The organism is Pseudomonas sp. SK3(2021), assembly GCF_016772375.1.
In the GTDB taxonomy this organism is placed as follows: Bacteria; Pseudomonadota; Gammaproteobacteria; order Pseudomonadales; family Pseudomonadaceae; genus Aquipseudomonas; species Aquipseudomonas chlororaphis_I.
Genome location: NZ_CP061943.1, coordinates 3,229,579 through 4,152,324, shown reverse-complemented (window position 1 = coordinate 4,152,324; position 922,746 = coordinate 3,229,579). Strand labels below are relative to the sequence as shown.

Genomic DNA, 922,746 nt, shown 5'->3' with positions numbered 1-922,746 from the left:
CACCTTCAATGATCGGTCGCCGCGCTCCATCACCGCGAAGGCCTGCTTGAAGTCGGCCAGGGCGAAGGTGTGGGTGACCACGTCGCGCATGTCGATCTTGCGCTTGCCGATAAAGTCGATGGCCCGTGGGTACATGTAGGGCCCCAGGTGCGAGCCGAGCACATCCAGCTCCTTGCGGTCGCCAATGATCGACCAGTCCACCGTGGCTTCGTCGTTGAACACGCTGAACTCAACGAAGCGCCCGAGCTTGCGCAGCATCGCCAGGCCCTGGTTGACGGCCTTGTGATGACCGGTGGCTTCGATATAGATGTCGCAACCGTAGCCGTCGGTGATCGCGCGAATCTTCTCCAGCACGTTCTCCTGGGCCGGGTTCCAGACTTCATCGGCGCCCAGGCGCAGGGCCAGTTCGGCGCGCTCGGGCTTCATGTCGAGGACGATCAGGCGCTTGGGGTTGCGCATCCGGACCGCGCCGATGATGCCCAGCCCCAGGGTGCCGGCGCCGGCCACCACCACGGTGTCGTCGAAACCGACATCGGCACGCTCGGCGGCGTGCAGCGAGCAGGCCAAAGGTTCGATGAGGATGGCTTCGTCCGGCGGAATCTCGTCCGGCACTTTGTGCACGATGCCTTCCTTGGTGAAAATCATGTACTGCGCCATGGCGCCCTGGACATTGTTCTGGAAGCCGTACAGGTCGTGCTTCTGGCACATCCAGTACTGGCCGTGGTTGCAGAAGCGGCAGCCCCAGCACGGCACTATCTGTTCGGAGATCACCCGGTCGCCGACCCGCACCCCGCGTTTTTCCGCGCCCGGCCCCAGGGCCACCACGCGGCAGACGAACTCATGGCCGGGAATCATCGGCGGCTTGACGTAGCGCGGCTGCTCGGCGTCGCCCCAGAAGGAGGGGGCGCCACGGTAGGTCTTGATGTCGCCCATGCAAATGCCGCACAGCTCGACCTTGGTCAGGATTTCGTCCGGGCCGGGTGTCGGCACCGGCACCTGTTCCAGGCGGTAGTCTTCGGGGCCATGGCAGACCACGGCCTGCATGGTGCTGGGAATCTCGGGTGACAGGTGTTCGGCGGGCAAGGTGGACATAACGACGGGCCTCACTGCAAGAATGGGAGTAACGCTCGATTACTGGATGCTGTAGCCGCCATCGATCACCACGTTCTCCCCGGTGATCATCTGTGCGGCGTCGCTGAGCAGGTACAGCACCAACCCGGCGATTTCCTCGGGCTGGGCGAAACGGCCGACCGGGATCTGTAATTTGGCCCGCTCGCCCAGTTCGCCGGCCCAGGCCTTCTTGCCCAGGGCGGTCTCGACGATGGTCGGCGAGATAGCGTTGACGTTGATGCCGTGGGCGGCCCATTCCATGGCCAGGACCTTGGTCATGCCCACCACCGCGGCCTTGCTCGCGCAATAGGCCACGTGCCGGTCCAGGCCGATGACGGCGGCCTGTGAAGCGAGGTTGACGATGCGTCCGCTGCCTCGTTCGAGCATGTGCCGGGCGCAGGCCTGGGCAACGAAAAAGCTGGCCTTGAGGTTGATGTCCAGGGTGGTGTCCCAGGCGCTTTCACTGACTTCCAGGGCCTTGTCCAGCAGGGCGACGCCGGCGCTGTTGACCAGGAAATCCAGGCGCCCGAAGTACTCGGCGACCCGGTCCACGGCATGCTGCACCTGGTCCAGCTGGCGCAGGTCGAGGGCCAGCCCCAGGTGCCCGCCGCCGAGGCGCGCGGCGATCTCGACGACCTCCGGGTCGCGATCCAGCAGCGCGACCTTGGCGCCGCGCTCCACCAGCAGCGTGGCGCAGGCCAGGCCGATCCCGGCGGCGCCGCCGGTGATCACCGCGCAGCGGCCGCTGAGGTCGAAGGCCTGATCCCAGAATCCGGACATGATGTTGACTCCTGTATGGCGAATGAGTGGCTGTAGGAGCGAGGCTTGCCCGCGATGGCGGATTCATGGTCACGCATGCGTCGACTGGAAGGACGCCATCGCGGGGCAACCTCGCTCCCGCAGGGAAGTTATTTGCTGCCGGCGACCTGCTGGTACAGCGCATCGGCGTTGGCGTTGGTCACCGGCACCCACGGCAGGATGTACAGCTTGTCGGTGCCGTCGGCCCATTTCACGTCCTGGGCATAACGCTCCCAGATCACCGACTGCGGCTTGTAGTCCTTGCCGGCCAGGGTGCGCAGGGCCACGTCCAGGGCACCCTGGGCCTGGGCCTGGGCGTCTTGCAGGAAGGTGGTGATGTCGCCTTTTTTCGCCGCCTGGATCGCATCCGGCATGCCGTCGATGGAGGTCACCGGCACGTCGCTCGGCGACAGGCCGCGGGACTTCACGGCCTGCAGGGCGCCGAGGGCCATGTCGTCGTTCTGCGCGATGATCCCGGAGATGCCGCCGTTGGGGTGGGCATTGAGCCAGTCCTCGGTCAGCGACAAGGCCTCGGCGCGGGACCAGTTGGCGGTCTTCATTTCGATGACCTTGATCCCGGAGTTCTTCTTCAGCACTTCCATCTCGCCTTTCTCGCGGTCGATCTGTGCCGACTGGCCGATCGGGCCCTGGATGATTGCCACGTTGCCCTTGCCCTGGAGCTTGTCGACCATGGCCTGGGCCTGCAGGCGGCCGCCCTCGACGTCGTCGTTGCCGACATAGGGCACGCTGGCGCTGGCGACCTTGGTATTGGAGGCGATCACCGGAATGTCGTTTTCCTGGGCGCGGGCCACGGCGCCGACGCCGGCCTTGGTGTCGATCGGCACGAAGATGATCGCGTCGTAGCGCTGGGTGACCATGGTTTCGATCTGGTTGTTCTGGGTCAGGGCGTCGTAGTTGCCGTCGAACACGGTGATCTGCACCGTGCCGTCCTTGACCGCCGGATGCTGTTTCAACTCGCGTACCCAGTTCTGCATGAACTGGCCCTTGAGGCCGTAGACCGCGGCGCCGATCCTGTAGGTCTTGCCCTCGGCCAGGGCCATGCCGCTGGCGAGCAGGGAGGCCGTGGCCAGGGCGAACAGGGAGGTGCCAAAGGGGGTAGGGGAACGTTTCATGGGGAACTCCGTTATTGTTGTAGTCATGGCCATGGAAAGGACGGGGGGATTCAAGGTTTCTTCTTGCGCCAGACATCGATGAGCACCGCGAACACGATGATCAAACCCTTGGCGACTTGCTGGTAATAGGAGGACACCCCGAGCAGATTCAGGCCGTTGTTGATCACGCCGATCAACAGGGCGCCGAACAGGGTGCCGACGATGCTGCCGGTGCCGCCGGAGAGGCTGGTGCCGCCGATCACCACCGCGGCGATGGCGTCCAGTTCGTAGGACGTGCCGGCCTGGGGCAGGGCGGAGGTGGTGCGGGCCGAGAGCACCACGCCGGCCAGGCCCGCCAGCAGGCCCGAAACCACGTACACCGAGAACATCACCTTGCGTACGCCGATCCCCGAGGTGCGGGCGCTCTTTTCGTTGCCGCCCACGGCGTACACGTAGCGGCCGTAGGTGGTGTAGCGCAGGACCATCCAGAAGATCAGCGCGACCACGGCGAAGATCGCGACCGGCACGCCCACCGGGCCGATCTTGCCGATGCCCAGGGCCAGGTAGTTTTCCGGCAGGTCGGTGACCGGGCTGCCGTCGTTGAGAATGAAGGTCATGCCGCGGGCGATGCTGAGCATGCCGAGGGTGGCGACAAAGGGCGGGATCGACAGGTTGGCGACCATGAAACCGTTGACCATCCCGAGCATCGCCCCGGCGAACATCCCGGCGCTGACCGCGGCCAGCAGCCCGTAGCCCTGGGTGGCCACCAGGGCGCTGCACAGGCCGGCGAAGGCGAGGATCGAGCCCACCGAGAGGTCGATGCCCTTGGTCAGGATCACGTAGGTCATGCCCACCGCGAGAATGCCGTTGATCGAGGTCTGGCGCAGGATGTCCATCCAGTTGCGCCAGGTCATGAAGTACTCGCTGGCGAAGGCCATGACCACGCACAGCAGGATGAATACCAGCGGCAGGCCGAAGCGGTCGAGGGCCAGGCGCAGGCGGCTGCGGGGTGCCGGGCCGACGGCGGTGGAGGTGGGTGTGGCGGCGGGGGTGACAAGGGTCTTGGCATTCATGAGGCGAGACTCAGCAGGGCTTCCTGGGAAAGAGCGGTATCGGTGCTGATGGTGACCAGGCGGCCGCCCTTGAACACTGCGATGCGATCGCTCAGGTGGAGCAGTTCCGGGGCTTCGGAGGAGACCACTATGGCCGCGCCGCCAGCCCGCACAAACTCGTCCAGCAGGTGATAGATCTCCTGCTTGGCGCCTTCGTCGATGCCCCGGGTCGGTTCGTCGCACAGCAGGCACACCGGCTGGGTCGACAGGCACTTGGCGAGTACCACCTTCTGCTGGTTGCCGCCGCTCATGGAGGCCACCGGCAGGTCCAGGGAGGAGACCTTGATCTGCAGGCGCTTGACCATGTCCCGGGCCAGCGCCTGTTCCTTGCGGGCGTTGATCAGCGACCAGCTCGACAGCCGCGGGTAGGCCGACAGGGCAATGTTGGAAAGGATGCTGGCGCTGAGCACCAGGCCGCTGTCCTTGCGGTCTTCGGTGACCAGCGACAGGCCGGCGCGAATGGTCGCCGCCGGTGCGCCGACCGGCAGCGGCTGGCCTTGCAGGCTGACCGTGCCGGCGTCGGGCTCGGTGAGGCCATAGAGGCAGTTGAGGAATTCGCTGCGGCCCGAACCCATCAGGCCGTAGATGCCGAGAATCTCGCCCTGGCGCAGTTGCAGGCTGATGTCCTGGAACTCGCCGTCGCGGCTCAGGCCCTGGACTTCCAGGCAATTGTGCGCCGCGCATTCGCGCCCGACCTTGTGGTCGATGCGTTGCAGTTCCTGGCCGACGATGCCGCGCACCAGGTGGGCGCGATCGATGTCGGCCATGCGCCCGCTTTCGACGAAGGCGCCGTCGCGGAAGATGCTGTAGTCGTCGGCGATCTGCGCCAGCTCGCTCAAGCGGTGCGAGACATAGACGATCCCGGCGCCGCGGGCGGTGAGGCGGCGGATGGCCTTGAACAGGGTCTCGGCTTCGCGCTCGCCGATGGCCGAGGTCGGTTCGTCCATGATCATCACCTGGCAGTCATGGCTGAAGGCCTTGGCGATTTCCACCAGTTGCACCTGGGCCACGCTCAGGCGGTGCATGGGGCTGTCGGGGTCGACCTCGAACTCCAGGCTTTCGAGCAGCTCGCGGGTGCGCCGCTTGAGGGCCTTGCGGTCGACGATGCAGCCGGCGCGGCGTGGTTCGCGGCCGAGCCAGATGTTCTCGGCGACGCTCATGTAGGGAATGGGTTCCAGTTCCTGGGTGATCATCGCCACCCCGGCGGCCAGCGCCTCGCCGGGGCGGCTGAACTGCACCGGGCGGCCATTGAGCGCAATGCTGCCGGCGTCACGCTGGGTGATGCCCATCAGGATGCTGAGGAAGGTGGATTTGCCCGCGCCGTTGCCGCCGCACAGGGCGTGCACGCTGCCGGCGCGCAGGGCGAGGCGGCCATCGCGCAGGGCAGGGATCCCGGCATAGGCCTTGGCGACATGTTCAGCCTGGAGCAGTAATGGCGTGGCCATCGGCGTGTCCTCGTGCTGTGAATTCTTATTAGGTCGCAGAGTCATGTTTCGCTGTGATCATATGTGTATCAAATGAAATTCTGATCAGTCAATCTCTTTCAAGGTAAATCTGTATCGGCGGTCATTCATGCTTTCGTAACCCTTTGTGTAGGGCTTTGACTCGGCTGTCAGGTAAATCCTGCTTGACAGTAAGGGGGTGAATGCTTGAGAAATGACTGAACAAAGTTTCATACAGTGATCATATGATCAGTCTTGCTCTCACCCAGACAGCGGAGCGAAATGCCATGAACACAGCCTTTTCAGTGGCCATCGGATGTGATGAAGCGGGTTTCGAACTCAAGGAGTTGCTCAAGCGCCATATCGAGACCCTGGGCCATCCGGTGGAGGATTTCGGCACCCATTCCCTGGAGCCGGTGCTCTATCCGGACATTGCCCTGGCGGTGGCCACGGCCATCGGCGCCGGGCATCACCGTCTGGGGGTGCTGGTCTGCGGGACAGGCATCGGCATGGCCATCTCGGCCAACAAGGTGCCGGGCATCCGCGCGGCCCAGGCCCACGACACCTATTCGGCCGAGCGCGCACGCAAGAGCAACGATGCACAGATTCTCTCCATCGGCGCGCGGGTGGTGGGGGCCGAGCTGGCCAAGAGCATCGTCAAGTCGTTCCTCGAGTCGGAGTTCGAGTCCGCGCGCTCGGGGGTCAAGGTCGAGCGGATCAACGCCATCGAGCGCGATGGCCACCGGTAGGCGCCGGCTGCCGTGGAGCGCGCTGCCCATGGGTCGGAACCGGCTGTAGACGCGACCTGCATCGACTAGAGAGAATGCGCCTTTGATGCCCATACGGAAGCCAGTCCACATGAGTGACAGTACCCCGCGCGGAGCCAGCGACATCGATCTGATGACCGAGGTGGCGATGCTCTATTACCTTGAGAACGTCACTCAGGAGGCCATCGCCAAGCGCTTCGATCTGTCCCGGGCCAAGGTCAGCCGCCTGCTCAAGCGAGCGCGGGACGAAGGCATAGTCGAAGTCCGGGTGCTGCAGCATCCGGCGATGAACAACGAGCTGGAGCAGGCGCTGGTGGAGCGTTTCCAGCTGGATCGGGCGCTGATCGCGGTCGACCACAGCGACCCCGACACCCAGCGCTCGGCGGTGGCCAGCCTGGTGGCCAACTACCTGAACAAGACCCTGAGCGATGGCATGATCGTCGCCGTCGGCATGGGCCGCAATGTCGGCGCGGTGGCCGACAACGTGTTCCTGCCGGTGACCCGCAACTGCACCTTCGTCTGCGCCATCGGCGGCTCGTTGCGCGCCGGCGAGTACATGAACCCCGACCATATCTGCCGGCGCCTGGCCCTGCGTTTCGGCGCGGAGAGCGAAACCCTGTACGCCCCGGCGCTGGTGGCCAACCCGGAACTGCGCAGCGTGCTGATCAGCAACGACACCGTGCGCTCGACCCTGGACCGCGCCCGGCGCGCCGACATCGCGTTGATCGGCATCGGCGACATGAGCGAGAACAGCAACATGGTGCGCATGGGCTGGTTCTCGCCCCAGGAAATCGCCCAGGCGCGGCTGTCCGGTACCGTGGGCGACATGATGGGCTACGACTTCATCGACATTCATGGCCAGCCGGCGGTCAACGCCATCCAGGGCCGGGTGATCGGCCTGACCGTGCAGGAGCTGCTGCGCATTCCCGATGTGGTGGCCATCGCTAGTGAGAACACCAAGGCCGCCGCGACCCTCGGCGCCTTGCGCTCCGGGGTGATCAATACCCTGGCGACCACCGTGACCAATGCCCATACCATCCTTGCGCTGGACGATGCGACGCGTAAGGGCTGAGGTCGTCAGGGCGCATCATGAACCAGCCCGCTCTTGCAGAAAATCGCCTTTGCAGGAGCGGGCCGGCTCGCGATGGCGCGGGTCCGGGCAGCCCCCGATAAGATCTTGAAATGATTTCCTCATAGGAAATTTCCCTTGAGGTTGTAGGATTCAAGTCCGTTTTTCTTCACAGGACTTGCATGAACACCCTCTCGGAGCCTCCCAGTCGTCCTTGTTCCTGGACGTCTCATTCTTTCCCCGTTCGATCCGCCTCGCGGCGCCTTTCGCCAGTCATAAGGCGCGGCCGTTACCCCGAACCTGCTGTTTTTCGCTGCTCGCCGCCGGTTGTCGCAACCGTTGGGCGCTGGCCTGCGTTCGCTGTTCAAAGGCCTTGTGGCCTTGCCTTGCCGTGCCCGGCTGTCTGAATTCACTGGAGAGATAGAGTCGATTTTATGGAATGGATAATGGACCCCACGGCCTGGCTTGGCCTGTTGACCCTGATCGTGCTGGAGCTGGTGCTGGGTATCGACAACCTGGTGTTTATCGCGATCCTCGCGGACAAGTTGCCGCCCCACCAGCGTGACCGCGCGCGGATCATCGGCCTGTCCCTGGCGCTGATCATGCGCCTGGGCCTGCTGGCGAGCATTTCCTGGTTGGTGACCCTGACCGCGCCGCTGTTCGAGGTGTTCGGCAAGAGCTTCTCCGGCCGTGACCTGATCATGCTGTTCGGGGGTGTGTTCCTGTTGTTCAAGGCCACCATGGAATTGCATGAGCGCCTGGAAGGCCATGTCAGCCAGCGCACCGGCAACGCCGCTTACGCCCTGTTCTGGCCGATCGTCGCGCAGATCGTGGTGCTGGACGCGGTGTTCTCCCTGGACGCGGTGATCACCGCCGTGGGCATGGTCGACGAGCTGGCGGTGATGATGATCGCGGTGATCATTTCCATCGGCCTGATGATTGTCGCCAGCAAGCCGCTGACCCGCTTCGTCAACGCCCACCCGACGGTGATCATGCTGTGCCTGGGCTTCTTGATGATGATCGGTTTTGCCCTGACCGCCGAAGGCCTGGGCTTCCACATTCCCAAAGGCTACCTGTACGCGGCCATCGGTTTCTCGATCCTGATCGAGGGGTTCAACCAGATCGCCCGTGCCCGCCGCAAGAAATCCATGCAGGGCCTGCGGCCGATACGGGAACGCACGGCCCATGCGGTGATGCGTTTGCTGGGCGGTCGCCAGTTGGCGGCGGAGGAGGTGGGCGAGGAGATCGTCGACCTGCTGGACAATGGCCAGGCGCCGAGCGCCGAGCTGTTCGACCGCCGCGAGCGGGTGATGATCAGCGGCGTGCTGCAACTGGCCGAGCGACCGATCCGCAGCCTGATGACCGTGCGCGCCAACGTCGACTGCATCGACCTGGCCGACGATGCCGAAGCCATCCGCAACACCCTGATGCATTCGTCCTACTCGCGCCTGCCGCTGATTCGCGACGGCGCGGTGGAAGAGCCGCTGGGCTTCGTGCACAAGAAGGAACTGCTCAAGGAATACCTGGCCGGCAACGAGCCGAACCTGGAGCACCTGGCGCGCACGGCGATCAACCTGCTCGACAGCTTCTCGATCCTCAATGCCCTGGAACAGATGCGCAAGGCTTCGACCCACATCGCGTTCGTGATCAACGAATTCGGTGACTTCGTCGGCGTGCTGAGCATGACCGACATCCTCGAATCCATCGCCGGCGAGCTGCCCGACGCCAGCGAAATCGAAGGCCCGGACATTGTCGAGGAACAGGGTGGTTTCATGGTCAGCGGCGCCTTGAACCTGGCGCAGATCCGCCAGCGCACCGGCTTCAACGCCGAAGCCACCGAGGACTACCAGACCCTGGCCGGGCTGGTGATGAGCCTGCTGGACCGCTTGCCGGTGATTGGCGACCGGTTGCAATGGCAGGACTGGACGCTGCAGGTGGTGACGGTGGAGGAGCGGCGGGTGACCCGGGTGCTGATGCACAGGCCGGATGCCGCCTGAGCCATGAGCTGACAGAAAGCCGGACGCGAGTCCGGTTTTTTTTTGCCTGGAATATGACCGGCCACCCGAGCCCGAGGTGGCGTTGCGGTTGATTAAGTTTTGCTTAAAAGCTTTCAATCCTGCGGCTGATTATCATTCCCGCGCAGCTGCCGCAGACTGGTTTCGTATCTCCATGCACCCTTGTTCTTGCCGCGAGGGTCTTGAAACGAGCGATCTATGCCAGTCAATCCCGCAACACCCCCGCTGCCAGCCCCTGTCGAATGTCCCGCCATGGCGGAGCGCTCCGCCACGGCGGCCGTCCATTCGGCCCTGGCCTGTTGCCAACTGCTGCTGCAACTGACCCGGGAGCGTGCGCCACAGGCCGCCGAACCGGGAAACGAGCGTGACCTGCGTCGGGCAGTCAAGGACTACGCCCGGGACGCCGGCGTCGAACTGCGCCTCGAGCGTCTGGCGCTGGCCCGGCTGAGTCCGAAGATGCTGCCCCTGGTCTGGCGTGAGCGCGGTGGCGCTTTCGTCCTGCTGGCCCGGCTGTCCGACGCCCAGGCGCTGGTGCAACGACCTTCGGCGCCGACCCCGGAGGTGCTCGAGCGTGCGCAGTTGGCCGAGGCGTGGAGCGGCGAAGTGATCCGCCTGCGCCAGGGCGGCCTGCGCTTCGATCTGTCCTGGTTCGTTCCGGAGCTGCTGCGCCACCGGCGGATACTCGGTGAAGTGTTGTTGTGCTCGTTGCTGCTGCAAGTGTTGGCCCTGGCGACTCCGTTGTTCTTCCAGGCGGTGATGGACAAGGTCATGGTGCACCGGGCGCTGTCGACCCTCGACGTGCTGGTGATGACCCTGGTGGCGGTCGGCCTGTTCGAAGTGCTGCTCAAGGGCTTGCGCGAATACCTCTCGGCGCACACCGCCAATCGCATCGACATCGGCCTGGGGGTCAAGCTGTTCCGCCATCTGCTCGGCCTGCCGCTGCTGTACTTCAAGCAGCGTCAAGTAGGCGCGATCATCACCCGGGTCCAGGAGCTGGACAGCATCCGCGAGTTCCTCACCGGTTCCCTGCTGACCCTGTGCGTGGATGTGGCCTTCACCCTGGTGTTCTTCGCGGTCATGGCCTGGATCTCCTGGCCGTTGACGCTGCTGGTGCTGGCGACCCTGCCGCTGTATGGGCTGCTGGCCTGGGCCAGCAGCGGGCCGCTGGAGAAGCGCATCGAGCGGCAGTTCCACAGCGCCGCGCGCAACACGGCCTTTCTCAATGAAAGCGTCAGCAGCAGTGAAACCATCAAGAGCCTGGCGGTGGAGCCGCGCATGCAACGGCGCTGGGAGGCGCAGACGGCGCAGATGGTCGAGGCCGGTTTCGCCAGCCAGACCCTGGGCAGCGCGATCAGCCAGATGGTCACGCTGTTGCAGAAAGTCACCGCGGTGGCGGTGATCTGCTGGGGGGCGGGCAAGGTCATCGACCTGCAGATGACCATCGGCCAGTTGATCGCCTTCAACATGATGCTGTCCCACGTCAGCCAGCCCCTGGCCAAGCTGATCGAGGTCTGGCAGCAGTTCGTCCGGGTGCGGGTGTCGGTGGACAAGCTGGGGGACATGCTCAACCTGCCGGTGGAGCAGGCCGAGGGCGACCAGCACCCGGCGCAGGCCCTGCGCGGCGAAGTGCGCATCGAGCAACTGGCGTTCCGCTACCGCCCGGAACTGGACCTGGTGCTGCGCGGCCTGGACCTGCATATCGAAGCCGGCCAGACCCTGGGCATCGTCGGGCCGTCCGGGTCCGGCAAGAGCACGCTGACCCGCCTGCTGCAAAAGCTCTACACCCCCGATGCCGGGCGCATCCTGATCGACGGCGTGCCGCTTGCGCAGTTGCAGCCGGCCTGGTTGCGCAGCCAGATCGGCGTGGTGCTGCAGGAAAACTACCTGTTCAACCGCAGCGTGCGGCACAACATCGCCCTGCGCCATCCTACGGCTTCCCTGGAAAGCGTGATCGCCGCGGCGCGCCTGGCCGGCGCCCATGATTTCATCCTGCGCCTGCCGCTGGGCTACGACACCGTGCTGGCCGAGGCCGGCAGTTCGTTGTCCGGTGGCCAACGGCAACGCATCGCCATTGCCCGGGCGCTGATGGGCGATCCGCGGATCCTGATTTTCGACGAGGCCACCAGCGCCCTGGACGACGAATCCCAGGCGCTGATCCAGGACAACATGGCGCGCATCGCCGAGGGTCGCACGGTGATCGTCATCGCCCACCGCCTGTCCGCGGTCCGCCATTGCCAACGCATCATCGCCCTGGAGCAGGGGCGTATCAGCGAGTCGGGCAGCCACCACGCGCTGCTGGCCAACGGCGGTTGTTATTCACGCTTGTGGACGTTGCAACAGGCGCTGCGCAAGGAGGCCGAATGATGCGCAGCTCATTCCTGACCCCTTTGCGGCGCGCCTGGCACAACCTGCGCCAGGCACCGGCGCTGCGCGGGCGCAGCCGCGACGAGTACGAGTTCCAGCCCGGTTACCTGGAGATCGTCGAGCGCCCGCCCGCGCCCTGGGCGCGGGGCACGGCACTGGTATTGATCCTGTCGATCCTGCTGGCCCTGGGCTGGGCGATCCTCGGCTTCCTCGACATTCACGCCAGCGCCGCCGGGCGCCTGATGGTGTCCAGCTACACCAAGGTGATCCAGGCCCATGAGGCGGGGGAAGTGCGGGCCATCCATGTGCGCGACGGGCAGCGGGTCAAGGCCGGCGACGTGCTGGTGGCGCTGAACCCGATCGGCATCGACGCCGAATTGAGCGAGTTGCGCGCGCAACTGGCGTTCAAGCGCCTGGAGCTGGCCCGGGCCCGCGCGCTGCTGAGCCCGGACCCGCTGGGCAGTTACCAGGCGCCCCCCGGCCTGGACGCGGAACAGCTCGCGGCGGCGCGGGAACAGTTGGCGAGCACCTGGAAGGAGATCCGCGCCAACCTCGACAGTCTCAACGCCGAGATCGCCATCAACCAGGCCAGCCAGCAGGCCCGCAACAGCGAGATCGCCGCCCTGGGCAAGTTGGCCGGCAACGTGCGCCGTCGCCTCGATGCGCGCCGCGCAATGGCGGCCGAACAACTGATGCCACGGGTCGAACTGCTGGAACAGGAAAAGGAGCAGCTGGAGGTCGAGCGTTCCCTGGCCCAGCAACATGCCGAGCTGCAGGTGCTCAAGGCCCAGGCACAGAACCGCCGGGAGCAACGCGACAGCTTCCTGGCCAGGACCCAGCGCGAGCAGCATGAGCTGCTCAACCGCAGCCGCCAGGATGTCGCGGTGCTCGAACAGCAACTGATCCGCGGCCGCGACCGCCAGCGCCTGCAAACCCTGCTGGCGCCGGTGGATGGCGTGGTCCAGCAACTGGCGGTGCACACCCTGGGCGGCGCGGTGCAGCCGGCGCAGCAACTGCTGGTGATCGTGCCCGAGGGGGCCGAGCTGGATGCCGAGGTCATGGTGCTGAACAAGGACGTCGGTTTTGTCAGGGCCGGCCAGCCGGTGGAGATCAAGGTCGACGCCTTTCCCTACACCCGCTACGGCACCTTGCGTGGCACGGTCGACCATGTTTCCGGCGACGCCATCAAGGACGAACAGTTGGGCCTGGTGTTCCCCACCCGGATTCGCCTGGAGCGGGCCGCGATCGCCGCGGGGCAGGGCTGGATGCCCTTGCAGGCCGGGATGAGCGTGACCGGCGAGATCCGCACCGGCGAGCGGCGGGTGATCAATTACCTGCTGGGGCCGATCCGCGAGTATCAGTCCGAAGCGTTGCGGGAGCGTTGAGCATGACCACAGCCTTCACGCCCGCGGCCGAACAGTCGCCGACGGTGCTCGATACCGGCTTGCACGCGCTGGCCTGGGCCGCCCGGCGTTTCGACCTGAGCATCAGCGCCGAGCAACTGAACCATCGTCTGGGGCGGGTCGAGGGCCTGGCCGACAGCCTCGATCTGCGGCGCTGCGCCGGCTGGATCGGCCTGCGGGCGCGGGCCGTGCAAAGCCAGGTGCGGCGCTTGCAGCACCTGCCGCTGCCGGCCTTGCTGGAAACCACCCAGGGCTGGGCGGTGCTGGACGCGGTGGACGCTGATCAGGTGCGGTTGTTCTGGCCGCTGCTGGGGCAGTGCCAGAGCTTGTCTCGCGAGGAGCTTGAAACGCTCTGGCAAGGCCAGGTGCTGCTGCTCGCCGAGCAGCATGTCGAGCGCAAGGCGCCGGGTTTTGGTATTGGCTGGTTCCTGCCGTCGATCCTCAAGCACGGGCGGCAGTTTCGCAGCGTGCTGCTGGTGTCGCTGATGCTGCAAGGGGTGGCGCTGGTCACGCCGCTGCTGTTCGAGAACATCATCGACCGGGTCCTGGTCAGCCGCGGCCTGTCCAGCCTGCAGGTGCTGGGCATCGCCATGCTGGCCCTGGCGTTGTTCGAGCCCTTGTTCGGCTTCCTGCGTTCCTGGCTGTTCGGCAATGTGGCGAGCAAGATCAACGCCGAGTTGTCCGCGCGCCTCTACCAGCATCTGATCCAGCTGCCGCTGGGGTATTTCCAGGGCCGGCAGACCGGCGAAATCATCGCCCGGGTCGGCGAGATGCAACAGATCCGCCAGTTCCTCACCGGCTCGGCCCTGACCCTGGTGCTGGACCTGGCCTTCTGCGGGCTGTTCATCGCCGTGATGTATGCCTACGCGCCGTTACTGACGTGGGTGGTGGTCGGTTCCCTGGTCTTGTACTTCCTGTTCTGGCTGTGCGTCGGGCCCTTGTTGCGCAGCCGGGCGCTGCGCGAATACGAGGCGAATGCGGCGAACACGGCGTTTCTCACTGAGGCCGTGACCGGCATCGAGACCATCAAGACCGGGGCCATCGAAAGCGGCTTCCAGCAGCAGTGGCAACGGCAGTTGGCGGCTTATGTGCGCGCGGCGTTCCACACGCGCATCGTCGGCATCTGGGCCGGGCAGGGCATTGGCCTGATCCAGAAACTCACCGCGGCGCTGTTGCTGTGGTGGGGGGTGATGCTGGTGCTGGACGGCCAGTTGAGCCCCGGCCAACTGGTGGCCTTCAACATGCTGGCCGGGCATGTGGTGGAGCCGATCCTGCGCCTGGCCCAGGTCTGGCAGGACTTCCAGCACACCCTGATTTCCCTGCGCCGCCTGGGCGACATTCTCGACACCGAGTGCGAAAGCGGCAGCGGCGGCCTGGCCTCGGTGCCGGCGTTGCAGGGCGGGGTGAGTTTCCAGGGGGTGCGCTTTCGTTACGAGGAAGACGGCCAGGAGATCCTGCGCAACCTCGACCTGGAGATCCGGCCGGGGGAGTTCGTCGGCATCACCGGGCCTTCCGGCTCCGGCAAGTCGACCCTGACCCGCCTGCTCCAGCGGCTCTATGTGCCCCAGCACGGCCGGGTGCTGGTGGACGGCATCGACCTGGCCATCGCCGACCCGGTGGCCCTGCGCCGCAACATGAGCGTGGTGCTCCAGGAAAGCGTGCTGTTCGCCGGCAGCGTCGCGGAAAACATCCGCCTGTGCCGGCCCCAGGCCAGCGATGCCGAGGTGCGCCAGGCCGCCAGCCTGGCGGGGGCGGCGTCCTTTATCGAAGCCCTGGCCCAGGGCTACGAGACCCAGGTCGGCGAGCGCGGCGGCCAGCTGTCCGGCGGCCAGCGCCAGCGCATCGCCCTGGCCCGGGCCCTGCTCACCAACCCCGGGATCCTGTTGCTGGACGAGGCCACCAGCGCCCTGGACTACGAGTCGGAAGCGGCGGTGATGGCCAACCTGCAAGGCATCACCCGCGGCCGCACGGTGATCAGCGTCGCCCATCGCCTCAATACCCTGCGCCACGCCGACCGCATCCTGGTCATCGACCAGGGACGGGTGCTCGAACAGGGCTCCCACGAACAGCTGCTCGCCCTGGACGGGCTGTATGCCCGGCAGTGGGCTTTGCAGATGAAGGATTGAACCCACTGACCGCAGGAGTACCGACGAACCAGGCATGCCTCCCCACCCCCGGATACCTACCCCGGAAAACCACCCGGAGACTCATCCCGATAGGCAGCCTTTCGCCACGCGAAGGGCTTGGCTCAAAACAGACAAAGGATCACTGCAATGACTTCCATGTCCAAGGATTTCACGCGCCTGCTCAATACCCTGATCGATCGACAGGTCAAGGCGGCAGGCCGGCAAACCGAATGGTTCAACATGAGCGCCGCCGAGCGCGCCGAGTACGTCGCCCAGGTCGGCGAACGCCTGCAGCAAATGCAGCAGAGCACCCTCAGCGTGCTGGCCGCCCAGCACTATCAGATGCAGGACAACCCGGTCTCGGTCGGCGACCAGTTGCAGACGCTGCAGCAACGTCGCGAGCAGATGAACGCCATCGCCGACACCCCGGCGACCGTGGCCTACAAGCAGCAGCTGGACCGCGACATTCGGCTGTACAGCCGCCAGCAGACGGCCGTCACTCACTACGACAGCACCTGGAACAAGGCCCTGGGCGTGCTCAGCCCCGGTGGCGCCAAGCAGCTGGAAATCAAGGGCCTGAAGGCCGATGCCCTGGCCAAGCAGAACAAGCTCGCTGGGCGGATCAAACTGCTGGAGCAGAAGCTGGCGGTCCAGGTGGCCGACTCCACCTTCAGCCAGCCATACGTGACGCTGTTCTCCGAGTTGCAGGCCTACAAGGAGGTCAGTGCCCGCTACAACACCTTGCTCAAGGCCGCGCCCGAACAGCAAGGCGCGGCCCTCGGCGCCCTGGCCAAGGCGCCCCGGGCTTCCGACGATCTGCCGGTGAACATTTCCCTGCTGATGATGGAAGAGCGCCCCGGCTACATCCGCATGAACGTGGCGCTGGTCAATGCCAGTACCGACGGGCGCTTCAAGGACTTCTTCCTGGAGAACGGCCGGCTGGTGGTGCCCACCGACGGGGTGCTGAACTTTTCCTTCGGCACCGCGGCCCGTTCCCTGGCCTGGCAGCAACAGTACCGGCTGAAGAACGAGCCGCCGTCCTTCCGTTCGCCGACCTATGCGCCGATTCGCTCGGTGCTGGTCAAGACCGCCTTCGTCGAGCAGTACTTTGCCCACCATCTGGTGTCGGAAAGCTCCTTGCGTGAAGGCTTCAAGGCCCAGGTGCTGAGCAACGGCCGCAAGCTGCTGCTGACCAGCGTCGACCGCAAGGTGCCGAACCAGGTCGGCATCCAGGTTTCCGGGCAGTCGCCCACCACCACGGTCACCCGCGAGGTGCCACTGGCGGGCGCCCTGAGCGAGCTGATCAACCAGAACGCGGATATCGCCAGCTTCCAGACCATCGGCCTCGAAGGCTTTCGCCAGAACAGCTACCACCCGGACCGCGACGGGACTTTCGTCAACATTCATGAGCTGGAACGCTCGGTGGGTTTTGCCGAGCGCCAGTACCTGCTGGAAATGCCCCAGGACGGCGGCTACCGCGCCGCGACCCCGTTCGCGGTGATGACCGTCGAGGGCGACAAGGTCAGCAGCAGCCATTTGAGCAAGGCCCAGACCGACGCCCTGTATCAATACAACGCGGCCTTTTTCGACACACTGGAGCGGCTGCGCAACGACGGTATCAAGGCCAGCCGCCTGTTCGAAGGCAGCCGCGAGCGGACGCTGTTCGAGCAGCAATTGACGCGCCTGCTCGAGCGCAACCACATCACCCCGGCCGGGGTGCTGACGCCGGAACACACCCGCGCCAGCCTGCGCGATATCAAGGGCAACAACCTGAACAAGGTGTTGTGGGAACAGGCCTTCGCCGCGTCGGTCTGGCAGAGCCGGGACAACGATGCGTTGTTGTTCGGCCTGGCGCAGAACCTGGTGAAGAACCAGGCGCTGGCCAAGGTCCTGCAAGGCGGTTATGTGCAGAGCGACATTGCCCAGGCCAAGTTGCTGCTGGCGCCGTTGTACGAGCAATGGCGGGCCCGGGCGGTCGACGCGGAAAACCGCCGGGTCGCCGCGGCCAACGCCGAGCAGCATCCCAATAACCCGAAAGTGCAGGTCTTCGATCAGGTGGCGGTCGAGCGCTCGCTGGACAGCCAACTGCTGACCCTGTTGCTGCAAGGCCCCGGGGCCCTGGAGAGCGTCGATGCAGCCTTGCGCCCGACCGTCGAGGCGCTGTTGGCGGGCAACGAGGGCCGCAGCCTGCGCAAGCAGGCGCTGTTCCATGCCCTGCGCCCGGTGGCCGACGGCTTGTCCAAGGCGGCGGTGCCGGTCAACCCCCATGCCGCGCTGACGGCGCCGGGCGGCGCCGACAAGGTGGTGATCAACAACCGGCTGAACCAGCCCGACCCTTACCTGATCCTCAATACCGACCCGGAGCGGGCCCAGGCCGATGCCTCGTTCCTGATCGAGGACGACAAGTACCGCAGCTACAGCCAGTTCCGCCCCGACCCCGAGAATGCCGCCACACGCTATATGAACGACCTGGACACGCCGTTCGTGGGCGGGATTTCCGGGACCACCCAGACCGTCAGCAATGCCTTGCCGGAGTTGTTCGGCGTCGCCCTGAGCGTCAAGCAGTACTGGCAGTTCCAGATGGCCAATGCGGCCTTCATGATCCGCAACGGCTATCACTCGTTCTTCGAGACCCTGTATGTCGCCGCCCGTTATGAACCCAAGGGCGAGGGCAGTATCGGCCAGGACCTGCTGCAGATGTTCGACCGCTACCGTGCCGAAGGCAGCCAGCAGGCGTTGCAGGGGGAGCTGTACGACGGGGTGATGGCCCGCGTGCTGCCTATCGTCAACGAAGGCCTGCCGGCGGCCGAGGAGTTCCATCCGCCGCGCTTTACCAACATCGGCCCGCTGCCCGCGCTATTGGGACAGGCGGCGCAGGACCTGCAGCTCAAGACCGGCCTGGCCTCGCTCGGCGCCGGGTTCGAACCGCGCCAGGGCAGCGCCGATATCCATCGGTTCGCCGCCGACCCCGTGCAGTTCGCCAAGACCCACACCCTCAGCGCCGAGGCGCTGGTCAAGTCGGGGCGCTTGCCGGCCCAGGGCAATGTGCAACTGGTGAAGGTGGCGCCGAACCTGTATGAGCTCGAATACACCGAGCACAGCGCCAATGACGTTGCCGGCAGCGGCGTCGACAGCGTGCCGGCGTATTTCCTCGGCTACAACGGCCCGAACCAGGCCAATGCCGCGCCGGCCTATGTGGATATTCCCAAGCATGCGGCCGCGGGCAGCTTCCTCTTCACCGGGACCTTGTCGGGCTGCTCGCTGGTGGTGACCAGCCTGGACGCCAACACCTTCCGGGTCTACCACGATGGTCGGGTCAACAGCTCGCTGCTGTACGACAATGTGGTGATGGCGGTCGACTACAAGGACTATCAGGTGGCCGGCACCGCCGAGGGCCTGGCCGCGGCCTACATGCAGTACGTCGATGGCCAGTGGCAGCTGGTGTTCCAGCGCCAGGAGTACCAGCGCGAAGGGCAGAGGGTCTGGCCGAAGCTGCGCGACGGCGCCGAGCCCCTGGCGATCCAGGTCGCCGACGCTCAGGTGGTGGAACGCAACCGGGCCGAGTTCGCCGCCTACCGCGAGCAGGTGCACCAGAACCTGAAGAAGGTCGCGGCCCAGTTCGGGGTGCCGGTCGACGGGGTGGCCGACGGTGTCTACGAAGGGGGCGCCTTCTCTCCCGAGCATCCGGCGATCGCCGCCTGGAACCAGCTGCGCGAAGCGGTCCAGGCCAAGGTCAATGCCGATATCCAACAGCTGGCCGACAAGCGCTACCAGCTTCAGCAAGACCGGCGCACGGCCAGCGACAAGGGCCTGATCGACCAGCAGATCAAGCAGCTCAACCTCACCCAGGACTACTACCGGGCGCAGTACGACCCGGTCCTGCGCGAAGCCGGCTCGGTGGAGAAGACCTGGCTCTGGCAGCAGATCAAGGCCAAGGACGGTACCGCCGCGGTGGTGCGTACCGACGATACGGCGATCCAGGGCGCAGGCGAGGAGCGCGCCAGCAGCGTCGGCGAGCGTTACGCGATTGCCGAGGCCTATCAGCGGGGGGCGCGCGGCACCGCGTTCAGCGACGGCTTGCGGGATTTCCGGCAGATCAAGATTCCCGGGGTGGACGACAAGATGTCGGCCCTGGAGATGAAGCGGCTGTTTCTCGAGGGCACGCTCAGCCCACGCGAGCGTGGCGCCCTGAGCGGTCGCATCAGCGAAACCGCCCAGGCCGAGTACATCGACAAGGTGCTGCGCCAGACCGCGGTGCTCAGCGAAGACTTCCACAAGGCCGGCAGTGTCTTCGGCCAGCTGGCACCGCAGGACTTCTACCTGTCGCTGGTGGGTGACCGCTCCGGTGGCCGTTGCTACCCCCTGGTCCGGGCGATGGCCGTGGCCCTGGCCAGTGGTGGCGAGGCCGGCGTCAACAGCCTGGTGCAGAAGCTGTTCCTGGCTTCCGCCGACCCGCAAGCGGGTAGCTCGACGCTGCTCAAGAACAGCCTGATCCGGCTGCACTCCAATGTCGAAGCGGTCCAGGCGTCGAAGGCGCTGGGACAGTTCAAGCTGACCGAGGTGGTCTCGCGGCTGGCCGCCGGCAGTGGCACCTCGATGTTCGCTCTCAACACCCAGAACCACTCGATGATGGTGGGCAGCACGCAGACCGCCGAAGGCCGGCGCTACTACTTCTATGACCCGAACGTGGGGATCTTCGCCTTCGACTCCACCAAGGCCCTGACCAAGGCCATGCAGCAGCACCTGGTGGAGCGCAAACTGGCCGCGCACTATGGCTCGTTCGGCAGCCAGTCGCAGCCGGCCTTCAACCTGATCCAGATCGACACCGACAAGATGGCCGAGGTGCCGGTGGGCAACGGGCTGAATGTCGCCGACCTGTCCCGGCCCGAGGAACTGGCCGGGGTCATCGGCCAGCAACGCCAGGTCGAGCAGGCCGTGGACGCTGGCCAGCGGGTCAGCGAAGACCTGCGCCTGGGGGCGGCGCTGACTACCCTGGACGCCGAGCAGTGGGGCGCGCGCTTCGAGGCCGCCAGCAGCCGGCTGATCCGGGAACACCAGTTGGGCAGCCAGTGGATACCGATCATTGCCACCACCGAGGAGCAGAAGGAGGGCGGCTACCGGGTGCAGTTCATCAACCGTGACCAACCCGAGCAGACCCGCTGGCTGGCCACCGACGATCGCACCTTTGTCGAGTTCCGGCGTTTCGTCGATCAGCACATGCGCGTGTTCAACGAGCACTTCACCCTGGAGCATGGCCAGATACGGCCCCGCGCCGGCGTCGGCGAAGCGGCGCCGGTGGATGGCCTGAACGCCGGCTTCGCGGTACAGACGCTGATCCAGTGGTTTGCCGACAAGAGCCGTAAAGACGCCGGCCAGGGCGCGGTTTCGCCGGACCTGGCCACCGCGCTGAAGATCCACAGCTACCTGGGCCTGGCGCAGATCGGCCATGGCACCTTGCAGGATGTGGCCAAGGTCACCGAACTGGTGCAGACCGCGTTGCGCGGTGAAGTGGTGGCCGCGCAAACCTCGCTCAAGGACTTTGCCTCGACCCTGGGCCACACCGTCAACGAAGGCGCGGGCGTGCTGTTTGGCGGGGCCATGGTCGGCCTGGATGCCTATGAACTGGCCCATGCCGAGAACGATGTGCAGAAGGCGGTGTTCGGCACCCAGCTGGCCTTCGACTCGGCCAGCTTCGTCACCGGCGCGGCCGGGGTCGGTGCCGGTTTGCTGGGGGCCTCGACGGCGGGCGCGGTACTGGGTGGCGCGGGGGTGATCCTCGGCGGCCTGGCGGTGGGCTTCACCGCCCTGGCCCAGGCCTTTGGCGCGGTGGCCGAAGACGCCAAGGCGGTCGGGCGCTATTTCGATACGCTCGACAAGGCCTACAAGGGCAATGGCTACCGCTACGACGCGGACAAGAAGGTGCTGGTGCCGCTGCCCGGCGCGGTGGTCAAGCGCCTGGACCTGCGCGACAACCAGATCGGTTTCGACAGCCAGTACATTTACCGCACCCACCACGGCTCCACCGGTTCCGGGGCGATCAACTACTTCTTCTGGGCCGGGGATTTCCCACGGATGATCCACGACCGTGGCCAGGCGATCGAGGTGCGTAGCGGCATCGGCTACAAGGACGCCACGCGCACGCTGGAGCATGGCGACAGCACGGCGGTGATCCTGCCGGGTACGCCCAAGTCCTACATCAGCTACGAGTACATGATCCTGCCGGGGTCCACCACCCGGCATGACACCGGCTTCGACGTGATCCGCAGGCTCGAGGAGGACCGGCGCTTCGACTACGACTTCTACATCTTCCCGAGCGAGGAGACGATCCGGCGGATTCGCCAGGAATACGTCGACACCCCGATCGAGGTGCTGCTCGATTCGCGCGACCGGCAACTGGTGATCCCCGAACTGCCCAAGGAGCTGCACGGCTATCTGAACTACCAGATCAAGGGCGCGGGCGGGCGTTATCTGGTCGGCCTCAATGAAGGCACCCGGGTCGATCTGTCCAGCGAGGCAGGCACGCCGTCGCGCTGGATCATCGACAGCAGCCAGCTGGCGAGCGAGAGCATCAGCGTGTCGAAGGACCAGCTGGTGGTCGGCGGCGTGGTGGTCAAGCTCGACCCGGCCCGCAACGGCCAGGTGCTGGTGGTCAACGCCAAGGGCGAGATGCGCGAAGTCGATTTCGCCGGCCTGAGCACCCGGGTGGTGGAGGAAGACGCGAGCAAATGGCAGCTGCCTGGCCAGCGTATCGAACAGCACCTGAGCGAGCTGGCCAAGGCCCATCAACTGCACGGTCAGTACGTGGTCGTGGATAACTACAGCCACGAGGGGCGCAAGGTCGGCCGGGCGTTCTACGACGTGGCCAAGGACCGCATGCTGTTCACCGACACCCCGGTGGAACAGGCCAGGAACGCCCAGTTGGGGGCGGTGGTCGGCGAGCATGCCTACTTCGTCGACGCCGAGAACGCCGCAGCGTGGCGGGTCGAGATCGCCACCGGCAAGGTCGACGCGCAGTTCGCCCCGTCCTTCAACCAGAGCGCGGGCCGGATCAGCCGGTTCTGGCAAGAGGGCGACGCGGTCTACCTGGCCCGTCGTTATCAGCTCAAGGAGCGCGAGGCCGAGCTGAACTTCCGCATCATCGGTGACCGGATGGAGCTGGTCGGGGTGGTCGGCGATGACGCATTGCTGCAACTGTCGGCACGCACCGACCAGCATGGCGATGCGCTCAAGACCCTGCTCCAGGGCTACCAGAGCCAGGCCACGCAGCGCGCCACCCCGGTGTACAGCCTGGGCGCGCCGATGATGGAGCCGAGCGCCGCGGCGCTGGTGACGGTGTTTGGCCTGGATAACGCCAAAGTCGCGCACCGCTACTGGGTGCGCACCAGCGACGGCACGGTGATCAAGCCGAACCTGGCCCCCCCGGCGGGCCAGCCGCCGCTGGATGCCCAGGGCAAGCCCCAGAGCGCCTGGCCGATTCCGGCGGACCTGGTGTTCGCCGGCAGCCTGCCGCAGCCCGCCGGCCAGGAAGTGTTTTTCTTCTACAGCCAGAAGGAGAAGGTGCTGTTCCGCCAGGAAGGGCCGGGGCAGAAGGTCCTCGACGGCAGCCAGCCGAGCGCCTTGCGCCTGGCCACGCCGACCCTGGCCAATGTGCTCGAGCTCAACGGCCATCTGCTAGCCGTGACCGAGGACGGGCGTGTCGCGCGGATCGAGGCGAGCGGGCGCCTGAGCTATGAAGCGGTCAACGAGCATTGGCTCAAGGGGCGCAGCACCTGGTGGCAGGACCTGGCCAGTGTCAACGGCAGCAACGCCACCCTGGCGGTCTTCGGGGCCAAGGCCGCCGACGGCAAAAGTGCGCTGCCGGTGTGGTACCACAACGGCCTGGTGATCGTGGCGGCGCCGGCGCTGCAGGGCAAGCCGCTGCAGTTTCTCGGCTTCGACAGCGCCAGCGCGCGGCTGTTCGAACCGGAGAGCGGCAAGCTCTACCTCCAGGCACCGATGACGTCCGAGGCGTTGGCGGCGGCATTCGGCGGCGACGAGGTGCTTGAGGCCTCGGTGCAATTGCCCGCCGCCACGCTGCTGATGCCCCAGGTGCAGTTGCGTTCGGCGGTCCAGGTGGATGCCGGGTTGCGGTTGACGACGGTGCAGGGCGAAATCCTGCTGCGCACCAACAGCGGCGATGTGCAGCTGGTGGCGGTCGACAAGGGCTGGCAGCAGCAACACCTGGGTAATCTGCCCCAGGCGCTGGCCAAAGTGACAGGGCAGTGGGGAGCCAAAGGGGTGTTGACCTTGCAAGGCGCCGACAGCCAGGGCTGGTTCGATGTCGCCAGCGCTCAGATGTTCGCCAGCACCGGCATTCCCGCCGCGAGCGACCTGCGCTTTATCGGGGTAGCCGCCGAATCGCAGCGCTCGGCCTACGTCTACAGCCCCACGGAGCAGGCGCTGTACAAGGTCAAGCAGGGGGCTGCGCAGAAGCTCGGGCACTACGGCAATGTCGAGCGTATCGGCTCCTCGCTGCTGCTTCAGGGCGGCGGCGCCGACCGTCAGGACGAGCTGGCGCCACCCTTGATCGCCGGGGTCGACAGCGTGGTGCTGCATGGCGGCGGTGCCAACGACACCTACCGCTTCAGCCCGGCGATGTGGGCGCACTACCGCACGGTGGTGATCGACAACGATGACCCGGGCCAGGCCCTGGACCGCCTGCTCCTGCCGGTGGCCGATGGCAAGAACGTCCTCGTCAGCCGTCAGGGCGAGGACGTGCTGCTGACCGACACGGGCAGCGGCACCGCGCTGGTGCTGCGCCAGGTGCTGGGCAGCCAGGCCGCGGCGCATCGGCATCTGCAGATCGAGCTGCAAGGCGACTCGTCGGTGATCAGTGTCGATCATCTGGTGAAGGGCTTTGCCCAGGCGGGCTCGACCAGGGACGCTTTGTTCGAGCTGTCCTCGCGCGAGCGCCAGGGCGTGCCGACGGCGAATGACAGCGCCTCGGTGACGCAGGCCGAGGGGCCCAGCCTGGCCAAGTTGAGCGGGGCCATGGCGGCCTTCGCCGACACCGGCGGTGCTCGTGAACATCTGCCGCAAAACCGTCAGGCCGCCCAGGCGGTGCTGGTGCCTTCACTGACCTGACCGCGCAGGAGCAACCACGGGAGGGGCGCAAAGCCTCTCCTGTCTCCGGCCGAATCACTTCTTTATGTAGAACAGCAAACCATGATCAAACCCATGATTTCGCGGCAGCGAGCCCTTGCCGGCTGGTTGCTTGTCCCTCTGTTGCTTGCCGCATTGCCGGTCGCCTCCCTGGCGCAGGCGGCCGAATACCCGCGCCAGGCCATGCCCAGCGACCTCTGGCGGGTGTACCTGGATGCCCGGCAAAACAACAGCGAGCTGGCGGCGGCCCGTGCCGACCAGGCCGCCCGCGCCGAGGCGGTGCCCCAGGCCCGCGCCGGGCTGCTGCCCACGCTGTCGGCCAGTGCCGAGCTGAACGGCACCAGCACTTCCCTGCAACAGCCAAAGCAGGACACCCGGCGCAGTGGCACCAGCTACCAGGTGGTGCTGAACCAGCCGATCTTGCGCGCCGATCGCTGGTTCAGCCTCAAGGCCGCCGAAGCCGAGGACCAGCAGGCCCAGCTGGAGCTGGCGGCGGCCGAACAGAAGCTGATGCTCGACAGCGCCCAGGCCTATTTCGGCCTGCTCAAGGCCCAGGACGCCCTGGCGGCGGCCAAGGCTGAAGAAGCCGCGCTCAAGCGCCAGCTGGAACTGGCCGAGAAGGGCTTGCAGCTGGGCCTGTCGGACCGTACCGATGTGCTCCAGGCCGAGGCCGGGCATGACACCGCGCGGGCCAACCGGATCGTCGCGCAGAAGCGCACCGACGATGCCTTCGAGGCCCTGGACACCCTGACGCACCAGCAATACGCGGCGATCCAGGGCGTGCGGCATGACATGCCGATAGTGTTGCCGGAACCCAACGATGCCCGGCGCTGGGTCGACACTGCGGTGCAGCAGAACCTGACCCTGCTGGCCAGCCAGCACGCCCTGGACGCGACGCAGCAGACCCTGAGCGCGCGCAAGGCCGGGCACGCGCCGACCCTGGACGCGGTGCTGCGCTACCAGACCGGCGACAATGATAACCTGGGGTACGGCAACAGCGATATCCGCGGCAGCGGCTACGGTGGCAATGTCGAGCAGCGCTCCATCGGCCTGCAATTGAACATTCCGCTGTTCAGCGGCGGCCAGACCTCTTCCCAGGTACGCGAGGCCCACCAGCGGATGAATCAGCGCGAATACCTCAACGACAACCTGCGGCGCCAGGTGGTGGAGCAGACCCGCAACCTGCATCGCGGCCTCAACAGCGGGGTCGACCAGGTCAAGGCGCGGCGCCAGTCGATCATTTCCAACCAGGGCGCGGTGCTGGCCTCGCAGTTGGGCTTCCAGGTCGGCACGCGCAATATCGTCGATGTGCTGGAGGCCCAGCGCCAGCTCTACAACGCGGTGCGCCAGTACAACGACAGCCGCTATGACTACATTCTCGACACCCTGCGGCTCAAGCAGTCGGTGGGAACCTTGTCGCCCCAGGACCTCAAGGCGCTTGGTGATTACCTCAAGGCCGACTACGATCCCGACCGCGATTTCCTGCCGCCGGAGTTTCCACGCCGGCTGGCGGCGCGTTGAGGCTGTTTGTCAGGGCGGCAGGTACGGATTCATCAGGTAAAGGGGCGAGGTGTTGCGCAGGTTAACGAACTTCTTCGACAGCCACAGACGGTGTTGTTACGCCCTGGGCGTGGTGATCGCGGTCGGTGCCGCGGTGGCGCTGGGCAACTACTACCGCCTGCAGGTCGAGGACGTCTACCAGGCCAGTATCGAGATGCAGACCCAGGAGTACGCGGCGGATCTGCAGCAGTGGAAGTCCGACGGTTTTGCCATTGGCGCGCTGTCGATCCTGGGGCGCCACAACCCCTCGCTGAAACGGGTGATCCTCGAGCGCCATCCCTCCGCGGAATTGATGGAACAGGCGGCGATTCCGCTGAAGACGCTGTCCATGGTGGTGGGCGCCAATCATGCCTTTGTCCTCAACCGCGACGGGGTGGTGGTGGCGGCCCATGATCACCAGGGCCAGGCGCCGCTGGGGCTGAACGTGGCCTTCCGGCCCTATTTCAAGGTGGCGCTCAACGGCGGCAGCAGTGTCTATGGTGCGATCAGCGTCACCACCGGCACTCGCATGTTCTACATGGCGGTCCCGGTCTACGAGTCGCGCACGCGCCAGGACAAGGTGATCGGGGTACTGGTGGCGCGTTTCGACGGCAAGCTGCTCGATACCGACCTGAACAAGCAGTATGGCGACGACCTGAAAATGATCCTGTCGCCCAGCGGCGTGGTGCTGGCCGCCAGCACTCCGGAGTTTCTGCTCAAGGCCGACCGCGCCTGGCCGCCGCGCGAGTTCAGCGGCGAGGTCCGCCGCCAGTTCGGCGACCACCCGTTCGCCCAGGGGGGGCCCGAGCGCTTGCCGTTCGATACCCATCAGCCCCAGGTCAATCTGAACGGCCGGCGCTACAGCCTGTCCCGGGCCGACTTCGACTGGAACGACCCCAGCGGTCCCTGGACCCTGATCACCCTGGGCGACCTGGATGCGGTGCTGCCGGCCGAGCAGGTGCTGCTGATCAAGGGCTTGAGCGCCGTGGTGTTCCTGCTGTTGCTGTGGGGCGGCCTGCGGCGCCTGGCCGATGCCCGGCGGCACAAGGCCGACGTGGCGCGGATCGAGCAAAGCGAGCGACGCCTGGACATGGCCCTGCAAAGTGGGGCGCTGGGGTTGTGGGACTGGAACGTCAGCCTGGGGATCGTCATCAACAACGATGTCTGGCTGCGGATCCTTGGCTACAGCAAGGAGGAACTGGACCAGACCTTTGGCAATGGCCTGGACCGTTGGGCCTGCCTGGTCCATCCGCAGGACCATGAGCCGGTCATGGCCAGGCTCAGGGCGCACCTGAACAACGAAGTCGAGGAGTACCGCGCCGAGTACCGCATGCGCAGCAAAAGCGGGCGCTGGTTGTGGGTGCTGGACATCGGCCGGGTCATGCAGCGCGATGCCCAGGGCGCGCCGACGCGGGTCACCGGCGTGCTGCAGGACATCACGCAGGCAGTCGAGGTGCAGCAATCGATCGTCGACAGCCAGACCAAGCTGCAGTCGATGATCGCCAACATTCCCGGGGTGGTGTTTCGCAGCCTGCCGGACGGCGCGCGCACCATGGTGTTCGTCAGCGATGCCATTGAAGGCCTGAGCGGCTTTCCGGCGGCGCACTTCCTCGCCGGGCACAGCTATCGCGATCGGGTCCACCCCGACGACCTGGAGATTTTCGCAGGCTGCCTGAGCAGCGCCAGCTACATGCTCGAATACCGGATCATCACCGCCAGCGAGGAGGTGCGCTGGGTCTACGACAAGGGCCAGACCATTGTCGTGGACGGGGTGCCGCAGTACCTGGACGGGGTGATCTTCGACATCAGCGAGCGCAAGGCGGTGGAAGCGCAGATCCAGCAATCGCGGCGCGACGCCGAACTGGCGACCCAGGCCAAGTCGGAATTTCTCGACAGCATGTCCCATGAGATCCGCACGCCGCTGAACGCGATCATCGGCATGGCCCACCTGGTGCAGGACATGCCCCTGGAACGGGCGCAGCGCGACTACATCGAGAAGATCGACCGTGCGGCGAGGAACCTGGTGGGCACCATCAACGGCGTGCTTGATCTGTCGAAGATCGAAGCCGGCAAGCTGAGCATGGAGCAGGTCTGCTTCAACCTGCGCGAGCTGGTGGACGATGTGTTGCTGCTGGTGCGCCAGCGCGCGGAAGAAAAGGCGCTGCAGCTACGCCTGGACATTCCCGCCATGCTGCCGCGCAGCTATGTCGGCGACCCGCTGCGCCTGGCCCAGGTGCTGACCAACCTGGTGGACAACTCGATCAAGTTCACCGAGGCCGGTCATGTCTGCATCGGCGTGTGCCTGGTGCGGCAGTGGAACGACAAGGCCCTGCTGTGCTTCAGCGTCACCGACACCGGGGTGGGCATCAGCGAGGAGCAGCAGGCCCGGCTGTTCAATGCCTTTGTCCAGGCCGACCTGTCGATCAGCCGGCGTTACGGCGGCAGTGGCCTGGGGCTGACCATCTCGAAGAAAATCGTGCAGATGATGCAGGGCGACATCTGGGTGCACAGCAAGCCGGGGCAGGGCGCGGTGTTCAAGTTCAGCGTGCAGTTGAGCCTGCCGCAACAGCGTCCACAGGAGTTGATCGCGTCGAGTTGCAACACCCAGGCCACGCCATCGGTGGCGGGCGCGGCGGGGTTGTGCACGGTCAACGACTACGCGCGGTTGCTGGCGGGGACGCGGGTGCTGGTGGTCGAGGACAACCGGCTGAACCAGGATGTGTTGCAGGGCCTGCTGCAGCGCGCCGGGGTCCAGGTGGTCCTGGCCGCCAATGGTGCCGAGGCCTTGCAGCGGTTGCTCGGGGACGGTCGTTTCGACGGGGTGCTGATGGATTGCCAGATGCCGGTCATGGACGGCTACGACACCACGCGCAAGATCCGCGGTTACCCGCACCTGCGGTCGCTGCCGATCATCGCGGTGACCGCCAGCGGCCAGGCCGATGTCCAGGGGCGGGTGCTGGCCGCCGGCATGAGCGATCTGGTCAGCAAGCCGCTTGAGGTCACGGCTTTCTATCGGACCCTGGTGCGCTGGATCAAACACCTGGAACTGCCCGCGGGAGAGATGGCGGCAAGCCTGCCCGGCGGTGTCTCGACGCCAGCCTACGCGGGCATCGACTCGGCGCTCGGGCTGGCGGTGGTGAACCAGGACCTGGCGCTGCATCAGAAACTGCTGGCGGATTTTCGCGATGACCAGCAGCAGGTCATCGAGCGCCTGTGGCTGGCCCATGCCGCCGGGGACCTGCAGGCCATCGGCTTCCTGGCCCACAGCCTGCAGGGGGCGGCCGGCAATATCGGCGCCACGGCCGTCTGGCAGGCGGCCCGGCAACTGGAGGAGCAGTGTGCCGGGCAGGCCGACCTGGTGCCTTTGATCCGCCAGCTGGCGCAGTGCCTGGAGCCGCTGCTGGCCGGTCTGGTGTGTTTGCCAGCGGCGGGTGCCGGGCCCCAGGGCCGGGAGAGCGAGGCGCTGGGCAGTGAGCAGGTGTTAAAGCTGGAGCGCCTGGCCAAGCTGCTGCGCAACCACAATGCGCAGGCCCTGGCGCTGGTCGATGAGCTGTGCGAGCAGAACCCTTGCAGCGCCCTGCGGGCCATCCAGGAGCGGATCTACCGGCTGGAGTTCCAGCAGGCCTGTGAGCTGCTGGTCGATTTGCGCGCGGCCCAGGATTAGCGCGTCGCCCGGGTCAGCTCGAGGTAGCGCGCCATGCGGTCCGTGCAGTGCTCCACCAGGCACTGGTGCAAGGCCCGCAGCGACTCGGTGATTTGCGAGCGGTGGGATACCACCAGGCTCAGCGGCGCGGCGTCGGCTTGCCAGCCGGGGAGCAGGGGCAGCAGGCGCCCGGCGAGCAGGTCCTCGACCACGTTCAACAGCGGCAGATAAACCACGCCATGGCCGGCCACCGCCCAGCGCCGCGCGGCATCGCCATCGTCGCAGCAGAAGTGCCCCTGCACCCGCACGTCCTCGATCTGGCCCGGCGCATGGAAACGCCAGCGGCTCTCCGGCCGGCCAATGCTGTGGCAGATGATGCATTCGTGCTCGCTCAGCTGTTCCGGCGATTCGGGCGTGCCGTGTTCGGCCAGGTAGCCGGGCGCGGCGCAGGCGATGAAGTGGTGCTGCTTGAGCACCGGCAGCTCCACCAGGTCCAGGGCCAGGCTTTTGCCATAACGCAGCGCCGCATCGAACCGGCCCTTGAGCAGGTCCTCTTCCTTGTCGCTCAGGGCCAGCTTGATATACAGGCGCGGCCGTTCCTGCTTGAGCCGGGCGAGCAGGTCCAGCAGCAGGTTGCGGCCCAGGTCGGAAGACACCGTGAGTTCCAGCATGCCGTCGTCGTGGGTCAATGAGCGCTTGCCGTTGGCCAGGATCTTCAGGGCGTGCTGCGCGCTTTCCAGGTAACGCACGCCCTCGGGGGTGAGTTTCATGGTGCGGGTGGAGCGGGTGAACAGGCGCACGCCGAGACGGTTCTCCAGGCGCTTGAGTGCCAGGCTGGCGGCGGCCGGGGTGATCGACATGATCCGCGCGGCGGGCGACAGGCCCTGCAACTCGGCAATCAGCACGAACAGTTCCAGGTCGGCGAGGTTAGGCATGGGCAAGGCTCACTGTCCGTTCAAAGGCCGAAAAAGCTCTGTGACGAACTCAGCAAGGCCGCCGAGAGCGACTCCGGGCCGCAGGCGATGCATTGCTCGAACCCCGGCTGTTGATACATCCGCGCCATGGCCCGGGCATGCCGGCCGGCAAGGTCGCCGTCGGGTTGCAGCAGGCTCAGGTGGTAGTTCAGCGCCAGGGCGAACAGGCGGGCCGAGAACGGCAGATCGAGGCTTGCCGGGCTGGGGTCGCCCTGGAGCAGCGCCTCGGCATGGGTGATTTTCCAGGCGAGGTTGAGGATGCGGTCTTCCGGGTCGGCGTGGGCGAGGATCTCCTCGATCAGCACCCGGCTCTGGGCCAGGGCCTGGACGATGCCGCTGCCGGGCTGGTTGAGGCCCATCAGGGCCAGGCAGGCGGCGCCGCGAAACGCCGCGGGGTCGCTCTGGGTCACGCCGCTGTCGAGCAGGATCGACAGGGTGTCGAGCAGCGCTTCGAGACGGAGCTGCGGGTTGCCGGCCAGCTGCAAGGCCAGGGCGCCGATAAAACCGTCGCGCATGTCGCTGCCGGCCGAGGGTTCGGCCGCCGGTTGCGGGCTGTGCAGGGGTTTGTCGCGGTAACCCAGTTGCGTCGCCACCCGGGCCAGCACCACCGGCGGCGAAATCGGCTTGGCGATGTAGTCGGCGGCGCCGAGCAGCAGGCCCAGGCGTTCGTCTTCGACGCTGCTGCGCGAGGTCAGGAAAATCACCGGGATGGCGGCGGTCGCCGGGTGGCGCTTGAGTTCGCTGAGCACCTGGAAGCCGTCCATCTCGGGCATCAGGATGTCGAGGATGATCAGGTCCGGGCTGGCGCTGCGGGCCAGGGCCAGGCCGCGCTCGCTGTTCTTCGCCAGCAGCACTTCATATTCGGTGGTCAGGGTTTTCGAGAGCACGATCAACGACTGCGGGTCGTCGTCGATCGCCAGGAGGGTATAGGGCTTGGGGGCGTGCTCTGCGGGCATGACGGGGGCGCCTGATCAAGAGAGGGCGGCAGTTTATCTTATTTGCCCGGCGGGTCGCGCTGGCGCATTGCCGCAGCCGTCATGGGTGAAAGGTGTAACGATCCTTACCGGTTGGCGATCCGGTTGCGCGCTTGAGGGCGGCGCCGATGGGGGATGACCACTGTCGGCGCGCGCAAGCGTGGGCAGCCTGCCGGTCGGCATGCGCAGCAGCGCAGGCCTGGACCAGGCCACCATGCCTGGGTTCAGCCTGGCTGACGCTGTTTCAGCGCCGCATCCTGGGCATTGAAGGTGCGCGCCGCGGCGGCCACCTCCTTGCGCACGATGGTCTTGCCGATCGGCGCCAGGGCGATGCCCGCCAGCTTCAGGTGCTGGATGCCGAAGGGAATGCCGATGAGGGTGATAAAGCACAGCAGCGCCGACATCACATGCCCCAGCGCCAGCCAGATACCGCCAAACACGAACCAGAGCACATTACCGATCACCCCCAGGCCGCTGGTGCCGATATCGTCCCTGTTGTTCAGCTCGCGACGGCTGATCGCCTCCTTGCCGAACGGAAAGAACGAGAACGTACCGATGACGAAACAGGCCCGGCCCCAGGGGATGCCGACGATGCTGATAAAGGCCAGGATGCCCCACAGCCACCAGCACAGGCCCATGAAAATGCCGCCGAGGATAAACCAGAGAAAATTGCCGATGGCGCTCATGTAAAGCTTCCTTGTTTGAACCGTGAAGGGTATCGAGCAGGCCCCGTTCGAGGCCCGTGCAGGTATAGACGCTTATTCCTTGCGCCGAGTCAGCCCGGAGACGATCGCCACCAGCAACAGGCTGATGCCCCAGCCAATGAGGGTTTCGAGCCAGATCAGCAGACGGATGCCGTGGCCCCATTCCAGGTTCTTGAGTTCATCCCAATAGCTGGGGAAGGGCGTCGGGGTGATCGGGCCCCAGTCCTTTTCCTGCTGCAGATCGACCAGCGACAGCAGGATGTCCAGCGAGTAGGCGCCGGGGCTGAAGCCGGTGTATTCGCCGCGCAGGGCCTTGCAGGTGTACCAGTTGCCGATCTCGGCCGGGCGTTCGGCGGCGGGGTGCTGTCGTTGCCAGGCATCGCCATATTCAAGGGTGCAACTGGCGTAGGCCTCGTTCTGGAATACCAGTGGGTTGCTGGGGGCGAAGACCTTGTGTTCGACGGCGGCGTACCAGTAGACGCTGGTGAAGAACAGCCAGATGCCCAGGATCCAGGCCAGCAGCCGCATGGGGCGATAGCCGTAGCCGGTGAGGGCGCCATAGAGTACGTGGGGGACCTTGCCGAGCCAGCGGGTTCCCCATATCCAGTTGGCTGTGCGATGTCCCACCATGCCGACCTTGCGTAGACGCTGTTCGAAAGCAATGCCGACCTCTCGTGCCTCTTCGAAGTGGCCCATCTTTTCAAAGACGTGCTTCAGCTGGAGCCAGGGCTGTGGCAGGAATCCACTCTCGGAGCCTTTGAGGCCGTCGTCGCCTGTACTGGATGGCAGCTGTGAGTCGAGCCAGGCGATACGATCCTTGGCCCTCAAGGGAGAGTCGGTGGTTAGGAAGTCGTAGGTAAAACCGTTAAGGCCCAGCTCCTTGCCCCAGGTCTTTGAGTCGTCGTTCAAGGTTTTGACGTGAGAGCCGCTGAAAGCCGCATTCTGTAAAGGATGCTCCAGATGGGTGAGCATCAGTGTTCTACCGACGATCATGTTTTGCGCGAGCAAGGAAAAGCCGCCGTTGCCATCCAGATGATATGAACCTTTCAGGCTCAGTTGTCCGTCGATCTGCGCGGCGGTGAGGCGCACGGTACCTATGGAGTGGAAGCCGGTAGAGAGAAATACACTGCCACTCACGCGGGCTTTGTCAGCATTCAAGGCAATGCCGGTGGTGGCGGTAAAGGTGCAGTTCGAGCAATTCAAGCTTTTCATGGTTGCGCTGTTCAATCGCACTTCACCCAGAGACTTGAACCCTTCGTCAAAGATGATGTTTGCGTCGATTACACATCGGTCTGCCTCCAGAGCATTGCTCCCCAGACCATTGAGCTGAGCTGCGCTGAATATCAGCGACCCCGCGATTTTTGCTCCGATCAGGCAAATGGTTCCCTGGGAATGGAACGCTTTCATCTGGACCGATGAGCACACACGAAGATACTGGGCTGCAACGCCGGAAAACTGGCTGCCGTTCAAATCAAGCCAGCCGTCGATGACCGTGTTTTCAAGCCGCAGGTCCTTGTCACACAAACAATGGGTCAAGCTGACGTTGCTGGCGATCGTGGCGGAACTGAGATGCAGGGAGCCCTGGATGAATGCGCCTTCGAGGTGAACCCCGTTCAGATCTATTGGGTTCTTGTCATCGCCGCCCAGTATCAGGAACCTCAGGAAACTGGCGCGAATGGTGTTTTCCGCCGTGCCGGCTACAGGCCTTTGCTTGGCGATACTGAACCGCGCTCCTGTGGCACCGTAAGCCAGCAGTTTTTTTTCCACCGGGTTCAGGGGCAGGTAGTGCTGGAGTACCCGATCGGCGGTAAGCGTCATGCTTTTCACTTCTGGATAGCGCCGAGTTCGGCGGGAGTGGGCGCTTGTCTGAGACGGCAACCAGCGAGGAGGGGCAAAGCGCGAGGCACGAGCGGGGGACGCATAAAAACTTCCATGTAGGGTCGTCGGGCGGCAAAAGGCTGGCAGTATGCCACTGGCTTGCCGTCCCGACAAAAGCACAAGCCCCTGCTCCTGCAAGAGCTGTTGCGGTGCTTCAGGGATCGACCTGCGCCATCAGCTCCGGCACCGACTCGGGGCGTTTGGCGTAACGCTGGGCCAGCACCGCGCAGACCATCAGCTGGATCTGGTGGAACAGCATCAGCGGCAGGATCAGCACGCCCAGGGTGCTGCCGGCGAACAGCACCTGGGCCATGGGTACGCCGGTGGCCAGGCTTTTCTTCGAGCCGCAGAACAGGATGGTGATGCGGTCTTCCTGGTTGAAGCCGAAGAGCTTGCTCAGCAGGCTGGAGGCCAGCAGCGCCAACGCCAGCAGCACGCCGCAGGCCAGCACCAGCCCGGCCAGCTCCCACAACGGGATCTGCTGCCAGATACCTTCGTTCACCGCTTCGCTGAAGGCGCCGTAGACCACCAGCAGGATCGAACCCTGGTCGACGAACTTCAGCCAGTGCTTGTTGCGGCCCACCCAGGCGCCGATCCAGCGGCGGGCGATCTGCCCGGCGATAAAGGGCAGCAGCAGTTGCACGCTGATCTTCACAATGGCATCCAGGGTCGAGCCGGCATCGCCGTGCACATTCAGCAGCAGGGTCACCAGCAACGGCGTGAGGAAAATCCCGAACAGGCTGGACGCCGCCGCGCTACAGATCGCCGCCGGCACGTTGCCCCGCGCCAGGGAGGTGAAGGCAATCGCCGATTGCACGGTGGCGGGCAGGGCGCAGAGGTAGAGCATGCCCAGGTACAGCTCGTTGCCGATCAGCGGCGAGAGCAGCGGCTTGAGCGCCAGCCCGAGGATCGGGAACAGCACGAAGGTCAGGCTGAAGATCAGCAGGTGCAGGCGCCAGTGGCCGGCCCCGGCGATGATCGCCTCGCGCGACAGCTTGGCGCCGTGCAGGAAGAACAGCAGGGCGATGGCGGCGTTGGTCAGCCAGCCGAAGCCTAGCGCCACCTGGCCGCTGGCCGGCAGGAAGCTGGCCAGCAGCACCACGCCGATCAGGGTCAGGGTGAAATTGTCGGGCAAAAGACGTGAGCGACTCATAACGGGATCATCCAGGGGTTGCCAGGGCGGTGGGCCGACTCTAACGTGATGGCGGACTGCCGACTAACGCCAATGAGCCAGTAAATGCCGCCTAAAGGACATGCAAAGATCGTCCGCCGCAGTATTCCCGGGCTGCCGAGCCTGCCGCGGCCGGTGTACGGGCGCACCGAATCCCTGCCCAACCGGGCGCTGACCCGGCGCCACAGCCACCCCTGGGTGCAATTGTCCTACGCCATCCAGGGCGTGCTGGAAGTGCAGACCAGCGCCGGGCGTTTCATCGCCCCGCCGCAGCGGGCGGTGTGGATCCCGGCCGGCATGCCGCACAAGGTGTTCAGCTCGCCGCGCACCGAAATGCGCAGCCTGTACCTGGATTGCCGGGTCACCGCCTGGGCGGGCGCGACCTGCCAGGTACTGGCGGTGAGCAGCCTGCTGCGCGAATTGATCCGCGCCTTCAGCGAGCTGCCGGTGGAATACGCCGAAGACGGCGCCGACGGCCGCCTGGCCCTGGTCCTGCTGGACCAACTGGCCGCCGCGCCGCAACTGGACCTGATGCTGCCGCTGCCCCAGGATCCGCGCCTGCGGCAGATCTACCGCAGCCTGCAAGCGCACCCGGACCAGCCGACCACCCTGGGGCAGTGGAGCGAAAAGCTGGGCGTGACGGAGAAAACCCTCAGCCGCCTGTTCCTGCACGACACCGGCCTGACCTTCCGCGCCTGGCGCCAGCGTTTGCGCCTGCTGGGGGCCCTGACGCCCCTGGAGCAAGGCGAGCGAGTCACCGACGTGGCGCTGGCCTGCGGCTACGACTCGACCTCGGCCTTTATCGCGGCGTTCCGCCAGCAGTTCGACGCCACGCCGGGGGAGTTTTTTCGTTAGCGCTTTTTTCTGATGCTTCTCGTCTGCCCTCAAGGTACTTCTCTGCACAAAGGTGCTATTTTGAGTGCTCTTAACAGCACTCGTGAGAGCACTCCATGACCCATGTCCTTCTGTCCAACGTCGTCGCGAGCATTTCCGAGCTCAAGAAAAACCCCATGGGCACCGTTGCGGCCGGTGGCGGTTCCTCCGTGGCTATCCTCAATCGCAACGAACCGGCGTTTTACTGCGTTCCGGCCAAGGAATACGAAGCCATGATGGAGCGTCTGGAAGATATGGAGCTGCTCGCCTTGTGCCGTGAGCGAGAGAATGATCCGACCATCAAGGTTTCGCTCGATGACTTATGAGCTGGAGTTCTCCGAGAAAGCCTGGAAGGAATGGCAAAAGCTGGGCCCCACGCTGAAAGAGCAATTCAAGAAGAAGCTGCAGGAACGACTCGTCAACCCCCATGTCCCGGCCGATCGCCTGAGCGGTTTGGGCAATGCCTACAAAATCAAACTGCGCACGGCGGGCTACCGCCTGGTGTATCGGGTGGTGGATGAGGTGTTGGTGGTGACGGTCATTGCCGTGGGCAAGCGAGAGCGGGGGAGTGTTTATCGGCAAGCCAGCAAGCGTTAGCCGTCAAAAGAATTCCAGACTATTGGCAATGTAGCCGCTGCCGCAGGCTGCGATCGGGCGCTTGCGCCCGTCACGATCTGACTTCTGGAACGCGCTGACGCCGGCGACCGCCGCTCCCTCAACCCTGAACCTTGTACCCGTCATCCAGCGCGAACGGCCACCGCGTCATGCAAAAAACTAAGCCGGCGTCAGCCGCTCGATCCTGGCCGGCGCCGCCACAGCCAGTGGCGCGAAGCTGTGGGGCTGGGCCATGTTCCACATGCGCGCATAGAACTCCGAGCTGATCGGCCGCTGCAGCAGCTCACCCGGTTCGAGGAACACGTGGATCTGCGAGAACAGCCGCACCTCGGTGGTGGTCATGCACCGTACCAGGTGCTTGGCTTGCAGCTGCGCCGGGTGGTCGAGGCCGGCGGCGCTGAGCATCTCGCCGAGGGCGACCAGGGTGTTGCGATGGAAGTTGTGCACCCGCTCGGCCTTGTCCGTGACCTGCAGCGCTTTCTGGCGCAGCGGGTCCTGGGTGGCGACGCCGGTGGGGCACTTGTTAGTGTGGCAGCTTTGCGACTGGATACAGCCGATAGCGAACATGAAACCGCGCGCGGCGTTGACCCAGTCGGCGCCGATGGTCAGCACGCTGGCGATGTCGAAGGCGCTGATGACCTTGCCGCTGGCGCCGAGCTTGATCTGCGAGCGCAGGCCGGCGCCGACCAGGGTGTTATGCACGAACAGCAAGCCCTCGCGCATGGGCATGCCGATGTTGTCGGTGAACTCCCGGGGCGCGGCGCCGGTGCCGCCTTCCTTGCCGTCGACCACGATAAAGTCCGGCTGGATACCGGTCTCGAGCATGGCCTTGACGATGGCCATGAACTCCCAGGGATGACCCACGCAGAACTTGAAACCCACCGGCTTGCCACCGGACAGGTTGCGCAGCTTGACGATGAATTCCAGCAACTGGATGGGCGTGCCGAACTCTGAATGCCGCGCCGGCGACACGCAGTCATGGCCCATCGGCACGCCACGGGTCTTGGCGATTTCGGCGGTGACCTTGTGCTTGGGCAGGATGCCGCCATGGCCCGGCTTGGCGCCCTGGCTGAGCTTGATCTCGATCATCTTCACCTGTGGATGGCAGGCCTGCTCGGAGAAGCGCTGGGCATCGAAACGGCCGTCCAGGGTGCGGCAACCGAAGTAGCCGCTGCCGATTTCCCAGATCAGGTCGCCGGCGAACTCCTGGTGATAGGGGCTGATGCTGCCTTCCCCGGTGTCGTGGGCGAAGCCGCCGAGCCTGGCGCCTTTGTTCAGGGCGCGGATGGCGTTGGCGCTCAGCGCGCCGAAGCTCATGGCCGAGATGTTGAACACCGAGGCGCTGTAGGGCTGCAGGCAGTCCGGCCCGCCGACCACCACGCGGAACTGGCCGGGGTCACAGGCATCGCCCGGGACCATGGAGTGGCTGATGAATTCGAAGCCCGGCTGATAGACATCGGCCAGGGTGCCAAAGGCCTTTTCCGCGGACTGGTTCTTGGCGCGGGCGTAGACCATCGAGCGTTGCGCGCGGGAGAAGGGCAGTTTCTCGTCGTCGCCTTCGAGCAGGTACTGGCGGATTTCCGGGCGGATCGATTCGATCAGGTAGCGGATATTGCCGATGATCGGGTAGTTGCGGCGCACCGCATGGTGGCTTTGCCGCAGGTCGTTGAGGCCGATGAGGCTGAGCACCCCGGCCAGGACGATCAGCCCCTGGCCCCAGAGGCTGGCGGGCCAATACAAGAGGCCGGACAAGGTAAGGGCAAGGCAGAGGGTCAGGGTCGCGTAGCGACTGAGCAGTGATATTTTCATGATCTTTCCTTGGGTAAATCGCAAGACATGGGTTCAGGCGGGCAGGGCGGGCTCAGTCCGAGTTGCGGATCTGCCGATAACGCTCCTGCAACTCCTGGCGCTGCTGCTTGCGCAGCAGGCCCTGGGCGTAGCGGCGTTGTTCGGTGGCGGTTTCCGGCACGAAGGCGCGCACCGGGTGCGGGCGCCCGTCGGGGTCGACGGCGACCATGGTGAAGTAGCAGCTGTTGGTGTGGCGCACCGTGCGCTCGTGGATGTTCTCGGTCATCACCTTGACCCCGACTTCCATCGAGGTGCGCCCGGTGTAATTGACCGAAGCCAGGAAGGTCACCAGTTCGCCGACATGGATCGGCTCCTTGAAGATCACCTGATCCACCGACAGCGTGACCACATAGCGCCCGGCGTAGCGCTTGGCGCAGGCGAAGGCCACCTCGTCGAGCAGCTTGAGCAGGGCGCCGCCGTGCACGTTGCCGGAGAAATTGGCTTTGTCGGGGGTCATGAGCACGCTCATGCTCAGTTGATAACTGCCGGGTTCCATGGGTGACCTCATCGGGGGGGCGTCGAGGCTGTCCGTTGGCTTGTAATGGTTGGCCCAGGGCCTGCGGACAGCTTTTGGCTGGAGGTCGGAAGGGTAATCAGAAGTGTAGATAGTTAGCTAGCTATCATATGAAATGAGCTGTTGCGGGGATTGCAATAATGCGTGAGTCCGTTCGCGGGCCTTCTTCTGTAGGGGCGACCGGTCGATGCTTGATTGATCGCGATGGCCTCAGTGGCCATATTGGGTTTGGGGAGTTCACCCACATAGGTAACAGTTACGTTCAAGCACAGGGTTAACACGGACCTTTGTAGCCGCTGCCGCAGGCTGCGATCGGGCGCCTGCGGCCGCCAACCCGAATCCGCGATTTGGCTTTGCAGGCCGCGATCCGCTTCTGTAGGAGCGGCCGGTCGACGTTCGATTGCTCGCGATGGCGATGCTGGCGTCGCTGGTGATGTTGGACGGCGTACATATCCATTCCTGCGGTCACGGCCACTTATGGTTTCGCCCTGACGGCGAGTCACTTTTTTTCAAACGCCGGAATGCCGGCCCAGCAAAAAGTAACCAAAAAACGCTTGCCCCTGCGTACGGCCCTCGCTGCGCTCGGGTTCCCTCGTTCCGGCGTCCATCAGGGGGCATCGACTCCGGTCGGCTTCGCTTCGACCTCCATACGATGTCCTCGACTGCGTCGAGGGGCGCTGCGCGCCATCCCCCTGATGAACACCGGAACGAAGCCTGCCGATGGGGCGGGTGGATCAAAGGCCAAAGCCAAAGCACAGCAAGAGCAAAGGCCAAGGCGGTTCGGTTAAGGTTCTGGCAGCTCCATTGCGCGTTGCTCTGCCACATGCAACACATCGCATCCGTCCTGCAACAACAAGGTTGCCACGCTGGAGAAGCGCATCAGGTCGAGGTCGTCGGCATTGCGGCCGGTCATGCCGGACACGCTGTCCAGCATGTCGCGGGCGGCGCGGATGCGCAGGCCGGCGTAGGTCAGCAGGTCAAGCAAGGGGGCTTGGGGGTTGATGAAGGCGACGGGGTGGTCGGTGGTGTTGGAAGAGGTGAAAGGTTGGTAATCCATAACGATGAAGCTCCATGAAGGAATTTTAGGGTTTGCTCATGGAGATTCGGACGGCCAAATCCGGTCGCAGCGTTGGGAGCGACGAAACGGAATATAGGAGGCGTATAGCGGGATAACAAGCCTGGAGGGCATGTTTACACCAGATACAGAAACGCCTTACACGAGCCGTCATTAATGGCTGAGTAAATGGGGGTTAGCAGCATTTATTTCAGGCCTGTTTTCTATCTCCTTGGTTCCGGATGTGTTGCCTATCCTCTGTTATCCCTCTCTTTCCCATGGCACACTCTTCGTGAGTTTTCCGTTGTTGTATATTTTTGTCCGTTATAGCGGAATAAATGCCTCCTGAAATCACACGAAGCGCCTTTTTAGGAACGGCTTATTCTGCTCAACCTTCCCTTTACTTAGGAGAACACCCCATGAGCATCACTCGCTACGGCACCGGCAGCACCGCCGGTGGTGGTCAACCCCGGCCTTTCGCTCGTGCCGTTGAGGCCGATGGTTGGTTGTATGTGTCTGGCCAGGTGCCGGCACTGGAGGGCGAAATTATTCATGGCGGGATCGTTGAGCAGACGCATCAGACGATGCGCAATCTGGTGGCGATTCTGGAGGAGGCGGGGTACGGCCTGGAGGACGTGGTGCGGGTCGGGGTGTGGCTGGAGGATCCGCGGGATTTCTGGAGTTTCAACAAGGTGTTCGGTGAGTACTTCAAGCCGGAGCATGCGCCGGCGCGGGCCTGTGTGCAGGCCAGCATGATGGTGGATTGCAAGGTTGAGATCGATTGTGTGGCGTACAAGAAGAAGGGCTGATTTACGGCGTTTTTGTAGCCGCCTGTAGCCGCTGCCGAGCCCCAGCGAGGCTGCGATCGGCCCCGAAGGGGACGCGGCGACTTTGAGATCCTTGCGCCCGCGTTGCGGTCGATCGCAGCCTCGCCATGGCTCGGCAGCGGCTACAGGGATAGGGGCAATGCCGGGGTTTTGGGCGCGCCGGGAATTTCGTGATTTGTAGGAAGTGGCACTGATATGACCGAAGACAGCATCAAGCGCCGGGCCAGGGGGCTGGACCGGGCGTTCGATATTCTCGATTTCCTCAAGGAGGTCGGCCAGCCGTTGCGGCCCCACGATATCGCCAAGGGGGTCGGCAGCCCCAAGTCCACGGTGTACGAGCTGGTGGCGTCCTTGCTGGAGCGGCGGATTCTCGAGCCGGTGGGCCAGGATGGGCATGTGTACCTGGGCCGTCAGCTGTACTTCCTGGGGCAGGCCCATCTGCGCCATTTCGACCTGACCCGCGAGGCCGACTCGGCCTTGCAGGAGATCGTCAGCCAGACCCGCGAGACCGCGCAGATGTGCCTGCTCAACGGGCGCAAATACACGGTGGCGCTGATGAAGGAGGGCGAGCGGCATTTCCGCATTTCCTCGAATATCGGCGAGAACGCGCCGATTCCCTGGACCGCCTCAGGGCGCTTGCTGCTGGGGCATTTGAGCGATGAGCAGATCGTCGAGTTGATCGACGAGCGCGACTTCATGCTCCCCGACGGTGAGCACCTGCCTGTGGCGACGTTCTTGAAGGAAATCCGCCAGGCCACGGAGGAGGGGTTCTTTTCCTTCGACAGCGTGGCCGACACCTTTACCCATTGCTTCGCCGCCCCGGTGCGGGACGAGCGCGGGGTGTGCATCTGCACCCTGTGCATCGTCGCGCCACGGGCCGATGCGCAAAACCATTATGACCACTACCGCCGGGTGCTGATCGACAGCGCAAACCGCCTGGCCCGGCGCATCAACGACTAGCGTCAGCCCAATGGCTGCACTGTAAGGAGTTCGAATATGTCTTCTGCCTTGATCAATGCCGCGGTGGAAAAGGGCGCAGCCCAACCCGGCGTCAGCCTGGTGCGCGATGTCAGCCTGCCGGCCCTGGTGCTGCACCGCGCGGCGCTGGAGCACAACATCCGCTGGATGCAACGGTTCGTCAGCGACAGCGGCGCCGAGCTGGCGCCCCATGGCAAGACCAGCATGACCCCGGCGCTGTTCCGCCGGCAGCTGGAGGCGGGTGCCTGGGGCATCACCCTGGCCACCGCGGTGCAGACCCGCGCGGCCTACGCCCACGGCGTGCGCCGGGTGCTGATGGCCAACCAGCTGGTGGGCACGCCGAACATGGGGTTGATCGCCGAGCTGCTGGCCGACCCGGGCTTCGACTTCTATTGCATGGTCGACCACCCGGACAACGTCGCCGACCTCGGGCAGTTCTTCGCCGCGCGCGGGGTGCGCCTGAACGTGATGATCGAATACGGCGTGGTCGGCGGCCGTTGTGGCTGTCGCAGCGAGCAGCAAGTGCTGGCGCTGGCGCAGGCGATCCAGGCGCAACCGGCCTTGGCGCTGTGCGGCATGGAAGGCTACGAAGGGGTGATCCATGGCGACCATGCCGTAAATGGCATCCGTGAGTTTGCCGCGTCCCTGGTGCGCCTGGCGGTGCAGTTGCAGGACGCTGGGCTGTTCGCCATCGACCAGCCGATCATCACCGCCTCGGGTTCGGCCTGGTATGACCTGATCGCCGAGTCCTTCGAGGCGCAGAACGCCCAGGGGCGTTTCCTCAGCGTGCTGCGCCCCGGCAGTTATGTGGCGCATGACCATGGCATCTATAAAGAGGCGCAGTGCTGCGTGCTCGACCGGCGCAGCGACCTGCACGAAGGCCTGCGCCCGGCGCTGGAGGTCTGGGCCCATGTGCAGTCCCTGCCGGAGCCGGGGTTCGCGGTGGTCGCCCTGGGCAAGCGCGACGTGGCCTATGACGCCGGCTTACCGGTGCCGCTGCTGCGTTACAAGCCGGGCGTGCTGCCGGCCAAGGGCGATGATGTCAGCGCCTGCAAGGTCACGGCGGTGATGGACCAGCATGCGTTCATGACGGTGGCGCCGGGGGTCGAGTTGCGGGTGGGGGACATCATTGCCTTTGGTACTTCGCACCCGTGCCTGACCTTCGATAAGTGGCGCACCGGGTTGCTGGTGGATGAGCGGCTGGATGTGCTGGAGAGCATGGAGACCTGCTTTTAAGGCGAGCAGCGCCGCGTTGCGGCTATCGCGAGCAAGCTCGCTCCTGCAAGGGCAACGCTGTCCCTGTAGGAGCGAGCTTGCTCGCGATAGGGCCCGCCCAGACAACAGCTCCCATAGAGACCAACCGATGAGCATTGCCAAACGCATCGCCCTGATCGGCGAATGCATGATCGAACTGCAACACCGCGCCGACGGCAGCCTGCAACAGAGCTTCGGCGGCGACACCTTGAACACTGCCGTGTACCTGGCCCGTGAACTGGGCGAGGGCGCCCGGGTCGACTATGTCACTGCCCTGGGGGACGACAGTTTCAGCGATGCCATGTGCCAGCGCTGGGCCGAGGAAGGCATCGGCCTGGGCATGGTCCAGCGCCTGCCGGGGCGCTTGCCCGGGCTGTACTGCATCCAGACCGACGCCCAGGGCGAGCGGCGTTTTCTTTACTGGCGCAACGAAGCGGCGGTGCGCGACTGTTTCACCACCCCCGCGGCCGAGCCGATTTTGGCGGCGCTGCCGGCCTACGATGTGCTGTATTTCAGCGGCATCACCCTGGCGGTGCTGGGTGAGCAGGGGCGCAGGAAGCTGATCGAGACCTTGGTTGAAGCACGCAAGCGCGGGGCGCGGATCGTTTTCGACAATAACTACCGGCCACGGCTCTGGGCTTCGGTGGAGCAGGCGCGGGCGGCTTACCGCGAAGTGCTGGTTTATGTCGATCTGGCGTTGCTGACGGTGGATGACGAGCAGGCGTTGTTTGCTCATGGCGACAGTGCGGCGGTGTTCGCCGCTTACCCGGATACCCCGGAAGTGGTGCTCAAGCGGGGCGCCGAAGCGTGCCTGATCCGCTGTGGCGGCGAGTCGTTCGAGGTGCCGGCGCAGCGGGTGGAAAAGGTGGTGGACACCACGGCGGCGGGGGATTCGTTCAGCGCGGCGTACCTGGCGTGTCGCCTCAAGGGCGGGAGCCCGGAGCAGGCCGCCGAGGCCGGGCATCGCCTCGCAAGCCGGGTGATCCAGGTACCGGGTGCCCTGATCCCAAGAACCTGACGCAGCCCCTGTAGCCGCTGCCGAGCCCTGGCGAGGCTGCGATCGGCACCGCAGGGGCCGCAAAACCTGGCGACGCGGTCCACCTGAAAGATCGGCGATACCGTCCTTGCGCCGGCTGCGCCGTCGATCGCAGCCTCGCCAGGGCTCGGCAGCGGCTACAGGAACGCGTTGTGAGCGCTGCTGTCAGTCGCGGAAAAACACCTGCACCAGGTGATAACCGAACTTGCTCTTGATCGGCCCGTGCACGGTGCGCAGGGGCTTCTTGAAGATCACCTGGTCGATGGCCCCGACCATCTGCCCCGGCCGCACTTCACCCAGGTCGCCGCCGCGTTTGCCGGAGGGGCAGGTGGAGTATTTCTTCGCCAGCACGTCGAAGGCTTCGCCCTTGGCGATGCGCTGCTTGAGCTGTTCGGCCTCTTCGGCGGTTTTCACCAGGATATGGCGGGCTTGGGCTTTCATGGGGCGGTTACCTTGGCACGGTGCGGACGGCGGTCGCGGATTATGCCTGAAATCAGCCTTGCTGGCCGATCATCTGACGAACCTTCTGGGCCAGCGCCTCGATGGAAAACGGCTTGGCGATCAGGTCCATGCCGGCGTCGAGAAAGCCCTGGCGCTCGGCGGCCTTTTCCGCGTAGCCGGTCATGAACAGGACCTTGAGCTGCGGCCGCCGCTGGCGGGCGATTTCCGCCAATTGCCGGCCGTTCATACCGGGCAGGCCGACGTCGGTCACCAGCAGGTCGATGCGCCGCTCGGACTCCAGCAACGGCAGCGCGCTCTTGGCGTCCTCGGCCTCGAAGGCGGTGTAGCCCAGCTCGCCCAGTACGTTGAGCACCAGCATGCGCACCGCCGGGTCGTCTTCCACCAGCATCACCGATTCGCCGGCCACCGCGTAGGGCGCTTCGACGCTGGCCGGTGCCGGGCTGTCGGCCTGGACGCCGCTGTGCAGGCGCGGCAGGTACAGGCGCACGCAGGTGCCCTGGCCCGGCTCGCTGCTGATGGTCAGGTGGCCGCCGGATTGCTGGGCGAAGCCGTAGATCATCGACAGCCCCAGGCCCGTGCCCTGGCCGATGGGCTTGGTGGTGAAGAACGGGTCGAAGGCCTTGGCCAGCACCCGCGGGGTCATGCCGGCGCCGTTGTCGCTGACGCCGAGCATCACGTAGTCGCCGGCCTTGACCGGTTCCAGGGTGCTTAAGTCGCTGCCGTTGAGGTAGCTGTTGGCGGTCTCGATGGTCAGCACGCCGCCGTCGGGCATGGCGTCGCGGGCGTTGATCACCAGGTTGAGCAGGGCGTTTTCCAGCTGGCTGGCGTCGCTGTTGATCGACCAGACGTTGTCGCCCAGGTTCATCTTCAGCTCGATATGCTCGCCCTTGGTGTGGTTGAACAGGTCGTGCAGCGAGCGCACCAGCTGGTTCGGTTCCAGTGGCCGGCGGTCCAGCGACTGGCGCCGGGAGAACGCCAGCAGGCGATGGGTGAGGGCGGCCGCGCGCTTGGCCGAGGACATCGCGGCTTCGGTGAAGCGACCGATTTCGGCGCTGCGATTGTCATCGATGTAGCGCTGCATCAGCTCCAGGCTGCCGATGATGCCGGTGAGCATGTTGTTGAAGTCATGGGCGATACCGCCGGTGAGCTGGCCCACGGCTTCCATCTTCTGCGCATGGCGCAGGGCGTTTTCGGCGCGCTCGCGCTCGAACATCTCGCTCTGCAGGCGCTGGTTGGCGGCGGCCAGTGCCTGGGTGCGCTCGGCGACCCGTTCTTCCAGGGTCTCGTTGAGGTGGCGCAGGGCTTCCTCGGTCTGTTTACGCTCGGTCTCGTCGATCACGAAGATGTAGAAACCATTGATCGCACCGTCGGCGCCGTAGCGTGGCAGGTACTTCATCAGCGCATGCCGCGTGCGCCCGTCGCGGTGCGGCGTCTTGGCTTCGAAGCTGCAGGGCTTGCCGGCCAGGGCGGCGGCGATCTTGTCGGCGCGGGTGGCGTAGAGGGCGTCGCCGATCACCTCACGGATGGTCCGGCCGTACAGCTCCTGCGGGGTCAGGCCGTACCAGTCGAGGTAGGCGCTGTTGTTCAGGCGAAAGCGCTCTTCGTGGTCGACGTAGCCGATCAGCACCGGCATGGCGTTGATGATCAGTTGCAGCTCGGTCTGGCTCTGGCGTAGCGCCTGTTCCATCTGCTTGCGGTCGGTCAGGTCCAGGGCGGCGCCGAGGAAACGCACCGGTCGGCCGTGGTGATCCTTGTAGCAGCGCCCGCGGGCGAAGACCCAGCGGAGCTGGCCGTCGGCCTGTTGCAGGCGGTATTCCTCGGCATATTCGGTGCCGTGGGTGATGCAGTGCTTGATGCTGCGCGCCACCATGCCGCGGTCTTCCGGGTGCACGCCCTTGAGGTATTCGCTGATGGGCAGTTGCCCGGCCAGGGCCGGGTCGATGCTGTGCAGTTGGGCGAAGTGGGCGTCGGCGATAAAGCGGTCGTCGCCGATGTCCCAGTCCCAGGTGCCGACCGCGTCGGTCGCCGCCAGTGCCAGTTGCAGGCGCTCTTCGGTTTCGTGCTGGGCCTTGAGGCTGGCCGCCGAGCGCTGCTCCAGTTCCAGGGCGATGCGTCGGCGCTCGTTGGTTTCGATGCTGGTCACCAGGATCCCGGCGACTTCGCCGCTTTCGTCGCGGATCGGGCTGTAGGTCAGGTCCAGCCAGACCTCCGACTCACGGCCGTGGCGCTGCAGGGTGAAGGGTTTTTCGCTGAAGGTGCGCACCTGGCCTTGCAGCACGGCGCGGTAGATCGGCGCGCTGAAGTCCTGGAGTTCCGGCCAGGTCAGGTGGACCGGCTGGCCGAAGGCGCCGGGGTGCTTGTGGCCGGCCAGCAGGGCGAAGCCGTCGTTGTAGATCTGCGTCAGCTGCGCGCCCCACAACAGCAGCATCGGCATCGGCGAGTGGATCACGATGTCCACCGCGGTGCGCAGGCTCTGCGGCCAGTGGTCGACCGCGCCCAGCGGCGTGGCGGCCCAGTCCAGCCGGGCAATCAGGGTTTCGGCTTCGCTGCCGGAGGTGGGGGCGTTCATGTCGGGGCTGTCCTGAGCGTGCATCACGCCGGCATTGTAGCCGCTGCCGCCGGCTGCGATCGACGGCGTAGCCGGCGCAAGGGCGGTTTGCGCGATCCGGCAGGTGGACCGGGTTGCCCGGTTTTGCGGCCCCTGCGGTGCCGGGCGCAGCCTGCGGCAGCGGCTACAGGGACAATGATTTTCGCGGATGGCCCGTTTCGCGGGGGAGGTGGAGTTTGTGGCGGGCAGGTCCGGCCTCATCGCGGGCAATCGAACGTCGACCGGCCGCGATGGGATCTCAAGGCTCAGCTGCGCAATTCCGGGCGATCGCGAAACTGCTCCAGCGCCTCGGGGTTGGCCAGGGCATCGGTGTTTTTCACCGGCAGGCCGTGCACCACGTTGCGCACCGCCAGTTCGACGATCTTGCCGCTGATGGTCCGTGGAATGTCGCTGACCGCGAGGATCTTCGCCGGCACATGGCGGGGCGTGGTGTTGGCGCGGATCACCTGGCGGATCCGCTCCTGCAGGGCGTCGTCCAGTTGCACGCCGTCCTGCAGGCGCACGAACAGCACCACCCGCACGTCGTTGTCCCATTGCTGGCCGATGGCCAGGCTTTCCAGGACCTGTTCGAGTTTCTCCACCTGGCGGTAGATTTCCGCGGTGCCGATGCGCACGCCACCGGGGTTGAGCACGGCGTCCGAGCGGCCATGAATCAGCCAGCTGCCATGGGCCAGTTGTTCGGCGTAGTCGCCCTGGGCCCAGACCCCGGGGAACTGGCTGAAGTAGGAGGCGCGCAGCTTCTCGTGCCGCGGGTCGTGCCACAGGCCGATGGGCATGGCCGGGAAATGCCGGGTGCAGACCAGTTCGCCCTTTTCGCCGATCACCGCCCGGCCCTGGTCGTTCCACACCTCCACGGCCATGCCCAGGCCCTTGCCCTGCATTTCGCCGCGGTGCACCGGCAACAGCGGGTTGCCGATGATGAAGCAGGAAATGATATCGGTGCCGCCAGACATCGAGGCCAGGCACAGGTCCTGTTTGAACGCCCGGTACACGTAGTCGAAGCTCTGCGGCGACAGCGGCGAGCCGGTGCTGAGCAGGGTCTTGAGGCTGGCCAGGGAATGGCTGCTGCGCGGCTCGATGCCGGCCTTTTCCAGGGCCACCAGGTACTTGGGGCTGGTGCCGAAAACACTGATGCCTTCCTGGTCGATCAGGTCGATCAAGTGTTCGGGCGCCGGGTGGAACGGCGAGCCGTCGTACAGCAGCACCGTGGCTCCTACCGCCAGAGCGGAGACCAGCCAGTTCCACATCATCCAGCCGCAGGTGGTGTAGTAGAACAGCACCTCATCGCGGTGCAGGTCGGTGTGCAGGCCGTGTTCCTTGAGGTGTTGCAACAGCACGCCACCGGTGCTGTGGATGATGCACTTGGGCACGCCGGTGGTGCCGCTGGAATAGAGGATGTACAGCGGGTGGGCAAAGGGTACGGCGACGAACGCTGGCTCGCCGCCGGGGCGGTAGAAGTCGTCCCACAGCGCGACTTGTGCTTGCGTGTGGAAGTCTTCGACGCGGGCTTCGGGCCGCGCGTACGGCACGATAATGAGTTGTTGCAGGGACGGCAGGCGTTCGAGGATGTCGTTGACCTTGGCCGTCTGGTCGATCTGTTTGCCGGCGTAGCGGTAGCCGGCGCAGGTGATCAGCACCTTGGGTTCGATCTGGCCGAAACGGTCGATCACCCCCTGGGTGCCGAAGTCCGGCGAGGAGCTGGACCAGACGGCGCCGAGGCTGGTGGTGGCGAGCATGCCCACCAGGGTCTGCCAGGTGTTGGGCATGCAGGCGGCGACCCGGTCGCCGAGGCCGACACCGGCGGCCCGCAGGCTCTGTTGCAGGCCGGCGACGTGGGCCGCCAGTTGGTTCCAGGTCAGCTGTTCGCGCTGGCCGTTCTCGTTGATCGCCACCACCGCGACGCCGTCGTCACGGCGCTTGAGCAGGTGCTCGGCGAAGTTCAGGGTGGCGTCGGGAAACCACTGGGCGGCGGGCATGCTGCTGCCCTCGATCAGCACCGCGCTGGGGGGCGCCTGGAACTCGACGTCGAAGAAGTCGACGATGGCCTGCCAGAAGGCTTCGCGCTGCTCGATGCTCCATTGGTGCAGGGCGGGGTAGTCGTCGATGTCCAGGTCGTAACGGTGATTGATCAAGCGCCGGAAGGCTTCCATGCGGGTCTTGCTGATGCGCTCGGCACTGGGTTGCCAGAGTAATTCGGACATGGGTGGCCTCTTGTTTTTCTGCTGCACACACAAAGCTGTTCCAACTCTATACACCTTGCGACCGACCGGAATCGCGGCGGCGCCACCACTGACGCAGGAAGACCCTGCGGGTCTTATCGCAGGCTGCGCCAGCGGCTACAAGGTCTGTGTCGCCTGCCGGTACCACCTGCATACACATAACCCTGTAGCCGCTGCCGAAGGCTGCGATCGACCGGAACGGTCGTGGCGATATCACAGGTGCTGAAAGCCCCTTCGAGTCTTATCGCAGCCTGCGGCAGCGGCTACAACGGCTTATTGCGCCAGCCAGCCACCGTCGATATTCCATGCCGCGCCACGCACCTGGCTGCCGGCCTCACTGCACAAGAATAGGACCAACTCGCCCAGCTGCGAAGGTGTGACGAACTCCAGGGACGGCTGTTTTTCCGCCAGCAGGTCGTGCTGCGCCTGTTGCGGCTCGACACCGGCCGCGGCGCGGTCGTCGATCTGTTTCTGCACCAGCGGGGTCAGGACCCAGCCCGGGCAGATGGCGTTGCAGGTGACGTTGCTGGTGGCGGTCTCCAGGCCGACCACCTTGGTCAGGCCGATCACCCCGTGCTTGGCCGCCACGTAGGCGGCCTTGCCCACCGAGCCGACCTGGCCATGCACCGAGGCGATGTTGACGATCCGTCCCCAGCCCTTGGCGCGCATGCCCGGCAGGCTCAGGCGGGTGCTGTGGAACACCGACGACAGGTTGATGGCGATGATCGAGTCCCAGCGTTCCACCGGGAACGCCTCCACCGCCGCCACATGCTGGATGCCGGCGTTGTTGACCAGGATGTCGACGCCGCCGAACTCGCGCTCGGCGTAGGCGAGCATGTCGGCGATCTGCGCCGGGTCGCTGACGTCGGCCGGGTGGTGGCCGACCTTGCCGCCGTGGTCTTTATTCAGGCGCGCGACCTCGGCGATCACCGTCGAGGCATCGCCGAAGCCGTTGAGGATCAGGTTGGCGCCGGCCTTGGCCAGGCTCAGGGCGATCCCCAGGCCGATGCCGCTGGTGGAGCCGGTGACGAGGGCGGTCTTGCCCGCAAGATTGCTCATGAATACCTCACACAATGCCGGTGGCGTAGAAAGTGGCGATCACGACGAAGACGGCCAGGGTCTTGATCAGCGTAATGCAGAAAATGTCTTTGTAGGCTTGGCGGTGGGTCAGGCCGGTGACCGCCAGCAGGGTGATCACCGCGCCGTTGTGCGGCAGGGTGTCCATGCCGCCGCTGGCCATGGCGGCCACGCGGTGCAGCACTTCCAGGGGGATGTTGGCGGCGTGGGCGGCGCTGATGAAAGTCTCCGACATGGCCGCCAGGGCGATGCTCATCCCGCCCGAGGCGGAGCCGGTGATGCCGGCCAGCAGGGTCACGGTGATGGCTTCGTTGACCAGCGGGTTGGGGATGCTTTTCAGCCAGTCCGAGAGCACCAGGAAGCCCGGCAAGGAGGCGATCACCGCGCCGAAACCGTATTCCGAGGCGGTGTTCATCGCCGCCAGCAGGGCACCGCTGACCGCGCTTTTGCTGCCCTCGGCGAGCCTGCCGCGAATGGCCGAGAAGCCGAAGACCAGGACCATGACGATGCCCACCAGCAGGGCGGCCTGGACCGCCCAGATGGCGGTGAGCTTGGCGACGTCGGTCTGCACCGGGGCGGCCATGCCGGCCAGGGCCAGGCTGTGGGTCTTGCCGTACCACTGGGGAATCCAGTGGGTGAACAGCAGGTTCATCAGGCCCACCAGCAGCAGTGGCGACAGGGCGATCCAGGGATTGGGCAGCTGGAGGTCGGCGGCGGTTTCCGGCTCGTTGCGCAGGTCGCTGCCGTAGCCTTCACCGGCTTTGTGCGCCTTGTTGCGCTGGCGCTGGAGAAACAGCATGCCGGCGCAGAACACGAAAATGGTACCGATCACCCCCAGCCAGGGCGCGGCCCAGGCGGTGGTGTTGAAGAAGGTGCTGGGGATGATGTTCTGGATCTGCGGGGTGCCGGGCAGGGCGTCCATGGTGAAGGAGAATGCGCCGAGGGCGATGGTCGCCGGGATCAGGCGCTTGGGGATATTGCTCTGGCGGAACATCTCCGCGGCGAACGGATAGACCGCGAACACCACCACGAACAGCGAGACGCCACCATAGGTCAGCAGGGCGCAGACCAGCACGATCACCAGTATCGCCTGGCGGGTGCCGAGCAGGCGGATGGCCGCCGCGACGATGGAGCGGGAGAAGCCCGACAGCTCGATCAGCTTGCCGAACACCGCGCCGAGCAGGAACACCGGGAAGTAGAGCTTGATGAAACCGACCATCTTCTCCATGAACACGCCGGTGAAGGCGGGCGCCACGGCGGACGGGTCGGTGAGCAGGACGGCGCCGAGGGCGGCGATGGGGGCAAAGAGAATAACGCTGTAGCCACGGTAAGCAGCCAACATCAGCAGCGCGAGGGCTGCCAAGGCAATGATCACACTCATGGTGTGTCTCTCCAGGATTGTTATTTTTGTAGGGTGTTGCGGGTGTGGGAGGGGCTATAGCGAGTTTTGTGCCATTTGTATAACTGGTTGATTAATAAGATTATTTCTTGGTTTTTTGCAAGATGTTGACGATGTTTGTCTCTGATTCGAGACGTTTTGCCGGAGGGATTTTTATCGCGAGCACGCTCGCTCCTGCAGGGACGCTGCAAACCCTTGTAGGAGCGAGCTTGCTCGCGATGAGCGCGAAGCGCTCAAGGCTGTCTCTTTGTGGAGATTTAAGTCTCTTTATTGAGATTCTTCGATCCCCAGCGCCGCCATCTTCTTGTACAGGGTCGAGCGCCCCAGCCCCAGGCGCGCCGCGGCTTGCACCACCTTGCCGCCACAGCGCGCCAGGGCCGCCTCGATCACCTGGCGGTCGAAACGCTCGCGCGCCGCGGCGAAGGTTTCATGGGCTTGCACCTCGGCGGCCTGGGCGCTGGCCGCGCGCGGCACCGGGCTGAAGGTGCCGATGGCCGCGCGCAGGTCGCCGGCATTGAGCGTCAGGTCGTCGCTGAGCAGGGCGGCGCGTTCCAGCACGTTGCGCAACTCGCGGATATTGCCGGGCCAGGCATGCTGGCCGAGCAGGGCCAGGGCATCGGGAGTCAGTTCGTGCTGGCTGCGCAGTTCTTCGAGGATGGCTTCGCTGAGGGCCGGCAGGTCGTCCAGGCGTTCGCGCAGCGGCGGCACCTGGATCGGCAGCACATTGAGGCGGTAGTACAGGTCGGCGCGGAACTCGCCACGCTTGATCGCCGCTTCCAGGTCGGTGGAGGTGGCGGCGATCACCCGCACATCGCTCTGGATCACCTCGTTGGAGCCCACCGGCTCGAACTCTTTCTCTTGCAGCACCCGCAGCAGCTTGCTTTGCAGGGGCAGGGGCATGTCGCCGATCTCGTCGAGAAACAGCGTGCCGCCCTGGGCGATCTGCAGCTTGCCGGCGCGGCCCTTGCGATCGGCGCCGGTGAAGGCGCCGGGGGCGGTGCCGAAGAACTCGGCCTCCAGCAGGGTTTCGGGAATCGCCGCGCTGTTGATGCTGACAAAGGCCTTGTGCGCCCGTGGCGACGCGGCGTGGATGGCCTGGGCCAGCAGTTCCTTGCCGGTGCCGGTCTCGCCTTGCAGCAGCACCGGCGAGTCGGCGCTGGCGCTGCGCCGGGCGCGGCGCTTGACTTCCAGGCTGGCGGCGCTGGTGCCGATGAAGTGGGCGAAGTTGTATTTGGTCTGCCGCGCCCGTAGCAGCGAACGCGTGGAAGCAAGCTCTTGCTGCATGCTCAGGTAGCGTTTGAGCATCGGCGACAGGCTGCGCAGTTCGTCGAACAGGGCAAAGCCGATGGCGCCGATCACCGCCCCGGCATCGTCGTGGATCGGCAGGCGCATCACCACCAGCGGGTCCTTGGGGGTGTCCTGCATGTCCAGCAGGATCGGCCGCCCGGTGCGCACCACTTCGCGCAGCAGGCTGCCGGGGATCACGCTTTCGCAGGCCTTGCCGATGGCGAACGCCGCCGACTCCAGGCCAAAGCGCCGGGCGTAGCGCTTGTTCATCCAGACGATATTGGCGTCGCGGTCGACGATCACCGTGCCCTCGCTGGATTGCTCGATGATCTCGAACAGCGAACGGATCGCCAGTTGGCGAACCCGCTGGTAATCCTTGAGGCTTTCGGTGTCGTTCATGGGGAAGGTCCTGAAGGGAGCGCGGCGCCGATTATGCCGGGAATCTTCACGGCTGGCTCTTGCGTTGTAGCCGCTGCCGCAGGCTGCGATCGACCGGAACGGTCGTGGCGATATCACTGGCGCTGGAAGACCCTGCGGGTCTTTTCGCAGCCTGCGGCAGCGGCTACAGGGGTGTGCTTCTGTAGGAGCAGGGGGGATGCCCAGTCCTTGCCCGCGATAGGCTTGACGCGGTGGGCCTGCACTACCGCAGCGTCTTCATCGCGGGCAAGCCTCGCTACAGGGGAATGCCGGGTCAGGCCGGGTGAGCGGCGGCCAGCAGTTCCCGGGTGTAGGGATGCTGCGGCGCTTCGAACACGGCGTGGCTGGGGCCGCGTTCGACCACCTTGCCGTCCTTGATCACGATCATGTCGTGGGCCAGGGCACGGACCACCGCCAGGTCGTGGCTGATGAACAGGTAGGTCAGGCCATGCCGCTCCTGGAGCTGGCGCAGCAGCGCCACCACCTGCTTCTGCACCGTGCGGTCGAGGGCCGAGGTCGGCTCGTCCAGCAGGATTAGCGCCGGCTTGAGCACCAGGGCGCGGGCGATGGCGATGCGCTGGCGCTGGCCGCCGGAGAATTCGTGGGGGTAGCGATGGCGGCTGGCCGGGTCCAGGCCGACTTCTTCCAGCGCCTGGATCACCTGCTGCTCGCGCTGCTGGGCGGTGGACGGGCTGTGCACTTCCAGCCCTTCGCTGATGATCTGTTGCACCGACATCCGTGGGCTGAGGCTGCCGAAGGGGTCCTGGAACACCACCTGCATCTGCTTGCGCCACGGCCGCAGCTGCTTCTGGTTGAGGCCGTCGAGGGCCTCGCCCTGGAAGCGGATGCTGCCTTCGGACTCCAGCAGCCGCAGGATCGCCTGGCCGAGGGTCGACTTGCCGGAGCCGGACTCACCGACGATGCCCAGGGTCTTGCCCTGTTGCAGGCTCAGGCTGATGCCGTCCACCGCCCGCAGGTACTGCTTGCGCCGGAACAGCCCGCCGCCGATCTGGAACTGCACATTCAGGTCGTCCACCTGCAGCACCACTTCGCGCTCGTCCCGGGGCAGGGCTTCGCCTTCCGGCTCGGCGTTGAGCAGCACGCAGCTGTAGGGGTGCCTGGGTGCGGTGAACAGGGTTTCGCACGGCGCCTGCTCGACGATCTGCCCGGCCTTCATCACACACACGCGCTGGGCGATGCTGCGCACCAGGTTGAGGTCGTGGCTGATCAGCAGCAGCGACATGCCCAGGCGCCGTTGCAGGGATTTGAGCAGCAGCAGGATCTTGCGCTGCACCGTCACGTCGAGGGCGGTGGTCGGTTCGTCGGCGATCAGCAGCTCCGGTTCGCAGGCCAGGGCCATGGCGATCATCACCCGCTGGCGCTGGCCGCCGGAGAGCTGGTGCGGGTAGGCCTTCAGGCGCTCCTCGGGTTTCTGGATGCCCACCAGGCGCAGCAGTTCGAGGATCCGCGCCTGGGCCGCCTTGCCGCCCAGGCCCTTGTGCAGCAGCAGGGTTTCGCCGATCTGCTTTTCGATGCTGTGCAGCGGGTTCAGCGAGGTCATCGGCTCCTGGAAGATCATGGCGATGCGGTCGCCGCGCAGTTTCTGCAAGGTCCGCGTATCGGCGCCGAGCAGCTCCTGGCCGCGGTAGCGAATGCTGCCGCTGCTGTGGGTGTCGCAGTCGGGCAGCAGTTGCAGGATCGAATGGGCGGTCACCGACTTGCCCGACCCCGACTCGCCGACCAGGGCCAGGCACTCGCCGGGGCGGATATCCAGGCACAGGTCGCGCACCACCTTCTGGTCGCCGAAGGCGACGTTGAGGTTGCGGATTTCGATCAGGTTGTCAGTCATTTCAGGGGCCGCTTCATTCAAGAACGTGGATCGAAGGCATCGCGCAACGCCTCGCCGATAAACACCAGCAGCGAGAGAATCAGCGCCAGGGTGAAAAATGCCGTCAGGCCCAGCCAGGGCGCTTGCAGGTTCTGCTTGCCCTGGCCGATCAACTCGCCCAGGGACGCGCTGCCGGCCGGCATGCCGAAGCCGAGGAAGTCCAGGGCGGTGAGGGTGGAAATCGCCCCGGTGAGAATGAACGGCAGGTAGCTCAGGGTGGCATTCATCGCATTGGGCAGGATGTGCCGCACGATCACCTTGCGGTCGTTGAGGCCCAGGGCGCGAGCGGCCTTGACGTATTCCAGGTTGCGCCCACGCAGGAACTCGGCGCGCACCACGTCCACCAGGGCCAGCCAGGAGAACAGCGCCATGATCCCCAGCAGCCACCAGAAGTTCGGCTCGACGAAGCCGGAGAGGATGATCAGCAGGTAGAGCACCGGCAGCCCCGACCAGACCTCCAGCAGGCGCTGGCCCAGCAGGTCGACCCAGCCGCCGTAATAGCCTTGCAGGGCGCCGGCGGCGATGCCGATCAAGGCGCTGATAAAGGTCAGGGCCAGGGCAAACAGGATCGACACCCGGGCGCCGTAGATCACCCGGGCCAGCACGTCGCGGGCCTGGTCGTCGGTGCCCAGCCAGTTGACCGCGCTCGGCGGGCTCGGCGCCGGGCCGCTGAGGTCGTAGTTGGGCGTGTCTTCGCTGAACGGGATCGGCGGGAACAGCAGCCAGCCGCCGTCCTGGCGGATCAGCTTTTGTACGTAGTCGCTGCGGTAGTCGGCCTGGAACGGCAGCTGGCCGCCGAACGCCTGCTCGGTGTAGCGCTTGAACACCGGGAAATACAGCGAACCCTGGTAGCTGACCACCAAGGGTTTGTCGTTGGCGATCAGTTCGCCGCCAAGGGTGAGGAGGAACAGGCCGACGAACAGCCACAGCGACCACCAGCCACGGCGGTTTTTCTTGAAGCGCTCGAAGCGCCGGCGCGCCAGCGGGGAGAGCTTGAGCATCAGGCGTTCCTCGCGGCGAAGTCGATACGCGGGTCGACCAGGGTGTAGCAGAGGTCGCCGATGAGTTTTATCAGCAGGCCGAACAGGGTGAAGATGAACAGCGAGCCGAACACCACCGGATAGTCCCGCGACACCGCGGCCTCGTAGCTCATGCGCCCGAGGCCGTCGAGGGAGAAGATCACCTCGATCAACAGGGAGCCGGCGAAGAACACGCTGATAAACGCCTGGGGAATGCCCGAGACCACCAGCAGCATGGCGTTGCGAAACACATGGCCGTAGAGCACCCGGCGTTCGCTCAGGCCCTTGGCCCGGGCGGTGACCACGTACTGGCGGGTGATCTCGTTGAGGAACGAGTTCTTGGTGAGGATGGTCAGGGTGGCGAAGCCGCCGATCACCAGGGAGGTCACCGGCAGCACCAGGTGCCAGAAATAGTCGGCGATCTTGCCGAGGGTACTCAGTTGCTCGAAGTTCTCCGAGACCAGCCCGCGCACCGGGAACCAGTTCAGCGAGGTGCCGCCGGCGAACATCACGATCAGGAACATGGCGAACAGGAAGGCCGGCATGGCGTAGCCAATGATGATCGCGGTGCTGCTCCAGATATCGAAATGGCTGCCGTGGTGCACCGCCTTGCGGATCCCCAGGGGAATCGACACCAGGTAGGTGATCAGCGTCGCCCAGAGCCCTAGGGAGAGGGTCACCGGCATTTTCTGCAGGATCAGCTCGGTGACCGTGGCGCCGCGGAAGAAGCTCTTGCCGAAGTCCAGCTGCGCGTAGCTCTTGAGCATCAGCCACAGGCGCTCGTGGGCCGGTTTGTCGAAACCGTACTGTTTCTCGATGTCCTTGATCAGCTGCGGGTCGAGGCCACGGCTGGCTCGCGAGTTGCCGCCGACGCCGTCGCTCGAACCGCCGAGGTTGCCGCTACCGCCTATGCCTTGCAGGCGGGCGATGGCCTGTTCCACCGGGCCGCCGGGGGCCGCCTGGACGATGGCGAAGTTGACCAGCAGGATGATCAGCAGGGTCGGGATGATCAGCAGCAGGCGCCGCAGGGTATACGCCAGCATCAGTGCGGCCCTCCAGGCCTGCCGCGCTGGATGCGCTCGGCCGCCATTTGCTCGTTGGTCAGGGGCGTGCGGCTCATTTCCCACCAGCTTTCGATGGCTTCGTCATTGCTGGCGGGAATGGCCGGCATGCCGAAGCGGTTCCACCACACGGTGGAGGTGCCCGGCGGGTAGTAGTTGGGGATCCAGTAGTAATTCCATTGCAGCACCCGGTCCAGGGCATGGGCGTAGCGCAGCATCTGCGGCTGGCTGGTGGCCTTGACCAGGCCACTGATCAGGCTGTCCACCGCCGGGTTCTTCAGTACCATCAGGTTGCTGGAGCCGGGGTCGTTGGCCGCCGCCGAACCGAAGTAGTTGTACAGTTCCAGCCCCGGCGAGGTGGTCACCGGGTAGCCGGTGACGATCATGTCGTAGTCGCGGGCCATCAGCCGGTTGACGTACTGCGAGGCGTCGATGCGGCGGATCTCCAGGGTGATGCCGATCTGCGCCAGGTTGCGCTTGTACGGCAGCAGCAGGCGCTCGATGCCGTTCTGGCTGTTGAGGAAGGTGAAGCGCAGCGGCTCGCCGTCGGCGTTGACCAGCGTGTCGCCGTCGGGTTTCCAGCCGGCCGCTTCGAGCAGGGCCAGCGCTTGCAGTTGCTTGTCGCGGATCAGGCCGCTGCCATCGGTTTTCGGCGCCTCGAAGACCTGGCTGAAGACTTCGTCGGGAACCTGCCCGCGCAGCGGTTCGAGGATTTTCAGCTCTTCGGCGTCCGGTAGCGCCCGCGCGGCCAGGGCGCTGTTGGAGAAGAAGCTCTGCTGGCGGATGTACAGGTCGCGCATCATCTGCCGGTTGCTCCACTCGAAGTCCCAGAGCATGGCCAGGGCCTGGCGCACCCGGCGGTCCTGGAACATCGGTTTTTGCAGGTTGAACACAAAACCCTGGGCCGGTTGCGGCGCTTCCTTGGCCAGGTGGGCCTTTTGCAGGCGGCCGTCGTCCAGGGCCGGGCTGTCGTAGCCGATGGAGAAACCGGTGGCGGAGAACTCGCGGTTGTAGTCGTAGGCGCCGCCGCGCAACACCTGGCGGGCGACGTCGGTGTCGCCGAAGTACTCGATGCTGAAACGGTCGAAGTTGTACAGGCCGCGGCTGACCGGCAGGTCCTTGCCCCACCAGTCGGCATCGCGGGTGAAGGTGATGCTGTTGCCGTTATCGACCTTGCTCACCTTGTACGGGCCGCTGCCCAGGGGCGCTTCGTAACCCCCGCCACCGGCGAAGTCGCGACTCTTCCACCAGTGCTCGGGGAGCACCGGCAGGGTCGCGATATCCAGGGGCAGGGTGCGGTTTTCATTGCTCTTGAAGTCGAAACGGATCACCCGCGGCGACTCGACCTCGACGTCCTTGACGTCGGCGAACTGGGTGCGATAACGCAGGCTGCCCTGGGTCATCAGCAGGTTGTAGGTGTAGCGCACGTCTTCGGCGGTGATCGGTTTGCCATCGGCGAAGCGCGCCTTGGGGTTGAGGTAGAAGCGCAGCCACAGGCCATCGTCGGCACGCTCCATTTTTTCTGCCACCAGGCCGTAGACGGTGTAGGGCTCGTCCAGCGAGCGCTGGGCCAGGGGCGAGTAGATGTAGCCGTCGAGTTGCGAGACGCCGATGCCTTTGTCGATGTAGGGCAACACATGGTCGAAGCGGCCGATCTCGATGGCCGAGCGGCGCATGCTCCCGCCCTTGGGTGCTCGTGGGTTGGTGTAGGCGAAGTGGCTGAAGCCGGCGGGGTACTTGGCCGGTTCGCCATAGACGGTCAAGGCATGTTGCGGTGCGGCATCGGCACTCGCGGTCCCCAGCAGCAGGGCCAGGGCGGTGAAGATCATGGAGGGGAAAAGCAGGCGCATTGTCAGCCTTAAGAGCCGGGTGATCGATGACCACGATTTGTACGCTACCGGCGCGCTGCTGACCAGCGCGGGCCGTAACCCAAACACAACGGCCCACCAAAGGGCGGGCCGTCGTTCACGCAAAGCGCGGCAGGATCAGTCCTGGCGGCTGGTCACTTCCAGCAGGTGATAACCGAACTGGGTCTTCACCGGGCCTTGCACGACGTTGACCGGCGCGCTGAACACCACGGTGTCGAATTCCTTGACCATCTGGCCCGGGCCGAACGAGCCGAGGTTGCCGCCGTCACGGCTGGATGGGCAGGTGGAGTTCTTCTTGGCGACTTCGGCGAAGTCGGCGCCGGCTTCGATCTCGGCTTTCAGTTCGTTGCACTTGGCTTCGCTGGCAACGAGGATATGACGGGCGGTGGCTTTGGCCATGGGAATTGCTCCTTTCAAGAAAGTGGTGAGCCTACCGGATTGTGTAGCCTATTTCTCGTCAAAGTTCCGTCAAGGCATTGCCGCAAAGGATGGCCGGCAGCTCCACCTGTAGCCGCTGCCGAGCCCTGGCGAGGCTGCGATCGACCGCCCGGCGGTCGCCTGGCCGGACGAGCGCGCAGCCCAGGCATGTCGCATCGTCAGGTTTACGGGGCTGTGCCCCGATCGCAGCCTGCGGCAGCGGCTACAGGCCCAGCTCTTGCCCACGATAGAGGCGATGCGAAAGGTCAGGTACACCGCGTCATCGTTCATCGCGGGCAAGCCTCGCTACAGTCCCAGGATCAGGCGGAAGCCGGAATGTCTTGCCGGGCGTTACGCAACTGCCGGGCGGCCTTGCGCAGCAGTTGCTCGGTGGCGTCCCAGCCCAGGCAACCGTCGGTCACCGAAACCCCGTAGCGCAGGGTCGGGCTCAGGGGCTGGCAACCCTCGAACAGGTGGCTTTCCAGCATCACCCCGACCAGGGCCGAGTCGCCCTGCAGGCGCTGCTCCAAGACCTCGTCGAACACCGCTGGCTGGCGCAACGGGTCCTTGCCGCTGTTGGCATGGCTGCAATCGACCATGATCCGCGCCGGGATCTTCAGCTTCTGCAGGTCGTGCTGCACCTGGGCCACGCTCTGGCGATCGTAGTTCGGGCCGCGATGGCCGCCGCGCAGCACCAGGTGAGTGTCCGGGTTGCCCGGGGTCTGGATCACCGCCGGATGGCCCTGGCTGTCGACACCGAAGTGGCGGTGCGGGTGCGCCGCCGAACGCATGGCGTCGCAGGCGATGCCGACGCCGCCGTCGGTGCCGTTCTTGAAGCCCACGGGCATGCCCAGGCCGCTGGCCATTTCCCGGTGGATCTGCGATTCGGTGGTGCGCGCGCCAATGGCGACCCAGCTCAGCAGGTCGTCGAAGTAGCCGGCGGCCATGGGTTGCAGCAATTCGGTGGCGATCGGCAGGCCCAGGCGGAGCATTTCGCGCATCAGTTCACGGGACAGGGTCAGGCCGCCGGCCATGTCGTCGCTGCCGTCCAGGCGCGGGTCGTAGGCCAGGCCTTTCCAGCCGACGGTGGTGCGCGGTTTTTCGACGTAGGCGCGCATCACCAGCAGCAGCTCGTCGCTGACCTCGGCGGCCAGGCTGGCCAGGTTGCTGGCGTATTCCAGGGCGGACTGGGGATCGTGGATCGAGCAGGGGCCGACGACGACCAGCACACGGGCGTCTTCACCGTTGAGGATGGCGCGCACCGCCTGGCGATGGGCGGCGACTTGCTGGCTGAGGGCCGGGCTGAGCGGCAGTTGCTGCTTGAGCTCCAACGCGCTGGGCAGGCGCTGGGTCAGGGTTTCGTTGGCGCAGTTGCGGGTAGACAGCGGTAGAGCGGAGACGGACGAATTCATATTCAAGGCTTCCTGGGCAGGCGGCGGGTGGTGTCCCGCGCGCGGCCCTACTGGGGTGTTCGACAATTGGCCGGATTGGCTGTGCAGGTGTGTTTGCCACCAGTAGGTGACCGATCGGAGGCGGCAGGCTGTCCCGAACGGAGGCTGCTAAATCGCCAGGCGCAGCAGGTGTCGTAACGGTAATAAGTGGCGTAGTTCATGGTTTGAATCCTCAGTAAGTTCGGTGTGTCGCTGAAAGTCGTGGTTGAAAATCGTTGGCCCGGAAAAACAAAACCCCCGGTCGGGAGGCCGACCGGGGGTGAGATTTTCTCTGGTAGGCGACCCGTTCAAGTGGGCGCCGTTTGGGTATCAGGCGCGCCAGTGGCTAAACCAATACCCAAAATAAAAGCTCGCTGGAGCGCAGGCGTTTTTCACCCAGGCAGCCGCACCGACGCGCGAGGCGCTGGCAGTATGGCGATGCAGGGAAAGGGTGAGGGGCGACATGCTGTTTCTCCGTGAAGTGGGCCGAGCTTACTAGAGGCCGGGGGCGCGGTTCAATCAGAAATTCCTATTAGCTTGCCAGTCAGTGCCTATGAGTTAAGCGCCTTGAGGTTTTATGACACACTCGCCACGCCCTTATTTGTGCTTGTTCAGGACCCATCATGACCCCGCTGACCCTTGCCGCCGCCCAATCGATGTCCATCGCTGGCGACCTGCCGGGCAATATCGCCCGGCACCAGGCTTTTATCCGCATCGCCGCGGAGCAGGGCGTGCAACTGCTGGTGTTTCCGGAGCTGTCCCTGACCGGTTACGAACCGACGCTGGCGGCCGAGCGGGCGCTATTGCCGCAAAGCCCGCTGTTGCAGCCGTTGCGCGACCTGGCCCGGGAGCTGCGGGTGACGGCGGTGGTGGGCATGCCCATCCGCCTGTCGGCCGGGGGCCCGCTGTTGATCGGCGCCCTGGTACTGGCCGCCGACGGTTCGCTGGCGGTGTACAGCAAGCAGCATCTGCATGCTGGTGAGGAGCAGGTATTTAGCCCCGGCACGGGTGGCGCGAACCTCACTTTCGCCGAGGATCAAGTCGCACTGGCGGTGTGCGCCGATTTCTCCCAGGCCAGCCACGCGCGTGCGGCGGCGCGGTCCGGTGCCAGCATCTATGCCGCCGGCGTGCTGATCAGCGAAAAAGGCTACGCCGCAGACAGTGCCTTGTTGCAGGGCTATGCCGCGGAGCACGCCATGCTGGTGCTGATGGCCAACCACGGTGGGCCGACCGGAGGCTGGGTGTCGGCGGGGCGCAGCGCGATCTGGGGCCCGGATGGCGGGCTGATCGTGGCCGCGGCCGGCACGGGCGATGAGTTGCTGATCGCCCGGCGCATCGCCGGTCGCTGGAGTGGCCAGCAACTGAGGGTAGAAACGCCTTGAGCGGTTTCCATCTGCGCCCGGCCAGCACCCTGGAGGATCTGGTTTTCGCCCGCGACCTGACCCGCAGCAGCATGCTGGGGTATTACATCCGTCACGACCTGTTGTGGCTGGACGAAGCCTTCGATGTGGCCTGGGCCGGGCGGGAGAACCTGCTGATCTGCCAGGGTGCCAGGGTGCTGGGGTTCGTCAGCCTCAGTCGCGATTCCAGGGCTTTGTATATTCGCGAGTTGCATCTGCTCGAGGCGTTTCGCCGGCAAGGCGCAGGGGCCTGGGCTATCGAGCAGGTGCTGGCGATGGCGCGCGACGAACGGCGTGGGCTGTTGCGGCTGACGGTGTTCAAGGACAACCCGGCGCAGGCGCTCTATGGGCGCATGGGGCTGAAGGTGGTCGGGGAAGATGAGTGTTTTCTGCGGATGGAGCGAAGCAGCGCCACGGATGCGTAGCGGCTGGTTGCTGTACGGGGCGGTGGTCGTCCCGAGCGGTGGGCAGTCGAGGCTCAGGCAGGTTCCTGGCCAGGACCCTCGGGCTCGGCAAGGATGATGCCGTCTTTCATACCCAGCAATACGGCCACCTTGTGCGCCTCTCCGCGTCGTCCTTTCTTGCGACCGGCCAGTACCTGGTAGGTGGTGGCTGGGTCGACCCCGTGTTCACGGGCGAACTGTTGAACCGATTTACCTTGTTGATCAAGCCAGGCCTTGGCTTGTGCGGCAGTGCGGATACCGGGCATAGTTCAAAACCGTTCAAATTTGTTCAATGCTTGAAGGGTGTAACACCCCTAGGGGTGCATAAAAAAGGATCATACATCCAAATGAGTGGAATCGGTTCGCGGTTAAGACAGGAAAGGGAACGCCTGGGGTTGTCGCAGAAAAAGTTTGGTGAAGTTGGCGGCGTGGAAGCCAATGCCCAAGGCAGATATGAAAGTGGAGACCGTGTACCCAAGGCGGATTACTTGTCCCGGGTGGCGGCAAAAGGGGTCGATGTCCTTTATATAGTGACCGGCAGGCGGACCCCGACCAGGGTCGATAATCTCAGCCAGAGCGAAGAGAAAATCCTCGTCAGTTATCGGGCTTTGTACAAGGAAGATCAGGACGCGATCCGGCACCTGACCCATACCCTTGCCGAGCTTTCGGTTTCCAACCTCATGAAAAGAAAGGCGGACGCCCGAGAGCCTTAGGGCAGGGCGTTCGCAGCGCATTAACCAACCACCGGATACCCCTGGTGAACAGGTGCTTTTTATATGGTGCTTGTCATTAGGTCAGCACGCTGCTTTTTTGCTAAGGTGTTCGGCAACCTATAAGACCAAATCGCGAGGTGTCTGCTTGATTAGGGTGCTAGTAGTCGATGACCATGATCTCGTTCGTACAGGTATTACACGAATGCTGGCTGACATCGATGGCCTGCAAGTGGTCGGCCAGGCCGAGTCAGGGGAGGAATCCCTGATCAAGGCCCGGGAATTGAAACCCGATGTGGTCCTCATGGACGTCAAGATGCCCGGGATCGGCGGTCTTGAAGCCACGCGCAAATTGTTGCGCAGTCACCCGGATATCAAAGTCGTGGCCGTCACTGTGTGTGAAGAAGATCCGTTCCCGACCCGCTTGCTGCAGGCCGGTGCGGCGGGGTACCTGACCAAGGGCGCGGGCCTCAATGAAATGGTGCAGGCCATCCGCCTGGTGTTTGCCGGCCAGCGTTACATCAGCCCGCAGATTGCCCAGCAACTGGTGTTCAAGTCATTCCAGCCGTCCAGTGAATCGCCGTTCGACGCCTTGTCGGAGCGCGAGATCCAGATTGCGCTGATGATTGTCGGCTGCCAGAAAGTGCAGATCATCTCCGACAAGCTGTGCCTGTCACCGAAAACCGTGAATACCTACCGTTACCGTATCCTCGAGAAGCTCTCGATCAGCAGTGATGTCGAATTGACGTTGCTGGCGGTTCGCCACGGCATGGTCGATGCCAGCGCCTGACAATGACCGACCCGTTTGATCCCAGTGCTTTTCTTTCCACCTGCAGTGGCCGTCCTGGCGTGTATCGCATGTTCGACAGCGATGCACGCCTGCTCTACGTCGGTAAAGCCAAGAACCTGAAGAACCGCCTGGCCAGCTACTTTCGCAAGACCGGCCTGGCGCCGAAGACCGCCGCCCTGGTGGGGCGTATCGCGCAGATCGAAACCACCATCACCGCCAACGAAACCGAGGCCCTGCTGCTCGAGCAGACGCTGATCAAGGAATGGCGGCCGCCGTACAACATCCTGTTGCGCGACGATAAGTCCTATCCCTATGTGTTTCTCTCGGACGGCGAGTTTCCGCGTTTCAGCATCCATCGCGGGGCGAAAAAACAGAAGGGCAAGTACTTCGGTCCGTACCCCAGCGCCGGGGCCATCCGCGAGAGCCTGAGCCTGCTGCAAAAGACCTTCATGGTCCGCCAGTGCGAGGACAGCTACTACAAGAACCGCACCCGGCCGTGCCTGCAATATCAGATCAAGCGCTGCAAGGCACCGTGCGTCGGCCTGGTAGAGGCGCAGGTGTACGCCGAAGATGTGCGCCACTCGGTGATGTTCCTCGAGGGTCGCAGCAATGCCCTGACCGATGAGTTGTCGGCTGGCATGGAACAGGCGGCCAGTACCCTGGACTTCGAGAAAGCCGCCGAGCTGCGCGACCAGATTTCCCTGCTGCGGCGGGTGCAGGACCAGCAGAGCATGGAAGGCGGCAGTGGCGATGTCGACGTGGTGGCGGCCTTCGTCAACCCGGGCGGCGCCTGCGTGCACCTGATCAGCGTGCGTGGCGGCCGGGTGCTGGGCAGCAAGAATTTCTTTCCCCAGGTGGGTATCGAGGAGGACGTGGCCGAGGTCATGTCGGCGTTCCTCGGCCAGTACTTTCTCAGCAGCCCGGAGCGCGACCTGCCGAGCGAGCTGATCGTCAACGTGGTCCATGAAGACTTCCCGACCCTGATCACCGCGATCCAGGCCTTGCGCGGCCGTGAGCTGAGCATCAGCCACCGGGTGCGTGGCACGCGGGCGCGCTGGCAGCAACTGGCGGTGACCAACGCCGAACAGGCCCTGAGCGCACGCCTGGCCAACCGCCAGCATGTGGCGGCACGTTTCGAGGCCCTGGCCGAAGTGCTGAACCTGGACGAGCCGCCACAACGCCTGGAGTGCTATGACATCAGCCACTCCAGCGGCGAGGCAACCGTTGCGTCCTGCGTGGTGTTCGGCCCGGAAGGGCCGCTGAAGTCCGATTACCGGCGCTACAACATCGAGGGCGTCACCGCCGGCGACGACTATGCGGCGATGCACCAGGCCCTGACCCGGCGCTTCAGTAAACTCAAGGACGGCGAGGGCAAGCTGCCGGACATCCTGCTGGTGGATGGCGGCAAGGGCCAATTGTCCATGGCCCGCGACGTGCTCAACGAATTGGCGGTGCCCGACCTGATCCTGCTGGGGGTGGCCAAGGGCGCGACGCGCAAGGCCGGTTTCGAAACCCTCTACCTCAACGATGCCGCCCATGAGTTCACCCTCAAGGGCGATTCACCGGCGCTGCACCTGATCCAGCAGATCCGCGACGAAGCCCACCGTTTCGCGATCACCGGCCACCGCGCACGCCGCGGCAAGACCCGCCGCACCTCGACCCTCGAAGGCGTGGCCGGCGTCGGCCCCAAGCGCCGCCGCGAGCTGCTGAAACATTTTGGTGGATTGCAGGAGCTGTCTCGTGCAAGCATCGACGAGATCGCCAAAGCACCGGGGATCAGTAAAAAGCTCGCTGAGTTGATTTATGCAAACCTGCACAGCGAGTAGAATGCCCTTTCACCTCGTAGCCAGTTGTGCCGATGAATATCCCTAATCTGATCACCGTTCTACGCGTTCTGCTCATTCCGATCTTCATTTTGCTGTTTTACCTGCCTTACAACTGGAGCTACATGGCCGCCAGTTCCGTCTTCGCGTTCGCCGCGGCCACCGACTGGCTCGATGGCTACCTGGCGCGGCGTCTGGAGCAAAGTACGCCGTTCGGGGCCTTCCTCGATCCGGTGGCCGACAAGTTGATGGTGGCGGTGGCCCTGGTGTTGCTGGTGCAAGAGCACGGCAACCTGTGGCTGACCCTGCCGGCGGCGGTGATCATCGGACGTGAAATCGTCGTTTCCGCCCTCCGCGAGTGGATGGCCGAACTGGGTGCCCGTGCGCAAGTGGCGGTGTCCAACATGGGCAAATGGAAAACCGCCGCGCAGATGCTGGCGTTGGTGATCCTGCTGGCCAACCCGCCGGCCTTCACCTTCTGGGTGCTGCTCGGTTATGCCCTGTTGCTGATCGCGGGAGGGCTGACCCTGTGGTCCATGCTGCAGTACCTGCGCGCTGCCTGGCCGCATCTGAAGACCGATGTGGAAAAGAAATAAAACTTTTTTGAATCAAGGGGTTGACGCAGTTTCGAATTTCTATAGAATGCACACCACCAAGACGCGGGAATAGCTCAGTTGGTAGAGCACGACCTTGCCAAGGTCGGGGTCGCGAGTTCGAGTCTCGTTTCCCGCTCCAAACATAGCACTGCAGAGTTCCGCTGAATTCTGTAGGTGATTGAAATCAGGACCTTCGGGTCCTTTTTTCGTTCCGGCGGAAACCACCGTTACTACTGGACAGGCAAGCAGAAGCGTATGTCCTTGGGGCGTTACCCGCAAATCAGCCTCAAAGAAGCACGTACCCGACGTGATGAGGCGCGCGCCTTGGTTGCCCAAGTCATTAATCCCTATGAACACCATAAACAGCAGCGCCGTGCTGTTCGTTTTGCGATAGAGCATGCCTTCGAGGCTGTGTTCGATCAGTGGGTGGAGTTGTAGTGGTCTGATGAAATCTATGGTCACCCATTTAGGTGCAAGGCATAGGACTCGCTGCCTTGCAGGGCAAAAAGAAGCGGGGCAGGGTGAGCAGGCCTCCTTGGAGGCCGTTGGTAAATGCGCTTCATCGTCGTGGCAGGTGATGCTGATCTCTTGCCGCTTTGCCGATCTGGAACTCCAGTGACAAGGCTACTCCTTGATCGGTGACACCGTCAGCGGGCGGCGCCATGCCGCACCACCTCTATGCAAAACTCCTGTTCGAAGGGCGGCACGTTACATTCGACGATGTCAGTGGTAGCGACTTGCAGATGCACGCCGACAATGTCGGCGCGGATCGGTTGCTGGCAGGCATGCCGGTCGACCAATACGGCGGTGTAGACCCGACGAGCCCCCAGTTGCGCCAGATACGCGCAAGTACGCAGCAGCGAATAGCCTTCGAACAGCACGTCATCGACCACCAGCAAGGGGGTATTGGCGAGGTCCAGCTTGCTCAGCGCCGGGTTCTCCGTCAGTTGCGTGTAGGTATGCACCACTTGCAGGTCGTCGGCGTAGCGCTTGATCTGAAGAGGGTAGAGAGGGAGTTCCTGCTGACCGGTCTGGTGCGCAATGTACTGGCGCAACCGCTGAGCCAAAGGCTCACCCCGACGCTGGATGCCAATCAGTGCGGCGTGCGCCGGTGGCAGCAAGGTAGTGGCCTTGCGCGCCATCGTTTGCAGCACGTCATCGAGTTCATTGCTGTCATACAGGCGCAACCGCTGACTTGCCAGTAGGATCGTCATCGTCTTCTCCTGTCTGTGAACCACGGTTATATATTGCCGAGAATGGAGGCAGGTACGGGCCCCGAGATCCTTGTACGGCCGGCAGATCCTGGCGTCCTGAGCCATGTACCCTTTCGCGTGCCTTTTGGGTGAATGTAGGCCGTTTGGCACTGGCGCGATTGATATTGATCAATCTCGATCAAATCAAAGGTCGGCCTTCTCAACAAACATAAATCCCCGGGCGAATGTCTTGCTGCGCAGGTGTTAGATGTAAATCAACGCCGTCGGCCCTCGATAAATTGCGCCGAAGGGCAGCGCAGTGTCCTCACCGATGTAGTCGGCATCGTCGAAGCCGAGCTTGCGCTGTACAAGATCGTCCCAGCTCAGTGCCCTGCGGTTGGTTTTCTGCGGATCCAGCCTGAATTTTGGCTGTTTTTTCTCGGCGTCCCCGTTATCGCTGGAGGGGCCATTGCCAGCGTCGCCGGATCGGACTTCAAATATGCCTCATCGTCGGAGGCATTGGTCGGGTTAAAGCGATGCGCCCGTCAATGTCACAGATCGAGGAAGTATCCATCACCGATTGTGTAAAGCGTGCAATGGATATTGTCGCCAGTATCTGTCGTACCTTGGCTCTCGTCCCTCAAGGTCAATTCCATCAGAACAGTTTCTTGGGCGAGCCGGTTTTGGTGCAGGTGTCCAAGGACATCGACTATTCAGTGGGCATTGTTTCGCAAGGAATCGAAACTCGACCAGTGAGCGTTCGGCGTGTAAATCCCACCCGGCCATTTTATGCCTAGACTACCTTTTGTTCGCCGTGCCTATGTATTCCTGAGCATGGAGCCGGGACTGCAGGAAAAACAAAAACAAGAGGAGTACCCCCTAATGTTCAAGTCTATGTGGAACGCATTCGCCTGTGCTCTTGCTCTGAGCACCATGAGCCCGGTAATGGCTGCGGATCCGGTGGTCATCAAATTCTCCCATGTGGTTGCAGAGCAGACTCCCAAAGGCCAAGGCGCCCTGTTGTTCAAGAAACTGGTGGAAGAGCGTCTGCCCGGCAAGGTCAAGGTCGAGGTCTACCCCAACTCCTCATTGTTTGGCGATGGCAAGGAGATGGAAGCCCTGTTGCTCGGGGACGTACAGATGATTGCACCGTCGCTGGCCAAGTTCGAGCAGTACACCAAGACCGTCCAGTTGTTCGACCTGCCGTTCCTGTTTGATGACATCGCCGCCGTCGATCGCTTCCAGTTGAGTCCACAGGGCCAGGGCCTGCTCAAGTCCATGGAAAGCAAGAACATCACCGGCCTGGCCTATTGGCACAATGGAATGAAGCAGCTCTCCGCGAATAAGCCGCTGCGGGTTCCTGGCGACGCCCGTGGCCTGAAGTTCCGGGTGCAAGCCTCTGCGGTGCTTGAGGAGCAGTTCAAGGCCGTGCGTGCCAACCCACGCAAGATGAGCTTCGCCGAGGTGTATCAGGGATTGCAGACCGGTGTGGTCAACGGTGCGGAAAACCCCTACTCGAACATCTACAGCCAGAAGATGCATGAGGTGCAGAAATACATCACCGAATCCAATCACGGTGTACTTGATTACATGCTGATCACCAACACCAGGTTCTGGAACGGTTTGTCGCCGGAGATTCGCAGCGAGCTGGAAAAGATCCTCGTCGAAGTCACCGTCCAGGTGAACAAAGAAGCCGAGCAACTGAACCAGAACGCCAAGCAGAGCATTGTGGCGGCCAAGACCAGCGAGATCATCATCCTGACACCTGAGCAGCGGGAACAATGGCGAGTCGCGATGAAGCCGGTCTGGAAAAAATTCGAAGGCGATATCGGCCCCGAGCTGATCGACGCCGCGCAAGCAGCCAACCAGGCTCAATGACCGATCGGCAGGTGCTGTCACACACCTGCCTGTCATCACGCGACAGGAGCGGCTATCCATGAATGTCCTTCGGCGCATCTGGGAACACTTCGAGGAGGGCTTCATCGCCTTCCTTCTGGCGGCCATGACGTTGATCACCTTCGTCTACGTCATCCTCAACAATCTCTATACCCTGTTCTACCGCCTTGCCGAGAGCTGGCAAGGCGCCAGCGAAGCGCTGTTCGCCATGGGCGATCGGGTCATGACGATGGCTCAGGGCATGACCTGGAGTACCTCGCTAACCAAGGCCCTGTTTGGCTGGCTGATCTTCTTCGGATTGTCCTACGGTGTGCGCACAGCCGGCCATATCGGCGTTGATGCGCTGGTACGGCTTGCCAGCAGATCCGTCCAGAAACGCATTGGCATCATGGCCTGCCTTTGCTGCCTGGCCTATGCCGGACTGCTCAGTGTTGCCAGTTTCGAATGGATCCGGACCCTGATGATCGCCGGTATAGGTGCCGAGGACCTGGGCCACTTCGGCATCATGCAATGGCATGTAGGGCTGATTGTCCCTTTGGGCTTCGCGCTGGTATTTATCCGCTTCGCTGAAATTCTCGTGCGCATTCTGCAAAACCGCCAGACCGGCCTGGGCCTGGCCGATGAAGCCACTGATGCGATGAAACTGACCGAGCACGAGGATGACAAGTCATGACGATTGCCTTCCTGTTTGTGACCCTGTTCGTGCTGATGTTCATCGGCATTCCCATTGCGATTTCCCTGGGGTTGGCGGGCTCGCTGACCATCGTTTTTTTCAGCCAGGACTCCGTGCGCTCTCTGGCAATCAAGCTGTTCGAGACGTCCGAGCACTACACATTGCTGGCGATTCCGTTCTTCTTGCTCGCTGGCGCCTTTATGACGACGGGTGGCGTCGCGCGTCGCTTGATCGATTTCGCTAACGCCTGTGTCGGGCATATTCGTGGTGGCTTGGCCATTGCAGCGGTGCTGGCCTGCATGCTGTTCGCCGCTCTATCCGGCTCCAGCCCGGCGACAGTGGCGGCGGTGGGTTCCATTGCCATCGCCGGCATGGTCCGCTCCGGTTATCCGCAAGCCTTTGGCGCAGGAATCGTGTGTAACGCAGGAACCTTGGGCATCCTGATTCCGCCCTCGATCGTGATGGTGGTCTATGCCGCAGCAACCGAAACCTCCGTCGGCAAGTTGTTTATGGCTGGAGTGGTACCGGGTTTGTTGCTGGGGGGAGTGCTGATGATCGCAATCTACATCGTCGCCCTGAAGAGAAAACTGCCCGCCATGCCGCGCGCGACGTTCCGTGAATGGCTTGGCACGGCACGTAAGGCGATCTGGGGCCTGCTGCTGATGCTCATCATTCTTGGCGGCATCTACTCGGGAATGTTCACCCCGACCGAAGCGGCGGCGGTGGCGGCGGTGTATTCGGCTTTCATTGCCCTGTTCGTGTACAAAGACCTGACGTTGCGCGAAACACCCAAAGTACTGCTGGAGTCTGCCAAGTTGAGCATCATGCTGATGTTCATCATTGCCAACGCCATGCTCTTCGCCCACGTTCTGACCACCGAGCAGTTGCCTCAGCAAATCACCGCCTGGGTCATCGAAGCCGGGCTGACACCCGTGATGTTTCTGCTCGTGATGAACATTGTGCTCCTGGTTGCGGGCGCCTTCATGGAGCCCTCGGCCATCATCCTGATCCTGGCACCGATACTGTTCCCCATCGCCATGAAGTTGGGTATCGACCCGATTCATCTTGGCATCATCATGGTGGTGAACCTGGAGATCGGCCTGATCACGCCACCGGTGGGGCTGAACCTGTTCGTCACCTCCGCGGTGACAGGCATGACCCTGCCTGCAACCATAAGAGCCGCCATGCCGTGGCTAATGCTATTGCTGCTGTTCTTGATCCTGATTACTTACGTGCCCTGGATATCCTTGGTCCTACCGAACTGGCTGGGCATGAGTTGATGCCACCGCGACGTCAACCCTTGGATTAGCCAGGCTGGCTTGCCAGGGCATTTGCCGATGACAGGCGACAAAAAGCCCGCACATGGCGTAATGCCGATCAGTTTAGCGATTGACTCCACTGTAGGAGTAGCCGGTCGACGCTCGATTGCTCGCGAAAAACGTCAACGATAACGCGTACTGCCTGGTTTAACGCGTTGTGCTGGAGTTCTTCGCGAGCAAGCTCGCTCCTACAGGGATCTTCTTCTTAACTGATCGGTATTACGCACATGGCGGGCTTTTGCCGAGGGGGAACCAAGCCCTTTGGTCGCTGATCGTTGTGCCCGGCCAATCTTGAAGTATCAAGGTGAAACTAGCCTGATGGCTGCATTGGTCAGTCAAGCCAAGCGAGGCATTCCGTACATTTTCAGGTGGACTAAAAGGTGTTGGCCTGGGGGGAGTGAAGAGCCAGCCAGCACTCTCCATCTGCCTGATTAATATTTCCAGAATACCGGAGTTACAAGTACCAGCACGGTCAGGATTTCCAACCGCCCCAGAAGCATTCCAACGGTCAATAACCATTTCGCCGTATCAGGTAATGAGGTGAAGTTGCCCGCAGGACCAATGATTGTGCCAAGCCCAGGCCCAACGTTGCAGACCGCTGTCGCGGCACCACTCAAAGCAGTTGTCCAGTCCAATCCGTTAAGCGCCAACCCCAAAGCGATGACGGCAATGGTGATAGTGAAGAAAAATGAGAAGGTCAAAAGCGAACGCACGATTTCCTCGTCGATCGGATGCCCGTTGTACTTTTTCTGGATCACGGCTCGAGGATGGATCAGTTGCTTCAAGCTACTCACGAGCAGGGCGGCAGCAACCTGAAAACGGAAGACTTTAAGGCCTCCGGCAGTCGAGCCCGAACAGCCACCGACGAATGTCAGGTAGAAAAAGAACAGGACGGCGAAGCTACCCCACAGCGTGTAATCGCCAACCGCAATCCCAGTGGTTGTGACGACCGAGGTCACGTTAACGGCTACGATGCGAAACGCGTCCCACCAACCGTAGTCGCTGTGAAGGCATAGCCATGTCCCCACCGACAACCAGGTGACGATCAAGAACCCAATAAATCCGCGGACCTGGTGATCCTTGATCAACGCACGCCGGTGGCCACGCAATGTCGCGACATACAAGGTGAAAGGCAGACTTCCGAGGATCATGACGACCACCGCTATCCAGTGAATTGCTGGCTGCGGCCAATGCCCGAGTGACGCGTCAGAAGTTGAAAACCCTCCCGTCGAGATCAGCGACATCGCATGGTTCACCGCTTCGAAAGGCGTCATCCCGGCCAACCAGAGCGCTAGCGTCGCAGCCCCCGTGAGCCCCAGGTAAAGCCAGAGGATGTACTTGGCGGCAACATGAGAGCGCGGTGTCACCTTCTCCGACCAGTCTGAGGACTCTGTCTGGAAAAGCCGCATGCCACCCACCCGCAACAGTGGAAGGATCGCCACGGCCATGCCGATGAAGCCGATACCCCCCAGCCAGTGAAGCATCGAGCGCCAGATCAGTAGCCCTGGCGACGCGCTGTCCAGCCCAGTCAGGACAGTCGAGCCAGTGGTCGTGATGCCGGACATGGTTTCGAAGAAGGCGTCGGTGTAGCTGATGTGGCTGATGAACACCATGGGCAACGCCGCGAAGGCACATACCACGATCCAACTGCTGGTCGTCAGCAGGTACATATCCCTCGGACGCAGCTGGGCGATATCCGGGCGCCCGCGCGCGATCAACAACAGACCACAAACGAGGGTGATCAGGCTCGACCAGAGAAACGCCGACAGATCGTCACTGCGCTCATGGACCACGAGCGTAATCAGGGGGATCACCATGCTTGTGGCCAGCGTGATCAGAAAAATACCAAGGATAAAAGCGATAAGCCGTATTGCTGCGAGGGACATACACAGTCGCCTGTCAAAAAATACCGCGCAGTATCAAGTGCGCGAATGCCACTCCCCGTAAATTTTGCGTAAAAATTTCCAGGGGTATTAGTCAGCCACGGATTACCTGCCGTGCATTACAAAACAAGAAAATATTACGGCCTGCATCAGCCTTGGCCTTCTGTGATCCGACTAGAAAATGCCCGTATTACTGCTATTTCTCAACCTTGAGAAATACGGTGATCACCTGAGGAAGACCAGGGAATGCCAGGTTGCCAATGAACAGGCTCATGGTAAAGCCGATACCACAGAGGAGCGCGACCCCGTAGAGCTGCAGCCAGTTGCTCCCTTCCGGCAACCTGGCCAGCCCCGTGCGAATGGCTAGCGCAGCCAATAGGAAGCCCCCTGCCTGCTTACCCGGCAAAAGACCCAGCGCTACCCCTAGAGGGGCCGGATCGACCAGGTTTTCCATGGATGTACCGCAGCGGCCTCACAACCCTTGGGATGTGACCGCATCATTTTAGATTCACCTGGTAACGGTTCCTGGCAGGAGTCTTTCTGGGTTCCGTTGCCGCCAAGGTGATTAAGCTCTCCAGTATCCCAATCACCTTAGTCAAATACTGGATGCCGTACGTCCGCGTCACCCCCGGCCGAACGCCGCGGGTTCTCCCAACAATGCCTTTTGCCGCCAGGCGGGGGCGCTGGTGGGGAACAGCACTTCGGTCGGTCGCAAGCGAGCGATGCCGCAGGCCGCGACGATACGCTGGCGTTGCTGGCCCTGGACAAGCGCTTGCCGATAACTGCTTTCGCTCTGTCGCTGCCCCAGCACATAACCCACGCCTACCTGGAAATCGCCTGCATGGGCTTGCCACCAGGCTGTGACCAACGGCGGGTCGGGCCAGGGCAGGTTCTCATCGGGGTCCATGGCGACATTGGCATCTTCAGGGGCGTCGTTCGGGCCGGCATCGAAATCCGGCAGGTCCTGCAATTCCAGGTCGAGCAGCGCCAGGTCGGCGCCGGTCATCAGGCTGAAGGCTTCGCCAGCGACGCGGGCATGCGCCAGGTCGCTCATCTGCTGGATCAGCCAGGGCACGCTGACCGGATCGCCCAGTAGCCCAACCGCCTGGATGCCGAGGCGCCGCTGCGCGGGGTTCTGCATCAACTGGCGGATCCAGGCGATGCTGTGCTCGCGCTGTTGCCAGGCCAGCAATACGCAGAGCGCGCGGTACTGGAACTCGCCCGGTTGCTCGGCGAACTGGCGCAGCGGTTCCAAAGCTTCCTCGTCGCCCATCTGCGCGGTGGCCCAGTTGGCCCAGAAGCGTGGGGCTGCCTCCTGATGCTGGCGGTGGGCACGAATCGCCGGCATCAGGTCACGACGGCGCAGCTCGCCGGCAGTACGAGCGGCCCGCGCCAGCACGCCGGGGTCGGCATGGGACAGCCCGGCCAGCAGGGCGGGGCCAGGGTCGTGGCGATGCATGCCACAGGCGGCCAGGCCGAGTCGACGGAACAGGGGCTCGGGGGAGGCGAGCATACGCTCGATCCAGGGCGATACCCGCTCCCAGTCGAGCCAACCCAAGGCCGCGGCCATAAAGCGCTCGCTGCCTTCGCGGGTGCGCACATGTTCGGTCAAGGTGGCCATGGCGGCGATATTGCCGGTTTCGAATGCCGGCACCGTGGCGGCAAATACCTCGCCCTGTGCGTGGGGGCTCAGTTGCTGCAGCACGGCGTCCAGCCCGGGCAGGCCGGCGATGCGCAGACCATCCAGATGGGCTTCGATACGGTTGTCCAGGGTGGTCAAGTGTTTGAGGTCATAGTGGGGCGCTCGCACGGCGTAGTCGCGCAGGCCGGTGAGGAAGGAGGCTTCGTCGGCATGTTGATCTATAACCTGAGCGATAAACATATGATCGGTCAGCCTCTGAGGCTTGAGTAAGATGAGCAGAATTGGGTCGGTAGTCGAAGCATTAACTCATGACCGTTTGCCATCGATCATTCCGAATGAGCCCAACAGTGCGCTCGGCAAATGACCACACACCCCAGTCGCTGCTGCGCAGAACGGTGAATTGCAGCTTCTTGCTGTTCGGTATTTTCAGCGCGATGAGGTCTTCCCCCGATACCTTGTCAATCCCCGCAAGATGCGCCGCGTAAATAGAACCGGCGTGGGACGCTATACCCCAATAGTGTCGTTCATCATCGGCATGGTTGAGGACTTGCCACTGGTCGCCCGAGCCAATCAGAACCACGCCATCGCCACCTGAAATTGCATAGTTCTGGCCTGCAAGGAGGCAGATGCTCGTTAGGTCGGTATTAGTCGGAATATCCAGTGTTGCCCAGCGTTTGCCGTTGAAGTGTGCGGCATAGCCGTCGGATGTGACGGCAACGAAATCGTTTCTGCTGGTGCCGGCGATGTCTTCGATGGTGACGTAGTTACCCTCGACTCTGAGGGGCGGAAGCGTTTCGATTTTCTCATTGTTCAACCAGTAGACTTGCCCGACTGAGCCTGCGCAGATCACATCGCTGCCAACGATGCGTATCCGCCGTAACGGTCCTTTGTCGTATACCGGCAGGTTTGGAAACAGCGTTCGGGACGCGCCCAATTCATCCTTGGTGGCAGGGTGCTTCCAATTGAAACGGACAATGGTGCCGTTCTCCCCTAATACATAGGCGAGGCCATCGGCGCTCGCATCGATCGACAATATCGCTTCGCCGGCCAAGGAAAAGTCGAGCCAGAGGCCACCCTTCTTAACGCCCACTCGGTTCTTGGGGTCGTCATAGTCATCGCCAACGGTGCAAGCGAGGATGAAAACATCGGGTGTGGGGCTTACGCCTTCCTGGATAAAGGCATCTTGGATGAATTCAGAGTCTGAAATGTCATTCATGGGCGGCTTCCTTTATTAATAATCTGTCTCAAAGCTGCTGCGGTGGGGCGATCCTTTCTGCGCTTTCATCCTTGCCTCGCCTTGACGCGCGAGAGCCGAAACAGGTTCCGAGCATCAGGTTCGCATAGGCCGGCGTGGCTGTTTGGCTCGCGGCAGCGGGTCGTTGGGGCCTACGGTCAAACTCATCTTGGCGTGGCCTGTATCCAATTGTTTTTTCAGACACTTCTCATCACACCCTTCTGCTCCGCGTGGCACCTTCACTTTGCCTACCGCTGATTTGGCTCCCACAGCGCAGCCCACAGCCAAGGTGTAGGCTTTGTTTTGATTGGCAGGGTCGTTCAGCCAATTGTTTCGCTCGACGGTGTAGTTGCAGCCAACCTGGCCGTGTTCCGTGCGTTTTGAGTGGCTGGTTCCTTCCACGCACAGACAGGGCGCTTTGTTGGAAACGTAATTGGTTGCGGCATCCGGTGCGCCACGGCCTTCGTGAGCCACGAACTCTTTGGAGGGTAAGAGGTGATGCCCCGTCATTTGTTTTCCATCGGAACCGTTGCAACAGCGGTTCGGCTCCTTCGGCATGACCAAGCATTTGCGCGCCTTGCAGCATTTGGCGCTGTAGTCGGTGGCGCCCGTGCAGTCGCTTTTAATCTGTTTGGCCATTCCGCGGCAGGGGTGTCTGGCCTTATCCATGGCTATCGCGTCGGAGTAGGGCCAAGGCCCGGTGTTCGAGGTCGAGCCATGGTTATGGGTGGTCAGGTCGAGATTACGGACCACGTTTTCGCCCTCGAACTTCACATTCATCGACCAAGCGGTGAAGTACACTTTGCCCTTGATCTTGCTGGTGATCACCCCCTTCTTCGGCGCGCATCCGGCCTCGTCGCCGTAACTGGTCTTGAAGTAACTCTTGTCCTTGAGCATCACCTCTTTTCCGGTAATTTTTACTGTGCGCGTGCCATTGGTGGTGTCCTTGGCCATGCCTGTGTTGGGATAGGGAATGGGCACTCCCGTCGGAGTCGGCGGCGCCTGAGGCGGGGTAAAGCAGACATCGGGGAAACAGGCGATGGATTTCCCTGCCGCCGCCTTGCAGGAAACTTCCATATTGTTGGCATACACCTCGTTCGCCATCACGCAGCCCTCACAGTCTGATAACTGAGCAGCGCGGCCGCCCGTTGGCCGGCGTCGTTGCCGAGGTGGCAGAAGATATTCGGGCCTTCGCCATAGCCCTTGCGGCTGGCGGCCAGGGCCACGGCGAGCATCGCCGGGCCGATGGCGGCGCCGGTTTCGCCGATGCAGTCGGCGGGGTGCCAGAGGTGGAAGAACTCCTTGCGCACCCGCAGGGTGCGGCTCAGGGCCAGGGAGGCTTCCTTGAAGTAGTACTGCTCGCCGGAGATGTCGGTGAGCCGATAATCCATCTGCTCCAGCCCGCAGCCGGCTTCGCCCAGGGCCGCGCGCACGGCTTGGGTCAGGCCGTCGGCGCGCAGCGGAATGTCTTCGGCCTCCACCGTGGCCTTTTCCACGCCGAACCCCAGGCCGATGCACGCCAGCTGTGGCGTTGCGCTGGCGGTCGGGGCGTTGACCAGCACGGCGGCGGCGCCTTCGCCGGGGATAAAACCGTTGGAGTTCTGACTGGTGAGCAAGCGTTCGCGCTCTTCGAAGGCGGCCAGGGTCGGGCCGCTGAGGAAGGAGTCGACGCCGGCGATCAGCACGTGACGATGGCCTTGCTCATAAATCAGTTTGCGCGCATTGAGCAGGGCGACCGCGCCGCTGACCCGGCCACGGGGAATGACATTGGAGCTGCCATGAAAACGCACGCCCAGTTCATGCTCAATGTCGTGCAGCAGGCTGAGATCCAGGCCGTCGAGACGGCCGGGGCGGTCGGCCTCCGCCACCCCGAGCAGCAATGGGGTTTTCTCCGGGGCGACGCCCGGCGTGCCCTGCAGTGCCTCGGCGATGGCCCGCGCCGCCATCTTGATCAGCTTGCTGCGCCCACGCCAGGGTTGTTCCAGGGGGACGCTGGCAGCGATCAGCCATTCGCCGCCGCGGTCGATAAAGCGGGTCTCCTGGAAGTTGTCGATAGCGCAACGGATCGCCGCGCAGCTCGCGGGGGCGCTAAGGCCAACGGCGCTGACCATGCCGGAGCCGATGATGCAGAGTGCGGCCATCAGGGCGTCTCCTCGGGCGCGCGCTTGGCTTTCACCAGCGCCGACAGCGACGGGTAGTAATCCTTGCCCAGTTCGCGGGCGCGCCACCAGCCCGTGGACATCGTGCCGACCAGCACCTGGGCGATCTCGAACAGGTTGCGTCGTAGCGGACGGGAGACCCGCCAGGTCAGCTGCACCTGGAGCGCGTCAGTGTCGATCAGCAGCGTGTCGATCACCGCCTGCACAGTCTCATGGCCGCCTTTTTTCAGAAAGAAGGTCACCGGCACCTGCATGTCGGGAATGCGAAAGCCCGCGCGTTCCTGGGGCGTGAGGTTGAGCAGCAGCACATCCTCGCCACCGCGCAGGTAGTGGGTCTGCTGATCCTCAGGGGCTGCCTGAAAGTAGCGCTGGTCGAAATCCGCCGGCAGAAAGGGAAAGCAGTCGGCCAGCCAGGCCTCGTCGTAGGTGCCGGCGAAGCGGGCGCGTTGTGGCCAGCCGCGGCCGATGGGGCCGAGGGCCATGGGGCGGAAGTCGCCAGAGGGGCTGTCGATCGGTTTGCCCAACGCCTCGGTGCTCGGCATCGGCATGCCGACGATGTCGGCATTGTCGGCGCTGCGCGGGTACCAGCCGCAACCGATCGGATTGTCCAGGTAGCAGTGGCGCAATTCGGGGTTGTTGGTGATCGGATGGCTGCCGCCAAACGCCCGGGCATAGGAGATGTCCTGCTCGGTAAACGGCTGTGGCAAGCCGGGAGCAACGCCCAGAAGCCCCGCTTGCCATTGCCGTGGACCGAGGACGGAAAAAGCCTTGCTCATGCGCCCGACGCGAATGCCCGCGGTCAGCTGCGTCACGGGTCGCCCGCCTGGGGCGTAGGCCTTGCCGCGGACCAGGACATCGCAACATGGCTTGACCGGGGCGAAGTCCATTTCCTGCAGCGGGGCACTGAGGCCGGGCTCACCGAGGAAGGTGTCGGCCATCAGCAGCGGTTGCTGGGTGTCGGCGAGGGTGGCCGCGCGGCCGTCCAGGGGCAGGTTGAACGTGCCTTTGGCCACCACCACCAGGGATTCGCGGCCATCGGACCCCAGGCCCTGGGTATAGGCCGCACGCAGTTTGCTGGCGTTGAGCAGTTCCATAGGCCGGATACCTGTCTAGTTGATCTGCACCGAACCGCCCTTGATGCGGTTGACCCCGCTGGAGCGGCTGGACAGGTAGGCGCCCTGGATGATCACCTTGCCCGCGCGGGTCAGGGTGATGCTGGCCTTGCCGCAGCGCAGCACGATCTCGCGCTCGGCGCTCAGTTCCAGGCAATGCTCGTCCAGCCGCACGCTGGCGACTGGCTCGGGCGGGGCGTCCGCGCCGAGCAAGCGGCCGATCACCAAGGGGCAAGCCGGGTCGCCGCCTTCGAACATCAGCGCGACCTGGCCGCCGATATCCGCAGGCCCCAGCAGCGCGGTGCAGCGGGCAACGACGCCGCTGCCATCCGGGCACCCCGGGTAAACGACCCTGGGCGCACTGGCGTGCGGCAGCTCGAGCAGGGTGCCGATGACCACTGCGTCGATGCGGGCTTGCATGGGTAGCGGGTACTGGACCGTCATATACACACCTCCACTGTGCTGGCTCTGTACGAAAAGTGGCTGCGCGCTGGGCGCCTTCGGCGCTACGCGGGCCATGCTGCGTTAAAAACAGGCCCTAGTTCTGCAGGATCTTCTGGCCTTTGACCACAACGTTCCTGTTGGCCTTGATGTTGATGGCGCCGGAGCCGTCGATGGTGATGTCCTTGCCGCGAATCATGATGGTGCCGTCCTTCTTCATGGTGATGCTGGCCGCGCCCGTGGTCAGGGTGATGGAGTCGCCGGCGGTGAGGGAGAAGTTCTTGCCGACGTCCAGGCTGTCGTTCTGCTGGACGTTGGTGGTGCGGTTCTGACCGACGTCGCGGGATTCGTTCTTGCCGATCCGAGTGCTCTGGTTGCCGTTGATCTCGATACCTTCGTTGCCCTTGACCGTTTCGTTGCGGTTACCGGTGATGTCGATGGTCTCGTTGCCGCCCACGTCCTCGGTGCGGTTGCTGACGATGGTGATGGTTTCGTTGGCGCCGACCTTTTCCGTGCGATCCGCGCCTATGGTGATGGTCTCGTTGTTGCCCACGTCCTCGGTGCGATTGGCGCCGATGGTGATTTTCTCGTCGCTGCCGACATCCTCGGTGCGGTTCACGCCGATGGAGATGGTCTCGTTGTTGCCGACCTTTTCCTTGCGATCCACGCCGATGGTGATGGTTTCGTTGTTATCGACGGTTTCGGTGCGGTCGTGCTTGACGTGCACGGTCTCGTCGTTGTCGATGGTCTTGCTGCGGTCGTGGCCGACCCAGTGGGTTTCGTCGTTCTCGACCTCGATGTCCTGGTTCTTCTCGGCGTGGATGAACAGCTGCTCCGCGCCCTTCTTGTCCTCCATGCGGATTTCATTGAAGTTGGCGGGCGAGCCCTCCTTGCTCGAGCGGCTTTTCACCCCGCTCTGGGTGGCATTGGCCGGCAGCTCGTAGGGCACGGTCTGTTCGGCGTTATAGACGCGGCCGGTGATGATCGGGCGATCCGGGTCGCCTTCGAGGAAACTGACGATCACTTCCTGGCCGATCCGCGGGACCTGCACCGCCCCCCAGTTCTTGCCGGCCCAGGCCTGCGACACGCGCATCCAGCAGGAGCTGTTTTCGTTGGATTGGTCGTGGCGATCCCAATGGAAATGCACCTTGACCCGGCCATACTGGTCGGTCCAGATCTCCTCGCCGGCGGGGCCTACCACCCTGGCGGTCTGCGGCCCGCGGACAATGGGCAGGGGGGTCAGGGGCAGGGGGCGGAAGGCCTGGCCGGCATCCATGCAGTCCAGTTCGCTGATGAACTGCTCGGCCAGGTCCAGTTGCCCGCTTTCATACAGCTCCTGGCGGATCTGATAGCGGGCGACCACCACCAGGTATTCGCGATTCTGGTCGGCGCGGTCGTAGCCGGTCAGCTTGAACAGATGCCCGCAGCCCAGGCCACGCGCGCGACCGCGCAACTGCACGCGCTCGAACTGGCTGTGAATGGCCTGGATGCGGGTGCGTGCGTAATGCTCGCCATCCTTGCTCTGTACGTATTCGCCCGGGTAGTCGTAGAGCGGATGGTCGCCGTTGCTGTGGCTGCGCGACACGCTGGAGCGCACTTCGAGGCTGGCGCCGGGGCGCTGGAAGTCGTAGTCGTTCAACGCCAGCGAGCCTGGCTGGACTTCCCGCGCCAGTTGCCAGTCGTAGAAGTGGTCGCGCTCGCGCATCTGCTGATCGGGCGGGTAGAAGGGCACCGAGGCGTAGTCTGCCACCGTCGAGTGGGCGCCGTAGGCGTCGGCCAGCACCAATACATGACGCGCTTTCTCATGGCGGAAGTAGTAGTAGATGCCTTCCTGCTCCATCAGCCGGCTGATGAAATCGAAGCTGGTTTCGCGGTATTGCACGCAGTATTCCCACTCGCGGTAACTGCCGCTCAGGTTGTCTTCGAAATCGGAGAAGCCGAGGTCGCGGAACACCTGCTTGATGATGTCCGGCACCGTCTGGTTCTGGAAAATCCGGCAGTCCGAGGTGCGCGTGAGCAGCCAGAACCAGGGCCGCAGGCTGACCCGGTAACCGGCGAACTGGCCATGGCCGGTCAGTTGCCGGCAGCCGCAGGCAATGCCGTGGAAATAGCGTTTGCCGCCGCCGTGCAGCTCCAGGGTCAGGCCCATCGGCTTGCCCAGCAACTGGTCGAACTTGATCGCCCGGTCTTCGGACGTGAGGTCCAGTTCGTAATGGAACAATCGCCCCAGCTCCTCGCTGCCTTCCATGCCCTGCAGCAGCAGGACCTCGCCGCCGAGGGGGCTGTCGACCTGCACCAAGCGATTGCTTTGCGTGATTGCCATAAACGGCTTCCTCTGGCTCGCGTCCGGGCGTCAGTCGGCCGTCTCGAAAACAGGCGGGTCGAATGTGTAATGCAGCGCATTGTCCCGTTGGCTGATGCGCACGCCAGCCAGCGGCTTGCCCTCGAGCATGCGGGTGAGAAATTCCCGGCTCATGTCCGGCAACAGGGTGTTGGTCAGGATGGCGTCGATCATCCGTCCGCCGCTCTCGATCTCGCTGCAACGCGAGACGATCAGGTCGACCACGCTGTCGTCGTAGGCGAAGGGCACCTTGTGTCCGCTTTCCACGCGCCGCTTGATCCGCTCCAGTTGCAGGCGGGTGATGGCCTTGAGCATCTCGTCGTTCAGCGGGTAGTAGGGAATGGTCACCAGGCGCCCGAGCAGGGCCGGCGGGAATACCTGGAGCAATGGCTCGCGCAGGGCCTTGGCGATGGCATCGGGATCGGGCAGCCGTTGCGGGTCGCGGCACAGGCTGGCGATCATCTCGGTGCCGGCATTGGTGGTGAGCAGGATCAGGCAGTTCTTGAAGTCGATCAGGCGGCCTTCGCCGTCCTCCATCACGCCCTTGTCGAACACCTGGAAGAAGATTTCGTGCACGTCCGGGTGGGCCTTTTCCACCTCGTCCAGCAACACCACGCTGTAGGGTTTGCGCCGCACCGCCTCGGTCAGCACGCCGCCTTCGCCGTAGCCTACATAGCCGGGCGGGGCGCCCTTGAGGGTGGAGACGGTGTGCGCCTCCTGGAACTCGCTCATGTTGATGGTGATGATGTTCTGCTCGCCGCCGTACAGGGCCTCGGCCAGGGCCAGGGCGGTTTCGGTCTTGCCCACGCCCGAGGTGCCGGCGAGGAGGAAGACGCCAATCGGCTTGCTCGGGTTGTCCAGCCCGGCGCGCGAGGTCTGGATGCGCTTGGCGATCATCGCCAGGGCATGGTCCTGGCCGATGATGCGTTTTTTCATGTGCTCGTCGAGCCTGAGCACGGTGTCGATTTCGTTGCGCGCCATGCGCCCGACCGGGATGCCGGTCCAGTCGGCGACCACCGCGGCCACCGCCTGGTAATCCACGGTGGGCAGAATCAACGGGTTTTCGCCCTGCAAGGCCGCGAGGCGCCCCTGCAGGTCGCCGAGCTTGTCGCGCAAGGCCGTGCGTTCGGCTTCAGCCAGGCGCGGCGATGGAGTTCCGGCCTCGCCGCTGGTGTCGTCCAGCGGTTCGGCAGCGGCGCGCAGGGTGGCGCGGGTCGCCAGCAGTTCATCGACCAGGGCTTTCTCTTCGCTCCAGCGGCTTTCCAGGGTCGCCAGGCGTTGGCGTTCCTCATCGAGGGCCGCCTCGACATCCTGCTGGCGAGTACCGATGGCGATGCCAATGGCCTGCTCGCGGCCGATGATCGCCTGTTCGGTGCTCAGCGCTTCGATGCGGCGGCGGCTGTCGTCCACTTCGGCCGGTACCGCATGCAGGCTGATGGCCACCCGCGCGCAGGCGGTGTCGAGCAGGCTCACCGACTTGTCCGGCAGCTGCCGGGCCGGGATATAACGGTGCGACAGCTTGACCGCGGCCTCCAGCGCCTCGTCGAGGATCTGCACCTGGTGGTGCTGCTCCATGGTCGAGGCGACGCCGCGCATCATCAGGATCGCCTTGGCCTCGGACGGTTCGTCGACCTGCACCACCTGGAAGCGCCGGGTCAGGGCCGGGTCCTTCTCGATGTGCTTTTTGTATTCGGCCCAGGTGGTGGCCGCCACGGTGCGCAGGGTGCCGCGGGCCAAGGCCGGCTTGAGCAGGTTGGCGGCATCGCCGGTACCGGCCGCGCCGCCGGCGCCGACCAGGGTATGGGCCTCGTCGATGAACAGGATGATCGGCCTGGGCGAGGCCTGCACATCCTCGATGACCTGGCGCAGGCGCTGTTCGAACTCGCCCTTCATGCTCGCGCCGGCCTGCAACAGGCCGACGTCCAGGGTGCGCAGTTCGACGTCCTTGAGGCTCGGCGGCACGTCGCCGGCGGCGATACGCAGGGCGAAGCCCTCGACCACCGCCGTCTTGCCGACCCCGGCTTCGCCGGTGAGGATGGGGTTGTTCTGCCGCCGGCGCATCAGGATGTCGACCAGTTGGCGAATCTCCTCGTCGCGCCCGACTATGGGGTCGAGCTTGCCGCTGCGGGCCTGTTCGGTGAGGTCTACGGTAAAGCGCTTGAGCGCCTCCTGCTTGCCCAGCGCACTGGGCGCCATGGCGCCGCTGGCTTCGCCCGGCGTGGCGCCAGCGTTGAAACCGTCGCTGGCGGCCAGGCCGTTTTCCGGCGAGTCGCCGAGGTATTCGTCGAAGCGCTCGATCAGGTGCTCCACCTTGATCTTGTCGAACTCGCGGGAGAGGGCCGAGAGGGCGTGGCGCAGGCTCGGTGTCTTGAGCATGCCGACGATCAGGTGGGCGCTGCGTACCTGGCTCTCGCCGAACAGCAAGCTGCCATAGACCCAGCCGCGCTCCACGGCTTCCTCGACCTGCACGGACAGGTCGGTGATCGAGGTCGAGCCGCGCGGCAGGCGGTCCAGGGCGTCGGTGATGTCCCTGGACAGGCGCGCCGGGTCGAGGCTGAACTGGCGGACCAGGCGGTGCAGGTCAGAGTCCTGCAACTGCAGGAGCTGATGCAACCAATGCACCAGTTCCACATAGGGGTTGCCGCGCAGTTTGCAGAACACGGTGGCGGCTTCGATGGCCTTGTAGGCCAGGCTGTTCAATTTGCCGAACAGCGCGACGCGGCTGATCTCACTCATGAGCGCAACTCCTGGAGGGGGTGGTATGGCTGGCGTATTCGCGGGCCAGCAGCAGGTCGCCGGCATCGGTCGGCGGGCTGCCGAGCCAGGTGTCGAAGCCCAGGCGGGTCTGGCCGTCGAGATCGATGCGCGGAACTTCCTCGCGCCGTAGCAGCAGGTTGACTTCCCAATCCAGCTCCTCGCCCTGGTACTCGGCGACCCAGGCGGCCAGTTCGCCGAAGCTTTCCTGGCCGGGCAGCAGGCGTTGGTATTGCGCAAGGCTCAAGGGCCCCAGGCGGATGCGGAATTTATGCTGGCGATCCCAGACGTGGGTGCCCAGGCTCAGGTCGCTGCCGAGCGAGCAGAGCGCCACGCCCAGCTGGCTGCGTTGCGGCAGCTCCAGCCACTGGCCGACGTATTCCTCGATGCTTGCGGGCACGCCGAAGTAGTCTTCCAGGATCGCGCGCAAGCCGTCCGGGTAGCGGGTCTGCGCCGCCAGGTGGCCGGTGAAGTGGTAACGCGCCGAGTCGGCGATCGGGCCCTGGCCGAGCAAGCTGGTCATGCCCCGCCCGGACAGCGCGGCCAGGCGCATCGACCAGTAGTCGTGGTCGGGGCGGTCATGGCTGACGGTCGGCCGGGCCTCGGCCCAGGCGCGGTAGAACAGGCACAACAAGCGGTGATTGAACACGTCGAGAAAGCGCGTGAAGGTGGCGTCGTCGTGGTTGCGTTGACGATCGTGGGCGTATTCGGTCAGGTGCAGCGGCAGCGGGCCGTTGGGCCCGGTCAGGCCGAAGAAGAACTGCTCGATGCGCGGCGCGGCGCCCTCGGGGTCGGTCTCGATGCGGGCCAGGGTCGAGGGGGCGAAGCCGCAGTCGGGTTTCTGCCCCAGGCGCAGCGGGTCGTCGTGCAAACGCAGGGAATGACCGATGCGCGGCCGGTCGGCGGCCTCGCATTCGATGCGCCGTAGCGCCTGGAAGAAGTCGTAGGCCCAGGGCTCGTCGGCCATCCGGGCGACGCTTTGCAGCGGTTTCAGAGGTTCGGTCGACATCCGGGGTGCGCCTGCCATCGCATGATTTCGCCGCGCTCGGTGGTGCGCAGTACGGTTTCGGTGAAGCTGTTGATCGACACATAACGGGCCAGGAAGCGCTCGAACACCGCGCCCAGCAGGTACACCCCGGTGCCGCGGAAGGCGTTTTCGTCGAACTCCAGGCTGATCTCCAGGCCACGGCCAAAAACGATCGGTCCCGGCATCGGCAACCTGCGGGTGCAGGGCGTGCTGCGTACCTGGCGTAGGCCCTCGATTTGCAGCTGCAGCGCCGAATCGCCGGGGTCGCCGTACAGGCGCAGCAATTCGCGTAGCGCCGCGGCCCCCTGGCCCTGTTCGCTGAGCGACAGGTAGTTCAGCGATAGCTGGCTGATCAGCCGCCAGGCGCTGGCATCGTGCGCGCGGCTCGGCCGCGGCCGGCTTGGCCCGGCCAGGCAGCGCACGGCCAGCACCGGGGCGCTGTCTTCCAGGGTGAAATCGCTTTTGCCGGTACCCACTGGCATCAGCAGCGGCAGGTCGCGGTTGGTGCACAGGGCGCTGAGGCCGAGCTGGCGCAAGTCGTGGCGATAGGGCGCCTGGTTGACATCCACCAGCGAGATGAAGGTTTCGCTGCCGACATAGGTCGAGCGGGGCCCACGGCGCCGTTGCTGGCTGGACAAGCGACGCGGCTCGCGGTGGACGATGTAGTAGGCCTGCTCGCGGCCATAACGCAGCGGGTCGCGGATCGCATAGAACGGCTGGAACGGCTGCTCGGGGCCGCTGCCATGGCCGGTGACCTGGGTCAGGGAATGGATCTCGAAATCCAGCGGCCGGGTGCGGTCGGCGATCACCTGGTGTTCATGCACCCGCTCGCTCAGGTGAATGCGATCGGCACGGCGTGGAAACAGGTTCACCGCCGGCGTGCAGAAGGGCACGAACTGGGCCGCCGACACCGTGCCTTCCAGGGTGCTGTCGAGGCGATCGAACAGCACCACCAACTCCAGTTCCTGGCTGGTGCAGCGTTGTACGCCGGCGCTCAGCCCGGTGAAGTCGACGAACAGGAAGCGGTTGGGCAGGGCGAAATACTCTTGCAGCAGGCGGTACCCCTGGAAGGCCCGGGGCACCACCGGCAGCACCGCGTCCTGATCGTCGAAGCCGCGCGCTTTGAGGCTCTCCAGAGGCAAGCGCTCGACCCAGTCGCCGTCGACGCTCTTGATAAACACGGCGCAGGCATTGCCGAGCAACTGCTCGTACAGACGAAAAGGTTGCTCGTCGGCGCCGTTGAGGTAGAGCGGCAGGCTGTCCAGCGCCAGGGCGTTGAACGGCAACCCGGCGCCGCAGCGCAAGCGCAGGCGCAGCCCGGCCTTGGCCCTGGGTTCGCTGGCGGCCAGGCGGCCGAGGGTCGTTGCCGGGTTGCCGAAGTATTCGGCATGGCCGACCTGCAATGGCCACAGCGTCACCGCATGGGCGCTACGGTATTCACAGGCGGTCTGCTCGCCATGGCCCAGCTGGCCGCGCAGGGCGGCGTGGCGTTCGACCGTGAAGCCGCTGGTCAGTGAGCCCTCGTTGGGGTCGGCGACCAGTTGGACCACCACCACCGAAGGCGTTGGCGCCAGGTAATGGGGGTAGGCGATTTCCAGCAGGTTGTGGGTAAAGGTCGGGTATTCGGCGTCCAGTTTCAGGTGGACCCGGGCGCTCAGGTAGGCGAAGCCCTCCAGCAGGCGCTCGACATAGGGATCGGCGCAGTCGATGCCGGACAGGGTCAGGCGGCTGGCGATCTTGGGGAACTCCTGGGCGAACTCGGCGGCGCTCTCGCGGATATGCTGCAGCTCCTGGTTGTAATACTCGAGCATGCGCGGGTTCATCGGCGTCTCCTGGCGGGCTCGGCCGGCGTCACCTTGACGTGCCCGGTTTCCAGGTCGAGGGCGGTGCTGAGCAGCAAGCGCAGGGGCACCGGCTCGGCCCACAGATCGCCCTCGATCTCGAAGCTCAGGGCGTTGTGGCTCATGTCATTGCCGTCGAGTTGCGCGCGCACCTTCAACGAGCCTTTGAGGATGCGCGGTTCAAAAGCGGCGATGGTGTCGCTGAACAACGCTTCGATGGCCTGTACATCGACACTCGAGGCGGTATGTCCGGCCAGGGGCGGCAGGCCGAAATTCAGCACCGAGTTGCCCGCCGGCATCTGCGCGGCCTGCTCCGGATCGAACAGCACGCAGGTGTTGAACAGCCAGGCCAGATCACGCAGCACGGACGCCTTGAGCTGGCTCATCGACATGACGCGGTGCTCGGCGGCTTCTTTGGGGTTGTGCGCATCATTGTCGGTCAGGCGATCGAGCAACGAGGGTTGCAGGCGTTCTTGCAGGGTCAGCTCGGCCATCTTCAGTTATCCCTGTCGGCGCAGCCGAGGCCGCGCAGCTGATCCTGCGGGGCCAAGAGGGCCTTGCCCCATTTACCGGCGCGCATCGGCTCCTCGGCATTCATCGCTATCTCCTTGTGCGCAGGCTTCGAGCCGAGCCCTGGCGCGCGTTCAAACATCGGGTTCGAACAAGCCGATAAACACTTTCTCATCCCACTGGAAGGGCGGGCAGGCGGCCACCCGGCTCACCGCCGACGAGGCTTCCAGACCCTTCCCGGTGTCGCGTATCGCCTGGATCTCGGTGCGGCAATCCCGGCTGGGCGAGGGCAACGGCTCGCTGCTTTCCACCAGGATCACCTGGCGTGTACCCACCTGCCTGGTGCGCAGCGCGCCGCTGGCGTCCCGGTGGAACTGGCAGGGCCATTTCAGGCGCAGGTCGATGCCGGGTTGCTGCGGGACCAGCAAGCGACAGTTGCCGTTGTGCTCTTCCAGCAGCAGATTCTGGGCAAGGAAGTGAGCCTGGGTGGCGCTATCGGCCGGGTTCTGCGCGCAGGCCGGCAAAATCAGGCACGACAGGCCCGCGACGATGAGGGGAAGCAGGTGTCGACTCATGACAGCTCCCAGAACCACACCTGGGCGGAGTGGTTGGCCGGGTCGTCGTAGGTCTTGGTGAAGCCGCGGCTCCACAGATCGATATGGTCGCCGGCCGCGCGACTCTCGCCACTGCGGGTAAAGCAATCCTTGAAAAAAATGATCCCGTTCTTCTCATTGAGCTGCAGCTTGGCCTTGGCCGCGTCGGTAAAGATGCTCGGTCGGCCCAGGTGGTGGCGCCACAGCCAGTTCGCCAGCGACTCGGCGCCGCGGGCGTGGCCGTGGCTGCAGCGCGGTTCGGAATAGGTGTGATCATCCACCTGGATGCTTCTTTCGGCGTTGAGCGTAATGCTCATGCGGATCGCGCATTGATTGTCCCAACCGCCATCGCAAGGTTGGCTTTCGGTCGGATAGTTGTTCCACAGATTGATGAATGCGGGTCTGGCCATCATCGAACCTCCTGTTGCGCCCTGGCCCTGGTACAAGCCGAGCACCCTGCGGCATGGCAGCAGGGTGGCCGTCGTCACACCTTGACGTTCTGGCGGATATTCCAGCCGTACTTGACCGGGCCGCCGTCCTTGGAACCGTCCTGCTTCTGCGGCTGGTAATCGACCAGCACCTGGCCGAAGTTCAGCGCGATGTTTTCGGTCAGGCGATCCGCGCCGCCACTGCCACCGGTTCCGATCGAGGACACCAGGACCTCCTTGAGGGTGATGGTCAGGTACTCGACCGGATCGTCGCCGCCGGCCTTGCGGACCGTCAGCTTGGCCTCGTCGTAATGCTTGCCGCTGGAGCAGGCCATCATCAGGTTGGGGGAGGATTTATCCACCCACTTGGTCAACGTCAGGTCATGGATATTGACCTTGCCGGCACCGCCGCCACCGCCCACATGCATGTTGCCGGACTGGGCCATGGCCCAGCTCCAGGAGAGCACGTCGATCTCATCCTTGTGGTTCTTGTCCTGGGACTCGCCCTTGACGTCGCCGATCTTGATAAACATATCAACAGCCATCATGCCTCCTTAAGTGGTTTGCACCACTGTGTTCCAGCGATTCGCCACGCTGTGTTGTCGTGCACCCGCCACCATGGCGAATGCCACCTGAGATGAATCAAACCGCCTTGGCCGATGGCAGCTTGGATACCAGCCGCAGCGATACCGTGAGCCCTTCGAGCTGGTAGTGCGGGCGCAGGTAGAACTTCGAGTTGTAGTAACCGGGATTGCCCTCGACCTCCTCGACCACCACCTCCGCCGCGGCCAAGGGGTGTTGCGCCTTGGTGGTTTCGGTGGAGTGGGCCGGATCGCCGTCCACGTAATTGAGAATCCAGTTTTGCAGCCAGCGCTGCATGTCGTCCTTTTCCTTGAACGAGCCGATCTTGTCGCGAACGATGCACTTCAGGTAATGGGCGAAGCGGCAGGTGGCGAACAGGTAGGGCAGGCGTGCCGCCAGGTTGGCGTTGGCGGTGGCGTCGGGGTCGTCATACTCGGCCGGCTTCTGCAGCGATTGGGCGCCGATGAAGGCGGCGAGGTCAGTGTTCTTCTTGTGCAGCAACGGCATGAAACCGTTCTTCGCCAGCTCCGCCTCGCGCCGATCGGCGATGGCGATTTCGGTCGGGCACTTCATGTCCACCCCACCGTCATCGGTCGGGAAGGTGTGCGTCGGCAGGTTCGGCACCTCGCCGCCGGATTCCACGCCGCGAATCCGCGAGCACCAGCCATAGAGCTTGAACGAGCGGTTGATGTTCACCGCCATGGCATAGGCCGAGTTGGCCCAGGTGTACTTGGAACTGTCGGCGCCGGTGGTTTCCTCTTCGAAGGCGAAGGCATCCACCGGGTCGGTCTTGGCGCCGTAGGGCAGGCGGGCGAGGAAGCGCGGCATGGTCAGGCCGATGTAGCGTGAGTCCTCGGAGTCGCGCAGCGAACGCCAGGCCGCGTATTCAGGCGTGGTGAAGATCTTGGTCAGATCGCGCGGGTTGGACAGCTCCTGCCAGGAGCCCATGCCCATCACCGTCGGCGAGGCCGCGCTGATGAAGGGCGCATGCATCGCCGCGCAGACCTTGGCCAGCTCGCCGAGCAGCTCGACATCCGGCGACGACTGGTCGAAGTAGTAATCGCCCACCAGGCAGCCGAACGGTTCGCCACCGAACTGGCCGTATTCCTCTTCGTACATTTTCTTGAAGATCGGGCTCTGGTCCCAGGCGGTGCCCTTGAACTTTTTCAGGGTCTTGTGCAGGTCGCCCTTGGCAATGCTCATCACGCGGATCTTCAGCTGATCGTCGGTCTCCGTGTTGTTGACCAGGTAGTTCAGGCCGCGCCAGGCGCTTTCCAGTTGCTGGAAATCGGCGTGGTGCATGATCAGGTTGATCTGCGCGGTGAGCTTGGCATCGATCGCGGCGATGATCGACTCGATGGATTTGATCGCGTCGCTGGAGATCAGCTCGGTCTTGCTCAGGGCCTGTTCGGCCAGGGTCCGCACGGCGCTTTCCACCGCCTCGCGGGCGTGCTCGGTCTTGGGTTTGAACTCTTGCAGGAGCAAGGCGGCGAAGTCGCTCGGTTGTTCGGTCGCGGCGTCTGCCTGGGCCTGCGGGTCTTTCATCAATTCGGCCATGGTCTGCGTCCTCTGTCAGGCTTGCGGCTCGGGTTCGGTCGGTTTCGGTGCACTGGCCAGCGCCTGCAACAGCGCCGGGTCCTTGATCGCCTTCATGATCATGTCCTCGGCGCCGGTCTTGCCGTCCATGTAGGTCAGCAGATTGGCCAGCTGGGTGCGGGCCTCAAGCAGTTGGTTGAGGGCATCGACCTTGCGCGCCACCGCGGCGGGGCTGAAGTCGTCCATGCTCTCGAACGTGATGTCCAGGCTCAGGTTGCCTTCCCCGGTCAGGGCATTGGGTACGTTGAACGCCACCCGCGGTTTCATCGCCTTGAGCCGCGAGTCGAAGTTGTCGACATCGATCTCCAGGAACTTGCGGTCGGCCACCGCTGGCAGAGGCTCGGCGGGCTTGCCGACAAGGTCGGCCATCACCCCCATGACGAAGGGCAGTTGTACCTTCTTCTCCGCACCGTAAAGCTCTACGTCGTACTCGATCTGTACCCGGGGAGCCCGGTTACGGGCGATGAATTTCTGGCTGCTGGTGGTAGCCATTTTTCCTCCTGCGCTGCCTGTGCGGCTGTAGTGGATGGGCGTCGGTTAAGCGTTTTCACTCGGATTGTTGGCCCTCGGGCCCGCGCAATTTTTCGAACTGGGAAAAGCCGTCCGGAATCAGGTTGCTCACGATGGTGGCGAAATCCGCGCTGACCAGGCTCTTGGCGCGGTTCAAGAGCACCGGCACCGGGCTGGAGGGCTCGTGCCTGGTGTAATAACCGAGGATCCGGTCGAGGCTGCGCAGCACATCCTCACGGTTGCCGATCTCGCCATCGATGCGCGGCGGGGCGGCGCTGGGGGCCGTGGGCATGGCTGCACCGGCAGGCTCGCCGGCCTGCGCGACAGCGCTGGAAACCTCCGGCCGAGGGGCGTGCTCGGCGAGGATTTGCACGGCATGCCGAAGCAGTTGCTTGATCGTGCCCAGGTCCGCGCCGCGGGTGGAGCCGACCCGTTCGTTGACCTCGCGCTCTATGCTCAACAGCGTGCCATGGGCATCGTTCAGGGCGGCGCGGCAGGCCTCGAGCTGTTCGCCCGCGCAGTCCTGAAAGGCCGCGCCGAGCTGTTCCGAGCTGAGGCTTTCACTGGCGAAGCGCTGCAAGCCTGCGGCATTCAGGGCGGCCCGCAGGCCGACGCTGCCAAAGGCCCGCGAGCTGACCAGCGGCATGCCCCAGAGCAGGCGAATGACTGGCTCGGCGTTGAGGCCGGCGAGGGCGTTGATCCGGAAAGTCGGGTCATTGTCATCCTCTGCATCCAGCCTGGGATGCAGGTCGTCCCAATACTGCGCGAGCAGTTGTTGGATCAGCTGTAACCCTTGCACCAGGCCGGGCAACCCTTGCAGGGCAATGGCGCTTTGCAGGAAGTAGTTGGCGATGCGCAGGTCTTTGCTGCGCTTGAACAGCTCGACACAGAGGTCGCGTACCTGGCGCCACTCCGGCGGCGTGGCGGGCAGCACGGCATCGCCCATCTGCCGTTCGGGTTGGCCTTGCGCCGCACGTTCAAGCTCGAGAAAGGCGGCGTCGTACTCGAGGTCGCCGCCACAGGGGGAGTCAGGGGAAATCGTCTCCAACAATCGTTGTACATCCACCACAGACGTGATCTCCATATCGACTCGGCAATCGGTGCTCAGTCAGGGCGAGCGCACGACTCAATTCCTTTCTTGCGGATGAGTGTTCTATCCAGCGCCACATGTTGGCGTTATCTCTGGATTTAACAATTGAACTGAAGTTTTAGCGCAGTTCAATTGATGTCAAGAAACTCTCCGACCAATGGGGTGAACATTGACAGGTTTGAAGATAGGTGGTCGGAGGTCTTTTTTTTAGTTTCTTTTGCTATAGGGGTTATTTGAAAAAAGCAAATATAACCGCAGGAACTTTGACGACACCGAAACCTTTTAGGGGGCTATACTCGGTTTGCACTCGCTGGCATAGCCGAGTTGTTGTTATGAGCAATACCCTACAAGGAGTTCTCATGCCGCTGCGTTTGACAATCACCAGTTATCACAAGCTCACTCCCGGCCAACGCGCGGAGTTCGAGCTTGATCGCGGTGAGCTGAAAATCGGCCGCAACCCTGAGAACGACTGGATACTTCCAGACCCGGAACGCCTGGTGTCCGGCCAGCATTGCGTGATTCAACTGCGTGACGGCACCTACTACCTGACCGACACCAGCACCAATGGCGTACAGCTGGTGAATGCCGGCGTGCGCATGCACCGCGGCAACAGCGAACCCTTGCGCGACGGCGAACTGTTGCGCGTCGGCGAGTACGACATCCTGGTGCAGATCAACGGTGCCCCGCCGATCATCAACGACGCGCCTGGGACGAGCGATCCCTTTACCGGCTTCGATGCGCTGATCAAGCGCCAGGTGCCTGGCGAGACTCCCGGCGCAGCGGCGGCGCCCCCCAGCAGGGTACAGATCCAGGCGGGCGGTTCGCCCCTGGATACCAAGCCCGACCTGTTCGATTTTCTCGCGTCCCCGGCAGTGCCCCCTCCGGCCCTGGCCGACCACGTGCCGTCCGAACGCCATGATTTTCGCCCGCCCGAGCCCCAGCGCCCCAGCGCCCCCCTGGCCAGCGAAACCGGCGCGGCACCGGCGATTCCGCCGGATTGGGACCCCTTCGCCGAACTGGGCGCGGGCCCGGCGCCGGTGGTGCCGCCCCCTGTGCAAGCCCACCCGCAACCATTGCCAGCGGCGCCGGAGAACATGGCCGGCAGCCCACCCGGCCCGGCCGTGCAACGGGCCGCGGTTGCGCCTGCGACGCCTGCAACCGGGGGCGACAACGAGGAGGTGCTGGAAGCCTTTCTCAGGGGCGCGGGGCTCGAGCAATTGCGTATCGATAGAGGCGAAACCCGCGCGCAGATGGAGGCCATCGGCCGTAGCTACCGGCATATGGTCGAGGGGTTGATCGAGGTGCTGCGCGCCCGTGCCAGCCTCAAGGGTGAGTTCCGCATGGCCCAGACCATGATCCGCCCGGTGGAGAACAACCCCCTCAAGTTCGCCCCCAATGTCGATGAGGCGCTGCTGTCATTGCTGCGTTCCGGCAACCAGGCCTTCATGCCGGCCGACCAGGCGATCAAGGAAAGCTTCGACGACCTCAAAGCGCATCAACTGGCCGTCATGGCGGGCGTACAAGCCTCGATCAAACACCTGCTCAAGCGTTTTCAGCCAGCGGTCCTGGAAGCGCGTTTAAGTCAACCTTCGGGGCTTGGCGCTTTATTGCCGGGTAGGCGTCAAGCGCAATACTGGGAGTTGTTCACGGAACTCTATGCGAGCATTTCCAGAGAGGCTGAAGATGATTTCGAGGAATTGTTCGGGCGCGAATTCAGTCGTGCTTATGAAGAGCAAAGTATCAAGTTGAGTAAAGGCTAAGTGCCATTAGTTAGTTGAGTGAAGGCTAATGGCTATTAAATAGTGGGTTGATCTTGTTTGGCTATCGCTAGTTCCAGTTTGGAATAATAAATGTCATTGAGGACGACGACATGCCAAAGTTCTTATTGTTCGCGACGGTATTACTGCTGACTGCCTGTGCTTCGAGTCCGCCGTCCCTTACTCCTACTGTCGTTGTCATGCATATCCAGGCCGCTGCCGATCTGAATCTTTCGGCGGGTGGCCAGGCGACGCCCGTGCGGGTGCGTTTGTATGAGTTGAAGAGCGGTACCGCCTTCAGCCGCGCCGACTACTTCTCCTTGGTGGATGCCACCAGCGCGACCTTGTCCACGGACCTGGTGGCGCAGGACGAAGTGCTGGTCCAGCCGGGTCAACGGCTGACCCTGGAGCGCACGCTCGACGAGCAAAGCCGCTTGCTCGGCCTGGTGGTGTCCTACCGCGAACTGGACAGCGCCGTGTGGCGCCAGATGGTCAGTATCCCGAGCAATGAAACCACGCCATTGACGGTTTCCCTGACGGCCAGGGCGATCAGCGCGGCAGCCACGAAACCTGCGAATTAGCCCTGTCGAGGAAGCCAGTCCATGTCCTGGAATAACCGTGTGGTGTGGTCCGAAGGAATGTTTTTGCGGCCGCAGCATCTCCAGCAGCATGATCGCTACGTGGAAGCCCTGATCGATGGCCGTTGCCGCCCGTTGAGCGCCGGGGGCTGGGGGTTCTCCGAGCTGCGCATCGACGAGTCCCTGCTCAGCCAGGGCAAGGTGGCGATTGTCAGCGCGCGCGGGGTGCTACCCGATGGCACGCCTTTCGACATTCCCGGCGACGATGTCCCGCCGCCTCCGCTGAACGTGAACGACAACCTGCGCGATGCGCAGGTCTTCCTGGGCTTGCCGCTCAAGCGTGCCGGCAGCCGCGACACCGTGGGGGAGGGCGAGCTGCCTGGCGGTGCGCGCTATATCAGCCAGGTGCGCGAAGTGCGCGATGACAACGCTGCCTTCGAGAGCCGGGCGTCGCTGGCGATCGGCGGCAAGGCCCTGCGCCTGCTGACCGAGCGCGATGGCCTCGGCGAATATGCCAACCTCGGTTTGATCCGGGTCCTGGAAAAGCGCGCGGACAACGCCGTGCAAGTAGACGAGGACTATATCCCGCCGCTGCTCGATGTGGCCGCCTCCAACGTGCTGGCGGCCTTTCGCCAAGAGTTGCAAGGGTTGTTGCACCAGCGTGGCGAGGCCCTGGCAGGAAGGGTAGTGGCCTCGGGGGCCGGCGGCGCCTCGGAGATCGCCGACTTTTTGCTGCTGCAACTGGTCAATCGCGCCGAGCCCTTGCTCAGCCACCTTGTCCGGTTGAGCCCCCTGCACCCGCAGGATTTCTATCGCGAGGCGGTCTGCCTGGCGGGGGAGTTCGCCACCTTTTCCAGCGCCGGGCGCCGCCCCACCGACTACCCGGCCTATGCCCACGACGACCTGGCGAGCAGTTTCGCCCCGGTGATGCAGGATTTGCGGCAAGCGTTGTCGATGGTCATCGATACCCGCGCCACACCGATTCCCATCGTCGAGAAATCCTACGGCGTGCATGTGGCGATGCTGGCCGACAAGAGCCTGCTGGAAATGGCCAGCTTCGTCCTGGTGGTACGTGCCGAGGTGCCGGCCGAAACCCTGCGCGCGCATTTCCCCCAGCAGGCCAAGATCGGCTCGGTGGAACACATCCGCGACCTGGTCAATCTGCAGTTGCCGGGTATCGCCTTGCTATCGATGCCCGTGGCGCCGCGGCAGATTCCCTATCACGCCGGCTCGAGCTATTTCGAACTGGACCGTGGCAGCGAACACTGGAAGCAATTGGCCCACTCAGGGGGGTTCGCCTTTCACATCGCCGGCCAGTTCCCGGGCCTGAACCTGGCCTTCTGGGCCATCCGAGGATAGTTCGTCATGCACCCGATCGATGATCCCTTCGGCAGCTCTGGCGTAGGCGGCACTTCAGGCGGCGCCTCGGCGGGCGGCAACGACCGTACCCTGATCATGCCGCGGCCCGGCGGGCGCTCCGCCGATGCCTCCGCGCCAAGGACGGATGCCGCCAGCACCGCCGACTCGCCCAGGGCCATGCCGGGCGCGCCGGTCGCGAGCAGCCTGGCCCAGGGGCTCAACCCGCTGGAGCGGGCGGCAGGCCCGATACTGGCGTTGCTGGCCCGCTTGCGCAGCACCCTCGCTCACCCGCAACCGGCCAGCCTGCGCGCCCAGTTGCTGGCCTACCTGCGCCAGTTCGAGGAGCAGGCGCGCGCCGCCGGCGTAGCCCAGGATGAGGTGATGCTCAGCCGTTATGTACTCTGTACCGCGCTGGACGAGGCGGTACTCAGCACGCCCTGGGGCAGTACCAGCGACTGGGGCAAGCAGAGCCTGCTGATTACCCTGCACAACGAAGCCTGGGGCGGCGAAAAAGTCTTTCAACTGCTCGAACACTGTCTGCAGACCCCGCAACAGCGCCTGCACCTTCTCGAGCTGCTGTACCTCTGCATATGCCTGGGCTTCGAGGGCCGTTACCGGGTCATGAATGACGGCCGCAGCCAGCTGGAGGCCTTGCGCGAACGCACCAGCGCGACCATTCGCAGCGTGCGCGGCGAATTCGAGCGCGAGCTGTCGCCGCATTGGCGGGGGCTCAGCGTGGCGCGCGATCGCTTGTCGCAATTCCTGCCGCCCTGGGTCGGCGTGGCCATTTGCCTGGCCGTGCTGTTGCTGCTGCTGTTCGGCTTGCGCCTGAAGCTGGCGGCCGACGCCGAGCCGGTGTTTCGCAATATCCACGCCCTGGGCGAGATCCCGGTGCAAACCATCGACCGTCCACCGCAGCAGCCCAAGTTGGTCGAACGCCCGCGCCTGGCGCGTTTCCTCGCCGAGGACATCAAGGCCCAGCGCGTTGCCGTGGAGGATGCGCTGGATCGCTCGGTGGTGACCATCCGTGGCGACGAGTTGTTCGCCTCGGGCAGCGCGAGCATTTCCGAGCAGTTGCAGCCCTTGCTGCTGCGCGTCGCCGATGCCCTGCGCCAGGTCAAGGGCACGGTGCAGGTCACCGGGCACAGCGATAACCGGCCGATCGCCACCTTGCGCTACCCCTCGAACTGGAAGCTATCGCAGGATCGGGCGCAGCAAGTGATGGATATCCTCGTCGCCCGCAGCGGGCAACCCGAGCGCTTCACCGCCGAAGGGCGCAGCGACGCGGAACCGGTCGCCTCCAATGACAGCCCCGCCGGACGCGCCAGGAACCGGCGCGTAGAGATTACCGTGCTAGCGGAGGGCAACCAGTGAAGGCCTTTGTCAATTTCCTGGTGCGCTGGGTGGTGCCGCTGCTCGGCCTGCTCGCCCTGAGCCTGGTGATCTGGTTCCTCGGCCCGCTGATCATCGTCGCCGGCCATGAACCCCTGGCCCCGGCGGCCGTACGCTGGGCGCTGATCGCCCTGTTGTTCCTGGCCTGGATAGGTATGCGCGTATTGCGCATCGTCCAGGCCCGGCGCAACGCCGCCAAGGTCATGCAGGGCCTGGCGGCGGTGGCGCCGGATGCGGCCAGCGTCGCCACCGCCGAAGAGCTGGCGGCCCTCAAGCAACGGATGGACGAAGCGCTGCAATTGCTCAAGCGCAGCAAGCTCGGCGGTAACGAGCGGCGCACCCTTTACGAGCTGCCCTGGTACGTGATCATCGGCCCGCCGGGCTCGGGCAAGACCACCGCGCTGGTCAATTCCGGGCTGCACTTTCCGCTGGCCGAACAGATGGGGGGCGGGGCGATACGCGGCGTCGGCGGTACGCGCAACTGCGACTGGTGGTTCACCGACGAAGCGGTGCTGCTGGACACCGCCGGGCGCTATACCACCCAGGATAGCCATGCGGCGGTGGACAAGGCGGCCTGGCTGGGCTTTCTCGACCTGTTGAAGAACCAGCGCAAGCGCCGGCCGATCGATGGTGCCTTTGTCGCCATCAGTCTGTCCGACCTGCTATTGGGCAGCGAGGCCGAGCGCAGCGCCCATGCCCGAGCCATCCGCGCGCGGGTGCAGGAGTTGTATAGCCAGCTCGGTGTGCGTTTCCCGATCTACGTGATGCTCACCAAGTTCGACCTGGTGCCGGGGTTCATGGAGTTCTTCGACGCGCTGAGCAAGGAAGAACGCGCCCAGGTCTGGGGCGTCACCTTTGCCCTGGACGATGGCAAGAGTCCCCAGGGCCCGCTGGCCCGTTTCGAGGAGGAATTCACCGCCCTCGAGGCGCGTCTGACCGAGCGCTTGGTGGAACGCCTGCAACAGGAGCGCGACCCCAACCGACGCGATCTGATCTACGGCTTCATCCAGCAGTTCGCGGCCTTGCGGCACAACCTGTCGTCCTTCCTCGAGGGGGTGTTCAAGCCCAATCCCTATGAAGAGCGTGTGCTGTTGCGCGGGCTTTACTTCACCAGCGGCACCCAGGAAGGCAGCCCCATCGACCGTCTGATCGGCAGCATGGCGCAAAGCATGAACCTGGATCGCCAGCACCTGGCACGCCAGACCGGCACCGGTCGCAGTTACTTCATCACCCGCTTGTTCCGCGATGTCGCCTTCGGCGAGCGCGGCCTGGTCGGCAGCAACCCCAAGGTCGAGCGCCGGTATCGCTGGATCAACCGTGGCGTACTCGCCGCCAGTGCCTTGGTCCTGCTGACGGTGACGGCCATCTGGGTCGCCAGCTACCGCGCCAATCAGGCCTATATCGCCGAGGTGGACGCGCGCCTGGCGCCGCTCAAGGGGCAGGTCGAATCGCTCAGCCCGGCGCAGCGCGAGGTCATGGCCGTGCTGCCGCTGCTCAACGCCATTCGCCATGTCGCCGACAATTCGCTGTCCTGGGCCGAAGGCTATGGCCTGTTCCAGGGCGACATGCTCGGCGCCGAAGCCGCCAGCGTGTACCGCAAGCTGCTGATCGCGGTGCTCGCGCCGCGCCTGCTGACGCGCATCGAGGAACAGCTGCGCAACGGCGGCAACACGGAGTTTCTCTACGAAGGCCTCAAGGTCTACCTGATGCTGGCCAGCGCCGAGCACTATGACGCCGATGCCATCAAGACCTGGATCAACCTCGACTGGGACCGCAGCCTGCCGCGCGACCTGGCCCCGGAACAGCGGCTGGCCCTGGCAGAACATCTCAATGCGCTGTTCGCCCACAAGCCACCGCCGGCGAGGCTGGATGAAGCACTGCTGGCCGACCTGCGTCGACAGTTGCAACAGATGTCCGTGGCGCAGCGGGTCTACAGCCGGGTGAAACGCCAGAAGCTGCCCGAGGGCGTAGCGGACTTTCGCCTCAGCGAAGCGGCCGGGCGCGACGCCGCCCTGGTGTTCACGCGCAAGAGCGGCAAGCCGCTGAGCGATCCGTTATCCGGTTTCTATACCTACCGCGGCTACCGTCAGGCGTTCATGGTCGCCAGTCTCAGCCAGTCCGGCGCCCTGGCCGAGGAGCAATGGGTACTCGGCCGGCCACTGAACGACAACCAGGATGTCGCCAGTCTGGCCCTGGAGGTGCGTGCCCTGTACTTCCAGGATTTCCTCAACCAATGGGAAACATTGCTCGGCGATCTCGACTTCGTCTCGGTCAACAGCATCGCCCAGGCCGCCGATGTGCTGCGGGTGCTCTCCGGGCCGAACTCGCCGCTGAAGAAACTGCTCGCTGCGGTGGCCAAGGAAACCAACCTGCAACAAGAGGATCGCCTGCTGGCCGAGAAGCTCAAGGCCGCCGACGGCACCGTGGACAAACTCAAGCAGCAGCTTGGCTCGCTGGTCGGCCAATCGGCCCAGGAAGATTCGCCGGCCGCCTCGCAGGTCGATCCGATCACCGCGCGTTTCGCCGAGCTCAATAGCCTGCTGGCCACCAGCGGGGATGGGCCCGCGCCGATCGACGATCTGCTGGCCCAGCTCAATGAGCTCTATGTGCAGGTCAGCGCCATGAGCGGTGCCAGCGGCGAGGCCTTGCTGGGCGAGGCGAAGAACCAGGCGGTGGCCACGGCGTCACGGGTCAGGCTCGGCGCCGAACGTCAGCCGCCACTGGTGCAGAAGTTGGTCAACTCGGTGGTCAGCGCCACCACCAGCAGCATGATGGGCGGCATCCGCACCCAGCTGAACGCGGCCTGGGTCAGTGAGGTTGTGAATGTCTACCGCCAGTCCCTGGCTGGCCGTTACCCCATGGTCAACTCCAGTTCGCGGGAGGCCACCCTGGAGGATTTCGGCAACTTCTTCGGCGTGGGCGGGGTGATGGACAACTACTTTCGCAAGTACCTGCAACCCTACGTCAACACCTCGACCAGCAACTGGCGCTGGCAGCCGGGCGCAGCGGAAAAACTCGGCATAGGCTCGGGCGTGCTGCAAACCTTCCAGCGCGCCGCGGCCATCCGCGATGCCTATTTCCGCGCCGGAGGCACCCGGCCGACGGTTCGCTTCGAGCTCAAGCCGGTGGCCATGGACGCCTCCATCAGCCAGTTCCTGCTCGATCTGGACGGCCAGCAGCTCAGCTACGACCATGGCCCCAGCCGTCCGGTGGCGATGCAATGGCCCAGCCCCAACAGCCTGGGAGTGGTGCGCCTGTCCGTTACGCCGCCCACCAGCGCCGGTCGTTCGGGACTGACCCTGGAGGGGCCCTGGGCCTGGTTTCGCCTGCTGGAACAGTCCGACCTGACCCAGGGCAACGCTCCGGACCGCTTCACCCTGCGCATGCGCGTCGACAGCGCCAGTATCTCTTGCGAACTGCGCGCCAGCAGCGCGTTCAACCCGTTCAAGGGCCGGCTGCTGTCCGGCTTCAGCCTGCCGGAGCGTCTGTGAGCAGCCCCGGTTTCTACGGCAAGCTGGCCGGCCGCGGGGACTTCATCCACCGCGGCCTGTCGCCGACCTTTATCGAGCGCTGGGATGCCTGGCTCTCCGCGGGCATGGCCACGAGCCAGGCGGCGCTGGGGTCGGCCTGGCTGGATGCCTACCTGGTCAGCCCGCTGTGGCGCTTTGCCGTGGCGGCGGGCCTGCTCGGCAGCGAGGCGGCGGTGGGGGTGATGATGCCCAGCGTCGACCGGGTCGGGCGCTACTTCCCGTTGACCATAGCGCTGCTGCTGGAGGCCGAGACCGATCTTGGCGCGCTGGTGGCCGGCCCGGATGACTGGTTCGAGGCCGCCGAGGCCCTGTTGCTCTCGACCCTGGAGCCCGAGGCCGATGTCGAGGCCTTCGAGGCCGCGGTGCCGGCCCTCGGTCGTCCGGCCTGTAGCGCGCAGGCGCCGCGCATGCCGGCGCTGGAGGGGCAGATGCGTTTCGCCGCCACGACGGCGGCGGCGCGCGGGGCGGTGCTGATGCGGCACGCCTGCGAGGGGGCGAGCCTCTGGTGGGGCAAGGGCTCCGGACGGGTCGCCGCTGGCCTGCTGCGCTACCAGGGGTTGCCGGCGGCGCAGGATTTCAGCGGTTTTCTGCTGGGCGAGGGCGGCTACGCGTCGCTTGCGCAAACCGCGCAGTTCGATTTCGGGAGCTGATTTTGGGAACTGATTTTGGGAATCAGGGGCATTTCGGGAGCCAGGGCATGTCGTCAGCCGTAACGCATTACGAATCCGCCAGCCACAGCCATGTCGGCATGGTGCGTCAGGTCAACGAGGACGCGTGTCTGGATGCCGTGAACGCGGGCCTCTGGGTGGTGGCCGACGGCATGGGGGGGCATGCGGCGGGCGATTTCGTCAGCAGCCTGATCGTCGATACGCTGCGCGCCATCCCGCCCGAGCCCTCCTTGCCGGACTATGTCCAGGGGTTGCGGGCGGGGTTGGAGCAGGCCAACGCGGCGGTTCGCCAGGAAACCGCACAGCGCGGTGTCGGCATCATGGGCAGCACCCTGGTGCTGCTTGCCGCGCGAGGGGACAAGGCCACCTGCCTGTGGGCCGGCGACAGCCGCCTGTATCGCCTGCGCGAGGGCCAACTGGAGGTCATCAGCCACGATCACAGTTATGTCCAGGAGTTGCTGGACAGCAGCCTGCTCAGCGAAGCCGAGGCGCGGGAGCACCCCATGGCCAACATCGTCACCCGCGCCGTGGGCACCCAGGATCAATTGGAACTCTCGGCCGTGGACCTGGATGTGCGTCCCGGCGACAGCTTCCTGCTGTGCAGCGACGGGCTGAACAAGACCGTCGAGGACCATGAACTGCGCGAGGTGCTGGGCAACGCGAGCCCCTATGAGGTGGTCCGCAGCCTGGTGCACCTGGGGCTGACCCGGGGCGCTCCCGACAACATCACGGCGGTAGTCGTCAATGCCCACTGAAAACGCATCGGCTGAAGAACGCTCGAGTCTGGACATGGACATCCCCGGCTATGCGATCGAGCGCGAGCTGGGCGAGGGCGCCATGGCCACTGTCTACCTGGCGACCCAGCGCTCGCTGGAGCGCAAGGTGGCGCTCAAGGTCATGGCCGCCGCGCTGGCCGCCGACCGCAGCTTCTGTGAGCGCTTCCTGCGCGAGGGCAAGACCCTGGCGCGGCTCTCCCACCCGCACACCGTGACCATTTACGACATCGGCAATGTCGGCCACTTCTATTACATGGCCATGGAGTACCTGCCGAACGGGACGCTCAAGGAACGGATTGCCGAAGGGCTCAGCGCGGAGCAGGGCCTGGTCTACTTGCGCCAGATCGCCCTGGCCCTGGGTTATGCCCATGCCCAGGGGTTGGTGCACCGGGACGTCAAGCCGGCCAATATCCTGTTCCGCGCCAACGGTTCGGCGGTGCTCTCGGACTTCGGCATCGCCAAGTCCCTGGAGGACCACACCCAGTTCACCCAGGCCGGTTTCGCCGTGGGCACACCCAGCTACATGAGCCCCGAACAGGCCCGCGGCCAGCAGATCGACGGTCGCACCGACCTCTACGCCCTGGGGGTGGTGCTCTACGAGATACTCACCGGCAAGCTGCCCTATACCGGCAGCGACTCGCTGTCCACGGCCCTGGCCCACTTGACCGAGCCGCTGCCCGAACTGCCCATGACCCACGGCCGTTACCAGGGGATTTTGCGCAAGCTGCTGGCCAAGGACCCGGCGGAGCGCTTTGCCGATGCCGATGCCCTGATCGCCGCGCTGGACCATCTGCCGCCCGCCGGGTCGGCCGCTGCCGAGGCGACGCAGTTGCGCCCACTGCCGTTGTCGCCCGCCACGGCGGCCGCTGGCCCATCCGGGACGACCGACCTGGGCGGGTTGACGCCGGTTTCCCTGGACATGCCAGCGCTCGCTGCGCCAGGGCCCGAACCCGAGCCAGCCGCCACGGCCACCCTCACACGGACCGCAAGCCTCGGCGCGGCATCGCCGGCCGGGGCGCGCAGGCCGTCGTTGGCACTGCTCGGCGTGGCCGCGGTCGGCGCACTGGCCTTGGCTGGCGGGGGCTACTGGTGGCTGCGGCCGGCGCCGCCGGTAGAACCGCAAAACGGCCAGCTCGAGGCTGTAAAAACACCGGCTGGCGAGGTGCCGGACTCGTCCACCGAGACGGCTGGCGAACAGCGCCCGCCGCTGATGACGAACGCCGATGGCGGCGACCGTCCGCTGCTGATGCCTGGCAAGAAAACCCTGTTCCAGCGCGTGCTGAGCAAGCCCGATGCGCGCTTGTCCAGCCAGCCCGGGGCGGCGCCCGGCGGTACGGCGCTGCCGGCGTTCTCGGTGCTGTATGTCTATCAGCGCAAGGCGGTGGCGGGGGGCACCTGGCTGGAGGTCGGCGCCGCCAGCGATGGCCAGCGCGATGGCTGGTTGCTAGCCGAGCAGGCCAGCGACTGGAAGCAGAGCCTGGTGCTGAAGTTCACCGAGCGCTCCGGTCGTTCGCCGGTCATGTTCCTGCGCGAGGCGAGCAGCCTCGAGCGCTTTCTGGCTGACACGGCGCAGGCCCGCACGGCCCTGCACAAGGCGCTGAACGAAGGCAGCGTGGACCCGCAGATCGTTGCGCTGGAGCCTGTGGCCAGCGCCATTCCCCAGGACCAGTTCTACCTGCTGCCGATTTTCGAGGCCCGAGAAAGTTTCGATGCCGACGGCCAGCCGGTGCAACTGCTCAATGTGGCTTCCATCGACCCCGGCGACACGCCACTGGGCCAGGCCGAGGGGACGGCCAAGGCCGGCAGCGATGCCTTCCGCACGGCGATCGTGCTGGTGGTCGATACCTCGGTGTCGATGCAGCCCTACATCGACCGGGTGCGCCAGGTCGTGCAGGCGTTGCACCGGCAGATCGCCAGCCGTGGCGACCTGGACAGCGTCAGCTTCGGCCTGGTGGGGTTTCGCAGCAATGTCGAGAAGACCCCGGGCCTGGAGTATGTGGCGCAAACCCTGGTGAGCCTGGAGGAGGGCCGCGATCCGCAGCGCTTCCTCGAGCTGGCTGGCCAGGTCAAGGCCGCCCAGGTGTCCAGCCACGCCTTCAATGAGGATGCCTTCGCCGGCGTGATGGCGGCGGTCGAGGACATGGACTGGAGCCCCTATGCCGGGCGGCTGATCCTGCTGGTCACCGACGCTGGCGCCCTGCGCAAGAACGATCCGCTGGGGCGTACGCAGATGAACGAAGCCGAGGTGCGCGAGGCCGCCCTCAGCAAACGGATCAAGATCTATGCGCTGCACTTGCGCACCGAGGCGGGGCGCAAAAACCATGGCTTCGCCGAGCAGCAGTACCGCAGCCTGACGGCCGACGCCAACCCGCAGATCGGCGACCTGTACATTCCAGTGGCTGGCGGCGATGTCGGTCGCTTCGGCGACACGGTCGGCGAGATCGGCTCGGTATTCGCCGACCAGGTGCACCAGGCGCGCAACAACCAGCTGCCGAGCCTGCCGCCGCCACAGGGGACGCCGAGCGTCGCGAGCAAGGCCTCGGCCATTGGCTACGCCATGCAGATGGACTTTCTCGGCCGCCGGTCCGCCGTCCGCGCCCCGCAGCTGATCACCGCCTGGACCTCCGACCACGACCTGACCAACCCCTCGCTGCCGGCCTTCCAGGTCTGCGTGCTGCTGACCAAGCTGCAGCTCAACGACCTGCAGCAGTCGCTGAAACTGATCGTCGATGCGGCTCGCCGCACCCAGACCTCGCCCAAGGACTTTTTCCAGGAAATCGCCAGCGCCAGCGCCCACATGAGCCGCGACCCGACGCGGTTGAAGCAGGGCGGCAACCTGGTCGAAGGCGGCATCCTCGGCGAGTACCTGGAGGGCCTGCCGTATCGCAGCAAATCGCTGACCATGACCCAGGACCTCTGGCTGTCCCAGAGCGTGGCCGAGCAGCAGGACTTCATCGACGAACTGGAGTCGAAGATCCGCCTGTACGAGACCTTCCACAACGACGTTGCCAACTGGGTCCGCTTCGGCGAGGCCCAGCCGGGCGATGCGTTGTACCGCGTACCCCTGTCGACGCTGCCCTGATGCTCAAGCTCAGGGATATCCGCAAGACCCGCGGCGAGGGGCCACAGCGCTACAGCCTGGTGGTGCCCCGGCTCGACCTGCGACCGGGCCAGCGCCTGGCTCTGGTAGGCCCCAGCGGCAGCGGCAAGAGCACCCTGCTGGACCTGCTGGCGCTGGTGCTGTCCCCGGACCCGGGCGGGCTCTTCGAATGCCGCGCCGACGAGCGTACGCTCGATGTCGCCGGGCTCTGGCGCAGCGGCCGCCAGGATGTGCTGGCCGGGCTGCGCAGCCGGGTCATGGGCTATGTGCTGCAGACGGGCGGGTTGCTGGGTTTTCTCGACGTGCAGCGCAACATCGGGTTGTCGCGGGCGCTGCTCGGCCTGCCGGCCGATGCCACGGTCAGGCGCCTGGCCGAGCAGCTGGAAATCGCCGACCAGTTGCACAAGCTGCCGGCGGCACTGTCCGTGGGCCAGCGCCAGCGGGTCGGCATCGCCCGGGCCCTGGCCCACGGGCCGAGCATCGTGCTGGCGGACGAGCCCACCGCCTCGCTGGACCCGCTGAACGCCGAAAGGGTCATGCAACTGCTGGTGGCTCAGGCCGAGGAGCGCGGTGTGTGCATCCTGGTCGCCACCCATGACGAGGCACTGGCCCGGCGCGCCGGGCTGCAGCTGCATCCCTTGCAGGTGCAGCGCGGCGCGGATGGCGGGGTCACCGCGACGCTGGCGGGAGGTGGCTGATGCGGCTGGCACTGATGGCCCTGCTGGCCTGGCACGACTACCGCGCCGAGGTGCGCCTGTCGGTTTGCGCGGTCCTGGCCCTGGTCGCCGTGCTCGCGCCCTTGTTGGTGCTGTTCGGCCTCAAGTTCGGCCTGGTCACCACCCTGACCGAACGCCTGGAGCGCGACCCCGCCGTTCGCGAAGTCGTGCCCATGGGCGGCGGGCGCTTCAGTGCCCAGGCCATCGCCGAACTGGCCGCGCGTCCCGAGGTCGCCTTCGTCGTGCCGCGTACCCGGCAGATCGCCGCGACCGCCGACCTCTACACGGACTCGTCCGGCCAGGCCCTGACGGTAGAGATGATCCCCACCGCCGCGGGCGACCCGCTGGTGGCGCCCGCGCTGCTCCCCCATGCGCCGGACCAGGTACTGCTCAGCCAGCGTGCGGCGGAGAAACTCGGCGTGCGCGGCGGCGAAGTACTGAGCGCCGCGTTCGGCCGCCAGGTCGGCGGGCGGCAGCAATACCAGCGCGCCCGCCTGCGGGTGCAGGGGGTCTTGCCACTCGCGGCCTTCCAGCGCGATGCGCTGTTCGCGCCCCTGGCCCTGCTGGAAGCCGCCGAAGACTACCGCGACGGCCTGGCCTGGCCTGGGTACGAGCCACAGGTGAACACGGCGCGGGTGTATCCGGGGTTCCGTCTCTACGCCGCGGACCTGGACGGCGTGGAGCGCCTGCGCCGGTATTTCGCCGAGCGCCGGCTGGAGGTCGCGACCCAGGCCGACGCCATCGCCCAGGTGCGCTCCCTCAGCCACAACCTGACCCTGGTGTTCTGGATCATCGCCGGCCTGGCCCTGGCCGGGGCCTTCGCCGCCATGACCGCCAGCGCCCTGGCCGCCGTCGAGCGCAAGCGCAGGGCCTTGTCGGTGTTGCGCCTGCTAGGCTTTTCGACAGGCGCCCTGGTCGCCTTCGTCGTGCTGCAGGCGTTGTACACCGGTGTGTTCGGCCTGCTGCTGGCCTGGGGGTTGTACGGCATGGCCGAAACCGGGCTGAACCGGCTGTTCGAACCGGCGGCGGGGGAGTATGCCTGCCGGTTGCTGCCGGCCCACTACCTGCTGGCACTGCTGCTGACGCTGCTCTGCTGCCTGCTGGCGGCGGCCTCCGGTGGCTGGCGCGCGGCGCGGATCGAAGCCTCGGAAGGACTGCGCGATGTTTGACTGGCTGAGGGTTCTAGTCCTGTTGAGGGCTCTGCTCCTGCTGGCGCTGGCCGGCAGCGTGCAGGCGGAGAGCGCCACCCCTGCGGATAACCCGAAACCGCTGCCCGATGACCTCAGCCTGCCGCTGCCCTGCGAAGGCGAATTGGTGTTGCGCTACGTCTATGTCCTCGCCAAGGGCACCCTGGACGACCGTGAGGTCAATCTCGGCTATCCCTTCAGCGATGACGATCCGGGCTACCGGCAATCCTTCATCTCCGGTTACCGGCGCGACTACATCAACGGTCAGTTCGTCCTCGACGACCTGCCGGCCGACTGGCAAGCCAGAATCGCCCCGGCCCTGCCCAAGAGCGGGGCCGACAGCCTGCTCAAGCCGATGTTCTATTTCGTCGGCAAATACGAGGTCACCGAGCGCCAATACGCCCTGGTCATGGCCCAGGAGGCGGCATTGGCGGGGCAGGGCGAGGCACCGGCCTGTGTCCCCATGACCGACATGTCTGCGCGCCTGCCCAAGGTCAAGCTGTCGCGCCTGGAGGCCGAGCGCTTTGCCGCGGTGTACAGCGCCTGGTTGCTCAAGCACCACCGCGACCGGTTGCCGGTCAGCGGCCGCGGCAAAACGGTCGAGGAGGGCGGGATGGGCTTCGTCCGTCTGCCGACCGAAGTGGAGTGGGAATTCGCCGCCCGCGGTGGCCATGCGGTCAGCCGCCAGGAGTTGGAGGCGCGGTTATTTCCGCGCAAGGCGCAAGGCAGCGACGGCGATGGCCCGCTAGGGGACTGGGCGGTGTTCAGCCAGGTCGCCGGGGGCACCGGGCAAGGCGCGCGGCTGCTGCCAGTCGGGCTGAAGAAGCCCAATCCATTGGGACTGTTCGACGTGATCGGCAATGCTGCGGAGATGGTCCAGGAGTCCTTCCAGCTGGTCCACGCCGGTCGCCGCCAGGGTAGCTACGGCGGCTTCGTGGTCAAGGGTGGCAACTACCTGGAGGGCGAGCTGACGCTGTTCACCGGCATGCGCCGGGAATACCCGCTGTTCGCCGCCGACGGCAGCGAACAGCGCAACGCCACCACCGGTTTCCGGGTGGCCCTGGGCGCATTGTCGGCACCGCGCTCACGCTACGAGGAACTGTTCGAGCAATGGCAGAAGGAGGGCCGCCTGGCAGGCCTGACCGATGAGATCGACGCTGCCGAAGACCCGACCCAATTACTGGACAGTCTCATCGCCAGCAGCACCGACGCGAACCTGCAGGCCCGCCTGGCGCGGGTGAACGAAGAGCTCAAGCGCAATGTGTCGCTGATCGCCCGGCAGCGCGAGGAGGCCGCAGGCAACCTGATCCAGTCGGCGGCCCTGGTGGCCGAGACCGTCAACAACTACAACATTCGCCTGACCAACCTGAAGAAGGACCGCGATCAGGCGCGGGCGGCGCAGGATGAAGCCACCGCCAAAGTCTATGAAACGGCCATCGCCAATGGGCGCAGTGCGCTCGAGGGGGCCCTGGCGATCTACATTGACAACCTGGCGACCGGAACGCGCTACACCGACTCGGTGATCCAGGCGCAGTTCCAGCGGACCCGGGAAGAACTCAATCACAAACCGGTGCTGGGAAAAAGCCTGGTCGCCCGTGCCACGCTTTTCGTCAGGCACGTGGGCCAGTTTCGCCAGCAGCGCCGAGCCGATCCGGAGACGATCCTGAAGGAGCTTCTGGCACCCTGAGCAGGGTGCCGAAACTGTCGTCGATGGCAACGAAGACCAGCTAGGCTGGATGTAGCGCCAGCTGGCTTCGCTCATGTCGGACGGAGCTCGCTCTGCGCAGAAGCCGAACGGAATTGACCCACAAAAAAGGAGAGACCCGACCATGGATACTTCACTCAGGAACTGCACTTCGATCCTGGCTCGTACCCTGCCGTTGCCTACTGCGGTCTGCTGTGCCGTACTGCTGAGCGGATGCGCGGGCTTCGGGGGGCCAAGCTCGAAGGTCGCGGCCCAAACCAAGGTCGAGTATTACCCGCAATGCTATGAGCCGGTCAGCCAGCTGCGCAGTTCCGATAAGGCGATGACCAAGTCGGTGGCCACCGGCGCCATTACCGGTGGCCTGCTCGGCGGCCTGACCGGGGCCCTGGTCGGCAAAAGCGGCGATGCCGGCCGCAACGCACTGATAGGCGCCGCCGCCGGTGCCCTGGTCGGGGGCGCGACCGGCTACTACACCGAACGCCAGAAGCAGATCAGCGACGACCGTGCGCGCATTGCCTCCTACGCCAGCGACATCGACCACAGTACCGGCGAAATCGACCGCAGCATCAGCTACACCCGTACCGCGCAGAACTGCTACCAGCGTGAATTCACCTCACTGCTCAATGCCCGCAAGGCGAAGAAGATCAGCGACAGTGAAGGGCGCCTGCGTCTGGCCGAGATCGTCAGTGGCCTGAAGGAAACCAATGCGCTGATGGCCGCCGTGGACGGGCGTGCTGGCGAGAGCATTGACGTCTACACCCAAGCCTATGAGAAAGACCTGCAGACGGTCGGTGTGCAACGCCAGGACGTCGCTCAGGTGGCCGCCGTGAAGCCTCCGGCCGCCACCGATAAGAAGGCGTCGACCAACAAGAAGGCCAACGTCAAGCCGACGACGAAGAAGAATGTGCCCAAAGAAGCCGTCACCACCGAGCGCACCTTGCAGCAAGCCACGGCCAAGCGCGAGGAAGGCCAGAAACTCGCTGCCCGTGGCCAGACCATGGTCAACGACGTGTGCAGCAACCCCGACATGGGCGACTGGGCACCGCCTGCTTGCTCGAAAGCCTGATGCGAGAGGTTTCCGGGCAAGTATGCAGCCCAAGTCATCGTCGGCGCTGTACTTGGGCCCCCGGTGATTCGAGGTAGTTTCCAGAGGCTGTGGCGCGGGTTTTGCTTCGTGCTGGAACTTCACCCCACAGGAGTTCAGCGGCATGGATTCGAAGCGCTCGACACAACAACCTTCGGATGTTGCCCCAGGCGTAGCGGCGGGCAGCGTTATTGGCGTGCGGTCCATGCCGTCGCCAGGTTATCGCCCGCTGCAGGAGGGCGAGGTGATTCAGCCGACCGATGAGGCCGGCAACGACCCTCGGTCCTGGACGCCCGTGCCCAGCCATTGGGTCAGCCAGGTGCATTGCCTGGCGGTGTACGGTCAGGTACGTCGGCCGACGACCCGCCAGGGTTGTTGCTAGCCTGTTGCAGGTGGCGCTGGCCGCCGCCGGGATACTCTGCTGCAAGCCTTGCCTGGATCGTGTTTCGATGGAGGGTGGGGCTCGCCCAACTGCCATCGTTGTTGCCGAGCCGTCCTGGTCACGGCTTGGACTCCCCGTTTCAGAGCGTTTGTGCACTTTCCCATGGCCCGGGCGGCGGGGGGAGATTGCGCTGTCTTGAGGCATGGGCATCCACCTGCGCACGATTGCGAGTCCGGAGAAAACTGACGGGTCGCACAGTTTCCTTGACTGGTCAGACCTGTAAGACCTTGTTTTTTGATCGGTAAATATTAAATCCATGATTTTCCGTGGGAAGTGGCATGGGGACTGCTTTGCACCCTGCATTCTTCAAGTGACTCCGCTGTGGTTCGGCCACCCGATATTCACCCGGGCAGGCGTCGACCTGAGTCGCTGAAGAGAGGGGCAGTCCGCTGGTCGACGATGTTGTCGGCCAGCCAGGGACTCGGTTGATTCTTGACGGAGAAGCATCATGAACCACGACTCAAATGCTGTGAGCGCAGTCAAACCAACGGCCACGGCCTGGTATGGATCACTTTTTGCGCAGGTGTTGCTGGCCCTGCTGCTGGGGATTGTGCTCGGCGTACTGGTACCTGATTTCGCGGTAAGGCTGAAGGTGCTCAGCGACGGTTTTCTCAAGCTGATTTCGATGATCGTCGCGCCGATCGTCTTTTGTGTAGTGGTACACGGGATCGCCGGTACGGGCGACCTGAAAAACGTCGGGCGAGTAGGGGGCGTGGCGCTGATCTACTTCGAGATCATGACCACCATCGCCCTGGCTCTCGGGATCCTGCTGGCGTTCGTGTTCGGGCCCGGGCACGGCATGAACATCGACACCACGACCCTGGATGCCGGGGCGATGAGCAGTTATTCGGAGAACGCCCACAAGCTCCAGGGCAGTGGCATCGGTTCGTTCATCCTGAACATCATCCCCACGACCTCAATCGACGCATTGGCCCGCAACGATGTATTGCAGGTGCTGTTCTTTGCCTTGCTGTTCGGCATCAGCCTGGCATTGGTGGGGGGTAAAAGCGCGGAGCGCGTGACTTCGTTCATCGACGATATTTCCAAGGTGCTGTTCAAGGCCATGGGCCTGATCGTGCGGCTGGCGCCCTTGGGGGTGCTAGGGGCGGTGGCCTACACCGTTGGCAAGTACGGTGTCGGTTCGATGAAACAGCTGGTTTCCCTGGTCGTGCTGTTCTACGCCTCGATCTTGATCTTCGTGTTCGTGATCCTGGGGGCGGTGTTGCGTTATGCCGGGGTCAACGTGTTCAAGTTCATTGCCTACCTGCGTGAGGAGTTGACCATCGTTCTGGCCACCGCCTCCTCGGACTCGGTGTTACCGCAGATCATGCGCAAGCTGGAAGTCCTGGGCGTGAAAAAATCAGTGGTGGGGCTGGTGGTGCCCACCGGCTATTCGTTCAACCTCGATGCCTTCTCGATCTACCTGACCCTGGCGGTGGTGTTCATTGCCCAGGCCACCAACACCCCCTTGTCGATAGGTGACCTGCTGCTGGTGCTCGGGGTGTCGCTCGTGACCTCAAAGGGCGCGCACGGCGTGCCGGGCTCGGCCATCGTGATCCTGGCGGCGACCCTGAGCGCAGTCCCCAGCATTCCGGTGATCGGCCTGGTGCTGGTGCTGTCGATTGACTGGTTCATCGGCATGGCGCGCGCGGCGGGCAACCTGATTGGCAATTGCGTGGCCACCGTGGTGGTGGCCGACAGGGTCGGCGACCTGGACCGCGAACAGGCTGAGCGGGTACTGAACGACCGTCAGCACTACGAGTTGTCTTGAGGCGCTTGCGGTGGGGGGCGGTGCCTTGACGGCGCAGCCACCCGCAGGTCCGATCGCCATCGATTACTCGCTGGGCGCGCCGGGTTTCGGCCGCGCCCGGAGCCGGTTCGATGACCCCGGGAGCAGGGTCACCGGGATCGCCCCTTATGGATGAACGGGGTAATCGATGTAGCCGCGCTGGTCGCCGCCAAAGAAGGTGCTGGGGTCGGGGGCGTTCAGCGCCAGCCCGTCGCGGATCCGCCGGGGCAGGTCGGGGTTGGCCAGGAAGGGGCGGCCAAAGGCAATGAGGTCGGCGCGGTTGGCGGCCAGGGCCTGCTCCGCCGATTGCGGATCGTAGCCGCCGGCGAGCATCAGCACGCCTTTCCACTCCGCGCGCAGTTGCCCGATGATCGCGTCCCAGCGCGGGTCGAAGTTCTCGTCCTTGACGGTGCCGACCACGGCCGGTTCCACAAGGTGCAGGTAGGCCAGGGGCCAGCGGTTCAGGGCGCGGACGATGTGGCCGAAGGTGGCCTCGGGCGTCGCGTCGCCCATGCCCATGAAGCGCCCCATGGGGGTAAGGCGTACCGCCACCCGGTTGGCGCCCACCTCATCGGCGACGGCCTCCACGACCTCCAGCAACAGCCGGGCGCGATTTTCCACGCTGCCGCCGTACTGGTCCTCGCGCTGGTTGCTGTTGCTGTTGATGAACTGGTCGAGCAGATAACCGTTGCCCGCGTGGATTTCCACGCCGTCCATGCCGGCGTTCAGGGCGTTACGCGCCGCGCGCCGATAGTCGTCGACGATCTGCGCGATCTGTGCCACTTGCAGGGCGCGTGGCACCGGTACATCGCCCCAGACGCCATTACCGTTTTCGTCGACGATAAAGGTCTTGCCTGGAACCGGCAGTGCGCTGGGGGCCACCGGCAGGGCGTTGTCGGGCTGGAAGCTCGGGTGAGAGACGCGCCCCACATGCCACAGCTGCATGAAAATCAGCCCGCCGGCTTCGTGCACCTGGGTGCTCACCTGGCGCCAGGCCGCCACCTGGGCATCGCTGTAGATCCCCGGCGTCCAGGCGTAGCCCTGGCCCTGGCGGGAAATCTGCGTGGCCTCGGTAACGATCAGCGCGGCACTCGCGCGTTGCCGGTAATACTCGGCGTTCATGGCGGTGGGCAGGTCGCCCGGCTGACCGGCGCGGGAGCGGGTCAGGGGGGCCATGGCCACGCGGTGAGCGAGGGTGTAGGGGCCGACCGCAAGGGGCTGGAACAGGTGCTGGGTCATGGGTATTTCCTTATGAGGGCATCGATCGGGATGCCGTGGGTGCTCAGGCGGACGGTGCCTGGTTGAACAACAGGTGATTGCCGATTTGCCGACCTTTGTCGGGCACTAAGCTAATCCGCCGGGCCGTGGCTGATAATCCAGCCGCCGCTCTACGCTGCATTGCGTGAAACGCAACGCCCTGAAGGGCGGTGGATGCATTGCGCGGTGGGCAGTCGATGGCGAGCGCGGCGATTGGCCCGCCCGATCCTCGATGCCTTGGCCGCGCGCGAAAGGACCGCCGCCGATGCGGCGGCTGGATTCCAGGCTAGGCCGGCTGCTCGGAACGGGTCAGGGGCAGGTTCAGCCAGCGCCGGCCGGTGGCATTGGCCACGGCATTGCCGATGGCGGCGGCCATGGGGCCCTGGACGATCTCGGCAGCGCCGAGGAACGGCTGTCCCGGCTGATCGAGCAGATGCACCTCGACCTGCCTGGGCAACTGCGTAAACCGCAGGATCGGATAACCGCTCCAGTCGTAGCTGCGCACGCCGCCCGGGTCGTAGCCGACCTTTTCGAACAGGGTCCAGCTGGCGGACTGCACGATGCCGCCTTCCACCTGGTTGCGCAGGCCATCGGGGTTGACGATCTGGCCCACGTCCACCGCCGTGACCACGCGATCGAGCTGGACCTCGCCGGTCTGCGGATGCACCCGCAGCAGGACGGCGATGGCGCAGTAGCCCATGATGTTTTTGTAGCGGGCAAAGGCGAAGCCAATGCCTGAGCCTGGCTCACTGCCCTTGTGCGGCCAGCCGCTGGCGTCCCGCACCCGTTCGACCACTGCCCGTGCCCGCGGGTCGCTCAGGTGGGCGAGGCGCAGGGCCACCGGGTCGGCGCCGGCCCGGGCGGCCAGTTCATCGATGCAGGCCTCGATGGCGAAGATATTGATGTGGGCCCCCAGCGAGCGCATGGCGGAGGTACGAAACGGCATGCGGGTGACGAAGTTCATGTCGATGCGGGTGGACGCCAGGCTGTACAGCGGCACGGCGTTGCGATCGCCATCCCCTTCGGGCTGGGCGATGGGGATCGACGGCGCGGAGACGAACGGCCGGGCCAACAGCCGCGCGGGCATCAAGCGGCCGGCATTGACGATGCGTTCGTTGTGCGGCGTGGTCCACAGCTCATAGGCCCAGTCCTGCAATCGGCCCTGGGCGTCGAGGCTGGCCTGGACCTCGGTGAGCATGGCGCTGCTGTAGGGCTCCCAGAGGTTTTCCTGCTCGCGCATCCATTGCACCCGCACCGGCGTGCCGGCGAGCCGCATCGCGATCAACGCGGCATCGGCCGCCGCGTCGTCCGCGCCGTTGTGGCCGTAGCACCCGGAGCCCTCGGTATGGATGCAGCGCACCCGCTCCGGCGCCAGCCCGACCATCTCGGCGATCCCCGCGCGCAGCGGGTAGACCCCCTGGGTATGGGTCCAGACCGTGAGCACGCCGTCCTGGAGCCAGGCCACGGCGCAGGACGGGCCGATGGAACCGTGCATCAAGTACTGCTTGCTGAACCGCGCGCGATAGCGGGTGCTGGCACCGGGTGCCGGGTTGCCTTCATGGCTGATCGGGTAGCGGCGCGCGGGCAGGCGGGTCAGTAGCGCGTGGATGTCCCGCGCTTCGGGGATCGCCTCTCCAGCGCTCCAGCGGGCCTGCTCATAGCCGCTGCGCATCGCCTTGATGGCTTGCCACTCATCCCGGGCGACCACCGCCAGGTAGTTGCCGTCGCGCACCACTCGCACCACGCCGGGCAGGGCCTTGATCGCCTCGCCATCGAAGGCTTCCAGGGTGCAGCCAGGGCGGGGCGGGCGGATCACCCGGGCATGCAGCATGCCCGGCAGGCGCAGGTCCTGGATGAACGCGGCGCCGCCACTGACCTTGGCCGGGATGTCCAGGCGCGGCAGCGAATGGCCGATCAGCTTGAACGCGGACGGCGGCATCGAGGGCGATTGCGCCTGCGCATAGTGGTGCAGGTCCACGCCCTTGACGGCCTCGGCATAGGGCATGCGTTGCCCGGCCGGGCCCTGGATCAGGCCCTCGTGCGTCGTCAGCAGCGCGGCGTCGACGGCCCAGCTGCGCGCGGCCGACTCCAGCAGCAATTGCCGGACCTGGGCCGCGGCGTTGAACAGGGCCGTGCCGCTGTCGAAAATGCTGTGGCTGCCGGCGGTATAACCTTCGTTGGGCGTCAGCGCGGTGTCCGCGGTAAGCAGGGTGATCGCGCCGGGCGCGAGGTCCAGGCGTTCGGCGGCAATCTGCAACAGCGCGGTTTTCACCCCCGTCCCCAATTCGACCTTGCCGGTGTAGACGGTGACGCCTTCGGCGGCGACGCGGATCCAGGCATCGAGGTAGGGGTTGGTGCGCAGGCTGCCCGGGAGATCGGGCGCCAGCACCACGGTGCCGAGGGTATCGACTTCGCTGTCGGCCAGTGCCTGGCGCGCCGCCGGGACCAGGGTGAACGCCAGCACCAGCGCGCCACCCCGCAGGAACGCGCGGCGCCCCTGATCGACTTCATGGTGCCGGGTCATGGGGCGCTCCGTTCTTGCCTAGCCACGCGGCCGATGGCGTCGATGATTCGCAGGTGGGTGCCGCAACGGCACAGGTTGCTCGCCATATGCTCGCGAATGGTGGCTTCGTCCGGATGAGGGTCGCGCTCCAGCAAGGCCTGGGCGCGCATCAGCATGCCGGCGATGCAGTAGCCGCACTGGGCGGCCTGGGTCTCGATAAAGGCTTTTTGCAACGGCCCCGGACGCTCCGCCGTGCCCAGGCTCTCCACCGTGCGGATGGCCTTGCCTTCCAGGCCGCCGCAGGGCGTCAGGCAGGAGAAGACGGGCTGGTCATCCACCAGCACCGTGCAGGCCCCGCACTGTCCCAGGCCGCAACCGTACTTGGCGCCGTTGAGCCCCAGGTGATTGCGCAGGGCATACAGCAACGGCATGTCGGGCTCCAGCTCCAGCGCATGGGGCGCGCCGTTGACGTTGAGGGTCATGTGGGTCATTGCGCCTCCTGGCGTAACTCGTGAAGGGTGGAGGAAAGGTCGGCCCACGGCTGGCCCGGGCTGGCCTGCTCGCGCAGGAAGCTTGCCAGCGCCGCCAGCTGCCGGTTGTCCAGGCTGGCGGCGAAGGGCGGCATGACCGGGCCGGGCAGCCCCGGGGTGGCGGGCACGCCTTCGAGCACGGTCTTGAGAAAGTTGCGCGCGCTCGCCGCCTGCAGTGCCGATGTCCGCTCCAGGGCCGGGCGCCCATCGATCTGGCGCATCGGCGCGGCCGGGCCATGGCAACCGGCGCAGGTGCTCTGGAACAGCGGCTCGCCGGGCGCCTGCGCGACCACCTCGGTGGGGCGCGCGGTGGCTGAAGCGGGTGCGGCGGGAGCGGGGCCCTTGAGGCTCAGCAGGTAGTCGGCAATCGCCTCGGCGTCGCTGGCCGGCATGTTGCCCAGGCTGAGGCTGACCGGTCGCATCGGCCCGGCGGCGGTGCCATGGCCCTCGACCACTTCAGCCCGCAGGTAGCCCGCCAGTTGCTCGCGGCTCCATGGCGTGGCCCGGTCGGCCAGGCCCAGCAGGGACGGCGCCTGCCAACCGTCCACCCTGCCGCCGGCAAGATGCTGGGCGGACTGCTCGGCGCCCAGCGGGTTGAGCGGAGAATGGCAGCCGGCGCAGTGGCCGGGGCCTTCGACCAGATAGCGGCCACGGTTCCAGGTTGCAGGTTGCTGCGCCACGGGCGCCAAGGGTTGCGCGTGCAGGAACAGCAGGTTCCAGAACGACACCAGCGGCCGGATGTTCATCGGGAAATTCATCCGGTTGGGCAGCGCCGGCGAATGCACGGCGGGGCCGCTCATCAGATAGGCGTAGAGGTCCGCGATGTCGCCGTCCGTCATGCGCCGGTAGTAGGCGTAAGGGAAGGCCGGATACAGCCAGTGCCCGTCGCGGGCGACCCCTTCGCGCATCGCCCGCTCGAAGGCCGGCAATGACCATTGGCCAATCCCGGTCTCGGCGTCCGGGGTGATGTTGGTGCTGTAGAGCGTGCCGAAGGGCGTCACCAGCGCCAGCCCGCCGGCCAGGTAGCGGCCGCCGGGGCGGGTATGGCACACCGCGCAATCGCCGGCTTCGGCGACCCGCGCGCCGCGTTGTACCTGGGCGGCATCGAAGCGTTGTGGCGCCGTGGCCGGTGCGATCGCCGGGCGCCACATCGACAGCGCGGCGCCTATCGCGCCTGCCGTGGCGAGAACCACCGCACCCAGCCACCACTGCCTGGCGTTCATCGGGTCACCCTTCATTGGTCCGTGGAATCCGCGCGGGCGGACAGTGATGCAGTCGAGGTCATGGAAGTCTCCTTGAGCCGTTGAGGAGAGCGGTGACGGACCGCCCCGTGGCCAGTGCCCAAGGGTAGAGAAGGGCTAGGGACGGCGGTATCGGCAATCCGCGCAAAGACCTTTTGCGCCATCGGCAACGCCGGGATCGTTGCGTGATGCGCATCGCTCAATTGCCCCGGCGGTGGGTTCTCCCGATCGAGCGTCGCGCCTAGCCTTGGCGAAACTTTTCTCCACGCGAACGAGGTTTCATCATGCCTACCGGCAACTTTGCAACGACGGCCAACACGGCGGCGAAGGGCGAGCGGTCCGCCACCCTCTCTGGCGCCCTGGTGGCCTTGCTGGCCTTCTGTTGTGGCGCGGTCGTCGCCAACCTTTACTACGCCCAGCCGATCGTCGAGCTGATCGCTCCGCAGATCGGCCTGTCGAGCGCCCATGCCAGCCTGATTGTCTCGCTGACCCAGCTCGGCTACGCCGCGGGCCTGCTGCTGTTGGTGCCCCTGGCCGACCTGATGGAAAACCGCCGCCTGGTGGTGGGGTTCACGCTCGCCGTGAGCCTGTGCCTGATCGCCGCGGGTTTTACTGAGTCGCCTTCGCTGTTCCTGGCGCTGTCGCTGCTCATCGGCCTGACGTCGGTGGCGGTGCAGATTCTGGTGCCGTTGGCCGCGCACATGGCGCCCGAGGAAAGCCGCGGGCGGGTGGTCGGCAACATCATGAGCGGGCTGCTGCTGGGCATTCTGTTGTCGCGTCCGCTGTCGAGCCTGCTGGCCCAGGCGTTCGGCTGGCGCGGGGTGTTCTTCAGCGCCGCGGGCCTGATGGCGCTGATCGCCTGCGTGATGGCCGTTGCCCTGCCACGGCGCATGCCGACGCATCAGTCCTCCTATGGCGAGTTGATCGGCTCGGTCTTCGCCCTTGCGCGCCGTCATGCCGGCCTGCGTGAGCGCTCCTTGTACCAGGGCTTGTTGTTCGCCAGCTTCAGCCTGTTCTGGACCATCGTGCCGATCGAGCTGATTCGCCAGCACGGCTTCAGCCAGGCGCAGGTCGCGGTGTTCGCCCTGGTGGGCGCGGTGGGGGCGATCGCGGCGCCGATTGCCGGCCGGCTGGCCGACGCCGGGCACGGCCAGCGCGGCACTCTCGTGGCCTTGCTGCTGGCGCCGCTGTCCTTGTTGATAGGTGCGCTGCCGGGCAGTGGCTACCTGTGGCTGGTGGTGTGTGCGGTGCTGCTGGATTTTGCCGTGCAGTTGAACATGGTGCTGGGCCAGCGTGAGGTGTACGCCATCGACCCGCACAGCCGGGCGCGCCTGAACGCGGTGTACATGACCAGCATCTTCGTCGGCGGCGCCCTGGGTTCGCTGGTGGCCAGCCCGCTGTATGAACAGGTGGGGTGGAGCCTGTCGGCGACCTCGATTGCCGCGGTCCCTGGCTTGGCGCTGCTGCTGTTTCTGCTCCGTCACTACCGCCAGGGCTGAGGATCCGGGGCGAAGGTGCACGCGCAGGCCACGGTGCTTGAGCACAACCGTACAAGACACTCGGTGCGTGCTCAGGCATAGTCCCTGGCTTGATTTTTTCGCTCGCGGAATCGGCTTATGGACAAGTTGCTGGCGTTGAAGATGTTCGTTGAAACCGTGCGCTGTGGCGGCTATTCATCGGCGGCGCGCAAGCTCGGCCTGTCGACGTCTTCGGTGACGCGGCAGGTGGCGGGGCTGGAAAGCGAGCTGGGCGCCAGCCTGCTCAATCGCACCACGCGCAACACCAGTGTGACGCTCGCCGGGCAGGCCTATTTCGACAAGGCCGTGGCGATTCTCGAGGCCATCGACGAAGCCGACGCCAGCGTCGCCGACCGTGGCAGCGAGGCCCAGGGGCACCTGCGGGCCAGCGTTCCGGTGGAGTTCGGCCGGCGCATCATCGCCCCGCACCTGGGGCGCCTGCTCGAACGCCATCCTGGCCTGGAGATCAGCCTGTCGTTGAGCGACCGGGTCAGCGACCTGATCAGCGAGCGCATCGATGTCTCGGTGCGCCTCGGTTCCTCGGTGGTCAGCGATGACATCGTCAGCAAGAAGGTCGGCGGCTTCCAGCGTTGGGTCGTGGCCAGCCCCGACTACCTGGCACGCACCGGCCTGCCGCGCCAGCCGAGCGACCTGCTGCAACACCAGTGCCTGCGCTTCGACTATGGCGGCGTGCACCAGGACTGGACCTTCCAGGGCGACGAAGAGCCCCAGCGCCTGGGTGTGCAGGGGCGCTTGCAGAGCAACAACGCCGACATCCTGCGCGAGGCGGCGCTGGCCGGTGGCGGCGTGGCGCTGCTGGCCGACTGGCTGGTGCGCGACGATGTCGGCCAGGGTCGCCTGACCCGCGTGCTGGAGCAGTACGAGGTCAATCCCGGCACCGCCAGCACCTGCATCAACGCGCTGTACCTGCCCAACCACCGTGGCTCCAGCCGCATCAATGTGTTTATCGAGTTCCTCGAGGAAATCCTCGCCGCCTGAGCCTCGCTCGGGTCTTGAGCAAGACAGCGTTGCGCGCCCTGTGGCTACTCGTCCGGCAGGTGCGCGCCTAGAGTCTGGCCATCATGGGTAGAAGCAAGGTGGTCGCTATGGGTAACGTCATTCATCTGGCGTACGACTTCATCAATCCCTGGTGCTGGATCGGCGAGCTGAACCTGCGCCAGGCCATGGCGGCCGCGCACCGGCCATGGTCGATCGTCTATGTGCCGAGCCGCTGCGCGTTCGATCTTCCCGCCAGCGGCATCGAGCAGGGCGAGTATGCCCGGCGCCGGTTCGGCAGCCTGGCACGCAGCCGGTTGTTCGAAGCGCAGATCAGCCGGGCCGGCCGGGCGCTGGGGCTGCGTTTTGCCTTCGAGCGAATCGAGCGCCTGGTCGACAGCGACCCGGCGCACAGCCTGATGCTCGAGCGTGCTGCCCGCGCTGGCGATTGCGCCGCGCTGTTCGCGCGGATCTTCCGTGCCTATTTCTGCGAGGGCCGGGATATCGGCGATGCGCGGGTGCTCGCGGAACTGGGCGGGGACGGCAAGCGCGAGCAGGAGCGCTTGCTCGACTACCTGCGCAGTGGTGAAGGACTGGCCGCGTTGCAGCGCCACCAGCGCGATGCCGCGCACTGGTCGGGCGGGGTGTTGCCGGCCTTTCGCATCGGCGACACCCGGGTCTCGGGCGCCCAGCCCGGCGCCTTGCTGGCGCGGGTGTTGCGGGACGCGACGGTGCCTGAAACGCAGGTGGCCCGTGCCTTGGGTTAGCGGCGATTTGGCCGATGCCATCGGGCCACCCCGGCGCGGGGCGCGAGCAGGCCCGGCCCGCCGCGCAGGATCAGAACGGCCCGAGCTTGAGCGGGTACTGGATGACGATGTACAGCCTGTCGATGTCGTCGCCGGCCTGGGCGGTGTTGGCCCGGTGGCTGACGTGGGACAGTTGCAGCGACAGGTCCTTGGCCGGGCCCGATTGCACGATGTAGTGCAGGTCCAGGTCGCGTTCCCAGTGACGTCCGCCCCGACCCTGTTGCGGGCTGTAGGTGCCGCTGGCGCTGTCGAAGGGGTTGTAGGCGCCGCCCTGGGGCGCGTGGCTGCCGTCGATGCCGCGGCCGCTCACATAGCGGGCCATGAAGCTCAGGCCGGGGATGCCCAGGGCGCCCAGGTCGAGGTCGTAGCGCGCCTGCCAGGAGCGTTCGCCGGGGCCGTTGAAGTCGGCGTACTTGATCGAGTTGGCGAGGTAGATGGAGTCGCCGCCGACGAAGTCGAAGGGCGTGTCGCCGTGGATTTTCTGATAGGCCAGGGTGAACGCCTGGGCCTCGATCCGGTACTTGCCGCTGAGGCTGTAGGCCGTGGTGTCGATGGCGCCGGCCGCGGCCTGGCCCTGGTCGCGGGTACGGTACAGGTTGCCGTCGAGGAACAGCGGGCCAAGGCTGGCATGCAGGTTGGCGTAGTACTGGCGCCAGGTGTCGCTCAGCTGCGAGGCGTAGAGGGTGCCGCCCAGCGCCTGGCCGGCGAACAGGTCGGCGCCGATGAAGTCGATGCTGGCGTGGCGGGTGGTTGCCCCGTAGCCGGAAAAGTCGCCCTTGGCGGTCGAAGCGTCCTGGTTCTTGAAGGCGTTGAAGTGACCGGCCTGCAGGTCGAGCCCCTCGAGCTCACGGCTGGAGAGCAGCAGGCCGCTGGCGTATTCCGGTTGCAGGCGTTTGTCGGCGGTGTCGAACACCGGGGTCGCCACGGTCATTTCACCGAGCGCCAGGGTGGTCCGCGAAGCCTTGAACTTCAGCGCGCCGCCGGCGCTGGAGTAGCTGTCTTCGCTACGCCCGTCATGATCCAGCGGCAACAGGCCCGTCCCGGAATGCCCCTTGCCGCCGTCCAGTTTCAAACCGAGGAAGCCGTGGGCATCGACCCCCACGCCGAGGGTGCCGGGGGTGAAGCCGGACTCGAACGAGGCGATGAAGCCCTGGGCCCATTCCTGCTTGTAGCTCTTGCCGGCCGGGGTCGGGGAGCGATAGTCGTTGTTGAGGTAGAAGTTGCGGCTGAGCACTTCAAGGCTCGCCCCCTCAAGGAAACCGGGGCTGTCTTGCGTGCTCTGCGCCGCCAGCGCCGGGGCGCCGCCGCCGAGCAAGGCGAGCAGCCAGAGCGGCTTCAGGCGGATGCGCAGCGGCTCGGGGGCAGTGAGGTGTTTCGAGGCAAGCGGCATGCTTATTTCCCGGGTCAAGGTGGGTGGCCCAGGACGCGGCTGGCCGCGGTTCCGGCAGCTGCCGGCAGGCCTTCGGTCAACCCGCGTCCGCTCGGCGTGGCCATCGGATCGAGGCGAAGCATGGTTGCCTATTACAGGGCGCGGGGATTGTACGGCTGTGCTGCATTCGGTCGTTTGCGCGGGCAGGCGGGCGGCAGGTGCGGTTCGCGGTGGGCGCTGCGGCAGTTTTTGAATTGTCCCTGTTTTGGAATCAATGATTCTCTATTTTGCTGGATTGTCCCTTTTTGTTTTGACCCCTAAATTAGCCACCAAGCCGGCAACAAAGCCTCCCCAGCGGAACCCGCGCCGAGCTACCGAATTTTGTAAATCAACGTTTGAACCTACTCGACATCAAAAGGAACGCGCCATGTCTATCCGTGAACTGCTCAACCCAAGCAATGCCGCCCTGATCCTGATCGACCACCAGCCGCAGATGTCCTTCGGCGTGCAGTCGATCGACCGCCAGACCCTGAAGAACAACACCGTGGGCCTGGCCAAGGCGGCGAAGATCTTCAACGTGCCGACGATCTTTACCTCGGTGGAAACCGAGAGCTTCAGCGGCTACATCTGGCCGGAACTGCTCAGCGTGTTCCCGGACCACCAGCCGATCGAGCGCACCTCGATGAACTCCTGGGAAGACAAGAAGCTGGTGGAAGCGGTGAAGGCCACCGGGCGCAAGAAACTGATCATGGCCGCGCTGTGGACCGAGGTCTGCCTGAACTTCCCGGCCCTGGAAGCCCTGGCCGAAGGCTACGAGGTGTACATCGTCACCGACGCTTCCGGCGGCACCACCCAGGAAGCCCACGACATGTCGGTGCAACGCATGATCCAGGCCGGCGCGGTGCCGGTGACCTGGCAGCAAGTGCTGCTCGAATTCCAGCGCGACTGGGCGCACAAGGCAACCTACGACGCGGTGATGGACCTGGTGCGCGAGCACAGCGGCGCCTACGGCATGGGCGTGGACTACGCCTACACCATGGTGCACAAGGCGCCGCAGCGTCAGGTCAAGTAAGCCTGTCGCCAATGACCTCCGGTCGACGCAACCCGCTTGCGTCGGCCGGTGGTCGTTGGCAGCGCAAAAACGCCCGGACTGCACACCGTTCCCACGACTCAAGGACCGTCATGAAACAGACCCCCGATTCCTCCCGTAGCACGGCCGCCCTGTCGCCCTGGAGCCCGCTCAGGCATGGCCTGTTTCGCGGGCTGTGGCTGGCCAGCATCGCCTCGAACATCGGCACCTGGATGCATGAGGTGGGTGCCGGCTGGCTGATGACCTCGCTGTCGGCCAGCCCGATGACAGTGGCGCTGGTGCAGGTGACCGCCGCGGCGCCGATGTTTTTCCTCGCGCTGCCGGCCGGGGCGCTGGCCGATATCGTCGACAAGCGCCGCTACCTGTTGCTGGTGCAGGGCTGGATGGCCAGCGTCGCCATGCTCCTGGCGTTCCTGACCCTCAGTGGCCTGATGACGGTGCCCCTGTTGCTGCTGTTGACCCTGGCCATGGGCATTGGCACGGCGCTGATGATGCCGGCCTGGTCGGCCCTGACCCCGGAGCTGGTGCCCGCCGGCGAATTGCCCGCGGCCATCGCCTTGAGCAGCGTCGGGACCAACGTGGCGCGCGCCGTGGGCCCGGCCATCGCCGGGGTCCTGGTGAGCCTGGCCGGGCCCTGGGCGACCTTTGCGGTGAATGCGCTGTCGTTCTTTGCGGTGATCGCCGTGCTCGCCTGCTGGCGGCGCGAGCCGAAGGTCGCGGTGCTGCCGGCGGAACGGCTGTTCAGTGCGATCCGCGTGGGTTGGCGCTACGCCCGCGGTTCCCATCCGCTGCAACGGGTGCTGATTCGCACCCTGGCGTTCTTCTTTGGCGCCAGCGCCGGCATGTCCTTGCTGCCGTTGATCGTGCGTGGCGAGTTGCAGGGCAGCGCGACCCAGTTCGGCGTGTTGCTCGGCAGCGTCGGCCTCGGCGCGGTGCTGGGGGCGATGCTGTTGCCGCGGCTGCGCCAGCACCTGGCGGTGGATCGCCTGGTGGCGCTGGCCAGCGTGACCTACGCCCTGGTGCTGTTCGCCCTGGCCTGGCTGCGCGACTTCTATCTGTTGATCCCGGTGATGCTGATCAGCGGCGGTGCCTGGATCGCCGTGCTCTCGAGCTTCCAGGTGGCGGCCCAGACCTCGGTGCCGGCCTGGGTGCGGGCGCGAGCGCTGGCGGTATATATCCTGATGTTCTTCGGCAGCATGGCCCTGGGCGGGTTGCTCTGGGGCTGGGTGGCCAGCCTGTTGTCCATGAGCCTTGCCCTGAGCGCGGCGGCCGCGGTGCTGCTGGCCGGGGTCGGGCTGACCTGGCGGGTCGGCTTGCCCCAGCGCAGCGCCGAAGACCTGGCGCCGTCGCTGCACTGGCCGCAACCGCTGCTCAGCGCCGACCAGGACCTGGAGCGCGGCCCGGTGATGATCAGCCTGGAATACGACATCGCCCCCGAACACGCCCAGGCCTTCCAGCAGGCGATGAACCCGGTGCGACGCATGCGCCAGCGCAACGGTTCGTTTTCCTGGTGCCTGCTGCAGGACAGCGAAAACCCGCGGCTGTGGTGCGAGGTTTTCTTCGACGAATCCTGGGTCGGCCACCTGCGTCACCACGAGCGGGTGACCCGCGCCGAGCTGAAGATCGAGGCGGCCGCCCGCCGCTTCCAGAGCGACGGGGTGAAGATCCGGATCCGCCATTTCCTCAAGGGGCAGGGCTGAGGCCCGCAGCGTTGGCGGGTCGGCGCCAGTGCTCGCCAGGCTGCGTTGCCATTCCTCGCCGTAGCGGGCTACGACTGGTCATGGCGCCTTGCCTGGCAAGCCCTGGCACTCGAATTTGAGTCGCCGAATTAACCGTACAGGCCACTAACGCAGCAGATGCACGGCCAGGCCCGCCAGCGCACAGGCCATCAGCACCTGGATCACGCCGCGCTTGAAGCGGAACAGGGCCAGCGCCGCGGCCAGGGCGATCAGCGCCGAGGGCCAGTCGAGGGCGCCGCTGAAGCCATTCGGCCACAGCACGTGGTAGCCGAAGAAACACGCCAGGTTGAGGATGACCCCGACCACCGCGGCGGTGATCCCGGTGAGCGGCGCGGTGAATTTGAGTTCGTTGTGGGTCGATTCCACCAGCGGGCCGCCGACGAGGATGAACAGGAACGAAGGCAGGAAAGTGAACCAGGTGACCAGCGCCGCCGCGACCGCACCGGCCAGAAACACCTGGTCGGCGCCAAACACCTGGGAGACATAGGCGCCAACGAAGCCGACGAAGGCCACCACCATGATCAGCGGCCCGGGGGTGGTTTCCCCCAGGGCCAGGCCGTCGATCATCTGGGTCGGGGTCAGCCAGCCGTAGTGGCCCACCGCGCCCTGATAGACATACGGCAGCACGGCATAGGCACCGCCGAAGGTCAGCAAGGCGGCCTTGGTGAAGAACCAGCCCATCTGGGTCAAGGTGCCTTGCCAGCCGAAGAGCGCGGTCAGCGCAGCCATCGGCAAGGCCCACAACAGGGCGCCGATGAATGCCAGCAGCGCGAGTTTCAGCCAACTGAAGCGGGCATGCCCAGGGGCGGGGGTGTCGTCATCGATCAAGGCCGGGCCGAAGGATTTCCTGGCCGCGCCATGCCCTCCGGTCCTGAACTTCTCGGGTGCCAGGCGACCGCCGAGGTAACCGATCAAGGCGGCCCCCAGCACGATCAACGGAAACGGCACATTGAACGCAAAGATCGCGGTGAATGACGCCGCGGCTATCGCCCACAGCCAAGGGTTCTTCAGGGCCCGCGAGCCGATCCGGTGCGCCGCCTGTATGACGATCGCCGTCACCGCGGGCTTGATGCCATAGAACAACCCGGCCACCACCGGTACTTCGCCGAAGGCAATGTACAGCCAGGACAAGGCGATCAGGATGAACAGCGAGGGCAACACGAACAGCGCGCCGGCAATCACCCCGCCCCGGGTCCGATGCATCAGCCAGCCAATGTAGGTCGCCAACTGCTGGGCCTCGGGCCCGGGCAGCAACATGCAGTAGTTGAGGGCGTGCAGGAAGCGCCGTTCGGAAATCCAGCGCCGGCGCTCCACCAGTTCCTGGTGCATGATCGAAATCTGCCCCGCCGGCCCGCCAAAGCTGATGAAACCGAGCTTGAGCCAGAACCAGAAGGCCTCGCGCACACCGACCGGCCGGGGTCTCGGCAGATCCGCTTCAAGCGCCGACTCGCAAACCTTACTCATGGGGTTGCTCCTCTTTCACGAACTCGGCGAGCAGACCGTCGAAGATGGTGCTGGCAGCGGCCAGCAGGTGGTCGTCATGGCTGATGGTTTCGCGCAGCCCGGCCAGTACCCGTTCGATGCCGGCAGCCGCCACGGGCTGGATGCCGCCGATATCGAGGGCGTGCACCAGGGCCGCGAGACGATCCAGGCCGGGTTGCCGAAGGGCAAAACTGGCTTGCAGGGTTTCGAAGGTCACGCGCTGGCCCACATGGCTGGACGCCGCGTCATCGAAGTCAAAACCCAGGGCGTCGGCCGGGCAGTCCCGGGGCTGGTCCAGCCAGAGGATCTGGAGGCTTTCAGAGCCGGCCAGGCGCGCATGCGCTCCGTTGGGTTCGCGGTCGGCAATCCGAGGATCGGCGCTAGCCAGTTATTCATGGAGTGACAGATCTGAAAAATGTGGATGGCGCTACATTATTCTTGCCTGCAGGGATTACAAGGAGATTTCAACAGGCTTGCCGTGAGTGGCGAGGCCTGTCGGTCAAGTCCGGGTGCCCAATGCTGGGGGGGTGATAACGCTCGCCCATCGCCTCGGCGGTGGGCGAGCTGCGCTAGCGCAGCCGGCGGGCGGCGAGATCCAGCACGATGGCCAGCAACAACGCCAGGCTGGCGATCACGAACAGCGGCCGATGATGCCCGCCGCTGGCATTGAAGATCAGCGAGTAGGCGGCCCCGGCCAACGCCTGGAAGCTGGCGAAGGCCACGGTCGCGCGGCTCCAGGCGACCTGTTGGGCATGGGCGTGTTGCTTCAGTTCGTGGACCCGGGCCAGGGCCAGGGGCACGATGCCGGGTGGGAACGAACCGATCAGTATCGCCAGCCCGCACAGCAGCCACGGCTGGCGGGTGATGCTCAACGCACCCACCGCCAGCGCCTGCGCGATCAGCACCCAGCGGATGCCGCGGCGGGCGCCGAGGTGGTCGGCGAGCAGGCCGTAGACCATCGGCCCGACGATCGCGCCGATGCCATACATCACCCACACCAGCGCCGCCACATGGGGGCCGGCATCGAGGCCGCGGGCCACGTAGTCCACCAGGAACACCATGGCCGGCACCAGCCCGGTGGCCATCAAGGCGTACTGGGCGAACAGCAGGCGCAGGCCACGGCCGGAGGCCGGGCCCTCATGGCTGGCCGGTTCGCTGGCCTTCACCGCGACAGCAGGCGCGGGCGGGCTCTGCGGCCAGCAGAACCAGCTGGCGGCGGTCAGCACCGCGGCCACCAGCCCCAGGCCCAGCCAGGTGTCGCGCAGGCCCCATTGCAGCAGGGCCGGCACCAGGGTGCCGGAGCCGGCGATGCCCAGGCCGATGCCGAGGAAGATCGCGCCGCTGGCCGCGCCTCGGCGCGCCGCCGGTACGTGGGGCAGCACAGTGGACGCCACCAGCACCATGATGGCGCCGCCGGCGATCCCCGAGAGCAGGCGCCAGACGAAGAACCAGCTGAAGGACAGGGCCCAGGCACAGGCGAAGAACGACAAGGTGGCGATCACCAGCATCAGCCGCAGCACCAGCTGATTGGTCAGGCGCTTGCCCAGGGGATGGCCGAGCAGCGCGCCGATCAGGTAACCGGCGAGGTTGGCGGCGCCGAGATAGACCACGTCGGCCTGCACGAACCAGTGGGCCTGGATCAGCTGCGGGATCAGCGGGGTATAGGCAAAGCGCGCCAGCCCGATACTGACCAGGCTGGCACACAGGCCGGCGAAAATAGGCAACCAGACTGCATTGCGCAGGGGGCGTGTCGCGGTGGTAGGCGCTGACATGGGGGCGTCCTTGATGAGTGAGCGGTGGAAAGGGATGGGCTGGAGGGGATTCTGCAAGGCGCAGCCCGGGCGGCGGAAATCATCGCTATCGATAGCGGACATGCCCCCTCGATATTGCCCCAGGCGCTTGCGCGGCCTTGGCCGTTTGCCAGTCAGGCCCGGGGGCGAAAGCCCCCAGGCCGGTGCCGGTCAAGGCATCTCGGGCAGTTCCCGTGCCCGCAGATCGAACACCAGCACTTCGGCATCCGCGCCGTTGCTCAAGGTCAGCGCCTGTTCCTCGCGGACCCGCACGCCATCGCCTTCCTGCAAGAGCAGGCCGTTGAGTTCGACCGAGCCGCGGGCCACATGCACATAGGCGTAGCGGTTGGCGTCGAGCACCAGGGTGGCGCTTTCCTGGCCATCGATCAGCCCGGCATAGACCCGCGCATCCTGGCGCACCTGCAGCGAACCGTCGGCCCCCTCGGGGGAGATGATCAGTTGCAGGCGGCCGCGTTTTTGCGGCAATCCGAAATGCTCTTGCTGGTAACGCGGCTTGGCGCCGCTGACATCCGGCACTATCCAGATCTGCAGGAAGTGCACAGGCTGGGTGGCCGAGTGGTTGTACTCGCTGTGCGCCACGCCGCTGCCAGCGCTCATCAGTTGCACGTCGCCAGGGCGGATCACCGAGCCGGTGCCCAGGGTGTCCTTGTGTTCCAGGGCGCCTTCGAGCACATAGGAGAAAATCTCCATGTCCCGGTGCGGGTGCTGGCCGAAGCCCTTGCCGGCGGCGACCCGGTCGTCGTTGATCACCAGCAGGTCGGAAAAACCCTGTTCCCGCGGGTTGCGGTAGTTGGCGAAGGAAAAGGTGTGGAAGGACTTCAACCAACCGTGGTTGGCGGCGCCGCGATCAGAGGCTTTGCGAAGGGTCAGCATGGGGGAATCTCCTGTCGGGACGGGAATTCGTCCGGTTGAGGAGAAGGCTAATGTTTACCTTGTGATGCAATAAGTAGATGGAAACTGAAATACTGTCCCTTGCAGATTGACAATCTTGTGCGCTGAATCACGTATTCTTGTCCGATGATCGCGCGCCGTCCGGGCATAATCTCCAGGGTTGGCGTTACACTTTTAACCCTTTGATATCAGTGATCTTTACCCATGAAAACCGTGGCAATGGTGCTGTTTCCAGACTTTCTCCTGCTCGACATGGCCGGGCCCATGGAGGTGTTTTCCATCGCCAATCGTTATCTGCAGCCGAAGGACCATTACCAGCTCTCGACGATCGGCACCGAGCACGGCCCGTTGCGCGCTTCCAACGGCGTCAGTGTCCAGGCCGACGTGCATCTCGACCAGGCGCGCGACCGTTATGACCTGCTGCTGGTGCCCGGGGGGCCGGGGGCCTACAACGAAAAGCACCCACCCTTGCTCGGCTGGCTGGCGGGGGCGGTGCGCCGCTCGGCCGTCTATGGCTCGATCTGCACCGGGGCCTTCATCCTCGGGCATGCCGGGTTGCTCGACGGGTTTCGGGTGACGACCCACTGGCACTACACGGAGCGCCTGATCCGGGCCTTCCCCGAAGCGACGGTGGAGACCGACCAGATTTTCGTCGAGGACCGCAACCTGATCACCTCGGGCGGGGTCACCGCCGGCATCGACCTGGCACTGGCGGTGGTCGCCCGCGACCACGGCAAGAAAGTCGCCCAGGACGTGGCCAAGGTGTTGCTGGTAGTGATGAAGCGCCAGGGCGGGCAGGCGCAGTTCAGCCCGTTGATGGCCGCGGTGGCGCCGCAGGAAACCCCGGTGACCCGGGTGCAGAATCATGTGCTCGAACACCTGGACCAAGCCTTCAGCATCGAGCGCATGGCCAGCCTGGCGAACATGAGCACGCGCCATTTCGCCCGGGTGTTCGCCCGGGAAGTGAACATGACGCCCATGGAATTCCTGCAAAGCGCGCGCATCGACCGCGCCCGGAACCTGCTGGAGAGCAGCGACCTGCCGCTCAAGACCGTGGCCTACAAAAGCGGCTTCGGCAGCGTGCGCCACATGCGCTTTCTGTTCAGTGAAAAGCTCGGCCTGACCCCCACCCAGTACCGCGAACAGTTCAGCTAGCGGCCTGTACGGTTAATTCGGCTACTCAACTTCGAGTGCCAGGGCTTGCCAGGCAAGGCAGCCTGGCGAGTACTGGCGCCGAAGTTGAGTGCACGAATGAGCCACACAGGCCACTCGCGCCGGCTTGTCCGTCTGGCGCACCGCGATGGCCGTGACGCTCCCTCCATGACGGTTGTACCGTCATCGGTGCCTGCCAAGATACCGGGGAATGATTGGTAATGGAGGTGCGGGAGCCTGGTGCAGACCGGGTTTCCAGCATGTGGATGGGCATGAACAGCGTCAGAGACTTGAATAGCGATACGGTGCTGCGGTTCGGCCCCTACGCCTTCCACCTGCGGCAGCGCCTGGTCCTGGACGGCGATCGGCCGTTGCGCATGGGCGGGCGTGCCCTGGACATCCTGCGGGTGCTGGTCGAGCACGCCGGCCAGGTGGTGGGCAAGGACGAGTTGATTGCCCGCGTCTGGCCGAACTCGGTGGTCGAGGACATCAACCTGCGCGTGCACATCGCTGCCCTGCGGCGCGCCCTCGGCGAGGGCCAGGACGGGCAAGGCTACATCGTCAACATTGCGCAGCGCGGATATTGCTTCATCGCCCCGGTGCTGCGCGAGGCGCAACAAGCGCCGGTCGCGCTGGCGAGCCTGCACAAGCCCCAGCACAACCTGCCGGCCCGGCTGACCCCGGTCACCGGCCGCGACCCGGTGGTCGGCAGCCTGGTCCGGCAGTTGCCGGTACGCCGGTTCATGACCCTGGTCGGTCCGGCGGGGATCGGCAAGACCACGGTCGCGCTGCGGGTCGCCGAGCTGCTGTTGCAGCACTATCGCGATGGCGTGTGGTTCATCGACCTGGCGAGCATCGACGACCCGGCGCAACTGGTCGAGCACCTCAGGCACAGCCTCGAACTGGACGCCGGCCTGGAGGCGCTGACAGGGCGGCATGCCTTGTTGGTGCTGGACAATTGCGAGCACCTGCTCGAACGCTGCCGGGCGGTGGCGGAGCAACTGCTGGCCTCGGCGCCACGGCTGTCGATCCTGGCCACCAGCCGCGAACCGCTACAGGCTTCGGGGGAGACCGTGCATGGCCTGGCGGCCCTGTCGGTGCCGCCGGCTTCGGCGTTGCACAGCGTGGCCGAGGTCATGAGCCATTCGGCGGTGCAGCTGTTCGTCAGCCGCGCCCGGGCCCGCCAGCAAGGCTTTGCCTTGCGCGAGCAGGACCTGAAGGCGGTGCGCGAAATCTGCCGGCGGCTCGATGGCTTGCCATTGGCCATCGAACTGGCGGCGGCGCAGATCGACGCGCTGGCGCTGGTGGGGCTGCAAGCGCAGCTGGACAACTGCTTTCAACTGCTGACCCAGGGCCGGCGCACCGCCGTGGCGCGGCACCAGACGCTCAAGTCCGCCCTGGACTGGAGCTATCGGCGGCTGAGCCCGCTGGAGCAGACGGTGTTGCAGGGGCTGTCGGTGTTCAAGATGGCCTTCACGCTGGATGCCGCCATCGGCGTCATCAGTTGTGCGGTGTTGCAGCCCGCCAGCGTGGCGGCGGCGATGGAACGGCTGGTGTTGAAGTCACTGCTGTCGGTTGAGCAGGGCAATGGCCTGGTGCGTTACCGGCTTCTCAACACCACCCGCACTTACGCGCTGGAGAAGCTTGAACACAGCGGACTGCAGCGGGTGTTTGAAATGCGTCATGCCCACTACCTCGGCAAGACACGCTGGGTACTGGTCAAGAACGTGTCATTGCAGCTCATCGAGCAATTCACGGACGCGGGTTAGGTCCGGCGTGGCAAAACCTTCGGTGAACCGGGCGTAGAGCGGTTCGAGCAGCTCACGGGCGCGCCGGGCCTGGCCCTGGCGCTGCCAGAGCCGGGCCAGCGAGGTGGCGCTGCGCAACTCCCAGGTCAGCGCGCCCTGGGCCCTGGCCACCGCCAGCGCCTGGTGCAGCACCGCTTCGGCGGCGTCAGGCGCATTGTCGGTCAGCAGCGCCTCGGCCCTGGCGCGCAGGATCTCCGCCGTGCTCCAGCCGGCCGTGCCGCTTTCGGCCCGTTGCAGCAGGGCGTTGTCGATAAAGCCGCCGTCCAGGGTCACCATGATTTCGCCGATCAGCCCGACGCCGGATTGCGGCGGCGAGGACGCCGTGCCGCCCTCGATGACCTGCGCATAGTGCCGGCCCCAGGTGTAGAACAGCAGCACCGAATGCTTCTGCGCCTGCTCCAGCAGCAGGCGCAGGAGCTCGCGGGCGGTCGCGGTGTCGCCGTTGTAGTGGGCGATCAGGCAACCGGCCAGGGCCAGGGTGTAGCAGATGGACGTGCCGTGGTTGATCTGCAAGGCGATGTCCAGGGCCTGGCGCGCGGTGCGCCAGGCTTTTTCCGGATGGCCTTGCAGCCAGAGGATCCGCGCCAGGATCGTCAGGGCGGCGACGCTCTGGTCGTACTGCACGCCAAAGCCGCGGGTGAAGCGGCTCAGATTGCCGCTCTGGGCCATCAGCTGGATGACTTGCTCGGCCTGCTCCCGGGCCCGCGGCTGATCGCCGGCGAAGTGCAGGGCCAGCACCTGCAGGCGCTGGGTGCTGAGGGACATCGCGCTCGGGCCGGCGTCGCGTCGCGCCAGGTGGTCGAACTGCCGGCTTTGCTCCAGGGCCAGCTGGTAGTGACCGCAACTGAGGTTGACCGCCATGTGCCCGGACACCGCCTTGAGCTGGGCGGCCACATCGTCGCTGCCTTCGGCCAGGATCCTGGCCGCGACGAAGGCCTCGATGGCTTCGGCGCTGCTGCCCTGGGTGTGGTAGCAGGCGCTGCCGAGGGCCAGCTTGAGGGCCTGGGTCAGGCGCGGGCAGGGTTCGTTTGCCGCATGCAGTTGGGCCAGGGCCTTGCGTACATAACCGCCGTGTTCCTTGAGCAGCGACAGCTCCTGCCACAGCGGTGCGGAGACCGCGGCCAGGCGGATCGCCAGTTGCTGCGGGCCCTGGGCATTCAAGCCCCAGTCGAGCGCCGCCCGGATGTCTTCCAGGTTGCGGGCGTGACGCTCGATCCAGAGCGTCGAGGGGGTCTGTTCCCAGTCGTCCTGGGCCTGGTGCATCAAGGCCAGGCAACGTTCGGCGTGCCGCCTGCGGGTGTCCGCCAGTTCGGCGGCCTGTTCGAGTTTTTCCAGGGCATAGCTGCGGGTGGTGTCCAGCAGGCGATAGAACACGTCCTCGTCGCCGACCTCCACGTTCAGCAGGGACTTGGCCACCAGCTGGGTGATCGAGGTAAAGACCTCGCGGGCTTCGATGTGCTCGCCGACGATCACCGCCGCGGCCGATTGCAGGGTGAAGCCGCCCCGGAAGATGCCCAGCCGGCGCAGGCAGGCCTGCTCGCAGGCGCTGAGCAGTTCGAAGCTCCAGTCCAGGGTGGCGCGCAGGGTCTGATGACGCCCCGGGGTGATCTGGCCGCCCTGGGGCAGCAGGCGAAAACTGCCTTGCAACTGGCTGAGCAAGCCAGCAAGCCCCAGGTTGCCGACCTGGGCGGCGGCCAGTTCGATGGCCAGGGGAATGCCGTCCAGGCGCCGGCAGATATCGATCGCCAGGGGCAGCTCGTCCTGGTTCAGTTCGAAGGTGTCGTGGCTGGCCATCGCCCGTTCGACGAACAACTGCAGGGCCGAGAACGTCAGGGCCTGGGCGCGGTCCAGCACCGCGATGGGTGGTGGGCAATCCAGGGATTCCAGGCGTTGCACGAATTCGCCTTCGGCCCGCAGGCTCTCGCGGCTGGTGGCCAGGACATGCACCTGCGGCGCCGCGCGCAGGATGCTTTCGCAGAGCGGCGCAATGGCGTCGAGCAAGTGCTCGCAATTGTCGATCACCAGCAGCATCTGCCGCTCGCGCAGGAAGCTCGCCAGGCCGGCCACTGGTTCGCCGTCGTGCAGCGCCAGGTCGAGGAGGGTCGCCAGGTGGCTGGTGATCATCCGCGGGTCGTTGAGCGGCGCCAGGTCCAGCAGGCGGATGCCGTCCCGATACTGGCCGATCAACTGTTCGGCGACCCGCAGGGCCACGGTGGTCTTGCCGATGCCGCCGGGGCCGACCAGGGTGATGAAACGCTGGCGCGCCAGTTGTCTCATCACATTGTCCACCAGAGCCTGGCGCCCGATCAGGCGGGTGCGGCGCACCGGCAGGTTATGCCCGCTCGGCTCGGCGGCAGCGCCTGCGCGGTTTTGCTCGAAACGCTCGGGGGAGAACGGCTCCAGGGAGAAGGGCGCGACGAAGCTGTAGCCGCGCTGGGCCACGGTGACGATGTAGCGCTGGCCGGCCTGGCCGTCGCCCAGGGCCTTGCGCAGCGCCGCCATGTGCACCCGCAGGTTGGTGTCTTCGACCACGCTCCTGGGCCAGACCCGCGCGATCAGTTGCTGCTTGCTGACCACCTCGCCGGCGTGTTCCAGGAGGATCAGCAGGATGTCCATGGAGCGGCGGCCCAGGCGCAAGGGCCGCTCGGCTTCCAGGATCAGGCGTTGCCCGGGGTAGATCCGGTAGGGGCCGAAATGCACAGCCTGTTCGGGGGGTAGGGTCAACGGCTCACTCCTGCTGCTTTGCTCTTTTCCAGTCCTTCCCGTCGCACCTGTGCGGGAAGCGCGGATGAAGGTCACGACCTTCTATCTCGCGGTTTTCGAGCATGTTCCTCAGGTTTCCCGAACAACGCAACGCGGCGTGGACGGGCGTGCATCCTGCGCGCTGGCCGCAGCAATCTCCTTGCCAGCGAAGGGCCCCGTATTTATTGGCCGCGGCCTTGGCGACGAGCGGGCAGGGGGCTGTGCCCGCGCCATTGAAAATTAACAACGTTTAACTCGCCCTGCATCCGCCCTACGCCCAAAACTTGAGGTCTGCACATTCGCCGATCGAAGGGACGATCGTGCGTGCCGCGCGAAGAAAAAAGGGATGAACACGTCTGGAGGATGCCGGAATGAGCAAGGTGGTGGTGGTCTATCACAGTGGCTATGGCCATACCCGGGTCATGGCCGAAGCCGTGGCCCAGGGGGTGGAGAGTCACCTGAACAGCGCCTGCCGGCTGATTCCGGTCGAGGAGGTGCACGACCAGTGGGAGCGCCTGCACCAGGCCGACGCCATCATCTTCGGCGCGCCGACCTACATGGGCAGCGCCTCGGCGCCCTTCAAGGGCTTCATGGAGGCCACCGCGGCGTTCTACCTGGCCCAGCCCTGGCGCGACAAGCTCGCCGCCGGCTTCACCAATTCCGGTTGCCTGTGTGGCGACAAGCTCAACACCTTGTTGCAGATGGCGGTCTTCGCGGCCCAGCACTCGATGATCTGGGTCGGCCTCGACCTGCTGCCGGCGCGCTCGAGCAGCGGGGTGTTCGATGGCCAGTTGAATCGCCTCGGCAGTTCCCTGGGCGCCATGGCCCAGTCGAATGTCGAACAGTCCCCCGAACACGCGCCGCCGCTCGAAGACCGCCGCACCGCCGCGCACCTGGGCCAGCGGGTGGCGCGCCTGGCCGAGCGTATGGCCCATTCATCGATTTGAGTCACCCAACCCCTGAAGGAGCAAAACGCCATGAGTACATTCATCACCCGCGACGGTACCGAGATCTATTACAAGGACTGGGGCAGCGGCCAACCCATCGTCTTCAGCCATGGCTGGCCGCTGAATGCCGACAGCTGGGAGGCGCAGATGATCTTCCTGGCGTCCAGGGGCTACCGGGTCATCGCCCATGACCGCCGTGGGCATGGCCGCTCCAGCCAACCCTGGTCGGGCAACGAGATGGACACCTACGCCGACGACCTGGCGCAACTGATCGAACGCCTGGACCTGCGGAACGCGGTGCTGTTCGGCTTCTCCACCGGCGGTGGCGAAGTGGCGCGCTACATCGGTCGCCACGGCACGGCGCGGGTCGCCAAGGCCGGGCTGATTTCCGCGGTGCCGCCGCTGATGCTCAGGACCGCGGCCAACCCCGGCGGCCTGCCGATCGAAGTCTTCGACGGCCTGCGCGAGGCTTCCCTGACCGACCGTTCGCAGCTGTACAAGGACGTTGCCAGCGGGCCGTTCTTCGGTTTCAACCAGCCTGGCGCCAAGCCGTCCCAGGGCATGATCGACTGGTTCTGGATGCAGGGCATGATGGCGGGCCACAAGAACACCTATGACTGCATCAAGGCTTTCTCCGAAACCGACTTCACCGAAGACCTGAAGAAGTTCGACGTGCCGACCCTGGTGGTGCACGGCGACGCCGACCAGATCGTGCCGATCGAAGCCGCCGGCATCGCCTCGGCCAAGCTGGTCAAGGGCGCGAAGCTGCTGGTCTACCCGGGCGCGCCCCATGGCCTGACCGACACCCACAAGGATCAGCTCAACGCCGACCTGCTGGCGTTCATCGAGGCCTGAGTGGTTCGGCGACCTGCGCTTGACCCATGAAAAAACGCCGAGAGGTTTTGCCCCTCGGCGTTTTTTATTACCTGCCCTCAAGCGTGCCGCGACCTCATGCGCTCGCCGGGTCGCGGCAGGGGCGGGCGCGCAGGACCCGGCACCGCCAGGCGAACGGGTTGATGCCTTCGCTGTGGGTGAAGATGTGGCAGAAGTGCGCCTGGTCGCAGAAGCCGCATTCCAGGCTGATCTGCGTCAGGGTCAGGTCGGTGTCCCGGATCAGTTGCTTGGCCCGGGCGATGCGCTGGCAGCGAATCCATTCCTGGGGCGACAGGCCGGTGCTGCACTTGAAGGCGCGGGAGAAGTGGCTGCGGGACAGGGCGCAGGCGCGGGCGAGTTCGGTGACTTCCAGGGTGTTGCTCAGGCCGTCGAGGATCATTTGCTTGACCAGGCTTTCGCGCCAGGGAGAAAGGCCGCCGGGGGTGGTTTTTCGGGGTTGCGGGACGGACGCCCTGACGGCGTTGTGCTGAGCGTGGGCCATGACGAAATTCCGTGTCGGTGGGCATGCGCCGGCACACCGCCGGGTGGGCCGGGCGCTTCCCGATTTAGAAAACAGGTCTGCGCAGAGGGCTTCATTCTTGGTGCCAGGAAGGGGGCTTGCGAGTTAAACGTTGTTAATTCCGTTAACCCGCGTGCCGGGCATGGGCAGCAACTGAGCACATGGCTGCAATTTTTGCAGTGTGCTGCCGGTGCATGATCGACCGGGTGCGGCTGGCTCGGGAGTGGCCGTTTTTCTGACTCGATCAAAAGGTGAAGGCATGACCCATTCTCTGCTGTGCACGCTGCGCGGAGCAGCCCTGGCATTGGCCCTGACATCGCTGGGCGCCCAGGCGCAGGCGCCGGTCCAGGGCAGCCAGGTACCCGGTTACTACCGCCTGGCGGTGGGCGACTACGAAGTGACGGCGCTGTTCGATGGCTACAACGACCTGTCGCCGAAGCTGCTCCAGGGCATGACCCAGGGCCAGATCCGCGCCTTGCTGGCCCGTCGCTCGATCGAGACCCCGGGGGTACAGACCGCCTTCAACGCCTTTTTGGTCAACACCGGCAAGCAACTGATCCTGGTGGACACCGGCGCCGGCCAGTGCATCGGCGCCACCGCCGGCCTGCTCACGGCGAACATGCAGGCCGCCGGTTATCGCCCGGAGCAGGTCGACGCCATCCTGCTCACCCACCTGCACCTGGACCACGTGTGCGGGCTGGTGGACGGCCAGCAGCGACCGCTGTTCGCCAACGCCACGGTCTACGCCGCCCAGGCCGAAGCCGACTACTGGCTCGATCCGCAGGCGCTGGCCAAGGCGCCCGCCGGTGCCCGGGAGTTCTTCAAGATCGCCCAGGACTCCACCGCCCCGTACCGCGCCGCCGGACGCTTCAAGACCTTCGCCAGCGGCCAGTCGCCGGTGCCGGGCGTCGAGGCCCGGCTGGAGGCCGGGCACACCCCGGGCAGCACCACCTACCGCTTCACTTCCCAGGGCCAGAGCATCCTGTTCATGGGCGACCTGGTGCATAACCTGGCGGTGCAGTTCGAGCACCCCGAAGTGTCGATCCGTTTCGACGTCGACAACCAGCAGGCGATCAAGGCCCGGGCCCGGGTCTTCAGCGAGGCGGCCAGCAACAAGACCTGGGTGACCGCGGCACACTTGCCGTTCCCGGGCGTGGGCCATATAGCCGCGGTGGATGGGCATTTCCAGTGGGTGCCGGCCGAGTACGGGCCTTACCGGCGGGCGGCCAAGGTGCCGATGATCGAGTGACGCCTGGCTGAACACACAAGGGGACTGCCGCTATGAACCGTAACGATCTGCGCCGCATCGACATGAACCTGCTGGTGATATTCGAGGCCCTGATGTTCGAAAAGAACCTGACCCGGGTCGCGGAAAAACTGTTCATGGGCCAGCCGGCGGTGAGCGCCGCGCTCGGCCGCCTGCGCGACCTGTTCGACGATCCGCTGCTGTTGCGCAACGGTCGCGGGATGGAGCCGACGGCCCGGGCGCTGGTGATCCTCAAGGAACTGCAACCGGCGATGGACGCGATCTCGGGCGCAGTCAGCCGGGCCAAGGAATTCGACCCGGCGACCAGCTGCGACCTGTTCCGCATCGGCCTGTCGGACGATGCCGAGTTCGGCCTGTTCCCGCCGTTGTTGAGCCAGTTGCGCGAGGAGGCCCCGGGCATAGTCGTGGTGGTGCGCCGGGCCAACTACCTGTTGATGCCGGCCTTGCTGGCCTCGGGGGAGATCTCGGTCGGGGTCAGCTACACCACCGAGTTGCCGGCCAATGCCAAGCGCAAGAAGCTGCGGGACATCGGCTGCAAGGTGCTGCGCGGCGACAACCGGCCCGAGCCCTTGACCCTCGATGAGTACTGCCGGCGGCCCCACGCCATGGTGTCGTTCTCCGGCGACCTGAGCGGCAACATCGACCTCGACCTGGCCAAGGTCGGGCGCACCCGCCGGGTGGTCCTGGGCGTGCCGCAGTTCAGCGGTCTGCGGGCCTTGCTCGCCGGCACCGAGATGGTCGCCACCGTGCCCGACTACGCGGCCTGTGCCCTGGTCGAAGGCTGCGCCTTGCGCGCCGAGGACCCGCCGTTCGCCATCGAGGCGGCGCAGTTGTCCATGGCCTGGAGCGGGGTGCATGACAACGATCCGGCCGAGCGCTGGTTGCGTTCGCGGATCGCCCAGTTCATGTCCGAGCCCTTGAAGATCCACTCCGCCTAGGCGCGGGCGGCGCCGTCGGGCCCTGCGGCAAAGAGAGCACATATGTGCAATTTTTCCCGGCCGGGCAGCGGCACCATGCATGCTCGGCGTCGACGCCGGGGATTTTTCAAAATTGTGCGGGGACGCCAATGAACGCTTCACCATGGGATGACCGGGCCCGGGACCTCGGGCTGCTGTTTCTGCGGGTCAGCGCCGGGCTGTTTCTGCTGTGGGTGCACGGCCTGCCGAAACTGCTCGACTACGGCACGGAACTGCAACGCATCGAAGACCCGTTCCGGCTGGGCGCCCACCTGACGCTGATGCTGGCGATCTTCGCCGAAGTGCTGTGCCCGTTGCTGATTGTCGCCGGGGTGGCGGTGCGCCTGGCCTGCCTGCCGATCCTCGCGGTGCTGCTGGTGGCGCTGCTGGTGGTGCATCCGCACTGGAGCCTGGCCGAAGGCCAGTTCGCCTGGCTGCTGTTGATCCTGTTCAGCAGCATTCTTATCGCCGGTCCGGGACGACTGGCCCTCAATGATCGTTTCGCCGGAGCCTTGCGTTATGTCTGATTCCAATCGCCTCGAGGCCAGCATGCGGCCGGACTCCGATGAGGTCGTGACCCTGATCGTCAAGCACCGGGTCAAGGCTGGCCTGGAGGCACCCTATGAAGCCTGGTTGCGGCGCATTGTCGGGGTCGCCGGGCAGTACGAAGGGCACCTGGGCGTGGACGTGATTCGCGGCAAGAGCGGTGGCCTCGACCTGTTCACCTGCGTGCTGCGCTTTTGCTCCACCGAGGCGATGCAGCGCTGGCTCGACTCGCCGCAACGCCGGGCGCTGGTCGACGAAGCCGCGCCGATGCTGGCCGACGGCGACCGGACCGAAGTCCACCCGGTCCACGAGTTCTGGTTTTCCACCCAGGCCGATACCGCTTCGCCACCGCCACGGTGGAAACAGGCGCTGTTGACTATGCTGGTGATTCTGCCGCACACCCTGCTGGTGCCGCTGATCTGGGGGCCTGTGCTGCAACTGAATGCCTGGCTTGGCAATTACGTGGTCGCCACTTTCCTGATCACCCTGACCATTGTGCTCTCGGTGGTCTACCTGTTCATGCCCCTGGCGACCCGGCTGTTCGCCCCCTGGTTGCAAGCCTCTGTCGCCGATCAACAGCTGGAGCCCGGCCATGGCCAATAACGACGACCCGACCGATCCTCTGCGCCGCCAATTGCTCGCGGCCGGATCCTTGCTCAGCGCCGCGGCGGCTTTCTGGCCGCGCCTGTCCCTTGCCTCTTCCCATTCAGAAGGACACCCGATGAACGCCGATCTGATTCTGTTCAATGGTCAATTCCACACCGTCGACCGTGAGAAACCCCGTGCCAGCGCGGTCGCCATCAGCCAGGGGCGCTTCGTCGCGGTGGGCACCGATGCCGAGGCCATGGCCTTGCGCGGCAGCGCCACCCAGGTCATCGACCTCAAGGGCCGCACGGTGATCCCCGGCCTCAACGACTCGCACCTGCACCTGATCCGTGGCGGCCTGAACTACAACCTGGAGTTGCGTTGGGAAGGCGTGCCCTCGCTGGCCGACGCACTGCGCATGCTCAAGGACCAGGCCGACCGCACGCCGACCCCGCAGTGGGTGCGGGTAGTGGGTGGCTGGAACGAGTTCCAGTTCGCTGAAAAACGCATGCCGACCCTGGAAGAACTCAACCAGGCGGCGCCGGACACCCCGGTGTTCGTCCTGCACCTGTACGACCGCGCCTTGCTCAACCGCGCGGCGCTACGGGTCGCCGGCTACACCCGCAACACGCCGAACCCGCCGGGCGGCGAGATCGTGCGCGACAGCAACGGCGAACCCACCGGCATGCTGGTGGCCCGGCCCAACGCAATGATTCTCTATTCGACCCTGGCCAAGGGGCCGAAGCTGCCGCTGGAATACCAGGTCAACTCGACCCGCCAGTTCATGCGCGAACTCAATCGCCTGGGCTTGACCAGCGCCATCGATGCCGGCGGCGGTTTCCAGAACTACCCGGACGACTATGCGGTGATCGAGCAACTGGCCCGGGAGCAGCAGTTGACGGTGCGCATCGCCTACAACCTGTTCACCCAGAAGCCCAAGGAAGAACTCACCGACTTCAAGAACTGGACCGGCAGCGTCAAGTTGCACCAGGGCGACGACTTCCTGCGCCACAACGGCGCCGGGGAAATGCTGGTGTTCTCCGCCGCCGACTTCGAGGACTTCCTCGAACCGCGTCCGGACCTGCCGCAGACCATGGAGCAGGAACTGGAACCGGTGGTCCGCCATCTGGTGGAGCAGCGCTGGCCGTTCCGCCTGCACGCCACCTACGACGAATCGATCTCGCGCATGCTCGACGTGTTCGAGAAGGTCAACCGCGACATTCCGTTCAACGGCCTGCCGTGGTTCTTCGACCACGCCGAAACCATCACGCCGAAAAACATCGAGCGGGTTCGCGCCCTCGGTGGTGGCATCGCGATCCAGGACCGCATGGCGTTCCAGGGCGAATACTTCGTCGACCGCTACGGCGCCAAGGCCGCCGAACAGACCCCGCCGATCAAGCGCATGCTGGCCGAAGGCGTGCCGGTGGGCGCCGGTACCGACGCCACCCGGGTTTCCAGCTACAACCCCTGGACCTCGCTGTACTGGATGGTCAGCGGCAAGACCGTGGGCGGCATGGAGCTGCACGCCGAAGGCCTGCCACGGCAGACCGCGCTGGAACTGTTCACCCATGGCAGCGCCTGGTTCTCCTCGGAGCAGGGCAAGAAGGGCCAGATCAAGGTCGGCCAGCTGGCGGACCTGGCGGCCCTGTCCGCGGACTTCTTCAGTGTCGAGGAAGAGGCCATCAAGTGGATCGAGTCGGTGCTGACCGTGGTCGACGGCAAGGTGGTGTACGCCGCCGGCGACTTCTCCAGGCTCTCGCCACCGATGGTGCCGGTGCTGCCGGACTGGTCGCCGGTGGTCAAGGTGCCGGGGCACTGGCGTCCGGCCTCGCCGCTGGTGGCCCAGGTGCACCAGTGCAGCGGCCCGTGCGCGGTGCACTCCCACAGCCACGAGCGGGCGCGCCTGTCGAATGTGCCGGTCAGCGACTTCCAGGGGTTCTGGGGCGCCTTCGGCTGTTCGTGCTTTGCCTTCTGACGAATCAACAACAGTGCCGGCCGCAGTGGCCGGCGCTCATCGCGACATCCATCCACCTAGGAGTTTCACATGAGCAACGTACCCTACAAACGTCTGGACATTAATGACGCCGTTGTCCTGCTGGTCGACCACCAGACCGGCCTGATCTCGCTGGTCCAGGATTTCTCGCCGAACGAGTTCAAGAACAACGTGCTGGCCCTGGCCGACTGCGCCAAGTTCTTCAAGCTGCCGACCATCCTCACCACCAGCTTCGAATCCGGCCCGAACGGCCCACTGGTACCCGAGCTGAAAGAGATGTTCCCGGATGCGCCCTACATCGCCCGTCCAGGCCAGATCAATGCCTGGGACAACGAAGACTTCGTCAAGGCGATCAAGGCCACCGGCCGCAAGCAACTGATCATCGCCGGCGTCGTCACCGACGTCTGCGTGGCGTTCCCGACCCTGTGCGCACTGGAAGAAGGTTTTGACGTGTTCGTCGTGACCGACGCTTCCGGTACCTTCAACGAAGTGGTGCAGCAAGCTGCCTGGGCACGCATGGCCGCCGCCGGCGCGCAACTGGTCAACTGGTTCTCCGTGGCGTGCGAGCTGCAGCGTGACTGGCGCAACGACATGGAAGGCCTGGCCAACCTGCTGTCGCAGCGTATCCCGAACTATCGCAACCTGATGAACAGCTACTCGGCCTTCACCGCCAAATAAGCCCCGCGTCATCGCCGAGCTGAAAAAATGCCCGCCATTGTGCGGGCATTAATGAGATGGTCACCCCCACACCCTGCGAGGGCTACGCTTTCGCAGGGTGTTTTGTTTTCGGAGGCCATCCTCATGAGCGAGTCAGCGCTGATCGGAATCGATCTCGGCAAGCACAGTTTCCACCTGCACGGCCAGGACACTGCGGGCCGAGAGGTGTTTCACAAGAAGCTCTCGCGTCCACAGATGATGCAGTTCTTCGGCAATCTGCCGGCTTGCACCGTGGTGATGGAGGCATGTGCCGGCGCGCATTTTGTCGCTCGTCAGCTGATCGCCATGGGGCATCAGGCCAAACTGATTTCTCCGCAGTTCGTCCGGCCCTTCGTCAAGGGCAACAAAAACGACTTCGTCGACGCCGAGGCCATTTGCGAAGCGGCCTCGCGCCCATCGATGCGCTTTGTTACGCCTAAAACCGAGGCGCAGCAGACCCTTTCCGTTCTGCACCGCCTGCGCGAATCGCTGGTGCACGACCGCACCAAAGCCGCCAATCAGATGCACGGTTTCCTGCTGGAGTTTGGTATCAGCCTGCCCAAAGGTCTGGCGATCATGAAACGTTTGGCGAGTATCTTGGCCGAGCATGAGTTGCCGGTTCGGCTCACCGGGCAGTTGCAACGCCTGCACGATCACTTCGCTTACCTGGATGAGCAGGTCAAGGAACTGGATAAAGAGCTGGCAGGCCAGCTGGCCGCCGATGATCTGGGCAGTCGCCTGCTGAGCCTGCCGTGTGTCGGGCCGATCACCGCCAGCCTGCTGGCGGTGGAAATGGGCGACGGCCAGCAGTACAAGTGCAGTCGCGACTTCGCAGCATCTGTGGGTCTGGTGCCCAGACAGTACAGCACCGGTGGCAAGGCGAATTTGCTCGGCATCAGCAAGCGCGGTGACAAGCACCTGCGGCAATTACTGGTGCAGTGTGCGCGGGTCTACCTGCAAAGGCTGGACTACCAGCGCGGCCGTTTGGCCGACTGGGTACGCTCAATGCTGACGCGACGCCACTCGAACGTGGTGGCCTGTGCTTTGGCTAACAAGCTGGCGCGGATCGCGTGGGCGCTAGCGGCCCACCATACGCAGTATGAAGCAGGGCCAGGCGCGCTGAGCGCCTGACCCTGCGGTTGTTGCAGCACCACGAAGCACCCTTCAGGTTTTGCGATAGCTGAACAACGGATGACGTGAACGGCCCACCGGCCTGACGAAGAACCTGGCACAAAAATCGGCTTCAGAAGCCGAGGCATTTTTCAGGATCGTCAGGCGCGACTCTCATCGTGGCGCGGGGCATGCCCCCAAACAGACGCCGGATAGATTTAAGCAAGCCAACCACTTCACCCATTGATCAGTATTGCAAAAACGGGGGTGACCATAGATTTTTTGCCTCGCGGACACTGCGGTCCCTGTAGCCGCTGGCGTAGCCTGCGATCGGCGGCGCAGCCGTCGTAAAACCAGGCGATGTGGTTTTCCAGGCAGATCGCGGACTCAGGTTTTGCGGCAACTGCGTTGCCGTTCGCAGCCTCGCAAGCTCGGCAGCGGCTACACAGGCATCGCGGTCCCTGTAGCCGCTGGCGTAGCCTGCGATCGGCGGCGCAGCCGTCGTAAAACCAGGCGATGTGGTTTTCCAGGCAGATCGCGGACTCAGGTTTTGCGGCAACTGCGTTGCCGTTCGCAGCCTCGCAAGCTCGGCAGCGGCTACACAGGCATCGCGGTCCCTGTAGCCGCTGGCGTAGCCTGCGATCGGCGGCGCAGCCGTCGTAAAACCAGGCGATGTGGTTTTCCAGGCAGATCGCGGACTCAGGTTTTGCGGCAACTGCGTTGCCGTTCGCAGCCTCGCAAGCTCGGCAGCGGCTACACAGGCATCGCGGTCCCTGTAGCCGCTGGCGTAGCCTGCGATCGGCGGCGCAGCCGTCGTAAAACCAGGCGATGTGGTTTTCCAGGCAGATCGCGGACTCAGGTTTTGCGGCAACTGCGTTGCCGTTCGCAGCCTCGCAAGCTCGGCAGCGGCTACACAGGCATCGCGGTCCCTGTAGCCGCTGGCGTAGCCTGCGATCGGCGGCGCAGCCGTCGTAAAACCAGGCGATGTGGTTTTCCAGGCAGATCGCGGACTCAGGTTTTGCGGCAACTGCGTTGCCGTTCGCAGCCTCGCAAGCTCGGCAGCGGCTACACAGGCATCGCGGTCCCTGTAGCCGCTGGCGTAGCCTGCGATCGGCGGCGCAGCCGTCGTAAAACCAGGCGATGTGGTTTTCCAGGTAGATCGCGGACTCAGGTTTTGCGGCAACTGCGTTGCCGTTCGCAGCCTCGCAAGCTCGGCAGCGGCTACACAGGCATCGCGGTCCTTGTAGCCGCTGGCGTAGCCTGCGATCGGCGGCGCAGCCGTCGTAAAACCAGGCGATGTGGTTTTCCAGGCAGATCGCGGACTCAGGTTTTGCGGCAACTGCGTTGCCGTTCGCAGCCTCGCAAGCTCGGCAGCGGCTACACAGGCATCGCGGTCCCTGTAGCCGCTGGCGTAGCCTGCGATCGGCGGCGCAGCCGTCGTAAAACCAGGCGATGTGGTTTTCCAGGTGGAATGAGGTGCCGGAACGCGAAAAAGCGGCTATAAAGCGTTCAGCTGTCAACCAGAGAGTGACAATGAACCCGTTCGAAGACATGCGTATTTTTTGCCAGGTCATGGACTCCGGCAGCTTCACCGCGGCGGCGGACCAGTTGGGCCTGTCCAAGCAGTTCGTCAGCCGGCGCCTGATGCAACTGGAGGAGCGCCTGGGCGTGCGCCTGCTCAATCGCTCGACCCGGCGCCTGGACGTGACGCCCCTGGGGCAGAGCTACTACGAGTCGGCCCTGCGCCTGCTCAGCGAAGTCGAACAGGTGGAGCAGGGCATCGCCGGCCAGACCGTCGAACCCCGGGGCACCATTCGCCTGAGCGCGCCGCTGTCGTTCGCCATGGCCCATCTGGGGGAACTGTTGCCGCTGTTCCTGCGGCGCTATCGCGATGTCGCGGTCGAGGTCGATCTCAGCGACCGCCCGGTGGACCTGCTCGGCGAGGGCTACGACCTGGCCTTGCGCATCGGCGTGCTGGAGGACTCGACGCTGATCGCCCGCCGCATCGCCTCGATCCAGCGGGTGTATTGCGCCAGCCCGGCGTACCTCGCCGAGCGCGGCACCCCGCTCCGGCCCGAGGAACTGCAGGGCCACGACTGCCTGCCTTACGGCCACGGCCGCCAGGTGCAGTGGCGTTTCGCAGGGCAGGGCAACAAACCCTTGCTGGTCAACGTCACCGGCAGGATGCGGGTCAACAACGGCGAATTGCTCAAGGACGCGGCCATCGCCGGCATGGGCATTACCTACCTGCCGACCTTCATCGTCGAGGCCGCGCTCAAGGACGGGCGGCTGGTAACGGTGCTGGACGGCTTCGAGCCCGAGCCCCTGGCCTTGTCGGCTGTCTACCCGCAACACCGCCAGGGTTCGCGGCCGGTGCAGGTGTTCATCGAGTTCCTGCGCGAACAGCTGAATCGCGGCGTGGCGTCGGTAGCGCGATGAGGGATAGGGAGAATGCGCTGGCGTTGTTTGGCGTCATTCCTTTTTGCACTTGCTTCCCCAAAAAACAGATGCATTCCTGCTTAAGGAATTAAGGCGCCTCCCGACTCCGCGCTGCGCCCAGCAACACCGTCTCGACCCATGCCGCTTATCAACAGGCTGATCGGGTCCATATCCTCGGGCCATCGCATCGCCCGCGATGGGCCCAAGAGCCCGTGCCAGAGCCTCCAGGTCTCCAGGTCGCGGGGCTCTGGCACGCGCTTGCGCGCCGGGCCGCTGCCGGGGCCATTCCAGGTGCCCGAGGCGATCCGGCCAATGGCAGCACGCGGCTGTCCGGCATGATCTAAGCTCCACAAAGGCTGGCCTTTCGAGCAGAGGTCTCAATGCAAAGCACACCTGAAAACAGTCTGAAAAATGCGTTGAAGGTCTGTAGAGACAGCTTTGTTTCCGTCGGTTTTTTCAGTTTCTTCATCAACGCGCTGATGCTGGTCCCGACCTTCTACATGCTTCAGGTGTATGGGCGGGTGATGACCAGCGGCAGCCTGACCACCCTGGCCATGCTGACGCTGATCATGACCGGACTGGTGATCACCCTCGGCTCCCTGGAATGGGTTCGTTCGCGCATCATGGTCCGGGTCAGTACCCGGCTGGATGTATTGCTCGGTCGCCAGGTCTACAAGGCCAGTTTCAAACGGGCCCTGGACAGCGGCGGCATGGATGCCTCGGCCCAGTCGCTCAACGACCTGACGGGGCTGCGCCAGTTTCTCTCCAGCAACGGCCTGTTCGCCTTCTTCGATGCGCCCTGGTTGCCGATCTATATCGCGGTGATGTTCCTGTTCCATCCCTGGTTCGGCTGGGTCGCGACGGGCAGCGCGCTGTTGTTGCTGTTGCTCGCCTTCGTCAACGAGAAACTCACGGGGCCGGTACTGGCCGAGGCCAACAAGGAATACATCGGCGCGACCCTCCATACCACCAAGAACCTGCGCAACGCCGAAGTCATCGAGTCCATGGGCATGCTGGAGACCCTGATGGATCGCTGGGGGCGCCGGCAAAGAAACGTTCTGCTGCTGCAATCCCTGGCGAGCGACAGGGGCGGCATGGTCACCACGCTTTCGCGGACTTTCCGCCTGCTGGTGCAATCGCTGGTGCTGGGCCTGGGGGCGTACCTGGCGGTGGACCATCAGGTGGGCGCCGGCCTGGTGTTCGCCGGGGCCGTGCTGCTGGGGCGGGCACTGGCCCCCATCGACCTGATGATCGGCAGCTGGAAGGGGTTTATCGCGGCCCGTTCGCAGTACAACCGTCTGAACGACATCCTCGGCAAACAACAGGCGCAACCCGAGCGCCTGTCCTTGCCCGCGCCTGAGGGCAACGTGCAGGTCGAGAACCTGGTTGTCGCGGCGCCTGGCTCGAACACCCCGATCCTCAAGAACATCAGCTTCAGCGTACCGGCCGGTTGCGTAGTGGGCATCATAGGCCCGAGCGCCTCGGGCAAGTCGACCCTGGCCAGGGCGCTGATCGGCGTCTGGCCGCCGCAGCATGGGGTGGTCCGGCTGGATGGCGCGGACATCAGCACCTGGGACAAGCATGAGCTTGGCCCGTATATCGGTTACCTGCCTCAGGACATCGAGTTGTTCGAGGGCAGTGTCGGCGAGAACATTGCCCGCTTCGCCGAGATCGATTCGGCGAAGGTCATCCAGGCCGCCAAGACTGCTGGCGTCCACGAAATGATCCTGCTGTTGCCCGATGGCTACGACACCGTCATCGGCAGCGAGGGCGTCATGCTCTCGGCAGGGCAGCGCCAGCGCATCGGGCTGGCCCGCGCACTGTACGGCAACCCGCGGCTGATCATTCTCGACGAACCCAATTCCAACCTCGACGAGGTCGGCGATCGTGCCCTGGCGGCCGCCATCCAGCAGATCAAGCACACCGGCGCGACCCTGTTCGTGATTACCCACCGCACCAACATCGTGTCGCAACTCGACCGGCTGCTGGTGATGAAAGCCGGGATGGTCGGCCTCTACGGGCCGCGCGAGGAAGTGCTGGCCGAACTCAGCGGGCAGCAACCGCCGGTCCCGAAACATGCCGGGCCAGTACCGGTGGTGAGCAACGTGGCGTCGATCGATGCCCGCAAGGACGATGGCGGTGAATCCTATGCCTGATCGTCGAATCGAAAGCTTCTCCGAGCTGCCGGTGTCCGACCGCAAGGCCCACCGCCTGGGCATCGGCATTGTCGGCGTGACCTTCGGCCTGTTCGGCACCTGGGCGGCGCTCGCGCCCCTGGACGGCGCCGCTTACGCGCCGGGGGTGGTCACCGTGCAGACTTACCGCAAGACGGTCCAGCACCTGGAAGGCGGCATCGTCAAATCGGTGTTGGCCCACGATGGCGACATCGTCAAGCGGGATGATCCGCTGATCGTCCTTGACGATGCCCAGTTGCGCTCCGAGTACGAGGCGACCCAGAGCCTGCTGATCGCGGCCAGGGCCATGGAGTCGAGGTTGATTGCCGAGCGCGATGGCTTGCCGGCGATCGACTTCGGGCCGATGAGCGATCCGGCCAGCGTGCGGGGAGAGGAAGCGCGCCAGGGCGAGACCCAGGTGTTCAACGCCCGACGCGGCTCGCGATTGGGCCAGATCGCGGTCCTGCGCGAGCGCATCGGCCAATTGCACCAACAGATCAAGGGCCTGGAGTCGATGATCGCGGTCAAGGTGCGCCTGGAGAAATCCTACAGCGGCGAGATCGGTGAATTGTCCGAGCTGCTCCAGCAGGGGTTCGTCGACAAGCAACGCCTGCTCGAGCAGGACCGCAAGCTGGGGATGCTCCGGTCGGAGGTGGCCGATCACCGTTCCACCATCGACAAGACCCGTCTGCAGATCAACGAAACCCAGTTGCAGATCCTCCAGGTCGACAAGGATTTCGATTCCGACGTGGCCAAGCAGCTGGCCGAGGTGCAGACCAAGATCTACGACCTGCAAGAGAAGAACTCGGCCCTGGAAGACCGCCTCAGCCGCATTGTCATCCGCGCCCCCGACGCGGGCATGGTGATTGGCATGACCGTGCACACCATTGGCGGTGTCGTGCGTTCGGCGACGCCCTTGCTGGACATCGTGCCATCGGTCTCCGAACTGGTCATAGAGGCCCAGGTGGCGCCGGTGGACATCGACCGTATCGCCATTGGCAAGCGCGCCGATATCCGTTTCGGCGCGTTCAAGAGCTCGACCACGCCGGTGATCGAAGGCGAGGTCAGCAGCGTCTCGGCCGACCGGTTGACCAACGAAAAGACCGGGACCGCTTATTACCTGGCGCGGGTCCGGGTCACCGAGCACGGCGTGCGCACCCTGGGTGAGCGCAAGTTGTTGCCGGGGATGCCGGCGGATGTGCTGATCATCACCGGGCAACGCACGCTGTTGCAGTATCTGTTGCAGCCGGCCCGGGATGTGATGTCTCAATCAATGATCGAGGAGTGACCGTGGGAGCGCCGTCAGTTCTGCTAGGGAGTGCATTCATGCTGGCAGCGGGGGCCGCCTTGGCGCAAACCGCTGCGGTCACGTCGAGCGGGGTCAATGCCTCGACCTATTCCACCGACCTCATGCAGTTGTATCGCGAGGCGCGGCTGGAAGATCCACAGATCCTGGCCTCCTATGCACAAGCGCAAGCGGGCCAGGAACATCAACGCGAGGCCCTGGGGGCGCTGTTGCCGCAACTGTCGCTGAATGCCGGGACGAACCGGATCCACCAGGAAAACGACGTGATACAGGAGCGCAGTTTCGATAGCGAAAGCTACAGCCTGGTGCTGCGCCAGTACCTCTACAACAAGGCCGCATGGGAGAACTACCAGAAGTTCAAGAGCCTGGCCAAGCAGTCCGAATCCGAGGCGCTGGACATCCAGGCCGAGGCCACGGTGGAACTGGCGCGGCGCTACTTCACCGCGCTGGCGGCCGAGGATGAGCTGGAACTGGTGCGGGCGGAGCGTCGAACCACGCAAAAGAGCCTGGACCGGGTCAATGCGTTGTACGCAAAGCAGCTGGCATTGGTGACCGACCAGCTCGACCTCAAGGCCCGGGTGGACCTGCTCGCGGCCCAGGAACTGGACGCCCGCAACCAGGCCCGCATCAGTCGCGAGGCGCTGGCGGAGATCGTCGGCCGGCCGGTCAAGGAGAAGCTCAACCGGATTCGCAATGACGCGCAACTGCGGGTGTCGGCGCAGAGCCTGGAGTCCTGGGTGCGCGATGGCATGGAGTTGAACCCGACGCTCAAGGCCAGCGAGAGCGGCGCCGAAGCCGCCAACGCAGCGTTGCGCAGCGGCAAGGGCGGGCACTATCCGACGGTGAGCCTGAACCTCAGCGCGCAACAGACCAACGAGGGCTACAACAATACCCTGGCGCCACGCACCGACAGCTATGTCGCCGGCATCGGCGTCCAGGTGCCGCTGTACAGCGGCGGCTCGACCTCGGCGCGGGTTCGTGGGCTCTACCAGGACCAGCTGGTCGCCGAGCAGCAGCTGGAAGCGATCCGGCGCCGGGTGGTCAAGGAAATCACCAGCGCCTACCTGACCGCCAATTCGAACGGCGAAAAGATCGACGCCAGCCGTTCGGCCCTGGCCTCGGCCCAGCTGTCCCGGGTGGCGGCGGAGAAGGGGCTGAGCTACGGCATGGTCAATGCCGTCGATGTACTGACCAGCGTGCGCAACGAATTCCGCGCCCGGCGCGACTTGCTCAAGACGCAATACGAGTTCCTCAGTAACGTCTTCACCCTCAATCGCTGGGCCGGCAAACCGCCGGTGGAAAGTGTCGAGAATGTGAATGCCTGGCTCAGCCCCGGTAGCGCCGGCCAGGCCATGGGCGTGGGCATCGAGGACCAGGAGTAAGGCACCGGGGGCATTTCTGGCCCGGCTGGCGAATCGCTTGCGCAGGGGATCGGCGTTGAGCCGCTGATTTCATGGCACTGCCGGCTTCGTCAGTATATTGACGCGCTCGTTACGCACTGACTTATCCACGCGCCACTCGTCTGTTAATTGACGAGCCTGGTCGGACCCGACTCTGCCCGCAGGTCGCCCGCAGCGAGCCTAAGACCTTGATTTGCGGGGGGGCAGGGTGCCTCGGGGGAGCATCGACCAGGGCATCCGCCCCCGGCCTGGGTCGAAGACCGACGGATGGGTTGGCGGGCAGCACAGTGGGCTGGCCTAGACTCAATTGAGGGCTCGCGGACGCCCTGCGGTACATGCAAGCTATTGATAGTTATTCTTATTTATGCTGTTTCGATAGCGTTGCCAGCTTCGGGAAAACTCCGCAATTTCTGCCTGTACCCCGGCTCGCCAAGACCCGGGCGGGCACTTTCAGAGCCTGTCGGCGCTCGCATCCATCCTTCAAGAGCGAGTGGTCGATCAAGGAAGGCCAACGCGTATGAAGGTCATCGTTTTTCAAAGGGAGGCAGGAAGATCATGCCAGACCATAAAAAAACGATACGCGTGATGCTGATCGATTGCCGTCCCCTCGTGCTCATGGGGCTTCATGATTTGATCAATGCGAGGAAGCCCCGGATGGCGGTGAGTGGCGAGGCCACCACCTACACCACGGCGCTGGACCTTGCCGATCAGCTGCGTCCCAATGTGATTTTTTTCAGTTTCTTTCCGGATGCGCTGAACCCGCTGGAGGTCGTCGCAGGGCTGACCCGCCGCCCGGATATCAAACTGCTGGTGCTCAAGGGCCTGTACGAATCCGTCCCGGTTGCCCAGGCGATCGAGGCCGGCGCGCGCGGCATCGTGCTGGCGGAAGACCCGACGGAATCGATCGTCCGGGCCATCATCAAGGTCCACCATTACGACGTCGGCCTGGACAGGGCCTGGTCCGGTGGGCTTTCCGGCTATGCCGCGAGCAGGCATGTCCCCTTGCGATGCAACCTGGAGCAGGCGAAACAGGCGCGGCTGACGCTGCGCGAGCGGGAGCTGATTCGCGCCATCGTCGGCGACCCGTCCGCCAAATACATGAGTATCGCCGAGCGCCTGGGCATCAGTGAGCACACCGTGCACAACCACCTCAGCAACATCTATCAGAAGCTCAACCTGATCAACCGCATCGACTTGCTGATGTATGCGCTCAAGCACGGGCTCACCGACGACGAAGAGCCGCCCGACTCCGCGTGGGTGCAACTGAAATGAGTTGATCAAGGCAAGGCAGCCCTGTGGCTGACCTTGTCGGTGGCCAGGCTGTCCTGGTCGAGGCTGATGCCGTTCTCGTCGTTTCCTGCCCCCTGCATGAGCCTTGGCTGCCTGGGCGTTTGCCGCGGATGCGAGTGGGGGAATTCCGCGCGGTAGCGGCAAAAAAAGCGAGGGTGGTTTCCGGGCCACCCTCGCATCGGTTCGCATGCGCGAACGTTTCAGACGCTGCCCATCACAATGTCGGTATTGAGCAGATCGACCCCAAGCAGGGTGATGGTCGTCAGCTGTCCGCCGGTCTCGGCCACCGTCACGATGCTGTCGGCGCCGGTGTTGTCGATCGACTGCACGACGGCGCCCGGGTCGCCAATGAGCACCACTGCATCGCGCTGGCCTGCTCCGGCATCGAAGCCGCTGACCTGGTACTGGTTCTCGGCGACCGACAGGTCGATGTTGAAGGCATCCCGCTCACCCGTGGTGCCCACCAGACTGAAGTCGAACAGTGCGTCGGCCGGGTCGTTGGCGAACAGGTTGGCGTCGAACGCGCTGGTTGCGGTGTCGCCGTCCTTGTCCGTGATTGTGGCGTTGAACGCCAGTTGGATATCGTTGGCCAGGCTCTCGGTCTCGTGGGTGAACACGATCGTCGGGATCTTGATATCGCCCCGGGCCATGATCAGCTGAACCGCATCGATCAGCGATGTGGCCGACTTCTCGACGGTGAAGGACACCTGCCCACCGGCCTCCGGAGTCAGGGTGTTGACCTCGATCAGGTTGGAGAAGGTGCCATCTTCGTAGAAGACCCTGTAGTACAGGTCCTCGGTTGCCGTGTTGTAGCCGCCCACGGAGTTGTCGATAAACACCTTCATGCTCGTCAGCAGGCTCTCCGGATTGACCACGAAGCTTTCATCGGCCGCGCCGATCGCCGCCAGGTTGTCGCCCTGGAGCAGGTTGTTGGCGATGCCGATGCCGGCCGTGCTGACGTTCAAGGCCGCCGAGCCGATGTAGGACGGCAGCGGGTTGGTCTGCAACTGCGCTTCGGTAGGGTCGGGCGCTCCGAGCCCGATGCCGGTCTGGATACTGTTCGCGCCGCTTGGCGGAGCCAGCGGGTTGGCGCCGAAGAACACGATGTCCTCGCTACCGATGGTCAGCGTGCGCACCGGGTCCGGGCCACCGGCATCCAGCGCGCCATCGGCACTGCTGAGGACGACGATCGAACGGAAGCCTTCTTCCAGGTCCAGGGCATAGGTGCCGTTGGCGTAGGCGCTCAGGGTGTAGTGCACGGTGGTATCGGCGGTGGCCGCGTTGTTGTCGAAGTCACCGGTCAGGGTTCCGGCGAACTGGTAGGCGCCATTGCCATCCGGTGACGGCGACTGCTCGACCAGCGTACCGGTGCCGGTGGTGGTCGTGTCGTCCGGCCGGACCAGGGTGAACTGGCCGTTCACCAGCGAGATGTCCAGGCCGGCCGCTCCCAGCCCGTCGGCGCCAGGCCCCATGTTCCAGTAGCCTTGTTGCGCCAGCTGGGTGCCGGTGCCGATCAGGTTGCCGAAGGCGAGGGTCGGGGTGTCGTCATCGACGGTGATCACCAGTTTCTCGGCCGCGGCGGTGACTGTATCGCCGTCCTTGTCGGTGGCCTGCAGCAGGGTGCCCAGGTTGATCGTGAGATCGTTCTCGTCGTTGCCCGCCGCGTGATCCAGGGGCTGCAGCAGGGTGAAGGTGTAGGCACCCGCAACCGTCAGGCTCAGGGTGAACACGTCAGTCGCGCCAGCCTTGGCGGTCAGGGTGTTGCCCAGCACGCTGTAGACCAGTGCCACCCCACCGGAACTCAGGGCTGGCAAGCCGCTGGTGTTACTCGACAAGGAGTACGTCAGCGGTACGTCGGCCCCGGACTGGAAGATCCCGGTGACACTGCCGCTGGCCACGGTGGCTTCGCCGGCCACGTCGCCGACACCGCCGGCAATACCGTTGGCCAGGCCGTCTTCGTCGACGGTGCCGGTCACGGCGGTGCCATTCGCGGTGGGTGTGTCGTCATCGACGGTGATCACCAGTTTTTCGGGCGCAGCCGTGACTGTATCGCCGTCCTTGTCGGTGGCTTGCAGCAGGCTGCCCAGGTTAATGGTGATGTCGTTTTCATCGTTACCGGCAGCATGGTCCAGCGGTTGCAGCAAGGTGAAGCTGTAGGCACCGGCAGCGCTGAGGCTGAAGGTGAACACATCGACGGCGCCCGCCTTGGCGGTCAGGGTATCGCCCAGCACGCTGTAGACCAGCGCGACTCCGCCCGAACTCAGGACAGGCAGACCGCTGGTGTCGCTCGACAGGCTATAGCTCAGCGGTACGTCGGCGCCCGACTGGAAGATACCGGTCACATTGCCGCTGACGCTGGTGACCTCGCCAGGCACGTCGCCGACACCGCCAGCAATACCGTTGGCCAGACCATCCTCGTCGACGGTTCCGGCCTCAGCGGCTCCATTCGCGGTGGGGGTGTCGTCATCGACGGTGATCACCAGTTTTTCGGCGGCTGCGGTCACTGTGTCGCCATCTTTATCCGTGGCCTGCAACAGCGTGCCCAAGTTGATGGTGATGTCGTTTTCATCATTGCCGGCGGCATGGTCCAGGGGTTGCAGCAAGGTGAAGCTGTAGGCACCGGCAGCGCTAAGGCTGAAGGTGAATACATCGACGGCACCCGCCTTGGCGGTCAGGGTATCGCCCAGCACGCTGTAGACCAGCGCCACCCCACCGGAACTCAGGACAGGCAGACCGCTGGTATCGCTCGACAAGGAGTAGGTCAGCGGCACATCGGCTCCCGACTGGAAGATGCCGGTGACGTTGCCATTGGCCACGGTGGCTTCGCCGGGCACATCACCGACACCTCCGGCAATACCGTTGGCCAGGCCGTCCTCGTCGACGGTTCCAGTCGCGGCGGTCCCGGTTGCCGTTGGCGTGTCGTCATCGACGGTGATCACCAGTTTCTCGGGCGCAGCCGTGACCGTATCGCCGTCCTTGTCGGTGGCCTGCAGCAGGCTGCCCAGGTTGATCGTGATGTCGTTTTCATCGTTACCAGCTGGATGATCCAGCGGCTGGAGCAGGGTGAAGCTGTAGGCACCGGCAGCGCTAAGGCTGAAGGTGAATACATCGACTGCGCCGGCCTTGGCGGTCAGGGTATCGCCGGCAACGCTATAGACCAGCGCGACTCCGCCCGAACTCAGGGCAGGCAGGCCGCTGATATCGCTCGACAAGCTATAGCTCAGCGGCACATCGGCTCCGGACTGGAAGATGCCGGTGACGTTGCCATTGGCGGCGGTGGCTTCGCCGGGTACGTCGCCGACGCCACCGGCGATACCGTTGGCCAGGCCGTCCTCGTCGACGGTGCCAGCCTCGGCGGCTCCGGTTGCCGTCGGCGTGTCGTCATCGACCGTGATCACCAGTTTTTCTGCCGCAGCCGTCACCGTATCGCCGTCCTTGTCGGTGGCTTGCAGTAGGCTACCCAGATTAAGGGTGATGTCGTTTTCATCGTTACCGGCTGGATGATCCAGCGGTTGCAGCAAGGTGAAGCTATAGGCACCGGCAGCGCTGAGGCTGAAGGTGAACACATCGACGGCGCCCGCCTTGGCGGTCAGGGTATCGCCCAGCACGCTGTAGACCAGCGCCACCCCACCGGAACTCAGGACAGGCAGACCGCTGGTGTCGCTCGACAAGCTATAAGTCAGTGGCACGTCAGCCCCGGACTGGAAGATCCCGGTGACGCTGCCATTGGCGGTGGTGGTTTCGCCGGGTACGTCGCCGACGCCACCGGCGATGCCGTTGGCCAGGCCGTCTTCATCGACGGTGCCGGCCTCGGCGGCTCCGGTTGCCGTCGGCGTGTCGTCATCGACCGTGATCACCAGTTTTTCTGCCGCAGCCGTCACCGTGTCGCCGTCCTTGTCGGTGGCCTGGAGCAGGCTGCCCAGGTTGATCGTGATGTCGTTTTCATTGTTGCCCGCCGGATGATCCAGCGGCTGGAGCAAGGTGAAGCTGTAGGCCCCCGCGGCGCTAAGGCTGAAGGTGAATACATCGGTCGTGCCGGCCTTGGCGGTCAGGGTGTCACCCGCGACGCTGTAGACCAGCGCCACTCCACCGGAACTCAGGGCAGGCAGGCCGCTGGTATCGCTCGACAAGCTATAGCTCAGCGGCACGTCGGCCCCGGACTGGAAGATGCCGGTGACGTTGCCATTGGCGGCGGTGGCTTCGCCGGGTACGTCGCCGACACCGCCGGCGATGCCGTTGGCCAGGCCGTCTTCATCGACGGTGCCGGTCTCGGCGGCTCCGGTTGCCGTTGGTGTGTCGTCATCGACCGTGATCACCAGTTTTTCGGGCGCAGCCGTGACCGTGTCGCCATCCTTGTCGGTGGCTTGCAGCAGGCTGCCCAGGTTAATGGTGATGTCGTTTTCATCGTTACCGGCGGCATGGTCCAGGGGCTGCAGCAAGGTGAAGCTGTAGGCACCGGCAGCGCTGAGGCTGAAGGTGAACACATCGACGGCGCCAGCCTTGGCGGTCAGGGTATCGCCCAGCACGCTGTAGACCAGCGCCACCCCACCGGAACTCAGGACAGGCAGACCGCTGGTATCGCTCGACAAGGAGTAGGTCAGCGGCACATCGGCTCCCGACTGGAAGATGCCGGTGACGTTGCCATTGGCCACGGTGGCTTCGCCGGGCACATCACCGACACCTCCGGCAATACCGTTGGCCAGGCCGTCCTCGTCGACGGTTCCAGTCGCGGCGGTCCCGGTTGCCGTTGGCGTGTCGTCATCGACGGTGATCACCAGTTTTTCGGCCGCAGCCGTCACCGTATCGCCGTCTTTGTCGGTGGCCTTCAGCAAGGTACCGAGGTTAATAGCGATGTCGTTTTCATCGTTACCGGCTGGGTGATCCAGCGGTTGCAGCAGGGTGAAACTATAGGCCCCCGCGGCGCTAAGGCTGAAGGTAAACACATCGACGGCACCCGCCTTGGCGGTCAGGGTGTCGCCCAGCACGCTGTAGACCAGCGCGACTCCGCCCGAACTCAGGGCTGGCAGGCCGCTGGTGTCGCTCGACAAGGAGTAGGTCAGCGGCACATCGGCTCCCGACTGGAAGATGCCGGTGACGCTGCCATTGGCGGCGGTGGCTTCGCCGGGTACGTCGCCGACACCGCCGGCAATACCGTTGGCCAGACCATCTTCATCGACGGTTCCGGCCTCGGCGGTTCCGGCTGCGGCCGGTCCGTCGTCTTCGAAGATCATCTTCGAGCCGATTTCGGCGGTGCTGGTAGAGGCTTGGCGCAGGGTGAAACCACCGATATCGAAGTCGGCGTGGTTATCGCCCTTGGCGTCCAGGGCTGCGCCGTTCTCGATCAGCACGCGGTTGTGGTCCGCGGTGGTGGTGTATTCGATCTGATAGCCGGCCTTGACGCCAGTGATGGTGGCCACTGCGCCCGTAAAGCTGATGGTAATGCTCGGATCGTTCACCGATCCGTCGGAGTTCTCGATCACCAGCCCGGTGCTTTTGTTGATCACGCGGACATTGGAGATGGCCACCGACGCATCGTTCGCATAGCCGTTGATGAAATTCACCCCAGGTTCGGCCGCGGTGCTGAAGGCACTGATCTTGACCACCGCGCTCTTGCCGCCTTGCAGCTGCACGACATCGAAACTGGCCGACTTCGTATTAAAGACCGCGGTGAAGTCGATGTTGGATTCCACGTCCGCTTCGTTCTGGTCCAGGTTGGGCACGGTCACGTTTTGCCGGGCGCCGGTGACGAACGAAATGCGAATGCCTTCCTGCTCGACAATCATCTGGTTGTTGGTGCCCAGGGTAGTCGGGCCGCCGCCCTGGCTGGTATTGACCGTGTCGCCAGTGTTTATGTTCGCGCCGCTCGACTGGTCTGCCGGGTCTTTACCGGTGGCGATCAGCGTCGGATTGGTGATCCGCAGCACTCCCCCGTCGTCGACCACCGTCGGGTTGGCCGTGGTGAACATCAGGAACAGGTTCTGCCCGGAAGGCGCGTTGGCCAGGCTGAACGTCAGGTCCTGGCTGGCGCCGATAAACACCTTGTTCAGCAGGTTGAGGGCATCGTCCGGGTTGCTCGCGTCCGGGTGCTTGAGCGGTTGGTATTCCACGGTCCAGAGCTTGCCGCCGCTGACCGGCGACCCGGTTTCCTCGATATAGCCGGCGAACACGATCGCGCCGGCAGGGCCGCCGGCCCGGCCCAGAACGATGTTGTTATTGTCCGTATCCGTATAGAGAAGGATGCTGGTGCCGTCGAGGGTGTCCAGGCCGCTGTCCAGGCCGTCGAGCGGCGCGCCGAGGCTGTCGGTGAACTTGATATCGGTCACGTTGGTGCCGGGCGCCAGGGTGAAGGCATTGCTGCCGGTGTTGCCCACGGCACCGGTGTAGCCACTCAGGGCGGCATCCGTCGCGGTACCGGCGCCGAGGGCGGTCAGGCGGGTGGCGAAGGCCGAGGGCAGGGCGGCGAGCAGGATGTCATTGTCGTCGGCGTCGCCTGCAGGGCTCGGCGTGGCGGTGGCGTTTTGCAACCCGGTGGTTTCGTCCAGGGTCACGCTCGCGCCGTCGACCAGAATGAGCGGCGTGCTGCTGGCCTGGGCGGTGCTGACGGCCAGCGTGTCGTCGCTGGAGAAGACGGGGTAGAGAGCGGTACTGGTATCAGCGGTCAGGTCGTTCGTAGGGGGGGTGTTTTTTTTTGTGGTAGTCATGACGTTCTCCTGGGCCATTCCAGTCGTTGAGGCCGCAGCTGGGCCCCCTGTTGGCAGATACGACAACTATGGAGAGGCCACGCCGGTTGCGCATTGGCCGATACTCCCAGGCTGGATGGGAGTTTCAGCCTATGCGGCAGGGGACGCGGGACGAGGCGAAACAGCGATCGCGCAAAGGACCCAGAGGTCTGCTGGGAGCCGGCGACAGGCCGTCGCCGAGCGGTTCGACGGGCGGCTTGAGCGTCCGCCGCGGCGCTTGTATCGGCGCGCAAAAAAAAGCGAGGGTGGTTTCCAGGCCACCCTCGCTTGGGTTTGACGCGCCAGGTTTTAGACGCTGCCTATCACGATGTCGGTATTGAGCAGGTCGACCCCAAGCAGGGTGATGGTCGTCAGTTGCCCGCCGGTCTCGGCCACCGTCACGATGCTGTCGGCGCCGGTGTTGTCGATCGACTGCACGACGGCGCCCGGGTCACCAATAAGTACCACTGCATCGCGCTGGCCTGCTCCGGCATCGAAGCCACTGACCTGGTACTGGTTCTCGGCGACCGACAGGTCGATGTTGAAGGCATCCCGCTCACCCGTGGTGCCCACCAGACTGAAGTCGAACAGTGCGTCGGCCGGGTCGTTGGCGAACAGGTTGGCGTCGAACGCACTGGTTGCGGTGTCGCCGTCCTTGTCCGTGATCGTGGCGTTGAACGCCAGCTGGATATCGCTGGCCAGGCTCTGGGTTTCCTGGATGAACTGGATCACCGGGACCTTGATCGTACCCTTGCCCATGGTGAGCTGGACCGCGTCGATCAGGTGGCTGCCATCCCACTGGATGGTGAAGGATTTCTGGCCACCGGCCTCTGCGTGCAGGTCGGCGGCCTGCACCTTGATGGGCGCGCCCGAGGTTGTGCCGTCTTCGTAGTAGGCCGTGTAGTACAGCTCTTCCGTGGCCGGGTCGTAGCCTTGTACCGAGTTGTCGATAAAGATCTTCATGGCCGTCAACAGCGTTTCGGGGTTGACCACGAAGCTCTCGTCACCGGCATTGATGCCCGCCGTGTTGTTGCCCTCCAGGTTGTTGTTGGCGATACCGATGCCCGAGGTGCTGACGTTCATGGCCGCCGAGCCGATGAACGACGGCAGCGGGTTGGTCTGCAGTTGCGCCTCGGTGGGGTCGGGCGCTCCGAGCCCGATGCCGGTGAGGATGCTGTTCGGACCGGTCTGTGGCGCCAGCGGATCGGCGCCGAAGAACACCACCTCTTCGCTACCGATGGTCAGTGTGCGCACGGGGTCCGGGCCACCGGCATCCAGCGAGCCGTCGGCACTGCTGAGGACGACGATCGAACGGAAGCCTTCTTCCAGGTCCAGGGCATAGGTGCCGTTGGCATAGGCGCTCAGGGTGTAGTGGATGGTGGTATCGGCGGTGGCCGCGTTGTTGTCGAAGTCACCGGTCAGGGTTCCGGCGAACTGGTAGGCGCCATTGCCATCCGGTGACGGCGACTGCTCGACCAGCGTACCGGTGCCGGTGGTGGTCGTGTCGTCCGGCCGGACCAGGGTGAACTGGCCGTTCACCAGCGAGATGTCCAGGCCGGCCGCTCCCAGCCCGTCGGCGCCAGGCCCCATGTTCCAGTAGCCTTGTTGCGCCAGCTGGGTGCCGGTGCCGATCAGGTTGCCGAAGGCGAGGGTCGGGGTGTCGTCATCGACGGTGATCACCAGTTTCTCGGCCGCGGCGGTGACTGTATCGCCGTCCTTGTCGGTGGCCTGCAGCAGGGTGCCCAGGTTGATCGTGAGATCGTTCTCGTCGTTGCCCGCCGCGTGATCCAGGGGCTGCAGCAGGGTGAAGGTGTAGGCACCCGCTACCGTCAGGCTCAGGGTGAACACATCAGTCGCGCCGGCCTTGGCGGTCAGGGTGTTGCCCAGGACGCTGTAGGTCAGCGCCACCCCAGCGGAAGTCAGGGCTGGCAAGCCGCTGGTGTTACTCGACAAGCTATAAGTCAGCGGTACATCGGCCCCGGACTGGAAGATGCCGGTGACGTTGCCATTGGCGGTGGTGGCTTCGCCGGGTACGTCGCCGACGCCACCGGCAATACCGTTGGCCAGGCCGTCTTCGTCGACGGTGCCAGCCTCGGCGGCTCCATTCGCGGTGGGTGTGTCGTCATCGACCGTGATCACCAGTTTCTCGGGCGCAGCCGTGACCGTGTCGCCATCCTTGTCGGTGGCTTGCAGCAGGCTGCCCAGGTTAATGGTGATGTCGTTTTCATCGTTACCGGCAGCATGGTCCAGGGGTTGCAGCAGGGTGAAGCTGTAGGCACCCGCCGCACTGAGGCTGAAGGTGAATACATCGACCGCGCCGGCCTTGGCGGTGAGGGTGTCACCGGCAACGTTATAGACCAGCGCTACTCCGCCCGAACTCAAGGCCGGCAAGCCGCTGGTGTCACTCGACAAGGAATAATTCAGCAGCCCATCGGCCCCCGACTGGAAGATGCCGGTGACGCTGCCATTGGCCGTCGTTGCTTCGCCGGCCACGTCACCGACACCACCGGCAATACCGTTGGCCAGGCCATCCTCGTCGACGGTTCCAGTCGCGGCGGTCCCGGTTGCCGTTGGCGTGTCGTCATCGACGGTGATCACCAGTTTCTCGGGCGCAGCCGTGACCGTATCGCCGTCCTTGTCGGTGGCCTGGAGCAGGCTGCCCAGGTTGATCGCGATGTCGTTTTCATTGTTGCCCGCCGGATGATCCAGCGGCTGGAGCAAGGTGAAGCTGTAGGCCCCCGCGGCGCTAAGGCTGAAGGTGAATACATCGGTCGTGCCGGCCTTGGCAGTCAGAGTGTCACCCGCGACGCTGTAGACCAGCGCCACTCCACCGGAACTCAGGGCAGGCAGGCCGCTGGTATCGCTCGACAAGCTATAGCTCAGCGGCACGTCGACCCCGGACTGGAAGATGCCGGTGACGCTGCCATTGGCTGTCGTTGCTTCGCCGGCCACGTCGCCGATACCGCCGGCAATGCCATTGGCCAGGCCGTCTTCATCGACGGTGCCAGCCACGGGGGTTCCCGTCGCTGCCGGCCCATCGTCCTCGAAGATCATCTTCGAGCCGATCTCGGCGGTCGTGGTGGTGGCCTGGAGCAGGGTGAAGCCGCCGATGTCGAAGTCGGCGTGGTTATTGCCCTTGGCGTCCAGGGCTGCGCCGTTCTCGATCAGTACGCGGTTGTGGTCCGAGGTGGTGGTGTATTCGATCTGGTAGCCGGCCTTGACGCCGGTGACAGTCGCAACCCCGCTGGCAAAGCTGATGCTGATGGCCGGATCATTCACCGAGCCGTCCGAGTTCTCGAGCACTTGCCCGGTGGCGTTGTTGATCACGCGAACATTAGTGATTGCCACCGACGTATCGTTCGCATAGCCGTTGACGAAATCTGCGCCGCTTTCGACCGCAGTGTTGAAGGCACTGATCTTGACCACCGCACTCTTGCCGCTTTGCAGTTGCACCACATCGAAATTGGCGGCCTTGGCATTAAACATCGCGGTGAAGTCGATGTTGGCTTCGACGTCCGCTTCGTTCTGGTCCAGGTTGGGAATGGTCACGTCCTGCCGGGCGCCGGTGACGAAGGTAAAACGAATGCCTTCCTGTTCCGTGATCATCTGGTTGTTGGTGCCGAAGGTGGTCGGGCCACCTGCCTGGCTGGTGTTGATGGTGTCGCCGGTGTTGATGTTGACGCCCGCTGACTGGTCGGCGGGGTCCTTGCCGGTGGCGATGATCGTCGGATCGCTGATCCGCAAGACACCCGCGTCGTCCACCACTGTCGGGTTGGCCTTGGTGAACATCAGGAACAGGTTCTGCCCGGAAGGCGCGTTGGCCAGGCTGAATGTCAGGTCCTGGCTGGCACCGATGAACACCTTGTTCAGCAGGTTGAGGGCATCGTCCGGGTTGCTCGCGTCCGGGTGCTTGAGCGGCTGGTATTCCACGGTCCAGAGCTTGCCGCCCGACAGCGGCGATCCGGTTTCCTCGATATAGCCGGCGAACACGATTGCGCCGTCAGGGCCGCCGGCCCGGCCGAGGACGATGTTGTTGTTGGTATCGGTATAGAGAAGGATGTCGATGCCATCGAGGGTGTCCAGGCCGCTGTCCAGGCCGTCGAGCGGCGCGCCCAGGCTGTCGGTGAAGCTGACATCGGTAATGGTTCCGCCGGGTGCCGGGTTGAGGGTGAAGGCATTGCTGCCGGTGTTGCCCACGGCACCGGTGTAGCCACTCAGGGCGGCATCCGTCGCGGTACCGGCGCCAAGGGCGGTCAAGCGGGCAGCGAAGGCCGAGGGCAGGGCGGCCAGCAGGATGTCATTGTCGTCGGCGTCGCCTGCGGGGTTCGGCGTGGCGGTAGCGTTTTGCAACCCGGCGGTTTCGTCCAGCGCAACGTTGACGCCGGTCGCCACCACGAGCGGATCGCCATTCGCCAGGGTGGTGATGCTCAGTGTGTCGTCACTGGTGATGCTCAGTGTGTCGTCACTGGGGAAGACGGGGTACAGATCGGTAGAGGTATCAGCGGTCAGGTCGTTGGTGGGGGATTGGGGGGTGGTCATGACAGGCTCCTCGGCAGTTCTACTAGTTGTGGGGGCCGCACTTGGGCCCCTCTGCTGGCAGATGTCACAACTATGGGGAGGCCGCGCAGCTTGCGCATTGGCCGATACTCCCAGGCGGCCTGGGAGTTTCAGCCTATGCGGCGGGGGAAAACGGGAGAGCGCTGGCGCCTGTTGCCTTATCTGTCCTCGGCGAATGCTTCTTCGATGAAGGCCTCCAGTTCTGCCTCTTCAAGCAGCTCGATGGAAAAATGCCCGAAGCGCTTCGGTAGCCAGAGGATGCGTGTGCCGCTGGGGGACTGCAGATTGTCGCGCGACAGGGGGTTGCCGTTCTCGTCTTCCGGCTGCACACCCGCGGCCATCAACTCGTCGTAGGCGGCCTCGATGTCCGGGGTGCAATAGCAATGACGGTAGATCGTGCCTTCGCCGTTGCTGTCCATCAGCGCCTTGAGATTGCCGGCAAAGGGTTGCACCAGCATCAGGCGCTCCGTGCCAAACATGACGATCGCATAACGCACATGCAGACCGTCACGCTGCCAATCCAGGGTCCTGGAAATCCTTGCGCTGAAGACCCGGGCGTAATACGCACACGCTTGCTCGAGGTCTTTGACGAGCACATCCACATGGCTGAACGTTAATTTCAATGGCTTCTCCTTTTTCCCTGGGGCGATTCGTGTATCGCAGGTCTGGGTAGGCTACCCATTGGCTGCCTCGGGATGCACAAAAATCTATGGTCACCCCCGTTTTTGCAATACTGATCAATGGGTGAAGTGGTTGGCTTGCTTAAATCTATCCGGCGTCTGTTTGGGGGCATGCCCCGCGCCACGATGAGAGTCGCGCCTGACGATCCTGAAAAATGCCTCGGCTTCTGAAGCCGATTTTTGTGCCAGGTTCTTCGTCAGGCCGGTGGGCCGTTCACGTCATCCGTTGTTCAGCTATCGCAAAACCTGAAGGGTGCTTCGTGGTGCTGCAACAACCGCAGGGTCAGGCGCTCAGCGCGCCTGGCCCTGCTTCATACTGCGTATGGTGGGCCGCTAGCGCCCACGCGATCCGCGCCAGCTTGTTAGCCAAAGCACAGGCCACCACGTTCGAGTGGCGTCGCGTCAGCATTGAGCGTACCCAGTCGGCCAAACGGCCGCGCTGGTAGTCCAGCCTTTGCAGGTAGACCCGCGCACACTGCACCAGTAATTGCCGCAGGTGCTTGTCACCGCGCTTGCTGATGCCGAGCAAATTCGCCTTGCCACCGGTGCTGTACTGTCTGGGCACCAGACCCACAGATGCTGCGAAGTCGCGACTGCACTTGTACTGCTGGCCGTCGCCCATTTCCACCGCCAGCAGGCTGGCGGTGATCGGCCCGACACACGGCAGGCTCAGCAGGCGACTGCCCAGATCATCGGCGGCCAGCTGGCCTGCCAGCTCTTTATCCAGTTCCTTGACCTGCTCATCCAGGTAAGCGAAGTGATCGTGCAGGCGTTGCAACTGCCCGGTGAGCCGAACCGGCAACTCATGCTCGGCCAAGATACTCGCCAAACGTTTCATGATCGCCAGACCTTTGGGCAGGCTGATACCAAACTCCAGCAGGAAACCGTGCATCTGATTGGCGGCTTTGGTGCGGTCGTGCACCAGCGATTCGCGCAGGCGGTGCAGAACGGAAAGGGTCTGCTGCGCCTCGGTTTTAGGCGTAACAAAGCGCATCGATGGGCGCGAGGCCGCTTCGCAAATGGCCTCGGCGTCGACGAAGTCGTTTTTGTTGCCCTTGACGAAGGGCCGGACGAACTGCGGAGAAATCAGTTTGGCCTGATGCCCCATGGCGATCAGCTGACGAGCGACAAAATGCGCGCCGGCACATGCCTCCATCACCACGGTGCAAGCCGGCAGATTGCCGAAGAACTGCATCATCTGTGGACGCGAGAGCTTCTTGTGAAACACCTCTCGGCCCGCAGTGTCCTGGCCGTGCAGGTGGAAACTGTGCTTGCCGAGATCGATTCCGATCAGCGCTGACTCGCTCATGAGGATGGCCTCCGAAAACAAAACACCCTGCGAAAGCGTAGCCCTCGCAGGGTGTGGGGGTGACCATCTCATTAAAGCCACTCGTGAGAGTAATGCCGATCAGTTAAGCGATTGGCTCGACTGTAGGAGCGAGCTTGCTCGCGAAAAACGTCAACGATAACGCGTACTGCCTGGTTTAACGCGCTGTGCTGGAGTTCTTCGCGAGCAAGCTCGCTCCTACAAAAAGCCTTAACTGATCGGCATTAACTCGTGAGAGTGGCTTTTTTTGTGCTCAAGACCTGGCCCCGCAACCAGACAGCCTTGCCGCAGGATGCTCGAAGCCTCGGCTCAAGGTTTTGGCGGTGGGGTAAAAGTGCCTGGGCAATAGGCTGCTTTTCCGTAGTTCTGGGTTTTCTTGACGATTTCGCTCAGGTCCGCTGTGCTGTTGAAGTCATAAGCATAGATCCCCTGCTCGGGGTCGAAGAAGAACAGGTTGGTGGTGTTCTTGTAGATGCCCATCGCATGTCCGCCGCCGGCCACACTGTGGCCCTCGGCGGACACGAAGATGAAGTTCCCGGCCTTCAGGGCCTTCAGCGAATCCGCGGTGGTCGGCACCGGGTTGAACGGGTCGAAACTTGAAGTGGGCAGCAGCATGGGGGGCAGCAGGAAAACGAACGTCTCTCCATCTTCCACCTGATCCTGCAGATCATCGCATTGCTGTGGTGTCAGCTTCATGGCCTGGGCCAGGCCAGAGTTATCGATGGCCGCCAGCCACTTCATCACGGCCGCCTCGCAGACCCCGTGGGGGTGCCGGTCGGTTCTGTTGACCCATTTGACTAATAGTTTTCCGCTCATGACCGCTCCTTGGCGATGCCTCTGTCCAGTTGTCCGGTGCGTTGAATGCATGGCTCGCCGCAGGCGCGACGAAGTCCAGGTTGCTTCAGCCGTTGCCAACAGCCTGTTGAGGTATAGATCGGCTTTTTTGCCTTAACAAGAAGCGCACGACAGCGGTGCGATGACCGGTATCGTGGCTCGGTCCGCGCGCGGCTGTCAGGGCGTGTGTCGCGCCAACGCCGGGTTCGACTGCGCGTTCCAGGAGCCGCCCAGCGCCGTGTACAGGTTGACCTCGGCGATCAGTTGCGCCAGCCGGTCGTTGATCAACCCCTGTTGCGCGCTGAACAGCGAGCGTTGCGCGTCAAGGAATACCAGGTTGCTGTCGACGCCGGTGCGGTAGCGGTGTTCCGCCATCCGGTAATAGTCCTGGGTGGCCTCCACCAGGCTGCGCTGGGCGTCGAGCTGGTCGCTGTAGGTCTGGCGCGCGGCAAGGCCGTCGGCGACTTCCTGGAAGGCAGTCTGGATCGACTTTTGGTACTGCGCGACGCTGATGTCCTTCTGCAGCTTCGCGTAGTCGAGGCTGGCCCGCAGGCTGCCGGCATTGAAGATCGGCAGGTTGATCTGCGGCTGGAAGGCCCAGCTGCCGGAGCCGCCCTTGAACAGCCCGGCCAGTTCCAGGCTGGAGGTGCCGGCGCTGGCCGTCAGGCTGACGCTGGGGAAGAAGGCGGCGCGCGCCGCGCCGATATTGGCGTTGGCGGCCTTGAGCTGGTACTCGGCCTGGAGGATGTCCGGGCGGCGTTGCAACAGGTCCGAGGGCAACCCGGCCGGGACCTGGGCGATCAGGTCGCTGGCCAGCGGCCGGGCCGGCAACGAATCGGCGACCTGGCTGCCCACCAGCAGGGTCAGGTTGTTGAGGTCCTGGGCCACCTGGCGCTGGTAGCGGGCCAGGTTGGCGCGGGCGGTTTCGACGCTGGTCCGGGCCTGGCTCACATCCAGGGCCGAGACCTTGCCCGCATCAAAGCTGCGGCTGGTCAGGCGCAGGCTTTCTTCGTCGGCGACCAGGGTCTTGGCGGTCAGCGCCAGCAGTTCCTGGTCGGCGCGCCAGGTCAGGTAGGCACTGGCGACGTTCGCCACCAGGCTGAGCTGGGCGCTGCGCCGGGCTTGCTCGGTGGCCAGGTAGCTCATCATGGTCTGCTCCGTGAGGCTGCGCACCCGGCCGAAGAAGTCCAGTTCATAGGCGCTGACCCCCAGGGTCGCCGAGTAGGACGACTTGATCGCCGCCTTGCCGGTGCCGGTCATATCCCCCGGCACGCGCTGGCGCGAGCCGGCGGCGGTGGCGGACACCGCGGGAAACAGGTCGGCGCGCTGGATCCGGTACTGGGCCTGGAAGGCTTCGACGTTCAAGGCCGCGACGCGCAGGTCGCGGTTGTTGACCAGGGCACTGCGGATCAGCGTTTGCAGCTGCGGGTCGTGGAACAGGCTTTGCCAGTCCGCTCCCGGTTCTCCAGGTCGGCTGGCCTGGGTGGCCGCCGTTGCATAGCCCGGGCCTTGCGGGTACTGGGACCCAACCGGTGCCGCGGGCTGCCGGTAGTCCGGTATCAGCGAGCAGCCGCCCAGCACCAACGCCAGGCTCACCAGGGACAGCGGGGACTTACTCATTGAACAGCCTCATCTACAAAAGCCGCGGCGGCGTCGCCCGGGGCGGGTTGAAAAGCGTGCAGGGCGCAGCTCAGGCACCGACCATCCATTTCGCCAGGCCGTGCCGGCCGCTGACCCCGAGCTTGGCGGCGGCGCGCTTGAGGTAGGTTTCCACCGAGCTGTTCTTGACGCTGAGGCGCTCGGCCATTTCCGGCACCGTGCCGCCGGTCAGCAGGCCCAGGCAGACCTCTTTCTCCCGCGCCGACAAGGTGATGTCGCCCAGGCACAGCCGCTCGTTGAATTCCCGTTGCAGCGGCGATTGCTCGACGGCCGCCAGCGGGCGGTCGGGCGCGTGGCCAAGGTTTTTCTGGCAGGCCTGGCAGTTGATCTGGGCATGGCGCTCCACCAGCGGCAGCAGGGTTTGCGACAGGCTCTTGAGAAACGACAGCTCGGCCAGGGAAAAGGGCCGTTGCGCAGGCGGGCGCAGGAAGGTGATGACACAGCGACGATTGGCTTTGCGTGACACCAGATGGCACTGGTGGGAGAGGTAGCGCGGGTGTTTGCTGGTGGTCTGGGCGTTCATCTGGATCAGCAGCGAATCGTTCATTTCGATCATCTTTTCCAGCAGCGGATGATCGTCCTGGTCCCGCGCGGGTCGGGTGGGCGGCACTACCTCTTCGAGCCCGGCGCTGCCCAGCGGCCTGATCTCGAGAATGCTCGCCTGGCGCTCGTCGAGGTTCCATTCGGCGAGCTCGACCCGTTGTACAGGCACCAGCTTGTCCACCAGATGCAGCATCTTCGCTGTAAAGAGTCGATTGCCGGTGCTGGAAATCAGTTCCCCCAATTCGTTGTAGAAATGCGCACTGTCTATGTTTCGAATACTGCTGGTCAGACTCATATCCCTATCATCCCTGATGTAGACAGATCGTCGAACGGTTGGAGTGACGGCCACCACCCGTCCTTGCAACGAATGTCCCTGGCCGAGATTTTTCATTTAATCGCGCGGGTTTACCCAGCGTCTGTAGCTGAAAGCGGGGACACAACCTGCCATAAAAACCGCGCTGTCAATTTGCCGCATTTCGCCTCGAAGGGCGGTTTTGCCAGGGCTGCGGATGGCCTGGCTGTTAGGATAATTCTTTGATATTCATCAGATTTATCTGAGCGGGCGCTTGTTTTCACCTTCAGCGCCGTCCGGAACCTGTGGTGGATTTCCTACACGCTTTTAAGTCTTTGAATCGGGAATTTTTAGCTAGTACGTGCGCGCAGACCGCTCCCGGAGCTGACGGCAAGTCAATTCTCGACTACCCGTTCAGCCCGGCCCGAGCCGATGGGCGCGGGCATGGCTGTCCGGGTTTCAAGTGACATACAAGTCGCCAGGGCGATGGTTAAATCCGTGGATGCCTGCGATTACAGGCGCCGCCGGGCTCTGCTCAGGGCGTGGTTCAAGGTATGGACACCTCACATGAGAAGGATCTTATGAAGCTTTTTTTCGCAGCCGCCCCAGGCGCGTTTGTCGCGATCGAGAACCCATGCCGCCAGACCGGCCGTTCGACGGCCGCGTGTATCCGGGAGGGCCGGCCATGACCCCGTCCAAGGTTGCGCCGCCGGCCTTTGCCCTGACCGCCGCCCAGCGCGATATCTGGCTCGACCAGCTGAGCCGCGGCGATTCGCCGCTGTACAACATCGGCGGTTACGTCGAACTCTCCGGGCCTTTCAGCGCCGAGCTGGTCCGCCAGGCCATCGAGCTGCTGGTGGGCAAGCACGATGCCCTGCGCACTGTGCTGCTGCCCGACGCCGGTAGCGACGGCCTGCCTTTGCAGTGCTTCGCCCAGAGCATGCCGGTCGAGGTGCCGCTGGAGGACCTCAGTGCCCACCCCGAGCCGCTGGCGGCCGCCCAGGCCCTGATCCGGCAACGCATGGAGCAGCCGTACCGCTTCGATGGCGGCCCGCTGTTCCGGTTTTTCCTGGTGCGCCTGGATGCCCGCCATCACCTGCTGGGCACCCAGGCCCACCACCTGATTCTCGACGGCTGGGGCTTTGGCCAGATGCTGCAATCGCTGGGCGGGATCTACAGTGCGCTGCAGGCCGGGCGCCGCCCCGAGCTGTCGGCGCCGTCCTATGTCGAGTTCATTCGCGACGATGCGCGCTACCACGACTCGCCGCGTTACCTGCGCGACCGGGCGTACTGGCAGGACAAGTACCGCACGCTGCCCGAGCCGCTGCTGATGCCGCGTTATCGCGAGCGCTTCGCCAGGGAGGCCGCGGCGAGCGGCGACGCCCCGAGCAACCATCTGCTGCAGCCGTTCCCCACGCATCTGCATGAGCGCATGAAGCAGTGGGCGAGAACCTGCCAGGCTTCGGCGTTTCATGTGTTGCTGGCGGCGCTGTACGTGTATTTCACCCGCACCGCGCAGCGCGATGAGTGGGTGGTGGGGGTGCCGATCCTCAACCGCTCCAATGCCCGTTTCAAAAACACCCTGGGGCTGTTCACCCAGGTCAGCGCGGTGCGTTTCCGCTTCAGCCAGGACTTGCCGTTCGGCGAGCTGGTGCGGGCGGTGCGCGATGTGCTCAAGCAGGATTTCCGTCACCAGCGCTTCCCGCTGAGCGAGCTGAACCGCTCCCTCGGCCTGCTGCGCGAGGACCGCGGGCAGTTGTTCGACCTGTCGCTGTCCTACGAGCAGGACGACCACGATTACCGCTATGGCGAGGCGCTGGGGCATTCGGTCAAGGTCTGCAACGGGCACGAGCCGCAACCCCTGGCCATCCACCTGCGCAGCAACAGCTACAACGACAAGGCGTGGATGCATTACCTCTACAACGAGGCGTATTTCCAGGGCGGGGAAATCGAGGCCCTGGCCGAGCGCCTGATACAGGTGCTGGAGCAGGGGCTGGCCGACCCCTGCTTGCCGATCGCCGGGTTCTCGCTGCTCGGCGCCCGCGACACGGCCTTGTTGCAAGCGTGGAACGCCAGCGGCCCGGCGCCGGCCTGCAGCCAACCGTTGCATGCCCGTATCGAAGCCCAGGCGGCCGCGCGGCCCCAGGCATTGGCGGCGGTCTGCCTGGGGCAGTCGCTGACCTACGCCGAGTTGAACCGGCGGGCCAACGCCTTGGCCCATCACCTGCGGTCGCTGGGCGTGCAGCCCGATGACCGGGTGGCCGTCGTCGCCCGCCGTGGCCTCGACACCCTGGCCGGGTTGCTGGCGATCCTCAAGGCCGGGGCCGCCTATGTGCCGATCGACCCGGCCCATCCGGCCGAACGCCTGGACTATCTGCTGCAGGACAGCGCGCCGCTGGCGGTGCTGACCCAGGCTGAGTTGCTGGCGCGCCTGCCGGCCCTGGGCGTGCCGCTGATCGACCTCGATACCTTCGACTGGCAGGAGCAGCCAGAGACCAACCCGCAAGTGTCCGGGCTGACCCCGGCGCACCTGGCCTATGTGATCTACACCTCCGGCTCCACCGGCTTGCCCAAGGGGGTAATGGTCGAGCACCGGACCCTGGCCAACCTGGTGGACTGGCACTGTTCGGCCTTCGACCTGGGGCCGGGCGGCCAGGCCAGCAGCCTCGCCGGTTTCGGCTTCGACGCCATGGCCTGGGAAGTCTGGCCGGCCCTGTGCAGCGGCGCGACCCTGCACCTGGCGCCGGCCCACGACGGCAACGAAGACATCGAGGCGCTGCTCGACTGGTGGCGCGCCCAGCCGCTGGACGTGAGCTTTCTGCCAACCCCGGTGGCCGAGTACGCCTTCAACCAGCGCCGGGGCCATCCGACCCTGCGCACCTTGCTGATTGGCGGCGATCGCCTGCGCCAGTTCGCCGAGGAGCCGGGGTTTGCCGTGATCAACAACTACGGCCCGACCGAAGCCACGGTGGTCGCCACCTCCGGGCGAGTCGCGGTCGGCCAGGGCCTGCATATCGGCCGGCCCATCGACCACACCCGGGTCTATCTGCTGGACGAGCAGCGGCGCCCGGTGCCGGTGGGCGTGGCGGGCGAGCTGTATGTGGCGGGCGCCGGGGTGGCGCGAGGGTACCTGAACCGTCCCGAATTGACCGCCGAACGTTTCCTCGATGATCCGTTCAGCGATGAGCCGGTCATTGCAGGGCAACGCGCGCGCATGTACCGCACCGGCGACCTGGCGCGCTGGCAGGCGGACGGCACGCTCGAATACCTGGGGCGTAACGACGACCAGGTGAAGATCCGCGGCATGCGCATCGAACCGGGGGAGATCGAAAGTGCCCTGGCGGCCGTGAGCGGCGTGCAGGACGCCGTGGTCCAGGCCCGCGACGGGCGCCTGCTGGCGTATTTCACCGAGCGGTCCACCTCGACCTCGTCGCCGCCACTGGACATCAGCCAGCTGCACGCCCAGCTGCAAAGCCGCCTGCCGGACTACATGCTGCCCGCGGCCTATGTGCGGCTGGCGGCGCTGCCGCTGACCGCCAATGGCAAGCTCGACCGCCGGGCCTTGCCGGTGCCGGGGCAGGAGGCCTTTATCAGCCACGGCTACGAGGCGCCCCGGGACGCGCTGGAAACCCGGCTGGCAGCGATCTGGGCTTCACTGCTGCAGGTCGAGCGGGTCGGGCGCCAGGATCATTTCTTCGAGCTGGGCGGGCATTCGCTGCTGGCGGTGACCCTGGTGGAACGCATGCGCCAGGCCGGTTTGCAGGCCGATGTGCGGGTGCTGTTCGACCAGCCGACCCTGGCCAGCCTGGCGGCGGCGGTCGGCGGCACCCGGGAAGTCGAGGTGCCGGCCAACCGCATCGGCCCGGACTGCCCGCGCATCACCCCGGACAGGCTGGTGCTGGCGCGGCTGGATCAGGCGAGCATCGAGCACATTGTCGCCACGGTGCCCGGCGGCGTGGCCAATGTGCAGGAGATCTACCCCCTGGCGCCGTTGCAGGAAGGGCTGCTCTATCACCATCTGACCGAGGCGCGCGATCCCTACCAGCAGCACGCACTGTTCGCCTTCGACAGCCGGCAGCGCCTGGAGGCCTTTGCCCAGGCCCTGCAACAGGTGATCGCGCGGCACGACATCCTGCGCACCAGCCTGGTCTGGGACGGGCTGGAGCAACCCATGCAGGTGGTCTGGCGCCAGGCCCGGCTGCAACTCGAGGAAGTGCCGCTGGAGCCGCAGGCCGGCGATATCGCCGGGCAGTTGCGCGAACGCCTGGACCCACGCCTGCGTCCGCTGGACCTGGGCCGGGCGCCGATGATGGCCCTGGCCTACAGCGAAGACCCGCGGAACCGGCGCTGGGTCGGCATGCTGCGTTTTCATCATCTGGTCAACGATGCTACCTCCACCGGCGTGCTGCTGGAGGAAATCCACGCCCATCTGCTGGGGCGGGCAGGGCAGTTGCCGGAGGCGGTGCCTTATCGCCGTTATGTGGCACAGACCCGCCTGGGCAACCGCGACGAGGAACACCAAGCCTTCTTCCGCGAATGGCTGGCGGACGTCGACGAACCGAGCCTGGCCTTCGGCCGGCTGGAGCGCACGACCGCGGGTGACGCGCATGAAAAAGTCGAATGCCAGCTGACTCCGACCCTGGCCCGGCGCCTGCGCGGCCAGGCCCGGGCCCAGGGGGTGAGCGCGGCGAGCGTCTTCCACCTGGCCTGGGCCCAGGTCCTGGGGCGCTTGTGCGGGCGCGAGGATGTGGTGTTCGGCACGGTGCTGCTGGGGCGCTTGCAGGCCGGTGCCGGGGCGGATCGGGCCCTGGGCATGTTTATCAATACCTTGCCGCTGCGCCTCGACCTGGCCGGGCGGACGGCGGCGGATGCCGTCCGCGAAACCCACAAGCGCCTGAGCGCCTTGCTCGCCCACGAACACGCGCCGCTGGCGCTGGCCCAGCGCTGCAGTGGCGTGGCCGCGCCGACGCCGCTGTTCAACAGCCTGCTCAACTATCGCCATGGGCAGGCGGCGGATGGGCAGGACTTACTAGGCGATTTGCCGGGCATCCAGTGGCTCGGCAGCGAAGACATCCTCAGCTACCCGCTGATGCTGTCGGTGGACGACCTGGACGAGGGTTTCAAGCTGAGCGCCACGGCCCCTCGCAACCTCGGGCCGCAGCGCCTGCTGGACGCCCTGCAAACCGTGCTCGATGGCCTGGTGCAGACCCTGGAGCAAGCGCCCCGGATCGCGCTGCGCCAGCTGCCGGTATTGCCACCGGCCCAGTTGCAGCAGTTGCTGGTGGAGTTCAACGCCACCGAGGTCGATTACCTGCGCGAACAGACTTTGCACGGGCTGTTCGAGGCACAGGCGAGCCGCACGCCGGACGCCGTGGCCTTGCAGTTCGAGAACCGGCAATTGACCTATGCCCAGCTCAACCGGCGCGCCAATCGACTGGCCCATCACCTGCGCGAACTTGGCGTGCAACCCGATACCCGGGTCGGCATCTGTGTCGAGCGCAGCCTGGAGCTGGTGATCGGCCTGCTGGCGATTCTCAAGGCCGGCGGCGCCTATGTGCCGCTGGACCCGGGTTACCCGCAGGAGCGCCTCCACTACATGCTGCAAGACAGCGCGCCGCTGGCGGTGCTGGTGCACGGCGCGACCCGCGAGCGGCTGGCCGGGATACCGGCCGAGCTGATCGACTTCGAGCGCTGCGCCTGGCAGCAGCAACCCGCGGACGACCCGCAGGTGCCCGGGCTCAACGTCGGGCACCTGGCCTATGTGATCTACACCTCCGGCTCCACCGGCCTGCCCAAGGGCGTGATGATCGAGCACCGCGGCCTCGGCAACCTGATGCACTGGGGCTCGCTGATCTGCCCGGATGCGCGGCGCGGGGCGTTGTTGCAACGCGCGCCGTTCAGCTTCGACGCTTCGGTCTGGGAGCTGTTCTGGCCGCTGACCACGGGCATGCGCCTGGTGCTGGCGCGGCCCGACGGGCATCGCGAGCCGGCGTACCTGGCGCAGACCATTCGCGAGCAGGGCATCACGGTAATCCAGTTCGTCCCGGCGCTGCTCCAGCAGTTCCTCGAACTCGACGAGGTCAGCCAGTGCAGCAGCCTGACCGACGTGTTCAGCGGTGGCGGCGAGCTCACCGCGGCCATGGCCCGGCGCTTCCGGCAACTGTTGCCGCAGGCCCGGCTGCACAACGTCTACGGCCCCACCGAAGCCACGGTGAACAGCACCGCCTGGACCCTCGAACCCGGGGCGCCGGTGCCGGACATCCAGTTGCCGATCGGCCGGCCCATCGGCAATACCCGGCTCTACGTCCTGGACGATCACGACCAGCCGGTGCCCATGGGGGTCAGCGGCCACCTGTATATCGGCGGGGTGGGGGTGGCCCGGGGTTACCTGGGGTTGCCGCAGCTACAGGCCGAGCGTTTTATCGACAGCCCCTTCGTTGCCGGCGACCGCCTGTATCGCAGCGGCGACCTGGCGCGCTACCGCGCCGATGGCTGCCTGGAGTTCCTCGGGCGCAACGACTTCCAGGTCAAGCTGCGCGGCCTGCGGGTCGAGCTGGGGGAGATCGAGGCGCGCCTGGCCACGCATTCGGCGCTGCGCGAAGTGGTGGTGCTGATGCGCGACGAGCGCCTGGTGGCTTACTTCACCCTGCGCGACGCCGAGACGGCGCCGGGCATCGAAGGCCTGCGCGGGCATCTTCTGGCCCAGGTGCCGGAGTACATGGTGCCCTCGGCCTTCGTCCAGCTCGAGGCCCTGCCGCTGAGCCCCAACGGCAAGCTGGACCGCAAGGCCCTGCCTGTGCCCGGGCAAGACGCGGTGCTCAGCCGCAGCTTCGAGGCGCCCCAGGGCGAGGTGGAAACCGCCCTGGCGCAGATCTGGGCCGAGGTGCTGAAGATCGAGCGGGTGGGGCGCCATGACCACTTCTTCGAGCTCGGCGGGCATTCGTTGCTGGCGGTCAGCCTGGTGGCGCGCATGCGCCAGGCCGGGCTCAACGCCGACGCGCGGGTGCTGTTCAGCCAGCCGACCCTGGCGGAACTGGCGGCCAGGACCGTGGGCCATGTGCAGCGGTTGGCCATCCCGGCCACCACCATCCCGACCCTCAATCGCAAGCGCCGTCTCTGACCGCGAGACATTTCCCCAGACAACTGCCCCTACCGGAACGCGGCGGCCCGAGGGCCGCCGCTGTTGCTTGTGGCAAGCCCGGGGCCGCGGCCTCGGGCCTTGTCCCGGCTTCCTGTGTCAGACAGGCCCGAGCGGATGTTTTAGCTTTCCAGGCCTGCGGGGCAGCGCCGTCGGGCTCGCTGCTCCTGTCACTTCTTGAACATGCCGGCTGGGCCGTCGCAGCGCTGGGTCCCGGCTTGGGCCGGGCGCTGGCCACGGGGCGTAGCGGGTCGTCGTGCGGGCATCGGGTTGCAGCAGAAACCGGACTTCTCATCAACCGTTTCCGAATTTAAAAGCAGGTCACTTAAATGCAGTTCAGCGAATTGATGGCAATTATTTCCACCCAGCCGATCCGTCTCCAGCAGGAAGCAGGCGACCTGGTCGTGCTGGGTGACGACGAGGGGCTGGACGACGCGCTGTGGGACAGCCTGGTCAGGCACAAGTCGCGCCTGCTGGAACTGGTGGCCCGCCATGACGGCGACTGGCTGAGCCCGGCCTACCGCATCACCCCGGACATGCTGCCGCTGGTCAACCTCGACCAATCGGCCATCGAACGCATCGTCGCCAGCGTGCCGGGCGGCGCGGCCAACGTGCAGGACATCTACCCGCTGGCACCGCTGCAGGAAGGCATGCTCTACCACCACCTCTCGGCCCGGCAGGGTGACCCCTACGTGCTGCACGCGCAGTTCGCCTTCGCCAGCCGCGAGCGCCTGCAGGCCTTTGCCGAGGCCCTGCAATGGGTGATCGAACGCCATGACATCCTGCGCACCGCGATGTTCTGGGAGCGCCTGGACGAGCCGGTGCAGGTGGTCTGGCGCCAGGCCCGGCTGGACTGCGAAGAGCTGAGCCTCGATGCCGGCGGCGACGTGCTGGCGCAATTGCTGGCGCGCTTCGATGCGCGCCACTATCGCCTCGACCTGCGCCAGGCACCGCTGCTGCGCCTGGTCTTCGCCGAAGACCCGCAACAGCAGCGGGTGGTCGGCATGCTGCTGTTTCATCACACGGTCATGGACCACACGGCGCTGGACCGGGTGCGCGAGGAAATCCAGGCGCACCTGCTTGGCCAGGCCGAACAGGTGGCGCCGGCGGTGCCGTTTCGCGATTACCTGGCCCAGGCGCGGCTGGGGGCGAACGAGCAGGCGCACGAGGCGTTCTTCCGCCAGATGCTCGGCGATATCGACGAGCCGACCCTGCCGTTCGGCCTGCGGGATGTGCAGGGCGACGGCCGTGGCATCGAAGAGCTGCGCATCGACCTCGACCACGCCCTGAGCCTGGGTTTGCGCGGCCAGTCCCGGCTGCTGGGGGTGAGCGCCGCGAGCCTGATGCACCTGGCGCTGGCCCTGGTCCTGGGCAAGGCCTCGGGGCGCCGCGCGGTGGTGTTCGGCACCGTGTTGCTAGGGCGGATGGACGCCGGCGCAGGGGCCGAGCACGCCCTGGGCATGTTCATCAATACCTTGCCGCTGCGGGTGGATCTCGACGGGCACAGCGTGCGCGCCGCGGTGCAGGCCACCCACCAGCGCCTGACCGCGCTGCTCGGGCACGAACAGGCCTCGCTGGCCCTGGCCCAGCGTTGCAGCGCGGTGAGCGCGCCGACGCCGCTGTTCAGCGCCATGCTCAACTACCGGCACAGCGCCGCCGGCGACGCCGCGGCGGTGATCGACATCGCCGACGGCATCCAGGTGCTGGGCGCCGAGGAGCGCACCAACTACCCGCTGACGGTCAACGTCGACGACCTGGGGGAAGGTTTGCGCCTGACCCTGATGGTCGCCGTCGAGATCGGCGCCGCGCGCCTGGGCGGTTACCTGCAAACGGCTTTGGAAAGCCTGGTCGCGGCCCTGGAACACAGCCCGGACGCGCCACTGCAGGACTTGAATATTCTGCCGGCGGCCGAACGCCGGCAACTGCTGTTCGGCCTCAATCCGATTCGGCAATTCGCCGACAGTGCCTTGATCCACCAGCAGGTGGAGGCCCAGGCCGCGGCGCAACCCGACGCCACGGCGCTGATCCATGAGGGGCGGCAACTGAGCTACGGCGAACTGAACCGCCGCGCCAACCAGCTGGCGCACCGCCTGCTGGCCCTGGGCGTGCGCCCGGACGACCGGGTGGCGATCTGTGTCGAGCGTGGCCTGGAAATGATCGTCGGCCTGCTGGGCATCCTCAAGGCGGGCGCCGGTTATGTGCCCATCGATCCGGCCTACCCCCAGGAGCGCATCGCCTACACCCTGCGCGACAGCGAACCGCTGGCGCTGCTGGTACAGGCCGACACCCGGCAACGGCTGGGCGAACTGGCGGTGCCGCTGCTCGACCTCGACGACCCGGAGCTGAACCGGCAGCCCTCGGACAATCCCCAGGTGCCGGGGCTGAGCAGCTCGAACCTGGCCTATGTGATCTACACCTCCGGCTCCACCGGCCTGCCCAAGGGCGTGATGATCGAGCACCGCAACGTGGCGCGGCTGTTCGCGGCGACCCGGGACAGGTTCGCCTTCGACCGCCAGGATGTGTGGGCGCTGTTCCATTCCTTCGCCTTCGACTTCTCGGTCTGGGAAATCTGGGGCGCGCTGATCCACGGCGGCCAGTTGCTGGTGGTGCCGCAACGGGTCAGCCGCTCGCCTGACGATTGCTATGCCCTGCTGTGCCAGGCTTCGGTGAGCATTCTCAACCAGACCCCCAGCGCCTTCCGCCAGTTGATCGCCGCCCAGGAACGCAGCCCGCTCAAGCACGCCCTGCGCCAGGTGATCTTTGGTGGCGAAGCCCTGGAGCCGGGCATCCTCAAGCCCTGGTATGCCCGGGTGGAAAACGCCGGCACGCAGCTGGTGAACATGTACGGCATCACCGAGACCACGGTGCACGTGACCTACCGCGCGCTGCAGGCGGCGGATGCCCAGCGCCTGGGGGCCAGCCCGATTGGCGGGGCGATTCCCGACCTGCGCCTGTATGTGCTGGATGAGCGGCGCGAGCCGGTGCCGGTGGGAGTGGTGGGCGAGCTGTATGTCGGCGGCGCCGGGGTGGCGCGGGGTTACCTGAACCGCGAGGCCCTGACCGCCGAGCGCTTCATTGACGACCCGTTTCGCACGGACGGGCAGCGCCTGTACAAGACCGGCGACCTGGCGCGCTGGAACGGCCAGGGCGAGCTGGAGTACCTGGGGCGTAATGACGATCAGGTGAAGGTCCGCGGGTTCCGCATCGAGCTGGGGGAGATCGAGGCGCGGCTGGCGGCCTGCGCCGGCGTGCGCGAGGCGGTGGTGATCGCCCGCGAGGACGAGCCGGGCGATAAGCGCCTGGTGGCCTACCTGGTCGGCACCGAAGGGGCCGAACTGGACGCGGCGGCACTGCGCGAGCAGTTGCTGCGGTCCCTGGCCGACTACATGCTGCCCAGCGCCTTCGTGCAACTCGATGCCTTGCCGCTGACCACCAACGGCAAGCTCGACCGCAAGGCGCTGCCGGCGCCGGACAGCACGGCCCTGGCCCGGCGTGGTTTCGAGGCGCCGCAGGGCGAGGTGGAACAGCGCATCGCGGCGATCTGGCAGGAGCTGCTCAAGGTCGAGCGGGTCGGTCGTCACGACAACTTCTTCGAGCTGGGCGGGCATTCGCTGCTGGCGGTCAAGCTGATCGAACGCATGCGCCAGCTGGAACTGGGCGCCGATGTACAAGTGCTGTTCGGCCAGCCGACCCTGACGGCGCTGGCCGCCGAGGTCGACGGCCAGTGCCCGGTAGCGGTGCCGGCCAACCTTATTGGCGCCGACTGCCGGCACATCACCCCGGACCTGCTGCCGCTGGCGGACCTCGACCAGGCGGCCATCGACCAGCTCGTCGCCGGCATCCCCGGTGGCGTCGCCAATGTGCAGGACATCTATGGCCTGGCGCCGTTGCAGGCGGGCATCCTCTATCATCACCTGGCCAGCGCCGAGGGCGACCCCTATGTGCTGCAGGTGCAATGCGGCTTCAGCGACCTGTCGCGGGTCGAGGCCTTTATCCGTGCCCTCGACAGCCTGATCGCGCGCCACGACATCCTGCGCAGCAGCGTGCATTGGCAGGGCCTCGACGAGCCGGTGCAGGTGGTCTGGCGCCAGGCGCCGCTGAGCGTGGAGCAGGTGGACGACGTGGACGGCGATGTGCTGCAACACTTGCAGCGGCGCTTCGATCCGCGGCATTACCGGCTGGACCTGAACCGCGCCGCGCTGATGCGCTTTGCCTATGCCCGGGATGAACAGAACCAGCGCTGGCTGGGCATCCTGCTGCTGCACCATATCCTCCTGGACCACACCGCCCTGGCGACCCTGGTGGCGGAAATGAGCGCTAGCCTGGGCGGGCTTGCCCGCTCCCTGGATGCAGCCGGTCAGGACCAGCCTTTGGGCGAGGCCGTGCAGTACCGCAACTACGTGGCCCAGGCCCGGCTCGGGGTCAGCGACGAGGAACACCAAGCCTTCTTCCGCGAGATGCTCAGCGACATCGACGAGCCGACCCTGGCCTTCGGCCTGGGCGACGTCAACCGCGACGGCAGCGGCGTGGAAGAGGCGTGCCTGCCGCTGGACGCGGCCCTGGCCCGGCGCCTGCGCGAACAGGCCCGCCAGCTTGGGGTCAGCGCCGCCAGCCTGGCGCACCTGGCCTGGGCCCAGGTGCTGGGCCAGGTGTCGGGTCGCGAGGAGGTGGTGTTCGGCACCGTGCTGCTCGGGCGGATGCAGGGCGGCGAGGGCGCCGACCGCGCCCTGGGCATGTTTATCAATACCTTGCCGCTGCGGGTCAGCCTCGGCGCCATGGGCGTGCGCGACGCGGTGCGCGCCACCCACGGTCGGCTCTCGCAATTGCTCAGGCATGAACACGCCTCGTTGTCCCTGGCCCAGCGTTGCAGCAGCGTGCCGGCGTCGCTGCCGCTGTTCAGCAGCTTGCTCAACTACCGCCACAGCGCCGCCGAAGCAGTGGCCGCGGTGGACGGCGCGGCCTGGGACGGCATCCAGATCCTCAGCTCGCAAGAGCGCAGCAACTACCCGCTGGTGCTGAATGTCGACGACCGTGGCGAAGCCTTCGAACTGGTGGTGCAGACCCTGGCCGAGGTCGGTGGCCTGCGGGTCGCCGGTTATATGCAGAGCGCCTTGCGGGGCCTGGTGGAGGCCCTGGAACAGGCGCCGGACCGGCCGTTGCGCGAGCTGAGCATCCTGCCGGCGGAAGAACGCCAGCGCCTGCTGGTGACCTTCAACGCCACCCAGCGCGACTATCCGCGGGAAAAGACCCTGCACGCGCTGTTCGAGGCCCAGGCGCGGCAGCAGCCGCAGGCCACGGCGGCGGTGCAGGGCGGGCAAGGCCTGGGCTACGACGCCTTGAACCGCCGCGCCAACCAGCTGGCGCACTATCTGATCGGCCTTGGGGTCAAGCCGGGGGACCGCGTGGCGATCCTCATGGAGCGTTCCCTGGACCTGCTGGCCAGCCAGTTGGCGGTGAGCAAATGCGCGGCGGTCTATGTGCCGCTGGATATCAATGCGCCGGCCGAGCGCCAGGCGTTCATGCTCGAAGACAGCGCCGCGCGGCTGCTGCTCGGCGACAGTCGCCAGGCATCTGCTCATAGCGTGGCGCGGGTCGATCTGGACTGCCTGACCCTCGACGGCTTGCCGGAGCACGACCCGGAGCTGGCGCAGTCCTCTGAGGCAGTGGCGTACATCATGTACACCTCCGGGTCCACCGGTACGCCCAAGGGCGTGCTGGTGCCGCACCGGGCGATCACGCGGCTGGCGATCAACAACGGTTACGCCGATTTCAACCGCGACGACCGGGTGGCCTTTGCCTCCAACCCGGCGTTCGACGCCAGCACCCTGGAGGTCTGGGCGCCCTTGCTCAACGGCGGTTGCGTGGTGCTGGTCGAGCAGGACGTGCTGCTGTCCCGCGAGGCCTTCGGCCAGCTGTTGCAGGAACAGCAGGTCAGCGTGTTGTGGCTGACCGCCGGATTGTTCCACCAGTACGCCGACGGCCTGATGCCGGCGTTCAGCCGCTTGCGTTATCTGATCGTCGGCGGCGACGTGCTCGACCCGGCGGTGATCGGCCGGGTCCTGCAGCAGGGCGCGCCGCGGCACCTGCTCAACGGTTATGGCCCGACCGAGGCCACGACCTTTTCCACCACCTTCGAAATCACCGAGGTCGGCGAGGGCGCTATCCCCATCGGCCGGCCGATCGGCAACAGCCGGGCCTATGTGCTCGATGCCCGGCAGCGCCCGCTGCCGATCGGCGCGGTGGGCGAGCTGTACATCGGCGGCGCCGGGGTGGCCAAGGGGTACCTGAACCAGCCAGAGCTGACCGCCCAGGCGTTTATCGCCGATCCTTTCAGCGAGCAACCGCAAGCCTTGCTGTACCGCACCGGCGACCTGGCGTCCTGGCGCGCCGACGGCACCCTGCTGTACCGGGGCCGCAACGACCAGCAGGTGAAGTTGCGCGGCTTTCGTATCGAGCTGGGTGAGATCGAGACCCGGCTGGCGGCCTGCCCGGGCGTCCAGGACGCGGTGGTGCTGGCCCGCGAGGACGAGCCCGGCGACAAGCGCCTGGTGGCATATTTCACCGTGGTGGCCGATGAGCCGGCGCCGGAGATCGACCGCCTGCGCGCCCAGCTGCAAGGCCAGCTCCCGGACTACATGGTGCCGTCGGCCTATGTCCGGCTCGACCGCCTGCCGCTGACCGCCAATGGCAAGCTGGATCGCAAGGCCTTGCCGGCACCGGGCCGCGAGGCCTTGCTCAGCCGTGGTTTCGAGGCGCCCCAAGGGGCGGTGGAAATCGCCCTGGCGCAAATCTGGAGCGAGCTGCTCAAGGTCGGGCAGGTCGGCCGCCATGATCATTTCTTCGAGCTGGGCGGGCATTCGCTGCTGGCGGTGAGCCTGATCGAGCGCATGCGCCAGATCGGCCTGAGCGCCGACGTGCGGGCCCTGTTCAGCCAGCCAAGCCTGGCGGCCCTGGCCGCGGCGGTAGGCAGCGGCCGGGAAATCCCGGTACCGGCCAACCGCATTGGCGCGGGCTGCCAGCACATCACCCCGGACCTGTTGCCGTTGGTGGAACTGCAGCAGGCGGAGATCGACCGTATCGTCGCCCAGGTGCCCGGCGGCGCGGCCAATGTGCAGGACATCTACCCGCTGGCGCCCTTGCAGGAGGGCATCCTCTATCACCACCTGAGTGCCGGGCAGGGCGACCCCTACCTGCTGCAATCGCGCATGGCCTTCGACAGCCTGGAGCGGTTGCAGGCCTTTGCCGGCGCCTTGCAGCAGGTGATCGAACGCCACGACATCCTGCGCACTGCTGTGCTCTGGGAGGGCCTGAAACAACCGGTGCAGGTGGTGTGGCGCAAGGCTGAACTGCCCCTGCAGCAGGTGCCGCTGGACGCGGCCGGCGGCGAGGTGCTGGCGCAGTTGCATGGCTGCTTCGATGCCCGCCACTACCGCCTCGACCTGACCCAGGCGCCGCTGCTGCGCATGGTCTACGCCCAGGACCCGGCCAATCGGCGGGTGGTGGCGATCCTGCTGTTCCATCACCTGGCCCTGGACCATACGGCGATGGCCGTGGTCGGCGAGGAGATGCGCGCTGTCCTGTTCGGCGAGGCCGAGCGCCTGGGCATGCCTGTGCCTTATCGCAACTACGTGGCCCAGGCGCGCCTGGGGGCGGCGGAGCAGGAGCATGAGGCGTTCTTTCGCGAGATGCTCGGCGATATCGACGAGCCGACCCTGCCGTTCGGCTTGCAGGATGTGCAGGGCGACGGCCGGGATATCGAAGAGGCCGAGCTGGCCCTGGACGCCGCCCTGGGCCTGCGCCTGCGGGCCCTGGCCCGGCGCCTGGGGGTGAGCGCGGCGAGCCTGATGCACCTGGCCTGGGCCCAGGTGCTGGGCCAGCTGTCGAACCGGCGCGACGTGGTGTTCGGCACCGTGCTGATGGGCCGCATGCACGGCGGCGAGGGCGCCGACCGCGCCCTGGGCATGTTCATCAACACCTTGCCGCTGCGGGTCGATCGCGGCCTGGGGGTACAGGCCGCGGTCAAGGCCACCCACGCCCGGCTGAGCGCGCTGCTGGGGCACGAGCATGCCTCCCTGGCCCTGGCCCAGCGTTGCAGTGGCGTGGCCGCCGGTGCGCCGCTGTTCAGCGCCTTGCTCAACTATCGCCACAGCGCGCCGCAGGACATCGCCCAGTCCGGCCAGGGCATCTGGCAGGGCGTCGAACTGCTCGGCGGCGAAGAGCGCAGCAACTACCCGCTGACCTTGAGCGTCGACGACCTGGGCGAGGGCTTCGGCCTGAATGTGCTGACGCTGGCGAGCATCGGTGCGCAGCGCATCGGCCAGTACATGCAGCAGGCGCTGCAGCAGCTGGCCCAGGCCCTGGAGCAGGACCCCGAGCTGCCGCTGCAACGCCTGCCGATCCTGCCGCAGGCGGAGTGGCAACGCCTGCTGTCGGGCTTCAACGCCAGCGCCGCGAACTACCCGCGCGGGCAGACCGTCCACGGCCTGTTCGAAGCCCGCGCCGCGCGCACCCCGGACGCCTTCGCGCTGCTGCAGGGCGAGCAGCGCCTGACCTATCGCCAGCTCAACCAGCACGCCAACCAGCTGGCCTGGCATCTGCTGGCCCAGGGCGTGCAGCCCGACGACCGAGTGGCGATCTGCGTGCGCCGCGGCCCGCAGATGCTGATCGGGCTGTTGGCGATCCTCAAGGCCGGGGCCGGTTATGTGCCGATCGACCCGGCCTACCCGGCGCAACGCATCGCCTATCTGTTGCAGGACAGCGCGCCGGTGGCGGTGCTGGCGCAGCAGGAGACGCGCGCGCTGTTGGGCGACAGCCTGCCGGTGCTCGACCTGGCGGCCACGACCTGGCAATACCGCCCGGTGACCAACCCTGGCCCGGCCCGGCTGACCCCGGCGCACCTGGCCTATGTGATCTACACCTCCGGCTCCACCGGCTTGCCCAAGGGCGTGATGGTCGAACACCACAGTCTGGAAAACCTGGTGCACTGGCACTGCGCGGCCTTCGACCTGAAGCCGGGCAGCCACACCTCCAGCCTCGCCGGCTTCGGTTTCGACGCCATGGCCTGGGAGGTCTGGCCGGCGCTGTGCGGCGGCGCGACCCTGCACCTGCCGCCGGCGGAGGTCGGCAACGAACACATCGACGAACTGCTGCACTGGTGGCGCGGGCAACCGCTGGACGTCAGCTTCCTGCCGACCCCGGTGGCCGAGTACGCCTTCAGCCAGGACCTGGAGCATCCGACCCTGCGCACGCTGCTGATCGGTGGCGACCGCTTGCGCCATTTCAGCCGCAACCAGCGCTTCCAGGTAATCAACAACTACGGCCCGACCGAGGCCACGGTGGTTGCCACCTCGGGAAGGATCGAGGCCGGCCGGCCGCTGCATATCGGCAAGCCCATGGCCAACGCCCGCATCTACCTGCTGGACGAGCAACGGCAACCGGTGCCGGTCGGCGTGGCGGGCGAGCTGTACGTGGGCGGCGCCGGCGTGGCCCGGGGTTACCTGAACCGTGCGCAACTGACTGCCGAGCGGTTCCTCAAGGATCCGTTCAGTGCCGATTCGGTTGACGGCGGCCCGGCAGCACGGATGTACCGCACCGGCGACCTGGCGCGCTGGCTGGCCGACGGCACTATCGAGTACCTGGGGCGCAACGACGATCAGGTCAAGGTGCGCGGCATGCGTATCGAGCTGGGGGAAATCGAAGCCGCCCTGGCCCGCCACGAGGCGTTGCGCGAATGCGTGGTGCTGGTGCGCGACGGGCGCCTGCTGGCCTGGTTCAGCGAGCATCGGCCGGTGGCTATCGAGGAACTGCGGGCTTATCTGCAAGGGCGCTTGCCCGACTACATGCTGCCCGCGGCCTATGTGCGCCTGGACAGCCTGCCGCTGACCGCCAACGGCAAGCTGGACCGCCAGGCCTTGCCGGAGCCGGATCAGGCGGCCTTGCTCAGCCGCGGGTACGAGGCGCCCCAGGGCGAGGTCGAGGTGACCCTGGCCGGGATCTGGGCCGAGGTGCTCAAGGTCGAGCGGGTCGGCCGCCAGGATCATTTCTTCGAGCTGGGCGGCCATTCGCTGCTGGCGGTGAACCTGATCGAGCGCATGCGCCAGCTGGGCCTGAGCGCCGACGTGCGCATCCTGTTCAGCCAGCCGACCCTGGCGGCGCTGGCCGCGGCGGTCGGCAGCGGCCGCGAGGTCGAGGTGCCGGCCAACCGCATTTCCGCCGACTGCCGGCACATCACCCCGCAGTTGCTGCCCCTGGTCAGCCTGGACCAGGCCGCCATCGACCGGGTGCTGGCCAGCGTCCCCGGCGGCGCGGCCAATGTGCAGGACATCTACCCCCTGGCGCCGTTGCAGGAGGGCATCCTGTATCACCACATCATGGCGCAGCAGGGCGATCCCTATCTGCTGCAATCGCGCATGGCCTTCGACAGCCTGGAGCGTTTGCAGGCCTTCGCCGGTGCCTTGCAACAGGTGATCGAGCGCCATGACATCTTGCGCACCGCGGTGCTCTGGGAGGGGCTGCAACAGCCGGTGCAAGTGGTCTGGCGCGAGGCGCCGCTGGTGCTGCGCGAGGTGGCCTGCGATACGGCCGCCGGCGAGGTGCTGGCGCAGTTGCTGCAGCGTTTCGATGCCCGGCGTTACCGCCTGGAGCTGACCCAGGCGCCGCTGATCCGGCTGATGTACGCCGCCGACCCGGCGCACCAGCGCGTGGTGGCGGTGTTGCTGTTCCACCACCTGGCCATGGACCACAGCGCCCTGGACGTGGTGCGCCACGAACTCCAGGCCGTGCTGTCGGGCCAGGCCGGGCAGTTGGGGGCGGCGGTGCCGTTTCGCAACTATGTGGCCCAGGCGCGCCTGGGCACCGGCGAGCGGGAACATGAAGCCTTCTTCCGCGAGATGCTCGGCGATATCGACGAGCCGACCCTGGCCTTCGGCTTGCAGGATGTGCAGGGCGATGGGCGCGGGATCGAGGAACGGCAGTTGCGCCTGCCGGCGTCCCTCAACCAGCGCCTGAGAAGCCAGGCGCGGCAGTTGGGGGTAAGCGCCGCCAGCCTGTTCCACCTGGCCTGGGCCCAGGTGCTGGCGGCGGCTTCGGGCAAGCGCAGCGTGGTGTTCGGCACCGTGCTGGTAGGCAGGATGCAGGGCGGCGCCGGCGCCGACCGGGCGCTGGGGGTGTTTATCAATACCCTGCCGTTGCGGGTCGATATCGACGGGCAGGATGTGCGTGCCGGCGTGCGCGCCACCCATGCCCGGTTGACGGCGTTGCTGGGCCACGAACACGCGTCCCTGGCCCTGGCGCAACGTTGCAGCGGCGTCGCCGCCGGCGCGCCGCTGTTCAGCGCCATGCTCAACTACCGCCATAGCCTTACCCCGCACCAGGCGTTGCAACAGGCCTGGCAGGGGATCGAAACCCTGGCCAGCGAAGAGCGCACCAACTATCCGCTGACCCTCAATGTCGATGACCTGGGCGATGGCTACCAGCTCACCGCGCTGGTTGCCGCCGGCGTGGCGGCGCAACGGGTGTGCGACTTTATGCAGACCGCGCTGCACGGGCTGGTGGACGCCCTGGAGCAATCGCCGCAAACCGCCCTGAACCAGCTGCCGGTGATCACCGCCGAGGAGCGCCGGCAACTGCTGGTGGCGTTCAACGATACCGAGGTGCCGTACGACCTCGAGCAGAGCATCCATGGGCTGTTCGAGGCCCAGGTCGAGCGCACGCCCGAGGCGCTGGCGGTCAAGGCCGGCGAGCAGTCGCTGACGTATCGCGCCCTCAACGAGCAGGCCAACCAGTTGGCGCATTATCTGCGCGAGCAAGGGGTGGGCCCGGATGCGCGGGTGGCGATCTGTGTCGAGCGCGGGCTGGAAATGCTGGTGGGCCTGCTGGCGATCCTCAAGGCCGGCGGTGGGTATGTGCCGCTGGATCCGTCGTACCCGCTGGAGCGGATCGCCTACATGCTGGAGGACAGTGCGCCGGTGGTGGTCTTGGCTCAAGGCGCGACCCGGGAGCTGCTGGGGGATGTGCCGGTGATCGATCTGGACCAACCGGTCTGGCTGGACCAGCCGCTCGGTAATCCCGTTATCGCCGGGTTGACTCCGCGGCATCTGGTCTACGTGATCTACACCTCGGGCTCCACCGGCAAACCCAAGGGTGTGATGAATGAGCACCGCGCCGTGGTCAACCGCCTGCTGTGGATGCAGGACCAATACGGGCTGTCCGCCGAGGATGCGGTGCTGCAGAAAACCCCGTTCAGCTTCGACGTCTCGGTCTGGGAATTCTTCTGGCCGCTGATGACCGGCGCACGCTTGGTCATGGCCCGTCCCGAAGGCCATAAGGACCCGGCCTATTTGTGCGAGGTGATCCAGGCCGAACGCATCACCACCTTGCACTTCGTGCCGTCGATGCTCGACGTGTTCCTGGCCCATGGCGATATCAGCCGCAGTGCCGGTCTGGTGCGCGTGCTGTGCAGTGGCGAGGCGCTGCCGGGCAGCCTGGTGCGGCGTTTCAAGGCGCAATTGCCGGGTAGCGAACTGCACAACCTCTACGGCCCGACCGAGGCCGCGGTGGATGTGACTGCCTGGAACTGTGGCGGGCCGCTGGACCCGACACCGGACAACACCCCGATCGGCAAACCCATCGCCAACACCCGCCTGTACCTGCTGGATGAGCACTGGCAACCGGTGCCGCTGGGCGTGGTCGGCGAGCTGTATATCGGCGGGGTGCAGGTGGCGCGCGGCTATCTGCATCGTCCCGAACTGACCGCCGAACGTTTCCTCAAGGACCCGTTCAGCGATAAAGCTCAAGCCCGCATGTACCGCACCGGCGACCTCGGTCGCTACTTGCCGGACGGCAACATCGAATACCTGGGGCGCAATGACGACCAAGTGAAGATTCGCGGCCTGCGCATCGAGCTGGGAGAAATCCAGGCGCGTTTGACCCAGTTGCCGGAGGTGAAAGAGGCGGTGGTTTTGGCCCGGGAAGAGGTGCCGGGGGACAAGCGCCTGGTGGCCTATTACACCACCGAGCTTGCCAGCGAACGCCTGGAGACCGAGGCGCTGCGCAGCCACCTGCTGGAGCAACTGCCGGAGTACATGGTGCCGGCGCTGTTCGTGCACCTGCCGGCCTTGCCCCTGAGCCCCAACGGCAAGCTCGATCGCAAGGCGCTGCCTGCCCCGGACCTGGAGTCGCTGCGGGTGCGCGAGTACGAAGCGCCGATTGGCGACACCGAGATCCTCCTGGCGCGGATCTGGGCCGAGTTGCTGAACGTGGAACGGGTAGGGCGCCATGATCATTTCTTCGAGCTGGGCGGGCATTCTCTGCTGGCCGTCAGCCTGATCGGCCGCTTGCGTCAGGAAGGCCTGGAAGCCGATGTCAGGGCGCTGTTCGAACAGCCGACCCTGGCGGGCTATGCCGCAATTACCGAACGAATGGAGATCGTCCTGTGAGCATGATCGAAGTACTGGCGACACTGAAGGCCAAGGATATTCAACTGGCGCTCAAGGGTGATCAGCTCCTGGTACAAGGCAACAGGCAGGCGCTGAGCGAGCCGGCGACCCTGGCCCTGCTGCGCGAGCACAAGCCGGCGCTGATCGAGCTGATCCGCGCCGGGCACTACGACGCCAGCACGGCCGGGCGGGTCGAGGTGCCGGCCAACCTGATTCCCGCCGATGCCCGGCAGATCACCCCGGACCTGTTGCCCCTGGCCAGCCTGAGCCAGGAGGCGATCGACCGGATCGTCGCCAGCGTGCCCGGCGGCGCGGCCAATGTGCAGGACATCTACCCCCTGGCGCCGCTGCAGCAAGGCATCCTCTATCATCACGCCAGCGCTGCCCAGGGCGACCCCTATGTGCTGCAGGCGCAGTTCGCCTTTGCCGGCGCCGGGCGCCTGGCGGCCTTTGTCCAGGCCTTGCAGGGGGTGATCGACCGGCATGACATCCTGCGCACCGCGATGCACTGGGAAGGGTTGGAAGAGCCGGTGCAGGTGGTCTGGCGCCAGGCCACCCTGGAGCTGGAAGAAGTCGTCCTCGACCCGGCGGACGGCCCGGTAGCCGAGCAGTTGCGCGCGCGCTTCGACCCCCGGCATTACCGCCTGGACGTGACCCAGGCGCCGCTGCTGCGCCTGGCATACGCCCGCGACGAAGCCGGGCAGCGCCTGGTCGCCAGCCTGCTGTTCCACCATATGGCCATGGACCACAGCGCCCTGGACGTGGTCCGCCACGAATTGCAGGCCTTCCTGCTGGACCAGGCGGACGGCCTGGGACCGGCGGTGCCGTTTCGCAACTATGTGGCCCAGGCACGCTTGGGCATCAGCGAGCAGGAGCATGAGGCGTTCTTCCGCGAGATGCTCGGCGATATCGACGAGCCGACCCTGCCGTTCGGCTTGCAGGATGTGCAGGGCGATGGCGCCGCTATCGAAGAGTCCGGCCTGGGCATCGGGCCCGGCCTGAGCCAGCGCCTGCGCTTGCAGGCGCGGCAGGCGGGGGTGAGCGCCGCCTGCCTGTTCCATCTGGCCTGGGCCCAGGTGCTGGGGGTGCTGTCGGGCAAGCAGCAGGTGGTGTTCGGCACGGTGCTGATGGGCCGCCTGCAGGGCAGCGGGGACAACGACCGGGCCCTGGGCATGTTCATCAATACCTTGCCGCTGCGGGTGGATGTGGGCAGCCAGCCGGTGCTGGCCGGGGTCAAGGCCACCCACGCGCGGCTGACCACCTTGCTGCGCCATGAACACGCGCCCCTGGCCCTGGCGCAACGGTGCAGCGGGGTGCTCGCGCCGACGCCGCTGTTCAGTGCCTTGCTCAACTACCGGCACAGCGCCGCGCCCGGCAGCGACGAACCGAGCGCGGCCTGGCAGGGCATCAGCAACCTCAGTTCCCAGGAGCGCAGCAACTACCCGCTGACCCTGAGCGTCGACGACTTCGGCGCAAGCTTCAGACTGACCCTGCAGGCCAGCGCCGAGGTCGATGGCGCGCGTCTCTGCGGTTATATGCACTGTGCCCTGGAACACCTGGTCCAGGCCCTGGAGCAGGCCCCGCAGCAGGCCCTGGACCAGCTGTCGATCCTGGCCCCGGCCGAACGCGAGCAACTGTTGCGCGGCTTCAATGCCAGCCGGGTGGATTTCCCTCCGGCGCGGACGATCCACCGGCGCATCGAAGCCCAGGCCGCGGCGACGCCCCAGGCGTTGGCGGCGGTCTGCCTGGGGCAGTCGCTGACTTACGCCGGGCTGAACCAGCGGGCCAACGCCCTGGCCCATCACCTGAGTGCGCTGGGCGTGGGCCCGGACGAGCGGGTGGCCATAGTCGCGCGCCGCGGCCTGGACACCCTGGTCGGCCTGCTGGCGATCCTCAAGGCCGGTGGCGCCTATGTGCCGGTGGACCCGGCCCATCCCGCCGAGCGCCTGCGTTACCTGCTGGAAGACAGCGCGCCGCTGGCGGTGCTGAGCCAGGGCGAGCTGCTGGCGCGCCTGCCGGCCCTGAGCGTGCCGCTGATCGACCTCGATACCTTCGACTGGCTGGAGCAGCCCGAGACCAACCCGCAGGTATCCGGGCTGACCCCGGCGCACCTGGCCTATGTGATCTACACCTCCGGCTCCACCGGCCTGCCCAAGGGGGTGATGGTCGAGCACCGCACCCTGGGCAACCTGGTGGACTGGCACTGCGCGGCCTTCGACCTGTGCCAGGGCCGCCACACCTCGAGCCTCGCCGGTTTCGGTTTCGACGCCATGGCCTGGGAGGTCTGGCCGGCGCTGTGTGTCGGCGCGACCCTGCACCTGGCGCCAACCCACGACGGCAACGAGGACATCGACGGGCTGCTCGACTGGTGGCGCGCCCAGCCACTGGACGTGAGCTTTTTGCCGACCCCGGTGGCCGAGTACGCCTTCAGCCAGAACCTCGAACACCCGACCCTGCGCAAGCTGTTGATCGGTGGCGACCGGCTGCGCCAGTTCGCCCGCACCCAGCGCTTCGAGGTGATCAACAACTACGGCCCGACCGAAGCCACGGTGGTCGCCACCTCCGGGCGGATCGAGGCCGGCCGGCCACTGCATATCGGCAAGCCGGTGGCCAACGCCCGGGTCTACCTGCTGGACCCGCAGCGGCGCCCGGTGCCGCTGGGGGTGGCGGGCGAGCTGTATGTGGCGGGCGCCGGAGTGGCGCGGGGTTACCTGAACCGTGCGCAACTGACTGCCGAGCGCTTTCTCGAAGATCCGTTCAGCAACCAATCGGGGGCCCGCATGTACCGCACCGGCGACCTGGCGCGCTGGCTGGCCGACGGCAACCTCGAATACCTGGGGCGCAACGACGACCAGGTGAAGATCCGTGGCGTGCGCATCGAGCTGGGGGAAATCGAAACCCGCCTCAACCAGTTGCCGGGCATCCAGGACGCGGTGTTGCTGGCCCGCGAGGACGAGCCCGGGCATACCCGGCTGGTGGCCTATTTCACCGAGCAGGAACAGGTCGAACCGCTGGCAGTGGCTGAACTGCGGGCCTGCCTGCTGGCGCAGTTGCCCGACTACATGGTGCCGGTGGCCTATGTGAAGCTCGCCAGCCTGCCACTGACCGCCAACGGCAAGCTGGACCGCAAGGCGTTGCCCAAGCCGGACATGGCCGCGGTTTTCTCCCGCGCCTACGAGGCTCCGCAAGGTGAGCTGGAGCAGGCCCTGGCGCAGATCTGGGCCGATGTGCTGAAGATCGAGCGGGTCGGGCGCCAGGATCATTTCTTCGAGCTGGGCGGCCACTCGCTGCTGGCGATGCGCATGGTCTCGCAGGTCCGCCAGCGCCTGGGGGTGGAACTGGCCCTGGGCGAGCTGTTCGCCAACGCCGAACTGGCGGCCGTGGCCCGGGTCCTGGCCGAGGCCGGGCGCAGCACGCTGCCGGAGATCCTGCCGGTGCCGCGGGACGAGCCGCTGCCGCTGTCGTTCGCCCAGCAGCGCCTGTGGTTCCTGGCGCAGATGGAGGGCGCCAATGCCACCTACAACATTGCCCTGGGCCTGCGCCTGCGCGGGCGGCTCGACGTGGCGGCGCTGCACCGGGCGCTGGCGCGCATTGTCGAGCGCCATGACAGCCTGCGCAGCCGCTTTGCCGTGTTCGACGACGAACCGCGGGTGCTGCTGGCCGCCAGCGAACAGGCCTTCAGCCTGGGCACCGAGGACCTGCGCCAGCATCCCCAGGCGCAGCAGGCCTTGCAGGCGCTGGCGCGGCGTGAAGCCAGCGAGCCTTTCGATTTGCAGCAGGGGCCGTTGTTGCGCGGACGGCTGCTGTTCATGGCCGACGACGAGCATGTGTTGCTGCTGACCCTGCATCACATCGTCACCGATGGCTGGTCCATGGGCGTGCTGACCCGCGAGCTGATGGCGCTGTACCAGGCCTTCAGCCGCGGCGAACAAGACCCGCTGCCGCCGCTGGCGGTGCAGTACGGCGACTTTGCCGTCTGGCAGCGGCGCTGGCTTGGCGGCGAGCGGCTGCAACGCCAGGGCGCCTGGTGGCAGCAGGCCCTGGACGGCGCGCCGGCCTTGCTGATGCTGCCCACCGACCGGCCGCGCCCGCCGCAACAGGACCATGCCGGCCAGCGACTGGAGGTGCTGCTGGACGAATCGCTGAGCGCCGGGCTCAAGGCCTTGAGCCAGCGCCACGGCACCACCCTGTACATGACCCTGATGGCGGCCTGGGCCCAGTTGCTCAGTCGCCTGGCCGGGCAGGCCGAGGTGGTGATCGGCACGCCGGTGGCCAACCGCCGCTGCGTCGAGGTCGAGGGGCTGATCGGCCTGTTCGTCAACACCCTGGCGGTGCGCATCGACACCTCGGGCGCACCGAGCACCGCGGCGCTGCTGGCCCGGGTCAAGGAATGCACCCTGCAAGCCCAGGCCCACCAGGACCTGCCGTTCGAACAGGTGGTGGAACTGCTGCGGCCGGTGCGCAGCCTGTCCCACAGCCCACTGTTCCAGACCCTGCTGAGCTGGGAACAGCACGACGGCCCCGAGCTGGCCCTGGGCGACTTGCGCCTGCAAGGGCTGGCGCCGGTCAGCGAAGTGGCCAAGTTCGACCTGTCCCTGAGCCTGGGCGAGGTGCGGGGGCGCATCGGTGGCTCGCTGGAATACGCCACGGCGCTGTTCGACGAAACCACGATGCGGCGTTACCTCGGTTATTTCATCCGGTTGTTGCAGGCCATGGTCGGCAACGATCAGGCGGTGCTGGAGCAAGCTGTGCTGCTGGATGACGTGGAGCGCCAGCGGCTGCTGGTGGCGTTCAACGATACCGAGGTGCCGTACGACCTCGAGCAGAGCATCCATGGGCTATTCGAGGCCCAGGTCCAGCGCACGCCCGAGGCGCTGGCGGTCAAGGCCGGCGAGCAATCGCTGACGTATCGCGCGCTCAACGAGCGGGCCAACCAGCTGGCGCATTACCTGCGCGGGCAAGGGGTGGGCCCGGATGCGCGGGTGGCGATCTGTGTCGAGCGCGGGCTGGAGATGGTGGTGGGGTTGCTGGCGATCCTCAAGGCCGGCGGCGGGTATGTGCCGCTGGACCCGGCTTACCCGCTGGAGCGGATCGCCTACATGCTGGAGGACAGCGCGCCGGTGGTGGTCTTGGCTCAAGGCGCGACCCGGGAGCTGCTGGGGGATGTGCCGGTGATCGATCTGGACCAACCGGTCTGGCTGGACCAGCCGCTCGGTAATCCCGTTATCGCCGAGCTGACTCCGCGGCATCTGGTCTACGTGATCTACACCTCGGGCTCCACCGGCAAACCCAAGGGTGTGATGAATGAACACCGCGCCGTGGTCAACCGCCTGCTGTGGATGCAGGACCAATACGGGCTGTCCGCCGAGGATGCGGTGCTGCAGAAAACCCCGTTCAGTTTCGACGTCTCGGTCTGGGAATTCTTCTGGCCGCTGATGACTGGCGCACGCTTGGTCATGGCCCGTCCCGAAGGCCATAAAGACCCGGCCTATCTGTGCGAGGTGATCCAGGCCGAACGCATCACCACCTTGCACTTCGTGCCGTCGATGCTCGACGTGTTCCTGGCCCATGGCGATATCAGCCACAGTGCCGGTCTGGTGCGCGTGCTGTGCAGTGGCGAGGCGCTGCCGGGCAGCCTGGTGCGGCGTTTCAAGGCGCAACTGCCGGGCAGCGAACTGCACAACCTCTACGGCCCGACCGAAGCCGCGGTGGACGTGACCGCCTGGAACTGTGGCGGGCCGCTGGACCCGACACCGGACAACACCCCGATCGGCAAACCCATCGCCAACACCCGCCTGTACCTGCTGGACGAACAGTTGCAACCGGTGCCGTTGGGCGTGGTGGGCGAGCTGTATATCGGCGGGGTGCAGGTGGCACGCGGTTATCTGCATCGCCCCGAACTGACCGCGGAGCGTTTCCTCAAGGACCCGTTCAGCGCCGATTCTGTTAACGGCGGACCCCAGGCCCGTATGTACCGCACCGGCGACCTCGGTCGTTACCTGCCGGACGGCAGCATCGAATACCTGGGACGTAACGACGACCAAGTGAAGATTCGCGGCCTGCGCATCGAGCTGGGAGAAATCCAGGCGCGGTTGACCCAGTTGCCGGAGGTGAAAGAGGCGGTGGTTTTGGCCCGGGAAGAGGTGCCGGGGGACAAGCGCCTGGTGGCCTATTACACCACCGAGCTTGCCAGCGAACGCCTGGAGACCGAGGCACTGCGCAGCCACCTGTTGGAGCAACTGCCGGAGTACATGGTGCCGGCGCTGTTCGTGCACCTGCCGGCCTTGCCCTTGAGCCCTAATGGCAAGCTGGACCGCAAAGCCTTGCCGGCCCCGGACCTGGAGTCGCTGCGGGTGCGCGAGTACGAAGCGCCGATTGGCGACACCGAGATCCTCCTGGCGCGGATCTGGGCCGAGTTGCTGAACGTGGAACGGGTAGGGCGCTTTGATCATTTCTTCGAGTTGGGCGGACACTCGCTGCTGGCGGTGAACCTGATCGCGCGGATGCGTCGGGCCGGGCTGGCGGCGGATGTGCGGGTGCTGTTCGGCCAGCCGACCCTGGCCGCGCTGGCGGCGGCCGTGGGCGCTGGCCGGGAGGTCGCGGTGCCGGCCAATGCCATAGTCCCGGGCTGCGGGCGGATTACCCCGGCCCTGTTGCCCCTGGCCAACCTGAGCCAGGCGGCGATCGACCGGATCGTCGCCAGCGTGCCCGGCGGCTTGGCCAATGTGCAGGACATCTATGCCCTGGCGCCGTTGCAGGCCGGCATCCTCTATCACCATATCGCCGCCAGCCAGGGCGACCCCTATGTGCTGCAGGCGCAGTTCGCCTTTGTCGACCACGAGCGCCTGGCGGCCTTTGTCCTGGCCTTGCAGGCGGTGGTCGAGCGCCACGATATCCTGCGCAGCTCGGTGCATTGGCAAGGCCTGGAGGAGCCGGTGCAGGTGGTCTGGCGCCAGGCTTCGCTGGCCTGCGAAGCGGTGGCCGTGGACGGCGCGGACGGCGATGTGCTGGACCAGCTGCGGGCGCGCTTCGACCCGCGCCGGTATCGCCTGGACCTCGGCCAGGCGCCGCTGCTGCGCCTGGTGCATGCCCATGACCTGGCCAACGGGCGGGTGGTGGCGCTGTTGCTGTTCCATCACCTGGTGATGGACCACATCGCCCTGGACGTGCTGCAACAGGAGATGCAGGCCTGGCTGCTGGGCGAGGGCGAACAGCTGGGGGCGGCGGTGCCGTACCGCAATTATGTGGCCCAGACCCGCCTGGGCATCGGCGAGCAGGAGCACGAGGCGTTCTTCCGCGAACTGCTGGCGGACTTCGACGAGCCGACCCGGCCGTTCGCCCTGCCGGCCCGGGAGCAGGGTGGCGACACCGAAGAGGCGCGCCTGCCCCTCGATGCCGGCTTGAGCCGGCGCCTGCGGGTCCAGGCCCGGCAGTTGGGCATCAGCGCCGCGAGCCTGATGCACCTGGCCTGGGGCCAACTGTTGAGCCGGGTGTCCAGCCAGCCGTCGGTGGTGTTCGGCACCGTGCTGCTCGGGCGCATGCAGGGCGGCGAAGGCGCGGAGCGGGCGCCGGGGGTGTTCATCAATACCTTGCCGCTGCGGGTCGAGCTGGGCGGGCAGGCGGTGCGCACGGCGGCGCTGGCCACCCATGAACGCCTGAGCCAACTGCTCGGCCACGAACATGCGCCGCTGGCCCTGGTACAGCGTTGCAGCGCGGTGGCGCCGGCCACGCCCTTGTTCAGCACTTTGCTCAACTACCGTCACAGCGCCCCGGCGGCGCTGGAGTCCGGCCCGGCTTCCACGGCCTGGCAGGGCATGCAACTGCTCAAGGCCGAGGAGCGCACCAACTACCTGCTGACCCTCAGCGTCGACGACCTGGGCGAGGGCTTCAGCCTGGCCGCTCTGACCCTGCCGGGCATCGGTGCGCAGCGTATCTGCGGTTACATGCAGTGCGTCCTGGAAAACCTGGTGCAGGCCCTGGAGCAGGCGCCGCAGACGCCGGTCGAAGCCCTGGCGATCCTTTCCCGAGAGGAGCGGCAGCAGGTGCTGGAAGGCTTCAATGCCACGGCGCGGGAGTTCCCCGAGGAACAGACCGTGGATCGGCTGTTCGAGGCCCGGGCCCTGGCCCATCCCGAGGCGACCGCCGCGGTGCATGGCCAGCAGTCGCTGAGCTATGGCGAGCTGAATGCGCGGGCCAACCGCCTGGCCCATTACCTGCTGGGCCTGGGAGTGAAGCCGGGGGACAGCGTGGCGATCCTGCTGGAGCGTTCCCTGGAGCTGCTGGTCAGCCAACTGGCCATCTGCAAGTGCGCCGCCGTCTATGTGCCGCTGGACAGCCACGCGCCGGCCGAGCGCCAGGCGTTCATGCTCGAGGACAGCCAGGCGGTATTGCTGCTGACCCGCAGCGGCGAGTTACTGGCGCGCCCGGTGCGCCGGGTCGAGCTGGACCGGTTGAACCTTGCCGACCAGCCGGGGCACAACCCGCGGCTGGCGCAGTCCGCCGAGGCGGTGGCATACATCATGTACACCTCGGGCTCCACCGGCACCCCCAAGGGCGTGCTGGTACCACACCGGGGCATCACCCGGCTGGTGCTGAACAACGGCTATGCCGATTTCAACCCGCGGGACCGGGTGGCGTTCGCCTCCAACCCGGCATTCGACGCCAGCACCATGGACGTCTGGGGCGCCTTGCTCAATGGCGGCCAGGTGCAGGTGATCGACCATTACACCCTGCTCGATCCCGAGCGCTTCGGCGCGGCGCTCAAGGCTGGCGGCAGCACCGTGCTGTTCGTCACCACGGCGCTGTTCAACCAGTATGTGCAGCTGATTCCCGATGCCCTCAAGGGCCTGCGGATGCTCCTGTGCGGCGGCGAGCGCGCCGATCCGGCGGCGTTCCGGCGCTTGCTGGCCCAGGCCCCGGGGTTGCGCCTGGTGCATTGCTACGGCCCCACCGAAACCACCACCTACGCCACCACGTATGAGGTCAAGGCGCTGGCGGCGGACGCGGACAGCGTGCCGGTGGGAAGGCCGATCTCCAACACCCGGGTGTATGTGCTCGACGCCCGGCAGCAACCGGTGCCGGTGGGCGTGGTGGGGGAGATCTACATCGGCGGCCATGGCGTGGCCAAGGGTTACCTGAACCGCGCGCAACTGAGCGCCGAGAAGTTTCTCCCCGATCCTTTCAACCCGCGGCCGCAGCGCCTGATGTACCGCACCGGCGACCTCGGGCGCTGGAACGAGCAGGGCCTGCTGGAGTGCATCGGACGCAACGACGACCAGGTGAAGATCCGCGGCTACCGCATCGAGCTGGGGGAAATCGAAGCACGCCTGGCCACCTGCCCGGGGGTCAAGGAGGGGGTGGTGCTGGCCCGCGAGGACGCGCCGGGGGACAAGCGCCTGGTGGCCTACTTCACGGCCCGGGCCGCCGAGCCCGCGCTGGCCATCGAGCAGCTGCGGGGCTATCTGCAAGGCCAGTTGCCGGACTACATGGTGCCCTCGGCCTATGTATGGCTCGAGCAGCTGCCGCTGACCGCCAATGGCAAGGTCGACCGCAAGGCGCTGCCGGCGCCGCAGCTGGAGGCCCTGGTGCACGGCGAATACCAGGCGCCCGCCAGCGCGCTGGAGCAGACCCTGGCCCAGGCCTGGGCCGAGGTGCTGAAGCTGGAGCGGGTCGGGCGCCACGACAGTTTCTTCGAATTGGGCGGGCACTCGTTGCTGGCGATCAGGCTGCTCACCCTGCTGCAACAGGCCGACCTGCCTATCACCCTGGCCGAGCTGTTCGAACATGCCAGCGTCGCCGCCATCGCTGCCTTGCTCAGCCAGCGTGGCGTCGCCCCGCAACCGCAGCAGCCGGCGCTGATCCCGGTGCGCACCGGCGGCAGCCAGCCGCCGTTGTTCCTGGTCCATGAGTTCAGTGGCCTGGATATGTATTTCCCGGCGCTGGGCAAGCATATCGCCGGCGACTTCCCGATCTACGGCTTGCCGGGCGTGGCCCTCGGCCAACCGCAGCTGCACACCATGCAGTGCCTGGCCACGCGCCTGGTGGGGATCATCCGCGAGGTGCAGGCCGAAGGGCCTTATCGCCTGGCGGGCTGGTCGTTCGGCGGGGTGCTGGCCTATGAGATCGCCCAGCAGCTGATCGGCCAGGACCAGGTGGTGGAGTTCCTCGGCCTGATCGACAGCTACGTGCCGCGCCTGACCGACCAGGGCAAGGCGCGCTGGTCCGGCGACAACGCGCTGAAGCTGCACCTGTTGCTGCAATGCAGCTTGTACTGGAAAGCCCAGGGCGCGGCCGGTACCGCGGCCCTGGCCAGCCTCGACCTGTTGCACCAGGCATTGGACGGGCTGGACTTTGCCGCGTTGCTGCAACGCTGCCGCGACCAGCAGCTGTTGTACCCGGACATGGCCGCGGCGGCGGACGCCGACCTGCTGGGCTTCCTCGAGCGCGAGGTGGCCCACGGCCATGCCCTGGCGCATTACAGCCTGTTCGCGCTGGACCTGCCGGTGTACCTGTTCTGCGCCGAGGAGCGGCCGACCGAGCTGTCGCGGCGCAGCCAGTTGCTGGGTTGGGACAGGGTGCTGGCGGCGGACCGCCTGCGGGCGATCCCGGTGCCGGGGGATCACCAGAGCATGATGCAGGCGCCGCATATCCAGGTACTCGGCCAAGCCATCGGCCAGGCCATACAGGCCTCGGCGGCGGAGCGCGCGGCGGCGTCGCCGGCAGCGCTCTACCAGCCGCTGCTGACGATCCAGAGCGGTCGCCCCGGGCAAGTGCCGATCTTCTGCGTGCCGGGGGCCGGCGACAGCGTCACCGGCTTTATCGGCCTGACCGAAGCCCTGGGCCCGGACTGGCCGATCCTCGGCCTGCAACCCCGGGGCCTGGAAGGCAACGCGGTACCCCACAGCCGGGTCGAGAGCGCGGCCGCGCATTACCTCGACGCGCTGGAATCGTTGTACCCCGAGGGACCGCTGCACCTGGTCGGGCATTCCTTCGGCGGCTGGGTGGCGTACGAAATGGCCACGCTGTTGCAGGCCCAGGGGCGCGAGGTGGCGTCCCTGACCCTGATCGACAGCGAGTCCCCGGGCGGCAACGGCGTGGTCGGCCAGGCCTACACCACCTCGGCAGCCTTGCAGCGCCTGATCGAGAGCCTGCAACTGGCTTCGGGCAAATCCCTGGGCATCGACCCGCGGGCCTTCGCCATGCAGGACGACGCCAGCCAGCTGGAGCAGCTGCATGCCGGCATGGTCCGCGTCGGCCTGCTGTCGGCGCGTTCCACGCCCGAGGCGATCCTCGGCATGGTGCGCACCTTCGCCAGCGCCTTGCGCACCCTCTATCGACCGCGCCGGCGCTACCAGGGCCGGGCGCGCCTGGTGCTGGCCGATGACCCGAGCCTGGATGCCGCCGGCAACCAGCGGGAGCAGCAGGCGATGGCCGAGGGCTGGCGCCAGCGGGTGGATGAACTGCAGGTCTGGCACGGCCCGGGCAACCATTTCAGCCTGCTCAAGGCGCCGAATGTGGCGCACCTGGCGGCCTGGTGGCAGCAGGGCTTGGCGCTGGCGAGCGGGGCGCCGCGGTCATGAGGGGCGCGGGGCCGCCCGGGCCGCCGGGCAACGGGCTATGGATGGGTTCGGCCGCCGGTTCCACGGCTGGCTGAACCCGCTGGGTTTATCGGGAAGCACCGCTCATGACGGCAATAGGGTGCTTCGCACAGTGAGGCCCGGCAGCCGCCGGGTTCACCCTCAACGGATGTGTGGTCACCTATGGAAAAGTCGAAGTTTCGCAAAATCGCTATGGGGTTGGCGCTGGCCGTGGTCGCCGGTTTGATTTTCTACGCGGTGCGGGCGCCGGCGGAGCCCCCGCAATACCTGACCGCCGAGGTCGAGCGCGGCGATATCGAGAACGCGGTGCTGGCCTCGGGGCTGCTCGAAGGCATCAAGCAGGTGGATGTCGGCGCCCAGGTCTCCGGGCAGTTGAAGTCGCTCAAGGTCAAGCTCGGCGACAAGGTGAAGAAGGGCCAGTGGCTGGCGGAAATCGACCCGCTGGTGCTGCGCAACACCTTGCGCCAGGCCCAGGTCGACGAGGAAAACCTGCAGGCGCAGCGGCGCGCCACCCTTGCCCAGCTCAAGGAAACCCAGTCGATCTACGAGCGCTACCAGGGCTTGCAGGAAGACGCGGCGATTTCCAAGCAAGAGTTCGAGACCGCCACGGCCAACTATGAGGTGCAGCGCGCCAACCTGATGAGCCTCGATGCGCAGATCAAGAACGCGCATATCCAGATCGACACCGCCAAGGTCAACCTGGCCTATACGCGCATCGTCGCGCCCATCGACGGCGACGTGGTGGGCATCGTCACCCAGGAAGGCCAGACCGTGATCGCCAACCAGCTGGCGCCGGTGCTGCTCAAGCTGGCCGACCTCGACACCATGACCGTCAAGGCCCAGGTCTCGGAGGCCGACGTGATCCATATCAGCCCCGGCCAGGAGGTGTACTTCACCATTCTCGGCGAGGACCGGCGCTACTACGGCAAGTTGCGCGGCACCGAACCTGCGCCGCAGAACTTCCTCGACACCCAGCCCGCCGGCACGCCGAAACAGACCACCGCGGTGTTCTACAACGCGCTGTTCGATGTGCCCAACCCCGATCATCGCCTGCGGATCTCCATGACCGCCCAGGTGCGCATCGTGCTCGACACCGCCAAGGATGTGCTGACGGTGCCGGTGGCCGCGCTGGGCCCGCGCAACAACGACGGCAGCTTCCCGGTGCGGGTCCTCGATGCCAAGGGCCAGGCCCGGCAGCACAACGTGCAGACCGGCATCAACAACAACGTCAAGGTGCAGATCAAGGACGGCCTGGCCGAAGGCGACCGGGTGGTGATCGGCGATCCGCTGCCGGCCGTGGCGGGGGCCTGACCATGACTCAGTCTCAACCCCGGGCCTGGTCTCAAGCCCAGACCCGGCCCCTGTTGGAACTCAAAGGCATCAGCCGCAGTTTCATGGCCGGCGAGCGCGAGTTCATGGCCCTCAAGCACATCGACCTGAGGATTGACGCCGGCGAGATGGTGGCGATCACCGGCGCCTCGGGCTCCGGCAAGTCGACCCTGATGAACATCCTCGGCTGCCTCGACTACGCCACCGGCGGCAGCTACCGGGTCAACGGCCAGGAAACCCGCGACCTCGACGACCAGGCCCTGGCGGAACTGCGTCGTGACTACTTCGGTTTCATCTTCCAGCGTTATCACCTGTTGCCGCACCTGAGCGCCCTGCACAACGTCGAGATGCCGGCGATCTATGCCGGCACCGCCGAGGCCAGGCGCCACGGCCGGGCCCGCGAGTTGCTGGCGCGCCTGGGCCTGACCGGGCACCTGGGCCACCGGCCGAGCCAGTTGTCCGGCGGCCAGCAGCAGCGGGTGAGTATCGCCCGGGCCTTGATGAACGGCGGCGAAGTGATACTCGCCGACGAACCCACCGGCGCCCTGGACACCGCCAGCGGCAAGGAGGTGATGAATATCCTGCTGGAGCTGCATGCCCTCGGGCACACGGTGATCATCGTCACCCACGACCCCAAGGTCGCGGCCCATGCCGAGCGGATCATCGAGGTGCGCGACGGCGAGATCCTCAGCGACCAGGCCAATGTCCGTGAAGGCGCCCAGCCGCCCAGCGAGCCGCCGGTAGCCCTCGAGGGCAATGGCGCGCGGCGCCTGGTGGCCAGCCTGGGGCTGTTCCGCGAGGCCTTCAACATGGCCTGGGTGGCGCTGATTTCCCATCGCATGCGCACCTTGCTGACCATGCTCGGCATTGTCATCGGCATCACCTCGGTGGTGTCGATCTCGGCCATCGGCGAGGGCGCCAAGCGTTATGTGCTCAAGGACATCCAGGCCATCGGCAGCAACACCATCGATATCTATTCCGGCACCAGCTTCGGCGACAGCCGGGCGACGGCCATCGAGACCCTGGTGCCGGCCGATGTCGCGGCCCTCAACCAGCTGTATTACGTCGACAGCGCGACCCCGGTGGTGGGGCGCAACATGTTGCTGCGCTACCGCAACATCGACCTCGACGCCCAGGTCAACGGCGTCAGCAACCAGTACTTCCAGGTGCGCGGGCTGAAGCTGGCGGCCGGCATCGCCTTCAGCGAAAGCGACGCCCGGCGCCAGGCCCAGGTGGTGGTCATCGACCACAACGCCCGCCACCGCCTGTTCGGCCCCGGGGAGGATCCCCTGGGCCAGGTGATCCTGGTGGGCAACCTGCCGTGCACGGTGATCGGGGTGACCGCCGAGAACAAGAACATGTTCGCCGCGAGCAAGGCGCTGAATGTCTGGGTGCCTTATGAGACCGCGGCCGGGCGCCTGCTCGGCCAGCGCTACCTGGACAGCATCACGGTGCGGATCAAGGACGGCCAGCCGAGCAAGGTGGTGGAGGACAACGTCACCAGGCTGATGCTGCAACGCCACGGCACCAAGGACTTCTTCACCAACAACCTCGACAGCATCATGCAGACGGTGCAGAAGACCAGCCGCTCCCTGGCGCTGCTGCTGTCGCTGATCGCGGTGATTTCCCTGGTGGTCGGCGGCATCGGCGTGATGAACATCATGCTGGTGTCGGTCACCGAACGCACCCGCGAGATCGGCATCCGCATGGCGGTGGGGGCGCGCCAGTCGGACATCCGCCAGCAGTTCCTGGTGGAGGCGGTGATGGTCTGCCTGATCGGCGGGATGATCGGCATCTCCCTGTCCTACGCCATCGGCTACCTGTTCTCGCTGTTCGTCAAGGAATGGGAAATGGTCTTTTCCATGGGCTCGATCGTCACCGCGTTCGCCTGCTCGACCCTGATCGGCATCGTCTTCGGCTTCGTGCCGGCGCGCAACGCCGCGCGGCTGGACCCCATCGAGGCCCTGGCGCGGGACTGAAAGTACGGCGCCTGCCGGGCAGTCGCGGCAGGTCCGCTCGATGGGCGCGCCCCGCTCATGCACGACCGAGCGGGGCGACTCCTGGTTGTTGCACCGGCTGTTCCCCTGGCCTCTGTCCCAGTCCTGGACAACCGGCTCGGGCCTGGAGGATCAGAGGATGGTGCTAGTGGCCTGTACGGTTGATTCGGCTACTCAAATTCGAGTGCCAGGGCTTGCCAGGCAAGGCGCCATGACGAGTCGTAGCCCGCTACGGCGAGGAATGGCAACGCAGCCTGGCGAGCACTGGCGCCGAAGTTGAGTGCACGAATTAGCCACACAGGCCACTAGGGCCTGGGGTGGCCGTGGCCTCGTCCGGAGAGTACATCCAGCGCAGTAGCGAGTGGCGTCCGCTGATCCCCATCTTGATCGCTGCCCGCTTGAGGTAGCTCTCGACGGTGTGCACCTTGAGTTTCAATTGCCCGGCCAGTTCGGGGGCGGTGCGCCCGGCGAGCAGGCCGACGCAGACCTGCATTTCCCGGTTCGACAGCTTCAGCCCCGACTGCCGCAGGCGGGCGGCGAAGCGCAGGCGCAGGGTTTCCAGGCCCTGGTGTTCCAGGCTGGCGGCGGCTTCGGGGTCGTCCCCGGTGGCGTTGTGCGGCTGCAGCGCCGCCAGGTGTTTTTCCACCATGGGCAGCAGCAGCGGGGAAAAGTCCTGCAGGAGCGTGCGTTCCTGGTGCGAGAAGCTCTGTGACTGGCAGGAGCGGTACACCGAGATCACGTAGCGGTAATCGTCCTTGTGGCTGGTCAGGTGCAATTGCGCGGCGGTCTCGGCAGGGCGTGCCGTGAAGGCCTGGCCGGACGGGCCGAGCATGGAGCCGCTGTAGATCTCGTCGCGGGCGGTTCTGGGCTGCGATTGACCCTCTGAATACACACGCATCTGGGTGATATGCGTGGCGTCCACCGCCAGTTGGGTGCGTATCAGGTCATGCAGCATGCGCGGAAAACTGCGACTGCCGGTGCTGGCGATGACCTTGCCAATGTGTGGGAACAGTACTTGTGAGTTCATCATTTCATCCATGAGTTTCACGTTGCGCGACACTTGCCTTGGTAAGCGACGAGCGCGGCGAGACGATGTTTAGAGCGTCACGCTGGACCCGGCGCCGTTTCGTATCCTAGTACAGGGTTGCGGTGGCGGTTTGATGAACCGCGGCAAAAAAGCCCGAGGCAGAGTGCTTTCCCCCTCGCGGCGCGGGTGCCGATCCATCGCACGGCCGCCGGTTGCCGAGTTTATCCTGTTGATTAGTGTCAAAGTGCCACTTTTTGTGTGGCATGAGCGGATGGATCACCGAACGCCTGTCCGATTGCCTATCAGGTCGCGGGTGGGAAATCGAAGGCCGCCCATGACGGCGCGGCCCGATCGGCACGAGTGGACCCGCCGGGTCGGCGGGTCCGAAAGGGCTCAGAGTTTCGGCAGCTGGCCGATGCGGCCGAACATCTCGGTGACGATCTGCAGGTCTAGCTGGAACTGCTCGACGGTCTTGAACTCGTTGTCGTTGTGGCCGGTGTACTTGACCTCGGGACGGGCCAGGCCGAATTGCACGCCGTTGGGCAGCTCATGCACCGAGGTGGCGCCGGCGGAGGTGCCGAATTTGTGCTGCATGCCCAGGTTCTCGCTGGCCACCGCCAACAGCGCCTTGACCCATTCACCCTCGGGGTTGCGGTACATAGGCTCGGCGATCTTGTAGTCGAAGTTCACCGCGACCTGGTTTTTCTTGCTCCAGGCGGCCAGCTTGTCGGCGATCTGCTTCTTCAACACCTCCGGGGTCTTGCCCTTGGGCACGCGCAGGTTGACCGCCAGCTTGAAGGCCTTTTCGTCCTGGCCGACATAGGTCAGGGAGGTGGTCAGCGGGCCCATGAAGTCATCGGCGAAACCGACCCCCAGCGTGTTGCCCAGGTAGTCCAGGCCCCAGTTGTCGGCGGCATAGCGGGCCGCGTCGGTGATGTGGTTGTGCTTGAGCGCGACCTTGCCGTCGAGGCTGTTGATGAAGTCGAGCATGCGCGCCACCGGGTTGACCCCGGACTCGGGCTCGGAGGAGTGGGCGGACACGCCGGTGACCGTCAGCTTGACGTCCTTGCCTTCGACCTTGGCGTCCACGCTGAAGTCGCCGCCATGGGCCTTGGCGTACTCGCTGCCGGCTTTCTGCAGGCTGGCGGCCAGTTCGGCGGGCTGGTCGGTCACCAGGGTGGCGACCGAGGCGCCCGGGATCTGGTTGGTGGCCAGGCCGCCGGTCATCGAGACGATTTGTGCGCCTTTGCCTTCGGCGGTACGCCGCGGGAAGCTGGCCATGACCGTGCCGTAGCCCTTCTCGGCGATCACCACCGGGTAGCCGCCATCCAGCGCCAGGTTGTAGTTGGGCGTCGGGTTGCGTTCGAAGTAGTAGGGGATGGCGTCGCCGCTGGTTTCCTCGGTGGTGTCCACCAGCAGCTTGAAGTTGCGTGCCAGCGGCAACTGCTCTTCCTTGATGATCTTCATGGCGTACAGGGCCACGACTATGCCGTTCTTGTCGTCCTCGGTGCCGCGGCCATACATGCGGTCGCCGACCAGGGTGACCTTGAACGGGTCGAGCCTGGTGCCGTCCTCCAGCACCCAGTTCTCCGGCGTCACCGGCACCACGTCGGCGTGGGCGTGGATGCCCACCACTTCTTTGCCGCTGCCTTCCAGGGAGATCTCGTAGACGCGGTTGTCGATGTTGCGAAAGTTCAGGTCGAAGGCCTTGGCCAGGGCCTGGATCTTGTCGGCGATCCTGATGAACTCGGGGTTCTCGTGCTGGGGCACGCCGTCGACGCGCACGGTGGGGATGGCCACCAGTTCGCGCAGGGTCTCGGTGGCGGCCTTGCCGTACTTCACCCGCGCATAGAGACCGAGCAGGCGATGGATCTCGTTCTGCTGCTCGGCGGAAAGCGCCTTGTTGTCGAGGAAGGCCTTGATGGCCGGGCCGAGGTTGGCGCTCTGGGCCAGCTCGCTCTTGCCCAGGGTGCCGAGGAACTGGCGGAAGTCCTTGACCGATGCATCGGCGAAGCTCTTGAGGATTGCCGCGTTCTGCTGCGGGGTGATGTTGGCGTGGGCGGTGGTGGTGAAGGCTGACAGGCTGGCCAGCACCAGGGTGGCCGCGGCCAGTTGCTTGAGGGAGAAATCCATTGCGGGAGGCGTTCCTTGCAGATTGTTAGGAAATATCTGACCTCCCACGCTAACACCACGGAGGATTGCTACGGGAGCCCCCGAAGTGGGATCTGTCGCACAGAAATGCAAAAGCGGCGCAGAAACGAAAAAGCCCGGGAGGGGCAGTCCTGGGCGTTCCGCGCGGGCGGGGTGCTGTTACAGCCTGGGCAAGCGCGCCGCGGCGGCGGTCAACCAGGCTGATGTCCAGCTGGGGCAAGGGGTCAGGGTTTGGGGGCGGCCGGGTTCGCCGCTGCCAACCCGGGTTCGACCTGCGACGCCGGGCGGGCGATCACGCTGATGATGCTCAAGGCGGCAATCACCAGGCCCGGCGAGGTCGCCAGCAAGACCCCGCTGGTGCCGGCGCCCGCTGCGAGGATCTGCCCGGCGGCCAGGGGGCCGGCCACCGATCCCAGGCGGCCGATGGCCACCGCGGCACCGACGCCGGTGGCGCGCACCAGGGTCGGGTACGAGGGCGGGGCCAGGGCGTACAGCACCAGTTGCGCGGCCATCACGAACAGTCCCGCGGCGAACCCGGCGCAGGCCATCGGCAGCAGGCCCGCCGACAGGCCGACCCCGGCCAGCGCCGCGAGCAATCCTGTGTAGACCAACAGCACGACCTTGATGCCGTTGCAGCGATCCAGCAGCAGGCCGCCGAGCAGCGAGCCGAGGGCGCCGCCAATGTTGAACAGCATCTGCACCAGCCCGGCCTGGGGTTTGCTGAAGCCTTGCTCCAGCAGCAACGACGGCAGCCAGTTGAGCAGCATGTACATCACCGTCAGGGTGAAGAAATAGCTCAGCCACAAGGCCAGGGTGGTGCGTGCCCGACCTTCGCCGAACAGCGCTTGGCCGGTGGAGAGGCGGGGCAGGCCGGGGTTGGCCTGGTGTTGGCGAAAGGCGCTGGACTCGGGCAGCAGCAGGAGCATCAGCGGCACCACCAGCAGCGGCACCAGGCCGCCGACGACAAAGGTCGCCTGCCAATGGTCGGTGAACAGCATGGCCACCAGCGCCGCCAGGGCGCCACCCAGGGGCACCCCGGCGTACATGATGCTGATGGCGGTGCCACGGCGTTGCTCGCCCGCGGCCTCGGCGCACAGGGCGATCAGGTTGGGCAGGGCGGCGCCCAGGCCCAGGCCGGTCATGAAGCGCGCCAGCAGCAGGCCCGAGAGGCTGGCGACATAGGCGGTGGCGAGGGAGAACAGGCCGAACAGCAGCACGGCGCCGATAAGGATTTTCTTGCGGCCGATGCGATCGGCGATCCAGCCGCCGAAGAAGGCCCCGGGTAGCAGGCCGACGATCCCGGCGCTGAACACCCAGCCCAGCATTCTCGGGTCCAGGGCGAAGCTCTGGCGCAGGCCCGCGGCGGCGGTGCCGGCGGCTTGCAGGTCGAAGCCTTCGATCAGGGCAACGATAAAACACAGGGCGATGGTCAGCGTCGTGCGACGCGATGGAGTGTCCATGGCAAACCTCATTGTTGTTTTTGTTGGGGCGGACGCAGCGCAACCCGCCTGTTCGCTCATGCGTTGGCAGGCGAAATTAAGATTAACAAAGATAACTAAAAAATGAAGGGTGGCCGAATTGGCCTTAAAGATCGATTTAGTTTTATGTAAATCAATGACTTGTTGGTCTTATCCGGCGTTATTTAGAAAATAGATAAGAATATTAATGTTCGATTATCGGTCAATGTGGATTGACGCCAGCCCCTGGCTGTTTCCATTCTCTGGCCGTGGGCGCCTGCCATGGCCGGCGATCCCGATCCGCAAAACAACAACAATAAGTGGACTCGAACATGCCGAACCTCTCACGCAACGCCCTCGCGGCGACGCTGGCCCTACCTGTCCGTCTGTGCTGCCTGGCCTTCTCGGGGCTGGGCGTAGTGGCCGCCCCGGCGCAGGCCGCGGGCTTTATCGACGACAGCCACGGCACCCTGACCCTGCGCAATTACTACCTCGACCGCGACTACAAGGACGACGGCGCGAAAACCGCGGCCCGGGAATGGGCCCAGGGGGCGATCCTCAACCTGGAGTCGGGCTTTACCCCGGGGACCCTCGGCTTCGGCCTGGACGCCCGCGGGCTGATGGGCATCAAGCTCGACTCGGCGCCGCACCGCAGCGGCACCGAACTGCTGCCGGTGTCGGCCAGCGACAAGCGCGCGGCGGACGAATATTCGCGCCTGGCGCTGACCGCCAAGCTGCGCCTGGCCCAGACCAGCGTGAAGAGCGGCGATGTGTCGATCTTCCTGCCGTTCGCCTTTGCCAGCCCGTCGCGGCTGCTGCCGCAGACCTTTCGCGGCACCACCCTCAGCTCCAAGGACATCGACGGCCTGACCCTCAACACCGGTTATATAGACCGCATCAACAAGCGCGACTCCACCGACTATCAGGCGCTGAGCATCGCCTCGCCGAACCGGCGCTTCAACGGCGCGGCCACCTCGTCGCACATGGCTTACCTGGGGGGCGACTACCAGGTCGATCCGGACCTCAGCCTGCGCGCCTACCACGCCGAAGTGGCGGACCTCTACCAGCAGGACACCCTGGCCCTGCTGCATAACCTCAAGCTCGGGGACGGGGTGCTGAGCAGCGACCTGCGCAGTTTCTTCAGCCGCGAAGACGGCAGCGCCAAGGCCGGCCAGGTGGACAACCGCAACCTCTCGGCGCTGTTCGCCTATCGCTGGGGCGGGCATCGATTGAGCCTGGGCTACATGCATGCCAGTGGCGACACGGCGACGCCTTATCTGTCGGGCACCGAGTTGATGGGCATGAGCGAACTGACCATGAGTTCCGATTTTCTCAACGCCCGGGAACGCACCTGGCAGGCCATCTACGACTACGATTTCGCCGCCGCCGGGCTGCCCGGGCTGAAGAGCCGCCTGCGCTACGTGCGCGGCGACCATATCGAGCTGGCGGCGCTGAATGCCGAGGGCCGCAAGGAGCGGGAGTTCCAGATGGAGCTGGGGTACGTGATCCAGGGCGGGCCGCTGAAGAACCTCGGGCTGCTGGCGCGCAAGTCGATCTACCGCAACGATTTCCCCGCCGGCGCGGCGTTCCGCGATGAAAACCAGACCCGCTTCCTGGTGCTCTACACGCTGCCGATCTGGTGACGCCAGCCGCCGCGCCACCGGTCCTGTAGCCGCTGCCGAGCCCGCGAGGCCGCGATCGGCAACGCAGTTGCCGCAAAACCTGCCTCCGCGATCTGTCTGAATGAAGGCGTTCGCCGGGTTGCGACGGCTGCGTCGGAATGCCGCCCACGCCGATCGCAGCCTGCGGCAGCGGCTACAGGGATCGCATGGATCGCAGGCTGGCGGCTACTGCTGGTAGACCTTTTTCAGCAGCCTGAGCAGTTCTTCGCGTTCCTGGTCGTCGAGGGAGGCGGTGGCGTCCCGGTCGCTCTTGGCGGCGATCAGCTTCAGTTCCTTGAGCAGGGTCTCGCCGGTCTTGCTGAGGAAGATCCCGTAGGAGCGCTTGTCCGGTTTGCAGCGCACCCGCACTGCCAGCGCCCGCTCTTCCAGCTTGTTCAGCAACGGCACCACCTGCGGCGGCTCGATGGCCAGCGCCCGGGCCAGGTCGGCCTGCATCAGCCCGGGATGCTGCTCGATGATCGCCAGGGCCGAGAACTGCGCTGGCCGCAGGTCGTGGCTCGACAGGCGGCCAATCAGGTTCTGGAACAGTTTCAGTTGCGCCCGGCGCATGGCGTAACCGATCAGGTCGTCCAGGGCGGAGTCCAGGGGCGCCTGGGTTTCGCTGTCGGCGACGGGGGCCTCGGCGGCGGCTATCTTGTTGGACGACTTGGCCATTGCAGGGGAAATCCTCGGGCTGGCGGTTAAGAAGGCTATCTAGTTTGCCGGGGTTGGCCGTGGATAGCCATGGCCGCTGGCAGATGTCTTGGCGCTTGAAGCGCTCCGGGTGCCTGGCAAGTCTTGGTTAATTTTATTAATAGTTAATTGACATAACTAATTCGGCGGTTTAGTTTTTGCCCATCTCAAGCCAAGAACAAAGAGAGCAATCGCCATGAGCAACTACGAAGGTCGCTGGACAACCGTCAAGGTCGAGATCGCAGAGGGGATCGCCTGGGTCATCCTCAACCGCCCGGAAAAACGCAACGCCATGAGCCCGACCCTGAACCGCGAGATGGTCGACGTGCTGGAGACGCTGGAGCAGGACCCGGCCGCCGGCGTGCTGGTGTTGACTGGCGCGGGCGAAGCCTGGACCGCGGGCATGGACCTCAAGGAATACTTTCGCGAAGTGGACGCCGGCCCGGAGATCCTCCAGGAAAAAATCCGCCGCGAAGCCTCGCAATGGCAATGGAAACTGCTGCGCATGTACGCCAAGCCGACCATCGCCATGGTCAACGGCTGGTGCTTCGGCGGCGGCTTCAGCCCATTGGTGGCCTGCGACCTGGCGATCTGCGCCGATGAAGCGACCTTCGGCCTCTCGGAAATCAACTGGGGCATCCCGCCGGGCAACCTGGTGAGCAAGGCCATGGCCGACACCGTGGGCCATCGCCAGTCGCTGTACTACATCATGACCGGCAAGACCTTCGGCGGGCAGAAAGCCGCCGAGATGGGCCTGGTCAACGAGAGTGTGCCGCTTGCGCAACTGCGCGAAACCACCGTCGAGCTGGCGCGCAACCTGCTGGAGAAGAACCCGGTGGTGCTGCGGGCCGCCAAGCACGGCTTCAAGCGCTGCCGCGAGCTGACCTGGGAGCAGAACGAGGATTACCTGTACGCCAAGCTCGACCAGTCGCGCCTGCTGGACACCGAAGGCGGCCGCGAGCAGGGCATGAAGCAGTTCCTCGACGACAAGAGCATCAAGCCCGGCCTGCAGGCTTACAAGCGCTGATGGAAAACCGGCGGGCGGCAGCGTCCGCCAGCTGTTCGGCGCAGCGCCCGGGCGCCGGCGTGAACCGCCCCACTGTATTCCCGATAAAGACAATAAAGAGGAATCACCATGCTGGACGTGCCCCTGTTGATCGGCGGCCAGTCGTGCCCCGCCCGCGACGGTCGAACCTTCGAACGGCGTAACCCGGTGACCGGCGCAGTCGTCTCGCGCGTCGCCGCCGCCACCCTGGAAGACGCGGACGCCGCCGTGGCCGCGGCCCAGGCGGCATTCCCGGCCTGGGCGGCGCTGGCGCCCAATGAACGGCGCAGCCGCCTGCTGCGCGCGGCCGGGCTATTGCAGGCCCGCAGCGCGGAGTTCATCGCCGCGGCCGGCGAGACCGGGGCCATGGCCAACTGGTACGGCTTCAACGTGCAACTGGCGGCGAATATCCTGCGCGAGGCTGCGTCCATGACCACCCAGATCAATGGCGAGGTCATCCCCTCCGACGTGCCCGGCAGCTTCGCCATGGCCCTGCGCCAGCCGTGCGGCGTGGTGCTGGGCATCGCGCCATGGAACGCCCCGGTGATCCTCGCCACCCGTGCCATCGCCATGCCGCTGGCCTGCGGCAACAGCGTGGTGCTCAAGGCATCCGAGCTGAGCCCGGCGGTGCATCGGCTGATCGGCCAGGTGCTGCAGGAGGCCGGACTCGGTGACGGGGTGGTGAATGTCATCAGCAACGCCCCCGAGGATGCCCCGGCCATTGTCGAGCGGCTGATCGCCAACCCGGCGGTGCGCCGGGTCAACTTCACCGGCTCGACCCGGGTCGGGCGCATGGTCGGCGAGCTTGCGGCGCGGTACCTCAAGCCGGCGCTGCTGGAGCTGGGCGGCAAGGCGCCGCTGCTGGTGCTGGCGGATGCCGACCTGGATGCCGCGGTGCAGGCCGCGGCCTTTGGCGCCTACTTCAACCAGGGGCAGATCTGCATGTCCACCGAGCGCCTGATCGTCGATGCCCGGGTGGCCGAGGACTTTGTCGCCAGGCTGGCGGCGAAGATCGCCAGCTTGCCGGCGGGCGACCCGCAGGCCGCGGATTCGGTGCTCGGTTCGCTGGTGGACGCCAGTGCCGGCGCGCGCATCAAGGGGCTGATCGACGATGCCCTGGCCCAGGGTGCGACCCTGGTTGCCGGTGGCCAATTGGCGGGCAGCATTCTGCAGCCGACCTTGCTCGACGGCGTCACCGAGGCCATGCGCCTGTACCGCGAAGAGTCCTTCGGGCCGGTGGCGGTGGTGCTGCGTGGCGAGGGCGACGAAGCACTGCTGCGCCTGGCCAACGACTCCGAATTCGGCCTGTCGGCGGCGATCTTCAGCCGCGACACCGGGCGCGCCCTGGCCCTGGCGCAACGGCTCGAGTCGGGCATCTGCCATATCAATGGCCCGACCGTGCACGACGAGGCGCAGATGCCGTTTGGCGGGGTCAAGGCCAGCGGCTACGGCAGCTTTGGCGGCAAGGCGGCCATCGAGCAGTTCACCCAGTTGCGCTGGATTACCCTGCAGAACGGTCCACGGCATTACCCGATCTGAACGCCGGCATCCGGACCCAACAATCACCAGGCCCCAGCCCCTGGCTGCCAGGTCCCCGGCGAGTCCGCCGGCGATGGGCCTTGATGGAGGACAAACACGTGAATTCCGAATTCAGATCGCCAGCGCCGAATGCGACCGACGCGCTGCCTTATCGCCAGGTGACCATCGCGCAGCCCGCGGTCGAGGTCAGCGAAGAGCAGGGCATCCTGCACATGCGTTCCCTGGAACCCCTGGCCGAGCTGCCGAGGCGCTTGCTCGACCGCCTGGTGCATTGGGCCTGGGTGCGCCCGCAGCAGACCTTTGTCGCCGCGCGCCAGGACGGCGGCGACTGGCGCCGGGTGAGTTACGCCCAGATGCTGGCCAGCGTACGCGCCATCGCCCAGAGCCTGCTGGGTTATGGCCTGTCGGCCGAGAGGCCGCTGGTGCTGCTTTCCGGCAACGATATCGAGCACCTGCAACTGGCCCTGGGGGCGATGTACGCCGGCATTCCCTATTGCCCGGTATCGCCGGCCTATTCGCTGTTGTCCCAGGATTTCGCCAAGTTGCGGCATGTCTGCGACCTGATGCAGCCCGGGCTGGTGTTCGTCAGCGATGGCGCGGCTTTCCAGCGGGCGATCGATGCCGTGCTGCCGGGCGACACGCCGCTGATCGTGGTGCGTGGCACCGTGGCGGGTCGGCCGCAGCGCGATTTTGCCAGCCTGTTGCAACACCCCGGCGACGCCGAAGCCGAAGCGGCGTTCGCCGCCACCGGCCCGGACAGCATCGCCAAGTTTCTCTTCACCTCGGGCTCGACCAAGCTGCCCAAGGCGGTGGTCACCACCCAGCGCATGCTCTGCGCCAACCAGCAGATGCTGTTGCAGACCTTCCCGGTGTTCGGCGAGGAGCCCCCGGTACTGGTGGACTGGTTGCCGTGGAACCACACCTTCGGCGGCAGCCACAACCTCGGCATCGTGCTCTACAACGGCGGCACCTTTTACCTGGACGACGGCAAGCCGACGGCCCAGGGCTTTGCCGAGACCCTGCGCAACCTCAAGGAAATCGCCCCCACCGCCTACCTGACGGTGCCCAAGGGCTGGGAAGAACTGGTCAATGCCCTGGAGCAGGACGGCGAGTTGCGCGAGCGTTTCTTCTCACGCATGAAGCTGTTCTTTTTCGCAGCGGCCGGCCTGTCCCAGAGGGTCTGGGACCGCCTCGACCGGGTGGCCGAAGCCCATTGCGGCGAACGCATCCGCATGATGGTCGGGCTCGGCATGACCGAGGCTTCGCCGTCCTGCACCTTCACCACCGGGCCCTTGTCCATGGCCGGTTATATCGGCCTGCCAGCCCCGGGGTGCGAGGTGCGCCTGGTGCCGGTGGACGGCAAGCTGGAAGGGCGTTTTCGCGGGCCGCACATCATGCCGGGCTATTGGCGCGCACCGCAGCAGACCGCCGAAGCGTTCGACGAGCAGGGTTTCTACTGCTCCGGCGATGCGCTGAAGCTGGTCGACGCCGCCGATCCGCAACGGGGCCTGATGTTCGACGGGCGCATCGCCGAGGACTTCAAGCTCGGTTCCGGGGTGTTCGTCAGCGTCGGCCCGTTGCGCAATCGCGCGGTGCTCGAAGGCTCGCCCTATGTGCAGGACCTGGTGGTGACCGCGCCGGACCGCGAGTGCCTGGGGGCGCTGGTGTTTCCGCGGCTGTACGAATGCCGGCGGCTGGCCGGCTTGCCCGCGAATGCCAGCGACGCCGAGGTCCTGGCCAGCGCGCCGGTGCGGCGTTGGTTCGGCGATTGGCTGCAACGGCTCAACCGCGACGCCAGCGGCAATGCCAGCCGCCTGGAGTGGATCGCGCTGCTCGACGAACCGGCCTCCATCGACCGTGGGGAAATCACCGACAAGGGCTCGATCAACCAGCGCGCGGTGCTGCAGTGGCGGGCCGCCAAGGTCGAGGCGCTGTATCGCGGCGAGGAGCCTTCGATCTTGCGCGCCGAGCCTGGCTTGTGAGTGTCATGGCCACCTGAGGGGGTGCACTGTCGCCAGTGCCGTGGCCACGGCACTGGGCATCCCCCGCAAGCGCTTCGCCAGCGCCGCCGAGATCGCCGCCGTAGGCAAGAGTCCTTCGGCGGGCTCTGGCGCATCGTCATGCGGAACACGTTCACCTATGACCCGAGCATCCAGGTGACGCCACAGCGGGGCGCCACGGTTGCCGCGCTGAATGTGTGCTTTCCCGAGTCGCAATCCACGCCCCTGGCATTCAGCTGAACCGGCTTCTAGCCAGCGACTTTTTTCTATAGCCTACGGCACCGGTTCGCCCGAGCGGTGGTGGGGCGCGCGAGCAGGGATTTTTTTGGATGCCGGGATTCGACATACACTGAATCTGCGTTCGTTAAGTGAAGGGGCGAGGGCGTATGGCGGTTGAACGACGGGATTTCAGTGGCGGCATGAAGGGCAAGAACCTGCGCTATCTGGAAGAGCTGCGGCTGGCGCCCACGGCCCATACCCGGGCAGGTTTCCTGCTGCTCGAACACTTCTCGCTGCCGGCCTTCACCCAGGCCCTGGATACCATCGTCACCGCCAACCTGCTACGTCCCACCTTGTTCTCGACCACGACCTTTGGCTTGCAGGACGGCGAAGTCACCAGCGACCTCGGGCTGGTGATCCGCCCCGATGCGCGCCTGAGCGCTCCAGCGCTCAAGGCTCTCGACCTGCTGGTGATCTGCGGCGGCTACCGCACGGAGCTCAAGGCCGATCACGAGCTGATCAGCCTGCTCAAGACCGCCGCCGAGCTGGGCATCGCCCTGGCCGGGCTGTGGAACGGGGCCTGGTTCCTCGGCGTCTCGGGGTTGCTGGAGGGTTACCGCTGCGCGATCCACCCGGAACACCGCCCCGCGCTGGCGGAGATTTCCAAGGTCACCCATGTCACCAGCGAGGCCTTTGTGGTGGACCGCGACCGGCTCACGGCGTCCAGTCCCGCCGGCGCCTTCCATATGGCCCTGGAGTGGATCAAGGGGTTGTATGGCAAGGCGCTGGTCGAGGGCATCGAGGACATTCTGTCGTTCGAGGAATCCCGCTATCGGCGCATCAAGCCGACCCTGCATGTCTCGCTGAGCGCGCCCTTGCGCGAAGTGGTCAAGCTGATGGACGCCAACCTCGAAGAGCCGCTGCAAATGGAGCAACTGGCGGAGTATGCCGGGCGTTCCCGGCGGCAGATCGAGCGCCTGTTCAAGGAGCAGTTGGGCACCACCCCGCAACGCTATTACCTGGAGTTGCGCATCACCGAGGCGCGCCGGTTGCTGCAACACACCGAGCTGTCCCAGGTCGAGGTGCTGGTGGCCTGCGGCTTCGTGTCGCCGAGCCATTTCAGCAAGTGCTACAGCTCGTATTTCGGCTACCGCCCCTCGAAGGAAAAGCGCCTGGTGAAATGACCGCGGGCGATTCACTCGGCGGCCAAGTGGGTGGTTATATCGCCCCTCTCATGTTTCATCGGCTTTTCGCTGAATTATCGATTTTTTGAAATCACGCCACTCATATAGTGATTCAAGTCGCGCAGGTCCTTAATGCTCCAAGCGTGCGGCGGTATCTTTACACCATTCTCTTGCAACGTTCTTGGAATCAAGTCTCCATTTGGACGAAGTATGACCGATGAAACAATAACACCCGGATAATCATTGAGTCGTTTCTTGAAGGCAGGCGTCGTAAGGTCGGGCGTTGGCGGATTGCTTTTATCAGCCAATGGCCCGGTTCCCTTGATATCGGCTCCGTGACACACGGCACATCGCTGTGAATAGAGATTTTTCCCGTTGGCATTATCGGCGACGGACAGTGAGGTTTGAATCGAAGATAGAATGCCTAGCGACGCGATGAGTAATGTTTTGACTTTCACTTTCCATGTGGCCTTGTTGTATGAGTCAGATATGCAGCGAGGGCTAATCCTGGAGGCGCCACTGCAACATGACGGTTATTGGAAGCCCGTCATTCTCCTGCGGCCCCCCCTTGCTGGCAAGGATCGCCGAGGGGCTGATGGGCAATCTCGGCTAAAGTACGACAGCCCGCCTATTGCACTGGCTGGATACGGGCGACTGGGCTCGCCGGGCTTTCCCATCATGTACGGATCGCAGGACATCGATGTCTGCATTCATGAATGTCGAGCATCGACTGAGTCGCCCTTATTTTCTTAGACACACTGACCGACTGCTTTTGGCCGCTCTCTGCCTGTCTCCACCGACAACATGGGTATCAGCCTGTCGATCATGAGTCCAGCCTTGAATCCTTTTCTTGATGCAGGCACGCCGTGCGTTCAGTTGGCTGACGGTGAAAGCAGCGCGGCATTTGGCACGGGATCATGGATGCCAGTTCTGCCGCTCAACGGCCACCTCTAAACCCCGCCATGTCGATACACCGTCGCACTCCAATAGCGGCTGACGCCATTGGGCGTCTGGCGAGTCCATCCTTCTGCCTCCAGTTGCCTGGCGATCAGTCGATTCATGAAGCCATGGCCGAGCAGCAGAACCGGTCCGTCGCTGGCGAGGGCCTGAAGGCGTTGCGCGGCGGTGTTGGCGCGGGTCTTTGCAGTGGCGGCGGATTCGACGCTGGGTGAGTAGCCGCACAACCACAGGACCCGAAGAATGAATGCCCAGGTAAACGGCGACAGCCGTGGTCGTTTCCAGCGTCCGTAAGGCAGTTGTGCTTCAGTGAAAAGCGCGTCGACCAGGGCGGGTTTCAAACCAAGCGCCTGGACAGAGGTCAGCGCCCGCGGCGCGTTGCTTGAGACAATCACCCTGGCGGTTGCGGCGAGTTGCAGGCTGGCCTCCGGGACGGGTTGTTGGGTGATTTCGCTGCGGTTGTATTGTTCGATCCAGTCCTGCATATCGAGCGCGGACAGTTTGTCGGTGGCGGCCAGCTTTGGCTGGCCGTGACGCATCAGGATGATTTCCCTGCTCACAGTCTTTTACGTCCTTGGGGGCTTGCGGTGAAGGGGCGCGAAGCGCGGTTTCGGGCACTCGAGGCATCGTTCCGGTACCTGCGCGAAGCCGCAGCAGTGCGAGGCGAGAGCAGCGGCTTTGCAGGCTCGACGGTCACGCCACCTGCAACAAGTCAGTCTTCGGCCATGACGCGGGTGGGTCTTGCGCGCTGGGTTTTAAAGCGGTTGCGGTCACGGTACCACGCCACGGTGTCGGTAATCGTCAGCTCCAGTGCCCGGAAGTTCAGGCCCAGTTCTTCTTCGCTCTTGCAATGGTTGAAACGGGTGCGGTCCTTTTCCCGTATCAACAGGCGCAAGGTGGCCATGCTCAGCAGGATCGGCCTGCCGGTCAGGCGCGCGTAGACCTCCTGCACCGCCGCCAGGGTGTAGAGAAGGGGGAGCGGCACGTAGCGAGTTGGTGTCTTGACCCCGGCGATACGTCCGAGCACAGGCACCAGCTCGGCCATGGTCATATGCCGGCCCGCCGCCAGATAGCGTTCACCACTGCGCCCGTACCTGGCTGCGGCAATCTGCGCCAGGGCCACATCGCGGGCGTCGACGACGGAAAAGCTACCGGGGATCAGCCCGGGCAACTTGCCGTGCAGGACATCGTTGACCAACTGCCCCGAGGAGGTCGGGCCGAGGTCGCCAGGACCCCACATCCAGCCCGGCAAGACCATGCAGGCCTGCATCTCGGGATGGGCCTCGAGGAACGCCAGGATGGCACGGTCGGCGAGGATCTTGCTGCGGTAGTAGTCATCGGCGTTGGCGTCGGCGCGCAGGCAGGTTTCATCGATGGCGGTGCCAGGCGCGCCGTCGAGCACGGCAATCGAGGACGTATGGATGAAGCGGCGGATACCGGCGCGGTAGGCCTGGGCGATCAGCTCCTCTGTGCCGATAACGTTGATCTTCTCGAGTTCCTGCCAGTGGCTGCCGCCCTGGTAGTTGTCGCGAAAGAACGCCGCGGTGTGAAACAGCGTATCGCAGCCTTGCAGGGCCGCGGCGAAGGCCTCGACATCGCCCATGTCGCCGACGACCAGCTCCACGCCGGGCAGGTTCTTGAACTGCTGTTCACCCTTGGCCCTCGAGCGCACCAGGGCTTTGACCGCGCAGCCTCGCGCGAGCAATTCCCGCACCAGGTTGTTGCCCAGCAGACCGGTGGCACCGGTCACGAATGCACGACGCATGGCTCAACCCTCGCTCGGTTCGGCTGACGGCAGCAACACCGTACTGTCGAAGAAGACCTCTTCATGGATGGCCAAACCGTCCTTGAAGGTGAAGTGCGCGGCGTAGTACACGGCAATAAAGCGCCCATGGGCTGGAATCACCCGGCCCGGCAGCACCAGAGGCGCGGCGAAGGTGCCGCTGAGCATGGCCGTCAGCGCCAGGCGATCGACACCGACGGCGAACGGGCTGAGGATCACGTGGGCATCGGGGAAGGCTTCGAACAACGCGATTTCTCGTTGGCGCATGGCTTCGCGACCCACTTGTATCCCCGCGCCATCGAGGTAGGTGAAGTCTTCGCTCACCAGCGCCAGCATCGCCTCCACATCACGGCGATTGAAGGCATTGGCGGCGTGTTGCGCATAGTCGTTGGGGCCAATCGGCATACAGTCCATTCCATTCGTTTCCAGGGGCCTGTAGATATACCGTCGAGACTCCTCTCGAAAAACAGCGACTCCTGCATAATGGCTTTGCATATATGCAAGCCAGGGAGGAGATGAGGCATGGTGTCGGAAGCGAATTGGGACGATCTTCGCCTGCTGTTGGCGGTCTCGCGGCGTGGCAGTTTTTTGCAGGCGGGCCAGATGCTGGGGATCGCCGCGTCTACCGTGTCCCGCCGGTTGACCCAGCTTGAGAGGGCCCTGGGCGAGCCGCTCGTCGAGCGCGGCGTCGAGGGCTGCTGGTTGACCTCGCGGGGCCAGTCCCTGGTGGAAGTGGCCCTGGCGGCGGAAGCGGGCTTGAGGCGGCAAACCGTTGCCGGCCGCTCCGCGCTGGACACCGAGCTGTCGGGCAGTGTCCTGGTCAGTGCGGGGGAGGGCTTTGCGTCGTGCGTGCTGGAGGCGGCGAGCCGCTTCACCGCGCTTCACCCGCGTTGCACGGTGGAGTTGCTGGTGGCCGCCGACTTTCACAAGATCGTCCGTGGCGTGGCCGACATTGCAGTGCGTACCGCGCACCTGGGCGAGCCGTCGCTGATTTATCGACCCATAGGCCGGCTCGCCTACGGGGTCTTCGCCGATGCGGGTTATCTGCGGCGCTTTCCACAGGTGACGCCGGCCACGGCAGTCAATATCGGCCTGCTGCCACCGCTGGATATGTTGCCGCAGGTACGCGTAGCCAAGGCCGCCGGTCTGGAACGCGCGCAGATCAGCGTGAACTCGTTCGCCCTGCAGCTGGAGGCGGTGAGGCGGGGCCTGGGGGTAGCCGCACTGCCGCGTGTGCTGGCGCAGGAGCTGATTGAGTTGTTCCCGGAGCTCCAGCTTCCCGATATGGAGGTCTATCTGGTGACCCGGCCACAGGCCTTGAAGCAGGCTCACATCAAAGGGTTTTTTGCCATGCTCGAGCAGGTGTTGCTCGAAGCCCTGGCCCTGGAGAAGGTTGAAGCTGACGCCTTGGGAGGCGAGGGCTGAGGTATGAAGCGCCCCTGGTTTTCCTGTGTGTTATGCATGATCGGCAGAGAGCGCTAAGAAGCGCGCTCGGACACTCAACCCTGCACCAGGTAAGCTCCGGACGGAACCCGATCGCGCAGCTTCTTGCATTTGCCGGGCTTGGGCTGATGCCCCGGCGGGCGATCGGGAAACCAGATTCGACATTTACCCGGAGGCGGCCGATGGCCACGGGGAATCTCAATCTCGTCGTAGGTGGAGGCTGGTTCGGCGGACGTCATTCGTAGTTGCCCTTCGGGGCTTGGCCTGTCACCCGTTGGCCAGTTCGCTGCGCTTTCCGCCGTTTCGCGGGTGAGTGCCTCAGGGCGGCGTTCAGTGTCCGGCGTGGGCTGCTCGGCGGCGAGAGTTTCTGCTGCACGGCGCTTTTTGACCTCTTCTTCCAGGCCTTCCCGTACGGCAACCAGACGCTCGTCGGCGTTGGGTGGGTTGTTCGACGCCAGGGCCTTCTGCGCCGCCTGGATCAATTGCAGGTTGCGATTGCGTAACGCGAGGTTGCGACCGACCCGCATATTGGAGCGCGTCGCCAGCGCCTCAGCCTGCTGATACTGCCCCTGCTGAAGACGCAACACGCCGAGGTAGTGCAGGGTCGCGGGATTGTTCGGTTGGATATGCAGGGCACGCTCCAGCGTGGCGGCGGCCTGGTCCAACTGGCCATCTGCATACTGCTGCGAGGCGGATTCAATCAGGGTTGTTGATGCGGTGTTACTTTGCTGAGAGGCTTTGCGCTCGGCCGCAACCGGACAATGCGACGCGACTGCGCAGAGCGCAAGGACAAGACCCGGCAGAAAACGCTTGGTTGGCATCAGGGGGCAGACTCGGTTGATCATCGACGGCACGCTCGTAAAACAGGCCTTCAGCGCTGTTCGGTCGGGGTGTGTTCACTGTCCCGTCATGACCGATGAAGGGGCTGCTATCGACCTGGCCAGTAGCCTGAAGTTCCCGCAGGAATGGCCACCAGGTGGGCAAGTCCGTGCCGTTACCCATGAGAAAAAGGAGAGGTGTGCATGCCGTCGTTCAAAGTGCGCGAGCTAAGCCGTGCGGATACGCAAGCGCTGCTGGCGTTCGAAACCCGGAACCGTGAATGGTTCGAATCTCATATCGAGGCGCGCGACCCTGCTTTTTATTCGTTGCAGGGGGTAGCCGCGCATATCGAGGGCTACCTGGCCGGTTTCGCGGCTGGCACCTGGCACCCCCTGGTGATCGAGGATGGCAGCGGAACCATCATCGGTCGAGCCAACCTGAAAAATATCGATACCGCGCAGGGTTCTGCCGAAGTCGGCTATCGGATTGCCCAGAGCGCCTGCGGCCAGGGGCTTGCGACACAGGCGCTGCGGCACCTGATCCAGCAGGCGCGGACGCGCTGGCACCTGACGCAACTGGTGGCTTATGTCTACAAGGAAAATCTCGGTTCGACCAAGGTCGTGGAGCGGTGTGGGTTCTTGCGGGAGCCACCGGCAGCAGACGGCGGCGCCAGTGATGAATGCCGATTCGTTCTCCCGATCTAGATAAGGGTTCTAGCCGTTCACCGCACTCGCGACTCTGACTGCTGGCCTGCAACCGCTACGTCGCGCCAGCCAGTTGCAGGCCCTTACCCGCGCCGCTCGGCCACCAGCAGCAACGACTGCGGCACCGGGCTTTGCGGGTGCTGCGGCTCCTGCAGGCTGGCCAGTCGGAAGCCGGCCATGTCCAGGGCGTTGAGCCAGCTGGGCAGGGTGCGGAAATACCACGGCATGGGTTGCCACTGGCCCTTGAAACCAGTGAAGGTTTCTTCGCGCCAACCGTCCTGATAGTCGCCCGCCGCCGCGCTCCAGGGGTGCAGGGTCTGGATTGCCAGTGCGCCGCCGGGGGCGAGCAGTTCGTGCATGGCGGCCAGCAGCGGGATGATGTCCTGGTGCAGCAGGGCGAAGTTGGCGCAGATCAGGTCGTAGTCGCGGCCGATGTCCACCTGCGCGCCCACCAGCGCCGCATAGCTGGCCACATGCACCGTTGCCGAGCCCGCGGCGCGCGCGGCCTCGACCAGGGTCGCATCGCCATCCACCCCGACCGCCTCGATGCCCCGCTGAGCCAGGGCGCGCAACAGCCAGCCCTCGCCGCAGCCCAGGTCGAGCACACGTTCGGGCTGACGGCCCAGCACCGCCAGCAGGATTGCCTGGTCGGTGACTTCGACACGGCTTTCGATGGCGCCGCTACGGATGGCGTCGATCCAGGCCTGGGCGTTGTGCTGCCAGCTGTGCAGCAGGGTGGATTCGAGAGTGGGCATGTCGGTGTCCAGAGTGGCTGGTCGGGTCCGGAGTATGGCTAGCGCTGACGTTAGCAGGCAGGGCGCCTGCGTCCAATACGCCTCATCAGGTACGTCGCTGTATGTCGGGCCCTACGCCAACCTGGTGGAAGGCGCGGACCTGTGCTGGCTGGTGGTGAGCTGCCCGCTGCATTACTGCCTGGCAACCCGTAGTCGGGAGGAGTGACTGAAGGCGGCGCGCTGGGGATTTTTCGACTGATAGAGCGGTTGGGTGAAGCAGGGCGCCTGGAGTGAAGATCCAGGCATCTTGTTCATGGATACAACGTTTTGCGGGAGATGAAAAACGCCTCTACTTTTTGCCTCGTGCCGATTAGAGTTGCCGATTTTCGACAGATGGTGCGATAGCCCCGCCCGTTTCTCAAGGAGGAGAGTCATGCAGTGCTTCGATCGTAGTTCCGTACCACCGCCAAGTCTGTTGCAGAGCCGGGAGGCCAGCGCCGACAGGCAGGTACTGGTCGATTATTTCCTGGCTGACAAGACCAAGAGGGCACAGAGTCGGGTGCCGGAATCGCTTGTCGATCTGAATGAAGACTCCGTCCGTCTTGCTCTGAGCCGGCTGTTCCACGGCAAATGTGCGTTCTGCGAGCGGGCGGAGGTGCCCACCGCCATTTATCGATTTCGTCCGAGGACGCAGGCCAGCCCACTGCTGCGAACGCCGGATGCCCACCTGTATTACGTCTGGCTGAGCAGTGCCTGGGAAAATCTCTACGCTATCTGCAAGGGCTGCGAGCCCGAGCGAATGGACTACTTTCCTGTTTGGGGCCGCCGCTCGCCTTTGCCTTCGGCGCGGCAGATCGAAGCCTATGCCCAGGAGAACATGGGGCTATGGCGCGATTACCCGCTCAAGGAGCAGCAACTCCTGCTCGATCCCTGCGAACAAGTCGACCTGGCCCGCCATCTGTCGGTCGATCTCTCGGGCCAACTCTATGGGCTGAGCGAGCGTGCAGCTGTAACGATCGAGCATTTCAAGCTCAATCGTCTCCAGGTACTCAAGCTGCGTAAGATCAAGCTGAAGGATTACTTTGACGAGCTGATCGACAACTGGTTCTTCCGGTCGGAGGGCGAAAGCCCGAAGTTCATGCTCTTCGACTTCGCCGCGCTGGACTTTGGCGGCTGCTGGTACCTGCTGTGCCGGCGTATCGTCCTGGCGCTTGCAAAGTCCAAGGTGTCGCCGGCGGCACTGGCTCCTGAGCGTATCGAGGAGACATTGCGAGCACTCTCCAGTAGTGCTGATGTCTTCGACTGGTTTGGAGACCTTGAGTCCCAGTTGGCAGAGTCCGTGGTACAGCGATTTGCCCCGGCTTCGCAACGGGTGAAACCCTTGCCCCGTGAATACCCGCCGCTGGCATCGATTCGTTTCAACAATTTCAAGGGCATCGAGCAGCTCGAACTGCAGATGCCCGCCATACAGTCGACGCGGATTTCAGGTACGAAGCCACCTCAACCGGCCCTGCTGATCCTTGGTGAAAATGCCGCCGGTAAAAGCTCCATCCTGGAAGCCACGGCCCTGGTGCTCAGCGGCGACAAGGCCTGCAGCAAATTGCCGATCGACATTTCCTCGTTGCCCCTGGACCCCGAACTGCTGGGTGTCGCGCAAGCACCGCGATGCAGCTCAGCGTCAGTCGTCGCGACATTCCAGGATGGCAGCCAACGTGATCTGACCATTGAAAAGGATATGTTCTGGCACGACGGCACACACGTTGTGCCCCCGGTTTTCGCTTACGGCGCATTCCGGCAATACCAGAAACAGGTGCGGCGTTACAGCCCGAGCAAATCGATCATCAACCTTTTCGACTCGACGGCCTTGCTGTCCAACCCGGAAAAGTGGCTGCTGGGCCTCAAGCCGGACGAGTTCAACACTGTGGTGCAAGCCCTGCGGGGCATCCTGTCCATCGAAGGTAAGTTCGACGTCATGGAGCGCGACGAGCAGAACCAGCGATGCCTGATCGTTACTGCAGCAGGGGATGACCAGCTGTTGTGCCGGACACCGCTGAGCCTGGCTTCCTCCGGCTATCGTTCGGTACTGGCGATGGCCTGCGACATCATCCAGGGCTTGATGGATCGGCGTATCAACCCGTATTTCGAAAGCCTGGAGACGGCCCAGGCGGTAGTGCTGATCGACGAAGTGGAGGCGCATCTGCACCCGCGCTGGAAAATCCAGATCATGCGGGCGCTGCGCCAGGCACTGCCCCAGGTCACCTTTATTGCCACCACTCACGATCCGTTGTGCCTGCGCGGCATGCAGGACGGTGAGGTGATCGTCATGCAGCGGGTACCCAGCGAAAAACGCTCCGATATCCAGTGGCCGGTGATGGTCGAGCAACTGGTCCGCTTGCCGGAGGTCAGCCAACTGACTGTCGAGCAGTTGCTCACCTCGGACTTTTTCAGCCTGACCTCCACTGACCAGCCAGATACCGAGCGTGAATTGGCTCACCTGGCCGATCTGCTGAGTGCCCAGAGAAGAGGGGAATTGCTGGCGCCGTCACAACAGGAAAGGCTGCGTAGCCTCGAGCACAATATCAGCGCTGCCTTGCCGGTCGGTTCCACCGAGGTACAACGGCTGGTACAGGAGGCTGTTGTCGAGTACCTGGATAACCGGCGGCGGGTATCGACGCACAAGCTCGGGCAGCTGCGGGTCGAGGCCAAGCAACGCATCCTCGGCATTCTGGAGGGGCTCTGAATCATGCGCGCCGTCAGTCGTGAGCGCGTGGCCGTTCCCGATGTTATGTCGGGAGACGAGTCGCCGGCGAACAAGGAACTGCAGAAATTCCAGGACTACTTCGATGCGCCAGCGGGGGCGTTGCCAGCCTTTGCCGTCTACAGGTCAGACAGCGTCAAGAAGCAATTGCATGAGTTGTTCCATGGCAAATGTGCCTACTGCGAGAGCTTCTACTATGGCAGTGCACCGGTGGATATCGAACACTACCGACCCAAGGGGCGGGTATACGAGGAGCCGGACCATCCCGGCTACTGGTGGATCGCCATGGACTGGGAAAACCTGTTGCCTAGCTGTATCCATTGCAACCGACGCAGCGGGCAGGTGACGCCCAGGCTTTCCGCCAGCCTGGTCAGTCTGGTCAATGAAGGAAAGGCGTTCAGTCGTTCCAGCGTGATGCAGACTGGCAAGCAGGACAGCTTTCCGATCCTCGGCCAGCGGGCGGCGGTGGGAGCCCGGGACTTTAGCGCTGAACAGGCGTTGCTGCTGGATCCGTGTCGGGATCAGCCGCAGGAGCACCTGAGGTTTCATGTCGATAGCGGCAATCTGATCGGCTTGGTGCTACCCAGTTCCCATGACAGCGGTGGCCTGGCCTTGGCTGGCGGTGTGGCAGGAATCAGGCCGGAACTGCAATCGGTCATCGAACAGGCCCTGGCCGATGGGCTGAGCCTCAGGGGCGCGGTGTCGATCCATGTCTATGGCTTGAACCGGCTCGGGCTGGTGCAGGAACGCACGCGTGTGCTGCGTCAGTTGGAGTTCCTGGAAATGCTGACGGTGGAAATGGGTCTGATGGCCCAGGAGCTTGACCCAGCCCCGGATATCCCGATGGCCGACGGGCCTGATCGGGACAGCAGGTTGCGCGACAAGCGCATCGCCAAGCGCTTGCGCTTTCTTCAGGAGCAGATTCTGGGGCAGATGAAAGCGCTGGCCAGCCCGCAAGCGCCGTATTCGGCCATGGTCCGCGAGTGGATCGAGGGCTTCAAGGCGCGCCTGCTGGCCTGATCAGGGGGGCGTCGTGCAGGCGTTCCTACGGGGTTCGCATCCGATCCTCGTCGGGCGATTTGTTGCGACTCATGAACAGGCTCAACAACACCGAAGCCAGAATGATCCCGCCGACAACGGCCAGCGACCATTCCACCGGCATGTGCAGCCATGGCATCAGCATCATCTTGCCGCCGATGAATACCAGCACGATCGCCAGGCCGTACTTGAGCAGGTGGAAGCGGTCGGCCATGTCGGCCAGCAGGAAGTACAGGGCACGCAGGCCCATGATCGCGAAGATGTTCGAGGTGAACACAATGAACGGGTCGGTGGTGATGGCGAAGATCGCCGGGATGCTGTCGACCGCGAACATCAGGTCGCTGGCCTCGATCAGCACCAGCACCAGGAACATCGGCGTGGCCCAGCGCTGGCCGTCTTGCAGCACAAAAAAGCGCTCGCCATGAAACCTTTTGGTGATGCGCAGATGGCCTTGTACCCAGCGTAGCAAGGGGTTCCTGGAAAGGTCGGGCTGCTGATGGGCGAAGAGCAGCATCTTGATCCCGGTAATGATCAGGAACACCCCGAACGCATACAGCAGCCAGGTGAACTGCGACACCAGCCACACGCCGGCGAAAATCATCGCCCCACGCATCACGATCGCCCCGAGCACCCCGTACAGCAACACCCGGCGCTGCAACTCCGGCGGCACGGCAAAGTAGCCGAAAATCATCACGAAGATGAACATGTTGTCGATCGACAGCGACTGCTCGATCAGATAGCCGGTGAGGAATTCCAGGGTCTTGCGTCGCGCGATCTCAGGCCCGAACCCGGCCTCCAGGTACCACCAGAGCAATCCCGCGAAGACCATCGCCAGCGTGGACCAGGCAATCACCCAGCACGACGCCTCGCGCACCGACACGCGGTGCGCCTTGCGCCCGTCGAGGACAAACAGATCCACGGCCAGCATGGCAAGCACGAAGGCGATGAAGGCGAACCACATCCAGGGTTCGCCGATGTGCAGGGATTGCATGCCGTTCTCCCGGTGGGCTTTATTCTGGCGTCGACAGGTCATGCTAGTGGCGAGATTGCGGTAAAGAAAAATCGATTATTCCTGAGCAGTGATTCGTTATTTACGAAGTGTCGCCGAGGCTTGCCATCCAGGGGGCCGGGACCTTCGCTGCGGACAGCCAGGTCGCCAGGCTGTACTGACAGATGGTCCTACAGGCGAAGGAGGGCGTTGGCCTTCAACCGCGCTGCCTTGTTCCGGGGGAGGGCGCCTGTGCCATCGGGTAATCAAGGCCCACTCCGCGCTAGTCATCCGCGAGCCGCGCTCGTACCTGTCGATGATTGCCAAGGAGTTGCCGATCGACCTGTTTCGCCGGCGTTCGCTGGAGCAGTCCTACAGGAGGGCTCCGGTCATTCGGGAGGACTCGGGATGCCCTGTGTTGGGCAAGACCCGGGCAGGTGCCAGGGCCCCTGTACGCTGCGGCTATGCGGTCAAAAAGACCAGGCGATTTCGGGTGTATATGACTAGCGAATGGTCAATTTGACCCTCTCGTTGGAAGGCGATCCCCGGCACCGCGCCGGCCGCAGCCCCGGCCCGTCGGCTTATGGCCGCGCGAGGCTGCGACCGGACACCGGGGCACGTCCCTTGCACTGCTGGAAAGGACGGTGGGCACAACCGCCCGCCGCATCCCGGGCAAGCTTGATTTGCGATAACGGCGAGGGCGCGCCAGTGGCCGATGATGGCCGGGGATTTCATTCGCCGCGTGTCGACCGTCGCCGGGTCGGCCGCTGGGTAAAGGAGTGGGCTTGATGCAAGTACTTGACCGTCGTGCGGCGATGGCGATCGTGCCGCTGTTACGCCTGGCCTTCCGGCCGTTTTTTCTCGCCGGATGTGTCCTGGCGCTGCTGGTGGTGCCGCTGTGGCTGACAGCGCTACAGGGTGCCCTGGGCGACTGGCAACCGGCGGGGGGCTGGCTGGGCTGGCACCGCCACGAACTGCTGTTCGGTTTCGGCCTGGCGATCATCGCCGGCTTCCTGCTGACCGCGGTGCAGACCTGGACTGGCCAGCCGGGCCTGAGCGGCCAGCCGCTGGCGGCCCTGGCCCTGCTCTGGCTGGCCGCGCGCCTGGCCTGGCTGGGCAACGCGCCCTGGCCGCTGCTGGCGGCGCTGGAGCTGGGGTTTCCCCTGGCGCTGGCCGGATTGATGGGCCGCATGCTGTGGAAGGGGCGCCAGCGACGTAATTACCCGATTGTCCTGATGCTGCTGTTGCTCGCGGCGGCCGATGGCCTGTCGGTGGCCGGCCTGCTGCAGGGCCATGAAGGCTGGCAGCGCCAGGGCGTGCTGAGCGGCCTGTGGCTGGTGGCGGCGATGATGAGCCTGATCGGCGGGCGGGTGATTGCGTTTTTCACCCAGCGCGGCCTCGGTCGGGGCGCGGCCGTGGCGCCCTGGCCATGGCTCGATTATCTGCTGCTGGTGGGCTCGGCGCTGGTGGCGCTGCTGTATGCCACCGGGCCGGCGCTGGTGGCCAATACCCGGGTCGGCGCGTTGTTCCTGCTGTTGGCGGCCGGGCACCTGTTGCGGCTGTGGCGCTGGCAGGATCGCGGGTTGTGGCGGGTGCCGCTGCTGTGGTCGCTGCACCTGGCCTACGGTTGGCTGGCGCTGGCGTGCCTGGGCATGGCGCTGTGGCATTTCGGCGCGCCGCTCAACCCCAGCCTGGCGCTGCATGGCCTGACCATCGGCGCCATGGGCGGGATGATCCTGGCGATGATCGCCCGGGTCAGCCTGGGCCACACCGGGCGCCCGCTGGAACCACCGGTGGGCATGACCCTGGCGTTCATCCTGCTCAATCTGGCCTGCCTCAGCCGGGTGCTGCTGGTGCTCTGGCTGCCGCTGGCGGCGTTGTGGCTGGCGGGCCTGTGCTGGGCCCTGGCCTTTGCCCTGTACGTCTGGCGCTACGGGCCGATGCTGCTGCGGGCGCGAGTCGACGGGCGCCCGGGTTGAGCCCGGACGCAGAGCAAGGAGAAGGGCAATGATCTACCCCGGGTTAGTGGTCATCCACCTGCTGGCGGCCATCGCTTTTATCGGCACGCTGTTCTTCGAGGCGTGCATCTGGCACACGGCGCGCCGGCAACTGGCGAGCGACGCCCAGGTGACGGCGGACCAGGCCATCGCGGTGCGTTCGCGCAAGGTCCTGCATGGCGTGGTGGTGCTGTTGTACGGCGCCGGCATCGGCCTGGCCTGGCAGCATCGCGGGGCCTTGAGCCAACCCCTGGGCAGCAGTTTCGCCAGCCTGTTGAGCCTGAAGATCGTCCTGGCCCTGAGCATCATCGGCCATTACCTGCTGCTGGCGTACTGGCTCAAGACCGCGCGGCTGAGCGCCGGCCGCGCCTGCTGGATCCGCCGCAGCGTGCTGGGGCACATGCTGCTGATCGTGGTCCTGGCCAAGGCGATGTTCTATTGGCCCGGCTGAATGCAGGGGCCAACCACCGGGCTGGTACGCAGGGGCAGGGATCAAGCGTTCGGGGCATTGACGAACAGCACGTTGTTTTCCAGCTGGATGTGCTGCATCAGGTCGTCGCGAAACTCGCTCGGCCCGCGGTACAGCGCGCGCCAGGCGTTGCAGGCGTCGTCGGGCGAAGTGATGTGGTCGGTCAGCGCCAGCAGCCTCTCCAGGGCCTCGCCCTGTTGATCGTGGTCCAGGCGCAGCACATGGATCGGCGGCGCCTGGCATCCCCGCAGTTGGCCTCGCCGTGCGGCACGAGCAAATCGGCTTTGCTCGCCTGAGTTTCAGAAACCTCTCACATACATCCTCCACGCAAATTGCTAGCTTCGCTTGCAACAAAAAACCAGCAGGACTTCCCAAGACCGGCCAGGGGCACTGCTGTTCAGCTTGAGGAAAAGCAAAATGTTTGCGCCTGCCCATACTGCGCATTTCACGCTCTCGATCCCCTCCGTTCGCCATGACTTCAGGGTGTTGGCGTTCGACGGCACCGAAGCCCTCAGCACCCTCTATGGGATCCGCGTCGAACTGGTCAGCGAGCAGCCTGACTTCGACCTGGAGAGCCTGCTCGCCCAGCCGGCCTTTCTCCGGTTCGGCCTCAACGGCGAGGGCCTTCATGGGCAGATCGAGGACCTGTACGTGGGAGAGACGGGCAAGCGCCTGACGCGCTATCACCTGACCCTGGTGCCGGTGCTGCACTACCTGCAGTTCAGCTTCAACCAGCGGATCTTCCAGCACTTGACGGTGCCGCAAATTGTCGCCCGGGTGCTTGGCGGCCATGGCATCCAGCCCGACGTCTATACCTTCAATGTCAGTACCAGTGCGAAGCGTGAATACTGCACCCAGTACGGGGAAAGCGATTTCGAGTTCGTCCAGCGCCTGTGCGCCGAGGACGGCATCGCCTGGCATCACCAACACTCGGCCGATGGCCATCTGCTGGTGTTCACCGAGGACCAGACCTGTTTCCCCATGCTGGGGGATACCCCCTATCAGCAGGACACCGGCACGGTAGTGGACCATCCGGTGGTCAATCGCTTCTCGCAACGCTTCAGTACCCGTACCAGCACCGTGACGCGTCGCGACTATGACCTGAAACGCCCCAGTCTGCTGCTGGAAAGCCAGTTCACCGCGGAGTTTCAGCCGGCGCTCGAGGACTATCGCTACCCTGCGCCAATCACCACGCTGGAGCGCGGCAAGGTGTTGGCCAGGCGGGCCCTGGAGCGGCACCGTGTCGACTATCAGCTGGCCGAAGGCAAAAGCGATCAGCCGCTGCTGCGCAGCGGGCACTTCTTCAACCTGAGCGGACACCCGCGCAAGTGCTGCAATGATCTGTGGTTGCTGTTGAGCGTTACGCATTGCGGCCGACAACCGCAGTCACTCGAGGAGTCCGTCACCAGCGATACCCAGCCCGAAGATGGCTTCACCCAGGGTTATCGCAACAGCTTCACCGCGATTCCATGGGATGTGTTTTTTCGTCCTCCGCTGCTGGCGCGCAGGCCACTGCTGGGCTGCCAGACCGCCCGGGTCACCGGCCCCGTCGGCGAGGAAATATTCTGCGATGATTTTGGTCGGGTGAAGGTCGAGATGCACTGGGACCGCCTGGAGCTGGGTAGCGACAAGAGCAGCTGCTGGCTACGGGTTTCTTCAAGCTGGGCAGGGGAGAACTTTGGCGCGGTGACCATTCCGCGGGTCGGCATGGAAGTGGTGGTGAGCTTCCTCGAAGGCAACCCTGACAACCCGCTGATTACCGGCGTTGTGGCCAACAGGAGCACCCCCGTGCCGTACCCTCTGCCGGCGAACAAAAGCAGGACCGTATTGCGCAGTCGCAGTACGCCAGACAGCGGCGGCTACAACGAACTGTCGATCGAGGACCGCGCCGGGCAGGAAAAAATCTACCTGCGTGCGCAACGTGACATCGAGCACCTGATCCTCAACGACAGCGACACCGCGATCGGCAACGACCGGCACGAACAGATCACCCGGAACAGCCACAGCCTGATCGGCAACGACCGCTTTGCCCAGGTGGACAGCAATAGCGCCAGCCTGATCAGGGGGGACGAACTGCACACGACCCAAGGCATACGGAACACGCAGATCGGCGGCAACGAGCGGCTCTCCGTCTCGGGCAATGGCAGCATCACCGCAGGCGGAACCTGGGTCGTGCAGGCCGGGTCACAGGCCCGCGTCACGGCCACCAATGTGGTGGTCGATGCGAGTGCAAGCCTCACGCTCAAGGCGGGCGGCCAGCACATTGTCATTACCCCTGGGGGGATCTTCAGCAGTGTACCCATCATCCTGGGCGGAGCGCCTGTGACAGGCGTTGCACCACAGCAGGCCCTACAGGCACTGGCCGAGAAGTCGCAGACCATCGTTGCCACTTCGTTGGCGCTCGTTGCTGCCGCCAAGCAACGCGCTGCGCAATTCTGCCCCCTTTGCGAAGCCTGCCGCGATGGTCGATGCAGTGTGGGAGATGTGGCATGAGCACACCCGAACGATGGTTGCAGATGCAAGCCGACCTGGGCCGACGCCTGTACCTGGTACTGGACTCTGATGGCCAACTCGACGAACGCGATGCGTTGCTCAATGAACGCGAAGGTAGCCAGTACAGCAATCTGTACATCGGTACGCCCGCCAGCTCGCTGGCAGCAGTAGGCCCGTACCTGTTTCAACTCGATACGCTGGATCATCCGGTCATCCAGGCGCTGCTCAAAACGCCGGAACGTCACTGGGGCTGGCTGGCCAGCAGCGCAAGCGGCGACCTGGATCAACTGGCCCGCCATTGGCGCGCCCGCCTGGTGACGGGGGAGCGCCCGAACCAGGCGCTCTATCGCTTTCACGACAATCGCGTCCTGGGGCGTGCCTTGGCACATCTGCGCCCTGAGCAATGCAGCGAATTCCTCGGGCCGATAGCCAGCGTGTGCTACTGGCAGGATGGGCAATGGGCCGCCGCCTACAATCGCGCACCGGGCGAGTACGCGGTGCCGCCCGATCCAGCGTGGCTCGCTGTCCCCCCAGCCCCGGACACGGCGGCAGGCATACAAATCGATAATGCCCGGCGCTACCTGATGGTTGAGCAGACGGAGCAGTTGGCCGAGCTGGCCAGGCAACAGGATGCGGACGCCTGGCTACAGGCTCAGTTAGCGTTGGCCCGCACATGGGGCTGGCAGGCACCTGAACAAGTCCGGTTCCTGCTTGTTCAACGTTTGCAAGCACCAAACGATGCACTGCCCAAGTCCTGGTCACCTCAACTCGACGAAACACCCCTGGCGCATTTTCAGCGTGTGTATCAGGAAGTGCAGTTTTGGCAAGGAGACGCCACCGTATGAACCTAACCCTTCAAAGCCTGATCCTTGTCAGCAGCCTGGCGCTGGTACAGGGCTGCGCGGCCCTGGGCACGTCCAACAGCTTCACCCTCACGGCCGACCTGCCACCGGACTTCGCCTATGTCGCGTCGGTGTATTACGTGCCCGCCAAAGGGCAAGCCTGCACCGTGCCGAGGGCAGACAATCTGGCGCCGCAGTTCAACCGTGAGTGGCGCACCGAATACAAGCCGGATGCGCAAATCGAGATACGCCGAACCCGTAAGGGGTGCGAGCTGGTGGTTGATCGCGTTGAGCTGGAAATCAACGCGATCTATGGACCGGACTGGAGTGACTTTGGGCGTGAATATGCCCAGGTTTCGGTACGCGCAGAACTGCCGGAAGCGGTTAAAGCTACATTCGACGCCGCTGGGGAAAGTGAATTTTCCGGCCAGTGCCAGTGGCTGTTCCGCACGATTGGCCCCAATCGATATATCACCAAGATCCTCGACTGCAAAAAGACCGATGCATCCGGCGAACTGCTGAAAAGCCGTCCCTTTGCGGCCTATACCCTCGATGAGCTGCCGGGTAAAACCGTAAAGATGAAGATCAAGCTGGCCAATGAGGAAAGGCCATATATGAAGGACACCTGGGTCAAGGTGCCCGGTGGTTGGAAGCGCTGCATGGGCAAAGGATTCGAAGACCAATATGCATTCTGCTATGGCAACCACAAGGACTTCAGCACATTCAGGATGCCCGGCGGCCGTATCTGCACCATCTATCCAGGCTGCACCGAAGACAAGGAGGTGACCCGATGAGCCTTGAGCCGATGCAAGAGTGGGAACGGCCTTTCTTCGATACGCGCATGCATGCTTGCCCAGAGCGTACTTACTCCACCAGTTTTCAGGGGGCTGTGAAACGCGCCCTGCAAAGCTTGATGCTTGGCAGTTGTCTGGCACTGGCACAGGGCTGCGTCGTCAAGTCCAACAGCTTCACCCTCACGGCCGACCTGCCACCGGACTTCGCCTATGTCGCGTCGGTGTATTACATGCCCGCCAAAGGGCAAGCCTGCACCGTGCCGAGGGCAGACAATCTGGCGCCGCAGTTCAACCGTGAGTGGCGCACCGAATACAAGCCGGATGCACAAATCGAGATACGTCGAACCCGTAAGGGGTGCGAGTTGGTCGTCGACCATGTCGAGCTGGAAATCAACGCGATCTATGGTGAGGACTGGGGCGATTTGGGGCGCGAATATGCTCGGGTTTCGGTACGCGAAGAACTGCCAGAGGCGGTCAAAGGGACGTTCGACGCAGCCGGGAAAAGTGAGTTTTCCGGCCAGTGCCAATGGTTGTTCCGTACGTCCGGTGGATTGCGCCGTCTTGTGAAAATCCTCGATTGCAAGAAGATCGATGCGGACGGTGAAGTGCTGAAGAGCCGCCCCTTTGTGGCCTATACCCTCGACGAGCTGCCGGGTAAAACCGTGAAGATGAAGATCAAGCTGGCCGATGAGGAAAGGCCGTACATGAAGGACACCTGGGTCAAGGTTCCCGGTGGTTGGAAACGCTGCATGGGCAAAGGATTCGAAGACCAATATGCATTCTGCTATGGCAACCACAAGGACTTCAGCACCTTCAGAATGCCCGGCGGCCGTATCTGCACCATCTATCCAGGCTGCACCGAAGACAAGGAGGTGACCCCATGAGCCTTGAGCCGATGCAAGAGTGGGAGCGGCCTTTCTTCGATACGCGCATGCATGCTTGTCCGATGCGGACACATTCGACCAGTTTTCAGTTGGTGGATGAAGAAGGCGACGGTGCGCCCTATGCCGGTTTGGCGTATGAGGCTACCGATTACGAAGGGGCCATCTATTTGGGCATCCTGGACGAAACAGGCACAGGCAAGGTCAATCGACACTATTGCGGGCCGGTAGTACTCAAGGTCGATCAAGCCTATCAAGGACTTGAGGATATCTATACAGCTTTAAGCGGGAGAGAACACTACCCGCTGCCCATCACAGAATTGCAAGTGCGTGCCGAAAAGACCCGTTTTCTGAATTCAAACGGCACCCGTACCCAGTCCAACCCGGCGCAAGCCCAAGCTGGTTTCTTCTGCCAGGTCGAGGTGAGCGAGCTGGTGGCGCATCGTGCCCACCTGCCGCCGCTGGCACCCCGCAACTTTGCGCCCCAGCACTACGTGCACTCGCTGATGCGCCAGCCCTCGGAAGTGGCCGCCATGGCGGAATTGGGGTTTGGCCCCACGCCTTCCAAGGTGCAGGGCATTGCGCTATTGCCGAATAAACACCATGTGCTGGAGGTGCGTCCGCTGCGGGCCCTGAGTCCGGTCCTGTCCACGGGCAACGAGTTCTGCTCGCTCAACCTGTACCAGTTGGCGCTGATGGCAACCCTGAGCTATAGCCCGTTTGGCCAGGACCCCAATTCGCAACCTGTGGAAAGCAGCAGTGTGAGCTTCCCGGCGCAACCCAGCGTCGGGAACTGGTTTGGCGATGCCCTGGCCAAGTCTGATGAGCTCTGGCAAGTGGACGCTAGTCAGATTCCCGGGAAAACCTATTACCCCCTGTATGCGGATGTGGCGTATTCCAAACGTCTGGAAGTCGTCCCTTTCGACCCCAAGCTTTACCCTGATGTGAACAGCCCTGACCTGGGCACGAACCAGGAGCACCCGGCCAAGCTCCACTACCTTGATGATGCGGACATGCCGGGAGGTACCGACTCCCAGGCGTTCATCACCCATAACGATGAGCTGGTTTTGCTGGCGATACGGGGAACGGCCGGAGGGCCTGACATACTGCGCGATTTGGACGCGGCGCAAGTGCCTTTCGAGAATACCAGTGGCAAGGTGCACAACGGCTTTTATGGTTCTGCAAAAGTCGTTCGAGAGTTTGTCACAACCTATCTGGATAAATTCTATAGCGGGCAGAAGCTAGTGATTACCGGCCATAGCCTGGGTGGTGCGGTGGCACTCCTGGTCGCCGAAATGCTACGACGCAACAAAAAATATGCAGCCGATATTTTGCTCTACACCTACGGCAGCCCACGCGCAGGCGACAAGACCTTTGTGGAAAACGCCAAGGCTTTGGTGCACCACCGCATGGTCAACCAGAACGATCCGGTACCGAGTGTCCCCGCCGCCTGGATGGACACCTCTTGGGGCATGTCCGGCCTCGGTGTGGTTCTCACTTTTGTGAACGTCCCGGTGGGGTTGGCGACACTGATCCTGAGTCCAGTCAACATCCGCGGTGAACCCTATACCCACCACGGCAAATTACGCCACTTCATGCCGGTATCGTTCAGGGATGGCGACCGGTCTGCCATCCTCTGGGAGCCGGGCTGTGAAACCGTCACCGAGCATGCAGGGGCGGTATGTGCCAAAGCGCTGAAGGCGGAGGGCGGTTTACCAGATCGTGGTCGACTGCTACGCCAAATGCTGGATTACGTCGATCACAAAATGGTGGCCAGCTACATCCCACACTGCTGGGCCTTCTTGCGGCGATCACAAGAAGCGCTGGAGAGCCGGTGGCCATTGGTCACCTCGCGAGAGGTCGAGCAGATTGACCAGGCGCTGAACGCAATCACTGTGCAAATGCGAGAAGAGGCCGCTCAAGCAGATAACTCGGCGGGCCAATTCAAGGTATCTGCCCTGCAAGCCGAAATGGACAAGGTGAAAGAGACCCGGCTTCGGTTGAGGACGCTAAGCGACGGCTATGTCACTGATGCGCAGGTATACGGACTGCTCGTCAATCAGCCGGACGTATTGGCGATGAGCCTGGAACGCTGGTTGGCGCATTCCTTCAATAGAGTACGTGAACAACTTGCGATGGCGCCGTCTGATGCTGACAGCAACGATCATGCGATTGCTGCACTGGTGGGCGGCCATGTCCCAGGTGCCGCGTTCGATCTGAATGTTGATGGGATCATCTGACGCTGATGGTGCTTCTTGCTGGTGTACGGATAACCCAAACGATGAATTTCAAGTGCTACACAAGAAAGATAATTGCCCTGTCGGTGCTACCCATTTTTCTCACTGGATGTATCGGGGCGACGGTATCGTTGCCAGAGAAAGAACCGACGCCATCGGCTGACCCGCAGGCTGAGGCGGAGTCAAACACCACTCGAGAATGGTGCGGGGTCACGTTATGGGCGGTCATCGTGCCCATTCCGTTGAAGCTTCCCGTCTGCAAACTGGAGAAGGGAAAACACCTGACTTCAACCTTTCATGCATGCGGTCCGTTGATGGTCCTGGGGCCCATCGTTCATAGCTATGAAGGGAACGCGTTCTGCGGGCGCTTTCCGGGCTGACGCGAGAGTGAAGATATCCGCCTGCTCATCGACGGTGGCGGGCATGTCGCTGGCCGACGTGTTGGCCAGGAACATCGCCCCATGGGGCAAGCGGGGTACCCTTGGAATCAATCGGCCTCCTGGCCACCCGCGATGACGATCTTCTGGTCCCCCAGCCAGCGCCGGGCGCCGCAGCCGTTGCGCGAGTAGATGTCCTCGGGGTTGTTGAGCCCGCAGTGTTCCAGCGACATGCAGCCGCAGCCTATGCATTCCTCCAGGCTTATGTTCAGCCGTTCGAGTTCGGCGATGCGTTGCTGCACCCGGGTTTTCCAGGTGGCGGTCAGGCGCCGCCAGTCCGCGCCGGCCGGTGCGGTGTTGATGGGCAGGCCGGTCAGTTGCTGGATGATTTCGTCGAGGGAGAAACCAATGCGCTGGGCGAACACAATGTAGGCGATGCGCCTGAGGATCGAGCGCGGGTAGCGGCGGTGGCCGCTGCCCAAGCGGAACGAGTGGAGCAGCCCGCGGGACTCGTAGAAACGCAGCGCCGAGGCCATGACGCCGCTGCGTCGGGCGACTTCGGTGATGGTCAGCAACGGCTCGCTTGATTTGTTCATGGGCCCTCCGAAGGGGCTTTACTTAAAGTTAGCTTTAACTTTTATATTCCGTCTGCCTATAAATCAACACGTCTGGTGCAGCGGGAGTCCACTTTCATGAATCGAATTCGCCGAGTGTTCGGTCGATGCAGTTCTTCAACCCTTCGACTCGGAGCGCTGTGCCTCCTGTTGGCGCTGGGCGGCTGTAACGAGAAGGCCGAGCCGGTCGCCGCCGCGGCGCCGGTGGTCGAGGTGACGACCGTGAGCGTACAGGCGGTGCGTGAGTGGGACCTGTTCAATGGCCGCATCAGCGCGATCGATGCCGTCGACCTGCGGCCACGGGTCAGCGGTTATGTCGACCGGGTGGCGTTCCGCGAGGGCGACGAGGTGGAGAAGGGCCAGACCCTGTTCGTCATCGACCCGCGCCCTTACCGCGAGGCGCTGGCCAGTGCCCAGGCCCGGCTGGCCCGGGCTCGCGCCACGGTGCGCCTGGCCACCGAGCAGGACCGCCGCGGCCAGGCGCTGGTCAAGCAGTCGGCGCTGTCGCGGGAGGAGGGCGACATTCGCAGCGCCACGCTGGCCCAGGGCGTGGCGGATGTGAACGCAGCCGTCGCCGAGGTGGCCACGGCCCAGCTCAACCTCGACTTCACCCAGGTCCGCGCGCCGTTTTCCGGGCGCGTCGGGCGCGCCATGCTGACCCTCGGCAACCTGGCCCAGGCCGATCAGAGCGTGCTGACCAGCATCGTGTCCCAGGACCCGATGTACGTTTATTTCGACGCCGACGAGCAGAGCCTGCTGCGCTACACCGAGCTGCTGGGCAAGGGCCAGCGCCCGGGCGTGAGCAATACCGTGCGGGTCGGCCTGGCCAACGATGTCGGGACCTTTCCCCTGACCGGCACCGTGGACTTCCTGGATAACCAGGTCGACCCGGCCACCGGCACCATCCGCGTGCGCGCGGTGCTGCCCAACCCCGAGCGCCGGCTGACCGCGGGCCTGTTCGCCCGGGTGCGTCTTGAAGGCGCTAGCGAGACCCGCGCCGTGCTGATCGACGACCGCGCGGTGCAAACCGACCAGGACCGCAAATACGTGTACGTCATCGGCCCGCAAAACCAGGCCCTGCGCAAGGACGTCACCCTCGGGCGCCAGCTGGATGGCCTGCGGGTGATCAGCGCCGGGCTGGCGGCCGGCGACCGGGTGGTGTTGAACGGGGCGCAGAAGATCTTCTACCCGGGCATGGCGGTGGAGCCCAAGGAAATCGCCGCGCCGACGCAGCAGGCTTCGGCCGCCGCGCCCCAGACGCCATTGGCGAAATAAGGGAGAGCGGCCATGGATTTTTCCAAGTTCTTCATCGACCGACCGATCTTCGCCATCGTGCTGTCGATCATCATTTTCGCCCTTGGCCTGATCGCCATCCCGGTGCTGCCGTCGGGGGAATACCCCGAGGTGGTGCCGACCAGCGTGGTGGTGCGCGCCACCTACCCGGGGGCGAACCCCAAGGAGATCGCCGAGTCGGTCGCCGTGCCCCTGGAGGAGGCGATCAACGGTGTCGAAGGGATCATGTACATGAAGTCGGTCGCCGGCTCCAACGGCAGCCTGGCGGTGAGCATCACCTTCGTCCCCGGCGTCGATCCGGACACCGCCGCGGTGCGCGTGCAGAACCGCGTGAGCCAGGCGCTGTCGCGGCTGCCGGAGGAGGTGCGGCAGTATGGCGTGACCACCCAGAAACAATCGCCGACGCCGCTGATGTACGTCAGCCTGCTGTCCCCGGACAACAGCTACGACTCGCTGTACCTGCGCAACTACCTGACCCTGCACGTCAAGGACGAGCTGTCGCGGCTGTCCGGCATCGGCGATGTCGGGGTCTACGGTTCGGGCGACTACGCGATGCGCATCTGGATGGACCCCAACAGCCTGTCTGCCCGGGGACTGACCGCGGCCGACGTAGTGAACGCGATCCGCGAGCAGAATGTGCAGGTCTCGGCCGGCCAGCTGGGCGCCGAGCCTTCGCCGCAAGGCGCCGATTTCCTGGTGTCGATCAGCGTGCGCGGGCGCTTGCGCAGCGAGCAGGAGTTTGCCGATATCGTCCTCAAGAGCGGGGCGGACGGGCAGTTGGTGAAGCTGTCGGACGTGGCCCGGGTCGAGCTCGGCGCGGGCGACTACACCCTGCGCGCGCGCCTGGATGACCGTAACCAGGCGACGGTGGGGATTTTCCTCTCGCCGGGGGCCAACGCCTTGCAGGTCGCCGAGGCGGTCTACGGCAAGCTCGACGAACTGTCCCGACATTTCCCCGAGGGCGTGGCCTACAAGGCGGTGTGGGACCCGACGGTGTTCGTCCGCGAATCCATCAGCGCGGTGCAGCACACGCTGATGGAGGCGGTGGTGCTGGTGGTGCTGGTGGTGATCCTGTTCCTGCAGACCTGGCGCGCCTCGATCATCCCGCTGATCGCGGTGCCGGTGTCGGTGATCGGCACCTTCGCCTGGCTGTATTTGCTGGGGTATTCGATCAACACCCTGACCCTGTTCGGCCTGGTGCTGGCCATCGGCATCGTGGTCGACGACGCGATTGTGGTGGTGGAGAACGTCGAGCGTTTCATCGAACAGGGCTACGACCCGCGGGAGGCGGCGCACCGAGCGATGAAGGAGGTCTCCGGGCCGATCATCGCCATCGCCCTGGTGCTGTGCGCGGTGTTCATTCCCATGGCCTTTCTCTCCGGGGTCACCGGCCAGTTCTACAAGCAGTTCGCGGTGACCATCGCGATTTCCACGGTGATCTCGGCGATCAACTCCCTGACCCTGTCACCGGCCCTGGCGGCCAAGCTGTTCAGGCCCCAGGGCGCGCCACAGGACTGGCTGGAGCGGGGCATCCAGCGAGTATTCGGGGGCTTTTTCCGCGCCTTCAACCGGATGTTCAAACGCCGTTCCGATGGTTATCACGGCCTGGTGTCCTACTCCCTGGGGCGGCGCGGCTCGGTGTTCTTCCTCTACGCCTTGCTGCTGATCGGCACGGCCTGGCTGTTCAACCTGGTGCCGGGCGGCTTTATCCCGACCCAGGACAAACTCTACCTGTTCGCCGGCGCCAAGCTGCCGGAAGGCGCGTCCCTGGCCCGCACCGATGCGGTGACCAGCGAGCTGATCGAGACGGCACTCTCGGTGGAGGGAGTGGATACCGTGCCGGCCTTCAGCGGCCTGAATGCCTTGCAGTCGGTCAACACACCGAATGTCATGGCCGCCTACGTGATCCTCAAGCCGTTCGACCAGCGCGAGCGCAGCGCGCTGCAGATCAATGCCGAACTCAACGCCAAGCTGTCCCAGGTCCATGAAGGTTTTGCCTATGCGCTGTTGCCGCCGCCGATCCAGGGGCTGGGCAACGGTTCGGGCTATTCGCTGTACCTCGAAGACCGCGCCGGCCTGGGCTACGGCGCCTTGCAGAATGCCTTGAGCGCCTTCCAGGCCGCAGTGGCGCAGACCCCGGGCATGAGTTACCCGGTCAGCTCCTACCAGGCCAATATCCCGCAACTGGAGGTGCAGGTGGATCGGGTCAAGGTCAAGGCCCAAGGGGTGTCGTTGAGCGATGTGTTCAATACCTTGCAGACCTACCTGGGCTCGGTCTACGTCAATGACTTCAACCTGTTCGGCCGGGTCTACCGGGTCATGGCCCAGGCCGACAGTTCCTACCGGCAGACCGCCGAGGACATCGCCAACCTGCGGGTGCGCAACGGCCGGGGCGAGATGGTGCCGCTCGGGGCGATGATCACCGTGACGCCAAGCTATGGCCCCGATCCGGTGGTGCGCTACAACGGCTACCCGGCCGCCGACCTGATCGGCGACTCCGACCCCAAGCAGCTGTCGTCGGGCCAGGTGATCGCCAAGCTGGAAGAAATCGCCGCCCGGGTATTGCCCCGCGGCATCACCCTGGAATGGACCGACCTGAGCTACCAGCAGGTCACGCAGAGCCATGCCGCGGCGGTGGTGTTCCCGCTGGCGGTGATGCTGGTGTTCCTGGTCCTCGCGGCCCTGTACGAGAGCTGGACACTGCCCCTGGCGGTGATCCTGATCGTGCCGGTGTGCATGCTCGCGGCCTTGTCGGGGGTGTGGCTCAGCGGTGGCGACAACAACGTCTTCGTCCAGGTGGGGCTGGTGGTGCTGATGGGCCTGGCCTGCAAGAACGCGATCCTGATCGTCGAGTTCGCCCGGGAGCTGGAGCTCCAGGGCAAGGGCATCATCGAGGCGGCGCTGGAGGCTTGCCGCTTGCGCCTACGGCCGATCGTCATGACCTCGGTGGCGTTCATTGCTGGCTCCGTGCCATTGCTGATCGGCAGTGGCGCGGGCAGCGAGATTCGCCGCGCCACCGGGGTCGCGGTGTTTTCCGGCATGCTCGGGGTGACCCTGTTCGGCCTGTTCCTGACCCCGGTGTTCTACGTCGCCTTGCGCAAGCTGGCGGTGCGCTACGCGCCGGCGGTCACGGCGTAGCAGGCAGCCCGGGGCGTCGAGGTGGAAGATGAGCCTGGCGGACGCCAAGGCCATCCTCGCCGGCCCGCAGGATTCCGCCATCCGGTTCCTGAAACGCCAGGACGGCAGCAGACGGCGAGCCGGGAACTATCGGAAAAGTTCCCCGCTCTTATTAATTAGGTACCCGATCCGACGGGTGACATTCGGCCCGACAGGCCGGGGTTCTGCCCAGCCAGGCGCAGCGCGAAACGCCAGGACGGCGGCAGACGGCGGGTGGGGAACTATCGGAAAAGTTCCCCGCTCTTATTAATTTGAGACCCGATCCGACGGGTGACATCCGGCCCGGCACTATCGGCGATACCCCCAATCAGCGGCTGCGCAGGGATTCTTTCATGGACGAACGATTACCCGAGATACCCGGCTACAGCGTGCATAGCCGGCTTGGCCAAGGCGGGATGGCCGAAGTCTACCTGGCAACCCAGGAGTCGCTGCACCGCAAGGTGGCGGTGAAGGTATTGCTCAACGCCAATGACGAGGCGTTCAGCAAGCGCTTCATCCGCGAGGGGCATATCGTCGCCTCGTTGCACCACCCCACGATCATCACCATCCACGACATCAACAGACTGGCCGATGGCCGCTACTACCTGGCCATGGAGTTCGTCGGCGGCGGCGACCTGGCCCGGCACAAGGGCGAGGTGTTCGAGCCGAGGCGCGCCCTGGATATCGTCCGGCAGATCGCCACCGGCCTCGCCGTGGTGCATGAGCAGGGCCTGATCCACCGCGATATCAAGCCGGCGAACATCCTCTTCCGCAGCGACGGCACGGTGGTGATCACCGATTTCGGCATCGCCAAGGCGCTGGAGATGGACAGCGAGCTCACCGGGCTCGGCATCGCGGTCGGCAGCCCGGCCTACAGCAGCCCGGAACAGACGCAGTGCCAGCCGCTGGATATCCGCACCGACATCTACAGCCTGGGCGTGATCTTCCTGGAGATGCTCATCGGCACCAATCCGTTCCGCGGCGCCAGCTATACCCAGACCGTGATGAACCACGTGCAGATGCCGCCGCCGAGCTTGCCGGAGCACATCAGCCCGTACAAGGCGGTGCTCGAGCGGATGCTGGCGAAGGAGCCCAGCCAGCGTTTCGCCGACTGCCGGGCGCTGCTGCAGGCACTCGATGAGCTGGACCGGCCAGAGCAACCGGACGAACCGGACGAGCCCAGCGAGGTGGAGCTGGAAGCTACCCGCTTCGCGCCGGCCCTGATCGATCCAGCGCCGCCCCAGGCCGAGCCCGAAGCCGAAGCCGAAGCCGAAGCCGAGCCCGAGTCCGAGCCCGCCCGCCGGCGCAGCCCGAACAGGCGCCTGGCGCTGTGGGCACTCGGCAGCCTGCTGCTGCTCGGCGCTGCCAGCGGCGCCGGCCTGTACCTGCAGCAGCGGATCGAGCTCGCCGAGCTGCTGGCACGTGGCGAACAGCGCCTGGCGGCGGGCCAGCTGGTCGAGCCGGCGCAGGACAATGCCGAGTATTTCTTCAACCAGGCCTTGCAGCTCGACGAAGCCAGCGCGCAGGCCCGGCAAGGACTGCAACGGGTCGTCGCGGCGCGGATCGCCGGCTACCGGCAACTGGCCGAGCAGCGCATCGCCGAAGAACACCTGCTGGAGCCCGAGGATGACAGTGCGGTGTTCTACTACCGGCAGATGCTCGGCCTGGAGCCGAGGAACGCCGAGGCGCTGGCTGGATTGAACCAGGTGGCGCTGCTCTACGCCGAGATGAGCGAAAGCGCATATGCCAAGGGCGATCGCGACCTGGCGCGGGCCTATATCAAGCATGGCCTGGAAGCCCGTCCGGACAGCCCCGAACTACTCGCACTCCGGGACCAGTATGAGCAACGCAAACGCAGTGGCCAAGCGCCGCGCCCGTCCGCTGCGCCGCCTTCCCCGCCGCCCTCGGCACCTCAATCGACCGGCAAGCAGGCGGAACAGCCGAATGCGGTCAAGCGCCTGTGGAACAGGCTCTTTTGATGTGAACAGGGCACGCGGAGCCGATGCCGGGACATAGCCTCATAGATAGCGGCTTTTTCCCAGTACTCCTGGTCAAAGGTTTGACCGTACAGCGTCATGGCGCTGTCCTTGGTTGAACCTGTGAAGCGGTATTCATTTGCGCTGTTTGCAGCCGATGCGCGAGCCGCACCGGTGACCGCTATGACCCTCAATCCTTGATCAACCCCGGCGTCTGGGCCGGTACATCGCCGCGCAGGTCCGGATGGTCGCGTTCGCGGAAACGGCGCAGTCCTTCCTGGGTTTCCGGCTGGTGGATGGAGCGGTTGAAGCACTCGGCTTCGATGCGCAGGCCCTCGGCCAGGGGTTGGCCGTAGCCGCGGATGACGGCTTCCTTGTCCGAGCGCATGGCGGGCTGGGGCAGGGTGCAGAGCAGGTGCGCCAGTTCCAGCGCCCGTTCCAGCGAGCGACCCTTGGCGACGACCTCGTTGACCAGGCCGATCGCCAGCGCCTCGCTGGCGCAGATGACCTTGCCGGTGAGGATCAGCTCCAGCGCCCGGCCCATGCCGACGATGCGGGGCAGGCGCTGGGTGCCGCCATCGCCCAGGCCGATGTTCCAGCGGCGGCAGGTCACGCCGAAGGTGGCGTGTTCCTCGGCGATGCGCATATCGGCGAAGCAGGCCCACTCCAGGCCGCCGGCGTAGGCCACGCCGTTCACGGCGGCGATCACTGGTTTGTAGATATCCGTCCAGCGGCTCGGGCCGATGATCCCGGGGCGCTCGCCGCGGTTGTGCGCGGCGATCTCGTCCGGGGTGGTGGGCACCAGATCGAGCGCTGCCTTGAGGTCGCCGCCGGCACAGAAGGCCTGGTCGCCAGCGCCGGTGATGATGGCCACGAGGGCGTCCGGATCGTCGCGAAAGCGGCTCCAGGCCTCGATCAGTTCCAGGTGGGTGGTGGGGCCGATGCAATTGCGTTTCTGCGGTCGGTTGAAGCGGATGATCCTGATCGGTCCCTGGGGTTCGTAGTCGATTTCGCTGAAGGCCATGGCCGCCGCACCTCCTGTGGTTGGCGAGGGATATCCGGTACCCGGCCAGGCTCAAGGCGCAGGCAAGGCACAACCTGCGAGTGTAGCTCCTGGGTTTCTCCGACTCTCCCGGTCGGTCGATGGTTACCGATCGGAAGTCTGCAGCTTGCCTTTCGCCAGCGCGGATGGAACGGCCTCGATCCTGGCCAGGCGCCGGAGCAGCGGGGTGGTCATCAAGGTGGTGGCGATGGCCACCATCAGCAACAGGAAGAACGCGCTCTGGGAGATCAGCCCCATGTCCAGGCCCACGGAGAGCACGATGATTTCGATCAGGCCACGGGTGTTCATCAACACCGCGACGCTGCGCGAGACTTCCACGGACAGGCCTGACAGGCGGCCGGCGAGGTAGCAGCCGACGGTTTTACCCAGCACCGCGGCGGCGAAGAAGGCCAGCAGCCACAGCCAGCTGTCGAGGGGCGCCAGGGCGCCGAGGTCCATCTTCAGCCCGGTGGCGGCGAAGTAGAAGGGCACCAGGCCGATGTTGACGAAGCCTTCCATGTGGCGGTGCCAGTGCTGGCGCTGCTCGCGCAGCAGCCAGCCGGCGATCAGCCCGCCCAGGGCGCTGTGCAGGCCGATCAGGGTGGTGATCCAGCCACACAGCAGGGCGGCCGCCAGCATCAGGGCCATGCTCATATCGGCGGCGGGGCGCGCGCTGCGTGTCGCGAGCAGCCTCGTCAGGGCTGGCAGCAGCGGGCGCAAACCCCAGCGGGCGAGGACGAGGAACAGGACGATAAAGCTCAGCTGGCGCAACACCCCGAACAGCGAGCTGTCGCTGCTGGACAGGGCGACGATGAGCGTCAGCAGCACCCAGCCAATGATGTCGGTGATGGCGGCGGCCGCGATGCCCACCGTCCCGGCCAGTGAGTGCTCCAGCCCCAGGTCACTGATGATTCGCACCAGCACCGGCAGGGCGGTGATCGACAGCGCGATGCCGCAGAACAGCACGTAGCCAAGCCGGGGTTGGGCGGGAGCCAGGGCGCCGTGGGAGAGCAGCCCGACCAGGGCCCCGAGGGCAAAGGCCAGGATCACCCCGCCGCCGGCCACGGAGAGGGCGCTGAAGCCGATCTTGTGGCTGCTCAGGTGATGGGTGTCGAAGCGCAGGCCGATCTGGAACATCAGCAGGACCAGGCCGATATTGCCCAGGGTCTCGATGCCCAAGCGGATGGCCGCCGGGAAGACTACCGCATGCCACTGCGCGCCGAGGGCCAGCAGCAGGCAGGGACCGAGCAGGATGCCCACGCAGATTTCGCCGATTACCCGCGACTGCCCCCAGCGGGCCAGCAGCGTGCCACACAGCTGGCTGGCGACGATGATCACCGCCAGCTGGAAAAACGGCAGGGCCGAGAACAGGTGCTGTAGCGTCGACATGACGTCCTCCGCCTATTTCACCGCGAACGAGTCCGCGGCCGTGGTCAGGGCACCCAAGCGGCGCCGTGCCTCTTCGCCAAAGGGTTTCGAGCGCCGGCTCTGGGCATCGATCTGCACGATCACGGTGGTGGCCAGGGCCGCGCAGCGACCGCCCTGGAACAGTGCCTGCTCCAGGGTCATCGAGCTTTTGCCGAGGGTCGCGACCCGGGTGCCGATCTGCACCGTGCCGGGCCAGCGCAGTTCGGCGCGCAGGTCGAGCTCCAGGCGCGCGATGACAAATTCGCTGCCGGGTTCGGCGAGCGGCGCATGCGGGTCGTAGATGATTTCCACCCGCCCGGTTTCCAGGAAGGTGGCGAACACCGCGTTGTTCACATGGCCCTGGCGGTCGGTATCGGCATAGCGGATCTTGTCCGAGGAACGGACGGCGAAGTCGTGCAGGGCGGGATCATTGGACATGTCGTGCTCCAGTCTCGAGAGGGGTGGCCAGGGTCGCCGCGCGCGCCAGCCCGCCAAAGGCGTCCAGCAGGCGTTCGCGCCAGGCATGCAGGGCGTCGTTGGGTGGCAGCAGCTCTTCGCCACGGGTGCAGCGCGCCCACATGAACATGCCGAACACACAATAGTCGGCGTAGGCCGGGGCCTCGCCGGCCAGGAAGGGCTGGCCCTTGAGGGTCTGGCGAAGCGGCGTCAGGACTTGGCGCAACTGCTCCAGGTGCTTGGCTTGCGGGGCCACCAGCTGTTCCAGCGAGGTGCCGAAGTGCGCTTCGCGGGAGCTGCGGAAATACTCCCGGTCCTCGGCGGCCAGTTGTTCGTACACATCCAGCAGGATCACCCGGGCCATGGCGGGCAGCAGCATGCTGTCGGCCCAGCGGTTGACGAAACCCGACAGCGCGATGGCGTCGTGGCTGCCGAACAGGGAGGGGCGCTCGGGGTAACGCTGCTCCAGGTGCAGGGCGATGCGCCAGGAGTCGCTGATGTTCTGGTCGCCATCCACCAGCACCGGAACCGCGCCCTGTCGGGAAAAGGCGATGCGCGCCTTGTCGCTGAAGCGCCAGGCGATGCGCTGGCTTTCCAGGCCTTTGTGGGCCAGGGCCATGCGGGTTTTCCAGCAGTGCGGGCTGAAGCGCAGGTCTGGGTCGGCGCCGGCCAGTTCGTAGAGGGTCAGGGGTGCGCTGCTCATGCTTGGTTTTCCTTCGCTGTGGGCTGTGGTTGCGCTCCGCTCATGCAGGTCGCTCATGGTGTGGGCCCTGGTGGCCTGGGTGTCGGCTGGCCGATGGCGCCCGGCAGCGGGCGCGAGCGTTGCGGCAACAGGGTCAGGAGCATGCCGGCGGTCACCACCAGCAAGCCGGCGATGGCCGTGTTGTCCGCGCGCTCGCCGAGCAGCAGGGCGGCCAGCACCATGGCCGTGCCCGGCACCAGCGCGGCGAAGGTGGAGCCGAGCGAAGCGCCGAGCAACTGAACCGAGCGGCTGTAGAAGAACAACGCCACCGTCGACACCAGCAGGCCCTGGTAGACCACCTGGATGCCGATATCCCAGAGCGGCGCCTGGAGGATCCGCAGCCCGCGGCTGGCCAGGTAGACCGGCAGGTACAGGACCATCGAGCACACCGAGACGATCGCCGTGGCGTGCAGCGCGTCGCTGCCGGACCATTTCGACACCAGGGTGTAGATCGCCCACAGCAGGCCGCCGAGCAGGAACATCAGGTAGGCGTAGGGCGAGGCCTGGGCCCCGGCGAAACTGTGCCAGCCGGCCAGCAGCACACCGCCGATGATCAGCGCGGTGCCGGCGTTCGCCCGGGCGCCGAGGCGGGTGCCGAACAGCCGCGCGCCGATCAGGATCGACAACAGGATCATGCTGCCAGGGGTCACTACCGCGAACAGTTCCACCGGGGCCAGGGCCAGCCCCTGGGCCACCACCAGCATGTACGGCGCGCCGATGCCGACGACCATCAGGCCGATGGTTGTCCAGCCCAGGCCCCGGCGGCCATGGCGGAGCAGGTACGGCAGCAGGATCAGCCCGGAGACGCCGTAGCGGATGCAAGTGATGTCGTAGGCATCCAGCGGCGTGCGGGTCAGCCCCAACCGGGTGACCACCGGGAACGCGCCCCAGATCAAGGCCGCGGCGAGGCCGCACAGAATGCCGGCCCAACGCTGTTCGGGACTGACGGTAAGCGTCATGAGCGGGTCCTCGCTGCGGCTGTTCCGGGGCTAGCGGTGGCCGATCTTCACCGAGCCGCTGTTGCCGCGCTTGCGCAGGTAGGCGTACTCGATGTCGTTGAGCAGCATCTGCGCCCGGTTGATGTGGCGCGAGGCGTAGTTGACGCTGGTAAGGAAGTGCGCCAGCTCCTCGGTTTCGGCGAAGTTGCCGTTGTCATGGGCGACCTTGGAGAGGTCCAGGTTGCGGCGGTTCTCCAGCTTGCTCAGGTAGTCGATGTCGATCACCCGGAACGCCGCGCCGATGCTCAGGCCGCGGGCATTGAGCACCTTGTGCCATTCGAAGGGCGGGTTGATCAGCACGTCACCCGGCTCGACGTAGACGGTGTCGGCCTCGTAGTCGCCGCCTGGCGCTTCGCGGCCGCTGCTGGTTTCGAACATCAGGTCGTAGTCGCGGAACTGGTCGCCCAGCTGCGGTGGACGGGTGCTCCACTTCTTGGTGCCGGCGATCATCACGAAAATGTTCAGGGTCGGGAAAATGTGCCAGTCGCTGCCCACCGCGCCGCGGGCCGGCTCGCCGTATTCCTGGGTGCTGTAGCCGAGGAACATGTGGCCGGTGACTTTCCAGGCGTCGATGTTGAACCAGGGTTTGCTGAAAACCTGTTGCTTGACCAGGTTGAAAGCGTCCTTGCCCCATTCGTAGGGGTCGTTGTAGCTCGATGAGATCGTGCCCAGGTGCGAGTAGACGTCGAGGTGGTGGGTGAAGATGTCGTCGAGGAATTCCTGCCCGGTGCCGACGCGGCCGGTGACGTAGTTGTAGTCCGAGGCGCCGTTCTCGTCGCGCATCGACACCGGCTGGTCGCCGGACTTGACCCGCCATTGCAGGTTTTTCCCCGAGCCGACCTGGTCGAAGAACGATCGTTGCGAGAGTTCCTCGCCGATGGGCGCGAGTTTGTGTAGCAGGGCCGGTTTGGTGAACCCCTCGGTGAAGCGCTCGACCTTGTCGCGGGTGAGCTCGCCCTTGTGCTCGGCGGGCTCGATGACATTGATGTAGCCATACTGGATACGACTGTTCGAAACCATTTCGTAGACTCCTTTTTCCTGACGTAAAAAGAGAAAACCGCTCGCGCCCACGCCCGTTGTTGCCGGGCGTGACTGCGCAGTTGAAGCCGACTTCCTTCCGTGGCACGCAGCGGAAGTCGTGGACCAGTACATCAAGCATGCTTACCGCACAGCACCTATCGGCTATGATTGACAGGTGTGTCAAGGATCGCAGTGTTAGTATCTTTGACAAGGTTGTCAATAATTATGTGAGCAGTGATTTTTATGGCGGGTGTCAGGCAGTTTGACGAAGAAAAAGTGTTGTCGGCGGTCCTTGAGGTGTTCTGGCGCAAGGGCTGGCAGTCCACCTCCATGGCCGACCTGGCCGAGGCGGCCGAGGTCCAGCGCGGCTCGCTGTACCACGCCTACGGCGGCAAGGAAGCGTTGTTCCTGCTGGCGTTCGAAGCCTACGCCACGCGCTTTTTGGGTAACGCCGCCAAGGCCCTCGAGGCCGCGGACGCCGAGACCGCGCTGCGGCAGTTCTTCCAGGTGGCGATCAGTAACATGACCAGCGGCACACCGCCCAAAGGCTGCCTGACCACCAAGACGGCCACCGACGCCGACACCATCGGCCCGCGCATCCAGCAACGCTTGCGCGACCTGCTGGACGCCCTGCAACTGACCATCAGCAGCGCGTTGTCGGCCGAGCCGATCCAGGGCGACCTGGCCCTGGCGCCGGCAGAAGCGGCGCAGGTCATGGTCACCTTCACCCGCGGGCTGGCGGTGATGGAACGGATCTACCAGGAGCCGGAACGTTTGCGCACGACGGCCGATTCCCTGGTGCGGCTGCTGGTGCCGAGCGTCCGGGCGCGGGCCTAGGGCTTATCTCGGGGGCGTTTTACCGGGTGTCGCGCCCGAGCGACTGCTTCCAGTCCCGCAACACCTCGATCAGGGCGCGCAGCTTGGGGGGGACGTGCCGGCGGTTGGCGTAGTACAGCCACATGGCCGGCAGCGGCTGGCAGGTACCGGGCAGGACTTCCACCAACTGGCCGCTGTCGAGGTCGGCGGCGATCCGTTCGCGAATGAACACATGGGCAATGCCCACGCCGGCGCGGGCAGCCTCGATCACCGCCTGGGTATCGGTGCTGATGAAGCGCCCGGGCACATCCAGCTTCACCTCGTGCTGGCCGTCGTGCAGCTGCCATTTGTGCATCTGCCCGCTGCTGGGAAAACGAAAACGCACACAGGAATGCTGGTGCAGCTCGTCGATGCTGTGCGGCGCAGGATGGCGCGCCAGGTACTGCGGGCTGGCCACCAGGGCGCATTGCAGCGGCGGGGTGATCTGCACCGCGTGCATGCCCGGGTGCAGGGCGTCGGCCAGGCGGATGCCGGCGTCGAGCTGTTCCTTGACGATGTCCACCAGTTGATCTTCGTAGCGTATTTCCAGGGTGACCCTGGGGTAGCGCTGGAAGAAGTCTTCGAGCAGCGGGGCGACGATCAGGTGCTTGGCCATGTGCAAGGCACTGATGCGCAGGTGCCCCGACGGCTCGCCCTGGGTTTCCCCCAGCTCGTCCCGGGCCTGCAGCAGGCTGCGGTAACCGGCTTCGCTGCCTTCGTGAAATCGCTGGCCGCTTTCCGTCAGGCTGACGCCGCGGGTGGTGCGGTGGAACAGCCTGGTCTGCAGTTCGCTTTCCAGCTGGGTGATGGCCAGGCTCACGGCCGCCGGGGTCACGCCCAGCACGGCGGCGGCGCGGGTGAAGTTGCCGGTCTCGACCACCGCCATGAAGAGGTGCAGCCCGGCCAGTGGATCGCGTCGGCTCATTGTTAGAAATACTTAATAGTGTTGTAGGGAGAATGTGGATTCTCTTAAAGCTACGAGCTTCATAGACTCTTTTCAACCGCAAAGGAGTCCTGCCATGCACTGGCCCGTCACCCTCAAACCCACCCGGCAGATGCTCGACAAGGGCATCGCCAAAGCCATGCAGATGCAGCTTTCAGTGTGTATCGCGATCGTCGATTCGGGTGGCAACCTGCTGGCGTTCGTGCGCATGGACGACGCCGTGCCGGGGGCGATCGACCTGGCCCAGCGCAAGGCCCGGACTTCGGCGCTGTTCCGCACCGCCAGCGCCGAACTCGGCGCCTTGTCCGGCCCGGGGCAGTCGTTGTGGTCGATCGAGCAGAGCAACGGCGGCTTGACCAGCTTTGCCGGCGGCCTGCCCATCGTCGATCAGGCGGGGCGCTGCCTGGGCGCCATCGGCGTCTCCGGCGGCACCGCGGTTGAAGACGAAACCATCGCCCGGGCTTGCCTCTGAGCCCTGGCCAGCGACATTTTCCTGGAGAACCCACAATGTGCAAAAAACGTATTCTGGTCACCGGCGCCGGTTCGGGCCTTGGTCGCGCGGTGGCGCTGCGCCTGGCAGCCAACGGCCATGAAGTGATCGCTGGGGTGCAGATCACCCCGCAGGTCACCGAACTGCGCGAACTCGCCGCCAGCCTGGACCTCAAGCTGCGGGTGGAGAAGCTCGACATCACCTCGGCCCGCGACCGGGCCCATGCCTGGCAGTGGGAGATCGACGTGCTGCTGAACAACGCCGGCGACGCCGAGACCGGCGCCATCGCGGAAATCCCCGTGGATATCCTGCGCTCCCAGTTCGAGACCAACGTGTTCGCCAACCTGGAGCTGACCCAGGGTTTCGTGCGGCAGATGGTCGAGCGGCGCAAGGGCAAGATCGTCTTCGTGTCGTCGATCGCCGGCCTGCTCACCGGGCCTTTCACCGGTGCCTACTGCGCCTCCAAGCACGCCCTGGAGTCCATCGCCGAGGCCCTGCACATGGAGCTGGCGGAATTCGGCGTCCAGGTCGCGACCATCAACCCCGGGCCGTATTCCACTGGCTTCAACGACCGGATGATGGAGACCTGGAAAAGCTGGTACGACCCGCAGAAACACTTCACCGATCACTCCGGGCTGAAGTTCCCTTTCGAGCAATACGACCCCGAGGAAATGGTGGCGAAGATGGTCGAGGTGGTGGAGGGCGACGGCGGGCTTTTCCGCAACCTGCTGCCGGCGCACTTCGTCGACATCGTCAAGCAGGACCAGCAGGATGCCTGGACGCGCCAGCAGTCGTAGGTGCGCCCAGCGACCCTTTCATCGGTCCCCAGGTGCATCCGCTGGAAGTGCCTGAGGACATGCAGGGGGGCGAGGTCAGCGTAGAGGAGGGCAATGGCATCAAGGAACGGTATGTTGCGTTGGCGTGCTGTTCAACCGAACGTCACCTGCGGCGCGAATTCCGGGTAGTGGACGGTCATCTTTTCCAGGCATTGCCGCAGCAGCCGGGCATCCCTCGGCAAGCGCGTGGCCAGCTCGTCCCAGCCATGGAATTCCAGCTGCACGGGCATTTCCACCAGGCCGGTGATGGCGTCCCGGAAGGCGTCCCAGTTGGCGCCGTACCAGTCGGGAAAACCCAGGGCATCGCGCAGGGTGGCATGCAGTTCGACCGTGCTGGTCACCGCGTTCACGTCAATGTCCACCTGCTGTAGTCGGGTCATGTCGCGCACCTTTGAAGTTCCTGGCGGCGCAGGATACCCCGGCTTGTCGCAACCGCTCAGCCGGGCAGCGCGCCCAGTTCGAGTTTGTAACCCACGCCATACAACGACTGGATCGGGTCTTCCCCCGGGCAGGCCTGGGCCAGTTTGCGCCGCAGGTTGCGCACATGGCTGTCGACGGTGCGGTCGGTCACCACCCGGTGGTCGGAGTACAGGTGGTCGAGCAACTGGTCGCGGGAGAACACCCGGCCCGGAGCAGCTGCCAGGGTCTTGAGCAGGCGCAGTTCCACCGGGGTCAGGTCCAGGGCCACACCGTCGAACGAGGCGCAGTAGCGCTCTTCGTCGATCGACAGCCGGGCCTGGGCGGTCGCCGTCAGCTGCGGGCTGCGGCGCAGGATGGCCTTGACCCGGGCCACCACTTCGCGCGGGCTGAAGGGCTTGCAGATGTAGTCGTCGGCGCCCAGGTCCAGGCCCAGCAGGCGGTCCACTTCCTCGACCCGGGCGGTGATCATGATGATCGGCACTTCGCTGAAACGCCGCAGCTCCTGGCACACCTCCAGGCCGTCGCGCCCCGGCAGCATCAGGTCGAGCAGGATCAGCCGCGGGGGCTGGGCGCGCACCGCCGGCACCACGTCCAGGCCGTTGTCCAGGCACCGGCAGGGGTAGCCGGCGGCGTCCAGGTAGTCGCGCAGCAAGGCGGCGAGTTTCGGTTCGTCTTCGACGATCAGGATCGGCTGTTCGGTGCTCATGCTTCAAACCTTGCCGGGCAGGCGCAGGGTCAGCCACAGGCCGCCCAGGGGCGAGTGATCGGCGTCGAGGCTGCCGCCGTGGGCCAGGGCGATGCTGCGACAGATCGCCAGGCCCAGGCCGGCGCCACCGCTGGCGCGGTTGCGCGAGGCTTCGCCCCGGTAGAAGCGCTCGAACAGCCGCGGCAGTTGTTCGGCCTCGACCCCGGGGCCGGAGTCGATGAAATCGACCCGCAGGTTATCGCCCTCGGTACAGGCGCGGATGCGCAACTGGCCGTCGGCATCGGTGTAGCGCAGGGTGTTCTCCAGCAGGTTGGCGAACAGCTGTTGCAGGCGCTTGGGGTCGGCGTCCAGCTGCATCGGTCGCTCCGGCAGTTTCAGCTCGACCTGGAGCCGGGCGGCCTGGCAGCGTTCCTGGAACATCGCCACGCTGGCCTGCAGCAGCTCGTTGAGCGAGCACTCGCTCTTGCGGTAGGTGAGGGCGCCGACATCGGCCAGGGCCAGCTCGTACAGATCGTCCACCAGCTTGCTGAGCATGCTCACTTCGTTTTGCAACGATTGCATCGAGTGCCGGTCGAGCTTGCGCACGCCATCCTCGATGGCCTCCAGCTCACCACGCAACACCGACAACGGGGTGCGCAGCTCGTGGGAGACGTCGGCCATGAATTCGCGGCGCATCTGTTCGTTGCGCTCCAGGGTGCGGGCCAGTTGGTTGAAGTCGCGGGCCAGCTGGCCGACTTCATCGTTGGAGGCCTCGGCCACCCGGTTGCTGTATTCCCCGGCGGCCAGGCGGTGGGTGGCCGCGGCCACGCGCTTGACCGGGTCGAGCAGGGTGCGCGAGATCCACCAGGCGATCAGCATCGCCAGCAACAGCGAGGCCACGCCCACCGCCAGGCTGGTGCGCAGCTGGTACTGGAAGAAGCGTTCGCCGCCGGCTTCGCTGACGCTCTGGAACGGTGATACGGCCAGCCAGCCGACGGTGCTGCCGGCCACCTCGATCGGCCGCAGCAGGGCATCGTCGGCGATCGCCGCATAGCCGATCACCAGCTGCTTGTCGCGGTCCAGCAGGGCAATGCGAAACAGCGCACCGGTCAGGTCCGAGGTCAGCGGCAGTTTCAGCTTGCGGATCTGCGATTGTGCCTTGGGCCCCGGGCGCATGATGTCGAACCAGCGGTCGGGATTGTCGCGGATGAACTCCCAGTTGCCTTCGCGCTCATAGGCCTCTGCCAGGCGTGGCAGCACCGGTTCCATGCGTTGCAGCGCCTGTTCGTTGAGGTAGCCGAGGAAGCCGCGGCCGAAGCTCCAGCCGGTGGCCAGGCCCATGCTCAGGATGACGAACAGCACGCTGGCCAGGACGGCGCCGAACAGTTTGGTGGAGATGCTCAGTTTCATGGGCTCGCAGGCTGGAGGAATGGCCTGCTCATTTAGGCCCCGGCGCGGCCAAGATTCAAGGTCGCCGGGCAATCTTCAATTTTCCTGCACATTTGCCTCGCAGCATGGCCACGAGCACAAGCCATTCCGTCTTGCAGAGGCCGTTATGTCGAGCAAAATCTTTGCCAAATCCCTGGTGACCGCTGCGGTCATCGTTTCCCTGATGGTGCTGTTCGTGTTGAGCGGTTGCTCGCCGGCGGCGCCTGAGGCCACCGCCGACGTTCCCAAGGTCTCGGTGATCACCGTGCAGCCGCAAAGCCAGGCCTTGACCACCGAGCTGGCCGGGCGTACCCAGGCGTTCCTGGTGGCCGAGATCCGTCCCCAGGTGGGCGGCATCGTCCAGCAACGCTTGTTCGTCGAAGGCGCCGAGGTCAAGGCCGGAGAGAGCCTGTACCAGCTCGACGCCGCCAGCTACAAGGCGGCCCTGGCGGAAGCCCAGGCCACCCTGGCCAAGGCCCGCGCCACCCTGAAGTCGGCCCAGGCCACCGCCACTCGCGATGCCCGACTGGCGAAGATCGACGCCATCAGCCAGCAGGACAACGAAGACGCCCAGGCCAGCCTGCTGACCGCCCAGGCCGATCTGCAGGTGGCCCAGGCCGGCGTCGAGACGGCGCGCATCAACCTGGCCTATACGCGCATCAGCTCGCCCATCGGCGGGCGCATCGAGACCTCCACCGTGACCCCCGGCGCCCTGGTGGTGGCCAACCAGGACACGGCGCTGACCACGGTGCAGCAACTGGACCCGATCTATGTCGATGTCACCCAATCCACCACCGAGCTGCTGCGCCTCAAGCGCGACCTGGCCAGCGGTGCGCTGCAAGGCAATGCGACGGATGAAGTGCCTGTCAGCCTCAAGTTCGACGACGGCAGCATCTATGCCCATGAGGGGCGCCTTAAATTCAGTGGGGTCAGCGTCAGCCAGGGCACCGGCACCGTGACCCTGCGCGCCGAGTTTCCCAACCCGGAACGCCTGCTGCTGCCGGGCATGTACGTGCGGGCGGTGCTGGAACAGGCCCGGGACGAGCAGGCGATCCTGATTCCGCAGCGGGCGGTGAACCGCAGTGCCAGTGGCATGACCTCGGTGCTGGTGGTGGTCGAGGGCAAGGTCGAGCAACGCCAGGTGACCATCGACCGCGCAGTGGGCAACCAGTGGTGGGTGACAGCCGGCCTCAATGCCGGTGACCAGTTGATCGTCGAAGGCGGGCAGAAGGTCCGGGTCGGCGCCGCGGTGGTGGCGCAGAACAGCGGCACCGGTACCCGCGGCCGGGCGCCACAGGCAGCCTCCACCGCCCTGGCGCAGGAGGGTTGAGCATGGCGCGCTTCTTTATCGACCGGCCGATTTTCGCCTGGGTCATCGCCATCGTCATCATGCTCGCCGGGGCCTTGTCCATCAGCCAGTTGCCCCTGGAGCAGTACCCGGACATCGCGCCGCCGACGGTGCGGATCTCCGCCACCTACACCGGCGCCTCGGCCAAGACCGTGGAAGACTCGGTGACCCAGGTCATCGAACAGCAGCTGACCGGCCTGGACAACCTCACCTATATGTCGGCCACCAGCAGTTCGGCGGGCAGCGCCAGCATCAACCTGACCTTCGCCGCCGGCACCGACCCGGACGTGGCGCAGATGCAGGTGCAGAACAAGCTGCAACAGGCCGAGTCGCGCCTGCCGCAGTCGGTGCAGAGCGAAGGCCTGACGGTGACCAAGGGCGGTTCGGACTTCCTGATGATCGCGGCCCTGGCCTCGGACAACGAGAGCGTCACCGGCACCCAGGTCGGCGACTACATCTCCAGCACCTTGCTTGACCAGATCAGCCGTATCGACGGCGTTGGCGAGGTGCAGACCCTGGGCTCGGGCTACGCCATGCGCATCTGGCTGAACCCGGCCAAGCTGGAAAAGTACGCCCTGATGCCGTCCGACGTCAGCGCCGCCCTGGAGGCGCAGAACACCGAAGTCTCCGCCGGGCAACTGGGCGCGGTGCCGGCGGTGCCCGGGCAGCAACTGAACGCGACCATTACCGCGCGCAGCAAGCTGCAGACCGAGGACGAGTTCCGCAATGTGGTGGTCAAGTCGTCCAGTGACGGCGCTGTGGTGCTGCTGAGCGATGTGGGGCGGGTCGAGCTGGGCAGCGAAAGTTATGACATGAGCACGGCCCTCAATGGCCGGCCGGCTTCGGCCATGGGGATCAAGCTGGCGACCGGGGCCAACGCCCTGAGTGTCGGCGACGCGGTCAAGGCCAGGCTCAAGGAGTTGGAGCAATTCTACCCGGCAGAAATGCAACTGAAGAACGTCATCGCCTACGACACCACGCCCTTTGTCAGCCTGTCCATCGAGGAGGTGGTCAAGTCCCTCGGCGAAGCCATCGTCCTGGTGGTGCTGATCATGTTCCTGTTCCTGCAGAACTTTCGGGCCACGCTGATCCCGGCGATCACCGTGCCGGTGGTGCTGCTGGGTACCTTCGGTGTGCTGGCGCTGCTCGGCTATTCGATCAACACCCTGACCATGTTCGCCATGGTCCTGGCCATCGGCCTGCTGGTGGACGACGCCATAGTCGTCGTAGAGAACGTCGAGCGGGTGATGGGCGAGCAGGGGCTGTCGCCCCTGGAGGCCACGCGCCAGTCGATGGCGGAAATTACCAGTGCGTTGATCGGCATTGCCCTGGTGCTCAGCGCAGTATTCATTCCCATGGCGTTTTTCGGCGGTTCCACCGGGGTCATCTACCGGCAGTTCTCGGTGACCATTGTCTCGGCCATGCTGCTGTCGGTGCTGGTGGCCATGACCCTGACCCCGGCGCTGTGCGCGACCCTGCTCAAGCCTGCCGATGCCCACGGGCACGGCCATGGGCCGCAGCGCGGCTTCTTCGGCTGGTTCAACCGCCATTTCGAGCGCAGTGCCCAGGCCTATCAGCGGCTGGTCGGCGGCATCCTGCAACGCAGCCGCAGCAGCCTGCTGCTGTACGGGGTGTTCCTGCTGGTCATGGGCGTCGGCTATATCAACCTGCCGACCTCGTTTTTGCCGGACGAAGACCAGGGCACCCTGATGGCGCAGATCCAGTTGCCGGTGGGCGCCACCGACAGCCGCACCCAGGCGGTGATGAAACAGTTCGAGAACTACATGCTCGAACAGCCGGAGGTCGAGGCGTTGATCAGCATCAGCGGCCTGGGCATGGGCGGCAACAGCCAGAACACCGGCCGCGCCTTTATCAAGCTCAAGGACTGGAGCGAGCGCCTGGGCGCCGGCCAGGATGCGGCGTCGATTGCCCAGCGCGCAACCCAGGCGCTGGCGAGTATCGGCGATGCCAATGTGTTCGTCATGCAGCCGCCGGCGGTACGGGGCCTGGGGCAAAGCTCGGGTTTCGACCTGCAGCTCAAGGACCTCGCCGGCCTGGGCCACGACGCCCTGGTGGCGGCCCGCGAACAGTTCATTCAGCTGGCGCAGCAGGACCCGCGCCTGCTCGGGGTCCGCAGCAACGGCCTGGACGACACGCCGCAGCTCAAGGTCAGCATCGACGATCGCAAGGCCGGGGCCCTGAGCCTGAGCACCAGCGACATCAACAGCACCCTGTCCACGGCCCTCGGCGGCACCTACGTCAATGACTTCCTCAACCAGGGCCGGGTGAAGAAGGTCTACGTGCAGGGCGAGGCCGCGGCGCGAATGCAGGCGCAAGACCTGGACCATTGGTTCGTGCGCAACGCCAATGACGAGATGGTGCCGTTCTCGTCCTTCGCCAGCAGCGCCTGGAGCTACGGTTCGCCGCTGCTCGAGCGCTACAACGGCATCTCGTCGCTGGAGGTGGTGGGCGATCCGGCGCCGGGGGTGAGTTCCGGGGTGGCCATGGATGTGGTCGAATCCCTGGTCAAGCAACTGCCCGAGGGCATCGGCTATGAGTGGACCGGGCAGTCCTATCAACTGCGCCTGTCCGGCTCCCAGGCGCCGTTGCTCTACGGGATTTCGATTCTGTTTGTATTCCTCTGCCTGGCGGCCTTGTACGAAAGCTGGTCGGTGCCGTTCTCGGTGATGCTGGTGGTGCCCCTGGGCGTGATCGGGGCGGTGCTGGCGACCCGCTTCAGCGGCCTGAGCAACGACGTGTACTTCCAGGTGGGGCTGCTGACCACCGTGGGGCTGTCGGCGAAGAACGCAATTCTCATCGTCGAGTTCGCCAAGCACCTGCAAGAGCAGGGCGCGAGCCTGCTGGAGGCGACCCTGACCGCGGTGCGCCAGCGTCTGCGGCCGATCCTCATGACCTCCCTGGCCTTCATGTTCGGCGTGCTGCCCCTGGCCTTGAGCTCCGGCGCCGGTTCGGCCGGGCGCCGGGCCATCGGTACCGGCGTGCTGGGCGGCATGTTCAGCGCCACGGTGCTGGGGATCTTCTTCGTGCCGCTGTTCTTCGTGCTGATCCGTCGCCGCTTTACCCGTGTCTCCACGACTTCCACTCAACCCGCTGCCACAGGTGATGCATGATCAAGTTTCGTTGGGCCCTGGCGCCTGCCCTGGCGCTGCTCGGTGGTTGCATCAACCTGGCGCCCGAATACCAGCGCCCCGAGGCGCCGGTCGCCGAGCAATGGTTGCCGGGCAGCAAGGTATCCACTGGGGAAGCCGCTGCCGATATCCATTGGCAACAGTTTTTCACCGACAAGCGCCTGGCGCGCTTGCAGGCCCTGGCCCTGGCCAACAACCGCGACCTGCGCCTGGCCAGCCTGAACATCGAGAAGGCCCAGGCGCAGTACCGCATCCAGCGCGCAGCGTTGTTCCCGGCGATCGATGCCGGGATCAGCGGCACTCACGCCCGCACGCCGGCTTCTTCCTCCGGCAGCGGCGTGGCCGCCACCAGTCATGACTACAGCGCGCAGCTGGGCCTGAGCAGCTATGAGCTGGATGTGTTCGGACGGCTGCGCAACCTCAAGGACGAGGCGCTGGAAGCCTATCTGTCGCTGGCCGAGACCCGGCGCAGCACGCAGATCAGCCTGGTGGCCGAGGTGGCCACGGCCTGGCTGACCCTGGCGGCGGACAACGAGCTGTTGCGCCTGGCCCAGGACACCCTGCGCAGCCAGCAGGCGACCTACGAATTGACCCAGCGCAGCCATGCCCTGGGCGGTTCCTCCGGGCTGGCCCTGGCCCAGGCGCAGACCACCGTGGAGTCGGCCCGCGGCGACGCGGCGGTGTACGCCAGCCAGATTCTCCAGGACCGCAACGCGCTGCGCCTGCTGGTGGGCAGCGAGATCCCCGACGAGCTGCTGCCCGGCGCCAGCCTGCAATCGGCGGCGCTGCTGGTGCGGGTGCCGGACGAGTTGCCGTCCAGCCTGTTGCAGCGGCGTCCCGATGTACTGGCGGCGGAACATACGCTGAAGTCGGCGAACATCGATATCGGCGCGGCGCGGGCGGCGTTCTTTCCGAGCATCAGCCTGACCGCCAACGCCGGTTCGGCGAGTTCGGCGTTGTCCGGGCTGTTCAAGGCCGGCAGCGGTGCCTGGACCTTCGCCCCGAGCATCAGCCTGCCATTGTTCGACGCCGGCAGTAACCGCGCGACCCTGGACGCGGCCAAGGTCGAGCGCGAGATCCAGGTGCAGACCTACCAGCAGACCGTGCAGAGCGCCTTCAAGGAAGTCGCCGACGCCCTGGCCGAACGCAGCACCCTGGACGAACGCCTGGATGCCCAGCGGGCGCTGACCGACGCCAGCCGCAAAAGCTTCGAGCTGGCCGACGCGCTGTATCGCGGCGGCTCGCAAAGCTACCTCGAAGCCCTGGATGCCCAGCGTTCGCTGTACAGCGCCCAGCAGGACCTGATCAGCCTGCGCCTGGCCGAGCAGAGCAACCGGGTGAGCCTGTACAAGGTGCTGGGCGGGGGCTGGCAGTGAGTGTGCGGGGCCCCTACACCAGATGGGCGGCGAAGCCCTGGCGGTCGGGAGCGATGTCCGGGTGCAGGGTGAGTTCGGGGATCTGGTAGGCCCCGGCGTTCTGCGGGCGGAAGGCGATGGGCGCGGTGTGTTGCAACTGGTCGAGGCGTTGCCCGAGCTGGTCGCAGATTGTGGCGAAACGCGCCTCGTCGATGCGCCCGGTGCGGTAGACCACGAACGGCGGCAGCACGTCGAAGCCGGGGTAATAGAGGATGCCGTGGTGGATCGGGAACAGTAGGTCGTCCATCGGCCCGTTGATGCCCCGCGGGCCGTAGTGGGATTCCCAGCCGCCGGCGCTGACGATCAGCATCGCCCGCTTGCCCGCCAGGGTGCCTTCGCCGTAGCGATCGCCCCAGCGCGCGTCCGAATGCTCGCCCACGCCATAGGCGAAACCGTAGGCGTAGACCCGTTCCACCCAGCCTTTGAGAATCGCCGGCATGGAGAACCACCACAGGGGAAATTGCAGCAGCACGGTATCGGCCCAGAGCAGTTTTTCCTGCTCGCGGGCGATGTCCGCCGATTGCAGGCCCTCTTCGAACGCGCGCTTGGAATCCAGGGACGGATCGAAGCGGGTGTTGTCCGGCCGGCCGAGGCTGTCGTCGGCGTCCAGCGGCGCCTTCCAGTTCATCGCATACAGGTCCGAGACCTGGACCGCGTGGCCGGCGGCCTGCAGGCGCTTGATCGTGAAGTCCTTGAGCGAGCCGTTCAAGGAGCGGGGTTCGGGGTGGGCATAAACCAGCAGCACATTCATCACAGGGTCTCCAATGTCGGGAGACAGCAGGATCGACCGTTGCCAGGTATATTGGAAATGAATATCCAATATTACAGGTATTGTCATGAATAATTTAAGACGCTTGGACATCAACCTGCTGCTGACCCTGGATGTGCTGCTGGCGGAGCACAACGTGACCCGTGCGGCGCAACGCCTGAACCTGTCGCAACCCTCGGTCAGCGTGCATTTGGCCAAGCTGCGGGAGATCTTCGGCGATCCGTTGCTGCTGCCGGGGCCGCGGGGCATGCGGCCCACCGCCAGGGCCGACGAACTGCGCGAGCCGTTGCGCCGGGCGCTGGAGGCGTTGGAGCTGGCGGTGTCGCCGGCCAGCCCGTTCGACCCGGGCGCGGCGGTCAATACCTGGAACGTGTCGGCGTCCGACTATGGCGAGTCGACGGTGATCCTGCCGGCGCTGGCCGGCTTGCGGGCGGCGGCTCCCGGCACCCGGCTGGCGGTGCTCGAGCTGGAACCTGGACGTCTGGTGCGGCAGGCCGAGCAGGGCAGCATCGACCTGGCCCTGCATACCCGCGAGGATTCGCCGCCGGGGCTGCGCCGCCGCCTGCTGTTCAGCGAGCGCTATGTGCTGGTGGGCCGCGCGGGCCATCCACGCCTGCAACGGCGCCCGAGCCTGGCGCAGTTCGGCAAGCTGGAGCACGTTGTGGTGTCGCCCGATGGCGGCGGTTTTCACGGTGTCACCGACAGCGCGCTGGGGGAGGTGGGCCTGACCCGCCGGGTGGTGCTGTCGGTCCCGCACTTCCTGTTTGTCCTCTCGGCGCTGGCGAGCACCGACCTGGTGGCGATGCTGCCTTCGCGCCTGGTGCGCGACAACCCGGCGCTGAAGGTGGTCGAGCCGCCGCTGGCAGTCCCGGGTTATGAAATGGCCATGCTCTGGCACGAGCGCTGCCACCGCGACCCGGCCCACCAATGGCTGCGCGAGTTCATCGTCAGTTCGTTGTGAGCGCTGCTGCGGCTCGTCCCTTCGTCAAAGGAGCATTCAACGTGGCTGTGCAAGTAGATTCGAGTCCATGGTCCGGCTCTGGGACCATGGCGAGCTGATGGACAAGTTTCTCGACCTGGGGCCTGCGGCTGTTCATGTACGGCGAGCAGGATGCCCAGCTGTCCTATTTGCCGCACATCCAGGCCAAGGGCGTGTGGCGGGCGGAAATCCCGGCTAACGGGCACGTTCCCATGTATTCCAACCCCGGCGAGATGTGGCGGCATATCGCGGCCTTCCATGCCGGCACACCTCTTGCCTGAAAGGCAGCGGCGACGGCGACTAAGATGTTGAATTATTTCATCCCCGTTCTTGACATGCCCTGCGAACAAGTCCAGAATTGCGTCCATTCCTGATTCGGGAACGCGAAAAACCCCTTAGAATTCAAAGGGTTGGAAGGTGGATCAAGACTAAGGTCAAGATTGGCTTTCCGGCTTCGAGTTGTACCTTTGATGTGGTTGTAACGCATCGAAAGTTTGGCCGAGTAGCAAAATGGTTATGCAGCGGATTGCAAATCCGCCTACGCCGGTTCGATTCCGACCTCGGCCTCCAAACTGAAAACCCCGTAGATCAATGGTCTACGGGGTTTTTTATTGGTTGCAAGAAAGCACCCTCAAACCGTTCAGGTTTCTTCAGAATTGTCTTCGAGACATGAGCGACCGCTCTGGATAGAGTGGTCGCGCTTGCCCGGCCAGGTGTGTTTACGATGGATTGCTGAACGGCCAACAGCTGGTCAGGGTGGGCACCATTCAGATTGAAGCTGCCGCAGATGTTGCGTTCTCGGCCTGTCTCTTCGACTCTGCTGGCCCATGGGTTCAGCCATCTCCCGATCCCCCAAGTCAGTGGGGTTGCACCGTACGTCGTGCACGACGAACCCATTGAGACATTGCGCTCTCTACCGAGTACACCCCCCTGGAGAATCGGCCATGTACGATGACGCTAAGGTGCAGGCGTTTTCCGCCTTCCATGATTTGCTGACGAATCCCGAAGTCCGGATGAATGCTCAGGAGCAGTACGATGAACTGCTGCGGCTCGTCGACAACGTTCGGGCGAAGGGAATTATCGACGGGGAAGAACGCAAGACCCTGATAGAGGTGGCGACGGTGGCTTATGCGCGCGCTGTGGAGGGCGTTGGAGGCGGGACTTAGGCGGGGCCCGCGTCACCTGATCGGCAAGCTGCAAGCCTTTTAAAATCAGATGGTTACGCTGGTTTTGCTGTGGTAACCTGTTGAAATGTCTGGTTTTATCAGTGGAATGCAGTTCTATCTGCGCCGGTTCGGCTCTGGCAGTTGCTCCCCTTTATAAAAATAGCTCTGTAGATCGATGATTTATGGAGCCTTTTCATCTGTGGTCGCACTCGACATCCAGTCTTGAATTTGACGCCAACGAACTTGCTTCAAGGGTAGGGGATGTATATATTTCACCCCCTTGCCGCAAGGCGCTGAAACGGCTCAAGCAATTCGAGCCTTACAGATTGCAACACCGCGCTACCGCCCGAATGGCGAAACTGGTAGACGCATGGGACTTAAAATCCCCCGCTCGTAAGGGCGTGCCGGTTCGATTCCGGCTTCGGGCACCATCTAAAATCAAGGGTTTGCGGGCGAAAGCTGATGCAAACCCTTGTTTGTTTCTGGTCCGCTATTTTGGAGTTGGTCCGCAATTCGCGACCATCTGTCACTTAGTAGGGGTTACCTTCATGCCCTTTCGCATTCGGATGTACTGCTCTGTCATCCCGACGGTTGTATGTCCCAACTGGTCCCGAGCTTCGCGGATGCTCCCTGTTGACTCCTCTTTGTCCGTTGCCGCTTTTGCTCGTAAGTCCCGCATCTGAAATTCTGCTTTCGGGATCCCGGCTGCCTCTCTGGCGTCATCAAACCTTTTTCTGAGCATGCTCGTCGTCATCGGCTGTCCAGAATCGATTACCACCAGGCGTGTTGATTTGATTTTGTGTCCAGTCTTTCGCGCCATGATTCGATCGATTACGACTTTGAGCTCACCAATGATCTCGATCCTTCGTTTGGCAAGGGCGATGCTAAAAAAGTACATCGTAGATTCGCTAGCGTTGATTTAGAGCAAGCTCCATGCAGTGAAATTTCTACTTGTCGACACGGAAGGATGTTGTCACGCGTCGGCGGGCAGGCCAATCCATTTCTCGAAGCCGTCCAACAGGATCGCGATACCTGCGTCGTAGGCAGCCGGACTGTCGAGCGCCGCGAACGGAGCGGCAAGATAGCTTGCGCCTGGAAAGCTTTCCTCGGGGAATTTTGCGACATATCCACTGATGAAGTCGCCGTGGGTGTACGGCGATTGCCGGTTCTCTTTTTCGGCGGCGATGACCGAGACGAACAGCAGCAACAGGTGGTAAACCATGGCGGCCATTGGACCTGGCAGTCCCATGGTTTTGAGGATTCTGCCCATGTGGTCGAAATACGCCAGACCGTAATCCACTTCGCCTGGCTGTACCCGCTGGAACAGCCTGAATTTGTTTTCCGTGAGGATATAGGTTGCCAAGCCCGGCCAGCGTCCCATTGTTTCCAGCGAGGAAAGGGCGAACTGTTCAAGGTCCGTTCGCCACTGGCCGGTCGGCAAGGGCAGTCGCTCCAGACGTTCCTTGAAAGCGGCGTTGATAACTGAGCTGATCAGTTCATCCCGGCTGCCCAGATGATAGTGAACCATGCCCGCGGCCACCCCCAGTTCCTTGCCGATTCTGACCATACTGACCTCGGTCAGGGTTTCGGTCCGGGCAATGTTGATGGCGCACTGGATCATCGCGTCCCGGGAGACATCCTGACCGCTTTTGGGGCGACGTCCGACTCTCTTGGTCGGTGCCGCCTTGACTGTGGAAGCGGTTTTATTTTTCTCAGACATCCGAACTTTCCTTGGGCTTAATTGATACCGCCTCAGATTATCACCTGCAGTTGGGTTTTCTAAACCTAAAAACGCAGTCATCGGGTGAGTGCGAGCATCGATCCGAGCTGAACCCAAATGTTGAATCTGGTGAGGTTTATGCCATTGGGCACACCAGACATCGGCAGTTCATGTCGGGTTTGCCAGGTTCCTAAATATTTTCATGCGATTAATTGACACCCTCTCAGATTGTGACTTATCTTTGCTCCAGGTTAATTGAGGCTATCTCAAAAAAACGACTTGACGATCCCTTGGGATCCTGCAGGAGGGCACATGGCGCCTAATCCCAATAACAAGAAAGTCGCGGTAACGGCAGGTTTGCGCGGCGCATCCTGGCAAGCGGAGCGCATGACCACGCCTTTCAGCTCTATACCCACTCCACTCACGACGCAGGACGGGCAAGGGGCTTTGGGCGTGCTGTTTTCCAGAGGCGCTGAGCGCAAGGTTGTCTTTATCATGCATCCCCGGGAGCTGGTGGTGACCCACTACCTGGTTCCGGATGCTCTGGATGCGGGCTGGGCATGCTGGGTGCAAGGAGCCAGATCCATTGGCAACGATCTGCGACTTGAGCATGAGTTCGCGCTTTATGACGTAGCTGCCGGAATGCGCCACCTACGAGCGCTGGGCTTCGAGACTATCGTGCTGTTAGGCAATTCCGGTGGTGCCGGCCTGTTCGCTTTTTACAATCAGCAATCGGTGCTTACACCAGAAAAACGTCTCGGCAAAACACCTGCCGGGCGTGCGACTAAGTTCGAAGTGGCAGATTTTCCGGTGGCCGACGGTATCGCCTTGGTATCACCCCACCCTGGGCAGGGCGTTTTGCTGATGAATGCGCTTGATCCTTCAGTGGTTGACGAGCTCGATCCGTTCTCAGTCGACCCGGCATTGGACCCATTCAGTGTAGCGAACGGGTTTCGCCTGCCACCCGATTCGGCGAGCTACAACGCGGAGTTCATCGACCGCTACCGGGCAGCGCAGCGTCAGCGTGTTGCGCGCATCGATGCGCATGCCAGGGCACTGGTAGAGCGGCGCCAGGCTGCTCGCATTCGCTTGAAATCGACAGGAGCCAAAGACGATAGGGCTTTGGCAGGGCATAGCCCTATTTTTCAGGTGTGGCGTACGGATGCGGACCTTCGCTGCTGGGACACCTCACTCGATCCTTCCGACCGCTTCGTGGGTTCGCTGTGGGGTAGCGAACCTTTTGTGTCCAATCTGGGCAGTGTCGGCTTCGGACGAATTGTTACTCCAGAGTCGTGGCTGTCGACGTGGTCGGGCCTTTCATCGAACGCTTCGCTCGGCAAGTGTGCCCCTGCCATCGAGCAACCGACCTTGCTTATCGAATACACCGGGGACAACTGCGTGTTCCCGATGGATGCGGACACAATTTACGAGGCAATACCGGCCTCCCGCAAAGAGCGGCATCGCGTGCGCGGCAACCACCATGGCCAGGCACTGGACGACGGTGAGATATCAGGCCAGACCCTCGCCGGTAAGCACCTGGGACGTTGGCTTCAGGACAATTTTTAATACAAGAAGAGCGTTCAATCATGACAATTACAAAAAATGAAACCGCTGCCACTTTGAGCTCTGGTAATAACGAAAGAATGAATCACGTCGCGGCGCCGATCTCCGGGGTCGTCTATCCGAAGCAAAGCGAACTGGATCGTTACGTTGCGCAGGGTGCCCTTGGCTTCGAAACTCTCGTAGACGGGTTAGGTTCAGTTGTTCGTCAATACCCCGACAATGTCGCTCTGCTGGGGCCGGACCTACGAATTACTTATCGTGAACTCGACGGACTCTCCACTCGCCTCGCTGCGGCATTCATCAAGCAGGGCCTGAGGCCTCTGGACCGCGTCATTTTCCAGTTGCGCGATAGCGAACAACTGGTAATTGCCTTTTTTGCCTGCCTCAAGGCCGGGCTGATTCCAATCTGTACGATGGCTGCTCACCGTGAGCGCGAAATCGGCTACCTGGCCGAACTGGGCGAGGCCAAGCTGCACATCGTTCAAGGAGACGACCCGAAATTCGACAGCGTCGCTTTCGCCCGCAAGATGCAGGAGCTGAGCCCCTCTTTGAACCTGATCATGCAGGCTCGTGGTGAACCGCAAGACGGCATTCTGCAGCAGGATTCGCTAATTGCCGATATTGATCTGACCGAAGCCGAGTCCCTGTTGCAACACGTCCAGTTGGATCCTTTCCAGGTCGCCGTCTTCCAGTTGTCTGGTGGCACCACCGGCGTGCCGAAGATCATTCCGCGCTTCCACAACGAATACCTTTACAACATGCGCTGCGTGGCCAAATGGCTGGGCTTCAAGCCGGACGACACTTTGTTCATGCCGCAACCCATGGTCCATAACCTCAACATGGGATGCTGCTTCGGTCCGTTCTTGATGACCGGGGGTACGGTCACCGTCACTCCTGATCTTATGCCTGAGACACTCATCTCGCTGATTGCCACAACTAAGCCGACCTGGTTGATGCTGGGCGGGCCAATCATCGCGCGTCTCGAATCTGCGATCCACGAAGGACGCGTCAACCTGTCAAACGCTCGTGGCGTGATAGTGGCCAACAGTGCCGCCAAGTTGCAGAAGCTGTTGGGCGTACGTACGCACAACATCTTCGGTATCACCGAAGGCGTGATCACTCTCACTCACAAGGATGACGCCGACGAAGCGCACGACACCACCAACGGTCGTCCGGTATCGGAGTTCGACGAAATCCGCATTCTTGTTCCAGGTACCGAGCAGGACGCCAAGCCGGGGGAGATTGGAGAACCGGTGTTCAAGGGCCCCTACACCATCCACGGCTACTACAACGCCGAAGAGCGCAATCGCGAAACCTTCACCAGCGACGGGTACTACCGCTCCGGGGACCTCATGTACACCAAGGTTATCGACGGCAAGACTTACTACGTCTTCTGCGGTCGCCTCAAGGATCTGATCAGTCGCGGTGGCGAAAAGATCAACTGCGAAGAAGTTGAAATGGCCGTGTCTGGTCATCCAGCGGTCGCTGCCATTGCTGCCGTGGGTTATCCGGATCCGGTTTTCGACGAGCGCTTGTGCGTAGCGATTGTCTTGCGCGATGGCTTCATGGCTCCCACGGTCGCGCAGTTGGGCGAGTTTCTCCTGGACTACGGGCTGGCCAAGTTCAAGTGGCCGGAACGTATCGAGGTGCTTGCTTCATTCCCCCTGAGTGCTTCCGGAAAGCTGAGCAAAGAGAAGCTTCGCGAGATCGTTAAAGAAAACGTCGAGCGCGAACGGGCTCAACAAGCAAATTGAAACGCTGTTCAGAGGAGTAGTTCACATGACTGTAAAACAGCCCGTACTCAAAGGTGTTCACCATAGCGCCAGGCCAACCTGGAAGCTGCGTGAGACGGTGGAATTCTATCGGGACAAGCTGGGCCTGCCTCTGGTACATGCCATCTCGGCACGTGCCTGGGGGCCCGCCAATCATCCGGATTTCCTGCACTTCTTTTTCGACAGCGGCAATCACAGCACCATCGCGTTTTTCTACTACATCAACACCGAACAGCCCGACTTCACCCAGCCGGTAAACGACTACCGCTACGAGGCAACCCATACGGCTTGGCGTGTGGAAACTCGCGAGGAATTGCTTGAATGGCGTGATCGCCTTGAAAGCCAGGGCATCCCGCTGATCTTTCAGATTCGTCACGAGTTGATCGAGTCGATCTATTTCAATGACCCGAACGGTTACTACCTGGAAATCACCATTCAGGAACGACCGATGAACGCGCTTGATGCGGAAGATGCAACCCGCACCCTCGAAGCGGCTATGGCGATGGAAGATGTGGACCTTTCGGGTGGTACATCTTTCACCCAAATCGATCAGGTATGGCTCGACAAGGCGCGTGGTATTGCCCCGGACAATATGGACGAAGTCGTGCTATTCGTTCTCGATGCTCCTGAGTTTCAACCTCTGGTGGGCGCTGCCGAGCAGACACCGGAGTACCGCCTCGAGAATTTGAACAACGGCTATTGGAAGATCACCGCCAAAGATGCACTGGTGTTTGAACGCAAGAAGTTGGGTTTTGTCCCAGCGTTGTGGAACGCCGCGTTGACCGGTGGCTTCGTCGGCGAGGTCACCGAGTTTGATCGCTATCGGCTGCAGATCAGCCGGGGGGCGCAGCAATGAAAGTAGCGATCGTGGGTGGCGGTCCTTCAGGCCTTTACCTGGCTTTGTTGCTCAAACGTAGTGAGCCGCGATGGGATGTAGAGGTTATCGAGCAGAACCCCGAAGATGCAACGTTCGGCTTCGGCGTCGTGCTGGCGGACACGGGCCTGCAACAGCTGCGCGAGGCGGATGCCGGTTCTTATCAAGCACTTTGCGAGGCCACCAAGCAGCACCAGCATCAGATCATCGTGCAGGCAGAAACGCCGATCGGTTTTCGCTTGCCGGTCAAAGGCGGTGCAATTCCTCGACTCACGCTGTTGCAGATACTTGAGCAGCATGCAGAGCAGGTTGGCGTGGTAGTGCATTATCGCGAACGCATCGACAGCGTTGAGGATCTGGCCCGAGTGGGGCTGCAGGATGCCGACGTCGTGGTAGGCGCCGATGGGATCAACTCGGTGATCCGTCGAGAGTTCGAGCAGGATTTCGGGACCACGAGCAGCACATTGGGCAATCATTTTGCCTGGTACGGTACGAAAAAAGTCTTCGAGTCTTCGGCACTGGTGTTTCGAAAGTACGAAGATAGCCACTTCGTTGCGCATTACTACGCCTACAGCGATGAAATGAGCACGTTTGTCGCCGAGTGTGACGATGCAACCTGGAACCGCCTGAAGCTTGGCAGTCTGAGTGAAGAGCAGCGTCAGGCACTGATGGAGAGAATCTTCGCCCCCGAGCTCGAGGGTGCGCCGTTGATCAGCGGCAACGCTCGGGTCGTCTGGCGCCAGTTCCCTGTTATTCGTAACGCTCACTGGACCCATGGGCGATATGTACTGGTAGGCGATGCATTGGCCAGTGCGCATTTCTCCATTGGCTCGGGCACTCGAATTGCGATGAACGATTCCATTGCATTGGCCAACGCTCTTCTGGCGAGTAACGGCGATGCTCTGGCAGGGCTTGCCGCCTACGAAAGTACGCACCGACCCAGCAAGCAGAAGCTTATCAGCGCCTCCGAGCGTTCCTACCTCTGGTACGAGCGTATGGGGCAGTGGATGGATAATTACTCGCCTGAGGAATTCGTCTATCAGTTCATGACTCGCACTGGGCGGGTGAATGACGAGCGTCTGCGCGAGCAGTATCCCGAGCTCATGGTTCGCCTGGGGCGGACGGGAAGTGCGCAATGAACGAGAGCATCGAGTTCGTCGTCGCCCAACAACCGTTCACGGTACGGCGCACAGTGCGTTGGGTTGACTGTGATCCGGCCGGAGTTACTTACACCGGCCGCTTCACCGATTACCTGATTGGCGCAGTGATGCATTTCTATGGACGCATAGGCTGGGGGCCCGAAGCAAAACGCGAGGGCCAAGGCGGTCTGGCCTGCAAGCACATGTCTTTGACGTTTCACAAGAGTCTGCCCCCGGGCTCCATAGTGAACATTTGTATAGAAGTCGGAGAGATCCGCGAAAGGACCTTCGACCTGCACGCGGACGCATTCTTGCCTGATGGTCAAATAGCGTTCGAGGGCGTTTTTTCACCCATCTGCGTAGCGCCTCAGGAAATGCGTAGCTTGCCGCTACCCCAGGCATTGCGCGAGGTCCTGCTGGAACACCAGAGGGCAGTGACAGGAGGCGATCATGCGTGAAGCGATTATTGTTTCCACCGCGCGGACGCCTATTGGCAAGGCGACAAGAGGCTCACTCAACAACATAAAGTCGCCGACGTTGTTGGGGCACGCCCTGCGTCACGCGGTGGAGCGGGCGGGTATCGATCCGGCACTAATAGAAGATGTGGTGATCGGTACTGTTCTGGCCGCGGGCACTGCCGGATCGAATCTGGCCCGTAACGCCGCGTTCGCTGCGGGGCTGCCGCTCTCGGTAAGCGGGATGACGCTCGACCGCCAGTGCTCATCAGGGCTCATGGCGATCGCAACGGCAGCCAGGCAAATTGTCCACGATGGCATGCAGGTCGTTGCGGCGGGAGGGCAGGAAAACATCTCTGCCGTGCAGCAACAGTACTTCCGATGGGTCGCTGACGAACAGGACCCAGCGGTCTTGCAAGCGGTGCCTCATGCCTACATGCCCATGCTGCAAACGGCTGAATACGTGGCGCTCAAGTACGGTATTTCCCGTGAGGCGCAGGACCAATATGCCTTCACTTCGCAGCAGCGTACGGCCTTCGCTCAGGCGCAGGGTCGTATGCGCGAAGAGGTAGTGCCGATCAGTGCGTTGCAACGCATCGTCGACAAGGAGTCAGGGGCTTCCTACGTGCAGGCGGTTTTGCTGGAGCGAGATGAAGGCAACCGGCCTGATACCACGCTCGACAGTCTCGCGCGTCTTGCTCCGGTAATCGCCGGTGGCAGCGTCACGGCGGGCAATGCCAGTCAATTGTCGGATGGCGCCAGTGCCTGTGTGCTGATGGACGGCGTCAGTGCAGGGCAACGAGGCGTGACTCCCCTAGGGATTTTTCGAGGCATGGCGGTGGCCGGCCTTGCCCCGGAGGAGATGGGCATCGGCCCTCTTTTCGCTATCCCCCGGCTGCTCAAGCAACACGGGTTGCGAGTGCAGGACATCGATCTCTGGGAGCTTAACGAGGCATTCGCCTGCCAGGCCCTCTATTGCCAGCAACGGCTGGGCATTGATCCTGACATCTGCAACGTGAACGGTGGGGCCATTTCCATCGGGCACCCTTATGGCATGACGGGTGCGCGCCAGGTTGGACATCTGTTGATGGAAGGCAAGCGGCGAAAGGCGCGGTATGCCGTGGTGTCGATGTGCGTCGGCGGTGGGATGGGGGCTGCCGGACTGCTCGAAATCGTCTGACCTGTCGAGGTGGTGAGTTGTTTCAAAGCGGATTTTTGCGTGTGTGAAGGACACCTTTAAGCGGGTGAACCTGAAAACAATCTCTAACTACAAAGGTTGTATGTGTCATGGCCTCACAACAAAAAGAATACAAAGTGGAAACGCTGGCCAATGGTCTGTTCCACGGCAAAAGCACTCGTTGGAGAGCGGGTAAGTTGTACGTCTCCGACATGATTGGCAAGAGGGTCTACGCCATCGACGCGGCGGGTAACAAGACCGTTATAGCCGAGCAGCCGCACAAGCCCAATGGCATGGGGTTCCTGCCCAATGGCGACCTCATTCTCAGTTCGATGCACGAGAACAAACTGTATCGCTACCTGCCCGACGCGCCTGTTGGCAACAACCTTGAGCTGTATGCAGATCTTTCCAATCTGTTCACCGGTTACATCGGTGACATGGTGATCGATGACAACGGACGCATCTACGTCGACGATGTTGGCGCTCGTGTCTTCGAAGGCGAGGGGCTGAAACCCGGCCGCATCGTGGTCGTAGAGCCCGATCGTAGGATTTCGGTGGGGCTTGAAGATTGCCACTTCCCGAACGGCATCGCGATCACTCCGGACAAGAAGCGAATCGTGTTCGCCGAGACCTTCATTGAGCAACTCTCGACGGTCGACATCGTTGATGGGCAATTGGTGAATCGTCGGGTCTTGCTGGACATGACCAAAGTCTTCGCCAGCGAAGAGGAACGTGCACAAAAACGTGGTTGTGTGGAAGGCATCACCATCGACGCCGAAGGAGGCATCTGGCTGAGCGTTCTGCATGCTGAGCAGTACATGCGTATCGATAGCGAAGGAAATGTCACGGACCGCATTCATGTTCCAGGCCACAAAGTGGTGGCCTGCACCCTGGGCGGTGAGGACGGTAAAACCCTGTTCATGTCCGCCAGCAAGATCAAGGGCAATCACAAGAACATTTTCGAGGCCTTGGTCGCCCGGGATATCGAAGCCACGATCTTTACCACTCGCGTTGCGGTGGGCCGTGATGACGAGAACCCATAAACCACAGTTAATGCCGGTGCGTGTCATGTCATTCATCTAATGATCGAAATCCTCTGACCTGTAGGTCGTTGGATCGCTTCAATGTGGAATTTTGCGTGCATGAAAGACGCTATGCACATGCATGGCGAACCTGAAAGCAACCTCTAACAACAAAAGGTGGTATGCGACATGTCCTCACAACAAAAAGAATACAAAGTGGAAAAGCTGGCCAGCGGTTTTTTCTTCGGTGAAGGCACTCGCTGGAGAGGAGGTAAGTTGTACGTCTCCGACATGCTCGGCAAGAAGGTCTACACCATCGACGCGGCGGGCAACAAGACCGTAATCGCCGAGCAGCCGCATAAACCCAATGGCATGGGTTTCCTGCCCAATGGCGACCTCATTCTCAGTTCGATGCACGAGACCAAACTGTATCGCTACCTGCCCGACGCGCCTGTTGGCAATAACCTTGAGTTGTACGCAGACCTTTCCAGCCTGTTCACCGGCTACATCGGTGACATGGTGATCGATGACAACGGACGCATCTACGTCGACGACGTCGGCGCTCGTGTCTTCGACGGTGAGGCGTTGAAACCCGGCCGTATCGTGGTCGTAGAGCCTGATCGTACGATTTCGGTGGGGCTTGAGGACTGCCACTTTCCGAACGGCATCGTGATCACGCCGGACAAGAAGCGAATCGTGTTCGCCGAGACCTTCATCGAGCAGCTTACGACGGTCGATATTGTCGACGGAAAGCTGGTGAACCGTCGGGTCTTCCTGGACATGACCAAAATTTTCGCCAGTGAAGAGGATCGTGCCCAAAAACGTGGTTGCGTGGACGGCATTGCCATAGACGCCGAGGGAGGTATCTGGGTGAGCGCTTTGCGTTCTGGACAGTACGTGCGCGTCGATAGTGAAGGGAACGTCACGGACCGCGTTCATGTTCCGGGCCATGAAGTGGTGGCCTGCACCCTGGGCGGTGAGGACGGTAAAACTCTGTTCATGTCTGTCACCAAGCTCAAGGGCAATCACAAGAACATTTTCGAGGCCATGGTCGCCCTGGATGTTGAAACCACGATCTTTACCACTCGCGTTGCAGTGGGCCGTGGCGAAGGGCGTCCATAAACGTCCGTGTTTGCCCTTGCGAACTGCTTGCGCTAACTCCGGTGCGCCTCAGTTCGGACACCTGATGATAGAAGGCCATCCGCGAAAGACGCGGCATGCCGTGGTATCGATGCGTGTCGGTGGCGAAGGGGCAACAGGGGCTGGTCAAAATCGTCTGACCTGCAGGGTCGTTGGATCGCTTCAATGCGGGGTTGTGCGTGCATGAAAGACGGCGTGGACCTGCATGATGAGCCTGAAAAATCTCTAACAACAATGGGTGGTATGCGACATGTCCTCACAACAAAAAGAATACAAAGTGGAAAAGTTGGCCAGTGGTCTGTTTTACGGTGAAGGCACACACTGGAGAGCGGGCAAGTTGTACATCTCCGACATGATTGGTAAGAAGGTCTACACCATCGACGCGGCGGGTAACAAGACCGTTATAGCCGAGCAACCGCACAAGCCCAATGGCATGGGTTTCCTGCCCAATGGCGACCTCATTCTCAGTTCGATGCACGAGAACAAACTGTATCGCTACCTGCCCGACGCGCCTGTTGGCAACAACCTTGAGCTGTATGCAGATCTTTCCAGTCTGTTCACCGGTTACATCGGTGACATGGTGATCGATGACAACGGACGCATCTACGTCGACGACGTTGGCGCTCGTGTCTTCGAAGGCGAGGGGCTGAAACCCGGCCGCATCGTGGTCGTAGAGCCCGATCGTAGGATTTCGGTGGGGCTTGAAGATTGCCACTTCCCGAACGGCATCGCGATCACTCCGGACAAGAAGCGAATCGTGTTCGCCGAGACCTTCATTGAGCAACTCTCGACGGTCGACATCGTTGATGGGCAATTGGTGAATCGTCGGGTCTTGCTGGACATGACCAAAGTCTTCGCCAGCGAAGAGGACCGTGCCAACAAAAATGGTTGCCTGGACGGCATCACCATCGACGCCGAGGGAGGCATCTGGTTGAGCGTACTGCATGCTGGACAGTACGTGCGTATCGATAGTGAAGGAAACGTCACGGACCGCGTCCATATTCCGGGCCATAAAGTGGTGGCCTGCACCTTGGGCGGTGAGGACGGTAAAACTCTGTTCATGTCCGCCAGCAAGATCAAGGGCAATCACAAGAACATTTTCGAGGCCTTGGTCGCCCGGGACATCGAAACCACGATCTTCACCACTCGCGTTGCAGTGGGCCGCGGCGACGGGCACCCATAAACCACGGTGTTTGCCAGGGGCAGCGTTCCGAACTACCCCGTTCTAAAGCCTTAAATCGTGTCCAACGGCGCCCGCGCTCAAGCAGGTGTTGCGGGCTCGGCTTGTTCGACGCAAGGCCGTGGACACTGACCTGTTTAAAATAAATATAAGGAATCAGGGTCATGAAAAAGTTGTTTGGGCTCGTGCTTGCGGGTGCGTTGGTTCTATCGGCCAGGGTTGAGGCTTCCAATGGTAATCAGTACGCAGGTTATGGCGCTCAGGCCATGGGTATGGGGGGAGCGTCCATTGCCAACCCCACTGATTCGACGGTCGCTATCAATAATCCTGCCGGCATGGGTGCAGTTGGAACACGAGTCGACGGCAGCCTGATGGCGACGGCTGGGCAATTGCGCTCCAATGTGCACGGCTCGAAAAACAGTGACGATGTGTTGTTGTTCCTCCCCGGCTTCGGGGTGAATTATCAATACCTTCCAGACGTCACACTCGGGCTTGCAGTCTCCGGTTATGGCGCCGGGGTCGATTACGGAAAGCCTATTCCGGCCTTTGGTACATCGAACGTCAAATCAACGCTGGCTCAGATGCTGATCTCTCCGACAGCCACCTATGAGTTTGCGCCAGGTCACTACTTTGGGCTTTCGGTCAAGCTCGGTTATGAAAGCTTGATGCTGCATGGCCTGGAGAACTTTGGCGCGACCAATGACACGGGTCATGCATTCGGAGTGGGTGTGGGAGTCGGCTATCTGGGCACCATCGCGCCAGGACTCAGGTTAGGCGTTACCTACTCATCCCCCGTATGGTTCCAGAAAATGGAGGCGCACGAAGACATCATCCCCGACGGGCGTTTGAACGCGCCGCAACAGGCGGGTGCAGGACTGGCCTATGACATGGGTGACTGGACATTTGCCTTTGACTACGTCTGGATCAATTGGGCCAGCCAAAAGACGTTCTCCAACTCCCTGACGCAGGGTGGGGCGCCGGGTGCCGGTAATGGCCCGGGGTTTGGCTGGCGGGACCAGAATATTTTCAGGTTCGGGGTGAATTACAAAGTCAACGAGCGCCTGCAGGTTCGTACCGGTTTGTCTCTGGCCAACCACCAGGTGCCTGATGGAGAAGCGACGCTGATTGCCGTGGCACCCTGCAACCAACCCAAAAGCGCCCATCTGGGCCTGACGTACAAGGTCAATGATGAAATTGAGGTAACCGGGTCCTATATGTATGACTTCCGCCACATCACCAAAGGGACAGGGGCCAGCAAGGGAACCGAGGCCGGCGGGGAGTTGCACATGCTGGCTTTGGGGGTCGGGTATAAGTTCTGAGGTGTCGCCCGGCAATAATCGGTCGGCCCGACTATTCGTTTGCTCAAGTCGGAAATCACCATTCAATTTGCCCAGGGGAGGGCAGGACAATGTTTTCTCCCCTTGATCCATACTTACAGTCTTTATGAATTGTCGGGCGCATCGCTCGAGGCTTGAGAGTAGTCGCCGCCATGGTTTCGCGTCTGAGATGCAGGCTTTAAGCAAGGGAGGAAGGTAGGCGGCCGCCCACACGGGTGCGAAAAGCTTCCGCCGCTCACGGCGCCTGACGTGCTCTGAGTGATCGTCAGGTGCCAACGTGGGAAATTCATTGCCCTTCGAGCAAGTGTTCCAGGAACAATCTGCTAGCGACCGACAACGCGTCTCGGGACCTCACACACACGCTGAGTTCGCGGGAGGCCCACGTCTCATCCAGATTGATCACCTTCGCCCCATCCATTTTGTAAACCTCCGCACTCCCAGCAGGCATGATGCCAATGCCTAACCCGGCCTGAACCATCAGGCACAGTGCATCGTAACTGGAGACTTCCATGCGTATTTTTAGCGAGCGGCCCAAGTCGTTGGCAGCTTTGATCAGTTGAAAATTGAGATGGGTGCCGCTGCGCAAAGCGATGTATTCGTGCTCAAGGGTCTCGCTGAACCTGACAGATAGGTGCTCGGCCAGTGGATTGCCATAGGGCACCAGCAAGACCAGCCTATCCGTGCGAAAGGGGAAAACCTCAATGTCGGCTCCATGGGGCAGGCGCGTGAAGATGCCGATATCGGCCTGGTTTTCCGCCACGTTTTTTGTAACGGCCAGGCTTGGCTTTTCCTCGAGGCTGACGTTGATAAGTGGGTACAGCTCCATGAAGGACTTGATCAAACCGGGCAGGAATTGGGTGATAGCAGAGATGTTTGCCAAAACTTTCACCGAACCACGGCGCCCGTGAGAGTAGTCGCGCATCTGTACGACAATTTCATTGAGGTTATTGAGCACGCTGCGAGCCATGTACAACAGCGACAGGCCGGCGTCGGTCGGGGTAATGCCCTTGTTGGTGCGGTTAAGCAGTTTCGAATCGAGCAGCTCTTCCAACTCGCTGAGCCGCTTGCTGACCGCCGCCGCGGCGATATGTTCGCGCTTGGCGGCGGCCGCAATGGTGCCTTCTTCGACGACGCTGACGAAGAGGCGCAACGAAACCGGATCGAGTTTCATATGAGGTACCGGATGGCTGATCTGAATGGCCAGCATAGTACCTTCAGTTTCATCGGCTCAAAATTCCCCGGACAATAGATGGCCGGCGTTCGATACCCTGGCTTCCAGGCCGAGAGTTTTCAGCATCTGGTACACCGTCGCGACCGATGCCGACAGTACAGGTTTATCGAGACGATCCTGTACCACTTGAATCGCTGGCAGCGAAGGCATTTGCACACAACACGACAGTACCACACCGTCGACCTGGCCGATATTCAGCTTGTCAGCGTGGGCCACCAGATTCATCGGATCCAGACGACCTACCTCAAGGTTGTCGGACACCTCAAGGCTGATGGAGTCGACCACTTCGATGCCGGCGGCCTCGATGTAGTCGATGACCTGCTGGGTAAGCGATTTCATGTACGGCGTAATGATCGAGATTTTCTTATAGTGGAGCATGTTCAGGCTGTCGATCAGCGCGCCGGCGGAGCTGAGTACCGAAGCGTTCGACCGGTTAGCAGCAATGGTTTTGCTCAGGCGTTCTTGAGAGACTTTGTGATAGCCAGGGCCCTGACACATGATCGCCACCAGGCACGCATAGGCCATGACATCAACCCTTGCATCGCTCAGTTCCAGCGCGCACCGATCGCTATCGATGTCCATTTTTTTTAGCTCCTCTGGGCTGACATGCATCATGCGCATACGCGAAGAGTGGAAGGTGAAGCGCTCTTCTGGAAATAGTGAGAAACGCGAGGTGAGCATCGCCGGGACCTCGGTTTCCATTGTTGTGTTCGAGCTGGGTACGATTTGGCCGATTCGAAAGTTTTTCATGGGGCGCTCTCTGAAGTGTGATGTTTAGTTGTCGCTGGCGGTGTTGACTTAGAAAACGGAGGCTAGGGAAATGGAGGCGGTGAAGCCGATGAGCAGGATCAGGATTGGTACTAGCTTGATCTTGGCGATACCTCCGACACCCTAAAATGAAGCAAAAAACTGACGCGGGTGTTCGAGAGCAACTCTGAGTACCAGGCGCCGTAGCCGCTGAAACAACTGGTGAAGAGGTCCAGCTGCACTGCTGTGACCCGATAGAGATGACGCTCTGGGTGCTCAATACGAGTTTGTCATCCGTAAGTGGCATCAGAGTCGCGGAGTAGCCGAGCACCAGCAACGATGATCGCTATGCAGGCTGAGAAAACAGCAAGCGACGACTGATGTTTCGGCTTGGTAGCCATAAGCTAAGTAACCAACATTAGTGTCAACGCCGATGAAGATGGCAGTTATGTCTTCATGGTTATACCTCATAGGTCTTACATTACTTTTTAGAGGCTTGTGTGCCAGCGAAAGTGGTCTGCGTGCGAATGCTTTTATGCTATCGATTTTATGAACTGGGAAAGGCTGCGTATATCAAGCATTTACGAGCTTGCCATCGCGTATCGTGATGGCAGTGAGGCGGTACGAGTCGGCGTCAGAGGAGGGATGCGGAACTGGTTGGATATTTGGATAGTGGCGGGATGGTGCTGGCTTTTTGAAATTTTGTCGGCGCTTGCTTAAAAATTTTCTCTGAATGACTGCTTTTGGCCGATTCTGTTGAAAAAGTCGATTCACCCAAACTATCCGCATATTGACCGGTGAAATCGCATTTTTTGCACGCTATTACGTGAAGACGTTCGCCAATGACCCGTAACGTCATAGTGCGATGGTCCAGGTGAGCGCGTTGCTGCGTCCAAAGTTGACATTCGTTTGGACAATTCCGAAATGCTTGATGTGCATCCGGTTATCGCTGAATTGCCTTCAGCCACTGCGCTCCTCGCTCTTCATCGATCGATAAAGAAGAGTCGAGCCACCAAGGGGCGATGGTTCAAGGCCTGCGATCCGGTCCAGATTTGCTCTTTTGTCATGGGGTATTTCCACCCAAGCACCGGCAGTCAGCTGCTGGCTGATGCGCATTCGCCATTAGCACAACTGCCCTAATCGTCTGCTGCTGAGGCCAGGCATATAGTGCGGATGACCATCCTCATGGGGATGGCTCTCACAAGAAAGTGCCGACTCGAAAAAGGAGATTCACCATGTCATTCAAGAAAATCGTATACGCCAGCGCAGTGGTCCTGGCCCTCACCGCCTCGAACGCCCATGCATTCGCCAGAGACTGTAACGACTCGCTGTGGAAGTTCAGCGGCATCGAAGCACTGACCTGCATCTTCTCGGGCCAATGGTAATTCGCCATTTCCTGGGTTGAAGCTGTCCCAACGACAAGGCTGACTGTGAAGTGCTAATCCGGTCAGCCTTGTTGCTTTTCCATTCGTGCGCACATTGTGTTGCTCTCAATCCTCCATCCAGATTTTGTCGATGCTTGCCGATTGCGGAGAAGGTTGAAAAGAGAGGGAGCTGCTGGCTGGTAAAACGCAGCAACCTGCAAGGCATTCTGGATGCTTGATTTTCGATATGACGGTCAATGATTACTGTGAACTGGGTGACACCACCGTTCTACTTTCACCCCGCCAGGACCTACCACATCCTGCAATGTCGGGCGTCAAGTCTCGGTTTTGTCGCGTTTGTCAGGCGGGTTTTTTCTGTTGAAGCGCGCCGAGATGTCCTGGTAGGTCTCGTTATCGGTTGCAGCAAGCAGTGTCTGGCCATCCTTTAAGGTGGCCAGAAATGTCACCTCGGTATTGTGGCCTGCCAGAAGATAGCCGGCGACGGCTCCCACGGGTCCAAGAAACATGGCGCCAACGACTCCAAGGCCTATGGCGCTCTTTATGTTTTTGTTCGAGTCGGTATTTTCGACGGTGAGGTCCTTGAACTCGGAAACGAGAAAGCTTTTCCCTATTAGCGGCTTATTAGGGGTTTTGAGCGTGATGGTTCCGCGCAGATACTCCGCGTCACCCTGGGGGAAGTCACCGGCTAGTACTATGATCTTTGCCATCTGGAAAGGCCCCAGGCGATCATTTTTAGGGGGCCATTGCGCGCCTTAAGGGATAGGGCGTCAACGCTGCGACGACGACTGGCGGCACCATTGGTCTATGACAGGGCGAAGGTGCTGCCAGGCCTGAGGTATCGACAAGGCAGAGAGTGGATGCCCATGCGCTCAAGCGCTGGCCGGGTGAGTTTGGACGAGTGCGGAACAGGGGATACACTTGCCGCCGCGCCCCTATAGGGCTGGACGGATGAACCAAGGAAGCGCTTCAGTGATTATTATTCAAAACCCTGCACCCAAACTTTCTTATGCGGAACTTGCCAGGATGGTTGAGCAGAAGAGGGCGGTAGAGCAGATCAATCTGCTTGAAGCCAAATTGAACCCAGCCTTCCTGGCCAAACTTGAGGCCGCGATAGAAAGCGCGGATGTGCAACAGAATGTTCAGCCGGTTTTCCCTATCGAAGTTTGACCGACCTGGCGCCGGGCGATGCTCGGCCAGATCCGACAACATTGCTCAGTTTCAAGACAAGGACGAATGATGCGAATTTTTACCGGTGAATGGGCTCGATGGCTGATGGCGGCGGGTATCGGCGCCTTGGCGATAGCAAGTAATGCACAGGCTCAAGCGACGCCCGAGGCAGCCCGGGAGATAAAGGGCTTGTTGGACTTTGTCGAGCGCAGCCAGTGTCAGTTCGTGCGTAACGGCACCGAGTACCCAGCTCCCCAGGCACGGCAGCACCTGGAGAAAAAGCTGAATTACCTCGAGGGCAAGGACATGGTGAGCAGCGCGGAGGACTTTATCGATCTCGCTGCCACTAAAAGCAGCATGAGTGGCAAGGCTTACGAGGTGCGCTGCGCGGCTGGATCGCAACCGGCAAGCCGCTGGTTAAAGGCAGAGCTGCAGAGGCAGCGCCAGCTTCACTAAGTCGTTCTCCCCATTAAAACAAGCCCAGCTCGTTGCTGGGCTTTTTGCTTCTGAAAAACAGAAAAGCGCAGGTCATCGATATTGAGACAGGCAACCGACTGGTCCAGCGGTCAGCCGGTCGCGGCAGGGGCGAGATCAGTCATTCCAGGGTGAATCACTCAGGAGATGACCGGAATATCCTCGATAAACTTGATTCGCTCACCGTTATAGAAGATTTCGATAGCGGTATAGCGCGGCGAGTTGGGAGGCATTACCCGGGTGAACCTGACTTGTGCGCAGCTGAGCTGCTGAATCCATTGCCCGGGCCTTTGCACCAGGTGCAGGTCCAGCAAGAGTATGGTCGGGTTGATACCTTGTGGCGTTCGCATCGTCAGATAGGCTTCGACCCCCGGGTTGGCAACTTCAACGTCTCCAACGACATGAAGTTCGTCCGGTTTGGGTGGCATGGCGTTCAACCAGGCATGCCAGTTCGTGCATTTGGTAGTCATTTTTCCGTTCCTTGAGAAATGAAGCTCGAAGCTTGGGGTACTGCGGTTTCGTATGGCGCTTCGTGTGCCATCGAATCGAATGCCGGCGGCCCGATCCTCTCTATCCATATCCAAGAACGGCGCTGGAGAGGTCGGATGAATACGACCGCAAGTCCATGCTTAAAAGGTGTAGATGAGGAACGGGGTTAGGCTCCGCAGTCTGGACGAGCGGTATTCATTGGTGGTGCCTGAGCGGTCATTTCCCCCTGACTTTTGGCGCATATCGAGCGTGATCTTTATTCGCTTGCGTGCCCTCATAGGCCGTTGAAGCACTGGCATCTTGCCGGGCTCACAAGGAGGTTCCAAGTGATAGCAAAGCTGTTCGTGACGATCGGGATCATCTTCTACGCCGTTGTGGTACCGGTGCTGGAGATCAATGAGACCCATGTTTTCAACCCGGCCTGGGAGCCGCACGCACGGTTGCATGAGGTCTGGCAGCTGTTCACCAATACGACGATCGGTGCATTCAGCCTGTGGCTGGTGTGGTTGAAGGGTAACCTTCGCCTGTCCAGCCTGCTGACGGTGTTCGTCACGGGCGGTTTCTTGCTGGCTTACGGGCTTCGGCAGTCTTACGGCGGATCGATGGTGCTCACCGATGGTTCGGAGAAGTTGATCCTGGGCGTCAACCTGGGGCTCTTTGCCTACACCCTGGCGATCCTGCTGGCGGCGACCGCGGTTGCGATCGATCGGCGCCAACCAAGGGCGCGACTCTGAGCCAGAGCCGTTCTGTAGGAACAAGAAAGCAGAAGCCCGGACATGCCGGGCTTCGTTGGATGGGACCTGTTCAGCGCGATTAGGGCTTGCCTTCACGCCCCGCGTTTTCTACCGACAACCTGTGTCTACGCCTTTGAACCCAGCTCCAGAGTGCGTGCACAGGATGAATGAACATCGCCAGCACGCACAGCAGCAGGACAATGAAGATGGACATCAGACCGAGACCTTCATGGGAAAACATCGTGGGTTACTCCTGTAGTTCACTTTGTCGGTCCTTGAAGGGTAGGTATTCATACGCCTCGCTTCATGAAGGTTACTTAAAGATAATTTCATCTTCGCCCGAGTCATGCAGGCAAAAGATAGCGGTGCAGGGGGGGATACTAAAAAGCCCGGCGCTTGGCCGGGCTTTTCATGCAGGACGATGCTGACCAGCCGGCGGTGTTGAAACCGACTCGGCTGGAGAGCATGAGGCTGGGTCTATCGATCATTCTTGCTCGAGGAGACGCTGGCCTTGCCCAGGCCTTTCGAGTTGTGGTCGCCGGGCGTCGTGTCCGAGATTGCAGTGGCTTTTGACAGCCCGCGGGTATCTTTGGAATGAGCCACTCCGGAAGTGGTCGAACCATGGCCGTTGCTGTCATTACGAATACTGCCGTAATGGTTGCCATTTTCTCCGAGATTGCGAACCGACTTGCCGGCAGGGTCGCTTTTCAGGCCGCCGCTATGGCCCTTGCCGCTGACCCCTCCGGAGTGGCCGCCTGCCTGGCCACCATGACCACCACCATTGCCGCCACTATTGCCACCGCCATGACCCCCGCCGTTACCACCGCCATTTCCGCCACCATGGCCACCACCGTCCTTTGCATAGGCGGATGTCATCGGGAGCAAAGGAGCCGCTGCCAGCATCAGTACGCAGGTCAGGGCAGTCACGAGATTTTTTTTCTTTAAAAGCATGATTGCTTCCATCGATAAGGGGAGGTTTGCATGAACTAAGACGCAATGGGCTGTCTATAGTTCGGGTGTCATGACGAATGGCATCACGGCTGGATTCATGCAGAGGACTGCAGAGATGACGACTCGTTCGGTTGTAGCTGTTTTGGCAAGCGCCGCGTTTTTATTCGGCTCGACTGCCTTGTATGCGGACCCAGGGAACGGCAAGGGCAACCCCCATGGCAATCAGGGTGGACACGGCAAGGGCAACAAATCCCAGGACTACAGACAGGGTGGGCGGTATGACGGACCTCAAGTAGACGTTGGCGGTATTCGCGTGATCATTGGCGACAGTCGCGACTACTGGTCACCCGGGCCGGCCCTGCCACCGGGCATTCAGAAAAACCTGGCCCGAGGCAAACCCCTGCCGCCGGGCATCGCGAAAAAACTGGATGGCCGGATGCTAGGCCGGCTGCCGCACTATGACGGTTATGAATGGCAACAGGCCGGTACTGACTTGATCCTGGTCGCCATTGCCACAGGTATCATCTACGAAGTTCTGCACGACGCTCTGGACTGATTCCAGACCGACCCACAAGCGAAGCCCGGTACACAAGACCGGGCTTTTGCCTGGCACACAACGTCCCGTACTCCCGCCGATATTCCCCCTCCAGCATTCTGCCGTCGGTTCGATTCCGTCCTTCCTGTTTTCCGTTGGCTCCAATACGGATAACCGTCTTGGCGGTGATTTTGCCGAGCATCCTCTTCAGCAACATTCCAGCGCGATCTGATCGTTGAGGGGAGCGTTTCGCAAGTGTCCTAGGGATGCCGATTGGGCGCCAACCAAGACCGGCTCAAGGGCGCGAACAAGGTTCTGGTCTACTTTGATGGCATCACCAGTGATGGTGTGACCTTGATGAATGACTATGAAGAGGCTGGTTTCAACTGCTGGATAGCGAGGGAAACGTCGTGCTTCTGGGCCATGAAGGCCGTGCCGAGCACCCGCTGGCACCGGGTTTCAGGCTGTCCTTCGCGGCACGGTTGGTCAGCACCAACGGCCCGGTGGACGCCGGTCAGTTTTCCTCGTTTGCGGAGTGCGTGATCCTGTATGCCTGACGGCAGGCAAGCGGTTCACACAGGCGTTCAATAATCTCAAGAGGGACCCGGCGGTGATTTTCTACTGGCGTCAACAAGGTGACGAATCGGCCATTGCCTGAAAAAACATGTGGTTATTTAAAGGCTTAGAAAACATCCAGGGTAAAAATAACCTTAAAATATATTGTTACATGTTCTCGGGGACGTTAAGATAGCCTCGCGTTCACCTACCACGGTTTATGCATTTTTAGCCCCAAGTGTCCATCAGCTACTTGGGCTTTTTTTTGCCTGAAATTTGCCTTTGGCCATTCTGCCTGTCGCCCGACGCCACTTTGGCTCCTTCCTCACGAGTTCCAGCAAGGCAAAAAAAAGCCCGCGGGGAGCGGGCCAATAGTTGAAAGAGCAGGGTGAAATCTACCCGCCTGGCGCTCGGCTCACAGTGAAAGAAAATTCATCTGGCCATGGCCACCTGCAACCGCCCTCCATCCAGGCCGACGCCGCTCAGTAACCGCCACCCATGCCCCCCGTGCTGCTGCCTGGTGCCCTGGCTTTTTGCTGGGCGTGGCTCCATTCGGCGCAGGTGAGGAAGCTTTTGTGATCGACTTTGCCGTTGCCGTCGAAGCTGACATTGAACGGTTGTTGATGGCCGGCCTGGGTCAACACATAGTCGAAGCAGGTTCCGAGTTCCACGGTGCGAGGGGTGACGGCCACAGGTTCGCCGCCGATCTGCCGGACTTGTTCCTGGGTCATGCCGGTCTCGACCTTCGCCACCAGCGGCTGATTGCGGTAGACATGAGCGGCACTGGTACAGCCGGCGACGGCTGACAGCAGGGTGGTCGTGACGATAAGCGCTTTATTCATGGCAGGGCTCCCGAGGGTAGGTGTCGTGAAGAGACGCCAGGGTGCATTGGTTGAAGTAAAGCCGAGCGACGAGGGCAGCGAGCGGTATTCGCAAAGGACAGGACGAGGGGATGGCGGATAGACAAAAAGCCCGCATGGGCGGGCTTTTTGCAGAGGGGGAGCTGATCCGTCAGCTGCAGCCAGTGTGCGCTTGCGCTGTGGCCCTAGCAATGACAGGGCGACGAAACGCAAGCCCAGGCGCGGGCTGATAACGCAGCGCCCGAGCAGGCTGCGGCAAACCTTTGAAAACGCCATAAGCGCGACGGAAAAAGACTGTTGGGTTGCCATTCGTCAGCTGTTTTGCACCCCGCATGAGAATGGCCCTCTCATGGGAAGACATTCCATCGTGGTCGGGAGGTATCCATGAGTACGAACAGGCCCACTGGCCCGCGTTCATCCGAGCACGCTTCCGGCAAGGACGAACTGGGCTTCGACCCCGATTCTCCGGATCTGGCTGATCCGCAGGTGGACCCCATAGGTCCGGCGAAAGCGCCCAGGGATAACAGGCCGGAGAAAGAACCCAAGTCCCGGGCGTATGACCCCCTGGGAAACCTGAAGCCCAAATGAAAGACGGGCGGCGTGTTCCCACCTCGTGGCGATGGATGGAACCCATGCCCACACGGACCGGGTGTAAGGTGTTCGCGACAACCTCGGACGATCTCTACCGAAAGGGAGGCGATTATGAGCGTTCCAATGCTGAACAAGATGCACATGAACGGCTATGACGTGGTCAGCGTCAACAGCGGCCCCTGGCGGGTCTGCACCAAGGGTGACCGTCTTGGCTCCTTTGGAACCCGGGAGGAGGCCCTGGCCTACGCGGCCGCCTTGCCGGCCTACAAGGCGAAGGCCAAGAAGGCTACGGAAGGGGCCAATACCCGATAACCCCATGCACGACCCTGCCCGACAGCCTGGCCTGTGCCCGGGCTGTCGGGTGTTCTTTTGCCCTCAGGCCGGCGACTGGGCCTGGGCGGACTTCCAGCCCTTGAGCTCCTCTGCGATGAAGTGCTGCACCAGGTCGCTGTAGAGTTTTTCGATGGCGTCTGCACTCAGGCCCTCGGCCTGGGCCCATTCCCGGCGTTGCAGGAGCATGGCGCGAAAGCGCTCGGGGGCGCGCACGGCGGTTTCCGAGGTCTTGAATTTCGATGCGGCCATGACGTACCGGAAACGTTCGCCCAGCAACTGGATGACAGCCTGGTCGAGGCGATCGATCTCGCGGCGGATATCCTCCATGCCTGTGCATTGTTCGGGGGCTCGCGACTGAATGACGTCCATGTGAATACTCCGGTTGGGAAAGGATCTGCGGTTGTCCGCTGGCGGATTTAATCACGGACAGGCCCGCCCTTGGCATTGCCCGGCAGGCCGCTGCGCCGGCCTCGTGCGGCAAGCGCTGCATGGCTGCCCCCGGAGGGTCTGTTACCATCGCGTTTTTTGGCGACCCCGCCCGGGTTCAGGGCAGGGTCGCGCCGGTCAAAGGAGAATGCCGTGATTATCACTACCACCCACGCGATTGCGGGGCGAGAGATCGCCGAGTACCTGGATATCGTGAGCGCCGAGTCCGTACAGGGGATCAACGTCGTGCGTGATGTCTTCGCCGGGATGCGCGACTTTTTCGGTGGGCGTTCCCAGACCCTGGAACGGGCGCTGAAAGAAGCCCGGGTGCAGGCGACCGACGAGATCAAGGAACGCGCCCGCGACCTTCGCGCGGATGCGGTGGTCGGCCTGGACTACGAGATCAGCATGCCCAGCGGTCGTGGCGGCATGGTGGTGGTTTTTGTCACTGGCACCGCCGTCAGGCTCAAGTAACCGACGTCTCGCCCGCGTCCTGCAGCCCCGCCCGTGTGCGGGGCTTTTTATGCCCGGCGTGACCAGTCAAACCGCCGCCCGGCCCTTGGTGATCGCCCATAAAAAAGACCCACCAGGGGAGTGGTGGGCCAGTCGGGAGTCTTCAATAAGCACGAGCCACTTTAGCGAAGCCTTGGCGGGTTCACAGTGAAAGAAATTTCATCATTGCCGGCGAGTGGTTGCACCACCCGGTTGTCCACGGTTTCAGGCGCGGCGGCTGACGGCATTGAGCCGGCGGCACTCGCGCATGGCGTCCTCTTCCAGGTCGTAGCCATCGCCGATGAAGCCGTCTGTGCGAGTGTCGGCGATGCGGTACCAGTGGGCGGCGATCGGCGCGCCGTGGGCGGCTTCCCCGGCGCGTCGACCTTGAATGATGATCTTGTTGCAGCGCTTTACGACAAAAATGTCTTCCATGGCGCTTCCCTGATTGATAGCTGCTCAGAGCAACTATAGAAGCAACTTTGAAATTCGCGCAAAAGCCTGCTCATTGGCCGGCCTCGTCCAGTCTCCAGCCCGCTGGCGTCCATTGCAGCCGGTGGCTGGGCGCCATGGCGGCGAGGAACTCGCGGTCGTGGGACACCACCAGCATCGCGCCCGGGAAATCGCGCAGTGCGCTTTCGAAGGCTTCCACCGATTCCAGGTCCAGGTGGTTGGTCGGCTCGTCCAGGAGCAGCAGCTTGGCCGGCGTCTCGCGCCACAGGGCAATCGCCAGCGCGGCCTTGAGGCGTTCGCCGCCGCTGAGCCGGCCACAGGGCTGGGTCACGCGCTGGGCGTCGAGTTGCAGCCAGGCCAGGCGGCTACGCAGCAGGCCTTCCTGCAGTGGCCGGTCGAGCGCCCCCAGGTGGTCGAGGATCGAACGCTCGGGATCGAGCAGCGACAGACGCTGGTCTAGGCAGGCACCGGCCACTCGCACCTGGCACTGTCCGCTCAAGGGGCGGATCTCGCCGGCCAGCATCTTCAGCAGCGTGGATTTTCCGCAGCCGTTGGGCCCGCTGACCGCGATGCGCATGGGCCCGGTGGCCGTCAGGTCGAGGTAGCTGGAGGCGGCCTCGGGCGGCAGCCAGGGCAATTGTGCTCGGTTCAGGCAGAACACCTGTTGCCCCTGGGGCACCGCGGTGCCGGGCAGCGTCACCAGGGTTGGCGCCTGCGGCACCACCCGCGCATAGGCGTCGCGGACCTGCTGGTCGAGGTTGTTCTTGTGGCTTTGTTGACGGTTGCGCACGTGGCCCATGATGTCCCGGGCGGCGCTTTTTATCTTCCTCCGTTCAAAGCTGGCGATGTTGGCGGTGTCGGCATAACGCCGGGCGCCGGCGGCGTGGCGCTGGATGGTGTCGTGCTCGCGTTGCAGGCGCTTCTGTTCGCGACTGCGTTCGGTTCGCGCGTGCTCCAGGGCGGCCCGTGCCGCGCCATATTCGGCTTCGCGCTGGGTGCGGAATGCCGCGTAGTTGCCGCCATAGATCCGTGCGCCCTGGGGCGTGAGTTCGACGATGCGCTGCATCTGCGCCAGCAACTGGCGGTCATGGCTGATCAGCAGCAGTCCGCCGCGCCACTGCCGGAGCTGCGTCAGCAGCCACTGGCGACCGGGCTCGTCGAGGTGGTTGCTGGGTTCGTCGAGTATCAGCAGTTGGGCATCGCTGAGCAGGGCGCCGATCAGCGCGATGCGCGCCTGTTGCCCGCCGCTGAGGCTGGCGGCCGGATCGTCGGGGCCGAGCGTATCGAGACCGGCCTCGTCCAGCAGGCGGCGCAGGCGTTCGCCAAGGTCCCAGCGCTCGTCGACCTGCGCCAGGTCGGCCACCGACGCCTGGCCCGCGGCGAGGCGCTCGAGGGCGGCCAGGGCCTCAGCGATGCCGGCGACTTGAGCGACGCTCTGGCCCTCCTGCGCCAGATGTTCCTGGGCCACATAGGCCACGCGGGCGAAGCGTGCGACGCTGCCCGAGGACGGCGCAAGCTCGCCGGCGATCAGGCGCGCAAGCACGCTCTTGCCGGTGCCATTGCGTCCGACTATGCCGGTGGGCAAGGCATCGAATGTCAGGTCGAGGGAATCGAACAGGGTTTCGCCATGGGCGAACTGGAATGTCAGCTGGTTCAGGGAAACCAGCGCAGGCAGCCGTGTGACGTGAGTCATCAGCACCTCCGGAAAATGTCGAAAAAGGCCAACAAGCGCTGCAAGGCGGCTTGTTGCGAATACATTTCTGGAAGGATTAGTTGTTCACGTCGGCAATCGTCCGGTGACGGGGAAGGGCGGCTAGCCTAACGCGCCGCTGGGCCGGATGACAACCCGCGGCGTGTCGGGGAGCGCCGCTGTGCGGCTATCGCGAGCAAGCTCGCTTACAGATCCAAGGCTCGCCCTGGTAGGGGCGAGCTTGCTCGCGAGAAACGCTTGCGCCCGGCTCAGGCTCAGGCGAGCACGGCCACCGCCTTGATCTGCGCCCAGAGTGGCTGGCCCGGGTGCAGCCCCAGCTGGTCGCGGGAATAGCGGGTGATCCGCGCCAGCAGCGGAGTGCCGGCGACGTCCAGGCGCACCAGGACATGCGCGGTGTTGTCGGCGGGGATTTCGCCGCTGACCGTCACCGGCAGGCGGTTGAGGATGCTGCTGTGTTCGCCGGCTTGCAGGCTGAGGCTGACGTCCCGCGCCTGGACCTTGAAGCGCAGGTGCTTGCCGATGGCCATCGGGGCATGGGCGACCCGCACCCGCAACTGGCTATCGGGCAGTTGCAGGGTGAGCAACTGGTAGCCGGCGTCGTAGTGGCTGACCTGGCCTTCGATCACCACCCCGGCGTCGTCGCCCAGGGCCAGGGGCAGATCGAGACGGGCCAGGGTTTCGCCGACCGGCCCGCTGGCCAGGGCGCGGCCGTTTTCCAGGAGCACGATATGGTCGGCCAGGCGCGCCACTTCATCCTGGGAATGGCTGACGTACAGCACCGGGATCTCCAGCTCGTCATGCAGGCGTTCGAGGTACGGCAGGATCTCGCTCTTGCGCTTGCTGTCCAGGGCCGCCAACGGCTCGTCCATCAGCAGCAGCCGCGGGCTGGTCAGCAGCGCGCGGGCAATGCCGATGCGCTGGCGCTCGCCGCCGGACAGGTTGTGCGGATGGCGCTGCAACAGGTGGCCGATGCCCAGCAGCTCGGTGGCCTGGGCCATGTCGACCCGGCGTTGCGCGCGTGGGATGCGCTTGAGGCCGAATTCCAGGTTGGCCTGCACCGACAGGTGGGCGAACAGGCTGGCTTCCTGGAACACATAACCCAGGGAGCGCTTGTGCGGCGCCACGAACAGCTGGCGCTGGCTGTCCTGCCAGACTTCGTCGTTGATCCGCACCAGGCCCTGTTCGGCCTGCTCCAGGCCGGCGATGCAACGCAGGCAGGTGGTCTTGCCGGAACCGGAGTGCCCGTACAGCGCGGTGACGCCACGACCCGGTAGTTCCAGGTCGAGATCGAGGTCGAAGGTTTTGTAACGGCGCTTGAGGCGCACATGGATCGATGCACTCACGGCTCAACTCCAGCCCGCGCGGGTTTTGCGGCTGGAGTACAACGCCAGCAACACCAGGAACGAGAACACCAGCATGGCGGCGGCCAGCCAGTGGGCCTGGGCGTATTCCAGGGCTTCGACGTGGTCGTAGATCTGCACCGAGACCACCCGGGTCTTCTCGGGAATATTGCCGCCGATCATCAGCACCACGCCGAACTCGCCGACAGTGTGGGCGAACCCGAGGATGGCCGCGGTGATGAAGCCCGGCCTGGCCAGCGGCAGGATCACGCTGAAGAAGGTGTCCCAGGGATTGGCGCGCAAGGTCGCCGCGACTTCCAGCGGACGGGTGCCGATCGCGGTAAAGGCGTTCTGCAGCGGCTGTACGACAAAGGGCATGGAATAGATCACCGAACCGATCACCAGGCCACTGAAACTGAAGGTCAGGGTGCCCAGGCCCAGGGCCTGGGTGAACTGGCCGATAGCGCCGTTGGGGCCGAGGGCGAGCAGCAGGTAGAAGCCGATCACCGTCGGCGGCAGGACCAGGGGCAGGGCGACGATGGCTCCGATCGGCCCCCGCAGCCACGAGCGAGTGCGCGACAGCCACAAGGCAATCGGCGTACCGACGATCAGCAGGATCAGGGTCGTCAGCGACGCCAGTTGCAGGGTCAGCCAGATGGCGGAAAAGTCGGCACTCGTTAGCGGCATTTAGAGTTGGTAACCATAGGACTGGATGACGGCAGCGGCTTTCGCTCCCTTGAGGTAGTCAACCAGGGCCTTGGCCGCCGGATTGTCCTTGCCCTTGTCGAGGATCACCGCGTCTTGTTTGATCGGGTCGTGCATCCCGGCCGGGACTATCCAGGCCGAGCCGCTGCTGACTTTGCCGTCTTTGTAGATCTGCGACAAGGCGACAAAGCCCAGTTCGGCGTTGCCGGTGGAGACGAACTGATAGGCCTGGGTGATGTTCTGGCCTTCGACGATCTTGCCCTTGACCTGCTCGGCCAGGCCCAGCCTGGCCAGGACCTGGGTAGCGGCCAGGCCGTAAGGCGCGGCTTCCGGGTTGGCGATGGACAGGTGCTGGTAGTGGTTGTCCTTGAGCACCTGGCCCTTGCTGTCGACGTAGGCATCCTTGGCCGACCACAGCGCCAGGGTGCCGATGGCGTAGGTGAAGCGCGAGCCCTTGACGGTGGCGCCTTCGCTTTCGAGTTTTGCCGGGGTGCTGTCGTCGGCGGCGAGGAACACTTCGAACGGAGCGCCATTCTTGATCTGGGTATAGAACTGCCCGGTAGCGCCATAGGCGGCCACCAGCTTGTGCCCGGTGTCTTGCTCGAAGTCGGCGGCGATGGCCTGGATCGGCGCGGTGAAGTTGGCGGCGACCGCCACCTGGACTTCATCGGCCTGGGCCGAGCCGAAGGCGCAGGCGGCGAGCACAGCGGCAAGGCAGGTCGGGGCAAAACCTGAGAGACGACGGTTCATGAACAGCTCCATTGGCGAAGGGACGTTGGGCAGTTGGGGGGTATTGGCAAGGGACTGCACCGGTGGGTGAGGCGCTATATACGGAAATATATAGCGAATCGCCAGCGAACGGAACTGGGGCAAGAAGTAGAGTGGGAAACGGGCCGCGAACCGCGTCGCGGCCCTGGGGTTTTTAGCCCCTGTCGAGCTTGGCCAGGGCTTGCTCGGCCAGTGTGCGGGTCAGCTCGAAGGCCGGCAGTTCCAGACCCAGGCGCAGGGCCTGGCCGGCCCAGAGGTTGGCGAAGTCGGCTTCGTCCTTGGCGCGCAATGGCAGCAGCGCGCCACCGGCGAGGGGAAAGGCCGGGGCCAGCGGGCTGATCGGGCCGATCTCGCGCATCACCCGGTTGACGATGCCCCGCGCCGGGCGGCCGGTGAACAGGTTGGTCAAGGCGGTCTGGCTGTCCTTGGCGGTGCGCAGGGCCTGGTGGTGGGCGGCGCTGACCTTGGCTTCCGGGGTGAACAGGTAGGCGGTGCCCAACTGCACCGCCGAGGCGCCGAGGGCGAAGGCGGCGACTATGCCGCGGGCGTCGCCGATCCCGCCGGCGGCGATCACCGGCACCTGCACCGCATCGACGATCTGCGGCACCAGGGCCATGGTGCCGACCTGGGTGTTGAGGTCGTCGCTGAGGAAGATCGGGCGATGGCCGCCGGCTTCGTAGCCCATGGCAATGATCGCGTCACAGCCATGCTGTTCCAGCCAGACGGCTTCATCGACAGTGCTGGCCGACGACAGGATCTTCGCCCCGCTGGCCTTGACCCGGGCGAGCAGGGCAGGCTCCGGCAGGCCGAAGTGGAAGCTGACGATTTCCGGACGCAGCTCTTCCACCAGCTCGCAGCTGACGGCGTCGAAGGGCGCGCGGCTGCTGACCGGGGTCGGCGCCTCGAAGTCGACGCCGAGTTCGCGGTAGTAGGGTTCCAGGGCGTTTTTCCAGCGGATTTCCCGTTCCGGGTCGGGTGTCGGGTTCTGGTGGCAGAAGAAATTCAGGTTCAGCGGGGCGGATGTAGCCTGGCGGATGGTCTGGACTTCCTGGCGAATCTGCTCGGGGCTGAGCATGGCGCAGGGCAGGGAGCCCAGCGCACCGGCCTGGGCGGCGGCAATCACCATGGCCGTAGTGGTGGCACCGGCCATGGGCGCCTGGATGATCGGCAGCTCGATGCCCAGCAGGTCGAGAATACGGGGGGCAGGCCATTGGCTCATGTGAATGATGCTCCGACGTCAAGAGATAAGGACGGCAACCCGGGGTTTGTATCAGGAGAGGGTTGCTCAAGGCCAGTCGACTTTGGCCGGAGCCTGGCGATCTTGCGTTGAGACCGATGCTTTTTTTCAGGCAAAAAAAACCGGAAATCCTTACTGTTGCGGGACTTCCGGGTTTTAGATGCTGCCGTAAATGATGGCTGTTGCACCCACTTGGTTAATGGCCGATCGAGTGCGGGCCGTTACGAGTAAGCGGTTACAAGGTTTGCACGATAATCTGGTTCTTCAAATCATTCACTATGCCTTCAATCACCGGTTTCATCGCCGCAAACTCTTCAGGGTTGTGCAGACCGCGTCCCCCTACTGATGCAGGGTTTCTGTGGGGGCCTGCGGGACGTTACCCTCTTCTCTCGTGCGACTGCGATGCGCTTTGCTGATCGCGGTTGTTAGGGTGTAAACCGGTTTATGGATGAAGTAATGAGAAAATTGACGGACGAAGAAATTCAAGCAGTTGCCGGCGGGGTCCACCCTGCGGTTGTCGTTGTAGGTGGTGCTGTTGCAGGCGGTGCCAGTGCCTACCTCAGTGGTGGGAGTGCCGGGCAGATCGTCGGGGCGACTGTAATGGGAGGCGTATCGGCGGGGTATGGTGTTGTCGCTTCCGTTGCAACAGGGGCTGGTAAAGCGGTTTACTACGGTTATTCGGTGGCGACTGCGGCAGCAGGAGGGCTTTTCACCCGGAACACCTCGGGCTCTTGAGTTATCGGGTTTTGCATGGATAAAACTGGGGGCTATACCCCCAACGTCCAAGTATCCAGCGAGTCTTGAAAAGAGGTACGCCAGGGCCTGGGCGATTTAGCAATGGCAGAGCTCCAACGTTTTGAGGAAAGATGTCTCATGGTTTTTGATGCGTTTGTGATTTTGAATAGTCTTTGGGGACTTGTGTGCGTGTCAGTAATCCTGCCCGCATTCGTGGCGCGCAAGTACCGGCTGATCGTCGCCGTGGGTGCATTGATTCTAGTGGTGAATTCGCTACTTCTGTACTTCAGCCAGCAAATGCCGATTATCGAGGCGTTACTCCGAAGCGGAGCGGTAGTGCTAGTCAATGTCTTGGTGGCCTACCTGATTGCGCATTTTTTTCACCACAAACGGTCCATCCTGGACTTGTTTCGCCGCGCTAACTGACCCTGAGTGGCAATCAGTGCGGCTAAGATGTTCTCCCGCAACTGCACTCAACCCCCATATCCACTACCGGCTTGGTGGTCTTGTTGCTCGCTATTCCACCAGCTCGGTGGCCCTCCATGTCGATGCTGGTGGCTGACCGGAGGGCTATTCCAGCACAGACAGGGGCCTGTGCTGACTTGATCGGAGAGTCCCTAACGAGGGTGAGGTATCCGGCTTTATTAGGACAACTCCACAAGCCGTTCAGTTATAAAGTTTGCACGATAATCTGGCTTTTCAAATCATTCACCATGCCTTCAATCACCGGTTTCATCATCGCAAACTCCTCAGGGCTGCAGACTGCATCAGGATGAGTGAACTTCAGGCGACGCTTGATGACCACCGCATCTCCATCCTTGGTATAGGTGGCACTGTAATCAAAGTCGGACTTTTGCAAGGTAACGGCCTTTGGTACCGCAAGAATAGACACCTCTTTCGGGAACTCGAACCGCGACGTCTCCTCGGTCTCACTAGAAATACAGACGAATCCCTGAGTACGTTCCTTCTCCGAGGCAAAGGCAAACACGTTCTGTAAAATGCCACCGGCCAAGCTACTCAAAGTGGGTACGCCAATAGGTCCGGGCAGGTTGACAAGGTTGTCTGTGCGTCCGGTCATCGTACTCTTGAACTTCTCCGCATTGCCGACCAATGAACTGGTCTTGAATTTTCCACTGCCCGTCTGTCCATAGGCGGTGAGGATTTGCTGGATCAGCAGGTCACGATCAGTTGGCTTCATCGACTTGTAAACATAACGGTTGGACTCAGCAGCCCAGCCTTCGACCGTTGCTACGGAGGTGAAATCGGCAGCCCCGCTTCCAGCCACCTTGAACGTCATGTCGTTAACTACCTTGCTGAATTGATTCGCAGGGGTTTGTCTGCGTTCGCCGGACGCTGTCAACAACACCGGTTTGTTCAAGATGAGGATCGGCAGGTAGCCAGCCGCGATCGAACTGTCGGTAGAGTCCACATACAGATCAAGACTCGGCACATAGGTAATGACGTGATTAAGCAGGCCCAGTGTGGGTACTGTCGGCAAGGTGTAAGCGTTGCCCAGGTTGATCAAGGCCGGAGAGCTTTCGATAGCCACCGCTTTCAAGAGCGCCTCCAGCAACGCCACATGGTCCTTGCAGTCACCGTAGCGGTTATCCAGTACAGCCTGGGCTGAATGTGGCACAATCCCGCCGGCCCCTACATAAACAGCGACATAGCGAATGTTTTCGCGTACCCAGTCACTCAGGGCAAGGGCTTTGGCCCGAGGTGTCGGCAGATTGGCCGTCAGTTTCTCGGCCAGCTCAGTGATGGCTGGCGTTACTTCCACGCCGGCTCTTGCCTGATAGGCCTTGGCAAAGTCCTTGAAGTTGGCAAAGGTTGATACGGCCAAATATTGCCCGTAATCCACATAAGACACGGCTCCTTGCTCAATGCGAGCCTTGTCGGCCGGCACGTAGTCCCAGCGATAGATCTTGCGCCCTGGCGCAGCTTTTGGCATCGACGGCTTGAACCCTTTAGTGTCGGAGTACAGCGGCATATCGGCGGGAAGGTCGTAGGTTAGGCTGAACAGATCCATCGGGTTGAATTCGGGAATGGAAATATCCTCGAACTGCTGAGGAAACAGAGCAGTGGTGCGGTGGCGCTGATAACGCAGTACCAATCGATCGCCCACGGCAACTTCAGGGAAAATCACCACCTTGACCCGGGAGTCCTGGAACATGGGGGCTTGCGAAGAAACCTGTTCCTGCTGTTCCTTGATCTGCTCAGTGCCTACCGGCACCTTGCGTCCATTGGGTTTCTGGGTAAACGCCTCAACGACCTCCAGGGTTTCCAAGGCACGGTTGTAGCTGAGTGGATGTTGCGCTCTGGCCTTGATCGCCCGCTCTTCGTTGATCCTGGAGACCATCTCAACATCCAGTACGAAGCTGCCGTCGGAATTGATCACATAAGACTGAACGTTCTTTTCGATAGTAATGGAGTGATCGTTCCCATCATCCTTGCCATATGCGGCACCTGACACACAGATAGCAAACAGCAACGCCCCGAGCATTCGCAGCGGGGAAAAATAAGCAACCGGCATAAAAGATCCTTCTAAGTGAACAAGAACCGCCCGAAGCACACGACGAGCGTCATGACGTTTGCCAAGCCCTGAGGTTCAAGAGCTTGACTTGATAATGATACTCATTGCTGTCGTTGAGTGCTTAAGAAAATATGCCCTTTGCAGCAAATTCTTGCTTGGGGTAGCGAGGGACATTTCACCCCGCTGCCTCCTATGAACGGTTCACTACCAGTAGGTCTCCACTGAAGATGATCCCTGATCAGACTGTCGCCACCAGAGCAAATCGAATAAGGATGAGGGGCTTTGGCCTACGACGAAAAGAGCGTGGATTTTTCCCGCTCGAGCTGGGAAGGTGGAGGCTTTGCAAGCTGAAACTCAAGTTCACGGCCCGGCCATGGGCCCACCGGGAGGCAGTCATGTTCAAGGGTATTTTGATCGAGAAAGACGACGCCGGTTATCGCGCGGCGCTGCGCGAGATTGATGAAGAGCAGTTGCCCGAGGGCAATGTGACGGTGCGGGTGGCCTGCAGCACCCTGAACTTCAAGGACGCCCTGGCCATCACCGGCAGCAGTCCGGTGGTGCGCCAGTTCCCCATGGTGCCGGGGATCGACCTGGCGGGGACAGTGGAGTCCAGCAGCCACCCGGACTATCAGCCCGGCGATCAGGTGCTGCTCAACGGCTGGGGCGTAGGTGAAGGACATTGGGGCGGCCTGGCGCAGAAGGCGCGGCTGGACGGCGACTGGCTGATCCCCTTGCCCCAGGCGTTCAGCGCGGCCGAGGCCATGGCCATCGGCACCGCCGGGTACACGGCGATGCTCAGCATCCTGGCGCTGGAGCGCCACGGCCTGACCCCGGGCCAGGGCGATGTGCTGGTCACCGGGGCCAATGGCGGGGTCGGCAGCTTTGCCATAGCCCTGTTGGCCCGGCTCGGTTATCGGGTGGTGGCGTCCACTGGGCGCACTTCAGAGCAGGACTACCTCAAGCGCCTGGGCGCCAGCGAGATCATCGACCGCGCCAGCCTGTCCGCGCCGGGCAAGCCTTTGGCCAAGGAGCGCTGGGCGGCGGTGATCGATTCGGTGGGCAGCCATACCCTGGCCAATGCCTGCGCCAGCACCCAGGCCAACGGCGCCGTAGCCGCTTGCGGGCTGGCCCAGGGCATGGACTTCCCGGCCTCGGTGGCGCCCTTCATTCTGCGTGGCGTGAGCCTCGTCGGGATCAACAGCGTGACCCAGCCCAAGGCCCGGCGCATCGAGGCCTGGCAGCGCCTGGCCGGTAATCTGGACCCGGCCCTGCTGCCGTTGATCAGCCATGAGATCGGCCTCAGCGAAGCCATCGCCGCTGCGTCGCGCCTGTTGGCCGGTGAGTTGCGCGGGCGCGTGGTGGTGGATGTGAATCGCTGATACCGTGCGCGCCGGTTACCCAGATAAACGCCAGACAGGAGTACCAAGCATGGATGTCAAACTGCGAGAGGTTCAGCCGTTCTGCGTTTCTGGCTTGCAGGTGCGCACCTGCAATGCCGACGAGCAACAAGCGGACCGTGCGCGGATCGGGCCGATGTGGGAGCGGTTTTTTGTCGAAGGCCTGTTCGACAGCATCGGTCACCGGCAGTCGGACTCATTCATCTACGGCGTGTACTCCAACTACGAGTCCGATGCCTCGGGGCACTTCGATGTCACCGCCGGCGTAGCGGTGGGCGAAGGCAATGCCGACTACCCGCTGGTGCAGGTGCAGGGCGGCGAGTACCTGGCGTTCTCCGCCAAGGGGCCGATGCCGGAGGTGGTGATCCAGACCTGGGGCCTGGTCTGGGCCTATTTCGAGGACAACCCGCAGATCCGCCGGCGCTTCGCCACGGACTTCGAGGTGTACACCGGGCCGGAATCGGTGTCGGTGTACATCGGCATTCAAGGCTCGGACGAGCCCTCGCGCTCGAGCAACTGACGCTTGCGCTCCACCCCCCAGCGGTAGCCGGACAGGTGGCCGTCGCTGCGCACCACCCGGTGGCAAGGGATCGCCACCGCCAGGCTGTTGGCCCCACAGGCCTGGGCCACGGCGCGAAAGGACTTCGGCGCGCCGATACGCTGGGCGATCTCGGCGTAGCTGGCGGTGCTGCCCGGCGGAATCTCCTTGAGGGCCAGCCATACCCGCTCCTGGAACGCCGTGCCTTGCAGGTCCAGCGGCAGGTCGAGGCCGATGGCCGGCGCTTCGATAAACCCCACCACCTTGGCCACCAGTCGCTCGAAATCCTGGTCGGCGCCGATCAGGTTGGCCCGCGGGAATTTGTCCTGCAGGTCTTGCAGCAGGGCATTGGGGTCGTCGCCCAGCAGGATCGCGCAGACCCCGCGATTGCTCTGGGCAACCAGGATCGCCCCCAGGGAGCACTGGCCGACGGCGAAGCGGATATCGGCGTTCAGGCCGCCGGCGCGGTAGTCGCTGGGTTTCATCCCGAGCAACTGGTCGGCGGTTTCGTAGAAGCGGCTGTTGGAGTTGAAACCGGCGTCGTACAGCGCGTCGGTCACCGAATGGCCGTGCTCCAGCTGGTGCCGCACCCGCCGCGAACGGTGGGCGCTGGCGTAGCCTTTGGGGGTCAGGCCGGTGGCGGCCTTGAACACCCGATGAAAGTGGAAACTGCTCATGCCGGCTTGCTCGGCCAGCTGTTTCAGGCTGGGCGGCGCTTGCGCCGATTCGATCTGCCGGCACGCGGCCGCGACCAGGCTGGCATGGTGCGCGGCCACCTGGGTCTGGTCGCTGGCGCTGCGTTTGCTCGGACGGTAACCGGCGGCCTCGGCTTGTTCCGCGGTGTCGAAGAACTCGACGTTCTCCGGCCGTGGCAGGCGCGACAGGCTGCTGGGGCGGCAGTAGATCCCGGTGGTTTTCACCCCGTAGACAAACTGGCCATCGGCGCGCGCATCACGGGCCAGGACGGCGAGCCAGCGTGGATCGGTTGCGGTGGTGGGCTTGGGCTGGACCATGGTCAAGGGCTCTACTCGGTGGCGGTTGTCGCTCAGATTAACCAAGGGCGGGGGGCCTGGCACTCCGAGTCTTGCGCTTGAATTCCCGCGGGATCAACCGGCCCGGCGAAAGGTCAGGTTGATGCGCCGTGGGCCCAGCAGCGGGTGCGTGCCGTCCTTGAGCGGCAGCACGCCGTGATAGCGCAGGCGGTCGACGCCGCCCCAGACCACCACATCGCCATGCAGCAGCGGCACCCGCAACGGGCGGTCGCTGCGCCGCTCGCCACCCAGCTGGAACACCGCCGGCAAGCCCAGGGAGACGGAGACGATCGGCGCGTCGTAGTCGCGCTCATCCTTGTCCTGGTGCAGGGACATGCGGGCGCCGGGCACATAGTGATTGATCAGGCAGGCGTCCGGCTCGAACCCGGCAAAGCCGGCCTGGGTCGCGGCGGCCTGGGCCAGCTCGCGGAACACTTCGGGCATCGCCGGCCAGGGCTGGCCGCTCTGCGGATCGATGGCGGTGTAACGGTAGCCGCTGCGGTCGGTGGTCCAGCCCAGCTGGCCGCAACTGCTCAGGCCGACCGACATGGTGAAGCCGCCCGGCGTGACCATCTGTCGGAACGGCGCGGCGCGCAGCACGCTACGCAGGGCCGGCAGCAGGCGTTCGACCCAGGGCAGGGCGAAGCCACGGAGCACGAAGGACTGTGGGCCGACCTGCTCGGTGCGGGGCGCCTGTTGCAGTTCGGGGTCGCCGAACAGCTCGGCGGTGAAGTTAGCGTTACTGGGCATCGTGGAAGATCACTCCTAGCGTATGGCGGCGGCCGCTGTGCAGGCGGCTGACGCCATGGCGCAATGTCACCCGGTAATGGCCGCGCACGCCGGGTACCGGACGATGATGCACGGCGAAGATCAGCGCATCACCTTGCTTCAGATCGATGACCTGCGGCCGCGACTGCATGCGCGGTCGCTGTTCGGTGATGACGAATTCGCCGCCGCTGAAGTCGGTGCCGGGGCGTGACAGCAGGATCGCGACCTGCAAGGGGAATACGTTGTCGCCATACAAGTCCTGGTGCAGGCAGTTGTAATCCTGCGGGCCATATTGCAGCAACAGGGGCGTCGGCCGCTGCTGACCGGCGGCGTGGCAGCGCTGGAGAAAGTCTTCGTGCCGGGGCGGATATTGCACGGGGATATTCATCAGCTGGTTCCAGCGGTTGGCCAGCGGCACCAGGCGCGGATAGAACTGGCCGCGCAGTTCGGCGACCCGTTGCGGCAAGGGGTAGGCGAAATACTGGTATTCGCCGCGGCCGAAACCGTGCCTGGCCATGACCACTCGCGAACGGAACAATGCGCTGCGGGGATACAAACTGCTGAGCTCATGACATTGGTCGGCGCTGAGCAGGTTGCCGATCACGGCGCTGCCGTCCTGGTCGAGCTGCCGCTCGATCGAGGGCCAGTCCAGGCAGGCAAGACGTTGTTCGAGGGAGGGGGCGGACATCCTGGCGTTCCTGAGGCAGAGGCTGATATCCGCCAGTCTAGGAAGCGCGCGGGCCGCTCACACTCCGCTGCTTGCGCTCGAATTCGTCACAGAAGCAGGGCTTACAGCGCCTTGCTCACGCTGACGTCGCTGATGACGTCGTCGGTCTGGCCGTGCAGGGCTTCCAGCGCGGCCTTGGCTTCTTCCTGGGTGCCGCTTTCCAGCTGGGCGAACTCGAAACGGCGTTCGCCGTTGAGTTTGTATTTGATGACGTACTTGGTCGTTTGGGCCACGGTGATACCTGTTTGTCGCGGGCTGGGGCGGGGTTCAGCGCAGTTTCGAGCTGGACCGGCGGATGATCTTGATCGAGTGGGTCAGGTTCGGCTTGCGGGTGACGCTGATGGGCCGGCGGTTGACGGTGTCGATGGTGATGTTCCAGAAGCCGGTGCTCGGTGCGGTGATCTTGGCCGGGAACTTGTCGAACGCGCCGCCATGATAGGTGTGACGTCCGCCGTTCTTGAAGCTTCGGAAGTTGGCGTCGTTCATCAGGCGGATGTTGCAGACCTGGGAGCATTCGATGACGACGATATCGTCTTCGTTGAGGTGCTCGCGCTGGTGGATAAATTTCATGGGCGCCTCCAGAAGGGCTTTTGCTACAAAATCAAAACGATGGCGCAGTTTATCAGGCCGCGGCCGGCGGCTTTGACAATTTAAAACAGTTATTTGCCGATTATTTAGGATAAATCTGACTGATCCGGAGAAAAATGCCATTTCTGCGGTCGGACGGTCTTTATCGGAGGAAATGTATGAAGTGGGGTGTGTTGATTCTGGCCTTGGCGATCAGTGGTTGTGCGACGGTCTCGGACATTAACCAGACACTGCCCACCCTGAACGTGATTTCAGGGAAAAAGCCGCAGGAGTACGCCAAGTGCGTCAGCGAAAAACTGGCTGACAGCCGTGGCCAGTTGCAGGTCGAACCGCATAAGGACGGCATGCGCATTATCGTTCCGCAGAAAGTCTCGTCGGGTCCGACCGCGGTGTTCGATATCGAGGAGCGTTCGGGGGGCAGCAGCATCAAGCTGCATGAAAGCATGTCCAATGTGCCCATGCGTCCGGGCGATATCCGCAAGGCGGCGGAGGACTGCATTTCCGGCTGATCGCCGAGGGATTTTTCAAGAGCCCGCCCTGGCCCGGATTTCCGTGGCGAGGGCGGGCTTTTTGTGCCCGGTGACAAGGCAGGCTCAGTGGGTTTCGCGTTGTAGCCAAAGGTCTATTGGCCTACTCTTTGTAGGCTTATATAAAACAAGCCTAAGGATATAACTAGAAAAATGGAGTTCGCCATGTTCCCCATGGATCGAATACTGCTGAGCAGCCTGATGCTGTTTTTTGTCGCCAGTGCCCAGGCCGTGGATGGGCAGAAAGTGTTTACCCAGGGTGGCGCGCAGCCCGGCGCCACGGCCTGCCTGGCCTGTCACGGTGGTGATGGCCTGGGTTTGGCAGCCGCCGGATTTCCACGTCTGGCGGGATTGTCGGCGGGTTATCTGCGCAAGCAGCTGGAAGATTTTCGCAGCGGTGCGCGCAGCAATCCGGTCATGCAGCCACTGGCCAAGGCCCTGAGCGATGACGAGATAAATGCGGTCAGCCAGACCCTGGCGGCCATGCCGACTGTGACGCCAGCGCCGATCAACCGCAGCGCCATGGCCGAGGGGGTCGGTGCAAGGCTGGCCCTGCGTGGCGCCTGGGAGCGGCAGGTTCCGGAGTGCGTGATTTGCCATGGACCGGGTGGCGTGGGTGTGGGAGACGCCTTTCCGCCGTTGGCCGGGCAGCCCGCGGCTTACCTGGCCGGGCAGTTGAATGCCTGGCGCGACGGCACGCGCCGCAATGACCCGAACGACCTGATGGGACACATCGCCAAGGCCCTGAGCCCCGAGGAAATCACGGCGGTGGCCGACTACTTCGCCAAGGTCGGCAGCCCGTCCGCCAAGGCCGACAACCAGGAGCCCAAGCCATGAGCCGTGATCTTCTATTGGGTTTTTCCCTCGCCTTGCTGGCGACCCAGGCTCAGGGCGCCGCGGTCGCCATGGAGGACCAATCACAGTTGCGGGAGCCAGCGGTGAACCCTGGCCATCCCCGGTATTTCCAGCCACCGGCAGAGAGCGAGCTGCCGGACAATGCCTACGGCAAGATGGTCCGCGACGGTTATGCGCTGTTCGTCGATACCAAGCGCCTGGCGCCGAAGTTTGTCGGCAATGGACTCAATTGCAGCAACTGCCACCTGGATCAGGGGCGGCTGGCCAACTCCGCGCCGTTGTGGGGCGCCTATCCGATGTACCCGGCCTACCGCAAGAAGAACAACAAGGTGAACACCTACGCCGAACGCTTGCAGGGCTGCTTCCAGTTCAGCATGAACGGCACGCCGCCGGCTGCCGACAGCTACGAGATCAGCGCGTTGTCGGTGTACTCCTATTGGCTGGCGAGCAAGGCGCCGATCGGTGTCGAGTTGCCCGGGCGTGGTTATCCCGAGGTGCCGCAGCCGGCCCAGGGCTACGACCTGGCCCGTGGCGAGCAGGTGTATCGGGCGCAATGCGCGGTCTGCCATGGCGATAACGGCCAGGGCCAGAAGGTCGGCGCGGACTATGTCATGCCGCCGCTCTGGGGCAAGGACTCGTACAACTGGGGCGCAGGCATGCACCGGATCAACACCGCCGCGTCCTTTATCAAATACAACATGCCCCTGGGCAAGGCCGGCAGCCTGAGCGACCAGCAGGCCTGGGACGTGGCGGCGTTCGTCAACCGCCATGAACGACCACAGGATCCGCGGCTGGTGGAGGGCTCCATCGAGCAGACCCGGCTCAAGTTCCATGCCAACGACGGGGTCAATCTGTATGGCCAGACGGTAGATGGCGTGCTGATTGGCCAGGGCATCCGATAAACTGTCGGCCATTGTCAAAGATGCCGTCGAAATCCAGGTTTCGGCGGCATCGTTTTTTGGGAGAAAGCATGAAGCGCGAAACAGTCCGGGAAAGGCATGCAGAGGGGCATATCTCTGCGACCCATGTGATTCAGAATCCGGCGAATTCCGGGGAATGGATCGTGTTCTTCAAGAAAAGCGCGGGGCGCAGCTATTTTCTTGTGGATGACAACGATGAAGTCGAGTCATTCGAGCGGCTGGACGACCTGATCGAAACCATTCGCAACCTGGGCATCAAGTTTGCCGAGATTCATATATAGGCAGGGCGTCTGTTACTTGCAGACCACTACGACGCTGCGGCTTTTGTAGTTGCCAACATCCGCCCCCAGGGTCTTGTCGCTTTCCTTGAGCGACGGCGTGCCGTCGGTACCGATGATCCGATAGCCGGTGCCGGCACAGGAGGCGTCGGCCTTTTCATAGCAGCTGGCCCAGGAGCTGGCTTCGCCGGAGCAATCGATGCTCAGGCCTTGTTCGCCGTTCTCCAGGTAGGTATCGGAAACGGTGGCGCATCCGGTCAGGGCCAGTACCGCGGTCAGAGCCAGAAGTTTGTGCATGGGTGTGGTCGTCATCGAGAAGTTTGAGCCCCGGGGGAGGGCTGGACACCCTTGGCGAGTGTCTGGGACGAGATGCTATAGCGAACCGCCACTGCGGTACAGATCGGCATGAAAAAGCCCTGCGCGGGGCAGGGCTCTTCGGTACAGGGGCAGTTTCAGGACTTGGGGTTGCGACGCGCCGAGGCGTGGCCGGCCGAATCCTCGAACACCGATGCCACTTCGACGGCCATCGCCTCGCTGGCGAAAGGCCCGGCGACGTTCTCGCCCTGGGCACTGACCAGCCACCACTGGCCGTCTTTCAACTGCTTGATCTGGTAACCGTTTACGCTTTTTGTTGCCGACATCTATCTGCCTCGTTGGCGGGATTCAAGGGCGCCATGATAGCGGTAAACGGCCCGCCGCAAGAGCGCGAACAAGGGCCCAAACACAGAAAATCAAGGCTTTGCGGCCAGATGGCGGTTTACGGCGCGGGTTATCTGTACGATGCTGCGCAGCTATGTTCGCAGCCAGTGCGGAACTATCCGCGGCAATATTTCTCTTAGATGGCAGCGGTTAGCCAGCGCGGCCCATTGTAAGGTGCACGCGGCCTGATTAGACTGCGCCGAAATTCGTACGTACAGCCCTTTTAAGGACTCATATGATCAAGAAATGCTTGTTCCCAGCAGCCGGTTACGGTACTCGCTTCCTGCCAGCGACTAAAGCCATGCCCAAAGAAATGCTGCCGGTGGTGAACAAGCCACTGATCCAGTACGGCGTCGAAGAAGCACTGGACGCTGGCCTGAACGAAATTTCCATCGTCACCGGTCGCGGCAAGCGCGCCTTGGAAGACCACTTCGACATCAGCTACGAGCTGGAAAACCAGATCAAGGGCACCGACAAGGAAAAATACCTGGTCGGCATCCGCAAGCTGCTGGACGAGTGCTCGTTCTCCTACACCCGTCAGACCGAGATGAAGGGCCTGGGCCACGCGATCCTGACCGGCCGTCCACTGATCGGCGACGAGCCGTTCGCCGTGGTCCTGGCGGACGACCTGTGCGTGAACCTGGAAGGCGACGGCGTACTGACCCAGATGGTCAAGCTGTACAAGCAGTTCCGCTGCTCGATCGTGGCCATCCAGGAAGTCGATCCGCAGGAAACCAACAAGTACGGTGTGATCGCCGGCGAGATGATCCGCGACGACATCTACCGCGTACACAGCATGGTCGAGAAGCCAAAGCCGGAAGATGCTCCGTCGAACCTGGCGATCATCGGCCGTTACATCCTGACTCCGGACATCTTCGACCTGATCGAACAGACCGAACCAGGCAAGGGCGGTGAAATCCAGATCACCGACGCCCTGATGAAGCAGGCCCAGAACGGCTGCGTCATGGCCTACAAGTTCAAGGGCAAGCGTTTCGACTGCGGTGGCGCCGAAGGCTACATCGACGCGACCAACTTCTGCTTCGAGAACTTCTACAAGACTGGCAAGGCTTACTGATAGCCCGCTTCTTTCTTGTACTGAAAAGCCACCTTCGGGTGGCTTTTTCATTTTATGCCCCTATCTAAATCCTCTAGCGCTGACCGGATACGCATCTGCGGTTATGCTGTCAGCCTGCCTGGGAGAGTGAAATGGCCTACGATTTTGACCTTTATGTAATTGGCGCCGGTTCCGGCGGTGTGCGTTCGGCGCGGTTCGCCGCGGGTTTTGGCGCGAAAGTCGCGATCGCCGAAAGCCGCTATCTGGGCGGTACCTGTGTCAACGTCGGCTGCGTGCCGAAAAAACTGCTGGTGTACGGCGCTCACTTCGCCGAAGACTTCGAACAGTCCGCAGGCTTCGGCTGGACCCTGGGCGAAGCCGACTTCGACTGGGCCACGCTGATCGCCAACAAGGATCGCGAGATCAATCGCCTGAACGGTATCTATCGCAACCTGCTGGTCAACAGCGGCGTGACCCTGCATGAAGGCCACGCCAAGCTGATCGATCCGCACCAGGTGGAGATCAATGGCCAGCGCTACACCGCCAGGCACATCCTGATCGCCACCGGCGGCTGGCCGCAGATCCCGGACATTCCGGGGCGTGAACACGCCATCAGTTCCAACGAAGCGTTTTTCCTCAAGGAACTGCCCAAGCGCATCCTGGTGGTGGGCGGCGGTTATATCGCGGTGGAGTTTGCCGGGATCTTCCACGGCCTGGGCGCGGACACCAAGCTGCTGTATCGCGGCGAGCTGTTCCTGCGGGGCTTCGACGGAGCGGTGCGCAAGCACTTGCAGGAGGAGCTGACCAAGCGTGGGCTCGACCTGCAGTTCAACGCCGATATCGAACGTATCGAAAAGCAGGCCGATGGCAGCCTGAAGGTTACCCTCAAGGACGGGCGCGAACTGGCCACCGATTGCGTGTTCTACGCCACCGGCCGGCGGCCGATGCTCGACAACCTGGGGCTGGAAAATACCGGGGTGAAGCTCGACAAGCGTGGCTTCATCGAGGTCGATGAACAGTACCAGAGCGCCGAGCCGTCGATCCTGGCGATTGGCGACGTGATCGGTCGTGTGCAACTGACGCCGGTGGCCCTGGCCGAAGGCATGGCCGTGGCGCGGCGTCTGTTCAAGCCGGAGCAGTATCGTCCGGTGGACTACAACATGATCCCGACCGCGGTGTTCAGCCTGCCGAATATCGGCACCGTCGGCCTCACCGAAGAGCAGGCAAGGGAAGCGGGGCACAAGGTGCAGATCTTCGAAAGCTGCTTCCGGCCAATGAAGCTGACCCTGACCGAGTGCCAGGAACGCACGCTGATGAAGCTGGTGGTGGATGCCGACACCGACAAGGTGCTGGGTTGCCATATGGTCGGCCCGGACGCCGGCGAGATCGTCCAGGGCCTGGCGATTGCCTTGAAGGCCGGCGCCACCAAGCGTGACTTCGACGAAACCATCGGGGTGCACCCGACGGCCGCCGAGGAGTTCGTCACCCTGCGTACGCCGGTCGCCGGTTAAGCCTGTTCCGGCGGCTCCGGCCGCTGTTCTTCTGTTTCTGGCTGCGCCTCGGCCTTCGCGGCGGCAGCCAGTTGCAGGGCCTCCAGGCTAGCCTCAGCCTTGGCGACGCGCAGTTCCAGTTGTCGATTGTCCTGCAGCTGCCGCTCCAGGTTCTGCTTGAACTCATGACTTTCCAGCAAGGCGACGCGCAGGCGTTCCTGGAGGAGGGTGTGTTCGCTGTTCAGGCGGCTGGATTGCTCCACCAGCTGGCCAAGCTTGCTGTCAGCCTTCTGGGCCTGCTCCTGTGCCTGGCGCAACTCTTTCTGGGTGGCGCGCTGCTCGCTGCTCAGGCGTTCGTTGTCGCGGTGCAACTGGGTGATTTCGTCCTGGCGCACCAATGCACTTTGCTGGGCCTGGCGCAGCTCCTGTTGCGCCTGTTGCAGTTGGCCTTCATGACGACGCTGATCCTGTTCGCGCTGCTCCTTGACCGCGCTGCGGTAGTGTTCGAGGGCGTCCCGGGCATGCAGGTGCTTTTCTTCCAGCGAGCGGATCTGCTCGTCCTTGTCTTTCAGGCGCAACTCGAAGTCGGCCAGGGCCTGGTTCAGCCCGGCATTGCGCGTCTGTTCGCTCTGCAGCATGGAACGGGTCTCCTGCAGCAGCGCGCTTTCGCTGGCCAGGGCTGACGCCTGGGTCTGCAATTGCTGCTGCAGCTGGGCCCGGGCTTGCTCGGCCGCGGCTTGTTGCGCGGCCAATTCCTGCTGCATTTCCTCCCGTTGCGCCTGGGCCTGCTCCACAGGCTCCTGGGCTTGTTCGCGCAGGCGTTGGGCCATGCGCTGGACCAGTTCCGTCAGCTCTTCTTCCAGGGCTTCCTGCGGCGCGGCGCGGCGGGCTTCGCTCTGCTCCAGTTCCTTGAGGTAGCGATGGATGGTGGTTTTCGAGCCGGTATTGCCCATTTCGATGCGCACCGCATCGATGCTGGGGTGTTCGCCGCGGGCGAGGATTGCCGAACGGGCGATTTGCACCACCGCCTTGTTAACGCCGCCACGAGCCATGGGATCTCCTACGATTACGTACTTTTTTACGTGGTATGTATAAAGTGTAATTGTACAATAAAAATAAAGATAAATATCAGAGTTATTGACATGGGATATACTGATATTACCCCGTGTCATAGCAAGATCGCCCTGTTTCACCCCGCCATTTCCGTACCGCAACACGAGTCGAGCAAGCCATGAGTGAACTGGATCGTTACCTGCACGCCGCGACGCGCGACAACACCCGGCGCAGCTACCGGGCGGCCATCGAGCATTTCGAGGTGACGTGGGGCGGATTCCTGCCGGCGACCAGCGACAGCGTGGCGCGTTATCTGGCGGCGTATGCCGGGGAGCTGTCGATCAATACCCTGAAGCTGCGACTCTCGGCCCTGGCGCAGTGGCACAACAGCCAGGGATTCGCCGACCCGACCAAGGCGCCGGTGGTGCGCCAGGTGTTCAAGGGCATTCGCGCGCTGCACCCGGCGCAGGAGAAACAGGCCGAGCCTTTGCAGTTGCAGCACCTGGAGCAGGTCATCGCCTGGCTGGAGCAGGAAGCCAGCCAGGCCCGGCTCGATGACAATCGGCCGGCCCTGCTGCGGGCGCGGCGTGACAGCGCGCTGATTCTCCTGGGGTTCTGGCGTGGCTTTCGCAGCGATGAGTTGTGCCGGCTACGGATCGAGCACGTACAGGCGGTGGCGGGTTCCGGCATCAGCCTGTATCTGCCCCGCAGCAAGAGCGACCGCGACAACCTCGGCAAGACCTGGCACACCCCGGCGCTGCGCCGGCTATGTCCGGTCCAGGCCTATATCGAGTGGATCAACGTCGCCGCCCTGGTGCGCGGCCCGGTGTTTCGTGGCATCGATCGCTGGGGCCATTTGAGCGAGGAGGGCCTGCACGCCAACAGTGTGATCCCGTTATTGCGCCAGGCCCTGGAGCGCGCCGGGGTCGCCGCCGAGCAATACACCAGCCACTCCCTGCGCCGCGGCTTTGCCACCTGGGCCCACCGCAGTGGCTGGGACCTCAAGTCGCTGATGAGCTATGTCGGCTGGAAGGACATCAAGTCGGCCATGCGTTATGTCGAGGCCAGCCCGTTTCTCGGCATGGCCCTGACCCAGGAAAAGCCGGTCGGCGAGTAAATACACATTTCTTCTATTAATACTGCGTGCTAATAGCCAAACCTAATCAGCAGCATCAGCTTTGCCAATGAGCCTCGGCTGGGCGCATTGGTTAGGATTCTCCCCATCAAGTTTTCAACCCAAGTTTTTACCCACTGATGGAGAATCACCGATGCCTATCATCAACAGCCAAGTCAAACCGTTCAAAGCCACCGCCTTCAAGAATGGCGAGTTCATCGAAGTGTCGGACGCCACCCTGAAAGGCAAATGGTCCGTCGTGTTCTTCTACCCGGCTGACTTCACCTTCGTTTGCCCAACCGAGCTGGAAGACCTGGCAGACAACTACGCCGAATTCCAGAAACTGGGCGTGGAAATCTACAGCGTTTCGACCGACACCCACTTTGCCCACGCTGCCTGGCACAACACTTCGCCAGCCATCGGCAAGATCCGCTACACCATGATCGGCGACCCGACCCTGGCCATCTCCCGCAACTTCGACGTGCTGATCGAAGAAGCCGGTCTGGCTGACCGTGGCACCTTCGTGATCAACCCTGAAGGCCAGATCAAGATCGTTGAAATCAACGACGGCGGTGTCGGCCGCGACGCTTCCGAGCTGCTGCGCAAGATCAAGGCCGCTCAATACGTCGCTGCCCACCCAGGCGAAGTCTGCCCAGCCAAGTGGAAAGAAGGCGAGGCCACCCTGGCTCCTTCCCTGGACCTGGTCGGCAAGATCTAAGCCTGTGACTCGCTACGGCAGGGCGGACCGCCGCACCTAAGTCAGCTGCACCGCCCTCGAGAACGCCCGGGCGAGATTCGCTCGGGCGTTTTTTTTCGATCTGAATAAAAGGAAATCGCCCGTATGTTGGACGCCAATCTTAAAGCCCAGTTGAAGTCATACCTGGAACGGGTCACCCAGCCGATCGAGATCGTCGCCTCTCTCGACGACGGTGCGAAATCCCAGGAAATGCTCGAATTGCTGAAAGACGTTGCCAGTCTTTCCAGCCAGATTACCTTGCTCGACAACGGTAACGATGGGCGTAAACCATCGTTCTCGATCAATCGCCCGGGAAGCGACATCAGCCTGCGTTTCGCCGGCATTCCCATGGGCCATGAATTCACTTCCCTGGTGCTGGCCTTGCTGCAAGTCGGCGGCCACCCCTCGAAAGCCAGTGTCGAAGTGATCGAACAGATCCGCGCCCTCAAAGGCGAGTTCAACTTCGAGACTTACTTCTCGCTGTCCTGCCAGAACTGCCCGGACGTGGTCCAGGCGCTGAACCTGATGGCGGTGTTGAACCCGAACATCCGCCATGTCGCCATCGATGGCGCGCTGTTCCAGGACGAAGTCAACGATCGCAAGATCATGGCGGTCCCCAGTGTCTACCTCAATGGCGTGAACTTCGGCCAGGGCCGCATGGGCCTGGAAGAAATCCTCGGCAAGCTCGACACCGGCGCCATCGAGAAGCAGGCGGAAAAAATCAGCGCCAAGGACGCCTTCGATGTCCTGGTGGTCGGCGGTGGCCCGGCCGGTGCTTCGGCGGCGATCTACGCGGCCCGCAAAGGCATCCGTACCGGTGTCGCGGCCGAGCGTTTCGGCGGCCAGGTGCTGGACACCATGGCCATCGAGAACTTCGTCTCGGTCCAGGAAACCGAAGGGCCGAAACTGGCCAGCGCCCTGGAAGAACACGTTCGCCAGTACGACGTCGACATCATGAACCTGCAGCGCGCCAGCGCGCTGGTGCCGGCCAAGGAAGTCGGCGGCCTGCACGAAGTGCGTTTCGAAAGCGGCGCGAGCCTCAAGGCCAAGTCGCTGATCCTGGCCACCGGCGCCCGCTGGCGCGAGATGGGTGTGCCCGGCGAGCAGGAATACAAGGCCAAGGGCGTGTGCTTCTGCCCGCACTGCGACGGCCCGCTGTTCAAGGGCAAGCGCGTGGCGGTGATCGGTGGCGGCAACTCCGGCGTCGAAGCGGCCATCGACCTGGCGGGTATCGTCAGCCACGTGACCCTGCTGGAGTTCGACAGCAAGCTGCGCGCCGACGCCGTGCTGCAACGCAAGCTGTACAGCCTGGCGAACGTCAAGGTGATCACCAGCGCGCTGACCAGCGAAGTCAAGGGTGACGGCCAGAAGGTCACCGGCCTGGTGTACAAGGACCGCGATTCGGGCGAGTTCAACACCGTCGACCTGGAAGGGATCTTCGTGCAGATCGGCCTGCTGCCGAACACCGACTGGCTCAAGGGCAGCGTCGAGCTGTCGCCCCGTGGCGAGATCATTGTCGATGCCCGTGGCGAGACGTCGCTGCCCGGCGTGTTTGCCGCCGGTGACGTGACCACCGTGCCGTACAAGCAGATCGTGATCGCGGTAGGCGAGGGCGCCAAGGCCTCGCTGAGTGCCTTCGACCACCTGATCCGCACCTCCGCGCCGGCCTGAGTCGACAGCGGAAAAAACAAAACCCCATGAGCCTTGGCTCATGGGGTTTTTTGTGGGTATTCGTCGCTTCCTGGAGGAGCAAGCTTGCTCGCGATGAGTGCAAGAACAACGCGTCCATTCTGGTGACGCACGTCATCGTTGACGTTTATCGCGAGCAAGCTCGCTCCTACAAAAAAACGCGGTTTACAGCGGCGCTGGCTGGATGATTTCAACCCAGTAGCCGTCCGGGTCCTTGATAAAGGCCAGGCTCTTCATGCGGCCGTCGTTCAGGCGCTTCTGGAAATCGCAGCCCAGGGCTTCGAAGCGTTCGCAGGCGGCGACGATGTCCGGCACCGAAATGCAGATATGGCCAAAGCCGCGCGGGTCGGTGTTGCCGTTGTGGTAGGCGAAATCCGCGTCGTTCTCGGTGCCGTGGTTGTGGGTCAGTTCGAGGATGCCGGGGATCGACTTCATCCACTCGGTACGGGCCGCGGCGTCGGCCGGGATCTGCGCCTTGTCCACCAGGGCGAGGAAGTACAGGCTGAATTCGGCTTCGGGGAAGTCGCGTTTTTCCACCAGCGAGAAACCCAGGACGCGGGTGTAGAAGTCCAGGGATCGGGTGATGTCCTTGACCCGCAGCATGGTGTGGTTGAACACGAAGTTGCTGGTGGCGCTGTCAGGCTGGGCAGTCACGCCGGGGAAAGTATTGAGTTCGTGCAGGCTCATGGGCCCTCCGGAAAAGAAGTGGGGCAAACGGCGCTCGCGCTCACGAGCGGTCCCTTGGCTTGCAGGGCTTCGGGCGTCCTTGCGGTCGGGCAATGATACGCAAGAGCGGCAGGGCGCACCAAACACAAAGCTACGAATCTGTTGCTCGATACTCCTGCCAGCCTCAGACTTCAGGGCTCGTCCCCTACGTGTTCATGACCATGCGCTTATCGTTCAAAACCCTGTGTCTGCTTGCGCCCTGGCTTCTGTGTCCGGCCCTGGCCGAGGCGGCGGATCCACTGATCACCTGGCCCAGCGGCTGGCAGATCGAAGAGTTGCCACAGGCGCAAGAACAACCGGCCAAGGTGTTCCGGCAGCGCGCGGTGAAAAACGATGCCGGCGGTACGCCGCTGATGGTCATGGAGTTGACCATGACTCAAGTTGAAAGTGGGCATCAGGTCAATCTGCAGGCGGTCTTGCTGGAGATGCGCAAGTCGGTGCAGAAGGACTTCGGGCGCGGCGGTTATCAAAGTGTGTGCACGCGCATTCATGACACGACATTGAGTCGTCTGGCAGCGCTGGAAACCACTTGCACCATTACCGAAAACGGCCGTCATGTGTTGTCGCAAACACTGGTGGCGGCTGTCGATGGCGATAAGGCCTATGTATTGTCTTATGCCGGACAGGCTGCGGTTTATGCCGACAGTCAGGAGGAAATCCGCGGGGTGCGAAGTAGCCTGAAACTTTAACGGGAACGATTGTGCTACGTCGGACGTCGCGGTTCGCGCCTTTGAACTAAGTACAAAGTTGTAGGGGCGAGCGCGGGATTGGGTGCGCAGCTGCAGTTGTGGCTGGGTGTTTATTGCCGCTCAGGCAATCGATGGGCTGCAACTTATTCGATTTCGAAACAAAGAGCCTTGGCTTAAAGGTAAAGACCCTGCATTGGCAGGGTCTTTTATATACGTCGGTTGCTTAACTGCGCAGCCAGGAATCTACAGTGGCAGCGCCGTACTGTTCTTTCCAGGCTTTAAGGCCACGATGATTGCCGCCCTTGGTTTCGATCAGCTCGCCGGTATGCGGGTTCTGATAAACCTTGACCACGCGTGCACGACGGGTTTTCGGCGCGCCCGAGAGCGGCAGAGCGGATTTGCCCGGATGAGGATCGAGAATGGCGATAATGTCGCGCAGGCTTTTACCGTAGGTCTTCATCAGGCCCTGGAGCTTTTCCTCGAACTCGATTTCTTTCTTGAGTCCGGCGTCGTTCTTCAGGGATTCCAGCTGGGCGAGCTGTTCTTGAAGGGCCTTTTCTGCTGCACGAAATTCAGCGAGTCTGGACAATATCTTTACTCCAATAGTGTATTTGGCTGATACCAACCGCAAACAAAGCTATAAGCCAAGAGCCTTAGAACGACTCGATTATAATGGCCCACCTGTGAATCTTGTACAGGCTGGAAAAATTGTAGTAGTTAATCTGGCGCAAGTAAATCACGTCGTTGTTGATGCACACAATTTGTCATCTTCTGATTCAAATTGGTGCGTGAAACAATTACCGAGTTCAATAAATCTTCATAAGAAATGGCTATTTAATGGCGCGCCAGCGCTTGTAGGAATTCTTCCCCGGGCATCGGTCTGCCGAATAAGTAGCCCTGCAGGAAGTCGACGCCATGGGCGGCCAGATAGTCCTGTTGTTCCGCTGTTTCCACACCCTCGGCGACTATTCCCAGTTCGAGTTTTCCCGAGAGTTCGATGATGCTGTCGAGTATGTGGCGGGACAGGGCGTCGACACCAATCATGGCCACGAAGCTCTGGTCGATCTTTAGATAATCGACATTGAACTTGCGCAAGTAACCCAGGCTTGAGTGGCCGGTGCCGAAGTCGTCGATGGCGATCATCACCCCCAACTTGTGCAGTTCCTCGAACAGGCTGTGGGTGATCGCGGTCGGTTCCACCAGTTCGCGTTCGGTCAGCTCCAGGACCAGTCGCACCTTGCCCGGCGGGAACAGGCCGAGAAACTCCCGGCAATCCTCCAGCAACTCCAGGTCCTGGCAATGGCTGGCGGTGATATTGATACCGATATGGAAGTCGTCGATGAAGGTCTGGGCGTGGGGCGCCAGCAGCAGGGCGGTCTGTTGCATCAGCGAACGGGTCATGGGCACGATCAGGCCGGAATGCTCGGCGAAGGGAATGAACAGGTCTGGACGCACCAGGCCTTCGCGGGGGTGTTTCCAGCGCATCAGCACTTCGATGCCGGCCCACTGCTTAGTGTCGCCACGGACCACGGGCTGGAAGTACGGGATGAACTCCGCCGCTTCCAGGGCGCGCTGCAGTTCGTGGCTGGGTGACGACGAGCGCTTTTGCAGCCAGTGGCCAAGGACCGCCGCCAGCACCCCGAAGAAGATCAGCAGGCTGAACAGGGCAGGGTACTGGGACTTCATGTAGAGCCAGATATCGCCCTCGGGGAACCCCGAGTTGACGCTGTAGGGGTAGCGCGAAGAGGCCATCCGATAAGGGGCTACCGGGGGCGGCGCAGCGACGGATTCATGGACCTGGCCATCGTCGGCCAGCCAGTAGGGGCCGACTTGCAGTTGCAGCTCGGCAAAGCGGCTGATCAGGCGCAAGGCGTTGCTCAGGTGATAACCGTCGATGGTGGCCAGGACCGCGCGTTCGCCCTCTTGCAGGCGATAGACCAGCAGCGCGGCATTGGGCGTGACGGGGTTGCCGTCCATCAACCACAGCTTGCCGTCGACATAGTCGGCCGGGTCCAGCGCGAACGACGATGGGCCGAGCAGCGAACTGCAGTAATTGTCATTGCGCCACACCAGATTGGTCGAGCGTACGAACGGGCGGCGAGTGACCTGTTCGCGCAGGGCCAGTTGCCTGAAGTCGTCGCAGGGCTGGCCGACTTGCGCCATCAGCGCCCGGGCGGCGATATCGGTGTTGTCGAGCATCAGGTCGAACTGGCGGATTGCTTCCTCGGCGGTCTGCTGGCTGCTGCGGATCAGCGCGCGCTCGGCCTGCATATAGAGGATCGCCACGCCCAGCACTACCGGCAGCAAGCCGATCAGCAGGGTCCACAGGTTGCGGGTGGAGCGTTTCAACGAACCTTTGGCGGTCAGTGGCATGGAGGAAAAACCTGTGGCGAAATGGAAGCCAGAAAACGCTCAAAAGCCGGTGGACGGTACGGCGGCATCCGGTCCAAGGGCATGATAGACGGCACCTCCGGGTTGTGCTCAGTCATGGCGATACAGGCTCCGCGCCTGCTCGATAAAGGCCAGGGTCGCTGGCGACGCCTGCCGCCGGTCCAGCACCGCCAACCCTACCTGGCGTCGGGCGGGAGGGGACAGCGCCTTGATCAGGTAACGCGGGTCGCTGGCCTCGGGCAGCGACAACTGGGCGACCAGGGTCAGGGCGTCGCCGCGGGCCACGGTCTCCAGGGTGCTGAGCAGTTGCGAGCTGCGATAGCGGATATTGGGGCTGAGCCTGGCCGCGAGGAACAGCCGGGAAACCAGCTCGGCGGAACCGGCCTCGGTGAGGATGAACGGGTCGTCGCACAGCTCGGCAAGGCTCACCGAGTCCTTGGCGGCCAGCCCGTGCCGGCTGGGGATCAGCGCCACCATCTGGTCTTCCACCAGGGCGAAGCAGTCGAAGCGCTCCTGGGGCAGTACGACGAAACCGACATCGATGCGCCGTTCCTCCAGCCATTGCAGCACCTGGCGGTCGGGCCCCTCGTCGATGTGCACCTCGATACCGGGATGAGCCGCGCGGTAACGCTGGAGGATCGCCGGAAGCAGTTTCATCGACGAGGTCGGGCCGAACGAGCCGATGCGTAAGGTGCCGCGTTTCATGCCGCGGGCATCGGCGGCTTCCTGTTCCATGGTGGCGGCCAGGCCGAGGATGGCGCGGGCCCGCAGCAACAGTTGCTGGCCGATATCGGTGAGCTCCACCAGCGACTGATGCCGGCGGATCAGCTCGACCCCCAGTTCCTGCTCCAGGGACTTGAGCGCGTGGGACACCGCCGACTGGCTGATGCCCAGCCGGCTGGCGGCGCTGGTGAAACCGCGCAGCTCGGCCACCAGGGAGAAGATCTGCAGTTGGCTCAGGGTCATGAGTAAAGGCTCATTTTACGATGATCGAGTATTAGCTGAAGAATACCCGAACCTTCCTTGATCCGCGCCTCGGGGCCTTATGAAAACTGTCGATCAAACCTGTGCCGGGCCTTCCGATCTGCCGGTGTATTGCAAGCTGGCGGCGGTCACCATGATCTGGGGCGGCACCTTCGTCGCCGGGCGCCTGCTGGCGGGCACCCTGGAGCCCTTGCCGGCCGCCAGCCTGCGTTTTCTCCTGGCCAGCCTGGCCTTGCTGCTGTTCATGGCGATCGCCCGGATCGCCCTGGTGCGCCCGAGCCTGGCGCAGTTCGCCCAGCTGGCGGTGCTGGGGTTTTTCGGGATCTTTTTCTACAACCTGTGTTTCTTCGAGGGCTTGCAAGCGATCAATGCCTCGCGCGCCTCGTTGATCGTCGCGCTCAATCCGGCGGTGATTGCCCTGGCGTCCTGGGCGCTGTTCAAGGAGCGCTTGAGTGGCGCCAGGCTGTTCGGCATTGCCTTGTGCCTGGGTGGGGCGGGGGTGGTAATCCTCAGCCGCGATCCGGGGGCCTTGTCCAGCGGCCCGGGCAGTTGGCGCGGGGACCTGCTGATTTTCGGCTGCGTGCTGGGCTGGGGCGTCTATTCGTTGTTTTCGCGCAACCTGAACCAGACCCTGGGCCCGTTGCAGACCGTGACCTATTCGATCCTGCTGGGCACGGCGATGCTCTGGTGCACCGCGGCCCTGCGTGGCGAGGTGCGCCTCGAGGCGTTGGCGAGCCTGACCCTGGAGCAGGGCCTGAGCCTGCTGTACCTCGGCGTGCTGGGCTCGGCCCTGGCGTACATCTGGTATTACGACGGCCTGCGCAAGATCGGCGCGACCCGCTCGGGGGTGTTTATCGCGCTCAATCCGCTGACCGCCGTGATCCTCGGCGCGCTGCTGCTGGACGAACGCCTGAGCCTGGCCATGTGCCTGGGCGGCGTGCTGATCCTGTGGGGCATTTACCAGTGCAACAAACCCCTTGCGGGCCTGGAAAAAAAGCGGATTTTATAGAGAGTGCGGACAAACAGTTTTACGCTGTGTAGAATCTGGTTACGCATACAATAATAAAGTCTTCTGGCAGCAGAAGCCTCGCCCCCCAGCCGGTAAGACAGGGTCGACATGAAGATTCTCGGGTTTCAACTGATTTACGGTGATTTCCTCGCCCGCAGCGTGCGGGGTATCTCTTGCGCGCCACCTGCCTGCCTCAGCATTGCTAGCCACTCACGATCCGTTAATGTCTAAAAGCATGATGAGGCGCCAACCATGGCAGATATCTTCGAAAACCCGATGGGCCTGATGGGCTTTGAATTCATCGAATTCGCATCGCCTACCCCCAACACCCTCGAGCCGATCTTCGAGATCATGGGGTTCACCAAGGTCGCGACCCATAGGTCCAAAGACGTGCACCTGTATCGCCAGGGTGCAATCAACCTGATCCTCAACAACGAGCCCCACAGCGTCGCCTCGTACTTCGCCGCCGAGCACGGCCCGTCCGTATGCGGCATGGCGTTCCGCGTCAAGGATTCGCAAAAGGCCTACAAGCGCGCCCTGGAACTGGGTGCCCAGCCGATCCACATCGAAACCGGCCCGATGGAGCTGAACCTGCCGGCGATCAAAGGCATCGGCGGCGCGCCGCTGTACCTGATCGACCGCTTCGGCGAAGGCAGCTCGATCTATGACATCGACTTCGTCTACCTCGAAGGCGTGGACCGTCATCCGCAGGGCGCCGGCCTGAAGATCATCGACCACCTGACCCACAACGTGTATCGCGGGCGCATGGCCTACTGGGCCGGTTTCTACGAGAAGCTGTTCAACTTCCGCGAGATCCGTTACTTCGACATCAAGGGCGAATACACCGGCCTGACCTCCAAGGCCATGACCGCGCCCGATGGCATGATCCGTATCCCGCTGAACGAAGAGTCGTCCAAGGGCGCCGGGCAGATCGAAGAGTTCCTGATGCAGTTCAACGGCGAGGGCATCCAGCACGTGGCCTTCCTCACCGACGATCTGGTCAAGACCTGGGATCAATTGAAGAAGATTGGCATGCGCTTCATGACCGCGCCGCCGGACACCTACTACGAAATGCTCGAAGGCCGCCTGCCGAACCACGGCGAGCCGGTGAAGGAGCTGCAGTCGCGGGGCATCCTGCTGGACGGTTCCTCGGAAGAGGGCGACAAGCGCCTGCTGCTGCAGATCTTCTCGGAAACCCTGATGGGCCCGGTGTTCTTCGAATTCATCCAGCGTAAAGGCGACGATGGTTTCGGCGAGGGCAACTTCAAGGCACTGTTCGAATCGATCGAACGCGACCAGGTCCGTCGTGGCGTGCTGTCCACCGACTAAGCCGCAGCCTGCCTGGCGATGCAGCCCGGTCGGGGAATCCTCGACCGGGCTTTGTTTTGCCTGTCGGTTGGCAATTGTGAATGTGTTAATGTTCGGCCTTCGTGGCGCCGAGCGTCGCCATCCAACCCTGTGAACGACCCGCACATGACCAACCCAAGACCTTCCCTGACATTGACCCTGCTGCAGGCCCGCGAAGCGGCCATGGCATTCTTTCGCCCATCCCTCAACCAGCACGACCTGACCGAGCAGCAGTGGCGGGTGATCCGCATCCTGCGCCAGAACGGCGAGCTGGAAAGCCACCAACTGGCAAAAATGGCCTGCATCCTGCCGCCAAGCATGACCGGCGTGCTGACCCGCCTGGAGCGCGACGAATACGTCAGCCGGCGCAAGTCCCCCGAGGACCAGCGCCGCCTGTTCATCACCCTGACGGAAAAGGGCGAGGCCTGTTTCGAGTCCATGAGCGGCGACATGGAAATCAACTACCAACGCATCCAGCAGCAGTTCGGCGAAGAGAAGATGCAGGCCTTGCTGGCCCTGCTCAACGAGCTGAAGCAGATCAAGCCCTGAACCCACGGGCACCTGTAGCCCGCCACGACCGTTCCGGTCGATCGCAGCCTGCGGCAGCGGCTACAGGTTTTGCATCGACCAACCGCTCAAGGCCAGACCCGATCCTTGTAGCCGCTGCCGCAGGCTGCGATCGAGGCCGTAGGACTCGCTATCCGCTTCGATGCGGTCTGTCAGGGAGTCAACGGCCACAGGTTGGGCTTCAGCTTCTGCGCTGGCGCAGCAAATGCTTGAACCCCTCGTACACCAGTACCAGCACCGCCAGCCAGATCGGCAGGTAGGTCAGCCATTCCCCGGTCTGGATGCTTTCTCCCAGCAGCAGGGCCACGGCCAGCAGCAACACCGGTTCGACATAGCTCAACAAGCCGAACAGGCTGAAGGGCAGCAGGCGGCTGGCGATGATGTAGGCCACCAGCGCCGAGGCACTGATCAACCCCAGCAACGGAATCAGCAGGTACAGCCAGGGGTGTTGATCGACCACGGCAAAACCCTGCTCGCCGCCTTGCACGAACCACAGCGCGATTGGCAGCAGCAGGGCCATGTCGAGCCACAGGCCACCCAGGTTGTCGGCGGCCAGGCGTTTGCGCAGTACGAAATAGACGGGATAACCGATGGCCACCAATAAGGTCGCCCAGGAAAAACTGCCCACCTGATACAGCTCGTTGAGCACCCCCAGGGTCGCCAGGCCGGCGGCGATCTTTTGCAGCCGCGACAGCTGTTCGCCGTAGACGATGCGCCCGGTCAGGACCATGGTCAGCGGCAGCAGAAAATACCCCAGCGACACATCCAGGCTGTAGCCATTCAACGGCGCCCACATGAACAGCCACAGTTGCACCCCGAGCAGCGCCGCGGACAGCGGCAGCGCCAGCAGCAGAAGCGGTTGGCCCAGCAGTCTCTTGAGGATGGCCCCGACATGCCGCCATTCGCCGCTCAGCAGCATGAACACCGTCATGCACGGCGCGGTGAGCAGCATGCGCCAGCCGAAAATTTCCACCCCGGTCAGGGGCGCCAGCAAGGAGGTGTAGAAATACATGACGGCAAACAGCACCGACGCCAAGACCGATAGAGCAATACCTTTAGACAAGCTGTCCTCGTGCGACCTGAACCAGGCAAATGGGTGGAGGGAAAAACTGCGGGGAATATAGAGGGTTTGGCGCGAGACGTTTACTCGGATTTAGCGCCGGTTACGGGAAAATATCCCGTTTGCCGCCGCTGACCGGCAATGCGCCAGCGGGCGGCCCGCGGAAGGGGCCGCCACTGTGGAGGGATCAGCGTGGCGTGCGTCCGGAGACGAAGTGGCTGACGTCGTTGAAACCCGGGGTCGAGGCATGCCCCGGGGTGACCAGCGAATCGATGAAGGCCTCATCCTCGGCGCTGATCTTCACCTCCAGCGCCTTGGTGTAGGCGTCCCACTGTGCCTCGGTGCGCGGGCCGACGATCGCCGAGCTGACCGCGGCATTGTTCAGCACCCAGGCGATGGCGAATTCGACCATGCCGACCCCGCGGCCCTGGGTGTACTGCTGGATCTGCTGGGCGATGCGCAGCGACTCGACGCGCCATTCGGTTTCCAGGATGCGTTTATCCTGGCGCCCGGCGCGGCTGTTGCTGTCGGGGGCGACATCCGGCGCGTACTTGCCGCTGAGCACGCCACGCGCCAGCGGGCTGTAGGGCACCACGCCCAGCCCGTAGGCCTGGGCCGCGGTGATCTGTTCGGTCTCGGCCTGGCGGTTGACGATGTTGTACAGCGGCTGGCTGATCACCGGCCGGTCGACGCCGAGCCGGTCGGCGATGCGGATCACCTCGGCGATGCGCCAGCCACGGTAGTTGGACAGGCCCCAGTAGCGGATCTTGCCCTGGCGCAGCAGGTCGCCGATGGCCGAGACCGTGACTTCCAGCGGCGTGTTGTGGTCTTCGCGGTGCAGGTAGTAGATGTCGATGTAATCGGTGCCCAGGCGGGTCAGGCTGGCGTCGATGCCATTGAAAATGTGCTTGCGGCTCAGGCCGCTGCGGTTGGGCAGGCCATCGGCGGGGCCGAAGCCGACCTTGGTCGCCAGCACCCATTGGTCACGCTGGCTGGCGATGGCTTCGCCGACGATTTCCTCGGAGCGGCCGTTGGTGTAGACGTCGGCGGTGTCGATGAAGTTGATGCCCTGGTCCCAGGCCTTGTCGATGATGCGCAGGGAATCCTCGGTGCTGGTCTGTTCGCCGAACATCATGGTGCCGAGGGTCAGGGGGGACACGTGCAGCCCGGAGTGGCCGAGGATGCGATAGCTCATGTACGAAATCCTTGTGCGTGAGGTAAGGCCGGCGCGACAGCGGCCAGCGACCGGTCATGGGACGCCCATCAAATACCAGAACGGGCGTAGGGGGCAATCTGAATTATCCGGCCAGCAGTTGGCAGCGGGCCTGCAAAAAGCCTTGCAGCGCCTTCACCCGTTCCGAGACCTGCAAACGGTGCGGGCACAGCAGGTTGAGCGGCACGCTTTCACCTTGCCAGTCGCCGAGCAGGGGCACCAGGCGCCCGGCGCGGATGTCGCTGGCCACATCGAGCCAGGCCTTGTAGACGATGCCGTGGCCGGCCAGGGCCCAGCGCCGCGCCACTTCGCCGTCGTCGCTGAGGTAGTCGCCGCGCACCTGGACTTCCTGCACCTCGCCGTCGCGGCTGAAATGCCAGCTGTTGTAGGGGCGGCCGTTGCGCAGGTACAGCAGCGCGCTGTGCTCGCTCAGCTCGGCGGGTGTTTGCGGGATGCCGCGGCGCGCCAGGTAGTCGGGGCTGGCGCAGGCCAGCCGGTGATGCCGGGGCAGGATAGGCAGGGCCACCAGGCTGGAGTCGCTGGGGACGCCGAAGCGCAGGGCGATGTCGACGGTTTCGCGGAACAGGTCGCTGTGCCGGTCGTTGAGCAAGAGTTGCAGGCGGATATGCGGGTGTTCGCGCTTGAAATCGTCCAGCCAGGGCAGCAGCAGGTTGCGCCCGAAATCCGACGGCGCCGCCAGTTGCAGCACACCGCTGAGCCCCTGGCTTTGTTGCTTGAGGGCCTGTTCGCCCTCCGCCAGGGCCGCCAGGGCCACGCGCACACTGTCCAGGTAGCGTCGGCCTTCTTCGGTGAGGCGCATGCTGCGGGTCGAGCGGGCCAGCAGGCGCATGCCCAGGCGCGTCTCCAGGCGCTTGAGGGCGATGCTGGCGGCGGCGGGGGTCAACTCCAGGCTGCGGGCGGCGGCGGAAATACTGCCGGAGTCGGCGGTACGGACGAAGACTTCAAGGTCGAGAATCGAGCTCATTGCTAAAAATCCTTTAAAGATCCTTGTGTTTTACCGGGATTTTTCCTCGATTATCAAGCTGGGAATATGCAGTCACTTCCATTGCATGAGGGTGAACCATGAAGCCGTTCAGTACTTTCTTGTCGGATCGGACCGCCGTCATCGGTGGCGGAGGTGTGTCATGACCTGGCATTTCGATCATCTGGCGTTCAACACCGCCGAGGGCGACACCTTGCAGCGGGCCTTCCAGGCCTTGCTCGGGCTGGAGGCCGGACGGCGCCCGCCGTTTCCCTTTCCCGGACGCTGGCTGTACCAGGACGGGCAGGCGCTGGTGCACGTGATCGAGCAACCGACCTTCGCCGAGACAGCGCTCAGCCATATCGCCTTCAGGACCGAGGAGGATGCCGCACAGGTGTTGCAGCGGGTCCAGGCCAGCGGCCTGCCGCATCAGGTGGCGCAGGTGCCACAGGACGGCAGCTGGCAGATCTTCGTGCGGATACCGGGTGGCCTGGTGCTGGAACTGGATGCGCCGGCGGGCGCCGACCTGCATCCAGGGTATCGCTATGAAGCGGCTGGCGGCGCGCCTGAATGAAACATGGCCGCACCAATACGGGGGGGGCAAGCATCTGGTCCGTCAGCGCAGAAGCTGAAACTGTAGCCGCTGCCGCAGGCTGCGATCGAGGCCGCAGGACTCGCCATCAGCCATGACGCGGTCTGTCAGCAAAACGGCTTCTCTCCGGTCACGGCCGCTTCGCACGGAGTGCCGCCCAAACCGATTGCAGCCTGCGGCAGCGGCTACGGGTGAATGCCTTGCAGTGCGGCGACCCCGACGGCCGGGGCCGCCGGCGACTCAGGCCGAGTGCAACTGGTAGCGCACCGCGTAACCGCTCAGGCGCTGGTCCAGGGCGGCGCGGCGGGTCGCGTCCAGGCCGGGCACATGGATATCCACCCGTTGCCCGTGGCGCTCGTCGCTGACGGCTTCGACGCGGATGCCGTCGGCAACCTGGCGCACCTCGTCCTCGAACACCCGGCGGATGGCGTCCAGGCGCAGGGCTGGCTTGAAGGTCTTGCCCACGGCCGTCAGGGGGATCTGCTCGAGCAGCCAGACGTCCTTGGGCACCGCGGCCCGTTCATGGATATGCCGCGCGGCGTGCTCCAGCAATTCGGCCGGATCGGCGCTGGCGCCGGCCTTGAGCTGGATGTACACCACCGGCAGCTCGCCGGCCTTGATGTCTGGCTTGCCCACCGCCGCGGCCATGGCCACGGCCGGGTGGCGGTGCAGGGCTTCCTCGATCATCTGCGGGTCGATGTTGTGGCCGCCGCGGATGATCAGGTCCTTGCTGCGCCCGGTGAGCCAGATGTAGCCGTCCCGGTCGATGCGCCCCAGGTCGCCGGTGTTGAACCAGCCGCCGTCGAGCCACAGGCCCTGGTTCTTGTCGGCCTGCAGATAACCCTTGAACACCGTCGGCCCGCGCAGGCAGACATTGCCGGGCTCGTCGGTGGCAGCGTCGCGCAGGTAATGGCCGTCGCTGTCGAGCACGGCGATCTTGACCTCGCAGTACGGCAGGCGCAGGCCGATGGAGCCGGGGCGGCGTTCGCCGTCCTGGGGGTTGCAGCTGGTGGCGCAGGTGCCTTCGGTGAGGCCGTAGCCCTCGATGATTTTCAGCCCCGAGCGCGCCTCGAACTGGCGGATCAGCTCCACCGGCATGGGCGCGGCGCCACACACGGCAAAGCGCAGGCTGGAAACGTCGATGCCGTCGTTGGGCACCTGCAGCAAGGCGGCATAGATGGTTGGCACGCCGCTGAAGCTGCTGACCCGATAACGCTCCACCAGGTGCCAGAAATCCTTGATCAGCGTCGGGTTGCGGTAGCCCTGGGGGCCGGCCAGCAGGACCCGGGCGCCCCGGTGGAAGGCGGACAGCCCGGTGACCATCACCCCGTTGACATGGAACAGCGGCAGCCCGCAGAGCAGCACATCGTTGCTGTCGTAGTCGCCGTGCAGGCCGATGATCTCGGCCATCGCCACTTCGTTGAGGTGGCTGTGGGGCGCCAGTTTCGGCGTGCCGGTGGTGCCGCCGGTGTGGAAGTACGAGGCGATGTCGTCCGGCTGGATCACCCGGCCGCTTTCCAGGTGGTCGGCGGGGCAGGCGGCGAGCAGGGTGTCGAAGTCCAGCACGTCCTCCGGCATTGCTGGGCGCTGGCTCTTGATCGCACTGCGTTGCGGCTCGGGCAGCAGGTTGGCCAGGTCGATGGTGAAGATGGCCTCCAGCTCCGGCAGGCGCTCGCGCAGGTTGGCGACCTTTTGCCAGAGGTCGGTGCCGGGGAAGGGCGCCAGGGTCACCAGCACCGTGGTGCGCGAGGCGCGGACCAGTTCGGCGATGTGTTCCGGCTCCAGCAGCGGGTTGATGGCGTTGACGATCCCGGCGGCCTCGCCGCCCCAGATCACGTAATGGGTCTGCGGCAGGTTGGGCAGCAGGAAGGACACGGCCTTGCCCGGGCGGATGCCCAGCCGGTGCAGGGCGTTGGCGGTGCGGGTGACCTGGGCGAACAACTCGGCGTAGCTGATGTTCCAGGGCTGGTCCTGGATGCTGCCCTGGGGCAGGAAGGTCAGGGCGGTGCGCTCGCCGAAACGGCTGGCCGAGCGTTGCAGCAGTTCATAGGTGCTGGCGGGAAGATTGCGTTGGGCCAGGGGTTGCTGTTGCTCCAGGGCTTGGATGTCGCTCAGGCGGGCGAGGGAAATGGACGCGGTCATGATCGTGTGGGTCTTCCTTCGGTAAGGTCTGCGAGGGAGTCATCAATCGATCCAGCCAATGGAAAACGGCCGCGGCCGGACCTCTGTCCGATATACCACGGGTGTGCTCGGGTGGGCTGTTGCTTTTTGTAGCGAGGTGGTGACAAACCCCCGGCTTGTCCCGGGAAGCCGGGCCCGCCAGAGGGCAGGCCCGGTGGCAGGCACGGAGCTATGGCTCAGCGTTTCAACGTGCGGGTCATGCGCAGGGCCAGCAGGCTGCCGCTGACGATCACGCCCGCCAGCAGGTACAGCGCGGCATCGGTGGAGCCGGTGCTGTCCTTGACCCAGCCGACGATATAGGGGCTGAGGAAGCCGGCCATCTGGCCCATGGAGTTGATCAGCGCCAAACCACCCGCGGCGGCGCCGGCGCTCAGCAGCGCGGTCGGCACCGGCCAGAACATCGGCAGGCCGGTGAGGGCGCCCATGGTGGCGAGGGTCAGGCCGAGGATGGCGATGGTCGGGTTGGCGGCGAAGTTGACCGCGATCACCAGGCCGATGGCGCCCATCAGCATCGGTACTACAAGATGCCAGCGGCGTTCCTGGCGCAGGTCGGCCGAGCGACCGACCATCAGCATGAACAGCGCCGCCAGCAGATACGGAATGGCGCTGAGCCAGCCGATCACCAGGTTGTCGCTGAAGCCGAGGTTCTTGATGATCGACGGCAGCCAGAAGTTGATGGCGTACACACCGCTCTGGATGCAGAAGTAGATCAGGCCGAAGGCCCAGATGGCCGGGTTCTTGAACACCGCCGCCAGGGAGTCGCCGGTGGTCCGCGGCTTGCGCGCGGCGTCTTCGGCCTGGTCGGCTTCGAGCAGCGCGCGTTCCTGCGGGCTCAGCCACTTGGCGTGGGCGAAATTGTCATTGAGCAGGAAGTACGCCAGGGCGCCGAGGATCACGGTGGGGATGCCTTGCAGCAGGAACATCCACTGCCAGCCGGCCATGCCGCCCTGGCCCGCGGCGAAGTGGTTGAGGATCCAGCCGGAGAACGGGCTGCCGAGCAGGCCGGACACCGGGATCGCCGACATGAACAGGGCCATGATGCGGCCGCGGCGGAAGCTCGGGAACCACTGCGAGAGGTACAGCACCACGCCGGGGAAGAAGCCGGCCTCGGCGGCGCCGGTGAACAGGCGCAGGGTGTAGAACTGGGTCGGGGTGGTGACGAACAGCAGGCAGGTCGAGAGCGTGCCCCAGGTGATCATCATCAGCGCGATCCAGCGCCGCGGGCCGAATTTGTTCAGCGCCAGGTTGCTTGGCACGCCGCACAGCACGTAGCCGATGAAGAAGATCCCGGCGCCGAGGCCGTAGACGGTTTCGCTGAATTTCAGGGCATCGAGCATCTGCAGCTTGGCGAAGCCGACGTTCACCCGGTCGAGGTAGTTGAACAGGTAGCAGATGAAGATGAAGGGGATCAGGCGCAGGGTGATGCGCTTGTAGACGGCGTTTTTATCGTCATCGGTGGCCAGGGTGGCAGCGGCGCTCTGTGACATGGCGTGTCTCTCTTTATTATGATTTTTTGCGATGCGAGGTTAACGTTGATCGCCCCGAGAGTCTCGGTCACCCCATGGGCCGCTGTCTTTGTGCCGGCGCACAGGGTTTGCCGGCATCCCCTGTGCCGGTGAACAAGCCTTTGTCATCGTCCCGAGCCCGCTTTCCTAGGATCACGCCGCTATGTTCGAACTGGATCACGACCTGGCGCAGGATATCGTCGACCGGACGATGGCCATCCTGCCCTATAACGTCAACGTCATGGACAGCCAGGGCCTGATCCTTGGCAGCGGCGAGCCCGAGCGCATCAACACCCGTCATGAAGGCGCGCAGCTGGTGCTGGCCAACGGCCGGGTGGTGGAGATCGACGCGCAGACCGCCAAGCACCTCAAGGGCGTGCAGCCGGGGATCAACCTGCCGTTGCTGCACGACCAGCGGCTGATCGGCGTGCTGGGCATCACCGGCGAGCCGGAACGGCTGCGCACCTATGCCGAGTTGGTGCGCATGACCGCCGAGATGCTGGTGGGCCAGCGTCACCAGCAGGCCGAACAGCAATGGCGCCGCCAGCGTTGCGACGACTTGCTGGCGCTGCTGCTCAGCGACAGCGGGGATTCGCCGCGGCTGGTGGACGAGGCGCAGCAGATGGGGCTCAAGCCGCAATTGCCGCGCACGCCTTATCTGTTCGAGCTGGGGCAGAACCAGGAAGGAGCGGCGCAGGGCTCGGAGCAGACCGTCGAGGCCCTGAGCGCCTGGCTGATGTCCCGCTACCCGGACAGCTGGTGCGTCAGCTCGGCCAAGTCCTCGTTGCTGTGGTGCCGGCCGGCGACCCTGAGCGTCGACAACCCGCGGCTGCTGGAAAAGCTCGACAGCCTGGGCTGGAACATCCTGCGCATCGCCGTGGGCGGGCAGGCCGACGGGCTGGCGGGGCTGCGCCGCTGCTACCGGCGGGTCGGCGACTTGCTCGCCTATGGCCGTGACGTGCAGCCCCAGTCGCGGCTGTTGACCCTCAATCGCTTCCGTCTGCCGGTGATGCTCTGGCGCCATCGCAATGACGATGCCCTGGACGAACTGCTCAGTCCCTTGCGCAAGGTCATCGCCAAGGACAGCAATGGCCAGCTGCTGGCGACCCTGCGCAGCTGGTGCGAGCACGACGGCCAGAGCCAGGCCTGCGCCGACGCCCTGGGCATCCACCGCAACAGCCTGCGCTACCGCATGGAGCGCATCGCCGAACTCAGCGGCGTCGACCCGCTCAGGCTCGACGGCATGCTGGCGCTGTACCTGGGGGTGCAACTGTTGCCGCAGAGCGTGTAGCCGCTGCCGAGCCTCGGCGAGGCTGCGATCGGCTGCACGGCAGCCGCAAAAAAAACCTGGCACCGCGGTCTATCTGTCTATCGGTGTGGCGCGGTTCTGCGAGCGCTTCGCGGTCGTGCGCAGCCTCGCTAATGCTCGACAGCGGCTACCGGCGCGGGCGGCGAGGCTATTGTAGAAATGAACAATAAAGCCGCCCCACACTTGTGCAGCCGACCGGGGTCAAGGTCGCGGCCAACTGGCAGCATGGGCGCCATAAGAACCGGAGATAGCCCATGAAAATCATCATCGCCCCCGACTCCTTCAAGGACAGCCTGAGTGCCTCTGGCGTGGCCAGCGCCATCGCCGAAGGGCTGTCGCGGGTGTGGCCGCACGCGCAGCTGATCCAGTGCCCGATGGCGGACGGCGGCGAGGGCACGGTGGAGTCGATCCTCGATGCCTGCGAGGGCCAGTTGCGCACCACCCGGGTCCAGGGACCGTTGGGAGCGCTGGTGGACGCACGCTGGGGCTGGCTGCCGCAGAGCCAGACCGCGATCATCGAAATGGCCGAGGCCAGCGGCCTGCAACTGGTGCCGCCGGGCCAGCGCGATGCCTGCACCAGCAGCACCATCGGCACCGGCGAACTGATCCGCGCGGCCCTGGATGCCGGCGCGCGGCGGGTGATCCTGGCCATCGGCGGCAGCGCCACCAACGACGCCGGCAGCGGTGCCTTGCAGGCGCTGGGCGTGCGCCTGCTGGATGGCGATGGCCAGGCCTTGCCGCTGGGCGGCCTGGCCCTGGCACAGGTAGCGCGGGTCGACCTGAGCCACCTCGACCCACGGCTGGCCGAGGTGCGTTTCGAGATCGCCGCCGACGTCAACAATCCGCTGTGCGGTCCCCACGGCGCCTCGGCGATTTTCGGCCCGCAGAAGGGCGCGTCGCCGCAACAGGTCGAACAGCTGGACCGGGCCCTCGGCCAGTTCGCCGACCAGGCCGCGCAGGTGCTGGACAAGGACGTGCGCGACGAGCCGGGCAGCGGCGCCGCCGGTGGCCTGGGGTTCGCCGCCAAGGCGTTCCTCGGCGCGCGCTTTCGTCCAGGGGTGGAAGTGGTGGCGGAACTGGTGGGGCTGGCCGAGGCCGTGCAGGGCGCGGACCTGGTGATTACCGGCGAAGGTCGCTTCGACGCCCAGACCCTGCGCGGCAAGACCCCCTTTGGCGTGGCGCGCATCGCCAAGCAGCATAATGTGCCGGTGATCGTGATCGCCGGGACCCTGGGCGAAGGCTACGAGCAGATGTACGAACACGGCGTGGATGCGGCCTTTGCCCTGGCCGCCGGCCCCATGACCCTGGAGCAGGCCTGTGCCGAAGCGCCGCGCTTGCTGCGGGACAGGGCCGCGGATATCGCCCGGGTCTGGCGCCTGGCGGCGCGCCAGGGCTGAGGTCCGTAGCCCCGTAGCCCCGTAGCCGCTGCCGAGCCTGCGAGGCTGCGATCGGGCTGGGCGGCATTCCGACGTAGCGGCCACAAGGAGCCAGCGCGGTGAACCAGCCCCAAAGCAATCACAGGTTTTGCGCCTGCTGCGCAGTCGATCGCAGCCTCGCAGGCTCGGCAGCGGCTACAGGGGTTAGTAAACGCCGCCACCCGAGGTAGGCGCCGCCACCTCCTTGTACTGCCCCAGCAACCCCAGCAACCCCTTCATCAGCACCGTGGTATCCACCCCCACCGCGACGAAGTTCGCCCCCAGTTCGATATAGCGCTGTGCCAGGGTCCGGTCGGTGCTGAGGATCCCGGCGGCCTTGCCGGCCTTGCGGATCCGCGCGATGGCGTCTTCGATCGCCGCGACCACCTCGGGATGCCCCGGGTTACCGCGATGACCCATGGCTGCCGAGAGGTCGGCCGGGCCGATAAACACACCGTCGACCCCGTCCAGGGCGGCGATGGCATCCAGGTTGGCCAGGCCTTCGAGGTTCTCGATCTGCAGCAGCAGGCACATCTGCTCATCGGCCTGGTCCAGGTAACCGGGGATACTGTTCCAGCGCGACGCCCGGGCCAGGGCGCTGCCGACGCCACGGATGCCCGCCGGCGGATAACGCATGGCGCGCACCAGCTGCCGGGCCTGCTCGACGCTTTCGACCATGGGGATCAGCAGGGTCTGGGCGCCGATATCCAGCAGTTGCTTGATCAGCGCGGTGTCGCCCACCGGCGGGCGGATGATGCCTTGCACCGGATAGGGCGCGATGGCCTGCAACTGGCCGAGTAGGCTGTTGAGGTCGTTGGGCGCGTGTTCGCCGTCCAGCAGCAGCCAGTCGAAACCGGCGTTGGCCGCCAGCTCCGCGCAATAGGCGTTGGCCAGGCCCAGCCACAGGCCGATCTGTGGCGCGTCCTGCCGCAGGCGTTGCTTGAAATGATTGATCGGCAGTTGCATGAGCGTGCTCCTCAGACAAAACGGCAGGCGATGCTGCCAAGCTGATCGTAGTCGACGTGGAAGGTGTCGCCGGGGCGGGCGGCCACCGGGCGGGTGAAGGAGCCGCCAAGGATGATCTGCCCGGCCTCCAGGCCGACGTCGTAGGCCGCCAGCTTGTTGGCCAGCCAGGCCACACCCTTGGCCGGATGGTTGAGCACCGCCGCGGAGACCCCGGATTCCTCGATCACGCCGTTGCGATAGAGCACCGCCGGTACCTTGCGCAGGTCGATATCGCCGGGGCGCACCGCGCGGCCGCCCATGACCACCCCGGCGTTGGCGGCGTTGTCGGAAATGGTATCGAACACCTTGCGCGTGGCCTGGGTCTGCGGGTCGACCTGCTGGATGCGCGCGTCGATGATCTCCAGGGCCGGGATCACCCATTCGGTGGCGTCGAGCACATCGAACAGCGTGCAGTTCGGGCCCTTGAGCGGCTTGCCGAGAATGAACGCCAGCTCCACCTCGACCCGCGGCACGATAAAGCGCTGGAAGGGAATGTCGCTGCCTTCCTCGAACAGCATGTCGTCCAGCAGGGCGCCGAAGTCCGGCTCGCTGATGTTCGACGACACCTGCATGGCCCGCGAGGTCAGGCCGATCTTGTGCCCGACCAGCTTGCGCCCGGCGCGGATCTTGTGTTCCACCCAACTGCGCTGGATGGCGTAGGCGTCTTCGAGGGTGATGCCGGGAAACTCCAGCGACAGCTGGGCGATCTGTTCCCGGTTGCGTTCGGCGGCGTCGAGGCGGGCGGCGGCCTGCTGGATGTCCGAAGTGCTGAGCATGGTTACTTCTCCTGGGGATTGACGATAAGGGCCGGCACCCGCAGCACCAGCCAGGCGCCGCCGGCGATCAGCAGGGCCAGGGCATACAGGGCGAGGCTGGCACTCTGGGTGGCGTCGCGGACCACCCCGATCAGGTAGGGCGCGAGGAAGGCGGCGATGCTGCCGAAGGAACTGATCAGGGCGATCCCCGCGGCCTGGGTGTTGCTGGCGAGAAAGGCCGGCGGCAGTTGCCAGAACATTGGCAGCGCGGCGCTGGCGCCCATGCCGGCCACCAGCAGCCCGGCCATCACCAGCCAGGCGTTGTCCGGGGCCAGGCCGGCGGCGATCAGGCCGACACTGGACATCAGCAGCGGCACGCTCAGGTGCCAGCGCCGTTCGCGCAGGCGGTCGGAAGAGCGACCGACGCCGATCATGAACAGGCAGCCGGCCAGGTACGGCAGGGCGCTGAGCAGGCCGACGCGGCTGTCGCGGGCGATGCCGGCATGGTGGATCAGGGTCGGCATCCAGAAGGCAATGGTGTTGACCGCCAGCATCACCGCGAAATAGATGCACACCAGCAGCCAGATGTGCCTGTCCTGGAGGATGCCGGCGAAGCGGGTGATCGGCTTGTGCTGTTCTTCCTGGCTCAGGGCCGCGTGCAGTTGCTGCTTTTGCTGGGCCGTCAGCCAGCCGACGCTGTCGATGCTTTCCGGCAGCGCCTTGAGCACCACCAGGCCAAGCAGGACCACCGGCAGGCCTTCGATCAGGAACATCCATTGCCAGCCGCGCATCCCGCCCAGGTCGTGGAAGCTTTCGAGAATCCAGCCCGACAGCGGCCCGCCGATCACCCCGGCCATGGGCACGGCGATGGCGAATAGCGCGGTCACCTGGCCGCGGCGGCTGGCCGGGAACCAGCGATTGAGCAGCACCAGGATGCCGGGGAAAAATCCGGCTTCGGCCACCCCCAGCAGAAAGCGCAACAGGTAGAAGCCGGCGGCGCTGTCCACCAGCAGCATGGCACTGGACAGCAGGCCCCAGACCACCATCAGGGTGGCGATCCAGCGGCGCGGCCCGACCCGGTCCAGGGCCAGGTTGCTGGGCACGCCGAACAGCGCGTAGGCGATGAAGAACAGGCCGGCGCCAAAACCGTAGACGCTGTCGCTGAAGCCCAGGTCCTGGGTCATCTGCAGCTTGGCGAAGCCGATATTGATGCGGTCGAGGTGGGCGAAGATGTAGCAGGTGAACAGCAGGGGCATCAGCCGCCAGGTGATCCGCCGATAGGTGTCGGACGTCTGCGTGGCGCTGGGCAGGGCAAGGGTCGAGCTGGACATGGGCGGGGCCTCTTTATTGTTCTTGTCGATAGGGCACGGACCTGTAGCCGCTGCCACAGGTTGCGATCGGCTTGGGCGGCACTTCCGACGAAGCAGTCGTGCTCTTGAGATTGCTGGAAGCCCCTCCGGGGCTTATCGCAGCCTGCGGCAGTGGCTACAGGTCACAGGTCACGCTTGGCGCTTGAGAAACTCATGCACGTTGTTGTGCTTGAAGTTCAGCTCGGCATCCAATTCGCTCATCTCGAACGACAGCGCCAGCAGGCGCTGGGCCTGGAGCTCGGCGAAGTGCGCCTTGATGATCTCGAACAAACCCTCGGCGACCTTGCGTCTTGTCGCCAGGTCGCGCCCGGCGCCGACTTGCAGGCGCATATGGACGAAGGCGTAGTCGTGCTTGCCGTCGGCCATGCGCCAGGTGTCCAGGCGCACGCCGCGGCTGCGGATGCCGCCGAGCGGGAACACGCCGCTGGCCCCCAGATACTCATGCACCTTGCTAAAGAGCCCCGGCAGGTCGGCGGCCTGCTCGATGTTGTCGGTGTATTCGGCGATGAAGTGCGGCATGTGATCCTCCTTGCGGGCGAACCTTCGGCGGCCAGCCCTGGAAATCCAGGGCTGGGCTGGCGAGGCTGGCACGGCGTCTAGAGCGGGAAAATGGCGTTGATCTGGCCGGTGCCGGAGCTGCCGAAAGGCGCGGTGACGATCTGGGCCGGCCGGTTGTATTCGGGGCCGCCGAGCAGGCCCAGGAGCATGGCGGTGTCGTGCATCCGGCCTTCGCCGAAGCAGTGCTCGGCGTAGTCCGGGAGCATCGAGCAGAACTCGCGGAAGCGCCCCTGTTGCCATAGCTCGACCACTCGCAGGTCCATCTGCTTGTCGAATTCGCGGGTCCAGTTATGGATGTTGGCTTCGGCCTCGCGGTCGTCGGAGAAGCGGTGCGACAGCGAGCCGGAGGCCAGCACCAGGACCTTGCGGTCGCTCTTCTCGATGGCCCGGCGCACCGCGGCGCCGAAGGTGAAGCTGTCTTCGAGCCTGTGCCAGGCACACCAGGCAGCGATGGAAATCACCTGGAAATGCTGCTCCGGCGGCACGTCCATGTGCATGTAGCGCATCGGCACCAGGGTGCCGTATTCCAGCTCCAGGCTGGGGATGTTGTGGGCGAGGGTGCGCACATCGGCGGCATTGGCTTCGGCGGCAATCAGCTCGCCCAGCGCCGGGCAGCCGTCGTAGTCGTAGTCCATGTTCTTGATGAAGTGCGGCAGTTCGTTGCTGGTGTAGGTGCCCTTGAAGTGCTCGCCGCAGTTGATGTGGTAACCGCTGTTGACCAGCCAGTGCACGTCGAACACCACCGCGGTGTCCGCCCCCCGTTCACGGGCGCGGCGGGCGATTTCCTTGTGCCCGGCGATCGCCGCTTCGCGACAGCCGTGGTGTTTGCCCGGCAGTTCGGACAGGTACATCGATGGAACGTGGCAGACCTTGGCGGCCATGACGACTTCGCCCATGGTGCTTCTCCTGAAACATCTTGTTGTTCGACCTTGTAGCCGCTGCCGAAGGCTGCGATCGACTGCGTAGCAGTCGTGACCGGGACACCTCGATCGACTGTGAACAAGGCGCCGGATCGCGGCCCGCGGCCACGGCTACAGTGGATTTTTCAACCTTACACGCCCCAGCGCGGGATGTGGTGGCTGCCCATGGAGAGACAGACGTTCTTGATCTCGGCAAACACCTCGAAGCTGTACTCGCCACCTTCGCGGCCGGTGCCGGAGCCCTTGACCCCGCCGAACGGCTGGCGCAGGTCGCGCACGTTCTGGCTGTTGATGAACACCATGCCGGCCTCGATGCCGCGGGCCAGGCGATGGGCCTTGCCGATGTCCTGGGTCCAGATGTAGGAGGCCAGGCCGTACTCGGTGTCGTTGGCCAGTTGCAGGGCCTCGGCTTCGTCCTTGAACGGGATCAGGCAGACCACCGGGCCGAAGATCTCTTCCTGGGCGATGCGCATCTTGTTATTGACGTCGGCGAACACCGTCGGCTGGATGAACTGGCCACGGGCGAGGTGCGCCGGCAGGTTGGCCGGGCGCTCCAGGCCGCCGGCGAGCAGGGTGGCGCCTTCCTCGATGCCGATGCGGATATAGCCGGTGACCTTGTCGTAGTGGGCCTGGGTGATCATCGAGCCGACCTGGGTCTTGGGATCGGTCGGATCGCCGACGATCAGCCGCTTGGCGCGGGCGGCGAACTCCGCGGCGAACTGCGGGTAGACGCTTTCCTGGATGAAGATCCGGCTGCCGGCGGTGCAGCGTTCGCCGTTCAGGGAGAAGATGGTGAACAGCGCGGCGTCCAGGGCGCGCTGCAGGTCGGCGTCTTCGAAGATCAACACCGGCGACTTGCCGCCCAGTTCCATGGAGTACTTTTTCAGCCCCGCGGTCTGCATGATCTTCTTGCCGGTGGCGGTGCCGCCGGTGAAGGAAATCGCCCGCACGTCCGGATGCCGTACCAGGGCATCGCCGGCGGTGGCGCCGTAGCCCTGGACGATATTCAGCACACCCTTGGGGATGCCGGCTTCGAGGGCCAGGCGCCCCAGTTCGTTGGCGGTCAGCGGCGACAGCTCGGACATCTTCAGCACCGCCGTGTTGCCCAGCGCCAGGCACGGCGCGGTCTTCCAGGTGGCGGTCATGAACGGTACGTTCCACGGCGACACCAGGGCGCAGACGCCGACCGGCTGGTACAGGGTGTAGTTGAGCATCTGGTCGTCCACCGGATAGCTGTGGCCATCCATGCGGGTGCAGACCTCGGCGAAGAAGTCGAAGTTGTGCGAGGCGCGGGGGATCAGCACGTTACGGGTCTGGTGGATCGGCAGGCCGGTGTCGAGGGTTTCCAGTTCCGCCAGGTGTGGCACGTTCTGGTCGATCAGCTCGCCCAGCTTGCGCATCAGCCGTGCCCGTTCTTTCGCCGGAGTATTGGCCCATTTTGGAAAGGCTGCCTTGGCGGCCGCGACCGCCTGGGCGATTTCCCCGGCACCGCCGCTGGCCACTTCACCAATGGCTTCGCCAGTGGCCGGGTTGTAGTTGACGAAAGTGTCTTGGCTTTCGACCTCGCGGCCGTTGATCCAGTGTTTGATCATTTATGCGTGCTCCTTGGCCGCCAGTTGCGTGTCGTGTTGCGCCTTGATCCGGAAAAACTCCGCCTCGCCGACGATACGGTTGACCAGCCGGCCGACGCCTTCGACTTCCACCACCACTTCATCGCCGGGCACCACGTCGGACAGGCCTTCCGGGGTGCCGGTGGCGATCATGTCGCCGGGTTGCAGGGTCATGAAGCTGGAGAGGTATTCGATCAGGTAGGGGATGTCGAAGATCATGTCGGCGGTAGTGCCTTCCTGGCGCAGCTCACCGTTGACCCAGGTGCGCAGCTTCAGCCGGTTCGGCTCGGGCACGTCGGCGGCGTCGACTATCCAGGGGCCGACCGGGGTGGTGGCGTCGCGGTTCTTCACCCGCAGATTGGGCCGGTAGTAGTTTTCCAGGTAGTCGCGGATCGCGTAGTCGTTGCACAGCGTATAGCCGGCCAGGTAGTCCAGGGCGTCCTCGCGCTTGACGTTGCGCGCGGTCTTGCCGATCACCGCCACCAGTTCGCACTCGTAGTGCATGTAGGCGACGTTGTCCGGGCGCCAAGTGAGCTGGTTGTGGCCGGTGTAGGTGCCGGGGGACTTGATGAACACCAGCGGCTCGGTCGGCGGCTTGAAGGCCAGCTCGGCGGCGTGGTCGGCGTAATTCAGGCCCAGGGCGAACATGCTGCCGGTGGCCGGGGGCAGCCACTCGACCTGATCCTCGGCAAGCACACGGCCATCGGCCAGTTTCACGCTGTTGGGCGCGTTGACCAGCACGTCGTGGACCTGGCCTTGATAACGGATGCGGGCGTGTTTCATGGCGGCTCCTTATTCAGCGGCTTTTTCGCCGGCTATTTCGGCAACAACGTGATTGGCGAGACGGCCCAGGCCACTGATCTCCACTTCGATGCGGTCGCCGGGCTTGACGTCGACGCGGCCTTCAGGGGTGCCGGTGATCAGCACGTCGCCCTCGTGCAGGGTCATGAACTCGCTGATTTCGGCGATCAGCTGGGGAATGCCACGCACCAGGTTGGCGGTGCTGTTGCGTTGCAGCAGTTGGCCGTTGACCCACAGTTTCAGTTCCAGCTCATGGGGATCGCGCACCTGGGCCACCGGCACCAGTTCCGGGCCGAAGGCGCAGAAGCCGTCGCGGCACTTGGCCTTGACGGCGGGGCGGTAGTAGCTGTCTTCCGGCAGGCTGAACTCGTTGACGATGGTGTAGCCAGCGACGTGCTGCAGGGCGTTTTCCGCGCGGACCCGGCTGGCGCTCTTGCCGATCACCACGCCCAGCGCCGGGCCCGGTTGCAGGCGTTCGACGTCCTGCGGATAGATCACGGCGCCGCCGTGGACGTTGCGCGTGTTGGGGGTCTTGATGAACAGCACCGGCTTGACCGGTGGCTTCTGGTAGGGCGGCTGGGTGAAGGATTCCAAGTGGCTGCGCAACAGGCCCTGGTAGTTCAGCGCGACGCCGAACAGGGTGCCGGTGGCGACTTCATGCAGTGCACGGCTCATTGTGGTGTTCTCCTGAGCATCGCGGAAGACGAGGTGGTTTCGTTAATGTGTTAACGTTATATTTAATATGTTAACGATCGTCAAGCGCCGGCCATGGCCTGTTCGCCACGTACTGGTGGACAGGTCGCGAATCGCGCAGGATGTGGGGCGCTTGCCGCGGGAAAAAATAACCAGAGACACGCCACCATGAGCGATCGCCAGCCGATCCCCAACATCAACATCGGTCAGGTCTACGACCAGCGCTACGCCGACTCGCAGGTGCATTACGACAAGCTGAGCAACCTGGCGGGATTCTTCGGCCGCAACATGCCGGTGCACCGCCACGACCGGTTTTTCCAGGTGCATTACGTGAAAAGCGGCGCAGTGCGGGTCTACCTCGACGACCAGCAATACCTGGAGTCGGGGCCGATGTTTTTCCTCACGCCGCCGACCATTGCCCATTCCTTCGTCACCGAGGCCGACAGCGAAGGCCATGTGTTGACCGTGCGCCAACAGCTGGTGTGGGAGCTGATCGAAGCCGACAGTCGCCTCGCCAGTGGCCCCCAGGTGGCACCGGCCTGCGTGGCCCTGGCGCGCCTGGATCCGGGGTTCGCCGGCGAGGCGCGGCGCCTGGCGTTGCTGTTCGATGAGTTGCAGGTGGAGGTCGCCGGGCAGGGCGCCGGGCATGCGCCGGCGCTGGAGGCCCTGACCCGGTTGATCATGATCAGCCTGCTCAGGCTCTCGGCCAATTCCCTCAAGGCACGCCCGGCGCGCCACGAAGACCTGCACATCTTCCATCGCTTCAACGAGCTGATCGAAGCCCAGTACCTGGAGCACTGGCCGCTGTCGCGCTATGCCGGGCAGATCGGTGTCACCGAAGCGCGCCTCAACGACGTCTGCCGGCGCATCGCCGACCTGCCGTCAAAGCGCCTGGTGTACGAGCGCCTGATGCAGGAGTCCAAGCGCCTGCTGCTGTTTACCGCCAGTTCGGTGAACGAAATCTGCTACCAGCTGGGGTTCAAGGACCCGGCGTATTTCAGCCGGTTTTTCCAGCGCTACGCGAAGATGACGCCAGGGGAGTACCGGGCGCGCCAGGGGGCGCCAAACCCCTCGTCCTGAAGGCAAAAAAACTGCGAGGGCAGGGGCGCTGCGTGGGACAATCGACGCTTTTGCCCGACAAGGAAAGTCCCATGTTGCAGCGCACCCTGATGGTTCTTGTGTTGGCGGCCAGCGCCGCCCAGGCGCTGGCGCAGAACGCCGCGGAAAAGGTGCCCTTGCTGCGCCAGACCCAGGAATGGATCACCGGCTGCGACAACCTGCGCGGCTGCCACGCCCTGAGCGCGCCCAATGGCGAGCATGGCGTGCAGTACAGCAGCCTGACCCTGCACATCCAGCGTCGCGCCGGCCCCGACGGCCCGCTGGAGATACGCCTGGACCAGCGCGGCGAGCCCGCCGAGCTGTCGGCCTTGCGCCTCGACGGCCAGCCGCTGGAGCCGCAACTGCTGGATGCCCTGGTGCTGTTGCCGGAGAAGAAGGGCGCGCAGACCCAGGTCACCCGCTATGAAATCGCCGACCCGACCCGGGCCCGCCAGTGGCTGGAACGCCTGCGTAATGCCGAGGAACTGAGGCTGGCGGGAGACGACGAGGCCCGGGTGCCGTTGTCCGGTCTGTCGGCGGCGCTGCTGCTGATGGACGCGGTGCAGGGCCGGGTCGATGGCGTGACGGCGCTGTGGCGGCCAGGCCAGCGTCCGGCCAGCGAGGTTCCGGCGCGGCCGCTGCCGGCCCGGCTGCGGGCTTATCCAGGGGCGCCGGAACTGACGGCGGCGGAACGCACGCGGATCTCGGCGGCCGCCGCGAAACTCGCTGCGCCGGGCACGCCCAACGATGACGAAGACTCTGTGGCCGAGCCCCAGGTCGAGGTCTATCCACTGACCGCGCAGCGGGCGTTGACGGTGGTGTTGAGCGAATGCGCGGCCTACAACTGCGATTACCTGATCAACAGTTGGTCGCGCAGCAATCCACCGAAGATCGAGGAACTGCGCCGGCAAACCTTGCCGATGGACAACGCGGACGGCTCGGGTGGCGCCCACTACGACCCCAAGACCGGGGTGTTGACCACCTTCTATCTGGCGCGTGGCATCGGCGACTGTGGTGAAACCGGGCGCTGGCTGTTCGACGGCGAAGGCTTCCAGCTCAGCGATTACCGGCAGATGCCGACCTGCAACGGCCTGCCCTTGGAAGACTGGCCGCGGCTGTGGAGCATCGCGCCGCCGGCCAACCGCTGAGGCGTTTCAGGCCAGGCCTGGATGGCGGCGCTCGAACTTCTGCTCCAGCACGGTCTTGCCCCATTGCGCCGCGGGCTGTTCCTCCACCAGCCGGAAGCCGAAGGCTTCGTACAGATGCCGGGCGGCGTCCAGGCCGCTGAAGGTCCACAGGTAGCAGGACGCTGCCCCCACCTGGTCGCAATGCTCCAGCGCTGTCTTGAGCAGCAGGCGGCCAGTGCCGGTGCCACGGGCCGCCTCGTCGAGGATGAACCAGCGCAGATGGGCACTCTTGTCGGCCTGCTTGTGGTCCGGGGCGCCGCCGAGATCGATGGCGATCGAACCGACGATCTGCTCGTCCAGCACCGCCAGCCAGATGCCGTTATCCGGGTGGTCCAGGCGCTCGCTGAACTCGGCCAGACCCGCCGCGACGCGCTGTTCAAAGAACTGCCCGAAACCCACCAGGCGCGAGTAGTAGTGCGCATGCAGCTCGGTGATGCGGCCGATCATGCCCGGCCGATAGCCACGCTGCACGCTAGGGGTTGCCGTGGCGATCTGCGCATGGCCCAGGCGGCAGGCCTGCAGCGCCTGGCCATAACTGCGCAGGCCGGCGACCACCTGGCTTTGCTCGCGTGGTGCAAGCAGGTGCAGCGCCTGTTGCACCTGGGCGCTGCCAAAGGCATGGATAGCGGCGACCTGTTTGCGCCCGCTGGCGGTCAGGCCCAGCTGTTTTTCCCGGGCATCGGTGGGGCTGGGGCTTTCCTGGATAGCGCCGCGCTCGATGAGCTTGGCCAGCAGGCGGCTGACCGAGGATTTTTCCAGGTTCAGGGTCTTGCCCAGCTGGGCGGCGGTGAGCGGGGCATGCAGATCGAGTTCGATCAGCGCATGCACCGCCGAAGGCGGCAGGTCGGAGCCGGCCAGGGTGGCGCCCATGAAACCCAGCTCGCGCACCAGTTTGCGCGATTCGTTACGGATCTGATCCACCAGCGGCGATTGGGAGGACATGGCGAGGCTCCATATATGGTTGTTCGATACAACTATATGTTCAGGCTGCGGAAAAATCCATAGGGACGCGGGCTTCTGGGTCAACACCGATCAGTCGAGTGCAGGTGATCCCCTGTAGGAGCAGCCGGTCGACGCTCGATTGCTCGCGATGATCGTTAACGATAACGCGTACCGACTGGCTAAACGCGGCGCTCTCAAGTCCATCGCGAGCAAGCTTCGCTCCTACAAGTGGCCGTCTTTCAGCCAATGGCCAGCGTGGATGCCTGTTGCTCCAGGCGAGCGGGAACCTGAAGGCTCGGCGGCGCTTTACCCAACAGCAGATCCGCGGCCTTTTCACCGATCATGATCGCCGCCGCGTTGGTGTTGCCGGTGGTCAGGCTCGGCATGATCGATGCGTCGGCCACCCGCAGGCCCTGGATGCCGTGGACCCGCAACTGGTCGTCGACCACCGCCTGTTCATCGTGGCCCATCTTGCAGGTGCCGACCGGGTGGAACACGGTGCCCAGGCTGTCGCGGATCCACTGCTCGATCTGTGCCTGGCTCTCGATCTGCGGGCCGGGCACCAGCTCGCCCTTGAGGCGCCGGGCGAACGCCTGGCTGGCCGCCAGCTGGCGCACCAGGCGCACGCCCGCCACCAGCTTGCGCAGGTCCTCCGGGTGGCTGAGGAAGTTGCTGTCGATGATGGGCTTGTCATGGGGATCGGCGGAATTGAGCCGGACCTGGCCACGGCTTTGCGGGTGCATCACGGCGATGTGCAGGCTGACGCCATGGCCCAGCGGCACCAGGTGCTGGGGCTGGTTCTTCAGTGCCGGGGCGACGATCAGGCCCAGTTCCGGCGCGGCGTCCTCGGCCTGCAGGCGCAGGAACGCGCCGGACTCCACGGTGTTGGAGGTCAGCGGACCGCTGCGCCGGCTCAGGTACTGCCAGGGCGAGCGCGCCAGGGGCAGCAGGCCCTTGGCCGACACACCGTAGGTCAGCTCGCTGTCGCAGCGGTACATCAGCACCACGTCCTGATGGTCCTGCAGGTTGTGGCCGACCCCGGGCAGTTCATGGCGCTGGGCGATGCCATGGCGCTCCAGCTCGGCGGCCGGGCCGATGCCGGAGAGCAACAGCAGCTGCGGCGAGTTGATCGCCCCGGCGCTGAGGATCACTTCGCGCCGGGCCTGGAGCTGGAACACCGCGCCGTTCTGGCTGACCTCGACGCCGCAGGCGCGGTTGCCCTCCAGCAGCACGCGGTGGGTCAGGGCCGAGCTCAGGACGCTGAGGTTGGGCCGCGACAGCGCCGGGTAGAGGAAGGCCCGCGCGGCGCTGCAACGCTCGCCGTTGACCTGGGTGACATGGAAGGGGCCGTAGCCTTCCTGTTCCTCGCCGTTGAAGTCCGGGTTGTAGCGCCAGCCCAGTTCCTGGGCGGCCTGGTAGAACACCTCGTTGATCGGGCTCGGGCTGCGTTGCGCGGCGACGTTGAGTTCGCCGCCTTGCCCATGCCAGGGCGAGGCGCCGGGCTCGAAGTGCTCCGAGCGCAGGAAGTACGGCAGCAGTTCGTCGTAGCTCCAGCCCTGGTTGCCGGCCGCGGCCCAGCGGTCGTAGTCGCTGCGGTGGCCGCGGATGTAGATCATGCCGTTGATCGCGCTGGAACCGCCCCAGAGCCGGCCACGGGGGCAGGGGATCGGGCGCTCGCCGCTGGCGGCCTGGGCGCTGAACTGGTGCATCCAGTTCCACTTCGGGTTGGCGATCAGCCGGATGATACCCGCCGGGGTGCGCACATAGGCGCCGGGGAACAGGCTGCGGTCGCTGGGGCCGGCTTCGATCAGGCAGACGCTGAGCTGCGGATCGGCGGACAGCCGGTTGGCCAGCACGCAACCGGCCGAGCCGGCGCCGACCACGATGTAGTCGAACGAACGCGGGGCAGAGTCAGTCATGGGAGATACCTCGTTGGCAGTGAGAAGCAGGTTCACAACCCCAGCGCCGCGCCGACGTCGTACATGACTTGCAGGCCGACGACAAAGCCGTTGCCGCTCAGCTCGCGGGCCTCGGGGTTGTAGAAATTGTCCGGGTTGATCAGGTACTGCACGCTGGGCTCGAGCGCCAGGTGCCGGGTCAGGGCGAAGTGGCCGTTGGCCTCGATGGCGTAGACATTGCGTTCGCCCAGGCTGGGGTCGCCGCCGTTGGCGACCCGCGCCTGTTGCTGGAAGCGCAGTTGGTGGTCGTTGAGGCGCAGGTAGCTGGCCTTGAGGTTGAGCTTGTCCTGGGGCCGGTCGAAGGGCGCCAGGTAAGTCAGGCCGATTTCGGCGAAATGGCTGAAGGGCTGCTTGTCGTCGGCGGCCAGGGACAGCGAACCGAATGCCAGCAGGGCCTGGGGCGCGGTGCCCTGGCCGCCGTCGGCCCGCCAGAAACCTTGCTGGAACTTGAAGAAGGCGCCGCCGGTGCCGTGCTCGCTGGCGCCGGTCAGCGGGTCGTACTGCCTGGAGGTGTTGTAGTAGCCGTTGAGTTCGTAGCGGGCGCTGTAGGCGCCGTCGTGCTTGCTGCCGATGCCCAGCAGCAGGCTGGTGCCGCTGGCATCGTCGGTGCTGAAGTCCAGGCCCTTGCGTTTTTTCAGGTAGTCCACCGGGTTCGATTCGAAGGCGCCGGCATGCACATACAAGCCCGGCGTCGGCTGGTACTTCAGGTAGCCGCCCCAGCTGCCGTAGGGCGGCGGCAGGATGCCGGTGGACGAATCGATGATCGGGTCGTTGCAGGTGACCACGGTTTCGCAGTTGTAGATATAGAAGTAGCGCCGGGCGTTGGTGCGCCCCAGGCTCATGTCGAGCTGGCCGTCGAGCCAGGTCTGCTGGTAGGTCAGCAGGCTCAGTTGGTTGCTGGTGATGTCGTTGTGGATCGGCGCGCCGGCGAAGTAGCTGCCGGCGGCGCCTTGCCAGTTGCGCGAGGTCGGTTGGCCGGTGGCGGTGTCGAGGATGAAGAAGGTTTCCTCGAAATGAACGGCCGCGCCTTCGAGGCCGGCGAGGGTATCGAGGTCGAAGTCGGCGCCGACGAACAGGTCGCCGCTGTTACCGAAGCTGTGTTCGCGCGGACCGGTGTCGAGGTTGTTCATCGACAGGCTCCAGAACTGCACATGGGGGCGGATGCCGTAGCCGGCCAGTTGCTCGCCGAGCCCGGCCAGCGGGCCTTCGCGGCTGGGTGCCGGAGCCTGGGCCTGGCATAAAGGGGGGAACAGGACAGCCGCCAGCAGCGGGTACAGCAGGGCAGTGCTTTTCATGGCCGGTACTCGTTTCTTGTTGTTTTTGAGTAGCCGCTGCCGCAGGCTGCGATCGGACGCGCAGCGTTCGCCAACGGGTTACCAGGGGGCTGCCGATTGTGCTGGCGAGGACTGCGTCCTCGATCGCAGCCTGCGGCAGCGGCTACAGGGTCACGCCTTGGCCAGTTCGGGGTTGGGGTTGACCAGCACCTTGATCTGGCTCTTGTCCCGCAGCAGCGCTTCGAAGCCATGCTCCACGGCCTGCTCCAGGGGCACGCAGCGGGTCACGGCGCGGCTCAGGTCCAGGCGGCCGCTGGCCAGCAGCTCGATCAGCGGCGGGTAGGCGTTGCGATAACCCACGCTGCCGAGCAGGCGCAGTTCGTTATTGACCAGGTGGAAGGCATCGACACTGACCTCGCCCATCAGGCCCACCAGCACCACCTCGCCACCCTTGCGCAGGGCATGCAGGGCCAGGCTCAGGGTCTGCTGGCTGCCGGCGGCCTCGAAGGCCGTGTCGACGCCACCTCCGCTCAGTTCGTGCAGGCGTTGCGCCAGGTCGGCGGCGTGGCCATCGAGCACTTCCAGGGCGCCGAAGTCGCGAGCCAGGCGCCGGCGTTCCGGGCTGATATCGACGGCAAAGATCCGCTCCACGCCGCGCAGCCGCGCCAGCAGGATCAGCAGCAGGCCGATGGGGCCGAGGCCGAACACCACGCAGCTGTCGCCGGCCAGCAGGCTGCTCCGGTTCAGCGCGTGAAAGGCCACCGCCGCCGGCTCCAGCACCGCGGCCTGCTTGAAGCTCACCGAGTCCGGCAGCGGATGCAGCATGTAGGCCGGCACCAACACCTGTTCGGCGAAACCGCCGTCGCCCATCAGGCCGATGAACCCCATGGACTGGCAGAGGTTGTACTGGCCGGCGCGGCAGTACTGGCAATCGCCGCAGCGATACTCCGGCTCCACCGCCACCCGGCTGCCGACCCGCACCCGGTCGACGCCTTCGCCCACCGCCAGCACCTGGCCGCAGAACTCGTGGCCGAGGGTCAGCGGCGCGCGGCAACCGGACAGCGGGTGGGGCTGCTGTTGCGGGATCGAGTGCGGGCCGTCGGCGTATTCGTGCAGGTCGCTGCCGCAGATGCCGCAATAGGCCACCTGGACCAGCGCCTCGCCCGGGCCGGGCTGTGGCAGTTGCAGATCGCTCAGGCGCAGGTCGCGGGCGGCATGCCAACGCAATGCTTTCATGGCTGGTTTCCTTGCAGGACGGAAGACGGGGAAGGTTCGGCGCGGCGCCCGCGGGCCAGGACCGCCGGCGCGGTTTCCTTGAGGAACAGCGCCAGCAGCGCGGCCAGCAGGGCGCCGCCACAGGAGATCCACATGACGATGGACAGGCCGAAACGGTCGGCGGCGAAGCCGGCGATGGTCGGCGAGACGAAACCGCCGACCAGCTCGCCGATGCCCATGATCATGCCCAGGGCGGTGGCCATGACCTCGCGGGGCACGGTTTCCGCGGGGATGGTCGCCATGAACAGGGTGAAGCAGCCCAGGCCCGTGTAGGTCAGCAGCATCAGCACGCCCATCAGCAGCGGGCTGTTGGCGTACAGCAGGGCGATCGGGCAACAGGCGGCGACCAGCGAGAACAGCACCAGGGTCGGGCGGCGGCCGAAGCGGTCGGAAATCGCCGCCACGCCGAAGCCCCACAGCACCCAGGCACCGCCCAGGCAACTCATCACCGTGCCCATGCTCGCCGGGCTGTAGCCGCGGACCTTGACCAGGAAGGTCGGGGTGAAGGAGATGAGGATCACGAACCAGGTGAGGAACACGCAACTGATCAGGGTGCAGAGCACGATGTTGCGGCTTTTCAGCAGGGCCAGGCGATTGGCCGGTGCCTTGTCGCTGGTGGTTGTTGGCGCTGGCGCATCGTTGCGCACATAGCGCCAGATCAGCAGGGCGATCAGCAACCCGGGGATCAGCGAGACGATAAAGGCATGGCGCCAGCCGTAGGCCTCGGCCAGGCCGATCAGCACCGGCGGGCCGATCACCGCGCCCAGCAGCCCGGCCGCCGAGCCTTGCAGCAGGCCCATGTTCAGGCCCCGGCGATGGGGCGAGGAGGCCTCCACCATCAGCGACTGCGAGAGCGGCAGGATCGGCCCTTCGGCCAGGCCCATGATGCCGCGGAACAGCAGCAGGCTGAGAAAGCCGCTGACCAGCCCCGACAGCGCCGAGCACAGGGAAAACAGGATCACCGCGACGATCAGCAGCGGCTTGCGCTTGCCACGCCGGTCCGACCAGGCCCCGACCAGCGCGCCGGACACCGCCCAGGCCAGGGCCAGGACCGACGACAGCATGCCCAGGTGGCGGTTGCTCAGTTGCAGCTCGTCGGCCATGAACGGAAACAGGAAGGACAGGGCCAGGCGATCGAAAAAGACAAAACCGAACGTCAGGAACAGCACGCCCAGCAGGATGTTCTCGTAACCGGCTTTATTGTTGTTGTAAGCCATGGTCGTTCTCCGCGGGAGGGACAGGTGAAAGTCGCGAGCTCAGCGAAACAGCGTGTCGATATAGGCCGCGCCGAGGCCGATCTTTTCGTAGTGCGCGCGGCACATGGCGATGTAGGAGTGCACGTCGAAATAACCCTCCGGCTCGCCCTGTTCGTCGAGCCAGATCAGCGGGCCCTTGACGATGAAAAACGCGCGCATCGGTTGCTCGTGCTCGTAGGCCACCAGGGTGTGGCCTTCGCCCGGGGTCTCGTAGACGAAGTCGCCGGCGGTGGCGGTCCAGTCGTGCTCCAGGTAGCCCCACTTGCCGGACAGGGTGTAGGCGAACACTTCGTGGGGGTGGTAATGCCGGTTCACCAGCCCGGCGCTGCTGGCCATGAGGATGTCGCACCAGCGGTTCTCGCTCGGCGAGATCCATAGCGGCCGCGAGGACACGGTTTCGGTGAAGGGCACATAGAGCTTCAGGTCGTCGCTGGCGGCATTGGCCAGGTAGACCTCGGGCTTGGCGTCCGGCTTGAAGCAATGGGCGATCGGTTGCAGGTCTTTCCAGAATTCACGGCTGGCGGCTTCGGGCATGGTCGGCCTCTAGGTATTGTGGGAGTCGAGGCGACTTTAGGCGCGGCGCGCAGGCGAGGTTTTATCGAATCGGACGGGATTGTTGACTGGATCGGACGAGCGTTTTCCTACAGGTTTCTGGGACGCCGTTTACCCTGGCAATCGATTTGTGCCCACTGCGTTTCACGTTGACAGGGCATAAGCTTCATATATTAATGAACGGCCGCGGTCGGTATGTCCTGCGGCCTCGAGATCCGGTCACTGCCTTGCCGACCGGCGAACTTCCTGCCCATGAGAAGAATAAAAATGTCTCCATGCGCCTTGCTCGAAACCCGGCATGCCTGCACCCAAGGCATCGCCCTGGATCAGCGGCTGGCCTTCTGGGAGGACTACAACGCCTCCACCCTGGTCGGCCTCAAATGCACTTCCTTTTGTGAAAGCGGTTTTGCCGCCAGCCAGGACAACCTGCAGCTGGAGGGCATGCGCCTGGCGCAGATCGAGGGCAACGAGCACGTGGTCGAGCGTGACAACTCGATGATCCGCTCGGTGCCCAAGGCGTCGGTGTTCGTGTCCTTCGTCACCGGCAGCGGTTCGTTTTTCTACCAGGACGGCGCCTGCCAGTTGCTCGAACCGGGCGAGCTGATCGTCTACCGCACCGACAAACCCTACCTGTTCGGGTTCTCCGGGCCGATGCGCCAGTTCATTTTCGACATTCCCCAGGAACTGTTCGCCGAGCGCTGCCTCAAGCGTTTCGACCGTCCGCTGAAAATCGGCGGGCAAAGCGGCGTGCAGCGCCTGTTGCTGCGCACCCTGGGCGAACGCACCCGGGGCTTTTTCCAGCAGCCCTTGAGCCAGGACGCCGGCGGTTATCAGGACCAGGCGCTGGAACTGCTGGGCAGCCTGATCGCCGGGCAGTCGGGAGAGCGGCGGATCAATGCGCTGAGCGCCTCCTACCTGCTGGCGGCCAAGCAGTGCATCAACGAGCAGTTGGCCGACCCGGAACTGAGCTGCGAGCGGGTGGCCGCGCAAACCGGTATTTCGCCGCGGCACCTGAGCCGCCTGTTCGCCCTGGAAGGCACCCAGCCCAGCCGTTTTATCCTGGAAAAACGCCTGCAACAGGCCCATGACCTGCTGAGCAGCCCACGGGGAACGGGCCTGGACATCGGCGAGATCGCCTACCGCCACGGCTTTACCAGCCAGGCCCACTTCGCCCGGGCGTTCAAGGCCCATTACGGCCAGACCCCGAGCGAAGTCCGCGCGTCCCTGTAGCCGCTGGCGTAGCCTGCGATAAGGCCGAAGGCCTTCAGCGATCTTAAGACCGTGCGCCTGCTTCGTCGGAGTGCCGCCCAAGCCGATCGCAGCCTGCGGCAGCGGCTACAGGGTCAGTGGTCGTTGAGGAAGGTCTGCGCCAGGTCATCGATCAACTGGCGCTGAAAGGCCTGGAACCCAGGATTGGGCTGCTGCAGCTGCACGAACTCCAGCATCGGGTCGGTCACCGCGGTCCTGACGCCGGCCAGTTCCTCGACCGTCGCCAGCCCGCAGAAGGGCACATAGGCCTCGGAATAACCGCCCTCATGCACCAGCACCAGCCGGCCCTGGCACAGGCGTTCGGCGGCTTCGCGCACCTGGCGGGTCATGGCGCGGAACGAGTCGCTGTGCAGCAGCATCCGCGCCAGCGGGTCGACCGCGTTGGCGTCGTAGCCGCAGGCAACGATGATCAGCTCCGGCTCGAAGCGCTCCAGGGCCGGAATCACGAGGCGTTGCAGGGCATACAGGTAGGCATCGTGGCCGCTGCCGGGCAGCAGCGGGATATTGAGATTGGCCCCCAGCCCGGCGCCGCGGCCGCGGTCCTGTTCGCCGCTGTAGCCGGGCGGGAAACAGCCGTCCTGGTGCAGGGAAAGGGTCAGCACGTCGCCGCGTTCCTCGAAAATCGACTGGGTGCCGTTGCCGTGGTGCACGTCCCAGTCGATCACCGCGACCTTGCCCAGGCCGCGCCTGGCCTTGGCCGCCTCGATGGCGATGGCGATATTGGCCAGGAAGCAGAAGCCCATGGCGCCGTCGGCCAGGCAATGGTGTCCTGGCGGGCGGGACAGGGAGTAGGCGTTGTCGGCTTCGCCAGCGAGCACGGCGTCCACCGCGGCCATCGCCAGGCCGGCGGAGAGCCGGGCGATCTCGTAGCTGCCCGGGCCGATCGGCGCTTGCGGGCCGAGTTCGCCGCCACCGGCCTCGCTCAGGGCCTTGAAACGTTGCAGGTACTCGGCGCTGTGCACCCGCAGCAGGTCCTCGTCGCTGGCGGGCGTGGCGCTGCGCACCAGCAATTGGCGGGTCAGGCCGGAGACGTCCAGCAGGCTTTTCAGGCGGCGCTTGGTTTCCGGCGATTCGGCGTGCCCGGCCGCGGCGGGCGGTTGCACCCAGCCGCCCACCGGCAGGGTCAGCGCATGGGGCCCGGCGCTGTGCCAGAGGCTGAGTTCATCGAAGAAAAACGCGGTTTTACGGGGCATGGGTATCTCCATCTATGGGGAAATCCGTAGCCGCTGCCGCAGGTGGCGATAGGTCCTTCGGACCTCTGGCGTCGATCCGAAGGACCGTCGGCGTACGGGAGATCGCCGCGACCGTTCCGGTCGATCGCAGCCTTCGGCAGCGGCTACAGGGGGTCAGGGGTTCAGGGGATTCAGGGATTGCGCCGGCAGCCGAGGATCAGCGCCAGCGACAGCAGGGTCAGGCAGGCGCCGCCGATCAGCAGGGGCTGGAAGCCGCCGCTGCCTTCGATCAGCCGCCCGGCCAGCGCGGGGCCGATGGCCAGGCCGCCGCCGATCACCAGGTTGGAGGCGTTCATCAGCTTGCCGGAGCGGTCGAGGTCGGCCAGGCAGGCGAGGATCAGCGGCAGGATGAAGGTCCAGGTGAACTTGAAGGCCAGGGCGGCGAGGGCGAAGCGTGCCAGGGGCGGCGCGCCCAGCAGCAACAGCACCGAGCCGGCCATCAGACTGTAGCCGAATAGCAGCAACGGCAGGCGCGGCAGGCGATTGCCGATCAGCGAGGCGCAACCGGCGCCGACGATGCCCATGACCGTGGCGATGGCCAGCAGCTCGCCGCTGGCTTGCGCGGAGATGCCGGCCTTGGCGCTGATCGAGCCGATAAAGGTCCAGACCCCGCTGAGGCTGATGTAGAAACCGAGGATGCCGAGAATGCCGCACAGCGTCTTCCACTTCGGTGCGGTGTCTGCCTGCTGCGCGGTTTTTTCCGTGGCCGGCGCGCCCTGGGGAAAGTGGCGCGCCAGGGGCAGGCATAGGCTCATCAGCAGCGCCAGCAGCAGGTAGCAGGCCGCCAGGCCGTAGTGCTCGAACAGCCGCGGCAAAATGCCCAGCCCCAGCGCCCCGACCACCAGTTGCCCCATGACCCACAGGCCATAGGCCCGGCTGGGGTTGGCGGTGGAAGCGGCGCTGGACAGGCAGATGATCATCAGCGAGCCACCGGCCAGGGCACTGCAGAAACGCAGGGCCAGCAGCGCGCCATAGCCCTGGGCCCAGATCGACAGCAGGTTGGCGACGATGAACAGCGCCCCGGCCAGCAGCGCCGCGCGGCGCCAGTCGACGCGCTTGAGCCACCAGAAGGCGGGCAGGGTGGCCAGGCTCATGGCCCCCAGCTCGGTGGAGAACAGGTCGCCGATCTGCGACGGGCTCAGTTGCCATTGGCTGGCCAGTTGCGCGGCCACCGCCGGGGCGGTCATGAGGAGGGTCGGGGTGATGGCGGCGAACAGCACGATGGCCGCCAGCAAGGCCAGGGATGAGACAGTGTTCGGCTGGTCGCCGGTGAGCGCCTGGCTCTTGTCGGTCATGGGGGTGGTCATGGTGGGGTAGCTCCGGGAAAAGCGCTTCAGAACACGTAGACCAGGCGCAGCAAGGCGTCGGTGCCGTGGTAGCCATTGCGAGTGGCGACGTTTTGCGAGAGGCCGAACATCAGTTGATTCTGCTGGTCCAGCCAGTGACCGACCTCGAAGCCGACCTGGGTGTAGCGCTTGTGGCTGTCGTCGATGCGCTGGTCGTTGATCCGCAGCTCGCCACCGTCGGCATGGATCAGCCGCAGGGCGCCGTAGGTGCTGGCGCTGAAGTCGTAGGAGGCAAAGGCTTGCAGGCGGTACAGCGGGTCCTGTTTCAGGTCGCTGCCGAAATAGTCGTCGTTCTTGGCGTAGAGCTGGGCTTCGAGGTTGGCTTCCAGCACCCACTTCTCGCCGACGCCCTGGGTGTAGTTGTAAACGAAGGTCGCGCCCCAGCGGTTGGCGCCCGGCGAGACATCCGGGTTGTCGCTGTGGTATTCGCCCACCGGCAGGGTGATCAGGGTCAGCAGGCCGCTGTAGGTGCGCGAAGCCGGGTCGTTGATAAAGAACAGGGTGCCGCCGACCTGCGGGTCGCCGAAGCCGCTTTCTCCAGTGTGACGGGCGGCGCCGGGCAGGCGCGCGTCGATATCGGCGAAGGGCACGATGAATTGCGGGGTGCACAGGGTGCCGCAGATATCGCTGAAAAATACCTGGCGATAGGCCAGGGCGTTGACCTTCAGATCGGCTTTGCCGGTGCTGTCGGCGGGGCCGTGGAAGTCGTTGGCGCGGGTCGCCGGCAGGTACAGTACGCCCAGGCTGGTGCCCGGGGGCGCGCCGAAGAAGTCGCGGGCGTTGAGGTCGGCGGCGCTGGCGTTCAGGCTCAGCAGGGCGCCGGTGAAGGCCAGGGCGGCGCGGTGGGGAAGCGTTCTGGTCATGGGCGTCACGTCTCTTTTTTTAAAGTTGTTGTGCGGCGAAAGGCTCGCCGGTACGCGGCAGTGGCTGGAAAAAGGGCAAAAGCGGCCCGTGGCCGTCAAAACGACAGCGCGAAAGTCAGTGGCGGGTGCTAACGAGGATCAGTCGGGCGGGGCGTGCAGCAGATGGGCGATGCGCGTCTTGTCCTTGACCCCGAGCTTGCTATAGATGGCGCGGATGTGATGGCGCACGGTGTTCGGCGACAGGCCCAGCTCGCGGGCGATTTCCTTGTAGGTCTTGCCTTCGCCGAAGCCCAGGGCCACGTCGTTTTCCCGTGGGCTCAGTTGGGTCAGCAGGGTGCGGCCGCGGGCGGCGAGCAGGAACAGGTCGCCCACCGGCGAGGCCTCGCATTGCAGGTGGCGGCCCTCATAACCGCCGTCGACCACGGGCACGGGCAGGCAGGGGCCGCTCCAGCCCGGCCATTCGCCGAGCAGCAGGTCGACGAAGCCGCGTTCGGCGCAGTGCAGGGTGCCGCGCTGGTCGCACACTGCCAGCGCCAGGTTGCGCGGGCTGGTGAGGGTTTCGCGCATGGCCACCAGGGTGCGGATCTGGTTGGCCGATACCGCCGCCGCCAGGTGCAGCATCAGGTTGTTCAGCAGCAGGCGGTCGTCGGCGTCGAAGCGTTTGGCGTCGGGGGCGCGGTACAGCGCCAGGTGGTCGCTGAGGTGGGTCTGCGGGTCGATGTACACCACGCACAGCAGCTCGCCGATGCCGTAGGTTGTGCCCAGCCAGTTCAGGCCGGGACCGTTGGCCGGGTCGCGCATGTCGACGATGACCGCCTGGCCAGGGTGGGCATGGACCCGGCCGACGGTGACGTCGACATGCTTGATCGACTGCCAGTCCGGCAGGTAGCTGGGGGGCAGGCGGTGGAGGTAGGAGCTGTGTTCTTCCGGCAGGCCGTCGATCAGCGCGGCGCGGCCCCACCAGGCGCTGTCGAAGGGCAGCAACTGGCCGATGCGGTTCAGCGCATGGCCATGGAAATGTTCGATGTCCTTGTGCTGCGCCAGGCGCTGCAACTCCAGGGTCAGCGAGCTGAAGGCTTGCAGCAGGCTGGCGTGACCATGTTCATGAGGGCTCATGGGGGTGTTCCTCTGTGCGACTTTCTTATTGTTTTCGTCACGGAGTCAGTCAGGACCGGAACGTCCAGGGACGTGGGCAGGGCCTGGGCACGAGTATCCTCGGCCTGGCGGGGGATCGCTATCCTACAGATGCAGGATGAAGGGGGCAGGCGAGGGAAATCGGCTTCTTCTGCAGGAGCGAAGCTTGCTCGCGATAACTCTGCAACGATAACGCGCGTTGGCAGGTATATCGCCGCTGCGCGGCTATCGCGAGCAAGCTTCGCTCCTACAGAACATCAGAACATCAGAACATCAGAACATCAGAACATCAGAAGATCAGAAGATCAGGCTGCCTGGACGGCCCGCTGCAAACGATGGAAACCACGGCTGAAATACACCAGCGAATCGCCGTGTTCGCGCACGCAGATTTCATCCAGTTCCACCAGCATCACCGAATGGGTGCCGACTTCCTGCACCTCGGTGATCCGCCCTTGCAGGCTGGCCAGGGCGCCGTCGAGCACCGGCAGGGCGCCCCGGCCGTCGCGCCAGGGGTGCAGGCTGAAGCGCTGCTCCATCTGCACCCCGGTCATGCCGGCGAAGTGCCGGGCGACCTCTTCATGTTCGCCGCAGAGCACGTTGACGCAGAGTTGGCCGTTGCGCTTGAACACCGGGTTCAGGGCGCTGTTGCGGTTGACGCAGACCATCAGGCTGGGCGGGCTGTCGGTGACCGAGCAGACCGCGGTGGCGGTGATGCCGCAGCGCCCGGCCGGGCCGTTGCTGGTGATGACGTTGACCGCCGCGGTCATGTGCGCCATGGCATTGCGAAAGGCCTGTTGCTTGGGATCGAGTTGAGTCATGACAGATTCCTCGGGTGAACCCGCGGGCGCCGGCAATCTCTGGTCGCCCCGCGGGTCATGCAGGTCGGACGGCGGTTACTGGCGGATGCGGTCGAGCATGTTGATGTCGTCCGGATTGGTCAGGTGCGGCACCGTCCAGCCGTCGAGGTCGTAGTCGCCCAGGCATTTGTCCACCAGCTCGGTCATGGTTTTCATCGAGCCGCTGGCCTGGGCATGGCGCAGGCACTGCATGCGGATTTCGTCCTGGCTGCCGGCGTAGTTGATTTCATACAGCTCGTGGCGGCCGCCGAACTCGGTGCCGATGGCATCCCACAGCAGCTTGAGGATCTTGATCCGCTCCTCGTGGCCCATGCCCGCCGAGCCTCGGCAATAGGTGCCCAGGTACTGGTTGAGCAGCGGGTCCTTGAGGTCGCGGGAGCCGGACGGCAGGTAGATCAGGCCGCTGGCCACCACCTGTTCGATGATCTTCTTGATGTCGGTGTAGGCCTGGGGCGCCAGTACCCGGTAAGCCTGCAAGGCCTGGGCGCTGGGCAGGAAGGCGCCGTTGAGCCATTCGCTGGCGTTGCCGTGCATGGCGTCGGTCAGCGACCAGAACAGGTTGCGCCAGGCCACCACTTCGCCGACCTGCGCCTGCACCCCGCGGAACTCCAGGGAGCCGGTGCACTGCAAGGCCTTGACCAGCAGCCCGGTGATGAAGTCGAGCTTGACCGCCAGCCGGGTACAGCCCTGCATCGGGAACAGCCGGCCGAAACCGCCTTGCGGGAACCACTGCCGGCAGCGCTCGAAATCGCGGTAGATCAGCACGTTTTCCCAGGGGATGAACACCTTGTCCATGATCAGGATCGCGTCGTTCTCGTCGAAGCGGCTGGACAGCGGGTAGTCGAATGGCGAGCCGGTCATGCCGGCCTGCAGTTCGTAGGACGGCCGGCAGATCAGCTTCATGCCGCGGGTGTTCATCGGCGCGATGAACATCAGGGCGAAGTCGGTGTTGTCGCCCAGAAGTTGCGCCGAACCCTGGCCGACGAAGTTGTAGTGGGTCAGGGCCGAGTTGGTGGCCACCACCTTGGCGCCGCTGACGATGATCCCGCCCTCGACTTCCTCGTCCACCGAAATGAACACGTCCTTGACCTGGTCCACCGGTTTGTCGCGGTCGATCGGCGGGTTGACGATGGCGTGGTTGAGGTACAGGCAGGCTTCCTGGATGCGCTTGTACCAGGTGCGGGCGTTGCCTTCGAACGGGCCGTAGAACTCCGGGTTGGCGCCCAGGGCGCTGCCGAAGGCGGCCTTGTAGTCCGGGCTGCGGCCCATCCAGCCGTAGGTCAGGCGCGACCACTCGGCGATGGCGTCGCGCTGCTGGCGCAGGTCGTCGGCGCTTTTCGCCGAACGGAAGAACTTGTGGGTGTAGCCGCCGTTGCCGGTGTCGGTGTCCCAGCACAACTTGTCCTTGGTTTCGGGGTCGTGCAGGGCGTCGTAGAGGCGGGCCATGGAGGCGGCGGAATTGCGGAACGCCGGGTGGCGGGTCACGTCCTTGACCCGGTCGCCATAAATGTAGATCTCGCGATCATCGCGCAGGCTGGCCAGGTATTCGGCGCCGGTCAGCGGGCGGTTGGTCTCGGCACGGAAGTCTTCGGGTTTCATCATCCACTCCAGTCTTTGTTGTTATGCGTTGTCTTTACGAGCTGGAACCCATGATGGGCAGGACGGGGCGGCGACTGAATGGCTTTTCCGGCGAATGAATTGCACTTTTCATGGGGGTGGTCATGGGGGGGCATGGAGGCCGGTCATGGAGGCTGGCAGCGAGCTTGCCAGGCGATCTGTCTCAGCGGTGAAACACTCCCGGGGGACGAAAAATATTTTCATCGGGGCCTGCAAAAAACCTGAAGCGCTGCCGATATCGGTATCAGGGCCAAGACCAACTACAACAGTGGGCCCACCTGTCAGGCCGCCAGCCGCCGCTGGTGACAGGGTTCAGTGCATGGATGCTCGCAGTCCTCAATTCCCGAGAGTCATCCTATGTCCCTACGTAATATGAATATCGCGCCTCGAGCTTTCCTCGGTTTTGCGTTCATCGCGTTGCTGGTCATCGCGCTGGGTGTGTTCGCCGTCAACCGCATGTCGGTCATCCGACAGGCCTCCCTCGACATGGAAAGCAACCAACTGCCCAGCGTAGGGTTCCTTGGCAACCTCACCGAAAACGTCCTGCGCCTGCGGATTCTCTCGTTCCGGGTGCTGGTCAACCGTGAGCCGGCCGGCCTGCAGGAAGCGCAGGCGCGCATCGGCGTGCTGGTGGACAAGCTCAAGCAGGCCCAGGCCAGCTACGCCGCCTTGCCGGCGGGGGACGAGGAAGTGGCCCTGTACAAGACCTTCGCCGCCACCCTGGACAACTACCTGCAAGCGCAGAACGACATGCTGGAGCTGTCGCGACAGAACAAGCTCGAGGAGCTGCGCACCCTGATCAATACACGGATCAAGGACGGCACCGACCAGATGGGCGAACAGTTGAACAAACTGGTGGCGATCAACAAGGCCGGGGCCACCCAGGCGTCCGGCCTGGCCGGTGAGTATTACCGTAGCGCGATCGCCGGCATCATCGTCGTGGCGGTGATCGCGGCCCTGCTTACGGTGGTGCTGGCCCTGCTGCTGACCCGCAGCATTGTCACCCCGTTGAACCGCGCGGTGCTGGCCGCGCAGACCATCGCCGCGGGCAACCTGACCCAGGCCATCGAGATCGACGGCAAGGACGAGCCGGCCCGCCTGCTCGCGGCGCTGAGCGACATGCAGGGCAACCTGCGCAAGACCATCGAACAGATCTCCGGTTCGGCCACCCAGCTGGCCTCGGCCTCGGAAGAACTCAGCGCGGTCACCGAGGAAGCCTCCCGTGGCTTGCAGCAGCAGAACAACGAAATCGAACAGGCGGCCACCGCCGTCAACGAGATGACCGCCGCCGTCGAAGAAGTGGCGCGCAATGCCGTGTCTACTTCCGAAGCCTCGCACCAGTCGACCCAGGCCGCCCGCGAAGGCCGCGACCGGGTGGTGGAGACCGTCGACGCGATCCAGACCATGACCCACGATGTGCAAAACACCTCGCTGATGATCGAGGGCCTGGCGACCCAGGGCCGCGACATCGGCAAGGTGCTGGACGTGATCCGCGCCATCGCCGAGCAGACCAACCTGCTGGCCCTCAACGCGGCGATCGAGGCGGCCCGCGCCGGCGAGGCCGGGCGCGGTTTCGCGGTGGTGGCCGACGAAGTGCGGGCCCTGGCCCATCGCACCGCGCAATCGACCCAGGAAATCGAAAAGATGGTCGCCGGTATCCAGAACGGCACCGGCGAGGCGGTGCAGTCGATGCAGCAGAGCAACCAGCGCACCCAGAGCACCCTGGAAATGGCCCGCGCCGCCGGCGTGGCGCTGGAGCAGATCGCTGAGTCGATCAACCTGATCAACGAACGCAACCTGGTGATCGCCAGCGCGTCGGAAGAGCAGGCGCAGGTGTCCCGCGAGGTCGATCGCAACCTGGTGAACATCCGCGACCTGGCCACCCAGTCGGCCGCCGGGGCCAACCAGACCAGCGCCGCCAGCCACGAGCTGTCGCGCCTGGCGGTGGATTTGAATGCGATGGTGGCGCGCTTTGTGATTTGAGTTAGGGTTGTTGGAATGCGTGCCCAAGGAGAGTGAGATGCGCTATTCAGCCCTGACCCAACGGATCGCCGGCGAAGGTGCCGCGGCCTGGCAAATTCACTACCGCGCCCTGGAACTGCGCGAGCAGGGCGTCGATGTGCTGCTGCTGACCATCGGCGACCCGGATTTCGACACCCCGCGGCCGATTGTCCAGGCCGCCATCGATAGCCTGCTGGCGGGCGATACCCACTATTCGGAGGTGCGCGGCAACCGTTCGCTGCGTACCCGCATCGCCCACCGGCATGCCACCCGCAGCGGCCAGGCGGTGGACGCCGAGCATGTGGTGGTGCTGCCGGGGGCGCAGTGCGCGGTATTTTCCGTGGCCCAGTGCCTGCTCGATCCCGGCGACGAGGTGCTGGTCGCCGAGCCCATGTATGTCACCTACGAAGGGGTATTCGGTGCCTGCGGGGCCAAGGTGCTGCCGATTCCGGTGCGCCCGGAGAACGGCTTTCGCGTCGAGCCGGCGGCGGTCGCCGCGCGCATCACGCCCAAGACCCGCGCGCTGATGCTCAACAGCCCGAACAACCCCTCCGGCGCCAGCCTGTCCCGGGAAACCTGGCAGGCCCTGGCGCGACTGTGCGTCGAGCACGACCTGTGGCTGATCTCCGACGAGGTCTACAGCGACCTGCTGTTCGACGGCGAACACATCAGCCCCGGCAGCCTGCCGGGCATGGCCGAACGCACGGCGACCATCAACAGCCTGTCCAAGTCCCATGCCATGACCGGCTGGCGGGTCGGCTGGGTGGTGGCGCCCCAGGCCCTGGCCGGGCATTTGAGCCATCTGGCGCTGTGCATGCTGTACGGGCTGCCGGATTTCGTACAGAACGCCGCGGTGGTGGCGCTGGATGCCGACTTGCCGGAGCTTGCGCAGATGCGCGAGGAATATCGCCAGCGCCGCGACCTGGTGTGTGCGCAACTGAGCCAGTGCCCGGGGCTGAAACCGGTCAAGCCCGATGGCGGCATGTTCGTCATGGTCGATGTACGGGAAACCGGCCTGGGCGCCCAGCAATTCGCCGAGCTGCTGCTGGAAGGGCACGGCGTCTCGGTGCTCGCCGGCGAGGCCTTCGGCCCCAGTGCGGCGGGGCATATCCGCATCGGCCTGGTGGTGGACCGGCAGCGCCTGGCCGAGGCCTGCCAGCGCATCGTCCGCTGCACCCAGGACCTGCTCGAAGGCCGAACGCCAAAGCGACGTCACTGACCGACACGCTCAATCGCCTTTGACCGTTGCCGCAGGCCCTGGGCAATCCCGGGGCCCTGCGCTTGAAAACCTGTAGGAGCGAGCGTGCTCGCGATGATCGTTGACGAGGACGCGTATTGGCTGGGTGTACGCGGCGTTCTCAAGTCCATCGCGAGCAAGCTCGCTCCTACAGGGGGGCGGCGAAGGTTGGAGTCAGACGGCGGTTTTGCGGCGCTCCCAGGCCTGGGGGTTCACCAGGTTGGCCGGGCGCTGGCCGGCCAGGGCCGCCAGCAGGTTGTCGACGGCGCAGCGGGCCATGGCTTCGCGGGTCTCTAAGGTCGCCGAGCCGATATGCGGAGTGGCCACCACATTGTTCAGCTGCAACAGCGGCGAGTCGTGGCCCAGCGGTTCACGCTCGAACACATCCAGCCCGGCCGCGCGAATCCGTCGTTGCTGCAAGGCCTCGATCAGCGCCTGTTCGTCCACCACCTTGCCCCGGGAAATATTGATGAAGATGCTTTCCGGGCGCATCAGGGCGAACGCTTCGCGGCCGATCAGGCCCTGGGTCTGGTCCGTCAGCGGCAGGGTCAGGCAGATGAAGTCGGCCTGTTGCAGCAGCTGCGGCAGGCTGCAATAGCGGGCGCCGAAACGCTGTTCCACCGCCGGCTTCGGACTGTTGCTGTGATAGATCACCGGCATGCCGAAGCCGAAATGGCCGCGCTGGGCCAGGGCTTCGCCGATCCGCCCCATGCCGATGATGCCCAGGGTCTTGCCGTGCACGTCGCTGCCGAAATGCAGCGGGCCGATATTGCGGTTCCACTGGCCGGCACGCACCAGGTTGGCCAGTTCCACCACGCGCCGGGCGCTGGCCAGGATCAGGGCGAAGCCGGTGTCGGCGGTGGTTTCGGTGAGCACGTCCGGGGTGTTGCTGAGCAGGATGTGGCGCCGGGTCAGGTAGTCGATGTCGTAGTTGTCGACGCCCACCGACACGCTGGCCACGGCTTCCAGGCACGGCGCCAGGTCCAGCAGTTCGGCGTCCAGGCGCAGGCTGGCGCCGAGCAGGCCCTGGGCCGAGGGCAGGGCGCTACGCAGCTTGGCCAGGCCCTGGGCGCTGAGGTCTTCGATCAGGGTTACCTGGGCCTGCTCATGCAGGCGGGCCATCAGCGGCGGCGAGAGTTTCTTGTACAGCACGACCTGTTTTTTCATGGGGTTCACCTTGTTCGATTCAGGAATGCGCCAGGCGGCGACGTGCCGGCAGCGCGGTGCGCTGGCGGTCGCTGGCACCCGGGTTGAGGAAGAGGGTCAGCACCACCGACAGCAGCAGCGCGCCGCTCATCAGCAGGTAGGAGGCGCCCGGCGAGCCGGTGGCGCTGTTCAGGTAGCCCACCAGGTAGGAGCCGCCGAACGAGCCCAGGGCGCCCATGCTGTTGATCAGCGCCATGGCGCCGCCGGCGACGTTGGCCGGGAGGATCTCCGGGACGATGGCGAAGAATGGCCCGTAAGGCGCGTACATGCAGGCGCCGGCGATCACCAGCAGGGTGTAGGACCACCAGAAGTGCTCGGCGCCCAGCAGGTAGGAGCCGTAGAAGGCGAAGGAGGCGATCAGCAGCGGCGGCCAGACGAAACGCTTGCGCTTCTGGATCCGGTCCGAGCCCCAGGACACCCCGAGCATGGCGATCACCGCGGCCAGGTAAGGCAGCGCCGACAGCCAGCCGGCCTCGACCATGTCCATCTGCGCGCCGTGCTTGAGGATCGACGGCAGCCACAGCACGAAGCCGTAGACGCCGATGCTCCAGCAGAAGAACTGCAGGGCGAGGATGATCACCTTGGGCGAGCGGAAGGCTTCGGCGTAGTTCTTCACCGCCTTGATGCCCACCTGTTCGGCGGCCAGGGCGCTTTCCAGGTCGTGTTTTTCCTGGTCGCTGAGCCATTTCGCCGCGCTCGGGCGGTCATCGGCCAGGCGCCACCAGATAAAGGCCCAGAGCACCGCCGGCAGGCCTTCGATGATGAACATCCAGCGCCAGCTGAAATGCTCCACCAGGTACCCCGAGACCACCGACATCCAGAGCATGGTCACCGGGTTGCCGAGGATCAGGAAGGTGTTGGCCCGCGAGCGTTCGGCCCGGGTGAACCAGTGGCACAGGTAGACCAGCATCGCCGGCATCACCGCGGCCTCGACCACCCCGAGCATGAAGCGGATGGCGATCAGCATGTAGGCGTTGGACACCACGCCGGTGAGGGTGGCCAGGCTGCCCCAGAGGATCAGGCTGACGAAGATCAGCTTCTTCACGCTGTGTTTTTGCGCGTAGATCGCCCCCGGTACCTGGAAGAAAAAGTAACCGAGGAAGAACAAGGCGCCCAGCAGCGACGACAGCCCCGGGGTGATCATCAGGTCGGCGGCCATCCCCGAGGCGGCGGCGAACCCGTAGTTGGCGCGGTCCAGGTACGCCAGGCTGTAGGTGATGAACACGATGGGCATGATGTACCACCAGCGGCGGGTGGCGAGTTTCAGCGTTTGCATGAGGGTGCTCCTGAGCTTGTTGTTTTTGTCGCAACAGGTAACGCGTTGGTTCAATGGTTGTGTGGGAGGTCAAGGGCCAATCGCGAGCAGGCTCGCACCTGCACAAGCGCCAACATCCCCTGTAGGAGCGAGCTTGCTCGCGATCGACCGCAGCGCGGCCGTCTCCAGTTCATCGCGGCTCGGCAGGCCTTCCATGTCGCCGCGGCTCTGCACTGCGCGGCTGCCGATCCAGTTGGCGCGTTGCACCGCCTCGGCGACGCTGTGGTTCTCCAGCAGGGCGCTGATCAGGCCGACGGCAAAACCGTCGCCGGCGCCCACGGTGTCGACCACCTGGGTCACCGGCACGGCCTCGACGAACCCTTCGTGCAACGGGGTGCGGTAATAGGCGCCATGGGCACCGAGCTTGATCGCCACGGCCTCGACGCCCTGGTCCAGGTAAAACGCGGCGATGTCGGCCGGGTCTTCATAGCCGGTCAGCAGGCGGCCTTCGCTCAGGCCCGGCAGTACCCAATGGGCGAGCACGGCCAGGCGGTTGATTTCGTGGATCATCAGTTTTTCGCTGCCCCACAGGCTGGGCCGCAGGTTCGGGTCGAAGGACACGCTGCGGCCGGCCGCGCGCATTCTGCTCATCAGGCTGTGGGACAGGTCGCGGGCCGAGGCCGACAGCGCCGGGGGAATGCCGGTGGCGTGCAGGTGGCGGGCGCGCAGCAGTGCGGGGGCGATATCGGCGACGCTCAGGTGGCTGGCCGCCGAACCGCGACGGAAGTATTCCACCCGCGGATCGGCGCCGTGCTCTTCCAGGGACTTGAGCTGGAAACCGGTGGGGTGTTGCCGGTCGGTGGCGACGAAGCGGCAGTCCACGCCTTCGGCCTGCAGGCTGTCGATGACAAAGCGCCCCAGGGAATCGGCGCCGACCCGGCTCAGCCAGCCGACCTTGAAGCCCAGGCGCGACAGGCCGATGGCGACGTTGCTGTCGGCGCCGGCGATGCGTTTGTGGAAGTGGCCGACCCGGGCCAGGTCGCCGCTCTGTTCGGCGACGAACATCGCCATGGTTTCACCGAACGACAGGATATCGAACTCAGACATGGGCGTGCTCCAGGCGGGATTGGCCAAGGCGGGCGAGGGTGGCGACGTGCTCGCGGGTCAGCTGCACCAGGTCGTCGCCTTGCAGCGGGTATTCCACGGCCCGGGTCACACCTTGGGTCATGTGCCGCAGCAATTGTTCCCACAGATGCAGGTCGGCCATGCCCGGCGGTATCGCCACCAGCTTGCCGTCGGCGCGCCGGGCCACGGCCTTGCAGTGCACGTAGCCGACATAGCGGCCGAGCAGGCGCGCGGCGGTGGAGGCGGACTGGTCCTGCCACTGCCAGTTGCCGATGTCGAAAGTCATCTGCACCGGTAGGCGGTGGCGCTCGACCTCGGCGAAGAAGCGCTGGAAGGGTTCGATGCGCCCGCCGTGCAGGGTCTGGTCGTTTTCCACCAGCAGTTGTACCGGGGACTGCGCCAGCAACAGGGCCAGCTGGGGCAGGTCGTTGTGTTCGGTGAAGTACCCCAGGGACACCTTGAGGCTTTTCGCGCCGAAGGCCTCGGCCCGTTGCAGCGCCTGTTCCAGCAGCGGGTTGGCCCGGGAACGCCCGGCCACCCAGAGTTCCAGCGGCGAAGAAAATACGCTTTCCAGTTGCCGGTCGCGGGTGGCCTGGGCCAGCTGGGACGGGTCTTCGACGGTCAGCAGCTCTTCGCGCCATTCGATACGCGACGCGCCGGCGGCGGCCAGCACCTCGATGAAACGGCCCTGGCCCTGCTCACGGACGCGGTCGGCGCCGTAGCTGGAAAGGCTGATGGAGACGGGCGATTTATTCATGGTCATGGCCTCTGAAACCGGTTTCATTTCTTCTCAAAAAAAAGCCCCTCAAAAGAAGCTCAGTTCCCTATCTTCATGCCTGCGCGATCCCTTGTAGCCGCTGCCGAGTGCAGCGAGGCTGCGATCGAGGCCGAAGGCCTCGCCAGGCAGGCACCGTGTTTCCCCCGTTCCTGCGAGGTGTCAGGTTTTGCGGCAACTGCGTTGCCGATCGCAGCCTCGCAGGCTCGGCAGCGGCTACACCGACACCGCGATAGTGGTTACAGGGACCCTCGTTGTCGGGTGGAGCCACGGACGATCAGCTCGGCCGGGAAGTCCAGCACCCGCAGCGGCTCGACATCGCCGCGCAAGCGTTTGAGCAGGCACTCGAAGGCGCTGGCGCCGATGCGCTCGGTGGGTTGGGCGAGGGCGGTGATGCCGCTGCCCACCAGCGGATACCAGTCGAGGTCGTCGAGGGCGATCAGGCCGATCTCGTCGAACAGCGCGCAGCCCAGCTCGCGCAAGGCCCGGGTCGCGGCCAGGGCGGCGACGCCGTTGGCGCAGAACAGGGCTTTCGGCCCGGGGCCGGGAGCGGCGAGGAACGCTTGCAACTGCTGGTTCAGCGTGGCGCCGGTTTCCACCACCGCGCCCTGCAAGGCCGGGCGTTGCTCGATCTGCGCCTTGAAACTGTTGCTGCGTTCGAGCCGCGAGCTGGTGCCGTCATAGGGTTCGCTGACCAGCAGCAGGTCGCGATAGCCGCGCTCTTGCAGGTGTTCGATGGCACTGCGCACGGCTTGCGGGTTGTCCAGGCCGACCAGGTCGCTGTGCAGCTGTTCGACCTTGCGGTCCACCAGGACCATGGGCATTTCCCGATGCAGTTCGCGCAGTTCGTCCAGGTGATGGCCCAGGGTGTTCACGATCAGGCCTTCGATGTTGTACGAGCGCAGGTTGGCCAGGTGCTGGCGCTCCTGCTCGTCGTCGCGGTCGGTGTTGCACACCACCAGGCTGTAGCCGTGCTGGCGGCAGGCGGTTTCCACGCCATGCATCACGGCAATCGAATAGGGGTTGCGGATATCGGCCACCAGCATGCCGATCAGGCGCGTGCGCCCGCGTTTCAGCCCGCGGGCCATCTGGTTCGGGCGGTAGCCCAGTTCGGCTATCGCCTGTTCGATGCGCAGGGCAATGGCATCGGAGAGCAGGGCGCGGTCTTCGCCGATAAAGCGCGACACGCTGGCCTTGGAGACCCCGGCGCGTTCGGCGACATCGAGCATGGTGACGCGGTTGCGCTGGGCGGCGGAAAAACTGTTCACGGGCGGCGACCTGTCTTTGGCGTTCTTGTTATGGGTGTATCCGTTCCAGGTGCGACGTTCTGCCGCATCGCTGAAACCGGTTTCAGGAAACAGCAAAGCGCTTTCGCCGTCAAGCGCGATCAGCGCCAGCGGGATGAAAAAAATGTCACGCGGCCGAGCGCCGGTGGTCTTCTTTGGCAGAGGAAAGCGTCTGGCACCTGCGTTGCAGGTGATCGCGGGCAAGCCTCGCTCCTACAGACGCCAGCAAAGTGAATTCATTCCGAGAAAGTGCCTGCACAACCCTTAGACGCGAGCGGGCGGCGATCCGACTTGCTCGCGATAAGGGCCATGCGGTTTCGCTGAGGAACGCTATTCGAGGCAGGCCCGCAGAGCGTCGAGCAAGGCGCCATACAGCGCATCCACCTCCGGCGCCATGCCCCGGGCCCGCAGGCAGCCATGCACCAGGCCGAGGCCCGGGTACAGCTGGCTGTGGCCGCCGGCGGCCAACAACCGTTGGTGGTACAGCGCGCCGTCGTCGCGCAGCGGGTCGAACTGCGCCAGGGCGATAAAGGCAGCGGGCAGGCCACTGAAATCCGTAGCCAGCAAGGGCCGGGCATAGGGCGAACGCTGGCTCGGTCCGGGCAAATACAGGGCCTGGTAGGCGTCCAGGTCGTTGCTGCCGAGCAGGGGCGCGTCGGCGCACTGGCTGCGCGAGGGCAGGTCGGCGGCGCCACCGAGGCCGGGGTACAGCAGCACCTGGGCGGCGGGCAAGGGTTCGCCGGCATCGCGCAGGGCCAGGCACAAGGCCGCGGCGAGGTTGCCGCCGGCGCTGTCGCCGATCACCAGTTGCCGCCGGGCGTCCAGGGCAAAGGGGCTGGCGCCGGCCTGCAAGGCGCGCCAGGCCGCCAGGCAATCGTCGAAGGCGGCGGGAAACGGATGCTCGGGCGCCAGGCGGTAATCCACGGCAATCACCAGCACCTGCAACTGCGCCGCCAGGTAGGCGGTGATGAAGTCGTGGGAATCCAGGTCGCCCACCACCCAGCCGCCACCGTGCAGGTACAGCAGGCAGGGCCAACCGTTTGCGGGCATCGGGCTGGCGGGGCAATAGGCGCGCACCGGCACCCCGGCCAGCAGCAGGTCGCTGACCTGCAGGCCATCGGGACGGGGCGGGGTGAATGCGCGACACATACGGCTGTAGCTGTCGCGCCAGCCCTTGAAGCTGTTGTCGGGGCTGGTGAAGCCCAAGGTTTGGGCAACGAAGGCGGCGAGTTCGGGGGAGAGTGGGTAGTGACGCATAGCCAGGGGATATCCATTGTCTGGAAGAGGGGCATCGCGAGCAATCGAGCATCGACCGGCTGCTACAGGGAATGGCGCAAATATCTGTAGGAGCGAGCTTGCTCGCGATGAGACCGGCGGGGCGTCACTGTTTCAGGCTGGCCTGCACGGCCGCCACGCCATCCTTGCCCTCGAAGCTGCTGACCCCGGCCAGCCAGCGTTGCAGGTCCTCGGGGTGCTCGCGCAGCCATTGCCGCGCCACGTCCTGGGGCGTCTTGCGTTCCATGATCGGCACCATCAGTTGGCTTTCCTGGGCCGCGGTGAAGGTCAGGTTTTCCAGCAGGCGCTGGACGTTGGGGCAACGCTCGGCGTAGTCCGGCGCGGTGACGGTAGACACGCTGGCCGCGCCTTCGTTGGGGCCGTAGACGTCTTCGCTGCCAGTCAGGTATTCGATCCGCATGTTGATGTTCATCGGGTGCGGGGTCCAGCCGACGAAGACCACGAACTCCTTGCGGTTGATCGCCCGTTGTACCGCCGCGAGCATGCCGGCCTCGCCGGACTCCACCAGCTTGAAGCCCTTGAGGCCGAAGCGGTCGCTGTCGATCATCGTCTTGATGGTGGTATTGGCGCCGCTGCCGGGCTCGATGCCATAGATCTTGCCGCCCAGTTGCTCCTTGAAGCGGGCGATGTCGGCAAAGGTCTTCAGGCCCGCGGCGGCGACATAGTCCGGCACGGCGAGGGTGGCCTGGGCGTCGGCCAGGCTCGGTTTATCCAGGACCTTGACCTGCCCGGCCTCGAGGAACGGCGCGATGTTCTTGTCCATCGCCGGTTTCCAGTAGCCGAGGAAGATGTCCAGGCGCTTGTCGCGGATGCCGGCGAAGATGATCTGCTGCACGGCGCTGGTCTGTTTGCTGTCGTAGCCCAGGCCGGTCAGCAGCACGTCGGCCATGCCGCTGGTGGCGATGACGTCGGTCCAGTTGACCACGCCCATGCGCACGGTCTTGCAGGAAGCGGGCTCGCTGGCCCAGGTATTGGCGCTGAGGAGCAGGGCGCCGCAGAGAAGCGGGAGACAAGGCTTGAACAGGGTTTTCATCACAGGGTCTCGTCCGGCAGGTTGTTATTGTCAGAGGCGGCGTCTTGTTGCGCCGTGCCCACCACTGTAGGTAACCCTGACCGCTATGAAAGCGCCCTGAGGCGACCGGCTCTTGCACTGGGGCGACTCAGTTCAGGCCCATAGGCTTGCCCAGGCCGAGGCCAGCAGCAACAGTGCCATGCCCCGGTTGAAACGCTGCATGGCCCGCGGCGAACGCAGCAGCCGGGCGGAGCCGGCGCCGAGCAGCGCCCAGCTGCCGAGGCAAGGCAGGGACACCAGGAAAAACACCAGCGACAGGTACAGCACCTGGCCTTGGCGTTCGCTGCCATTGCCGGCGAACACACTGACCACGGCCAGGGCCATCATCCAGGTTTTCGGGTTGACCAGTTGCAGGCTGGCGGCGCCGAGCAGGCCCAGGCGTCGGTGCGGGGTATCGGCCTGCGGATCGAGGGATGGGGCCGGGGCACGGAAGATCTGCCAGGCCAGGTAGCTGAGCCAGATCACCCCGGCCCAGCGCATGGCGCTCGGCAGGCCGGGTACTTCCATCAGCGTGCGGCCGAGGCCACTGCCCACCAGCATGACGATGCCGGCGGCGGCCATGCAGGCGCCGAGAACGATCGGCAGCGCGGCCTTGAAACCGTAGCGGGCGCTGTTGCTCAGCACCAGGATATTGGTCGGCCCCGGGGTGATGGAGGCAACGAAGGCAAACAGCAGGAAGGGCAGCAGGCCAGGCAGGGAAGGCAACATCGTCGGCAAAACTCCAGTGAAGATCGATGAAGGCGATCTTCGCCGGCGCGGGTTCAGGCGTCTGGAAGGTTTGAGCAGCGCTTGCGATAGGCCGCCGGGGTCAGGCCGTAGGCGCGGACGAACCAGCGGCCCATATGGCTCTGGTCGGCGAACCCCAGGGCCATGGCCACCTCGGCCGGTTGTGCGCCGCGAGCCAGCAGGCGCCGGGCCTTGGCCAGGCGCAATTGCACCAGGTAGGCGTGGGGCGGCAGGCCATAGGCGGCCTTGAAGGCGCGGGTCAGGCGGAAGCGGTCGACGCCACAGACCGCGCCCAGTTCGTCCAGGCTGATGTCCTGCTGGGCGTAGGCATGCAGATAGTCGCGGGCCTTGTGCGCCACCAGCGGCAGGCGCGGGTCCTGGTGGTAGCGCTTGCGCCAGTGCAGGTGGCCGGTGAGCGGGTCGAGCAACTGGTCCATGGCGCTCTGGCGGACAATGCGCAGCTCGCCGTGGTGCAGGCTGTGGAAGGCATAGCTGGTGGCCTGGGCCAGGCGCTGGTCGCTGGCCAGGGTGGTGGCGAAGCTCAGCTGGCTGTCGGCCGGCGCCTCTTCGAACAACGCGCTCAGTTCACGCTCCAGCCACTGCGGGTCGAGGTACAGCATGCGGTAGGTGAAGCCGCCTTCGGTGGGGGCATCGCCGTCGTGGATTTCCCCGGGTTCGAGCAGGAACACCTTGCCCGGGGTGCTGTGAAAACGCTCGCGCCGGCAGTGGAATTGCTGCACGCCTTCTTCGGTCACGCCCACCAGGTAGCTGTCATGCCAGTGGGGGTCGTAGGCATGGCCGGTGAAATGGGCGCGCAGGGTTTCGATGCCGGTGTCGGCGTCCTGGGCCAGATCGATCCAGTTGTGCGCGTTCATGGCGTGTCCGTGACAAGGGCGGGAACGCCAGTTAGCGCCCGCCGGCCGGGTCGGGTCTAGAACATTTGTGCGGCATCAACCGAACAGCCCGGCGGCGATATTGATGGAAAACCCGAGGATCGCGGTGTTGAACACAAAGCCGATCAGCGACTGGGCCAGGACGATCTTGCGCAGCTCGCGGGTGGCGACACCGACGTCGGAGGTCTGCACCGCCACGCCGATGGTGAAGGAGAAATACAGGAAGTCCCAGTAGTTGGGGGTGGTCAGGCCTTCGGCGAAACGCAGGGCCGGCGCCTTGCCGCCCCAGGTGTAGTAGAGGCGGGCGTAGTGCACGCTGAAGATCACCCCGATCAGCAGCCAGGAGCCCAGCACTGTCAGGCCGGTGAAGGCGTAATGCAGCAGGCGCCGGCCGGTTTCCAGATCCTTGCTGCCGGCCAGCGAGAGGGTGATGGCGGCGAGGCTGGCGATGGCCGCGATGCAGACCATGAACAACACCAGCCCGGCGTTCTCGTCCTCGACCTCGGCGATACGTTTCACATCGTCGGCCCTGGACCGCGCGGTGAGCCAGAACATCAGCGCCAGGTAACTCCAGACCCCGGCGTTCCAGCCGATGAGAATCTTGCTGATCAAGGCGTCGGCCGGCACCAGGATGCCTGCGGCCAGGCCGATCAAGGCGCCGATGGTCAGGCGAGGGTGGGTACGTACAAGAAGGGACATGGCGGCTCGCAGTGGCGGGTTTGCCGCAAACCTTAGCATGCCGGCCCTGTGGCCGCAGGGGGCATCCCCCTGCGGCTACACCGGTTTTTCTGGAGCGAAGCTTGCTCGCGATGAGTCCTCAACAATAACGCGGTGCGCTGAAGACCCGTCGCTGCATGACTATTCGGCGGCTCCTGGCGCCGTGACGCTCACTGGTTTTTCACTGCGGCGCCTGACCAGCCTCATCACCACCACGAAAAACACCGGCACGAACACCACCGCCAGGGTCGCGGTGATCATGCCGCCGATCACCCCGGTACCGATGGCCTGCTGGCTGGCCGAGCTGGCGCCGCTGGCGATGGCCAGGGGCACCACGCCGAGGATGAACGCCAGCGAGGTCATGACGATGGGGCGCAGGCGCAGGCGCGCGGCCTGCACCGTGGCGTCCACCAGGTCGTGGCCTTCGTCGTACAGGCTCTTGGCGAACTCGATGATCAGGATCGCGTTTTTCGCCGACAGGCCGATGATGGTGATCAGCCCGACCTTGAAGAACACGTCGTTGGGCATGCCGCGCAGGGTTACCGCCAGCACCGCGCCGAGCACGCCCAGGGGCACCACCAGCAGCACCGAGGTGGGGATCGACCAGCTTTCGTACAGCGCCGCCAGGCACAGGAACACGATCAGCAGCGACAGCCCCAGGAGCAGCGGCGCCTGGCTGCCGGACAGGCGTTCCTGCAGCGACAGGCCGGTCCATTCCTGGCCCAGGCCGGCCGGCAGCTGGCTGACCAGGCGCTCGATTTCCGCCATGGCCTCGCCGGTGCTGTGGCCCGCGGCCGGCTCGCCGGAAATGCTGATGGCCGGGTAGCCGTTGTAGCGGGTCAGTTGGGTCGGGCCCTGGGTCCAGCGCGCCTGGGCAAAGGCCGACAGCGGCACCATCTTGCCGAGGTTGTTGCGCACATGGATCTTCAGCAGGTCTTCCACCTGGCTGCGTCGATCGCCCTCGGCCTGGACCACCACCCGCTGCATCCGCCCCTGGTTGGGAAAGTCGTTGATGTAGCTGGAACCGACCGCGGTGGACAGTACGTTGCCGATGTCGGCAAAGGACACGCCCAGGGCATTGGCCTGCTTGCGGTCGACTTCCAGGTGCACCTGCGGCGCCTCGGCCAGGGCGCTTTCGCGCACGTTGGTGAGGATCGGGCTCTTTTCCGCGGCGGCCAGCAATTCGGTGCGGGCCTGCATCAACGCGGCATGGCCGAGGCCGCCGCGGTCCTGCAGGCGGAACTCGAAGCCACTGGAGGTACCCAGGCCGTCCACCGGCGGTGGCAGCACGGCGTAGGAAACCGCATCCTTGATTTCACTGAAGGCGGCGTTGGCCCGGTCGGCGATGGATTGAGCCGAATCGTCGCTGCCGCGCTGCGCCCAGTCCTTGAGGGTGGTAAAGGTCAGTGCGGCGTTCTGCCCGCTGCCGGAGAAGCTGAAGCCGAGAATCACCGTACTGTCGCCGACCCCCGGCTCGCTGGCGTTATGTGCCTCGATCTGCTCCACCACCTGGACCGTGCGGTTCTTGCTCGCGCCCGGTGGCAGCTGGATGTCGGTAATGGTGTAGCCCTGGTCTTCCACCGGCAGGAACGAAGAGGGCAGGCGGCTGAACAGCAGCCCCAGGCCCACCAGCAGCACCCCATACACCAGCAGGTAGCGGCCGCAGCGTTTCAGTGCATAGGCGACCCAGCGCTGGTAGCCGTCGCTGAGGTTTTCGAAGCGTCGGTTGAACCAGCCGAAGAAGCCGCCTTTTTCATGGTGCTCGCCCTTGGCGATCGGCTTGAGCAGGGTGGCGCACAGGGCCGGGGTCAGGGTCAGGGCAAGGAAGGCCGAGAACAGGATCGAGGTGGCCATCGACAGCGAGAACTGCTGGTAGATGACGCCCACCGAGCCGGGCATGAAGGCCATCGGCAGGAACACCGCCACCAGCACCAGGGTGATGCCGACGATGGCGCCGGTGATCTGCTGCATTGCCTTGCGCGTCGCCTCCCTGGGCGACAGGCCCTCGCTGGCCATGATCCGCTCGACGTTCTCCACCACTACAATGGCGTCGTCCACCAGGATGCCGATGGCCAGGACCATGCCGAACATGGTCAGCACGTTGATCGAGAAACCCAGCGCCAGCATGGTGGCGAAGGTACCCATCAGCGCCACCGGCACCACCAGGGTCGGGATCAGGGTGTAGCGGATGTTCTGCAGGAACAGGAACATCACCGCGAACACCAGCAGCATGGCTTCGCCCAGGGTGTAGACCACCTTGGTGATCGAGACCTTGACGAAGGGCGAGGTGTCGTAGGGGATCTTGTATTCCACGCCGGCCGGGAAGTAGCGCGACAGCTCGTCCATCTTCGCCCGGATCAGGGTCGCGGTGTTCAGGGCGTTGGCCCCCGGCGACAGTTGCACGCTGACCGCGGTGGAAGGCTTGCCGTTGAGGCGGGTGGAGAACTGGTATTCCTGGCTGCCGACTTCCACGCGGGCGACGTCGCCGACGCGCACGGTGGAGCCGTCCGGATTGGCCCGCAGGACGATGTCGGCGAACTCTTGCGGGGTCGACAGCTGGCCCTTGACCAGCACCGTGGCGGTGATTTCCTGGGTTGAGTTGCCCGGCAGGTCGCCGATGCTGCCGGCCGAGACCTGGGCGTTCTGCGCGACGATCGCCGCGTTGACGTCGGCCGGGGTCAGGTTGAAGCCGATCAGCTTCTGCGGGTCGATCCACACCCGCATGGCCCGTTCGGCGCCGTACAGCTGGGCCTTGCCGACCCCGTCCAGGCGGCGGATCTCGTTCATCACGTTACGCGCCAGGTAGTCGCTGAGCGCTGTGTCGTCGAGCTTGCCGTCGCTGGAGGTGAGGGTGATCAGCAGCAGGAAGCCGGCCGAGACCTTTTCCACTTGCAGGCCCTGCTGGGTCACGGCTTGCGGCAGGCGCGGCTCCACCACCTTGAGGCGGTTCTGCACGTCGACCTGGGCCATCTCCGGGTTGGTGCCCGGCTGGAAGGTGGCGGTGATGGTGGCGCTGCCCAGGCTGCTCTGGGACGAGAAGTACAGCAGGTGGTCGGCGCCGTTGAGCTCCTCCTCGATCAGGCTGACCACGCTTTCGTCCACGGTCTGCGCCGAGGCGCCCGGGTACACGGCGTAGATCTCGATGCTCGGCGGGGCGACGTTGGGGTACTGCGCCACCGGCAACTGCGGGATCGAGAGGGCGCCGGCCAGCAGGATAAACAGGGCGACCACCCAGGCGAACACCGGACGGTCGATAAAGAATTGCGGCATGAGGGTTCCTACCTACTGTCCAGTGGTCTGGGCAAGGGGAAGAGGGCTGTCGTCGATCTGCACCTTTTCGCCCGGACGGGCGTGCTGCAGGCCCTCGACGACGATACGGTCGCCGGCCTTGAGGCCTTCGCTGACGATCCAGCGGTCCTTTTGCGCGGCGCCCAGTTGCACCGGACGCTGCACCACCCGCTGCTCGGCATCCACCAGCAGCACCTGGGCGATGCCGGCGCTGTCGCGCTGGATGGCCCGCTGCGGCACGCTGATGCCCTGGCGGTTCACCGCCTGCTCCAGGCGTACGCGAATGAAGCTGCCAGGCAGCAGGTCGAGGTCCGGGTTGGGGAACTCGCTGCGCAGGATGATCTGGCCGGTGCTCGGGTCGACGCTGATGTCGGCGAACAGCAGCTTGCCCGGCAGCGGGTAGAGGCTGCCGTCGTCCTGGATCAGCGTGGCCTTGGCCTGGTCCTGGCCGACCTGTTGCAGTTGGCCGGCGCGGAAGGCCCGGCGCAGGTCGTTGAGCTCGCGGGTGGACTGGGTGAGGTCGGCGTGGATCGGGTCCAGTTGCTGGATCAGCGCCAGCGGCGTGGTTTCGTTCTGGCCCACCAGCGCGCCTTCGGTGACCAGCGCGCGGCCGACGCGCCCGGAAATCGGCGCGGTGACGGTGGCGTAGCCCAGGTTCAGCCGGGCGCGCTGCACGGCGGCCTGGTTGGCGGCCACCTCGGCGGCGGTCTGGCGCGCGTTGGCCCGGGCGTTGTCGTATTCCTGGGCGCTGATGGCCTTGTCGGCGATCAACTGGGCGTAGCGCTGCTCCTGCAGCCGCGCCTGGAAGGCATTGGCCTCGGCCTTGCGCAGGCTGGCCAGGGCGCTGTCGAGGTCGGCCTTGAACGGCGCCGGGTCGATGCGAAACAGCACGTCGCCCTGCTTGACGTCGGTGCCTTCGCGGAAGGTGCGTTGCAGCACCACGCCGGCCACCCGCGCACGGACCTCGGCGATGCGCGGCGCGGCAATGCGCCCGCTCAGTTCACTGCTGATCGACAGCGGGCGAGTCTCGACGGTTTCGATCCGGACCTTGGCCAGCGGCGCCTGTTTCTCGGCGGTGGAGGCCTTGTCACAAGCGCTCAGCGCGGCTGCCAGCAACAACAGGCAAAACGGCGCAAACAGGTTTTTCGACATGCTGATACCCCAATGATGACTGCGGCATGCTAAGGGCATGCCGCAAGAACCGCTGTGAAGCTGTGTAGGTGCTGTGTGAAAAAGTGTGAAGCTAATGCTCGGGTGCGCGCGAGGTTGTATATCCTTTGTACCTCGCTGATCGGGCGACGGCTTCCCAGGGCCATTCTAAGGAACGTTGTCGCTGTGTTTTTCTTCACTCAAAGACGTTCATTCCCATGCCCAACATTCTTCTGGTCGAAGACGACCCCGCGCTCTCTGAACTGATCGCCAGTTACCTGGAGCGTAACGGCTATCAGGTCAATGTCATCAGCCGCGGCGACCAGGTGCGTGAACGGGCGCGGGTCAATCCGCCGGACCTGGTGATTCTCGACCTGATGCTGCCCGGCCTGGACGGCCTGCAGGTCTGCCGCCTGCTGCGGGCCGACTCGGCGTCGCTGCCAATCCTGATGCTGACCGCCCGTGATGATAGCCATGATCAGGTGCTGGGTCTGGAAATGGGTGCCGACGATTATGTGACAAAGCCTTGCGAGCCGCGCGTACTGCTGGCGCGGGTGCGTACCCTGTTGCGCCGCAGCAGCCTCGGCGAGCCGCAGACCGCCAGCGACCGGATCCTCATGGGCAACCTGTGCATCGACCTGTCGGAGCGCACCGTGAGCTGGCGCGAGCAACTGGTGGAGCTGTCCAGCGGCGAATATAACCTGCTGGTGGTGCTGGCCCGGCATGCCGGCGAGGTGCTGAGCCGCGACCAGATCCTGCAACGCCTGCGGGGCATCGAGTTCAACGGCACCGACCGCTCGGTGGACGTGGCGATTTCCAAGCTGCGGCGCAAGTTCGACGACCACGCCGGCGAGGCGCGCAAGATCAAGACCGTGTGGGGCAAGGGCTACCTGTTCAGCCGTTCCGAATGGGAATGCTGAGTCGATGCTGAGAATCCTGATTCGCCTGTACCTGGTGACCATCGTCTCGTTCAGCGCGGCGATCTACCTGGTACCGGAGCTGGTGGTGAAGGTCTTCCACGAACGTTTCGTCACCTACAACCTGGATTACTCCCGGGGCTTGCAGACCCTGATCGTTAAACAGTTTCGCGGCGTGCCGGCGCAGCAGTGGCCGGCCCTGGCCGCGAAGATGGACCAGGAATTCCAGCCGCTGCACATCGTCCTGACCCGTAACGACGATGCCGATTTCACCCTGTACGAGCGCGAACGCCTGCAACGCGGCGAGAACGTGGTGCGGGTCGGCGACTGGGGCTGGCGCACCCTCGCGGTGTCGCCGCTGGACGAGCAGATGGTGGTGCAGATGGTGGTCCCGCCGGACCCGATCGACGTCAGCCTGCTGTACTGGAGCATCAACGTGCTGATCGGCGCGACCATGCTCGCCTGCCTGTTGCTCTGGCTGCGGCCGCACTGGCGCGACCTGGAGCGCCTGAAACACGCGGCCGAGCGCTTCGGCAAGGGCCATCTGAGCGAGCGCACGCAGATCCCCGCAAGCTCCAATATCGGCAGCCTGGCCAATGTCTTCGACACCATGGCCGGCGACATCGAAAACCTGCTGAACCAGCAACGCGACCTGCTCAACGCGGTGTCCCACGAGCTGCGCACGCCCTTGACCCGACTCGACTTCGGCCTGGCCCTGGCGCTTTCCGACGACCTGCCGGCGACCAGCCGCGAACGCCTGCAAGGGTTGGTGGCACATATTCGCGAACTGGACGAGCTGGTGCTCGAGCTGCTGTCCTACAGCCGTTTGCAGATCCCGGCGCAGTTGCCGGAGCAGGTCGAGGTGTCGCTGGACGAGTTCATCGACAGCATCCTTGGCAGCGTCGACGACGAGCTGGAATCCCCGGACATCGTCATCGATGTATTGCTGCTCGGCAGCCTGGAGCGTTTCACCCTCGATCCGCGGCTGACCGCCCGGGCGATCCAGAACCTGCTGCGCAACGCCACGCGTTATTGCGAAAAGCGCATCAAGGTCGGGGTGCGGGTCAGCGACAGCGGCTGTGAAGTCTGGGTCGACGACGATGGCATCGGCATTCCCGACGACGAGCGCGAGCGGGTGTTCGAGCCTTTCTACCGCCTGGACCGCAGCCGCGATCGTGCCACCGGCGGCTTCGGCCTCGGCCTGGCGATCAGCCGCCGGGCCCTGGAGGCCCAGGGCGGGACCCTGACCGTCGAGGCCTCGCCGCTGGGCGGTGCGCGTTTTCGCCTGTGGCTGCCGACGCCGGCCTGAGCCATGCCGGGTAGCAGAGGCTGCGTCAGCACAGCGCGGTCGGCTGCAGCTCGCCGGCCTTGATCAGGTTCACGCCCGCCGCGCGCATCTGCCGGGTGGCCTTGTCCAGCGAGCCGTCCAGGTCGATGGCCCGGCAGGCGTCGACGATCACGAAGGTATTGAAGCCCGCCGCCCGTGCATCCAGCGCCGACCAGGCCACGCAATAGTCCAGGGCCAGCCCCACCAGGTACACCGTGTCGATGCCGCGCTGGCTCAGGTAGCCGGCCAGGCCGGTCGTGGTGCTGCGGTCCGCCTCGACGAAGGCCGAGTAACTGTCGATATCCGGATTGCAGCCCTTGCGCAGGATCAGCTGGGCGTGGGGCAGGTTGAGTTTCGGGTGCAGTTCGGCGCCACGGCTGGCCTGCACGCAATGGTCCGGCCAGAGCACTTGCGGGCCATAGGGCAATTGGATGATGTCGTTCGGCGCGTGGCCGTCGTGGCTGGAGGCGAACGAGATATGCCCGGCCGGGTGCCAGTCCTGGGCGATCACCACCTGCTTGAAGTGGCCGCCCAGGCGATTGATCAAGGGCACGATCTGGTCGCCCTCCGGCACGGCCAGCGCGCCGCCGGGAATGAAGTCGTTCTGTACGTCGATGACCAGCAGGGCCTTGCGTGAGCGACGGCTGCTGGTGGTTTTGGTAGTAGGCATGTGCAAGCTCCCTGAGGTTGAGCGATCAGTCCATTCTCCGAGAGCATAGCGCGCCCGGTCCATGGTACCGCTCCGCCGGTCAGGGCGTGGGCGCTGCCTGACGTCAGGCCTGGTTGCCAGTAACAATGGCCGCTTCGTCGCGGCCCTGCTGGGCCAGGCCATTGGCGTAGTCGCTGCGGCCGGCGTCCGGCAGTCGGGTGGTGCGCTGGTTGACGCAGCGCTGGTTCTTGCTGTCCCAGCCCTGGCCGTCCGGGCAGTTGGGGGCGGCCGCCAGCAAGGTCGTCAGCAGGCTGCCAGCGAGCAGCAGCGGGGCGCCGAAGACGAGGGGAGGGATGTTCATCGCGCAGTCTCCATTCGGATAGCGGTTCCCCCATTAAAGGTCCATCGCCCTGGCCATGCCGCCCAAACCGAACGATTTTTCATGCCGTCAGTCTCCTCGACGGAGCTATGCTGGGCAGCACTGGGCTGGGCAGTACTGGCCAACGACCTGGAGTCGACCGATGAAAGACCCGCAACCTTCGATCCATCACGCTGCCGCCGACGGCTACAAGGGCGCGGCCGATACCTACGTGCGTGGCCGCCCGGATTACCCGCCGGCGCTGGACCAGTGGCTGCGCACCCGCCTGGGCCTGCGGGCCGGCCAGGTGGTGGTCGATCTCGGCGCCGGCACCGGCAAGTTCACCGGGCGTCTATTAGCCACCGGGGCGCGGGTAATTGCCGTGGAGCCGGTACCGCAGATGCTCGCCAGGCTCGCCGCCAGCCATCCCCGGGCCGAAACCCTGAGCGGCACCGCCACCGCTATTCCGCTGGCCGACGAGTCGGTGGACGCCGTGGTCTGCGCCCAGGCCTTCCACTGGTTCGCCAGCCATGAGGCGTTGAGCGAAATCGCCCGGGTGCTCAAGCCGGGCGGCAGGCTGGGCCTGGTGTGGAACCTGCGCGATGCGCGGGTGCCGTGGGTGCAGCGCCTGGACCGGATCGTCAACGCCCTGCAAGGCGACACGCCGCGCTATTACACCGGGGCCTGGCGACGGGCCTTTCCCCACCCGCGGTTCACACCCTTGCAGGAACAGCATTTCAGCAACAGCCACAGCGGCGCGCCGGAGAACGTGATTTTCGACCGGGTGCGCTCCACCAGCTTTATCGCCGCCTTGCCGGATGCAGAGCGGACGCAGGTCGATCGGCAGATCGCCGCCTTGATCGCCGCGGAGCCGGAGTTGCGGGACAAATGCGTGGTCAGCGTGCCTTACGAAACGGCAGCGTTCTGTGCCGAAAAAATCCCGTGATCCCCCTGTAGGAGCGAGCTTGCTCGCGATGAGCGCAAAGCGCTCAAATCCCAACCCACGCGTACTCATGGATAGAACCGGTGATTTTCAAGGCGAGCGCTACGCGCTATCGCGAGCAAGCTCGCTCCAAGGAAGGGGCTGTCGGGTGGCCAGTCCCGGTTTTGGCCGATGCGCTGCCTTACTGAGTGGCACAGGCCCTTGCTATAGTTCGGGCCTCATTTTTCTGCCCGGTAAGGAATGCTGCCATGTCCGAATATCAAGCCTTTCGCGTCGAACTTGCTGACAACATCGCCCATGTGCAGATCAACCGTCCGGAGAAGATCAACTCGATGAACGCCGCGTTCTGGAGCGAGATCGTCGAGATCTTCCGCTGGATCGACGACACCGACGCGGTGCGCGTGGTGGTCCTGAGCGGCGCCGGCAAGCACTTTTCCTCCGGCATCGACCTGATGATGCTGGCCGGCGTGGCCAACGAGCTGGGCAAGGACGTCGGGCGCAACGCGCGTCTGCTGCGGCGCAAGATCCTGCAGTTGCAGGCGTCCTTCAATGCCGTCGACAACTGCCGCAAGCCGGTGCTGGCGGCGATCCAGGGTTACTGCCTGGGCGGCGCCATCGACCTGATCGCCGCCTGCGACATGCGTTACGCCGCCGCGGACGCGCAATTCTCGATCAAGGAAATCGACATCGGCATGGCCGCCGATGTCGGCACTTTGCAACGTTTGCCGCGTATCATCGGTGACGGCATGCTGCGCGAACTGGCTTACACTGGGCGCACCTTCGGTGCCGAGGAAGCGCGCAGCATCGGCCTGGTCAATCGCACCTACGCCGACGGCGAAAGCCTGCTCGACGGCGTGATGGGCATTGCCCGGGAAATCGCCGGCAAGTCGCCGATCGCCGTCAGCGGTACCAAGGAAATGATCAGCTACATGCGCGACCATCGCATCGACGACGGCCTGGAATACATCGCTACCTGGAACGCCGCCATGCTGCAATCCACCGACCTGCGCGTGGCCATGGCCGCCCATATGAGCAAACAGAAACCTGAATTTCTGGACTGATTGAACATGACTTCACGCTGGACCACCGCAGTACTGGATATCGACCTTCCCGGCGGCTGGGCCGTGGCCCGCGGCCCGCAGGGCTTTCTGTTCGACGACAACGGCGCGCTGTTCCCCCGCGAATGGCTCAAGCGCCAGGACCTGCCGATCCTCGCCGAGCACGGCATCGGCCACCTGGATGGCGAGCCGGTCTACCTGCTGGAGCTCAAGAGCGTTTCCGAGGTGCCGGGGTGCAACTGGAAAGGCTTGCGGGCGTTCATGCTCGACGGCGACCACACCCTGTACAAGGTCCTGGGCTATGCCGCGCAGATCGGCACCTGGGCCCGCGAGCACCGCTTCTGCGGCAATTGTGGCCAGCCCATGACCCAGGTGCTGCGCGAGCGGGCGATGTACTGCGAGCCCTGCGACCTGCGCAGCTACCCGCGGATTTCGCCAAGCATGATCGTGCTGATCACCCGTGGCGACGAGGTGCTGCTGGCGCGGTCGCCGCGTTTCGTCCCAGGGGTCTACAGCACCCTGGCCGGGTTCGCCGAGCCGGGCGAGTCGGCCGAGGACTGCCTGGTGCGCGAGGTGCGCGAAGAGGTGCGGATCGAGGTCAAGAATATCCAGTACATCGGCAGCCAGTGCTGGCCGTTCCCGCATTCGATGATGCTGGGTTTTCATGCCGAGTACGCCGGCGGCGAGATCGTGCCGCAGGAAGACGAGATCGAGGATGCGCAGTGGTTCAACGTGCATGCGCTGCCGCCGCTGCCGGCGTCGCGCTCGATTGCCCGCTACCTGATCGACCTGTATGTGGCCCGGCGCCTGGGGTTGGCGGAGCCTGTATTGCCGGGTTGAGCCCTTGCTGAAAGGCGGCGGGAACGTGGGGGCGGGCGAAGCCATCAGGTTCGCCCGCTGTCGTTTCAGCGGCTCAGATGGCGCTGAACCAGTGCTGCCAGGCCAGGCGCACGGTCAGGCCCAGGACCACGGTGATGAACACCGGGCGAATGAATTTCGCGCCGCCGCTGATGGCGGTGCGGGCACCGAAGAAGGCGCCGACCATCAACGACAGGCCCATGCTCAGGCCGATGGCCCAATCCACCTGGCCCGAGAAAATGAAGATCGCCAGCGCCGCCGCGTTGCTGACGAAGTTCATGCTGCGCGCCACGCCGCTGGCCTTGACCAGGTCGATGGGGTAGAGCAGCAGGCTGCTGACGGTCCAGAAGGCGCCTGTGCCGGGGCCGGCCACGCCGTCGTAGAAACCGAGGCCGAAGCCCTGGGTCGATTGCCACTTTTTCTTGATCGGCGCTTCGCTGTCCAGCGGCGCTTTCGGCGTGCCACCGAACAGCAGGTACAGGCCACAGGCGAAGACGATCACTGGCAGCATCTTGTTCAGCCATTCGGCCGGCAGGTAATGGGCTACCACCGCGCCGGTCAGCGCGCCCACCAGGGTGCCGACTATGGCGTGGGTCCATTGCCGCGGGTGGAACAGCTTGCGCCGGTAGAAGGTGAAGCTGGCGGTGGCCGAGCCAAAGGTCGAACTCAGTTTGTTGGTGCCCAGCACCAGGTGCGGCGGCAGGCCGGCAGTGAGCAGCGCCGGCGTGGTGAGCAGGCCGCCACCGCCGGCGATGGCATCGATAAAGCCGGCAATGAAGGCAACGAGGGCAAGAATGGCGAGGGTGGTCAAATCTACGCTGAGTTCGAAAGGCATGGGATCGACTTATTTCGGCGGGGCGCAGAAGAGCTGCGCGAAGGATCGGTATCTTACCCATAACCTTTCACGCCCGCGACAGCTCCCCTACCTTGGTTGCAGAGGCGAGGGGAGCTGGATCGCCAGCGCCAGAATCCCCCTGTCGCCATGGCCCTCGAGCCTGCTTGCGCTGCGGCCCGTTGCCGATCTGTCATACCGGCTTCCTTGAACCACTGGATCGCTTCGTACGGCAGGCTGCGCGATTGTTCCCGCGCCGGCGGCGATCCGGCTGAAGATTGGCCGGAGGCGCCCGGCCAGGGCTTGGTAGTCGGCGCCTACGGACAATGGGGTGATCACCCGGTGTTCGGTCATGGGCACAGGCCCTTGAGTCGGCAGTGAACGTGTGGTTTCTGCGGGCCGGACTGCTGGGTTCGTGCCGGCAAGCGGGTGCCGGTAAACAGTGGGCTGGGCACAGAAAGGCTCGCCGGCAACTGTTGCCCAGCCAACAGCGCATCAACAAATCGACCTGTTCCCCAAGGGCAGGACGGGTTCCTGTAGCCGCTGCCGCAGGCTGCGAAAAGGCCCGGAGGGCCTTCCTGCGTCGGCAAAGACAGCGTCTGCTGCGCAGCCGATCGCAGCCTGCGGCAGCGGCTACAGGGGGCCGGCGGTCTGGTGCCTTGTGACTGGCACGGTTGCTGCTCTGTTCCCCGGACACTTCAGTCGCGAGGACAAGCCAATGAGTCAGCAAGCCGTGAAATTTGCCTACTGGGTGCCGAACGTCAGCGGTGGGCTGGTGGTCAGCAAGATCGAGCAGCGCACCCACTGGGGCATCGACTACAACCGCAAGCTGGCGCAGTTGGCCGAGGCCGCCGGGTTCGAGTACGCCCTGACCCAGATCCGCTTCACCGCCGGCTACGGCGCCGAGTTCCAGCATGAGTCCGTGGCGTTCAGCCACGCGCTGCTGGCCGCCACCGAGAAGCTCAAGGTGATCGCTGCGATCCTGCCCGGCCCCTGGCAGCCGGCGTTGGCGGCCAAGCAGTTGGCGACCATCGACCAACTGACTAACGGTCGGATCGCGGTGAACATCGTCAGCGGCTGGTTCAAGGGCGAATTCCAGGCCATCGGCGAACACTGGCTGGAGCACGACGAGCGTTATCGGCGTTCCGAAGAGTTCATCCGCGCCCTCAAGGGCATCTGGAGCCAGGACAACTTCAGCTTTCGTGGCGACTTCTATCGCTTCGACAACTACAGCCTCAAGCCCAAGCCGCTAGGCCAGCCGGAAGTGTTCCAGGGCGGCAGCTCCCGCGCCGCGCGGGACATGGCGGCGCGGGTGTCCGACTGGTATTTCACCAACGGCAACACGCCGGAAGGCATCAAGGCCCAGGTCGACGACATTCGCGCCAAGGCCGCGGCGAACCATCATTCGGTGAAGGTCGGGGTCAATGCCTTCGTGATTGCCCGCGACACCGAGGAAGAAGCGCGCGCGGTGCTGGCCGAGATCATCGACCAGGCCGACCCGGAGGCGGTGAACGCCTTTGGCGATGCAGCGAAACAGGCGGGCAAGGCGTCGCCGGAAGGCGAGGGCAACTGGGCCAAGTCCACCTTCGAGGACCTGGTGCAGTACAACGACGGGTTCAAGACCAACCTGATCGGCACGCCACAGCAGATCGCCGAGCGCATCGTCGCCTTGAAGGCGGTGGGCGTGGACCTGGTGCTGGCGGGGTTCCTGCACTTCCAGGAAGAGCTGGAGTACTTCGGCAAGCGCGTATTGCCCCTGGTGCGCGAGCTGGAAGCCAAGGCGGCGCTGAAGCGGCAGGGTGCCGCGGCTTGAGAGGGATAACTTGAGCGAGCTTGCTCGCGATGCCGGCACCGCGGTCTGTCCGACAGACCGCTATCGCGAGCAAGCTCGCTCCTACAAGGGGATTACAGGCCCAGTTCGGACAGCCCCGGATGGTCATCCGGGCGCCGGCCCAGCGGCCAGTGGAACTTGCGCTCGCTTTCCTTGATCGGCATGTCGTTGATGCAGGCGTAGCGGTTGGACATCAGGCCGTGCTCGTCGAACTCCCAGTTCTCGTTGCCGTAGGAACGGAACCAGTTGCCCGAGTCGTCGTGCCACTCGTAGGCATAACGCACGGCGATGCGGTTGTCGGTAAAGGCCCAGAGCTCCTTGATCAGGCGATAGTCCAGTTCCTTGGCCCATTTGCGGGTCAAAAAGCCCTTGGCTTCTTCGCGGTTGTGGGCGAACTCGGCGCGGTTACGCCATTGGGTGTCCAGGGTGTAGGCCAGGGACACCCGCTGCGGGTCGCGGGAGTTCCAGCCGTCTTCGGCCAGACGGATCTTTTCAATGGCCGATTCGCGGGTGAAAGGGGGAAGTGGCGGACGAACTTCAGCGTTAGATGACATTTAAAGTCTCCAATGAAAGTTGAGGTTCAGCAGGGTGTCGAACTTGTTTTAAACGATTACAGGTCCAATAACTTTCGCGCCATGCATTGCGCATTATCGGCGGCACTGCGATCACCCATCACAAGTGCAACGGTAATGGCGCCGTCGATCAGGATCAGCAACTGTCTGGCTTGCTCCTCCGGATCCTCGGTGCCGTGTTTTTCAGCAATGTGTTCCTGGCAAAGCCCGTACACGTAGTCGAGCAGTTTCTGTTTGTGTTCCCTGGCCACCACCCGTACCGGGTCCTGCGGGTCGCCGGTCTCGCCGCTGGTATTGATGAAGGCGCAGCCGCGAAAGTCCTCGGAGGCGAACCAGTCGCCCAGTACGCTGAACAGGTTGAGCAGGCGCGCGGCCGGCGTCGGGGCCTTGCCCACTGCGTGGGTGAACCAGTGCATCCAGCGCAGGTCGCGGCGTTGCAGGGCGGCCACCACCAGCTCGTCCTTGGTGCTGAAGTAACGGTAGATACTCTTTCTGGAGACGCCGGCGGTCTTCACCAGGAGATCCATGCCAGTGGCGGCGATGCCACTTTTGTAGATCAACTTTTCGGTGACATCCAGAATGATGTCGCGTGTGTCGTTGCTAGTGATTTCGTTCATGTGGCGCACAGTAGAACGATCGTTCTCCTTGGTCAATAAGTTATTTTATCCCGCGCAGGATTATTATTGCCGTTCATCCAGTCGCGAGCGGTTGTGCGGTGGGGGCGAGGAACAGGCGACAAATCTTCACAGCGACCCGCAAGACCCGAGCCGGCACCTTGGTGTAAGCTCTTGCGCTCTTTTGGATTCGACCTTCTGCGAGCCCTATGCCGTCGCTTTTCAAACGTTCCCTGCTGCCCAAATTGCGCAGCTTCCCGCTGGCTGCCGATGACCTGACCCTCCTCAATGGCGCCGCCGAATTCCGCCGTTGCCTGCTGGAGAAGATCGCCCAGGCCACCCGGCGCATCTACATCGTCGCGCTGTACCTGCAACAGGACGAGGCCGGCCAGGAAATTCTCGATGCCTTGCACGCCGCCAAGGCCGCGTGCCCGGAGCTGGACGTGGTGGTCGTGGTCGACTGGCTGCGCGCCCAGCGTGGGCTGATCGGCGCCGGCAAGCAGCCGGGCAACTCGGCCTGGTACCAGGAAATGACCCGCACCCACGCCAGCGTGGTGCCGGTGTATGGCGTGCCAGTGCAGACCCGCGAGCTGTTCGGCGTGCTGCACCTGAAGGGTTTCGTGATCGACGATTGCGTGATCTACAGCGGCGCCAGCCTGAACAATGTGTACCTGCACAAGTTCGACAAATACCGCTTCGACCGTTACCACCTGCTGCACAACCGGGAGCTGGCCGACTCCATGCAGCACCTGGTCCAGCATGGCCTGGTGGCGTCGCGGGCGGTGCATCGCCTGGACCTGCCGAACCTGCCGACCACCCGCAGCCTGCGCAACGACATCGGCGACCTGCGCAGCCGCCTCAAGCACGCGGCCTACGACACCAGTGCCGGCGGGGTGCTCAAGGACAGGCTGTCGGTCAGCCCGCTGCTCGGGGTGGGCAAGAACAACCCGTTGAGCCGGGTTATCTGCGAACTGATCGCCAGCGCCCAGCAGCAACTGACCATCTGCACCCCGTATTTCAACCTGCCGCTGGCGGTGACCCGGGAAGTCAACCGCGCCCTGGCGCGCGGGGTAAAGATCGACATCATCGTCGGCGACAAGACCGCCAACGACTTCTACATTCCGCCGAGCGAGCCGTTCAAGGTCATCGCCGCGCTGCCTTATCTGTATGAAATCAGCCTGCGGCGCTTCGCCAAGCGGCATCAGAAGGCCATCGACAGCGGCCGCCTGAACCTGCACCTGTGGCGCGACGGCGACAACACCTACCACCTCAAGGGCATGTGGGTGGACCAGCGCTACACCTTGCTCACCGGCAACAACCTCAACCCGCGGGCTTTCCGCCTCGACCTGGAAAACGCCTTGCTGCTCGACGACCCCAAGGGCGAGTTGCTGGAGCCGCGGCGCCAGGAGCTGGAAACGATCTTCCGCCACACCCAGCGCATCGAGCACTTCCAGCGCCTGGAAACCCTGGTGGACTACCCGGCGGCCGTCGGCAAGTTCCTGCGCCGGGTCAGCCGGGTGCGGATCGAGCGGCTGCTCTACCGCATCCTCTGAGATCCGTTGCGAACGACCCACAACGCGAAGCCCCTGCGGGGCTTATCGCAGCCCGCGGCAGTGGCTACACGAAGCCAGGCCCCGATCCTGTAGCCGCTGCCGAGCCCGCGAGGCTGCGACAAGGCCCGCAGGGCCTTCATCGGTCTTGGCATCGCCGCGCCCCTTCGGGACGTACGCAGCCTGCGCTACAGCTGTATCAGCGCCCGGATCAGCGAGGGCTTTTCGCCGCCGGCCAGCTCGCCACCCACAGCAGCAACAGCGCGGCAATCAGATAGGGCAGGCGCGGTTCGAGGGCATGGATCAGCGAGCCGGCCAACGGGCCGGTCCCCACGCCGAATCGCTGGGGCGGCGCCCATGCCCGGCAGTACGCGACGGCGTTGGGCGGAAAATCAGAGGCCCGCGGGGCCAACAGGATTGATCGCGAGCAAGCTCGCTACAGGGGGATCAGGCCAGGTTCTGTTCGGTCAGGCGTTGCACGGCCAGGCGCCGGTAGTGGGAAGGGGTCATGCCCTTGAGTTGCTGGAAGCGGCGGTTGAAGTTGGAGATGTTGTTGAAGCCGGACTCAAAGCACACGTCGGTCACCGGCTTGTCGCCGTCGGCCAGCAGTTCGCAGGACTTGCTGATGCGCAGGCGGTTGACGAACTCGACGAAGCAGCGGCCGGTGGCCTGCTTGAACACCCGGGAGAAGTAGGTGGGTTTCATGCCCAGGTAGTCGGCGACTTCTTCCAGCGGCAGTTCGCGGGCGTAATGGGCGAAGATGTAGTCCACCGCGCGGTTGGTGCGGTCGACGTTGTGCTCGTCGGCCAGTTGCACCGTGGTGGCGCCGGACAGCAGCTGGTAGTCGTCACAGGCCGCCAGCAGCTCCAGCAGGATGAAAAAGTGCCCGAGGCGGGTGATGCCGCTGGAGTCGGCGATGCGCTGCATCAGGTCCATGGCCTGGGCGATGGTGCGCTTGCAGCGAAACTCGATGCCGTACTGCGCGCGCTCCAGCAGCGGCGTCAGGCTCTTGAGTTCGGCGAACACCTGATAGCCGCTTTCGAACAACTCGTCGGTGAAGTTCACCAGCATGTCGCGCTTGGGCACCACTTCCTCCTCGGCCACCTGGCTGATCCAGTTGTGGGGCAGGTTGGGGCCGGTGAGGAACAGCGATTCGGGGTAGAAGTTGCCGATGTAGTCGCCGATGAACACCTTGCCGGAGCTGGCGACGATCAGGTGCAACTCGTACTCCTTGTGGAAGTGCCAGCGCACCAGGGGGCAGGGGAAGCCGTGCTGGCGATAGATGATCGACAGGCCGTTGTGGTCGTCCATCAATTCGTAGGAAGGGTCGGTGACTCTCGCTGATCGGCTCATGGCGTTGCGCTTTTTATCGTTGTTGCGCCAGATCATGCCTCCTTCGGATATCCAGCACCAGTGCTGGCCAGGAGATCCCTGTAGGCGCTCGGGCGCGGCGTTCCCAAGATCGCTGAGGGCCTGCGGCCCTATCGCAGACTCGCTGGTGCTCGGCAGCGGCTACAGGGTTTGTGTCGGCTAACAGATCGAGGCACGGCTCGGTTTCTGTAGCCGCTGCCGAAGGGGCGCGCTCTTGACGCCTGCGGCAGCGGCTACAGGAGCCTCAGGCCAGGCGGTTTTTCGCCTCGATCCACTGCGCCATGTACTGGGTGCTCTTGTGGTGATGGTGGCGCAGCATGCCGCCGGTGAAGTTGTCGCGGCGCAGTTGCGCCAGGTTCGCCCGGCAGTGCTGCAGTCGCTCGATCAGGGCCGGGCCGTGGACCTGCTGCCGATAGCGCGCAAGCAACAGTTGGCGACCCTGTTCCTGGGCCGCGCTCCACAGCGCCTGGTCCTGGTACAGGCGCACCGCCGCCGCGGCGATGGCGCTGGCCGATTCGGCCACCGCTCCTGGCCAGGGCGCGTCGCCGTGCATGGCTTCGGCGCCGACCGGGGTGGTGACGCTCGGCGTGCCGCAGAGCATGGCATCCAGCAGCTTGCCCTTGATGCCCGCGCCGAAGCGCAGCGGGGCCAGGCAGATCCGTGCGGCGGACATTACCTGCAAGGCATCCTCGGCCCAGTTCATCACCTGGAAACCCTGGGCCGGATTGTGCAGGGCCGCGGCCTTGGGCGGGGTGTAGGCGCCATAGATATGCAACTGCGCTCCCGGCAGTTGCTGGCGGATCAGCGGCCAGACGGTGTTTTTCATCCACAGCACCGCATCCCAGTTCGGCGCGTGGCGGAAGTTGCCGATGCTCAGGAAGTGCGCCCGCTCGGCGAAGGGCACATAGCCGCGCGGCATCTGCTCGGGCATCAGCGGGCACCAGTGCAGCAAGGCCGGCGGCACGCCGAATTGCCTGACCAGCAGATCGATCTCGAACTCGGAGATCATCAGGCTCAGGTCGCAGCGGTACAGCGCGGCGATCTCGCGCCGGGCCTGGTCGGTGTCGGCCATGCCGGCGAACTCCTGCTCGGCGGCGGGGGCGAACAGGGCGCTGAAGTCATCGTTGTCGTCGCAGGCTTTCAGACGCTCCTTGAGCCGTTGATGGCGGGCGTGGCGCAGGCTCTGCAGGTCGGAGGTCTCCAGCACGCGCAGGGCGCCGGGGCATTGCTGCTCGACGCGCCAACCGAACTGCTCCTCCATCATGAACTGGTCGAACAGCACGATATCCGGCGCCAGTTCGGCGATGAAACGGTCGAAACTGCTGTTGTTCAGCTCGATCGGGCACTCGCGGATGCCCAGGGCGCTCAGGTCTTCCTTGTGCTCGCCGGGGTTGGCCGGGCTGCTGAAGGTGATGTCCCAGCCTTGCCCGAGGAAGACCTGGAGGATCTGCATCAGGTGCCCGCTGGCCGCCGAGGAGCGAGGTTCGGGCCAGACGTAACCAATGACCAGGACTTTGGTGGCGGCGGTCGGACTCATGGGCGGGTATTCCTGAAAAACGCGGGGGTGTCTGCGGGGGCGCCATTAAACCACAGCCGGCGCTGGCGCGGCCGACCTGGTGCTCGTCGGCCCGGAGTGGGCTTTCGCGGGTTCAGCCGAGGATGGCGCGGACCTTGTCGCGCAACTGGTCGATGGAGAAGGGCTTGCCGATCACCGCCATGCCGGCGGGCACCTCGAGGTTTTCCGCGTAGCCGCTGGCAAACAGCACCGGCAATTGCGGGCGCAAGGCGCGGGCGCGAGCGGCCAGTTCCTTGCCGTCCATGCCGGGCAGGCCGACGTCGGTCATCATCAGGTCGATGTGCAGCGCGCTGTCCTGCAACCGGGTCAGGGCCTCTTCGCTGCCCGCGGCTTCCAGCACCTTGAATTCCAGCTCCTGCAGCACATCGACAATCAGCATGCGCACGATGGCGTCGTCTTCGACGACCAGGATGGTGGAATCGGTGGGGGACATGGCAAGGCTCTCGAAAGAAATGAAAAAAAAGGACGGCGGCGGAAAAAAGTGCTTGTCTCTTGCATCAGTAAATAACGCGTAACGACAAGTTCCCAAAGCTGTACAAAAAAGTAATCCTGTACAAGCTGTGCCAGAATAACCTGTCTGATCGAGGGCGGGCAGTGCAGGATGAAAAATTGCCACCGGGCTTGTCGGAAGAATAGATGCGCTGCCCGCCTTTGGGGCAAACTCCATGGTTTTTGACACTTCACCAAGGCCTTTCGATGATCTCCCCGTCTTCGGTTGATGAACAGAGTTTTCGCAAGCTGCTAAGCCGCAACATCGCGCTTCCCCTGGGGGTGGGCGTGCTCAGCGCGGTGGTCTTCGTGTCCCTGATCAGCTATCTGCTCTCGGCGATCCAGTGGGTCCAGCACAGCGATCGGGTGATCAACAGCATCAACCAGGCCGCCAAGCTGACGGTCGACCTGGAAACCGGCATGCGCGGCTTCCTGATCACCGGCGACGAGCATTTCCTCGACCCGTACGAAGTGGCCAAGCCGCAGATCTTCAGCGAGCTGCGTGAGTTGCGGGGGCTGGTGGCGGACAATCCGCAGCAGGTCGATCGCTTCAAGCGCCTGGAAGCCTTGCAGGAGGAGTGGGGCCTGCATGCGAAAAACATGATCGAGATGCGTCGCCAGGAGGGCGATTATCGCCGCTCGGTGCAGTCCGGCCGGGGCAAGCGACTGACCGACCAGATGCGCAAGGAGTACGACGAAGCGGTGGCGATGGAGCAGCAGCTGCGGGTCGATCGCAACGAGAACGTCACCCGCACCACGGTCCTCAGCGTGGTCTTGTACCTGCTGTTCGTGGTGGTCATCAGTGGCCTGCTGGCCTTTATCGGTCGCCGCGACCTGCTCAACCTGTCGAAGAGCTACAGCGCCAACCTCGCCGCCCAGCAGCAAAGCGCCCAGCGCCTGGCACAACAGGCCTGGCTGCGCAGTGGCCAGACCGAACTGGCCGAGCAGTTGCTGGGGCAACTGACGCTGAACCTGCTGGGGCGCAACATCCTGCAGTTCTGTGCGCAATACCTGGGCAGTGCCGTGGCGGCGCTGTACGTGCGTGAAGAGCACGGCGGCCTCAAGCGCGTGGCCGCCTATGGCTTCTCCCGCGAGCAGGAAGAGCGCGAACAGTCGATTTTCATTGGCGAAGGCATGGTCGGGCAGGCGGCCCAGCAGGATCGGCTGATCCGCCTGGACGAGGTGCCCGCCGATTACTTCAAGGTCAGCTCGGGCCTGGGCGACGGCGTGCCGCGCAGCGTGCTGGTGGTGCCGACCAGCGACGACGACCGGGTCAACGGGGTGATCGAGCTGGGCTTCCTGCGTGCCCTCAGCGATCGCGATGTCGAGTTCCTGGAGCTGATCGCCGGCAATATCGGCACCGCCATCGAAGCCGCGCGTTACCGCCAGCGCCTGCAGGAAGTGCTGGCCGAGACCCAGCAACTCAACGAAGAGCTGCAGGTGCAGCAGGAGGAACTGAAGACCGCCAACGAAGAGCTCGAGGAACAGTCGCGGGTGCTCAAGGAGTCCCAGGTGCACCTGGAGGCCCAGCAGGTGGAGCTGGAGCAGACCAACGAGCAATTGGCCGAGCAGGCCCAGGCGCTGGCGCAGCAGCGCGACGCCATGGACCGCAAGAACGGCGAGCTGAACCAGGCCCAGGTGCAGTTGCAGGAGCGTGCCGAGGAGCTGCAGCGGTCGAGCACGTACAAGTCGGAATTCCTCGCCAATATGTCCCACGAGCTGCGCACGCCGCTGAACAGCTCGCTGATCCTGGCCAAGCTGCTGGCGGAAAACCCCCAGGAAAACCTCAGCGCCGAACAGGTGCAGTTCGCCGAGTCGATTTATTCGGCGGGCACCGACCTGCTCAACCTGATCAACGACATTCTCGACATTTCCAAGGTAGAAGCCGGCAAGCTCGAGGTGCGCCCGGAAAACACCAGCGTTGCGCGCCTGGTCGAAGGTTTGCGCGGGCTGTTCCAGCCGTTGACGGCGGACAAGGGCTTGGAATTCCGTGTCGAGTTGCAGCCCGGTACGCCTTCGACGCTGTTCACCGACCGCCAGCGGGTCGAGCAAATCCTCAAGAACCTGCTGTCCAACGCCGTGAAGTTCACCGAGAAGGGCCAGGTCAGCCTGACCGTGTCGCGCCAGCCCGAGGCGGGCATTGCCTTTACCGTGCGCGACTCAGGGATAGGCATCGCCCCGGAACAGCAGGAAAGCATCTTCGAGGCCTTCCGCCAGGCCGACGGCACCACCAACCGCCGTTACGGCGGCACGGGCCTGGGGTTATCCATTTCCCGCGACCTGGCGGCGCTGCTCGGCGGTTCGATCACGGTCGCCAGCGAGCCGGGGCAGGGCAGTGTCTTCACCCTGGTGCTGCCGGAGCAGTACGTCGAGCGCGTGGCAGAGGAACAGGGCGAACTCAAGCCGATCGCTGCGCCGCTGACCCAGGCGCCGAGCAAACCGGTTCCGGCGCCGGCCCCCCGGGTGCCCGAGCCGGAGATTGCGCGTTTCGCCGACGATCGCGACAAGGCGCCGTTCGCCACCCGTTGCATCCTGGTGGTGGAGGACGAGCCGAACTTTGCCCACATCCTGTATGACCTGGCCCACGAGCTGGGTTACCAGTGCCTGGTGGCCCACGGCGCCGACGAGGGCTACAGCCTGGCCGAGCAGTTCGTGCCGGACGCGATCCTGCTGGACATGCGCCTGCCGGATCACTCCGGCCTGACAGTGTTGCAGCGCCTCAAGGCGCACGCGAGCACCCGGCACATCCCGGTGCACGTGATTTCCGTGGAAGACCGGGTCGAGGCCGCCATGCACATGGGCGCCATCGGCTACGCGGTCAAGCCCACCACCCGCGAAGAGCTCAAGGACGTGTTCGCCCGCCTGGAAGCCAAGCTCACCCAGAAGGTCAAGCGCGTGCTGCTGGTGGAGGACGACGACCTGCAGCGCGACAGCATCGCCCGGCTGATCGGCGACGACGACATCGAGATCACCGCCGTCGGCCTGGCCCAGGAGGCCCTGGAACTGCTGCGCGACAACCTCTACGACTGCATGGTCATCGACCTGAAGCTGCCGGACATGCTTGGCAACGACCTGCTCAAGCGCATGTCCACCGAGGACATCTGCTCGTTCCCGCCGGTGATCGTCTACACCGGGCGCAACCTGACCCGCGACGAAGAGGCGGAACTGCGCAAGTATTCGCGCTCGATCATCATCAAGGGCGCGCGTTCGCCCGAGCGCCTGCTGGACGAAGTGACGCTGTTCCTGCACAAGGTCGAATCCCAGCTGTCCCATGAGCGGCAGAAGATGCTCAAGGCCGCCCGCAGCCGCGACAAGGTCTTCGAGGGGCGCAAGGTCCTGCTGGTGGACGACGATGTGCGCAATATCTTCGCCCTCACCAGCGCCCTGGAGCAGAAGGGCGCGATCGTGGTCATCGGGCGCAATGGCCATGAGGCGATCGCCAAGCTCAACGAAGTCGAGGACATCGACCTGGTGCTGATGGACGTGATGATGCCCGAGATGGACGGTTACGAAGCCACCCTGGAAATCCGCAAGCAGCCGCGCTGGCGCAAGCTGCCGATCATCGCGGTGACCGCCAAGGCCATGAAGGACGATCAGGAGCGCTGCCTGCAGGCTGGCGCCAACGATTACCTGGCCAAGCCGATCGACCTCGACCGGCTGTTTTCCCTTATTCGAGTCTGGTTACCCAAGATGGAAAGAATCTAGTGGAGCGCAATACCGAGATCGAACTGCGCCTGTTGATCGAAGCTATCTACCTCAAGTACAGCTACGACTTCCGCGATTACTCCGGTGCCTCGATCAAGCGCCGGATCAACCATGCGCTGCGCCAGTTCGAATGCAAGACCATTTCCGCCCTGCAGGAACGGGTGTTGCACGATCCGGGCGCGTTCATGCAACTGCTGCAATTCTTGACGATCCCGGTCAGCGAGATGTTTCGCGACCCGTCGCACTTCCTGGCGATTCGCCAGGAAGTGGTGCCGCTGCTCAAGACCTATCCTTCGATCAAGATCTGGATCGCCGGTTGCAGCACCGGCGAAGAGGTCTATTCGATGGCCATCCTGTTGCGCGAGGAAGGGTTGCTGGAGCGCACCATCATCTACGCCACCGATATCAATCCCAGCTCCCTGGAGAAGGCCAAGCAGGGCATCTTTTCCCTGGAAAACATTCGCGCCTACACCCAGAACTACCAGCAGGCCGGCGGTTTGCGCTCCTTTGCCGACTACTACACGGCGGCCTACGACTACGCGATCTTCGACAAGACCCTGCGTGAGAACGTGACCTTCGCCGATCACAGCCTGGCGACCGACAGCGTGTTCTCCGAAACCCAGCTGATTTCCTGTCGCAATGTACTGATCTATTTCAACAAGAAGTTGCAGGACCGCGCCTTCGGCCTGTTCCACGAGTCGCTTTGCCACCGTGGCTTCCTGGTGCTGGGCAGCAAGGAAACCCTGGATTTCTCGGCCTACGCCCAGCATTTCGAAGCGCTGGTCAAACAAGAGCGGGTCTACCGCAAATCATGAACGGCGACCTCATCAGGCAATCCGCCCTGCCGCGGGTCGAGGCCATAGCGATAGGCGCGTCGGCCGGCGGCGTCGAGGCGCTGCTGGAAATCTTCACCGCGTTTCCCGAGGGGTTCAGCCTGCCGATCGTGGTAGTGCTGCACCTGCCCGAAGGGCATCGCAGCCAGTTGGCCGAGCTGTTCGGCCAGCGCTTGGCGCTGCCGGTGAAAGAGGCTCGCGACAAGCAGACCATCGAGCGCGGCACCCTGTATTTCGCCACGCCCGGTTACCACTTGTCGGTGGAGCAGGACCGCAGCCTGTCCCTGAGCCAGGAGGAGCGCGTGCATCATTCGCGTCCCGCCATCGATTACCTGTTCGACTCCGCCGCCGATGCCTATGGCCCGCGCCTGGCCGCGGTGCTGCTGACCGGGGCCAACCAGGACGGCGCGCATGGCCTGGCCCAGGTCAAGCGGCGCGGCGGCCTGAGCATTGTCCAGGACCCGGCCGAGGCCCAGGTGGCGACCATGCCCGAGGCGGCCATCGCGCTGCACCGACCGGATTACATTCTCCCTTTGCACGGCATCAGCCGTCTGCTTGTCGAGCTGGAACGAATCGCATGTTAAGTCATATCCAAGCCAAGCTGCTGATCGTCGACGATCTGCCAGAGAACCTGCTGGCCCTCGAAGCGCTGATCAAGCGCGAGGACCGCCAGGTGTACAAGGCGCTGTCGGCGGACGAGGCGTTGTCGCTGTTGCTCCAGCATGAATTCGCCATGGCCATCCTCGATGTGCAGATGCCCGGCATGAACGGCTTCGAGCTGGCCGAACTGATGCGCGGCACCGAGAAGACCAAGAACATCCCCATCGTGTTCGTCAGCGCCGCCGGGCGCGAGCTCGACTATGCCTTCAAGGGCTATGAGAGCGGCGCGGTGGACTTCCTGCACAAGCCGCTGGATATCCATGCGGTAAAAAGCAAGGTCAATGTGTTCGTCGACCTGTACCGGCAGAGCAAGGCCATGAAACAGCAGGTCGAAGCCCTGGAACAGAGCCGGCGCGAGCAGGAGGCGCTGCTCAAGCAGTTGCAGGCGACCCAGAACGAACTGGAGCAGGCGGTGCGCATGCGTGACGATTTCATGTCGATCGTCGCCCACGAGGTGCGCACGCCGTTGAACGGCCTGATCCTGGAAACCCAGCTGCGCAAGATGCACCTGGCCCGCGACAATGCTTGCGCGTTCACCCTGGACAAGATGCACGCCATGGTCGAGCGCGACGAGCGCCAGATCAAAAGCCTGATCCGCCTGATCGAGGACATGCTGGACATCTCGCGGATCCGTACCGGCAAGCTGTCGATCCGCCCGAGCCAGGTCGACCTGGTGCAACTGGTGCGCGGCCTGCTGGAGAATTTCGCGCCCCAGGTCGAGGCCGCCGAGTCCTCGATCGCCCTGAGCGCCGAAGGCTCGGTGCTTGGCCAGTGGGACGAGTTCCGCATCGAACAGGTGATCTCCAACCTGCTGACCAATGCCTTGCGGTATGGCGCCAGGAGCCCGATCGAAGTACGGGTCTACAGCGCGGACGGGCAGGCGCGGGTCGAGGTGCGCGATCACGGGATCGGCATCAGCGAGGAAGACCAGGCGCGTATCTTCCAGCAGTTCGAGCGCGTCTCTGTCAATCATGCGGTGGCCGGGCTCGGGCTGGGGTTGTTCATTTCCGAGCAGATCGTCACCGCCCATGGCGGCACCATCGAAGTCGACAGCAGGGTCGGCGAAGGTGCCCTGTTTCGCGTTTGTCTGCCGCTGTAGGAAAACACCGGCAGCCACGCAACCTTCTGGATGACCGGATGGTCGTATCAGCAGCTATTGACCGAACAAAGGCTTCTCATGAGTGAAGATGCACAAGACGTCGTACTGATCGTCGAAGATGAACCGGTGATTCTGATGTTGCTCGCCGACTACCTGTCGGGCCTGGGCTATCGGGTGCTGCAGGCGGAAAACGGCGAGCAGGCATTCGAGATCCTCGCCAGCAAACCGCACCTGGATGTGATGATCACCGACTACCGGTTGCCGGGCGGGATTACCGGGGTGATGATCGCCGAGCCCGCGGTGAAGCTGCGACCGGACCTCAAGGTGATTTTCATCAGCGGTTATCCCACCGAGATTCTCGAGTCCGGCAGCCCGATCGCCAGAAGCGCGCCGATCCTGGCCAAGCCCTTCGACCTCAACAGCCTGCAGGAGCAGATCCAGCGCCTGCTGGCATGACACCCCGAGCCCTGTAGTCCTGTAGCCGCTGCCGAGCCCGCGAGGCTGCGATCGGTTGCGTAGCAACCGCAAGACCGGGCTCCACGATGGATCAGGTAAATCTTGCGCCTGCTACGCAGGCGATCGCAGCCTGCGGCAGCGGCTACAGGGACGGGGCGACATTGAAATATCGTCCGGCGGCGCGGGTTTACAGACCTTGCTGCAACGCCGGGTCGTCGGGGTTCTGTTGTTCCAGCTGGGCCAGGAGAATCTGCACGTTCTGCAGTTGGCCGCTTTCCTTCCAGTACTTGATCAGCAACACCCGCGCCTTGCGGTTGGCGGGTTGGCGCTGGACGATTTCCTCGAGCTGTTTCTGCGCCGCCTCCAGCTCTTCTTCGCTGTGCAGGGTGGTGGCCAGGTCGTAGCGGTAGTCGGCGTTGTTCGGCTCCAGCTCCACGGCGCGGGACAGGCCGAGCAGGGCGAACTCGCTCTGGTCGTGGTGCAGCAGCCACATGCCCAGGGCGTGTTGCAGGTAGGCGGAATCCTGTTGCGCCTGCAGTTGCCTGGCCAGCAGCTTGCGGGCATCTTCGCTGCGGCCCTGGCGGTCCAGCACCTCCAGTTGCAGGATCACCGCTTGCAGGTTGTCCGGTTGCAGGCTCAAGGCATGCTCCAGCGTCTGCTGGGCCCGGTCCAGGTTGGCGTTGTGCAGGTACAGGCGCGCCAGCTGGTATTGCGCCTCGACGTTCTCCGGCTGGGCCTTGAGCACTTGGGTGTACTCATCGATCACTTGCTGCAGCGGCCCGAAATACAGGCCCTGCTCATCCGGCGACAGGCCGAGCAGGGCGGTGACGGCGGCGAAGCGCACGCTTTGCACTTCGTCGTCCAGCAGCGGGCCGATCAGCAGGCTGCGCTGGCGTGCCGGAACCAGGCCGAGCACTGCCTGAATGGCGGCCTCGCGGACCTCGGGCTCGGCGTGGTGCAGGCCGGCGTCGGCCAGTTTCAGCGCCTGCGGGCTGGGGTAGTTGTGCAGCTCGGCGAGCAGGCGGATGCGCCGGCTGTCCGACAGGTCGGGACGTCCCAACTGCTGATACAGCACCCGCGCGGCCCCGGGCTGGCCGTTGCGCGCCTGTTCCAGGGCCTTGGCGTAACCGTGCTTGATCGCATCCGGCACCACCGGCGGCGTGGTGCGCAGGAACAGCCACGCCAGGCCCAGGGCCAGGACGACGATAAGGCTGATCAACAGGGGGCGGCGGGGCTTGGTCATGAGGCATCCATGGCAGGGGCGGCTTTACGAAGGCGCAAGCTTCGGTCAGGTTCCCCTTGGAGTCAAACCGCGGTTGCGGGGCGGCGGATACGACTCGGGTTTTCGCGGCGGGGCAAGGCCGCAAGAGCGGCACCGGCGGGTCCCATCACACTGCTTGACGAGGCGGTTGGCGCGGACGATCGACAGTTCGGGAAAAATTGCCTTCCTGCCGGGAAGGCCGGGACGATAAGCTTTCCCGGCCGCCGATTGACTACGCTAGCCGCAGGTGCCCCTTTGCCCAGAACCCACTCATGCAGCCACTGATCAACTACTTCAAGGTCGTCATCCACCCGGGAGGCGCGGTGCTGCGCTTCGCCCTGCGCACCATCGCCGCGGGCCTGCTGACCCTGTACCTGGCGTTCATCTTCGATCTCGACCAGCCCAAGTGGTCGCTGATGGCGGTGATCATCGTCAGCCAGCCCCTGGCCGGCATGGCCCTGGCCCGCAGCTTCGGCCAGGTGATCGGCACCACCCTGGGGGCCGCGGTGGCGGTGTTGATCATGGCGATCTTCCCCCAGGCGCCACTGCCGTTCCTGGTTACCCTGGGCCTGTGGCTGGCGTTGTGCACCGCCGGCGGCACCCTGTTGCGCTACACCAGTTCCCAGGCATTCGTGCTCAGTGGCTACACCGCGGTGGTGGTGGCGATGCTGGCGATCCCCGAGCAGGGCAACACCCTGACGCTGGCGATTACCCGGGTTACCGAAACCCTGCTGGCGGTGGCCTGCGTCTGCGTGGTCAGCCTGCTGACGGCGCGCCCGGAGGCGGTGGCCCACGGTTACTTCGCCAAGATCGACCAGGTGCTCAAGCTGCTGGCGACCCATGCCGCGGCAGCGATTCGCACCGACGAGAGCGAAGCCGACTTCCACAAGCGGCAAATGCAGCTTTTGGGCGAGATCAGCGCGCTGGAAGGGTTGCGCCGCCACCTGTACTTCGATGCGCCACGCCTGCGCAGCGCCGACGGCCTGGTGCAACTGCTGGGTAACCAACTGGTGCTGCTGACCTCACGCCTTACCGTGCTGCGCCACCAGCGCGAACTGCTGCGGGCGCGCTGGGTCGGCGAGCTACCGGAGGCGATCCAGCAACTGCGCGCCGACGAGCTGGCGTTTCTCGATGAGCTGGCGCAGCACGGCCGTAGGTTACCCGCCGCCTCGCGGCAGCAGTTCGGGCAATTGCAGCAGCGCTTCGATGAACAGGCGCGGCGCGCCGAGCGCGAGGCCGATGCCTTGCCCGCCACCTTGCGCTCCCTGGCCTGGGCCCTGCGCTGGGAGCAGGCGCGGATGCTCAAGCAGCTCGAAGACATTCTCGAATTCAGCGATGCCATCCAGGACGGCCGCCAGGCCAGTTGCCTGTACCGCCAGGGTCGGGCCAATCCGTTGCACCTGGACTGGCCGCTGGCGGCGATGAATGCGCTGCGGGCCTTTACCGCGCTGCTGGTCGCCGGGCTGATCTGGATCGAAACCGCCTGGGACGGCGCGCGTTCGAGCATGGTCCTGGTGGGTATTCTCTGCTCGCTGATGGCGACCTTCCCGCGGCCCCTGGCTGCGGCGCAAAGCTATATGCGCGGCCAGGCCCTGGCGCTGGCGATCTCGGCGGTCTATGTCTTCGCCCTGGTGCCGTTGATTGGCGATTTCGAGTGGCTGGCGCTATTGCTGGTGCCGCTGCTGTATACGGTCGCGGTGGGCCTGGCCAGCCCGCTGACCGCCGGCATCGGCATGGGCCTGGGGCTGTCGAGCCTGCTGATGATCGGCCCGCAGAACATCGGCGCCTGGCAGAACAGTGCCATCCAGTGGTTCGAGTTCGCCGGGGCCTATGTCAGCGGCGGGGTGCTGTCGCTGCTGGTCTACGCCTTCATCTTTCCGTTCAACCCGGTGTTGCGCATTCGCCGCTTGTTCCGCGACACCCGCGAGCAGGTGTACGCCTTGCAGAAAACCACGGCCGGCGACGAGGAGCAGTTTGTCTTCGAAAGCCGCATGGTCGACCGCCTGACCCAGATGCTCGGGCTGTTGCCCGCCGCCGGCGACCGCGCTAGCGCCGAGCGTTTCGAGACCAGCCTGGCCTGCATGACCCTGGGCGTGGCGATGAACCAGCTCAAGCAGCAGAGCCTGGACAACCCCTGGCTGAGCAGCGCGGCCAACGCCGACCTGCAGCAGTTGCTGCGGCGGATCGGGCGTTATGTGGCCGGGCGCCCGGGGCTGGCGGTGGACGAGCTGCTGGCGCGGCTGCGAGAGCTGGGCGACTACCTCGATCAGTTGCACGGCGCCGACCGGCCCCAGGCTCACGAGCAGCTGTGGTCGGTGTTCCGCATGCGCGTCTCGCTGCTGATCGTCGGCGCCTTCCTGGAGCGCTACAGCCCCATGCTGCAACCCACGGAAACAGGAGAACCGGTCCTTGCCCATTGATTTCGAATTCGGCGGCGTCTACCTGCCGCCCATTGCCCAGGCCCTGTTGCTGGCCTTGCCGATTTTCCTGTTGCTCGACTGGGGGCTGCGGCGCCTCGGTGTGTTGCGCTTCGTCTGGCACGAAGCGTTGTTCGAAGGGGCGCTGTATGCCTGCGTCTGCGCCACGGTCATTTTGCTGATGGGAAGCCTATGAATCTGAAAAACACCCTGGCCCGCTCGATCACCCTGGGGGCGGTAGTGCTGGCGCTGGTGCTGGGCTGGTTTGCCTGGGAGCATTACACCCGCGCGCCCTGGACGCGTGATGCGCGGGTGCGGGCCGATGTGGTGACCCTGTCGGCGGATGTCGCCGGGCGCATCGTCAGCCTGCAGGTGCAGGACAACCAGCACGTGGACAAGGGTCAGCTGCTGCTGGAGATCGACCCGGCGCAATACGCCCTGGCCGTGGAGCATGCCAAGCGCTCGGTGGAAGTGGCGGTCGCCACCCTCGGCCAGTCCGAAGCGGCGATTGCCGCCAGCGCGGCGCAGCTCAAGCAGCGGCAAAGCGAAGAGCGTCGGCGCCGCAGCCTGAAGCAGGGCTTCGCGATTTCCGGCGAGGAGTGGGAGAAGTCCAATACCGATGTGGCGGTGGCCCAGGCCGACCTGTTGCGCGACCAGGCCAATCTCGGCCTGGCCCGGGCCAACGTGCACCTGGCCCAGGCGGCGCTGAAACAGGCCGAACTGGACCTGCAGCGCACCCGGGTCGAAGCCCCGGTCAGCGGCTACGTGACCAACCTGCAGACCCGCCAGGGCGACTACGCCAGTGCCGGTGCGGCCTTGCTGGCGCTGGTGGACAGCGACTCCTTCTACATCAGTGGTTACTTCGAGGAGACCAAGCTGCCGCGGATCGAGGAGGGCAGCGCGGTGCGCATCCAGCTGATGAGCGGCGAGACCTTCGGCGGCCAGGTGCAGAGCATCGCGTTTGCCATTACCGACCGCGAGAACTCCCAGGGCAGCCGCCTGCTGGCCAACATCAACCCCAGCTACACCTGGGTCAAGCTGGCGCAGCGGGTGCCGGTGCGGATCGCCATCGACCCCGATTACCCGGGCAAGGACCGGTTGCGCGCCGGCACCACGGCGACGGTGACGGTGTTGGAATAGATACTGGGTTGAGGTGCCTGAACGACAGTCATCGCGGGCAAGTCGGATCGCCGCCCGCTCGCTCCTGCAGAAACGGCGATCTTCTTCTGTAGGCGCGGCCGGTCGCGGCTCGATTGCCCGCGATGCTGTTCCAGGGGGCAAAAAAAGCCCCGTGACCGAATGAGAACACGGGGCAAAAATTTGGTTGGTTGCGGCCAACCAAAGGAGCTCGGTTGAAGCCTTACTTGCTGGCGACCGCCTCAGGCTGCCAGCCGCCACCCAGGGCCTTGTAGATGGCGACGATGCCACGGTACAGGTCGACCTCGGCCTGGGCCTGGGAGTCCTCGGCGGCCAGGCGTTCGCGCTGGGCGTCGAGCAGCACCAGGAAATCGACGGTGCCTTCGCGGTAGCGGATCTGCGCCAGGTCCGCCGCGGCGCGGCTCGACTCGCTCTGGCGAATCAGCGAGATCAGGCGTTGTTGGCGCTTGCCGTAATCGCTGAACGCGTTTTCCGACTCTTCCAGGGCCAGCAGCACTTGCTGCTCGTAGGTCGCCAGGGCGCCGTCGGCGTCGGCATTGGCGCCGCGCAGACGGGCGCGCACGCTACCCAGGTCGAAGGCGGCCCAGGTGATGCTCGGGCCCAGGGCCCAGGCATTGGCGGCCGAGGAGCCGATCTGCGAACCACGACCGGCGGTGAAGCCGAGGAAGCCGCTGAGGCTGACCCGGGGGAACAGGTCGGCCTTGGCCACGCCGATCCGTGCGGTGGCGGCGGCCAGCTGGCGTTCGGCGCTGAGAATGTCCGGACGGCGTTGCAGCAGCTCGCCCGGGTCGCCGATCGGCAGGGCCTTGGCAATCGCCGGCAGTTGCGCAGGCTTGAGGTCGACGCTGAGCTTGTCCGGCCGCTCGCCGAGCAGGGTGGCGATACGGTTGCGCTGGCGCACCTGTTCGGCCTGCAGTTGCGGCACGCTGGCCTCTACCGCGGCCAGGCGCGCATCGGCGCGGACCACGTCGAGCTGGTCGCCGACGCCGGCGTCACGCAGGCTTTCGGTGATTTTGCGCGACTCCTGCTGGTTGGCCAGGTTGGCCAGGGCGATCTTTTCCCGCAGCTGGGCGCCGCGCAGCTGGCCGTAGGCATCCACCAGCTCGGCAATCATGGTGACTTGCAACTGGTAGAGGTCGGCCTCGGCGGCCTGCTGGTCGGCTTCGCTGGCTTCCAGGTTGCGCTGGATGCGACCGAACAGGTCCAGTTCCCAGGCCATGTCCAGGCCCAGGTCATAGCGTTCGCTGTTGACCCGGCGAGTGGTCTGGCCGGGGATCTGACCCTTGGCCAGGTCGCTGCTGGCGCGGCTGGTGATGGTCGGCATCGCATCGTTGCTGGCGTCGTCGCGAATCGCCCGGGCGGCCCGCAGGCGAGCGAAGGCCACACGCAACTCACGGTTGCCCTGCAGGGACCGGGTCACCAGCTGGTTGAGCACCGGGTCGTCGAACTGCTGCCACCAGATGCCTTCGAAACGCGCGCGGTCGAAATTCTTCTGGCCCGCGGCGCCGTCGGTGGCGGCCGTGATGTTGGCCGCATCAAGAGGCGGGGTCTGGTAGTCCGGGCCGACGGCACAGGCACTCAGGGCCAGTGCCAGCAAGCTCGGCAGGAAGGCTTTCACGCTCATTGTTGCGCCTCCAGTTTCAGGGCACGGGTCGCTTTGCGGGCTTCGCTGCGCTCCACATGGTTGCGGATCAGGACGTAGAACACCGGGGTCAGCAGCAGGCCGAAGAAGGTCACCCCGAGCATCCCGGAGAACACCGCGACACCCATGGCATGACGCATTTCCGCGCCAGCACCGCTGGAGAACACCAGGGGCACCACACCCATGATGAAGGCGAACGAGGTCATCAGGATCGGCCGCAGACGCAGGCGGCAGGCTTCCAGCACCGCGGCCAGCGGGTCGAGGCCTTCTTCCTGCTTGTCCTTGGCGAATTCGACGATCAGGATCGCGTTCTTGCACGCCAGGCCCACCAGTACGATCAGGCCGATCTGGGTGAAGATGTTGTTGTCGCCACCGGACAGGATCACCCCGGTGATGGCCGACAGCAGGGTCATCGGTACGATCAGGATCACCGCCAGCGGCAGGCTCCAGCTCTCGTATTGCGCCGCCAGTACCAGGAACGCCAGCAGGACGCAGAGCGGGAAGACGAACAGCGCGGTGTTACCGGCAAGGATCTGCTGGTAGGTCAGCTCGGTCCATTCGTAGGTCATGCCGTTGGGCAGTTCTTCCTTGAGCAGTTTCTCGATCGCCGCTTCCGCCTGGCCGGAGCTGTAGCCCGGTGCGGCCGCGCCGTTGATTTCCGCGGTGACGAAGCCGTTGTAGTGCATCACGCGGTCGGGACCGGAGGTGTCACTGACCTTGATGAAGGTCGCCAGCGGGATCATCTCGCCCTTGTTGTTGCGTACTTTCAGCTGGCCGATCTGTTCGGCTTCGAGACGGAACTGCTGTTCAGCCTGGACGTTGACCTGGTAGGTACGGCCAAAACGGTTGAAGTCGTTGGCGTACAGCGAGCCCAGGTAGACCTGCAGGGTGTCGAAGATATCGCTGATGGCCACGCCGTGGGTCTTGGCCTTTTCCCGGTCGATAGCCGCGTCGACCTGGGGCACGTTGACCTGATAGCTGGTGAACAGCCCGGCCAGTTCCGGCACGCTGCGACTCTTGGCGATGACGTTCTGCACTTCTTTATACAGCTCTTCGTAACCCATGCCGCTGCGGTCCTCGACCTGCAGGCGGAAGCCGCCAATGGTCCCCAGGCCCTGTACCGGCGGCGGTGGGAAGATCGCCATGTAGGCTTCCTGGATATCGGCGTACTTGCCGTTCAGGGCGCCGGCGATGGCTCCGGCGGACATGCTCGGGTCCTTGCGCTCGTCGAAAGGCTTGAGGGTCACGAACACGATGCCGTTGTTCGGGCTGTTGGTGAAACCGTTGATCGACAGGCCCGGGAAGGCCACCGCGCTTTCCACGCCCGGTTGCTTCAGGGCGATGTCGGACATGCGCTTGATCACGTCCTCGGTGCGGTCCAGGCTCGCGGCGTCCGGCAGTTGGGCGAAGGCCACCAGGTATTGCTTGTCCTGGGCCGGGACGAAGCCCATCGGCGTGTGGGCGAAGCCGAACCAGGTCAGCACCATCAGGCCCGCGTAGAGGAACAGGGCGATGCCGCTGCCACGAATCACCCGGCGCACGGTGCCGACGTAGCCACCGCTTGCGCGGTCGAAGAAGCGGTTGAACGGTTTGAACAGCCAGCCACCCAGCAACTTGTCGAGGAACCTGGAGAAGCCGTCCTTCGGTGCGTGGTGGTCCTTGAGCAAGACCGCGGCCAGGGCCGGCGACAGGGTCAGGGAGTTGAAGGCCGAGATCACCGTGGAGATCGCGATGGTCAGGGCGAACTGCTTGTAGAACTGCCCGGTCAGGCCGCTGATGAAGGCCGCCGGCACGAACACCGCGCAGAGCACCAGGGCGGTGGCGATGATCGGCCCGGTCACTTCGCGCATGGCGCGCTTGGTGGCTTCCACCGGGTTCAGCCCGAGGCCGATATTACGCTCGACGTTTTCCACCACCACGATGGCATCGTCCACCACGATACCGATGGCCAGCACCAGCCCGAACAGCGACAGGGCGTTGAGCGAGAAGCCGAACAGGTGCATCACGGCAAAGGTACCGATCAGCGAGACCGGCACCGCCACCAGCGGGATGATCGAGGCGCGCCAGGTCTGCAGGAACAGGATCACCACCAGCACCACCAGGATCAGCGCTTCGAACAGGGTATGCACCACGGCCTCGATGGAACCACGCACGAAGATGGTCGGGTCGTAGACGATGCTGAAGTCCATGCCCTGCGGGAAGCTCTGCTTCAGCTCGGCCATCTTGGCCCGCACTTCGTTGGAGATCTCGATGGCGTTGGAGCCAGGGCGCTGGAAGATCGGGATCGCCACCGCCGGCTGGTTGTTCAGCAGCGAACGCAGGGCGTACTGGTTGGAGCCCAGCTCGACCCGGGCGATGTCTTTCAGGCGAGTGATCTCGCCGTTGTCGCCGGACCGGATGATGATGTTCTCGAACTCTTCCTCGGTCACCAGGCGGCCCTGGGTGTTGACCGACAGCTGGAAGCTGGTGGCGCTCGGCGCGGGCGGGGCGCCCAGGGTACCGGCGGCGACCTGGCGGTTCTGCTCGCGAATGGCGTTGACCACGTCAGTGGCGGTCAGGTTGCGCGAAGCGGTCTTGTTCGGATCGAGCCAGACCCGCAGCGAGTAGTCGCCCATGCCGAACAGCTGCACGTCGCCGACGCCGCCCAGGCGCGCCAGCTCATCCTTGATGTTGAGGATGGCGTAGTTGGACAGGTAGAGCATGTCGTAGCGTTTGTCCGGCGAGGTCAAGTGCACGACCATGGTCAGGTCCGGGGAGGCCTTGTCCACGGTGATACCGATGCGCGTCACCTCTTCAGGCAGCTTCGGCTCGGTCCGGGTCACGCGGTTCTGCACCTGCACCTGGGCGTTGTCCAGGTCGGTACCCAGGGCGAAGGTGATGGTCAGGGTGATCTTGCCGTCGGCGGTGGACTGCGAGGACATGTAGAGCATGTTCTCAACCCCGGTGATGGCCTGCTCCAGGGGCGCGGCCACGGTCTCGCCGATGACTTTCGGGTTGGCGCCCGGGAAGTTGGCGCGCACTACCACGGTCGGCGGTACCACTTCCGGGTATTCGCTGATGGGCAGCTGGAACAGCGAGATGGAGCCGGCGATCAGGATCAGCAGCGACAGCACCGCTGCGAAGATCGGCCGTGAAATGAAGAACTGGGAGAAATTCATCTTGAGTCTTTTCCCTTAACCGCGTGGAGTCGCAGCGCTGGCCAGTTTCGCAGCCGCTTCAGGCGCGCCCTTGGCGGGGGCGACTTGAGGCAGGTTGCTGGCTTCCAGGGCTTGTCGTTGTTGCGCCAGGGCGGCGAGGGTTTCCTTGCTGGCCATCGGCACCACTTCAGGGCTGACCGGCGCGCCCGGACGGGCTCGCTGCAGGCCCTTGACGATGATGGTGTCGTCCTTGTTCAGGCCGTTGCGGACAATGCGCAGGCCTTCGATCTTCGGCCCCAGCTCGACGGCGCGGTACGCCGGCTTGTTGTCGGTGTCCATCACCAGCACGAACTTCTTGCCCAGGTCGGTACCCACCGCTTCGTCGTTGATCAGCACGGCGGAGTAGGTGCCGCTGCCCACCAGTTTCAGGCGTGCATAGAGGCCCGGGGTGTAGCTGCCGTCGCTGTTGTCGAACACCGCGCGACCGCGGATGGTGCCGGTCTGCGGGTTGACCTGGTTGTCGACGAAGTTCATCTGGCCCAGGTGCGGGTGGCCTTCTTCATTGGACAGGCCGAGGTAGACCGGGGTGGTCTGGCCACGTTGGCCCTGGCGGGCGAGCTGGGTGTACTTGAGGTACACACGCTCGTCGGCGTCGAAGTAGGCGTAGACCTTGTCGGTGGAGACCACGCTGGTCAGCGGGGTGACGTCGGCGGTCACCAGGTTGCCGGCGGTGATTTCGGCGCGGCTGACGCGGCCGCTGATGGGCGCGCTGACCCGGGTGAAGCTCAGGTTGAGCTTGGCCACGTCCAGTTGCGCCTGGATCGCGTCGACCCCGGCGCGGGCTTCCTGGGCGGCGCTGGTGCGGGTGTCGGCCAGTTCGGCGGAAATCGCGTTGCTGGTCAGCAGGCGCTGGCCGCGCTGGGCTTCATTGGCACTGCGGGTGGCGGTGGCGCGGGCTTGTTGCAGCTGGGCTTCCAGGCGGCGCACTTCGGCCTGGAACGGCCGTGGGTCGATCTGGAACAGCAGGTCGCCTTTCTTCACCAGGGCGCCTTCGGTGAAGGCCACCTGGTCGATCTGGCCGGAAACCCGTGGGCGGATCTGTACGGTTTCAGGCGCCTCGAGGCGCCCGGTGAACTCGTCCCATTCGTTGACCGGTTGCTCCAGCACCTTGGCCACACTGACTTTGGCGGCGGGCATGTTGGCGGCCGTTTGCGGCGCCTTGCCACAGGCGCTCATCACCAGCACAGCCAATAATGCGAGAGGGAAGCGTAAGTGTTTGAGTGACTGTTCCATGGATCATCCGCCAATGTATTTGAGATGGGCGGATGATGCTCGGCAGGGGTTGTATCGCACGAATCGAATGAGCCGAAGGTAACTATCATTCGGAATGATATAAGCGCGATGAAAGCTCTCTAGCTTGCACCTTTAGTTAGGGGGCTATCAATTCCTTAAACGGAATTTCATTGTTTCCAGGATTGCAAGGATGGGAGGCCAGGCCCCTGGTGCTATCGCGAGCCATTGAATATCGATTGGGTAAGTAATGACTTTGCCTACCAGCTGCCATAGGGAATGCCGTACTTCTCTATGTACCGCTTGGAGTTCTCGGGTAGCGGGTAGTAGTGCCCGTTTGATTTACCCAGGTGCGGCCCCAGCGGTTCAATCTCGGCTTGGACGCGGGCGACTTTGATCGGGTGATGACATTCATCCCTTACCCAGACCTGGACAATGCCGCCAGGAGCCAGCCCCAGGTTGACCGAGGCCATGTAGCTGGCGGTTTGCTGTGGCGTTTCCGGGCAACGACGGGCCGTGGTCTTGCGCATGATTTGCCGGGCCTCTTCCGGGATGTCGATCCATACCCGATAAGTTTGTGGTTCAACCACTGATTGCCAGCGTACGAAAATGCGTTTGGGCAGGTCGGCACCGATCACCGATCTGCCATCACCACCAATCTCGCTCCAACCTCTGGCCCATTCCTTTTTATAACCAAGGTTTCCGCCTGACGCAGTCCCACGGGCAGTGCGGTGAAACAGTTTTCCATTGATATCCTCTACTGCGCTGTCTTCAACCCAGACTTTCATGTAGTAGGGTTCAGTAAAGCCAAGTTCCCACCAGGGGCTTTTGGGATCGTTTTTTGCGGAAAGTGGATCACCGGCCAGGCAACCACTTAGCAGCAGTGCGCCCAGCAGGGCGATGAATATTCTCATTACCAAAGCGTCCAGTCAGGTACGTGAGGGTGTTGCACACGCACGGCATCCACCGTGGGGGCATTGATATAGACGACTTTAAGGCTGCCGCCATCCTGTTTGCCAAGCGGGTGGTTCCAGTGGGCCGAGAGATGGATATAACGCAGCTTGAGCATGGTCTCCTCGGCTGGAGTCGTACTGTAGTCACCGGCGACAAATCTGTCACAAAGGGCTTGAAGCTCTTGCGGGATGGCGTAGTCCGGGTCTTGTTCGTCGATGGTGTTGAAGCGTACGCCGTTCTCCTTGGCCAGTTCATACATGACGCGCAGATACACCTTTGCCAGTTTGTTACTCATTGGTCTCTTGAGCTGCAGGCCGGCATACACTCGTTTTTGTCGTAAACCGAGGCGGTCCTGTGAATCCTGCGGAAGAACCGTCGGCTCCGGTGTGACGATTTCCAGCCATTGTGCGGGCCAACCCTCGGCCAACCAGCGCTTTCTCGTCTGTATCGCTTCCCGATAAATCGAAGTTTGGGTCACATCAGTATTGAATGGCACCTCCAGCGCCTGCATCGGACTGACCAGGACACACTCCTGCACCTCATCCAGATAACCACCACCGATATCCGAGTGTGCACCGGGCAGGGTGATCTCGATGTGGTCGGGTTTGACCCGGCTCAGGGCAAAGTTGGCGCGGTACTCGTCGCGGGCGACCAGTTGGACCACCGAGCGAAAGTAGCGACGGTCGAGGTGCAGCTTGATACCTGCGGCAATGGCGCTGCGCACGTTGCCCAGATTGCTCAGCCCGGCAACCGACGGCACCGTATCGAACAGGCCGATAAAGCCCATGTCTAGGTCGTTGCCGTACTGTCGGTTGAAGCGGGGACTGAAGGCCTTAGAGTGGTCGTGCAGAATCAGCTCGAGTGGCCCCAGCCAGCGCACGACTTCATTGGCAAAGTGCCGGGCTGCGGCGGCCCCTCGGCTAAAGCCGAAGGCATCGAAGGTCAGAGAGGTAATTTCGCTGTCAGGGTTCTGCTCGAAGAAAAGACCAAGACGTTGCTTGATCTCGATAAATGCCTTCTGCACACATCCTGATATTCCCGTACCGCCACGCCCCGTTCCCGAGGTGATCACGCTATCTTTTTCGCCAGCTTGCGTGCCGATACCTTCGATATAGATGGAGCGAAAGGCCTGTCTTTGTAGGCCCTTACCTTCAGATTCCTGTTCGGAAAAGTACAAATCACTCAACCGCTTAACATTGCTCACATCATTCCCATAACTGCTCTGCGGATCCTTCATATACGGCTTGCAACTGCCATCGATATCCCTGGCATCGATAGGGTGTTGGGCCCCACAAAGCTGCCCCACGGCCGAGTTGCTGGCGTTGTTGCCGGTACCGTCGAAAAACACGCCGATGCGCAGCGCCACCTGGACCTTTTCCGGCGCTGGCGCAGGTTCCTTGGCGTATTTCTCATATTGGGCCCAGAGTTGTTCGCCGTAGCTGGGTGGGACGGTTTCGGCGGCGCGTTCGGCAGGGCGCTGGTTGGGGTTGGCGGGCCGTAGAAGGCTGGGCATCGGCCCGGGTCCGTTGCTGGCCATGGCGGGTCCTGGTTCGGTCGAGAGGGTCGCTGGAAACCGTACCGGGAATGGCGGGGCAAGGATTTAGGAGGATTCTGCAAGGGGCTGAGCAGGGGCTGATTCTGTTGTAGGGCTGATGCACAGGATCCCCAGATAGCCAGAGAGTTTTTTACTTTCTAGCAACCACAAAAATCATAATTTCGGCATTTTCCTCCTGCTCCCAGAATGCGTCCTACACCTCCCACGGCTGCCTACGTGGGATCACTCAACAGGGCGCAGACATGACAACCCATAAAACAACAATCGACACGCTTGTAGTGGGCGCCGGCCAAGCCGGCGTGGCCATGAGCGAACACCTGAGCCGCCTGGGCGTGCCGCACCTGGTGCTGGAACGCAAGCGCATCGCCGAAGCCTGGCGCACCGGACGCTGGGATTCGCTGGTGGCCAACGGCCCGGCCTGGCACGACCGCTTTCCCGGCCTGGAGTTCGCAGGCCTGGACCCCGATGCCTTTGCCGGCAAGGACCAGGTGGCCGACTACTTCGAAACCTACGCCCGCAAATTCAACGCGCCGATCCGCACCGGCGTCGAAGTCCGGAAGGTGGTGCGTAACGCCAACCGCCCAGGCTTCACCGTGGACACCAGCGACGGGGTGATCGAAGCCCGGCAGGTGGTGGTGGCCACCGGTCCGTTCCAATGCCCGGTGACCCCACCGATCGCCCCGCAAGATCAACGCGTGCTGCAGATGCACTCGGCGGCCTACCGCAACCCGCAGCAGTTGCCCGAAGGCGCGGTGCTGGTGGTGGGCGCGGGCTCCTCGGGGGTGCAGATCGCCGATGAACTGCAACGCGCCGGCAAGCAGGTCTATCTCTCGGTCGGGGCCCATGACCGTCCGCCACGCGCCTACCGCAACCGTGACTTCTGCTGGTGGCTGGGGGTGCTGGGCGAGTGGGATGCCGAGACCATGCAACCGGGCAAGGAGCACGTGACCATCGCCGTCAGCGGCGCCCGTGGCGGGCATACCGTGGACTTTCGCCGGCTGGCCCACCAGGGCATGACCCTGGTCGGCCTGACCAAGGCCTTCGAGAACGGCGTGGCCCGCTTCGAGGCCAACCTGGCCGAGAACATTGCCCGCGGCGACGAAAACTACCTGGCGCTGCTCGACGCCGCCGATGCCTACATCGCGCGCAACGGCCTGGACCTGCCGCAAGAGCCCGAAGCGCGGGTGATGCTGCCGGACCCACCGTGCCTGACCCAACCGATCCTCGAGCTCGACCTGGCCAAGGCCGGCGTCGCCACCATCATCTGGGCCACCGGCTATTCGGCGGACTACAGCTGGCTGCAGGTCGATGCCTTCAAGGACAACGGCAAGCCCCGCCACCAGCGCGGGGTGTCCAGCGAGCCCGGGGTCTATTTCGTCGGCCTGCCGTGGCTGTCGCGCCGCGGCTCGGCGTTTATCTGGGGCGTGTGGCACGACGCCCGGCACATCGCCGAGCACATCGTCAAGCAGCGCATCTACTTCGATTATCGCGACGCCGCGCAGCGTCAAGCCGACCGCGAATCCTCCACTCAACCCGCCAGCCTCATGGGAGCCCGCTGATGCCTACGCATACCCGCATCCGCATGTTCAACACCAAAGACACCTACCCGAACCAGAGCCTGGACAACGACCTGTGCCAAGCCGTGCGCGCCGGCAACACGGTGTATGTGCGTGGCCAGGTCGGCACCGACTTCAATGGCCAGCTGGTCGGCCTCGGCGATCCACGGGCCCAGGCCGAGCAGGCCATGCGCAACGTCAAGCAACTGCTGGAAGAGGCCGGCAGCGACCTCAGCCATATCGTCAAGACCACCACCTACCTGATCGATCCGCGTTACCGCGAACCGGTCTATCAGGAGGTCGGCAAGTGGCTCAAGGGCGTGTTCCCGATCTCCACCGGGCTGGTGGTCAGCGCCCTGGGCCAGCCGCAGTGGCTGATGGAAATCGACGTGATCGCGGTCATCCCCGAATAAGGAGTTCGCCATGACTTTCTCCATCGTCGGCCGCTGTGCCGAAACCGGCCAGCTGGGCATTGCCATCAGTTCGTCGAGCATCGCCGTCGGCGCCCGTTGCCCCTGGTTGCGCAGCGGGGTGGGCGCGGTGTCGAGCCAGAACATCACCTTGCCGGCCCTCGGCCCCCAGGTGCTCGACGGCCTGGGCGAAGGCCTGGCGCCCGCGCAGGCCCTGGACCAGGCGCTGACCCGCAACGGCTACAGCCAGTACCGCCAGGTGGCGGTGGTGGATGCCCAGGGGCGCACGGCGGTGTTCAGCGGCAATCACGCGCTGGGCATCCACAATGCCGTGGCCGGTGAGCAGTGCGTGGCGGCCGGCAACCTGCTGGCCAACAACGCAGTGATCGAGCGCATGGTCGAGGCCTTCGAAAGCAGCGAAGGCTGCCTGGCGGCGCGGTTGCTCAGCGCGCTGCAGGCCGGGCAGGACGCCGGGGGCGAGGCGGGTGCGGTGCATTCGGCGGCGCTGTCGGTGGTCGGCGAGCTGGTCTGGCCGATCGTCGACCTGCGGGTGGACTGGGCCGAGGCCGACCCCATCGGCGAACTGCACACACTCTGGAGCGCCTACGAGCCGCAGTTGCAGGACTACCTGACCCGCGCCCTCAACCCGACCCTGGCGCCGAGCTACGGAGTGCCGGGCGATGAGTGAGCTGCGCAGTCGCGCCTTGCTGGCCAGGCTGGTGGGCTTTGCCACGGTCAGCCGCGATTCGAACCTGGCCCTGATCGAGTTCGTCCGCGACTACCTGCAGGGCCTGGGTGTGAACTGCGAGCTGATCTACAACGCCGAGCGGACCAAGGCCAACTTGCTGGCCAGCATCGGCCCGGCGGTGGCAGGCGGCATCGTGCTGTCCGGGCACACCGACGTGGTGCCGGTGGACGGCCAGCCCTGGACGCTCGAACCCTTCAGCCTGACCGAGCGCGACGGCAAGCTCTACGGCCGCGGCACCGCCGACATGAAAGGCTACCTGGCCTCGGTGCTGGCCGCGGTGCCGATGTTTCTCGCAAGCCCGCTGCGCCGGCCGGTGCACCTGGCGTTCTCCTATGACGAGGAGGTCGGTTGCCTCGGCGTGCGCAGCCTGCTGGAGCTGTTGCCACAGCGCATGCCCCAACCGGTGCTGTGCCTGATCGGCGAACCCACCGAGCTCAAACCGGTGCTCGGCCACAAGGGCAAGCTGGCCATGCGTTGCCATGTGCACGGCGCGCCATGCCACTCGGCCTATGCACCGTACGGGGTCAACGCCATCGAGCAGGCGGCGCGGCTGATCGGCCGGCTGGGGGAGATCGGCCGGCGCCTGGCGGCCCCCGAGCATCACGACGCCCGCTTCGACCCGGCGTTCTCCACCGTGCAGGTCGGGGTGATCCAGGGCGGCACGGCGCTGAATATCGTTCCGGCCGACTGCCGCTTCGATTTCGAGGTACGCGCCTTGCCGGCCTTCGAACCCCAGGCGGTGGTGGACGAACTGCAAGGTTACGCCGAACAGGAGCTGTTGCCGGCGATGCAGGCAATCAAGGCCGACACGGCGATCCGCTTCGAAGCGATCTCGGCCTATCCGGGGTTGGCGACTGCCCCTGAAAGCGCCGCCGCGCAGCTGGTGGCGCAACTCTGTGGCAGCGCGGCCTTCAGCACCGTGGCCTTTGGCACCGAAGGCGGGCTGTTCCATCAGGCCGGTATTGCGGCGGTGGTCTGCGGCCCCGGCAGCATGGACCAGGGCCACAAGCCGGACGAATTCGTCAGCGTCGAACAGATGGCGGCCTGCGACCGGTTGATGGAGCGCCTGGCCGAATACCTCTGCAACCCTTCATGACAACTCATAAGAACAAGGAATCCGCGGTGAAAGACTTCAACGAGTGGACAGCCCTGGCGCAACGCCAACGCCTGATCGACAGCGCCTTTATCGACGGTGAGGCGTGCCAGGCCGAGAGCGGCGCGCGCTTCGATGTGGTCAACCCGGCCACCGAGAAACGCCTGGCCCAGGTGGCTGCCTGCGGTGAGGTCGAGGTCGACCGGGCCGTGCGCAGCGCCCGTCGGGCGTTCGAGCAAGGCCCCTGGGCCAGGATGGCGCCGGGCGAGCGCAAGGCGATCCTGCTGCGCCTGTCGCGGCTGATGCTGGAGCACCGTGACGAGCTGGCCTTGCTCGACTCCCTGAGCATGGGCAAGCCGGTGATGGATGCCTGGAACATCGACGTGCCGGGCGCCGCCCAGGTGTTCGCCTGGTACGGCGAAAGCCTCGACAAGCTCTACGACCAGGTGGCGCCGAGCGCCAGCCATGTCCTGGCGACCATCACCCGGGTGCCGCTGGGGGTGATCGGCGCGGTGGTGCCGTGGAACTTCCCGCTGGACATGGCCGCCTGGAAGCTGGCCCCGGCCCTGGCCGCCGGCAACAGCGTGGTGCTCAAGCCGGCCGAGCAGTCGCCGTTCTCGGCCCTGCGCCTGGCCGAGCTGGCCATTGAGGCCGGTATCCCCAAGGGCGTGCTCAACGTGGTCCCGGGCCTGGGCGAGGAGGCCGGTCGCGCTCTGGGCCTGCACATGGAGGTGGATGCCCTGGTGTTCACCGGCTCCACCGAGGTGGGCAAGTACTTCATGCAGTACGCCGCCCAATCGAACCTCAAGCAGGTTTGGCTGGAATGCGGCGGCAAAAGCCCGAACCTGGTGTTCGCCGATTGCCAGGACCTGGACCTGGCGGCCGAGAAAGCCGCGTTCGGCATCTTCTTCAACCAGGGCGAAGTCTGCTCGGCCAACTCGCGCCTGCTGGTGCAACGCTCGATCGCCGAGGGGTTCATCGAGCGCCTGGTGGCCAAGGCGCGCCAGTGGCAGCCGGGCAATCCGCTTAACCCGGCGAGCCGGGCAGGGGCCATTGTCGATGCGCGGCAGGCGCAGCGCATCAAGCGCTACATCGAACAGGCCCAGGTCGAGGGCGCGCGGCTGGTGTGCGGCGGTCGGCAACTGAGCTTCGACGGCTCGAGCAACTTCATCGAGCCGACCATCTTCACGGGCGTGACCGCCGACATGACCCTGGCCCGCGAAGAAGTGTTCGGCCCGGTGCTGGCGGTCACGCTGTTCGACGACGAAGACCAGGCGGTGGCCCTGGCCAACGAGCACATCTATGGCCTGGCCGCGTCGCTGTGGACCGACGATCTGAACCGCGCGCACCGGGTGGCACGGCGGCTGAATGCCGGAACCGTGTCGGTGAACACCGTCGACGCGCTGGACGTGACCGTGCCCTTTGGCGGCGGCAAGCAGTCGGGCTTTGGCCGCGACCTGTCGCTGCATTCCTTCGACAAGTACACCCAGCTGAAAACCACCTGGATTCAACTGCGGGGCTGAGGGCCCCGAGCGCAGCACCGATCTTCCAAAAAATAGAACAACAAGACGGAGCAACCGATGAACAGCAATGCAAGCGTGCAAACCGGCGTCCTGGCGCCGCCCGCGAGTCGCAAGAAACTCGGCCTTACCGCGCTGTTGGCGGTGGCCATCGGCCTGGTGGTCTCACAAGGCGTGATGGTGCTGATGCTGCAAGGTGTCGGCATCGCCGGCCCGGGCTTTATCGTGCCCCTGGGCCTGGCCTACCTGTTGGCCCTGAGCTACGCCTGTTCGTTCTCCGAGCTGGCGCTGATGATCCCCCGCGCCGGCAGCCTGAGCACCTACACCGAAGTCGCCATCGGCCAGTTCCCGGCGATTCTGGCGACCTTTTCCGGTTATGTGGTGGTGGCGATGTTCGCCCTGTCGGCCGAGCTGTTGCTGATGGAATTCATCATCGACAAGGTCTACCCGCACTCCATGCCGCCGCTGACCGTGGCCCTGGGGGTACTGGCGCTGTTCACCGTGCTCAACCTGTTCAACATCGACCTCTTCGCCCGTCTGCAGACGGTGCTGGCGGTGGTGATGACCGTGGTGTTGCTGGTGATGGGCCTGAGCGCGATGAACAGCGACATCGTCACGCCCAACCCGACGCTGTTCGACAGCGCCCACTGGAACCCCATGGGCCTGGGGGTGATCGCCCTGACGGCGATGGCGGTCTGGGGTTTCGTCGGCGCCGAGTTCGTCTGCCCGCTGGTGGAAGAAACCCGGCGCCCCGAGCGCAATATCCCGGGCTCGATGATGCTCGGCCTGACCCTCATTTTCGTGATCATCAGCCTGTACGCCCTGGGCGCCTTGCTCACCGTGCCCCAGGCGGAACTGGCCAGCAACGGCCTGCCGCATTACCTGTTCGCCACCACGGTGTTCGGCGAGGCGGGCAAGGTGTTCCTGGTGACTGCGGCGATCACCGCCACCTGTAGCACCCTCAACAGTTCGCTGGCGGCGATCCCGCGCATGCTCTTCGGCATGGCCCGCAACGGCCAGGCCTTCGGTGTGTTCAAGCGCCAGGGCAAGCGCACCGGCGCGCCCTGGGTCGCGGTGCTGTTCATCGCCGCGGTCACCGGCCTGCCGTTGCTGCTGATGCACGACCATGCCGACGCGATCAACCAGCTGTTGCTCTCGGCGGCCCTGGCCTGGCTGCTGGCCTACATCATCACCCACCTCAACGTCATCGCCCTGCGCCGGCGCTACCCGCAGGTGGCGCGGCCGTTCCGCACACCGTTCTACCCCTTGCCGCAGCTGTTCGGCATCGCCGGCATGCTGTTGGCGATCTGCAACGTGTCGCCCAGCCCGGAAATGACCTTTTCGATTTTTGCCTACGCAGGCCTGGTGCTGCTGATTGTCTCGATCATCGCCGTGCTGTGGATCAAGGGCGTGATGGGCAAGCCGCTGTTCAAGCCGGAGCCGCTGGCCAGCGTGCTCGGCACCCTCGATAAATACCCGCAAGGAGACTCGCAATGACCGTTCAAGTGAAACCCGTCCGCAGCACCGGCGACTACCAGGCCGCGGATGCCGCGCACCACATTCATGCGTTCCTCGACCAGAAGGCGCTGAACGCCGAAGGACCGCGGGTGATCGTGCGCGGTGAGGGCCTGGCGCTCTGGGACAACGACGGCAAACGCTACCTGGACGGCATGTCGGGCCTGTGGTGCACCAACCTCGGCTACGGCCGCAAGGACCTGGCCGCCGCCGCCAGCCAGCAGCTCGAGCAACTGCCGTACTACAACATGTTCTTCCACACCACCCACCCGGCGGTGGTCGAGCTGTCGGAGCTGCTGTTCAGCCTGCTGCCTGCGCACTACAGCCACGCGATCTACACCAACTCCGGCTCCGAGGCCAACGAGGTGCTGATCCGCACCGTGCGCCGCTACTGGCAGATCCTCGGCAAGCCGCAGAAGAAGATCATGATCGGCCGCTGGAACGGCTACCACGGCTCGACCCTCGGCGCCACGGCGCTGGGCGGGATGAAGTTCATGCACGACATGGGCGGGGTGATCCCGGACGTGGCGCACATCGACGAGCCGTACTGGTTCGCCCACGAAGGCGACCTGACCCCGGCCGAGTTCGGCCTGCGCGCGGCGCGCCAGCTGGAAGAGAAGATCCTCGAACTGGGCGCCGAGAATGTCGCGGCCTTCGTCGCCGAACCCTTCCAGGGCGCCGGCGGCATGATCTTCCCGCCGGAGAGCTACTGGCCGGAGATCCAGCGCATCTGCCGCCAGTACGACGTGCTGCTGTGCGCCGATGAAGTGATCGGCGGTTTCGGCCGTACCGGCGACTGGTTCGCCCACCAGCATTTCGGTTTCGAGCCCGACACCCTGTCGATCGCCAAGGGCCTGACCAGCGGCTACATCCCCATGGGCGGGCTGATCCTGTCCCGGCGCATGGCCGAGGTGCTGGTGGAGCAGGGCGGGGTGTTCGCCCACGGCCTGACCTATTCCGGCCACCCGGTGGCGGCCGCGGTGGCCATCGCCAACCTCAAGGCCCTGCGCGACGAAGGCATTGTCAGCCGGGTCAAGCAGGACACCGGGCCTTACCTGCAGCGCTGCCTGCGCGAAGTCTTCGCCAACCACCCGTTGATTGGCGAAGTGCAGGGCGCCGGGCTGGTGGCGGCCTTGCAGTTCGCCGAAGACAAGGCCAGCCGCAAGCGTTTCGCCAATGAGAACGACATGGCCTGGCGTTGCCGCACCATCGGCTTCGAAGAGGGCCTGATCATCCGCTCGACCCTGGGCCGGATGATCATGGCCCCGGCCCTGGTGGCCAGCCACGCCGACATCGATGAACTGGTCGACAAGACCCGTACCGCTGTAGACCGGACCGCCCGCGAATACGGTCGCCTGTAAGCCCAAAGCGGCCGGCGCGCGCGGGCGCGCCGGTCTATCTAGAGGAACCGCTACATGTCCAGATCCTTGCGTTGCTGTGTTCCCTTTGCCCTGGCCCTGTTGTGCACCGGCGTTTCGGCCGCGCCGCAGAGCCTCACCGTCATCTCCTTTGGCGGTGCCACCAAGCAGGCCCAGGACAAGGCCTACTTCCAACCTTTCACCGCCAGCGGCGCAGGACGCGTGGTCGCCGGCGAATACAACGGTGAACTGTCGAAAATCAAGGCCATGGTCGATGTCGGCCACGCCAGTTGGGACGTGGTCGAAGTCGAAAGCCCGGAGCTGTTGCGCGGCTGTGACGAAGGCCTGTTCGAACGCCTCGACCCGGCGCGCTTCGGCGACCCGGCGCAGTTCGTGCCGGGGACCCTGAGCGAATGCGGGGTGGCCACCTATGTCTGGTCGATGGTCATGGCCTATGACCAGGACAAGCTGGCCAAGGCGCCGACCTCCTGGGCGGACTTCTGGAACGTCGCCGACTTCCCCGGCAAGCGCGGCTTGCGCAAGGGCGCCAAGTACACCCTGGAAATCGCCTTGCTCGCCGATGGGGTCAAGCCGGACCAGCTGTACAAGGTGCTGGGCACTCCCGAGGGCGTGACCCGGGCGTTCGCCAAGCTCGACCAGATCAAGGGCAATATCCAGTGGTGGGAGGCGGGCGCGCAGCCGCCGCAATGGCTGATCGCCGGTGACGTGGTGATGAGCGCGGCCTACAACGGCCGGATCGCCTCGGCGCAGAAGGAAGGCATGAAACTGAGCATCGTCTGGCCGCAAAGCCTGTACGACCCGGAATACTGGGCGGTGGTCAAGGGCACGCCGAACAAGGCATTGGCCGAAGACTTCATCGCCTTCGCCAGCCAGCCGCAGACCCAGAAGGTGTTCTCCGAGGAGATCCCCTACGGGCCGGTGCACCGTGACGCGCTGGCGCTGCTGCCGGCGGCGGTGCAACGGCAGTTGCCCACCGCCGAGGCCAACCTGGCCGGGGCGCGGGCGGTGGACGCGGAGTTCTGGGTGGACCATGGCGAGGAGCTGGAGCAACGCTTCAACGCCTGGGCGGCGCGCTGAACCGGCGGCACCGCCAACCGCAGGAGCGAGTCAATCCGCTCCTGCGCGCCCGGCACTTCAGGCCAGCCAGGCCTTGAACTGCTCCTTGCAGTAATCGACGAACAACTGCGCAGGCTTGGTCAGCTGCGCCCGTTTCAGCCAGCCGGCCACCAGCGCCGAACCGGTGACATCCTCGGCAATCTCCACACAGACCACTTCCTGGCCGTCGTAGGTGCTGTTGCCATGGGGCCTGGTCACCAGCAAGGCAAAGCCGAACCCCTGGCCGACCATGCCGCGGACCATCTCGATCGACGGCGAGCCGAAGACGATATTCGGCGTCAGTTGCAGCTCCTCGAAGATGCTCACGAAGTAGGTGCGGCTGGGTTGCACATCCAGCAGGATCATCGGCTCCAGCACCAGGTCGCGCAGTGACACCTGGGCCTGCCCGGCAAAACGGTGCCCGGCCGGCACCAGGGCATAAGGCCGTTGCGGCGCCATCAGCGCCTCGGTCTCGATGGTGCTGTCCAGGTCGTGCTCGTAGAAGATCGCCAGGTCGAAGCGCCCACCGGTCAAACCCTGTACCAGCTCCTGCTGTTCGCCGTCCTGCAGGCGGATCTCCACCCCCGGAAAGCGTTCGCGAAAACCGGCGATCAACCGTGGCAGGTAGAGCGGGGCGACGGTCTCGAAACAACCGATATCGATCTGCCCGCACACCACATCGTTGTCGGCCAGGGCGTTCTGCTCGAACTCGTGGGCCATGCGCAGCAGTTCCTGGGCCTTGCGGTAGAAACGCGCGCCGCCGGGTGTCAGGGACACGCCCTGGGCGTGATGACGGATCAGCAACTGTACGCCGAAGCTGTCTTCCAGGCCCTTGACCGCCGTGGAGATCGACGGCTGGGCGATATACAGCTTGCGCGACGCCTCGGCGACGCTGCCACATTCGACGGTGGTGACGAAATACTTCAATTGACGCAAGGAATAGGACGCCACAGTGCACCTCTGGCCGATGGTTTTGCTCCACGATACCTGCTCCGCGGGCTGGCACTGCAGCGGATTTTGCTCGGTACTGGGCATATTTTCGCTGGGCAGGCGGACAGTGCCTCAAGGGCTTGCGGGTAGAGGTACGACTTCCAAGTGCCGCCTGGACAGGTAGGACTTTTACTTCAAGCTGGGTAGGATAAATCCGAGCGTACTGGTTGTATATCCAGTGTTTTCGGGCGATTCCTCTGTCAGCGTGTTGCAGAGCGAAAAATGGGTGCGTGGACAAAAAATCCGGCTCGGTTAATTTGCAGACCTCTCCTTTGGAAAGGGAGAGTTTCTTAAATCAATGGAGCAATAAACATGAACCAACCACAAACCCAATCACCGCTTCGCCACGGTCGCGTCACTTCCCCAGCCTCCCGCGGCGCAGTCGCCATCGACCTGGGCCTGCTGGGCGGCTGGCAGGTCAATGAGATGGAAGGCGGCAAGAACTTCCCGGCCCTGGCCGCCGGTCCGTTCCCTGCGCCGTTCGACTCGGACAACCCAAGCGTCGCGCCGCCGGCCGATGGCTTCATCCTCAGCGGTGGCAAGACCGATGCCCGGGACTGCGTCAACTTCACCGACGAGGAAATGAGCAAGAAGCTCAACCGCGCCTTCACCTGGCCGCTGCTCAACGTCGACCCCGGCCAGATCTTCAAGGTGACCTGGCAGTACACCGCACCGCATACCACCCGTGGCTATCGCTGGCTGATCACCAAGGACGGCTGGGATCCGAAACAGCGCATCACCCGCGCACAACTGGAGGCCCAACCTTTCGCCGAGGACTTCTATCCGCAGGTGCCTTACTACAGCCATGCCGGCGAATTGAAGGCCAAGGTCGATCACCAAGTGAAGCTGCCGGCCAATAAAAAGGGCCGTCACGTGATTGTCCTGATGTGGATCGTGGCCAATACCGGCAACGCCTTCTACCAGGCCTTCGACGTCGACTTCAAGTAAGTCTGCGGATCATTCAAAAAACGTTCTGAAGGATTAGAACATGACAAAGATTGACTTTACCCAACTGAAAGCGCCGCGCGATGACGCCGCGTCGCGGATGCCGAGCCTGGACGGCAGGAAAATCCTCATGGGCTACTGGCACAACTGGCCGGCCGGCCCCGCGGACGGCTACCAGCGCGGGCAGTTTGCCAATATGAACCTGGAGGATGTGCCCCGCGACTACAACGTGGTGGTCGTGGCGTTCATGAAAGGCAGCGGTATTCCGACGTTCAAGCCGTACAACCTGTCCGATGCCGAGTTTCGTCGCCAGGTGGGCGTGCTGAATAGCCAGGGCAGGGCGGTGCTGATGTCCCTGGGGGGCGCTGACGCTCATGTCGCATTGAACCCGGGCCATGAACAGCCTCTGGCCAATGAAATCATCCGTCTGGTGGAAACCTACGGCTTTGACGGGCTGGACATCGATCTTGAGCAGAGCGCGATTGACGCTGCCAGCAACAAGATCGTCCTGCCTGCCGCGCTGAAGCTGGTCAAGGATCACTATGCTGCCGAGGGCAAGCATTTCATCATCAGCATGGCGCCGGAGTTCCCCTACCTGACCGCTGCCGGTCGATACGTCGACTACCTCAAGGCGCTGGAGGGCTACTACGACTTCATCGCACCGCAGTTCTACAACCAGGGCGGCGATGGTCTCTGGGTTCAGGAGGCCAACAACGGCAAGGGGGCCTGGATCGCCCAGAACAACGATGCCATGAAAGAGGACTTCCTCTATTACCTGACCGAAAGCCTGGTGAGTGGTACTCGCGGTTTCACCCGGATTGCGCCTGACAAATTCGTCATTGGCCTGCCCGCCAACGTCGATGCCGCTGCCACCGGATACGTGGTCAACCCGACGGCCGTTGCCAATGCGTTCAAACGCCTCCATGCCAAAGGGCTGTCGATCAAGGGGCTGATGACCTGGTCGGTCAACTGGGACAACGGGTTCAACAAGGACCACGTGCCCTACAACCAGGAGTTCAGCCGGCGCTACGGGCCGTTGATCAGCGGTGGCAAGCAGTCCCCGTCAACGCAGGATGAGCCCCTCCCGCAGACCGCCCGCTAGTACTCGGTCAAGGAGCCATCCGGCAGACGTGCCTGATGCTCCACAGCCAAGCCTGTTGATTTGATCGCTGAGGGCAAGCAATGAAAATCCGATGCCGGAAGGCATCGGATTTTTTGCGGATGAGGTCTTCAGAGGCTTTCGAGATGGATGCCGTCAGCCAGGTCCTGGCGCAGGGCGGCAGCGTGGAGGCCCCGGCTATCGGGCCATTGCAGCTGCTGCGCATCAATGCCGGCGACAGGTGTGCCTGGGCGCTCAACTGATGAAGATGATCTTCGACACCAGTTCTGCGCTGTTCTTGGCCTGAAGCTTCTTCATCAGCCGGGCGCGGTGGACTTCCACGGTGCGGTGGGAAATGCCCAGCTTGCGTGCCACTTCCTTGCAGGTCAGGCCATTGACGATATGCAGCGAGATCTCCCGTTCGCGCGGGGTCAACTGGATCATCGGCGCCGGCTGGCGGTCCAGGCGTTCGAAATGCCAGACCATCAGCTTGAACGGATCCTCGGCCGTCAGGGAAAAACCGTGGGCCCGGGCCCAGAACACCTCGCCGTTGCGATGCTGCATGAAGCGCTCGTCGGAGTAGAAGGTGCCGGGCCCGTTGCGCAGCCAGTGCTCGCTGCGTTCGCCGATGCTCTGGTAGTCGGCCTGGGAGGGGTACAACAGCAGGGTCAGGTGGCCCTGCAACTGTTCGCGTTCGTAGCCGAACAGGCGAACGAAGGCCTGGTTGCAGTCGAGCATCCGGCGATGCCCGGTGATCATCTGCGGTGCGGGGGAAACCTGGAAGGCCAGGCGCTCTAGGTCCTGGAATTGCTGGGCGTATACGGTCATCAGGCATCCTGCCTCGGGTTTATCGGTGCGTTCCTTGGGGGGCGGATACTACTTACTGCCGTAGGTAGTTGCCCCAACTAGCGTGTGATTCGGGTGCTGAATCATTGTATGGAATACCCGCTTCAAGGACAGAAGAAAATCACCATGACTCACGATTCCGTATCCATCGTCGCTGCCGCCCATAGCCCTTTCGGTCGCCTGGACGGCTTGAACCTCGAGGACCTGATCGTCCAGGTTACCCGCGAGGCCCTGGCAGACGCCGAGATCGACGCTGGACAAATCGACGCGCTGTTTCTCGGGCACTTCAACTCCGGCCTGGTAGCGGATGGTTTCCCTGCCTCGCTGATGCTCCAGGCCGACCCGCAACTGCGCTTCAAGCCCGCCACTCGCTGCGAGAATGCCTGCGCCTCCGGCTCGGCGGCGATCCAGGCCGGGATCCACGCGATCCGCAGCGGCGCCGCCGAGCTGGTGCTGGTGGTCGGCGCGGAGAAAATGACCGGCAACAGCACCGTCGAAGTCACCCGGGCCCTGGCCGGTGCCGGTTACCAGAACGCCCTCCAGGAGGCTGGCCTGAGCTTCGCCCAACTGTTTGGCCAGGTGGCGCAGCAGTATGCCGACCGCTACCACAGCCCAATGGCCTCGATGGCCATGATCGCGGTGAAGAACCACGCCAACGCCATGGCCAACCCCTTGGCGCAGATGCACCGAGTGATGGACTTTGAACACTGCAACAATGTTTCCCAGGGCAATCCGCTGATCGCGCCGCCACTGCGCCTGACCGACTGCTCGCTGATCAGCGACGGTGCGGCGGCGATCATCCTGGCCTCGCCGCAACGCGCCCGTTCGATGCGACGCCAGGTGGCGATCCGCGCCATGACCCAGGTGAACGACTTCCTGCCCTTGTCGCGCCGCGACGTGCTGGCGTTCGAGGGGCCGAAACGGGCGATCCACGGGGCCCTGCGCCAGGCTGGCGTGACCCTCGGCGACCTGAGTTTCGCCGAGGTACACGACTGCTTCACCATCGCCGAACTGCTGATCTACGAAGCCATGGGCCTTGCGCCCAGGGGCGAGGGGCACCGGGCCCTCGACGACGGCACCGTGCGCCAGGGCGGACGCCTGCCGGTGAACCTGTCCGGCGGGCTCAAGGCCAAGGGGCATCCGGTGGGCGCCACCGGGGTATCGATGCATGCCCTGGGCTTTGCCCAACTGATCGGCAAACCCATCGGCCTGGGTGTGCCCGGTGCCGAGTTCGGCTTGCTGTTCAACATGGGCGGCATGGCGGTGGCCAACTACGCCAGCGTCCTGCAAGCGGTCAAGGTCTGAGGATGAACATCGCCCATTGGCTGCGCGACGCGGCCGAGCGCTGGCCTCGGCGGCCGGCTCTGTTCGAGGGACACCGCCAGGTCGCCGACTACCAGGCATTTGCCGCGCAGGCCCGGGCACGCGCGCTGCAACTGCGCCACGCCTACGGCATTGTGCCTGGCGACCGGGTGGCGCTGCTGATGCAGAACAGCTGTGGTTATCTCGAACTGTTGTATGCCATTTGGTGGAGCGGGGCGGTGGCGGTTCCGATCAACAGCAAGCTGCACATCCTGGAAGCCGCCTGGATTGCCGGCAATGCCGGGGCCCGGCTGATCTACACCGATGAGGGCCAGCGCTTCGACACTGCGACCCTGCCAGCCGGCTGCCGCGAACTGGCCGCGCCCGGGCTGGCCATGCAAGGCCGGGCGCCGGGCGATGAGTTGGTGGAGCCGCACTCGCGGGAGGACACCGACCTGGCCTGGCTGTTCTATACCTCCGGTACCACCGGGCGCCCCAAGGGCGTGATGCTGTCCCATGGCAATCTGATCGCCATGTCCTTGTGTTATCCGCTGGACGTGGATCCAGTGGCCGCTGATGACGCAGTGGTCTATGCCGCACCGATGTCTCACGGCGCCGGCCTCTACAACTTCATCCATGTGCGATGTGGTGCCCGGCATGCGGTGCCGGTGTCCCGGGGGTTCCAGGCGGCGGAGTTGTTCGAGCTGGCGCAGGCGCTGGGCCAGGTCAGCCTGTTTGCCGCGCCGACCATGGTCAAGCGCATGGTGGAGCAGGCCCGGCAGCAGGGTTATTGCGGCGAAGGCATCAAGACCATCGTCTACGGCGGGGCCCCGATGTACCTGGCGGACCTCGCCCAGGCCCTGGACACCTTCGGCCCGCGCCTGGTGCAGATCTACGGCCAGGGCGAATGCCCGATGACTATCAGCGCCCTGTCCCGGGAGGCCATTGCCGACCGCGGGCATGCTGACTGGCCGGCCATTGCCGCCTCGGTAGGGCGCGCCCATGCCTGCGTCGAGGTGCGTGTGGTGGATGCAGCGGGCCAACCCCTGGCCCCCGGCGAACCTGGGGTGATCGCCGTGCGCGGGGCTGCGGTGATGCAGGGTTACTGGGACAATCCGCAAGCCACCCAGGAGGCCCTGGTGGACGGCTGGCTGCTCACCGGCGACATCGGTTTCCTGAACGAGCGGGGTTACCTGACCCTGACCGATCGCAGCAAGGATGTGATCATCTCCGGCGGCAGCAACATCTACCCGCGGGAAGTCGAGGAAGTGCTGATCCAGCACCCCGAGGTGTTCGATGTGTGCGTGGTGGGGGAGCCCGACGCCCTGTGGGGCGAGTCGGTGGTGGCCTTCGTGGTCCTGCGCCCGTCCCACAGCCTCGATGCGCAGGCGCTCGAGCAGTGGTTCCTGGCGCGCATGGCCTCGTTCAAGAAGCCGAAGAAGTACCTGTTTTGCGCCGAGCTGCCGAAAAACAGCTATGGCAAGATTCTCAAGACCCGGTTGCGCCAGTGGTTGCAGGACCCCACGGGGCCCTTGAACAACCTCTGAAGCGCTGCATTTCATGGATAACACGACGACAGGAGTCCCCCGACATGGATGTGTCACCTTCCAACTTCCAGCGCCAGCGGCGCCGAGCCTTCCTCGGCGCCACTTCCGGCCACTTGATCGAGTGGTACGACTATGGCGTCTACGGTTTCCTGGCCCTGTATATAGGCAAAGCCTTCTTCGTCTCCGACGATCCTACCAGTAGCCTTCTGGCGAGTTTCGCGGCCTTTGCCCTGAGCTTTTTCATCCGGCCCCTGGGCGGCCTGTTCTTTGGCCCCCTGGCCGACAAGATCGGTCGACGCAAGACCCTGATCACGGTGCTGGTGATGATGGCCGGTTCCACCTGCCTGCTGGGCCTGTTGCCGACCTACGCCAGCATCGGCATCGCGGCGCCGGTGATCCTGGTGCTGATCCGTTGTGTGCAGGGGTTCTCCGCCGGAGGCGAGATCGGCACCATCACCAGCTTCATTTCCGAGTACGCCGGCCCCGGGCGCCGGGGTTTCGCCACCTGCTGGCTGATGGTCACCGCCGTGCTCGGCCTGCTCCTGGGCGGCGCCGTGGCCAATGGCATGACCTGGGCCCTTGGCGCCGAGCTGATGCAGGATTGGGGCTGGCGGATCCCGTTCCTGATCGCAGGTCCCCTGGGCTTCATCTCGCTGTATATCCGCCTGAAGCTGGAGGACAGCCCGGAATTCCTGGCCTTGCTGCAGGCCGGGCAGACCTCCAAGGCGCCGCTGCGCGAGGTCTGGCGGTGGAGGCGCTCGATCGCCCTGGTGTTCTTCATCATTACCCTGCACAGCTCGATCTTCTACCTGGTGCTGACCTTCGCCTCGACCTACATGTCCAACACCCTCAAGTTCGACAGCGGCACCACCTTGCTCTATGTCTTCGTCGCCAGCCTCTCGGCGGCGGTGGTCATGCCCTTCGGTGGCGCCTTCACCGATCGCTACGGGCGCAAGCCGTTCCTGATGGCGGTCGGTACCCTGGCGACCCTGGCCATGTACTGGTTTTTCAAGGCGGCGCCCAACGCCACCCCGGCCACCCTGTTCTGGCCGCTGATGGCCGTGGCGATCCTGTTCGGGCTCTATGCGTCCTCGACCTACGCCCTGATGAGCGAGCTGCTGCCGACCCGCATCCGTTCCACCGGCATCGCCGTGGCCTACAACATCCCGGTGGCGGTGTTCGGCGGCAGCGCGCCACTGATTTCCACCTGGCTGATCAAGCTCACTGGCGACATCAGCGCGCCCTGGTACTTCTACGTGGCGACTGGGGTCGCGTCGCTGCTGGCCCTGGTGGTGCTGCGCAAGGAGGACTTCGTCGCCTGTACCCACGGCGCCCGGCACCAGGGCCGCGGGGCTGCGCAACTCCTGGTCAATCCGCAAGCTTGAGCCTGCCTGCCGGCGCCGGTCCTTGCTGACTGGCGCAACCCGGCCGCGCGTCGCGGCCTGGCGGCCAGGACGTCGGTATGGGTCAATGGTGGGTAATGGTATCGAGCGGGTCGAACAAGCGCCTGGCTGCAACGTTCGGTGTCAGCCCGGAAACAGGAAAGTCCCGCGAGCGGCCAGTCAGGACTGGCCTCTTTTGTCTATGTCTTCCGGTAATGGCCGTGCACGGGCAGACGATCCGGTTTTTGGATCAAAGGCTGTCCGGATCCCCGAAGAACATCTGAATCCGCGAGCGCAACCAGCGTTCGCCCGGGTCGTTGTCCTGGGAGCCGCGCCAGGCCATGTGCAGTTCGAAGCTGCGCACCGGCAGGGGCGGGTCTTCGGCGCGCACGCCACCGGCGGCGGTCAGGGCGTCGGCGGTGTAGTCCGGCACGGTGGCAACTATGTCGGTGCCGGTGAGCAGGGTGCTCAGGCCGTTGAACTGCGGCACCGCGAGCACCACGTGACGCTTGCGCCCGAGTTTTTCCAGCTCTTCATCGATAAAACCGCTGAGGTCGCCGGCGAACGACACCAGGGCGTGGGGGCGGGCGCAGAAGTCATCGAGGCTCAGGGCACCGGGCATGCTGTCGGCCCGCAGCAGCTTGGGCAGGCTGCGACGCAGCACCTTGCGCTTGGCGTTGGCCGGCAGGTCCTGGGTGTAGCTGACGCCAATGGAAATCTCGCCGGAGGCCAGCAGGGCCGGCATCAGCAGGTAGTTGGCGCGGCGCACCACCAGCACGATCCCCGGCGCTTCGGCGCGCAGGCGCTTGAGCAGCATCGGCAGCAGGGCGAACTCGACGTCGTCGGACAGGCCGATGCGGAACACCGCGGTGCTGGTCGCCGGGTCGAATTCGGCGGCGCGGCTGACCGCGGTGGAGATCGAGTCGAGGGCGGGCGAGAGCAGGGCGAAGATTTCCACGGCCCGGGCCGACGGCTCCATGCTGCGCCCGGTGCGCACGAACAGCGGATCGTCGAACAGGCTGCGCAGGCGCGACAGCGCCGCGCTGATGGCCGGCTGGCCGAGGAAGAGTTTCTCCGCCGCCCGGGTCACGCTGCGTTCATGCATTAATGTTTCGAACACGATCAACAGGTTCAGGTCGACACGACGCAGGTCATTACGATTCATCTTGAGTCCTGGCAGAGTCAGCAAACTTGACGAGAGCGGCCATATGAGAACAATGGCCGGCATGAATCTTACGGGGAAAGGCTGCTACTCTGCACCGGCTAATTGTTTTTTCCTGTAAGGAGCCCTTCGCTCTGGCACGCTGTTTATCGTTGTTGCAGGTGCTGCGGAATCAATGACAGGCATGTCGACTATTAATAGCCGCTGATGGTCTTGGCCAGAAAGCCCAGATAGAGTTCATGGCATTAGAGGTTACTTTGACGAGGTTTGCGATGTCCCGCACGATCCGTTTTCACAAGTTTGGTCCGGCCGAGGTGCTCAAGTGCGAAGAGCATGCGGCCGCTCTGCCTGCGCCAGGCGAAGTGCAGGTGCGTGTCGAAGCGATCGGCATCAGTTGGTACGACGTACTCTGGCGCCAGAACCTGGCGTCCTCCCATGCCCGCCTGCCTTCCGGCCTTGGCCATGAGATGGCCGGCGTGGTGACTGCGGTCGGCGAAGGTGTCGACGACCTGGCGGTGGGCGACAAGGTTGCCAGCTTCCCGGCCGAAAGCCCGAACGATTATCCGGTCTACGGCGAGCTGATTGTCCTGCCACGCTCGGCACTGACCCGCTATCCCGATGTGCTCAACCCGATCGAAGCCGCGGTGCATTACACGCCGCTGCTGGTGGCCTACTTTGCCTATGTCGACCTGGCGCGGGTCAAGCCCGGGCAGTTCGCCCTGGTCACCGATGCCAGCCACTGCGCCGGCCCATCCTTTGTCCAGCTGGGCAAAGCGCTTGGAGTACGGGTGATTGCCGCCACCAAGACCGCTGAAGAACGTGAGTACCTGCTGTCCCTGGGGGCCGAGAAAGTCATCGTCACCGAAGAGCAGGACCTGCTCATGCAGATCAACAAGTACACCGACAACCGCGGCGTCGACGTGGTGTTCGATGGCCTGGGCGGTCCGCAGATGTCGATGCTCGGCGACGTCCTGGCGCCGCGCGGCAGCCTGGTGCTGTACGGCCTGCAAGGCGGCAACCAGACGCCGTTCCCGGCCTGCGCGGCGTTCCAGAAGAACATCCAGTTCTTCGTGCACTGCATCGGCAACTTCACCGGCAAGCCCGAGCTGGGCATCATCCAGGACCAGGTGGCCTTGCAGCGTGCTTTGCGCGACATCAACCAGCTGACGGCGGACCGTGTGCTGCTGCCGCTGAAGACCCGGGTGTTCCCGTTCAACGAGTTCGTCGAAGCCCATCGCTACATGGACGAGTGTCCTTGTCGCGAACGGGTCGCACTGCAGGTCGAACCGGCCTGATCCTGACGCCAGGGTTCGCCATCGCGCACTCTGGCGTTTCTGTCTTCGCGGTAATTCCCTTCCTTGTTCCTGCCTCGATCCCGAGAGGCTTGCGCGCAGTTGCCGACCATGGCCTGTGTTGGGCAGGCCATAGCTGCCTATTGCGCGAGCCGCGACGGATAGATCCCGTCGCGTTGCGGTCAAACTGCCAGTAAACTGCGCAGCACTCACCGAACCATCCATTTCCCGAGGTTTTGCATGACACTCAGTCCTTTTGCGGGCAAACCGGCACCGACAGAATTGTTGGTCGATCTTCCGCGACTGGTAACGGCCTACTACACTGGCCAGCCCGATGCCGCCATCTCTACCCAGCGGGTCGCCTTCGGCACCTCGGGGCATCGTGGCAGCTCGTTCGATCTGAGTTTCAACGAATGGCACGTCCTGGCCATCAGCCAGGCGATCTGCCTGTATCGCCAGGCCCAGGGCATCGATGGCCCGCTGTTTGTCGGCATCGATACTCACGCGCTGTCCACCCCGGCCGGCGCCAGCGCCCTGGAAGTGCTGGCCGCCAACGGCGTGACCGTGATGATCGCCGCGGGCGACGAATACACCCCGACGCCGGCGGTGTCCCACGCGATTCTCTGCTACAACCGTGGCCGTACCAGCGGCCTGGCCGACGGCATCGTGATCACCCCGTCGCACAACCCGCCACAAAGCGGTGGCTACAAGTACAACCCCACCAACGGCGGCCCGGCCGACACCCACATCACCAAGTGGATCGAAGCCAAGGCCAACGAGCTGCTGGCCAACAAGCTGGCCGGCGTGAAGCGCATCAGCTACGAGCAGGCGCTGAAAGCCGACACCACCCATCGTCATGACTACGTCAACAGCTACGTCGCCGACCTGATCAACGTTATCGACCTGGATGCCATCCGCGACGCCAAGTTGCGCCTGGGTGTCGATCCGCTGGGCGGAGCAGGGGTGCGCTACTGGTCGGCGATTGCCGAGCACTATCGCCTGGACCTGGAAGTGGTCAACAAGGAAGTCGATGCCACCTTCCGTTTCATGTCCGTCGACTGGGATGGCCAGATCCGCATGGACCCGTCGTCCAGCTATGCGATGCAAGGCCTGATCGGCCTGAAGAATCGTTTTGACGTGGCCTTCGGCTGCGACCCGGACCACGACCGCCACGGCATCGTGACCCCGACTGGCGGCCTGCTGGCGCCGAACAATTACCTGGCGGTGGCCATCGACTACCTGTTCCAGAACCGTCCGCAATGGCGCGCCGATGCGGCCGTGGGCAAGACCGTGGTCAGCAGTGGCCTGATCGACCGTGTGGCCGCGCGCCTGGGCCGTCGCCTGTACGAAGTGCCGGTGGGCTTCAAGTGGTTCGCCGACGGCCTGTTCGACGGCTCCCTGGGCTTTGGCGGTGAAGAAAGCGCCGGTGCTTCGTTCCTGCGCAAGGATGGCGGCGTCTGGAGCACCGACAAGGACGGCCTGATCCCGGCCTTGCTGGCGGCGGAAATGACTGCCCGCACCGGTCGCGACCCGAACCAGGCCTACCGCGCCTTGTGCGATGAGCTCGGCGAGCCGTTCTCGGTGCGCGTCGATGCCAAGGCCAACCCGCAGCAGAAAGCGCTGCTGAGCAAACTGTCGCCGGAGCAGGTGACTTCGACCCAGCTGGCCGGCGAAAGCATCCAGCAGATCCTCAGCCATGCGCCGGGCAACGACCAGGCGATCGGCGGCCTCAAGGTCATGACCGAGAACGGCTGGTTCGCCGCGCGTCCATCGGGCACCGAAGACATCTACAAGATCTACGCCGAGAGCTTTATCGGCGACGATCACCTGAAACAACTGGTGCAGGAGGCGCAGGCCCTGGTGGACGGCGCGATCAGTGGCTGATCCGCGATAGGATCCGTAAGCCGAGCAAAAAAGGGGCGACCAGATGGTCGCCCCTTTTTATTGTTGCAGCGCCTTGTAGGCGCGAGGCTTGCCCGCGATGGCTGCCGTTTGGGTGACAACTATCTTCAGCTAGAACGGAAAGGGCGGCTTTGCCGCCCATTGCGAGCAAGCTTCGCTTCTACAGAAGCCGATCGTTTCTTCGCTGTCTCAAGCCAGGTCCACCAGGACGATTTCGCTGTCCTCGAGGGCGGTGACCCGCAGCAGGCGTTCATCTTCGACTGCGATACCGTCTCGAGCTTCGGCGCGCAAGCCATTGACTTCAATCACCCCGGTCGCCGGCACCAGGTAGGCCCGGCGACCGTTGTCCAGCGAGTACTCGGCGGACTCGCCGGCCTTCAGGTTGGCGGCCACCAGGCGCGCGTCGGCACGGATCCGCAGGCTCTGGTCATCGCCTTGCTTGCCGCTGGCCAGGGTCACGAAGCCTTCGCGCTGGCCTTTGGGGAATGGCTTGGCGCCCCAGGACGGCGCGGAACCGGCCTCGTTGGGGATGATCCAGATCTGGAAGATCTTGGTTGCGCCGGCTTCCAGGTTGTATTCGCTGTGGGCGATCCCGGTGCCGGCGCTCATCACCTGTACGTCGCCGGCCTCGGTGCGGCCCTTGTTGCCCAGGTTGTCCTGGTGGGTAATGGCGCCTTCACGGACGTAGGTGATGATCTCCATGTCCCGGTGCGGGTGCTGCGGGAAACCGCTGCCGGGGGCGATCACATCGTCGTTCCACACCCGCAGGTTGCCCCAGTTCATGCGTTTGGGGTCGTAGTACTCGGCGAACGAAAAGTGGTGGTGGGCATCCAACCAGCCATGATGGGCGCCGCCCAGGGATTTGAAGGGTCTGAGTTCAAGCATGATCGTCTCCTGTCAGGGTTCGTCATGGGGCGCCTTGGTCGGGCCGCAGAACGAGACCGGTGATTGATGGCGCTCATCATCCATCAGCCAAAGATCGATAAAAAGCGCAAAAAATGCAGTGATCCGATCTAATAAGTAGATGTATTTTGCAGTGCTCATTCTGCTTCCAAACATTCAGTTCGGGGCTTAAGTGGATGACCTGTAAGCATTTCACTAGAAGTCATCGACGAATGAAGCGACCATACCGTCCCACACAGCCTCACACCCTGGAGTCAGCGTGCCGCAACACAGCCCCGATCTTCCTCCCGAACTCTTGCCCCTGGCCGAAATGCCGCTGCTCAAGCGCTTGGCGGCCAGGTTCTTCGGTCACGGCCTCAGTCGCCTGCGCGCCCAGCATCGCGCGTCCTGGCTGCATGGCCAGGCGGACGGCTTTCGCAGCGGGCACACCGCCGGGGTGGAGTACGGTTACCAGGAGGGCAAGGCCGAAGGCCTGGAGCAGGGCCGCCAGGTATTGCTGATTCGCGACAGCCGCTCCACCGAGCATCCGGCTCCCGGCGTCGATGATCATCTGTTCGATGACTGGCGCCTGCCGCTGAGCGCCGAGCTGAAGAAGCGCGTCAAGGCCGACGTTGGCCGCCTGCTGCCGGCCCATGCCCAGCCCAGCAGCGCGCAATGGAAGATGATCTTCAGCGAAACCCCGTCTACCTCGGTGATTGCCGGCGCTGGCGCGGGCAAGTCGACCTCCCTGGTCCTGCGCATCCTGCTGCTCAATCATTACCTGGGCTTCGAGCTCGACTCGATGACCGTGGTGACCTTCACCCGCGAGTCGCGCAAGGACTTCATCAACAAGCTGATGGAGGTATTCGCGCTCTGGGGCCGGCCCCTGGGTCTCAAGGAGGCGCGGGAACTGGTGCGCACTTTCCACTCGCGCATCCTGCCAATGGTCCGCAGCCTGCCGGGTTTCGAGCGCCTGCAGGCGTTCGAGAACCTCAGCGATCGCCCGGCGGCGGGGGATCTGGAGGTCGACAGCAATCCCTTCGACCTGCGGATCAACGACGCCCAGCGCAAGCACCTGAATGCCTGCTATCACGCCTTGCACCAGCGTGACGGGCGTTTCCGCGAGGCGATCAAGCCGTTGCTGCGCCACGCCCTGCAGCTCAAGGAACTGGAGCGCGATCACCCGGATGTGCAGAAACGCATGGCGGTGACCGAACTGGCCGCCAAGCGTGACGAGGAGCTGTGCGACACCCTCGAAGACCTGTGGTTTCGCGCCGGGGCCTGGCCGATCAAGGGTATCGAGCCGAACCGGCAGACGGTCGAAATCAATGGTTCGCAGTTCCATTGCCATGGCTACATCGCCGAGCTGGATGCCTGGGTGGTGCTGGGGTTCGATCCTCGGGAAAACCCGCAGCTGAGCCGTCCCGGGTCGAAGCTTTCGGTGCGCGCGGAGTGGGCGGTAAAGCGCACCCTGTTTCAAGCTTTTTGTCGTAAGCCTATGATTTGGCTTGATAGTTATGAATCGGCAAAGCGGGTTTTGTCGTCCCTGGCCGGCGATGCCACTGCCGGGCCGGGCTTCGATTACAAGGTCAAGGGCGAGCTGGCTTCGGCGCCGCTGCTGGACTGTTTTGTCGCCGCGGCCGGGTTTATCGAGAACCTCGGGCTGGACGTGTCGGTGGCCGTGGGCCAGATGGTTTTTCCCCGGGACGACCCGGACCGCTACTTCTTCGAGGCCCTGAGCCTGTTCTGGCGGGCGCTGGACGACCACCTGCTCGACCAGTCGCCGCCAATCATGAGCTACAACCGCATGTTCGCGCTGTTCGGCGAGAACACCCCGGAGAACTTCAAGCTGCTCAGCGATGAGCGACTGCGGCCGATGTCGCACCTGATGATCGACGAATTCCAGGACGTCTCGCCGCAGATCGTCTCGTGGATTCGCGCCAGCCTGCGCGAGATCCGCAGTCGCGGGCCGGCGATGCATGTCGGGCGTGGGGCGCAGCGTTCGTCGTTGCTCTGCGTGGGGGATGACTGGCAGTCGATCTACGGCTGGCGCGGCAGTTCGCCGAAGTACTTCATGGAGTTCAACAAGGAGTTCCCGTCGCCGGCCACCACCCGAGTGATGCTCAGCGAGAACTATCGCAGCCATCAGCACATCATCGACGCGGCGGAACATATCGTCCGCGCGGCACCGGCGATTGCCGGGAAGAAGGCCAGGGCCAGCGGCGAACCCAAGGAAGTGCTGCCCGTGAAGGTGCTGGACCGGGATGACCAAGGGCTGGCGGCGCGGCTGGCGGAGCACTATCGCAATGGCGATTCGATCTTGATGTTATTTCGAAAAAGTAGCGATAAGTCATTGATTGAAGAGTATATATTGCCAATAGTTAATGTTGATTCTAGGTTGCCGACCGAGGATCGACGCCTCAAGCAGTTGACCTACCACAGTTCCAAGGGCTTGCAGGCGGATGCGGTGTTCCTGCTCGGCGATTGCCAGCACCTGACCAGTTCGCCCTACAAGAATCAGGTCTATCGCATGGCCGGGCTGGGCAAGGATGGCGACAGCGAGCCCTACGACAATGCGCAGAAGGACGAGACCCTGCGCCTGGCCTATGTCGGTATCACCCGCGCGGTAAAACATTGCTACTGGTATGTGGACAGCCCGGACACCCAGGCGGCCAATGCACCCAAGGCCTCGGACCGGATTCCCCAGGGCAAGCCGTTCTTCGCCGACCTGCGGGCATGAAAAAGCCCGCGCAATGGCGGGCTTGAGGGCAACCTGGGGCGGGTCAAGAAAAGAGAGCGGCCCTAGGCTTTCAAGGCGAGTGGCGGCATGAAGGCCTCCAGCTCGTCTTCCACCGCCTCGATTATTCGCTCGACATCGGTGGCGTTCATCACGGTGGCGCAGGGGATGCCGGCAATGGCGATCATGGTCTCGCCGCTGGCACGATCGAAGAGCCGGGCGATCATGCTGCCAGGCGCATCCATGCTGGCCTCGAAGCCCATGGGGTGAAAATGCCAGCGCATCAGCTGGCAGGCGTTCGGAAAGGTGACTTTGCTGGCGGAGACACTATTCATGGATTGCCCACCTTGTTCATTGAGCGCTTCCTTGTGCTCGCGGTAGGTATGGAAGGACCGTCACTGGACCAACCTGTGGAGCTTTTAAAAATAGCACCGGGATATGACATTCAACGGCTTTTTTTCAGGCCGTTTGGCGATTGCCTTGCACTTTTTTGATGCAGGTCATTTCCGCCAGCGATTTAGGCAAAACGCCAGTATCCAGGGGCCATGCATTGGCCATTGAAGCGTTGGACGAACTTCGGCAAGCTGCGCCTATCCGTCCCCCTGAGCTTATATCTGCCCCCTATGTCTGCCCTTGATGATGGCCCGGCGCAAACCCAGGCCACCGGTGAGACGGTGCTGCGCTATCACCTGTGCTGGAAGCACCGCGACCTCGATGGCGTCATGGCGCTGTATCACCCGGAAATCCAGTACAACGACTTTTTCCAGAACCGCACCCTGGGCCTGGACGAGTTGCGCGAATACGTGAGCAACAGCATGCCGCGCGCGCCCGACGAGGCCCTGGAGCACAGCGACCGCATCCGCCTGGACGGCAATACCGCGTTCATTCAATACCAGGTGACCCTGCGTGGCGGGCAGGGCCTGGTGTCGTTTCGCGCCAGCGAGGCGATCACCGTGCGCGACGGCCTGATCTGGCGGGTCAACGAATACGCCTCCCTGGTGCGCGAGGCGGCGCCGAGCAAGGCCGGTGGCGGCGCGCGGCCGGCGGCCAGCCGCCTGGGGTTGTCGCCGCGCCAGCTGAGTTTCATGGCCGAGGACCTGCAACAGTACTTCGAGCGCCAGCAGCCGTACCTCGACCCGGAACTGGACCTGCAGCGGGTGGCGAAGGAGTGTGGCTACAGCCGCAACCAGATCTCCTACCTGCTCAACCAGGTGCTGGGGCAGAGCTTCTACCGCTATGTGAACCAGGCACGCCTGCAGCATTTGCTGGCGGCGCTGGACCAGGCCGCGCCGCCGGTGCGTATCGACGAGCTGGCGTTCGCCGCCGGTTTCAACTCGCTGTCGGCGTTCTACAGCTGTTTCCGCCAGCACACTGGCCTGTCGCCCAAGGCTTATGCCAGGCAAATTTCTTTGCGTGCACGCGCGCAAGACAACCCCTGAGCCCAGGCACTAGGATCGCCGCCATCGAAGTTCGGGTGGCGGAGTCGGTGTATGCCAGCGTGGCGCAACATCAGTTTGTGGATGGATCAGCTCGACGAGCCGCTGCTGGCCCGACCGTCGCTGGAGCAGGACCTGGATGTCGACGTGGCGATCATCGGCGCCGGTTATACCGGGCTGTGGACCGCCTATTACCTCAAGCGCCTGGCGCCGACCCTGAACATCGCCATCGTCGAGGCGCAGACCGCCGGCTTCGGTGCCTCCGGGCGCAACGGCGGCTGGCTGATGGGCAACCTTTTGGGGGAGGACCGGCTGCTGGCCGGGCTCGGCGCGCAGCAGCGCCGCGCGTCCTTCGACCTGCTGCACGGCATTCCCGACGAAGTGGCCAGCGTCCTCGAGCGTGAAGGCATCGACTGCGATTACCGCAAGGGCGGGGTGCTGTACTGCGCCGCGCGTTATCCCGAGCAGGAAATCACCCAGCGCCGCTACCTGGACAAGCTCTACCGCCAGGGCCTCGACGAGCGCGACTACCGCTGGCTGAGCCCCGAGCAACTGGCCCGGCAGATCCGCGTGGCCAAGGCCTACGGCGGCATCTACGCGCCCCATTGCGCGACCATCCAGCCGGCCAAGCTGGTGCGTGGCCTGGCCCGGGCCGTGGAACGCCTGGGCGTGCGTATCTACGAAAACAGCCCGGTCAGCCACTGGCAGTCCGGCAGCCTGCAAACCGCCAGGGCCAGCGTGCGTTGCCGCTGGATAGTGCCGGCGGTGGAGGGCTATTCGGTGACCCTGCCGCCCCTGGGCCGTTACCAGTTGCCGGTGCAAAGCCTGCTGGTGGCCACCGAGCCCTTGCCAGCCGCGACCTGGGACGAGATCGGCCTGAGCCAGGGCCAGGCGTTCAGCGAAAGCAGCCGCCAGGTCACCTACGGCCAGCGCACCGCCGATAACCGCCTGGTGTTCGGCGCCCGCGGCGGCTACCAGTTCGCCGGCAAGCTGCGCCAAGACTTCGACCTGACCCGCAGCGAAGTCGAGCTGCGGCGCTACCTGTTCTGCGAGCTTTTCCCACAGTTGAACAATGTGCGGATCACCCACTCCTGGGGCGGCAACCTGGGCATGTCCCGGCACTTCCGACCGCACATGCTCTGCGACCGCCGGCACGGCATCGCGCTGTCCGGCGGCTACGGCGGCGAAGGCGTGGGCGCCAGCAACCTGGGCGGGCGGACCCTGGCCGAGCTGATCCTCGAGCGCGACAGCGAGCTGACCCGCCAGCCCTGGGTGATCCCCGAGGGCGGCCTCGACGCCTTGCGCGCCTGGGAGCCGGAGCCGTGCCGCTGGCTGGGCTACAACGCGATCATTCGCAGCTTCGTCCATGAAGACCAGGCCCTGGCCAACCCGGCCACGCCGCCCTGGCGCCGCCGGCTGGCCAGTCGGGTGGCGGGTTTCATGGAAGGGCTGATGCACTGAGCCAGGTTTTTTACAGCAGTTTTCACAGCGGTTTTTCCATCGACAGGTAGCGCCATGAGCATCACTCAATTCAAGAACACCGCCCACGCCGTCCTTGAGCAATCGACTCCGGTGGCGGTGCCCCTGGGCAGTCCGGTCGCCGTGACTTCGGTGACCTGTGTCGAGCGCAACGACGGCGTCGAAACCGGCATCTGGGAGTGCACGCCCGGGCGCTGGCGGCGGCAGATCGTTGCCCAGGAGTTCTGCCATTTCATCCAGGGGCGTTGCACCTTCACCCCGGACAACGGCGAACCCTTGCTTATAGAAGCCGGCGATGCACTGATGTTGCCGGCCAACAGCACCGGGACCTGGGACATCCAGGAAACCGTGCGCAAGACCTACGTGTTGATTTTCTGATCCTTTGATTGCCTGCCAATAAAAACAACCCACACAGGAATCGCCCCATGATCCGTAGAAAACCGGCTTTATCGCTGTGCGTGCCATTGCTGCTGGTGGCTTCCTTCAGCCAGGCGGCCGAGACCGTGAAGATCTACAACTGGTCGAGCTATATCGCCCCGGACACCCTGAAGAACTTTCAGAAGGAAACCGGCATCGGTTTCAGCTACGACGTCTACGACAGCAACGAAACCCTGGACGGCAAGCTGATGACCGGTCGCTCCGGTTATGACGTGGTGTTTCCTTCCAACCACTTCATGGCCCGGCAGATCGAGGGCGGGGCGCTGAAGAAGCTCGACAAGAGCCAGCTGCCGAACTGGAAGAACCTCAACCCGGTGCTGCTCGAGGCCTTGCAGGCCAACGATCCGGGCAACGAGCACGGCTTCCCGTACCTCTGGGGCAGCACCGGGATCGGCTACAACGTCGCCAAGGTCAAGGCGGTGCTGGGGGACAACGCGCCGGTGGACTCCTGGGACCTGATCTTCAAGCCCGAGTACATGCAGAAGCTGCAGAAGTGCGGGGTGGCGATCCTCGACAACGGCCCCGAGCTGCTGCCGGCGGCGCTGAATTACCTGGGCCTGCCGCACCACAGCAAGAACCCCGAGGACTACAAGAAGGCCGAAGCGCTGCTGCTGAAGATCCGGCCTTATGTCGCCTACTTCCATTCCTCCAAGTACACCGGCGACCTGGCCAACGGCGATATCTGCGTGGCGGTGGGCTTCTCCGGCGACGTGCTGCAAGCCGATAGCCGGGCCAAGGAAGCCAAGAACGGCGTGGCGATCGGCTATGCGATTCCCAGGGAAGGCGCGCCGATCTGGTTCGACATGGTGGCCATGCCCAACGACGCGCCGGACGAAAAGGCCGGGTATGCCTACATGAACTACCTGCTGCGCCCGGAGGTGATGGCCGAGATCACCAACCATGTGCACTACGCCAACGGCAACGAACAGGCCGACAGCCTGGTCGACCCGGCCATCAAGAGCGACACCAAGGTCTACCCGAGCCCGGACATGATGGGCAAGCTGTTCGCCCTGGAAGCCATGCCGCTGAATATCGACCGGATCCGCACCCGAGTGTGGAACAAAATCCGCACCGGCAGTTGAGGCGTTGCCGCCGCTCCCCGATCTGGCGACCGGGGAGCGGCGCTTTCAGGGGGTTATCTTCAACCGTGCCGCCAGCAGCACGCCCAGCAGCGCGGCCGCCAGCACCAGCGCCGCCGGGGCGGACCAGCCGGCGTAGGCGACGGTGGCGCTCAGGGCGATGGGCGCGAGCACCTGGCCCAGGTAGTTGCCTTGCATCACCAGGCCCAGGCACAGCGGGACCAGCGCGGGCTGCGGCGAAGTCAGCGAGGTACTGGCGAGGATAGTGGCGGGGAGCATGCCGGCCACCGCGCAAAAGAAGAAGCATAGAGGGATCACCAGGTCGGTCGGCGTGGCCGAGAGGAAGATGCCCATCCCGGAAAGCCCCATGACGATACTGGTGCCGGCGAGCAGCGCTTGCGGGCGGACGCCGCGTGACAGCAGCAGGCCGGCGCCGATGTTGCCGATGATATTGACCGCCACCACCGCGGCGCTGACCAGCCCGGCGCTGGTGATCGACAGCCCGACGCGCTGCATGAGGAACACCGGCAGGAAGGCCATCACCGCGAAGAACTGCAGGTTGTAGGCAGTGAACATCAGCGCCATCAGCAGCGGCTGGCGGGCGCGCAGCACGCTGCTCAGGGAGTGGCGCAAGGCGGATTGCGCCTGGCTGCGTAGCGTCAGCGGATCCCTGGGGGTGGTCAGCGGCAGCAGCAGGGCCGCCAGCAGGGTCAGGGCCGCGCCCGCGACCCAGCTCAGTTGCCAGCCGCCCAGCAATGGCCCGATAAGCATCGAAGTGCCGATACCGAACGCCATGAAGGTGCTCCAGATGCCGAACACCAGGTTGCGTTTGGGCGCCGGGACCAGGCGGTTGAGCACCGCCGGTGCCGCGACCACCACCATGACGAACCCCAGGCCCTCGACAAAACGCGTGGCCAGCAGCCCATGGAAGTCATGCAGGCTGGCACCCAGCGCGCTGGCGGCGCAGATGATCAGCAGGCCGAGCGCCAACAGATAACGATCACCCCAGCGCTGCACAAGAATGCCGACGGCGATGCCGCCAAACACCCCGACCAAGGGGAAGGCCGACATGATCCAGCTCAGGGACTCCAGGGAACGGCCGAATTCCTGCTGCAACTCGGGCAGGGCGATGGTGGCCTTGCCGATGTGCAGCGCCGCGGCAATGCCGGCAAACACTACATTGAACACCGCGGGCCAATACCCGGTATCGGCGACGACGTAGCTGAGGGTGTCTGGCTTGGTTGAGGTCATGGGCTTCTCCGAAGGCAGGCGGACGGCGGTGAGGATCGCCGGGGGCAGTGCGCCACTGGGTCGGAGCCGACTGTAAAAGTTAAAGTTGACTTCAAGTCAATCGACAAAAACGGGATGTTGCGTTTTACCCATGAAGTCATTCGGCGGCCGCATCCGCTGGATGTAATGCCCGGGCGCAACGGCGCCAGAAACGGACCGCTGAGAGTGCCGGCGCCCGCTCGGACGCCGCGGCTGAGGTGTCAGCCTTCAGCTGAACTGGGTGTTTTCCGGCAGCAGGGCGCCGCCATCGACGATCAGGGTCTGCCCGGTGATATAGCCGGCCTGTTCGGACGCGAGAAACAGCATGGCGTGGGCGATGTCCTGCGGGCTGCCCAGGCGCTTGAGCGGGATGCCCCTGGCCAGGGCCGCGCCATCGCCAAGGTTGGCCATGGCCTGGGTGGCGATCAGGCCGGGTTCGACGCCGTTGACGGTGATCCGGTGTTCGGCCAGTTCCAGGGCCGCCGCGCGGATGAAGCCGTTGACCCCGGCCTTGGACGCGGCGTAGTGGGCCAGCCCGGGAATCGCCGTGCGCGGCCCGGTCACCGAAGAGGTGATGACGATGCGTGGATGCTCGGCCCGACGCAGCGCCGGCAGCGCCGCCCGGGTCAGCCAGAAGCAGCTCTTGAGGTTCACCGCCAGGGTCGTGTCCAGGGTTTCGTCCTTCAGATCGCACAGGCTCTCCATCGGAAACACCCCGGCGTTATGGATCAGCAGGTCCAGGCCGCCGAAGGCTTGCAGCGTGGCGGCCACCGCCTGGTCGGCCGCGGCCCGGGTGCTCAGGTCCAGCACCAGCAGTTCGGCGCTGCCGCCGGCCTCGCGGATCAGGCGCCGGGTTTCGGCACCCGAGGCTTCGCTGCGGGTGGCGAGCAGTACCTTGGCGCCCTGGGCGGCGAAGACCTGCGCGATGGCGCGGCCAATGCCCTGGCCGGAGCCGGTGACCAGGGCGATACGGCCGGTGAGGTCGAGCATCATGGGGTTTCTCCTTGAGTGACGGTGCCCAGGCATTCGTCCAGCAGGCGGTTGTGCAGGTCGACATCGTCGGTGGTGGCCGCCGGGCACAGCAGCGCCATGTTGTGGAACGGCGTCAGCAACACACCGCGGTTGAGCAGGTAGAGATGAAGATAGGCCTCGATCAAGCCGTGGCGTGCCCGGTGGGCTTCGCCGCCGTTGCGCGGCGCGTGGTCCATGAACAGGTATTCGACCCGGGCGCCGATCCGCGTCACGTGCCAGGGCAGGCGGTGCTTGGCGATCAGCGCCTGGACCCCGGCCCGCAGGCGCTCGGCCAGGGCGATCATGTGCGCATAGTTGGCTGCGCTCATGACCTCGCTGAAGGTGGCGCGCATGGCCGCCATTTGCAGGGCGTTGCCGGCCAGGGTGCCGCCGAAGCCGAAGTGATTGATCGCCTGGCCGGGCTGGAAGTGTGGCAGCACCTGCCAGATGCGCTCGGCCATGGCCCGGCTGGCGCCCCAGACCGCGGTAGGGATGCCGCCGGCGATGCATTTGCCGAGCACGAAGAAGTCCGGTTGCAGGCCATGTTCGCCGCTGTAGCCGGCCGGGCCGCAGGAGATGGTGTGGGTTTCGTCGATGATCAGCGGCACATCGAAACGCCGGGTCAGCTCGCGCAGGCCGTCGTGGAAGCCGGGGGCGGGCGGGACCATGCCGACGTTGGTCATGAAGGGCTCGGTCAGCACTGCGGCCACATCGCCATGGGCCAGTGCCGCCTCCAGCGCCGGCAGGTCGTTGAACTCCACCAGCCGGGTGGTGGCGTCGTGCCGCAGGCCGTTGGCGTGCACGCCTTCGCGGGGAATCATCTGGCCGCTGGCGTCGAACTCGACCTGGGACTCGTCGACGCTGCCGTGGTAGTTGCAGTTGAACACCAGCACTTTCTCCCGGCCGGTGAGCATCCGGCACAGGCGCAGCACGAAACGGTTGGCGTCGGTGGCCGAGGTGGTGACCTGCCAGAACGGCAGGCCGAAGCGTCGCACCAGTTCCTGGCCGACCCACAGGCTGTCGGCGGTCGGCAGCATCAGGGTCGAACCGTGCCGGGCCTGCTGCGCGATGGCCTCGGCCACGGCGGGCTGGCCATGGCCGAACATGGCGCCGGTGTCGCCCAGGGCGAAATCGACGTAGCGGTTGCCGTCGCAGTCGGTCAGCGTCGCGCCCTGGGCGTCGGCCACCAGGATCGGGTACAGCCCCGGCCATTGCTGCATCCAGTGCAGCGGCGCGCCATACAGCCAGTGCTTGAGGTTTTCCCGGTAGAAACCGGCGGAGCGCGGGTGGCGTTCGGCGAACAGTTGCAGCTCGGATTGGTAACGGCTGGCGACGCGGTCGAGGTTGAGGCCGAGGGTCATGATTGGAGTCCTGTGGGATTTAGAGGCGGAACGCGGGTGCCTGGGTAGCCGCTGCCGAGCAATAGCGAGGCTGCGATCGGCAACGCAGTTGCCGCGAAACCTGCGCTTGCGGTGTATCAGGCGGAACACGCTGGCCGGATTGCGCCCGCTGCGCGGTCGATCGCAGCCTCGCTATTGCTCGGCAGCGGCTACAGGTCAGCATCAGATGTACGTGGTGCGGTTCAGCACATGGGCGAGGGCGCCCACCGGGAAGTTGCTGGGGGTGGCAAAGTCCGTGCCCTGGTAGCCGAAGATCTTGCCGTCGGTCCTGCCCGCTTGCAGGTCGATCAGCACCAGGCCCAGGGTCGGCACGATCTTTTCGCGCCAGACGAACAGGTACAGCTGTTCGGCGATCTTGTAGTAATGGCAGCGGTCGGTGTCCGCCAGGCCCTGCTCGACGCCCTTGAGGCACTGCCAGCTGTAGAAGTTGCGGTTCAGGTAGACGTGCTCGTAGGCCTCGGTGGCGCTGTACAGGTACTGGTTGCGCAGCCCGACCAGTTCCTCGGTCAGCGTGTGTTGCGGGCTGCTGGCGGTCAGCGGTGTGTCGATGCTGCCGTGGAGGAATTGCGCCTGGACGCTGGTCAGCTCGCGGCCGGACAGGGCGCGGCTGAACAGGTCGACCCGGGTCTCGGCCTGGCTCGGCAGCTGCCCGATCACCGCGGTGAAGAGGTTCCGGCCCAGGTCGAGGATCAGGCTCACCGAGTGGACCTGGCCGTTCTCCGACTTGAGAAAGTCCACCAGGTAAATCCCGGAACGTATTGAAGTGGCTCGATAAACGGCTTCGCCGCAGGCACTGCTTGCAGTGTCCCGCCAATGCAGCGACGGCGAACCGAACAGATGTTCGATGCGCCAGCCGTTGGCGAAATGCAGGGTCAGGCCGCGACCGTTGAGGTCATCCAGGCTGGGCAGGATGTGGTTGTCGGCGGCGAAGCCTGCGGCCAGGGCGCCAACGGTAATCCATTCGGGTTGCAGGTTCATGAGGGCGGTTCTTGTCGATGAAGGAGAACCTCATGTTCATCGCGCAAGCCGTTGTTGCCCATCAACCGAATGGTTGAGGCGCGGCGGTTTTTTACAGGAACAGCGCGCTCACCAGCTCGGTGCGGTTGTTCACCCCGACCTTGCGGAACAGGTTGATCAGGTGGGTCTTGACCGTCGGCAGGCCCAGCGCCAGCTGCTGGGCGATGACCTTGTTGCAGGCGCCGTCGCGCAGCAGCCAGGCGATCTGCCGCTCCCGGGGCGTGAGGGCCTCCAGGCGTTCGTCGTGGCGCGAATAGGGCGCCTGGGCGGCGATTTCCAGCAGGCCTTGCAGCGCCTGCAGGGTGCTCAATTCCTCAGGCCGGAACGGGCCCAGGCTGGCATCGCGCAGCAGCGACAGGCCGGCGATCGGGCTGCCGCTGGCATTGCGCGCGAGGACTTCCACCACATCCAGCACCCCGTGGCGTTGCAGGAAAGCCTGGTAAACCTCGGTTTCATGCCGACCCTGCTGGGCCATGCCCATGTGCAGCGACAGCACCGGGCGGCCCGCCGCCATGCAATTGCGCGGGCGCAGCGGGTCGTAGTGCCGGTAGCGTTGCAGGTAGGCCTCATGCATCTGCTGGCTCATGTGGTACAGCGAGAAATGCTCGGCCTGCAGCTGCGCGTCGATGCGGTAGAAGGCGCACAGGGTCGCCGGCACCACCCGGGTAAAGGCGCCGATGCAGCGCTGGCCGAGTTCGTGGGCGTTGGGCAGGGGGCTGTCGAGGCTATGGGTACTGATCACCGAAGGGCTCCTGGCGGATACTGACGGCTTCGCGTCAATGGGCAGAAGAAGCGGGCAAGTCGCGATGCAGTATGGAGATTGTCGGAATTGCCGTCCGCTCGATCCGGCCGGTTTTCCCGATTGCCGCAGGACAAAAAACCGCTGCCGGTTCACCCGCCCGGGGGGCGAGGAACACGGCAGCGGCTATCACCGCCTCAGCGGCGGGCCTGGGTGAAGCCCAGCTCCAGGGCAGTGACTATGGCGTCGATCTGCGGTGGCTGGATCACCAGCGGCGGCGACAGGATGATCTTGGTCCCCACCGGACGCACCATCACCCCGTTGTCGCGGGCGATCTGCGCCACCTGGTTGGCATAACCGCCCATGGGGTCGATCGGCTCGCGGGTGGTCTTGTCGGCCACCAGGTCGAGGGCGATCATCAGGCCCTTGCCGCGCACTTCGCCGACGCTGTCGAAGCGTTCGGCGAACGGCAGCAGCTTATTGAGCATGTAGTCGCCCATTTTCGCGGCGTTGGCCGGCAGGTCTTCCTTGACCACGATGTCGAGGCTGGCCAGGGCCGCCGCGCACGCCACCGGGTGCCCGGAGTAGGTGTAGCCGTGCATGATCGCGCCGGTGAAGTTGGCGTTCTTGCTGAACGCCGACTCGATCCGCTCGTTGACCACCGTGGCGCCCAGCGGGATGTAGCCGGAGGTGATGCCCTTGGCCAGGCACATGATGTCGGGTTTCACGCCCCACAGGCGGCTGCCGAACATCGAGCCGCTACGGCCGAAACCGGTCACCACTTCGTCGGCGATCAGCAGCACGCCGTATTTGTCGCAGACCTCGCGGATCAGCGGCCAGTAGTTGGCCGGCGGCACTATCACGCCGCCGGCGCCCTGGATCGGCTCGGCGATAAAGGCGGCGACGGTGTCGGGGCTCTGGAACTGGATTTCCCGCTCGAGCAGGTCGGCGCAGATCTTGCCGAGCTCTTCCGGGTCCTGGCTGTAGGGGTTGCGGTACAGCCACGGGGTGTCGACGTGGAAGCAACCGGGCAGCAGCGGCTCGTAGTTGCGGCGGAACACCGTGTTGCCGTTGACCGAAGCGCCGCCGAAGTGGGTGCCGTGGTAGCCCTGGCGCAGCGAGATGAACTTGGTGCGGTCGGCCTGGCCTTCGAGTTTCCAGTACTGGCGGGCCAGTTTCAGCGCGGTCTCGATGGCGTCCGAGCCGCCGGAGCTGAAGGCCACGCGGCGCATGCCCTCGGGCTCCAGCAGGTTCATCACCACCCGCGACAGCTCTTCGGCGCGTGGGTGGCTGACACCGTCGAACAGCTGGAAGTATTCCAGCTCGTCCAGCTGGGCGGTGATCGCCGCCTTCACTTCCTTGCGGTTGTGGCCGACGTTGACGTTCCACAACCCGGCGACGCCATCCACCAGCTGGTGGCCCTGGTCGTCGTACACATAGCAGCCATCGCCACGGACAATACGAATCGGCTCGCGTTGTTGCATTTCGTTGGGGTGCAGCATGGGATGCCAGAAGCGGCTTTGTTCGCTCACGTTGAGTCTCCTGAAAACGCACGGACAGCGTGGGACATAGTAGTGCGCCCTTTGCCGGATGCGTGCTTGCCTCTGTGTGCCAGGTTCTTGATCGCCACTGCCATCGACCCGGTATCCCTGATTCCGCTGTCCACCTGGAAAACCGTGTTGGCAGGATTTACGACCGCTGCGCGGCCGATCGCAGGCTTCGCCAGCGGCTACAGGGATCGCGGTGTTTGTAGCCGCTGTCGAGCCTGCGAGGCTGCGAACGGCAACGCAGTTGCCGCAAACCCTGAGTCCGCGGTCCATCTGGATAAACACGCCAGCCGTTATAAAAGCATGGCGTTGCCGGGCCCCTGGCAGCCAGTGGCAAGTTTTGCGGCAGCCAGGATCAAGACGCTGGCCGGCATTGGTCTCAGAGTTCGATCCATGAGGCCAACTAGCGAGGATTGCCCATGAGTATTGCCATCGACCCACGTGTCGCCGCCTTTATCGACAGCCAGCATGGCCTGTTGATCGACGGGCGCAGCCAGCCGGCCTTGTCCGGCGCGCAGATGCCGGTGTTCAACCCGGCCACCGGCGAAGAACTGACCCGCGTCGCCGCTGGCGCCGACGCCGATATCGACCTGGCCGTGGCCGCCGCGCGACGGGCCTTCGAAGGGTCCTGGGCGGCGCAGCGCCCGGCGGATCGCGAGCGCCTGCTGCTCAAGCTGGCCGATCTGCTGGAAACCCATGGCGAAGAGCTGGCGCAGCTGGAGACCCTCAATAACGGCCAGTCGATCCACCTGGCCCGCGCCCTGGAAGTCGGCGCCGCCGCCGAGTTCACCCGCTACATGGCGGGCTGGACGACCAAGATCGAAGGCAAGAGCCTCGACCTGTCCATCGCCGCCGTTCCCGGCGCCCGCTACCGCGCCTACACGGTGCCGGAGCCGGTGGGCGTGGTCGGCGCCATCGTGCCGTGGAATTTCCCCTTGCTGATGGCCATCTGGAAAATCGTCCCGGCCCTGGCCTGCGGCTGCACCGTGGTGCTCAAGCCGGCCGACGAAACCCCGCTGACCGCCTTGCGCCTGGGCCAGTTGTGCCTGGACGCCGGGATCGCCCCGGGGGTGGTCAACGTGGTCACCGGCAGTGGTGCCCAGGCCGGCGCCGCGCTGGCCGCGCACAAGGGCATCGACAAGCTGGCATTCACCGGTTCGACCCAGATCGGCAAGCTCATCGGCCATGCGGCGGTGGACAACATGACCCGGTTTTCCCTGGAATTGGGCGGCAAGTCGCCGGTGATCGTGCTCGATGACTGCGACCCCCAGGCCGCGGCCGCCGGCGCCGCCGGGGCAATCTTCTTCAACCAGGGCCAGGTCTGCACCGCCGGTTCGCGCCTGTATATCCAGCGGGCCATCTTCGACCAGGTGCTGGAGCGCCTGGCCGCCATCGCCGGCTCCCTGAGCATCGGCCCCGGGCTGGACGAGCAGGCACAGATCAACCCGCTGATTTCCGCCAAGCAGCACAAGCGCGTGCTGGACATGATCGGCCAGGGCGTGGCCGACGGCGCCCGGGTGCTGTGCGGCGGGGTCGCCTATGGCGAGCAGGGCTTCTATGTGCGGCCGACGGTACTGGCCGACGTGCACGCGGGCATGCAGGTGGTGCGCGAGGAAATCTTCGGCCCGGTGGTGGTGGCCATGCCTTTCGACGGGATCGACGAGGTGGTGGCGCTGGCCAACGACAATCAGTACGGGCTGGGGGCGAGCATCTGGTCCAACGACCTGGCGAAAGTCATGGACCTGATCCCGCGGATCAAGGCCGGCACGGTCTGGGTCAATACCCATAACATGCTCGACCCGTCGATGCCGTTTGGCGGCTACAAGCAATCGGGCATTGGTCGCGAAATGGGCCATGCGGCGATCGAGGCGTATACCGAGAACAAGTCGGTGTGCATCGCGTTCTGACCTGTAGCCGCTGCCGCAGGCTGCGATCGCGCCCGCAGGGTGCGCAAGATCTCAAGATCGCCGAAGGCCTTCGGCCTTATCGCAGCCTGCGGCAGCGGCTACAGTCGGATGCAGTCATCCGGCCACTCCAGGCTGCGCAGACAGCCAGTGACACGCACGCCCGGCGTGCCCTTGAAATGCCTAGAACAACACCACCCATGCTTTCGAGGTCCAGACACCATGTCTTTCAACGACAGACTCACCCGCCACCTGAACCAGGGCGTGGTCGGCTTTCCCACGGCCCTGGCCAGCGCCGTCGGCCTGATCATGGCCAGCCCGGTGATCCTCACCGCCACCACTGGCTTCGGCATCGGCGGCGGGGCGTTCGCCGCGGCCATGCTGATCGCGATGCTGATGATGCTCGCGCAATCGACGACCTTCGCCGAAGCGGCCTGCATGATTCCCACCACCGGTTCGGTGTATGACTACCTGGCCTGCGGCCTGGGGCGTTTCTTCGCGATCACCGGGACCATTTCCGCCTACCTGATCGTGCATGTGTTCGCCGGCACGGCGGAAACCATCCTCAGCGGCGTCATGGCCCTGGTGAACTTCGAGTCCCTCAACACCCTGCTGGAACAGAGCGGCAGCGCCTGGCTGGTGGGGGTCGGGATGGTGATCTTCTTCGGCCTGCTGAACGCCGTGGGTATCACTGCGTTCAGCCGCGCCGAGGTGATCCTCACCTTCGGCATGTGGACCACCCTGATCTTCTTCGGCGTGGTCGGGGTGTTCAAGGCCCCGGCGGTGGAGCTGAGCGGCTGGTTCGGCGAGTCGATGGTCGGCACCGACCTGACCACCATTCTTTCGCTGGTGGGCATGGCCATGTTCATGTTCGTCGGTTGCGAGTTCGTCACGCCGCTGACACCGGAGGTGCGCAAGGCGGCGAAAACCATTCCCAGGGCCATGGCCCTGGGCCTGGTGGGCGTGGCCACCTGCATGTTCATCTACGGCGCGGCGATGAAGCGCCAGGTGGCGAACATTGCACTGAGCGAAGACGGTAGCGTGCGCCTGCTGGACACGCCCATGGCCATTCCGCAATTCGCCGAGCAGGTGATGGGGCCGTACGGGCGGATCTGGCTGGGCGTCGGCCTGCTGTTCGCCGGGGCGGCGACCCTCAACACGCTGATGGCCGGGCTGCCACGCATCCTCTATGGCATGGCGCTGGACGGCGCGCTGCCGAGGGCCTTCACCTACCTGCACCCGCGCTTCAAGACGCCGCTGCTGTGCATCGCCGTGGCGGTGCTGATCCCGTGCCTGCACGCCTGGTGGCTGGGCGGCAGCACGGACAACATCATGCACCTGGTGCTGGCCGCGGTCTGTGCCTGGAGCACCGCCTACCTGCTGGTGACCCTGGCGGTAGTGGTGCTGCGCATTCGGCGCCCGGACCTGCCACGGGCCTACAAGTCGCCCTGGTTTCCGCTGCCGCAGATCGTCTCGTCCATCGGCATCCTCCTGGGCATGTGGTTCATCACGCCACCGGGCATGAACCCGCGGGACATCTACGTGCCCTTTGGCAGCATGCTCGGCCTGACGGCGATCTATGCGCTGGTCTGGACGATCTTCGTGCAGAAGGTCAACCCGTTCCGCCCGGTGCCGGTGGAAGAGGTGCTGGAGAATGCTTTCAACCTGCAATCCCCTGAAACCCAAGCGCAGAGTCTGCCTGGAGCCAAGCCCGATGAGCAGTACAAGCTGGCGGCAAAACCTCTCTGAGTTCTGGCGGCGGCCACCCTCGGGTTATCGCCCGGGGGCGACCCTGAACCAGTTGTGCCGCGACCTGTCGGGGCTCGCCTGTGCGCCGCTGGCGCCCGGGCTGGCGCGGTTCACCTGGGCCGAGGAGGGCTTGGGCTTCGAAGTCCAGGAGCTGCCACAGGCGCAGTTTCTGATGCACCTGGTGGTCTGCGAGTTTCGCCTGCGCGTCCCCGGCTCGCCGGGACCACAGGCGCGGATCGATATCCGCCATACCGGCGCGATCCGTCGCCAGGGCGTCGCCGCCGGCCTGAAGCAAGGCGCGAAGCAAGAGTGGGCGGGATTGTTGCAGCAGTTGCACAACGACCCGCAGCTGCTGGCGGCGCTGCTGCCGCTGGACTTCAAACGCTTGCAACTGCAGCGCGACGAGCAGGGCTGGCGGGTGTGCCTGGAGCATTTCGGCGCCAGCGAGGTGGTCAACCGGCTGCCTGGTTTGCGCCGTTACATCCGCCTGAGCGCCGAGCAGCGCGGCGCCTTGCTGGCGGCTTTCAAGCGCCTGCATTCACTGTTGCGCGATCACTGAACGATGCCCACCCGTGCTGGCACAGCCCGTGCTTAGGCTATAACGGACTATCCATTGCGCCGGGCTTCCTTGCTCGGCAAATAGATAACATGTTAATGATATCGCCATAACAACAATGGCGGTTTCAGCCGGCTTCTGGAGGTGCACAGTGCTTGCTTCGCAAAGTTTCAGTTCCTGGATTGGCGCATTGCAGGGGGTTTGCGGTCGCTTCGACGCCCGCCAGGCGCTGAACTCGGCGTTGTTTATCGGTGAGGTCGGCTTGCGCGACTACGCTGGCCTCGAAGTGGCGCAGATCCGTACCAATGCCGGACTGATCTCGCGCAAAAGCACCAGCGTCGATCATGAGGACGACCGGCACTGCTTCCTGATCATGCAGCGCAGCGGCCATGCCCAGATCAGCCAGGGTGGCGAGCGCATCGAGCTGGCGCCGGGTGAAATGGCCTTGCTGGACTCGGCCGGGGCCTGTGAAATCGTCCCTCACGGATTGATCGAACATGCCTCGCTGCATTTGTCCCGGGACGAGGTGTATCGCCATCTGCCGGCGCAGCAGCGCAAGTTCGGCAAGCTCTCGCAGCATTGCGCCAGTGGCCGCTTGATGCGCCTGCTGGTGGAGCAGATCTGCGGCGATGAACTGCAAGGTTGCGCCGCCCAGCAGGAAGGCCAGGCATTGCAGGAAGCGTTGATCGCCTTGCTCGGCCCGACCCTGCGCCAGACTCCCGGCGCGAGCCTCGACGGCTACGACAGCCAGCACGGCGGTTGCCTGCGCAGCCAGGCCCGGCAGTTGATCAACCAGTCCCTCACCGAACCCAACCTGACCCCGGTGTCACTGGCCGGCCAGATGAATATCTCGGTGCGCCAGTTGTACCGGCTGTTCGAAGAGCAGGGCGACAGCGTCTGCCGTTTCATCCAGCGCGCGCGCCTCGACCGCAGCGCGGCGGACCTGAGTAACCCGTGCCTGCGCCACGCGTCGATCACCGACATTGCCTTCAAGTGGGGGTTCACCGATTCGGCGCACTTCAGCCGCACCTTCAAGAAGCATTTCGAGCAGTCGCCGCGGGATTACCGGGCCCGTTCGCTGAACGCCTGAGGTCCGATCAACCCCAATCCTGTAGGAGCGAAGCTTGCTCGCGATAGCGCCGGTGCATTCAACAGGGTTGTCGCCCGCAGGATCGCCATCGTGAGCAAGCTCGCTCCTACAATCGGGCTGGTTTGCCTGCAGGAGCCAGTGAGCTTGCTCGCGACAAAACCGGTGATGCCTTACGGATTCTCCAGGTCGTGCCCCAGGGACTGGATAAACAGCGAGAACAGTTCCGGCTGTGAGGAGATGTCCAGCTTGGCGTAGAGATGGCGCCGGTGCACCTTGATGGTGTCCGGCGAGATTTTCAGTCGCTCGGCCATGGCCTTGGAGGAAAAACCACGGAGGATCAGCCGGGCAATTTCCACCTCCCGATCCGACAGTACGCCACAGCCGAAGTGACTGAGGGCGTCACGGATCTGGCTGGCCATTTCTTCCGCGGCGGGTGCTGGCGGGCGCTGGTTGCTTTGCTGCCAGTGCTGCTGCATCAGCGGCAGGACCCAGGCCGAGAAGGTGGTGAGCTGGCCGATTTCCTCGGCGCTGAACGGCCGCTGCATGCCCAGCGACAAGGACAGGGTGCCGGCCTCGGGGATCTGCAGGATGAACTGCAGTTCGTCCTCCAGCACGTTGTCGTGGAAGTAGCTGGAGAAATACTCGGTCTGCCGGAAATGGTCCGGCGCCACTTCTTCCAGGCGGTACAGGCCGTTGGGATAACCCTCGCGGCAGGCCTGGAAAAACGGGTCGAGCAGGTACAGGCCGTTGAGGTAGGTGAGCATCGACGCCGGCTTGTCCGAGGGCTCGGCATCGTATTCCTCGAGGGCGATGGGCAGGCCGTTGTGGGGGTAGAAGATCGCCAGGGCGTTATCGAACGGCAAGGCCTGGTGCAGCAACAGCACCAGTTGCTTCCAGAAGCGCTCGCCGCCGATCTGCGAGAGGGTGCGCCCGAGTCCGGCATGCATGCCGATTTCCCTGAACAGAGTGATCAAATAGGTGGCTCCGCGTTGCTGCCGCTGTGGTCTGGCGTGCTGCTTTGCGCCAGGTGGAAGCACGGTTTCGGCGATTTGCCCGGCCACGTCAAGGGGGAGTACGCCAATAGGGGAATTGGCCCGGTTCCCCCGCCTGCCTAAAGTGGCCTCCATCAAGTGCGACCCAGAGCGCATCCGCCTGACGTTCTTCGTTTCTGCCTCAAACCAAAAATAACCATGAGGATAACGACATGAGCTCTCCCTGCGCGCCGCAAGGCGCCCTGAAACCCACGCTGGGCGTGTTCGATGTGGTGGCCATTACCGTGTCGGGCGTGACCCCGGCCAGTTCGGTCTTCGTCATCGCCCCGTTCGCCATTCACCAGGCCGGCAGCGGGGTATTCCTGGCCTTTGTCATGGCTGGGCTGCTGGCCTTGATGTTTGCCTTCTGCTACGCCGAACTGGGCCGCGCCCACAACAGCGCCGGCGGCGAGTATGTGTACGCCAAGCGGGTGTTCGGCGGCATGGCCGGGTACGCGACCTTTCTCACGGTGCTGGTGATGCTGCTGTTCATTCCGCCGGTGCTGGCCACTGGCGCGGCGACTTACCTGAACAATGCCCTGGGCACGCGTTTTGATTCGCAGAGCGTGGCCCTGGTGATCGTGATCTGCAGCTATGCGCTGGGCATCCTCAATATCAAGCTCAACGCCTGGATCACCGGCACCTGCCTGCTGCTGGAGATCGCCGCCTTGCTGGTGATCGTGTTCCTGGGCTTCGGCAACGCCTCGCAACCGGCGAGCATCTTGCTGCAGCCGCAGATCGTCGAGAACGGCGTGCTGCACATGGCGCCCTGGGCCCTGGTGATCGGTGCGGTGGGCATCGGCCTGTTTTCCTACAACGGTTACGGCCCGGCAGTGCTGCTGGCCGAAGACATGAAATGCAAGGGGCAGGGCGTGCACAAGGCGGTGCTCTGGTCGCTGGCGCTGGTGGTGATCATCGAACTGGTGCCGCTGACCGCGCTGCTGATCGGCGCGCCGTCCCTCAGCGCCATGCTCGCCAGCCCCGATCCCATCGGCTACCTGCTCACCAGCCACGGCAACGAAACCCTGACGCGGGTGGTCAGCGCCGGGATCTTCCTCTCGGTGTTCAATGCGATTGTCGCCATCGTGATCCAGATCGGCCGGGTGGTGTTCTCCAGCGGCCGCGACGCCTTGTGGACGCCGGGCATCAATCGCCTGTTCACCCGTATTCACCCGCGCTGGGACTCGCCGTGGCTGGCGACGCTGTTCCTGGCCATTCCCTCGGCGGTACTGAGCTTCAGCTCGAACCTGGCCGACCTGACCTCGTTCAGCGTGCTGCTGATCATGCTGGTGTACTTGATCGTCGCCCTCAGCGCGCTGATGAGCCGGGTGCTGCTGCGCGATCGCGAGCATCCGTACCGCATGCCGCTGTGGCCGTTGCCGGCGCTGCTGGCGGTGATCGGCGCCGGCTATCTGTTGTTCAATCTGTTCCTGGACGCTTCGCTCAGGGACATCATGGTGATCGTCGGCCTGCTGGCGCTGTCGGTGATCCTGTATGGCACCAATGGCCGGTTCAGCCCGGCGTTCCAGAAACTCTAAGGAGAAGTCATGCGCGCACGTCAATTGGGGATCAGCCTGGGCCTGGGTACTCCCGGCCCCTTCAATGCCATCACCGATGTCCCGGGGGTACGGGTGGGGCACAGCACCCTCAGGACCACGGTCGACGGCAAGCAGGTGCGTACCGGGGTGACCCTGATCCAGCCCCGCGAAGGCTTTGCCCGGCTGCAACCCTGTTTCGCCGGCTGCCATGTGCTCAACGGCAACGGCGATGCCACCGGGCTGGAGTGGATCCGCGAGGCGGGCCTGCTGACCACCCCGCTGGCCATCACCAACACCCACAGCGTTGGCGTGGTGCGCGACGCGCTGATCGCCGAGGAACACAGGAGCCTGGCGGACCCCTCGGAGTACTGGTGCATGCCGGTGGTGATGGAGACCTACGACGGCCTGCTCAACGACATCTGGGGCCAGCATGTCGGCCCGCAGCAGGTCCGCGAGGCGCTGGCCAATGCCGAGTCCGGGCCGGTGCGCGAGGGCGCGGTGGGCGGCGGCACGGGAATGATCTGTCATGAATTCAAGGGCGGGATCGGCACGGCCTCGCGTCGGGTGCCGGGGGAGCAGGGTGGCTATACGGTCGGCGCGCTGGTCCAGGCCAACCACGGCAAGCGCGAGGAATTGCGGGTCGACGGTTATCCGGTGGGGCGGCAATTGACCGGCATTCCGTCGCCCTTCGCCCAGTGCGGTACGCCGGGCATGGGCTCGATCGTGGTGATCCTGGCCACCGATGCGCCTTTGTTGCCGCACCAGTGCCAGCGCCTGGCGCAGCGCGCGTCCATCGGCGTCGCCCGCACCGGCGGTGGCACCGAGGATTCCAGCGGCGATATCTTCCTGGCCTTCGCCACCGGCAACCGCGACTTGCCGCCTTGCGCCTATGGGCGCCAGGGCGTGCCTTTCAGCACCCCCCTGGCGATGCTCAACAACGATTACATTTCGGCCCTGTTCAGCGCCGCCGCCGAGGCGGTGGAGGAGGCCATCGTCAATGCCTTGGTGGCCGGCGAGCCGATGACCGCGGACAGTGGCGCGAGCGTTCCGGCATTGACCGGGGAAACCTTGTTGCAAGCGATGAAACTAACTGGATGGAACAAACTTGTATGAACTAAAGACTGCGACGCAGTCGGCAAAATAATGGTGACCTTTATTTAATATTTAAATTCGAGATTGTCGGACAATTATCAACGGGTATTGAGGGTTAGAGAATATTTAGACTCACCGGTCATTGTTTTCGGGAGTTTGCTGGAACAGTCGAAATCAGGTGTCAAAAAGTAGTGGACGCCTGATTTCAAATTGTGTCAGGTTGCTTACGCCCGAATGGGGCGAGTGATAGGACGATCTCGCCAGGGATTGTCGCTATCGGACAAAAACTGTTCCATTGATTACAAGGAAGTGTGTTTATGTCGAAAGTTAAAGCGAAAGCTATTGTGACCGCCGAACAAGAACTCGTGCCCTTGGCCGCGACAAGTTCGGCTTACAACCAGATCAATAGCTTCAGCCATCAGTATGACCGGGGTGGCAACCTGACGGTCAATGGCAAACCCTCCTACACGGTCGATCAAGCCGCTACCCAGATACTGCGCGACGGTGCTGCGTACCAGGACCTCAACGGCAGCGGCAAGATCGAACTGACCTATACCTTCCTCACCTCGGCGTCCTCGAGCACCATGTACAAGCATGGCATCTCCGGGTTCAGCCAGTTCAGCGCCCAGCAGAAGGCCCAGGCCGTGCTGTCCATGCAGTCCTGGGCGGATGTGGCCAATGTCACCTTCACCGAAAAGGCTTCCGGTGGTGACGGGCACATGACCTTCGGCAACTACAGCGGCGGTCAGGACGGCGCGGCGGCCTTCGCCTACCTGCCGGGCACCGGTGCCGGCTACGACGGGACGTCCTGGTACCTGATCAACAGCAGCTACACCCAGAACAAGAACCCCGATCTGAACAACTACGGCCGGCAGACGCTGACCCACGAGATCGGCCACACCCTGGGCCTGGCCCACCCTGGCGACTACAACGCCGGGAATGGCAACCCGACCTATAACGACGCGACCTACGGACAGGACACGCGCGGTTACAGCGTCATGAGCTACTGGAGCGAAAGCAATACCAGCCAGAACTTCAGCAAGGGCGGCGTCGAAGCCTATTCGTCCGGCCCGCTGATGGACGATATCGCGGCGATCCAGAAGCTCTACGGGGCCAACACCACCACCCGTACCGGCGACACCACCTACGGCTTCAACTCCAACACCGGTCGCGACTTCCTCAGCGCGACCTCGTCGGCGGACAAGCTGGTGTTCTCGGTATGGGACGCGGGCGGCAAGGACACCCTGGACTTCTCCGGTTTTACCCAGAACCAGAAGATCAACCTCAATGAAACCTCGTTCTCCGACGTTGGCGGCCTGGTGGGCAACGTGTCCATCGCCAAGGGCGTCACCATCGAGAACGCCATCGGCGGTTCCGGCAGCGACCTGCTGATCGGCAACAAGGTGGCCAACGAGCTCAAGGGCGGTGCCGGCAACGACATCCTCTACGGCGCCGGTGGGGCGGACAAACTCTGGGGGGGCGCGGGTGCCGATACCTTCGTCTTCGGTGCCAGCTCGGACTCCGCTCCGGGCGCGGCCGACCAGATCCTGGATTTTGTCAGCGGCCTGGACAAGATCGATCTGACCGGTATCACCAAGGGGGCCGGGCTGCACTTCGTGAACGCGTTCACCGGTAACGCCGGCGATGCGATCCTCAGCACCTCGGCTGGCAACAGCACCTTGTCGGTGGACTTCTCCGGGCACGGCGTGGCGGACTTCCTGGTCAGCACCGTCGGCCAGGCGGCCTACACCGACATCGTCGCCTGAGTCAGTGCTGTAAAGTAACGGAAGGAGGGTGGCGCCCAGGCGTCGCCCTCCAACCTTGCATTGACTGGCGAACGGCCTGAGGCTGTGCCCCGGAGCGACCCCCTCATGATTCGAACTGCCTTGATCGCTAAGGCCGGCGCGTACCTGATCGCGACACTGATGATGTTTTATGGAGAGACAAGCATGGCAAGCAGCCTGAGATTGGCGGACCCCGCGGAACTGGCCGGACACTGGCAACTGTCGCAGCCGGCACAACCTGCCAACCACTGTGCCCTGGACCTCGAGCAGAACGGCACCCTGGGCGCCGGCGCCGAGTGTTTTTCCGCCTGGCTGGGCGATTCGGCCATCGGTTGGTTTCCCGAGCCGGACGGTATTGCCGTGACGGGCAAAGAAGGCTCGAAGATCATCTTTCTAAGCCGCCAGAAAGAAGGCTTATATCAAGGTACTTTGAAATCGGGCATAACCATTATATTGCAGCGTACACCCTGAATCATCGCGGCTGTATGCATCTTTAAATGTATCTGTATGGATACGCGTATAAGGCAGTGCCATATACGCTATGTCCTTCGTTCGAATAAAGACAACTAAATAACTAGAACTCCGCTTCGTCTGGCGGTAGAGTCCTTTCGCCTGTCCGCCTCAATAATCCAATAATGTCCCGACTCAAGTACGGGCGGTTTATTTGTCCTGCGCCTTTGGCACGGGATATACAGCTCAGGAAAGACCAATGAAGATGGCGAAGACCACTGCACCACTGTTCAAGGCACTGGGCGATTACAAAGGCATTCTGATCAGCGTCGGGTGTTTCACCGCCCTGATCAACGTGCTGATGCTGGTCCCCTCGATCTACATGCTCCAGGTCTACGACCGGGTACTTTCCTCGCAGAACGAAACCACCCTGGTGATGCTGTCGCTGATGGTGGTCGGGTTCTTCGCGTTCATCGGCTTGCTGGAGGTGGTGCGCAGCTTCATCGTCATCCGCATTGGTAGCCAGCTGGAGCGTCGTTTCAACCTGCGGGTCTACCAGGCGGCGTTCGAACGCAACCTGTTTCGCGGCGAAGGGCATGCCGGGCAGTCCCTGGGCGACCTGACCCATATCCGCCAGTTCGTCACCGGACCTGCGCTGTTCGCCTTCTTCGACGCGCCCTGGTTCCCCATCTACCTGTTCGTGATCTTTCTGTTCAATACCTGGCTGGGGGTGTTAGCCACGGCGGGCGCGGTATTGCTGATCGCCCTGGCGTACCTCAACGAAGCCATGACCAAGAAGCCTTTGGGCGAGGCCAGCGGCTATTCGCAGAAGTCCACGCAACTGGCCACCAGCCACCTGCACAATGCCGAGACCATCCAGGCCATGGGCATGCTCGGCGCGCTGCGCAAGCGCTGGTTCGAGGTGCATTCGCGTTTTCTCGGCCTGCAGAACCAGGCCAGCGACACCGGCGCGGTCATCAGCTCGCTGAGCAAGACCCTGCGCCTGTGCCTGCAATCGCTGGTGCTCGGCCTGGGCGCCTTGCTGGTGATCAAGGGCGACATGACCGCCGGCATGATGATCGCCGGTTCGATCCTGATGGGCCGGGTGCTGAGCCCGATCGACCAGTTGATCGCCGTCTGGAAGCAGTGGAGTTCCGCCAAGCTGGCCTACCAGCGCCTGGACTCGTTGTTGCAGGCCTTCCCGCCGAGCGACACGGCCATGTCGCTGCCCGCGCCCAAGGGCCAGGTGAGCTTCGAGCAGGTCAGCGCCGGCCCGCCGGGCAAGCGCATGGCGACCCTGCAGCAGGTCAGTTTCAACCTCGGGGCGGGGGAGGTGCTGGGGGTGCTCGGCGCTTCCGGCTCCGGCAAATCCACCCTGGCCCGGGTGCTGGTGGGCGTATGGCCGACCCTGGCCGGCACGGTGCGCCTGGACGGCGCCGATATCCATCGCTGGAACCGCAACGAACTGGGGCCCTACATCGGTTACCTGCCCCAGGACATCGAGCTGTTTTCCGGGAGCATCGCCGAGAACATCGCGCGCTTTCAGGAGGCCGATCCGCAGGAGGTGGTGCAGGCCGCGCAACAGGCCGGCGTGCACGAACTGATCCTGCGCCTGCCCCAGGGCTACGACACCCTGCTGGGCGATGACGGCAGCGGCCTGTCCGGCGGCCAGAAGCAGCGCGTGGCCCTGGCCCGGGCGCTGTATGGCCAGCCGCGGCTGGTGGTGCTCGACGAGCCGAACTCCAACCTCGACACCGTGGGCGAAAGCGCCCTGGCGTCGGCCATCGCGCAGATGAAGGCCCAGGGCACCAGCGTGATCCTGGTGACCCATCGTTCCTCGGCGTTGGCCCAGGCCGACAAGCTGCTGGTGCTCAACGAAGGGCGCCTGCAGGCCTTCGGCCCAAGCCAGGAAGTGCTCAAGGCGTTGTCCAGTGGCGCCCAGGCCCAGGCGCAAAATCAACACCAGGCCCAGCCCCAGGAACAGCAGCAGCGGGAAAAAACCTCGGCCCCGATGGCCCCGGGCGGATTGAGCATGAGCCGACATTATCAGGCCCCGACACGGAACCCAGGCGCATGAGCAAGGACAGCGAAATGATGATCGAACAAGGTTACGCGCCGGAGCGTCCCGAGCGCGACGCGCGGTTCTTCGCGCGTATGGGCTGGGTGCTGGCGCTGGCCGGCGCCGGCAGCTTCTTTGTCTGGGCGGCCCTGGCGCCACTGGACCAGGGCATCCCGGTGCAAGGCACGGTGGTGGTCTCGGGCAAGCGCAAGGCCGTGCAATCCATGAGCGGCGGCGTCGTCAGCCGGATCCTGGTGCGTGAAGGCGAGGCGGTGAAGCAGGGCCAGCCGCTGTTCCGCCTGGACCAGACCCAGGTCGAGGCCGATGTGCAGTCGCTGCAGGCCCAGTACCGCATGGCCTGGGCCAGCCTGGCGCGCTGGCAGAGCGAGCGCGACAACCTCAAGCAGGTGGAGTTTCCCCCGGCCCTGAGCGCCGATCCCGACCCGGCCCTGGCCCTGGTCCTGGAAGGCCAGCGGCAACTGTTCAGCAGCCGGCGCGAGGCCTTCGCCCGCGAGCAGGCCGGAATCCGCGCCAATATCGAAGGCGCCACCGCGCAACTGGCGGGGATGCGCCGGGCGCGTACCGACCTCAACAGCCAGGCCGAGTCCCTGCGCCAGCAGTTGGCCAACCTGCAGCCCCTGGCGGACAACGGCTACATCCCGCGCAACCGCCTGATGGAGTACCAGCGCCAGTTGTCCCAGGTGCAGCAGGAACTGGCGCAGAACACTGGCGAAAGCGGGCGGGTGGAGCAGGGCATCCTCGAGTCGCGGCTCAAGTTGCAACAGCACAGTGAGGAGTACCAGAAAGAAGTGCGCAGCCAGCTGGCCGACGCCCAGTTGAAAAGCCTGACCCTGGAACAGCAACTGACCTCGGCCGGTTTCGACCTGCAGCACAGCGAGATCCTCGCGCCGGCCGACGGCATCGCGGTCAACCTCGGGGTGCACACCGAAGGCGCCGTGGTCCGCCCAGGGGAAAACCTGCTGGAGATCGTGCCCCAGGGCACGCGCCTGGAAGTGGAAGGACACCTGCCGGTGAACCTGATCGACAAGGTCGGCAACCACTTGCCGGTGGACATCCTGTTCACCGCCTTCAACCAGAGCCGCACGCCGCGGGTGTCCGGCGAGGTCAGCCTGATCTCCGCCGACCAGATGGTCGATGAAAAGACCGGCGTGCCTTATTACGTGCTGCGCAGCAGCGTCAGCGACCAGGCCATGGAAAAGCTCAACGGCCTGGTGATCAAGCCGGGCATGCCGGCGGAAATGTTCGTCCGCACCGGCGAGCGCTCGCTGCTCAATTACCTGTTCAAACCCCTGCTCGACCGGGCGGGTTCCGCATTGACCGAGGAGTAAGGATGTTCCGTCGCATGAGTCAGCTTTCCATCTTCGGAGCTACAGTCGCTTTGCTGGCGTGCACCAACGCCCAGGCCATGGGACCGTTCCAGGTCTACGAACAGGCCCTGCGCAACGACCCGGTGTTCCTCGGGGCGATCAAGGAGCGCGATGCGGGCCTGGAGAACCGCATCATCGGCCGCGCCGGGCTGCTGCCGAAACTCAACTACAGCTACAACAAGGGCCGCAACAACTCCCAGGCCACCGTGCCCGACGGCCGCGGCGGCACCAGCCACGATGACCGCAACTACGACAGCTACGGCTCCACCTTCTCCCTGCAACAGCCACTGATCGACTACGAGGCTTATGCCGCCTACCGCAAGGGCGTGGCCCAGGCGCTGTTCGCCGACGAGAACTTTCGCGGCAAGAGCCAGGAGCTGCTGGTGCGGGTGCTGACCTATTACACCCAGGCGCTGTTCGCCCAGGACCAGATCGAGATCGCCCAGGCCAAGAAGAAGGCCTTCGAACAGCAGTTCCAGCAGAACGAGCACATGTTTCGCCAGGGCGAGGGCACCCGCACCGACATTCTCGAAGCGGAATCGCGCTACGAGCTGGCCACCGCCGAGGAGATCGAGGCCCGCGACGAGCAGGACGCGGCGTTGCGCGAGCTGGGTGCATTGATCGGCGTGCCGACCGTGGACATCCGCGACCTCGACCCGCTGCGCGAACACTTCGAGTCGTTCACCCTGTCGCCGGCCAACTACGACGCCTGGCACGAGCTGGCGATCAGCAACAACCCGAACCTGGCCTCCCAGCGCCATGCCGTGGAAGTGGCGCGTTACGAGATCGAGCGCAACCGCGCCGGCCACCTGCCGCGGCTCAGTGCCTATGCCACCTCGCGCCGGGTCGAGTCGGAAAGCGGCAACACCTACAACCAGCGCTACGACACCAACACCATCGGCATCGAAATCAGCATGCCGCTGTACGCCGGTGGCGGTGTCTCGGCGGCCACCCGCCAGGCCAGCCGGAGCATGGAGCAGGCCGAGTACGAGCTGGATTCGCAGACCCGCACCACCCTGATCGAGCTGCGGCGCCAGTTCAGCGCTTGCCTGTCCGGGGTCAGCAAACTACGGGCTTATCAGAAGGCGCTGATCTCGGCGGAGGCCCTGGTGGTCTCGACCAAGCAGAGCATCCTCGGTGGCGAACGGGTCAACCTCGATGCGTTGAACGCCGAACAACAGCTGTACACCACGCGCCGCGACCTGGCCCAGGCCCGTTACGACTATTTGATGGCCTGGACCAAGTTGCACTACTACGCAGGCACCCTGCGGGAAGATGACCTGGCCAGGGTCGACGAAGCCTTCAGGCCCGGCTCATGAACTGACAAAAAGGCGGCCGAGGGCGGCCCGACCTGACATTTTCGACAAAAACAAAAAACGAGAAGTCATCACATGGATAGACGCTTTTATCAGCTCAAGGCGCTGAGTCGCCGCTCGTTGCTGGCCTGCTCCACGCTATCGGCGGTGGCACTGCCCGGGATGGTCCAGGCGCAGTACCAGGAAACCGGCCAGTTGGGGGTGCCGGCCAGCTGGCAATCGGCCGAGTACACCCAGGACTGGGGCCTGGAACGCATGCGCGCCAGTTCCGCCTATGCCGCCGGCATCACCGGCAGCGGGGTAAAGATCGGCGCCCTCGACTCGGGTTTCGACGCCAGCTATGGCGAAGCATCGCCCGAGCGTTTCCACGGGGTCACCGCCAGTGGCACCTATGTCGACGGCACGCCGTTCAGCGTCTCCGGGGTGCTCAACGGCAACAACGACAGCCATGGCACCCATGTCACCGGCACCATGGGCGCGGCCCGCGATGGCGTTGGCATGCATGGCGTGGCGTTCAATGCCCAGGTCTATGTGGGCAACACCAACAAGAACGACAGCTTCCTGTTCGGCCCGACCCCGGACCCGCAGTATTTCAAGGCGGTGTACGGGGCCCTGGCGGATGCCGGGGCGCGCGTCATCAACAACAGCTGGGGCAGCCAGCCGCCGGGTGTCAGCTATCAGACCCTGGGCGACCTGCACGCCGCCTATGCCCAGCACTATGGCCAGGTCACCTGGCTGGATGCGGCCGCCGAGGTATCGCGCCAGGGCGTGATCAACGTGTTCAGCGCCGGCAACAGCGGTTACGCCAACGCCAGCGTGCGCGCGGCGCTGCCGTACTTCCAGCCGGAGCTGGAAGGCCACTGGCTGGCGGTGTCCGGCCTGGATGCCAATAACCAGCAGCGCTACAACCAGTGCGGCATCGCCAAGTACTGGTGCGTGGCCGCGCCCGGGCGGCTGATCTCCAGCACCGTGCCCGGCGGCGGTTACGCCACCAAGTCCGGCACTTCGATGGCCGCGCCCCATGCCACGGGCGCGCTGGCCCTGGTGATGGAGCGTTATCCCTACCTGAACAACCAGCAGGCCCTGGAGGTGCTGCTGACCACCGCCACCCAGTTGGACGGCTCGATCACCGAGGCGCCCACCAGCCGGGTCGGCTGGGGCGTGCCCAACCTGGAGCGGGCCATGCGCGGTCCGGGGCAGTTGCTGGGGGTGTTCGACGCCAACCTGGGCGCCGGGCAGGGCGATGTCTGGAGCAACGACATCTCGGACAAGGCGCTGCTGCAGCGCCAGGGCGAAGACGCCGCCGAGCACGCGGCCTGGCAACAGACCCTGAAGGACAAGGGCTGGGAAAACGGCCTGGGTGCCGGTGCCAGCCAGCAGGACAAGACCGACTACGCCGTCGGCATGGCCCGCGACGCAGCCGCGGCGCAGCGGCTGTACGAAGGCAGCCTGGTCAAGTCCGGCGCCGGCTGGCTGGTGCTCAGCGGCAACAACAGCTATCGCGGCGCGACCACGGTCAATGGCGGCCTGCTGAGGGTCAACGGCACGCTGGCCTCCAGCGTTACGGTCAATGACGGTGGCACCCTCGGCGGTTCCGGACGCATCGGCGCGTTGCTGGCCAACAGCGGCGCCACGGTGGCCCCGGGCAATTCCATCGGCACCTTGCAGGTGGCGGGGGACGTGACCTTCCAGCCGGGCTCGACCTATGCCGTGGAGCTGTCGCCCAGCAGCAGCGACCGCATCGTCGCGGGCGGCAAAGCCACCCTCAACGGCGCCGGGGTCACCCTGGCCCTGGAAAACAGCCCGCAGCTGCTCAGCCTGGAACAGACGCAAAGCCTGATCGGCAGCCAGTACCAGATCCTCCAGGCGGCGAACGGGGTCGACGGCCGCTTCGGCTCGGTGGAACCGAACTACCTGTTCCTCGGTGGCAGCCTCGATTATTCCGCCAGTGGTGTGCAGTTGAGCATCGGGCGTAACGCCACCTCGTTCGCCAGTGTCGGCCTGACCCCGAACCAGCGTTCGGTGGCGGCCGCCGCCGAGCAACTGGGAGCGGGCAACCCGGTGTATGAAAGCCTGCTGCGCTCGCCGAGCGCCGGCGCGGCGCAACAGGCGTTCCAGCAGCTGTCCGGGGAAATCTACCCGGCGCTGGGCTCGATGCTGCTCAACGACAGCCGTCAACTGCGCGAGGCGGTCGGCGAGCGTCTGCAGGTCCCGGGCGCGGTGCTGCAAAGCGAGGGCAACCTCTGGCTCAAGGTGCTGGGTGCCTGGGGCAAGAACGACGGCAGCCACGACACCGAGGGCTACAACAGCTCCATTGGCGGGTTGCTGCTGGGGGCCGACGGTGCGCTCAGCGACAGTACGCGCCTGGGCGCCTTCGCCGGCTACAGCGACAGCTCCCTGAGCATGAGCGGCGGCACCCATTCCAAAGCCTCCGTGGACAGCTATCACCTGGGCACCTACCTCGGCCACGAGCTGGGCGCCTGGCGCCTGAGCGCGGGCGCGGCCCACAGCTGGCATCGTGCCGACGTCAAGCGCGACCTGCAGTTCGTCGAAGTCAGCGGCAAGCAGAAAGCCAAGGTCGATGCCCGCACCAGCCAGGTCTTCGGTGAGGCGGCTTATCGCCTGGACCTGCCGGCGCTGGCCCTGGAACCGTTCGCCAACCTGGCCTACGTGCACCTGCACCGCGACAGCTTCAGCGAGAAGGGCGACGCCGCGGCGTTGAAAGGCGGCAGCGACAGCCGCGAAGCCGTGCTCGGCACCCTCGGCCTGCGCGCCCTGAAAAGCCTCGAGCTGTCCGGGCAAACCCGCCTGGACCTTTCCGGCTCCCTGGGCTGGCAGCACAACCTGAGCAACACCCGGGCCGAAGAACACCTGGCCTTTGCTTCCGGCGGCGCGCCGTTCAGCGTCGAAAGCACCTCGCTGCCGCGCAATGCCGCGCTGGTCGGTGCCCATGCGAGCCTGGCGTTGAGCCGCGACCTGCGCCTGAGCCTGGATTACAACGGCCAGTTGGCCAGCCGCGAGAAGAACCACGGGGCAGGGCTGAGCCTGAACTGGCAGTTCTGACCCCCGCCGGGCTGACGCAAGGTCGCGTCGGCACGGCACAGCAGCTATCGGCACAGCACGGCTCGCCGTTGGCGGGCCGGTTGTTCGGTAAACCAGCCGCGTCGGGTCTGACGCGGTGTTTCTAGCAAGGCAACTATTTTCAGCAAGGCAACTAAGGAAGGTACCGATGAAATACAGCTTTACGGGGGCTGCTCCGGCAGCCAACAACCTGGTGCGCGCCTCCTGTGGCGCGTTGATCTGTGGCCTGGCCGTGGCGGGTAGCGCCCAGGCCGCGCCTTATGTGGAAGGCGGCAAGCCGGGCGATCCCGGCAGTTGGCGCAGTGCCGAGTTCAACGCCGAATGGGGCCTGGGGGCGATCCATGCCGAGCAGGCCTATGCCGCCGGTTATACCGGCAAGGGCGTCAAGCTGGGGATCTTCGACCAGCCGGTGTATGCCCAGCACCCGGAATTCAGCGGCAACAACAAGGTGATCACCCTGGTCACCAGCGGCATCCGCGAATACACCGACCCCTATATTCCGGTCAAAGCCGGCGATGCCTTCCGTTATGACGGCACGCCCTCGGTGGGTTCCGACGGCAAGCTCGGCTCCCACGGCACCCACGTCGGCGGGATCGCGGCCGGCAGCCGCGATGGCGGGCCGATGCATGGCGTGGCCTTCGACGCGCAGATCATCAGCGCCGAGAACGGCGACCCGGGCCCCGAGGACGGGATCATTCTCGGCAACGACGGCGCGGTGTACCGGGCCGGCTGGGACGCCCTGGTGAACAGCGGCGCGCGGATCATCAACAACAGCTGGGGCATCGGCATCACCGACCGTTTCGACCAGGGCGGCCGCGACCCGGCCTTCCCGCATTTCACCGTGCAGGACGCCCAGTTGCAGTTCGACCAGATCCAGCCGCTGCTGGGCACCCGCCAGGGTGGTGCCTACAGCGGGGCGATCGACGCCGCTCGCGGTGGCGTGCTGACCATTTTCGCCGCCGGTAACGACTACAACCTGAACAACCCGGACGCCATCGCCGGCCTGGCCTATTTCGTGCCGGAAATCGCGCCGAACTGGATGACGGTGGCGGCCTTGCAGGTGAACCCGGATACCTCCAGCCCCAATCCCTACACCCTCAGCACCTTCTCCTCGCGCTGCGGCTACACCGCGAGCTTCTGCGTCTCGGCGCCGGGTACGCGGGTCTACAGTGCGGTGATCGGTGGCACCAACCTGGACGACATGACCATCGGCTACGCCAACAAGAGCGGCACCTCCATGGCCGCGCCCCATGTGGCGGGCGAGGCGGCGGTGCTGATGGAGCGCTTTGCGTACATGAACGCTTCGCAGATCGCCACGGTGCTGAGGACCACGGCTACCGACATGGGCGATCCGGGCATCGACGCGCTGTACGGCTGGGGCATGATCAACCTGCAAAAGGGCATCGACGGCCCGGGCATGTTCGTCACCGAAGCGGACATTCCCCAGGAGTTCCGTGTCGAAGGCGCCTACGGCTCCGGCCAGTTCGTCGTCGACCTGCCCGGCATCGGCGCCGTGGTGGATGCCGGCAAACCCACCGAGCGCCTGTGCACTGGCCTGTCTTGCGGGCTGGATGTCTGGCGCAACGATATTTCCGGCCACGGTGGCCTGACCAAGCAGGGCATCGGCACCCTGGTGCTCACCGGCAACAACAGCTACAGCGGCCCGACCCTGGTCAATCAGGGACGCCTGGCCATCAATGGTTCGCTGGCATCAAGCGTGACGGTCAATGACAGCGGCATTCTCGGCGGCAACGGGCGCATCGCCGCGCTGACGGCCAACCGTGGCGGCACCGTGGCGCCGGGCAACTCCATCGGCACCTTGCAGGTGGCGGGCGACGTGACCCTGCAACCGGGCTCGACCTACGCGGTGGAGCTGTCGCCGACCAGCAGCGACCAGATCGTCGCTGGCGGCAAGGCCACTGTCGAAGGGGCCAACGTGACCCTGGCCCTGGAGAACAGCCCGACCCTGCTCAGTGCCCGCGAGGCGCAAAGCCTGCTGGGCCGGCAATACAACATCCTGCAGGCGGCCGGTGGCATCGATGGGCGTTTCGCTTCGATCGCGCCGAACTACCTGTTCCTCGGTGGCAACCTCGATTACACCGCCGGCGGCGTGCAGTTGCAGGTGGTGCGTAACGCGACAGCCTTCAGCGATGTCGGCCTGACCCCGAACCAGCGCTCCGTGGGCGCCGCCGCCGAACAATTGGGGGCGGGCAATCCGGTGTATGAAAGCCTGCTGCTGTCGGCGGACGCCGCCAGCGCGCAACAAGCCTTGCAGCAACTGACCGGGGAGATCCACCCGGCCATCGGCACGCTGCTGATCAACGACAGCCGCCAGCTGCGCGACGCGGTGGGCGACCGCCTGCGCCAGGACGGCCTGCTCGACTCGGCAGCGCCCGCGGCCAGCGACAACAACGTGTGGTTCAAGGTGCTGGGGGCCTGGGGCAAGTCCGACGGCGGTTATGACCATGCCAACTACACCACCTCGATCGGCGGCCTGCTCGCCGGGGTCGATGGCTTGATCGCCGAGGACACCCGTCTCGGCCTGTTCACCGGCTACAGCGACAGTTCCCTGAGCATGGGCGACGGTACCCATTCCTCGGCCTCGGTGGACAGCTATCACCTGGGTGCCTACCTGGGTCACCAACTGGATGCCGTGCGCCTGAGCGTCGGCGGCTCCTACAGCTGGCATCGCATCGACGTGAAGCGCGACCTGCAATATGGCGAGTTCTCGGACCGGCAGAAGGTCAAGCGTGACGCCCAGACCGCCCAACTGTTCACCGAAGCAGCGTGGCAAGTGGCGTTGCCAGGCGTGGCGCTGGAGCCCTTCGTCAATCTGGCCTACGTGCATGTAGGCAGCGACAGCTTCCGCGAAAAAGGCGGGGCTAGCGCATTGCGCAGTGGCGATGACAACCGCGACGCGGTGCTCTCGACCCTCGGCCTGCGGGCCGGCAAACGCTTCGCCCTGTCCGATGCCCGGCAGCTGGAGCTGGCCGGTACCCTCGGCTGGCAGCACAACTTGAGCGATATCAGTTCGGACCAGCACCTGGCTTTTGCCGGCGGCGGTTCGTTCAACGTACAGAGCGTTGCGCTGGACCGTAACGCTGCTGTGATCGGGGCTCGCGCCGGCCTGTTGCTGGGCCGCGATACCCGGGTAAACCTGGACTACAAAGGCCTGTTGGGTTCACGGGACAAGAGTCATGGGGTCGGCCTGACCCTGGAATGGCAGTTCTGAGGCTCGTGGCCAATAACTATAAAAGCGAGGCATGCACATCATGGGTGTATTCGATTACCGGAACTTCAAGGGCGAGTCGGGCAAAACGCTGTACAGCGATGCCCTGGAGCTGGCGCTCTATGCTTACACGCCCACCGGGCAAGCGCTGGCGTCGGGCTGGAAGCCGATTTCCGCCGGGCAACTGTGCTACCACGGCACGGTCGGGCCCGAGGGCACTTTCTTCGGTGAACAGCCGGGCTTCACCACGGCCAACGTCGAAGTGCTGGGGCGCTATGACGCCGCCGGCAAGTTGCTGTCGATTGGCATCACCTTTCGCGGGACTGGCGGCCTGGGCCTGTGCGATACCCTGGGGGATATCTATAACAACCTGCAGGCGGCGTTCGGTCCGTCGGGCTACGCGGACGACTACAGCAAGAACGCCTTCAACCAGCTGTTCTCCCGGGTGGCCGAGTTCGCCAGGAGCCAGGGACTGAGCGGCCAGGATGTATTGGTCAGCGGTCACAGCCTGGGTGGCCTGGGGGTCAACAGCCTGGCGCAACTGAGCAGCGATCATTGGGGCGGTTTCTATGCCGATGCGCAGTATGTGGCGTTCGCTTCGCCGACCCAGAGTTCGGGGGGCAAGGTGTTGAACATCGGCTACGAAAACGATCCGGTGTTCCGAGCGCTCGACGGCACTTCGTTCGACTGGTCGTCCCTCGGCGTGCACGACAAGTCCCAGGCATCGGCGACCAACAACATCGTCAACTTCAACGACCATTACGCTTCGGGCCTGGAGAACCTGTTGCCGCAGAGCATCCTCAACCCGCTGTCCTGGAGCGCCCACGCTGCCGATAGCTATGCCGCCGGCCTGAACCGGGTGGCCGATTCGGCCTTCTACGACTTGACGAGCAAGGACTCGACCATCATCGCCTCCACATTGTCCGAGGCCAATCGGGGTAAGACCTGGGTCGAAGACCTCAATCGCAACGCCGAACTGCACAAGGGCAGCACCTTCATCATCGGCACCGACAGCAACGACCTGCTCAAGGGTGGGCGTGGCAACGACTTCATCGAAGGCCGCGCCGGCAACGACACCTTCCGCGACGGCGGTGGCTACAACATCCTGCTGGGCGGCCAGGGCAACAACACCCTGGACCTGCAGCAGTCGCTGAAGAACTTCAGTTTCGCCAACGACGGCGCCGGCACCCTGTATGTGCGCGATGCCTACGGCGGAATCAGCATGACCCGCGACATCGGGGCGATTATCAGCAAGGAGCCGGGGTTCCTCTGGGGGTTCTGGGGGTTGTTCATGGATGACGTGACCCACAGCGTCACCGGCAAGGGGCTGTTGGCCGGCAACCAGCTGACCCCCTACAACCATTCGCTCAATGGCGACGCCTACGGCAACACGCTGGTGGCTAGCGTCAATGGCGACTGGTTGTTCGGTCACGGGGGCGACGATGTGCTGCGCAGCGACAAGAGCGGCGTGACCTTTGTCGGTGGCGCCGGCACTGATGTCCTGTACTCGAGCAACGGCGGGACCAACACCTTCCTGTTCAATGGGGACTTCGGCGTCGACACGATCTTCGGCTACCAGAGCACCGACAAGCTGGTGTTCATGGGCGTGCCGGGCGTGGGGCAGGGCTACGACTACACGCAGCACCTGTTACAGAACGGCGAGAACACCTTGCTCAGGGTCGGCGACCACGCCGTGATGCTGGTCGGGGTCGCGCCGGCCAGCCTCTCTGCCGGGGGGATCGTCTTCGCCTAAATAAAAAACGCAAGCAGGCATTGCACTAAGGGCGGGGCGTCTGTTGAGGGCGCTCCGTCCGCGTGAGCTATCTCGAACAAATCCAACAAAGAGAGGCAATACCATGGGTGTGTATGACTACAAAAACCTCGGCACAGAAGACTCAAAGGCGCTGTTTTCCGACGCGCTGGCGATCACGCTGTATTCCTACCACAACCTCGACAACGGCTTTTCCGCCGGTTATCAGCAGTACGGTTTCGGCCTCGGCTTGCCGGCGACCCTGGTGACGGCGCTGATCGGCAGCAGCGATTCGCAAGGGGTGATTCCCGGGCTGCCCTGGAACCCCGACTCGGAGAAAGCCGCGCTGGAGGCGGTGCAAAAGGCCGGCTGGACGCCGATCGGCGCCTCCCAGCTGGGCTACGACGGCAAGACCGACTTCAGGGGCACCTTCCATGGGGAAAAGGCCGGCTACACCACGGCCCAGGCCGAAGTGCTCGGCAAGTACGACGACCAGGGCCAGCTGGTTTCCATCGGCATTGCCTTTCGCGGCACCAGCGGCCCCCGTGAATCGGTGATCGGCGACTCCATCGGCGATGTGATCAACGACCTGATGGCGGCGCTCGGGCCCAAGGACTATGCCAAGAATTACGCCGGCGAAGCCTTCGGCAAGCTGCTCGCCGATGTCGCGGCCTTCGCCCAGGCCAACGGCCTGACGGGCAAGGACATCCTGGTCAGCGGCCACAGCCTCGGCGGCCTGGCGGTCAACAGCCTGGCGGACCTGAGTGGCGATCACTGGTCGGGGTTCTACCAGGATGCCAGCTACGTCGCCTACGCCTCGCCGACCCAGAGCGCGGGGGACAAGGTGCTGAATATCGGCTACGAAAACGACCCGGTGTTCCGCGCCCTCGACGGCTCTTCGTTCAACCTGGCGTCCCTTGGCGTGCACGACACGGCGCAGGAGTCGGCGACCAACAACATCGTCAGCTTCAACGACCATTACGCTTCGGCGGCCTGGAACGTTCTGCCGTTTTCCATCCTGAATATTCCGACCTGGCTGTCGCACCTGCCCACCGGCTACGGCGACGGCATGACGCGGATCCTCGAGTCGAAGTTCTACGACCTGACGAGCAAGGACTCGACCATCATCGTCGCCAACCTGTCGGACCCGGCGCGGGCCATCACCTGGGTCCAGGACCTCAACCGCAATGCCGAGCCCCACAAGGGCAGCACCTTCATCATCGGCACCGACAGCAACGACCTGATCCAGGGCGGCCAGGGCAACGACTACCTGGAAGGCCGCGCCGGCAACGACACCTTCCGCGACGGCGGTGGCTACAACATCCTGCTGGGCGGCCAGGGCAACAACACCCTGGACCTGCAGCAGTCGGTGAAGAATTTCAGTTTCGCCAACGACGGCGCCGGCACCCTGTATGTGCGCGATGCCAATGGCGGCATCAGCATCACCCGCGATATCGGTGCGATCGCCAGCAAGGAGCCGGGCTTGCTCTGGGGGCTGTTCAAGGACGACGTGATCCACAGCGTCACCGACAAGGGCCTGCTGGCGGGGAGCAACCTGACCCAGTACGCCTCTTCGGTGAAGGGCGACGCCGCGGCCAATACCCTGATCGCCCACGCTGGCGGCGACTGGCTGTTCGGCCTGGACGGCGATGACCACCTGATCGGCGGCCAGGGCAACGATGTATTGGTCGGTGGCGCGGGCAACGACCTGCTGGAGGCGGGAGGGGGCAGCAATACCTTTCTGTTCAGCGGCGATTTCGGCCAGGATCGCGTGCTGGGCTACCAGAGCAGCGACAAACTGGTGTTCCTCGGCGTCGAAGGCGTCGTCGCCAACGACGATTTCCGCGCCCATGCCAGCACCGTGGGCAACGATACCTTGCTGACCTTCGGCGGCGACTCGGTGACCCTGGTAGGGGTGAGCCTGGACAGCCTCAACGGCGCAAGTATCACCATCGCCTGAAGCTTGGTCGCGCGGGGCGATGCCTTGGCCTTGCGCGGTCACGGGCTTGCCTTTCAAGGTCCCTCGACAGCACTTCTCGCCAAAGCCAAGGGGATTTGCCCGAAGGGGTGACCCGCAAGCCTGGAAATGACTCCAATATCGGACCACCTTCGACAGAGCATCGACCCAGCGCCAGGTGGGTGGATGCCGCGCGTGCGCTCCAGGGCCGTTAAAGTCCGCGGGGACTTGTGCGTTATCCAAGGCAGGCAGCCGTTGCGAGGCAGCGGCCGATGTTCATTCAACGGCAACAGTGAAAGCGGGAGAAACACAAGGTGAGTGATAACCAGAGGTATGGCATCGGTCTGGCGCTGCTCCTGATAGCGGGCAGCGTCATGGCCGAGGACCTGCCTCAGCAGTCGATCCTGAAGCGCTATGGCGTGACCCCGGACCAGCTGCCGGCCGCTGCGCCGGCCACCGGCAAGGAAGTAGAGCCCGAACCAGGCAACCGCTTTCATATCGACGCGCAACGGCCTTGGGCGAGCGTGACCTTGGGGGAGGGTAAAGGGCCTGAAACCACCGGCAATATCAGCATCGATAATGCGGCTGCCCGGGAGTTCGAGCGGTGTCAGCGGGTGCGTGGAGAGCTGCAGAAGCGTGGGGAACAGCGATACATTGCCTGCGATAACCGCGTGCCGGGGCAGAATTCGTCACCCTGGTCGCCCTGAGGGCGACCAGGTTCGATCGCTCAGTCCTCTTGGCGGACGGTGGCGACATCGGCCGCCTTGATGCGGATTTTCTTGCCGGCGATGTCTTCGAATTCGTAGAACCCGTCGGCGGTCTTGGCGTTAGGCATGTCCTTGGTCAGGTACTGCGTGCCGTTCTGCAGGGTCACCACGGTTGGCGAGGCACAGCCGCCCAGTGCCAGGAAGGCTGCGACGGCCAACGGCAGGCCCAGGTATTTGACGTTCATAGACAAACCTCTCTTCATGAATCTTTGTGAGTCCACCCACGATTGGCGGCTCGCGACTATATGGCTATCCGCCCTTGGTGTGATTAACCGCAAGAAAGTTCTGCGGCCCCGTAAAAAAACCTGTAACGCCACTTATCCAATAATGTTTGCCAGGGCAGGTCGGCAGCTGTTATCTGTATGCATAACCAGTATCCACCTCTTTGCGGCGCGCTTGTCTTGTGACTTCCAACCCTCTGGAAAACCCTCTTTATTACCTGCACAACTTTCAGCAGGTGCTGGCGTGGCTCGAGTTGCGCTATGCCGATGTGCTGTCACCTGAAGAGCGTAGCTTCATTGCCGACTTCGCGGCGCTGGCCCAGCCATCCCAGGCGCTGCTGGTGCGCATGATCATGCGCAAAGGCTGTCATTTTCGCATGTCCCGGCTGGTCTATGAAGAAATTGGTGATACCCGCGCCGCCGTCGCGCCGCTGGTGCGCCTGGGTTGGGTCGACGAACAGGCGCCGCTGACCCTGGAAGAGCTGTTCAACCTGTTGCAGAAGGCGGAAATCCTCCACGGTTTTCGCGCGGTAATCGAACAACCGAAGGCCCGCAAGTCCGACTGGCTAACGGCGCTGGCACCATTGTTCGACGAGCCCAGGAGCCTGGACCACTGGTGCCCGGGGCTGGAAGACGGAGTGTGCAGCTTGACGGTCATGGCGCTGTGCGACCGCTTGCGCCTGATGTTCTTCGGCAACCTGTATCAGGACTGGTCGGAGTTCGTGCTGGCCGACCTGGGCATCTTCACCTACGAGAAGGTCGAGTTCCGCGACGACGCCCGGGCCCTGCGCAGCCGTGCCGATGTCGAGGGTTTCCTGTACCTGGAGGACTGTCGGCAGCGCTTCGAAAGCGGCGCGGCGCTGGACGAGGTGCTGGCGAGCATCCAGGCGTTCGCCAGCGACAATCCCTGGTTGCAGCGGCGCCGGGCCAAGCTTTTGTTCGTGCTGGGGCAGCACTGTGAGCGGCTTGCGCAATGGCCACTGGCGGTCGCCATCTACCAGGCCTGCGCTGACCCAGGGGCGAGAGCGCGGCTGATCCGCGTCTTCGAGCGCAGTGGCGATTACCGGCAGGCGCTGGCCCTGGCCGAGGAGGCGGCGCTGGCCCCGCACAACGCGGCCGAGCAGCAGCAACTGCTGCGGCTGCTGCCCAGGTTGCGGCGCAAGCTGGGCGGCCCGGCCACGCCGCGTGGCGGCACCCGGCCGACGCTGCGCCTGGACCTCAGCCTGCCGCGGGCCGATCCGGCGTTGTCGGTGGAATTCCATGTGCAGGCCCATCTCCACGAGGAGCAGGCGCCGGTGCACTACGTGGAGAACAGCCTGATCAATTCACTGTTCGGGCTGCTCTGCTGGCCGGCGATCTTCGCGCCGCTGCCCGGGGCGTTCTTCCACCCGTTCCAGCGCGGGCCGGCGGACCTGTTGAGCGAGGACTTCCACAGCCGGCGCGCCGAGCTGTTCCAGGCGTGCCTGGCGGAGCTGGATGACGGGCGTTATGCGCAGACCATCCGCCAGCGCTACCTCGACAAGTGGGGCGTGCAATCGCCTTTCGTGTTCTGGGGCGCCCTCAGCGAAGAACTGCTGGAGCAGGCCCTGGCCTGCCTGCCGGCCGAGCACCTCAAGCACTGGTTCGATCGCCTGCTGCAGGACATCAAGGCCAACCGCGCCGGCATGCCGGACCTGATCCAGTTCTGGCCGCGGCAGAAAACCTACCGGATGATCGAGGTCAAGGGCCCAGGCGACCGCCTGCAGGACAACCAGCTGCGCTGGCTGGAGTTCTGCCAGCAGCACCAGATGCCGGTGGCGGTCTGCTACGTGCAATGGGCGGAGCAGGACGAGTGAACTACCGCATCGCGGTACGGGCACTGTGCGAATTCACCGCCAAGGTCGGTGACCTTGACCTGCGCTTCACCCCATCGCCCACCGCGCTGGAAGGCATCCAGGGCCACCGCACGGTGGCGGGGCGGCGCAGCGCTGACTATCAGAGCGAGGTGTCCCTCGAAGGCGGCTTTGGCGGATTGACCGTCAAGGGCAGGGCGGACGGCTACGACCCGGACGCCAACCTGCTGGAAGAAATCAAGACCTACCGTGGCGACCTGGAGCGCATGCCGGGCAACCATCGCCAGTTGCATTGGGCCCAGGCAAAGATTTATGGCTGGCTGTTGTGCCAACAGTTGCAACTGAGCAGGATCCGCCTGGCGCTGGTGTATTTCGACATCCTCAGCGAGCGCGAGACGTCGTTGGTGGAAGAACACGAGGCCGAGGCCCTGGAACAGTTCTTCAACCAGCAATGCAGCCTGTTCCTGCAATGGGCCGAACAGGAACTGGCCCACAGGCAGGCCCGCGACCAGGCCATGGCGGCACTGAGCTTCCCCCATCCTGATTTCCGTCCGGGGCAGCGCAGCCTGGCCGAGTCGGTGTACAAGGCGGTGAGCACCGGGCGTTGCCTGATGGCCCAGGCGCCGACCGGGATCGGCAAGACCCTGGGCACGGTGTTTCCCATGCTCAAGGCGATGCCGGGGCAGCAGTTGGACAAATTGTTCTTCCTCACCGCCAAGACCCCGGGACGCAAACTGGCGCTGGACGCCGCCGAGGTGCTGTTCGAGCGCAACCCCGGGTTGCCGTTGCGGGTGCTGGAACTGGTGGCCCGGGACAAGGCCTGCGAGCACCCGGAGCTGGCCTGTCATGGCGAGTCCTGCCCGTTGGCCAAGGGCTTCTACGACCGTCTGCCGGCGGCGCGGCAGGCGGCGAGCCAGCTATCGCTGCTGGACCGGCAGGCAGTGCGCGAGATTGCCCTGGAGCACCGGCTGTGCCCGTATTACCTGAGCCAGGAAATGGCCCGCTGGAGCGATCTGCTGGTGGCGGACTACAACTACTACTTCGATTTCAGTGCCTTGCTGTTTGGCCTGGCGCAGGCCAACCAATGGAAGGTCGCCGCGCTGGTGGACGAAGCACACAACCTGGTGGAGCGCGGGCGCTCGATGTACAGCGCCAGCCTCGACCAGTATCAGTTGAGCGTCGTGCGCCAGGTCGCCCCGGAGCCGCTGAAGAAACCGCTGCAACGGCTCAACCGCGAATGGAATGCCCTGCACAAGGAGCAGTTGCGGCCGTACCAGGCCTATGACCAGGTGCCGGCTCCGTTGCTCAAGGCGTTGTCGCTGTGTATCTCGGCGATCGGCGATTACCTCAACGACCACCCGCAAGGGCTGGACAGTCGGTTGCAGGGCTTCTATTTCGATGCCCTGCAATTCACCCGGGTGGCCGAACTGTTCGACGAGCCGTTCCTGTTCGATATCAGCAAGCGCGAGCTCAATGCCCGCCGCAGCCTGTCCGAATTGTGCCTGCGCAATGTGGTGCCGGCAGGTTTCCTGGCGCCGCGGTTGAGCGCGGCGCGCAGTACGGTGCTGTTCTCGGCGACGCTCAACCCCTGGCATTACTACCGCGACCTGCTGGGGCTGCCGGAGACCACGGTGTGGGTGGATGTCGAGTCGCCGTTCAGTGCCGCACAGCTGGATGTGCACATCGTCAGCCGGATCTCCACGCGTTTCGCCCATCGCCAGGCGTCCCTGGCGCCCATCGTCGAGCTGATCGCCAGCCAGTTTCGCCAGCGCCCCGGCAACTACCTGGCGTTCTTCAGCAGCTTCGATTACTTGCAGCAGGTGGCCAGCCTGCTGGCCGAACAGCACCCGGATATTCCTGTGTGGCAACAGTCGCGCGGGATGGATGAGGGACAACGCCGGGCGTTTCTCGAGCGCTTCGACGCCGATGGCCAGGGGGTGGGGTTTGCCGTGCTGGGCGGGGCGTTCGGCGAGGGCATCGACCTGCCGGGCTCACGCTTGATCGGCGCCTTTATCGCCACCCTCGGCCTGGCCCAGTTGAACCCGGTGAACGAGCAGTTGAAACAGCGCATGGCGGCGATTTTTGGCGCCGGTTACGACTACACCTACCTGTACCCCGGCCTGCAGAAGGTGGTGCAGGCCGCGGGCCGGGTGATTCGCAGCCAGCAGGACCGTGGCGTGGTGATGCTGATCGACGACCGGTTCGCCGAGCCCCGGGTCCGGCAATTGCTGCCGGGCTGGTGGTCGCTCGACGCCCCGACCGGCAAGGTGCTTCAGGGCGCCGGGTAGGCGGCGTCGCGGATCTCCCGGGTAAAGGCCCCCGACATGCCCTCGAAGACGGTGTTGGTCAGCGCCACCACGGTCATCCTGGCCCGGGGGTCGACAAACCAGCTGTGGCCGTAGGCGCCGCCCCATTGCAGGGTGCCCCTGGATTGCGGGGTGCCGGCCAGGGCCGGATCGTCCAGCACCGCCCAGCCGTAGCCGAAGCCCCAGCCCGGCCCCTGGGTCTGGGCCTGGGCACCGACCTGGTCGGTCATCATCGCCTGCACGCTGCGGGCGGACAGCAGTGGGCCGCCACCCTGGCGCAAGGTGTCGAGAAAACGCGCCACCTCCATGGCGGTACCGGCCATGCCGGCGCCACCGGAAGGGTAGGACTGCGGGTCGAAGATCCGCTGGAGGGAGAACCGCGTGGTGCTTTCGCCGACCCTGATCGCCGCCTCGTCCTGCATCCGGCTCGGCCGCGGACGGTCATCGCGGTACACCGCGCCGAGGCGGGCAGGGTCCTTGACCGAGAATGCGGTGTCGTTCATGCCCAAAGGCCGGGTGACCAGCTCCTCGGTCAGGACCGGCAGGCTTTTGCCGCTGGCCTTTTCCAGCACGGCGCCCAGCACGTCGATGGCCATGGAATAGCGCCACTGCGTGCCCGGCGGATAACTCAAGGGCACGCTGGCAATGCGTTCCAGGTTGTCTTCCAGGCTCATGCCCGGCTCGGCCAGGCCATCCGACACCCCCGCCGTGCGATACGCCCCGTGCTCGGCTTCGAGAAAGCCATAGCTCAGGCCGGCGGTGTGGGTCAGCAGTTGCTTGAGGGTGATCGGCGGCCGAGTGCCATCGGCCAGCCTTGGGCGGAAGTCCGGCAGCCACTGGCTGACCGTATCGTCCAGGGACAGCGTGCCCTGTTCCACCAGGCGCATGGCGACCGCGGACACCATGGGCTTGGTGACGGACGCCAGGCGCAGGATGGTGTCGCCGGCCATGGGCCGGGCCGCTTCCCGATCGGCGAAACCGGCGGCGCGCTGGTACACCACCCGGCCGTCGCGCATCACCACCACTATGGTGCCGACGATCCGCTGTTCGCCGATGGCCCGTTCGATGGCCGTGTCCATGCGCCTGCCGAGTTCCTCGTCCGGCGTGGCGGCGCTGGCCTGCGAAGCGCCGAGGATGGCGGCCAGGGCAAGCAGACCTTTACTGGGTCGATCCATGGGGGGAACCTCTATAATCACAATGTCCGTTATGATTAACCGGCCTTTGTCCTAATTTCAATAGTGATCACTATGATAAATAACCCTGCTGCCGTGGTGCGCCGTCGTGGACGGCCGATTGCCTTTGATCGCGACCAGGTCCTGAGCCTGGCGGCCGAGGTGTTCTGGCGCCTGGGTTATGAGGGTGCCTCGATGCCGGAGTTGTCGGCGGCCATGGGCATCACGGTGCAAAGCCTGTATGCCGCGTTCAGGTCCAAGGCCGAGCTTTACCGGCAGGCGCTGGTGCATTACCAGCGCAGCACAGGCGCCTTTGCCGAGCGGGCACTGCGCGAGGAGGCGGATGTGGTGGACGGTTTCCTCCGCCTGTTACGCGAGGCGGCCCGGGAGTACAGCCTGCCGGGCCGGCCGCGGGGCTGCATGATTTCCACCGCGACCCTGACCTGCGCGGTGGAAAACGATCCGATACGTGAGTTTGTGAGCGCCTTGCGGACCAACACCCTCAAGGCCTTCGAAGCGCATATCGAACAGGGCATCGCCAGCGGGCAGCTGCGCGCCGATACCCAGGCCGCGGCGCTGGCCCGGTATATCGGGGCGATCATTCAAGGCATGTCGGTACAGGCCCAGGATGGCGCGGATTGCGACACCTTGCTGGCAATCGGCGAGCTGGCGGGGCGGGAAATACAGCGGGCCAGGACCTGACGGGCATGCCGGCCAGTGCGCGAACCTCAGCGGCTGCCGAGGGCTGTTCCAGCCTGTGAGACGCGGACGAACCGGCGCAGGGTTTCACCTGGCCCGGTGCGGAACTCGGTGGGTCTGGGCTGGCCCTCATCTGCGGCGATGAAGACAAAATCATCGCCTTCCAGTCGATAGCTGGCGGGCAGATGCTTGCCGATATCGGCGCCCATGGAGTCGATCCAGGTGATGGACTTCGGCGTGGTACGGGTATCGAGGGTAAAACGACCCGCGAGCAACAGCTCGCCTTCCAGCGTCACGACGCGGAACCCTTGCCCCTGAATCAGGGTAAGGGCTCCTGGGGCGCCGTGTTCGTCAGGTGGATTGCGGACTCCGTTGTCCTCGAACTCCACCTGTTCCCAGGCGCCTTGAAGTCGTTGCAGGTCGAGCAGGTCATCGGGTTTCATTGTCGGTCGGGCCCTTTGCCGTGGCGGGAACCAGGGGTCAGTTGAAGATGTTGCGACCGATACAGTACGTCAGCAGGTCCTGGTCGCTCTCGACTTCCAGCTTGCGCATGGCGGAGATTTTCTGCGCGCTGATGGTCTTCGAACTGCGGTTCTGGCTGCGGGCAATGTCACTGACGCTCTTGCCGGAAACGAACAGCCGCAGGATTTCAAACTCCTTGGGCGAGAGCATGGAAATCCGGTCGTCGATGCTCGCATTGGATTCGATGACCGAGCTCGGCGCAGGTTCGAGACTCTGATAGGAACCTCTTTCGACGATGGTCTTGAGCGCCACTTGGATTTCATTGTGCAGCTGGCTTTTCTGGATCACCCCGACTACCCCGAGTTCATGCAGGCGCGTGAGGATCAACTGGTTGGAGATCATGGTCAGGATCAGTATCTGCAGGCGCGGGAAGTGGCGCTTGAGGTACTCGACCAGCTTGAGGCCGTCGCCGTAGGGAGAATCCCCGGGCATGTTGTAGTCGGTAATGACGATGTCGACCGGCTGTTGCTCGAGGATCTCGATCAAGCCCTGTGAGCTGATGGCTTCACCGACTATTTCAAAGTTGCTTTCCCGCTCCATCAATTCGCGAACGCCGAGCAGGACAATCGGGTGATCGTCGGCGATGACTACTTTAAATTTTTCCATGACTAGCCACTCGTAATACGCCGGTTGGTAGGGAGAAAGAGTAAGGGATTGCGTTCATCAAATCTTGTCGCGTCTCATTCAAGTGCATTAAGAATATCCGTCAAGCTTTGTATCAGGCTTTTCACCGCAAGGGTCACGGAAGAAGTCATTGCGCTTTGCAGTATCCGGGACTCCAGCTCGGCGCAGTTTTTCGCCAGCCCGCTCAACTGCACGGCGCCCAGCGCTCCGGCGGCGCTGTGCAGCCGCTCGGCGAGCCGCTTGGCATCCTGGGCGTCGAGGGCGTCGGTCACGCTCTGGACATCCTGGCGCATGGTGCTGATGAACAGCTCACGCATTTTCGGGGACAGCTCGATCATGGTGTCGCCGGTCGTTGAGGTAGGCGTTGCATCGATCATGGGTTGCGGTTCCTGGGCAGGCGCATTCGCGCAGAGATTCGACAGGTAGTGGTGCAGCGTCTGCAGGCTCAAGGGTTTGACCAGCCAGGCATTCATGCCGACGGCCATGCAGCGGGAGCCTTCTTCGCGCATGGCATTGGCCGTGACCCCGACAATCGGAATCACCCGGTCGCGCTCACGCAGGGCAAGGGTCAGTTCATAGCCATTGAGCAGCGGCATGTTCACATCGGTCAGCACCAGGTCGAATACCTGCGGCTGCCAGAGCTGCAAGGCTTCTTCGCCGTTGGAGGCGGCGGTCACCGTGCAGCCCAGGGCTTCGAGTTGCTCCTTGATGATCGCCTGGTTGATCGCGTTGTCCTCGGCCACCAGGATATGCAGGCCGAGCCTGCTGCTCAGGTTGCATTCGGCAGTGGCGGGCGCAATGGTTTTGCCATGCAGGGTCAGGGAGACGGCCCTGGCAATGGCTCTTATATCGTGGGCATCCACGGTGCAGCCTGGCTTTGGCTGTGCCGGAGGGTGTTCGCCGCTGATGCACAGGACCCGGGGGCCGGCCCAGGCGGGCAGGTTGCCGGAGGGCAGGACATCGACCAGCAGGTTGGCCTGGCGCGACTCTTCGACAAAGGCTGGCAATGGCTTGGCGACCACGCCGAGGCGATTCAGCCAGTCACAGGTGCTCTGCGCCAGTTCCACGGCGGGAGCCCGTACATACACCGCCCGGGTGCTCGGCAGGATGTCCGCGCAACCTTCCAGCGACCCCGGCATGACCTTCAGCCCCAGTCGGAGCGAGAAGCTGCTGCCCAGGCCGGGCTCGCTGACCACGCGTATCTGGCCGGCCATCATTTCCGTCAACCAGCGGCATATCGCCAGGCCGAGCCCGGCACCGGCCTCGCTGGAAGCGTCGCGCACCTGGTAGAAGGTGTCGAACAGGTGTTCCTGTAGCGCCGGTGAAATGCCGATGCCTGAGTCGGTGACCTGCCATTCCAGGCTGGCCTGGCCATCCACGCATTCCAGGACCCTGACCCGCAGCACGACGCGCCCGCTGTCGGTGAACTTGATGGCATTGCTGAGCAGATTGTTGAGGATCTGCCGGATCCGCACCGGGTCGCCCAGCAACTGGTCGGGCAGCGTTGCATCGACACAGGCGTACAGCAGCAGGCCTTTGTCTTCGGCGAAGACGCTGTAGGCGTGCAGCGCATCCTCGATCATCTGCAACGGGCAGAATGCCTGGGACTCGATCGCCATCTGCCCGGACTCGATCTTGGAAATGTCCAGGACATCGCTGATCAATTGGAACAGGGTGCTGGACGAGCGCTGGATGGTTTGCAGATGCTCGCGCTGCCGGGCGTCCAGGCGCGTCAGCCCGAGCAGTTCCAGGGTGCCCAGTACGCCGTAGAGCGGGGTGCGTATTTCATGGCTCATGGTGGCGAGGAACAGCGTCTTGGCTTCGCTCGCCGCAGCGGCGGAGCGTCGCGCCTGCTCCAGCATGGCTGCACCCTCGATGTGGCTGGTCACGTCGTGGAAGGCACAAAGCACTGCATCCTCGCCCTGGTAACGGGTGGGCACGAACCCTACCTGCAGGTGGATACCGTCAATGTCCAGCCGGGTTTCACCGGCGACGGACAGGTCCTGCCGGCTCTCCAGGGCCATCCGCAGTCTTGTGCTGCCTTGCCACTGTTGGGCTTTGCGGTTTTCCAGCAGGACCTTGAAGTCCGAGCGACGCACCACGCACAGGCCGCTGGGCGCGCTATCGATCACGGCCCGGCTGAAGGCCTCGCCCTCGGCGGTGCGTTGGTAAGCCTCGTAGACCGGTTTGACGATACGCGATTGATACCGCCGACTGGCCAGCCAGCCACAGCCGATGCCAGCGATCAGCAGGGCCAGCAAGACCGGCAAGGGCCACAGGGTGTAGTTGAAGTAGCTCTTGAAACCGATGGTGTAGAGGGCGCTCCAGGGCTCGGCGGAATTGCTCGAGACCTTGAAGACCATGCCGTCGCTGGTGACGTTCAGCCCGTCATGCAGCACCACGTCCGGTTGCAGCGACCCGCTCAGCACCTTTCCGGAGGGGGCGATCAGGGCGACATGGCCATAGGTCGACCACGGCATGAGTCGCTTGATGTCATTGACCAGATCCATGCTGAACAGCGACGCGATGCCGAACCATTGTGGCCCGAGATGGGTGCTGACATAGGCCAGCAGCCTGGCAGGGGCCTCGTTGGCCTGTTGGGGGGCGAGGGGTTCCCAATCGACCACGCCATCGACCCGTGCCGAATCGCTCGCCAGCAGAGGCTTGAGTGTTTGCAGGACGAGTGCCTTGTCGGGGGGGGCATGTTTCCAGAGAGGATCTCGTGAATGCCCGGCGGCTGGAATGCCGATATTGAAGTTGCCCTCGGCATCGAATAGAAAAAATGGCGGTGACTGGTAATGGGAAGTGGACCAGAAGGCGCTGTAGTAGTCGGTCAGGTGTTCTCCCAGCCCGGCCAGCCTGGCCAAGGTGTCAGGCTCGACGCTCTGGTGATTGACCGACAGGCTGAACGGCGTGGAAAAGACAAACTCCTGGCCCAGGTAGCTGTGCGGTCCCTCTTCGGGCAAGGTGCTTTTCAGGTATGAGCCCGAGCCGTTGGAGCGCAAGGGCATCTTGGTGCCTTGCACGGTCACGCCGCGGAGGAAGTCTTCATGTTCGTGGATGCCTTCCATCATCCGCGCAAAGTGCGCTTTGAACCTGTCGTGTTGTTCTTCGAGCAGTTTGTACGACGACCAGTAACCGATGGTGATCAACAACAGGGTCAAGCCGAGGAAAATCAACAATCCCTTGTTCAGGCGAGTCGAGTATCGTTGCAGATTCTCGAGAAGCGTGTCCTGGTGGTTCATCACTGGTATCCAAAAAAGCACGAATAAAGTCGAAGCCTTGAGGATCTTACCTTTAAACAACGACTTGTCAGTGATGTGGGGCATGTAATCCTGAAGGGGGGATGTCCTCGGTTCAATAACTGGCGGCTGGACCGTCGTTGACCAGAAGCTGTTGAAACTGCTCGGAGGGGACTGCGCGAGAGATCAGGAAACCCTGCACCTGGCTACAGTCGATCTTGCGCAACAGCGCCAGCTCCTCGGCGCTTTCCACGCCTTCGGCCACCACGGTCAGGCCCAGTTGGCGACCCAGGGCAATGATGCTGGTCAGGGCCTTGGTCAGTTCGTCGCTGGCGTGGCATCCCTGGACCAGGGCGCGATCGATCTTCAGTTCGGTGAACGGGGTCGAAACCAGGTTCATGTACGAGCTGTAGCCCTTGCCGAAGTCGTCCTGGGACAGGCCGAAGCCCTTGATGCGCAAGCGACAGGCACCGGCATAGAAGTTACTGATGTCCTGGGGCACCGAACACTCCATGAGTTCGAAACAGATCTGCCCCGGTACGCCCTGATGTTCCATGACAAAGTCGAACAGCCGATCCGCCAGGTCGTGGCTGTTGAGCAGATGGGTCGGCAGATTGATCGACACCGGAATGTCGTAGTCATGCTGGCGCCAGCGTGCCTGGGCCTGGATCGCCTGGCGCAGGACCAGCCACAGCAGGTCCTCCTCGAGGTCGAAGGACTTGAGGGCGGGCAGGAAGGTGTCGGGGAGCAGCATGCCCTGTGTCGGATGCATCCAGCGGACCAGGGCTTCGGCGGCGACGATACGGCCGTTGAACAACGATTTCTTGGGTTGGAACCAGGCCTCGAACTGCTCTTCCTGGATGGCCTGGGCCAGCATGGCCCGGCTGAGCATGGAGGTGGGCAAGGGGCGCGGCGAGCTCGGCTGCGAGATGCTCAATTGAGTGGTCAGGGTCTGCAGGGCGGCAAGGTTCACCGGTTTCGAAATCAGGCCGATGACTTTCACCCCGAGGTTCTTGGCAACCAGGCTGGCACTCATCAACATGCGCCGCGAAGCCGAGCTCATGATCGCCAGCGCCGGCTTGGAGTGCAGGGCCGCCAGTCCCTGGATGAACTGCACGCCATCCATTCCCGGCATCAACAGGTCGGTGAGCACCAGGTCGAACTTGCGCCATTTCAAGCGTTCCAGCGCCTCTTCGCCATCCCTTGCGCCTTCCAGGTAATAGGGGCCCAGCTCACCGAACAGATGCTGCAGGTACATGTGCTGGAAGGGATGGTCTTCAACGATCAATATGCTACAAGGCTTCATTCTTCGCTCTTTCATAGGGCGTTAGGTAATTGAACAGGGCGCGTAACGCAAAAGGTTTGACCAGGCAATGGTTCATTCCGGCCGCCAGGCATTGCTCTTCTTCTCCACGCATCGCGTTGGCCGTGGCACCGATGATCGGGACCGTACAGCCGCGGCGTCGCAGCTCCTTGGCCAGTTCATAGCCATTCATCACGGGCATGTTGACGTCGGTGAGGACCAGGTCGAACCGCTCGGCATTCCACATCGACAGGGCTTCCTCGCCGTTTGACGCGAGCTCCACGCTGCAGCCCAGCTCTTCGAGCTGATCCCTGAGGATCAGCTGGTTGATGACGTTGTCTTCGGCCACCAGCACGTTCAGGTCCAGTTGTTTCAACGTCCAGTGCTCGTTGTGGTTCTCGGCCTTGGCCACCCACACCCCCTGGGCCTGGCTGACCGCCTGATGAATGGAACTCAGGTGGTTCAGGTTCACGTGCCAGTACCCGGTACGAACCTGCGGTTCGTTGTTGCCGGTGCCGGTGGCGAGGATCAGCGGTCCGGGCCAGTCGGGTTGCAGGCGCTGTTCCAGTTCGCCGGGATGAACCTCGACCAGCAGGCAATCGTTGATCGGCGCGATCTTCGAGGGATGGCAAAGCTGTACCCGGGCTCCCCATTGGCGCAGCCAGCCGCCGATGGATTCCGCCAGCTCCCTTACGCTGGACATCACGTAGATGGTTTCCGGCAGCAGTTGCGTGGCGGGCAGGGTGACCGGCCCGTCGATCGCCGCTTCCAGGGGCAGGGTGAGGGAGAAGCTGCTGCCCAGCCCCAGTTCGCTGACCATGCGCAGGCTGCCGTTCATCAATTGGGTGAGGCGCTGGCAGATGGGCAGGCCCAGGCCGGTGCCTGCCACCACGTTGGCGTTGCCGCCGGTCTGATAGAAGGGTTCGAAGATCATCGGCTGATGATCCTGGGCAATGCCTTTGCCGGTGTCGGAGACCTGCCACAGGATGCTGGAGCGCTCGCCATCGCGGCTCAGCAGGTTGACCCGCAGCACGATGCGTCCCAGGTCGGTGAACTTCACCGCGTTGTTGAGCAGGTTGCTGAGGATCTGCCGGATCCGGGTGGCGTCGCCGATCAGTCGCTCGGGGATTTGCGGGTCCACGCAGGAATAGAGCAGCAGGCCCTTGTTCGAGGCGGCGGCGGAATAGCCCTGGATCAGCTCGTGGACCAGGTCCAGCGGCGAGAACTCATTCAGCTCCAGGGCCAGTTGCCCGGCTTCGATCTTGGACACGTCCAGCACATCGCAGATCAGCTGCAACAGGGTCGAGGAAGAACACTCGATGGCGCGCAGGTAGTCGCGCTGCTGGGTATCCAGCTGGGTGCGCGCGAGCAGTTCCAGGGTACCCAGCACGCCATAGAGCGGGGTGCGTATTTCATGGCTCATGGTGGCGAGGAACAGGGTCTTGGCTTCGTTGGCGGCGTCGGCCATCTGCCGGGCTTCTTCCAGCGCGGCTTCCACCTGTTTGCGTGCGCTGATGTCGCTGAAGGCGCAGAACAACACGTCTTCGCCCTTGTAGCGGGTGGGTGCGGAACTCAGGTAGAGATGGCGTCCTTCGCTGGTCTCGAAGTAGTCGAAGCGGTTCGGTTCGTGGCTCTTGAACGCCTGCTGGATCCAGCCGGTACAGAGTATTTCCCGTTCGATACCGTCGCCTAGCCACTGCTGCGCCAGGGTGTTTTCCAGGACCACCCGGCCATCGGTACGCCGCAGCACGCACAAGGCCACGGGCGCGGTCTGGATCACGTCGCGGCTGAACAGCTCGCTCTCGACCAGCGCCTGGATACGGCTCAGTGCGGGGGTGATGAAGCGGTGCTCGATGCGGCGGGTCAGCAGGCAGATCAGGCTGATGCTGAACAGGCAGAACACCAGGGCGCCGGCTAGCTGGGGCCAGAGCGCGATCAGCAGGGCGTGCAGTCTGAAGGAGTAGACCAGTTGCCAGTCGGAGGTCATCAGTTGCTTGCGGATCACCAGGTGATCGGGCCACCAGCCGCTGCCGACAAAACCGAAGAAGCTGGTGCCTTGCAGTTGCTGCAGGGCCTGTCTCAGGCGTCCGGCCGGGGTATTGGTGAACAGCAGCGCGCCTTCGGAGTTGAACATCATGAATTCGCCGGCGCTCTGGTCGCTGAGGGCCTTGAGCACTTCCCGCCCATCCATTTCCAGGCCCAGCCAGCCGGAGTCATCGGTGCGCTCGTCGAGCCGGGTGAAAATGTACAGCTGCGAAGTCTGCGTGGACGGGTCGGTGAGCCACAGCTCGTTGGTGTCCGGGCGCTCCCCATGGTTGAGCGCCTCCAGCTTGGAGAGGATGGTCTTGGGCAGGTTGGGGGAGGTGAGGTTGCTGCTGTAGAGGTGCATGACCCGGGCCTCGGGGCCGGAGCTCACATACAGCAGGTTGACCTGCTTGGCCTTTAAGTATTCGCGCATGCGCTGGCTCAGCCAGATGCTCCACGGGTCATCGACGTTGCCCAGTTGCAGGTGCAGTTCTTCGCTGGAGGGCAGGTACACCAGGGCCTGGGCTTGCTTGGAGCGGCGTACCGCGGACAGGCTGAGGCTTTCCAGCAAGGCCTCGCGGCTGGTGAAGAAGGTCTGGGCTTCGGCGATGGCGCTGCTCATGTAGCCGCGGCGCCGGGAAATGTCGTTACTGAGGGTGGAATTGAGGAAGTTGTAGACGGCGCCAAGGATGCCGACCAAAAGAATGAGCGCAAAAAGGCGCAGCAACCTGCTGGCGGCTTCCGGACTGGAAAATACGGGACTGATCTGATGAAGGTAGGTCTTTAATCTCATTGACCCACTCTAAATAAACCCTCAAAAATCCGGGATAGGACGATCCTTAAAGTCGCCGGTGTTTCCCGCTTTCAGCCTTGTCCACGACGAAAAGAACCTGGCACGGGGCCAGGTTCTTTCGGTGAGGTACGGCTCGCGACAGCAGGCTCAGACCACCGCCAGTCGCTGTTTGCGCAGTGGCGCGGGGAAGGCCTGGTCGATGGCCGTCAGGTCTTCGTCGTTCAAGCGCAACCCGGCCGCCTCGGCGTTCAGCCGGACATGCTCGGGATGTACTGCCTTGGGAATGGCGATCACACCTTCCTGGCGCAGGACCCAGGCCAGGGAAACCTGGGCCGTGGTCACGCCATGGCGTTCGGCGATCTGCTGCAGCGTGGGGTGACGCAGCAGCTTGCCGGCCTGGGCGATAGGGCAGTAAGCCATGAGCGGCAAGCGCTGCTGTTGCGCGGCGGGCAGCAGGTCGAATTCGATGCCGCGTTCCTCGATGTTGTACAGCACCTGGTTGGTGGCACAGGCCGGGCTCGTCAGTTCCTCGAGGTCATCGAGGTCGAAATTGGATACCCCCCAGCGGCCGATCTTGCCGTCTTCGCGCAGGCGCTCGAAGGCTTCCACGGTTTCCTCTAGGGGGTATTGCCCTCGCCAGTGCAGCAGGTACAGATCGAGATAGTCGGTACCCAGGCGCCGCAGGCTGCGGTCGCAGGCTTGGGGAATGCCTTTGCGGCTGGCGTTGTGCGGATACACTTTGCTGACCAGGAACACCCGGTCGCGCTGACCGGCAATGGCAGCGCCAACCACTTCCTCCGCGCCACCCTCGGCGTACATTTCGGCGGTATCGATCAGGCTCATGCCCCGTTCGATACCGGCCTGCAATGCGGCAATCTCGGCGTTGCGCTGGTGGCGCTCCTCGCCCATGCGCCAGGTACCCTGGCCAAGCACCGGGACGGGCACGCCCGCCAGATCGAGTGTTCGCATGACAATCTCCTGAAAGGGTGAGCAAGGGCCCAGAGAAACAAAGGTGCGGTTGCCGGTCAAGGTAACGAAGAAGGAGCGGGATTTTTATATTCTTTTATGGAATAAATTAAATGCTATGTATTCTTTTTAATGTTGACATGAGCAAGGCACCTTAGAGGCCTGCACGGCGATGCGCCAGTGCCCAGCCCAGACAGGAAGGCCCACCATGACCATCAAGGCAATCAACGTTCGCAACCAGTTCAAGGGCATCATCAAGGCGATCCATGAAGGCCAGGTGGTCTCGGAAATCGATGTGCAGACCGCCTCGGGCATCGTCACCTCGGTGATCACCACGCGCTCGGTGCGCGACCTGGAATTGAAGGTCGGCAGCGAGGTCATCGCCTTCGTCAAATCCACCGAAGTATCGATCGCCAAGCTCTGAGGCCTTCGATCCCGCCCCGCGTCATGCCCCGGACCTCGCTTGCGCCCCAGGTATGGCCATGGTCCTGCTGATCGGCGCCCCGGGCTTTGTCCTGGACAGCCTGGCCTGTGGTCTGCACCGACGCTGGACGCACTTGCCGTAACGCCGCGACGGGCGCATTGTCAATGAGCAGTCTGAAGTCATGCTGGCGCTCGATCCGGCGTTGACGCACCGGCGTATATAGAGGCAGGCGCCGGTGGCCGGCGTGGGCGTCCAGCCTATCTGGAGGTGCGCCATGAGCCAGTATCAACGCTTGCTGCTGGTCATCGACCCGGCAATGCGCCAATCCCCGGCGATCCCGCGTGCAGCCGCCCTGGCCAAGGCCAGCGGCGCGACCCTGCATATCGCGGCCTTGCTGAAACCGGCGTCGATTCTTTCGCTGTTCGAGCACAACGTGCGCAATGAGGCGCGCGAACGTTACCGTCTGGAGCACCAGCACTGGTTGCAGGAAGAGGTGCATCGGCTGCGTGGCCATGGCGTCACGGTCAACGGCGAGGTGACTTGGGCCGACGACCTGCTGGAGGAAATCCTGCAGCACGTCGCGGAAATCCAGCCCGACCTGCTGATCAAGGATGTACAGCACGAACCGGCGCTCAAACGCGCCTTTCTCACGCCGATGGACTGGCACCTGCTGCGCCAGTGCCCGGTACCGCTGTACCTGATGGGCCGTCATGGCCATACCCTGCCGCAAATGGTGGTGGCGGCGGTCGACCCGTCGCGTCCGGAGCACCAGCACAACGGGCTCAACGACCGGATCATCCACGAAGCCAACAGCCTGGCCCTGCAATGCGATGCCGAGTTGCACCTGCTGCATGCCTATGACGTGTCGTCGGTCTACCTGGGCGATGCCGGGGGCGGTGGCCTGGTGCTGGCGGACCTGACCCGGGAACTGCGGGTCACCCTGGAAAAAGCCTTTCTCGAACTCGCCGAGCGTTATGGCGTTCCCGAGGAGCGGCGGCATTTCATCCTCGGGCAGCCGGTCACGGTCCTGGCCAATTTCGTCACCGAGAACCAGGCCGACGTACTGGTCATGGGCCGCGTGCATCGCGAGGGCCTGGAGAAACTAGTGGGCAGCACCACCGAGCATGCGCTGTATCAGGTGCCCTGCAGCCTGCTGGCGTTGTAGACGGGCGCCCTGGGAGGTGAGACATGAGCGAATATCCGTCATTGCAGATGACCCTGCGCAACCGTCAGGCCGCCGGGCAAGGGCTGGTCGCGCCGTTGCAGAAATACAGTCGCCGGCCCGAGGTGATCGTGCTGGCGTTGCCCCGGGGCGGGGTGCCGGTGGCCTGGGAAGTCGCCCGGGGCCTGGAGGTACGGCTGGACCTGATGCTGGTGCGCAAGCTCGGCGTGCCCGGCCATGAAGAACTGGCGATGGGCGCCATCGCCAGCGGCGGCATCCGCATCCTCAATCAGGACGTCCTGAGCGGCCATCACATCGGAGATGCCGCGCTGCAAGCGGTAACCCAGCGGGAAACCCAGGAGTTGCAGCGCCGCGAGCGGGCCTACCGCGGCGACCGGCCCGCGCCCGACCTGCGTGGCCAGGTGGTGATCCTGGTGGACGACGGGCTGGCCACCGGTGCCTCGATGCACGCCGCGGTACAGGCCACGCGCCTGCAGCATCCGGCGCGGATAGTGGTGGCCGTGCCCCTGGCGCCGCAGGACACCGTGGACACCCTGAGTTTCGAGGTCGACGAGCTGATCTGCCCGATTACGCCGCTGTGGTTCGTGTCGATCGGCAACGGCTATGCGGACTTTGCCCAGACCTCGGACGAGGAGGTGATCGAACTGTTGCAGCGCGCCTGGCAGCGACCGTGCGAAGGCGCCGCGGCCTGAACGCCCGGGCGGCCTGAAACCGGGTGCCCCGGAACCAAAACCCTGGTTGCCCCTCCAAGCTGTGCCCGGCGCTGCGTGCAGGTCGGGCGAGGGATCCATGGGCGAGGGATTTTTGCCATTGAGGGGACGACCGCGACGGTCCGACACAGGGCAAAACATGAAACGAGGCTTCAGGGTTCTCTGCACAGTGTTGCTGGCCGCCGGCCTGGCCGGTTGCATCGCTGCCCCCATCGAAATGACCGCGCAGACCGAACAACGCCTGCGCGCCCAGGCGCCGATCCGCTTTCTGCTGACCTTCGACGACGGCCCCAGCGCTTCCAGCCTCTACAACCCGACCGAGCGGGTGCTCGACGACCTGCTCGACAACCCGCTGCAGCCGGCGATCAAGGCGGTGTTCTTCGTCCAGACCCGCGCCCCGCGCGCCGGTGGCAGCGACACCGGCCGGCGGATAATGGCCCGCGAGCATGCCGAGGGCCATGTGCTGGGCTTTCATACCGCCACGCCGAGGCACACCAACCATCGCTCGCTCGACCCGCAGGAACTGGAGGCGTCCCTGAACGGCGGCAGCGCCGATATCGCGCTGATCGCCGGCGTGCCGCCGAGCCTGGTACGCCCGCCATTCTGGAACTACGACAAACGCACCTTCGCCGCGTACCAACGGCATGGCCTGCATGTGCTGCTGACCGACCTCAGCGCCAACGACGGCAAGGTCTGGGGCTTCAATGCCAGTCCTCGGCGCCGGGCCAATATGCTGCGCCAGCTGTCGGAGGTGCGCGAACGCATTGCCCTGGGCCAGCTGCCGACGGTGGACGGAGCGATCCCGGTGGTGGTGACCTTTCACGACCTCAATCGCTACACCGCCCGGCATACCCGGGAGTACCTGCAGATCCTGCTCGACAGCGCCCAGGCCAGCGGCCTTCGGACCGCGCCCAAGGCGTTCTACGACGATACCGCGGCGCTGCAACGGGCGGCCCTGGCCCGTACCGTCACCCGCAGCGAGCAGCCGGTGCGGCTGCCGGGGCTGTGGAACTGGCTGTGGGACAGGAACTCCCATTGAGCAGGCGTGACCGTTCGTATTGGACAAGACATGACCGTCGGTCCGCCAGTGCCTTGCCAGGATCGAATAAATCTCTGGTTTTACAGTCACATGGGTGGTTGCAGGCGCCGGCGCCGCCGGTTCGCACAGGGCCCGCTGCGTTGCCGGGCAGCTTTGCCAACCCATCGTTCTGACCCAGGTTCTAGGACACTTCCATGAAGCGATTCGCGACACTCACCCTGACCCTTTGCTCCACGCTGCTGCTGGGTGGCTGCTACCCCCATTGGGACGACGGCCGGCGCTACGATCGCGACCATGACCGCTGGCGCGACCACAGTCGTCATGACCGCGACTACTACCGCGACCGCGATCATGACGACGACCGTTACGACCGTCGCTACGACCGACGGGACCACGACGGGCGCTATCGTCGCGACCATGACGATGACGACGATGACGATTGAGTCGCAGGGCGGTTTTCGCCCGACATGACAACGGCGCCCGAGGGCGCCGTTGTCGTTTGTACCGGCGTTACTTCACCGCATAGAACTTGCGCACATAGGCCGTGCTGTGCCACGCGCAGGGCGTGCCCTGGGCAACGAATAGCGTAGCCCCGGGGCCGGCGGTCAGGTGGCTGCCGTCCGCGCCCTCGAGGGTCACGCTGCCTTCCACCAGGTGCATCAGCTCATGGAGCTTGTGGGGCCGGCCATGGCGGCGGTAAGGCGTGGAGTCCCAGACACCGATCCGCAGATCGCAGGCGTCGTCCTCGAAGGCGTTGCGCGAGCGGCATTGCGGTTCCGGGCCGATCAGGATCTGCGGTTCGGGGGCCGCCGAAGGCGAGAGCATGGCCCGTGGGTCAAGCAGCGTCAGGCCCGATTCGGCGCCCGCAGCGGCACGTTTCACTGCGCAGAAGGCCCAGAGCGTGCCGGGTTCGGCCTCAAGCTTGAGGCGGGTGCCACGGCCGATCACCGCGCTGGCGCCCGGGGTCAGTTCCAGGGCCGGTTCCCCAGACGGCTCGGCGTTGCAGAGCAGCACTTTGCCGGCGTGCACCACGAGCATCTCGATGTGGGGGAAATCCTCGACGGCAAAACTTCCACTGGTGCGCACGACACCGGCGGCAATCCCGTTGCTGCCGTTGTAGGCGACCAACCGATCGGCGCCGAAAGGGTCGTGGCTGCCCAGGGCAGCGGGGGTGAACAGGCTGGCGTCGAAGCGACCGTCGGCGCCTGCCAGCAGCAAAGCGGCGGGTGTGGACATACAAATGACTCTCTGGGGTGGGAAGGTGCCGCGCGGCGGGCGCCCGCGGCGTTGTGGATCAGCCGATGGCCTGGGTCACCAGGGCGAACTGGCGAATGCCACCAAGCGCCTGGGGCGGGGTGCCGCGGGCCATCTGCGCGACCTGGTCGACCTGTTTCAGGCCAGCGCTTTGCAGCCAGTCGGCCAGGCCGCAGTCGGCCGGAATGTCGATGCGCACGAAGGCATCGGGAACCTGGCTCAGCAGGCTGGCGATCATCTGCCGGGCCTGCTCGGGGTTTTCCGCAATCACCGGGCCGATGCAGCGACCACGGCCGAACGGTCGCAGCAGGGCGAAGGCGCGCAACTGGCCGTCGCGCTCGATGCCGACGCCGTGCTCGACCACCGCGAACAGGTCTTCCAGCACCTGCTGGCGGTCCAGGCCGCTGCCGGCGTTGGCCAGGCTCAGCTGGCGCAGGCGGTCGGCCTTGCGCAGCGGCCGGCAGCTTTCGCCGGCGGGCAGGGCGCCGACCTCAGGCACCCGCGCCTGGCCTTGATGTTGCTGGATCATGCCGAACTCGACGAAGCCCTGGCTGGCATACAGCGGCGCGCCGGCCAGGGTGGCGTTGAGGATCGGCGTGCGCGACTCGCAGGCGTGCAGGGCCTGTTCCATCAGGGCGCGGCCGATGCCCTGGCCCTGGTAGTCGTTGCTGACGATCACCAGGCCGATGGTGGCGTAGTCACCCTGGAGGCAGGCGAAGGCGCTGCCGATCAGGCGCTCGCCGTCTTCCACCACGAAGCCCTGGCCGACCCGCTGCAACATCGCCCAGTCTTCCAGGCGATGGGGCCACTTCAATTGCACCGACAGGGCGTGGGCCGCCGGCAGGTCGGCGACAGTCATCGGGCGATACACATAAGCAGGGCGAGGGGTGGCGGACATGGCAAGACTCCGTGGAAAAGATAAGCGCGATCGTCGGCTTTGCTGGGCGGCGATGCGCCTGTATCCCATCTGCGCCGAGACCTGGCAAGAGCCCGGCAGCGATTCGGCAGAATCCCTAAAAGAGCGGCCGGCAGACCACAGTAACTACTTAAAAGGGGCATAAGGTCGGCAGCAAATGCTTGCGCTTTTTTCCTAGGATGGAGGCCTGGTTTTCATCGGCCGGACCGGCCTTCGCCGACCTTATTGCCGCCTTTAGTGGAGTGCTCCATGGATAGCTTCAATCCTCGTCTTGTCGCTGTGCGCAGCGCTCATTTCATCGCCGGCCAGTACCGCGACGCCGCGCCCGGGCTGGAAGTCTCGCGCCCGTCGGACGGCCAGGCCTATGGGCAGTTGCCGATCGCCGACGCCGAATGGGTGGACGAGGCGGTGAACAACGCCTGGCAGGCGTTCGCCCGCTCCGACTGGGCCAGCCGCCCGCCTCGGGAGCGGGCGCGGGTAATGCGGCGCTGGGCCGACCTGGTGGAAGCCGACGCGGCGATCCTCGCGCCGCTGGAGGCAGTGGGTTCGACCCGTCCGCACCAGGACGTGATCGCCTGGGACATTCCTTATGTCGCCGAAGGCATCCGCTTTTTCGCCGAGCTGGCGGACAAGCACGGCGGTTCGCTGGCGGCCACCCAGACCGACCGCCTGGGCATGCAGATCGCCGAACCCTATGGGGTGATCGCCGCCATCGCACCGTGGAACTTCCCGTTGAGCATGGCCTCGTGGAAAGTCGCCCCGGCCTTGGCCGCCGGTAACGCGGTGGTGCTCAAGCCGTCGGAACTGACGCCGTTCTCCAGCCTGCGTTTCGCCGAACTGGCGCTGCAAGCGGGGATCCCGGCGGGCATCTTCAACGTGGTGCAGGGCGACGGCCGAGTCACTGGCGATGCCCTGTGTCGCCATCCGCGGGTGGCCAAGGTGACCTTTACCGGCTCCACCGCCACCGGTTCGAGCATCATGTCCACCTGCGCCCTGGTCGGGCCCAAGCCGGTGACCCTGGAGCTGGGCGGCAAGAGCCCGCAACTGGTGTTCGCCGACGTGCCGGACATCGCCAGGACCGCGCGCACCGTGGCCATGGCCATTACCGGCAACGCCGGGCAGGTCTGCGTCTCCGGTTCGCGGCTGCTGATCGAGCGCTCGATCATGCAGCCCTTCGTCGAACACCTGCGGGCGTACTTCGAACAATTGCGCCCGGGGCCGACCTGGTCGTCGGCCAGCACGCTGTCGCCGATCATTTCCTGGCAGCAGGCCAACCGCATCGACGGCATCGTCCAGCGTTCGCGCCAGGCCGGCGCCGAGGTGCTCTGTGGCGGAGGCTTGTTCGATGGCCTGGGCGGCGCCTATTACCAGCCGACCCTGCTGACCGGCCTGGACAACGGCAACCCGGCGGTCTGCGAGGAGATCTTCGGCCCGGTGCTGACGGTGCAGGCCTTCGACGATGAAGCCGAGGCCCTGGGCCTGGCCGAGCACGCCACCTACGGCCTGGCCGCCGGGGTGCACACCGCGGATATCAACCGCGCCCTGCGCCTGGTCCGGCGCCTGGAAGCCGGCACGGTGTGGGTCAACCGCTACGGGCGCAGCAACGATTACATCCTGCCCACCGGCGGCTACAAGCGTTCCGGCATCGGCAAGGACCTGGGGCGCGAAGCCTTCGAGGCCAACCTGCGCTTCAAGAGCGTGCTGATCGATATCGCCGGCTGAAAGCCATGACCGGCGGGCGGCGGCTGAGCGGGGCGGTACGAAGTATGCATTGGACCTTCCGGCGCGGCCGAAGGCCGGCCGCCACCGGTTGGGGATTGACCGGGACACACTCTGCGATTCAGCGAAACGGGCGCTTCCAGACGGGGGCGCCCGTTTTTGTTGGCGGCGGCGCAGGTTCTGCGGCGGTCGGCCCCTGGCTTGAGGCCCGGCGGCCGGAAAAGGTCCATAAAAGCGCATGAATACGGGCTTTGCCCAAGGCTGGCGCGCCCCGCAAAGTCTGCTGAGGGCACCCCGAAAAACGGTGGTTTGTATCGAGCAGCCCGCGCTTTTAACGCCATCTGCTGATTTCACGGTGTTGTAATGAAGCTGTGATTGCAACGCTGCATCAGGGCTCCGGCAGCCGCGCTCTTGCGTGTCACGCCATGACCTCAACGAACTTCAGGACCGCACTCAATGAGCTTCCTTCGTCCCAAATTCATTACGTTCGACTGCTACGGTACGCTGACCAACTTCCACATGGGCACCATGACCCGCGAGCTGTTCGCCGACCGCGTCGGCCCCGAGCAGATGGACCAGTTCGTCAAGGACTTCTCGGCCTATCGCCTGGACCAGGTCATGGGCGACTGGAGGCCCTACGACGAGATCCTCAAGACCGCGCTAGCGCGGACCTGCAAGCGCTGGGGTGTCGAGTACCGTGACGAAGGCCAGTTGTACTACGACGCGGTACCGACCTGGGGCCCCCATCCCGACGTGCCGGCCGGCCTGTCGAAGATCGCCGACAAGATCCCCCTGGTGATCTTCTCCAATGCCAGCAACAGCCAGATCATGTCCAACGTCGACAAGCTCGGCGCGCCGTTCCACAAGGTCTTCACCGCCGAACAGGCACAGGCCTACAAGCCACGCCTGGCGGCCTTCGAATTCATGCTCGACAACCTCGGCTGCGGCCCGCAAGACATCCTCCATGTGTCTTCCAGCTTCCGTTACGACCTGATGCCGGCCCACGACATGAAGATCAAGCACAAGGCCTTCGTCGCCCGTGGCCACGAACAGCCGGCCAACGCCATCTACGGCTACCAGCAGATCCCGGACATCGGCGGCCTGGCCGCGCTGGTCGGTCTCTGATCGGCCATGGGCGCTCTTCAAGGCATGCTCAGGGAGTCAGGCATGGGCAGTGAATCCTATTGGCTCGACAGTGCGCCGGCGTTCACCGGGGCACAGGCCGGCGCGTTGCCGGACAGCGTCGACGTGGCGATCGTCGGTGGCGGTTTCACCGGGCTGTCTGCGGCCCGCGCGCTGGCCATGAAGGGCGCCCGGGTGGTGGTGCTGGAGGCCGGCCGGGTGATCGGCGAAGCCTCCGGGCGCAACGGCGGCCAGTGCAACACCGGGGTGGCCCAGGATTATGCCGCCCTCAGCGCCAGCCTCGGCGCCGAACGGGCGCGGGCCTATTACCAGGCCTACGAGCAGGCGGTGCAGAGCGTCGTGGCGCTGGTGGAGCAGGAGGGCATCGGTTGCGACCTCAAGCGCAACGGCAAGCTCAAGCTCGCGGCCAAGCCCTTGCATTACGAAGGGCTGGCGCGCACCTGCGAGCTGATTCGCCGCGAGGTCGATGCCGATGTCGAGTTGCTGTCCGCCGAGCAGGTGCGCGGCGAAGTCGATTGCGCCGGTTTTCACGGCGGCCTGTTGCAGCGCAACGGCGTGCAGATGCATGTCGGGCGCTTCGGCGTCGGCCTGGCGCAGGCGGCGGCGCGCCATGGCGCGCTGATCTATCAGGACTGCGCGGTCAAGGGCTGGCAGGGCAACAGTGGCGGCTACCGGCTCGACACCGCGCGCGGTTCGTTGCAGGCGCGGCAGATCCTGCTGGCCACCGGCGCCTGCCAGCATGGCGACCTCGGCTGGTACCGACGGCGCATCGTGCCGGTGGGCAGCTTCGTGGTGACCACCGAGGTGCTGCCGCAAGCCCTGGTCGAGCGGTTGCTGCCGCACCAGCGTTCCTATGTCACCAGCCGCACCATCGGCAACTACTTCCGCCTGACCCCGGACAACCGCCTGCTGTTCGGCGGCCGGGCGCGTTTCGCCATGTCCAGCCCCAGCTCCGACGCCAAGAGCGGCAAGGTGCTGCAGGCGGCCATGGTGCAGATGTTCCCGCAACTGGCCGGGGTCGGGATCGACTACTGCTGGGGTGGGCTGGTGGACATGACCCGCGACCGACTGCCCCGGGCCGGCGAACGCAACGGCATCTACCACGCCATGGGCTACAGCGGCCACGGCGTGCAGATGTCGGTGCACATGGGCCAGGTCATGGCCGAGGTCATGGACGGCAAGGCCGGCGCCAACCCCTGGCAAGACCTGGCATGGCCGGCGATTCCCGGGCACTTCGGCAAGCCCTGGTTCCTGCCGCTGGTAGGCGCTTACTACCGCTTCCAGGACTATCTGCACTGAGTTTGCTGCACCGTCGTTTTGCGTTTCCAGCACGCTCCGGTCAACCGCGAGCACTCGAGCCTTCTCATTATTCGACAGGTAGAACTGCTATGACTGACAACAAAGTCGATCCGCAACTGATTTCCGGCGAAGAAAGCCTGCGGGTTTTCGAGGGCCTGAACCGTGGCATGTCCCGCCGCAGTGCCTTGCGCATGCTTGGCGTGGCCGGTGTCGCCGCCGCGGGCGCCGGCAGCCTGTTCGGCAGTACCGGCGCCTTGCTCGCCAGCGATAGCGCGGCGCCGGGCAAGGGCAAGCCGGGCGGACGCATCCGCGTCGCCGGGATGTCCAGTTCCACCGCCGACACCCTCGACCCGGCCCGGGGCGCACTGTCCACCGACTATGTGCGGCACTTCATGTTCTACAACGGCCTGACCCGCTTCGACAGCCACCTGGTGCCGCAGCTGGAGCTGGCCGAGCGCATCGACAATACCGACGCCACCCTGTGGGTCATCACCCTGCGCAAGGACGTGACCTTCCACAACGGCAAGGGCCTGACCGCCGCCGACGTGGTGTTCTCGCTGTCGCGCCACAAGGACCCGGCCACCGGCTCCAAGGTCATGCCGCTGATGGAGCAGTTCGCCGAGATCAAGGCCACCGGCACCCATGAGGTGCAGATCCGCCTCAAGGCGCCGAACGCCGAGCTGCCGTCGATCCTTGCGGTCTCGCACCTGCTGATCGTGCCCGAAGGCACCAGCGACTTCAGCCAGGGCATCGGCACCGGGCCGTTCAAGGTCAAGGAATTCAAGCCGGGCGTGCGTTCGGTCTCCGCGCGCAACCCGAACTACTGGAAGCCGGGCCTGCCGTACCTGGACGAGATCGAGTTCATCGCCATCGCCGACGAGCCTTCGCGGGTCAACGCCTTGCTCTCCGGCGATGTCAACCTGATCAACGAGGTCAACCCGCGCTCCACCGCGCGCATCGCCGCCAGCGCCGGGCACCGGGTGGTGGACGCGCCGTCGGGCAACTACACCGACCTGATCATTCGCCAGGACCAACTGCCTGGCCAGAGCCCGGAGTTCACCCAGGCGCTCAAGCACCTGCTGGACCGCGAGCAGGTGAAATCTGCGGTGTTCCGCGGCTACGCCGTGGTCGGCAACGATCACCCGATCGCGCCGGGCTCGCGTTACTACAACGCCGACCTGCCGCAGACCGTGTACGACCCGGAAAAAGCCCGCTTCCTGCTGAAGAAGGCCGGCATGGAGAAGGTCAGCATGCCGCTGGTGGCCTCGCCGGCCGCCACCGGTTCGGTGGACATCGCCGTGCTCCTGCAGCAGTCGGCCAAGCAGGCCGGGCTGACCCTCAACGTCAACCGCCTGCCCAGCGACGGCTACTGGTCCAACCACTGGATGAAGCACCCGCTGAGCTTCGGCAACATCAACCCGCGGCCGAACGCCGACGTGATCTTCTCGCAGTTCTTCCAGTCCAGCGCGCCATGGAACGAGTCGGGCTGGAAGAACGAGCAGTTCGACCAGTTGCTGATGCTGGCCCGCGGCGAAACCGACGACGCCAAGCGCAGCACGATGTACGCCGACATGCAGACCCTGGTGCACGACCACTGCGGCATCGGCATCCCGGTGTTCATCAGCAACATCGACGGGGTCGACCAGCGCATCAAGGGCTATGGCAGCAACCCCCTGGGCGGCTTCATGGGCTACATGTTCGCCGAGCAAGTGTGGCTGGATGCGTGAGGGGCGAAAGCGGGTTCCGTCGGGGCTGCAAGGCAGGAGGGAAGGGCGATGAATAGCAACACACTGTGGTTGATCGGGCGGCGCATGGGCGCCGCGGTCGTGACCTTGTTGATCGTCTCCATGGTGGTGTTCGCCATCACCGCGGTGCTGCCGGGGGACGCGGCGCAACAGGCCCTGGGGCAGTTCGCCACGCCGCAACAGGTGGCGGCGCTGCGCCTGAAACTGGGCCTGGACCAGCCCGGTGTGGTGCGTTACCTGCACTGGTTGCTCAGCCTGCTGGCCGGCGACATGGGCACCTCGGTGTCCAACGCCATGCCGGTCAGCGAGCTGATGGCCGGGCGGGTGCCCAACACCCTGATGCTGGCGGCGGTGACCGCGGTGGTCTCGGTGCCGGTGGCGCTGACCCTGGGCATCGGTTCGGCCATGGGCCGCGGCGGGCGCCTGGACAGTTTCCTGAGCTTCATCACCCTGGCCCTGGTGGCGGTGCCGGAGTTCCTGGTGGCGACCCTGGCGGTGCTGGTGTTCGCGGTGAACCTGGGCTGGCTGTCGGCCTTGTCCTACGCCAGCGAAACCCACTCGCCGCTGCAGTTCCTGCGCACCTACGCCTTGCCGGTGATGACCCTGTGCTTCGTCATCGTCGCGCAGATGGCGCGCATGACCCGCGCCGCGGTGATCGACCAGCTCGACAGCCCCTACGTGGAAATGGCCCGGCTCAAGGGCGTCAGTCCGGTGCGCATCGTGCTGCGCCACGCCTTGCCCAACGCCATCGGGCCGATCGCCAACGCGGTGGCGCTGAGCCTGTCGTACCTGCTGGGCGGGGTGGTGATCGTCGAGACCATCTTCAACTATCCCGGGATCGCCAGCCTGATGGTCGACGCGGTGACCAACCGCGACATGGCGCTGGTCCAGGCCTGCACCATGCTGTTCTGCACGGCCTACCTGGGCTTGGTGCTGATTGCCGACCTGTGCGCGATTCTTTCCAATCCGAGGCTGAGAAACCAATGACCAATCTCAGGGTGAAGTCGACGCCTGCCACGCCCGACCTGGCGCTTGGCAAGGTGTCCCACGGGCCCTCCTGGCTCGGCCTGACCGGGGCCGCGATGTGTGTGCTGTGGCTGCTGGTGGCGCTGTTCGGCCCCTGGCTGGCGCCGCACCCGGTGGGCGAAGTGGTGTCTGCCAACGTGTTCGACGCCATGGGCGCGGCCTATCCGTTCGGCACCGATTACCTGGGCCGCGACATGCTCAGCCGGGTACTGGTGGGCGCGCGGTTCACCGTCGGCCTGGCGCTGATTTCCGCGGTCCTGGCCAGCGGCCTGGGCACCGCCTGCGCCTTGCTCTCGGTGGTCGCGCCGAAATGGCTGGACGAAGTCATCAGCCGCCTGATGGATGCCTTCATTTCCATCCCGAGCAAGATGCTGGCGCTGATCATGGTCTCGGCCTTCGGCTCCTCGGTGGTGCTGCTGGTGTGCACCGCGGTGCTGAGCTTCACCCCCGGGGCGTTCCGCATCGCCCGCAGCCTGGCGGTGAATATCGAGGCCCTGGAGTATGTGCAGGTGGCCCGCACACGGGGCGAGCGCCGGCTGTACATCGCCTGCGTGGAGATCCTGCCGAACATGCTCAACCCGGTGCTCACCGACCTGGGCCTGCGCTTCGGCTTCATCGTCCTGCTGCTCAGCGGCATGAGCTTCCTCGGCCTCGGCGTGCAGCCACCGGACGCCGACCTCGGCTCGCTGGTGCGCGAGAACATCGGCGGCCTCAACCAGGGCGCGCCGGCCATCGTCATCCCGGCGCTGGCCATCGGCACCCTGACCATTGGCGTGAACCTGTTCATCGACAGGGTCTCGTCGCGCCGCAGCCGCCGTCCGGGAGGGCATTGAGATGAGCCAGTTGATTCGAGTGGAAGACCTGCGGGTGGTCGCCGGCGGCGAGAGCGGCGAAGTGGAGATCGTCAAGGGCGTGAGCTTCGCCCTGGAGCAGGGCGAGGTGCTGGCGCTGATCGGCGAATCCGGCTCCGGCAAGACCACCATCGCCCTGGCCTTGCTGGGTTATGCCCGTCGCGGTTGCCGCCTGGCGTCCGGGGTGGTGCGGGTCGGCGAACACGACATGCTGGCCCTGGGCGAGGAGCAATTGCAGGGCCTGCGCGGCAATCGCGTGTCCTACATCGCCCAGAGCGCGGCGGCGGCCTTCAACCCGGCGAAAAGACTCCTCGACCAGGTGGTGGAGGGCGCCCTGATCCATGGCCTGGACAGCCGTGCCAACCTGGAGGCCAAGGCCGTCGAGCTGTTCCGCGACCTGGCCCTGCCGGACCCGGAACACATCGGCCAGCGTTACCCGCACCAGGTCTCGGGCGGCCAGTTGCAGCGGGTGATGGCGGCCATGGCGCTGATCAGCGACCCGCTGCTGGTGATCCTCGACGAGCCGACCACCGCGCTCGACGTCACCACCCAGATCGACGTGCTGCGGGCCTTCAAGCGGGTGGTGCGCGAACGCGGGGCCACGGCGGTGTATGTGTCCCACGACCTGGCGGTGGTGGCGCAGATGGCCGATCAGATCGTGGTGCTCAACGGCGGCCAGATCCTTGAGCAGAGCGCCACCGCGCCGCTGCTCGAGGGCCCGGCCCACGACTACACCCGCAGCCTGCTGGCGGCGGCGCGCCCGGACTCGACCATTCGCCCGCCCAGCGATATCGCCGAGGACCAGCCGTTGCTGACCATCAAGGGCCTGACCGCCGGCTACGGCAACAAGAACCTGCAAGGCATGCCGACGATCCGCGTGCTGGAGGACATCGACCTGACCGTGCGCCGTGGCCAGGCCATCGGCGTGATCGGCGAGTCGGGCTCGGGCAAGTCGACTCTGGCGCGGGTGGTGGCCGGCCTGCTGGCGCCGGCCCGCGGGGGCCTGACCTTCGACGGCCAGCCCCTGGGCGGCAGCCTGTCGAGCCGCACCGACGAGCAGTTCCGACGGATCCAGATGGTGTTCCAGAACGCCGACACCGCGCTCAATCCCATGCACAGCGTCAGTGCCATTCTCAGCCGGCCGTTGAAGATGTACTTCGGCCTCAAGGGCGCGGCCTTGCGCCAGCGCATCGACGAACTGCTGGAACTGGTGCGGCTGCCACGCACGCTCGCGGACCGGCGGCCCAACGAGCTGTCCGGTGGGCAGAAGCAGCGGGTCAACCTGGCCCGCGCGTTGGCGGCCAAGCCCGACCTGATCCTCTGCGACGAAGTGACCTCGGCCCTGGATACGGTGGTTGGGGCGGCGATTCTCGAATTGCTGCGCGACCTGCGCCAGGAACTGGGGGTGTCCTACCTGTTCATCAGCCACGACATTTCCACGGTGCGCGCGCTGTGCGACGACATCGTGGTGATGTACAGCGGGCACAAGGTCGAGGCGGGCAGCCGCGCGGCCTTTGCCCAGGCGCCGCTCCATCCCTATACCGACCTGCTGATCCACTCGGTGCCGGAGCTGCGCCAGGGCTGGCTGGAAAGCTGCGGCAGCACCTGCGCCAGCCTGCCGCCGATCGGCGCCAAGGCCAACGTGCCGGAGTTGTGCACCTTCCTCAATCGTTGCCCGGTGCGCATCGACGGGTTGTGCAACCGCACCGCGCCGAACCGCCGCGCCATCGACGGAGGCAGCGAGATCCTCTGCCACCGCGACAGCGGCGAGTTGCTGCAGAGCCAACAGAACTTCAATCGCATGACCGAGGGAGCCTACGCATGAAGGGGCGTTTTGTACGGCTGGGCGAGCGCGAACGGGCGCCGGTACGGCTGTGGGTGGATGGCGCGCCGATCGAGGCGTTGCAGGGCGACACGCTGATGGTGGCGTTGCTGACCCAGGGTACGGCCCTGCGCCAGTCGGAGTTCGATTCCGGGCGGCGCGCCGGCTTCTGCCTGATGGGCGCCTGCCAGGACTGCTGGGTCTGGACCCGCGCCGGCGAACGCCTGCGTGCCTGCTCCAGCGAGGTCCGCGAGGGCCTGGATATCCTCACCACACAACCGGAGGCAATATGGCCACTGCACGGCTGAACATCCCGTCCGGCACCACGCCGCGGGTGGTGATAGTCGGTGCCGGCCCGGCCGGCACCCGCTGCGCCGAAACCCTGCTGGCGGCCGGCATAGTGCCGACCCTGGTCGACGAGAACCGGCGTGACGGCGGGCAGATCTACCGCCGCCAACCCGAAGGTTTCCGCCGCGACTACGCCACCCTGTACGGCAGCGAAGCGCACAAGGCGCGGGCCCTGCATGACAGTTTCGAGCGCCTGCGCCCGCGCATCGACTATCGCCCGGACACCCTGGTGTGGAACCTGACCCCGGGGCAGCTGTGCTGCGTCAGCCAGGGCCGGCACTTCACCCTGGACTACGACGCGCTGATCCTCTGCACCGGCGCCACCGACCGCCTGATGCCGCTCGAAGGCTGGCAACTGGCGGGCACCTACAGCCTCGGCGGTGCGCAGATCGCCCTCAAGGCGCAGTCGGTGTCCATCGGCCACCGCGTGGTGTTCATGGGCAGCGGGCCGCTGCTGTACCTGGTGGCCAGCCAGTACCTCAAGGCCGGGGCGCGGGTCGCCGCGGTACTCGACACCTCGCCGCTGGGCAAGCGCATCGGCGCCTTGCCGAAACTGCTGGCGCGCCCGGGATTGCTCTGGACCGGCATGAAGCTGCTGGCGCGGCTGTGCCTGGCCCGGGTGCCGGTGCACCTGGGGATCCAGCCGGTCCGGGTGTTGGGCGACGCCCAGGGCGGGGTCAGCCTGCTGCAGGTCAGGACCGCCAAGGGCGACAGCCTGGATGTCGAGTGCGATGCCCTGGCCCTGGGCTATCACCTGCGTCCGGAAACCCAGCTGGCCGACCTCGCCGGTTGCCGCCTGGCCTTCGACCCGGTATCCAGCCAATGGCTGCTGGAGCTCGACGAGGCCGGGCGCACCAGTGTCAGCGGGGTCTATGCCGCCGGCGACGGGGCGAAGATCCGTGGCGCCGACGCCGCCGAACACGCCGGGCGCCTCGCGGCGCTGGCCCTGCTCGAGGATCTGCAACTGCCGGTCAACGCCGCGGAACGCGACGAACAGCGCCAGGCCCTGGCGGTGATGGAGCGGTTCCGCCTCGGCCTGGCCCAGGCCTTTCCCTGGCCGAGCGCCCAGGCCGAGGCGCTGCCGGACACCGCCATCGTCTGCCGTTGCGAGATGATCAGCGCCGGCGAACTGCGGCGCACGGTGCGCGAGAAGGGCGCCTGCGAAGTCAACCGCGCCAAGGCCTTCAGCCGGGTCGGCATGGGCCGCTGCCAGGGTCGCTACTGTTCCCAGGCCGGGGCCGAGGTGATCGCCGCCGCGGCCGGGGTCGCGGTGCAGGAGGTGGGCCGGCAGCGAGGCCAGGCCCCGGTCAAGCCCCTTTCGATGCTCACCGGGGAGGTGATGCCATGACGCTGCAACAGTCCGATGTACTGATTGTCGGCGGTGGCCTGATGGGCTCGGCGGCGGCGTTTTTCCTGCGCCAGCGCGGCCAGTCGGTGACCTTGCTGGAGCGCGACCAGATCGGCCAGTACGCCAGCGGGGTGAACTTCGGCAACGTGCGGCGCCAGGGGCGTTATCTCGGCCAGCTGGAGCTGGCCAACCGTTCCTGGGCCCTGTGGAAGCGCCTGCCGGAACTGATCGACGACGACCTGGAGTTCATCGCCAGCGGCCATATGCGGGTGTGTTACCGCGAGGACGAGATCGCCGAGCTCGAGGCCTATGCCGCGGCGCCCGAGGCGCGGCAGCTGGACCTGAAGATCTACCGCGGCCGCGAGCTGCACGAGCGTTTTCCGTTCCTCGGGCCGGACGTCAAGGGCGGCTCCTACGCGCCCCATGACGGCCACGCCAACCCGCGCCTGGCGGCCCCGGCCTTTGCCCGGGCGGCGGTGCGCGCCGGGGCGCGGATCGAAGAACGCACCGAGGTGAGCGAGGTGCAGAAGGTCGGCGGCGAGTTCCGGGTCGGCACCACCGACGGCCGCCAGTTCAGCGCCGAACGCCTGCTGATCACCGCCGGCGCCTGGGGCCAGAAACTCTCCGAGCAGTTCGGCGAGCCGGTGCCGCTGGACACCAACGGCCCGCAGATGGCGGTCACCGAGCCGGTGCCTTACGCCTTGCCAACGGTGATCGGGGTCTACACCAAGATCCCCGAGGAGGTGATCTACTTCCGCCAGATTCCCCGCGGCAACATCATCATCGGCGGCGGCTACCGCAGCAAACCGGACATGCTCACACGGCGCGCCCAGGTCGAACCGCGCAGCATCCTCAACCAGATCCAGCAGATGCGCCGGCTGCTGCCGGGCGTCGGCAACCTCAACATCATCCGCGTGTGGAGCGGCATCGAAGGGTATCTGCCCGACTCGCTGCCGATCATGGGCCCCAGTGGCCAGGTCGACGGCCTGTACTACGCCTTCGGTTTCTGCGGCCACGGCTTCCAGCTCGGCCCGGGCGTCGGCGACGTGATGGCCGAACTGATCGCCACCGGCAGCACCAGCACCTCGATCGAGCCCTTTTCGATTCGCCGCTTCGCCGGCACAACCGCACAACGGAGCAAGGCCTCATGAAACCTCGGGTACTGGAGATCCTCAAGCGCCTGATCGCCTTCGACACCGTGTCTTCGGAGTCGAACCTGGCGCTGATCGAATACGTGCGCGAGCTGCTGTTGGGCAAGGGCATCGAGTCGCTGATCGTCAAGGACGAAAGCGGGCGCAAGGCCAACCTGTTCGCCAGCACCGGGCCGCGGGAGTTGCCGGGGATCCTGCTGTCCGGGCACACCGACGTGGTGCCCGTCGCCGGCCAGGCCTGGACCCTGCCGGCGTTCCAGGTCACCGAGCAAGGCGGGCGCCTGTACGGGCGCGGCAGCTGTGACATGAAGGGGTTCATCGCCCTGGCCATAGACGCCATGCTCGATGCCGCCGACAGCACCTTGAGCCGGCCGCTGCAACTGGCGCTGTCCCATGACGAGGAAATCGGTTGCGTCGGCGTGCGCCGCCTGCTGGACGTGCTGCACCTGGCGCCGGTGCGGCCGTTCCTGTGCCTGGTCGGCGAACCCACGCGCATGCAGTTCGTGCTCGGGCACAAGGGCAAGGGGTCGTACCGCGCCTATTGCCGTGGCCAGGAAGCGCATTCCTCCCTGGCGCCGCTGGCGGCCAACGCGATTCACCTGGCCTGCGATTTCATCGCCGGCTTGCGCGACAGCCAGCAGCGTCTGCGCGAGCAGGGCGCGCGGGACGCCGACTACGACATTCCCTACAGCACCGTGCACGTCGGGCAGATCGGCGGCGGCAAGGCGCTGAACATAGTGCCGAACCTGTGCACCCTGGATTTCGAGGTGCGCAACCTGCCGGCGGACGATCTCGAGCAGTTCCTCGAACAGATGCGCGAACGCGCCGAGCTGATTGTGCGCGAGGCCCGCAAGGTCTCCGAGGTGGCGGCCATCGAGATCGAAACCCTCAATGTCTACCCGGGGCTGGAGACCCATCCGAGTGTCGAGGCGGTGCGTTTGCTCCACGACTTCGCTGCGCCGGGCACCGGCTACGCCAAGGTCGGCTTCGGCACCGAAGGCGGCCTGTTCAACCAGCGCCTGGACATCCCGGTGGTGGTCTGCGGTCCGGGTTCCATCGAGCAGGCGCACAAGCCCGACGAGTTCATCGAGGTCAGCCAGATGGACGCCGGCCAGCGTTTTCTCGAAGGCTTGCTGGGGTCCCTGAAACGTTGAGCTGTCACCTGTAGCCGCTGCCGGAGGCTGCGATCGGGCGCTAGCCCGCCAAGCCTGTATCCCGGATCGATCTGACGCACCGTGGTTATCTGTTTTGCGACGGCTGCGCCGCCGATCGCAGGCTGCGCCAGCGGCTACAGGGCGCTGTTCATGTGCTCGGCAGAGCCTGCTGTGACGCCGCGTTTTTCAGCATCCGACGCTGCCGGCCCGGCGCTTTCAGCATCCTGGGCTGTGGCGCCTGCTTAGACTGGAGGCTGTCTCGGAACAGGACTCGACCATGCTCAAGAATCGTTTGAAAGACCCAAGCCTCTTGGTGGAACTGGCCTATATCGACGGGCAGTGGGTGGCTGCCGACGATGGGGCGACCCTGGCGGTGCGCGACCCGGCCAGCGGCGAATGCCTGGCCCGGGTCCCGGCCCTGCGGGGCGCGCAGACCCGTCTGGCCATCGCCGCCGCCGAACGCGCCTGGCCGGCCTGGCGCGCGCGCCCGGCGGCGGAGCGGGCACAGCTGCTGGAGCGCTGGTACCAGGCCATGCTCGACAACCTCGACGACCTGGCCCTGATCATGACCGCCGAACAGGGCAAGCCTTTCGCCGAAGCCCAGGGCGAAATCCGCTACGGCGCCGGTTTCGTCAAATGGTTCGCCGAGGAGGCGCGGCGCATCTGCGGCGACACCCTGCCGGCGCCTGCCGGCGACCGGCGCTTGCTGACCCTCAAGCAGCCCGTGGGGGTCTGCGCGGCCATCACGCCGTGGAATTTCCCCAACGCGATGATCACCCGCAAATGCGCGCCGGCCCTGGCCGCCGGCTGCCCGATCATCGTCAAGCCTTCCGATCTCACGCCGCTGTCGGCCCTGGCCCTGGCGGTGCTGGCCGAGCGGGTGGGTATTCCGCCGGGGGTGTTCAGTGTGCTCACCGGCATGCCGGCCGGGATTGGCGAAGAGCTGACCGGCAACCCGGCGGTGCGCAAGATTTCCTTTACCGGTTCCACCGCGGTCGGCCGCCTGTTGATGCGCCAGAGCGCCGAGCACATCAAGCGCCTGAGCCTGGAACTGGGCGGTAACGCGCCATTCGTGGTGTTCGACGACGCCGACCTGGAACAGGCGATCGCCGGGATCATCCAGAGCAAGTTCCGCAACGCTGGGCAGACCTGCGTCTGTGCCAACCGCATCCTGGTCCAGGATGGGATCTACGAACGTTTTGCCCAGCGCCTGGTGGAGGAGGTGGCCAAGCTCAAGGTCGGCAACGGCCTGGAGCCGGGCGTGAGCATCGGCCCGCTGATCAATGCCGCGGCGGTGAGCAAGGTCGCCCGGCATATCGACGATGCCCTGGGCAAGGGCGCGACCCTGCTGTGCGGCGGGGTTCCCCAGGGCGAAAGCCAGTTCGTGCTGCCCACGGTGCTGGGCGAGGCCAGCCCCGAGATGCTCCTGGCCCACGAGGAAACCTTCGGCCCGGTGGCGCCGCTGATGCGCTTCCACGACGAGGCCGAGGCGCTGGCCATCGCCAATGCCACGCCCTACGGGCTGGGTGCCTACTACTTCACCCAGGACCTGCGCCGCTCCTGGCGTTTCGGCGAAGCGCTGGAGTTCGGCATGGTCGGCCTCAACACCGGGATCATCTCCATGGAAGTGGCGCCGTTCGGCGGTATCAAGCAATCGGGCCTGGGCCGCGAAGGCAGCAAGTACGGCCTGGACGAATACCTGGAGATCAAGGCTTTCCACATCGGCGGCCTGTGACCCGCCCGCACCGACTTCGAGGAGACACGCGACATGAGCAAGGCATTCAGGATCGCCGCCATCGCCGGCGACGGAATCGGCAAGGAAGTATTGCCAGAAGGATTGCGGGTGCTGCGGCAGGCGGTACGCAAGTGGCAGTTGGACCTGCAGATCGAGGTGCTGGACTGGGCACACTGCGATTACTACCTGGAGCACGGGCGGATGATGCCCGAGGACTGGTTCGAGCGGCTCAAGGATTTCGACGCCATCTACTTCGGCGCCGTGGGCTGGCCGGACAAGGTGCCGGACCATATTTCCCTGTGGGGGTCGCTGCTCAAGTTCCGCCGCGACTTCGACCAGTACGTGAATATCCGCCCGGTGCGGCTGTTCCCCGGGGTGCCGTGCCCGCTGGCCGGGCGCGAGCCGGGGGACATCGATTTCGTGGTGGTCCGCGAGAACACCGAGGGCGAGTATTCCTCGGTGGGCGGCAAGATGTTCGAGGGCACCGAGCATGAGTTCGTGCTGCAGGAGTCGGTGTTCACCCGGCGTGGCGTGGATCGCATTCTCAAGTACGCCTTCGACCTGGCCCAGACCCGGCCGCGCCAGCGCCTGACGGCGGCGACCAAGTCCAACGGGATTTCCATCAGCATGCCGTACTGGGACGAGCGCACGGCGCTGATGGCCGAGCAGTACCCGGACGTCAGCTGGGACAAGCAGCACATCGACATTCTCTGCGCGCGTTTTGTCCTGCAACCGGAGCGCTTCGACGTGGTGGTGGCCTCCAACCTGTTCGGCGACATTCTCTCCGACCTCGGGCCGGCCTGTGCCGGCACCATCGGCATCGCGCCCTCGGCCAACCTCGATCCGCAGCGGCGCTTCCCGTCGCTGTTCGAGCCGGTGCACGGCTCGGCGCCGGACATCTACGGGCGCAATATCGCTAACCCGATCGCGATGATCTGGTCTGGCGCGCTGATGCTGGATTTCCTCGGCAACGGCGAGCAACGTTATCGCGCCGCCCACGACGGGATTCTCGCCGCCATCGAACAGGTGATCGCCCAAGGCCCGATCACCCCGGACCTGGGTGGCCAGGCCTCGACCCAGGAGGTGGGCACGGCGATTGCCGAGAGGCTGTAGCCGCTGCCGACGTTCTTTGCCGAACGCCGAACCCTGTAGCCGCTGCCGCAGGCTGCGATCGGGCGTAGCCCGCCAAATCTGTATCCCGGATCAGCCTGATACACCGCGGTTAGCGGTTTGCGACGGCTGCGCCGCCGATCGCAGGCTGCGCCAGCGGCTACAGCGCTGGCGGGGTTCCTGCGTTCTTTGCCGAACGCCGAACGCCAAACACCGAACCCTGTAGCCGCTGCCGCAGGCTGCGATCGGGCGCCAGCCCGCCAAACCTGCGTCCCGGATCGCTCTGACGCACCGCGGTCAGCGGCTACACGATCGTGGGGCTTTCAATAACCCTGGCTGCGGTCGATCTGCCCGAGCATCGGTTCGCCGCGCTGGTGGCGGCGGATATTGTCCAACAGCACGGCGAAGGCGCTTTCCGGCTGGGTCATGGCGGCGATGTGCGGGGTCAGGAGGATCTGCGGGTGATCCCAGAACGGGTGTCCGGCCGGGGCCGGCTCCTGTTGCAGGACGTCGAGCACCGCGCCGCTGAGCTGGCCGCTGGCCAGGGCGTCGAGCAGGTCCTGCTCCACCAGGTGGCCGCCACGGCCCATGTTGATCAGCGCCGCGCCGCGGGGCAGTTGGCGGAACAGCTCGCGGTCGAGGATGCCCTGGGTCTGTTCGGTCAGGGGCAGCACGCACAGCAGGATGTCGCACTGGCTGAGAAAGGCCGGCAGTTGCTGGTTGCCGGCGAAGCACTGCACGCCGTCGATGCGGTGGGTGCTGCGGGCCCAGCCGGACAGGGCGAACCCCAGCGGTCGCAGGGTGGCGAGGATCTGCTGCGCCTGTTGTCCAAGGCCCATGACCCCGACCCGGCGTTGCGCCGCCGGTTGCAGCAGGTGCGCCTGCCAGCAGCGGGCGAACTGTTGCTGCCGGTAGCGCAGCATGTCGCGGTGCAGGCTGAGTACGGCGAAGCTGGCGTATTCGCACATGCCCCGGGTGATGCCCGGGTCCAGCAGGCGCACCACCGGCAAGTCCGGCGGCAGGCGCGCGAGGTCCAGTTGATCGACCCCGGCCGAGAGGGCGAACAGCACCTCAAGGTTAGGTAAAAGGCTCAGGTCGTCCGGCGCCTGCCAGGCCGCCAGGTAGCGGATATCCTCGGGGTTGCCGAGGTCCGGCCAGGCCCGCCATTCAATGTCCGGGGCCTGTTCGGCGAACAGCGCTCGCCAGTGTTCGCCACGCACGGGGTCAGCTTTATAGAGGAGGGCCATGGGCGGTTCCTGATCGACGGGGGATGGCTTTCATGATGCCGCAACGGCAAAGCAGGATCTGTCGAAAGGGCGCGTGCGAAAGCCTTGCGCAGCGCGCTTCGAGGCCCTGGCCGGCAGATTCGGCGGGGCTGAAGGAATCTGCCGTTTACTGGGGTGAAAACAGTGGATCCGGATTTCTCAGGGGCCAAGTTCGGCTAAGTCGGTTCCGCCGAAGCCTTAATCTGAAGCCATCGCAACCGCTTCCCGGTTGCCTGGCTCAGTATGAGGAACGCCATGAATAGCAAGGTCGACGAAACACCTCATTTGCTCCAGCAGCGCGATCAGTTCGTGCCGCGGGGCGTGGTCACTGCCCATCCGCTGGTCATCGACCGCGCCGAGGGCTCCCAGGTGTGGGACGTGGACGGCGAGCGCTATCTGGATTTTGTCGGCGGGATCGGCGTGTTGAACATCGGCCACAACCACCCCCGGGTGGTGGCGGCGGTGCAGGCGCAGTTGCAGAAAGTCTCCCACGCCTGCTTCCAGGTGGTGGCCTACAAACCGTACCTGGACCTGGCCCGGCGCCTGAGCCAGTTGATCGGCGGCGACGACCCCTACAAGGCGGCATTCTTCACCTCTGGCGCCGAGGCGGTGGAGAACGCGGTGAAGATCGCCCGCGCCCATACCCAGCGTTCGGCGGTGATCGCCTTTCGTGGCGGTTTCCATGGCCGCACCTTGCTCGGCAGCACGCTGACTGGCATGAGCCAGCCGTACAAGCAGAACTTCGGTACCGCCCCCGAGGTGTTCCATACGCCCTACCCGAACGCCTATCGCGGGGTCAGCGGCGAGATGGCCCTGCAGGCGCTGCAGGAACTGTTCGCCACCCAGGTCGCGCCCGAGCGCGTGGCGGCGATCATCATCGAGCCGGTGCAGGGCGACGGTGGTTTCCTCGCCGCTCCGGCGCGATTCCTCCAGGCCTTGCGCGCCCTGGCGACGCAACACGGCATCGTGCTGATCCTCGATGAAATCCAGACCGGCTTCGGCCGTACCGGTTGCTGGTTCGGCTTCCAGCATGCCGGCATCCAGCCGGACCTGGTCACCGTGGCCAAGAGCCTGGCCGGCGGCTTGCCGTTGTCCGGGGTGGTGGGCAAGGCGCAGATCATGGACGCGCCGCTGCCCGGCGGCCTTGGCGGCACCTACGGTGGTAACGCCCTGGCCTGCGCCGCGGCGCTGGCGGTGCTGGATGCCTACGATGAGGAACAGTTGCTGGCCCGTGGCGTGGCGCTGGGCTTGCGTCTTCGCGAAGGGTTGCTGCGCCTGCAGAGGCTGTACCCGTGCATCGGCGATGTGCGTGGCAGCGGCTTCATGCTGGCGCTGGAACTGGTCAAGGACGACGCGGCGCGCAGCCCCGATGCCGAGTTGACGCAACGGCTGATCGACCAGGCGCGCATGGGTGGGTTGCTGGTGATCAAGTGCGGGGTGCACCGTAACGTCCTGCGCTTCCTGGCACCGCTGGTAACGACCCCCGAGCAGATCGACGAAGCCCTGGCGATTCTCGATGCCGCGCTGGCACGACTCTTGAACTGAGCTGAGGTCCGGCCGGCGCCGGGCTGCCGGGCGCCACCGATGGGCATTTTTGGAGCATGGATCGATGGAACGCATCATAGGAGGCTGTACACGCCATGGGGCTGACTGATTATCGTGCGTTGCTGATCGACTGCGACGCGGTCCTGGTGGACCGTGACTCGGGGGTCTGGGCCGCCTTGCAACCCTTGCTCGATAGTCGCCGCGGGCAACCGGACAAGGAGCAGGTGCTGGGCGAGTTCGCCGAGACGGTGCGGGGCCTGTACCCGCGCTTCGCCGAGCTGGGGTTCAGCGGCCTGCTGTGTTTCGCCCATCGGCAGCTGGCCGAACGCTGGGGCCTGAAGGCGTCCTGGGAGGAGGGCATGAGCTTCGCCCGCTCGGTGGCGGGCTGGTCTCTGTTCGAGGATGCGCCGGGGGCGATGCTGTACCTGCGCAAGTTCTATCGGCTGCTGGTGCAGGGCGATCGCGATGCCGAGGATCGCGCGCTGTTGTGCGAGCGGCTGGGGATCGCCCAGGACGATTTCATCTCCCTGGCCAGCCAGCAACTGCAGGATCGCCAGTGGCTGGCGGACAACGACCTGAGGGTCGAGGACATTCTCCAGGTGACCCGGCCACCGGCCACCGCGGCCCAAGCGACGGCGGGCCTGTGCCTGATCTGCCGCGCCGGCGGGCGCAACCCGCAACCCTGCGCCGCCGACTACTGCATCAACAGCATGGCCGACCTGGTGGCCCAGCATCAGGCGTCGTTACGGCGCTGATCTTGCTTGTCGATTGCATCCCACAGCAATCAAGAGGTAAACGATGGAAGGTTTAGTCAAACTGGACCGTATTGATATCAACATCTTGGTTGAGCTGCAAAAAGACGGACGCATGACCAATGTCAGCCTCGCCGACACCGTGGGGTTGTCGGCCAGTCCGTGTCTGCAGCGGGTCAAGCGCCTGGAGTCGGCCGGCTACATTTCCAGCTACAAGGCGCACCTGAACCTGGCCAAGATCACCGACTCGGTCACGGTGTTCACCGAGATCACCCTGAGCGACCACAAGCGCGAGGACTTCGCCAAGTTCGAGTCGAATATCCGCCTGGTGGACGAGGTGCTGGAGTGTCATCTGATCAGCGGCGGCTACGACTATCTGGTGCGGTTCATGACCCGCAGCATCCAGCATTACCAGGAGGTGGTGGAAAGCCTGCTGGACAAGAACATCGGTATCTCGAAGTACTTCAGCTACATCGTCATCAAGTCGCCGGTCCTCAAGGACGGCGTGCCCCTGCGTAAATTATTGCGCCACTGACGCGTTCTTCTCTCAAAACGAAATGTTATCTGATAACATTTTGCCGTCTGATCAATCACCCATGCGCGCGCCCCAGCGGGCGCGCTTGCGTCTGGGCCGGCCATTGGCCGGGCCAGTGAGTGACAGCGGGTGGCGCGCAAGCAAGCGACACCGGCCATGCCGGCCTCGCATGCACCCCGATCGGACAATCCACGCACCGCTTACCCCTGGATGCTTCAGCCTGGCGCACACCGCATAAATCGCTGTTTGCCTTGAGAAAACAGCAGGCAACGGGCGTGTGCCGCGGCAAATCGGAACAAAGCACAGAACGGCCTGCGCTGTAATGCCAGCCAGTGGTAGGTGCGCATCGTCTCCCCGGGAAGTTCAACGCCATCAGAGCGGGGGCGGCGATTCGTTGAATGAGAGTACAAAGGAGCGCAACACGATGCGAATGAGCACGGCAAACACCTTGATAGGGCTGGGCGCGCTGATGCTGGCCAGCGCTACCCAGGCTCACCAGATCTGGTACGAACACACGCCGGGGCAGCCCCTGACGCTGTATTACGGCGAGTACGACAAGAACATGCTGGAAGTGACCCCCGGCGGCCTCGATCGCTTCCGCCAGCTCAAGGGCTGGTCGGCGGCGAATCCGCTGCCGGCCCCGGCATTGCTGCTGAGCCTGCAACGCCAGTCGTTCAGCGTTGGCCATCAGCCCAGGGCCGATGAAAGCCTGCTGGCGCAGGACTCGCAGTATCCGCTCTTCGACCTGCATGAAGGCGGCAAGACCCTCAAGACTCATTGGACGCCCGCCACCCGCTGGGTCGGCGACCTGCGCGCGCGCCAGCCGGAACTGACGCTGGACATCGTCCCCACCGGCGTGGCCGCCGCGGGCCAGGCGCAGTTCCAGGTGTTCTATGGACTCAAGCCGCTGGCCGCCCAGGAAGTGATCCTGGAAACCGGCTCCGGCGAGGTCTTCACCCAGACCAGCGACCAGGACGGCAAGGTCAGCTTCGCGCTGCCGTGGCAGGGCACCTATGTGGTGGCGGCCGAATACAAGGACCGCACTCCGGGCACTCGCCAGGGCCCGGACAGCCAGGCCGAGGCCTACGACCTCAAGAGCTTCAGTTCCACGCTGTCGTTCCACCAGCCACAGGGCAAGCCGCCGTTGCCTCGGGCGCCTGCAACGCTGCCGGCCTCGGAAGTCGCGCGCTTGAAAAAGCAATCCTGACCCGCTGCCCCGACCCCTGTGCCGTGTCGGCGACAGGGGGTTGCCCAGGCTTAACGACCTTCAACATGAGTGACTGATATGACTCTTTCTACTGGATTGGCAGGGCAGGCGGGCGTCGCCTCCCCTGCGCTGGCGGGCAGCATGGCCAAGGCCAATGCGCGGATGCTGGCGATCGATGCCCTGCGCGGCTTCGTCATGCTGTGCATGCTGGTGGACCACGTGCGCGAGACTTTCCTCCTGCATCGCCAGGTCAGCGACCCGATCGACGCCCTGAGCGTGACCCCGGACCTGTTTTTCACCCGCCTGCTGAGCGAGATCTGCGCGCCGGTGTTCATCTTCCTCACCGGCCTGTCGGCCTGGCTCTACAGCCAGAAACACAGCCTCGGGGAGACCTCGGTGTTCCTGCTCAAGCGCGGCCTGTTCCTGGTGTTCCTCGAACTGACCTTCGTGTGTTTTGCCTGGAACGCCGAGTTCCCGCCCAAGACCCTGTGGCTGCAGGTGATCTGGTGCATCGGCATCTGCATGATCGTGCTGGCCGGCCTGCTGCACTTCAAGCGTGGCTGGCTGATCGTGCTGGGGGTGGCCATCGTCGCCGGGCACAACCTGCTGGATGAGGTGGTGGTGGGCCCCGAGTCGCCGTTCTTCGTGCCCTGGTCGATCCTGCACCAGCGGGTGTTCATCGACATCACCGAGTTCACCCGGGCCCGCACCACGTACCCGGTGCTGCCGTGGATCGGCGTGATCCTGCTGGGCTGGGCCATAGGCCCGTGGTTCGGCAAGGACATGCAGCCCGCGGCGCGGATTTCGCGCTTGCTCAAGGTTGGCGTCGGTTTGCTGGTGGCGTTCGTGTTCATTCGCTACCTGAACGTCTACGGCGAGAAGCCCTGGGTCCAGACCGGCGATGCGCTGCGCACTTTCATGAGCTTCATGAGCGCCAAGAAATACCCGCCGTCGCTGATGTTCCTGATGCCGACCCTGGGCCTGGGGCTGATCCTCCTGGCGTACTTCGAGAAGGTCCAGGAACGCTGGTCGACCGCGCAACTGGCGATCTACGGCGGCGCGCCGATGTTCTTCTACCTGCTGCACCTGTACGTGCTCAAGGCCCTGTACCTGGTGGCCGTGGCCATCTGGGGCACCAACCAGGGCACTTACTACGGCTTCGACAGCCTGTCCGGCGTCTGGTTGTGGAGCCTGATCCTCGGCGTGCTGCTGTTCTTCCCGACACGCTGGTTCGCAGGCCTCAAGCAGCGTCGCCGCGATATCGCGATCCTCAAATACCTCTGAGTGGGATCCCGGTGGTGCGCCCGTACAGCGGCGCACTGCCTTCTATCGCCCGCCCTTTATCGATTCTCGGGAGTTCGACAGTGAAGACCTTGACCCGACACACCCTGCTGTTGGCATTGGGGGGCCAGAGCCTGCTCGTGCTGGCCGCGGAGCAGGACCATGCCAAGGGCTTTGTCGAAGACAGCCAGTGGAGCCTGTTCAACCGCAGCCTCTACGACCGTCGCGACTATGAGCACGGTTCCTTGAGCAACGGCGCGCGCAACGCCTACAAACCCCGCGCCGAACGCAGCGACCTGGCCGAGGAGTGGGCCTATGGCCTGATGGCCGACTACAGCTCCGGTTTCACCCGGGGCACGCTCGGCTTCGGCCTGGACGCCCACGTCTATTCCGGCTGGAAACTCGACAGCGGCGGTGGCCGGGCCGGCAAGGCGCGGCTGCTGGGGGTGGACAACGACGGCCATCCCAAGGACCAGTTCAGCCGCGGCGGCGCGGTGGCCAAGCTGCGTTTTTCCTCAACCGAACTGCGTTACGGCGAGCAGCGGGTCAAGACCCCGGTGTTCGGTTCCTCCGACAGCCGCCTGCTGCCCGAGACCGCCACCGGCTGGTTCCTCACCAGCCGCGAACTGAGCAATACCACGCTATACGGCGGCCACTTCAACGAAAGCACCGACCGCAACGCCAGCAGCCACGACCAGGGTTTCGTGGTCAATTATTCCAACGGCAGGCAGGGCGACAGCTTCGACCTGGTCGGTGTGCGCAACACCTCGATCAAGGGCCTCAACGCCAGCCTGTTCAGTGCCCTGTACCAAGACACCTGGCGCCAGCAGTACCTTGGCGCGCTCTACAGCCTGCCGCTGAGCGCGGGCCAGGACCTGACGTTCGATTTCAACCTGTACCGCACCCAGGACACCGGCAAGGCCCTGTCCGGGCGCATCGACAACACCACCTGGAGCCTGATGTCGACCTACAGGAGCGGCGCCCACAGCGTTGGCCTGGGCTACCAGAAGGTCGACGGCGACACGCCTTACGACTACGTCACCCGTGGCGCGATCCTGCTGAGCAACGCCGTGGCCCTGTCGGACTTCAATGCCCCGCAGGAAGCCTCCTGGCAGGCCCGCTACGACCTCAACATGGCCAGCTACCAGGTGCCCGGCCTGACCTTCAGCGCCCTGTATGTGCGCGGCAGCGGCATCGACGGCAGCCACATGGACCCGCGCGGCGGCTACGCCTGGCTGGGCTACGGCGAAGGCGGCAAGCACTGGGAACGCGACCTGCAGGCCAAGTACGTGGTGCAGTCCGGCCCGGCGAAAAACCTCGCCGTCACCCTGCGCCACGCCGTGCACCGCGGCAACCAGGCCCAGGCCGAACTGGATGCCGACCAGCTGCGGCTGGCGATCGAGTACCCGTTGGGCGGCAGGTTCTAGGGCCCAGGCAAGGCCCTTCGGTGACCGGCCCCTCCTGGTGGCGGGGGGATGGCCAAGACATTGAGCGTCGAAGGCTTTATGGCCGGGCGCCGTTAATGCTGCTATGCCTTGGATAGCCCTTCAGGCTTTACCGCAGCAGTGGTCATGACACGGACGTAGGGTGACACCGGTCCTCGCCTGGCCGACTGGCCGTGCGGGAACCTCACGTGACGACTCTTGAGGGAACCAGGTCGTGGAGAACACAAGGATCAAGACGCGCCAGCTGATTGTCTGCATCGACGGCACCAACAACCGTTTCAGTGACGAGCCGACCAATGTGGTCCGGCTGTTTCGCTCGCTGCCCAAGGACAGCAAGACGCTGCTGGCCTATTACGACCAGGGGGTGGGCACCTTCGGGCTCAGCGAAACCCTGTTCGAATGGCAGAAGGTGCCGTCGCGCATCGCCGGGCTGATGTTCGGCTGGGGCATCAAGCGCAACGTGCTCAATGCCTACCGCTTCCTGATGGAGAACTACAGGGACGGCGACCAGGTCTTCCTTTTCGGCTTTTCCCGCGGCTCCTACGCGGTGCGGGTGCTGGCGGCGCTGTTGCATACCATTGGCCTGTTGCCGGCCCATCAGGTCCAGTTGATGGATTTTGCCTGGTCGCTGCTGACCACTCGCCTGCGGTCCGCTGATAATTCCAAACCGAATCGCCAACGGGCCATGAGTTACACCTGGTGGCGCATGAGCGCGGATAAAAAGCCGGACTTCGACTTGATGGAGGCGTTCAAGGGCAGCTTTGCCCGGAAGGTGAGCATTCACTTTCTCGGACTGTTCGACACCGTGAGTTCGGTGGGCTGGGTGTATGACCCGCTGATCGTTCCCTACACCCGCAGGAACAAGGAGGTGAAGATCATCCGCCATGCGGTGTCCCTGGACGAACGCCGCAGCTTTTTCCGCCAGAACCTCTGGACAGAGGACGAGAACGTGAACCTGAAGCAGGTCTGGTTCGCCGGCGTGCATGCCGATGTGGGCGGCGGTTATCCGGTCGGCGAGTCGCAACTGGCGCTGATCGCCTTGCGCTGGATGATCGGCGAGTGCCTGGAGGCCGGGTTGAGCATCGATGCCGAAGCCTGTCGGGCGGAACTCTATCCAGCCTCCGTGCTACAGGATCCGCTGGCCCAGGCCCATGATTCCCTGACCCGCAACTGGCTGATCGCCGAATGGGTGCCGCGCCTGGCCTGGAACTCGAAGACCCACCGGCGAACCCTGGAGTACGGTTCGATGCCGCCGTTCGGCAAAGCCCGTTCGCGGGTGATTCCCACGCCTGAAAACGCACAGAAAATCCGGGTCCATGCCTCAGTGGCCGCTCGGCTGCAGGGCCCTCTGAGCAGCGGCCAGTCGTGGGGCAGCCAACTGAGCTACCAGCCGCAAAACCTGCCGGATATCGATTCCGAGTTGATCGAGCAGGTTGGCGACTCGCCGAGGCTGGATGAGTACAACCTCTAGGGGCGCCAGCCCATTCACTGCCGATGCCGGCGCAGCAGCTCGATCTGCTGCGCCGGTACCTGCTGGCGCAGGGCTTTGTACAGGGCGCGGGTTTCCAGCAGGTTCCAGATCCGCAGCAGGGTTTCCAGGGCGTCCAGCGGCTTGCTGATGAAGTCGCGGGCGCCCAGGGCCAGGGCGCGCAGGCGGGTGTCGCGGGTGGCGTCGGCGGTCAGCACCAGGATCGGCAGGTAGTCGTGGGCCGGGATCCGCCGGTTGAGCTGTTCGAGCACGGCGAAGCCGTCGAACTCGGGCATGTGCAGGTCGAGGATCACCAGGTCCGGCTCGAAGCTGTTGAACAGGTCCAGGGTGCGCAGCGGCTGGGTGCTGCTCAGCACGTTGTGCAGGCCTTCGCGGGCCAGCAGCTGCTCCATCAGGTCGAGGTTGGGGCGCTGGTCGTCGATGATCAGGATGCGCAAATCGTGGTTCATGCGGGCTCCGGTAAATGTTGCTCAAGGTGGGCGAGAAACGCCGGGATATGAATGGGCTTGGTCAGGATCGCCGTGGCCCCGGCCTGCAGCAGGGCGCGGTGGGTCAGGGCGCTGGCGTCGGCGGTGATCATCAGCACCGGGGTGCTGGCGGTGCTCGGCGCTTCCCGCAGCCGGCGCAGCACCTCCAGGCCTGCAAGGTCCGGCAGGCTGACGTCCAGCAGGATCAGTTGCGGCGCATGTTGGCGTGCCAGGTCCAGGCCCATCTGGCCCTGCATGCTCGACAGCAGGCGAATGCCGGGGCGGCGTTGCAGCAGGGTTTCGATCAGCGCCAGGCTCGACAGGTTGTCTTCGATGCACAGCACCTGGCCACGGTATTCCACGGTCTCGATGCGGGCCGGCAGCACCGCCACTGGCTGCTCCAGGGCCGGATACGCGCCGGCCGCGGCCACCTGGACGAAGGGCAGTTGCAAGGTAAAGCAGCAACCCTGGCCCGGCGTGCTGTGCACTCGCAGGCTGCCGTCCATCATCTCCAGCAGGCTCTTGCTCAGGGCCAGGCCCAGGCCGGTGCCTTCCACCCGTGGGTCGGCGCCCAGGCGTTCGAAGGGCCGGAACAACTGGTCCAGGCGCTCCAGGGGAATGCCGGCGCCGGTGTCGCTGACCGCCACTTCGACCCGCGTGCCCAGAACCTTGACCGCGATCCGCACCTGGCCCTGGGGCCGGTTGTACTTGATGGCGTTGGACAGCAGGTTGAGCAGCACCTGGATCAGCCGCTGGCGGTCGGCGATCACCCCGCTGTGTTCGCTCAGCGCGGGCAGGGCGGCCAGCTGGATGCCGGCGTCGGTGGCCATTGGCGAGACCAGGGTCAGGGCTTCGTGCAGCACCGAGGCCAGGGCGATCGGCTCGACATTCAGCGGCAGGTGCCCGGCCTCGATGCGGGCGATGTCCAGCACCTCGTTGATCAGGGTCAGCAGGTGCTGGCCGGCGCGCAGGATATGCCCGACCTGGGGCCGCTGGCCGCTGGGCGAGTCCATGTCCAGCAACTGGGCGAAACCGAGGATGGCGTTGAGCGGGGTGCGCAGTTCGTGGCTCATGCGCGAGAGGAATTCGCTCTTGGCGCGGCTGGCGCTTTCGGCTTCTTCGCGGGCGGTGCGCAGGGCGATTTCCGCGGCGCGGCGGTCGGTGATGTCGCGGGTGATCTTGGAGAAACCACGCAACGCACCGCTGGCATCGTACTGCGCGGTGATCACCACGCTGGCCCAGAAGCGGCTGCCGTCCTTGCGGCAGCGCCAGGCCTCTTCCATGTAATGGCCGTCGCGGGTGGCCTCGCGCAGGGCCATGTCCGGGTGCGCCGGGCATTCTTCCGGCAGGTAGAACAGCGAGAAGTGCCGGCCGAGGATTTCCTGTTCGCGGTAGCCCTTGATCCGTTCGGCGCCGGCGTTCCAGGTGGTGACCCGGCCTTGGGTGTCGAGGGCGAAGATCCCGTAGTCCTTGACCCCGTCGATGATCAGTCGCAGGCGTTCTTCGTTGTCGCGCAGGGCCCGCTCGCGTTCGGCCAGCAGTTGCCCGGCCTCCACTAGGCGGGTGCCGAGCTGGCCGATCTCGTCCTGTTCCGGGGCCTGCGGTCGCAGCGGTTGGCCGAGGGCCAGGCGCTGGGCGTTGCCTTGCACCTGCTGCACCCGGGCGACGATGCCCTTGGACAAGAACAGCACCGCGACAATCGCCCCGAACAGGCCGCAGAGCGCCGCCAGCAGCGTGGCCAGCAGCAGGCGCATGCGGGTCGCCGAAGCCGCGGCGCTGCGCTCGGCGAGCAAGCCGTCTTCGCGGATGCGCATGGCGCTGATCTGTTCGCGCAACACGTCCAGCACCTGTTTGTTCTCGATCAGGATCGCCGTGATGCTGGCGCTGTCATCAGGCCGGCCGTTGCGCAGGGCGACCAGGCCGTCGAGCTTGTGGCCGATCAGCGGGGTGATGGCCTTGAGGTGATCGCGCATGCGCGCATCGCGAATGTTGCTGTCCAGCCGTTGCAGCGCGGCCTGGATCAGTGGCTGGGCGCGCTCGTAGCTGGGCAGGAAGTCTTCGCGGCGGGTCAGCAGGTAGCCGCGCACGCTGGCCGCGGCTTCGGCGAGCAGGGTGTGCACGGTCTGGATATCGCCCTGCACCAGCAGCACCCGGCGCACGTCTTCCTCGGCGCGGGCGGTCTGGCGTTCGGTGATATAGATCAGTACCAGCGACAGCAGCAGGATCACCAGCGGCAGGGAAATCACCACCAGCGCCTTGCTGCGCAGGGGCAGGTCGAGCCAGTGCCGGCTCGCCAGCAGCCTCATGGCCAGTCTCCCGCGGGCTGCGCCACCAGCCCCAGGGCGATGCCGCGCACCGCGGCCTGGGTGCGGTCCGCCGCGCCGAGCTTGCCGATCACCCGCTCCACATGGGCCTTGGCGGTGCCGGTGGTGATGCCGAGCTTTTCGCCGATCTCGCGGTTGCTGAAGCCGCCGGCCACCAGCCCCAGCACCTGGCGTTCGCGGGCGGTCAGGGCAGCAACGTGGGCTCCGCTGCCGCCGGCGTTGCGTTCGGCCATGCGCCGCAGCAGCCGGGCGCTGACTGTGCTGTTGAGGGCTTCCTCGCCCTGGGCCACCCGCTGCAGGGCGCCGAGCACTTCGCTGCGGCTGGCGTCCTTGAGCAGGTAGCCGACCGCGCCGGCGGCAATCGCCGCTTCCAGGTGGTCGGGGCTGTCGTCCATGGTGAAGATCATCACCTTGATCGCCGGTTGCCGCTGTTGCAGCAGGCGCGCCGCGCCCAGGCCGTTGAGCAGCGGCATGCGGATGTCGAGGATGGCGATATCCGGTTGCAGGCGTTCGCACAGCTCGAGGGCTTCCTGGCCATCGCGGGCCTGGCCGACCACCTCGAATTCCGGGTGGCCGGCGAGCAGCGCGACGAAGCCGGTGCGGGTGACTTCATGGTCGTCCGCCAGCACCAGGCGCAGGGCAGGGTTCATTCGCTTTCTCCGGCAGTGGGCAACGGCACCCGGGCTTGCAGGCGGGTGCCGTTGCCAGGGGCGCTGTGCCAGGACAGCTCGCCGCCCAGCAGGCTGGCGCGTTCCTGCATCGCCGCCAGCCCCAGGCGCTGGCCGCCGCAGCTCGACAGCGGGCTGTCCAGGGCGAAGCCGACGCCGTTGTCCGCCAGCGCCAGCCAGGCCTGGCCATCCACCAGTTGCAGGCTCAACTCGGCGCGGCTGGCCCGGGCATGCTTGAGGATGTTGTTGATGCCTTCCTGGGCGATGCGGAACAGGGCGATCTCGCTGGCACCCGGCAGGCGTGCGCCGGACTGTTGTTGCCAGCGCACCTCGAGACCGGCGTCGCGCAGGCGGTCGGCTTCCTTGTCGATGGCCTTGTACAGGCCAAAATCGTCCAGCACGTTGGGCCGCAGGCCGCCGATCAACTGCCGGCCCTCGCCGACACAACCCTGGGCCAGGGCCAGGATGGCTTGCAGTTCGCCGTGCAACGCCTGGGGCAATGTCGGGCAGCGCCCGGCAAAACCCTGCAGGCGCTGGTGCAGCCCGGCCAGGGTTTGCGCCAGGCCGTCGTGCAGGTCGTAGGCCACGCGCTTGCGTTCGTCTTCCTGGGCGCTGAACAGCCGGTGCACCAACTCCGACATGGTCCGTTCCCGGGCTTGCAGGGCCTCCAGCAAACGCTGGTTTTCCAGGTGCGCGGCCAGCAGGGTGGCCAGCAGTTGCAGGGACTCCAGGTCCTCGCTGTCGGGCGCGGCCAGGGCCACGCTGTTGGCCAGCAGCAGCGCGCCGAAAGCCTGGCCGTCGGCGCCGGGCAGGGGAATGCGCAATACCTGGGGCAGGGCGGCATCGGTCTGCGGCAGCCATTCGGGGTGCAGCGCCGGTGCCTTGGCCAACGGGTGCAGGGCGGCCAGGCGTTCGCTGCTGCCATGCTGGGCGGTGGCCCGGGGTGGCTGGGCGGCGTGCCATTCCAGCAGCAGGCCGTGGTCCATCGCCATAAAGGCACAGGCCCGTTGCAGGGCGCGCTGGCGCATGGCCGCGGGGGGCAATTGGGTCAGTTCCTGGCCGGTGTCGACCAGCAGGCGCAGGCGCGCCGCGCGGCTTTGCGCCTGGCGATACTGGCTGCGAATGGCCAGGGCGCTGCCGGGGTCGTGGGTCGGGTCTTGCATGAAAAACAGGCTCCAGCGTGAAGGGCGTGCGCTCGCGAGCAGGCATTAGAGCCGCTTGCCGGCCGTGGGCCTATCTGCCGAATGGCATAGGCCGTCGGCACCGGTTGGCCGATGGCGAGGCTGCGCCGGGTGGGCAAAGTGGGCGCATTGAAACCCACTGGAGCCTTCCGATGAAACTGCCAACCACCGCCATTGCCCTGTTGCTGGCCCTGACCGCGCCGCTGGCCCAGGCCCTGGACGCCACGCCTTATGTGTACCGCACCGTCGCCGCGCAGCCGCAGAGCCAGGGCGACCGGGAGATCGCCAGCCTGTTCGATCGCTGGAACGCGGCCCTGCAAACCGGCAGCGCAAAAAACGTTACCAGCCTTTACGCCGCCGACGCGATCCTCCAGCCGACCGTGTCGAACCAGGTGCGCACCACCCCGGCGCAGATCCAGGACTACTTCGAGCATTTCCTCGCGGGCAAGCCGGTGGGCCAGGTCAACTACCGGGAAATCCGCCACCTGGGCCCGGACGTGGCCATGGACAGCGGCGTCTACACCTTCACCCTGCACGAGGCCGGTGGCGCGACCCGCCAGGTGCAGGCGCGCTACACCTTCCTCTACGAGCGCATCGACGGCCAGTGGAAGATCCTCAACCACCACTCTTCGGCCATGCCCCAGGCGCAGCCGCCATTGCAGGCCAGCCATCGCTGAGCAGCCATTGTCCTACCTTGAAAAACGCCGGGACTTATACCCGGCGTTTTATTGTCTTCAGCCTTCCTGGCGATAACGCCCCGGGGTTAAGCCCGCCGGCAGCGGGGTCGGGGATTTGCCGGCCGGCGCGCGCCCGACCGGGCTTGAGCCTTTGAAATAGATGGAATTTTATATCTCCGTCAGCTACCCCCTTCGGGTAAAAAAGGGACTTGCGAGGTGTGAACTACCTCGGAGAGCAAATAGGCTTCGCGCAAGTCGTGCCTACGGCACGGCGCGAATACGAGCTGCTAGCCCCCAACCCCAAGCAGGAGCCAGCGACCCCCTGCACCCGCCACCTTGAACAGCAGCGTCTATTCCTTCGTGTCTAAGCGCCCCAGGGCGATATTACGGCCAGCCTGCGGGCGCTAAGACCCGGATAAATCGCTCCCAGGCGGCTAGGCTTCCTGACGGCTCAACCGGGCGCGTGTACGCGCTGGCTTACTTGAGAGATCCAAACCAGAACCACCGCGAGTGCATTCGGTGAAGGCATGCATTTTGAGCCCGCGCCCGGCCCGGCCCAAGCGCACCAGGACAGCGCCGATGCTGACCATCGGGTAAGCGAGGTTTAAGGCGCCGCAGCGTGAGCAGTGCGGGTGAAGTGGTCAGGGCCATGCGTCGGTAACCGATGACCCCCGAGCTGCATTAACCGGCCTGGCGCGCATTGAAAGGGAATAGTCACTTCTTGACCTGGAATCATGCAACCTGTCATCGTTATGTTGAGTGTTATGATATTACATATCGACGGTGAAGTGATGAACAACCGCAAAAATATGGAAATTGAATACTTACGAGGAGTTGCTATCGCAATGACCCTCCTGAGCCACGTCAACATGATGTTGCCCTTTCATGCCGATTTGCTTCTTCGTGTTTTCAGCATTTTCATGCCTTGGAGTGGGGTGGACTTGTTCTTCTGCCTTTCCGGCTTCGTTGTGAGCAAGGCTTATCTCGACTACTTCGATACATATCGCGGAAAGGGACAATACAGTTTGGCAGTAGTTGCTTTTTGGATTCGTCGAGCCTACCGCTTGTTACCTACTGCTTGGCTTTGGATATTGATTCCCTTGTTCTTTTCGATTGGTTTCAACCAGTCTAATGCCTTTGGTTCATGGTTAGACAATATTCGCAGTTTTACTGCTGTTGCGACATTCAGCGGTAATTTAGCAGCTTTATATGGGGGGCTTCTTGGCCCCAGCCCCCATTACTGGAGTTTAGCGCTTGAAGAACAGTTCTACTTTGTTTTTCCGTTGTTTCTGCTATTCATAACCACACCGCGCTGGCGGGCGATATCCCTACTGCTTCTGATCGTGATTCAATTTGGCCTAGACCGAAACCCTTTCGGCTCACCAGAAAGCGCTATGCTGAGCGCTTTTCGCCTGGATGCGATGCTTTGGGGCATTCTTTTATGTTTGTTCTCTCGCACCAAGCTCTACCAGCAGGTCGAACCTCGCTCTTTGAGCCAAAGTCTGCTTAAACGGTTGTTCTGCACGCTGTTTTTGTTGTATATGCTGGGAGCGGTTGCTTTGCAGTTGATTGCGACCCCTATTGCTGTTGGATTGATCGCGATCATCTCCGCACTTATTGTTTGGCTCGCTAGTTATCAGAAGGGTTACATTTACTGTCCTGCAGTTATGCAAAGTCTGATGCAGTGGCTGGGCTCCAGATCGTATGCGTTGTATGTAATTCATGTATTTACAAATCATTTGAGCACCGAAATCTGGAGTCGTATCGCTTCCAGTCGTGGTTTGACGTTGGAACAAGGCTTTACTCTGGAGCTGCTGTTGACCTCGGGCGCTCTACTGCTGGTATTAAGTGAATTAAACTATCGTTTCATCGAGACTCCTTTGCGTTTACGAGGTGCTGAAATTGCCCGCCAAAAACTTGCTCTGTATGAAGCAGGTAGTGGTTTGGGTGACCTGTCGCCCGTTAGTCGTTCAACGGCAGCATAAGTAAAACTTCTCTTATCAGCCAACCGGGGCCTCCAGAAACGCCCTTGCTGGTCATCAATACTTGACCTTAAAGGTGGGAGAGTCCTCAGGTCGCTGTCCACGTCGTTCATACATGCGTGTGGTGCTGATATTGGCGTGGCCCAGCCACACCTGGACCTTGGCTATCTCGGGGCTGCTCGCGATAGCGGTGGTCCATTCACCCATGCCGCTATCGACCAAACGCAGCTTCAGTAATAAACGCCCTTGGCGTCGTAGGGCAGCAGCACGGTATCGACCGCCGCATCCACCGGCAGGCTCACCACCGCCACCAGCGGGCAGACGATGGTTATCCAGCAGAACATCGTGTTGTAGCCCTCGTAGCCGCTGGCGCCGCGCATGGTCAGCAGCTGGATATTCTCCTGGGTGCCTTTGTAGAGGTCGTAGGAGCTGTACTGACTGCGGGCTATCAGGGTGCCGCAGCCCGCGAGGGGGAGTGTCCCAAGTAGGACGAGAGCAGTGAGCGCTTTGATGATGCCATTCCTTAGCAAGCCGGTTTGCGGCGCGCATCTTCGCATCGGTCGAGGTTTCAGGCCAGCCTGTGTGGCAATGATCGCAGCGAGCTGCCTGGGATGACAGCGACGCATTCGATGACGCCATCGCCGGCAAGTCGGATCGCCGCCCGCTGGCTCCTACAGGTTTGTGGGGCGCCCGGTAGTCCGTATCTGGCACTCGCTTCTGTAGGAGCGAAGCTTGCTCGCGATAGCGGTGGTCCATTCGCTTGCGTAGTTATGGTCTTAGCCCAACACCTCGCGCAACCGATGCCACAACATGCCCAGCGCCAGCAGCGGCGCGCGCAGGGCCGGGCCGCCGGGGAAGGTCATGTGCGGCACCGCGCTGAAGATGTCCAGGCCCTGGCTGTGGCCGGCGTGGATGGCTTCGGCCAGCAGGCGCGCGGTCCAGTGGGTGACGTTGACCCCGTGCCCGGAGTAACCCTGGGCGTAATACACGTTGGGGTACTGGCGCAGGCGCCCGACCTGGGGGAAGCGGTTGGCGGTGATGCCGATCTTACCGTCCCATTGGTAGTCGATGCGCACGTGCGCCAGTTGCGGGAATACCTTGAGCAGCTTGGGCCGCATATAGGCGCCGATGTCCGCCGGGTCGCGCCCGGAGTAGTGACAGGCGCCGCCGAACAGCAGGCGCCGGTCCGCCGAGAGCCGGTAGTAATCGAGGCCGACCTTCTGGTCACAGAGCGCCAGGTTCTGTGGGATCAGTTCGGCGGCCAGGGCCGGCGCCAGGGGCTCGGTGGCGATGATGTAGCTGCCCGCCGGCAGCACCTTGCCGCTCAGCCGTGGCTCCAGGTCATCCAGGTGGGCGTTGCAGGCCAGCACCAGGCTGCCGGCGCGCACTGTGCCGCTGGCGCAACGCACCTGCACGCTGTCGCCGTGGATCAGCTCCAGCACCGGGCTCTGCTCGAAGATCCGCACCCCCAGCGTCTGGGCCACAGCCGCCTCGCCGAGCACCAGGTTGAGCGGGTGCAGGTGCCCGGAGCCCATGTCCACCAGGCCCCCGGCATAGCGCGACGAGGCCACCACCTGGGCCATGTCCCGGGGGGCTACCAGGCGGGTTTCATGCACGTAGCCCAGCGCCGCCAGATGCTCCTGCTCGGCTTGGAACGCGGCGAACTGGGCCGGGGTGTTGGCCAGCTCGCAGAAGCCCCAGCGCAGGTCGCAGTCGATGCCGTGTTCACGCACGCGCTGGCCGACCAGCGCCACCGAGTCGATGCCGGCCCGCTCCAGGTAACGCACGCCCGCGGCGCCGACGTAGCGGGCAAAGCCGCTGACGTCGTGGCCGATGCCGCGGATCAGTTGCCCGCCGTTGCGCCCGCTGGCGCCCCAGCCGATGCGCCGGGCTTCCAGGAGGATCACCGACAGGCCGCGCTGCGCCAGTTCGATGGCGGTGTTGACCCCGGTGAAACCACCGCCGATCACGCAGACATCGGCGCTCAGGTCTGCATTTAGGTCAGTATTCAGCGGCGGGTAGTCCGGCAGCGCGTTGGCCGAGGCGGCGTAGTAGGAGCGGGTGTGTTGCGCGTGGCTGTGCTGATTCATTTGTTGGACTTCACTTTGCTCCAGGCGCGGGTCATCAGGCGCATGGTCTGCGGGCTCTGGGTGCTGGAGATATACAGCTTGTCGAGCACCGCCCGGGGTGGGTAGACCTCGGGGTTGTTCACCAGCTCGGGGTCCATGAACTGCTGGGACGCCGGGTTGGGGTTGGCGTAGCCGACATAGGCGCTGACCTTGGCGATCACCTGCGGGTCCAGCAGGTCGTTGATGAAGGCATGGGCCTGCTTGGGGTTGCTCGCGTCCGCCGGGATCGCCAGCAGGTCGAACCACAGGTTGCTGCCTTCCTTGGGAATCGAATAGGCGATCTTCACCCCGTTCTTGGCTTCCTTGGCGCGATTGGCGGCCTGGAACACGTCGCCGGAATAACCGAAGGCCAGGCAGATATTGCCGTTGGCCAGGTCCGAGACGTACTTGGAGGAGTGGAAGTAGGTGATGTAGGGACGGATCGCCAGCAGCTTGGCTTCGGCTTTCTTGTAGTCCGCGGGGTTTTCGCTGCGCGGGTCCAGGCCCAGGTAGTTGAGCATCGCCGGGAACACTTCGTCCGGCGAGTCCATCATCGACACACCGCACTGGCTGAGCTTCTTCAGGTTCTCCGGTTCGAAGAACACCGCCCAGGAATCGATCTGCTCGACCCCCAGCACCTGCTTGACCTTGTCGACGTTGTAGCCGATGCCGTTGGTGCCCCACAGGTAAGGCACCGAGTACTGGTTGCCGGGGTCGTTCTGCTCCAGCAGGGCCAGCAGTTTCGGGTCGAGGTTCTGCCAGTTCGGCAACTGCGCGCGGTCCAGCTTGAGAAAGGCCCCGGCCTTGACCTGCCGCGCCAGGAAGTGGTTGGACGGCACCACCACGTCATAGCCGGTGCGGCCGGCCAGCAGCTTGCCTTCCAGGGTTTCGTTGGAGTCGAAGACGTCGTAGATCACCCGGGTCCCGGTTTTTGCCTGGAAGTCGGCGAGGGTGGTCTCGCCGATGTAGTCGGTCCAGTTGTACACGCTGACTTTCGATTCAGCCTGGGCCGTGGCGCCGAACAGCACCGACAGGGCCAGCGGAACCACCGATTTCCATAGACGCATAGCGATACCCCTTTTTGCGGTTGTTATTGGTTTGCCAAATTCATGAAGCCCTGTAGCCGCTGCCGAGCGCCAGCGAGGCTGCGATCGGCGGCGCAGCCGACGCAAACCCGGCAACCGCCTTGCATCAGGTACACCGCGTGCGACGGTCTGGCGATGGCTGCGCCATCGATCGCAGCCTCGCTGGCGCTCCGCAGCGGCTACAACGGTGTGCGCAGCAGTGCACGCAAGCCTCAGACGCTGAGCAACAGGAACTCGCGTTCCCAGGAGCTGATCACGCGCTTGAAGTTCTCGTGTTCGGCGCGTTTCACCGCGACGTAGCCACGCACGAACTTGCTGCCCAGGTAACGCTCGAGGGTCGGGCACTCTTCCATGCGGGTCAGGGCGTCTTCGATGGTGATCGGCAGGCGCAGGTTGCGCCGCTCGTAGGCCCGGCCCTCCACCGCGGCGCTCGGCTCGATGCCCTCGACCATGCCCAGGTAACCGCACAGCAGGCTGGCGGCGATGGCCAGGTAGGGGTTGGCGTCGGCGCCGGGCAGGCGGTTTTCCACGCGCATGGCTTCCGGGCCGGAGGTCGGCACGCGCAGGCCGACGGTGCGGTTCTCTTCGCCCCATTCGACGTTGACCGGCGCCGAGGTGTCCGGCAGGAAGCGGCGGAACGAGTTGACGTTGGGCGCGAACATCGGCAGCACCTGGGGGATGTACTTCTGCAGGCCGCCGATGTGGTGGCGGAACAGCTCGCTCATGCGGCCCTCGGCATCGGCGAAGATCGGCTTGCCGGTGGCACTGTCGACCACGCTCTGGTGCAGGTGCATGGCACTGCCGGGTTCGTCGGCCACCGGCTTGGCCATGAAGGTGGCGGTGACGTTGTGCTTGAGCGCGGCCTCGCGCAGGGTGCGCTTGAACACGGTGATCTGGTCGGCCAGGTCGAGGGCGTCGCCGTGGCGGAAGTTGATTTCCATCTGCGCCGGGCCGTCTTCGTGGATCAGCGTGTCGAGGTCCAGGCCCTGGGCTTCGCACCAGTCGTAGACGTCCTCGAACAGCGGGTCGAATTCGTTGGCGGCGTCGATGGAGAACGACTGGCGCCCGCTTTCGGCCCGGCCGGAGCGGCCCAGTGGCGCCTTCAGCGGCAGGTCCGGGTCTTCGCAGCGCTGGGTCAGGTAGAACTCCATTTCCGGTGCGACGATCGGCTGCCAGCCCTGGTCGGCGTACAGCTGCAGGACTTTCTTGAGCACGTTGCGCGGCGACAGCTCGATAGGGTTGCCGAACTTGTCGAAGGTGTCGTGGATGACGATGGCGGTCGGCTCGATGGCCCAGGGCACCAGGTAAATGCCCGAGGCGTCGGGGCGGCAGACCATGTCGATGTCGGCCGGGTCCAGCAGGTCGTAGTAGATGTCGTCGTCGACGAAGTCCCCGGTTACCGTCTGCAACAGCACACTTTCCGGCAGGCGCATGCCTCGCTCATGCAGGAACTTGTTAGTGGGCGCTATCTTGCCGCGGGCGATGCCGGTCAGGTCGCTGACCACGCATTCCACTTCGGTAATCTTGTGTTCTTTCAGCCAGGCAGACAGCTGATCGAAAGGGGCATTCATAAGGACCTCGTCAATGATTGTCGGTGACGCGCCAGCGCTTGGGCTGGCCCGGCAAGGCTTCCCCTGTGGCGCGTTGACGACTATCTTGGGCAAGCCTTGCGGTTCCATCTATCCACTTTAAGCAGCACCAAAGCGCACCAAAAGAGTGCGCAAGGTCCCTTCATGACAGCGTCGACAGCTCTCCAGGTCCAGGCCTTCAACACCTTCGATGTGGCCGATCAGATCCGTGCCACCCCGGGTTGGGTGCAGCATTACCAGCAGATGTCGCCCGGGCATTTCGCCGGGCAGGTGCGTTACCTGGACCTGCAGGGGGTGCAGATCTACGAGGAGTGCATGAACACCCGGGTCGAGCAGAATTTCAGCGCGCCCGAGGACTCCCTGGCGTTCTGTTTCGATCGCAGCGACAACGCCCTGTACCTGCTCAACGGCGAGAGCCGCAACATCTGGATCACCCCGGAGAACTACCAGGAAATCGCCGTGGTGTTCGGCCCGGAGTTCGTCCGCGGCCACGGCCTCGACGCGCAGCGCCTCGACGGCCTGTTCCTGGCGCCGCTCAACTGCGGGCAGAACGCCTTGTTCAGCCGCTGGCTCAGCGCGACCCTGACGCGCCTGTCGCAGACCCTCGACCCACCCAGCCGCGAGGCCCTGACCCAGCAGTTGCTCGACGACTGCCTGTTTATCCTCGACAACGCCTGCGCGCGCCTGGACGGCGGCGGCCTGCGCCGGCGTGCCGAGGAGCGGGCGATCATGCAGCGGGTCGCACAGTGGGCGGCGGACGGCCCGCAAGACAGCCTCAACCTGCTGGAGCTGTCGCAGGTGGCCGGGGTGTCCCTGCGCCAGTTGCAAGGCGCGTTCAGGGCCTTCGCCGGCATGGCGCCGACCCAGTGGCTGCGCCTGCGCCGGCTGAACAGCGCGCACCGCGAACTGCTCGACCGCGGCCCGAACGAAACCACCGTGGCCGAGGTGGCCATGCGCTGGTCGTTCTGGCACCTGGGGCGATTCTCCAGCAGCTACCGCGCGCTGTTCAAGGAACTGCCGAGCGAGACCCTGCGCCGCGGCCAGCGTTGAGGTTTTGCTGGCCGTGGGCCCGCAGGGGCGTCGCCATTGCGAGCCTCATGCGCGGGGATCCCGGTCGCCCGAAGGGCGGCGCTGGCCATTGCGGTTCGGCCGCGGCGGCTTGGGCTGGTCGCCCTCGTGCGCGCTTCCCGCAGGGTGCTCGCGCAGGTAGCGCCACAGCGCCTGGGCGATGGTATTGCCGTTGAGCCCATTGCCGAAGACCTCCTGGCCAACGCTCAAGCCGAGCTTGCGATAGCTCTCGAACTGCGCTTCGTCGAAGAACTGGTCGACGGTGGGCTGATTGGGGAAGGACTTGTTGATCAGCGCGTAGTTCTGCACGTCCGGCGATACCGAGGCGATCAGCCGTGGCTTGAGCACCAGGATGCGACTGATCAGGGTGCCCGGTTCAAGGCAGGGGTAGACGTCGAGCAGCAGGGCGCAGCGGCGGTCCGCCTCGGACGGCGGGGTCTTGAAATGCACCATGCGCCCGAACACCTTGCCCAGCACCTCGTCCTCGGCGATCTGCGTGTCTTCCCTGATCTCCAGGCCATGGTCGATGCGCGCCAGGCGGATGAGGTTACTCAGGTCGTCGAAGCGGTAATCGGGGTCGCAGCCACAGTCGCACATCACGATCAGCTCGACCTGGCGTTCCTGGCGCAGCAGTTCATAGGCTGCCGTGTTCTCGAAGTGGCCGCCGTCGGAGAGGTACTGGTAGTCGCGCCGATGGCCATGGAAGTGCGCGGTCAATTCGTAGAACAGGTAGGTCTGGGTCGGCAGCCAGTGCGACAGCTTCAGGCCCAGGGACTGCCTGGGCTTTTCCGGCCTGCCCTCGATAAAGCGGCTGGGCCACCAGTTGCCCAGGCGCACGTTGGCCAGGCCCAGCAGCAGCGACATGCCCAGGCTGGTGGCACGCCCCAGGCCGGTGGTGAAGGCCGCGCCGGAGATGCCGATCCATTGGCCGATGGTCAGCGGGTAGGCGATTTCCGAAGCGGGGATGTTGTCCAGGTCGCGCTGATAGACCTTGCCGTCGAGGATGAAGCTCCCTTCGCCCTTGACGCTGCCCGGCGCCAGGCACAACGGCTTGCCCTTGCGGTCGCGCTGCACCAGTTGCTCGGCAGGGTCGACCGTGAGGTTCATGGTCACGTTGATCAGGTGCAGCGGGCCGGCGCTCGGCGTGCCGTAGTAGTGCTCGACACTGATGTCGTCGTTGCTCAGCGGTTCGGCCACGCTCATGTGCTTGCGCCGTTGCTCGGGCGTGCCGTCGAAGCGCTTGCCGTTGGTGGCGCCCATGTAGGCGCGAACCAGGCGGGCGCTGTAGTAGGACTGCAAGGACGAGGTATTGAGGAAGCCGACGAAGCGGCTGCTGACCCAGGTCAGGGCCGCCGCGACGCCCGCCAGCAGGGCCAGCCGCAGCACATAGCCGTCTTCCTGCAGGCGGATGCTGCCATCGGCGGTGACCCACACCACGAACAGCATCCACACCAGGCCGACCACCGCCAGCAACAGCAGGCCGCCGATCAGGCTCATGACCTCCAGGGGCAGCAGGCGCAGCCAGTCCGGCAGGCTTTTCTCGTCGCCCAACAGCGCCAGGCGGCGCACCAGCCAGATCAGCACCGGGAGAATGCCGAGGGTGCCCTGGGTCAGGGCCTGCAGGTGCAGGTAGATCGCTTCGGAGAGCGACACCAGGAATGCAGCGAACAGCAGCGCACCGAGGGCGATGATGACCTGCGACAACACCCGGGTGACCTCGACCCGGTAGTTGCGCACGGTAAAGATCCCGTCTTCGTCGTTGGCCTTGCGGGTCCGGTACTTCAGGCGCCAGATCAGCAGCCAGGCGTAGAGGATGCCCAGCAATGCGATGGCGGCGAACCCGAGGAACAGCAGGCGAACGTTCGGCTTGTCGTCCGGCTGTTGCAGCAGCGCCCAGATGCCGACGAAGACCAGCGCCATCACGGTGCAGGCCGCGGCCGCCAGGTTGCTCAGGGCCGGCGGATTGCTCAGGCTGTTTTTCGGCAGTACCAGCCAATAGGCCAGGCAGCAGGGCAGCAAGCCGAGGATGAACAGCGCGCCGGGCAGCAGGAACAGGTTGGGCAGGTACTTGACCTGCAACAGCATCAGCAACGACAGCAGCAGGACGATCGGCATGCCGATGACGAAGTGCAGCGACAGCCAGTTGCGCCAGGTGATCGCCAGGGCGTAGAGCGCATTCCCCGAGCCGGTCGGGGTCAGGTAGCGGCCATTCTCCCGGAGCCAGGCGGTGGGGCCCTTGCCGATGTCTTTTTCGCTGGAAAAGTCGATGCCGGTGCTGATGCGTCCCGGCGGCTCGTAGCGCAGGACCTCATAGGCGTTGACCGCGGCGGTCCTGGCCGCTTGCTGGGCGGGCGACAGGTGCGAGGCTTCGGCGCGTTCCTGGGCCTGCTCCCGGCGCAGGCGATTGGGGATGAACAGGCTGGAGAAGAAACTGCCGATATAACCGCCGCCACTGACCGTGGAGAGGTAGTCGAAACGCGGCAGCAGAGTGCTGGCGAGGTTGCCTTGCGCTGTCGTCGACTTGCGTGGGTTGGCCTGTTCCGGCGCGTTGGCCCGGGCCATCGCCTGCAGCACCCCCAGGCAAAAGGTGGCGCTGCGGATGCCGCCGCCGGACAGCGCCAGGCCCCAGGTCTTGAGGGGCTGGCCGTCCGGCGCGGGAAGGTATGTGAGACCCAATGCAGTACGGCGGTTCTCGATGCGCTTCCTTTCCCCCTCGTAGTGCTGGGTCGAGTCCATGATTGCTCCTTGCAAACTGAAGTAGTGGCATTGTGCAAATAGGATTAAAGCAGAACAGCGTCACATTTCTGCGCCTACAAGGAACCATTCGGGATGAAGTTCACGAAATATTCTTTATTTGGAAATGTAATTAAAAATCATCGGCTTAGAGAGTTAATACGGCTGTATCAGGATCAATGAATACCTTGACCCCGGCCTGCAATCGCCGTGTAACTTGCTTGTTACTTGAGGTCACTACTTTGCGTGGGTCGCTATTTCCCGCCCTGTAACTTCAAGGAATTCAACCGCGTATGCCTACTCTCACTCGCAGGAAGCTCATGCAGGCCGCCGCCATCGGCTCGGCCTTTACCTTGCTGCCAGATTCCATCCGCCAGGCCCTGGCGATCCCCGCCAACAACCGCACCGGCACCCTTCGCGACGTCGAGCATGTGGTGATCCTGATGCAGGAAAACCGCTCCTTCGACCATTACTTCGGCACCTTGCCCGGGGTCCGCGGTTTCAGCGATCGCTTCACCATCCCGCTGCCCGGCAAGCGTTCGGTGTGGGAGCAGCAGGGCGTCGGGCGCGTGGTGCTGCCGTATCACCTGGACAGCTCGCGGGGCAACGCGCAGCGGGTCAACGGCACGCCGCATTCGTGGATCGACGAGCACGCGGCCTGGGGCAGCGGGCGCATGAGCGCCTGGCCGACCTTCAAGACCAACACCTCCATGGGCTACTACCGCGAGCAGGAACTGCCTTTCCAGTTTGCCCTGGCCAACACCTTCACCCTGTGCGATGCCTACCACTGTTCGGTGCACGCCGGGACCAACCCCAACCGCCTGTTCCACTGGACCGGCACCAACGGCCCGACCGGCGCCAATGTGGCCGCGGTGGTCAACGAATGGGACGGCCCGGGCGCGGTGGACGTCGGCTACACCTGGAAGACCTACCCCGAGCGCCTGGAAGAGCGCGGCGTGAGCTGGAAAATCTACCAGTACCTGCCGGACAACTTCGGCGACAACCCGCTGGCCGGTTTCCGCCAGTACCGCCGCGCCAGCGTGGCGGCCGGCAACCCGGCGCAGCCGCCGGAAGACTTCACCGCCTTCGTGCCCTACAGCGATGCGTTGAATGCCCGGGTGCCGCTGTACAAGGGCAATGGCAACACCTTGCCGGCCCGCAGCGGCAGCGACCTGGAGGGCATGATCGCGGGGTTTCGCAACGATGTGCAGCAGGGCAAGCTGCCCAAGGTCAGCTGGATCGTCGCGCCGGCCAGCTATTCCGAGCACCCGGGGCCGTCGAGCCCGGTGCAGGGCGGCTGGTTCACCCAGGAAATCCTCAAGGCGCTGACCGACAACCCCGAGGTCTGGAGCAAGACCGTGCTGCTGGTCAACTACGACGAGAACGACGGTTTCTTCGACCATGTGCCGTCGCCCTCGGCGCCTTCGCGGCGCCTGGACGGCAGCTTCGCCGGCAAGTCGACGGTGGATTTCGACAGCGAGGTGTTCACCCACCCGGCGCCACCGGGGACCACCCAGCAACCGCGTCCGGACGGCGGTATCTACGGCCCGGGCCCACGGGTGCCGATGCTGGTGCTGTCGCCCTGGAGCCGTGGCGGCTGGGTCAACTCCCAGGCGTTCGACCACACCTCGGTCCTGCAATTTCTCGAGAAGCGCTTCGGCGTGCGCGAGCCGAACATCAGCGCCTGGCGCCGCGCGGTGTGCGGCGACCTGACCTCGGCCTTCAACTTCGTCAATCCCAACAGCGAGATCCTCCCGCCGCTGCACACCACCCGCCAGGCCGCGGACCTGCTGCGCCAGCGCCAGGAGCAACTGGCCCAGGTGCCGCTGCCGGACCCCAGCCGCCAGCAACTGCCGCAGCAGCAGCGCGTGGCCCGGCCATCGCGAGCCTTGCCGTATCGGCTGAATGTCGAGGCCAAGGCCAAGCGCAAGGCACTGAGCCTGACCCTGAGCCTGCAGAACAGCGGGGAGCAGGGCGCGGTGTTCCATGTCTACGACCGCCTGCACCTGCTGGACATTCCCCGTCGCTACACGGTGGAGGCGGGCAAGCAACTCAAGGACAGCTGGCAGACCGCGGGTCGCTACAAGCTGTGGCTGCTGGGGCCCAACGGTTTCCACCGCAGCTTCCACGGCAACCTGCTGGAGCGCCAGCCCGAGGTGTCGATGTTCAGCCGCGGTAACAACCTGCAGCTGACCCTGAGCAACCCGGGCAAGGAGCCGGTGTCGATCACCATCGAGCGTTGTCCCTACACCCATCAGGGGCCATGGCGTTTCGATGTGCCCGGGCGCAGCGAGATCCACCAGATGTTCGCCTGCCAGGCCAGCGGCGGCTGGTACGACCTGACCGTGCGTGCCGAAGGCGGCTGGCTGCGGCGCCTGGCCGGGCGCCTGGAAACCGGTGCCCACAGCATCAGCGACCCGTTGATGGGCGTGTAAGCCGCGTACCCGTGCCCGGCCCGCAAGGGGCCGGGCGCTGTTTCAGCCTCAGGGCCAGGCCTGGCGCCTGAGCTCTTCAGCCCTCTGGGACCATGGTTCCAGGGCGCCTGCCGATTTTCCCCCTCAAACGAAAACAGCAACCGAATCACACGAAAGGACTTGGTTTGCCTTATGAATATTAATTAGAATCAGTCTCATTTGAATAATCCTTCGCGCAGGGCTCTTGACATGATTGAAGCAGCGACGCCACCGGAGCACAGCCTACATGCCCTGTACCGCGACCATCGAAGCTGGCTCGAGAGTTGGTTGCGCCAGCGCATGGGCAACGCCTGGGATGCCGCGGACCTGAGCCAGGACACCTTCCTGCGCGTGCTCGCCAGTTCCCAGCAACTGGTCGACCTGCGCGAGCCGCGGGCCTACCTGGTGACCGTCGGCAAGCGCCTGCTGAGCAACTTCTATACCCGGCGCAAACTCGAACAGGCCTACCTGGACGCGCTGGCCAGCCTGCCCGAAGACAGCGTGCCGTCCCCGGAACAGCGCTGGGTGCTGCTGGAAACCCTGCAAGCCCTCGACGAACTGCTCGACGGCCTGCAGCCCCTGGTGCGCCGGGCATTTCTCTGGAGCCAGCTGGAAGGGCTGGGCTACCGCGAGATCGCCGAACGCCTCGACGTCTCGGAACGCACCGTCAAGCGCTACATGGCCCAGGCCTACGAACACTGCCTGCTGGTGGAGCTGTGATGCGCTCGGCGCCGTCCAGCGAAACCCGCGAAGTCGCCCGCGCGGCGGCCCAGTGGCTGGCGCTGCTGGAATCGGGCGCGGCCAACGCCGACGATCACGCCCGCTTGCAGCACTGGCGCACCAGCAACAGCCGTCACGAAAGCGCCTGGCAGAAGGCGCAGCTGCTGCGCCAGCGTTTCTCCGTGCTGCCGTCGGCCCTGGCGATGGCCACCCTGGACCGGCCCGAGCCGTCGCGGCGCGCGGTACTCAAGCGCGCCCTCGGCGTCGCCGCACTGGTGCCGAGCGCCTGGCTGCTGACCCGCCAGCTACCGCTGGACGTATGGCGCGCCGACCTGCAGACCGGCACCGGTGAACACCGCACAGTGCCCCTGGCCGATGGCAGCGCCTTGCAGCTGAACACCGCCAGCGCGGTCAACGTCGACCTGGGTGCGCGGCAAGTGACCCTGGTGCGCGGCGAGATGGCGCTCAAGGTGGCGGGCAGCGCGCCGCTGACTATCCAGGCGCGTTACGGTCGCATCGTCGTCAGCCGCAGCGAAGTCTGCGTGCGCCTCAACGAGCACGATTGCCGGGTGTCGGTGGCCAGCGGCTCGGTGCAGCTGCAACCCTTGTCCGGGCCGCAACGGGTGCTGCGCGAAGGCCAGCAGGTCCGGCTGCGGGCGGAGGGCGCCGGCCAGATCGATGCATTCGACGCGCAGCTGCCGGGCTGGCGCGACGGCGTGCTGATGGCGCAGAACCAGCCGCTGGGGGACTTCCTGCGCGAGCTGAGTCGTTATCGTCCGGGCCTGTTGCGCTGGGAACCGCAACTGGAAGCCTTGCGTGTCACCGGCAGCTTCCGCCTCGACAACACCGACCGCGTGCTCGCGCTGCTGGCCGCCAGCCTGCCGCTGCAAGTGCATTCGCGCACCCGCTACTGGGTAACCCTGACCGCGCCACAAGAAACCCCACAGAAAAACACCCCGCCAAAAAATATTGGCTGAAGCCTGTCCCTTTTTTTCGCCTCGCCGGTCATTCCAGGTAAGTGAACAAAAAACGAGAGCTTCCTCCCATGCCCGCAGTATTGCCTTTCCGTTTGCGCCCGGTTTCGCCGGGCCTGCGTCCGTTGTTGCATTTGGGCCTCATGCTGACCCTCAGTTCCAGTCCGTTGCTGATCCAATCAAGCTGGGCGGCCGACGCCGCGCGGCGCAGCTACCAGGTGCCGGCCGGCCCGCTGAGCGCCGCGCTGACCCGTTTCGCCGGCCTGGCGGGGGTCGACCTGTCGGTGGACCCGCAGCTGGTCAGCGGGCGCAACAGCAGCGGCCTGTCCGGCGAGTACGGGGTGGAAGAGGGCTTTGCCCGCTTGCTGCAAGGTTCCGGCCTGCAACTGCAACCGGTGGGCGAGCAGGCTTATATCCTCACCCCGGCGCCGCAAGGCGGCAGCCTGCAACTGGCGCCGACCTCGATTCTCGGCGCCAGCGGCGCGACCGCCAGCGACGTCTTCGCCGGCGGCCAGGTGGCGCGCCGTGGCTCGCAAGGCCTGCTGGGCTCGAAAGACTTCATGGAAACGCCGTTCAGCATGACCACCTACACCAGCGAGGTGGTCAAGAACCAGCAGGCGCGGACCCTCGGCGACCTGATCGCCAGCGACCCTTCGGTACGCGCCACCAACCCGGCGGGCGGACGCTACGAGCAATTCACCATCCGCGGCTTCAGCCTGTTCAACAGCGATGTCGCCTACAACGGCCTGTACGGCGTGCTGCCGACCTACACCATCGACATGGAAATGGCCGACCGCGTGGACATCCTCAAGGGCCCGACCCAACTGATCAACGGCATCTCGCCGCGGGGCAGCGTCGGCGGCGGGATCAACGTGGTGCCCAAGCGCGCCACCGACAAGCCCATCACCGAATTCACCGGCAGCTACGCCTCCGACAGCCAGGTCGGCGGCGCGCTGGACATCGGCCGGCGCTTCGGCGAGGACGACAAGTTCGGCGTGCGCCTGAACGCGGTCAAGCAGTCCGGCGACACTAAGTGGGATCACCAGAGCGTCGACCGCGAGATGGCGGTGCTGGGCCTGGATTTTCGCGGCGAACGCCTGCGCCTGTCGACGGACATCGGCCACACCGAGCGCGATACCGACGCGCCCCAGGAGCGGGTGCAGATCGGTGCCAACGCCAAGGTGCCGGACGCCGACGATGTGCGGCACAACTATGCGCAGTCCTGGAGCAAGGCGCGCACCAAGGACACCTTCGGCACGGTCAACGCCGAATACGACGTCAATGATTCGATCATGCTGTACGGCGGCGTCGGCGCGCGCAAAAGCAACCACGACTTCCTGCGCCATGCGGTGTCGGTCACCAACGACGCCGGCGACTTCAGTGTCCAGCCCCGCGACTTCACCCGCGACGAAAACGTGCGCACCACCACGGCGGGCGTGCGCAGCTGGTTCCATACCGGCCCGGTGAGCCATGAGGTCAACCTGGCGGCCAGCTACTTCTACATGGATTTCGAAAACGGCGGCGCGCGCTATGCCGCGTCCCGCAGCAACCTCTACGACCCGCGGCCGACCCCGACCCCGTCGCGGCCGACGCGTTTGGACCCCAAGGTCTATACCGAGAACCGCTTCAGCGGCGTGGCGCTGTCCGACACCCTGGGCTTCTTCGATGACCGCCTGCTGCTGACCCTCGGCGCGCGCTGGCAGCGGGTCAAGGTCGACGACTGGAGCGACGGCGTCAAAGGCGACACCGCCTACGACGAAGAAAAGGTCTCGCCATCGGGTGGCCTGCTGTTCAAGGCCACCGATCAGTTGTCGCTGTACGTCAACTACATGGAAGGCCTGAGCCAGGGCAAGATCGCGCCGTCGACCTCGATCAACGAAGACGAAATCTTCCCGCCGTTCATCAGCCGCCAGGTCGAGGCCGGCGCCAAGTACGACGCCGGGGCGTTCGCCCTGACCGCCGCGGTGTTCCGCATCAAGCAGCCGGCCTACGAGACCAACGCCAGCACCCGGGTCTTCGGTCCGAACGGCAAGCGCCAGAACGACGGCGTCGAGTTGAGTGTGTTCGGCGAACCGCTCAAGGGCTTCCGCCTGCTGGGCGGGGTGATGTACATCGACAGCGAACTGAAGGACACCACCAATGGCACCTTCGACGGCAACCGCGCGCCGGCCACGCCGAAGTACAACGTCAACCTGGGCGCCGAATGGGATGTGCCGAAGGTCCAGGGCCTGACCCTGACCGCGCGCGGCATCTATTCCAGCTCGCAGTACCTGGACCAGGCCAACAGCAAGGAAATCGACTCCTGGGAGCGCTTCGACCTGGGCGCGCGCTACGCATTCAAGCTCGACGACAAGGACATCACCTTGCGCGCCAATGTCGAGAACGTGCTGGACAAGCGTTACTGGAGTTCGGCCGGAGCCTCGGACGACAGCGAGCCGGGCTTGACCCTGGCGACGCCACGGACCCTGTTGCTTTCGGCAACCGTGGGTTTTTAAGAAGCGATGCGGACAAGCGCCACAGGGAAGGGCGCAGCGCGTTGTTGATCGGCATGACCGGTCCCCCGGTCGAGGAAAGATGTATGCCCGTTATTACATGATGAAGTTGCCCACCTCTTGAATGAGGTGTTGGCCATTTAATGGCAACTAATGAAGTTGTCGGAAAGATGGCAGTAATATGGCGAACTCATGGCGTCGTTAATGACTTTTCCAGGTTTATCAACTTGGCTGTCGGTGTGCGCGCGATATTTAACTTATGTTCGGACAGGTTATGTAAATATTCCAAATAAGTTCGAATAAGCAGTTGCGCCTTTTTATTAATGATAATAATTTGCATGTCGAATTTAACGAGGGTGAACAGATGTTGAATGATGGCATATTGCGCACTAGTCCTCTGCAAAAGACCAATGCCGACTATCTGGCCCGGCAAGGCAAGTTCGAATCCAATGTGCGCAGTTATCCGCGCAAGTTGCCGCTGGCCATCGCCAAGGCGCATGGGGTCTGGGTCACCGACGTCGAAGGCAAGACCTACCTGGACTGCCTGGCCGGCGCCGGCACCCTGGCCCTGGGGCACAACCACCCGGCGATCATGGCCAGCCTCGACAGCTTCCTGGCCTCGGGCCTGCCCATGCACACCCTGGACCTGACCACCGTGGTCAAGGACGCCTTCAGCGAAACCCTGCTCAGCCTGTTGCCGGGCCAGGGGTGCGACTACTGCCTGCAATTCTGCGGGCCGTCCGGGGCGGACGCGGTGGAAGCGGCGCTGAAGCTGGCCAAGACCCACACCGGGCGGCACAACGTCATCAGCTTCTCCGGGGCCTACCACGGCATGACCCACGGCGCCCTGGCGCTGACCGGCAACACCGCGCCCAAGCACGCCATCGCCGGCCTGATGCCGGGAGTGCAGTTCATGCCGTACCCCCATGAGTACCGCTGCCCCCTGGGCATCGGCGGCGAAGCCGGGGTCGAGGCGCTGACCCATTACTTCACCCAGTTCATCGAGGATGTGGAAAGCGGCGTGTCCTTGCCGGCGGCGGTGATTCTCGAGGCCGTGCAGGGCGAGGGCGGGGTCAACTGCGCGCCGGCCAGCTGGTTGCGGGCGATCCGCGAAGTGACTTGCAAGCATGGCATCGTGCTGATCCTCGACGAAGTGCAGGCCGGTTTTGCCCGCACCGGCAAGATGTTCGCCTTCGAGCACGCCGGCATCGAGCCGGACATGATCGTCATGTCCAAGGCGGTGGGCGGCGGCCTGCCGATGGCGGTGCTGGGCATCAAGCGCGAGTTCGATGCCTGGGAGCCGGGCAACCACGCCGGCACCTTCCGCGGCAACCAGATGGCCATGGCCGCGGGCCTGGCGACCCTGCAGGTGCTGCGCGAGCAGAACATCGCAGCCCTGGCCGAGCGCCGCGGGCAGTGGCTCAAGGAGCAACTGACAGCCTTGCAGCAGCGCTATCCGGCCCTGGGCCAGGTGCGCGGGCGTGGCCTGATGCTGGGCATCGAGATTGTCGACGAGCGCCAGCCGGCCGACCGCCACGGGCATTTCCCGGCGGACCCGGCCCTGGCCGTGGCCATCCAGCAGCACTGCTTCAAGCAAGGCCTGCTGCTGGAGCGTGGCGGGCGCCGGGGCAATGTGATTCGCCTGTTGCCGCCGCTGGTCATCGACGACGAACAGTGCCAGCAGGTTATCCAGCGGTTTACCCGCGCGGTGGCGGACGCTTTATTGCAGACCCGTTCTTGAAGTGTTGTTCCGGGTATTAAGCGGATTCGCTGAAAGTGTGTCGTTTTTCACACTTTAAGTTTCTGCTCGAACAACTGACGGTCACGTTTTTTATTTGAAGGTGTCAGCGGACGATTTCGTTCGGCGGGTATCTGTCGGCTTTTCGGTGTGGCCGAAGAGCAACTAACTATTTGCCGTGACATTACGCAGCCAGTGACCGCACGGCTACATAGGAGCCCCTATGAATTATTCAGAATGCGATGTTTTATCAAAGCATGTGTTATCGAAGATGGTCAGTGAACTGGCGACCACGCGCGCTTTGCTCAATTGCCTGATCAAAGAGTTCGCCTTGCCGGAAAACTGCCTCAGTTACAGCTGGCCGACACAGATGCAAGGCATTGCCCCCGGCAGTTACCTGGACGGCCTGGAATGGAAGGGCATCCCGCTGACCATCGACCTGCCCAACCGGCAGCAGTTCTTCGTCATGGTCGATCGCCGCGACCTTCTGGGCAGCCACCGTTACCTGTCGGACGTGTATGCCCGGCGCGAGGGCGAGACCTGGCGCTGCCTGGCCTTTGCCGAGTTCGTCGAGCAACTGCTCGGCGCCTGTGAACACATGACCCGCGCCAGCAACGACGAGCTGCTGGACCAGGTCCTGCAAAGCCAGCTGCTGACCGCCGCCATCGTCGCCCACAACATGGACGGCCAGGGCCCGGCGCCGCTGAGCGGCTACCTGGCCAGCGAGCAGGGCCTGTGGTTCGGCCACCCCAACCACCCGGCGCCCAAGGCGCGGCTGTGGCCGGCGCACCTGGCCCAGGAAACCTACGCCCCGGAATTCCAGGCCGAGACCGCGTTGCACCTGTTCGAAGTGCCGCGCCAGGGCTTGCGCGTGACCGCCAACGGCCTCAGCGAGGAACAGGTGATGGCCGGTTTCGCCGACCAGCGCCGGGCGCGCCCGGGGCACGCGATGATCTGCATGCACCCGGTGCAGGCCGAGCTGTTCATGCAGGACCGCCGCGTGCAGCGCCTGCTGGCGCTGGGCGAAGTGGTCGACCACGGGCCGACTGGGTCGCTCGCCAGCCCGACGGCGTCGATGCGCACCTGGTACATCGAGGACCACGACTTTTTCATCAAGGGCTCGCTGAACGTGCGCATCACCAATTGCGTGCGCAAGAACGCCTGGTACGAGCTGGAAAGCACGCTGATCATCGACCAGCTGTTCCAGCGCCTGCAGCGGACCCAGGCCGAGACCCTCGGCGGGCTGTCGGCGGTGGCCGAGCCGGGTTCCATGAGCTGGGCCCCGGCCCAGGCCAGCGAAGTCGATGCCCATTGGTTCCGCGAACAGACCGGGGCGATCCTGCGGGAGAACTTCTGCCGCCGCGCCGGCGCCGAGCGCAGCGTGATGGCCGGCACCCTGTTCGCCCGCGACATCCATTCGCGGCCGCTGGTGCACGACTTCCTGCAAGGCTTCGACGCCCAGCCACTGGCGGACGAACAGCTGGTGGACTGGTTCGGCCGGTACCAGGCGCTGTTGCTGCGGCCGGTGCTGGCGCTGTTCTTCAACCACGGCGTGGTGATGGAGCCGCACCTGCAGAACAGCGTGCTGATCCACGACCGGGGCCAGCCGCAGCAGTTGCTGCTGCGGGACTTCGAGGGGGTCAAGCTCACCGACGAACTGGGCATGGCGCAGATCGAGGTCGGCCTGCACCCGCGGGTACGCCAGTCGCTGCTGTACTCCCGCGAGCAGGGCTGGAGCCGCATTACCTACTGCCTGCTGATCAACAACCTGTCGGAAGCGGTGCTGGCCCTGAGCTGGGAACGCCCGCACCTGGCGCCGCTGATGTGGCAGCGGGTCGAGCAGCAACTGCGGCGCATCCGCGACGAGCTGGTACGCCCGGCGCCGGAGCTGGACGCGCTGATCGCCGGCCAGCCGATCGCCTGCAAGACCAACCTCAAGGTGCGCCTGGCCGCCAAGGCCGACCGCCAGGCCGGCTACGTCAACCTGAGTTCGCCGTGGAGCGAGGAGGCCCGTTATGGCTGAGTTGTCCCAGGCGCTCCTGAACGCCATCGACCAGGCCCGGGCCGGCAGCGCCGACCCGCTGGCGGCCTTTATCTACGACCTGGACGCCTTGCAGGCCCATGTGCGCCAGGTGATGGCGGCGTTGCCGGCCGGGGTCGAGCTGTATTACGCGATCAAGGCCAACAGCGAGGCGCCGGTGCTGGCGGCGCTGGCCCCGCTGGTCACGGGCTTCGAGATTTCCTCGGGCGGCGAGATCGAGCGGGTGGTGGCCTGTCCGACCCGCAAGCCCTATGTGTTTTCCGGCCCCGGCAAGCTCGATTCCGACCTGCGCGCGGCCCTGGTCCATCAGGTGGAAGCGGTGCACCTGGAAAGCCTCAACGAGATCGAGCGCCTGCAACGCCTGGCCGTGGAAGCCGGGCGGGTGCAGCCGGTATTCATCCGCATCAACCCGCAGTTGCCGCAGAACCAGTCGAGCCGGCTGGCCATGGCCGGCACCGCCACGCCATTCGGCATCGACGAGGCGGAACTGGCCGAGGCCGTGCAGCGGGTCGACCGGGCCAGCCACCTGCGCCTCAAGGGTTTCCATGTGCACGCCATGTCCCACCAGCAGTCGGTGGCACGCCATGAGCAGTTGCTGGACTTCTATCTGCAACGCTGGCCGCTGTGGAAGGCCCTGGCGGCGCACCCCGAGCAGCTGACCCACCTGAATGTCGGCGGCGGCATCGGCGTCGATTACCTCAGTGGCCAACAGTTCGACTGGCAGCGCCTGTGCCGCTACCTGGAACGCCGGCTGGCGGAGCAGGGCGATCAGGCACCGATCCTGCGCTTCGAGCCCGGGCGCTTTATCAGCGCCTTCTGCGGTTACTACGTGATCGAGGTGCTGGACACCAAGACCAGCCATGGCGAGCACTTCCTGGTGTGCCGGGGCGGCACCCACCAGTTCCGCCTGCCGGCGGCGCAGAGCCACAACCACCCGCTGATTCACCTGCCGCGCACGCCGCAGCCGGCGCATACCGCGGAGCAGGCCTGGACCGTGGTCGGCCAGCTGTGCACGCCCAAGGATGTGCTGAGCCGGGCCCAGCCGCTCAAGGGCGTCGGCGTCGGCGACCTGCTGGTGCTGCCCATGGCCGGGGCCTATGGCTACAACATTTCCCACGCCGATTTCCTCTGTCATCCACGACCGGCGCAGCACTTCCTGCGCCAGGGCGAGTTGCTCGAAGGAGCGCTGCTGTGAGCTTCAACGCGCCGCGCGCTTGGGTGGTGGTCAACGTGCTGCTCGGCACTATGACCGTCAGCCTCAACAACAGCTCGCTGAACCCGGCGCTGCCGGCGTTCATGGAAGCGTTCGCCATCGGCCCGCTGATGGCCACCTGGATAGTCGCGGCCTTCATGACCAGCATGGGCATGACCATGCCGCTGACCAGCTTCCTCAGCCAGCGCCTGGGCCGGCGGCGCCTGTACCTGTGGGGCGTGGCGCTGTTCATCGGCGGTTCGCTGCTCGGTGCCCTGGCCGATTCGATTGCCCTGGTGATCGCCGCACGGGTGGTGCAGGGGATCGCCAGCGGCCTGATGATCCCGCTGTCCCTGGCGATCATCTTCTCGGTGTACGCCAAGGACGAGCGCGGCCGGGTCACCGGCCTGTGGGGCGCGGCGGTGATGCTCGCGCCGGCGGTGGGCCCGCTGTGCGGCAGCCTGCTGCTGGAGTGGTTCAGCTGGCGTTCGCTGTTTTTGATGAACGTGCCGATCGGTGTCGTCGCGCTGCTGATGGGCCTCGCGGTCTTGCCGGCGGCCGAGCCGGCCGAACGCAAGCCGTTCGACCTGGCCGGCTACCTGCTGATCGCCTCGGGCATCGGCCTGCTGATGATTGCCATCAGCCGCCTGCACCACGCCGCCGGGCTGCTGGATCCGATGAACCTGGGCATGCTGCTGGTGGCACTGCTGTGCCTGGTGAGCTTTGTCCGCCTGGAGCTGCGCCGCGAGGCGCCGCTGCTCAACCTGCGGATCTTCGCCCTGCGCGGTTATCGCCTGAGCGTGATCATTGCCGTGGTGCAGTCGGTGGGCATGTTCGAGTGCCTGGTGCTGCTGCCGTTGCTGGTGCAGACGGTGCTCGGCTACAGCGCCCTCTGGACCGGCCTGGCGCTGCTCTGCACGGCGGTGTTCGCCAGCCTGTTCGGGCGCATGGGCGGCAGCGCCCTGGATCGCCACGGGCCGCGCCTGGTGGTGTCCATCGGCCTGCTGCTGACCGGCCTGTCGACCCTGGCCCTGGGCCTGCTCCGGGCCGATGCGGCGATCGGCCTGGTGTTCGTGCTGATGATGCTGCGCGGCGCCGGCCTGGGCCTGTCCTACATGCCGGTGACCACCGCCGGGCTGAATGCCTTGCCCGAGCCGATGGTCACCCAGGGCGCGGCGATGAACAACATCTCGCGGCGCCTGGTGTCGTCCCTGGCCATCGTCATCGCCTCGCTGTGGCTGGAGTTGCGCCTCGTCGACGGCGGCGTGCAGGCCCAGCAGGCGGGCATGTCCGCCGCCATCAGCGAGGTATTCGTGGTCACCGGCCTGCTGATCCTGCTGGCACTGCCCTGTGCCTGGCGTTTTCCCCTTTCCGACGAGACCGCCGAGGCAGTGCCCGGCGCGCTCGAACACCGTTAACCCTTCTTTGCACAAGGTATGAACATGGCGACTGCAATCTCGACAACCTCAAGCCAGCCTTCCGGCCCCGGCGCCTGGCTGGCCAGGGTGGATGGGCGTATCGACGAAAAAGTGCAGCGGCGGGTGGTCGGCCAGCTGTTGCAGACCCTGCTGTACGAAGGCGTGCTGGCGTTCGACAGCCAGCCGCTGGACGGCGGCCAGCGGCGTTTCGTGGTACTCGGCGTCGATGGCCGCCAGGAGCGGGTGGAATACCACTGCAACGGCCTGCTCAGCGCCAGCTTCGATTTGATCCGCCTCGATTGCGCCAGCCTGGAACGCTTCGACAGCCGCGGCCAGCGCAGCGTGCCGGACCTGCACCAGGCCCTGGCCGAACTGCTCGGCGACTACCAGGACAGCCCGCACCTGGGGCGCTTCATCCAGGAGCTGGAGCAGACCCAGCTCAAGGACCTGCAAGCCCGCAGCCAGGGCTACCAGGCCGAAAAGCCGGCCCACCAGCTGGACGTGGACGCCCTGGAGCAGCACTTCATGGACGCCCACAGCTACCACCCGTGCTACAAGTCGCGCATCGGTTTTTCCCTGGCGGACAACCAGGCCTATGGCCCGGAGTTCGCCACGCCGATCGCCGTGGTGTGGCTGGCGGTCGCGCGCAACCGGGCCTCGCTCAAGCATTCGCAAAAGCTCGATTTCCCGGCCTTTATCCGCCAGGAGCTGGGCGCCGAGCGCTGGCAGCAGGTCGAGCGACAACTGGCCAGCCAGGGCAGGGCGCTGGACGACTACCAGCTGCTGCCGGTGCACCCGTGGCAGTGGGAAAGTGTGATTGTCTCGACCTTCTACCCGGAGTTGCTCAGCGGCGAGCTGATCTACCTCGGCACCTCGGACGACCAGTACAAGGCCCAGCAGTCGATCCGCACCCTGGCCAACGCCACGGCCAGGCAGCGGCCCTACGTCAAGCTGGCCATGAGCATGACCAACACTTCCAGCACGCGCATCCTGGCCCGGCACACGGTGCTGAACGGGCCGATCATCACCGACTGGCTGCAACAGCTGATCGCCAGCGACAGCACCGCGCGCCAGCTGGATTTCGTGATCCTCGGCGAAGTGGCCGGGGTCAGCTTCGACTACCAGCACCTCCCTGAGTCCCGCGGGCCCCAGGCCTACGGCACCCTGGGGGCGATCTGGCGCGAAAGCATCCATCAGTACCTGAAGGCCGACGAGCAGGCGGTGCCGTTCAACGGCCTGAGCCATGTGGAGAACCGCTACGGCAGCGGGCCGCAGCAGCCGTTCATCGATGCCTGGATCCGCCAGTACGGCTTGCAGGCCTGGACCCGCCAGCTGCTGCAGGTGACGGTGCCGCCGATCATCCACATGCTCTATGCCGAAGGCATCGGCATGGAGTCCCACGGCCAGAACATCGTGCTGATCGTCAAGCAGGGCTGGCCGCAGCGCATCGCCCTCAAGGACTTCCACGACGGCGTGCGTTACTCGCCGGCGCACCTGGCGCGCCCCGAGCTGTGCCCGCAGCTGGTGCCGCTGCCGGCCAGCCACGCCAAGCTCAACCGCAACTCCTTCATCCTCACCGATGACGTCAACGCGGTGCGCGATTTCTCCTGCGACTGTTTCTTCTTCATCTGCCTGGCGGAGATGGCGATCTTCCTGCGCCAGCACTACCAGCTCGACGAAGGCCAGTTCTGGCGGATGACCGCCGAGGTGATACTCGACTACCAGAACGCCCATCCCCAGCACCGCGACCGTTTCGGCCTGTTCGACGTGTTCGCGCCGAGCTACGAGGTGGAAGAGCTGACCAAGCGCCGCCTGCTGGGCGACGCTGAGCGGCGCTTCAAGTCGGTGCCCAATCCACTTTATGCCTACAGGCCGCAAGCATGCTGAGAAGCAACCAGCTGAAACGCAAACTGGCGGCCGGGCAGGCGGTGTACGGGCTGATCAGCTCGATCCCGGCGCCGGCGGCCATCGAGCTGATCGCCGAGGCCGGGTTCGACTTCGTGATCATCGACATGGAGCACGTGCTGATCAATCCGGAAACCGTCGAGCACATGATCCGCACGGCCGAAGCCTACGAGCTGACGCCGCTGGTGCGGGTCGCCGACCTCAATCCCAAGACCCTGCTGCGCCTGCTCGACGGCGGTGCCCAGGGCATCGTGCTGCCGATGATCGAATCCGCCGAGCAGTTGCAGGCGGCGATCGCCGCCTGCAAATACCACCCGCTGGGCCAGCGCAGCCTCAACGCCGGGCGCCCCGGCAGTTTCGGCAAGCACAGCCTGGCGCAGTACGTGGGGCAGGCCAACGAACAGATCATGCTGGTGGCGATGATCGAAAGCGCCGCCGGTGTGCGCAATGCCGCGCAGATCGCCGCGGTGCCGGGCCTGGACATGATCCTCGAAGGCGCGGCCGACCTTTCGCAATCCCTCGGCATGCCCTGGCAGATCGACCAGCCGGCGGTCCAGCAGGCCCTGCTCGATGCCTGGCAGGCGGCGGACCATGCCGGCGTGCCGTACTGCGCCATTCCCCGGCAGGCCGGCGACCTGGCTCGCTGGCGCGAACGCGGGGTCCGGGCCTTTGTCCTCGGCGACGAACGCGGCATCGCCTTTCGTGCTCTCCAGGCCAGGTTGGCCACCCTTTCTCTAGAAGGAAACTGATCCGATGAACTTCACAACCATGGCCGCCGAACGGGTGATGCAGGACCTGATCGATTGCCTGCTGGCCGAAGACTTCTTTGGCCGTGAACCCTTGCCGCTGCTGACGGCCAGCCAATGGCGCCAGGCCCATCCTGAAGCGCCGGCCCTTGAAGCAGCAACCCTTGAAGGCACTGATGCCCGGCAGCGAGTCTGGGAATGGTGCTGCGACGCCCAGGAACAGCGCTTCATCAGCATCGCCCTGCGCCCGGGCATCACCCAGCAGTGGGAAAAGGTCCCGGGCACGCCGGTGTTGGCCCGCCAGGAGCAGCGCTGGACCGCCTTGGGCCCGGTGGACTTCATGCGCCGGGTGTTCACTGGCATGGGCCCGCGTTTCCAGGACAACGAGAAGGGCCTGACGCTGTTCCTCGAAGTGCTGCATATCAGCGTCTGGCAGACCGCCTTGTCCCTGGAGCACCGGGTCGACCACCAGGACCTGATGGCTCAGGACGGCGCCACCTTCTTGCGCACCATGGAGCAGTGGGCCTCGCTGCGCGATCGCCCGTACCACCCGCTGGCCAAGGCCAAGCAAGGCTTGCTGCAGGCCGAATACCAGCAGTACCAGGCCGAGTTCGCCCAGCCGGTGGCGCTGAACTGGGTGGCGGTGCGCAAGGACCTGCTGCAAGGCGGCGAGGGCGTGACCGACCTGGAGCAGGTCTACCCGGCGCGCTACCTGTTGCCCGAAGCCTTGCAGGCACGCCTGGCCGGCGAACTGCGCGAGCGCGGCATCGGTGACAGCCACGTAGCCTTGCCGGTGCACCCGTGGCAGTTCGAGCATGTGTTGCCGGCGCAACTGGGCGATGCCTTTGCCCGTGGCGACTGCCAGCGCCTGGACTTCAGCGAAGCCACGGTGTTCGCTACGTCGTCGCTGCGCTCGATGACGCCGTGCTTTGCCAGCGCCGACTACCTGAAGCTGCCCATGGCCATCTATTCCCTGGGCGCCTCGCGTTACCTGCCGGCGGTGAAGATGATCAACGGCGGCCTCAGCGAGGCGCTGCTGCATCAGGTGCGGCGCCTCGACCCGGTGCTGGAGCAGAGCCTGCACCTGTGCGACGAGAGCAAGTGGTGGGCCTTCATGCCGCCCCAGGCGACCCTGTTCGACGAGGCGCCGCGGCACCTGTCGGCGATGGTTCGCAGTTATCCGCAAGCCTTGCTCGACGACCCGGACTGCCGCCTGCTGCCGATGGCCGCCCTGGGCACGCCATTGCCCGGCAGCAACCGGCACTTCTTCGATGAGTGGCTGCAGTACCGCGAACTGCCGGCGACCCAGGCTTCGGTGCTGACCCTGTTCAGCGAGCTGTGCCAGCGCTTCTTCGACGTCAACCTGCGGATGTTCCGCCTCGGCATGCTCGGCGAGGTGCACGGGCAGAATGCGGTGCTGGTGTGGAAGGCCGGCCAGGCCCAGGGCCTGCTGCTGCGCGACCACGACTCGCTGCGCATCTTCGTGCCGTGGCTTGCGCGCAACGGCATGGCCGACCCGCAGTACCGGATCAAGAAAGGCCACGCCAACACCCTGTATCACCAGCGTCCCGAAGACCTGTTGTTCTGGCTGCAGACCCTGGCGATCCAGGTCAACCTGCGGGCGATCATCGACACCCTGGCCCAGGTCTATACGCTGCCGGCCAGCGAGCTGTGGAGCACCTTGCGCCAGGTATTGGACGGGCTGCTGCAGAGCATCGAGTTCGACGACGAGGCGCGGGCGATGATCAGGCACCAGCTGTTCGAAGCGCCGCGCTGGCCGCAGAAGCTGCTGCTGACGCCGATGATCGAACGCGCCGGCGGCCCGGGCAGCATGCCATTCGGCAAGGGCGAAGTGGTCAACCCGTTCCAGCGGCTGGCCGCCGATGCCTGACCCGTTGCTCGATCCTTGCAGGCGCACCATGTTGCGCCTGTCCCTGGGGCTGCTGGCGTTGCCACGGATCGCCCGCGCCGAGCCGCTGCGCCTGGTCACCCTGTTCCAGGGCGCCACCGACAGCGCCGTGGCGCTGGGCGTGACGCCCTGCGGCGTGGTGGAGTCGTCGAGCGAGAAACCGACCTTCCGTTATTTGCGCCCGGCATTGGCGAATGTCCCCCACGTTGGCCTGGAAACCCAGCCCAGCCTGGAGGACATCGTGCTGCTGGAACCGGACGTGATCGTCGCCTCGCGCTTTCGCCACCAGCGCATCGCGCCGCTGCTCGAACGCATGGGCACGGTGCTGATGCTCGAGGAAGTCTTCGAGTTCAAGCGCACCCTGGCGCTGATGGGCGCGGCCCTGCACCGGCAACGGCAGGCCAGCAGCCTGCTGGGGCAATGGCAGCAGCGGGTGGCGCGCTTGCGCGAGCAGTTGCAGGCAAATTTCGCCGGGCGCTGGCCGCCCACGGTGTCGGTGCTGGATGTGCGTGAAGACCATGTCCGCAGTTACCTGCCGAGCAGTTTCGCCGGCTCGGTGCTGACGGAGCTGGGCTTCGCCTGGAACCCGGTCGCCCGCGAGTCCCGCGGCACCTATATCAAGCTCACCAGCAAGGAGAACTTGCCCGTGGTCGATGCCGACCTGTTTTTTGTATTCCAGCGAGACAGCCAGGCGGTGCGGCACAACTATGAACGGCTGGTGCATTACCCGTTCTGGCAACAGTTGCGCGCCGTGCAACAGCAGCAGGTGTGGCGGGTCGATGGCATCGCCTGGAGCTTTTCCGGAGGGATCCTCGGCGCCAACCTGATGCTCGACGACATTGCCCGCCTGGTGGCGCCTTCATGAGCCGTGGCCTGAAACTCGGCCTGGCGTGTGTCGCCCTGCTGCTGTGCGCCGGCTTGAGCCTGGCGGCGGGGGCGACCTGGATCGAACCGTCGCAATTACTCAAGGGCCTGCTGCAACCGGACAGCCTGAGCGCCGGCCAGCAGTTGATCTTCAGCAGTCGCTTGGCGCGCACCCTGATGGCCGTCGCCGTGGGCGCCAGCCTGGCGGTGGCGGGGGCGCTGATGCAGGCGCTGACCCGCAACCCGCTGGCATCACCGGGGCTGTTCGGGGTGAATGCCGGGGCGACCTTCGCGATCATCCTCTGCTCGTCGCTGTTTGCCCTGTCGTCCATGAGCCAGTGGCTGTGGTGCGCCTTTATCGGCGCCGCGCTGGCCGGCAGCCTGGTGTGGCTGATCGGCAATCGCGGGCAGGGCAGCCTCAACCCGCTGCGCATCGTCCTCGCCGGGGCGGCGATCACCGCGTTGTTTTCCGCCTTCAGCCAGGCGTTGCTGGTGGTCAACGAGGAGGGGCTGGACACCGTGCTGTTCTGGCTCGCCGGGTCGTTGTCCGAGCGCGACCTGGCGCTGGCCGCGCCGCTGCTGGTGGGCGTCTTGCTGGCCTTGCTGGGGGCGTTGCTGCTGGCCGGGCAGGTCAATGTGCTCAACGCCGGCGAAGCCATCGCCATCGGCCTCGGGCAGCGCACCGGGTTGATCCGCTGGCTGATGAGCGTGCTGATCATCGGCCTGGCGGGCAGTGCCGTGGCGCTGGCGGGCAGCATCGGTTTCATCGGCCTGTTGGTGCCGCACATGGTGCGCAAGGGGCTGTCGATCGACCACCGCTGGTTGCTGCCGGGTTGCGCGGTGCTGGGGGCGATCCTCCTGCTGCTGGCCGATACCCTGGGGCGCCTGGTGATCCTGCCGCAGGAGGTGCCGGTGGGGGTGATGACCGCCTTGTTCGGCGCACCGTTCTTTATTTTCCTGGCGCGCCGTGGAGGTCGTTATGAGTAAGACCCTGACCCTGCGCACCGCCGGTTTCTCGCGGCGCATCGACCTGGCGACCCTGTGGCGGTTGTTGCTGGCTGTGCTGGCGACGGCGCTGGTGATGCTCGGCGCCTTGTCCCTGGGCAAGCTCAAGCTGTCGCCGCTGACCGTGCTGGAACTGCTGTGGCACGGCGGCGACGAGCGCCTGCTGTTCATCGTCGAGCAACTGCGCCTGCCGCGCCTGCTGCTGGCGGCCCTGGTCGGCGCGGCGCTGGCGGTGTCCGGCCTGATTTTGCAGAGCATCATCCGCAACCCGCTGGCGTCCCCCGATCTGCTGGGCATCACCAGCGGTGCCAGTGCCGCGGCGGTGCTGTACCTGTCGTTCTTTTCCCTGCTGCTGGGCCCGCAGTTCTTGCCACTGGCGGCGATGCTCGGCGCCGGGCTGGCGGCCCTGGCCATTTACCTGCTGGCCTGGAAGCAGGGCACCTCGCCGCTGCGCCTGGTGCTGATCGGCGTCGGCGTGTCGGCGCTGCTGGCGGCGGTGACCACCTTTGTCCTGGTGTTCAGCCCGCTGACCACCACCTTGTCGGCTTATGTCTGGCTCACCGGCAGCGTCTACGGCGCCAGTTGGCCGGAGCCGCGGGCCCTGGGCGGCTGGCTGCTGGCGATCCTGCCGCTGCTGGTGTGGCTGGCGCGCCAGGTGCGGGTGCAACAACTGGACGATGCCTTGGCCCAGGGCATCGGGGTGCGGGTACAGTGGCTGCGCGCCGGCCTGTTGCTGGTAAGCGTGGCCCTGGCCGGGGCGGCGGTGGCCTGGGGCGGGGCGATTGCCTTTGTCGGGCTGATCGCGCCGCATATCACCAAGCGCCTGGTGGCCCCGGGTTTCGCCGGGCAGGCGCTGATGGCGGCGCTGGTCGGCGCCAACCTGGTGATGCTCGCCGACCTGATCGGGCGCACCCTGTTCCTGCCCCTGGATCTGCCGGCGGGGATCTTTGTCGCGGTGCTGGGCACGCCGTTCTTTCTTTATCTTTTGATCAACCAGCGGCACTAAGGAATTCCCGATGTCCTCGATGGCAACCCAGCAACTGACCCTGGGCTATCAGCGCCAGGTGATTATCGACGGGCTGGACCTGCAACTGCCGGCGGGCCAGGTGTCGGTGCTGATCGGCAGCAACGGCTGCGGCAAGAGCACCCTGCTCAAGTCCCTGGCGCGGCTGCTCAAGCCCCGGCAGGGCTCAGTGATCCTCAATGGCGAGGATATCCAGCGCAAATCCACCGCGGCGGTGGCGCGGGAACTGGCGATCCTGCCGCAGATGCCCAGCGCCCCCGAAGGCATCACCGTGCGCCAGCTGGTGGCCCTGGGGCGTTATCCCTACCAGAACTGGATGCAGCAATGGTCGGCCCAGGATGAAGCCATGGTCGAGCGTGCCCTGTTGCAAACCGGCGTGCAGGCCCTGGCGGAGCGGCCGGTGGACGCCTTGTCCGGCGGCCAGCGCCAGCGGGTATGGATCGCCATGACCCTGGCCCAGGACACCGAGATCGTGCTGCTCGACGAGCCCACCACCTTTCTCGACCTGGCGCACCAGATCGAGGTGCTGGACCTGTTGCGCGAGCTCAATCGCCAGGAGAACAAGACCATCGTCATGGTCCTGCACGACCTCAACCTGGCCTGCCGCTACGCCGACCATATGGTGGCGGTGCACCAGCGCACCGCGTTCGCCCAGGGCCGGCCTGAGCAGATCCTGACCGAGGAACTGGTCAAGCAGGTGTTCGACCTCAATTGCCGGATCATCCCCGATCCGTTCTTCGGCACGCCGTTGTGCATTCCCTTTGGCCGGGAACTGCCGCAATGAGCCTGCAAGCCGCCTTCAAGGCGCAAGACTGGAGCGTGCTAAGCGGAGCGCTGCGGCTGAAACCCATGGCGCAATGTGACCGGCAGCGCTCCCTGAGCGCCCGGGCCTTGCTTGACGATGAAACCTGTATCGCGCTGCTCGACCAGCTGGGGCCGGTGATCGGTTCGCCGACCCGGGCGATCACCGCCTCGTTGCTGGCCAAGCGTTTTTCCTTCCTCGCCACCGGCGCCTGCCTGTACGCCATGTCGGTGTGCGACCAGGGCCTGCTGCTGTCCCTGGACGATTGCGTGATCGAGTACGGCCACGACGACGGCCTCTGGACTTCGTCGATGCCGCTGCCGGACCGGGCTCCGCAGGTTTATGCCGCGGGTGAGCGCGATGCCTGGCGCGCGTCCATCGTCGAGTCGTTGTTCGCCGGAGTGCTGGCGCCGCTGTGGCAGACCTTCAACCGGGTCAGCGGCATTTCCCGGCGCATCCTCTGGGAAAACACCGCGGTGCGGGTCTATTCGCTGTACGAAAAACGCATGAGCAAGGTCGAGGACCCGCTGATCCGTCTGCGTCATGAGGCTGACTTCGATTGGCTGCTGCAGGAGGCCGGGCCGTCGCTGTTCGGCCTGGACTACAACCCGCTGCGGCACTTCCGCCGCCCGCCGACGCCGCTGGAGGAGGGCAAGAGCATCCGCTTTCGCCGCACCTGCTGCTTCTATTACGAGGCCACCGAGCCCGCCGAATACTGCTCGACCTGCCCGCTGCTGCGCCCGAGGAAATGCCGATGATCGCTCCGCGCCAACAACACGCCAGCGCTGCCTTGCTCGAGCATTACCGCGGTATCGCGCCCTCGACCCTCGGCCACTTTGGCGACGAGGGTTACCTGCGCGGTATCCGCCCGCTGTTCGATGGCCTGCGCATGCTCGGCAATGTGGTCACGGTCAAGGTCTTCGCCCCGGATGGCGCCATCCTGCGCGACGCGCTGCTGCTCAGCGAACCGGGGGACGTGCTGGTGATCCAGTGCCTGGGCGATGAGGAGTGCGCCTGCTGGGGCGAACTGCGGACCCTGGCCGGGCTGATCAAGGGCCTGGCCGGGGTGGTGGTGGAGGGCGCGGTCACCGATGTTGCCGCCTTGCGCGGGCATCGCCTGCCGGTGTTCAGCCGTGGCGTCAGCGCCTACACCACCCGTGGCATCGGCCAGCACGGCGAGGTCAACCAACCGATCGCGGTGGCCGGGGTGCGGGTCAACCCGGGGGATATCGCCATCGGCGACGATGACGGGGTGTTCATCCTCGACGGGCAGCGGGCCGAGGCGCTGTTGCCGCAGTTGTTGGCGAAGGAAGAACAGGACCGCGAGCGGCGCGCGGCGTTCTTGCAGCGTCTGGCTTCTATTGGCTGAGTTGGGGCGCGGCGGTGGATTTGCACTTTTATAAGGCGTCGCCGACCCGGTCTTGCACCAGGCTAAAGCGATTCCTGGCCCAGGATAGACTCTCCGGGAGCCTTGCAGAATTACCGCGCAAGCCCGCCAGCACGGCCTTTCAAGGCGTGCGGCGCAGCCTGGCACAAAGGCTGCAAGACAGCCGATAACGCCCCACCGCGCCTATCGCGGGCGGGCCGCCCCATCGGTCAACGCGGATCGATCGGCCAACCGGCCATGGGCACTCGGTGAATCAGGCAGAGCAGCCCGATCGCACACCGCAAATAACAGGCAAAGGCGCCTGGAACCCTGAGGTTCCAGGCGCTTTTTTTTGCTTTAAAAAAACCGTGATTGGCTTGGGTCGGGTGCTATTTATGAATGCCATTGTTGCCCCTTTGAACACACACAAAACCCTGATCGTGATCGGCAACGGCATGGTCGGGCATCATTGCGTCGAACAGCTGGTGGCGCGCGGCGCCCTCGAGCAGTACCGCCTGCACGTCTTCAGCGAAGAGCCGATACGCGCTTACGACCGGGTGCACCTGTCCGAGTATTTCACCGGTCGCGACGCCGAATCCCTGGCCCTGGGCGATGCCGCGCTGTACCAGACCCCGGGCCTGAGCCTGCACCTGGGCGTGCCGGTGCTGCGCATCGACCGCGCCAACCGCCAGGTGTTCACCGCCGCCGGCCCGCTGCACTACGACAAGCTGGTGCTGGCCACCGGCTCCTATCCCTTCGTGCCGCCGATCGAGGGCGCCGAGGGCGACTCGCGCCTGGTCTATCGCACCCTGGACGACCTCGACGCCATCCGCGTTGCGGCCGCCAATGCCCGGCGCGGTGTGGTGGTGGGCGGCGGGCTGCTCGGCCTGGAGGCGGCCAACGCCTTGAAGAGCCTGGGCCTGGAAGCCCATGTGGTGGAGTTCGCCCCACGGCTGATGCCGGTGCAGCTGGACGAGCAGGGCGGTCGTGCGTTGAAGGCGCGGATCGAAGCCCTGGGCGTCGGCGTGCATCTGGGCAAGGGCACCCAGTCGATCAGCGCCGGCGAGCAGTACCGCTACCGGATGAACTTCGCCGGCGACGACTTCCTCGAAACCGACCTGATCGTGTTCTCCGCGGGCATTCGCGCCCAGGACGCCCTGGCCCGCGACTGCGCCCTGGAGATCGGCCCGCGCGGCGGCGTGGTGGTGGACAACCAGTGCCTGAGTGGCGACCCGCACATCTACGCGATCGGCGAGTGCGCCAGCTGGAACGGCAGCCTCTTCGGCCTAGTGGCCCCGGGTTACCAGATGGCCCGCAGCGTCGCCGCGCAACTGTGCGGCGAGCCTGGCGAACCTTTCATGGGCGCGGACATGTCGACCAAGCTCAAGCTGCTGGGGGTCGATGTCGGTTCCATCGGCGACGCCCAGGGCCTGACCCCGGGCGCGCGCAGCTACCAGTTCATCGACGAAGCCACCGCCAGCTACCGGCGCCTGGTGGTGGATGCCAGCGGCAAGCAGGTGCTCGGCGCCGTGCTGGTGGGCGACAACAGCTACTACGACACCTTGCTGCAATACCTGCAGAACGGCATCGCCTTGCCCGCGGAACCGGCCGGCCTGATCCTGCCGTCCAGCGCCGGCGCGCCGACCCTCGGCCCGGGCGCCTTGCCCGAGTCGGCCACGGTCTGCTCCTGCCACAACGTGACCAAGGGCGCGATCTGCTCGGCCATCGACGGCGGCTGTTCCGAGCTCGGCCAGCTCAAGGCGCAGACCAAGGCCTGCACCGGTTGTGGTGGCTGCGCCGGCTTGCTCAAGCAGGTGTTCGAGCACGAGCTGATCGCCCGCGGCGTCAGTGTCGACAAGAGCCTGTGCGAACACTTCGCCTACACCCGCCAGGAGCTGTATGCGCTGGTGCGGGTCGAGGGCATCCTCAGTTTCGACGAGATGCTCGCCAGGCACGGTCGTGGCCATGTCGGCTGCGATATCTGCAAGCCGGCAATCGGCTCGATCCTCGCCTCGTGCTGGAACCAGCCGATCATGGACCGCTCCCTGGTGCCGCTGCAGGACACCAACGACACCTTCATGGCCAACATGCAGAAGAACGGCACCTACTCGGTGGTGCCGCGGATCGCCGGTGGCGAGATCACCGCCGACAAGCTGATCGTGATCGGCCAGGTGGCGAAGAAATACGAGCTCTACACCAAGATCACCGGCGGCCAGCGCATCGATCTGTTCGGCGCCCAGCTGCACCAGTTGCCGGACATCTGGGCCGAGCTGATCGCCGCCGGTTTCGAGACCGGGCATGCCTACGGCAAGTCGACCCGCACCGTGAAGTCCTGCGTCGGCAGTACCTGGTGCCGCTACGGCGTGCAGGACAGCGTGCGCATGGCCCTGGAGATCGAGGGCCGCTACAAGGGCCTGCGTTCGCCGCACAAGCTGAAGTTCGCGGTGTCCGGCTGCACCCGCGAATGCGCCGAGGCGCAGAGCAAGGACGTCGGCGTGATCGCCACCGAGAAGGGCTGGAACCTGTACGTCTGCGGCAACGGCGGCATGCGTCCGCGCCATGCCGAACTGTTCGCCACCGACCTCGACGACCAGACGCTGATCCGCTACATCGACCGCTTCCTGATGTTCTACATCCGCACCGCCGACCGCCTGCAACGCACCTCGGTGTGGCGCGAGAGCCTGGAAGGCGGCCTGGATTACCTCAAGGCGGTGGTGATCGACGACAGCCTGGGGCTGGGCGCCGAGCTGGAAGCGCAGATGCAGCTGGTGGTAGACCGCTACGAATGCGAGTGGGCCAACGCCCTCAAGGACCCGGAAAAACTCAAGCGCTTCCGCACCTTCGTCAACGACCAGCGCCCGGACCCGGACATTCACTTTGTCGAGGAACGCGGCCAGCGCCGGCCGATCATGGCCGCCGAACTCAACCTGATCCCCGTCACCGAGGAGGTGCTCTGATGAGCCTGTCGCCAAGCCTGCAAGCTATCGAAAGTGGAGCCGCCGAGCAGCCCGGCATGCAGTGGCAGGCGGTGTGCAGCCGCCAGGACCTGGTCAGCCACAGCGGCGTGGTGGTCTGGCACGACGGCGCCCAGGTGGCGCTGATCTACCTGCCGGACGCCGCACAGCAGACCCTCTACGCCATCGACAACCATGATCCGCAGTCCGGCGCCAACGTGATCGGCCGCGGCCTGGTGGGCTGCATCAAGGATGAACTGGTGATTGCTTCGCCCTTGTACAAGCAGCACTTCCGCCTGGCCGACGGCACCTGCCTGGAATACCCGGAGCAGCGCCTGCGCACATGGCCGGCGCGGCTGCGCGGCGACGTGGTGGAAATCGGCGTGCGCTAAACCGCGCGCGCCTTATTCAATCCACGATTCAACCTATATGCATGCCTGACTCCGCGCCTTCCGGCGCGGGGCCGGAATCCCCGTTGCCCAAGTATCGGAGACGCCCATGAAAACCGCTGCTCAGTTGCTCAAGTTGAAGGCCGTGGAAAACCGCCAGGTGCACAGCATCGGCCCGGACCAGAGGGTGCTCGAAGCGCTACAGATGATGGCGCAGAAAAATGTCGGCGCGCTGCCGGTGATGGAAGCGGGGCAGCAGGTCGTCCACGCCACCAGCCAGTTCTCCGACGTGGCGGCAGTGGTTTATGACTTCAGTCCCAGCCGCGCCGGAGAGCCGCTCGCAACTTTCTACAAGACTGGAGGGGCAAGCTGGTCTGCGATGACTTTGGGGGTTACAAGGCCAGGGGGGGTTACAAGGCCAGCTTCGAGCTCGGCGTGATCGAGATCGGCTGCATGGCCCATGCCCGACGCAAGTTCTTCGAACTGCATGCGACCAACAAGAGCCAGCTCGCCGAGCAGGCCTTGCGGTACATCCAGTTGCTGTACGAAATCAGTCGTGGCGGAAAAATCTGGTGCTTCAGGTACATGGGGCAGTTGCCCGGATTTATGCCCTGGCCAACAATTGCCGTCGACGCGAAACTGTGCCGTCGCCAGCGTTGAAAAAAGTCGGAAAAAGCCCGTTGACACTCATAAAATCTTACACGTAGGATCCGAGTTCTTCAGGGAGCAACAACCGGGTCAGGGAATGACTGGTCTGCCGTAATGGCATGCGTGCCACAAGCACGTCCTTCGACAAAACGTCCTGCATGTGCTGCAGGAAAGCATCCTGTTACCTGATTGTGATTGGCCCCTGATCCGGCGGGCAGATGTTCATTTGATTTGCCAAAGACAGCGCTACCTCGATAGCGGTGGCTCAAGCGATCTGCTGAACATTTTGCCCTGTGCACGCCTGCCTCTGCTTGACCTGTTCAGCCTTTACCGACGCAGCCGCTGTGCTTGCGTCGAACGTTTGAAGTGGCAAGTCAACTATTCACAAGGAATTGAATATGTTTGTTCGTAGTATCCGCGATGTTGAAAAAACCGATTTTTTCGTCGAGTGGGGCTCTGGCACCAGCCACCGTCTGCTGACAGAACAGGACGGAGTCGGCTTCACCATTTGCCACACGGTGGTTCGAGCCGGCACGGAGTCGCTGCTTCATTATCGCAATCATCTCGAGGCTTGCTATTGCATCGGTGGCGAGGGTGAAATCGAAGACATGGACGGCACCATCCATGCAATCCGTCCGGGCGATATGTATGTACTGGACAAACATGATCGTCACTTTCTGCGTGGCGGCAAGTTCACGGACCTTATCCTGGTCAGCGTTTTCAATCCTCCCCTCGCAGGCACCGAGCGCCACTCTTTAAACAATCAGAATGCCTCTTCGTACTGAGTTGCGCCGCGGACGGCCTGTTCGATGGGCCAGTCGTTTCCAACCAACGAGTAACGAGACGACAGGGCCTTTTTTCAGGCCTGTCGAATGATAGTGCGGAGTCGATGATATGAGATTGTTCAGGCCGTTGCTTCAGCGGCCCGTAGCCATGCTGTGGGGAGGGTTGGCGCTCTCTTCAATCGGTGACGAACTCTTCGCGATTGCCATCGCCTGGATGGCGGTGCAGATCGCCGGAACCGATGCGAGTTGGCTCAGTGCTTTACGCGGTGCTGCCGCGTTGGCAGGTGCTTTGCTGGGGGGGATATGGGCAGAGCGCTGGGACCACCGTCGCACGATGATCGGCGCCGACCTGGTGCGGGCCGGGCTTGCCTTGATTCCGGTGCTGGCTTGGGTGCTTGGCATCATGAGTCTGTGGATGCTGGCGGTGCCGCTCATGCTCATGATGATCGTCAATTCGCTCTTCGAGCCGGCACTGCGCGCCAGCCTGCCGCGCATTGTCGCGGCGCCGGACCAGCTGCAATCGGTCAACGCGCTGTTCGATGCAATCATCCGGGTCGCCCGGGTGATCGGCCCGATGCTGGCAGCGGCGATTACGCTGCTGATTCCGATAGAACATCTTTTTACCTTGAACAGCATCACCTTCCTGATTTCTGCATGGGCGGTCATGAAGCTGGGCAAAGCGTTGCCGCGCCAGCCCATCAAGACGACCAGTCGGCGAGCCGGTTTTACCGCCGGCTGGCGAAGCCTGGTGGGGCGCAGGCGGATGCAGGCGGTATATGTGTGTGCGGGACTGGGCAATGTTGCCTGGAGCGTGGGTATCTCGATAGGCATGGCGCTTGCCGTCGTCAAATACGATATCCAGGGATTCGGCGTACAGGGTTTTGCTGCCTACGGCCTGATCATGGGGGCTTACGGGGCAGGGAACCTGATGTCCATTTTTGTCGTGGGCAATCTACAGATTCGCCGCTTGTATCACGGGTTTACCTTCGGTTCCGTGGTCAACGGCCTGGGCATTGCGATCATCGGTATGGCCGTGCTGTACCTGCCACCGGAACACGTCCTGACAGGGATGATGGTCGGCGCAGGTCTTGCGGCACTCGGCGGGCCGCTGATCGATATCTCATTCATTCTGCTCATTCAAACCCGGTTCAGGCAAAGCGAAATCGCCGGGCTGGCACGGCTGCGTTTTGCGGCGCTGGGCGCGTCGATTCTGATTGCCGGTGCCTGCGGTGCTGCGCTGTATGCCAGTTTTGAAACCGGTCTGGTTATTGTCGGTGCCGGGATTTTCGAAGTGATTGTGGGGGCAATTGTGTTGCTCGTCCCCAAGGATAACGAAGCCGTACAGGCGAACAAGGAAGAAGGCGCTTCGTTGTCGTCGTCATCCTTGGCAGATGGCAGCGAGGTGGCCGGATGAAACAGTTCCATGACTATGTAAAAGACCATGCCGAGCGAACGCCGGACAAGATTGCGCTGACCATCAGTGGCCGAAAGATCACCTACGGCGCGTTGGACGAACTCGCCTGCATGGTTGCCCGGCAGCTAGTGGGCACGGGGATGACGGCGAGTGATCGGGTCGCACTTCATGCCCCCACGTCCATCGAAACCATTGCCTGTGCGCTGGGCGTCATGAAAGCCGGATTCGTCCTGGTGCTGATGCATTACGGTATTGCCGCCGAAAAACTGATCCATCAACTCAACGATATCAAGGCGAAGACCTTGATCGTACCGGCAAGTGCAGGCCTCGATGAATTAACCGGGAAGGTGCATTTACAGTTCGTCGTGCATATGGGCGATTGGCGTACCCGCCGATTTGCCGGGTTGAATGAAGCGTTCCCTGAGTGTGACGGGGGGCTTGAGGGCAGTGAAGTCTGCGTCATCTTTCACACCAGTGGTTCGACGAAAGACTCGAAAGGCGTGGCGGTCAGCAACAGCAATATGATGGCGGCCTACTCGGCAGTTTCCAGTTATCTGGGGGACTTCGGTGATGCGGTCATTCTGAACTTCTCACCTGTGCATTTTGATTACGGCTTTTACAACATCATGATGCCGTTGCTCGGTGGTGGTCATTCGGTTTCCGAGAGTGCGCTGCCTGAGCAGTCGGAACACTTGCTCGATTTGATTGAGCTCCATGGCATAACCGGGATGCATATTCTGCCGCCCGCCATTCACCACCTCTTGCAGGCCGACCCCGATACGTTTCAACCCGCAAAAATCAAATCCCTGAAGTACATTGCCAGCAGCGGGCAAGTGTTGCCGCCCAAGCATATACAGCGTTTGCGAGCGCTCCTTCCGGGGGTTGCTGTCTACTCCATGTATGGCCTGACGGAGTGCAAGCGAGTCGCGTATTTACCTCCGGAACAACTGGACCAACGCCCCGGCTCGGTGGGTAAGCCGATTTCCGGGGTTAACGTATTCCTGGTTGACGATGCCGGGCGACTGATTACCCGGCCTGATTGTGTGGGAGAGCTTGTGGTCGCGGGTGACCTGGTGATGCTCGGTTACTGGAACAAACCAGAACTGACCCGCCAGGTCATTAAAAACAATCTGTTCGGTGAGGCGCGGGTTTACTTCACCGGAGACCTGTTCAAACGGGACAGTGAACAGTATCTCTATTTCGTCGGTAGAAAAGACAACGTGTTTACGCGGCGTACTTTTCAGGTGAACCCCCGGGAAATCGAGCACGTTATCGTCGCCCATGAGGCAGTGAGCGAAGCGGTTGTAATTGCCTTTCCTGATGAGGTGGCCGGTCATATTCCGAAGGCCTGCGTGGTATTGAAAGAAGGCCATGAGTTGTCCGCTGATGCGCTCATCCAGTACTGCGCCGCGCAGATGGACTGGTACATGGTGCCCGCCATTGTCAGTTTTCATGAGGCGTTGCCCCGCAACCTCAATGGTAAAACGACAGCGCATCTCTTGGCCGCGGGCGCTATCGCCATTTAATAAACATTCAACGCGTAAATGGAATTACGGAAATGACCACTGATTCAAACCCTGCGTTTGTCGATTCTGCCATGAACAAACTGGCCGATTATTTTGACGATCTGGCAAACGGGAAAGTCCAGGTGCCCAGGCAGCCTGTGACGACGCGAATACGCGAGCGTATCCAGGACAATGATGTAAGGGCCTACCATGATGTGCTGGTGACGCAGGCGGGGCCGCTTTTTTCGCACTTCCTGGCCAGCGTTCCGGGGATTGTGGAAGAGCTTTCGCGCATCGGCGTGGCGCTTGACCGATATACCCGTGAGCGACGAAAAAAAGACAATCGAAACTTTTCCTTGTGGGAAATCGATGCGTTTGACGGGAGCAGTGCAAGGGCCTTGGCGAAATATTCCAACGGGGCAATCAGGACGCTGACCAATTCTCCGAACAAGGCCAACCAACAACATTTCGACGCCCACGCCGACAAGGAGATATCAGCGTTTTATTCCGGGTCATTTCTTCAAATCACGGACGATATCGTGGTGGACTCCTTAGGCATCGACGCGCCGTTTTGCGGGGTCGACTACCTCTATGAGATGGCAGCATTTCAGTTCTATGGCAGACAACGGGACGAGCATCTGAAGTTCGTTTCCCGTTTCTTGCGAGAGGATGGCCTTGCGTTCTTTCTGGAAAAACTCAATCAGCGCGACATTGAAGAGTATGACCGACGGGAACGGGTCAAGGACGAGCAGCACAAGTCCCATTACTTTTCCGAGGAGGAAATAGCCTGGAAAAGAGACGCCATGTTGTCGCAGATGGAAAACGGTCAAATCCTTTTTGCTGATTTCATCGAAGCCGCGTCCCGCTATTTTTCTCATATCTATGTCATCTGGAACGGCACCAATTTCTATGAGTTTGTCGCGTCCAACGACGAGAACAGCATCCGCAGGTTCATCGAACTGCTAGGCGAGCCCTTTATCCCCGAAGGGTTCTGCTTCGAGCGTCCAGTTGTCAGAAAACTTTCCCGCCCCTAAAGCTGATTGTCGAGGTAACGAAGTTCATGGACTGGATGACTAACCTGTCATTGGAACATCATGAAACCTGCGATCGGGCGCGAAAACTGCTTGGTGTGTGGCGAGCCCGTGCCGCTGAAACCGAACAGGCTCGCTGTGTTTCGCAGCAGACGGTGGCGGAGTTGCTTGCAGAAGGGCTTATGCAGTTGTTTGTTCCTGGACGCTATGGTGGGCTGCAGCGCGATTGGCCAACCCTGGTTGAAACCTCCCGAATTGCCGCACGCGCTTGTCCGTCGACCGGTTGGATGATCGGTCTGGTGGGCAGCCATGCGGCGATTGTCGGGCGGCTTCCTCCCGTCTGCCAGGAGCAGGTATTTGCCGATGGGCCTGGGCAAATCATTGCGACTGCTTCTGTGTCCAAAGAGGTCTCGATCCTGAAGCAAGACGGTGGTTTTCGTATCGGCGGAACCTGGCGTTTCAGTTCCGGGATCGATCATGCCAACTGGGTGATTGTGTCCGGCAAGGATCCTCGTGATGCATCGTTCGGCCAAACGCTGATGTTCATGCTCCGCAGGGATCAGGTTCGGGTCGAGGATGCCTGGCACGTCGCTGGGATGTGCGGTACCGGATCAAAAGACCTGAGGCTGACTGATGTCTTTGTGTCAGACGCTTGGGTCGTCTCGCAATCCGAGTGTTTCGGCCCGGCACCGGCAGGCGCCAGGCACAATCCGGACGGCTATCTTTTTGATGTGGAGTTCATTCCGTATCTGGGCAGCCTGCATATCGGCCCGGTGCTTGGCTGTGCGGAGGGTGCCTATGATGATTGCATTACGGTCCTGCGAAATCGCGATGCCGCGAAGGCTCGGCCGCTACTGCTGGAGCGACTCGCGGAAAGTGCTGCGCAGCTGAGTTGCGCCAGGCACCTTTACCACGCCATCGCCTTGTTGTTGCATGGCGCCGGTGTCGCAGGCAGGTCACTGTCCGTGCAAGAACTGGTCACCCTCAAGCGTGATCGTGCGTATCTGGTTCGGTTATGCGTGCAGGCCGTTCAGCGGCTGGTGCAACAAATGGGGACCGCCGCGATTTTTGAGGCGAGCCCGGTGCAGCGGCACTGGCGCGACCTTCAGGTGATGGCGTCCCATCTGGATGTGAATTGGGATACCGCAATGCTCGCCTATGGGGATTTTGTGCTGGATCAGCGCCAATATGATCCCGTTACGAATGGTTATTGCGCTTAGGCAAGGGAAGGGAGATGACTCGAAAGCCCTGAATGCTTCCAGGCCTTGAGTGCACGAATTAGCCACACAGGCCACTAGGCCCTTTCTGAAACGCTTGAAAGAAAACTCGCTTGTGGGCCGCGGATAAAATCGGCCGTCCGGAACGGGCGTTAAAGCCTGCCGTTCGTCACGGCGCGGTGAGCTGGATTCGACTTTTGCCGACAATGGATTAATAGCTGTTGTGAGGGCCTCGCCAGGCCCGGCCGGGTTGCCAGCCGCCGGAGGTTGAGCCAGATGAACGACTATTTTCTCGACGAAACCCTCGAGGAGCGCCGCCAGCGCCGGGTGGCGCGGGCGCTGAGCCTGAACCCCGACGAGGTGGCGCGCTGGGTCGTAACCATGGAGGAGGACGGCAGCGGCATGGGGTATGTCATCGAGTTTTCCGCCGCCACGCCGGTCGGGGTGCTGGCCAGGGTGCCAGGGCTGGGCAGCGACCGGCTGATCAATATCGGTCCCATCGACTAGCCGCCATGAGTTCCATGCCAGCCCTGACCGCCGAGCGTCTGCGGGCATTGCACCGTGAGGGTTTCGTGCGGCTGCCCGGAGTGCTCGACGCGGGGCGGATCCAGTTGCTGCGCCGCGCCATCGACGGCCTCAAGCCCCAGCATTGGGACTACAGCGGCGTGCTCGAACACTACAAATGCGTGTTCAACCGCGACCCGCTGTGGCTGCCGTTTCTCGATCTGCCGGGGGTGATCGAGCTGGCCGAGGCGGCGTTGGGCGACGATTGCCATATCATCGGCCAGACCGCCTGGCGCTGCCATCCGGGTTTCCAGGGCATGGGGCTGCACCTGGATTACCTGGCGATGCAACTGCCCCGCAGCCTGCTCGGCGATCCGGCATTCGAGCTGCCGATGCAGATCTGCACCTGCCACCTGTACCTCGACGATATCGACCAGGACCTGTGCCCGACCCGGGTGGTGCCCGGCAGCCATCGGGCCGGGCGGCCGCCACGGGCCGGCGAGGAACATTGGCATGGCCGGACGGCCCAGGCGGTGCTGTGCCGCGCCGGCGACGGGCTGATGTTTCGCAGCGAGTTGTGGCATGCCGGCAGCGACAACCGCAGCGCCGATCGCATCCGCTACCTGCTGCAGGTGCACTATGGCCGGCGCATGGTGGCGCAGAAGTTTTCGCCCTACCTGCACTGGCGCTTCAACCCCGAGGTACTGGCGGCGGCCTCCGCGCGCCAGCGGCGCCTGCTCGGCGAGCATGAGGAGGCCGAATACGACTGAGCGAGGCGGCTGTCAGCTGTCGGGAAAGGGGATCGACAACAACCAGCGGCTGAACGCCTGCAACGACGGCAGGTGCTGATAGCGGCTGGGGTAGGCCAGGTAATAGCTGCGGCCGCTGTCCACCGGCTCGAACAGCGCCACCAGCTCGCCGCTGTGGATCTCGTCCTGCACCAGGATGCGCGGCACCAGGCCGATACCGATGCCGGCGACCACCGCCTGGATCAGGTGCGCGGTCAGCTCGAACCCCGGGCCCATGCGCATCGCCCGCGGATGCAGGCCGTTCTGCTCGAACCATTCGGGCCAGGCGTCGGGGCGCGACACCACGTTCAACAGCAACTGTTGTGCTACGTCGGCGACGGACATCGAGCCGTGCTCGGGCAGGGCCTTGGGGCTGACCACCACCGTGAGCTTTTCCGAGAGCAGCCGATGGGCCTCGTAGCCGGGCCAGTGGCCGGTGCCGGCGCAGATGATCGCGTGCATGTCGGCGGTGTCCTTCGACAGGTCGCTGGTGACGATCCGCGAATGGATATGCACCAGGGTGCCCGGATGGCTGGCGTAAAAGTCATGCATGCGCGGCAGCAGCCATTTCGAGCCGAAGGTCGGCAGCACCGCCAGGTGCAGCGGACCGCCGCCAGCCTTGTGGGCGATGGTCTGCAAGGTGGCGTTGCGGATCCGCGCCAGGGCCGCCGCCAGTTCGTGGTGATACAGGGCGCCGGCGGCGGTCAGCTCGATATGCCGGCCGTCACGGCTGAACAGCGGCACTTCCAGCAGCGACTCCAGGGCCTGGACCTGGCGGCTGACGGCGCTCTGGGTCAGCGCCAGTTCTTCGGCGGCCTTGGTGAAGCTGCCATGCCGCGCCGCGGCCTCGAAGGCCACCAGCACCGACATCGACGGAGTGAGACGTCTGGGGTTCATTCATAAAACTCATGAAAAAAGCACATGAAATACATTTGCCCGCGAGGCAAGGCTTCAGGAAAATAGGCTTTTTCGGCTGGCCGCCGCCCCTCGGGCTGCGTGCAAGCATACGTGTTTTGCATGCACCGCTGCGCCTTTTCTCTGCCTGGAAACCTTTTTGATGATTGCTCTGCTTGCCCCCGAACGCGACCCGCTGGCCCACTACCAGGCTTTCCTCGACGCCCTGGCCGCCGATGGTTTTCGTGGCGAGATTGCCCGTGACCTGGGCCTGCGCACGGTGCTGGCCACCGACAACTCGATCTACCAGCGGCTGCCGCAGGCCGCGGTCTTCCCCCGGGATGTGGCGGACGTCGAGCGGCTGGCCCGGCTGGCGGCGAGCCCGGAACACCGCGCGGTGGTGCTCACCCCCCGTGGCGGCGGCACCGGCACCAACGGCCAGTCGCTGACCGATGGCATCGTGGTCGACTTGTCGCGGCACATGAACCAGATCCTCGAGATCAACGTCGAGGAGCGCTGGGTGCGGGTGCAGAGCGGGGTGGTCAAGGACCAGCTGAATGCCGCCCTCAAGCCCCACGGCCTGTTCTTCGCCCCGGAGCTGTCGACCTCCAACCGCGCCACCGTCGGCGGCATGATCAACACCGACGCCAGCGGGCAGGGCAGTTGCACCTACGGCAAGACCCGCGACCACGTACTGGCGCTGAGCACCGTGCTGCTGGGCGGCAGCCGCCTGGACAGCGCGCTCATCGACAACCGCCAACTGGAGCAGGCCGCCGCGCAGCCAGGACGGATCGGCGAGGTCTACCGCTGTGCCCAGGACATCGCCGACCACCAGGCCGGGCTGATCGAGGCGATCTTTCCCAAGCTCAATCGTTGCCTGACCGGTTATGACCTGGCGCACCTGCGCGAGAGCCCGGAGCAATTCAACCTCAACAGCGTGCTCTGCGGTTCCGAGGGTTCCCTGGGCTTTATCGTCGAGGCGCGGCTGAATGTGCTGCCGATTCCCCGGCACTCGATCCTGGTCAACGTGCGCTACGCCGGCTTCATGGATGCGCTGCGCGACGCCAAGGCCTTGATGGCGCTGCAACCGCTGTCGATCGAGACGGTGGACTCCAAGGTGCTGATGCTGGCCATGCAGGACATTGTCTGGCACGGCGTGGCGCGTTACTTCCCGGAGCAGGCGGACACCCCGACCCTGGGCATCAACCTGATCGAGTTCAGCGGCGACGACCAGGAGGAACTGGAACAGCGGGTCGACGCCTTTGTCCGGCACCTGCAACAGGACAGCTCGGTGCTGCGCCTGGGCCACACCCTGGCCATCGGCGCCCAGGCGGTGAACCAGGTATACGCCATGCGCAAGCGCGCGGTCGGCCTGCTGGGCAATGTCCAGGGCGAAGCGCGGCCGCAGCCCTTTGTCGAAGACACCGCGGTGCCGCCGGAGAACCTGGCGGACTACATCCTCGAATTCCGTGCACTGCTCGATGGCTACGGCCTGCAATATGGCATGTTCGGCCATGTCGACGCCGGCGTGCTGCACGTGCGGCCGATCCTCGACATGAAGGACCCTGAGCAGGCGGCCTTGATCCGGCCGATCTCCGATGCGGTGGCGGCGCTCACCCACAAGCACGGCGGTCTGCTGTGGGGCGAGCACGGCAAGGGCCTGCGCTCGCAGTACGTACCGGACTATTTCGGCGAGCTCTACCCGTCGTTGCAGGCGCTGAAGGCCGCGTTCGACCCGTTCAACCAGCTCAACCCCGGTAAGATCGCCACCCCGGCCTCGGTGCCGGAGGCGCGCCTGACCCGGGTCGACGAAGTGGTGCTGCGCGGCGAACTCGACCGCACCATCGACGAACGCGTCTGGCAGAGCTACGACAGCGCCCTGCATTGCAACGGCAACGGCGCCTGCTACAACTTCGACCCGGACGACGCCATGTGCCCGTCGTGGAAGGCCACCCGCAACCGCATTCATTCGCCCAAGGGCCGCGCCTCGTTGATCCGCGAGTGGCTGCGGCTGCAGGGCGAGCAGGGGGTGGATGTGCTGAACGGCGGGGGGGCGCGGCTTTCCAACCTGGCCCGGCGCATCTACAACAGCGCGGCGCGGCTGGCCGGGCGCGAGGACTTCTCCCACGAGGTGTACGACGCCATGGCCGGTTGCCTGGCGTGCAAGTCCTGCGCGGGGCAGTGCCCGGTCAAGGTCAATGTGCCGGAGTTCCGTTCGCGCTTCCTCGAGCTGTACCACGGCCGTTACCTGCGCCCGCTGAAGGATTACCTGATCGGCTCCCTGGAGTTCAGCGTGCCTTATCTGGCACGCCTGCCACGGCTGTACAACGCGCTGATCAGCGCGGCGCCGGTGAGCCGTGCGCTCAAGCACCTGGCGGGCATGGTCGACAGCCCGTTGCTCAGCACCCTGGATTTCCAGGCGGTGTGCCGCCGGCGCAATGTACGCATGGCCAACGCCGCAGAACTGGCGACGCTGTCCGAAGAGCAGCGCCAGCGCAGCGTAATCCTGGTGCAGGACGCCTTTACCCGGTTCTTCGAGACGCCGCTGGCGGCCGAGTGGTTGGAGTTGATCGAGCGCCTGGGCGTGCAGATCTACCTCGCGCCGTTCGCGCCGAATGGCAAGCCCTTGCAGGTCCAGGGGTTCCTCGGCGCCTTTGCCCGGGCCGCGCGCTACAACGCACAGTCGCTGTTGAAACTGCAGGCTAGCGGCGTGCCCCTGGTCGGCCTCGACCCGGCGATGACCCTGGTCTACCGCCAGGAATACCGCAAGACCCTTGGGGCGGCTCAGGCGCCCGAGGTGCTGTTGCCACAGGAATGGCTGGCCCGGGTGCTGCCGGCAGTACCTGGTGAGGCATCGGCCGAAGCGAACCCGACCGCCGAGGCCGAGCCGTATCAGTTCCTTGCGCACTGCACCGAGAAGACCAACGAGCCGGGCAGCATCGGCCTGTGGCAACAGGTGTTCGCGCGCATGGGGTTGAAGTTGCAGGTGCTGGCCAGTGGTTGCTGCGGCATGTCCGGGACCTACGGCCACGAGACCCGCAACCTGGCGACTTCGCAGGTGATCTACCAGCAGTCCTGGCAGCCGCTGGTGGCGCGCCACGGCCAGAACGGACGGTTGCTGGCCGACGGTTATTCCTGCCGCAGCCAGGTCAAGCGCCAGGAGGGGCAGGGCCTGCAGCACCCACTCCAGGTCCTGCTGGAACAGTTGCGCAAGCGCCCGCTCAAGGCCTGATCGGCTCCATCGTGGTGCCGGTTGTGCGAGCGCTACGTTGGAATGCCACCCAGCCCGATCGCAGCCTGCGGCAGCGGCTACAGGAATCGCGTTGTCTGTGTAGCCGCTGCCGAGCCTGCGAGGCTGCGATCGGTTGCGCAGCAACCGCAAACCCTGAATCCCGGATCTCCCTGCCGGCGCCGGTGGCTTCAGTTGCCGCTGTCCATCAACTGCTTGATGCGCAGCCAGTCGTTGCGCGCTTCCAGGTATTTTTCGTTCGCCAACTGCTTGGCTTGGCTGAACAGGGCCAGGCGGTCGTCGTCGACATGATCGGTGTTAAGCAGCTCATAGGCCTGGACATCCAGGCGGTCGGCTTCGGCAAACAGCCGGGCGTTATTCGCCAGCTCGCGGTTGAATCGTTCTGTCCTGCTCATGGATGCATCGTCCTCCTTAATCCTGCATAGGGCCGGCCACGGCAAGACACCCGAGCGCATGGATATTCATCGCTATTGCTGTTCCTGGGTGCCTCGGCAATTGGCCGAGATATCGAGACCTTGCCTGGATTTGGAAAGTCGCCCTTTAGCCAGGGTTCCATGGTGCTGCCGAGCGGTTGTCGGCAGCGCGTGTCTGGGCCGCCAGCCACTTTATTCCGGCGTGCGCTGGATCAGCTCCAGGGCCTCGCTGCGCGACAGCGGCCGTTGCATGCGCTGCGACAGCACCGCCATGGCCCGCGGGTACTCGCAGGCGACCACCGACTCCACCTGTTCGTTGAAGCACAGCAGGGCGATGAAGCGGTACTGCTCCGGCTCGCCCTCGAAGACGATCTGGTTCCAGCGGTGGGCGTGGCCGAGCACCTCGAAGGTCTGGTCGTAGAAGTAGGTCCAGAAGAAGGGCACCGCGCTGAAGCTCAGCTGTTCGCCGAGCATGTTGCACGCGGCGAGCTGGCCCTGTTGCTGGGCCACGCGCCAGTGTTCGATGCGCTGCTGGCGGCCGTCGCAGGGGAAGCTCACGATGTCGCCGGCCGCCCACAGGCCATCGGCCACCGCCAGGCCGGCATCGGCCTTGAGCGAGCCGTCCTCGGCGCGCTCGAGGCCTTCGACAAAGGCCGTGGCAGGGCTGACGCCGGTGCCGAACAGCACCAGGTCGACGGCAATGCGCTGGTCGTTGTCGAGGACCACCTGTTGCACCTGGCCCTCGCCGAGCAGGGCCCGGGCTTGGCAACCGGCGTAGTAGATCACCCCGTGCTGTTCATGCAGGGCCCGTATGGTGCTACCGATGCGTTCTCCCCACTGGCGTTGCAGCGGCACCTGGTGGCGACCGATCAGGTGCACCATCAGCCCCCGCTTGCGCAGGGCCGAGGCAGTTTCCAGGCCGATGAAGCCGTCGCCGACGATGGCCACGCGCTTGCCGGGCCGGGCCTGTTCCAGCAGGCGCGTGGCATCCTCCCGCGAGCGCAGCATGAACACCCCTGGCAGGTCGGCGCCTTCGATGGCCGGCAGGCGCGGTTCGGCGCCGGTGGCCAGGAGCGCGGCGTCGTAGTCCAGGCGCTGGCCGTCGGCCAACAGGATCTGCCGCCGCCCTGGGTCGAGGCGCAGGACCTCGGCCTGCAGCAGCTGTAGATCGGCCTTGCGATAAAACCCCGGCTCGAGCAGGGCGGGAACCTCTTCGGGCGACATCTCGCCGGCCAGCACGTATTTGCTCAGGGCCGTGCGGTCGTAGGCGGGCCGCGCTTCCTTGTCGATCCAGGTCAGGTTCCTGGCCACACCCTTGGCCCGCAGGGTCGCCACCGCGGCGGCCCCGGCGGCGCCAGCGCCGATCACCAGCAGCCGGCGCGAGTCGGCCAACCGTGGCGGGGCGGGCGCAGCCATGGGCTGGTCGGCGACCCAGACCCGGTTGTCATGGCGGATGTCGACTTTGTAGCGTTTGAGGTTCGCCAGGGGGGGCGGCTCGCAGGCTAGCCCGCTGTCGCAGGCAAAGGCGCCCTTGTGCCAGGGGCAGATCAGTTGCCCCCGATACACCGCGCCCTGTTCCAGCGGCGCCCCGGCGTGGGGGCAATCGGCCTGGTAGGCCTGGACCTGATCGCCCGTGCGAATCAGCAGCACGGCTTCGGCACCGACCTGGACCCGGGTGCCGCGGTCTTCGGGCAACTGGTCGAGGCGCGCCACGACATAAAAGGTCATCGCTTTTCTCCTGCGCGTTCCGCACCCTCGGCCGTCCTTGCGCGTCACCTTCTCGGGTGCGCGGGGCCGGGTGCGCAATCTTCTGCTCGAGGGCGCAACGCGGCCCGGCCAAGTGGCTTCGCGCGGCTTTCGTCATGAACGCCGCCAATCGCTGGATTAAGTGTGGACCCTGCAAAGCCCGGCCGATGGGCATGCTCCGATGGCCGGTCATGCTCGAGCCGGCAAGCGCCGGGGTGCTAGACCGTCAGTTCGATCAAGTGGCCTTCGACCCGGCCGGCCTCGATGGTCAGATACCCCAGGCTGACCGGCAGCTTGAAGCGCCTAGGCCCGGCGCTGCCCGGGTTGATATAGAGCACATCGTCCTGCCAGAACAGCCGCGGCTGATGGGAATGGCCGCTGACCACCACCCGCACGCCCGGCGGCAGGGGCTTGGGCACTTCGGCCAGGACATGGCAGAGCAGCAGCTCGACGCCATCGAGCTGCACGGTGAGGTGATGGGGCAGGGCGTGGGCCCACGCATGGGGTTGGTCGACATTGCCGGACACCGCGGTCACCGGCGCCAGGTGGCCGAGGGTGGCGAGGATCTGCGGGTCGCCGATATCGCCGGCATGCAGGATATGCGCGCACCCCCGCAGCGCCGCCAGCGCGCCGGGACGGAGCAGACCGTGGGTGTCGGAGATCAGGCCTATTTTCATCCGCTGCTTTTCATCGAAGGCTTTTCAGCGTGGTTTGCAGTGGTGCAAGCATAGTCGGTTGCGCTCGAGCATAACCGGCCCGTGCAGGCGTGTTCGTGCAGAAGCCGGAGCGCGTCGGGGACAACGCTCCGGCAATGGGCATCAGGCTTTGCGGGTACCGCCGCCGGAGCCTTGGGCGCCACCTTTCTTGCCGGCGTCAGGGGCTTTTTGCCGATCGGCGGGGATGTTGCCCCCCGAGCCCTGGCCACCGGATTTCTTGCCGGCGGGAGAGGGTTTGTGAGTGTCCTTGTTGCCCATGAGTGGTTTTTTTCCGCTGGTAGCCATTTTTTCAATCCTCGATAGTCAGCGATTCGACACCTCGCAAGATTGGGAAACGGAACTGCAAACGAAAGTTTGAAAAAGTTTCGCTTGGGACGACGAGTGGCGGGGGATCGATTGCTGGCGGCCAGTCGTCCAACATTAAGTCGGTGCATAGGCCAGCTGGATCGAGTTGCATTTCAGATTGAAGGCCCGAGGCTTTATCGGTCTGACGGTCGGGCAAACGCCGGCCAACCTCGACGACATGCTTTCGGACGCCGGTGTTCCAGCGTCAGCCGCCCGAGACTTTCCAGTGCCTGGCATCGTCGGCGAAGACCACCTGGCGCACCTCGTGGGCGATACCGTAGGCCAGCGACTCATGGGCGGCGATGACCTTTTCCTCGGCCGACAGGCATTTGAAGATGTCCAGTTGGGTCGCCGCGTCGGCGGTTTCCAACTGGTAGATTTTCACGTAGCGCGCCAGGTCGTTGTCCAGGCTGGAGAGGTATTCGCGCAGGCGCTGGTGATCCACCGAGTTCTGGCTGAAGTACCAGTTCATCGGGTGGATCAGAAAGCGCGAATGCGGCGTGGTGATGCGCCGGTTGGCGGCGAGAAACATGATGATGCCCATGGACTCGATGTTGCCGGCGTTGACCGCGCACAGCGGCACCGGCAGCGATTTGAGAAAGGTGTAGAGGGTGAAACCGAAGTTGGTGCTGCCGCCGGTGGTGGAAAGATTCAGCAGCAGCGAGGTGGCGCCTTGCTCGATGGCTTCCAGGCAACTGTCGCGAAAGCGTTCGGTGGTGCCCTGGTCGATCTGGCAGTGAAAATGCACGATGTGCTCGGTCATCGGACGGCCTCCCAGTCTTGGCCACGGTGCGTGACCTGGCTCTACGATTGAGCCCGGGCGGCGGCGAAAGTTTCGCCGAGCGCATGCCAGGCCAAGAGGGCCGGGCGACCGCTCATCCATTGCCTCGCACCCCATGGTCCGGTCCAGTGCCTAACGGAGTAAGGCCCGGACTCACCGGGCCTGCCGTGAGGTGCACCATGAACCAGTCGATGCATGACCCCAGCGAGCCCCGTACGCCTGAACCCGACCCACTGCAACCCGCCCGCCGGTATGACCCGGTGATCGACCCCAACGTCAACGGCGATGCCGAACGCGATAAGCGGCGTGACGATGACAGGGAACGGCCGATGGACCCTGACCTGCCGGCACCGAACGAGCCGACCCCACTGTCCGATGACCGCCGCTGAGACGTTGCACAGACCGGGGCAGAACAGGAGATCGACTGTAGGCGCGAGCTTGCTCGCGCCTGCAGTGGGAGGGGGGGAGGATCAGTTGCGATCCAGCCACACCGTCTGCGCGTTGCAGAATTCGCGGACGCCGAAGTGCGACAGCTCGCGGCCGAAACCGCTTTTCTTCACGCCGCCGAAGGTCACCCGTGGATCGCTGGCGCAATAACCGTTGATGAACACGCCGCCGGTTTCCAGCTCGGCGGTCAGGCGCTCGGCCAGTGCCAGGTCCTGGGTATAGAGGGTCGAGGCCAGGCCGAACTCGCTGTCGTTGGCCAGTTCCAGGGCGTGTTGCGCATCCCGGGCCGTAATGATCGAGGCCACCGGACCGAACAGCTCCTGCTTGAACGAGGTCATCCGGTCGGTGACGCCGGCCAGCACCGTAGGCTGATAGAAGTTGCCCGGGCCCTCGGCCTTGGCGCCGCCCAGCAATAGGGTCGCGCCTTCGTTCAAGGTGGCCTGCACCTGCTCGTCCAGTTCGTCGCGCAGGTCGAAACGCGCCATCGGGCCGATGTAGGTGTCGCTGGCCAGCGGATCGCCCACCCGCAGCTTGCGAGTGGCGGCGACGAACTTCTCGGTAAAGGCTTCGACCACCCCTTGCTCGACGATCAGGCGCTTGGCGGCGGCGCAGACCTGCCCGGTGTTCTGGTAGCGGCCGATGACCGCGGCCTGTACGGCGGCGTCCAGATCGGCGTCGTCGAGCACGATAAAGGGGTCGGAACCGCCCAGCTCGAGTACGCACTTCTTCAGCGCCGCGCCGGCCTGGGCGCCGATGGCGATGCCGGCGCGCACGCTGCCGGTAAGGGTCACCGCGGCGATGCGCGGGTCGGCAATGGCCCGGGACACGCCGTCCGCGGTGACGTTGATCACCTCGAACACGCCTTGCGGGAAACCGGCGCGCTGGAAGGCTTCCAGCAACAGGTAGGCGCTGCCCATGACGTTCGGCGCATGCTTGAGCACGTAGGTATTGCCGGCGATCAGCGCCGGCACCGCGCCACGCAGTACCTGCCAGATCGGGAAGTTCCACGGCATCACCGCGAGGATAGGGCCCAGCGGCCGGTATTCGATGCGCGCCTTGCCGCTCGGCACCGCGGCCGGCTCGGGGGCGAGCATCGCCGGGCCTTCGGCGGCGTACCACTGGCAGAGCTGCGCGCACTTCTCGATCTCGCCGCGGGCCTGGGCGATCGGCTTGCCCATTTCCAGGGTGATGCTGCGGGCCAGGGTTTCGCCGTTGTCGCGCAGGGCCTTGGCCAGGGCGAGCAACAGCGCCGAGCGCTGTTCCAGGCTGCTGCGGCGCCACTGGGCGGCGGCAGCGGCGGCGCGGGCGAGGGCGGCGTCCAGCACCTCGGCGGACTCATAGCGGTAGTGAGCGATTTGCTCGCCCGTGGCGGGGTTGATCGAAAGGGCGTGGGTCTGGCTGGAAACCGTGGTCATGGCAGCGTCCTGTGGGTTGGGGAATGTCCGCAGGTTAGGCTGGTGCAGGGCTTATGAAAACTGAATAATAAAGAGCGTATCTTTCACGTTTGGAGAATGGAATGGACCTGGTGCAGCTGGAAATCTTCAAGGCGGTGGCCGAGCAAGGCAGCATCAGTGCGGCGGCGCAACTCATCCACCGGGTGCCTTCCAACCTGACCACGCGGATCAAGCAGTTGGAGCAGGACTTGGGGGTGGAGCTGTTTATCCGCGAGAAAAGCCGCCTGCGCCTGTCGCCGGCCGGCTGGAGTTTCCTCGACTACGCCCGGCGGATTCTCGACCTGGTGCAGGAAGCGCGGCTGACGGTGGCCGGGGACGAACCGCAAGGGCCGTTTTCCCTGGGCTCCCTGGAGAGCACGGCGGCGGTGCGGATTCCGGCATTGCTGGCGGCCTACAACCAGAAGCACGTCAAGGTCGAGCTGGACCTGTCCACCGGCCCCTCCGGGACCATGATCGATGGCGTGCTGTCCGGGCGCCTGACGGCGGCCTTCGTCGATGGCCCGGTGCTGCACCCGAGCCTGGAAGGGGTACCGGTGTTCGACGAGGAAATGGTCATCATCGCGCCGCTGGGGCATGCGCCCATTACCCGCGGGCGCGACGTCAACGGCGAGAGCATCTATGCCTTTCGCGCCAACTGCTCGTACCGCCATCACTTCGAGCGCTGGTTCAGCGAGGATGCCGCGGTGCCCGGCAAGATCCACGAGATGGAGTCCTACCACGGCATGCTGGCCTGCGTCAGTGCCGGCGCCGGCCTGGCGCTGATGCCCCGCAGCATGCTCGACAGCATGCCGGGTTGCGGCACGGTGAGCATCTGGCAGCTGGCGCAGCCGTTCCGTTTCCTGCAGACCTGGCTGATCTGGCGCCGCGGCACGGTCTCGCGCAGCCTGACCCACTTCGTGCGCTTGCTAGAACTTCAAACCGCAAGCGCTAAGCCTCAGGCTTGAGGCTCAAGAGCTGGGTACCGTCTGGTTGCGCCCCGCGCGCTTGGCCATGTACAGCGCCGAGTCGGCCTGCGTCAACAGGCTCTTGAAGTCGGAGGAGGCGGGCACGCAGGTGTAGACGCCAAGGCTGATGGTCACGACGCCGCCGGGGTTGTCGACATGCTCGATCGCCAGTTCCTGCACGGCCAGGCGGATGCTCTCGGCCAGCACGTAGGCACCGCCAGGCTCGGTGTCCGGCAGCAGGATCGCGAACTCTTCGCCGCCGTAGCGCACCGCCAGGTCCGAGGGCCGGTGCACACAATGGCTGATGGCCCGGCTGACGGCACAGATGCAATGGTCGCCCGCCACATGGCCATAGCGGTCGTTGAAGTGCTTGAAGTGGTCGATGTCGAGCATGATCAGGCTGATCGACGAGCGCTGGCGGGCCGCCCGCCGCCACTCCAGTTCCAGGTTGCGCTCCAGGTGCCGCCGGTTGGCCAGGCCCGTCAGGCCGTCCTGCAACACCAGGGTCTCCAGTTCCGAGCGGGCTTTTTTCAAGTGGTTTTCCACCAACAGGCCCTTGCGCACCTGCTTGAGCAGCAGGATGCCGACCAGCAGGTTGATCGCCAGCACCACGGCGATCATGGCGGTCAGCTTGTAGGTGTCGGCGCGCCAGTTGCTGAGAATGAACTCCTGGGAATTGGCCGCCGCCACCACCAACGGGTACTTGTACAGCACCCGGTAGCCGAACAGGCGGTCGACGCCGTCGATGATCGATTTGACCATCACCGTGTCGGCGGGGGCGCGGGGTATATGCACGGAGAAGATTTCGCCCCGGGCCAGGGACGCACCGATGAGCTTCTCGTCGAACGGCCGCCTGGCGATGATCGTGCCCTGGGGCAGGGCGAGAAAGATCGCGCCCTTGTCGTCGATGTTGAAACGATCGAAGAAGGTGTCGAAGTAGTCCATCTTGATGGTCGCCAGTGCCACGCCCTTGAAGTTGCCCTGGGCGTCGTTGACCCGGCGCGAGAACGGGATCACCCAGTCGCCCGTGGTCTTGCTGCGCACGGCCGCTCCGACCCTGGGGGACAGGGTTACATTCTCGCGGTGGAACTTGAAGTAATCGCGGTCCGAATTGTTCGCCTTTGGCGGCTTGTAGTCGAACGAGGTGAGCACCCAGCTGCCTTCCCGGTCATAGAAGAACAGGCCGTGCAGCTGTTCGCTGGTGAACACGCGCTTTTTCATCAGCTGCCGGGTTTTTTCCAGGGCCTGGGGCGACAGGTCGTCGAGGCGCTCGATCAGCTCTTCGAGGATCAGGTTGGCTTCGTCGAAGGTATCGGTCGCCTGTTGTGCCATGGACAAGGCCAGGTTGCCGGAGATCAACCGTGCCTGCGCCAGTTCATGAGCCTTGCTGTTGCTGACCTGGATGCCATAGATGCCGAGAATCGAAACCGCGACCACCATCAGGAAGACGATGGTGATCGCCAGTACGGGAAGTCGTTTCGACTCCAGGGCAGCGTCCTCGGTGCTGCTGTCGGGGGTTGCGTCCACGATGTTCCTTGTCTTGCCTGGGGTGAAACAGGGCCGTCGTCGGGATCCTCGATGACTGCGGCCGTTCGGGTTGAAAAAACTCGCCAGAACTCAGTCAGGATAGCCCAGGGCTCAAGGGGTCGTGGCCGGTGGTTCGTCCGCCGCCTTGCCCTGGCTGTCGCTGATCAGCATCAGGTTCTGCGGCGACGACAGGGCGATGCCCACTTCGCGCAGGCGCCCGAGGATGGTGAACAGCAGGTCGCTGCGGGTGCCGGACACCGAGCGCGGACTGCCGACATAGCCGCTGACGCTGATGATCAGGCCATTGCTGGTCAGGTCCTTGAACGACACCGAGGTCGCCGGCGCCTTGAGGATCGCCTCATGTTCGGCATAGGCCCGCAGCAGCAGCTCGCGCACCTGCAGCACATCGGTTTCCAGGGGCAGGGTCAGGGTGATGCCGACCACGCCGAGGGCGTTGTCCATGGTCACGTTGCGCACGTTCTGCGAGATGAACTGCGAGTTCGGCACGATCACCGTGGAGCGGTCGGACATCTGGATTTCCGTGGCGCGCACGTTGATTCGCCGGATATCGCCCTCGACCCCGGCCAGGCTGACCCAGTCGCCGACCTTCACCGGCCGCTCGGTGAGCAGGATCAACCCGGAAATGAAGTTCTGCACGATGGCCTGCAGGCCGAAACCGATACCCACCGACAGGGCGCTGACCACCCAGGTCAGGCTGGTCAGGTTGATCCGCAGGGTCGACATCACCACGATCGCCAGCAGGACAAAACCGATGTAGCCGACCAGGGTCACCAGCGAGGCGCGCATGCCGGCGTCCATGTTGGTTTCCGGCAGCAGCCGTTCGCTCAGCCAGCGCTTGAGCACCCGCACGGCGAACATGCCGCCGACCAGGAACGCCGCCGCCAGCAGCAGGTCCTGGGGCACGATGTTGAGGTTGCCCAGGGACTTGCCGCTGACATCCAGCTGGGTAAAGCCTTCGAGCAGTTCCCCCGGGCTCGATCCGGACGGCATGAAGGCCAGCAGCGCCGCGGTGAACAGCAGCAGGGTCCGGCCGATGCCCGCCAGCACGGTGGTGGCCTGGGCCTGGTGCCGTGGCGACAAGCCCAGGGCCGCCGCCAGCGCCAGGCCGCCGGGCTGCTTGGGCGACAGCAGGGTTTCGCAGAGGTCGCCAAAGCAGGCGATCAGCAGGTAGGCGCTGGTGGTCACCACGCTGATCCACAGCAGCTTGACGGTGAGGAAGTACGCCAGGCTCAGGTAGCCGCTGAGCAGCGACAGCAGGATCATCGCCACCCAGACCGCGACCACGAAGGGCAGCAGCCCGGCGATGCCGGCGGGACGCTCCAGCTCGAAGCGCCGCCGGGTACGGCGATGGCGCAGCAGGGCGAAGAAAAAGATCAGCGCGGTGACCAGCGCCGTCAGGCCGTTGACCGCCACGGTCAGGGCCAGGCTGCTGGCGATCACGCTGTTGATCCGTTCCTCGCCGGCGGTGAGCAGCAGCGCCAGCGCGAGGATCAGCGGGAACGGCCCCAGGGCCGTGGCGATCGGGTCGGGGATCGGCGGCAGGCGCCAGGACGGGCGCGACAACATCAACATGGCGCGGCCGAGGCCGACGATAAAGGAGCAGAACACCAGCAGGGTCAGCCACTGGCCGATCAGGTTGAGCACATCGGCGCTCAGCGTCGCGCTGTTGACCAACCCCCAACGCAGCAGCGAGGCGGCGGCATTGATGGTGACGATGGTCGCCAGCCCCACCGTCAGCGCCAGGGCGCTGCGGCGCAGGCGGCCTTCGGGCAGCCAGCGGATCATCGACCAGGTCGCCAGGCGCTCCAGCAGGCGCCGGCCGACCACCCAGATCAGCGCCGCCATGATCAGCGTGGTGATGAACAGCCCGCGATTGCCGGGGGCCAGCGCCGTCTCGAACGTCGTCCAGATATCGTCGGAAAGGCGGTTCAGGCGCCCGAGGTCATCCTCGGTCGGGCGGATCAGCGTGGACCAGAAGGCCGGGCTGAGCGGGCTTGCCGAGCGGGTGCTGATCTGCGAATTGAACAGGCTGCGCCGCAGGTTGATGATCTGGACGGCGAGGTCGCGGCCGGACTGGCTGAGCAGGTTGGCCTGGCGCTCTTCGTCGAGCAGGGCATCCTTCTGCGCGCTCAGCACCTGGCGCTGGCTGGTCAGGCTGGGTGCCTCGTCGGGCAGCGGTGGCCCCAGGACCTTGAGCTGGTCGTCCAGGCGCTCGATGTCGGTGGCGCGCAGAGCGATCAGGCTGTCGGCCTGCTTCTGCACCTGCAGCGCTGCCTGGCGCAGGTCCGAGAGCAGGTCATCGTTGCCGCTTGCCGAAACGCTCTGGCGGATCAGTTCGAGGCGGTCGTTGAGCTGCTCAAGGCTCGCGCCCTCGGCCAGCAGCGGCAGTTGGTTGCGCACGACGCTCTGCGGCCCGGGCGTCGGGGCCGCGAACGCCGGCAGCGCAATACACAGCAACAGGGCCAACAGCCCCATCCTCCAGCGGTTCTGTCTCACTCGCCGCATCTGTCATGTCCTCTTTTGCTGTTCACCAGCCCTGACGAGCATAGACCGCGCCATTGCGGCATAAATTCCCCGCTGGGCGGCCTGTCGCCGTGGCGATCAGGGTGGCGCAGCATGCCGGTTTATGCGGCGTTCGAGAACGGGATGGCGGTGAAAAAATCACTGAGAGGGGGCAACGCTGCGCTAGAACCTCTACCCACATTGTCTCGTCGTCCTGACTGGAGTTTTGGGGGACTCTAAGCGAGAGCCTTGAAAGTGCTGATCCTTGGGGCTGGTGGTTTTTGTTTGAGAAAAATATTGCAGCTGACTTCCCCGTGTCCCGACATCTGTCCACAACCATCGCATGGGCTGCCTGATGCAAGGCCAAGCGGGCCTCGGGCAAAAAATGTCCCCGACCTCGGCCAGCGCCATGAAGTGGCCGCTGGGCTTGCTATTCCTCTTTGGCATTCTAGGAAATTTCCTACAATTCTGTAGGAAGCTTCCTGTCATGCGGACTCAGACACAGCAATCATTATCTAGCGTATCCATAACCGTCAGGTGGACAAAACTCCGACGATGTCCTTGTCGGTCCATCCGTGCTGTTCGAGATGCCGTGTTTCTGAAGTGCCTTTAAAGCGCGAGCAGACCCGGCAAGTCACTGGACGTACGGATTGGATCGGACGAGACGGTTGGCTCTTATGAATATGCTGTTGAAAAGGATCTACGATGACCGAAGTATTTGTATTCGATAAAAAGGCCCAGACTCAGGCCGCCGTCAGCGGCCCGGAGATTGTGCTTGAGTCCGCTTCGGTGGTGGTGCTTGGGGTTGGCCGGGCTTCTATCAAGCAAATGACCCGTAAAGGTCAGTCGCTGGTGATTGAGTTAGCCGGAAACGAAAAACTGGTCATCAAGAACTACTTTGACAAGTTCGAAGGGCAAGACAACTCGCTGGTCATCAATGAAGACGGACAGTTAGTCGAAGTCTTTATCAGTGAACCGGTCGGTCTGGGGGACCAACTGGCGGTGAGCTATGAGCCTTTTCAGCAAACGGCGGCCGAGGCGTTAGCCGATGGTTCGGTACTGGGCAAGCTGAGCGCGGCCCTCAACGGGCTGACACCTCTGAGCAAAGGGCTGCTGCTGGGCGGTGCGGCGCTGGGCGCTATTGCGCTGTTTCAACGTGGCAAGGGGGGCTCAGGTAATCATCATGGCGGATCCGACGGCACTCCTCCCGAGGCTGTCGACACCACGCCGCCGGAGCAAGCGAGCGGCCTGGTAACCAAGACCGAGTCCGACGGCAAGATGACCGTTAACGGCAAGGCCGAGCCGGGCAGCACCGTGGAAGTGAAATTCCCGGACGGCAGTACGGGCACGACCGTGACCAAGCCGGATGGCAGTTTCGAACTGACCAGCAAGACGCCACAGCCAAATGGCGAATTCACCACCACCGTCAGCGACGCGGCGGGCAATAAAGGCGAGTCGGTGACGGGCAGCTACACCGCCGATCCGGTCTCCGACACCACGCCGCCGGGCAAGGCAAGCGACCTGGTGGCCAGCACCGAGTCCGACGGCAAGATGACCGTTAACGGCAAGGCCGAGCCGGGCAGCACCGTGGAAGTGAAATTCCCGGACGGCAGTACGGGCACGACCGTGACCAAGCCGGATGGCAGTTTCGAACTGACCAGCAAGACGCCACAGCCAAATGGCGAATTCACCACCACCGTCAGCGACGCGGCGGGCAATAAAGGCGAGTCGGTGACGGGCAGCTACACCGCCGATCCGGTCTCCGACACCACGCCGCCGGGCAAGGCAAGCGACCTGGTGGCCAGCACCGAGTCCGACGGCAAGATGACCGTTAACGGCAAGGCCGAGCCGGGCAGCACCGTGGAAGTGAAATTCCCGGACGGCAGTACGGGCACGACCGTGACCAAGCCGGATGGCAGTTTCGAACTGACCAGCAAGACGCCACAGCCAAATGGCGAATTCACCACCACCGTCAGCGATGCGGCGGGCAATAAAGGCGAGTCGGTGACGGGCAGCTACACCGCCGATCCGGTCTCCGACACCACGCCGCCGGGCAAGGCAAGCGACCTAGTGGCCAGCACCGAGTCCGACGGCAAGATGACCGTTAACGGCAAGGCCGAGCCGGGCAGCACCGTGGAAGTGAAATTCCCGGACGGCAGTACGGGCACGACCGTGACCAAGCCGGATGGCAGTTTCGAACTGACCAGCAAGACGCCACAGCCAAATGGCGAATTCACCACCACCGTCAGCGACGCGGCGGGCAATAAAGGCGAGTCGGTGACGGGCAGCTACACCGCCGATCCGGTCTCCGACACCACGCCGCCGGGCAAGGCAAGCGACCTGGTGGCCAGCACCGAGTCCGACGGCAAGATGACCGTTAACGGCAAGGCCGAGCCGGGCAGCACCGTGGAAGTGAAATTCCCGGACGGCAGTACGGGCACGACCGTGACCAAGCCGGATGGCAGTTTCGAACTGACCAGCAAGACGCCACAGCCAAATGGCGAATTCACCACCACCGTCAGCGACGCGGCGGGCAATAAAGGCGAGTCGGTGACGGGCAGCTACACCGCCGATCCGGTCTCCGACACCACGCCGCCGGGCAAGGCAAGCGACCTGGTGGCCAGCACCGAGTCCGACGGCAAGATGACCGTTAACGGCAAGGCCGAGCCGGGCAGCACCGTGGAAGTGAAATTCCCGGACGGCAGTACGGGCACGACCGTGACCAAGCCGGATGGCAGTTTCGAACTGACCAGCAAGACGCCACAGCCAAATGGCGAATTCACCACCACCGTCAGCGACGCGGCGGGCAATAAAGGCGAGTCGGTGACGGGCAGCTACACCGCCGATCCGGTCTCCGACACCACGCCGCCGGGCAAGGCAAGCGACCTGGTGGCCAGCACCGAGTCCGACGGCAAGATGACCGTTAACGGCAAGGCCGAGCCGGGCAGCACCGTGGAAGTGAAATTCCCGGACGGCAGTACGGGCACGACCGTGACCAAGCCGGATGGCAGTTTCGAACTGACCAGCAAGACGCCACAGCCAAATGGCGAATTCACCACCACCGTCAGCGACGCGGCGGGCAATAAAGGCGAGTCGGTGACGGGCAGCTACACCGCCGATCCGGTCTCCGACACCACGCCGCCGGGCAAGGCAAGCGACCTGGTGGCCAGCACCGAGTCCGACGGCAAGATGACCGTTAACGGCAAGGCCGAGCCGGGCAGCACCGTGGAAGTGAAATTCCCGGACGGCAGTACGGGCACGACCGTGACCAAGCCGGATGGCAGTTTCGAACTGACCAGCAAGACGCCACAGCCAAATGGCGAATTCACCACCACCGTCAGCGACGCGGCGGGCAATAAAGGCGAGTCGGTGACGGGCAGCTACACCGCCGATCCGGTCTCCGACACCACGCCGCCGGGCAAGGCAAGCGACCTGGTGGCCAGCACCGAGTCCGACGGCAAGATGACCGTTAACGGCAAGGCCGAGCCGGGCAGCACCGTGGAAGTGAAATTCCCGGACGGCAGTACGGGCACGACCGTGACCAAGCCGGATGGCAGTTTCGAACTGACCAGCAAGACGCCACAGCCAAATGGCGAATTCACCACCACCGTCAGCGATGCGGCGGGCAATAAAGGCGAGTCGGTGACGGGCAGCTACACCGCCAATAATACTGGCGATGCCCAGGCACCAGACTCTCCGACGGGGCTGACGGCGGTGACCCAACCGGATGGCACGGCCAAGGTCAGCGGCAAGGCCGAGCCCAACAGCACCGTGAACGTGACGTTGCCGGATGGCACTACCCAGGAAACCAAGGCCGGCCCAGACGGCAGCTTCGAACTGGTCAGCGCCACGCCACAACCTAACGGCACGGTCACGGCGACCGCGACCGATGCCGCCGGCAATACCGGTGCGCCCGCACAGGTGGAATTCACTGCCAGCAATGGCGTCGACACCAAGGCTCCGGAGGCTCCGACGGGACTGACGGCGGTGACCCAACCGGATGGCACGGCCAAGGTCAGCGGCAAGGCCGAGCCCAACAGCACCGTGAACGTGACGTTGCCGGATGGCACTACCCAGGAAACCAAGGCGGGTCCAGACGGCAGCTTCGAACTGGTCAGCGCCACGCCACAACCTAACGGCACGGTCACGGCGACCGCGACCGATGCCGCCGGCAATACCGGTGCGCCCGCACAGGTGGAATTCACTGCCAGCAATGGCGTCGACACCAAGGCTCCGGAGGCTCCGACGGGGCTGACGGCGGTGACCCAACCGGATGGCACGGCCAAGGTCAGCGGCAAGGCCGAGCCCAACAGCACCGTGAAAGTGACGTTGCCAGATGGCACTACCCAGGAAACCAAGGCCGGCCCGGACGGCAGCTTCGAACTGGTCAGCGCCACGCCACAACCTAACGGCACGGTCACGGCGACCGCGACCGATGCCGCCGGCAATACCGGTGCGCCCGCACAGGTGGAATTCACTGCCAGCAATGGCGTCGACACCAAGGCTCCGGAGGCTCCGACGGGGCTGACGGCGGTGACCCAACCGGATGGCACGGCCAAGGTCAGCGGCAAGGCCGAGCCCAACAGCACCGTGAAAGTGACGTTGCCAGATGGCACTACCCAGGAAACCAAGGCCGGCCCGGACGGCAGCTTCGAACTGGTCAGCGCCACGCCACAACCTAACGGCACGGTCACGGCGACCGCGACCGATGCCGCCGGCAATACCGGTGCGCCCGCACAGGTGGAGTTCACCGCCAGCAATGGCGTCGACACCAAGGCTCCGGAGGCTCCGACGGGACTGACGGCGGTGACCCAACCGGATGGCACGGCCAAGGTCAGCGGCAAGGCCGAGCCCAACAGCACCGTGAACGTGACGTTGCCAGATGGCACTACCCAGGAAACCAAGGCCGGCCCAGACGGCAGCTTCGAACTGGTCAGCGCCACGCCACAACCCAACGGCACGGTCACGGCGACCGCGACCGATGCCGCCGGCAATACCGGTGCGCCCGCACAGGTGGAGTTCACCGCCAGCAATGGCGTCGACACCAAGGCTCCGGAGGCTCCGACGGGACTGACGGCGGTGACCCAACCGGATGGCACGGCCAAGGTCAGCGGCAAGGCCGAGCCCAACAGCACCGTGAAAGTGACGTTGCCAGATGGCACTACCCAGGAAACCAAGGCCGGCCCAGACGGCAGCTTCGAACTGGTCAGCGCCACGCCACAACCTAACGGCACGGTCACGGCGACCGCGACCGATGCCGCCGGCAATACCGGTGCGCCCGCACAGGTGGAATTCACTGCCAGCAATGGCGTCGACACCAAGGCTCCGGAGGCTCCGACGGGACTGACGGCGGTGACCCAACCGGATGGCACGGCCAAGGTCAGCGGCAAGGCCGAGCCCAACAGCACCGTGAAAGTGACGTTGCCAGATGGCACTACCCAGGAAACCAAGGCGGGTCCAGACGGCAGCTTCGAACTGGTCAGCGCCACGCCACAACCTAACGGCACGGTCACGGCGACCGCGACCGATGCCGCCGGCAATACCGGTGCGCCCGCACAGGTGGAATTCACTGCCAGCAATGGCGTCGACACCAAGGCTCCGGAGGCTCCGACGGGACTGACGGCGGTGACCCAACCGGATGGCACGGCCAAGGTCAGCGGCAAGGCCGAGCCCAACAGCACCGTGAACGTGACGTTGCCGGATGGCACTACCCAGGAAACCAAGGCCGGCCCAGACGGCAGCTTCGAACTGGTCAGCGCCACGCCACAACCTAACGGCACGGTCACGGCGACCGCGACCGATGCCGCCGGCAATACCGGTGCGCCCGCACAGGTGGAATTCACTGCCAGCAATGGCGTCGACACCAAGGCTCCGGAGGCTCCGACGGGGCTGACGGCGGTGACCCAACCGGATGGCACGGCCAAGGTCAGCGGCAAGGCCGAGCCCAACAGCACCGTGAACGTGACGTTGCCGGATGGCACTACCCAGGAAACCAAGGCCGGCCCAGACGGCAGCTTCGAACTGGTCAGCGCCACGCCACAACCTAACGGCACGGTCACGGCGACCGCGACCGATGCCGCCGGCAATACCGGTGCGCCCGCACAGGTGGAATTCACTGCCAGCAATGGCGTCGACACCAAGGCTCCGGAGGCTCCGACGGGGCTGACGGCGGTGACCCAACCGGATGGCACGGCCAAGGTCAGCGGCAAGGCCGAGCCCAACAGCACCGTGAAAGTGACGTTGCCAGATGGCACTACCCAGGAAACCAAGGCCGGCCCGGACGGCAGCTTCGAACTGGTCAGCGCCACGCCACAACCTAACGGCACGGTCACGGCGACCGCGACCGATGCCGCCGGCAATACCGGTGCGCCCGCACAGGTGGAATTCACTGCCAGCAATGGCGTCGACACCAAGGCTCCGGAGGCTCCGACGGGGCTGACGGCGGTGACCCAACCGGATGGCACGGCCAAGGTCAGCGGCAAGGCCGAGCCCAACAGCACCGTGAACGTGACGTTGCCGGATGGCACTACCCAGGAAACCAAGGCCGGCCCAGACGGCAGCTTCGAACTGGTCAGCGCCACGCCACAACCTAACGGCACGGTCACGGCGACCGCGACCGATGCCGCCGGCAATACCGGTGCGCCCGCACAGGTGGAATTCACTGCCAGCAATGGCGTCGACACCAAGGCTCCGGAGGCTCCGACGGGACTGACGGCGGTGACCCAACCGGATGGCACGGCCAAGGTCAGCGGCAAGGCCGAGCCCAACAGCACCGTGAACGTGACGTTGCCGGATGGCACTACCCAGGAAACCAAGGCGGGTCCAGACGGCAGCTTCGAACTGGTCAGCGCCACGCCACAACCTAACGGCACGGTCACGGCGACCGCGACCGATGCCGCCGGCAATACCGGTGCGCCCGCACAGGTGGAATTCACTGCCAGCAATGGCGTCGACACCAAGGCTCCGGAGGCTCCGACGGGGCTGACGGCGGTGACCCAACCGGATGGCACGGCCAAGGTCAGCGGCAAGGCCGAGCCCAACAGCACCGTGAAAGTGACGTTGCCAGATGGCACTACCCAGGAAACCAAGGCCGGCCCGGACGGCAGCTTCGAACTGGTCAGCGCCACGCCACAACCTAACGGCACGGTCACGGCGACCGCGACCGATGCCGCCGGCAATACCGGTGCGCCCGCACAGGTGGAATTCACTGCCAGCAATGGCGTCGACACCAAGGCTCCGGAGGCTCCGACGGGGCTGACGGCGGTGACCCAACCGGATGGCACGGCCAAGGTCAGCGGCAAGGCCGAGCCCAACAGCACCGTGAAAGTGACGTTGCCAGATGGCACTACCCAGGAAACCAAGGCCGGCCCGGACGGCAGCTTCGAACTGGTCAGCGCCACGCCACAACCTAACGGCACGGTCACGGCGACCGCGACCGATGCCGCCGGCAATACCGGTGCGCCCGCACAGGTGGAGTTCACCGCCAGCAATGGCGTCGACACCAAGGCTCCGGAGGCTCCGACGGGACTGACGGCGGTGACCCAACCGGATGGCACGGCCAAGGTCAGCGGCAAGGCCGAGCCCAACAGCACCGTGAACGTGACGTTGCCAGATGGCACTACCCAGGAAACCAAGGCCGGCCCAGACGGCAGCTTCGAACTGGTCAGCGCCACGCCACAACCCAACGGCACGGTCACGGCGACCGCGACCGATGCCGCCGGCAATACCGGTGCGCCCGCACAGGTGGAGTTCACCGCCAGCAATGGCGTCGACACCAAGGCTCCGGAGGCTCCGACGGGACTGACGGCGGTGACCCAACCGGATGGCACGGCCAAGGTCAGCGGCAAGGCCGAGCCCAACAGCACCGTGAAAGTGACGTTGCCAGATGGCACTACCCAGGAAACCAAGGCCGGCCCGGACGGCAGCTTCGAACTGGTCAGCGCCACGCCACAACCTAACGGCACGGTCACGGCGACCGCGACCGATGCCGCCGGCAATACCGGTGCGCCCGCACAGGTGGAATTCACTGCCAGCAATGGCGTCGACACCAAGGCTCCGGAGGCTCCGACGGGGCTGACGGCGGTGACCCAACCGGATGGCACGGCCAAGGTCAGCGGCAAGGCCGAGCCCAACAGCACCGTGAAAGTGACGTTGCCAGATGGCACTACCCAGGAAACCAAGGCCGGCCCAGACGGCAGCTTCGAACTGGTCAGCGCCACGCCACAACCTAACGGCACGGTCACGGCGACCGCGACCGATGCCGCCGGCAATACCGGTGCGCCCGCACAGGTGGAATTCACTGCCAGCAATGGCGTCGACACCAAGGCTCCGGAGGCTCCGACGGGGCTGACGGCGGTGACCCAACCGGATGGCACGGTCAAGGTCAGTGGCAAGGCCGAGCCCAACAGCACGGTCACGGTGACATTTACTGATGGCACCCAAGGCTCGGTCTTGGCGAAAGCTAATGGTGACTTCACGCTAACCAGTACCACGGCGCAGAAAACCGCCGGTACCATCAGCTCGACCGCCAAGGATGCAGCAGGCAACGAAAGCCCAGCGGCAACCCTACCTTTTGTACCTGTTCCAGCACCAGACGCGCCAGTGTTTACGGAAGCCGGCACTGATCCTGTCACCGGGCTACTCACTATCAAGGGCACCGCACCCGCCAATATGAAGGTGCAACTGACGTTCCCTGACGGTACTGTCAAGGAGGTGAGGACCGATGGGGCTGGTCGGTTCAGCCTGACCAGTGATGCGCCACAAGAAGCCGCCAAGTTCAGCGCGGTGGCGATCAATGATGCAGGTAGTTCAAGTACCGTGACAGAGGGCACCTACCTCGGTAACCCCAATGTGGCCTATAGCCTGACGATCGATGGTTATATCGATAATGTGGCGCCTGACGAAGGATTCAAGCTGACCAGCATAGCCACCAACGACAATACGCCGGAGTTGACGGGCAAGTCCGAGGGAGTGGGGAAGACCGATCAACTGATTATCATGAGTCAGGGCGTCAAGGTGGGCGTAGCAGTAGTGAGCCCCATAGATGGGGTATGGCATTTCACATTGCCTGTCACCAGCGATGGCGTTCACGATTACACACTGGAAATCCGCAACGCATTAGATATAACTAAGGCCTCTGCGACCACGAGCCTGACCATCGATACCCTGCCACCGCAAGCACCGACTATCGATCTGGTCACAGTAACGCAAGCGGGCACCAGCAATGCCATTCAGCTACCGGCGGACAAAAAAACCAGCGATAACACACCTGACCTCAAAGGCAAGGCAGAGGCTAATTCAACGGTCATTCTCTACACCCAAAACTCCGATGGAAACGAGGTTGAGGTCGGGCGAACCAAGGCTGATCAATTCGGCTCGTGGTCCATGACCACTGAGTTTCTAGCCAATCGTGTGCATACCCTGTATGCGAAAGCGATGGATGCGGTTTCATCCGTCGGCCTTGCTTCGGCCCCTGTCGTGATCGATATCACAGGACCAACGGAGATACCGAGGATCGTTGATATCAACTATGTCTGGTCGGCGGATAGTGCGGGAGACATCAATGGCGATGGCTTCGATGATATTGCCAGTGGTGTCTTCAAGGACAGCACGATAGGTGCGCTACGTGGAGGCGAGTACGTCGGAAAGGAAGCTCCCAAGGTTTTCCTGTGGCTGGATGGCAATAGGACCGCTTATCACCAGGCGGGAGTCGGGGATATCAACGGTGATGGGTTCAACGACATCACTACCATAGACAGTGACTCCGATGGTACCCGTGAGGGGTATGCCCGTTTGTACTTGGGAGGTACCTCAGTCGATGCAGGTTGGCAAAAGTCGATCTTCATACCAGACAAAAGACCGTATTTTGTCGCTTCTGCCGGCGACCTGGACGGTGACGGGCTGATGGATGTGGTGTTTGGTGCAAAGGGAGCGTCTGGGGAGAAGAGCACGCCCAAGACCGCTATTCGATTCGGTAACCCTCTGATCACTGACAAGCCCGCTCCTGCTGATTACATCGAGGGTTTTACCTTCGGAACACCATTGGGTGAAAAAAACGGAAGCATGGATGCCGCGTACAGTGGTGCTCAGTACGTCACCTCCGCCGGAGATTTCAACGGCGATGGGGTGGGCGATATAGTCACCGCTCGGGGTATCACTTTTGGCAATAACAAACGAGGAGAAATAACGTATTCGTCCGACTTGGAATGGCGGACTGGTCCGACCTCGAGAGAGCTTAATCAGGTTCAGGCTGTCAGCGGCATTGGTGATGCCAATGGCGACGGTTATGGCGATGTCGCTGTGCAGGATGGGAGGAATGTGTTTGTGGTATTCGGCGGGCCTGTGGCGTCAGGCAACAATATTATCTTGGAAGCTTCATGGTTGAAAAATAACAACCGTGGGTTTGCCGTGGATACGTCGTGGGCGAGCACTCAGGTTACGACCCATAGCGACATCCGGGGCATTGGTGACGTCAATGGTGATGGCCTTGCGGATTTTGCCTATACCACCTACGGCAATGCCTTCGATGCCAGCAAACCCGATTTCCAGGGGCTGACCCGACAGGTCAAGAAGAACTACTCCAACTCTTACATCATCTTCGGTCAGGCCAGTACGGACACCATTGATGTGAAGAACCTGACGGCAAAGCAAGGCGTTGTTGTTCCTCGCGCTCAGGCTGACGGGGCGACGCTAGCGGGTCGTATCGATATCAACGGCGATGGTTTGGCGGATGTTTATGTAGGGTCGTACGAAGCCAAGGGCAAGCTTTATATGGGGGGAAGCTCTCTTGGCGCGGAACCCTCTTACAAAGTTATCAACGGTCTGGCCAAGGGCGATGAGTCGAGCAACTTTATTGCGGGTACGGCAGGGCGTGACTACATCGTGGGCAATGGAGGAACGGATGTCATCTACTCAGGCTCCGGGGATGACATCATCGTGCTTAACAGCGACAACCTGGCTCGGCTTGCAACCGGGTTTGATACTAAAGCCGGACTCAATGGCCGCTTGGCTCGGGTCGATGGTGGTAACGGCGTCGATACCCTGAAGTTCGACAAGGATGTAACGGCAGTGGACCTTACGGAGATTTCCAATGCGGGGATAGGCACTATTCGTAGTGGTGTAGGTCTCTCTCGCCTGGCTAACATTGAGCGACTTGATCTTCGCGACACGAAAGCCAAGCTGACCTTGGAGTTGAAAGATGTAATGGATATGAGTGCCGGTATTGCCCAGGTCAACAAGGACACATTCAGTGGTGGTCTGGACCCGGAAAGTATCAAGCGTCATCAACTGGTTATTGATGGTTCCGCTGATAACACAGTTGAAGTGCAGGGGCGCAAAGACTGGATAACAACCAAGGTCGCAACAGTCAATTCGTACGGTCACAGCTATGACATTTACAACAGTGTAGGGGACTTCAAGGGGCAGCTACTGATCGAACAGGGCATCAATGTTGTCTGGGCGTAAGCGGGCAATATATTAGCGTTTGATCGCCTTGATGCCACGGCTTGATGATTGAATATCGTCAAGCCGTGGCCTCGTGCTTTCTATCTTACTGCCATGTCGTGTCCCTAGTGCTGCGTACGGCCTCGATCTGGATTGGGTTAAACCTGTAAATAACTATCGGTCTTGTCGATGTATAGCACTTGCGGCTATGTCCGCTTTCTTGGGCGCCGGCCTCGCCTTTCTTTTTCGTAGGAAATTTCCTACGCAGCCCTCGGAACGTTCCTGCAAGCAATAAGCCAGGAACTCTCCATCATTCTCCTCGCTGTATCGATGCCCTTTATTTACGGAGCTGACTCTGCTGTGTGACTGTCCTTGTGTATCCAGCGAGTGCCGAACTGCACTAACCGAGACGGCGGTATGCAAGTCGCAGAGGGAAGGGCAGGTTCGCGATATTCATTTTTTCAGAGTCGGGTACTTGAACCTCGCGGGGTAGTACTTCCAGGTATCAGTCATGCAGGAGTCTTGTCGTTGTGGATAACGAAGCTTTAAAAAACCAGGCCTTGAGTCAGATGGCCGAGCAGATCGAAGAGCAATCGGACTCTTTACTATCGGCCATACGCTCACTGTGTGAGCTCTATAACAAGGAAGTCAGCGAAACAGTGCTGTATGCCGGTTTGCCCCGAGACAAACAACTGTCTCCAGTGTTGGCAATCCGCATGCTCGAGCAGGTCGGGATCAAGGGCGGGTGGGTGCAACGGGCGCTGCCGCAACTGTCCGACTACTTGTTTCCGGCGGTTCAGGTATGTCAGGACGGTAGCTATTGCCTGTTGCTCAAGCGCAATGTGCAACTGGGTAGCGTGACCTACGATGTCATTCTTCCTGAACACCGGGGCCAGGTCACGCTGAGCGAGGCGCAAGTACAAGCGCAGTGCGCAGGCTACTTCCTGTTGACCAGCGTGTTGCCGAAGCTCGATGCCCGCAGTGAAAACGATCTGCTGTTCCAGGATCAGGGTAAGTCGCACTGGTTGTTTGCGGTGCTCTGGCGGTATCGCTTTTATTTCTACAGCGCGGCACTCGCGGCGCTGCTGGCCAATATCCTGACCCTGGCCATCACCTTCTTCACCATGAACGTCTACGACCGCGTGGTGCCGACCCAGGCATATGTCTCGTTATGGTCCATGGCCGTTGGCGTATTGATTGCGGTCAGCCTGGAGTTCGCGTCGCGGCAGATCCGCGCCTACCTGCTGGACGTCGCCGGGAAAAAAGCCGACCTGATCATTGGTGCGCGGCTGTTTCGCCAGGTCATGGCGTTGCGCCTGGAAAGCAAGCCGGGTTCGTCCGGGGCTTTTGCCAACCAGTTTCGCGAATACGAAGCGGTGCGTGACTTTGTCACTTCCGCGACCCTGGCGACTCTGTCGGACCTGCCATTTTGCATACTGTTCCTGGGCATCATTTACCTGATCGGCGGCCCTCTGGTCCTGGTTCCCTTACTGGCGGTGCCCATCATTCTGCTGCTCAGCGTTGCCTGCCAGTGGCCATTGTCGCGCTACATGCAGGAAAACATCCGAGAGATTTCCCTACGCCAGGGGCTGTTGATCGAAACCCTGGAGGGCCTGGAAGCCCTCAAGGCCTCCCGCGGCGAAGGGGTCATGCAAAAACGTTGGGACGACTTCAGTGCTCTGGCCACCGCCTCGGCGATGAAGAGTCGGTTCCTGTCGAGCCTGATCACCAATTTCGTCATGTTCGTGCAGCAGATTTCCACGGTGCTGATCGTGCTCTGGGGGGTGTACCTGATCCATGCCGGCGAGTTGAGCATGGGCGCGATGATCGGGGTGGTGATCCTCTCTGGCCGCTCGTTGCAACCGCTGGGGGCGGTGGTCGGCCTGGCCGTGCGCTTCCAGCAGGCCAAGGCAGGCATGAAGTCGTTGAACAAATTGATGAGCCTGCCCCTGGAGCGAGAACGCAGCGCGGTGTTTCTTTCGGCACCGCGTTTTGACGGCAGCCTCAGCCTGCAGAATGTCAGCTACTCCTATCCAGTACCGGGCGCGCTGGCTGTGCCCAAGGCTCTGGACAGCATCAACCTGACGATCAATGCCGGTGAGCGGTTGGTGATCCTCGGCAACATCGGCAGCGGCAAGTCGACCTTGCTCAAGCTGATGGCCCGCTTGTACCGCCAGAGCGAAGGCCGTCTGGCCATCGACGGCGTGGACGCCTCGCAAGTGGACCCTGCGGACTGGCGGGCGGCTGTTGGTTATGTCGGCCAGGACTGCCAGCTGTTCTATGGTTCCCTGCGTGACAACGTAATGATTGGCAACCCAGGCGCCAGCACCCAGCATTTTTTGCGGATTGCCCGCATGACTGGCCTGGATCGCATCGCCGCGCGCCATCCCCAGGGCTACGAGATGCCGGTGGGGGAGATGGGCCATAACCTGTCCGGCGGCCAGCGCCAGCTGATTGCCCTGGCCCGTTGCCTGATGCTGGAACCGAAGATCCTGTTGCTGGATGAGCCCACCAGTGCGATGGACGGGTTGAGCGAAGCGCAGTTTATTCGCCAGCTCAGTGAGCTGAGCCAGAACCACACCCTGGTCATTGTCACTCATCGCATGTCGATGCTCAGCCTCGTGGAGCGCCTGATTGTGCTGGAGGACGGCCATCTGGTCGCCGACGGGCCGAAAGATCGGGTCATTGCCGCCCTCAATGGCAACAGTCAGGGCGCAACCGCGCCTGTTGGCAGCTTGCAATGATCTCCCAGGCACTTCTTGGCTCTACTTTTTTGCAGGTGACTGGCGCATGTCGTTGAAAAAACTCAAGAGCTTGCTCGGAGCGGATAGACCCGCATTGGCGGTTAAGCAGGCATATGCCGTACGCGCCGAAGACGAGTCGTTCATGCGTGATTTGCAGGGGGCGCTGATCGAGCAGAAAACGCCCGCCAGTGTGCTGGTGCTATGGCTGATGGCGGCCACGGTAGCGGCGGGGCTGGTATGGGCTCACCTGGCCCGGGTGGAGGAGGTGACCCGGGGCGATGGACGGGTGATTCCCGCCAGCCGCGAACAGATTATCCAGAGCCTGGAAGGCGGGATCATGAAGGAGTTGTATGTCCAGGAAGGGCAGGTGGTGGAGCAGGGGCAGGCGCTGCTGAAAATCGACCCTACCCGGGTGGGTGCCAACTACGGCGAATCCTTGTCGCGGGTGCAAGGCCTCAAGGGCGCGATCGCTCGCTTGCGCGCGGAAGCCTATGACACGCCACTGGAGTTCCCGGAGGAGATCCGGCAGAGCGCTTCTATCGTCCGTGACGAGACACAAGCCTATAACGCCCGGCAACGTACCCTCCAGGACAGTGTCAAGGCATTGCGCCGCAGCCTGGAACTGGCCGAAAGCGAGGTCCGGTTGTCGGCGCCCATGGCGCAACAGGGGCTGGTGTCGGAAGTGGAAATCATGCGCCTGCGGCGCCAGGCCAATGAATTCAATCTGCAGATCACCGATCGCCTCAACCGCTTTCGCTCGGAGGCCAACAATGAATTGACACGCCTGGAGAGCGAACTGGCGCAGGCGCTGGAAGTGCTCAAGGGGCGCGAAGACGTGATGAATCGCACCTCGATCACCGCGCCCGTGCGCGGCACGGTCAATAACATTCGCATCACCACCCGCGGAGGGGTGATCCAGCAGGGGGCTGAAATCATGACCCTGATCCCGCTGGAGGACCGTTTGCTGGTGGAAGTCAAGATCCAGCCCGCCGATGTGGCGTTTATCCACCCGGGGCTTGCCGCGACGGTGAAGATTACCGCCTACGACTATTCGATCTACGGCGGGTTGAGCGGCAAGGTCGAACACATCAGCCCGGACACGCTGTTCGACGAAACCAAGGCGCGGGTCGGCCGGGAAAACCCGACCTATTACAAAGTTTATGTACGTACTGACCGCGCCGCGCTGGAAGCGCACGGGCGTTCCTTCCCGATCATCCCCGGGATGGTCGCCAGCGTGGATATCAAAACTGGGGAAAAGACGGTCCTGTCGTATTTGCTCAAACCGGTCATGAAGGCTCGTGAAGCTTTCCGGGAAAGATAATGTGAACATTCCAACACTGAAATTCGCTAGAACCACGCTGTTTTCAACCCTGCTTCTGGGCCTTTATGCCAACGGTACACTGGTGCTCGCGGCCGAGCCGGGCGCACCGGCCAAAGGGCTTAGCCCTGGGCAAATGACCGACTTGGCGTCGAGGTTCTCCCTCCCGAAAAAGAACGCCATGGCGGTACAAGACAAGCCATCCTCCCAACCCGCGGCGGTGGCTGTCGAGAAAAAGGTCGAGCGTGAGCCTGCCCAGTCGGCCAAGGTGCATGTGCCCGAACCGGCGGTCGAGGTGACGCAAGCGCCCAGGGCAGCTCGGGCTGAAAGCGCGCCCGCAAAGGCTGGCGTCGATTCCCCGGTCTCGCTCTCGACGATCACGGTACTGCCTGGCCCCTCCTTGCAGACGATGATTCGCAACGGTCAGCGGCCCGCTGGTAGCGAACTTCGTTCGTTGCTGCGGGACCTGGTTGGCAAAGCATTGCAACACAGCCCGGAAGTGCGCGTGGCCAACGCCAACCAGTCGGCCGCCGGGTACGACATCGATGAGGTCAAGGGACGGCGCTGGCCGCAGGTCCGCCTCGGCATGAACACCGCGCTGACCCGGGATGACAGCCGCTCTGGCCGGAGCGGCTCGGGTGATACCTCTGGCACACTCAGTGTCACCACCAACGTCTGGGACTGGGGGAAAAACGCCAGTGAACTGCGCACCGCCAAGGCTGCGCTGGGCTCGGCGGAGTTGACCGGCCAGGTCGAGCGCGAGCAGGTGGCGTTCGACACAAGTTCAGGGCTGGTCAACCTGATGCGTTACCAGCAGAGCATGGCGGTGGCCGAAGACTATGTGCAGCAGATGAGCAGTCGGGTCGACATGCTGTCCAAGATTACGCAAAGCGACAAGGGCCGGGCCAGCGAGTTGGTGCAGGCTCGCGCCAAGCTGCTGTCGGCATTGGCCAGCCGCACTCAGATCGAAAACCAGCGCGAGCTGACCCGGATCAAGTTGCAGCGTCTGCTTGGAGAAGAAGCACCGGTCATGCCTGAGGGGCTGGAATTGGAAGACAGCCTGGTGGTCGACCCAACCACGGCCCTGGCGGCACTGGACAAGCATCCGTTGTTGCTGCGTCTCAAGGCCCAGGCCGAGATGGAAGACGGCCGCGCCGCGGCACTTAAGGCCGACGGCTTGCCAGGGTTGAACCTCGTGGCCCGCAAGGAAGAGAACGGCCTGTCCGGTGGTAATGACGACCTGGACCGTGACAACGGTTGGTATGTCGGTTTCGACGTACAGTGGCAAGCGTTCAGCGGAGGCTCCAACAAAGCGGCCCAGGCGGCGGCCGGGGCCCGCAAGAGCGCGGCGCTCGAGCAGTATGAAAAGGCTAGCGAAGACCTGCGCCAGGAAATAAACCGCCTGGCCCAGAGCCGGATCACTACCGCGCAACTGGCGCAGGAGTACCAACGGTTGTCGACGGAAACCGATCGGGTGCGCAAGATGTTTTACGAGCAGTGGTACAACCTCGGCAAGCGCACGCTGCTCGATGTATTGGTGGCTGAAAACGATCACTTCAACAGCCAGTTGCAGGCCATTAACAACCGTTGGGACAGCGTGATTGCCGACTTGAGTATCTTGTCGAGTTCGGCCCTGCTGCTGGGGTATCTGTCGCTGTAGGAAAATGCTCTGAAAGGGAGATATTCTGCTGATTTCGCTTGAGTTTTTGTGATCGGCCATGGTTTCTATCTGGTCTGGGAATTTTCCTACATTTGCGTGGGAAATTTCCTGAGGTGACGGGCGTCACTAGCCCTCAATATCTCGTATTGAGTAATGAATCGGTTGATCCAGATGCGTCCTGATTGTGTTCTCGTAGTAGAGCGTCACCCGTTTCAACGTGGTGTGCTGGCCAAGGCCCTGACGAACCTGCAGGTCGGTTCCGTCCTGTCGGTCGACAGTGTCGCGCAGGCAGTGGCGCACCTGCATCGTCACGAAGTTATCGACATCATTTTTTTTGATGTGAGTGACAGTTCGATCGACAATCACGAATTCTTGCGGGTTGCCTGTGAGCTGGGCAACGTGCGGGCCTTGGTGATGTACAGTGAATTGCACGCCGAGCTGTATCGCAGCGTGGCGCAGTTGAAGAGCTTTTTCGGGATCAGGTTGCTGGGGGTTCTCGACAAACCCTTGCAACTGCAGAGCCTGCAAAAAATGCTGGCCGATTTCATTCAACTGCAACATTACCTGCCAGAGCGGCCAACGCCTGAGAACGAACTGATACCACAGGAACAGGTACGCCATGGGCTGGCCACCGGAGCCTTTCAGGCCTGGTATCAGCCGAAGTTCAATCTGCGCGATGGCCTGATGTTCGGGGCGGAGGTCCTGGTGCGTTGGCATCACCCGAACCGAGGGCTGTTACTGCCCAGGGACCTGCTTGCGGCGGTGCTGGCCTATGACCTGATCGACGAGATGTTCAAGCAGCTTCTGGACCAGGGCCTGTCGCTACTCGCCCGGTTACATAAGCAAGGAATCGAGCTTGGGCTGGCATTCAACCTCACCGCCTCCCAACTGGTACACAACGAACTGGTGGACCATATTGTCCAGCGCTTGCGCGAGCATGGCTTGTCAGGCTCCAGCCTGATGTTCGAAGTGTCTGAAAACAGCTTGCTCGACCTGCCGGATTCGGCTCGGAAAAACCTTGAGCGTTTGCACCAGAGTGGCTGCGGTTTGTCTATCGATGATTTCGGCGTGGGCTTCTCCTCATTGCAACTGCTAACCCATCTGCCATTCGATCAACTCAAGCTCGACAGTATGTTCGTGCAGAACCTGCATGAGCCTGACAACCGCGCGATCGTTGCCGGCAGCCTGGCGCTGGCCCGCACGCTGAGAATGGACCTGGTCATCGAAGGGATCGCTAATCAAGAAATTCTCGACACCCTGACCAGTCTGGGCTGCACTTTCGGCCAGGGCTTTCACCTGGCGCTTCCCATGGCCGGCTCCGACTTTGTGTTGTGGCTTGAGCAGTACGTGCTCAAGCAACATCCTCCGAATGCCTGCAAGATTTAAAAAAAATTGACGCCATCATTTTGTCATGCGCAATTTGAGCTACTTTTATGGGGCTTGAATTTCATGGTTGCGTATCGCTGATAGAGTGCTGTCCGTCTTTTCAAAAAGAGAACCTTATGCTCAAAGCGTTAGTAGTCGATGACCATCCGTTTATCCGTGCTTCTGTGAAAATGCTGCTCAAGACCGAACAGATCGAAGTGGTGGCGGAAGCCAGTAACGGTGTAGAGGCTTTGCACCTGGCGCGCGAACATGTGCCGGATCTGATCCTGTTGGATATTTCCATGCCTCTGCTCGACGGCCTGGACGTCATTGGCCGCATTGCTGCCCTGAGTCTGCCAAGCAAGATTCTGGTGCTGACCTCCCTTGAGGCCTCTTTTTATGCGCAGCGCTGCATGATCCTCGGGGCGGTCGGCTATGTGTCCAAGACCGGTGACCTGGAGGAGCTGAGCCGGGCTGTCAAGCTGGTCATGAGTGGTTACAGCTATTTCCCGGTAGCGACCAACAGCTCGGTGCGTCGTGCCGATATCCAGGCCTCCGAACAGGACCTGATCCAGCAGTTGTCCAATCGTGAGCTGGCGATCCTGCAGCAACTCGCGCGGGGTTTCAGCAACAAGGAAATCGGTGATGCCATGTTGCTCAGCAACAAGACGGTCAGTACCTATAAAAGCCGCCTGATCGAAAAGCTCAATGTGAAGTCGGTGGTATACCTGGCCGACTTCGCCAAACGTAACAACCTGATTTAAATGAACCGCCTGTTCCGTGGTTTGGCTCTACTGCTCATGTTGAGCCCTTTCGCTGCTGCCCACGATATGACGTTCGATATCGAGCCGTTGACGCTGTTCGGGCGTTCCCATGGAACCTCCCTGGCATTGAAGCTCGATGAGGCCGACTGGCGTTGGTTACGCGACAAGCGTGTGTTACGACTGGGGACGGCCGCCACCGATTCGGCCCCTTTGGATCTGACTGCCAACCCACAGGATTATGAAGGGCTGACGGCAGACTATGCGGAGCTGTTGGCGGACATGCTGCGCATCGAGATCCAGGTGCTGCGTTTTCCGGACCGGGCGCAAGCGATTGCGGCACTCAAGCATGGAGAGCTGGATCTGCTGGGTTCGGCCAGCGGTTTCGAGGCGGCGGATCCCGAGTTGGCGATTTCTCGTGCTTATACCGATGACCAGCCTGTGCTGGTCACCCGGAGCGACCGGACCACGGCCCTGCCGAAGGATCTCGAGGGGCAGAGGTTGTCCATGTCCGAGTACTACCTGAGTAGCGGGGAAGTCCGGGCTTTCTACCCTAAGGCCGACTTGCAGGTGTACCCCACGGACCTCGATGCCATCAGCGCGGTGGTGTTCGGTCAGGCCGACGTGCATGTCGGGGGGGCCCTGACGTCCAGGTACCTGATCAACAGGAATTTTCTGAGTGAAGTGCAGCTGACCGAGTTTGCTGGCCTGGAAGTCACCAATATCGGTTTTGCCTTGCGTGCCGGGGACGAGTCTTTACTACGTATCATCAATCATGCATTGGCGGTTGTTCCCACATCGGAAAGCACAGCCATCATGCGGCGTTGGGGAGGCAATGCCATCACCGTGCACGACCATGGGAGGCTCGATATCAGCCCCAACGAGCGGCGCTGGTTGACCGCGCATCCACGGTTGCGGGTGGCGGTCATCGAGGACAGCCCGCCTGTGTCTTTTTTTGACCAGCAGAGCCAACTGCGTGGCATCAGCTCAGACGTGCTGAATAAAATCAGTAGCCGTACCGGCTTGAAGTTCGAGGTGGTACGCGGCCGTACGTTTAGCGAGCTTGGTGAGCTTATACGCACTGGCAAGGCCGATCTGATCGCCTCGATCAACCATAATTTCGAAACTGAAGGCGAATTGCGCTTCACTCGGCCCTACCTGACATCTCCCTATGTGCTGGTCAGTCGCAATGCCGCGGGACAACCCGATCGCCTGGATCAAATGGCGGGCAAACGTTTGGTGCTCAGTAGGAGAAGCACGCTGCGCAGCTATATTCAGCAGAATTTTCCGGACATTATTCTGCTGGAGTCCCAGGGGACGGCCGACTCGATGGCGATGATTGCGGAGGGGCGGGCGGATGCATCGATCAGCACCCTGGTGGTGGCTCGCTACCTTATTTCCAATCAATATCAGGATCGCTTGCGGATCAGCGGTGCCGCCGGGTTGCGCCCGGCCCTGGTGGGGTTGGCCACCAGTCGTGGCTCACTGGAGCTGTATTCCATTCTGGACAAGGTGCTGATGAGCATCTCACCAGAAGAAATGAACGAACTGACTGGGCGCTGGAACAGTGAAGTCATGGTTGACACCAGCCAGACACGAGCCAGCCGGATGGCCAGCCTGCGCGGTTTTGCCCTCACCGCGGTGCTGTTATCGCTGGCGCTTGGCTGGATCCTTTATCTGCGGGGCCTGATCCGCAAGCGGGAAGCCGCCGAACGGGCACTGAGCGAACAGATGTCCTTCATGCGGGTACTGATCGACGGTTTGCCGCACCCGATCTACGTGCGTGATCGCGAGACGCGCATGTTGCTCTGCAACAGCCGCTATCTGGAGATCAGCGGCCGCCGTCATGAAGAAATCATCGGCACCCGGCCAAGCGAAGGGCTGGGTATCGAAGAGCAATACAGCCTCGCGTTCGAGCAGCAGTACCAAGAGGTCATGGCGGCGGGCAAGGAATTGCTCAGAGACTGTCAACTGATGCTGCCGGACGGCCGGACGATTACGGCCTATCACTGGATTCTGCCGTTTCGCGACAATGCTGGCGAGGTCAAGGGCATCATTGCCGGCTGGATCGATATCAGTGAGCGCGAACAGTTGCTCGGAGAGCTTAAGGAGGCCAAGCGCGAGGCGGAGAACGCCAACCGGGCCAAGACCACCTTCCTGGCGACCATGAGTCATGAAATACGTACACCCATGAACGCGGTGGTCGGAATGCTTGAGCTGGCGATGAAAAGAGCCGATCATGGCATTCTCGATCGCTTTGCCATTGAAGTCGCGTCCGGCGCCGCGCGAGGCATGCTCGACCTGATTGGCGACATTCTCGATGTGGTACGGATCGAGTCCGGGCGGTTGACGTTGAACCCGCAAAGGACTGCATTCAAGGATCTGGTCGAATCGGTGGTACGGGTATTCGACGGGTTGGCGCGGCAAAAACAGCTGGCGTTGGTACTGGAGTTCGATGAGCAAGCCGACCGGGAAGTGTTGATCGACCCACTGCGCCTCAAGCAGGTACTGTCCAACCTGCTGAGCAATGCCATCAAGTTCACCAGCGTCGGGCAGGTGCTGGTCAGTGTGGAAGCGAGGCTTGACGAGGCGGGCGAAAGCCTGGGAATCCGCTTGCTGGTGCGCGATACCGGGATTGGTATTTCTGCCGAGGACCAGCTGAAGCTGTTTGCTCCGTTCAGTCAGGCCGGCGCCGACAGCCAGTCCACTTCAGGGGGCTCGGGGCTGGGGTTGATGATCAGCCGTACCCTGTGTTCGATGATGCAGGGCCAGTTGAACCTGACCAGCGTGCCAGGCCTGGGCACGCAAACCGAGGTACTGCTGGACCTGCCGATACTGCCTGCGTTGCCCACCGACAAACCGGCACCGGCGGAGGTACAGCCGGGCAAGGTATTGAGTGTACTGGTGGTCGACGATTACCCGGCCAACCGCATGTTGCTGTCGCAGCAGTTGAATTATCTCGGGCACAACGTGCAGGACGAACAGGACGGTGCCCACGGTTTGCGTAGCTGGCGCAACCACCATTTCGACGTGGTGATCACCGACTGCAATATGCCGGTGATGAACGGTTACGACCTGGCTAAGGCGATCCGTGCCGAAGAGGAACTCTCGAATGCCACGCCTTGCCTGATTCTCGGCTTTACCGCCAATGCCCAGCCGGAAGAGATCGACCGCTGCCTGGCGGCCGGTATGGACGATTGCCTGTTCAAACCGATCGGCATGAAGGACCTGATGGCGCGCCTGTCCAAGGTAGAGTCTGCGTTCGAGCAGGCGCCCGAGGCCGATGACCTCACACCCTCCGACGACGACATCGACCTGGGCAGCCTTGAGCAACTGACCTGTGGCGATCGAGCCTCGATCAACAGCCTGCTGCAGGACCTGGCCAGTAGTAACGAGGAGGACTTGCTGCGACTGCTCAAACTCTTCAGTCAGAACGATCTGGTTGGCCTGGGAGATCTGGCCCATCGGGTCAAGGGTGGTGCTCGGATCATCAAGGCAAAGCGGCTGATTCAGTGTTGCGAGCAGTTGCAGAACGATTGCAACGGACTGGATGGGGTGCGCCTGACTCAGTCGGTGGATGCCTTGCACGAGGCAATGGAAGCGCTGGCTCGGGTTCTTGAGAAATACATCGGGCTGCCGGTCGACTGACTTCATAGATGCGAGCAGATCCAGGTGCCGGCCCGAGTTAAATCCCAGGAAATTTCCTACATGGTGGCGGGAAACTTCCTCGTCCGGTTTCATTGCGAAAAAGACAGGATAGCGCTCACACACCAGATCGGGCGGTGAGCTAATCCCTGGCTACCAACAGCCGCGTGAACTTTCCCCCCTTTACGAAAAAATTTCTGTGTTTGACCTATGCCCGGTCGGGATGAGCAGTAGCTTTCTCTCGAGGCAGAGGACATGGCGGGAATGCTTGCCGTTCGGTTGAGGTACCAGGCATCGAAACACGCTGGATCCGGTGCAAGGATGAGCCTTAACAGGCTCCGATAAACAAGGGAGTCTCAAGAACTCATGCTGCAACCGTACCGCGGAGAATAATTCATGCAAGCGTTGCCCCTACGTGTCCTGGTGCTGGAAGACCATCTCTTCCAGCAGACGGTCGCCGCCAGCCAGCTCAAACAGCTGGGCTGCCAGGACGTGTTCAGTGCCTCAAATGGCGCACAGGCCCTGGAGATCCTGCAACGGGTCGGACCTGTGGATATTGCTTTGTGCGATCTGCACATGGAGGGCATGGATGGTCTGGAATTCCTGCATCGCGTGGCTCGCGCGGGGCTGGTGGGGGCGGTGATTCTCAGCAGCTCACTCAGTGAGGATGTGCGACGGGCCGCGCGGCAACTGGTGCCATTACTCGGGCTTGAGTTGTTGGGCGACGTTGGCAAGCCCTTGCGGATCGATACCTTGGAGGCACTTCTGAAAAAGCATTTGTACAAACCGGCGGTTACCTCGGCGACCCTCAAACCCTTCGCCCTGGCAGGAATAGACGAGGTCCGCTCGGCGATGCAGCACCAGCAGATGGAGACGTATTTCCAACCCAAGATCAATCTGCTGATGGGGGATGTGGTGGGGGTGGAGGCGTTGACGCGCTGGAATCATCCTTCTGGCGAGATGGTCCCGCCCGCGGTATTCATGCCCGCCATTGAAAGCAGCGACTTGCTCAATGACCTGTTCTTTACCCAGCTCAACCATGGCCTGGAGTTACAACGCCAGGCCTGGAGTCGGGGTCATCTGTTGAACGTCGCATTCAACCTGGAGCCGGTGCAATTGTCCAACCCAGAGCTGGTCTCGACCATCAAGAATGTGCTGTACGGCTACGGGTTGCCAGGTTCGACCCTGACCTTCGAGTTGACCGAAAGCGGATTGCTGGAAGCCTCGGCAACCTGCCTGGAAAGCCTGGTGCGCTTGCGCATGATGGGGTGCCGGCTGTCCATTGATGATTTCGGTGTGGGGTTTTCATCCTTGCAACGCCTGTGCCGGTTGCCGTTCAACGAAATCAAACTCGATGGCCAGTTTGTCCGAGGGTTGGACGAACCTCGGTGCCGTGCGGCCATCAGCAGCACCCTGGCCCTTGGCGCGACTCTGGGCATGTCGGTGGTGGTCGAGGGCATCGAAACGCCGGAGCAGCACCAGCAGCTGCTTGATTTGGGCTGTGCCCAGGGGCAGGGCTTCCTGTTCGCCAAACCCATGACCAAGCAGGACCTGCTGGTCTGGCTGGAGACCCGGGTCATGCCTGACACCATCATCTGATGCCTGATCGGACCGCCCCTGAGGAGATGAGAATGCCGACACCGTCTTTACGCATATTGATTGTCGAAAACGAGCACCTGCAACGACTGAGCATCGAACGCATGCTCAATCAGTACGGCTACCATCGGGTTGCACCCGTTTCCTCCTTCGATGAATTGTTGGCCATGACTGATCATGCCGTCGAGCCCTTCGACCTGCTGGTGATCAACAGTGCGCTGGCAGTGGGAGCCGGCATCAACCTTGAAGACTTTTGCCATCGCTGCCCCTGCATCCGTAATGCCCTGATCTATGAGGGTACCCCGGTGCCGGTCCCTGTGGCCGAGGAGGAGCCCGGCTATCGAGTGGTGAAAAAGCTTTCGGGCGTACCCGATAGCGAGACGATCAAGAGCTTGATGTCCGAGATTGATCCCGGACAGAAAAAAAACATCCGCCGTCGATTGTTTCGCAATATATTGCGCTGAACGCCGGCACGAGCCCTTTCTGGGGCCGTCTACTGCACAGATAGTGCACGGTCTGGTGAATGCGGATGACACCGCCGTGCCGATTGTGCTTGGTCCTTTGCCCGTATCCCACCCATCATTTCCCTGCTGTTTCAACCCCCGTCAATTCATGTCTTGAGTCTGGCCGTGCATGTCTGCGCAGACAGAGCCAACCGCCGCACACCATGGCGGCGACGTTGTGTATCCCGGTTTTCACAATGCAGCCGTTGGCCGATTGCTCCTTGTCGAGGCGGTGCTTGCTTGCAAGGTGTGGAGTGTCTGGCGGTCTTGTATCAGCCCGTGTTTCGTTCTTGTCGGAGATGGTATGCGAGAAGACGGGCAACCCGGAGCGGGCAAGGGAGCAGGCCTTCCTTCCAGAGAGCGCTTGACTGGTTCAAGGTTGGATGGCGCATTTTAGGGGCTTCAAGCTGAAGCGATGATGAGAGTGCTACTGGAGCGTGCTAACGCCCCAGAACGTCGTCGGGGCATTAACGGGTACGGTCGAGTGGGGCGCCGAGAACCATGTCGTATCGACATATGCCGGACTGTGCCGAGGGCGCCCTTGAACCGGGAGCTGTCGAGGCTAGAGCTGCATGCCCGCCAGTTGCCTGGCATTTTCCGGCAAGTAGGCGACTTTCAGAAAATAGTCCTTGCCCAGGAGCTTGCCTTCACCAAACCAGGTGATGCCATTGTGCAGCAGCTTCAAACCTGAGAAATCGTAGGCAAACGACGTTCGGGTGCTACTGATGAAGATGAATTGATCGGCATCCAGCTTCAGCACTTTGTACTGGGTGCCGGGCGGCGGTAGCTGCGCTTTTACCCGCTGCAAATAAGCCGGTGCCAGGTTCGCGAACATTTCAATGGACAGTTGTCGATACTGCTCCAGCGTCAGCCCAGGGCGGCTCTGCAGCTCGGCGGCGATCAGCGCGAAGACATCGGCATTGGTTTGCGCGATCGCCAGCTTATGGGGCAGGGCCGCCAGCAGTTTCGCCTGGTCGATCTGTGGTGTGGTTTTTTCTACTTGGCCGTTCTTGTTCTCGGTGGCTGGGGGCGGCGCCTCGATCATGAGTCCGCTCAGGCTCAGTGGCGATAACACCGTGCTCGCCAGGTATGCCGCGCAGGTGCTGGCCTGGGTCTGTCGGTCACCATTGACCAGCAGCGATAACGGATGGCCCTGCGCCGGGATATCCCCGGCGTTGCCACCTTGTTGCTGAATGAAGGCATTGACGTTTTCCTGCTGGATATCGCCTCTGGCCAAGGCGCACAGCTGCTCCATGATCAAGGGTTGTTTATGCGGCGCCAGTGTGTCGGCGAGGCTGAGTACGGCGTTTTGCAGGATGGGCAGGGCGGGCAGATCGAGCCATTGGGAGCGAACCTCAACGGCATTCTTTGTCTCTCCGCAGCCGGACAGCCCCAGTGCGAATACCAGGCCAAGGCCGGGAAGCAGCTTGAATTTCATCAAAATGATCCTGTAGTGAAATATCCGGGAATGATTGCCCCTGGTGCGGGAGGGGCGGCCCGGAAGAGCAAGGCCCGGTTCGGGCCGGGCCTTGCTTCTTACTTGTCAAGCTTGCGGCTTACCACTGATAGCCAACACCCACGGCCACACCGGTATCGTTTTGGCTGTTGGTGGTGCCCATCAGGTTGGTGGACCAGCGACCGTTTTCCGAGACATGCGAGACACCCACCGCCAGTGCCGACTGGCCGCGGTAGTTGCCCATCGCCACCGAGGTCATGCTGCCCCCTTCCGTCGACGAGCGTGGCAGGCTGGCCATTGCCATGGCTCCGGCGATACCGGCGCTAAGAGTGCTGTCTTGTTGCTGGAGGTCGTGGCGGATGTCGGCGAAACGCCGGTCGGTGTAGGCATTGGCTTCACTGGTGACACTGGCCACGCTGCGGCTCAGTTGCTCGACATTGACCGCGTCGGTCATCCGGCTACCGGCGGCGACGTTGGTGATTTGCCGTTCACTCCCTGCATGCCCCACCGAGACGCTGTTTTCCCGGTCGGCGACCGAGTTGGCTCCGAGCGCGACGCTATTGTTTGCGGTGGCCTGGGCATCGTTACCGGTGGCGGTGGCATTTTTCGCGGTGGCCTGGGCATTGCTGCCGATCGCCACGCTGTTATCGCCCGAGGCCCGCGAGCCCATGCCCCCGGCCACGGCATTGGCACCGCTTGCCTTGGGCTGTTGCGCGTTGCGGCTGTTGTTGACCTGGAACGCACCACTGGTGCCTTTCTGCACACTGCTGATGTCGGCCTCGACCTTGGCCACACTGTTGTTGAGGTTGGTCGCCACGGCATCCATGTTTTTGATCGAACTCTGGACCTGCTTGATGCTGGTGTCTGTGTAGGTCTTGGACTCGGCGACCGCGCCGTCAAGTTGACGCAGGTTGACGGCGTCGGTGGCCTTGCTGCCATCGGCAACGTTGCTCAGGACGCGGGTTTGGCCAGTGGCGGCGTTACCGACCGAGACAACGCCGGCCGTGCTGTTGTTCACCCCCGAGTACTTGCCGGTATAGCTTTGCGTGCCGCGTTGATCGTCGCTGGCGCCCTTGCCCAGGGCGACGCTGCCAGCAGCCGAGGCTGTGGCGCCGTCACCGATGGCCACCGCGCTGGCAGCTGTCGCGCTGGCGTCGTTACCCAGGGCGATGGCGGCCGTGGCGCTGGCCTGGGCATTGGGGCCCACTGCGACCGAGTCCGCGCCGCTGGCGAGCGAGTCGGTCTTGGCGGATAGGGTGTGGAAGTACTTAATGCCGGCCCCATTGTTGACGATGTTGTCGATCCGAGTGTTGGTGGTAAACAACTGGCTACCATTGACGGCCTCGGTGCTGGTGGCCGTCAGCTCGCCCGCTTTGACATTGGCCAGAGTGGTGGCGGTGCCACCCGGGTTGAAGGTCACCTTGGTCTTGCTGTCCACGTCGTCGTACTTGACACCCACGGCGGCAGTGTTGGCCAGGCTGTTGCTGAGGCTGGTCAGGGCGTCACCAACGTTGTTGCTGGTGGCCGGCGTGGCGCTGGCCTTGCCGGCGGCATCGATGCTGGTGGTGCTGAAGCTCGGTGCCGTCCAGGCGCCAGTGATGGCGTTCACCTGGGCGCCGCCGCCCAGGGCATTGGCGATGTTCTGGTTCTGCGTGCCGGCGCTGGCCGCCAGGTTGCCGAGTTGAGTTCCCAGCCCCGTGACTTGATTGCCCAAACCGCTGACCGCTTGATTGGTCTCGAACAACTGGCTGCCGTTGACCGCATCGCTGCTGGTCGCGCTCAAAGTGCCGGCGGCGACATTGCTCAGGGTGGTGGCGGTGCCACCGGGGTTGAAGGTCACCTTGCTCTTGCTGTCCACGTCGTCGTACTTGACGCCCACGGCGGCGGTGTTGGCCAGGCTGTTGTTGAGGCTGGACAGGGCATCACCGACATTGCTGCTGATGGCCGGCGTGACGCTGGCCTTGCCGGCGGCATCGATGCTGGTGGTGCTGAAACTTGGGGCGGTCACCGCGCCAGTGGCCGGGTCTACTTGAGCGCCGCCACCCAGGGCATTGGCGATGCCTTCGCCAAGTTGACCGAGCTGTTTGCCGGAACTGGTGGCCAGGTTACCCAGTTGGGTATTGATGTTGGTAATGCTCTCACCGAGGCTGCTGCCCAGGTTGGTGACCGAGGTGTTGGTCTCGAACAGCTGGCTGCCATTGACCGCATCGCTGCTGGTCGCGCTCAGGGTGCCGGCGGCGACATTGGTCAGGGTGGTAGCAGTACCCGCTGGGTTGAAGGTCACCTTGGTCTTGCTGTTCACGTCGTCGTACTTGACGCCCACGGCAGCGGTGTTGACCAGGCTGTTGTTGAGGCTGGACAGGGCATCGCCGACGTTGCTGCTGATGGTCGGTGTGGCGCTGGCCTTGCCAGCGGCATCGATGCTGGTGGTGCTGAAGCTTGGGGCGGTCACCGCGCCAGTGGCCGGGTCTACTTGAGCGCCGCCGCCCAGGGCGTTGGCGATGCCTTCGCCAAGTTGACTGACCTGGTTACCGGAGCTATTGGCCAGGTTGCCAAGCTGTGTATTGAACTCGGTACTCAGATTGGTAATGGATTGGTTGAGGCTGCTGCCCAGGTTGGTGACCGAGGTGTTGGTCTCGAACAACTGGCTGCCATTGACCGCATCGCTGCTGGTCGCGCTCAGGGTGCCGGCGGCGACATTGGTCAGGGTGGTAGCAGTACCCGCTGGGTTGAAGGTCACCTTGGTCTTGCTGTTCACGTCGTCGTACTTGACGCCCACGGCGGCGGTGTTGGCCAGGCTGTTGTTGAGGCTGGACAGGGCATCACCGACATTGCTGCTGATGGCCGGCGTGACGCTGGCCTTGCCGGCGGCATCGATGCTGGTGGTGCTGAAACTTGGGGCGGTCACCGCGCCAGTGGCCGGGTCTACTTGAGCGCCGCCGCCCAGGGCGTTGGCGATGCCTTCGCCAAGTTGACTGACCTGGTTACCGGAGCTATTGGCCAGGTTGCCAAGCTGTGTATTGAACTCGGTACTCAGATTGGTAATGGATTGGTTGAGGCTGCTGCCCAGGTTGGTGACCGAGGTGTTGGTCTCGAACAGCTGGCTGCCATTGACCGCATCGCTGCTGGTCGCGCTCAAAGTGCCGGCGGCGACATTGGTCAAGGTGGTGGCGGTGCCACCGGGGTTGAAGGTCACCTTGCTCTTGCTGTTCACGTCGTCGTACTTGACGCCCACGGCGGCGGTGTTGACCAGGCTGTTGTTGAGGCTGGACAGGGCATCACCGACATTGCTGCTGATGGCCGGCGTGGCGCTGGCCTTGCCGGCGGCATCGATGCTGGTGGTGCTGAAACTTGGGGCGGTCACCGCGCCAGTGGCCGGGTCTACTTGAGCGCCGCCGCCCAGGGCGTTGGCGATGCCTTCGCCAAGCTGACTGAGCTGGTTACCGGAGCTATTGGCCAGGTTACCCAGTTGGGTATTGAACTCGGTACTCAGATTGGTAATGGATTGGTTGAGGCTGCTGCCCAGGTTGGTGACCGAGGTGTTGGTCTCGAACAGCTGGCTGCCATTGACCGCATCGCTGCTGGTCGCGCTCAAAGTGCCGGCGGCGACATTGGTCAAGGTGGTGGCGGTGCCACCGGGGTTGAAGGTCACCTTGCTCTTGCTGTTCACGTCGTCGTACTTGACGCCCACGGCGGCGGTGTTGACCAGGCTGTTGTTGAGGCTGGACAGGGCATCGCCGACGTTGCTGCTGATGGTCGGTGTGGCGCTGGCCTTGCCAGCGGCATCGATGCTGGTGGTGCTGAAGCTTGGGGCGGTTACCGCGCCAGTGGCCGGGTCTACTTGAGCGCCGCCGCCCAGGGCGTTGGCGATGCCTTCGCCAAGCTGACCGAGCTGGTTACCGGAGCTATTGGCCAGGTTACCCAGTTGGGTATTGAACTCGGTACTCAGATTGGTAATGGATTGGTTGAGGCTGCTGCCCAGGTTGGTGACCGAGGTGTTGGTCTCGAACAACTGGCTGCCATTGACCGCATCGCTGCTGGTCGCGCTCAGGGTGCCGGCGGCGACATTGGTCAGGGTGGTAGCAGTACCCGCTGGGTTGAAGGTCACCTTGGTCTTGCTGTTCACGTCGTCGTACTTGACGCCCACGGCGGCGGTGTTGGCCAGGCTGTTGTTGAGGCTGGACAGGGCATCACCGACATTGCTGCTGATGGCCGGCGTGACGCTGGCCTTGCCGGCGGCATCGATGCTGGTGGTGCTGAAACTTGGGGCGGTCACCGCGCCAGTGGCCGGGTCTACTTGAGCGCCGCCGCCCAGGGCGTTGGCGATGCCTTCGCCAAGCTGACTGAGCTGGTTACCGGAGCTATTGGCCAGGTTACCCAGTTGGGTATTGAACTCGGTACTCAGATTGGTAATGGATTGGTTGAGGCTGCTGCCCAGGTTGGTGACCGAGGTGTTGGTCTCGAACAGCTGGCTGCCATTGACCGCATCGCTGCTGGTCGCGCTCAAAGTGCCGGCGGCGACATTGGTCAAGGTGGTGGCGGTGCCACCGGGGTTGAAGGTCACCTTGCTCTTGCTGTTCACGTCGTCGTACTTGACGCCCACGGCGGCGGTGTTGACCAGGCTGTTGTTGAGGCTGGACAGGGCATCGCCGACGTTGCTGCTGATGGTCGGTGTGGCGCTGGCCTTGCCAGCGGCATCGATGCTGGTGGTGCTGAAGCTTGGGGCGGTTACCGCGCCAGTGGCCGGGTCTACTTGAGCGCCGCCGCCCAGGGCGTTGGCGATGCCTTCGCCAAGCTGACCGAGCTGGTTACCGGAGCTATTGGCCAGGTTACCCAGTTGGGTATTGAACTCGGTACTCAGATTGGTAATGGATTGGTTGAGGCTGCTGCCCAGGTTGGTGACCGAGGTGTTGGTCTCGAACAACTGGCTGCCATTGACCGCATCGCTGCTGGTCGCGCTCAGGGTGCCGGCGGCGACATTGGTCAGGGTGGTAGCAGTACCCGCTGGGTTGAAGGTCACCTTGGTCTTGCTGTTCACGTCGTCGTACTTGACGCCCACGGCGGCGGTGTTGGCCAGGCTGTTGTTGAGGCTGGACAGGGCATCACCGACATTGCTGCTGATGGCCGGCGTGACGCTGGCCTTGCCGGCGGCATCGATGCTGGTGGTGCTGAAACTTGGGGCGGTCACCGCGCCAGTGGCCGGGTCTACTTGAGCGCCGCCGCCCAGGGCGTTGGCGATGCCTTCGCCAAGTTGACTGACCTGGTTACCGGAGCTATTGGCCAGGTTGCCAAGCTGTGTATTGAACTCGGTACTCAGATTGGTAATGGATTGGTTGAGGCTGCTGCCCAGGTTGGTGACCGAGGTGTTGGTCTCGAACAGCTGGCTGCCATTGACCGCATCGCTGCTGGTCGCGCTCAAAGTGCCGGCGGCGACATTGGTCAAGGTGGTGGCGGTGCCACCGGGGTTGAAGGTCACCTTGCTCTTGCTGTTCACGTCGTCGTACTTGACGCCCACGGCGGCGGTGTTGACCAGGCTGTTGTTGAGGCTGGACAGGGCATCGCCGACGTTGCTGCTGATGGTCGGTGTGGCGCTGGCCTTGCCAGCGGCATCGATGCTGGTGGTGCTGAAGCTTGGGGCGGTTACCGCGCCAGTGGCCGGGTCTACTTGAGCGCCGCCGCCCAGGGCGTTGGCGATGCCTTCGCCAAGCTGACCGAGCTGGTTACCGGAGCTATTGGCCAGGTTACCCAGTTGGGTATTGAACTCGGTACTCAGATTGGTAATGGATTGGTTGAGGCTGCTGCCCAGGTTGGTGACCGAGGTGTTGGTCTCGAACAGCTGGCTGCCATTGACCGCATCGCTGCTGGTCGCGCTCAAAGTGCCGGCGGCGACATTGGTCAAGGTGGTGGCGGTGCCACCGGGGTTGAAGGTCACCTTGCTCTTGCTGTTCACGTCGTCGTACTTGACGCCCACGGCGGCGGTGTTGACCAGGCTGTTGTTGAGGCTGGACAGGGCATCGCCGACGTTGCTGCTGGTGGTCGGCGTGGCGCTGGCCTTGCCGGCGGCATCGATGCCGGTAGTGCTGAAGCTCGGGGCGGTCACCGCGCCGGTGGCCGGGTCTACTTGAGCGCCGCCGCCCAGGGCGTTGGCGATGCCTTCGCCAAGCTGACTGAGCTGGTTACCGGAGCTATTGGCCAGGTTACCCAGTTGGGTATTGAACTCGGTACTCAGATTGGTAATGGATTGGTTGAGGCTGCTGCCCAGGTTGGTGACCGAGGTGTTGGTCTCGAACAACTGGCTGCCATTGACCGCATCGCTGCTGGTCGCGCTCAGGGTGCCGGCGGCGACATTGGTCAAGGTGGTGGCGGTGCCACCGGGGTTGAAGGTCACCTTGGTCTTGCTGTCCACGTCGTCGTACTTGACACCCACGGCGGCGGTGTTGGCCAGGCTGTTGTTGAGGCTGGACAGGGCATCACCGACATTGCTGCTGATGGCCGGCGTGGCGCTGGCCTTGCCGGCGGCATCGATGCTGGTGGTGCTGAAACTTGGGGCGGTCACCGCGCCAGTGGCCGGGTCTACTTGAGCGCCGCCACCCAGGGCATTGGCGATGCCTTCGCCAAGTTGACCGAGCTGTTTGCCGGAACTGGTGGCCAGGTTACCCAGTTGGGTATTGATGTTGGTAATGCTCTCACCGAGGCTGCTGCCCAGGTTGGTGACCGAGGTGTTGGTCTCGAACAACTGGCTGCCGTTGACCGCATCGCTGCTGGTCGCGCTCAGGGTGCCGGCGGCGACATTGGTCAAGGTGGTGGCGGTGCCACCGGGGTTGAAGGTCACCTTGGTCTTGCTGTCCACGTCGTCGTACTTGACACCCACGGCGGCGGTGTTGGCCAGGCTGTTGTTGAGGCTGGACAGGGCATCACCGACATTGCTGCTGATGGCCGGCGTGGCGCTGGCCTTGCCGGCGGCATCGATGCTGGTGGTGCTGAAACTTGGGGCGGTCACCGCGCCAGTGGCCGGGTCTACTTGAGCGCCGCCACCCAGGGCATTGGCGATGCCTTCGCCAAGTTGACCGAGCTGTTTGCCGGAACTGGTGGCCAGGTTACCCAGTTGGGTATTGATGTTGGTAATGCTCTCACCGAGGCTGCTGCCCAGGTTGGTGACCGAGGTGTTGGTCTCGAACAGCTGGCTGCCATTGACCGCATCGCTGCTGGTCGCGCTCAGGGTGCCGGCGGCGACATTGGTCAGGGTGGTAGCAGTACCCGCTGGGTTGAAGGTCACCTTGGTCTTGCTGTTCACGTCGTCGTACTTGACGCCCACGGCGGCGGTGTTGGCCAGGCTGTTGTTGAGGCTGGACAGGGCATCACCGACATTGCTGCTGATGGCCGGCGTGACGCTGGCCTTGCCGGCGGCATCGATGCTGGTGGTGCTGAAACTTGGGGCGGTCACCGCGCCAGTGGCCGGGTCTACTTGAGCGCCGCCACCCAGGGCATTGGCGATGCCTTCGCCAAGTTGACCGAGCTGTTTGCCGGAACTGGTGGCCAGGTTACCCAGTTGGGTATTGATGTTGGTAATGCTCTCACCGAGGCTGCTGCCCAGGTTGGTGACCGAGGTGTTGGTCTCGAACAACTGGCTGCCGTTGACCGCATCGCTGCTGGTCGCGCTCAGGGTGCCGGCGGCGACATTGGTCAAGGTGGTGGCGGTGCCACCGGGGTTGAAGGTCACCTTGGTCTTGCTGTCCACGTCGTCGTACTTGACACCCACGGCGGCGGTGTTGGCCAGGCTGTTGTTGAGGCTGGACAGGGCATCACCGACATTGCTGCTGATGGCCGGCGTGGCGCTGGCCTTGCCGGCGGCATCGATGCTGGTGGTGCTGAAACTTGGGGCGGTCACCGCGCCAGTGGCCGGGTCTACTTGAGCACCGCCGCCCAGGGCGTTGGCGATGCCTTCGCCAAGCTGACCGAGCTGGTTACCGGAGCTATTGGCCAGGTTACCCAGTTGGGTATTGAACTCGGTACTCAGATTGGTAATGGATTGGTTGAGGCTGCTGCCCAGGTTGGTGACCGAGGTGTTGGTCTCGAACAGCTGGCTGCCATTGACCGCATCGCTGCTGGTCGCGCTCAGGGTGCCGGCGGCGACATTGGTCAGGGTGGTAGCAGTACCCGCTGGGTTGAAGGTCACCTTGGTCTTGCTGTTCACGTCGTCGTACTTGACACCCACGGCGGCGGTGTTGACCAGGCTGTTGTTGAGGCTGGACAGGGCATCGCCGACGTTGTTGGTGGTGGTCGCGGTGGTGGCGTTACCAGCGGTGCTGATTGGCGTGGTGCTGAAGGTGGGAGCTGTCCAGGTCCCGGTAGTGGTGTTCGATGTAGCACCGCCACCCAGCGCGTTGGCGATGTTCTGGTCCTGGTTACTGCTGTTGTTGCTCAGGGAAACGATGCTGTTATTGGTGCTGTTCAACTGGCTGCCATTGACAGCTTCAGTGCTGGTGGGGCTCAGGGTACCGGCGGCAACGTTGGCGAGGGTGGTAGGGGTACCAGCAGGATTGAAGGTGACCTTGGCCTTGGTGGCGGCGCTGTCATATTTGACGGCCACGGCGGCGGTATTGACCAGGCTGCCATTGAGACTGGTCAGGGCTGCGCCGACATTGTTGCTGATGGTCGCGGTGGTGGCGGTGCCTGCGGCATTGATCGGGGTGGTGCTATAGCTCGGCACAGAAATCAAACCAGCTACACCGCTGAGCGCAGCACCGCCGCCGAGGGCGGCGGCAGCCGAGGAGGCCGTGTTGAACAGTTCGGAGCCGTTCACCGCTTCCAATGAACCGGTCGATACTGTCCCGTTCCCGAGTTGCAGTATTTTGGTGCCACGCATATCGAGTGTGTTGATATGGGCAGCCGCAGTTGTAGGCGTCATTAATCCTGCGGTGGAGCCGCCATTAACAAAAAGCTCATTGCCGAGGGTCAGAGATGTCGCCCCGTTGTTATTTGCGCCTGTCGTACCATTCGGGTTATAAAATAGCGAGCGATTAGTTTGGGTGGACTTATCTGATGAGTCGCAGCCGTTGTTATCTCGTATTTCTTTATAATTACCGCTATCTCCAGCATGGGAGCAGCCCCTGTCGACTCCATCATTAATATATATACCATCGCCGCCAGCTGAAAAAGCGCTGGACGTCCATCCCAGACTCAAGAGGAATGGAAAAGTGAGGCCGCCCAGCAGCATCCGGTTATTGAAAAAACTCATCCCGGCAAGAGGTAACGACATTGTTGACATGTTGTTGCACTTCTTCGCCTGGAACTGATGAACATCACCATTAACAATAATTGAACCACGGCTTTTGGTTTTTCCGCCACTAATAGCCAGCTCCGATGCAACAACCCAGCAACTTTTTGAAAGGCTCCAAAGTACAGTGTGTATTTTATTCATGACGTCTGGCGTCAGCCAACCTCTGCAATAATGGTTATATAAATTTTAAATTTTTGAAATCGATTGCATTTCGCTAGTCAACGATGCCGGCTCAGATGAACAGGGCTCGAAAAGAGAAGTAGTTAATTGGTTATGTGTTCGCGTAGCCAGTTTCTTGAATAGACAGCCTCCTCAAAAACTTATTGTTGCCAGTCTTTTCGCAGGTAATTAAGTTTTAGAGGGTCGTCAGTCAGAAAGTTTTAAAAGCTAATTTCACTAACTGAAGCCTTCTTTTTGCGTGACCTGATCTTTCAACTCACACAGGATGAGGCGTAATGTAATTCGCTCGTTATTGGGGAGTCTGTAGGAAAATTCCTAGCAATAGACGGATGCCTAGGAATCGCAAGGATTGATCGATTTTTAGAAAGTCTTTTTATATCAAATGGTTGTGTGTTTTTTTAATGCGGAAGGGGTGTAGGGAAAGAGGCATAGACCTTGCTGAGAAACTTCCTACATTTGTTTGGGAAATTTCCTACATGTTGAAAACTCGGGGTTACGAAATACTTCAAACTTGTAAGCGTTCGTCCCCCTTGAAGATCTGAATCCAGAAAGACTCGAGTGATCCACAGGCGTATTCGAGATGGGGAAATCTTCATCCTTTACAGAGCAGCGGGGCAGGCGATCCAGTCCCTCCACCTTTCGAGAAGTAACAGGCCAGGGCGTGATCCATCCTCCTGAACGCGCGGGATTTTTTCCTTCGGTAGCCGGTGGTCAGCCCTCGATAAACAAGGATGGAGTTTTCTTCCCGCCGTGGCGCTCTTCCCTTTAGAGGCGTCAAGCAGCGCCCGCCAGGAGGCATCCGCCGAGGAGCCTCGATCCATATCCCGGCCAACGTCCCGCTCCCGATCCGATAGCTGCCAATGCCAGCACCTGGCAAGCCCCGCGATGGCTTGCCCCTGGGCTCATTTGAGCTGCGACTGCAGTTGCTGCGCCATCTCCAGGTGATGCTCGAGGGTGGGCAGGGTCTTCTCGGCGAAGGCCTTCAGCTCGGGCTTGTCCGAAGAAGCCAATTCCTTCTTGAACAGGGCCACTGGTCTGCTTGTGGGCCACCACCTAGTTGTCGACATAGGCCTTGTCGAAGGATTCGTCACGCATCACGAGAACCCTCTTCTTGGCCTTGGCCGTCAGCGAGGCGTCGCCGGGCACCTGGATATCGAGCTTGCCGGCCAGGGCCAGCAATTCCTGGTTGGCCTTGCCGTGGTCGGCGACCATCTGCGTGGCGAACGCCTTGACCTGCGCGTTGGCGCCTTTCTCCAGGGCCAGCTTGCCGCTCTCGACCTCGTTGATAACGCCTTGCGCGACCTGTTCGACGAATGCACTGGACGTCGCCGCCAACGTACTGGACAGGCCGGCCGCCAGCAACAGGCAGCCCAGCCCCATTCGTTTCATCGGCAGGTTGTTCATATCGTTCTCCAAGAATGAAGCGAGCAGGGTGTCGCCTGACGGTTGAGCGGAGGGGCCCAGCAAAGGTTTAACTTTTTTCTGCGGTGGGCGACCGAGGAACGGGTGAAGGAAGTGTTCACCACCTCGGCGGTGCCGGATAGGCTGAAGATCCGTCTCAGCCCCCGTGATGAGCTGGAGATACCTACTGCACCGGGCAGGGAAATCGATGCGGTCTGACTTTTCAGCCCGCGCCGGCGGGCTGTTTTCAACGGCTCTGTCCAGGTACCCCAATGCGGCTATTTACCGTTTCAGATCTGCACGCCGACCATCCGGAGAACCGGAAATGGCTGGAGCAGTTGTCCCGGGACGACTACCTCGACAACATCTTGATCGTGGCGGGGGACGTTGCCGATGAAATCGGCCTGCTCAGCTCCAGCCTCGCACTGCTGAGCAGGCGCTTTCGCCATGTGTGCTTCGTGCCGGGCAATCACGACCTGTGGGTGATCCGCTCGCAGCTGCATTCGTCGTTCGATAAATACCGCGCGGTCGGCCAGGCCTGCCGCGACGCCGGGGTCCATACCCAGGCGTGTAGGGTGGGCAGTACCCTGATCGTGCCGCTGCTGGGCTGGTATGACTATTCCTTCGGCCCGTTCAACGAGACGTTGCGAGCCAACTGGATGGACTTCAAGGCCTGCCAGTGGGACGGCCATGACGACGCGGCGGTGAGCCGGGCCTTCGATGAACTCAACTAGCAGCCCGATACACGGGGCGTGCGGCACATTGTGTCGTTCTCCCATTTCCTGCCCAGGATCGACCTGATGCCGGATGGCGTACCGTTCCAGTACCGCTACCTGTATCCGGTGCTGGGCTCCGCGCGCCTCGAACGACAAGCGCGCCGGCTCGGGGCCCAGACCCATATCTATGGACACAGCCACCTCAATCGCCGCGTCACCCTGGAGGGGGTGACCTATATCAATAATGCGTTTGGCTATCCATCGGAGCGGCATATCGCCAACAAGGCCTTGCTGTGCGTGGGGGAGCTGTGAGCCTGCTGGACGATCGACGATTGCGCCTGGGCCCCGGGGAGATCCATGTCTGGAGCGCCCGGGACCCGCAGATTGGCGACGCGGCGTTGTTGGCGGCGTATCGCTCCTGGCTGAGCGCCGAGGAAACCGAGCGCATGGCGCGCTTCATGTTCGAGCGCCACCGCCATCAGTACCTGATCACCCGGGCGCTTGTCGCTGTATGCGCCAGGGGTGGCGCCGCAGCAATGGGTATTTGCCAGCAATGCCTGGGGCAAGCCGGCCATTGTCGCACCCGGGGCGCCGATGGCGTTCAACCTGTCCCATACCGAGGGGTTGGTGACGTTGGCGCTGACCCTGGAAAACAGCGTCGGTATCGACGTGGAGTCACGGCAGCGGACGACCGATACGGACCTGGCCGAGCGGTTTTTTTCCGCCAGCGAAGTCCGCTACCTGTCCAGCCTGCCGACAGCCGAGCGGGCGTCGGCGTTCATCAGCCTGTGGACCTTGAAGGAGGCCTATATCAAGGCGTGCGGCCAAGGCCTGTCGATCCCGCTGGACAGCTTTTCCTTTGACCTGACGACGCCGGGCCGGATCGGCTTTCCCTGCCAGGCGCTGGAGCCGTTCGAAGCGCGGTACTGGCGCTTCTAGCAATGGGCAAACGGGCCCTTTGTCCTGTCCCTGGACTGCCGTCCGCGGTCGCCACGCCCGTCCGGGATCGCTGTGCGGTTGTACGAGACGGTGCCCGGGCTGACTCATGGGCCAAGGGTCGCCGCCATGTGTCGAACATCCACCGCCGAAGAGCGCCCGACTCCAGCGCAACGCCCCGGGTAACCTGCGCATAGCCAATCGCAATTACCCCTGGCTTTTCATCGCCAAATGGAAGAATTGACCCGTTCGCCATGGCCTAGTATGGCGGCTGTAGGGCGTTGTAAGGCGATTGGCGTGCCGAGGTTAACCGGCCCGGTGCGCAGGCAGTCGGTTGTTCGGCCATCAGAAAAAGAACCGGTCGCGACACAGGTGTCCCCAAGGACAGAGGGACCGGTCTGCAGCACGTGCAAGGAGCAGCGCATGACACCCGTGAAGCTGATGTTGAGCATTTTCCTTCCTTTGGTGCTGTTACAGGGCTGTAGCAGCGACACGAAAAACCCCTGCGGCGACAAGCCCGGCGAGCGACTCGACGAAGCCAAGTGCGTCGGCCGCGATGCCGGCAGCCTCAAAGGCGCCGACGAGGACTACTTCGCCGACATGGACTACGGCGTGTCCAAGCAACCGCAGTTGCTGGTCGAACGACTGTCGCCCTTCATCCCTGGCATTACCGAACAGCAGGCGCTCCAGGCCTTCGCCCGCGGGCGCAACAACTGGATCGTCTGGACTGCCGGCAACGACGCGCTGTGGGACAAGCTCTCGCGCGACAGCGTCGGCAACCTGGACCTGCTCAAGACCGTCTCCAACCACCCGAGCCTGAAATACAACCGCGATAAGCGCTGGCAAGTGCTGGGGGTGGTCAACGAACCCTGCTACGTCAAGGGCGAGGGGCCGCGCGACGACCGCTACGGCCTGTGGCTGGACAAGCGCGACCCGACCTGCGCCGCCGACCCCTTCGAGGACGAAACCAAGTACCCCGGCGTGAAGATCGGCGCCCGTGGCAAGAACCTGCCGGTGGGCTCCTATTACGGCTACGGCACCGGGATCGTCGGCCTGCGGCTGTTCCCCAACCCGGACTTCGACGAGCACGCGCAGAAGAAGTGGGACGCCAAGCGCTATTACGAAGACCCCAGCTATTACAACGACAGCAAGCTGGTGAAACCTTACCGGGTCGGCATGTCCTGCGGCTTCTGCCATGTCGGGCCGAACCCGACCAACCCGCCGGCCGACCCCGAGCACCCGGCCTGGTCCAACCTCAACTCCAACCCCGGCGCGCAGTACTTCTGGGTCGACCGGATCTTCATGTGGAACCAGGACCCGAGCAGCTTCCCGTACCAGCTGTTCCACACCTCGAAACCGGGAGCGCTGGACACCTCGTTCGTCTCCACTGACTACATCAACAACCCGCGCACCATGAACGCGGTCTACAACCTCAAGGCGCGCATCGAGCTGGCCTCCAACCTGGGCAAGGAAAAGCTCGCCGGCGGCGGGCTGAACAACCGCCAGTTCAACGAGGTGCCCGGCGTGCCGCCCGACAGCCCGCTGGCACAGTTCTACAAAAAACCTGACACGGTGTTCACCCCACGGGTGCTCAAGGACGGCGCCGACTCGGTGGGCGCGCTCGGCGCATTGAACCGGGTGTTCATCAATATCGGCCTGTACAGCGAGGAGTGGACCACTCACTTCCGGCCGCTGATCGGCGGCAAGCCGATCACCCCGTTCCGCATCGACGTGGCGCGCAAGAACTCCTCCTACTGGAACGCCAACGAGGCGCAGACCCCGGACCTGGCGCTGTTCTTCCTGGCCTCGGCGACCCCGGACTACCTGAAGAACGCCCCCGGCGGCACGGCGCACCTGAGCGAGCCGGCGGCGGTGCTCGAGCGCGGCAAGGAAGTCTTCGCCGACACCTGTGCCCGTTGCCACTCCAGCAAGTTGCCGGAAAAGGCCTGGACCTTCTTTCCCGACCACGGCTGCGTGAACGACGGTTACCTCAAGTGCTGGAACAATTACTGGACCTGGAGCAAGACGCCGGAGTTCAAGACCGCGATGCGCGCCATCGTCAAGGACCAGGACTTCCTCACCGACAACTTCCTCTCCACCGAGCTGCGGGTGCCGGTGACCCTGACCGAAACCAACGCCTGCAGCCCGCTGGCGACCAACGCCCTGGGCGGCAATATCTGGGACAACTTCTCATCGCAGTCGTACAAGCAGTTGCCGGCGGTAGGCTCGGTGCTGGTGCAGAACCCCTACACCGGCGAACCCTGGGAGTACGCAATGCCGGCGGGTGGGCGCGGTTATACGCGGCCAGCCTCGCTGGTCAGTGTCTGGTCCACCGCGCCGCTGCTGCTGAACAACCGCCTGGGGCAATTCCACTGGAAAGGTGGGGTGGAGGACCGCATGGCGTCCTTCGACAGCGCGATCGAGATGCTGCTGTGGCCGGAAAACCGCACCGGCGACTTCCAGGTCATGACCCGTTCCGGCAAGACCCACATGGGCACCGTCGACGTCACCAGTCAGACCAGCTACCTGCGGGTCAGCAGCGGCTATCTGCCGACCTTCCTGCAAAAGCTCGAAGGCCTGCTCAGCCGCTGGCTGCCGTGGCTGTTCGGCGAGGACGGCATCCAGCTCGGGCCGATCCCGCAAGGCACGCCGGTGAACCTGCTGTCGAACATCGACCTGGAGAAACGCGACCAGGTGCTGGAGCTGCTGTTGAAGATCAAGCACGACCTCAAGCAACTGCCGCCCGGCGCCAGCGACGAGGAAGCCCGCAAGGTCTTCGCCGGCCTGGTCAAGCCGCTGCTGCAGGTGAGCAAATGCCCGGACTTCGTGGTGGACAAGGGGCATTACTTCGGCACCAGCTTCCTCAAGGAGGAAGCGCCCCTGAGTGATGCGGACAAACGGGCCTTGATCGCCCTGCTGAAAACTTTCTAGGTGGCCAGCGATGAACAACGAAACGGATTACGAGTACATCGTGGTGGGCTCCGGGGCAGGGGGTGGCACCGTCGCCGCCCGCCTGGCCGAACAGGGCCGCAAGGTGCTGGTGCTGGAGTCGGGCAGCGACCCGGCGGCGGACACCACCGCCCCGCGGCTGCCGGAGGAGTACCAGGTGCCGGCGTTCCACCCGCGCTCCACCGAGAACGATGCGATGCGCTGGGACTTCTTCGTCCGCCACTACAGCGACGACGCCCGCCAATTGCAGGACCCCAAGTTCACCCGGACCTTCCAGGGCGAGAACGTCGATGGGGTGCTGTACCCGCGGGCCAGTTGCCTGGGTGGCTGCACCGCGCACAACGCGATGATCACCGTCTACCCGCACAATCAGGACTGGGACCATATCGCGCAGATCACCGGCGATCCGTCATGGAAAGCCAGTGCCATGCGCGAGCACTTCCAGCGCCTGGAGAACTGCCATCACCGGCCGTTCCAGCGGTTTCTCTCCTGGTTCGGCATCAACCCGTCGCGGCATGGTTTCAAGGGCTGGCTGCACGTGGAGAAGGCGATTCCGGAGGCAGTGATCGACGACTTGTCGCTGGTGCGCTCGATCGTCGACTGCGCCGAGCAGGCGTTCAAGACCCTGGGCGAAACCCTCAAGCGCATCGGCTGGCAGTTGCAGGGCGTGGGCGACCCCAACGACTGGCGGCTGGTGCGCGAGGAAGCCATCGGCCTGCGCTATCCGCCGCTGACCACCCGGCACCACCATCGCCACGGCACCCGCGAACGCCTGCTGGATGTGCAAAAGCGCCACCCGGACAACCTGCACATCGAGCTGGATGCGCTGGTGACCCGGGTGTTGCTCGATGACCAGCAGCGCGCCTATGGCGTGGAATACATCAAGGGCGCGCGGTTGTACCGGGCCTGCACCTTGCCGCGCAATACCTCCGGTGATCTGCGCCAGGTGCACGCCAGCCGCGAAGTGATACTCGCCGGCGGTGCCTTCAACACCCCGCAACTGTTGATGCTCTCAGGGATAGGTCCGTGCGCGGCCCTGAAAGCCGTGGACATCCCGGTCCGGGTCGAGTTGCCCGGCGTAGGGCGCAACCTGCAGGATCGCTATGAGGTCGGGGTGGTCAACCGGATGAACTTCGAGCACTGGGAAGTGCTCAAGGGCGCGCGCTACGCCAAGGGCGATCCGCAGTACGAGGAGTGGGCCAAGGGCAAGGTCGGGGTCTACAGCACCAACGGCGCGGTCCTGGCGATCATCAAGAAGTCCCTGAAACAGCGGCCGCTGCCGGACTTGTTCTGCTTCTCCCTGCTGGCGCTGTTTCGCGGCTATTTCCCCGGCTACTCGAAGCTGATCGTCGAGCACCTGAACTACCTGACCTGGGCCATACTCAAGGCCCATACCAACAACAACGCCGGCTACGTCACCCTGCGTTCGAGGGACCCGGCCGACACCCCGCTGATCAACTTCCATTACTTCGAGGAGGGCAACGACACCCAGGGCGAAGACCTGCAATCGGTGGTGGAGGGCATCAAGTTCGTGCGCAACCTGGCCCAGCCACTGAAAGACGCCGGGCTGATCGCCAGCGAAGAACTGCCCGGCGATGCAGTGCAGACCGACGAACAGCTCAAGACCTTCGTCATGAACCAGGCCTGGGGCCACCACGCCTCCTGCACCTGCCCGATCGGCGCCGACGATGACCCCATGGCCGTGCTCGACAGTGCCTTCCGTGTGCGCGGCGTGGGCAACCTGCGGGTGGTAGACGCCTCGATCTTTCCCAAGATCCCTGGGTTCTTCATCGTCACCTCGATCTACGTGGCAGCGGAGAAGGCGGCGCAGGTGATTCTGCAGCAGGCCGCCGAGGCCCCGGCGCCGGCGGCAAGGGCGACGAGCAGTGCCGCCGGCAAGGAACCTGTCGCGACCGGGCAGGCGGTGATGGACGAGTCTTTCCGTCCTGCCCCGGCCAACTCACCGGGGGCTCTCGGAGAGAAATAGTGGCACGGCTGCGCACCGACAGGGTCGGGGAGACCCCAGGTGGGCAGCCGTCAGCCGGGCACAGGCGACCGCTCCTCGCCAGATCGAGCAAGGTGTCGCTGTTCGGACAGTGCCGAATCCGCAATGAATCGAAGAGTGTCTGCTTCCAGCATAGGGCGTTAGACCGCGCCAGCGAGAAACAATAATTTCGCCAATTAACGAACTGTACCGTGAAATAGCATGGGAAGTTATTTAGCTATTGGGTTAGTTGTTGGGTGCAATGTATTGATTTCTCGAGCAAAGTTTTTACTTATGATCATTTGAAATAAAAGACTCTGAACTAAAGGTGTTTGTTCTGAGGAAAAAAGTTTCTCTTTGAAAACAGTTTGTTGAGGCGCTATTTAATTATTAGGTTGACGCTGATTTTTTGCGGGTCTAGGTTTTTTACTTCAAGTCACAAGCGGGGATTAATAGTGCGGATTTGATTTTTTTATTGGAATTGAATGCATCCTGGCGAATAGCAGTAGAGTAGGGTTATTTGTGCGCGCTGGTTTCGGCGACCACCTCGATAACTCGATCAATACTCTGTATTTTTCTCAAAAGTTTGGCTGTGCTCGAACTTTTCTGCATCTCGATTTTGTCCGGGCGATCGCGCCAGATAAAAACAATGAATAACCGAGGCCGGGTTTTCCGGGCAGCTCATGGCGACTGCCTGATGAATTCATATTGACGTATCTACATGAAAAAGGAGCAGTGAAGAACATGGACTGTATTAGGGAAACACGAGTGGGAAATGTGCTGGCCGGCTGGAATCACTTATCGGTGGTCGGTCCGGTACAGATTCAGAATGCCTCGGGTGCGCGAGTCCAGATAGCCTCGGGGGAATGGTATGACGATTATATTATGGGATGGGGCTCGTGCCTGCTGGGGCATGACAGTTCCCTGATCAAGGATTCCATAACCAGTGCCTTGTCGCAGGGTTTTCTCCAACAATACGAAACGGATAAACACAGGCTGCTGAGCGAGAAGTTTTGTGCGGTCGTACCCTGTGCGGAAAAGTTGCGGCTTGTGAATTCCGGCCTGGAAGCCACCATGTATGCAACTCGCATAGCCCGTGCAGTGACCGGTAAGCGCATGATCTTGAAGTTTGAAGGGCATTTCCACGGCCTTAATGATTCTCTTACCTGGAATGTCGATTCGTCCCCTCGTTCCGCTGAAATATCGGCCAGCGGAGAGTTGGAAAGGCTCTGCGGTACCGTCGGGATTCCCGATGAATTCGGCATGTTGACCGTGCCACTGCCATGGAACGATCTGGAGGCGGTACAGCGGGCGTTCGAACGATACAAGGGCGATGTGGCGGGCGTCATTCTGGAGCCCGTTGCCTTGAATATCGGCTGTATAAAACCCGATGCGGGATTCTTGCAGGGGCTGCGGGCGCTGACTTCGGAGCAGGGCGCGCTACTGATTTTCGATGAAGTACTGACGGGGTTCCGCGGCAACATCGGCGGGGCTCAGAAAGACTACGATGTCATCCCCGATATTGCCGCCTATGGCAAAGCATTCGGCTGCGGCATGCCGATAGCGGGGATTGCGGGTAAAGCCGAGTACATGGACATCATCTCGCCACGGGGGCCGGTGCAGATCAGCGGTACCAATACGGGCCGTTATCTGTCGGTGTCCGCGGCTCTCGCCGTCATTGAACATCTGCAGGACGGCGCTGTATATCGACAGGTCTCTGACCTGGAGTCTCGGTTAAAGGCAGGTTTGAGGGATGTTTTCGATAAACACCATATTCCCTGCCACCTGGAAAGTTACGGCGGTCGGATTGGCGTTCATATTGGATCGGCAGAACGTCCCCGGACCATGAAAGACATCGAGAAGTCCTACCCAGTAGCCTTTGCGCAAAAACTGTTTTACATGCTGTCCCGTGAATATGGCCTGTATGGCTTCCTCATGCCTCTGAGTTACTGCCCTGAACCGGTGACCTTGTCGGCCGCGCACACGCCGCAAATGTTGGCGGATGCCTGTGAACGTCTGGATTCGGCACTCAAGAGGATCAAGTTCCATGAACAGTGAATCCGGCAAGGATATCTACATCAGGCGATTCAAGGAGTCCGACGTCCCGGCGCTGTTGAGACTGGTCTCGCAAATTGCCTCTGCGGAAGATCTCACTCAATCGGCCAGTGCCCAGTTTTATGGCGAACTTGAGAACCCGGATCATGAGGGCGGTCGTTTTGTAGCGACCCAGGGTTCGATGGTTATCGGAACGATGGGCTGTACTGCGGGACCGATCCCATCAAAACAGGTGCTGTGGGCCGACTGGTTGATCGTGGATAACGAGTATCGTCGGTACGGTATCGCTTCATTGTTATATGCAGAGATTGAAAAGTACGCACTGGAGCAGGGAAAGCGTTACCTGTGCCTGGATATCGGGAATATAGACAGGGAGCGGGCGGCCTATTTATTTCATCTTCGTAACGGTTTCCAGATAGTTGGCCAACTTCCCGACTACTGGGGCGAGTTCGAGCACTTGAACATAATGGCGAAACTTCTGAACTCAAGGGATTGATACTGTCATGGGCATTTTGAATAGCGTCAAAGAACTGCAGAATGTGGCCAAACACTATCGCGACAACGGTCTGGTGGTCGGGCTTTGCCACGGCTGTTTCGACATTGTCCATCCTGGGCATATCCATCACCTGCAGCGGGCCAGGACCATGGTCGACCGGTTGTTCGTGTCCATCACGGCGGACAACTTCGTGAATAAAGGTCCGGACCGGCCGGTGTTCACCGATCACAAGCGCGCCGAGTTCATGGCGTCCATCCGTTATTGCGATCACGTGATCATCAACAACACCGCTACCGCGGAATACATGATCAATACCCTGCGCCCCGATGTTTATTTCAAGGGCGCGGACTATAGCGACGGTTCGGACACCAGGCTGCAGGCCGAGCGCGCCCTGGTCGAAAGTGCTGGCGGGCGCATGGTCCTGACGGACGACGCCATATTCGACTCGACATCGCGCATTGCCAAGTTGGTCATGGCCAAGAACCTCTGACAGGTGACCGACAATGTCAACGCTCTTGCTGATCGACCTCGACGGTACCCTGATCGACACGCCCCATTTCGAAGCCTGGCGCAATGCCGCCTATCAACTGGGAGGCAAGGAACTCACTCAAGAAGAGTACATCGACCATATTGCCGGGCGCCCTCGCATGGAAGGGGCCTCACGTCTTCTGGTGTTGAAAAGAGACAGCATCGCCACGGACTCGGCCAACGCCTGGTCGGCCGGCGATCTTGCACAATACAAGCAGAGCGAGTTCCAGCGTCTTTCAGCCGGTACCGAGCTTTTCGACGATGCGCTGCGACTGTTGGCGCGCATTGGCGCTGCGGACCAGGCGGTAACCTTCTATACCGCTTCTTTGAATGCCCCGCGCTTGTTTGACCGCGCCTTGCGTCAGTCGAACCTAGGCCTGAAACGACAAAAGCCGGTGGCCCAGCAACAAGCAGGACAGACCCGGGGCGAGTTGTTCCAGCAACTCATCGGCAACTATGCCCCGGAGCATGTCCATCTTATCGACGACAGCCCATACGCGACCGACCTGGCGTGCGGGATCGGAATCCACGCCTGGCAGATCCGTCGCAATCGATATGAACCGAAAGCCAATGATCCACGAGCCTCGATACTGTCGTCGCTCGATGAATTTGCGTTGCCGAATAAAATCACAGGGAAGGAATAAAGATGAGCAAGCCATCAGTCGTTCTGGTAACCGGTGGAGCTGGTTACATAGGCTCACGTTTGGTACCGAAACTACTTGCAGCCGGTTATCGAGTCAGGGTTCTGGATGCGCTTTTCTTCGCCAATGGGCTGGAACAGCTCATGAAGCATCCGCACCTGGAGTTCATCAAGGGGGATATCCGCGACAAGCCGGCCGTTGAAAAAGCCCTGCAAGGGGCCCAAACGGTCATCCATCTTGCCGCAGTGGCAAACGATCCCAGCTTCAATTCGGCGCCTGAACTTGGCCAGTCGATCAATATCGATTGCCTGCCGCATCTCATGAGCAGCGCAAAGCGCCTGGGTTGCCGACGTTTCATCTATGCCTCGTCAGCCAGTGTCTACGGGATCAATGCGGAGCCCTTCGTCGATGAGAACCAGCCCTGCGTTCCCATCACCGACTACAACCGGTTCAAGGCCGAAGGGGAAAAGCTGCTTTTCGAGTTGACCGACCCGTCCTTCGAGACCGTGGCCGTCCGGGCCGCCACGGTGTGTGGCTGGTCGCCCCGGCAGCGTCTTGACCTTACCGTGAACATCCTCACGGCCAGTGCCCTCGCGCGGGGCCAGATCACCGTATTCGGGGGGAGCCAATACCGGCCGAACGTTCATATCGGTGACCTTACCCGGCTCTATACGATGCTCGTCCAGCGAGAGTCCCTGGGCTCCCTCTGCGGGACGGCGATCAATGTCGGTTATGAAAACCACACAGTCACCGACATCGCGAACCAGGTCAAAGACATCGTCGATCGGTATTTCCATACCGATGTGCCCATTACCACGACCAGCAGTGACGATGTTCGCTCCTACCGTCTGGATTCCCGCCGGGTCCAGCAGCACCTGGGCTTCGAGTTCATCTATTCGATCCGGGATGCAGTCCTGGAAATATGCGAGCAATGGCAGTCAGGGAAGTTCAAGGACAGCGGCGATGTCCTGGCGGACATCCGTTATCACAATGTGCGCAACATGCAGCAGAACGACTGGTCCTTCGAGTCCTCGGGAGCGGTGTCGTGCTAACGATCTCTTATGGCGAACACGCCGAGGATATAGTCGGGATCGATCCGCAGTCATCGTCCTTTGCCGCCTGCATCGCCACGCTGGCCAATGCGGCTATCGGCGTTCGCCCCCATGTGCCGGGGGCGTCGGGGCGCATGAAGCGCACGCAATTGCTGGTGGGCGGAATATATACGAGCGGACTTGGCGTCTCCCGGGAAATAGTTTCGTTGCCCGCGCCGCGAATCATCCGGCTCTATGATGTCGACACCGGTGAAGCCGCCCGCCCGCTGGATGACCACTCGACGGTTTCAATCGCCCTCGACCGGGCGACTGTCACCAGTACCGAGCGGTTCCATATCGGGGGAGCCACCTATGAGCTGACGGCCAGGCAGTTCATCGACACACCTGGTGTGCCGGCCGTTTCGACGCTCATCGCGCTGAAACGGCTCGACGACAGCTACCAGCCGCATCGATTGCGTCTGGACTATGGCGTGGAGGCTACGGCACTGAATGAATACCTGGGTGCCTCCGAGTGGCTGACGGCCCGACACTATGAGATCAAGCGCGGCCTTTGCGACCGGGAATGTTTCAGCGTTGTCCTGGATACGGCGGAACGACGACTGCGTTGTAACGTCCAGCTCGAACGGTCGGATCCTCGCGCCAGCTCCGCCATTTTATGGGCGGGCGAGGAGGGCGGATACATTGCCTCGGTCACGTTTGACTTCGCGGCAGTCAGGCAGCATCGGTTGTCGACGCACTGGCGGATCGAACCCGACACGGATAAAACCTCTGGAGACTTTCCATCGAGACTCGATCTCGCCCACATCGAAAACGAACACCTGGACCGGTGGCGCGCCCTCTGGAGAGATCACGAGGTTTCGGTGAACTCATCGGGACACCGCGTCGAGCTCGGCATGAAGTACGCGGTGTTCCAGCTGCTGCAACAGGGTATCGGCTCCAGGCTCTATCGGCGCGGGGCCATTTCACCGGCCCGCGGGCTGACCAGTACCTATCATTCCGGCGCCACCTTCTTCGATACGGAGCTTCATAAGTGCATCTTCTGGATCTGGAATGAACCGGACATTGCCAAAGCCTTGATCGACTATCGCTACGATTTCATCGAGTGCGCGCAGCAGTTCGCCACGTCCACCGGGTTCTCTGGAGCACGCTATCCAGAAGCGGCCAATGACCTGGGTACAGAGAACGGCCCTCACTATGTTCTGTCTTATCCCGATCCGCAGCTCAGGCGAGAGTGGAGCGTCCACGAAGTTCTGCACATATCGGCAGATGTCTGTTATGCGCTGAACAAATATTGGATGGCCACCGGGGACGATGCCTACATGCAGTCCCGCGGGTACCGCATGATGGTGGAGAGCGCCAGATTCGCCGCCTCTGCATTCCAGTGGTCGCAGGGCAAGCAGGCCTATGTCGTGAACTCGGTCATGGGCCCGGATGAATATCACTATCATGTGGATAACAGCTTTTTTACCAACTACATGCTCAGGTGGTGCATCCGGCTCTCCCTGTCATTGCTCGGGCGCCCCGGTTTTCCTCGACTGGCGGCGGAAGAAATCGAGTTGTGGCAAAGGATTTCCGACAACGTCTACCTGCCCTGGATCAACGTCGATGGCGTTGCGATTCCCGAAGAGTTCGAGGGCTATGCTGCGCTGCCGGACATTCAGCTCAGGCGCGATAAAAAACGCGGTCCGCAATTTGCCGACGATAGCGAGCGGGAGTCGGCGGAAAAGCTGCAGAACTTCAGTTCGCGCCTGGTCAAGCAGGCTGACATTGTCCTGCTGATGTCATTGTTCCCGGCTGACTTTCCAGAGGCCGTCAAGCGGGCCGCTTTCAATTATTATGAGCCGCGTACCGTCCATGAATCTTCGCTGAGTTACGGTCCCCATGCCGTGGTGGCCGCGCATCTGGGCGAGACCGGGGCCTGCGCCGACTTCATGGAACGTGCGAGCCGCTACAACCTAGACTTCACCCCCGTCACCGATTACAGCAATGGCCTGCATCTTTCCGCCTATGCGGGGGCCTGGCAAGGACTCGTGGAGGGGTTGTCCGGCCTTGCTATCAAGGATGGCCAGCTGTGTTTCAGGCCACGGCTGCCCGCACATTGGACCTGCTATCATTTCGCCCTTCACTTTCGCGGACAGCGGCTCAAGGTCGCGGTGCTCGGGGACGGCGAACTGGAGGTCAGCCACGGGGATGTGAAGCTCGTGACGCAATCCAACCAGGACGGAAGTCTATGCCTCAAGGAGGGGTGCATATGATCTCGATCAGCGATCGCTTATCGCCTTACAACGACGCGCTCAGCGTGGCGTCTTTTCGCAAGTTGCTCATCGGCCAGGGACTCTCCATGGCCGGCGACGCCATTTGCCTGGCGGCGCTGCCGATAGCGCTGATCCGGGCCGGTTTCGGTGGCGAAGTATTCGGCTTTGTCATGGCGGCCGTCGGCGTGGGGACCGTCATCGGCGCCTTTGCCGGAGGCATGCTGGCGGACCGCAAGTCTCCGAAACAGGTGCTGATCTATACCGATACGGTAAGAGGCATCGCCCAGTTGGCCGCCGTCGCCCTGATCGTTTCCGGCGCCCCCTGGTGGGGGCTGGTGCTGGCCTATCTGATATTCGGCATCGGTATCGGCGTGTCCCGCCCGTGCGCCCAGGTGCTGCTGGTCAACCTGCTGCCCAAGCAAGCCCTGGTGGCCGGCAACGGCGCCATGAACTTCATCGATAACCTGGTCGCCATTCTGTTCCCCGCGACGCTGGGGGTATTCATCATCCTCTGGGATCCCGTCTGGGGGATATTGATCGATGGCCTGACCTTCTTCTGCGCGGCCATCTATACCGCGCAATTGCCCAACGTGGGCCACCACGAATCCGAAGAAGAGTTTTCCATTCGTGAAGCGGTGAACGGCCTAACGGTCGTCGTTGGCAACCCGACGCTGCTGCTCGGTTTCGCCGCGACGCTGGTGGTGAACGTCCTGTGTTTCCCGATTTTCCTGGTTGTCGCTCCCTACGCCATCAGCGACCGCTTCAGCGAGGAAATGTGGGGCCTGTGCCTGGCCGCATCGGGGTTTGGCGCCTGCCTGGGTTCGATCATCACGGTGCTGACCAACGGGCATGAACGGCTGATCGGGCTTGCCGTGACCTGCGGCCTTTTCCTGGCAGGCGCCATGGCGCTCCTGGGCATGGGCAGCTCGGCCTGGATGGCCATCCTGGGGGCGACCTTCGTGGGGATCGTCGAAGCGTCGTGGCTCACCGGATGGGCGACGGCCATGCAAACGCTTTCGCCGGAGAAGGACCTGGGCAAAGTCGTGGCGGTCGATACCTTCGTGACCAGTGGGGTACACCCCTTCATTTACCTGGGCAGCGGTATCGTCGGCGGCATTGTCGGCTATTCCCAGACCCTGACCCTGACCGCCATCGTCAGTATCGTCGGAACGTTCTTGATCGTTCTGACGTCCCTCATGTTCATGCCCAGGAGCGCCCGAAATGATCAAGTGCAATAACGTCCAAGAGCAGGCGCAGGATCTGTCTGCACAGATGTTCGAACGCTGGCACGCGCTTTTGCTGGGCGGGGATTTCGTGCTTGGCGAGGAGGTCACGCAATTCGAAACCTGGATGTCCGAGCGTTGCAACGGCGCCCATGCCATCGCGCTGAACTCCGGCACCGATGCGTTGTTCCTGGCGTTGCGGGCCCTGGGGATCGGGCCGGGCGACGAGGTCATCACCTGCGCCAACACCTTCGTTGCCACGGTGGGCGCGATAGTCTCTGCCGGTGCCCGACCCGTTCTGGCCGACGTGGGCGACGATGAGCTGATCAGCGTCGACACCCTCGAGCCGCTGCTGAGTGCCCGGACAAAGGCGGTCATTCCCGTCTACCTGCGAGGACGGCCGGTCAATATCGACGCGATCCTCGACCTCTGCCGCTCGCGTGGCGTGGCGGTCATCGAAGATTGCGCCCAGGCCATCGGCACGACCATCGATGGCTGCCAGGTGGGGACTCGTGGCGACGCATCGGCCTTCTCCATGCATCCGTTGAAGACCCTCGGCGGCCTGGGGGATGGAGGCGTCCTGGTCACCACCAACCTGAAAATTGCCGAGTATGCGCGCAGCGTCCGTAATCATGGATTGGAAAATCGCAATGAATCCGTCCAGTTCGGCATCAACTCGCGCCTCGACTCTCTGCAGGCGGCGGCGCTCAACATCAAGACCCGGTATCTGGACCAATGGTTGAAGCGGCGCACGGAAATTGCCGCCTTCTATGATCGAACCCTGTGCGATACCGCCACAGGCGTGGACCTCGGGGGAGGCAAGCCAGGAAACGCCTATTACCACTACGTCGTGAAATCCACGGACCGGGACCGGCTGCAGCGCTACCTGGCCGAGCAGGAGATTCAAACCGCCATCCACTATCCGATCCCCATTCATCGGCAAAGAGCCTGGCTCTCCAGCCAGCCTCAGATCGTGCTCCCCAACACCGAGCGCCTGTCCCGGGAAATGCTGACCCTTCCTTGCCATCACCATTTATCGGACAGCGACGTGGAAAGGGTGGTACTGGCGATCAAGCAATTCGAACGCCTGGGCGCCCGGGTGGCGATCTGATCGATCGGCCCGGCTGGAATACACGGAGGACAGGTGAGCGTCGATATCCAATCGGTAGTGGTCGGGGCCGGGGTGGTCGGGTTGGCAGTGGCCCGGGCCCTGGCCTCGAGCGGGCGGGAAGTGCTCCTGGTCGAGGCGGGCGAGGGGATTGGCACGGGGTGTTGCGTTGCTTGACGTCCGCGACGTAGTAGTTGATTGAGGTTGTCGCCCAGCATCACCACCACCTCATAATCCGTGGCGATTTCCCATTGCCGTGGCTCTTTGTTGGAGCTGTCGCGGTGTTTCTCGTCGGCGAAGGGCAGCTGGTTCTTGCACAAGTTGGCCAAGGAGCACGCCTTGGTTGTTTCACGAAGAACAGGGGGTGACCAGGCTTTTCTTGGTTTTTATTTTCATGCTCGACACCTGTGAGTGAGGTCGAAACTGCGTGAACAAATACCGCCAAGCCGTTCTATAGCAAGCGGGTTTGCTGCTCAATACAGATGTCGTGTTTTCAGATTAATGAGGTGTAATTCTCTACCTGGCATCGCCTGAGATCAGAAACGCCGAAGCCAGAGCATCTTTCGCGACACTCTGGCTTCGCTGTTCTGGCCTGGTTACTTGATCAGCGTCTCGACAATGTTCAACGGCGCTTCGGCGTACTTGGAGAACTCCATGGAGTAGCTCGCGCGCCCCTGGGACATGGAACGAACGTCGGTCGCATAACCGAACATTTCACCCAGCGGCACTTCGGCACGGACAATCTTGCCGGAGACCGAGTCTTCCATGCCCTGGATCAGGCCGCGACGACGGTTCAGGTCACCCATCACGTCGCCCATGTAGTCCTCGGGGGTGACGACCTCGACCCGCATGATCGGCTCAAGAACCACGCCCTTGCCCTTTTCGCGCAGCTGCTTGGTGGCCATGGAGGCCGCGACCTTGAACGCCATCTCGCTGGAGTCGACGTCGTGGTAGGAACCATCGAACACGGTCGCCTTCAGGCCGATCAGCGGATAACCGGCGACAATGCCGTTCTTCATCTGCTCTTCGATACCTTTCTGGATGGCCGGGATGTATTCCTTCGGCACCACGCCACCCACCACCTCGTTGGCAAACACCAGGCCTTCAGTGATATTGCCTTTTTCGTCGACGTCAGCCGGAGCAAAACGAATCCAGCAATGGCCGAACTGGCCACGACCACCGGATTGACGCACGAACTTGCCTTCGATTTCACAGCCGACGGTGATCTTCTCGCGATAGGAAACCTGTGGCTTGCCGATGTTGGCCTCGACGTTGAACTCGCGCTTCATGCGGTCAACGAGGATGTCCAGGTGCAGCTCACCCATGCCCGAGATAATGGTCTGGCCGGTTTCTTCGTCGGTCTTGACGCGGAACGACGGGTCTTCCTGGGCCAGCTTGCCCAGCGCAATCCCCATCTTCTCCTGGTCAGCCTTGGTTTTCGGCTCTACCGCCACCGAAATCACCGGCTCAGGGAAGTCCATACGCTCCAGGACGATCGGCTTGTCGATATCGCAAAGAGTGTCACCGGTGGTGACGTCCTTCATGCCGATCAGGGCCGCGATGTCGCCGGCACGGACTTCCTTGATTTCCTCGCGCTGGTTCGCGTGCATTTGCACCATGCGACCCACACGTTCCTTCTTGCCCTTGACCGAGTTGATCACCGAGTCGCCGGAACTCAGGAAACCCGAGTAGACGCGGATGAAGGTCAGGGTGCCGACAAACGGGTCGGTAGCGATCTTGAACGCCAGGGAGGAGAACGGCTCGTTATCGTCCGCATGGCGCTCGTCGATGATTTCGTTGTCGTCGCTGCTGTCCGGGTGATGGCCCTTGATCGAGGGGATCTCGGTCGGCGCCGGCAGGAAGTCGATGACGGCATCGAGCACCAGGGGAACGCCCTTGTTCTTGAACGAGGAACCGCAGACGGCCGGAACGATCTCGCTGGCCAGGGTGCGCGCGCGCAGGCCGGCCTTGATCTCTTCGACGCTCAGTTCACCTCCCTCAAGGTACTTGTTCATCAGCTCTTCGTTGGCTTCGGCGGCGGCTTCGACCATCTTGGCGCGCCACTCCTCGGCCAGCGCCAGCATATCGGCGGGAATTTCTTCCTCGCGATAGGTGGTGCCCTTGTCGTCCTCGTTCCAGTAGATAGCTTTCATCTTGATCAGATCGACCTGACCCGCGAAGCTGTCTTCAGCGCCGATAGCCAACTGGACCGGAACCGGGGTGTGGCCCAGGCGGCTCTTGATCTGGCCGACCACGCGCAGGAAGTTGGCACCAGCACGGTCCATCTTGTTCACGTAGACCACTCGTGGCACGCCATACTTGTTGGCCTGGCGCCATACGGTCTCGGACTGCGGCTCGACACCGGCAGTACCGCAGAACACCACGACCGCGCCGTCGAGTACGCGCAGCGAACGCTCCACTTCAATGGTGAAGTCGACGTGGCCCGGGGTGTCGATAATATTGATCCGGTACTTGTCATCGTATTGGCCGCGCGAACCTTTCCAGAAGGTAGTTACAGCGGCGGAAGTAATGGTGATACCACGCTCCTGCTCCTGCACCATCCAGTCGGTGGTAGCAGCGCCGTCATGCACCTCACCCATCTTGTGGCTGAGACCTGTGTAGAACAGGATCCGCTCGGTCGTGGTGGTCTTGCCCGCGTCTACGTGGGCGACGATGCCCAGGTTGCGGTAATGATTGATGGGGGTTGCACGACTCATGATGCTCTCCTTGATGTGCGACAAGGCTGATGTTCACTGGTCCGACGGAGCCGGTCCGCAAGGCAGACGCGGTGCTCGCCGCCAGGTTGCCAGGCGGCCCGCGCACACCGAGGGCACATGTCCCGCAATGCCCGAATGCGCTGTCGAACACCTGAGGATGGGCAATGAAACCAGCGTTACAAGCAATGTAGTCCTCCTCGCGGACAAGGCGCTCGATAACTTACGATTGACCTCACCCAAAGGGTTATATAGCCCTGGCTGGCATATATCCCATGGATATCGATTGTGCTGATGCGGGGCAAATGCGCTTTATCCTCGATCTTGTAGATCGTGCAACTCCTGTCCATTTCCCGGTGGGTTTGCGGAGCGGCCTGGCGTCCTTCCAGTATGCCGCGGACGAACCATGGAGCCTCGGTGCCGGCGGTCATACGCTGCCAGTGCGGCACTGTCCCGACACGATTGGCTTCTGGAATAAGGCATACAGGCCATCCGACAAGATCGCGGGTCTGTTCGAACCGCGCTCTTGTCGGTGCCTGTCCCTACGCTTTGCCGATCAATCGCAGGGGATGCCTTGCAGGTCGCGGATCATCTGTTCGATGACCTGTCCCGCATGGTCGCCATAGGCTGCGGCGTCCATGTCGATCCGCCCTGAAATGTGCTCGGTATGCTCATCCAGGGTGATTTCGAACGCCACGCGGCAGGTATCGTTCGGCAATAGCCGCAGGCTCATCCACTGGTTGTCGCCCAGGGCGATGCGACGGCCTTCGCTGCGTGAGTTCCAGGCGTTGAACAGCTGGGCAAACGGCAGTTCGAAGCCGGCGGTGCGCGCGGACAGGCCCTCGGGATACCAGGCTGCCGGTTCTATGTCCTGGCGAGCCGTGGCATTGATCACCGCCCGTTGCACGCGCTTGATCACCGCGGCCAATGGCTCGCCGGGCTCATGCCGGGTACTGACCGGAATGGTATTGGACAACGGCCCCACCAGCGTCTGGGCCGCGGCGCCCGGGCGATTGGCGAAGGGGACGCCGGTCACCACGGTGGCGACACCGCTGACGGCACTGATTGCCCGTTGGTAGATGGCCAACAGCAGCACGAACGGCGTCACCCGCTGAGCCCTGGCATAGTCCAGGACCCTGCTGCGCGGTACGTCGCAGGTGAACTTCAGGCTCTGCATGCGCCCCATGCCGGCACCGCCTTTGGTGCGCAGCGCATCGAGCCCGTAGGGCCCCGTCCCCGGGTAGATCTCCAGCCGTTGCGCCGCGCTTACGGGCTGCTCCGGCAGGGGCCGCATCCGGCAATAGTCGTTCCAGGCGCTGCAGGATACCGGGGGCTGGCCCAGGTAATGCCGGGCGATATCTTCCAACAACAGGTCAATCGACGCGCCATCGCAGGTATAGATCCAGAAGCCGATCCAGATGTGCAGGCCAGCCTCGTCTACCGTCGAGGCGATGCGCAACCCGGGTTCGGCGGCTTGCCTGGCCCGGTAGGCCAGGAACTCCTGGTCGCTGACCGCGGCCTGCACCTTGCCCAATTGCTCACGCAACGCTTGGCGCAATGCTTGTTCGCTGGGGGCTCGGCCGACCAGTTGTTCTCCTTCGATGTCGAATCGGGCCGCCAGGATCGGATGCCGGGCCAGGGTCTGGGCCACGGCGTCGAAAACCTGTGCCTGGCAACACTGCGCGCTGAAGTCCAGACGCAGCGCGCCGGAATAGGCGCGCCCTGTCTGGTCAAGCATCGCCCCGGTCCATTTTTCCCGCAGCCCCGCGACGCTGGAAAGTGTCGCGAGGGGTCCCTTGAAGGGGGGGATCAGGTAGTTCTGATGCATGACGGTAACCTACGGCTGGGGGCTCGATGGGGCCGGCTCGAGAGCCAGGGCATTGCGTCCGGCCCAGATCAGCAAGGCACCACCGAGCATCGCCAGCGCCGACAGCGCGAAAGCGATCACGAAACCATCGGCCGCGATGGTCGACGCCCCGGCGCTGTCGGAGACGGCCAGGGCCACGGCCGCCAGCAGGGTGACCCCGAACACCTGGAACAACTGCTGGATAGTGGTGGTGATACCCGACCCGGCACCGGCGTCCGCCTCGCTGAGGTCGCTGGTAGCCAACGACTGAGCGACCGGGGCGACACAACCGAAGCCGATGGAGGTGACCAGCATGGCCGGGAGCATGCCCAGCCAGTAGCTATGCAGGGGTACGCCGAAGGCAAACAAGGCGAAACCCAGCGCCGAGGTTGCCAGGCCGACAACGGCCGCCGTCTGCGGGTTCCAGCGCTGCATGACGAACTGCGAAAGGAAGATGCCGGGGAAGAACCCCAGGCAGAAGGGCAGCCAGGCCAGGCCCGTCTGCATCGGGCTCAGGCCGAGGTAGTCTTGCAGCAACAGTACACCCAGGTAGAACAGGGCGCCGGAGGTCGCTGCCAGGATGGCCACGATGGCGTAGCCGGCCAGGCGGGGAGAGCGACTCATCAGGCGTGCGGGAATAATGCCGTTTTCCGAGCGCTTGCAACGACGCAGTACCAGGAAGATCCCCAGCAAGCCCAGCACCAGGAGCGCCACCCGCTGTCCGGGCAGGTGCTCGATGCCAGAGCCCATCACGGCCATGACGGTCGCGGCGACGGCCACCACCAGGATCAGGGCGTTACCCAGGTCCAGAGGGGTGGAACTGCGGTGGGCGAACCTGGGAATCATCACCATGCTAGCCAGGATCAGCAGCATGACGACCGGTACGTTGATCCCGAACACCCAGCGCCACGACAGATACTGCGTCAGTACGCCGGACAGCAGTACACCGATGATCGAGCCCAGGCCGCCCAGTGCCGCCCAGATGCCAAACGCCTTGCCGCGCTCGGGACCTGCGGGAAACAGCAGTGACACCATGGCCAGCCCGGTGGCCGAAGCCAGGGCTTCGCCGACCCCTTGCCCGGCACGGCTGATGATCAGCACGGTGGCATCTTCGGCGAAGGTCGCCAGCCAGGAAAATGCGCCAAAAATCACGACGCCGACCTGGAAGACGCGCCGCACTCCAAAGGCGTCGCCGATCCGCCCGCCCAGCAGCAACAGCGATCCGGCGGTGATGAGGTAGGCATTGACGACCCAGGTCAAGGACCCATCCGTGAGTCCCAGTTCGTGCTTGATCCGCGGCAGGGCGACGTTCACCACGGTGGCGTCCAGCAGCAGTATCAGCTGGATGATCGAGATGACAGCCAGGGCCTGCCAGCGTTTTTCATGGAGCGTTGCATTCGCGGGTGTGTGAGTCATGTTTATCCAGTCCTTAGATTGACGGGTGTCGGCCGGCGTCCGGCCGGCACCCGAGGCTTTTTCCAGAGCGATCAGCCCGTGGGGTTGACGTTGGCCAGGGCCAATGAGTTACGGATTATCTTGATTGCGTGGTCGTTGCCGGTGCTCTCGGGGTGAAGCGGCACGTTTTCGATCGACCGGGTACGCTGCCGCGCCGCCATGTTCACGCCATCGTCCGAGCAGGCCGTGGGTGGTAATGAGCTCACAGGGCGGGCTCCCGTTGATCGCGGATGCGGGCGTGCTTCCAGGAGATGTAGGCACCGGTCTCGGTCCTCGGATCCAGGCTCTGTTCCAGTTGCAGCTGGACCGAGGTGCCGAAATGGCTGGCCATCTGCGCCTCCACCTGGTCCAGCGAACGCTCGCCGATACCCGCCACCATCGACACCTCGACATGGTCGCTACCGTCGCTGGCGGTGCAGATCCTGACCTCGTAGCCGGAGACCCACTCGGCCGCCGTCAGCACCGTCGACTCGATCAGTGCCGGCAGTACCTGGCGACCGGCCAGGGTCATCACATCGCTCACCCGGCCAAAGACCCGCAGGCAACGAGAACGATTGCCGCACCCGCAGTCCTCGGCAGCCTGCAGGCGCGCCAGGTCGCCGGTGCGGTAGCGGATCAGCGGCTTGGCCCCGGGTACGAGCATCGTCAGGCACAGTTCGCCGATATCGCCCTGCATGCCGGGAACCGAAAGAATCTCCGCCAGATAGTTGGTCTCGGAGACGTGCAGGTTGCCGTTGGCGCAACCAGTGGCCACCGCATGGGCTTCCTGGGAGCCATACAGGCCATGGGTGCAATGGGCATTCCAGACCCGGGCGATATTGCTCAGCATCTGCGGCGTGCACAGTTCGCCCAGCACCATGATCTGGCCCACCGCCGTCTCGCGCGGATCGATCCCCTGGCTCACATAGAGCCGGGCCAGGGCCAGGGCCACGGCGGGCGAGCAGATCAGCGAGCGCACGCCGAGCTCGTTGATCAGCTGGGCGGCCTTGACCAGGCCGACCCGGGGGCTTTCCGGCCACAGCCGCACATAGGGAATGCCCAGGTTGCGGCAGACCTCGCCATAGGTATCGCCGAACGCATACAGCTCCGACGGCCCCATGATCGCGGTGAGGGCATGGAGGGTGCCGAATGTCGACTGGTACAGGTCGGCGACGGCCTTCTGCACATAGGCACCGCTGGTCTCGACATCGATCGCCGCCCGCGGGCAGGGGGTGGGCAGCCCCGTGGTCCCGGTCGTCTCGTAGTACACCGCAATCTGCTCGAAAGGCAGGCTACAGACCGAGCGACCCACGGCGCGCAGGTCCTCCTTAGTGGTGAAAGGTATGCCGTCCAGCGCCGGCAGTGCGCTGGGAGCGCCCAGTTGCGAGCGCAGGTGCCCGGCATAGAACGCCGAGTGTTGCTGGACATAACGCAAGACTTCCCGGGCCCGTAGTTGCCCCCTGGCCTCCAGTTCCTGTGGCGTGGTGCGTCCATCCAGGTAGGCATCCACGTCGTCCAGCCATTGCTGGTGCAGGCTGTCCTTGATCATGGCTGGTTCCCCGCGTCCAGGCTGTTGGCGAACTCGCTGATGGTCTCGGTGAGCATGAGGTTCTCCAGGGGAACGCTGATGGACAGCTGGGACTCGAGTTCGATCTTGATCTTCATCGCCGACAGCGAGTCGCCGCCCAGGTCGAAGAAGTTGTCCTCGGGCAACACCACCGGTTCCTCGAGATGACTGGAGATCACCCGGATAACCGTGCGCAGGATGGTTTGCGGGGTCTTGCTGTTGGCGTCTTTCATGTCATTCCTCAGGGTTTCACGCAGGGCCAGTACATCCACCTTGCCGTTCTTCGACAGGGGCAACTGGGGCAACGGCTGGACAGTCTTCGGCACCATGTAGGCAGGCAGGCGCAGGGTCAGGGCCTGGGCGATCGCAGGAGCCCGTTCGGGCTCGCCGACATAGACCAGGGCGATCTGCTTGGGATGCCCATCGGGACCGGGCAGGGCGACGGCACAGGCTCGCGAGACACCGGGGCAGGACTCGGCCACGCTCTCGATTTCCCCCAGTTCGATGCGCAGGCCATTGAGCTTGATCTGGTTGTCGAGGCGTCCCAGGATCTCGATCTCGCCGTTGGGCAGGTAGCGCCCGAGGTCGCCGGTGCGGTACATGCGTCGCCCGCTGCGCGGGTGCCGGACAAAGGCCTTGCGGGTCAGTTCCGGCTGGCCGATGTAGCCACAGGCCAGGGACACATCGCTTTCCACCAGCATTTCCCCGGGTACCCAATCCGGGCAATCGGTCCAGTCGCCCGCCACGATGTGATAGGCGGAGTTGCGCATGGGCGCGCCATAGATCACCGAGCGCACCGTTTGGCCTTCCTGCTCGTCGATCTCGTGCAGCACCGACCAGTTGGTGGTCTCGGTGGGGCCTCCGCAGGAGTACAGCCGTGCCTTCGGGTACAGCGCCCTGGCTCGCGGCAGCAATGGCAGGGGGATCCAGTCGCCCGCCATGACGATGTTGGCCAGCGATTCCACCGCAGAGAAGCTGCGCGCGTTTTCCGCCACACTGCACAGCAAGTCCATGATGGCCGGCACGCAGGCCCAGAAGGTCACCCCGTGGCGGCGCTGTAGCCGCAGCCAGGTATCGGGGTCCGGTCCTGCCGCCTGGGCAGGCACCACCACCGAGCCGCCGTGCAGCAGGGGGCCGAAGATATCGAAGACCGACATGTCGAAGTGCAGGGCGGCAGTGGCCAGGTGGCGGGTGGAGGCATCCAGGCCAAAGCGCTCGACGACGTCATGGATGTGGTTGACCACCGCGGCCTCGGGGATCTCGACACCCTTGGGGTTGCCGGTGGAGCCTGAGGTGAAGATCACGTAGGGCGAGTAGTCCGCGGCCAGGGGCGCCAGGGCCAGGTCCGTGTGCTGCCCGGCCCAGGCCCGCAGGTCCTCGTCCGTCAGCACCAGCCGCTGCACTTGCTCCGGCAACGGGGTATCGACACCGGCGATAACCGTGCGCACCCCGGCCTGGGACAGCACCGAGCGGATGCGCTCGGACGGCAGGTCGATGTCCACCGGCACATAGCCGACACCGGCCAGCAGGCAGCCGTAGACCGCCGCATAGTGGCCGCTGCCCTTGGGCAGCACGATCCCGACAAAGCGTTCAGCGGGGGTGCGGGCTTGCTGGATCATCTCGCCGATCCGGGCCGCGGCCCGGCCGATTTCGCCCCAGCTGTAGCTGCCCCGGGCATCGAGGACCGCGGTTTCCCCGGCGCGCTCGGCCATCCGCGCCAGCAGCAGGTCACGCAGGTGGACCTCCGGTACTGGCGCCTGGGTCGCGTTGACCGCGTGGCGTACTTCGATCTGCGCGGCAGGTCGCAGGTCGAGCCAGGTGCGTTGCCAGATCCCGCTGTCGTCGGCCAGTTGCCGCAGCAGTGTGCAGAATGCGCCGAACATCGCTTCCACGACCTCGGGGCGAATGACCCCGGTGAGGTAGTCCCACTTGAAGTACAAGGTGCCCTCGGATTCGCGCAGTTGCACATCCAGGGTGACCTGGGGCGTTTGCGAGACGCCGTAGACCTCTTGCCCAAGGCGCGCCGCGTCATGGCGGCCCGGGTGCCCGAGCAGGCTGGTGAGGACGATCGGCATCAATGGCGCACCGCCACTGCGACGGACCCGGGCCAGCTCGCGCAGCACCTCGACCCCGTTGAACAGCCGATGGTCCAGTGCCTGCCAGATGGCGCCTTGCAGCTGCTGGCCGCGCGCCTCGAGGGTATCCTCGGCCGCTGTTTCGTAAGGCACCAGCAAGGTATTGGTAAAGTCGCCGACGACCTGGTCGATATCGGCACTGACGGGCATCCGGTCCGAGACCGGGAAGTTCAAGGTGAAGCGGTCTTCTTCGCTCCAGCAGCGCAGCACTTCGCACAAGGCCAGCGCGACCACCCCGGATGGCGAGATATTGCGCGCCTGGGCCTGGGCCTGGAGTCGCTCCCAGGCCGCGACGGCGAGGGTGCCCTCGTGTCTCTCGAAGCGCGACGGGCCGCTGAACTCGCCGGGCTCCAGTTGCGGCAGGCGCGGCGCCGCCGGCAGGTGGTGGATCTTGTCCAGCCAGTATTCGCGGTCGGCCTGGTACTGGGCGCTCTCGAGGACCTTTTGCCGATAGGCGACGTAGTCATGGAAGCTGGTCTGGAGCACCGGCAGCTGTGGCTCGTCTTCCAGGTACAGATCGATCAGGTCGGGGATGATCACCTGGAAGATCGACCAGGCATCGGCGATCAGCATGTCGATGCACAGGTGCACACGGCTGGTGCTGGCGCTGATGCGGCTGATGCGGAACTGGAACAGCGGCCATTGCGTGGTGCCGATTTCTTCGTTGGCCATGCGTTCGCGGACCCGGTCGATCTCGCGGTCGATCTGCGCCGCATCCAGGGCGCTGAGATCGACGTACTCCACCGCCTGGGTGCCGTCGACATCGCCGATGCTCTGGCGTCCGCTGGCATCGATGGTCATGCGCAGCATCGGATGGCGCTCGACCAGCAGCCCCACGGCACGGGTGAAGCGCTCGCGATCCAGGGCCTGCACTGCCCATTCGAAATAGCCCTGGCAGCCGACGCCGCCGTAGTCGTAGAACGAACCACGACCGATCCACAGTGCCTGTTGGCTTTCGTTGAGTTCGAACGGCAACCGTTGCTGCTGTGCCGGCAAGTGCTCGAACTTCGGCAACTGGGTATTGTGCGAGGCATTGGCCAGGCGGACTAGGTTCGCCAGTACCGGCTCTTCGAGGAACGCGCGCATTTGCACATGGATGCCATGCTTGCAGGCCAGCTCGCCGACCATGCGCAAGGCGCGCAGGGAATCGCCGCCGGCGTCGAAGAAACTCGACTCCAGCATCGCCTCTTCACAGAGCGTCCAGGCCAGCCAGCCATCGCGTACCGCGTGGTCTGCCCGGGTTTGCGGGACGAAGACTGTCTGGCCCTCAGCGCGCTCGATAGGGCCGACCTGCAGCGCGCCGTAGTCAACCTTGCCGTTGCGCCCCAGGGGCAGGGGGCCGGTCACGATCTGGCCGGGCTGGGCGGCCGGGTGCAGGCGCGCGGCCAGGTGCTTGCGAACCTGGGCCACCCCCTCTGCGGCGTCCGGAGCCAGCTCCAGGAACAAGGCCAGGGTCGCGCCCAGGTCATTGTTCGAGCAGGTGGCCGCCGCCTTCACCACGCCCGGTACTTGCAGCGCGGTAATCTCCAGTTCAGTCAGGTCGACCCGGTGCCCGCGGATCTTTACCACCGAGTCGGTCCGCCCGAAGATTTCCACGGTGCCATCGGCGGCCATTCGCGCCCGATCGCCGGTGCTGTATTGCAAGGGCGACGTGGCGTCCAGGGTGTTGCCACGAAACGCCTTCTTCGTGTCCTCGGGGTTCACGTAACCCACCGACAGCGTCTCGCCGGTGATGACCAGCTCACCGACGCAACGGGCCGCAAGTGGCTGGCCATGGCGGTCGACCACGTACATCCGGGCGCCGGGGATCGCCCGTCCGACCGAGGGCAGCAAGGTGCGGCGTGGGGCGCTCAGATCCTCGATGGACACCACCGCGGCTTCCGCGGAGCCATAGACATTGATCACCCGGTAGCCGAGATCGGCCGGCGGCCATTGCTTGCAGCGTTCACCGGCGATCAGCATGGTGCGCAGGCCGGTCCGGATCCCGGTGGCCCACAACGCTTCGGCGATGGACGTCATGGCCAGCGTATGGTTCATGTCGCCTTCGAGCAGCCAGCGGGCCAGCAGGTTGACGTCCTGCAGCACCGGCGGGGCAGGGATGCACACCGTGCCGCCGGCGCACAGGACCGGCAGCGGGTCGACCTCGACCATCCCGTAGCCGGGCGACGATAGCCATGAGCCGCGGCTATGCTCGCCCAGCCCGGCCTGATCGATAATGGCGTCCAGGGTCGCGGCCATCCCGCGATAGGACAGGCATACGGCCTTGGGCCGTCCGGTACTGCCGGAAGTGCCGGCGATAAAGCAGGCCTCGTTGGTGGTTTCGGCCCACTTGCCGTGTTCCCAGTCGACGGGGGCAGGGCGTAGCTGCACCTTGTCGATGTCCAGCAGCGGACAGCTCAGCCAATCTCGCGCTCGCTCGGTGGTGCTGCCGGCGGTCAACACCGCATGTGGGCTGCACTCTTCGATAAAGGCCCGGATGCGTTCATCGGGATGCGCCGGGTCGATCAGCACGCAGGTGCCCCCCATGCGTTGCACCGCGACGATCGAGGCCAGGTGTTGCCAGCCGCGCTCCAGGAACAGCGCCAGGCGCGGGCTCGAGCGACGGGAAGTGACGCGTTCGCGTATGTGCTGGACCAGTGCCTCGCTGGCGTCCCAGAGTTCGGCGTAGGTCAGGCTGCGGTCGCTGTTGTCATCCACGATCGCCACCGCCGATGGCTTGCTCTGTACATGCCGGTAGATGCGCTCCACCAGGCACTGGCGCGGGCCGGCTTCGGCCGGGGCAGGGCAGGCGGGCAGGAGAGAGGAAGCCGGCGGGGCCTTGGGATCCAGTACCCGGGCGCAGGCGAAGGCCACCAGTTCAAGCAACTCCAGGCGCACGGCCCGGGTCATGCGATCGCTGCGTACCGACAGTTGGCAGCGGCCGTCCTGCACCAGCAGCCAGACCGGCGATTGTGCCGCTGGCAGGTGCTTGCCATCGCTGATCTCGATATCGGCACGCAAGTGCGTCTCGCCATCGAGCGCTTGGGCGTTGTCGCGCAACTGCGCAATATAGCCCCGAGCGTCTTCTGCAAGGTTCAACGCCGTGCAATCGACGCCGAGCTGCGACGACTTGCCGTCGTCGTGGATGCCCAGGGTTACCCGGCCTTCCGGGCTGAGCAGGGAGCCCAGGACCGCGGCGAGCGTAATCAGGTCGCTCATGCCGGCCGTCAGGCCAGGAGGCAGGGCAATCTCTTCCTGTTCCCGCGTGCTGTCGGCCGATGGTCCGGCCGCCGGGCACGCGAACGCGTCCCACAGGCTGCGCTCGTTGCCTGGCAGCGATTGTGGCTCGGGGGGTACTGATGTCATGTCGTCCCTCATCTTGTTCATGCCTTCCCTGTTGTCACGCTGTGGTTGTGTTCTCGATCTGGTGAATGGCCCCGATCTGCTCCGCCAGTACCGAGGCAGCCTGAAGCACGGCTGCACGCTCCTGGTCGGCAAGTGTCGAGGCATCGACTGCGATGAAGCGTTTGCTGCCCTTGGCCGCGGTGTTCCAGGTGGCGACAGCCCGGCCACCGATAAGCACCACCGGCCGGCCGTTACCGGCTGCGTCGTAGCCGCCGACACGTTCCAGCCCAAGGCAGTCGCGCTGTCTCGAGCCAGGCGCATAGCCCATGACCAGGGGATCCCAGGCCGGCAGGAAGCGGATCTGCGCCGTTGCGGGGGCGCTGGCGCGTTCGAGGCACCGCTCAAGGCGCGCCAGTCCGGCCTGGCTGTGCCACATCTGGTTGCCGACCTGGCTGGCGCCACAGGCGTGAAGCAGCGTGCGCGCGGTTTCCTTTGAAACCGCGAGCCACCAGGCCAGGTCGTCGACCGTGACCGGTCCGTAGTGGTCGACGTAGCGCCCGGCGATATCGCGCAGCAATGCGTCGCGGTCCAGTGGCACGCCGTCGCCGGGTAGCAGCCCGTCGGATGCCGCCGAGTACAGCCAGCGGTTGGACCATGGGTTGGCCGCCGGTATACGGACCAGTGCGCCGTCATAGGCGGCAACCGAGGTCACTGCGCGCGCCTGGGGGGCCGGCAGGTCGAGGGCGCTGCCGATGTCCTGCAGGCGCACCGGGACGCCATTGCTGAAGGCGACCAGCGCCGGGAGCAGCCGCCGGTAGTCGTCCAGGCCAAGCCCTGCGTCCCGTAAACGCCATTCGTGGTTGGCCAGCGGCAGGCGGGTGGCGGCAAAGACCTTGGCTGCCAGCTCGTCGGGAAGCAGGAACTTGGAGCGCCGCATGCCCGGGATACGCAGCAGGTCGCTGGCGTTTTCCATGGTCAGTACGGTGTTGCGATCGAGGCTGCGATTGCGCGCCATGACCGCCAGCCAACTGGTAGGCCGGGCCGAATAGACGCCGACATAGGCCTGTGCGATCTGGGCCACCGTTGCATCCGCCAGGCGCTCGAAGTGTTCCGACACTAGCCATTCCCGCAGGTGGGTGTCGGTAAGGCCATTGCAGGCAGTTCTAATGCTCATAAGGTTCTCGCTAGCTGTTGTGCTGCGCGGTTCAGTCGCCGACGACATCGAAGTTGCAGCGGCGAGCGGCCTCGAGCGGGTACATGTCGGACTTGGCCGGGACGAAGAACGTGCCGTCCTTGCCCTCGCGATGGCGTTCCCCGGGTATCGAGACCGGCAGTACCGGCTGCCCGGTGAGGCGTTGGTGGTCGCGCATCAGGCGGGTCATGGAAACCATGCGATCGAGCATCCGGCGCAGCATCTCCATGCCTTCCCGGTCGCCCAGGACCTCGCCTTTCTTGTCGCCCACGAGCATGGCCGGGAAGCCGTAGCCGACCATGATCATGCGGTTCAGCAAGGCGCACTGGAGCATCTGGTTGTAGACCTCCACATGGCCCATGCGCCGGCCGGTCACCATGACCCCGGCAACCTTGTTGGTGAGGGTGCGATCGTGGCGCAGAAACCCGGTCCCGACCCGCTCCAGGAATGCCGACATCAAGGGCGATGCGCCAAAGCCATGGACGGCACAGGCGAAGATCACGCCATCGCTGGCTTCCATCAGTTGCACGGCACGCGCGGCGTCATCCTCCTGCGCGCAGGGCTCGCTGCGGAAATTGCAATCGCCGCAGGCCCCGCAGGGGTCGATCTTGGCGCTGGCCAGTGAAAAGACCTCGAGGATGACATCCTGCTTCTCCAGGTACTCGGCCGCCCACTCCAGCGCCTTGGCATTGTTGCCATCGAGCCGTTCCGAGCCATTGATGGCGACATATTTGATCTTGTCCGTCATGGTGCTTGTCTCTCCTTAGAGTTTGCGTATGTGCGGGCACGACGATCGCCGGACCGTCGCGCCATGCCTTTGGCGGTGCCAGAGACGGCTTCAGCCTGCCAGGTAGTCAACGATCGGATACTTCACGCACAGCGCCTCGGCTTCCGCGCAGAACTGCTGGCGCAGCGCCGGGTCCAGGCTGAACTCGCTCTCGCCGAGCGGCGTCACCTGGTCGAGGATCCGGCAGAGCAGGTCGACGATCTGCCGGCAGCCCTGCGGGTCGACATGGCGCTGGGCGAGGGCGCCGGTGCCGATGCGCAAGCCACTGGTGACGAAGGACGAACGGGTTTCGCCGGGAACGCGGTTCTTGTTGACGACGATGCCGCAGTGCTCCAGCGCGGCCTCGGCGATGGCGCCGGTCATCGCGGCACGCAAGCGAATCAGGATGGTGTGGTTTTCGCTGCGGCCGCCCACCACCTCATAGTCCCGGGCCTGGAATTCGCTGGCCATCACATCGGCTGCGTCGCGGATACGTTGCATCTCGGCATCGAATTCGGGGGTCATGGCGTAACCCAGCGCCGCGGCCTTGGCGGCCATCATGTTGACCGCCGGCGCGCCTTGCATCCGGGGGAACACCGCCAGTTCGAGCACCCGGGCGAAGGTCGCATCGCGGCCGGGGACTTTTTCATGGGCGTCGCGGCCCGAGAGAATCAGGCCGCCACGGGGGCCTGCCAGCTGTTTGTGGGTGCAGGTGGTGGTGACGTGCGCCGCGTCGATCGGGCTCGGATGGCGCCCGGTCGCCACCAGGCCGGCGATATGCGAGATGTCGGCCATCAGGATGGCGCCGGCTTCATCGGCGATCCGCCGGAAGCGCTCGAAGTCCACGACCCTGGAGTAGGCGGTGGCGCCGCAGATGATCAGTCGCGGCCGATGCTCCAGGGCCAGCCTGCGGACTTCGTCGTAGTCGATCAGGCCTTCCTTGGTGGTGCCATAGCCGATGGCCTTGTAGTAGGTGCCCGAGAAGGTCACGGGGCTGCCATGGGTCAGGTGGCCGCCGTTATCCAGGGCCATGCCCAATAACGTATCGCCAGGTTCGAGCAGGGCGGCGAGCACCTGGTAGTTGGCGCTGGAGGCCGAGTGCGACTGGACCCCGGCATATTGCGCAGCGAACAGCTCCCGGGCCCGCTGGATCGCCAGGGACTCGACCAGGTCGACATTCTCGCAGCCGGCGTGATAGCGGCGCCCGGGAACGCCTTCGGCGGTGACATTGACCAGCGCGGAGGACGAAGCGGCCAGGGTGCGGGGCTTGACCGCGCAGCAAGAAGCGACCAGCGAGAGGGTGCGTTGCTGGCGAGCGACCTCGGCGTCGAGGATCTGCGCCAGTTCGGCATCGTGTTCCTGAAGATCGGCCAAGCCACGCTTGAGCAGGTCGGTTTGGGTAAGAAGTGGTTGATGATTGACTGTCATGACTTGCTATCCCTTCCTTTGGTGTTGTGTGCCGCGAACGCCAGCACGGTTTCCTCGACCTCGGGCGCATGGGTACGCACGAAGTAATGCCCGCCACCGGCCAGGGTCGCGGCTTGGGTGACGTCGATGAACTGGCGCCATTGCTCCAGTACGACTTCGGGCTCGGCGGTAGCCGGATCCTCGTCGCCCAGCAGTACCAATGCCGGTACGCCATGTGCCGGGCGCTGCGCCAGGTAGCGATAGGCCTCGCAGGCGATCAGATGGTCTCTTCGGCCGCGAGCCAGCATGCTCTCGACCTGGGTGTCGAGCAGCCCGGTGAAGGCCCCCAGGGAGCGCAGGTAGTCGGTCCAGGCCTGGTCCGAAGTGGTTTCGGCGGCGCCAATCGCGGCATCGGCGTCCAGCACCGGGCGCGAAGCTGCAACCACCAGTGACAGCCGCTTGTGACTATCGGCCAGGCTCGCGGCAATGCTCGCTGCGGTGGCCGCGCCGGCGCAGTGGCCGTAGATCAGCAAGTGGGCGGCGCCGATCGCTTCGATCTCGCTGGCAAGGATGTCGAGCAGGGCATGGAAGTCGAGGGCGTCCTCGACCTCGAAGTCAGCGAAATCCACGCCGAAAACCTGTACCTGCGGGTTGCCTTGAAACAGGCCGCGGTAGGCCGTGGCGTCTCCACCACCGAAGGGAACGGCAATCACTGCGGTCGAACCTGCGGCTGCCTGTGCATCGCCAAAACAGACCAGGCGGGCGGTTTGTCGAGTGGCGTCGCAGAGGATGCGCCGGGCCAGGCCAACTGCCGTCGGGTGCTCGAAAAGCGTCACGATGGGCAGGTTGCAGGACAAGCGCGACATCACGCGAATAGCGTCGAAGGAGTCGCCGCCGAGGTTGAAGAAATTGTCTGCATGGCCGACCTGCGGCAGCTTGAGCACCTCGGCAAAAGTGGCAGAGACGCGAGCCACTTCAGCGGCAAGGACCTGTTCATCGAACTGGATGTTTTCAGTCATTCCATTCACTCCTATCCATAAGTACATCAGCGAGTTCATTGAGCAGGTGGGTGGCTGCACTGGCGTTGCAAAACGGCCCCTCGATCTCCAGGAGCAGTTGCGAAGCACCTGTGCGGCGTATTTCGATTCCCACCGGAAACGTTGCACTCATCACCTGTGAGGCCGGGATGTTGCGCCTGCCCGCACCGTTGATGAACAGCTCGGACGCCCGGCAGCAGGCCAGCGCCTGACGCGCTGCCGGACAGCGCCGGGCACGTGCCTCAAGGCTGGTTTGCCCGGGAAGTGGTTGCTCTCCAGGGGCGGCGAAGGAGAGCGGGACAAGGCCCGTCATCATGCCGATGGCATCCTGCTGGTGAGCCGGGCGCCAGTCATGCGACGAACACAGGGTGTCGCCCTCGACGATGACATCGGCCCGCTGCAGGCAGGCCAGGAGTGTCGCCATGGGGGGCTTGTCGACATTGACCGTGGCGATGTCCAGGGTGCGTTGCAGACTCACTCGCGGCCCTTGGGCGTCGAAGGCCAGGCGCCCGGTTCGCAGCAGGCGCACAGGCGCCATCGGCGGCACAACAGCTGTGCGCAGCCCGCCATCATCCTGCGCGTGCAGTGCTTGCGCCTGGACATAATCGTCATAGAACCCACGCCCTCGACGCAGGCGCGCCAGCGCCGAGTCAAGGTCGGCGGACTGGGCTGCTTGCAGCAGGCGCGCCAGGACCTCGAGGCTATGTTCGTCGGCCAACCCGTGATGGATCGAGAGCAGACAATGCGACCCTGTGGCTGTGGCCAGGCTGCCCGCGGCAAATAGCGCAGTGCCGGATCTGACCGCTAGCTGGGCCTTGCGCAAGGCCTCGGGAACGCGGCTCCCGCGAACATCGAGCACTTCAAGATATTGGCCCAGCTCCTCGCCCCATCCAGCGATCACCAGCTGATGCAAGAGCCCGAGATCCGGGGCGGCCCCGTCCTCGAGGGGGATGACCGTGGAAACTTCCTGGGCGACCCCGGTGTAGAAACCCTGGGCGACCATGGCCTTGGCCTCGACACTGAGCCTGGCGTCGGCAAGCGCCTGCATCATGCCCAGCCGTTCGGTTGATTCCGTGGCCGGGCCTTGAGCTGTGGTTTTCGACATGTTCGAACCTCGGCGCGCAGGCATCATCCGGCGGCGATTTCGATCCATTGGAGAACGCATTTGCGGGGGCCCGCAGCTCTCCCGTCCAGCGGGAAAGCCATAGGGCGCGCAGAGTTTTTTGTACGACAGCCTTAGTCGGTCATATCGTAAAAATGCGTCGGTTTTTTACTGGTCCCGAGCGGGCGATCCGTGTCTAAGGCGCGCGCAGAGGAGGGGGGACTGACGGAATGTCGGGCAGGGTTGTGAGGGAGTCATGGCTTGCAGCATCCCACTCATGGGCTGAGGGGTTGAAGGCAAGGGTTACAAGGGGGGCAGGCAGGTTGCGGAGACCACTATCGGCAAACAAAAACATTAAGCCATCCTTAGCTTGGGTAGGAAAAATGCCGCCTTTTGGGCGATCTAAATAAAACATCCTCTGACACAACTCCAGGCTCATCCTGATGGAGCTAGGGAAAACCCCTATGCGTCATAGGGGAAAACCTTAGTCGGAAATATCGCAAGCGCAAGTAAGTTTTTTCCGATTTTTAAAAAAATTTTCGGACCGCTCCAGGCTGCGGTTCAGCAGTGGGAAACAGGGTGAGCCGGCGTCGTGGAAGGGGTCAAAGCCGGCGGGGCTGCGGCCGAGTAATAGGCCGCAGCACCAGGGGAGGGGGTAGAGGGAAGGGGGCTCAGCAGTGAATGTGTTCAGCCGCATGCATGGCCAGGTAGGCATCGAGCTTCTTGTCGTTCAAACCCAAGGTGTTGAGAATTTGCGCCATGAAGCTGACAGGCGCGCTACCAGGAGCGGTGACCACTCCCTGGTCGGCAACGGCATAGGGCACATCCTGGTAATAATCCGCTCCGCGGTAATGCACCTGCTTCAGGTTCTCGGCGGAGTTGGACGTATGCTGCACGTGATCCAGTACTCCAGCCTGGGCCAGGACGCGGGTGCCGTCGCAGATGCCGGCAACCACGATTTTCCTGGCGTGGGCCGCGCGGACCAGCGCCTCGATTGCGGGCGCCTTGTCTGTTTTCCAGACAGGGCCTCCCGTCACGATCAGCAAGTCGACATCTTCCAGCGCGATGGCTTCGATGGCCAGGTTCGGGATGATGGTCATTCCTCCGGATGAGATCACTGGCTTGCCACCGGGGGCCGCGAAACGAGTGTCGAAGCCATAGTAGGCTCGTCCCGTGGAGTTGATGAGGGCGGGCTCCCAGTCGGAGAAATTCTCGGTGAGAACAGTGACGGCACGTATCATTTGAGTGTCCTTCTCAAGTATCCATGATGATCGGCAGCAATGATCCCGGAGGGTTGTCCTGGCGGGTATTGCCATCGAGTGTTGACGCCGGCGGCGCCGGTGAATGATGGGCTGAGTATCGGCAGGATGCCTCTCATTCGACAATGACAGTGGTCAAATGAGCGTCAGGTTGAGCATTCAAATCAGCGACCTGGCAAGACAAAGCGACGATTCCACCGGTGAAATTGATGGTGCCATCAGCGGCCATTAGCGCCGTGATTTAGCGCTAGGAAATTCTAGGAATCAGGGCAAGGGATTAGAACGCCGCAGCGGTGTTGTAAGCGCGAGATCTGAGCTTGAACCGGACGTAGATAAACGGGACGAGGGATGTGGCTCGTTGAGAGAGTGGACGTCAGAAGCGGTTTTGTCGAATCAGTGGTTTAACACGCTCATGAACATATTTAACATAGCACCTCGTTTAACTTGTGGGCGATGTCAGATGTTCATAAGTAGCTCACGGGCCCGAAATCGCTGATTCAATGGTCTCGAAATTAACGCAACTGTTCATCGATTGGTGTTCATAGACCTAGTTTTCCCCGCCGTCCTTAGCCTCGTCGCTCCGACCTCTGACGGTCCCAGTCCAGAGGCTGATGGGTGCTGGTTTTCATAAAACGATGCTTTGGGATCTGGTTGGAAATCGGGAAGAACCTGGCAGGCTCAGAATTGAGCAGTGTGGTTTGTCCCGGAGCTGGTCGCTCATGGCACCTCCCAACAGCCTCAATTGTGAGGCTCGAAGGTCTCTAGAGAATACGGGGCGATTCACTGATTGACGTCCGGATTCCCGAGAGTGTTTCTGCTATCGATGGGATTCACGGGAACAGGACATGGTCAACATGAAGCTTCGCACAGATGCCTTTGAGGCGCTTGCCGTGCTCGTTCGCCCAGTCGGGTTCGATACTGAAGCCGTAGGCGATCTTCCCGCTGATGTGATTGATCAGTCCCTGCAGAGAATGAAATCCACGCCGCGTCGCATGGGCCATGGCGTCGATCTTGGGGTGGGCCAGATAATAGAGATGGTCACTGACATGTTTCTTATAGGCTTTCGAAAGCCGAGGTGTGCCGCCGTCAATCAGCAGTCCCAGTACGATCTTGCGGGCGCCTGGCGTGACTATTTTCGTCTTGGCAGTGTTTAGCCAGAACCCTTCCTCAGCGATGCACTTGTTGATCGCCTTGATGTGCTGAGTAGCCTGTGGCCGGTCAAATACACCTTTGGAGGAAAATACGAGGTCGTCCGCATACCGCGAATACATCAAATCATTTTCTGTCGCGTAGGTCTGCAGCGTCTCGTCCAAGGACTGCATGACCAGATTGGCAATCCTCGGAGACGTCGCGGCTCCTTGGGGCAGGTGGCCAATGCGGGTGTCGCCGGAATAAGGTAGGCCCGGAGGAAGCGGCTTGTTGCCATGTCGTTGATCCGGGTTACCGCTGGCGCGAACACGGGTGCAGAGCCTCGAAAGCTCGAATGCCACCAGTGGTTGGTAACCGAATGACCTGAAGAGCTCGTAGACTTGAGGCTCCAAGATCGACTCGAAGAAGTTAGTGAGGTCGAGCTTGATCAGCCATGTCGCCCCACAGTGCAGTTGTGCGGTCTCCAGCACCCCGTTGCGGTTGTCGTAGGCGAAACTTGCTTCGTGCGGCTGGATTTTGGACAGGATATGGGTGTTGATCCAACGCTGCACCCGGAGCAAATCCTCAGTGGGCGCACAGATCCACCTGAACCGATCTGGGCTGTGCCCAGCATTCTGCTTCTTCAGCTTGAAGACGTTGTACGCTTCTGCCCTGTACTTGCGGCTAATCGTCCGATGTAAAAAAGGGTATGGGACGTCAGTCAGGTGAGCGAGGTGCTTCAGGGTAAATATAGGCGGGCAGCTGTGCTTCATCTGCTTTGCCGTCTGCACAGCATTTTGCAGAATACTCTCAGACACGCCTGCTTGGCGGCCTGCTTTTAGATAGGGCTGAGAGCTCCAGCGGGTCATCTACCTTTGAATTCCGCCCTGCGGATGGAAGCCTTCTGGCGCCAGACTTCGATAGCGAACACCACGAAGGCTGCCAACCTCCAGTACGCGTGAGATCGTTCGACGGTAAGCATAATTTGCTCCCAAGCCGCCCGCACAACGTGCGGGATACTAGATTCCGCTAATGCGGAGCCCTCAGCTGCGTTGGATAATACGGAGCGACGGGGGCGGGGGCTACAAAAAACTTCCTCCCCTGGCGTCTGAGGAAGCGGATGGCTTTATGGCCCGCCAGCGTCAGCGCTCCCGAGTTGGTGATCCAGCCCCTGCGAACTGCACGATCTGTTGCGTGGATGAGTGTGTCTAAAGACAGTGGCAGGGCTCGGCGCAGTTCCGCTATTCGTCGTTTGCCTTGCGAGTGGGCTAGCAGAACGATGATTGCGGATTTGCTTTGGTCATTGGATCGTTTGAATCGAGGGGACTGCGCAATTTCATTGGCTTGGAGAGAGTTCAGGGCGTTGCTGAACAGGCTGTCCATATTGGTTTGGGTAAGTTGGGCGGACTGATGAAGGACATCGGTGACACGTTTGGGAAAGAGGGGCGCCCATCTTCTCTTACCTCTGTTTTTCTCCGAGATGAATATCGCCGGCATGTTGTTCGGCGCCCCGTGTTCGAAGGCCAGTAGGGCGGCGGTGTTTTTCCAGCCTAATGGGTTGTCGCTGTGTGCTCCGTATTTTTTGCAGAGCGATTTCATATCCTCCAGGTCTGCATCGAAGCTGTTATGAAGGGTAGGGCAGTCAGTCACAACGGCGACGGTTGGGGAGAACCTATGCGTTTCAACTTTTCTGATGCCTTGCCCTGTACCGCTGTAAGCCATCACCCAGAATTTTATGAACCTTCCCGAGTGCCAGCTTCTAATTGAGGGAACATTCCACATGGCATCAAGCATCGCGAATGCTCGGTCTCCGCTGCCGATAAAGTCAGTGAGGATGACGAAGTTTCTGACTTTGGAATCTCTGACATTGTTTGCAGTGGGCTGAAGCAGAAAACGAGTGCCGTTGGAGCGGCAGAGTGTAGTTGCGACGTGGGTCGTTAGCGTTTCACTTCCAATATCTTGGCTGGTGTACTTAAGCGATTTAATGGCCTGTATCGCTGCGCCCTGAGCTCGCAGGTGCTTCTTCTTTGACCTTGGATTGTAGGTCTTTTTCGACTCGTAGATCGGAGGCGGGAGCTTAGCTCTTGTTTTTTGTAGTTCGCGCTCGATGAAAAGCGCTGATGCGGTCTTTGGTGGAAGTGTGTTTTTTATGAGCTTGGTGAGGCTATTTTTGAATTCGTTGAGAGGGCAGTAGCTGATCGAGTCGAGCAGCTTCTCGGCCAGCAGACGGTCGGCGGGGCTTCCGAACTGATCGAGCCATAGCTGGGTTTTTTCTTGCTCCTTCAATGGCTGCACGATGTCTCCCTTCTGTTTCTGCTGGTGTTGGTGTTGGCCGCTCTCGGGGAAGCTTAGCGTCGCCTGGTTGTGTTGATCGCACTGGCCCATTGGTACTGGCAGATGCGTCGCGTTTTGGACGGGGCCAAGCCAGCATAGTGGAGTCGGCTCGTTTGTTAAGTCCAGCAGTTCTTGAGTATGCAGGGATCGCGAACTCACGGGGGGCGGGTGGCAGGGCTGTAAGCCCATCTCCGTTTGCTCGTCCGTAACGTCGCCCCCTTGTACTGATCACAAAACCGAAATCACTTTGCCATTACGATAGCGGCGCTCCAGCGAACCCTCGTGTAAAGTGAAACTCCTCTCAAGTGGCTGCCTTATCGGTGGCCATTTTTTTGCCCGACAATTGGGGCAGCAGGACAGAAAGGTTCTTCAATCCGATCTCGCGTCAAAGCTAACGCACGAGCAGTTCGGCAAATTGACTCGGTTTCTGCAAGACGGGAAAAACATGATTCCGGCCCTGACTTATCAAGCCGAAATTATCGAACTTGAAGCGAAGCACCCTGGACTACTTAAGCAGACGTCTGACGCGAAGGAGATTTTGCTGGTAGCGGCATGAGTCTCAATAGCTCAAAACGAATGCGATTGTTCATCGATTTATGTTCATGGACGAGGTTTTCCGCTCGTCTGGTCAATCCAGGCTTTGGCGGCTACTTAATTGGTGAGGACGCTACGGTAGATGGGCAGGAAGTCGCAGCGGGGTTTGATGCTGGCCGATGGTGACATCCGAGCGCCGCTTGGTGCAGCCATCTAGACAGACCATTCCACATGACTACAGCTACTGGATCGTCACACTCCGCGCCATCGAACCGCGCCCTGAGCTTTTAGCATTTCGGAATGGCGGCTGCAGTCGGTTGCGCAGATAAGGCAGGGATGTCAGGCCAAGTGTAGGCACGCCCGTGATCCATTTCGCAACGATGAAAGCAAGGTCGCGTACGCTGCCAGCGTGATCTGCAATAGAATATCTGAGGGACGTTAGTACCGACCCACCATTGAACGATGAAGAGATGACCAGGATGCGCCAATACTCCGAAGAAGAAGTTCAGGATCTCACGGACAGAGTCTTCTTGCTCCGAGCCCGGCTCGAAGAGGGAAAACTTCATGTTGCAGCGCATCTGGTAGATGACTTCAGAGGAAGTTTAATGGCGATTCGGTTACGCCCTGATGGCCTTGTCGATCCGACAACTGTTGATGGTCGGATTCGCGCCATGACTCTGGCCATCAGAGCCTTTGCCTACCGAGAGGACTCTAAAAAATCGGTAAGCTTGCAAAAAATCCAAAGTGTATATTTTGATTTTTTGTTCCGGGAATTCGATTTTCTTTACAAGCCGATGGTCAAGGCTGATGCGACACCTGCACAGGCGGCTGCAGTTGCGGTGAGAAATGACGAGCTGGTGAAGCATTGCACAAAAGCTCTGCCTGAACTCGCAGAGGGTATCAGGGAGTTCTGGTCATCGGTGTCAGATCCAGCCGCATTCCACCTTCAAGATGGCCAGCAGTTCAAAGCTACCTTCTCTGGTGACCTGTTCCCCGCGCATTGGGAAAACGTTGTATCGACTGCTGGACTTTACATCGACACTATCGTGCTCCCTTGCCCGATTCTCAAGATCGCCCCGCTTTTTGAAGCATTGCCAGCCAAACAGGTCGTTGAGCTATTTATCAAGCACGTTTTGAATGCGATGACTTATAGGGATATCGCACTGGCGGAAATAGAGCCTCCACTGGTGGTCATTTCACCTAATCCAAGGGATATGAATGATGAAGATAGAGAGCTGCTAGCTGAGCAGAGCCGGCCTCTGTCCTGTGATCATGGCGGCTACCTGTTTGGCCGTGATTTCGAGTCCGTTGAACACTTGGTGGAGTTTTGTGAAGAGCTGCCTTCTATCGACGCAGTGCTTGGCGAGCTTAAAGGTGCTGATCGACTGGTCATTAATACAGATTGGGGGAGAGATGCTCGTGCGCAACTGGTCAGGGCTATGAAAGATGGAGCCACCCCAGGCTTGAACCCTGCTATAGCAGGAAATCATGTGTTGCATGCTTGCTTGGGACGCATGCCCCAAGCATTGGCTTCTCAGCAGTGCGCTAATCACTTTGGTGGGACACCATTCATAGGCGCGGAGACGTCGTGGAAGTACTTCAATTGGATGCTGGACTACCAAGGTGGAGTGGTAGAGCGTCCAATTGATGATCGAAAAAGCATGCATGTGATGCGTGCATTGAGCGCTGAGGCAGATAAAAATTTAGAGTGGCTCGGCAACGTTCCTCCGGAAACAGTGTTAAACATCCGGAAGGCTGGTTTGGCTGAAGAACTGAGGTCTTTACTGGGTCAGGGTGTTTCTGAGCTGATCAAAGTGCGACCAGAGAATTACTTCCGGACAGCCGACCAAGTCGTCGAAAACCTGGATCGGGCTTTCGCGGCGCACCAAGCGGCGCTGAAAGACGCGCGTAATAAAAAACTCAAGCTTTACGGAATCGACGTTGCATCATGCCTAGCTGCCGGAACAATCGGAGTAGCGGGGGCTCTGACAGGAAATGTGGCCCTAGGCGCGCTGGGTGGTGTTTTAGGAATGGTTGGTCTCCCTAATCTGAAGGACATCAGGACAAAGTATAAAGATCTGCGCGCAGAACAAATTGCTCGTGCAAACTCTCCGACAGGGTTACTGTTCAAGCACATTTTATAAATGGTACTTGTAGTCAATCTCGAATCTGCGTCTTCGACGCTAGCCACTTGTGGTCGTCAGAAGCGGATTTGTCGAATCAGTGGCTTAGGCAGTTCATGAACATCTATTGCATGAGCCGCCACAGGGGATCCGGTATCTTGGCTGGGGCTGTGCGAAGGAAACGCTGTGATTCTTCATGTCCCTGAGATGTTGATCTTGTTTTCGTCAAGATTCTTATGCTGATGCTCAATACAGTCGATGAACACCTGGTGACTCCGCGTGGTCGAATTTAGGTTAAACCGTGTCAGGCGCTAACATCCATGACTCCAAGACTTCGATCACATAATCCTCGACACCCACTCCATCTGTATGAAGTTTAAGAATCTCGCGAGCCAAGCTCTTATTGTTTTTTAACGTTTCGTTTGAGTAATTTCCAAAGTACGAACCCTTGCTAACCTGCGATGGGCGAATATTTACTAAAGTCCGCCGGAAGGAAGCTGGCGCCACCTCCTCATTATAGTAAACATCAGCCTGAATGAGATAAAGCGACATTCCGTCAGGATCTGCGCTAAATTTTGAATGGAGCTTAAACCTAATTCTATCTGTTTCCTGAGGTTTGATTTCATGATGGATTTTTTTCTTTGCCAAGCTTCCAGGTTTCTCGGAGATAGAAATATCATAAGTCGCTGAAACATCCACAGTCGTTGACCTGAAGAGAAACCGCACTGAATCAGTTTCATCGGCAGCTACCTCATTCAAGGATTCATCATGAACATCGCCCGTTGAGAGAGTAGGCTTCAAAAAAGAATTTGTCGAATCAGTACCTTACGAGGCTCATGAACATTTCTGACATAGCATCTGGTTTAAGTGGGCGATGTTAATTGTTCACGATCGATCCTTACATCAATCACTACTGGGCTTTCCTACGATTTTTGGAACTTAATGTTCACAGTTTTTTGTTCATTAGGGGCCTCTAACTTATCTGTTGAAGACTTCTAGTGACGTGTTGTGGCTGTGCAGGAGGGGCGGAGTAGGAAGCACGCCGTATCGTGGTTTTCCACTTCTTCTTTTCAACCCAATTCGTGATTTCCACGCATTGATTCGAATGATTTTGGGCCATCTGGCAATTTCATACGTTCTACCGGCCTCAAGTACGGAAAAGTTAAGGCTGATGCTATCTACTGATGGCTGGATGGCGTAACAAACTGGTGCCCGGCGGGTGATGCGCTCACTTCTGGCATATCACGCACCCGAAGGTAACCACCTCGGTAAAGGCAGCGAAGAAGGAGGAGAGCAACCAATAGAGCTGGATGAAAGGGATCGGCGGTACGGCCCGCTGCGATGTTCCTGAAGGCTTGCTCAACAGTCGCCTTGCTCAGCGATGATGTCACGATCGCCACTCGCTTGAACGCGTGAGGTGCATTCCCGCAAAACTCCACCGCAGCTTTATCCTGCTCAGGCTTTCCTCGTTGCAAATACAACCCGAAAAACCCAGACGCCAGGGTAACCGGCAGACAAAACTCACTCGCGTCGCTGAGAAGTTGGTAACAACCCACCTGCTTCTGGATAGCGCAAAACCTCCATATATGGCATATAGCCGCTATTGAGGTGGCGCGTAGGCCTGCATTGTGACTACGTCGGCATGAGTACTGAAGGCGAGTGCGTCCAGCACTACACGGCACGCCAAGAACCAGGATCAGGAAATGTTAGGGAAAATCGTACGCGGCGCCAGCCGCTGTTGGTGGGCGCTTGTTGCCGGGGGACGGGCGACACGGCGATCGTTCATAGCTTGGCGTAATGAGGATGGACTATATTTCGAGCCTTTGACCCCGGTGTTTGTGGAGGACGACAGGGTCGCACGGTATGAGCGCGAGCTCTTGCGAGCGCTGCACAACGAGGAAGTGCTCAACATCGCAATCACCGGCGGCTATGGGGCAGGGAAGAGCAGTGTCCTGAAGACGTTTTTCGAACACCACCGCAGCGTCAAACATACTTTCGTATCGTTGGCCACGTTCACCAAGGCGAACGCTCCCACCGCTGTCTCGCTAAAGCCGCTTGATGAGTCATCTGTGCCTAGGACGCTTGAAGCACCTGGGCCTGCACCCGTTGCGGTCAACACCGATGGGGCAGTCAGTGACGACCTGATCAATCGGATCGAAGAGACGATCGTCCAGCAGCTCCTTTACTCGGTACAAGCGAAGCAGCTACCCAAGACACGACTCAAGCGCATTTCTCACGCATCAACGTTACGCATTTGCTGGCGTACCCTGTGTGTCGCAGCGATCGGGGTCTGTGCGTTACGGCTGGGCGCACCGAAGTTGCAGACCCTTTCCGAGGTAGCAAAGGATTGGGCATTGAAAGGGCTGATGTGGGTGCCCGAGCCCGTCGCCCTTGGTGTGGTTGTGGCTGGCGGTGTGTGGGCCCTGTACTCAGGCTTGAAGCTGCTCTCACTCTTCAGCGTCGATGGCCTTACGCTCAAGGGCGGTAAGCTCGAAGCGACCCATCATGGCTCAGTGCTGCACAAGAACATCGATGAGATCATCTACTGCTTCGAGCGCAGCGACATCGACGTCGTGGTGATCGAAGATCTGGACAGGTTCGACATCCAGGAGATCTTCTTCAGGCTGCGTGAGATCAACTTCATCATCCGCCAGTCCCCTCAGGTCAAGCGTCCCATCCATTTTATCTATGCGCTGCGGGATGAGATGTTTACTGTCACAGACAAGACGAAATTTTTCGACCTTATCATCCCCATCATCCCAGTGGTGAACTCGGAGAACTCACGAGAAAAACTGATCGAGTTACTGGGGCAGCGGCACGTGGGCGGCCAACCGCTCAACGCAGGCCTCACGCCCAAGTTGATCGAGACGGTGGGGTACCACATCGATGAAATGCGGCTGATCAAGAACATCGTGAACGAGTTCGACATCTACGCAAACATTCTCGCAAATGACGGCTTGCCGCTTGACCCGAACAAGCTCTTTGCGATGGTGGCCTTGAGGAACCTTCATCCGGAGGTGTATTCGGATCTGCTCAAACGCAAAGGTGTGGTCTACCAAGTAATCGAGGGCTATCCCGCATGGGTCAAATCTGAAACTCAGCGCCTTCAGAGCTCCATCGCCGAGTTGAGACAACGCCTGAAGGAGCATAAGGCTGAAGTCTCCGATGATATAGCGAGCCTTCGTGCATGTGTCTGGTTTGAGTTAATCCGTAAAAGCACCATCCGACATGCCAATATCCTGTGGTTGGAAGATTATTCGGAAATCTCGCTGATGGAGTTTATCGAGGACGAGGTGTTCAACCGCGTGGTCAGCCAGAGGAACGTCTATCCGTCTGTCAATTCTAGGTCATACGGAAATCAGAGAGGGGAGCCCTTGAGTCCGAAGCTAGTGTTGCAGGAGCTGTCGTATCCTGAACGCATCACGGGCCTTGAAGTATCACTCGACGAGATTGATGATGAAATAAGCGCCATCCAGACAAAAATCACCAAGCTCAAGACCATGCCTTTCCGGGAGGCGTGCAGCAATAACTATGGAGAGTCATTTGGTACTAGGCTCAAAGGTTACGAGCTGATCACGTTCATGCTGCGCCGAGGCAACCTGGACACCGATTACACCGATTACTTAGGCTATTTCTACGAAGGCTCGCTGAGCCAGTCGGACAAGATGCTCACGATGGCACTTGCCCGGGGCGAAATGCTCGATGTCGCCACCCCGATACGCAATCCTGAGCGCGTTGCGAGCAAGTTAGATTTCGACTCGATCGACAAAGGGAAAGGGTTGCTGGTGCACTTGATAGCAGAGCTCGTTCGCTCACGCCTGGATGACGTTCAGTCCAGGGAAGATAAGCTGTCGGTAATCATCAAAAGTAGCCATCAGCACCTGGGGCGCCTTGCTGAGGTGGTCGAACTACTGCCAGAGGAGGCGAAGAATCCGTTCATCAAGGCACTGTTCAAGAACCATCCCAACCTCATTAATGAACTCGTTGCGTACGACAAGACGAACCTTGTTCGCGAAGATCTGGTGGTCATGGTTTTGGACAGCCTGACGGCCGACCAGCTTGAACAGCTACAAGGGCGCAGCGACACGTTGTTCAAAATCATCAACGACCTGCGCGATGTCTCCAAGCTGATTCCCGGGCTGGCTTCCGACCAGATGGGCTGGGCTTGGCTCAGAGAGAGACCCGCGCAGTTCTGGAATGTCAGCGACACAGCTACCGTTGACGAGCTCAGAGCGCTGGTGGAGTGGGGGTGCCTGAGTCCTACATTGCCGATGTTGAAACTGCTACGCAGCACCCTGGAGCCTGCCACCGAACCCGCCACCGTTTCCCATCATCGGCTTACCCAGTTAGAGCTCGTGGGCTTCGATCAACTGATTGAGCAATCAGCTTCCGAGTACGTGTGTGGATTGCTGAGTCAGGAGGGTGCCTTACCTGAAACGGAGAGCTCACTGCTTGGCCTGTTCGCACTCCTGGAAGGTACCGAAGAAATGGAGGCGCTTCGGCTAGCGCTCTTCAAACATACCACTTGCTTGATCACGGATATTGAAAGGCTTCCTCATGCGCTCTGGTTGCCGGCCATGGAGTCTGAGCGTCTGTGCAACATCGGGGCTACTGTATGGACATTCTTCGATAACGTCATCATGACGAGCGGAGACGTCCCGTCGTCCGAGGCTGAACGGATAGATCTCGGTCACACTGCTGCTCCGACCTTTATCGACTTTGTCACACGCAACTCAGCAAGGCTGGCCGAAGAGCTTTGGGGGGCGGAAGGCGAGGAGGAGTTGCAGACGTTCCTCATTCAACATGAGCAGGTCAGCAATGACACCATTAAGTCCCTTTTCTCGTCGATCGTCCTGGCGCCGTCTGTCTTGTTGAAAAGCTCCGTCCCGACGACCCGATGGCCCTTTTTCTCCGACGCCTCCTTCGTCCCATTCAGCTCAGAAATCAGGGAGCTAATTGCTCAGAGCGATCCCCCACTGGAGGCACGCTATATTGTCTATCACTGGCGGGAAGCCCGTAACACTCTCAGCCTGTCTAGCTTGCCGATTGGTTTGGTTACCGCCCTCAGCCGCTCTGGTGTCGCCTCCCTAGCCGATACAATGACTATGTGGCAGGGCATCACTGCGGAGATGTTCAGTACTTGGGATGGCTCGGTCATGGAACTCGCCAACGCTTGCGTCCGCGCTAACAGGGAACAGGCCACATTCCCTGCGAGCTATTTGCCCGTGATCCGGCATTGTCTTTCCGATGCATCGTTGAGCATCTCGAAACGGACAGACATGGTCATCCAGGCGCTGCAGATGAATTGCGGTTGGACTGATGTGGCCGAGGTACTTCCTTTATTGGGAGAGGAGCATGCCGACCTCGTTGGTAAGAAGCGTGCACACCTCCCAACATCCACAGACGTTCGACGTCTGGTTGAAACCTTAAAGCGGCGAGGGTTTGTGGGGGTTGTGCGGTACGAAGCCAAGCGCACTGTAGTATTCAGCAAACGAAGCCAAATGGCCTAACTTGGCATTGGCCTGCACACACGAGCGGCGGACTGTCCCGACTTGCAACGTTGCCGTGTCGGACTATCTGTTGAGAGCTATGGGTACGCCATAGTATATAAGGTGTGAAATCAGCCGGGGAGTGGAGCATAGCTACATGGAGAGGTACACGTTTATTGATCGGTATTTTCACAGCCAACGCGAACTGTTGGACATCAGGCATTCTGAAGAGAGGGACATCAACACGCTGTTTACCTACCTGAATAACCTCCACTCTACGGCTGATAAGCTGCTTGAGCTATTCAACTGCAGCATCAAAACTGCTCCAGAATTCAAAATGCTCCAGATTATCAGAAACTATTTTCACCATGTCGGCGACGTCGACGAAATTCGTCTCCATGTCAAAGTCGAGGAAAATGTTCTCCTTAGCCATTCGCAACACCTTCTAATACCACTAGAAGTGCTCGCAAAAAGCGTGAAATCTTTTATGGAGAGCACGATACCTGACGAAAAAAACAAAAACTACAAAGCCAAGTTGTGATTCGTGCAGAGGGAAATGAGTGATATCGCTGAGATCTTCGACTACGCCGCAAATCTCATGAAAGACCTCGAAATGTTCTGCCAAAAACCTAGCCTAAGGCTTGACGGAAGGGTCTACGAACTCGGATTCGATATGTACAAATTCGTTTTCAACATTACGAATACTATTGCAGACAAATGCCGAGAAATCCCAGAGCTTCGCGAAAAGAAGGTAATCCAGGAGCTCGACTGGTCTTATCGTGCTGAAAACAACATTGGCAAACACGACGTTTTCTGCAGCCCGTCCAACATACCAATCACCACCACCGAAGGCTTCGTATACGCCAAGGACATTGATCTGGTTCGTTAACTTGCTTGCTGTGAACCGCCGCTTTCACAGCCCGAGGAAGCGAACAGACAAGGAGCAGCACATTGTCAGCTGAAAACCAACTAACAGAACCTGAAAACCAAAACGACTCAATCAAGCCTAAAAAGGCCTTCGTGCTCACCGATGAGATGCGCCGGCGGATAGTGGAATCGGAAAAAGAGCACCGTCGTTACAAGCGTCGGGAGAAGCGGTTTGAGTTCAGCTGGATTTCCTGGTTTTGCGATGAATTCCCGAATGAAGAGGTCTACAGGCCTGCCCTGGCTGAGCGACGCAACACGCGCCAGGAAATGGCGTATCACCGGTTTCGACAAATGACGAGTTGGTCGTTCTGGTCGCGGATGAAGTCTAGCGCCGGTATCAAGCTCGCAGCGGTGGGGGGCATGGTTGCCGCATTCCTTCAGGCAGCTCCCCCGTTGAAAGGCGCGGAGGCGGCCGTCGGGCCCTTGAGCTGGTTACTAGTCGGCGGGGTCTTTTACTTGTTAGCGGTGATCTGGTTCGAATTGAAATGTCCGGTTCTGCTAAAGCGCACGCTTGCAGGGAAGGATGAATACCTTGGCATTGAGGGGCGGCGCTGGCTGCTCGCGCTCGTTGAGGATGAGCTGCGACGCTGGTGGAGCGTTAAACCCTATGAGCTAGATGTGGACAGAATTAAACCAGAGTCCAATAAATACCAGCTTGCACTAGAAATCACTCAGCATGGTGACATTCCAGCCTACGGTGGCTTTGGTGAATTCGCATCCGCACGGATCGAGTATGCACTTCATGAGTATGCCCAGCTGACATCTACAGCGATCTGGCGAGAGGATTTCAAACCGAACGAGTACCAGGAATTCACGCCGGGACATCGATTTTGCCCACTTAATACGCCTTTGCGTAACCTCCACTTGAGCGTCATGAATGAGAGCGAGGTCAAGATGGCTAAGGTGGGCAAGGAGGGCGACTTGGTGGTGCGCTGGTTCGACAACTCGCTGGATTTTCACTCGCGGCTACCAACCCCTCGAAATCTCGTGGTGTCGGCGTATGCAGAAGGTCTCATCTACCTGTTTCGCACCGATGCATCTGCGTTAACGTTCACTCGTATTGTGGCGCAGTGGCAAAACACGATGCGCCCCTTGTGCCGGCTCACTCTCATCAGCCTGTTCCTAGCGAGTGGCGGTTGCTTCGCCTGGTTTGTCTTCCTACAGCTGAAAATACTAGTACCCATACTTACCTGAGTTGCTGATCGGCGGACCCACAGGGCGGGCTGCAGAGATCCAGATCTCGGGTTTTGGCATAAGAAGCGGGTTTGTCGAATCAGTAGCTTAGGCAGCTCATGAACATCTATTATATGGCTTGTATTTGTCGTATTTCTTTTCAATGTCATCTGAGTTGTAGGCTTCGCTCAGCGCCGTATCAACCAGCAAGCGAAAATCCTCGTTGTTACGCTCCACCACGGTGCCCCATGTACCCCCATGGGTGGGTCAGCTTGGCGCGTCGGCCCTGAGCAAGCGGTCGAAGTGCTCGATCGTGCGGACCAAGCCCTGATCCAGCGTCACGCTGGGCGCCCAGCCACTGAGCACCTGCTGCGCCAGCGAGATGTCGGGGCGGCGCTGCTTGGGATCATCGGACGGCAGCGACTGGAACGTGAGCTGGCTCTTGGAGTTGGTCAACGCAATAACCTTCTCAGCCAGCTCCAGTATCGAGAACTCGCCGGGGTTGCCGATGTTGAGGGGGCCGACGAAGTCTTTACTCGATGAGGACGAGTTGGTAGTAGCCAGGCCACATCGCACGATCTGTGACTTTGCACCTGGTATCTTCGCGCATTTCCTTTTTGCTGGTCACTTTGACGATGCGTCGTCCTATCACCAGATTGCCGACCACTGCTTCCGACGGCAGAACCCAAACCCAGTTTTTCAAAGCACGATTCCTTTTCAGCGCTGCATGTGTGGCTTGCAGCCTATCAAAATTGCGGAGTCGACGATGCTTAGGTCAGGCTTTGATGCACATGGTTTTGTGCGCTATCGATCCCGTCGGCGGCTTGCGGTTGATTTAGCCGACTCTCATCAGTGATGGCTGAAGTCGGACGACACAAAAAACAGCAGCACTGAGTCTATATCACTAGGCCACCAGTGTTCTTTTCCGACTACGCTCCATGTTCAGCTACCCAAAGAGGTGGTGCGACTACGGTTGGTTAACACACGGAGCAGTCATGTCGAGTCTACAAGCGGAGTATCAGCGATTCTTGGTCTACTTGGCTGATCAGCCAGTTCATGACGACGTGCGTCGGATGGCGAACCTAGTCATGATCAATCTGCAGCATCTGGCGGAAGTAGGTGCGCAAAGGCGAGGACGTTCCAGTAGGTTGGCTCCGATCGCACTCCAGCACTTGGCTGGAGCTGTGACCCATTTGCCGGAGGCTGCTCAAGTCGCTCAGACGAATCGCACTCACTTGCGGTTGGATCGTTTGGAGGTTGGCCCGTTTCGCGGGTTCATGCAACCTGAAGTCTTTGACCTGAGCCACGACATCACACTGGTTTACGGGCCGAATGGAACGGGGAAAAGCAGCTTCTTCGAAGCTCTCGAAACCGCGATGCTTGGCTCAATCAGTGAGGCTGAAGCAAAGCGCTTTGATCATCGATCGTACTGCAACAATGCGCGCCTTCGCCGCCATGTAGCTCCACGCCTGCTCTGCTCGCTCAATGGTGAAGCCGCTACCCAGATACAGGCTAACGAAGAAGACTACCGGTTCTGTTTTGTGGAAAAAAATCGGCTTGATGACTTTGGTCGAATAGCCGCCAGGACACCAGGTGATCAGCGTCAGTTGATCGCTACGTTGTTTGGTGTTGATCAGTTTAGCGAGTTCGTCCGCGGCTTCAACGCCACTCTTGACGAGAACTTGAACATATCAAGCGTTAAGGCGTTGCAGCTAGATGGTAGACGTAATCAGGTCGCGGCCTCCCAGCAGACAATCGACAGCTATCAGCAGTGCCTTGTGGGACTTGCCCAGCAGGAGGAAGCCCTTGCAGCACGAATTCATCCAGGTAGTACCTATCAAACGTGCAGTGACTGGATTTTCGGCACGCAGCAAATACAGGGCCGATTGGCGTATCTTCAGGGTGTATTGGAATCCCCTGTTCCCTTGATTCATGGATGCACGGATGCTGGTCTTGAGGAAAGTCGGAGGCAGGTATATCAGCTGCATGCAGCGAGCCAAGCTGCGCAGCAAGCGCTCAATGCACGGGCTAGCGAGGTCTCATACTCGAACCTGTACGAGGCTGTCCTTCAACTTGCGGAGGGCGCGATTGCTTGCCCAGCTTGCGGTACCCAGTTGGATCGTGTCGCCCAGAACCCATTCGATCGCGCGCGGGTAGGACTCGCTCAACTCGCGGAGCTCAAAACGCTGCAGCAACAATCAGAAGCTGCTACCAATAGCTTCAACGAATCATTCCGCTCACTGCATGCTGAAATGCGGCGTGTGTGCGATGTCGCGGTACAGGTGTGTTTTAAAGAACTTCAGGCAGCACAATTACCGGAGCTTTCGCCGACCACCGTTGGTAATTGGCTTCAGCCGTGGATGGATGAAAATGAAAGGGCATGGCAAGCACTCTTGCAGCTAGCCTCACTGATCGAGCAAGCGGATGCTACTACTCGTCAAATCACCCAGGAAAGGCAAGCACTGGTACAAGAGCGTATGCGGCTTGACGGCTTCAAGACTGAAATTGAGCGCTGTAGGCTACTGCGATCTCAAGCCCTCGCTGAATTCACTCAGGCACAAGCAACGATTGCCCAATTCGAAGCTGACAACCAGCAACTGATCGAAGAGGTCGGTCGGGAAGCGCTGACACTTGATCATAACAGGCGCATCAAGGCAGCTTATGATGCCTACTTACCGCAGCTACAGTCGTACCTTGCGGCGTTGCCTAGTCAGCTGCTTCAGGGACTGGGTGAGAGCGCGCGCGAACTTTATAACTCGTTTAACCGTGAAGATCCTGTACCCGCACAAATTCATGCCCTAAGGTTGCCGCTCGTAGAGAACGGAAAAATAGAAATCGAGTTCGTAGGTCAGCCAGGCGAACTTTTCGATGCTCTGATGATCCTGAGTGAAGGGCATATCCGGTGCCTTGGTCTAGCCATTTTGCTGGCAAAAAATCTCGCAGAAAATTGCCCTATAGTGATCTTCGACGACGTCGTCAACGCCATTGATGATGAGCATAGAGATGGTATATGGCGTACCTTCTTCGAAAGCGGTCTACTCGATACCAAGCAGGTCATTCTGACCTCGCATGCAGAAGAGTTTCTGCATCGAATTCAGCAGGAGATTGGTGCTCAGAGAGCGGCACAAATTCGCCGGTACCGGTTCCTTCCCCATCAAGGCGAGCACCACCTTCGGATCGATACAGACCCACCTACTAAGAACTATGTCCTGCTCGCGCATGCTTCATTGGTGGCAGAAGAGAAGCGTGATGCGTTGCGCCATTCAAGGGCTGCGATCGAGAGTCTGACTGATCGAGCTTGGACTTGGCTCGGGAGGCGTCATGACGGACGGCTTGAGCTGAAACTCGCTGGACCGCGGGCAAATTGGGAGCTCAACAACAAGTGTATAAAGCTTCGGAGTGGTTTAGGTAGGATCCAAGGCCCAGCCCAAGGCGTGGTGGATATCCTGTCCGGGCTTGATGCGTTGCTACGGGTAAGCGGGACTTCTATTGAATGGAGTTACCTGAACAGCGGCACGCACGACTCACAGCGAGATCACGAGTTTGATCGCGCAACAGTGAATACGATTGTGAGTGCAGCTTTGGCTATGGATAACGGACTTGAGGCTTTACGAAATGGTTAGACCTCAAGGTTTTCGCAGAGCTCATGGGCATCCAATGCGGTGCCCATACTGCTTAGAACTGCCGACTCATTCGCTTGCAGTACCGAAGCCGCTCGAAGCTGGAAAAGGATCAGCGCGGGAAGCACCGGCATCCCTTGCGCTGGATCATGGTAACCGCTGACTATTTTGGCTCCTTGCAGGGCTGCTAACGGTCATCGCCTTCGTGATGGCCAGCCTATCTGTCCACCTGCTGACCTCGCTCCAGCAGCTGGGGCTTCCAATCGTCACGGTGTTGGCGGTCGGAATGGTCATTGGGCCCGCCCAGATGGTGACCAGGGTGTTGGAATTTTCTATAGCGCGGCACCCTCATCCGACTTGGTCGGCTCGCGTCGGTATCCTTGTGAGCTTACTTGGCATCTGCCTGTTCATCCTTGGCGCGCCATGGCTGGCATTCGTCGCTGCAGCGCTTTACAGCGTACCTATGGTGCCAAGCTGGGACAGAAACTCAACCTGCGCCCCGTGTTCCAGGAGTTAGGTCGGATAATGGCCTTGCCTCCTCTGCTGAAGGCACAATTCTGGCTAGCAATTTGGTCGGGGTTCTGGGTGATGGGCGAAGATGGCAGACTTTGCCTCCGGTGGCGTGCCAACAAGACAGATAGCGAGCCCCAAGACGATTGAACTTGTACTCAGAGGAGCTCTTCTTGGATTTAGCTAAGCAAGCCAATCAGGTAGGATTGCTGACAACTGCTTTACCCGGGCAAATGGCCGGGTAAAACCACTCCATGGAGGGAATCGATGTCCGACCAAACCCGTCATCTTTCATTGTTTGAGGAGGACTACCTTCTCCGTGAATTGGGCCCAGTCGCGCACGTGCCGCAGGTGGCACTTACTGAACTTGTGGCCAATGCCTGGGATGCTGGTGCGAGCAAGGTCGACCTGATTCTACCCTCTGAGCCTGGTGGCACGCTGACCGTTGTCGATGATGGTCACGGGATGTCGGCCCAGCAGTTCAGCAAACGATGGATGACGCTTCGGTACAACCGCCTCAAGCACCAGAGCTCCAAGGTTGAATTTCCTAAAGGCAAGAACTCCAAACTCAGGAAGGCCTACGGGCGCAACGGGGTTGGCCGTCATGGGCTTCTTTGCTTCGGCGATCAGTACCAGGTAGAAACCTGGCGCGACGGTAAGCTCAGCACCTTCGTGGTGGGTACAGAGTCGGGGCCCAGCCCGTTTGTGGTGCGCTCAGAGGAGTTTGCCGAGCGCGATGGCGCAGGCACGCGTCTATCCGTGTCGGTCACCCGCAAGATGCCGGATGCAAAGGAAATCATCACGGTTCTTGCCACGCGATTCATTCATGACCCCGGGTTCCAGATTCGCGTAAACGGCACGCCTCTTACCCTGGCAAAGCTTGAGCAGCATGCGCGTACACATCCCCTGAAGTTGAGTGATGGCCGTACAGCAAAAGTCATCGTCATCGACTCTACGCAGCAGAACCATTCATCCATCCACCAAGGCGTGGCGTTCTGGGTCGACCACCGGCTTGTAGGCAACCCCTCGTGGGTAATCGGCCAGATCGCTAACTTCGATGGACGGACACGATTTGCCAAGCGCTACAAGGTCATCGTGGACACTGAAGGCTTTGAAGGGCACGTGCTTCCAGACTGGACGGGATTTCAGTCGACGCCGGCCGTCGAGGAGCTATTCAAGGCAGCTGCAGACTGTATCAGTCAGGTAGCGGATGAGCTGGCCGCTGAAGTCGTAGAAGCAACCTCCGAGGATGCTCTGGTACAGAACCGTTCAGAGCTCAAGTCTTTGGGCCATGGCGCTCAACTCGAAGTGACGGAATTTACGAAAGCTGTCGCCCAAGCACACCCTATGGTGTCTCCAGACTTCCTCGCCACGGCGGTGAAGGCAGTCATCAACCTGGAGAAATCCAAAAGTGGGGCATCCTTGCTTCAGAAGCTTGCCAACCTGCCTGCGACCGATATTGAGGGCCTGGACTCCCTCTTGGCAGACTGGTCTGTCAAAGACGCATTGCGCGTGCTTGACGAGATTGATGGCCGGCTCTGCGTCATTGAGGCCATCGCCAGGCTTGCGGATGATCCAGATACAGATGAGCTACACACCCTACACCCTTTGATTCTGCGATCCCGTTGGTTGTTTGGCCCCGAGTTCGAGTCGATGGAATACTGCTCGAACATGACGTTGAAAAGCGTTGCGAAGCAGCTCTGGGGGGATGGCGACGCTTCATTCATTAACGAGCGGAAACGACCTGACATCGTGGTACTACCAGATCGATCCACTGTACAGCTGGTGGGAATCGAGCATCTCGCCCCCCAAGATGCCTCGGTCGCCCAGATGCAGAACATTCTTCTGATTGAGCTGAAGAAGGGTGGATTCAAGCTCAACCGCCAGGAGGTCAACCAGGCCGACGGATACGTTCAGGACATCGCTGGATCAGGCTATATCAACGGTTCGCCGTTCATTACTGCCTGGGTAGTAGGGCAATCAATCGCTGCCGGAGTGGGTACCTCCAAGACGGTGGGTGATGAATCACGCAAGTATGGGCAAGTGCGGGCCACCACTTATGGCGCCTTGGTGAGCACGGCCAACCTTCGACTGATGCGTTTGCGGAAAACCCTGGAGGACAGGTACGACAATCTCAAAACGGACACGCTCCTCGCCAAGGTACTGTCGACGCAAGAGCAGGGCACGCTCGATCTGGTCGAATCCAATGCCGCTGAAGCAAACGACGTCGCAATCAAGGAAGCTGTCTAACCTCTACCAGCTCGATAAACGTGGGTTTATCAATCAAGGAGTTTCCGTGCTACAGGCTGCGACCGGAAAGCTGTTCACAAATCGCGAAAACCCACGCCGACAAGATCTCAAAGGGGTGATTTACACGAACTTGGATCTCGGTGCTGTCGACCGGTTAAGCTCTAGGATCGGAACACTGATCAACCTGGACACATCGCATACCCCAGCCACATTGGGCTATGAAATGACCGAGTATATGGAAGCGGCTGACCCGGAACCAGGAGTTCTCGTTTCCCGCTCAATGGGAGCCTATATCGACGACTTTGCTGACGTGGCCTCCTTCAGTTTGCAAGTGATTTGCTCGCCAGATGTTCACGTTGCCGAACGTTTACTGCGCCAGCGACTTCGACCAGGTGATCGGCAGCCCAGTGAACGGCTAGCGCGCTTTTATGATCCGTCAGTAAGGGCCACTCAGTTCGAGCTTCAGAATTTCGAACAGTTTGCAGACCAATTGATCGGTTTACAGCGCACCACCTACCTGGCTGCGATCCAGGCAATCAGAACGTACGTGGCCGCTGTCCACAGAATGAGCGATGACCTCAACCTGGCATACACCCTTTTGGTCATGTGCGTTGAGTCATTGGCCCAGAAATTTGATGGCCACGAGCCGCAATGGACAGATATTCCTGATCCAAAACGATCTGGGGTGGATGAGGCACTCACTGGCGTCAGCGAAGAACACTCGCAAAAGGTCAGGGACGCAGTGTTGGAAGTCATACATCCGCGCCTTGGCTTTCGATTTGTACAATTCATCCTCGCTTACCTGCCGGCGGATTATTTCTCGGTTCAGGCTGATACCCAGAAGCATCCGATAGGGCGCCGTGATCTGGAAGCAGCACTGCAGAACCTCTACGGCGTCCGCTCAAGCTATGTTCACACGCTCAAACCTTTGACCAAAGAGTTCCTCCACTTCGCCAGTCACAGAGAAACCTGTGAGGACGACGGGAAGCTCACCTTCACCTTCCAAGGGCTATTTCGCCTGGTAAGGGCGGTGATCATCGAGTTTGTCCGCAAGGCCACGAAGATCGAGCACGAGCCGAGCAACTATGAGTGGGACAATCCCCACCTCTTGACGATGAGGCTCGACCCCTCAGTGTGGATCTACAATCCCCCAGGCTTTGACAGCCAAACATCGAGACGGTACTTCCAAGGCTTGGTAGAGCTACTTGACCAGTGCCTGGTTGTTTTTCCCAACCGCAAACTCCATCGGCTCAATCATGTGGTGGAGAAGGGGCTGAGCATTCAGCCCCAAATGAGCGAAGCACAGAATGTGTCCTTCCTCGCCTTTTGGTATTTGTCCGACACCTACCTGGGCGGGGATCCAACTGGCAGAAAGCATTCGGCCAAAGAATTGGAGCTGTTGAACAAGCCGAGTGTCGATTCCCTCGTCGCGCAGGCATTGCTTGGCAGCGACTCGGAATGGACACCGGTTGACCACCAGCTCCAGCTGGATCGCTATTACACGCAACGCTACAAGAAAAATGGCATCAAGGTGCCCACGAATGTGGAAGCCTGCATGGCTCTTTCACTGGCTGAACGGCATAGGAGAACCGGTGATTTGACCTCTGCCAATGCTGCACTATCTGCAGCGGCCGAAAACTTTCCGCGTCTCATCCAACTGCGAACATTGGCGGCTGAATTTGATCAAAACACCCCCATCGTCTGGCTTTCGATCATCTATCCCCGCACCACCCTGCAGCGGGCTGACCTCGAATGCGTAGGACTGTGATTGGCCATTGGGCGGTTTCCTAACGATGATCCGCTTTCACGCATCAGTGTTTATGCACACAGGTGGTGCCACCCTCGCAGCAGAGGTTACTCCGGGACATGCGCTAGCGCGTTGCTCGATAATCTCCCGTCAATGATCATGGAGAATGCGATGGGTAACCCCTCCGCCGCCCGAAAACAGTTAAACGTGACGGTTTGCAATCCCTTCATTCCCCCCGGGGAATATCGGCGAGAGATGGTGCTTGCCTTGGAATGCATTGGGAAGCATCTCAGCCAGCGCGAATTTGAGGCGCTGGTGTACAAAAAGCTTCGCCTGGAAGATCCAGCGCCGGCGGAGTATCAATATCTACAGTCGGCGGTCGAACTCACCGTATGCGCTCACTACGCCCTAAATTTTCCCAGTGATTTCGTCTACGAAGACAGCGTGGAGCCACCTCGTGATGTCGACTGTTCATTTCGCAGCGAAGGGTACAAATTCAATGTCGAGGTGAAGTGTGCTGATTATACGACCAAGCATGAGATCGACTCAGGTAGCGAGTTCATCATCCGGGCGATAGGACGACTCTCAGACTACAACAACGCAGTTGCCCAGCTTCAAGAGACCTTTGCCATTGGTGGTAACACCCTGGCGAAAGGTCTCCACATGGACAACAAGCTGAAGGACTATTTATATGACGCCCATGGGAAATTCCCTGATGCGGCAGACCAAAGCCAGTACAACGTACTCGTCGTCGGATGCGATGATCCGTGGGACATGCAGCAATGGGAAGGCTATCTGACTGGCCAGCAGGGACTATTCACCGACGATTCTTTTGTGGATGTCACGCGCTACGGAAACGTCGATCTGGTCGTCCTGACCAATCTGTACCATCGCCACAAATCGGTCGAGGACAAGGACAAGCTAACCGGGCATTGGACGCTCCCCAATGCCTTTTGCCTTCTGTATGAAAATCCCAAATCCATGAAGCCCAGGCCGATGTTCTATGCCTTTTCCAGGACGCTACGTTTTTACAACAACGAAGTGATCGAACATAAGATGGAGGGCGATGCACCTGATTTTCTCAAGGAGCGCCTAGCCATTTCCCACTATGTCGGACAGGTGCTGTGGTCAAACGGGCAATACACCTTTCAACCCAAGTCTGGGAAGTCACGGTAGGGTGAAAGTCGGTCGGTGCTCCGTGAGTGAATTGGAGCCGAATCAACGGATGGTCTGCATTGCAGCGAGCGCTGCGATGATGCTGGAGGCACCTCGTGCGCACTTTGGAATACGCTCAGCCCACCGAGCAGATGAAACTGACAGACGTTATGGATCTGGACAGCGCGGCGCCTATCGAAATGGGCAGTTTCCTGACCCGCGAATTGTCTTTGGTCATACGGGACAGAGCGAAGCTGGCGTCGCGATTCCTACTAGATCGAGACAAGCCCTGGCTAGTTTGCCAGCTGTGCGGCGCAGCACTTTTGCTAGTTCGCACCCAGAATCGTTTTTTTCACTTCCGACATCACCCGAGTATCGAAGGGCTCATCAAGTGCGATATCTCCACCAAAGGTGAGCTCAGCCCTGCCCAGATTACTGCGATCAAGTACAACGCGCAAAAAGAGAGCCAGGCACATATCCGGCTCAAAGGGATCATTCGCGACAGCTTGATTGCCGACCGGTCATGCGGCGAGCCCCATGTCGAGAAAGTATGGAAAGGGCAAGCCGTTGCCGAACGTGCTACCTGGCGCAAGCCAGACGTACAAGTGGCCAGGGGCGATGAACGCATCGCGTTCGAGGTACAGCTGTCGACAACTTTCCTTACCGAGATCGTCGGGCGAAGGGAGTTTTATCGGGCCAATGGTGGATCGGTGATCTGGGTATTCCAGAATTTTGATCCCAGATCAACAAAGACAGCAGAGGAGGACATTTTCTTCCTGAACCACCTCAACGTATTCATCGTCAATGATCAGACGCTGGCGCGATCGCGGGATACCGGTCGCATGGCATTTGATTGTTGGTACGCAGTACCCGGATTGATCGGCCGTACCATAATCAATGAATGGAGGCGGGCTGAAGTGTTTCTGGACGAGCTGACGTTCAGTCCGGAGAAGCAGGTCGTGTTCTACAACGACTACCAGACACAGAGAGAGGAGTTGGAGGCATCGGTCAACACTGACGTGTTACGCCGTGATTTCCATTCTTTCTGGATGGAGTACGGCAGGCAGGACACGCCAGAATCCAGAGAGCGCTGGGTCGCTCTACGTGAGCGGATGGCAATTGCGTATCCAACTGTCAAGCTCCCGAACTTCCACTGGACAGATCCTTTCCAAGGGGCAGTATCCATCGTGTTGAGCGCGCGCTACGGACGGCCCATAGGCTACCGATTCGAGCGCCTGCTCAATGTCAGCAACCAAGCGTTCGATTCCTACAAACCTTTTCTGCTGCAGTTCGGTTGGACGCTGGAAATCTTTGAGCAGAATGAGTTGTTGGTCGAGCAGGACAAGAAAGGTACCTGGGCAAAGCGACGTGCAATAATCCGCACTGGATTCAAGGATCGGGATGAAGCATATCGGCCTGATCTCCAGTTCAACCTGCTCTTCGCATTCCTGGTGCCGGAGCTCAAGGAACGATTGATCAACATGCGTCCTTGGTGATCACCAGGACTTCGCATTACCAATCGGTGGTCGCCACTGCGCTGAGTCTCCGCAGCCATATTTTCAGAAGCGCAAGCTTGGCAGGTGAGGGTAATAGCAGGGAAGTCGCTAGGTTGGCTTGCGCTCGATCCAGCGCACACCTTCCCCTCAACACATCGACTCTGCTCTAGAGTTCATGACTTTCTTCCCACGCGCTCTCGAAAAGCTGCGACCGTGTCCGGATATATAGCTCGGTAGAGTGAAAACCCACCCCTGATTCAAGCTTGCCGGCCTTTCCAAAGTCACTGCTAGAGACCCAGACGGTATCAGGCGCCACCAGAACGGCTTTTGCACCTATGTCACGGTGCACTGCGATTCGGAGCCAGGGCCTCGCTACCTTCAAGATTTTAGCCTCAGTAGTGGAATCCGTGTGCGCCACTATCCAGATGTCTCGGGGCCGCTTATCCAGAATTTTCGTGATGTAATCTATATCAGGCAGACCACGGGTCAGGATCAAGATTTCGCCGGTGGCTTTGCTGATTTGACTCAAACGCGTAGCCCATGTCGACGCGCCAATGGACATCTTTGCGTCCGTGCATGAAAAAGCGAATCCGCCGCTGTCATCGCTGAAAGCCATGCCATGTCCACCTCAATTGTCTAGTGCATTATCGTGGCATAGAAGACCGTATGAGGTCGACAAACTTGGTCGGCCCTTTTACTCCATTCATTTAAGGGCTAGCTGGTGACAGCCTGTCTTGCAATCACCGGACGAAATCCCCAGGCCTAGTGTTCGCGGGAAAGGCCAAATAGCATTTCTCGATCGGCATCTGGAACGCTTTGCGCCACAGCTCGTCAGCGTAACCACTTTCATTTAGCGTGATGACTGGCCAGTAGACATCGTCCTGCACGCGCGCGGGCAGCAGCCATTTCATGATTGTTTCTTGAACATCAGTGCTACCACCGGAGTCGGTTTCATCGAGCAATTGGAGCATCGCGATCGACGCGGTAGCGCTGTTATTTAAGGAGGGTAGAAATCGAACTTTTGCCTATCGTGCGAACTCTGGTGGAGGAACGCGTTGACGTCGCGCCCCAGCAGGTTTTTTCATCACCTCTTTCAAACGCTGAGCAGATTCTTCTAGCTCGGACGGCGAAGCAAGGCTAACGGCAAGCATTAACGCATCACGGCGTTTCCGTTTACCTTCCAAAATTTCAGAGAGGCTATTTTCCGGCTTTACTGGGTGCTTCATCGCTGCTGACCTCGATCTTCGGATCAAATTGGATGCTAGCACAAGCCTTACAACCCACAGTCTTCCGTTGATCCCCTTTGCTTATGGAACGTAATCCGTCAGATGTTCATTTCATCTCGCTTGGCAGTTCCGTTCGAATTCGGGAAAACAGTTCGTCGAGGGAGATCGGATTGTCCTGAAGCAGATAACAGCCTACGAGGATGGTCAGCGGATGAACGTCCAATACAGATGCCAGTTCGTCTACCTTCTCGATCGTAGGGCTCTTCAGACCACGCTCTAGGGTGCTGAGATAAGTACGACTGCTGACGTCGGAAAAATCCTCCTGCGAAAGCTTCCTTTTCGATCTCAGCTGTTTCAGAGCTGAGCCAAATGCCTGTTTCAGTTCCATATTGCCAATCTCGCAAAAGGAACGATGAAGCCTTTTCGAACTCTATAGGGCTACAATCTATAGTGTTCACTTTTGGGGTGGCGCTATGTTTATCACTCACAAACAATCACAGATTTTCCTCGACGCGTACCTGGGGGATGACTCTACCCAGTACTGGCAGTACGTTGAGCAGACCACTCATTGCCCCTGGTTTTACGTCAAAGTAGGTCGACGACAAGGCAGTGAAGCGTTGACTAGCATGGTTATGCTTCCCAGCATTTCAGCGCTTGAGCAGTTACTTAATGAACAAGGAGCAGACATCTGGGTGTTGGATGTACAGTTGGTTTCACCGACTTATCTGAACGGAAGTGATGGGTGGAAGATGGAGAGGCTGTTAGAGGTGCGCGAAACGGTGGATGACCTCAGTAAGGAGGCGGCCTACGTGTATAGCCTGGAGGGAGGGCATATCTACACTGAGGCTCTGGGGGCCAGCACATCCGATCTACAAAATCTTCGTATCATTTTTTCGGCCCGACCAGTATCTCGGCGAGCATGAGATCAACACGCTCGAACGGTTAACAGCAGCTTCGATACGCTAGCGCGTTAGGCAATCTTGCCTGGTCGCGCGTCAGTTAGCGGCGTTGGCAACCTTTCTGCCTCTTACCGCTTTCTCAATGGAGCCAGTATGTTTTCGACATCCAGTCCTTTCAGCAGACAATTGTGTGCAATTGCCGAAAGTGCTTCATAGAGCTGGTCTCGCTGCTTTATCAAGTCAGCATTCTCCACCTGAAGATTAGCAATACGTTCTTCGAGGCTTCTTCGGCGACGGGCACCATCTGGATCTCTGCCACTCTCCTTGAGTTGTGCGATACGGGCGGACTCGATTCGTCTCCCACGGTCCCCCACTAAGGTAGCTCGGCTAGTCAGGCCCAATCGACGCTGCACTTCGGGGCGTGAAATAGGCGCGAGCTCCAGTCCTAAGCTAATCATTTGAGCGAGGAGGGCGTCGATAGCCTCGTCCAAGGTGCCGCCCCTCAAGATCTGTCGTTGCGCCATGGTCGCCTCTAATCATCCGAAACCGAACTGTGTCGTTTGTCCGTGTCCGCAACCGTCATTGGATGCCCATTTGGAAACACGCGTTGCACACCTACATTGGTATCGCGTGCGAGGACGGATTTTAAATTGTTGAGTTTGTCTTCCTGGTCCGCCAGCCATACATCGCTGCCTGCCTCTCCGGCGCCGACATCGCGCATGATGGTGATTGCCATCGCCAGATTCTCGGCTTGTTTCTCAAGGTTGGCCCGCTCCGATGGAGTGCCCATCAGATGGAGATGCGAGCAGCCATTCCAGCACTGAAGATGCTTAGGGCAGGGAGCTTGGGAGAAGTCGTGAATGCAGCCTCCAAAGGGTGTCACATGCAGCGCCGTGGCGTGTACGGTGAGGAATGCTTCTGCAGTTGTCGTGCCTTTATCTGACAGCAACGCATGGTAACTGTCGGTCAACGCGCCCTGAATGCGTTTATCTCTTATGCCTGTATGCAGAAAATCGATGCGCTCGTGATGGCTATTGAACGCCAAGAACTCGTGATGCGCAGCAGTGTTTTCCTCAATGCTCGTGTGTTGATAGTAGACATTCTGGTCGAGGCGTTTTCGCCCTAAGGCCAGTGCTTGCTGAACATCACTCATGCCGGTCAGATGGTAAATAGTGTTTCGCCAGTGTCGGGGTTGGTGGCTTGTTAACCTAATCGGAGTGCCGTCGGATTCGGTTAATAAACGACGCGAAAAAATGGACGCATATTTTTCATCGTCACCTAACGCGTGATTGATATCGACGATGGTGACCCGACGCGGGACCACACGAAACACATTTGCCTCACGTCCACCGAAACGAAATTGCCCGTCGAACGCGATGGCAAGCGTTTCGCTGGTTCTAAGTACGATACGAACCTCTCCCCCGACATTTTCTGTTAGTACCGCGTGCCCGCGGAGCTTCGGGACGATCAGTCGTTCAATCTCCCCCGCGACGTAGCGTCGCTTTAACGACCGTCCTCGTTTCTCATCTGGCTCATTGTCAAACGGATGGACGCCGTTGCGTGTGAGGAAAAGGTATAGATTTCTGTTTGCGCTCCTTGTTTCGCTAAAACCTAGCCAATCCAAGACCATTGCATCGGAGATCACCGACTGAGGAGGGTAGCTCCAAATACGTCCTGGGTTGAGTTCTTGCCAAGCGGCAATCTCTCGCTGCTCTTCGGTTAGCGTCTTCAATCTCTCTACCGCTCGCCTGGCTAAAGGAACGTCGCTTTCAGCCAACCAATGAACACGGGATTGAAATTGCTTTTCCGCAAAGTACCTAATCCCACATTCGACCAGAGGTTTACCATTGGCATCTACAACTACTTCTCCTGTGGTCCCTTTGATCGGACTTTCGACCCAACAATCATAGGGAATGACTGCTACTTCATTACCTCGTTGCCCAGTCGCGATCAATAAATCGATCACGCGCAGCAAAATTTCTTCGCCGTCACTAAGTGGGTTGTTCGAACATAGGGCATATGCTTCCATCGCCTCACGAGAAGGCAATCTATCATCAGATTTACGCTGTTTTACCGCACGATCAGGATCGTGCAATGAGATGTACTCGTGGCGGCGTTTCTCTGGTTTTACGTCATGTACAAAGTGGATGGCGGTCTCGGTTAATTGCAGTTTATCGATCGTATCCGCTATTACCTGAAGATGAGAGATCGCGTCGTAAAGGTTCTTGTAGCCACTCCCTCGGAGAAATTCTACGACGCGGTCGAAATCGCCCCGCGTCAGCTGTGTAGGGTCGGATACGCGTCGTTCAAACAACGGATTGTAAAGCCGGCGTACGGCAATATTGTAGGCCGCGACCATCGAAAACTTCAGGCTTCGGGTGCGTTGTAGATATACGATTAATGTCTTGCAAAAATCCTGGAAACCCAAGGGGAGGGCAGCTTTAGGAGGAACAGAATAGCCATTCTTTTCAAGTGATTGTCGGTGAGTTTCAAAGGTTATGGTCTGTTGCTTTAAGCGCTGCGGCAGCCAATGCTCGACCGACCATAGCGTTGACTCCCAAGGGGTTGGAATCGGTAATGACTGAAAAATCACTTGTTCCTGTTTAATGAGGCCGTCGAGATTCAGCCTTGCTCTAGATGGCGTCATCTGTGGCATCCTCTGTGTGCTGCCGGCAGCGCTCGATGGTAGCGCTTACTGCCAGGATGGTTGTTTGATGCTGTGCGAGAGGCCGATTGTGAATGAGGTCTCCGGCTTGTTCTGCCATGTCAATGAACCGTTGAGTTTCTCGTTGTAGTGCCTCTTTCACTTGCTCATGGCGGCCGTCAGCAAAGGGATGAAACTTTTTGCAGGTGTAGCAGGCATAGACGGGGTTGTAGGGGCAGTGCGTATGAACTGGGAGGGCGCATGCACCGATGTCTCCGATGTACTGTGTGTCGATCACGCCACGGATAGCTCTTTCGGCAGCGGTATCGCGGCGTTGCACGACTTCTCCGGTCAAGAGACTGCGCATAATGCGTTGATAGGCGGGACTCTTGCCGAGTGCTTTTTCTTTGATCCGGGCGATGCTGGGGGTTGCCGTGACGTAAGCGCGCGCCGCTACCGTGCTGTTGTGGCCAAGCAGTTCGGCAATCATGTCTGCCGGTGTTCCCTGGTCCGCCAAACCTTGCCCGAGGTGATGACGCAACAAGATAGTTACCTGGTTAGGCTTGTCTATCCCTGCTTCACGCAGTTCATGTTTGAGGCCTATACCGATTTCGTTAACTGACAGACGTTTTCCATTAGGACTGACAAATAATGGTCCGCAGTCGCTGCCAAACTGGCGTTGAATTTCCGAGATGTGGCGTGAGATTTTTTCACCCAGTCGGAAGGTGACTTTGCGCGGCCGTCGCTCAGGTCTGCGCTGCCCGACCTTTTTGGCCATGGGTAGCCACAGGGTGTAGTACCGCTCATTATCAGCGCTTTCAATGAACTCAAAATCCGCGATGTCAAGCGAGTGAAATTGAATCGAGCGTGGTGCGAGTTCGAAACCTAAGTGAAGTACTATATTGAACTGGGCCTCCTCCCAAGAGTTAGGTGAAACCTCTCGTTCAATGCGTTTGAGCAATCGAACTTCCTCATCGAGGTCTAAACCAGACTGCGAGAGAAAAATTCGCGCATACGGGTCAACTCGATCTGATTTCACATCTTTGATTTTTAAGTAGGTGATTGGATCGAAGCCATTGATTCCTCTATCCATTGCCCATCGGTAAAGCCTTCGAAATCCTATAAGTACGGCCCTCGTTTTTTTGAGTTCCTCGAGAGCAGTGACCAGCTGATGGGGGCCCCAAGGAAGTCCGGTCGCGAGATTTGTACTAGATAAAATGCGTAGGGTATCTGCGAACATTACCGCGGTTCGAGGGGCATATTTCTCAAGTGCATAGGCCATAAAACCTTTGCCTATTTCGATTAGCTCCGAACTCAATTGGAGTGCAGCCCAATCGACTTTCATCGCGAGTCCACCGTCGTACCACGTCCACACCTTCAGCCGGGTATCGACGTATCGTGGCTGATCATTGGTGCGTGTTCGAATAGCGACCTGAGCCGGCCCTTGGAACAAATAACCCGAAAAAGAGGAGGAGGGTGAAGCATGATCTTTGCCAACTGATTTAGTCACAACTAACCTCCTTAACTGTCAAATCGGCTCCAGGCTGCCGAGGCACGCTGGGCATTGTGGAGGTTGGCCGACTCGGCTAGATAACGACTTGCATAACGGCGTGGCATCGTCGATGTCTCAGACCAACCGCAGACTCGTCGGAGTTCGTCCGTGGCCCGCTCCAGGTCATGCCCACGCTGCTCGACCAGGTAAGCTAAAAACCGGTCTGCGAAGGTGTGGCGAAAGTCATGCGCGGATAGTGTAGGCAACAACCCCGGACGAGCCAGTTCAATGGTCAGAAACAGCCGATCAAGGACGTTAGACAACGCGCGAATCGACAGCGGGCGACCTCGATCCGAAATGAACAAATAGCGGTACGGCAATTTCATCGGTTTGCCGTCACGCATTGGGCGCCGTTCGCTCTGGATATAGCGCTCATAGACCTCATACAACTGTGCGGAGATACCTACGGTCCGTCCATGCGTTTTCAGCGCAGGCTCTTCAGCGCGCGGGTCACCTGGGTCATGTTCGCGATCATTGACGCTGACATAGGCATGTTGTGACCCCTGATTGATATCCGTGGTGTAGAGCTTCAGAAGCTCACCGCGTCGGATACCAGTCTCCAACAGCAATTCAATCATTAGCCAATTGCGCAACTGCACACGTTCCGGGAACGGATTGTCCACGGCGTCGGGGCGAATCAGTGTACGAACGATCTGAAGTTGCGTATCTGTCAGGCTGCGGTAGCGAGTCCTGTCGGGCCGAGCATTGATGATATGGCTCTCAAAGCGCCGCTCAATTACATCGGCGACATCTGCAAATACCACCTCAATGTTAGCCAGGATGGTCGAGTTCTGGCGGGCGCGAGGGATGTAACGGGTGACACACCAGGAAAGATACCGCTTAAGCAACCGCAGGTACTGGTCACGGGTACGCGGATCGATCTGCGGAAAAGGTGCCGTCGTAGCTTTGCCGATTCGGGCCACCAGATTATCGGCTTGACGGCCGCTTTGGAGCCAGATGGCGTAACCGTCCAGTAAATCCAGAATCGCCTCAAAGTGGCATGCCAAGATGGCCTCATCGATATCCAGATCTCGGCTTTTGGCATAAAAGTAGAAGGCCTGGATAGCACGTAGGTGCGCTGCGGCTGTGTTGTATGCACGATGCCTGAGCTTGAGCTGGACGTAGATGAATGGAACGAGCTTGGGCAATGGCGCCGCCTGACCATCCTGCACAAGTAGCGGAACGCGCTGACCGGAAGAGAAACGGCTCTGAACCAGCTTCACTGGAAGACCCTCATTCAAAGGTGCACCATGAACATTTAGTACATGGCCCGTTGAGAGAGTGAACGTCAGAAGCGGTTTTGTCGAATCAGCGACTTAGGTAGCTCATGAACATCTATGACATGACCTGTCGTTTAACATAATATACATTATGCGTATACATATATGGAGGCTCGGGGGTTGTTGGCGGCAGATTTGAAGCCCGGCCTCGATCACTCTGCCGCAGACTCGCGTCTGGACCTCAGCAATGTAATCCAGGTAATCCAGGACAAACAGATCCTGAGTCCTTTGCTCCTATCCAGAACTTCACCGGCACTGGATCGGAAAATTTCCAGCTGCTTGACTCGTACGGATACCGGTTGTTGGTGAACACGTCGCGGTATCTCTCGAAGTTCGTAACGTCTGCAAAAGATCGAGCCAGAGAATGCCAAACTCAAGAAGCTGCTGGCCGAGGCCCACCTGCACATCGAATCACTAAGGTGGGCTTTGGGTAACCGCGGCCAAGCGTGAGACCTCGCCAGGATGGTCAAGTAGTTTACCGACAGAGCTCTCTGTATTGATTCACGTTGGAAACTGCAGAGTCTAGTGCTGTTATTTTGTATTTAAAGTAGCGGATTTTATTTGCCTGAGCTGGTCCAACGTTACCGAAGTATTCTTCCCAGGCGTTACTCTTGGTTAGTAAGTCAGAGAGCATGGTGCTTAGGTCGTTTGCCGTCCAAACCGTCTTGTAGCCTTTAATCTCGCCAGGAGCTGGATTGTTATGCTCGACATAATTAACCACCATGTATTTTTTCTCGTAGGCCATAAATACCGTATACACGGTCCCGGCTGACTGCTTGAACCAAGGGATAACGACAAAGTGATGAACCTTTGGTTCCGGACTATCCGTACTAAAGTGCCAGACAGCTGTCTCCGAGTGCAAACCACGAAATAAAAGTGCCTGATCGATTTGGTACTTCATGCTCCCGTTATTTGTAATTTCATCATTTCCAACGTCATCTTGCACCTTCCCATAAACAGCGCAGCCCATTTGAACTGACACAGAAGGACAATCATTCAACTCCATGAGTGTTTTGTTATTGTTTATAGCCCTAATCAGATCTTCCCCTGTCATGTCTCTTGGCTCCTGCCCAGATATTTAACGCGTATTTGGAAATAATTAAGATCACTGTCCTTGGTGAGGATAGCTTCGATCCGCCCTTTATCAAATTCATCCAGTGGGTGAAGAAAGATGTCGTGGCACCCACACACGTTTTTGAGGACACAGATCTCCTCGCCTCCATTCTCGTAATCATGCACGGTGTTGCGGCGGGTTACCGCTGCACACTTGAATGCCGTCCCCAGGAACAACACTGCTGGCCCACCCACAGAAAAACCCAGGCTTTTACCAGCTTGTCAATAGTGCCGTTGAGCGACTGTGCGGGAGGTAGCACGGTAGTAGGCTTTCATAGCGCCACACTGCGCAAGTGCCCGATCTGTTCAGTTGCTCCGATGAACGATATTCCTGGTGGGAATACAGTGGTTGGGAAATCGTCGGCTGCCTCATAAGCGGCCAGTGGTAATTATTCAGACGGGCCTGGTGCGTGACTTGCGTGGTGAGCACGCACCAGAGCCTGTTGCAGGCTCTCCAAGATCAGTCCAGATTACTTCGTGTTTAGACGCAACATATGCTGAAACCATTAGCTCGCAGTTCCGCCTGGACCAAATCAAGTAACTCACTGGCCGGCAGTTCGCTTGATGCCTGGATGACTTCATTTATTGAAAGATTGTTTTGCAATAAGCACTCATGATAAGTGTCAATGTAAAAGCATTATTAGCAATCAGAATGCTGGCCATAAGACGTCATCCGGATTTCGCTTCACCTGCTCTTCGATTTCATGAAAACATCCAGCGAGCAGCAATTTTGATACCTGCAACTCATTGAAATAAATAAGAAAACAAAAAAACAAAAAAGCAAAGTCCCCTACCCGGTCATGTTAAATGTGAAATACATACGAGTTCCACATATCACACACCAACGGCTCATCGATAAATAATCGTTATATTCAGTTTTGTTTGAAATCAAACCTCGCCTTGAGCTACCGTTTCTCACTAATGGAAATCAATCGCTGCGAATGACGGATTATTCAAAGTGGACACGCTGGTCGATAACCTTCTTTATCGTTCAGCCAAATGCAAAGGATGTTTCGCCGGAAATTACCGGCGTTTGGCAGATTGGCTGACCCTCCCCATTGAGTCTCTCCGAAAGTTTCAAGTCCTTTCCACACGCCGTGCGAAATGCCAACGAGCCCGTGATGTGCGGGCGCGTTCGTATGGAACCCAGGCGCTCGGCCCAGTAACCCTGTCGAGAACGTCATCCCCTCGCTATCCCACCGGCACCAGTTCCCGCTGTCGGCGCCATGACTTGACCTTCCGTTCCCTCCGGGCGGAACCCAATAGAAGGCGACCGACATGCTACCCACCCCCACTCCCCTGCCCTCCGAAACCGCCAAGGAAGATCCTGTCGCGTCCCTGCGCGACCTGCTGGAACGCAGCCGGACGCCGCGGTCGCCGCGCTGCGGCACCACGGCGCGGACGCATTCGAGCCATCGTGCGACCTGTTCGCTGCCCACCGACCAGCGCACGAACACGTAGCCGGGCAGCTCGGGATGATGGGTATCGAAGACTTCGCCGAGCAGGGACCGGGGGCGTTCGCCGATGGGACTCGGCGTGGCTTCCAGTTCCTGACGGGGCGGCCTCCTGGAGCAGCCCGCCAACTGGCCCGAAGCCCTGGTGGTCGCCGTGCTGGAGCCACCCTGCCCCGGCGCAATACAGGCGCCCCCGAGCGAAGCGAGCCAAACGATCACGGTGCCCTCCGGCCAGTGCGTGCGCATCGCCGATGCCCGGGGCAACCCGCTGATAGAGGTCCAGGGCTCCAGCCAGGGGCTGGTGGTCCGCCTGATCGGCGACGATGTCGACTTGCAGGTCGACGGCAAACTGCGGCTGCGGGCCTGAGCGATCGAACCGTGTGAAGTAAAGGAGATACTGATGACAAAACATGTCTACGCAAACGGCCGTGAAGTGTCTTGCAAAGCATCAAGCGGCAAGTCGATCTGCTCATTCCCCGATGTGTGCTTTACCCCACCGCAAACGGCCGCAACGCCCTTAGGCGTGCCGATCCCATACCCCAATACCGCCTTTGCATCTGCCACATCGAACGGATCGAAGTCGGTGAAGATCGGCCGCCAGGAGGTCATGCTTAAGGACAAAAGCTATTTCAAGAAAAGCACAGGTGACGAGGCAGGCCGGGCGCCAAAGAAGAACGTCATCACGAATAAGATCAAGGGAAAGGCGTATTTCATCACTTGGTCGATGAACGTCAAAGTGGAAGGCAAAAACATCGTGCGCCACATGGACCTCACAACGCATAATCACGGTTCGAAACCAGCTGGTGCACCGGCTGCGCTTCATGCGGCATTGGCCGAAATGGGGAACATCACGCGATGTGCACAGAACAAGAATGCCATCGAGACAGAATGCAATCCATGGGAGGTGCAGGCTACGTGTCCCGAAGACACTGAGAAGGAGATCCAAAAGGCAGAGAACCGGCGTAGCGAGGCCAAGCACCGAGACGGAGAGAACTCCCCTGCACACAACGAAGCATCTGACGATGTACGGGTCCTATATATGCAGTACGCCGAAGAAATCGAGTCGAATGACTGCCGCCGTGCCTTACGTTGCGCGCTGATTCCTTTCAACAAGATCAAGAAGGTCAAGTGTAAGAGGCAGACCGGCGACCATCTGGTTGAAAATGCGACGGTCAATTCCTTGCCAAACTACAAGAAGAGTCAGGCACCAACAGCCATCGTGGACGGCCCAACCTTTCACATCGGGACACATGGAATCGGCCACGAACGCCGGACCCAGCGGGCCCAGAAGTGGCCGGGCAAGTCGCCCTTCTCTATACGGGCTTCCGCAGCCGTTGGCGCAGTGGAACTACGCAAAACCTTCCCTAACGCCAGTTGTGATCCTAATTGCATATATGGACAACTCGTCGCTGGACACAAAGCCATGGGAATCCAGGAATCGGACCTTGCCGATAAACCAACGCTGAACTCCCACCACAACTTAGACTCTCAAAAGCAGTGGAATGCCGCCAATGCCAGGATCGCTGCGCGCAACGGGGGAAAATGATGACCGGCCTGACCGATGAGTTTAGTTTCTGGACCGGCGTTGAGGCCGAGCCCGACTTGGCAGTGTTCCTGCTTGGGGACGATCAACTGATGGAAGAAAAGGTGCCACATACCGTAGTAGCGGCGCTGCCTGAGGGCCGATGGCCCATCGAGCTCCTGCGGTGGACAGCAAGCGCCGTGTGCTGGGTCACCCAACCTGCCGTGGAGCTGGTAATCATCGGCCACGAAGGAGAAGTCCGCTCTGGCTGTCCCGGCACATGGGTCGATGAACCGCATATCAACATCAATCGTGCTCAAGGCAAGAATGGTCACTTGCGCAACGCACGAACGATAGACGGGCGTATATATGTCGTGGGTATGGACCGCCAAGTGTATCGGCGCATCGAAGACAGGAGCTGGGAATCACTTGATAACGGACTACCAATCGGTTATGGCGAGACCACTGACTCAGGGGCGCTCGAAGAACTGCTCAGCGCAGAAGAGCCTGATTTCGGCTTAATCGAACGAGAGATCGCCGTCGTTGGTTTTGAAGGGATCGATGGTTTCAGCGAACGCGAGATCTACGCGGTCGGCCACGAAGGTGAAATCTGGTGCTATGACGGCTCTCGCTGGCACTCAATTCCGAGTCCAACAAATCTCATCCTGCTTGGTGTGCATTGTGCGAGCGATGGTTACGTCTATGCCTGCGGTCAAATCGGCACCCTGCTGCGAGGGCGTGGCGATATGTGGGAGGTCATCGACAGCGAAGGCATCCGAAGTGACTTCTGGGATGTCTTCGAACTGAACGGCACGCTGTACCTTGCCACGCTCCATGTGCTGTATGAGTGGCGGGACGGTATTTTTGCGCCCGTAGACTATGGCGAACAAGCCATCCCATTCACGTTCTACCGGTTTGCCCGCACATCGCAAGGCTTCCTCTCTATTGGCACCAAAGACGTGATGCGCTTTGACGGGAAGACTTGGATCCGCCTCATGTAACGGTGTCGCATCAATCGATCCGAAGCAAAGAGTAAGCCCTCCAATCTCACAAAATTGCAGATGCTGGTCGATCTTCACGAGAGCACCCAAGGCACACCGGGCCAAGGCCAGGCCGCTGTCGTATTGGCTCGAACGCTGCGCCAGCTGCGAAGAGGCGCTGCTTCGGGCGCACACAGAAGGCGTCATGACTATGACGGCGCTGGCCCGCGAGCTCGGGCTGTCGGTGTCGCGCGTCAGCCGGCTGATCGCCCGGGCCGAAGCCGCTTCATCGGACCACTGAGTGAGCTATTGGCACTTCGGGCATGTCCCCGTTGGAATGCCAGAAGCAGTTGGGGTTACGCAGACAGCCATTTCTGCTTCAGAGCCGGCTGAATGATCGTCAAAACCGACGGTGAACAGTTGACATCAACCCTGGCTGATTCTGATGTGTGCAATCGTTTATGAGCACCTGCTGCCTGTTTCCACTCTCCCCTGGTTTGCATCCAGAACCAGCGCCATTTCTGCATCCCAGATGACGCATCCACGAATTCCACGTCTCCTAATCAAGCCGATCAGAAGGCAGGCAACTCGCCCTGTACCAAACGCGAGGACGTACACTCGATGTCGGATAACCGTGCATGGACGAGAACCTCTATCGCCTGGCGCATGGCCGAGGTCAGGCGCCCGTGACATGCCAGTTCTATCGCAACCAGCGCTGGGCGCTCGACCGGCTGACCAATGCGCGATAAAAGTTGCACCGTGGCTTCTTCCACGCCCTCTATCTCGGTAATGACGGCGCGGGCTGTTTCCCACGCGAGGGCGTTGTACAGCTTGCCGACATGGGACACCGGATTTTTCCCTGCCACGGCTTCCAGTGACATGCTGCGGCAGGGGGTGATCAATCCGTTCATGCGGTTGCCGCGGCCGACCTCGCCATCGTCGCCCTGCTCTGCACTTAACCCGGACACGGTCAGGTAGATCCCCTCCACGCCGCTCGCATGTGCATCGTCGAGCGTATTGATGGCGAGATCGCCAGCGCTCGCCAGGGTCGCGAGCAAGTGCTCCCTCATAGCATCCTTGACTGCGAAATACGCGGCTGCATCGGGAATCTCGCGGTCGATGAGGGCCAGTGCGACGGTGAACACCCTCCTTGCGCCAACCCGTGCCGCCATGACCTTGTAGTCGTCGCCCGTCGCCGGAAATCGCGCCTGAAACGCTGTCGAGCGCAATAGCGTCCCGAGTTGCAGCACCTGTTTCTCAAGGGGCGAGTATGGTGCGAAACCGACCCCGAATGAGGTGTCGTTAGCAAGGGCGCGAGATACCCCGCGCACGAAAGCCTGTTGCAGATTGGGGCTCCCGGTACGCACCGCACATTCGATATCGAACAACGCCGGATCGCAGCGCAGGTGTTGACACAGGTAGCGGTATGCGGCGTCCCTTACCAGCTTGGGCAGCCCGGTATCAGGGAGGGGGCTGGCTCGACCGCCGATGATCAGGCGCATCGGTGTCAGCACCTGCCCGCCGCCAAAGCGCGGCAGGCTCTCACCACCAATCAACAAGGCCTTGTCGACGTTGTAATGCAGGATGCGTCCAAAGGCGTGCAGATACGCACGATTGAGAGCCAGCGACACAGCCTCCGCAACGCCGTCGCACAGGCTGTCGGGATGACCGATGCCCTTGTGTTCGCAGATCTCGAACGCGCGGGCATGAAACGGTTCGTGCTTGGTGATCACCAGGTCCATGTCGTTCATGGCTCCTCCTGGGCGTCAACCCGTGTGGGTCGACCGCGCGGGCCGATAGGCAACGGCCCTTGGCGGTTATCAAGCTCCATCAGAGTCTCCCGGAGCGGGAAATGCCCCGCGCCAGGCGCAGGGTGAACCATAGCGCCAGCGCATAGCCGGCGGCCGCGAGCAAGGGTATGTCCCCGAGCCGCGGTCCGATGGAATTGAGCATCAGCAGCGAGGCGGCGATATAGAGGCCCAGTGTCACCAGCGCCAAGGCCATGCGGTTGCTGGCGCGATCGATGTGTCCTTCCAGGTGCTCCATTCCATGGTGCTGCAGCCGAATCTCAAGACCATTGGCGCGCAGGCGATGGATCAAGGCGCCAAATTCGGCTGGCAGTTCTTGCGCGCCCGAGGCCATTTCGAAGCGCAGCCGGTTCCATCCGGTTTCGGCGCCAGCGCCGGCGGTGGCCTTGAGCACGGCCTCGGCCTTGGCGAGTAATCCTCCCAACAGATTGAACTCAGGGTCGAGGCTGCGCACGGCGTTCTCCATCAATGCCATTGCCCGCATCAGGACCAGCAAATTGTGCGGAAGGCGCACATGGCGCCCCTCCCCAAGGCGCGCGACGCGCAGGAACACCTCTGCGAGCGACCACTCCTTGAGCGGCAGCTCGGCATATTCTTCGATGATTTCCTGCAGCCCCTGGCGGAACTCGTCACGTTTCAAGTCGCCCTCGAGCAACCCCAGTTCGACGGCCGCATCGAGCAGCCATTCACCGTCCTGATGCACGAAGGCCAGCAGGAACGCCGCGAGATGGCGCCGCGTGCGTGGACTCAGCACCCCGACGATACCGAAATCGTGGAAGCAAAGCGTCCCGCTCGCCATGACGAACAAATTGCCCGGATGCGGATCGCCATGAAACACCCCCATGACGAAAACTTGCTGGAGGTACGCCTCCACGAACGCCTGTGCCAGCCGCGGGCCCTGCTCCCCGATCGTGGGATCGTCCACGCGCCGTCCGCTACTCATTTCCTGCACCAGTACCGACTCGCAATAGAGTCCGTCGATCAGCGCCGGCACGTACACGGTGTCTGAGTCCCGGAAGGCTTCGACGAAATGCGTGATCTGGTGCGCCTCCTTGCGAAAGTCCGTTTCCTTGCGCAGGTTGCTCCAGATCTCGTCTATGATCGCGAGTGGCTCATAGCGTCGCAGCCACGGCGAAAGCGTGAGCAGCACCCGCATCACGCCCCGCAGCAAGCGCATGTCGCGATCGATCTCGGCCTTGATGTGTGGCCGCCGGATCTTCACCACGACCCGACGGCCATCAGGCATCTGCGCCTTGTGCACCTGAGCGATCGAGGCGGCCGCCAAGGGTTGCGACTCGAATTCGGCGAACAGTTCGGCGATGGGCCGTCCCAGGGCGTTCTCCACTTCGCGTGCCGCGACATCGTTGGCAAACGGCGCGACCCGATCCTGCAGGCACTGCAGTTCCTGGATGTACTCCTCGGATAGCAGATCGCGGTGCAGGCTCAGCCCTTGACCGAGCTTGACGAACGCGGTGCCCAGCCGCTCCAGCGTGCCACGCAACTGCTGCGCGGGCGTGATCGCGGTGCGTCGCAGGTGGAGGCGCACCAACAGCCACCAGAACAGGTAACCGCCGATGGTGAAGGTGATCTGGAGCAGTCGTTTCAAACTGGACATAGTGTCTCCTCCACCACGCTCCACCGCGGCCTTGTGCGATCGTCTGTTTCAGCCGGCATGAGGCATCGGCGCAGCCATGAACCCTGAGCGATGCCCAACCCGTTGACGAAGCTTCACACGCCGTTTGAAACCCTTCGGTCAACTCGCGCCTCCTCAGAGGCGTCGTCGGAATGAACCTTGTTCCAGTCGTGTTGGACTGGACGACGCTCGACCTGAACGACGGCGGCTTTGGGCGCGGGCGACGAGAGGGTGCAGGTCTTGACGAGCGAGTACAGAAGTCATGCGGCAAGAGCCTCGATGGCTTGCGCAAGCAGTGCCGACAGATCGATGGCATTGCTGGCGTGCGGGATGCTGTTAGTGGTGAAAGCACGGATCCCGGCCGCTTGCAGTGCGCGCTGTGCGTCCTCGGCGTACACGCCGTGCACCGCGAGGGCCACCGGTGGGCACAGGCCTGCTTGTCGCAGGTGTCCAGCAGTTTCGAGCAGGGTATGTCCCGTCGAAATGATGTCATCGATCAGCACCGGCGTGTGTCCATGCCAACGCTCGATGTCGGGCACGGAGACCGAGACCTCTCGGTCGCCAAGTCGCACTTTCTGCAGCACCACGAAGGGTGCTTTCGCGAGCCGGGCGACGTGCGCCACCCATTGTTCGCTTTCGCTGTCGGGACCGATCAACAACGGCAGAGCGATCTCGCTGCTAATCCAGCGTGCCAGGGCTGGGGCGGCATGAACGACTCGATGCGGTACTGGATATAGGGTGCCCAGATCATGGATACGGTGCAGGTGCGGATCGACAGTCACCAACCAGTCGGTGTGCGGAGCCAACAGCGCGGCGAACAGGCGCGCGCTGACGGCCTCCCCGGGATGAAAGCGCTGGTCCTGGCGCATATAGGCCAGATAAGGAGCAACCAGGCCAACGGAGCGAGCGCCCAGTTCGCGCAGAGTCTGCGCGAGGAAGCACAGGGGTATGAACAGGCTGTTCGGTCGGTGCAGGCTGCACAGGACCACTGCGTCGCGACCTTGCACATCACTCAACACGCGTACATAGCTTTCTTCGTCGGGAAACTGCCGAAATTCACATTCGCCACTCTGGAACCGCGCCCGGGTTATGAGTCCGGCGTGCAAGGCTAGATTACCGTCTAGACAAAACAGAAGCGGGTTCATGCCTCGTCCTCCTCCACGAAGAAGAACTCCGGGTGCCGGTCTGCGTACTCCAGCGCATAGGCCAGTTCGCCTGGGGTTTCAGCGTGCACGGTAAAGAGTAGCTGATCGGTCTCGACCCGTTGTCCGAGCGCTGCGCCCAATACGAGCCCGGCCGCGGGGGCAGCCGGCGCTCCGGCCAATTTCCCGATACGCGCCAGGATCCGGTTATCGATGCGTCCAACACGGCCGCCACGCTTGGCCAGGACCGGTTGCCGATAGCGCGCCTGCGGTGGCTCGCGCAGTTCGCCTTGGGCAAGGGCGATGGCCTGGAACTTGCGCCAAGCGGTGCCACTGGCCAGGGTCGCCTCGGCGAGCGCATAACCACCGCCGGGGGGCGCCTTGCCTGCCATCTCCAACAACAGGCCGGCCAGGTCCAGAGCACGCCGACGCAGGTCCAGCGGCGCCTGGGCTGCGCCGTGAAGCACCGCCAGCACGTCGCGCGCTTCCAGTGCCGGGCCGATGCCCTGCCCCACCGGTCCCTCGCCGTTCGAGACATGCACCCGGACGTCGAGGCCAAGCCTTCGACCGACTTCGACCAACAGCGTCTGCAACCGCATTGCCGCCGGCAGATCGCGCACTTTCGCGGTAGCCCCCACAGGAATGTCGATCAAAGCGTGACTGGCGCCAGCGGCCAGTTTTTTCGACAACACCGAGGCAACCAACTGGCCTTCGCTGTCCAGGTCCAAGGCCCGCTCGACCCTGATCAGCACATCATCGATCGGGCTCAGGTTCACCGCCCCGCCCCAGACGACGCAGCCACCTTCCTGTTCCACCACGCGGCGCATCGCTGGCAGATCGAGCACGACCGGGGCCAGCATCTCCATGGCGTCCGCGGTTCCCGCCGGAGAGGTGATGGCGCGCGACGAAGTCTTGGGGATGCACACGCCGTTGGCCGCGACGATGGCCACCACAATGGGGGTGGTGCGATTCCCCGGCAGGCCACCCACGCAGTGCTTGTCCAGGACCAGCGGTCGATCCCAGTGCAGACGCTCGCCGACCGCTACCATCGCTTCGGTCAGATGGCTGATCTCGGTGAGTGACAGTTCGCTGCCAGCACAACCGCTCAGAAAGGCGGCCAATTCCACGTCGCTGAAACGGCCGGCATCGATGTCGCGCACAATCGCGGCCAACGCTTGCCGCGACAGCGCACGGCCATAGATCTTCCGGCGCACGGCGCTCATGGACTCGACTGGCGCCGGGTGATGCACGGCAACGTTATCGCCCTCCTGCGCACCGAGCAGGTGCCAGGCCGACTCCGACAACCCTACCTCGCCGCTGCCCATCCAGTGCCCATCCACCACCATCAGGGTGGCAATCACGCGGTGCGCGCCGTGGATGAGTTCGATACGCGACAGGGCGGCAAAGCCTTCCGAGCGACAGACATGGCAATCCCGCGGCATGAACGCCACCGGCTGTTGGTGCGTATCGATGCCAAGCCGGCGAACGCGTAGTTCCAGGACGCTGTGTGTTGGCATGCTCACGCCCTCCACAGCGACTTACCGCAACAAGGCACCTCGCAGATGAAGGCACGGTCTTTCGGATCCTCCATGAGCTTTTCCTCGTAGTGCGTGGCGTTCGCTGGGTGAAGCGCGCCTGGATACATCGACGAGCGCGCTGCCGAACAGCGCCATGGCGATCGGCGCGAGCGCCAGGGTCAGGGGCCACCGCTCGCGCCAGCCGGCGCCCTCGAGGCGCACCCCACCATGTAATAGCGTAGCGGACTGAACAGTGAGAGGGTTTGCAGGAGCACTGCCCAGGATATGGCGGGTTAAACGACAACCGCGCTGGCCGCTCGTAGCCAATAGCCAACGCCTTACAGCGCGCACAGCCAAATGCGGACATACTTTCCGCTTGTGCCTGATAGCTTAAGGCCATCCAGCGGCATGCCCCCATAAGCAGGGCTGCTGCGGACAGGACATGGAGGCCTGGCAGTCATCATTCATCGAAGGCTGTTTCCATCAGGGACAAGGATCTGAAGCCGGCGACCGCCACCCCATCCTCCATGACCAAACATTCGCGCCCCCCTTGATGGCGGGCAGTGCGCGACTGGTGCAGTACGTGCCGGTGCTCTTCCAAACACCCTGTTCCGCGATGAACAGCGCTTGGGAAAACCGCCCGGCACAATGGATTCCGGAAACCATTCAATAAACGGGGCGGACTCCGAAAAGCCAGACGAGTAGGAACTTATATATGGAGATATATCGTATGTCGGCTCAAGAAAACTTTGTTGGCGGATGGACTCCTTATCACGAACTGACTCCAAAGGATCGGGAAGTATTCAAAGAGGCCCTGGCCGGGTTCGTGGGGGTGAACTACACCCCTGAAAAGGTTTCGACCCAGGTCGTCAACGGCACGAACTATCGTTATCTGTCGAAAGCAACGGTGCCTGGCTCGTCGGACAGCTGGCAAGCGGTAGTGGAAATCTACGCGCCTATCAAAGGCAAGCCGCACATCACCCAGATCCACCGGATCTAAGCAGGGATCAAACCCATCGGGTCGCGCACAGGCTGCGCGGCCCGATGGCTCATCCCATCGACCTTGCCGAATGACGTACAGATCGCTGCGATCTCGCGCTTCAGAAACCGCGGGTATTCTTCGCTCGATCGCGCCCTTTCCTGGTACCACACCCTGTTGCTGAAGTTTGATTTTGATCAAACTCACCCTTGCCTTGCTGGCTAGACTGAAAACCAATACGACGTCATGAGTCGAGGTTGTATTTCATGTCCTGGTTCCGCCGTCATCGCCAACGCCTGTTGCACCTCACCCTCGTGGCATGGGTGTTAGCCATCGGCGTGATGGCCATTCAGGGTTGCCTGGTGCAACCGGATCACGATATCGCCGCGCTACATGATGCCGGGCAGTCTGTGACGGATGATCATGCCCTACACAGCAGCGGTTGCCTGCAAAGCTGTGAAGGCACGGTCACTGCGATAAAGCCGGCATTGCAGCATCCAGCATTGGACGCCCTCCAGTGGGCTGCCCTCTTGCTGTTAACGGCGGCAGTCATGAGGGTGCTCGATCCCGCGAAAGAATCCGCCTTTGCCGTTCTTGCACTGAAGCGCCCCGCCCCACCGAAAGAACCGGCTCGCCTGACTTTCGTCCGTTTCAACGATTAACCCCCCTGTTTCAACGTGGCAGAGCACAGGACGTTTCGTTCTGTTGCGCGGGTTTTCGCGCCTCTGTCATTCCTGTTTATCCCCTCACAAATTCAGGAGTTCATCATGCATAAGCCTTCAATATTCGTTCTGGCAACCGTCTTGGCTGGCGGAACACTCATGGCCTCTGCCGAGGAGGCGCATCACCCGGCCGATGCACCAGGCGGCGCCATCCAGAGCACAACACCGACAACCACGACCATGACTGAAGCCATGACCGAGCAAATGGAGAAAATGCAGGCGGCCCATGACAAGGCCGCGGCGGCTAAAACGCCCGCAGAGCGCCAGGCCGCCATGCAAGAAGGCATGAAAGCGCTGAGGGACAGCATGGCCATGATGAGCAAGGAGCGGCGCTCCATGGGATGCATGGGGATGCCCGGCGCCCAGGACGGCACCGGCAAAGGCATGATGGACATGATGATGCAGATGATGGAACAGCAGTCGTCGATGATGGATATGCCGATGAAAAAGTGAACCTGACATGTGTCGCTAAAGAATCCGGCGAGGCGAAGTCACCGACCGAGCCGATGCTGACTGCCCACCTGTGCAGCTGCTCATGCCCCACGCCAGCGCGATCGTCGGCACAGGCACGAACGGCAAACACACCCGGCAAGTGAGGAGCGCCAACCATGAATCATGCGGAACCGGCCTACGGCCTCTGGTCGCTGGTCATTATCAATTCACTGGTGTTTATCTTGTTCGCCTTCAGCTTCACCCGGCCCAAGACAACCCGCGATTGGCGCTCCTTTGGCATGTTCTCGGCGTTCCTGGTGGCGCTGTTTAGCGAAATGTACGGTTTCCCGCTGACGATCTACCTGCTGATGCCCTGGCTCACTCGCAACTTCCCTGGCATCGACTTCCTTTCGCACGACGCTGGCCATTTGCTGGAAATGGTCATGGGCTGGAAGGTCAATCCGCACTGGGGGCCATTCCACATTCTCAGCAACGTGCTGATCGCCGGCGGCTTCTGGTTATTGGCGGCCGCCTGGCGTGTGCTCTACAAGGCCCAAAGTGCCGGGCAACTGGCGCTCGACGGGCCCTATGCGCGGATCCGTCACCCGCAGTACGTCGGTTTCGTGCTGATCATGTTCGGCTTTCTGTTGCAGTGGCCTACCTTGATCACCCTGGTGATGTTTCCAATCCTCCTGGTGGTCTACGCCAGGCTGGCGAAGCGAGAAGAACAGGAGATGCTTGCGCATTTCGGCGATAGCTACCGCACTTACTCGCAACAGACCCCGGCATTCCTGCCCTGGTCAGCCCCTCACAGCCCTCCTCCCCCTACTGGTGCCCCTCCAGGCCCAGGAGAACCGTCATGAACGCTCCCTGGAAAACCGGCATTTCCCTGGCCCTGACCATGGCCATTTCCTACACCCTTTGTGCGCTGCTCTATGCGCTATGGCCGGCCCAGGGTGTGGCTTTTCTCAGTGCCTTGTTCCATGGCCTCGACTTTGCTCGCCTCCAGGCGCCACAAGACTACAGCGTGGCGACATTCGTCGGGCCGCTGCTGGTCCTGAGTGCATGGGGCGCAATCGTCGGCACCCTGTTCGCGTGGCTGTCCGACAAGCTCCATGGCAGGCCCTGATAACCGCTTCGAGCAGGAGGCCGCGATGAACCCATCGCACATGCAGCACAGCCACCATCGGCAGGCGCTGGCATCAGGAACCATGGCGAAGGATCCGATCTGCGGAATGATGGTGGACAAGACCACAGCCTTGTCACGAGAACGTGGCGGGCGCCGCTATTACTTTTGCAGCGATACCTGCCTGCGCACCTTCGAGTCGCCAGAGCGTGAACTGAAGGCGATGAAAACCCGGGTCACTATCGCCCTGACCGGAGTCCTGGCCCTGGCGCTGCTGCGTGCGGGCGCCTTCATTGCACTGGCTGCGGGCGCCACGCTGCTGACGTGGGCGCCGATCCCGGCGCTCCCCTGGTTCACCTGGGGCATCTGGCTATTCCTGCTGGTCACGCCCGTGCAGTTCATCGGGGGCTGGAGTTTCTACAAGGGGGCGTGGAACGCCGTTCGCACCCGTAACATCAACATGGATTTTCTGATCGCCCTCGGCACGTCAGTCGCCTATTTCTACAGCGTCGCGGTGTTGTTCTTCCCGGACGTCCTGCCCGTCAAGGTAGCCGAGCGCGACGTTTATTTCGAGGTGTCGGCGGTCATCATCGCCTTCGTGCTGCTGGGCAGGTACATGGAGGAGATCATCAAGAAGAAGTCCTCTGCCGCGGTACGGCGCTTGCTCGATCTCAAACCCGCGATCGCCCATGTGATTCGCGATGGGCAAGAAGTCGACCTGCCTGCTGAAAACGTCATGGCCGGCGAGTTCCTGATAGTCAAGCCAGGCGAAAAAATCCCTACCGATGGCGACGTGAGTGAAGGCCAGTCCACGGTGGATGAGTCCATGCTGACCGGCGAGTCGATGCCGGTCGACAAGCACCCGGGCAGTCCGCTGATCGGAGGCACGCTCAATGGCAGCGGGGTATTACGTTTCAAGGCGAGCAGGATCGGTGCCGACACCGCGCTGGCGCAGATTATCAAGATGGTCGAGGAGGCGCAGGCCAGCACGGCACAGATCCAGCGGCTGGCCGACCAGGTCACCGGCTACTTCGTGCCGGCGGTGCTGGCAGTGGCGCTGCTGGCCTTGATCGGCTGGTCCCTTGCGGGAAACTTTGCCCAGGGATTATTGGCCTTTATCGCGGTGCTGATCATTTCCTGCCCCTGCGCGCTGGGCGTGGCGACGCCGGCCGCGCTGATGGTCGGTGTGGGCAAGGGGGCCGATAACGGCATCCTGATCCGCGGCGGCGAAGTCTTGGAGCGGGCAGAAAAACTGCGGACAGTGGTGTTCGACAAGACCGGCACTATTACCCGAGGGGAACCGAACGTGACCGAGGTGATCACGCTGGGGGCTGCGCTGGAAAACCAGGTCTTGATGCTCGCCGCCGCCGTGGAGTCCGGCTCGGAACATCCGCTCGGCGCGGCGATAGTGCGCGCCGCCCGGCATCGTGGCATCCGCCTGCCGCCAGCCACTGGCATCCATGGGATCGCCGGCCACGGCATCGAAGGCCGTGTCGACGGTCGGCACATCTGGCTGGGCAACCGGCGGTTGTGCGCCCGCCAAGGCATTTCGACCGAAGCGGCCGAGGAGCACCTCATCCGCCTGGAAGCCGATGGCAAGACCTCCATGCTGGTCGGTGCCGATGAGGGCTTGCTCGGGGTGATTGCCGTGGCCGATACCATCAAGCCCGAAGCGGCTGAAGCCGTTGCGGCATTGCAGGCAAGCGGCATCAAGGTCGTGCTACTGAGTGGCGATAACCACCGTACCGCCGAAGCGGTCGCGCGCCAGGTCGGTATCGAACGGGTGATCGCCGAGGTCTTGCCGGATGACAAGGCCGCGGTGATCCGTCAATTGCAAAGCGATGGGCTGGTCGTGGCCATGGTGGGCGATGGTGTCAACGATGCGCCGGCCCTGGCCACCGCCGACATTGGCATTGCCATCGGCTCGGGTTCGGATGTCGCCAAGGAAACCGGCGGCATCATCTTGCTCAAGAACGATGTACGTGACGTGGTCACGGCGATCAAGCTGTCGCGCGCGACCATGGTCAAGATTAAACAGAACCTGTTCTGGGCGTTCGTCTACAACAGCGTCGGCATTCCAATCGCCGCCTTTGGCCTGCTCAATCCCATCATCGCTGCCGCCGCCATGGCACTCAGCTCGTTGTCGGTGATCGCCAACTCCGCGCTGCTCAAACGTGCCCGTATTGGCTTGAGCCAGGAGCCCGGATCATGAAGCGCGAAGTTTTTACCATCTGCCTGCTGGTGAGTGTCGTGGGGATCGCAACGGTGCTTTACCTGTTGGGGCTGACGGGCAAATCGTTTGTCCTGGCCGGGCTGTTCCTGCTGTGCCCGGTCTGGGTCGGGGTGCAACTGTTTCGCGGTGTCCGCCAGTTTGACAAGGATATGGCCGAGGCTCACCGGCAACTGAAAAGGAAGAAGCTGCCGTGACGTCCGATCCGGCTCAACACGCCACATGGCCGGCGCCGCACGGCAAAACCAGCGGTTTTGCGTTATAGCCATCCCTCCAGCCCCGTCCAAGGAGTGCTGTCATGAATCAACATAACGTGCCCCGGAATCGCGCAAGAGGTATCAACGGGTACTTTTTAGGCTTCCTTGCCATCATCGGTTATTTCCTGTTCACCGAGCACAGGGCCCATGTCGTGCCGTATCTGCCATTCCTGCTGCTCCTGGCCTGCCCCTTGATGCATTTTTTCATGCACCGCGGGCATGGACATGGCAGGCATGGACAGGATGAGAAGACTGAACATGGCAGTTGCTGTGGCCATCCCCCCAGCGGCGCGGGTAATGACCAGGAACCTACGGGCCTGCCCGAGAACAACAGGAAGTACCCCGATCGCCCGGCCTGACGGATTCGTCGTACCTGCGCAATGCCACGAGGCTCATCGAGCTTCGGTTGGCGTCGTGGGGCATTAAAAGCGACGAATCTCCAACGTCGCCCGCAACCCTCCGGAGTGGCGATTCTCCAATCTGATCTGCCCGCCCAGGCGCGCTGCGATGGCCTGCACGATCGTCAGCCCCAACCCTGCTCCCTGAGCGTTTCCGCGGCTATAGAAACGTTCGAAGAGCCGCTCGCGTTCAGCCTCATCGATCCCCGGCCCCTGGTCTTCGACGGACAGTTCGTAGTGATCCTGTTTCTTCGCCAACCGCACGGTGATCAGTCCGTTTGGCGGCGAAAAGTTCGCCGCATTGGTCACCAGGTTGTTCAGGGCGATATCGATGGCCGCCGCGTTGACCCTGACACGGCCGATGTCTTCGTCGACATCGAACGCCAGTTCCAGCCCCTGGTTCAACAACCAGGGCGTCAGCTGGACCAGGCTTTCGCGAACCTTCGCCGCCAGATCGATACCGGAAGGTGTAGCAATATCCGTTTGCGGTTCAAGACGAGCCATCGTCAGCAACTGATTGACCAGCCGAGTGGTACGGTCCACGCCGGCAATCAGATGCTCGAGCGACTCACGCCGATCCTCCTCGCTCCCCGCCTCCATCAGGTTCTGCGCATGCACCCTGAGCACCGCCAATGGCGTGCGCATTTCATGGGCAGCGTCAGCGATAAAACGCCGTTCACGGCCCATGACTTCCTGGATCTGTGCCAGCACCCGGTTGAGGGCCGCCTGCATGGGCTCAAGCTCGGTGGGCAGTGGCACCAACTGCAACGGTTCGAGAGAGCCGGGATGCCTCGCGCGCAGCGTCGCCGCCATGTTCACCAGGGGTTTCAAGCCCCAGCCGATGGCCAGCCAGATCACCGCAGCGAGCATCAGGGCGCCAAGCAGATTAGGGAAAACGGTGTGACGAACAATCCGATCAACCAGGTCGGCGCGTACATCGTCGCGCTCACCGACCCATATCTTCAGGCCGTATTGTGGGTCATCAAGGGTGAATGCCCGCCATTTGCGGCTATTCGGATCGGTCACGTCGCTGAAGCCGGGCGCGGCCGACGCCGCTGGCAAGGCCGGCGCGCTCAAGGTGTGAACCAACAGCTCGCCCTGGGCGTTCCAGACCTGGAACGCGATCTTGCTTTCATAGGGGTGGCCATCGACTTTGGGGGCCGCCTGGCCCAGCGCCTGGTTGAACGCCTGATACAGCTCGGCGTGTTCCTTGCTGGCCATCGGCATGCGCATGATCCCTTGCAGCAGGCGGGCATTCTGAGCCAGCTGAGCGTCGTAGACCTCGTCTATTTCATGATTGCTGTCGTGAAGGTTGAGCACGGTCATGATCAGCAGGCCAAGGAACAACAGCCCGAGGATCAACGTCAGGGTACGACGCCTGATGGAAGTCATGGGCGCCCTTCCACCAGGTAACCGACGCCCCGGACAGTCCGGATGAGATGGCTGGAGAACTTCTTGCGCAAGTGGTGGATGTGCACTTCCAGAGTGTTGCTTTCCGCCTCCTCGCTCCAGCCGTAGAGCAATTGCATCAGGTGGTCGCGGGTGATCACGCGGCCGGGCGGGGACAACAATTCGTGGAGCAGTTGATATTCCTTGGGGGTCAGGGCCACCGGTTCGCCCAGATAGCTGACTTGCTGGGTGCCGGGGTTCAGGCTGATGCCCGCATGCTCGATCAGCATCTGGGCACGGCCGGCGCTGCGCCGCAGCAAGGCGCGCAGGCGCGCCTTGAGTTCGGCCAGGTCGAAGGGCTTGATCAGGTAGTCGTCGGCCCCGGCGTCGAGCCCGGCGATGCGGTCTTCCGTGGCATCCCGGGCGGTGAGGATCAGCACCGGGAGGTTGGAGCCACTGTCACGCAGGCGCCGCAGCACATCCAGGCCGTCCATGCGCGGCAGGCCGAGGTCGAGCACGGCCAGGTCAAAGGTTTCGCTGAGCAGCGAATGCAAGGCGCTGCTCCCATCCTGCAGCCAGTCGACGGTGTACCCCTCGCGCTCCAGGGCATGCTGGATCCCCTCGCCGAGGGCCACGTCATCCTCAATCAGTAGTAAGCGCACACGGACTCCTGTCAGTTGAGTTTCTTGTTCACGTCCACCAGCAGTGCCTCGATTTCCTTGCGGCGCCCGGCGTCGGCGGTTTCCCGGCCAGGCCTCGGGGCCGCCCGCAGGGCCTTTTGCAGCGCGTCCCGGGCTTCGCCGTAGCGTTTTTGACGGTAGAGATGATCGCCCCAGAAGTACAGACTGTCGATGCCGTTCGGATTCACCTGCAAGGCCTGCCTGAGTAACTGCTCGGCTTTTTCCGTGTCGCCGAAGCCGATGGGCCAGCCCGGCACCCGGTCGTACAGCGCGGCAAGGCTGGTGTAGGCCGAGCCTTGCAAGGCCTGGGGGTCCAGGGCCATGGCGGTTTCCAGGTAGCCCTTCGCCGCCTTGGCCTTGCTCAGCGCGCCGAGACCTCCCTGGGCGCCGGCCCAGCTGCTGGTGACGATGCCGGACCAGATCCAGGCTTCGGCCAGCGATTGACGTTCCTGGGTGAACGCAGAAGCCTGGCTGGCCAGTTGTTCGAACGCGGCGCTGCGTTGGCCTTCCGGGACTTCGTATTGAATCTGCGCCCAACGTTGCTGGATGCCGTTCAGACGCTGCTGGTCGCCGGGCTCCAGCGCCCAGACATTCTGGCCCAAGGCCCCCAGCAGCAGGCAAATGATGAGTTTTTTCATGGTTCGAGATGCTCGTTATCAGGTTTCTGGCTCAGGCGACGGATCAGCGGCAACTGCTTGCGCAGGCCCCGGTCCACCAGATTGGGCAGCAGGCTGTTGAGGCGCATGAAAAAGCGCTCCGGCCAGCCCAGGTACAGGTCGCGGCGGTCACCGGCAATGGCGTGGATCACCGCCGAGGCAACGGTCTGCGGATCGTCGACATTGGACTTGAGCGCGTCATTCAAGGCCTGGGCCGCCGGGCTGTTCATGCTGGTATGGGTGGCCCGTGGCGCGACATACAGGACGCCGACCCGGGTGTCTGCCAGTTCCCGGCGCAGCGCTTCGGAAAACCCGCGCAAGGCGAACTTGGTGGCGCAATAGACGGCGTAACCGGGGTAGCCGATGGAACCGTAGGTCGAGCCGACGTTCACCACCATCGCGCTCTCGGCTTGCTTGAGCAGGGGCAGCAAGGTCTTGGTCAGGCAGACCGGCGCGCCGATGTTCACCGCCAGCATCGCATTGATGTCGCTGTCATCGAGCTGTTCAAGCATGGCGAAGTGATTGACCCCGGCGGCATTGATCAGCAGGTTGATGTCGCCCATGGCCTGCGCGGCGGTCAGCACTTTGCGCCGGTCGGCGAGGAAGGTCAGGTCCGCCGCCACCCAGCACAGCTGGCCAGGATAACGGGCGAGCAAAGGCTCCAGGGGGTCGCGCCGGCGCGCCACTGCCAGGACCTTGGCACCGCTGGCGCACAGGGCGCCGGCGATCGCCAGGCCAATGCCGCCGCTGGCCCCGGTCAGCACGACGCGAGCGTCAGACAGGCGCATGCAGCGCCTCCCCGCCGCGGGGCAAGCCGCGGAACATGTCGGTGTAAAGCCTGTAGACCACCTTGGACGCATGAATGACCGCGGCCTGGTCGGCCGGATCGTCGAGGGTGTCCATCAGCCGGCGGTAAGTCTGCATGTGCTCGATATCCAGCGAACCATGGGAGCTGAGGTAGCTGAAGGCGCTTTCCGGCAAGCCCAGGCGCTGGCGTATGCTGCCGGCGGCATGGGTGGCCAGGGCGATGCTGGTGCCCTCGAGCACATTGACCATGCCGAACAGCCCCACCGGATTGTCCCGGGCGATCAGGTCGTAGAGAAAGCTGACCATCAACTCGATTGGCAAGGAGGGACGAGCGTTACGCACCTCGTCCCTGTCGCCGCCGCAGGCCTCGATGTCATCGAGCACCCATTGTTCATGGCCGTATTCATCCTCGATGTACTCGCACACCGCTTTGCGCAGCCACTCCAGGCGCGACGGCAGGCGCGCACCGCAGGCCATCATCAAGGGGACGGTGTGACGCACGTGGTAATAGGCTTGCACCAGGAAGGCCCGGTAGCTTTCCAGGCTGACCTGGCCCTGCAGGGCGTCGAGAATGATCGGCAGGTTGAACAGCTCGTTGCGTTCCTGATGGGTAGCTTCTTGCAGTCGGTCGAAAAAACTCATGATGCGGATTCCTCGGAAAGTACGGATTCAGTCAGTTGCGCCCGGTAACGCTCGACAATGGCCTCGCGACGCGGCCGGCCATTGGCGGTCAGCAGGCCATTGGCGACGGTGAAGGGTTGATCCAGCCGGACCCAATGGTGGACCTGGGCATAATCAGGCAAGGCCTCGTTGGCTTCGGCCACGGCGGCGGCCAGCTCTTCGTCGGTGCAGTCCGGGCGATGGGGCCAGAGCAGCGCCCGGTTGCGCGGCATGGCTTCGCCGTAGACGAAGGCCTGGGCGATATGGCGGCGCTGGGTCAACTCGGCCTCGACCCATTCCGGGTTCACGTTGCGGCCGAAACTGGTGACGAATTGATGTTTCTTGCGCCCCTTGAGGTAAAGAAAGCCATCGGGGTCGAACTCGCCGAGATCGCCGCTGGGCCACCATTCATCGGTGTGGGGCGGTTCGCCCAGGTAGCCGAGCAAGGTCGACCCCTTGATCAGTACTTCGCCGTCTTCGGCCAGGCGGACCTGCACATGGGGCAGCGGCTGGCCGACACTGCCGGGGCGGTTCGCCTCCGGTCGGTTAAGGCAAACCACCGAGGCACATTCGGACAGGCCATAACCTTCATGGACCGGCAGGCCGACGCGCTGCGCACGCTGCAGCAGCGCCGCAGCAACCCGTGCCCCTCCCACCGCGGCAAAACGCAGCGTGCCGGGGTTGAAGGCCTTGTGCTCGACGGCGCTGACCAGCATCTGCAACAGCTGCGGCACCAGGATCAGGCTCTGGGGCGCACGGCTGGCCAGGCAACCGAGCAGGCGCGGCACATCGACGCCACTGGCGCCCTGGATGCCCAGGGTTTTCTGGCTGGGCAGGCTCAGGGTCACGCCGGCATACAAGGCGGCATAGCAGCCGAGGTTTTCCAACAGGATCGCCAGCGGCAGAAGCGCAAGGTGGTGCTGCGGATCCGCCGGTTTGCTGGCCCGGTCCAGTTCGCGAGCGACCCGCAGAAGGCTCTCGGCGCTCAGGCACACGCCTTTGGGAGTGCCAGTGGTGCCCGAGGTGAAGGTCAGTTTGGCGGTGCCTTGCAGCATCCGGCCCGGGCCACTGAAAGCGCGCCGCCAGAAGGTTGCGGTTTGCGTGTATCCGGCCGCTTTCAGCTCGGCGTCCAGCTCCGGCTCGGCAATTACCCAGCCTGCCTGACTCTGTTCCAGGCAATGGGCGCGCTGGGCCGGGCTGAAGAACGGCGGCAATAGCACGCACGGCAAGCCTTCGAATAACACGGCAAGGTCCCAGAGCATGGCTTCGATGCCGTTGTCCAGGGCCAGTGCAACCACGTTGGCGCCTTCGTCGCGCAAACGCTGCTGGCGCTGCATCACCTGGGCGTACAGCGTGGCGTAGTCCAGTTTCAGGTGATCGTCCCACAAGGCAATGGCATCGGGCTGGTGTTCGGCATGGTCACGTAGAGCCTGCTTGAAGCGCTCCCTTTCAAGCGACATGGCTGGCCTCCGCAAAAGACGAGGGCAACCCGAGGCGATCGAGCATCCCGATGTTGCGTAGATGAATGAAACCGGCGCGGATGTTGCCAACGTGCACCCAAGGCTTGCTCTCGTAATAGCTGCCCCAGCTGTGTCGTTCATCGCCCAGCCGCTGTGGGTCGGCGGCACAAAGGGTCACGGGTTTCAGGCCCAGGCGATGGAAGCTGTTCACCAGGCCGATGTTGCCGGTGAACGCCACCCATTCCAGGCCCCCCATGGCCAGCAAGTAGGTCATGGCGATGATGCTCAGCCGTGCACTGCCGGTATCGCTGGCGGCCAGGTTGCCGACCTCGACGATGCCCGCCCGGTCCACGGCGCGATCGGCTGTCGCGCTGATCAGCGGCTCGATCGGATCGTCCAGATAGCGCTCCAGGAACAGCTGCTCGTGACTGGCCAGGCGCACGCCGGCCACCGCACAGAGTTCACCCGATGCGTTGTTGCGCATGCCAAACAGCTGCGGCATGAAATGACGGATGTCGGCACCGTGGGCCTTGCGGAAACGGCGCTGGATAAAGTCTTCGAAGAGCGGACGCTGAGGCTCGTCCGGCAAGGCTCTGGCAAGGCACATCGGCGACGCTTCGGCTTGGCCGAAGTGCAAAGGCAGAGGGATGTGCCAGTCGTGATCAGGCATGGATGAATGCCTCCCTGGGTAAGTTCGGGAGGAGTATCGGGGGCATTTCTTAACGGAATCTGAAGGTGGCGAAAGGATCCGGCAGGACGGCTGGGGCGACGAAATGCTTTCCGGCTTCTGACCTAAATCAAACACGAACCGGTCATTCACGCGGAAATTGACATCCAGTGTTCGCGCCATCGCATTCGCGATGAGCGTAGAACCTCTTTTCTCGTGGAGGCTTCTCATGGCTACGCACCTGCACGGCACGCAACCTATCGGCTCTCACCCGCTTGCTGGCAGTGTGCGGAAAGTCGAGCCCAAGCGTTTTTCCCTGAGCCTGCTGATTGCCCTGGTGGTCGGCTCGATGATTGGCAGCGGCATTTTCAGCCTGCCACAGAACATGGCGGCCAATGCGGGGGCCGGGGCGATCCTGATTGGCTGGTCGATTACCGGCATCGGCATGCTGTCGTTGGCCCTGGTCTATCAGACCTTGTCCAACCGCCAACCGACATTGGACAACGGTGTGTTTGCCTATGCCCACGCCTTAGGGGGTGAGTTCCTCGGTTTCAACTCGGCCTGGGGCTATTGGATCAGCGCCTGGATCGGCAACGTCAGCTACCTGGTGATTCTTTTCGCTGCGTTGAGTTACTTCTTTCCGCTGTTCGGCGAAGGCAACAACAAAGCGGCGATCGCCGGGGCATCGGTGGTGCTTTGGGTGTTGCACTGGATGATCCTCAGGGGAATGCGCACCGCGGCACGGGCCAACGCACTCACGACCTTGGCCAAGATCGTGCCTTTGCTGTTGTTTATCGGGCTGGTGATTGCAGCGTTCCGGGGGGAAACCTTCAGGACGGACTTCTGGGGAACTCCCGCGCTGGGCAGCACCCTGGACCAGGTCAAAAGCACCATGCTGGTGACCGTCTGGGTCTTTATCGGGATCGAGGGCGCCAATGTGTTCTCCGCCCGTGCCGCGGAACGGGCCAATGTCGGCCGCGCCACCGTCATTGGTTTTGTCATCACCTTGCTGCTGCTTATTGCGGTGTCCCTGCTGTCGCTGGGCATCCTCAAGCAGCCGGAACTGGCAGCCCTGAAAAACCCCTCGATGGCGGGCGTGCTCGAGGCGGCAGCCGGGCCATGGGGAGCGATCCTGATCAGTATCGGCTTGATCATTTCGGTCGGAGGCGCCCTTCTCGCCTGGACGCTGCTGGCTGCCGAGTCGGTATTCACCCCGGCCAAGGAACGGGTCATGCCCGGGCTGCTCGCCGCGGAGAACCCCCAAGGCGCCCCGGTCAATGCACTGTGGATCACCAATGGCTGCATTCAGCTGTTTTTGCTGCTGACGCTGTATTCGAGCGCCAGTTACCTCGCCCTGATCTCCCTGGCCACCTCGATGATTCTGCTGCCGTATCTGTTCAGTGGCTTGTATGCGCTGAAGCTGACCTGGCAGGGCCAGACCTACGCCGGGCACAGGGCACTCCAGCTGCGCGACATGGCCATCGCTGCGCTCGCCACCCTGTATTGCCTGTGGCTGCTGTACGCCGCTGGCCCTAAATACATGTTGCTCAGCGCGTTGCTCTACGCCCCGGGATCATTGATTTACCTGGCGAGCATGAAGTCTCGCCAGGGGCAAGCGCTCAATGGCCCCGAAACCGCATTGTTGATCATCATCTGGACGGCCGCAGCCTTCGCCGGCCGGATGTTGTGGACCGGGACCCTGGCTTTGTAAAGCCATGGCCCACGCGCTGTTCTGTTCAGGGTGGACTGGTGTCCAGGATGTCCGCAGCCTGCCCTTTTACCCAAGAGGAGTAGTTAAAAATGAGCAATTCCGTGAAGAAAGTGCCCGTAACGACTGAAGACAAAGCCCGTCACCCATCGCTGACGACAGACCTCTGGCGGCCCCTGGAAAAACTGCGGCAACAGGTCGACCACCTGTTCGAAGACTTCAATCGCGGCTCCAGCCTGTCGCCCTTCAGCCGCGGACTGTTCGATGTCGAGCCGCTCTGGCAGCGCCAACTGATCGGCCACAGCCTGCCTGCCGTGGACATTACCGAGAAAGACAAGAGCTTCGAGATCTCCGCCGAACTGCCGGGCATGGATCAGAAGAACATCGAGCTCAAGCTGTCCAACGGCTGCCTGATCATCAAGGGAGAAAAGAAAGAGGACAAGGAAGAGAAAAGAAAAGGCTATCACCTCAGCGAGCGTCACTACGGCTCCTTCGAGCGGGTCTTCAACCTGCCCAAAGGTGTCGACGCCGATAAGATCGAAGCCAGTTTCAGCAAAGGCGTGCTGAATATTTCGCTGCCGAAAAAGCCCGAAGCCATGAAGGCGGAGAAAGTCGTGCCGATCAAGGCCGATTGAACCGGGCCAGCCTGCCCCTTGTCGGGAACCCGGCAAGGGGCTTTTTGTTGTCAACGCCATGGATGAGCAAGCGAGCCGATACGCTGAGCGCGACCCGAACGTCAGTCTGCTCTGGCTGGAATAAGCTGCAGAATCCGTTTGAGTTCGATCAGCGAACGGGTATTGAGCACGTCGTTTTTTTCCAGCCAGGCGCGGCGAGCCTGCGCGACCCCATAACGCAAGTGGGTAAAGTCGGCGGTGCGATGGGCATCCGAGTTGATGCTGATGAGCACCCCCTCCTCCTTGGCGTACTGGCACTGCAGATCGAACAGGTCCATGCGTTGCGGCTGCGCATTGAGCTCCAGACAACAACCGCGCTGAGCGGCTGCCTTGATGATTGCCGGCAGATCCACATCCAGTGGCGCGCGCTCATTGATCAGTCGACACAGCGGATGCGCCAGAATCGTGAAGTAGCGATGATCCATGGCCCTTAGAAGGCGTTGGGTTTGTTGACGCCGGGTCAGGCCGAAATGACTGTGGACGGCCCCCACCACCAGGTCCAGGCGGCCCAGAACATCATCCGGCAGATCCAGGCTGCCCTCTTCAAGAATGTCCACCTCGATCCCTTTGAGCAAGGTTATGCCTTGCAGGTTGGCGTTGAGGGCGTCGATCTGCTCGATCTGCTTCGACAACCGGTCCGCGTCCAGGCCATGGGCAACCCTGAGGGCGCGTGAATGTTCGGTGATCGCCAGATATTCCAGCCCCGCTTCCCGTGCCGCGAGCGCCATCTGCTCCAGACTGTTGCCGCCATCCGAAGCGAGAGTATGGGCATGCAAGTCCCCTTTCAGGTCGCCCGGTTCGATCAACCTGGGTAATCGATTTGCTTGTGCCGCGGCAATCTCGCCCCGATCCTCACGCAACTCCGGGGTGATCCACGGCAGGCCCAGTGCGTGATAAACCGCCGCTTCAGTGGCGCTGGCCACACATTTGCTGGCCTTGAATACGCCATATTCGCTGAGCTTGAACCCTTGTCGCCGAGCCTTCTGGCGGAGCGCGATGTTGTGTGCCTTGCTGCCGGTGAAATACACCAATGCGGCACCATACACCGCGGGCTCGACCACACGCAGATCCACCTGCGTGCCTGAACCCAGAATCACGCTGGCGCGCGTGTGCCCTTGCACCAGCACGGTAGAAACCTCGGGATGGCGGATGAACCCTGCAACGACCTCCACCGAAGGCTGCGCGGCGACGAGGATATCGATATCGCCTACGGTATCGCGCATGCGGCGCAAGCTTCCGGCGACCGTTGCGTTCTCGACGCCCGGAATCTGTTGCAGATACTCGGTCAGTCGCTGCGCCACGGGGGCGACAAAGGCTATCGGCGAGCGCCGGTCCTTGCCGATCCCCGCCTGGGCGGCCAGCAACAACCGGGCCTCCATTTTCTCGCCGAAGCCGGTGACATGGCGAATCCTCCCCTGCCTGGCGGCCTCGCACAATTGCGCCACGTTCTCGATACCCAGATCGTGATAAAGGTGTTTGACCCGCTTGGGGCCCAATCCGGCAATGGACAACAGGTCGACCAGCCCCGGCGGCAATGTCGATCGCAACCGCTGGCGTAGCGAACAATCGCCGCTGCCGACGATTTCGTTGATCTTGCCGGCCAGGTCGACCCCGATGCCGGAAAGCTTTGGCTGCGACTCGCCACGCGCAATGCGCTTCGCCAGGTCGAAGGTCAAGGCCCTCAGGGTCCGCGCAGCATTGCGGTAGGCGCGGATCCGGAAGACATTGGCGTCCTCGATTTCCAGCAAGTCGGCAATATCGTCAAATACCGCGGCGATGTAATCATTATCGATAATCCGGCTGCCCTGGGCCGAGGAACGGGGCAACGCTGGCAATGGCGCGTGAGGAGGCACGGCAGGGAGCTTCATGGCGCAATCCCGGTTCGACGATGGTCATGCAAGCAGTTTTGCCGCCCTTGCTTCCCGGGTATTGATAAAAGTCAGGCTGGGCTTCTTCGCCGGCGCCGCCTGGTGCCGATTATTGATAAAACTCAAGCGGGCGACGGCAGGCAGGCGTAGGAATGACAAATAAGGCGGCACAGGCCCGAGACGTTCCCGAGACGTTGAATCAAACGCCTCCGTCCGTGCTCCTGACAGTCGACGTGATGCTGCACGTCGGGTAATCCATCCTTGATGGGGATGACCGTCATGAACACCCCTTCCCAAGACATGCTCGGTAGTCTGTACGGCTCGCCTGCGCACATTGACCAGGCAGCCATTGCCCCACTCTTGCGCCAATACGCCGAGCCCCTGCCGGAGCTGAATTCGTCTGCTTTCGGTGAAATGTTCGACCGCTTCGCGGATGCGCGCGTGGTGATGATCGGTGAGGCCAGCCATGGCACCAGCGACTTCTATCAAGCCCGGGCGGCGATCACCCGGAGGCTGATCGAGCAGCACGGGTTCAACATCGTTGCCGTGGAAGCCGACTGGCCGGACGCGGGCCATGTCGACCGTTACGTGCGCGGGATGGCGCGCTCGGCCTGGAAGCGCCATATCTTCAGCCGCTTCCCGACCTGGATGTGGCGCAACACCGAAGTGAAGGAGTTCGCCCACTGGCTGCACCAGTTCAACCACCAGCACGCCCCGGAGCGCCGCGTCGAATTCCGCGGCCTGGACGTTTACAGTTTGCGCAACTCCATTCATGAAGTCCTGAGCTATCTGGACCGGGTCGACCCGCAGTTGGCCCGCGAAGCTCGCCGGCGCTATGGCTGTCTGACGCCCTGGCAGGATGATCCGGCGCTGTACGGTCACTTCGTCGAGCGCGGCGGCCTGATGCCGTGTGAGCAGCCAGTGGTCGAACAGCTCAACAGCCTGCTGGCCGAGCAACTGGCCGGGCTCGTCAAGGACGACGAGGCGTTCTTCGATGCGGCGCAAAACGCCCGGGTGGTGCTGGCGGCGGAACAATACTACCGCGCGATATATCGAGGCTCGACAGCCTCGTGGAACCTGCGCGACCGGCATATGTTCGACACCTTGCGCGCGCTGCTTGAGCACCGAGGCCCGCAAGCCAAAGCCGTGGTCTGGGCCCACAACTCCCATATCGGCAATGCCGCGGCCACGGAAATGGGCTGGAAGGGTCAGTTCAATATCGGTCAACTGTGCCGCAATGCCTTCGGGCGAGAGGTCGTCCTGATCGGCATGGGCACCGACCGTGGCCAGGTCGCTGCGGCCGATGACTGGGATGGCGACCTGTTGATCAAGGATATCCGGCCGTCGCGCCCGGACAGCTGGGAGTATCAGTTCCTCAAGGCAGGCGTCGCGGCGTCATTGACCGACTGGCGTGATCCGCAACGAAAAGAACTGCGTCGAGCCCTTTCCAAACCCTTGCTGGAGCGAGCCATCGGCGTGATTTATCGCCCCCAGAGCGAGCGTGGCAGTCACTACTTCGAAGCGGTGCTGGCCGAACAGTTCGACGCCATGCTCTGGATCGAGCAAACGAAACCGGTAACGGCGCTGCCACTGCCGCAAAGCGAGCAACTGGAGCCGGAGGACGAAACCTTTCCGTTCGGTGTATGAGGCCGGTCAACGAATGCCTGCCCCCGCTATGGAGAGGGGGCGTGCAGATACTTCTCAAACCAGTCGCCAGCGAGCCTGGCGACTTCCTCAAGGGCGCCGGGTTCTTCAAACAGATGCGTGGCGCCAGCCACGACTTCCAGGCGCTGCTCACACCGCAGGGCACGACGGCTCTGGCAATTCAGGTCGAACACCACCGGGTCCTGTGCGCCGACGATCTGCAGGGTCGGTGCCTTCACTCGAGGCAGCACAGGCCCCGCCAGATCGGTCCGCCCTCCCCGGCTGACCACGGCATGCACCACGTCCGGCCGTGCGGCCGCGGCCAGCAGCGCCGCGGCCGCACCGGTACTTGCGCCGAACAGGCCGATCCGCAGGGATTGCAACTCCAGGTCCCGACCGATCCAGTCGATCACCTCAATCAGTCGCCTGGCAAGCAAGGCGATATCGAACCGCAGCTCCCGGGTCCGGTTATCCAGGCGTTGCTCGGTCTCCGTGAGCAGGTCGAACAGCAACGACCCCAGCCCTCGCCGGGCCAGCGACTCGGCGATGTACCGATTACGCGGGCTTGAACGGCCGCTGCCACTGCCATGAGCGAAGACCACCAGCGCCCTGGCGCCCGGAGGCAGGCGCAAATCGGCCGATAATTCAGTTCCCTGCAGGTCCAGCTGGCGAGATTGCAGTTCAAACATCGCGACACTCCTGGGCCGAGGGCGCGGAGATCGATTCCCGCTCCCAGGCTCGCTGCAACAGATCGATGACCTCGGTATCCGACGTCTGGGAAAAATCCAGGTACCAATAGCCGATCGACATCATCCATTCGGGGGTGAGCGGGCAGATCAGCTCATCCACTTCGCTACGCAGCGCCTCCACTGTCTCAAGCGGCGCAACCGGCACCGCAATGACAATACGCGCCGGTGCTTGCGCACGCACCGCGTGAACCGCCGCCATCATCGAGGCACCCGTGGCCAGGCCATCGTCGATCAGAATCACCACCTGATCCTTGAGTTGCAACGGTGGACGGCCCTCGCGGTAAAGCTGTTCACGACGCAACAACTCCTGCGTTTCCCGTGCGAGCACGGCATTGAAACTGGCTTGATCGACCGGATAGGCGCGCAGGGCGTCTTCATTGAGGATTTGAATGCCGCCGCTGGCTATGGCGCCCATCGCGAACTCCTCGCGAGAGGGGACGCCCAGCTTGCGGACCAGCATCAGGTCCAGGCGAATGTCCAGGGCCGTGGCCACCTCATAGGCAACCGGAACACCGCCACGGGGCAAGGCGAGGACAATGACATCGGGGCGATGGGCATATGCGAGCAACGGCGCCACCAGGCGTCGACCGGCATCTGCCCGATCCTGCAAGATGGTTTGCAATGAGAGATCTCGGGACATGAGAAGAACCTCCTCGGGCGATTACGGTGCTCGGCGCACAACGCAAGGTGCTTCCTTGTGATAGTGCCAAGACGCTGCCAGGCATCCGATGGGGGGCAACGCATGCCTGGCCCATCTTCGGGAGCGTTGCGGCGCAAGCAGCAGCGCTTGCCATCCAGGGTCCTCCGCCGATGCCGCCCTGGCGTTGATATATATCAAGCGCCTGTGCCGGGCTGCCCTGTGGGATGTGCGCCTGCCACTATCCCGGGCTGGTCCAGCCCCTCTGGAACGACAGGGCGCGCCGGATTCGCGCTCGGGAAATGGCTTCGGCTCTCATTGCACCGCAGTTGATCAATATCAATCGGGTCAAGGCCGAGCGGGTTACGTTGACAAGACTGGACAGCATGGCGCCGTGCTCAGGACTTCGATGCTCGCCGGTCCCTTGGCGGTGTGCGCCGCGGCCCGATGACCCTGCAACCGACCAGGGTGGCGGAGCACCGGTAATGCTGCAGCGGTCCGATGAACGCCTCAAAGGAGCCAGTACATGCCCACCGAGCCCCCGCTGCTTTTTGCCCTGCAAGGCAGTGAACACTATGCAACCGGCGTCGCGCAGCGGCTTGGCTGCCAACTGGCCCGTCATGAGGAGCGCGACTATGAGGACGGCGAGCATAAATGCCGGCCACTGGAGCCGGTCAACGGTCGCGAAGTCGTGGTGTTCCATTCTTTGTATGGGGATGGTCGGCAGAGCGCAAACGACAAGCTGTGTCGCTTGCTGTTCTTTGCTGCCGCGCTCAAGGACGCCGGCGCTCGTCAGGTACAGGCCGTGACGCCCTACCTCTGCTACGGGCGCAAGGATCGTCGCAGTAAGCCTCAGGACCCAACGATCACTCGCTACCTGGCGACCCTGCTCGAAGCCTGTGGCGTAGATCGCCTGATTGCCCTGGAGGTGCATAATCCGGCGGCCTTCGACAACGCCTTTCGCATTCCCGCGTGGAACCTGCAATGCGCGGAGCTGTTCGCCCGGCATTTCGCCAGGCTCGTCGGCGACGCCGAAGTGGTTGCGGTGTCCCCGGACTCCGGCGGCGCCAAGCGCGCCGAGCTGTTTCGTCAGGCTCTGGAACAACAACTGGGACGTTCGGTGGGCGCTGCCCTGATGGAAAAGCACCGTGAGCATGCCACGCTGACCGGCACGCTCCTGGTCGGCGACGTGCGGGGCAAGACGGCTATCATTTTCGACGACCTGATCAGCACGGGCGAAACGCTCAAGCGTGCTGGCCTTGCCTGCCAGAAGGCTGGAGCCGTCCGGTTGTTCGCCGCCGCCACCCATGGTTTGTTTACCGCTGGCAGCCATCTGTTCGACAGCGCGCTTTTCGAGCGGATTGCGGTCTCTGACAGCGTGCCTCCCTTTCGCCTGTCCGCCGAATGCGCGGCCCAACACCTGCACATACTCGACAGCACAGCCCTGATTGCCGCCGTGCTCGCTGACAGTGGTGCGTTTGATCACGTCTAAGATCGGCCCCGTCAGATCCGCTCGCGGCACAACCGATTCGGCGAACCGCTGCTCGACAGCGCCACCCTGGCGAGCTCCCTGCTCTGTTGTCGCCATCAGGCGCCGGTCGAAGGCTCGCCTGCGCGGGGTTTGATCTTGTGCCCAAGATAGTCGACGAGCTTGTCCAGGGTATCCACGTGCTGGTAGTCGGTTTCAGCAATCGCCACACCCAGGCTCCGATTCAAGGCCTCAATGAAACGAAGCCAGTCCATGGAGTCCAGGTCAACCTCTTCGCGCAGTGGCCGATCAGGGAGTAATTGCCCGGCCTCAAGTTCCGGGGCAATGCTTTTCAAGGCGCTCAGTACCTCATTACAGATCGTTTGCCGATTCATCTGTCCCCTCCTTAAAGGGCCTCGGGCATTTGCAGCAAGCGACGGACCTCCCCCAGAAAGCGGGCGCCATAGTGACCGTCGCTGACTCGATGATCGGCGGACAGACTGCTCATGACGGTCGGCATGACACACAACTGGCCATCTTTCACCCAGGGCCTTTCACTGATACGACCGAAGCCGACCAGGGCTACCTGGGGCGGATAAATAACCCCCAGCACACTGTCCACGCCCTGATCGCCGAGTTGCGTGACTGTCATGCCGGCCCCCACCAGCTCGGAGCTGCGCAAAGACCCACCGCGGGCGCGCTCTACCAGGCTGCTCAGCTCACTCATCAAATGGCTCGGGGTCATGTCGGCCACATGGTGCAGCACCGGGGCGACGAGACCTCCCTGGCGCAATGTGATCGCCACCCCAAGGTCGGTATCGAGGGCTGGCTTGAAGGCATTGTCCTGCCAGACACCATTGAGCAGCGGATAGTCGCGCAAGGCCAATGCCACTGCCTTGAGCAGCAATACGCTGGGTAGCAGGCGCTCCTGCAGCCCGTGTTGGGCGTTGTATGCCTGCAGCCAGGTCATCGCCTTATCCAGAGCAATGGTTTCGCTCAGGTAATAATGGGGAATCTCCCGCTTGGAACGACTCATGGCCGCCGCAATCGTATGTCGCATGCTCTGGTCATGGTCGGGCTCCGAAGCCACGCGCGCGGCGGCCTCGACATCCTCCAGGGTAATGACACCGTGGGGGCCATGGCCTTGTAATCGACTGATATCGAGCCCCAGCTCTGCAGCGCGCTTGCGTGCGACAGGAGAAATCCGCGAGCGTCTGTCAGCGCGGTTTTCCCCTTCGATCAAGACAGGCGCAGGGGTCGATGTTCGTCGCCCACTTGGCGCGCGCTCACCCGGTGCCAGCAACTGGGCGATGGTCGTCCCGACGGGTACCTTGGTTCCCACGTCGATCAGCAGCTGCGAGACCGTCCCCTCCTGCCAGCACTCTACGTCGATGGCGGCCTTGGCTGTGTCGACGATGGCAATGACCTGGCCGGGCCTGACCGCATCGCCAGGATGGACTTTCCACTCCAGCAACGTGCCTTCATCCATATCGGCCCCCAGGGAGGGGAGTTTGAATTCGATCACCGTTTACCCTCCTGGCCCGATACTCGGATACGCCAAGTCATTGCGTTCACCCTGATGTCCCCTGGCACAGTTCATGAGCGACCGCGACGATCGTCGACACTTGTGGCAGTGCTGCCTCTTCCAGATGCCGGGGATAAGGCATGGGGACCTCGGCGCTGCACACCCGCGCAGGCGGGGCATCCAGTTCGAAAAAACCTTGTTCGATGATCCGGGTGATGATCTCGGCGGATAGACTGCCGCTGCGCCATCCCTCATCGACCACCAGGGCACGACGGGTCTTGCAGACAGAAGCCATCAGCGTCTTGTCATCCAGAGGGCGCAGAACCCGCAGGTCGATGACTTCGCATTCGATTCCCTCCCCAGCCAGTTCCTCGGCGGCCGCCAGGGCCTTGCCGAGGGTGCCGCCATAAGTGATCAGGGTCAGGTCCTTGCCGGCCCGGCGTACCTTGGCGGAGCTGATGTCCACAGCCTCCCATTCGCCCGCATCGCCCTCCAGGTTGTAGAGCTGGGCATGTTCAAATATCAGCACCGGGTCTGGGTCCTGCAGCGCTGGCCAGAGCATGCCGCGCGCGTCCTCGACGGTCGCCGGTGCCAGGATTCTCAGCCCCGGAATATGTGCGTACCAGCCTTCCAGGCTGTGCGAGTGCTGCGCCGCAAGCTGGCGTCCGGCACCTGTCGCCATGCGCACGACCAAGGGCACCGAAAACTGCCCACCGGACATGTGCCTTAAGGCAGCAGCGGTATTCATCAGAGGATCGAGGGCGAGCAGACTGAAGTTCACTGTCATGATTTCCACAATCGGCCGCATCCCCCCCAGCGCCGCCCCGATACCGGCTCCCACGAAGCCCAGCTCGGACAGCGGCGCGTCTCGAATACGTTCAACGCCGAATGCCTCGAGCAGCCCCAGGGAAACGGCATAGCTGCCGCCGTAACGACCGACGTCTTCTCCCATCAAGAATACCCGTGGGTCCCGTTGCAACGCGTCACGCAGGGCCTCGCGCAGCGCTTCGCGATAGGTCATGCGCGTGCTCATGGCGCCCCTCCGGGGGTGTACAGATCGCGTGACAAATCCTCGATCAGCTCCAGGCTAGCGTTTTCGGCATAAGCGACAGCGGCTTCCACCTCGGCGCTCACCTGGGCCAGGATGGCCAGGAAACCGGCTTCGTCCAACAGGCCCTGCGCCTTGAGCCACGCGCTGTACGTATGAATCGGGTCTCGCGCCTTCCATTGCTCCACCTCTGCCTTGTCACGATAAAGTTGTGGGTCGAACATCGAGTGGGCACGAAATCGATAGGTGCGAAACTCCAGGAAAAAAGGCCCACGCTCCGCGCGGATGTGTTCAACCGCATGGCGAGTGGCTTCGTACACTGCGTTCACATCCATGCCATCGACGGACCGGGCATTGACCTTGTACGCCAAGGCTTTGCTACACAAGTCGGTTTGCGATTGCGAACGATCCAGGGCCGTCCCCATCGCATAGAGGTTGTTCTCGCAGCAGAACAGCACCGGCAGGTGCCACAACGCGGCCAGATTGATGGACTCGTGAAATGCCCCTTCCGCCATTGCGCCTTCACCAAAAAAACACGCGGATAGGCGCGATCCATCCTGCATACGTTCAGCGAGCGCCAAGCCGACAGTCAATGGCAAGCCCCCCGCCACGATGGCATTGCCACCGAAGAATCGCGTACGGGCATCGAACAGGTGCATTGAACCGCCGCGCCCTCGCGAGCATCCCTCCTGGCGCCCATACATCTCGGCCATGATCGTACTCATGGGAACCCCCTTGATCAGGGCATGGCCATGTTCGCGATAGGTCGCGACCACGGCGTCGTTGGCGGCCAGTGCATGCAGCACGCCGACGGCTACCGCTTCCTCACCAATGTACAGGTGCAGGAAGCCTCGAATTTTGCCCTCCCCGTACAGTTCACCGGCGCGCTCCTCGAGACGGCGGATACGCATCATGTCTCGTAGCAAGTGCAGAGATAGGTCCTGGGGCAGCAGTGCAAGACTCATGACGGGCTCTCCAGGCTGGAAGTATCGCCTTCAGGCAGCCCCAACTCCCGGGCCTTGAGCAGACGCCGCATGAGTTTTCCGCTACGGGTGTGCGGCAGCGCTTGCACAAACTCCAGTTCCTTGGGCGCAACGACCGCTCCAAGGCGCTTGCGTCCATGGCCGAGCAATTCGTCGTGCAGGGCCTGGCTGGCAGTGAAACCGCTCTTGAGCGAAACAAAGGCCTTCACGGTTTCGCCCAACAGCGGATCGGGCTTGCCTATCACCGCGGCCTCCGCCACGGCCGGGTGTTCCATGAGGGCGCTTTCGACTTCGAACGGGCCGATCAGGTGCCCGGCCGACTTGATGACATCGTCGCTGCGTCCAATGAACCAGTAGTAGCCATCGGCATCGCGACGCACAAGATCGCCACTCAGGTACCAGTCACCGACAAAACAGCAACGATAGCGCTCCTCCTGCCCCAGGTAGCTACGGAACATCGCAGGCCATGGCCGCTTCAAGGCAAGCTCACCGAGCTCATTGTCAGCCAGGAACTGCAGTCCCCCGGCTTCTCCTCGTGTGACAATGGCCGCCTCGACACCCGGCAGCGGCTTCCCCATCGAGCCCGGCTTGATGGGCATGGCGACAGTGTTGGCGATCATGATGCCGCCGGTTTCGGTCTGCCACCAATTGTCGTGGATCGGCAGCCCAAGCACCTCTTTGCCCCACCAGACGGCCTCGGGATTAAGCGGCTCGCCGACGCTGGCGATAAACCGCAGGCTCGGAAAACGATGGCCGCGCGCCAAAGCCGGACCGGCTTTCATCAACAGGCGAATGGCCGTCGGCGCTGTGTACCAGACCGTCACCTGTTGCTTCTCGAGTATCCGGTACCAACGCTCCGCGTCGAACTCATACCCCTCGACCACGCTAGTCACACCGAGCAACAAGGGCGCAAAAATTCCATAGGAAGTACCGGTAACCCAGCCCGGATCGGCACTGCACCAGTAGATATCATCGGGGTGCAGGTCCAGGGCGTATTTTCCTGTGACGCGGTGGGTCAACGCCGCGCCATGGACATGCAATACCCCTTTTGGGGTGCCCGTCGTACCGCTGGTGAAATGTAGAAGTGCCGGGCTGTCGGCTGTCGTCGGTACGACGCAGAACGCCTCGTCTGCCTGCGCCAGCAGCTGATGCAGGTTAAGCGTCCCCGCGACAGGCGCCGTATTCTCGCCATTATCGTCATACAGCAGCACATGCCGGAGCGCCGGTAGACGCTCACGAATGGCCGCGATCTTGCGGCGATAGAGGGTTTTGCTGGTCAGCAACACACTGCCTCCGCCAAGACGCATGCGGGTCTCGATGGGGGCTGGGCCAAACGCACAGAATAATGGCGACACCACGCAACCTAGCTTCAGGCCGCCGAGCACCCCCAGATAGAGCTCCAGCCCTCGGCCACAGAGCACGAATAGTCGTTCGCCGGGGACCACGCCCAGTTTCTTCAAGACATTGGCGAATCGATTGCTCAGGGCACTCAGCTGACCGTAACTGATGTCGCAACGTCCACCATTGTGATCAAGAATGCGCAACGCCGTGTGCCGATGCGCACGCGCCACATGCCGATCCACCGCTTCATAGGCGAGGTTCAAACCGCCGCCGGGCAATCCGGCCAGGGCAGCGCCTTCCAGAGACCAGGAAAAAGCCTCGCGGGCTTGCACGCTATCAAGCCAATTCGGCGCTACCGGCAAGCCGGTCAGGGTTTTCTCGATGATCGACGGATGCATGATCAACCTCTTCAATGGCATGCGGCTCAACAGAGCCCGCTGTCTTGTTCGGCGGGTCCCATGGAGGCGCTGGCCAGCAGTTGTTGGTAGTCGTTATAGCGATAGGTCGGTCCATCCCGGCAGGCATAGCTTTCACCGACATAACAGTGACCGCACAAACCGTCTGCACAGTGCATCCGGCGTTCCACGGAGAGCCAGATCCGGCGGTCCGCAACACCTCGCTTCATACAGTCCCGAGCGGTGGCCAGCATGAAAGGCTCCGGCCCACAGCACAGCACGGTGTCGGGAGGTTCATCGCCAAACAGCTCATCGAGATACGCCAGGGGGCTGCCCTGGCGGTGCCCCACGGGCGCGACATCAAAAGTCTCGATCCACGGCAATGCCGACCGCCAATGCTCACGCTCTCGCGACAGCACCTGGGAGCCGGCATGCCGGGCCCCATACAGCACGCTCAGGCGTGCTGCCCCGGGGTGGTTGATCGCGCCATCGATCACCCCGGCCAACGGGGCCAAGCCGCAACCTCCCGCGACCACCAGGACCCGGCGAGCACTTTTGAGTGACGGCCAGCCCTGGCCAAAGGGGCCTCGATACCCCAGTACGGGGTCCTGTACCCGATCGAACAAGGCTGCGGTAAGGCTTCCCGTCCGACGAATCAGGGCATTGAAATGCCCCCGTTTGTCCGGCGGACTGACATAGGTAAAGGGCGCCTCGCCGAGACCGGGCACGGTGAGCATGAAAAACTGCCCGGCCCTGGCGGCCAGATCGCCGGCCTGGGGCACGTCGATGCAAAAGCTGAAGTGCCGGGCATCTTCGCCGTCTTCGTACTGAGCGACTATATGCAGGCTTCTTGGCGTCAGGTCGATCATGGCCGGGCCACCTTGTGCATGACACCGTGAACACCGATTCCTCCTGGACACACACGATCGCAACGACCACATCCGACACAGCCGTAACGCTCGAAACGATCCTTGAACCCATCCCCCAACTTGTGAAACCAGAACCGCTGTACCCGCTGCCCCGGCGTGGCACTGGGGTTGTACCCACTGGCCTGCTTTTGGAATCCCTCGTACAGGCAAGAATCCCAGACCCGCAGGCGCTGCATGTCGCCGTCGGCCGAAGGCCTGTCCAGCGGCGCAAAGCACGAACAGGTCGGGCATACCGAGGTGCATCCCGAACACCCCAGGCAATGCAGCCCCAGGTCGTCCCAGCGTTGTGGATCGATCTGCCCGGCGTTCAACGCATTGATTCCGTCGACGACATCGCGCTGTTCTCCCTGCTCGCTGGCGACCTGAAGACTGTTGGCCGTCCGCTGAGCCTGCCAGTCCAGTCCTGTCGGTGTCAGAGCAAGGCCGCTGACAGCCGCCCCCCCGGCTTCGGAGGCGACCAGCAGCAACCAGCCGGCGTCATCGGTGGCGGGAGGTAACAGAACAAGGTCGGCGGTATGGGGCTGTACCGCAGGCCCGCTGTTCATCACGCTACAAAAGCCGCCACTGCAGCTGTGCAGACAGTCGAGCCCCACCAGCAAGGTGGCCTGGCGCCTGGCCTGATAATGAGGGTCATCGGCAAAAAAACGATCCTGATAGGCCACTGCTGTCAAATCGCAGGCGTTCAGACCGAAGATCACCTGTGGCACCACCTCTGGCAATGTCGAATAGAACTGCCCGCCATCGAAGCGAAACAGCGGTTCACGCTCGGCGAAGAAAAAACTCTTGGCGGAAAAGGGCGGCGGCTCGACGCTCGGTTCAAAAGGACTGGGGTCGCAAGCCGCGACCGTTTCCCAGTGCCGACCACCCTGCCCGTCCGCACGGGCTTCGTACAACACGCGTTGCCTGGCCAGATGCGTGCGCAGAGTTTCCGGCCGGTCCAGGTCATAAGCCTGCATGATGATTGCCCTCCAGCGGCATCGCCTCGGGCATGCGCGGCAGAACCCCGGTGGGTAATGGCTCGACCGCTACCGCACAGGCTTTGAGTTCAGGCATCTTGCTGTTGGGGTCCTGCGCGCTGTTGGTCAGCAGGTTGCACGGCGCTTCCCGAAAGTGATAAGGCATCGCCAGGGTTCCCGGAGGGACGTCATCCGTGAGATGGACCCGGGTCTCAAGCCAGCCTCGACGCGAACGAACGCGAACCGCTTGCCGATCGTGCAGGCTGAGCGCGGCACCGTCGGCCGGATGCATGAACAGCAACGCCTCGGGCGTCTCGCGCTCGAGCAAAGGCGACTTGCGCGTCATTGAGCCACCGCCGTAATGGAAATGCAGCCGATGGGTCGTGAACGCGAATGGATACTCGGCGTCAGGGCATTCGTCCGGTGCCACCTGGGTCACCGGCAGCAGTCGGGCTCGACCGCGAGGAAAGGAATGTTCATGCAGTACGGGAGAACCGTGCGGATGGGCGACATCGCAGGGCCATTGCAAGCCGGCATGGCCATCCAGCGCGGCATAGCTCATGCCTGAGAAGATCGGCGTCAGGGCGCTCATCTCATCGAACAAGGCTTCGGCATTTGCCCAGTTCATGCCGGCATAGCCCATGCGCCGAGCCAATGCCCCCAGGATCTGCCAGTCACAACGGGCCTCCCCCGGTGGCGCGATAGCCTGGCGGACCCGCTGCACACGGCGCTCGCAGTTGGTGAACGTGCCATCCTTTTCGGCGAAGGCTGCCGCCGGCAGCACCACATCGGCGAGCCGGGCGGTTTCGGTCAGCGTCAGTTCCACCACCACCAGAAAATCCAGCGCTTGCAAGGCCTTGCTCACCTGATGTTGATCGGGGTCGGTGAGTACAGGCTCTTCGCCCATGATCATCAGGGCCCGCAATTGCCCATGCAGGGCCGCCCGGCTCATCCCCAGGGAGGTCAGGCCTGGTTGCTGCGGAACAGGGGCTGCCCAGGCCGCAGCGAATTTTTCTTGTACCGACCGGTCATTGGCATCCTGATAGCCAGGATAAACATTCGGCAGGCACCCCATATCGCAGGCGCCCTGCACGTTATTTTGCCCTCGTAGCGGGTTGATGCCCGTCCCTGGTCGACCGATCTGGCCGCAGGCCAGTACCAGGTTCGACACCGCGACCACATTATTGGTACCGCTCTGAAACTGGGTAATGCCCATGCCATAGGCGGTGAACGCGGCATTGGCGTGGCTGTATAGGTAGGCCACCTGCAACAGCTCGGCGATGCGGATGCCGGTGCTGGCACAGGTCTGTTCCGGGGTCAGTCGGGCAAGGTGTCGGCGCAGCGGTTCGATGGTCTCGCAGCGCGTGGCGAGAAACGCCTGGTTCTCCCAGCCATTGGCCAGGATGATCTGCAGCAGGCCGTTGAACAATGCGATATTGCTGCCAACACGCAATTGCAAATGAATATCGGCCAGGCGTGCCAGGCGGGTCTTGCGCGGGTCCACGACTATTACCGTGGCGCCACGGGCCTGCGCGCGCAGGATGCGAGCGCCGATCATCGCGTGATTTTCCGTGACATCGGCACCGATGATCAGAATCAGGTCGGCCTGATCGATGTCGGCGATGCTGTTGCTCATCGCGCCCGAACCCAGGGTACACAGCAACCCCGCTACCGACGGGCTGTGGCAGATGCGGGCACAGTGATCGATGTTGTGAGTCCCCAGCACCGCCCGGGCAAACTTCTGAGCGGCGTAGTTATCCTCATTAGTGGCGCGGGCGCAGCTGATGATCCCCACGCCCGACGGGCCCAGCTCATCCAGCGCCATGCGAAACTCGTCGGTAATCCGTGTCAGCGCTTCATCCCAGCTAGCCCGCCGAAAAACCCCGCGCTCCTTGATCAAAGGGCTGGTCAGGCGATTGACCGGGTCTACGGCAAAACTGGTGGCCCATCCCTTGGAGCACAGCTGGCCTTGGCTGATCGGATGTCCGGGTTGAGGTTCGACGCCGACGACCCTGTCGTCTTCCACGCGCAACCCAAGACCGCAACCCACCCCGCAGAACGTGCATATGCTTGGCACAACGTGCATCACAGGTCCCTCATCACTGGTTCCGACTCAGGCGCAGGTCTGCCCCTCAGACCGCCAGGACGCTGCAAGGCACCTGGTAGAGAATGTGTTCGGTCGTGCTGCCCAGAAACTTGTCCAGCCCCTGGGACTGGACCCGGCCCATCACGATCACATCCACATGCTGCTCATTGGCGAACTCGCTCAGCACCGGGACGGGGTGCCCCTGGATGAAATGCCGGCGATCAGAGGGCACACCGTACTGGCCGGCCAGTTTGAGGAACGACTTTTCCAGGTCCCTGCGCTGCTCTTTAGTGAGGTCGGCAAGCGCCACCCCGCCCATGTCGGCCAGATAGGCGGCTGAAATATCGCAGGCATACAGCAGGTGCAGCTCGGCATCGCACTGTATGGCAAGGGCGCAGGCCTGCTTGATGATCCGTTCATTGAGCTCATTGCCCTGTGGCTTGGTGCTCGAAGCATCGACCGCCGCCACCACCTTGCGCGGCATGGCATGGCCGCCTTCGCCAACCATATAGACCGGTATCGGGCAATGGCGCAGCAAGCGCCAATCCAGCGGGGTGAAAAACGCGCGCTTGAGTGCCGGCTCATGCTGCACTTGCTTGAGCAACAGGTCGGGCTGCATCTCCATGACGTGATCGAGAATGTCTTTCTGCAGGTCATCGGCCCAGGCCACCTCTGTCGTCACCTCCAACCCCCTGCCACGCAGATTTTTCGCTTGTTCCTTGAGCCAGTCGCGATGGTCTTGCAGGTAGTCCTCGCGAGCCTTTTTCCGGTCGCCTTCTTCGAGCAATGCCAAGAGTTTCCAGGACGGCATCAAGGCGCAGACATGCAGGCTCGCGCCGCAGGCCTTGGCCAGGGCAGCGGCATGGTTCATGGCCTGGGAATGGCGCAGGGCCGGGTTGATGATCAGCAACAACCGTTGATATTGGCTCATGATCTGGCTCCGGGCAGATGGGTTTCAACGCCTGCCGTGCCCCCTTTCGACGGCCGCCGCGGCGTCCTCGCTGGCGTAGGCGCCAGCGCTTGCAATCCAGCGTCCTCCGTCGATGCCACCTTGGCGTTGATTTTTATCAAGTGCCCGCGCACGGCATGCAAATGTCCCCTCCGGCCCGAACGCCCGGGGCGGCTGCGGTGTTTCGTTTCAGCGTATTTGATCAATATCAATCGGGCCGCAAGCCCCCTTCTCCACACTGCCGGAAAAGGCCGCAGGCAGCGGGGAGCAGACTATGAGCAACGGGCAAGACGAGGTGATTGCCTTTCTCTCCAGACCCTCCAGTTACGATGCGTCCAACCGGCCGGTGGAACGCATCGAGACCCATGGTTCGGTGATTTTCCTGCATGCGGACCGCGCCTATAAACTCAAGCGCGCGGTGGCTTTTGCCGAGCTGGACTTCCTCAGCCTGGAAAGCCGCAGAAATGCCTGCCAGGCAGAACTGCTACTGAACAGGCGCACCGCCCCCAGGCTGTATTTGGGGCTGTGCCCGATCAATCGCCGGGACAATGGCCAGCTGCAGCTCAACGGCCGCGGCCCCGTGGTGGACTGGCTGGTGGTGATGCGCCGCTTTGCGCAAGAACGGCTGTTTGACCGCATGGCCATTGCAGGGCGCCTGAGCGAGTCTTTGATGGAGCAGCTCGGCGCCGAGATCGCCCGGTTCCATGCCTGCGCACAAATCACCCCAGCCTTCGGCCGCATCCCGGACCTGTACGCAGAAATCGAGAAAAACCACAGGGAAATGTGTCGCTACCGGGAAATCCTCGACATGGCGACAGTCGGTACGATTACCCGTGCCTCACAGGCCATGCTGAATGCATTGGCCGATTGTCTCGAATCACGTCGCCGCGAGGGTCGTGTTCGACGCTGCCATGGTGATATGCGCCTGGCCAATATCTGCCTGATCGACAACCGGCCGACACTGTTCGACGGTATCGAGTTCAGTGAACGGATTGCCTGCATCGATGTGCTCTACGATCTCGCCTTTGTGCTGATGGACCTGCAGCATCATGGCCTGCACGGGCTGGGTGCACGGCTCTTGTCCAGTTACCTGCAGCACAGTGTCATGACGGAAGATTGCCGGCCCCTGCCATTTTTCCTGGCGCTGCGGGCCGCTACGCGTTGCTTCTCCCTCGCGAGTGGCGCGCTGCGCCATGTCGATCCTGCCAAGCGCTGTGAAAAGAAAGAGCAAGCCCTCCAGTTGATGCACCTGGCGCTGGCATACCTGCAGGATGAAAACCCGCGGCCCAATCACCTGCCCCCGATCACGGCGTCCTCCCAGGCGTGAGTACCACCCGGCTCACGGCCATCACTCAGGGAATGGCGGTTGGGCCGGCGATTCCTTTTCCGGAATATCGGTCATGGTCGCTTCGGTCAGCAGCAAGATGCTGGCCACCGAAACGGCATTTTCAAGGGCAATGCGCACCACTTTGGTCGGGTCGATAATGCCGGCTTCGTACATGTCGACATAACTGTTGGTGGCCGCATCGAAGCCAATGCTCCCAGGTTCCGCCAGCATGCGCGCAACGACGACGCCGGCGTCCACCGCCGAGTTTTCCGCGATGAGCCGCGCTGGGGCCTCCAACGCCCGACGCAATATCTGCAGGCCGGTCCTGGTATCGCCCTCATGCAAGGCCTCCTCGGCGACGACCGTCGGGACAGCCTTGAGCAGGGCCAGGCCCCCTCCGGGAACGATGCCTTCGGCGATCGCCGCCCGGGTCGCCGAAATGGCGTCATCCAGTGCATCCTTACGGGCCTTCATTTCAACCTCGGAAGGCGCCCCGACCCGGATCACCGCGACACCGCCAGACAGCCTGGCCAGCCGCTCCTGAAGTTTTTCCCGGTCGTAATCGCTGGCAGTACTGCCCATTTGCGCGCGAATCTGTTGCAAGCGCGCCTCGATCGCCTCCCGGGTACCCGCCCCGCCAATCAGCGCCGTGCTGTCTTTTTGCACCACGACTCGATGCGCTCGTCCCAACTGGCCCAGTTCCACCTGTTCAAGGCTGATGCCCAACTCGTTGGAAACCACCGTTGCCCCTGTCAGCACAGCCATGTCCTGAAGTACTTCCTTGCGTCGGTCACCAAAGCCTGGCGCCTTGATCGCCACTGCGCGCAGGACACCCCGTATCTGGTTCACGACCAGCGTGGTCAATGCCTCTCCTTCGATGTCATCCGCGATCAACACCAGCGGTTGCCCGCTTTTGGCAACCCGCTCAAGCAATGGGAGCAAGTCTTTGAGCACACCGATCTTATGGTCGCAGAGCAGCAAATAGGCATCATCGAGCTCGACCTGCATCTTCTCGGTATTGGTGACGAAGTAAGGCGAGACATAACCCCGGTCGAAGCGCATCCCCTCCATGACCTCGACCACGGTCTCGGTGGTCTTGGACTCTTCGACGCTGACGACGCCTTCAACGCCCACCTTTTCCAGGGCGTCAGCCACCAGTTGCCCGATGACGGCATCGTTATGCGCCGACAGCGAGGCCACCTGTGCCTTTTCCCTGGGGGTGCCCACCGGCCGCGACTGGGCTTGGAGCGACGCCACGACCAGCGACAGCCCGCGATCCAGGCCGCGCTTGAGGTCGATCGCACTGGCTCCCGCGACGACGTTGCGTATGCCATCGGCCAGGATCGCATGGGCCAACACCGTTGAGGTGCTGGTTCCATCGCCTACCGCGTCGCCTGTGCGCTCGGCCGCTTGGCGCAGCATTTGAGCCCCGAGGTTTTCCTCGGGGTCGAGCAGGTCGATGCGCTTGGCGATCGTCACGCCATCGTTGCAGACCGTCGGATTGCCCCACTTATTCTGGATCAGCACCGATTTCGATTTCGGGCCCAGCGTCACGCGCACGGTGTCCGCCAACTGTGTGGCGCCACTCAGGATCTTCTCGCGAGCAGCGGCACGAAACACGATTTTACTGTGAGCCATGAAGTCGTTCTCCCGCCCGCTCTCTAGTTCTTGCAGCTTCCACGAAGTGGCCCCCGCAACCTTGATTTTCATCAACAAATTCAAAATATCGGCAAGCCCGTGCCCGCCAGCATGAAGACGCCTGGCGCAGGGGCCGAACGGCTCCCGGCGCTCGCCCCGCGATTGATAAAAATCAACCCGTGCGGCAAGAAATCGAGCCCAAATGCAGTCTTGGGTCCACGGTGTTTTCGGTGGGCGGAGGGGTGGTTACTGAATTTTCAGTCACCGCTAAACGTGCAACCTTTTCCATCTCGTGCGCGAGGAGCAAAGCCATGGACAAGTATCAGCAGAGCCAGAAAAACAAACTGTTCAAGCCCGCCATCCATGATCCCTATTACCTGCAACGAATTGAGGGTTCAGCCATCTGCTCGCAGTGTGGAGCGGTTTATCAGGCCGGTAACTGGACCTGGAAACGCCCCGAAAACACCGTCATCCACGACGCGCAAACCGTGACATGCCCCGCCTGCCGGCGCACCGAGGACAACATGCCGGCGGGTACGCTCAGGCTGTCGGGCGGTTTCTTGCTCAAGCATCGAGATGAAATCGTCCATCTGCTCGAAAATACTGAAAAAAAGGAAAAGGCCGATCATGCCCTGGAACGCATCATCAACCTGAGCGACGCGACGGATGAGCTGATCGTGACCACTACCGGCATCCATCTCGCTAATCGCCTGGGCCATGCATTGGTGGCGGCTTTCAAGGGGCACTCCGATTACCAGTACAGCGATGACGAGTATGGGGTGAGCGTCAACTGGACACGTGACGAGTAGCACCAGGCGCGGTCGTTCCAATAGGGAAACGGCCCGGATTCTTTTGTCTCCAGAAGGCGTAAGGCCATGATCATCGATGAGTCTGTAATACCGCACGCTGCCAACCCTGGCCCGATCGAGCGTAGCACGCTGCTGTTTCTTGAAGCGGACCAACTGTACGAGCAAGCCTACGCCTTGCTGAAGGAACCCGTTTCAACGCAAAGCCTGGGTGAGTTTTCTGCTGCGAAAAAACGCGCGGATGAAAAATATCGACAAGCTCGCCAGGAATGGTTGAATGCCAGGCCCCGGATCAACCGCTGACGGCGGTGAACGGGGCTGTGCATGGTTTCTAGGGTGAAACGGCTTTTGCCTGATGCAGACGCATAGCCAGCTTGCGCAGTTCGCTGAACCAGAACACCGTGCTGGCCATTGTCAAACACAGCCCCCACTGGCCTGGCGTCAATGCAGTCGTGCCGAAAGCCTTGTTGAGGGGCACCCAGTGCACTACTGCAATCTGCAAGGCCATCGCCAGGGCGATGGCCCCCCACAACCATCGGTTGGCGAACAAACCGATGAATGCGCTGGCCGACTCTGAACGGGCACTCAGCGCATTGAACAGTTGCGCCAGGACCAGCACCGTAAAAGCGCCGGTACGCGCCCGCTCCAGCGACTCGTTACCCAGGATCAGTCCCCCGGGCAGCATCCAGTCAAGGGTCACTAGGCTCGCCAGCGCCATGACCAGGCCAATCTGGAGCACACCGCTCCACATGCCGGTATCGATGATTCGATCCGTTGGCCTGCGCGGGTTGCGCGTCATGACATCCTCGCTGTGAGGGTCGATCCCCATGGCGATCGCAGGCGCCGCGTCAGTGATCAGGTTGATCCACAGAATCTGGGTGGCCAGCAATGGCAGGATGATCCCGCCCTCCTCATCGACCAGGCCAATCACTCCAGCCCCGACAACGGCAAGAAAGACCGTCAGTACTTCCCCCATGTTGGAGGACAGCAAGTAACGAAGAAACTTGCGAATATTGTCCAGGATTCCACGTCCCTCGCGAACGGCCAGCACAATGGTCGCAAAGTTATCGTCGGCCAGGATCATCTTGCCGGCCTGCTTGGTCACTTCCGTCCCGGTGATGCCCATGGCGATGCCGATATCGGCTGACTTCAGTGCCGGCGCGTCATTCACCCCATCCCCCGTCATGGCCACCACATGCCCCTGCGCCTGAAGCGCATCGACAATCCTCAGTTTGTGCGAGGGGGCCACGCGTGCATAAACAGAGGTCGACTTGACCGCCTCGGCCAAGGCTGCATCATCCAGCCTGTCCAGGTCGGCACCGGTCAGAGCACCGGCACCGGCCTGGATGATGCCCAGGTCCTCGGCGATCCGGGTGGCCGTACGCGGATGGTCGCCCGTGATCATGATGACGCGGATACCTGCCCGACAGGCCTCGGTAATGGCTGGCGCGACTTCTTTGCGCGGAGGGTCGATGATGCCGACCGTACCAATGAAAATCAGCGCCGTCTCCAGGGCACTATCGCCTGTGACTGCCTCGTCGGCCGCCATCGGGCGATAGGCCACCGAAAGCGTGCGCAGCGCGGCTCCCGACAACTCATTCACATCGGCCAGGGCTTTTGCACGAAGGTCGTCGGTCAGTGGCACGACATCCATGCCGACCTGGACATCGCTGCAATGTTGCAGGAGCACATCCGGCGCCCCTTTGCTGATCAGCAGTCGCTCATGGTCGTGCTCATGATCGATGACCAGCACCGACATCATTTTCCGATCGGAGGTAAAGGGTATTTCGGCCACGCGTTCGAAGCGTCCACTGCGGCGTGCCGGTGCATCAAGCTTGCGCTCTGCCACCAGGAAAGCCCCCTCGGTCGGGTCTCCCTGAATCACCCAGGTACCGTCTTCCCGCTGAGCAAGCGCAGCATTGCCGGCCAGGCTTCCGCCGCGTAACAACAGGATATTTTCCCACTGCACCGGCCCATCGCTCATGGCGCGCGCCTGGTGATGGATCTGCCCATGGGGGGCATAGCCGACACCACTGAGCACCGCGCTCCCGGAGGCTGTCATGGTCTGCTGGATGGTCATTTCGGAACGAGTCAGCGTGCCGGTCTTGTCGGTGCAGATGACCGATGCAGCCCCCAGTGTTTCCACTGAGGACAAACGCTTGATGATGGCCTTGTTGCGAGCCATCCGTTGCATGCCGAATGCAAGCACCAGGGACAGAAGAGCGGGCAACCCTTCCGGAACCGCGGCGACCGCCAGGGACACACCTAGCAGGAGAATCCGCAGTACGTCGTCGACACCCCGAATCTCGGTGAGCATCAGTACCGCCATTATGACAATCGACGCAATGATCAGAGCGACAATGCCAAGCATGCGCCCTATTTCACGCACCTCCTTTTGCAGGGGGGTGACTTCCTCGGGGGTGACGTTCAGCAGATGGGCGATCGCCCCTACTTCAGTCGCCATACCGACGGCGGTGACAACCCCGAGCCCGGAACCCTGGACGATCACCGTGCCTTTGAAAACCATATTGCAGCGTTCCGCCACAGGCACCGGAGCACGCAAGCGTTGTGCATGCTTCGAGACGGCTTCACTCTCTCCGGTCAGAGCCGCTTCGAGGATCCGCAAGGTATTGGCCTGAATGAGCCGGGCATCGGCCCCCACCGAATCGCCCTCGGTTAACACCAGCAGATCGCCGATCACCAGTTCGCGACTGGGGACCTGGATTGATACGCCGTCGCGGATGATCGAGGAGGTCGCCTGAGTCAGGTTGGCCAAGGCGGCAACAGCCTGTTGCGAGCGGGTTTCCTGGATGCCCCCCAAAAACGCATTGGCCAGCACGATCAACAGGATGACCCCGGCATCTATGGGCCAGTCATGGCTGCCAACCAGCCACCAGGTGACCAGAGTGATAGCCACTGCCACGAGCAGCAAATAAACCAGAGGATCGCGAAGTTGCGCCAGAAAGTAATGCCAGGCGGGTTTGCCAGGTGCCGTCAGTAACTCATTGAAGCCGTCTCGGTTCAGGCGGGCTCGGGCCTGGGCACTGGACAAGCCCACGCGGGTATCGGTACCCAGCTCGCGGACAATCGTCTCGACACCTTCCAGATATGGAGCAGCGCTACGGTGCTCGCCAGGCTCAACGGCCCTGTTCATCTCATCCCCCCTTTCGCAATGGCGTTTGCATTGTTGCTTCATCGATGGCGTAGCCGAGGCGAACGCACCAGCTGACAGCTGACGATTGCCGGAAAACGGCTGTATGGCGGCCTCATACCGTTAGCGCCAGTCAAGATAACGGTACAGCTCTTCCTCCTGATCGAAATGCAGCCTCACGAGGGTATCCAGGCGAATCAACTGATGCTGGATCTCCTCGGCAGAAGCCGTGGCGGGGTCGGCGCTGAAGTCGGCGCTCATACGTGCCAGCAAATGGATGAGGCGAAAAATTTCCCGGTGAGCGTGGCTCATCGTCGACAGCGGGTCCTCGCCCGGCAGGCTGCGAGTCAGCAACGGGTACAGGGTGTTTTCATCGTCGCGCTCATGTTGCGCCAGCGATGTCTGCAGCTTTGCAACCAGTTCCAGCAAGTCGGCCTGTGCCTGCTCAAGGGGGCGCCGCGAAAAGTCACTGGCCAGTTGATGCAGATCGCTCAGCACCGCGGCCAGTTGCTGGTGTTCGTCCTGCAGGTGATCGATATCTTCTGCGGCAAGCCTTCGTTGCCCCATTCCCGGCAGAGGCCCCAATGCACGCAGGGCGTTAATGATGATCAATACATCAATGCCCTCCTGCACAACGGCACCGACAAGCGCTGGCAGGTAACCGAGCGCCGCCACGACCATGGCCAACAGTGACATGCCCATGCCGACCCATACCCCCTGCCGGGCGATCCGGCAGGTCCGGCGAGCGATGTCCAGCGCATCGACCAGGCGGTCCAGGCGATCGACCAGCAATACGACACCCGCCGCTTGCGCTGAAGCCGTGGCACCGCTGGCGCCCATCGCCACGCCGACATTGGCCGCCGCCAGCGAGGGGGCATCGTTGATGCCGTCGCCGACCATCAGTGTGCTGGCGCGCTGGCAGCCCTGCTGGACAGCCTGCACCTTGTCCTTGGGCGTCAACCCGGCTCGCAGCTCGTCGATCCCGGCAGACAGGGCAATCATCTCGGCGGTTTCCAGGCGGTCCCCGGTGAGCATGACGATTTTCTCGATGCCTCGGTTGCGCAATCGCCGCAAGGTCTGCGGGGTTTCTCGGCGCACCTTGTCCGAAAACACCAGCAGGCCAGCCAGCGCCCCGTCCACCTCGATGAAGCTGCCACTGCACGCCAGGTAATCCATGTGGCGCAGCATGGCCGTGGCCCAGTCGGTCGCAGGTGCTTGTCCATGAGCAAAAGACAAGGTGCCGAAACGCACGCGCCGGCCTTCGACCAGGCCACAAAGCCCCGAGCCGGGATGTTCCTCCACCTCCCGCGGAACGCTGAGCGATAAATGGCGTTGATGTGCCGCCTCGACCATTGCCTGGCAGATGGGGTGCGTCGAAGCCTGCGCCAGCGAGGCCGCCAGGCCAAGCAGGTGCTGGGGATTGGCCAGCCCGTTGACTTCTATCGACTGCAAGCGCGCATGGCCGCTGGTCAGCGTGCCGGTCTTGTCGAGAAATACCTGCCTGATCCCGGCCAACGCCTCCAGGGTCGTGCCGTCCTTGATCAATATCCCGCGCCGCGCCGCCCTGGAAATGCCTGACATGATGGAAATCGGCACCGCCAGGATCAACGGGCAAGGCGTGGCGACCACCAGCACCGCCAGAACCCGTAAGGGATCGCCACTCATTTGCCAGGCCACCGCGGCGATCAGCAAGGTCAGCGGGATGAACAGCAGCGCATAGCGGTCGGCCAGGCGCACAAAAGGCGCGCGCGAGCGTCGTGCCGTCTCCGCCAGCCGCACTATCCCGGCATAGGTGCTTTGCGCTGCCGTGCGCGTGGCGGCCAGCAGGACAGGTCCACCCACATTGGATACGCCGCTGGGCAGTTGCTCGCCTTTGCGGCGGGTTACCGGCAACGACTCACCGCTGAGCGCCGATTCGTCCAGGATGGCCGCGGGGCTCAGCAATCGGCCATCGACCGGTATCACCTCCCCCAGGCGCACCAGCAATGTCTGCTGCGGTTGGATCTGTTCGACAGGGACCCTGCGCAAGCCGCCCTGCTCCTGCAACCAGGCAAAACGTGGGGCGCGATCGATGAGCGCGCGCAGCTCGCGCTCGGCGCGTTGCCGGGTGAAGAATTCCAGGGTGCGCCCGGTAGCCAGCATCAAGGCAATCACCGCAGCCACCAGCATTTGCTCCAGGACCAGGGCGGCAATCATCGACATCAGCGCGATCAGGTCTACCCCCGCCTCCCGCCGGGCCAGGCGCCGGGCAATCTCGACCAGCAGGACCAGGGTCATCACCAGGCTGCCCGCGGCCCAGCCGAGCGATGCCCAGCCGGGCTGTTGCGCCATGTGCGCAACGCCACCGGCCAGGAGGGTCAGGACACAGAACAGCAATAGCAGCGGGTTCAGCCACTTGCCGAGCGTCGAGGAGATTTCCTCGAAAGGCGATTCGCATTCAGCGCTGTGAAAACCGTTGTCCTTCATAGGATCACTCTTGCATCCACCCCGACGCCTCGATCGATGAGTGGCAACACCGGGGGATCTGTCAGAGCGACGGGCTTGCTGGCGGGGCGGCAGCCGAGAGCTCGACGCTGTCGCGGTACTCCGGCACCGAGACCGACCATCCCAGCTCCTGGCTGATGCGGCGGCGCAGCACGTCCGAGGCATTGGGTTCGCCGTGTACCACGAAAGTGTGCTGCGGCGGCCGCTTGAACCCGCGCAACCACTGCATGATCTCATCGGCGTCGGCGTGCGCGGACAAGGTTTCCATGGGCACCACTTCGGCGCGGATCGGCACATCCTTGCCGTGGATACGCACCGACTCGGCGCCGGCGACAATCTGCGCGCCGCGGGTGCCGCCGGCCTGGAAGCCCGGAACCAGCAACGTATTGATCGGGTTGGGGGCCAGCGCCTTGAGGTGGTGAACCACCCGGCCACCGGTGGCCATGCCACTGGCGGCGATGATCACCGCGGGCGTGCGCTGCAGGTCCAGGTTGATCGATTCCTGGGTCGTGCGCACGAAATGCGCGACACGGCACATGCCTTCGCACTCCTCCTGGGAGAGGCGGTGCTCACTGCGAAAACGCTGGTACAGGCGCGTGACATCGGTGGCCATGGGGCTGTTGAGGTAGATCGGCAGGTCGGGAATCGCACGCTTCTGCAGCAGCCGGTACAGGTGATACATCAGCAATTGCGCGCGCCCTACCGCAAACGACGGTACCAGCGTGATGCCACGGCGCATCGCGGTTCGGTTAATGACCTGCGCCAGTTGCTCTTCCGGCGAGTCGAGGGGATGCCGGCGGTCGCCATAGGTCGACTCCACCAGCAGATAATCGGCCTGTTCGATGGTTTCCGGGGCGAACATCAAAGGGTCATTGGGCCGCCCCAGGTCCCCGGAGCACACCAGCGTGACGCCGCCGGCCACGACTTCCACCGTGGCCGCGCCAAGAATATGCCCGGCGCAGCGCAACAGGATGCTCATGCCCGGGACGATGTCGACCCGATGGTGCAACTCCACCGGCCGTAGCAGCTTCAGGGCACGTTCCGCGTCCTGCTCGGTATAGAGCGGCAGCGCCGGGGTGTGTTTCGAGTATCCATGGCGATTGGCGAACTCGGCCTCTTCCTCCTGCAGGCGGCCACTGTCGCGCAACAGGATTTTCGCCAGCTCACAGGTGGCGGCGGTGGCATACACCGGGCCTCGGTAACCGTTGCGCGCCAGTACCGGCAGGTAGCCGCTGTGATCCAGGTGGGCATGGGTCAGGACAATGGCATCCAGGTCGCGAACCGGTAGCTGGAACGGGTCCCAGTTATGCAGGCGCAATTGCTTGTAGCCCTGGAACAGGCCGCAATCGATCAGCACGTGCTGGCCTTCATGCTCCAGCAGGTATTTGCTGCCGGTGACCGTGCCGGCCGCTCCGAGAAATGACATTCGCATGGCTGTCTCCTTGAACCTTCATGGGAGCGCTCTCGATCACTCCTGTCGCCCTGGCGCCCGTTGGCTTTTATCGACCATAGCCGCTCCCGCGGTCATTTCAGCCGGTCTCGGCGGGTGGCGTGACCAGCATCAGGCTGCAGGGGGCGCGGTACAGCAGGTTCTCGGCGGTGCTGCCGACGAAAATCTCGACGCCGTGGCGGCAGGCCGTGCCCATTACAACCATGTCGAAAACGTTCCTGCGGGCGAAATGGCCGATCACCTGATGGGGAATGCCGGCCAGCAGATGTCGGTGTTTCTTCTCGATGCCATAACGCTCGGCGAGCAGGTCGAAGGCCTCTTGCTGGGCATCGTTGACCGCATCCCGCAAGCTGTCGTCCAGGCTCGAGGTCGGCACGCTCATCACCGCGTCCCCCACCACCGACCAGTTTCTGACATTGAGCAGGTGCAAGGTCGCGCCGCAGGACGTTGCCAGCGTCGAGGCCAGGTCGAGGATCCGTTTATTGAGCCCTTGGGTCAGCGCTTCCAGGTGGGACAGGTCGATGGCGGCAAGGATCTTCAACGGCTTGGGGTTTTCCGCGCTGGTGACCAGGTGCAAGGGGGCGGGACAGTCACGCAGCAGCAGCCAGTCCAGGGGCCGGTGGAAGACCCGGTCGAGCGCCGGCACCCGTTGCACATCCTTGATCACCAGGTCCGGGTGGAAGTCGTTCACGTACTCAAGCACGTGGCCCGGGCTCAACCTGGCCCAGACCACCTCAGTGGTCACCTGCCCTCCCTTGCATCGCTCCAGCCTGGCCTGTTGCTCGAGCCAGTGCCGGTGCACCTGCAGGTATCCTTCCCGGGCCTGGGTCATCGCGTCGTGGTCGAACAGGCCGGCCACCGCCAGCGCGTTGACATAATCGAAAGCGACAATGTGCAACATTGCACCTGTTGCGCAGGCCAACGCCTGCGCCCGTTCGAAGGCGGGGGTGCGAATCATCTCCGTCGGTGCAATGAGCAGTAAACGTTGTAATTTCAACATCACACACCTCGTCCTGGAAACGCTTTACCGTGTAACTGCTTCCTGCCGGGAGCGTCGTTCAAACATCATTCATTACTTGCGAGCCGCCTTATCGAGCATCCGGCGAGCACGTTCATTGGCCTCATCCGCGGTCCGTTGCGCCTGGCTGGCCGCTGCCTCTGCCCGTTCCGCCTTCAAATAGGCCTCATCGGCCCTGAGCCTCGCCGTCGCGGCGTTGTTTTCCGCGGACTCCAGTCGCGCGTCGATTTCCTGGGCATATCGGTGGCTGCAACCGGCAGCCGTCGCCAACACGATGTTCAGCAATACAACGGGCAAGTGCTTATCCATGGTTTTCCCCTCAGTCGGTCGCGACCGGATAGCTTCAGGCTGTGTTTCGAGTATCGGGCGTTATCGACGTGAACCTCTGATCTTTGTCAACTAATGCCGGCTAGCGATCAGCGGACGGACTCAGCGAAGCCTTGTTGATTTAACTCAATGTCCTGGCGTCGCTCAGGCGTAGAAAAAACCACAGAGGCCGGTTTGTGACCCGTACAACCAACACATCAGCCAAAGGACACCATCATGAGCGATCTGAATCTGCGTAAATTCATCCTGGAGGAGCTGGAGTTCCAGCCCGATATCGATGCCGCCAACATCGGCGTGACAGTGGAGAACGGCGTGGTCACGCTCACGGGCCACGTCAACAGCTACGCCCAGAAAATCAGTGCCGAACGTGCGGTAAAGGGCATCAAGGGGGTGCGCGCGCTGGCCGAGGAAATCCAGGTCAGGCTGGAAAAAGGCGCCGGCACGGCGGACGACACCATTGCCAACCGAGCCGCGAACATCCTCAGTTGGAGTTCAGACGTTCCTGAAGGCGACATCAAGATCATGGTGCAGAACGGCTGGATCACCCTCGAAGGCGAAGTCGACTGGCAGTACCAGAAAGAAACCGCGGAGCGGGCGGTACGCAAGTTGTCTGGCGTGGTGGGCGTGGACAATCGACTTACCCTGCGTCCGCGGGTGGAAGTGGCCGATATCCGGCAGCGTATCGAGGATGCCCTCAAGCGCAATGCGGAAATCGATGCCAAGGCCATTCACATCAAGGTCGACGGTGATGTGGTCAGGCTTGAAGGCAGGGTTCATTTGTGGCGCGAACGGCAGATAGCCGAACGAGCCGCCTGGTCGGTGCCGGGGGTGAGGAAGGTAGACGATCATTTGCTGATCGCCTGAATCGATCACCCGGGGAGCCCACGGCCGCCCCGGGCGATCGACGGTCTGCCCGGCCCCTGCCCCTCTCCTTGAGCCAAGGCCATGAACAAAAGTCATCAATGGAACCTGTCCTACTTCGTGATCACGTTGGCCATGGTCGTCCTCGCGCAGTTTCTCTTTTTCGATCGTCATGCCGTGCAGGACATTCCTTACAGCCAGTTCCTGCAACTGCTGAACGAGCAGAAGGTCAGCGACCTGCGCATCGAGAAGGACCGGATCAGCGGCAAACTGCAGCCCCCCATCGATGGATACACCCTGTTCTCGACCGTGCGGGTCGAGCCGGCGCTGGCGGCGGATCTTGCCCGATCGGCTGTCGGATTCAGGGGGATCAATGAAAACACCCTGGTGAGCAACCTGCTGGGGTGGTTGCTACCTTTTGTCCTCATCATGGCGGTCTGGCATTTCCTGTTTCGCGGGCTGGCAGAAAAACAGGGCCTGGGTGGCTTGATGAGCATCGGCAAGTCCCGGGCCAAAGTGTTCGTGGAGCGCGATACCGGGGTGACCTTCGCCGATGTCGCGGGTATCGATGAAGCCAGGGCCGAACTGGTGGAGATCGTCTCGTTCCTCAAGGACAAGGCCAGGTACGCGCGCCTTGGGGCACATATTCCCAAGGGGACATTGCTGGTCGGTCCACCGGGTACGGGCAAGACCCTGGTGGCCAAGGCCATCGCCGGGGAAGCCGGGGTACCGTTTTTCTCGATCTCGGGCTCCGAATTCGTCGAAATGTTCGTTGGCGTCGGTGCCGCCCGGGTGCGTGATCTGTTCGATCAGGCCAGGCAGGCTGCGCCCTGCATTATTTTCATCGATGAGCTCGATGCCCTGGGCAAGATGCGGGGTATCGGCGCATTCGGTGGCAATGACGAAAAAGAGCAGACGCTCAACCAGCTGCTGGCCGAGCTGGACGGATTCGACCCCCGCGAAGGCGTCGTCCTGCTGGCCGCGACCAACCGTCCCGAGATTCTCGACCCGGCACTGCTACGGGCAGGCCGGTTCGATCGGCAGCTCCTGATCGATCGCCCCGACCGCAAAGGCCGAGAGGCGATTCTCAAGGTCCACCTGAAAAAAATCGCCGCGGCAGCGGACCTCGATTGCCAGCGTATCGCCGACATCACCACCGGTTTCACGGGCGCCGACCTGGCCAACCTGGTCAACGAAGCCGCCATCGTGGCCACCCGCCGCGGCGCCGAGTCGGTGCACCTCGACGACTTCACCTCGGCGGTGGAGCGCCTTGTCGCGGGGGTTGAGCGCAAGAGCAGCCTGCTGCACCCCGACGAACGCAAGGTGGTGGCCTATCACGAGATGGGGCATGCCCTCGCCGCCAGCAGCCTGCCGGCCATGGACCCGGTCCACAAGGTGTCGATCATCCCCCGCGCTGCCGGTTCCCTGGGTTATACCCTGCAGCGGCCGACCGAGGATCGCTTCCTGATCAGTTGCCAGATGCTCAAGGACCGGATTGTCGTGCTGATGGCCGGGCGCGCCGCCGAGTTCCTTGCCTATGGCCAGATATCCACCGGCGCCGCCGACGACCTGGGGCACGCCACCGACATTGCCCGCCAGTTGATCACTCGGTTCGGCATGGACTCGACACTCGGCCAGTCGGTACTCGAACGGCAACCTGCAAGCTATTTGGGCGAACACCTGCCGCGAAGTGGCGAGAGAGACTATTCGGAACAAACCGCCCGGGAAATTGACCTGGGGATCCGCACCTTGCTCGATGAAGCCTATGACAGGGCCAAGGCCCTGCTCCAGAGCCGCCGGAGCGACCTGGATGCCGGAGCCTGCCTGCTGCTGGAGAAGGAGACCCTGACCCCTGAGGAATTTCCACCGCTGCGGCCGTTGGTGCCAGCCCCGGCATTGCAGCGGCTGAGTGCCACGCGGTCCTGACCGGGCATCGGTCTGCGCAACGAACGCGCGCCCTTCCCCTTTTCAGCTGGAGGCCCGTCATGCTCGTTGTCACGCTGATCAATACGCTGGTGGTGGTCATCGTCGTGGTCATTCACTACGAATGCCTGCTACGCCTGAACGACTGGCTGCCCAGGCTTAAACTCTGGAGCCGCTTCAGGATCGTTGTCGGGGTGTTCGGTGCGCTGATGGCTCATGCGCTGGAAGTCTGGTGCTTCGCGCTGGTCTATTACCTGATGATGCTCTCCAGTGGGTGGGGCGACCTGAAGGGCACCTTCGATGGCTCGCTCATGGACTGCGTGTACTTTTCCTTCACCACCTACACGACGATCGGTTTCGGCGACATTTCACCTGTGGGCAACCTCAAATACCTGACCGGGCTGCAGGCATTGACCGGGTTGGTCCTCATATCCTGGACAGCATCGTTCCTGTTTCTCGAAATGCAGAAGTACTGGAAGAACAAATGACCCCCGGCCCTGCACGCTCTGACACTCAAGTAGCGGTTGCCGGCGTCCATTGCCAATTCAGCACCTCGGGCATGTCCTGCCCGTGCTCGATGAGGTAGAGCTTGTGTTTTTCCAGGGTCGACCAGTAGCGCGACCGCGCGGGCTGCACCTGATCGTGCAGCCGGGGAACCCGCTCGATCACGTCCAGCGCCAGCTGGTAACGATCCAGGTTGTTGAGCACCGCCATGTCGAACGGGGTGGTGGTCGCGCCCTCCTCCTTGAAGCCACGCACATGGAAACGCTCGGGATTGTTTCGCTTGTAGAGCAACCTGTGGATCAGTGCCGGGTAGCCGTGGAACGCGAAGATCACCGGCTTGTCGAGGGTAAACAGCTCCTCGAACGCACTGTCCGGCAAACCGTGGGGGTGCTGGTATGAGGGCTGCAGCACCATCAGGTCGACGACATTCACCACCCTCACCCGCAGGTCCGGGACGTACTCACGCAGCAGGGTCACCGCGGCCAGGGTCTCCAGGGTCGGCACGTCGCCGGCGCAGGCCATCACTACGTCGGGGTCCTGGTCATCCCGGCAGGCCCAGTCCCATCGACCGATCCCGGCCTGGCAATGCCGGATGGCCGCATCGATATCCAGCCACTGCCATTCCGCTTGCTTGCCGGCCACGATGACGTTGATGTAGTTGCGGCTGCGCAAGCAGTGATCGGCGACCGACAACAGGCAATTGGCATCGGGTGGCAGATAGATTCGCGCTATATCGGCCTTTTTGTTCGCCAGCAGGTCGATGAACCCCGGGTCCTGGTGGGAGAAGCCGTTATGGTCCTGGCGCCAGACATGGGAGGTCAGCACATAGTTGAGCGAGGCCACGGGTTTGCGCCACGGCACCTCGGCGGCGGTTTTCAGCCATTTGGCGTGCTGATTGACCATCGAATCGACGATGTGAATGAAGGCCTCGTAACAGGACAGCAGACCATGCCGCCCCGTCAGCAGGTAGCCCTCGAGCCACCCTTCGCAAACCTGTTCGCTGAGGATCTCCATCACCCGGCCGTCAGCCGCCAGGTCGCTGTCGTCCGGCTCTTGCAGATCCATCCAGGCCTTGGCACTGACCTCATAGACCGCGTCCAGCCGGTTCGAGGCCGTTTCATCCGGGCCGAACAAGCGGAAATTGCGCGACAGCAGACTGTTTTTCATCACGTCCCGCAGGAACCTGCCCAGCACGCGGGTGGCCTCTGCCCGCAGGCAGCCCGGCGCCGCGAACTGCACGGCATAGTCGGCGAACCGTGGCAGATCCAGCGACCGCAGCAACAAGCCGCCATTGGCATGGGGGTTGGCGCTCATGCGCCGGTGTCCGGTGGGGGCCAGCGCGGCAAGCTCGGGCAGCAAGGCGCCGTTGGCATCGAACAGTTCGTCGGGGCGGTAGCTGTTGAGCCACTCCTCGAGCTGGCGCAGGTGCAGCGGTTGCTGGAAATCGGCCAGGGGCACCTGATGCGCCCGGCAGGTGCCTTCGACCCGATGGCCATCGACGAACTTCGGCCCGGTCCAGCCCTTGGGGGTGCGTAACACCAGCATGGGCCAGAGGGGCCGCTCCGGAGCCTGGTCCTGGCTATTGCGGCGGGCGACGCGCTGGATCTCGCGAATTTCCAGCAGCACCGTGTCCAGTGTCTTGGCCAGCGCCTGATGCACCTCCATCGGGTCGTCGCCTTCGACGAAATACGGGTCGTAGCCATAGCCATACATCAAGGCCGCCAGCTCGTCCTCGCTGATCCTGGAGAGCAGCGCAGGATTGGCGATCTTGTAGCCGTTGAGGTGCAGGATCGGCAACACCGCGCCGTCGCGCGCCGGGTTGAGGAATTTGTTGGAATGCCAGCTGGCCGCCAGCGTTGCCGTTTCCGCCTCTCCATCGCCGATGACACAGGCCACGATCAGCTCCGGATTATCGAAGGCGGCGCCGTAGGCATGGGCCAGGCTGTAGCCCAGTTCGCCACCTTCATGGATCGACCCTGGAATCTGCGCCGAGACATGGCTGGAGATCCCGTACGGCCAGGAAAACTGCCGGAACAGGCGGCTCAGGCCGCTGGTGTTGCGCCCCACCTCTGGATTGAGCTCGGTGTAGGTGCCTTCCAGGTAGGTCTGGGCCACGACAGCCGGCCCGCCATGACCGGGGCCGGCGATAAAGATCATGTTCAGATCGTACTGGTTGATCAGCCGATTGAGGTGCGTGTAGATGAGGTTGAGCCCCGGTGCGGTGCCCCAGTGCCCCAATAACCGCGGCTTGATATGGGCCAGGGCCAGCGGCGCCTTCAGCAACGGGTTGTCCTTGAGGTAGATCTGCCCGACCGCCAGGTAGTTGGAGGCCCGCCAGTAGGCATCCAGCGTCTCCAGTTGTTCCGCACTCAGGAAATCGCTCATGAAGTTCTCCGCCAGGGCCCGGCCCACCGATCGAGATGCATCGATTCTGGGAGCCTGGAACACTCAAGACTTGATTTACATCAAGCACCGGCGAGGCCATTGAAGCTGAATAAGCCATCGCGCCATCGACGCCGTTCAACTTCCACTCGTCGTGTGCTTTTTGCCAGCAGCCGGACGACCTGCCCTGACGAAGCTCAAGGACTATGCTTTATTAACCGATAGAGGGTTTTCATAGCATGCCAGACGTCCAAGTGCACCCGAGCCATCACCTCAAGGCTGCCTGCGCCAATTGCAGCGTCTTGGAGCTGTGCCTGCCGTTTGGCCTGAACGGGCAGGAAATCGAGCGCCTGGACACCCTGATCGTGCAACGGTTCAAGGTCAGGAAAGGCGCCGCCCTCTATCGCACCGGCGATCCATTGCGCTCGCTGTATGCCGTGCGTATCGGCTCGTTCAAGACCAGTGTACTTTCACTCGATGGGCGCGAGCAGGTCACCGGCTTCCAGATGCCGGGCGAGATGCTTGGCCTGGACGCCATCAGCAGCGACACGCACACCTGTAACGCGCTGGCCCTCGAAGACAGCGAAGTCTGCCCGATCCATTTTACCCACCTGGAAAAACTCGCCCTGGAGCTGCCATCGCTGCAGCACAACCTGAACCGCATCCTCAGCCGCGAGATCGTGCGCGATCACGACATGTTGATGATGCTGGGCAACATGAACTCCGACGAGCGCCTGGCGGCCTTCCTGTTGAACCTGTCGCAACGCCTGAGCCAGCGAGGCTACTCGTCCAGGGACTTCATCCTGAAGATGCGCCGCGAGGAGATCGGCTCCTACCTGGGGCTGAGACTGGAAACCATCTGCCGGGGCATCGCGCACCTGCGGGACCAGGGGCTGGTGGAAATTTCCGGCCGGGAAGTCAAGGTTTTGAACATGGAGGGGCTCAAGCAATTGGTCGCAGGTTGCCACCGCTCCGCCCTGCGCTGACCCCCGCGAGCCTGGGAGAACCATCATGCGCGCCATGGTCCTGCATGCCCCCGGCGAACCGTTGCGCCGGGAACAACGCCCGGTCCCGGCACCCGGGCCCCAGCAACTGCTGATCAAAGTCCTGGCCTGCGGCGTCTGCCGCACCGACCTGCACCTGGTCGATGGCGAGTTGCCCCAGGCGGTGCTGCCCCGGGTACCGGGCCACGAAATCGTCGGCCAGGTGACCGCGGTGGGCGCTGACGTCGCGCCCGACTGGATCGGCCGACGGGTGGGCGTTCCCTGGCTCGGCTGGACCTGCGGCGAATGCGAGTTCTGCCGCACGGGCCGGGAAAACCTGTGCGACCAGGCGCAATTTACCGGTTGTCACCTGGACGGCGGCTACGCCGACTACAGCCTCGCCGACGCCCGTTTCTGCCTGCCGCTGCCCGACGCGCTCCCGGCCACCCAGGCCGCGCCGTTGTTGTGTGCCGGGCTGATCGGTTTTCGAGCGTTGCGGATGGCCGGGAACGCGCGCCACCTGGGCCTCTACGGTTTCGGCGCGGCAGCGCACCTGGCGATCCAGCTAGCGCTGGGGCGTGGACAGCAGGTGTATGCCTTCACCCGGCCGGATGACCGCGCGGGCCAGGACTATGCCCGGTCGCTGGGGGCCAGTTGGGCCGGCCCCTCGGATCAGCCTCCGCCGCACCCGCTCGATGCCAGCCTGATCTTCGCCCCCGTCGGCCCGCTGGTGCCGCTGGCGCTGGCCGTCACGGTCAAGGGCGGTTGCGTGATCTGCGCCGGTATCCACATGAGCGACATCCCGGCATTCCCTTACCGGCTGCTCTGGGGCGAACGCAGTGTGCGCTCGGTGGCCAACCTGACCCGTGAAGACGGCAGCGCGTTTTTCGCAGAGTTGCAGCACACCCCGGTTCACTGCGACGTCAGCTGCTTCGCCCTGGACGATGCCAACCAGGCACTGGAGCGCCTGCGGTCCGGTCAATCCAAGGGTGCGATCGTGCTCACCCCATGACGCCCGAACCGCTCACCTGACGGCCAGAATGCTGCCCGGCACCGAGTACAGCGCGCGTTCGGTATTGCTGCCGATCAAGCGGTCGATCCCCAGCCGATGCACAGTCCCCATCACCACCACATCGGCCAGGTACTGCTCGACGAAATCACTGATCGCAGGCACCGGCGGGCCCGGGACGAAGTGCCGGCGTTCCGGCGGGATGGCGTAGCGCTCCGCCAGGGTGACAAACGCCTGGTGCAAGGACTCACGCAGCTCTTCGACGACATCCATGCCCCAGCCACCGCTGACCAGCGGTGCATCGCCATTGAAGGCCAGCGACAGGTCATAGGCGTACAGCAGGTGCAATGGTGCATCGCATTGCAGGGCCAGGACGTTGGCCGTCTGGATGATGGTGTCGTTCAGGCCGCTGATCTGTGTCGATGGATCGAATGGATCCACCGCCGCCACGACCCGGTGCGGCAACCCGTAGCGGGCCTGGTTGACCAGGTGCACGGGGATCGGGCATTCACGCAGCAAATGACAATCGAGCGGCGTGATGAACACCCGCTTGAGCAACGGTTCCAGGCTGGCGTCCTTGATCAGCAGGTCGGGGCCGAGTTCCTCGACCGTCTTCAGGATGTCCAGCAGCGGATGAGTGGTGAACAGCACTTCGACGGTCGCCTCCAGCCCCAGGTCGCCGAGCCGCTGGGTCTCTTCGGCCACCCATCGGCGATGACGGCGCATGTAACGCTGATAGCCCGCCTCGTCGATTCTCTCTTCCCATACATGCACCACCGGCGCCGGCTCGGCAAAGGCGCGTACATGCAACACGGCCCCGCTGGCCTTGGCCAGCGCGACGGCCCGCAGCGAGGCTGGCGACTGATGCAGGCCTGGATCGGCGATCAGCAGCAAACGTTGGTAATGCCCCATCACACACCTCGCTCAGGCACCGGTCGAACTGGCCGGCATGGGCCAAGAGTGCGCCTTGTCCCCCGGTAGGCGGCTTGATTTACATCAGATTCCAATCGATGAGCGACGTCTGTCGCCTGTGTCTGATCCAGATCAGATCCGGGTGCCATCAGCGGGGTAAAAACCAAGTGAACCGCGTGTGCTGCCGCGCGGCCCCTTTCGGCCATATGGAGAACCCCATCATGCTCACTGTCAAAGACCACAACGAACGGGCCGCCGCGGTCTATGCCGCGGTTCCCGGAGAACACTGGATCGACGCGCTGAGGGATGGCCGTCATGTGCTGGTCCGGCCACTGGCGGAAAAGGACCGCGAGCGCGAGTACGCCTTTATCAAGCGCCTGTCTCCCGAATCCAGGCACATGCGTTTTCTCGCCCAGATCAACGACCCCAGCGGTGCCATGCTCGACCAGTTGATGGACACCGACGGCAAGCAGCGCATGGCGTACGTCGCGCTGGCTCACGAGAATGGACAACTGATCGAGATCGGCATCAGCCGCTACGCCGCCACGGGCGAGCATGAATGCGAGTGCGCGGTGACCGTCGCCGACGAATGGACGCACCTGGGCCTGGGGACCTTATTGATGGAGCATCTGATCAAGGCTGCCCGCAAGAACGGTTTTCGCCAGATGTATTCGATCGACGCCGCCAGCAATGCGCCCATGCGCGACCTGGCCAAGGCCCTGGGTTTCGAACGCAGCCAGGATCCCGACGACAGTCGCCAGGTCATCCATCGCCTCCAGCTGTAAAAGCAGCGCCCGTGGCGTGCCGGCCAGCGGTCCGCCACGGGCGACTCACCCCTCGATTACAGGCTCTTTTGCGGTTTTATCGCTAGCACACTGCAAGGTGTCCGATGCAAAAGCTGCTCGGCGGTGCTGCCCAAGCGTTTTTTCAAGCCCTTGTGCTGCACGGTTCCCAGGACAATGACGTCAGTGCGGTGGGCAATCGCGAAGTCACAGATGCACGACAGCGGCGTACCCTCGATGAAGTGGCGACGCTCTGGCGGCACGCCATGGCGTTCGGCCAGGGCCGCGAATGCCTCGAATTGCGCCTCGCCCAATACTTCGTAGATCCCGGCGCTCAGTGGCAGCACGCCAACCCCCATGTCCTGGGCATACACCGCGGCCCAGTCATACACATGCACCAGCTCGACTTGCGCAGCACATTGCCCGGCCAGCTTGACCGCGGCGTCGATAATCTGGTCGTTGAACACCTTGTCCTGCTCTTCGCTGCGCAACACGTCGACGATGGCCAGTACGTTGCGTGGCAGCGGGTTGAGGGCATTGGTCACCAGGTGCACCGGCACCGGGCAATCCCGTAGCAGCTGCCAATCCAGCGGGGTGAAGAACACGCGCTTCAACGCGGGCTCTTCTTCGGCATCCTTGACGATCAGGGCCAGGGGTATCTCATTGACGAAGTGCAGGATCTCTTCGAACGGATGTTGCACCCAGACCACTTCGCTGGTGACCTCGATCCCCTGTTCGCTCATCGAGCGAGCTTGCTCTGCAAGCCATTGCCGATGGTTTTGCAGATACCCGTCCCGGGCCAGGGCGATCTGTTCGGGCGCGAACAGGCCGGCCACCGCCAGCGCCTGCAGATAATCGAACGCCACGATATGCAAGGGTAACTGCATCGCCCGGGCCAGCGCCGCGGCGCGGTCGAATGCCGGCGTCCGGTTCATGGCTGGCGGGGCAATCAGTAGTAAACGCTGAGTCTGTGACATAAGGCACCTCGGCACGCGGCCGTCTCAAAACACTGACTGGAATTGCAGATTGAAGGTTTCAGGGCCGGGGGACTTGATCTTTGTCAGCTACCCGAAGCGCCAGGCTTCAGCGCCACCAGCTGCCCGCCCACATCGCCAGCGTCAGCAGTACCTGGCCGGGAATGACATACGCGGCGAAGCGGCGCCCGCCACTGACCCAGGCCACCAGGCATTTGCTCAGGGAGTTGCTGCTGACCGCGATCAGCACCGGCGTGGCAATGACCTGGAGCGGCAACTGGCCGGATTTGGCCAGGGTGGCTATCGAGGCGATCGACGAGTGGGCGTCGGCGAAACCGCTGAGGGTCGCCGTCACCATCACCCCTACTTCGCCAAAGTGGCTGAGCATCGCCGAGGACAGGAAGGTGATACCGGTCATGGCCAGCGTGACGAGCAACGCCAGCTTGAGGTTGAACGCACCGCCCACCTTGATCGGTTGGTGGGCAGCGCCCAGGGCCGGTCTGGGGAACATCAGGGCCAGCCCATACAGGGCCGTGGCCGCGGCCCCGGCGAACAACACCCCCCACATAGGGCGAAGCAGACCGGTATCGACCGTGCCCAGGATCAGGCCCATCTGGGTCACGGTGGCCAGGTTGGAAAACAACGCCGCCGCGCTCAGGAGCTTGATGTTGTTCGGCTCTCTGGCAGCGATATGTCCCATCGCGGCAATGGTCACGGTGCTGGAAGCGAATCCCGAGGCGATGGCACTGATCGCATAACCGTAGCGGGTGCCCAGGGCGCGAACAGCGATATGCCCTACCGCTCCTACCGCCATCAACAACACCGTCAGGGTGCAGATGGTGCGCAAATTGATCGCGGCATAAGGTCCGATGTAACGGTCCGGCGCCAGCGGCAGCACGACCAGGGCGGCGATCAGCAAGACCAGGCCATCGCGCATTTCCGCTTCGCTCAATTGGCTGCGGGCGAAGTGATGCAACTTCTGTCGGTAGGCCAGCAGCCCGGCCATCACCACGCCAATGGCAACCGCCAATTCCGGCGCCGTACCGCACATCGCCCCCAGCAGCAGTACCGTGAGCAACGCCACTTCGCTGGTCACACCCGGGTCGCTGCTCAGGCTTCGCCAATACGCCACGGTGACCAGCGAGGCCAGGCAAATTGCCATGATCCCCAGCAGCGGGCCACCACCGATCTGCATGGCCACGTACCCCAATAACGCGGTAATGGCAAACGTGCGCAACCCGGCACAGGCACGGCTGTCTCCTCGCCCCTTGTGCCGCTCGCGCTCCAGGCCGATGAGCAGGCCGATGCCCAGCGCAGCCGCCGCGCCCTCCAGGCCAAGGGTCGCACTCATGGCGCCTCCATCCGGGTGAACCTTGCAGCCCTGGCCACGAGGCTCACTTCACCAGGCCTGGGCAGGCCCCCTCGCTGATAGTCGCGGCGCATCGCTCGCCGGCTGCCCGCGGGGCATCCCCCCTCAGGCCAGGGCTGGCCGGCCAGGCATGTGGCGCATCGATGCGCGCCCTGAGTTGACCGACAAAGGCCGTTGCCGCTTCCAGGCTGCTGAAGCTCACTTCCAAGGCATCCATGTGCACCACCCAGCCATGACCGGTCGGTTTCTCTGTGATGTCGATAATCATCGATCACCTCCGTTCAAGCACGAGCGTCAACCGACCCGGCATAAGGCCGATCGGCCCCAGGGCGGATACCGCGACGGTGTCGCCGATATTGACCTCGCCACGCTCGGCCCCGGAAAACCCGGTGGACCCGCGCTTGAGTCCAGCAAGAATTCCAGGCTGCTCCGGGAGGAAGGACCCGAGGTTGATCATGATCAACAATTCATCAATGGGCCCTTCGCGATTGACCACACGTCAGCTGGCCCGACCCACTGCCGGATGGGTTGATACAGATCAAACGCGCACCACCGGCCAGAGGCAGGATTAGAGCAAGGTTTCACGGCCGAAGACGCATCGTCGCCGTTGCCTGCAACTACCCATGGGAGATTCGTCATGTCCGAGCAATCACGTTTCATGCTGGTCGCCTCGCCGCTGATGGAGAACAGCCCTGCCTTCGATCGGGCCGCCGCGCTGGCCAGGGCCGAAGACGCGGCACTGCACATCGTCGCCTTCGACTACCTGGAGGGTCTGGCCACGGCCAGCCTGGTCAACGAACAGGCCCTGGAGCAGATGCGCCTGGGTTACGTCGAACGCCATCGCCAGTGGCTCGAAGAACAGGCCCGCCCACTGCGCAAACTGGGGCTGACCGTCACCACTGAAGTCGTCTGGGTCGAAAGGCCCTTGCAGGAAATCCTGATCCACCTCAAAGAACAGCCCATGGCCTTGCTGATCAAGGCGCTGCAACACGAATCGCTACTGTCGCGGGTGATGTTCACCCCCCTGGATATCCACCTGCTGCGCGAATGCCCGGTGCCCCTGCATTTTGTCAGCCATGTACGGCATGCGTTGCCACGCCGGATCGTCGCGGCGGTCGACCCGTTCCATCGCAATGGCCAGTACCAGGACTTCAACGACCGGATACTGCATGAAGCCTCGAAACTGGCCAGCGCCTGCAACGCCGAACTCGACGTGATCTACGCCCATGACTTGTCTTCCATCGACGCGGACGAATTCAACTTCGACCAGAGCTCGACGTTTTTCTCGTCCAGCAAAGTCAAGACCCTGTTCGACGCACAGGGTGCCGCCTTCAACGAACTGGCCGAACGCAACGGTATTCCACCGGAACGCCAGCACATGATCATGGGCAACCCGGCCAAGGTCCTGACCAGCTACGCGGACGCCTATGACGTCGACGTGATTGTCATGGGCAGGGTCGGTCATCGCGGTGGCCTGGGCCGCCTGATCGGCAGCACGGTGGAGCAGTTGCTGTACAAGATGCCTTGCAGCGTATGGGTGGTTTCGCCAGAGGTGCTCGATAACGAATAAAGCGTATTTCGTTACTTTCTGGAGCGTTACCCCACGCGCCTGACCGGCATCGAACGACATCCGTGGCGCCCGACAGCCATGATCCTCATGCTTGCATCTACATGGCTGCCCGGGCTGCCAAATGGGATAACGGTACCCGGATCCGTTGCTGACGATTAAGGATGTTCAGCAACAGCACGACCCGCTCTTCGCCATCCACGGCAAGGAAAATCGCGGACATCTCGGCATCGGAGCCCACCTTGACCAGGACCTTGTCGCCCGGGTTAAACGCCTTGAACACGGTGGCAATGGCACAACGCTGGATGAGATGCCCGATGATGTCATCCGGCACGCGGCAGGGCTGACCGGAGAAACCGACGACCTTGCTCACACCGCGGGTCGCACGTAGCGCGGTCCAATTGTCTTGGGCATGCAGATGGACAAACAGATAGCCGGGGAACATTGGCTGTGTGAGCTGCTTGAGTCGCCCCCCCTTGATGGTTTCGCAGCTCATGGCTGGACAAAAGCAGTCGAACCCTTGGCGAAGCAGATGCTCCTGCGCTCGCTGATCCTGACGCGACTTGCATTGCACGAGGTACCAAGCGATATCGGGTAAATCCACTGGCCGATTCATAAGCTGTCCCTGGCACGAGCAAATCCTTCCCTGACGTTAGTTCTTCCCACTTGGCAGTGCCGTTTTACCGACTAATGGTCGGGTGAGGAAACAAGTTCCGCCGCCAGGTAGTTTCCGGTCTATCCGCTGGTCGGAAAACATCGCGTTGCCTAGTGGAAAAAATTGCGCTACCTGGCACTCGAACTATCTTGAATTCTGTTCTACTCCCACGAACAACTGAAGGCAAAACGCCATCAACCATAGCAGATGGAACTGTGTCAGTTTTTTAATACGCATGTTTCAGTCCTGCACTATTCGCCCCCTTGCGCAGCGGCGAATTGCGGTAGCCTTGCCTAGCATATTTTCCTGGATAACTCGTTCTATATCATCAGCTTGTCGCTACCTAGGCATGAGTGGCCACAAGCACTTTGCGGGCGTTAACCAGGCTGTACCCATCAGGCCGGCAACTCAATAGATCGCGTTTGGGCAAGCCAGTCTTCCTTATTGAAAAAGTTGATGGCCGCCCTGCCCCATTTTGTTCGCCTACTTGAATACCGATCTATTCGCCAACAATTGGCTGAACGGATTAATAGCTTGATGGCAACTAATCCAGGTGCAACTAACAAGGCCTATGTTTTAGCACCTGTCTGAATATACGCAGTGCCGGGCTCTGTTTATATCCCGGTCTTCGAACATATCAACTAGTTCATACCAACAGCCCACCATGGAAGTCTTTGCCGGACTTGCCCCTGGGTGGGACTTCTGCATAGCAAAGGAGCCGGCGTCATGGTCCAAGTCAGCTATCCCGGTGTCTACATCGTCGAAAAGAACAGCGGAGTACGCACCATCACCGGTGTCGCGACCTCGATCGCCGCGTTCGTCGGCTACACGCGCAAAGGTGTGCCCGACAAGGCCGTGGCCATCACCAGCTTCGCCGACTTCGAGCGCAGCTACGGCGGACTGGATCGCGACAGCCCGGTGTCCTATGCGGTGCGGCAATTCTTCATGAACGGCGGCACGCAGGCACTGGTCGTGCGCGTGGCGGTCGGTCACGCCACTGCCGCCTGGGCCTTGCAGAACAGTGCGGCGGCCAACGTTCTGCAGGTCGCGGCGGCAACCCCCGGAGCCTGGGGGAACGACTTGCGGATCACGGTCAAGCACACCGGCGTACGCAACGTCGATGCCGACTTCAACCTCATCGTGTCGCAGTTGCCACCAGGCGGTGGCCCGGCAGTGACGATCGAGACACACCGCAACCTCAGCATGGACGTGAACTCGGCGCAGTACGTCGAGTCGGTCGTCAACCACGCCTCGGCGGCGATCCGGGTGACTCGCGACGCGGCGCTGCCCGTGTTTACGCAGCGCGGATTCGCCGTCAGCGGCGACCTCTCGGCGGCGTTCGCCCCACTTACCGCCAGCAACGCAACCCTGGGCGGTACCGTGGACGGCGAACTGCCCTTCCTCATCACGCTGGCCAACACCAGCTGGCCCGACATGGCCACGCTCCTGGCCGAGACGGAGGACGCCATTGACGCGGTACCCGGCCTGGCCCTCCGGCTCGAGGCGGTGGAAACCGGCGCCGACGGTGGCGCGGGCAACGACCACCTGACACTGCGCTCGCTCACGCCTGGCGAGACCTCCAGTGTCGTCATCGCAGGCGGCTCGTTCGGCGGCCTGGCCGCAGTCATCCACATGGGGCTCGCCAACGGCGGTCGCGAGTTCACCGGCGCGGCCGAACACCGCCCGGTCGAAGTCGACGACATTGGGCCGAGCAATACCGGTGCCGACGGCTCACGCGGCGGCGCACTCGACTTGCTCGGACTGGAGCTGCCCAAGACCGGCATCTATGCCTTGCGCGACGTCGATCTTTTTAACCTGCTGCTGATCCCGGAAACCTTCGACATGACCGCCGGGCAGGAAGCAGGGCTGATTCCGCCGGCGGTCGCGCTGTGCGTGGAAAAACGCGCCTTCTACATCGTCGACGCGCCGTCGAACCGCACGCTCGCGACGCCCGGCACTGAGATCGGTGCCTGGGTGCAATCGATGCTCTACAGTCTGAGCAACAACGCGCGCAATGCCGCCACCTACTTCCCGCCGGTGCGCATCGTCGATCCCCTCGACGGGTTGCGCCCACGTGCAATGGCACCCTCGGGAACCCTGGCCGGCATCTATGCGAGAACCGATGCGCAGCGTGGCGTATGGAAGGCTCCGGCCGGCACCGACGCGACCTTGAACGGCGTGCTGGATGTGACGCTGCCGATCAACGACATCGAGAACGGCCAGCTCAATCCGCAGGGGATCAATGTGATCCGCAGCTTCCCGGCCTACGGCCGGGTGTCCTGGGGCGCGCGCACGGGACGAGGCGCCGATGCCCACACCGACGAGTACAAGTACATCCCAATCCGTCGCCTTGCGCTCTTCATCGAGGAAAGTCTCTACCGAGGTACACAGTGGGTGGTGTTCGAACCCAACGACGAGCCGCTGTGGGCGCAGATCCGCCTCAACCTCGGCGCGTTCATGAACGGCCTGTTCCGCCAAGGCGCGTTCCAGGGCAAAACACCGCAGGAAGCCTTCTTCGTCAAGTGCGACAAGGAAACCACGACGCAGGCCGACCGTAACCTCGGCATCGTCAACATCCAGGTTGGCTTCGCCCCGCTGAAACCGGCGGAGTTCGTCATCATCACCATCCAGCAGATCGCTGGCGACCTGCAATAAGGGAGTCGAATCATGGCCCAGTTCGCCGTCAACACCCATCGCTTCGATCCCTACAAGAACTTCAAATTCCGCATCAAATGGGACGGCCGCTACGTCGCCGGTGTCAGCAAGGTCGGTGCGCTCAAGCGCAGCACCGAGGTGGTCGAGCACCGTGAAGGCGGCGACCCCTCGACCTCGCGCAAGTCGCCTGGGCGCACCAAGTACGAGGCCATCACACTCGAACGCGGCATCACCCACGACCCCGAATTCGAAGCCTGGGCCAATAAGGTCTGGCATGTGAACACCGGGCTCGGCGCCGAGGTGAGCCTGAAGGACTTTCGCAAGGACCTGATCCTTGAGGTCTACAACGAGACCGGCCAGGTGGTGCTTGCCTACAAGATCCTGCGGTGCTGGGTGTCCGAGTTCCAGGCGCTACCCGACCTTGACGCCAATGCCAACGCGATCGCGATCGAAACGCTCAAGCTTGAGAATGAGGGTTGGGAACGCGACCCGGATGTCTCCGAACCGGCAGAGCCGGCCATTGCAGGGTGATCCCGGACCATGCACCAGCCTCCATTAAACGTGCGGCCGTTCGGCCAAGCGGTAGACCTCGACCTGGACTTCAGCGACGCAGACCGTCCGGAACTGGTGACACGGCTGCTCGGGCAATGTAGCGAGCACGGCGATCCTGCGTTCTGGTGGTCGCAACCGGTCAGCGCCCGTACCTCGGCCTTGCTGCGCCTTGTCGCCGCGACCGAGCAGGCCGAGGCGTTGTCCTTCACTGCCCGCTGCACCCAAGTTGCCTGCGGCGAAATGTTCGAGTTCGAATTGCCACTGCATGGGCTGGTCGTTGGTGCGGACGAGACGACCCCGATCCGGGTGTTGCTCGACGGGCAGCGCGTGGTGACCCTGCGCCGTCCCACCGGCGGCGACCTGCGCCAGTGGCGCGCGGCACGGCCGGCTTCACGTGCCGAAGCGGTGCGCATGATGCTCGACACGCTCCTGCTCGACGGCCAGGTCCGGCCGCGAGACGAAGCGCGGCTGGCCGAATCGATCGCCGCGGCAGACCCATTGGTCGCCTTCGCGGTGTCGTGCAACTGCCCAGCCTGCGGGGCCACGAACGAGGTGCCGGTCGATCTCGACGCAACGGCGCTGGCGCGGCTCGGCGCGCACCAGCAGGCACTGTTGCGTGCGATACATGGCCTGGCGTCGCACTATGGCTGGAGCGAATCGCAGGTGCTGGCGATACCGCCGGCACGCCGTGCGCAGTACCTGGCATTTATCGAGCATCAATCATGAGCGACTACTTCGGCGCCTTGATGCGTTCCAGCGGCTTGACGATTGGCGCTGCGACGACGGATTCGGCGCCGCCGGCCAGCACTGCGGACCTGCTCGAAACAGACATCGAGCGCAGTGCGCCGGCCCTGCAACCGCCACCCACACTGACAACTCAGCCCCAGGCCCGGCCATTGCCCCCGGTAGCGACCAGCGCCAAGCCCCGGTCCGGGCGCGAGGCCGAGGCACCGGCAGCACGGCCGACGCCCCCCGGTCAGGACACCATGGCGGACGTCGATCGCCGGCACGACAAGAGCGGATACAAGGATGTGCTGCCCACCGCCGTGCAAGCACCGCTGGCAGCCGCCTCGCCCACCGACTACAACACTGCGGCCGCCCAGCCGCCCGGCCATGACGTGGTGCGTGCGGTCATGCAGTGGGTGGCGGCCGACCCGCAGCTGGCGACTTCCAGGCCGCCGCGCGAGACACCGCACGCTCCCCTGGCGGCGCTGGATGGGGCCGAGCTGCCTGCCATGCGGGAACCGACATCCACGCTGGGTAGCGTGCCGCAAGCCCGTTGGCCCGCGCAGGCGCCGCAGCACAGCGTGGCGCAGGCTGTCGAGGCGGAGCAAGGCCCCCCCCGTTCGGCGACCGCCGTGCCGCTGAAGACGGCATTCGCGCCCACACCCGCGCCAAGCGACGAACGGGGCGAAATATCCATCGGCGCGATTCACCTGCGTGTCGATGCCCCGCCGGCACAGCCCCTGGCCCTCGCACGGCCAGCACCAGCCGCCGCGCCACGTGCCGGCGCGCCCGCCTCGACCCCACGCTGCGCCCTCGCGCGGCGTGCACTGCGCCGTATCTGACCATGGCACTCGCTGACTCTGGCAGGGCGATTGGCGCAGTGACGCGCCTGCTCCAGGACCACCTGATCCGTCGCGGTTTCGAGGTCTCGATTGGCAAGCCCGAAGATGCAGCCCGGAACGATACCAACGAGAAGCTCAACCTGTTCCTCTACGAAACGGCCTTCGATCCGCACCTGCGCAACCTGGCGCTGCGCGACGGCGAACCGCCTCCGCTGTGGCTGGTGCTGAAGTTTCTGCTAACCGCCTTCGACACCACCGAAAGCAGTGACAGCGCCGCCGCGCACGAACTGCTGGGCCGAGGCATGGCGGCGCTGCACGAGCTCAACTTCCTGCGCCTGGATCCGCTGGTGCCGCTGGACGTGCAACTGGCGCTGGAACACAACCCGGAGCCGTTGAAACTGAGCTTCGACGAGTCGAACGCAGAGCTACTGTCCAAGACCATGCAGGGCACCGATGAACGCTACCGGCTTTCCGTGGCCTTCCAGATGCGTCCGGTGATGATAGTGCCGGCCAGCCTGCCGCGCGGCTCGCTGCTGGTGGGCATCGATTACAGCACCGCGCCCGAGACCCTCATCGGTCGCGACGGCGTGCAGATCGAGGTGCTCCCGTCGCTGGGCGCCCGGCTGGACCGGGTCGAGCCCGCCGGCTTCGAAGTCGGCGCGACGCTGACCCTGTATGGCGACGACCTGAGCGCCAGCAGCATGGAAGTGCTACTCGGCAACGTGCCGCTGAGCATCGTCGAGCGCCAGGTCGACCGGCTCATCGTCACTGCCGAAGGCAGCCCCGGCACCCCCATTGCGTCCGGCACCACCTTGTCGGCCGGCGAGATGCCGCTGGTCGTACGTCGCCGGCTGTCGCCGACACGCACGCGCTCGAGCAACCTGCTGGCCGCCCGCCTGCTACCCACCGTGCACAGCGCCGCGCTGGTCGCCGGCAACCTCGAACTGCAAGGCCTGCTGCTTGGCAACGCCTCCGACGACACGATGGTGTTGTTCTACCGCGAATCCGACGGCGTGACGGTGCACCTGTTCGACACGGTAACCTCGGCCCCGGACCAGCAGACCCTGTCGATTCCCGGCGCCGCGGCGGCGGTGCCGGCAGGCAGCTACCGCGTCATCCTGCGCGTGAACAACCAGCAGGCGAAAGCCAGCCCAATCGTGGTGGTGCCATGACCAGCGATCCCCTCGCCACGCGCAAACTCGCCGATCCGGTCGCGTTCCTGCCGGGCGTGCACGGCCAGGATGCACTGGCGCAGTATTGGCTGAGCCAGGTCACGCTACGGCTGCGCCGCGAGGTCTGCTGGCTGTGGCGCGAACGTAGCCTGCAAGGCGCAGGCAGCGATGAGGGCACGGCGCTGCCGCCGCCGGTGGATGCGGCGCTGGCCGCCCTCGATCTGCTGCGCTACGAACATGACAAACGCAGTTTTTTCGCCGAGGACATTACCGCGCGCTACCTGAGCGAGCGCATCGCCATGGCCGCGCCCCCGGCAGCGACCGGCTGCGCTCGCGGCTCCTTCAGCTGGGTCGCGCAACACCTGGGGCTCGCGCCTGTCGAGTGTTTCGTGCTGGCGATGGCATTGCTGCCGAGCGTCGACAGCGCAGCCGGTCCGGTGATCGCCAGTTGCCTGAACGAACCGTCGCGCGGCACCCCTACCCTGGCGCTGGCACAGCGCCTGTGGGACGCGCCGGACGAGTTGCCGAGGTGCTTCGACCCGGCGCATGTCCTGCTGCGCCATGGCCTGCTCGTCGGTCTTCCAGGCATGGAACCGTATGACTGGCAGAGCGCGCTTTCAGTGCCGTCAATGGTCGTGCGCGAACTGCTGTTCAGCGCCAGCGAGCTGCCGCCGGCACTCGAGGCGATCACCCCATGCCGCCTGCCGGAGAACCTGGATCCGGCGACCACCGCGCGTATTCGCGCCGTGGTGGCGAACCTCTCCGGCGGCGAGGGAACCTGCGGCATGCGCATCGTCCCGGTGATCGGAGCGCCCGGCGCGCCGCTCGCCGAAGTGGCGGCAGCCTGCGCCGAACGGGCCGGCGTGCCGACCGTGCGACTCAGCGCCGCGCTAGCCCGCGAATACCTGGCGCAAGCCCTCTGCGCCGCCTGGTTGCGCGGCTGCGCCGTGTATCTTTCGGCCGAGAGCCTGACCGCGGGTACGGCCCACGACGGAGGGCTGGTGCGCCCGCCTCTGCCGGGCCTGGCGCTCATGCTGTTCGTCGGTGTGCACGATCGCGCCGCGTTACCCGGGCTGGGAACGACACTGCCGGCCATCAGCGTGCCACCGCTGAGCTACGCCCAGCGGCTCGATTGCTGGCGACAACAACTGCCCGACACCCCGCTCGCCCCGGCGCTCCCCGAACTGGCACGGCGCTTTCGCTATGAACAGACGGCGATTGCCCGTGTGGGCTCGGAGCTGGCGACACTCGGTCGGGTGCCCAGCCGCACCGAGTTGTTCGCCGCCGCGCGGGCCGACCTCGACCTCGGCACGCTGGCGCAAATCGTCGAACCGCGTTTTGCCCGCAGCGAGCTGATGCTGCCGCCGGCACAGGCCGTGCAGATCGACGAAATCGTCGCGGCGATGAATAACCTGACTCGCGTGCACTATGCATGGGGCACCGCGCGCGCCTGGAACGAAAGTGGGCTCGCCGCCCTCTTCGCCGGCCCGCCGGGCACCGGCAAGACCATGGCCGCCGAGGCAATCGCCGCCGAACTCGGGTTACCGCTGTACCGCATTGACCTGTCCCAGGTCGTCAACAAGTACATCGGCGAGACCGAGAAGAACCTGCGCCGACTGTTCGATGCTGCCGACTCGGCGGACGTGATCTTGTTCTTCGACGAGGCCGATGCCCTCTTCGGCAAGCGCACCGAGGTCAAGGACGCACACGACCGCTACGCCAACCTTGAGATCAGCTACCTGCTCGAACGCATGGAGCGTTTCAAGGGCCTGGCGATTCTGGCCACCAACCGCAGGAAGGATCTCGACGAGGCGTTCCTGCGCCGCTTGCGTTTCGTTGTCGAGTTCCCGTTGCCGGGGCCGGCCGAACGGCTGCACATCTGGCGCAGCGTGATTCCCGCCGGGGTCGATGCGAGCGAGGTCGACTTCGAGTTTCTCGCGCAGCGTTTCGCCCTGGCTGGCGGCCATATCCGCGGCATCGTCTTCCACGCCTGCCTGCAAAGCGCCACCGAGGGCGCGCCCCGGCGCCTGGGCATGCCCGCCGTGGTGCAGGCACTGCAACGCGAGTACGACAAGTTGGACCGTGCCAACAGCCTCGACCAGTTCGGCCCCTACGCCGCGCTGGTCGCCGCCCAAAGGACCAAACGATGACCGCACCCTCCTCTGCCCGCCGACGTCTGCACATCGATGCCCTCGAACTCGACCTGCGCGGCATCTCGCCGGCCACCGCCGAAGCGCTCGCCCGCTTGCTGGGGCCGGCGCTGGCCCAGGCGCTGGCCCAGCAACATGCGCCGCTCGCGCCGCACGAGCGCATCGATGCCGGCAGCCTCGCCTGCCCCGCCGCGCCCAATGCCGACGCCCTGGCGACGGACATCGCGCAGCACATCGCCGGTCGCCTCCGGGGGGACCAATCATGAGCCTGCTGCGCGGCGCATTGATCGAATACGGCAGCGACCTGATCGGTCCGATCCCCAATGTGGTCATCTTCCAGTTCAACCCGGAGTCGCTGTCGCGCACGCTGGAGATTCCGCCACGACCGACCGGCCCCACCCAGCGCGAAACCGCCCAGGCGGGCGAGAAGACGTTCGAGAAAATCAGTTTCAAGGCGCATTTCAGCGCCGCCAACCTGCTCGATGAAGGCAAGGCCCTGGCAGAGCTGTTCGGCATCGGGCCGCAGCTGGCGGCACTGGAGAAGATGGTGCTGCCCAGCTCGAAGCTTGCCGGCCTGCTCGGCGCCGCCCTCGATGCGATAGGCGACGCGCTCGATGGTGGCGGCGACGACCTGCCGGCCCAACCGATACCGCGGGAAAAGTACCCGCGCATCCTGTTCATCTGGGGCCTTGCGCGGGTACTGCCGGTGACCATCGACTCGATGAGCATCACCGAACTCGAGTACGACGCGATCCTCAACCCGACCCGCGCCGAAGTCGACATTCAACTCAGTGTCATCTCGGTGGACGACTACTCGGACGACTTATTGGCCAAGGGTGCGCTCGAGTACTCGAGCATCGCCAAGGAAGCCCAGGCTATCGCCAACCTGGCCAACGCCGCCGGGCAGATCGTCGAACTCATCCCTCTCTAGCCAGGAGGCTGCATGTTTTTGCCAAACTCACGCTACGCCAAGGTCGCTACCGTCCAGACCCGTACCTCGACCGGCGAAGTCGTGGTCGCCCTGAAACTGCGCTACCTGACGCCGATGGGGGGTGAGCCACAGATGGTGCAGGCAGGCGAGCGCCTCGATCTCTTCGCCCAGGCCCGCACCGGTGACGCGACCCAGTTCTGGCACGTGGCCGACGCCAACACCGCGCTCGACAGCCGCACCCTGGTCGAAACACCGGGCGACACCCTTATCCTTCCGAGGAACTGAAATGAATCCCCTTTTCGCTTCGCCCCAGGCGCCTCTTGGCGCGGCTCCGTGGGAGGCATGGCCATGACCGAACAACGCTGGCGCGTCTGGTTTGGCGACAACGCCGCAAGCGAAGAACAACTGCGGCGCATCGAGGAAATCCAGGTCACGCAGGAGATGGATGCCTACTGGGAAGCGCAGCTGCGCATGGTGGTGTGCCTGGATGAAAACGGCACCTGGCGGTATTGGCCCGGTGACAGCAGTGCGCCTTTTTCCCGCGTGCGGGTCGAAATCGATATCGGCAACGGCCGCTTCGCCCCACTGATCGACGGCCCGCTGGTCAGCGTCGATGCCGCGCTCGACTCGCAACCCGGCCGCAGCGCCGCGACCTTGGTAGTGCGCGACGACAGCGCCTTCCTCAATCGCGACGAGGAAATAGAGGCGCCGTTCGAGCACCGCAAGGCCAGCGATATCGCCACGGAGCTGTTCGGTCGCTTCGAGCAGATCGGCGATACACGCATCGACGCCACCCAAGCCTCGCCGGAGACCACCACCCGGCGCGGCACCGTGTTGCAGTTCCTGCACGAACTGGCGCAGGCCAACGACCGCCATGCCTACGTGCTACCGGGCGAGCAGCCCGGAACCAGCATCGGCTGCTTCCTCGCCGACCCGGCGGACGCGGCGGGCCTGCCACCCCTGGTGCTGATCGGCGAGAGCCGCAACCTCATCAATGCCAGCATCACGCAAGACCCCGAAGGTGGCGAGCGCACCCAGGCCCAGGTGCTGCGTGTCGACGATCAAGGCGTCACGCACTTCGAGACCAGCGCGGCGGACCTCGGCCTGATGCGCACGCTGCCGGCGCTACCCGCCGACCTCACGCCACGGCGGCTGCTGACCCCGTCGGACAACACCCGCGAAGACCCGGCCGCGGCGGCCACCGCGCAGGCACGGCGCAATGGCTACGTCTACAGGCTGACCAGCCAGGTGATTCCCGGTCGCTATGGCGGCCTGCTGGCGCCCTACCAAAAGGTGCGGGTCGACGCCGGCGCGACGCCCCACAGCGGCGACTACCTGATTACCAAGGTGGTCCACCGCATCACGCCATCGCTGTACACCCAAGAGCTGGAAGCCAAGGCCGACTCGGTGACCGAGGTCTCGGGGGCGGCCGTCGCCGAAGCGCTGGGTGGCGGCCTGCAGTTGTCGGTATCGGTGAGTGGGGGAATCTTCTGATGACAGACCTGATGGAAAGCACCGTCGAACGGCTGGTCGAACGCGTTGGCGCAAGGTATTTCGGCAAGTACCGCGGCATCGTCAGCGACATCGACGACCCGAACAACCAGTGCCGTATCCGCGCCACCGTGCCTGCCGTGCTGGGCGAGCAACGCTGCGGCTGGGCCCTGCCCGCCGCGCCCTTTGCCGGCGACGGTCACGGCATGGTGTTATTGCCCAAGGTCGGCTCGGGGGTGTGGATCGAGTTCGAGGCCGGCCAGCTGGACAACCCGATCTGGTCGGGCGCCTGGTGGGCCAGCGGCCAGCGGCCTGATCCGCAAGGCGCCGGCGTGCGGGTCATCGTCTCCGAAACAGGCCACAAGGTCATCCTCGACGACGAGGCGAACGAGGTGAAGATCGTGCACGGCGACCAGACCATCGCCAAGACGATCACCCTCACCGCCAGCGAGATTGTGATCAGCTGCGGCGCCTGCGAAATCAGAATCGGCAACGAAAACATCTCGCTGAACAACGGGCTGATCAAGGTCGGCCTGGCCGGCGTCAGCCTGGTAAACGGGGCGATGAGCTTCGGAGTGCCGCCATGATCCCGATCCTCACCACCACCAGCACCATCATGTGCCCCCACGGCGGCATGGCGCAGCTCATCACGAGCAACACCCAAGCGCTGGTCGGTGGCGCTGCGATGCTGCTGCAAACCGACGTGCACCTCATCGTCGGCTGCCCGTTCACCCCGGTTGCCTACTCGCCCTGCGTGTCGATTCGCTGGCTGACCGCCGCCACGCAGACCGCGCTGCACAACGTACCGGTGCTGCTACAAAACAGCGTCGGGCTGTGCCTCAACGCGGCGCAGGTTCCACAGGGCACGGCCATCGTCGTGCAGGTCCAGCAACAAGCCAAGGGGATATGAGGATGGCGCTTTCCAATGGTCGACACCTTGGGTTCCCGTTCCGCATCGGCGACGACGGACGCACCGCCAGGCCGGCGAACGATGACGCCCATGTGCGCGACGAATTGCTCCAGCTGCTGCTGACCAGCCCCGCCGAGCGCCTGTTCCTGCCGGAATTCGGCGGCGGCGTGCGCAAGCTGGTGTTCGAGCCCGCGTCAGAAGCGTTGCGCGGCGTGGCCAAGGCGCGGATCACCCAGGGGCTGTCTCGCTGGCTGGGCCATCGGCTCACCGTCGAGTTGATCGATGTCGTGTGGGACGACGCCGCGGCGACGCTGGAGCTGACGGTGAAATACCGGCCCGCCGGCAGCCCGGATTCACGCGTCGTCACATTCCAGCGCAGCTCTCGCTAAGGTTCATCCATCATGGCCGCCATCACCTTTGCCGATCTGGTCAACGACCGCGCGGACGTGCTGCAAAACCACGGCCTCGACGGACTGAAACTCGCGCTGGTGTCGCTGCCGCCAGGGCCGAACCCGGATCATGCCGATATCGACCTGCATTTCTTCAACGGCCTGCACCTCGCGGCTATCCTCGCCGACATCGGCGGCGACCCGGTACGTGCACGCCAGGTATTGCGTATCCGTGGCGGCTCGCGCATCGTCGCCGGCAACTCGTTCGGGCAAGTGCAGGTCACCGCCGTGGCGGGCATCGATGCGACGCGCCTGTCGCTGCGCATCGCGCCAGTCGGCGACTACTCGACCTATCGGCTCGAACTGGTCTGGAATGCGAGCCTGATCGATCCCTTCTTCAGCGGCATAGGCTTCAAGTTCCGTCCTGGCTGTTTCACCAATGACTGCGCACCGCCGTCACCCGGCCGCCCGCCGGCGCCCAACCCGGCAATCGACTACCTGGCAAAGGATTACGACTCGTTCCGCCACACATTGATGGTGGCGATGGCTGAGCGCGTACCGGGCTGGGCCAGCACCAGCGAGGCCGACCACGACCAGGTGCTGATCGACCTGTTCGCCGCCGCCGCCGACGAGTTGAGCGACTTTCAGGATCGGGTCATGGCCGAGGCTTACCTGGCGACCGCGCGCAAGCGCGTGTCGCTCGCGCGGCACGTTCGGCTGGTCGACTACCACCTGCACGAGGGCAACCAGGCCAGTACCTGGCTCGCGCTGGACGTGGTGGCGGGCCAGGCCCCGTTCACCCTGGACGACCAGGAGCTGGTGGTCTGGAGCGGCAGCGACCCGGCGCAAGACGATGCGGTGTTCTTCGCCAGCCGCCAGCGCCACCTGCTGCCCACGCAGCGCCGGCGCCTGGACCCGCTGTTGAACCGCCTGCGCCTGCACACTTGGCGCAATGCCCAGCCGGCCCTGGCCGCCGGCAGCACCAGCGCCGACATCGCCCCACCGAGCGGCCTCGCTTCGCAGGTCGAGGCCGATGCACTGCGCGACCTGGTGCGCAACGGCCTGTGGCGCGAGATGCTGATTGCCGAGGAGCTGAACCCGCTGACCGGAGCCAAAGCCGGGCGCCACCGCGCGAAGCGACAGCTGCTGCGGTTGCTGCCGGGCAACCAGGCCGACCGCGGTGCCGCCGAATCGATCTTCGACCCGGTGACGAACACCTGGATCGTCCGCGTGCACTGGCGCGAGGAGGACGCGCTGCGCTTCGACTACAGCTTCACGACCTTCTGCCCTGGCCCGCCGCCCACCAGCGTGGAGAACGTGTCGCTGTTCTACGGCAATCTCCTGACGGTGCACCAGGGCCGACCGCTGGAGGTGCATTTCCACGAGCCGGGCACGCCGCTGCCGAGCGAAACCAAGACCCTCAAACATCGTCACTACCGGCGCATGGACCGCTATGGCAACGGCCGCGACTGGGTAGTCGCCGAGTTGCCCGACGAAGGCCCCCTGGCCTTTTTGCCACCGAGCCACGGCGCGGCGCCGACCGGCGAGGAGCCGGCGCGTTCAACGCTGTGGCTTGAAGTCGAATCGCCCGGCGCGGCGGAGCGCGAAAGCTGGGACGAAGTGGAGAGCCTGGTGCACAGCGACGACTCGGCGGAGAACGGCGACCACTACATGGTCGAGACCGACGAGCACCGGCGCAGCGTGCTGCGTTTCGGCAACGGCAGCAACGGGCGCTTGCTGCCGGCCGATGCGGTGGTGCATGCCGAGTACCAGGTCGGCGGCGGCCATGCCGGCAACGTCGGCGCGGACCAGCTGGTCAACGTCCAGCCACTGACGGGGGCCTTGGGCGGCGCGATAGTCGCGGCGACCAACCCCTTCGACGTCACCGACGGGCGCGATCCGGAACCGCTCGAGCGCATCCGCCGCAGCGCCCCCGAAGCCTTCCGTGCCCGGCAGTTGCGGGCTGTGACGCTGGCCGACTATGTGAAACGCGCCGAAGAGGTCAGTGGTGTCTCGCGTGCGGTGGCACGGTACGCCTGGACGGGCAGCTGGCGCACGGTACGCCTGGCCATCGACCCGGTCGGCTTCACCGCGCTTGGCGACGAGCGTTCGGACGCGCGCTGGGACGAGTTGCGCCCGCGCATTGCCGACCACCTGGAAGCGGTGCGGCTGATCGGCGAGGACCTCGAACTGCGCCCACCGCGCTACGTGCCTCTGGAAATCCGGGTGGCGGTCTGCGCCGACCCAGCCTACTGGCGCGAAGACCTGCGCTTTGTGCTGGAGCAAGAGTTTTCCAGCAGCTGGACCTCGGACGGTCGGCGCGGCTTCTTCCACCCCGATCAATGGACATTTGGCCAGGCCCTGCACCGCAGCAATATCGAGGGCCGCATCCACGGTATCGCCGGTATCGAGCATGTGCTGAGCATCGGCATGAAGCGCTTCTCGGCACCGCTGCCAGGGGTGCCCGGCGCAGAGGTGCTAGAGATCGGTTTCGACGAAGTCGTGCTGCTGGCCAACGACCCTGACCACCTCGAACGCGGGTTGATCCGCTTCGACATCCAGGGCGGGAGACGATGATGCCTTGCAACCCGTTGTTCACCGACCCCTTCGTCTTCCCCCGGCGCGCCGACAACCGCCCCGGGCTGCCGCGCATCGCCTACCGCATCGGTCGCTATGCCGACTTCGTGGAAGCGATGACACGTGGCATCGACGCCGCGCCCGAGCTCGCCGCCTGGACCCATCGGGAAGCCGACGATCCCGGCATCGCGCTGCTGCAAGGCGCCGCCCTCCTCGGCGACATCCTCAGCTTCTACCAGGAGCACTATGCGAACGAGGCCTATCTGCGCACCGCCGCCTGGCGCGAGAGCGTCGCCGAGCTGGTGCGGCTTACCGGTTACCGCCTCGCGCCCGGTATCGGCGGGCGCGCCACGCTGGCCTTCGAGGCGCGCGGCGACAAGCCGCTGAGCATCCGCGCGGGTTTTCCGGTCAAGGCCGAGCTTGAAGGCCTGGCGAGCCCCGCCGACTTCCAGACCGATGCCGAGCTCAGCGCCTGGCCGCACCTCGGCCGCTTCAACCTGTACCGCCCGCGGGCCTATGCCGGCACACTGGCCGCAGGCGCTACCTCGTTCGAAATCACCGGCGTGGACGGCGCCACCGACACGGCCAGCCTCGCCGCCTTCGAGCTCAAGGTCGGCGACCGCCTGCTGCTGCAACCTGCAGAACCGGGCTGGACCTCCAGCGGCTCGACCCTGACCCCGCAGAAGGCCACGCAGGTGGTCAAGGTCAAGCAACTCACGCGCCTGCTCGGCCGCATCGTCGTCGACCTCGACGCGCCTGTCCTGCAGGCCTGGAACCAGCCGGTGGCCGCCTACCGCGTCAATCGCTCATTCCGCCATTTTGGCCACAACGCACCGGCCAAAACAGTGACCAGCAAGAAGAGCGGCAGCGAAATCGTCGGCGCGCTCGAATCCCAGACTTACTTCGAGCGGCACGTTTACGCCAACCACGACTGCAGCAATACCAGCGCCTCGATTGAGCTTGCGGCAACGTCAATCCCCCTGGATGGGCCAATCAACGACCTGCAACCGGGCACCCGGGTCATCGTGCAAACCCGCGTCGGCACGAACAGCGCCACGCCGGCCGTGGCCCTGAGCGTGGTGCGCCGTATTGTCGAAGTGCAAACGCGCACGATCGGCTTCGGCAACCTCAACGGCACGAGCACGCTGCTGACGCTGGACCAGCCGTTGGTCAAGCATGTGATGCCGGGCTCGCCCTACAGCGATGTGCGTGCCTACCTGATTCACGAAGTGACGAGCCCGCCGCTCGCGCTGAAGCCGGTCAGCACCCCCTCGGGCAACGCCTTCGCCAACGGCACCGGCGCGCTGCGTTTCTACGGCACCGCGGCACAGGCCCGGGTGCTGGCCGGGCGGCGGTTGTACTTCGCCCATCCCGACGGGCGCAGCGTCGAATTGGTTTGCACCAGCCACGCGGCCAGCTTCGTCCTGTCGACGCCAGACGTCGCGAAGCTGTGGTCGCTGAACTTCGACCGGCCGCCGGCACCCTTCACCCGTGCCGACTTCGACGAGGCCGAGCCCAGCGTCACGGTATTCGGCAACCTGGTCGACGCCTCGCAGGGCAAGGCCGAGCGCGACGCAGTGCTCGGCAACGGAGACCATCGCCAGGCATGGCAGACGTTCCCGCTGCCCAAATCGCCACTGACTTACTTTCTCCACGCAGGCGCCACTCCGGCGCAGACACCCGAACTCGAGGTATGGGTCGATGGCCGCCGGTGGACACGCGCCGACGCTTTTTATGGCCACGGCGCGCAAGAGCCGATTTATATCGTCCGGGAAAATGCCGAAGGCCGCAGTTTCGTGCAATTCGGCGACGGCGAGACCGGAGCGCGCTTGCCGTCCGGGTTGAAAAACGTCGTCGCCGTCTACCGCAGCGGCGTCGGCGCGCACGGCGCGATCAAGTCCGGGGCCACGCCCACCACGAGCGAGCGGCCGCCGGGCTTCGACACCTTGTCGCTGGCCGGCATAGTGTCCGGCGGCGCCGCGCCGGAGGACCCCGAGAAGGCGCGCGCAGCGGCGCCGGGCAAGGTGCAGAGCCTGGGGCGGCTGGTCAGCATTCGCGACTACGAGGCCGAAACCCTTGGTGTGCCCGGCGTGGTCACCGCGGCCGCCGCCTGGGACCTGCACGCCGGCGTGCCGGCAGTGATCCTGCGCGTGCTGCTGGAGGCCGGACGCGAGGCCGAGTTCAGCGAGGTGCGGGCGACGCTCGCGCATGCGCAGCGGTGCCGTGGGCCGGATCGCTTTCCGCTGGTGGTGCAGCAGGCGCTGCTGCGCTATGCCTTTGTCGACCTCAGCTATGCCCGCGACCCGAGCTACCGGCAGCAGGACGTCGAGGCCGACCTGCGCGCCGCCCTCGGCCTGGCCGGCGATACCGGTAACGAACGAAGCGCTCTGTTCGGCCTGCGCGCACGCCGCCTGGGCGAGCCCGAGTACGCCAGCCGTATCGAAGGCCGGTTGCAGCAAGTGCCGGGGGTGCTCTGGTGCAAGCTCTCGGCGCTCGGACTGTTCGGGGCCGGGGCCAGCGATCCCGGGACACTGCTGTTGCCGGCAGCGCCAAGGCAACTGGCGCAGGTACTGCCATGCGGCCCGCATGAGCTGCTGCAACTCGCCGCGCAGCATTTGACGCTGGCCTCGGTGGCCGAACCTTCCGCAGGAGAATGCGCATGAACCAGACCAGGGTCCCGCTGTTCGAGCGCCTGCCCGAGATCTATCGCACGCGCGACGCCGAAGTCACGCCGCCGAACCAGCTGCGCGCCTACCTTGGCGCTATCGAAGGGCCGTTCGGCGCCCTGCACCAAGACATTGCGCAGCTTTACCAGGATCTGTTCATCGACACCTGCGACGACTGGGTCATCGCCTACCTCGCGGACCTGCTCGGCACCACGCACCTGAAGGGCGAGCCGCGCACCTTGCGCGCCGATGTGGCCGACACCATCGCGCTGCGCCGGCGCAAAGGCACGCTGGGTGCGATCGAGCGCCTCGCGGTCAACCTCACTGGCTGGGCCTGCCGCGGCGTCGAGCTGCGCGCCAACCTCGGCTGGACCCAGCACCTGAACCACCAGCGGCCCGACGCCGGCGGCGAGCCGCCCTACGCGGCCTCGACGCTGACGCGCTTCCATATACCGCATGGCGGCACCGCGCCGCTCCGCGACCCTGCCGCGCTGGCATTACTCGGCACGCCGTTCGACGGCTTCGCCTACACCGCCGATGTGAAACCGGCGTTCGACGATGCCCGCCATATCAACCTGCCCAACCTGGCGATCTTCCTCTGGCGGCTCGCGGTCTATCGGCTGTCACGGGTACTGCCATTGGCCAAGGCGAGCATCGACCTCGGCGCCCAACCCTCGGGCCTGGCCCGGTTCGCGCTGCGTTTCGACCTGCATCCGCTGGATATCCCGGTGCGCCTGTTCAACACCAGCCGCCCCGGGTTCCTGCGTGCGGGCACCTCGGGGGGCATCGTCTCGCCGCTGACCGAGGCCGACGCCGTGCCTGGACCTATGCTCGACGGGCGCCTCACCAGTCACACGCCCTCGGGCCATCCCGAGGCCTATGTGCAGGTCGACTACTACAACGCCGGAACCGTGCCGCCGAGCGGCTTTGACCTCGGCAAAGTCGGCCTGCATCTGTTCATGCCGCAAACCCTGGCGCCATTGCTGGTACCGCCGGCACCGCTCAGCGAATGGCAGTGGCTGTTCCGTGGCGACAACCTGTGTGCCTGGGAAACCGGCCTGCGCCGGCCGCTGCGCAGCGGCGAGATCGTCATCGACCCCGACATCGGCCGGGTACTGATCGGACTGGAGACGGCGGCACAGGCCGATGAGCTGATCGTGTCGGAGAACGGCAGCCTCGTCTCACGCCTGTTCAGCAGCTTCACCTACGGGGCCACCGGGCCTGTGGGGGCGCATCCGGTGACGCGCCACTTCCCGGCGCTCGCGCCCACGGTGCAGCTGCGCCACGTCGGCGAGGTCAGCGGCGGCATCACACTGCAAGCGGCGCTGGACGGCCTGGCCGCCGTAGCCGCGCCAGTGGTCATCGAAATTCACGACAGCCTGGTGCACCGCATCGACCTGTCTCTACTACCCGGCACCGCCATCGACGGCACCCTGTCGCTGCGCCTCGCGCAGTCACTGACGATTCGCGCCGCCGGCGATCACCGCCCCATCCTGCGGCTGGCGCAACCCTTGTCGATGCGCCCGGTCACCGCCGGTTCAGCCACGCCTGCCGAACCCCGCATACGGCTCGAAGGCCTGTACATCGCGCCGGACGAAAACGCGCCCTTCCCCGCGGGCCAGGCGTTGATCGACCGCGCCGCGGTGGCGCGCCTGGAGATTATCGGCTGCACGCTTGCGCCGGGCGGCCATAGCCTGCGCGACGGCAACCGCGCGCCCATGCAGCCGGCGCTGCGACTGGTGGACGGTTATGGCTTCAGCGACCCGGGCGACGTCGCCGCCTTCGTGCCCACGCCCGATATCGTGATCCAGCGTTCGATCACCGGCAGCATCGCCATCGACGAGCGCTACCGGCTCGACATCGAGGACAGCATCGTCGACGCCGGGCTGGGCTTCAACGACGCAGCGACGGGACTGTTCGCCATCGCCGCCGCCAGCGACGCCGTGAACGGCTGGGCGGCCGTACTCAACTTCGACGGCCTGACCTGCTTCGGCCCCGTGCGCGTGGCTGCGGTCGGTGGCTTGGGCGGCATATTCACACAGCGCTTCGAGGTGCTGGACAATCAGCGCGGCTGTATCAAGTGGAGCGCGTTCAGCAGTGATGTCGACCGCCTGCCACCCAACCACTTCTGTGTACATGCGCCGGACGCGCGCATTGTCTTCACCTCCGAACGCTTCCACGACCCGGGTTATGCGCAACTGCGGCGCGAGACCGACCGTCGGGTGCGCGAACTCGGGCCTGACGACGATGCAATGGGTGCCTTCGGTTTTCTGCTCGAAGCGCACAAATGGACCAACCTGCACGTGCGGCTACACGAGTTCATGCCAGTAGGCGTGAGACCGCTGATCGTGCCGGTGACATAAGGAAGGGCAAGCCATGCAAGGCGACTTCTCGGTATTGAACTTCGACCCCCACGAGCACGATCGCGCGGTCAACCCGCCCGCCGACGGCGTGCTGCGCAACCTCAACGGCGTGCTGCACCAGCAGGGCCGCGTGACCACCGATGCCGACCTGAGCGAGGGCGAACTGCTCGAACTGGGTTGGCACGACCAGGCCGGGCGCGACATTATCGGCGCCGGTGTCTGCGCGGTACCCGCCGCCGAGCCACAGGGTTTTCGGGTCGAATCGGCGGCGCTGATCGACGGCGCGGTGCGGGTAATGCTGCGCCCCGGCCGCGCCTGGGCCGATGGCATCCTCACTCGCCTGGCCGGCGAGCCGCCCGATCCGCTCGCGCCGGTGGAGCGCCTCGCGGCTTACTTCGGCCCTCCGCTGGCCGATCCGCTGCCCACGCCGCAACAAATCGCCGACGGCACCCGCGACGCGGTGATCCTGGAGGTTTCGGAAGAGGCGCTGCACGGTTTCCAGTACCCGCAGCGCCTGATCGAGCCCGCACTGGGCGGACCGGATACCTCCGAGCGCGCCTTCGTCAACTTCCGCCTCCGGCTGCTGCGCCTGGCCGCGGGCGAAGACTGCCGCAGCAGCCTCGCGAAACTGCGCGACGACCCGTCGTCCAAAGGCCGGCTCAGCGCATCGCTGGCGCCGGTGCAGGCCATCGTCGGCGACTGCCCGGTGGTCGGCGGCGGTGGCTACACTGGCTTCGAGCACTGCCTGTATCGCATCGAGATCGCCGACGTGCCGCCTGCAACGCCGGCACGCTTCAAGTGGAGCCAATGGAACGGCGGCCTGGCCGGCCGCGGTCGCTTCGACTCGACGAGCGATCCCGACCGCGTGATCATCGACGCCGGCCGCACGGCCATCGTCAACTCGGGCCTCACCGAGTTCTACCTCGAGGCCCTGCAGTACGATGCGTTGCTCGGCGCCTGGATCGTGGTATACGGCACCACGGCCACCCTCAACACCGACCACGACCTGGAACTCGCCGCACCGGCCAGCTTCGGCACGCTGCCCGCAACCACCGACTCGGTGTTCTTGCGCCTGTGGAACGGCATCGCCGATATCACGGCTTTCCCCGACGTCGCCAACCCGGTCGAGCTGCGCGACGGTATCCGCCTCGCCTTCGACGCGCCGACCGCCGGCAACTACCGACCGGGCGACTACTGGACCTTCAAGGTCCGCGCCGGCGAAATTGCCAATCCGCAAGTGCTGGTCGACAACGCCCCACCCACCGGCATCGTCTACCACCGCGTGCCGCTGGCCGAAATCGACTGGACCGCCCAGAGCGACACCGAGCTCGGCGGCAGCATCGAAGACTGCCGCAAGCGCTTCCGCCCGCTGACCAACCAGAAGATCTGCTGCACCTTCCTGGTCGGCGATGGGCTGTCCAGCTTCGGCGATTTCAACTCGCTTGAAGAGGCCGCGGCTCACCTGCCGGCGGCCGGCGGCGAGCTGTGCCTGCTGCCCGGATTGCATCGCGCCAACCTGCGCCTGGAAGGCCGCCACAATGTCAAGATTCACGGCTGCGCCTGGCGCACGCTGGTGTTGCCGCGCACCGAGACGCGCGCGCAACCCATCCTGCATTTCGTCGACTGCATCGGCATCGAGGTCTGCGATCTCGACTTGCTGACCTATGACGGTATCGCGGTGCGCATCGACGGCAGCCGTGAAGGCAGTTGCCAGAACCTGCGCCTCCACGACAACCGCATGATCGCGCGCACCAACGCGGTCCGCGCCAGCAACGCCGCCGAGCTGGTAATCGCCGGTAATCGCCTGCACCTGCTGGACACGGTCGATGGCCGCGCGACGATCTCCGTGCTCGCCGACGACGTGCTGATCGAGCGCAACACACTGTTGCTATTGCCCTTCGTCGACCCGACACCCGACGCGCCGGACGAACCCGACGACGACCCGACCCGCGACCCGGCCGACCCCTGCGCGCGGCCCGAGATCCTCTACCTGTTCCCGACGCTGGTGCAGCAGTACGCGTTCGCGGCCTGGACCTTCCTCGTCGCGCAACTGGCGCCCAAACAACCCTATCGCGCCCTTGGCGGTATCCATGTACGCGCCGGTTCTGAGCGGGTGCGCATCCTGGAAAATCCTATTGCCGGTGGCGCCGGCAATGGCATCACGCTGGGCGGCGACCTGGACCCGGCGGACATCCTGCCTGCGCCACCGACCGAGCCACCGCGCGTCAGCGCAGTCGACAATCCGGCCGCGGGCCCGGTGACGGTAAACGTCACCTCCAACGGCCAATTCCTCGCCCTGGTGCAGGACGAGCAAGGCCAGCCACTGTCCGACGTCGACCTGTACCTGGAAGCCGAGGAAATCGCCACCGACCGCAGCGACGGGCAAGGCATGGCCAGCGTCAAGGTCGCACCCGGGGCCTACCGCCTGGACGTGTCGCCGCACTATCGGGTGCTGCGCATCACGGAGGCGCGGGACGAAGGCGTGCTGGTCAACACTGTCACCCTCGCGGCACGTGACAGGACGACCGTGCGCGGTTTCCTCCATGAAATCACCATCGAAGCCAACGACATCTCGATGATGGGCTTGTCGGGCATCGGCTTCGCGCCACGCCACGGCGCCAGCCTCAAGGGCCAGACCCGGGCGATCCCGAGCAATGACCCCAAGGCCGCGCTGCTCGCCTACCTCGACGCCGCGCTGCTCAATCTCGCGCTGACGCCGCTGCTGCGGGCGACCGACCCGGTGCGCGACCTGGTGATCCTCAACAACCGCCTGCACCACAACCTGCTCAACCCGTTCACCGAGGCCCTGCTGGCCGAAGCGCAGTTCATCGGTCGCGGCGGCATCTCGCTGGCAATCGTCGAATCCGCACGGGTCAGCGGTAACCACGTCTATGAAAACGGCCCCCGCGCCGCCGACCCGGCCTGCGGTGTCTTCGTCGGCTACGGCGACAACCTGGAGATCACCGACAACGTGCTCGCCGCCAATGGCGCGACCACGGCGGATTTCGAGAAGAACCGCAACGCCGGCATCCGTGGCGGCATCTACGTCCGCTTCGCCGGTGCGATCACCACCCGGCTCTCCACCTCCAGCGGCCGCAACGCCGCGTTGCGCGTGCACGACAACCGCATCGACCAACCGGCCGGCCGCGCACTGAGCGCCTTCACGTTCGGCCCGGTGTCGGTGGCCAACAACCACTTCAACAGTGAATTCAGCGGCCTGTTCGGCTTCCTCGACACCGCCGTGGGCGGCGTGTTGATCCTTAATCTCGGAGGTATCCACCGCCTGCTGGCACGCAGATTCGGTGCGTACCTGGTGTTCGAACCCGGCGCCAGCGCCGGCAAGGGACGCTTTGCCGTGGTTGCCGAGCAGGCGTTGCCCGGCGGCGAGACGCTGTTCGACGACAACTATGTACGCCTGGGCCTGGTCAACCGCTCAATCACCTCGCAGGCGCTGCTGGCCATCGACGACCTGGGCTATGCCTCGAACACCACGGCGGTCTACCGCAGCGACCCCTTCTTCGCCAATGCCGTGCTGATAGCCGACAGCCTGCGCGCGACGGCCTCGCGCTTGCGCGAAGACGTCACGCGGACGATCTCGCTGCTGTCGATGGCGGTACGCATGAACATGACGGCGCTGAACCAGGCCGACCACTGCATCGTCGCGTGGCCGATTGCCGGGGCCAACCCACTGCCGACGGTGGACCGCCCCAACCAGGTGCTGGACGCCGAGGTCTGCAGCCGGATATTTGCGCAACCCTCGGGCCTCTGGCAGTTCCTGGCCAGCGTGCTGACGGCCAACGCCGAGCAACTTGGCGGCACGTTGTCACAGGACTCGTTCACCTCGGCCGAACTGGCCACGCTGACACGGCAGAACATGGCCACGGCCATCAGCCACGTCAACGCCACCCAGGTGGCGGCCACCAAGGCCTACCAGGTCGAGGCGGCACGCATGGCGTTCAAGCGCGGCGCCGAGCATCCGACTGCGCTGGCGCTCGCGGCGCAAGGCCAGGCCGGCGCGCGGACCAACCAGATTCTGCGGGCCAGCGCGGAAACCGTCACCCTCTCGACACCGTCGGCGCCCGTGGGTGGATCGACCCTGAGCGGCCGCTTCATCAACGACCGCGGCCAGGGCCTGCCGGAGCACTTGATCGAACTGGTAAAGGCCGACGGCAGCCATGTCGAGCGCGTCGCACGCACCGATGCCACAGGCTTCTTCAGCGCCGCCTACGATGAATCACGCACCGCGGCGCTGGCCAAGGAGGGCAAGCTATTCGCCCGCGTGCTGGACCTCGACGGCAAGGAGCTGCTGCTCGACAAGACCGCGCTGCGCTTCGCGCCCGACGCCCAACTGCAAGCCACACTGGTCGTGCCGGTGCGCGTGGTGCCCAGGTCGGTGGCGGTCAGCGGCACGCTGATCTATGGAACACCGCCTCCTGCGCAACCGGGACGCACCTCGCTTGAAAAACTCGATCTCGACGAGGCAACGCGCAAGCAGCTGAAGGCCGCCAGCATCGCCGACGTGGAGGGCATCCTGGAGACCGACCCGAACACACTGGCCAAGGTCGTCGGCAGTGAGGAACTGGCGCAAAAACTGATCACAATGGCCAAGCGCCTGCTCGGATCGACCCCGCCCGCGCCCGCGCCGGCCGGGAAAAGCGCACACCGAAGAACGCCAAGTAACGGGACATGACCGCCGCCCGGGCCGGCCACCATCGCCGGGCCCTGGCGAGGAGAATCGCTATGTTCACGCAAGCCCACAAGCACAGCGAGCCGGCCCCGCATAAGGCGCCGGCGACGCGCGCTGCGCCAGCATTGCCCGCATCGAGGTCCGCCATGCCACGCAAAGCGGCTTGCGCCTGTGGCGGCAGCTGCCCGCATTGCCAATCCAAACGTGTTCAAACCAAGCTCAGCATCAGCCAACCGGGAGACGCCTTCGAACGGGAAGCGGAGCATGTCGCGCAAACCGTCATGCGCATGCCGGCCCCCACGACGGCGAACCACGGCTCGGCACCGCGACAAGCGCCCTCGATCCAGCGAATGCCCACGCCGAATGCAGGAAAACAAGGGCTGTCCATGTGGTCCACGGACCGATCCGATCCGCTCGAACCCGAGTGGTTCGGCGACGAGCGCACCGCTGCGTCTCACCTTGCCCGGCGCGCGGCCAGTCCGGAGGCGCCGAGCCAGCGGCCGGGGGCATCGCTGGAAGCGCAGCTCGACAAATTGCCCCAGGGCGGCACAGCCCTGTCACGCGAGGAACGACAGTTTTTCGAACCGCGCTTCGACAACGATTTCAGTAACGTGCGCATCCATGCCGACGCAAACGCCGATCGCCTGGCCCGCAGCATCAACGCCGAGGCCTTCACCTTCGGCTCGCATATCGCCTTTCGCTCGCAGCGTTACGCGCCGCGCAGCGAATCGGGCCGGCACTTGCTCGCGCACGAGCTGACGCACGTAGTGCAGCAGACCGGTACGAACCCGACCGCCGCCCGCCAGATACAACGCACCCTAGGCGACGGCCATGACCTGGCGGCACCGCGTTTTTCCGGCAATGTGACCCTGGAGGCGGTATTTGACGATGAACGCTTGCTACGTCGCGGGGCAAAAGGCGAGCCGGTGCGCCGGGTCCAGGAATCGCTGCGCGATATGGGCTATGCCCTGCCGCTAAGTGTGTCGCGCCTGATGCCAGGGCGAATGGACGGCGACTTTGGCGCAGAAACGGAAGCCGCGGTCACACAATTCCAGCGCGACGCCGGCGCAGTCGCCATCGACGGCATTGTCGGCCCCGAAACCATGGGGCTGCTCGACACCCACGACGTATCGCGGCCGACCGCCCGCCCGCCGGCGATCACCGGACCGGTGCCGGCGCCACTGGCGGCCACCGATTGCAATGCGCGTTTCACCGGGGTGACGTTCGCACTCGCCAATCAGGTCGCCAGTGGCGTGGCCACGCCGGCCGATATCCGCATCGCGGCCGCGGGCGGGCGTCAGTTCTTGCGAATGCGTGGGCTTAGGCCCATCACCTACCACCCGGACATCACTATTACTGCACCGAACGACGCCACTGCCCAACAGTTCCGCGTCGGGTTCACGCAAACGCTCTTGAATAGCAGCCGTATCGCGAACTACAGCGGTGGCGGCGCCGTGGCCACCATCGTGCCGACACTGCCGATCAAGGATGGCGCGCCGAACGATTACCATCCTATTTTCGTCACCAACCCCGGAGCGGGTATCGTCGAGGACTTCACTGCCGCCGGCGCCACCACGACCCTCACCTGGCCGGACGTGCCCGGTGACGGCGCCTTCGTCAACCTCAACGACAATCCGTCCTGCGCCGCCGCGGGGTTGCCGGCCCAAACCATGACCGGCATGCGGATGAACGACGAATTCCGCATCTGGGTCGTGGTGCAGCATCGCCCGAGTGGCTGCGTGCGCGCCCTGCATCATATCGATTGGAATCTCGACTGGTCGGCAACCCTGACGCCGGCGGCGGGAGCGCCCGCCGTTACGGTCACCAGCAACGTGAACAACGTGACCGTAGCTGACGGCAACGGCCTCCCTCGCTTTGTCCAGGGCGGCAACGTGCCTGGGGAAATAGCCTTCAAGAGGTGCGTGTAGGCATGCCGGTTCACCCTGGACCGGGTGTTGAATCAAGCGCCTCGAAAGCGACTACCTTGAAAGCCGTCACCGCGAAACTGATTGCCAGGAACAGATGGCCTGGCAATAACCCGGCTTGCGCATGGCTAACCTGCGCAACAATGCTGCTCGCGGGCGAAACCTCAGCCGGCGGATGGCCGCCACCTCTTGGGAGCGCGCAGATGAATGATTCGGATCCGCCATCGGGCCACGGCGTTTCGGCAACCCGCTACGACGTGGTGAAACTGCTGCAATATCGCGGCCCGAGCTTGCGCCGCGAGCAACTTCTGCCCGACGACATAAGCCTCTTGGACTATCGAAATTCAGACCAGAATGAACGCCACATCTCAACCCTGCTCTCGGCACAGGGCATTCCGTTCCACCTCGACCGCCCGTCGCAGAAGGGCTGGAGCCAATCCAGGCTGCGCCTGAGCGTTTCTGTTCCGCGCCAGTTCCTCGACTCGGCGCAAGCGCTGCTCACGGCGGCGGCCAAGGCTGGGGCGATAGAAACGGTCGAGGGGCTGCAAGGCCTGCCGGGCGTGCCGGAGGGCCCGGTCCGCCCCCCCGAAGAATAAAACCGCGATCACGCCGTCAGGACATTTTGCGCAGCACAGAGGCCGCTCAGAACTTCTCCGGCACCCGCCGCAGCGGATGGTCCGACTCCCGATAACCGCCCGGTTTCTGGCGCTTGGGCAACACCACTTTCGCCCGTGGTACTTCCTTGTAGGGAATGCGGCCGAGCAGGTCGGAGATGATATTGAGGCGCGCGCGGCGCTTGTCGTTGGAGTCGGCCACCAGCCAGGGCCCGTGTTCGGTGTCGGTGGCCTTGAACATCTCGTCGCGGGCGCGGGAGTAGTCGTACCAGCGGCTGTATGACTTGAGGTCCATGGGGGTGAGCTTCCAGATCTTGCGGCCATCCTTGATCCGCGCTTCGAGGCGGCGGGTCTGTTCAGACTGGCTGACTTCCAGCCAGTACTTGAGCAGGATCACGCCCGAATCGACGATTGCCTTCTCCACCAGCGGCACGGCCTTGAGGAAGCCGACCACCTGCTCTTCGCTGCAAAAGCCCATCACCCGCTCGACGCCCGCGCGGTTGTACCAACTGCGGTCGAAGATCACCACTTCGCCCGCCGCGGGCAGGTGCGGCAGGTAACGCTGCAGGTACATCTGGCTTTTCTCGCGCTCGGTCGGCGCCGGCAGCGCCACCACCCGGAACACCCGAGGGCTCAGGCGTTCGGTCAGGGCCTTGATGGTGCCGCCCTTGCCGGCGCCGTCGCGTCCCTCGAAGACGATGCAGATCTTGATGCCCTTTTCGCGCACCCACTCCTGCAGCTTGACCAGTTCGACATGCAGTCGCCGCAACTCGTCCTCATAGTCTTTCTTGCTCAGTTTCGCGTGTTCAACGGCAGCGCCCTTGGCCGCGCCCTTGTTGTTTTTTGCCATGACCGGCCCCTCGTGCCAGACGTTATAGATTGCGTGAGTCTAGTCGATGATCGGCCATCCACAGGGCTGTCCAGGCCGGCCGGGAGCGCGGCGAGGACAAGCGCCCCGCCCGCTCGTCCCCTGGCTCAAAACACCGCGATATGGGCATCCGTGCGCGGTTCGGTGCCGCCGCACAGCACGCCGCTTTGCGGGTCGCGCAGGATGATCTGCCCGCGCCCGTAGCTGGTCAGGTCGCAGGCCACCTGCACCTCGTGCCCGCGACGCGCCAGGGCGGCGGCCATGTCCCGCGAGGCGCTCTGTTCGATCCCCACTTGCAGCCCGCCCAGCCATTGCCAGCGCGGCGCATCCAGGGCCGCCTGCGGGTTGAGGCCGAAATCCACCAGGTTCATGACCATCTGCACATGCCCCTGGGGTTGCATGTAGCCGCCCATCACGCCGAACGGCCCCAACGCCACGCCGCCCCTGCTGAGGAAACCCGGAATGATGGTGTGGAAGGTCTTCTTGCCGGGCGCCAGGCAGTTGGCGTGCGCAGGGTCGAGGCTGAATTCTTCGCCACGGTTCTGCAGGGCGATGCCACTGTCGGGCAGCACCACGCCCGAGCCAAAGCCGTGGTAGTTGCTCTGGATGAACGACACCATGTTGCCTTCGGCATCGGCGGTGGCCAGGTAGACCGTACCGCTGGCATGCGGATCGCCCGGCTGCGGGGCCTGCGCCTGATCGCCGATCTGCGCCCGGCGCCGGGCCGCATAGCGGTCGCTGAGCAAGTCCTCCACCGCGACCCGCATATGCGCGGGGTCGGTGATGTAGTGCAGGCCGTCGCTGTAGGCCAGCTTCATCGCCTCGAGCTGGCGGTGCCAGGTCTGCTGGCTGTCGCGGTGATCGAAGTCGAAGCCTTCGAGAATCTTCAGGGTCATCAGCACCACCAGGCCCTGGCCGCTCGGTGGAATCTCCCAGACGTCCACGCCGCGATAGTCGACCTTGATCGGCTCGACCCACTGGGCGCGGTAATCCTCCAGGTCGCTGGCGCGCAGGTAGCCGCCGGTGGCCCGCGAGTGCCGGTCCAGGCGTTGCGCCAGGGCGCCGCGGTAGAAACTTTCACAGCCGCTGGCGGCCAGTTCCGCCAGGGTCCGGGCTTGCGCCGGGTTGCGAAACATCTCCCCGGCCCGGGGGGCCCGGCCGTCGATCAGATAGGTGTCGAACCAGCTGTCGAGCACGGCGTTGCGGCTCGGGGTGAAATTCTCCAGCGCGCTTTGCCATTGCAGGGCAACCACCGGCGACACCGGAAAGCCGTCGCGTGCCAGGCTGATGGCGGGCTGCAACAGCTCGGCGAATGGCAGGCGGCCGAAACGCTTGGACAGCTCGGCCCAGGCCGACGGGCAACCTGGAACCGTCACTGGCGTCCAGCCGTGCAACGGCATCTGTTCATGGCCGGCGGCTTTCACCGCCTCGATGCTCAGGGCCTGGGGGGCCACGCCGTTGGCGTTCAGGCCGTGCAGTTTGTTCTGGGTCCAGACCAGCGCGAAGGCGTCGCCACCGATGCCGCAGCCGGTGGGCTCGACCACGGTCAAGGCCGCCGCCGTGGCGATCGCGGCGTCGATGGCGTTGCCGCCGCGCCGCATGATTTCGATCCCGGCCTCGGCGGCCAGTGGCTGGGAGGCCGCGACCATGCCGCGCTTGGCGAACACGCTTTGCCGCTGGGAGGCGTAGGGATACTCGTGGGCAGAAAATTTGAACATGGCATGACTCACACAAGGTTGAGGGTTCGGGTTCACAACACCCGGCTGAGAAAGGCCCGGGTCCGGGCGTGGCGTGGCTGGCTGAAGATCTGCTCGGGCGGGCCCTGTTCGATCAGCTCGCCTTGATCGAGCACCACCACCCGGTCGGCCACTTCGCGGGCAAAGCCCATTTCGTGGGTGACCACCACCATGGTCATGCCCTCCTCCGCCAGCTCCTTCATGACTTGCAGCACCTCGCCCACCGTCTCCGGGTCCAGGGCGCTGGTCGGTTCGTCGAACAGCATCGCCTGGGGCTTCATCGCCAGCGCCCGGGCGATGGCCACCCTCTGTTGCTGGCCGCCAGACAACATTGAAGGATAGTGGCCGGCCTTCTCCGCCAGCCCCACGCGCTTGAGCAGCGCCCGCGCCTGTTGCTCCGCGGCGGCGCGCGGCACGCCCAGGACGTGGATCGGCGCCTCGATGATGTTTTCCAGGGCGGTCATGTGCGGGAACAGGTTGAAACGCTGGAACACCATGCCGATGTCCCGGCGCTGGCGGGCGATGTTGCGTTCCGAGTCGCGCACCAGGCTGCCGTTGGCCCGCGTACGGTAGCCCATGGGCTGGCCGGCGACGCGGATCTGCCCGGCCTGGATGTCTTCCAGCAGATTGATGCAGCGGATAAAGGTGGTCTTGCCCGAGCCGGAGGCGCCGATCAGCACCACCACTTCGCCGCGCCGGACTTGCAGGGAGATGCCCTTGAGAATCTCCAGGTCGCCGAAGGACTTGTGAATATCCAGGGCTTCGATGACTCGCTCTTCACTCATGTGTGCCATGTTCAACGCCCCCTCAGCAGTTTCAGGGTGTGACGCCCGAACAGGCGGCTGGCCGCCGGTGCCGGCCGCTCGGACTGGCCGAAGCGATTCTCCAGCCAACGCTGGAAGAAGCCCCAGAGCGTGGTCAGCGCCAGGAAGTAGAGGGCGACCACCAGGTACAACTCGAACACCCGGAAGGTCGCCGACGTGACCATCTGCGTACTCAACAGCAGCTCCTGCACGCCGATAACGCTGACCAGCGTGGTGTTCTTCAGCATCACGTTGAACTCGTTGCCCAATGGCGGGACTATCACCCGGAACGCCTGGGGCAGCACGATGCGCCGCATCAGCTTGGGAAAGGTCATGCCCAGGGAGCGCCCGGCTTCGTACTGCCCTTTATCCACCGCACCGATGCCGGCGCGGATGATCTCGGCCATGTACGCGCCTTCGTTGAGGCCCAGGGCGATGATCGCCGCCTGGATATTGCCCGGCACCACGAACCAGCCCAGGTCCAGGTCCTCGAAGCGGAAAATCCCCCCGGCCGCCAGCGCTGTGTACAGGAACACGATCTGCACCAGCAGCGGCGTGCCGCGCATCAACCACACATAAAAGCGCACCGGGTACTGCAACAGCGGGTTGCGCGACAGCTTCATCAGCGCCGCCAGCAACCCCAGCACACAGCCCAGGAGCATGGCCGACACGCTGATCAGGCAGGTCAGCCCGAGCCCCGTCAGGTAGACATCGCTGGGCAGCAACAGGTACTGCCAGAACACGTCCCAATTGAAGTTCATCGAGCCTGCCCTCAGTCCAGTTTGTCGCTGCCGACGTGCCATTTATCCAGCAGCGCGGCGTAGCTGCCGTCGGCGCGCATGTCCTGCAGGATCGTGCCCAGCGCCGCGCTCAGTTGCGGGTCCTGCTTGCGCACGCCGAAGCCGGTGAGGATCCGGTTGAACGCCGGCACCGCCGACTGGAACAGGTCCGGGGCCAGTTGCCGATAGTGCCCGGCGGATTCGACCGTGGTGCCGAAGGCGTCCACCTGGCTGATGCGCAGTGCCTGGAAGGCATCGGCGTCGACGTTGTACACCACCAGTTTCATCGGTGGCTTGCCGGCCGCCAGCAGCTTGTCGTTCTCGGCGCCGAGCAGGAGGCGGATGGTCGAGCCGTTACTGACCGCCACCTTGAGCCCGGACAGGTCCTCCAGGCTGTTCACCGCTTTCGGGTTGCCCTTGGGCACCACGATGGACTGGCTGGAGTACATGAAATTGACGATGTCGATCACTTCCCGGCGCTCGGGTTTATCGAACAACTGGTCGACGATCATGTCGCATTGCTGCGCCAGCAGCGCCGGGATCAGCCCGGCGAAAGGCGAGATGCGCCATTCGACTTTCTTGCCGCCCAGGCGCTGGGCAATCGCCTCGCCCATGTCCACCTGCAGCCCCACCGGTTTCTGTTGCGTGTCGAAGGACACCAGCGGCGGCGAATCCATGCCGGAGCAGTAGACGATCTTCTCGCTCTTGCTCAACCGCTCCGGTAACTCGGGGGCGGCTTGCGCCCATAGGGAACAACATAGACTCAAGGTAAGAACGGCAGCTGACGCGCAAGGCTTGTGCATGGCATTACTCCAGTCATGTCGGGTAGCAAGAGTGGCTGGCGCTAACGGCAGGCGTTAAGCGCTCGGCAAGAAATGCGATTTTTTACTGATGGGCCTCCAGGAACTGGATCAGCCGCGGGATGGTGCCTTCGATGTGCTCGCACACCACCTGCGCCGCCTTGTCCGGGTCGCCGGAACGCAGCGCGGCGATGATCGAGGCGTGCTCGTCACGGGCGCTGCGGGGCTTGTCGGCGTGTTGCAGCCACAGGCGCATGTGCGGCTCGATCACCGAATACAGCGCCGAGATCTGCCGCATCAGCCGTGGGCGTTCGCTCAGGCTGCACAGGTATTCATGGAAGGCGCGATGGCGGCTGACCCACTCGGCGCCGTCTTCACGGTAGTCGTCCATCTCATCGAGCAGGCGCTCCAGGTGGCTGAAATGGCGCTCGGTAATCTTGCCCACCGCCACGCGGATCGCCAGGCCTTCGAGGGCACTGCGCATTTCGAAGACTTCGCGCATTTCGTCGATGTTCAAGCCACGGACAATAGCGCCGCGATTGGGCCGCAAGGTCACCAGGCCATCGGCATCCAGGCGCCGGAAGGCTTCGCGCACTGGCATGCGGCTCATGTTGATTTCGCTGGCGATATCCTCGGCGATCAACCGCTCGCCGGTACGGAAGCGCCCTTTGCAGATCGCTTCCAGCAGAAAGTTGTAAGCCTCTTCCTCCGCGGTCACGGGCTGGCGCTCGGTATAGGCTGGGGCGAATTTCATCGGCGGTACCTTTTGTATTTTTGTATCCAATTATCCATATAGCCAAAAAAGCACATTACGTGCCAAAGCCCCGCTGTGTTTTGCAGGTGTTTGATTCGCTTGTTTTTTGCTTGTCCTGGAAGACTGGCGAAGCAGGTCGGCAGCCAGAAAAGCGAGTAAAAATGCCCCAGGACGGGGCTCATGGGGTGTAGAAATGTGCTGCCGGTGACAGTTGGCCGGGGCTCGTCATTTTCCACTGACCCAGATAAACAACGGGCGCCTGTCATGGCGCCCGTTTTTTTTGGCCAATGGCTGGCGGCTCAGCCAGACGCCTTGTTCGCCGCCAGATAGGGTGCCAGGCGGCGGGCCATTTCCTCGCCGAGCGCCTGCAAGCCGCTCATGGGGCGGACCATCACCTCGAATTCGACGATCTTGCCGGCTTCGTCGAAGCGGATCAGGTCGATGCCCTTGATCTGCCGCTCGCCGACCCGCGCGCTGAACTCCAGTACCACGCTCAGGCCATCGGCGGTGACCAGTTCGCGGTGATAGGCGAAGTCGCTGAACACCTTGAACACGGTATTGAGGATGGTCGAGACCACTGGCGCGCCCGGATAAGGCGTATGGGCCATGGGCGAACGGAATAGCACGTTCGAATCCAGCAGTTCCGGCAAGGCGCCCAGGTCGCCCTGGGCAAGCATGGCGTGCCAGCGTTGCAGGGAGGCGGCAGCCTGGGGATGCAGTTTCAGATCGGACATGGTGTTCTCCTGTCACGGGTAAGGGGCGGACCGGGGAGCGGTGGTTCGCTGCGATTGACCGGGCCACCATAAGCGCCGCGCGCCGCGCGCAACAATGATCGCAAGTGACACTTGATTGATCGCAATGAGCAATCCGCGTGGCGGCCTTCTTCAGGGTTGGCAGAGTTGTTCGAACAACCTGGCGTGCTGCGCGAAGCGCTCGCTGAGCCGGTGCTTGCAGCCCAACTGCATGTCCGCGTAGTCGAACCCGGGGCACACCGCTTCACTGATCAGGCCGTAGCCCGCCGCGCCGGGCAGCAACCGCGAGGCCTTCCACACGCCACCGGGGACGTGCAACTGCAAGCATTGCCCGGCCAGGACATCGCTGCCCATCACCAGGGTTTGCAGGCGGCCGTCCGGGAACACCAGGCAGTATTCGAGGGCATCCCCGAGGTGGAAGTAATGCAGGATGTCGGACTGGTTCAGATGGAAATGACCGATGGGCGAATCCCCGGTCAGCAGGTAATAGATGGAGGTCATCAAGTAACGCTGCCCGCCCGCGCTGGCGAGCATCGGCCGCTGGTCCGCCTGGAAGGTCCGGCGGTAGTAACCGCCTTCCGTGTGCGGTTGCAGGTTGAGGGCGCTGAGCAGTTGTTGTGCGCTGCAAGCAGGCTTGGGCGGGAATCGGTCAGTCATGGCGAGATCGCAGGTCAGGGAGTTGCTCCCAGCGTAGCAGCGCCTCGCCCTGGCGCCCCGGGTTGGCCCGACCTGCCGTACGAATGGCAGGTCGAGCCCCGGTCGCTTACGCCCGCCGCGTGCCGGCTACCTTGCCGGCCGGCGCAGATTTGCCTGACACCGCCCTGGTCCGGCGCAGGTAACGCACGGTCCAGACCAACAGCATGCCAAGGCTCAACAGCAGCGGAACCGCGGCGATGTTGAGCATTTTCAAGGTCCTGCCCAGCTCATCGATATCGGCGTTCAGCTGGTATTGCACCTCGCGCAGTTCCTTGCGAATACGGGTTTTCTCCTGCATGAACTGGCGCACCGTTGCCTGTTGTTCGGCTCTGAGGGTCTCGCCCTTTTCCGACGAACCCTGCAACTGCTGCAGCTTGCCTTCGGTCTCCTCGAGACGTTCCTCGAGGGCGAAGCGCTTGGCGCGGAAGCGGTCTTCGGCCTGGCGCCGCAATTGCTCCACCACCACGAACGGACGGCTGTAGGGGGCGCGCGAGCGCAGGCTGTTCAGGGCATCCGAACCGGCGAGGTTGTCCAGGGCGTTGAGCACGAAGGAGCCGTTGTCCGCCCATGGCCGCGTTGCCGGGCGCCCGTTGATGTCCTGCATTTCCAGCCACATCCGGTCGCTCAACAGGTCCGTATCGGCCACCACCACCAGGTTGACCTGCTGCGCTTCCTTGAGGCCGTCCTTGCGCCCCTCGATGCCGTCGGCAAAGGCGGTCTTTACCGGTCCCTGTATCCTGGCGGCGACGACGTAACGCTGGCTGGGCTGCGCCTGGAGGTCGCGCAACAGTTGTTTGCGGTCGGCGGGCTTGCCGAAGCGGTCCGCCTCGAACGCCTTGGCCGAGTCGGAGCTGTACATCAGCGGCGTAAAGCGCGTGCTGGCGCCGGCCACCGGCTCGAGGATGCCGACGGTGGTCAGGGCGATGAACTCCAGCCCGGCGGTACTCGGATCCTGCTGGTTCAAGGCGGCCTGCGGCACGCCCAGGGTGAACGGCCGCGGCAACGGACGCCCGTCTTCCTCGGAGCGCTCCAGCAAGGCATAGAGGTTGTCCCCCAGGACCTTGCCCGGCTGCATATGAATGCCCCAGGCCTTGAACAACGGCTCGAGACCGGAGGATCTGTCCTTGCTCTGGATGCCGAAGTACGCCTCGCCGGAGTCCTGCTCGCTGTAGGGATCGACGAAGGCCAGCAGCTTGCCGCCGCGCAGCACGAACTGGTCGATGGCGTACAGGGTCGGCTGCGAGAGTTTTTTCGGGTGCAGCAACATCAAGATGTCGACGTCTTTCGGGATGTCCCGGGTATCGGGCTTGAGCTGTTGCAGATCGAATTCCCGACGCAGCTCCTGGAGCAACATCCACGGCTCGGTCTTGCTCTGCGTGCGGATATCGAAGCCACCGTTGGCCGGCAGGCTGCCCAGCAGGCCCAGGGTCGGGCGCTTGGGGTTGGCCAGGGTCTGCAGCAAGCGGCTGATGTCGTACTCGAGAAACTCTTCCTGGTCCGGTGCAAAAAAACTCGATCGTCTGGGCGTTGTTCCGTTCATCGGTGCCGGCCAGGCCGAAATACACCGGCGCCCCGCCCTGCCCCAGTGGCACGGCCTGTAGGCCGAACTCGCTGGCCTTGTCCTCTTGCGCGGAAAACGGCAGCGGGTCGATGACATGCAGGCGGATCTTGCCGTCGGCCTCGCGCTCGTAGACCTTGAGCAGTTCCTGGACACGCTGGGCATAGCCACGCATCGGCACCAGTTCCTTCGAGCCGCTGTCGGAAAAGTAGAGATACAGGTCGAGCGGTTGTTTCAGCTCCGCGAGAATCTGCCGGGTGCCGGCGCTGATGGAGTAGAGCTTGTTCTGGGTCAGGTCGAGCCGGACACCGGTGAGCAGCAGCCCCGTCGCCAGGTTGAAGGCCAGGAACAGCAAGGCGATCAGCAACAGGCCGGAAGTGGAATACAGCATGCGTTTCATCGGATCGTCCTCACTCGGCTTTCTTCAGGTTGACCGTCACCACCGTGGCCATCAGCCAGGCGACGATCACGCTGAGGAAATACAGCGGATCGCGCAGATCGATCAGCCCTTTGCTGATCGCACCAAAATGCGTCAACAGGCTCAGCGAGGCCAGCAAGTCCAACAGCCATTGCGGCGCCCACGGGTTGAGTGCATCCAGCACCAGGGAGAAACCGCAGGCAACGAACAGGAAACACACCATGAAGGCGAGGATCAGGGCGATCACCTGGCTCTTGGCCATGGCCGACATGCAGGAGCCGATCGCCAGGTAGGCGCCAGCGAGCAACCAACTGCCCAGGTAGCCGGTCAGTATCACGCCGTTATCCGGGTTACCCAGGTAATTCACGGTCAGCACCATGGGCAGGGTCAACAGCAGGGTGATACCGGCGACGACCCAGGCGGCGAGAAACTTGCCGACCACCGCTTCGAAACAGCTCACCGGCAGGGTCATCAGCAATTCGATGCTGCCGGACTTGCGCTCCTCCGACCACAGGCGCATGGCCAGGGCCGGCAACAGGAACAGATAGAGCCAGGGATGGACGTCGAAGAACGGCGCCAGGTCCGCCTGGTTGCTCTCGTAGAAACTGCCCAGGTAGAAGGTGAAGACGCCCGAGAGCACCAGGAAGATCTCGATGAACACGAAGGCCAGCGGCGTGGCGAAATAACTGCCCAGCTCACGCTTGAAAATCACCGGTAGCTGTCTCATGCCGATCCTCCTCGGGTCAGGGTCTGGAACACTTCGTCGAGACGGCCCTGCTCCAGTTCCAGGCGCTTCATCTTCCAGCCACGCGCGGTCACCAGCGCGTTGACGTGAGGGAAAATCACCTCGCCAGGGCGGGCCAGCAGCGTCAGGCTGCCCTCGGCCGCGTTCTGCTCGACGCCCGCCACGCCCGGCAAGACCACCAGGGCCAACAGGTCCAGCGGCTCGTCGGCCTGCAAGGTCACCGCCTGGCGATAGCGCGAACTGCGCTCCAGCTCATACGGCGTGCTGTCGGCCAGCAAGCGGCCATTGCCGATGATCAGGGCGCGGTTACAGACGGCCGAGACTTCTTCGAGGATGTGGGTCGAGATGATCACGATCCTGTCCTGGCCCAGGTCCTGGATCAGTTGGCGAACCAGTTGCTTCTGGTTCGGGTCGAGCCCGTCGGTGGGTTCGTCGAGAATCAGCACCCGTGGATCGTGGAGGATCGCCTGGCCCAGGCCGACCCGGCGAGTGAAGCCCTTGGACAGGGTCTCGATGGTCTGGCGGCGGACGTCGCCCAGCTCCAGCAGGTCGATCACCCGGTCCACCCGTTCGCGCTTCTGCGCGCCGCGATAGCCACGAACGCTGGCAATGAACTCCAGAAAGCCCTGTACCGCCATGTCGCTGTAGCTGGGCGCGCCTTCCGGCAGGTAGCCCATCTGTTGCTGGGCGTGACGGGTCTGGGTGCGGATGTCGAACCCCAGGATGCTCGCGGTGCCGGAGGTCGGCGCCAGAAAGCCGGTGAGCATTTTCATCGTGGTGGATTTGCCTGCACCGTTTGGCCCAAGAATCCCCAGCACTTCTCCCGGGCCGATATGACAGGACAGATCGTCGACCGCGACCTGTCCGGAAAAAGACTTGGTTAGTTTCGATATTTCGATCATGGCTTCCAGGTTCGACAAGAGAAGTCTGAGGTGAATAGCCAGAGGCCATTCAAGTTCAGCAGGGGATTGAAAGTGGTTGGTTGCAACAGGATCAATAGCCGTGTTGTGCCGGAATGGGCGCAATACAATACACACTGATATTTTTAATGAAGATATAAAGCCACTGAATAAGATCATTCAATAAAAATATAAGATTTATCTTGTTTACCTGGAGTATTGCTCTTAACGCCGACCGGCATTATTTCCTAGTATCCTAGCCCTCATGTTTTTACGTGAATTTACTGGGAGACCTATGCTCTTACGCACTATCTTCATCGAGAACAAAGAACAGCAAATGCTGACAGCGGCTTTGCTCTGCAGCTTTTCTGTTCCAGAAGCAGGTCGAAACTTTCTCGCCTATAGCCTGAACGAAAGCATTGATGACGATAACCTGCGCGTCTATATCGCCTTGTTATTCAACGAAGGCGGCAATTACTGCCTGGGCGCCCTGGAGTCGAACGAGGACGGGCAGTTGGCGATGCGCGTGTTCGGCCAGATCCTGCGCGAAGCCGCCACTGGCGAACGCCGCGAAAGCGACGTGCCCTATCATCTGCTGGACATGAACAAACAACAGTTACCGGCCGCCGCGGCGGCGGACCATCGACTCTTGAGCACCAAGAAGGAATGGGTCGCCAGGCTGCTGAGTTTCCAGGCTTCGGCTCAATTTGGCCCGGCGGTTGAACATTCACCCACCGTCATCGATGACCAGCAACTCGACGCCGCCCTGGCGCAGCTCGACGAACAGCTGGACGACGGCGCGGAACAGGAGCGCGATGAATCCACCGAGACTGCCGATGCCCCCGAAACGCAAAGCCCCCGGCCAGAGACTCCTGAGGCCGCAATCCGCTACTCCGATGGCGGCCCCCTGCCGATGCCGGCCGAGCAGCCCGCCCCCCTGGATGAAGACTGGCCTTTCCCGGGCACCGACCCCGAGCACTTCCTGCAGGATGTCGAGGCGAGCCTGATGGAATTCTCCAGCATCGCCGACCGGCTCAAGCAACAGAAACAGCAAAGCCTGGCGCAACGGCAAACCCTGGACTCCAGAGAGTCTCAATTGCAGGAGAAAGAGCGCCTGCTGGAACAGAAGGAAGAGCAGCTACAACAACTGCAACAGCAACTGGATCAGGATCGGTATTCCGACAACGCAATACGTGCGCGACAAGAGACGCGCCAATACGAACTGGATAAACGTGAAGAAACACTACAGCAGAAAACCAGGGAACTGGCGGAACAATTCAAGAAGCTCAACCATGCCAGGGACAACTTCAACAACACCCTTAAAAACCTTAACGAGATCATTCGAATCAATGAAGATGCACTGTCCGAATAAACCCACCCTGGCCACCCGGCGAACTTCGTTATTGCCAGGCTTGCTGACCACTCAATTACAGGCGGTCCGACTTTGTCGACTTTTCTAGTGGATCGTTATTTAGATAGCGGTCTTTGACTTTCTCGATATAACCGTCACGGCGCATGGCCTCTATGGCTTTCGCAACATGGGTCACGATATCGGCGTTGCACACTTTGGAACAGGCAAGGTAAAGCTCATGACTCACCATGGGCGGGCTCATCAACAGTGGCCGGCTGGAGACGCGTTTCCAGATATACCGGCTTTCCTGGACCCCGTTGAACCAGGCGTCCACCCTGCCCTTCAACAGCAATTGCGCGGGGTTCTCGCCGATCTTGATCGCATAGATCTGTTCCGGGGCGAAGCCTTTGCTGCGCAGGATTTCTTCCTGGGCGCTGCCCAGCCCCACGGCGATGGCCTTGAAGCGCCGCCGGGCTTCTTCGAAGCTCGCCGCTTTATGTTCGAGGCTGAAAAACGCCCGGTCCATCTGCATGATCGGGGCAATCCAGGTATAGCGAAGTTCTCGCTCGGGTGTGCGGCTGAGTGGAGCGATCAGGACGTTGTGGTTTTCGATGGCGTATTTCTGCGCCCGCGCCCACGGCAAGGTTCTGGGTTCGCTGGTATATCCACTGTCTTTCAGTGCCCGCAAGACAACGTCGCCGACTATGCCGTGACGATCGCCCTGATTGATCATGGTCAGGGGCGGCGCGTCCGGCATCAGAAACTCGTGGGGTTCCTGTGCCCCGAGCACAGGAACCGATCCCAGGAACAGCGGCAGTAACGACAGGCTGAAAAGAGAAACGCCTTTGGCTGGTGTTCTGTCAATCACACAACGAGCCTCTTGTTGGCTTTTATTCGATATTGAGTGGTCGGTGGTCAGGGGGTGAATGGTAGAGCAGTGTCATAGTCCGTGCCCTGCTTCTGCCGATTCGGACAACGATAGCCCCCCGTTTTCTTCATTATTGTTTGACTTCAGGCAAGTGATCGGACGGTGCTACAGACCCTGCGCAGTATACGACGGGAACGCCATGGCCTTATCAGGGGTCGTATCGGTCGCCATGGTCGGGTGGCCCGAAAGTGTCAAGGCAGCCAGATAGAGCGTCCACGGATCGCGGGTGTGCAAACGGATGCGCCCTGGCTCAGGCGACGCTTGAAAACAGTGGCACTCGAACGTCTCTTGGCCAAGCGCTTTTCACCCGTGTTAGCAGCGCAAAAAACACTTTGTGGACGGCGGTGACAGGGGTTTTCCCGGGCAACCAGCGGCGAAGTCTGAACACGGGCTGTCTAGGTGAAAGATAAACGCTCCGTTGGCCTTTTTTTCATGTTCGTTTCACATTTTTCCGCTTAACCTGAATCCATTCAGGGGCGCTGGAGGCCAGCCCGGTCATCTAATCGAAACAAAAGCTAACACATTGATCTGGCCTTACTTTTACCCTGCATGGTCTTTACTGCAATCAAGCATGGACGACCCCATCGACCTCACTTATGGATGCGCTTCAATGACCGAACCCAAAACGCCTTTTTTGAATATTCCCGGCTGTAGCACAGGCGTTTTTTCTCCTTTCGATTGCTGAAAATCCTTTTCCCCCCGAGGTCTCAATGAACCAGGTTTTCCTTCCTTTCTCGCGCCCGAGTCTTGGCGATGAAGAGATTGCTGCGGTCGAGCAGGTCCTGCGTTCCGGCTGGATCACCACCGGGCCGAAAAACCAGGAGCTCGAGCAGCAATTCGCCGCGCGGCTCGGCTGCAAGCACGCGGTGGCGCTGTCGTCGGCCACCGGCGGCATGCACATCACCTTGCTGGCCCTGGGCATCGGTCCCGGCGACGAGGTGATCACCCCCTCGCAGACCTGGGTTTCCACCGCCAACATGATCTGCCTGCTGGGAGCGACGCCGGTCTTCGTCGATGTCGACCCGCACACCCTGATGACCGACGCCGCCACGGTTGAAGCCGCGATCACGCCACGGACCAAGGCGATCATCCCGGTGCATTACGCCGGTGCCGCCTTCGACCTCGACCCGCTGTACGCCCTGGCAGACAAACACGGGATCGCGGTGATCGAAGACGCCGCCCATGCCGCCGGCACCACCTATCGCGGCCGACCCATCGGCGCCCGGGGCACGGCGATCTTTTCCTTCCATGCGATCAAGAACATGACCTGCGCCGAAGGCGCGATGTTCGTCAGCGATGACGAGGCCCTGGCCAACCGGGTGCGCATGCTCAAGTTCCATGGCCTGGGTGTCGACGCCTATGACCGCCTGACCCACGGGCGCAAGCCCCAGGCCGAGGTGATCGAGCCCGGTTTCAAATACAACCTGGCGGATATCAATGCCGCCATCGCCCTGGTGCAGTTGCAGCGCCTGGACGCGATCAATCGCCAGCGCGAAGTCCTGGCCAACGCCTACCTGGAGCAACTGCGCGACCTGCCGGTGCAACCGCTGCACCTGCCGCCGTATCCGCAGCAACATGCCTGGCACCTGTTCATCCTGCGCATCGACGCCGAGCGTTGCGGCATCGATCGCGACGGCTTCATGAAGGCCCTGCAGGAGCAGAACATCGGCAGCGGTATCCATTTCGTCGCCACTCACCTGCACAGCTATTACCGCCAGCGCTTCCCGGATGTGCGACTACCCAACACCGAGTGGAACTCGGCGCGCCTGTGCTCGATTCCGCTGTTCCCCGACATGACCCTCGACGATGTCGAGCGGGTCGTCGGCGCCATCAAAACCTGTCTGGACCGAAGCCTTTGAAACCTTACCCAATCCAGTTCGTGTCGATCGTCATTCCGGTCTACAACGAAGAACAGAGCCTGCCCGAACTGCTGCGGCGCACCGAAGCGGCGTGCCGCCAGCTCAAGCACGATTTCGAGATCGTCCTGGTCGACGACGGCAGCCGCGACGAATCGGCACAGATCCTCGAGGACGCCGCCAGCCGCGAAGGCAGCCCGGTGGTGGCGGTGATCCTCAACCGCAACTACGGCCAGCATGCGGCGATCATGGCCGGTTTCGAACAGTGCCGCGGCGACGTGGTCATCACCCTGGACGCCGACCTGCAGAACCCGCCGGAAGAAATCCCGCGCCTGGTGGCCCAGGCCGAGCTGGGCTACGACGTGGTCGGCACGGTGCGCAACAACCGCCAGGACTCCGCCTGGCGCCGCTGGCCGTCGAAGCTGATCAACCTGGCCGTGCAACGCTCCACCGGCGTGGCCATGAACGACTATGGCTGCATGCTGCGCGCCTACCGCCGCAGCGTGGTCGACGCCATGCTCGCCTGTCGCGAACGCAGCACCTTCATCCCGATCCTGGCCAACAGCTTCGCCCGCCACACCACCGAGGTGCCGGTGAACCACGCCGAGCGTGAACACGGCGATTCCAAGTACAGCCCGATGCGCCTGATCAACCTGATGTTCGACCTGATCACCTGCATGACCACCACGCCGCTGCGCCTGCTGAGCATCATCGGTTTCAGCATGGCCGGCCTCGGCGTGCTGTTCGCCCTGCTGCTGATCTTCCTGCGCCTGGTATTCGGCGCCGAATGGGCCGGCGACGGTATGTTCGTGCTGTTCGCCATCCTGTTCGTGTTCACCGGTGGCCAGTTCATCGGCATGGGCCTGTTGGGCGAATACCTGGGCCGCATGTACAGCGATGTGCGCGCCCGTCCGCGCTTCTTCATTGAAAAAGTCCTGCGCAGCCAGCCTGCCACCCCTGCTCCCGCTGTCACGGTCGACGGTCTAACTTCCACTCTCTCCGATCAGGTTTCGCCATGAGTCATAAAGCTGTTGTCTTCGCCTATCACGATATCGGCTGCGCGGGCATCGAAGCCCTGCTCAACGCGGGTTATGAAATCGGCGCGGTCTTCACCCATGCCGACGATCCGCAGGAAAACACCTTCTACGGCTCCGTGGCCCAGCTGTGCTCGCTCAAGGGCATCCCGGTGCATGCCCCGGATGACGCCAACCACCCGCTGTGGGTCGAGCGCATCGCCAAGTTGAAGCCCGACTTCATTTTCTCTTTCTACTATCGCAACCTGCTCGGCGAAGCGCTGCTGGCCACCGCCAGCAAGGGCGCGTTCAACCTGCACGGTTCGCTGCTGCCGAGCTACCGCGGCCGCGCGCCGGCCAACTGGGTGCTGGTCAATGGCGAAAGCGAAACCGGCGTGACCCTGCACCGCATGGTCAAGCGCGCCGATGCCGGGGCGATCATTGCCCAGCAACGGGTGGCCATCGAGCGCAGCGATACCGCGCTGAGCCTGCACGGCAAACTGCGCGATGCCGCCGCCAGCCTGCTGCGCGACACCCTGCCCGCCCTGGCGCAAGGCAAGGTCAGCGAAACCGCCCAGGACGAGTCCAGGGCCAGCTACTTCGGCCGCCGTACCGCGGCGGATGGCAAGCTGCGGTGGAGCCAGCCGGCCGAACAGCTGTTCAACCTGGTGCGTGCCGTGACCAAGCCTTACCCGGGCGCGTTCTGCGCCGTGGGCGAGCACAAGCTGATCGTCTGGAGCGCCGAGGTGGTCAAGGGCAACGACGGCCAGGCCCCGGGCCGGGTGATCAGCGTCGACCCGCTGCGCATCGCCTGTGGCCAGGACTCGCTGCTGATCAACGCCGGCCAGCGCAACGACAACGGCCTGTACCTGAGCGGCCCGCAACTGGCCAACGAGCTGGGCCTGGTGGATGGCTCGCTGCTGCGCGGCGCCGAATCCGGCCGTGCCCCGCGGCGCACCCGGGTGCTGATCCTCGGCGTCAACGGTTTTATCGGCAATCACCTGTCCGAGCGCCTGCTGCGTGACGACAAGTACGAGGTCTACGGCCTGGATATCGGCTCCGACGCCATCGAGCGCCTGCGCAGCCATCCGCGCTTCCACTTCGTCGAAGGCGATATCAGCATTCACTCCGAATGGATCGAGTACCACATCAAGAAGTGCGATGTGGTCCTGCCGCTGGTGGCCATCGCCACCCCGATCGAATACACCCGCAACCCACTGCGCGTGTTCGAGCTGGACTTCGAAGAGAACCTCAAGCTGGTCCGCTACTGCGTCAAGTACAACAAGCGCGTGATCTTCCCGTCGACTTCCGAGGTCTACGGCATGTGCCAGGACCAGAACTTCGACGAAGACACGTCCAACCTGATCGTCGGCCCGATCAACAAGCAGCGCTGGATCTACTCGGTGTCCAAGCAACTGCTGGACCGGGTGATCTGGGCCTACGGCAGCAAGGGCCTGAACTTCACCCTGTTCCGTCCGTTCAACTGGATGGGCCCGCGCCTGGACCGCCTGGACTCGGCGCGCATCGGCAGCTCCCGGGCCATCACCCAACTGATCCTCAACCTGGTGGAAGGCACGCCGATCCGCCTGTTCGACGGTGGCGAGCAGAAGCGCTGCTTCACCGACATCGCCGACGGCATCGAGGCCCTGGCGCGCATCGTCGACAACGAGAACGATGTGTGCAACGGCCAGATCATCAACATCGGCAACCCGGACAACGAAGCCAGCATCCGCCAGTTGGGCGAAGAGCTGCTGCGTCAGTTCGAAGCCCACCCGCTGCGTGGCAACTTCCCGCCGTTCGCCGGTTTCCGCGAGGTCGAGAGCAAGTCGTTCTACGGCGCCGGCTACCAGGACGTGGAACACCGCAAACCGAGCATCGCCAACGCCAAGCGCCTGCTGAACTGGGAGCCGACCGTCGAGATGAAGCAAACCATCGGCAACACGCTGGACTTCTTCTTGCGCGAGGCCATGCTCGAAATCGCGGAGCACGCTAAAGAAGAAGCATGCTGATGCAGGCAGGTCTGCGAATCGATGTCGATACCTATCGCGGCACCCGTGAGGGGGTGCCGCGGTTGCTGGAACTGCTCGATGAAGCCGGGATCAAGGCCACCTTCTTCTTCAGCGTCGGCCCGGACAACATGGGGCGCCACCTGTGGCGCCTGATCCGCCCGCAATTTCTGTGGAAGATGCTGCGCTCCAACGCCGCCGGCCTGTATGGCTGGGACATCCTGCTGGCGGGTACCGCCTGGCCGGGCAAGCCGATTGGCCGCGACCTCGGGCACCTGATGCGCCAGGCCCGGGACGCCGGCCATGAAGTCGGCCTGCACGCCTGGGATCACCACGGCTGGCAGGCCCATGCCGGGCGCTGGAACCAGGCGCAACTGATCGAGCAGATCCGCCGGGGCGTCGACACCCTCAATGACATTCTCGGCCAGCGCGTCGACTGCTCGGCGGCCGCCGGCTGGCGCGCCGACGAGTCGGTGATCGAGGCCAAGCAGGGCTTCGCCTTCCGCTACAACAGCGATTGCCGCGGCACCTCGATCTTCCGGCCACGGCTGGCGGACGGCGGCCTGGGTGCCCCGCAGATTCCGGTCGACCTGCCGACCTTCGACGAGGTGGTCGGGCCGACCGTCGTGGCCCACGACTTCAACACATTCATCCTGGACCGGTTCAGCCCTGACAGGCTCAACGTCTACACCATTCACGCCGAGGTCGAAGGGATTCTGATGGCCAACGATTTTCGCCAACTGCTGGCGCAAGCCCGCCAGCGCGGCATTCATTTCACTCCCCTGGGTGAGCTGTTGCCTGCGTCCTTGCAGAGCCTGCCCCAGGGGCAGGTCATTCGTGGTGTCCTCGCAGGCCGCGAAGGCTGGCTGGGGGTGCAAGGCGCATGACCAGACGCTGGGCCCTGCCTCTTCTACTGCTTGCCTTCGGCCTGTTCTACCTGCTGCCGATGGCCACCCACGGTTTGTGGATTCCCGATGAAACCCGCTATGCGCAGATCAGCCAGGAAATGCTCCTGAGCGGCCACTGGGCGTCGCCGCATTTCATGGGCATCCGTTATTTCGAGAAGCCGGCCGCCGGCTACTGGATGATCGCCCTCGGCCAGGCGCTGTTCGGCCAGAACCTGTTCGGCGTGCGCGTGGCTTCGGCCCTGAGCATGGGCCTCAGCGTGCTGCTCACCTACCTGCTGGCCAGGCGGCTGTGGAACGACCCGCGCAAGAGCCTGGTCTGCGCCCTGCTGTACATGAGTTTCTGCGTGGTGGTCGGCGCCGGTGGTTACGCCAACCTCGATCCGCAGTTCACCTTCTGGGTCAACCTGAGCCTGGTCGCCCTGTGGTTCGCCCTGGACAACCGGACGCTGCGCGGCCGCCTGCTGGCCTGGGCCGGCCTGGGTCTAGCCTGTGGCATGGGCTTCATGACCAAGGGGTTCCTCGCCTGGTTGCTACCGGTGCTGATCGCCCTGCCCTACATGCTCTGGCAGAAGCGCCTGCGCGAGCTGTTTGTCTACGGCGGCGTGGCGGTGCTGGTGGCAATGGTCGTGAGCCTGCCGTGGGCCCTGGCGGTGCATGCCCAGGAAGCGGATTACTGGCGCTTCTTCTTCTGGCATGAGCACATCCGCCGTTTTGCCGGTGACGACGCCCAGCACGCCTCGCCATGGTGGTACTACCTGCCATTGCTGGTGGCTTTCAGCATGCCCTGGGTCCTGGTACTGCCAGGTGCCTTGAAGCAGGCCTGGCAGGCCCGGCGCCAGGCGAGCAGCGGTTTCCTGCTGCTGTGGCTGATCCTGCCGCTGGCGTTCTTCAGCCTGAGCAAGGGCAAGCTGCCGGCCTATATCCTGCCGTGCCTGCTGCCGCTGGCGCTGCTGATGGGCAATAGCCTGAGCGACCGCCTGCACGCCGGACAGACCCGGATCATCCGCCTCAACGCGGTGCTCAACCTGGTGCTGGGCTTGTTGCTGCTGTTGGCGCTGGTGTACTTCCAGCTGAAGAAGCCGCTGTACAGCAACGAACCCGGGCATCTGGTGCTGGTGTTCCTGGCCCTGCTTGGCTGGAACATGAGCAACCTGCTGCCGGCCTTCCGCCCGCTGCACCTGTGGGCCGCGCCGGCGCTCGGCAGCTGGCTGTTCATCGCCCTGCTACCGGCCGGCCTGCCGAACTCGGTGGTCTACAACAAGATGCCGGATCAATTCATCATCGATCACGCCGAGGAGCTCGCCCGGAGCCACACCCTGGTGAGCAACGACCTGGGCGCCGCCTCGGCCCTGGCCTGGCGCCTCAAGCGCCCGGATATCGCCTTGTACAACACGACAGGCGAAGTGAAATATGGCCTGGCCTATCCTGACACCCAGCATCGTTACATCGACCTGCGCAAGGTCGGCGAATGGATGCCTGCGGCCCGCAAGCTGGGCCAGGTGGCCGTGCTGATGCGCGTCAATGGCGACGAACACTACGAAATCGATCTGTTGCCACAGGACTTCAAACGTTATGAGCAGGGCAATCTCGTGATCCTGATCTTCCCCCAGAGCCAACCATGAGCCTGTTGCTGCTGCTCGGCGCCTGCCTGCTGACCTGCCTGGGCCAGCTCGCGCAGAAGTTCGCCGTGGAAAGCTGGCGTGGCCAGCCTTCGGGCGCGCTCGACAAACTGCGCTCGCCCTGGCTGTGGCTGGCCCTGGCTAGCCTCGGCCTGGGCTTGCTGGTGTGGCTGCTGGTGCTGCAGCGGGTCGAGGTCGGCATTGCCTACCCGATGCTCAGCCTGAACTTCGTGCTGATCACCCTGATCGCCCGCTTCGTGTTCCATGAAGCCATCGACCGCCGCCACTGGCTGGGCGTGGCGCTGGTGCTGGCGGGCGTACTGCTGTTGAGTCGGCACGCATGAGCCGGGTTCGCGGTTTCACCTTCGCCATGGGCAGCGTGCTGCTGGTCAGCGCCGCGCAACTGGGCATGCGCTGGAGCATGACCCGCCTGCCGGCGCCGGCGGACTGGCTGGCGGCGCTGTCCGGCGGCCAGGTCGACCTGTTGGCGCTGGGCGTGGTGCTGGCGGCGATCCTCGCCTATGCCCTGTCGATGCTCTGCTGGCTGGCAGCGCTGCGCGACCTGCCGCTGGGCCGGGCCTATTCCCTGCTGAGCATCAGCTACGCCCTGGTGTACCTGCTGGCCGCCGCGCTGCCGCTGTTCAACGAGCCGTTCAGCCTCTCGAAAACCCTGGGGGTGGCCCTGGTCATCCTCGGCGTCATTACCATCAACTCACGCCCTGCTCCCGCGACAAGTCCCAGGAATACCCCATGAAAATCAGCGTATTTGGAAGTGGTTACGTCGGCCTCGTACAGGCCGCCGTGCTGGCCGAAGTCGGCCACGATGTCATCTGCATGGACATTGACGAGCACAAGGTCCAGCAGCTGCAACAGGGGCACGTCAGTATCTTCGAGCCCGGGCTGTCGAGCCTGGTGCGCGACAACCTGGAAAGCAGACGCCTGAGCTTCACCAGCGACGAAAAGCTCGCGGTGCAGCATGGCCAGGTGCTGTTTATCGCGGTCGGCACGCCGTCCAGCGAGGACGGCTCGGCCGACCTGAGCTACGTGCTGTCGGTGGGCGACGCCGTAGCCCGGCACCGCGAGCAGCCGGTGATCCTGGTGGAGAAATCCACGGTGCCGGTGGGCACCGGCGACACCTTGAAGGCCCATATCGAAAAGGCCCTGGACGGGCGCGCCCTGCAGTTCGATATCGTCTCCAACCCGGAATTTCTCAAGGAAGGCTCGGCGGTTTCCGACTGCCGCCGCCCGGACCGGATCATCGTCGGCTGCGAGCGCGAAGAGGTCCGCGACGTGATGCGCGACCTCTACGCCCCCTTCAACCGCAACCATGACCGCATCATGTTCATGGACCTGCGCAGCGCCGAGCTGACCAAGTACGCCGCCAACTGCATGCTGGCGACCAAGATCAGCTTCATCAACCAGATCGCCGAGCTGGCCGAACACCTGGGGGCCGACATCGAGTCGGTGCGCCTGGGGATCGGCGCCGACTCGCGCATCGGCTACCACTTCATCTACCCGGGCTGCGGTTATGGCGGCTCGTGTTTCCCCAAGGACATGCGCGCGCTGATCCACAGCGCCGAGCAGGCCCATTGCTCCAGCGACCTTTTGCAAGCGGTGGAAGCCATCAACGAACGGCAGAAACACAAGCTGTTCGAGCGCATCAACGCTTTCTACCAGGGCGACCTGAGAGGCAAGACCTTCGCCCTCTGGGGCCTGGCCTTCAAACCCAACACCGACGACATGCGCGATGCCCCCAGCCGGGTGCTGCTGGAGTCGCTGTGGGCCGCCGGCGCCCATGTGCGCGCCTTCGACCCGGAAGCCATGCAGGAAACCCAGCGCCTGTACCCCGACGAGCCGAAGCTGATGCTGATGGGCACCCCGGAATCGGTGCTTGGCGACGCCGACGCGCTGATCATCTGCACCGAGTGGCAGCAGTTCAAGGCGCCGGACTTCCAGCTGCTGCGTCAGCGCCTCAAGGCCCCGGTGATCTTCGACGGGCGCAACCTGTACGACGCCGAGCGCCTGGCCCGTGGCGGCTTCACCTACTTCCCGATCGGCCGCGGCGAGTCGCGCCACCTGCCGATTCCTCACCGGCAATGGGCCAAGGCCTGAATGCCCAGGGCCGGCAGCACGTCTTCCAGCACCCTGCATTGGCAAGCCTGGGGGCTCGGGCTGCTGGCCCTGCTGCTGTTCTGTGCCGGCGCCGGGCAAGCGACGGTGATCGGTTTCGATTCGCGCTTCGTGCTGTTCGCCAAGGAAATGCTGCGCCATGGGCCGGGTTTCTTTCCCACCACCTATGGCCAACCCTACGCTGACTACTCCAGCGCCTCGACCCTGCTGATCGACCTGTTCGCCCTGGCCCCGGGCCGGGTCACGACCCTCGCGGCCTGGCTGCCCACGGCCATTGCCGGGGCATCGATCGTCAACCTGATGTACCGCCTGCTGGCGCCCCATTCGAAAACCTGGGCCTTGACCAGCATCGCCCTGCTGTTGCTCAGCAGCACCTTCATCACCGAAACCCGCGCCGTCTCCCTCGACCTGATGCTCGCCGCCATCGCCCTGGCGGTGTTCTACCTGGGCTATGCCCACGATCATTTCGCCGCGCCGCGACGCCTGTGGCCGATCCTCGCGTTGCTGGTCGCGGGGTTCGCCATTCGCGGGCCGATCGGCCTGGTGATTCCCTGCGGCATGCTGTGCAGCTATTACCTGCTCGAAGGCCAGTGGCGACGCATGCTGGTCTTCGGTGGCAGCGCCTTGTTCCTGTTGCTGGCGTGCGTGGCGCTGCTGCTGTGGCTGGCCCGACTGAGCGGCGGCCCGGCCTTCATGCAGGAGGTGATCCGCATGCAGTTCACCGGGCGCATGGATGGCAGCGAAGGCAGCAGCGGGCCGTTCTATTACTTCAGCAGTTCCCTGGACAACTATGCCCTGGCCTACCCGCTGGCGATCCTGACCTGGCTGGCGGTGTGGCTTGGCCCCCGCGAACGGCAGGACCGCGCGCGCAGGCTGCTGGTGCTGTGCAGCGCCGCGGCCCTGCTGGTGTTGATCGGCCTGTCGATTCCCCAGGCGAAAAAAGCCCGCTACCTGCTGCCGATGTTGCCCATGCTGGCGATCGTCGCGGCCTATCCCTTCCACGACGTCCAGGGCCGCGGCCTGGCCTGGCTGCGCCGGGGCATCCAGGGCCTGTGGCTGTTGACCCCCGGATTGCTGATAGCGGCGTTGCTGGTGGCGCAACGGCGCTTTGCCGAACCCTTGGCCGGCTTGAATCCTCTGCTGGTGCTGCTCGGCCTGTTGCAACTGGCCGCGCTGGGCCTGTTGCGCATGCCGCGCCGGCGGATTGGCGGCCTGGCCCTGGGCGCCGTGCTGGCCGTCTGGAGTGCCTATATCCTTGGGTTCGAGCCGCTGGCCCGACAGCTCTACGACACCCGCACCTTCACCCTGGCCGCCTGGCGGCTGATCGAGCAGGCCCCGGCCCCGGTGGTGCTGCACCAGATGGGCAAGGACGCCAAGGCGATCAAATTCATGGTCCACCTCGACCAGGACCTGCAGCCGCTGTTCACCGAGCGCCCCGAGGCCCTTGCGGCCATCCCGGGCCCGGCCTGGGTGGTGATGGACCAGGGCCAGCTGGCGACGCTGAAAACCACGCCGTTGGCGCGACTGACACCGGTGCTCGGCGGGCGCTTCGACCGCAACGACTACGTCCTGCTGCACCTGCCCGGCACCGCCCAACCCTGACGGTTGCCCCACCGCGCCCTGGCTCCTTACACTCGCGCCCCATGACTCTGCAAATCCGCCTGGCCACCGAGGCCGATGCCCTTCTGCTCCCCGCCATCGAACGCAGCGCCGCCGCGCTGTTTCGCCGCGACCCCGAACTGGCCTGGCTGGCCGACGCCGAGGTGCCCGACGCCGCGCAGCACCGCGCGCATATCCGCCAGCAGCGGGTGTGGGTCGCCGTGCTCGATCGAGAGGTGTGCGCCTTCCTCGACGCCGAAGCCTGCGCCGATGCACTGCATATCTGGGAAATCTCGGTCGCCAGTAACGCCCAAGGACGCGGCATTGGCCGCCGCCTGCTGGAGACGCTGCGCGAACAGGCATGCCAGCAAGGCTTCAGCGCCCTGACCCTGAGCACCTTTCGCCAACTGCCGTGGAACGAACCCTTCTACCAGCGCTGCGGTTTTGTCACCCTGGACCCCGACCAACTGGGGCCGCGCCTGCGGCAGGTGCTGGCCGAGGAAGCCCGCCACGGCCTGCCGGCGGCCCGGCGCTGCGCCATGCGCCTGGCGTTGCCTGCTGAACCAAGCCAATCGTAGGAGCGAAGCTTGCTCGCGATGGTGGTCTGGCAGGCCAATATCGATGTTGAATGTAGCGGCTTTATCGCGGGCATGCTTCGCTGCTACAGAGGGGTATTCGGGAGTGTTGCCAGGCATCTAAGGCTGCCGCTTCGCGTTATTTAAAGTGGCTTGCGGGCGGGACCACCCATGGCATGTTCTGTACTCACCGGTTACTTCGTACGGATAACCGCGCGGGAATCTAAAGGACAGTAGTCATGGGTTAAAAATGCCATTACACAGGATAGATCGGCCACCCGTTTCCGGCGCCCCGCTTGATCGACCGCTGCACTTTGCGCCGCTACTTCAGCAACATCGCCTTAATCCCCGACAAACCCGGTCCGAGAACTTGGGTCGCGTCAGCCATTACTCTTGAGATCCACCCCCAGCGCCTGGGCGAACGCCTTCACCAGGGGGCTGCGTACCGTGTTGTGACGCAGGATCAGGCTGAAAGGCGTGCTGTAGTGCACCCGGTCCGCAAGCAGCGCGCGCATTTCACCGCGCTCCACCAGCGGGGCGGCATAGTGCCGGGGCAGAAACCCGAGGAAACGCCCGGTCTTGATCAATATGGCCACGGCCTCCACCTGGGAGGCCGCCGCCGAAAAGCTGTCGTACACAGCAAAGTGGCTCTTCTCCTGATGGATCGCGTAGCGGTGGTTGATGAACTCATGCCGCTTGAGCGTCTCGGTGTCGATTGCGCTATCGGCCACGCTGAACAACGGATGCCCTTCGGCGCAATAAGCCGCGGACTCTTCGTCATATAACTTGAAGTAGTCGAACTCTTCACGCTTTTGATAAACCGGCACTATTCCAGCAACTAAGCGCCCCTCCACCACGCCCCGCTCAACTTCATCCAGTTGCGAAGCGTAAAGTCTGAATCTTACTTTCGGAGATTCAATATTGATCCGCCGCAAGGCTGCAACTAACGGTGAATTAACATCGGTAATCGTATTGTCAATCACCCCTACCCCAAGATCGCCGATTATTTCATTCTGCGCGCAACTAAGCCGATCACGAAAGTTGTCCACCGAGGCAAACAGGTCAATCGATGCCTGATACACCAGGCTGCCTTCCTCGGTCAGGCAAAACCCCTCCCGGCCCCGGGTGCACAGGCGCATGCCGATGCGGATCTCGAGGTCGGAGATCTGCTTGCTGATGGCCGCAAGGCCCACGTTCAGTTCGTTTTGCGCAGCGCTGAAACCGCCCGCCTCGACCACCGCCTTGAATACCTTGAGCAGTTTGAAGTCCAGCCCGCTGAGTGCCAGCGGTGCCCTGTGGGCGGTTTTAATCGGTGGGTTTCCAGAATTGGAAAGTGGGGTTTCCATAATGCTTATTGACCTCGGGCGGCATATTCAACAGGCTTTGCTGCACAACAAAAACACAGCCGACAAATAATAATGAACACAGAAAACAAGGCTTGGCAACCACCAAAAGTTTCCCTGGACCAGCCACAACTCGCTGATTCAACGCCATTAAAAACTGACACTTCGATCAGTTCTCGCCACTTGCAACTGCCCTCTTGAAACCTGCCTGACCGAAGACTCTTCGACGCCCTTCCAGCGGCTGTTGGAGAAGTCCGTGGCCGGCTGTACCGAATTCAATTCGCGTTATCGACGAGGAAAAAAACAATGAACCAGCCTACCGATCGCCTCTGGGGCGCCCGTTTCAAAAGCGGCCCGTCCGAGGCCCTGGCCGCCCTGTCGCGTTGCCCCGAGCGTTACTTCCGCCTGACGCCCTACGACCTCGCCGGTTCCAAGGCCCACGCCCGGGAGTTGCAACGCGCCGGCCTGCTGGACGAGCAGGAAACCCGCACCCTGCTCGAGGCCCTGGCGCGCATTGGCGAAGACTTCCGCGCCGGCCGGGTGAGCCCGACCCTGGACGACGAAGACGTGCACACTTTCATCGAGCGCCTGCTCACCGAACGGCTTGGCGCCCTCGGCGGCAAGCTGCGCGCCGGCCGCTCGCGCAACGACCAGACCGCCAACGACCTGCGCCTGTTCCTGCGCGACCATGTCCGCACCCTGGCGGTGCAGGTGCTGGAGCTGCAGCACGCGCTGGTGGAACAGGCCGAACGGCATGTGGACAGCATCTGCCCGGGCTTCACCCACCTGCAGCAGGCCCAGCCGATCGTCTTCGCCCACCACCTGCTGGCCCACGCTCAGTCGATGCTGCGCGACGTGCAACGGCTGGTGGACTGGGATGCCCGCACCGCCCTGTCGCCATTGGGCGCAGCGGCCATGGCCGGCTCGGCCATCGCCCGCCAGCCGCAACAGTCGGCCCGGGAAATGGGCTACGCCGGCGTCTGCGAGAACTCCATCGACGCGGTGGCCAGCCGCGACCACGTGGCCGAGTTCCTGTTCGTCGCCAGCATGCTCGGGATCAACATCTCGCGCCTGGCCGAAGAGTTCTGCCTGTGGTCGTCGCGACAATTCCGCTGGGTGGCCCTGGACGACGCCTACGCCACCGGCAGCTCGATCATGCCGCAGAAGAAAAACCCCGATATCGCCGAACTGGCGCGGGGCAAGGCCGGCCGGCTGATCGGCAACCTCACCGGGCTGCTGTCGACCCTCAAGTCGTTGCCGCTGTCCTACAACCGCGACCTGAGCGAAGACAAGAACGGCGTGCTCGACAGCGTCGACACCCTGCTGCTGGTGCTGCCGGCCATGGCCGGGATGGTCGCGACCATGACCGTCGACGTCGAGGAACTGCGGCGCCAGGCGCCACTGGGCTTCACCCTGGCCACCGAAGTCGCCGACTGGCTGGCGGTGCGCGGGGTGCCGTTCAAGGAAGCCCACGAAATCACCGGCGCGCTGGTCCAGGCCTGCGAGAAACACGACCTCGAACTCTGGGAGGCGTCCCCGGCCCTGCTGGCCGAGATCGATGGGCGCCTGACCCCGCAGGTGCGCGACAGCCTGACCCTGGAAGCCGCCATCGCCGCCCGCAGCGGCTGGGGCGGCACCGCGCCGGAACAGGTGCGCGCGCAGATCGGCCGACTGAAAACCGCCCTGGCGGCGCAGCGGCAATGGGCCGAGGACTATCAGGGCTTTCGCCTCTGAAGCCGCACACAAAACCTGTGGGAGCGAGCTTGCTCGCGATTACGGTTTCACCTTCAACATCAACGTGGACTGACCCACCGCTATCGCGAGCAAGCTCGCTCCCACAGCGATAGCGCCGAAACCGAGTACGGAGAAACAGCATGAGCCAGACCCAGGCAGAGCGCCTCCTCGCCGAGCGCAAACAAGCCGAAAACCAGTTCGACATCACCCAGTACGAACATGTGCCGCGGCGCTACTACGGGCGGATCTTCTTCGCCACGGTGATCGTCATTGCCCTTGTCGGCCTGGTCCGGGCCTTCGCCGAAGGCAAGATCGAATGGTCGTACATCGGCCAGTTCCTCACGTCCCGGGCGATCCTGTTCGGCCTGCTCAACACCCTGGTCATGGCGATCCTGGCCATGGCCCTGGGCATCGTGTTCGGGGTCATCACCGCGATCATGCGCATGTCGGCCAACCCGATCCTGCGCTACGTGGCCGTGACCTACACCTGGCTGTTCCGCGGCACGCCGCTGATCCTGCAGCTGCTGCTGTGGTTCAACCTGGCGCTGATCTTCCCCACCATCGGCATTCCCGGGTTGTTCGAGCTGGACACCGTGAGCCTGATGACGCCATTCGTGGCCGCCCTGCTCGGCCTGAGCATCAACCAGGGCGCCTACACCGCCGAAGTGGTGCGCGCCGGCCTGCTGTCGGTGGACACCGGCCAGTACGAGGCCGCCAAGTCGATCGGCATGCCGCGCCTGCAGGCGCTGCGCCGGATCATCCTGCCCCAGGCCATGCGCATCATCATCCCGCCGGTGGGCAACGAGTTCATCGGCATGGTCAAGATGACCTCCCTGGCCAGCGTGATCCAGTACTCGGAACTGCTCTACAACGCCCAGAACATCTACTACGCCAACGCCCGGGTGATGGAGCTGCTGATCGTCGCCGGCATCTGGTACCTGGCCGCCGTCACCGTCCTGTCCTTCGGCCAAAGCCGCCTGGAACGCCGTTTCGCCCGTGGCGCCGGCAAGCGCTCGTAAGCAGCCCTGGAGAATCCGATCATGAGAAACATCGTCAAGGCTGTGGGCCTGAACAAGTACTACGACAACTACCACGCCCTCAAGGACGTCAACATCGAGGTCGAGCAAGGCGAAGTGCTGTGCATCATCGGCCCGTCCGGCTCGGGCAAGAGCACCCTGCTGCGCTGCGTCAACCAGCTGGAGAAGATCGACAAGGGCGGCCTGTGGGTCGACGGCGAGCTGGTGGGCTACCGCATCGTCGGCAACAAGCTGCACGAGCTCAACGAATCGCAGATCGCCCGCCAGCGCCTGGCCACCGGCATGGTGTTCCAGCGCTTCAACCTGTTCCCGCACATGACCGTGCTGCAAAACATCGTCGAAGGCCCGTGCCAGGTGCTCAAGCGCGCGCCCAAGGAGTCCCACGAGGAAGCCCTGGAGCTGCTGGCCCGGGTGGGCCTGGCCGACAAGCGCAACAGCTACCCGATCGAGCTGTCCGGCGGCCAGCAGCAACGGGTGGCGATCGCCCGCGCCCTGGCCATGCGGCCCAAGCTGATGCTGTTCGATGAACCCACTTCGGCACTCGACCCGGAACTGGTCGGTGAGGTGCTGTCGGTGATGCGCGACCTGGCGCAAACCGGCATGACCATGATCGTCGTCACCCATGAACTGGGCTTCGCCCGGGAGGTTTCCAACCGCATGGTGTTCATGGACGGCGGGCAGATCGTGGAGGCTGGAAGCCCCGAAGAAATACTAATAAGTCCACAAAACCCGCGCACCCAAAGCTTCATTTCTGCCGTTCGAACCTAGGCCCGAGCTCGCAAACCCGCAGCGGACCTCACAACACTCATAAGAGAACGACCATGAAGAACTTCGTCATTCCAGCAGTACTCGCAAGCCTGATGGCCAGCAGCTTGACCTTCGCCGCCGAGCTGCCCGCCAGCCTCAAGGCCAAGGGCGAGATCGTCGTAGCGATCATGCCCAACTACCCGCCGATGGACTTCAAGGACCCGGCCACCAACCAGCTCACCGGCCTCGACTACGACCTGGGCAACGCCCTGGCCGAGCGCCTGGGGGTGAAGATCGCCTGGCAGGAAACCGGCTTCGAGCAAATGATCAACGCCCTGACCACCGAGCGCGTGGACGCGGTGCTGTCGGGCATGACCGACACCGCCGAACGGCAGAAGAGCGTGACCTTCGTCGACTACTTCACCAGCGGGCCGCAGTTCTACACCCTGCAGAAAAACACCGCGATCAACGAACCCAGCGACCTGTGCGGGAAGAAGGTCGGCACCAGCCGCCGCACCACCTTCCCGGCGGAAATCGCCACCTGGAGCAAGGCCAACTGTGAAGCCCAGGGCAAGCCGGCGGTGCTGGTGATCGGCACCGAAGGTTCGGCCGACGCCCGCGCCCAACTGCGCCAGAGCCGCATCGACGCGGCCATGCAAGGCAGCGAGACCCTGCCGTACCTCAAGACCCAGGAAAAGGACACCTACAAGACCCTGGGCCTGCCGATCTCCGAGCAGTTCACCGGCCTGGGCGTGAGCAACAAGAAGCCCGAGCTGGCCGCGGCCCTGAAGAACGCGCTGCAAAGCATGGTCGACGACGGCAGCTACCAGGCCATCCTGAAGAAATGGGACCTGGAGCTGGGCGCGATCAAGACCGTGACCCTCAACGCCGGTAAATAACCCCCGGGCAATCCTGTAGGAGCGAGCGTGCTCACGATGAAGCCGGCACTGTCGACATCGGCGTCGCCTGTCAGGCCGCTATCGCGAGCACGCTCGCTCCTACAGGCCGGGTCGATCACGGCCCGCGCCAATGACTGGAGCGCTATCGATGTCCTCCTCACCCCAACCCACCTGGCCGGACGGGCGCCAGGCGTGCCTGGCCCTGGCCTTCGACCTCGACGGGCCGACCGGCGACGCCATGCTCGACGGCTCGATCTGGCGCAAGCCGGAATACTTCGGCTTCGGCGGCTATGGCCCCTATCGGGCCCTGCCGCGCCTGCTCGACCTGCTCGATGCCTTCCGGATCCCGACCACCTTCTTCGTCCCGGCCTGGGTGGTGGAGAACTGGCCCCGGCAATGCCAGGCCATCGTCGAGCGCGGGCACGAGGTGGCCTACCACGGCTACCGGCATGAGTCCTTCCATGCCCTGCCCCTGGAGCAGCAGAAGGCGGTCATGGCCAAATCCCGCGAGGTGTTCTGGAAGCACCTGAATATCCGCGCCGAAGGTTTCCGTACCCCGTCCGGCGACTGGCGAGCCGAAACCCCGGCCATGCTGGTGGAAGCCGGCGTCACTTATTCCAGCAGCATGCGCGGCGACGACCGCCCGTACCTGGTCCGGGTGCCGGGCCATGCCACGCCGCTGGTGGAGATCCCCGGGCGTTGGGAGATGGACGACTACGCCTCCCTCGCCTACACCCGCGCCCCCGATTTCCCCGCGGGCCTGGACCGCACCGCCAGCTACGCGCTGACCCTGGACAACTGGTGCCGCGAGTACGACGGCGCCATGGACGAAGGGCTGTGCCTGACCACCCTGTTCCACCCCAAGATCACCGGCAAACCCGGGCGCATCCTGCTGCTGGAGCGCCTGTTCGAACATATGCGCCAGCGCGAGGACGTGTGGTTCGCCACCTGCCGCGACGTCGCCCGCTGGTGGCTCAAGGAGCATCACCATGGCTGAACCCCAGGCCTGGCCCCAGGGCTACCGCTGCGCCGTGGCGGTGACCGTCGACTACAACGACATCCACGGCATCCTCACCCAGGCCCCGGAAGTGGCCGGCCGCGACAAGACCCTGTCGGTCTGGCGCTATGGCAGCCAGCGTGGCGTCGAACGCCTGCTGGCGCTGCTCGACGAATTGCGGGTGCCGGCCACCTGGTTCGTTCCAGGGATCGTGGCCGAGGAAAACCCCGGGCATGTGCGGGCGATCCAGGCCGCCGGGCATGAAATCGCCTGCGCCGGTTATCGCCACGCCAACTACGACCTACTGAGCCTGGCCGAGCAACGGCTGGAACTGCAACGCGGTTGCCAGGCCCTGGCCGACCTCACCGGGCAGCGCCCCCGGGGGTTTCGCATTCCGGCCGGCAACTGGGCCCCGGGGTTCGTCGAGGCGCTGCATGGGCAAGGCATTCGCTGGTCGTCGTCCTGGCGCGGCGATGACCTGCCCTTCCCCCACCCGACCCGGCCGCAAGTGATCGAGCTGCCCCTGCACTACGAGCTGGAAGACGAACCCTACTTCGCCTTCAACCTCAGCCCCGCGGTACCGCCGGGGCAATCGCGGATCGCCTCCTACCGCCACACCCTGGGCAACCTGCTGATGGACTTCGCCGGCTTCCACCGGTTCGGCCTGCTCTACGTGCTGCGCCTGCACCCGGAGATCATCGCCACCCCGGGGCGCATCGGCTTGCTGCGCGAGCTGTTGCAGGGCATCCAGCAGCACGAGGATGCGTGGATCGCCCGCGCCGGCGAGATCGCCCAGTGGTGGGCGGAACGCGCGCAACCGCTGGCGGAGGATCACCCCGCGGCGATATATGAACGTCACTATCGGGCCTACCTGCCATGACCGATCGCTTGCAACGCCTGGCGCAATTCTGCGTCGACAGCCGTTTCGAAGACCTGCCCCCGGCCCTGGTGGCCCAGGCTACCCGGCATATCCTCGACACCTTTGGCGCCGCGCTGGCCGGTGCCGACAGCGAAGTCGCCGTGGCGGCGCGGCAGGCCCTCGGCGACGAAGTCGGCCACAGCCGGGTATGGGGCACCGCGCTGAGCACCAGTGCCACCCAGGCCGCCTTGCTCAACGGCATCGCCGCCCATGCCCTGGAGCTGGACGACACCGGCGGCTGCGACCATTCCGGGGCCGTGGTGTTGCCGGCGGTGATGGCCGCCGCCAGCCTGCGGCACACGGCCCTCAGCGGCCGTGAGCTGCTCACCGCGGTGGTCATGGGTTACGAAGTCGGGCGCCGGGTGCTGGAAGCCTGCGGCGGTTATTCGGCGCATAACGGCGCCGGCTGGCACTCCACCGCCACCTGCGGGGTGTTCGGCGCGGCGGCCGCCTGCGGCCGGGTGCTCGGCCTCGATGCCCGGCAGATGCGCTCGGCCCTGGGCCTGGCCGGCAGCTTCAGCGGCGGGCTCTGGGCCTTTATTCACGACGGTTCGCACAGCAAGAAACTGCACAGCGGCCGGGCGGCCGAAGGCGGCCTGCTGGCCGCGCGGCTGGCCCGGCAAGGCGTGACCGGGCCGGGCCAGCTGTTCGAGGAGGTCTGGGGCGGCTTCCTCAAGACCCTGGCCGGCAGCGCCGCAATCCCCCAGGCCCTGGACGAAAGCCTGGGCCTGGTGTGGAAGCTCGCACGCTGCTCGATCAAGCCACATGCCTCCTGCCGGGGCACCCATTCGGCCATCGATGCCCTGGGCCTGTTGCTCGAACAATTGCAGGTGACAGCGGATCAGGTGGAAGACATCCGGGTGTCCCTCTGCGCCTTCCTCGACGGCATGTGCGGCGGCCGCGACATCGACTCCCTGGCCGCCGCGCAGATGAGCCTGCCCTACGCCCTGGCGGCGCGCCTGGTGCATGGCCACGCCGGGCTGGATGCCTATGACCGCCGATGCCGCGAAACGGCAGGGATCGCCAGCGCCATGGCACGGATCCGCCTTGAAGTGGACCCACAACTGTCGGAGGATGGCGAGCCCGTGCTCACCCTGCGCACCCGCGACGGGCGCCAGGCCAGCCTGTGCGTCGAGGTGCCGTTGGGCGCGCCGGGCAACCCGCTCGGCGATCAGGCGCTGCAAGAAAAGTTTCTCAGCCTGGCGACCCGGGTGCTGCCCGCCGGGCGCGCCGGCGAATTGCTGCAACGGTTGTGGCGGCTGGCGGATATGGAATCCGTCGCCGTGCTGGACCGCTGGCTCCAACCATAGCCCGCCCGTAGCCCACTCAGACAACAAGGACTCGTGCACCACCGTGGCCACTTATTCGCTGGCTATCCGCCGCCTGATGATCTGCTCGCTGACCATTGTCGTCAGTCGCGCCATCACCAGCCCCCTGCTTACCCTGTTCCTCAGCAAAAAACTCGGCCTCGACCAGCAGGACGTCGGCCTGCTGCTGGGGATCGCGGTGTTCATCGCCACCCTGCTCGCGCTGTATGGCGGCTACATCCTCGATCGCCTGGACAAGCGCCGGCTGCTGATCCTGACCATGCTCTCCAGCGGCATCGGTTTTGTGCTGCTGACCTTCGCCCACAACCTCTACCTGACCACCGCGATCCTGGTGATCACCGAAACCGCCTCGGCGCTGTTCCTGATCGGTTCCAAGGCGATCATCAGCGAAAACCTGCCGGTGAGTCAGCGGGCCAGGGTGTTCTCCCTGCGCTACACCCTGACCAACATCGGCTACGCCACCGGCCCGATGCTCGGCGTGGTGATCGCCGGGCATTTGCCGTTGGCGCCGTTCCTGATCGCCGGCGCCATCGCCTTTCTCAGCACCCTGCTGATGCGCGGCATTCCAGCCACGCCGGGGCTGCCCTCGCTGAGCAAGCCGCAGAGCTTCCTCAACACCCTGGTGACCCTGAAAAACGACCGCACGCTGATCATGTTCACCTGTGGCTGCCTGCTCAGCACCATCGTCCATGGACGCTTCACCCTGTACCTGTCGCAGTACCTGCTGGTTACCGAAGACGCGAAAAGCGCCCTCGACACCATGGCCGCCCTGCTGGCCTGCAACGCCATCAGCGTGATCCTGCTGCAGTACCAGATCGGCCGGTTCCTCAAGCGCGAACAACTGCGCTACTGGATCGCCGTCGGCACCAGCCTGTTCATCCTCGGCCTGGTCGGCTTCAGCCTGGCCGACAGCCTGCTGGGCTGGTGCCTGGCGATGTTCGTCTTCACCCTCGGCGAGATGATCATCTACCCGGCGGAATTCCTGTTCATCGACACCCTGGCCCCCGAGGCGCTGCGCGGCAGCTACTACGGCGCGCAGAACCTCGCGGCCCTGGGCGGCGCCTTGAGCCCGGTGATCTGCGGCTACCTGCTGGTGCACACCCCGGCGCCGACCATGTTCTATGCCCTGGGCGCCTTGACCGCCCTGGGTGGCCTGCTGTGTTTCCTCAGCGGACGGCGGGTGGCCCAGGCCGCGACAGTGCAAAAATAATGCACTTAAGCAGCATTATTATGAATTTGTAGATACCTCGATTGATCGGCACACTGTGCCGGTTCCTCCCCCAACTGTTGGAACGCTTCAGGGCTTTCTGGTGATCCAGACAAGCCCTTCTTTTTGCCCGCTGAACCGGAATTGGATCGCTTGGTCATGCTTGCTCGCTGGAAACCCGCCGCCATCAATACCCGCCCCTCGGAATGGAGCCGCGCCGCGATCGGCATGGCCTTGGGCACGTTGTTCAGTGTCTGGTTGTGCGGCCGGGTGTTCGGCCTGGAAGTGGCGCTGCACCTGATCGGCCCGCTGGGGGCCTCGGCGGTGCTGCTGTTCGCGGTGTCGTCCGGGGCGCTGGCACAACCCTGGTCGATCCTCGGTGGCTACCTGTGCGCGGCAGTCCTGGCGTTGCTGGTAGCCCATGTGCTCGGGCGCACCCTGGGCAGCGCCTGCCTGGCCGCCGGCATGTCCCTGGTGCTGATGTGCTGGCTGCGTTGCCTGCACCCGCCGGCCGGCGCCGTAGCCTTGACGATGGTACTGGCCGACCCGGCGACCCTTGCCCTCGACTGGCTGGCCCTGGGCCCGGTGATGCTGGCGGCCCTGTGCCTGTTGCTCAGCGCCCTGGCCTACAACAACCTGACCCGCATCCGCTACCCCAAGGGCCAGAGTGAACCTGCGACCCAGCTGCCCGCCGATCGGCCATCGACCGATGCCCAGGCCATCACCGCCGCCGACCTCAAGCTGGCGCTGGATGAGATGCAAGAGTTCTTCGACGTCACGCCGCACGACCTGGAACAACTGATCCATGCCAGCGAAGCCCATGCGCGCCGGCGCAGCATTGGCGAAGTGTTGACGCCGCGGGTGTGATCGGAGGTTATCCGGACAGGTCGCGGACTCAGGTTTGACGGCAACTGCGTTGCCGGTCGCAGCCTCGCAGGCTCGGCAGCGGCTACACCGCCACCGCGAACCCTGTAGCCGCTGCCGCAGGCTGCACTCAAGCGCGAAGCGCTCGTAAAACCAGGCGCCGCGTTTTACGACTCAGATCATCGGATCCCAGCGCTGCGACCAGTCGGTGTCGCTGGCGATGACCTCGCGCAGCACTTCGAAGGCCTGCTGCAGCTCCACCGAGTCGCGTTCGCGGGCGTACAGCAGGTAGGTCGGGAAGTTGAACTCCGGGGCCTTTTCCACCCGTTCCAGCACACCGCTGTCCAGGTAGCTTTGCACCACCCGGGTACGGAAGTAGCCACTGCCGCCGCCCTCGAGGATGAACTGCAAGGCCAGCGGCCCGAGGTTGAACCCCACCGCGGCCTTGGCCTGGTCCGGCAGCGCCGCGTCGTGCTGGCGGCGGAAATCCTCGCCCCAATCGATGTACACATAAGGCTCGGGCTTGCCGGCCAGGCGCACCAGGATCAGCTTTTCCTCGAGCAATTGCTCGACCTGCAACCCCGGCCCGTACACCGGTTGGAACACCAGCGCGGCATCCAGCACCCCCAGTTCCAGCTGGCGTTGCAGGCTCGCCCCCTCGGCGATCTGGCTGCGCACGGCGTGGCTGGGAATCGCCTGGCGCAAACGCCTTACCCAGTTGAGCATCAGCGGGTTGCACAAGCTGACTTCACCGCCGATGTGCAGCACATTGCGATAACCGGCCAGCAACGGCAGGTCGCGCTGGGCAGCCTCCCAGGTCTGCACCAGCTGGTTGGCGTAGACGATGAACGCCTCGCCATCGGCGGTCAGCCGCGCCCCGGCGCGGTTGCGCACGAACAGCTTGCAGTCGAGCTGGCCTTCGAGGTTCTGCACCCGGGCGCTGATCGCGGTCTGGGTCAGGTGCAGGCGCTCGGCCGCGGCGATCAGGCTGCCGCTGCGGACGATTTGCAAAAAGGTGCGGGCCAGGTCGATGTCCATGTTGCCTCTGGGTCACGAAAGTCGGGCGCCATTGTAGCGACGCCGGTCGTCCGGTGCGCCTGGACGGCAGATAAATCCGCGCTCGCCCTACCGGCCCCGACGGCATGGCAAACAGCGTCGAGGGCATCTGCGCCTTATGCAAAAATGCACAGCCAACCTGCAGTTATCCGGGTTGTACATGGCAAATTTGCACTGTTACGATCCCTCATCGTTCGCGCGCGAACACACCTATAAAGAACAATAAAAGCAGGGAGTTAGTGATGACTGCTCAGGTTCCATCCCAGGCCACGCGAGACGCCGGTACCGCGCCGGTCGAGGCCTCGCAACAGGACGTGCTGGCCGAAGTCCGCAACCACATCGGTCACCTGACCCTCAACCGCCCCGCCGGCCTCAATGCCATCACCCTCGGCATGGTGCGCACCCTGCAACTACAGCTCGACGCCTGGGCCCAGGACCCGCAGGTGCACGCGGTGGTCCTGCGTGGCGCCGGCGAGAAGGCCTTCTGCGCCGGCGGCGATATCCGCACCCTCTACGACAGCTACAAGAACGGCCAGACCCTGCATGAGGAGTTCTTCGTCGAGGAATACGCGCTGGACCTGACGATCCACCATTACCGCAAGCCGGTGCTGGCGCTGATGGACGGCTTTGTCCTCGGCGGCGGCATGGGCCTGGTCCAGGGCGCCGACCTGCGCCTGGTCACCGAGCGCAGCCGCCTGGCGATGCCGGAAGTCGGCATCGGTTATTTCCCGGATGTCGGCGGCAGTTACTTCCTGTCGCGCATCCCCGGCGAGCTGGGGATCTACCTGGGGGTCAGCGGCGTCCAGGTCCGCGCCGCCGATGCCCTGTACTGCGGGCTGGCGGACTGGTACCTGGAGAGCGACAAGCTGAGCCTGCTGGACCAGCGCCTCGACCGCCTGCAATGGCGCGACACCCCGCTCAAGGACCTGCAGGGCCTGCTGGCCAAGCTCGCCGTGCAGCAGTTGCCAGACGCGCCGCTGGCGGCGCTGCGCCCGGCCATCGACCACTTCTTCGCCCAGGCCGACGTGCCGGGCATCGTGCAACAGCTGCGCGAAGTGACCCTGGGCGATACTCATGAATGGGCCAGCAGCACCGCCGACCTGCTGTCGACCCGCTCGCCCCTGGCCATGGCCGTGACCCTGGAAATGCTCCGGCGCGGTCGCCAGTTGAGCCTGGAACAGTGTTTTGCCCTGGAGCTGCACCTGGACCGCCAGTGGTTCGAGCGCGGCGACCTGATCGAGGGCGTGCGCGCCCTGCTGATCGACAAAGACAAGAACCCACGCTGGAACCCGCCGATCCTGCAGGCGCTGGACGCCGCGCACGTGGCGAGTTTCTTCAGCGCTTTCGACCCGAGCCGGAGCTGAGCCATGCACGACATTGAATTGAGCGAAGAGCAGGTGATGATCCGCGACATGGCCCGGGACTTCGCCCGCGGTGAAATCGCCCCCCACGCCCAGGCCTGGGAAAAGGCCGGCTGGATCGACGACGCCCTCGTGGCGAAGATGGGCGAACTGGGCCTGCTGGGCATGGTGGTCCCCGAGGAATGGGGCGGCACCTATGTCGACTACGTGGCCTACGCCCTGGCGGTGGAAGAGATCTCCGCCGGCGACGGCGCCACCGGCGCGCTGATGAGCATCCACAACTCGGTGGGCTGCGGGCCGATCCTCAACTACGGCAGCGAGGAACAGAAACAGACCTGGCTGGCGGACCTGGCCAGCGGCCAGGCGATCGGCTGCTTCTGCCTGACCGAACCCCAGGCCGGTTCCGAAGCCCACAACCTGCGCACCCGCGCCGAGCTCAAGGACGGCCAGTGGGTGATCAACGGCGCCAAGCAGTTCGTCAGCAACGGCCGGCGCGCCAAGCTGGCCATCGTTTTCGCGGTGACCGATCCGCAGCTGGGCAAGAAAGGCCTGTCGGCGTTCCTGGTGCCCACCGACACCCCGGGTTTTGTCGTCGATCGCAGCGAACACAAGATGGGCATCCGCGCCTCGGACACCTGCGCGGTGACCCTCAACCAGTGCACCGTCCCCGAGGCCAACCTGCTGGGCGAGCGTGGCAAGGGCCTGGCCATTGCCCTGTCCAACCTCGAAGGCGGTCGCATCGGCATTGCCGCCCAGGCCCTGGGCATCGCCCGCGCCGCGTTCGAGGCGGCGCTGGCCTACGCCCGCGAGCGGGTGCAGTTCGACAAGCCGATCATCGAGCACCAGAGCATCGCCAACCTGCTCGCCGACATGCACACCCGCCTCAACGCCGCGCGCCTGCTGATCCTGCATGCCGCGCGCCTGCGCAGCGCCGGCCAGCCGTGCCTGTCGCAAGCCTCCCAGGCCAAGCTGTTCGCCTCGGAAATGGCCGAGCAGGTCTGCTCTTCGGCGATCCAGATCCACGGCGGCTACGGCTACCTCGAGGACTACCCGGTGGAGCGCTACTACCGGGACGCGCGGATCACCCAGATCTACGAAGGCTCCAGCGAGATCCAGCGCATGTTGATTGCCCGCGAGCTGAAGCACTATCTGTTGTGACCCCAGAAGCATCGCTGCACGCCGAATAGAGGTAGCCGCTGGCGCAGCCTGCGATCGAGGCCGAAGGACTCGCTGTCAGCCCTGACGCGGCTCATCCACTGAACCGCGTCGCCCGCCTTGCGACCGTACCGGTCGATCGCAGGCTGCGCCAGCGGCTACAGGCACACGCGCTACCCGCGATAGCGTCCGTACAAACACCACACACAAAAAATCGCAGCCGAAGCTGCGATTTTTTATGGCTAGCGACAGCCCGGACTATTTGTCCTTGAACTGCGCCTCCCGCTTGGCGATGAACGCCGCCATGCCTTCCTTCTGATCCTCGGTGGCGAAGGCCGCGTGGAACACCCGGCGCTCGAAACGCACGCCTTCCGACAGGCTGACTTCGAAGGCGCGGTTCACGCTTTCCTTGATCATCATGCTCACGGGCAGCGACTTGGCGGCGATCAGCGCCGCGACTTTCAGCGCCTCGTCCAGCAGCTCATCGGCCGGCACGATGCGCGCGACGATGCCGCAACGCTCGGCTTCCACCGCGTCGATAAACCGCCCGGTCAGGCACATTTCCATGGCCTTGGCCTTGCCCACCGCGCGGGTCAGGCGCTGGGTGCCGCCCATGCCCGGCAGCACGCCGAGGTTGATTTCCGGCTGGCCGAACTTGGCGTTGTCGCCGGCCAGGATGAAGTCGCACATCAGCGCCAGTTCACAGCCGCCACCCAGGGCAAAACCGTTGACCGCGGCGATGATCGGCTTGCGCCGGTTGGCCACCCGGTCGCTGTCGCTGAACAGGTCGTCCATGTAGATCCGCGGGTAGCTCAGCTCAGCCATTTCCTTGATGTCGGCGCCGGCGGCGAAGGCCTTCTTCGAGCCGGTGAGGACGATGCAGCCGATCCGTGGATCGGCTTCCAGGCTGTCCAGGGCCTGGTTCACTTCGCTGACGATCTGCGCGTTGAGGGCGTTCAGCGCCTGCGGACGGTTGAGGGTGATCAGGCCGACGCGGTCCTTGATCTCCAACAGAATGGTTTCGTAACTCATGTGTCAGCTCCTGCTAAAAGTCAGAGGTTGCGCGAAATGACCATGCGCTGGATGTCGCTGGTGCCTTCGTAGATCTGGCAGACCCGCACGTCGCGGTAGATGCGCTCCAGCGGAAAGTCGTTCAAGTAGCCATAGCCGCCCAGGGTTTGCAAGGCGGCGGAACAGACCTTCTCGGCCATTTCCGAGGCGAACAGCTTGGCCATCGACGCTTCCACCAGCGCCGGCTTGCCGCTGTCGCGCAGGGCTGCGGCGTAGTGCACCATCTGCCGCGCCACGGCGATCTGGGTGGCCATGTCCGCCAGGCGGAATGCCACCGCCTGATGCTCGATGATCGGCTTGCCGAAGCTCTGCCGCTCGCGGGCGTAGTCACGGGCGGCTTCGAAGGCCGCGCGGGCCATGCCCACCGCTTGCGAGGCGATCCCCACCCGCCCGCCTTCGAGGTTGGCCAGGGCGATCTTGTAGCCCTCGCCCTCCTCGCCCAGGCGGTTGGCCAGCGGCACCTTCACGTCCTCGAAGAGAATCTGGCAGGTGTCGGAGGCGTGCTGGCCGAGTTTGTCTTCCACTCGCGCGACGCTGTAGCCCGGCGAGTCGGTGGGCACGATAAAGGCGCTGATGCCGCGCTTGCCGGCCGCCGGGTCGGTCACCGCGAAGACGATCACCACCCCGGCGTTCTGCCCGGAAGTGATGAACTGCTTGCAGCCGTTGAGCACGTAATGCCCGCCCTCCAGCCGCGCCCGGGTTTTCAGGCTGCTGGCGTCGGAGCCGGCCTGGGGTTCGGTCAGGGCGAAGGCGCCGAGCATGGCGCCGCTGGCCAGGGGCTTGAGGAAACGCTCCTTCTGCTCGTCGTTGCCGAACTTGAGGATCGGCACGCAGCCCACCGAGTTGTGCACGCTCATGATGGTCGAGCAGGCGCCGTCGCCGGCGGCGATCTCTTCCAGGGCCATGGCATAGGCCAGGTAGCCGGTGTCGCAACCGCCCCACTGCTCCGGCACCAGCATGCCGAAAAAGCCCAGCCCGGCCATCTCGCCGATGGCCTCGCGGGGGAAGCGATGCTCGCGGTCCCATTCGGCGGCGAATGGCTTCAGGCGTTCCTGGGCGAACTGCCGGGCCGCGTCGCCGATCTGCTGTTGTTCGTCATTAGGCAGCATGGTGATTCCTTAATACAGGCATTCGACGGCCATGGCCGTGGCTTCGCCGCCGCCGATGCAGATCGCCGCGACGCCGCGCTTCAGGCCTTTCTGGCGCAGGGCCGAGAGCAGGGTCACGAGGATCCGCGCGCCGGACGCGCCGATCGGGTGGCCCAGGGCGCAGGCGCCGCCGTGGACGTTGACCTTGTCGTGGGGGATTTCCAGTTTCTGCATGGTGACCAGGCTGACCACGGCAAAGGCTTCGTTGATTTCGAACAGCTCGACCTGGTCCAGCGACCAGCCGGTGTTCTTCAGCAGTTTCTTGATCGCCCCGACCGGCGCCACCGGGAACAGCCCCGGGGTATCGGCGAACGCGGCGTGGCCGTGGATCACCGCCAGAGGTTTGAGGCCACGTTTCTCGGCCTCGGAACGGCGCATCAGCACCAGGGCCGCGGCGCCGTCGGAGATCGAGCTGGAGTTGGCCGCGGTGACGGTGCCGCCGTCGCGGAACGCCGGTTTCAGCGTGGCGATCTTGTCCAGCCTGGCCTTGGGCGGCTGTTCGTCGTCGCTGATGGTTTGCTGTTCCCTACCGACGGTGACCTGCAGCGGCACGATTTCCGCCTTGAAGCTGCCGTCCTTGATCGCCTGCTGGGCACGGGTCAGCGAGGCCACGGCGAAGGCGTCCTGGGCTTCGCGGCTGAAGCCATTGGCTTCGGCGCAGTCTTCGGCGAAGGTGCCCATCAGCCGGCCCTTGTCGTAGGCGTCTTCGAGACCGTCGAGGAACATGTGGTCGAGCACCCGCCCGTGGCCCATGCGGTAGCCGCTGCGGGCGCGGTCCAGCAGGTACGGCGCGTTGGACATGCTTTCCATGCCGCCGGCGATCACCACCTCGGCGCTGCCGGCCAGCAGCATGTCGTGGGCGGCGATGGTCGCGGCCATCCCGGAGCCGCACATCTTGTTCAGGGTGGTGCAGCGGGTGGCCTTGTCCAGCCCGGCGCCCAGCGCCGCCTGGCGGGCCGGTGCCTGGCCGAGACCGGCCGGCAGCACGCAGCCGAACAGCACTTCATCGACACTGTCGCTGGCCACCCCGGCGCGCTCGACGGCGGCCTTGATGGCGGCGGCGCCCAACTGGGGCGCGGTCAGGCTTTTCAGTTCGCCCTGGAAACCGCCCATGGGGGTGCGGACGGCGCTGACGATAACGATCGGATCTTGGTTCATGGGGAGTCCTCCTTACTTGGCTGCCATGCGCAGGGCGCCGTCGAGACGGATCACCTCGCCATTGAGCATGCTGTTGCTAATGATATGCCCGACCAGCGCGGCGTACTCGTCCGGCTTGCCCAGGCGTGGCGGGAACGGCACGCCGGCGGCCAGGGAAGCGCGGACTTCGTCGCTCATGCCGGCCATCATCGGGGTTTCGAAAATGCCCGGGGCGATGGTCATCACCCGGATGCCGAAGCGTGCCAGTTCGCGGGCGGCCGGCAGGGTCAGGCTGGCGATGGCGCCTTTGGAGGCGGCATAGGCGGCCTGGCCGATCTGCCCGTCGAAGGCCGCCGCCGAGGCGGTGTTGATGATCACCCCGCGCTCGCCGTCGGCGTTCGGCTCGCTGTCGGCGATGGCCGCGGCGGCCAGGCGCATCAGGTTGAAGCTGCCGATCAGGTTGACGTTGATCACCTGGCTGAAGCTGGCCAGGGCATGGGGACCGTGCTTGCCGAGGATCTTCTCGCCGCGCACGATCCCGGCGCAGTTGACCAGCCCATGCAGGCTGCCGAACGCCTTGAGCGTGGCCTGTACCGCCGCGTCCGCGGCCGCCTCGTCAGTGATATCGGCGACCGTGCTCTGGCAGCCGAGCTGCCGCGCCTGGGCTTGCACAGCCTCGGCGTTGAGGTCCACCAGCATCACCTGGGCGCCGGCCTTGACCAGCATCTGCGCGGTGGCCGCACCGAGACCGGAAGCGCCGCCACTGACGATAAAAACCTTGTTTTCGATGTGCATCATGAGTTCCTGGGTAATTCAGGCCGAAGCCTTGTGCGCCGCGGCCTCTTGAGCCTTGGCGATTTCCTGGTTGCGCAGGATGAAGCGCTGCAACTTGCCGCTTGGGGTTTTCGGCAAGTCGCCGATGAATTCGATTTCACGGGGATACGAGTGCGCGGCCAGGCGCTTGCGCACATGCTGGCGCAGCTCCTCGGCCAGCTCCGGCGCGGCACGGTATTGCGGGCTGAGCACGACGAAGGCCTTGACCAGCTCGGTACGCTCCGGATCGGGCTTGCCGATCACCGCCGCCTCGACCACCGCCGGATGCTCGATCAGCGCGCTTTCCACGTCGAACGGGCCGACCCGGTAACCCGAGGTGGTGATCACGTCGTCGCTGCGCCCGACGAAGCTGATGCTGCCGTCCGGGTTCAGTTCCACGGTGTCGCCGCTGAGGTAGTAGTGGCCGACGAAAGCCTTGGTCACCACGCCGTCGTAGCCGTTGAACCAGCACATCGGCGACTGGCTGCGGTCGATGGCGAGGATCCCCGGCTGGCCCACCGAGAGTTCCCGGTGCTGTTCGTCGAGCACCACGATGCGATGGCCCGGCGAGGCGAAACCGGCCGCGCCGACATGCACCGGGTGCTCCAGGCCGTGGTGGTTGCACAGGACCATGCCCAGTTCGGTCTGGCCGTAATGGTCGTGGATCACCACGCCGAGGTTGTCGGCGAACCAGCGGATCACCTCCGAGTTCAGCGGCTCGCCGGCGCTGCTGACAATGCGCAGCTTGCCCTTGATCGAGCGGGCGAACTGATCGCCGCCGGCGATCAGCAGGCGGTAGGCGGTCGGCGAACCGGTGAGGTTGCTGATCCCGTATTTATTGATCACCCGGCAAGTGCTTTCCAGGGTGAAGGGCCCATCGTAGAAGGTGATCGGGTGGCCCAGGCCCAGCGGGCCGGTGACGCCGAAATAGATGCCGTAGGCCCAGCCCGGGTCGGCGACGTTCCAGAACGCGTCCTCGGGACGCAGGTCCACGGCGTCGCGGGTGTAGCTCTGGAACGCGACGATGGCCTTGAGCGGCACGTACAGGGCCTTGGACGGGCCGGTGGTGCCGGAGGTGAACATCAGCAGGAACGGGTCCTCGCCCGTCAGCAGCACGGGTTCGCACTGCGCCGGGTAATGGGCCAGCTCGGCCCAGAAACTGAAGTCGCCGCGGACGATGCCCTGGCCCTTGGCGCCCGCGACCGTGACGATGGTCGGGCAGTCGGCCACCTCATTGAGCTTTGGCCGGTTGACCGCGTCGGTCACCACCAGCTTGGCCCCGGAGCTGCCCAGGCGGTGTTCGATGGCCTTGGGGCCGAAGGCGGTGAACAGCGGCTGGTAGACCGCGCCGATGCGCCAGGTGGCGAGCACCGCGATCAGCAGTTCGACGTTGCGCGGCAGCAGGCCGGCGACCCTGTCGCCCTGGCCCACGCCCTGGGCCAGGAGGAAGTTGGCGAAACGCGCGGCCTGCTCCTGCAACTCGCTGAAGGTGTAGGTCGCGCTGCTGCCGTCGCGGCCCTCCCAGAACAGCGCGATGCGCCCCGGCAAGGCGTGCCGGTCACAGCATTCGACGCAGGCATTGAGTGCCGCCAAGGAGCCATGCAGGGCCGCATCGACGGTGTGCTGATAATTGAAGTGTGCCGTGGCAGACAGGTAATCGCGCATTGCCAGAATCCCTCGCTGTTTTTATTAGGATGGGAACCACTAGGACGGAAACCACAAAAACATCGGGCAAATACTGGCGCCACGGCCCGGTCGGGACAATGGTCAAAGCTTTCAAGTTGCGTGACTGGTTTGGCCAAGAACCCCATGCTAGCCAGGACGACTAAGGCGCCCTGTAGCCGCTGCCGAGCGACAGCGAGGCTGCGATCGACCCGCATAGCGGTCGCCACCCAGGCAACGCATTCAGTCTGACCCACCGCAAGCTCAGGTTTCGCGGCAACTGCGTTGCCGATCGCAGCCTCGCGCGGCTCGACAGCGGCTACCCTGGTTTCCCGTAGCCGCTGCCGCAGGCTGCGATCGACCCGCGTAACGGTCGCCACCCAGGCAACGCATTCAGCCTGACCTACCGCAAGCTCAGGTTTTGCGGCAACTGCGTTGCCGATCGCAGCCTCGCGCGGCTCGACAGCGGCTACCCTGGTTTCCCGTAGCCGCTGCCGCAGGCTGCGATCGACCCGCGTAACGGTCGCCACCCAGGCAACGCATTCAGCCTGACCTACCGCAAGCTCAGGTTTTGCGGCAACTGCGTTGCCGATCGCAGCCTCGCGCGGCTCGACAGCGGCTACCCTGGTTTCCCGTAGCCGCTGCCGCAGGCTGCGATCGACCCGCGTAACGGTCGCCACCCAGGCAACGCATTCAGTCTGACCTACCGCAAGCTCAGGTTTTGCGGCAACTGCGTTGCCGATCGCAGCCTCGCGCTGCTCGACAGCGGCTACCCTGGTTTCCCGTAGCCGCTGCCGCAGGCTGCGATCGACCCGCGTAGCGGTCGCCACCCAGGCAACGGATTCAGCCTGACCCACCACAGGCTCAGGTTTTGCGGCAACTGCGTTGCCGATCGCAGCCTCGCTATTGCTCGACAGCGGCTACCCTGGTTTCCCGTAGCCGCTGCCACAGGCTGCGATCGAGGCCGCAGGACTCGCTATCAGCCTTGACGCGGTGCATCAGAGACACCGCGCCGCACGCCTTTGCGACCGTTCCGGTCGATCGCAGCCTGCGGCAGCGGCTACAGGGATGCGCTCAGGTCGGGTCGTTGAGGATCAGGCTGCGGTAGTGCCCGGGGTTGGAGCCGGACCATTTGCGAAAGGCCTTGTAGAACGAACTGGCGTCGGCGAAGCCCAGGCGGCTGGCGATTTCCGTGAAGCTGATCTGCGGCTCCGCCAGCCAGGCGATCGCCAGTTCCTTGCGCACCCCGTCCTTGATTGCCTGGTAGGTCTGCCCTTCTTCCGCCAGGCGGCGACGCAGGGTCGAGGCCGACATGCACAGGCTGTGGGCCAGGCTCTCGGTTTCCGGCCACAGGGCGGCGGGCAACTGGCGCAGGTCGTGCTTGATGCGGCTGGCCAGGCTCTGCGGGTCGCGGTATTTGACCAGGATGTTGGCCGGCGCCTGGGCCAGGAAGCGCTTGAGCTCCTCGTCAGTGCGCTTGATCGGCAGGTCCAGGCAGTCGGCGGCGACGATCATCCGCGTGCGCGGCCGGTCGAACCGCAGGTTCTGCGAGAACATCACCTGGTAGTCGTCGCAGAAATCCGGTTCCGCGCAGCGCAGCTCGATGGCCAGGATCGGGATGCGCCGCCCGGCCAGCCAGCAGGCCACGCCGTGGACGATCATCCAGTAGGTGAAATAGGTGAAGGCCCGGCGCGGCGCCTGTTCGTCCTCCAACAGGACGATCTCCGCCAGGCTCTGCTGGCGCACCAGTTGGGCCGGCAGGTGTTCGAGCATCAACGACAGAAAGCCCAGCACCGAATCCAGGCCCGCCGCCAGGGTCGGCTGGGCCATGGCCGAGCGGCAGAGAAACGCCAGGCTGCCGGACTTGAGCTTGCGTGGGTCCATGCCGAAGAACTCGTCGTCCGTGCGCCGCGCCAGCAGGCGCCACAACCGGGCATAGGCCAGCGCCGGCACGCGGGCGGCGCTGACCTCCAGTTGGGCCGGGTCGATGCCGACCTTGAGCAGCACTTCTTCGCTGGCGGCACCCGGGGCGCAGCTTTGCAGCAGCGCTTCGCGCACCAGTTGCATGGAGATCGTGTCTTTTTCCGACATCGCGCTGAACGGCTTCCTGCATAAAGGGATGGGCCGGTCATCTTAGGCAGTGATCGGTAAAAAGCCAGTGAGCTTTTAGCTAAGGTGCAGCATATGTCCGATACCCGGCGGTGACTTTTACTGGTTTCCATCAAGAAACGTCCTAAATTTCGCGAGATAACCGCAAGTAGCCCTTCGCACGATTTATTAGCAACCAATCCCAAATAGGATCGACTCTCACCAAAAAAAAGAGAGTGCTCCTTATGCAAACGAAAGCCCCATCCACCCTGCCGCAACATCGCTTGCTGGCCTCCACCCTGGGCCTGGCCCTTGCCTCCTGCGCCGGCGCGGCCGAAGCCGGCGAACGGCAACAATCCCTGCAACTGGACGACATCAAGGTCGAGGCCGAGCAACCCGGTTCCCGGACCGAACGTTCGTCTTCCGCCAAGTACGTGGCGCCGCTGCTGGACACTCCGCAGACCATCACCGTGGTGCCGCCCAAGCTGATCCAGGAACAGCAGGCGCTGAGCCTGCGCCAGGTGCTGTCGAACGTGTCCGGCATCACCTTCAACGCCGGCGAAGGTGGTGGCGGCTCGGGGGACAGCATCAACATCCGCGGCTTCTCGGCCAACAGCAACCTGCAGATCGACGGCCTGCGCGACAGCGCGCAGACCAACCGTTCCGATACCTTCAACATCGAGCAGGTGGAGGTGATCAAGGGCCCCAACTCGGTGTTCGGCGGCGCCGGCACCACCGGCGGCAGCATCAACCTGGTCAGCAAGCAACCGAAAAACCAGGCGTTCACCCGCCTCGGCGGCAGCCTCGGCAGCGACAACTACTACCGCCTGACGCTGGACAGCAACCAGCCCCTGGAAGGCGTCGGCCAGGACAGCGCGGTACGGATCAACCTGATGGGCCATCAGAACGAAGTGCCCGGCCGCGAAAAGATCGACCGCGAGCGCTGGGGCATCGCGCCATCGTTGCGCCTGGGCTTCAGCGACGCCACCCGGCTGACCCTCAGCGCCTTCCACCAGACCGACGACAACCTGCCGGACTACGGCGTACCGGCGCTGGACGGCAAGAAGCTGGCCGGGGTCAAGCGCGATGCCTATTTCGGCTGGAAGAACCTCGACAAGGAAGAGATCGAACAGAACGCCTTCACCGCCGACTTCGAACATGACTTCAGCGACCACCTGCGCCTGCAGAACCTCACGCGCTACAGCCGCACCGCGCGCGACACCATCGTCTCGGCGTCCCATGCCAACATCAGCGGCGTGCCGGCGGGCCGCTACCGCCCGGCCGGGCCCCAGGCCTACGGGCGCGATGCCACCACCGAGATGTGGATCAACCAGAGCAACCTGATCGGCGACTTCGAGTTCGCCGGCATGCGCCACGACCTGGTGGTGGGCCTGGAGCTGTCCCGGGAAACCCTCGACCTGAAGACCTACAGCCATGGCCTGGGCAGCGCCTTGTATCCGCGCAACGGCTATGCCCTGGGCAACCCGTCCGGGCGCTGGAGCGGCCCGGTCAACAAGGCCACCAGCGGCTATACCGAGACCACCCTCAAGGGCCAGGCCTACTACCTGTTCGACACCATCGCCCTGAGCGAGCGCTGGGACCTCAACCTCGGCCTGCGCTACGACAAGATCAAGGGCGATATCGACAAATACTCGGCCAGCCATGTGAAGAGCGAGAGCCTGGCCTCGGACACGAACAAGGCCAGCGCCCGCACCGGGCTGGTGTTCAAGCCCACCGAGAACGGGCGCATCTATGCCGCCTGGGGCAACTCCTTCAACCCTTCCGCCGAGAACCTGGCCTCGACCGGCGGTGGCTTGAGCAAGGGCAACCAGGACCTGGCGCCGGAAAAGAACCAGACCTGGGAACTGGGCACCAAGTGGGAATTGCTGGACAAGCGCCTGGAACTGGACGCCGCGCTGTTTCGCGTAGAGAAGAGCAACGCCCGGGAAACCATGGCCGACGGTTCGACCCAACTGGCCGGCAAGCAGCGGGTGCAAGGTGTGGAAATCGGCGTCACCGGGCATGTCAGCGAGCAGTGGGATGTGTTCGCCAACTACACCTTCCTCGACAGCGAAACCCTCGACGCGGCGAACACCGCCTCGGGTATCGCGCGCAAGGGCCAGGCCCTGGGCAACACGCCGCCGCGTTCGCTCAACCTGTGGACCACCTATGAACTGCCGGCCGGCTGGACCCTGGGTTACGGCACGCGTTATGTCAGCGAGCGCAACGTGACCTCCAGCACCCGGGCCAAGCTGGACGCCTACTGGGTGCATAACGCCATGCTCGGCTACAAGGTCAACCACAACCTCGACCTGCAGCTGAACGTCAACAACCTGTTCGACAAGGACTATGTGGAACGGGTGCGCCAGCAGAACGGCTCGACGGCGCGCTCCTCGGCCATCGAGTACGGCGACGCGCGCGCGGCGATCATGTCGGCCACCTATAGCTTCTGACCCCTGCCCCTCAGCGAAGCCCCGTTCGACCGGGGCTTCGCCGCTGCCATCGGCGCCGTCTCGCCGCTCTCCGGCACAGGCCGTCCGGCCAAAAAACCAATACGTTATCTCCCCGGCTTTACCCGGTCCGGGCGGGCGAATCCTTGGCCCGTGGCAGCTTGCGCCGGGTTGAGGATTTCGTTGCAGTGCAAAAAAGTATCGATTCGAGTGTCAGGGATGATTTGTCAGCGCGGGCGTTGAGGGCTGTAATCAGCCCACATTCTTCCCAGCATCCGGAAGACACAACAACAATAACCGTCCTTCTGCCGCCCACCGGGCCCGGAAGAGGAGTGCACGATGAAGCCCTGCATCAAAGCCCTGCTCGTCACCACCTGCATGACCCTGAGCGGCGTCAGCCTCGGCGCCCAGACCGTGACCATCGCCACCGTCAACAACAGCGACATGATCCGCATGCAGAAACTCTCGAAAGCCTTCGAGAGCGAGCACCCGGACATCAAGCTGAACTGGGTGGTGCTCGAAGAGAATGTGCTGCGCCAGCGCCTGACCACCGACATCGCCACCCAGGGCGGACAGTTCGACGTGCTGACCATCGGCATGTACGAAGCCGCGCTCTGGGGCGCCAAGGGCTGGCTGCAACCGATGCAGGACCTGCCCGCCGCCTATGACCTGCAGGACATCTTCCCCGCGGTACGCGAAGGCCTGTCGGCCAAGGGCACGCTGTACGCCCTGCCGTTCTACGCCGAAAGCTCGATGACCTACTACCGCACCGACCTGTTCAAGGACGCCGGCCTGGTCATGCCCGAGCACCCGACCTGGGAGCAGATCGGCGAGTTCGCCGGCAAGCTCAACAAGCCCGAGCAGGAACAGTACGGCCTCTGCCTGCGCGGCAAGGCCGGCTGGGGCGAGAACATGGCCCTGATCACCACCCTGGCCAACGGTTTCGGCGCGCGCTGGTTCAATGAGCAGTGGCAACCGGAATTCACCGGGCCGGAATGGAAGAACGCCCTGACCTTCTACGTCGACACCATGAAAAAGGCCGGCCCGCCCGGCGCCTCCAGCAACGGCTTCAACGAGAACCTGGCGCTGTTCAACAGCGGCAAGTGCGCGATCTGGGTCGACGCCAGCGTCGCCGGCTCCTTCGTCACCGACAAATCGCAGAGCAAGGTCAGCGAACACGTCGGCTTTACCTACGCCCCGCACCAGGTGACCGACAAGGGCAGCGCCTGGATGTACTCCTGGGCGCTGGCGATCCCCACCAGTTCCAAGGCCAAGGACGCCGCGCGGACCTTCGCCACCTGGGCCACCTCCAAGGAATACGGGGCCCTGGTCGCCGAGAAAGACGGCATCGCCAACGTACCGCCAGGCACCCGCGCGTCCACCTACAGCGAGGCCTATCTGCAGGCCGCGCCGTTCGCCAGGGTGACCCTGGAATCGCTGAAGGTCGCCGACCCGACCAAGCCGACCCTCAAGCCGGTGCCCTACATCGGCATCCAGCTGGTGACCATTCCCGAGTTCCAGGCCATCGGCACCCAGGTCGGCAAGCTGTTCTCCGCCGCGCTGATCGGCCAGACCACGGTCGACCAGGCCCTGGCCGCCGCGCAGCAGACCACCGAACGCGAAATGAAACGCGCCGGCTATCCCAAGTAATCCTCTATCCCTACCTGTAGGAGCGAGCTTGCTCGCGATCACGCCGACAGGCGTGAAAAACATCGCGAGCAAGCTCGCCCCTACAGGGAATAGCGTTACGCGCACCTGAACGGTTGTGATTGCCATGAATACCTCGACTGCCAAAGCTCATTTGCAAGTGCCCCAGGTCGCGCGCAAGCGCCGCCTGCTCAACCCCGGCTGGTTCCTGGTCAGCCCCTCGGTAGCGCTGTTGCTGCTGTGGATGATCGTGCCGCTGGGCATGACCCTGTACTTCTCGCTGATCCGCTACAACCTGCTGTACCCCGGGGAAAATCAGTTCGTGGGGCTGGAGAACTTCAGCTACTTCCTCAGCGACTCGGGCTTCCTGCCCGGGGCCGGCAACACCCTGTTGCTGGTGGGCAGCGTGCTGCTGATCAGCGTGGTGTTCGGCGTGCTGATCAGCGCCCTGCTGGAGGCCAGCGAGTTCCTCGGCCGCGGCATCGTCCGGGTGCTGCTGATCTCGCCGTTCTTCATCATGCCCACGGTGGGTGCGCTGATCTGGAAGAACCTGATCTTCCACCCGGTGTCGGGGATTCTCGCCGCCGTGTGGAAGCTGTTCGGCGCCCAGCCGGTGGACTGGCTGGCCCACTACCCGCTGCTGTCGATCATCATCATTGTGTCCTGGCAGTGGCTGCCGTTCGCCATCCTGATCCTGATGACCGCCATGCAGTCGCTGGACCAGGAACAGAAGGAAGCCGCGCGCCTGGATGGCGCCGGGGCCATCGCGATCTTCTGGCACCTGACCCTGCCGCACCTGGCGCGGCCCATCGCGGTGGTGGTGATGATCGAGACCATCTTCCTGCTCTCGGTGTTCGCCGAGATCTTCACCACCACCAACGGTGGCCCGGGCTACGCCTCGACCAACCTCGCCTACCTGATCTACAACCAGGCGCTGGTGCAGTTCGACGTGGGCATGGCCTCGGCCGGCGGCCTGATCGCCGTGGTCATCGCCAATATCGCCGCGATCATCCTGGTACGGATGCTCGGCAAAAACCTGACTGACAAGCCCTGAGGTGCGCGCCATGACCCTGCAACAATCCCGCCGCCTGCACAGCCTGCTGCTCGGCACCCTGGCCTGGGCCATCGCGATCCTGATTTTCTTCCCGATCTTCTGGATGCTGCTGACCAGCTTCAAGACCGAAATCGATGCCTTCGCCACGCCGCCGCAGTTCATCTTCACGCCGACGCTGGAGAACTACCTGCACATCAACGAGCGCAGCAACTACCTGGCCTTCGCCTGGAACTCGGTGGTGATCTCCTTCAGCGCCACCGCCCTGTGCCTGCTGATCGCGGTACCGGCCGCCTACTCCATGGCCTTCTACGAGACCCGCAACACCAAGCGCACCCTGCTGTGGATGCTGTCGACCAAGATGCTGCCGCCGGTGGGCGTGCTGATGCCGATCTACCTGCTGGCCAAGAGCTTTGGCCTGCTGGACACACGCATCGTGCTGATCGTGATCTACACCCTGATCAACCTGCCGATCGTGGTCTGGATGATTTACACCTACTTCAAGGACATCCCCCGGGACATCCTCGAGGCCGCGCGGCTGGACGGTGCGACGCTGGGCCAGGAAATGCTCCGGGTGCTGCTGCCGATCGCCAAGGGCGGGCTGGCCTCCACCGTGCTGCTGTCGCTGATCCTGTGCTGGAACGAGGCGTTCTGGTCGCTGAACCTGACCTCGTCCAACGCCGCGCCGCTGACCGCGCTGATCGCGTCCTACTCCAGTCCCGAAGGGCTGTTCTGGGCCAAGCTCTCGGCCGTCTCGACCCTGGCCTGCGCGCCGATCCTGATCTTCGGCTGGATCAGCCAGAAACAACTGGTGCGCGGCCTGTCCTTCGGCGCCGTGAAATAACCAGACGACCCCCTGATCAACGCTGATCCAAACCCTGTAGCCGCTGCCGCAGGCTGCGATAAGGCTCGAAGAGCCTTCGAGGCCTTCAAGAGCACGTCCGCTGCGCGGCCGATCGCAGCCTCGCAGGCTCGGCAGCCGCTGCACCGAAATTCTGAAATCCGGAGAGATTCCATGGCCAACCTGAAAATCAAGAATCTGCAAAAAGGCTTCGAAGGTTTTTCCATCATCAAGGGCATCGACCTGGAAGTGCGCGACAAGGAGTTCGTGGTCTTCGTCGGCCCCTCGGGCTGTGGCAAGTCCACCCTGCTGCGGCTGATCGCCGGCCTGGAGGAAGTCAGCGGCGGCACCATCGAGCTCGATGGCCGCGACATCACCGAGGTCAGCCCGGCCAAGCGCGACCTGGCCATGGTGTTCCAGACCTACGCCCTGTACCCGCACATGAGCGTGCGCAAGAACATGTCCTTCGCCCTGGACCTGGCCGGCGTGCCGAAGGCCGAGGTGCAGCAGAAGGTCAACGAAGCGGCGCGCATCCTCGAACTGGGGCCGATGCTGGAGCGCAAGCCCAAGCAGCTGTCCGGCGGCCAGCGCCAGCGCGTGGCCATCGGCCGAGCCATCGTGCGCAACCCGAAGATCTTCCTGTTCGACGAGCCGCTGTCCAACCTCGACGCCGCGCTGCGGGTGCAGATGCGCCTGGAGCTGGCGCGCCTGCACAAAGAGCTGCAGGCGACCATGATCTACGTGACCCACGACCAGGTCGAAGCCATGACCCTGGCCGACAAGGTAGTGGTGCTCAACGGCGGCCGCGTGGAACAGGTGGGCTCGCCGCTGGAGCTGTACCACAGCCCGGCCAACCTGTTTGTCGCCGGTTTCCTCGGCACGCCGAAGATGGGCTTCCTCAAGGGCCGGATCAGCCGGGTCGAGGGCCAGGGCTGCGAGGTGCTGCTGGATGCCGGCACCCGCATCCAACTGCCGCAAAGCAGCGCCAGGCTGAGCGTCGGCAGCCCGGTGACCCTGGGCATTCGTCCCGAGCACCTGGAACTGGCCCGCCCCGGCGATTGCACCCTGCAGGTCACCGCCGACGTCAGCGAGCGCCTGGGCAGCGACACCTTCTGCCACGTCGTCACCCCTTCCGGCGAAGCCTTGACCCTGCGTATCCGCGGCGACCTGGCCAGCGCCTATGGCCAGCAGCTGAGCCTGAACCTGGACGCCGAACACTGCCACCTCTTCGATGCCGACGGCGTGGCCGTGGCCAGGCCGCTGCGCGCCGCCGCCTGAACGAGAACCGAACGATGAAACTGAACAGACACAACCTCCACCGCCTGCCCCCCGAAGTCCGGCTGCCCGCCTACGACCTGGCCGAGACCCGGCAAGGCATCGTGCATATCGGCGTCGGTGGTTTCCACCGGGCGCACCAGGCCTACTACACCGATGCCCTGATGAACACTGGCGAAGGCCTGGACTGGAGCATCTGCGGGGTCGGCCTGCGCGCCGAGGACCGCCGCGCCCGCGACGACCTGGCCGGCCAGGATTACCTGTTCACCCTGTTCGAGCTGGGCGACAGCGACGCCGCCCAAGTGCGGGTGATCGGCGCGATCCGCGACATGCTGCTGGCCGAGGACGGCGCCCAGGCCCTGATCGACAAACTGGCCGACCCGCAGATCCGCATCGTCTCGCTGACCATCACCGAGGGCGGTTACTGCATCGACGACAGCAGCGGCGAGTTCATGGCCCACCTGCCGCAGATCCAGCACGACCTGGCCCACCCGCTGCAGCCCAAGACCGTGTTCGGTTTTCTCTGCGCGGCCCTGGCCCGGCGCCGGGCGGCCGGGGTCCCGGCCTTTACCTTGATGTCCTGCGATAACCTGCCGCACAACGGCGCGGTGACCCGCAAGGCGCTGCTGGCCTTCGCCCGCCAGCGCGACGCCGACCTGCACGACTGGATCGCCGCCAACGTCAGCTTCCCCAACGCCATGGTCGATCGCATCACGCCGATGACCAGCACCGCCCACCGCCTGCAACTGCACGACCAGCACGGCATCGACGACGCCTGGCCGGTGGTCTGCGAACCCTTTGCGCAATGGGTGCTGGAAGACAAGTTCGTCAGCGGTCGGCCGGCCTGGGAAAAGGTCGGCGTGCAATTCACCGACGACGTCACACCCTATGAGGAGATGAAGATCAAGCTGCTCAACGGCAGCCACCTGGCCCTGACCTACCTGGGCTTCCTCAAGGGCTACCGTTTTGTCCACGAGACCATGGCCGACCCACTGTTCGTGGCCTATATGCGCGCCTACATGGACCTCGACGTAACCCCGCAACTGGCGCCAGTGCCGGGCATCGACCTCTGCGACTACAAGGACACCCTGGTGGCGCGTTTCTCCAACCGGGCGATTGCCGACCAGCTGGAACGGGTCTGCTCCGACGGCTCGTCGAAGCTGCCCAAGTTCACCGTGCCGACCCTCAACCGCCTGATCGCCGACGGTCGCGACACCGAGCGCGCCGCGCTGGTGGTCGCCGCCTGGGCCCTGTACCTCAGGGGCGTCGACGAAAACGGCGACACCTATGCCATCCCCGACCCGCGTGCCGCGTTCTGCCAGGCGCTGGTGGCGGACGATGCCTTGATCGGCCGGCGCCTGTTGGCGGTCGAGGAAATCTTCGGCACGGCGATCCCCGCCAACGCCGCATTCACCGCAGCCTTCGAGCGCTGCTACAGCAGCCTGCGCGACGACGGCGTGACCCGCACCCTGGAACGGGTATTGGCCCGGGGCCGCTGATGCTTGCCTGTCGCCGACGCATTTCTCCAGACAGATCGCGAGCTCAGGTTTTGCGATGGCTGCGCAATCGATCGCAGCCTCGCAGGCTCGGCAGCGGCTACACAGCCACCGCAAACCCTGTAGCCGCTGCCGAAGGCTGCGATCGGCGGCGTAGCCGACGCAAATCCTGCCAACGCGTTTCTCCAGACAGATCGCGGATTCAGGTTTTGCGATCGCTGCGCAATCGATCGCAGCCTCGCAGGCTCGGCAGCGGCTACACGGCCACCGCAAACCCTGTAGCCGCTGCCGAAGGCTGCGATCGGCGGCGTAGCCGACGCAAATCCTGCCAACGCGTTTCTCCAGACAGATCGCGGATTCAGGTTTTGCGATGGCTGCGCAATCGATCGCAGCCTCGCAGGCTCGGCAGCGGCTACACGGCCACCGCAAACCCTGTAGCCGCTGCCGAAGGCTGCGATCGGCGGCGTAGCCGACGCAAATCCTGCCAACGCATTTCTCCAGACAGATCGCGGATTCAGGTTTTGCGATGGCTGCGCAATCGATCGCAGCCTCGCAGGCTCGGCAGCGGCTACACGGCCACCGCAAACCCTGTAGCCGCTGCCGCAGGCTGCGATCGGCTGCGCAGCAGCCGCAAGGCCTGCCGACGCGTTTCTCCAGGCAAATCGCGGATTCAGGCTCTGCGATCGCTGCGCAATCGATCGCAGCCTCGCAGGCTCGGCAGCGGCTACAGTGGGTTTGATTTGAATTTTGTGCAGGTTCATCCATGACGACGCAACAGCTTTTCCTCGGCATCGACTGCGGCACCCAGGGCACCAAGGCCATCGTCCTCGACGCCGCCAGCGGTGCAGTGCTCGGACTGGGCGCGGCGCCCCACAGCCTGATCAGTGGCGCCAACGGCCGCCGCGAACAGGACGTCGGGCAATGGCGCGAGGCGTTCGCCCTGGCCACTCGCCGTGCCTTGCTGGCCGCCGGTGTCAGCGGCCTGGACATCCTCGGCATCGGCGTGTCCGGCCAGCAGCATGGCCTGGTCCTGCTCGACCGGCAGGGCCAGGTGCTGCGCCCGGCCAAACTCTGGTGCGACACTGAATCCACCCCGCAGAACCAGCGCCTGCTGGATTACCTGGGCGGCGAACAGGGCTCCCTGGAACGCCTCGGCGTGGCGATTGCCCCCGGCTACACAGTGTCGAAACTGCTGTGGACCCGGGAGCAGCACCCGCAGATCTTCCAGCGCATCGCCCATGTCCTGCTGCCCCACGACTACCTGAACTACTGGCTGACCGGCCGCTGCTGCAGCGAATACGGCGACGCCTCGGGCACCGGCTATTTCAACGTGCGCACCCGGCAATGGGACCTGGCGCTGCTCAGGCACATCGACCCCGACGGCCGCCTGGAAGCCGCCTTGCCGGAACTGCTCGAAGCCCACCAGCCGGTGGGCAGGCTGCTACCCGAGATCGCCCGGCACCTGGGCCTCAACCCCCGGGCGCTGGTGTCCAGCGGTGGCGGCGACAACATGCTGGGGGCCATCGGCACCGGCAATATCCAGCCCGGGGCGATCACCATGAGCCTGGGCTCCTCGGGCACCCTGTATGCCTACGCCGGGCAACCGCGGGTCAGCACAGACGCCGCGGTGGCGACCTTCTGTTCCTCCAGCGGCGGCTGGCTGCCGCTGATCTGCACCATGAACCTGACCAATGCCACGGGCGCGGTGCGCGAACTGTTCGAGTTGGATATCGACGCCTTCAACCAATGGGTGGCACAGGCGCCGATCGGTGCCGAGGGCGTGTGTATGCTGCCGTTCCTCAACGGCGAGCGGGTCCCCGCCCTGCCCCATGCCAGCGGCAGCCTGCTGGGCCTGACCGCCAACAACCTGACCCGGGCCAACCTGTGCCGCGCGGTGGTGGAAGGCACCACCTTCGGCCTGCGCTACGGCCTGGACCTGCTGCGCCACAACGGCCTGCAAAGCCAGAGCATCCGCCTGATCGGCGGCGGTTCGAAAAGCCGGCTGTGGCGGCAGATGGTTGCCGATATCATGCACACCCCGGTGGTCTGCACCGAGCAGAGCGAAGCGGCGGCCCTGGGCGCGGCGATCCAGGCGGCCTGGTGCGAGTCGCACGACCGCGGCCAGGCGCAAAGCCTGGCGCAGCTGTGCCAACGCTGCGTGAGGCTCGATGCCAGCAGCGAGACCTTGCCGATAGCGGCCAATGTCGCGGCCTACCAGCAGGCCTATGAACCTTACCAACAGCATGTGGCAACCCTTTTGAAGAGCGAATGACTATGTACCTGGTCTGTGGTGAAGCACTGTTCGATTTTTTCAGCGAAGACGATGCCAGCGGCCGGGCCTCGCGGGTCAACTTCCAGGCAATCGCCGGCGGTTCGCCCTTCAACGTCGCGGTGGGATTGCGCCGCCTGGGCGTGGATGCGGCGCTGTTCGCCGGGCTGTCCACCGACTACCTCGGCCGGCGCCTGTTGCAGGTGCTGCGCGACGAAGGCGTGAACGAAGACTACCTGCTGCACGTCCAGGCCCCGACCACCCTGGCGATGGTCGCGGTGGGCGCCGACGGCTCGCCGCAATACAGCTTCCGTGGCGAAGGCTGCGCCGACCGCCAGTTGCAGCTCAGCGACCTACCGCAGCTCGACAGCCGGGTGCGCGGCCTGCATATCGGCTCGTATTCCCTGGTGGTGCAGCCGATCGCCGACACCCTGCTGGCGCTGGTGCGCCGCGAGCGCGGCCAGCGCCTGATAAGCCTCGACCCCAACGTGCGCCTCAACCCGGCCCCGGACATCCAACTGTGGCGCCAGCGCATCGACACCCTGGTCCGGCTGGCCGACCTGATCAAGGTCAGCGACGAGGATTTGCACCTGCTCTACCCCGACCAGGATCCGCAGCAAGTGATCGACGGCTGGCTGCAGCATCACTGCCAGCTGGTGTTCCTGACCCGCGGCGCAGAGGGCGCGACGGTGTTCAGTCGGGTGCATGGCCGCTGGTCGGCGCCGGCCGTGCCGATTAAGATGGCCGACACCGTGGGCGCCGGCGACACCTTCCAGGCCGCTCTGATTGCCTGGCTGAGCGAACGACAGCTGGATTCGTTGGAAGGTGTCGCGGGCTTGAGCCGGGAGCAGATCGACCAGATGCTCGGGTTCGCCATCCGCGCCGCGGCGCTGACCTGTGGCAAGACCGGACCGGACCTGCCCTATCGCCACCAACTGAACTGATCGCAGGAGCGCCACGCGGCGCTCCCATCGACCCGAATAGAGCCTTGCCCTTGACCCGCTTCGCCTGTGCCGCCGTAGCCTTCCCCCTCATCCTGACCGGTTGCGCGACTTCGCCGCCGGCCAACCCCAACGACATCTGCGAGATCTTTCGCGAGAAAAGCGACTGGTACAAGGCGGCCAAGGCCACCGAGGAGAAATGGGGGGTGCCGATCCAGGTGCCGCTGTCGATCATCTACCAGGAGTCGAGCTTCAAGCAGGACGCCTTGCCGCCGCGCAAATACCTGTTGTGGGTGATTCCCTGGGGCCGGGTCTCCACGGCGGCCGGCTACCCGCAGGCCAAGGACGAAGTCTGGGGCGACTACCAACGCAAGGGCGACAATTACTGGGCCAGCCGCACCAACTTCGCCGACGCCACCGACTTTATCGGTTGGTACATGGACCAGACCTCGCGGGTCAACGGCGTGACCAAGCAGGACGCCTACCGCCAATACCTGAACTACCACGAAGGCTGGGGCGGCTACCGCCGGCAGACCTATGTGGCCAAGCCCTGGCTGCAGACCGTGGCGGGGAAAGTGCAAAGCCGCTCCAACCTGTACGGCCAGCAATACGCCGGTTGCCGGGAAGAGCTGAACCGCGGCTTCTGGAGCCGCTTCTGGAATTGGCTGTAAGCGCCTGACACCGCTCCCCCCACCTCCACGCGCGCTGTAGCCGCTGCCGAGGCCGCTAAACCATCGCACGCGGTGCCCCTGATGCAACGCGGTTGCCCGGTTTGCGACGGCTGCACCGCCGATCGCAGCCTCGCAGGCTCGGCAGCGGCTACACAAAACCACCGCACGCGGTGTAGCTGATGCAACGCGGTTGCCCGGTTTGCGACGGCTGCGCCGCCGATCGCAGCCTCGCAGGCTCGGCAGCGGCTACACAAAACCACCGCACGCGGTGTAGCTGATGCAACGCGGTTGCCCGGTTTGCGACGGCTGCGCCGCCGATCGCAGCCTCGCAAGCTCGGCAGCGGCTACACAAAACCACCGCACGCGGTGTAGCGGATGCAACGCGGTTGCCCGGTTTGCGACGGCTGCGCCGCCGATCACAGCCTCGCAGGCTCGGCAGCGGCTACACAAAACCACCGCACGCGGTGTAGCTGATGCAACGCGGTAGCCCGGTTTGCGACGGCTGCGCCGTCGATCGCAGCCTCGCAGGCTCGGCAGCGGCTACACAGCCACCACAAACCCGCAGCCTGCGATCGGCTGCGCAGCAGCCGCAAGGCCTGCCGACGCGTTTATCCAGGCAGATCGCGGACTCAGCTTCCGGCGCCGCCGTCAGAGGATCGAGAAGTTGTAGCTGACGATCAGCCGCGTCTCGTCCACGTCCCGGGCGTATTTCTCGTAGTTGCTGCGGTAGGTGGCGTTACGCAGGCGCAGGCTGACGTCCTTGAACGTGCCGCTCTGCACCACGTACTTGAGTTCGCTGTCGCGCTCCCACTCGCGGCCTTCCTGGTCGCTGCCCGGGACCTTGATATGGTCGCCGCTGACATAGCGGGTCAGGAAGCTCAGGCCGTTGATACCGATGGCCTTGAAGTCGTAGTCGTAGCGCAGTTGCCAGGAACGCTCCTGGGCGGCGGCGAAGTCGTTGACCTGCACATAGTTGACCAGGTACGGGTTGCTGCCATCGAGGTACGGCATCGAGTTGTCGCCGTTCATGCGCTGCCAGCCGGCGCTGAAGGTGTGGCCGTCGATGGCGTAGCCGAGCATGCCGCTCAGGGCGCGGTTGTCGATGGAGCCGGCGCGCTCGGCGCCACTGTCGGCGCTCTTGAGCAGGCGCAAGTCAGCCTTGAGCACGCCCGGGCCCAGCGGCTGGTTGGCCAGCAGGCCGATGAAGTGCTGGCGGTAGATGTCTTCCAGCTCGGCGTAGTGGTACTGGCCAGTCAGGCGGTCGTTGAACTTGTAGTCGATGCCGTACATGTCGAAATGGTCGGCGGTGATGTTGCAGCCGTATCGCTTGTTCTTGCAGTGCACGCGGATGTCCTGGGCGTCCGTGGAGTCCCGGGCGGTGTAGCGGTCCAGGCGCGCGGCCATGAACGTCAGGTCCTTGATCTCCCTGGACGTGAGCATGGCGCCGTTGAACATAGTCGGCAGCAGGCGCCCGTCGTTGTACTTGAGCAGCGGCAGGTCCGGCAGCAGCGCGCCGTACTTGAGCACGCTCTGCGACACGCGCACCTTGGCGGTCAGGCCGAGCTTGGCGTACTGGTCCTTGGAACCCCGCGGGTCCTGGCCGCTGGACGGCAGCAGGCCGCTGTTGCTGCGGTCGGGGCTGGAGTCGAGCTTGAAGCCGAGCATGCCCAGCGCGTCGATACCAAAACCGACGGTGCCTTCGGTGTAGCCCGATTGCAGGTTGAGCATGAAGCCCTGGGCCGCCTCTTCGCGCTTGGAAGCGCCCTGGTCGTTGCTGGTATGGCCGTCGCGGAAGTCACGGTTGAAATAAATGGTGCGCGACTCGAGCCTGGCGCTGCTGTCTTCGAAGAAACCCGCCGCCTTGGCCTGGGCGGTAAAACCCGCGCACAGGCAAAGGGCGCCGAGGCCCACGGTTGGATGGCGCAGCGGTCGGAATGAGTGCAGCAAAGGGAAAGGCATGAAAAGCTCCAGCAGTGCATCGGTAACGCGGATGAAAGAAAGGCAATAGCAATCCATCTGGCGAATCGTTCCTGGCCAGGTGAATTGATCAAATCAATGTTGACCCGCAATGATGGCAGATAGCCTTGACTGGCTACACCCGACTTTAGTCTGAAGCTGCTACAGCCTTTGGCGCTTCCCGCGCTCCTGCGGTGCACCGCGCCATCTGCGCTAAAGCGATCATTTTCAACACTTTTCCCCTTCATTGACGCCCTGGGACGAGGCGCCGTTCACTGGGCGATTCCAGAGGTTTTGGATCCAAGCAAGCGTCCGCTGGCGATAAAACCGCTGTTTTTTTCGCTCGAAAAACTACCGTTCGTCGGCTTTATTTGTCTTATCAGGTTTTGTATCAAGGAATTCACACAAGGTTTTCAGCACCCGAAAATTCAATATATCTGATTGATTTTAAAAGCATTTAATCTATTTAGATAAACATCTTGAACACCATCGTCATTTATACAACACGGCAAAGCGCCAATTAACCGTCTCAACGCTATGGTAGTGTCAAAAAAAGAACGCGAAAAGGACTTGCACCTATTCAGTTCTTTAAGAAGTGGGCAGAAAAAACTCACTCATTACCCATCACGGATGAGGTTCCTCCCTTGGATGTCAGCGTTTTTGGTACCGGCTATGTTGGCCTGGTACAAGCAGTCGCCCTGGCCGACGTCGGCCACAACGTGGTCTGTGTCGACATCGACGACCAGAAAGTCGCTCAATTGCAGCGCGCCATCGCGCCCATTCACGAGCCGGGGCTGACGACGCTGATCGAGGACAATCTGAAGGCCGGCCGCCTGTCCTTCACCACCCAGGCCCAGGACGCGGTGAACCATGGCGAGCTGATGTTCATCGCGGTAGGCACCCCGTCCAACGAAGACGGCTCGGCCGATCTCGACCATGTGATCGCCGTCGCCCGCGACATCGCCCGCCTGATGCACAGCGACAAGACCCTGGTGATCAAATCCACGGTACCGGTGGGCACCGCCGACCTGGTACTGGAAACCGTCGTCGAGCAGCTCGCCGACCTGGGCAAGTCCGAGCTCAGGGCGCATGTAGTGTCCAACCCGGAGTTCCTCAAGGAAGGCAGCGCAGTGGCCGACTGCATGCGCCCGGACCGGATCATCGTCGGCTGCGCCCATGACAAGCCGCGCCAGCAGTTGAGCGAGCTGTACGCGCCGTTCAACCACAACCGCGATCGCCTGATGTTCATGGATAACCGCAGCGCCGAGCTGGTGAAGTACGCCGCCAACGCGATGCTCGCCACGCGCATCAGCTTCATGAACGAAATGGCCAACCTGGCCGAGCGCCTGGACGTCGACATCAGCGCCGTGCGCAAGGGCATCGGCGCCGACCCGCGGATCGGCTATCACTTCATCTACCCGGGCGCCGGCTTTGGTGGCTCGTGCTTCCCCAAGGACCTCAAGGCGCTGATCCACACCGCCGAGAGCCACGGCCTGGAGCCGCACATGCTCAAGACCGTGCGCGACGTCAACGAGCAGCAGCGCCACGTGCTGTTCCGCAAGCTCAAGGCGCACCTGGGCGACGACCTGCGCGGCAAGGTCATCGCCCTCTGGGGGCTGGCCTTCAAGCCCAACACCGACGACATGCGCGAAGCCACCAGCCGCTACCTGATGGAAGCCCTGTGGGAGGCCGGCGCCACGGTGCATGCCTACGACCCGGAAGCCATGACCGAATGCCGGCGCCTGTACGGCTACCGCCCCGACCTGCAGCTGTGCGCGACCCGCGACGACACCCTGCAATGCGCCGATGCGCTGGTGATCTGCACCGAGTGGAAGGCCTTTCGCGTGGTCGATTTCAACCAGTTGCGCGAGCGCCTCAAGGCGCGGCTGATCGTCGACGGGCGCAACCTCTACAACCCGCAACAGGCGGCGGACGCCGGCCTGCATTACCTGAGCATCGGTTTACCCTATCGCGTACCGGGGGCGCTCTACGCATGAATATCCTGATCACCGGGGCCGCCGGTTTCATCGGCGCCCATACCGCCCTGCGTTTGCTCAAAGATGGGCATCAGGTCACCGGGCTGGATAATTTCAACGACTACTACGACCCGCAACTCAAGCACGACCGGGTGCGCTGGGTCGAGCAACAGGTGGGCGCCTTCCCGCTGTACCGCCTGGACTTGAGCGATGCCGAGGCCCTCGACCGGCTGTTCGCCCAGCTCCGCCCACAGGTGGTGATCAACCTGGCCGCCCAGGCCGGGGTGCGTTATTCCCTGGAGAACCCCAAGGCCTACCTGGACAGCAACCTCGGCGGTTTTCTCAACCTGCTGGAAATGTGCCGGCGCTACCCGGTCGAGCACCTGATCTACGCCTCGTCCAGCTCGGTGTACGGCGCCAACCACCACACGCCGTACAAGGTCAGCGACAACGTCGACCATCCGCTGTCGCTGTACGCCGCGAGCAAGAAGGCCAACGAGCTGATGGCCCACAGCTACAGCCACCTGTTCGACGTGCCGGCCACCGGCTTGCGCTTCTTTACCGTGTACGGCCCCTGGGGCCGCCCGGACATGTCGCCGATCCTGTTCGCCCGGGCCATCAGCGAAGGCCGGCCGCTGAAGCTGTTCAACTACGGCATGCACCAGCGCGACTTCACCTACATCGACGACATCGTCGAGTCGCTGGTACGCCTCCTGGCCAGGCCGCCGCTGCGCGACCCGCTGTGGGACCGCGAACGGCCCGACCCGGCCACCAGCATGGCGCCCTGGCGCCTGTTCAACATCGGCGGGCAGCGCCCGGTGGAACTCAAGGACTACGTCGCCACCCTGGAGCGACTGCTCGGGCGCAAGGCGCTGGTCGAGTACCTGCCGCTGCAGCCCGGCGACGTGCTGAACACCTGCGCCGATGCCAGCGCCCTGGAGAACGTCACCGGCTTCGGCCCGCAGGTACCCCTGGCCGAAGGCCTGGGACGCTTCGTCGACTGGTTCCAGAGCTACTACCGGCCGCCCTCGCCGCCACGGGGCTGACGAGTCGCACCACGCTGCACCGGCGAACCCGCTCGCCGCTTCTACCCACTGCCTATGGAAACACCTCCGATGGACATGGAAAGACCATTCTCATCGCCCGCGCCTTCTGTTCCCGAGGCGCCGACGCCGGCTGCCGGCCCCGTCCACATCGACCGGCGCAACGACCCGTTCCGGCGCAAGGTCGAGGCCGCCGTCGAGCTGCAACGCCGTGGCTGGCTGACCGGTCGCCGCGGCGGCTGTCCCTGGACCCTGTCCCTGAGCAAGCGCCTGACCTCGACCCTGCTGGCCGCGCTGATTTTGCTGCTGATCGCGCCGCTGCTGCTGGCGATCGCCCTGCTGATCAAGCTGACCAGCCCCGGCCCGGTGTTTTTCGTGCAGTTGCGCACCGGTTTTCGTGGCCGGCGCTTCGGCATGTACAAGTTCCGCACCATGGTGGTCAACGCCGAATCCCTGAAGGATTCGGTGCGCCACCTGAACAAGCACGGCCCGGACTCGGTGGACTTCAAGATCGATCGCGACCCGCGGATCACCGGGATCGGCGGTTTCCTGCGGCGCACCAGCCTCGACGAGTTGCCGAACCTGATCAATGTGCTGCTCGGCCAGATGCGCATCGTCGGCCCGCGGCCGACCTCGTTCCACGCCCAGACCTACAAGGAACACCACCTCGGCCGCCTGAGCATCTACCCCGGCATCACCGGCCTGTGGCAGGTGTCCGGGCGCAGCGATGTGGACTTCGACGGCCGGGTGACCCTGGACATGACCTACATCTTTCGGCAGAGCCCCTGGCTGGACCTGAAGATCCTGCTCAAAACCCCTCTCAAAGTCCTCAACGGCCACGGAGCAAGTTGAAATGGCGGCTGCAACCTTTGCCAGTCTGGAGATCCAGACCCCCACCGAAAGCAACCTGGCCGTGACCGTACTCGACCAGCAACTGCGGGTGATCCTGCTCACCGCGCCGAACGGCGACAGCGGCGTGACCACCAGCAGCCTGGCCCTGGCCAACGAGCTGGCGCGCACCAGCCGCGGACGGGTGTTGCTGCTGGACACCAGCCTCGCCGACAACAGCCTGACCCAGCGCCTGGGCCTGGAACGGAACCCGGGCTTCCTCGACCTGGTGCTGGCCGAGCAGCCGCCGAGCCTGGCGTCCTGCATCGAGCATCCCGGCGCCCCGGGCTTCGACTTCCTGCCCCTGGGGCGTCGCCAGCAGTACAGCGAACGCCTGACCAGCCAGCCGCTGCGGGAACTGTTCGCCGCGCTCAACGAGGTGTACCGCTTCGTGATCGTCGACGGCGACCCGGTGTACAGCAACGGCGACCTCCTCACCCTCAGTACCCAGGTCGATGGCGTGGTGCTGGTGGTGCGCAGCGAGGAAACCCGCTGGGAAGTGGCCCAGGCCGCCGCGCAACGGCTGGTCCAGGCCGAGGCGAAGCTGATCGGCAGCGTGTTCAACGCGCGCAAGTACTACATGCCCAAATGGGTCTACGACCGTCTCTGACCGGCACAAGGAAAGTCTGCACATGAAACCTCAAGCGCTCCCCCTTTGCCTTTTGCTGGCCGCCCTCGCCGGCTGCGCCAGCCCCGACGTCGAGCAAATGCCGGTGCAGGTCCTCAGCGCCGGGGCCGGCCAGGGCCAGATGACCGAAGTGCTGCCGGTGGAGCAGGTCCTGCGTCCCCAGGACGTGCTGGACGTGATCTTCCACATCGGCAGCACCAGCCAGACCCGCTATCGGGTGCAGCCGGGCGACCAGGTCGATGTCTCGTTCCTCAGCGCCGCCGAGCTGGGCGGCAACAAGCTGGTCTTGCCCGACGGCAGCATCGAAATGCCCTACGTCGGCAACGTGCAGGTCGCCGGGCTGACCGCCGAAGAGGCGCGCCGGACCCTGGAAAGCGCCTATTCGCGGGTGCTGAAAAAACCCCAGGTGACCTTCTCGATTTCCCACGCCATGGCCCAGCTGGACAACCTGCGCACCAGCCTGACCAACCCGGCCACGGGCCTGAGCCGCGAGATCACCGTCGGCTCGGACGGGCGCGCGAGCTTCCCGTTGCTCGGCGCCATGTCCTTGCAAGGCATGACCCTCAGCCAGCTGCAGAAGACCATCAACCAGCGCTACGCCAAGGAAGTCGGCCAGGTCAGCGCCGATGTGCTGCTCAAGTCGACGGCGGCCAACGAGGTGTTCGTGCTCGGTGAGGTCGGCCAGCCCGGCGCCTACCCGATCCGCCGCCCGGTGTCGGTGCTCGAGGCCCTGACCCTGGCCAAGGGCGCCGGCCCCACCGCGCGCCTGGACTCGGTGGTGATCATGCGCCGCAGCGGCAACCAGGTGCAGGCCCGCACCTACGACGTCGCCGCCGCCCTGGACCGCAACGCCGCGCAGTTCGCCTACCTGCAACCGGACGACCTGCTCTACGTGCCCAAGACCCGCCTGGCCAAGGCCGGCGCGTTCAGCAAGCAACTGGCGGACATCATCATGTTCCAGGGGGTCGGCTTCAGCTTCGGCTACCGCGTCGACAACAAAGAATCGGACAACAATTGAGCCTTCCCGCGATGAACAGAATCGAAAACTACCTGCACGAGTTCCTCCTCGTGTTCTTCGTCAATCGCCGGCTGATCAAACGTGTGTTCCTCGGCTTCGCCGTGATCGCCCTGCTGTTGCCGCTGGTGCTACGCCAGAGCTACGAGATCACCGCCGAAGTCATAGTGCAGTCCAAGAAGCTGTCGCAGAGCGACGCCAATACCGTGCTCACCCCGGACAGCGACAAGTTCATCCCGCCGTCCCTGGCGGACATGGAAACCGAGAGCAATATCCTGCGCTCGCCGACGCTGATCCGCGAAACCATCGCCCAGCTGCGCGACGCCGGCGAGTTCGGCGACGGCGAGGGCCTGCTCGCCCGGCTGATCGTCAATCCGCTGCGCGATCACCTGGCCACCCCGCTGCGCGCAGCCCTGGGCCTGCAGATCGAGCCGGTACGCGACACCGCCCTCGACGGCATGACCAACCAGGCGGTCAAGGACCTGAAGATCGCCACCCTGCCCGGCTCCAACGTGATCTCGGTGGTCTACGCCAGCGCCGACCCGACCCAGGGCACGCGTTTCGTCGAGCGCCTGCTGGCCAACTACCTGAAGAACCGCCAGGACCTGCAATCCAACGAGCTGCCGCAGGCCTTCTTCGAGCAGAAGAAAGTCCAGTACCAGGAGCGCCTGGACGACCTCGAAGGCTTGCGCCAGGCCCTGCTGGAAGCGGCCCATGCCTCCGATCCCAAGGAAGAGATCACCTTTCGCCTGAACGCCATCAACACCGAGGAACAGTCGCTCAACGGCTACCGCGACCAGGCCCTGGAGAACCAGCGCCGCCTGGACTACCTGCAAAACAACCTGAAGGCCGCGCGCAAGGGCAGCCTGACCGACTACACCTTCCCCTTCGCCTTCGCCAACACCGTGGACAACGTGGCCTACGAGGACCGCGAGATCAAACAGCTGGGCGAACAGCTGACCAACCTGGTGAGCCAGTACGGCACCACCTCCGACACCTACCGCGCCGACAGCGTGCCGATGCAGCAGCAGCGCGAGCAGATCGTCCGCGCCCGCGCGCAGTTCCTCAAGGTCGTGGAAAACCGCGTCCGCGAGCGCACCAGCGACCTGCAGATCACCCATTCGGTGATCGCCCAGAAGACCGCGCGGATCAACGAATACAAGACCCGCGTACGCGACCTGCAGGAAGTGCTGAGCAAGCTGCGCCAGCTCGACACCGAGATCGACGCCCTGCACAAGGCCTTCTTCACCTACACCCAGCGCTACGAAGAAAGCCGCGGCGAGCGCCTGATCAATGGCGAGCTGTCCAACGCCCGGGTACTCAGCCAGCCCTATGAACCCAGCGAGGCGGCGTTCCCCAAACCGATGCTGATCATTCCCCTGGGCCTGCTCACCGGGCTGCTGCTGGCGATTGCCCTGGGCTACGTCTACGAGTTCTTCGACCACCGCTTCAAGCATCCGGCCCAGGTCGGCGACCACCTGAACCTGCCGGTGCTGATGGTGCTCGACGCGGTGCAGGCGCCGGTGGTCAACCCCTACCCGCGCTGGACCTGGCAGTGGCTCTGGCACTGGGCCAAGCAGTGAGCTGCACGGAAAGCAAGAGGCTCATGGCCGACCTGCCGATTGTCCATGTGATCCACAGCGGTGGTTTCTATGGCGCCGAACGCATGCTGCTCGACCATTGCCAAGGCGTGCCCGGGCGGCATCGGGTGCTGTTCATCGACGCGCCGCCGGCCCTGCTCGAGCGCTTTCGCGCGGGCGGCGTCGAGTGCCACAGTTGCAGCGGGCTGCGGGCGATGCTCGGCCAGTTGCAGCAGCAACCGGTGCTGCTCAATGCGCACAACTTCAAGGCCCAGCTGTTTGCCCTGCTCTGTGCCTGGCGCCTGGGCCTGCCGCTGGTGTGGACCCAGCACGGGTTCACCCCGCGCAGCGCCAAGCAGAAGTTCTACACCTGGCTCAGCCTGCGCCTGTGCCGCCGGCGCACGGTGCGGCAGGTGGTCTGCGTGGCGCAGAGCATCGCCCGCTTGCATCGCCAGGCGGGAGTCGAGGCGGAGAAATTGCAGGTGATCCCCAACGGCCTGCCCGAGCAGCGCATCCCCGACCAGCACCTGCGCGACCCCGATGCGCCGCTGGTGGGCTTCGTCGGCCGCCTGAGCCAGGAAAAAGGCCCGGACCTGTTTCTCGACGCGCTGATCCCGCTGTGCCAGCAACGCCCGGCGCTGAAGGTGGTGCTGCTTGGCGACGGCCCCTCGAGCGAGGTGCTGCGCCAACGTATCCAGGAAGCCGGCCTGGCGTTGCAGATCCTGATGCCGGGCTACCAGAACAACATGGGCAAATGGATGCACCGCCTCAGCGTGCTGGTGCTCAGTTCGCGCACCGAAGGCACGCCGATGATCCTGCTCGAAGCCATGCAGGCCGGCACGCCGATCGCCGCCTTTGCCGTCGGCGGCATTCCCGATGTGATCGAACACAGCGTCAACGGCCTGCTCGCCCGGCCGCTGGACAGCACCGAACTGGCCGGGCATATCGCCGAGCTGCTGGACGACCCCGACCTGGGCGAACGCCTGAGCCTGGCGGCGCGCCAGCGGCAACGCCGCGACTATCACCTGCCGCGCCTGGCCCTGCGCTGGCAGGCCCTGTACCGCGCCGCCTGGGAGGCCTGGAACCGATGATCGCCGCTCTTTCCCTGGGCGCCCTGCTGGGGCTGGCCTGTCTGCTGCTGCTCGCCAGCCCCTGGCCCTACCTAGCGCCGCTGGCGGTAGTCGGTATGTTTGGCCTGGCGCTGCTGTACCGCCGCACCGGCTGGGGCCTGTTGGGCATTTGCGCGCTGGTGCCGTTCGAAGGCCTGTTCAAGGACAGCGCCTTTTCCGCGGCCAAGCTGCTGGGGGCCTCGCTGATCCTGATCCTGCTGTTCAAGCTGCTGATGCGCCAGATCGGCGAGGCGCGCCTGCGCAGCAACCTGTGGCGGGCGTTGCTGCCGTTCCTGCTGTGCCTGCTGCTGAGCCTGATGTACAGCGAGAACCTCGGTGTATCGCTGGGCAGCCTGCGGGAACTGGCGGTGGGCCTGGTGCTGTTTTTCGTGACCCTGCTGATCGGCCGCGAGGTCAACCTGCTGATGCTCTGCCGCCTGCTGGCGCTGAGCGTGGCCGCCACCTGCGTGATCGCCCTGTTCTCAGCCAAGTACCAGGTCGGCGGCCGGGCCATCGGCCTGCTGCAGGACGCCAATTACTTCGCCCTGCTGATCGCCATGGCCGTGCCGCCGGCGATCCTCCTCGCCCTGCGCGACCGGCATTGGCCGCTGCGGCTGTTCTGGGCCGGGGTGACCCTGACACTGATGGCCGGCATGACCAAGACCGACTCGCGCTCCGGGCTGCTTGTCGTGCTGTTCACCATCGCCATCGGCGCCTGGCACTACCGCCATCGTCTGCAACGGTTGCGGCCCAGGCACCTGGGGTTCGTCATGTTCGCCGTGGCGATTGTCGTGCCCCTGGGCATCGCCGCGCTGCCGGCGGACTACGTGGCGCGGATCCAGTCCCTGAGCCTGCTCAAGTCCGGCGCCCACTCCGCCGACACCTCCCTGGGCCGGCGTACCTCGTACCTGGTGGTCGGCGGGCAGATGATCCGCGAGAACCCGTTGCTCGGCTCGGGCCTGGGCACCTTTCCCATCCACTACGCGCAGACCGGTTTTGCCAGCGGTTTCTCGGAGAACATGAACGAGCCGGACCTCTACCGGCGCGCCCACAACACCTACCTGGAGCTGTTCAGCGAACTGGGGATTCCCGGCGGCCTGAGCTTCGTCGCCCTGCTGCTGATGGGCCTGCGCAACTTCGAACGGGCGCGGGTCGCATGGCTGCACAGGGGCCGGCAGGACCAGGCCGACATCGCCACCCACCTGGGCCTGAGCCTGCTGGCCCTGGCGGTGTTCCTGCTGTTCCTCAGCGCACCGAACCACAAATACCTGTGGATCTTCCTGGCCCTGTCCAGCGTCCTGCGCCGCCAGGCCGAAACCCCGGAGAGCCGCCCATGACGATGTACTCACCCCCTGTAGCTGCTGCCGAAGGCTGCGATCGAGTGCGCAGCACTCGCCAGACCAGCCTGCGCGTTTCTCCAGGCAGATCGCGGACCCAGGCTTTGCGCTTGCTGCGCAACCGATCGCAGCCTCGCAGGCTCGGCAGCGGCTACACAGGCAATACGCATCCTGTAGCCGCTGGCGCAGCCTGCGATCGAGTGCGCAGCACTCGCCAAACCAGCCTGCGCGTTTCTCCAGGCAGATCGCGGACCCAGGCTTTGCGCTTGCTGCGCAACCGATCGCAGCCTCGCAAGCTCGGCAGCGGCTACACAGGCAATACGCATCCTGTAGCCGCTGGCGCAGCCTGCGATCGAGTGCGCAGCACTCGCCAAACCAGCCTGCACACTTATCCAGGCAGATCGCGGACTCAGGCTTTGCGCTTGCTGCGTAACCGATCGCAGCCTCGCAAGCTCGGCAGCGGCTACACGGACACCGCAAACCCTGTAGCCGCTGCCGAAGGCTGCGATCGGCTGCGCAGCAGCCGCAAGGCCTGCCGATGCGTTTTTCCAGGCAGATCGCGAATTCAGGCTTTGCGCTTGCTGCGCAACCGATCGCGGCCTCGCAGGCTCGGCAGCGGCTACACAGGCAATACGCATCCTGTAGCCGCTGGCGCAGCCTGCGATCGAGTGCGCAGCGCTCGCCAGACCAGCCTGCACACTTATCCAGGCAGATCGCGGACTCAGGCTTTGCGCTTGCTGCGCAACCGATCGCAGCCTCGCAGGCTCGGCAGCGGCTACACAGGCCATGCGCTCCGGCAGCGGCTACCGGTCAGGAACAAGGAGCGCCGAGCATGAAACGGATCAGCGTGATCGTGCCGATGTACAACGAGGCGCGGCATATCGTGCGCACCCTGGACAGTGTCAGCAGCGCCGCCGCCGTGGCGGGGCTCGAATGCGAGCTGATCGTGGTCGACAACGGCTCGCGCGACAACGGTCCGCGACTGGCCATGGACCAGGGCGCGCGGGTGTTGCATTACCCCGGGCTGTCCATCGGCGCCCTGCGCAATCGTGGCGCGGCCTGCGCGACCGGCGACTGGCTGGCCTTCCTCGATGCCGATATCGAGGTGCCGCTGAACTGGCTGCTGCTGTGGAAATCCGCCCAGGCCAGCCAGCGCGCCGATGTCTTCGCCCTGGACTGCGATGCGCCGCGCAGCGCGCCCTGGTTCGCCCGCGCCTGGCAGCGCCGCAGCCTGTCCGGTAACCAGCAGGAACGCCTGCTGCAATGGCTGCCCACCCCCAACCTGTGCATGGCCCGGATCTGGTTCGAGCGCATCGGCGGTTTCGACGAGGCACTGCGCACCGGCGAGGACAAGGATTTCGGCCTGCGCCTGAACCGCGCCGGCGCTCGCCAGTTGAGCCTGGCCACGCCCGTGGTGCAGCACTGGGGGTTCGAGGGCAGCTGGCGCGAATGGAGCGGCAAGGAGTTCTGGCGCCAGAGCAGCCATGTGCAGTTGTTGCGCAATGGCGGGTTGAGCCCGCGGCTGCTGCGTTTCCCCCTGCTGTGCCTGGCCAGCGCCCTGCTCAGCCTGCTGGCCTTGCTCTGCCTGCTCGGCGGGCAATGGCCGGCGGCCCTGCTGGCCCTGCTCGGCAGCGCCCTGGCGCCCCTGGGCCTGGCCCTGCGCCAGAGCTACCGGCACCGCGACCCGCTGTTTTTCCTGCAACTCTGGCTGCTGCACTGGCTGCGCCTGCACCTGGGCGCCGCTGCCCTGCTGCAGGGCCTTTTCAACCGTACTGCCGTGAGGCCCGATCGTGGCTAAGACACTCTTCTGGTTGTGCCTGCTGTTGCCGGTCTACGCCTGGGTCGGTTACCCGCTGATCCTCGCGCTGATCAGCCTGTTCATCCGCAAGCGCCGGGTCAAACCGGGACCGCCCTTGTCGGTCAGCGTGATCATTGCCGCGCACAACGAAAGCCGGCATATCGAGCACAAGCTGCGCACCCTGCTGGCCCAGGACTACCCGGCCACCGACCTGCAGATCATCCTTGCCAGCGACGGTTCCACCGACGCCACCGTGGCCACCGCGCTGGCGATCCACGACCAGCGGATACTGGTGCTCGACCTGCCACGGGTGGGCAAGGCCGGGGCGCTGAATGCCGCGGTGGAGCTGGCGCGCAACGAGATCCTGGTGTTCACCGACGCCGACAACCAATGGTCCGGCGACACCCTCGGCAAGCTGCTCGCGCCCTTTGCCGACCCGGATGTCGGGGCCTGCGGCGGGCATATGATCATCCCCACCCCGGGCCACGCCCTGAGCCTGGGCGACAGCCTGTACCGACACTACGAAGCCTGGCTGCGCAAGGCGGAAAACCGCACCGGCTGCATGGTCTCGGCCGACGGTGCGCTACTGGCCCTGCGCCGCGAACTGTTCGAACGGGTTCCGGCCGAGGTCAACGACGACTTCTTTATCAGCACCTGCGCGCCGGTGGCCGGCAAACGCATCGTCTACGTCGAGGAGGCCCAGGTGCTGGACCAGGGCGTCGATGAAGTCGGCAAGCAATACCGCCGGCGCCTGCGGGTCACGGTCGGCGGCCTGCAGAGCCTGGCCCAGCGCCGCGGCCTGATGAATCCCTGGCGCCATGGCTTGTACGCGATCGCGCTGATCAGCCACAAACTGATCCGCCGCCTGGCGCCGGTGCTGCTGATCCCGCTGCTGCTCGGCAACCTGTGGCTGTGGAACGCCGGGGCCTTCTACAGCCTGTGCCTGATCGCCCAGCTGTGCGGTTATGGCGCCGGCCTGCTCGGCCTGCTCGATCGGCGCGGGCGCTTGCCCAAACCCTTTCGCCTGGCCGGTTTCGTCCTGGTGACCCTGGCTGGCATGAGCATGGGCCTCTGGCAATTTCTCCGCGGGCAGCGCTACAGCCTGTGGAACCCGCAGCAGAACCGCTGACATGACACTCAAACAACACTTCAAGCGCCTGGCCGGTACTGCCTACCTCAATAGCTTCGGACGCACGCGCCTGAGCGAGGCTGGCGTGGTGCTGATGCTGCACCGGGTGCTGGCGGACGAACCCGCGGCGAACCTGCCCCATCGCGGGCCGCTGTGTGTCGGCCGCCACAGCTTCGAGCACCTGCTGCGCTGGCTGCGCCGGCATTTCGACTGCGTGCCGCTGGAGCACCTGCTGCTGTACCCCGGCGGCGATCGCCCGCGGGTGGCCCTGACCTTCGACGACGGCTGGCGCGACAACGCCGAGCAGGCCTATCCACTGCTGGAGCGCCATGAAGTGCCGGCGAGCATCTTTCTGTCCACCGACTTTATCGGCACCGGCAGGGCGTTCTGGTGGGAAGCCATAGGCGAAACCCTGTGGCATCAACCCGAGAGCATCGCCGGCCGGCAATTGCAGGAGCAGCTGCGGGTGCTGGGCCTGGTGCTGCCGGCCAGCCTCAGGCAGCCCGGCGCCGACGAGGCTCGCAGCCGTGACCTCGGGCTGTTGCTGCAACGCCTGAAAACCCTGGCTCCGGACAGCCTGCAGTTGCTGGCCGACAGCTGCCCGCGGGACGCCGCGCCCCACAGCCTGGACTGGCGCCAGGTCAAGCGCCTGGAACGTTCCGGGTTGGTACGTTTCGGCCCCCACGGCGCCAGCCACGGCATCCTCACCCAGCTCGACAGCGCAGCCCTGAAAGACGACCTGGCGCGCTCCCACGCCTGCGTGCAGCACCATTGCGCCTCGCCACTGCCCATCTACTGCTACCCCAATGGCGATCATGATCCGGTGGTGCGCCAGGCGGTCGCCGACCTCGGCTACCGTTATGCCCTGGGCACCGCCCCGGGGCTGATCGACCCCTCGCGCAACCAGCCCCTGGCCCTGCCGCGCATCGACGTCAGCCAGGCCAGCGCCCGCCGCCCGTCGCTGCTGGCCTGGCGCCTGTTGAAGGGGGCGCGGGCATGAAGCGCAACGGCTATGTCTGGCACCTGCTGCTGAGCATGGGCACGCGGCTGGCGATGATCGCCATTCGCCTGCTGCGCAACGTACTGCTGGCGCGCCTGCTGGGCCCGGCGGATCGCGGCCTGTTTGCCCTGCTCAGTGCCCTGCCCGACCTGATCGCCGCCCTCACCAGCGGCGGCCTGAACACTGCGGTGGGTTATGAAGCGGCGCGCCAGCGGCCGATGGGCCTGCTGCTGACCCAGATCCTGGTCTATGGCTGCCTGCTGGCCGGAACATTGACCGTGATCGGCCTGCTGCTGATGAACAGCCTGGGCCAGGACTGGCCGATCGCCACCCAGCTCGGCCCCTTCGCCTGGCTGTTGCTGCTGGCGGTGCCGCTGACCGTGCTCAAGAGCGGCCTGCTGACCCTGCATAACGCCGACGGTCGGGTCGGCGCCTTCAATGGCCTGCGCCTGCTGGAATCCCTGGTGCCCTTGCTGCTGTTTGTCGTGCTCTGGTGGCTGTGGCGCGACCAGGCGCTGTCGGCGGCGCTGGCCGGCTGGCTCGGCGGCACGCTGTTGGTGGTGCTGGCGGGTTGGTGCTGGCTCGGGCGTTATCACCGGTTGCGGCTGCGCTGGCAGCCGGGCGAGCAAGGCAAGCTGCTGCGCTACAGCGCCCAGAGCCACCCCGGCGTGCTCTCGCAGCAATTGATGCTGCGCTGCGACTACCTGTTTATCGGCGCCCTGCTCGACCCGGTCGCGCTGGGCCTGTACGCCATGGCCAGCGCCGCCGCGGAACTGCTGCTGATCATTCCCGAGGCGGTGACCACGCCGCTGATGAAACGCCTGCTGCAACAGGGCGCAGGCATCGAACGCCTGACCCCGCTGGCCCTGCGCATCACCGCCACGGTGATGCTCGGCGCCTGCCTCGGCATGGCGCTGGTCGGCCACTGGCTGATCGTCGGCCTGTTCGGCGAGGCCTACGGCCCGGCCTATCCGGCCTTGCTGGCGCTGCTGCCGGGGCTGTTCGGCCTGTGCTACGCGAGCATCCTGCGCCTGGACCTGCTGGGCAAGCAGCGCCCCGGCGCGCTGTCGTGGCTGCTGGGCGGCGGCGCGCTGCTGAACCTGTTGCTCAACGCCACGCTGATCCCGGCCCTGGGCATCGTCGGCGCCGGCCTGGCCTCGTCCCTGGCCTATCTGGCGGTGAGCCTGGCGATGCTGGTGATGTACTGCCGCCTGAGCGGCGTGGCCTGGTACCGCACCCTGCTCCTGCTGCCCGAAGACCTGATACAGCTGCGCGCGCTGTTGCGCCCTCGGGAGGCAGCATGCTGAAAGCCGCTCTCTACACGCTCCTGGCCCTGCTGAACCTGGCCCCGGGCGCCCACGCCGAAGCCATGCAGTGGTCGAGCATCCGCGACGGCAGCCTGTACCTGCGCGCCACCCAGCCGGACCGGCTGCAGATCGGCTGGAGCCCGGCCTGGCAGAGCGATGCCAATCACGAGCAGCTGTACCTGCTGCAGCCCGGCGGCCAGTTGCTCGAGCAACTGGAGATCCGCGCCGACCAGGCCTATGGCGAACAGGACATCGAACTGCCAGCGGCCGCGGGCGACTATCGCCTGCAGATTCCCGGCTACAGCTTTCGCGGGTTCACCGTCAGCCACCAGGCCAGCACCGCGGCGCAGTTCGAGCCGGCCAAGGTGCATTTCAGCGCCGAAGTGCACAGCGGCGCCGAGCTGTTCTTCCGGGTCGCGGCCGGCGAGCAGGCGCTACTGGCCGGCAAGTATTACGGCGGAGTCGGCGTCTTGCAGGCCAGCCGCCTGAGCGATGGCGCCAAGGTTCGCCTGGAACTGAAAGCACACCCGGCCTACGGGCAATTCGACCAGGTGGCGCTGCCGCCAGCCGAACGCGACGAAGTCTGGCGCCTGTCCCTGGGCGGCTCCGGCAAGGCGGCGTTCTGGCTGGACGGCACGGCCAATCTGTTTGCCCAGGAGGTCCAGCAACTGCACCCGCTGGACCAGCCCCGGGGCGAGGCGCGCCTGCAGCTGAAAGCCCAGATCCTCGGGACCACGCCGCGCCTGGGCATCGCCCTGCCCTATGCCCAGCCGCCGCAGTCCACCTTCGGCCTGTTGCAGGCGATTGGCGCCCGCGCGGCCAACTTCTACAGCTTCGTCGATGTGCTCGAACAGGAGCCCGAGCGGGAAATCGGCTTTCGCCGGCTGTACCGCGAGCGCTTCGGGATCGACCGCGACATCACCCTGCTGGCCGGCACCGGGCGCCGCGCCGTGCTCGCCGCCGATGCCCAGAGTTTCGCCGGCCTCGACGCCTGGCTCGCCGACAGCGTGCGCCTGGCCGGCAACGGCCTGCACTACCTGGCCTTCGCCGACGAACCCAACCTCAACTACCCGGACTACAGCAGCTACGCCCGGTACTTCGAGCAGATGCTGGCCCGGGCCAAGGCCAACCCCGAGGCTCGCGCCGCGGGTGTGCGGATCGCCATGCCGGCCAGTTCGCGGCTGCTCGACGGGCCGTTCCGGGTCGGCGCCGGGCAACGCCGCGGCATCGACTGGGCGCGCCAGCTGCTGGCCCGGCATGCCCAGGACATCGATGCCCTGGCCTGGCACGAATGGATGGTCCGCGACCTGCTCGCCACCCGCCGCTACCGCGACAGCGTGCGCGCCGCCGCCGAGCTGGTGGGCCTGGATGCCGCGGGCCGGCCGCGCAAGGCCCTGCTGCTGAGCCAGACCAATATTTCCAGCGGCCGCGACCTGAGCCCCTACCAGCAGGACACCCATTACGCCGGCCTGTGGTGGGCCTCGGTGGTGATCAACGCCTCGGCGGACGGCCTGCTGGACATGCTCAACTGGTTCCAGGCCGCCGACGAGCCGGACTACCCCAAGGGCATGCTCGCGCAACGCAGCGCCAGCCAGTTCAGCCTCAAGCCGGTGGCCGTGGCCCAGCAGTTCATTGCCCGGCACTGGCTGGCCCATGTGCAGGCCCTGGACAACCCGGCCTTCGAGGTCGATGCACTGGCCATGAGCGAGGCCGGCCGCCACAGCCTGCTGGGAGTGAACAAGGCGTCGCGGGTGCAGGCGGTGAGCCTCGCCGGCCCCGGCGACCTGTGCCAGGCCGCGCCGCTCAATCTGAGCTTGCTCGGCCCCGACGACCAGCCTCGCGACGCGGCCGTTGAATGCCGTGATGGCCGGGTGCACTTCGAGTTGCCCGGCGAAACCCTGTTTGCCCTGACCTGGAAAGCCTTATGAGTCGATTGACCGCATTGCTGGAAAAAATCCGTCGCAAGGGCCTGCGCGACAGTCTGCGGGTCCTGCGCGAGCGCTACTTCTATTACCACTGGGAATTGCTCAGCGTCGAACGCTCCCTGGCGCTGCCGGTGCCCTGCCCGGTCACCACGCGGCGCTGGCCCCAGGTGCCGATCGAGCGTGCGCTGCTGCCGGCCTTCGAGAAGTATTTTTCCGCACAACTGCCGGCGATCCGCGGCTTGCTGGACAAGGGTTGTCGCGGCAACGCCCACCTCGACGCCGACGGCAACGTGATGCTGATGATCTGGATCAACGAGCGCGACTACTACGACGATCAGCTGTACCGCTGCTGGATCCGCATCCCGCCGGGCTGCATCTATCAGTTCGCCGGCGAGTGTGCCCTGCCTTACCGTGGCACCGGGGTGGTGGTGCTGGCGCAGAAGCTGATCTGGGAGCACTACCGCGAACGCGGTTTCAAAGCCACCCGGGCAGTGGTCAACGTGCGCAACGAGGCGGCGCTGAAGATGCACATGCGCATGGGTTTCACCGAGGTCGGCGAATCGATCCACGTCTATTGCCTGTTGCGTTGCCTGCATTTCCATCGACGCGTGCCCTATCACCAGCCACGCCTGCTGCACCTGCACAAGCCACGGCCGGCAGCACAAGCAGGCACCTCGACCGATACCGGTAGGGAGCCGCTGTGACGATCCGCCTCGCCTGGCGCGCCAGCCTGCTAGCCCCTGACTTTCCCGTCGCCGCCTTCGAGCAACTGCGCAACGCGGTGGAACCGGCCACGCCCTTCAATCGCCTGGCCTGGCTGCGCGGCGCCGAGCAGGCGCTGGACGCCGGGCAACGCCTGCGGGTGCTGCTGGGCTGGCACGGGGAGCGGCTGGTGCTGTGCCTGCCGTTACTGCATGGCCGCGAGCGCAAGGCCGGCCTGCGGCTGCCGGTAGTGCGCCATCTGGGCTTCCCCCTCAGCGACCGCCTGGCGTTGCTGGTGGCCGAGGATGCACTGCCGGCCATGCCCCGGGCGCTGGAGGAAATCCGCCGCGAGCTGCCCCATGCCCTGCTGCAATTGAGCGAACTGCTGGCGGCCGGCCCCGCACTGGCGAGTTGGCGCAAGCACAGCTGGTACAGCGCCTGCGCGATCAGTTGCCGGGCGCCGGAACACTTGATTGTCGAAGCCGACCGCCAGGAAGCCCGGGACAAGAACCTGCGCTACGAGCTGCGCCGGGCGAAAAAACGCTGCGACGAAATCGACGCCCGGGTGATCCGCGTCAGCCCCGATGGCGAGGGCATGGACGCGCTGCTGGACTTTATCGGCGCCGTGGAACAGGCCAGCTGGAAAGGCGCGGACGGCCTGGGGATCTTCTCCGGCGCCCGCCGCCAGCAGTGGATGCGCAGCGCCCTGCGCGGGCTGGCCGCCGACGGCTGCGTGCGCGTGGTGCTGCTCGAACACCAGGGCCGCTGCATCAGCTATCGCCTGGGCCTGCTGGAGCGCGGGCGGCTGTACGACTACAACATCGCCTTCCTGCCGGACTACGCCAGCCTCGGCAGCGGCCGGCTGCTGCTCGACGAGTGGATTCGCTGGGGCCTCGACGAAGGCTGGCAGTGGGTCGATGCCTCGCGGGTCAGCCTCAGCCGCTCCAGCCATCAACTGCACGAACGCATGAGCGGCCAGGTCGAGCACCAGCGCTGGAGCTTCTATTCGCGCCGCCCCGGCGGCCTGCTGCTGGGGCTCGCCGATCGCCTCTGGCAGGCGCTCAAACCCCATGTCAAAAACTGGCGCGAACGCCGTGCCGCCCGCCCACAGCAAGAGAGCCGACCTTGAGCGCTACTTTGAACCGCCGTTTGAACCGCACAACGACCGCGGCGAACCTGCCGGCGGTGATCGTCAACGCCGACGACTTCGGCCTCGACCCGCAGTACAACCAGCTGACCCTGCGCGCCTTCGAGCGTGGAGTGATCAGCTCCGCGACCCTGATGGCCAATATGCCGGCCTTCGAGGATGCCTGCCGGCTGGCCCGCGAGAACAGTCTGCAAGGACGCATCGGCCTGCATTTCAACCTGACCTACGGCGAGCCGCTGAGCGTGCCGATCCGCAGCCAGCGGCGGTTCTGCAACAGCAGCGGCGAGTTCGACCTCAGGCTGCCGCGCTCGGTACTGCGCCTGCCGGCCAGCACAGTGGTCGCGGTCCGCGATGAACTCCAAGCGCAATGGCAGCGCTGCCTCGACCGGGGCCTGCGCCCGAGCCATATCGATTCCCATCAGCACGTGCACAACCTGTGGCCGATCGCCCCGATCGTCGCCCGCTTCGCCGCGCAACAAGGGGTGCCGGTGCGCCTGGCGCGCAATGTCGGGGGCAATATCGGCCTGGCCAAGCGCCTGTTCAAGAACGCCCTGAACCGGCGCATCGTCCGTTTGAGCGGCGCCACGGTGACCTTCGTCTGCACCCCGCGGGACCTGTTGCAAGGCTTCCGGCCAGCCGGCGCGCTGGAAGTGGTGGCCCATCCGACCCTGCTGGCCGACGGCGATTTCGGTGACGATTACCTGCCCGAGGGGCAGTCCCTGGACCGGCTGCTACGGGAAACCCTGAGGGGCTATCGGCATATCGCCTACAGCCAGCTCCGCTGATGCCTGTAGGGCATTAGCCGGATCGGTTGTCAGGCCTAGGGGACAGTTGGCACGGACATTTCTGATTCTTCCAGCGGGCGGATGGCCACGGCCGGCGCGGCTTGAATCGACCGGTTTATTCCTGCACCATCCGCCCCCTGCTTATTCAATGGATGGATTTCACGGCATGCTGGATGCTAACGCTACCCATATTTCCCTGACGATCGAAGGCGCCTCGGTCGACCTTCAGGTCCTCGGTTTCGTTGGCCGCGAAGCCCTCAATCAACCCTTCTGCTTCGATATCGAACTGGTCAGCGCACGGCCCGACCTCAAGCTCGAGGAACTGCTGCACAAACCCGCCTGCCTGACCTTTGGCAGTACTGGAAAAGGCCTGATCCATGGCCTGGTGTACCGCATCGCCCAGGGCGATTCCGGGCGCAAGCTGACCCGCTACAGCATCAGCCTGACCCCGCAGCTCAACTACCTGCGCCACAGCTTCAACCAGAAGATCTACCAGCACCTCAGCGTGCCGAAGATCATCGCCCAGGTCCTCGAGGCCCGCGGCATCCTCGCCGACGCCTACCGTTTCCAGCTCGGCGCCACCTACCCGGAGCGCGTCTACTGCACCCAGTACGACGAATCCGACCTGCACTTCATCCAGCGCCTGTGCGAAGAAGAAGGCATCCATTTCCACTTCCAGCATTCGGCCAGCGGCCACACGCTGGTGTTCGGCGACGACCAGACGGTGTTCCGCAAGCTGCCGGCGGTGAACTACCAGCAGGATTCGGGCATGGCCGCCGAACAGCCAGTGATCAAGCGCTTCAACCTGCGCCTGGAAACCCGCACCAGCCGCGTCAGCCGCCGCGACTACGACTTCGAGAAACCGCGCCTGCTGCCCGAGGGCGCGGCCAAGTCCGGGGCCATGCCGGACCTGGAAGACTACGACTACCCCGGCCGGTTCACCCAGCAGGCCCGCGGCAAGCAACGGGCGACCCGCGCCCTGGAACGCCACCGCAGCGACTACCGGCTGGCCGAAGGCAATGGCGACGAGCCGAGCCTGGCCAGCGGCCACTTCCTGACCCTGGCCGCCCACCCGCGCAGCGAGTGGAATGACTTGTGGCTGCTGCTGGAAGTGATCCACGAGGGCAAGCAACCGCAGGTGCTGGGCGAGAACATCACCAGCGACGTCACCAGTAACAAGGACGACTTCCACCAGGGCTACCGCAACCGCTTCCTCGCCACGCCCTGGGACGCCCACTACCGCCCGCCGCTGGAACACCCTAAGCCCAAGTCCCTGGGCAGCCAGACCGCCGTGGTCACCGGGCCCAAGGGCGAAGAAATCCATTGCGATGAGTACGGGCGGATCAAGGTGCAGTTCCACTGGGACCGCGATGGCCAGGCCGACGACGACACCTCCTGCTGGGTCCGCGTCGCCAGCGGCTGGGCCGGCAAGGCCTACGGCGGCATCGCCATCCCGCGGATCGGCATGGAAGTGCTGGTGACCTTCCTCGAAGGCGATCCCGACCAGCCCCTGGTCACCGGCTGCCTGTACCACAAGGAAAACGTGGTCCCCTACGACCTGCCGGCGCACAAGACCCGCAGCACCTTCAAGACCCTCAGCTCGCCGGGCGGCAAGGGCTACAACGAACTGCGCATCGAAGACAAGAAAGGCGCCGAACAGATCTACCTGCACGCCCAGCGCGACTGGGACGAGAACGTCGAGCACGACCAGCGCATCCGCGTCGGCAACGAACGCCACGACACGGTCGAAGCCAACAGCCTCACCGAACTCAAGGCCGAAGAACACCGCATCACCCACCTCGACCGCAAGAGCGAAATCCGCGCCAACGACCACCTCACCGTGGCCGCCACCCAGCACGCCAAGCTCGGCACCGCGCAATTCGTCGAGGCCGGCCAGGAGATTCACTACAAGGCCGGGAGCAAGGTCGTGGTCGAGGCCGGCTCGGAGCTGACCGCCAAGGCTGGCGGCAGCTTTGTGAAGCTCGACGGCGGCGGCGTGACCATCAGCGGGGCCGATGTGAAGATCAATTCCGGGGGCGCGCCGGGAACGGGAACCGGCATTGCCGCACTGCTTCCGGGGTTGCTGAAACTTGCCGACGCCGACAAGGCCGGCGGCCTGCTGCTGGGCCGTTTGAACGCGCCAATACCGCGCCTGGCGCCGCCCAAGGGTATCTGTGTCGAATGCCTGCTCAAGGCCATCCGCCAACGCCAGGCGATTCTGTCCGGAGCCCAGCCATGAGCGATTTGCAGCAAGGCCAGCAGGACTGGGTCAACGCCGCCGCCAAGGGCTTCAGCCTCGCGGTGATCGTCGAGCAGGCCCTGCTCAGCGCGCCGCAGCGCAATGCCCTGGTTGAACTGGAAGGCGCCCGCTGGCCCCTGATGTACCAGCCCGAGCTGATCCAGTTGCGCAATGACGGGCCGCTATTGCTGGACATGACCGGCCAACCTTTCGAGCGACTGGTAGCGATCCACGAGCTGTTCGGCTCGAACCTCGCCGGCTGGTTGAGCAGCACCCTGCCCGCCAATCGGCTGGCCACCCACCTTGGCGACGCCCTGGTCTGCCAGGATGCCAACGAGGCGGTGCTGCTGATTCGCAGCTACAGCGCCGAGGTACTGCCCCTGCTCCACCAGCAGGTCGGCCAGCCATGGCACCAATGGCTGTTCGGCCCCCTCGATACCTGGTGGGTCAAGGCCGAAAAAGACTGGCAGCGCCTTGCCGGCCCGGCACACAGCGAAGTGCCCGAGTACCACCCGATACGCCTGGATGAGCCGATGATGCACAGCCTGCAGCATGACGCCCACGCCGAGCAGTTGCTGACGCAGACCGAAAACGTCGCCCCCGAGGCCTTTGCCAGCGACTGCCACGGCGAACGCCTGCAACAGGTGCAAGACCTGCTGCAGATCGCCAGAGCCCAGGGCCTGGACCAACAGGAGGATCAGTCGACCTTTGTGTTGCACAGCCTGATCACCCGTAGCCCGCTGCACCAGCGCCCCGAATGGGCCGAAGTCCTGCGCCAGGTCATCGATGACCGGGACAGCCTGGAAAACGCCCTGGCCACGCAAGAAGGCGCCTGAGGTGACCTTGTTCCCGTCATTCGCACAGCGCTGGAAGCGCCTGCCCGGCCGCCAGAAAACCCTGATCCACTGGCTGGTTTTCGCAGCGCTGGTCGCCGGTTATTTCATCTGGCAGTACAGCCGCACGCCGGGCGCGGCGCTTTATGGGCATAACCATACGGATCGCCCGATTTTCAGTTATTTCGTCAATGACCATTGGGGAGGCAACGGAGGCGTGACCTGTTGCTGGCGTATCGAGGGTAAGGCGCTGAAGGTGGACTGGATATTGGACGTGACGCCAGAACAAATTAAACAGGGGCTCGAAGAGAAAACCCTTTCAATCGAAGTCCCTAACCCACCCCGAAAGCGAACCGACGATACCCTGCATGTGCATTTTCTGCCCGGGGATCAGGTGCGTCTGGCCTGGAGTGACAAACACACCAGCCCCCTCAAGGAAGAGCTGCGCGAGTTCTATGCCGGGGATCAGGAGCGCCGGTCCGAATGAGCCCCCTTCATTTCGATCCGACTGTCGCTCTGCGGCTTTCAGCGCCATCGTGAGTCGAGGCTTTTCAGCACCAACTATTGAAAGACTTGCAAACAGCGCGAGCTGGGCAACAGAAATGCCCCCCAGGCAAAAGAACGTGACCGTGCGCAGAAACAGGTTCGTACCAACAAGGAGTTTGTTGTGACATCGATTCAATCACTCAGAAATCGCTGGAAGTCTTTGTCCGGTTTGCAGAAAACCCTAATCAATCTATTGACTTGGGGGGCACTGATTGCTGCCTATTTCATTTGGCAGCATAGCCGTATGCCGGGTGCAGCCCTTTATGGCCATAACCATACAGATCGCCCTATCTTCAGCTACTTCGTCAATGACAACTGGGGGGGGAACGGAGGTATGACCTGCTGTTGGCGCATCGAGGGCAAAACGCTGAAAGTGGACTGGATAAAAGGTCGTACAGGTGAACAAGTACGCCAGGGGATAAAGAAGGAAACTCTATCAGTCGAGCTTCCTAACCCCCCTCGCCAACGCAGTGACCGGTATCTGCATGTGCACTTCTTTCCCGGGGACCAAGTCCGCCTAGCCTGGAGTGCCAATCTCGACACACCTTATGAAAACCTCAAAGAGGCCCCCCCGGTGCCTAACACCAAGGATCAGGAAACCACATCCCAATGAGCACCAAAAACTCTGATCTGGCGGCGGCTGCCAGCGCCCGCTGTGCCGGCCCGTTCAATAACTCTCATGTCACCACCTGTGAACGAACCTTGCGGATTGGTTTTTTTTTCGACGGTTTTGGGCGTCATCTGTTTAAAGATCTGCAATCAGGCCGGGTCAGTAACGTGGGCAAAATGTTCCTGGCCCATCCTATCGATATGCCGAACAAGGAGCCTGACCCTGCCTTTGCCTATCGCAAGGCTTACATCTCGGGCATGGGCGAGGAGTACATCGCAGACCTGACCAACACTGCCAGTACCGGCCTGGATATCGTTAGCAGTAAAGCGGCGGATGTCCCCAAGGATGTGGCGAAGGATGAAGGGAAAAAGATCCTGAAGGATGTGCTGGAGCGCCGTGACTGGTGGGAGCGCTTGAAGCGTGACCTGGGCGCCCTGGTCAATGCCCCCTACAAAGCCTTCAAAGTGTTGAAGGGCGCGGTGATTGACGCCGTGGCTGAAGTCGTGCCGCCCCTGCGCGATAACCCGGTCATGGCTCAAGTGGCCAAGACCGGGGCCAACGTTCGCATTGATGGCGCCATCGATTATCTGAACGTCGAAGTCGGCAAGATCAAGGCATTGGGCGGCCCCCCGTTGAAGCGCATCGAACTGTCCGTATATGGCTTCGACTATGGCGCCACCCTGGCCCGGGGTTTTCTCTATCGTCTGCTGGAGCGCAGCCTGATCAATGGCGAGGAGGTCGAATATCAAGGGGCCCGCCTGGTCATATTGTTCGCCGGTCTGTTCGACGCGGTGGACCGCAGCCATAGCGAAATACCGCTGATCGACGGTTACATGCCCGTGCCCACCAGCACGGTACTGGGGGACTTCAACAGCCTGCCCAAGCAGGTGCGGCAGGCGCTGCATCTGGTGGCGGGCCACGAGCGGCGCTTTTACCGGCGCGCCTGCCTGCTCGGCAAAGGCAACGCCAAGTGGCGTGAAGAACTGATGCCCGGGGTCAGCGAGGACGTGGGTGGCAGCCTGCTGCCCGGCGAACAGAAACCCAGTGCCGAGTTGGCCCTGGTCAGTTTGCACCGCATGTACCGTGCGGCGTTCCAAGCGGGAGTACCTTTCCTTCATCTTGAAGATTTGTACGAAAAGGACGCCGACACCGCTGAGCTATTCACCTTCAACGACCATATCAACGGCAAGACGGCCCTTGGGCTGGTCAAGAAGTATCAGTCGGCCGCCAAGGCCAGCATCGCCCAGCTGAAAAACCTCAACCTGGGTGACAAAGCGCCCTTCCTCGGCCATATGCGCCTGTATATCCGCTGGCTGGCATCGATCTCGCGCCCTTATCTGCAGCGCCTGCGCGAGATCGGCGAAGAGGAAGATCGCCTGAACGCCAGCCAGTATGCCGCGGGGAATAGCGCCGGGATGTTCGGCCGCCCGGTGGAAACCCAGGAAAAGAGGCAGGCTCGCCTCAAGCGTACCCAGGAGCTGCAAACCGAGCGCGAAACGCTCAGGGCACAACTCGGCTGGCTGGAAGATGTGGACAGCGAAGCCCGCAGCATGCGCAGCGGCCGGGCACGGGACGGCTACAGGGCCGCCGGCACACCGCAGCAGATGCAGGTGTGGCAGGTGCTGTTGGAAGAGGAATGGTTCAAGGAACAACTGTCGCCCTTGCCAGAGGAAGTGAGCCTGTTGTTCGGCCACTTCATTCATGACCAGTTGGTACAGTCCCTCGCTCAGCGCTCAGCCAAGTCCGTGAGCGGGCAATGCTACTTCGATATCCGCGGGATCGATCGGCCAGAGGAAGAAGAGAAGGAAAAGGAGAAAGAGAAGATATAAGTGTATTCAATGCCTGCCCGGAATCGGGCAAGGCGTTGACGACCAGCAAGGCAGGGCTTCTGTCCCCTGCCTTCAAGCCCCTACCGCCGAACACCGAATACGCGTTTCTGCCCACAGAACATCTCGCCGGGCAGTTTCCCTTCCGCACAAATCATTAGCCCCCTACTTAATCTTCGATTAATCCCCCAGTCCAAAACTGTACGGGACCGCGCAGCGCAGAATCCTCTGCCGCCCTCCGCGGCGCGCTCGATGGCGGTTTGTGTCGGGCTTATCGGAGAAATTCTCATGAACATGCGTATTTTGCGGGTCGGGGCCCTGGCTTTGGTCGGGGTCGTGGGTGTGGCTCAGGCGGACACGGCCCAGGTGCAGTCGGTGCCTTATCACTATGGCATGCCGCTGAATGTGGCCAAGGTGGTGTCGATGACCGAGCCCGCGACGCCGGAGTGCAAGGTGATCACCGCGGACATGACCTTTATCGACAAGGCGGGCAAGCTGAAAGCCATCAGCTACCGCAAGCTGTCGGACGCCTGCAGTTATCAGAACTGAAGACGACCCTGCTCTACCGCGCGCGAGGTTGCAGGCCGTTCGGCGAGATTCAGGCAGGAATTCCATTCGCGGTGAGGGTCGAGCCTGCGCCTGGCCCGGGATCTGTCCGGGCCAGGCAGGCAACGCAGGCATTGGCAAAGCCGCCGATCAATGAGCCCTGGATTTCAGGGTGATGGGCTGGCTTCCCGGATGATTGGCCAGGTCGTAGCGCAGTTCGGCGATCAGGTCGTTGATTTCCCGGCAGCCGTTGAGGCTCGCCGCATCGATGCCGGTGACCACCAGGTCCACGCGGTCGGTTTCATGGTCGCCATAGACTTTCACGGTCATGTGCAGGTCGGGGCTCAGGGTGCACTCGCAGCGTTTGGGCAGAAAGCTGCATTCAATGATATTGCGCAGTTCCAAGGCAGATAAGAACATGGCAGATCTCTCCGTTGGTGCAGTGGCCATTCAATGATGGCAAGAATATCGTCTCGGGATTCCACCCCCGAAATACGGCGTACGGCATGACTAAACCTCCCTGGAAGAGAAAGCCAATTCCTAGACTAGGCCGTATTTGCGCTTCTACTAAATTCTATTTTGCTCTGAGTAGTGGGCTTTTTTCACGTGATGTCCCGATACCTCCATCAGGGGGTGACCTCCTGCGAACGGGTGCGGCCGACTTCTCGCTGATAGTGATTGGAGCATTAAGCGTGCCGTGCGCGTGCTCGTTGTCATGCCGTGATAAATCATTGGGTTATAGAGTGTTAACGGTGGATGGCATCGTGCAGATTGCCGGATTAACCGTTGGTCGCCCGGCAATTTGCCGGAATGAAATGGCCACGGTTTGCATGACCGGGTGTTACCCGGTCAAACTGCCCGGCGTTTCAAGCAAGCGGCTCCCGCCATTGGGAGAGCCGTCGATCAACCTGCAAGGAGGCCTTATGCGCTTTTTTCCTGTTTCCACCGCCATCGCCGTGCTGTTGAGCGGCATTTCCACCCTGAGCCATGCGGCCAAGCTCGAAGACGTGGCGCCCTACCCCAAGGCCGAAGACGGTTTTGTGCGCCAGGTGATCCATCTGCCCAAGCAAGCCAAGGAAGAAGACTTCAAGGTCGAGGTGCTGGCCGGCAAGACCCTGACCGTCGACTGCAACCGTCAGCGCCTGGGCGGCACCCTGGAAGAGAAAAACCTTGATGGCTGGGGTTACCCCTACTACCGCCTGGACAAGGTCAGCGGCCCGATGAGCACCCTGATGGCCTGCCCCGAGGGCACCAGCAAGCAGGCGTTCGTGCCGGTGGTCGGCGAAGGCTTCGTGCTGCGCTACAACAGCAAGCTGCCGATCGTGATCTACGCCCCCAAGGACATCGAAGTGCGCTACCGCCTGTGGTCCGCCTCGGACAAGGTCGAGAAGGCCCGCGCGGAATAATCCAGACCGCGGCGGCAGCATCGCAGGTGATGTAGCCGCTGCCGCAGGCTGCGATCGGCTACGCAGTAGCCGCCAGGCCAGGCAACGCGGTGCAGCAGTGGTTCGGCTGGCGAGCGCTTCGCACTCGTGCGCAGGCTTCGCCAGCGGCTACATGACACCCGCTGACCTCACACCCACGCACCCGTTCCCAAGGCCGCGCGCTCGGCCACCTGCCCCAGGCGATCGAAGTTGATGTTGGCCCCGGAATCGATGGCCACCAGGGTTTCGCCCTGTACGCCGCTGCGGGCCACGTACTGCTTGATCCCGGCTACCGCCAGCGCCCCCGACGGCTCGGTGATGGAGCGGGTGTCGTCGTAGATGTCCTTCATCGCGCAGCAGAGTTCGTCGTTGCTCACTGTAAGCACCTCATCGACCAGCACCCGGCACAGCTCGAAACAATGGGCACCGACCTGCGCCACAGCGACCCCGTCGGCGAAAGTGCCGACGCTGGGCAGCACCACCCTTTCCCTGGCCCGCAACGCCTGCTGCAGACAGTTGGAGTGCTCGGACTCGACGCCGACGATGCGCACCTCGGGCCGCAGGTATTTCACATAGGCGGCGATACCGGCGATCAATCCGCCACCGCCCACCGGGACGAAGATCGCGTCCAGGCGCCCGGGGTGCTGACGCAGAATCTCCATGCCCACCGTGCCCTGCCCGGCAATCACGTCCGGGTCGTCGAAGGGCGAGACGAAGGTCTGGCCGCTGCGCTCGGCCCGTTGCAGGGCATGGGCCAGGGCAAAGGGAAAGCTCTCGCCATGCAGCACCGCCTCGGCGCCACGACTGCTGACGCCCTGCACTTTCAGTTGCGGCGTGGTGGAAGGCATGACGATGGTCGCCTTGATCCCCAGCTCCCGCGCCGCCAGTGCCACGCCCTGGGCGTGGTTGCCGGCGGAAGCGGTGATCACCCCGCGGCGCTTTTGCTCGTCACTGAGCTGCACCAGCTTGTTGTAGGCGCCGCGGATCTTGAAGGAAAAGGTCGGTTGCAGGTCCTCGCGCTTGAGCAGCACCTGGTTGCCCAGCGCCGCCGACAAGGCCGGCGCTGGCTGCAATGGCGTACGCACCGCCAGGTCGTAGACCGGCGCCGCGAGAATCTTCTTCACGTAGTGCTCAAGCAGGTCCAGTTGCGTGTTGGGCTCGGCGGGATGGTTCATACGGCTCTCCTGGCTGTGTTGAAAGCCCCGGAGACAGAAAGAAAAAACCCGCCTCTAGGGCGGGTTGGGTGCAGTCGTCAGCAAACCCGCCAATCAGGAATGGCGGTAATAATGCTTGGCTGGGAACGCAATGCGGAAAAAGTCATGGCCAGGAAATTAACCGGCGCGCTGCTGGCGAGTCAATGGCCAATTCTTTGCGGCCATCGCCGCTGTTGCATCTGCTGGTTCGCGGCCTTCGTCAACGCAGGTCCGCCCGCCCTGCCCGCCAGCAGGCTTGAGCCCGTTCGAGAGATTGCCGTTTGCCGGCGAATATATGAAACGTATATGCTTCGTATATTTACCAGGACAGAAACCCTGTGGGCATCGTCAAGATTTCAGATCAACTGCATGAACAGATCCGCGTCGCCAGCGACGCCATGGATCGCTCCATCAACGCCCAGGCCGAGTTCTGGATCAAGATCGGCCTCTTGGCCGAGCTCAACCCACACCTGGCCTACAACGACCTGATCAACAAACTGCTGCTGAACAAGAGCGACCTGATCCGGGGGCGCAGCGAATGACCCAGGCCCTGATCAAGACTCCGCAACAACTGGCCCTGATGCGTGAGTCCGGGCGCCTGCTGGCGGCGGTATTCACCTTTCTCGACGAGCTGGTCGCGCCCGGCCTTTCGACCCTGGAGCTGGACACGGCCGTGGAGCGTTTCATCCGCCACGACCTGGGCGCCCGCCCGGCCAGCAAGGGCCAGTACGGCTACCCCTACTCGATCAACACCTCGATCAACGAGGTGGTGTGCCATGGCATGCCCCATGAGCAGGCCATTCTCAAGGACGGCGACATCATCAACATCGACATCACCCTGGAAAAGAACGGCTTTATCGCCGACTCCAGCAAGATGTACCTGGTCGGCAACGTCAGCCCCAAGGCTCAGCACCTGGTGAGCACCACCTTCGAGGCGATGTGGCACGGCATCAAGGTGGTCCGTCCCGGCGCGCGCCTTGGCGATATCGGCCACGCGATCCAGCAACACGCGCAAACCCGGGGCTACAGCGTGGTGCGCGAATACTGCGGCCACGGCATCGGTCGGCAGATGCACGAAGAGCCGCAGATCCTGCATTTCGGCCGCCCCGGCACCGGCCTGGAGCTGCGCGAAGGCATGGTGTTCACCATCGAGCCGATGCTCAACCAGGGCAGCGCCCGGGTGCGCGGCCTGAAAGACGGCTGGACCGTGGTCACCCGCGACAACGGCTTGTCGGCGCAGTGGGAACACACGGTGGCGGTGACCCGCGACGGCTACGAAGTACTGACCCTGCAACCGGCCTGAAACCTCAGGCGCACTTGCCGCTGCCGCCGGCCAGGCGCCTGAGACCCAGCACCATTCCCCCGGCCCCCAGTAGCATCGCCACGAGGAACAGCGGGTAGGCAATCCACCAGGGGGTGCCGGCGGTCATCATGCTGAATTCGGACATGCCGCCGATGCTGGCGATCAGGTTCAGCGGCAGGAACACCACGTTGATCAAGGTCAGTTTGCGCAGCAGGCTGTTCATGTTGTTGTTCATCAGGTTGCCGCGCGCGTCGATCAACCCGGAAAACACCGTCGAATAAATCTCCGCCTGCTTGTAGCACTGGTTGTTCTCGATGATCAGGTCGTCGATCAGGCCGATGGCCTCGGCGCTGAAATGCGCCTTCTCGGCGTGGTTGCGCAGGCGGGTCAGCACCGCGCCGTTGCTGTGAATGGCGTTGATGTAATAGATCAGGCTTTCGCTGAGGTTGAACATCTGGATCAGGTGGCGGTTTTCCATCGAGTCGTTGAACTGCTGCTGCAACTCCCGGGCGACCATCTTGATCACCTTGAGGTGCCCCAGGTAGTGATGAATGTTGTTGGACAGCAGGTCCAGCAGCACATCCAGGGGGCTATTCAAGGCCTGGCGCGCGCCCAGGCCGCTGAGCTGGCTGTCGTCGTGGGCGATCAGCAGCAGGCGTTGCGGGGAAAACAGCAGGCCGCAGGACGACACCTCGAACGACAGGCTGCCGCCGCCGGAGTAGTTCTCCGGGCGCTTCCAGATCAGGAACAGGTTGTCCGGATGGAACTCGATACGCGACACCTCGTCCGGGTCCAGGGCCGAGGCCAGGGCGTGTTCGTCGAGCTTGAAGCCGCTGCGCAGCAGATCGCGTTCGGCGGGGTCCGGGTTGCTGAACAGCATCACCTCGGCGTCCAGGCGCTCCACCGCCAGCAGGCGGCCCTGGCTCAGCTGATAGCTCTTGATCATCGGCCGTTCACCAGGCCTGTCCGCGGCGCTTGAGCTCCAAGCGACGGACGAACTCCTCGAGCACCAGGGAATACAGGTCGTCGCGCAGGTAGGCATCTTCGATGCCGGCGTCCAGGTTGGGGTTGTCGTTGACTTCGATCACCACCACCTTGTCGCCGGACTGTTTCAGGTCGACGCCGTACAGGCCGTCGCCAATCAGGTTGGCGGTCTTCACCGCCAGTTCCACCACCGCCCGCGGCGCCTCGTGGATCGCCAGGGTGCGGCATTCGCCGTTGATGTCCTGGCCCTTGGCCTTGTGGTTGTAGATCTGCCAATGGCCCTTGGACATGAAGTACTGGCAGGCGAAGATCGGCTTGCGGTTGAGCACACCGATGCGCCAGTCGTACTCGGTGTAGAAAAACTCCTGGGCCAGCAACAACACCGAATGCTCGAACAGCTCGGCGGTGGCCTCCAGCAGCGCCTGCTGGCTCTCGACCTTGATCACCCCGCGGGAGAAACAACCGTCGGGAATCTTCAGCACCAGCGGGAAGCCCAAACGTTCGCCAACCCGCTCGAAATCTTCCGGTCGCTCCTTGTAGAGAATCTCGGTGGCGGGCATGCCCAACTGATGGCTTTTCAGCAGATCGGTCAGGTAGACCTTGTTGGTGCAGCGCAGGATCGAGGTCGGGTCGTCCATCACCACCAGGCCCTCGCTTTCGGCCTTCTTGGCGAAGCGGTAGGTGTGGTTGTCGACGCTGGTGGTCTCGCGGATCAGCAAGGCGTCGTATTCGGCGATCCGCGGGTAATCCTTCTTCTCGATCAGCTCGACGTCGATGCCCAGGCCCTTGCCGACCCGGACAAAGTTCTCCAGTGCCCGGGCGTTGGAAGGCGGCAAGGCTTCCTGGGGATCATGCAGGATGGCCAGGTCATACCGGGCCAGTCTTTTCGAGCGCGGCACGCGCCAGATCTTGCGACTGAAACTGTCCAGGGAATGAGCGAATTGATCTTCCTGGTCTTCACGCAACTTATGCAGGGCCCCGGACTTCACGCCTTCGATATGCCAACCGTTAGTTCGCTTGAAGTCCACCAGCAATATCGGACAGGGAAACACTTCGAATAACTGGCGGGCCAACTCCTGTAACGGTTCGATATGGGTCTTGCCGAAGTAGAGGGTCAGGGTAAAACCTTCGGTATCGCTATAAAGATGATTGCTCAGGGCCTTTTCCAGGGTTTTATCCAGGTCGTCCAGGGCCAGCCCGTAGAGCGACTTGCGGGTCAGTTCGCTGATGGTGCGCACCGAGGGAATCACCTTGTGCCCCCGCGCCTCGGCCAGCAGCGAACAGTAGTAACCGTGGCCCAGGTACTTGTAGCTGCGGCACAGGTTGATCACCTGGACCCGCTTGCCGGGCTGGGTTTCGCGGGTCTGTTCCAGGTACTCCTGGGCGCTGAGGATGTCTTCGCTGGGGAAGTAGGAGGCCCAATCTTCCTTGCGCTCGACAATAATCACCAACTGACTGGAAGTGTCACTCACCGTTGAAAAATAATTAACCGGCGTTATTGTCGCCGACAGACTTTGCTCGGATACTCCACGCCAATGACCTTGTACCGCTGACATAATGTTTGATCCGCTTAAGAACAAGACCTTTTCTATTAAGCACGAACTTTTCTGGAAGTCTCGTTTCGTTACGCAACTTTTACGGCGGTTATATGGATCTTGTCTTTCGCATTGCCACTCCTGAGGATTTGCCCGCATTAGTGCAACTGGAACAGCAGTGTTTCACCACCGATCGCCTGACGGTGCGCAGTTTCCAGTGGATGATCAGCCGCGCCCATGCGCGCCTGATCGTCGCCGATCAGGCGGAACAACTGCTGGGTTACGCCCTGGTGCTGTTCCATCGCGGTACGTCCCTGGCCCGCCTGTACTCCATCGCCACGGCGGTCGAGGCCCGCGGGCTGGGCCTGGGCAAGCGCCTGCTGGAGCGGATCGAGGCCTGCGCGCGGGAGCATGACTGCGCCTACCTGCGGCTGGAGGTGCGCACCGATAACCCGACGGCCATCGCCCTCTACGAGCGCAGCGGCTACCGGCGCTTCGCCGTGCTGCACGACTACTACGAGGATCACGCCGATGCCCTGCGCCTGGAAAAGCGCATCCTGCAGCATCGCGAAACCCGCAGTATCAGCGTGCCCTACTACCAGCAGACCACCGACTTCACCTGCGGCCCGGCCTGCCTGCTGATGGCCATGGGCGCGCTGCAACCCGGACGCGCCCTGGAACGGCGCGAAGAGCTGCAGCTGTGGCGCGAGGCGACCACCGTGTTCATGACCTCCGGGCATGGCGGCTGCAGCCCCCAGGGGCTGGCGTTGGCCGCATGGCGCCGGGGCTTCAGGGTCAGGTTGCAGGTCAATACCCGCGGGCCGCTGTTTCTTGGCGGGGTGCGCGACGAGCACAAGAAAGACGTCATGCGCCTGGTGCACGAGGCGTTCTGCGCAGAGTTGGATAGCAGCGACGTCTTGCAGGTGCTGGGCGGCCCGCTGGACCTGCCGAGGCTGCTGGCCGACGGCGGCCAGCCCTTGGTGCTGATCAGCAGCTACCGCCTGACCCGCTCCAAGGCCCCGCATTGGGTGATGGTCACCGACTGCGACGAGGAGTTCGTCTACCTGCACGATCCCGATGTCGACCACAGCCAGCACCGCCAGCCGATGGACTGCCAGCACCTACCGGTGAGCCACGGCGAGTTCGCCAAGATGTGCCGTTTCGGCAGCGGCAAGCTGCAGGCGGCGGTGATCCTCTACCCCACAGAAAAATCCATGCCCCGGATCTTGTAAGAGCGAGCTTGCTCGCGATAGCCGCAACGCGGCGATCCCCCAGCAACCTGCGTCATCGTTGAGGATTTTTCGCGAGCAAGCTCCTACAGATGGGGGTCATTCCAGGCCAACCTTGTACAACGTGCCCTTGTCCTCGTCGGTCAGCACATACAGATAACCGTCCGGCCCCTGGCGCACGTCGCGGATGCGCGCCTTGAGTTCGCCCAGCAGGCGCTCTTCGTGGCCCACCTTGTCGCCATCGAATTGCAGGCGGATCAGTTCCCGGGAAGCCAGGGCGCCGATAAACAGGTTGTGTTGCCAGGCCTTGAAGCGGTCGCCGTCGTAGAAGGCCATGCCGCTGATCGCGGGGGACTTCTCCCAGACATGCCGCGGCCCCACGGTGCCCGGGGCGGTCTTGCCCAGCGCTTCGGCAATCGGCACGCCGGAATAATCGATGCCATGGGTCGCCAGGGGCCAGCCGTAGTTCTTGCCCCGCTCGACCAGGTTGATTTCATCGCCGCCCCTGGGCCCGTGCTCGTTATCCCACAGGGTGCCGCTCCAGGGGTTGAGCGCCGCGCCCTGGGGGTTGCGGTGGCCGTAGGACCAGATTTCCGGGCGCACGCCCGGCTGGCCGACAAAGGGGTTGTCCTCAGGGATCCGGCCGTCCGGATACAGGCGCACGATCTTGCCCTGCAGCTTGTCCAGGTCCTGGGCGGTCGGGCGCTCGTTGTTTTCCCCCAGGGTAATGAACAGGTAGCCGTCACGGTCGAATACCAGGCGCGAGCCGAAATGGTTGCCGGTGGAGAGCTTGGGCGCCTGGCGGAAAATCACCTGGAAATCCTTGAGTGTCGTCAGGTCCTCGGACAGCCGCCCGCGCCCCACCGCCGTCCCCGCCGTGCCGCCCTCACCGCCGCCTTCGGCATAGGACAGATAGACCAGGCGGTCCTGCTTGAAGTCCGGCGACAGCACCACATCCAGCAAGCCGCCCTGGCCCTTGGCCCAGACCTGCGGGACGCCGCCCAGGGGCGCCGAGAGCTTGCCGTCGGCGCCGACCAGCCGCAGGTTGCCGGGGCGTTCGGTCACCAGGATGCCCTGGCGATCCGGCAGGAACGCCAGGGCCCAGGGGTGGTCCAGGCCCTCGACCACCGGGGTCACGCTCAGCGGGCCTTGCTCGCTCTGCAATGGTTGGCGGGTGGCGGCCGCCGTGGGTAGTGCGCTGCTCAGGACAAGGCTGGCGCAGACTGTCGCCAAGAGGGTTTTACGCAACATGCACGATTCCTTCTGTCGATAAAAAGGTTTCCACCCGGGGCCGGCATCGGCCTCGGGTGGTCAGCGTTTATCGCTGCTGTTGGTTACGCGGTGGGGTCACGGGTGTCGGATCGATGATCCGCGGCGGGGTGATGGTGCGCGGGTAACCGTTGCCGATGCCGCCGTTCTCCAGGGTCGGAGGGCGTTGCACCGGCACCGGATTAACCCCACGGACAGCCGGCGCACTGGGCTGGGTGCCCTGCATGCTGTTGGGGTTGGCCCGGCGTATCGGGCTGTTGTAGGGATTATTATTACTGCTGCCAGGCAGGTTCTGCGCCAACAGCATGGCGGGTGCCGGGCTGCTGTCCGCCGGCGCCTGGGGTGCGGCGAACGCCGCGCTGCCGGTCCCGCTCATCAATGCGAACACGGCAAGACTGCGAAGCAGGTTGTTCATGGCGACCCTCCTGGATGGCGACGAGTTATCGCATTCGAGTCCAGGCTACGTCGCAGGTTCGGCCTGGTTAATTAAATAATCCGCCAGACATGTAACACGAGTTATCGGCTTGCCCCTGCTGACCGGCACCTTGGGGAAACTTTCGCGCCACGCCGCGGGTCACCTGAAAACCAGTCGCGGCATAGCGATTCCACAGTCAATACGAGGACAGGCTCATGGCACGGGCAATCTGGAAAGGCGCGATCAGTTTCGGCCTGGTTCACATTCCGGTGGCGCTGGTCCCGGCGACCTCATCCCAGGGCGTGGACTTCGACTGGCTCGACCAGCGCACCATGGACCCGGTGGGTTACAAGCGGGTCAACAAGGTCACCGGCAAGGAAGTCGGCAAGGAACACATCGTCAAGGGCGTGGCGTACGAAAAAGGCCGCTATGTGCTGCTCAGCGAGGAGGAGATCCGCTCGGCCCACCCGCTGTCGACCCAGACCATCGACATCTTCGCCTTCGTCGACAGCCAGCAGATCCCGCTGCAGAACATCGACACCCCCTACTTCCTGGCCCCGGACAAGCGTGGCGGCAAGGTCTATGCGCTGCTGCGCGAAACCCTGCAGAGCACCTCGAAAGTCGCCCTGGCCCTGGTGGTGCTGCACACCCGCCAGCATCTGGCGGCGCTGATGCCGCTGGAGTCGGCGCTGGTGCTGGTGCTGCTGCGCTGGCCGGCCGAGGTACGCAGCCTCGACGAACTGGCCCTGGGGCCGGAGGTGACCCAGCCGAACCTGACCAAGGGCGAACGGGACATGGCCAAGCGCCTGGTGGCGGACATGAGCAGCGATTGGCAGCCGGAGCAATACCGCGACAGTTTCACCGGCAAAATCATGGCCCTGGTGGAGAAAAAGGCCCGGGCCGGCAAGATCGAGGACGTCGAAAGCAGCGCCGGCGAAGCGCAACGCAGAAGCGCCGATATCATCGACCTCACCGAAATGCTCAAGCGCAGCCTGGGAAGCAGATCCAGGAGCAAGGCGCCCGCCAGCCCGGACAAACCCGGCAAGGCCAGGAAAACCACGAAGAGCTCCCGCGCCTGAACCGCGCGGCTCGCCACACGAGGTAGTCGTGTCATGGCCAGATCCTTGAGTGAATACCAGCGCAAGCGCGACTTCGCGATCACCTCGGAGCCGGCGGCGGACAAACCTTCCAGCAAATCCGCCGCGGCCCTGCGCTTCGTGATCCAGAAGCACGATGCGCGCAACCTGCACTACGACTTTCGCCTGGAGCTGGGCGGCAGCCTGAAAAGCTGGGCGGTGCCCAAGGGCCCGAGCCTGGACCCGACGCAAAAACGCCTGGCGGTGCATGTCGAGGACCACCCGCTGAGTTATGGCGATTTCGAAGGCAGCATTCCCGCCGGGCAATACGGCGCCGGCGACGTGATCGTCTGGGACCATGGCGTCTGGCAACCCCATGACGACCCAGAGGCCAGCTACCGGGCCGGCAAGCTCAAGTTCACCCTGGTCGGCGAGAAGCTCGGTGGCGACTGGACCCTGGTGCGCACCCATATGCGCGGCAGCGGCGACAAGGAACAGTGGCTGCTGATCAAGGAGCAGGATGCCCAGGCGCGAGCGAGCGACGAATACGACGTGCTCCAGGCCCTGCCCAGGAGCGTGCTCAGCGGTGCCACGGTGGGCGACAACAAGAGCGCCAAACCCCAGGCCGCGAAAAAAACCGCGAAGCCGCCGCCAAGGAAAAACACCGTGGTCCTGCCGCACAGCCTGGCGCCGCAGCTGGCGACCCTGGTGGACAAGGCGCCCGGCGGCGACTGGCGCTACGAGATCAAGTTCGACGGCTACCGGATCCTGGCGCGGATCCAGGACGACGAGGTGCGCCTGCTGACCCGCAACGGTCAAGACTGGACCAGCCGCCTGCCCCGGCAAGCCAAGGCCCTGGCCGCCCTGAAGCTCAAGGACAGCTGGCTGGACGGCGAAATGGTAATGCTCAACGACCAAGGCCTGCCGGACTTCCAGGCATTGCAGAACGCCTTCGATATCGGGCGCAGCGTGGACATCATCTATTACCTGTTCGATGCGCCCTTCCTGCAGGGCGAGGACTTGCGCGAAACGCCCGTGGAAGAGCGCCGTCAGGCGCTCAAGCAGGCGCTGGGGCGCAAGTCGAGCAAGGTCCTGCGCTTTTCCGAAGCCTTTGCCGCCCATCACCAGGACATCCTCGAAAGCGCCTGTGCCCTGTCCCTCGAGGGGGTGATCGGCAAGCGCGCCGGCAGCCCCTATGTGTCGCGCCGCAGCGCCGACTGGATCAAGCTCAAATGCCGGCTGCGCCAGGAGTTCGTGGTGGTCGGCTATACCCGCCCGCAAGGTTCGCGCAGTGGCTTTGGCGCCCTGCTGCTGGGGGTCAACGACGCGAGCGGGCTGGTGTACGTCGGCCGGGTCGGCAGCGGTTTCGACCAGAAGACCTTGAAGCAACTGCATGAGCGGATGCAGGAACTTGAACGGGATTCATCGCCCCTGGCCAAGCCCCTGACTGCGGCCCAGGCCCGCGGCGTGCACTGGATCGAACCGCAACTGGTGGCCGAAGTCGAGTTCGCCGAATGGACCCGCGAACAGGTGGTGCGCCAGGCAGCCTTCATCGCCCTGCGCAGCGATAAGCCGGCCAGGGAAATCGTCCGCGAACGGCCGCAGACCGCCAGGGCTGTCGAGACGCAGAGCCGGAGCCTCCGCGCCCGTTCGGACAAATCGGCCGCCCATAGCGTCGCCGGGGTCAGGATCACCCACCCAGACCGGCTCATCGACCAGCAGTCCGGCACCACCAAGCTGCAACTGGCGCAGTTCTACGCCAGCATCGACCAGCAGATCCTGCCGCACCTGCGCGACCGGCCGGTGTCGTTGCTACGGGCGCCTGAGGGAGTGGAAGGCGAGCAGTTTTTCCAGAAACATGCCGAGCACCTGGCCATCCCCCATATCCGCCACCTCGACCCGGCGCTGGACCCCGGCCACGCGCGGCTGATGGAAATCGACAGCACGCCGGCGCTGGTCGGCGCGGTGCAGATGGGCACCATCGAGCTGCACACCTGGGGCGCGACCCACGACCGGATCGAAACCCCGGACCTGTTCGTGCTCGACCTCGACCCGGACCCGGCCCTGCCCTGGAAAAGCATGCTGGAAGCTACCCGACTGACCCTTTCGGTGCTCGATGAGCTGGGTTTGCAGGCCTTCCTGAAAACCAGCGGCGGCAAAGGCATGCACCTGATCGTACCGCTGGCGCGCAAGGCCGGCTGGGAAACGGTCAAGGACTTCGCCAAGGCCATCGCGCAGTTCATGGCGCGGCAGTTGCCGGAACGCATCACCGCGACCATGGGCCCGAAGAACCGGGTCGGCAGGATCTTCGTCGATTACCTGCGCAACACCCGCGGCGCCAGCACCGTGGCCGCCTATTCGGTACGGGCGCGCCCGGGGCTGCCGGTCTCGGTGCCTATCGCCCGGGATGAACTGGGCGACATCCGGCATGCCCAGCAGTGGAATGTGGCGAACCTGAGCCAGCGCCTGGAGGCCTTGACCGAGGATCCGTGGCACGGCTACGCCCATCGGCAGCGGATCACCGCGAAGATGTGGCAGCAATTGGGAGTGGACACGCCTTGAGGAAATGATCGCGGGCCAGCCCCGCTCCTACCTGGACTCTGTAGGAACGGGCCTGGCCCGCGATCAGCGATTCACCGTGCGGCGAATCAGATAAAGATGAACAGCAGCAACAGCGCAGCGAAGATCGCCCACTTTTCCAGGTAATAAAGCTTGCGGTTGCGCTTTTTCAGCTCTTTACCGCGCAGGCGGATCTTGTACAGCTTGGCGAAGGCGCGGTTCAGGCCCCCGGTGCGGTCGCCGGCATCGTTGGGCGCGCCGGCGGCGGCCATCACGGTACGGCTGAACCAGCGGTTGAAGGCGGCGGCCCAGCGGTACTTCATCGGTCGCTCCACATCACAGAACAGGATGATGCGGTTCTGCTCGGTGGTGTTTTCCGCGTAGTGGATGTAGGTCTCGTCGAACATCACCGCTTCGCCGTCGCGCCAGTGATACTTCTCACCGTCGACATTGATGTAGCAACCGGCGCTGTTGGGCGTTTCCAGGCCCAGGTGGTAACGGTAGGAGCCGGCATAGGGGTCGCGGTGGCGCACCAGCTTCGAGCCCGGCGGCAACTCGGCGAACATCGCCGCCTTGATCGAGCCGATGCCTTGCACCAGTTCGGTGGTCCGCGGGCACAGCTTCATCGCCGAAGGATGGCTGTCGCCGTACCACTTGAGGTAGAAGCGCTTCCAGCCGGTCTTGAAGAACGAGTTGAAGCCGACGTCGTCGTACTGCTCCGAACGCTTGATCTCCCCGGCCTTGAGCAGGCTCTGGCCCTCGGCGCGGATTTCTTCCCAGTGGGCCTGCAGCGGGCTCAGGTCGGGGAAGTCGGCCGGATCGAGGTACGGGCGGTTGGGGATCTTCGAGAACAGATAAAGGAAGCAGTTGATCGGGGCCAGGAACGTCGAGTGATCGCTCAGCTGACGGCCCAGTTTATGGCGCACGCGACCCCGCAGGTGCACATACGCGATGGATAAAACGTAAACAGCGGCAATGATGAGTTTCACGGAAATCGTCACAGGTCAGAAGAGAACATACTGCGCCCCCATGTGGGCCACCTGGGCCGAGGGGTCATGTGCAGCGTCCGAAAGCGATAAGAGGTCCTGAAGGCACGTCCCTGAGCCCATGCCAATGATGGCATGTGGCAACTGGTCGGCATTTTAGCCACAGTTTGTAACCAAAGGTTAACTCCGTTTTGTGAAAATGTGTCCGTCCGCGGTGCCACGACCCAAGTCGCGTTGCCCGGGAAAAATCCGCAGTGGCGATGTTCACAACGCCTGACGCTGACCGGCCTGGATGAAAAATCCGTGGCTCGCCGTCATACAACTGCCGGCGCACATATGCGACAATGCGCGCCAAATTCCAACATGACTCCCACCTTTATTGCCCAGCAACTTGGCCATAGCGTCCAGATGTTGCTGTCTACTTATGCTCGCTGGCTCGACTCGGGCGATTGACCGGGGCGAAATGGAAACGCTCCAACATGCCCCGGGAATGGCCCAAGAGCCGACACGATGCTCGCAACCCCTTGATAGGTAAAGTAATTGATCTCCACAGCTAACATCACGATGCAGTTCGGCGCCAAGCCGCTATTCGAGAACGTTTCGGTCAAGTTCAACGGCGGCAACCGCTATGGCCTGATCGGCGCCAACGGTTGCGGCAAATCGACTTTCATGAAGATCCTCGGCGGCGACCTCGAGCCGTCCGGCGGCCAGGTCATGCTGGAGCCGAACGTTCGCCTGGGTAAACTGCGCCAGGACCAGTTCGCCTACGAAGAATTCACCGTGATCGACACCGTGATCATGGGTCACGAAGAGCTGTGGAAGGTCAAGGCCGAGCGCGACCGCATCTACTCGCTGCCGGAAATGAGCGAAGAAGACGGCATGGCCGTGGCCGAGCTGGAAACCGACTTCGCCGAGATGGACGGCTACACCGCCGAATCCCGCGCCGGCGAGCTGCTGCTGGGCCTGGGCATTCCCCTGGAACAGCATTTCGGCCCGATGACCGAAGTGGCGCCAGGCTGGAAGCTGCGGGTCTTGCTGGCCCAGGCGCTGTTCTCCGATCCGGAAGTGCTGCTGCTCGACGAACCGACCAACCACCTGGACATCAACACCATCCGCTGGCTGGAAACGATTCTGACGGCGCGTAACAGCACCATGATCATCATTTCCCACGACCGTCACTTCCTCAACAGCGTCTGCACCCACATGGCCGACCTGGACTACGGTGAGCTGCGCCTGTTCCCGGGCAACTACGACGAGTACATGACCGCGGCGACCCAGTCCCGCGAGCAACTGCTGTCGGACAACGCCAAGAAGAAAGCGCAGATCGCCGAGCTGCAGACCTTCGTCAGCCGCTTCTCGGCCAACGCCTCGAAAGCCAAGCAGGCCACCTCCCGCGCCAAGCAGATCGACAAGATCCAGCTGGCCGAGGTCAAGCCATCGAGCCGCGTCAGCCCGTTCATCCGCTTCGAACAGACCAAGAAGCTGCACCGCCAGGCCGTGACCATCGAGCAGATGTCCAAGGGCTTCGACGGCAAGACCCTGTTCAAGAACTTCAGCTTCACCGTCGAAGCCGGCGAGCGCGTGGCGATCATCGGCCCGAACGGTATCGGCAAGACCACCCTGCTGCGCACCCTGATGGGCGAGCTGACCCCGGACGCCGGTTCGGTGAAGTGGACCGAAAGCGCGGAGCTGGGCTACTACGCCCAGGACCACGCCCATGACTTCGAAGACGATGTCAGCCTGTTCGACTGGATGGGCCAATGGACCCAGGGCGAGCAGATCATCCGTGGCACCCTGGGCCGCATGCTGTTCTCCAACGACGAGATCCTCAAGTCGGTCAAGGTCATCTCCGGTGGCGAGCAGGGCCGCATGCTGTTCGGCAAGCTGATCCTGCAAAAGCCCAACGTCCTGGTGATGGACGAACCGACCAACCACCTGGACATGGAATCCATCGAGGCGCTGAACCTGGCGCTGGAAAACTACCCGGGCACGCTGATCTTCGTCAGCCACGACCGTGAGTTCGTATCGTCCCTGGCCACTCGCATCATCGAGCTGAGCCCGAACGGCGTGACCGACTTCAGCGGCACCTACGACGACTACCTGCGCAGCCAGGGCGTGGTGTTCTAAGGAACGCCCGCTGGTTGCCAGTCTGAAAGCCCCGTCCTGGTGACGGGGCTTTTTTTGTCCGGCGATAAAAGCATCGCGGGCAAGCGTGCATACGCGTTTCTGTAGGAGCGAGGCTTGCCCGCGATGGCGTCCTCCCTGTTCCCACAAATAGCCGGCCAGAAGAAATCGTTAGCCTGCTTCCTTTTATTTCCAGCCCACGCCATGATGCAGCTCTCCCACCGCCCGCCCGCGAACGAGCCCTCATGTCTGCGCAACAAAAACCCGTGCCCAGCTCCATGGCGATCACCCTGCAGATCGTCTCCATAGTCCTCTATACCTTTATCGCGTTTCTCTGCATCGGCCTGCCAATCGCGGTATTGCCCGGTTACGTCCACGGCGAGCTGGGCTTCAGCGCGGTGGTGGCCGGGCTGACCATCGGCGCGCAGTACCTGGCCACCCTCCTCAGCCGGCCCATGGCCGGGCGCCTGTCGGACAACCTCGGCACCAAACGGGCGATCGTCTACGGCCTGGCGGGGATTTTCCTCAGCGGGCTGCTGACCCTGGCCTCCACCCTGTTGCAGGCATTGCCGCTGCTCAGCCTGGGTATCCTGCTGCTGGGACGCCTGCTGCTGGGGGTCGCCCAGGGCCTGATCGGCGTGGGCACCATCAGCTGGTGCATGGGCCAGGTCGGCGCCGAACACACCGCGCGCTCGATTTCCTGGAACGGCATCGCCTCCTATGGCGCGATTGCCATCGGCGCGCCGCTGGGGGTGGTGATGGTCGCCGACCATGGTTTCGAAAGCCTGGGGCTGGCCCTGTCGTTGCTGGCGGCCCTGGCCCTGCTGCTGATCCGCAACAAGCCGTCGGTGCCGGTGATCCGTGGCGAGCGCCTGTCATTTCGCGCAGTGTTCGGCCGTATCGCACCGTACGGCGCGGGCCTGAGCCTGGCGTCCATCGGCTACGGCACCCTGACCACCTTTATTGCCCTGTTCTACCTCAGCCGCGGCTGGACCGGCGCGGCCTATTGCCTGACGGTATTCGGCGTGTGCTTCATCCTCTCGCGCCTGCTGTTCATCTCCAGCATCGGCCGGTTTGGCGGCTATCGCGCGGCCATCGCCTGCATGAGCATCGAGACCCTGGGCCTGATCCTGCTGTGGCTGGCGCCCTCGACGGCGTTCGCCATGATCGGCGCCGGGCTCGCCGGCTTCGGCCTGTCGCTGGTGTACCCGGCGCTGGGGGTGGAAGCGATCAAGCAGGTGCCCAGCACCAGCCGCGGCGCCGGCCTGAGCGCCTACGCGGTGTTTTTCGACCTGGCGCTGGCGATTGCCGGGCCGCTGATGGGCGCGGTGGCGTTGAACCTGGGTTATTCGTGGATTTTCTTCTGCGCGGCGCTGCTGTCGCTCAGTGCCCTGGGCCTGACCCTGCTGCTCATGCGCCGGGCCAGCGCCTGAATCACTGGTCCGCGGTCTGCATCCCGGCCCGGCTCGGCTTGCCCAGGGCCTGGGCAAAGAAGCGGCCGGCCTCGGCAATCAGATTGCGGTGAATGTCCACGCGGTCGACGCCATCGGCATCGGTGCACAACGCCGGCATGCTCAGCAACTGCTCCTCGGTGCACGGCGCCATGAACACGAAGTGCCCGGCCCCGGCCAACAGCCTGAAGTCCGGTGCCACCGGCAGCTTGCGGGCCAGGGCCGCGGCGTTCTTGTCCAGGGCCACCAGCTTGTCGAGATCGCCGCTGTAAAGCAGCACCGGCACATGCACGCCGGCCAGGGTCTGCCGCCCGAACTTGAGGCTCAACGGCGCCATCAGCAACAAGGCCTGGACCCGCGGGTCGGCGACCGGCTGCAAGTCGTCACGATCGACGATCAGTTCGCCCTGGGTATTGCAGGCATCGTGATCGTCGGGGCGCTCCTGGCAGTAGCGGCGCAAGCGGTCCAGGTCGGGGGTCGCCCCGGACAGGATCAGCGCGGTTTCGCCCCCGGCCGAGTAACCGATGACCCCGACCTGCCCGGCATTGACGAACGGCGACAGCATCGGGTCGGCCAGGGTCGCGGTGATGGCTTCGGAAATCTGGATCGGCCGGCCATAGAGATTGCTCAGGGTGCCCAGCCGGCTGTGATCCTGGTAGTTGTCGCCCGGATGAATCACCGCCACCACCACGAAGCCCTTGCGCGCCAGCGAGGTGGCCAGGTCGTGCAGGGCCAGTGGCGTGCCGGTGTTGCCGTGGGACAGCATCAACAGCGGAAAACGGCCGATGGCGACCTTCGAATCCCGAGAGGCGGCGATCTGATAACCCTCGACCTGGCTGCTGTGCTCGATGCCGGTGGAGGGATAGAAGGCAATGGCGCGCATCGGCTGCCGGTCCAGCGGGTCGAGAAAACTCATCTCGTGGAAACCCGCGCTCCAGTGCGGATGGGGCGCGGGCGCGGCGTGCACGATCATCGGGCCGCCGAGCAGGCAGATCAGTGACATAACCCAAAGACGCATCATGGATGCAGCACCTTCCCTACCTGATGAAAACGCCGGTTGATTGCTTCACTGGCCTGGGTTTAGCTGGCCTGATGCCTGGGTTGTCGACCGGATCACGCCGTTGCATGCGCTGCAATCCGCATAACCCGGGCCAGAACGAAAAAAGCACGAACACGAAAAACTCCGTATTCCACTGCCTGGAGGGCATCAGAATACAGAGTTTAAAGGGCGTTGCCTGGGGCGTAAGCGATTTTTACACAAGCCTTACGCGGCAGCGAAAAGTTGCTCGCTGATTTGCGCCTGGGCGTCGCTCAGGGCCTTGGTGCGGACTTCCTCGCCATAAGCCAGGCCGTGGGCGCGGACGAATTCGATGTCGGTGATGCCGAGGAAGCCGAACAGCACTTTCAGGTAGTCCTCGTGAGCCACGCCAGTGGCCTGGCCGGCGTGCAGGCCGCCGGAGGTGGAGACCACCACGACTTTCTTGCCACCGCACAGGCCTTCGGGGCCGGCTTCGGTGTAGCGGAAGGTCTGGCCGGCGACGGCGATGCGGTCGATCCAGGCCTTGAGTTGGGTCGGGATGGTGAAATTGTACATAGGCGCGGCGATCACCACTGCGTCGGCGGCCTGGAATTCGGCGAGGGTCGACGCGCTCAGCTCGGCTTCGTGCTGCTGGGCGGCGTTGCGTACTTCGGCCGGGGTACCGGCGGCCACCAGGGTGGCGGAGCTGAAGTGGCTGATGGCATCGGCGGCCAGGTCGCGGTAGGTCACTTCAACGCTGGCATCGGCGTTTTTCCAGGCCTTGACCACGCTTTCGCTCAACTGACGGGAAGCCGAGTTGTCACCAAGGATGCTCGAATCGATATGCAGCAGTTTCATCTGGGATTCTCCAAGTGAGGATCGCCACCGGGCGACCAATTGAGGACAATCCTACAGATGAAACCAATAGCTGATTAGCCAGGATAAATGCGATAGTTTGTCCTATCAGCAGGACAATCGAGACGTTCCATGCAAGACCTCAACGATCTTTATTACTTCGCCAAGGTGGTGGAAGCCGGTGGTTTTGCCGCCGCCGGGCGTTTACTGGGAGTGCCCAAATCCCGTTTGTCGCGGCGTATCGCCGAGCTGGAAGAACGGCTGCACACCCGCTTGCTGCAACGCACCACCCGCCAATTGAAGCTGACCACGGTCGGCGAACGTTATCTGCGTCACTGCCAGGCCATGCTGCTGGAGGCGGAAATGGCCGACGAGGCCGTGGCCAGCATGTCCAGCGAACCTCGCGGGCGCCTGCGGGTGTCCTGCCCGGTGGGCCTGGCCCAGCATATGTTGCCGAATGTGGTCGCCTCCTTTCTCGCGCAGTATCCCCAGGTCCAGCTGGACATGCAGTTGCTCAACCGCCGAGTGGATGTGGTCGCCGAAGGCATCGACGTGGCGCTGCGGGTTCGCGAGCATGGCGACGAAGATCCCTTGCTGGTGACCCGGCGCCTGCGCCAGGCACAGACCGTGATGGTCGCCAGCCCGGCGTTCGCCCGGGAATGGCCGATCCACACCCCCGAAGACCTGCACAAGGTGCCGGTGCTGGGTGCCCTGGAGGCCGACCGCATGGTGCATCTGCGCATGCTCGACGCCCAGGACGAGAAATGCGACCTGGTCCTGGAGGCGCGCCTGGGCATCGACGACTTCCTCGTGCGTCGCTCCTGCGCCCTCGCCGGCCTTGGCTGTACCATCCTGCCGATGATGTATTGCGAGGAAGAGCTGCAGACCGGGCAACTGGTGCAACTGCTGCCGCAATGGTCGTTGCCTGGTGGTTGGCTGCAGGCGGTCTACCCTCACCGACGCGGCGTGCTGCCGGCGGTAAGGGCGTGGATCGAGCATGTCAGCGAAGCGTTCAAAGACTGCGGAGACCGAATGTTATGACGGCCGCGATAAAAGGAAAAACCATGACTGAAGCGGATGTGGCGCAATTCTGCCTGGACTTGCCAGGGGCGCGCGAAGACTACAAGTGGGGCGGCGTGCGGGTGTTTTCCGTGGCTGGCAACAAGATGTTCGCCCTGCAGAACCTGCGGGGCGAGTCACTGGCGTTCAAGGTGGACAAGGAGCTGTTCCTCGGCCATGTCGACCGTCCCGGCATCGCGCCGGCGCCGTACCTGGCCCGGGCGCACTGGATCATCATGCAGACGCCCTACCCGCTGGGCGCCGGTGAACTGCGGGACTTGCTGCAGCGCTCCCACCAGTTGGTAGTGAGCAAGCTGCCCAAGCGGGTACAGGCCGGGTTGTTACTCTAGAACAGCGAAAACAGGCTGCCTTCGAGAAACAGCCGGTCGATCCAGAACACCTGGTGCAGCAGCACGATCAGCCAGAACACCAGTTGATAGGACAGCTTGCGGGTCTTGTGGCGAAAGGCCTGCTGCGCCAGCAAGGCGCCTGGCCAGCCACCGGCCAGCTCCACGGCGTGCAGGACGTTTTCCGGGGTCCGCCAGCTGTCGCTGCGGGCCTTGCGCTTGTCGCTCCAGTAAAGAAAGAACGTCAGCACGCTGACCGCGCCATAGGCCGCCAGCGGTATCCAGGAAATCCCCTTCAGGCCCAACAGCAGCGAACCGCACAGAGGCAAGGCGCAGAGCAGCAGGAAGATCGCCGCCTTGAGCCTTGGCTGCTGGATCCGAGCCCCGGCGACTTCGCCAGGGCGGTTCTGGTTGCGTGCGTTCATCAGGCGTGTACCGCGGTCCAGTCGACCCAGCCGAACTGCCAGGTGGCGAGGATCACCAGGCCGAAGGCAATGCGATACCAGGCAAACGCCGCGTAGCTGTGGTTGGCGATGAACTTGAGCAGGCCCCTGACCGCGATCATCGCGAAGATGAACGAGGTGATGAAACCGACGGCGAACACCGGCAGGTCGTCCGGCTGGAACAGGTTGCGGTACTTGTAGCCCGAGTAGACCGCGGCACCGACCATGGTCGGCATGGCCAGGAAAAATGAGAACTCGGTGGCGGTCTTGCGCGACAGGCCGAACAACAGGCCGCCGATAATGGTCGAGCCCGAGCGCGAGGTGCCTGGGATCATCGCCAGGCACTGGGCGAAACCGACCTTCAAGGCATCTTTCCAGCTGATTTCGTCCACGTTGTTGGCATGTATTTCATGCTGCCGGCGTTCGGCCCAGAGCATGACCAGGCCACCCACCACCAGCGCCGTGGCGACGGTGATCGGGTTGAACAGGTATTCATGGATCAGGTCGGCGAAGATCACCCCCAGCACCACGGCGGGCATGAAGGCGATCAGCAGGTTGAGGGTGAAACGCTGGGCGTTGCGCTGGGTCGGCAGGCCGGTGACCACGTCGAGGATCTTGCGGCGAAACTCCCAGACCACCGCGAGAATGGCCCCCAGCTGAATGATGATGTTGAACGCCATGGCGCGCTCGCCGCCGAAGTTGAGCAAGTCCGCAACGATAATCTGGTGGCCCGTGCTGCTGATGGGCAGAAACTCCGTCAGCCCTTCCACAATTCCCAAAATCAATGCCTGTACGGCAGTCCAAAGCTCCATCAATCCCCCGAAGGCCATGCCGTGGCATGCCTTTTTAGTTTTTCTTCAATCTTCACTGACGCGTGCATCGCGACTTCGCAGCCGCAATAGGATCATCATCGCCCTTGAAAATTCCGTGAAAAATCAGCCGGATTCAGGTTTTTCGCGATGAAGCCGAAATCCTAACAGACAGACGCGATAAACGCTGTCGCGTTGAGAGAATCCGATCGACCTGACTGCAAGGAGCGCATGACGGATGTACAGGGTGTTTCCATTACAAGAACAACAATCGGGAGTGACAGATTCATGAACAGCTTACGCAGAATGTCGATCAGCCGCCGGCTGTGGCTGATCCTGATTGTGGCGGTGCTGATGCTGCTGACCCTGGGCATGCTGATGCTCAAGCAGATCCACGACGACCTGTACCAGGCCAAGGCCCAGAAGACCCAGCACGTGGTGCAGACCGCCAATGGCGTGCTGGCCTATTTCCAGGGCCTGGAAAGCGCCGGCAGCCTCGATCGCGCGACGGCGCAGAAGCAGGCGCTGAGCGCCATACGCAATCTGCGCTACGACCAGAGCGACTATTTCTGGATCAACGACCTGACCCCGGTCATGGTCATGCACCCGACCAACCCCAAGCTCGATGGCCAGAACCTCTCGGCCATTCGCGATCCCGACGGCTTTGCCCTGTTCAACGAAATGGTGGCCGTCGCCAAAGCCAAGGGCGCCGGCATGGTCAACTATCGCTGGCCGAAACCGGGCGCCAGCGAGCCGGTGCAGAAGACCTCCTATGTCCAGCTGTTCCAGCCCTGGGGCTGGATCATCGGTTCGGGGGTGTACATCGACGACGTGGAGGTCGAGTTCCGCAGCCAGCTGGTGAAAGCCTCGGCCGGCGGCATCGCCATTGCCCTGCTCATGGCCCTGCTGGTGCTGCTGATCGCCCGCAGCATCGTCCGCCCGCTGCAGGAAACCGTGCACGCCATGGCCAACATCGCCAGCGGCGAAAGCGACCTGACCCGTACCCTCGACACCCACGGCCAGGATGAAGTCACCGAGCTGGCCCGGCACTTCAACGGCTTCACCGCCAAGCTGCGTCTTGTGGTCAGCCAGTTGCAAGTGTCGGCCAGCGCCCTGGCGCAATCCTCCACCGACCTGGGGACCAACGCCAGCCAGGCCCAGGAACGCAGCCAGCAGCAGTCGCAGCAGATGGAACTGGTGGCCACCGCCATCAACCAGGTGACCTACGGCGTACAGGACGTGGCGAAGAATGCCGAGCACGCCGCCAGCGAGATGCGCGACGCCGAAGCCCAGGCCCAGCAGGGCCAGGTCAATATCGACGGCAGCCTGCAGCAGATCGACCGGCTGTCGGCCACCATCGACCAGGCCGTGGAGGTGATTCGCACCCTGGCCCAGGAAAGCACCCAGATCGGCAGCGTGCTGGAAGTGATCCACGCCATCGCCGAGCAAACCAACCTGCTGGCGCTCAACGCGGCGATCGAAGCCGCCCGTGCCGGCGAACAGGGCCGTGGGTTCGCCGTGGTGGCCGATGAAGTGCGCCTGCTGGCCCAGCGGACGCAGAAGTCCACCGCCGAGATCCAGTCGATGATCGAGCGCCTGCAAGGGCACTCGGAAGCCGCAGTGAAAGTCATCGGCGACAGCAGCCGGGCTTCGCGGCAGACCATCGAGCAGGCCGGGCTGGCCGGGGAAAGCCTGAATGCCATCGGCCAGGCCCTGCGCAACCTCAACGGGCTGAACGCCTCCATCGCCAGCGCCACCCTGCAACAGGCCCACGTGGTCGAAGACATCAACCAGAACGTGACCCAGGCCGCCGGCCTGTCCCACAGCACGGCCCTGGCGGCCGAGCAGTCCAGTGCCGCCAGCCTGCACCTGAAAGAGCTGAGCGAGCAGCTCAACGGCCTGTTGCGCCAGTTCCGGGTCTGAGACGTTCCGTTGGCGGGGTTCGCCCCGCCACGGTTGCCGGCCTTCACTAACATGCAAGGCCGCTTCTGGTTACAATCCGCACCCTCCTCCGCTTCCAGGTAGTTTTCATGTCCGGGCTTGAACTGTTCGCCGCTGCACTCGGCGTGATCGCCGTCTGGCTGACAGTCAGACAGAACCCCTGGTGCTGGCCGATCGGCCTGGTCATGGTGCTGCTGTACAGCTGGATCTTCTTCGAGGTGAAGCTGTATTCGGACATGCTGCTGCAAGTGGTCTACGCCGCCCTGCAACTCTATGGCTGGTGGCAATGGACCCGCGGCGGCGCCAGCCACCAGGGGCGTCCGGTCAGCCTGCTGGCGCCCCGCTCGATGCTGTTGGGCCTGAGCCTCGGGGCGGTCGGCAGCCTGCTGCTGGGGGCCGCCATGGCCCATTGGACCGATGCCGCGCAACCCTGGCTGGACGCCGCGTTGACCGGTTTCAGCCTGGTGGCGCAATGGTGGATGGCGCAGAAGCATGTGCAATGCTGGCCGCTGTGGATTGCCGTCGACGTGATTTTTGTCGGCCTGTTCATCTACAAGGACCTGTACCTGACCGCGGCACTGTACGGGCTGTTCACCCTGCTGGCCGTACAGGGCTGGCGCGCCTGGCGGGCCGACCCGGCGTTGCGCCCGGCATGAAGGTCCTGGTACTGACCGGCCCCGAGTCCAGCGGCAAAAGCTGGCTCAGCGGCCACTTGCAGGCGCGCTTCGGTGGCATCCAGGTGGGCGAGTACGTCCGCCATTTCATCGAACAGCATCGGCGCGACACCTGCCTGGCGGATATCCCGGAGATTGCCCGCGGCCAGTTGGCCTGGGAAGACCAGGCCCGGGCGCAACACCCGCCGCTGCTGATTCTCGACACGCACCTGCTGAGCAATATGCTCTGGAGCCAGACCCTGTTCGGCGCCTGCCCGGACTGGCTGGAACCCGAGCTGCTGGCTCGCGGCTATGATCTGCACCTGCTCCTCTCGCCGGAAGATGTCGGCTGGTGCGACGATGGCCAGCGCTGCCAACCCGAACTGAGCGAGCGCCTGGCCTTCTTCAAGGCCACCGGTGATTGGCTGGTGCGACACCAGCAGCCCTTCGAAGTGATTCGCGGCGACTGGGAGACCCGTCGGCAGCGGGCATTCAAGCGGGTCGAGCGCCTGCTTCAGGGTTAGCCGGATCCTTTCCTTGTCCGCGGTTTTTCTCCTCTGCAAGCAGGACAAATGTCCACTCCTGAAACACCCGTCGCTGCGCAAAGCGGCCAATTCAAAGGGCTTCTCATTGCCCTTCAGCCATCTGTTAAAACGCTGATACAGCCCGTCGCGAGCCTCCCGATCCAGAGCGTCGCCATGGTACTACCAGGCTGCCGGAGGCGACACGGGTCTCATCGTTGAAACACCCCTGTCCCTGTAACACCCTTGTCTATTCGTAACCTGTTGAATTTTTGAAACAATCAAAAAAGCGGCACGGCTTCTGCTCTCTACCCTCGCAACGCCGGCTAAGGCCAGCGATAGAAGAAGGGAATGCTGCCGTGGAGAATCGCAATTCAGCTCTGACCCACCTCCTGCTGATCGGCTGTGCCATCAGCTCGCTGCTCAGCCTCCCGGTCCAGGCTGCCGGCGACATCAGGGACGGCCGGATTGTTCTCGACCGCGACGTGCAACCTCGTAGCGTCGGCCGCCCTCCGCTGCATCCTGACCCCTACCCGACCACCGTCAATGCCAACCCATCGGCGCGGGTCAAACAGATGACCAGCAATACCGAGTTGAGCGACGGCGATTTTGCCGGGGTCAGCAGCGGTTCCACGATCAGCAGCAACGTCATGCCCAACGGTGTGAACCTGCAGGGGCTGAACACCGTCACCAACCCCAACGGCATGACCGGCATGAGCGCCGGCCACGGCGGCGGCAGCGGTGGCGCCATCTCCGGCACCATCAACCGCTCGCTGAATTCTGGCCTGGCTCCTTTGGGCAGACTGGCCGGAGGCCAATGAGATGACTCGTACCCTCGTATGGCTTGCCCTGTTCGGCTGTGCTTCGGTGATGGCCGACCCAGGCATCCAGGCGGTGGACACCGCCACCCTTCACAACTCCGGCGCCCGCTACAACGGCAACTTCAACGTCAACCAGGCCGCCGGCGACCAACAGCAACAGACCAACACACGCGCCATCGCCATCGGCACCGACGCCCAGGCCACCACCGTGGTCCGGCAGAAGCTCGGCACACCGGCCAGCAGCGCGATCGACGCCACCAGCAGCATCGGCGGCAACGCTTTCAGCAACGGCAACGGGGTCCTGGGCGTGAACCAGGGAGCCGGGGCCAACAACCAGATGGTCAACGCAATGCGGGTGGGCATCAGTGCCCAGCCGCAAAGCATCGACGACAGCGTCCTGTCCCAGCAGAACGTGGCGCTGTTACCAGGCTCGGGAGCAACTGACGCTTCTAAAGGCAGCCGCCAGGTCGTTACCAGCGACCAGGCCTTCACCGGCAGCCGGGGAGTGATTCAGGTGAACCAGAGTGCCGGGGTGGGGAACCGAATGGCTAACACCCTGAGCATACGGGTCGCTGACTGACCCGCAGCAGTGCGATTGGAAAGTACCAACACTTAACCAACTAAATAAGCACGGAGAAACACCATGAAACCTACAATGGCGCTCAAGCCACTGGTTTTTGCCCTGGCTGCGGTCATGGCGATCGCCGCACATGCGGGCAATGACGACAATCACGGAGGTCACGGCGGTCATGGCGGCCACGGTGGCCATGGCGGTCACAATGGTCACCACGGTGGTCATGGCGGTCATGGAGGCCACGACGGTCTAGACCTCAAAACCAAGCTGCAAATCACCGCCGGCGCCGCGGCCAACGTAACCGATGAGCAGTTCAGCTCGGGCAACAGCGTCAGCAACCGCGGCACCCACAACAACGCCGACGCCAGCGACTCGATGAACAACTCCAACGGCAACATGGGCGCCAACGTGGCTGCCGGCGCCGGCAACCAACAAGACAACGCCGTCGCCCTGGCCACCGCCGATGAAAGCTTCATCTTCGGCAGCGCGGTAGCCACTTCCAGCGCGACCCAGACCAACACCAACAACACGGTGAAAAACTGGTCCACGCAAAACAGCGCAACACTCGACAATGCTGGCAACGGCGGCTCCGGCAACATCGGCATCAACGTCACCGCCGGCGACCTCAACCAACAGAAAAACAACCTGGCAATCGCCGTATCCGGCGGACGCGTAGCGACCGCATCGGCTTCGGCCGACCAGACCGTCACCGGCCTGGACGTGGATAACAAGGGTGTACGTACCTACAAAAAAGACACCCTCACCGGCGAGTTCAATGCCTCCGGCACCTACAAAGGCACCGGCTACGGCAAGATCCAGGGCGACGACGATCACCATGGCGGTGGTCATCATGGCTACGGCGATCGTAGTGGTGGCTACGATAACGACGATCAGAAGTTCACCTTCAAGGAACAAGGGACGATCGAACTTTCCGGCGTCTGGACGAAGCAAGTGCTGACCAAAGACGGCTGGAAAAACCCTGTGATCAACAACGCGTCGATGTCTGGCTCGATGAACGGCTTCTCCGGCAACGGCGGCGCCAACGTCTCGGCGGGTGTTGGCAACCAACAAAGCAACTCGCTGTCCATCGCTGCCGGCTGCAGAGCCTGCCTGTAATCACGAGCGTGACGAAAGCCCCGGCAACGGGGCTTTTCCACAGTCCCACAAGGCGTAGCGATCATGCGAATGGCGACCTTCTCCCTTTTGCTGTGCCTGGCGGGCCTGGCTCAGGCCGCGCAGATGCCGGTGGCCGCGCTGCCTGGCGGAAACCTGGTGTACAAGCAGGTGCAGAGCGTGCGGGAGCGCAAATTCGCCGACCTGGTCGAGCAGAAAACCGACTTCAGCTGCGGCGCCGCCGCGCTGGCGACGGTGCTACGCCAGGCCTACTGGCTCGACGTCGATGAGGAGCAGGTCATCAAAGGCATGCTGGCCACCGCCGACCAGGACCTTGTGCGTACCCAGGGTTTCTCCATGCTGGACATGAAGCGCTACCTGGAAAGCATCGGCATGCGCGCCCGGGGCTACCGGATACCTCCCGACAAACTGCAGGCGGTCTCCATTCCGGTGGTGGTACTGATGGACATTCGTGGTTACAAGCACTTCGTGGTCATGCAGCGGGCACACAAAGACTGGGTCTATATCGGCGACCCCGTCCTGGGCCATAAACGCTACTCCCACGAAGACTTTGTCAAAGGCTGGAACGGTATCGTCTTCGCCGTCGTCGGTCCCGGCTACGACAAGGCCAACGCCTTGCTCGACCCGCCCAACCCGCTGACCGCAAAGAACAAGCTGGATACCTTCAACCCGGTCAAAGACGCAGAACTGATGGAATTCGGTTTCATTCAGAGCGACTTCTTCTAGGGTCGCCCTAAGGATAAAGGGGCAGGATGCTCCGGGAGCAGCAGATGAAAAGCGCTTACTGGCTGGCCGCTGCCTGCCTGGTCACAAGTTTTCCTGCATACGCCTATGCAGGGTTCAAGCCTATCGAAATCAAGGACCAGGAACTCTCCGAGCTCCGCGGTCGCTACGTCATGCCGGGGCGGATCATCAGCTTCGGCATTGTCATGAGCAGCACCTGGCGCAACGCCTCGGGCGATCTGATCGGCGCCACCACCTCGATGCAGATCCAGCAATCGACGATCAAACCGGAATTCTATGTCTCCACGATCAAGGAAGCCGGCAACGGCTCGACGCCGACCCAGGGCTCGGGCAACGTGATCGGCGGCGCGGGCCTGGCCACCACCCAGGGAGTGACCCAGAGCGTGCGCGCGGCGGGCGACGGCAACACCGCCTATAACAACGTTTCCATCGACGTCAAGGAAGCCAGCCATGCTCCGGCGCTGGTGCCGGCGCAAGGCCAGCTGTTGATGAGCGGGCAAACCATCAGCGGCAGCAATGCCGCGGGCAGCGTGGCCGTGTCCGCCACCGGTGGCGGCATCCAGATGGCCATCCAGGCCAATAACAACCAGGGCTCGGCCCTGCAACAAGTGGCCCAGGGCGGCTTGCTGCAGAACACTCGCCTGCTGGGCGACAGCAACCTGGTCAGCAACATGACCCAGTTGAACGTGGTACTCAACAATAACGGGGCGAGCACCGGCGCACTGGACTGCAACCTGACTCAGCTCAAGGGCCTTCGCAACCTGGGATATTGAACTACGCTGATTCTCGATCATTAGGCTCAAAGGGACGGCTTATTTCATGTATCGATCAGTCTCGCTGCGCGCGGTTGTATGTTTGAGCACGCTCTTCCCGGCTGCACTGCTGCAGGCAGCGCCTGATGCCGACGTTGAGGCCCTGAAACAAGAACTACTGGAGCTTAAGCAACGTTACGAAGTGCAGCAGAAAGCCCTGGCGGTATTGGAGCAGCGGGTACGCCAGGTCGAGGAGCAACCGGCGGCGCCACCACCGAAACGCCTGGCCAAGTCGCCAGCGGACATGCGTGGCAACCAACAGGTGGCGGGGGCCGTTACCAAGCCGCCCCTGGCCGGCGGCAGCTCTTACGGGGAATCGCTCAGGGATGATTCGCAACCGGCGCAGAGCGTGTCCAACCTGTACGACGAAGCCAGCGGCTTCTTCGGCGGCGGCAAGTTCAGTGTCGAGACCGGCCTGACCTACTCCCGCTACGACACCCGGCAGCTGATTCTCAATGGCTTCCTGGCGCTGGACTCGATCTTCCTCGGCAACATCAACCTGGACCGGATCAAGGCCGACAGCTGGACCCTCGACCTCACGGCCCGCTACAACCTGGACAACCGCTGGCAGTTCGACGTCAACGTGCCGGTGATCTACCGCGAATCGACCTACCAGTCCGGCGGCGCGCAGAACGGCGCGGCGGGCGTCACCAGCGAGAAGAGCGTGTCCAAGGACCCGACCCTCGGCGACGTGAACTTCGGCATCGCCTACAAATTCCTCGACGAGTCGGTCAATACCCCGGACGCGGTGTTGTCCTTGCGCGTCAAGGCGCCGACCGGCGAAGAGCCGTTCGGCATCAAGCTGCGCCAGGTCCAGGACAACACCAACCTGTTCGTCCCGGATGACCTGCCGACCGGTAACGGCGTCTGGTCCATCACCCCTGGTATCTCGCTGGTCAAGACCTTCGACCCGGCAGTGTTGTTCGGTACCCTCTCCTACACCCACAACCTGGAAGAGTCGTTCGACGACATCAGCTCCACGGTCAACCAGAAGACCCCGGGCAAGGTCAAGCTCGGCGACAGCTTCCAGATCGGCATGGGCATCGCCTTTGCCCTGAACGAGAAGATGAGTATGTCGTTCTCCTTCTCGGACCTGGTCCAGCGCAAGAGCAAGCTCAAGGAAGATGGCGGCGACTGGCAATCCGTGGTGTCCAGCGATGCCAATGCCGGTTACTTCAACGTCGGCATGACCGTGGCGGCCACCGACAACCTGACCATAGTGCCCAACCTGTCCATCGGCCTGACCGACGATGCGCCAGACTTCACCTTCAGCCTGAAATTCCCCTACTACTTCTAAACGCCAGGCAAAAAAAGGCCCGCGGCGATCACCTCGCCGCGGGCCTTTTCGTCGCACCGCCCTAGCGGATCTGATGCTTGTGCAGCAACCGGTAGAAAGTCGGGCGCGATACGCCCAGCACCCTGGCCGCGACACTCAGGTTGTCGCTGTGCCGATTCAACACGTCGCACAGGGCCTGGCGCTCGGCCCGGTGCTTGTAGTCCTCCAGCGTGCCCATGGGCGCGATGCTCGCCTGCGGACTGAGCAGGCCCAGGTCCCGGGCCTCGATCTGCCGGCCCTCGGCCAGTACCAGGCCACGCCGCACCCGGTTGGCCAGTTCGCGGACATTGCCCGGCCAGTCGTGCTTGCCCATGGCCACCAGCGCGTCTTCGCTGAAGTTGCGCGGCCGGCGCCCGGTTTCCTGGCTATAGAAGTGGGAAAAATGACTGGCCAGCATGCCGATATCGCCATGCCGTTCGCGCAGTGGCGCGGTGACCACCTGCAACACGTTCAGGCGGTAATACAGGTCTTCGCGAAAGCGCCCCTTGTCGATCGCCGCCTCGAGGTCGACGTGAGTCGCCGCCAGCACCCGTACATCCACCGGGATCGGCTGGCTGCCACCCACCCGTTCAATGTGTTTTTCCTGCAAGAAGCGCAACAGATTGGCCTGCAGCTCCAGCGGCAGATCGCCGATTTCGTCGAGAAACAGCGTGCCGCCATGGGCCGCCTCGATACGCCCGACCTTGCGTTGATGGGCGCCAGTGAACGCGCCCTTCTCATGGCCGAACAGCTCGGACTGGATCAGGTGCTCGGGGATCGCCCCACAATTGATCGCCACGAAGGGCTTGCTGTGACGCTGCGACTGCCGGTGCAGGGTCCTGGCCACCAGTTCCTTGCCGGTACCGCTTTCGCCGCGAATCAGCACCGGCGACTCGGTGGGCGCCAGCTTGCTCAAGAGTTTGCGCAAGTCGCGGATCGGTCGGCTGTCGCCCAGCAGCTCATGCTCGGGCTGAGCGACATGGATGTGCCCCTGGCCACGCAGGCGGGCCATGCCGAAGGCCCGTCCGAGGGTCACCTGGACCCGCGAGACATCGAACGGCAGGGTATGGAAATCGAAAAACCACTCGCAGACGAAATCGCCGACTTTCTGCAGGCGCAGCACGTCCGGGCTGAGCACCGCGATCCACTCGGTACCGCTGCGGCTGATCAGGTCCTTGACCGCTTCCGGTCGCTCCAGGTGAAAAGCCTGCAAACGCAGCAAACCGACGTCACAGCCACGATCGACGGCCGATTCCAGGTCACAACTGTCGACATCCCAGCCCACCATGCGTAATCCAGGCAGCAGACGATGGCAAGCGTCGCACGGGTCTACCACTAACAGACGACGTTGGGCGGTCGCTTCAAGCATGACTGTTCCTTGGCGCCAAAAAGAGGAAAAGTTATGAGAAACAATAGTTTGGCAAACCTGGCTGTAACATTAGCAATTACTTGACGGGGTCTTGTATCGATTGTTTATAGCGCCAATCACCATTTGGACTAACCGTTACATGGATCCAAAAGCCTGGCTTATTTCCATGCGCCAATCTTTCATTCAGCTTTCAAAAGAAGGCTCTGCATCGCGGCTGTGAACAAAAGTTGTAAATTCTGGTCTTTCTATGTGACCTGATCCCTGGTTCGAGACATCAGTACAAGTAACCAGCCGAACGGTAAGCCCAACCGACGGCACATCATTTGATTGGGCACATAGAGAGAAGACCCCATGAACGCCCCGCTCCGTATCAACGAAGCACTTTTGATCGCCGACCGCGCATTCCAGCCATTCCAATGCGTCGCCTGGGCCCCACAAGACGGTAACGGCGAACTGAGCCTGACCGTCATCGACCGCACCAATACCCGTATTGGCCGCAAACAGATTCCAAGCAGCGCCTACTCCGACCCGGCACAACTGGAAGACCTGCTGAAACAGGCCCGCGCCGAACTGAGCCAGGAAGGTTACAAGCTGCAATCCTGGGCCATGCCAGAGTAAGAACACGGACGCAGATCACCTTCGGGTGATCTGCGTTATTTTGTCGCAGTTGATATATCCGCACTTTAGCCAGTTAGCAGAAAGTTCAACTTTTGCTGCCTGAGCCGCCTTTCCCTCGCCTGTTTCAAGGCGACTCTTCAGACCCCCGTTAAAAGCTCTTTATTACAGCCTTAGTCCGCACCTGACGGACGCCTTAGTGTCTGCCGCACATCCCTCGCCAGGCGCCCCCGGTACTCGAGTGTTCCTGAACGAGGGCGGCGTATTGAAGAGCCTTACTTCAAACCGCCAAAACGCCGATAGAAACTTTCGCCCACGTCAGGCAGCGGACTGTCGGTGTTTTCCAGCGCGTCGTTGCTGTTCGTGTTCCCGGCGCCAGGCCCGGTGCTGGCCAACTACGGCCTGGATACCCTGCGCTTCATCAATCCGGTGGGCATCGGCGACACCCTCCAGGCGCGCCTGACCTGCAAACGCAAGATCGACCAGGGCAAGCAGAACCCGCAAGGCATCCCCCAGGGGGTGGTGGCCTGGGACGTGGAGGTCACTAACCAGCTGGGTGAGCTGGTGGCCAGCTACGACATCCTGACCCTGGTGGTCAAACGCGAAGACTGACCGACGCGGCCCGCAGGAGCTGGTTTATCGGCTCCTGCACGGGCCCCGGTGGCATTTGTGGCAAAAGATTTCAGAGTTTCTTGATCTTCACCGGTGCTTGCGGCAAGTTGCGCGCTTCTTCAATACAAGGAGCAGCCAATGTCCGGTTCACTGGCCCAGGCTTTCACCCACAACTTTCTCGGCCATTCACCGCGCTGGTACAAAGCCAGCATCCTCGCCTTCCTGCTGCTCAACCCCTTGCTGCTGTTCACGGTCGGCCCGGTGGCGGCCGGCTGGATGCTGGTGGCCGAGTTCATCTTCGCCCTGGCCATGGCCCTCAAGTGCTATCCGCTGATGCCCGGCGGCCTGCTGATGCTGGAAGCCGTGGCGCTGGGCATGACCACGCCCCAGGCGCTGTACGACGAACTGGTGCACAACTTCCCGGTGATCCTGCTGCTGATGTTCATGGTGGCCGGCATCTATTTCATGAAGGAACTGCTGCTGTTCCTGTTCTCCCGGCTGTTGCTGGGAGTGCGTTCCAAGGCGCTGCTGGGCCTGCTGTTCTGCTTTCTCTCGGCCTTCCTCTCGGCGTTTCTCGACGCGCTGACGGTCACCGCGGTGATCATCAGCGCCGCGGTGGGCTTCTATTCGGTGTATCACCGGGTGGCGTCCGGCCGCGACCCGCGCCAGGACAGCGAATTCCACGACGACCGGCACCTGCCCCAGTTGCATCACCAGGATCTGGAACAGTTCCGTGCCTTCCTGCGCAGCCTGCTGATGCATGGCGCGGTGGGCACCGCCCTGGGTGGCGTCTGCACCCTGGTGGGCGAGCCGCAGAACCTGCTGATCGGCCATGAAATGGGCTGGCACTTCGCCGACTTCTTCCTCAAGGTCGCCCCGGTGTCCCTGCCGGTGCTGGTGGCCGGGCTGGTGACCTGCGTGCTGCTGGAGAAACTGCGCTGGTTCGGCTACGGCACCCTGCTGCCGGACAACGTGCGCGCGGTGCTGGCCAACTACGCCGCCGAAGACAACGCCGAACGCACCGACCGGCAACGCGCGGCGCTGCTGGTGCAGGGCGTGGCCGCGCTGATCCTGATTGCCGCACTGGCCCTGCATATCGCCGAGGTCGGCCTGATCGGCCTGATGGTGATCGTGCTGATTACCGCGTTCACCGGCATCACCGACGAGCACCGCCTGGGCAACGCCTTCAAGGATGCGATGCCGTTCACTGCCCTGCTGGTGGTGTTTTTCGCGGTAGTGGCGGTGATTCACGACCAGCAGCTGTTCACCCCGCTGATCCAGTGGGTACTGGCGCTGCCGGCGGGCCAGCAGCCGGGCATGCTGTTTATCGCCAACGGGTTGCTGTCGGCCATCAGCGATAACGTGTTCGTCGCCACCATCTACATCACCGAAGTGAAGCAGGCCTTCGTTTCCGGGCAGATGAGCCGCGAGCACTTCGAGACCCTGGCAGTGGCGATCAACACCGGCACCAACCTGCCGAGCGTGGCCACGCCCAACGGCCAGGCGGCGTTCCTGTTCCTGCTGACCTCGGCGATCGCGCCGCTGGTGCGCCTGTCGTATGGACGCATGGTGTGGATGGCGCTGCCTTACACCCTGGTGATGGGTGTGCTGGGCTGGTATGCGGTGAGCTACTGGCTGTAAGCCCGTAATCGCTGCCGCAGTGCCGCGAACGATAAACCTGTAGCCGCTGCCGCAGGCTGCGATAAGGCCGAAGGCCTTCAGCGATCTGGAGACCGCCGCGACCCTGCGGGTCGATCGCAGCCTACGGCAGCGGCTACAAGTTTTGCATTAGCGCGGCAGGATGAATCGCTCGATCGCCTCGGCGGCGCCATCGGCGACATTGCTGCCCGTCACCCGGTCGGCCTGGCGTTGCACCGCCGCTTCGGCCTGGCCCATGGCAATCGACAACCCGGCCTGCTGGAACATCGCCGGGTCGTTGCCGCCATCGCCCAGCGCTGCGGTACGCTCCAGCGGCACTCCGAGAAACTCCGCCAGGGTGATCAGCGCCTGCCCCTTGTTGGCCTGCAGCGCCGTCACGTCCAGGTACACCGGCTGCGAACGGGAAATTTGCGCCTGCCCGCCGACCTGCTCCAGCAAGCGCGCCTCCAGCTCCAGCAACAGCTCGGTGTCGGCACTGGCGGCGACTATCTTGTCGATGCGTGGCAGGTAGTGGTCGAAACACTCCACCACCACCGGCGGATAACCCAGGCCATGCTGCTCGCGCGGCACCATCGGCCCGTGGGGGTTGCGCAGCAGCCATTCACCGTCGGCAAACACCCAGACCTCCACTTCCGGCTGCGGCGACAGCAGCGCCAGGACGGTGCTGGCGACCGCTACCGGCACGTGGTGGCGCACCAGGAAACTGCCATCGGGGTTGACGATGGTGCCGCCATTGAACGCCGCGGTCGGCAGGTCGACGCCCAGGGCTTCGATCTGCTGCAACATGGCCCGCGGCGGCCGCCCGGTAGCCAGGCTGAAGAACACCCCGGCTTCGCGCAGTGCGCGCACCGCGGCGATGGTGCGCTGGCTCAGGCTGTGATCGGGCAACAGCAAGGTGCCGTCCATGTCGCTGAGCAGGAACTGGATGGGATGTTGCCCCTCGCCCCTCATCCGAGGCTGTGCCATTCACGGCCATCGCGGGTCAGCAACTCGTCGCCGGCCGCCGGTCCGTCTTCGCCGGCCCGGTAGATATGGACCTTGGCCTTTTCCTTCCAGGCATCGAGGAACGGCTGTACCGCGCGCCAACCGTTTTCGATGTTGTCGGCGCGCTGGAACAGGGTCTGGTCGCCCGTCAGGCAATCGTAGATCAGCGTCTCGTAGCCGGTGGAAGGCTGCATCTCGAAGAAGTTCTTGTAGGCGAAACCCAGCTCGATATTGGCCATGTCCAGGGTCGGTCCGGGCTTTTTCGCCAGCAGGTCGAACCACATGCCTTCATTGGGCTGGATCTGGATGCGCAGGTAGGTCGGCTGCAAGCGGTCGACCTCGGTGTCGCGAAACTGCGCGTAGGGCGCAGGCTTGAAGCAGATGGCGATCTCGGTGTCGCGCACGCTCATGCGCTTGCCGGTGCGCAGGTAGAACGGCACGCCGACCCAACGCCAGTTGTCGATCATCACCTTGAGGGCGACGTAGGTTTCGGTGTTGCTGTCCGGGGCCACGTTGGCCTCTTCGCGGTAGCCGGCCACCGGCTTGCCGCCCGCCTTGCCCGCCACGTACTGGCCACGCACCGAGTTGGCCAGGGCCTCTTCGGTGCTCCAGGGACGAATCGCCCCCACCACCTTGGCCTTTTCGCCGCGTACCGCATCGGCGCCGAAGGCCGCCGGCGGCTCCATGGCGACCATCGCCAGCAGCTGGAACAGGTGATTGGGCACCATGTCGCGCAGGGCGCCGGTGTTTTCATAAAAGCTGCCACGGGTTTCCACCCCGACGGTTTCCGCCGCGGTGATCTGCACGTGGTCGATGTAATGGTTGTTCCAGAAAGCCTCGAACAGGCTGTTGGAGAAACGGCTGACCAGAATGTTCTGCACCGTCTCCTTGCCCAGGTAATGGTCGATCCGGTAGATCTGCTTCTCGCTCATCACCTTGAGCAGGCATTCGTTCAGCGCTTGCGCCGTTGGCAGGTCGGAGCCGAACGGCTTCTCCACCACCACCCGGCGAAACGCGTTGTCACTTTCGACCAGCAACCCCGACGCGCCCAGGCGCTGCACCACTTCACTGAAGAAGCGCGGTGCGGTGGCCAGGTAGAACACCGCATTGCCGGTGCCGCTGGCGGCGATCTTCGCCGCCAGCGCGTCGTAGGTGCTGTCGTCCAGGAAGTCGCCCTGGACATAGCTGATGCCATTGGCCAGCTTGGCCCAGAGCGCCGGGTCCAGCGCTTGCGCGCCGTTGCCGACCTTGCCGGCGGCCTCGGTGCGAATGAAGTCCTCGAGCTTCTTGGCGAAATCCACATCGCTGATCGCGTTGTGATCGACGCCGACAATCTTCAGCCCCTCATCCAGCAAGCCGTCACGGTTGAGGTTGTACAGCGCCGGCATCAGCAGGCGCTTGACCAGGTCGCCATGGGCGCCGAACAGAAACAGCGTGGTGGGTGGAGCGGGTTGAGCCTTGGACTTCTTTCGCGAGGCGGTCATTTTTTCGCAGTCTCCACGTGGCCGCCGAAGCCGAAGCGCATGGCCGACAGCATCTTGTCGCCATAGGTGCTCTGCTGGCGGGAACGGAAACGGGCGAACAGCGAGCTCGACAGCACCGGTACCGGCACTGCCTGCTCGATGGCGGCTTCGATGGTCCAGCGACCTTCGCCGCTGTCGGCCACTTCGCCGGAGAAACCGTCGAGTTGCGGATCGCTGGCCAGGGCGTCGGCGGTCAGGTCCAGCAACCAGGACGAGACCACGCTGCCGCGGCGCCAGACTTCGGCGATATCGGCGACGTTGAGGTCGAAGCGCTGGTCTTCCGGCAAGCTTGGCGAAGCTTTGGTCTTGAGGATGTCGAAGCCTTCGGCGAAGGCCTGCATCATGCCGTACTCGATACCGTTGTGGATCATCTTGACGAAGTGCCCGGCACCGGCGGGACCGGCATGGATGTAACCGCGCTCGGCGCGATCGTCTTCAGCCACCCGGTCCCTGGTCCGCGGGATGTCGCCCATGCCCGGTGCCAGCGCATCGAACAGCGGGTCCAGGCGGCGTACCACCTCGGCGTCGCCGCCGATCATCATGCAGTAGCCGCGCTCCAGGCCCCAGACGCCACCGGAGGTGCCGACGTCGATGTAGTCCAGGCCCTTTTCCGCCAGCGCCTGGGCGCGACGGATGTCGTCCTTATAGTAGGTGTTGCCGCCATCGATGATCACGTCGCCCGGTTCGAGCAACTGGCTGAGGGTTTCGATGGTGTCTTCGGTGGGCGCGCCAGCCGGCAGCATGACCCAGACCGCGCGTGGCTTTTCCAGGCCGGCGACCAGGGCCGGCAGGTCGGCGACGCCCTTGGCGCCTTCGCCACTCAGGGTGCTGACAAAAGCGCTGTTGCGGTCATAGACCACGGTTTCATGCCCATTGAGCATCAGGCGCCGCGCAATGTTCCCGCCCATGCGGCCCAGTCCGATAATCCCCAGTTGCATGTGCTGATGCTCCTTACTACTAAATTGTGTCAAACGGTTATAGCCCAACGAGGCCAGTGAGGGTTAGTCCAGAGCGGCCGGACTAAGTTTCAAAGCAGTGTTTCCCAAGCAGTGAGTGGATAACGACGCGAAACGCCGCGAAGGCACAACGACCGCTGAAAATAAAAAAGTTCCCTTTGCCGGCAAAAGAAATCAAAATTGCCGCCGATAGTGTTTCAGGCCCCGGAATTCGAGCGGCCGGACCACAGTTGATGCACGCCATTTGCGAGGTGAGCAATGGGCACAGTACTACCGGCACGACCTGCACAAACCCTCTACGTCACTATCCGTCGTGACGAGTTGCGCGCACTGAAGAGCGAGCGCGACCAGTTGAAGCAAGAGCTGGCGCAACTGCGCCTGGCATTGCAGAACCAGGGTCAGGTGGCTGCCGTCACCCAGCTCCACGCCTGAGGATCCGAGGAGCCCGCCCGCCGTGGCCGGTCCTTGCAACAGGTTGTCAATGAAGCCGGCCGAGTCCTCGATGGATCGCCGGCTTCTTTTTACCCGTCTGCCTCCTGGCGACGGCATTATCTGACACGCAGGTACCAACTCACAAAGTTTTCACACCGGCTTATGGATACTCCGGCGCCATATTGCCGCCCCCCACGGGCGCGGCGCGCGTTCGCCGAGGTAGTCGAAGCTTTCCGGCGAATGTCATGTTCAATGAAGCTGGAGCGCTCGATGGCTGTGTTTAAACGCGACAAGACGTCCGCGAAAGGGTTTGACTGGGCGGGCCTGGGCTGGCTCTTCCTGTTCTTCTGGTACTTCTCCGGCATCACCCAGTTACTGATCCAACTGACCGACACTTCCGGCTTCGCCGGTTTCCGCCAGGCGTTCATCATGAGCGCGATCTGGCTGGCGCCGATGCTGCTGTTCCCGGCCCGCACCCGCGCGATGGCCGCCGTCATAGGCGTGGTGCTCTGGGCCTGTTCCATGGCCAGCCTGGGTTACTTCTTCATCTACCAGCAGGAGTTCTCCCAGAGCGTCATCTTCATCATGTTCGAGTCGAACCCCTCCGAAGCCGGTGAGTACCTGACCCAGTACTTCGCCTGGTGGATGGTGCTGGCGTTCCTCGCCCATACCGCCTTCGCCATCTTCCTCTGGACCCGCCTGCGCCCGGTCTACCTGCCACGCGGCCGCGCGCTGGTGGCGGCCATGGCGATCCTGATCGCCGTCATCGGCTACCCGCTGATCAAGCAGACCGCGCGCACCGGCAGCTTCGCCGGCGGCCTGGAGAAATTCGAGACGCGCATCGAGCCCGCGGTGCCCTGGCAGATGGTAGTGGCCTACCGGCGCTATCGCGAGCAGCTGGAAAACATGCAGGGCATGCTCGACAACGTGAGCAAGATCCCGCCGCTGCACAACCTCAAGGACAGCATGGCCAACCAGCCCTCGACCCTGGTCCTGGTGATTGGCGAATCGACCAACCGCCAACGCATGAGCCTCTACGGCTACCCGCGCCAGACCACACCGGAGCTGGACAAGCTCAAGGACCAACTGGCGATCTTCGACAACGTCATCACCCCACGCCCCTACACCATCGAAGCCCTGCAGCAGGTGCTGACCTTCGCCGACGAAGAAAACCCCGACCTGTACCTCAAGACCCCGTCCCTGGTCAGCGTGATGAAGCAGGCCGGCTACAAGACCTACTGGATCACCAACCAGCAGACCATGACCAAGCGCAACACCATGCTCACCACCTTCTCCGAGCAGGCGGACGAGCAGGTGTACCTGAACAACAACCGCAACCAGAACGCCCGCCAGTACGACGGCGACGTGCTGGAGCCGTTCTCCAAGGCCCTGGCCGACGGCGCGCCGCGCAAGTTCATCGTGGTCCACCTGCTGGGCACCCACATGAGCTACCAGTACCGCTACCCGCCGAGCTACGACAAGTTCACCGACCGCAACGGCGTGCCGGCCGGCGTGCGCGACGATCAGGTACCGACCTACAACAGCTACGACAACGCCGTGCTGTACAACGACTTTGTGGTCTCGAGCCTGATCAAGGACTACGCCAAGACCGACCCCAACGGCTTCCTGCTGTACCTGTCGGACCATGGCGAAGACGTGTTCGACTCCGTCGGTCACAACACCCTGGGCCGCAACGAAGGCAAGCCGACCGCGCCGATGTACACCATTCCCTTCATCGCCTGGGCCTCGCCGAAGTGGAAGCAGGACCACGACTGGAACTTCGCCGGCGACCTCGGCCGCCCCTACAGCAGCTCGCACCTGATCCACACCTGGGCCGACATGGCCGGCCTGAGTTCCGACGAGCTGGACCGCAGCAAGAGCCTGGTCAGCGACAGTTTCAAGCCGCGCCCGCTGCTGATCGGCAACCCTTATGAGCGCAACGAGAAAGCCCTGATCGACTTCAGCCTGATGAAACCCAAGGCGCCGCCACCCACCGCGGTGGTACAAAAATAAATCGCACAAAAATAAATCGCACAGAAATAAGCGCTGCCAGAATAAGCCTTTTCCTACGGGGCTCACGCAGCCCCGTAATACCAGCCTTCAATGCCCCTTCATGGGGCATTTTTGTACCCGAAAGATAATAATTATTCTCGTTTAGCCTAAATACCCCTCCTCCTTTTCGTCTCAGTGCAAACGGATTTTTCCCTCGACGACAAGGAGACGGCAGCGATGTTCGCGCCATTCACCCGTTCCATGACTTTGACATTCGGGCTGGGCAGTGCTGCGCTGGGCAGCGCGCTCCTGAGCCCCGAGCTGCTGGCTGAAAGCGAATCCGCGCAGAGCACTGAGCGCGGCGCCCAGGCCCTGGAACTCGATGCCACCAGCATCACCGCCCAGGGCCTGGGCACCACCACGGAAAACAGCGGGTCCTACACCACCGGCAGCATGAGCACCGCCACACGCCTGAACCTGTCGATCAAGCAAACCCCGCAATCGGTGTCGGTGGTAACGCGCCAGCAGATGGACGATTTCAAGCTCGATACCTTGTCCGAAGTGCTGGGGCAAACCACCGGGGTGGTGGTCCAGCACCTGGACTCCGACCGGGTGATCTATTCCTCCCGCGGCTACTCCATCGACAACTTCCAGATCGATGGCATGCTCAACACCTTCAACCGCATGAAGTCCGATTCGGACACCATCATCTACGACCGCATCGAGGTGGTCCGCGGCGCCACCGGCCTGACCACCGGCGCCGGCGACCCTTCGGCCACGGTCAACATGGTGCGCAAGCGGCCGACCCACGAATGGGCGGCCAAGGCCGGCGTCAGTGGCGGCAGCTACGACAACTACTACAGCTACGTCGATGTCGGCGGCCCCCTGGGGTTCGACGGTCGCCTGCGCGGGCGCACGGTGCTGGCCTATCGCGACAGCCAGTCGTTTCGCGACCACTACCAGCTGCAGCGGGAAGTCGGCTACGGCATGCTCGAGGCCGACCTGACCGACAGCACCACCCTGGCCGTGGGCTACGACTACCAGGACAAGCAGGTCCAGGGCACCTCCTGGGGCACCGTGCCCTACTGGAACGCCTCGGGCGGCAAGGCCAACCTGCCGCGCTCCAGCAACATGGCGGCGCACTGGAGTTCCTGGCCGCTCAAGGACAAGACCGCCTTCGCCACCCTCGACCAGCGCCTGGGCCACGACTGGCACCTGAAAGCCGCCTATACCCACCGCGACAGCGACAGCGACGGCAAGGTCTACTACGGCGGCGCCGGTTTCCCGGAAGCCGACCGCTCGGGCATGACCGCCTGGACCAGCCATATGATCGGCACGCAGAAAATGCGCGTGTACGACATCAACCTGGCCGGCCCCTATAGCCTGCTGGGCCGCGAACACGAACTGATGCTGGGCTACGGCGAGGCCGAGCGCCGCGAGTCGTCGCCCTATACCGTCGACGGCCCGAGACCGCCGGGCTACACCAGCATCGCCGACTGGAAATACATGGGCGGCATCGCCAAGTTTCCCGACACCGTGACCAACCTGCCCGGCTCCGGCGACAGCACCCGGCAACAGGCCGGCTACCTGGCCACCCGCCTGAGCCTGAGCGACGACCTGCATGCAGTGCTCGGCAGCCGTTACGGCAGCTGGAGCGCCCACAGCCGCTCTCGCAGCTACGACGCCAACAACCAGTTGACCAGCCTAGAGGACACCCGCCAGCAGCACAACGACATGTGGACGCCCTACGCCGGCCTGCTGTACGACCTCACCCCCGAATACACGGTGTATGTCAGCTACACCGACATCTTCAAGCCCCAGACCGAGCGCGACGCCAGCCGCAAATACCTCGAGCCGATAGTCGGCAGCAACTACGAGCTGGGGCTCAAGGGCAGCCTGCTGGAGGAACGCCTGAACCTGGCCACCGCGGTGTTCTGGAGCACGCAGGACAACGTCGCCGAACTGGACAGCTCGGTGCCGCCGGACCCGGTCACCGGCGAGGAGTTCTACAAGTCAGGCGGCAAAGGCGGCAAGGTGCGGGGGTTCGAGGCCGAGGCCTCGGGGGAAATCCTCCCGGGCTGGAACCTCAGCGCCGGCTACACCTACACCCACGCCCTGGACGGCGAAAAACAGCGTGCCAACGGCGGCGAGCCGATGAACATGCTGCGCCTGTCGACGGCCTATCGCCTGCCGGGCCAGTGGCGGGCGCTGACCGTCGGCGGCAGCCTGAACTGGCAAAGCGAAATCTACGGCAACAGCCGGCGGCCGGTGGGGCGCGATGGCGACGGGCGCCTCGTCAGCGAAAACACCCGCATCCACCAGCAGGCCTACAGTGTGGCCGGGCTGATGTCGCGCTACGAGTTCGACCCGCATCTGTCGGCCTCGCTCAACGTCACTAACCTGTTCGACAAGCAATACTACGAACGGGTCGGCTTCTATAACGGCGTCTACTGGGGCGAACCGCGCACCCTGACCCTGAGCCTGGACTGGAAGCTTTAACCCGCCCTTCTTCCTGCACGGCCCATAGCCAGTGGGCCATCAGTGCCTCTCCTCTCATCCGGGATGACAGAATTGTCATCCCGCCTTCAGCGCCCTGTTAACCCCCCGTTAATAAGATCGCACCATACTTTTATTACTGCTTCGTCACAGGGACGCGACGGACTCCGATAACCGTCAATGGGACACCGCACATGAAAGCCTCCACACTCCTGCTCGCCGGTCTGATGATTGCCTGCTCGGGTGCAGCGTTCGCCGAAGGCGGCGCTGAACGCATGAAGCACTACTGGGACAACTTCCCCATCAGCCAGCAGATACCCCGCACCGAGCGCGAACAGACGTCCTCCGAGAGCGGGAAACCAAACCAGACACCCGTCGAGGCCCCGACCCGCGCCCCTGCGCAACCGGACGCCTGAAACGCCCCGAGCTCTACTCCTCTCTGACGACCATGCTCCTGCGGCAGAGAGGATCTTGTGGCGCCCTTTCACGGGCGCCTTTTTTATCGCCGATATATCAGCGGCATGACCATGGGCTATCAACTTTCTGACGTCAAAATGACAATTACGCCATCTAAGCAACCGGCATGGCCCGCTGTATTAATATAAGTTTCCGCCAAACTTCGACATATATTGAAACAGTAATAACGATGGCACCCCGCTTGTTGCTCACCGCCAGAAAAAAGCGCCTGCCTGCACAAAAAAGCCAAGCGACCGGCTGTCTAAAACCGGCACAAACCAT

The 922,746-nt window shown here is 63.8% G+C and carries 708 protein-coding genes, 3 tRNA genes and 23 pseudogenes (1 of these 734 only partly in view); 421 read left to right on the top strand and 313 right to left on the bottom strand.

Annotation, left to right across the window (positions count from 1 at the left end; translation table 11 throughout):
• The 5 genes from IF690_RS18125 to IF690_RS18105 all read right to left on the bottom strand — a co-directional run.
• A protein-coding gene (locus IF690_RS18125) for an MDR/zinc-dependent alcohol dehydrogenase-like family protein (RefSeq protein WP_202696786.1) crosses the window boundary here: on the bottom strand, nt 1–1,092 show its 5' portion. Its footprint begins 15 nt before the window's first position; 1,092 of the gene's 1,107 nt are visible here — the first part of the coding sequence; its start codon is at nt 1,090–1,092; its stop codon lies beyond the left edge, outside the window.
• 39 nt (nt 1,093–1,131) lie between these two features.
• Nucleotides 1,132–1,890 (bottom strand): SDR family oxidoreductase, encoded by a 759-nt coding sequence (locus tag IF690_RS18120; RefSeq protein WP_202696785.1) that lies wholly within the window; start codon nt 1,888–1,890, stop codon nt 1,132–1,134.
• 128 nt (nt 1,891–2,018) lie between these two features.
• Complete coding sequence (locus tag IF690_RS18115; protein ID WP_202696784.1) at nt 2,019–3,041, bottom strand: substrate-binding domain-containing protein; 1,023 nt, start codon at nt 3,039–3,041, stop codon at nt 2,019–2,021.
• 50 nt (nt 3,042–3,091) lie between these two features.
• Nucleotides 3,092–4,093, bottom strand: a complete 1,002-nt coding sequence (locus IF690_RS18110; protein ID WP_202696783.1) for an ABC transporter permease — start codon at nt 4,091–4,093, stop codon at nt 3,092–3,094.
• A complete protein-coding gene (locus IF690_RS18105; protein ID WP_202696782.1) occupies nt 4,090–5,577 on the bottom strand; it encodes a sugar ABC transporter ATP-binding protein in 1,488 nt (495 codons plus the stop codon). Before IF690_RS18105 ends, IF690_RS18110 begins: the two co-directional genes overlap by 4 nt.
• A 284-nt stretch (nt 5,578–5,861) precedes the next feature.
• Here IF690_RS18105 and rpiB point away from each other — a divergent pair, with 284 nt between their 5' ends.
• The 9 genes from rpiB (at nt 5,862) to IF690_RS18060 (ending at nt 29,662) form a co-directional block, all read left to right on the top strand.
• Nucleotides 5,862–6,323 carry a ribose 5-phosphate isomerase B gene (gene rpiB / locus IF690_RS18100; protein WP_202696781.1) on the top strand — a complete coding sequence of 154 codons (462 nt, stop codon included), beginning with the start codon at nt 5,862–5,864 and terminating at the stop codon, nt 6,321–6,323.
• A gap of 109 nt (nt 6,324–6,432) precedes the next feature.
• The gene (locus IF690_RS18095) at nt 6,433–7,413 is read left to right on the top strand and encodes a sugar-binding transcriptional regulator (RefSeq protein WP_202696780.1); all 981 of its coding nucleotides are present in this window, start codon (nt 6,433–6,435) and stop codon (nt 7,411–7,413) included.
• A 431-nt stretch (nt 7,414–7,844) separates the two neighbouring features.
• Nucleotides 7,845–9,407, top strand: coding sequence for a TerC family protein (locus tag IF690_RS18090; RefSeq protein WP_202696779.1), 1,563 nt, complete (start codon nt 7,845–7,847; stop codon nt 9,405–9,407).
• A gap of 270 nt (nt 9,408–9,677) precedes the next feature.
• The gene (locus tag IF690_RS18085) at nt 9,678–11,789 is read left to right on the top strand and encodes a peptidase domain-containing ABC transporter (protein ID WP_202696778.1); all 2,112 of its coding nucleotides are present in this window, start codon (nt 9,678–9,680) and stop codon (nt 11,787–11,789) included.
• The gene (locus tag IF690_RS18080) at nt 11,789–13,174 is read left to right on the top strand and encodes an HlyD family type I secretion periplasmic adaptor subunit (RefSeq protein ID WP_252189495.1); all 1,386 of its coding nucleotides are present in this window, start codon (nt 11,789–11,791) and stop codon (nt 13,172–13,174) included. The genes IF690_RS18085 and IF690_RS18080 overlap by 1 nt, the downstream gene beginning before the upstream one ends.
• Before the next feature lie 2 nt (nt 13,175–13,176).
• On the top strand, nt 13,177–15,318 hold the full coding sequence (locus tag IF690_RS18075; protein WP_202696776.1) for a type I secretion system permease/ATPase: 2,142 nt from the start codon (nt 13,177–13,179) through the stop codon (nt 15,316–15,318).
• Nucleotides 15,319–15,465: 147 nt separating this feature from the next.
• A complete protein-coding gene (locus IF690_RS18070) occupies nt 15,466–24,441 on the top strand; it encodes a TcdA/TcdB pore-forming domain-containing protein (RefSeq protein ID WP_202696775.1) in 8,976 nt (2,991 codons plus the stop codon).
• Nucleotides 24,442–24,522: 81 nt separating this feature from the next.
• The gene (locus IF690_RS18065) at nt 24,523–25,980 is read left to right on the top strand and encodes a TolC family outer membrane protein (RefSeq protein ID WP_286673828.1); all 1,458 of its coding nucleotides are present in this window, start codon (nt 24,523–24,525) and stop codon (nt 25,978–25,980) included.
• 112 nt (nt 25,981–26,092) lie between these two features.
• Nucleotides 26,093–29,662 carry a PAS domain-containing hybrid sensor histidine kinase/response regulator family protein gene (locus tag IF690_RS18060; protein ID WP_202701546.1) on the top strand — a complete coding sequence of 1,190 codons (3,570 nt, stop codon included), beginning with the start codon at nt 26,093–26,095 and terminating at the stop codon, nt 29,660–29,662.
• Here the strand turns inward: IF690_RS18060 and IF690_RS18055 are convergent.
• The 5 genes from IF690_RS18055 to IF690_RS18035 form a co-directional block, all read right to left on the bottom strand.
• Nucleotides 29,659–30,576, bottom strand: a complete 918-nt coding sequence (locus IF690_RS18055) for a LysR family transcriptional regulator (RefSeq protein WP_202696774.1) — start codon at nt 30,574–30,576, stop codon at nt 29,659–29,661. The two genes, IF690_RS18060 and IF690_RS18055, sit on opposite strands and share 4 nt — an antisense overlap.
• 20 nt (nt 30,577–30,596) lie before the next feature.
• On the bottom strand, nt 30,597–31,571 hold the full coding sequence (locus tag IF690_RS18050) for a response regulator (RefSeq protein WP_202696773.1): 975 nt from the start codon (nt 31,569–31,571) through the stop codon (nt 30,597–30,599).
• Between the two features lie 242 nt (nt 31,572–31,813).
• Nucleotides 31,814–32,275: a YccF domain-containing protein gene (locus IF690_RS18045; protein ID WP_202696772.1), complete on the bottom strand. Its 462-nt coding sequence runs from the start codon at nt 32,273–32,275 to the stop codon at nt 31,814–31,816.
• Between the two features lie 72 nt (nt 32,276–32,347).
• A complete protein-coding gene (locus IF690_RS18040; RefSeq protein ID WP_202696771.1) occupies nt 32,348–34,111 on the bottom strand; it encodes a hypothetical protein in 1,764 nt (587 codons plus the stop codon).
• A 214-nt stretch (nt 34,112–34,325) separates the two neighbouring features.
• Complete coding sequence (locus IF690_RS18035; RefSeq protein WP_202696770.1) at nt 34,326–35,324, bottom strand: bile acid:sodium symporter family protein; 999 nt, start codon at nt 35,322–35,324, stop codon at nt 34,326–34,328.
• 84 nt (nt 35,325–35,408) lie between these two features.
• On the opposite strand from IF690_RS18035, the gene IF690_RS18030 reads away from it, so the two are divergent.
• From IF690_RS18030 to IF690_RS18020, 3 genes are all read left to right on the top strand, one after another.
• On the top strand, nt 35,409–36,197 hold the full coding sequence (locus IF690_RS18030; RefSeq protein WP_202696769.1) for an AraC family transcriptional regulator: 789 nt from the start codon (nt 35,409–35,411) through the stop codon (nt 36,195–36,197).
• 95 nt (nt 36,198–36,292) lie between these two features.
• Nucleotides 36,293–36,541: a type II toxin-antitoxin system Phd/YefM family antitoxin gene (locus tag IF690_RS18025; RefSeq protein WP_009044432.1), complete on the top strand. Its 249-nt coding sequence runs from the start codon at nt 36,293–36,295 to the stop codon at nt 36,539–36,541.
• Nucleotides 36,531–36,812: a type II toxin-antitoxin system RelE family toxin gene (locus tag IF690_RS18020; protein ID WP_202696768.1), complete on the top strand. Its 282-nt coding sequence runs from the start codon at nt 36,531–36,533 to the stop codon at nt 36,810–36,812. The genes IF690_RS18025 and IF690_RS18020 overlap by 11 nt, the downstream gene beginning before the upstream one ends.
• A gap of 177 nt (nt 36,813–36,989) precedes the next feature.
• On the opposite strand, the gene IF690_RS18015 is transcribed toward IF690_RS18020, so the two are convergent.
• From IF690_RS18015 to IF690_RS18005, 3 genes are all read right to left on the bottom strand, one after another.
• Nucleotides 36,990–38,639, bottom strand: a complete 1,650-nt coding sequence (locus IF690_RS18015) for an FMN-binding glutamate synthase family protein (protein WP_202696767.1) — start codon at nt 38,637–38,639, stop codon at nt 36,990–36,992.
• Nucleotides 38,640–38,691: 52 nt separating this feature from the next.
• Nucleotides 38,692–39,174, bottom strand: a complete 483-nt coding sequence (locus tag IF690_RS18010) for an acyl-CoA thioesterase (RefSeq protein WP_007930527.1) — start codon at nt 39,172–39,174, stop codon at nt 38,692–38,694.
• A gap of 802 nt (nt 39,175–39,976) precedes the next feature.
• A complete protein-coding gene (locus IF690_RS18005; protein WP_202696766.1) occupies nt 39,977–40,249 on the bottom strand; it encodes a hypothetical protein in 273 nt (90 codons plus the stop codon).
• Between the two features lie 416 nt (nt 40,250–40,665).
• Here IF690_RS18005 and IF690_RS18000 point away from each other — a divergent pair, with 416 nt between their 5' ends.
• From IF690_RS18000 to IF690_RS17985, 4 genes are all read left to right on the top strand, one after another.
• Nucleotides 40,666–41,055, top strand: coding sequence for a RidA family protein (locus IF690_RS18000; RefSeq protein ID WP_202696765.1), 390 nt, complete (start codon nt 40,666–40,668; stop codon nt 41,053–41,055).
• Between the two features lie 213 nt (nt 41,056–41,268).
• Complete coding sequence (locus tag IF690_RS17995; RefSeq protein WP_202696764.1) at nt 41,269–42,033, top strand: IclR family transcriptional regulator; 765 nt, start codon at nt 41,269–41,271, stop codon at nt 42,031–42,033.
• 36 nt (nt 42,034–42,069) lie between these two features.
• The gene (locus IF690_RS17990) at nt 42,070–43,287 is read left to right on the top strand and encodes an amino acid deaminase (RefSeq protein WP_202696763.1); all 1,218 of its coding nucleotides are present in this window, start codon (nt 42,070–42,072) and stop codon (nt 43,285–43,287) included.
• Nucleotides 43,288–43,414: 127 nt separating this feature from the next.
• A complete protein-coding gene (locus IF690_RS17985) occupies nt 43,415–44,323 on the top strand; it encodes a sugar kinase (RefSeq protein WP_202696762.1) in 909 nt (302 codons plus the stop codon).
• Nucleotides 44,324–44,506: 183 nt separating this feature from the next.
• On the opposite strand, the gene IF690_RS17980 is transcribed toward IF690_RS17985, so the two are convergent.
• The 12 genes from IF690_RS17980 to IF690_RS17925 form a co-directional block, all read right to left on the bottom strand.
• Nucleotides 44,507–44,782, bottom strand: a complete 276-nt coding sequence (locus IF690_RS17980) for a peptidylprolyl isomerase (RefSeq protein ID WP_011061856.1) — start codon at nt 44,780–44,782, stop codon at nt 44,507–44,509.
• Between the two features lie 52 nt (nt 44,783–44,834).
• Nucleotides 44,835–47,372 (bottom strand): PAS domain-containing hybrid sensor histidine kinase/response regulator family protein, encoded by a 2,538-nt coding sequence (locus IF690_RS17975; RefSeq protein WP_202696761.1) that lies wholly within the window; start codon nt 47,370–47,372, stop codon nt 44,835–44,837.
• A 284-nt stretch (nt 47,373–47,656) separates the two neighbouring features.
• A complete protein-coding gene (locus IF690_RS17970) occupies nt 47,657–49,612 on the bottom strand; it encodes an acetoacetate--CoA ligase (protein WP_202696760.1) in 1,956 nt (651 codons plus the stop codon).
• A gap of 291 nt (nt 49,613–49,903) precedes the next feature.
• Nucleotides 49,904–50,689: a 3-hydroxybutyrate dehydrogenase gene (locus IF690_RS17965; protein WP_202696759.1), complete on the bottom strand. Its 786-nt coding sequence runs from the start codon at nt 50,687–50,689 to the stop codon at nt 49,904–49,906.
• Between the two features lie 7 nt (nt 50,690–50,696).
• Entirely contained in the window at nt 50,697–52,088 is a 1,392-nt protein-coding gene (locus IF690_RS17960) for a GntP family permease (protein ID WP_202696758.1), read from the bottom strand.
• Nucleotides 52,089–52,373: 285 nt separating this feature from the next.
• A complete protein-coding gene (locus tag IF690_RS17955) occupies nt 52,374–53,792 on the bottom strand; it encodes a sigma-54 interaction domain-containing protein (protein WP_202696757.1) in 1,419 nt (472 codons plus the stop codon).
• A 292-nt stretch (nt 53,793–54,084) separates the two neighbouring features.
• Nucleotides 54,085–55,659, bottom strand: coding sequence for an ABC transporter ATP-binding protein (locus IF690_RS17950; RefSeq protein WP_202696756.1), 1,575 nt, complete (start codon nt 55,657–55,659; stop codon nt 54,085–54,087).
• Between the two features lie 17 nt (nt 55,660–55,676).
• Complete coding sequence (locus IF690_RS17945) at nt 55,677–56,699, bottom strand: ABC transporter permease (protein WP_202696755.1); 1,023 nt, start codon at nt 56,697–56,699, stop codon at nt 55,677–55,679.
• On the bottom strand, nt 56,699–57,760 hold the full coding sequence (locus tag IF690_RS17940; RefSeq protein WP_202696754.1) for a microcin C ABC transporter permease YejB: 1,062 nt from the start codon (nt 57,758–57,760) through the stop codon (nt 56,699–56,701). The genes IF690_RS17945 and IF690_RS17940 overlap by 1 nt, the downstream gene beginning before the upstream one ends.
• The gene (locus IF690_RS17935) at nt 57,760–59,628 is read right to left on the bottom strand and encodes an extracellular solute-binding protein (protein ID WP_202696753.1); all 1,869 of its coding nucleotides are present in this window, start codon (nt 59,626–59,628) and stop codon (nt 57,760–57,762) included. Before IF690_RS17935 ends, IF690_RS17940 begins: the two co-directional genes overlap by 1 nt.
• Before the next feature lie 135 nt (nt 59,629–59,763).
• Nucleotides 59,764–60,045: a peptidylprolyl isomerase gene (locus IF690_RS17930; RefSeq protein WP_007924449.1), complete on the bottom strand. Its 282-nt coding sequence runs from the start codon at nt 60,043–60,045 to the stop codon at nt 59,764–59,766.
• A 338-nt stretch (nt 60,046–60,383) separates the two neighbouring features.
• The gene (locus IF690_RS17925) at nt 60,384–61,475 is read right to left on the bottom strand and encodes a 3-deoxy-7-phosphoheptulonate synthase (protein WP_202696752.1); all 1,092 of its coding nucleotides are present in this window, start codon (nt 61,473–61,475) and stop codon (nt 60,384–60,386) included.
• Between the two features lie 641 nt (nt 61,476–62,116).
• Here IF690_RS17925 and IF690_RS17920 point away from each other — a divergent pair.
• Together IF690_RS17920 and IF690_RS17915 are read left to right on the top strand one after the other, a co-directional pair.
• The gene (locus IF690_RS17920) at nt 62,117–62,875 is read left to right on the top strand and encodes a carbon-nitrogen hydrolase family protein (protein WP_202696751.1); all 759 of its coding nucleotides are present in this window, start codon (nt 62,117–62,119) and stop codon (nt 62,873–62,875) included.
• Entirely contained in the window at nt 62,872–63,318 is a 447-nt protein-coding gene (locus IF690_RS17915) for a GNAT family N-acetyltransferase (protein ID WP_202696750.1), read from the top strand. The genes IF690_RS17920 and IF690_RS17915 overlap by 4 nt, the downstream gene beginning before the upstream one ends.
• A gap of 53 nt (nt 63,319–63,371) precedes the next feature.
• Here IF690_RS17915 and IF690_RS17910 read toward each other — a convergent pair whose 3' ends face one another.
• Complete coding sequence (locus tag IF690_RS17910; protein WP_202696749.1) at nt 63,372–63,602, bottom strand: DNA-binding protein; 231 nt, start codon at nt 63,600–63,602, stop codon at nt 63,372–63,374.
• An 81-nt stretch (nt 63,603–63,683) separates the two neighbouring features.
• On the opposite strand from IF690_RS17910, the gene IF690_RS17905 reads away from it, so the two are divergent.
• The 6 genes and pseudogenes from IF690_RS17905 to IF690_RS17880 form a co-directional block, all read left to right on the top strand.
• Nucleotides 63,684–64,049 (top strand): helix-turn-helix domain-containing protein, encoded by a 366-nt coding sequence (locus IF690_RS17905; protein ID WP_202696748.1) that lies wholly within the window; start codon nt 63,684–63,686, stop codon nt 64,047–64,049.
• 145 nt (nt 64,050–64,194) lie between these two features.
• Nucleotides 64,195–64,836 (top strand): response regulator transcription factor GacA, encoded by a 642-nt coding sequence (gene gacA / locus IF690_RS17900; RefSeq protein ID WP_202696747.1) that lies wholly within the window; start codon nt 64,195–64,197, stop codon nt 64,834–64,836.
• Between the two features lie 2 nt (nt 64,837–64,838).
• Nucleotides 64,839–66,662, top strand: coding sequence for an excinuclease ABC subunit UvrC (gene uvrC / locus IF690_RS17895; RefSeq protein ID WP_202696746.1), 1,824 nt, complete (start codon nt 64,839–64,841; stop codon nt 66,660–66,662).
• A 32-nt stretch (nt 66,663–66,694) separates the two neighbouring features.
• A complete protein-coding gene (pgsA, locus tag IF690_RS17890; RefSeq protein WP_009049612.1) occupies nt 66,695–67,255 on the top strand; it encodes a CDP-diacylglycerol--glycerol-3-phosphate 3-phosphatidyltransferase in 561 nt (186 codons plus the stop codon).
• Nucleotides 67,256–67,318: 63 nt separating this feature from the next.
• A tRNA-Gly gene (locus tag IF690_RS17885) sits at nt 67,319–67,394 on the top strand.
• A gap of 86 nt (nt 67,395–67,480) precedes the next feature.
• A pseudogene (locus tag IF690_RS17880) lies at nt 67,481–67,687 on the top strand (Arm DNA-binding domain-containing protein); the annotation flags it as partial.
• Between the two features lie 215 nt (nt 67,688–67,902).
• Here the strand turns inward: IF690_RS17880 and IF690_RS17875 are convergent.
• Nucleotides 67,903–68,469 (bottom strand): phosphoribosyltransferase family protein, encoded by a 567-nt coding sequence (locus IF690_RS17875; protein ID WP_202696745.1) that lies wholly within the window; start codon nt 68,467–68,469, stop codon nt 67,903–67,905.
• Nucleotides 68,470–69,330: 861 nt separating this feature from the next.
• Here IF690_RS17875 and dctP point away from each other — a divergent pair.
• From dctP to dctM, 3 genes are read left to right on the top strand one after another with little or no spacing between them, the layout of a single operon-like run.
• Complete coding sequence (gene dctP / locus IF690_RS17870) at nt 69,331–70,326, top strand: C4-dicarboxylate TRAP substrate-binding protein DctP (RefSeq protein WP_202696744.1); 996 nt, start codon at nt 69,331–69,333, stop codon at nt 70,324–70,326.
• 58 nt (nt 70,327–70,384) lie between these two features.
• Entirely contained in the window at nt 70,385–71,017 is a 633-nt protein-coding gene (locus tag IF690_RS17865; RefSeq protein ID WP_202696743.1) for a TRAP transporter small permease, read from the top strand.
• On the top strand, nt 71,014–72,297 hold the full coding sequence (gene dctM, locus IF690_RS17860; protein ID WP_202696742.1) for a C4-dicarboxylate TRAP transporter large permease protein DctM: 1,284 nt from the start codon (nt 71,014–71,016) through the stop codon (nt 72,295–72,297). Before IF690_RS17865 ends, dctM begins: the two co-directional genes overlap by 4 nt.
• Before the next feature lie 470 nt (nt 72,298–72,767).
• Here dctM and IF690_RS17855 read toward each other — a convergent pair whose 3' ends face one another.
• The 19 genes and pseudogenes from IF690_RS17855 to tssA all read right to left on the bottom strand — a co-directional run bounded on the left by IF690_RS17855 (nt 72,768) and on the right by tssA (nt 94,073).
• Nucleotides 72,768–74,222 carry a TrkH family potassium uptake protein gene (locus IF690_RS17855; RefSeq protein ID WP_202696741.1) on the bottom strand — a complete coding sequence of 485 codons (1,455 nt, stop codon included), beginning with the start codon at nt 74,220–74,222 and terminating at the stop codon, nt 72,768–72,770.
• Between the two features lie 220 nt (nt 74,223–74,442).
• Nucleotides 74,443–74,667: pseudogene (locus tag IF690_RS17850) on the bottom strand (Na+/H+ antiporter NhaA); the annotation flags it as partial.
• 174 nt (nt 74,668–74,841) lie between these two features.
• Nucleotides 74,842–76,101, bottom strand: a complete 1,260-nt coding sequence (locus IF690_RS17845; protein ID WP_202696740.1) for a TIGR02270 family protein — start codon at nt 76,099–76,101, stop codon at nt 74,842–74,844.
• A gap of 61 nt (nt 76,102–76,162) precedes the next feature.
• On the bottom strand, nt 76,163–77,077 hold the full coding sequence (locus IF690_RS17840) for a hypothetical protein (protein WP_202696739.1): 915 nt from the start codon (nt 77,075–77,077) through the stop codon (nt 76,163–76,165).
• Between the two features lie 114 nt (nt 77,078–77,191).
• Nucleotides 77,192–78,199, bottom strand: coding sequence for a PAAR-like domain-containing protein (locus IF690_RS17835; protein ID WP_202701536.1), 1,008 nt, complete (start codon nt 78,197–78,199; stop codon nt 77,192–77,194).
• Complete coding sequence (locus tag IF690_RS17830) at nt 78,199–79,239, bottom strand: hypothetical protein (RefSeq protein WP_202701534.1); 1,041 nt, start codon at nt 79,237–79,239, stop codon at nt 78,199–78,201. The genes IF690_RS17835 and IF690_RS17830 overlap by 1 nt, the downstream gene beginning before the upstream one ends.
• Nucleotides 79,236–80,348, bottom strand: a complete 1,113-nt coding sequence (locus IF690_RS17825; RefSeq protein ID WP_202696738.1) for a DUF2169 family type VI secretion system accessory protein — start codon at nt 80,346–80,348, stop codon at nt 79,236–79,238. The genes IF690_RS17830 and IF690_RS17825 overlap by 4 nt, the downstream gene beginning before the upstream one ends.
• Nucleotides 80,349–80,363: 15 nt before the next feature.
• Complete coding sequence (locus tag IF690_RS17820) at nt 80,364–80,810, bottom strand: DUF6484 domain-containing protein (protein ID WP_202696737.1); 447 nt, start codon at nt 80,808–80,810, stop codon at nt 80,364–80,366.
• A 94-nt stretch (nt 80,811–80,904) separates the two neighbouring features.
• Nucleotides 80,905–83,130 (bottom strand): type VI secretion system Vgr family protein, encoded by a 2,226-nt coding sequence (locus IF690_RS17815; protein WP_202696736.1) that lies wholly within the window; start codon nt 83,128–83,130, stop codon nt 80,905–80,907.
• 30 nt (nt 83,131–83,160) lie between these two features.
• A complete protein-coding gene (gene tssH, locus IF690_RS17810) occupies nt 83,161–85,884 on the bottom strand; it encodes a type VI secretion system ATPase TssH (protein WP_202696735.1) in 2,724 nt (907 codons plus the stop codon).
• Nucleotides 85,877–86,911, bottom strand: coding sequence for a type VI secretion system baseplate subunit TssG (gene tssG, locus IF690_RS17805; RefSeq protein WP_202696734.1), 1,035 nt, complete (start codon nt 86,909–86,911; stop codon nt 85,877–85,879). Before tssG ends, tssH begins: the two co-directional genes overlap by 8 nt.
• Complete coding sequence (gene tssF / locus IF690_RS17800) at nt 86,893–88,752, bottom strand: type VI secretion system baseplate subunit TssF (protein ID WP_202696733.1); 1,860 nt, start codon at nt 88,750–88,752, stop codon at nt 86,893–86,895. The genes tssG and tssF overlap by 19 nt, the downstream gene beginning before the upstream one ends.
• Nucleotides 88,749–89,264, bottom strand: coding sequence for a type VI secretion system baseplate subunit TssE (gene tssE / locus IF690_RS17795; RefSeq protein WP_202696732.1), 516 nt, complete (start codon nt 89,262–89,264; stop codon nt 88,749–88,751). The genes tssF and tssE overlap by 4 nt, the downstream gene beginning before the upstream one ends.
• A 150-nt stretch (nt 89,265–89,414) precedes the next feature.
• Complete coding sequence (locus IF690_RS17790) at nt 89,415–89,855, bottom strand: hypothetical protein (protein ID WP_202696731.1); 441 nt, start codon at nt 89,853–89,855, stop codon at nt 89,415–89,417.
• Nucleotides 89,852–90,283, bottom strand: a complete 432-nt coding sequence (locus IF690_RS17785) for a type VI secretion system amidase effector protein Tae4 (RefSeq protein ID WP_202696730.1) — start codon at nt 90,281–90,283, stop codon at nt 89,852–89,854. Before IF690_RS17785 ends, IF690_RS17790 begins: the two co-directional genes overlap by 4 nt.
• A gap of 74 nt (nt 90,284–90,357) precedes the next feature.
• Nucleotides 90,358–90,846 (bottom strand): Hcp family type VI secretion system effector, encoded by a 489-nt coding sequence (locus tag IF690_RS17780; RefSeq protein WP_202696729.1) that lies wholly within the window; start codon nt 90,844–90,846, stop codon nt 90,358–90,360.
• Between the two features lie 97 nt (nt 90,847–90,943).
• Entirely contained in the window at nt 90,944–92,440 is a 1,497-nt protein-coding gene (tssC, locus tag IF690_RS17775) for a type VI secretion system contractile sheath large subunit (protein WP_202696728.1), read from the bottom strand.
• 15 nt (nt 92,441–92,455) lie between these two features.
• On the bottom strand, nt 92,456–92,971 hold the full coding sequence (tssB, locus tag IF690_RS17770; protein WP_202696727.1) for a type VI secretion system contractile sheath small subunit: 516 nt from the start codon (nt 92,969–92,971) through the stop codon (nt 92,456–92,458).
• 55 nt (nt 92,972–93,026) lie between these two features.
• Nucleotides 93,027–94,073, bottom strand: a complete 1,047-nt coding sequence (gene tssA / locus IF690_RS17765; protein WP_252189493.1) for a type VI secretion system protein TssA — start codon at nt 94,071–94,073, stop codon at nt 93,027–93,029.
• 365 nt (nt 94,074–94,438) lie between these two features.
• Between tssA and tagH the strand changes: the two genes are divergently transcribed.
• The 14 genes from tagH to dctA all read left to right on the top strand — a co-directional run bounded on the left by tagH (nt 94,439) and on the right by dctA (nt 114,144).
• Nucleotides 94,439–95,839, top strand: a complete 1,401-nt coding sequence (gene tagH, locus IF690_RS17760; RefSeq protein ID WP_202696726.1) for a type VI secretion system-associated FHA domain protein TagH — start codon at nt 94,439–94,441, stop codon at nt 95,837–95,839.
• Nucleotides 95,840–95,949: 110 nt separating this feature from the next.
• A complete protein-coding gene (tssJ, locus tag IF690_RS17755; RefSeq protein WP_202696725.1) occupies nt 95,950–96,417 on the top strand; it encodes a type VI secretion system lipoprotein TssJ in 468 nt (155 codons plus the stop codon).
• Between the two features lie 21 nt (nt 96,418–96,438).
• Nucleotides 96,439–97,773: a type VI secretion system baseplate subunit TssK gene (gene tssK / locus IF690_RS17750; protein WP_202696724.1), complete on the top strand. Its 1,335-nt coding sequence runs from the start codon at nt 96,439–96,441 to the stop codon at nt 97,771–97,773.
• 6 nt (nt 97,774–97,779) lie between these two features.
• Nucleotides 97,780–99,147 (top strand): DotU family type VI secretion system protein, encoded by a 1,368-nt coding sequence (locus IF690_RS17745; RefSeq protein WP_202696723.1) that lies wholly within the window; start codon nt 97,780–97,782, stop codon nt 99,145–99,147.
• On the top strand, nt 99,144–102,656 hold the full coding sequence (tssM, locus tag IF690_RS17740) for a type VI secretion system membrane subunit TssM (RefSeq protein WP_202696722.1): 3,513 nt from the start codon (nt 99,144–99,146) through the stop codon (nt 102,654–102,656). Before IF690_RS17745 ends, tssM begins: the two co-directional genes overlap by 4 nt.
• Nucleotides 102,653–103,345 carry a type VI secretion system-associated protein TagF gene (gene tagF / locus IF690_RS17735; protein WP_202696721.1) on the top strand — a complete coding sequence of 231 codons (693 nt, stop codon included), beginning with the start codon at nt 102,653–102,655 and terminating at the stop codon, nt 103,343–103,345. The genes tssM and tagF overlap by 4 nt, the downstream gene beginning before the upstream one ends.
• Before the next feature lie 47 nt (nt 103,346–103,392).
• Entirely contained in the window at nt 103,393–104,118 is a 726-nt protein-coding gene (locus IF690_RS17730; protein ID WP_202696720.1) for a PP2C family protein-serine/threonine phosphatase, read from the top strand.
• A 34-nt stretch (nt 104,119–104,152) separates the two neighbouring features.
• A complete protein-coding gene (locus tag IF690_RS17725) occupies nt 104,153–107,221 on the top strand; it encodes a serine/threonine-protein kinase (protein ID WP_502710184.1) in 3,069 nt (1,022 codons plus the stop codon).
• Nucleotides 107,221–107,937, top strand: coding sequence for an ABC transporter ATP-binding protein (locus tag IF690_RS17720; RefSeq protein ID WP_286673826.1), 717 nt, complete (start codon nt 107,221–107,223; stop codon nt 107,935–107,937). Before IF690_RS17725 ends, IF690_RS17720 begins: the two co-directional genes overlap by 1 nt.
• Entirely contained in the window at nt 107,937–109,124 is a 1,188-nt protein-coding gene (locus IF690_RS17715) for an FtsX-like permease family protein (RefSeq protein WP_202696719.1), read from the top strand. The genes IF690_RS17720 and IF690_RS17715 overlap by 1 nt, the downstream gene beginning before the upstream one ends.
• Nucleotides 109,117–110,829, top strand: a complete 1,713-nt coding sequence (locus IF690_RS17710; protein WP_202696718.1) for a formylglycine-generating enzyme family protein — start codon at nt 109,117–109,119, stop codon at nt 110,827–110,829. Before IF690_RS17715 ends, IF690_RS17710 begins: the two co-directional genes overlap by 8 nt.
• A gap of 142 nt (nt 110,830–110,971) precedes the next feature.
• A complete protein-coding gene (gene tagQ, locus IF690_RS17705; RefSeq protein ID WP_202696717.1) occupies nt 110,972–111,913 on the top strand; it encodes a type VI secretion system-associated lipoprotein TagQ in 942 nt (313 codons plus the stop codon).
• A gap of 142 nt (nt 111,914–112,055) precedes the next feature.
• A complete protein-coding gene (locus IF690_RS17700) occupies nt 112,056–112,313 on the top strand; it encodes a hypothetical protein (protein WP_202696716.1) in 258 nt (85 codons plus the stop codon).
• A gap of 508 nt (nt 112,314–112,821) precedes the next feature.
• Nucleotides 112,822–114,144, top strand: coding sequence for a C4-dicarboxylate transporter DctA (gene dctA / locus IF690_RS17695; protein ID WP_202696715.1), 1,323 nt, complete (start codon nt 112,822–112,824; stop codon nt 114,142–114,144).
• Between the two features lie 144 nt (nt 114,145–114,288).
• On the opposite strand, the gene IF690_RS17690 is transcribed toward dctA, so the two are convergent.
• The 4 genes from IF690_RS17690 to IF690_RS17675 form a co-directional block, all read right to left on the bottom strand.
• Entirely contained in the window at nt 114,289–115,401 is a 1,113-nt protein-coding gene (locus IF690_RS17690) for an alkene reductase (RefSeq protein WP_202696714.1), read from the bottom strand.
• Between the two features lie 304 nt (nt 115,402–115,705).
• On the bottom strand, nt 115,706–117,943 hold the full coding sequence (locus IF690_RS17685) for a xanthine dehydrogenase family protein molybdopterin-binding subunit (protein WP_202696713.1): 2,238 nt from the start codon (nt 117,941–117,943) through the stop codon (nt 115,706–115,708).
• Nucleotides 117,940–118,413, bottom strand: coding sequence for a (2Fe-2S)-binding protein (locus IF690_RS17680; RefSeq protein ID WP_202696712.1), 474 nt, complete (start codon nt 118,411–118,413; stop codon nt 117,940–117,942). The genes IF690_RS17685 and IF690_RS17680 overlap by 4 nt, the downstream gene beginning before the upstream one ends.
• Complete coding sequence (locus IF690_RS17675; RefSeq protein ID WP_202696711.1) at nt 118,410–119,675, bottom strand: c-type cytochrome; 1,266 nt, start codon at nt 119,673–119,675, stop codon at nt 118,410–118,412. Before IF690_RS17675 ends, IF690_RS17680 begins: the two co-directional genes overlap by 4 nt.
• 302 nt (nt 119,676–119,977) lie before the next feature.
• Between IF690_RS17675 and IF690_RS17670 the strand changes: the two genes are divergently transcribed.
• The 3 genes from IF690_RS17670 (at nt 119,978) to IF690_RS17660 (ending at nt 122,973) form a co-directional block, all read left to right on the top strand.
• Nucleotides 119,978–121,192, top strand: coding sequence for an MFS transporter (locus IF690_RS17670; protein ID WP_202696710.1), 1,215 nt, complete (start codon nt 119,978–119,980; stop codon nt 121,190–121,192).
• A gap of 117 nt (nt 121,193–121,309) precedes the next feature.
• Nucleotides 121,310–122,209 (top strand): LysR family transcriptional regulator, encoded by a 900-nt coding sequence (locus IF690_RS17665; RefSeq protein ID WP_202696709.1) that lies wholly within the window; start codon nt 121,310–121,312, stop codon nt 122,207–122,209.
• Nucleotides 122,210–122,316: 107 nt separating this feature from the next.
• Entirely contained in the window at nt 122,317–122,973 is a 657-nt protein-coding gene (locus tag IF690_RS17660; protein ID WP_202696708.1) for a DsbA family protein, read from the top strand.
• Between the two features lie 70 nt (nt 122,974–123,043).
• Here IF690_RS17660 and IF690_RS17655 read toward each other — a convergent pair whose 3' ends face one another.
• A complete protein-coding gene (locus IF690_RS17655) occupies nt 123,044–124,402 on the bottom strand; it encodes an OprD family porin (RefSeq protein WP_202696707.1) in 1,359 nt (452 codons plus the stop codon).
• 406 nt (nt 124,403–124,808) lie between these two features.
• Here IF690_RS17655 and IF690_RS17650 point away from each other — a divergent pair, with 406 nt between their 5' ends.
• On the top strand, nt 124,809–125,453 hold the full coding sequence (locus IF690_RS17650) for a hydrolase (RefSeq protein ID WP_202696706.1): 645 nt from the start codon (nt 124,809–124,811) through the stop codon (nt 125,451–125,453).
• A 110-nt stretch (nt 125,454–125,563) separates the two neighbouring features.
• Entirely contained in the window at nt 125,564–127,171 is a 1,608-nt protein-coding gene (locus IF690_RS17645) for an MFS transporter (RefSeq protein WP_202696705.1), read from the top strand.
• 144 nt (nt 127,172–127,315) lie between these two features.
• Here the strand turns inward: IF690_RS17645 and chrA are convergent, their stop codons facing one another.
• From chrA to IF690_RS17625, 4 genes and pseudogenes are all read right to left on the bottom strand, one after another.
• Nucleotides 127,316–128,674, bottom strand: a complete 1,359-nt coding sequence (chrA, locus tag IF690_RS17640) for a chromate efflux transporter (protein ID WP_202696704.1) — start codon at nt 128,672–128,674, stop codon at nt 127,316–127,318.
• Nucleotides 128,667–129,002: pseudogene (locus IF690_RS17635) on the bottom strand (chromate resistance protein ChrB domain-containing protein); the annotation flags it as partial. The gene chrA and the pseudogene IF690_RS17635, both read right to left, overlap by 8 nt.
• Before the next feature lie 259 nt (nt 129,003–129,261).
• Nucleotides 129,262–130,464 carry a YbfB/YjiJ family MFS transporter gene (locus IF690_RS17630; RefSeq protein ID WP_202696703.1) on the bottom strand — a complete coding sequence of 401 codons (1,203 nt, stop codon included), beginning with the start codon at nt 130,462–130,464 and terminating at the stop codon, nt 129,262–129,264.
• Between the two features lie 189 nt (nt 130,465–130,653).
• Nucleotides 130,654–131,376, bottom strand: coding sequence for a pirin family protein (locus tag IF690_RS17625; RefSeq protein WP_202696702.1), 723 nt, complete (start codon nt 131,374–131,376; stop codon nt 130,654–130,656).
• 222 nt (nt 131,377–131,598) lie between these two features.
• Between IF690_RS17625 and IF690_RS17620 the strand changes: the two genes are divergently transcribed.
• On the top strand, nt 131,599–132,549 hold the full coding sequence (locus tag IF690_RS17620; RefSeq protein WP_202696701.1) for a GlxA family transcriptional regulator: 951 nt from the start codon (nt 131,599–131,601) through the stop codon (nt 132,547–132,549).
• Between the two features lie 269 nt (nt 132,550–132,818).
• Nucleotides 132,819–134,315 carry an ATP-binding protein gene (locus IF690_RS17615; RefSeq protein ID WP_202696700.1) on the top strand — a complete coding sequence of 499 codons (1,497 nt, stop codon included), beginning with the start codon at nt 132,819–132,821 and terminating at the stop codon, nt 134,313–134,315.
• Here IF690_RS17615 and IF690_RS17610 read toward each other — a convergent pair.
• Nucleotides 134,277–137,078 carry an ATP-binding protein gene (locus IF690_RS17610; protein WP_202696699.1) on the bottom strand — a complete coding sequence of 934 codons (2,802 nt, stop codon included), beginning with the start codon at nt 137,076–137,078 and terminating at the stop codon, nt 134,277–134,279. The genes IF690_RS17615 and IF690_RS17610 overlap by 39 nt on opposite strands.
• Nucleotides 137,079–137,142: 64 nt before the next feature.
• Between IF690_RS17610 and IF690_RS17605 the strand changes: the two genes are divergently transcribed.
• The 3 genes from IF690_RS17605 to IF690_RS17595 all read left to right on the top strand — a co-directional run bounded on the left by IF690_RS17605 (nt 137,143) and on the right by IF690_RS17595 (nt 138,898).
• On the top strand, nt 137,143–137,340 hold the full coding sequence (locus IF690_RS17605) for a hypothetical protein (protein ID WP_202696698.1): 198 nt from the start codon (nt 137,143–137,145) through the stop codon (nt 137,338–137,340).
• A gap of 127 nt (nt 137,341–137,467) precedes the next feature.
• A complete protein-coding gene (locus IF690_RS17600; protein WP_009049589.1) occupies nt 137,468–138,043 on the top strand; it encodes a flavodoxin family protein in 576 nt (191 codons plus the stop codon).
• A gap of 30 nt (nt 138,044–138,073) precedes the next feature.
• Nucleotides 138,074–138,898, top strand: coding sequence for an alpha/beta fold hydrolase (locus tag IF690_RS17595; protein ID WP_202696697.1), 825 nt, complete (start codon nt 138,074–138,076; stop codon nt 138,896–138,898).
• A gap of 94 nt (nt 138,899–138,992) precedes the next feature.
• Here the strand turns inward: IF690_RS17595 and IF690_RS17590 are convergent, their stop codons facing one another.
• A complete protein-coding gene (locus IF690_RS17590; protein ID WP_202696696.1) occupies nt 138,993–139,418 on the bottom strand; it encodes a helix-turn-helix domain-containing protein in 426 nt (141 codons plus the stop codon).
• Between the two features lie 277 nt (nt 139,419–139,695).
• On the opposite strand from IF690_RS17590, the gene IF690_RS17585 reads away from it, so the two are divergent.
• The 12 genes from IF690_RS17585 (at nt 139,696) to IF690_RS17530 (ending at nt 155,180) form a co-directional block, all read left to right on the top strand.
• Nucleotides 139,696–140,685 carry an MBL fold metallo-hydrolase gene (locus IF690_RS17585; protein ID WP_202696695.1) on the top strand — a complete coding sequence of 330 codons (990 nt, stop codon included), beginning with the start codon at nt 139,696–139,698 and terminating at the stop codon, nt 140,683–140,685.
• Between the two features lie 32 nt (nt 140,686–140,717).
• A complete protein-coding gene (locus IF690_RS17580; protein WP_202696694.1) occupies nt 140,718–141,641 on the top strand; it encodes a LysR family transcriptional regulator in 924 nt (307 codons plus the stop codon).
• A 128-nt stretch (nt 141,642–141,769) separates the two neighbouring features.
• The gene (locus IF690_RS17575; protein ID WP_202696693.1) at nt 141,770–142,186 is read left to right on the top strand and encodes a DoxX family protein; all 417 of its coding nucleotides are present in this window, start codon (nt 141,770–141,772) and stop codon (nt 142,184–142,186) included.
• Nucleotides 142,179–142,808: an antibiotic biosynthesis monooxygenase gene (locus IF690_RS17570; RefSeq protein WP_202696692.1), complete on the top strand. Its 630-nt coding sequence runs from the start codon at nt 142,179–142,181 to the stop codon at nt 142,806–142,808. Before IF690_RS17575 ends, IF690_RS17570 begins: the two co-directional genes overlap by 8 nt.
• Before the next feature lie 118 nt (nt 142,809–142,926).
• Entirely contained in the window at nt 142,927–144,765 is a 1,839-nt protein-coding gene (locus tag IF690_RS17565) for an amidohydrolase (RefSeq protein ID WP_023966049.1), read from the top strand.
• Between the two features lie 69 nt (nt 144,766–144,834).
• Nucleotides 144,835–145,461 carry an isochorismate family cysteine hydrolase YcaC gene (ycaC, locus tag IF690_RS17560; protein WP_124324657.1) on the top strand — a complete coding sequence of 209 codons (627 nt, stop codon included), beginning with the start codon at nt 144,835–144,837 and terminating at the stop codon, nt 145,459–145,461.
• Between the two features lie 123 nt (nt 145,462–145,584).
• Nucleotides 145,585–146,610: an IS110 family RNA-guided transposase gene (locus IF690_RS17555; protein ID WP_202696683.1), complete on the top strand. Its 1,026-nt coding sequence runs from the start codon at nt 145,585–145,587 to the stop codon at nt 146,608–146,610.
• Nucleotides 146,611–148,122: 1,512 nt separating this feature from the next.
• Entirely contained in the window at nt 148,123–149,028 is a 906-nt protein-coding gene (locus tag IF690_RS17550) for a LysR family transcriptional regulator (protein WP_202696691.1), read from the top strand.
• Between the two features lie 380 nt (nt 149,029–149,408).
• Nucleotides 149,409–151,184, top strand: coding sequence for a type I secretion system permease/ATPase (locus IF690_RS17545; protein WP_202696690.1), 1,776 nt, complete (start codon nt 149,409–149,411; stop codon nt 151,182–151,184).
• Nucleotides 151,177–152,490, top strand: a complete 1,314-nt coding sequence (locus IF690_RS17540) for an HlyD family type I secretion periplasmic adaptor subunit (protein ID WP_202696689.1) — start codon at nt 151,177–151,179, stop codon at nt 152,488–152,490. The genes IF690_RS17545 and IF690_RS17540 overlap by 8 nt, the downstream gene beginning before the upstream one ends.
• Before the next feature lie 2 nt (nt 152,491–152,492).
• Complete coding sequence (locus tag IF690_RS17535; RefSeq protein WP_202696688.1) at nt 152,493–153,890, top strand: TolC family outer membrane protein; 1,398 nt, start codon at nt 152,493–152,495, stop codon at nt 153,888–153,890.
• Between the two features lie 573 nt (nt 153,891–154,463).
• On the top strand, nt 154,464–155,180 hold the full coding sequence (locus IF690_RS17530; RefSeq protein ID WP_202696687.1) for a response regulator transcription factor: 717 nt from the start codon (nt 154,464–154,466) through the stop codon (nt 155,178–155,180).
• A 218-nt stretch (nt 155,181–155,398) separates the two neighbouring features.
• On the opposite strand, the gene IF690_RS17525 is transcribed toward IF690_RS17530, so the two are convergent.
• From IF690_RS17525 to IF690_RS17495, 7 genes are all read right to left on the bottom strand, one after another.
• Nucleotides 155,399–161,899 carry a T1SS-143 repeat domain-containing protein gene (locus tag IF690_RS17525; RefSeq protein WP_202696686.1) on the bottom strand — a complete coding sequence of 2,167 codons (6,501 nt, stop codon included), beginning with the start codon at nt 161,897–161,899 and terminating at the stop codon, nt 155,399–155,401.
• A 327-nt stretch (nt 161,900–162,226) separates the two neighbouring features.
• A complete protein-coding gene (locus IF690_RS17520; protein ID WP_202696685.1) occupies nt 162,227–166,456 on the bottom strand; it encodes a T1SS-143 repeat domain-containing protein in 4,230 nt (1,409 codons plus the stop codon).
• A gap of 176 nt (nt 166,457–166,632) precedes the next feature.
• Nucleotides 166,633–167,097, bottom strand: a complete 465-nt coding sequence (locus IF690_RS17515; RefSeq protein ID WP_202696684.1) for a VOC family protein — start codon at nt 167,095–167,097, stop codon at nt 166,633–166,635.
• 340 nt (nt 167,098–167,437) lie between these two features.
• Nucleotides 167,438–168,463, bottom strand: coding sequence for an IS110 family RNA-guided transposase (locus IF690_RS17510; protein WP_202696683.1), 1,026 nt, complete (start codon nt 168,461–168,463; stop codon nt 167,438–167,440).
• A 327-nt stretch (nt 168,464–168,790) separates the two neighbouring features.
• Nucleotides 168,791–169,297 (bottom strand): hypothetical protein, encoded by a 507-nt coding sequence (locus IF690_RS17505; protein ID WP_202696682.1) that lies wholly within the window; start codon nt 169,295–169,297, stop codon nt 168,791–168,793.
• Nucleotides 169,298–169,492: 195 nt separating this feature from the next.
• Nucleotides 169,493–170,935: an AdeC/AdeK/OprM family multidrug efflux complex outer membrane factor gene (gene adeC / locus IF690_RS17500; protein ID WP_202696681.1), complete on the bottom strand. Its 1,443-nt coding sequence runs from the start codon at nt 170,933–170,935 to the stop codon at nt 169,493–169,495.
• Between the two features lie 70 nt (nt 170,936–171,005).
• Entirely contained in the window at nt 171,006–171,812 is an 807-nt protein-coding gene (locus IF690_RS17495) for a helix-turn-helix transcriptional regulator (protein WP_202696680.1), read from the bottom strand.
• A 682-nt stretch (nt 171,813–172,494) separates the two neighbouring features.
• Here IF690_RS17495 and IF690_RS17490 point away from each other — a divergent pair.
• From IF690_RS17490 to IF690_RS17470, 5 genes are all read left to right on the top strand, one after another.
• The gene (locus IF690_RS17490; protein WP_202696679.1) at nt 172,495–178,929 is read left to right on the top strand and encodes a non-ribosomal peptide synthetase; all 6,435 of its coding nucleotides are present in this window, start codon (nt 172,495–172,497) and stop codon (nt 178,927–178,929) included.
• Between the two features lie 347 nt (nt 178,930–179,276).
• Complete coding sequence (locus IF690_RS17485; protein WP_202696678.1) at nt 179,277–192,383, top strand: non-ribosomal peptide synthetase; 13,107 nt, start codon at nt 179,277–179,279, stop codon at nt 192,381–192,383.
• Complete coding sequence (locus tag IF690_RS17480) at nt 192,380–203,962, top strand: non-ribosomal peptide synthetase (protein ID WP_286673825.1); 11,583 nt, start codon at nt 192,380–192,382, stop codon at nt 203,960–203,962. Before IF690_RS17485 ends, IF690_RS17480 begins: the two co-directional genes overlap by 4 nt.
• Before the next feature lie 180 nt (nt 203,963–204,142).
• The gene (gene macA, locus IF690_RS17475; protein ID WP_202696677.1) at nt 204,143–205,291 is read left to right on the top strand and encodes a macrolide transporter subunit MacA; all 1,149 of its coding nucleotides are present in this window, start codon (nt 204,143–204,145) and stop codon (nt 205,289–205,291) included.
• Nucleotides 205,292–205,293: 2 nt separating this feature from the next.
• On the top strand, nt 205,294–207,288 hold the full coding sequence (locus IF690_RS17470) for a MacB family efflux pump subunit (RefSeq protein WP_202696676.1): 1,995 nt from the start codon (nt 205,294–205,296) through the stop codon (nt 207,286–207,288).
• Nucleotides 207,289–207,595: 307 nt separating this feature from the next.
• Here IF690_RS17470 and IF690_RS17465 read toward each other — a convergent pair whose 3' ends face one another.
• The 3 genes from IF690_RS17465 to mhpT all read right to left on the bottom strand — a co-directional run bounded on the left by IF690_RS17465 (nt 207,596) and on the right by mhpT (nt 211,944).
• Nucleotides 207,596–208,333 (bottom strand): helix-turn-helix transcriptional regulator, encoded by a 738-nt coding sequence (locus tag IF690_RS17465; protein ID WP_202696675.1) that lies wholly within the window; start codon nt 208,331–208,333, stop codon nt 207,596–207,598.
• Nucleotides 208,334–208,726: 393 nt separating this feature from the next.
• Nucleotides 208,727–210,466, bottom strand: coding sequence for a dipeptidase (locus IF690_RS17460; protein ID WP_202696674.1), 1,740 nt, complete (start codon nt 210,464–210,466; stop codon nt 208,727–208,729).
• Nucleotides 210,467–210,708: 242 nt separating this feature from the next.
• Complete coding sequence (gene mhpT, locus IF690_RS17455; protein WP_202696673.1) at nt 210,709–211,944, bottom strand: 3-(3-hydroxy-phenyl)propionate transporter MhpT; 1,236 nt, start codon at nt 211,942–211,944, stop codon at nt 210,709–210,711.
• A 329-nt stretch (nt 211,945–212,273) separates the two neighbouring features.
• Here mhpT and IF690_RS17450 point away from each other — a divergent pair, with 329 nt between their 5' ends.
• Nucleotides 212,274–213,584 (top strand): OprD family porin, encoded by a 1,311-nt coding sequence (locus IF690_RS17450; protein ID WP_202696672.1) that lies wholly within the window; start codon nt 212,274–212,276, stop codon nt 213,582–213,584.
• 204 nt (nt 213,585–213,788) lie between these two features.
• On the opposite strand, the gene IF690_RS17445 is transcribed toward IF690_RS17450, so the two are convergent.
• Complete coding sequence (locus tag IF690_RS17445) at nt 213,789–214,277, bottom strand: MarR family winged helix-turn-helix transcriptional regulator (protein ID WP_202696671.1); 489 nt, start codon at nt 214,275–214,277, stop codon at nt 213,789–213,791.
• A gap of 214 nt (nt 214,278–214,491) precedes the next feature.
• On the opposite strand from IF690_RS17445, the gene IF690_RS17440 reads away from it, so the two are divergent.
• The 4 genes from IF690_RS17440 (at nt 214,492) to souR (ending at nt 220,282) form a co-directional block, all read left to right on the top strand.
• Complete coding sequence (locus tag IF690_RS17440; RefSeq protein ID WP_202696670.1) at nt 214,492–215,322, top strand: p-hydroxycinnamoyl CoA hydratase/lyase; 831 nt, start codon at nt 214,492–214,494, stop codon at nt 215,320–215,322.
• A gap of 108 nt (nt 215,323–215,430) precedes the next feature.
• Complete coding sequence (locus IF690_RS17435; protein ID WP_202696669.1) at nt 215,431–216,879, top strand: aldehyde dehydrogenase; 1,449 nt, start codon at nt 215,431–215,433, stop codon at nt 216,877–216,879.
• A 98-nt stretch (nt 216,880–216,977) separates the two neighbouring features.
• Nucleotides 216,978–218,861, top strand: a complete 1,884-nt coding sequence (locus IF690_RS17430) for a feruloyl-CoA synthase (RefSeq protein ID WP_202696668.1) — start codon at nt 216,978–216,980, stop codon at nt 218,859–218,861.
• A 404-nt stretch (nt 218,862–219,265) separates the two neighbouring features.
• Entirely contained in the window at nt 219,266–220,282 is a 1,017-nt protein-coding gene (souR, locus tag IF690_RS17425) for a transcriptional regulator SouR (protein WP_202696667.1), read from the top strand.
• Nucleotides 220,283–220,356: 74 nt separating this feature from the next.
• Here the strand turns inward: souR and IF690_RS17420 are convergent, their stop codons facing one another.
• The 4 genes from IF690_RS17420 to IF690_RS17400 all read right to left on the bottom strand — a co-directional run bounded on the left by IF690_RS17420 (nt 220,357) and on the right by IF690_RS17400 (nt 223,427).
• Complete coding sequence (locus IF690_RS17420; RefSeq protein WP_202696666.1) at nt 220,357–220,740, bottom strand: c-type cytochrome; 384 nt, start codon at nt 220,738–220,740, stop codon at nt 220,357–220,359.
• A gap of 492 nt (nt 220,741–221,232) precedes the next feature.
• Nucleotides 221,233–221,778, bottom strand: a complete 546-nt coding sequence (locus IF690_RS17410; RefSeq protein WP_202701502.1) for a histidine phosphatase family protein — start codon at nt 221,776–221,778, stop codon at nt 221,233–221,235.
• A 173-nt stretch (nt 221,779–221,951) separates the two neighbouring features.
• Complete coding sequence (locus IF690_RS17405; protein ID WP_202696664.1) at nt 221,952–223,004, bottom strand: SDR family oxidoreductase; 1,053 nt, start codon at nt 223,002–223,004, stop codon at nt 221,952–221,954.
• Nucleotides 223,005–223,007: 3 nt separating this feature from the next.
• Nucleotides 223,008–223,427: an ester cyclase gene (locus IF690_RS17400; protein WP_009049496.1), complete on the bottom strand. Its 420-nt coding sequence runs from the start codon at nt 223,425–223,427 to the stop codon at nt 223,008–223,010.
• 117 nt (nt 223,428–223,544) lie between these two features.
• On the opposite strand from IF690_RS17400, the gene IF690_RS17395 reads away from it, so the two are divergent.
• Nucleotides 223,545–224,447: a LysR family transcriptional regulator gene (locus IF690_RS17395; RefSeq protein ID WP_202696663.1), complete on the top strand. Its 903-nt coding sequence runs from the start codon at nt 223,545–223,547 to the stop codon at nt 224,445–224,447.
• 74 nt (nt 224,448–224,521) lie between these two features.
• On the opposite strand, the gene IF690_RS17390 is transcribed toward IF690_RS17395, so the two are convergent.
• Nucleotides 224,522–225,286 carry a tetratricopeptide repeat protein gene (locus IF690_RS17390; RefSeq protein WP_202696662.1) on the bottom strand — a complete coding sequence of 255 codons (765 nt, stop codon included), beginning with the start codon at nt 225,284–225,286 and terminating at the stop codon, nt 224,522–224,524.
• A gap of 201 nt (nt 225,287–225,487) precedes the next feature.
• Between IF690_RS17390 and IF690_RS17385 the strand changes: the two genes are divergently transcribed.
• On the top strand, nt 225,488–225,988 hold the full coding sequence (locus tag IF690_RS17385; protein WP_202696661.1) for a GNAT family N-acetyltransferase: 501 nt from the start codon (nt 225,488–225,490) through the stop codon (nt 225,986–225,988).
• Between the two features lie 83 nt (nt 225,989–226,071).
• Here IF690_RS17385 and IF690_RS17380 read toward each other — a convergent pair whose 3' ends face one another.
• The gene (locus IF690_RS17380; RefSeq protein WP_202696660.1) at nt 226,072–226,743 is read right to left on the bottom strand and encodes a class I SAM-dependent methyltransferase; all 672 of its coding nucleotides are present in this window, start codon (nt 226,741–226,743) and stop codon (nt 226,072–226,074) included.
• A gap of 61 nt (nt 226,744–226,804) precedes the next feature.
• Here IF690_RS17380 and IF690_RS29335 point away from each other — a divergent pair.
• From IF690_RS29335 to IF690_RS17370, 3 genes and pseudogenes are all read left to right on the top strand, one after another.
• A pseudogene (locus IF690_RS29335) lies at nt 226,805–226,948 on the top strand (purine-cytosine permease family protein); the annotation flags it as partial.
• 207 nt (nt 226,949–227,155) lie between these two features.
• The gene (locus IF690_RS29050; protein WP_252189492.1) at nt 227,156–229,462 is read left to right on the top strand and encodes an AAA family ATPase; all 2,307 of its coding nucleotides are present in this window, start codon (nt 227,156–227,158) and stop codon (nt 229,460–229,462) included.
• Between the two features lie 3 nt (nt 229,463–229,465).
• Nucleotides 229,466–230,500, top strand: coding sequence for an HNH endonuclease family protein (locus IF690_RS17370; RefSeq protein WP_202696659.1), 1,035 nt, complete (start codon nt 229,466–229,468; stop codon nt 230,498–230,500).
• Between the two features lie 25 nt (nt 230,501–230,525).
• On the opposite strand, the gene IF690_RS17365 is transcribed toward IF690_RS17370, so the two are convergent.
• Nucleotides 230,526–231,509, bottom strand: coding sequence for a TerC family protein (locus IF690_RS17365; protein WP_252189491.1), 984 nt, complete (start codon nt 231,507–231,509; stop codon nt 230,526–230,528).
• A gap of 256 nt (nt 231,510–231,765) precedes the next feature.
• On the opposite strand from IF690_RS17365, the pseudogene IF690_RS29330 reads away from it, so the two are divergent.
• The 3 genes and pseudogenes from IF690_RS29330 to IF690_RS17355 form a co-directional block, all read left to right on the top strand.
• A pseudogene (locus tag IF690_RS29330) lies at nt 231,766–231,882 on the top strand (sigma-70 family RNA polymerase sigma factor); the annotation flags it as partial.
• A gap of 412 nt (nt 231,883–232,294) precedes the next feature.
• The gene (locus IF690_RS17360; protein WP_202696658.1) at nt 232,295–233,485 is read left to right on the top strand and encodes an NnrS family protein; all 1,191 of its coding nucleotides are present in this window, start codon (nt 232,295–232,297) and stop codon (nt 233,483–233,485) included.
• Nucleotides 233,486–233,513: 28 nt separating this feature from the next.
• On the top strand, nt 233,514–233,954 hold the full coding sequence (locus IF690_RS17355) for a CopD family copper resistance protein (RefSeq protein WP_202696657.1): 441 nt from the start codon (nt 233,514–233,516) through the stop codon (nt 233,952–233,954).
• 41 nt (nt 233,955–233,995) lie between these two features.
• Here IF690_RS17355 and IF690_RS17350 read toward each other — a convergent pair.
• A pseudogene (locus IF690_RS17350) lies at nt 233,996–234,208 on the bottom strand (hemerythrin domain-containing protein); the annotation flags it as partial.
• Between the two features lie 181 nt (nt 234,209–234,389).
• On the opposite strand from IF690_RS17350, the gene IF690_RS17345 reads away from it, so the two are divergent.
• The 5 genes from IF690_RS17345 (at nt 234,390) to IF690_RS17325 (ending at nt 241,222) form a co-directional block, all read left to right on the top strand.
• Nucleotides 234,390–236,465, top strand: coding sequence for a type VI secretion system Vgr family protein (locus IF690_RS17345; protein ID WP_202696656.1), 2,076 nt, complete (start codon nt 234,390–234,392; stop codon nt 236,463–236,465).
• Complete coding sequence (locus tag IF690_RS17340) at nt 236,462–237,310, top strand: DUF4123 domain-containing protein (RefSeq protein ID WP_202696655.1); 849 nt, start codon at nt 236,462–236,464, stop codon at nt 237,308–237,310. The genes IF690_RS17345 and IF690_RS17340 overlap by 4 nt, the downstream gene beginning before the upstream one ends.
• Nucleotides 237,307–238,101 carry a hypothetical protein gene (locus tag IF690_RS17335; protein ID WP_202696654.1) on the top strand — a complete coding sequence of 265 codons (795 nt, stop codon included), beginning with the start codon at nt 237,307–237,309 and terminating at the stop codon, nt 238,099–238,101. The genes IF690_RS17340 and IF690_RS17335 overlap by 4 nt, the downstream gene beginning before the upstream one ends.
• A 95-nt stretch (nt 238,102–238,196) precedes the next feature.
• A complete protein-coding gene (locus tag IF690_RS17330; protein WP_202701497.1) occupies nt 238,197–238,985 on the top strand; it encodes a hypothetical protein in 789 nt (262 codons plus the stop codon).
• On the top strand, nt 238,982–241,222 hold the full coding sequence (locus IF690_RS17325; RefSeq protein ID WP_202696653.1) for a lipase family protein: 2,241 nt from the start codon (nt 238,982–238,984) through the stop codon (nt 241,220–241,222). The genes IF690_RS17330 and IF690_RS17325 overlap by 4 nt, the downstream gene beginning before the upstream one ends.
• 484 nt (nt 241,223–241,706) lie before the next feature.
• On the opposite strand, the gene soxR is transcribed toward IF690_RS17325, so the two are convergent.
• A complete protein-coding gene (gene soxR, locus IF690_RS17320; RefSeq protein ID WP_202696652.1) occupies nt 241,707–242,192 on the bottom strand; it encodes a redox-sensitive transcriptional activator SoxR in 486 nt (161 codons plus the stop codon).
• A gap of 96 nt (nt 242,193–242,288) precedes the next feature.
• Between soxR and IF690_RS17315 the strand changes: the two genes are divergently transcribed.
• From IF690_RS17315 to IF690_RS17305, 3 genes are all read left to right on the top strand, one after another.
• Nucleotides 242,289–243,485 carry an efflux RND transporter periplasmic adaptor subunit gene (locus IF690_RS17315; RefSeq protein ID WP_202696651.1) on the top strand — a complete coding sequence of 399 codons (1,197 nt, stop codon included), beginning with the start codon at nt 242,289–242,291 and terminating at the stop codon, nt 243,483–243,485.
• 12 nt (nt 243,486–243,497) lie between these two features.
• A complete protein-coding gene (locus IF690_RS17310; RefSeq protein WP_202696650.1) occupies nt 243,498–246,641 on the top strand; it encodes an efflux RND transporter permease subunit in 3,144 nt (1,047 codons plus the stop codon).
• Nucleotides 246,642–247,012: 371 nt separating this feature from the next.
• Nucleotides 247,013–248,638 (top strand): serine/threonine-protein kinase, encoded by a 1,626-nt coding sequence (locus IF690_RS17305; RefSeq protein ID WP_202696649.1) that lies wholly within the window; start codon nt 247,013–247,015, stop codon nt 248,636–248,638.
• A 187-nt stretch (nt 248,639–248,825) separates the two neighbouring features.
• On the opposite strand, the gene IF690_RS17300 is transcribed toward IF690_RS17305, so the two are convergent.
• The 6 genes from IF690_RS17300 to IF690_RS17275 form a co-directional block, all read right to left on the bottom strand.
• Entirely contained in the window at nt 248,826–249,659 is an 834-nt protein-coding gene (locus tag IF690_RS17300) for an enoyl-CoA hydratase/isomerase family protein (protein WP_202696648.1), read from the bottom strand.
• Between the two features lie 123 nt (nt 249,660–249,782).
• Nucleotides 249,783–251,066 carry a cation:proton antiporter gene (locus IF690_RS17295; RefSeq protein ID WP_202696647.1) on the bottom strand — a complete coding sequence of 428 codons (1,284 nt, stop codon included), beginning with the start codon at nt 251,064–251,066 and terminating at the stop codon, nt 249,783–249,785.
• A 12-nt stretch (nt 251,067–251,078) separates the two neighbouring features.
• Nucleotides 251,079–251,522, bottom strand: a complete 444-nt coding sequence (locus IF690_RS17290) for an acyl-CoA thioesterase (RefSeq protein WP_202696646.1) — start codon at nt 251,520–251,522, stop codon at nt 251,079–251,081.
• Complete coding sequence (locus IF690_RS17285) at nt 251,512–252,300, bottom strand: glutathione S-transferase family protein (protein ID WP_202696645.1); 789 nt, start codon at nt 252,298–252,300, stop codon at nt 251,512–251,514. The genes IF690_RS17290 and IF690_RS17285 overlap by 11 nt, the downstream gene beginning before the upstream one ends.
• Nucleotides 252,297–253,241, bottom strand: a complete 945-nt coding sequence (locus tag IF690_RS17280; protein ID WP_202696644.1) for a DMT family transporter — start codon at nt 253,239–253,241, stop codon at nt 252,297–252,299. Before IF690_RS17280 ends, IF690_RS17285 begins: the two co-directional genes overlap by 4 nt.
• A 30-nt stretch (nt 253,242–253,271) precedes the next feature.
• Complete coding sequence (locus tag IF690_RS17275) at nt 253,272–254,300, bottom strand: cupin domain-containing protein (protein WP_202696643.1); 1,029 nt, start codon at nt 254,298–254,300, stop codon at nt 253,272–253,274.
• Nucleotides 254,301–254,576: 276 nt separating this feature from the next.
• Between IF690_RS17275 and IF690_RS17270 the strand changes: the two genes are divergently transcribed.
• Nucleotides 254,577–255,137, top strand: a complete 561-nt coding sequence (locus IF690_RS17270; RefSeq protein ID WP_252189574.1) for a TetR/AcrR family transcriptional regulator — start codon at nt 254,577–254,579, stop codon at nt 255,135–255,137.
• Nucleotides 255,138–255,156: 19 nt separating this feature from the next.
• Here the strand turns inward: IF690_RS17270 and IF690_RS17265 are convergent, their stop codons facing one another.
• Nucleotides 255,157–256,080, bottom strand: coding sequence for a LysR family transcriptional regulator (locus IF690_RS17265; protein WP_202696641.1), 924 nt, complete (start codon nt 256,078–256,080; stop codon nt 255,157–255,159).
• A 94-nt stretch (nt 256,081–256,174) separates the two neighbouring features.
• Between IF690_RS17265 and IF690_RS17260 the strand changes: the two genes are divergently transcribed.
• Nucleotides 256,175–256,570 carry a GlcG/HbpS family heme-binding protein gene (locus tag IF690_RS17260; protein WP_202696640.1) on the top strand — a complete coding sequence of 132 codons (396 nt, stop codon included), beginning with the start codon at nt 256,175–256,177 and terminating at the stop codon, nt 256,568–256,570.
• A 35-nt stretch (nt 256,571–256,605) separates the two neighbouring features.
• Nucleotides 256,606–257,385 carry an SDR family oxidoreductase gene (locus IF690_RS17255; RefSeq protein WP_202696639.1) on the top strand — a complete coding sequence of 260 codons (780 nt, stop codon included), beginning with the start codon at nt 256,606–256,608 and terminating at the stop codon, nt 257,383–257,385.
• Nucleotides 257,386–257,516: 131 nt separating this feature from the next.
• On the opposite strand, the gene IF690_RS17250 is transcribed toward IF690_RS17255, so the two are convergent.
• The 3 genes from IF690_RS17250 to baeS are packed head-to-tail and all read right to left on the bottom strand — an operon-like array spanning nt 257,517 to nt 259,939.
• On the bottom strand, nt 257,517–257,804 hold the full coding sequence (locus IF690_RS17250; protein ID WP_202696638.1) for a barstar family protein: 288 nt from the start codon (nt 257,802–257,804) through the stop codon (nt 257,517–257,519).
• Between the two features lie 56 nt (nt 257,805–257,860).
• The gene (locus IF690_RS17245) at nt 257,861–258,550 is read right to left on the bottom strand and encodes a response regulator (RefSeq protein WP_202696637.1); all 690 of its coding nucleotides are present in this window, start codon (nt 258,548–258,550) and stop codon (nt 257,861–257,863) included.
• A 3-nt stretch (nt 258,551–258,553) separates the two neighbouring features.
• Nucleotides 258,554–259,939 carry a sensor histidine kinase efflux regulator BaeS gene (gene baeS / locus IF690_RS17240; RefSeq protein WP_202696636.1) on the bottom strand — a complete coding sequence of 462 codons (1,386 nt, stop codon included), beginning with the start codon at nt 259,937–259,939 and terminating at the stop codon, nt 258,554–258,556.
• 145 nt (nt 259,940–260,084) lie between these two features.
• Here baeS and IF690_RS17235 point away from each other — a divergent pair, with 145 nt between their 5' ends.
• The 3 genes from IF690_RS17235 to IF690_RS17225 are packed head-to-tail and all read left to right on the top strand — an operon-like array spanning nt 260,085 to nt 265,830.
• Entirely contained in the window at nt 260,085–261,287 is a 1,203-nt protein-coding gene (locus IF690_RS17235; protein WP_202696635.1) for an efflux RND transporter periplasmic adaptor subunit, read from the top strand.
• A gap of 2 nt (nt 261,288–261,289) precedes the next feature.
• Nucleotides 261,290–264,436, top strand: a complete 3,147-nt coding sequence (locus IF690_RS17230; RefSeq protein WP_202696634.1) for an efflux RND transporter permease subunit — start codon at nt 261,290–261,292, stop codon at nt 264,434–264,436.
• Nucleotides 264,433–265,830, top strand: a complete 1,398-nt coding sequence (locus IF690_RS17225; protein WP_202696633.1) for an efflux transporter outer membrane subunit — start codon at nt 264,433–264,435, stop codon at nt 265,828–265,830. The genes IF690_RS17230 and IF690_RS17225 overlap by 4 nt, the downstream gene beginning before the upstream one ends.
• Before the next feature lie 13 nt (nt 265,831–265,843).
• Here the strand turns inward: IF690_RS17225 and IF690_RS17220 are convergent, their stop codons facing one another.
• Entirely contained in the window at nt 265,844–266,620 is a 777-nt protein-coding gene (locus IF690_RS17220) for an NAD(P)H-dependent oxidoreductase (RefSeq protein ID WP_202696632.1), read from the bottom strand.
• 85 nt (nt 266,621–266,705) lie between these two features.
• Here IF690_RS17220 and IF690_RS17215 point away from each other — a divergent pair, with 85 nt between their 5' ends.
• The 5 genes from IF690_RS17215 (at nt 266,706) to IF690_RS17195 (ending at nt 269,214) form a co-directional block, all read left to right on the top strand.
• Nucleotides 266,706–267,599: a LysR family transcriptional regulator gene (locus tag IF690_RS17215; protein WP_202696631.1), complete on the top strand. Its 894-nt coding sequence runs from the start codon at nt 266,706–266,708 to the stop codon at nt 267,597–267,599.
• Between the two features lie 134 nt (nt 267,600–267,733).
• On the top strand, nt 267,734–267,898 hold the full coding sequence (locus IF690_RS17210; protein ID WP_202696630.1) for a hypothetical protein: 165 nt from the start codon (nt 267,734–267,736) through the stop codon (nt 267,896–267,898).
• Between the two features lie 215 nt (nt 267,899–268,113).
• Nucleotides 268,114–268,187: transfer RNA gene (locus IF690_RS17205), tRNA-Cys, on the top strand.
• 374 nt (nt 268,188–268,561) lie between these two features.
• Nucleotides 268,562–268,783, top strand: coding sequence for a hypothetical protein (locus tag IF690_RS17200; RefSeq protein WP_202696629.1), 222 nt, complete (start codon nt 268,562–268,564; stop codon nt 268,781–268,783).
• A 344-nt stretch (nt 268,784–269,127) separates the two neighbouring features.
• A tRNA-Leu gene (locus IF690_RS17195) sits at nt 269,128–269,214 on the top strand.
• Between the two features lie 95 nt (nt 269,215–269,309).
• Here the strand turns inward: IF690_RS17195 and IF690_RS17190 are convergent.
• Nucleotides 269,310–269,657: pseudogene (locus tag IF690_RS17190) on the bottom strand (tyrosine-type recombinase/integrase); the annotation flags it as partial.
• A gap of 99 nt (nt 269,658–269,756) precedes the next feature.
• A complete protein-coding gene (locus IF690_RS17185) occupies nt 269,757–270,503 on the bottom strand; it encodes a TetR/AcrR family transcriptional regulator (RefSeq protein WP_202696628.1) in 747 nt (248 codons plus the stop codon).
• Between the two features lie 312 nt (nt 270,504–270,815).
• Between IF690_RS17185 and IF690_RS17180 the strand changes: the two genes are divergently transcribed.
• The 10 genes from IF690_RS17180 (at nt 270,816) to IF690_RS17135 (ending at nt 282,144) form a co-directional block, all read left to right on the top strand.
• Nucleotides 270,816–272,069 carry an alpha/beta hydrolase gene (locus tag IF690_RS17180; protein WP_202696627.1) on the top strand — a complete coding sequence of 418 codons (1,254 nt, stop codon included), beginning with the start codon at nt 270,816–270,818 and terminating at the stop codon, nt 272,067–272,069.
• Nucleotides 272,070–272,089: 20 nt separating this feature from the next.
• Nucleotides 272,090–273,820, top strand: coding sequence for an AMP-binding protein (locus tag IF690_RS17175; RefSeq protein ID WP_202696626.1), 1,731 nt, complete (start codon nt 272,090–272,092; stop codon nt 273,818–273,820).
• 25 nt (nt 273,821–273,845) lie between these two features.
• Nucleotides 273,846–274,694 carry a VOC family protein gene (locus IF690_RS17170; protein ID WP_202696625.1) on the top strand — a complete coding sequence of 283 codons (849 nt, stop codon included), beginning with the start codon at nt 273,846–273,848 and terminating at the stop codon, nt 274,692–274,694.
• Nucleotides 274,691–275,851 carry an FAD-dependent monooxygenase gene (locus tag IF690_RS17165; RefSeq protein WP_202696624.1) on the top strand — a complete coding sequence of 387 codons (1,161 nt, stop codon included), beginning with the start codon at nt 274,691–274,693 and terminating at the stop codon, nt 275,849–275,851. Before IF690_RS17170 ends, IF690_RS17165 begins: the two co-directional genes overlap by 4 nt.
• Entirely contained in the window at nt 275,848–276,309 is a 462-nt protein-coding gene (locus tag IF690_RS17160; protein ID WP_202696623.1) for an acyl-CoA thioesterase, read from the top strand. The genes IF690_RS17165 and IF690_RS17160 overlap by 4 nt, the downstream gene beginning before the upstream one ends.
• Nucleotides 276,302–277,486: an acetyl-CoA C-acyltransferase gene (locus tag IF690_RS17155; protein ID WP_202696622.1), complete on the top strand. Its 1,185-nt coding sequence runs from the start codon at nt 276,302–276,304 to the stop codon at nt 277,484–277,486. Before IF690_RS17160 ends, IF690_RS17155 begins: the two co-directional genes overlap by 8 nt.
• 107 nt (nt 277,487–277,593) lie before the next feature.
• Nucleotides 277,594–278,526, top strand: a complete 933-nt coding sequence (locus IF690_RS17150; RefSeq protein WP_202696621.1) for an SMP-30/gluconolactonase/LRE family protein — start codon at nt 277,594–277,596, stop codon at nt 278,524–278,526.
• A gap of 168 nt (nt 278,527–278,694) precedes the next feature.
• A complete protein-coding gene (locus IF690_RS17145) occupies nt 278,695–279,627 on the top strand; it encodes an SMP-30/gluconolactonase/LRE family protein (RefSeq protein WP_202696620.1) in 933 nt (310 codons plus the stop codon).
• Nucleotides 279,628–279,895: 268 nt separating this feature from the next.
• The gene (locus IF690_RS17140; protein ID WP_202696619.1) at nt 279,896–280,828 is read left to right on the top strand and encodes an SMP-30/gluconolactonase/LRE family protein; all 933 of its coding nucleotides are present in this window, start codon (nt 279,896–279,898) and stop codon (nt 280,826–280,828) included.
• 161 nt (nt 280,829–280,989) lie between these two features.
• On the top strand, nt 280,990–282,144 hold the full coding sequence (locus IF690_RS17135; protein WP_202696618.1) for an OmpP1/FadL family transporter: 1,155 nt from the start codon (nt 280,990–280,992) through the stop codon (nt 282,142–282,144).
• A gap of 304 nt (nt 282,145–282,448) precedes the next feature.
• Here the strand turns inward: IF690_RS17135 and IF690_RS17130 are convergent, their stop codons facing one another.
• Both IF690_RS17130 and IF690_RS17125 read right to left on the bottom strand, forming a co-directional pair.
• Nucleotides 282,449–283,369 carry a LysR family transcriptional regulator gene (locus IF690_RS17130; protein WP_202696617.1) on the bottom strand — a complete coding sequence of 307 codons (921 nt, stop codon included), beginning with the start codon at nt 283,367–283,369 and terminating at the stop codon, nt 282,449–282,451.
• Between the two features lie 21 nt (nt 283,370–283,390).
• Complete coding sequence (locus IF690_RS17125) at nt 283,391–284,143, bottom strand: maleate cis-trans isomerase family protein (RefSeq protein ID WP_286673824.1); 753 nt, start codon at nt 284,141–284,143, stop codon at nt 283,391–283,393.
• Nucleotides 284,144–285,049: 906 nt separating this feature from the next.
• Here IF690_RS17125 and IF690_RS17120 point away from each other — a divergent pair.
• Together IF690_RS17120 and IF690_RS17115 are read left to right on the top strand one after the other, a co-directional pair.
• Nucleotides 285,050–285,280, top strand: a complete 231-nt coding sequence (locus IF690_RS17120; protein ID WP_202696616.1) for a hypothetical protein — start codon at nt 285,050–285,052, stop codon at nt 285,278–285,280.
• Between the two features lie 95 nt (nt 285,281–285,375).
• Nucleotides 285,376–285,525 (top strand): hypothetical protein, encoded by a 150-nt coding sequence (locus tag IF690_RS17115; protein WP_007921689.1) that lies wholly within the window; start codon nt 285,376–285,378, stop codon nt 285,523–285,525.
• 314 nt (nt 285,526–285,839) lie between these two features.
• Here IF690_RS17115 and IF690_RS17110 read toward each other — a convergent pair whose 3' ends face one another.
• Nucleotides 285,840–286,232: a hypothetical protein gene (locus tag IF690_RS17110; protein ID WP_202696615.1), complete on the bottom strand. Its 393-nt coding sequence runs from the start codon at nt 286,230–286,232 to the stop codon at nt 285,840–285,842.
• 262 nt (nt 286,233–286,494) lie between these two features.
• Here IF690_RS17110 and IF690_RS17105 point away from each other — a divergent pair, with 262 nt between their 5' ends.
• Both IF690_RS17105 and IF690_RS17100 read left to right on the top strand, forming a co-directional pair.
• On the top strand, nt 286,495–286,692 hold the full coding sequence (locus IF690_RS17105; protein ID WP_202696614.1) for a hypothetical protein: 198 nt from the start codon (nt 286,495–286,497) through the stop codon (nt 286,690–286,692).
• Between the two features lie 69 nt (nt 286,693–286,761).
• Nucleotides 286,762–287,148: a YfeK family protein gene (locus IF690_RS17100; protein ID WP_202696613.1), complete on the top strand. Its 387-nt coding sequence runs from the start codon at nt 286,762–286,764 to the stop codon at nt 287,146–287,148.
• 158 nt (nt 287,149–287,306) lie between these two features.
• Here the strand turns inward: IF690_RS17100 and IF690_RS17095 are convergent, their stop codons facing one another.
• Nucleotides 287,307–287,636, bottom strand: coding sequence for a hypothetical protein (locus tag IF690_RS17095; RefSeq protein WP_202696612.1), 330 nt, complete (start codon nt 287,634–287,636; stop codon nt 287,307–287,309).
• A 345-nt stretch (nt 287,637–287,981) separates the two neighbouring features.
• Here IF690_RS17095 and IF690_RS17090 point away from each other — a divergent pair, with 345 nt between their 5' ends.
• A complete protein-coding gene (locus tag IF690_RS17090) occupies nt 287,982–288,389 on the top strand; it encodes a hypothetical protein (protein WP_202696611.1) in 408 nt (135 codons plus the stop codon).
• 477 nt (nt 288,390–288,866) lie between these two features.
• Here IF690_RS17090 and IF690_RS17085 read toward each other — a convergent pair whose 3' ends face one another.
• Nucleotides 288,867–289,340, bottom strand: coding sequence for a hypothetical protein (locus IF690_RS17085; protein WP_202696610.1), 474 nt, complete (start codon nt 289,338–289,340; stop codon nt 288,867–288,869).
• A gap of 115 nt (nt 289,341–289,455) precedes the next feature.
• On the opposite strand from IF690_RS17085, the gene IF690_RS17080 reads away from it, so the two are divergent.
• Complete coding sequence (locus IF690_RS17080; protein WP_202696609.1) at nt 289,456–289,896, top strand: anti-virulence regulator CigR family protein; 441 nt, start codon at nt 289,456–289,458, stop codon at nt 289,894–289,896.
• 389 nt (nt 289,897–290,285) lie between these two features.
• Complete coding sequence (locus IF690_RS29040) at nt 290,286–290,432, top strand: hypothetical protein (RefSeq protein ID WP_252189490.1); 147 nt, start codon at nt 290,286–290,288, stop codon at nt 290,430–290,432.
• A 480-nt stretch (nt 290,433–290,912) separates the two neighbouring features.
• On the opposite strand, the gene osmE is transcribed toward IF690_RS29040, so the two are convergent.
• The gene (osmE, locus tag IF690_RS17070) at nt 290,913–291,272 is read right to left on the bottom strand and encodes an osmotically-inducible lipoprotein OsmE (RefSeq protein WP_202696608.1); all 360 of its coding nucleotides are present in this window, start codon (nt 291,270–291,272) and stop codon (nt 290,913–290,915) included.
• A 402-nt stretch (nt 291,273–291,674) separates the two neighbouring features.
• Here osmE and IF690_RS29035 point away from each other — a divergent pair, with 402 nt between their 5' ends.
• Together IF690_RS29035 and IF690_RS17065 are read left to right on the top strand one after the other, a co-directional pair.
• Nucleotides 291,675–291,878: a DUF6021 family protein gene (locus IF690_RS29035; protein ID WP_007921703.1), complete on the top strand. Its 204-nt coding sequence runs from the start codon at nt 291,675–291,677 to the stop codon at nt 291,876–291,878.
• A gap of 114 nt (nt 291,879–291,992) precedes the next feature.
• Nucleotides 291,993–292,193 (top strand): DUF2188 domain-containing protein, encoded by a 201-nt coding sequence (locus IF690_RS17065; RefSeq protein WP_202696607.1) that lies wholly within the window; start codon nt 291,993–291,995, stop codon nt 292,191–292,193.
• Nucleotides 292,194–292,256: 63 nt separating this feature from the next.
• On the opposite strand, the gene IF690_RS17060 is transcribed toward IF690_RS17065, so the two are convergent.
• Nucleotides 292,257–292,583, bottom strand: coding sequence for an isochorismate lyase (locus IF690_RS17060; protein WP_202696606.1), 327 nt, complete (start codon nt 292,581–292,583; stop codon nt 292,257–292,259).
• Between the two features lie 210 nt (nt 292,584–292,793).
• Here IF690_RS17060 and IF690_RS17055 point away from each other — a divergent pair, with 210 nt between their 5' ends.
• Nucleotides 292,794–293,114, top strand: coding sequence for a YbjQ family protein (locus IF690_RS17055; protein ID WP_009044236.1), 321 nt, complete (start codon nt 292,794–292,796; stop codon nt 293,112–293,114).
• Between the two features lie 243 nt (nt 293,115–293,357).
• On the opposite strand, the gene IF690_RS17050 is transcribed toward IF690_RS17055, so the two are convergent.
• The 6 genes from IF690_RS17050 to IF690_RS17025 all read right to left on the bottom strand — a co-directional run bounded on the left by IF690_RS17050 (nt 293,358) and on the right by IF690_RS17025 (nt 299,328).
• Nucleotides 293,358–293,567, bottom strand: coding sequence for a hypothetical protein (locus IF690_RS17050; protein ID WP_202696605.1), 210 nt, complete (start codon nt 293,565–293,567; stop codon nt 293,358–293,360).
• 70 nt (nt 293,568–293,637) lie between these two features.
• Entirely contained in the window at nt 293,638–295,278 is a 1,641-nt protein-coding gene (locus IF690_RS17045) for an ABC-F family ATP-binding cassette domain-containing protein (protein ID WP_202696604.1), read from the bottom strand.
• A gap of 272 nt (nt 295,279–295,550) precedes the next feature.
• Nucleotides 295,551–296,639 carry a molybdenum ABC transporter ATP-binding protein gene (gene modC / locus IF690_RS17040; RefSeq protein ID WP_202696603.1) on the bottom strand — a complete coding sequence of 363 codons (1,089 nt, stop codon included), beginning with the start codon at nt 296,637–296,639 and terminating at the stop codon, nt 295,551–295,553.
• Between the two features lie 3 nt (nt 296,640–296,642).
• The gene (modB, locus tag IF690_RS17035; protein WP_202696602.1) at nt 296,643–297,323 is read right to left on the bottom strand and encodes a molybdate ABC transporter permease subunit; all 681 of its coding nucleotides are present in this window, start codon (nt 297,321–297,323) and stop codon (nt 296,643–296,645) included.
• The gene (gene modA, locus IF690_RS17030) at nt 297,324–298,091 is read right to left on the bottom strand and encodes a molybdate ABC transporter substrate-binding protein (protein WP_252189489.1); all 768 of its coding nucleotides are present in this window, start codon (nt 298,089–298,091) and stop codon (nt 297,324–297,326) included.
• 172 nt (nt 298,092–298,263) lie between these two features.
• Nucleotides 298,264–299,328 carry an NAD(P)H-dependent flavin oxidoreductase gene (locus IF690_RS17025; protein ID WP_202696601.1) on the bottom strand — a complete coding sequence of 355 codons (1,065 nt, stop codon included), beginning with the start codon at nt 299,326–299,328 and terminating at the stop codon, nt 298,264–298,266.
• 891 nt (nt 299,329–300,219) lie between these two features.
• Between IF690_RS17025 and IF690_RS17020 the strand changes: the two genes are divergently transcribed.
• A complete protein-coding gene (locus IF690_RS17020; RefSeq protein ID WP_202696600.1) occupies nt 300,220–300,507 on the top strand; it encodes a hypothetical protein in 288 nt (95 codons plus the stop codon).
• A 244-nt stretch (nt 300,508–300,751) separates the two neighbouring features.
• Here IF690_RS17020 and IF690_RS17015 read toward each other — a convergent pair whose 3' ends face one another.
• Entirely contained in the window at nt 300,752–302,614 is a 1,863-nt protein-coding gene (locus IF690_RS17015) for a DUF3857 domain-containing transglutaminase family protein (protein WP_502710147.1), read from the bottom strand.
• 395 nt (nt 302,615–303,009) lie between these two features.
• Between IF690_RS17015 and acuI the strand changes: the two genes are divergently transcribed.
• Together acuI and IF690_RS17005 are read left to right on the top strand one after the other, a co-directional pair.
• On the top strand, nt 303,010–303,993 hold the full coding sequence (acuI, locus tag IF690_RS17010) for an acrylyl-CoA reductase (NADPH) (RefSeq protein WP_202696599.1): 984 nt from the start codon (nt 303,010–303,012) through the stop codon (nt 303,991–303,993).
• 49 nt (nt 303,994–304,042) lie between these two features.
• The gene (locus tag IF690_RS17005) at nt 304,043–304,531 is read left to right on the top strand and encodes a GyrI-like domain-containing protein (RefSeq protein WP_202696598.1); all 489 of its coding nucleotides are present in this window, start codon (nt 304,043–304,045) and stop codon (nt 304,529–304,531) included.
• Here the strand turns inward: IF690_RS17005 and ada are convergent.
• The 5 genes from ada to IF690_RS16980 all read right to left on the bottom strand — a co-directional run bounded on the left by ada (nt 304,495) and on the right by IF690_RS16980 (nt 307,645).
• Nucleotides 304,495–305,562 (bottom strand): bifunctional DNA-binding transcriptional regulator/O6-methylguanine-DNA methyltransferase Ada, encoded by a 1,068-nt coding sequence (gene ada, locus IF690_RS17000; RefSeq protein ID WP_202696597.1) that lies wholly within the window; start codon nt 305,560–305,562, stop codon nt 304,495–304,497. The two genes, IF690_RS17005 and ada, sit on opposite strands and share 37 nt — an antisense overlap.
• Before the next feature lie 93 nt (nt 305,563–305,655).
• A complete protein-coding gene (gene alkB / locus IF690_RS16995; protein ID WP_202696596.1) occupies nt 305,656–306,330 on the bottom strand; it encodes a DNA oxidative demethylase AlkB in 675 nt (224 codons plus the stop codon).
• Entirely contained in the window at nt 306,320–307,036 is a 717-nt protein-coding gene (locus tag IF690_RS16990) for a 2OG-Fe(II) oxygenase (RefSeq protein WP_202696595.1), read from the bottom strand. Before IF690_RS16990 ends, alkB begins: the two co-directional genes overlap by 11 nt.
• Nucleotides 307,037–307,137: 101 nt before the next feature.
• Nucleotides 307,138–307,308, bottom strand: coding sequence for a hypothetical protein (locus IF690_RS16985; RefSeq protein ID WP_007921734.1), 171 nt, complete (start codon nt 307,306–307,308; stop codon nt 307,138–307,140).
• A 34-nt stretch (nt 307,309–307,342) separates the two neighbouring features.
• Nucleotides 307,343–307,645, bottom strand: coding sequence for a DUF1883 domain-containing protein (locus IF690_RS16980; protein WP_007921735.1), 303 nt, complete (start codon nt 307,643–307,645; stop codon nt 307,343–307,345).
• Nucleotides 307,646–307,821: 176 nt separating this feature from the next.
• On the opposite strand from IF690_RS16980, the gene IF690_RS16975 reads away from it, so the two are divergent.
• The 4 genes from IF690_RS16975 (at nt 307,822) to IF690_RS16960 (ending at nt 310,246) form a co-directional block, all read left to right on the top strand.
• Nucleotides 307,822–308,172, top strand: a complete 351-nt coding sequence (locus tag IF690_RS16975) for a hypothetical protein (protein WP_023965785.1) — start codon at nt 307,822–307,824, stop codon at nt 308,170–308,172.
• A gap of 183 nt (nt 308,173–308,355) precedes the next feature.
• Nucleotides 308,356–309,027 carry a c-type cytochrome gene (locus IF690_RS16970; protein WP_202696594.1) on the top strand — a complete coding sequence of 224 codons (672 nt, stop codon included), beginning with the start codon at nt 308,356–308,358 and terminating at the stop codon, nt 309,025–309,027.
• On the top strand, nt 309,024–309,947 hold the full coding sequence (locus IF690_RS16965) for a c-type cytochrome (protein ID WP_202696593.1): 924 nt from the start codon (nt 309,024–309,026) through the stop codon (nt 309,945–309,947). The genes IF690_RS16970 and IF690_RS16965 overlap by 4 nt, the downstream gene beginning before the upstream one ends.
• A gap of 68 nt (nt 309,948–310,015) precedes the next feature.
• Nucleotides 310,016–310,246, top strand: a complete 231-nt coding sequence (locus IF690_RS16960; RefSeq protein ID WP_202696592.1) for a hypothetical protein — start codon at nt 310,016–310,018, stop codon at nt 310,244–310,246.
• Nucleotides 310,247–310,258: 12 nt separating this feature from the next.
• Here the strand turns inward: IF690_RS16960 and IF690_RS16955 are convergent, their stop codons facing one another.
• Complete coding sequence (locus tag IF690_RS16955) at nt 310,259–310,540, bottom strand: hypothetical protein (protein WP_063431325.1); 282 nt, start codon at nt 310,538–310,540, stop codon at nt 310,259–310,261.
• Between the two features lie 155 nt (nt 310,541–310,695).
• The gene (locus IF690_RS16950; protein WP_053261496.1) at nt 310,696–310,884 is read right to left on the bottom strand and encodes a hypothetical protein; all 189 of its coding nucleotides are present in this window, start codon (nt 310,882–310,884) and stop codon (nt 310,696–310,698) included.
• Between the two features lie 293 nt (nt 310,885–311,177).
• Between IF690_RS16950 and galU the strand changes: the two genes are divergently transcribed.
• Nucleotides 311,178–312,017 (top strand): UTP--glucose-1-phosphate uridylyltransferase GalU, encoded by an 840-nt coding sequence (gene galU / locus IF690_RS16945; RefSeq protein ID WP_011061681.1) that lies wholly within the window; start codon nt 311,178–311,180, stop codon nt 312,015–312,017.
• A gap of 131 nt (nt 312,018–312,148) precedes the next feature.
• Complete coding sequence (gorA, locus tag IF690_RS16940; protein ID WP_202696591.1) at nt 312,149–313,507, top strand: glutathione-disulfide reductase; 1,359 nt, start codon at nt 312,149–312,151, stop codon at nt 313,505–313,507.
• Here gorA and IF690_RS16935 read toward each other — a convergent pair.
• Nucleotides 313,504–314,538 (bottom strand): DNA-binding protein, encoded by a 1,035-nt coding sequence (locus tag IF690_RS16935; RefSeq protein WP_202696590.1) that lies wholly within the window; start codon nt 314,536–314,538, stop codon nt 313,504–313,506. The two genes, gorA and IF690_RS16935, sit on opposite strands and share 4 nt — an antisense overlap.
• Before the next feature lie 179 nt (nt 314,539–314,717).
• Here IF690_RS16935 and IF690_RS16930 point away from each other — a divergent pair, with 179 nt between their 5' ends.
• The 3 genes from IF690_RS16930 (at nt 314,718) to ahpF (ending at nt 318,060) form a co-directional block, all read left to right on the top strand.
• Nucleotides 314,718–315,656: a site-specific integrase gene (locus IF690_RS16930; RefSeq protein ID WP_202696589.1), complete on the top strand. Its 939-nt coding sequence runs from the start codon at nt 314,718–314,720 to the stop codon at nt 315,654–315,656.
• A 151-nt stretch (nt 315,657–315,807) separates the two neighbouring features.
• Nucleotides 315,808–316,371, top strand: coding sequence for an alkyl hydroperoxide reductase subunit C (gene ahpC / locus IF690_RS16925; protein ID WP_007921754.1), 564 nt, complete (start codon nt 315,808–315,810; stop codon nt 316,369–316,371).
• A 123-nt stretch (nt 316,372–316,494) separates the two neighbouring features.
• On the top strand, nt 316,495–318,060 hold the full coding sequence (ahpF, locus tag IF690_RS16920) for an alkyl hydroperoxide reductase subunit F (protein WP_202696588.1): 1,566 nt from the start codon (nt 316,495–316,497) through the stop codon (nt 318,058–318,060).
• A 183-nt stretch (nt 318,061–318,243) separates the two neighbouring features.
• On the opposite strand, the gene gloA is transcribed toward ahpF, so the two are convergent.
• Complete coding sequence (gloA, locus tag IF690_RS16915; RefSeq protein WP_202696587.1) at nt 318,244–318,765, bottom strand: lactoylglutathione lyase; 522 nt, start codon at nt 318,763–318,765, stop codon at nt 318,244–318,246.
• A gap of 200 nt (nt 318,766–318,965) precedes the next feature.
• Here gloA and IF690_RS16910 point away from each other — a divergent pair, with 200 nt between their 5' ends.
• Entirely contained in the window at nt 318,966–319,493 is a 528-nt protein-coding gene (locus IF690_RS16910) for a DUF4946 domain-containing protein (RefSeq protein ID WP_202696586.1), read from the top strand.
• 223 nt (nt 319,494–319,716) lie between these two features.
• On the opposite strand, the gene IF690_RS16905 is transcribed toward IF690_RS16910, so the two are convergent.
• The 3 genes from IF690_RS16905 to IF690_RS16895 form a co-directional block, all read right to left on the bottom strand.
• Nucleotides 319,717–320,082, bottom strand: coding sequence for a histone-like nucleoid-structuring protein, MvaT/MvaU family (locus IF690_RS16905; RefSeq protein WP_009049335.1), 366 nt, complete (start codon nt 320,080–320,082; stop codon nt 319,717–319,719).
• A 245-nt stretch (nt 320,083–320,327) separates the two neighbouring features.
• On the bottom strand, nt 320,328–321,866 hold the full coding sequence (locus tag IF690_RS16900; protein WP_202696585.1) for an EAL domain-containing protein: 1,539 nt from the start codon (nt 321,864–321,866) through the stop codon (nt 320,328–320,330).
• Nucleotides 321,867–321,974: 108 nt separating this feature from the next.
• Entirely contained in the window at nt 321,975–322,850 is an 876-nt protein-coding gene (locus IF690_RS16895) for a LysR family transcriptional regulator (protein WP_202696584.1), read from the bottom strand.
• Between the two features lie 79 nt (nt 322,851–322,929).
• Here IF690_RS16895 and IF690_RS16890 point away from each other — a divergent pair, with 79 nt between their 5' ends.
• The 3 genes from IF690_RS16890 to hpaR all read left to right on the top strand — a co-directional run bounded on the left by IF690_RS16890 (nt 322,930) and on the right by hpaR (nt 325,773).
• Complete coding sequence (locus tag IF690_RS16890) at nt 322,930–323,877, top strand: DMT family transporter (RefSeq protein WP_202696583.1); 948 nt, start codon at nt 322,930–322,932, stop codon at nt 323,875–323,877.
• A gap of 252 nt (nt 323,878–324,129) precedes the next feature.
• Nucleotides 324,130–325,206, top strand: coding sequence for a 4-hydroxyphenylpyruvate dioxygenase (gene hppD, locus IF690_RS16885; RefSeq protein WP_023965760.1), 1,077 nt, complete (start codon nt 324,130–324,132; stop codon nt 325,204–325,206).
• A 144-nt stretch (nt 325,207–325,350) separates the two neighbouring features.
• Entirely contained in the window at nt 325,351–325,773 is a 423-nt protein-coding gene (gene hpaR, locus IF690_RS16880; protein WP_007921772.1) for a homoprotocatechuate degradation operon regulator HpaR, read from the top strand.
• Nucleotides 325,774–325,972: 199 nt separating this feature from the next.
• Here hpaR and rarD read toward each other — a convergent pair whose 3' ends face one another.
• The 3 genes from rarD to IF690_RS16865 all read right to left on the bottom strand — a co-directional run bounded on the left by rarD (nt 325,973) and on the right by IF690_RS16865 (nt 329,049).
• The gene (gene rarD, locus IF690_RS16875; RefSeq protein WP_202696582.1) at nt 325,973–326,854 is read right to left on the bottom strand and encodes an EamA family transporter RarD; all 882 of its coding nucleotides are present in this window, start codon (nt 326,852–326,854) and stop codon (nt 325,973–325,975) included.
• A 184-nt stretch (nt 326,855–327,038) separates the two neighbouring features.
• Nucleotides 327,039–328,046 carry an aldo/keto reductase gene (locus IF690_RS16870; RefSeq protein ID WP_202696581.1) on the bottom strand — a complete coding sequence of 336 codons (1,008 nt, stop codon included), beginning with the start codon at nt 328,044–328,046 and terminating at the stop codon, nt 327,039–327,041.
• Between the two features lie 103 nt (nt 328,047–328,149).
• The gene (locus IF690_RS16865) at nt 328,150–329,049 is read right to left on the bottom strand and encodes a LysR family transcriptional regulator (RefSeq protein ID WP_202696580.1); all 900 of its coding nucleotides are present in this window, start codon (nt 329,047–329,049) and stop codon (nt 328,150–328,152) included.
• Between the two features lie 160 nt (nt 329,050–329,209).
• Here IF690_RS16865 and IF690_RS16860 point away from each other — a divergent pair, with 160 nt between their 5' ends.
• A complete protein-coding gene (locus IF690_RS16860) occupies nt 329,210–329,620 on the top strand; it encodes a VOC family protein (RefSeq protein WP_202696579.1) in 411 nt (136 codons plus the stop codon).
• Nucleotides 329,621–329,878: 258 nt separating this feature from the next.
• Here the strand turns inward: IF690_RS16860 and IF690_RS16855 are convergent, their stop codons facing one another.
• Nucleotides 329,879–331,780, bottom strand: coding sequence for an acyl-CoA synthetase (locus IF690_RS16855; RefSeq protein ID WP_202696578.1), 1,902 nt, complete (start codon nt 331,778–331,780; stop codon nt 329,879–329,881).
• Between the two features lie 215 nt (nt 331,781–331,995).
• A complete protein-coding gene (locus IF690_RS16850) occupies nt 331,996–333,306 on the bottom strand; it encodes an MFS transporter (protein ID WP_202696577.1) in 1,311 nt (436 codons plus the stop codon).
• 181 nt (nt 333,307–333,487) lie between these two features.
• Between IF690_RS16850 and IF690_RS16845 the strand changes: the two genes are divergently transcribed.
• Nucleotides 333,488–334,615: a sugar diacid recognition domain-containing protein gene (locus IF690_RS16845; protein ID WP_202696576.1), complete on the top strand. Its 1,128-nt coding sequence runs from the start codon at nt 333,488–333,490 to the stop codon at nt 334,613–334,615.
• 272 nt (nt 334,616–334,887) lie between these two features.
• Entirely contained in the window at nt 334,888–336,030 is a 1,143-nt protein-coding gene (locus IF690_RS16840; RefSeq protein ID WP_202696575.1) for a glycerate kinase, read from the top strand.
• A 183-nt stretch (nt 336,031–336,213) separates the two neighbouring features.
• Here the strand turns inward: IF690_RS16840 and hpaI are convergent, their stop codons facing one another.
• From hpaI to IF690_RS16800, 8 genes are all read right to left on the bottom strand, one after another.
• Nucleotides 336,214–337,014 (bottom strand): 4-hydroxy-2-oxoheptanedioate aldolase, encoded by an 801-nt coding sequence (gene hpaI, locus IF690_RS16835; RefSeq protein ID WP_202696574.1) that lies wholly within the window; start codon nt 337,012–337,014, stop codon nt 336,214–336,216.
• A gap of 11 nt (nt 337,015–337,025) precedes the next feature.
• A complete protein-coding gene (gene hpaH / locus IF690_RS16830; RefSeq protein ID WP_202696573.1) occupies nt 337,026–337,829 on the bottom strand; it encodes a 2-oxo-hept-4-ene-1,7-dioate hydratase in 804 nt (267 codons plus the stop codon).
• A 2-nt stretch (nt 337,830–337,831) separates the two neighbouring features.
• Complete coding sequence (locus IF690_RS16825; protein WP_202696572.1) at nt 337,832–339,139, bottom strand: MFS transporter; 1,308 nt, start codon at nt 339,137–339,139, stop codon at nt 337,832–337,834.
• A gap of 168 nt (nt 339,140–339,307) precedes the next feature.
• Nucleotides 339,308–339,697, bottom strand: a complete 390-nt coding sequence (locus IF690_RS16820; protein WP_202696571.1) for a tautomerase family protein — start codon at nt 339,695–339,697, stop codon at nt 339,308–339,310.
• Nucleotides 339,698–339,774: 77 nt separating this feature from the next.
• Entirely contained in the window at nt 339,775–340,632 is an 858-nt protein-coding gene (gene hpaD / locus IF690_RS16815) for a 3,4-dihydroxyphenylacetate 2,3-dioxygenase (RefSeq protein WP_202696570.1), read from the bottom strand.
• A 155-nt stretch (nt 340,633–340,787) separates the two neighbouring features.
• On the bottom strand, nt 340,788–342,248 hold the full coding sequence (gene hpaE / locus IF690_RS16810) for a 5-carboxymethyl-2-hydroxymuconate semialdehyde dehydrogenase (RefSeq protein WP_202696569.1): 1,461 nt from the start codon (nt 342,246–342,248) through the stop codon (nt 340,788–340,790).
• The gene (locus tag IF690_RS16805; RefSeq protein WP_202696568.1) at nt 342,249–343,049 is read right to left on the bottom strand and encodes a fumarylacetoacetate hydrolase family protein; all 801 of its coding nucleotides are present in this window, start codon (nt 343,047–343,049) and stop codon (nt 342,249–342,251) included.
• A gap of 9 nt (nt 343,050–343,058) precedes the next feature.
• Nucleotides 343,059–343,742 (bottom strand): fumarylacetoacetate hydrolase family protein, encoded by a 684-nt coding sequence (locus IF690_RS16800; protein WP_202696567.1) that lies wholly within the window; start codon nt 343,740–343,742, stop codon nt 343,059–343,061.
• Between the two features lie 186 nt (nt 343,743–343,928).
• Between IF690_RS16800 and hpaA the strand changes: the two genes are divergently transcribed.
• Nucleotides 343,929–344,840 carry a 4-hydroxyphenylacetate catabolism regulatory protein HpaA gene (gene hpaA, locus IF690_RS16795; protein WP_202696566.1) on the top strand — a complete coding sequence of 304 codons (912 nt, stop codon included), beginning with the start codon at nt 343,929–343,931 and terminating at the stop codon, nt 344,838–344,840.
• A gap of 71 nt (nt 344,841–344,911) precedes the next feature.
• Complete coding sequence (locus IF690_RS16790) at nt 344,912–346,006, top strand: DUF1176 domain-containing protein (protein WP_202696565.1); 1,095 nt, start codon at nt 344,912–344,914, stop codon at nt 346,004–346,006.
• A gap of 6 nt (nt 346,007–346,012) precedes the next feature.
• On the opposite strand, the gene IF690_RS16785 is transcribed toward IF690_RS16790, so the two are convergent.
• The 6 genes from IF690_RS16785 to IF690_RS16760 all read right to left on the bottom strand — a co-directional run bounded on the left by IF690_RS16785 (nt 346,013) and on the right by IF690_RS16760 (nt 353,284).
• Nucleotides 346,013–346,987 carry a bifunctional helix-turn-helix transcriptional regulator/GNAT family N-acetyltransferase gene (locus IF690_RS16785; RefSeq protein ID WP_202696564.1) on the bottom strand — a complete coding sequence of 325 codons (975 nt, stop codon included), beginning with the start codon at nt 346,985–346,987 and terminating at the stop codon, nt 346,013–346,015.
• Between the two features lie 239 nt (nt 346,988–347,226).
• Complete coding sequence (locus IF690_RS16780) at nt 347,227–348,906, bottom strand: GMC family oxidoreductase (RefSeq protein WP_202696563.1); 1,680 nt, start codon at nt 348,904–348,906, stop codon at nt 347,227–347,229.
• Between the two features lie 32 nt (nt 348,907–348,938).
• Complete coding sequence (locus IF690_RS16775) at nt 348,939–350,240, bottom strand: carbohydrate porin (RefSeq protein WP_202696562.1); 1,302 nt, start codon at nt 350,238–350,240, stop codon at nt 348,939–348,941.
• A 150-nt stretch (nt 350,241–350,390) separates the two neighbouring features.
• On the bottom strand, nt 350,391–351,455 hold the full coding sequence (locus IF690_RS16770; protein WP_202696561.1) for a 2,3-butanediol dehydrogenase: 1,065 nt from the start codon (nt 351,453–351,455) through the stop codon (nt 350,391–350,393).
• Entirely contained in the window at nt 351,452–352,711 is a 1,260-nt protein-coding gene (locus IF690_RS16765) for an MFS transporter (RefSeq protein WP_202696560.1), read from the bottom strand. Before IF690_RS16765 ends, IF690_RS16770 begins: the two co-directional genes overlap by 4 nt.
• 39 nt (nt 352,712–352,750) lie before the next feature.
• Nucleotides 352,751–353,284, bottom strand: coding sequence for a 2,4'-dihydroxyacetophenone dioxygenase family protein (locus tag IF690_RS16760; RefSeq protein WP_023965711.1), 534 nt, complete (start codon nt 353,282–353,284; stop codon nt 352,751–352,753).
• 285 nt (nt 353,285–353,569) lie between these two features.
• On the opposite strand from IF690_RS16760, the gene IF690_RS16755 reads away from it, so the two are divergent.
• Nucleotides 353,570–354,532: an AraC family transcriptional regulator gene (locus IF690_RS16755; RefSeq protein WP_202696559.1), complete on the top strand. Its 963-nt coding sequence runs from the start codon at nt 353,570–353,572 to the stop codon at nt 354,530–354,532.
• 113 nt (nt 354,533–354,645) lie between these two features.
• Here the strand turns inward: IF690_RS16755 and IF690_RS16750 are convergent, their stop codons facing one another.
• From IF690_RS16750 to hpaB, 6 genes are all read right to left on the bottom strand, one after another.
• The gene (locus IF690_RS16750; RefSeq protein WP_202696558.1) at nt 354,646–355,764 is read right to left on the bottom strand and encodes a histone deacetylase-like amidohydrolase; all 1,119 of its coding nucleotides are present in this window, start codon (nt 355,762–355,764) and stop codon (nt 354,646–354,648) included.
• A 170-nt stretch (nt 355,765–355,934) separates the two neighbouring features.
• Entirely contained in the window at nt 355,935–357,098 is a 1,164-nt protein-coding gene (locus tag IF690_RS16745; RefSeq protein ID WP_202701489.1) for an MFS transporter, read from the bottom strand.
• A gap of 38 nt (nt 357,099–357,136) precedes the next feature.
• Entirely contained in the window at nt 357,137–358,012 is an 876-nt protein-coding gene (locus IF690_RS16740; protein WP_202696557.1) for a transporter, read from the bottom strand.
• 138 nt (nt 358,013–358,150) lie between these two features.
• On the bottom strand, nt 358,151–359,128 hold the full coding sequence (locus IF690_RS16735) for a helix-turn-helix transcriptional regulator (protein WP_202696556.1): 978 nt from the start codon (nt 359,126–359,128) through the stop codon (nt 358,151–358,153).
• Between the two features lie 323 nt (nt 359,129–359,451).
• Nucleotides 359,452–359,964 carry a 4-hydroxyphenylacetate 3-monooxygenase, reductase component gene (gene hpaC / locus IF690_RS16730; protein WP_202696555.1) on the bottom strand — a complete coding sequence of 171 codons (513 nt, stop codon included), beginning with the start codon at nt 359,962–359,964 and terminating at the stop codon, nt 359,452–359,454.
• 75 nt (nt 359,965–360,039) lie between these two features.
• On the bottom strand, nt 360,040–361,602 hold the full coding sequence (gene hpaB / locus IF690_RS16725) for a 4-hydroxyphenylacetate 3-monooxygenase, oxygenase component (protein WP_202696554.1): 1,563 nt from the start codon (nt 361,600–361,602) through the stop codon (nt 360,040–360,042).
• Between the two features lie 375 nt (nt 361,603–361,977).
• Between hpaB and IF690_RS29325 the strand changes: the two are divergent.
• The 3 genes and pseudogenes from IF690_RS29325 to IF690_RS16715 all read left to right on the top strand — a co-directional run.
• Nucleotides 361,978–362,745, top strand: a pseudogene (locus IF690_RS29325) (MCP four helix bundle domain-containing protein); the annotation flags it as partial.
• On the top strand, nt 362,740–363,603 hold the full coding sequence (locus IF690_RS29320; RefSeq protein WP_372436545.1) for a methyl-accepting chemotaxis protein: 864 nt from the start codon (nt 362,740–362,742) through the stop codon (nt 363,601–363,603). The pseudogene IF690_RS29325 and the gene IF690_RS29320, both read left to right, overlap by 6 nt.
• Before the next feature lie 37 nt (nt 363,604–363,640).
• Nucleotides 363,641–364,840 (top strand): pyridoxal phosphate-dependent aminotransferase, encoded by a 1,200-nt coding sequence (locus IF690_RS16715; protein ID WP_202696552.1) that lies wholly within the window; start codon nt 363,641–363,643, stop codon nt 364,838–364,840.
• Nucleotides 364,841–365,032: 192 nt separating this feature from the next.
• Here IF690_RS16715 and IF690_RS16710 read toward each other — a convergent pair whose 3' ends face one another.
• From IF690_RS16710 to IF690_RS16690, 5 genes are all read right to left on the bottom strand, one after another.
• A complete protein-coding gene (locus tag IF690_RS16710) occupies nt 365,033–366,025 on the bottom strand; it encodes a 2-hydroxyacid dehydrogenase (RefSeq protein ID WP_202696551.1) in 993 nt (330 codons plus the stop codon).
• Nucleotides 366,026–366,044: 19 nt separating this feature from the next.
• Entirely contained in the window at nt 366,045–367,340 is a 1,296-nt protein-coding gene (locus IF690_RS16705; RefSeq protein WP_202696550.1) for an MFS transporter, read from the bottom strand.
• A 69-nt stretch (nt 367,341–367,409) separates the two neighbouring features.
• Nucleotides 367,410–368,426, bottom strand: a complete 1,017-nt coding sequence (locus IF690_RS16700; RefSeq protein ID WP_202696549.1) for a sugar kinase — start codon at nt 368,424–368,426, stop codon at nt 367,410–367,412.
• Nucleotides 368,419–369,201: a sugar phosphate isomerase/epimerase family protein gene (locus IF690_RS16695; protein WP_202696548.1), complete on the bottom strand. Its 783-nt coding sequence runs from the start codon at nt 369,199–369,201 to the stop codon at nt 368,419–368,421. The genes IF690_RS16700 and IF690_RS16695 overlap by 8 nt, the downstream gene beginning before the upstream one ends.
• 257 nt (nt 369,202–369,458) lie before the next feature.
• The gene (locus IF690_RS16690; RefSeq protein ID WP_286673823.1) at nt 369,459–370,487 is read right to left on the bottom strand and encodes a LacI family DNA-binding transcriptional regulator; all 1,029 of its coding nucleotides are present in this window, start codon (nt 370,485–370,487) and stop codon (nt 369,459–369,461) included.
• Between IF690_RS16690 and IF690_RS16685 the strand changes: the two genes are divergently transcribed.
• A complete protein-coding gene (locus tag IF690_RS16685; protein ID WP_202696547.1) occupies nt 370,459–370,773 on the top strand; it encodes a hypothetical protein in 315 nt (104 codons plus the stop codon). The genes IF690_RS16690 and IF690_RS16685 overlap by 29 nt on opposite strands.
• Nucleotides 370,774–370,835: 62 nt before the next feature.
• Here the strand turns inward: IF690_RS16685 and IF690_RS16680 are convergent, their stop codons facing one another.
• From IF690_RS16680 to IF690_RS16650, 7 genes are all read right to left on the bottom strand, one after another.
• On the bottom strand, nt 370,836–371,762 hold the full coding sequence (locus IF690_RS16680; protein ID WP_202696546.1) for an alpha/beta hydrolase: 927 nt from the start codon (nt 371,760–371,762) through the stop codon (nt 370,836–370,838).
• 124 nt (nt 371,763–371,886) lie between these two features.
• A complete protein-coding gene (locus IF690_RS16675; RefSeq protein WP_202696545.1) occupies nt 371,887–372,834 on the bottom strand; it encodes a choline ABC transporter substrate-binding protein in 948 nt (315 codons plus the stop codon).
• Between the two features lie 132 nt (nt 372,835–372,966).
• The gene (locus IF690_RS16670) at nt 372,967–373,581 is read right to left on the bottom strand and encodes a LysE family translocator (RefSeq protein ID WP_202696544.1); all 615 of its coding nucleotides are present in this window, start codon (nt 373,579–373,581) and stop codon (nt 372,967–372,969) included.
• Nucleotides 373,582–373,634: 53 nt separating this feature from the next.
• Nucleotides 373,635–374,474 (bottom strand): AraC family transcriptional regulator, encoded by an 840-nt coding sequence (locus IF690_RS16665; protein WP_202696543.1) that lies wholly within the window; start codon nt 374,472–374,474, stop codon nt 373,635–373,637.
• A 75-nt stretch (nt 374,475–374,549) separates the two neighbouring features.
• Nucleotides 374,550–375,191: a DUF1345 domain-containing protein gene (locus tag IF690_RS16660; RefSeq protein ID WP_202696542.1), complete on the bottom strand. Its 642-nt coding sequence runs from the start codon at nt 375,189–375,191 to the stop codon at nt 374,550–374,552.
• A gap of 159 nt (nt 375,192–375,350) precedes the next feature.
• Nucleotides 375,351–378,479 carry an efflux RND transporter permease subunit gene (locus IF690_RS16655; RefSeq protein ID WP_202696541.1) on the bottom strand — a complete coding sequence of 1,043 codons (3,129 nt, stop codon included), beginning with the start codon at nt 378,477–378,479 and terminating at the stop codon, nt 375,351–375,353.
• 12 nt (nt 378,480–378,491) lie between these two features.
• Nucleotides 378,492–379,649, bottom strand: coding sequence for an efflux RND transporter periplasmic adaptor subunit (locus IF690_RS16650; RefSeq protein WP_202696540.1), 1,158 nt, complete (start codon nt 379,647–379,649; stop codon nt 378,492–378,494).
• 215 nt (nt 379,650–379,864) lie between these two features.
• Between IF690_RS16650 and IF690_RS16645 the strand changes: the two genes are divergently transcribed.
• Together IF690_RS16645 and IF690_RS16640 are read left to right on the top strand one after the other, a co-directional pair.
• Nucleotides 379,865–380,566 (top strand): response regulator, encoded by a 702-nt coding sequence (locus IF690_RS16645; protein WP_023965678.1) that lies wholly within the window; start codon nt 379,865–379,867, stop codon nt 380,564–380,566.
• 4 nt (nt 380,567–380,570) lie between these two features.
• Nucleotides 380,571–381,872 (top strand): ATP-binding protein, encoded by a 1,302-nt coding sequence (locus IF690_RS16640; protein ID WP_202696539.1) that lies wholly within the window; start codon nt 380,571–380,573, stop codon nt 381,870–381,872.
• Between the two features lie 25 nt (nt 381,873–381,897).
• Here IF690_RS16640 and pncA read toward each other — a convergent pair whose 3' ends face one another.
• Nucleotides 381,898–382,560 carry a bifunctional nicotinamidase/pyrazinamidase gene (gene pncA, locus IF690_RS16635; protein WP_202696538.1) on the bottom strand — a complete coding sequence of 221 codons (663 nt, stop codon included), beginning with the start codon at nt 382,558–382,560 and terminating at the stop codon, nt 381,898–381,900.
• Between the two features lie 103 nt (nt 382,561–382,663).
• Complete coding sequence (locus IF690_RS16630) at nt 382,664–382,900, bottom strand: hypothetical protein (protein ID WP_202696537.1); 237 nt, start codon at nt 382,898–382,900, stop codon at nt 382,664–382,666.
• Nucleotides 382,901–383,060: 160 nt separating this feature from the next.
• On the opposite strand from IF690_RS16630, the gene IF690_RS16625 reads away from it, so the two are divergent.
• From IF690_RS16625 to nudC, 3 genes are all read left to right on the top strand, one after another.
• On the top strand, nt 383,061–383,843 hold the full coding sequence (locus IF690_RS16625) for a class I SAM-dependent methyltransferase (RefSeq protein WP_202696536.1): 783 nt from the start codon (nt 383,061–383,063) through the stop codon (nt 383,841–383,843).
• Nucleotides 383,844–384,088: 245 nt separating this feature from the next.
• On the top strand, nt 384,089–384,901 hold the full coding sequence (locus IF690_RS16620) for a crotonase/enoyl-CoA hydratase family protein (protein WP_202696535.1): 813 nt from the start codon (nt 384,089–384,091) through the stop codon (nt 384,899–384,901).
• A 6-nt stretch (nt 384,902–384,907) separates the two neighbouring features.
• On the top strand, nt 384,908–385,738 hold the full coding sequence (gene nudC / locus IF690_RS16615; protein WP_202696534.1) for an NAD(+) diphosphatase: 831 nt from the start codon (nt 384,908–384,910) through the stop codon (nt 385,736–385,738).
• A gap of 73 nt (nt 385,739–385,811) precedes the next feature.
• Here the strand turns inward: nudC and IF690_RS16610 are convergent, their stop codons facing one another.
• Both IF690_RS16610 and IF690_RS29030 read right to left on the bottom strand, forming a co-directional pair.
• Nucleotides 385,812–386,591 carry a TSUP family transporter gene (locus IF690_RS16610; protein ID WP_202696533.1) on the bottom strand — a complete coding sequence of 260 codons (780 nt, stop codon included), beginning with the start codon at nt 386,589–386,591 and terminating at the stop codon, nt 385,812–385,814.
• A gap of 194 nt (nt 386,592–386,785) precedes the next feature.
• Nucleotides 386,786–386,942 (bottom strand): annotated as a pseudogene (locus IF690_RS29030) (acyl-CoA dehydrogenase family protein); the annotation flags it as partial.
• Nucleotides 386,943–387,306: 364 nt separating this feature from the next.
• Here IF690_RS29030 and sfnG point away from each other — a divergent pair.
• On the top strand, nt 387,307–388,401 hold the full coding sequence (gene sfnG, locus IF690_RS16605) for a dimethylsulfone monooxygenase SfnG (protein WP_202696532.1): 1,095 nt from the start codon (nt 387,307–387,309) through the stop codon (nt 388,399–388,401).
• 92 nt (nt 388,402–388,493) lie between these two features.
• On the opposite strand, the gene IF690_RS16600 is transcribed toward sfnG, so the two are convergent.
• A complete protein-coding gene (locus IF690_RS16600; protein WP_009049276.1) occupies nt 388,494–388,973 on the bottom strand; it encodes a nuclear transport factor 2 family protein in 480 nt (159 codons plus the stop codon).
• Between the two features lie 56 nt (nt 388,974–389,029).
• On the bottom strand, nt 389,030–389,608 hold the full coding sequence (locus IF690_RS16595) for a TetR/AcrR family transcriptional regulator (RefSeq protein WP_202696531.1): 579 nt from the start codon (nt 389,606–389,608) through the stop codon (nt 389,030–389,032).
• Between the two features lie 206 nt (nt 389,609–389,814).
• On the opposite strand from IF690_RS16595, the gene pssA reads away from it, so the two are divergent.
• Complete coding sequence (pssA, locus tag IF690_RS16590; RefSeq protein WP_202696530.1) at nt 389,815–391,158, top strand: CDP-diacylglycerol--serine O-phosphatidyltransferase; 1,344 nt, start codon at nt 389,815–389,817, stop codon at nt 391,156–391,158.
• Between the two features lie 208 nt (nt 391,159–391,366).
• Here the strand turns inward: pssA and IF690_RS16585 are convergent.
• The 4 genes and pseudogenes from IF690_RS16585 to IF690_RS16570 all read right to left on the bottom strand — a co-directional run.
• Nucleotides 391,367–391,501, bottom strand: a pseudogene (locus tag IF690_RS16585) (MFS transporter); the annotation flags it as partial.
• A 101-nt stretch (nt 391,502–391,602) separates the two neighbouring features.
• Nucleotides 391,603–392,508, bottom strand: coding sequence for an AraC family transcriptional regulator (locus IF690_RS16580; RefSeq protein WP_202696529.1), 906 nt, complete (start codon nt 392,506–392,508; stop codon nt 391,603–391,605).
• Between the two features lie 262 nt (nt 392,509–392,770).
• A complete protein-coding gene (locus IF690_RS16575; protein WP_202696528.1) occupies nt 392,771–394,063 on the bottom strand; it encodes a glycosyltransferase in 1,293 nt (430 codons plus the stop codon).
• Between the two features lie 112 nt (nt 394,064–394,175).
• Nucleotides 394,176–394,535: a response regulator gene (locus IF690_RS16570; RefSeq protein ID WP_202696527.1), complete on the bottom strand. Its 360-nt coding sequence runs from the start codon at nt 394,533–394,535 to the stop codon at nt 394,176–394,178.
• A gap of 263 nt (nt 394,536–394,798) precedes the next feature.
• Here IF690_RS16570 and IF690_RS29315 point away from each other — a divergent pair.
• From IF690_RS29315 to IF690_RS16545, 6 genes and pseudogenes are all read left to right on the top strand, one after another.
• Nucleotides 394,799–396,974, top strand: a pseudogene (locus tag IF690_RS29315) (CHASE3 domain-containing protein); the annotation flags it as partial.
• Between the two features lie 95 nt (nt 396,975–397,069).
• Nucleotides 397,070–398,296: pseudogene (locus IF690_RS29310) on the top strand (response regulator); the annotation flags it as partial.
• Nucleotides 398,296–399,111, top strand: coding sequence for a CheR family methyltransferase (locus IF690_RS16560; RefSeq protein WP_202696525.1), 816 nt, complete (start codon nt 398,296–398,298; stop codon nt 399,109–399,111). The pseudogene IF690_RS29310 and the gene IF690_RS16560, both read left to right, overlap by 1 nt.
• Nucleotides 399,108–399,713 (top strand): chemotaxis protein CheB, encoded by a 606-nt coding sequence (locus IF690_RS16555; RefSeq protein WP_202696524.1) that lies wholly within the window; start codon nt 399,108–399,110, stop codon nt 399,711–399,713. The genes IF690_RS16560 and IF690_RS16555 overlap by 4 nt, the downstream gene beginning before the upstream one ends.
• Nucleotides 399,707–400,888, top strand: coding sequence for a hybrid sensor histidine kinase/response regulator (locus IF690_RS16550; protein WP_202696523.1), 1,182 nt, complete (start codon nt 399,707–399,709; stop codon nt 400,886–400,888). The genes IF690_RS16555 and IF690_RS16550 overlap by 7 nt, the downstream gene beginning before the upstream one ends.
• 78 nt (nt 400,889–400,966) lie before the next feature.
• Nucleotides 400,967–401,344, top strand: coding sequence for a response regulator (locus IF690_RS16545; protein ID WP_009049261.1), 378 nt, complete (start codon nt 400,967–400,969; stop codon nt 401,342–401,344).
• Nucleotides 401,345–401,531: 187 nt separating this feature from the next.
• Here the strand turns inward: IF690_RS16545 and IF690_RS16540 are convergent, their stop codons facing one another.
• Nucleotides 401,532–402,587, bottom strand: coding sequence for a tetratricopeptide repeat protein (locus IF690_RS16540; protein ID WP_202696522.1), 1,056 nt, complete (start codon nt 402,585–402,587; stop codon nt 401,532–401,534).
• A gap of 290 nt (nt 402,588–402,877) precedes the next feature.
• Here IF690_RS16540 and IF690_RS16535 point away from each other — a divergent pair, with 290 nt between their 5' ends.
• From IF690_RS16535 to IF690_RS16525, 3 genes are read left to right on the top strand one after another with little or no spacing between them, the layout of a single operon-like run.
• Nucleotides 402,878–405,025 carry an FUSC family protein gene (locus tag IF690_RS16535; RefSeq protein WP_202696521.1) on the top strand — a complete coding sequence of 716 codons (2,148 nt, stop codon included), beginning with the start codon at nt 402,878–402,880 and terminating at the stop codon, nt 405,023–405,025.
• Entirely contained in the window at nt 405,015–405,218 is a 204-nt protein-coding gene (locus IF690_RS16530; RefSeq protein WP_007924845.1) for a DUF1656 domain-containing protein, read from the top strand. The genes IF690_RS16535 and IF690_RS16530 overlap by 11 nt, the downstream gene beginning before the upstream one ends.
• A complete protein-coding gene (locus IF690_RS16525; RefSeq protein WP_202696520.1) occupies nt 405,215–406,162 on the top strand; it encodes an HlyD family secretion protein in 948 nt (315 codons plus the stop codon). The genes IF690_RS16530 and IF690_RS16525 overlap by 4 nt, the downstream gene beginning before the upstream one ends.
• A gap of 220 nt (nt 406,163–406,382) precedes the next feature.
• Here IF690_RS16525 and IF690_RS16520 read toward each other — a convergent pair whose 3' ends face one another.
• The 5 genes from IF690_RS16520 to IF690_RS16500 all read right to left on the bottom strand — a co-directional run bounded on the left by IF690_RS16520 (nt 406,383) and on the right by IF690_RS16500 (nt 414,740).
• Nucleotides 406,383–407,804 (bottom strand): efflux transporter outer membrane subunit, encoded by a 1,422-nt coding sequence (locus IF690_RS16520; RefSeq protein ID WP_202696519.1) that lies wholly within the window; start codon nt 407,802–407,804, stop codon nt 406,383–406,385.
• A complete protein-coding gene (locus IF690_RS16515) occupies nt 407,801–410,980 on the bottom strand; it encodes an efflux RND transporter permease subunit (protein WP_202696518.1) in 3,180 nt (1,059 codons plus the stop codon). Before IF690_RS16515 ends, IF690_RS16520 begins: the two co-directional genes overlap by 4 nt.
• A gap of 15 nt (nt 410,981–410,995) precedes the next feature.
• Nucleotides 410,996–412,252 carry a multidrug efflux RND transporter periplasmic adaptor subunit MexE gene (mexE, locus tag IF690_RS16510; protein WP_202696517.1) on the bottom strand — a complete coding sequence of 419 codons (1,257 nt, stop codon included), beginning with the start codon at nt 412,250–412,252 and terminating at the stop codon, nt 410,996–410,998.
• A gap of 257 nt (nt 412,253–412,509) precedes the next feature.
• Nucleotides 412,510–413,163: a DUF2931 family protein gene (locus IF690_RS16505; protein ID WP_202696516.1), complete on the bottom strand. Its 654-nt coding sequence runs from the start codon at nt 413,161–413,163 to the stop codon at nt 412,510–412,512.
• Complete coding sequence (locus IF690_RS16500) at nt 413,163–414,740, bottom strand: phospholipase effector Tle1 domain-containing protein (RefSeq protein WP_202696515.1); 1,578 nt, start codon at nt 414,738–414,740, stop codon at nt 413,163–413,165. Before IF690_RS16500 ends, IF690_RS16505 begins: the two co-directional genes overlap by 1 nt.
• A gap of 260 nt (nt 414,741–415,000) precedes the next feature.
• Between IF690_RS16500 and IF690_RS16495 the strand changes: the two genes are divergently transcribed.
• From IF690_RS16495 to IF690_RS16460, 8 genes are read left to right on the top strand one after another with little or no spacing between them, the layout of a single operon-like run.
• Entirely contained in the window at nt 415,001–416,317 is a 1,317-nt protein-coding gene (locus tag IF690_RS16495; RefSeq protein ID WP_202696514.1) for a flavin-containing monooxygenase, read from the top strand.
• A complete protein-coding gene (locus tag IF690_RS16490; protein ID WP_007924833.1) occupies nt 416,317–416,727 on the top strand; it encodes a RidA family protein in 411 nt (136 codons plus the stop codon). The genes IF690_RS16495 and IF690_RS16490 overlap by 1 nt, the downstream gene beginning before the upstream one ends.
• Nucleotides 416,728–416,737: 10 nt before the next feature.
• Complete coding sequence (locus IF690_RS16485; RefSeq protein WP_202696513.1) at nt 416,738–417,412, top strand: DUF1028 domain-containing protein; 675 nt, start codon at nt 416,738–416,740, stop codon at nt 417,410–417,412.
• Nucleotides 417,405–418,568, top strand: a complete 1,164-nt coding sequence (gene argE / locus IF690_RS16480; RefSeq protein WP_202696512.1) for an acetylornithine deacetylase — start codon at nt 417,405–417,407, stop codon at nt 418,566–418,568. The genes IF690_RS16485 and argE (IF690_RS16480) overlap by 8 nt, the downstream gene beginning before the upstream one ends.
• The gene (locus IF690_RS16475; RefSeq protein WP_502710146.1) at nt 418,565–420,088 is read left to right on the top strand and encodes an aldehyde dehydrogenase; all 1,524 of its coding nucleotides are present in this window, start codon (nt 418,565–418,567) and stop codon (nt 420,086–420,088) included. Before argE (IF690_RS16480) ends, IF690_RS16475 begins: the two co-directional genes overlap by 4 nt.
• Nucleotides 420,089–420,145: 57 nt before the next feature.
• Nucleotides 420,146–421,582, top strand: a complete 1,437-nt coding sequence (locus tag IF690_RS16470; RefSeq protein ID WP_202696511.1) for an APC family permease — start codon at nt 420,146–420,148, stop codon at nt 421,580–421,582.
• The gene (locus IF690_RS16465; RefSeq protein WP_202696510.1) at nt 421,579–422,961 is read left to right on the top strand and encodes an aspartate aminotransferase family protein; all 1,383 of its coding nucleotides are present in this window, start codon (nt 421,579–421,581) and stop codon (nt 422,959–422,961) included. The genes IF690_RS16470 and IF690_RS16465 overlap by 4 nt, the downstream gene beginning before the upstream one ends.
• A gap of 54 nt (nt 422,962–423,015) precedes the next feature.
• Entirely contained in the window at nt 423,016–424,056 is a 1,041-nt protein-coding gene (locus tag IF690_RS16460) for a gamma-aminobutyric acid-binding protein (RefSeq protein ID WP_202696509.1), read from the top strand.
• Nucleotides 424,057–424,113: 57 nt separating this feature from the next.
• Here IF690_RS16460 and IF690_RS16455 read toward each other — a convergent pair whose 3' ends face one another.
• A complete protein-coding gene (locus IF690_RS16455; RefSeq protein WP_025808708.1) occupies nt 424,114–425,025 on the bottom strand; it encodes a LysR substrate-binding domain-containing protein in 912 nt (303 codons plus the stop codon).
• A gap of 351 nt (nt 425,026–425,376) precedes the next feature.
• On the opposite strand from IF690_RS16455, the gene IF690_RS16450 reads away from it, so the two are divergent.
• Together IF690_RS16450 and IF690_RS16445 are read left to right on the top strand one after the other, a co-directional pair.
• A complete protein-coding gene (locus IF690_RS16450) occupies nt 425,377–426,012 on the top strand; it encodes a lytic polysaccharide monooxygenase auxiliary activity family 9 protein (RefSeq protein ID WP_202696508.1) in 636 nt (211 codons plus the stop codon).
• A gap of 40 nt (nt 426,013–426,052) precedes the next feature.
• Nucleotides 426,053–427,111, top strand: coding sequence for a chitinase (locus IF690_RS16445; RefSeq protein ID WP_202696507.1), 1,059 nt, complete (start codon nt 426,053–426,055; stop codon nt 427,109–427,111).
• A 252-nt stretch (nt 427,112–427,363) separates the two neighbouring features.
• Here IF690_RS16445 and IF690_RS16440 read toward each other — a convergent pair whose 3' ends face one another.
• On the bottom strand, nt 427,364–427,936 hold the full coding sequence (locus IF690_RS16440; protein ID WP_202696506.1) for a LuxR C-terminal-related transcriptional regulator: 573 nt from the start codon (nt 427,934–427,936) through the stop codon (nt 427,364–427,366).
• Between the two features lie 144 nt (nt 427,937–428,080).
• Between IF690_RS16440 and IF690_RS16435 the strand changes: the two genes are divergently transcribed.
• From IF690_RS16435 to IF690_RS16425, 3 genes are read left to right on the top strand one after another with little or no spacing between them, the layout of a single operon-like run.
• Nucleotides 428,081–429,259 (top strand): acetyl-CoA acetyltransferase, encoded by a 1,179-nt coding sequence (locus IF690_RS16435; protein ID WP_028682599.1) that lies wholly within the window; start codon nt 428,081–428,083, stop codon nt 429,257–429,259.
• Between the two features lie 2 nt (nt 429,260–429,261).
• Nucleotides 429,262–430,803, top strand: coding sequence for a class I adenylate-forming enzyme family protein (locus IF690_RS16430; RefSeq protein ID WP_202696505.1), 1,542 nt, complete (start codon nt 429,262–429,264; stop codon nt 430,801–430,803).
• A gap of 44 nt (nt 430,804–430,847) precedes the next feature.
• The gene (locus IF690_RS16425; protein WP_202696504.1) at nt 430,848–432,188 is read left to right on the top strand and encodes an MFS transporter; all 1,341 of its coding nucleotides are present in this window, start codon (nt 430,848–430,850) and stop codon (nt 432,186–432,188) included.
• A gap of 247 nt (nt 432,189–432,435) precedes the next feature.
• On the opposite strand, the gene IF690_RS16420 is transcribed toward IF690_RS16425, so the two are convergent.
• Entirely contained in the window at nt 432,436–433,350 is a 915-nt protein-coding gene (locus tag IF690_RS16420; protein WP_252189488.1) for a LysR family transcriptional regulator, read from the bottom strand.
• Between the two features lie 269 nt (nt 433,351–433,619).
• Between IF690_RS16420 and IF690_RS16415 the strand changes: the two genes are divergently transcribed.
• Nucleotides 433,620–434,642 (top strand): zinc-dependent alcohol dehydrogenase family protein, encoded by a 1,023-nt coding sequence (locus IF690_RS16415; protein WP_023965576.1) that lies wholly within the window; start codon nt 433,620–433,622, stop codon nt 434,640–434,642.
• A 237-nt stretch (nt 434,643–434,879) separates the two neighbouring features.
• Nucleotides 434,880–436,523 carry a phosphoglucomutase (alpha-D-glucose-1,6-bisphosphate-dependent) gene (gene pgm / locus IF690_RS16410; protein WP_202696503.1) on the top strand — a complete coding sequence of 548 codons (1,644 nt, stop codon included), beginning with the start codon at nt 434,880–434,882 and terminating at the stop codon, nt 436,521–436,523.
• Nucleotides 436,524–436,730: 207 nt separating this feature from the next.
• Here pgm and IF690_RS16405 read toward each other — a convergent pair whose 3' ends face one another.
• Both IF690_RS16405 and IF690_RS16400 read right to left on the bottom strand, forming a co-directional pair.
• Nucleotides 436,731–437,426 carry a pirin family protein gene (locus IF690_RS16405; RefSeq protein ID WP_202696502.1) on the bottom strand — a complete coding sequence of 232 codons (696 nt, stop codon included), beginning with the start codon at nt 437,424–437,426 and terminating at the stop codon, nt 436,731–436,733.
• A 12-nt stretch (nt 437,427–437,438) separates the two neighbouring features.
• A complete protein-coding gene (locus IF690_RS16400) occupies nt 437,439–437,585 on the bottom strand; it encodes a hypothetical protein (protein WP_202696501.1) in 147 nt (48 codons plus the stop codon).
• A gap of 118 nt (nt 437,586–437,703) precedes the next feature.
• Here IF690_RS16400 and IF690_RS16395 point away from each other — a divergent pair, with 118 nt between their 5' ends.
• Nucleotides 437,704–440,163: a UvrD-helicase domain-containing protein gene (locus IF690_RS16395; protein ID WP_202696500.1), complete on the top strand. Its 2,460-nt coding sequence runs from the start codon at nt 437,704–437,706 to the stop codon at nt 440,161–440,163.
• A 62-nt stretch (nt 440,164–440,225) separates the two neighbouring features.
• Here IF690_RS16395 and IF690_RS16390 read toward each other — a convergent pair whose 3' ends face one another.
• Nucleotides 440,226–440,495 (bottom strand): DUF1652 domain-containing protein, encoded by a 270-nt coding sequence (locus IF690_RS16390; RefSeq protein ID WP_202696499.1) that lies wholly within the window; start codon nt 440,493–440,495, stop codon nt 440,226–440,228.
• A 288-nt stretch (nt 440,496–440,783) separates the two neighbouring features.
• On the opposite strand from IF690_RS16390, the gene IF690_RS16385 reads away from it, so the two are divergent.
• Genes IF690_RS16385 through IF690_RS16370 form a run of 4 tightly spaced genes read left to right on the top strand, consistent with a single transcriptional unit; the run spans nt 440,784 to nt 444,595 of the window.
• The gene (locus IF690_RS16385) at nt 440,784–441,599 is read left to right on the top strand and encodes an AraC family transcriptional regulator (protein ID WP_202696498.1); all 816 of its coding nucleotides are present in this window, start codon (nt 440,784–440,786) and stop codon (nt 441,597–441,599) included.
• Between the two features lie 51 nt (nt 441,600–441,650).
• Nucleotides 441,651–443,057, top strand: coding sequence for an NAD(P)/FAD-dependent oxidoreductase (locus IF690_RS16380; RefSeq protein WP_202696497.1), 1,407 nt, complete (start codon nt 441,651–441,653; stop codon nt 443,055–443,057).
• A 54-nt stretch (nt 443,058–443,111) separates the two neighbouring features.
• Nucleotides 443,112–443,453 carry a cupin domain-containing protein gene (locus IF690_RS16375; RefSeq protein ID WP_202696496.1) on the top strand — a complete coding sequence of 114 codons (342 nt, stop codon included), beginning with the start codon at nt 443,112–443,114 and terminating at the stop codon, nt 443,451–443,453.
• A 47-nt stretch (nt 443,454–443,500) separates the two neighbouring features.
• Entirely contained in the window at nt 443,501–444,595 is a 1,095-nt protein-coding gene (locus tag IF690_RS16370) for a polyamine ABC transporter substrate-binding protein (protein WP_202696495.1), read from the top strand.
• A gap of 45 nt (nt 444,596–444,640) precedes the next feature.
• On the opposite strand, the gene IF690_RS16365 is transcribed toward IF690_RS16370, so the two are convergent.
• The 6 genes from IF690_RS16365 to IF690_RS16340 all read right to left on the bottom strand — a co-directional run bounded on the left by IF690_RS16365 (nt 444,641) and on the right by IF690_RS16340 (nt 451,560).
• A complete protein-coding gene (locus tag IF690_RS16365) occupies nt 444,641–445,843 on the bottom strand; it encodes an MFS transporter (protein WP_202696494.1) in 1,203 nt (400 codons plus the stop codon).
• A 246-nt stretch (nt 445,844–446,089) separates the two neighbouring features.
• Entirely contained in the window at nt 446,090–446,854 is a 765-nt protein-coding gene (locus IF690_RS16360; protein ID WP_202696493.1) for an SDR family oxidoreductase, read from the bottom strand.
• Nucleotides 446,851–448,233, bottom strand: a complete 1,383-nt coding sequence (locus tag IF690_RS16355; protein WP_202696492.1) for an aspartate aminotransferase family protein — start codon at nt 448,231–448,233, stop codon at nt 446,851–446,853. Before IF690_RS16355 ends, IF690_RS16360 begins: the two co-directional genes overlap by 4 nt.
• 201 nt (nt 448,234–448,434) lie before the next feature.
• Entirely contained in the window at nt 448,435–449,250 is an 816-nt protein-coding gene (locus tag IF690_RS16350) for a molybdenum cofactor biosynthesis F family protein (RefSeq protein WP_202696491.1), read from the bottom strand.
• 91 nt (nt 449,251–449,341) lie between these two features.
• The gene (locus tag IF690_RS16345) at nt 449,342–450,031 is read right to left on the bottom strand and encodes a response regulator transcription factor (RefSeq protein WP_202696490.1); all 690 of its coding nucleotides are present in this window, start codon (nt 450,029–450,031) and stop codon (nt 449,342–449,344) included.
• 194 nt (nt 450,032–450,225) lie between these two features.
• On the bottom strand, nt 450,226–451,560 hold the full coding sequence (locus IF690_RS16340; protein WP_202696489.1) for an aspartate aminotransferase family protein: 1,335 nt from the start codon (nt 451,558–451,560) through the stop codon (nt 450,226–450,228).
• Between the two features lie 434 nt (nt 451,561–451,994).
• Between IF690_RS16340 and IF690_RS16335 the strand changes: the two genes are divergently transcribed.
• The 4 genes from IF690_RS16335 to feaR all read left to right on the top strand — a co-directional run bounded on the left by IF690_RS16335 (nt 451,995) and on the right by feaR (nt 456,874).
• Nucleotides 451,995–453,482 carry an aldehyde dehydrogenase family protein gene (locus IF690_RS16335; protein WP_202696488.1) on the top strand — a complete coding sequence of 496 codons (1,488 nt, stop codon included), beginning with the start codon at nt 451,995–451,997 and terminating at the stop codon, nt 453,480–453,482.
• Between the two features lie 219 nt (nt 453,483–453,701).
• A complete protein-coding gene (locus IF690_RS16330) occupies nt 453,702–455,228 on the top strand; it encodes an APC family permease (protein WP_202696487.1) in 1,527 nt (508 codons plus the stop codon).
• Nucleotides 455,194–455,787 carry a DUF3156 family protein gene (locus tag IF690_RS16325; RefSeq protein WP_202696486.1) on the top strand — a complete coding sequence of 198 codons (594 nt, stop codon included), beginning with the start codon at nt 455,194–455,196 and terminating at the stop codon, nt 455,785–455,787. The genes IF690_RS16330 and IF690_RS16325 overlap by 35 nt, the downstream gene beginning before the upstream one ends.
• A gap of 148 nt (nt 455,788–455,935) precedes the next feature.
• On the top strand, nt 455,936–456,874 hold the full coding sequence (gene feaR, locus IF690_RS16320; RefSeq protein ID WP_202696485.1) for a transcriptional regulator FeaR: 939 nt from the start codon (nt 455,936–455,938) through the stop codon (nt 456,872–456,874).
• 170 nt (nt 456,875–457,044) lie between these two features.
• Here feaR and IF690_RS16315 read toward each other — a convergent pair whose 3' ends face one another.
• Nucleotides 457,045–457,848, bottom strand: coding sequence for a helix-turn-helix transcriptional regulator (locus IF690_RS16315; RefSeq protein ID WP_009049223.1), 804 nt, complete (start codon nt 457,846–457,848; stop codon nt 457,045–457,047).
• Nucleotides 457,849–458,078: 230 nt separating this feature from the next.
• On the opposite strand from IF690_RS16315, the gene IF690_RS16310 reads away from it, so the two are divergent.
• The 12 genes from IF690_RS16310 to IF690_RS16255 all read left to right on the top strand — a co-directional run bounded on the left by IF690_RS16310 (nt 458,079) and on the right by IF690_RS16255 (nt 478,256).
• A complete protein-coding gene (locus IF690_RS16310; RefSeq protein ID WP_202696484.1) occupies nt 458,079–459,443 on the top strand; it encodes an APC family permease in 1,365 nt (454 codons plus the stop codon).
• A 9-nt stretch (nt 459,444–459,452) separates the two neighbouring features.
• A complete protein-coding gene (locus IF690_RS16305; RefSeq protein WP_202696483.1) occupies nt 459,453–460,556 on the top strand; it encodes a DmpA family aminopeptidase in 1,104 nt (367 codons plus the stop codon).
• Between the two features lie 296 nt (nt 460,557–460,852).
• Entirely contained in the window at nt 460,853–462,301 is a 1,449-nt protein-coding gene (locus tag IF690_RS16300) for a serralysin family metalloprotease (RefSeq protein ID WP_202696482.1), read from the top strand.
• A gap of 105 nt (nt 462,302–462,406) precedes the next feature.
• A complete protein-coding gene (locus tag IF690_RS16295) occupies nt 462,407–462,790 on the top strand; it encodes an AprI/Inh family metalloprotease inhibitor (RefSeq protein ID WP_202696481.1) in 384 nt (127 codons plus the stop codon).
• Nucleotides 462,791–463,028: 238 nt separating this feature from the next.
• A complete protein-coding gene (locus tag IF690_RS16290) occupies nt 463,029–464,846 on the top strand; it encodes a type I secretion system permease/ATPase (RefSeq protein WP_202696480.1) in 1,818 nt (605 codons plus the stop codon).
• Nucleotides 464,847–464,860: 14 nt separating this feature from the next.
• Complete coding sequence (locus IF690_RS16285; protein WP_502710183.1) at nt 464,861–466,177, top strand: HlyD family type I secretion periplasmic adaptor subunit; 1,317 nt, start codon at nt 464,861–464,863, stop codon at nt 466,175–466,177.
• Nucleotides 466,178–466,179: 2 nt separating this feature from the next.
• Nucleotides 466,180–467,535, top strand: coding sequence for a TolC family outer membrane protein (locus IF690_RS16280; protein WP_202696478.1), 1,356 nt, complete (start codon nt 466,180–466,182; stop codon nt 467,533–467,535).
• A 72-nt stretch (nt 467,536–467,607) separates the two neighbouring features.
• The gene (eprS, locus tag IF690_RS16275; protein WP_202696477.1) at nt 467,608–470,595 is read left to right on the top strand and encodes an autotransporter serine peptidase EprS; all 2,988 of its coding nucleotides are present in this window, start codon (nt 467,608–467,610) and stop codon (nt 470,593–470,595) included.
• Between the two features lie 166 nt (nt 470,596–470,761).
• Nucleotides 470,762–473,845 (top strand): autotransporter serine protease, encoded by a 3,084-nt coding sequence (locus tag IF690_RS16270; RefSeq protein WP_202696476.1) that lies wholly within the window; start codon nt 470,762–470,764, stop codon nt 473,843–473,845.
• Between the two features lie 40 nt (nt 473,846–473,885).
• A complete protein-coding gene (locus IF690_RS16265) occupies nt 473,886–475,595 on the top strand; it encodes a polyurethane esterase (RefSeq protein ID WP_202696475.1) in 1,710 nt (569 codons plus the stop codon).
• 103 nt (nt 475,596–475,698) lie between these two features.
• Nucleotides 475,699–477,552: a polyurethane esterase gene (locus tag IF690_RS16260; protein ID WP_202696474.1), complete on the top strand. Its 1,854-nt coding sequence runs from the start codon at nt 475,699–475,701 to the stop codon at nt 477,550–477,552.
• 311 nt (nt 477,553–477,863) lie between these two features.
• On the top strand, nt 477,864–478,256 hold the full coding sequence (locus IF690_RS16255; RefSeq protein WP_202696473.1) for a hypothetical protein: 393 nt from the start codon (nt 477,864–477,866) through the stop codon (nt 478,254–478,256).
• 20 nt (nt 478,257–478,276) lie between these two features.
• Here IF690_RS16255 and IF690_RS16250 read toward each other — a convergent pair whose 3' ends face one another.
• Nucleotides 478,277–478,501 (bottom strand): YgdI/YgdR family lipoprotein, encoded by a 225-nt coding sequence (locus IF690_RS16250; RefSeq protein WP_007922767.1) that lies wholly within the window; start codon nt 478,499–478,501, stop codon nt 478,277–478,279.
• Between the two features lie 218 nt (nt 478,502–478,719).
• Between IF690_RS16250 and IF690_RS16245 the strand changes: the two genes are divergently transcribed.
• Nucleotides 478,720–480,372 (top strand): VRR-NUC domain-containing protein, encoded by a 1,653-nt coding sequence (locus IF690_RS16245; RefSeq protein WP_202696472.1) that lies wholly within the window; start codon nt 478,720–478,722, stop codon nt 480,370–480,372.
• Nucleotides 480,369–482,657 (top strand): ATP-dependent DNA helicase, encoded by a 2,289-nt coding sequence (locus IF690_RS16240; protein WP_202696471.1) that lies wholly within the window; start codon nt 480,369–480,371, stop codon nt 482,655–482,657. The genes IF690_RS16245 and IF690_RS16240 overlap by 4 nt, the downstream gene beginning before the upstream one ends.
• Here the strand turns inward: IF690_RS16240 and IF690_RS16235 are convergent.
• Nucleotides 482,642–483,850 carry a serine hydrolase domain-containing protein gene (locus IF690_RS16235; RefSeq protein WP_202696470.1) on the bottom strand — a complete coding sequence of 403 codons (1,209 nt, stop codon included), beginning with the start codon at nt 483,848–483,850 and terminating at the stop codon, nt 482,642–482,644. The two genes, IF690_RS16240 and IF690_RS16235, sit on opposite strands and share 16 nt — an antisense overlap.
• A gap of 72 nt (nt 483,851–483,922) precedes the next feature.
• Here IF690_RS16235 and IF690_RS16230 point away from each other — a divergent pair, with 72 nt between their 5' ends.
• Complete coding sequence (locus IF690_RS16230; RefSeq protein ID WP_202696469.1) at nt 483,923–484,549, top strand: TetR/AcrR family transcriptional regulator; 627 nt, start codon at nt 483,923–483,925, stop codon at nt 484,547–484,549.
• 26 nt (nt 484,550–484,575) lie between these two features.
• On the opposite strand, the gene IF690_RS16225 is transcribed toward IF690_RS16230, so the two are convergent.
• The 6 genes from IF690_RS16225 to IF690_RS16200 form a co-directional block, all read right to left on the bottom strand.
• Nucleotides 484,576–484,989, bottom strand: coding sequence for a TIGR03067 domain-containing protein (locus IF690_RS16225; protein WP_202696468.1), 414 nt, complete (start codon nt 484,987–484,989; stop codon nt 484,576–484,578).
• A 37-nt stretch (nt 484,990–485,026) separates the two neighbouring features.
• Nucleotides 485,027–485,674 (bottom strand): response regulator, encoded by a 648-nt coding sequence (locus IF690_RS16220; RefSeq protein WP_007929094.1) that lies wholly within the window; start codon nt 485,672–485,674, stop codon nt 485,027–485,029.
• Between the two features lie 74 nt (nt 485,675–485,748).
• Nucleotides 485,749–488,937 (bottom strand): hybrid sensor histidine kinase/response regulator, encoded by a 3,189-nt coding sequence (locus IF690_RS16215; RefSeq protein WP_202696467.1) that lies wholly within the window; start codon nt 488,935–488,937, stop codon nt 485,749–485,751.
• A gap of 112 nt (nt 488,938–489,049) precedes the next feature.
• Nucleotides 489,050–490,192, bottom strand: coding sequence for a response regulator cyclic di-GMP phosphodiesterase PvrR (pvrR, locus tag IF690_RS16210; RefSeq protein ID WP_502710182.1), 1,143 nt, complete (start codon nt 490,190–490,192; stop codon nt 489,050–489,052).
• 34 nt (nt 490,193–490,226) lie between these two features.
• Complete coding sequence (locus IF690_RS16205; protein WP_202696465.1) at nt 490,227–493,055, bottom strand: response regulator; 2,829 nt, start codon at nt 493,053–493,055, stop codon at nt 490,227–490,229.
• Nucleotides 493,056–493,202: 147 nt separating this feature from the next.
• Nucleotides 493,203–494,024: an aldo/keto reductase gene (locus IF690_RS16200; protein WP_202696464.1), complete on the bottom strand. Its 822-nt coding sequence runs from the start codon at nt 494,022–494,024 to the stop codon at nt 493,203–493,205.
• A gap of 205 nt (nt 494,025–494,229) precedes the next feature.
• On the opposite strand from IF690_RS16200, the gene IF690_RS16195 reads away from it, so the two are divergent.
• The 6 genes and pseudogenes from IF690_RS16195 to IF690_RS16170 all read left to right on the top strand — a co-directional run bounded on the left by IF690_RS16195 (nt 494,230) and on the right by IF690_RS16170 (nt 497,820).
• A complete protein-coding gene (locus IF690_RS16195; RefSeq protein WP_202696463.1) occupies nt 494,230–494,445 on the top strand; it encodes a TOBE domain-containing protein in 216 nt (71 codons plus the stop codon).
• A 34-nt stretch (nt 494,446–494,479) separates the two neighbouring features.
• Nucleotides 494,480–494,587 (top strand): annotated as a pseudogene (locus IF690_RS16190) (ABC transporter permease); the annotation flags it as partial.
• A gap of 132 nt (nt 494,588–494,719) precedes the next feature.
• Entirely contained in the window at nt 494,720–495,610 is an 891-nt protein-coding gene (locus tag IF690_RS16185) for a universal stress protein (protein WP_202696462.1), read from the top strand.
• Nucleotides 495,611–495,633: 23 nt separating this feature from the next.
• Nucleotides 495,634–496,320, top strand: coding sequence for a phosphoribosyltransferase (locus IF690_RS16180; protein ID WP_202696461.1), 687 nt, complete (start codon nt 495,634–495,636; stop codon nt 496,318–496,320).
• Between the two features lie 157 nt (nt 496,321–496,477).
• Entirely contained in the window at nt 496,478–497,377 is a 900-nt protein-coding gene (locus tag IF690_RS16175) for a polysaccharide deacetylase family protein (RefSeq protein WP_202696460.1), read from the top strand.
• Between the two features lie 194 nt (nt 497,378–497,571).
• Nucleotides 497,572–497,820: a hypothetical protein gene (locus IF690_RS16170; RefSeq protein WP_202696459.1), complete on the top strand. Its 249-nt coding sequence runs from the start codon at nt 497,572–497,574 to the stop codon at nt 497,818–497,820.
• Between the two features lie 67 nt (nt 497,821–497,887).
• On the opposite strand, the gene IF690_RS16165 is transcribed toward IF690_RS16170, so the two are convergent.
• Together IF690_RS16165 and IF690_RS16160 are read right to left on the bottom strand one after the other, a co-directional pair.
• Nucleotides 497,888–498,613, bottom strand: a complete 726-nt coding sequence (locus IF690_RS16165; protein ID WP_202696458.1) for a cupin domain-containing protein — start codon at nt 498,611–498,613, stop codon at nt 497,888–497,890.
• A gap of 58 nt (nt 498,614–498,671) precedes the next feature.
• Nucleotides 498,672–499,529 (bottom strand): GNAT family N-acetyltransferase, encoded by an 858-nt coding sequence (locus IF690_RS16160; protein ID WP_202696457.1) that lies wholly within the window; start codon nt 499,527–499,529, stop codon nt 498,672–498,674.
• Between the two features lie 267 nt (nt 499,530–499,796).
• On the opposite strand from IF690_RS16160, the gene IF690_RS16155 reads away from it, so the two are divergent.
• From IF690_RS16155 to IF690_RS16095, 13 genes are all read left to right on the top strand, one after another.
• Nucleotides 499,797–501,269: an aldehyde dehydrogenase family protein gene (locus tag IF690_RS16155; RefSeq protein ID WP_202696456.1), complete on the top strand. Its 1,473-nt coding sequence runs from the start codon at nt 499,797–499,799 to the stop codon at nt 501,267–501,269.
• A gap of 453 nt (nt 501,270–501,722) precedes the next feature.
• Nucleotides 501,723–502,391: a haloacid dehalogenase type II gene (locus tag IF690_RS16150; protein WP_202696455.1), complete on the top strand. Its 669-nt coding sequence runs from the start codon at nt 501,723–501,725 to the stop codon at nt 502,389–502,391.
• Nucleotides 502,392–502,433: 42 nt separating this feature from the next.
• Entirely contained in the window at nt 502,434–503,708 is a 1,275-nt protein-coding gene (locus IF690_RS16145) for an NAD(P)/FAD-dependent oxidoreductase (RefSeq protein ID WP_202696454.1), read from the top strand.
• Between the two features lie 89 nt (nt 503,709–503,797).
• The gene (locus IF690_RS16140) at nt 503,798–505,435 is read left to right on the top strand and encodes an ABC transporter substrate-binding protein (protein WP_202696453.1); all 1,638 of its coding nucleotides are present in this window, start codon (nt 503,798–503,800) and stop codon (nt 505,433–505,435) included.
• Between the two features lie 48 nt (nt 505,436–505,483).
• Nucleotides 505,484–506,440, top strand: a complete 957-nt coding sequence (locus IF690_RS16135) for an ABC transporter permease (protein ID WP_202696452.1) — start codon at nt 505,484–505,486, stop codon at nt 506,438–506,440.
• Nucleotides 506,437–507,312 carry an ABC transporter permease gene (locus IF690_RS16130; RefSeq protein ID WP_202696451.1) on the top strand — a complete coding sequence of 292 codons (876 nt, stop codon included), beginning with the start codon at nt 506,437–506,439 and terminating at the stop codon, nt 507,310–507,312. Before IF690_RS16135 ends, IF690_RS16130 begins: the two co-directional genes overlap by 4 nt.
• A gap of 1 nt (nt 507,313) precedes the next feature.
• Complete coding sequence (locus IF690_RS16125) at nt 507,314–509,155, top strand: ABC transporter ATP-binding protein (protein ID WP_202696450.1); 1,842 nt, start codon at nt 507,314–507,316, stop codon at nt 509,153–509,155.
• Complete coding sequence (locus IF690_RS16120) at nt 509,152–509,460, top strand: (2Fe-2S)-binding protein (RefSeq protein ID WP_023965454.1); 309 nt, start codon at nt 509,152–509,154, stop codon at nt 509,458–509,460. The genes IF690_RS16125 and IF690_RS16120 overlap by 4 nt, the downstream gene beginning before the upstream one ends.
• Complete coding sequence (locus IF690_RS16115) at nt 509,442–510,848, top strand: FAD/NAD(P)-dependent oxidoreductase (RefSeq protein ID WP_202696449.1); 1,407 nt, start codon at nt 509,442–509,444, stop codon at nt 510,846–510,848. The genes IF690_RS16120 and IF690_RS16115 overlap by 19 nt, the downstream gene beginning before the upstream one ends.
• Nucleotides 510,845–511,999, top strand: coding sequence for an NAD(P)/FAD-dependent oxidoreductase (locus tag IF690_RS16110; RefSeq protein ID WP_202696448.1), 1,155 nt, complete (start codon nt 510,845–510,847; stop codon nt 511,997–511,999). The genes IF690_RS16115 and IF690_RS16110 overlap by 4 nt, the downstream gene beginning before the upstream one ends.
• Complete coding sequence (argE, locus tag IF690_RS16105) at nt 511,996–513,153, top strand: acetylornithine deacetylase (RefSeq protein ID WP_202696447.1); 1,158 nt, start codon at nt 511,996–511,998, stop codon at nt 513,151–513,153. The genes IF690_RS16110 and argE (IF690_RS16105) overlap by 4 nt, the downstream gene beginning before the upstream one ends.
• 277 nt (nt 513,154–513,430) lie before the next feature.
• Entirely contained in the window at nt 513,431–514,888 is a 1,458-nt protein-coding gene (locus tag IF690_RS16100; RefSeq protein WP_202696446.1) for an NAD-dependent succinate-semialdehyde dehydrogenase, read from the top strand.
• Between the two features lie 33 nt (nt 514,889–514,921).
• Entirely contained in the window at nt 514,922–516,001 is a 1,080-nt protein-coding gene (locus IF690_RS16095) for a tartrate dehydrogenase (RefSeq protein WP_202696445.1), read from the top strand.
• Between the two features lie 320 nt (nt 516,002–516,321).
• Here the strand turns inward: IF690_RS16095 and IF690_RS16090 are convergent, their stop codons facing one another.
• Nucleotides 516,322–517,245 (bottom strand): 2-hydroxyacid dehydrogenase, encoded by a 924-nt coding sequence (locus IF690_RS16090; protein WP_202696444.1) that lies wholly within the window; start codon nt 517,243–517,245, stop codon nt 516,322–516,324.
• A 273-nt stretch (nt 517,246–517,518) separates the two neighbouring features.
• Here IF690_RS16090 and gabT point away from each other — a divergent pair, with 273 nt between their 5' ends.
• From gabT to IF690_RS16055, 7 genes are all read left to right on the top strand, one after another.
• Nucleotides 517,519–518,808 carry a 4-aminobutyrate--2-oxoglutarate transaminase gene (gene gabT, locus IF690_RS16085; RefSeq protein ID WP_202696443.1) on the top strand — a complete coding sequence of 430 codons (1,290 nt, stop codon included), beginning with the start codon at nt 517,519–517,521 and terminating at the stop codon, nt 518,806–518,808.
• Nucleotides 518,809–518,903: 95 nt separating this feature from the next.
• Nucleotides 518,904–519,563, top strand: a complete 660-nt coding sequence (locus IF690_RS16080; protein WP_202696442.1) for an HAD family hydrolase — start codon at nt 518,904–518,906, stop codon at nt 519,561–519,563.
• A gap of 43 nt (nt 519,564–519,606) precedes the next feature.
• Nucleotides 519,607–520,095, top strand: a complete 489-nt coding sequence (locus IF690_RS16075) for an Lrp/AsnC family transcriptional regulator (protein WP_202696441.1) — start codon at nt 519,607–519,609, stop codon at nt 520,093–520,095.
• 430 nt (nt 520,096–520,525) lie between these two features.
• The gene (locus tag IF690_RS16070) at nt 520,526–521,302 is read left to right on the top strand and encodes a DUF4198 domain-containing protein (RefSeq protein ID WP_252189487.1); all 777 of its coding nucleotides are present in this window, start codon (nt 520,526–520,528) and stop codon (nt 521,300–521,302) included.
• Between the two features lie 78 nt (nt 521,303–521,380).
• Nucleotides 521,381–522,586: an acetyltransferase domain-containing protein gene (locus tag IF690_RS16065; RefSeq protein ID WP_202696439.1), complete on the top strand. Its 1,206-nt coding sequence runs from the start codon at nt 521,381–521,383 to the stop codon at nt 522,584–522,586.
• An 80-nt stretch (nt 522,587–522,666) separates the two neighbouring features.
• Entirely contained in the window at nt 522,667–524,010 is a 1,344-nt protein-coding gene (locus tag IF690_RS16060) for an OprD family porin (RefSeq protein WP_202696438.1), read from the top strand.
• A 232-nt stretch (nt 524,011–524,242) separates the two neighbouring features.
• Nucleotides 524,243–525,499, top strand: coding sequence for a T6SS phospholipase effector Tle1-like catalytic domain-containing protein (locus IF690_RS16055; RefSeq protein WP_202696437.1), 1,257 nt, complete (start codon nt 524,243–524,245; stop codon nt 525,497–525,499).
• A 14-nt stretch (nt 525,500–525,513) separates the two neighbouring features.
• Here IF690_RS16055 and IF690_RS16050 read toward each other — a convergent pair whose 3' ends face one another.
• From IF690_RS16050 to IF690_RS16035, 4 genes are read right to left on the bottom strand one after another with little or no spacing between them, the layout of a single operon-like run.
• Nucleotides 525,514–525,966: a response regulator gene (locus tag IF690_RS16050; RefSeq protein ID WP_202696436.1), complete on the bottom strand. Its 453-nt coding sequence runs from the start codon at nt 525,964–525,966 to the stop codon at nt 525,514–525,516.
• Nucleotides 525,963–528,290: an ATP-binding protein gene (locus IF690_RS16045; protein WP_202696435.1), complete on the bottom strand. Its 2,328-nt coding sequence runs from the start codon at nt 528,288–528,290 to the stop codon at nt 525,963–525,965. Before IF690_RS16045 ends, IF690_RS16050 begins: the two co-directional genes overlap by 4 nt.
• Nucleotides 528,287–528,958 carry a response regulator gene (locus tag IF690_RS16040; protein WP_202696434.1) on the bottom strand — a complete coding sequence of 224 codons (672 nt, stop codon included), beginning with the start codon at nt 528,956–528,958 and terminating at the stop codon, nt 528,287–528,289. The genes IF690_RS16045 and IF690_RS16040 overlap by 4 nt, the downstream gene beginning before the upstream one ends.
• Complete coding sequence (locus IF690_RS16035) at nt 528,955–530,139, bottom strand: sensor histidine kinase (RefSeq protein ID WP_202696433.1); 1,185 nt, start codon at nt 530,137–530,139, stop codon at nt 528,955–528,957. The genes IF690_RS16040 and IF690_RS16035 overlap by 4 nt, the downstream gene beginning before the upstream one ends.
• Nucleotides 530,140–530,309: 170 nt before the next feature.
• Between IF690_RS16035 and IF690_RS16030 the strand changes: the two genes are divergently transcribed.
• Together IF690_RS16030 and IF690_RS16025 are read left to right on the top strand one after the other, a co-directional pair.
• A complete protein-coding gene (locus tag IF690_RS16030; protein WP_202696432.1) occupies nt 530,310–530,834 on the top strand; it encodes an SgcJ/EcaC family oxidoreductase in 525 nt (174 codons plus the stop codon).
• A gap of 734 nt (nt 530,835–531,568) precedes the next feature.
• Complete coding sequence (locus tag IF690_RS16025; RefSeq protein ID WP_252189486.1) at nt 531,569–532,819, top strand: acyltransferase family protein; 1,251 nt, start codon at nt 531,569–531,571, stop codon at nt 532,817–532,819.
• A 54-nt stretch (nt 532,820–532,873) separates the two neighbouring features.
• Here IF690_RS16025 and IF690_RS29025 read toward each other — a convergent pair.
• The 5 genes and pseudogenes from IF690_RS29025 to IF690_RS16005 form a co-directional block, all read right to left on the bottom strand.
• Nucleotides 532,874–532,987: pseudogene (locus tag IF690_RS29025) on the bottom strand (tyrosine-type recombinase/integrase); the annotation flags it as partial.
• Between the two features lie 59 nt (nt 532,988–533,046).
• The gene (locus IF690_RS16020) at nt 533,047–533,346 is read right to left on the bottom strand and encodes a YceK/YidQ family lipoprotein (RefSeq protein WP_202701481.1); all 300 of its coding nucleotides are present in this window, start codon (nt 533,344–533,346) and stop codon (nt 533,047–533,049) included.
• A 246-nt stretch (nt 533,347–533,592) separates the two neighbouring features.
• Entirely contained in the window at nt 533,593–534,906 is a 1,314-nt protein-coding gene (locus IF690_RS16015) for an NAD(P)/FAD-dependent oxidoreductase (protein WP_202696431.1), read from the bottom strand.
• Nucleotides 534,903–535,991, bottom strand: a complete 1,089-nt coding sequence (locus IF690_RS16010; protein ID WP_202696430.1) for a polyamine ABC transporter substrate-binding protein — start codon at nt 535,989–535,991, stop codon at nt 534,903–534,905. Before IF690_RS16010 ends, IF690_RS16015 begins: the two co-directional genes overlap by 4 nt.
• A 230-nt stretch (nt 535,992–536,221) precedes the next feature.
• Nucleotides 536,222–537,580 carry a glutamine synthetase family protein gene (locus IF690_RS16005; RefSeq protein WP_180921231.1) on the bottom strand — a complete coding sequence of 453 codons (1,359 nt, stop codon included), beginning with the start codon at nt 537,578–537,580 and terminating at the stop codon, nt 536,222–536,224.
• A gap of 162 nt (nt 537,581–537,742) precedes the next feature.
• Between IF690_RS16005 and IF690_RS16000 the strand changes: the two genes are divergently transcribed.
• Complete coding sequence (locus IF690_RS16000) at nt 537,743–538,648, top strand: helix-turn-helix domain-containing protein (protein WP_202696429.1); 906 nt, start codon at nt 537,743–537,745, stop codon at nt 538,646–538,648.
• A 45-nt stretch (nt 538,649–538,693) separates the two neighbouring features.
• Here IF690_RS16000 and IF690_RS15995 read toward each other — a convergent pair whose 3' ends face one another.
• Entirely contained in the window at nt 538,694–541,402 is a 2,709-nt protein-coding gene (locus IF690_RS15995; RefSeq protein ID WP_202696428.1) for a hypothetical protein, read from the bottom strand.
• Between the two features lie 290 nt (nt 541,403–541,692).
• On the opposite strand from IF690_RS15995, the gene IF690_RS15990 reads away from it, so the two are divergent.
• The 28 genes and pseudogenes from IF690_RS15990 to IF690_RS15855 all read left to right on the top strand — a co-directional run bounded on the left by IF690_RS15990 (nt 541,693) and on the right by IF690_RS15855 (nt 575,265).
• Nucleotides 541,693–543,834 carry a phosphocholine-specific phospholipase C gene (locus IF690_RS15990; protein ID WP_202696427.1) on the top strand — a complete coding sequence of 714 codons (2,142 nt, stop codon included), beginning with the start codon at nt 541,693–541,695 and terminating at the stop codon, nt 543,832–543,834.
• A gap of 228 nt (nt 543,835–544,062) precedes the next feature.
• Entirely contained in the window at nt 544,063–544,572 is a 510-nt protein-coding gene (locus IF690_RS15985) for a sigma-70 family RNA polymerase sigma factor (RefSeq protein ID WP_023965419.1), read from the top strand.
• Nucleotides 544,572–545,549 carry a FecR domain-containing protein gene (locus IF690_RS15980; protein ID WP_202696426.1) on the top strand — a complete coding sequence of 326 codons (978 nt, stop codon included), beginning with the start codon at nt 544,572–544,574 and terminating at the stop codon, nt 545,547–545,549. Before IF690_RS15985 ends, IF690_RS15980 begins: the two co-directional genes overlap by 1 nt.
• Nucleotides 545,550–545,617: 68 nt before the next feature.
• Nucleotides 545,618–548,041, top strand: coding sequence for a TonB-dependent receptor (locus IF690_RS15975; RefSeq protein WP_202696425.1), 2,424 nt, complete (start codon nt 545,618–545,620; stop codon nt 548,039–548,041).
• Between the two features lie 361 nt (nt 548,042–548,402).
• Nucleotides 548,403–549,779, top strand: coding sequence for a diaminobutyrate--2-oxoglutarate transaminase (locus tag IF690_RS15970; protein ID WP_202696424.1), 1,377 nt, complete (start codon nt 548,403–548,405; stop codon nt 549,777–549,779).
• A 220-nt stretch (nt 549,780–549,999) separates the two neighbouring features.
• Complete coding sequence (locus IF690_RS15965; protein WP_202696423.1) at nt 550,000–551,799, top strand: IucA/IucC family protein; 1,800 nt, start codon at nt 550,000–550,002, stop codon at nt 551,797–551,799.
• The gene (locus IF690_RS15960; RefSeq protein ID WP_202696422.1) at nt 551,792–553,012 is read left to right on the top strand and encodes a type III PLP-dependent enzyme; all 1,221 of its coding nucleotides are present in this window, start codon (nt 551,792–551,794) and stop codon (nt 553,010–553,012) included. The genes IF690_RS15965 and IF690_RS15960 overlap by 8 nt, the downstream gene beginning before the upstream one ends.
• Nucleotides 553,009–554,427, top strand: coding sequence for a DHA2 family efflux MFS transporter permease subunit (locus IF690_RS15955; RefSeq protein ID WP_202696421.1), 1,419 nt, complete (start codon nt 553,009–553,011; stop codon nt 554,425–554,427). The genes IF690_RS15960 and IF690_RS15955 overlap by 4 nt, the downstream gene beginning before the upstream one ends.
• Nucleotides 554,428–554,445: 18 nt before the next feature.
• Nucleotides 554,446–556,314, top strand: coding sequence for an IucA/IucC family protein (locus IF690_RS15950; RefSeq protein ID WP_202696420.1), 1,869 nt, complete (start codon nt 554,446–554,448; stop codon nt 556,312–556,314).
• Nucleotides 556,308–557,081: an HpcH/HpaI aldolase family protein gene (locus tag IF690_RS15945; protein WP_202696419.1), complete on the top strand. Its 774-nt coding sequence runs from the start codon at nt 556,308–556,310 to the stop codon at nt 557,079–557,081. The genes IF690_RS15950 and IF690_RS15945 overlap by 7 nt, the downstream gene beginning before the upstream one ends.
• 4 nt (nt 557,082–557,085) lie before the next feature.
• Nucleotides 557,086–558,969 (top strand): IucA/IucC family protein, encoded by a 1,884-nt coding sequence (locus IF690_RS15940; protein WP_202696418.1) that lies wholly within the window; start codon nt 557,086–557,088, stop codon nt 558,967–558,969.
• Nucleotides 558,962–559,852: an ABC transporter substrate-binding protein gene (locus tag IF690_RS15935; protein WP_202696417.1), complete on the top strand. Its 891-nt coding sequence runs from the start codon at nt 558,962–558,964 to the stop codon at nt 559,850–559,852. Before IF690_RS15940 ends, IF690_RS15935 begins: the two co-directional genes overlap by 8 nt.
• Nucleotides 559,849–560,838 (top strand): FecCD family ABC transporter permease, encoded by a 990-nt coding sequence (locus IF690_RS15930; RefSeq protein WP_202696416.1) that lies wholly within the window; start codon nt 559,849–559,851, stop codon nt 560,836–560,838. The genes IF690_RS15935 and IF690_RS15930 overlap by 4 nt, the downstream gene beginning before the upstream one ends.
• Entirely contained in the window at nt 560,831–561,862 is a 1,032-nt protein-coding gene (locus tag IF690_RS15925; RefSeq protein ID WP_202696415.1) for a FecCD family ABC transporter permease, read from the top strand. Before IF690_RS15930 ends, IF690_RS15925 begins: the two co-directional genes overlap by 8 nt.
• Nucleotides 561,863–561,872: 10 nt before the next feature.
• Nucleotides 561,873–562,664 (top strand): ABC transporter ATP-binding protein, encoded by a 792-nt coding sequence (locus IF690_RS15920; protein ID WP_202696414.1) that lies wholly within the window; start codon nt 561,873–561,875, stop codon nt 562,662–562,664.
• Nucleotides 562,661–563,440: an IucA/IucC family C-terminal-domain containing protein gene (locus IF690_RS15915; RefSeq protein WP_202696413.1), complete on the top strand. Its 780-nt coding sequence runs from the start codon at nt 562,661–562,663 to the stop codon at nt 563,438–563,440. Before IF690_RS15920 ends, IF690_RS15915 begins: the two co-directional genes overlap by 4 nt.
• Nucleotides 563,437–564,051, top strand: a complete 615-nt coding sequence (locus IF690_RS15910; protein ID WP_202696412.1) for an RraA family protein — start codon at nt 563,437–563,439, stop codon at nt 564,049–564,051. The genes IF690_RS15915 and IF690_RS15910 overlap by 4 nt, the downstream gene beginning before the upstream one ends.
• A 392-nt stretch (nt 564,052–564,443) precedes the next feature.
• Entirely contained in the window at nt 564,444–567,005 is a 2,562-nt protein-coding gene (nirB, locus tag IF690_RS15905; RefSeq protein ID WP_202696411.1) for a nitrite reductase large subunit NirB, read from the top strand.
• Nucleotides 567,005–567,394, top strand: coding sequence for a nitrite reductase small subunit NirD (nirD, locus tag IF690_RS15900; RefSeq protein WP_202696410.1), 390 nt, complete (start codon nt 567,005–567,007; stop codon nt 567,392–567,394). Before nirB ends, nirD begins: the two co-directional genes overlap by 1 nt.
• A 106-nt stretch (nt 567,395–567,500) precedes the next feature.
• A pseudogene (locus tag IF690_RS29305) lies at nt 567,501–567,645 on the top strand (CBS domain-containing protein); the annotation flags it as partial.
• An 11-nt stretch (nt 567,646–567,656) separates the two neighbouring features.
• Nucleotides 567,657–567,943, top strand: a pseudogene (locus tag IF690_RS15890) (IS66 family transposase); the annotation flags it as partial.
• Nucleotides 567,944–568,437: 494 nt separating this feature from the next.
• Nucleotides 568,438–568,824, top strand: a complete 387-nt coding sequence (locus IF690_RS15885) for an ectoine synthase (protein ID WP_202696409.1) — start codon at nt 568,438–568,440, stop codon at nt 568,822–568,824.
• Nucleotides 568,825–568,933: 109 nt separating this feature from the next.
• On the top strand, nt 568,934–570,238 hold the full coding sequence (locus IF690_RS15880) for an MFS transporter (protein ID WP_202696408.1): 1,305 nt from the start codon (nt 568,934–568,936) through the stop codon (nt 570,236–570,238).
• Nucleotides 570,235–571,764: a class I adenylate-forming enzyme family protein gene (locus tag IF690_RS15875; RefSeq protein WP_202696407.1), complete on the top strand. Its 1,530-nt coding sequence runs from the start codon at nt 570,235–570,237 to the stop codon at nt 571,762–571,764. Before IF690_RS15880 ends, IF690_RS15875 begins: the two co-directional genes overlap by 4 nt.
• Nucleotides 571,765–571,796: 32 nt before the next feature.
• Nucleotides 571,797–572,777, top strand: a complete 981-nt coding sequence (locus IF690_RS15870; RefSeq protein ID WP_202696406.1) for a class I SAM-dependent methyltransferase — start codon at nt 571,797–571,799, stop codon at nt 572,775–572,777.
• A gap of 26 nt (nt 572,778–572,803) precedes the next feature.
• Entirely contained in the window at nt 572,804–573,994 is a 1,191-nt protein-coding gene (locus tag IF690_RS15865; RefSeq protein WP_202696405.1) for an acyl-CoA dehydrogenase family protein, read from the top strand.
• A 273-nt stretch (nt 573,995–574,267) separates the two neighbouring features.
• A complete protein-coding gene (locus tag IF690_RS15860; RefSeq protein ID WP_023965368.1) occupies nt 574,268–574,498 on the top strand; it encodes a hypothetical protein in 231 nt (76 codons plus the stop codon).
• Between the two features lie 5 nt (nt 574,499–574,503).
• A complete protein-coding gene (locus IF690_RS15855; protein ID WP_202696404.1) occupies nt 574,504–575,265 on the top strand; it encodes a phytanoyl-CoA dioxygenase family protein in 762 nt (253 codons plus the stop codon).
• Between the two features lie 12 nt (nt 575,266–575,277).
• On the opposite strand, the gene IF690_RS15850 is transcribed toward IF690_RS15855, so the two are convergent.
• Nucleotides 575,278–576,180 carry a LysR substrate-binding domain-containing protein gene (locus IF690_RS15850; RefSeq protein WP_202696403.1) on the bottom strand — a complete coding sequence of 301 codons (903 nt, stop codon included), beginning with the start codon at nt 576,178–576,180 and terminating at the stop codon, nt 575,278–575,280.
• 160 nt (nt 576,181–576,340) lie between these two features.
• Between IF690_RS15850 and ydiJ the strand changes: the two genes are divergently transcribed.
• Entirely contained in the window at nt 576,341–579,409 is a 3,069-nt protein-coding gene (gene ydiJ / locus IF690_RS15845; protein ID WP_202696402.1) for a D-2-hydroxyglutarate dehydrogenase YdiJ, read from the top strand.
• A gap of 188 nt (nt 579,410–579,597) precedes the next feature.
• Here ydiJ and IF690_RS15840 read toward each other — a convergent pair whose 3' ends face one another.
• From IF690_RS15840 to IF690_RS15820, 5 genes are all read right to left on the bottom strand, one after another.
• Nucleotides 579,598–579,822 carry a hypothetical protein gene (locus tag IF690_RS15840; RefSeq protein ID WP_202696401.1) on the bottom strand — a complete coding sequence of 75 codons (225 nt, stop codon included), beginning with the start codon at nt 579,820–579,822 and terminating at the stop codon, nt 579,598–579,600.
• A gap of 210 nt (nt 579,823–580,032) precedes the next feature.
• A complete protein-coding gene (locus tag IF690_RS15835; protein ID WP_202696400.1) occupies nt 580,033–581,568 on the bottom strand; it encodes an FAD-dependent oxidoreductase in 1,536 nt (511 codons plus the stop codon).
• 236 nt (nt 581,569–581,804) lie between these two features.
• The gene (locus tag IF690_RS15830; protein ID WP_202696399.1) at nt 581,805–582,263 is read right to left on the bottom strand and encodes a metallophosphoesterase family protein; all 459 of its coding nucleotides are present in this window, start codon (nt 582,261–582,263) and stop codon (nt 581,805–581,807) included.
• Between the two features lie 141 nt (nt 582,264–582,404).
• On the bottom strand, nt 582,405–582,587 hold the full coding sequence (locus tag IF690_RS15825) for a general stress protein (RefSeq protein ID WP_202696398.1): 183 nt from the start codon (nt 582,585–582,587) through the stop codon (nt 582,405–582,407).
• A 265-nt stretch (nt 582,588–582,852) separates the two neighbouring features.
• Nucleotides 582,853–583,410, bottom strand: a complete 558-nt coding sequence (locus tag IF690_RS15820) for an ATP-dependent Clp protease proteolytic subunit (protein WP_202696397.1) — start codon at nt 583,408–583,410, stop codon at nt 582,853–582,855.
• 197 nt (nt 583,411–583,607) lie between these two features.
• Here IF690_RS15820 and IF690_RS15815 point away from each other — a divergent pair, with 197 nt between their 5' ends.
• Nucleotides 583,608–583,817: a hypothetical protein gene (locus tag IF690_RS15815; protein ID WP_202696396.1), complete on the top strand. Its 210-nt coding sequence runs from the start codon at nt 583,608–583,610 to the stop codon at nt 583,815–583,817.
• Nucleotides 583,818–583,898: 81 nt separating this feature from the next.
• Here the strand turns inward: IF690_RS15815 and IF690_RS15810 are convergent, their stop codons facing one another.
• Nucleotides 583,899–585,290 (bottom strand): aldehyde dehydrogenase family protein, encoded by a 1,392-nt coding sequence (locus IF690_RS15810; protein ID WP_202696395.1) that lies wholly within the window; start codon nt 585,288–585,290, stop codon nt 583,899–583,901.
• Nucleotides 585,291–585,391: 101 nt separating this feature from the next.
• Between IF690_RS15810 and ptrR the strand changes: the two genes are divergently transcribed.
• Complete coding sequence (ptrR, locus tag IF690_RS15805) at nt 585,392–586,273, top strand: putrescine utilization regulator PtrR (RefSeq protein ID WP_202696394.1); 882 nt, start codon at nt 585,392–585,394, stop codon at nt 586,271–586,273.
• 3 nt (nt 586,274–586,276) lie between these two features.
• Here the strand turns inward: ptrR and IF690_RS15800 are convergent, their stop codons facing one another.
• Both IF690_RS15800 and IF690_RS15795 read right to left on the bottom strand, forming a co-directional pair.
• A complete protein-coding gene (locus tag IF690_RS15800) occupies nt 586,277–587,800 on the bottom strand; it encodes a sensor domain-containing diguanylate cyclase (protein ID WP_202696393.1) in 1,524 nt (507 codons plus the stop codon).
• Nucleotides 587,801–587,911: 111 nt separating this feature from the next.
• Complete coding sequence (locus IF690_RS15795; RefSeq protein WP_202696392.1) at nt 587,912–590,326, bottom strand: DUF3772 domain-containing protein; 2,415 nt, start codon at nt 590,324–590,326, stop codon at nt 587,912–587,914.
• Nucleotides 590,327–591,028: 702 nt separating this feature from the next.
• Between IF690_RS15795 and IF690_RS15790 the strand changes: the two genes are divergently transcribed.
• The 9 genes from IF690_RS15790 to IF690_RS15750 all read left to right on the top strand — a co-directional run bounded on the left by IF690_RS15790 (nt 591,029) and on the right by IF690_RS15750 (nt 615,318).
• A complete protein-coding gene (locus tag IF690_RS15790; protein WP_202696391.1) occupies nt 591,029–601,786 on the top strand; it encodes an Ig-like domain-containing protein in 10,758 nt (3,585 codons plus the stop codon).
• A 509-nt stretch (nt 601,787–602,295) separates the two neighbouring features.
• Nucleotides 602,296–604,509 (top strand): type I secretion system permease/ATPase, encoded by a 2,214-nt coding sequence (locus tag IF690_RS15785; RefSeq protein ID WP_252189485.1) that lies wholly within the window; start codon nt 602,296–602,298, stop codon nt 604,507–604,509.
• Between the two features lie 142 nt (nt 604,510–604,651).
• Nucleotides 604,652–605,830 carry an HlyD family type I secretion periplasmic adaptor subunit gene (locus tag IF690_RS15780; protein WP_252189484.1) on the top strand — a complete coding sequence of 393 codons (1,179 nt, stop codon included), beginning with the start codon at nt 604,652–604,654 and terminating at the stop codon, nt 605,828–605,830.
• The gene (locus IF690_RS15775) at nt 605,808–607,487 is read left to right on the top strand and encodes a TolC family protein (RefSeq protein ID WP_202696389.1); all 1,680 of its coding nucleotides are present in this window, start codon (nt 605,808–605,810) and stop codon (nt 607,485–607,487) included. Before IF690_RS15780 ends, IF690_RS15775 begins: the two co-directional genes overlap by 23 nt.
• 153 nt (nt 607,488–607,640) lie before the next feature.
• Entirely contained in the window at nt 607,641–608,873 is a 1,233-nt protein-coding gene (locus IF690_RS15770) for an EAL domain-containing response regulator (protein ID WP_202696388.1), read from the top strand.
• Between the two features lie 116 nt (nt 608,874–608,989).
• Complete coding sequence (locus IF690_RS15765; RefSeq protein ID WP_202696387.1) at nt 608,990–609,616, top strand: response regulator transcription factor; 627 nt, start codon at nt 608,990–608,992, stop codon at nt 609,614–609,616.
• Entirely contained in the window at nt 609,617–613,261 is a 3,645-nt protein-coding gene (locus IF690_RS15760) for a transporter substrate-binding domain-containing protein (RefSeq protein ID WP_202696386.1), read from the top strand.
• 393 nt (nt 613,262–613,654) lie between these two features.
• The gene (locus IF690_RS15755) at nt 613,655–614,857 is read left to right on the top strand and encodes an EAL domain-containing response regulator (RefSeq protein ID WP_202696385.1); all 1,203 of its coding nucleotides are present in this window, start codon (nt 613,655–613,657) and stop codon (nt 614,855–614,857) included.
• Between the two features lie 32 nt (nt 614,858–614,889).
• Complete coding sequence (locus IF690_RS15750) at nt 614,890–615,318, top strand: ANTAR domain-containing protein (RefSeq protein ID WP_202696384.1); 429 nt, start codon at nt 614,890–614,892, stop codon at nt 615,316–615,318.
• A 601-nt stretch (nt 615,319–615,919) separates the two neighbouring features.
• Here IF690_RS15750 and IF690_RS15745 read toward each other — a convergent pair.
• The 4 genes and pseudogenes from IF690_RS15745 to IF690_RS15735 form a co-directional block, all read right to left on the bottom strand.
• A complete protein-coding gene (locus IF690_RS15745; RefSeq protein WP_202696383.1) occupies nt 615,920–616,795 on the bottom strand; it encodes a hypothetical protein in 876 nt (291 codons plus the stop codon).
• Nucleotides 616,796–616,913: 118 nt separating this feature from the next.
• Nucleotides 616,914–625,616 (bottom strand): YadA family autotransporter adhesin, encoded by an 8,703-nt coding sequence (locus tag IF690_RS15740; RefSeq protein WP_252189573.1) that lies wholly within the window; start codon nt 625,614–625,616, stop codon nt 616,914–616,916.
• Nucleotides 625,617–626,135: 519 nt separating this feature from the next.
• Nucleotides 626,136–626,234, bottom strand: a pseudogene (locus IF690_RS29180) (ESPR-type extended signal peptide-containing protein); the annotation flags it as partial.
• A gap of 941 nt (nt 626,235–627,175) precedes the next feature.
• Nucleotides 627,176–627,677: pseudogene (locus IF690_RS15735) on the bottom strand (DUF4142 domain-containing protein).
• Between the two features lie 269 nt (nt 627,678–627,946).
• Here IF690_RS15735 and IF690_RS15730 point away from each other — a divergent pair.
• The 14 genes and pseudogenes from IF690_RS15730 to IF690_RS15665 all read left to right on the top strand — a co-directional run.
• Complete coding sequence (locus tag IF690_RS15730) at nt 627,947–628,408, top strand: metallophosphoesterase (protein ID WP_202696381.1); 462 nt, start codon at nt 627,947–627,949, stop codon at nt 628,406–628,408.
• 18 nt (nt 628,409–628,426) lie between these two features.
• Nucleotides 628,427–628,702 carry a hypothetical protein gene (locus IF690_RS15725; RefSeq protein ID WP_202696380.1) on the top strand — a complete coding sequence of 92 codons (276 nt, stop codon included), beginning with the start codon at nt 628,427–628,429 and terminating at the stop codon, nt 628,700–628,702.
• 189 nt (nt 628,703–628,891) lie between these two features.
• Nucleotides 628,892–629,329 (top strand): 4'-phosphopantetheinyl transferase family protein, encoded by a 438-nt coding sequence (locus IF690_RS15720; protein WP_202696379.1) that lies wholly within the window; start codon nt 628,892–628,894, stop codon nt 629,327–629,329.
• Nucleotides 629,330–629,749: 420 nt separating this feature from the next.
• Nucleotides 629,750–632,257, top strand: a complete 2,508-nt coding sequence (locus IF690_RS15715; RefSeq protein ID WP_202696378.1) for a hypothetical protein — start codon at nt 629,750–629,752, stop codon at nt 632,255–632,257.
• A gap of 10 nt (nt 632,258–632,267) precedes the next feature.
• Nucleotides 632,268–634,262 carry a GMC family oxidoreductase gene (locus tag IF690_RS15710; protein WP_252189483.1) on the top strand — a complete coding sequence of 665 codons (1,995 nt, stop codon included), beginning with the start codon at nt 632,268–632,270 and terminating at the stop codon, nt 634,260–634,262.
• A gap of 765 nt (nt 634,263–635,027) precedes the next feature.
• Nucleotides 635,028–636,317 carry an aspartate aminotransferase family protein gene (locus IF690_RS15705; protein ID WP_202696377.1) on the top strand — a complete coding sequence of 430 codons (1,290 nt, stop codon included), beginning with the start codon at nt 635,028–635,030 and terminating at the stop codon, nt 636,315–636,317.
• Nucleotides 636,307–636,810 carry a GNAT family N-acetyltransferase gene (locus IF690_RS15700; RefSeq protein ID WP_202696376.1) on the top strand — a complete coding sequence of 168 codons (504 nt, stop codon included), beginning with the start codon at nt 636,307–636,309 and terminating at the stop codon, nt 636,808–636,810. The genes IF690_RS15705 and IF690_RS15700 overlap by 11 nt, the downstream gene beginning before the upstream one ends.
• A gap of 7 nt (nt 636,811–636,817) precedes the next feature.
• On the top strand, nt 636,818–637,300 hold the full coding sequence (locus IF690_RS15695; RefSeq protein WP_202696375.1) for an adenylyltransferase/cytidyltransferase family protein: 483 nt from the start codon (nt 636,818–636,820) through the stop codon (nt 637,298–637,300).
• Nucleotides 637,301–637,313: 13 nt separating this feature from the next.
• A complete protein-coding gene (locus tag IF690_RS15690) occupies nt 637,314–637,982 on the top strand; it encodes an HAD family hydrolase (RefSeq protein WP_202696374.1) in 669 nt (222 codons plus the stop codon).
• A gap of 2 nt (nt 637,983–637,984) precedes the next feature.
• A complete protein-coding gene (locus tag IF690_RS15685) occupies nt 637,985–639,031 on the top strand; it encodes an NAD-dependent epimerase/dehydratase family protein (RefSeq protein ID WP_202696373.1) in 1,047 nt (348 codons plus the stop codon).
• Entirely contained in the window at nt 639,025–641,286 is a 2,262-nt protein-coding gene (locus tag IF690_RS15680) for a glycosyl hydrolase family 65 domain-containing protein (RefSeq protein WP_202696372.1), read from the top strand. Before IF690_RS15685 ends, IF690_RS15680 begins: the two co-directional genes overlap by 7 nt.
• Entirely contained in the window at nt 641,283–642,524 is a 1,242-nt protein-coding gene (locus IF690_RS15675; protein WP_202696371.1) for an MFS transporter, read from the top strand. The genes IF690_RS15680 and IF690_RS15675 overlap by 4 nt, the downstream gene beginning before the upstream one ends.
• Complete coding sequence (locus IF690_RS15670) at nt 642,508–643,620, top strand: DegT/DnrJ/EryC1/StrS family aminotransferase (RefSeq protein ID WP_202696370.1); 1,113 nt, start codon at nt 642,508–642,510, stop codon at nt 643,618–643,620. The genes IF690_RS15675 and IF690_RS15670 overlap by 17 nt, the downstream gene beginning before the upstream one ends.
• 33 nt (nt 643,621–643,653) lie before the next feature.
• Nucleotides 643,654–643,779 (top strand): annotated as a pseudogene (locus tag IF690_RS15665) (FAD-dependent oxidoreductase); the annotation flags it as partial.
• Nucleotides 643,780–644,213: 434 nt separating this feature from the next.
• Here IF690_RS15665 and fusA read toward each other — a convergent pair.
• The 14 genes from fusA to IF690_RS15595 all read right to left on the bottom strand — a co-directional run bounded on the left by fusA (nt 644,214) and on the right by IF690_RS15595 (nt 666,823).
• A complete protein-coding gene (gene fusA / locus IF690_RS15660) occupies nt 644,214–646,334 on the bottom strand; it encodes an elongation factor G (RefSeq protein ID WP_202696369.1) in 2,121 nt (706 codons plus the stop codon).
• Between the two features lie 553 nt (nt 646,335–646,887).
• A complete protein-coding gene (locus tag IF690_RS15655) occupies nt 646,888–648,069 on the bottom strand; it encodes a condensation domain-containing protein (protein ID WP_252189482.1) in 1,182 nt (393 codons plus the stop codon).
• 99 nt (nt 648,070–648,168) lie between these two features.
• Nucleotides 648,169–649,593 (bottom strand): MFS transporter, encoded by a 1,425-nt coding sequence (locus tag IF690_RS15650; protein WP_202696367.1) that lies wholly within the window; start codon nt 649,591–649,593, stop codon nt 648,169–648,171.
• A 71-nt stretch (nt 649,594–649,664) separates the two neighbouring features.
• Nucleotides 649,665–649,838: a type 1 glutamine amidotransferase family protein gene (locus IF690_RS15645; protein WP_202696366.1), complete on the bottom strand. Its 174-nt coding sequence runs from the start codon at nt 649,836–649,838 to the stop codon at nt 649,665–649,667.
• Nucleotides 649,835–651,160: a phenylacetate--CoA ligase family protein gene (locus tag IF690_RS15640; RefSeq protein WP_202696365.1), complete on the bottom strand. Its 1,326-nt coding sequence runs from the start codon at nt 651,158–651,160 to the stop codon at nt 649,835–649,837. The genes IF690_RS15645 and IF690_RS15640 overlap by 4 nt, the downstream gene beginning before the upstream one ends.
• Nucleotides 651,157–656,658, bottom strand: a complete 5,502-nt coding sequence (locus IF690_RS15635; protein WP_252189481.1) for a non-ribosomal peptide synthetase — start codon at nt 656,656–656,658, stop codon at nt 651,157–651,159. Before IF690_RS15635 ends, IF690_RS15640 begins: the two co-directional genes overlap by 4 nt.
• A gap of 34 nt (nt 656,659–656,692) precedes the next feature.
• Nucleotides 656,693–657,811, bottom strand: coding sequence for a DNA glycosylase AlkZ-like family protein (locus IF690_RS15630; protein ID WP_202696363.1), 1,119 nt, complete (start codon nt 657,809–657,811; stop codon nt 656,693–656,695).
• A gap of 31 nt (nt 657,812–657,842) precedes the next feature.
• Nucleotides 657,843–658,577 (bottom strand): flavodoxin family protein, encoded by a 735-nt coding sequence (locus tag IF690_RS15625; RefSeq protein ID WP_202696362.1) that lies wholly within the window; start codon nt 658,575–658,577, stop codon nt 657,843–657,845.
• 90 nt (nt 658,578–658,667) lie between these two features.
• Entirely contained in the window at nt 658,668–660,023 is a 1,356-nt protein-coding gene (glyA, locus tag IF690_RS15620) for a serine hydroxymethyltransferase (RefSeq protein WP_202696361.1), read from the bottom strand.
• Nucleotides 660,020–661,021, bottom strand: coding sequence for an alpha/beta fold hydrolase (locus IF690_RS15615; protein WP_202696360.1), 1,002 nt, complete (start codon nt 661,019–661,021; stop codon nt 660,020–660,022). Before IF690_RS15615 ends, glyA begins: the two co-directional genes overlap by 4 nt.
• Nucleotides 661,014–662,144 (bottom strand): hypothetical protein, encoded by a 1,131-nt coding sequence (locus IF690_RS15610; protein ID WP_202696359.1) that lies wholly within the window; start codon nt 662,142–662,144, stop codon nt 661,014–661,016. Before IF690_RS15610 ends, IF690_RS15615 begins: the two co-directional genes overlap by 8 nt.
• Before the next feature lie 668 nt (nt 662,145–662,812).
• Nucleotides 662,813–663,382, bottom strand: a complete 570-nt coding sequence (locus tag IF690_RS15605) for a type 1 glutamine amidotransferase family protein (protein WP_202696358.1) — start codon at nt 663,380–663,382, stop codon at nt 662,813–662,815.
• An 848-nt stretch (nt 663,383–664,230) separates the two neighbouring features.
• A complete protein-coding gene (locus IF690_RS15600) occupies nt 664,231–665,397 on the bottom strand; it encodes a reverse transcriptase family protein (RefSeq protein WP_202696357.1) in 1,167 nt (388 codons plus the stop codon).
• A 160-nt stretch (nt 665,398–665,557) separates the two neighbouring features.
• Nucleotides 665,558–666,823 (bottom strand): phosphoribosyltransferase-like protein, encoded by a 1,266-nt coding sequence (locus tag IF690_RS15595; protein ID WP_202696356.1) that lies wholly within the window; start codon nt 666,821–666,823, stop codon nt 665,558–665,560.
• 1,052 nt (nt 666,824–667,875) lie between these two features.
• Here IF690_RS15595 and IF690_RS15590 point away from each other — a divergent pair.
• Complete coding sequence (locus tag IF690_RS15590) at nt 667,876–669,540, top strand: hypothetical protein (RefSeq protein WP_202696355.1); 1,665 nt, start codon at nt 667,876–667,878, stop codon at nt 669,538–669,540.
• 273 nt (nt 669,541–669,813) lie between these two features.
• Here IF690_RS15590 and IF690_RS15585 read toward each other — a convergent pair whose 3' ends face one another.
• On the bottom strand, nt 669,814–670,278 hold the full coding sequence (locus IF690_RS15585; RefSeq protein ID WP_202696354.1) for a hypothetical protein: 465 nt from the start codon (nt 670,276–670,278) through the stop codon (nt 669,814–669,816).
• Nucleotides 670,279–671,222: 944 nt separating this feature from the next.
• On the opposite strand from IF690_RS15585, the gene IF690_RS15580 reads away from it, so the two are divergent.
• From IF690_RS15580 to IF690_RS15565, 4 genes are all read left to right on the top strand, one after another.
• Nucleotides 671,223–675,029 (top strand): YobI family P-loop NTPase, encoded by a 3,807-nt coding sequence (locus IF690_RS15580; RefSeq protein WP_202696353.1) that lies wholly within the window; start codon nt 671,223–671,225, stop codon nt 675,027–675,029.
• A gap of 136 nt (nt 675,030–675,165) precedes the next feature.
• Nucleotides 675,166–675,549: a hypothetical protein gene (locus IF690_RS15575; RefSeq protein ID WP_202696352.1), complete on the top strand. Its 384-nt coding sequence runs from the start codon at nt 675,166–675,168 to the stop codon at nt 675,547–675,549.
• A gap of 15 nt (nt 675,550–675,564) precedes the next feature.
• The gene (locus IF690_RS15570; RefSeq protein WP_202696351.1) at nt 675,565–675,897 is read left to right on the top strand and encodes a hypothetical protein; all 333 of its coding nucleotides are present in this window, start codon (nt 675,565–675,567) and stop codon (nt 675,895–675,897) included.
• 62 nt (nt 675,898–675,959) lie between these two features.
• Nucleotides 675,960–677,129 (top strand): hypothetical protein, encoded by a 1,170-nt coding sequence (locus IF690_RS15565; protein WP_202696350.1) that lies wholly within the window; start codon nt 675,960–675,962, stop codon nt 677,127–677,129.
• A gap of 246 nt (nt 677,130–677,375) precedes the next feature.
• On the opposite strand, the gene IF690_RS15560 is transcribed toward IF690_RS15565, so the two are convergent.
• Both IF690_RS15560 and IF690_RS15555 read right to left on the bottom strand, forming a co-directional pair.
• Nucleotides 677,376–677,564, bottom strand: a complete 189-nt coding sequence (locus tag IF690_RS15560) for a hypothetical protein (RefSeq protein WP_202696349.1) — start codon at nt 677,562–677,564, stop codon at nt 677,376–677,378.
• A gap of 76 nt (nt 677,565–677,640) precedes the next feature.
• Nucleotides 677,641–677,811, bottom strand: a complete 171-nt coding sequence (locus tag IF690_RS15555; protein WP_202696348.1) for a hypothetical protein — start codon at nt 677,809–677,811, stop codon at nt 677,641–677,643.
• 292 nt (nt 677,812–678,103) lie between these two features.
• Here IF690_RS15555 and IF690_RS15550 point away from each other — a divergent pair, with 292 nt between their 5' ends.
• The 5 genes from IF690_RS15550 to IF690_RS15530 all read left to right on the top strand — a co-directional run bounded on the left by IF690_RS15550 (nt 678,104) and on the right by IF690_RS15530 (nt 687,886).
• Nucleotides 678,104–680,731 carry an AAA family ATPase gene (locus IF690_RS15550; protein WP_202696347.1) on the top strand — a complete coding sequence of 876 codons (2,628 nt, stop codon included), beginning with the start codon at nt 678,104–678,106 and terminating at the stop codon, nt 680,729–680,731.
• 774 nt (nt 680,732–681,505) lie between these two features.
• Nucleotides 681,506–683,488: an ATP-binding protein gene (locus IF690_RS15545; protein ID WP_202696346.1), complete on the top strand. Its 1,983-nt coding sequence runs from the start codon at nt 681,506–681,508 to the stop codon at nt 683,486–683,488.
• Nucleotides 683,445–685,256 carry a hypothetical protein gene (locus IF690_RS15540; protein WP_252189480.1) on the top strand — a complete coding sequence of 604 codons (1,812 nt, stop codon included), beginning with the start codon at nt 683,445–683,447 and terminating at the stop codon, nt 685,254–685,256. The genes IF690_RS15545 and IF690_RS15540 overlap by 44 nt, the downstream gene beginning before the upstream one ends.
• A gap of 150 nt (nt 685,257–685,406) precedes the next feature.
• The gene (locus tag IF690_RS15535) at nt 685,407–686,411 is read left to right on the top strand and encodes a hypothetical protein (protein WP_202696345.1); all 1,005 of its coding nucleotides are present in this window, start codon (nt 685,407–685,409) and stop codon (nt 686,409–686,411) included.
• Between the two features lie 95 nt (nt 686,412–686,506).
• A complete protein-coding gene (locus tag IF690_RS15530; protein ID WP_202696344.1) occupies nt 686,507–687,886 on the top strand; it encodes a DUF6035 family protein in 1,380 nt (459 codons plus the stop codon).
• 166 nt (nt 687,887–688,052) lie between these two features.
• On the opposite strand, the gene IF690_RS15525 is transcribed toward IF690_RS15530, so the two are convergent.
• From IF690_RS15525 to IF690_RS15515, 3 genes are all read right to left on the bottom strand, one after another.
• Nucleotides 688,053–688,502, bottom strand: coding sequence for a hypothetical protein (locus IF690_RS15525; RefSeq protein ID WP_202696343.1), 450 nt, complete (start codon nt 688,500–688,502; stop codon nt 688,053–688,055).
• Nucleotides 688,503–688,626: 124 nt separating this feature from the next.
• Nucleotides 688,627–688,797: a hypothetical protein gene (locus tag IF690_RS15520; protein ID WP_202696342.1), complete on the bottom strand. Its 171-nt coding sequence runs from the start codon at nt 688,795–688,797 to the stop codon at nt 688,627–688,629.
• Between the two features lie 421 nt (nt 688,798–689,218).
• Complete coding sequence (locus IF690_RS15515; protein ID WP_202696341.1) at nt 689,219–689,500, bottom strand: helix-turn-helix domain-containing protein; 282 nt, start codon at nt 689,498–689,500, stop codon at nt 689,219–689,221.
• A gap of 85 nt (nt 689,501–689,585) precedes the next feature.
• Here IF690_RS15515 and IF690_RS15510 point away from each other — a divergent pair, with 85 nt between their 5' ends.
• Nucleotides 689,586–690,035 carry a hypothetical protein gene (locus tag IF690_RS15510; RefSeq protein ID WP_202696340.1) on the top strand — a complete coding sequence of 150 codons (450 nt, stop codon included), beginning with the start codon at nt 689,586–689,588 and terminating at the stop codon, nt 690,033–690,035.
• Nucleotides 690,036–690,139: 104 nt separating this feature from the next.
• Here IF690_RS15510 and IF690_RS15505 read toward each other — a convergent pair whose 3' ends face one another.
• The 5 genes from IF690_RS15505 to IF690_RS15485 form a co-directional block, all read right to left on the bottom strand.
• Nucleotides 690,140–690,535, bottom strand: coding sequence for a hypothetical protein (locus IF690_RS15505; RefSeq protein WP_154905936.1), 396 nt, complete (start codon nt 690,533–690,535; stop codon nt 690,140–690,142).
• Nucleotides 690,536–690,543: 8 nt separating this feature from the next.
• Nucleotides 690,544–692,658: a hypothetical protein gene (locus IF690_RS15500; protein ID WP_202696339.1), complete on the bottom strand. Its 2,115-nt coding sequence runs from the start codon at nt 692,656–692,658 to the stop codon at nt 690,544–690,546.
• Nucleotides 692,645–694,165, bottom strand: coding sequence for a site-specific integrase (locus IF690_RS15495; protein WP_202696338.1), 1,521 nt, complete (start codon nt 694,163–694,165; stop codon nt 692,645–692,647). Before IF690_RS15495 ends, IF690_RS15500 begins: the two co-directional genes overlap by 14 nt.
• Before the next feature lie 11 nt (nt 694,166–694,176).
• A complete protein-coding gene (locus IF690_RS15490; protein ID WP_202696337.1) occupies nt 694,177–695,430 on the bottom strand; it encodes a tyrosine-type recombinase/integrase in 1,254 nt (417 codons plus the stop codon).
• A gap of 532 nt (nt 695,431–695,962) precedes the next feature.
• Nucleotides 695,963–696,541 carry a hypothetical protein gene (locus IF690_RS15485; protein WP_202696336.1) on the bottom strand — a complete coding sequence of 193 codons (579 nt, stop codon included), beginning with the start codon at nt 696,539–696,541 and terminating at the stop codon, nt 695,963–695,965.
• A gap of 1,733 nt (nt 696,542–698,274) precedes the next feature.
• On the opposite strand from IF690_RS15485, the gene IF690_RS15480 reads away from it, so the two are divergent.
• From IF690_RS15480 to IF690_RS15465, 4 genes are all read left to right on the top strand, one after another.
• Nucleotides 698,275–698,421, top strand: a complete 147-nt coding sequence (locus tag IF690_RS15480) for a hypothetical protein (RefSeq protein ID WP_202696335.1) — start codon at nt 698,275–698,277, stop codon at nt 698,419–698,421.
• Between the two features lie 33 nt (nt 698,422–698,454).
• Entirely contained in the window at nt 698,455–699,600 is a 1,146-nt protein-coding gene (locus IF690_RS15475; protein WP_202696334.1) for a DUF4150 domain-containing protein, read from the top strand.
• On the top strand, nt 699,600–700,577 hold the full coding sequence (locus IF690_RS29015; RefSeq protein WP_252189479.1) for a hypothetical protein: 978 nt from the start codon (nt 699,600–699,602) through the stop codon (nt 700,575–700,577). Before IF690_RS15475 ends, IF690_RS29015 begins: the two co-directional genes overlap by 1 nt.
• 184 nt (nt 700,578–700,761) lie before the next feature.
• A complete protein-coding gene (locus IF690_RS15465; RefSeq protein ID WP_202696333.1) occupies nt 700,762–700,857 on the top strand; it encodes a winged helix-turn-helix transcriptional regulator in 96 nt (31 codons plus the stop codon).
• Nucleotides 700,858–701,128: 271 nt separating this feature from the next.
• Here the strand turns inward: IF690_RS15465 and IF690_RS15460 are convergent, their stop codons facing one another.
• The 4 genes from IF690_RS15460 to IF690_RS15445 form a co-directional block, all read right to left on the bottom strand.
• Nucleotides 701,129–702,307, bottom strand: coding sequence for a methionine adenosyltransferase (locus IF690_RS15460; protein ID WP_202696332.1), 1,179 nt, complete (start codon nt 702,305–702,307; stop codon nt 701,129–701,131).
• A 79-nt stretch (nt 702,308–702,386) separates the two neighbouring features.
• Nucleotides 702,387–703,979: an ABC1 kinase family protein gene (locus IF690_RS15455; RefSeq protein WP_202696331.1), complete on the bottom strand. Its 1,593-nt coding sequence runs from the start codon at nt 703,977–703,979 to the stop codon at nt 702,387–702,389.
• A gap of 278 nt (nt 703,980–704,257) precedes the next feature.
• Nucleotides 704,258–705,142, bottom strand: coding sequence for a ribose-phosphate pyrophosphokinase (locus tag IF690_RS15450; protein ID WP_202696330.1), 885 nt, complete (start codon nt 705,140–705,142; stop codon nt 704,258–704,260).
• Nucleotides 705,139–706,656 carry a thymidine phosphorylase family protein gene (locus IF690_RS15445; protein ID WP_202696329.1) on the bottom strand — a complete coding sequence of 506 codons (1,518 nt, stop codon included), beginning with the start codon at nt 706,654–706,656 and terminating at the stop codon, nt 705,139–705,141. Before IF690_RS15445 ends, IF690_RS15450 begins: the two co-directional genes overlap by 4 nt.
• A 442-nt stretch (nt 706,657–707,098) precedes the next feature.
• Between IF690_RS15445 and IF690_RS15440 the strand changes: the two genes are divergently transcribed.
• The 9 genes from IF690_RS15440 to IF690_RS15400 all read left to right on the top strand — a co-directional run bounded on the left by IF690_RS15440 (nt 707,099) and on the right by IF690_RS15400 (nt 712,761).
• Nucleotides 707,099–707,329, top strand: a complete 231-nt coding sequence (locus tag IF690_RS15440) for a hypothetical protein (RefSeq protein ID WP_202696328.1) — start codon at nt 707,099–707,101, stop codon at nt 707,327–707,329.
• Nucleotides 707,330–707,386: 57 nt separating this feature from the next.
• Nucleotides 707,387–707,656, top strand: a complete 270-nt coding sequence (locus IF690_RS15435) for a hypothetical protein (RefSeq protein WP_023965133.1) — start codon at nt 707,387–707,389, stop codon at nt 707,654–707,656.
• Between the two features lie 245 nt (nt 707,657–707,901).
• The gene (locus IF690_RS15430; protein WP_202696327.1) at nt 707,902–708,297 is read left to right on the top strand and encodes a hypothetical protein; all 396 of its coding nucleotides are present in this window, start codon (nt 707,902–707,904) and stop codon (nt 708,295–708,297) included.
• Between the two features lie 105 nt (nt 708,298–708,402).
• On the top strand, nt 708,403–708,810 hold the full coding sequence (locus IF690_RS15425; RefSeq protein ID WP_202696326.1) for a hypothetical protein: 408 nt from the start codon (nt 708,403–708,405) through the stop codon (nt 708,808–708,810).
• A gap of 155 nt (nt 708,811–708,965) precedes the next feature.
• A complete protein-coding gene (locus IF690_RS15420; RefSeq protein ID WP_202696325.1) occupies nt 708,966–709,652 on the top strand; it encodes a methyltransferase family protein in 687 nt (228 codons plus the stop codon).
• Nucleotides 709,649–709,918 (top strand): DUF5676 family membrane protein, encoded by a 270-nt coding sequence (locus IF690_RS15415; protein ID WP_202696324.1) that lies wholly within the window; start codon nt 709,649–709,651, stop codon nt 709,916–709,918. The genes IF690_RS15420 and IF690_RS15415 overlap by 4 nt, the downstream gene beginning before the upstream one ends.
• Complete coding sequence (locus tag IF690_RS15410) at nt 709,851–712,127, top strand: heavy metal translocating P-type ATPase (RefSeq protein WP_252189478.1); 2,277 nt, start codon at nt 709,851–709,853, stop codon at nt 712,125–712,127. Before IF690_RS15415 ends, IF690_RS15410 begins: the two co-directional genes overlap by 68 nt.
• The gene (locus IF690_RS15405; RefSeq protein WP_202696323.1) at nt 712,124–712,342 is read left to right on the top strand and encodes a hypothetical protein; all 219 of its coding nucleotides are present in this window, start codon (nt 712,124–712,126) and stop codon (nt 712,340–712,342) included. Before IF690_RS15410 ends, IF690_RS15405 begins: the two co-directional genes overlap by 4 nt.
• 101 nt (nt 712,343–712,443) lie before the next feature.
• Nucleotides 712,444–712,761, top strand: coding sequence for a DUF2933 domain-containing protein (locus tag IF690_RS15400; RefSeq protein WP_202696322.1), 318 nt, complete (start codon nt 712,444–712,446; stop codon nt 712,759–712,761).
• 63 nt (nt 712,762–712,824) lie between these two features.
• On the opposite strand, the gene IF690_RS15395 is transcribed toward IF690_RS15400, so the two are convergent.
• Genes IF690_RS15395 through IF690_RS15365 form a run of 7 tightly spaced genes read right to left on the bottom strand, consistent with a single transcriptional unit; the run spans nt 712,825 to nt 719,122 of the window.
• The gene (locus IF690_RS15395; protein ID WP_202696321.1) at nt 712,825–714,192 is read right to left on the bottom strand and encodes a sensor histidine kinase; all 1,368 of its coding nucleotides are present in this window, start codon (nt 714,190–714,192) and stop codon (nt 712,825–712,827) included.
• Nucleotides 714,189–714,851, bottom strand: coding sequence for a response regulator (locus IF690_RS15390; protein WP_202696320.1), 663 nt, complete (start codon nt 714,849–714,851; stop codon nt 714,189–714,191). The genes IF690_RS15395 and IF690_RS15390 overlap by 4 nt, the downstream gene beginning before the upstream one ends.
• 11 nt (nt 714,852–714,862) lie before the next feature.
• Complete coding sequence (locus tag IF690_RS15385; protein WP_202696319.1) at nt 714,863–715,507, bottom strand: tetratricopeptide repeat protein; 645 nt, start codon at nt 715,505–715,507, stop codon at nt 714,863–714,865.
• The gene (locus IF690_RS15380) at nt 715,504–716,313 is read right to left on the bottom strand and encodes an SDR family oxidoreductase (protein WP_202696318.1); all 810 of its coding nucleotides are present in this window, start codon (nt 716,311–716,313) and stop codon (nt 715,504–715,506) included. Before IF690_RS15380 ends, IF690_RS15385 begins: the two co-directional genes overlap by 4 nt.
• Nucleotides 716,300–716,974, bottom strand: coding sequence for an iron-containing redox enzyme family protein (locus tag IF690_RS15375; RefSeq protein ID WP_202696317.1), 675 nt, complete (start codon nt 716,972–716,974; stop codon nt 716,300–716,302). Before IF690_RS15375 ends, IF690_RS15380 begins: the two co-directional genes overlap by 14 nt.
• Nucleotides 716,971–718,452, bottom strand: a complete 1,482-nt coding sequence (locus tag IF690_RS15370; protein ID WP_202696316.1) for an AMP-binding protein — start codon at nt 718,450–718,452, stop codon at nt 716,971–716,973. The genes IF690_RS15375 and IF690_RS15370 overlap by 4 nt, the downstream gene beginning before the upstream one ends.
• Nucleotides 718,442–719,122 carry a thermostable hemolysin gene (locus IF690_RS15365; protein ID WP_202696315.1) on the bottom strand — a complete coding sequence of 227 codons (681 nt, stop codon included), beginning with the start codon at nt 719,120–719,122 and terminating at the stop codon, nt 718,442–718,444. Before IF690_RS15365 ends, IF690_RS15370 begins: the two co-directional genes overlap by 11 nt.
• A 226-nt stretch (nt 719,123–719,348) precedes the next feature.
• Between IF690_RS15365 and arcD the strand changes: the two genes are divergently transcribed.
• Nucleotides 719,349–720,830: an arginine-ornithine antiporter gene (gene arcD, locus IF690_RS15360; protein WP_038632393.1), complete on the top strand. Its 1,482-nt coding sequence runs from the start codon at nt 719,349–719,351 to the stop codon at nt 720,828–720,830.
• Between the two features lie 89 nt (nt 720,831–720,919).
• The gene (locus IF690_RS15355; RefSeq protein WP_202696314.1) at nt 720,920–721,462 is read left to right on the top strand and encodes an Hsp20/alpha crystallin family protein; all 543 of its coding nucleotides are present in this window, start codon (nt 720,920–720,922) and stop codon (nt 721,460–721,462) included.
• Nucleotides 721,463–721,563: 101 nt separating this feature from the next.
• Here the strand turns inward: IF690_RS15355 and polX are convergent, their stop codons facing one another.
• On the bottom strand, nt 721,564–723,369 hold the full coding sequence (gene polX / locus IF690_RS15350; RefSeq protein ID WP_202696313.1) for a DNA polymerase/3'-5' exonuclease PolX: 1,806 nt from the start codon (nt 723,367–723,369) through the stop codon (nt 721,564–721,566).
• A gap of 279 nt (nt 723,370–723,648) precedes the next feature.
• Between polX and IF690_RS15345 the strand changes: the two genes are divergently transcribed.
• Nucleotides 723,649–725,016, top strand: a complete 1,368-nt coding sequence (locus IF690_RS15345) for an erythromycin esterase family protein (protein ID WP_202696312.1) — start codon at nt 723,649–723,651, stop codon at nt 725,014–725,016.
• A 26-nt stretch (nt 725,017–725,042) separates the two neighbouring features.
• Here the strand turns inward: IF690_RS15345 and IF690_RS15340 are convergent, their stop codons facing one another.
• Together IF690_RS15340 and IF690_RS15335 are read right to left on the bottom strand one after the other, a co-directional pair.
• Complete coding sequence (locus tag IF690_RS15340; RefSeq protein WP_202696311.1) at nt 725,043–725,702, bottom strand: dienelactone hydrolase family protein; 660 nt, start codon at nt 725,700–725,702, stop codon at nt 725,043–725,045.
• Entirely contained in the window at nt 725,695–726,402 is a 708-nt protein-coding gene (locus IF690_RS15335; RefSeq protein ID WP_202696310.1) for a phosphoribosyltransferase, read from the bottom strand. Before IF690_RS15335 ends, IF690_RS15340 begins: the two co-directional genes overlap by 8 nt.
• Before the next feature lie 523 nt (nt 726,403–726,925).
• Between IF690_RS15335 and IF690_RS15330 the strand changes: the two genes are divergently transcribed.
• Entirely contained in the window at nt 726,926–727,891 is a 966-nt protein-coding gene (locus IF690_RS15330; RefSeq protein WP_202696309.1) for a ribose-phosphate diphosphokinase, read from the top strand.
• 95 nt (nt 727,892–727,986) lie between these two features.
• Here IF690_RS15330 and IF690_RS15325 read toward each other — a convergent pair whose 3' ends face one another.
• Genes IF690_RS15325 through IF690_RS15285 form a run of 9 tightly spaced genes read right to left on the bottom strand, consistent with a single transcriptional unit; the run spans nt 727,987 to nt 738,061 of the window.
• Nucleotides 727,987–728,262, bottom strand: coding sequence for an acyl carrier protein (locus IF690_RS15325; RefSeq protein ID WP_202696308.1), 276 nt, complete (start codon nt 728,260–728,262; stop codon nt 727,987–727,989).
• A gap of 11 nt (nt 728,263–728,273) precedes the next feature.
• Entirely contained in the window at nt 728,274–729,392 is a 1,119-nt protein-coding gene (locus IF690_RS15320) for a dihydrolipoamide acetyltransferase family protein (protein WP_202696307.1), read from the bottom strand.
• A 46-nt stretch (nt 729,393–729,438) separates the two neighbouring features.
• Nucleotides 729,439–730,425: an alpha-ketoacid dehydrogenase subunit beta gene (locus IF690_RS15315; protein ID WP_252189477.1), complete on the bottom strand. Its 987-nt coding sequence runs from the start codon at nt 730,423–730,425 to the stop codon at nt 729,439–729,441.
• A complete protein-coding gene (gene pdhA, locus IF690_RS15310; protein WP_202696305.1) occupies nt 730,422–731,405 on the bottom strand; it encodes a pyruvate dehydrogenase (acetyl-transferring) E1 component subunit alpha in 984 nt (327 codons plus the stop codon). Before pdhA ends, IF690_RS15315 begins: the two co-directional genes overlap by 4 nt.
• Complete coding sequence (acsA, locus tag IF690_RS15305) at nt 731,402–733,162, bottom strand: acetate--CoA ligase (protein WP_202696304.1); 1,761 nt, start codon at nt 733,160–733,162, stop codon at nt 731,402–731,404. The genes pdhA and acsA overlap by 4 nt, the downstream gene beginning before the upstream one ends.
• A gap of 26 nt (nt 733,163–733,188) precedes the next feature.
• Complete coding sequence (locus IF690_RS15300) at nt 733,189–734,028, bottom strand: FAD/NAD(P)-binding protein (RefSeq protein WP_202696303.1); 840 nt, start codon at nt 734,026–734,028, stop codon at nt 733,189–733,191.
• Nucleotides 734,025–735,044, bottom strand: a complete 1,020-nt coding sequence (locus IF690_RS15295; RefSeq protein ID WP_202696302.1) for a 4Fe-4S dicluster domain-containing protein — start codon at nt 735,042–735,044, stop codon at nt 734,025–734,027. The genes IF690_RS15300 and IF690_RS15295 overlap by 4 nt, the downstream gene beginning before the upstream one ends.
• Nucleotides 735,031–737,130, bottom strand: a complete 2,100-nt coding sequence (fdhF, locus tag IF690_RS15290; RefSeq protein ID WP_038632375.1) for a formate dehydrogenase subunit alpha — start codon at nt 737,128–737,130, stop codon at nt 735,031–735,033. The genes IF690_RS15295 and fdhF overlap by 14 nt, the downstream gene beginning before the upstream one ends.
• Nucleotides 737,131–737,176: 46 nt before the next feature.
• Nucleotides 737,177–738,061: a universal stress protein gene (locus IF690_RS15285; protein ID WP_202696301.1), complete on the bottom strand. Its 885-nt coding sequence runs from the start codon at nt 738,059–738,061 to the stop codon at nt 737,177–737,179.
• A 313-nt stretch (nt 738,062–738,374) separates the two neighbouring features.
• On the opposite strand from IF690_RS15285, the gene IF690_RS15280 reads away from it, so the two are divergent.
• Complete coding sequence (locus IF690_RS15280; protein WP_252189476.1) at nt 738,375–739,406, top strand: phosphotransferase; 1,032 nt, start codon at nt 738,375–738,377, stop codon at nt 739,404–739,406.
• 21 nt (nt 739,407–739,427) lie between these two features.
• On the opposite strand, the gene groL is transcribed toward IF690_RS15280, so the two are convergent.
• A complete protein-coding gene (groL, locus tag IF690_RS15275) occupies nt 739,428–741,044 on the bottom strand; it encodes a chaperonin GroEL (protein ID WP_202701460.1) in 1,617 nt (538 codons plus the stop codon).
• A 311-nt stretch (nt 741,045–741,355) separates the two neighbouring features.
• Between groL and IF690_RS15270 the strand changes: the two genes are divergently transcribed.
• On the top strand, nt 741,356–741,853 hold the full coding sequence (locus tag IF690_RS15270; protein WP_038632369.1) for a BCAM0308 family protein: 498 nt from the start codon (nt 741,356–741,358) through the stop codon (nt 741,851–741,853).
• A 66-nt stretch (nt 741,854–741,919) separates the two neighbouring features.
• Entirely contained in the window at nt 741,920–742,153 is a 234-nt protein-coding gene (locus IF690_RS15265) for a hypothetical protein (RefSeq protein WP_038632367.1), read from the top strand.
• A gap of 28 nt (nt 742,154–742,181) precedes the next feature.
• On the opposite strand, the gene IF690_RS15260 is transcribed toward IF690_RS15265, so the two are convergent.
• From IF690_RS15260 to IF690_RS15240, 5 genes are all read right to left on the bottom strand, one after another.
• Nucleotides 742,182–745,004 carry a cation-translocating P-type ATPase gene (locus tag IF690_RS15260; RefSeq protein ID WP_202696299.1) on the bottom strand — a complete coding sequence of 941 codons (2,823 nt, stop codon included), beginning with the start codon at nt 745,002–745,004 and terminating at the stop codon, nt 742,182–742,184.
• A 120-nt stretch (nt 745,005–745,124) separates the two neighbouring features.
• Nucleotides 745,125–747,467: a heavy metal translocating P-type ATPase gene (locus IF690_RS15255; RefSeq protein ID WP_252189475.1), complete on the bottom strand. Its 2,343-nt coding sequence runs from the start codon at nt 747,465–747,467 to the stop codon at nt 745,125–745,127.
• A 61-nt stretch (nt 747,468–747,528) separates the two neighbouring features.
• The gene (locus IF690_RS15250; protein ID WP_202696298.1) at nt 747,529–748,917 is read right to left on the bottom strand and encodes an MBL fold metallo-hydrolase RNA specificity domain-containing protein; all 1,389 of its coding nucleotides are present in this window, start codon (nt 748,915–748,917) and stop codon (nt 747,529–747,531) included.
• Nucleotides 748,918–749,014: 97 nt separating this feature from the next.
• On the bottom strand, nt 749,015–749,935 hold the full coding sequence (locus IF690_RS15245; RefSeq protein WP_202696297.1) for a universal stress protein: 921 nt from the start codon (nt 749,933–749,935) through the stop codon (nt 749,015–749,017).
• 72 nt (nt 749,936–750,007) lie between these two features.
• Nucleotides 750,008–750,262 carry an Lpp/OprI family alanine-zipper lipoprotein gene (locus tag IF690_RS15240; RefSeq protein WP_202696296.1) on the bottom strand — a complete coding sequence of 85 codons (255 nt, stop codon included), beginning with the start codon at nt 750,260–750,262 and terminating at the stop codon, nt 750,008–750,010.
• Between the two features lie 234 nt (nt 750,263–750,496).
• On the opposite strand from IF690_RS15240, the gene IF690_RS15235 reads away from it, so the two are divergent.
• From IF690_RS15235 to IF690_RS15225, 3 genes are all read left to right on the top strand, one after another.
• Nucleotides 750,497–751,144 carry a BON domain-containing protein gene (locus IF690_RS15235; RefSeq protein WP_202696295.1) on the top strand — a complete coding sequence of 216 codons (648 nt, stop codon included), beginning with the start codon at nt 750,497–750,499 and terminating at the stop codon, nt 751,142–751,144.
• A gap of 81 nt (nt 751,145–751,225) precedes the next feature.
• Nucleotides 751,226–753,067 (top strand): ATP-dependent zinc metalloprotease FtsH, encoded by a 1,842-nt coding sequence (gene ftsH / locus IF690_RS15230; RefSeq protein WP_202696294.1) that lies wholly within the window; start codon nt 751,226–751,228, stop codon nt 753,065–753,067.
• Between the two features lie 59 nt (nt 753,068–753,126).
• A complete protein-coding gene (locus IF690_RS15225) occupies nt 753,127–753,552 on the top strand; it encodes a potassium channel family protein (RefSeq protein ID WP_202696293.1) in 426 nt (141 codons plus the stop codon).
• 25 nt (nt 753,553–753,577) lie between these two features.
• Here the strand turns inward: IF690_RS15225 and IF690_RS15220 are convergent, their stop codons facing one another.
• Complete coding sequence (locus IF690_RS15220) at nt 753,578–755,953, bottom strand: phosphoketolase family protein (RefSeq protein WP_202696292.1); 2,376 nt, start codon at nt 755,951–755,953, stop codon at nt 753,578–753,580.
• A 236-nt stretch (nt 755,954–756,189) separates the two neighbouring features.
• On the opposite strand from IF690_RS15220, the gene fnr reads away from it, so the two are divergent.
• Both fnr and IF690_RS15210 read left to right on the top strand, forming a co-directional pair.
• On the top strand, nt 756,190–756,936 hold the full coding sequence (fnr, locus tag IF690_RS15215) for a fumarate/nitrate reduction transcriptional regulator Fnr (RefSeq protein WP_202696291.1): 747 nt from the start codon (nt 756,190–756,192) through the stop codon (nt 756,934–756,936).
• A gap of 25 nt (nt 756,937–756,961) precedes the next feature.
• Nucleotides 756,962–757,945 carry a zinc-dependent alcohol dehydrogenase family protein gene (locus IF690_RS15210; protein WP_202696290.1) on the top strand — a complete coding sequence of 328 codons (984 nt, stop codon included), beginning with the start codon at nt 756,962–756,964 and terminating at the stop codon, nt 757,943–757,945.
• 12 nt (nt 757,946–757,957) lie between these two features.
• On the opposite strand, the gene IF690_RS15205 is transcribed toward IF690_RS15210, so the two are convergent.
• Complete coding sequence (locus tag IF690_RS15205; RefSeq protein ID WP_202696289.1) at nt 757,958–758,854, bottom strand: universal stress protein; 897 nt, start codon at nt 758,852–758,854, stop codon at nt 757,958–757,960.
• A 221-nt stretch (nt 758,855–759,075) separates the two neighbouring features.
• Here IF690_RS15205 and IF690_RS15200 point away from each other — a divergent pair, with 221 nt between their 5' ends.
• Nucleotides 759,076–759,639, top strand: a complete 564-nt coding sequence (locus IF690_RS15200; RefSeq protein ID WP_202696288.1) for a GNAT family N-acetyltransferase — start codon at nt 759,076–759,078, stop codon at nt 759,637–759,639.
• Between the two features lie 56 nt (nt 759,640–759,695).
• On the opposite strand, the gene IF690_RS15195 is transcribed toward IF690_RS15200, so the two are convergent.
• The 4 genes from IF690_RS15195 to IF690_RS15180 all read right to left on the bottom strand — a co-directional run bounded on the left by IF690_RS15195 (nt 759,696) and on the right by IF690_RS15180 (nt 762,436).
• The gene (locus tag IF690_RS15195; protein WP_202696287.1) at nt 759,696–760,613 is read right to left on the bottom strand and encodes a universal stress protein; all 918 of its coding nucleotides are present in this window, start codon (nt 760,611–760,613) and stop codon (nt 759,696–759,698) included.
• Nucleotides 760,614–760,719: 106 nt separating this feature from the next.
• Nucleotides 760,720–761,961: an MgtC/SapB family protein gene (locus IF690_RS15190; RefSeq protein ID WP_202696286.1), complete on the bottom strand. Its 1,242-nt coding sequence runs from the start codon at nt 761,959–761,961 to the stop codon at nt 760,720–760,722.
• Nucleotides 761,962–762,004: 43 nt separating this feature from the next.
• Nucleotides 762,005–762,247 (bottom strand): hypothetical protein, encoded by a 243-nt coding sequence (locus IF690_RS15185; protein ID WP_202701772.1) that lies wholly within the window; start codon nt 762,245–762,247, stop codon nt 762,005–762,007.
• A gap of 3 nt (nt 762,248–762,250) precedes the next feature.
• A complete protein-coding gene (locus tag IF690_RS15180) occupies nt 762,251–762,436 on the bottom strand; it encodes a hypothetical protein (RefSeq protein WP_202701770.1) in 186 nt (61 codons plus the stop codon).
• Nucleotides 762,437–762,616: 180 nt separating this feature from the next.
• Between IF690_RS15180 and IF690_RS15175 the strand changes: the two genes are divergently transcribed.
• Nucleotides 762,617–763,549: a universal stress protein gene (locus IF690_RS15175; protein WP_202696285.1), complete on the top strand. Its 933-nt coding sequence runs from the start codon at nt 762,617–762,619 to the stop codon at nt 763,547–763,549.
• A 97-nt stretch (nt 763,550–763,646) separates the two neighbouring features.
• Here the strand turns inward: IF690_RS15175 and rfaH are convergent, their stop codons facing one another.
• On the bottom strand, nt 763,647–764,150 hold the full coding sequence (gene rfaH / locus IF690_RS15170) for a transcription/translation regulatory transformer protein RfaH (protein ID WP_252189474.1): 504 nt from the start codon (nt 764,148–764,150) through the stop codon (nt 763,647–763,649).
• A gap of 777 nt (nt 764,151–764,927) precedes the next feature.
• Here rfaH and IF690_RS15165 point away from each other — a divergent pair.
• From IF690_RS15165 to IF690_RS15075, 19 genes are all read left to right on the top strand, one after another.
• Complete coding sequence (locus IF690_RS15165) at nt 764,928–766,856, top strand: phage tail sheath family protein (protein WP_202696283.1); 1,929 nt, start codon at nt 764,928–764,930, stop codon at nt 766,854–766,856.
• Between the two features lie 12 nt (nt 766,857–766,868).
• A complete protein-coding gene (locus IF690_RS15160; RefSeq protein ID WP_202696282.1) occupies nt 766,869–767,387 on the top strand; it encodes a phage tail protein in 519 nt (172 codons plus the stop codon).
• A 9-nt stretch (nt 767,388–767,396) separates the two neighbouring features.
• Nucleotides 767,397–768,134 (top strand): hypothetical protein, encoded by a 738-nt coding sequence (locus tag IF690_RS15155; RefSeq protein ID WP_202696281.1) that lies wholly within the window; start codon nt 767,397–767,399, stop codon nt 768,132–768,134.
• The gene (locus IF690_RS15150; protein ID WP_202696280.1) at nt 768,131–768,976 is read left to right on the top strand and encodes a hypothetical protein; all 846 of its coding nucleotides are present in this window, start codon (nt 768,131–768,133) and stop codon (nt 768,974–768,976) included. Before IF690_RS15155 ends, IF690_RS15150 begins: the two co-directional genes overlap by 4 nt.
• 38 nt (nt 768,977–769,014) lie before the next feature.
• Nucleotides 769,015–770,148 carry a Pvc16 family protein gene (locus tag IF690_RS15145; protein WP_202696279.1) on the top strand — a complete coding sequence of 378 codons (1,134 nt, stop codon included), beginning with the start codon at nt 769,015–769,017 and terminating at the stop codon, nt 770,146–770,148.
• Entirely contained in the window at nt 770,145–772,298 is a 2,154-nt protein-coding gene (locus IF690_RS15140) for an ATP-binding protein (RefSeq protein ID WP_202696278.1), read from the top strand. Before IF690_RS15145 ends, IF690_RS15140 begins: the two co-directional genes overlap by 4 nt.
• Nucleotides 772,295–772,564 (top strand): hypothetical protein, encoded by a 270-nt coding sequence (locus IF690_RS15135; RefSeq protein ID WP_202696277.1) that lies wholly within the window; start codon nt 772,295–772,297, stop codon nt 772,562–772,564. Before IF690_RS15140 ends, IF690_RS15135 begins: the two co-directional genes overlap by 4 nt.
• A complete protein-coding gene (locus tag IF690_RS15130; protein ID WP_202696276.1) occupies nt 772,561–773,229 on the top strand; it encodes a hypothetical protein in 669 nt (222 codons plus the stop codon). Before IF690_RS15135 ends, IF690_RS15130 begins: the two co-directional genes overlap by 4 nt.
• 12 nt (nt 773,230–773,241) lie before the next feature.
• Complete coding sequence (locus IF690_RS15125) at nt 773,242–773,514, top strand: hypothetical protein (RefSeq protein ID WP_202696275.1); 273 nt, start codon at nt 773,242–773,244, stop codon at nt 773,512–773,514.
• Between the two features lie 63 nt (nt 773,515–773,577).
• Nucleotides 773,578–774,723, top strand: a complete 1,146-nt coding sequence (locus IF690_RS15120; RefSeq protein ID WP_202696274.1) for a hypothetical protein — start codon at nt 773,578–773,580, stop codon at nt 774,721–774,723.
• Nucleotides 774,723–775,307 (top strand): phage baseplate assembly protein V, encoded by a 585-nt coding sequence (locus IF690_RS15115; RefSeq protein ID WP_202696273.1) that lies wholly within the window; start codon nt 774,723–774,725, stop codon nt 775,305–775,307. Before IF690_RS15120 ends, IF690_RS15115 begins: the two co-directional genes overlap by 1 nt.
• Nucleotides 775,304–775,630 (top strand): hypothetical protein, encoded by a 327-nt coding sequence (locus IF690_RS15110; protein ID WP_202696272.1) that lies wholly within the window; start codon nt 775,304–775,306, stop codon nt 775,628–775,630. Before IF690_RS15115 ends, IF690_RS15110 begins: the two co-directional genes overlap by 4 nt.
• A gap of 2 nt (nt 775,631–775,632) precedes the next feature.
• A complete protein-coding gene (locus IF690_RS15105) occupies nt 775,633–776,019 on the top strand; it encodes a GPW/gp25 family protein (RefSeq protein WP_202696271.1) in 387 nt (128 codons plus the stop codon).
• Nucleotides 776,020–776,031: 12 nt separating this feature from the next.
• Nucleotides 776,032–778,596, top strand: coding sequence for a baseplate J/gp47 family protein (locus IF690_RS15100; RefSeq protein ID WP_202696270.1), 2,565 nt, complete (start codon nt 776,032–776,034; stop codon nt 778,594–778,596).
• Nucleotides 778,596–781,259, top strand: coding sequence for a baseplate J/gp47 family protein (locus tag IF690_RS15095; protein WP_202696269.1), 2,664 nt, complete (start codon nt 778,596–778,598; stop codon nt 781,257–781,259). Before IF690_RS15100 ends, IF690_RS15095 begins: the two co-directional genes overlap by 1 nt.
• Nucleotides 781,256–783,625, top strand: coding sequence for a phage tail protein (locus tag IF690_RS15090; protein ID WP_202696268.1), 2,370 nt, complete (start codon nt 781,256–781,258; stop codon nt 783,623–783,625). The genes IF690_RS15095 and IF690_RS15090 overlap by 4 nt, the downstream gene beginning before the upstream one ends.
• 13 nt (nt 783,626–783,638) lie before the next feature.
• A complete protein-coding gene (locus tag IF690_RS15085) occupies nt 783,639–788,315 on the top strand; it encodes a right-handed parallel beta-helix repeat-containing protein (protein ID WP_202696267.1) in 4,677 nt (1,558 codons plus the stop codon).
• A 50-nt stretch (nt 788,316–788,365) separates the two neighbouring features.
• Nucleotides 788,366–790,240 carry an eCIS core domain-containing protein gene (locus tag IF690_RS15080; protein WP_202696266.1) on the top strand — a complete coding sequence of 625 codons (1,875 nt, stop codon included), beginning with the start codon at nt 788,366–788,368 and terminating at the stop codon, nt 790,238–790,240.
• Nucleotides 790,241–790,440: 200 nt separating this feature from the next.
• Nucleotides 790,441–790,833: a hypothetical protein gene (locus IF690_RS15075; protein WP_202696265.1), complete on the top strand. Its 393-nt coding sequence runs from the start codon at nt 790,441–790,443 to the stop codon at nt 790,831–790,833.
• A gap of 46 nt (nt 790,834–790,879) precedes the next feature.
• On the opposite strand, the gene ppk2 is transcribed toward IF690_RS15075, so the two are convergent.
• The 11 genes and pseudogenes from ppk2 to IF690_RS15020 all read right to left on the bottom strand — a co-directional run bounded on the left by ppk2 (nt 790,880) and on the right by IF690_RS15020 (nt 801,662).
• Entirely contained in the window at nt 790,880–791,701 is an 822-nt protein-coding gene (gene ppk2 / locus IF690_RS15070) for a polyphosphate kinase 2 (protein WP_202696264.1), read from the bottom strand.
• Between the two features lie 125 nt (nt 791,702–791,826).
• On the bottom strand, nt 791,827–793,437 hold the full coding sequence (locus IF690_RS15065; RefSeq protein ID WP_202696263.1) for a gamma-glutamyltransferase family protein: 1,611 nt from the start codon (nt 793,435–793,437) through the stop codon (nt 791,827–791,829).
• 32 nt (nt 793,438–793,469) lie between these two features.
• Entirely contained in the window at nt 793,470–794,249 is a 780-nt protein-coding gene (locus IF690_RS15060) for an amino acid ABC transporter ATP-binding protein (protein ID WP_202696262.1), read from the bottom strand.
• A 2-nt stretch (nt 794,250–794,251) separates the two neighbouring features.
• Nucleotides 794,252–795,019, bottom strand: a complete 768-nt coding sequence (locus IF690_RS15055; protein WP_202696261.1) for an amino acid ABC transporter permease — start codon at nt 795,017–795,019, stop codon at nt 794,252–794,254.
• Between the two features lie 11 nt (nt 795,020–795,030).
• Nucleotides 795,031–795,840, bottom strand: a complete 810-nt coding sequence (locus IF690_RS15050; protein ID WP_202696260.1) for an ABC transporter substrate-binding protein — start codon at nt 795,838–795,840, stop codon at nt 795,031–795,033.
• A gap of 82 nt (nt 795,841–795,922) precedes the next feature.
• Complete coding sequence (locus IF690_RS15045) at nt 795,923–796,591, bottom strand: GntR family transcriptional regulator (protein ID WP_009048994.1); 669 nt, start codon at nt 796,589–796,591, stop codon at nt 795,923–795,925.
• Nucleotides 796,592–796,890: 299 nt separating this feature from the next.
• Nucleotides 796,891–797,325 (bottom strand): nuclear transport factor 2 family protein, encoded by a 435-nt coding sequence (locus tag IF690_RS15040; protein ID WP_202696259.1) that lies wholly within the window; start codon nt 797,323–797,325, stop codon nt 796,891–796,893.
• A 150-nt stretch (nt 797,326–797,475) separates the two neighbouring features.
• Nucleotides 797,476–798,000: a cupin domain-containing protein gene (locus tag IF690_RS15035; RefSeq protein WP_202696258.1), complete on the bottom strand. Its 525-nt coding sequence runs from the start codon at nt 797,998–798,000 to the stop codon at nt 797,476–797,478.
• Between the two features lie 106 nt (nt 798,001–798,106).
• Nucleotides 798,107–799,997, bottom strand: a pseudogene (locus IF690_RS15030) (GldG family protein).
• Nucleotides 799,998–800,007: 10 nt separating this feature from the next.
• On the bottom strand, nt 800,008–800,742 hold the full coding sequence (locus IF690_RS15025; RefSeq protein ID WP_202696257.1) for an ABC transporter permease subunit: 735 nt from the start codon (nt 800,740–800,742) through the stop codon (nt 800,008–800,010).
• Nucleotides 800,739–801,662, bottom strand: coding sequence for an ABC transporter ATP-binding protein (locus tag IF690_RS15020; RefSeq protein WP_202696256.1), 924 nt, complete (start codon nt 801,660–801,662; stop codon nt 800,739–800,741). The genes IF690_RS15025 and IF690_RS15020 overlap by 4 nt, the downstream gene beginning before the upstream one ends.
• A 262-nt stretch (nt 801,663–801,924) precedes the next feature.
• On the opposite strand from IF690_RS15020, the gene IF690_RS15015 reads away from it, so the two are divergent.
• Entirely contained in the window at nt 801,925–803,031 is a 1,107-nt protein-coding gene (locus tag IF690_RS15015; protein ID WP_252189473.1) for a hypothetical protein, read from the top strand.
• A 55-nt stretch (nt 803,032–803,086) separates the two neighbouring features.
• Here IF690_RS15015 and IF690_RS15010 read toward each other — a convergent pair whose 3' ends face one another.
• Nucleotides 803,087–803,878, bottom strand: a complete 792-nt coding sequence (locus tag IF690_RS15010; protein ID WP_202696255.1) for a substrate-binding periplasmic protein — start codon at nt 803,876–803,878, stop codon at nt 803,087–803,089.
• 770 nt (nt 803,879–804,648) lie between these two features.
• Between IF690_RS15010 and arnB the strand changes: the two genes are divergently transcribed.
• The 10 genes from arnB to IF690_RS14960 are packed head-to-tail and all read left to right on the top strand — an operon-like array spanning nt 804,649 to nt 815,647.
• Nucleotides 804,649–805,797 carry a UDP-4-amino-4-deoxy-L-arabinose aminotransferase gene (gene arnB / locus IF690_RS15005; RefSeq protein ID WP_202696254.1) on the top strand — a complete coding sequence of 383 codons (1,149 nt, stop codon included), beginning with the start codon at nt 804,649–804,651 and terminating at the stop codon, nt 805,795–805,797.
• Nucleotides 805,794–806,813, top strand: coding sequence for an undecaprenyl-phosphate 4-deoxy-4-formamido-L-arabinose transferase (gene arnC / locus IF690_RS15000; RefSeq protein WP_202696253.1), 1,020 nt, complete (start codon nt 805,794–805,796; stop codon nt 806,811–806,813). The genes arnB and arnC overlap by 4 nt, the downstream gene beginning before the upstream one ends.
• The gene (arnA, locus tag IF690_RS14995; protein WP_202696252.1) at nt 806,810–808,816 is read left to right on the top strand and encodes a bifunctional UDP-4-amino-4-deoxy-L-arabinose formyltransferase/UDP-glucuronic acid oxidase ArnA; all 2,007 of its coding nucleotides are present in this window, start codon (nt 806,810–806,812) and stop codon (nt 808,814–808,816) included. Before arnC ends, arnA begins: the two co-directional genes overlap by 4 nt.
• On the top strand, nt 808,816–809,700 hold the full coding sequence (gene arnD / locus IF690_RS14990) for a 4-deoxy-4-formamido-L-arabinose-phosphoundecaprenol deformylase (RefSeq protein ID WP_202701454.1): 885 nt from the start codon (nt 808,816–808,818) through the stop codon (nt 809,698–809,700). The genes arnA and arnD overlap by 1 nt, the downstream gene beginning before the upstream one ends.
• The gene (arnT, locus tag IF690_RS14985; protein WP_202696251.1) at nt 809,697–811,343 is read left to right on the top strand and encodes a lipid IV(A) 4-amino-4-deoxy-L-arabinosyltransferase; all 1,647 of its coding nucleotides are present in this window, start codon (nt 809,697–809,699) and stop codon (nt 811,341–811,343) included. The genes arnD and arnT overlap by 4 nt, the downstream gene beginning before the upstream one ends.
• Nucleotides 811,340–811,684, top strand: a complete 345-nt coding sequence (gene arnE, locus IF690_RS14980; protein WP_202696250.1) for a 4-amino-4-deoxy-L-arabinose-phosphoundecaprenol flippase subunit ArnE — start codon at nt 811,340–811,342, stop codon at nt 811,682–811,684. The genes arnT and arnE overlap by 4 nt, the downstream gene beginning before the upstream one ends.
• Nucleotides 811,681–812,094, top strand: coding sequence for a 4-amino-4-deoxy-L-arabinose-phosphoundecaprenol flippase subunit ArnF (gene arnF / locus IF690_RS14975; RefSeq protein ID WP_202696249.1), 414 nt, complete (start codon nt 811,681–811,683; stop codon nt 812,092–812,094). The genes arnE and arnF overlap by 4 nt, the downstream gene beginning before the upstream one ends.
• Nucleotides 812,091–813,452 (top strand): UDP-glucose dehydrogenase family protein, encoded by a 1,362-nt coding sequence (locus tag IF690_RS14970; RefSeq protein WP_202696248.1) that lies wholly within the window; start codon nt 812,091–812,093, stop codon nt 813,450–813,452. The genes arnF and IF690_RS14970 overlap by 4 nt, the downstream gene beginning before the upstream one ends.
• On the top strand, nt 813,453–815,072 hold the full coding sequence (locus IF690_RS14965; RefSeq protein WP_202696247.1) for an ArnT family glycosyltransferase: 1,620 nt from the start codon (nt 813,453–813,455) through the stop codon (nt 815,070–815,072).
• Nucleotides 815,073–815,113: 41 nt separating this feature from the next.
• A complete protein-coding gene (locus tag IF690_RS14960; RefSeq protein WP_202696246.1) occupies nt 815,114–815,647 on the top strand; it encodes a GNAT family N-acetyltransferase in 534 nt (177 codons plus the stop codon).
• Between the two features lie 377 nt (nt 815,648–816,024).
• Here IF690_RS14960 and IF690_RS14955 read toward each other — a convergent pair whose 3' ends face one another.
• Entirely contained in the window at nt 816,025–816,990 is a 966-nt protein-coding gene (locus tag IF690_RS14955; protein WP_202696245.1) for a LysR family transcriptional regulator, read from the bottom strand.
• A 303-nt stretch (nt 816,991–817,293) separates the two neighbouring features.
• Here IF690_RS14955 and argH point away from each other — a divergent pair, with 303 nt between their 5' ends.
• From argH to IF690_RS14910, 9 genes are all read left to right on the top strand, one after another.
• Nucleotides 817,294–818,721: an argininosuccinate lyase gene (argH, locus tag IF690_RS14950; RefSeq protein WP_202696244.1), complete on the top strand. Its 1,428-nt coding sequence runs from the start codon at nt 817,294–817,296 to the stop codon at nt 818,719–818,721.
• Nucleotides 818,722–818,861: 140 nt separating this feature from the next.
• Complete coding sequence (locus IF690_RS14945; RefSeq protein WP_009043824.1) at nt 818,862–819,740, top strand: amino acid ABC transporter permease; 879 nt, start codon at nt 818,862–818,864, stop codon at nt 819,738–819,740.
• Between the two features lie 21 nt (nt 819,741–819,761).
• The gene (locus tag IF690_RS14940; protein WP_202696243.1) at nt 819,762–820,526 is read left to right on the top strand and encodes an amino acid ABC transporter ATP-binding protein; all 765 of its coding nucleotides are present in this window, start codon (nt 819,762–819,764) and stop codon (nt 820,524–820,526) included.
• Nucleotides 820,527–820,579: 53 nt separating this feature from the next.
• Nucleotides 820,580–821,404: an ABC transporter substrate-binding protein gene (locus IF690_RS14935; protein WP_202696242.1), complete on the top strand. Its 825-nt coding sequence runs from the start codon at nt 820,580–820,582 to the stop codon at nt 821,402–821,404.
• 148 nt (nt 821,405–821,552) lie between these two features.
• Nucleotides 821,553–822,401 (top strand): polysaccharide deacetylase family protein, encoded by an 849-nt coding sequence (locus IF690_RS14930; RefSeq protein ID WP_202696241.1) that lies wholly within the window; start codon nt 821,553–821,555, stop codon nt 822,399–822,401.
• The gene (locus IF690_RS14925; protein ID WP_202696240.1) at nt 822,394–823,281 is read left to right on the top strand and encodes a polysaccharide deacetylase family protein; all 888 of its coding nucleotides are present in this window, start codon (nt 822,394–822,396) and stop codon (nt 823,279–823,281) included. Before IF690_RS14930 ends, IF690_RS14925 begins: the two co-directional genes overlap by 8 nt.
• A complete protein-coding gene (locus tag IF690_RS14920) occupies nt 823,278–824,630 on the top strand; it encodes an MmgE/PrpD family protein (protein WP_202696239.1) in 1,353 nt (450 codons plus the stop codon). The genes IF690_RS14925 and IF690_RS14920 overlap by 4 nt, the downstream gene beginning before the upstream one ends.
• Before the next feature lie 43 nt (nt 824,631–824,673).
• Nucleotides 824,674–825,858 (top strand): MFS transporter, encoded by a 1,185-nt coding sequence (locus IF690_RS14915; protein ID WP_202696238.1) that lies wholly within the window; start codon nt 824,674–824,676, stop codon nt 825,856–825,858.
• Between the two features lie 156 nt (nt 825,859–826,014).
• Complete coding sequence (locus IF690_RS14910) at nt 826,015–826,722, top strand: HPP family protein (protein WP_202696237.1); 708 nt, start codon at nt 826,015–826,017, stop codon at nt 826,720–826,722.
• A 171-nt stretch (nt 826,723–826,893) separates the two neighbouring features.
• Here the strand turns inward: IF690_RS14910 and IF690_RS14905 are convergent, their stop codons facing one another.
• The gene (locus IF690_RS14905; protein WP_202696236.1) at nt 826,894–827,757 is read right to left on the bottom strand and encodes a LysR family transcriptional regulator; all 864 of its coding nucleotides are present in this window, start codon (nt 827,755–827,757) and stop codon (nt 826,894–826,896) included.
• Between the two features lie 260 nt (nt 827,758–828,017).
• On the opposite strand from IF690_RS14905, the gene IF690_RS14900 reads away from it, so the two are divergent.
• Complete coding sequence (locus tag IF690_RS14900) at nt 828,018–829,139, top strand: enoyl-CoA hydratase/isomerase family protein (protein ID WP_202696235.1); 1,122 nt, start codon at nt 828,018–828,020, stop codon at nt 829,137–829,139.
• A gap of 3 nt (nt 829,140–829,142) precedes the next feature.
• The gene (locus IF690_RS14895) at nt 829,143–830,294 is read left to right on the top strand and encodes an acyl-CoA dehydrogenase family protein (RefSeq protein ID WP_202696234.1); all 1,152 of its coding nucleotides are present in this window, start codon (nt 829,143–829,145) and stop codon (nt 830,292–830,294) included.
• Between the two features lie 255 nt (nt 830,295–830,549).
• Here IF690_RS14895 and IF690_RS14890 read toward each other — a convergent pair whose 3' ends face one another.
• The 6 genes from IF690_RS14890 to IF690_RS14865 form a co-directional block, all read right to left on the bottom strand.
• The gene (locus tag IF690_RS14890; RefSeq protein ID WP_202696233.1) at nt 830,550–831,323 is read right to left on the bottom strand and encodes an enoyl-CoA hydratase; all 774 of its coding nucleotides are present in this window, start codon (nt 831,321–831,323) and stop codon (nt 830,550–830,552) included.
• Nucleotides 831,324–831,343: 20 nt separating this feature from the next.
• Nucleotides 831,344–832,471 (bottom strand): acyl-CoA dehydrogenase, encoded by a 1,128-nt coding sequence (locus IF690_RS14885; protein ID WP_202696232.1) that lies wholly within the window; start codon nt 832,469–832,471, stop codon nt 831,344–831,346.
• Nucleotides 832,472–832,480: 9 nt separating this feature from the next.
• Nucleotides 832,481–833,668: an acetyl-CoA C-acyltransferase gene (locus tag IF690_RS14880; protein ID WP_202696231.1), complete on the bottom strand. Its 1,188-nt coding sequence runs from the start codon at nt 833,666–833,668 to the stop codon at nt 832,481–832,483.
• Between the two features lie 12 nt (nt 833,669–833,680).
• Nucleotides 833,681–834,442, bottom strand: coding sequence for an SDR family NAD(P)-dependent oxidoreductase (locus tag IF690_RS14875; RefSeq protein WP_202696230.1), 762 nt, complete (start codon nt 834,440–834,442; stop codon nt 833,681–833,683).
• An 18-nt stretch (nt 834,443–834,460) separates the two neighbouring features.
• On the bottom strand, nt 834,461–836,125 hold the full coding sequence (locus tag IF690_RS14870) for an AMP-binding protein (RefSeq protein WP_202696229.1): 1,665 nt from the start codon (nt 836,123–836,125) through the stop codon (nt 834,461–834,463).
• A gap of 1,071 nt (nt 836,126–837,196) precedes the next feature.
• Nucleotides 837,197–838,213 carry an AraC family transcriptional regulator gene (locus IF690_RS14865; protein WP_202696228.1) on the bottom strand — a complete coding sequence of 339 codons (1,017 nt, stop codon included), beginning with the start codon at nt 838,211–838,213 and terminating at the stop codon, nt 837,197–837,199.
• A gap of 242 nt (nt 838,214–838,455) precedes the next feature.
• Between IF690_RS14865 and IF690_RS14860 the strand changes: the two genes are divergently transcribed.
• The 9 genes from IF690_RS14860 (at nt 838,456) to IF690_RS14820 (ending at nt 850,851) form a co-directional block, all read left to right on the top strand.
• The gene (locus IF690_RS14860; protein ID WP_202696227.1) at nt 838,456–840,663 is read left to right on the top strand and encodes a TonB-dependent receptor; all 2,208 of its coding nucleotides are present in this window, start codon (nt 838,456–838,458) and stop codon (nt 840,661–840,663) included.
• Between the two features lie 336 nt (nt 840,664–840,999).
• Nucleotides 841,000–842,310: an ABC transporter substrate-binding protein gene (locus IF690_RS14855; protein WP_202696226.1), complete on the top strand. Its 1,311-nt coding sequence runs from the start codon at nt 841,000–841,002 to the stop codon at nt 842,308–842,310.
• 124 nt (nt 842,311–842,434) lie between these two features.
• The gene (locus IF690_RS14850; RefSeq protein ID WP_124308558.1) at nt 842,435–843,361 is read left to right on the top strand and encodes a carbohydrate ABC transporter permease; all 927 of its coding nucleotides are present in this window, start codon (nt 842,435–842,437) and stop codon (nt 843,359–843,361) included.
• 10 nt (nt 843,362–843,371) lie between these two features.
• Nucleotides 843,372–844,202 (top strand): carbohydrate ABC transporter permease, encoded by an 831-nt coding sequence (locus IF690_RS14845; RefSeq protein ID WP_202696225.1) that lies wholly within the window; start codon nt 843,372–843,374, stop codon nt 844,200–844,202.
• Between the two features lie 171 nt (nt 844,203–844,373).
• Nucleotides 844,374–845,477 carry an ABC transporter ATP-binding protein gene (locus IF690_RS14840; RefSeq protein WP_202696224.1) on the top strand — a complete coding sequence of 368 codons (1,104 nt, stop codon included), beginning with the start codon at nt 844,374–844,376 and terminating at the stop codon, nt 845,475–845,477.
• 14 nt (nt 845,478–845,491) lie between these two features.
• Entirely contained in the window at nt 845,492–846,973 is a 1,482-nt protein-coding gene (locus tag IF690_RS14835; protein ID WP_202696223.1) for a mannitol dehydrogenase family protein, read from the top strand.
• 760 nt (nt 846,974–847,733) lie between these two features.
• Nucleotides 847,734–849,242: a xylulokinase gene (xylB, locus tag IF690_RS14830; protein ID WP_202696222.1), complete on the top strand. Its 1,509-nt coding sequence runs from the start codon at nt 847,734–847,736 to the stop codon at nt 849,240–849,242.
• Nucleotides 849,243–849,244: 2 nt separating this feature from the next.
• On the top strand, nt 849,245–850,183 hold the full coding sequence (locus tag IF690_RS14825) for a carbohydrate kinase family protein (protein ID WP_202701452.1): 939 nt from the start codon (nt 849,245–849,247) through the stop codon (nt 850,181–850,183).
• A gap of 50 nt (nt 850,184–850,233) precedes the next feature.
• Complete coding sequence (locus IF690_RS14820) at nt 850,234–850,851, top strand: transglycosylase SLT domain-containing protein (protein WP_202696221.1); 618 nt, start codon at nt 850,234–850,236, stop codon at nt 850,849–850,851.
• Nucleotides 850,852–851,499: 648 nt separating this feature from the next.
• On the opposite strand, the gene IF690_RS14815 is transcribed toward IF690_RS14820, so the two are convergent.
• A complete protein-coding gene (locus IF690_RS14815) occupies nt 851,500–852,810 on the bottom strand; it encodes an OprD family porin (RefSeq protein WP_202696220.1) in 1,311 nt (436 codons plus the stop codon).
• 641 nt (nt 852,811–853,451) lie between these two features.
• On the opposite strand from IF690_RS14815, the gene IF690_RS14810 reads away from it, so the two are divergent.
• The 22 genes from IF690_RS14810 to IF690_RS14705 all read left to right on the top strand — a co-directional run bounded on the left by IF690_RS14810 (nt 853,452) and on the right by IF690_RS14705 (nt 878,779).
• The gene (locus IF690_RS14810) at nt 853,452–854,804 is read left to right on the top strand and encodes a UDP-glucose dehydrogenase family protein (RefSeq protein ID WP_202696219.1); all 1,353 of its coding nucleotides are present in this window, start codon (nt 853,452–853,454) and stop codon (nt 854,802–854,804) included.
• On the top strand, nt 854,801–855,829 hold the full coding sequence (locus IF690_RS14805) for an NAD-dependent epimerase (protein ID WP_202696218.1): 1,029 nt from the start codon (nt 854,801–854,803) through the stop codon (nt 855,827–855,829). The genes IF690_RS14810 and IF690_RS14805 overlap by 4 nt, the downstream gene beginning before the upstream one ends.
• Before the next feature lie 75 nt (nt 855,830–855,904).
• Entirely contained in the window at nt 855,905–856,678 is a 774-nt protein-coding gene (locus IF690_RS14800; RefSeq protein WP_252189572.1) for a sugar transferase, read from the top strand.
• 1 nt (nt 856,679) lies between these two features.
• Entirely contained in the window at nt 856,680–857,324 is a 645-nt protein-coding gene (locus IF690_RS14795) for a CpsD/CapB family tyrosine-protein kinase (protein ID WP_202696217.1), read from the top strand.
• 22 nt (nt 857,325–857,346) lie between these two features.
• Nucleotides 857,347–858,360 (top strand): polysaccharide biosynthesis/export family protein, encoded by a 1,014-nt coding sequence (locus IF690_RS14790; protein WP_202696216.1) that lies wholly within the window; start codon nt 857,347–857,349, stop codon nt 858,358–858,360.
• 11 nt (nt 858,361–858,371) lie between these two features.
• Complete coding sequence (locus IF690_RS14785) at nt 858,372–859,940, top strand: GumC family protein (protein WP_202696215.1); 1,569 nt, start codon at nt 858,372–858,374, stop codon at nt 859,938–859,940.
• A gap of 23 nt (nt 859,941–859,963) precedes the next feature.
• The gene (locus tag IF690_RS14780) at nt 859,964–861,028 is read left to right on the top strand and encodes a glycosyltransferase family 4 protein (protein WP_202696214.1); all 1,065 of its coding nucleotides are present in this window, start codon (nt 859,964–859,966) and stop codon (nt 861,026–861,028) included.
• Nucleotides 861,025–862,383: an O-antigen ligase family protein gene (locus IF690_RS14775; protein WP_202696213.1), complete on the top strand. Its 1,359-nt coding sequence runs from the start codon at nt 861,025–861,027 to the stop codon at nt 862,381–862,383. The genes IF690_RS14780 and IF690_RS14775 overlap by 4 nt, the downstream gene beginning before the upstream one ends.
• An 832-nt stretch (nt 862,384–863,215) precedes the next feature.
• On the top strand, nt 863,216–864,181 hold the full coding sequence (locus IF690_RS14770) for a glycosyltransferase family 2 protein (protein ID WP_202696212.1): 966 nt from the start codon (nt 863,216–863,218) through the stop codon (nt 864,179–864,181).
• Nucleotides 864,174–865,310 carry a glycosyltransferase gene (locus tag IF690_RS14765; RefSeq protein WP_202696211.1) on the top strand — a complete coding sequence of 379 codons (1,137 nt, stop codon included), beginning with the start codon at nt 864,174–864,176 and terminating at the stop codon, nt 865,308–865,310. Before IF690_RS14770 ends, IF690_RS14765 begins: the two co-directional genes overlap by 8 nt.
• A 1-nt stretch (nt 865,311) precedes the next feature.
• Nucleotides 865,312–866,310, top strand: coding sequence for a polysaccharide deacetylase family protein (locus IF690_RS14760; RefSeq protein ID WP_202696210.1), 999 nt, complete (start codon nt 865,312–865,314; stop codon nt 866,308–866,310).
• Nucleotides 866,307–867,617, top strand: a complete 1,311-nt coding sequence (locus IF690_RS14755) for a lipopolysaccharide biosynthesis protein (RefSeq protein WP_202696209.1) — start codon at nt 866,307–866,309, stop codon at nt 867,615–867,617. Before IF690_RS14760 ends, IF690_RS14755 begins: the two co-directional genes overlap by 4 nt.
• Nucleotides 867,611–869,545 (top strand): hypothetical protein, encoded by a 1,935-nt coding sequence (locus IF690_RS14750; RefSeq protein WP_202696208.1) that lies wholly within the window; start codon nt 867,611–867,613, stop codon nt 869,543–869,545. Before IF690_RS14755 ends, IF690_RS14750 begins: the two co-directional genes overlap by 7 nt.
• Nucleotides 869,542–870,246, top strand: coding sequence for a GNAT family N-acetyltransferase (locus IF690_RS14745; protein ID WP_202696207.1), 705 nt, complete (start codon nt 869,542–869,544; stop codon nt 870,244–870,246). Before IF690_RS14750 ends, IF690_RS14745 begins: the two co-directional genes overlap by 4 nt.
• The gene (locus IF690_RS14740) at nt 870,243–871,373 is read left to right on the top strand and encodes a GNAT family N-acetyltransferase (protein ID WP_202696206.1); all 1,131 of its coding nucleotides are present in this window, start codon (nt 870,243–870,245) and stop codon (nt 871,371–871,373) included. Before IF690_RS14745 ends, IF690_RS14740 begins: the two co-directional genes overlap by 4 nt.
• A 20-nt stretch (nt 871,374–871,393) precedes the next feature.
• Nucleotides 871,394–872,176: a ChbG/HpnK family deacetylase gene (locus tag IF690_RS14735; protein ID WP_202701446.1), complete on the top strand. Its 783-nt coding sequence runs from the start codon at nt 871,394–871,396 to the stop codon at nt 872,174–872,176.
• Nucleotides 872,177–872,342: 166 nt separating this feature from the next.
• The gene (locus IF690_RS14730) at nt 872,343–874,415 is read left to right on the top strand and encodes a type VI secretion system Vgr family protein (RefSeq protein ID WP_202696205.1); all 2,073 of its coding nucleotides are present in this window, start codon (nt 872,343–872,345) and stop codon (nt 874,413–874,415) included.
• The gene (locus tag IF690_RS14725; protein ID WP_202696204.1) at nt 874,412–875,251 is read left to right on the top strand and encodes a DUF4123 domain-containing protein; all 840 of its coding nucleotides are present in this window, start codon (nt 874,412–874,414) and stop codon (nt 875,249–875,251) included. The genes IF690_RS14730 and IF690_RS14725 overlap by 4 nt, the downstream gene beginning before the upstream one ends.
• Nucleotide 875,252: 1 nt before the next feature.
• A complete protein-coding gene (locus tag IF690_RS14720; RefSeq protein ID WP_252189472.1) occupies nt 875,253–875,735 on the top strand; it encodes a DUF3304 domain-containing protein in 483 nt (160 codons plus the stop codon).
• Nucleotides 875,736–875,915: 180 nt separating this feature from the next.
• Entirely contained in the window at nt 875,916–876,407 is a 492-nt protein-coding gene (locus IF690_RS14715; RefSeq protein WP_202696202.1) for a DUF3304 domain-containing protein, read from the top strand.
• 173 nt (nt 876,408–876,580) lie between these two features.
• The gene (locus tag IF690_RS14710) at nt 876,581–878,233 is read left to right on the top strand and encodes a T6SS phospholipase effector Tle1-like catalytic domain-containing protein (protein WP_252189471.1); all 1,653 of its coding nucleotides are present in this window, start codon (nt 876,581–876,583) and stop codon (nt 878,231–878,233) included.
• 285 nt (nt 878,234–878,518) lie between these two features.
• Nucleotides 878,519–878,779 carry a DUF2790 domain-containing protein gene (locus IF690_RS14705; RefSeq protein ID WP_202696201.1) on the top strand — a complete coding sequence of 87 codons (261 nt, stop codon included), beginning with the start codon at nt 878,519–878,521 and terminating at the stop codon, nt 878,777–878,779.
• Between the two features lie 147 nt (nt 878,780–878,926).
• Here the strand turns inward: IF690_RS14705 and IF690_RS14700 are convergent, their stop codons facing one another.
• Complete coding sequence (locus IF690_RS14700) at nt 878,927–879,196, bottom strand: DUF1652 domain-containing protein (RefSeq protein ID WP_009048914.1); 270 nt, start codon at nt 879,194–879,196, stop codon at nt 878,927–878,929.
• Nucleotides 879,197–879,699: 503 nt separating this feature from the next.
• Here IF690_RS14700 and eco point away from each other — a divergent pair.
• Nucleotides 879,700–880,182 carry a serine protease inhibitor ecotin gene (gene eco, locus IF690_RS14695; protein ID WP_202696200.1) on the top strand — a complete coding sequence of 161 codons (483 nt, stop codon included), beginning with the start codon at nt 879,700–879,702 and terminating at the stop codon, nt 880,180–880,182.
• Nucleotides 880,183–880,367: 185 nt separating this feature from the next.
• On the opposite strand, the pseudogene ilvA reads toward eco, so the two are convergent.
• Nucleotides 880,368–881,375: pseudogene (gene ilvA, locus IF690_RS14690) on the bottom strand (threonine ammonia-lyase, biosynthetic); the annotation flags it as partial.
• Nucleotides 881,376–881,731: 356 nt separating this feature from the next.
• Between ilvA and IF690_RS14685 the strand changes: the two are divergent.
• Nucleotides 881,732–881,935, top strand: a complete 204-nt coding sequence (locus IF690_RS14685) for a ParD-like family protein (protein ID WP_009048910.1) — start codon at nt 881,732–881,734, stop codon at nt 881,933–881,935.
• On the top strand, nt 881,932–882,696 hold the full coding sequence (gene map, locus IF690_RS14680; protein ID WP_202696198.1) for a type I methionyl aminopeptidase: 765 nt from the start codon (nt 881,932–881,934) through the stop codon (nt 882,694–882,696). The genes IF690_RS14685 and map overlap by 4 nt, the downstream gene beginning before the upstream one ends.
• Before the next feature lie 4 nt (nt 882,697–882,700).
• Here map and IF690_RS14675 read toward each other — a convergent pair whose 3' ends face one another.
• Nucleotides 882,701–883,642: a magnesium transporter CorA family protein gene (locus IF690_RS14675; protein ID WP_202696197.1), complete on the bottom strand. Its 942-nt coding sequence runs from the start codon at nt 883,640–883,642 to the stop codon at nt 882,701–882,703.
• A gap of 7 nt (nt 883,643–883,649) precedes the next feature.
• Nucleotides 883,650–885,236 (bottom strand): RimK family ATP-grasp domain-containing protein, encoded by a 1,587-nt coding sequence (locus tag IF690_RS14670; protein WP_252189470.1) that lies wholly within the window; start codon nt 885,234–885,236, stop codon nt 883,650–883,652.
• A 92-nt stretch (nt 885,237–885,328) separates the two neighbouring features.
• Between IF690_RS14670 and IF690_RS14665 the strand changes: the two genes are divergently transcribed.
• Nucleotides 885,329–886,447 carry a GNAT family N-acetyltransferase/peptidase C39 family protein gene (locus tag IF690_RS14665; protein ID WP_202696195.1) on the top strand — a complete coding sequence of 373 codons (1,119 nt, stop codon included), beginning with the start codon at nt 885,329–885,331 and terminating at the stop codon, nt 886,445–886,447.
• Nucleotides 886,448–886,543: 96 nt separating this feature from the next.
• Here the strand turns inward: IF690_RS14665 and IF690_RS14660 are convergent, their stop codons facing one another.
• Both IF690_RS14660 and IF690_RS14655 read right to left on the bottom strand, forming a co-directional pair.
• Nucleotides 886,544–887,695: a PQQ-dependent sugar dehydrogenase gene (locus tag IF690_RS14660; RefSeq protein ID WP_202696194.1), complete on the bottom strand. Its 1,152-nt coding sequence runs from the start codon at nt 887,693–887,695 to the stop codon at nt 886,544–886,546.
• A 67-nt stretch (nt 887,696–887,762) separates the two neighbouring features.
• Entirely contained in the window at nt 887,763–888,128 is a 366-nt protein-coding gene (locus tag IF690_RS14655) for a hypothetical protein (RefSeq protein WP_202696193.1), read from the bottom strand.
• A gap of 215 nt (nt 888,129–888,343) precedes the next feature.
• Between IF690_RS14655 and ku the strand changes: the two genes are divergently transcribed.
• Both ku and ligD read left to right on the top strand, forming a co-directional pair.
• Nucleotides 888,344–889,207 carry a non-homologous end joining protein Ku gene (ku, locus tag IF690_RS14650; RefSeq protein WP_202696192.1) on the top strand — a complete coding sequence of 288 codons (864 nt, stop codon included), beginning with the start codon at nt 888,344–888,346 and terminating at the stop codon, nt 889,205–889,207.
• A 33-nt stretch (nt 889,208–889,240) separates the two neighbouring features.
• The gene (ligD, locus tag IF690_RS14645; RefSeq protein ID WP_202696191.1) at nt 889,241–891,766 is read left to right on the top strand and encodes a DNA ligase D; all 2,526 of its coding nucleotides are present in this window, start codon (nt 889,241–889,243) and stop codon (nt 891,764–891,766) included.
• Between the two features lie 86 nt (nt 891,767–891,852).
• Here ligD and lpxO read toward each other — a convergent pair whose 3' ends face one another.
• Nucleotides 891,853–892,752, bottom strand: a complete 900-nt coding sequence (lpxO, locus tag IF690_RS14640; RefSeq protein WP_202696190.1) for a lipid A hydroxylase LpxO — start codon at nt 892,750–892,752, stop codon at nt 891,853–891,855.
• Between the two features lie 296 nt (nt 892,753–893,048).
• Here lpxO and IF690_RS14635 point away from each other — a divergent pair.
• From IF690_RS14635 to IF690_RS14625, 3 genes and pseudogenes are all read left to right on the top strand, one after another.
• Nucleotides 893,049–893,284: pseudogene (locus IF690_RS14635) on the top strand (integrase); the annotation flags it as partial.
• Nucleotides 893,285–893,289: 5 nt separating this feature from the next.
• Entirely contained in the window at nt 893,290–894,876 is a 1,587-nt protein-coding gene (locus IF690_RS14630) for an ABC-F family ATPase (RefSeq protein WP_009043780.1), read from the top strand.
• Between the two features lie 242 nt (nt 894,877–895,118).
• Nucleotides 895,119–896,306, top strand: coding sequence for an MFS transporter (locus IF690_RS14625; protein WP_202696189.1), 1,188 nt, complete (start codon nt 895,119–895,121; stop codon nt 896,304–896,306).
• 1 nt (nt 896,307) lies between these two features.
• Here IF690_RS14625 and IF690_RS14620 read toward each other — a convergent pair whose 3' ends face one another.
• Both IF690_RS14620 and IF690_RS14615 read right to left on the bottom strand, forming a co-directional pair.
• On the bottom strand, nt 896,308–897,345 hold the full coding sequence (locus tag IF690_RS14620) for an alpha/beta hydrolase family protein (RefSeq protein ID WP_202696188.1): 1,038 nt from the start codon (nt 897,343–897,345) through the stop codon (nt 896,308–896,310).
• Between the two features lie 243 nt (nt 897,346–897,588).
• The gene (locus IF690_RS14615; RefSeq protein ID WP_202696187.1) at nt 897,589–898,200 is read right to left on the bottom strand and encodes an FMN-dependent NADH-azoreductase; all 612 of its coding nucleotides are present in this window, start codon (nt 898,198–898,200) and stop codon (nt 897,589–897,591) included.
• A gap of 129 nt (nt 898,201–898,329) precedes the next feature.
• Between IF690_RS14615 and IF690_RS14610 the strand changes: the two genes are divergently transcribed.
• Nucleotides 898,330–899,238 (top strand): LysR substrate-binding domain-containing protein, encoded by a 909-nt coding sequence (locus IF690_RS14610; RefSeq protein ID WP_202696186.1) that lies wholly within the window; start codon nt 898,330–898,332, stop codon nt 899,236–899,238.
• 23 nt (nt 899,239–899,261) lie between these two features.
• On the top strand, nt 899,262–899,606 hold the full coding sequence (locus IF690_RS14605; protein WP_202696185.1) for an MmcQ/YjbR family DNA-binding protein: 345 nt from the start codon (nt 899,262–899,264) through the stop codon (nt 899,604–899,606).
• Here IF690_RS14605 and IF690_RS14600 read toward each other — a convergent pair.
• On the bottom strand, nt 899,603–900,028 hold the full coding sequence (locus IF690_RS14600) for a DUF1294 domain-containing protein (RefSeq protein ID WP_202696184.1): 426 nt from the start codon (nt 900,026–900,028) through the stop codon (nt 899,603–899,605). The genes IF690_RS14605 and IF690_RS14600 overlap by 4 nt on opposite strands.
• A complete protein-coding gene (locus tag IF690_RS14595; RefSeq protein ID WP_202696183.1) occupies nt 900,028–900,858 on the bottom strand; it encodes an undecaprenyl-diphosphate phosphatase in 831 nt (276 codons plus the stop codon). The genes IF690_RS14600 and IF690_RS14595 overlap by 1 nt, the downstream gene beginning before the upstream one ends.
• Before the next feature lie 285 nt (nt 900,859–901,143).
• Between IF690_RS14595 and IF690_RS14590 the strand changes: the two genes are divergently transcribed.
• From IF690_RS14590 to fapF, 9 genes are all read left to right on the top strand, one after another.
• Nucleotides 901,144–902,778 carry a methyl-accepting chemotaxis protein gene (locus IF690_RS14590; protein WP_202696182.1) on the top strand — a complete coding sequence of 545 codons (1,635 nt, stop codon included), beginning with the start codon at nt 901,144–901,146 and terminating at the stop codon, nt 902,776–902,778.
• 107 nt (nt 902,779–902,885) lie between these two features.
• Nucleotides 902,886–903,452, top strand: coding sequence for a nicotinamide riboside transporter PnuC (gene pnuC, locus IF690_RS14585; RefSeq protein WP_202696181.1), 567 nt, complete (start codon nt 902,886–902,888; stop codon nt 903,450–903,452).
• Nucleotides 903,449–903,973 carry an AAA family ATPase gene (locus IF690_RS14580; protein WP_202696180.1) on the top strand — a complete coding sequence of 175 codons (525 nt, stop codon included), beginning with the start codon at nt 903,449–903,451 and terminating at the stop codon, nt 903,971–903,973. The genes pnuC and IF690_RS14580 overlap by 4 nt, the downstream gene beginning before the upstream one ends.
• Before the next feature lie 356 nt (nt 903,974–904,329).
• A complete protein-coding gene (gene fapA, locus IF690_RS14575; protein ID WP_202696179.1) occupies nt 904,330–904,791 on the top strand; it encodes a functional amyloid chaperone FapA in 462 nt (153 codons plus the stop codon).
• A gap of 1 nt (nt 904,792) precedes the next feature.
• On the top strand, nt 904,793–905,371 hold the full coding sequence (gene fapB / locus IF690_RS14570) for a fibril amyloid subunit FapB (RefSeq protein WP_124313509.1): 579 nt from the start codon (nt 904,793–904,795) through the stop codon (nt 905,369–905,371).
• A gap of 63 nt (nt 905,372–905,434) precedes the next feature.
• Entirely contained in the window at nt 905,435–906,481 is a 1,047-nt protein-coding gene (gene fapC / locus IF690_RS14565) for an amyloid-like fimbrin subunit FapC (RefSeq protein ID WP_202696178.1), read from the top strand.
• 63 nt (nt 906,482–906,544) lie between these two features.
• Complete coding sequence (fapD, locus tag IF690_RS14560) at nt 906,545–907,225, top strand: fibril amyloid maturation endopeptidase FapD (protein ID WP_202696177.1); 681 nt, start codon at nt 906,545–906,547, stop codon at nt 907,223–907,225.
• A 44-nt stretch (nt 907,226–907,269) separates the two neighbouring features.
• Entirely contained in the window at nt 907,270–908,016 is a 747-nt protein-coding gene (fapE, locus tag IF690_RS14555) for a fibril amyloid subunit FapE (protein WP_202701233.1), read from the top strand.
• Nucleotides 908,017–908,062: 46 nt separating this feature from the next.
• The gene (gene fapF, locus IF690_RS14550) at nt 908,063–909,352 is read left to right on the top strand and encodes a fibril amyloid transporter FapF (protein WP_202701232.1); all 1,290 of its coding nucleotides are present in this window, start codon (nt 908,063–908,065) and stop codon (nt 909,350–909,352) included.
• A gap of 61 nt (nt 909,353–909,413) precedes the next feature.
• Here fapF and IF690_RS14545 read toward each other — a convergent pair whose 3' ends face one another.
• Nucleotides 909,414–910,739 (bottom strand): sigma-54 dependent transcriptional regulator, encoded by a 1,326-nt coding sequence (locus IF690_RS14545; RefSeq protein ID WP_202701231.1) that lies wholly within the window; start codon nt 910,737–910,739, stop codon nt 909,414–909,416.
• A gap of 351 nt (nt 910,740–911,090) precedes the next feature.
• Here IF690_RS14545 and IF690_RS14540 point away from each other — a divergent pair, with 351 nt between their 5' ends.
• The 3 genes and pseudogenes from IF690_RS14540 (at nt 911,091) to nhaB (ending at nt 913,607) form a co-directional block, all read left to right on the top strand.
• A complete protein-coding gene (locus IF690_RS14540; RefSeq protein WP_009048883.1) occupies nt 911,091–911,357 on the top strand; it encodes a hypothetical protein in 267 nt (88 codons plus the stop codon).
• 324 nt (nt 911,358–911,681) lie between these two features.
• Nucleotides 911,682–911,966, top strand: a pseudogene (locus IF690_RS14535) (MaoC/PaaZ C-terminal domain-containing protein); the annotation flags it as partial.
• A gap of 138 nt (nt 911,967–912,104) precedes the next feature.
• On the top strand, nt 912,105–913,607 hold the full coding sequence (gene nhaB, locus IF690_RS14530; protein WP_202701225.1) for a sodium/proton antiporter NhaB: 1,503 nt from the start codon (nt 912,105–912,107) through the stop codon (nt 913,605–913,607).
• 147 nt (nt 913,608–913,754) lie between these two features.
• On the opposite strand, the gene IF690_RS14525 is transcribed toward nhaB, so the two are convergent.
• Genes IF690_RS14525 through gnd form a run of 3 tightly spaced genes read right to left on the bottom strand, consistent with a single transcriptional unit; the run spans nt 913,755 to nt 917,103 of the window.
• The gene (locus tag IF690_RS14525; RefSeq protein ID WP_202701442.1) at nt 913,755–914,576 is read right to left on the bottom strand and encodes an HAD family hydrolase; all 822 of its coding nucleotides are present in this window, start codon (nt 914,574–914,576) and stop codon (nt 913,755–913,757) included.
• On the bottom strand, nt 914,573–916,093 hold the full coding sequence (gene zwf, locus IF690_RS14520; protein ID WP_202701214.1) for a glucose-6-phosphate dehydrogenase: 1,521 nt from the start codon (nt 916,091–916,093) through the stop codon (nt 914,573–914,575). Before zwf ends, IF690_RS14525 begins: the two co-directional genes overlap by 4 nt.
• The gene (gene gnd, locus IF690_RS14515) at nt 916,090–917,103 is read right to left on the bottom strand and encodes a phosphogluconate dehydrogenase (NAD(+)-dependent, decarboxylating) (RefSeq protein WP_286673845.1); all 1,014 of its coding nucleotides are present in this window, start codon (nt 917,101–917,103) and stop codon (nt 916,090–916,092) included. Before gnd ends, zwf begins: the two co-directional genes overlap by 4 nt.
• Before the next feature lie 243 nt (nt 917,104–917,346).
• Between gnd and IF690_RS14510 the strand changes: the two genes are divergently transcribed.
• From IF690_RS14510 to IF690_RS14495, 4 genes are all read left to right on the top strand, one after another.
• On the top strand, nt 917,347–917,520 hold the full coding sequence (locus IF690_RS14510; RefSeq protein WP_202701210.1) for a DUF6026 family protein: 174 nt from the start codon (nt 917,347–917,349) through the stop codon (nt 917,518–917,520).
• 270 nt (nt 917,521–917,790) lie between these two features.
• On the top strand, nt 917,791–919,533 hold the full coding sequence (locus IF690_RS14505; RefSeq protein WP_202701208.1) for a phosphoethanolamine transferase CptA: 1,743 nt from the start codon (nt 917,791–917,793) through the stop codon (nt 919,531–919,533).
• Nucleotides 919,534–919,749: 216 nt separating this feature from the next.
• Nucleotides 919,750–922,011, top strand: a complete 2,262-nt coding sequence (locus IF690_RS14500) for a TonB-dependent siderophore receptor (RefSeq protein ID WP_202701206.1) — start codon at nt 919,750–919,752, stop codon at nt 922,009–922,011.
• Between the two features lie 191 nt (nt 922,012–922,202).
• Complete coding sequence (locus IF690_RS14495) at nt 922,203–922,424, top strand: hypothetical protein (RefSeq protein ID WP_202701204.1); 222 nt, start codon at nt 922,203–922,205, stop codon at nt 922,422–922,424.
• Nucleotides 922,425–922,746: the final 322 nt, after the last annotated feature.

What these genes read in the sequence shown, in the direction of transcription:
- IF690_RS16435 (WP_028682599.1), top strand. Translation starts at nt 428,081, where the DNA reads ATGACTCACGATTCCGTATCCATCGTCGCTGCCGCCCATAGCCCTTTC.
- IF690_RS15485 (WP_202696336.1), bottom strand. Translation starts at nt 696,541, where the DNA reads ATGACAGGGGAAGATCTGATTAGGGCTATAAACAATAACAAAACACTC.
- IF690_RS17290 (WP_202696646.1), bottom strand. Translation starts at nt 251,522, where the DNA reads ATGTCCAATGATCCCGCCCTGCACGACTTCGCCGTCCGTTCCTCGGAC.
- IF690_RS16225 (WP_202696468.1), bottom strand. Translation starts at nt 484,989, where the DNA reads ATGAAACCCGATGACCTGCTCGACCTGCAACGACTTCAAGGCGCCTGG.
- IF690_RS16930 (WP_202696589.1), top strand. Translation starts at nt 314,718, where the DNA reads ATGAGTGAACTGGATCGTTACCTGCACGCCGCGACGCGCGACAACACC.
- ftsH (WP_202696294.1), top strand. Translation starts at nt 751,226, where the DNA reads ATGAACAAAAGTCATCAATGGAACCTGTCCTACTTCGTGATCACGTTG.
- IF690_RS16070 (WP_252189487.1), top strand. Translation starts at nt 520,526, where the DNA reads ATGAGCACGGCAAACACCTTGATAGGGCTGGGCGCGCTGATGCTGGCC.
- IF690_RS16520 (WP_202696519.1), bottom strand. Translation starts at nt 407,804, where the DNA reads ATGAGCGTGAAAGCCTTCCTGCCGAGCTTGCTGGCACTGGCCCTGAGT.
- IF690_RS16130 (WP_202696451.1), top strand. Translation starts at nt 506,437, where the DNA reads ATGACCAATCTCAGGGTGAAGTCGACGCCTGCCACGCCCGACCTGGCG.
- IF690_RS15085 (WP_202696267.1), top strand. Translation starts at nt 783,639, where the DNA reads ATGCAAGGCGACTTCTCGGTATTGAACTTCGACCCCCACGAGCACGAT.
- IF690_RS14725 (WP_202696204.1), top strand. Translation starts at nt 874,412, where the DNA reads ATGAGCGATTTGCAGCAAGGCCAGCAGGACTGGGTCAACGCCGCCGCC.
- IF690_RS15575 (WP_202696352.1), top strand. Translation starts at nt 675,166, where the DNA reads ATGGAGAGGTACACGTTTATTGATCGGTATTTTCACAGCCAACGCGAA.
- IF690_RS14925 (WP_202696240.1), top strand. Translation starts at nt 822,394, where the DNA reads ATGGCTGAACCCCAGGCCTGGCCCCAGGGCTACCGCTGCGCCGTGGCG.
- IF690_RS14660 (WP_202696194.1), bottom strand. Translation starts at nt 887,695, where the DNA reads ATGTTGCGTAAAACCCTCTTGGCGACAGTCTGCGCCAGCCTTGTCCTG.
- IF690_RS17060 (WP_202696606.1), bottom strand. Translation starts at nt 292,583, where the DNA reads ATGGACGTCATTCAGTCGCGAGCCCCCGAACAATGCACAGGCATGGAG.
- IF690_RS17245 (WP_202696637.1), bottom strand. Translation starts at nt 258,550, where the DNA reads ATGAGCACCGAACAGCCGATCCTGATCGTCGAAGACGAACCGAAACTC.
- IF690_RS17450 (WP_202696672.1), top strand. Translation starts at nt 212,274, where the DNA reads ATGCCGAACCTCTCACGCAACGCCCTCGCGGCGACGCTGGCCCTACCT.
- IF690_RS14875 (WP_202696230.1), bottom strand. Translation starts at nt 834,442, where the DNA reads ATGCACATCGAAAACAAGGTTTTTATCGTCAGTGGCGGCGCTTCCGGT.
- IF690_RS17990 (WP_202696763.1), top strand. Translation starts at nt 42,070, where the DNA reads ATGTCTTCTGCCTTGATCAATGCCGCGGTGGAAAAGGGCGCAGCCCAA.
- tagH (WP_202696726.1), top strand. Translation starts at nt 94,439, where the DNA reads ATGCCGCTGCGTTTGACAATCACCAGTTATCACAAGCTCACTCCCGGC.
- arnE (WP_202696250.1), top strand. Translation starts at nt 811,340, where the DNA reads ATGAGCCTGTTGCTGCTGCTCGGCGCCTGCCTGCTGACCTGCCTGGGC.
- IF690_RS15750 (WP_202696384.1), top strand. Translation starts at nt 614,890, where the DNA reads ATGCCGACACCGTCTTTACGCATATTGATTGTCGAAAACGAGCACCTG.
- adeC (WP_202696681.1), bottom strand. Translation starts at nt 170,935, where the DNA reads ATGAGTAAGTCCCCGCTGTCCCTGGTGAGCCTGGCGTTGGTGCTGGGC.
- IF690_RS15330 (WP_202696309.1), top strand. Translation starts at nt 726,926, where the DNA reads ATGCCCACCGAGCCCCCGCTGCTTTTTGCCCTGCAAGGCAGTGAACAC.
- IF690_RS16705 (WP_202696550.1), bottom strand. Translation starts at nt 367,340, where the DNA reads ATGCAAACGCTGAAACTCGCCACCCGCCGCTGGTGGTACATCATGCCC.
- IF690_RS16305 (WP_202696483.1), top strand. Translation starts at nt 459,453, where the DNA reads ATGCGCGCACGTCAATTGGGGATCAGCCTGGGCCTGGGTACTCCCGGC.
- IF690_RS15865 (WP_202696405.1), top strand. Translation starts at nt 572,804, where the DNA reads ATGGACTGGATGACTAACCTGTCATTGGAACATCATGAAACCTGCGAT.
- IF690_RS15345 (WP_202696312.1), top strand. Translation starts at nt 723,649, where the DNA reads ATGAACACCCCTTCCCAAGACATGCTCGGTAGTCTGTACGGCTCGCCT.
- IF690_RS15605 (WP_202696358.1), bottom strand. Translation starts at nt 663,382, where the DNA reads ATGATACGTGCCGTCACTGTTCTCACCGAGAATTTCTCCGACTGGGAG.
- IF690_RS16270 (WP_202696476.1), top strand. Translation starts at nt 470,762, where the DNA reads ATGAAATACAGCTTTACGGGGGCTGCTCCGGCAGCCAACAACCTGGTG.
- IF690_RS17305 (WP_202696649.1), top strand. Translation starts at nt 247,013, where the DNA reads ATGGACGAACGATTACCCGAGATACCCGGCTACAGCGTGCATAGCCGG.
- IF690_RS16300 (WP_202696482.1), top strand. Translation starts at nt 460,853, where the DNA reads ATGTCGAAAGTTAAAGCGAAAGCTATTGTGACCGCCGAACAAGAACTC.
- IF690_RS18065 (WP_286673828.1), top strand. Translation starts at nt 24,523, where the DNA reads ATGATCAAACCCATGATTTCGCGGCAGCGAGCCCTTGCCGGCTGGTTG.
- IF690_RS18055 (WP_202696774.1), bottom strand. Translation starts at nt 30,576, where the DNA reads ATGCCTAACCTCGCCGACCTGGAACTGTTCGTGCTGATTGCCGAGTTG.
- IF690_RS17620 (WP_202696701.1), top strand. Translation starts at nt 131,599, where the DNA reads ATGAAAACCGTGGCAATGGTGCTGTTTCCAGACTTTCTCCTGCTCGAC.
- IF690_RS18010 (WP_007930527.1), bottom strand. Translation starts at nt 39,174, where the DNA reads ATGGAACCCGGCAGTTATCAACTGAGCATGAGCGTGCTCATGACCCCC.
- alkB (WP_202696596.1), bottom strand. Translation starts at nt 306,330, where the DNA reads ATGCCCAGTAACGCTAACTTCACCGCCGAGCTGTTCGGCGACCCCGAA.
- zwf (WP_202701214.1), bottom strand. Translation starts at nt 916,093, where the DNA reads ATGACCGCCTCGCGAAAGAAGTCCAAGGCTCAACCCGCTCCACCCACC.
- IF690_RS14755 (WP_202696209.1), top strand. Translation starts at nt 866,307, where the DNA reads ATGAAGCGCAACGGCTATGTCTGGCACCTGCTGCTGAGCATGGGCACG.
- IF690_RS16265 (WP_202696475.1), top strand. Translation starts at nt 473,886, where the DNA reads ATGGGTGTATTCGATTACCGGAACTTCAAGGGCGAGTCGGGCAAAACG.
- IF690_RS17345 (WP_202696656.1), top strand. Translation starts at nt 234,390, where the DNA reads ATGTTTGCGCCTGCCCATACTGCGCATTTCACGCTCTCGATCCCCTCC.
- IF690_RS16235 (WP_202696470.1), bottom strand. Translation starts at nt 483,850, where the DNA reads ATGGATCGACCCAGTAAAGGTCTGCTTGCCCTGGCCGCCATCCTCGGC.
- IF690_RS15035 (WP_202696258.1), bottom strand. Translation starts at nt 798,000, where the DNA reads ATGACTGACCGATTCCCGCCCAAGCCTGCTTGCAGCGCACAACAACTG.
- IF690_RS17645 (WP_202696705.1), top strand. Translation starts at nt 125,564, where the DNA reads ATGAAACAGACCCCCGATTCCTCCCGTAGCACGGCCGCCCTGTCGCCC.
- IF690_RS15930 (WP_202696416.1), top strand. Translation starts at nt 559,849, where the DNA reads ATGAGCCGTGGCCTGAAACTCGGCCTGGCGTGTGTCGCCCTGCTGCTG.
- IF690_RS16035 (WP_202696433.1), bottom strand. Translation starts at nt 530,139, where the DNA reads ATGCAAGACCCGACCCACGACCCCGGCAGCGCCCTGGCCATTCGCAGC.
- IF690_RS17865 (WP_202696743.1), top strand. Translation starts at nt 70,385, where the DNA reads ATGAATGTCCTTCGGCGCATCTGGGAACACTTCGAGGAGGGCTTCATC.
- IF690_RS17160 (WP_202696623.1), top strand. Translation starts at nt 275,848, where the DNA reads ATGAACGAGAGCATCGAGTTCGTCGTCGCCCAACAACCGTTCACGGTA.
- IF690_RS16965 (WP_202696593.1), top strand. Translation starts at nt 309,024, where the DNA reads ATGAGCCGTGATCTTCTATTGGGTTTTTCCCTCGCCTTGCTGGCGACC.
- IF690_RS16050 (WP_202696436.1), bottom strand. Translation starts at nt 525,966, where the DNA reads ATGAACCACGATTTGCGCATCCTGATCATCGACGACCAGCGCCCCAAC.
- IF690_RS16935 (WP_202696590.1), bottom strand. Translation starts at nt 314,538, where the DNA reads ATGGCTCGTGGCGGCGTTAACAAGGCGGTGGTGCAAATCGCCCGTTCG.
- arnA (WP_202696252.1), top strand. Translation starts at nt 806,810, where the DNA reads ATGAGTCATAAAGCTGTTGTCTTCGCCTATCACGATATCGGCTGCGCG.
- IF690_RS18090 (WP_202696779.1), top strand. Translation starts at nt 7,845, where the DNA reads ATGGAATGGATAATGGACCCCACGGCCTGGCTTGGCCTGTTGACCCTG.
- IF690_RS15045 (WP_009048994.1), bottom strand. Translation starts at nt 796,591, where the DNA reads ATGAAATTCGCCCCAGCCTATACCGAGCGCCAGCCCGTGACCGCGGAG.
- IF690_RS17875 (WP_202696745.1), bottom strand. Translation starts at nt 68,469, where the DNA reads ATGACGATCCTACTGGCAAGTCAGCGGTTGCGCCTGTATGACAGCAAT.
- IF690_RS16640 (WP_202696539.1), top strand. Translation starts at nt 380,571, where the DNA reads ATGCTGAGAATCCTGATTCGCCTGTACCTGGTGACCATCGTCTCGTTC.
- IF690_RS16490 (WP_007924833.1), top strand. Translation starts at nt 416,317, where the DNA reads ATGCCTACGCATACCCGCATCCGCATGTTCAACACCAAAGACACCTAC.
- IF690_RS15080 (WP_202696266.1), top strand. Translation starts at nt 788,366, where the DNA reads ATGTTCACGCAAGCCCACAAGCACAGCGAGCCGGCCCCGCATAAGGCG.
- IF690_RS14865 (WP_202696228.1), bottom strand. Translation starts at nt 838,213, where the DNA reads ATGTCGGAAAAAGACACGATCTCCATGCAACTGGTGCGCGAAGCGCTG.
- tssK (WP_202696724.1), top strand. Translation starts at nt 96,439, where the DNA reads ATGTCCTGGAATAACCGTGTGGTGTGGTCCGAAGGAATGTTTTTGCGG.
- IF690_RS16220 (WP_007929094.1), bottom strand. Translation starts at nt 485,674, where the DNA reads ATGGAAAAATTTAAAGTAGTCATCGCCGACGATCACCCGATTGTCCTG.
- IF690_RS14905 (WP_202696236.1), bottom strand. Translation starts at nt 827,757, where the DNA reads ATGGACATCGACCTGGCCCGCACCTTTTTGCAAATCGTCCGCAGCGGC.
- IF690_RS16335 (WP_202696488.1), top strand. Translation starts at nt 451,995, where the DNA reads ATGAGTATTGCCATCGACCCACGTGTCGCCGCCTTTATCGACAGCCAG.
- IF690_RS15295 (WP_202696302.1), bottom strand. Translation starts at nt 735,044, where the DNA reads ATGCAGGCTTATGACCTGGACCGGCCGGAAACTCTGCGCACGCATCTG.
- IF690_RS15440 (WP_202696328.1), top strand. Translation starts at nt 707,099, where the DNA reads ATGGAGGCCTGGCAGTCATCATTCATCGAAGGCTGTTTCCATCAGGGA.
- IF690_RS16385 (WP_202696498.1), top strand. Translation starts at nt 440,784, where the DNA reads ATGTCTGCCCTTGATGATGGCCCGGCGCAAACCCAGGCCACCGGTGAG.
- IF690_RS15765 (WP_202696387.1), top strand. Translation starts at nt 608,990, where the DNA reads ATGCTCAAAGCGTTAGTAGTCGATGACCATCCGTTTATCCGTGCTTCT.
- IF690_RS15965 (WP_202696423.1), top strand. Translation starts at nt 550,000, where the DNA reads ATGAATTATTCAGAATGCGATGTTTTATCAAAGCATGTGTTATCGAAG.
- IF690_RS15020 (WP_202696256.1), bottom strand. Translation starts at nt 801,662, where the DNA reads ATGATCGAAATATCGAAACTAACCAAGTCTTTTTCCGGACAGGTCGCG.
- IF690_RS15525 (WP_202696343.1), bottom strand. Translation starts at nt 688,502, where the DNA reads ATGGCTTTCAGCGATGACAGCGGCGGATTCGCTTTTTCATGCACGGAC.
- IF690_RS16325 (WP_202696486.1), top strand. Translation starts at nt 455,194, where the DNA reads ATGAGCAGTACAAGCTGGCGGCAAAACCTCTCTGAGTTCTGGCGGCGG.
- IF690_RS17285 (WP_202696645.1), bottom strand. Translation starts at nt 252,300, where the DNA reads ATGAGCGACCTGCATGAGCGGAGCGCAACCACAGCCCACAGCGAAGGA.
- IF690_RS17200 (WP_202696629.1), top strand. Translation starts at nt 268,562, where the DNA reads ATGTACGATGACGCTAAGGTGCAGGCGTTTTCCGCCTTCCATGATTTG.
- IF690_RS17170 (WP_202696625.1), top strand. Translation starts at nt 273,846, where the DNA reads ATGACTGTAAAACAGCCCGTACTCAAAGGTGTTCACCATAGCGCCAGG.
- IF690_RS15340 (WP_202696311.1), bottom strand. Translation starts at nt 725,702, where the DNA reads ATGTTTGAACTGCAATCTCGCCAGCTGGACCTGCAGGGAACTGAATTA.
- IF690_RS17370 (WP_202696659.1), top strand. Translation starts at nt 229,466, where the DNA reads ATGCGCGCCGTCAGTCGTGAGCGCGTGGCCGTTCCCGATGTTATGTCG.
- IF690_RS14505 (WP_202701208.1), top strand. Translation starts at nt 917,791, where the DNA reads ATGGCTGTGTTTAAACGCGACAAGACGTCCGCGAAAGGGTTTGACTGG.
- dctP (WP_202696744.1), top strand. Translation starts at nt 69,331, where the DNA reads ATGTTCAAGTCTATGTGGAACGCATTCGCCTGTGCTCTTGCTCTGAGC.
- IF690_RS14620 (WP_202696188.1), bottom strand. Translation starts at nt 897,345, where the DNA reads ATGATGCGTCTTTGGGTTATGTCACTGATCTGCCTGCTCGGCGGCCCG.
- IF690_RS16505 (WP_202696516.1), bottom strand. Translation starts at nt 413,163, where the DNA reads ATGAGAATATTCATCGCCCTGCTGGGCGCACTGCTGCTAAGTGGTTGC.
- IF690_RS14965 (WP_202696247.1), top strand. Translation starts at nt 813,453, where the DNA reads ATGCCCAGGGCCGGCAGCACGTCTTCCAGCACCCTGCATTGGCAAGCC.
- hpaC (WP_202696555.1), bottom strand. Translation starts at nt 359,964, where the DNA reads ATGACTCAACTCGATCCCAAGCAACAGGCCTTTCGCAATGCCATGGCG.
- IF690_RS16095 (WP_202696445.1), top strand. Translation starts at nt 514,922, where the DNA reads ATGAGCAAGGCATTCAGGATCGCCGCCATCGCCGGCGACGGAATCGGC.
- IF690_RS16100 (WP_202696446.1), top strand. Translation starts at nt 513,431, where the DNA reads ATGCTCAAGAATCGTTTGAAAGACCCAAGCCTCTTGGTGGAACTGGCC.
- IF690_RS15430 (WP_202696327.1), top strand. Translation starts at nt 707,902, where the DNA reads ATGTCCTGGTTCCGCCGTCATCGCCAACGCCTGTTGCACCTCACCCTC.
- IF690_RS15985 (WP_023965419.1), top strand. Translation starts at nt 544,063, where the DNA reads ATGATTGAAGCAGCGACGCCACCGGAGCACAGCCTACATGCCCTGTAC.
- IF690_RS16900 (WP_202696585.1), bottom strand. Translation starts at nt 321,866, where the DNA reads ATGCCACTGACCGCCAAAGGTTCGTTGAAACGCTCCACCCGCAACCTG.
- IF690_RS17495 (WP_202696680.1), bottom strand. Translation starts at nt 171,812, where the DNA reads ATGAGTCTGACCAGCAGTATTCGAAACATAGACAGTGCGCATTTCTAC.
- ydiJ (WP_202696402.1), top strand. Translation starts at nt 576,341, where the DNA reads ATGATTGCTCTGCTTGCCCCCGAACGCGACCCGCTGGCCCACTACCAG.
- IF690_RS16910 (WP_202696586.1), top strand. Translation starts at nt 318,966, where the DNA reads ATGCGCTTATCGTTCAAAACCCTGTGTCTGCTTGCGCCCTGGCTTCTG.
- IF690_RS14600 (WP_202696184.1), bottom strand. Translation starts at nt 900,028, where the DNA reads ATGAACGCACGCAACCAGAACCGCCCTGGCGAAGTCGCCGGGGCTCGG.
- IF690_RS17710 (WP_202696718.1), top strand. Translation starts at nt 109,117, where the DNA reads ATGTTTGACTGGCTGAGGGTTCTAGTCCTGTTGAGGGCTCTGCTCCTG.
- IF690_RS18035 (WP_202696770.1), bottom strand. Translation starts at nt 35,324, where the DNA reads ATGAGTCGCTCACGTCTTTTGCCCGACAATTTCACCCTGACCCTGATC.
- IF690_RS16855 (WP_202696578.1), bottom strand. Translation starts at nt 331,780, where the DNA reads ATGACCGCGTCCATTTCCCTCGCCCGCCTGAGCGACATCCAAGCCCTG.
- IF690_RS17980 (WP_011061856.1), bottom strand. Translation starts at nt 44,782, where the DNA reads ATGAAAGCCCAAGCCCGCCATATCCTGGTGAAAACCGCCGAAGAGGCC.
- IF690_RS16670 (WP_202696544.1), bottom strand. Translation starts at nt 373,581, where the DNA reads ATGTTGCCTTCCCTGCCTGGCCTGCTGCCCTTCCTGCTGTTTGCCTTC.
- IF690_RS17185 (WP_202696628.1), bottom strand. Translation starts at nt 270,503, where the DNA reads ATGTCTGAGAAAAATAAAACCGCTTCCACAGTCAAGGCGGCACCGACC.
- IF690_RS14970 (WP_202696248.1), top strand. Translation starts at nt 812,091, where the DNA reads ATGAAAATCAGCGTATTTGGAAGTGGTTACGTCGGCCTCGTACAGGCC.
- IF690_RS16750 (WP_202696558.1), bottom strand. Translation starts at nt 355,764, where the DNA reads ATGCCCCGTAAAACCGCGTTTTTCTTCGATGAACTCAGCCTCTGGCAC.
- IF690_RS16065 (WP_202696439.1), top strand. Translation starts at nt 521,381, where the DNA reads ATGACTCTTTCTACTGGATTGGCAGGGCAGGCGGGCGTCGCCTCCCCT.
- IF690_RS17545 (WP_202696690.1), top strand. Translation starts at nt 149,409, where the DNA reads ATGCAAAGCACACCTGAAAACAGTCTGAAAAATGCGTTGAAGGTCTGT.
- IF690_RS17280 (WP_202696644.1), bottom strand. Translation starts at nt 253,241, where the DNA reads ATGACGCTTACCGTCAGTCCCGAACAGCGTTGGGCCGGCATTCTGTGC.
- IF690_RS17505 (WP_202696682.1), bottom strand. Translation starts at nt 169,297, where the DNA reads ATGAGCGGAAAACTATTAGTCAAATGGGTCAACAGAACCGACCGGCAC.
- argE (WP_202696447.1), top strand. Translation starts at nt 511,996, where the DNA reads ATGAAACCTCGGGTACTGGAGATCCTCAAGCGCCTGATCGCCTTCGAC.
- IF690_RS17680 (WP_202696712.1), bottom strand. Translation starts at nt 118,413, where the DNA reads ATGACCCACATGACCCTCAACGTCAACGGCGCGCCCCATGCGCTGGAG.
- IF690_RS16290 (WP_202696480.1), top strand. Translation starts at nt 463,029, where the DNA reads ATGAAGATGGCGAAGACCACTGCACCACTGTTCAAGGCACTGGGCGAT.
- IF690_RS16400 (WP_202696501.1), bottom strand. Translation starts at nt 437,585, where the DNA reads ATGAGCACTGCAAAATACATCTACTTATTAGATCGGATCACTGCATTT.
- nirB (WP_202696411.1), top strand. Translation starts at nt 564,444, where the DNA reads ATGAATGCCATTGTTGCCCCTTTGAACACACACAAAACCCTGATCGTG.
- IF690_RS14840 (WP_202696224.1), top strand. Translation starts at nt 844,374, where the DNA reads ATGGCCAACCTGAAAATCAAGAATCTGCAAAAAGGCTTCGAAGGTTTT.
- IF690_RS16145 (WP_202696454.1), top strand. Translation starts at nt 502,434, where the DNA reads ATGGGCAGTGAATCCTATTGGCTCGACAGTGCGCCGGCGTTCACCGGG.
- IF690_RS14590 (WP_202696182.1), top strand. Translation starts at nt 901,144, where the DNA reads ATGAACAGCTTACGCAGAATGTCGATCAGCCGCCGGCTGTGGCTGATC.
- IF690_RS15715 (WP_202696378.1), top strand. Translation starts at nt 629,750, where the DNA reads ATGACACCCGTGAAGCTGATGTTGAGCATTTTCCTTCCTTTGGTGCTG.
- IF690_RS15130 (WP_202696276.1), top strand. Translation starts at nt 772,561, where the DNA reads ATGAGCCTGCTGCGCGGCGCATTGATCGAATACGGCAGCGACCTGATC.
- IF690_RS15745 (WP_202696383.1), bottom strand. Translation starts at nt 616,795, where the DNA reads ATGAAATTCAAGCTGCTTCCCGGCCTTGGCCTGGTATTCGCACTGGGG.
- acuI (WP_202696599.1), top strand. Translation starts at nt 303,010, where the DNA reads ATGTTCAAGGGTATTTTGATCGAGAAAGACGACGCCGGTTATCGCGCG.
- IF690_RS29015 (WP_252189479.1), top strand. Translation starts at nt 699,600, where the DNA reads ATGACCGGCCTGACCGATGAGTTTAGTTTCTGGACCGGCGTTGAGGCC.
- IF690_RS16580 (WP_202696529.1), bottom strand. Translation starts at nt 392,508, where the DNA reads ATGAGCCGATCAGCGAGAGTCACCGACCCTTCCTACGAATTGATGGAC.
- IF690_RS17445 (WP_202696671.1), bottom strand. Translation starts at nt 214,277, where the DNA reads ATGGCCAAGTCGTCCAACAAGATAGCCGCCGCCGAGGCCCCCGTCGCC.
- IF690_RS15850 (WP_202696403.1), bottom strand. Translation starts at nt 576,180, where the DNA reads ATGAACCCCAGACGTCTCACTCCGTCGATGTCGGTGCTGGTGGCCTTC.
- IF690_RS16695 (WP_202696548.1), bottom strand. Translation starts at nt 369,201, where the DNA reads ATGAATAAATCGCCCGTCTCCATCAGCCTTTCCAGCTACGGCGCCGAC.
- IF690_RS15860 (WP_023965368.1), top strand. Translation starts at nt 574,268, where the DNA reads ATGAACGACTATTTTCTCGACGAAACCCTCGAGGAGCGCCGCCAGCGC.
- IF690_RS17510 (WP_202696683.1), bottom strand. Translation starts at nt 168,463, where the DNA reads ATGAGCGAGTCAGCGCTGATCGGAATCGATCTCGGCAAGCACAGTTTC.
- IF690_RS17335 (WP_202696654.1), top strand. Translation starts at nt 237,307, where the DNA reads ATGAACCTAACCCTTCAAAGCCTGATCCTTGTCAGCAGCCTGGCGCTG.
- IF690_RS17585 (WP_202696695.1), top strand. Translation starts at nt 139,696, where the DNA reads ATGACCCATTCTCTGCTGTGCACGCTGCGCGGAGCAGCCCTGGCATTG.
- IF690_RS17395 (WP_202696663.1), top strand. Translation starts at nt 223,545, where the DNA reads ATGGTGTCGGAAGCGAATTGGGACGATCTTCGCCTGCTGTTGGCGGTC.
- IF690_RS16350 (WP_202696491.1), bottom strand. Translation starts at nt 449,250, where the DNA reads ATGAACCTGCAACCCGAATGGATTACCGTTGGCGCCCTGGCCGCAGGC.
- IF690_RS15415 (WP_202696324.1), top strand. Translation starts at nt 709,649, where the DNA reads ATGAACGCTCCCTGGAAAACCGGCATTTCCCTGGCCCTGACCATGGCC.
- IF690_RS16805 (WP_202696568.1), bottom strand. Translation starts at nt 343,049, where the DNA reads ATGAAACACGCCCGCATCCGTTATCAAGGCCAGGTCCACGACGTGCTG.
- IF690_RS16370 (WP_202696495.1), top strand. Translation starts at nt 443,501, where the DNA reads ATGATCCGTAGAAAACCGGCTTTATCGCTGTGCGTGCCATTGCTGCTG.
- IF690_RS17465 (WP_202696675.1), bottom strand. Translation starts at nt 208,333, where the DNA reads ATGAACTCACAAGTACTGTTCCCACACATTGGCAAGGTCATCGCCAGC.
- IF690_RS15055 (WP_202696261.1), bottom strand. Translation starts at nt 795,019, where the DNA reads ATGAACTTCAATTGGGACGTGTTCTGGCAGTACCTGTTGCTGCCCAGC.
- hpaD (WP_202696570.1), bottom strand. Translation starts at nt 340,632, where the DNA reads ATGGGCGAAGTCGTCATGGCCGCCAAGGTCTGCCACGTTCCATCGATG.
- IF690_RS14960 (WP_202696246.1), top strand. Translation starts at nt 815,114, where the DNA reads ATGACTCTGCAAATCCGCCTGGCCACCGAGGCCGATGCCCTTCTGCTC.
- IF690_RS17590 (WP_202696696.1), bottom strand. Translation starts at nt 139,418, where the DNA reads ATGGCCCACGCTCAGCACAACGCCGTCAGGGCGTCCGTCCCGCAACCC.
- IF690_RS17265 (WP_202696641.1), bottom strand. Translation starts at nt 256,080, where the DNA reads ATGAGCCGACGCGATCCACTGGCCGGGCTGCACCTCTTCATGGCGGTG.
- IF690_RS14940 (WP_202696243.1), top strand. Translation starts at nt 819,762, where the DNA reads ATGAGAAACATCGTCAAGGCTGTGGGCCTGAACAAGTACTACGACAAC.
- IF690_RS14705 (WP_202696201.1), top strand. Translation starts at nt 878,519, where the DNA reads ATGAACATGCGTATTTTGCGGGTCGGGGCCCTGGCTTTGGTCGGGGTC.
- macA (WP_202696677.1), top strand. Translation starts at nt 204,143, where the DNA reads ATGGAAAAGTCGAAGTTTCGCAAAATCGCTATGGGGTTGGCGCTGGCC.
- IF690_RS16230 (WP_202696469.1), top strand. Translation starts at nt 483,923, where the DNA reads ATGATAAATAACCCTGCTGCCGTGGTGCGCCGTCGTGGACGGCCGATT.
- IF690_RS16090 (WP_202696444.1), bottom strand. Translation starts at nt 517,245, where the DNA reads ATGGCCCTCCTCTATAAAGCTGACCCCGTGCGTGGCGAACACTGGCGA.
- ada (WP_202696597.1), bottom strand. Translation starts at nt 305,562, where the DNA reads ATGGTCCAGCCCAAGCCCACCACCGCAACCGATCCACGCTGGCTCGCC.
- IF690_RS17360 (WP_202696658.1), top strand. Translation starts at nt 232,295, where the DNA reads ATGCAAGTACTTGACCGTCGTGCGGCGATGGCGATCGTGCCGCTGTTA.
- IF690_RS17540 (WP_202696689.1), top strand. Translation starts at nt 151,177, where the DNA reads ATGCCTGATCGTCGAATCGAAAGCTTCTCCGAGCTGCCGGTGTCCGAC.
- IF690_RS16545 (WP_009049261.1), top strand. Translation starts at nt 400,967, where the DNA reads ATGAGTGAAGATGCACAAGACGTCGTACTGATCGTCGAAGATGAACCG.
- IF690_RS15135 (WP_202696277.1), top strand. Translation starts at nt 772,295, where the DNA reads ATGACCGCACCCTCCTCTGCCCGCCGACGTCTGCACATCGATGCCCTC.
- IF690_RS18000 (WP_202696765.1), top strand. Translation starts at nt 40,666, where the DNA reads ATGAGCATCACTCGCTACGGCACCGGCAGCACCGCCGGTGGTGGTCAA.
- ahpF (WP_202696588.1), top strand. Translation starts at nt 316,495, where the DNA reads ATGTTGGACGCCAATCTTAAAGCCCAGTTGAAGTCATACCTGGAACGG.
- IF690_RS15980 (WP_202696426.1), top strand. Translation starts at nt 544,572, where the DNA reads ATGCGCTCGGCGCCGTCCAGCGAAACCCGCGAAGTCGCCCGCGCGGCG.
- IF690_RS17295 (WP_202696647.1), bottom strand. Translation starts at nt 251,066, where the DNA reads ATGTCGACGCTACAGCACCTGTTCTCGGCCCTGCCGTTTTTCCAGCTG.
- IF690_RS17665 (WP_202696709.1), top strand. Translation starts at nt 121,310, where the DNA reads ATGGACAAGTTGCTGGCGTTGAAGATGTTCGTTGAAACCGTGCGCTGT.
- IF690_RS15375 (WP_202696317.1), bottom strand. Translation starts at nt 716,974, where the DNA reads ATGAGTTTTTTCGACCGACTGCAAGAAGCTACCCATCAGGAACGCAAC.
- IF690_RS17815 (WP_202696736.1), bottom strand. Translation starts at nt 83,130, where the DNA reads ATGGCAATCACGCAAAGCAATCGCTTGGTGCAGGTCGACAGCCCCCTC.
- IF690_RS17725 (WP_502710184.1), top strand. Translation starts at nt 104,153, where the DNA reads ATGGACATCCCCGGCTATGCGATCGAGCGCGAGCTGGGCGAGGGCGCC.
- IF690_RS16360 (WP_202696493.1), bottom strand. Translation starts at nt 446,854, where the DNA reads ATGATGCTCGACCTCACCGGCCGTATCGCCCTGGTCACCGGCTCCGGC.
- IF690_RS17210 (WP_202696630.1), top strand. Translation starts at nt 267,734, where the DNA reads ATGTACGGCGAGCAGGATGCCCAGCTGTCCTATTTGCCGCACATCCAG.
- eprS (WP_202696477.1), top strand. Translation starts at nt 467,608, where the DNA reads ATGGATAGACGCTTTTATCAGCTCAAGGCGCTGAGTCGCCGCTCGTTG.
- IF690_RS16575 (WP_202696528.1), bottom strand. Translation starts at nt 394,063, where the DNA reads ATGAGTCCGACCGCCGCCACCAAAGTCCTGGTCATTGGTTACGTCTGG.
- IF690_RS17920 (WP_202696751.1), top strand. Translation starts at nt 62,117, where the DNA reads ATGACCCCGCTGACCCTTGCCGCCGCCCAATCGATGTCCATCGCTGGC.
- IF690_RS18045 (WP_202696772.1), bottom strand. Translation starts at nt 32,275, where the DNA reads ATGAGCGCCATCGGCAATTTTCTCTGGTTTATCCTCGGCGGCATTTTC.
- IF690_RS17485 (WP_202696678.1), top strand. Translation starts at nt 179,277, where the DNA reads ATGCAGTTCAGCGAATTGATGGCAATTATTTCCACCCAGCCGATCCGT.
- IF690_RS16870 (WP_202696581.1), bottom strand. Translation starts at nt 328,046, where the DNA reads ATGAGCTATCGCATCCTCGGCCACTCCGGGCTGCACGTGTCCCCCCTG.
- IF690_RS16660 (WP_202696542.1), bottom strand. Translation starts at nt 375,191, where the DNA reads ATGTCCCTTCTTGTACGTACCCACCCTCGCCTGACCATCGGCGCCTTG.
- IF690_RS17605 (WP_202696698.1), top strand. Translation starts at nt 137,143, where the DNA reads ATGAAGGTCACGACCTTCTATCTCGCGGTTTTCGAGCATGTTCCTCAG.
- IF690_RS15455 (WP_202696331.1), bottom strand. Translation starts at nt 703,979, where the DNA reads ATGTCCAGTTTGAAACGACTGCTCCAGATCACCTTCACCATCGGCGGT.
- IF690_RS17660 (WP_202696708.1), top strand. Translation starts at nt 122,317, where the DNA reads ATGGGTAACGTCATTCATCTGGCGTACGACTTCATCAATCCCTGGTGC.
- IF690_RS18015 (WP_202696767.1), bottom strand. Translation starts at nt 38,639, where the DNA reads ATGAAAATATCACTGCTCAGTCGCTACGCGACCCTGACCCTCTGCCTT.
- IF690_RS15780 (WP_252189484.1), top strand. Translation starts at nt 604,652, where the DNA reads ATGCGTGATTTGCAGGGGGCGCTGATCGAGCAGAAAACGCCCGCCAGT.
- IF690_RS15695 (WP_202696375.1), top strand. Translation starts at nt 636,818, where the DNA reads ATGGGCATTTTGAATAGCGTCAAAGAACTGCAGAATGTGGCCAAACAC.
- arcD (WP_038632393.1), top strand. Translation starts at nt 719,349, where the DNA reads ATGGCTACGCACCTGCACGGCACGCAACCTATCGGCTCTCACCCGCTT.
- fapF (WP_202701232.1), top strand. Translation starts at nt 908,063, where the DNA reads ATGTATCGATCAGTCTCGCTGCGCGCGGTTGTATGTTTGAGCACGCTC.
- IF690_RS17025 (WP_202696601.1), bottom strand. Translation starts at nt 299,328, where the DNA reads ATGAGCCAATGGCCTGCCCCCCGTATTCTCGACCTGCTGGGCATCGAG.
- IF690_RS14745 (WP_202696207.1), top strand. Translation starts at nt 869,542, where the DNA reads ATGAGTCGATTGACCGCATTGCTGGAAAAAATCCGTCGCAAGGGCCTG.
- IF690_RS14750 (WP_202696208.1), top strand. Translation starts at nt 867,611, where the DNA reads ATGCTGAAAGCCGCTCTCTACACGCTCCTGGCCCTGCTGAACCTGGCC.
- IF690_RS14870 (WP_202696229.1), bottom strand. Translation starts at nt 836,125, where the DNA reads ATGCGCGATTACCTGTCTGCCACGGCACACTTCAATTATCAGCACACC.
- IF690_RS16285 (WP_502710183.1), top strand. Translation starts at nt 464,861, where the DNA reads ATGATGATCGAACAAGGTTACGCGCCGGAGCGTCCCGAGCGCGACGCG.
- IF690_RS16420 (WP_252189488.1), bottom strand. Translation starts at nt 433,350, where the DNA reads ATGAATCGTAATGACCTGCGTCGTGTCGACCTGAACCTGTTGATCGTG.
- IF690_RS29050 (WP_252189492.1), top strand. Translation starts at nt 227,156, where the DNA reads ATGCAGTGCTTCGATCGTAGTTCCGTACCACCGCCAAGTCTGTTGCAG.
- IF690_RS15040 (WP_202696259.1), bottom strand. Translation starts at nt 797,325, where the DNA reads ATGTCCGATCTGAAACTGCATCCCCAGGCTGCCGCCTCCCTGCAACGC.
- IF690_RS16175 (WP_202696460.1), top strand. Translation starts at nt 496,478, where the DNA reads ATGAAACGAGGCTTCAGGGTTCTCTGCACAGTGTTGCTGGCCGCCGGC.
- IF690_RS14880 (WP_202696231.1), bottom strand. Translation starts at nt 833,668, where the DNA reads ATGAACCAAGATCCGATCGTTATCGTCAGCGCCGTCCGCACCCCCATG.
- IF690_RS15820 (WP_202696397.1), bottom strand. Translation starts at nt 583,410, where the DNA reads ATGACCGAGCACATCGTGCATTTTCACTGCCAGATCGACCAGGGCACC.
- IF690_RS15990 (WP_202696427.1), top strand. Translation starts at nt 541,693, where the DNA reads ATGCCTACTCTCACTCGCAGGAAGCTCATGCAGGCCGCCGCCATCGGC.
- IF690_RS15025 (WP_202696257.1), bottom strand. Translation starts at nt 800,742, where the DNA reads ATGAGACAGCTACCGGTGATTTTCAAGCGTGAGCTGGGCAGTTATTTC.
- IF690_RS14955 (WP_202696245.1), bottom strand. Translation starts at nt 816,990, where the DNA reads ATGGAAACCCCACTTTCCAATTCTGGAAACCCACCGATTAAAACCGCC.
- pgm (WP_202696503.1), top strand. Translation starts at nt 434,880, where the DNA reads ATGACACTCAGTCCTTTTGCGGGCAAACCGGCACCGACAGAATTGTTG.
- IF690_RS16475 (WP_502710146.1), top strand. Translation starts at nt 418,565, where the DNA reads ATGACAACTCATAAGAACAAGGAATCCGCGGTGAAAGACTTCAACGAG.
- IF690_RS16310 (WP_202696484.1), top strand. Translation starts at nt 458,079, where the DNA reads ATGAGCTCTCCCTGCGCGCCGCAAGGCGCCCTGAAACCCACGCTGGGC.
- nirD (WP_202696410.1), top strand. Translation starts at nt 567,005, where the DNA reads ATGAGCCTGTCGCCAAGCCTGCAAGCTATCGAAAGTGGAGCCGCCGAG.
- glyA (WP_202696361.1), bottom strand. Translation starts at nt 660,023, where the DNA reads ATGACAGTCAATCATCAACCACTTCTTACCCAAACCGACCTGCTCAAG.
- IF690_RS15265 (WP_038632367.1), top strand. Translation starts at nt 741,920, where the DNA reads ATGATCATCGATGAGTCTGTAATACCGCACGCTGCCAACCCTGGCCCG.
- IF690_RS16405 (WP_202696502.1), bottom strand. Translation starts at nt 437,426, where the DNA reads ATGCTTGAACTCAGACCCTTCAAATCCCTGGGCGGCGCCCATCATGGC.
- IF690_RS15600 (WP_202696357.1), bottom strand. Translation starts at nt 665,397, where the DNA reads ATGACCCGCTGGAGCTCTCAGCCCTATCTAAAAGCAGGCCGCCAAGCA.
- IF690_RS16125 (WP_202696450.1), top strand. Translation starts at nt 507,314, where the DNA reads ATGAGCCAGTTGATTCGAGTGGAAGACCTGCGGGTGGTCGCCGGCGGC.
- IF690_RS16280 (WP_202696478.1), top strand. Translation starts at nt 466,180, where the DNA reads ATGTTCCGTCGCATGAGTCAGCTTTCCATCTTCGGAGCTACAGTCGCT.
- IF690_RS16330 (WP_202696487.1), top strand. Translation starts at nt 453,702, where the DNA reads ATGTCTTTCAACGACAGACTCACCCGCCACCTGAACCAGGGCGTGGTC.
- IF690_RS15835 (WP_202696400.1), bottom strand. Translation starts at nt 581,568, where the DNA reads ATGACCTTTTATGTCGTGGCGCGCCTCGACCAGTTGCCCGAAGACCGC.
- IF690_RS15335 (WP_202696310.1), bottom strand. Translation starts at nt 726,402, where the DNA reads ATGTCCCGAGATCTCTCATTGCAAACCATCTTGCAGGATCGGGCAGAT.
- IF690_RS14770 (WP_202696212.1), top strand. Translation starts at nt 863,216, where the DNA reads ATGAAACGGATCAGCGTGATCGTGCCGATGTACAACGAGGCGCGGCAT.
- IF690_RS17520 (WP_202696685.1), bottom strand. Translation starts at nt 166,456, where the DNA reads ATGACCACCCCCCAATCCCCCACCAACGACCTGACCGCTGATACCTCT.
- gabT (WP_202696443.1), top strand. Translation starts at nt 517,519, where the DNA reads ATGAATAGCAAGGTCGACGAAACACCTCATTTGCTCCAGCAGCGCGAT.
- hppD (WP_023965760.1), top strand. Translation starts at nt 324,130, where the DNA reads ATGGCAGATATCTTCGAAAACCCGATGGGCCTGATGGGCTTTGAATTC.
- IF690_RS15610 (WP_202696359.1), bottom strand. Translation starts at nt 662,144, where the DNA reads ATGTCGAAAACCACAGCTCAAGGCCCGGCCACGGAATCAACCGAACGG.
- IF690_RS15875 (WP_202696407.1), top strand. Translation starts at nt 570,235, where the DNA reads ATGAAACAGTTCCATGACTATGTAAAAGACCATGCCGAGCGAACGCCG.
- hpaB (WP_202696554.1), bottom strand. Translation starts at nt 361,602, where the DNA reads ATGAAACCCGAAGACTTCCGTGCCGAGACCAACCGCCCGCTGACCGGC.
- IF690_RS16655 (WP_202696541.1), bottom strand. Translation starts at nt 378,479, where the DNA reads ATGCCGCAATTCTTTATCGACCGTCCGGTGTTCGCCTGGGTGGTCGCC.
- IF690_RS15015 (WP_252189473.1), top strand. Translation starts at nt 801,925, where the DNA reads ATGTTTTTACGTGAATTTACTGGGAGACCTATGCTCTTACGCACTATC.
- IF690_RS14595 (WP_202696183.1), bottom strand. Translation starts at nt 900,858, where the DNA reads ATGGAGCTTTGGACTGCCGTACAGGCATTGATTTTGGGAATTGTGGAA.
- IF690_RS15240 (WP_202696296.1), bottom strand. Translation starts at nt 750,262, where the DNA reads ATGGATAAGCACTTGCCCGTTGTATTGCTGAACATCGTGTTGGCGACG.
- IF690_RS15670 (WP_202696370.1), top strand. Translation starts at nt 642,508, where the DNA reads ATGATCAAGTGCAATAACGTCCAAGAGCAGGCGCAGGATCTGTCTGCA.
- IF690_RS16040 (WP_202696434.1), bottom strand. Translation starts at nt 528,958, where the DNA reads ATGAACCCTGCCCTGCGCCTGGTGCTGGCGGACGACCATGAAGTCACC.
- fapC (WP_202696178.1), top strand. Translation starts at nt 905,435, where the DNA reads ATGAAACCTACAATGGCGCTCAAGCCACTGGTTTTTGCCCTGGCTGCG.
- IF690_RS17855 (WP_202696741.1), bottom strand. Translation starts at nt 74,222, where the DNA reads ATGTCCCTCGCAGCAATACGGCTTATCGCTTTTATCCTTGGTATTTTT.
- IF690_RS15790 (WP_202696391.1), top strand. Translation starts at nt 591,029, where the DNA reads ATGACCGAAGTATTTGTATTCGATAAAAAGGCCCAGACTCAGGCCGCC.
- IF690_RS15910 (WP_202696412.1), top strand. Translation starts at nt 563,437, where the DNA reads ATGATCGCTCCGCGCCAACAACACGCCAGCGCTGCCTTGCTCGAGCAT.
- IF690_RS15840 (WP_202696401.1), bottom strand. Translation starts at nt 579,822, where the DNA reads ATGAGCAGGACAGAACGATTCAACCGCGAGCTGGCGAATAACGCCCGG.
- IF690_RS17045 (WP_202696604.1), bottom strand. Translation starts at nt 295,278, where the DNA reads ATGACTCACGTCACACGGCTGCCTGCGCTGGTTTCCCTGAACCAGCTG.
- souR (WP_202696667.1), top strand. Translation starts at nt 219,266, where the DNA reads ATGGCGGTTGAACGACGGGATTTCAGTGGCGGCATGAAGGGCAAGAAC.
- IF690_RS16650 (WP_202696540.1), bottom strand. Translation starts at nt 379,649, where the DNA reads ATGTCGAAAAACCTGTTTGCGCCGTTTTGCCTGTTGTTGCTGGCAGCC.
- IF690_RS16030 (WP_202696432.1), top strand. Translation starts at nt 530,310, where the DNA reads ATGAAACTGCCAACCACCGCCATTGCCCTGTTGCTGGCCCTGACCGCG.
- IF690_RS15810 (WP_202696395.1), bottom strand. Translation starts at nt 585,290, where the DNA reads ATGACCACGGTTTCCAGCCAGACCCACGCCCTTTCGATCAACCCCGCC.
- IF690_RS15590 (WP_202696355.1), top strand. Translation starts at nt 667,876, where the DNA reads ATGCGCCAATACTCCGAAGAAGAAGTTCAGGATCTCACGGACAGAGTC.
- IF690_RS16740 (WP_202696557.1), bottom strand. Translation starts at nt 358,012, where the DNA reads ATGACCAGAACGCTTCCCCACCGCGCCGCCCTGGCCTTCACCGGCGCC.
- IF690_RS15815 (WP_202696396.1), top strand. Translation starts at nt 583,608, where the DNA reads ATGAACCAGTCGATGCATGACCCCAGCGAGCCCCGTACGCCTGAACCC.
- IF690_RS15925 (WP_202696415.1), top strand. Translation starts at nt 560,831, where the DNA reads ATGAGTAAGACCCTGACCCTGCGCACCGCCGGTTTCTCGCGGCGCATC.
- IF690_RS16075 (WP_202696441.1), top strand. Translation starts at nt 519,607, where the DNA reads ATGGAAGGTTTAGTCAAACTGGACCGTATTGATATCAACATCTTGGTT.
- IF690_RS16380 (WP_202696497.1), top strand. Translation starts at nt 441,651, where the DNA reads ATGCCAGCGTGGCGCAACATCAGTTTGTGGATGGATCAGCTCGACGAG.
- IF690_RS14900 (WP_202696235.1), top strand. Translation starts at nt 828,018, where the DNA reads ATGACTGCTCAGGTTCCATCCCAGGCCACGCGAGACGCCGGTACCGCG.
- IF690_RS14785 (WP_202696215.1), top strand. Translation starts at nt 858,372, where the DNA reads ATGAACAGAATCGAAAACTACCTGCACGAGTTCCTCCTCGTGTTCTTC.
- IF690_RS17955 (WP_202696757.1), bottom strand. Translation starts at nt 53,792, where the DNA reads ATGAACGACACCGAAAGCCTCAAGGATTACCAGCGGGTTCGCCAACTG.
- IF690_RS17230 (WP_202696634.1), top strand. Translation starts at nt 261,290, where the DNA reads ATGGCGCGCTTCTTTATCGACCGGCCGATTTTCGCCTGGGTCATCGCC.
- IF690_RS17720 (WP_286673826.1), top strand. Translation starts at nt 107,221, where the DNA reads ATGCTCAAGCTCAGGGATATCCGCAAGACCCGCGGCGAGGGGCCACAG.
- IF690_RS14580 (WP_202696180.1), top strand. Translation starts at nt 903,449, where the DNA reads ATGAAGGTCCTGGTACTGACCGGCCCCGAGTCCAGCGGCAAAAGCTGG.
- IF690_RS16700 (WP_202696549.1), bottom strand. Translation starts at nt 368,426, where the DNA reads ATGTCTGAGTTCGATATCCTGTCGTTCGGTGAAACCATGGCGATGTTC.
- IF690_RS17820 (WP_202696737.1), bottom strand. Translation starts at nt 80,810, where the DNA reads ATGACGGTCCAGTACCCGCTACCCATGCAAGCCCGCATCGACGCAGTG.
- IF690_RS16790 (WP_202696565.1), top strand. Translation starts at nt 344,912, where the DNA reads ATGTTGCAGCGCACCCTGATGGTTCTTGTGTTGGCGGCCAGCGCCGCC.
- IF690_RS17315 (WP_202696651.1), top strand. Translation starts at nt 242,289, where the DNA reads ATGAATCGAATTCGCCGAGTGTTCGGTCGATGCAGTTCTTCAACCCTT.
- IF690_RS17175 (WP_202696626.1), top strand. Translation starts at nt 272,090, where the DNA reads ATGACAATTACAAAAAATGAAACCGCTGCCACTTTGAGCTCTGGTAAT.
- IF690_RS18105 (WP_202696782.1), bottom strand. Translation starts at nt 5,577, where the DNA reads ATGGCCACGCCATTACTGCTCCAGGCTGAACATGTCGCCAAGGCCTAT.
- IF690_RS17310 (WP_202696650.1), top strand. Translation starts at nt 243,498, where the DNA reads ATGGATTTTTCCAAGTTCTTCATCGACCGACCGATCTTCGCCATCGTG.
- IF690_RS15285 (WP_202696301.1), bottom strand. Translation starts at nt 738,061, where the DNA reads ATGAGCCAATATCAACGGTTGTTGCTGATCATCAACCCGGCCCTGCGC.
- IF690_RS15235 (WP_202696295.1), top strand. Translation starts at nt 750,497, where the DNA reads ATGAGCGATCTGAATCTGCGTAAATTCATCCTGGAGGAGCTGGAGTTC.
- IF690_RS15475 (WP_202696334.1), top strand. Translation starts at nt 698,455, where the DNA reads ATGACAAAACATGTCTACGCAAACGGCCGTGAAGTGTCTTGCAAAGCA.
- IF690_RS15090 (WP_202696268.1), top strand. Translation starts at nt 781,256, where the DNA reads ATGAACCAGACCAGGGTCCCGCTGTTCGAGCGCCTGCCCGAGATCTAT.
- IF690_RS15830 (WP_202696399.1), bottom strand. Translation starts at nt 582,263, where the DNA reads ATGAAAATAGGCCTGATCTCCGACACCCACGGTCTGCTCCGTCCCGGC.
- IF690_RS17390 (WP_202696662.1), bottom strand. Translation starts at nt 225,286, where the DNA reads ATGCCAACCAAGCGTTTTCTGCCGGGTCTTGTCCTTGCGCTCTGCGCA.
- pncA (WP_202696538.1), bottom strand. Translation starts at nt 382,560, where the DNA reads ATGCCTACTACCAAAACCACCAGCAGCCGTCGCTCACGCAAGGCCCTG.
- argE (WP_202696512.1), top strand. Translation starts at nt 417,405, where the DNA reads ATGAGTGAGCTGCGCAGTCGCGCCTTGCTGGCCAGGCTGGTGGGCTTT.
- IF690_RS16610 (WP_202696533.1), bottom strand. Translation starts at nt 386,591, where the DNA reads ATGCCTTTCGAACTCAGCGTAGATTTGACCACCCTCGCCATTCTTGCC.
- IF690_RS16735 (WP_202696556.1), bottom strand. Translation starts at nt 359,128, where the DNA reads ATGAGCCCTCATGAACATGGTCACGCCAGCCTGCTGCAAGCCTTCAGC.
- IF690_RS15115 (WP_202696273.1), top strand. Translation starts at nt 774,723, where the DNA reads ATGACAGACCTGATGGAAAGCACCGTCGAACGGCTGGTCGAACGCGTT.
- IF690_RS17440 (WP_202696670.1), top strand. Translation starts at nt 214,492, where the DNA reads ATGAGCAACTACGAAGGTCGCTGGACAACCGTCAAGGTCGAGATCGCA.
- IF690_RS16180 (WP_202696461.1), top strand. Translation starts at nt 495,634, where the DNA reads ATGAGCGAATATCCGTCATTGCAGATGACCCTGCGCAACCGTCAGGCC.
- IF690_RS16800 (WP_202696567.1), bottom strand. Translation starts at nt 343,742, where the DNA reads ATGAGCCGTGCACTGCATGAAGTCGCCACCGGCACCCTGTTCGGCGTC.
- IF690_RS17690 (WP_202696714.1), bottom strand. Translation starts at nt 115,401, where the DNA reads ATGACCCAGCACCTGTTCCAGCCCCTTGCGGTCGGCCCCTACACCCTC.
- IF690_RS16570 (WP_202696527.1), bottom strand. Translation starts at nt 394,535, where the DNA reads ATGTCCCCCACCGATTCCACCATCCTGGTCGTCGAAGACGACGCCATC.
- IF690_RS17005 (WP_202696598.1), top strand. Translation starts at nt 304,043, where the DNA reads ATGGATGTCAAACTGCGAGAGGTTCAGCCGTTCTGCGTTTCTGGCTTG.
- IF690_RS14610 (WP_202696186.1), top strand. Translation starts at nt 898,330, where the DNA reads ATGCAAGACCTCAACGATCTTTATTACTTCGCCAAGGTGGTGGAAGCC.
- IF690_RS15465 (WP_202696333.1), top strand. Translation starts at nt 700,762, where the DNA reads ATGACTATGACGGCGCTGGCCCGCGAGCTCGGGCTGTCGGTGTCGCGC.
- IF690_RS17630 (WP_202696703.1), bottom strand. Translation starts at nt 130,464, where the DNA reads ATGTCAGCGCCTACCACCGCGACACGCCCCCTGCGCAATGCAGTCTGG.
- IF690_RS17825 (WP_202696738.1), bottom strand. Translation starts at nt 80,348, where the DNA reads ATGGAACTGCTCAACGCCAGCAAACTGCGTGCGGCCTATACCCAGGGC.
- IF690_RS16980 (WP_007921735.1), bottom strand. Translation starts at nt 307,645, where the DNA reads ATGAAATTTATCCACCAGCGCGAGCACCTCAACGAAGACGATATCGTC.
- IF690_RS29035 (WP_007921703.1), top strand. Translation starts at nt 291,675, where the DNA reads ATGAGTACGAACAGGCCCACTGGCCCGCGTTCATCCGAGCACGCTTCC.
- IF690_RS16675 (WP_202696545.1), bottom strand. Translation starts at nt 372,834, where the DNA reads ATGAAAACCCTGTTCAAGCCTTGTCTCCCGCTTCTCTGCGGCGCCCTG.
- IF690_RS15690 (WP_202696374.1), top strand. Translation starts at nt 637,314, where the DNA reads ATGTCAACGCTCTTGCTGATCGACCTCGACGGTACCCTGATCGACACG.
- nhaB (WP_202701225.1), top strand. Translation starts at nt 912,105, where the DNA reads ATGTCCGGTTCACTGGCCCAGGCTTTCACCCACAACTTTCTCGGCCAT.
- IF690_RS17965 (WP_202696759.1), bottom strand. Translation starts at nt 50,689, where the DNA reads ATGAGCAATCTTGCGGGCAAGACCGCCCTCGTCACCGGCTCCACCAGC.
- IF690_RS18040 (WP_202696771.1), bottom strand. Translation starts at nt 34,111, where the DNA reads ATGACGCTTACCGCCGATCGGGTACTCCAGCACTACCTGCCCCTGAAC.
- IF690_RS15870 (WP_202696406.1), top strand. Translation starts at nt 571,797, where the DNA reads ATGACCACTGATTCAAACCCTGCGTTTGTCGATTCTGCCATGAACAAA.
- IF690_RS16665 (WP_202696543.1), bottom strand. Translation starts at nt 374,474, where the DNA reads ATGAACGCGCACAACTGGATCGATCTGGCCCAGGACGCCGACACCGGC.
- IF690_RS15380 (WP_202696318.1), bottom strand. Translation starts at nt 716,313, where the DNA reads ATGCGCCTGTCTGACGCTCGCGTCGTGCTGACCGGGGCCAGCGGCGGC.
- modA (WP_252189489.1), bottom strand. Translation starts at nt 298,091, where the DNA reads ATGAACCGTCGTCTCTCAGGTTTTGCCCCGACCTGCCTTGCCGCTGTG.
- IF690_RS16120 (WP_023965454.1), top strand. Translation starts at nt 509,152, where the DNA reads ATGAAGGGGCGTTTTGTACGGCTGGGCGAGCGCGAACGGGCGCCGGTA.
- xylB (WP_202696222.1), top strand. Translation starts at nt 847,734, where the DNA reads ATGACGACGCAACAGCTTTTCCTCGGCATCGACTGCGGCACCCAGGGC.
- IF690_RS17155 (WP_202696622.1), top strand. Translation starts at nt 276,302, where the DNA reads ATGCGTGAAGCGATTATTGTTTCCACCGCGCGGACGCCTATTGGCAAG.
- IF690_RS17020 (WP_202696600.1), top strand. Translation starts at nt 300,220, where the DNA reads ATGGTTTTTGATGCGTTTGTGATTTTGAATAGTCTTTGGGGACTTGTG.
- IF690_RS14920 (WP_202696239.1), top strand. Translation starts at nt 823,278, where the DNA reads ATGACCGATCGCTTGCAACGCCTGGCGCAATTCTGCGTCGACAGCCGT.
- IF690_RS17400 (WP_009049496.1), bottom strand. Translation starts at nt 223,427, where the DNA reads ATGCCGATTGGCCCCAACGACTATGCGCAACACGCCGCCAATGCCTTC.
- IF690_RS16820 (WP_202696571.1), bottom strand. Translation starts at nt 339,697, where the DNA reads ATGCCGCACTTCATCGCCGAATACACCGACAACATCGAGCAGGCCGCC.
- IF690_RS15975 (WP_202696425.1), top strand. Translation starts at nt 545,618, where the DNA reads ATGCCCGCAGTATTGCCTTTCCGTTTGCGCCCGGTTTCGCCGGGCCTG.
- hpaH (WP_202696573.1), bottom strand. Translation starts at nt 337,829, where the DNA reads ATGCTCAGCACTTCGGACATCCAGCAGGCCGCCGCCCGCCTCGACGCC.
- IF690_RS16045 (WP_202696435.1), bottom strand. Translation starts at nt 528,290, where the DNA reads ATGAGGCTGCTGGCGAGCCGGCACTGGCTCGACCTGCCCCTGCGCAGC.
- IF690_RS17945 (WP_202696755.1), bottom strand. Translation starts at nt 56,699, where the DNA reads ATGCTCAAGCTCTCCCCGCTGGCGCGCCGGCGCTTCGAGCGCTTCAAG.
- IF690_RS14845 (WP_202696225.1), top strand. Translation starts at nt 843,372, where the DNA reads ATGACCCTGCAACAATCCCGCCGCCTGCACAGCCTGCTGCTCGGCACC.
- IF690_RS17235 (WP_202696635.1), top strand. Translation starts at nt 260,085, where the DNA reads ATGTCGAGCAAAATCTTTGCCAAATCCCTGGTGACCGCTGCGGTCATC.
- IF690_RS14930 (WP_202696241.1), top strand. Translation starts at nt 821,553, where the DNA reads ATGTCCTCCTCACCCCAACCCACCTGGCCGGACGGGCGCCAGGCGTGC.
- IF690_RS16780 (WP_202696563.1), bottom strand. Translation starts at nt 348,906, where the DNA reads ATGACTGACTCTGCCCCGCGTTCGTTCGACTACATCGTGGTCGGCGCC.
- IF690_RS16155 (WP_202696456.1), top strand. Translation starts at nt 499,797, where the DNA reads ATGGATAGCTTCAATCCTCGTCTTGTCGCTGTGCGCAGCGCTCATTTC.
- IF690_RS16770 (WP_202696561.1), bottom strand. Translation starts at nt 351,455, where the DNA reads ATGAAAGCATTGCGTTGGCATGCCGCCCGCGACCTGCGCCTGAGCGAT.
- IF690_RS14945 (WP_009043824.1), top strand. Translation starts at nt 818,862, where the DNA reads ATGAGCCAGACCCAGGCAGAGCGCCTCCTCGCCGAGCGCAAACAAGCC.
- IF690_RS14935 (WP_202696242.1), top strand. Translation starts at nt 820,580, where the DNA reads ATGAAGAACTTCGTCATTCCAGCAGTACTCGCAAGCCTGATGGCCAGC.
- hpaE (WP_202696569.1), bottom strand. Translation starts at nt 342,248, where the DNA reads ATGATCAAACACTGGATCAACGGCCGCGAGGTCGAAAGCCAAGACACT.
- IF690_RS14895 (WP_202696234.1), top strand. Translation starts at nt 829,143, where the DNA reads ATGCACGACATTGAATTGAGCGAAGAGCAGGTGATGATCCGCGACATG.
- IF690_RS16200 (WP_202696464.1), bottom strand. Translation starts at nt 494,024, where the DNA reads ATGCGAACACTCGATCTGGCGGGCGTGCCCGTCCCGGTGCTTGGCCAG.
- IF690_RS15855 (WP_202696404.1), top strand. Translation starts at nt 574,504, where the DNA reads ATGAGTTCCATGCCAGCCCTGACCGCCGAGCGTCTGCGGGCATTGCAC.
- IF690_RS15365 (WP_202696315.1), bottom strand. Translation starts at nt 719,122, where the DNA reads ATGCCTGATCACGACTGGCACATCCCTCTGCCTTTGCACTTCGGCCAA.
- IF690_RS16215 (WP_202696467.1), bottom strand. Translation starts at nt 488,937, where the DNA reads ATGAACCACCAGGACACGCTTCTCGAGAATCTGCAACGATACTCGACT.
- IF690_RS17950 (WP_202696756.1), bottom strand. Translation starts at nt 55,659, where the DNA reads ATGACTGACAACCTGATCGAAATCCGCAACCTCAACGTCGCCTTCGGC.
- IF690_RS18075 (WP_202696776.1), top strand. Translation starts at nt 13,177, where the DNA reads ATGACCACAGCCTTCACGCCCGCGGCCGAACAGTCGCCGACGGTGCTC.
- IF690_RS16630 (WP_202696537.1), bottom strand. Translation starts at nt 382,900, where the DNA reads ATGAACATCCCTCCCCTCGTCTTCGGCGCCCCGCTGCTGCTCGCTGGC.
- IF690_RS16600 (WP_009049276.1), bottom strand. Translation starts at nt 388,973, where the DNA reads ATGTCATCTAACGCTGAAGTTCGTCCGCCACTTCCCCCTTTCACCCGC.
- fdhF (WP_038632375.1), bottom strand. Translation starts at nt 737,130, where the DNA reads ATGCACGTTGTGCCAAGCATATGCACGTTCTGCGGGGTGGGTTGCGGT.
- IF690_RS15210 (WP_202696290.1), top strand. Translation starts at nt 756,962, where the DNA reads ATGCGCGCCATGGTCCTGCATGCCCCCGGCGAACCGTTGCGCCGGGAA.
- IF690_RS16250 (WP_007922767.1), bottom strand. Translation starts at nt 478,501, where the DNA reads ATGAACGTCAAATACCTGGGCCTGCCGTTGGCCGTCGCAGCCTTCCTG.
- IF690_RS16645 (WP_023965678.1), top strand. Translation starts at nt 379,865, where the DNA reads ATGCCCAACATTCTTCTGGTCGAAGACGACCCCGCGCTCTCTGAACTG.
- IF690_RS16960 (WP_202696592.1), top strand. Translation starts at nt 310,016, where the DNA reads ATGAAGCGCGAAACAGTCCGGGAAAGGCATGCAGAGGGGCATATCTCT.
- IF690_RS17180 (WP_202696627.1), top strand. Translation starts at nt 270,816, where the DNA reads ATGGCGCCTAATCCCAATAACAAGAAAGTCGCGGTAACGGCAGGTTTG.
- IF690_RS17275 (WP_202696643.1), bottom strand. Translation starts at nt 254,300, where the DNA reads ATGGTTTCGAACAGTCGTATCCAGTATGGCTACATCAATGTCATCGAG.
- IF690_RS15635 (WP_252189481.1), bottom strand. Translation starts at nt 656,658, where the DNA reads ATGACATCAGTACCCCCCGAGCCACAATCGCTGCCAGGCAACGAGCGC.
- IF690_RS14800 (WP_252189572.1), top strand. Translation starts at nt 855,905, where the DNA reads ATGGAAAGACCATTCTCATCGCCCGCGCCTTCTGTTCCCGAGGCGCCG.
- IF690_RS18050 (WP_202696773.1), bottom strand. Translation starts at nt 31,571, where the DNA reads ATGCCCGCAGAGCACGCCCCCAAGCCCTATACCCTCCTGGCGATCGAC.
- IF690_RS15570 (WP_202696351.1), top strand. Translation starts at nt 675,565, where the DNA reads ATGAGTGATATCGCTGAGATCTTCGACTACGCCGCAAATCTCATGAAA.
- IF690_RS15050 (WP_202696260.1), bottom strand. Translation starts at nt 795,840, where the DNA reads ATGCACAAGCCTTGCGCGTCAGCTGCCGTTCTTACCTTGAGTCTATGT.
- IF690_RS17525 (WP_202696686.1), bottom strand. Translation starts at nt 161,899, where the DNA reads ATGACTACCACAAAAAAAAACACCCCCCCTACGAACGACCTGACCGCT.
- IF690_RS16365 (WP_202696494.1), bottom strand. Translation starts at nt 445,843, where the DNA reads ATGACCTCAACCAAGCCAGACACCCTCAGCTACGTCGTCGCCGATACC.
- IF690_RS14655 (WP_202696193.1), bottom strand. Translation starts at nt 888,128, where the DNA reads ATGAACAACCTGCTTCGCAGTCTTGCCGTGTTCGCATTGATGAGCGGG.
- IF690_RS18070 (WP_202696775.1), top strand. Translation starts at nt 15,466, where the DNA reads ATGACTTCCATGTCCAAGGATTTCACGCGCCTGCTCAATACCCTGATC.
- IF690_RS15630 (WP_202696363.1), bottom strand. Translation starts at nt 657,811, where the DNA reads ATGAGCATTAGAACTGCCTGCAATGGCCTTACCGACACCCACCTGCGG.
- tssA (WP_252189493.1), bottom strand. Translation starts at nt 94,073, where the DNA reads ATGGAGATCACGTCTGTGGTGGATGTACAACGATTGTTGGAGACGATT.
- ycaC (WP_124324657.1), top strand. Translation starts at nt 144,835, where the DNA reads ATGAGCAACGTACCCTACAAACGTCTGGACATTAATGACGCCGTTGTC.
- IF690_RS17110 (WP_202696615.1), bottom strand. Translation starts at nt 286,232, where the DNA reads ATGGCAAAGATCATAGTACTAGCCGGTGACTTCCCCCAGGGTGACGCG.
- IF690_RS17385 (WP_202696661.1), top strand. Translation starts at nt 225,488, where the DNA reads ATGCCGTCGTTCAAAGTGCGCGAGCTAAGCCGTGCGGATACGCAAGCG.
- pgsA (WP_009049612.1), top strand. Translation starts at nt 66,695, where the DNA reads ATGAATATCCCTAATCTGATCACCGTTCTACGCGTTCTGCTCATTCCG.
- IF690_RS15755 (WP_202696385.1), top strand. Translation starts at nt 613,655, where the DNA reads ATGCAAGCGTTGCCCCTACGTGTCCTGGTGCTGGAAGACCATCTCTTC.
- ahpC (WP_007921754.1), top strand. Translation starts at nt 315,808, where the DNA reads ATGCCTATCATCAACAGCCAAGTCAAACCGTTCAAAGCCACCGCCTTC.
- IF690_RS17985 (WP_202696762.1), top strand. Translation starts at nt 43,415, where the DNA reads ATGAGCATTGCCAAACGCATCGCCCTGATCGGCGAATGCATGATCGAA.
- IF690_RS16010 (WP_202696430.1), bottom strand. Translation starts at nt 535,991, where the DNA reads ATGCGTCTATGGAAATCGGTGGTTCCGCTGGCCCTGTCGGTGCTGTTC.
- IF690_RS17970 (WP_202696760.1), bottom strand. Translation starts at nt 49,612, where the DNA reads ATGTCCGAATTACTCTGGCAACCCAGTGCCGAGCGCATCAGCAAGACC.
- IF690_RS17575 (WP_202696693.1), top strand. Translation starts at nt 141,770, where the DNA reads ATGAACGCTTCACCATGGGATGACCGGGCCCGGGACCTCGGGCTGCTG.
- IF690_RS15885 (WP_202696409.1), top strand. Translation starts at nt 568,438, where the DNA reads ATGTTTGTTCGTAGTATCCGCGATGTTGAAAAAACCGATTTTTTCGTC.
- IF690_RS15195 (WP_202696287.1), bottom strand. Translation starts at nt 760,613, where the DNA reads ATGTCACAGACTCAGCGTTTACTACTGATTGCCCCGCCAGCCATGAAC.
- uvrC (WP_202696746.1), top strand. Translation starts at nt 64,839, where the DNA reads ATGACCGACCCGTTTGATCCCAGTGCTTTTCTTTCCACCTGCAGTGGC.
- IF690_RS15920 (WP_202696414.1), top strand. Translation starts at nt 561,873, where the DNA reads ATGTCCTCGATGGCAACCCAGCAACTGACCCTGGGCTATCAGCGCCAG.
- IF690_RS14795 (WP_202696217.1), top strand. Translation starts at nt 856,680, where the DNA reads ATGGCGGCTGCAACCTTTGCCAGTCTGGAGATCCAGACCCCCACCGAA.
- IF690_RS17130 (WP_202696617.1), bottom strand. Translation starts at nt 283,369, where the DNA reads ATGCTGGCCATTCAGATCAGCCATCCGGTACCTCATATGAAACTCGAT.
- fapE (WP_202701233.1), top strand. Translation starts at nt 907,270, where the DNA reads ATGAAAAGCGCTTACTGGCTGGCCGCTGCCTGCCTGGTCACAAGTTTT.
- IF690_RS15435 (WP_023965133.1), top strand. Translation starts at nt 707,387, where the DNA reads ATGTCGGCTCAAGAAAACTTTGTTGGCGGATGGACTCCTTATCACGAA.
- IF690_RS16160 (WP_202696457.1), bottom strand. Translation starts at nt 499,529, where the DNA reads ATGTCCGCCACCCCTCGCCCTGCTTATGTGTATCGCCCGATGACTGTC.
- IF690_RS14510 (WP_202701210.1), top strand. Translation starts at nt 917,347, where the DNA reads ATGGGCACAGTACTACCGGCACGACCTGCACAAACCCTCTACGTCACT.
- IF690_RS14605 (WP_202696185.1), top strand. Translation starts at nt 899,262, where the DNA reads ATGACTGAAGCGGATGTGGCGCAATTCTGCCTGGACTTGCCAGGGGCG.
- IF690_RS16845 (WP_202696576.1), top strand. Translation starts at nt 333,488, where the DNA reads ATGTTCGAACTGGATCACGACCTGGCGCAGGATATCGTCGACCGGACG.
- IF690_RS16015 (WP_202696431.1), bottom strand. Translation starts at nt 534,906, where the DNA reads ATGAATCAGCACAGCCACGCGCAACACACCCGCTCCTACTACGCCGCC.
- IF690_RS16495 (WP_202696514.1), top strand. Translation starts at nt 415,001, where the DNA reads ATGACAACCCATAAAACAACAATCGACACGCTTGTAGTGGGCGCCGGC.
- IF690_RS14500 (WP_202701206.1), top strand. Translation starts at nt 919,750, where the DNA reads ATGTTCGCGCCATTCACCCGTTCCATGACTTTGACATTCGGGCTGGGC.
- tssF (WP_202696733.1), bottom strand. Translation starts at nt 88,752, where the DNA reads ATGAACCCGCGCATGCTCGAGTATTACAACCAGGAGCTGCAGCATATC.
- IF690_RS16515 (WP_202696518.1), bottom strand. Translation starts at nt 410,980, where the DNA reads ATGAATTTCTCCCAGTTCTTCATTTCACGGCCGATCTTCGCAGCGGTG.
- IF690_RS14700 (WP_009048914.1), bottom strand. Translation starts at nt 879,196, where the DNA reads ATGTTCTTATCTGCCTTGGAACTGCGCAATATCATTGAATGCAGCTTT.
- IF690_RS14860 (WP_202696227.1), top strand. Translation starts at nt 838,456, where the DNA reads ATGCAAACGAAAGCCCCATCCACCCTGCCGCAACATCGCTTGCTGGCC.
- tssE (WP_202696732.1), bottom strand. Translation starts at nt 89,264, where the DNA reads ATGGCCGAGCTGACCCTGCAAGAACGCCTGCAACCCTCGTTGCTCGAT.
- IF690_RS16620 (WP_202696535.1), top strand. Translation starts at nt 384,089, where the DNA reads ATGTCCGAATATCAAGCCTTTCGCGTCGAACTTGCTGACAACATCGCC.
- IF690_RS15640 (WP_202696365.1), bottom strand. Translation starts at nt 651,160, where the DNA reads ATGATCAAGGACAGCCTGCACCAGCAATGGCTGGACGACGTGGATGCC.
- IF690_RS15650 (WP_202696367.1), bottom strand. Translation starts at nt 649,593, where the DNA reads ATGACTCACACACCCGCGAATGCAACGCTCCATGAAAAACGCTGGCAG.
- arnT (WP_202696251.1), top strand. Translation starts at nt 809,697, where the DNA reads ATGACCAGACGCTGGGCCCTGCCTCTTCTACTGCTTGCCTTCGGCCTG.
- IF690_RS14665 (WP_202696195.1), top strand. Translation starts at nt 885,329, where the DNA reads ATGGATCTTGTCTTTCGCATTGCCACTCCTGAGGATTTGCCCGCATTA.
- IF690_RS15260 (WP_202696299.1), bottom strand. Translation starts at nt 745,004, where the DNA reads ATGAACAGGGCCGTTGAGCCTGGCGAGCACCGTAGCGCTGCTCCATAT.
- IF690_RS17700 (WP_202696716.1), top strand. Translation starts at nt 112,056, where the DNA reads ATGGATTCGAAGCGCTCGACACAACAACCTTCGGATGTTGCCCCAGGC.
- IF690_RS16865 (WP_202696580.1), bottom strand. Translation starts at nt 329,049, where the DNA reads ATGAGCTCGATTCTCGACCTTGAAGTCTTCGTCCGTACCGCCGACTCC.
- IF690_RS15100 (WP_202696270.1), top strand. Translation starts at nt 776,032, where the DNA reads ATGGCCGCCATCACCTTTGCCGATCTGGTCAACGACCGCGCGGACGTG.
- IF690_RS17435 (WP_202696669.1), top strand. Translation starts at nt 215,431, where the DNA reads ATGCTGGACGTGCCCCTGTTGATCGGCGGCCAGTCGTGCCCCGCCCGC.
- IF690_RS17365 (WP_252189491.1), bottom strand. Translation starts at nt 231,509, where the DNA reads ATGCAATCCCTGCACATCGGCGAACCCTGGATGTGGTTCGCCTTCATC.
- IF690_RS17655 (WP_202696707.1), bottom strand. Translation starts at nt 124,402, where the DNA reads ATGCCGCTTGCCTCGAAACACCTCACTGCCCCCGAGCCGCTGCGCATC.
- IF690_RS15315 (WP_252189477.1), bottom strand. Translation starts at nt 730,425, where the DNA reads ATGAGCACGCGCATGACCTATCGCGAAGCGCTGCGCGAGGCCCTGCGT.
- IF690_RS15165 (WP_202696283.1), top strand. Translation starts at nt 764,928, where the DNA reads ATGGTCCAAGTCAGCTATCCCGGTGTCTACATCGTCGAAAAGAACAGC.
- IF690_RS17145 (WP_202696620.1), top strand. Translation starts at nt 278,695, where the DNA reads ATGTCCTCACAACAAAAAGAATACAAAGTGGAAAAGCTGGCCAGCGGT.
- IF690_RS15095 (WP_202696269.1), top strand. Translation starts at nt 778,596, where the DNA reads ATGCCTTGCAACCCGTTGTTCACCGACCCCTTCGTCTTCCCCCGGCGC.
- IF690_RS17095 (WP_202696612.1), bottom strand. Translation starts at nt 287,636, where the DNA reads ATGACTACCAAATGCACGAACTGGCATGCCTGGTTGAACGCCATGCCA.
- IF690_RS16425 (WP_202696504.1), top strand. Translation starts at nt 430,848, where the DNA reads ATGGATGTGTCACCTTCCAACTTCCAGCGCCAGCGGCGCCGAGCCTTC.
- IF690_RS15540 (WP_252189480.1), top strand. Translation starts at nt 683,445, where the DNA reads ATGCCGCTGAAGCAAACGACGTCGCAATCAAGGAAGCTGTCTAACCTC.
- IF690_RS18030 (WP_202696769.1), top strand. Translation starts at nt 35,409, where the DNA reads ATGCCGCCTAAAGGACATGCAAAGATCGTCCGCCGCAGTATTCCCGGG.
- tssB (WP_202696727.1), bottom strand. Translation starts at nt 92,971, where the DNA reads ATGGCTACCACCAGCAGCCAGAAATTCATCGCCCGTAACCGGGCTCCC.
- IF690_RS16025 (WP_252189486.1), top strand. Translation starts at nt 531,569, where the DNA reads ATGCAACCTGTCATCGTTATGTTGAGTGTTATGATATTACATATCGAC.
- IF690_RS16950 (WP_053261496.1), bottom strand. Translation starts at nt 310,884, where the DNA reads ATGTCGGCAACAAAAAGCGTAAACGGTTACCAGATCAAGCAGTTGAAA.
- IF690_RS15450 (WP_202696330.1), bottom strand. Translation starts at nt 705,142, where the DNA reads ATGAACCCGCTTCTGTTTTGTCTAGACGGTAATCTAGCCTTGCACGCC.
- IF690_RS16850 (WP_202696577.1), bottom strand. Translation starts at nt 333,306, where the DNA reads ATGTCACAGAGCGCCGCTGCCACCCTGGCCACCGATGACGATAAAAAC.
- IF690_RS18120 (WP_202696785.1), bottom strand. Translation starts at nt 1,890, where the DNA reads ATGTCCGGATTCTGGGATCAGGCCTTCGACCTCAGCGGCCGCTGCGCG.
- IF690_RS15190 (WP_202696286.1), bottom strand. Translation starts at nt 761,961, where the DNA reads ATGAGTGCGACCCTTGGCCTGGAGGGCGCGGCGGCTGCGCTGGGCATC.
- IF690_RS18085 (WP_202696778.1), top strand. Translation starts at nt 9,678, where the DNA reads ATGGCGGAGCGCTCCGCCACGGCGGCCGTCCATTCGGCCCTGGCCTGT.
- IF690_RS15770 (WP_202696388.1), top strand. Translation starts at nt 607,641, where the DNA reads ATGAATCGGTTGATCCAGATGCGTCCTGATTGTGTTCTCGTAGTAGAG.
- IF690_RS15915 (WP_202696413.1), top strand. Translation starts at nt 562,661, where the DNA reads ATGAGCCTGCAAGCCGCCTTCAAGGCGCAAGACTGGAGCGTGCTAAGC.
- IF690_RS15700 (WP_202696376.1), top strand. Translation starts at nt 636,307, where the DNA reads ATGAACAGTGAATCCGGCAAGGATATCTACATCAGGCGATTCAAGGAG.
- IF690_RS15520 (WP_202696342.1), bottom strand. Translation starts at nt 688,797, where the DNA reads ATGAAATGGCTGCTGCCCGCGCGCGTGCAGGACGATGTCTACTGGCCA.
- pnuC (WP_202696181.1), top strand. Translation starts at nt 902,886, where the DNA reads ATGTCCGGGCTTGAACTGTTCGCCGCTGCACTCGGCGTGATCGCCGTC.
- IF690_RS17615 (WP_202696700.1), top strand. Translation starts at nt 132,819, where the DNA reads ATGAACAGCGTCAGAGACTTGAATAGCGATACGGTGCTGCGGTTCGGC.
- IF690_RS15515 (WP_202696341.1), bottom strand. Translation starts at nt 689,500, where the DNA reads ATGGAACTGAAACAGGCATTTGGCTCAGCTCTGAAACAGCTGAGATCG.
- IF690_RS15505 (WP_154905936.1), bottom strand. Translation starts at nt 690,535, where the DNA reads ATGGCGCAACGACAGATCTTGAGGGGCGGCACCTTGGACGAGGCTATC.
- IF690_RS17165 (WP_202696624.1), top strand. Translation starts at nt 274,691, where the DNA reads ATGAAAGTAGCGATCGTGGGTGGCGGTCCTTCAGGCCTTTACCTGGCT.
- IF690_RS17050 (WP_202696605.1), bottom strand. Translation starts at nt 293,567, where the DNA reads ATGGAAGACATTTTTGTCGTAAAGCGCTGCAACAAGATCATCATTCAA.
- IF690_RS15225 (WP_202696293.1), top strand. Translation starts at nt 753,127, where the DNA reads ATGCTCGTTGTCACGCTGATCAATACGCTGGTGGTGGTCATCGTCGTG.
- IF690_RS15200 (WP_202696288.1), top strand. Translation starts at nt 759,076, where the DNA reads ATGCTCACTGTCAAAGACCACAACGAACGGGCCGCCGCGGTCTATGCC.
- IF690_RS14790 (WP_202696216.1), top strand. Translation starts at nt 857,347, where the DNA reads ATGAAACCTCAAGCGCTCCCCCTTTGCCTTTTGCTGGCCGCCCTCGCC.
- IF690_RS17405 (WP_202696664.1), bottom strand. Translation starts at nt 223,004, where the DNA reads ATGCGTCGTGCATTCGTGACCGGTGCCACCGGTCTGCTGGGCAACAAC.
- IF690_RS15970 (WP_202696424.1), top strand. Translation starts at nt 548,403, where the DNA reads ATGTTGAATGATGGCATATTGCGCACTAGTCCTCTGCAAAAGACCAAT.
- IF690_RS16005 (WP_180921231.1), bottom strand. Translation starts at nt 537,580, where the DNA reads ATGAATGCCCCTTTCGATCAGCTGTCTGCCTGGCTGAAAGAACACAAG.
- IF690_RS14780 (WP_202696214.1), top strand. Translation starts at nt 859,964, where the DNA reads ATGGCCGACCTGCCGATTGTCCATGTGATCCACAGCGGTGGTTTCTAT.
- nudC (WP_202696534.1), top strand. Translation starts at nt 384,908, where the DNA reads ATGACTTCACGCTGGACCACCGCAGTACTGGATATCGACCTTCCCGGC.
- IF690_RS16680 (WP_202696546.1), bottom strand. Translation starts at nt 371,762, where the DNA reads ATGCGTCACTACCCACTCTCCCCCGAACTCGCCGCCTTCGTTGCCCAA.
- IF690_RS16375 (WP_202696496.1), top strand. Translation starts at nt 443,112, where the DNA reads ATGAGCATCACTCAATTCAAGAACACCGCCCACGCCGTCCTTGAGCAA.
- IF690_RS16715 (WP_202696552.1), top strand. Translation starts at nt 363,641, where the DNA reads ATGCGCTATTCAGCCCTGACCCAACGGATCGCCGGCGAAGGTGCCGCG.
- fapD (WP_202696177.1), top strand. Translation starts at nt 906,545, where the DNA reads ATGCGAATGGCGACCTTCTCCCTTTTGCTGTGCCTGGCGGGCCTGGCT.
- rpiB (WP_202696781.1), top strand. Translation starts at nt 5,862, where the DNA reads ATGAACACAGCCTTTTCAGTGGCCATCGGATGTGATGAAGCGGGTTTC.
- IF690_RS14760 (WP_202696210.1), top strand. Translation starts at nt 865,312, where the DNA reads ATGACACTCAAACAACACTTCAAGCGCCTGGCCGGTACTGCCTACCTC.
- IF690_RS15140 (WP_202696278.1), top strand. Translation starts at nt 770,145, where the DNA reads ATGACCAGCGATCCCCTCGCCACGCGCAAACTCGCCGATCCGGTCGCG.
- IF690_RS14850 (WP_124308558.1), top strand. Translation starts at nt 842,435, where the DNA reads ATGAATACCTCGACTGCCAAAGCTCATTTGCAAGTGCCCCAGGTCGCG.
- IF690_RS17080 (WP_202696609.1), top strand. Translation starts at nt 289,456, where the DNA reads ATGACGACTCGTTCGGTTGTAGCTGTTTTGGCAAGCGCCGCGTTTTTA.
- IF690_RS15155 (WP_202696281.1), top strand. Translation starts at nt 767,397, where the DNA reads ATGCACCAGCCTCCATTAAACGTGCGGCCGTTCGGCCAAGCGGTAGAC.
- IF690_RS16990 (WP_202696595.1), bottom strand. Translation starts at nt 307,036, where the DNA reads ATGTCCGCCCCCTCCCTCGAACAACGTCTTGCCTGCCTGGACTGGCCC.
- IF690_RS15760 (WP_202696386.1), top strand. Translation starts at nt 609,617, where the DNA reads ATGAACCGCCTGTTCCGTGGTTTGGCTCTACTGCTCATGTTGAGCCCT.
- IF690_RS17115 (WP_007921689.1), top strand. Translation starts at nt 285,376, where the DNA reads ATGTCATTCAAGAAAATCGTATACGCCAGCGCAGTGGTCCTGGCCCTC.
- IF690_RS14615 (WP_202696187.1), bottom strand. Translation starts at nt 898,200, where the DNA reads ATGAAACTGCTGCATATCGATTCGAGCATCCTTGGTGACAACTCGGCT.
- IF690_RS15385 (WP_202696319.1), bottom strand. Translation starts at nt 715,507, where the DNA reads ATGAAAAAACTCATCATTTGCCTGCTGCTGGGGGCCTTGGGCCAGAAT.
- IF690_RS15220 (WP_202696292.1), bottom strand. Translation starts at nt 755,953, where the DNA reads ATGAGCGATTTCCTGAGTGCGGAACAACTGGAGACGCTGGATGCCTAC.
- gorA (WP_202696591.1), top strand. Translation starts at nt 312,149, where the DNA reads ATGGCCTACGATTTTGACCTTTATGTAATTGGCGCCGGTTCCGGCGGT.
- soxR (WP_202696652.1), bottom strand. Translation starts at nt 242,192, where the DNA reads ATGAACAAATCAAGCGAGCCGTTGCTGACCATCACCGAAGTCGCCCGA.
- IF690_RS16430 (WP_202696505.1), top strand. Translation starts at nt 429,262, where the DNA reads ATGAACATCGCCCATTGGCTGCGCGACGCGGCCGAGCGCTGGCCTCGG.
- osmE (WP_202696608.1), bottom strand. Translation starts at nt 291,272, where the DNA reads ATGAATAAAGCGCTTATCGTCACGACCACCCTGCTGTCAGCCGTCGCC.
- IF690_RS17835 (WP_202701536.1), bottom strand. Translation starts at nt 78,199, where the DNA reads ATGGCGAACGAGGTGTATGCCAACAATATGGAAGTTTCCTGCAAGGCG.
- IF690_RS15150 (WP_202696280.1), top strand. Translation starts at nt 768,131, where the DNA reads ATGAGCGACTACTTCGGCGCCTTGATGCGTTCCAGCGGCTTGACGATT.
- IF690_RS17930 (WP_007924449.1), bottom strand. Translation starts at nt 60,045, where the DNA reads ATGGCCAAAGCCACCGCCCGTCATATCCTCGTTGCCAGCGAAGCCAAG.
- IF690_RS15395 (WP_202696321.1), bottom strand. Translation starts at nt 714,192, where the DNA reads ATGACTTCCATCAGGCGTCGTACCCTGACGTTGATCCTCGGGCTGTTG.
- IF690_RS15160 (WP_202696282.1), top strand. Translation starts at nt 766,869, where the DNA reads ATGGCCCAGTTCGCCGTCAACACCCATCGCTTCGATCCCTACAAGAAC.
- IF690_RS16450 (WP_202696508.1), top strand. Translation starts at nt 425,377, where the DNA reads ATGAACCAACCACAAACCCAATCACCGCTTCGCCACGGTCGCGTCACT.
- IF690_RS16540 (WP_202696522.1), bottom strand. Translation starts at nt 402,587, where the DNA reads ATGACCAAGCCCCGCCGCCCCCTGTTGATCAGCCTTATCGTCGTCCTG.
- IF690_RS14885 (WP_202696232.1), bottom strand. Translation starts at nt 832,471, where the DNA reads ATGCTGCCTAATGACGAACAACAGCAGATCGGCGACGCGGCCCGGCAG.
- IF690_RS17960 (WP_202696758.1), bottom strand. Translation starts at nt 52,088, where the DNA reads ATGAGTGTGATCATTGCCTTGGCAGCCCTCGCGCTGCTGATGTTGGCT.
- IF690_RS17100 (WP_202696613.1), top strand. Translation starts at nt 286,762, where the DNA reads ATGCGAATTTTTACCGGTGAATGGGCTCGATGGCTGATGGCGGCGGGT.
- tagQ (WP_202696717.1), top strand. Translation starts at nt 110,972, where the DNA reads ATGGATACTTCACTCAGGAACTGCACTTCGATCCTGGCTCGTACCCTG.
- IF690_RS18005 (WP_202696766.1), bottom strand. Translation starts at nt 40,249, where the DNA reads ATGGATTACCAACCTTTCACCTCTTCCAACACCACCGACCACCCCGTC.
- IF690_RS15060 (WP_202696262.1), bottom strand. Translation starts at nt 794,249, where the DNA reads ATGGCACACATGAGTGAAGAGCGAGTCATCGAAGCCCTGGATATTCAC.
- IF690_RS16440 (WP_202696506.1), bottom strand. Translation starts at nt 427,936, where the DNA reads ATGACCGTATACGCCCAGCAATTCCAGGACCTAGAGCGCCTGGCCTTC.
- IF690_RS16460 (WP_202696509.1), top strand. Translation starts at nt 423,016, where the DNA reads ATGTCCAGATCCTTGCGTTGCTGTGTTCCCTTTGCCCTGGCCCTGTTG.
- hpaI (WP_202696574.1), bottom strand. Translation starts at nt 337,014, where the DNA reads ATGCAACTGCCGATCAATCATTTCAAGCAACGCCTGCGGCAGGACGCG.
- IF690_RS17975 (WP_202696761.1), bottom strand. Translation starts at nt 47,372, where the DNA reads ATGAACGCCCCCACCTCCGGCAGCGAAGCCGAAACCCTGATTGCCCGG.
- IF690_RS16465 (WP_202696510.1), top strand. Translation starts at nt 421,579, where the DNA reads ATGACCGTTCAAGTGAAACCCGTCCGCAGCACCGGCGACTACCAGGCC.
- IF690_RS18080 (WP_252189495.1), top strand. Translation starts at nt 11,789, where the DNA reads ATGCGCAGCTCATTCCTGACCCCTTTGCGGCGCGCCTGGCACAACCTG.
- IF690_RS16775 (WP_202696562.1), bottom strand. Translation starts at nt 350,240, where the DNA reads ATGAAAAGCACTGCCCTGCTGTACCCGCTGCTGGCGGCTGTCCTGTTC.
- polX (WP_202696313.1), bottom strand. Translation starts at nt 723,369, where the DNA reads ATGAAGCTCCCTGCCGTGCCTCCTCACGCGCCATTGCCAGCGTTGCCC.
- fapB (WP_124313509.1), top strand. Translation starts at nt 904,793, where the DNA reads ATGACTCGTACCCTCGTATGGCTTGCCCTGTTCGGCTGTGCTTCGGTG.
- IF690_RS17905 (WP_202696748.1), top strand. Translation starts at nt 63,684, where the DNA reads ATGAGTGGAATCGGTTCGCGGTTAAGACAGGAAAGGGAACGCCTGGGG.
- IF690_RS15255 (WP_252189475.1), bottom strand. Translation starts at nt 747,467, where the DNA reads ATGAAGGACAACGGTTTTCACAGCGCTGAATGCGAATCGCCTTTCGAG.
- IF690_RS15500 (WP_202696339.1), bottom strand. Translation starts at nt 692,658, where the DNA reads ATGACGCCATCTAGAGCAAGGCTGAATCTCGACGGCCTCATTAAACAG.
- IF690_RS17670 (WP_202696710.1), top strand. Translation starts at nt 119,978, where the DNA reads ATGCCTACCGGCAACTTTGCAACGACGGCCAACACGGCGGCGAAGGGC.
- IF690_RS15400 (WP_202696322.1), top strand. Translation starts at nt 712,444, where the DNA reads ATGAATCAACATAACGTGCCCCGGAATCGCGCAAGAGGTATCAACGGG.
- IF690_RS14910 (WP_202696237.1), top strand. Translation starts at nt 826,015, where the DNA reads ATGCTTGCTCGCTGGAAACCCGCCGCCATCAATACCCGCCCCTCGGAA.
- IF690_RS16525 (WP_202696520.1), top strand. Translation starts at nt 405,215, where the DNA reads ATGAATCTGAAAAACACCCTGGCCCGCTCGATCACCCTGGGGGCGGTA.
- IF690_RS15940 (WP_202696418.1), top strand. Translation starts at nt 557,086, where the DNA reads ATGAACTTCACAACCATGGCCGCCGAACGGGTGATGCAGGACCTGATC.
- IF690_RS17340 (WP_202696655.1), top strand. Translation starts at nt 236,462, where the DNA reads ATGAGCACACCCGAACGATGGTTGCAGATGCAAGCCGACCTGGGCCGA.
- IF690_RS14815 (WP_202696220.1), bottom strand. Translation starts at nt 852,810, where the DNA reads ATGCCTTTCCCTTTGCTGCACTCATTCCGACCGCTGCGCCATCCAACC.
- IF690_RS18110 (WP_202696783.1), bottom strand. Translation starts at nt 4,093, where the DNA reads ATGAATGCCAAGACCCTTGTCACCCCCGCCGCCACACCCACCTCCACC.
- IF690_RS16150 (WP_202696455.1), top strand. Translation starts at nt 501,723, where the DNA reads ATGAGCTTCCTTCGTCCCAAATTCATTACGTTCGACTGCTACGGTACG.
- IF690_RS15950 (WP_202696420.1), top strand. Translation starts at nt 554,446, where the DNA reads ATGAACATGGCGACTGCAATCTCGACAACCTCAAGCCAGCCTTCCGGC.
- IF690_RS16500 (WP_202696515.1), bottom strand. Translation starts at nt 414,740, where the DNA reads ATGGCCAGCAACGGACCCGGGCCGATGCCCAGCCTTCTACGGCCCGCC.
- IF690_RS17730 (WP_202696720.1), top strand. Translation starts at nt 103,393, where the DNA reads ATGTCGTCAGCCGTAACGCATTACGAATCCGCCAGCCACAGCCATGTC.
- IF690_RS15065 (WP_202696263.1), bottom strand. Translation starts at nt 793,437, where the DNA reads ATGTTCAAATTTTCTGCCCACGAGTATCCCTACGCCTCCCAGCGGCAA.
- IF690_RS17600 (WP_009049589.1), top strand. Translation starts at nt 137,468, where the DNA reads ATGAGCAAGGTGGTGGTGGTCTATCACAGTGGCTATGGCCATACCCGG.
- IF690_RS16355 (WP_202696492.1), bottom strand. Translation starts at nt 448,233, where the DNA reads ATGACCCTCGGCCTCAACCTCGACCGCGTCGCCAGCCGTTACCAATCC.
- arnD (WP_202701454.1), top strand. Translation starts at nt 808,816, where the DNA reads ATGCAGGCAGGTCTGCGAATCGATGTCGATACCTATCGCGGCACCCGT.
- IF690_RS17125 (WP_286673824.1), bottom strand. Translation starts at nt 284,143, where the DNA reads ATGAAAAACTTTCGAATCGGCCAAATCGTACCCAGCTCGAACACAACA.
- IF690_RS15445 (WP_202696329.1), bottom strand. Translation starts at nt 706,656, where the DNA reads ATGCCAACACACAGCGTCCTGGAACTACGCGTTCGCCGGCTTGGCATC.
- IF690_RS18115 (WP_202696784.1), bottom strand. Translation starts at nt 3,041, where the DNA reads ATGAAACGTTCCCCTACCCCCTTTGGCACCTCCCTGTTCGCCCTGGCC.
- IF690_RS14805 (WP_202696218.1), top strand. Translation starts at nt 854,801, where the DNA reads ATGAATATCCTGATCACCGGGGCCGCCGGTTTCATCGGCGCCCATACC.
- IF690_RS18025 (WP_009044432.1), top strand. Translation starts at nt 36,293, where the DNA reads ATGACCCATGTCCTTCTGTCCAACGTCGTCGCGAGCATTTCCGAGCTC.
- IF690_RS17135 (WP_202696618.1), top strand. Translation starts at nt 280,990, where the DNA reads ATGAAAAAGTTGTTTGGGCTCGTGCTTGCGGGTGCGTTGGTTCTATCG.
- modB (WP_202696602.1), bottom strand. Translation starts at nt 297,323, where the DNA reads ATGCCGCTAACGAGTGCCGACTTTTCCGCCATCTGGCTGACCCTGCAA.
- IF690_RS16535 (WP_202696521.1), top strand. Translation starts at nt 402,878, where the DNA reads ATGCAGCCACTGATCAACTACTTCAAGGTCGTCATCCACCCGGGAGGC.
- IF690_RS17490 (WP_202696679.1), top strand. Translation starts at nt 172,495, where the DNA reads ATGACCCCGTCCAAGGTTGCGCCGCCGGCCTTTGCCCTGACCGCCGCC.
- IF690_RS17140 (WP_202696619.1), top strand. Translation starts at nt 279,896, where the DNA reads ATGTCCTCACAACAAAAAGAATACAAAGTGGAAAAGTTGGCCAGTGGT.
- IF690_RS17260 (WP_202696640.1), top strand. Translation starts at nt 256,175, where the DNA reads ATGCACTGGCCCGTCACCCTCAAACCCACCCGGCAGATGCTCGACAAG.
- IF690_RS15420 (WP_202696325.1), top strand. Translation starts at nt 708,966, where the DNA reads ATGAATCATGCGGAACCGGCCTACGGCCTCTGGTCGCTGGTCATTATC.
- IF690_RS16485 (WP_202696513.1), top strand. Translation starts at nt 416,738, where the DNA reads ATGACTTTCTCCATCGTCGGCCGCTGTGCCGAAACCGGCCAGCTGGGC.
- IF690_RS17085 (WP_202696610.1), bottom strand. Translation starts at nt 289,340, where the DNA reads ATGCTTTTAAAGAAAAAAAATCTCGTGACTGCCCTGACCTGCGTACTG.
- IF690_RS16295 (WP_202696481.1), top strand. Translation starts at nt 462,407, where the DNA reads ATGATTCGAACTGCCTTGATCGCTAAGGCCGGCGCGTACCTGATCGCG.
- IF690_RS15110 (WP_202696272.1), top strand. Translation starts at nt 775,304, where the DNA reads ATGATCCCGATCCTCACCACCACCAGCACCATCATGTGCCCCCACGGC.
- IF690_RS14855 (WP_202696226.1), top strand. Translation starts at nt 841,000, where the DNA reads ATGAAGCCCTGCATCAAAGCCCTGCTCGTCACCACCTGCATGACCCTG.
- IF690_RS16785 (WP_202696564.1), bottom strand. Translation starts at nt 346,987, where the DNA reads ATGTCCTCCCAATCGCCGCTGGTGGATCAGATCCGTAACGAATCGCGC.
- IF690_RS17250 (WP_202696638.1), bottom strand. Translation starts at nt 257,804, where the DNA reads ATGACCCGACTACAGCAGGTGGACATTGACGTGAACGCGGTGACCAGC.
- IF690_RS17220 (WP_202696632.1), bottom strand. Translation starts at nt 266,620, where the DNA reads ATGAATGTGCTGCTGGTTTATGCCCACCCCGAACCCCGCTCCTTGAAC.
- IF690_RS16970 (WP_202696594.1), top strand. Translation starts at nt 308,356, where the DNA reads ATGTTCCCCATGGATCGAATACTGCTGAGCAGCCTGATGCTGTTTTTT.
- IF690_RS15125 (WP_202696275.1), top strand. Translation starts at nt 773,242, where the DNA reads ATGTTTTTGCCAAACTCACGCTACGCCAAGGTCGCTACCGTCCAGACC.
- IF690_RS15675 (WP_202696371.1), top strand. Translation starts at nt 641,283, where the DNA reads ATGATCTCGATCAGCGATCGCTTATCGCCTTACAACGACGCGCTCAGC.
- ptrR (WP_202696394.1), top strand. Translation starts at nt 585,392, where the DNA reads ATGGACCTGGTGCAGCTGGAAATCTTCAAGGCGGTGGCCGAGCAAGGC.
- IF690_RS16185 (WP_202696462.1), top strand. Translation starts at nt 494,720, where the DNA reads ATGAGCCAGTATCAACGCTTGCTGCTGGTCATCGACCCGGCAATGCGC.
- IF690_RS16260 (WP_202696474.1), top strand. Translation starts at nt 475,699, where the DNA reads ATGGGTGTGTATGACTACAAAAACCTCGGCACAGAAGACTCAAAGGCG.
- IF690_RS17215 (WP_202696631.1), top strand. Translation starts at nt 266,706, where the DNA reads ATGAATAATTTAAGACGCTTGGACATCAACCTGCTGCTGACCCTGGAT.
- IF690_RS15355 (WP_202696314.1), top strand. Translation starts at nt 720,920, where the DNA reads ATGAGCAATTCCGTGAAGAAAGTGCCCGTAACGACTGAAGACAAAGCC.
- IF690_RS17845 (WP_202696740.1), bottom strand. Translation starts at nt 76,101, where the DNA reads ATGTTTATCGCTCAGGTTATAGATCAACATGCCGACGAAGCCTCCTTC.
- arnB (WP_202696254.1), top strand. Translation starts at nt 804,649, where the DNA reads ATGAACCAGGTTTTCCTTCCTTTCTCGCGCCCGAGTCTTGGCGATGAA.
- IF690_RS15685 (WP_202696373.1), top strand. Translation starts at nt 637,985, where the DNA reads ATGAGCAAGCCATCAGTCGTTCTGGTAACCGGTGGAGCTGGTTACATA.
- IF690_RS17255 (WP_202696639.1), top strand. Translation starts at nt 256,606, where the DNA reads ATGTGCAAAAAACGTATTCTGGTCACCGGCGCCGGTTCGGGCCTTGGT.
- IF690_RS16760 (WP_023965711.1), bottom strand. Translation starts at nt 353,284, where the DNA reads ATGCCCGAAGCCGCCAGCCGTGAATTCTGGAAAGACCTGCAACCGATC.
- IF690_RS16205 (WP_202696465.1), bottom strand. Translation starts at nt 493,055, where the DNA reads ATGAGATTAAAGACCTACCTTCATCAGATCAGTCCCGTATTTTCCAGT.
- map (WP_202696198.1), top strand. Translation starts at nt 881,932, where the DNA reads ATGACCCAGGCCCTGATCAAGACTCCGCAACAACTGGCCCTGATGCGT.
- dctA (WP_202696715.1), top strand. Translation starts at nt 112,822, where the DNA reads ATGAACCACGACTCAAATGCTGTGAGCGCAGTCAAACCAACGGCCACG.
- IF690_RS17065 (WP_202696607.1), top strand. Translation starts at nt 291,993, where the DNA reads ATGAGCGTTCCAATGCTGAACAAGATGCACATGAACGGCTATGACGTG.
- groL (WP_202701460.1), bottom strand. Translation starts at nt 741,044, where the DNA reads ATGGCTCACAGTAAAATCGTGTTTCGTGCCGCTGCTCGCGAGAAGATC.
- IF690_RS16445 (WP_202696507.1), top strand. Translation starts at nt 426,053, where the DNA reads ATGACAAAGATTGACTTTACCCAACTGAAAGCGCCGCGCGATGACGCC.
- IF690_RS15580 (WP_202696353.1), top strand. Translation starts at nt 671,223, where the DNA reads ATGTTAGGGAAAATCGTACGCGGCGCCAGCCGCTGTTGGTGGGCGCTT.
- IF690_RS16550 (WP_202696523.1), top strand. Translation starts at nt 399,707, where the DNA reads ATGTTAAGTCATATCCAAGCCAAGCTGCTGATCGTCGACGATCTGCCA.
- mexE (WP_202696517.1), bottom strand. Translation starts at nt 412,252, where the DNA reads ATGGAACAGTCACTCAAACACTTACGCTTCCCTCTCGCATTATTGGCT.
- ligD (WP_202696191.1), top strand. Translation starts at nt 889,241, where the DNA reads ATGGCCAGATCCTTGAGTGAATACCAGCGCAAGCGCGACTTCGCGATC.
- IF690_RS17460 (WP_202696674.1), bottom strand. Translation starts at nt 210,466, where the DNA reads ATGGATTTCTCCCTCAAGCAACTGGCCGCGGCCACCCTGGTGCTGGCC.
- tssJ (WP_202696725.1), top strand. Translation starts at nt 95,950, where the DNA reads ATGCCAAAGTTCTTATTGTTCGCGACGGTATTACTGCTGACTGCCTGT.
- IF690_RS15535 (WP_202696345.1), top strand. Translation starts at nt 685,407, where the DNA reads ATGGGTAACCCCTCCGCCGCCCGAAAACAGTTAAACGTGACGGTTTGC.
- IF690_RS15075 (WP_202696265.1), top strand. Translation starts at nt 790,441, where the DNA reads ATGAATGATTCGGATCCGCCATCGGGCCACGGCGTTTCGGCAACCCGC.
- IF690_RS17015 (WP_502710147.1), bottom strand. Translation starts at nt 302,614, where the DNA reads ATGCCGGTTGCTTATTTTTCCCCGCTGCGAATGCTCGGGGCGTTGCTG.
- IF690_RS17580 (WP_202696694.1), top strand. Translation starts at nt 140,718, where the DNA reads ATGAACCGTAACGATCTGCGCCGCATCGACATGAACCTGCTGGTGATA.
- IF690_RS16595 (WP_202696531.1), bottom strand. Translation starts at nt 389,608, where the DNA reads ATGAACGAAATCACTAGCAACGACACACGCGACATCATTCTGGATGTC.
- ku (WP_202696192.1), top strand. Translation starts at nt 888,344, where the DNA reads ATGGCACGGGCAATCTGGAAAGGCGCGATCAGTTTCGGCCTGGTTCAC.
- IF690_RS15945 (WP_202696419.1), top strand. Translation starts at nt 556,308, where the DNA reads ATGCTGAGAAGCAACCAGCTGAAACGCAAACTGGCGGCCGGGCAGGCG.
- IF690_RS15625 (WP_202696362.1), bottom strand. Translation starts at nt 658,577, where the DNA reads ATGACGGACAAGATCAAATATGTCGCCATCAATGGCTCGGAACGGCTC.
- IF690_RS17925 (WP_202696752.1), bottom strand. Translation starts at nt 61,475, where the DNA reads ATGAATTCGTCCGTCTCCGCTCTACCGCTGTCTACCCGCAACTGCGCC.
- IF690_RS17325 (WP_202696653.1), top strand. Translation starts at nt 238,982, where the DNA reads ATGAGCCTTGAGCCGATGCAAGAGTGGGAGCGGCCTTTCTTCGATACG.
- IF690_RS14545 (WP_202701231.1), bottom strand. Translation starts at nt 910,739, where the DNA reads ATGCTTGAAGCGACCGCCCAACGTCGTCTGTTAGTGGTAGACCCGTGC.
- IF690_RS16555 (WP_202696524.1), top strand. Translation starts at nt 399,108, where the DNA reads ATGAACGGCGACCTCATCAGGCAATCCGCCCTGCCGCGGGTCGAGGCC.
- IF690_RS16135 (WP_202696452.1), top strand. Translation starts at nt 505,484, where the DNA reads ATGAATAGCAACACACTGTGGTTGATCGGGCGGCGCATGGGCGCCGCG.
- IF690_RS29320 (WP_372436545.1), top strand. Translation starts at nt 362,740, where the DNA reads ATGCAGGGCAACCTGCGCAAGACCATCGAACAGATCTCCGGTTCGGCC.
- IF690_RS17625 (WP_202696702.1), bottom strand. Translation starts at nt 131,376, where the DNA reads ATGCTGACCCTTCGCAAAGCCTCTGATCGCGGCGCCGCCAACCACGGT.
- ppk2 (WP_202696264.1), bottom strand. Translation starts at nt 791,701, where the DNA reads ATGGCAAAAAACAACAAGGGCGCGGCCAAGGGCGCTGCCGTTGAACAC.
- pssA (WP_202696530.1), top strand. Translation starts at nt 389,815, where the DNA reads ATGCCGTCGCTTTTCAAACGTTCCCTGCTGCCCAAATTGCGCAGCTTC.
- IF690_RS17790 (WP_202696731.1), bottom strand. Translation starts at nt 89,855, where the DNA reads ATGAGTCGACACCTGCTTCCCCTCATCGTCGCGGGCCTGTCGTGCCTG.
- fusA (WP_202696369.1), bottom strand. Translation starts at nt 646,334, where the DNA reads ATGAGTCGTGCAACCCCCATCAATCATTACCGCAACCTGGGCATCGTC.
- IF690_RS16115 (WP_202696449.1), top strand. Translation starts at nt 509,442, where the DNA reads ATGGCCACTGCACGGCTGAACATCCCGTCCGGCACCACGCCGCGGGTG.
- IF690_RS18020 (WP_202696768.1), top strand. Translation starts at nt 36,531, where the DNA reads ATGACTTATGAGCTGGAGTTCTCCGAGAAAGCCTGGAAGGAATGGCAA.
- IF690_RS17355 (WP_202696657.1), top strand. Translation starts at nt 233,514, where the DNA reads ATGATCTACCCCGGGTTAGTGGTCATCCACCTGCTGGCGGCCATCGCT.
- IF690_RS17780 (WP_202696729.1), bottom strand. Translation starts at nt 90,846, where the DNA reads ATGGCTGTTGATATGTTTATCAAGATCGGCGACGTCAAGGGCGAGTCC.
- IF690_RS14730 (WP_202696205.1), top strand. Translation starts at nt 872,343, where the DNA reads ATGCTGGATGCTAACGCTACCCATATTTCCCTGACGATCGAAGGCGCC.
- IF690_RS14540 (WP_009048883.1), top strand. Translation starts at nt 911,091, where the DNA reads ATGAACGCCCCGCTCCGTATCAACGAAGCACTTTTGATCGCCGACCGC.
- IF690_RS16170 (WP_202696459.1), top strand. Translation starts at nt 497,572, where the DNA reads ATGAAGCGATTCGCGACACTCACCCTGACCCTTTGCTCCACGCTGCTG.
- IF690_RS14710 (WP_252189471.1), top strand. Translation starts at nt 876,581, where the DNA reads ATGTTCCTGGCCCATCCTATCGATATGCCGAACAAGGAGCCTGACCCT.
- IF690_RS15795 (WP_202696392.1), bottom strand. Translation starts at nt 590,326, where the DNA reads ATGCGGCGAGTGAGACAGAACCGCTGGAGGATGGGGCTGTTGGCCCTG.
- IF690_RS15185 (WP_202701772.1), bottom strand. Translation starts at nt 762,247, where the DNA reads ATGATTATCGACATCACAGAGAAACCGACCGGTCATGGCTGGGTGGTG.
- IF690_RS17225 (WP_202696633.1), top strand. Translation starts at nt 264,433, where the DNA reads ATGATCAAGTTTCGTTGGGCCCTGGCGCCTGCCCTGGCGCTGCTCGGT.
- pdhA (WP_202696305.1), bottom strand. Translation starts at nt 731,405, where the DNA reads ATGAGTCTTGCACTGCTGCCCCAGGACCTATCTCTGCACTTGCTACGA.
- IF690_RS17530 (WP_202696687.1), top strand. Translation starts at nt 154,464, where the DNA reads ATGCCAGACCATAAAAAAACGATACGCGTGATGCTGATCGATTGCCGT.
- IF690_RS16140 (WP_202696453.1), top strand. Translation starts at nt 503,798, where the DNA reads ATGACTGACAACAAAGTCGATCCGCAACTGATTTCCGGCGAAGAAAGC.
- IF690_RS14675 (WP_202696197.1), bottom strand. Translation starts at nt 883,642, where the DNA reads ATGATCAAGAGCTATCAGCTGAGCCAGGGCCGCCTGCTGGCGGTGGAG.
- IF690_RS17550 (WP_202696691.1), top strand. Translation starts at nt 148,123, where the DNA reads ATGAACCCGTTCGAAGACATGCGTATTTTTTGCCAGGTCATGGACTCC.
- IF690_RS15105 (WP_202696271.1), top strand. Translation starts at nt 775,633, where the DNA reads ATGGCGCTTTCCAATGGTCGACACCTTGGGTTCCCGTTCCGCATCGGC.
- IF690_RS14775 (WP_202696213.1), top strand. Translation starts at nt 861,025, where the DNA reads ATGATCGCCGCTCTTTCCCTGGGCGCCCTGCTGGGGCTGGCCTGTCTG.
- IF690_RS15960 (WP_202696422.1), top strand. Translation starts at nt 551,792, where the DNA reads ATGGCTGAGTTGTCCCAGGCGCTCCTGAACGCCATCGACCAGGCCCGG.
- galU (WP_011061681.1), top strand. Translation starts at nt 311,178, where the DNA reads ATGATCAAGAAATGCTTGTTCCCAGCAGCCGGTTACGGTACTCGCTTC.
- IF690_RS16840 (WP_202696575.1), top strand. Translation starts at nt 334,888, where the DNA reads ATGAAAATCATCATCGCCCCCGACTCCTTCAAGGACAGCCTGAGTGCC.
- IF690_RS15120 (WP_202696274.1), top strand. Translation starts at nt 773,578, where the DNA reads ATGACCGAACAACGCTGGCGCGTCTGGTTTGGCGACAACGCCGCAAGC.
- IF690_RS17745 (WP_202696723.1), top strand. Translation starts at nt 97,780, where the DNA reads ATGCACCCGATCGATGATCCCTTCGGCAGCTCTGGCGTAGGCGGCACT.
- IF690_RS17840 (WP_202696739.1), bottom strand. Translation starts at nt 77,077, where the DNA reads ATGAATGACATTTCAGACTCTGAATTCATCCAAGATGCCTTTATCCAG.
- fnr (WP_202696291.1), top strand. Translation starts at nt 756,190, where the DNA reads ATGCCAGACGTCCAAGTGCACCCGAGCCATCACCTCAAGGCTGCCTGC.
- IF690_RS16765 (WP_202696560.1), bottom strand. Translation starts at nt 352,711, where the DNA reads ATGGCTTACAACAACAATAAAGCCGGTTACGAGAACATCCTGCTGGGC.
- IF690_RS17595 (WP_202696697.1), top strand. Translation starts at nt 138,074, where the DNA reads ATGAGTACATTCATCACCCGCGACGGTACCGAGATCTATTACAAGGAC.
- gloA (WP_202696587.1), bottom strand. Translation starts at nt 318,765, where the DNA reads ATGAGCCTGCACGAACTCAATACTTTCCCCGGCGTGACTGCCCAGCCT.
- IF690_RS15615 (WP_202696360.1), bottom strand. Translation starts at nt 661,021, where the DNA reads ATGACTGAAAACATCCAGTTCGATGAACAGGTCCTTGCCGCTGAAGTG.
- tssG (WP_202696734.1), bottom strand. Translation starts at nt 86,911, where the DNA reads ATGTCGACCGAACCTCTGAAACCGCTGCAAAGCGTCGCCCGGATGGCC.
- IF690_RS15405 (WP_202696323.1), top strand. Translation starts at nt 712,124, where the DNA reads ATGAAGCGCGAAGTTTTTACCATCTGCCTGCTGGTGAGTGTCGTGGGG.
- IF690_RS18095 (WP_202696780.1), top strand. Translation starts at nt 6,433, where the DNA reads ATGAGTGACAGTACCCCGCGCGGAGCCAGCGACATCGATCTGATGACC.
- IF690_RS15825 (WP_202696398.1), bottom strand. Translation starts at nt 582,587, where the DNA reads ATGGCTACCAGCGGAAAAAAACCACTCATGGGCAACAAGGACACTCAC.
- pvrR (WP_502710182.1), bottom strand. Translation starts at nt 490,192, where the DNA reads ATGTACCTGCAGCATCTGTTCGGTGAGCTGGGCCCCTATTACCTGGAA.
- hpaA (WP_202696566.1), top strand. Translation starts at nt 343,929, where the DNA reads ATGAGCGATCGCCAGCCGATCCCCAACATCAACATCGGTCAGGTCTAC.
- IF690_RS15245 (WP_202696297.1), bottom strand. Translation starts at nt 749,935, where the DNA reads ATGTTGAAATTACAACGTTTACTGCTCATTGCACCGACGGAGATGATT.
- sfnG (WP_202696532.1), top strand. Translation starts at nt 387,307, where the DNA reads ATGAGTCAGCAAGCCGTGAAATTTGCCTACTGGGTGCCGAACGTCAGC.
- IF690_RS17910 (WP_202696749.1), bottom strand. Translation starts at nt 63,602, where the DNA reads ATGCCCGGTATCCGCACTGCCGCACAAGCCAAGGCCTGGCTTGATCAA.
- IF690_RS16895 (WP_202696584.1), bottom strand. Translation starts at nt 322,850, where the DNA reads ATGACCCTGAGCCAACTGCAGATCTTCTCCCTGGTGGCCGAGCTGCGC.
- IF690_RS17565 (WP_023966049.1), top strand. Translation starts at nt 142,927, where the DNA reads ATGAACGCCGATCTGATTCTGTTCAATGGTCAATTCCACACCGTCGAC.
- IF690_RS17785 (WP_202696730.1), bottom strand. Translation starts at nt 90,283, where the DNA reads ATGGCCAGACCCGCATTCATCAATCTGTGGAACAACTATCCGACCGAA.
- IF690_RS15550 (WP_202696347.1), top strand. Translation starts at nt 678,104, where the DNA reads ATGTCGAGTCTACAAGCGGAGTATCAGCGATTCTTGGTCTACTTGGCT.
- IF690_RS17995 (WP_202696764.1), top strand. Translation starts at nt 41,269, where the DNA reads ATGACCGAAGACAGCATCAAGCGCCGGGCCAGGGGGCTGGACCGGGCG.
- IF690_RS17380 (WP_202696660.1), bottom strand. Translation starts at nt 226,743, where the DNA reads ATGCCCACTCTCGAATCCACCCTGCTGCACAGCTGGCAGCACAACGCC.
- IF690_RS14835 (WP_202696223.1), top strand. Translation starts at nt 845,492, where the DNA reads ATGAAACTGAACAGACACAACCTCCACCGCCTGCCCCCCGAAGTCCGG.
- IF690_RS14825 (WP_202701452.1), top strand. Translation starts at nt 849,245, where the DNA reads ATGTACCTGGTCTGTGGTGAAGCACTGTTCGATTTTTTCAGCGAAGAC.
- IF690_RS17715 (WP_202696719.1), top strand. Translation starts at nt 107,937, where the DNA reads ATGCGGCTGGCACTGATGGCCCTGCTGGCCTGGCACGACTACCGCGCC.
- IF690_RS15710 (WP_252189483.1), top strand. Translation starts at nt 632,268, where the DNA reads ATGAACAACGAAACGGATTACGAGTACATCGTGGTGGGCTCCGGGGCA.
- IF690_RS16710 (WP_202696551.1), bottom strand. Translation starts at nt 366,025, where the DNA reads ATGAAAAAACAGGTCGTGCTGTACAAGAAACTCTCGCCGCCGCTGATG.
- mhpT (WP_202696673.1), bottom strand. Translation starts at nt 211,944, where the DNA reads ATGGACACTCCATCGCGTCGCACGACGCTGACCATCGCCCTGTGTTTT.
- IF690_RS15325 (WP_202696308.1), bottom strand. Translation starts at nt 728,262, where the DNA reads ATGAATCGGCAAACGATCTGTAATGAGGTACTGAGCGCCTTGAAAAGC.
- IF690_RS15425 (WP_202696326.1), top strand. Translation starts at nt 708,403, where the DNA reads ATGCATAAGCCTTCAATATTCGTTCTGGCAACCGTCTTGGCTGGCGGA.
- IF690_RS16110 (WP_202696448.1), top strand. Translation starts at nt 510,845, where the DNA reads ATGACGCTGCAACAGTCCGATGTACTGATTGTCGGCGGTGGCCTGATG.
- IF690_RS14495 (WP_202701204.1), top strand. Translation starts at nt 922,203, where the DNA reads ATGAAAGCCTCCACACTCCTGCTCGCCGGTCTGATGATTGCCTGCTCG.
- IF690_RS17570 (WP_202696692.1), top strand. Translation starts at nt 142,179, where the DNA reads ATGTCTGATTCCAATCGCCTCGAGGCCAGCATGCGGCCGGACTCCGAT.
- IF690_RS15250 (WP_202696298.1), bottom strand. Translation starts at nt 748,917, where the DNA reads ATGCGAATGTCATTTCTCGGAGCGGCCGGCACGGTCACCGGCAGCAAA.
- IF690_RS15995 (WP_202696428.1), bottom strand. Translation starts at nt 541,402, where the DNA reads ATGGACTCGACCCAGCACTACGAGGGGGAAAGGAAGCGCATCGAGAAC.
- IF690_RS17300 (WP_202696648.1), bottom strand. Translation starts at nt 249,659, where the DNA reads ATGGCCTTCAGCGAAATCGACTACGAACCCCAGGGACCGATCAGGATC.
- eco (WP_202696200.1), top strand. Translation starts at nt 879,700, where the DNA reads ATGCGCTTTTTTCCTGTTTCCACCGCCATCGCCGTGCTGTTGAGCGGC.
- IF690_RS16825 (WP_202696572.1), bottom strand. Translation starts at nt 339,139, where the DNA reads ATGTCCAGCTCGACCCTTGCCCTGCCCAGCGCCACGCAGACGTCCGAC.
- IF690_RS15270 (WP_038632369.1), top strand. Translation starts at nt 741,356, where the DNA reads ATGGACAAGTATCAGCAGAGCCAGAAAAACAAACTGTTCAAGCCCGCC.
- IF690_RS14525 (WP_202701442.1), bottom strand. Translation starts at nt 914,576, where the DNA reads ATGAGGGGCGAGGGGCAACATCCCATCCAGTTCCTGCTCAGCGACATG.
- IF690_RS16195 (WP_202696463.1), top strand. Translation starts at nt 494,230, where the DNA reads ATGACCATCAAGGCAATCAACGTTCGCAACCAGTTCAAGGGCATCATC.
- IF690_RS17470 (WP_202696676.1), top strand. Translation starts at nt 205,294, where the DNA reads ATGACTCAGTCTCAACCCCGGGCCTGGTCTCAAGCCCAGACCCGGCCC.
- hpaR (WP_007921772.1), top strand. Translation starts at nt 325,351, where the DNA reads ATGACCAACCCAAGACCTTCCCTGACATTGACCCTGCTGCAGGCCCGC.
- IF690_RS16975 (WP_023965785.1), top strand. Translation starts at nt 307,822, where the DNA reads ATGAAGTGGGGTGTGTTGATTCTGGCCTTGGCGATCAGTGGTTGTGCG.
- IF690_RS15300 (WP_202696303.1), bottom strand. Translation starts at nt 734,028, where the DNA reads ATGATCGACCTGACGCCAAGAAGCCTGCATATAGTCGCTCAGTACGAA.
- IF690_RS17685 (WP_202696713.1), bottom strand. Translation starts at nt 117,943, where the DNA reads ATGACCCGGCACCATGAAGTCGATCAGGGGCGCCGCGCGTTCCTGCGG.
- tssC (WP_202696728.1), bottom strand. Translation starts at nt 92,440, where the DNA reads ATGGCCGAATTGATGAAAGACCCGCAGGCCCAGGCAGACGCCGCGACC.
- arnF (WP_202696249.1), top strand. Translation starts at nt 811,681, where the DNA reads ATGAGCCGGGTTCGCGGTTTCACCTTCGCCATGGGCAGCGTGCTGCTG.
- IF690_RS16755 (WP_202696559.1), top strand. Translation starts at nt 353,570, where the DNA reads ATGTCTCCATGCGCCTTGCTCGAAACCCGGCATGCCTGCACCCAAGGC.
- IF690_RS15510 (WP_202696340.1), top strand. Translation starts at nt 689,586, where the DNA reads ATGTTTATCACTCACAAACAATCACAGATTTTCCTCGACGCGTACCTG.
- IF690_RS15175 (WP_202696285.1), top strand. Translation starts at nt 762,617, where the DNA reads ATGTCCGAGCAATCACGTTTCATGCTGGTCGCCTCGCCGCTGATGGAG.
- baeS (WP_202696636.1), bottom strand. Translation starts at nt 259,939, where the DNA reads ATGAAACTGAGCATCTCCACCAAACTGTTCGGCGCCGTCCTGGCCAGC.
- dctM (WP_202696742.1), top strand. Translation starts at nt 71,014, where the DNA reads ATGACGATTGCCTTCCTGTTTGTGACCCTGTTCGTGCTGATGTTCATC.
- IF690_RS15370 (WP_202696316.1), bottom strand. Translation starts at nt 718,452, where the DNA reads ATGTCGCTTGAAAGGGAGCGCTTCAAGCAGGCTCTACGTGACCATGCC.
- IF690_RS16390 (WP_202696499.1), bottom strand. Translation starts at nt 440,495, where the DNA reads ATGAATAGTGTCTCCGCCAGCAAAGTCACCTTTCCGAACGCCTGCCAG.
- IF690_RS15935 (WP_202696417.1), top strand. Translation starts at nt 558,962, where the DNA reads ATGCCTGACCCGTTGCTCGATCCTTGCAGGCGCACCATGTTGCGCCTG.
- acsA (WP_202696304.1), bottom strand. Translation starts at nt 733,162, where the DNA reads ATGCATCCGTCGATCATCGAGAAAACCCTGACCGGCTTGCCGGTAGCG.
- IF690_RS17150 (WP_202696621.1), top strand. Translation starts at nt 277,594, where the DNA reads ATGGCCTCACAACAAAAAGAATACAAAGTGGAAACGCTGGCCAATGGT.
- IF690_RS15880 (WP_202696408.1), top strand. Translation starts at nt 568,934, where the DNA reads ATGAGATTGTTCAGGCCGTTGCTTCAGCGGCCCGTAGCCATGCTGTGG.
- IF690_RS15730 (WP_202696381.1), top strand. Translation starts at nt 627,947, where the DNA reads ATGCGGCTATTTACCGTTTCAGATCTGCACGCCGACCATCCGGAGAAC.
- IF690_RS17555 (WP_202696683.1), top strand. Translation starts at nt 145,585, where the DNA reads ATGAGCGAGTCAGCGCTGATCGGAATCGATCTCGGCAAGCACAGTTTC.
- IF690_RS16955 (WP_063431325.1), bottom strand. Translation starts at nt 310,540, where the DNA reads ATGCACAAACTTCTGGCTCTGACCGCGGTACTGGCCCTGACCGGATGC.
- IF690_RS16415 (WP_023965576.1), top strand. Translation starts at nt 433,620, where the DNA reads ATGTCCCGCACGATCCGTTTTCACAAGTTTGGTCCGGCCGAGGTGCTC.
- IF690_RS17940 (WP_202696754.1), bottom strand. Translation starts at nt 57,760, where the DNA reads ATGCTGGCGTATACCCTGCGGCGCCTGCTGCTGATCATCCCGACCCTG.
- IF690_RS16745 (WP_202701489.1), bottom strand. Translation starts at nt 357,098, where the DNA reads ATGACCGACAAGAGCCAGGCGCTCACCGGCGACCAGCCGAACACTGTC.
- IF690_RS16080 (WP_202696442.1), top strand. Translation starts at nt 518,904, where the DNA reads ATGGGGCTGACTGATTATCGTGCGTTGCTGATCGACTGCGACGCGGTC.
- IF690_RS17935 (WP_202696753.1), bottom strand. Translation starts at nt 59,628, where the DNA reads ATGCGCCTGCTTTTCCCCTCCATGATCTTCACCGCCCTGGCCCTGCTG.
- IF690_RS16625 (WP_202696536.1), top strand. Translation starts at nt 383,061, where the DNA reads ATGAAAGACCCGCAACCTTCGATCCATCACGCTGCCGCCGACGGCTAC.
- IF690_RS15205 (WP_202696289.1), bottom strand. Translation starts at nt 758,854, where the DNA reads ATGGGGCATTACCAACGTTTGCTGCTGATCGCCGATCCAGGCCTGCAT.
- IF690_RS17410 (WP_202701502.1), bottom strand. Translation starts at nt 221,778, where the DNA reads ATGCGTCACGGCCAGCCAAAGCTGGCCGCCACCGACAAACTGTCCGCG.
- IF690_RS15545 (WP_202696346.1), top strand. Translation starts at nt 681,506, where the DNA reads ATGTCCGACCAAACCCGTCATCTTTCATTGTTTGAGGAGGACTACCTT.
- IF690_RS14890 (WP_202696233.1), bottom strand. Translation starts at nt 831,323, where the DNA reads ATGAGTTACGAAACCATTCTGTTGGAGATCAAGGACCGCGTCGGCCTG.
- IF690_RS15655 (WP_252189482.1), bottom strand. Translation starts at nt 648,069, where the DNA reads ATGCTTGACCAGACAGGGCGCGCCTATTCCGGCGCGCTGCGTCTGGAC.
- IF690_RS15180 (WP_202701770.1), bottom strand. Translation starts at nt 762,436, where the DNA reads ATGATCAACCTCGGGTCCTTCCTCCCGGAGCAGCCTGGAATTCTTGCT.
- IF690_RS16000 (WP_202696429.1), top strand. Translation starts at nt 537,743, where the DNA reads ATGACAGCGTCGACAGCTCTCCAGGTCCAGGCCTTCAACACCTTCGAT.
- argH (WP_202696244.1), top strand. Translation starts at nt 817,294, where the DNA reads ATGAACCAGCCTACCGATCGCCTCTGGGGCGCCCGTTTCAAAAGCGGC.
- IF690_RS16165 (WP_202696458.1), bottom strand. Translation starts at nt 498,613, where the DNA reads ATGTCCACACCCGCCGCTTTGCTGCTGGCAGGCGCCGACGGTCGCTTC.
- IF690_RS17650 (WP_202696706.1), top strand. Translation starts at nt 124,809, where the DNA reads ATGTCTATCCGTGAACTGCTCAACCCAAGCAATGCCGCCCTGATCCTG.
- IF690_RS14670 (WP_252189470.1), bottom strand. Translation starts at nt 885,236, where the DNA reads ATGTCAGCGGTACAAGGTCATTGGCGTGGAGTATCCGAGCAAAGTCTG.
- IF690_RS14625 (WP_202696189.1), top strand. Translation starts at nt 895,119, where the DNA reads ATGTCTGCGCAACAAAAACCCGTGCCCAGCTCCATGGCGATCACCCTG.
- chrA (WP_202696704.1), bottom strand. Translation starts at nt 128,674, where the DNA reads ATGAGTAAGGTTTGCGAGTCGGCGCTTGAAGCGGATCTGCCGAGACCC.
- IF690_RS16470 (WP_202696511.1), top strand. Translation starts at nt 420,146, where the DNA reads ATGAACAGCAATGCAAGCGTGCAAACCGGCGTCCTGGCGCCGCCCGCG.
- IF690_RS16860 (WP_202696579.1), top strand. Translation starts at nt 329,210, where the DNA reads ATGACCTGGCATTTCGATCATCTGGCGTTCAACACCGCCGAGGGCGAC.
- tssH (WP_202696735.1), bottom strand. Translation starts at nt 85,884, where the DNA reads ATGAGTGAGATCAGCCGCGTCGCGCTGTTCGGCAAATTGAACAGCCTG.
- IF690_RS16890 (WP_202696583.1), top strand. Translation starts at nt 322,930, where the DNA reads ATGAAAACTGTCGATCAAACCTGTGCCGGGCCTTCCGATCTGCCGGTG.
- IF690_RS15460 (WP_202696332.1), bottom strand. Translation starts at nt 702,307, where the DNA reads ATGAACGACATGGACCTGGTGATCACCAAGCACGAACCGTTTCATGCC.
- IF690_RS17675 (WP_202696711.1), bottom strand. Translation starts at nt 119,675, where the DNA reads ATGAACGCCAGGCAGTGGTGGCTGGGTGCGGTGGTTCTCGCCACGGCA.